Raw genomic sequence first — 842334 nt, 5'->3', positions numbered from 1 at the left:
GGTGCGACGGACGCGTCTCCGCGAGCATCCGCAACGCCCGCTCACGCATCTCCGGCGAATACTTCCTGTTCATCGTGTTCCATCCTTACTTGAAGAACGGAACGAAAGTCAGGCCGATTCAGGTCGCCGATGGTGGACTCGCCGCTTCCAAAGCAGGCGACCGCATCCGAGCAATCGAACGCGAGCGAGCCGAGATCACAACTCGCCTCTCACAAGTCACGGACGACCTCAGCGTGGGCGCGGAGTACATCCGCGGATGGCTCAAGCTCCTGAACGATCCCTACGAGATGTACCGAACCGCAAACGATGAAATGCGCAGGCGTCTGAACCAGGCGATTTTCACTCATATCTGGGTAGTCGATGCCGACCGGGCCGAGTCGGAACTCACCGAGCCCGCACGCCTCTTGATCGACGCTCAGCGCCAGTGGGCAGCGCTCGCCTCGGACAGAAAAAAGCGCCCGTCGCTCGAAGGCGCGGACGCAGATAGCAGTGAAACCGTAGAAGACTTACTAGGGCCGATGGACTTGGCCTTTGGTTCTAGTAAGCGTTCTATGGTGCCCCTGGAGGGACTCGAACCCCCAACCGTTTGCTTAGGACGCAACTGCTCTTCCATTGAGCTACAGAGGCTGGCCCGGCCAGTTTAGCCGAGCGTTCCGGGGCGGGATCGCGGTCGCGGCGACCCGAGACACCTGCGGGCGCGTGGGAGGGTGGAGGCCCTGCGCACTCCCCCGGCATCCGTCATCGAGTGGTCCGCGTGAGCGAGGATGCGGCGAGCGACGCCTCCGAGACCGAGGTCGTGAGCCGGAGCCCGTTCCTCCACGCGCTGCTGAACACGGGCATTCTGGTCGCCGGCGCCGCGGTGGCGTGGGCCGTGTTCCTCCGCGACGACGACGCGCTCCTGTTCGCGTGGATTCCGCTCATCTTCGCGGCCATCGGCTGGTACGTGCACGGGCTGCTGTTGCGGGTCTTCCCTCCGCGATCGCGCTGGGCCGCCGCGTGGCGCGCGATCGCCGCGGCATACGTCGGGCTCGGAGTCGGGCTCTTCCTCCTCTCCCCCGGAGCACCTCAGCTCCTGTTCGGTGGACTGCTGACGTTCACGGTGTTCGGCGGCTTCATCGTGGTCGGCGCGGTGGCGATGCTGACGTGGCCGCTGCTCGGCATCCGCTCTCCGCACCGGGTCGATCCGCTCGCGGAGGACGAACCTCCGTATCCGGTGTGAGTCGACACCCATACGGCGGTATGGGTTGCGGGCGGCGCAGATTCTCGGAATCGTGGCCGACTCGATGACCGCAGGAACGGAAGGAGCCACCATGCTCACCATGACCGACACCGCGGCAGAGGCCGTCAAGACGATCGTCTCGCGCGTCCCCGAGGCCGGCGACGGAGGAGTCCGCATCCGCGACACCGGCGCCCAGAACGGCTTCGAGCTGAGCGTTGCTCCCGCACCGGAGCCGCAGGACACCGTCGTCGTCACCGACGGCGCACGTGTCTTCCTCGACGAGGCCGCCAACACGGCACTCGACGACCGGGTGCTGGATGCCGAGCTCGGGCAGGACGGATCCGTCCGCTTCGCCCTCGGCTCCCAGGCGTGATCTGACGTCTTCCGGCCGAGCCGGATGTGCGGGCCCTCGCGTTTCGACGCGGGGGCCCGCCGTCGCGTGTATGGGGGTGGGTTGCGGGGGGTGGATAGGGTCGAACGATGAACACCGCACGCCGTCGCGGCGAGATCGTCGGGTGGGTCGTCTCCGCCGTCGCGCTGATCGCCGGGTTCGTGCTCATCCTCATCGGGATCGCGACTCCCCCGAGCGCGTCGTTCGGGTGGTTCGCGTACGCGCCGCTGTCGAACTACGCCTACGTGGCCGGCGCTCCCGGTCTGGCCATCCCTCCGGTCACCGCGGTCGGATTCACCCTCTTCGTCATCGGACTCGTCGGGGTGGCGTTCCTCGTCGGCATCCGTGTCGGAGCGCGCCGCCGCGTGTGACCTCGTGACGCGCGTGGCCGCGTTAACACGCTGATTTCGGTGTCTTCTCGGGGTGTTCACACGCGGCACACAGGTTCACCCCTAGGCTCACGCGCATGCATATCGCTCTCGAGCTTCTTCCCCTGATGACTTCCGACAACCTCGGCAACTCCGGTGCCGGTGCGGGCGGACTCATCGGTGGCTTCATCGGCTACGTCCTGTTCGTCGCCGCCGTGTGGCCTTTCCTCAACAAGGCCGGTCAGCCCGGCTGGACCGCGCTCATCCCGATCGTCGCCGCCTTCTTCATCGTCCGCGCCGCCGGCCTCTCGGCCTGGTGGACCCTGCTCTACTTCGTCCCGATCGTGAACATCGTCTTCGCGATCATCGTCGCCCTGCGCCTCGGCAAGGGCTTCGGTCACGGAGCCGTCTTCTCGGTCTTCCTGCTGTGGCTGTTCGCCCTCATCGGCTACTTCATCCTCAGCTACTCCAGCAACACGTACGACCGTTCGCGCATCGTCTGACGCACCCCTCGACGCGACCCTGTTCTCCAGCAAGGATGAGCGGGGTCGCGTTGCGTGTGGAGGAGGCATCCGATGACGACGTATCTGATCTCGTTTCCGAGCTCGACCATGGGCTGGCGTGACACCGGGAGGCGCTGATGGAGACCCTCGACGCGTGGCGCGACTTCAACGTCGCGATGGTCGGGGCGACCTCGGCCCTGGCCGGGCTCGTCATCGTCGCCGCGAGCGTCAACATCACCGCGATCATCAAAGCCGCGACGCTGACCGCTCGCCTCGCTGCTGGAATCGCCAGCTTGCTGATGGGCCTGACCGCGTCCGCTATCGCACTCTGGCCTGACCTCTCTCTTCCCGGATTCGGCATCGGGGTGATCGTCATCGCGGCCATCTCGGCGATCTTCCCCGTCGCCGCGACGGCCCGCCTCGCCACGAACCCCGCCGCTCAGGGCAGCGCGCGACGCGCCGTCAACATCGTGCTCGCGTGGCTCCCGACCGTCGCGTACCTCGTCGGCGGATCCGTGCTCCTCGCGGGCCTCGCGGTCGGTGCGGGTATTGTCGCGGCCGGCACGCTGCTCGCGATCGTGAGCGCGGTGATCGTGTCGTGGGTCGCGCTGGTGGAAGTGCTGCGCTGAGGGCGTCATTCGCGGAGGCGCCAGCAGGAAGCGCAGCTGGGCACCCGCCGGGGGCGGTGTCGGTGGTGACCGGAAGGATGATCCAGTGACGACATCCGCCCCCAGCTTCTTTCCCGTCCCCGCGCCCGAACTGGATGATCTGCGCCGGAGGCTGGTGGCCGCGCGGCTGCCCGCGCAGACACCGGGCGACGACTGGTCGCGCGGGGTCCCGCTGCGCGTGCTCGAGCGGCTGCGCGATCGCTGGCTCAACGGCTACGACTGGCGCGCATACGAGCGTCGACTCATGAGCGAACGGCATGACGTCTTCGCGAGCGACATCTGCCCGCTTCACTACCTGCGCCGCGTCGGCGATGACGCTGCGCTTCCGGTGATCGTGATCCACGGATGGCCGTACTCCTACGCGCAGTTCCTCCCCCTCGCGGATGCCGTGGGACAGGCACGCACGATCGTCGCGCCGTCACTCCCGGGGTTCGGTCACTCCCCCGCGGCGTCGGTGCCGTTCAGCGCGGAACGCATCGCCCGCGCGTTCCATCTCCTCATGACGGAGCATCTCGGCTACGAGCGCTACCTGGTGTACGGAGAAGACATGGGCGGGCCGGTCGCGGACTGGATGGCCGGACTTTACCCCGATGCCGTCGCGGGTATCATCGCCACTCATCCGTCCTTCTCCGCGCAGAGGCGCGACGGTGTGGTCCTGACGGATGCCGAGGGCGACTTCCTCGTCTCGACGCGCGACCCGGCCGAGAGCGGATATGCCCACCAGCAGGGCACGCGACCGGACACCCTTGCCGTAGCGCTGCAGGACTCACCCGTGGGCCTGCTCGCCTGGATCGCCGAGAAGATCGCGGCGTGGAGCGACGGCGGCGTCACCACGGAGTTCGCGAATCTCGACGACGACGATGTGCTCGATCTCGTCTCGCTGTACTGGCACACGAGATCGGTCGGAACGAGCTTCCGCAGCTACGCCGAACCCGACGACCTCGACGATCATCCGCTCATCACGGTTCCGGCATCCATCCTGATCAACACCCACGAGTGCGGTTATCCCCGGTCGCTCGCCGACAAGAGCTACACCGACATCCGTTCCTTCGAGCGGCTGGAATCGGGTGGGCACTTCACCGCGTGGGAGAACCCGGTAGCGGTCGCCGCCTCAATTGAGGAGCACGCTCGGCACGTCACCGGCGCGTGACCGCTGCTGGCGCCACGAACGTGTCGGAGCCCCCTGGGAGCATCGCGGATCATGACGGCATCCGATCGCCTTCCCGACCCGACGCGGGCACCCGACGTCGTCGACGACTTCCGTGACGGCCTCGACCCCGAACTGTGGGTCGCCGAGTACCTGCCGCAGTGGACCACGCCTGAGCGCGCACGGGCGCGATACGCCCTCGTCGACGTGGGCCTGGAGCTGCGGATCGACGCCGACCAGCCCGACTGGCGGCCCGAGGACGCGCCGCTGCGCGTCTCGAACATCCAGACCGGCACCTTCTCGGGGCCCGTCGGCTCGGACCGCGGAACCCACCGCCACCGCGACGGCCTGCGAGTGCGTACCGAGACCCCCGAGCGACTGCTGTTCGCACCGTCTCACGGCCGCATCGAGGTGACACTCTCGGCGGGAACGGATGCCGGCACCATGGTCGCCGCGTGGCTGGTGGGTACCGAGCACCGTCGCCCCGAGGAGTCGGGCGAGATCTGTCTGTTCGAGATCGACGCCCACGCGGTCGGTGCGACGACCGGGGCACGGACGGGCATCAAGGCCCATCACGATCCGTCGCTCGTGACCGACATGGCGGAGGTGACGGTGCCGCTCGACGCCTCGCAGCCGCACACGTGGACCGTGATCTGGGGCGACGGCGAGACCGTCATCGGCTGCGAGGGCGTCGTGGTGCGGCGGATCGCGCAGGCGCCGGAGTATCCGATGTTCCTGCTCATTGACCTGTTCGAAATCGGCGGGCCCGGCGGGACGTACCCGAAGTCGGCGACGATCCATCGCGTCCGCGCGTGGGACGACACCGACCCGGTCGGACGGGCCGTGTCAGTCGCTCACGAGGTCGTCGATGGTGAAGGCGTTCAGCCCCTCGGCGACGGCGCCCACGCCGGTCAGCACGAAGGCGATCACGAGACCGAGGATCACCATCCACCAGCCCTTGCGCACGCACCGCAGGAGAACGGGCACGCCCACCAGCGTTGAGATGAAAAACTGCGCGAGGTAGAACATCCGCAGTTCCGCATCGACCCCGTTCGAGCCGAGGTTCCACGCGATGGCGAAGTTCAGCGCAGCCCAGCCGAGGAACGCCAGGCCGGTGATGAGCGCGCCGCGGCCGGCACGCTTCGCGGGTGCTGACGTTGTCTCCTGCGGGACGGGTGCCGGAGCGGCATCCTGCGGCGCCAGTGCAGGAGCGGCATCCTGCGGGGCTGGCGCCTGCGAAGCCCCCGCTTGCGGAACGGGTGCTTGCGGAACGGGTGCCTGCGGAACGGGTGCTTGCGGAATGGGCGGCGGGGTCACCGGTGTCCCACGCAGGAACCTCCCGCGACGTGCCTCGTGCTGAGCGACATCCGCGAAGCCCGCCTTCACCTGATCGAGCGAGAAATCGTCGAGCGTGCGACCGCTGTCCAGAAACCGTCGGCGTAGGCGATACCGCGAGACGGCCAGGGCCGCGCTCCCCCAGGTGAGCGCGACCCCGAGCACCAACGCGACGATGACGACGGGAAGCATGCCGACCTGCCCGCTCCGCGGAGTGAACACCCCCGAGTCGGAGGAAATCACCGAGCTCCACTGCTCAGGGAACGCGATGATCCGGATCGACACCGCCACGTAGACGGCGACGGAGTACACCCCCGCGACGACGGCGACGATGGCGGGGGTCCTCCCGCCGGCCATCACACCGCGACCGGTGCGACGCACCATCCGCTCGAGCGAGTCGAGCTTGTCGTTCTTCTCACGCCGCGACAGGACGACGCCCAGCGCGATGGCGACGATCGGAATGATGGCGGCGCCGACGATCGCCGCCTGCGTGAGGGACCGGAAGCTGATCGCCAGCGTGAGGAACGGCACGACCGCGGCGAAGACCACGAGCGTCCACAGCTGCGAGGTCTTCGTGATGCCCTTGTCGCGGATGACCCACACCAGGGTCGCAGCGAGAAGCAGCGCCGTCCCCCAAAGGCCGATGGCGAGGGTCCACCCGCCGATGCCGGTGACATCGATCCCGAACGGCCACACGAGGATCGGCAGCACGAACCCGAGCAGGTACGCCATGAGCGGGATCACGGTCGAGAACGCCATGATCCGGAAGACCCGCTCGGACGGGGAGACGGCGAACGTGTCGACGGTGGTCTGCATCGGGCACCTTGTCGGGGGTGTCGGGGAGCGAAGTCGGATCGTGGGCGTCACGAGCGACACGAGTGTCCATGATCACCTCGACACCCTTCGAGGTCAAAGCGGATGCCGGATGCCGACGCCCCGGCTCAGCGCCCGAGCACCGCGCGCGTGCTCGCCTCGGGCGTGAGGTCGATGCGGCGGAGCAGCTGCGCGTTCAGGGCGACCACGACGGTCGACAGCGACATCAGGATCGCGCCGACCGACATCGGCAGCACGAACCCGATCGGCGCCAGCACACCCGCCGCCAGCGGGACCGACAGCAGGTTGTAACCCGCGGCCCACCACAGGTTCTGCTTCATCTTCCGGTACGTCGCACGCGAGAGCTCGATCACCGACAACACCGACCGCGGGTCGGAACTCGCGAGGATGACGCCGGCCGACGCGATCGCGACATCGGTTCCCGCACCGATCGCGATACCGACGTCGGCTTGCGCGAGCGCGGGCGCATCGTTCACGCCGTCGCCGACCATCGCGACCTTCCGGCCCTCCCTCTGCAGCTCCGCGACCTTGTCGGCCTTGTCCTCCGGACGCACGTGCGCGAACACCCGGTCGATACCGAGCTCGGAGCCGACGGCGTCGGCTACGGCATCCGCGTCTCCCGTGATCATGACCACCTGGACGCCGAGAGCGTGCAGCGCGTCGACTGCGTCGCGCGACTCGGGGCGGATCTCGTCGGCGAGCTTCAGCCCGCCGATCACGGCCCCGTCGCGGACGACGTGGAGGATGATCGCGCCGTCCTGCCGCCACGCGTCGGCCTGGGGGACCTCGTCGGCGTCGACCTCGTCGAGCAGGCGCGGGCCTCCGACGCGGATCTCGGCCCCGTCGACGGTGGCGGTGACGCCGACCGCGGGCGACGAGGTGAACCCGGTCGCCTGCGCCAGGCGGAGGTCCTTCTCCTTCGCCGCGCGGACGATCGCCTTCGCCAGCGGGTGTTCGCTGTCGGACTCGGCGGCTGCAGCGAGCGCGAGCACGGCATCCGCATCCAGATCCCCGACCGGGTCAACGGCGGAGACGACGGGCTCGCCCTTGGTGAGGGTGCCGGTCTTGTCGAACAGGACGGTGTCGACGGTGCGCATGCTCTCGAGCGCGAGACGGTCCTTCACGAGAACCCCGCCGCGGGCGGCACGCTCGGTGGCGATGGAGACGACCAGCGGGATCGCGAGGCCCAGGGCGTGCGGGCAGGCGATGACCAGGACGGTGATCGTACGAATGACGGCGTCATCGGGAGAGCCGACGAGCGTCCAGACGAGGGCGGTGAGGACGGCGGCGCCGAGGGCGAACCAGAACAGCAGCGCCGCCGCGCGATCGGCGATCCGCTGCGCGCGGGAGGACGAGTTCTGCGCCTCGGTGACCAGCCTCTGGATGCCGGCGAGGGTGGTCTCATCGCCCGTTGCGGTCACTTCGACGCGCAGACCCGAGTCGGTGGCGACGGTGCCGGCCGTGACGAGGTCGCCGACCGTGCGGGCGACGGGGCGGGACTCGCCGGTGACCATGGATTCGTCCATGTCGGCGGATCCGTCGACGATCTTCCCGTCGGCGGGGACGCTGCCGCCCGGGCGGACCACGACGACATCCCCCACCCGCAGGTCGGCGGGAGCGACGGTGACGACCTGGTCTCCCTCGACGCGCTCCGCCTCATCGGGGATCAGCGCGGCGAGGGAGTCGAGCGCGGAACTGGTCTGCGCGAGCGAGCGCATCTCGATCCAGTGACCGAGCAGCATGATGACGATGAGGAGCGCGAGTTCCCACCAGAACTCCAGCTCGTGATCAAGGATGCCGAGGGTCGCGCCCCAGGAGGCGAAGAACGCGACGCTGATCGCCAGGCCGATCAGCAGCATCATCCCGGGCGTGCGCGAGCGCAGTTCACTGATCGCGCCGGTGAGGAACGGCCACCCGCCCCAGAGGTACATCACGGTGCCGAGCGCGGGCGCGACCCACATCGCCCATCCGGGGACGTCGTAGCCGAGGAGCATCCCGAACATCGGCGAGAACGCCACGACGGGGACGCCGATGATCAGGTTGATCCAGAACAGGCGCCGGAACTGGCCGACGTGGTCGCCGTGACCGGCGTGGCCGCCATGGCCGCTGTGGCCTGCGTGCTCGCTGTGGCCTGCGTGGTCGCCATGGCCTGCGTGGTCGCCCTGCGCGGACGGCGAGCCGTGGGCCGAGTGGTCAACGTGGGCCGAATGACCCTCGTGCTTCCCGGGATCGCCGAGGGCGGCATCCGACGGCGACGAGCTCCGGTGGTGTGCGTGCGGATCGGACATCGATTCACTCCCCGTGGGTGCGGTCTCTCAGCGATGGGCGTATGCTCGAACATGGATACCCCCCAAGGGTATTCCCGAAGGCCACGAATCGGAAGACCTCGTCCGAACGGAGACTCCCATGATGAAGACGATGCGCCCTGCGACGATCGCCGGGGTCACCCTCGCCGCAGCCCTTGCACTGACGGGCTGCGCGAGCGATGCCCCGACCATGCCCGGCATGGATCACGGCGACCACGCGTCCTCGTCGGCGGAGGCGGTGGATGCCAACAGTGCGGACGTCATGTTCGCGCAGATGATGATCCCCCACCACGAGCAGGCCATCGAGATGTCGGACACGCTTCTCGCGAAGAGCGACATCGACCCGGAGGTCACCGCGCTCGCCGAGCAGATCAAGGCCGCCCAGCAGCCCGAGATCGAGCAGATGGAAGAGTGGCTCGACGCGTGGGGTGCGGACATGCCGGGCATGGACGGCATGCACCACGGCGACGGGATGATGAGCGAAGACGACATGGAGGCGCTCGAGGCCGCGACCGGCACAGAGGCCGCGCGGCTGTTCCTCGAGCAGATGATCGAGCACCACGAGGGCGCCATCGACATGGCGCAGGACGAGGTCGACGGCGGCCAGAACGCGGATGCCGTCGCCCTCGCGAACGACATCATCGCCTCGCAGACCGAGGAGATCGCGACGATGCGGGAGCTTCTGTCTCAGCTGTGACCCGCGCCCGGCGGGCGGTGGGCCGGCGGTTCGTAGGATCGAGGGCGTGTTGGCGTTCGACAATCCCCTGCCGTTCCGGCCGCGCCGGGTGCTGGTCGCGGGGGTGTCCGGGGCGGGCAAGACGACCCTCGCCCGACAGATCGCCGAGGTCATCGACGCGCCGCACACCGAGATCGATGGTCTCTATCACGGGTCGGACTGGGTACCACGGGCGGCGTTCCTCGACGACGTCCGGGCGCTGGTTGAGACCCCGGCGTGGGTGACCGAGTGGCAGTACCGGTCGGCACGCCCCACCCTCACCGCGCACGCCGACCTGCTCGTCTGGCTAGATCTGCCGTTCTTCACGGTGACACTCCCCCGCGTCACCGGCCGGACGATCAGACGACGGATGCGGCGCGAGGAGCTGTGGAACGGCAACGTCGAACCCCCGCTGCGCTCGATCTTCACCGAACGCGACCACATCGTGCGGTGGGCGGTGCGGACGCGGAAGAAGTATGACGCACTGCCGCTGCGGCTCGCCGAAGAGCGGCCCGACCTCGCGATCGTGCGGCTGCGGAGTCCCCGCGAGGTGCGGGCGTGGGTGGCGGGGCCGCTCGCGCGGGTGTGAGCGGCCCCGCCCGCCAGCAGGTCATGTCACGTCGCCCAGCTGCAGCGCCGGCCAGTCGGCGACGTCGCGGAGAAGCTGCCGATCGTGGCTCGAGACGATGACCGCGGCATCCGTCGCCTGAAGGGCATCCGTCAGCTCATCGACGAGCGCGATCGACAGATGGTTCGTCGGCTCGTCGAGAAGAAGCACGTGCGGCCGGCCGGCGAGGACAAGCGCCAGCTCGAGACGGCGCTGCTGCCCCATCGACAGCTCGCCGACACGTTTGCCCGTCTCGCGGGCGTGCAGGAGCCCGAGCTGTGAGAGCCCGAGCGCGGCGTTCGCCGGAATGACCCCGCTCGCGACGAGCGCATCGACATGGTCGGTGAAGAGGTCGCTGACGCGGGCGTCGGGTGCGAGCGCGGTCTCCTGCCGGAGGAACCCGAGGCGTACGTCGGCGGGACGACGGACGGTCCCGGCATCCGCCGCGAGATCGCCGGCCACCACGGCGAGCAGGGTGGACTTTCCCGCGCCGTTGGGTCCGGTGACCACGAGGCGTCCGCGGTGCGACAGGGCGAAGCTCACCGGATGCGGCAGACGGTGGGCGACGGACACGGCTTCGACCGTCAGAAGCGCGGCACCCGTGCGCGTGGCGAGGTGAGGGAACCGCAGCTGCAACGGCGGTTCGGGAACCGTGATGCGGTGCGCATCCACCTGTTCCTGCCGCCGCCGGACGCTCTGCACCAGCCCGCCCGCACGCGTAGCGCGACCGTGCTTGTTCGTGCCCTTATCCGGACGCCAGCCGGAGACGAGCCGGTTCTGCGCGGCAGTGAGGTCGTCCTGCAGCCGCGCAATCTCGGCTTGCTGCCGCTCGTAATCCTGCTCCCAGCGCTCGCGCTCGGCCCGTCGACCCGCGCGGTAGCCGACGTAGCCGTCGCCGTAGACCCGCGCCCGACCGTCGGGGGTCGGGTCGAGGTCGACGATGGTGTCGGCGACATCGGACAGGAGGGCGCGGTCGTGCGTGACGACGACCACACCTCCGGTCCGTGAGCGCAGCTTCGCCGTCAGGAACTCCAGCCCGCTCCGGTCGAGATGGTTCGTCGGCTCATCGAGCAGCAGGAAGTCGTCGTCCGCGCCGAGCAGGCACGCCAGGCGCACCCGATAGCGCTGGCCGACGGAGAGATCGTCGAGGCGCACCGTCGCGTCAGTTTCGGCGTCCAGTGCTTCGAGCGCGATCTGGACGCGGCGCTCCGCGTCCCACGCGTCGAGGGCCTCAGCGTGCTCGAGAGCTGCGGCGTAACGGTCGTCGGCGTCGGCGTTTTCCGCCGCGAGAGCGGTCGCCGCGTCATCGAGGGCGTCGAGTGCCGCGAGCGCCGCGGCGATCGCCTCGGCGACGGCGTCACCGACCGTGCGGTCGTCTCCCGCCGGCATCTCCTGCTCGGCGACACCGAGCGTGCCGAGCTGCTGGACCGATCCCCCGTCGGGCGTGAGCGCACCCGCGAGGACGTGCAGGAGCGTGGACTTGCCGCGCCCGTTCTCCCCCACGATCGCGACACGCGACGTAGGCGTGACCGTGAGGTCGAGGTGGGCGAGGACGGGTGTGGCTCCGCGGATGACGGAGATGTCGGAGGCGATGAGCTGCGCGCGATGGCGCGCAGGGAGAGGGGTGGTCAGGGTGGGCATTCGTATTCCTCGGCGATGATGTGCGCCGCTTCGCGGGTCGCGCGAGCGCGCGCAGAATGACGGCGACCCGTACGGGGTCGATGACGAGCGGCCGCCGCGAGCTCGGATAACTCAACGAGCGCAGTGGGCCTCAGTCAGCCGTCACAGGAAGTACAAATGCACGCGTCGAGCCTACGAGGCCGGCGCGAGGGTGTGCAAGATCAGGGTCGCCGGGCCGCCGAGGAGAGGGCGGGCTCAGCCGACCGGGGCCACGTCGATCAGGACCTCGTTGCGGCGGAGGAACCACGGGATGAACGGAGCGTTGAAGCGGGCGAACTGCGGCTCGCCGACCGGTTCGAAGCCCGCCTCGCGGACGTGGGCGAAGAGGTCGTCGCGGTGGTTCGCGTACGCCTCCTCGGTCCAGCGGCCCGAGAACGTGGTGGCGGCGACGAGTCGCTCGGGAACGGTCCGGATCGTCACGCGCGCATCGGTCGGGACCGCGGCATCCGCTTCCTTGATCTCGGCGGGAAGCACGAACGCGACGACGAAACCCTCGTCGTCGTCTCCGGTCTGGACCACCGGCGCCGTCATCGCAATCTTCTCGGACGTCTGCGGCGAGCGCCCCTGCACGACCGGCGCGGTCATCGCGATCGACTGCCGCGAGACGTTGTCGCCCTTGATGTAGCCGACGAGTCGGCCGAATGCGCGGTTGCCGGCGTCCTCGAACGACACCCCGGTCACCGTGGTCTCGGCGACGACGTGCGGCGGGTAGCTGCGCAGCTCCCACTCCTGCTCCTCGCGGACGACGGTGTACGGCTGCTGCTCGGTCATGCTGCGACGCTACGCCCGCGGGATGCCGCGAGGAGGGGTCTTGACGGGCGACCTCGAGCGGGCTCCGGGTGTCGCCGCCTCGCGCTACTGTGCCGCATGCGCATCGTGGTTTCGGGAACGCACGCCAGCGGCAAGAGCACACTCATCGCCGACGTGGCTGCGGCTCTTCCCGACTACGCGGTGCTGCCGGACCCGTTCGAGCTGCTCGACGAGCGGTTCGACCAGCCGGGCCCGGCGATGTTCCTGCAGCAGCTGCGCGTCGCCGCCGATCGGCTCGAGGACGATCCGTCCGCCGACCTCATCGCCGAACGCGGCCCGCTCGACTTCCTCGCGTATCTCGCCGCCGTCGACAAGCTCGGTCGGGGCATAGCATCCGACGAGGCGATCGAGCGTGCGCTGCAGATGACGGCGAGCGCTCTGCGCGCCGTCGACCTGCTGGTGATCCTTCCCCTCGCCGAGGGCGACGGCATCCGTCCGGGAGAGGACGAAGACCTCGAACTGCGTGAGGCGACGGATGCCGCTCTGCTCGATCTGGTCGACGAAGCGGAGCTGGTCCCCCGCACCACACGGGTCGTCGAGATCACTGGCGATCGGGCCGCACGGGCGGCCGCGCTGCTCGCGGCGATGGCGGACTGACCTGCGGGGATAATGGCCCGATGGAATCGTGGGAGCTGCGCGAGTGGTACGCCGACTTCCTCGACACCTGCAACCGGCACGATCTGGACGAGGTTCGGGGGTTCGTCGATGCCGGCGTGCGGCGGGCGCATCTTCCGGGCGGCGCCGATGCGTTCATCGACGACCTCGCTGACCTGTTCCATGGGTTTCCGGACTGGCAGTGGCGCCGCATACAGGTCGTCATCGAAGACGACCGGATCGCCGTGCACCTGCGCGGAACGGGCACGCACACGGGGATCTTTCGCGGCATCGCCGCCACCCGACGTCATGTGAACGTCGCGGAATACGTCTTCTTGCGCGTGCAGAGCGGGCGCATCACCGAGGTGGCCGGGACGACCGACCGCGCCGAGATCGTCGCCCAGCTCACGGGGTGATTCGAGAGCGCTCGCCGGTCACCCCGCGTGGGCGGTGATGAACGCCGTGGTGCGGTCGTGGAGCTCGTCGCGCTGCGGCAGCTGCTCCCAGCCGTGGTCGGCGCCCTCGACGACGACGACCTCGGCACGGTCGCCGAACACCGCGGGATCGGCGTAGCGCTCGGCGTACGCGTGCGGCACGAAATCCTCGGTGCCGTGGAGGAGGAGCACCGGGCCGTCGTAGGACGCGGCCCGGCCGTACGGGTCGAACGCGACCGCGTCGGCGCGCATCGCGGGTCCCAGCCGCATGCCGTGGAAGTCGAACCAGCCGACCGTGTCGAGGGTGTCGAGCGGCATTCCCTGGAGGTGGCCGGAGCGGATCTCGTCCACGAACACCGCCGCCGTCGACCACATCGTCAGCGACCGGACGGGGCGGATCGACTGCTGCTCGGCCGCGACGACCGACGCGATGACGGCGCCGAGACTCATGCCGAGGAGGTGCAGGTCATTGCCGTCGACGCCGGGGAGGGCGCGGACGACCTCGAGCACCCGATGGGCGGTGCGGATGTCGCCCGAGGCGGTGGTGTCGAAGAACTCCCCGTCGCTCTCCCCGTGCCCCGCGCGGTCGTAGGTGACGACGGTGATGCCCGCGGCGGTGAGCCGCCGCGCCTGCGTGACGAACATGCGAGAGGCCTCGACGCGGGTTCCGCCGAACCCGTGGAAGAAGACGGCGACGGGGCGGGGGCCCGCGTGTGCGGCATCCGCCCGGAAGACGCTGCCGCGCAGAGTCGTGCCATCGATGTCGACGGAGAGCGGGGCGATGCGAGGGTCGGTCGGTGACGCGCTCACGAGGTCGCACCCCCGGCAAGAATTCGGATGAGGACGATGACCGCGGGCACGAGCACGGCGACCCCGACAATGAGGTCGGTCCATGTCGCCACCTGCTCCTGAGGGTTCTTCCCCGTCTTCGTCACGTGCATGAGACCGGCGAAGAGGAGGAAGAGCGCGCCCGCGATGCCGACGGGCAGCGCCCACCCGGGCACGAGCGCGAGGAGCCCGGCCGTCCCCATCGCGATGTTGGCGACCCCGAGTTCGCGGGTGAGCTGCGTCTCCTGGACCGACGGGGTGGTCCCGCCGAGGATTCGGGTCGTCGCCCCCTTGCCCGAGACCTGGGTGAGTCCCGCGAGCAGCAGTCGGGTGCCGACACCCCAGAACACCCACCATTTCGCGAACACCAGCAGGGGGTCGCCGCCGGCGACGGCCAGCTCCACCGCACCCGACACGATCGGCAGAACGATGGTCTGCGCGATCACCACCACGGCGTATCCGATCATGATGTGCCTCCCGCGTCTCTCGACACCATTGTGGCCGAGACCGCGCGAAGCCTCACCGGAAGTCGCGCGAGGCGTGCACCACCCCCACCCGCAGGTCTTCGAACCGGTCGGCGAGGAGGTTCGTCACGCCCTCCGGCGAGCGCTCGAGTATCCCCCGGACGATCAGCGCGGGTGCATCGCGGGCGACGCGGCGGTGCCGGTTCCAGACCCCGACCGAGCAGATGACGTTGACCACGCCGTGCTCGTCCTCGAGATTCAGGAAGGTGACACCGGATGCCGTCGCCGGACGCTGCCGGTGCGTGACGAGCCCCGCGACCTCGACCCGGCGCCCGGTCTCGTGGGTGCGCATCTCGCGGGAGGTGAGCACCCCGCGGGCATCCAGCGCCGACCGGTAGTGCGCGAGCGGATGGTCGTCGGTGGAGATGCCGGTCGCCCACAGGTCGGCGGCGAGGATGTCGTAGCTCGACTGGTCGGCGAACAGCGGCGGCTGCACCGACACCATCGAATCGGGGAGGTATTCGGCGCGGTCCTGCGCGGCCGAGCCCGCCATCCAGATCGCCTCGCGCCGGGTGACGCCGAGGCACTCGAACGCGCCCGCGGTGGCGAGCGCCTCGACCTGGGCGGCGGTGATCCCGGTGCGGCGGACGACGTCGCGGAGATCGCGGAACGGACCCTCCGCGTCACGCGCGGCGACGATCCGCTCGGCGACGGCGGCACCGATGCCCTTCACTCCTGCCAGGCCCAGGCGCACGGCGAGGTTGCCGTCGCGCCGGTGCGCCTCGTCCTCGACCGGCGCGGTCGGATCGAACATCTCCACCGGCGGCTGCAGGCGGTGGGTGCAGGAGTCTCGGCCGGTCGGGGCGACGGGCGGGGCGGGCGCCGAGGGCGCCATCGCGACCGCGACGGCCGGCGGGTCGACGACGGGCTCGAGCACCGCGGTCACCCGGGACGCGTGGAGGTCGGGGCGGCGCACCTCCACCCCGTGGCGGCGGGCATCGGCGACGAGGGACGCCGGCGAGTAGAACCCCATCGGCTGGGCGCGCAGGAGCCCGGCGAGGAACGCCGCCGGGTAGTGCAGCTTGATCCACGACGACGCGTACACCAGCAGCCCGAACGACAGCGAGTGCGATTCGGCGAACCCGAAGTTCGCGAACGCCTGGATCTTCGTGTAGATCTCATCCGCCGCATCACCCACGAGGTTGTGCGCCGCCATCCCCTCGTACAGCTTCGTCTTGAGCGACTCGATGCGCTCCACCCCGCGCTTGGACCCCATCGCGCGGCGGAGCAGATCGGCATCCTCTCCGCTGAGCCCGCCGACGGCCATGCCCATCTGCATCAGCTGCTCCTGGAACACCGGGATGCCGAGGGTGCGCTCGAGCACCGGCTTCAGCTTCTCGTGCGGATAGGTCACCTCTTCCATCCCGAGCTTCCGCCGCACGAACGGGTGCACCGCGCCACCCTGGATGGGCCCCGGGCGGATCAGCGCGATCTCGATGACGAGGTCGTAGAACTGCCGCGGCTGCAGGCGCGGCAGCAGTCCCATCTGCGCGCGCGACTCGACCTGGAACACCCCGATGGAATCGGCACGGCACAGCATGTCGTACACCGCCGCCTCCTCCTTCGGCAGCGTCGACAGCTCCCACACCTCCCCCGTCGACTCGCGGATCATGTCGAAGCAGTACTGCAGCGCCGCGAGCATCCCGAGCCCGAGAAGATCGAACTTCACCAGTCCCATCCACGCGGCGTCGTCCTTGTCCCACTGGATCACCGTGCGGTTCTCCATGCGGGCGTGCTCGATCGGCACGACCTCCCCGACGGGCCGATCGGTGAGCACCATGCCGCCGGAGTGGATCCCCATGTGCCGCGGCGCCTTCAGCAGCTCACCGGCGAACTCGATGACCTGATCCGGGATGTCGTGCCCCTGCGTCGACTCAAGCGACGCGCCCCACCGCTCGACCTGCTTCGACCAGGCATCCTGCTGCCCCGGCGAGTGCCCGAGCGCCTTCGCCATGTCGCGCACGGCGTTCTTCGGCCGGTACTGGATGACGTTCGCCACCTGCGCCGCGCGGTCGCGCCCGTAGGTGGCATAGACCCACTGGATGATCTCCTCGCGCCGGTCCGAGTCGAAGTCGACGTCGATGTCGGGCTCCTCGTCGCGGAGGCTCGAGAGGAACCGCTCAAACGGCAGTCGGTAGGCGATCGCGTCGACAGCGGTGATGTCGAGCAGGTAGCAGACGGCACTGTTGGCCGCCGATCCCCTCCCCTGGCACAGGATGCCGCGGCGCCGGGCCTCCTGCACGATGCCGTAGACGATCAGGAAGTAGCCGGGGAAGTCCTTCGTCTCGATCACGGCGAGCTCGCGGTCGATGCGGGCGGCATCCTCGGCGGGAAGGTCGGGGTACTTCCGCGGCACCGCCTCCCAGACGAGGTGCCGGAGCCACGACATCGGCGTGTGCCCCTCGGGGACGGGGAGCTTCGGCAGCGCGGGCTTCGCGCGACGGAGCGGGAACGCCAGCTCGTCGGCGAGGGTGACCGTGCGGGCGACGGCGTCGGGGTACCGGACGAAGCGCTCGCTCATCTCCAGCCCCGACCGCAGGTGCGCGCCGGCGTGGGCGGGGAGCCACCCGTCGATCTCGTCGAGCCCCCGGTTGGCGCGGACCGCGGCGACGGCGGCGGCGAGGAGCTGACGCTGCGGCACCGCGTAGTGGACGTTGTTGGTCGCCAGCAGCGGCAGCCCGCGCTCGCGCGCGAGTCCGGCGAGCACGTCGTTGTCGCGGGAGTCGCGGGGGTTCCCGTGATCGATGAGTTCGACGTGGACGCTGTCGGCCCCGAACAGGGCGACGAGGTCGTCGAGGGCGCGGGCGGCGCCGGCCGGGCCCTCCTCGGCGAGCGCGTGGCGGACGGTGCCCTTCCGGCATCCGGTGAGGACGGCGAAGTGCGCCCCGTCGCCCTCCCGGCAGAGCGCGGACAGCTCGTCGAGGTCGTACTGCGGGCGCCCCTTCTCGCCGCCGCGCAGCTGCGCATGGGTGATCGCCGACGCCAGCCGGTGGTAACCCTCCTCCCCGCGGGCGAGGACGAGGAGGTGCTGCCCGGTCGGGTCGGGCTGCCCGTTCTGAGGGCCGGGGAAGCCGAGCGACAGCTCGGATCCGAACACCGTCTTCAGCTGCAGGGTCTCGGCGGCCTCGGCGAAGCGGACGATGCCGTAGAAGCCGTCGTGGTCGGTGACGGCGAGCGCGTGGAGCCCCAGGCGCTCGGCCTCCTCGGCGAGCTCCTCGGGCGAGGAGGCGCCGTCGAGGAACGAGAACGACGAGTGCGCGTGCAACTCGGCGTACGGGATGGTCTCGGCCGGTCGCTCGATGCCCTGCGCGACGTACGAATCGCGCTTGTGCGACCACGCGGGGCTGTCGCCCCCGTCGGCGCCGGGCGGCCGCGTGCCGGGACGTCGCCGACCGCTCAGCACCCGCTCCATCTCGGACCACGGGACGCCGGGGTTGTTGAAGCCCATCAGTCGTACGCCCCCTCGACCCACCAGCTCTCGCCCTCGCACACCAGCAGCCACGCCGCCCCCTCGGCGTCGACGACCTGGAAGCGGTGCGCGCGGCGCGCGCGGGCGGCATCCCACCCGCGTTCGACGACGGGCCACGGCCCCGCCCACGCGGTGATCTCGCGGCTCCGCCCGCTCTCGGCGAGGAAGGCCGGCACCGCCGAGACGCTCCCCCGCTCGTCGACGTCGATCACCTCGCCGCCGAGTGCGCGCACGTCGGCGGGCACCGGCTCGAGGAACACCGTCGCCGGATGCGGTTCGGGAAGACTCCCCGGCCACGGGCGCGCGCGCACGGCCGCCTGCGCCCCGACCCGGTCGCCCCACGGCACGAGCACCTGCCGCTCGGCGAGCCAGCGCCCGCCGCCGATCTCGGGGGTGAGCACGCCGCGATGCCCGAGCATCGCCTGCACGCGCGAGAGCGCGTGGTGCACCCGCTCCTCCGGCCCGCCGCCGAAGAGGGCCGGGGCGTGGTGGGATGCCGCATCCACCGCCGCCGGTTCGATCCGCACGCGCGTCACCCCGCTGCGGAGCCCCTCCTGATCTTCGGCGAGCTGCCAGCGCACCCGGTCGACGATCGCGGCGGCGTCGAAGGAGCGCGGATGCAGCCACACGCGATGACTGTGCTCGCCGCGGTCGCCGAAGAGCTCGACCCGCAGCTCGGTGCACACCAGGTCGATCGCCCCGAGGCGCGTGGTGAACTCCTCCGCCGCCACGCGCATGCCGAACGCGACCTGGTCGGCGATCTCGAGCGGCGGCTCGAACGCGACCTCGCGGTGCAGCTCCGGCGGCGGCGTACGGGGCTCGACCGGCCGCGAATCCCACCCCGCCGACAGGGCGTGGAGGCGGATGCCGCGCTCGCCGAACCGCTCGCGCACCCGGTCGGGGGTCATCGCCGCGAACCCGCCCAGGGTCTGCACCCCGAGCCGCGCGAGGAGTCCGGGCAGGTCGTCGGCGGCGCGGGCGGGTTCGCCCGGCGTCGCGTCGGCGAGCACCGACACCGACAGCGGCGCGAGGAAGCCCGCCGCGCCGCCTGCGGGGACCGAGAAGACCGGCTCGGCGCGGGTGGTCGCCGCGCGCGCGGCCTGCTCGGCGGTGAAGGGCCCGTCGGCGATCCCCGCGCGCACGTCGGTGAGGCCGAGCTCGGCGAGGGCGGCGAGCAGCACGCGCGCCGCCTCCCCCTCGCCGCCGTAGTACCGCGCCGGTCCTTTCGCCCGCAGCGCGCACAGCCCCGCCCGGAGCACCTGCACGCCGGGCGCGTGCTCCTCGACGGCCGCGACGACCGGCGAGAACGCGCGGTGGTCGCGGATCGCGTCGGCGGGGACGATCACGAGCCCCGGACACCGCGACTGCGCGTCGCGTCGGCGCTGTCCCCGCCGCACACCGTCGGCGCGGGCGTCGGCCGAGCAGGCCACGACGGCGTTGTGTTCGACGACGGCGATCGGCCGTCCCTCCGCTCCCGGCGGCATCCCCTCGCCGTCGCGGAGGAGCGCGGTGACCGGCCAGTCCGGAAACCACAGCACCATGCTGCGCTCGGGCGCCCGCGCGGTCATCAGCCGACCGCCCGCATCGGGGGCGCAGCGGTGCTTCCCCTGTCACCACCGCGAACGGATGCCGCGCCCTCGCGCTGCGGTTCGAGCGCCGCCAGCGGCTCGGGCGCCGACGAGATCCCGCCCTGCGGGTTGGGCAGGAGCACCCGCGCGCGGCGCTGATTCGGCCACCGCCTGCTCGATGAGCGCAGCGTCACCTCGCGGCGGGAGAGGTAGCCGTGACCGCGGCCGAGTCCCTCCCAGTCGGGCTGGTCGATCTCGATCGACGCCTCCGCCTGCGGCCAGGGCCCCTGGACCAGCAACACCGCGCCGCGCTCGCGCAGCCGCCCGGCCAGGCGCGAAATCTCGCCGTCGGGCACGCGTCCCGCCGGCCGCACCGCCACCACGGGAAGCACATCGGCGATCGTCGCGGTGACCGCGAGCCACCGCGGACCGGGCTCGGGAATCAGCACGAGTTTCGACAGATCGACCCCGAGAGCCTCGGCGGCCTCGGCGCCGAAGCGCGGCATCCCGACCGCCGCGCACCACGATCCCGAACTCGACAGAGTGGCCAGCAGCGCCATCAGCAGCGACATCGATCGCGGGAGCGAATACGCCGCGCCCGGGCGGAGCCCACCCCCGGGAAGGAGCGAGGCGAGCGCGGGATGCACCGGCAGCACGGGAACGTCGAGGCGGCGCCCCTGCATCCGCTCCATCTGCGCGCGCAGCGCCGCCACGTCCGCCCGCGCACCGGCGCCGGCGTCGCGGGACGACATCGCGGTAGCCTGCACGATCGCCCTCATTCCTCCAGTGTAGAACGCATGTTCTACCTATCTCTACGTCGATCTCGAACGTATCTCTGCCCTCCGACATCGCCGCCCCGCGCGCTCGTCGGCACCCTTCAGGTGGCAGAAGTGGCCGCCTCCACGCGCGCGAGGCGACCGCGATCGACACCCGAACGCGCACAGCATCGCCGCCGCGGACGCCGCATCCGTCACGGACTTCTTCAGGTGGCGTTCGTGGCCGCCTCCGCGCGCGCGAGGGGGCCACAAGCGCCACACGAACGCGCACCCCGCGACGCCACCCCCGCGGCATCCGCCACCGCCGACCCTCAGGTGGCAGAAGTGGCCGCCTCCCTGCGTGCGATGCGGCCACGAGCGCCACACGAGCGCCGCGTCAGCACACGGATCGCGGCCGGACGCGGCCGCCCCCGACGCGCGCCCCAAGCTCAGGCGGCGAGGGCCAGGTACGGCTCCCAGCGCGGGTCCGAGCGGTCGGTGCCGCGCACCATCCACTGGGGTCCGCGCGGCGGGCGCGGCACGACCCGCAGTTCCCACCCCATCTCCTGCGGCGTCCGGTCGCCCTTGACGTTGTTGCAGCGCAGGCAGCAGGCGACGAGGTTCTCCCACGAGTCCGCTCCCCCGCGTGAGCGCGGCAGGATGTGGTCGATCGTCGTGGCGCTCTTCTCGCAGTACCCGCAGCGCTGGGCGTCACGGCGCAGCACGCCGCGGCGCGTGACGGGCACGTGGGTGCTGCCCGGAACGCGCACGTACCGGGTCAGGATGATCACCGCCGGGCGTTCCCACGAGCCGGATGCGGCCCACACCGGTTCACCCTCCAGGCGTTCGACCACGGTGGCCTTGTCGTTCATCACGAGCACGAGGGCTCTCTTGAACGACACCACGGCGAGCGGCTCGTATCCGGCGTTCAGCACCAGTGTGCGCATTCGTCATCCTCTCGAACGTCCGGGACGGCTTCCCGGTGATTCGACCTGTCGACGTTTCCCGATGCGCACGGGCATGAAAAAAGGCGCTGTCTCAGAGACAGCGCCTTGGCGCCACGGCAGTGCCGCGGAATCCGTTCATGCAATGCCGGAGGACGTGGCGTCCGAGCGCATCCATGGTGCGGATGCGTGGTGTGCGGTCCATCGGCTTTTCCCTCCGCTTCGTGGAGCGTCGGGTTTCAGGGTAACCCACGCCACGACGCGCCGGCGCGGAGGCCGGTGAACGCGTCGTGGCGTGTCGACGAACGTCGGACGATGACGGATGCCGTCAGCCGGCGTTGACCTGCAGCCACGCCCACGGGTCGACGACCGACCCGTTGATGTGCACCTCGAAGTGGAGGTGGTTGGCGGTGGAGCGTCCGGTGCTGCCGACGAGCCCGATCAGCTGACCGGCCTCGACGTACTGGCCGGCCTGGACCTGACGGCTGCCGTAGGTCATGTGGCCGTAGACGGTGTTGACCTGCTGTCCGCCCACGACGTGGTCGATGGTGACGGCGACGCCGTAGCCGTAGTGGCTCTCGCTCGAGACGCGGACGACGCCCGCGGCGGCCGCGTAGATGGGGGTCCCGCCGTCAGCGAGGAGGTCGACGCCCTGGTGGTAGCCGGAGTCGCCGAGTCCGCGGCCCTTGGTGAAGGTCAGGAGCGGCCAGCGGACCTCGCCGGTGCCGGGCGAGGTGAGGCTGATGTTCATCGGCACGGAGGACGACGACGAGGATGCCGCGGCGGCGGCCGCAGCGGCGGCGGCTTCGGCGCGGGCGACGGCGGCGGCTTCAGCCGCTTCCTTCGCCTTCTTCTCGTCGATCTCCTCCTGCGTGGTGGCGGAATAGCTCTCGCGCTGGATCTGCGATGCGCTGGCGTCGGAGGCGACGAGCAGCGACTGGGCGTTGTCGGCGGCGATCTGGTGCTGCGTGATCGCCTCCTCGCTCTGCGGCATGGCGGCGAAGGCGGGGATCGCGGCGGTGGCGACGAGGCCGCCCACCATGCTGAGGATCACCATCGAGCGCAGCGGCTTGGTCACGCGGCTCGGGGCCTTGGGGGTCGTACGGACGGGCGCGGTGGCGGCGGCCTTGCGGGCGGCGACAGCGGCCTTGCGCTCGGCGACGGCGGACTTCCGCTGTGCGACGGCGGCGGTGCGACGGGCGGCAGGAGTCTCGCTCCTGCGGGAACGACGGGTGGGAGGCGTCGCCTCGGTCGGGTTCTCGCCCTCGGGCGAGGAATTCTCTTCAGCCAATAGTTCCTCCGGCGCCTCTGCGCCGGGGGCGCTGGCTCGTCGGCACTCGGTGTTCGGGGCACAGTGTGCGGGTCGGGGGCCTCGGAAACGACGAGCCAGGGAGGCAATTTCCGAGGAGTCCTACGGCGGGCTAGTCGCCTGGGGACGGTCCGAGGCTACCCGAAGGTAACGAATAAGTCACGCTCAGACGGTGGACCGAGACGATTCCCAGGGACGGGACACCGCGCCGTCTCGGTCGTAGATCAGGCGGGCTCGGCGACGAGGAAGATGTGCGAAGCGACCTCGACGGGCAGCTCCAAGCCCTCGTCGACCCCGTCCATCTCGACCAGCACATACCCCTCGTTGAAGCGGAAGGACCCGTGCGCGCCGGGCATGACGCCGGCGCCCTTCAACTGCTGGAGGAGCTCCGGATCGACCTGCGCGGGCTCGGCGAGACGGCGGACGGTGCCGGTGATCGGCGCCCCCGCCTCGTTCATGCGCTTGACGAGGCCGACGACACCCTGCTCGAAGGTCTTGGCCGGAAGGTCGCCCAGCTGGTCGAGGCCCGGGATGGGGTTTCCGTAGGGCGACTCGGTCGGGTGCCCGAGGAGCTCCACGAGCCGACGCTCGACCTGCTCGCTCATGACGTGCTCCCAGCGGCAGGCCTCTTCGTGCACGAACGCCCAGTCCAGCCCGATCACGTCCGAGAGGAGGCGCTCGGCGAGACGGTGCTTGCGCATCACGTCGACGGCCTTCTGACGGCCGGCGTCGGTGAGCTCGAGACTCCGGGTGTCGGTGACGACCACCAGGCCGTCGCGCTCCATGCGTCCGATGGTCTGCGACACCGTGGGACCGGAGTGCCCGAGGCGCTCGGAGATCCGCGCCCGCAGCGGCACGATGTTCTCCTCTTCGAGTTCGAGGATGGTGCGCAGGTACATCTCGGTGGTGTCGATGAGATCGGTCATATGTGGGGCATCCTCCGCCGTCCGAGCCGGTGAGGACAGCCTATCCACCCTAGAATCGACCCATGCCCCACGTCGTGCTCCCCCGTGAGATCCTGCCCACCGACGGCCGCTTCGGATGCGGTCCGGCCAAGGTGCGCGGCGCGCAGCTGGAGGCCCTCGTCGGTCCCGGCGCCGCTCTGCTCGGAACCTCGCACCGTCAGGCCCCCGTGAAGGACCTCGTCGGGCGCGTGCGCTCGGGGCTCCGCGAACTCTTCCGCGCCCCAGAGGGGTACGAGGTCATCCTCGGCAACGGCGGGTCCACCGCGTTCTGGGATGCTGCCGCCTTCGGCCTGATCGAGAAGCGCAGCCAGAACCTCGTCTTCGGCGAGTTCGGCGGCAAGTTCGCCGCCGCGGCGAAGACCCCGTGGCTCGAGGCGCCCGACGTCCGCAAGGCCGACGCGGGCACCCGCATCCTCCCCGAGGCCGTCGAGGGCGTCGACGTCTACGCGTGGCCGCACAACGAGACCTCCACCGGCGTCAGCGCCCCGGTGCAGCGCGTGCACGGCGACACCGGAGCGCTCACCGTGATCGACGCGACGAGCGCCGCGGGCGGCATCGACCTATCGATGCACGAGGCGGACGTCTACTACTTCGCCCCCCAGAAGAACCTCGGCTCCGACGGCGGCCTGTGGATGGCGGTGGTCTCGCCCGCCGCCATCGAGCGGATCGAGCGGATCGCGGCATCCGGCCGTTACATCCCCGAGTTCCTGAGCCTGAAGAACGCCCTGGACAACTCGCGTCTGAACCAGACGCTGAACACCCCGGCGCTGACCACGCTGTTCCTCCTGGAGCAGCAGGTCTCGTGGATCCTCGACAACGGGGGCCTGCAATGGGCCGACGCGCGCACCCGCGAGTCGTCGTCGGCTCTCTACGAGTGGGCCGAGGCCTCGTCGGTTGCGACCCCCTTCGTGACGGATGCCGCGGACCGTTCGCCCGTGGTCGTCACCATCGACTTCGACCCGACCGTGGACGCCGCGGCGATCGCCTCGAGCCTCCGCCAGAACGGCATCGTCGACACCGAGCCCTACCGGAAGCTCGGTCGCAACCAGCTGCGCGTGGCGACGTTCGTCTCGATCGAGCCCGAGGACGTCCGTCAGCTCATCCGCTGCATCGACTACACCATCGAGCGCCTCTGACCGGGCGGGGCTGAGCCCCGACCCGGCGGACGGGCGGGGTCAGTCCTCGTCGTCGTCCGAGTCGTCGTCGTCCGAGTCGTCGTCGTCGTCCGAGTCGCCTTCGTCGTCCGAGTCGTCGTCCGAGTCGTCTTCGTCGTCCTCGTCGTCGTCATCAGAATCGTCATCGGCGAGTTCGTCGATGTCGACGCCGTCGACGTCCCCCGCATGGAGGATCCGCGAGCCGTCTTCGTCGAAATCGGCCGCATCGAGATCGTCGACGTCGTCGAGATCGTCGTCGTCGTCCGACTCGTCGTCGTCCGAACCATCATCACCGGCCTCGGCCGCGGCCTGCGCCGCCGCTTCCTGCGCGGCCTGGTACTCCGCCAGACGCTCGGCCCACGGCACCCACTCCGGCGCGAGGAGCGCGCCGTCGCCGGGGAGGAGCTCCACCTCGAGCACGGTGGGCTCGGCATCCTCGACCCGGGCGATGGTGACCGTCCAGAACCAACCGGGGTACCCGGCGAGGCGGTTCTCGAAGCGGAGCGAGACGACACCGTCGCCCTCGGCGCGGTACCCTGCGGCTTCGCCGATCGTCGACTCCGGCGTGATCTCGGCCAGCGCCGACAGCGCCAGCTCCCGGGCGTCCAGGAGCGACGGGTCGAACGGGATCTCAGGCGTCGAAGTCATCGGCGACCTTACGCAGCACCGCGGCGATCTTCTTGGCGTGGGCACCACTGGGGTAGCGGCCGCGACGGAGGTCACCGCCGATGCCGTCGAGCAGCTTCACGAGGTCTTCGACGATGACCGCCATGTCGTCCGCGGGCTTGCGCGATCGCTTCGACAGGCTGACCGGCGCCTCGAGCACGCGCACCGACAGTGCCTGCAGTCCGCGCTTGCCGTCGGCGACGCCGAACTCCAGGCGGGTGCCCTGCTTCGGTGACGGGGAACCGGCGGGAAGGGCCGAGGCGTGCAGGAAGACGTCCTGGCCGTCATCGGTGGTGATGAAGCCGAACCCCTTCTCGTCGTCGTAGAACCTGACCTTGCCGGTGGGCATCGAGACCTCGCTGGATCGGTGTGCCCGATCGACGGGCACGAAGAGAACACGGTGAAAGCGGGGTCGGCAGACCCCACCCTTCAGCCTACGGCACCACCCGCCGCGCGACAGGACCGCGCGTCCACAGGAGTAGGGTGAAACCGATGAGCACGCGCGCACCCGGGAACGATGTCCCGATCCGTCCGATCGACCGACTCCTGTCGTTCATGTCGCTGGGACTCCTGATCCTGTCGGTCGTGTGCTTCTTCGCGATCATGATCGGCTCGTCCTCCGGCGCCGACATGCAGTCCGGCGTCTGGCCGGCCGTCGCCTTCGTTCCGCTGTTCGGCTTGCCGATCGCCTTCCTCCTCCTTCTCGCCGTGCTCATCATGAGTTTCGTGCGGAGAGCCCGGGCCAACAAGGGCGACTGAGTGGCCTCCGACGAACGGGCCCTGGCAACGTGGCTGGCCGCCCGCAGTGACGACGATCTCGCCGTCATCTTCGCCGCACGCGGCGTCTCCCCCGCCGCCGGCTGGCGCGACTTCTTCGACGCCGCCGACGGGCTGCTCGATCCGATCTCGATCGATCGTGCGCTGACGAAGCTGCCGCGCGCCGCCCTCCAGGCCCTCGCCGATCCCGCAGGCGCCCCCGAGGCACCCGCCGTGTCCGACACGCTCGCCCTCCGCAGCGACACCGGCACCGTGTTCCCGACCGTCGCCGCCCGCGTGTCCGTCCTGGCAGAGGCGACGCCGGAGGCCTTCACCCCGCTTCCGGATGCCGCCCCCGTCGCCGGCGTCGGCGAGGCCGAGGCCGCCGAACGCGCCTTCACCGCCGCCGGCGCCCTCGCCGAGATCCTCGTCACCGCGCGCCGCGCCCCGATCTCGCGCACGGGCGCAGGTCCCGTCAGCGCGCTGGATCGACGGAGACTGCTCGAGGCCGACATCGTCGATTCCGCCGAGGAGCTCGACGATCTGCTCGCCGCCGCCGAGCACGCCGATCTCGTCGCCACCGACGGGCGTGAGTTCACCATCACCGGCGCGGGCGAGCGCTGGCTCGAAGTCCCGACCCTCGCCCGCTGGACGACGGTCGTCGAGGGCTGGCGCGACCGGCTGCCCGCCGGGCTCGCCTCCGCGGGCGGCGACATCCTCCCTCCCGCGCACTGGGCGGGGGCCTACCCGCTCGATCGGGACTGGCCGGCGCGCGCCGAGCAGAGCCGCCGGATCGCCATCCGCTGGGGGCTCCTCTCCCTCGACGGCGGCATGCCGGAGTGGACCCCGACGATCCTCGCCGGCGGCGACATCCCCACCGACACGATCGCGCCGCACCTGCCGGCCGAGATCGACCGCCTCTATCTCCAGGCCGACCTCACCGCGATCGCCCCCGGTCCGCTGGCCCCCGCGCTCGACATGCGCCTGCGCCGGATCGCCATCCGCGAATCGCGCGCTCAGGCCTCGACCTACCGCTTCACCCCCGAGAGCATCGCCGCCGGTCTCACCGAGGGCGAGACCGCGGAGTCGATCCACGCCTTCCTCGCCGAGGTGTCGCTCACCGGCATCCCGCAGCCGCTGGACTACCTGGTGCAGTCCACCGCCGATCGGCACGGACTCGTGCGCGTGTCGACGGATGCCGCCGGCCTCACCCGGGTCGAGAGCGTCGACCCGGCGCTCGTCGACGCGATCGCGATCGATCAGGCCCTGCGCCCCCTCGGGCTCGTGGCCGACGGCGGCGCCCTGCGCTCCCGCGCCGAGCGGAGCGTGGTGTTCTGGGCTCTGGCGGACGCACGGTACCCGGTCGTCGCGATCGACGCGCAGGGTTCCCCCGAGTCGCTCCACCGCCGCACCGCTCCCGTCCGCTCGGCGGTGACCGTCGCACCGCACACCGCCTATGCGCCGCTCATCGCGACCCTGCGCGCCCGCCATTCCGACACGGGCGAAGGGGCGTGGCTCGAGCGCGAACTCGACCAGGCGGTGCGTGCCAAGGCGACGCTGCTGGTCACCGTCCGCCTCCCCGACGCCAGCGAACGCACCTTCACGCTCGAAGCCTCCGGTCTCGGCGGGGGGCGCCTCCGCGGCCTCGACCGCGCCGCCGACATCGAGCGGACACTCCCGATCTCCAGCATCGTCGCCGCCGTCCCCACCGACGCCGTGCCCTCCGGCCGCCGCTGACCGGCATCCACCCGTCCCACCGCCGGTAGACTGGCACGTTATGGCTGACGGACCCCTCATCGTGCAGAGCGATCGCACCGTGCTGCTGGAAGTGGCGCACCCCGACGCCGAGACGGCACGGCACGAACTGGCGATCTTCGCCGAGCTCGAGCGCGCCCCCGAGCACATCCACACCTACCGCATCACGCGCCTGGGCCTGTGGAACGCCCGCGCGGCCGGCCACGAGGCCGACGACATGCTCGCCACCCTCGACCGGTTCTCGCGCTTCCCCGTTCCGCCGTCGGTGTCGATCGACATCCGCGAGACCGTCGGCCGCTACGGCCGACTCGTCATCGAGCGCACCCCCGTGGAAGACGACGGCTCGGGCGGCGACCTCGTCCTCCGCTCGACGGATGCCGCGGTGCTCGCCGAAGTGTCGAAGAACAAGCGCATCCAGCCGCTGCTGATCGGCCACCCGACCCCGGACTCGTTCCTCGTGGACGCGTGGGCGCGCGGGCAGATCAAGCAGGAGCTGCTGAAGATCGGCTGGCCCGCCGAAGACCTCGCCGGCTACACCCCGGGCACCCCGCACCCCATCGACCTCGCCGAGACCGGATGGGAGCTGCGGCCGTACCAGCGGCACGCCGTCGACACCTTCCGCGAGGGCGGGTCGGGCGTCGTGGTCCTCCCCTGCGGCGCCGGGAAGACCCTCGTGGGCGCGGGAGCCATGGCCGAGACGAAGACGACGACCCTCATCCTCGTCACCAACACCGTCAGCGCCCGGCAGTGGCGCGACGAGCTCCTCAAGCGCACGAGCCTCACCCCCGAGGAGATCGGCGAGTACTCCGGGGCGTCGAAGGAGATCAAGCCGGTCACCATCGCGACCTACCAGATCCTCACGGCGAAGCGGAAGGGCGAGTACGCCCACCTCGCGCTCCTCGACGCGCTGGACTGGGGGCTCATCGTCTACGACGAGGTCCACCTCCTCCCCGCGCCGGTGTTCAAGCTCACCGCCGACCTCCAGGCGCGTCGGCGCCTCGGCCTCACCGCGACGCTCGTGCGCGAGGACGGCCGCGAGGGCGACGTGTTCAGCCTCATCGGCCCCAAGCGCTTCGACGCCCCGTGGAAGGAGATCGAGGCGCAGGGCTTCATCTCCCCCGCCGTCTGTTACGAGGTGCGCGTGGACCTCCCCGTCGATGACCGGCTCGAGTACGCCGCATCCGCCGACGAGGAGCGCTACCGTCTCGCCGCGACCGCTCCCGCGAAGATCGACGTGGTGCGCAGCCTCGTCGACCGTCACGCCGGCGAGCGCATCCTCATCATCGGCCAGTACCTCGATCAGATCGACGTCCTCGCCGAGGCGCTGAACGCACCGAAGATCACCGGACAGACCCCCGTCGACGAACGCTCCGAGCTGTACCAGGCGTTCCGCGAGGGCGAGATCACGGTGCTCGTGGTGAGCAAGGTCGCCAACTTCTCGATCGACCTCCCCGAGGCATCCGTCGCCATCCAGGTGTCGGGGTCGTTCGGGTCGCGCCAGGAGGAGGCCCAGCGGCTAGGGCGGCTCCTTCGCCCCAAGCAGTCCGGTCACACGGCGAGCTTCTACACGCTGATCGCCCGCGACACGGTCGATCAGGACTACGCGCAGAACCGCCAGCGCTTCCTCGCCGAGCAGGGCTACGCCTACACGATCATCGACGCCGAGACCCTCAGCGCGGCCTGACTCCGGCCTCCCCTCTCACGCCACGGATGCCGCGGCGGACCTGAACGGATCGTCGGTGTTCGCTATGCGCGAGGCGCCGTACCGGCCGATATCCAGGCGCCGCGGCGAAAGCCTGACAATAATGGGCCGTATGACCGCACCGCGCATCCTCGTTGTGGACGACGAGCCGAACATCCGCGACCTGCTCATCCAGAGCCTCCGCTTCGCGGGGTACCAGGTCAGGGCCGTCAGCAACGGCGCCCAGACGATCTCGGCCGTCCTCGAGGAGGAACCCGACCTCATCGTGCTGGACGTCATGCTCCCCGACATGAACGGGTTCAGTGTGACCAAGCGCCTCCGCGGCGCCGGATACACCGCTCCGATCCTGTTCCTCACCGCCAAGGACGAAACCGAGGACAAGATCACCGGGCTCAACGCCGGCGGCGACGACTACGTCACCAAGCCCTTCAGCCTCGACGAGATCGTCGCGCGCATCCAGGCGATCCTCCGCCGCACGATGCAGGCCGACGAGGAGTCGGTCATCCGCGCGGGCGAGCTCACGATGGATCAGGACACCCACGACGTGCAGGTGGGCGAGGTGAGCATCGACCTCAGCCCCACCGAGTTCAAGCTGCTGCGCTACCTCATGCTCAACCCCAACCGCGTGCTGAGCAAGGCGCAGATCCTCGACCACGTGTGGGAGTACGACTTCAACGGCGACGCCGGCATCGTGGAGAGCTACATCTCCTACCTGCGTCGCAAGATCGATCCGCACTCCTCAGAGCCGCTCATCCAGACCAAGCGCGGCTTCGGCTACATGCTGAAGGCCGGCAAGACGGCCTGATCCGCCGTCGCGCCCGCCGCCCGCACCACCTCGAAGGAACCTCCTGTCCAGCCACCCGGATGCCGTCACCCGCTGGTGGCGCGGCACGAGCCTGCGCGCGAAGGTCACCGGCGTCACGGTCGCCCTGCTCGTGGTCGGCCTCTTCGCCGCCGGGATCGGCACGATGGCCTTCCTCCGGGAGAGCCTCGTCACGAGCGTGAAGACCCAGCTGACACAGCTGGCGGCCACCGACGTCACCAGCCCGCTGTTCCAGATCACGGTGGAGGACGGCGTCCCGACGTTCACGCGACGCGCCGCGACCCCGGCGGCGACGACCTACTTCGTGGCGATCTACGACGCCGACGGCGTGCTGCAGTCCACCGCCGGCGGCGGCGGACTCGTCGAGCCGGACTTCCCGAGCGAGTTCACCCTCGACGACACCTACCGGAACCTCTCCGAGCCGTTCACGCTGAAGAACACCGACGGCGGTCCTTCCTACCTCGCCGGAGTCGGCTTCATCGAGATCAGCGGTGTGCGCGACAGCTACACGCAGATGGTCGTGCAGCCCCTCGCGCCGACCAACGCGGTCGTTGCCAACTACCTGGCCATCTACAGCATCCTCGCCTTCCTCATCATCATCGGCGGGGCGGTCCTCACCCGGGCCCTCGTGACGCTCACGTTCCGCAGCCTCGGGCAGGTCGAGGCGACCGCCGACGCGATCGCGGCGGGCGACCTCAGCCTCCGCATGACCGACGTCGAACCGCGCACGACCGAGGTCGGACGCCTGAAGGCGGCTCTGAACGCGATGCTCAGCCGCGTGGACGGCGCTCTGGCCCAACGCGACTCGACGGTGCAGCAGATGCGCCGGTTCATCGGCGACGCCAGCCACGAACTGCGCACGCCGCTCGTGACCGTCCGCGGGTACGCCGAGCTCTACCGCATGGGCGCCATCCGCGGCGACGAGGAGATCGCCCAGTCGATGGAGCGGATCGAGAAGGAGGCGATCCGCATGGGACTCCTCGTCGAAGATCTCCTCGCCCTCGCGCGCCTGGACGAACGCCGCGACGTCGTCATCGCCGACGTGGACCTCCGCCCCATCGCCCGGGACGCCGCGCTCGACGTCCGTGCCGCCGCCCCTTCGCGACCGATCGCGGTGCTGGACACCACGGTGGAGGCGCCGCCGACCGCGCCCATCACCCGTCCCGTGCTGGACGCCGACACCGGGAAGCGCGGCGCCGAGACCCCGGCCCGCACGGGCGCCCTGGCGCGTCTGCGCCGCCGGCCGAAGCCCTCGGCCGCAGCATCCGTCTCCCCCGCGGAAGAGCTCACCCAGGCCCCGCCGGCCGGGATCGCCCCGGTCGTCCGGGGCGACGAGAACAAGATCCGTCAGGTCGTGACGAACCTCCTCGGAAACGCCCGCCGCTTCACCCCCGAGACCTCCCCGATCGAGCTCCGCCTCGGCGTGGATGCGGAGCGGGATCTCGGCTGGATCGAGATCATCGACCACGGCGAGGGCGTCCCGGATCAGATCAAGGACAAGATCTTCCAGCGCTTCTGGCGCGCCGACACCTCCCGCACCCGCGAGACCGGTGGGAGCGGCCTGGGTCTGTCGATCGTCGCCTCGATCGTGGAGGCGTTCCACGGTTCCGTCGACGTCCGCGACACGCCCGGGGGCGGAGCGACGTTCCGCGTCGGGTTCCCGCTCTCGCAGACGCGGGATGCCGCCGAACAGCTCGACCGCGACACCCAGCCGATCGACCCGCTGCCGGAAACGACTCCTCCCCGGGCCGCAGGCGTCTGACTAAGCTGATCCCCACACACCAGCGTCGGTGTGTGGTCGACGAAGGTCGACCGTCGTCCTCCGCCCGAAGGATCAGAGATGACCTCACGACCCTGGCTCGAGCACTATCCGGAGGGCGTCGCGGCCGATCTCGGCGCCCTCGGGTTCGACAACATCCCGGCGATGATCCGACACGCCGCCTCCGAATACGCCACGACCACCGCGTTCACCCAGTGCATGCCCAACGGCATGAACGGCTCCCTCAGCTACGCCCAGGTCGACACCCTCTCCGACGACTTCGCCGCGTACCTCCGCGAGGTGGTCGGCCTCGCCCAGGGCGACCGGGTCGCCGTCCAGATGCCGAACTGCCTCAGCTATCCGGTCGTGGCGTTCGGGGTGTTCAAGGCCGGGTGCGTCCTGGTGAACACCAACCCGCTCTACACGGCATCCGAGATGTCGAAGCAGTTCGCCGACTCGGGCGCGAAGGCCCTCGTCGTGATCGACATGTTCGCCGATCGCCTCCCCGAGGTCCTCCCGGCCACCGACATCACGACGGTCGTGACCGTGAAGATCGCGGAGTTCTTCCCCCCGATCATCGCGGGGGTCATCCGCATGGTGCAGAAGGTCTGGAACCGCTCGCTCCCACCGATCACCGTCCCGCACACGGGGCTCCAGGCCGCCCTCGCCGAAGGCCGGAAGCGCAAGAGCGACACCGCAGCCGGGGACTACCTCACCGGCGTCGGCCCAGACTCCCTCGCGGCGCTCCAGTACACCGGCGGGACGACGGGGGTCGCCAAGGGAGCGATGCTCTCGCACGGCAACCTCGTCGCCAACACGCGGCAGATGGTGACGATGTGCGGCACGCACATGCGCGCCGGCGTCGAGGTGGTCCTCACCGCCCTTCCGCTCTACCACGTGTTCGCCTTCACGGTGAACCTCCTCGGCTTCTACCACCTCGGCGCACGGAACATCCTCGTCCCCTCGCCGCGACCGCCCAGCAACCTCAAACGGGCGTTCGAGAACTACAAGATCACGTGGCTGACCGGCGTGAACACGCTCTTCAACGCCCTGCTCAACGAGCGCTGGTTCGTCGACAGCCCGCCCCGTCACCTGCGCGCCTCGGCCGCCGGAGGGATGGCCCTGCACGAATCGGTGGCCGTCCGCTGGCGGGAGGCGACGGGCACCCCGATCGTCGAGGGCTACGGCCTCACCGAGTCCTCGCCCGTCCTGACGTTCAACCCGCTGGGCGGGCAGGGCAAAGACGGCTCGATCGGCATCCCGGTCCCCTCCACGGACGTCCGCTGCGTCGACGAGAACGGCGTCGAGACGGCCGTCGGCACACCCGGCGAGCTGCTCGCGCGAGGCCCGCAGATCATGCTCGGCTACTGGCGGAAACCCGACGAGACGGCCGCGACCCTCACCGACGGATGGCTCCGCACGGGCGACATCGCCCAGATGGACGACGAGGGCTACTTCACCATCGTCGACCGCAAGAAGGACATGATCCTCGTCAGCGGCTTCAACGTCTACCCGAACGAGATCGAGGAGTGCATCGCCGCGATGCCGGGTGTCACCGAGGTCGGTGTCGTCGGCATCCTCGACGACACCACCGGCGAAGCGGTCCGCGCTTACATCGTCGCCGAGAATCCCCCGCCGACGGATGCCGAGGTCATCGCGCACTGTCGGCAGACGCTCGCGGGCTACAAGGTGCCGAAGTCGGTGCGTTTCGTCGACGAGCTCCCCAAGAGCCCCATCGGGAAGATCCTCCGCCGAGAGCTCCGCGACTCCGTCACCGCCACCATCCGCTCCCAGCCGGAGGACCGGTCGTGAACGCGCTGCTGATCCTGGCCTCCACGACGCCCCCCGCCGTGAACGAACAGGACGTCGTCACCCCGTTCGAGCAGGTGCTGCTGGTCGGCCTCGTCTTCGTGATCATGTTCGGTCTGGGCGCCGGCCTCACTCCGCGCGACTTCAAGCTCGCCCTCCGTCGCCCGTACGGACTGATCATCGGCCTCGTGACGCAGTTCGGCATCATGCCGCTGCTGTCGTACATCCTCGTGATCACGGTGCTCTTCCAGCTCCCCCGCGAGTACGCCGTGCCGGTGGCGATCGGCGCCCTCCTCATGGGGTGCGTGCCGGCGGGGACGACGTCGAACATCTTCACCTACTTCTCCAAGGGCAACCTCGCCCTGAGCGTGATCATGACGACGAACTCGACGCTGTGGGCACTGATCCTCACCCCGCTGATGCTCGCCCTCTACGGCTCGTTCATCTTCACCGAGAGCGCCGACCTCCAGATCCCGATCACGAACATCGTCGTGACACTCGCGACGCTTCTGATCCCGGTCGTGGCGGGCATGCTCGTGCGCCGGTTCAGCGCGAACATCGGCGCGGTGCTCGAACTCCTCGGCGGCTTCTTCGGGCTGTTCTTCATCGTGTTCCTCATGGCCACGTGGGTGCCGCGCAACTGGTCGCTCCTCACCGCCACGCCCTGGCAGACCTACGTCGTGGCGATCGGCCTGGGGCTCTTCGGCATCGCGATCGCCTACGGCCTCGCGCGCGCGATCCGCCTGCACCCCAGCAACGCCCGCACGATCGGCCTGGAGACCGGCATCCAGAACGGGCCGCTGGCCATCGCGATCGTGCTGCTGACGTTCGCGAACAGCCCCGACATCGGCTTGATCCTCATCGTGCCGGCGCTGTACTCGCTGTTCATCGTGATCGTGTCGACGTTCGTCACCCTGTGGTTCCGTCGGGCGAACCTCGCCGAGGAGCAGAAGATCCCGAACCTCCTCTGATGGCCGGCGCGGTCGTGCTGCTGCGGGGCATCAACGTCGGCGGCAGGAACCTGATCCGGATGCCGGAACTGCAGTCCGCGTTCCGCGACGCGGGCTACGCGGACGTGCGCACGTACATCCAGAGCGGGAACGTGCTCTTCACCACGGATGCCGTCGCCGGCCCCGCGCTCGAAGCGGATGTCGAGCGGGTTCTGGAGGAGCGTTTCGGCACCGCGATCATGACCGTCGTCCGCTCCCGCGACGACCTCGCCGCCGTCATCGATGCCGCCCCGCCCGGGCACGGCGACCCGGACCTGCGGAGCGACGTGCTGTTCCTGAAGGAACCCGCAGCGACACCGGACCTCCTCGCGGCGCTCCCGGAGCTGGATCCGGACGTCGATCGCGTGGCGAGCGGACCCGGGGTGCTCTACTTCAGCCGCGTGGCAGCCCGCGCGGGGTCCTCGCGGCTGACGCGGATCATCGGGATGCCGATCTACAAGCGCCTCACGATCCGGAACTGGAACACCACGACGCGGCTCCTGGCCCTCCTCGACGGCGACTGATCGTCAGCGCTGACCGGGGCGCTCGCGATCGGGACGGATCAGAAGGTCCCCGAGGTTCTCGGCGAGCCAGCCGTTCCACATCCCCACCCCTCGCCACGCGTCGCTGACGATGTCGAACACCTCCGGGGCCCACATCCAGTCCGCGAGCGGCTCGGTGCGGCCGACGGCGAGGTGCTTCAGCCGCAGCAGACCGATCCGGGGATGATCGATCGGATATCCCCGAGGAGCGGTGCGGACGGCGTCCTCGCTCATCGGCACGAGGTCGTCCTCGGCGAGCGCCGAGAGGAGGCCCTCCACCTCCGGTCCGCGCCGGTCGTCGTCGACGAGCTCGCGGAACCGCGCGAGCGCCGCGGGCGGGACGTCGTACGCGCCGCCGCCCACGAGCATCCCCGTCGCCGAGAGCTGCAGGTAGAACGCGACCGGCGCGAGCGAGACCATGCCGATGTGGAGCTTGTACGGCGATTTGTCGGCGCTGAAGCGGACGTCGCGGTTCGGCCGGAAGATCTTCAGCTGCCCGAACTCCGGCTCGAGCTCGGCGGCGAGGGCTTCGAACGGACCGCGGACGACGGCGTCGTAGCGCGCTTTGTTCGCGATCCACCATTCGCGGGTGTTGTCTGCGGCGAGCTCCTCATAGAAGCGCGGGGCGTCGGGGTCCAGTCCGTCGAAGGCCATGCCGCCGATCGTATCCGCCGGCGCCGGGAGCGGACCCGCGCCCCTTCTCCCCAGATGACGGATGCCGCGGCCCTCTGCACAGACGCCGGGATGCGCCACCGGGGGCCGGGGCGTCGGACCTAGCCTGAGGGCTCTTCCCACGACAGAAGGAGAATTCCATGGCCGTCTTCGCCGTTGACAGCGACGCCGTCATCGCCCAGTCCGCCGCCGTGCGCGGAACGATCGAACGCCTCCAGGCGGAGTCGACCGCGATGATGGCGCAGCTCACGAACCTGCAGTCCACGTGGACCGGCTCCGCCGCCGTCGCCTTCCACGGCGCCGCCGAGCAGTGGCGGGTCACCCAGCGCCACGTCGAGGAGGCCCTCGCGGGCATCAGCGCGGCCCTCGGCGCCGCCGGTCGCCAGTACGCCGAGACCGAGATGGCGACGGCGGGACTCTTCCGCTGACACGCAGAAGCGCCCCTCCCGAAGGAGGGGCGCTTCTGTCTTACAGGAACTGCTATCCGATCCTCGGGATCAGAAATCCATCCCACCGGTCGGGTCGCCCGCGGGAGCGGCGACCTTCTCCGGCTTGTCGGCGACGACGGCCTCGGTGGTGAGGAACAGGCCGGCGATCGACGCGGCGTTCTGCAGCGCCGAGCGGGTGACCTTGGCCGGGTCGATGATGCCCTGTGCGAACAGGTCACCGTACTCGCCCGAGGCGGCGTTCAGGCCGTGGCCGGCGGGAAGGTCGGCGACCTTGTTGGCGACGACACCGGGCTCGAGACCGGCGTTCAGCGCGATCTGCTTGAGCGGGGCCTCGATGGCCACGCGGACGATGTTCGCACCGGTCGCCTCATCACCGGTCAGCTCGAGGCTGTCCAGCGCCTTCTTGCCCGACTGGATGAGCGCGACGCCACCACCGGGGACGATGCCCTCCTCGACGGCCGCCTTCGCGTTGCGGACGGCGTCCTCGATGCGGTGCTTGCGCTCCTTGAGCTCGACCTCGGTCGCCGCACCCGCCTTGATGACGGCAACGCCACCGGCGAGCTTCGCGAGACGCTCCTGGAGCTTCTCGCGGTCGTAGTCGCTGTCGGTGTTGTCGATCTCACGACGGATCTGGGTGACACGTCCCTCGATCTGGCCGGCGTCGCCGGAGCCCTCGATGATGGTCGTCTCGTCCTTGGTGATGATGACCTTGCGGGCACGACCGAGGAGGTCCAGCGTCGCGTTCTCGAGCTTGAGGCCCACCTCTTCGGTGATGACCTGGCCGCCGGTGAGGATCGCGATGTCCTGCAGCTGCGCCTTGCGACGGTCGCCGAAGCCGGGGGCCTTGACGGCGGCCGACTTGAAGATGCCGCGGATCTTGTTGAGCACCAGGGTCGCCAGCGCCTCGCCCTCGACGTCCTCGGCGATGATCAGGAGCTCCTTGCCGTCCTGGATCACCTTGTCGACGATGGGCAGAAGGTCCTTGATGTTCGAGATCTTCTGGTTCGCGATCAGGATGTAGGGGTCCTCGAAGACCGCTTCCTGACGCTCGGGATCGGTGACGAAGTAGGGGTTCAGGTAGCCCTTGTCGAAGCGCATGCCCTCGGTGAGCTCGAGCTCGGTGCCGAAGGTGTTGGACTCCTCGACGGTGACCACACCCTCCTTGCCGACCTTGTCGATCGCCTCGGCGATGAGCTGGCCGATCTCGGGGTCAGCGGCGGAGATCGACGCGGTCGCGGCGATCTGCTCCTTCGACTCGACCTCCTTGGCGCCGTTGAGCAGCTCGGCGGTGATGGCCTGGACGGCCTTCTCGATGCCGCGCTTGAGGCTGATGGGGTCGGCGCCGGCCGCGACGTTGCGCAGACCCTCGCGCACGAGCGCCTGAGCGAGGACGGTCGCGGTGGTGGTTCCGTCACCGGCGACGTCGTCGGTCTTCTTGGCGACCTCCTTGACGAGCTCCGCGCCGATCTTCTCGAACGGGTCGTCCAGCTCGATCTCCTTGGCGATCGAGACGCCGTCGTTCGTGATCGTGGGGGCGCCCCACTTCTTCTCGAGAACGACGTTGCGGCCGCGGGGGCCCAGGGTGACCTTGACCGCGTCGGCCAGGATGTTCAGGCCGCGCTCGAGGCCACGACGGGCCTCCTCATCGAAAGCGATGATCTTTGCCATGTGGGTTTCGTCCTCCCAGGACGGTGGCTTACGGATTTAGCACTCAACGAAGCGGAGTGCTAAATCATTCTGGCACTCGACCCCCACGAGTGCAAGCCACCGGCCCGAGCAGCGGGCGCGGTCAGGCGACGACGCGTACCGACTCCGCCTGCGGGCCCTTCTGGCCGGAACCGACCGTGAACTCGACGGTCTGCCCCTCCTCCAAGACCCGGAAGCCGGTCATGTCGATGTTGGAGTAGTGGACGAAGACGTCCTGTCCGTCCGTGACCGTGATGAAGCCGAAGCCCTTCTCGGCGTTGAACCATTTGACGGTGCCCTGGGTCATGCTGATCTCTCCTGCTGCTGGTGGGACAGCGTCATCGTATGCATGCCGAGGGGCGCGAAACGGGGCCGGAGGGCACTTGTTGACACGGCGGAACCGAAGTGTTTACCGGGCTGAAACACCGGGCGCGCTCAGGGGGCGTCGGGAGCCGGTTCCCCGCCACCGGTGCGATCCACGCCCAGGACGATCGTGAGCTGCGAACGCTCCGGATCCGCCGACGGATACGCGTCGCTCTGCTCGGTGCGCGCGCCGCCGATGACGTCCGCGAGACCCGCCGCCGCGGCCTCGTCCTCCGGCGCCACGTAGTAGACGGTGGTCTCGGGGAAGTCGGTCGACCCGGCCTCGCTCGCGAGCACGTCGTCCGCCGCCCATCCGGCCGCGACGACGGCATCCTTCGTCTGCGTCGCCAGGCCCGCGGCATCCGTCGCGTTGAGGATCAGCACCTGGTAGGCCGTGTCGACGACGGGCTCCACCGCGGGGGTGGTCGCCGTCGGCACCGGTTCCGCCTCGGCGGGGAACAGCTCGATGCGACCGGAGAGCAGGAGGCTTCCGAAGATGCCGAGGACGATCAGGATGATCGTCGCGACCGCCGACCAGAGCAGAACGGCGCCGGCGCGCATGCGCGGGTTCTCAGCGCGGTGCGCGCCGACGCGCCCAGCGGAGGGGACGTCGTCGAAGCGATCCTTCGGGTATCGGTTCTTCGGCACCAGACGATGCTACCGGCCCGGGTCCGTGAGGCCCGAAGCGCCGGTTCAGCCGAGGCGGACCCGCGCCGCGCGATCGCGCAGCCGCTCCTCGCGGAGGCGACGCAAGCGCTTGACGAGCATCGGGTCGTAGGCCTGCGCCTCCGCCGTGTCGATGAGGCGACCGAGGAGCTGGTAGTACCGCGCCGGCGTCAGGGCGAGCTCCGCGCGGATCGCCTCCTCCTTGGCGCCGCCGTGCCGCTGCCACTGCGACTCGAAATCGAGCAGGGCGCGGTCGGTGTCGGTGAGGGGCACCCCCTCACGCTAACCCCGGGGCGCTCCGGAACCGCGGTGCCACACCACGCGTGCGCCGAGCGGATCGACCGTCGCGAGCGGTTCCGCGTCGAGGGCGAGGACGAATCCATCCGCCTCGGCCGACACCGGCCCTCGCCACGCGCCGTGGAGCTCGCGCGGATCGATCGTGATCCAGCGCAGCGGCCGCCCGGCGATCTCGCCGCGCGAGAGGGTCTCGACGATGCGCTCCCGTCCGGCGCGCGGCACGTGCGGGAGGACGCCCGGAGTGGTCACCACGAGCGTCAGCTCCTCGGGCACCAGGGATACCGCGCGGGCGAGGACCGCCGGATCCGACGCGTCGCCGCGCAGCAGGGTCGGAGGGTCGTCGCGGGCGATGTCCAGCGCCGCACGGATGCGGGCGGCCCGGCCCTCCTCCCCCGGCCACACGAGCGTCTCGAGGAAGCGGCGATCCTCCGGGTCGGCCGCATCGCGCGGGGCGAGGTCGATGCCTCCGCGCCAGCCGACGCGCGGCATCCGGAGCCTGGGGTCTCCTGCCAGCTCCGAGCGCAGGACGACGCGCGAGGCACCCCCGGCGGGGTCGAGGGCGATCGTCTCACCGTCCCGGTCGTACCGGTAGGAGTAGCGGTCGGGATACAGGCAGAGACCCGCACTCGCGCCGAGCTCGAGAAGCGCCACGGGACCCCCGATGAGCGCCAGGGCGGGGAGGAGCGCCGCGCACCGGAGGGGCTCGTTGGTCTGCAGGGTCCTCCGGCCGGTCTCCTCGACGAGGGCGTCCGTGTGGGCTCGGACCCACCCCGCCCACGCGGCGAAGCCCGCGAGCGGAGCACCGAGAAGCCGGGAGACCGCGAACACGAGGGGCGGCTGCCGACGGACGGCGGGGATGCGGGCGAGGATGCCGGCGATGCCCTGGTCTTCGGCCACTCCCGACGCCCACGCGGCGTACAGCGCCGACCGCGCGGGCGCCTCGTCGCGGGCGAACCGCCCGTATCGCTCCTGCACGGCCGCGATCTCCGCGGGCGCAGCGTCGACGGGCTCGGCATCCATGCGCCCATTCTCCCGGCGGACGTCCAGTCACACGGGAACACGCGCCCCCGGGGCACGGTTGAATAGGAACGATCGCGGCCGCGCCCTGCGCCGCGAAGGAGGCACGGAGGATCCATGAGCTACGCCGTAGACAAGAACGACGACCAGTGGCGCGCCGAACTGACCCCCGAGCAGTACGCCGTGCTGCGCGAAGCGGGCACCGAGCGCCCGTGGACCGGAGAGCTCCTCGATGAGAGCCGCGCCGGGCTCTACACCTGTGCGGCGTGCAACGCCGAACTGTTCAAGAGCGGCACCAAGTTCGACTCCCACTGCGGATGGCCGAGCTTCTACGAGTCGATCCGCCCCGAGGCGGTCGAGCTGATCGAGGACAACAGCCACGGGATGGTGCGCACCGAGGTCCGCTGCGCCGCGTGCGGATCGCACCTCGGCCACGTCTTCCCCGACGGATTCGGGACGCCGACCGGTGACCGCTACTGCATGAACTCGATCTCGCTGAACTTCACGCCCGAACCCTCCGCATGACCGGAGTCCGCGAGGCGGCGCTCGCGCGGCGCTCCTGCTCCAAGGTCACCGACGCCGCTCCCGACCCCGCGGAGCTGCTCGACCTCGTCACCGCCGCGGGACGGGTCGCCGATCACTCGTCCCTCCGCCCGTGGCGGCTCGTCGAGATGCGCGGCGAGGATCGGGCGATCCTGGGGCGCGCGCTGAACAAGGCCGACGGGAAGAAGGGCGTCTCGTCCAAGGCGATGCGCGCCCCGCTCGTGATCGCCGTCGTCGCCGCCTACCGCAAGAGCAAGGTGCCGCGGTGGGAGCAGGAGGCCGTCGCGTCCGGCGTCGCCCACCTGCTGAGCCTGCTGCTGGACGACGCCGGGTGGGGCGTCTTCTGGCGCACCGGCGAGCACACCCGGTCGAAGAAGGTGGCCAAGGCCCATGGGCTGCGCAAGAACGAGGTGCTCCTCGGTTGGCTGTACGTGGGCGGGAAGCCCGAGAAGGCACGGTCGTCCCACCGGAAGACCATCGACCCCACGGCCTTCGTCGGTCGGATGCCGGGCGCCCGCTGATCGTCAGCGCCGACGTCGACGCCGCGGTCGCGCCGTCGCCACCGCCACCGAGGCGAGCGCGAGCGCGATCATGACGGCCCCTTCGGCTGTTCCCGGGGTTCCCGGCGCCGGCCACACCAGGTCGATCAGCAGCGACGACACGAGCTGGCCGACCACGACGCCGAGGCCCAGCAGCAGGACCCCCGTCCTCTGGACGATCGCCGCCGACAGGAAGATGTAGGCGACCCCGAGCGCGCCACCGACGTAGACCCACACCTCCGTCGGCGCCGGTGCGGGCGGGCCGCTGAGGGCGACGTGGACGCCGGCGACGACGAGGAGCAGCAGGGTGCCCCCGGCGAAGTTCACCAGCGTCGCCACCAGCGCCGAGTCGATCCGCTGGCGCAGCCGGCCGTTCGTCGCCTGTTGCCACGCGATCCCCGCGCCGACGAAGAACGGCAGCACCGGCATCCACCAGGGGATGCCGCGCAGCGCCGGCCCGGTCAGCGCCAGCGCCACCGCGCCCACCGCGAGCGCGCCGCCGATCAGGCGCGGCACCGTCACGGCCATCACCCCGCCCGGCGCGTAGCCGACGCGGTCGAGGACGAGACCGGCGACCGTCCCTCCGGCCACCGAACCGACCGTGTACAGGGCCACCCCGATGATGCCGACGGTGAGCCCCTGGGTCGCGACCGAGAAGGCGCCGGCCGCACCGCCGGCGAACATCCACCACGGGACCGCGTGCGCCCGCACCGCGGCGCCGAGGCGGCGGAGTCCCGCACGGCCGGCGGGAAGCAGCAGGCACACCGCGACGACGAGGACGAGTCCGGAGGAGAACGACACTGCGGCGGCGACGAATCCGTCCTCGAACCGGACGCCGAGCTGTCCGTTGACCCGCGCCTGGAGGGCGGTGAGAACGCCCACGAGCACGGCGCCGCCGAGGGCGAGGGTGCCGGCGAACCGTGACACAGCCGGGTCCGGCATCCGTGCGGTCATCGAGCCGACGACGGGACTTGAACCCGTAACCGCCCGATTACAAGTCGGGTGCGCTACCAATTGCGCCACGTCGGCAGAACGCCCAGTGTACCGGCGCCCGCGGAGCGGTCCGCGTCAGGGCGTCGGCGTGCTCGTCGGCGTCGGGGTGGGGCTCGGCGTCGCCGCCTCGCGGTAGTAGGTGTCGCTCGCGACCGTGAGAACGAACTGCGAGAACTCCTTCGGGTCGGTGAGGGCGCCGACGTAGGGCGTGCCGTTGACGAGGATCGTGGGGGTTCCGGTCAGCGCGACGCCGTCGGTGTCGGGCAGGCCCTTCAGCGCGCGCTCGGTGGCGGAGTTCGCCCACGAGACGAACGCCTGCTCCTCGATGCACTCGCGGACCACCGCGGGGCTCTCGACCCCGGATGCCTGGGCGATGTCGGCGATCTCGGTGTCGGTGTAGCCGTCCTCGTCGACGTTCGGCTGATCGCTCAGCAACGCGTGGTTGAAGGCGAAGAGGGCGTCGGGCGAGTGGGTCGCGACGCACGCGGCCGCACCGGCCGCGCGCAGGGAGTACTTGGTGCCGTTGGACTTCGCCGTGAGCATGGCGACCGGGTAGTAGGTGAGCTCGGCCGCACCCTCGTCCACCCACTGCGACAGCTGCTGGACGTTGGCGAGCTGGAACTCGCGCGATCCGGTGGAGAGGTAGTCGACGTACACGCGGATGTCGACGGCCGGACGCGCCGTGGGCTCCGGCGTCGGCTCGGCGGTCTCCTCCGCCTCCGGGGTCGGAGATGCGGTCGCCTCACCGGCGAGGGCGTCGGCGACTCCGGCATCCTCGGCCACCATGCTCACTCCGGCGACGGCCGAGACCGTGAAGCCGTCTCCGGAGACGTTCTCCGGGCTGAGGAGCGGCTTGGATGCCGACGAGGACACCGCGTACGTCACACCGACCGCGCCGGCGGCCACGACCGCGACGACCACCGACGCCAGAGCCACCGAGCGCGCGATGCGCGCACGGGATTGGCGGACCCGCACCTGCTGGGCCTTCTCGCGCACCGCATCTCGGCGGTCGCGGGGCGCAGGAGCGTTCGGGGTTTCGTCGCTCGACATGGAACCTCTCGCAAGACGTGTGGCCGGGCATCCGGCAGGCGGCGAACGGGGGCGTTTCGCGGCCGAGGAAGATGCTAACGATCCAGTCTGGGAAATGACCAGACACCCCATCCATGTCCGCCGTACCGCCCCTCGAGCGGTCCGTGGCATACTGAGCGAAGCGTCCGACGAAGGGCGCGCGGGTCACACCCGCTCATTCCATCACTACGGATCGTCCGGCACGTACCTGCCGGTGAAGGAGAAGAGAACAATGGCGTCCGTCACATTCGACAACGCAACCCGTCTGTACCCCGGAGGCACCCGCGCCGCCGTCGACAAGCTCAACCTCGAGGTGGGCGACGGCGAGTTCCTCGTCCTGGTCGGCCCCTCCGGCTGCGGAAAGTCGACGTCGCTGCGCATGCTCGCCGGCCTCGAAGAGGTCAACTCGGGCCGCATCCTCATCGGTGACCGCGACGTCACCGACGTGCCCCCGAAGGACCGCGACATCGCGATGGTCTTCCAGAACTACGCGCTGTACCCGCACATGACCGTGGCCGAGAACATGGGCTTCGCCCTGAAGATCGCCGGTGTCAACAAGGAGGAGCGCGCGACCCGCGTCCTCGAGGCCGCCAAGCTCCTCGACCTCGAGCAGTACCTCACCCGCAAGCCGAAGGCCCTCTCGGGTGGTCAGCGTCAGCGCGTGGCAATGGGTCGCGCGATCGTGCGTCAGCCCCAGGTCTTCCTCATGGACGAGCCGCTGTCGAACCTCGACGCCAAGCTCCGTGTCCAGACGCGTACGCAGATCGCCTCCCTCCAGCGCCGCCTGGGCGTCACCACCGTCTACGTCACCCACGACCAGACCGAGGCCCTCACCATGGGCGACCGCATCGCGGTGCTCAAGGACGGCATCCTGCAGCAGGTCGGCAGCCCGCGCGACCTGTACGAGCGCCCGAACAACGTCTTCGTCGCCGGCTTCATCGGCTCGCCCGCGATGAACCTGTTCCCGTCGAGCCTCGCCGATGGTGGCGTCATGTTCGGCTCGGAGGTCGTGCCGCTCGACCGCGACACCGTGGGCCGTGCCCACGGCAGCGAGGTCACCGTCGGTGTCCGCCCCGAGGACATCGTCGTCGGCCCCGCCGACGGCAAGGGCCTCTCGGTCACCGTCGACCTCGTCGAGGAACTCGGCGCGGACGGCTACCTCTACGGCCACACCGACATCAACGGCAAGCGCACCGACATCGTCGCGCGCGTCGACGGCCGTCGCCACCCGAACGCCGGCGACACGGTCACCCTCGCGGCGACCGCCGGTCACGTCCACGCGTTCGACATGGAGACCGGCGAGCGCCTCAACGACGCTCCGGTGATCTCGGGCAACTAACATCGTCACTGCGGCGCGGAGGGTCTCACCGGCCCTCCGCGCCGCAGCCGTTTCCGCCCGCCTCGCCACCCGGGAGTCCGATGTCCGACGCACTGCGCATCACCGCGAGCTCCGTGGATCCGGGTCTGCTCGCCCTCCCCTGGTCGACGCCGCTCGCGGACTGGCCCTCGCACCACATCGTCTTCCTCCCCAAGGGCCTCTCGCGTCACCTCGTGCGCTTCGCCAATCTCTCCGGTCGCGTCGTGGCGATCAAGGAGACGACCGAGGAGATGGCCCGCCGCGAGTACGACATGCTCGGCAATCTCTCCCGACTCGACGCTCCGTGCGTGGAGCGCGTCGCCGTGATCGCCGGGCGAACGGATGCCGACGGCACTCCGCTCCCGGCGGCGCTGGTGACGGCGCACCTGAAGTTCTCGCTCCCCTATCGCGCCCTGTTCACCCAGATTCTGCGCCCCGACACCGCGACGCGCCTCGTCGACGCCCTCGCCGTCCTCCTCGTCCGCCTGCACAACGTCGGGTTCTTCTGGGGTGACGTGTCCCTGTCGAACACCCTCTTCCGCCGCGACGCGGGCGCCTTCGCGGCCTACCTCGTCGACGCCGAGACCGGCGAACTCCACGAAACGGGTCTGACCGACGGCCAGCGTGCGCACGACCTCGACGTCGCGCGCACGAACATCGCCGGCGAGATCATGGACCTCGAGGCGGGTGGGCGGCTCGAGGGCGGCGTCGACGCCGTGGCGATCGCCGACGGCATCATGTCGTCGTACCACTCGCTGTGGGCCGCCCTCACCGACACCGAGACCTTCGGCTCGGACGAGGCGTGGCGCCTCACCGAGCGCGTCCAGAAGCTCAACTCCATCGGCTTCGACATCGGCGAGATGTCGATCACCACCACGCCGGACGGCACGCGGGTGTCGATCCAGCCCAAGGTCGTCGACGCCGGACACCACCAACGGCGCCTGCTGCGCCTGACGGGCCTCGACGTCGAGGAGAACCAGGCACGGCGCCTGCTGAACGACCTGGACGAATTCCGAGCCCGCATCTCGCGCCTCGGCGCCGACGAGGAGATGGCCGCGCACGAGTGGCTGACCCGCGTGTTCGAGCCGGTGGTGCTGGCGATCCCATTCGATCTGCGCGCCAAGCTCGAGCCCGCCGAGGTCTTCCACCAGGTGCTCGAGCATCGCTGGTACATGTCCCAGACCCGCGGGCGCTCCGTCCCGCTGGCCGAGGTGCTGACGAGCTACATCGACGACGTGCTGCGCCACCGGCGCGACGAGGCGACCCTCATGGGCCCCTCGACAGAGACGATGTCCCTCCCCGTCGTCACCTCCGCCGTCCCGGTGGTCGACGAGGACGACGACATCGACTGGCGCGACCTCGTCTGACCTCCGGGCCTGGGCTGAGGCGCGTCAGTACCCGACCGTGAACCGTTCCCGGGAGTGGCGCGGGTTCTCGATCTCGTCGACGACGGCCACGGCGAGGTCGGCGCCGGAGATGAAGGACTCACCGTCGGCATCCGTCACCAGGACGTCACCGCCGTCGCGGTAGCTCCCGGTGCGCTCGCCAGGATTCCAGGCGCCGAATCCGCCCGCGGGGTGGACGTAGAACCAGTCGTGGCCGCGGTCGTCCGCCTGCAGGTCCTCGAGGATGCCGATGGCCTCGAGCGCCTCGGGCTTGTACTCCTCGGTGAAGGACGGCTGATCGATGAGCCGCTCGCCGCCGGGGGCGATGAGGCTGCCGCCCGCCCCACCGATCACGCCGATCCGGACGGTGCCGGGGAGGCGGTCGACCAGGGCGGCGATGTTCTGCCGGACGTTGCCCAGCATGTCACCGCGCGCGGCGACGGTCGACACCACGACGTCGACACCCTCCAGCTCCGTCACGAGACCCGGCACGTCGAGGATGGTGCCCTCGACGTACGTGGCCCCCTCGATGCGCTCGGCGGGGACGGAGCGCGCCACGGAGACGACGGTGTGTCCGCGCGAGACGGCTTCGGCCACGATGTGGCTCCCGGCGTATCCGGTGCCACCGATGACGGCGATGCGTGCCATGGGAGAGGTCCTTTCCTGAAGGATCTTCAGAGGGATCGCGTCGTGAAACCGCCGCGCTCGGGTCGGCATTCCCTCACACGAGCAGACCGAGCGGGTTCTCCACGTGCGCGACGAACGCCGCGAGCCACTGCGCGGCGAGGGCGCCGTCCATCGCCCGGTGGTCGGCCGACAGGGTGACCGTCATCACGGTGGCGACCTCAAGGTTCCCCTCCGCCGACACGACCGGACGCGCGGATGCCGCCCCGACGGCCAGGATCCCGGCGTGCGGGGGGTTGATGATCGCCGAGAACTCCTTCGTGCCGTACATGCCGAGGTTCGACACCGCGAACGACCCGCCCTCGAGCTCCTGCTGCTTCAGGCGCCCCGCGCGGGCGCGCTCCGCGAGGTCTCGGACCTCGGCGGCGATCGCACCGAGCGGTTTGGACTGCACGTCGCGGAGGACGGGGGTGACGAGTCCGCCCGGAATCGAGACGGCCACGCCGATGTCGACGGCGTCGAAGCGCCGGATCGCGTCCGTGGTCCAGATCGCGTTGGCCTCGACGACATCCGTCATCGCCGCCGCCACCGCCTTCAGCACGATGTCGTTGACCGACACCTTCACCGCGGTGCGGGTGTTGATGCGTCGACGGAGATCGATCAGCTCGTCGACGCGGCAGTCCGCGGTGAGGAAGAAGTGGGGCACGGTGGTGACGCTCTCCGTCAGCCGCCGCGCGATCGCCCGGCGCATCGGCGTGTGCGCCTCGTCCCGGAAGCCCGCCCCCGGCAGGGGCGCCGCATCCGGCGCGGGTGCCACCTCCGGCGTCGACGGCGCGGACTCCGGGGTGTCCTGCGAGGACGGCACCCGCTCCGTCGACGGTGCCGCTGCGCCGAGGGCGTCGAGGTCGCGCCGCACTATCCGTCCGTGCGGACCCGATCCGCGGACCGCGCCGAGATCGACGCCGCGTTCCCGCGCGAGACGCCGCACCAGCGGGCTCGCGAACAGACGCGCCGGGGCCGGCGTCGCGGAATCGACCGACGTGGTCTGGGCGGAGGGCGGAGCCGCCGCCTCGGGCGATTCCCCCCTGCCTGCGAGCACGGCGATCGGATCGCCGACGGCGACGGATGCCCCGGGTTCGACCAGGAGCGCGGCGACGGTCCCCGCCTCCTCGGCTTCGTACTCGACGATCGCCTTCTCCGTCTCGATCTCGACGATCGGCTGCCCGGCGTCGACGGTGTCCCCCACGGCGACGAGCCAGGTCTGCACGGCGGCCTCCGTGGCCCCCGCGGCGAGCGCCGGCATCCGCACGGTGATGCTCACGGTCGTCCTCCCCAGCCCTCGCGCACCCGTTCGAGCCCGGCCACGACCTCCTCGGTCCGCGCGATCGCGGCGCGTTCGAGGACTTTCGAGATGCTCGGGCTCGCCTCACCGCCGGTGACCCGCTCGATCGGCTGGTCGAGCCAGTCGAAGAAGCGTCGCTGGAGCTCGTCCGCGAGCCACGCGCCGTACGAGGTGCCCCTGGCCCCCTGCTCGACGATGAGGACGTTGTTGGTCTTGCGGATGCTCTCCCCGACGGTGTCCCAGTCGAGCGATGCACGGTCGAGCCAGCGCAGGTCGATCACCTCGGCATCGACGCCGGTCTGCTCGACCGCCTCCAGGGCGTGCCCGACCATCGACAGGTACGTCAGCACTGTGACGTCGGCCCCGGATCGTCGGACGGCGGCGGAGCCGGGCGGAATCACGTAGTCGAGGTCGCCGACGGGGACACGGTCGGTCGTGCCGTACAGATCGACGTGCTCGATGACCAGGACCGGGTCCTCGAGAGCGAGCGCGGCATTCATCAGGCCGACGTAGTCCGCGGCGGAGGAGGCCGCGACGATCCGCCATCCGGGGCTGGTGGCGAAGATCCCCGCCGGGTCCATCAGATGCTGCGATCCGTACCCCGATCCCATCGCGACCTTCGTCCGCAGGACCAGCGGCAGGGTGTTGTTGTCGCCGAACATGTGACGGGCCTTCCCCACCTGGTTGAACACCTGGTCGGCGGCGACCCAGAGGAAGTCGGGGTACATGAACTCGACAACAGGACGGAACCGACCGTCCAGGGCGATGCCGCCGGCGAGTCCGAAGAACGCGTTCTCGCTGATCGGCGTGCCGATCACCCGGTCGGGTCCGTAGGCCTTCGCGAGACCCTTGGTCGCTCCGTTCGTGCCGCCGTTGAGTCGGTGGACGTCCTCCCCCAGCACGATGATGCGCGGGTCCTCGGACATCCGCCGGTCCATGACCGCCGCGACCGCGTCGACGAATCTCGTCTCGCGCCACTCGCCCTCGCTCGGGTCGGGCTCGCGGAGGTCGCGGTCGTCGAGCTCCGCGCCGTCTCCGCGGATCCCCCGATCCACGTGACCGGGGTCGGGCCAGAGGGCGGGACGGATGCGGTTCCGTCCGGCGTTGTCGGGGTCCTCCTCCACGAGTGCTGCCACGGCATCGGCCATCGCCGCCAGGGCCTGCTCCCGCACCGCCCGCGCGGAGTCCTCGGTGAGGAGCCCGCGCCGGATCATCTCGGATGCGACGCGCTCGATCGGGTCGCGCGCCCGCCAGGACGCCTCCTCCTGCTTGGAGCGGTAGCCGAACGCGCTCCCCGGGTAGGGGCCGTTCTGGTGGAAGTACCGGTAGACCTCGGCTTCGACGATCGCCGGGCCCTCCCCGGCCCGCATGCGGACGAAGGCCTCCTCGCAGGCGAGGTGGACCGCGAGGGGATCCATCCCGTCCACGCGCCACGACGGGATCGCGAAGCCCTGGCCGCGGACGGAGAAGCGCGGATCGGCGCTCGCCTCGTCGGCGTGGGTGGACACCGCGTACAGATTGTTCTCGATGAAGTACATCACCGGCAGCTTCCACACTGCGGCGAGGTTCATCGATTCCAGGATCGACCCGATCTGCGCGGCGCCGTCGCCGAGGTAGTTGATCGACACGTCGGTGGTGCCCGCGTGTTTCTGCGCCCAGGCGTTCCCCGTGGCGATCGGGGCTCCGCCGCCGACGATTGCGTTGGTGCCGAGAGCCCCCGCCTCGAGCCACTGCAGGTGCATCGACCCGCCGCGTCCGCCGGAGAAGCCCTGCGCGAGCCCGAGGATCTCGGCGAGCGTGCGCTGCAGGAGCGCCTGCAGCGTCGGTGACACCAGGGCATCGAGGTCCAGCGCGCCACCGGAGACATGGACGATCGCCTTTGCGAGGAACTGGTGGTGCCCGCGATGCGAGCCGTTCACGGCATCGGTCGACCGGAGCCCCACGATCGAGCCGACCGCGCCGCCCTCCTGCCCGATGCTCGAGTGCGCCGGTCCGTGGACGAGTCCCTGCGCCGCGAGGTCGAGGACGGACTCCTCGAAGGCCCGGATGAGATGCAGCTGACCGAGCATGGTCGCAAGCAGCGCCGGATCGGCGGCCGCCCAGTCCTCGGGCGTGGTGCGGAGCTCTGTCCACGGGACGCCGGTGTGCAGGGGGTGGTGCTCGGGCATGTCGTCTCCATCGATGCGCATGCGGGTGGTGTGATCGAACGGTACGCCTGATTGCATCCAATCGCAACCATCGGCCGCGATATCACCGGAGCACCTGGCGACGGCGCGGTTCTCCTGGATACAATTCAGCCATCGAGCACACGGAGGTCGCGATGGGCATTCCCGGGATGCGAGGTGCGGACCACATCGGATTCACGGTCCCCGACCTCGACGAGGCCGAGGCGTTCTTCGTGGACGTCCTCGGCGCCGAGCGCATCTACACCCTCGGCCCCAAGCGCGCCGAGGACGAGTGGATGCGCGTACAGCTCGGCGTCCATCCGCGCACGGAGATCCGGGAGATCCGCTTCTTCCGCCTCGGTCACGGCACGAACGTCGAGCTGTTCGCCTACGACAGTGCCGACGGTCAGGCACCGCCGCCCCGCAACAGCGACATCGGTGGACATCACCTCGCCCTCTACGTCGACGACATGGATGCCGCCGTGGCGCACCTGCGCGCGCACGACGTCGAGATCATGGGCACGCCGGTCACCAGCACGGGCGCGTCCGCCGGGCAGCGCTGGATCTACTTCCGCAGCCCCTGGGGCATGCAGTTCGAGCTCGTCAGCTTCCCCGACGGCAAGGCGTACGAACGCGACGGCGGTCCGCTGCTCTGGCACCCGGCCCGGCCCGCCGAATGAGCGACGCGGCGACGCGCACACGCGACGGTGACGCCGGCATCCGGATCGCCGACGGCGTGCGCGCCGGCATCATCTCCGGCATCCACCCTCCCGGCGCCCGCATCCGCCAGGAGGACCTCGCCGCGCAGTACGGAGCGAGCCGGGTGCCCGTGCGGGAGGCGATCCGGCAGCTGGAGTACGAGGGTCTCGTCACCGTGGTCCCCAACGCCGGGGCCTGGGTCGTGCGCCTCACCCTGGCCGAGTGCGAGGAGATCTACCGCATGCGCGAGCGGCTCGAGCCCCTGCTCCTCCGGTACTCGGCGCCGCATCTCGCCCCGGGCGACATCGACGAGCTGCACGCCCTCGCCGAGCAGATCACGGCGACGGGCGAGGACACCGACGCCTTCCTCACCCTGGACACCGCGTTCCACCTCGCGAGCTACGCCGGCGCGCGCACCGCGCAGCTGGGGGACCTCGTCGGGCGCCTGTGGAACTCCACCGCCCCCTACCGGCGGGCGTACGTGTCATCCTGGTCGGCCGATGCGCGCCGCATCGCCCACGAGGAGCACCACCTCATGATCGCCTCACTGCGCGACGGCGACACCGCCGAGGCGGAGCGGATCCTCGCCGGCCACATCCGCCGGACACGGCGCCATCTCGCGCGGACCCCGGAGATCTTCGACGCCGCGGTCGATCAGCGCGCGCCCTGATCGACGGCGGCGAGCATCTCGTCGACGAGGTCCGGCGCCGGCATCCGCCGCCCCTGCTCGACGTCCAGGGCGAGGCGCACGACGGCGGCATTGACCGGAGTCGGGATGCCGCACAGCACGCCGTGGGTAACCACCTCGCCGTTGAGGTCGTCGACCTCGCTGCGCCGGCCCTTCGTCCAGTCCTGCAGCACGGTCGTCGTCGCCCCCGGAACGACGAAGCCCGAGAACAGGCGATCCGTCATGACCTCCACGACACCGCGCGGGTCGCGCAGGTCGTCCTCGTCGAGACCGAAGATCGGCAGCGTCTCGTGTCCGAGTGCTTCTCCGACGGCGAGCGCCTCCTCCCCCGCCGCCACCATCACGCGCCGGAAGCCGGGGACGTGGAGGGCATCGAGCATCGGGAGCCCGAGGAGCGCCGACGGCACGAGAAGGGTGCAGTTGCTCACCAGCTTCATCCACTTCGCCGCGGCGATCTTCGTCGTGACCGCCACGGTGCCGGCGTGCGCGAGGATCCGCCGCACCTCCTCCACCCGGTCGGTGGGGCCGCCGCGAAGGGCCCCGAGCGCGAACCAGGATCGGCTCACCCCGGTGTGCCGATGGATGACGCCGGGCTCGGTCATCGTCGCCGAGCATTCGATGACGCACCCCAGGGTGCGCTCGGCGCCCACGACGTCGGCGATCTCAGGCGCGGTCATCCCGTTCTGGACGCCGACGAGGATGCCGGTGCCGGCGAGGTACGGCTCGATCAGGCGCGCCGCCCAGGGCGTGTCGTACGCCTTCATCAGCATCAGGACCACGTCGAACGGCCGGCGGAGCTCGGCGACCTCGCACAGGTGGAGGACGTGAGGGCGGACGTGCAGGTCGCCGTCGGGCGAGACCACGCGCAGGCCGTCCGCGCGCATGGCCTCCACGTGCGCCGGCCACTGCTCGATGAGAGTGACGTCGAGTCCTGCGGCGATGAGGTCCGCGCCGAGGGACGCGCCGTTCGCTCCGGCGCCGAGGATCGCGATGCGGGGGGACATGAGCTCCCTCTTCCTCGAGGTGAACGTGTGCGACTCCCTGCACGATACAGCAAGGATGTACACGCGTCGCTTGATTCCGTCACAATACGCGAGCTACGCTGACGCATGTAAACCGTGACTGGACACTTTCGTCGATGGCGACGAAGAGAGCAGGCCCGCCATGATCCTCCATCTCGTCTCATTCCGGTTCCGCGAAGGCGTGACCGACGCGGACGTGGAACGCCTCACCGCGGCACTCCACGACATGGCCGCCGGCATCCCCGCGCTGCTGTCCTATGTCGCCGGTCCGAATCTGCACCTGCGCCCCGGCGGCATGGACTACGCGGTCGCCGCGATCGTCGCCCGCCCCGAGGATCTCGACACGTACCTCGACCACCCCGCCCACCTCGCGGTGTACTCCGCGCACCTCTCGGACATGATCACCGAGCGCGCCGCCGCGCAGCTTCCGCTCACCGACGGCACGCTGCGGTGAGCACCATGAGGGCCGCGGTCCTCCACGATGTCGGGGACCTCCGCGTCGAGGAGGTCCCCCGGCCGACGCCGTCCACGGGCGAGGTGCTCATCCGGGTCGGCGTCTGCGGGGTCTGCGGTTCGGATGCGACCGAGTTCGGACGCGGACGGGTTCTCGCGCGCCCGCCGGTGATCCTCGGACACGAGTTCTCCGGCACCGTCGAAGAGGTCGGGCCCGGCGTCTCCGGGCTGACTCCCGGGACGCCGGTCGTCTGTGGCGCCGGGGTGTCGTGCGGAACGTGCCGCCCCTGCCGGACCGGACGGACGAACCTCTGCCGGTCATACCTCACCCTCGGCTTCGGCCTCGACGGCGGTCTCGCCGAGTTCGTCGTCGCGCCCACGTCCGTCGTCTTCGACGTCGGCTCGACTGCGCTCTCCGCCGACACCCTCGGCCTCGCGCAGCCCATGGCGATCGCGGTGCACGCCGTGCGCCGCAGCGGGCTGCGTGCGGGACAGGATGCCGTGGTGGTGGGCATCGGCGGCATCGGCGCGTTCATCGCGCACGCCGCGGCGGCGACCGGCGCACGGGTGCTGGTCGTGGACACCACCCCCGCCCGGCTCGAGCTCGCCCTCGCGCTCGGCGCGGCCGAAGCGATGGTGGCGGGATCCGCTCGCCTTGCGGACGTCCTCGCCGAGCGGGGATTCGACCCGGAGGTGTTCTTCGAGGTCTCCGGCTCAGCCACCGGCCTCGCGTCGATCCTCGATGCCGCCACCCCCGGATCGACGATCGTCCCGGTCGGCATCCAACGCGGAGAGCCGGCTCTCCCCCTCGGCTCCTGGACGCTGCGCGAATACACGATCGTCGGCACGGTCGCCCACGTCTACGGCACCGATATCCCCGAGGCGGTGCGACTGCTCGCCGCACGCGAGGACTGGTCGGACGTCGCCGCGACCGTCCTGCCGCTCGACGACCTCGTCGACGGCGCGCTCCGGCCGCTGCTCGAGGGCGGCCGCACGCAGATCAAGACCCTCATCGACCCGTGGTCGTCCGTCCGTCGTCCCGCGGAGCACGGCCCCGCGACGGATGCCGCTGCGCGCTCCGCGATGGACTGACGCGGCGGCGGCGCCCGGGCGTCAGTCCATCCGCTCCATCGCCCGGAGGACGTCGACGGCCGACGCGGGGACCGCGGGCTCCACGAGGATCCCGGGCGCCGTCGGCGCGGCGAGGTTGTGCGCGCGCCGCCCGAAGACGAACCACACGCCCTTCGCCGGGCGGTCGGAGACGTTGGAGAACATGTGCGGGCGCATCGAGTCGAAGCTGAGCGAGTCGCCGGCGCCGAGGGTGAACGTGTCGAACTCCAGCTGCAGGGTCAGCTCGCCCTCGAGAAGGTAGGCGTACTCCACGCCGGCGTGGCGCATGAGCTTGCCCTCGATCGAACTGCTCGCGCCGGGCTGATACGTCACCAGGAGCGCGTCCGCCGGTCCGTCGGCCGTCGCGGCGAGCTTCTCCCACCGGACGCCGTTCTCCATCTCGATGACGGGGTAGTCGTGCGAGCGCTGCACGGTGGTCGCGGCGGGGCGGGGGGACGCGGGCGGCGGGGACGCGGCATCCGATGCGTCGACGGCCGCTCCCCCCTGGCCGACGAGGTCGTCGAGGGAGACGCCGAGGTGCGCCGCGAGGGCGAACAGCGTGGAGACAGAAGGCTGCGTGCGCCCGATCTCGACCTGGGACAGGAGCGATGCGGACACCCCGAGAGCCTGCGCCACCGAACGCAGGCTCAGCCCGCGCGCCGTCCGCACCTCGCGCAGGCGCGCTCCGAGACTGTCGCTCACGATGCCTCGCCTTCTCGCCGCGGCCGGTCGGCGCGGATCCCGTCATTGTAGAGCAGCACTTCACGCTCCCCCGGGAGGCACGGCGCCTACAGCAGCACGGTCCCGCGGTCGACGGGGAGGTTCACCGCCGAGACGCCGCGGTTGCGCAGGAGGAACTGCGTCGCGCCGACGACATCCGCCATCGTCGCCAGTTCACCGCCGGGGGTGTGCCGCTCATACTGCTCGAGCACCCCCGCGGGCTTGGTCGCCCAGAACGGACTGTCGCCGATGATGCCCGGATGCACGGCGTTCACGCGGATGGGAGCCAGCTCCAGCGCGAGCGTGTTCACCAATCCGGTCACGCCGCCGTTGATCGTCGACACCGTCGTCGATCCGGGGTACGGCAGATCCTTCGCGCGCCCCCCGAAGAGCACGATGCCGGTGTCGACGGAGTCCTCCATCCGGTCGAGGAGGGCGCGGATGACGGCGGTGTACCCGACGAGCTTCAAGGTCACGAGCCGCACCGCGCGATCGATGTCGTAGTCGCGCACCGTGTTCGCGTCCCTCTCGATGGCCGCGAGGACCAGCCCGTGCACGGGTCCGACCTCCGCGAGGCTCGCGGCCACGCCGTGCGGTTCGGAGATGTCCAGCGCGATACCGGTCGCGGCTTCTCCCAGTTCCGCCGCGATCGCGCGGGCGCGCTCGGCATCCCGACCGGTGAGCACGACCCGCTCCCCACGGGCGATGCAGTCCCGCGCGAGCTCCAGGCCGATGCCCGAGGTCCCGCCGACGATGACGATGGTGCGTGCGCTCACTTCTCCTCCTCGAGAAACAAGTAGGGCTGGACAGAAGTGTCCAGTACAGCTTTACTGGAGTCAACCCGACGGGCGCTGACACGTCAAGCCCCCGGAGCGTGAGGAGGATTCGATGAAGAACACCGGAACCACGGGGACCACCGCGGTCGATTGGGAAGCGCGCGTTGATTTCGAGCGCCTCCGCGACGAGCGCTTGGCGCGGTTGCACGCGGAGCTCGACCGGTCCCACCTGGGTGCCGTGCTCGCCTTCGACTTCTCCAACATCCGCTACATGAGCGGCACGCACATCGGCACGTGGGCGATGGACAAGCTGATCCGCTTCGCCCTCCTCACGCGCAAGACCGACCCGATCGTCTGGGACTTCGGGTCGGCCGCCAAGCACCACGCTCTCTACAACCCCTGGCTCGACGTCACCACCGCCGAAGCCGACGCCGACCCGCACTCCCCCCACGAGGGCGCCAAGCGTCCGCGTCTGGAGAGCGGGGCGCGCGCGGGGATCTCCACGCTGCGAGGCGCCTTCCCGCCCGACGCCGACCTCGCCGGCGACGTCGCCCGGAAGATCAAACGCGAACTCGAGAAGTTCGGACTCGCCGGCGAGCCCCTCGGGGTGGACGTCGTGGAGATGCCCGTGCTCATCGCCCTGCAGCGGGAGGGCATCGAGGTCGTCGACGGCCAGCAGGTGTTCATGGAGGCGCGCCGGATCAAGACCGGCGACGAGATCCGGCTGCTCACCCAGGCGGCGAGCATGGTCGACGCCGCCTACGAGGAGCTCCACCGGTTCCTGCGCCCCGGCGTCCGCGAGAACGAGGCGGTCGGGGTCGTCGCCAAGACCCTCTACGACCTCGGATCCGAATACGTCGAGGGGGTCAACGCGATCTCCGGTGAACGCTGCTCGCCGCACCCCCACGTCTTCAGCGACCGCCTCATCCGCCCCGGAGACCCGGCGTTCTTCGACATCCTGCACAGCTTCAACGGCTACCGCACGTGCTACTACCGGACCTTCGCGGTCGGATCGGCGAGCACCGCGCAGCGGGACGCGTACACCCGCGCCCGCGAGTACATGGACCGGGCGATCGCCCTCGTCCGTCCCGGAGCGACGACGGCCGACATCGCCGCAGTGTGGCCGCGCGCCGAGGAGTTCGGCTTCCCGGACGAGATGGCCGCGTTCGCCCTGCAGTACGGCCACGGCGTGGGCCTGTCCATCTGGGAGAAGCCCATCTTCTCCCGCCTGACCTCCTTCGATCACCCCGAGGTCCTCGAAGAGGGGATGGTGTTCGCCCTCGAGACCTACTGGCCCTCCTCCGACGGCTGGGGCGCGGCGCGCATCGAGGAGGAGGTCGTCGTGACTGCCGACGGATGCGAGGTCATCACCAAGTTCCCGGCGGAGGAGCTCATCGTCGCCGGGCGCCGCTACTACACCGTGGACGGCCCCCTCAACGTCAACCGGGACGCGCAGTCGCACCGCAACACCACGTGGGGGCGGGGCGAAGAGTGAGCACGGTCGGCTTCCTGGGGCTCGGCGCGATGGGCTCGGCGATGGCCGGGCGCCTCATCGATGCCGGTCGCGACGTCATCCTGTGGAACCGATCCGCGTCCGCTGTCGAGCCGCTCCTCGCCCGCGGCGGTAGCGCGGCCGGCAGCGCCGCCGAGGCGCTGTCCGCGGATGTCGCGATCTGCATGCTCGCCGACGACCGAGCGGTGGATGCCGTCATCGACGACGCGAACCTCGCGGCGACGCGCGGCCGGACGCTCGTCATGACCGCGTCCATCTCCCCCGACCTGAGCGCCGCCCTCGCCCAGCGCGTCGCCGATGCCGGGGGGACCTACGTCGCCGCACCCGTACTCGGGCGTCCCGCCGCCGCCGCCGCCGGGAAGCTGAACATCATGACGGCGGGACCGGCCGCCGCCGTCGACGCGGTCGTCCCGCTCCTCGACATCCTGGGGGTGCGGGTCTGGCGTCTCTCGGAGCGGGCCGCCGTCGCGCACGCGGTCAAGGCCGCGGTGAATTACAACATCATCCATGCGATGCAGGCCATCGGCGAGTCCGTCGCCATGACCGAGCGCTGGGGGGTGGATCCGGAGCTGTTCACCACCCTGCTGTCGCAGACCCTCTTCGGCGGCGTGGTCTACACCGGGTACGGGTCCATCATCGCCACCGGCGCCTACGACCCGCCCGGATTTCACATCGCGCTCGGGCGGAAGGACCTCGAGCTCGCCGCGGCCGTCGCGGCCGCAGTGGACGTGCACCCGCCGACCCTTGCCGTCCTGGTGCGCGTCTTCGACACCGCGCTGGCCGACCCGGAGCTGGCCGACCTCGACTGGTCGGCCATCGCGGAGGTCACGCGCCGCGACCTGCCCCTCGCCCCGGAGCATTCCTGACCCCCACACCCCACCCATCGCGAATCAAGGAGGATGAGCGTTCATGTCCGAAACCCCGCTGCCTGCCCGAGGTCAGCCCGTCGTCCTGCGCGGCGGCATCGTCCTGACGATGGACGATGCGCACACCGTCCTGCCGCGCGGTGACGTCCTGGTCGTCGACGGCACCATCGCCGACGTCGGGGTCGACCTCTCCGTGCCCGACGGCACGTTCGAGATCGACGCCACCGGCGGCATCATCATGCCCGGCATGGTCGACACGCACCGGCACATGTGGCAGACCGCCATGCGCGCCTACGGTGCCGACTGGACCCTCACCCAGTACTTCGTCTGGTACTACCTGCAGCACGGAGCGAAGTTCCGCCCCGAGGACGTCGCCGCCGGCAACCTCATCTCCGCGCTCGATGCGGTCGAGTCCGGCGTGACCACGAGCGTCGACTGGTCGCACGGGCTGCGGACCCTCGACCACGGCGAAGCCGCGTACGAGGCCCTCGCCACCTCCCCGGGACGCTTCGTCCTCGCCTACGGGAACCTCGCGCAGAGCCCATGGGAGTGGACCGCCGACCCGGCGATCCAGGATCTCCTCGTCCGCTCCCGCGACGACTCGCGCATGTTCGGCACGCAGATCGCCTTCGACGTGCCGAATCAGGACGAGCAGTTCCCCGAACTCGCCGCCTACCGCGTCGCCGAGGAACTGGGCCTTCCGGTCACCACCCATGCCGGGGTCTGGGGCGCCACGAACGACTGGGGGATCAAGAACGCTTACGCCGCGGGGGTGATGAAAGAGGGGTACACCTACGTCCACGCGGCATCCCTCTCCGCCGAGTCGTACCAGAAGATCGCCGCGACCGGCGGGAACGTCTCGCTCGCGACCGAGTCGGAGGACACGTGCGGGCAGGGCTACCCTCCCGTCCACCAACTGCGTCGGTACGGCATCCCCGCCTCCCTGTCGGTCGACACGAGCGTCTGGTTCAGCGCCGACCTGTTCTCGGCGATGCGGGCGACCGTCAACGCCGATCGGGCGCTCGAGCACTACCTCGCCCACCTCAAGGAGCCCGCGGAGACCGTCACCCACGTGAAGCTCCGCGCCGAGGAGGTGGTGGAGATGGCCACCCGCGGAGGCGCAAAGGCGATCGGCAAGGACCACCTGATCGGGTCGCTCGAGAAGGGCAAGCTCGGCGACGTGGTGCTCCTGAAGAACGAGCACTCGGCCACCTGGGCACCGCTGATCAACCCGTGGGGGCAGATCGTCTACCAGGCCCAGCGCGGAGACGTCCACACGGTCCTCGTGGGAGGCGAGATCGTCAAGAGCGAGGCACGCCTCGTCGCGGGTGACCTCGCCGGCGTCAAGACGAAGCTCGAAGACACGGTGTCCTACCTCGAGCGCGAAGTGGGCGACGACTGGATCGCAGGTCAGCACCCCGAGATCCCCGAGTTCGAGGTGCTCTACAACCCCTACCAGTACAAGAAGGGCGAGTGACGCGGCGCGGGCGGCGTCAGCTCTCCCGCGGCGCCGCCCGCAGCGTCGACACCTGATACAGCGCGACGGATGCCGCGATGCCGGCGTTGAGCGACTCGGTGGCCGCGTCGATCGGGATCGACACGATCTGATCGCACGTCTCGGCGACGAGTCGTGACAGCCCCTTGCCCTCGGAGCCGACGACGATGACCACCGGGCGGTCGGCGAGCTCCAGGGCCGGCAGCGAGACGTCCCCGTCGCCGGCGAGACCGAGGACGAAGACGCCCTGCTTCTTGAAGTCCTTCAGCGTCGCGGTGAGGTTGGCCGCCAGCGCGACGGGGATGCGGGCGGCGGCACCGGCGCTGGTCTTCCACGCGGCGCTGTTCACGCTCGCCGAGCGGCGCTGCGGCAGGATGATGCCGTGTCCGCCGAACGCACCGGTCGAGCGGATGATCGCACCGAGGTTGCGCGGATCGGTGACGCCGTCGAGGGCGACGAACAGCGGCGTGCGGTTCGAGTGGATGACCTTCTCGAGAAGATCCTGCGGGTGGGCGTACTCGTAGGGCGGCACCTTGAGGGCGACGCCCTGGTGCACGCCGTCGAAGCCCGCCATCCGATCGAGCTCGGGGCGGGTGACCTCGAGCACCGGGATGCCGCGATGGGTGGCGATCGAGAGCATCTCCTTGACGCGGTCGTCCATCTCCACGCGCTGGGCGATGTAGAACGCGGTCGCCGGGATCTTGGCGCGGAGCGCCTCGAGCACCGAGTTGCGGCCGGTGACCGTTTCGGTGTCGTCGGCGCTCTTGGCCTTCTGCCCGCGCGCACCCTGCCCGCTCGGCTTGCCGCCGGGCTTGCCCTTTCCTCCGGCCGCGGCGTAGCGCTCGGCGGCGGCCTTCCGCTTGCCGGCGACGTGCCAGGCACGGTCTTCGGCCTTCGGCGTCGGCCCCTTGCCCTCGAGGGACTTCCGACCGAGTCCTCCCGTGCCCTTCGTGGGGCCCTTCTTGTTGCCCTTGCTCGCGCCGGGGCGCCCTGGCTTAGCCATGTCCTACACTCCAATGGGTCCCGGCGGGACCGTCTTCGAGGGTGATGCCGGCGGCCGCGATGGCATCGCGGATCCGATCGGCACTCGCCCAGTCCTTGTCTGCGCGCGCACGGGCGCGCTGGTCGATCATCGTCTGCACGAGCGCGTCGAGCGCCTCCTGCTCGACGGAGGTGACGGCGGTCCGCCACTGCGGGTCGCGGGGATCGAGCCCGAGGATCGCCGTCATCGCGCTCACCTGCCCGAGCGCCGCGACTGCGGCATCCGTCTCGTCCGCATCGACGGCCGCGTTTCCGGCGCGGACGGTGTCGTGGACGACGGCGAGCGCCTGCGGAACACCGAGGTCGTCATCCAGCGCGGCGATGAAGGCCTCCGGCAGCGGGTGTGCGGCATCCGCATCCCGTCCGGCGGCGAGCCGGGATGCGCGCTCGACGAACCCGCGGATGCGCCCGAGGGCGGCCTCCGCCTCGTCGAGCCCCTTCGCGGAGACGTCGAGGTTCGACCGGTAGTGCGCGGCCGCGAGGGCGTAGCGCACGACCAGCGGGTCGCGCTCGGCGAGGAGGTCCGCGGCGAGGATGACGTTGCCGATCGACTTCGACATCTTCTGCCCCTCGACGGTCACCAGACCGTTGTGCACCCAGTATCGGGCGAAGCCGTCGCCGGCAGCCGTCGACTGCGCGCGCTCGTTCTCGTGGTGCGGGAAGCGCAGGTCCAGCCCGCCGCCGTGGAGGTCGAACTCGGGCCCGAGGTAGCGCCGCGACATGGCGGAGCACTCGATGTGCCAGCCCGGTCGGCCCGCTCCCCACGGCGAGTCCCAGCGGGCGTCGCCAGGCTCGCCGGGCTTCGCAGCCTTCCACAGCGCGAAGTCGAGCGGGTCGCGTTTGCCCGCGTCGGTGTCGGGTGAGGAGTCCATCGCGTCGGGACGCTGATTGGTGAGCATGCCGTACTCGGACCACGAGCGCACGTCGAAGTACACGCTACCCTCGGCGGGGTAGGCGTGGCCTCGCGCGATGAGTCGCTCGATGAGCTCGATCATCTGCGGGATCGACGCGGTGGCGCGCGGTTCGTACGTCGGTGGAAGGATGCCGATGGCCTCGTACGCGGCGGTGAACTCCCGCTCGACTCGGTAGGCCAGCGCCCACCAGGGCTCGTCGGCGGTGGCGTTCTGGAGGACCTTGTCGTCGATGTCGGTGACGTTGCGGACATACGTCACCCGACCGAAACGGTGGGTGAGCCAGCGGCGCAGGAGGTCGAAGGCGAGCGCTCCGCGGAGGTGTCCGATGTGGGGTCCGGACTGCACGGTCGGCCCGCACACGTACATCGTCACGTGTCGCGGATCGGCCGGAACGAAGGCGCGCACGCTCTGCGTGCTGCTGTCGTGGAGTCGGACGTTCACCGAACCACTCTACCGGCGACGGTGCCGATGCCGTGGGGGCAGTAGAAAGGAGCGGTGCATGTCATCGCCATCCTCGCCGCCGCGATGCTCTTCGGAACCACCGGAACATCCCAGGCGCTCGGTCCGTCTGGGACCACTCCGCTGTCGATCGGCGTCATGCGGATGGTGATCGGCGGCACGGGGCTGGCGCTCCTGGCCTTCCTCCTCGCCGCCCGGCACGCGCGGCGCTCCCCCGCCCCGCGCCCGCCGCTCGGCATCCGTCCGCTTTCGCTCATGGTCCTCACCGGCCTCTGCCTGGCCCTGTACCAGCCGCTGTTCTTCCTCGGCACCGAGCGCAACGGCGTCGCCGTCGGCACCGTCGTGGCCCTCGGGTCGGCGCCGATCCTCGCGGGGCTCCTCGAATGGGCGCTGACCCGACGGATGCCGACCACGACGTGGATGGCCGCGACCGCGCTCGCCACCGCCGGCGTCGTCCTCCTCGGCTTCGGCGGATCGGCGGGAGGGGCGGGCGGCACCGACGGGCTCGGCCTCCTCGGCTCGATCGGGGCGGGGGCGTCCTTCGCCGTCATCGCGAACGCCCAGCGTCGACTGCTGGACGCCGGGTGGGACCCCTTCACCGTCGTCGGCGCGATGGGGGCGAGCTCGGCGGCGGTGAGCGTCCTCGCCGTGCCGTTCGTCGATCTGGCATGGATGCAGACGCCCGCCGGATTCGTGATGGCGCTGTGGCTCGGCCTTGCGACGATCTCGGTCGCGTACGTGCTGTTCACGTGGGGCCTCAGCGGGCTCACGGCTGCGACGGCGGCGACCCTCACCCTGGGGGAACCGCTGACCGCTGCGGTCCTCGGCATCGTCGTCCTCGACGAGCGGCTGTCGGTCCTGGCGATCGTCGGTCTCACCGTACTCGGCGCCGGGCTCGCGCTCCTCGCGTGGGGATCCCGCGCACCGAGGGATCCCGCACCCTTCGCCGTCGAGGGCTGACGCATCCGCCCGTCAGGGCCGCCCGCACGTCATGCGGGCGAAACAGTGCTGTGGGACGCTGAACGGATGCCGACACCGACGATCGTCGTCGACGACCTCAGCTCGTCCGCGACGCGGGACCTCCTCGCCCGCCACCAGGCGGAGATGCGCGCGCAGACTCCGGGGGACAGCTGCCACGTGCTGGACGTCGAGGCTCTGCGGGCCCCCTCCATCACGGTCTGGGCCGCGTACGTCGACGGGGAGCTCGCCGGCGTCGGCGCGCTGAAGACACTCGACGCCGCACGCGGGGAGGTGAAGTCGATGCGCGTGGAGGCGCGGTTCCTCGGTCGGGGCGTCGGACGCGCGCTCGTCCGGCACATCCTCGCGGAGGCGCGAGCCCGTGGACTGCAGAGCCTGTGGCTCGAGACGGGGTCGGGCGCGGACTTCACCGCCGCTCGGGCGCTCTACGCCAGCGAGGGTTTCACCGCGTGCGCGCCCTTCGACGACTACGTCGCCGACCCGCTCTCGGCCTACTTCACCCGCCGCCTGGCAGAGGGGACAGCCACGGTCTGAGGCGGTTCAGGCCGGCAGCACCAGGGCCACGGCGAAGGCCGAGACCCCGTCGCCACGGCCGGCGAACCCGAGGCCGTCCGTCGTGGTGGCCGACACCGACACGGGGGCCCCACCGAGGGCGGTCGACAGAACCCGCTCGGCTTCCTCGCGTCGTCCGGCGAAGCGCGGGCGACGCGCCTGCACCTGGACCGAGACGTTCCCGATACGCCATCCCGCCTCCGCCAGAAGCGCGCGGGCGCGACCGAGGAAGGCGTCGGCGTGGGCTCCGGCATACTCGGGCTTGTCGGTCCCGAAGTGCGTCCCGATGTCACCGAGGCCCGCCGCGGAGAGCAGCGCATCGACGATCGCGTGCGCGATGGCGTCGCCGTCGGAGTGTCCCGACAACGCGCCCTCCCCCGGCCAGTGCAGGCCGGCGAGCCAGAGGTCGCCCTCGCCCCCGAACGCGTGCACGTCGCTGCCGAATCCGACCCGCGGGGTGTCGGCCGACGCCGGCGGGGTCGGCGCGGTGACCCGCGGAAGCGGGGCGCCCTCGAGGAGCGCACGAGCACGCAGGAGATCGGCGGGGGTGGTGATCTTGAAGGCGCGGTCGTCACCGGCGACGACGACGACCGTCTCTCCGCGGTCGGCGACGAGCGCCGCGTCGTCGGTGAAGTCCGCCTGAGCGGCGGCGTAGGCGGATGCGAGGATGTCGCGCCGGAAGCCCTGGGGCGTCTGGGCGGCGACGAGATGAGAGCGATCGACCGAGGCGACGACGCGTCCGTCGGCGACGCGCTTGACGGTGTCGACGACGGGCAGGGCGGGGACGGCGGCGGCGGCCCCCGCGTCGATGGCCGCGACGACCCGCGAGAAGACCTCGGGCGGGGTCAGCGCGCGCGCCGCGTCGTGGACCAGCACGACCTCGACATCGGCCCAGAGCGCATCGAGGCCCGCGGCGACGGACGCCTGGCGCGTGTCCCCGCCGACGACCACCGTGACGCGGTCCAGACGGTCGCCCGCGGTCGCGGCGACTTCGGTGAGCGCGTCCCCTTCGCGGCCCGCCGGCGCGACGACCACCACTTGCGCCTCCGGAGCGTCGAATACTCCGCGCAGGGCGTGGTGGAGGATCGAGCGGTCGTCGATGCCGACGAAGGCCTTCGGTCCGCCCGCGGCGAGGCGGGTGCCGGAGCCGGCGGCGACGACGATGACGGCCAGACGCGGAACGGGTGCGATGCTCACACCCGTCACGCTACCGGGGCGCGACGACTGCGACGGTCAGGACGCGAGGACCTCGTCGAGGATCACGCTCGCGCGCTCCTCGTCGGTCTTCTCGGCCAGGGCGAGTTCCGAGATCAGGATCTGCTTCGCCTTGGCGAGCATCCGCTTCTCCCCCGCCGACAGACCGCGGTCCTGATCGCGACGCCAGAGGTCGCGCACGACCTCGCTGACCTTGATGACGTCGCCGGAGGCGAGCTTCTCGAGGTTCGCCTTGTACCGACGCGACCAGTTGGTCGGCTCTTCGGTGAAGGGGGCGCGCAGGACCTCGAAGACGCGGTCCAGACCCTCCTTGCCGATGACGTCGCGGACGCCGACCAGATCGACGTTCTCGGCAGGGACCTCGATGACGAGGTCTCCCTGGGTGACGTTGAGCTTCAGGTACTTCTTGGTCTCGCCCCGGATGATCCGGTCTTTGACCTCGATGATCGTCGCCGCCCCGTGGTGCGGGTAGACAACGGTCTCGCCAACCTCAAAAAGCATGGAGTTATGTCCTTTCGGCAAACTCCAGACTACCACAGCGTTTATACGCTAAGGTTCTCCGCCCCCGCCCGGGCGCGCCACGCGACGCCGCGGATCCAGCCCCTAGAATGCATGGGGAAGCCGTCACCCCCACATCAGGAGGATCCGTGATCTCGACACGCCGCCGCATCGGCGAAGGACGCCCCGCCAGGAGCCCGCGCCTGATCGCGTCGGCGGCGCTCGGCGCCGCCGTGGTCCTCGGCGCCACGGGGTGCACCTTCCTCACCCCGCAGTCCACGACCATTCAGTATTCGGCTGCCGAGGGCGTGAACGTCTTCGACTCCGGGCCGCTCGAGGTGCGCAACGCCTTCATCGTCGCCGATGAGACCGGCGCGGTCGGCAACTTCGTCGCCGCCGTCGTGAACCCCACCGACACCGCGCACACCCTCGTGGTCGAGCTGGGCGAGGGGTCGACCATCGACCTCGAGCTGCGCGTACCGGCGCGCACGACCGTCAGCCTCGGCGCCGACGGCGAAGAGCCGCTCCTGGTCGAAGGGCTCGACACTCCTCCGGGTGCGAACATCCCGGGATACTTCCAGTCCGGCGATGCCGAGGGAATGCTGTTGGCCGTCCCGGTCCTCGACGGCGAACTCGAATACCTCGCGCCCCTCGTCCCCCGCGACTGACGCGCACACGAAGGGGCCGGCATCCACGCGGATGCCGGCCCCTTCGTCGTCGTAGCGGTCCGGGTCAGCCCTCGAAGCGGTAGCCGAGCCCGCGCACGGTGACCAGCATCGTGGGCGAGCCGGGATTCTCCTCGATCCGCGAGCGGATGCGCTTGATGTGGACGTCCAGCGTCTTGGTGTCGCCGAAGTAGTCGCTGCCCCACACGCGGTCGATCAGCTGACCGCGGGTGAGGACCCGGCCGGCGTTGCGCATCAGGACCTCGAGGAGCTCGAACTCCTTGAGCGGCATGTTGATCTCGCGTCCGTCGACGGCCACCGTGTGCCGGTCGATGTCGAGGACGACGCGTCCGCCCTCCAGGACCCGTTCGTCGAGCTCGGCTTCCCGCTGGGAGAAGCGCCGCAGGACGGCACGCATCCGCGCGAGGAGCTCGCGCGACGAGTACGGCTTGGTGACGTAATCGTCGGCACCGAGCTCCAGACCCACCACGATGTCCACCTCGGAGTCCTTGGCGGTGAGCATCACGATCGGGACGGTCGCGCTGGAGCGGATCTGGCGGCAGACCTCCGTCCCCGGCATCCCGGGCAGCATGAGGTCCAGCAGCACGATGTCGGCCCCGCGCTCGCGGAAGGCGGCGAGCGCGGCGGGTCCGTCCTCGGCGATCTCCACGTCGTAGCCCTCGCGCCGCAGGAGATAGGCCAACGGGTCGGCGAGGTCGGGCTCGTCCTCCACGATCAGGACGGCGGTCATGCGGTGTCTCCGTTCTCGATGCGCGACGGCGAAGCCGCCGGCACGGTCGTGGCGACCTTGCGCGCGCGCTTGGGGCGGCGGTCCGGTCGCTCGGGGCGGTCGTCGACGGGGGCGTCGACGGCCGGCAGTCGGATGGTGAAGGTCGAGCCGCGTCCCGGGCGCGACCACAGCCGGACCTCGCCGCCGTGGCGCTGGACCGCGTGCTTGACGATGGCGAGGCCGAGCCCCGTCCCCCCGGTGCGCCGGGCACGAGCCGGATCGGCACGGTAGAACCGTTCGAAGACGCGTTCCTGATCGCCCTCGGCGATGCCGATGCCGCGGTCGGTGACCGCGATCTCCACGACGGCGTCGGTCAGGGTGATCCCGACGCCGACCTTGGATCCGCGCGGCGAATAGGCGATGGCGTTGGCGATGAGGTTCCCGACCGCTTCACCGAGCACCTGGGCGTCGCCGCGCACGTACAGACCGCGCTCGCCTCCGCGCACGACACTGACCCCCGCGGAATCCGCGAGGATCGCGTTGGCGTCGACAGCGGAGGCGACGACCTCGTCGATGGCGACGTCACGCTCGTCCGTGAGCTCATCGGAGGCCTGCAGGCGCGACAGGTTCAGGATGCGCGAGGTCAGCTGCGCCAGGCGCGACGCCTCCGCGGAGAGCCGCGTGGCGAAGATCCGCACCTGGGGCGGATCGTCCGCGGCGGACTCGATCGCCTCGGCGAGGAGGCTCACCGCTCCCACGGGCGTCTTCAGCTCGTGGCTGGTGTTGGCCACGAAGTCCCGGCGCATCTGCTCGACGCGCTCCCGCTCGGTGATGTCGTGCAGCACGAGCAGGGTGAGCCGCGGGGAGATGCGGGTCGCCCGCGCGGCGACGAGCCGAGGCTCGGCCGGCGGCGCGCCGCGCTGAAGGCGGAGCGACCCGGACCAGGAGGACTGGCCGCCGCGGATCACCCGGATCGCGTCCCGGAGCTCTTCGCTGGCGAGAGACCCGCCGCGCACGAAGTGGAACGAGGCGGCCGACGGCGACAGGGCGAGCACCGTGAAGGAGGCGTCCACGACGAGAGCGGCGTCATCCATCCCCTGGAGGACCTCTCGAACCCCCTCGGGGATCTCGCGGGACGTCTCAGCCCGAGCCCGATCCCGCACCCGGAGCGAGGTCACCACGAGTGCGGCGAGAGAGCCCCCGATGACGATGCCGGCGAGGAGGGCGAGCAGCGCGAGCTGCAGCGAATCCATGGTCACAGCGTAAGGGTGCCGGCGCGCTCCGCGCGGACGGCCTCCCGAGCACCGTCCGGGGGTGCGGGTACTATTCACCGGGCAGGCACCGCCCGTTAACCTTCGCCGGTGATGATCGCCAGCGCCGCCAGGCGCACGCCTGCCCGGAATCCAGAAAGGTCCCACGGATGCGCGAAGTCTTCCACCAGTCCCTCGAGGACGTGCAGAACCGCCTCGTCGAGATCTCCGAGCTCGTCACCATCGCCATCGACAAAGCCACCCGCGCCTTCGGCACGAGCGACGTCGCCCTGGCCGAAGAGGTCATCGACGCCGACGCGGTCATCGACGAGAAGGCCCTCGCCCTCGACGAGATGGCCATCGAGATCCTCGCCCGCCAGCAGCCGGTCGCGCGCGACCTGCGCATCGTGGTCAGCGCGCTGCGGATGTCGGCGTCGCTCGAGCGGATGGGCGACATCGCAGAGCACATCGCACAGCTCACCCGCATGCGCTTCCCGGAGCGGGCCATCCCCAAGGGACTGAAGTCGACGTTCCTGAAGATGGGCGAGCTCGACGTCGAGGTCGCCCGCCGCCTCACCGAGCTGCTGCGCACGCAGGAGCTCGCCCTCGTCGAAGAGATCCGCAACGCCGACGACGACCTCGACGACCTGCACGTCGCGGTCTTCGAGAAGGTCCTCAGCGACAGCTGGCAGGGGGAGGCGGCCGCGACCGTGGATGCCACCCTCGCGAGCCGGTACCACGAGCGCTTCGCCGACCACGCGGTGTCGGTGGCCAAGAAGGTCGCCTACCTCTCCACCGGTGACTGGACCGCCCCCACCGGCGCGCTGGACGTCGCGACGGAGACCGTGACCGGTCTCGCCTGACCGCCCGCACGAACGACGGAGCCGGATGCCTCGGGAAGAGGCATCCGGCTCCGTCGTTCGTCAGGTCAGTTCTTGCCCTGGTTGGCGACGGCCGCAGCTCCCGCCGCCGCGGCCTCGGGGTCGAGGTACTCGCCCGGACCGAGGGGGACGAGGTTCTCGTCGAGGCGGTAGACCAGCGGGATGCCGGTGGGGATGTTGAGCTCGGCGATGTCGGCGTCGCTGATGCCCTCGAGGTGCTTCACGAGCCCGCGGAGCGAATTGCCGTGGGCGGTGACGAGCACGGTCTTCCCGGAGCGCAGGTCGGGCGCGATCGCCTCGTCCCAGTACGGGAGCAGACGGTCGATCACGAGCTTGAGCGACTCGGTGCGGGGGACGTCCCCGTCGATGCCCGCATAACGGGGGTCGCCCACCTGGCTCCACTCGCTGTCATCGGCGAGCTCGGGCGGCGGCACGTCGAACGAACGGCGCCAGAGCATGAACTGCTCCTGACCGAACTCCTCGAGCGTCTGGGCCTTGTCCTTGCCCTGCAGGGCGCCGTAGTGACGCTCGTTCAGACGCCACGAGCGGGTCACCGGGATCCAGAGGCGGTCGGCGGCGTCCAGGGCGATGTTCGCGGTCTGGATCGCGCGGCTCAGGAGGGAGGTGTGGAGGATATCGGGGAGGAGACCCGCCTCGGCGAGCAGCGAGCCGCCGCGAGCGGCCTCGGCCTTGCCCTGCTCGGTCAGGCGGACGTCGACCCAGCCGGTGAAGAGGTTGAGCTCGTTCCACTCGCTCTGGCCGTGGCGGAGGAGGATCAGCGTGTGAGGCGCAGTCATGGGCCCCATGATATCGGGCGCATCCATCGCCTCCCGGCCGGAGACGGTCTCACCGACACCCCGCTGTCATGATGGACGGATGGCTCCCGCTCGCGGTCCCGTGGGCCGCATCACGCGCGGGACCACCCACACCAATCGACTCCGCCGCGTCGACCGCTGGATCGCCACGCGCACGGAGCTGCGCCGTCTTGCCGATCCGCTCGTGGTCGACCTCGGCTACGGGGCCAGCGGCGTGACCGCGCTCGAGCTGCACGCGCGTCTGGCCCGCACCCGGCCTGACGTCGAGGTCCTCGGGCTGGAGATCGATCCGGAGCGCGTGGAGCGCGCCCGGGGCCAGCTCGCCGAGGTACAGGCGGGCGGGACGGCGTTCGCCCCGGACGCACGCGTGGACTTCGCGCGCGGCGGCTTCGAGGTGCCGCTTCCCCACGGCCGGGCGGCCGGGATCATCCGCGCGATGAACGTGCTGCGCCAGTACGACGAGACGGATGTCGCGGCGGCGTGGTCGCAGATGGCCGGACGACTCGCACCGGACGGGCTGCTCGTCGAAGGCACGTGCGACGAGCGCGGGCGCGTGTGCGCGTGGATCGCAGCGGGCCCCGATGCCCTCCCCCGGACCCTCACGCTCTCCCTCCGCCTGGAGGAGCTGCGTTCGCCCCTCGTGGCGGCGGAGCGGCTGCCGAAGGCGCTCATCCACCGCAACGTGCCGGGCGAAGGCGTGCACCGCTTCCTCGCCGCGCTCGACGCCGAATGGGAGCGAGCCGCGGGCCTCGGCGCCTTCGGACCGAGACAGCGCTGGGTCGCGGCCGTGGACGCCGTCGCGGCACAGGACTGGCCGGTGCTCGAGCGCCGCCGCGCTCGACTCGGTGAGATCACCGTCGCGTGGGACGCCGTCGCGCCCGGCTGACGGTCGACCGCTGCGGATCAGATGCGCGGGACCGCCGCGCGGGCGTCCTCCGGCGGCATCCCGGTGGCGACCAGCAGGTCGACCACGAAGGGCCGGATCGCGGCGATGAGGTTCTGATCCCCGAGGGACGCGCCGGGTGTCACCTCGGCGGGGTCGAGGTGGGCGGCGACGGCGGCGAGCTGCGACCGCGCGACCGGCTCGAGCGAGATGTCGTCAAGGGCGTCGGTCAGCACCCGGACGGCGCGGAGCGTCTCGGCGAGGATGTCGGCGGCCACGGGGCGCGGAGTGCCGTCGTCGCAGAGATAGACCACGCGCCGGGCGATGACGCGCAGGTTCCTTCCGGCCAGCTCCACCGACTCCCGCACGCGTTCGTGGCGCGCGAGCTCCGATCGCTGGCGGCGCAGGAACGGGGAGATCCGCGCGATCGCGAGGCCCGACTCGACCGACGCCCGCCACCCGTCCGCGATCGGCTGGATCGCCCGGGCCTTCTCGAGACCGCGTTCGGCGCGGCGCCGGTCGCCGCGGCGCAGGGCCTGGACGAGCGCGGTCCCGGCCCCCTCGATCGCCCCCAGCACGGCCCGCGCATCGCGCACCTCGATGCGCACCGTGTCGCGCGGGATGAGCGCGGTCGCGAGCAGCGCCGCCACACCGCCGATGAGACCGTCCACGAGCCGCAGGAAAGGCGCGTTGGCGGGGACGATCATCACGATCAGCGACTGGATGGCGGCCGCGATCGCGAACGAGGCCTGCGCAGAGAGGAAGCGGGCGACGACGAGGGTCACGCCGAGGGCGAGAGCGAGCTGCCACCACCCCGATCCCGCCACCAGAAGGAGGAGCTCGGCGACGATGATGCCCACGAGCATTCCGATCACGGTCTCGAGGACGCGGCGCGGGCGCGCGTCGCGCACGAGCCCGAGGCTCGACACGGTCACGGTCGCGGCCAGGAGCGGCGCGGGATGACCGAAGACGTAGGCGGCGACCGCGTACGCGGCCGTGGCGGCCACCACGATCTGCACGATCGGGATTGCGGAGTCCCGCACGCGCCGGAGCGCCGGCGTCGGATCCAGGCGCGCCTGCCAGCCCGTGCGGATCGGCAGCGTCACCGGGGCGGGGCCCTGCGGATCGGCATCGGCAGCGCCGGGGCCTCGCCCGGAACCGCGCCGCGGGCTCACGTCGCCCGTGCGCGACGCGACAGCCGGGTGATCCGCGGCACGTTCGCCGTGGCTCCGGCATCCGGCGGGACGATGACCTCCTGCGCGGCCGCGATCTGCGCGCCCTCGACGTCGACGGTCAGCGCCGCATCCACCGGCACCCCGCGTCGGAGCACCGCAAGGGCGATGGGGCCCTCTTCGAAATGACGCGCCGCCGATGTGACGACTCCGACCTCGTCCCCGTCGCGACGGACGACTGCACCACGCTCGGGAAGGGCGGCATCGCTGCCGTCGAGCTGCAGGGCGACCATCCGGCGGGGCGGGTGCCCGAGGTTGTGCACCTTGGCCACCGTCTCCTGCCCCCGGTAGCAGCCTTTCGACAGGTGCACCGCGGTGCGCATCCAGTCGGATTCGTGCGGGATGGCGCGCTCGTCGACCTCGCCGGACCAGCGCGGACGCCACGCGGCGACCCGCAGGGCGTCCGCGGCGACGACGCCGGCGAGATCGACGACACCGGATGCCGCGTCCGCGGCGATCCGATCAAGCTCCTCGATCGCGACCAGGGCCTCGGCCCAGCGCCGCTCGGAGCCCGGATGCGGATCGACGGGGGCGTATCCGTGTCCTCCCGGGGTGATCGCCGGCCACGGGTCATGCCAGACCAAAGGCGTGCCGGCGGGCGCGGCGGGGGCCACCCGGGAGATCGCGTCGGGGGAACCGCCGATGACGGCGACCTCGGCATCCGCTGATCTCGGCTGGACGCGCAGACGGAACCGCATCCGGGTGAGCCAGGCGAGGAGACCCTCGGCGTCGGCGCGATCGACGATGAGCCACGCGGTCGCTCCGTCGTCCACCACGGCGGCGACGTGCTCGATGCGCCCCTGCGGATCGAGCACGAGGAGTTCGGTGGACTCCCCCGGCGCGAGCCGAGCGAGTGCCTGCGAGGTCAGGGAGTCGAGCCAGGTGAGCCGGTCCTCGCCGTCCACGGCGATCACCGCGCGATCACCCAGCGGCGCCAGCGCGGTGCCGCGGGCGAGGGCGCGCTGCTCGGCCATCGGATTCCCGACGTGCTGGAGGACGTCGTCGACGATCACGGCGCCGGGAACGGCGGAGAAGGGGGCGGCGTGGGCCATCAGGCGACCTTCGCCAGGCGCGCGGAGGCGTGGGAGGCGAGTTCGTGGCCCAGGGCGGCGATGTCCCACGCCCACAGCAGATGGCCGTCGACCAGCCCGTACATGCGCGTCGCGGCCGCGTAGGCCTTGGCCGTCGCGGGACGGACGACGGCGTCGGTGGCCAAGTCGATCCGCGGGCCGCGGATCTGGCCGAGGTAGAGCTCGCTGATCCCATCGGAGTACACGATCGCCGCCTCGATGTCGAACCCGTCCGCGTCGTTGCGCAGCCGCTCCACGTCTTCGACGGTCCGGGGCTCCGCGGATGCCGTCGGAGGAAGGAGGGCGGGACCCGGGTCCGCGTCACCGGCGTTCCGCGACAGCCGCCAGTATCCGACCTCGGACACGAGCGCCGTCCGGCCGCCGTCCTCGCGGTCGATCCATGCGGAGGCCGAGTAGTTCAGGTAGTCGCCGCCGTCGTGGCTGAAGCTCACGCGGTGCGTGAACTCGCCCGACAGACCGCCTCCCGCGTAGTCGATGACGCCGCTCCCCTCCCACACTCCGATGAGCCAGGAGAGGGGGACGAGGTCGGCGGGCAGGTCGGTCGGGAGCTCGATCACGACGCCCTGCTCAGCGCTGGCCGCGGTAGAGGTTCTTCACCACCACGCCGGAGACGAACACGATCCCCACCGATGCCAGGCCCAGAAGCCCCAGGAAGAAGATTTCGAGCGCGAGAAGGTCCATGACGCTACTTTAGCCCGGCACGACCGCCGCCAGCCCGAATCCGAGGCTGACGATCCCGAGCACGGCGAGGGCGCCGACGACGCTCGCCGCGACCCGCACCGTGAATCCGTGCGAGCGACCGCCGGCGAGCTGGACCGCGAAGGCGAGCAGGAGGCACGCGCCGAGGGCGACAGCCATCCACGCCGCACGCAGGTCCGACGGGACGAAGAGGCCGATCGCGAGTCCCGCCACGGCGGCGGCGATCCACACGGAGAGGATGCCGGCGCGCGAACGACGCGGAAGGGTGTCGGTCACGGTCATCCCGCTATTGTCTCCCACGACGCTCCGCGTGTGCACCCCCGGTGGGCGCCCGCGCAGGACCGTTCGCGCGAACGTCCTAGACTGATCGCACACGACGCATTCCCCGAAGAGCCCGGAAGGCGACTTTTGGCCCAGCTGCTCGTCCTCAGCTCCGCACACGGCGGCGGCCCCGCCCTGCCCGCGCTCGAGCTGCTCAGTCATCGGGTGCGCCAGATCCCCGCTGAGCCGGCGCAGCTGGTGAACGCACCCAGCGCCGACATCATCTTCGTCGACGCGCGCGTGGACCTCGTCGGCGCGAAGTCGCTGTGCAAGATCCTCAACACCACCGGTCTCGACGCACCGCTCATCCTCATCGTCACCGAGGGCGGTCTCACGGCCGTCTCCCCCGACTGGGGCGTGGACGACGTCATCCTCGTCACCGCCGGCCCCGCGGAGGTGGATGCCCGCGTCCGACTGGCCGTGGGACGTCAGAACTCCGAGCAGGTGTCGACCCGCATCCAGACCTCGGGCATCACCATCGACGAGTCCTCATACTCCGCCAAGGTGCACGGCAAGCCGCTGGACCTGACGTACAAAGAGTTCCAGCTCCTCCACTTCTTCGCCACGCACCCGTCGCGGGTCTTCACGCGCGAGCAGCTGCTGAGCGAGGTGTGGGGCTACGACTACTTCGGGGGGACGCGCACCGTCGACGTCCACGTCCGACGCCTGCGGGCCAAGCTCGGCGACCTGGAGCAGCTGATCGGCACCGTCCGCAACGTCGGCTACCGCTTCAACGTGTACGAAGAGGATCAGCTCCCGGCGGCCCGCGAGACCACCGGCGCCTGAGGCGGCATCCGTTCACACATTCGTCACCCGACCCTGACATGATGTGGGGGTGATCGAACAAGAGGTTCTCGACCCCGGAATCGACGCGGATGACGACGATTTCGACGTCTCCGAAGAGGCCGACGCCCTCCTCCCCGAGCATCGCTACCTCGACCGCGAGGTGAGTTGGCTCTCGTTCAATCAGCGCGTGCTCGAGCTGGCCGAGGATCCGAACCTCCCCGTGCTCGAGCGGGCGAATTTCCTGGCCATCTTCGCCAGCAACCTCGACGAGTTCTTCATGGTCCGCGTCGCCGGGCTCAAGCGCCGCATCGTCACCGGGCTCGCCCTCCCCACGAACGTCGGACGCTCCGCCGCCGACGTCCTCTCCGATATCTCCGCCGAAGCGCACCGCCTCCAGCTCCGCCACGCCGAGGCGTGGACCTCGGCGGTCAAGCCCGCCCTCGCGGACGCCGGCATCCAGGTGGTCGCGTGGGACACGCTCGGCGAGGACGACCGGGAGCGGATGCACGACTACTTCCACTCGCGGGTCTTCCCCGTGCTCATGCCGCTCGCGGTCGACCCGGCGCACCCCTTCCCCTACATCTCCGGGCTCTCGCTGAACCTCGCCATCCGCATCCGCAACGCGCGGACGGGACGCCAGGAGTTCGCGCGTCTGAAGGTTCCGCCGATGCTCCCCCGGTTCGTGGAGCTCGAGCCGCAGGACGGCGTCGTGCGCTACCTCCCGCTGGAAGACCTCATCTCCAACCACCTCGACGATCTGTTCCCGGGGATGGAGGTGCTCGACCACCACGCGTTCCGCCTCACCCGCAACGAAGACGTCGTGATCGAGGAGGACGAGACCGAGAACCTCATCCAGGCTCTCGAGGCCGAGCTCCTCCGCCGCCGCTTCGGTCCGCCGATCCGCCTCGAGATCACCGATGACATGGACGAGCTCACCCTCGACCTGCTGCTGAAGGAGCTCGACATCACCGCGCAGGAGGTCTACCGCCTCCCCGGGCCGCTCGACCTCCGCGGGCTGTTCGATCTCGCGCGCATCGATCGGCCGGACCTGCACTACAAGCCGCATCTGCCGACGACCCCGGTGGCCTTCCAGCCGGGTGACAACAACGAGCGCGCCGACATCTTCGCCTCCATCCGCAAGGGCGACGTCCTGGTCCACCACCCGTACGAGTCGTTCGCGACGAGCGTGCAGGCCTTCCTCGAGCAGGCCGCGAAGGATCCCCACGTCCTCGCGATCAAGCAGACGCTCTACCGCACCTCCGGCGACAGCCCGATCGTGCAGGCCCTCATCGACGCCGCCGAGGCCGGCAAGCAGGTCCTGGCGCTGGTGGAGATCAAGGCGCGTTTCGACGAGGCGAACAACATCCTGTGGGCCCGCAAGCTCGAGAAGGCCGGCGTCCACGTCGTGTACGGCCTCGTCGGCCTGAAGACCCACTGCAAGCTGGCCCTGGTCATCCGCGAGGAGAACGGCGTGCTGCGCAGCTACAGTCACGTGGGCACGGGCAACTACAACCCGAAGACGAGCCGCATCTACGAAGACTTCGGCCTGTTCACCGTCGACGACCAGGTCGGGCGGGATCTCACGCGCCTGTTCAACGAGCTGTCCGGGTACGCCATCGAGAAGAAGTTCAAGCGGCTGCTGGTCGCCCCCCTCCACCTGCGGAAGGGTCTCCTGCGGCTCATCGACAAGGAACGACACAACGCCCAGGAGGGCAAGCCCGCGCGCGTGCGCATCAAGGTCAACTCCATGGTCGATGAGCAGATCATCGATGCGCTGTACCGCGCGAGCCAGGCCGGCGTCACCGTCGAGGTATGGGTGCGGGGCATCTGCTCGCTCAAGCCCGGCGTCCCGGGGATGAGCGAGAACATCACCGTCCGCAGCATCCTCGGACGGTATCTCGAGCACTCCCGCATCTTCGCCTTCGACAACGACGGCGACCCGCACGTCTACATCGGCAGCGCCGACATGATGCACCGCAACCTCGACCGTCGCGTGGAGGCCCTCGTGCGCGTGGTCGATCCGGGACACGTGAAGGAGCTCTCCTCCCTGTTCGACCTGGCGATGAGCGACAAGACCAGCTCCTGGCACCTCGGTGCCGACGGAGAGTGGGTCCGCCACAGCACGGATGCCGAGGGCAAGCTCCTCGTCGACATGCAGGACCGCTCCATGTCGGCGGTGCAGCGCCGTCGCCGGGCCCGGGCGGTGCGATGACGGAGACCGCGATCTACGCGGCCGGCGGCGTGGTGTGGCGGATGGTGGACGGCAAGCTCCGCGTGCTGCTGATCCATCGCACGAAATACCGCGATGTGACCCTCCCCAAGGGGAAGGTCGACCCCGGCGAGATGCTCGCCGAGACCGCGGCGCGCGAGATCCACGAGGAGACCGGCATCCGCGTCCATCTCGGCGTGCCGATCGGCGTCTCGCGCTACCGGCTCCCCAGCAAGCGGACGAAGATCGTGCACTACTGGTCCGCGGAGGCCACCGAGCCCGCCATCCGCACGTCGTCTTTCGTTCCGAACAAGGAGATCGCGGCGCTCGAGTGGGTGAGCCTGAAGAAGGCGCGCACCCGCCTGAGCTATCCGGTCGACGTGGAGATCCTGGAGAACTTCGCGCGCCTCATCGACGAGGGCATCCTCCAGACCTTCCCCATCATCGCCCTCCGCCATGCCAAAGCGCTCCCCCGGGAGGAATGGGAGGGCGACGACGCGCAGCGCCCGCTCGCCCCGCGCGGCAGGAAGCAGTCGCGGTCGATCGTCGGACCGCTCCTGGCCTTCGGCGCACGAAAGATCATCTCCTCCCCCGCCGTGCGCTGTCACAAGACCGTCGTCCCCCTGGCGGCGGCGACGGGCAAGAAGATCGAGACCACCCCGCTCATCAGCCAGGATGCGTGGGAGGAGGGGCACTCCGACGCACGCTCGGTCATCGGCGCGCGCGTGCGGGCCCGCAAGCCAGCGATCCTGTGCTCGCACGGTCCGGTGCTCCCCGACATCCTCGCCGAGCTGGCGCTGGCGACCGGCACCCTCCGCGGCTCGTACCTCGGCAGCGCGTCCGCTCTGGAGCCCGGCGCCTTCTCCGTCGTGCACCTATCGGTCCAGAACCCCGGATCGGGCATCGTCGCTATCGAGACGCACGCGCCGAAGGTGTGACACCGCCTGCGCCGCGGCCGGCCGGTGCGGTTCGCGGCCGGTCGTTCACCTTCCGTTCACCGACACAGCGCACGCTCTTAAGAGTCCGTGCTTACCGTCAGGTCGTGCCCTGCACCGGGCCTCAACCCGAAACCCGATCGGGTTTCGTTTCTCTGACATGTGAAGGATTCACACAGTGAAGATCTCCCGCTTCGCCCAGGTCGGCGCCCTCGCCGCCGTCGCCGCTCTCACCCTCGCCGGCTGCGCCGCGAACGAGGGTGGCACGTCGACCGACGCCGGCACCGACACCGGCTCGAGCCTCTCCGGCACGCTCTCGGGCGGTGGTGCCTCCTCGCAGGAGGTCGCCGTCCAGACCTGGACCGCCGGCTTCCAGACCGCCAACCCCGACGCCACCGTCAACTACGACCCCGCCGGCTCCGGCGCGGGCCGCGAGTCGTTCCAGGCGGGCGCCTTCCAGTTCGCCGGTTCGGACCGCGCGTTCACCATGGACGAGATCGCCGAGGGCCCCTTCGACGGCTGCGTCGAGGGCGCCGGGATCATCGAGCTGCCGACGTACATCTCCCCGATCGCGGTCATCTTCAACCTCGACGGCGTCGACTCGCTGAACCTCTCGGCCGACGTGATCGCGGGCCTCTTCGCCGGCACGATCACCAACTGGAACGACCCGGCCATCGCCGAGCTGAACGAGGGCGTCGAGCTCCCCGACCTCGCCGTGACCCCGGTTCACCGCGCCGACGACTCGGGCACCACCGAGAACTTCACCGCCTACCTGTTCGAGGCTGCGCCCTCGGTCTGGACCGAAGAGCCCGACGGCGTCTGGCCCTTCACCAGCGGCGAGGCCGCGCAGGGCACCTCGGGTGTCGTCTCGGCCGTCGCCGGCGGCAACGGCACCATCGGCTACGCCGACGCCTCGCGCGCCGCGGAGGAGGGTCTGTCCACCGCCGCCGTCCAGGTCGGCGACGCCTTCGTGGAGTACTCGCCCGAGGCTGCCGCCGCCATCGTCGACGCTTCGCCGTTCGAAGAGGGTCGCGGCGAGGGCGACCTCGCGATCGCTCTCGACCGCACCTCGACCGCGGAGGGCGTCTACCCGATCGTCCTGATCAGCTACATGATCGCGTGCCAGGAGTACTCCGACACCGCCGCAGCCCCGCTGGTGAAGGGCTACCTGCAGTACGTCGCCAGCCCCGAGGGTCAGGACGAGGCCGCGGCCTCCGCCGGCAGCGCCCCGATCTCGGACACCCTGCGCGAACAGGTCAACGCCGCGATCGACCTGATCGTCGTCGACTGATACCGTGTGGCCGGCCCGTCGCACCGCGACGGGCCGGCCATTCCCACGAACACCCACCCGAGAACAGGACGCCATGACCACGACAGCCCCGGCCATCAAGGCCAAACAGCGGCCCGGTGACCGCTGGTTCTCGGGCACCGCGCTGGCCGCGGGATCAATGATCCTCGTCACCCTCGCCGCCGTCGCGATCTTCCTCATCATCCAGTCGATTCCGGGCCTCACGGCCACACCGGAGTCGGCGTCGCTCCTCCGCACCGACTTCTGGGGCTACGTCTGGCCGCTCGTCTTCGGCACGGTGTGGGCGTCCTTCCTCGCCCTCCTCATGGCCGTCCCGCTGTCGGTGGGCATCGCACTGTTCATCTCGCACTACGCGCCCCGCCGGCTCGCGCAGACGCTCGGCTACATCATCGACCTCCTCGCGGCCGTCCCGTCGGTCGTCTTCGGCCTGTGGGGCATCCTCGTCCTCGCGCCCGCCGTACAGCCCCTCTACGTCTGGCTGACCACCAACATGGGCTGGTTCCCGCTCTTCAGCGGCACCGCCTCGGCCACGGGCCGAACGATCTTCACCGCGGCGATCGTGCTCGCGGTCATGGTGGTCCCGATCATCACCGCCATCTGCCGTGAAGTCTTCCTGCAGACCCCGGTTCTGCACGAGGAAGCCGCGCTCGCCCTCGGGGCCACCCGCTGGGAGATGATCACGATGGCCGTCTTCCCGTTCGGCCGCAGCGGCATCATCTCCGCCTCGATGCTCGGCCTCGGGCGCGCGCTCGGTGAGACGATGGCCGTGGCCCTCGTGCTCTCGGCGACGGGTGTCGTGACCTTCCAGCTCTTCACGTCCGAGAATCCCTCCACCATCCCGGCGAACATCGCCCTCACGTTCCCCGAGGCCTACGGCACGAACATCAACGTGCTGATCGCGACCGGCCTGATCCTGTTCATCGTCACCTTCGCCGTCAACGCCGTCGCCCGCTGGGTGATCAGCCGGCGCAAAGAGTTCTCGGGAGCCAACTGACATGAGCGCCACCACCATCGCGCCGCCGAACCCCGCGAGCTCCACCCCGGTCGAGGACAGCCGTCGGATCACGAGCGGCAAGCTGCCCACCTGGACGCCGTGGGCGCTCCTGGGTCTCGCCGCCGGCGCCGCCGCCCTCATCTTCTTCGTCGTCTCGCTGGCCTCGGGGGACTTCAACGTCCCGGGATGGCTCGTCGTGAGCGCCCTGCTGTACCTCGCGACCATCTTCACGGTGTCCGCCGTCGTGGAGGGTCGCCGCAAGGGCATCGACCGGCTCGTGACGGGCGTCGTGACGATCGCGTTCCTCATCGCCATGCTGCCGCTGGTCTCGGTCGCGACGACCGTCATCGTCAACGGCGTCGCGGCACTGTCTGCGGAGTTCTTCACCAACTCGATGCGCAACGTCGTCGGCGAGGGCGGCGGCATCCTGCACGCCATCGTCGGCACGTTGCTGATCACCCTCGCCGCGGCCGTCATCTCGATTCCGATCGGCCTGTTCACCGCGATCTACCTCGTCGAGTACGGAGCCGGGAAGCGCCTCGCGCGCGGCATCACGTTCCTCGTCGACGTCATGACCGGCATCCCCTCGATCGTCGCGGGCCTGTTCGCCTACGCGTTGTTCGCCCTCTTCCTCGGACCCGGCATCCGTATGGGAATCATGGGCTCGGTGGCCCTCGCGGTGCTGATGATCCCCGTCGTCGTCCGCGCCACGGAGGAGATGCTGCGTCTCGTCCCCAACGAGCTGCGCGAGGCCGCCTACGCCCTCGGCGTCCCCAAGTGGCTCACGATCGTCAAGGTGGTCATCCCCACCTCGATCGCCGGTATCACCACGGGCGTCATGCTCTCGGTCGCACGCGTCATCGGCGAGACCGCGCCCCTGCTGCTGACGGCGGGCATCACCGCGTCCATGAACTACAACCTCTTCGACGGACGCATGGCGACGCTCCCCGTCTTCGCCTACTCGCAGTACATGAACCAGGGCATCCCCGCCTCGGCCTTCATCGACCGGGCGTGGGGCGCCGCCCTCGTCCTCATCGTCATCGTCATGGCGCTGAACCTCATCGCGCGGCTCGTCGCGCGCATCTTCGCCCCCAAGCTCGGCCGCTGAGTCCGCGCGGCCCGAATACCCGAACCCAGAGGAACAACGTGTCCAAGAGCATCGAAGTCAACGACCTGAACGTCTACTACGGCGACTTCCTGGCCGTCGAGGGCGTCACGCTCGACATCGAACCCCGCAGCGTCACCGCTTTCATCGGCCCGTCCGGCTGCGGCAAGTCCACCTTCCTGCGGACCCTGAACCGCATGCACGAGGTGATCCCCGGTGCCCGTGTGGAGGGCGAGGTGATGCTGGACGGCATGAACCTCTACGGCCCGTCGGTCGACCCTGTGCTCGTGCGCCGCCAGGTGGGCATGGTCTTCCAGCGCCCGAACCCGTTCCCCACGATGTCGATCAAGGAGAACGTGCTGGCGGGCGTGAAGCTCAACAACAAGAAGCTCTCCAAGTCCGATGCGGATGCGCTCGTGGAGAACTCCCTGCGCGGCGCGAACCTCTGGAACGAGGTCAAGGACCGCCTGGACAAGCCGGGGTCGGGACTGTCCGGCGGCCAGCAGCAGCGCCTGTGCATCGCACGGGCGATCGCCGTCTCGCCCGAGGTCATTCTCATGGACGAGCCCTGCTCGGCGCTCGACCCGATCTCGACCTACGCGATCGAAGAACTCATCGGCGAGCTGAAGAACGACTACACCGTCGTGATCGTCACGCACAACATGCAGCAGGCCTCCCGTGTGAGCGACAAGACGGCGTTCTTCAACATCGCCGGCACCGGCAAGCCGGGCAAGCTCATCGAGTACGACGACACCACGACGATCTTCACGACGCCGTCGGTGCAGGCCACCGAGGACTACGTCTCGGGCCGCTTCGGGTGAGCTCCGGCCTCAGTCCCGCGGGCTGAGCAGATAGTTGTTGAGGGATGCCGTCACCGCGGCATCCCTCTCCTTCTCTTCGCCGTCGATCGCGACGATCGGCGCCGCGAGACGGATGCTCGAGACGACCCATGCGGCCTCGGCCGCGAGCAGCTCGTCCCGCGTGATCGACGCGTACGCGACTTCGGCCCCCGTTGAGCGCAGGTGGTGGAAGATGCTCCGCTGGGTGGTGCCGTGGAGGATCCCCGCCGCGGGCTCGGGCGTGAGGTAGCGCCCACCCTGACGCAGGATGACCGACGCGGTGGGCCCCTCCAGGACGTACCCGTCGGCGGAGACGAACACCGCGTCGTCGGCACCACGGCGCCGGGCCTCGCGGATCGCCGCCATGTTGACGGCGTAGGACAGCGTCTTGGCGCCGAGGAGGAGCCAGGGTGCGCGGCTCGGCACGTCCGACGCGAACCCGCGGTCGAGCGTCACCACCCGAATGCCGTCGCGGCGGGCGGCGGTGCTGTCCGGCGCATCGGCGAGTGTGAGCCAGGCGGTCGGGGTCTCCTCCCCGTCGATCCCACGGCTGAGGATGAGCTTGAGTACGCTCTCCCCCGCTGCCGGCGCGTGGACGACGATGCGCGCGATGGCCTCGCGCCACTGCGCCAGGTTCGGTTCCGGAAGGTCGCACAGCGCCGCCGAGCGCGTCAAGCGCTCAAGATGGGCCGACACCTCCTGGGCGTGCCGCCCGACGATTCCCAGGGACTCGAAGACACCGTCTCCCCGTTGCGCGCTCAGATCGCCGATCCGCACGATCGGATCCGCCGGGTCGAACGACCGGATGGTGCCGGCGAAGTCCGACCGTGGATCGTCGACGAGGATCGGGTCGAGTGCGAGGGCGTGACGCAGGGCCATCCCTCGAGCGTACGACGCCGATCCCGGCGGCGGGGAATGCCGGGCGGTGGCCCTGGCGTTACACTGGAACAGCCGGGCCGCAGTAACCCCGGGCTCCATCTTCTGCCGCTGCGAGCGGCCTCGCGCCGAGAGGCGTTCTGCGGCCCGGCACTTCTGTGTCCGGACACCCTCAGACGAGCGCGTCGCGACGCCAGAGCGCGGCGGCCGCCGCGAGATCGCCGGCGTAGTCCGACAGTCGCAGGGCGCGCGTCGTGAACGCCGAGGCGCGGTCGGACTCGGTGCCCTCGTAGTCATCGGCGACATGACTAGCGCCGGAGGCCTGCACGCGGCAGAATGCCGCGGCGCGCTCGAGGGCGACCGCGAAGTCGCCGACGAACACTCCCCGGAGGATCATGTCGACCAATCCGACCAGCTCATCGGGGCCCGCCGGCGTCGGCGCCCCCGCGACGACCGGGTCCGCCGAGCGAAGCTCGATCCGGCCGCGCTCGTAGGTCATCGCCGCCGTCTGCGGGTCGTCGTGCACCATGAGCTGCAGGAGATAGAGCCGCCACAGCGTTCCGGGGAGGGACTTCGCCGGCGACCGGGACCACAGCTCGGCGATGTCGTCGATGCCGTTGCGGTCGGTGAAGGCGACGAGCCGCTCCACGACGGCCGCGTCGGGCTCCTCGCGGACGCGGGCCACGAGCGCCCGCGCCGTCGAGTGCGCGACGCGGGAGACCTCGGCCGGGTCGTCCGCCGCGAAAAGGCGGTCGAAGAGCTCAGCGGGTCGCCGGACGGGCTTGTGGAACCCTCGCGCGTCGTCAGTCATCCGGTCAAGGGTACTCCCGGACCACCGCGGCGGCCCGGCCCACGAGGATTCCTCAGGCGGTCGGGATGGCCACGATCGGGTCGGACGTCGGCTGACCCGTCGGCGACCCGCCCGCCGTCTCCACCGTAAGCGCGATGACATCACCCTCGGCGACCGCCGCATCCAGAAGCACGGTGCTCTGCTCGTCCCCCGCGGCGAAGGTGCCCGCCGACACCGCACCGTCGGCGTCCACGACCCACATCTCGAACTCTTCGTCGGCGGAGATGCCCGGGAGGTTGCTCGAGACCAGGACGGCCTTGCCGAGCGACTCCGACCAGTGCGCGGTCGCGATGCCGCCGCCCGTCACCTCCGCGGTGATGGACTGCGCATCCGGAGCCGACTCGATCTCGGCGAGAGCCGCCACCGCCGGCGGACGGTTCACGAACTCGTTGATCGATGCCGCGCCCCATCCCAGGGTCACCAGCAGCACCAACGACGCCGCGAGCGCGAAGAGTCCCCGGGTCCAGTTGCGCCGCGACACCGCCTGCACGACCGAGGTCGAAGGGGTCGGGTCCACGCGGGGTGGCACGGCATCCGTGTCGGGCAGGGGCGGACGCGGCGGGACGGCCGCGGCGAAGGCGTGATGCCCGAAGACGTCGGCGTCGGGCGCCGGGTCCACGCCGGTCTGCGGCGTGGCTGCGATGCGCGCGAGCAATGTCGATCGCGCCGTCAGGGGCGGCAGTTCCTCGCGCACGGCCTCGGCGAGGGATGCCGCCGCCGCGATGTCGGCGTCGACGCGCTCCGCCCATTCCGGATGCTGCCGCAGCGCGTGCTCGAACGCCGCGCGGTCGTCGGGTTCCAGCGCATTCAGCGCATAGCCCGCCGCGAGCTCGAAGAACTCCTGCTCGTTCACACCGTCACCCCCATCTCTGCCCTTAGGCGCGTCAATCCGTCGCGCATCCTGGTCTTGATCGTCCCCAGCGGCGCTCCCACCAGTGCCGCGATCTCGCTTTGGCTGTATCCCCCGTAGTACGCGAGGGTGAGGGCTTCGCGCTGCGGGTCGGGGAGGGTTTTCAACGCCGTGGCGACCTGGCGGCCTTCGATGCGCAGTTGCGCCTGTTCGGCCACGCCGTCGTACGCGACGTCGAGATCACGGAACCCCACCCGCACATCGCGATCGGTGCTCGCTTGCGACGCTCGCACGCGATCCACCGCCCGGCGATGGGCGATCGTGAGAACCCACGTTCTCCCTTGGCCTTTGTTCGGAGCGAACCGCGCGGCGGATTGCCACACTTCCAGGAAGACCTCCTGCAGCACTTCCTCGCTCTGCGACCGATCGACGAGGACACGGAGGATGAGGCCGAACACGCGCGGGGAGAGCATGTCGTACACGCGCGCGAACGCCCCCTGATCCCCCGCTGCGACGCGGACGAGCATCTCGCCGACGTGATCGACGGGTGCGCCGTCTTCGGGGACTTCCACACCGTCGATGACCATGGGGCCAAGCATGCCTCATTCCGCGGTTTCACCCGGTATCGGCGGGGTTTCGCACGGCATCCGTGAAGCAATCGTGAAAAAACTTCCCATCCGATTCCCCCGAGGTGCCGAAGACACCGTGTACGCCAACCGGCGGAGCCCCTCCCCAGGGGTTTGAGCAATCACCACACACAGCGGTCCACACACGGATCACATACAGGAGGAAGTCATGTCCAGCATCACCACGAAGCGTGTCTCGTCGGGCTTCGCCCTCGCGGTCGCGGCGACGTTCGCACTGACGGCCTGCTCGGGAGCCGGCACCACTGCCGACACCACCGAGGAGCCGATGGAGACCACCGCCCCCATGGAGACCGAAGAGCCCATGGAGATGGACCCGGCCGCGATGCTCGTCGGCCCCGGCTGCGCCGACTACGCCGAGGCCGTGCCGGACGGCGCCGGTTCCGTCGAGGGCATGGCGCTCGACCCGGTCGCCACCGCCGCGTCCAACAACCCGCTTCTCACGACCCTCACCGCCGCGGTCTCGGGTCAGCTGAACCCCGAGGTCGACCTCGTCGACACGCTCAACGGCGGCGATTTCACCGTCTTCGCTCCCGTGGACGACGCGTTCGCCGCGATCGACCCGGCCGTCATCGAGTCGCTCCAGACGGACACCGAGACCCTGACCAGCATCCTGACGTACCACGTCGTCCCCGGCCAGATCTCGCCCGACGAGATCGCCGGCACCCACGCCACCGTGCAGGGCGCCGAGGTCGAGGTGACCGGCTCCGGTGACTCGTTCATGGTCAACGACGCCAACGTCATCTGTGGTGGCGTGCAGACCGCCAACGCCACGGTGTACCTCATCGACTCGGTCCTGATGCCCCCGGCTGAGTGATCGTGATCTCACCGGTGCCTGGCCGGTGAATGGGGCGGCGCGGCCGCCGGGATCGTGCGAGACGGTCCCGGCGGCCGCGTCGCTTCTCGTGGCCGTGTCGCTCGCCGGACACAGCACACGTGCGCCGTGTTCGTCAAGCCTTCGGCGGACATCTTCTCCGAGTCCTAGATTTCTATTACCACCGGGGCCCTCGCTCCCCCTCCCCCGCGAGGGTCCCGGCTCGGGGAGGGATGGCATGACCGATCTGCGCGGGTCGACGACACCGGTGACCGGCGATATCGTCGCGCGCCGGTACCGTCTCCTCGAACGCATCGGCGAGGGCGGGATGGCACGTGTGTTCCGAGCGCACGACACGTACCTCGATCGGCCGGTGGCGATCAAGATCATGCGGGGCCCGGTCCACGACGCCGTGACCGCGGATCGCGTCCGTGCGGAGACGACCTCTCTCGCCTCCCTCAATCACCACAGCCTCGTCACGCTGTTCGACGCGCACATCGACGATGAGGGCATCAGCTATCTCGTCATGGAGTACGTCTCCGGGATCACTCTCCGCGACCTCATCGCCGACGGGCCGGTCGCCCCGATCGTCCTGGCCGGGATCGCGACCGATCTCGCCGAAGCCCTCTACGTGGCACACGAGGCCGGGATCGTCCACCGGGATCTCAAACCCTCGAACGTCCTGCTCTGGCGCTCACCCGTGCCGAGCCGCGACTGGCGCGCGAAGCTCGCGGACTTCGGCATCGCCCATCTCCTCGACGCCGGCGAGACGGCCGCGGGTCCGATCATGGGGACCGCCGCCTACATCGCGCCCGAGCAGGCGCGCGGGGCTCCGCCCGCCCCACCCGCCGACATCTACGCCTTCGGGCTGCTCCTCATCGAAGCCCTCACCGGGGTGCGTCCCTACGGCGACGTCGAGGGTGTCGGTGCGGTCGTGGCCCGCATGACCGCGGCTCCCGACATCCCCCGCGCCCTGGATGCCGGGTGGCGCCGCCTGCTCCGCCGGATGACGTCGTTGCGCCCGGAGGAGCGTCCGAGCGCGCTGGAGGTCGCCGTCATCGCGTCCGGCTACGCCCAGGCGGCCCAGCCCGCGCCCCTTCTCGACGAAACCACCGCACCCGTCGATGTGGCCGAGCTCGACGCCGCCCCCGTCCCCGCACGTCCGATCACCGATCAGATGCCGGTGTCGCTCGTGGGCGCCGCTGCGGCGGCCGCGGCGGGCACCGCACCGGCGTCTCCCGACACCGGAAACACCCCGACGGACGGACCGCGCCGCGGGCGACATCTGGGTCGGCTGGTGTCGCTCCTGATCGCCGGCCTCGCCGCGCTCCTGATCGCGATCGTGACGGTGGTGTGGGCGGCGTCCCTCCCCGAACCCGGATCGTGGGGTCTCGAGGACAGCCGCATCTCCATGACCGGAGGGGTCTCCGTCCCGGTGGACGCGCCCGTCGTCGACGGTCCGTAGACGCGCATCGCACCCCGTCACGCGAAGTAGGCTGGAAGCCACGGGCCTCTAGCTCAGTCGGTAGAGCATCGGACTTTTAATCCGCGGGTCGTGGGTTCGAGCCCCACGGGGCCCACCAGAAGCGAAGGGCGTCGCTCCGGCGGCGCCCTTCGGCGTGTCCCGCTCCGGGCCGCACGACAGGTCAGGGGCTGTCGGGGCGGAGGACGTACTGGACGAAGCCGCTGTCCTCGGCGACCTGGTCGTAGAGGCCGCGCGCGGCCGCGTTGCCGGCCTGCGTCAGCCAGTACACGTGTGCGCACCCGGCTTCCCTCGCCCAGTCCTCGACATGCGTGATGAGCGCACGCCCGGTGCCGTGCCCGCGCGCCGCGGGGTGGACGAAGAGGTCCTCGAGGTAGCAGACGTCCTCGCGGCTCCACGTGCTCCCGTGCGAGAGCCAGTGGACGAATCCGATCGCCTGACCCTCGGCATCCTGTGCGAGTGCGCCGTGGAAGCCCGAGCCGACGTCGACGAGTCGATCGAAGGTGAGTGCCGTCTGCTCCGGGGCCAGCGTCTCGCGGTAGAACTCGAGGTAGTCGTCCCAGAGCGGCAGCCACACGTCCCGGTCTTCGCGGCGGAGACGACGGATGCCGCTCACAGCGTGGACTCCGCCACCTCGGCGCCGGCGCGCTGCAGCTCTGCGAGCGCCGCGGAACTCGACGCCGCGGCGACGCCCGCGACGAGGTCGGTGAGGATCCGCACCCGCCGCCCGTGCGCGAGGGCGTCCAGCGCCGAAGCGCGCACGCAGTGGTCGGTGGCGAGACCGACGACATCGATGTCGAGGATGCCGTGCCGATCGAGCAGCTCCGGCACACGCTCGCCGTCGTCGGTGGTCCCCTCGAAGAGCGAGTAGGCGGGGATCCCCTGCCCCTTCTTGACGTGGTGCGTCACCGCGGCGGTGTCGAGCTCGGGATCGTACTCGGCTCCGGCGGTGCCGCTGACGCAGTGCACCGGCCAGGAGTCGACGAAATCGGGTTCGGGGTGGAAATGCCCGCCGTTGTCGTGGTCCGCGTCGTGCCAGTCGCGCGACGCCACGATGACGCCGTAATCGCCCGCGCGGGCGCGCAGATACGCCGTGATCCTGCGGGCGACCTCGTCACCGCCCGAGACGGCGAGGGCCCCGCCCTCGGTGAAGTCGTTCTGGACATCCACGATGAACAGCGCCTTGGTCATGGTCCGAGGGTACGCCGAAGCGCCCCGGCCCTCAGCCGCGCGTGAAGAGCAGGACGAGCGAGGCGACCATCGCGACGACGCCGAGGGCGAGCAGCCCCGCACCCAAGCGGACGACACCGCGGACAGCGGGCGAGCCCTGCGTCATACGGATCCGACCTCGCACACCGCGCCGGTAGAACACGTCCGCCATGTCAGCATCACCGATCTCGGCATCCTGATCGGGGGTGAGGACGGCTTCGTTGACGCCGTCGACCTCGTCGTGCCAGCGCGCCACCCGCCCGGTGTCGGTGTCGTCGATCACGGCGCGCACCGGAAGCCATGTCCCGTCGGCGACGTAGACGATCAGGGCGACACCGAGCAGAAGCGCGCCGAGCCCGATGCCCACCCACGAGAAGATCTCGAAGATCGCCTCGACCGTCTGATCCATATGGAGCCACCTAAGGGAATCGAACCCTTGACCTATTCATTACGAGTGAATCGCTCTGCCGTCTGAGCTAAGGTGGCGCACGTCGCTCGCGCGATGCACGATCACCGATCTTACAGGGTCTGCGATGCGTCCGCGAACGCGCCGCAGGCCCGTGCCGTCCTCACTCGCAGCGGAGGCCGTTCTCGGGCACGACGCCGTCAAGGAGGAACCCCTCCACAGCGGCGTCCACGCACGCGTTGCCCTTGTTGTACCCCGTGTGACCCTCGCCCACGCGGGTCACGAGAACCCCCGACGCCAGCTGAGCGGCCAGGGCTTCGGACCACTCGTAGGGCGTCGCCGGATCGTTGGTGGTGCCGACCACGACGATCGGGGGCGCCCCCTCGGCGGCGATGGCCGCGCGCGTCCCCGTGGGCGGGTAGGGCCAATCGGCGCACGAATCGGGACCGGACCAGTACGGGGCGACCGTCGGCGCGCGCTCCGCAAGCTCGTCCGCCGCGGCCTCCTCCTCCGCCGCCGTCACACCCGCGGGGTAGTCCATACAGTTGTAGGCGCGGAAGGCCTCGGTCGAGTTGTCGAGATACTCCCCGCCCACGCGGTTGTAGTAGAAGTCCGCCAGGATGAACGCGACCTCGGGATCGCCGGCGAGGACCCCGGTCAGAGCCTGCGTGAGGAAGCCCCAGCTGTCCTGCGAGTAGAGCGCGGCCACGATCCCGGTCATGAGCGAATCGGCACCGAGGACGCGACCGTCGACGTTCTCGAGCGGCGCGGCGTCCACCGTCGCCAGGAGTGTCGCGAGGTCGGCCATCGCGTCGTCGACCGAGCCGCGGAAAGGGCACGCATCCTGCGTGAGGCAGTCGGCCATGTAGGCCCGGAGAGCGGACTCGAACCCGACGCCCTGAGTCGTGGAGACCTCCGTCACCGGGACGGACGGGTCGATGGCGCCGTCCAGGACGAGCCGACCGGCGCGCTCCGGGAACAGCTCCGCGTAGGTGGCCCCGAGGAAGGTGCCGTAGGAGAAGCCGATGTAGTTCAGCTCGGCGTCGCCGAGCACCCCGCGGAGAAGGTCCATGTCGCGCGCGGAGTTCTCGGTGGTGATATACGGGAGGATGCCGTCGCTGCCCGCCTCGCACGCCTGCGCGAACGCGGCGTTGCGCTCGGTCAGCTCCGCCTCCCATTCGGCGGAGCCGCGGGGGTTCCGGGGCACATCGAAGAGGTAGGCGTCCATGTCGGCGGCGTCGAAGCAGCGGACGGCGGTGGATTCGCCGACGCCGCGGGGGTCGAAGCCGATCACGTCGTAGCTGTCGCGCAGCGCCTGCCCGACCGCGAGCCCGAGGGAATCGCGGATGAAACCGACCCCGCTCGCACCGGGGCCGCCCGGATTGGTGAGGAGCGACCCGATGGCCGTGCCGCTCTCGGCGCGGTTGCGGATGACGGAGAGGTCGATCTCGCCCGCGCCGGGGTCGGCGTAGTCGAGCGGGGCGCGCACCGTGGTGCACTCCATCGCGTCGCCGCAGGACGTCCACTCCAGGGTCTGCTCGTAGAAGGGGCGCAGCTCCTCGGGGACGCCGGTGCTGTCGGGCGTCGCGCTGGAGGTCGCGACGGGCCGTTCCTCCGGGATCATCGCGTACAGGCAACCGCTCAAGGCGAGCGTCGTCGCGGCGAGACCCGCCACGACGGCGAGGAGGCGGCCCGTTCGACGACGGGGTGACGTGGTGTTCACGGGGTCCTTCCGCTGGCGACGGTGATCAGCATGCTCTCGAGGGCGAGCGCAGGGGCGGCGTTCATCTCCAGGTTCTCACGCGTGCGACCGATCGCGTCCAGGACGACCAGGGTGCGCTCGGGCGACCACGTGCCGGCGAGATGGCGGAGATCGGCATCCATCTCGCGGTTGATGAGGTCGTCGCGACCGAACTGGAGCATGACGACGTCGCGGAACATCGATTCGAGATCGGTGAGCACCCGATCGATGCCGTCACGGAGGCTGCGCGTGGCGCGTCGCTTCTGCTCGTCCTGCAACGCCGTCACCTGCGAGCGCACCGCCGGCGGCACCGGGCCCCCTTCCGGCACGCCGAGCGTGCGCAGCAGGGACGCCCGCTCGGCCTCGTCGCGTTCGGCGGTGAGGGAGGTGGCATCCTCGGTCGCCGCTTGCACGATCCGTCCCGCCACCTCCACGGCGTCGCCGACCCCGCGGACGGCGAGCACCGCTCGGAGCGTGCGGTCGCGGCGGTCGCGTGCGGCCTCGTCGGTCGCGAGCCGCTGGGCCATGCCGATGTGGCGCTGGGCGTGACGCGCCGATCGTTCGGCGATCTCGGGATCGGCTCCGGTGCGCGCGGAGATGAGGCGCGCGACGTCGGCGACATCCGGTTCGCGCAGGCGCAGAGTGCGCACGCGCGAGCGGATCGTGGGAAGGAGGTCGGCGTCGCTCGGTGCGCACAGGATCCACACGGTGCGCTCCGGAGGCTCTTCGAGCGCCTTCAGCAGCACGTTCGAGGTGCGCTCGGCCATGCGGTCCGCGTCTTCCATGATGATCACGCGGAAGCGGCCGAGCGACGGGGAGAAGTACGAGCGCTCCACGAGCGCGCGCGCGTCCTTGATCGAGATGATCACGCCCTCGGTGCGCAGCGCCGTGAGGTCGGGGTGCGTTCCGGCCAGGACCTGTCGCTGCGCGTGCGCGTCGCCGGGCTCGGCGATCAGCGCCGCCGCGAAGGCGTGGGCGAGCGTCGAGCGCCCCGATCCCGGCGGACCGGTGATGAGCCACGCGTGCGTCATCGCCGACGGGTCGTCGACGGCCTCGCGGAGGGTGGCCACCGCGTCGGGCTGGCCCCACACTTCGCTCCACGGCGCGGGGGCCGTGTCGAGGCTCGGGGATTCCATGGGCATCAGCCTAACCGCGGTCCCCGACGCGTCAGGGGGCGTCGGGGAGCATGCCGGCGACGCGGGCGCGGACCGCGTCGGCGAGGTCCGCCGCGGGGCGCGTCGCGTCGAGGACGAGGAAGCGGTCGGGCTCGGCCTCGGCCAGCGCGAGGAACTCCGTCCGCACGCGGACATGGAAGCCCTCACGCTCGGCTTCGAGGCGGTCGAAGGGCTTGTCGTCGGCATCCAGCCGGCCGCGGGCGACCCGCGGGTCGAGGTCCAGCAGGACAGTGAGGTCCGGGAGGAGCCCCTCGGTGGCCCAGAGGGAAAGATCGCGCACCTCGTCGCGCCCGAGGACGCGCCCGGCACCCTGGTAGGCCACGGAGGAATCGAGGTACCGGTCCTGGATCACGGTGTCGCCGCGGTCGAGTGCGGGCCGCACGACGGTGGCGATGTGGTGCGCACGGTCGGCCGCGTACAGGAGGGCCTCCGCGCGTGGCGCGATGTCGCCGCGGTGGTGCAGGACGATGTCGCGCACCAGGACGCCGACCTCCGTCCCGCCGGGCTCACGGGTGCGGACGACCGTGCGGCCGGACCGTTCCAGCCACTCCTGCAGGAGGGTGGACTGCGTGGTCTTACCCGCCCCGTCGCCGCCCTCGAAGGTGACGAACAGTCCCGCGTGCGGACGATCCGCAGCGTGCGCGGGAACGCTCACTTCTTCGCCGGGGCCTTCTTCGTCGTCGTCCGCCGCGTCGTGCGCTTGGTGGCGGGGCCCTTGGCGCGCTTGTCCGCGAGCAGCTGCACGGCGCGCTCGAAGGTGATCTCCATCGCGTCCTCGCCCCGCGGAACGGTCGCATTGACCTCACCGTCGGTCACATAGGGACCGAAGCGGCCGTCCTTCAGCTTGATGGGCTTGCCGCTGGTGGGGTCGGCGTCGAACTCCTTCAGCGCGCTGGATGCCGCACGGGCGCCGTACTTCGGCTGGGCGTACACCGCGAGCGCCTCCTCGAGCGTGATGTCGAAGATCTGCTGCTCGTTGGAGAGGGTCCGCGAGTCGGTCCCCTTCTTCAGGTACGGACCGTACCGGCCGTTCTGGGCGGTGATCATCTGCTCGGACTCGGGGTCGATGCCGACCTCGCGGGGCAGCTCCAGCAGGCGGAGCGCGGTGTCGAGGTCGATCTCGTCCACCGACATGGACTTGAACAGCGACGCCGTGCGCGGTTTGGGCGCGGCGACCTTCTTGGTCCCGCGCTTCTTCGGTGCGGGCGTCTCGACGACGGCGTCCCGGACCTCGCCGGTCTCGGGGTCGACCTCCTCTTCGGCGGGCGGATCGATCTCCTGCACGTACGGTCCGAAGCGGCCGTCCTTGACGATGATCAGCTTGCCGTTGGCGGGGTTCTCGCCGAGGACACGGTCACCCGCGACCGGCGCATCGATGAGCTCCTGGGCCTTGGCCGGGGTGAGCTCGTCGGGGGCCAGGTCCTCGGGGATGTTGACGCGCCGGGGTTCGCCCTCCGGGTTCTCCGGATCGGCGACCTCGAGGTACGGGCCGTACTTTCCGAAGCGGAGGACGGCGACATCCCCGATGGGCGTGGAGTTCAGGGCACGGGCATCGATCTCGCCGAGGTTGTCGACGATGTTGCGCAGCCCCACGTGAGCGTCGGAGCCGAAGTAGAACTCCTTCAGCCACGCGACCCGGCTCTGTTCACCGCGCGCGATGGCGTCGAGGTCGTCCTCGAGCGCCGCGGTGAAGTCGTAGTCGACCAGGTCGGGGAAGTGCTGTTCGAGCAGCCGCACCACGCTGAACGCCAGCCAGCTGGGGATCAGCGCCTGTCCGCGCTTGACGACGTATCCGCGGTTGATGATCACGTCGATGATGCTGGCGAACGTCGAGGGCCGGCCGATGCCCTTCTCTTCGAGCGCCTTGACCAGACTCGCCTCGGTGTAGCGCGGCTTCGGGCTGGTGGCGTGGCCCTTCGGCTCGACGTCGGAGAGCGTGAGGACGTCGCCGACCGACAGCGCCGGGAGCGACTGATCGTCCTGCGCGTCGGATTCGTTGCGCTTCTCGTCGCGGCCCTCCTCATAGGCCTCGAGGAAGCCCTTGAACGTGTAGACGGTGCCGGAGGCGGTGAACTCCGCCCGTCGACCACCGGCATCCACGGCGAGGGTGACGGTCGTCGTCTCGTACTTGGCGTCCGACATCTGGCTGGCCATCGTCCGCTTCCAGATCAGGTCGTACAGACGCTGCTCGTCACGGTCGAGCTCGCCGCCGACCTCCGCGGGCGTGCGGAACGTCTCGCCGGACGGGCGGATCGCCTCGTGGGCCTCCTGGGCGTTCTTGGCATTGTTCCGGTAGGTCCGGGGGTTGGCCGGCACGGCGGCGTCGCCGTACATCTGCACCGCCTGGGCGCGCGCGGCCTGCACGGCCTGGGTGCCCAGCGCCGTGGAGTCGGTGCGCATGTAGGTGATGAAGCCCTTCTCGTAGAGACGCTGGGCGACGCTCATGGCGTGCTTGGCGCTCATCGAGAGCTTGCGTCCCGCCTCCTGCTGCAACGTGGAGGTGGTGAAGGGGGGCTTGGGGCTCCGGGTGCCGGGCTTGGCCTCGACCGAGGCGACGGATGCCGTCCCGGCGGCCTCGATGGCCGCAGCGAGCTCACGGGCGGCCTGCTCGTCGAGGACGACGACGGCCTTCCGGAGCGAGCCGGTGTCGTCGAAGTCGGTGCCACGGGCGAGGGCCGCACCGTCGACGCGGGCGAGCCGTGCCGAGAAGGAGCCGCCGGCGTCGGCGGCGGCGAGGGTCGCGATGTCCCAGTAGGACGCCGAGACGAACGCCATGCGCTCGCGCTCGCGATCGACGACCAGGCGCGTGGCTGCGGACTGCACACGGCCGGCCGACGTGCCCTGCTGCACCTTGAACCACAGCACGGGGCTGACATCCCAGCCGTACAGGCGGTCGAGGATACGACGGGTCTCCTGGGCGTCGACGAGCGCGAGGTCGAGCTCACGGGTGTTCTCGACGGCCGCGCGGATGGCGTCCTTGGTGATCTCGTGGAAGACCATCCGCTTCACGGGGACCTTCGGCTTCAGGGTCTCCAGCAGGTGCCACGCGATGGCTTCGCCTTCACGGTCTTCATCGGTGGCGAGCAGGAGCTCGTCCGCACCCTTCAGCGCGCGCTTGAGCTCGGTGACGGTCTTCTTCCCGCGATCGCTCTCGACGTAATAGGGGTCGAAGTCGTTGTCGATGTCGATCGAGTACTTGCCGTACGCCTGCTTCTTGTCCGCGGGGATGCTCTTCTTGTCCGCGAGATCGCGGATGTGTCCGACGGAGCTGAGTACCTCGTAATCGTCACCGAGATACCCCTGGATCGACCTCATCTTCGTCGGAGACTCGACGATGACGAGCTTCTTGCCTTGTGCCAAGGGGGGCGTCCTTTCTTCGTCGCACACCATACACGGGGTGGGGTGGGGCGGATGCTGTGAGTCGGCGCCCCGGCCCCCACGGCGCTCACCCGGGAGGCGGACCCGCGCGGGCGGTCGCGGAGGTCGGGAAGACGCCGAAGCGGGCGGTGACGGTCACGGTGACGACGAAGCCGTCGATGTCGCACACGGCGACCGCCGCCCCCGCGGTGGCGGCGAGATCCGCGGCGCGGTCGCACGGTTCCCCGGCCGCGAGTCCGGTGACGGTGTCGGCGGCGGCGAGGGCGGCGGAGTCCGCCGCGCCGGCGAGGCGCTGGGAGTGGATCGCGGCCGCGCCGACCGCGGAGAGCCCCGCGACGAGGGTCGCGGAGGCGGCGAGGATGCCGACGACGGCGACGGTCGACGCCATCAGCCGCCTCCCGCCAGCGCGCAGCCGGTCGCGGTGAGGGTGAGGACCGCGACCGGCGCGCGCGCGGTGATGCACACGATGTCATCGCGATGCTCGATCGTCGCGGTCGCGTCGTCCACGGCCGCGGCGACGACGGCGTGGACACGGTCCGCGCTCTCGCCTCGCGCGGCCAGGCGCGCCGCGTCGCTGACGGCATCCTGGAGCCGCACGCCACGAGCCGTCGCGCCGAGCGCCCCGATGCCGAGCGCCAGCACGATGACGATCGCCGGCAGGGCGACGGCGAACTCGGCCACGACCGATCCACCGTCACCCCGCCACGGCCGCCCGGAGGTCGCGTGCGACCGGCGGGCGCGCGGCATCCGCCGCTCGAGGGGCATCACGCCACGGTCAACGCGCGGCGGATGAGGTCGGTGAGGATCCCGCGGACCTCATCGCTGCGCATGATGACCACGAGGAGCCCCGCGAAGGCGACCGCCGCCATCGTGGCGATGGCGTACTCCGCCGTGGCGGCGCCGTCGTCGTCGGCGAGCAAGCGCGCCGCGGGACGGTAGAGGCGCTCTGCACGGCGGCGCGTGAGGGGCGGGAGGGTCGGACGGGACGACGGGAACATGGATTCTCCTTTATTCGGGTGAGGGACGAGCGAGGTCACAGGGTGAAGGGCATCGTGCTGACGACGCTGAGGAGCATCGGGCCGACGCCGAGGAGGAGGAACGCGGGGAGCGTGCACACCCCCAGCGGCAGGAGCAGACGGGTGGAGAGTCGCGCCGCGCGTAGCCGACCGTCGACGCGCGCGCGATGCCGGGCGAGCACGGCCCATGCCCGCAGCAGATCGACCGCGGGCACTCCGGCTGTGCGCGAGAGCGCGAGCACCGCATCGGTGTCGTCGCGCGGCGGCGGGTTCGCGGAGCGTCCGGAATCGGCCGGCGGGGTGGGACGCGCCCGCGCGACGAGCTCGACCGCGCGGTCGATGGAGACGCCACCGCTCAGCGCGATGGCGAGGAGCTCCGCGCGGTGCCCCGGGATGGCCTCGCCTCCGCTGGCCGCGCGGACGAGCCGCAGGCTCCAGCGATGCGCGAGCAGGATGAGGACTCCCCCGAGGACGAGGCACACGATCCCCAGCGGATGGGAGAACAGGATGCCGAGGGTGTCGAAGCCGAGGGCGGCTCCGAGGGCGACGGCGGCGATCGGCAGCCAGGCGAGGAGCCGGGCGGTCCCCGCCGGTTCCGCCAGCGCGATCCGGACGTCGTCGGCCGCGGCACGCGCATCGCGGAGCGCATCGGCGAGACCTCGGAGACTCTCCGCGAGCGGCGCTCCGACGACGGTCGCCACCTGCCAGGCGGCGCCCACCTCGCGCCACTCCCCCGTGTCTGTGTCGCGACGATCGCGCCGACGGTTCCGGCGTCCGTCCGCGGCACCGGCGGGGATGCCGGCGTCGCCGATCGCGTCCGCCAGTGGGCGTCCCTCCGATACCGCCGCCACGACGCGGACGGCGCCGGCATCCCCGGTTTCCGCGAGGTACTCCCACGCGCGGTGCGGTGAGATGCCCGCCTGCAGCAGGACGGCGAGCTGCAGGACGCTCTCCGCCGCCGAGGTCGTCTCGGCCGCGGCGGTCGCCCGGACCGTCACCGCGGCGGCCACGGCTCCTCCTCGATCTCCAGTCGCCCGTCGGAGCCGATGCGCGGACGCCCGACACTCCGCAGGCGACGGATCCCGGCGGCATCCCTCTCCACGTGGAGGATCCAGTGCAGGGCGCTGGACACCTGCCGCGCGAGGGCCTGGTCGCTGAGCCCGGCGAGTGCTCCGAGCGCCTCCAGACGCGCGGCGACGTCCGACAGTCCGTTCGCGTGCACGGTGCCGGCGCCACCGTCGTGCCCGGTGTTCAGCGCGGACAGCAGCTCGCGCACCTCCTCGCCCCGGCACTCGCCGACCACCAGCCGATCGGGCCGCATCCGCAGCGCCTCCCGCACGAGGCGTGCCAGACCGATGCCGCCCGCCCCCTCGAGATTCGGCTGGCGCGCCTCGAGGCGCACGTGATGCGGGTGGACGAAGGAGAGCTCTGCGACATCCTCGATCGTGACGATCCGCTCGCGCTCGGACGCCGCGCTCAGCATCGCCGCGAGAAGGGTGGTCTTCCCCGCCCCCGCCGCGCCGGAGACCAGGACGTTCTCACGGCGACGCACGATCTCCTCGAGTCGCTCGCGCCCCGCCGCGTCGAACATCCCGCCCGCCTGCAGCGCGCCGAGGTCTGCGCGCGTGCGTCGGCCGACGCGGATGGACAGCGCGGTCCCACCGCCGGACACCGGAGGGAGCACGGCATGCACACGGAGCCGCCCGCCGACGCGGACGTCCACGCACGGCGAGGCGTCGTCGATGTGCCGTCCGCCCGCCCCGATCAGAGCGACGGCCAGGTCGCGCACATCGTCCTCGTCCCAGGACCACCCCGGAACCGGCTCGGCACCGCGCCCCCGGTCGACGAACAGCCCCTGCGCGCCGTTGACGAACAGATCGGTGACCTCGGCGTCGCCCAGATGGCGCGACAGGTCTTCCCAGGCGGCGTGACGCACGACGGGGAGCGGGGTGTCGTCCTCGCTCGGGGCAGGCACCTCCCCGATCGGTCGGGAGAAGTCCGGCATCCGCGGGATCACCTCCGGCCACGCCCCATCCGGCTCCGGCGCAGGCCCGGTTCCGTCGCCCTCCTCCGGGAGGGCGTGGTCGATCGGCGTCGGCGCGGGCACCTGCCACCACGTCGCCGGCGGCGCCGACGCGTCCAGCCAGGCCACAGGGTCGCGGACGGGATCCTGCCTGCGTGGCACGAAGCGCTCGGTCATGACGACGACGCTAGGAACGCGGGCGGGCGGAGCGGGAGGCGCGCGCCCCTTCGGTGGAGAACCGGCCCGGTCGCACCGCTGGGGAGGAGGGGCACCCGCGGGAGAAAAAAGGGGCGGCATCCCATGGGGGGAATGGGATGCCGCCTCGGGCGACACCACATTTCGGGGGGTGTGTCGGGTGTCGCCAATGCCAGAATCGATGTTCGGCCGTATGACAGCTTATGCGACGCATCGGAGGCGACCAAACGCCGCTCCGATGATTCTCACCGGCCTCTCACCGATACCCCGCCGGTATCCGGCTCCCCACTATCGGAGGTAGTGCGCGCACCGGCGCCCTCGCTAGCCTTCGAGACAGACTCGCCGGATGCCGGCATCCGACCTCAGGCCGCAAAGGAGCGCGCGATGAGCACGCAGATCGACCACCTTCTGAACGAGACCCGCCGCTTCAGCCCGCCGGACGGATTCGCCGCGCAGGCCGTCGGATCCGCCGACCTCTATGCGCGCGCCGCCGAGGACCGCGAGGGGTTCTGGGCCGATCAGGCCCGTGAACTCCACTGGCACACGCCCTTCACCGAGGTGCTCGACTGGTCGACCCCTCCCTTCGCGCGATGGTTCGGCGACGGCGAGCTCAACGTCGCCTACAACTGCCTGGACCGTCACGTCGAGGCAGGACACGGCGACCGTGTCGCGCTCCTGTGGGAGGGAGAGCCCGGCGACGAGCGCGCCATCACCTACTCCGAGCTGACCGCGGAGGTCTCCCGGCTCGCCAACGTGCTGGAGGGCCTCGGCGTCGGGGAGGGCGACCGTGTCGCGATCTACCTGCCGATGATCCCGGAGGCGGTCGCCGCGATGCTCGCGGTCGCGCGCATCGGCGCCATCCACTCCGTCGTCTTCGGCGGGTTCTCGGCCGACAGCCTGCGCTCGCGCATCGACGACGCCGGCGCGAAGGTGGTCATCACCGCCGACGGCGGCTACCGCAAGGGCAAGGTCTCGGCCCTCAAGCCGGCCGTGGACCTGGCCCTCGCCGACCGCAACGGCTCGGGCGTACAGGAGAGCGTGGAGCACGTGATCGTCGTCCGCCGCGGCGGGAACGACGTCGACTGGGTCGAGGGTCGTGACCTGTGGTGGCACGACGTCGTCCCGGCGGCCTCGCCGGCGCACACCGCCCGCGCGTTCCCCGCGGAGACGCCCCTGTTCATCCTGTACACCTCGGGGACGACGGGGAAGCCCAAAGGCATCCTGCACACCTCCGGCGGCTACCTCACCCAGGCCGCCTTCACGAACCGCGTGGTCCACGACATCCACCCTGAGACGGACGTGTACTGGTGCACCGCGGATGTCGGCTGGATCACCGGCCACACCTACGTCACCTACGGCCCCCTCGCCAACGGCGCCACCCAGGTGCTCTACGAGGGGACGCCGGATGCCCCCCACCCCGGACGCTGGTGGGAGATCATCCAGAAGTACGGCGTGACGGTGTTCTACACCGCCCCCACGGCGATCCGGTCGTTCATGAAGATCGGCCGACAGGTGCCTCAGGGTTTCGATCTGTCATCACTGCGGGTGCTGGGCTCGGTCGGTGAACCGATCAACCCCGAGGCGTGGGTCTGGTACCGCGACATCATCGGGGCCGAGCGCACACCCATCGTCGACACGTGGTGGCAGACCGAGACCGGGGCGATGATGATCTCCGCCCTTCCCGGCGTCACCGAGACCAAGCCCGGCGCGGCGCAGGTCGCCCTCCCCGGAATCGCGATCGACGTCGTCGACGACGCCGGCGAGCACGTGGGCACCGGCAACGGCGGTCTCCTGGTGGTCACGGAACCCTGGCCGAGCATGCTCCGCGGCATCTGGGGTGACCCGGAGCGGTTCGTGGAGACCTACTGGGAGAAGTTCGCCGATCGCGGGTTCTACTTCGCCGGCGACGGAGCGCGTCTGGACGAGGACGGCGACATCTGGCTCCTCGGCCGCGTCGACGACGTCATGAACGTCTCCGGCCACCGCCTGTCGACGGCGGAGATCGAATCGGCGCTCGTCGCCCACGAGGCCACCGCCGAGGCCGCGGTCGTCGGCGCCTCCGACGAGACCACCGGCCAGGCGGTCGTGGCCTTCGTCATCCTCAAGCAGAGCTACCTCGACCGGCACTCCGCCGAGGGGCTGGCCACCACGCTCCGCGCCTGGGTCGGCGAGCAGATCGGTCCGATCGCCCGGCCGCGCGACATCTACATCGTCGGGGAACTGCCCAAGACCCGATCCGGGAAGATCATGCGGCGGCTGCTGCGCGACGTCGCCGAGGGCCGGGAGGTCGGCGACACCACGACGCTCGCCGACACCATGGTCATGAGCACGATCCAGGCGAAGATCACCACGAAGTGACGCATGCGTGGGGGCCGGCATCCGTCACACGGATCGGATGCCGGCCCTCACGTGCAGCAGATCAGACGAGCGCGAAGACGACCTCGACCTCGACGGGCGAGTCGAGCGGCAGGACGGGGACTCCGACGGCGGATCGGGCATGCCGCCCCGCCTCGCCGAAGATCTCGCCGAGCACCTCGCTCGCGCCGTTGATGACGCCGGGCTGACCGGTGAACTCCGGAACGGACGAGACGAATCCGACCACCTTCACCACGCGGGCGAGGCGGTCCACTCCCCCGGCGACGTCCGCGGCGGCGGCGATCGCGTTCAGAGCGCAGGTCCGGGCGTAGTCCTTCGCCGCGGCGGGATCGACGAGGCCCTCGCCCTCGCCGACCTTGCCGGTCGCGGGCAGCGCGCCCTCGCGCATCGGCAGCTGGCCGGAGGTGTAGACGAGGTCGCCGTGCACGGTCGCCGGGATGTACGCGGCGACGGGGGGCACGACATCGGGGAGACGGATGCCGAGCTCGGCGAGCCGCGCGGAGACGCTCACCGGCTCAGCCTTCGAACTGCCGCGCGGCCTGCGCCGCGGCATCCAGTCCGGCGTTGGCGTCTCCGCCGCCGACCGGGCGCTTGAAGTAGGCGACGAGGCCGCCCTCGGGACCGGGGATCACCTGCACGAGCTCCCAGCCCTGTTTGCCCCAGTTGTTGAGGATGGCGGCGGTGTTGTGGATCAGCAGGGGCGTGGTGAGGTACTCCCACGTCGTCATCGCGACTCCTGGCGTGTTCGGCGGAAAGAAGCGGAAGAACGGGGATCACGCGCAGGGCATGCCTGTCAAGGGATCGCCCAGGTATCTCCCTTACGATCAAGCCTATGCCTGATACCAAACGCACGGCCACCGGTGTGCTCGGGGGCCTCGCAGGACTGGTCGGCCTCAGCGCCGTCGCCGGCGTTCTCATCACCGCCACGGTGACCCCCGCGATCGCGGTGTCGGGTTACGCGGCCTCCAGCGCCATCACGATGTTCGACAACCTCCCCAGCGTCCTCGAGATCGACAAGCTCATGCTGCCGACGACGCTGTATACCAAGAACCAGGACTCCGGCGAGTGGGAGGAGTGGACGCAGTTCTACGACCAGAACCGCTCCCCCGTCGAGTTCGACGAGATCGCGCCGGTCATGTACGACGCGATGCTCTCCAGTGAGGACCCGCGGTACTACCAGCACGGCGGCGTCGACCTCATCGGAACGACGCGTGCGGTGCTCTCGAACGTCCAGGGTGGCGGCGAGACGCAGGGCGGATCGACGATCAGCCAGCAGTACGTCAAGAACATCCTCGTCCAGCGGTGCGAAGCCACGGCGGAGACCGAGGAGGAGAAGCAGGCCTGCTGGTTCGAGGCGACCACTGCCGCGGGCACCGAGGGCATCCAGCGCAAGCTCCAGGAGATGCGCTACGCCATCGCCCTCGAGCAGCGGTACTCGAAGAACGAGATCATGCTCGGGTACCTCAACATCGCCAACTTCGGCGGCACGACCTACGGCATCGACGCCGCGGCCAAGCGCTACTTCGGGGTGTCGGCGGGCGAGCTGAATCTCGCGCAGGCCGCGACCCTCGCCGGCATCGTGCAGAACCCGAACACCTACCGGATCGATCAGCCCGGGAACGAGCGCAACGGAGCCGACAACGGCTACGCGCTGACCAAGCAGCGTCAGCAGTACGTGCTCAGCCGGCTCCTCGACGACGGAAAGATCACCCAGGAGCAGTACGACGAGCTCTTCGACGCTCCCATCGAACCGAACATCACCACCCCGCGCACCGGCTGCACGGCGGCGGCGGGCGGCGAGTACTTCTGCCAGTACGTCCGCAGCGTCATCGAGAACGATCCCGCCTTCGGCGAGACGCCCGATGAGCGCCGTGAGGCCCTCCGTCGCGGCGGCCTGAACGTCTACACGACGATCGACTGGCGCCTGCAGAACGCCGCGAACGCCTCGATGTCGACCTACGCCCCGACGTCGGTCGAGGGGATGAAGTTCGGCTCCACGGCGGTGAGCATCGACAACACGACGGGGAAGATCCTCGCGATGTCGCAGAACACGCGCTTCGACGAGACGATCACCGGCGACAACAACTTCAGCTCCATCGTGTTCGCCGGCGACCGCACCTACGGCGGCTCACGCGGATTCGCGGCGGGATCGACGTTCAAGCTCTTCACCCTCGTCGACTGGCTGGAGCAGGGGAAGTCCGTCCGCGAGGTGCTGAACGGGGTCAACCGCCCGTTCCCGCGCATGACGAACTCGTGCTCGGGCGACTGGGTCAACACCGAAAACACCACGATCGGCAACTTCGGCCGCGTGCCCGGGTACGTCGGCACCCCGATGCAGTTCACCGCGGCGTCGCTCAACTCCGGCTACCTCGCGATGGCCGCCGAGCTCGACCTGTGCGACATCGCCAACGTCGCGACCAAGATGGGCGTCACCACCGGCGACAACACTCCGATCGAAATGAAGGTCGCCAATAACGTCATCGGCGACTCCAACATCTCCCCGATCGCGATGGCCGGTGCCTACGGCACCGTCGCCAACAACGGTGTGTACTGCCAGCCGCGCGTCATCGAGAGCGTCACCGACTCCGACGGCAACGACGTCCCGCTCCCCGAGCGCACGTGCGAGCAGGTGCTCGAGCCGGGCGTTGCGGCGACCGCCGCGTTCGCCCTCGCGGGCGTCATGAACGGCGGCGGAACAGGCGCGCAGGGGAACCCCTTCGACGGCACGCCGCTCATCGGCAAGACCGGTACGCACGAGGAGCTGCAGACGTGGCTCGTGGAGTCCTCGACCAACGTCTCGACCGCCGTGTGGGCGGGCAACATCGAGGGCGGCGGAGACATGTTCCGCAACTGGCACAACGGCATCCAGCTCTCCAACCTCCGCTACTTCATCGCGCGGGATGTCCAGGGAGCGGCGAACTCGCTCTTCGGTGGAAACCCGTTCCCGGCGCCCGACAACAACCTCACCCGCCAGGTGCTCCGCGACCTCCCGAACGTCGTCGGTCAGTCCATCGACCAGGCAACGGCGACGCTCCGGAGCGCCGGGTTCAGCGTGACCGTGGGCGGAGCGGTCGACTCGTCCGAGCCCGAGGGCATCGTCGCGGCCCAGAGCCCCGGCGCCGGTCGCGTCGCCGGCGGCACGTCGGTGACGATCAACCCGTCCAACGGTCAGGGCATCTCGGTTCCTGCCGTGTCGGGATCGCTGAGCGCCGCCATCTCGGCGCTGCGGAACGCCGGGTTCGGCAACGTCAGCCCCGGATCCTGTCAGCAGGACGAGAGCGCCGGCGGCGGCGAGCAGGCCACCGGTACGAACCCGGCCGCGGGCACCCTCGTCAACAGGAACACCGCGATCAGCGTCGACTACGTCAGCCGCAACTGCGGCGGTGGCGGCGGCGAGAGCCCCGCGCCCGACTCCGACAGCGACGGATAAGTGACGCACACCGTCACGCGGACGGCCCTCACCGCCTTGGGGGCGGTGGGGGCCGTCGGCGTCGCCACCGCCGTCTGGGGCGTCGCCGTCGAGCGCTACCTCTTCACCGTCCGCGAGCACACCCTGCCCCTCCTTCCCGCGGGCTCCCCCGACCTGCGGATCCTGCACGTGTCGGACGCCCACATGGCGCCGTGGCAGCACCGGAAGCAGCAGTGGATGGCCGCGCTGGTCGACCTGCACCCGGACCTGGTGATCAACACCGGCGACAACCTCGGTCACGCCGAGGGCCTCGTCGGCATCCGTCGGGCGTTCGCACCGCTCCGCGGGATCCCCGGCTTCTTCGTCCACGGGTCGAACGACCACGTCGCGCCGTCACCCCGCAATCCGCTGAAGTACTTCACCGGTCCGTCGCGGCACCAGCCTAAGGCGGAGGCCATCGACGCCGACGCGCTCGACTCCTTCCTCGTCGACGACCTGGGCTGGACCGACCTGAACAACGCCGCGGGCGTCGTGGAGGCCGCCGGCATCCGGGTCGCGGGCTTCGGCGTCAGCGACGCGCACCGGCAGTGGGACCGACTGGACTCCCTCCCCGCGGCCATCACCGCGACGGACAGCACGGATGCCGCGCTGCACGTCGGCGTGACGCACGCGCCGTACCGGCGCGTGCTGGACCGCTTCATCGACCTCGGAGCGGACGCGATCTTCGCCGGTCACACGCACGGCGGCCAGGTGCGCCTTCCGGGGTACGGGGCCCTCGTGGCGAACTGCGACATTCCGCTACGCCAGGCGCGCGGTCTCAGCGCCTGGGAGCACGGCGGGCGGGCCGCGCCGCTGAACGTGAGTGCCGGACTCGGACACTCGATCTACGCCCCCGTGCGGTTCGCATGCCGGCCGGAGGCGAGTCTCCTCGCCCTCACCGCGCGCGGCTGAGCGCCCCTCCTCCCCACCTGCAGCGACCGGCGCCGCAGCGCCCGGTTATCCCCCGCCGCACCCTCGGAGCGATCGGCGCACGTCGGCGGAGCCCACGATCGGAGCACGAACCGATCGAAAGGCCCCGCCCATGTCCGCCTCTCCGCTCCGCCGTGCGCGCCGTGTGCTCGCCCTGAGCATCGCCGCCGCCCTCGCTGCGGCCGCCCTCGTCTTCGCCGTCGCCCCGGCGGCCACCGCCGCGACCCAGGGTGCCGGGTTCGGCGCCTGGCAGCCGACCTCGACCCACGGATGGCACGGGTCGATGCGCGTCGGCGACGTGCACACCTACTGCATCCTGCCCGGCATCCCGCTCCCCACCGGCACGACGAGCGACCACGGCGTGCGCACCGAGGCCGCCGGCCTCAGTCCGCAGCAGCTCACCGGCATCAATCTGCTCGTCACCCGCTACGGCCAGACCGAAGACCCGGTGCAGGCGGCGGCGGTCGGCTGGGCGGTCAAGGCGATCGCCGACTGGGAGACGACCCTGCGCACGTTCGGCTACCGCGGAGACTCGCTCGCCGGGGCGATCGACTGGACCTTCTCGCGCCTCGCACCGGCCCACAACGCCCGCGTGCAGGAGCTCGCGCTCGCCTACTACGCGGAAGGCAGCTCGGTCGCCGTCGGCGTGACGGATGCCTCGGGATCGGTGATGTTCCTCCGTGACGACGCCGACCCCCTCGGCGGCGCCGTCCGCGTCGACGCCTCGACCCCGGACGCCCGCGGCACCCTGACCCTCACCGGCGCCGTCTTCGCCGACGACGGCACCACCGAACGCCACGACGTCGTTCCTGGCGAAGAGTACGCGATCACCGTCGCCCCGGCCGCCGAGACCACGCCCGGCCGTCCTCTCGACGTGTCGGCGCACGGGCGGTTCCGCGTCGACACCGTCGCCGCGGTCCGCCACTTCACCACGCCGGGCGGTCAGGACACCGCGGGTCCCGCGGGGCCGGTCGAGTTCGAGGTGTCCGGACACGACACGACGCGGCATCCGCTGTTCTTCCCGACGATCTCCACCGTCGCCGCCGCCGCCGCGGTCCCCGGGGAGAGCTTCGTCGACGATGTGACCGTCGGGGGCGACCTCACCCACTGGCCGCGCACCGCGGAGGGCGATCGACTGCCCGTCCGGGCGCACGCGTCGGTCTACCGCCTGGACGAGGAACCGGGCGAGCCGTCACCCGATGTCCCGGAGGGCGCGGTCCTCGCGGGAGAGCTGAGCCTGGAGACCCTCGGGGAGGGACCGGCGCGCGTGGTCTCGAGCTGGACGATGGACACGCCCGGGTGGTACGTCGCGGTGTGGAGCATCACCCGGCAGGCGCAGTCGGCGGAGGTCGCGGCGCACCTCGCCACCGACGCCGTCTACACGGAGGCATTCGCCTCGCCGACGCAGATCACCCGAGTGGAGAGTCCCCCGCCGCCGATCGAGACGGAGGAACCCGCCGCCCCCGACACGCCCGTCGAACCGATCGTGCCGCCGTCGACCGCACAGCTCGCAGAAACCGGGAGCGACCCCGGCGGCCTCCGCGGAATCGCGGGGATCTCGGTGATCCTCCTGACCGCGGGCCTCACCGCAGCAGCCCTGGTGCGCCGTCGCCGGTTCGGAGATGCCGTTTCGATCAGGTAGGCTAGGGGGGTTGCCACGGGGTGTGGCGCAGCTTGGTAGCGCGCGTCGTTCGGGACGACGAGGCCGCAGGTTCAAATCCTGTCACCCCGACATACACTGTCTCCGACAGCAGTGAGGCTCCGATCCCTTCTCCACACGGAGGGGGTCGGAGCCTCACTGCGTATCACGTACCGGACGGAAGCCTCATGACCCTCGCGCCCCGCCTCGTCGCGTTCGACCTCGACGACACCCTCGCCCCCAGCAAGAGCGCCATCGACGCTCGGATCGGCGACCTTCTGGTCGCCCTCGCCGAGCGGGTGGAGGTCGCGATCATCTCCGGCGGGCAGCTCGCCCAGTTCACCGCGCAGGTCGTGGACCGTCTCCCCGCCGCCGCGGACGACGTCCTGACCCGCCTCCACCTCCTCCCCACCTGCGGCACGCAGTACTACCGCCTCCTGAACGGTGACGTGACGACCGTGTACGCGCGCACACTCACCGACGACCAGAAGGAGCGCGCGCTCCGCGCCGTCGAGGAGCAGGCACGCCGGCTCGGGCTGTGGGAGTCCGACACGTGGGGCGACATCCTCGAGGATCGCGGATCGCAGATCACGTTCTCGGCGCTCGGCCAGAAGGCCCCGGTCGACGCGAAGGCCGCCTGGGACCCGACGGGTGAGAAGAAGAACGCGCTGCGCGCCGCCGTCGCCGAGCTCCTCCCCGACCTGGAAGTCCGTTCCGGCGGCTCGACCTCCGTCGACATCACCGAGCGGGGCATCGACAAGTCGTACGGCATGACGCGCCTGTCCGAGCAGACCGGCATCCCGCTCGACGACATGCTCTTCATCGGCGATCGCCTCGATCCGGCCGGCAACGACTATCCGGTCCTCGCGATGGGTGTGTCCTGCCACGCCGTCGACGGGTGGCAGGACACCGCGGCCTATCTCGAGCAGCTCATCCCGACGCTGCCCCTCCGCTGAGCCGAGGCCTCAGGCCTCCACCGCCGCCGTCGTCCCGCGCGGCACGAGACGGGTGAGCTGCGTCACGTGGCGCGGCTCCAGCTCTTCCAGCGAAGACACCCCGAGAAGCGTCATCGTCCGCTCGATCTCGGTGCGCAGGATCTCGATCGTGCGGTCCACGCCCGCGCGCCCGCCGGCCATGAGGCCGTAGAGGTATGCGCGCCCGATCAGGGTGAACTTCGCCCCGAGGGCGATCGAGGCGACGATGTCGGCGCCGTTCATGATCCCGGTGTCGACCATGACCGTCGCATCCCGCCCGACCTCGCGGACGACCTCCGGGAGCAGATGGAACGGGATCGGCGCACGATCGAGCTGGCGCCCACCGTGGTTGGACAGGACGATGCCGTCCACGCCCCGATCGATGAGCCGCCGGGAATCCTCGACGTTCTGCACGCCCTTGACGACGATCTTCCCCGGCCACATCTCGCGGATCACGTCGAGGTCGTCGTAGCTGATCGTCGGGTCCATCGCCGCATTGAGGAGTTCGCCGACGGTGCCGCCCGTGGTCGACAGCGATGCGAACTCGAGCTTCGGGGTGGTGAGGAAGTCGATCCACCACCAGGGGCGCGGGAGGGCGTTGAGGATCGTTCCGACCGTCAGCTGCGGCGGAATCGAGAATCCGTTGCGCTTGTCGCGCAGGCGCGCTCCCGCGATGGGGGTGTCCACGGTGAACTGCAGCGTGTCGAATCCCGCCTCCGCGGCGCGGCGGACGAGGCCGTAGGAGACGTCGCGGTCGCGCATGACGTAGAGCTGGAACCAGTTGCGCCCGTGGGGATTGGCACGTTTCACGTCTTCGATCGACGTCGTCCCGAGCGTCGACAACGTGAAGGGAATGCCGGCGGCACCCGCGGCCCCCGCACCGGCGGACTCGCCCTCCGTCTGCATCAGACGGGTGAATCCGGTCGGGGCGATGCCGAACGGCAGGGCGCTGCGCCCCCCGAGGATCTCGGTGGAGGTGTCCACCACGGCGGCGGGGCGCAGGATGTCGGGGTGGAACTCCACGTCCTGGAACGCCTGCCGGGCCCGGGCGAGCGAGAGCTCCCCCTCGGCCGCACCGTCGGTGTAGTCGAACGCGGCCTTGGGGGTGCGTCGCTGCGCGATGCGGCGCAGGTCGGCGATGGTGAGCGCCGAATCCAATCGACGCTTGGTGGCGTTCAGCTCGGGCTTCTTGAACTGCATGAGCTCGAGCAGCTCAGCGGGCTGGGGCAGTTGGCGGCGAACCATGGTCGTTCCTTCGATCGTCGGGGTGGGGCGGGGTCACGCGGACGGCCGCGACAGGGCAGCCTGGGCGTAATACCCGGAGATGTGGTCGTGGATGAGGGTGCGGGCGGCGTCGGCGTCTCCGGCGTCGACCGCGGTGAGGATGGCGCGGTGCTCGGCGCGCAGCCGCCGCGCAGCGGCGTCCCAGTCGTCGATGCGCGTCGCGCCCGCCTGCACGTAGGACTCGATCGCCGTGCGCAGGCCCGCCATCATCGCGGTGATGACGACATTGCCGGACGCTTCGGCCATCGCGAGATGGAGCTGGGCATCCAGCGCCAGGAACTCCTCGACGCTCAACGCGGGATCCTCCATCGCGGCGGCGACGGCGTGGGCAGCCGAGGTGTCGGACGAGGGAGCCGCGGCGAGCGCGGTGACGACCGCGGTCTCGAGCACCAGACGGGTGGTCACGACGTCATCGAGAGGGAACCCCTGCGCCGCCACCTGCAGGCGGAGAAGTGCCGACATCCCCCCGCGGGGGGTGGCGATGATGATCGCGCCCGAACTTGGTCCGGATCCCGTCCCGGTCCGGATGAGCCCCATGACTTCGAGCACCCGGAGCGCTTCGCGCACGCTCGAGCGACCGACGCCGAGGGTCGAGGCGAGCTCGCGCTCGGGCGGGAGATGGTCTCCGGGCTTCAGGCGCTGCTCCAGCAGGTCGGCCTCGATCGACTCGAGAACGACCTGCCACGCGCGTGCGGGTGACGCAGGCGGCATCCTTGCTCCTCCGTATTGTGGTCGGACCACAGTACCGGGTGGTCAGACCACAGAGCAACCCCGTGAAGCGATGATGTGTCGCCGTGCGATGCCGGTCAGGCCGAGGCGAATCCGCGGGGATTCTGAGACTGCCACCGCCAGGCATCCCTCGCGGCGTCATCGATGCCGTACTGCGCCTTCCACCCCAGCACCGTCCGCGCCTTGGCGGGATCGCAGTACGTTGCGGCGACATCTCCCGCGCGACGCGGGAGCACCGCCTTGGGAAGCTCGCGACCGGCGGCCTTCTCGAACGCCGCGATCAGCTGGTAGACGCTGACCGGCGTGCCGGTGCCGAGATTGAACACCTCGTAGCCCGGCTGCGCCTGCTCGAGGGCCGCGACGTGGCCGGCGGCGAGGTCGACGATGTGGATGTAATCGCGCAGGCCCGTGCCGTCCGGGGTGTCGTAGTCGTCGCCGAAGATCCCGACGCGATCGAGATCACCGATCGCCACCCGCTGGACGTAGGGCATGAGGTTGTTGGGGATGCCCGCGGGATCCTCGCCGATGAGCCCGCTCGGGTGGGCGCCGACCGGGTTGAAGTAGCGCAGCACCGTCACCGCGAGGTCCGGCTGCACGCGGGCGAGGTCTTCGAGGACGACCTCGTTCATGCGCTTGGACTTGCTGTACGGGTTGGAGAGATCGACGCTCGTGGTCGACTCCTCGGTGAACGGCAGGTCGGCGGGGTCGGAGTACACCGTGCCGGTGCTGGAGAAGAGGAACGAGCGGATGCCGCGCTCGAGGCCGACGCGCAGGAGCGCGAAGGTCGTGTCGAGGTTGTTGGCGTAGTAGTCCAGCGGCTTCTGCATGGACTCCCCCACCGCCTTGTAGGCGGCCAGGTGCACGATCGCGTCGAAGGGGCCGTGGGCGTCGAACACGCCCGCCACGACCGCGTCATCGGACGCGTCGCCGACGACGAGCGGAGCCGCCTTGCCGGTGATCTGCGCGATCCTGTCCGCGGCGAGCGCGGAGGTGTTGGAGAGATCGTCCAGGAGGACCGCGTCGTGACCGGCGTCGAGAAGGGCGACCGCGGTGTGGGCGCCGACATAGCCGGCTCCGCCGGCGAGGAGAACACGCATACCTCCAGCCTAGCGATCACGCGCGCTCAGCCCAGGTGCCCTCCGGACTCCCGCAGATAGCAGTCGGCGCACATCGACTCGTAGGTGACGCGGTCGGCGGAGAGCTCGTCGATCGCGACCTGGTCGCCGTCGAACACGAAACGCCCGCCCACGAGGCGGGCATTGAAGAGCGCCTTGCTGCCGCACCGGCAGATGGTCTTCAGCTCCTCCAGCGTGTGCGCGAGCTCGAGCAGTCGCCGCGAACCCGGGAACGCCTGCGTCTGGAAGTCGGTGCGGATGCCGTAGGCCAGCGCCGGCACTCCGTCCTCCACGACGATGCGGAGGAGGTCGTCCACCTGCTCGCGCGTGAGGAACTGCGCCTCGTCGATGAGCAGGCACGCAACGTCCGGCGTGGCGCCGGTGGCGGCGGACTCGGGGATGAGGGCATCCTCGAGTCGCGCGCGCACCCGCGCCCGATGCTCGCGGAAGAGGGCACGGAGGTCGTCCTCAGGGCGGATGAGGAAATCCACCGTGCGACTCACCCCGAGACGGCTGGCGATCTGATCGGCCGCCTTGGTGTCGATCTCCGGCTTCGCGAGGAGCACGTGCTGACCGCGTTCCTCGTAGTTGTAGGCGGCCTGGAGGAGCGAGGTCGACTTGCCGGAGTTCATCGCTCCGTAGCGGAAGTAGAGCTTGGCCACCGGAGAAGTCTATGGTCCGCACGCCGCAGGCCCCCGCCCCGCCGAAGCGGAGTCGGGGGCCTGCGGCCGGGTGGGTCTATCAGCGCGGTGTCGTGCAGGAGAACGCGGCATACGACGTCGCGGTCGTCTTCCCCTCGACCGTGACGAGGACCTCGCCTGCGGGGATCGCGGCCTGACGCGCGGTGAAGGCGTACGACGCCGCCTTGCCGGGAGCGACCGTCACCGTCCGCGACCCGAAGGCCGTGGACACCTGGGCGGTCGCGGCGGCGTCGGAGACGTTGCGCAGCGTCGCGCTGACCAGCACCTTGCCGGCGAGGCAGCGCGTCGCGACGGTGACCTCGATCGGAGCGGACGCGGTGACGGTGACCGTCGCCTCGATCGGCATCCGCGAGGCGTCCTGCGCCACGCCGCGCACGGTGAACGTGCCCGCCTCGGCGTAGTCGGCCGCGTCGATGCCGTCCCACTCGACGGCGACCGTCTCGGTCGAGCCGTCCGCCTTGTTCAGCGTCGCCTGGGGCAGGACCGGAGCGGTTCCCGCCTCCGTCTCCACCGCGATGGCGTCGACCGACGCCACGGCGATGTCGGGTGCGTACTCCTCGAGGACCTTCTGGTACTCGGCGCGGGTGACCGGGATGATCGTGCCGTGCCGGGGCTTGCCGCCGTCGCTGTTCTGCGGCAGGTTCGCCCGCAGCTTCGCACCCAGCGGCTGCCAGGAGTCACCGTCGGCGAGGTCGTCGGACCCGAACGGGATGTAGTAGTTCGGACCCCCGTGGTACGACGGCTGGTCGATGAAGAGGAACCAGTCGAAGCCGTTGACGTCTCCCGGGTTGGACGGGAAGATGCTCGGTCCCTCGCCCTGGTTGTAGGTTCCGCCGGGCTCGCCGTTCGGCAGGCCCGAGGCCACCCGCTCCTTGATGAGCGTCCACTGGTCCGCCGCTCCGGTGGTGCCGGGGAGGCTGCCGGAGACGGATGCCGTGAGGTTCGTCGACTTCTCCAGGCGGATCGTCATGGACGCCTCGTCCTTGGTGAAGCGGTAGTACGTGTCACCGATCTGCGCGACCGTGGAGTCGATCATGCCGAGGCCGTTGCCGCGGCGGACATTGATCCAGGGCTTGGCCTCCGAGAACGTCACGAAGTCATCGGTCGTGGCGTACATCATCTGGTTGTAGGTGACGTCGGAACGGTCGGCGGGGTTCGCGGTCGGGTACATGTTCGAGGCCCAGAACACCACGTAGGTGTCCAGATCCTCGTCCCAATACGCCTCGGGCGCCCAGGTGTTGCCGGCGAAGTCGGACGACACCTTCACGTGACGCTGCTCGGACCAGTTCACCAGGTCGTTGGACTCCCACACCTCGATGTGGGTGGACCCGGAGATCTGCGCGGTGCGGAACCCGCCGGGCAGCCCGTCGATCTTCAGATCGGTGGCGAGCATGTAGAAGCGGTCGCCCTCAGGCGAGCGGATGATGAACGGGTCGCGCAGGCCCTGTGTTCCCAGCGTCGAGGAGAACAGGGGCTCGCCGTCGTTGAGGGTGTTCCAGGCCAGGGCGTCGTTGCCGCGCGAGGCCGCGAGGCTGATCTGCTCGGCTCCGGCGCCCTCGCCGGTGAAGAAGGCCCACACGTACGCCTCGTTCGCGCCGCCGGCGGCCGGCATCGGCTGCACGCGGACGCGGAACTCGCGCGTCGAGGAGGCGGATCCCGACGTGGCGGTCGCCACGAGGACGACCTCGGCGGCGTCCGAGCCGGCTGCGGGACGTGAGACCTCGACGGTGGTCGCGGTGTCGCGCACCCCGGTCCGGAGCGCGGCGTACGCGTCGCCCTCCGCGACGTTCCAGGAGATCGTCGAGCCGAGCGCACCCCGCGTGGACACCGAGAAGTTGGTGCGGATGTCGTCAGGCTGGGCGATGGACAGCTCAGCGAGATCGGCGTCGACCTTCTCCTGATCCGACAGCTCCGCGGGGACCGTCACCGTGTAGGTGCGGGTCGGCGCATCCGGTCCGGATCCGAAGGTCGCGGTCAGGGTGACCTGGGCGTCCGATGCCCCGGCGACGGGACGGGTCACCGTCGCCGTTCCGCCGGAGATCGCCACTGCGGCGTCGTCCGACGCCCACGCCACGGCGATGCCGTAGGAGGTGGTCGGGACGGTGAAGTCCGCCTCGGCACGCTCCGGAACCGACACCGCCGCGACGGCGCGGTCCACGGCCTCGGACTGGTACATCGCGGCGACGTCGGTCGCGCTCATGGCGCTGCCGTACACGGCGAAGTCGTCGACGTCGCCGGCCCAGTGCGGGTCGTTGTAGGTCGAGCGGGCGAGGTAGGCCACGACCTGGCTGCCGAAGGAGGACACGTCGCGGGCGATCGTGCTCGTGACGACGGGCTGACCGTTGAGGTAGCTGCGCAGCTGGCCGGAGGTGCTGTCGATGACGGTGGTGTACAGGTTCATGCCCTGCGGGGTCCGCACCCCGGAGCTGGGAGCGGCGGTCGAACCCGCACCGATCTCCGTCGACCACGGCGCCCCGGCGTTGACCGCGTTGGTGATGACCGACTTGACATAGCCGTTGGGGTTGCTGGGGTTCAGCAGCCAGTAGCCGCTGGAGAACGACGCCCCCTGGGCGACCGGGGCCCCGATGAAGGCGGCGGCGACGTTTCCGGGACCGGAACGGGGCGAGAGCCAGGTCGAGATGGTGAGGTCCTTCTGGCCGACGAGGTCGGTGGTCGGGATCTCGAGATACGCGGACGTCGAGCGCGATCCTCCGGGGAGGCTGAGGATGCCGTCACGTACCTCGCCGCCGCTCTGGCGGAGCGTCGCGTCGTTGCCGTTGCCGGAGACGTCGGAGACGACCCCTCCGCTCGCGGCATCGAAGGTGTAGTGGATGATCGGGTCTGATCCGACATCGGCGTGGGCACCGGAGACCGGCACCACGAGGGCGGCGAGGAGCGTGCCGGCGGCCGCCAGCATCGATGTCCTCTTCAACCGACGCGTGCGCGTCATCGCGACTTCCTTCCTCACGTCGGCAGCGACGTGGGCGTCTGGGCTTCCACTGCTGTTAGCGGAAACAATCGGGCGATGAAACTCTGCCAGAGAGGTCACCGCGCCGTCAAGACGTCGGGGCCGAGACGCGCGTCAGGCCCGGAGCGCGAGGGTCTGCGCGGTCTCCTCGAGGACGTCGGCCGCGGCATCCGGGCGCGAGTTGAGCGTGGACCCGTAGCTCGGAATCAGGTTCCGCAGCTCCGGCTCCCACTCGGCGATCCGGTCCGGGAAGCAGGTCTTGAGCAGGCCGAGCATGATCGAGACGGCGGTCGAGGCGCCCGGGGAGGCACCCAGAAGTCCCGCGATCGATCCGTCGGCACCCGTGACGACCTCGGTGCCGAACTGGAGGACACCGATCTTCTTCGGGTCCTTCTTCATCACCTGCGCGCGCTGCCCGGCATCCAGCAGCTCCCAGTCCTCGTCCTTCGCCGAGGGCATGAAGTCGCGGAGGCTGTCGACCTTCTTGCCGTGATCCTTCAGCAGCTCGCTGACGAGGTACTTGATGAGACCGGGGTTGTCCACGGCCACCTTCAGCATCGGGAGGATGTTCCCCGGGCGCACCTGCGTGACGATGTCGAGCATCGAGCCGTTCTTCAGGAACTTCGGGCTGAACGTCGCGAACGGGCCGAAGAGCAGGGAGGCCTGACCATCGACCACGCGGGTGTCCAGGTGGGGCACCGACATCGGCGGCGCACCGACGGATGCCTGCGAGTAGACCTTCGCCTTGTGCTTCGCGACGAGGTCGGGGTTGTCGGTCTTGAGCCACTGACCGCCGATGGGGAAGACGCCGTAGCCGGAGATCTCGGGGATGCCCGACCGCTGGAGGAGCTTGAGCGCCCATCCACCGGCACCGACGAAGACGAAGCGCGCGCGGATCTCGCCCGGGGTGCGCCCGACCGCGCGGCGGTACCCGACACGCCAGGTCCCGTCCTTGAGGCGCTTGAGCTTGCGGACCTCGGTGTTGGTGCGCACGTCGGCGCCGTTCTCGGCGAGCGCCGCGAACAGCTGGCGCGTCAGCGCACCGAAGTCGACATCCGTCCCCGCGGGGACACGGGTCGCGGCGAACGGCTCGCCGACGCGGCGCTGGTGCATCAGCAGCGGCGCCCACTGGTTGATGACGCGGGAATCCTCCGAGTACTCGATCCCGGCGAACAGCGGCTCCTTCTTCAGCACCTCGTAGCGCTTGCGGAGGAAGGCGACGTCCTTCTCCCCGCGGACGAAGGTCATGTGGGGAGTGGCGTTGATGAAGGTGGACGGGGCGTCGAGCACGCCGTCGTCGACGAGCGACGACCAGAACTGACGGCTCTGCTGGAACTGCTCGTTGATCGAGATCGCCTTGGCCGGGTCCATGGATCCGTCGGCGCCCTCGGGCATGTAGTTCAGCTCGCAGAGCGCCGCGTGGCCGGTGCCGGCGTTGTTCCACGCGTTGGAGCTCTCCAGAGCGACGTCGTGCAGACGCTCGAACACCGCGATCTTCCACGTGGGCTGAAGACGCGCCAGCATCGTGCCGAGCGTCGCGCTCATGATCCCGCCGCCGATCAGCAGGACATCGACCGTCCCCGCGGGCAGGGAGCTGTCGTCGGGGTGGGGCAGAGCGTCGGAGGGCGTTTCGGTCACCGTTCGATTCTAGGCGCGCGCGCCGAGCCGCGCCGCGACGACCTCGGCGATCTGCACGGCGTTGAGGGCCGCGCCCTTGCGGAGGTTGTCGTTGGAGATGAACAGCGCCAGGCCCCGCCCCTCGGGAGCAGCCTGGTCGGCCCGGATGCGGCCCACGAAGCTCGGGTCCTTGCCCGCGGCGTGCAGCGGCGTGGGGACGTCGGCCAGGGAGACCCCCGGGGCGTCGGCGAGGATCTCGCGCGCACGCTCGGGGGTGATCTCGCGGGCGAACTCCGCGTTGATCGACAGCGAGTGGCCGGTGAAGACCGGAACGCGCACGCAGGTGCCCGACACGCGCAGCTCGGGACGCTCGAGGATCTTGCGGCTCTCGTTGCGGAGCTTCTTCTCCTCGTCGGTCTCCTCCCACCCGTCGTCGACGATCGACCCGGCGAGCGGGATGACGTCGAACGCGATCGGGGCGACGTACTTCTCCGGCTGGGGGAAATCGACCGCGGAGCCGTCGTGGACCAGGCGCAGCGTGTCACCCTGGGCCAGCACGCCCTCGACCTGGCCGAGGAGCTCCTGCGCCCCGGCGAGACCCGAGCCCGACACCGCCTGGTAGGTGGAGACGACGAGGCGCTCGAGGCCCGCCTCCGCGTCGAGGACCTTCAGCACCGGCATCGCGGCCATGGTGGTGCAGTTCGGGTTGGCGATGATGCCCTTGCGCGCCTCGTCGATCGCGTGGGGGTTGACCTCGCTGACCACCAGGGGGACGTCCGGGTCCATGCGCCAGGCGCTGGAGTTGTCGATGACGACCGCGCCCGCCTCCGCGAACCGCGGCGCGTGCGCCCGGCTGCCGGTGGCCCCGGCGGAGAAGAGGGCGATGTCGATGCCCGCGGGATCCGCGGTGGCGACGTCCTCGATCACGATGGCGTGACCGCGGAAGTCCACGGACGTGCCGGCGGAGCGTGCCGTGGCGAACAGACGCAGCTCACCCAGAGGGAAGTCGCGCTCGACGAGGATCTCGCGCATGACGGTGCCGACCTGGCCGGTGGCGCCGACGACGGCGACGGAGAGTCCTGAGTCTGCGATGCGGGTCATGACGGATACCTCGGGTGTTCTCGGAGCGGAGCCCACAGCCTATCGGCGGCTGCGGGTGGGTGAAGGAGGGAGGGTCAGCGGCCGGAGCCGGCGTACACGGTGGCGTCGACGTCGCCGTCCAGACCGTAGGCGGTGTGCACGACGCGCGCCGCCTCGGCGAGGTCGTCGCCGCGCACGACGACGGAGATGCGGATCTCGGACGTCGAGATCATCTCGATGTTGACGCCCGAGACACTGAGCGCCTCGAAGAGCGTCGCCGACACACCGGAGTGGGTGCGCATGCCGGCGCCGACGACGGAGAGCTTGCCGATCTGGTCGTCGTGCACGAGGCTGTCGAACCCGATCTCGGATCGGACCGCGTCGAGCGCCTTCAGCGCCGCCGCCGAATCCGACTTCGGGAGGGTGAAGGAGATGTCGGTGCGTCCGGTCGCCGCGGCGGAGACGTTCTGGACGATCATGTCGACGTTCGCGCCCGAGCGCGCGACGACCTTGAAGATCTCCGCGGCCTTTCCGGGGACGTCGGGGACCCCGATGACGGTGATCTTGGCCTGACTCAGGTCGGTGGCGACCCCGGCGACGATCGGCTCTTCCATCTTCTCTCCCTCTTCCCCGTCGGGGATGCTCATCCCCGCGCCCAGCACATAGGTTCCGGTGCTGGAGCTGAACGTCGATCGCGCGTGGATGAGCACGCCGTGACGGCGCGCGTACTCCACGGCGCGGATGTAGAGCACCTTCGCGCCGTTCGCGGCGAGCTCCAGCATCTCCTCCGCCGAGACGATCGGCAGCTTCCGTGCCTTCGGCACGACGCGCGGATCCGCGGTGAAGATGCCGTCGACGTCGCTGTAGATCTCGCACACGTCCGCGTCGAGCGCGGCGGCGAGTGCCACCGCGGTGGTGTCCGAGCCGCCACGACCGAGCGTGGTGATGTCGCGGGTGTCGCGGTTGAATCCCTGGAAGCCGGCGACGATGACGACGGCGCCCTCGTCGAGCGCCTCGCGCAGGCGGATCGGTGTGACGTCGACGATCCGTGCGGACCCGTGGTCGGCGGTCGTGATCATGCCGGCCTGCGAGCCGGTGAAGGACCGCGCCTCGAAGCCCATCGAGTGGATCGCCATCGCCAGGAGCGCCATCGAGATGCGCTCGCCACTGGAGAGCAGCATGTCGAGCTCCCGCGGCGCGGGGATCGGCGCGACCTCCGCGGCCAGTTCGAGCAGCTCGTCGGTGGTGTCGCCCATCGCGCTGACCGCCACGACGACGTCGTGACCGGCGCGGCGGGCGTCGACGATGCGCTTGGCGACCCGCTTGATGCTCTCCGCGTCGGCGACGGAGGAACCGCCGTACTTCTGCACGATCAAGGCCACGGTGTAACTCCTGGGAACGCCGCGAAGCGGCACGGGTGCGGGGCGGGCGCAGACGGATGCCGCGCCCGACGGTCCATCTTACGGACCCCGCGGATGCGCGACCCGGCATGTGACGGCGGCCCGCCGGTTCCCGTCCGCGTCCATGACTACGATCGAGGAGGCCCGCCGGGCGTGGTCGGCCTCAGGAAGTGTGGAGGCGATGGAACGACGTCGGCGGAGGGTGCTGCCCTCACTCGGAAACCTCGTGCGGTCGACGGGATCGGCCTCCGATCTCACCGAGACCATCCCGGTCATCGACGACGCGCTCGCAGTGCGGATCCTCGACCTCGCGGTGCGCATCGGCGAGACGATGCTGGTCACCGGGGCCACGGCCAGCGACGTCACCCTCACGATCGTGCGCGTCGGGAGGACGTACGGACTCGATCCGGTGCACGTGGACGTCACCTACAACTCGATCACGGCGGCGTACCACCGCAGCGGCGCCCCCCGCCCCATCACGATCCTGCGGGTCGTGCGCGGCGCCGTCCCTGACCACGAGAAGCTGCAGCGCCTCCAGGCGCTGGTCACCGAGGTGCGGTCGGGGCTCGACCTCGATACCGCCGTCGCGCGGTTCCGAGACATCCGCCGCGCACCGTTCGCCTACCGCCCTCTCATCGTCATCGGCGCCCAGGCACTGCTGGCGGTCGGGGTGGCGGTGATGTTCGGCGTCTCATGGCTCGCCATCGCCCTGGCGTTCTTCGCAGCGGCGCTCGCGGCTCTCACGCAGCACCTCCTCACCAAGGCCAGCGTGCCCTTCTTCTTCAGTCAGATCGCGGGGGCGTTCGTGCTCACCCTCGTGGCAGCGCTGTCCCCGCTGCTCGAGATGACCGGGTGGGATGCGGCCCAGGGCGTGCGTCCGTCGGTGATCGTCGCCTCGGGCGTGGTGCTCATGCTCGCCGGCCTCACCGTGGTGGGCGCGGCTCAGGACGCGATCGACGGCTTCGCACTCACCGCCACCGGTCGGATCCTGGAGCTCACGATCCAGACCCTCGGCGTCGTGGTCGGCATCCTCGCGGGCCTCGAGACCGCCCGCGTACTCGGACTCGGGGTCGACCCGCCCGATGACGTGCTGCCGTTCGGCCCGATCCCCCTGCAGTTCTTCGGGGCGGCACTGATCGCCGTGGCCGTGGCGGTCTACAACGGCGCCGGGGCCCGCATCATCGTCGTCAGCGCCCTCCTGAGCCTCGTGGCCTGGCTCGGCTATCTGGTCGCCTCGTCGACGGGCCTCGACGTCGCCGCGGCGAGCGGGATCGGCGCGTTCGTGGGGAGCTTCGTCGGCATCGTGCTCGCGTACCGCCTCCACGTTCCGTCGGTCGCCATCACCACGGCCGCCATCCTCCCCATGGTCCCGGGAGCGGCGGTCTTCCGGGGCCTGCTCAGCATCGTCGAGTCGGGCGGCTCCGCCGAGCTGCTGCTCCAGGGGTTCAGCACCCTCGCTGTCGCCGCGACCGTCGGCATCAGCCTGGCCGTGGGCGCGTCGCTCGGCATCTACATCGGCCAGCCCGTCCGGGAATCGCTGTCGAGCGTCGCCCGGGCGCGCGCGCACGTGCGTCGGTGGCGGAAGCCGGACTAGACCGAGCGGCGGCCCTCGAAGGCCCGCCCGAGCGTGACCTCGTCGGCGTACTCGAGGTCGCCGCCGACGGGGAGACCGGAGGCCAGCCGGGTCACCCGGATCTCCAGCGTGTGCAGCAGCCGCGACAGATAGGTCGCCGTCGCCTCCCCCTCCAGGTTGGGGTTGGTCGCGAGGATCACTTCCTGCACGGTCCCGTCGGCGAGGCGCTGCATCAGGGGGGCGATGCGCAGATCGTCGGGGCCGATGCCCGCGATCGGGCTGATCGCTCCGCCGAGGACGTGGTACAGCCCGCGGAACTCGCGCGTGCGCTCGATCGCCGCGACGTCCTTGGCGTCCTCGACCACGCAGATGAGGGTCTGATTGCGCCGCGGATCGCGGCAGATCGCGCAGCGCGGCTGCTCCGAGACGTTGCCGCAGATGTCGCAGAAGCGCACGCGTTCGCGTACGTCCACGAGGAGCTGCGCGAGATGGGAGACGTCGAACTGCGGCGTCTGGAGGATGTGGAAGGCAATGCGCTGCGCCGACTTCGGCCCGATCCCGGGAAGCCGGCCGAATTCGTCGATGAGGTCCTGGACGATGCCCTCGTACATGATCAGCTGAACCTCGTCGGCGGCTCGTAGGGCTCTTCGCGCACGAACGTCGCGCCGAGCACCTGGCGGACCACGGCTTCTCCGTACCGCTCTACACCGTCGGAGCGCGGCGCGGCCCGGTGGGTCACGGTCGGGGCGGGCGGAACGACCACCGGGGGCACGTCGACGTCGGCGGGCGCGTCGAGGTCGTCCTCTTCCTCGCGGGCGGTCTCGGCGACCACCGGGTCGGTGTCCGCGGGCACCTCCCCCGCGGGGGCGAGGGTGGCCACGCGGGCCGGAGCGCGGGTCGCAGCGATGTCTTCGGGCTCCTCGTCGACGGGGAACTGCGCCGGCGGGATCGAGGCGCTCGGCCCCGGGTCGGGCGGCGGAGCGTCGTCGTCGGAGGGGATCGGCGCCACCGCCCAATCGGTCACCGGCGCGGCGGATGCCGGTGCGGGCGTCGTGTTCGCCCGGGCCCCTCCCCCGCGCGCCGGGCGGTCCGCATCGCGTCGGGCGTCCGGGCCGCCGGTGGGCGCGGTCGTTCCGTCCGGTCCGTGCTGCGGCGCGTCGGAGACCGCGGCGTCGTGGCGGGCGAGGTACTTCACCCGGACACCGAGGACGGCGAGGATGGCCTGGCGGAGGTCTTCGCTCGGGCCCTTGCCCGCCTGCAGCTGTTTGAACTTCGCCACATCGCCCGCGCTGGTGAACGACAGGCTGAGCACCTCATCCGCGTACGCCAGCACGGTCGCACCCGCGGCGAGCAGCCAGGACGAACGGCTGATCTTCTCGAGACGACCGAGGATGTCGGGCCACGCCGCACGGACGCGCTCCACGGTCACGGGCCCTGCGGGCGGAGCCGGCTCCGGCTCGGGCGCAGGGCCCGTGACCGCGGCGGACGGCGCGACCGCCGGTGCCGACGCGGGCGATGCCGACGGCGACGCGGAGACCGCCTCGACCGCCGGGGGAACGGGGGCGGAGGCGCCCGGCGGGCGCGGGGCCTCGGCCCGCGGTGCGGCGGGCGCGGATGCCGGCACCGCGGCCGCGGTCCCCGCGGGTGCGACGGCCCCGCCGCCGCGGGCGAGGACGCGGGCGACCATGAGCTCGAGCTGCAGGCGCGGCGAGGTGGCACCGGTCATGTCGTCGAGCGTCGCGATCACGAGGTCGGCGACCGCCGAGAGGCGGGCCGTCCCGAAGGACCCCGCCTGCTTCGTCATGCGGGCCAGGTCGTCTTCGGACACTCCGCGCAGCACCGCCGCGGCGCCGTCGCCTGTGGCGGAGACCACGATGAGGTCGCGCAGTCGCTCGAGGAGGTCGTCGACGAAGCGCCGCGGGTCCTGGCCGGTCTGGACGACGCGGTCGATCGCGGCGAACGCCGCGGCGGCGTCCTGCACCGCGAACGCGTCGACCACCTCGTCGAGGAGTTCCGCGTGGGTGTAGCCGAGGAGGGCCACCGCCCGCGCGTAGGCGACATGCTCGGCATCGGACCCCGCGATCAGCTGGTCCAGAAGCGAGAGGGTGTCGCGCGGCGACCCGCCGCCGGCGCGAACGACCAGCGGGAGCACTCCCGGGTCGACCCGCACACCCTCTTGGGTGCAGAGCTCTTCGACGTAGGCGAGCATCGCCGCCGGCGGGACGAGCCGGAACGGGTAATGGTGCGTCCGGGAGCGGATCGTGCCGATGACCTTCTCGGGCTCGGTCGTGGCGAAGATGAACTTCACGTGATCGGGCGGCTCTTCGACCAGCTTCAGCAGCGCGTTGAACCCCTGCGGGGTCACCATGTGCGCCTCGTCGAGGATGAAGATCTTGAACCGGTCGCGGGCGGGTGCGAACACCGCGCGCTCGCGCAGGTCGCGCGCGTCGTCGACACCGTTGTGGGAGGCCGCGTCGATCTCGACGACGTCGAGGGACCCGCCGCCGCCGCGACCGAGCTCCACACAGCTGTCGCATCGGCCGCACGGGGTGTCGGTCGGTCCTTCGGCGCAGTTCAGGCAGCGTGCGAGGATCCGCGCCGACGTGGTCTTGCCGCACCCGCGCGGACCCGAGAAGAGATACGCGTGCCCGACGCGATCGCCGCGCAGCGCGGTCATGAGCGGATCGGTCACCTGGGACTGCCCGATCATCTCGCCGAACGCTTCGGGGCGGTAGCGACGGTAGAGGGCGGTGGTCACCCCCACAGCCTACGGCGTGCCTGCGACATCGCCACCGGGGTCACGTGTCCAGCCCGACGGCGACCTCACCCGCCGCATCGACGACCGGGATGGTGGTGGTCACCGTGGGAACGGACGCCGAGAGGATGCTGCCGTCCTCGCGCCGCGCGTCGGCCAGCTCCTTCAACGACGGCCGCCCCGGGATGACCGGCCCCTGGTCCGCCAGCGGCACCACGACCTCGTCGTTCGGGCCGATGACGTAGCCGACGCCGCGCACGGTGAACCCGAGCGGGTCGCCGTCGCCGGCGCGCAGGCGCAGCGCGTCGCGCGTGACGGTGACCTCCAGCCGCGTCCCGTGCCAGTGCAGGGTGAAGGCGAGTTCAGGCCAATCGGCGGGCAGACGCGGATCGAAGGACAGCTCGCCGAAGTGATCGCGCATGCCGCCGAACCCGGACACGAGAGCCGTCCACACGCCGCCCGCCGAGGCGACGTGCACCCCGTCCGCGGCGTTGTGGTGGAGGTCGGCGAGGTCGACGAAGATCGACTGACGGAAGTACTCCAGCGCGAGGTCCTGATAGCCGACCTCGGCGGCGAGGATCGACTGCACCACCGCCGACAGCGTCGAGTCGCCCGTGGTCAGCGGATCGTAGTACTCGAAGTCGGCGAGCTTGTCCTCGGGCGAGAAGTGGTTGCCCTGGAGGAACAGCGCGAGCACCACGTCGGCCTGCTTGAGGACCTGGTAGCGGTAGATCACGAGCGGGTGGAAGTGCAGCAGGAGCGGTCGCTTCTCGGGTGGGGTGTTCTCCAGATCCCAGATCTCGCGCTCGAGGAACACATGGTCCTGCGGATGGATGCCGAGGGCCGGGCTGAAGGGGATGTGCATGGCCTCGGCCGCGCGTTCCCAGTCGTCCTCCTCCCCCGGTTCGAGCCCGAGACGCTCGACCATCACGCGGTAGACCTCCCCGTCGCGCTCGGCCATCTCGCGCACCGTGCGCGCGGCGAAACGGAGGTTGAAGCGCGCCATGACGTTCGTGAACAGGTTGTCGTTGACGACCGTCGTGTACTCGTCGGGACCGGTGACGCCGTGGATGTGGAAGCTCTCCTCGCCCGTGTCGTCGCGGCGCCAGAAGCCGAGCGTCGTCCACAGCCGCGCGGTCTCCACCGCGATGTCCACGCCCTCGCGGTGCAGGAACTCCTCATCGCCGGTCGCGCGCACGTACTTCGCCAGGGCGAAGCTGACGTCGGCGTTGATGTGGTACTGCGCGGTGCCGGCGGCGTAGTAGGCGGAGGCCTCCTCGCCGTTGATGGTCCGCCACGGGAAGAGGGCTCCCGCCTCGTTCAGCTGGTACGCGCGCTTGCGTGCCGCCGGGAGCATCAGGTAACGCATCCGGAGCGCGTTCCGCGCCCACTGCGGCGTCGTGTACGCCAGGAACGGGAGGACGTAGATCTCGGTGTCCCAGAAGTAGTGCCCCGAGTACCCGGACCCGGTCATCCCCTTGGCGGGCACGCCCTGTCCGTCCGCCCGTGCGGAGGCCTGCGCGAGCTGGAACAGGCACCAGCGCGTGGCCTGCTGCAGGTCGTCGTGACCGCCGATGCGCACGTCGGATCGCTCCCAGAACGCCGCCATCCAGGCGCGCTGCTCGGCGACGATGACGTCGATCCCGACCCGCAGCGCCCGGTCGATGGTGCGGCGCCCCCGGTCGACGAGCTCGCGCGCCGGCACGCCGCGGGAGGTGTGGTACGCCACGAGTTTGGTGACCCGCGTGGGGACTCCGGCCTTCGCGTCGACCCGGAAGACGTTCTTGGCGATGTCCGGTTCGATGAGCCGGCGCGCCTCGACCTCGTTCTCGGTCTCCACGACGTGATCGGCGACGACGGAGATCGACATGCCCGACTCGGTCGCCTCGTACGCCAGCGCGGAGCGGTCGCCGTCCTGCCAGTACTCCTGCGGCTGCAGGACGCGTTCGCTGATGCGCTCAGCCTTCCGCGGATCGAACCCGGCCTTCTTCGGCGCCGACGGAGTGCCTCCGTACACGTCCTCGCCGTCCTGACGGTTGATGAGCTGGCTGCTGACGGTCACCGGCGCATCGGCGTTGAGGACGGTGACCTCCACGCTCATGAGGGCGAGGTGCTTCTCGTCGAACGAGATGAGACGTTCGAAATCGATCAGGACGTCCTTGCCGGAGGGCGTCATCCACCGGATGCGACGCGTCAGGATGCCGGTGCGCATGTCGAGGACGCGCTCGTACTCACGCACGTCGGCCACATCCAGCGAGAGCGGCTCGTCGTCGACGTACACCCGCAGCACCTTGGCGTCGGGGGCGTTGATGATCGTCTGGCCGACCTCGGCGAAGCCGTACGCCTGCTCGGCGTGACGGATGGGGAAGGTCTCGTGAAACCCGTTGATGAACGTCCCGTGCTCCTGCGCGAAGCGTCCCTCGGGGTGGTTGCCCCGCATGCCGAGGTAGCCGTTGCCGAGAGCGAAGAGGGTCTCGGTGACTCCGACGTCATCGAGGCGGAAGGAGGTCTCGACCAGCCGCCACGGGTCGACGGGGAAACGATCGCGGTCGATCATGCGACGAACTCCTCGAGGTCGGTCACCACGACGTGCGCACCGGTCGCGCGCAGGTCGTCCGCGCCCACCCCGCGGTCCACACCCACCACGAGCGCGAACCCGCCGGCGGCGGCCGAGCGGACGCCGCTGATGGCATCCTCCACGGCGACGCTCCGCGCGGGATCGACGCCCAGCATCCGGGCGGCCACGACGAAGACGTCCGGTGCGGGCTTGGACGCCAGGTGGTCGCGCTCGGCGATGACGCCGTCCATCACCACCTCGAACCGATCGCGGATGCCGGCCGCAGCCAGCACCTCCTCGGCATTCTTCGAGCTGGAGACCACGGCCACCGGCATCCGCTTCTCGACGAGTCGATCCAGAAGACGGAGGGACCCGGGGTAGGGCGCGATGCCGTCGGCGCGCAACACGCGCTCGAACACGGCGTTCTTGCGGTTGCCGATGCCGCAGACGGTGTCGCTGCTCGGCGGGTCTGACGGGTCACCCCACGGCACTTCGATGTCGCGCGAGCGGAGGAGCGCGGCGACGCCGTCGTAGCGCTTCTTGCCGTCGAGGTGGTCGAAGTAGTCCCGCTCGGTGTAGGCGGGGGTGATGTCCCACGCCGCGAAGAGCTCTTCGAACATCGTCTGCCAGGCGTGCATGTGCACCTCGGCGGTGGGGGTCAGCACGCCGTCCAGGTCGAACAGGACGGCATCGTAGGAGAACAGATCGGGCAGGTCGTGGGGGGGCACGGCGACACCTTCGGGCGAGGGGACGGGACAACAGCGAGCGGCGCCTCATCAGGCCGACGATTCAGCGTAATGCCCACGCTGTCGGGGCGACAGCGGGAGTTCTCAGGCGCGCGCGACCGACAGGGTCTGGCGGGCGATCTCGAGCTCCTCGTCGGTGGGGACGACGAGGACGGCAACCCGTGAGGCATCCGTGGAGATACGACGGATGCCGCGCGCGGGTGCGGTGTTGCGCTCCGGGTCGATCTCGACGCCCGCGAAGCCGAGCGTCTCGAGTGCCCGCGCCCGCACGAGCGGCGCGTTCTCGCCGACGCCGGCGGTGAAGGAGATCACGTCGGCGCCGCCCAGCTGGGCGAGGTACGCCCCGGCGTAGGCGCGGAGGCGGTGGACGTACACCTCGAAGGCGAGGATCGCCGCCTCGTCACCCCGCTCCATGGCGTCCTTGATGTCGCGCTGGTCGGATGCGCCGGCGAGGCCCAGCATGCCGCTGCGCTTGTTCAGGAGGTCGTCCAGGTCGTCCACCGACATCCCCTCGCGCCGGGCGAGCTGGAACAGCACCGCCGGGTCGAGATCGCCCGAGCGCGTGCCCATCACGAGACCCTCGAGGGGGGTGAAGCCCATCGAGGTCTCCACGGAGCGTCCCCCGTCGATCGCGGTCACCGAAGCGCCGTTGCCGAGGTGGAAGACGATCTGGCGGAGGTCTGCGAGGGGCCGACCGAGGTAGCGCGCGGCCTCCTCCGAGACGAACTTGTGCGAGGTCCCGTGGAATCCGTACCGACGGATGCGGTGCTTCGCGGCGAGGTCCCGGTCGATGGCGTAGGTGTAGGCCGCCGGGGACAGCGTCTGGTGGAACGCGGTGTCGAACACGGCCACGTGCGGAACGTCGACGAAGGCGCTCTGAGCGGCGACGATGCCCGCGAGGTTGGCCGGGTTGTGCAACGGCGCGAGCACCGCGAGATCCTCGATGTCGGCGCGGACCTGCGCGGTGACGAGGGTGGGCGCGAAGAAGCGCGCGCCGCCGTGGACGACGCGGTGGCCCACCGCGACCGGCGGGTTCTCGGCCAGTGACGGGCCGTCCGCGGCGAACGCGTCGAGCATCACCTGGAAGCCCGCGGTGTGATCGGGGATCGGCAGCTCACGGGTGGAGGTGGCGCTCCGCATCGTCGTGGCGGGGCCGTCGGTGCGCGCGGCGTAGACGGTGTGCCGCGCCTGGCCGACGTCGGCGCCGATGCGTTCGACCAGTCCCGCGGCGAGCACGCGCTCGGCATCCGCATCCAGGAGCTGGTACTTGAACGACGACGAACCGCTGTTGACGACGAGGACCACGCTCATCGTGCTTCTCCCTGTTCGGTGTCGGCGTCCTGGGCCTGGGCCTGGATCGCGGTGATGGCGATGGTGTTGACGATGTCCTCGACCAGCGCTCCCCGCGAGAGGTCGTTGATCGGCTTGTTGAGCCCCTGCAGGACCGGGCCGATCGCCACCGCCCCCGCCGAGCGCTGCACCGCCTTGTAGGTGTTGTTGCCGGTGTTGAGGTCGGGGAAGACGAACACCGTCGCCCGTCCCGCGACCTGCGAGCCGGGCATCTTCGCCGCGGCGACGGCCGCATCGGCCGCCGCGTCGTATTGGATCGGACCTTCGACCAGGAGCTCGGGCGCACGCTCGCGCACCAGCGCGGTCGCCTCGCGGACCTTCTCCACGTCGGCTCCGGACCCGGACTCCCCCGTCGAGTAGGAGAGCATCGCCACCCGCGGCTCGATGCCGAACTGCGCCGCGGTCGCGGCGGAGGACACCGCGATGTCGGCGAGCTGCGGGGCCGTCGGGTCGGGGATGACCGCGCAGTCGCCGTAGACGAGGACGCGGTCGGCGAGCGCCATGAGGAAGACGCTGGAGACCACCGAGACCCCCGGCTTGGTCTTGATGATCTCGAAGGCCGGCCGGATCGTGTGTGCGGTCGTGTGGGCGGCCCCCGACACCATGCCGTCCGCGAGCCCGGTGTGCACCATCATCGTGCCGAAGTAGGACACGTCCGTGACCGTGTCGGCGGCCTGTGCGGCGGTGACGCCCTTGTGGGCGCGCAGGCGCGCGTACTCCTCGGCGAAGCGGCTGACGTGTACCGCGTCGAACGGCGAGAGCACCTCGGCGTCCTGGATGTCGATGCCGAGCTCGATGGCCCGCGCGCGCACCTCGAAGGGCTCGCCGAGGATCACCAGGTCGGCGATGCCGCGCTTGAGCACCGTCGCGGCGGCGCGCAGCACCCGGTCGTCGTCTCCCTCGGGGAGGACGATGCGCTTGCGCGACGCGCGGGCGCGGTCGATCAGCTGGAACTCGAACATGAGGGGCGTCACGACGGTCGCCCGCGCCATGCCGAAGGCGCGCAGCAGCTCCTCCGTGTCCACGCTCGTCTCGAACAGCGACAGCGCCGTGTCGTAGCGCCGCTGGGAGTCGGCGGCGAGGCGCCCGCGCGTGTTCATGACGCGCACGGCCGTGTCGTAGGTGCCGAGCTCGGTCGAGATGATCGGGACGTTCGAGCCGAGGCCGTCGATGAGACGGCGGACGGGCTCGGGCAGATCGAACCCGCCGTTGAGGACGATGCCCGAGATCGACGGGAAGGTGCCGGAGGCGTTCGCCAGGAGCGCGGCCAACAGCACCTCCGACCGGTCGGCGGGGATCACCACCACCGCACCCTCGAGGAGGCGCGGCAGCACGTTGACCATCGACATCGCCGCCACGACGACTCCGAGGGCCTCGCGGGTGAGCAGCTCCGGATCCCCCGCGATCAGCTCGCCGTCGACGGCGCGCAGGATGCCGCGCATCGACGGCGCGACGAGGAAGCGGTCCTCGGGGATCGCCCAGACCGGCACGTTCGCGGCATCCAGGCTCCGTTCGGACGTGAGCGAGCGGCGGACGGCGGCGATGACCTCGTCCCGTTCGTCCTCCTCGACGCGGTTGGCGATCACCGCGAACAGCTGCGCGCGGCCGTGGACGAGCTCGGCGAGGGCGAGATCGGCGATCTGCCCCATCTCCGCCGGCGTGCGCGGGAGCGTCGCGCCGAGCTGCTCGGCCTGCCCCTGCGCCGCCCGTCCGCCGAGGACGAGGAGGACGGGAGCGCCGAGGTTCGCGGCGATCCGGGCGTTGTACGCCAGCTCCGCGGGGCTGCCGACGTCGGTGTAGTCGCTGCCGACGATGACGACGGCGTCGCACTGGGCCTCCACGGCCTTGTACCGCTCCACTATCGTCGAGAGCGCGGCATCCGGGTCCTCGCGCACGTCGTCGTAGGTCACCCCGACGCACTCCTCGTACGGGAGGTCGACCCCGTCGTGATCGAGCAGCATCTCCAGCACGTAGTCGCGCTCGCGAGTCGATCGCGCGATCGCGCGGAAGACCCCGACACGGGAGGTCGCGCGGCTCAGGGCGTCGAGGACGCCGAGGGCGACCGTGGACTTGCCGGAATGACCTTCTGCGGACGTGATGTAGATGCTCTGCGCCACGTCCTCCAGCCTATGCGGCGGACGGGGAGCGGTTCCTGAGAAGGCCGGGAAAAGTAAGACTCTCCGCGAACCCGGCAGAGCCTGGTTACCCTTGCTACGTTTCCGTCCTGGGGGAGTTGGCCTGGATGCCGCCTCGCGGAGAGCTTCGGACAGTCTACCCCGCTCACGCCGTCGCGCCGAACGCGCGTCGAAGCCCGGCAGTCGATGCAGGCATCTCCCAGGCCCCGCACCGTGATCCGGTTGTTACCATCGAGGAGTGGGTGAGGACGCCCGCGTCCGCCCGATCCGCCGCCCGAACGGCGCGCTAGGAGGCCCTCCGTGACCGACATCGCCCCCGCTCCCACGCGGCGCCGCGGAGAGGGTCCCACCGACTTCGCCGCCCTCACCTCCGCCGTCCTGGCCTCCATCGGCTCGGTCATCGACGGCAAGCCCGAAGCGATCCGCAGCGCCCTGGTGTGCCTCCTCGCCGAGGGGCACCTCCTGATCGAAGACGTCCCCGGCGTCGGCAAGACGATGCTCGCCCGGGCGCTCGGCGCCTCCGTGGACGCGAGCGTCCGACGCATCCAGTTCACCCCCGATCTCCTCCCCGGCGACGTCACCGGTGTGAGCGTGTTCAATCCGGTCGAGCGGGAGTTCGAGTTCAAGTCGGGCGCGATCTTCGCCAACATCGTCATCGCCGACGAGATCAACCGCTCCTCGCCCAAGACGCAGTCGGCTCTCCTCGAGGCCATGGAGGAGCAGCAGGTGACCGTCGACGGACGCACCCACCGCCTCCCCTCCCCCTTCCTCGTCGTCGCGACGCAGAACCCCCTCGAGATGGAAGGCACCTACGCCCTTCCCGAGGCCCAGCGCGACCGGTTCATGATGCGCATCTCGATGGGATATCCGGATGCCCGAGCGGAGGCGCTCATGCTCCGCCAGCGCGAGACGACCAATCCGCTCGATGCCCTGAGTCCGGTGGTGACCTCCCGACAGGTGGAGGACCTCATCGCCGCGGCCCGCGCCGTGCACGTCGCCCCGGCGCTCGAGGACTACGCCGTCGCCCTGGCGCAGGCCACGCGCACCCACGGCGATCTGCGCCTGGGCGCGAGCCCGCGGGCGACCCTCCAGCTCGTCCGCGCCGCGAAGGTGTGGGCGGCCCTCGACGGGCGCGACTTCGTGATCCCGGACGACATCACCGCGCTCCTCGGTCCCGTCTTCGCCCACCGGCTCCTCCCCACCCGAGCGGCGGGAGGGGCACGCGGCACGGGCGCCGCCGATGCGGTGGCGGCCATCCTCGACCGGATCGCGGCGAGCGTGCGCGTGCCGATCGCCGCCCGCGTCTGATGACGCTTCCCGCGGCATCCGTCCCGGCCCGCGCACGCGGCGCGTGGCCGTTGACCGTCCGCGGAACCGGCGCGGTCGTCCTCGCCGGCGTCTCCGTCGTGCTCGCGCACGAGTCGGGCATCGTCGAACTGCTCTACTTCGGAATCCTCCTCGCCGCGATGCCGGCGCTGGGCTTCTTCTCCCTCCTCCTCGTGCGACGCACCGAGCCCGCGCGGCGGGTCATCGACCCCGAGACCGTCACCGTCGGGCGTCCGAGCCGCGTGCGCGTGCGCGTGGGGCTGCGGAGCGTCCTGCCCGTCCCGCCCGGAACGTGGCGAGACGACCTCGGCGACGGGCTCGACGGGACGGCGGCCGGCATCCTCCCCGCGTTCGCGTCGGGCCTGCGGGGCGGCACACCGGACGAGCGGGCGATCGACTTCGTCTACACCGTCACGGGGAGCCGGCGTGGCGTCCACGAGCTCGGACCGCTCGCGGTGACCCTGACCGATCCGTTCGGACTCGTCCGGCGACGGGTGCGCTTCCCCTCACGCACCGCCGTCACCGTCGCGCCCGCGATCGTGGACCTCACCGGCCTCACCGACGCCCCGGGCGAGTCCGGCGGCACCCTGCACGCCACCACCGATCGTCTCGGCCAGGGGGCGGACAACCTCGTCGCGCGGCCCTACGCGCCGGGCGACTCGATGCGGCGCATCCACTGGCGCGCGACCGCCCACCGCGATCAGCTCATGGTGCGTCAGGAGGAGAGCGAGTCGACGCCGGAAGCCTCGGTGGTCCTCGACCGCGGTGCGCTGCGGTGGAGCGTCGAGGCGCAGGACCTCTCCGGAGAGGATGCCGCGTTCGACGCCGCGGTGTCGGCCTGCATCTCGGCCACCGCGCGCCTGGTGCGCGACGGGTACGCCGTCGAGGTCGTCGACGAGGAGGGCGGCATCCTCGCCGAGCGGATCGAGAGCGGCGACACCGCCGAGGTGGAGGAGCTGCGCACGCGCCTCGCCCTGATCACCGCGCACCGCGACACCGGGCTCGCCGCACTGACCCGGCAGTTCGCGAACGCCTCGACGGGGCCGGTGGTGGTCGTCACGGGGCGCTTCGACACCGGCGACGCCGCCGCGCTCGCGCCGCTCGCCCCGCACAGCGCTCTGCCCCTGTTGCTGTGCACCGATCCCCTGGGCGACGCGGTCGAGCACGCGGCATTCGCCGGCTGGCGTGTCGGTGTCCTCGGGCGGGACGGCGACGTCGCCGCGGCCTGGGCGGACGCCGCGCGGAGAGGGGCGCGGCATGTCGCGCGCTGAGACGGCGTCGGAGGCGCGGAGCGAACGGGTCGCGGAGAGACGGGGGCGACGCCCGGGCCTGATCACGCTGGGCCTCGCCGCGCTCGGCACGCTCATCGCGGCGCTCATCCCCGTTCTCCGCGTCGTGGAGATGGGGGCGTGGTTCCTCGGCGCCGCGACGCTCGCCACCGGCATCCTCGGCGCGGGTGTCCTCGTGCGTCGCACCGGGATCGCCCCCGCGTGGGCCAGCCTCGTCGGGGCGGTGGTGTGGGTGCTGTTCCTGACGGGTGTCTTCCTCGGCGACACCGCACTGCTGTGGGTGATCCCGACGCCCGCGACCGTCGATGCGGCCGCGCTCGTCATCCCCGCGGCGATGGACGAGATCGTCCGCGGCTCCGCGCCGCTGAACGCCACATTCGCCCTCTCGTTCGTGATCGTCGGCGCGATGGGGCTGCTCGCCCTCATCACCGATCACGTCGTGCTGACCGCACGGATGCCGCTCCTCGCCTCGATCGGGATCGTCGCGGTCTCGCTCATCCCGGCCATCGCCGTCCCGGGCCGCATCGACGTCACGGCGTTCGTCGTGCTCGCCGCGATGATCCTGTTCCTCCTCCGGGCCGAGACCCGCGCCCGCGAGCTGCCCCTCGTCCGCGCCTCCGAGCGGCGTGCGGGGGTCCCCGCCACCGCGCTCGGCATCGCCGCGATCGGGCTCGTCGTCGCCGTGGCGGTGACCCCGCTCCTCCCCCAGCCGAGGGCGGCCGTCGCCACCGGGAGCGGGTTCGGGCCCGGCATCGACGCGACCCTCGCCCTGGGGGACGACCTCCGCCGACCTGCCGACGTCGAGGTCCTGCAGGTGCGCAGCGACGCCTCGATCCCGCCCTACCTCCGCGCCACGACGCTCTCCACCTTCGAAGGCGACGAATGGGAGCCGGACCGTGTGCGGACCGTTCCGCTGGAGGAGGAGGGGGCGCTCGGCGCGGTGTCCGTGGCCGAGGACATCACGCTCGCCTCCACGGCGACCACCGTGGACGTCGTGAACCTGAACTCGATCTGGCTGCCGGTGCCCTGGCCCGCGGTCGGCGTCGACGGCCTCGACGGCGACTGGGGTGCCGCGCCCGCGAACCGCACCGTCATCGCGCAGTCCGGAGGGTCGCAGGGGCAGGAGTACACGGTGCGCGCCGACGTGCCGCGCCCCACCCTCGAGCAGGTGCGGGCACTCCCCTCGGCCGGCACGGAGGACGACGACCTCCGCGCCCTGCCCGCCGACATCCCGGAGATCATCACGACGCTCGCGCAGGAGGTCACCGCCGAGGCCGCCACCGACTACGACCGCCTCATCGCTTTGCAGCGCTGGTTCCGCAGCGGCGACTTCGCGTACTCCCTCGATGCGCCCGTGGAGGAGGGATTCGACGGCAGCGGGGCCGAGGCGGTCGCGGAGTTCCTCGAGCAGCGCGAGGGCTACTGCGTGCACTTCGCCTCGGCATTCGCCCTCATGGCGCGGACGATGGACATGCCGAGCCGCATCGTCATCGGCTACCTCCCGGGCACGGCGAACGGCGACGTCATCGACGCGCAGACGGTGTACTCCGTCACGAGCAACCAGCTGCACGCATGGCCCGAGGTCCACTTCGAGGGGATCGGCTGGATCCCCTTCGAGCCGACCGCGAGCCTCGGCGTCCCCACGGGCTTCTCCTCGGGTACCGGCATCCCCGGATCCGTCACGGAGAACCAGGCCGAGACCGACCCGCAGGCCCCCGAGGCGACGCCGGGCGCCCCGGTCGACGTCGACGACCCGGCCGAGTCCGACGCGCTCTCTCCCGGCACCGTCGGCGGAGCGGACGGGCAGAATCCGCTTCCCACGATCGGCGCCGTCCTGCTGGTGCTCGGCATCCTCGTCCTTCCGGCGCTCGTGCACCGCATGCGGCTCGACCGTCAGCGCGCCCGCGCCGAGGGCGGAGACGTGTCGGCCGCCTGGGCGATGGTGCAGGATGCCGCGATCGACGTCGGCATCGGCATCCCGCCGAGTGAGAGTCCGCGGGCGTTCGCCACGCGTCTGAGCGATCGGCACGGCGCACCGGGGGGAGCCGCGGCGACGCTCGCCACCGAGATGGAGGGGGCCAGCTACGCACCGCCCGGGTCGCTCGATCCCGGATCGGGAGAGGTGGCCCTGGCGGCGGCGGAGGACGTCCGGCGTGCGGTGCGGGCGGCGGCCTCACCGGCGCGGCGGGTGCTCGCCGCGCTCGTGCCGCGCTCGCTCGTGGTGCGCCCGGGAAGCGCCTACGCCACCGCGCGGTCGAAGGACCCCCTCGCGGCACGGTAGGATGGACGACGGCCCTCCGGGGCCCTGGAGGATTCGCCTAGTGGCCTATGGCGCACGCTTGGAAAGCGTGTTGGGTGCAAGCCCTCAGGGGTTCGAATCCCCTATCCTCCGCCATTTTCCTCGCATCGCCCGCGCCCGCTCGCACCACTCAGTGCGCGCTGCGCGGGCCGAACTCCTCAGAAACGCCGTGCGGGAGCGGTCCCGGGGCCCCCGGGGCGCCGCCGACGCCCGAATCTGAGGAGTTCGGCACGGCCCGGCACCCGCACCTCGGACGCCGGGACACCGGGCCGGGCCCCCGGGCGCGCGGGCCGAACTCCTCAGAAACGCCGTGCGGGAGCGGTCCCGGGGCCCCCGGGGCGCCGCCGACGCCCAAATCTGAGGAGTTAGGCACGGCCCGGGGCGCGGGGTCGAAGCGCGGCGGAGTCAGGCGTACTCGGCGGCCCAGCGGGCGGCGAACTGACGTGGTGAGATCGCGCCGATGTCGAGCCGCTCCTCCCCCTCGCGCAGGCGCACCCAGCACTCCAGGGTGGCGGTGTATCGCGGATCGGGGTCGACGTCGCGCGGCCGACGCGTGCCCGACAGCGTCTTGGTCCGCGCCCGCACGTCGGCGGTGATCGCCTGCAGCGTCACGGCGGCCACCACGACGGCGACCAGCTTGATCGCGAACACCTCGGGCCAGGACATCGGCACCACGGATGCCGTGACGAGGCCCGTCAGTGCCGCCGCCACCAGCCCGAACGGAATCCAATGCCGGGCCACGTGCAGGAACCCTCGCACGAGCGGCGGGGTCTCCGGCGGGTAGATGTGCACCGCCACCGTGTGCGTGCCGTAGCGGGAAAAGCGCGAGGTGGCGTAGCCCCAGCGGTGTCGTCCCACCAGAAGTGCACGGGCTTGTCGCGCGGCCTCCCGCACCGCGATCATGTCCGCTCGCCGCTCCCGTCGGTCGCGTCCTCGTCCGGCGTGAGCTCGTCGTAGCCGAGCCGCCTGCGAGGCGAACGCGAGAGGTACGCCGCCCGCGCGATGGCGATGCTCCCCACCGCGGACGTGGTGAGCTGCATGGCGATCGCGAGGACGACCTTCACGAGGTCGGGCACCGTCGGCTGCACGAGGAAGGCCCCGCCCAGCACCAGGGCGATGCCGAGTCCTCCGGCGGTGCCCACTGCGGAGACGCGCGTGAACGCGTCCGGGAAGCGGATCACCCCGAGCGCGGCCGTGGCGAACACGAGCGCACCGAGGACCACGAAGACGTTTCCGAGAATGGCGAAGATGTCACTCATCGCTTCCCCCTCGTCAGCGCCCGGGCAAGCGACAGGGCGGCGAGGAAGCTGACCACCGTCGCCACGAGCACAATGTCGAACGCGAAGGTCGCGGCGACCCGCACCCCGATGACCGCGATGAGCCCGACCGCGCCGAACAGGAGCAGGTCGGCGGCGACGACGCGGTCGGCGTCGTCGGGTCCGGTCAGCATGCGGTAGGTCGTCACGAGCATGGACAGGGCCAGGATGCCGATGGCGATGTCGAGGCCGATCATCGGGCGTCCCCCTTTCGGCGCAGGGCGGGGAGCAGACGGTCCTCGATCCGAGCGACCTCCGCGCGGAGCGCATCCGGCCCGTCGGAGTACATCCCGTGCACGAAGAGCACCCGCGCGTGCGTGCGGGACTCGATCGTCGTGCCGAGGGTGAGGGTGCCCGGGGTGAGGGTCACCAGCGCCGCCAGCGCGGTGATCTCCGCATCCGTCTCGCATCGCGTGGGAACCCGCGCGATCCCGGGCGTCGAGTTCTGCCCGGGGGTGAGGTTGTCGCGGAGGACGGAGAAGTTCGCGACGATCACCTCCGTCGCGAACCATGCCACGAATCCGATCAGACGGAAGGGCCACGTGAGCCAACCGGTGAGCTGCGTCATGATCCGAGCACCGCCTCGACGTATGCGGAGGTGTCGAGCAAGCCGTCCGCGGCGATCTGCGCGAGTCCGAGGAGCAGTTCCGCCCCGAGGCCGAGACCGAGCGTGATCACCGCGAGCACGATCGCCGGAGCGGCGAGCGATGCGCCGATGCGGGGGCGGGTGCGCGTGAGCGTGTCGGTCGCCCCGGCGGTCCCCGTTCCGGAGCCGGCGACGGATGCCGCATCCGCCGACTCCTCATCCGCCGACTCCGCATCGAGCGACGACGCGGCCTCCGAGGACCGCGATCCCCAGAACATCCCCGACCAGATCCGGAGCATCGCCAGCAGGGTCACCAGGCTCACGAGGATCATGACGACGACCGCCACGATCTCACCGGCGTCCTGCGCCGCGAGGATCAGCGAGAGCTTCGCGACGAAGCCCGAGAAGGGGGGAAGCCCGGCGAGCGACAGTGCCGCGACGAAGAAGGCCGCGGCGATGAGCGGTTCGGTCTTGGCCACCCCGCGGAAGGCACCGAGCTTGTCGGTGCCGTACCGGACCTCCACGGCGCCGGTCGAGAGGAACAGCGACGCCTTCACGATCATGTGGTGGATGAGGTAGAAGATGCCCGCGACGAGTCCGAGCGGGGTGAACAGCGCGACGCCGAGGAGGATGTAGCCGATCCCGCTGACCATGTTGAACGCCAGCATCGACCGGCTGCTGTTCTCCCCCGCCGCTCCGAGCGCGCCGACGATCATGGTCACGGTGAACACGGCGATCCCGATCCAGAGGAAGCGCGGGTCTCCGTCGAAGACGACGGCGTAGATCCGGTAGATCGCGAAGATCGCGATCTTGGTGTGGAGCCCGGAGAAGAGGGCCGTGATCGCGGGCGAGGTCGTCGGGTAGGCCCGGGCGAGCCAGCCGTGCACCGGCACCACGGCGGCCTTGATCCCGAGCGCGAACAGACACACGGCCGTGGCGATCGCGACGGTCTCATCGGATGCGGCCAGCCCCGACAGCTCGGCGATGTTCACCGTTCCGGCGGTGCCGTAGAGGAACCCGACGCCGACGAGGAACACCGTGGAGGTGAGCAGGTTGAGCGTCACGTACAGGCGCACGCCCGCGATCCGACGGATCGGCGCACGGTCGGGGGCGGCGAGGAGGAACAGTCCGTACGAGGGCAGGAGCATGACCTCGATGAAGACGAAGAGGTTGAACAGGTCCGCCGTCAGCAGCGCGCCGTTGACGCCGGCGAGCAGCACCAGCAGCATCGGCGCGAAGAAGCGCGACTGCGCCCGGCCGGAGGCCACGGCGAACCATGCGCACGTCAGCGTGAGGATGCCGGTGACGGCGAGCATCAGGGCGGTGAACATGTCCGCGGCGAAGGGGATCGCGATTCCCGCGACCCATCCCCCGACGCCGTGGGCGATCGCGCCGCCGTCGAGGAAGTCGAGGATCAGCAGGATGCCGCCCGCCGTCGATGCGGCGATGACGGCCATCATCACGATGACGTGGATGTGGCGGCGGGTCGGGGTGACCGCGAGGATGCCGGCGAAGATCATCGGCAGGCCCACGAAGAGGGGAAGGAGGGCGGCGCTCACGAGGTGATCCCCCTCTCGGCCGCGAGGACCTCGTCCGGGTGCACGCCGACGTCCTCCACCGTCTCGTCGTCGTCCTCCGGCTCGGTGCCGTCGGAGGTGTCGTCATCGTTGTCGCCGGTCACGGCGAGGACGAGCATGAAGATCGTCAGCGAGAACGCGATGACGATCGCCGTCAGCACGAACGCCTGCGGCAGCGGATCGGCGATCGTGCTCGGGTCCGCCGGGGTGCCGAACGGCTCGCCGCGACGCGCGGTGCCGCCCGCGGCGAGCAGAACGAGATTCGCGGCGTTGCCGAGCAGGATGAAACCGAGGATCACGCGCAGCATCTCGCGCTGCAGGAAGAGGTAGACGGCGCCGGCGACGAGGATGCCGGCGGTGAGGGCGACGGTCATCGCGAGGCCACCTTTCTCGAGGCACGGGTGGGGGTCGGAGTCCGGTCGGGTTTCGGATCAGGGTCGGGCCCGCCCTCCTCCCGTTCGGTGTGGTGCTGCCGCCCGAGGAGGTTGAGGGCGGTCAGCACGACGCCGACGACGGCGAGGTAGACGCCCACGTCGAACACGAGCGCCGTGGTGAGCTTGGTGCCGAGGATCTCGATGCTGAGCGGCCGGAGGAACGATCCACCGAAGTACCCCAGGAGGCCCGTCCCCGCGCCGACGACGATGCCCGAGCCGATGAGAGCGAGGAACGGCCAGCGGATGCGCGCCGCCGACTCGCTGGGAGCGGCGAGGTAGAGCAGCGCGAAGCCGGCGCCGCCGATCAGCGCGGCGATGAAGCCGCCACCCGGCTCCTGGTGGCCCCGCAGCAGGAGGATCGCGGACAGGAGGACGATGACGGGCACGAGCACCCGCGCGACGGTGCGGACGAAGACGCTGTTGGCCGCGGCATCCGACAGGGGTGTGCCGCGGAGGAGCCGGGCCGAGCGCACCGGCGACGGCCGCCGCGAGTACAGGAGGGCGGCGATGGCGATCCCCGCGACCCCGAGAACGGTGAGCTCGCCGAGCGTGTCGAAGGCGCGGAAGTCCACGAGGATCGTGTTGACGATGTTCGCCCCGCCGGTGAGGGTCTCACCCTCGCTGAGGTAGAACTCCGCCGCCGGCGACATCTCGCGGCGTCCGGTGAGCGCCCAGACGCCGAGGGTCGTGGCTGCTCCCGCGCCGAGAGCGAGGACAGCGGGCAGGATGCGGCGGCGCTTCGCCCGCGGGGGCGAGAACTCTCGCGGCAGGCGGCGCAGCAACAGCACCATGACGCACACGGTGAGGATCTCGACGAGGAGCTGCGTCATCGCGACGTCGGCGGCCCCGAGGACGAAGAACCACACCGTCATGCTCGCGCCGACCACACCGGTCACGACGATCGCGGCGATGCGCGTCCGGGCACGGACCGCGGCGATCGTCCCCGCCGCGACGAGGGCGAGGAGCAGCCAGTCGATCGGTTGGGTCGGGTCACCGACCACCTCGGGCAGCCGCGGGACGGTGAAGACGCCGACGGCTGCGATGACGATCAGGACGGCGACGGGGATGGCGAGGTGCCGCGCGGGCTTCGTCGTGCCGGCTGCGCGTCCGACCAGCCCGCCGAGGCGGACGATGCCCGCCCGCGTGGCGTCCACGACCGCCAGTCCCGAGACGGGCGAGCGCAGCAGATCGGTCACGCGCCCCACGCGCGCGCGGCCGACGACCATCGCCGTTCCGAGCGCGATCACGGTCGCCGACACGGCGAGCGGAAGGTTGAACCCGTGCCAGAGCTCGAGATACGCGTCGACGGGAGCGCCGACAGACGAGGTCGCGGCTCCGGCGACGAGGCCGTCGAGCAGGAAGGGCAGGACTCCCAGGACGAGCCCCGCCGCAGCAAGGAGCCCGGGCGCTCCCCAGAAGAGGACCGGCGCCTCCGTCACGGTCCGGGACGCGGTCCGCCCGCCGAGGGCGCCGAGGACGATGCGTCCCGAGTACGCGAACGTGAACACCGCGGTGAGGGCTCCGACGACCGTGAGCACCACCGGGAACCACACGGGCCCGGGCGCCTCGACGAAGGCCGCGAACATCGATTCCTTGCTGACGAATCCGAGAAGCGGCGGGATGCCGGCCATGGACGCCGCGGCGAGGGCGAGTGCGCCGATGGTGATCGGCATCCGGATCCGGAGCTTCGCGAGCTCGCGGATGTCGCGGGTGCCGGCTTCGTGATCGATGACGCCGATGAGCATGAACAGAGCCGCCTTGAACAGGGCATGGGCGACGGTGTGGACGACGGCGGCGGTGAGGGCCTCGGGGGTGCCGACGCCGATCATGGCGACGAGGAGCCCGAGCTGGCTGATCGTGGAGTAGGCCAGGAGCGCCTTCAGGTCGGTCTGGCGGAGGGCGGTGACGGCGCCGAAGACGGCCGTGATGAGACCGGAGGTGATGAGCAGGCTCGACCAGACGAGCTCACCGGCGAGGGCCGGGGAGAACAACAGGGCCAGGTAGATGCCGGCCTTGACCATCGCGGCGGCGTGCAGGTACGCCGAGACCGGGGTGATGGCGACCATCGAGTCGGGGAGCCACGCCTGGAACGGGAACTGGGCCGACTTGGTGAACACCGCTCCGGCGAGGAGCAGCGCCACCGGGATCGCGAATCCGGGCTGGGCCCAGGCGTCGGACATGAGGACGTCGGTGATGCGGGTCGTCCCGGTTCCCACCCACATGACCACGACCGCGGCGAGGAGGCTCAGGCCGCCCGCGGCGGTGACGAGGAGGGTGCGGATCGCCGGCTCACGCGCATCCTTGCCGGACCGCGCGATGAGGAAGAACGAGCAGAGGGTCGTCGCCTCCCAGGCCACGAACATCAGCACGAGGTCGTCGGCGAGGACGAGGAGCAGCATCGCCGCGGCGAAGCCGGTCATCAACACGAAGAAGGACGCGTTCGGGCCCCTCGGCAGGTACCGCGCCGAGTAGATCAGCACCAGCGCACCGATCACCAGGACGATCAGCGAGAACAGCAGCGAGAGCCCGTCGAGGCGGAGGCCGAAGCCCACCCCGAGGGTCGGCATCCACGGCACCCACACCGATCCGGACCCGAGTGCCGCCAGCATTCCGGCGGCCACGACCAGGGGAAGCGCGAGCCACCATCCGGCGGCCCGGCCCGCGGCGCGCGCGACCGGTGCGGCGACGGCGCACGTGGCGCCGACAAGAATCAGAGATGCCCACAGCATCCGCGTACCTCATCCGTCACAGCTTCACCGGTCGGGACGCGGTCACCTCGCCACGCGTGCGATGACCCCGATTCGGCGCTTACCGAAGAGCGGATGCCGGCGCACTGCCGGACAGGTTCGCACCCCAGCGGGAGATGTAGCCGTTGGTGCCGGTGTGCAGCGGGACGGAGAACGCCGGCGCGGGGGCCGGGGTCATCGTCTCACGCAGGAATCGCACCGCGCCATCCTACCGGAGCCGGTCGGAGATCGGCTCCGCTCAGACGCCCGCCGCGAGCCCCTCGGTCGCGCCCAGCTCGTCGAGGAGGTCCGCGATCCGCGCGCGGATGTCGTCGCGGATCACCCGCACGTCGGCGAGCGACAGGTCGGCGGGATCGGTCAGCTCCCAGTCGAGGTAGCGCTTGCCCGGATAGATCGGGCAGGCGTCTCCGCAGCCCATCGTGATGACCGCGTCCGCGGCGCGGACCACGTCGTCGGTGAGGGGCTTCGGGAACTCCTCCGACACGTCGATTCCGATCTCGGCGAGCGCCTCGACGACGGTCGGGAGGATCCCCTCACCGGGCTGCGAACCTGCGGAGCGGACGTGGACCCGGTCGCCCGCGAGGTGGCGCGTGAGGGCTGCGGCCATCTGCGAGCGGCCCGAGTTCTGCACGCAGACGTACAGCACCTCGGGAACCGTCTTGACGATCAACCCGCGGGACTGGGCGAGAGCGGTGAGCCGGTCCCTTGCGAACTTCTCCGCGAGGGAGGCGAGGTGGGTCGAGACCCGCGCCGTGCGCCCGAGCGCGGTGTAGGACTCGTAGACCACGCGCTCGACGGTCTCCTCGCTCACCATGCCGGTGAACTGGAGGGCCAGGCGCTCGGCCGCGCGGTGGAGGACGGCATCCGGCGACAGGAGAGGCGCCTGTCCGCGCCCCGCGCCCATCAGGCGGTCCGGGCGGGGAGGAGGTCGGCGACGAGGGTCTCGACGCGGCGACGGATGTCGTCACGGATCGGGCGGACGGCCTCGATGCCCTGACCGGCCGGATCGTCGAGCTCCCAGTCCTCGTAGCGCTTACCGGGGAAGATCGGGCACGCGTCGCCGCATCCCATCGTGATCACGACGTCGGACTCCTTGACGGCTTCCACCGTCAGCACCTTGGGCGTGTTCGCCGCGATGTCGATGCCCTCTTCGGCCATCGCCTCGACGGCGACGGGGTTGATCGAATCCTTGGGCGCGGAGCCCGCGGACAGGACCTCGATCTCACCCCGCCCGAGTTCGCGCAGGTAGCCGGCGGCCATCTGGGAGCGTCCGGCGTTGTGGACGCAGACGAAGAGGACGGTGGGGGTGGCGGTCATGGGGTCTCGCTTTCTCTCACGGGAAAGCATAGACCTTCATCTATCGATTGGGTGAACGGCGAGCGAACGATCCGAGAGGAGTTCACCCAAGAGCGCGCGCACCCGTCGTTCGATGTCATCGCGGATCGCGCGGATCCGCTCGGGCGACGCTCCGACGGGATCTTCGAGATCCCAATCCAGGTACCGGCGACCCGGGTAGACGGGGCATGCGTCGCCGCAGCCCATCGTGACCACAACGTCCGCGGCGCGCACCGCGTCGTCGGTGAGGGGCTTGGGGAACTCGCCGTCGAGAGCCGCCCCGATCTCGTCCAACGACGCCGCGATCGCCGAACGGACCTCGGCGGCGGGACGAGAGCCGGCGGTCCGGACGCGAACGGCATCCCCCGCGAGACGCCGGAGAATCGCCCCGGCCATCTGCGAGCGTCCGGCGTTCTGGACGCAGACGAACAGCACGGTGGGGACGGCATCCGACACTCGCGCCTCCGCGTCACCGGCGCGCGCGAGCGCTTCCAGTCGGGATGCCGCGAAGGAGGCCGATCTGCTCGTGAGCAGGGGGCGCGGCCCCGCGGCTGCGAGGAGGTCGTAGCTCTCACCGACGACGGCGCGGACCGTCTCGCGGGCGAACACCCCGCGGAACCGGATGTCGAGGTCGGACGCGATGCGATCGAGGTCCGGCGCGGGGCCGTCGACCGCATCGCCGGCACCCAGGACCGCTTCCACGCGCTCGGCGACGTCGGGGGCGATGGAGTACCAGACGCGGCGGCCATCGGGGTCGCGATGGACGATGCCGGCGTGGGCGAGCGCCTTCATGTGGTGACTCACGGTCGGCTGCCGGAGGTCGAGCGCGCGGGCGAGATCGCCGACGAGCGCACGCCCGTCGGGCGCGGTTCGGATCAGGGCGAGGATGCGCACGCGCGTCGGGTCGCCGAGAACGCGCATCTGCTCGACGGAATCCATAGACGGCAGTCTATCCGCGCCGGAAACATCGACTATGGTCTATGCGTGCCCGAACGGTCCCCTCGCATGAACCCCTCCACGCGCGCCCTGGCCGGCGAGTTCCTCGGCAGCGCCGGACTCGCCGTCGTCGTCATCGGCTCCGGAATCGCCGCGCAGAGCCTCTCGCCCGGCGACACCGGCCTGCAACTGCTGGAGAACGCCCTTGCGACGGCCTTCGGCCTGACAGTCCTCATCCTCGTCTTCGCGCCCGTCTCGGGGGCGCACTTCAACCCGGTCGTCACCGTCGTCGACATCCTCCTCCATCGCCGCTCGTGGGCGACGGCGGCGAGCTATCTTCCCGCCCAGATCGCCGGCTGCATCACCGGCGCGGTGCTCGCGAACCTCATGTTCGACGCTCCGGCGATCGCCTGGAGCATGACCGACCGGTCAGCGGTCAACCTCCTGCTCTCGGAGGTCGTCGCCACCGCCGGGCTCATCACCGTCATCTTCGCGCTCGTCCGCACCGGGCGCTCCGCGTGGGCGGCACCGGCGGTCGGCGCCTACATCGGCGGTGCGTACTTCTTCACGTCGTCGACGAGCTTCGCCAACCCCGCCATCACGATCGGTCGCATGTTCAGCGACACGTTCGCAGGGATCGCCCCGGCATCCGCCCCGGCGTTCGTCGGCGCGCAGCTGGTCGGCGCCGCGATCGGACTGCTGGTGGTCCGCCTGCTCTTCCCGGTCGCCGCGCCGGATCCCGCGACTATATCCTCCGCCGACACGAGAGCCACCCGGTCATGACGCCCACGCCCGTCGTCCTGTTCATCTGCCAGCACAACGCCGGCCGCTCTCAGCTCGGCGCCGCGCTGCTCGAGCTCGACGGCGGCAAGCGCTTCACCGCCGCCTCCGCAGGGCTCTCCCCCGCGGACGAGGTGAATCCCGCCGTGGCCGCCAGCCTCCGCGAGCTGGATGTCGACATCACCGCTCGGACGCCGCGCGCGGTCACCGCGGCGGACCTGGACGATGCCGACCTGGTGGTTCTCATGAAGCCGGGACTCCGGCTACCCGCCCCCGTGCGCGGAGAACTGCTCGAATGGAGCTTCCCGAACCCCGAGTCCTGGGATGCCGAGGCGGTGCGGCCGCTCCGGGACGCCGTTCGGGCCCGGATCGCCGGCGAGCTCCTCGGCTGATCGCACCGCCCGTCAGACTCCCGCGGGGGCGCGACCGATCTGCAACACTCCGGATGCCGGCACAGACGGCACCGCGCAGCATCCGCCACCCCCGTCGGACGTCGCGGCCGGGGCGTCGAAGAGTCCCGCACCGCCGCACACCCCGGTGTCGGGGAGAACAAGCTCCACGCGCCGCGCCGCCTCCCGGTCGCCGGCGAGTTCGGCCACGACACTGCGGACCTGCTCGTAGCCGGTGAGGGCCAAGAACGTCGGTGCGCGACCGTACGACTTCGCCCCGACGAGGTAGAACCCCGGCTCCGGCTGAGCGAGGTCGACCGCACCGGTGGCCGCCACCGATCCGCAGGAGTGGACGTTCGGATCGATCTCCGCCGCGATGCGGCGGGGCGCCTGCAGCGTCGGATCGAGGTCCAGGCGCACCTCACTGAGGAACGACAGGTCGGGGCGGAATCCGGTGAGGACGACGGCGCGATCGGCCATCAGCCTGCGACCGTCTTCGGCGACCAGCGAGACCCGGGCCTCGTCGCGTTCGACGCGTTCGACGCGGAACGCGATGACGAGCTCGACCAGGCCCGCGTCGACGGCCTCGCGCGCACGCCGACCGAGCGCGCCGCGGGCGGGGAGCTCGTCGCCCGCACCGCCACCGTAAGCGCCGCCGGCGTCAGCGCGCCGCAGCGCCCACGTCACACGCGTCTCCGGGTCCCGTCGGGCCATCCGGGCCAGGGCGAGGACGGCGGTGATCGCGGAGTGGCCGGACCCGATGACGACGGTGTGCCGGCCCTCGAAACCCGCGCGGTCCCGGAAGTCGGGGATCCGATAGGACAGCAGGTCGGTCGCCGCCCGTTCGCCGATCGCCGGCAGCCCGTCGGCCCCGGCGGGGTTCGGCGATCCCCACGTGCCCGATGCGTCCACGACAGCCCGGCCGAGGAGGCGCTCCTCCGCGCCGTCCGCGGACTGCACGTGGACGACGAAGGGCTGGTCCCCGCGCCCCGCGTCGACGAGGCGGTCGCGGCCGACACGGGACACCCCGGTGACGCGCGCGTCGTAGCGGACACGGTCGCCCACCGCATCCGCGAGCGGGACGAGGTACCCCGAGATCCACTGCGCACCCGTGGGGTAGCCGGACGTCGGGGCAGTCCAGCCCCGGGACCTCAGCAACCGCGCCGCAGCGGCGTCGATGACCTCCGGCCATTCGGAGAAGAGTCGCACGTGATCCCACTCGGCGACGGCGGATGCCGGGCCCGCACCGGCTTCGAGCACGAGGAACGGCAGGCCTCTCTCGGCGAGATGGGCGGCGGCGGCGAGCCCCTGAGGGCCGGCGCCGATCACGATGACCGGGAGGTCGGGAGACGGAGGTGCGGCGGTCTGAGCGGCGTCCATGCATCGAGGATCATCGATGCATCGACAATTGTCAATGGATGTGTCACCATCGGGTATGGCCGCCGCTCTCCCCCTCGTCCGCGTGGACGGTGCAGCGTGCGCGACACCGGCGGACGCAATCGCCCTGTCGCCCGCCGACGCGGAGCCGATCGCCCGGATCTTCAAGGCGCTCGGCGACCCCACCCGCGTCCGATTGATGTCGCTGATCGCTTCCTCCGAGGGAGGCGAGGCGTGCATCTGCGACCTCACCGCCCCCGTGGGGCTCGCGCAGCCGACCGTGTCGCACCACATGCGTCTCCTCGTCGAAGCCGGGCTCGCCTCTCGCGAACAGCGCGGCCGCTGGGCCTACTACCGCGTGGAGCCGGCCGCCCTCGCCCGCGCCGCCGGCTTCCTCCGCGCGTGAGCGGGGTGCGGATCCGCCCCCTCGTCGAGGCCGACTGGCCGGCGGTCGAGGAGATCTACCGTGAGGGGATCCGGGCGGGGAACGCGACTTTCGATCCGGATCCCCCGACATGGGAGGCCTTCGACGCGACCCGGGCGTCGATCGCACGGCTCGTCGCCGTCCGAGAGGACGTCGTCCTCGGATGGGTGGCCGCCTCCCCGGTCTCGTCCCGCGACGTGTACCGCGGCGTCCTGGAGCACTCCGTGTACGTGGCGACGTCGGCCCGGGGACGAGGGGTCGGGTCCGATCTCCTCGCCGCGTTCCTCGATGCGGCCGACCGCGCCGGGATCTGGACGGTCCAGGCGAGTGTCTTCCCGGAGAACCCCGCCAGCCTCTCGCCTCACCGCCGTGCGGGCTTCCGCGAGGTCGGCAGGCGTGAACGCATCGCCCTGATGACCTTCGGCCCGTGGGCCGGGCAGTGGCGCGACACGATCCTCATCGAGCGCCGCCGCCGCGACTGATCTCTGCGCTCAGCCGCGGAAGTCGTCGGGATCGACATCCTCCAGGAAGCGCTTGAACTCGTCCACGCTCTCCTCCGCATCCACCGGGACGCCGTCCTCGTCCTCCCCGGTGACGGTGTCGATCACGCCCGCCTCGGCCAGCACCTCGTCGGCGACGAAGATCGACGCTCCGGTCCGCGAAGCCAGCGCCACGGCATCCGACGGCCGGGCATCGACCACGCGAGAACCGACGGGGGTGTCCAGCACGACGTCGGCGTAGTACGTGCCCTCGTCGATACGCGTCACCTCGACGCGGTCGACGGTCGCGCCGAGGGTGTCGAGGATCTCGCGCATGAGGTCGTGTGCGAGGGGACGCGGCACGGGAGCACCCTCGACGGCGACGAGAATCGACGTCGCCTCCTGTGCGCCGATCCAGATGGGCAGGAGGCGCCCCTCCCCAGGGAGGTCCTCGAGGGGCTTCAAAAGGATGACGTGCTGCTGGGCGGCGTCGAGGGCCACCCCCGCCACGCGGACCTGCACCATGCGATCGCTTCCTCTCAGTCTCGGGGTCCGTTCAGCGCCGCGAGGGCGGCGAGCCGGTCCCCCGTCATCCGCTGCGTCGTCCACTCGCTCATCGGTTCGGCGCCGATCGCGCGATAGAACTCCACGGCCGGAGTATTCCAGTCCAGCACCGTCCATTCCAGTCGCGGATAACCGCGCTCGGCGCAGATGCCCGCGAGGGCCGACAGGAGGCTCTTCCCGTATCCGCGACCGCGCTCCGACTCGTGGACGAAGAGGTCCTCGAGCCAGATGCCGTGACGGCCCGTCCAGGTCGAGTAGGTGAGGAACCACACGGCGATGGCCTTCACCTCCCCGTCGCGCTCCACCACGTGCGCGAACGCGCGCGGCTCGGCGCCGAAGAGCGTCTCGGTGAGCGCCTCGACGGTGTTCTCGACGGCATCCGGCTCGCGTTCGTAGACGGCGAGCGCCTGGATGCACGACAGGATGCCGGGCGCGTCATCGGACGCGGCGGCACGGAGGATCGCGCCGTCCGCGAGGATCCGCCCGGTCACGACGCGGCGTCGGCGACCGCGTCCGCAATCGGCTGGCCGCCCGTGTTGAACGAGATGGTGCGGCCGATCGTCCGGTCGTCCGCGAGGACGGCGGCGATCACCGCGGCGACGTCGGCACGTGCGACGGAACCGGACTCCTCCGCGCGGACGTCGATGCGCCCGGTCGGCTCCTCGAGCGTGAGGGAGCTCGGCGCGACGATCGTGTAGTCCAGCCCGCTCTCGCGCAGGTGGGTGTCGGCGGCGGCCTTGGCCTCGGCGTAGGCATAGAAGTCGTTGTCCTCGGGGACGCCGTGGTCGGGGCCCGCACCGAAGTACGACACCATCACGTAGCGGCGGACCCCGGCGGCGACCGCCGCGTCGATCGAGCGGATCGCGGCATCGCGGTCCACCGCGCGGGTGCGCTCGGGGTCACCGCCACCGGCGCCGGCGGCCCACACGACCGCGTCGTTGCCGCTCACCAGGTTGGTCAGCTGGTCGACGTCGAACGACTGCACGTCGGCGACGAGCGGAGCGGCACCGGTCGCGGCGACTTCCGCGTCGTGATCGGGATTGCGGATGACGGCGGTGACGGTGTCGCCGCGGTCGACGAGGAGAGGTTCGAGCAGCAGGGCGATCTTTCCGTGGCCGCCGATGAGCAGGACGCGAGACATGAGGGCTCCTTCCGAGGGTGCTCCGAGCCTAGCCGCGGCGTATCCGCGCGAATCGGGCCTGGCGTATGACGCCGTGTTGTGTCAAGAGGGGCGGGGTGTCGGTGCAGTGTGGTTTGCTTTCTCCACGCTCCGGAAAGGGCCCGTATGTCGATCGAGTTCCGCTCCGTCACGAAGAGATTCCCCGATGGCACCGTCGCGGTCGACGCTTTCGACCTCGTGATCCCCGCCCACAAAACCACGGTCTTCGTCGGATCGTCGGGGTGCGGCAAGACCACACTTCTGCGCATGATCAACCGCATGGTCGACCCCTCCCACGGGGATATCGCCATCGACGGAGAGAGTGTGCTCGACAAGGATGCCGTGCGGCTTCGTCGCAGCATCGGGTACGTGATGCAGAACTCCGGACTCATGCCGCACTTCACCGTCGTGGAGAACATCTCCACCGTCCCGGTGCTCGAGGGGACGCCGCGGAAGAAGGCGCGCGAGCGCGCCCTCGACCTCATGGACACCGTGGGCCTCGACCGAGCGCTCGCCGACCGATACCCGAGCCAGCTCTCCGGCGGGCAGCAGCAGCGTGTCGGTGTGGCGCGCGGGCTCGCCGCCGACCCGAACATCCTCCTGATGGACGAGCCGTTCGGCGCGGTCGACCCGATCGTGCGGACCGACCTGCAGCAGGAGCTCATCCGCCTGCAGAGCGAACTGGGAAAGACCGTGGTGTTCGTCACGCACGACATCGACGAGGCGTTCCTCCTCGGTGACCAGGTCGTGATCCTCGAGAAGGGCGCGAAGATCGCCCAGGTCGGCTCCCCGAGCGAGATCATCGAGAACCCGGCCACCGACTTCGTCGCGAGCTTCATCGGCGTCGACCGCGGATCGCGCGCCCTGACCCTGAAGAAGACCGATCGCGGAACGGTGGTGGTCGACAGCGCCGGACGCACGCAGGGGGCGATCGTGGGAGACGCTCCGTGACCTGGGTCCTGAACAACCTCGACCTCATCTGGGAGCTGACGGTGGTGCACCTCCGTCAGTCGGTGATCGCGATCATCCTCGGGTTCCTCGTGGCGGTGCCGATCGGCTGGGTCGCGTGGCGCTTCACCCGGCTGCGCGGGAGCATCCTGACCGTCACCGGCCTGCTCTACACGATCCCCTCCCTCGCACTGTTGCCGATCCTGCCGGTGGTTCTGGGGACGCTCTACCGCTCGGAGCTGAACCTGATCTTCGCGCTGACCATCTACGCCGTCGCCCTCATGGTGCGCTCCGTCGCCGACGGACTCGACGCCGTGGATCCGGCCGTGCGCCTCTCAGCCACGGCGATGGGCTACGGCACGGTGCGACGGTTCTTCGCGGTCGACTTCCCGCTCGCCGGGCCGGTCATCCTCGCGGGCCTGCGCGTCACGGCGGTCAGCACGATCGCCGTCGCGACCGTCGGTGCGCTCGTGGGCATCACCAACCTCGGGTACCTCTTCACCAACGGCCTGCAGCGCCGGATCATCGCGGAAGTCGTCGCCGGGATCATCGCCGTCGTCCTCATCGCGGTGATCATCGACCTCGTGCTCGTCGCGGCCGGACGCATCGCGATGCCGTGGACGCGCGCGCAGCGCCGTCGGGCCCGACGCGGCGCCGTGCCGCTGGAGGTGAGCGTCGCGTGAACCTCATCCTCGACGCCTTCGCCTGGATCTTCTCCGGCGACCCCGGCCGCGGGCTCGCCCCGATTCCCATCGCCCTCGGCGAGCACGTGTGGTTCACCGTGATCTCGGTGCTCATCGCCGCGTTGATCGCCGTTCCGGCGGGGTGGGCGATCGGCCACACCGGCAAGGGGCGCGACATCGCCGTGGCGATCTCGGGCGCCGCTCGCGCAGTCCCGTCCTTCGGCCTGCTGATCCTCCTCGTGCTCCTCCTCGGCGTGCTGCGGAGCGCGGAGGCGGCGATCATCACGTTCGTCCTGCTCGCGATCCCCTCGATCCTCGCCGGCGCCTACGCCGGGTTCGAGGCGATCGACCGCAAGGTCATCGACGCCGCTCGGGCGATGGGGATGACCCCGTGGCAGGTGCTGTGGCGGGTGGAAGTGCCGCTCGGCCTCCCCCTCCTCGTCGCGGGCCTCCGGGCGGCGACCCTGCAGGTCGTGGCGACCGTCACCATCGCCGCGTACGTCAACCTCGGCGGGCTCGGGCAGTACATCATCGCCGGCATCCCACTCCGCCGCTTCGACATCGTGCTCGGCGGCGCCATCCTCGTCGCCGCTCTCGCGCTCGTGCTCGACGGGCTCTTCGCCCTGTGGCAGCGCGGGGCGACACCCGCCGGCATCCGTGCCGCCACCCGCCACCATTCCGGTCCCGCGCGCTCGGCCCGTCGCGCCGCGACCGCCTGATCGTCCCTTCCCCGCACCATCACACAACAGAGGAAAATCACATGTTCACAGCAAAGAAGTCCCGCCTGGCCCTCGCGGCGGCGCTCCTGACCGGTGTGTCGCTCGTGGCCGCCGGGTGCGCCTCGAGCGACCCGCTGGCCCCCGAGACCGAGGCGCCCGCCGCGGGCGGCGAGACCAGCGAGACGATCGTCATCGGATCGCAGGCCTACTATTCCAACGAGATCATCGCCGAGATCTACGCCCAGGCGCTCGAGGCCGGCGGATTCGACGTGTCGCGCGACGCCTTCAACTCCGGTCAGCGCGACGCGTACATCCCGGCCCTCGAATCGGGTGAGATCACCCTGTTCCCGGAGTACTCGGGCAATCTCCTGCAGTACTTCGACCCCGAGACCGAGGCGCGCACCGCGGACGAGGTCTACGCCGCGCTCCCCGACGCGCTGCCCGAGGGCCTGAGCGTCCTGGATCAGTCGACCGCGACGGACCAGGACTCCTACACCGTGACCGCCGCATTCGCGGAGGAGAACGGTCTCGTCGAGATCGGCGACCTCGCCGACGCCGCGGGCCCGATCACCCTGGGCGGCCCGCCCGAGCTCGCCGAGCGTCCGTACGGCCCCACGGGCCTGGAGGAGGTCTACGGAGTGACGGTGGAGTTCTCCCCCACCGCCGACACCACCTTCGAGGCGCTCGAGGCGAACACGATCCAGGTCGCCAACATCTTCACCGCCGACCCGCGCATCCAGACCGGCGACCTCGTCGTGCTGGAAGACCCCGAAGGCCTGTTCCTGGCCTCGAACGTCGTCCCGGTCGTGAGCGGTGAGCTGCCCGAGGGCGCCGCCGAGATCCTCAACGAGGTCAGCGCCGCGCTGACCCCCGAGGGTCTCGTCGCCCTGAACGTCCAGAGCACCGAGGACCAGGAGTCCACGCCCGACATCGCCGCGGCGTGGCTGTCGGAGAACGGTCTCGTCTGACGATCGGTCTCGTCCGAACGAACCGAACGCCCCCGGCCCGCCCACGGCGCACCGGGGGCGTTCGGCATCCTCCCCTTGCCCGGGCGCGTCGACCTCAGAAGGCGCGGAGGTTCGCGTGCAGCCCGCCCGGGACGAAGTCACGCCGCAGGATGCCGCGACGCCGGAGGATCGGCACGAGCTCGTCCAGCATCCGATGCACGGTGACCGGGTGCAGATCCCCCCACAGGAGGACCCCGTCGTTGCCCCACTCACCGAGCTCCTCGATGAGGTCGGCGAACTCGTCGGCGGTGCCGACGAACCCGGACCGGTCGGAGATGCGCCCCAGGGTCGACAGCGCGGTCAGGTGCGCGCGCAGCGGTGCGGTGGCGACGTCGCGATCGCCGACGAGACGACGGATGCTGCCCTGCGACACGTTCTCACCGAAGACCTCGGCGGGCAGGGGAGCCTCCAGGTCGAGGGCCGTCAGGTCGGTCTCGAGATCGCTGGACTGGCGCCGGGCGATCTCGCGGAGCGCGGCGTCGTCGGGGTGCCCGGAGGCCGCGACGATCCGGTCCGCCTCCTCCGCGCTCGCCACCAGCACCGGCTGGATCGCGAAGAGGATGCGGATGTCGGATGCCGCCCGACCGCGCTCGGCCGCGGCGGCGTGGATGCGCGCACGGTAATCCCTGATGCTCGCCTCCGTGAGCGGGGCGAGGGCGAGCTGGATGTCGGAGTTCGCGCCCGCGAACGCCAGGCCGCGCCCGGATCCGCCGGGTGAGGCGATGACCGGCTCGCCCCGCTCGAAGGGCAGCGCGTTGAGGGGTCCGTCGAAGGCGTAGTACTCCCCGCGATGGCGGACGGCGTCGAGCCTGCGGCCGTCGGCGTAGACGCCCGATCCCGGGTCGGCGACGAGCGCACCGTCCTGCCAGCTGCGCCACAGCGCGCGCAGCGCCCCGAGCCACTCCTCGGCGCGGTCGTAGGCGGCGTCGTGCCCGAGCGGCGGCGCGTCACCGAAGTGCCGGGCGCTGCCGGTGTCGGTGACGACGTTGAGACCCAGGCGGTGATCGCTGAGGTGCTGGAGCGTCGCGAACTGCCGCGCCGCGGTATACGGGAGCGTCCCGGCGGGGTTCACCGTCGGGATCACTCCGAGATGCTGCGTCGCCTGGAAGAGGTAGGGGGCGAGGAGCAGCGGATCGTGCTTGGGCCCGCCGAAGGCGTGTCGGACGCGCAGGTCGATCGTGTCGGCCGACCCCAGGGACGGGGCATCCTCGATCAGGAGGAAGTCGAACCCCGCCCGTTCGAGTTCGCGCGCGGACTGCCGGTAGAGCTCGGGAGCGGTCCAGCGCCAGTCCCAGTCCAGGTACGGGTGGCCCCAGCCGTGCGGACCGAACCCGCGCGCGAGGAACCACCCGAAGTGCTGGAGGCGACTCACGCCGGCACCGGTTCCGCCGCCGCCCGCCCCGCGGCCACCTGCCCGGCATCCACCCGTCCGGTCTCCTCGGCCGACAGCGCACCCGCGAGATCGGCGATCAGATCGTCGACGTCCTCGATCCCGATCGACAGGCGCACGGTGCCGGGATGCACCCCGACGGCGGCACGCTCGGCGTCGGTCAGGTGGGCGTGGCTGGTGGAGGCGGGATGCAGGGCGAGCGAGCGCACGTCGCCGAGGTGGGTCATGTGGGTGATGAGCGCGAGGCCCTCGATGAACCGTCGCGCCGCCACGAGGCCGTTCTCCGCGTCGCCCGCGAGGGTCACCGTAAAGACGGATCCCGTCCCGTCCGGCAGGTATCGGCGGGCGAGGTGATGCGAGGGGTGCTCCGGCAGCCCCGGGTGATCCACGCGCTCCACCCCCGGCTGCGCGGCGAGCCAGCGTGCGACGCGGAGGGCGGTGGCGCTCTGTCGCTCGACGCGCAGGCTGAGCGTCTCGAGCCCTTGGCCGATGAGGAACGCGTTCAGCGGCGATGGGGTGGGGCCGAAGCGGGGCGCGAGGTCGTCGCGGGCGTAGGCGATCCGCGCGTCGCCTCCGGCACGTTCGACCGCGCTCGGTCGCCCGTCCCTGCCGCGGGTGACCAGGTGCGGGTAGCGTCCAGCCGCCGACACGGGGTCGAACCGACCGCTGTCGACGATCACGCCGCCGAGCACGCTGCCGTGGCCGGCGAGGAACTTGCTCGCCGAGTGCACGACGACATCCGCACCGTGCTCGATCGGGCGGAGCAGATAGGGCGTGGCGAAGGTGCTGTCCACGACGAGCGCGATGCCGTGGCGGCGCCCGACAGCGGCGACCGCGGCGATGTCGAGGACGCGGCCGGCGGCGTTGGAGATCGACTCGGCGAAAAGCGCACGGGTGTGGGGACGGATGCCCGCCTCCCACGCGCGGGGGTCGTCGATGTCGTCGACGAAGTCGACCTCGATGCCGAACCGCTCGAGGTTGTCGCGCAGGAGTCCCCGCGTTCCCTCGTAGATGTGGGTCGAGGCGAGGATGTGGCCACCCGCCGAGACGAGGCTGAGAAGGGCGATCGTCGTCGCCGCCTGCCCGGAGGCGACGAGCAGCGCGCGCGTTCCGCCCTCGAGATCGGCGAGCGTGCGTTCGACCTGGTCGACGGTGGGGTTCCCGACCCGGGTGTATGCGAAGCCGTCGGCGCCGCCGAAGAGCGCGGCGGCGTCGTCGAAGCTCTCGAAGCGGAACCCCGCCGTGAGGTAGATGGGTGTGGCGCGGGGCTCGGCCGCGCGCGCCCGCGCACCGTGCACCTGTCGCGTCGTGAATCCCGCGTGCGCCATCGTTCCGTCCCTCCCCGGCGGCGCGTTTCCGCTCGCGCGCTCCGTCAGAGCATCTTGGGGCCGCCCGCGGGCACACCCCAACTTCCCGCGTCGCCGTGTTACGACGGCCGTTCCCCGGGACGTTCCGCGAGCGACCCCGGGCGCGCGGCGCGCGAGGCCGGGGTTCCTCCCCCTGCCCCCGGGGGTCGGCGCTCGCTATCGTCGGGCCATGTCCCCCGACACCGCGCACTCCCCCGGCACGTTGCGCGAACCAGGCGCGTCCGCGATGGCGCAGTGCCTCGCGGTGCAGGAGCGCGCCCGCCCCCGGTCGGCGTGGGCACGCCTCGTCGGGCGCAGCCCCGTGTGCGAGGACGCCCTGCCGTGGTACGTCGGCGCGGTCGCCGAGCGCGAGGTCGCCGCGCGCCTGCACCGACTCGGGCCGGACTGGGTCTCCGCCGCGGGCGTCCGCCTCGACGCGCACGCTCCGCCCGTCGAGCTCGTCCTCGTCGGCCCGGGCGGGGTCTATACGGTGACCACGAAGTTCTTGCAGGATGCCCGTGTGCGGGTCGGAAGCCTCCGTCTCCTCGTCGACGGGACGCGGATGCCGTACGTGCGGGCCGCGCGGGAGGAAGCTGCCCGCGTCCGCTCGGTGCTGTCGGCACCACCACCGCTGCCGCGATCCGGACACCCCGCCCCGCCGGCTCCGGCGGTGGCCGTCACGCCGCTCATCGTGGTCGTCGGGGCGCGTCGCGTGGAGCTGGTCGATCCCCCGCGCGACGTCGTCGTCCTGCGCGACCGGGCGCTCACCCGGTGGCTCCGCCGCCGCCCCCGGATCTTGGAGGGAGTCGCGCGCGCCATCGTCGTCGATCGCCTCGCCGCCGCGGCGTCCGCTCCGCTTGTGCTGAGCGGCCGAGGCGCCGCGAAGACCGAGACCGACCTCACCCGCCCGCCGGACGTCGTCGCCTTCGCCGCCCTCCGCCGGCAGGTGCGCAGCGCCGCCGCCGTCCGCGGGCTGTGGCTGGCGCTGTTCATCCTCGTCGCCGCCGCCGTGCTCGGCCTCGGAGCCCTTCACATCGAAGGGCTCCTCGGCTTCACCGGCTGACCGGGACCCGCTCCGTTTTCGCCGTCGCCCGCGCCCGTGCGGCGTGGCGGGAGTGCTGGATGACGCTGAGCGCCACCGTCACCGCGAGGAGGGCGTACAGCACGATCGTGATCGGCGAGGAGACCAGGACGGTCGGGTCGCCTTCGGACACCGCCAGCGCCCGACGCAGCTGCGTCTCGGCGAGGGGTCCGAGGATCGCGGCGATCAGCACCGGGGCCAGCGGGATCGAGAAGTGCCGCATGGCGAATCCGACGACGCCGATGCCGAGCGCCATCCACAGGTCGACCGGCCGCGAGGCGATGGCGTAGATGCCGAGCATCGCCACCACCGTGATCCCGGCGTAGAGGTAGTGACGGGGGATGAGGAGGAGCTTGGCCCACACCGCCGCGAACGGCAGGTTGATGATCAGCAGGATGATGAGCCCGAGGAAGAGGCTCGCCAGGAGCGGCCACACGAGGTCGCCGCTCCGCTCGAACAGGAGGGGTCCGGGCTGCATGCCGTACTGCTGGAAGGCCGCGATCATCATCGCCGCGGTGGCGGAGGTCGGAAGCCCCAGTCCGAGGAGCGCGCCCATGGCCGAGCCGGCGGTGGCGTTGCCGGCGGCCTCCGGGGCGGCGACGCCCTGGATCGCGCCGCGCGTGCCGAAGTCGGTGTCGCCGCGGCGACGGGCGAGCCGCTTCTCCGTGCCGTAGGCGAGGAAGGTGGGAACCTCGGAGCCGCCCACGGGGATCGCGCCGAACGGGACGCCGTACGCGGTGCCGCGGAGGAATGCCGGCAGCACCATCTTCCACTCGCGCCACGACAGCAGCGGGGAGCCGGTCGGCTTCACCAGGCGCGCCGGGCCGTCGCCGCGACGGATGTGGGAGGCGACGTGGATCACCTCGCCGAGGGCGAGGAGTCCGACGGTGACCACGATGATCGAGATGCCGTCGAAGAGGACGGGGCTTCCGAGGGTGAAGCGCTCGGTGCCGCTCATGCCGTCGATGCCGACCAGCGCGAGGGCGAAGCCGAGCCCCAGGGCGACGAGGCCGCGGACGATCGAGTCGGCGACCACGGCCGAGATCGCCACGAAGGCGAACACCGCGAGGGCGAAGTACTCGGCGGGGCCGAAGACGGTGGCGAGCTGCACGATGTACGGGGAGAAGAAGACGACCAGGACGCACGCGATCGTGCCGCCGATGAAGGCGCCGATCGCCGAGGTCCCGAGCGCCTTCGCGGCCCGGCCGTCCTTCGCCATGCGATGGCCCTCGAAGGTTGTGGCGATCGCGGAGGAATTGCCGGGTGTGTTCAGCAGGATGCCGGACGTGGAATCGCCGAAGAGCCCGCCGAAGTAGATGCTGGCGAACATGATGAACGCGCCGGTCGGATCGAGGCTGAACGTGACCGGCAACAGGAGCGCGACGGCCATCGCCGAGCCGAGGCCGGGGAGCACACCGACGGCGGTGCCGAGGATCGCGCCGATGACGAGGAAGAGGAGGTTCTGCGGGGTGAAGGCGACCGCGAACCCCTCCATGAGGTTTCCGAGCTGATCCATCAGAGGATTCCTTCCAGGAAGCCGGCGGGCAGGGAGAGCCCGAGTCCGGCGCCGAACGCCAACTGCACGGATGCCGACATGATCACGCCGATGGCGATGTCCATGAGCGGGCGGCGACTGCCGAACGCCCAGGCGATCACCCAGAAGAGCGCCGCCGCCGACAGCAGCCAGCCGGCGAACGGCAGGACGAGGATGAAGCCGGCGAGCGCGCCGATCGTGATCACGACGGTCTTGACGTCGATGGAGCCGCGGCCGGAGCCGCCGACGCCTGCAGCGGCGCCGGAGTCTTCGGGAGAGACCACGCGGATCTCGCTCGTGGCGTCGATCCCGCCCAGGTCGCGCAGCATCTCGTCCGAGATCTCCACGGGGTCGTCCGCGACGTGCGGACGCTGCGGTGCGCGGAAGACGTCGATCGCGAGGGCGACCCCCACGACGTAGAGGAACACCGCGACGATGATCGGGAAGAAGGTGGGACCGGGGAACGCGGTGCCCTCCGGGATCTCCATCGTGACGATGCCGGCGGTGAGGGCCACCGCCAAAGCGATCACGCCGGCGACGATGATCAGCTCGCTCCGGCCGGTGTACCAGCGCGGCATCCGCTGCACCCGAAGGGTTCCCGTGGTGGGCGGGGCCGGGTCGTTCCCCGGCCCGAGGTCGATTCCTGCGCTCACAGTCCGAGCTCCTCGATGATCTGCGCCGTGCGGCGGCTTTCCTCCGAGATGAAGGCGGCGAACTCCTCGCCCACCATGAAGCTGTCCACCCAGCCGTTGCGCTCGAGCACCTCGGCCCACGCTTCGGTCTCGCGGAGCTCGGTGAGCATCGCCACCAGCTCGTCGCGGACCTCGTCGGAGACCCCCGGCGGGGCGACGTAGCCGCGCCAGTTCGACATGGCCACATCGATCCCCTCCTCGCGGAAGGTGGGGACGTCGATGCCGGGCACCGGCTCCTCCGCCGACATCCCGAGTGCGCGGAGGTTGCCGGAGGCGATCTGGTCGCGGAATTCGTTGTAGCCCGAGAGGCCCGCCTTGGCGGTCTTGGACAGGAGCGAGGTCACGACCTCACCGCCGCCCGGGTAGGCGAGGTAGTTGACCGCGGCGGGATCCGCCCCGGCCTCCTTCGCCAGGAGTCCGGCGAGGAGGTGGTCGATGCCGCCGAGGGAGCCGCCTGCGATCGCCGTGCCGCCGGGGTTCGCGGCGAGGTCCGCGGCGAAGTCGGCGAGCGTCTCGTAGGGCGAGTCGGCGGGGACGACGAGGACGTTGAAGTCGTCCGCGAGGCGCGCCACCGGGACGACGTCCTCGAGGGTCACCTGCGAATCGTTGATGAGGATGCCGCCGACCATGACACCGCCGGTGACCATCATCAGATCGTGCCGGTCGCCCATCTCTGCGACCTGCGCGAGTCCGATCGTGCCGGAGGCCCCCGGGACGTTCACGACCTGCACGCCCTGGGCGATGTTGTCGGCGCGCATGACCTGCTGCGCCTCGCGGGCGAACGCATCCCATCCGCCGCCCGGGGCCGCGGGGGCCACGAGGGTCACCTTCGTGCGGGGACTGGCCGCACCCCCGGTTCCGGCGGCGTGGACCGCCGCGGTGAGGAAGAGCGCTCCCGCGAGCACTCCCACGATCGTTCCGGTGATTCTCCGACGCATCTTCGCCTCCCTCGCGGACGCCGTCGTGGCCGCGAATGTGGGAGGTAGACTCGCACCGCGCGCCCCCCGGCGGGGAGACGAGACGACTTTCGCTCATTGATGCTCACGGTGACGACGTCCGGGACGGCGCGAGCAGCACGCGACGGAGGAGCCGATGACGACCTCGACCGGCATCCGTCGCCTGCGTCTGCTGCCGATGCTCGTGGTGCAGTGCCTGGTGGTCCTCGCGTGCGTGGCGATCACGACCCTCGTCGCGACCTCTGTGCAAGAGCGGACGCTGCGTCAGGTCACGACCGAACGGGTGCTCGACGTCTCCCGGAGCCTCGCCGCGCTCGACCAGGTGCGGACTGCGGTGACCGACGACCGCGCCGCTGCGATGGCGGAGCTGCAGCCCCTCGCCGACCTCATCGAACAGGCCGCCGGCGTCGACTACGTCGTCATCACGGATGCCGACGGCATCCGTCTCACGCACCCCACCGCGTCTCAGCGCGGGCTCGAGGTCTCCACCGACCCTGCCGACGTCCTCGCGGGCGAGACCTTCGTCGGCACCGAGACGGGGACGCTCGGACCGACGCTCCGCGCGAAGGTTCCCGTGACCGCGGACGGCGTGGTCGTCGGGACGGCGTCGGTCGGCATCCTGGAGAGCGAGATCGCGGCCGATTTCGATCAGGCGACCGCCGCCCTGCTGCCGTGGGTTCTCGGATCGGTCGTGGCCGGCTGCGCGATCAGCGCGGCGCTCGTGGTCGCGCTGCGCGGACGGGTCCGGCGGCTCGAGGACCGCGCGCGGGAGGCCGAGACGCAGCGACGCATCGCGGGCGCCCTCCGGGACGCCACACACGAATTCCCTACGCGCCTGCATGTCATCCGCGGCCTCGTCGCCGAGGGGGACGCCGACGCGGCGCTCCAGTACGTCGACGGCATCGCCCCGGTCTCGACCCCCGGCCGGGACGCGCCGGACGTCGCCGAACCCGCCCTCCGTGCGCTCGTCACCGGCCTCGCCGACGACGCCGCCGGCGCCGGCGTGGCGCTCGAGCTCGATCCGCTCACGACCGTCACGCCCGCGGTGATGACGGATGCCGATCGCGTCGTCATCGCGAACCTCTGCCGCAACGCGATCGAGGCGGCGAGCGCGCACCCCGCCGCCGCGGGACGCGTGCGGCTGCTGGTGGTCGCGGACGCGCACGCCGTGCACATCGTCGTCGACGACGACGGCCCCGGCATCCCTGATGCCGCGCGCCTGCGCATCTTCGAGCGCGGCATGACGACGAAGACGCCCGAGGGCACGACGGCCGCGCCGGACCGCGGTGTGGGGCTCGACATCGTCCGCCGCGAGATCGCGGCCCGCGCCGGGACGATCGAGGTCGGACGGTCCGCGTGGAGCGGCGCACGCTTCACCGTCGACATGCCCGCCGCCCCGGCGGGGGTCCGGCGATGACCGGAGGACGAGCGGCGAGCGGGGATCAGGCGACCGCTCCGCCGCCGATCCGCACCCTCATCGTCGACGACGACCCCGCCGTGGTGCGTCTGCACACCGCATACCTCGCCGAGCTGCCGCGCTTCCGCCTCATCGGCACCGCGCGGACGGGCGCCGCCGCCGCTCGGCTCGCCGCCGACCGCGCCGTCGACCTCGTGCTGCTGGACATGAACCTTCCCGATTTCAGCGGCATCGAGGTGCTGCACCGGCTCCGCCTCGTCCGGGAGTGGGATGTCGACGTGATCGTCATCAGCTCCGCGCGCGACACCTTCACCGTCCGCCAGGCACTCGCCGCGCACGTGGCGGGGTACCTCGTGAAGCCCTTCACGAAGGAAGCGTTCGCGGCGCGGCTGAGCGAGTATGCCGATCGACGGCCCGCCCGCCCGAGCGAGACGGCCGTGGGCCTCGGACAGGGGCAGATCGACGGGCTCGTGACGCCGCCGGGCGCGGTACCCGCCGCCGCGGCATCCGATCCCCTGTCGCTTCCCCTCCCGAAAGGACTGTCGGCGTCGACGCTCGCCCGCGTCGTCGCGGCGCTCGACACCACCGTGCCGGTGAGCGCGCGGAGCCTCGCCGACGAGCTCGGCGCCTCCCGCGCGACCGTCCGCCGGTATCTCGATCACCTCGCCTCGACCGGTGGTGCCACCGTGTCGCACCGCTTCGGCGCGCGCGGGCGGCCCGAGGTGCTCTACCGCCTCACCCCGTGAATCGGCGCCGGACGACCGACGGCTAGCACGTCACCGGAGCTCTCACAATCCCCGGCACGACCGCCGGGTTCGGGTCTACCGTCGACCTCGTGACCACGAACACGACGAAGACCAACAAGCGCCGCCCCGCGCGCCGGGGCGCCGAACTGACCGCCGAGCAGAACGCCGAGCAGGGGTTCCAGGCCTCCGAGCAGCTGAGCGAGAGCATGCAGAAGGTCCTCGTGGACCTCATCGAGCTGTCGCTGCAGGGCAAGCAGGCCCACTGGAACGTCGTCGGCCGCAACTTCCGCGACACGCACCTTCAGCTCGATGAGATCATCGACGCCGCGCGCGAGTTCGCCGACACCATCGCCGAGCGCATGCGCTCGCTGCACGCCCTTCCGGACGGCCGCAGCGACGTCGTCGCCGAGACCACCACGCTCCCGGAGTTCCCGCAGGGCGAGATCGACACGACCGAGGTCGTGGACCTCATCACCGAGCGCCTGGATGCCGTCTGCACGACGTGCCGCGAGGTGCACGACGGCATCGACGAGGAAGACCCCACGAGCGCCGATCTCCTGCACGAGATCCTCGGCCGCCTCGAGCAGCTGTCCTGGATGGTCAGCGCGGAGAACCGCACGCCGAAGCGCTGAGACCTCCCGGCCTCACTCCCCGTGCCGCTTGCGCATCTGCGCGAGCGGCACGGCCATGCGGTGGTTCTCCCGCAGACGCTCCTCGTGCGCTTCGAGGAAGTCCCAGTACGCGGTGGTGAAGGTCGACTCGCGCGCCGCCTTCTGGGTGGGCCACCACGAGCCCATCCGCTGCAGGTAGGCCCCACCGGAGATGTACGGCTTCGTGGCCACTCCCCCGCCATCGGCGTACTGGCTCATCCCCTGGACATTGGGGACCATGACCCACTCGTAGGCGTCGACGAAGAGGGCGCTGAACCACTCGAACACCGCGCGCGGGGCGTACCCCTGCAGCAGGAACCAGTTGCCGAGCACCATGAGGCGCTCGATGTGGTGGGCGTAGCCGGTGGCCAGCACGCGTTCCAAGACGGTGCGCACCGGCACCGGCAGGTCGTCCGGAATACCCACCCCGTCGTACCACCAGGGCTCCAGCTCCCGGCGGAGCGCGAAGTGGTTGACATCCCGCAGGTGGGGCCACGCGCGGTAGGCGCCGCGCATGTACTCGCGCCAGCCGATCACCTGCCGCACGAAACCCTCGAGGGAGTTCAGCGGCACGCCCTCGGCATCCGTCGCCGCCTCGATCACCTCGTCGACCGTCAGCAGCCCGATGTTCAGGGCGGGGCTGAGGATCGAGTGGAAGAGGAACGGCTCGTCCGCCGCCATCGCGTCCTCGTACGGACCGAACTGCGCGAGGCGGCGCGCAACGAAGTCGGCGAGCCAGCCGCGCGCTTCGTCTGGCGTCACGGGAAGCCAGAACCGCGCGGGGTCCCCCGGGTGGTCGGGAAACCGCTCGGCGATCTCGGAGATCACCCCCCGGGTGATGTCGTCGTGCTCCAGCGGCGGCAGCGGCGGGATGTCGATTCCGCCCTTCGGGAGCGGCTCGCGATTGTCGGCGTCGAAGTTCCAGCGCCCGGCGGCGGGCTTCGCTCCGTCCATGAGGACGCCGGTGCGGCGGCGCTGCCAGCGGTAGAAGTCCTCCATGCGCGCGCTCGGATGCCCGGCGAACCAGTCGTCGAGTTCGGCGACGGGGGTGAGGAACAGCGCGTCGGGGTACACCCGCGAACGGAGGCTCTCCTCCTCGCACAGGCGCCGCAGCCGCGCGTCGACCCCGCGATCGGTCGCGCTCATCCAGGCGAGACCGTCGATGCCGTGGGTGCGGACAAGCTGCCGCACACCGTCGGCGAACCCCCGGCCCTCCGCCAGCGGCATCCGCTCGACCCGATGTCCCGCCGCCTCGAGGGCCGCGGCGGTGTGGCGCATCGCCGAGAGGATCAGCACCATCTTGTGCGCGTGATGCGGACGCCGCTCGAACACCGCCGGCGACTCCACGAAGAAGAAGACGTCGATGTCGTCGTCATCGAAGGCGGGATGGGCGGCGAACTGCTGCGTTCCGAGGATCAGTGCCGCCTTCACCAGGCCATCCTGACACCCGCGGCGAGCACGGGGACGCATTGTTGTCAAGCGACCCTCACCCCCTCCGGCAGTGGATACGCTCGCGCCATGGGAACCCAGATGGCGATCGATCGCATCGCCCAGGCGCCGACCATCGTCTCGGCTCTGCGCGCCGCGGAAGAGCTCGCCGTGGAAGCCGGCCGCGACCCCGGCGTCCGGACGCTCCGTCTCCTCACGGCAGCCCTCGCCGGCGACGACGACATCATCGTGCTCGCGGCGGTCCACGCCCTCGCCGAGATGCAGGACGCGGATGCCGGGGCACTCCTCTGCGAGCTGCTGCGCGATCCACGCCCCTGGGTGCGCGAGCACGCCGCGTGGGCTCTCGGCCAGTCGATGCCGCAGACGCACGCGATCGCCTCCCTCATCCGACTCGTCTCCGACGGCGGATTCACCGGGATGCTCGCCCAGCAGACGCTGGAGAAGTGGTCGTCGCCGGCCGGGGAGACCCTCGTCGTCGCGCTCGAAGCCGCGCTCCTCGGCGGGTGGGATGTCGCCGCGCGCACCCGACTCGTGGAGACGCTGGGCCTGGTGCGGCATCCGTCCGCCGACGCGCCGCTGCGGCGGTTCGCCTTCGACACCGCCGAGAGCGACGGGGTCCGCGAAGCCGCGATAGCCGCCCTCGGCCAGCGCGCCGACGCTCACGGGCAGAGCGAGCTCGAACGACAGCTCGACGCCCTCGTCGACGCCGGCGGGCGGCTCGGCGACGTGGCGCGACTCGCCCTGATCGACCTCGATCCGCCACCGGCCGCCGCCCCGCGCGAGGGCCTCACCGTGGCGCAGCTGTTCCTCCACGCCGACATCGACCCCAGCCTCTCGTCCGCCGGCGCGGGCGACAACGGCGGGATCGCGACCCTCCTCGTGCGGCTGGGCGATGCCCTGCTGTCGGCCGACGACGCCCCCGCCGGCCTCGATGACCTCTACGGGGCCGGGGTCACCCGGGTCCTCACCCTCTCCCGCGGGTCCGTGCAGGCGGCCGGCGGCGACCTCCTCACCGTCGCCGGGACGGCCTCCGGCCACGTGTACGGCCGCGTGCCGCTCGGCACCGCCTCGACCGGATCGGCTGCGGCATGGCCGTTGCGCGTGGCCGCGCGTCGCGGCATCCGTCGTCTCCTGCGTGCGGCGGGGCGCGTCGACGTCCTGCACCTGCGCATGGCCGACGTCGGGTCGCTCGCCGCCGCCGACGTCGCGCGCGAACTCGGCATCCCCACCGTCTTCACCGTCGCTCCAGACCCGCACAGCGTCATCGCCTCGATGGACCGCTCGGGCGCACTGACCCGCTCCGGATTCGGCGCGGTGGACCAGCGCGAGCACTTCTGGTTCCGCACGCGGCTGGTGCAGGGACTCGCCGCATCGGCATCCCACACCGTGTTCTTCCCCCGTCCCGAGCTCGCCCGTGACATGCGCGAGCTCGTCGGCATCGAGCTCGACGAGCACCCGGATCGGCGCACCGTCGTCGCCGAGGGCGTCGACCTCGAGGTGATCGACCGGGCCGTCGCCGCGGCGGCGTACCCGGGAGCGAGCCCGGATCTGGCCGAGATGCTGGACGCCCTTCCGGCCGAGCGCCGGCGCCTGCCGCTGCTTCTGTCCGTCGGGCGCCTCCACAAGGTCAAGGGAATGGCGACGCTGGTTGCCACGTGGGCGGGTTCCGCCCTCTCGGAGCGGGCCAATCTGCTCATCGTCGGCGGTGATCTCGACAGCCCCTCCCCCGATGAGCGCGAGCAGCTGGACCTCATCGCGCAGGCCGTGCCCGAGGACGCGTGGTCCGCGCGGGGCCTGCTCATCGCCGGGCACCGCCCGAATGACGTCACCGCGCGCTGGCTCGCCGCCGCACGCCTGGGAATGCCGGGACGCGCCGCGCCGGGTGGTGCATACGTCTGCGCGAGCATGAAGGAGGAGTTCGGTCTCGCGCTGCTCGAGGCGATGGCAGCGGGACTCGTCGTGGTCGCCCCCGACGGCGGCGGGCCCGCCACCTACGTGCTCGACGGCGACACCGGCTTCCTCACCGCGACGTGGGATTCCGCGCGCCTGGAGGAGGCCGTGGATGCAGCGCTCGATCGGGCCGCCGAAGCCGCCGCGGACTCCGACGGAGACCTCGCCCGCCGTGCTCGCCGCATCGTCGCCGACCGCTTCACCATCCAGGCCATGGCGCGAGCCCTCGCCCCCGTCTACCGCGGCGTCGCGGCGGCGGAAGAGGAGATCGTGCGCGCAGCGACCGGAATCCCCGCATGACCCTGCTGGTCATCAGCCCGGACTACGCCTCCCACCTCCTGCCCCTGGCGACGCTCGCCACGGCGTGGACGGATGCCGCGGAGAATGTCGTGGTCGCCACCGGACCCGCCACAGAACCGCTGGTCCATCGCTTCGGCTTCCGGCGGGTCGACCTGCCGCTCGGACGCGGGGCGAACGCGGGGGTGATCCGCGCCGAGGATCAGGTCGCCGAAGAGGCCGATTCCCTCGCCGGGTTCTTCGCCGCCACGAGGCGCGGAATGGTCGAGACCCTGACCTATCAGGCGCGCGAGCGTCTCACCGACCTCATGTGGGACCCGGTGGGCCGTGCGCAGGCGACCCTGCGAGTGGTGGAGCAGGTGGCGCCGAGCGCGATCCTCGTCGACCACCTCGCCTTCGGTGCGCGCCTCGCGCTGCACACGGCCGGCATTCCCTACGCCGATGTGGTGCTCGGTCACCCCACCGCCCTGCCCGTGGGTGACGAGGTCTACGGATACCCGCCGTCGTGGCCCTCCACCCTCTCCGCCGACGCCGGAAGCCTCGAGGCGCTCCGCGCGATCTGCGACGAGGTGTCCTCGCGCTTCACCGCGCAGTGGAACACGGCGGCCGCCGAGCTCGATCCCGACGCGACGCCCGTGGCGGACGCGTTCCGCCTGCACGGCGAGACCGTCCTCTACAACTATCCGGCCGAGCTCGCGAAGGGTGACGGCCGGGTCCTGCCGCCGCACGTCTTCCTCGGGTCGGCGCAGCGCGTCGAGCCCCGTGACGGCGAGGTGGAGTCGTGGCTGGCCGTGGACGAGCCGTTCGTCTACGTCAGTCTCGGCAGCTTCCTCTCCGTGCGCGACGATGTGCTCGCCCGTCTGGCCGAGGCGTTGCGGGCCCTGCATTCCGCGACCGGCATACGCGCCGCCATCGCGTCGGGGAGCACGCCGATGGAGCGGCTCGGACCGATCCCGGAGAGCTGGCTCGTCCGCGAGTACCTCCCGCAGGTGCGTCTGCTCTCGCGGGCCCGGGCGGCCGTGACGCACGGCGGGAACAATTCGGTGACCGAGGCCGTGGGACAGGGGGTGCCGCTCCTGGTGCTTCCGATGTCGACGGATCAGTTCGCCGGGGCGGCCGCTCTCGAACGGACCGGCCTGGGTGTCGCCGCCGACCCGAACGCGGCGGGTCCCGATGAGCTCCGCGCGGCCCTCGAGACGCTGTGTGCGGATGACTTCGCCGGGCGAGCGCCTCTCGCTGCGATCGCGGAGGGTCAGCGCCGCGCGCCCGGCGCACACCGCGCCTTCGAGGCCGTCACCGGCACCACCCTCTGACCCCGCCCCCCGGGGCCCCGCCCGCCCCGGCCGCGTACCGAACTCCTCCGATCCGCGGCACTTGGGCCCGAAACCGGCCCCGCACCCACCCCCGGGCCCCGTCTTTGAGGAGTTCGGCCCGCCCCGGCCCCGCACCCACCCGCCCCATCCCGTGGCACACCGCCCACGGGCCTACGGCCCCGCCCGCGTACCGAACTCCTCCGATCCGTGGCACACCGCCCACGGGCCTACGGCCCCGGCCCCGTACCGAACTCCTCCGATCCGCGGCTCAAAGGCCCCAAACCAGCCTCGAACACGACCTCCGCCCCCGTTCTGGAGGAGTTCGGCCTGCCCCGGCCCCGCACCCGCCCGCCCCATCCCGTGGCACACCGCCCACGGGCCTACGGCCCCGGCCGCGTACCGAACTCCTCCGATCCGCGGCCTACGGGACCGAAACCGGCCCCGCGCGGGCCTCCCGCCGACGTTTCTGAGGAAATCGGTACGGCCCGGGGCGGGTCAGGTCACGCGGGCGGATGCGGCGTCGACGGCGGCGTCCGTCGTGCCGCCCGAGCGCGCGAGAAGCCAGACCCCAGCCAGTGCCCCGGCGCCCGCGAGGACGAACACCGCGAAGCTCCACGCGGGCGCACCGGCGGCCTCGCCGAGGACGGTGATGCCCATGACCACCGCGACGAACGGGTCGACCACCGTCAAACCGGCCACCACAAGCTGCGGCGAGGCGACCGTGTGCGCGACCTGCACGAAGGTGATCGAGAGGGCGCCGGCGACCACGATGGCCAGGAGGCATGCGAGGGTCAGGAGGTTGTTCTCGTCCAGGCGGTAATCCGCACCGGCGACGGCCGTCTGCACGCGGAGGATCACCGTCTTCCCGAGCGTGGCGACGAATCCGGAGAACAGCCCTCCGAGGATCACGTACCCGCCCGCCCGCAGCCCCCGTCCGCGGCGCACGGCGAACGCCGCGCCGGTCGCGGCGAGCACGACGCCGAGCACCGCGAGCACGGCGATCAGCTGCGCGTCGGTGATCGTCGCCTGCGTGCTCACCGCCGCCGCGACCGACACGAACACGCCGAGGCTCACGACGCTGAGCGCGATCGCGCCGATCTCGCCGAGGCGCGGCGGCGTACGGGTGATCACGGCCGTCAAGAGGGAGGAGAACACCAGAGCCGCGACACCCACCGGCTGCACGACCATCAGCGGCGCGAAGGCGAGCGCGGCGAGCTGCGCGAGGATGGCGAGTCCGAACAGCACCGAGCCGACCAGCCACGACGGCTGGCGGGCGAGAGTCCACAGCGCCGCCGCACCCGCACCAGGATTCGCGCGCACCCGCGCCGCCACCCCGAGGGACTGCAGGTGATTGCCGACGGTGAGCAGCGCCGCGGACAGCAGCGCGAACCCGATGCCGAGGTAGGGGAACGACGCGATCGTGGTCACCGGCGCAGCACCTTCTCCAGGGCCTTGCCGCGCGCGAGCTCGTCGACGAGCTTGTCGAGATAGCGGATCTGCTGCATGAGGGGGTCGTCGATGTCCTCCACACGGATGCCGCACACCACCCCGGTGATCAGCGAGACGTTCGGGTTGATCCGGGCGTCGGCGAAGAAGTCCCGGAAGGTCACGCCCTCGTCGAGGATGCGCGCGAGATCGTCGGAGTCGTACCCGGTGAGCCACGTGATGACGGCGTCGAGCTCGGCCTGCGTCCGCCCCTTGCGCGCGAGTTTGGCGACGTAGAGGGGATACACGGAGGCGACGCTGTCGCTGAAGATCCGGTGCACGAGCGCCATCCTAGGGGCCCCCTTTCTGAGTGTCGCGTCCAGCAAACACACGGGAAGCGCCCAGACGGGGTGGGCAGACTCGGGGACTTGTGCCCGCCCGAGGGCACCGTGCGCCGGATTTCGCGGCGCGGACATTCCCACGGATTCGGTTGTTTTCTATGCGCTCCACGTCTGCAGATGCCCTCACTCGCCGCTCCCGCCGGGCCCACCGCCGCGCTCAGCGCCGCGTCGGAATCGTCGCCGCCGCCGCGGCGTTCAGCCTCATCGCCGTCGCCGGCGTGACGGCGCTCCCGACCTCCGAGGCCGAGGCCTCGACCTCGTCCTTCGGCGACATCACCCTCGCTTCCTTCTCCACCACCGTCGAGCCGACCCCCGTGGTGAGCCTCTCCGGCACCGACGAGATCTCCACGGCGGTGCGGACGGCCCTCGCCGACGCGGATGCCGCGCTCGAAGCATCCGTCGAGGTGTCCTCGCAGGTGGAGGCGTCGGGTCTCGACCTCGGCGACGCCGAGACCGACATCGACACCGATGCGCTGGAGGATGCCGCCGAGCGCCTCACCGCGTCGCTCGACCTCCCCGCCCCGCTCCTCCCCGGCATCGCCGAGCAGGTCTCTGACGCCGTCTCGGCGGTCAAGAAGCGCGTGGATGCGGTGCGGACCGACCTCGAAGCGGCGCAGAAGGCCGAGGCCGAGCGCCTCGCCGCCGAGGCGGAGGCCCAGCGCATCGCCGAGGAGGAGGCCGCTGCTGCCGCCGCCGCCGAGGCAGAGGCCGCTGAGGCTGCGACGTCGACCGGTTCGTCCTCGGCATCCGCTGCCCCCTCCCGCCCCGCGGGCGTCTACACGCCGGCCGGCGACGCACAGTCGATCGCCTACGGCATGCTCGGCGGCTACGGCTGGGGCGATGACCAGTTCGGCTGCCTCGTGGAGCTGTGGAACAAGGAGTCCGGCTGGAACTCGCAGGCCTACAACGCCTCCAGCGGCGCGTACGGCATCCCGCAGGCCCTCCCGGGCAGCAAGATGGCTTCGGCCGGCGCCGACTGGGAGACCAACGCCGCCACCCAGATCTCGTGGGGCCTCGGCTACATCGCCGGTCGCTACGGCTCGCCGTGCGGCGCGTGGCAGCACTCTCAGTCGGTCGGCTGGTACTGATCCCACGCACTCTCCGCGCACCGTGAACGGCGCCGGGGGACGCCGCGAGTCGGCGTTTCCCGGCGCCGTTTTCGTTTCCGGGCGGCAGCCGGGCGTAGCGTGGGACGCATGGCCGCCCCCGGATCCCGTCGCGCGCGAGCGGCGCGTCGACGCACTCGCCGGGTCGCGGCATCCGGGAGCGATCTGACGGATGCCGAGTGGCAGAGGATCCTCGACGCGTGGCGTCGCTGCGCCTACTGCGGCGTCGACGGCGTCGCCCTGCAGCGGGACTGCGTGCTGCCCATCTCGCGCGGGGGCCGCTACACGCTCGAGAACGTCGTCCCGGCGTGCCGCTCGTGCAACGCGTCGAAGTGCAACGCGGAGGTGACCGGGTGGATGCGGCGCCGACGCCTCAACGAGCCGGCGTTCCTGCGCGCGTGGGTCGAGATCGGCCGCGAGCTCCGCGCCCCGATCGCCTGAACGCCCGCGCGCGCCCCGCGTCAGCCGTCCGACGTCCGGGTGTGCAGCCGCTCTCCCTCGGCGTTGAAGATGCTCAGCACCTCGGCGCGACGCGGCCCGGGCGCCCACATCGCGTGCGGCTCGCGGGTGTCGAACTGCGCCGCCTCCCCGCGTCCGAGATCGAGCTCCTCGTCGCCGAGACGCAGCCGCAGACGCCCCGAGAGGACGTAGAGCCACTCCCAGCCGTCGTGCACGCGCGGCTCGGGCGCCTCGCTCCGCGGCTCGTAGACGATCTTGAAGGCCTGCACGGGCGATTGCTCGACGGTGAGCGGCGCGATCGTCATCCCCTCCGCGCGGCGTGCGGGGCGGCGCACCCGCGGATCCCGCGCGGGTTCGACGAGGAGATCGTCGATGCGGATGCCGAGTGCCCGCGTCACCGGGAGCAGGAGCTCGAGGCTCGCCTGGCGCTTCCCGGACTCCAGCCGCGACAGGGTGCTGGGCGAGATCCCGGCTGCGCGCGACAGGTCGTCGAGCGTCCACTCGCGGGCGCGCCGGGCTTCGCGCAGGCGCGGTCCGAGTCGGTCGAGTTCGCTCACGACATCCCCCTCTTGCTGATTTCGCATACTGGCTTGCCATCATTGCACTCCTGCTCGCACGATGGGCACATGCACACCTGGGATGCCCTCATCGTCGGTTCCGGACCCGCGGGCCTTGCCGCGGCTCTCATGCTCGGCCGCGCGCGCCGCCGCGTGCTGGTCGTGGACGACGACCTGCCGCGCAACCGCTTCGCCGCCCATATGCACGGCGTCGTCGGGTTCGACGGTGTGCCGCCGGAAGACCTCGCCGCCCGCGGTCGCGCGGAGGCCGAGGGCTACGGGGTCGTCTTCCGGAGCGCCCGCGTCACGGGCGTCGCGGACACGACGCCGGGGCAGGATGCAGGGCTCCGTGTGACGGTCACCGGCGGCGACACCCTGACGGCGCGCGTCGTGATCGCCGCGAGCGGCGTCGTCGACGAGCTCCCGGCGATCCCTGGCCTCGCGGAGCACTGGGGGACGCACGTGCTGCACTGCCCGTACTGCCACGGCTGGGAGGTGCGGGACCGCAGGCTCGGCGTGCTGCTGATGTCGCTCTTCGGTCTCCATCAGGCCGACCTCGTCCGGCAGTGGAGCGCCGATCTCACCGTGTTCACGCAGGGCCTCGCGCTCGACGACGACGCGCGACGCCGCATCGAAGCGCGCGGCACCCGCATCGTCGCCGCGCCCGTGACGGCCCTCACGAGCGCGGACGGAGCCCTCACCGGCGCCACCCTCGCGGACGGCACGACCGTCCCGCTCGACGCGCTCTTCGTCGCGGCCGTCCCGCGCCCGCGCGACGCGTACCTCGATGCCCTCGACCTTCCCCGCGACGAGAACGTACCGGGTCGCCCGATCGCGACCGACCCGCAGGGCCGCACCGCGCACCCGCGGGTGTGGATCGCGGGCAACATCGCCCAGCCGTACGCCAACGTTCCGCTGTCGCTCGGGCAGGGATCGATGGCGGGCGCCGGGGTGAACATGGTCCTCGTCGAGGACGACATCCGGACGGCGCTCGCCACGGATGCCGCGCCTCCGGCCGATCCGGCGGCCCACTGGGAGGCACGCTACGCCGAGCGGCCCACCATCTGGTCGGGCCGGGTCAACGCCGCCCTCGCCGACGTGGTGGCCTCCCTTCCCCCGGGTCGCGCGCTCGACCTCGGGTGCGGGGAGGGCGGAGACGCGGTGTGGCTGGCCCGCGCGGGCTGGCAGGTCACGGGTCTCGACATCTCTCCGACGGCGGTCGAGCGTGCCCGCCGCGCCGCGGATGACGCCGGAGTGGGCGAGCCGACACGGTTCGTCGCGACCGACCTCGCCGAGGTTTCCGCGTTCGAGCCCGCCGACCTGGTGATGGCGAGCTTCCTGCACTCCACGGTCGACCTCCCGCGCACGGCTATCCTCCGTCGCGCCGCGGCCGCCGTCGTCACCGGGGGCCGTCTTCTCGTGATCGGTCACGCCGAGCCGCCGCCGTGGGCGGGCCACCACGGCCGGCACGCGCCGATGTCCACGCCCAGCGAGGATCGCGCGGCGCTCGCCCTCGACCCGGCGGAGTGGGAGGTCGAGATCGAGGACCTCCGCGCGCGCCCCGCGACCTCACCCGACGGCGAGGCGGTGATCCTCCGCGACGGCGTCCTGCTTCTCCGCCGGCGCTGAGCCGGCATCCGCGCCGCGCGAAAGACGACGCGATACCGAGGGAAGGGTTCGCCCGTCAACCCCCTCCGGCCGGCGCTCGAATTTGGTGGACTACCGCCATGACCGATGCTTCGATCCCGCCTCGCACCCCCGGTCCCGAACCGGACACCTCCACCGCCGCCCAGTCGGTGCACGTCGACGACGACCTCGACCCCGAAGACGCTCCCGCCATGGTCGACGAGGGCGACGACGTCGAAGAGGTCGAGCCGTGAGCGCCCCGAAGCCCCTCCAGAAGGGCGACCGCGTCAGCTGGAACACGCCGCAGGGGCGGACTCAGGGCCGCATCGTCGAGCGCCGCACGTCGGACTTCACGTTCGCCGATCAGGACTTCATCGCCACCGAGAAGGAACCGGCGTACATCGTGGAGTCGGAGAAGTCCGGCAAGAAGGCCGCCCATCAACGCGCGGGCCTGCGGAAGATTGCCGCGAGGGACTGACCCGCCGCGCCGCCTGACCCGCCGCGAGGGCCTAGCCCGCCGCGAGGGCCTAGCCCGCCGCGAGGGCCTAGCCCGCCGCGCCCCCGTCAGCGAGGAGCGCCGCGGCATCCTGCGCGAAACCGAACACCGTCGCGAGCGCCGGCATGTCCACGGGATCCTCCGCGGCGGCCGTCACGACCACGACCGTCGCCGGCCGCCCGGGGGCTTCCAGCACCCACGACCCCGCGAGCACGCCGACCGAGCTCCCGCCCTTGTAGGCGGCGACGTCCCAGGCCTCGTCGAACGCGACGCCGGGATTCGCCGACAGGATGCCGCGCACGGGAGCACCCGCCTCGGTCTCGGCCGCGGCCTCCAGCGCCGTGTGGACCGCGACGACATCGGCGTGCGTCGCGAACCAGTCGGCACCGCCGGTCCAGACCGCCTGCGCCGGGTCGATGGCCGACACCGGCGGCACCCCGGCGGGAAGGTCCGCCAGCACAACCTCCCGCGCGGCGGGATCGGATGCCGCACTCCAGCGCTCGGCGAGGGCGTCGTCTCCCCATCCGAGCCAGAAGAGCGCGCGCGTGGACGGGAAGGGCACGTCGGTGTCGAGCCGCGAATACCCGGTCTCGGCGAGGGCGGCGGTGACGGCATCCGTGCCGACCGCGCGCATGAGGGCATCCGTGGCGGTGTTGTCGCTGATCGAGATCATCTTCTCCGCCGCCTCCTGCACGGTGACCTCGGCGCCGTCCGGGAGGTTCTGCAGCTCCCCGCTCGGGAGGCTCCGCACCTCGGGGTCGATCGTCACGGTGTCGTCCCACGCGAGCGTGCCGGCCTCGACGGCGTCGACCACCGCCAGGAGCACCCACAGCTTGAACACCGATCCGATCGGATGCGCACCTCCCGGTCCGATCTCGAGCACGGGTTCGTCGGCGCCGAGCTCGGTCACCGTGAGCGAGACGACGCCTGTCTCCTCGACCTCAGCACGCAGCGCGTCGAGGTCCGCCGCGGGGGTCCGGTCGGGGGCGGGCTCGGCGAAGAGGAGTCCGGTCATCCGCCCGGCGGCGCTGACCGCGACCGACATGTCGAACGCCGTCGATTCGGCCGCGATGCCCGCTACGGCCTGCGCGTCATCGCCCTCGTAGGAGCTCACCGTCCACGGCCCGAGCGTCCGGAGCTCGGCGAACACCGCCAGCAGGTCGTCGGCCGACAGCTCCGCGAGCGCCGTCTCGTCGAAGCGGGCTTCGATCTCGCCGGCGCTGCTCGGCTCGCCCGCGTTGATCTCGTCGAGCACCCACTGCGCCTGGGTGCCGACCGGGGTGTCGGGAATCGTCACCGCGGTCGGGGTCGGGTCGCCGCCCCCTCCCGCCGGTGAACAGGCTCCGAGCGCGAGGGCGGCCGCGGCGAGCGCGGCCCCGATGACGAAGCGGACAGGACGACGAGACGGATGCCGGGGAGTGGACATACCTCCAGCCTGTCGCGCCGCCGGTGCCCGCACCTCCCCCGCACGTCGGAGATCGCTCCCCCGGGCGAGGGGGCATCCGCGCCCGGACTGCGCCCGCGCCCGGACCCGCTCAGGCGGCGGGCAGCTCCGCCCCGGCGACGACGTCGGAGCCGGCATCCCGGATCTCCACGCGCACCGCGTCTTCACGGAGGAGCGCGGCATTCAGCCGGCAGACGATCGGCACCTCCGACCCGAGCATCTCCCCCGCCGAGTATTCAGCACCGTCGGCGCCCACGAAGACCACGGCGTAGGTCTCGCCCACCGCGAGACCCTCGATCTCGAGCAGCGCCTCCGTGCCCCACGTGTGGGCGATCACGTCGGCGTCGACGTCGATGCCCGGGTCGGCGCGCATGGTGACGGGCTCGATCGCTCCGAGAGTCCCCACCGGACCGGTCGGCGCAGGCTCGGCGACCGACGGACCAGGATCGGATGCCGCGAGCGAGGCGATCCCCGCCCCGGTGACGACGCCGATCACGAGGCAGGCGGCGGCGAGGAGCGGCGCGAACCCGCGGCGCGGGGCGGAGGGAGCAGCGGAAGCGGCGGAGGACGCGACGCCGGACGCCCCGAGGACACGCTCGCGCAGGGCGGCGCTCACCGGCAGCTCCCGCCAGCCGTCTCCCTCGATCGACACGCGCTCGGCGACGCTCCGCAGCGACGCGATCTCGTCGTCGATCCACGGATGCACCGCACGCAGCTCGTCGAGCTCTACCCGTTCGAGCGGGGTGAGCTCGTCCGCCACCGCGGCGATGATGAGTTCTTCGATCCGTTCGTCACGCGCGCGCATCGTGTTCCTCCGTCTGCTCCAGGTGTCCTCTGAGCGCTCGCAGCGCATGGTACGCGCGGGTCCGCCACGTCGCGATCGGGACGCCGGTCGCCTCGGCCAGCTCGCGGTAGGTGCGTCCGTGGAGGTGAACGGCGACGACCGCTTCCCGGTGCGCATCCGACAGCCGCGCGAGCGCCTCGACGAGCGCCAGCCGCTCCAGCGGGTCGGCCTCGTTCCCGGCGATCTCCTCGAGCTCGGCATCCGAGCCGATCCGCGGCATGCGAGCGCGCTGACGCAGGGCGTCGGCGATGACGTTCCGCGCGATGGCGAAGAGCCAGGTGCGCTCGGTGGCCCGGTCGGCGTCGAACCGCTCGCGCGCCCGCCACGCCCGCAGGAACACCTCCTGCACGCAGTCCTCCGCGACGCTGCGGTCGCGGACGGCGTTCACCGCGAACCCGAGGAGCGCGCCGGCGTGCGCGTCGAACGCGGCGGCGGTATCGAACGAGGCGTCGGCGCGCGTGCGCCCGGAACCGCCGTCGACCGCGCCGTCGACCGCGCGGGTCGACGGCGTCCGTCGTCGCGCAGCGTGCATGCGGTGCTCCTCTCGATCCGCTCCCCGGGGGATACGTCCGTTCCCGGCGAAGCGTTCATCGAGAAATTCGTAGGCACACGGTGAACGGATGCCGCATCCCCGGCGTATGTCCTCGCAACGGATGCATCCGGCATCCCGTCGAAAGGTTCAGGACATGCTGAAGAAGACATCGCCGCTGGCCGTCACGATCGGAGTCGCCGCTGCTGCGGGTCTGCTCCTCACCGGTCCCGCCGCCCACGCCGACACCGAGGTCGACGAGCCCTCGTCGTTCACGAGCGCCTTCACCGTGATGGCCACCCCCGGCAACGTCGTCAACAACGACGGTGTCGCCGCTCCCGGCGAGGAGGGCGCGACGGGCACGTTCACCTTCCGCATCAACTCCGACGAGGAGATCATCTGCTACGACATCCGGCTCGAGGGTGTCTCGGGTGACTACGAGAGCCCGGCGCGCACCGCGACCCACATCCACCAGGCCGACGCCGGCCAGCCCGGACCCCCGCGCATCGCTTTCCCGAACCCCGAGCCCGTCGGTGACGGACCCCGCACCGCGTCCGGCTGCCTGCAGGGACCCTTCACCACCGGCATCGAGAACGACGGGGTCGACACCGGCGAGGGCTTCTCGCTCGCCGAGATCGAGGCCAACCCCGCCGGCTTCTCCGCCGACTCGCACACGGCCGACTTCGCCGCGGGTGTCGTCCGCGGCCAGCTGACGGCGATCCCCGTCGGCGGCGTCGACACCGGCGCGGGCGGCACCGCTGCGGCCTCGTCGTCGACGGGCCTCGTCACCGGCGTCGCCGTGGGCGGACTCGTCTTCGCCGCCGCCGCGGGTGTCGTCGTGTGGCGTCGCCGCACCACCACCTCGTGACCGCATCCCCCGTATCGCCGGGGCGCTCCGCGCACACGCGCGGGGCGTCCCGGCGCGGTCGTGCCCACGGCGCCGCTCTCGCGGCGGCGGTGCTTCTGCCGATCATCCTGACCTCGTGCACGACCGGGGACACGACGGATGCCGCGCCCGCCCCGCCCGCGACGGCGTCCGCCTCCCCCGCCCCGGCGCAGCCCACCGGCCCGGCGCCCGCGCCGTCCCCGAGCGTCGAGCAGGCTCCGCCGACGCAGGTGACGATACCCGCGATCGATCTCGACGAGCCGCTCATCGACCTGGGGCTCCAGGCGGACGGGTCGATGGAGGTGCCCGTCGACTTCGACGACGTCGGCTGGTACACCCCCGGCGGCCGTCCGGGCGGACGCGGACCCGTCGTCATCGCCGGACACGTGGATTCGCCGACCGGCCCCGCGGTCTTCCTCCGCCTGCACGAGCTCGTCCCGGGTGACGCGGTGACCGTGACCGCGGCCGACGGCACGACCCACGCGTACGTCGTGACCGAGGTCCTCGACGTCGCGAAGAACGCGTTTCCCACGGCCGAGGTCTTCGGCGCCACCGCGACCGACACCCTGCGACTCATCACGTGCGGCGGGATCTTCGACTCCGCCGCGGCGTCCTACACCGACAACCGCGTCGTCTTCGCCGAGCGCGTGTGAGTCATTCCCACAAGACCACGCGCCGCCCCTCGACCTCGACGACCCGCGCGGGCGTCTCGTAGAGCGCCGAGAGCTTCTCCGCCGTCACCACCTCGGTGACGGGCCCGTGGTGGACGACCCGGCCGTCGCGCATGGCGATGACGTCGTCGGCGAACTGCGCCGCGACGTTGATGTCGTGGAGCACGACCACGACGGTGAGTCCCCGCTCCGCGGCGAGCTCCCGAACGAGGCGGAGGAGGCCGACAGCGTGCCGGGGGTCGAGGTTGTTCAGCGGCTCATCGAGCAGCAGATGCGCAGTGTCCTGCGCGATGGCCATCGCCACGAACGCCCGCTGCCGCTGTCCGCCGGACAGCTCGTCGAGGAATCTCGTGCGCACCGCCTCGAGGTCGAGGAGGGCGATCGCGCGCTCGACGTGCGCGCGGTCCTCCGGGGTCCGACCCGACCCGCCGTGGGGGAACCGGCCGTAGGCGACGAGGTCCTCGACGCTCAGCCGGATCGCCAGGTGGTTGTCCTGCCGGAGGATCGCCAGGAGCCGGGCGATCTCGCGCGTGCGGGTGCGCGCGACGTCCCGCCCGTCGACGGCGATCGCCCCGGCATCCGTTCCCACCAGGCGCCCGACCGCGGCGAGCAGGGTGGACTTGCCCGCGCCGTTCGGGCCGATGATGGCCGTCACCCCCGGACGGATGTCGAGGGTGACGTCGTCGACGGCGACGAGCGCGCCGTGGGTCTTGGTGACGGCATCGATCGTGATCATGTCAGCGGGCCCTTCCGGTGAGGACGAGGAGGAGGAAGAACAGCCCGCCGGCGAATTCGATCACCACGGGGAGCTCGGTGGCGAAGCCGAGGACGTGCTGGAGCAGCAGCTGCCCTCCGACGAGGGTGAGCACTCCGATCAGGACGGCGGCGGGGATGCTGAGGACGTGTCGGTGCCCGACGAGGCTGTACGCGAGGTTCGCCACGAGGAGTCCGAGGAAGGCGACGGGACCGACGAGCGCCGTGGAGGCGGCGACCAGCGCGGAGACGACGAGGATCACGTGCACCGAGGTCGCCCGGTGATCGACGCCGAGGGAGATCGCCCGCGTCTCGCCGAGGCTCATCACGTCGAGCGCGCGGCGGATCGGCCAGAGCGACGCGATCGCCACGGCGATGACGATGCCGGCGGGGAGGAGGAGCTCGCGGTCGATCGAGGTGAAGCTCGCGAAGAGCAGGTTCTGCACGATCGCGAAAGTGTCGGGGTCGAGCAGTCGCTGGAGGAACGCCGTCACCGATCGGAAGAGGACGCCGAGGACGAGCCCCGCGAGGACGATCACGTGCAGGTCGAGCCGCAGGCGGACGAACAGCCACAGATACAGCGCGGTCACCGCCCCCGCCATGAGCACGAGCTGGACGCTCCAGGACGCCAGCGGCGGGGCCGCGACGAGCAGCGCCGGCCCGATCGCGAACGCCGTCACGACCTGGATGGCCATGTAGACCGCGTCGAAGCCCATGATGCCCGGGGTGAGGATGCGGTTGGCGGTGATCGTCTGGAACAGCACGGTCGAGACCCCGACCGCCGCCGCGGCGAGGATCATGCCGATCACGGTGCGGGAGCGGAGACCCACGACGTACTCCCACGCCGCGGGCAGATCGACGAGGAGGTACAGGGCCACCGCGGTCAGCGTGAGGAGCGCGAGGAGGGTCAGACGGAGCCGCGGCGAGCGCAGCGTCGCACGGACGGGAGCCCGCGAGAGGAGGGCGCTCATGCGTCCACCCGCGCTCTGCGCTGCCGCGCGGTCGGCCGACGGACGGCGTCGGTGGGACGCGAGGTGCGCAGGAGGATCCAGAGGAAGACCACCCCGCCGATCACCCCCATCACGACCGAGATCGGCAGCTCGAACGGGAAGCGCACGACGCGGCCGATGATGTCGCTGAGGAGCACCAGCGCGGCGCCGAGGAGAGCGACGAGCGGCACCGCCCGGCGCATGTTGTCGCCGATGAGGCGGCTGACGACGTTCGGGGCGATGAGGCCGAGGAAGGGGATCGCGCCGGTGACCACCATCATCACGCCCGTGACGACCGCGATGATGCCCACCCCGAGCGTCCGGACGCCCCGGGTGTCGAGACCGAGTCCGCGCGCGGCGTCGTCGCCGAGGCCAGCGACGGTGAACCGGTCGGCGGCGATCCAGGCCACCAGCGCCGCCGCCGCGGCGAGGTAGAGCATCTCGTAGCGCCCGCGGAGAATGCCGGAGAAGTCGCCGATCCCCCAGCCCAGCAGCTCCTGGAGCGCGTCGGCACGATAGGCGAAGAAGGTCGTCACCGCGCCGATCACCCCGCCGTAGAGGATGCCGACGATCGGCACGAGCACGCTCGAGCGCGACGGGATGCGGCGGACGAGCGCGAGGAAGCCGAAGACACCCGCGAGGGCTCCGAGGGTCGCTGCGACCGCCTTCAGCCACAGTGGCAGGCCGGGGGTCATCAGGAGGACGATCAGGAGGGCGAGGCTCGCGGCATCCGTAGCTCCCGTCGTTCCCGGCTCGACGAAGCGGTTGCGCGTGAGCAGCTGCATGATCAGCCCGGTGATCGCGAACGCGGCACCGGCGAGGACCAGCGCGACGGTGCGCGGGAGGCGACTGGCGAAGAGGACGAAGCCGTCGAGACGGGCGACCCCGATGAACAGCGACACCGTCGCGAGGGCGGTGACGATCACCACCCCCGCGACGATGAGCGCGGTGGGAGAGAGGCGTTTCAGGACTCGGCGCTCCCGCGGATCACGCGGCGAGCGCGGTGTCGATCGTGGTCAGGACGTTCTCGATGGCGGTGAGGCCGTTGATGACGATGTAGAGCTCGCTCGCCGGCAGGAGGATGACGTGGTCCTCGGCTCCGGCGGTGGTGCGCTGGACGAGCTCGTTGTCGAGCGTCTCGGCTGCGCTGGAGCCCTCGCCGGTGGCCGCGCCGCGATCGAACGCGATGATCCAGTCGGGGTTCGCCTCGAGGAGGAACTCGTTCGTGACGGTGTCGCCATGCGGCGAGGCCTCCGCGCCCGGAAGCTCGAGGGCGGGGACGGCGGGCGTGAAGCCGAGGGTGTCGAAGAAGTACCCGAAGCGAGAGCCCTCGCCGAAGGCGCCGTACTCGCCACCCGAGACCGACAGGACGAGCGCGGTCGCATCGACCCGGTCCTCGATGGCCGACTCGAGCTCCTCGATGCGCGCGGTAGCCGCCTCGACCGTCTCCTCGGCGCCGAAGATCTCGCCGAGCTGCGCGGCACGGCGCAGGCCAGCGGCGGGGTCGAAGGTGCCCCCGTAGGTTCCGGTGAGGTCGATCGTCGTGGCGATCTCGGCGAGCGCGTCATACTGGCCCGTGCTGCGCGCCGCCGTGACGATGAGGTCGGGCTCCAGCCCCGCGACGGCTTCGAAGTCCGGCTCGAAGAGCGTCCCCACCTTCGGCAGATCGGCGTACTCCGAGAGGTAGTCCGGCAGGGCGATGTCGGGGATGCCGACGACGGCGTCCCCGGCGCCGATGGCGTCGAGGGTGTCCAGCGTCGCGATGTCGAAGGTCACGACCGCGTCGGGGGCCGCGGCGACCTCCACCGCCTCGCGGGGGATCTCGGTGTCCTCTTCGAAGTACGTCTCGCCGCCTTCCTCGAGCTGCATGAGCGTGGGTCGGGCGTCCTCCACGACGATCGTGGCGGCGTCGGCGGATGCCTCGGGGGCGGCGTCAGCGGATGGCGAGGCGCATCCGGTGACGACCAGCGCGAGGGCGGCGAGCGACGCGGCGGGGAGGAGCAGACGAGGGCGGGGAGAAAGGCGGACGTTCATGAAGGTAAGGCTAACCTAACCGTTCTTGCGGTAGGCAAACCGGTGACGCATCCCGGGCGCGTCGCGCGGGTGTCGCGGGGCTCAGGCGCCGGGTCAGGCGCCGGGGAACATCCCGTGCACCGACCAGCCCGCGCCGTCGCGGAGCAGGGCGATGACGGCTCGCGCCTGCGCGCGGGCGACGGACTCATTGGCGGCGTGGACGTCGATCGCAAGCGGCGGGGCCTCGCCGAACTTGGGGATCTCGATCTCGGCCCACGCACCGTCGGCCAGCGGCACGCGGGGAGAAGCGGTCCGCTCCCCCACGATCCGGGCGCCGGTGAGCACCGACAGGATCTGGAGGGCGTCCACCTTGGTAACGGCATCCGACACGACGACGGTCGCGACCGCGGTGACGGGGGCGTCGGGCTCCGGTGCGGGTGAGGGCGAGGCGGGTGCGGTCGTGTCCACGGCGTTCTCCGCTCGATCGGGTTCGGTGGGGTCGGGGCGACCCGTGCCGGTAGCGTACCGACGCTGCGCGCGGCGAGGGCCGAGTTCGGCAACTCGGCGACATCCCCCGCCGAGTTCGAGCCGGGGTTCTACGATGTCCAAGCCGATTGCACTCAGCTGGTGCCCAAAGAGCGCGAGCGCCCCTCATGCCACGGGCGCTTCATCAAAGAGTGTGCCGAGTTTCCTTGGCTTCTGGCTGATTGGTCTTGGCGGCGTCCCGCTTCGGGACGAGCAACCAGACCGCGATGGCAGGGAGGAGCGGTGCGATTGCCGCATAGGCGATGTCAGGACTGCCGAGAACGATCACCTGGTAGGTCAGGATTGCTGCCGTGCTGAGAACGTACGACCCCAACCCGACCAGAATTCGTCTGGTGAGCGTGAGCCCGCCGGCCGCGAGGAACGCGAGCACGAAGTTGATGAGGAACGGTCCAACGAACAATCCCTGGACCTGCACGCTCAGTGACTGTTCGGCGTCGATAGAGGCGCCGGCCAAGAGGGCGAATGCGACCGATATCACGGCGTAGCCGACGAAAGCGAGCGACGCGGAGACCAGCGCGCGCACAAGGCGTTCGAAGACGGGCGGAAGAACCGCGAGCAGGCCCTCCGGGTGACGCTCGTAAAGGGCGACAAGCACGCTGAACGCGAGTGTCTGTACGAGCATCTCCGGCAGACCGATGGCGTGATACCAGAGGGGCAGCTGCGTGTAGACGATCCCTTCGAGGGAGGACGGCGCCGCTGCCGAGGTGGACAGTATCCCGATGCCGACGAGCAGCAGCCACAGCCAGAGCCAGCCGCGTCGCTGTGCGAAGACACCTCGAAACGGCAGCAACACGGCCGCGATGATGAGGCCACGCAGCACCTGGATGAGGGGGCCGACGAACAGAGACACCGACCCGAACTCGACCATGTAATCGCTGATGACGGGCCGGGAGAACAGTGACGCGTAGTCGAGCACGATCGATGCGACGACCCCGACAACCAGATACGTGACGACATGCACCATCGTCGTTCGCACGAGAAAACGCCGGGTCCTACCCCCCATTTTCCCTGTCCACACGAGGATTGAACCCCGCGGACCGTCGGGACCACGAGAGGCAAAGGTCCCGACGACCCCGCGCTCATAACGCGCAGCTTTCGATCGACGAATGAGCCAGGGCTCCTATGCTCGCATCATGCGCGCACACGACGTGGTGGTCATCGGGGCGGGGCTCGCCGGACTGCGCTGCGCGCTCGAGCTCGCTCGCGCCGGGCGCGAGGTGGTCGTCCTCGAGGCGGCCGACCGGGTCGGCGGGCGACAGCGTACCGACGTGGTCGACGGATTCCTCCTCGACCGCGGATTCCAGGTGCTCAATCCCGCGTACCCGGCCCTCCGCGGCGTGGTCGAGCTCGACGACCTCGAGATGCGTTCGTTCCCGGTGGGCGCACGCGTGCGCCGCGCGGACGGCGTCGCGACCCTCGCGCACCCGCTGCGGCATCCGCAGCATCTCGCGGCGACCCTCTCCAGCGGACTGCTCTCGGTGTCGGAGATCACCGCGCTGGTGCGCTGGCTCGCCCCGGCGCGGACGGCGCGCGCCTTCGCGGACGCCGCCGACGACGAGCTCTTCGCGGGATGGGATGCCGCGGGGGTGCGCGGCCCGCTCCGCCGGGAGGTGCTCGAGCCGTTCCTCGCCGGGGTCATCGCCGACGACGACGGACGCACGAGCCAGAACTACGTCCGGCTTCTCCTCCGCCTCTTCGCGCTCGGGCGACCGGGGCTCCCCGCGGGCGGCATCGCGGCCCTTCCCGCGCAGATCGCCGACACCGCCCGGCGCGCCGGCGCCGACATCCGGCTCTCGCACGCGGTGCGGCGACTCCGTCACCGCCGCGGCGTATGGGAGCTGAAGGTCGCCGGCGCCGACGTCGTCCGCGCGCAGGAGGTCGTCGTCGCGGTCGATCCCGGAGCCGTCGAGGCGTTCACGGGACTCCCCGCGCCCGCGGTGCGGGGACTGCAGACGTGGTGGTTCGCCGGCACCGAGGCCCCGGCATCCGCTCTCCTGTCGGTCGACGGCACCCGGTCGGGCCCCCTCGTGAACACCGTCGTGATGTCGCGGACCGCCCCCTCGTACGCTCCCCCGGGCCGGCACCTGATCGCCGCGACGAATCTGTACGGCGCGCGTCCCGCGGCTTCCGAGGGCGAGGTGCGCGCGCAGCTGCGGCACATCTGGGGACCGGTGGCCGAGGGGTGGGACCTCCTCCGCCGCGACGACATCGCCACCGCGTTGCCGGCCCTGCATCCGCCGATGCGACGCGCGGCCCCCTCGCGCATCGGCACCGGACTGCATGTCGCCGGCGACCACCGCGACACCCCCTCGATCCAGGGGGCGCTGACGTCCGGCGTCCGGGCCGCGCGCGGCATCCTCGGCTAAGGACGCGCGGCACGTCGTTCGGGCCTCGCGTCAGACGACCGCACCCTCCAGCGGGGCGACGTCGACGGCGACGCGGAGGGTCGAGCGCTTCGCCTCGGTGAAGATGACGCCCTTCACCGGCGCGACGTCGCCGTAGTCCCGACCCCACGCGGTCGTGACGTGGCGGTCGCCGACCACCTGGTCGTTCGTGGGGTCGACCGCGAGCCACTCCCCGGACAGCGGCAGCCAGACCGCGAGCCATGCGTGCGAGGCGTCCGCGCCGAAGACGCGTTCCTTACCGGGCGGGGGCTGGGTGGCGAGGTAGCCGCTGACGTAGCGGGCCGCCAGGCCGTGGCTGCGCAGGCACGCCAAGGCGAGATGCGCGAAGTCCTGGCACACGCCCGCGCGGGCGGCGAGCACGTCACCGACCGTGCTCGTGACGGTCGTGGCCTTCCCGTCGTAGCGGAAGTCGCGGAAGATCCGGTGGGTGAGGTCGACCACGGCGTCGCCGATCGCGCGCCCGGGGAGGAAGGATGCCGCGGCGTACTCCCGCGCCGCCGCCGCGTGCTGCGCCTTCGGCGACTCGACGACGAACTCCGCCGCCGCCCACGCATCGGGGAGGTCGCGGTGCACCAGCGGGCGCGCCGCCTCCCAGGGCTGCGCGAGGGCGGCGGGATCGTAGGCCGGCGCGAGGACCGTGACCTCGCTCTCGGCGTTCACGCGTAGCCGACGGTGCGCCTCGGTCACGTGATAGTAGGTCGAGAGATTGCCGTAGCCGTCGACGTCGTCGGTGGTGTCGGCGGGCACGGGCTCGATCTCCACCCCGCGCGAGTGGACCTGCTGCCAGGGCAGCTCGCGGGGGACGACGTGGGCGATGCCGAAACTGTCGCTGACGTCGGCGTCGTACTCGTAGGACGTCCGGTGGATCACGCGGTATCTCACGGCCCCACCCCCACGAGCTCGGTCGTCGACAGGGCCGACAGGGCCTGCGGCTGCGGGCCTGCGGAGAAGTGCAGCAACGCGATCGCCTCGCTGATCTGGTGCAGCTGCGCGCGGGTGTCGGAGAGGAAGCGGTCCAGCTCCTCGCGGCGGTCGCCTTCCGCGCGGGCGAGCGCGACGACGTCGGTGGTGGCCAGGGTCTGCTCCAGCTCCTCGATCATCCGCTCTGGACGCGTCGAGCCGGTCGAGGCCGAGAGGCTGCCGATGTGCTCGCGCACCCGCGCGAAGGCGAAGGCGAGCGAGCGCGGGTTCTCCCCATCCGCGATGAGGAGCTCGAGCACACCCGCCTCGGCGAGGTCGCCGCGGTAGCGACGCCGGTGGGTCACCGCGCTCTCTGCGGCGAGGAGGACCCCGCCCATGACGGCGCGGTCCACACCCCGGCGTGCCGCGGTCGTGGTCACCGTGGCATCCAGCAGCACGCACAGCTGCACCGCGCGCTCGAGGTAGCGGCCGGCCTCGATCGCGTGCCAGCCATCGTCGCGGATCATGCTCGCCGTCACTCCCTGGAGCGACAGGATGCCGGTGAGCATGCGCCCCGCCGACTCCGCGATCTGCCGTGCCCGCGGCGTGGCGCGCAGGCTCGCCGCGGCGCGGTCGGTCACGGCGAACGCGCGCCACGTGTCACCGGAGAGCTGGTCGCGGACGCCCTCGAGGGCCTCGCGGAGATGACCGAGCGAGTGGGCGGCACTCCCCGGGCGATCGGCATCCGTCAGCAGCGAGCGAAGCTCGGCGGTCGGGTCGTCGTGGCGGTGTCCGCACAGACGCTGGAGCGCCGCGATGAGGGCGGAGAGCGTCGCCGCCCCGTCCCGCGACGACCCGAAGTCGAGCTGCTCGGCGTAGCTCCGGGCGGTGAGGACCAGACGCACCAGATCCTCGGCGCGCTCGGAGTAGCGACCGGCCCAGTACATGTCCTCGACCGCGCGGGGCGAGAGCATCGGCGCAGCCCGCCCGACGGGGAGGAACGAGGGGGCGGCCACACCCTGGTCGGGATCGTCCTCGGCGGCCTTCAGCACCCAGACGTCCTTCGTCACCGGCGCCTGGGTCGGGTCGCCGCCGACGTGGGTGGCGAGCCCGCCGACGAGCGCGCGGTAGGCGCCGCCGTCGCGCACGGTGAACGCGCGGAGGGTCACCGGGAGCGCCCCGATCGCGGTCTCGATGGCACCGCTCTCGTCCGGTGCCCAGCCTGGCGCGTGTGAGAGGGGCAGACGCTGCTGGCCGACGTAGCGGTACGGGGTCTCGAGGATGCGGCGGCGGAGGTCGGCGGGATCGGCGCCGTCGAACTCGCTCGCGCGCCCATCGATGGTGCGGACGATGACGGAGTCGGGATCCTCGTCGAGGGCGGTGAGGACGGCGTCCCGGCCCTCCGGATCGCCGCACCACCACGTCGGCACCGACGGCAGGCGCAGCTGCTCACCGAGGAGCCGTTCGCACAGGGCGGGGAGGAAGGGCATGAGGCCCGGGTTCTCGAGCACCCCGGCACCGAGGCCGTTGACCAGGCGCACGGTGCCGCGGCGGACCGCCTCGGTGAGGCCGGCGATCCCGAGGCGGCTGCCGGCGCGCAGCTCCAGCGGATCGCACCAGTCGGCGTCGACGCGGCGGAGGATCACGTCCACTCGCTCGTGCGGGGCGTTGGTCGGGAACCCCGCGGGCTTCATCCACACCGCGCCGCCGCGCACGACGAGGTCCTCCCCCTGCACGAGCGGGAAACCGAGGAGGTTGGCGAGGAAGGCCTGGTCGAAGGCGGTTTCGGAATAGGTTCCAGGGGTCAGGACCACGATGCGGGGGTCGGTGACGCCGGCGGGGGCCGCCTGGAGGAGGGCCGCGCGGACGCTGCCGAAGTAGGGCTCGAGCCGGTGCAGCCCCGCGCCCTGGTAGAGCTCGGGGAGGACGCTGGAGAGGACGCGCCGGTTCTCCAGCGCGTAGCCGAGACCCGCGGGGGCCTGGACGCGGTCGGCGAGGACGTGCCACTCGCCCGTCGCGTCGCGTCCGAGATCGGTGCCGGTGAGGATCAGGGGGTGGGCCTCGGCCGCGGAGGTGCGCGCGAGGGGGCGGGTGAACCCCGCGTGCGCGAAGACCGTCTCGGCCGGGATGAGCCCCTCGGCGAGGGTCCGCTGCGCGCCGTACAGATCGCCGAGGAGAGCGCCCAGGAGCTCGGCGCGCTGCGCGAGGCCGACGTCGAGCCGGGCCCAGGTGGCGGCATCCATCACCAGGGGCAGGGGATCCAGTCGCCACGGGACCGAGCCGCGGACGGAGTGCTCGTACCCGACGCCGTCGTCGGCGAGGAGGGTGGCGATCTCGGCGTCGACGCGTGCGAGGTCGAGGGCGGTGAGGTCGGCGGCGGCGGCCATGCCTTTCCACGCCGCGCGGAGGGTGCCGTCGGGCGCGACGACCTCGTCGAACCGGACGCTCGGGCCGGTGTCGGCGCCGAAGGCGAGGGTCGGCTGCGCCTGCGCCGCGGCGTACTCGCGCAGGAGGCTCATGCGCGACATCCGTTCGAGAGGGCGCGCCGTGCAGTCGCGCGACGCTCGGCGGCGAGGCGCGCGGCGGTGCGCCGGCCGGTCGGGAACTGCGGCATGGGACCACTTTGACACGCCCCGGGGGTGTCCTCCGACCGACGAACCCGGTTCACTTGTCTCGTGATGCGGGTGAGCGGATGCCGCACCCGCAAGAGAAGACAGGTGAACCGGGGCGCGCGGCGGCGCGGCCGGGACGATCACGACGAGGAGGACGGCGATGGGCGAGAACGCGGACGAGAAGAACGCGGACGGGACGTGGAGCGACGCCGAGCGCGCCGCGATGGCCCAGCGCGCGGCGGAGCTGCGCGAGGCGCGGGCGGGCGGCACCGGGTCGGCGAAGAAGAAGCGCGAAGCGCAGGCGTGCGTCGACGCCATCGCGGAACTCCCCGACCGCGACCGCGGCATCGCCGAGCGGCTGCACGAGATCGTGCGCGAGGAGGCCCCGCACCTCGACCCGAAGACCTGGTACGGCTTCCCGTCGTATGCCCGCGACGGCAAGGTCGTGGTGTTCTACCAGCCGGCGTCGAAGTTCGACACGCGGTACGGGTCGATCGGGTTCAACGAGGATGCGCTGCTCGATGACGGCGTCTTCTGGCCGACGTCCTTCGCCGTCCTGGAGGTCACCGACGAGGTCGCGCAGACCCTCCGCGACCTCGTCCGCCGCGCCGCCGGCTGACTCTCGCCCTCGCCGGCGGCCCGGTCTGCCATGATGTGTGACATCCCGCTTCGCCTGCCCGAAAGGCGCCGATGGGTTCACTCTCGCGACGTCAGTTCCTCACCCGTGCCGCCGTCCTCGCCGCCGCCCTCGGCGTCGACGTCGACGACCTCTCCCGGGTGCTCGCGTCCGCCCCGACGGGCATCGCCGACATCCCCTCGACGCTCCAGCAGACGATCCTGTACGGCGGCGTGCAGAAGGGCAGCTACCGGCTACACCGGGAACGACGTGCTGCTCGAGGAGGGCATCGAGATCCTCACGGCGCCGGTCTGCACGAGTCCGGACGAGATCGCAGTGACCTGCGAGGGTGAGACGATGGACGGCGAGCCCATCCGCGTGGAGTCCACCGCCGACGCCCAGGACGACGTCCTCGTCACGGTCGGCGACCGCACTCTCTACGACGGGTCGCTTCTCGCGGTGCTCGATCGGGGGTCGAGCGGATGAGCGCGCGGTCCCTCGGCGGGGTGGTCTTCGGTGCCGCCGTCGTTCTCGGAGCGATCGCGCAGGGCCTCAGCGCAGCACCCGGCCTCGGGCGGATGCCGTTGCCGGCCTTTCTGGCCGTCGCCGCGGTATCCGCTCTGGCGCTCGCGCTGCAGCTCGCGGCGACCGCGTGGGCGGCGCGGCGGATCGTCGCCCCGGACGCCCCCGCGCACGCCGGACTCGCCCTCGCATGGGCCGCGGTGCTCGTCCTCATCGGCGCGGTGCTCTCGGCGCTGTTCGCTCCGGCGGGGCTGCTCGCCGGGATCGCCGCGACCTTCGTCCTGCCTGCGGCTGCGGCCGGGCGTGCGGGGGCGCTCACGGGCTTCGGCGTCGTGCGACGGCATCCGTGGCGTGCGCTGCTGCTCGTGCTCGGCGTCGTCGTGCTCGGCGGGGTGAGCCTCGTCGTCTCGATCGCGACCGGGCTGTTCCTCACGGGGATGATCGGCGGCATCGTCGCCTGGCTGTGGTTCGGTGTCGTCATCGCCTGGCTGCTCCTCTGGGGCACGCGCCTGGCTGTGCGCGCGTCCGCGGCCCGGCCTACGCTGGCCGGATGAGCGAGCCCCGAGTCCTCCGCTACGCCGCGTTCGCGTCGTCCCCCGACGGCGGGAACCCCGCCGGGGTCGTCCTCGACGCACGAGGGCTCTCCGCCGAGACGATGCAGCGCATCGCCGCCGAGGTCGACTATGCCGAGACCGCGTTCCTCACCGGGACGACGGATGCCGGGGCCCGCACCATCCGCTACTTCTCGCCGATCGCGGAGGTGCCCTTCTGCGGCCACGCGACGATCGCCACGGCCATCGCGCTCGCCGAAGATGGCGACGCGCTCGGCCCTCTGCCGACGACGATCCGGTTCGCGACCCCGGTCGGGGATATCCCGATCACGGTGACGCGCGAGCCCGACGGCGTGCGGGCGGCGTTCACGAGCAGGCCGCCGGTGATCACGCCCCTTCCGGGCGAAGATCTCGACGCGATCCTGGGCCTCGTCGGCCTCGCCGCCGATGACCTGGATCCCGCACTCCCGCCCCGCATCGCCGACGCCGGGAACCCGCATCCGCTTCTCGTGATCGCCGATCTGGAGGTCTTCGACCGGTTCACGTTCGACCCGATCGCAGCGCGCACCCTGATGGACGCCCGCGGGTGGCCGGCGACGATCACCGTCGTGCACCGCCTCGGCGACAGCGCGTTCGCCGCGCGGAACATCTTCCCGGTCGGCCGCATCACCGAGGACCCCGCCACGGGCTCTGCCGCCGCGGCGCTGGGCGGCTACCTGCGCGAGCTCGACGCGGTGCCCGTTCCCTGCCAGGTCGAGGTGCACCAGGGCGCACACGTCGGCCGCCCCGGCCTCCTGACCGTCGACATCCCCGCATCCGGGGGGATCGTCGTCTCCGGCACCGCCATCCCGATCCCCTGATGGCCGAGCCAGCCGAGCTTTTCCCCGGCACGGTACGGTCATTGCCCGACGCCGTCTCCGCCGCGTCGTTCAGCTGGCCGGGCTCAGCTCCTGTTCCTGTCCGTTTCGTGGAGGGGTTCGAAGAGTTCGTGGCCTACGCACGACGCGAGGGAGAGGACCCCGCGGGTCTGTCGGCAGACATCGCGCGGCTCTGGGAGTTCCTGACCGGTCGCACGGAGGTGGTCGAGACGCCCGCGTTGTGGGCATCGGCCGCGCGCTTCGCGGGCAACGTCCTCGCCGTGGCGCATCCGGCGGCAACGTGGCGCGTGACACCCGAACTCGAGGTCGGGACCTCCACACGGTCCGTTCCGGTGGCAGGGCTGGTGCGGATCATGGTGGAGCATCCCGAACATCGGCAACCGTTCCTGGAGATGATGGCGTCCTGGCCACAGGCTGACGAAGACGATCGGGAGATGGCCGCTCTCAGCCGCGACACACACGCACCGACTCTTCGCTTCCCGCTCGTTGCGTTCGAGCGTCCGGCGTTCCCCGACCAGGAGTACCGCGATTCCGGTGGGCGCATCATCGACTACGGGAATCGGTGGGAGGGCGGCCAACCACCTGAGGAGACGTACTCGCGCCTCTCCCACCCGGAGCGGTTCGCCCCTTTGATGATGGATGCCGAGTCTCTGGTCGCGTACCTGCAGGCGTCGTACGTCGTGGAGGTCGATCGACAGTCCGCCGACGGCGAGGTGCGGTTCACGTTGCGGCCGTCCTCCGGCGCGACGATGACGATCACGGCGACGAAGGAGAGCGTGCAGGTCCGAGCTGGTGCACTTTTCCGGGCGAGTGCCCCGGAATGCGCCTGCGACGCGTGTGATGAATCCGCAGACACGGCCGCCGACCATCTCGAAGAGGTCGTTCTGGCGATCCCGGCCGGCGGGCTCAGAGAGGTGTTCCCGGTCGGGCGGCGACGCTGGCAGCACGTCCAATTGCTGAGGCGCGAAGGGGCCGGCTCGAGCGGCGGCCCACCCGATCCTCACCTCAGCGCGAGCGAGCTCGAACACGCCGTCGACACACTCCGCGGACTCGATCGCGGGTGGTGGCCCGCGTGGACGTTGCGCGAGAACTGATCTCGTCGCACGTCAACCGCCTCTTGGCGACCGCGTTCAGTCGGACGCGTCGGGCGGCAGCACCAGCGGCAGCTCGCGCTCGTGATCCCACGGCTCGGTCCACCCCAGCCGGTCGAAGAGGGCGTCGAGCAGCATCCCGGTGAATCCCCACACCAAACGCTCGCGTTCCGCGCCGGGCAGCAGGAACGCGGGCCCGCGCCATTCCTGGCCGTCGCGTCGGATCACGGTCACCCCGCGGTGCGCCGGGTCGAGCAGGTCGGCCACGGGCGCACGGAAGACCTCCGCCGACTCCGCCTCGTCCATCACCCGCACGGGCGACGGATGCCGCCACCACGCCAGCACCGGCGTCACGACGTGCCGCGAATAGGCGAGCGGCACCGCGGGCAGAGCCCCCAGCACCTCGACGCCGGAGACGTCGAGACCGGTCTCCTCGCGCGCCTCGCGAAGGGCCGCGGCGACCGGGCCGTCGTCCCCGGCATCCTGTCGTCCGCCGGGGAAGGCGATCTGCCCCGGGTGCGAGCGCAGCGTCTCGGCGCGCGACAGCAGCAGCACATCGAGGTCGCGCGAGACCGCACCATCGGCCGCCGCATGGTCGCTCAGCACGGCGTCGAGCACACCGAAGAGCATGAGCACGGATGCCGGTCGCGGATTCGGCACCGAAGGAAGGTCGATCAGCGCCGCGTCGAGCGACCCGTCGCGGGCACCGGCGGCCAGCGCCGCCAGCTCGGCCCGCGCGGGCGACGGCGACACGAACGGCATCCGCTCAGCGTACGCCGCGACACTCATGCCGGCCGCCGCGCCCCGCTCAGTCGAGCCCGCGGCTGCGCGCCGCGAGCCCCGCGAACGTCGCGTGCAGGAGCGGCGGCACCGAGGCGAGCACGATGATCGTTCCCCACACCACGTCGTCGGCGCGGAGGACGAGGCCCCCGATGAACAGCCCCACGAAGACGACGGCCGACACCACCCGGCGGACGGCCCGCTCGACGGCGCCGACGCGGCGGTCCAGCCTCGGTGTCTCGAAGGACAGCCGCCCCTCCTGCGCACGGTCCACGAGGTCGTCGATGCGCCGCGGCAGTCGCGCGGCGATCCGCACCGAGGTCACCGCATCCTGCGCGAAGCCCTGCACGACGTTGCCGCGCTCTTCGCGCAGTAACTGCGCCGCGTACGGCTCGACGGAGTCCCAGATGTTGAAGTCGGGGTCCAGCGCACTGCACATCCCCGATACGAGCGAGAGTGCCCGAATGATGAGGAGGAAGTTCTCCGGGAGCTGGAACGGCAGCGACCGCACGACCTCGCCGAACTCGATCGCGAAGCGACGGAGCTCCCGCTCGTCGACCTCGGCGAGCTCGGAGACGCCCATTCCGCCGAAGCGCGCGAACAGGGCACTCATGGCCCGCTCGAGCTCGGCGGTCTCGGCCGACGGCAGCAGCACACCCACATCGCGGATGCTGTCGACCAGACCGCGCCCGTCGCGCGAGGCCACCGCGATCAGGAGGCGTCGGAGCCCGCGCCGCAGCGTCGGGGGCACCTGGCCCATCATCCCGAAGTCGATGAAGGTGAGTTCCCATTCGCCGTCGGGGAGCGGGGTGACGAAGATGTTGCCGGGGTGCGGGTCGGCATGGAAGAACCCGTTGCCGAAGAGCTGGTCGAACATCACCGCGGCGAAGCGCTCCGCGACCTCGGTCGGGTCGATGCCGGCGGCGCGGAGCCCGTCGAGGTCGTTGATCTTGATCGCCGTGACGTCCTGGAGCGTCAGGACCCGCCGCGTCGAGCGCTCCCACGCGACCTCGGGAAGGCCCACGCGGGGGTCGTCGGCGAAGATCTCGGCGAAACGCTCCCCGTTCTGCGCCTCGTGGAGGTAGTCGATCTCCTCCTCGCTCGTGACGGCGAACTCCTCGACGATCGTGGGCAGGTCGACGTGGTCGGACACGAACCGGACGCGGTCGAGCCAGCCGGCGACCTTCCGGAGCGCCGCGAGATCGACCGCGACGATCTGCTCGATCCCGGGACGCTGGACCTTCACCACGACGGCGTCGAGTCCGGTCTGGGCCGTATCCTCCGGCGCGAGCCGCGCCCGATACGCCTGACCGAGGGATGCCGCGGCCACGGGGTTCGGGTCGAACGCGGCGTAGGCGCGCTCGAGGCTGACTCCGAGCTCAGCTTCGGCGAGCGCGCGGATCTGCGCGAACGGCACCGGGGGCACCTCGTCCTGCAGCCCCTCGAGCTCTTTGGTGATCTCCGGCGGGAGCACGTCCAGTCGCGAGGACATGAACTGCCCGACCTTGATCATGAGCCCGCCGAGGTCGACGGCGAGGCCGTGGAAACGGCGCGCGATCCGCTGCATGCGCCGCGCGCGGGTGCGCGTGGCGATCGCGGAAAGACCGAAGCGCGGCAGGAACAGCTCGTACCACCACGACTGCACCATGTAGCGCAGCGCGAACCGCAGGATACGGCGGTAGCGGGCGCGCATGTCGGCGGCGTCGGGCATCAGGCCTCCCTGATCCCGACGCGGGCGCCCGGGCGCCGGCGGCACCCGGCTCAGTCCTGAGCGAGGATCGAGTAGAGCTTACGGCGCGCGTCCTCGAGGACGGCGACGGCTTCCGCCTGCTGGGCGGCGGTGCCCGATCGGCCCACCTGGGCGGCCGCCTGGGCGAGCTCGAGCCCGGCCTTGGGGAGGGCGGTGAGGTCCTTGCGCTCACGCGAACCCGACTCCCACGGCGCGGAGCGGTCGGCCGATTCGGCCTCGAGGCGCCCGGCATCCGTCAGCGCGTAGGTCTTGCGCCCGCCGGACTCCTCGGCGACGACGAGTCCTTCGTCGGTAAGGAGCTGCAGGGTCGGGTAGACCGACCCGGCGCTCGGCTTCCACGACCCGTGGCTGCGCTCCTCGATCTCGCGGATGATCTGGTAACCGTGCATCGGGGCCTCGGCGAGCAAGGCGAGCACCGCCGCGCGGACATCGCCGCGACCCATGCGCGACGAACCGCCGCCGACACGCTGCTCGAACGCCGAGCGGAGCTGGTCCATCGCCTCCCAGAGCTGACCTCCGGGCTGCATCGGACCGAATCCGCGCGAACCGCCGAATCCTGCACCCATGAACGAATCACTCATGACGACCTCCTGGCGTGAGACGGATGCCGAACGACACCCCGACGACATATAACGATATATCGCTGAGATGCCGCGAGGGCGGTTCCGCGCGACTCGGAGGGAACGCTCAGCCGGCGTTCTGGGCGACGAGGTCTCTCAGCTGCGCCGCGTCCACACGGCCGACGTCTTCGCCGTTGATCCGCACCGTCGGTGTGGACGTGATGCCGGCGTCGCGGGCCGCGCCGGCGTTCTGCGCGACCCAATCGCCGTAGCGGGCCTGCCCGATGCACTCGAGGGCCCCCTCGTCGGTGACCCCCGCGGTCTCGAGGTACGACTCCAGCTGCTCGGCCGAGTACTCGTCCTCGGCGTTCTCGCGGATGGCGAAGAGGGTCGCGTGGACGGTGAAGAACACGTCAGGCTGCTCGGTCGCGACGCACGCCGCGGCGCTTCCGGCGACCGCGCTGTAATCCGAGATGAAGTCCAGCAGGTGATACTCCACCGCGAGCGAGCCTCCGGCCACGAGCTCCTGCACCGTGGGTCCGATCTGGGTCTCGTACTCGCGGCAGTGTCCGCACGCGAAGTCCTCCCAGATGGCCATGGTGGTGGCGGCCTCGGGAGCGCCGACGCGGATGCGGTCGCCGCTGACCTCCACGACCACCGACGCATCGCCGATCTCGGCGGATGCCGTGGCCTCGGGGGTCGCGGCGATGACGTCGCCGGCCTCGCCGAAGGCGAAGAAGACGCCGACGAGGAAGCCCGCGACGAGCACCGTCGACCCCGTCGCGACGGCGACGTTCCGCAGCGCCTGCCGCCTCCTGCGTTTCGCCGCCGCGGCCGGATCTGCCGCGGTGCGGGTGTTCTGCGCCGTCATCCTCGAAGTGCCCCCAGATCTCGCTCCGCACGTGCTCCCCCAGCCCGTGTCCTCGCACGCTACCCGACCGGCGCGCGAGTCTCCAGCATCCGAACTCACACCGCACGTCCAGCTTCGCGGGACCAAATGGCCGGCATCCGTCGTTGACCCTGACAGCGCCCACCGACCGTGGCACGCGAGAGAATCGACCGAGAGACAAGAAGGAGAATCCGATGACCAGCGGACCCACCGACACCGGAGAGATCACCCGCACCCCCGGCACCGAGACGGCAGTCCTCGCCGGAGGCTGCTTCTGGGGCATGGAAGACCTCATCCGCCGCCAGCCCGGCGTCCTCGACACCCGCGTCGGCTACACGGGTGGCGAGAACGACCACGCCACCTACCGACGCCACCCCGGTCACGCCGAGGCCGTGGAGATCGTGTTCGACCCCACGAAGACGACGTATCGCGACATCCTCGCGTTCTTCTTCCAGATCCACGACCCGTCGACCCTGAACCGTCAGGGCAACGACATCGGATCGAGCTACCGCTCCGCGATCTTCCCGCTGGACGCCGAGCAGGAGCGCGTCGCGCGCGAGACGATCGCCGACGTCGACGCGTCGGGCCTGTGGCCCGGGAAGGCCGTCACCACGATCGAGCAGGCGGGCCCGTTCTGGGAGGCCGAGCCCGAGCACCAGGACTACCTGATCACCTACTCGAACGGGTACACGTGCCACTTCCCGCGCGCCGGATGGGTCCTTCCGAAGCGCTCGGAGGCCACGGCCTGACTTCCACCGCCTGACGCTCGCGCGTCAGCAGCAGAACCGCCGACCCGGCATCCTCACCATCCGAGGCTGCCGGGTCCCCCTTTGAACGGACCGCGGATGCCGGGGGTGACCCACCCGCCGTAGAAGCCGCCGGGCTGCGGCTCGACCTCGACGCCGTTCAGGGTGCACCGGTCCATCGGGCCGGCGTAGACCGCGACGCGGCCGAGGAGCTCGCGGAATCCGGGGGTCGGGTCGGGATAGCACCACGCGACGCGCTCGCGCGTGACACCCCCGCCGCCGTGCACGTCGAAGTAGCGGGCCGCACCCTTGAACTCGCAGAAGGACGATCCCGCGGCGGCCGTCAGCGCTCCCGGCACGAAGTCGGCCTCGGGCACGTAGTAGGTCGGCGGGTGGCTCGTCTCCAGCACGCGCACCACGTCGTCGGTCGCGAGGATCACCTCGCCGCCGAGCTCGATGGTGATGCGCCCGTCGACCCGCTCGAGGCGGGGAGGACGGGGGTAGTCCCAGACGGACTCCTCGCCGGGGCCGACGGGATCGGGAACCGGATGCCTGCTCATGTATCGAGGCTAGAACGCCTCGACCGGGTCAGGCCCCGGGGCGACCGAATTGCTCGAGGAGGCGCAGCCAGACCTCGCTGACGGTCGGGTACGCCGGCACCGCGTGCCAGAGGCGGTCGATCGGCACCTCGCCGACCACCGCGATGGTCGCGGCCTGAAGAAGCTCGGCGACATCGGGACCCACGAACGTCGCCCCCACGAGCACCCCGCGCGCAGTGTCGACGATCGCGCGCGCCGCGCCCGAGTAGGCGTCCGAGTGCGCCGAGGCCCCGGCGACCCACGAGAGGTCGTAATCGAGGACGCGGATGTCGAGACCGGCGTCGCGGGCGGCCTCCTCGGTGAGGCCGACGGAGGCGACCTCGGGTTCGGTGAAGGTCACCTGCGGGACCGCGGCATGGTCGGCGGTGGCGACGTGCGCGCCCCACGACGCGTCGTCGACCGGGGTGCCGTTCGCGCGCGCGGCGATGACGTCGCCCGCGGCTCGCGCCTGGTACTTCCCCTGGTGGGTGAGGAGCGCGCGGTGGTTGACGTCGCCGACGGCGTAGAGCCACTCGGATCCGGGGACGCGGAGGGTGTCGTCGACCTCGATCCATTCGCCCGGGGCAAGGCCGACGGACTCGAGCCCGAGGTCTCGGGTGTTCGGCGTGCGGCCGGTCGCCACGAGGACTTCCGCCGCCCGCACGTCGTCGCCGCCCTCGAGGGTCACGGTGACGTCTCCGCCGTCCGCGCGTGAGACGCGCACGGGGGTCGCGCCCAGGCGGACGTCGACGCCGGCGTCGCGCAGGCCCTCCGCGACGGCATCCGAGGCGAAGGGTTCGACCTTTCCGAGCAACCGCGAGCGCGAGAGCACCGTCACCGTGCTGCCGAGCGCGGCGAAGACCGTCGCCATCTCGCACGCCACCACCCCTCCGCCGATGACGACGAGGGAGTCGGGGACCTCCTGCGCGGCGGTGGCCTCGCGCGACGTCCACGGGGCGGCCTCCGCGAGACCCGGGATATCGGGGATCGCCGCCGAGGTGCCGGTGCAGACGGCGACGGCATGCCGGGCGTGGAGGGTCGCGACGACCTCGCCCGCGGCATCCGTCACCTCGACCTGCTTGTCGCCGGTGAGACGACCGTGTCCGCGCACGAGATCGATGCCGGCGCCCTGCAGCCACTCGACCTGCCCGCTGTCGTCGAAGTCGTGGACCGCGTGGTCGCGGCGACGGAGCACGGCCGCAACGTCGAGCCCGCCGGTGACCGCCTGCTTCGCACCGTCGACGTCGCGCGCCCCGCGGAGGGCGGCGATCGGACGCAGCAGCGCCTTCGATGGCGTGCAGGCCCAGTACGAGCACTCGCCGCCGACGAGTTCGGACTCGACGATGACGGCAGTGAGGCCCCCGGCGACGGCGCGGTCGGCGACGTTCTCCCCGACGGGTCCGGCGCCGATGACGATCAGGTCGTACGAGGAGGTGTCCATGCGCACACGCTAGACCCGTGCGCGCACCGGGGCGACCTCTTGCGCACGCTTCGCGGCGAGGGTACCGAGACCCCGGTCGATGGCCACCAGGAGGAACCCGAAGGCCTCGAGCACGACCACGAGGGCGAGGATCCACAGGGCGACGCCCCCGACGCCGAGCGCGCCGACGTCCATGAACGGATAGGGATGGTTCACCCCGGGCTCGAACTCGCCGCCGAGAGCGCCGTAGATGAAGGCGAACGCGAGGTAGGCCAGGGGAAACAGCGCCCACGCCAGCGGATCGAGCCACCGCATCCGTCCCTTGGTGCGCAGCAGCAGCCACTCGCCGACGATGAGCAGCGGCGAGATGACGTGCACGAGCGAGTCGGTGAGCGTGTAGGCCTCGTAGGCGGGGTCCTGGGTGAGGCTCGGCACGAGCACGACCGTGTAGACGAGCATCGTCACCACGAGCGCCATCATCACCGCGCCCTGGATCCGCGGGAGCGGCTCGGTCGTGCCGCGCGCCCCGTGGCGGGTCAGGTCGCGGACGGTCGCGACGACGAGGAACAGCATCCAGACCGTCGCGGCGACGTTGCTCAGCGCCGTGAAGTACAGCAGGGTCTTCCAGCTCGGGTCGGCGGTGAACAGATCGAGCAGGCGGATGACGCCGGTTGCGATGAGGCCGAGTGCGACCAGCCGGTACGCCAGGGCCACGGGGCGGAGCGTGATCGCGGTGGGGCGGGGGTGCGTTCGGTGAGCCACCCGCCGATGGTACGCAGTCCCGTGTGATGTGCGGACACTTCCCATTCACGGGAATGGATGCCGCGACTGTGACGTTCGGACGAGCATGCAGCGATTCGGCACCCTCTCGTTCGGCCACTACGGCCCGCTCGGCGGCGGACGCATCCTCACCGCCGGGGACTCCATGCTCCAGGCCATCGACCTCGCCCAGGGGATGGATGACCTCGGGGTCGACGGCGCGTACTTCCGCGTCCACCACTTCGCCCGGCAGCAGGCCGCACCCATGCCGCTCCTCTCGGCGATCGCCGCTCGCACCGAGCGCATCGAGGTCGGCACCGGCGTCATCGACATGCGGTACGAGAACCCCCTCTACCTCGCGGAAGAGGCGGCAGCCGTCGACCTGATCTCCGGCGGGCGCCTCGCCCTCGGCGTGAGCCGCGGGTCACCCGAGACGGTCGTCCGCGGGTACGAGACCTTCGGCTACACCGGATCGGCCGACCCCCGCGGCGCCGACCTCGCCCGCGAGCACATGGACCTCTTCCTCCGCGCGATCGACGGCGAGGGTCTCGCCGAGCGCGACCCCGCGAGCCCGTTCAGCCGCGGTGCGACCGGGATGCAGCGCATCGAGCCGCACTCCCCCGGTCTCCGCTCCCGCGTGTGGTGGGGTGCCGGCAACCGCGACTCCGCCGAATGGGCGGGCCGCACCGGCGTGAACCTCATGTCGTCGACGCTGCTGACTTCTGCCGACGGCCGACCGTTCGACATCCTGCAGGCCGAGCAGATCGACGCGTTCCGCGCCGCGTGGCGCGAGGCCGGCCACGCGGGCGAGCCGCGCGTGTCTGTGAGCCGCTCGATCATCCCGATCACGACCGCCGAGGAGCACATGTACTTCGGCGGCCGCCAGGACGGCGACCAGATCGGCATGATCGACGGGATGACCTCGACGTTCGGGAAGTCCTACGCTGCCGAGCCCGACGTGCTCGTCGAGCAGCTGCTGCAGGATGCCGCGATCGCTGCTGCCGACACGCTGATGATCACCATCCCCAGCCAGCTGGGCGTGGAGTTCAACCTGCGGATCGTCGAGTCGTTCGCGAAGTACGTCGCGCCGGCGCTCGGCTGGGTCGGCACGCGGGCGGGAGCGCAGGCCTAAGCGCCTCGCGCGTGGACCAGTCGAAGGTCCTCGCACACGATCGGCATCCGTCGGTCGAACCCGCGCGTGCTGGTGGAGTATCGGCGCCAGTACTTCTCGTGTTCGTCGCGCCATGAAGCGAGCGAGCGGTCGTCCTCTCCTTCGGCGTATGCGTGGGCGGCGGTGACCTCGTCGAACGGCACGATCGTGATGCCGACGGTCTGCACGAGGGCCGTCGGCCGCCCGCTTCCGTCGAGGATGATGTTCCAGCTCCCGACCTCCGGGACCTCTTCCCCGTCCGCTTCGAAATCCCAGAGCGCCGACGAGGTCGCCGTCTTGGTTCCCGAGAGGACGAGCGCGAGGAGCTGATCCGCATGCTCGGGCGTCGCACCGAACGCCCACACCTCCGGTGCGGCATCCGGCAGCCCGTCGACGACCGCGCGGCACTCGCCCCAGAAGTCGGCGATCGTGTCATCGTCGGCGGTGATCATCCGTCGAGCCTACGTGGGCCCTGACGGTCGGCTGCAGAGTCGCGTCGGTAGGCTCGCTCGATGGCTCTTTCCCTTACCCGCATCGATCCGACGGGCGCCGATCGCGACGCGCTCGTCGACTTCTTCATCTCGAACCGGTTCCCGTTCCACGTCGATCCGCGACCGACGCCCGAGCGGGTGGACGAGGCGATCGCGGCGGGGCGGTTCCGCGACGACGACAACGACTCCTACTGGATCGACCACGCCGAGCAGGGTCGGATCGGATTCCTGCGCTTCGAAGATCTGACCGACCAGGCGCCTCTGTTCGACCTCCGGCTGGCCGATGGAGCGCGCGGGAAGGGGCTCGCCGCGGCGATCCTGGCGCTGGGCGCGGAGCACGTGTTCTCCACCATGCCGGAGGTCCGCCGGTTCGAAGGCCAGACCCGGGAGGACAACGTCGCGATGCGGCGGGCGTTCCGCCGCGCGGGATGGGTGCAGGAGGCCTACTACCGCGAGGGATGGCCGGTCGAGGGCGGAGCCCCGGTCGCCTCCGTGGCCTGCAGCGTGCTGCGCCGCGACTGGGAGTCGGGCGAGACGACCCCGGTTCGCTGGGACCCGGCGGGCACCGTTGGTGACCGGCGCGAGCGCGCAACGATGGACCGTCCCGAGGTCGTCTGCGTATGCGGGTCAGCTCGGTTCGCCGACGAGATACGCGCGGCGAACCGCGATCTGACTTTTGCCGGCGTCATCGTGCTCGCACCGGGCGAGGCCACGGGAGCGGTGCCGGACGAGCAGAAGGCTGCCCTCGACTCACTCCACAAGCACAAGATCGACCTCGCCGATCGGGTTCTCGTCGTCAATCCCGGCGGATACGTCGGCGCCTCCACTCGCGACGAAATCGCGTACGCTCACGCCACCGGCACGCCGGTCTCATTCACGCACCCAACCTGACCAGCTGTGTGGAGAATGCAGTCTCATGGGGAGATGTAGCCTCGATGAAGAGTTCTACGTGAGTGCTGTAGGTCACCGCTGATCTCCGAAAAGAACACGAGTCGGCCGATCGAGTTCAGTGAGGAAGAACTCGCGGAACTCGATGAGGTCGCGTGCACCGTCGAGCGGACCACCCCCGCGCTCGGGGGTCTCTTGCTTTCAGGCTTCCGCCTCGGCGGCGACGATCTGGCGGCGGACATCATCCATGTCCAGCTCGCGCGCCTTGGTGATCAACAGTTCGAGCTGCGGGGCGGGCAGAGCGCCGGGCTGCTTGTAGACCAGAACGCCATCGCGGATCACCATCAGCGTCGGGATCGAGGCGATGCGGTGAGCCGAGGACAGCTCGGCTTCGGCTTCGGTGTCCACCTTCGCGAACACGATGTCGGAATGCGTGTCCGACGCAGCCTCGAAAACCGGGGCGAACGATCGACACGGACCGCACCAGGCCGCCCAGAAGTCCACGAGGACGATCCCGTCTCCCTGGACTGTCGCGCCGAAGGTCTCGCGCGAGAGATCAATGGTCGTCATCGTCGATCACCGCCCGAACAGACGCGAGAAGAACCCGCTCTGCGTCGTCTGCGCCGCCTGAATTTCACCGCGTGTGTGGTTGCCGTTGCACCACTGTGACGCGGGCACGGACGCGCGTACGGAGGACACGTGCTGGCCGCAGCCCGCCCAGGTCGTCTTCCCGCAGGTTCGGCACTTCGTGGCTCGACACATCTTCTCTCCCTTTCCATCGATACCCAAGGGGGTATTCTGAAACCTGGGCACCAACTATACCCCCAGGGGTATTCTGATCGTCAACTCGACGGAGAATTCATTCATGAGCAGTGACGATCAACGCGCCGACCGGCTGTCGAGTACGCAGTCTTGACGGGAGGATGCAGTCTCGATGAAAACTACTAGGTGAATGTCGGAGGCTGTCGCTAGTCTTCGAATATGAATACGAGCCGGTTGATCGAGTTCAGCGAAGAAGACCTCGCCGAACTCGACGAGGTCGCGCAGTATGCGGAGACCATGACACCGGCGCTGGGTGCCATGGAGGTCGGCAACGTCCGCAATCAGGCCCGGGCGGGGGCGATTGCGGAGCGGGTGTCGCGGCGCCAGGCGGCGTCAGTGCGGTCGCAGGAGATGGTCTACCGCTCCGTCGCGGCGGAACTTGCCGGGGTGACGTTCACGACCGACCGGTCGATGCAGGCGCAGATCACCCAGGCGGTGGAGTGGGTGGAATGCTACCCCGCGACTCTCGCGGCGTGGGAAGCGGGGCGGATCACCCGTGGTCATGCCACCGCCGTGCTCCGGTGCGGGACGGCGCTGCCCCGCGATGGGCGGGCGGAGTTCGACGCGGCCGCCGCGGAGCTTTGCGTGGGTCAATCGGTCGGGCGGGTGAAGGACCGCCTCGAACATCTCGCGCAGGAGCTGCACCCCCGCACTTTGGCGGAGCGGCACGCGAAAGCCCGCGAGGAACGGCGGGTGAGTGTCACGCCGTTGCGGGATGGGATGTCCGAACTCGTCGCGACCCTCCCGACCCTGTTGGCGGAAGGGATCAGCGACCGCCTCAACGAACAGGCCGCCTCGATCATCGACGCCCGCAACACACCCGCTCCTGGCGAGACGGATCCCGACGCGGATGACACCGACGCAGAGCCGGACTGCCGCACACGGGACCAGATTCGTGCGGACATCCTCTGCGACATGCTCCTCACCGGATCCCCCCTCGCCGACCCCACCATCGACGGAGACGGCAACGGGACGCTGGGGATGATCCGCGCGAAAGTGCAGGTCGTCGTCCCCGCGTTGGCACTGCTGGGTCGAGATGACGATCCGGCGAACGACACCACCACCGCCGACCTCGTCGGATCCGCACCGATCGACCCCGCGACCGCCCGGGCTTTGGCCGGCGCCGTCGCCACGTGGGAACGCCTCGTCGTCCACCCCGTGTCGGGACAGGTGCTGTGCACCGACTCCTACCGGCGCACCGCCTCCATGGCCAGACTGCTGCGGGCACGGGACCGGCATTGCCGATTCCCCGGATGCCGACGGCCCGCGATCCGCTGCGAACTCGACCACACCCTCGACTACGCCCTCGGCGGCCCCACCGACATCCGGAACCTCTGCCACCTATGTCAACGACACCACTCGATGAAGCAATTCACCTCCTGGGGCGTCCGACAACTCGGCGACGGAGTCCTCGAATGGACCTCACCGACCGGGCGGATCTACATCGACCATCCACCGGCACCCTTGGTGAGATTCATGCCGTCCGGAGGTGGGGCACCACCGCCGGATGCGAGGGGCGGCGCACCGCCGCCCGAACCCGCACCCTTCTGACACTCCCCGGCGACCTACTCGCCGCCGGCCTCCTCGCCGTCGATGAGCACGACGAGCACACCACCGCCGCCGGCGGTCCGCTGGCCGGTCACACTCACGGCATCCACACCCTCGGACGGCGTCGCCGGTGCCACGCGCGTCTCCTCGCCGTCGCAGTTCACCTCCGCCGCCTCGCCGCCCACCCACGACGACCCCTGGCGCACGGTGTACCCGAAGAACACGACCGACGCCGGATCCCCGAAACAGGCGACCGTGAATCCGTCGACGCGGCTCGGCTCGGCGAACTCCAACCGCACGACCGACTCGTCCTCCGGACCGGACTCCGCCGATCCGATATTCACGGTCGCCACGCCGAGCGGCGCATCCGCGGCACGCTCCTCCTGAAACGACGCCGCCCGCGCCTCGGCGTCCACCCAGTCGACCTCGGGAGGCGCGCACGCGGCCAGAACACCCGCGCAGAGGGCAGCCAGGACCACAGGACCGATCACACGACGCATGGTCCGAAGCCTACGGGCCGTGAATCCGCCGCAGGCCCTCCACAGATCCGCCGCATCCACCGCCGACCGGCACATCTGCCGCCTACGCTGGGCGAGGCATCGACGCACAGGAGAGGAGGACGACACCATGGGCCGCACCCCGACGAGCCGCTCGACGAGCGGGGCGAAGAGCCGTTCGTCGAAACGGCGCCGACGCGGCCGTCACCGCGGCCGCCGGATCGCCGGCATCCTCGCCCTCGTCCTCGTCCCGGTGGCCCTCCTCAGCGGATGCCTTTTCCTCGCCGCCGCGGCGATCGACGCTTTCGCCCCGCGCGACGACGACCGCCGCGTCGCCGGCTACGGCGCCGAACAGCTCACGAACGCGTGCACCATCATCGGCGCGGGACGCGACCTCGGCTTCGGCGAGCGCGACCAGACCATCGCCGTCATGACCGCGATGGGTGAATCGTCCCTGCGGAACCTGCCCTACGGCGATTGGGAAACGAACGGCGTCCGCAATCCCGACGGCACACCCACGACCTCCATCGGCCTCTTCCAGCAGCAGGACGGCTGGGGCACCCGCGACCAGCGCCTCGACCCGTACACGGCCGCCACCCTCTTCTACGCGGCCCTCTCCGAGCACGCACCCGACCGCGAAGAGCTCACCCCCACCGCTGTCGCCCATCGCGTCCAGGTCAACGACGACCCGAATCATTACGCGCGCTACTGGGACCGCGCCGTCCAGGTCGTCGCCGCCGTCACCGCGCCCGTACCCAAGGGCGAGGACCCCGGCATCCCGACCTGCCCCGCCTGAACCGCACGCGCTAGCGACGGACCTTGTCGCCCGCCGATCGCGGGGGCGCCGCACCGACCTCGAGGCGCTCCAGGCCCCGGAGCGATGTCCAGATGAGCTCTTCGCCCTTCGCCGCGTGCATCGACGCGCGGACCGCGCGCTCATCCGCCCATGAGTTGAGCACGTGCCCGCTGTGACCGCGCACGTGCTCGAGGATCACGTCGGGAAGCCCGGCAGCCCGCCGCGCGTCCCGCGCCTCGATGAGACGCTCGAGGATGTCGCGATTGGCGACCGGCTTCTTCGCGCTCGTCACCCACCCGCGTCGGCGATGCCCGTCCATCCACGACGCGTACGTGTCGATGGCGTACTTCGAGTCGGCCTGCACCACGAGTTCCCGCACATCCGCGTGATCGGTGATCGCGTACAGGAGCCCGAGCAGCTCGCCGATGTTGTTCGTCCCCTGGGGAATCGAACCCGCCGCCCAATGCCCGTCCTCCCCGACCCATGCCCAACCCGCCGGCCCCGGGTTGCCCTTGCAGGCACCGTCCGTGGCGACGACGTAGCGATCGGAGGAAGCGGACGACGAAGAGGGGGAAGAACTGCTCACCCGACCATTCTCCCCGGCGCGGCCGGCATCGCCGTCCCTGCGAGAATGCCACGGTGCCTCCTCGCGTGAACCCCCGCACCATCGCCGTCGCCGCGCTCGTCGACGGCGTCGCCGTCATCGCCTTCGCCGCCACCGGCCGCGCCAGCCACGGCGAAGCGGTCCTCGCGGGCCTCGCGATCACCGCGTGGCCGTTCCTCGTGGCTCTCGCCGTCGGCTGGCTGGCCGCCCTCGCGTGGCGTCGCCCTCTCGCGCCGATCCGCACCGGCATCCCGATCTGGGTCATCACCGTCGCGCTCGGGATGCTGCTCCGCGCCGCCTCAGGGCAGGGGACGGCCCTTGCGTTCGTCATCGTGGCCACCCTCACCCTCGGCCTGCTGCTCATCGGCTGGCGCGCCCTCGCCACCCTCGTCACCCTTGTCACCCGCCGAGCGCGGACGCGGCACCCGGAATAGACATCACCCACCGGGGCTTGGACCGAGGCATGACCACACTCGGTACCAGCGATCTGTCCGTGTTCCCCCTCGCCCTCGGCGGCAACGTCTTCGGCTGGACGGCCGACCGCGACGCCTCGTTCGCGATCCTCGACGCCTTCGTCGACGGCGGCGGAGACTTCATCGACACCGCCGACTCCTACAGCGCATGGGTTCCCGGTCACACCGGCGGCGAGAGCGAGCGCCTCATCGGCGAGTGGCTCGCGGCGCGCGGACACCGGAACATCGTCGTGGCCACCAAGGTGAGTCAGCACCCCGACTTCCGCGGCCTCTCGGCGACCACCGTGCGCGGGGCGGCCGAGGCCTCCCTCCAGCGCCTGGGCGCGGACACCATCGACCTCTACTACGCACACTTCGACGACGCCGACACCCCGCTCGAAGAGACCGTCCAGGCCTTCGGCGCGCTCGTCACCGACGGCCTCGTCCGCCACGTGGCGGTGTCGAACTACACCCCCGCCCGCGTCGCGGAGTGGCTCCGGATCGCCGACGACCTGGGCGTCGCGCGTCCCGTCGCGATCCAGCCGCACTACAACCTGATGCACCGGAGCGAGATCGAGGCCGACCTCGTCCCCCTCGCCGAGCGTGAGAACCTCAGCCTCGTGCCGTACTTCGCCCTCGCCAAGGGTTTCCTCACCGGCAAGTACCGGTCGATGGACGCCGCCGCCCACGACACCCCGCGTGCCGCTGCCGCGGCGGAGTACGCCACCGACGCCGGCCTCGCCGTCATCGACACCCTCGCGCGCATCGGCGACGCCCACGGTGCCTCCATCGCCTCGACGGCACTCGCCTGGCTGCGGATGCAGCCGACCGTCGCCGCCCCGATCGCCAGCGCATCGCGCCTCGACCAGGTCGCGTCGCTCCTCGAAGGCGGACGCCTCGAGCTCTCCGCGGAGGAGCTCACCGAGCTGGATCGCGTCTCCGCCACCGCGGGCGCCTGACCCGCGCAGGGATTCGCGAGCACCGACCCCGCGACCGGCGAACGCTGGTTGACTGAGGAACATGGCCGACGTGGCGATGTTCCCTCTGGGGTCGGTGCTCTTCCCGCACACGCCCCTCGTGCTGCGCGTCTTCGAGCCGCGCTACCTGACGATGGTCGGACGACTCCTCGACGAGGAGGACCCCCAGTTCGGGGTCGTCCTCATCGAGCGCGGACACGAAGCCGGAGGCGGCGACCAGCGCAGCGGTGTCGGCACGATGGCGCGCCTGATGCAGGTGCAGGCGGGCGCCGAGGACATCCAGATCGTCGCCGTCGGCGGCGATCGCGTCGTGGTCGAGGAGTGGCTCGAGGACGACCCGCACCCGGCCGCACGGATCAGCGTCCTCCCCCGCCTCACCTGGGACGACGCCCTGACGCCCCTCCTGACCGAAGCCGACCGGATCGTGCGCCGTGTCCTCGGTCGGGCCGCGCAGGTCGGTCCGACGGCGTGGGATGCCGACACCGAGATCTCCGACGATCCGGTCGAGGCGGCGTGGCAGCTCGCCGCCATCGCACCACTCGGCGAGTTCGACCGCTTCACCCTCCTCCAGTCGACCTCGATGGGCGCTCTCCTGCGCGAGCTCATCGATCTGTCGCTCGACATGGAGCCGCTGCTTCAGCCGTTCGCCGACTGATCCCCCGCAGGCACCGCTGTCGCATCCCACGGTCGCGCCGCCGTCACAGGAACATCCACTCGTCGCCGGATGACCCTCGGGGCGGCTCGGCGAGGATCGGGGCGGGGTTCCAGCGGGCGCGGAGGCGCCGGACCGGCCACGCCGTCACCGCCGCGAGCGCGCCCCGGCGCCCCGCGCGCAGGCGGACGAGGCTCGCCACCGACGGCCCGGTCGGGACGACCTTGGGGAGGTGCGCCGCCCCCACCACCCACTCCGGCAGTCCGAGCACCCGGAGCACGTCCCGCAGGCGCTCGGATTCGAAGGTGCTGTCCGGGTCGAGCTCGTCGTCGAGGATCTCCTCGAGGCGGTCCGCAGCCTCCTCACGACCGAACAGCTCCGCGATCGCGGGCGCCTGCTCGGCACCCACCGGCTCGGGGATCACCTCGCGGTCGGCATCCGGTTCGCGGGAGGGGTCGCTGTCGTAGCGGGCGACTTCGTCGGCGCCGGAGAAGGCGACGAGTCCGAGCTGACGGTCGCGCCGCACCCGCGCGGCCAGCGCCCGCGCTCCGGTCGCAGCGGCGAGCTCGCGGCCCACCTCGACGATCCCGCGGTGCCCCGCCGCGACGACGCCGTCGCCAGGGTCCCCCACGATGACGGTCACGCCGTCCTCCGCCGGAGCGATCCAGCCGCTGAACCGCATCGCCGCGAGCGCCTCCTCGACCTGCGCCGAGGGCGCGGCATCCGTCAGCAGCAGGACGGCGCCGTACGAGAAGCCGTCGGGGCCGCCGATCTCGGACTCGGCGCCGGCGGGAGGGGGCATGTACATGCGTCGATCCTCCCGCACGGGCGCCCGCGTAGACACCCCCGGCGCGACTGTCAAGCCCCGGCGCCGTGGACACCCAATCCGTAGCGTGGGACCCATCACCACCGGCGAACGACGGAAGGAAACCCTCATGGGACTCGGAGACGACATCAAGCACAACGCTGAGAGCGCCAAGGGTTCGGCCAAGGAAGGCCTCGGCAAGGCCACCGGCAACGACGAGATGGTTGCCGAAGGCAAGGCCGACAAGACCAAGGCTGACGCCAAAAAGGTCGGTCAGGACGTCAAGGACGCCGTGACCGGCGAGTAATTCTTCATCGAAAGGCCCGGGACGCGCATCGCGTCCCGGGCCTTTCGCATGTTCGGAGGCGATGGGACCTTCGACCTCCGCCCGCGCACTCCCCCTCGCGTTCACTGGGAGCATGACGTTCGTCCCCGGCGCCCTCTCCACGTTCTCCGCGGTCTCCAGCGACAGCCGGGTGGAGATCCTCCGGCTTCTGCAGGACCATCCCGATCGGCCGATCTCGGATCTCGTCGCCGCCACGCGGAAGCACCCCAACACCGTACGGGAGCACCTGCAGCGGTTGGTCGCCGCCGGCTACGTCGTCGAGCGCACCGAGCACCGGACCCGGCGAGGCCGTCCGCGCGTGCTCTACTCCGCCGCCGCGGATGTCCCCGCGGTGCACCCCGTCACCCGGCGCCGTGCCGACGAGGCCGCTCGGCGCGGTGATCTCCTCCGCCGGCTGTACGCCGTGCCCGCGCCGTCCGGTCTCGGCACCGACGCGGTCCATCAGCTCGACGCGATCGTCGAGGATCTCGCGGATGCCGGCTTCGACCCCGTCGTCGACGAGCGCGACCTCACGCTCGACCTCGGCCCCTGCCCGCGACGGCTTCCGATCGGCACCGCGGAGGATCGCGCCGAGAACGCCGCCGTCTGCCGCGTGCATCTGGGACTCCTGCGGAACCTCCTCGCCCAGGCGGGCGGCCCCCTCACCGTCGCCGATGACGGGATCACCCAGGAGCACGGATGCGGCGACCGGTGCGTCATCCGGCTCCGCACCGACGACGCGGCATCCGCGGTGTCGGCGTTTCAGTCCTCGCCGGGAACCCGCACCCTCTGCGCACCGGTGTAGACGTTCAACGAGGATCCGCGGACGAAGCCCGCGAGCGTGAGTCCGCGCGCCTCGGCGAGCTCGACGGCGAGCGAGGAGGGAGCCGACACCGCCGAGAGGACGGGGATCCCCGCCATCGCCGCCTTCTGGACGAGTTCGAAGCTCGCGCGACCCGAGACCTGCAGCACCGTTCCGGACAGCGGCAGGCGATCGGCCAGCACCGCCCAGCCGACGACCTTGTCGACGGCGTTGTGGCGACCGACATCCTCCCGCGCGACGAGCAGCTCACCGCTCGCGCCGTCGAAGAGGGCTGCGGCGTGGAGCCCCCCGGTCTTGGTGAAGACCGCCTGCTCATCGCGCAGCCGATCGGGGAGGGAGAAGAGGAAGGCAGCGTCGACCTCGAGCGGATCGCCCGCGACGTCGTGGGCCGACACCGTCTCGACCGCGTCGATGGAGGCCTTGCCGCACACGCCGCACGAGCTCGTCGTGTAGAACCGGCGCGCGGCGTCGGCGGCGGGCAGCGCCACGCCCGCCGCGAGTGCCACGTCGAGCACGTTGTAGGTGTTCTCGGTCGTACCGGCCGCGCCCGCGCCCGTGCCCGGGCCGCCGCAGTGGATCGCCGAGCGGAACTGCCCGCCGTGGGCGATGATCGCCTCGGAGACGAGGAATCCCGCCGCCAGCTCCACGTCGTGTCCGGGCGTGCGCATCGTCACCGCGAGCGGCTCGCCGCCCACGCGGATCTCCAGCGGCTCCTCCACCGCGAGGGTGTCGGGGCGGCGCCGCGTCCGGGCGGCATCCGACTCCAAGGTCACCGTCAGCACGGGTCGCCGCGCCGTGAGCCGTCCCATGTCCGTCGTCCCCCTCAGCCGCCGATGGCGTTCATGCCGCGCACCGGTTGCAGGAACGACGGGTCGTCGATGGCGTGGCCGGGGAGCTTCCCTGTGACGCAGGCGCGGAGCACGCCGCCGATCGTGGCGGCGTCGTCCTCGCCCCCGGCGCGCAGCACGGGGAGGAGGTCGTACTCGGACGTGGAGAACAGGCAGTTGCGCAGCTGTCCGTCCGCGGTCAGGCGGAGGCGGTCGCAGTCGCCGCAGAAGGGTGCGGTCACCGACGCGATGATCCCCACGGTGTCGGCGGTGCCGTCGATCGACCACCGTTCGGCGGGCGCCCCGCCGCGCCCGGGGATCGGGTCGAGCGTCCACCGCGCCGACAGCGCGGCGAGGATCTCCTCGCGCGTCACCATCTGCGCGCGATCCCACGTGTGACCGGCATCCAGCGGCATCTGTTCGATGAAGCGCATCTGCGCGCCCTGCTCGCGGGCGAAGGCGACCAACTCGACCAGCTCGTCGTCGTTGACGCCGCGCATCGCGACGGCGTTGAGCTTGAGAGGACGGAGGGGGGATGCCGCGGCGGCGGCGATGCCGCGGAGGACGTCGGGCAGCCGGTCGCGGCGCGTCAGGGCGTGGAAGCGATCGCGACGGATCGTGTCGATGGAGATGTTCAGGCGCGACAGACCCGCGGCGATGAGATCCGGAAGGACCTCGTCGAGGCGGATGCCGTTCGTCGTCATCGCGAGCTCCACGCCGCTCCCGTCCGGGCGGCGGATCGCGGCCAGGCGCCGCACGACCTCGACGATGTCGGGACGGAGGAGCGGCTCGCCGCCGGTGAGACGGAAGGTGGACACCCCCGCGTCAGCGGCCACGCGGGCGACCCGCTCGATCTCGTCGAGGGTGAGGATGCTCGTCTTGGCCAGCCACTCGTTGCCCTGCTCGGGCATGCAGTACGTGCAGCGGAGCGAGCAGCGATCGGTGAGGGAGATCCGGAGGTCGCGGTGCACGCGCCCGAACCGGTCCACGAGCGGCGCGCGCGGATCGCTTTCGTGATCCGCTGCGCCGGATGCCGCGAGCCGCGGCATCCCGATCATCACCGGCGTGGCCATTGTCCGAGCCTAGACGCCGCGTGCGCGAGAGGGCGGGCGGCGACGGATATTCACGGCTCGCGCACCGACGGCGGGCACCCGATCGGGAGCATCCTGATCTCGACGGAGGGGGGAGATCTCCCTCCCCGTATGGTCAGACCACATGCTACTCTGTGGTCAGACCACTCAAGCCGACCCAGACGATCGGAGAGCGCATCGTGGAATTCCTGGACCCCCTGCTGCTGGCACGCTGGCAGTTCGGTCTCACGACGCTGTACCACTACCTCTTCGTCCCCTTGACGCTCGGCATGGCCCTCGTCGTGGCGATCTTCCAGACCGTCTGGCACCGCACCGGCCAGGTGAAGTACCTGCACCTGACGCGCCTGTTCGGGAAGATCTTCCTCATCAACTTCGCCATGGGCGTCGTCACCGGCATCGTCCAGGAGTTCCAGTTCGGGATGAACTGGTCGGCGTACTCGCGGTTCGTCGGCGACGTGTTCGGCGCCCCGCTCGCCTTCGAGGGCCTCATGGCCTTCTTCTTCGAGGCCACCTTCATCGGGCTGTGGATCTTCGGCTGGAACCGGCTCCCCCGCGCCCTCCACCTCTTCTCCGCGTGGATGGTCGTGTTCGGCTCGACCCTGTCGGCGTACTTCATCCTCGCCGCCAACGCGTTCATGCAGAACCCGGTCGGCTACCAGATGGCCGCCGACGGCAGCCGCGCCGAGCTGATCGACTTCTTCGCCGTCCTCACCAACCCCGTCGTCCTCGCGGCGTTCCCGCACACGATCTTCGCCGCGTGGATGTTCGCCGCGACGGTCGTCGTCGCCGTCTCGGCGTGGCACCTCTCGCGCAACCAGCACATCGACACGATGCGCACCTCGCTCCGCTTCGGGCTCTGGGCCGTCGTCATCTCCTTCGTCGGCGTCGCGATCTCCGGCGATCAGCTCAGCCTGGTCATGGTGGCGACCCAGCCGATGAAGATGGCGGCCGCGGAAGCCATGTGGGACACCGCGTGCGGAGCGGATGCCTCGTTCTCGCTGTTCTCGCTCGGCACGCCCGACGGCTCCGAGGAGATCTGGTCGCTGCGCGTGCCGTACCTGCTGTCACTGCTGTCCACGCACAGCCTCGACGGCTGCGTCGAAGGCCTCAACGACCTCCAGGCCCAGTACACCGAGCAGTTCGGCGCCGGCGTGGACTACATGCCCATCGTCTGGGTCACCTACTGGTCGTTCCGCTGGATGATCGCCCTCGGCGGCGCCGCGGCGCTCATCGCGATCGCGGGTCTGTGGGTCACGCGCAAGAAGGCCACGCGCCCGGTCGCCGGCTGGATGTGGAAGATCGCGATCTGGTCGGCTCCGCTCCCGCTCCTCGGCAGCCTCGTCGGCTGGGTCTTCACCGAGATGGGCCGGCAGCCGTGGATCGTCTTCGGCCTCATGCTGACCGAGGACGGCGTTTCGCCCAGCGTCCCCGGATGGACGGTACTGATCTCGCTCCTGTCGTTCACCGCGATCTACGCGATCCTCGCGGTGGTGGAGTTCGGCCTCATCGTCAAGGCCGCCCAGAAGGGTCCGGATCCGCTGCCGGGCCCCGACGACCCCGACCCGCGCGACCGCGCGGTCGAAGACACCCCGACCACGGTCTACTGAGCACCCGGAGCACATCATGGATCTCGCTTACCTCTGGTTCTGGATCGTCGGCATCTTCTTCATCGGCTACTTCGTCCTGGACGGCTTCGACTTCGGCGTCGGGATGTCGCTCCCCTTCCTCGGGAAGAACGACGTCTCCCGCCGCCAGATCATCAACACCATCGGCCCGGTGTGGGACCTCAACGAGACGTGGGTCATCGTCGCGGGCGCCGTCCTGTTCGCGGCCTTCCCGAACTGGTACGCCACCCTGTTCAGCGGCTTCTATCTGCCGCTTCTGCTGATCCTCCTGGCACTCATCGTCCGCGGCGTCTCGTTCGAGTACCGCCACCAGCGCGACTCGCTGCAGTGGAAGCGCCGCTTCGACACGATGATCGTGGTCGGTTCCGCGGTGCCGTCGCTGCTGTGGGGTGTGGCCTTCGCGAACATCGTCCAGGGCGTGCCGATCGACGCCGACATGGAGTTCACGGGAACCCTCCTCACCCTCCTGAACCCCTACGGACTGCTCGGGGGACTCACCACCCTCCTGCTCTTCTTCACGCACGGGCTGTACTTCATCGCGCTCAAGACCGACGATCCGGTCCGCGGCGACGCGCGCCGCCTCGCCGGCCGCGCCGGGATGCTGACGATCGTCGTCGCCGCCGCGTTCCTCGTCTGGACGATCTTCATCGCCGCCGGACGCGAGGCGCCGCTGATGGTCTTCGTCATCGCCGCCGCCGCGACCGCCGCGGTGTGCCTGATCATGTCGGTGTTCTTCAACGCCCGCGATCGCGAGGGCTGGGCGTTCGGCTTCGGCGCCGCGACGATCGTCACCGCGGTGCTGACCCTCTTCTTCGCCCTGTTCCCCTACGTCATGCCCTCGTCGACCGACCCGGCGTACAGCCTGACCATCGACAACGCATCCAGCACCGACTACACGCTGACGATCATGTCGTGGGCGGCGCTGATCTTCCTGCCGATGATCGTGCTCTACCAGGGCTGGACATACTGGGTGTTCCGCAAGCGGGTCACGCGCGCGACGATCGAGCGCGCCGCCGCGGAGGTGCACTGAGCGCGCAGCGGACGCGGCGCGGGCGGCTAGTGTCGACAGCGGTATGAACGAATCGGATGCCGAGGGCCCCACCCGCGCGGGAGGGCCACCCGTGGATCCGCGGCTCCTGCGTTACGCGACCGCCTCGCGGGGCTTCTTCGTCGCCCTCGGCCTCCTCTCCCTCGCCCAGACCTCGGTCATCGTGGCGTTCGCGTGGCTCCTCTCGCGCGCGGTCGTCGGCGTCATCGACGGCGTACCCGTCGCGGACCTCACGCAGACCCTGGTGCTCCTCGCCGCGGTGATCGCCGTGCGCGCGACGCTTCTCGCCGTCCGCGAGCGGGTCGCGGCCCACGCCGCCGCACGCGTGCAGTCGCAGCTGCGCGAGGGCCTCCTCGCCGCGGTCGGCCGCCTCGGACCGGGGTGGCTCGCGAGCCGCAACTCGGCGGCGCTCGCGGTGACCGCAGGGCGCGGCCTCGACGCCCTCGAGGCGTACTTCGGGCGCTACCTGCCCCAGCTCGTGCAGACCGTCGTCGCGACGCCGCTCATCATCGCGGTGATGTGGTGGCAGGACTGGATCTCGGGTCTCACCGTCATCCTCACCCTGCCCCTGATCCCGCTCTTCATGGTGCTGATCGGTCTCGCGACGCGCAGCGTCCAGCGGAAGCAGTGGGCGACCCTCGGCCGTCTCGCCGCCCGCTTCTCCGACACCGTGCAGGGGTTGTCGACACTGAAGGTGTTCGGACGTCAGCACCGCGCGGCATCCTCCATCGAGCGGGTCACCGAGGACTACCGGCGCGAGACGATGCGGGTGCTGCGCGTGTCTTTCCTCTCGGGCTTCGCCCTCGAGTTCCTCGCCTCCCTCTCGGTCGCCGTCATCGCCGTCACGATCGGCTTCCGCCTCATCGACGGCTCACTCCTGTTGTCGGTCGGACTCTTCGTGCTCCTGCTCGCCCCCGAGGCCTACCTCCCCGTGCGCCAGGTCGGCGTGCAGTTCCACGCCGCCGCCGAGGGCGTCGCCGCGACCGACGACGTCTTCGCCGTGCTCGACGCCGCCCGCGCGCTTCCCGCCGACCTGACGGAGGGCGCCGCGACGGGCGGCCCGACGGAGACCGCATCCGTGGGCGACCTGGTGCTCGACGACGTCGCCGTCCACTACGGCGAGCGCGTGCTGCCCCCGGTGAGCCTGCGCGCCACCCCCCGCACCGTGACGGTGCTGGCGGGGCCCAGCGGCGTCGGCAAGTCCAGCGTTTTCGCGGCCCTGCGCGGAGCGGTCGTCTTCGACGGGTCCGCGCGCCTCGGTGACACCGACCTCCGCGCCCTCGCCCCCGCCCGGTGGCTCGCGTGGGCCGGTCAGCAGCCCGGACTCATCGGCGGCACCGTCGCCGAGAACGTCGCGCTCGGCGACGACGATCCCGACATCGCCGCCGTCGCACGGGCCCTCGCGCTCGCGTGCGCCGAGGACATCTCCCCCGAGCGGATGCTGGGGGTGCAGGGGGCGGGACTCTCCGGCGGCCAAGCGCAGCGCGTCGCCGTCGCCCGGGCCGTGTACCGGCTCCTCCGCGGGCGCGCACGCGTGCTGGCACTGGATGAACCGAGCGCGGCGCTGGATGCCGAGACGGAGGCGCGCCTCTGGTCCGCCGTCCGCGCGCTCGCCGATGACGGCGCGTGCGTTCTGCTCATCTCCCACCGCACCAGCGCCCACGCGATCGCCGATCAGGTCGTCCGCCTGCACGCCGACGACGACGCCACCGCCGCCGCCGCGCGAGAGGTGACCGCATGACCGCGCGCTCCCGCATCGCCGCGCCGACGAACACCCCCGCCGGTGTCCTCCGCGGCGCCGTCCCGCCCGCCCCGCGCCTGGTGCCCGCCCTCGCCTCCGGGTTCGCCTCCGAGGCTTCGGCGGTGGCGCTCCTCGCCGTGAGCGCCTGGCTGATCGTCCGGGCCAGCGAGCAGCCCCCGGTGCTCTTCCTCACCGCCGCCGTCGTGGGCGTCCGCCTCTTCGCGATCTCGCGCGCGGTCTTCCGCTACCTCGAGCGCCTCACCGGCCACGACGCCGCGCTCCGGCAGCTCGCAGCGACCCGCTCCGCGCTCGTCCGACGCCTCGTGCCGCTCGCCCCCGACGGGCTCACCCGCTCGCGTCGCGGGTCGATGCTCGGGGCGCTCGTCGACGACGTCGACGAGCTCCAGAACCTCCCCTTGCGCGTCATCCAGCCGCTCGCCGCCTCCGCCACCGTCGCCCTCGGCGCGGTGATCCTCGTGAGCATCGTGTGGTGGCCCGCGGGCCTCACGCTGCTGGCCTGCCTCCTCGCCGCCGGGTTCGCCGCCACCGCCTGGGGATGGGCCTCCGGCGCGCGGGCAGAGCGCGCGATCGCGCCGTTGCGCGCAGAGCTGTCGGATGCCGTCCTCGACCAGCTCGGAAGCCTCGACGTCCTCTCGGCCTACGGTGCGGAAGCGGCCGGGCGCGACCGTATCGCCCGCGCGGATCGGGCGCTCCGTCGCGCGATCCTCCGCCGCGCGAGCGCGCAGGCCGGGACCGCCGCGGTCGTGTCCCTCCTCGCCGGCGCGGCGAGTCTCGCCGCGGTGCTCGTGACGGCGGGCCCCGTCGCCGCCGGCACCGTCTCGGCGCCCGCCCTGGCCGTGGTGATCCTCGTCCCGATGGCCGTCTTCGAGGTGTTCACCGCCGTCCCGCTCGCCGCGGCCGCGTGGCGTCAGGTGCGCGCGAGCGCCGAGCGTGTGGCCGAAGCGGTCCCCGCCGACGTGCCCGACGGTCTCGTCACCGACGACCCCGAGCCCACCGGCCTCGGCCCCGCGCTCGGCGACGGCATCCGCCTTCGCGGAGTCTCAGCCCGCTGGCCCGAAGCCGCCGCTCCCGCGCTGCACGACGTCGACCTCGACATCGCGCCGGGCGAGCGGCTGCTCGTCGTCGGCTCCAGCGGCGCGGGCAAATCGACGCTCGCCCACGTGCTCGTGCGCTTCCTCGACGTCACCGGCGACTACACGATCGGGGGCGTGCCGGTCGCGGGACTCTCCACCGACGACGTCCGTCGCACCGTCGGGCTGTGCGAACAGAACCCGATGCTGTTCGACGAGAACATTCGGCAGAATCTCCTGTTCGCGCGCGACACCGCCACGGATGCCGATCTCGAGGCCGCCCTCGAACGCGTCGGTCTCGGACCCTGGCTCCGCGAGCGCGGCGGCCTGGATGCGCGTGTCGGCGAGCGCGGTGCCCTCGTCTCGGGCGGACAGGCGCAGCGGCTCGCCCTTGCGCGGGCGCTGCTCCGCGGGTTCCCCGTCCTGGTCCTCGACGAACCGACCGCGGGAGTGGATCCCGCGGCCTCCGACGCGCTGCTCCGCGATCTACTGGAGGCGGTCGGCGATGATCAGGCGGTGGTGCTCATCTCTCACGTGACCGTACCGGAGGGCCTCATCGACCGCACCGTGCACGTGCGTGCGGGCACGCTCGTCAGCGCGTGACGGTCACCGGCTGCGCCGACGCCTCGACATCCATCTCGGCGGTGGCGGCGATGCGACTCGCCATCCCCGAGAAGATGAAGCCGTGGAAAGGCAGCACCGCCAGCCAGTAGAGGCGGCCGGCAAGCCCCAGCGGGAAGAACACCGCGCGCTGCTCGTAGCGGGAGCCGTTCTCCTCCGCCACGGCGCGGAGCTCGAGCCACGCGAGCCCCGGCACTTTCATCTCGGCCCGGAGCCGCAGGAATGAACCCGGCTCAAGGGCCTCCACGCGCCAGAAGTCCAGCGCGTCGCCGACCTGGAGACGCTCGCGGCTTCGGCGACCGCGCGCCAGACCGATGCCGCCGACGAGACGGTCCATCCAGCCGCGGATCGCCCACAGGATGGGTGAGGAGTACCACCCGTTGGCGCCGCCGATCCCCTCGATGACGCGCCAGAGGGCCTCCTGCGGCGCCGAGGTGTGCGCCGATCGGGCGTCGACGAACACGGTGCGCCCGGCCCAGTCGGGGTCGCTCGGCAGCGGATCGCTCGGGACGCCGAGCACTTCGGCATCCAACCAGCTCGTCTCCACGCGGTCCTCCTGCTCGCGGCCGAGCGCGAGGCGGACGGCGTGCCGATAGCTGGTGAGACCGTCCTCGGGCGGCGGGATCAGGTCGTCGATGTCGTGGTCCTTCATCACGCATTCGTTCTGCAGCGACTCCACGAGCGGCCGCGCGATCGAGCGGGGAATGGGCGTGACGAGGTTCACCCAGTGCGAGGCGAGCCGCGGCGTGAGGACGGGAAGCGCCGCGATCGCGCGCTGCGGCAGACCCGCCACGACGGCGTAGCCGTTCATCATCTGGCCGTAGCGGAGGACGTCGGGCCCGCCGATGTCGACGGCGCGGTTCACGTCGGGGGCGATCTTCGCCGCTCCGAGCAAGTAGTGCAGGACGTCGCGGACCGCGATCGGCTGAATGTGGTTGCGGACCCAGCGCGGGGCCGGCATGTAGGGCAGCACCTCGGTGAGATGGCGGACCATCTCGAAGGATGCCGAGCCCGACCCGATGACGACGCCCGCCTGCAGGACGAGGGTCGGCACGCCCGAGGCGAGGAAGACCTCCCCGACCTCCACGCGCGAGCGCAGGTGCGCCGACAGGGGCGCGTCCTCGGGGTGGAGACCGCCGAGATAGACGATGCGCGACACTCCGGCGCCCGCCGCCGCGTCGGCGACGGTGCGCGCGGCACGGCGGTCGGCGTCCTCGAACGCCGCGCCCGCGGACATCGAGTGCACGAGGTAGTAGAGGACGTCGACGTCCGCGGTCGCCTCCGCCATCGCCTCGGCATCGGTGGCGTCGCCCTGCACGGACTCGACGTCGGCTCCCCACGTGAACGCGCCGAGCCGCGATGTGTCGCGCGCGAGGACCCGCACGCGGTAGCCCGCGGCGAGGAGGCGGGGGACGAGGCGACCGCCGATGTAGCCGGTGGCGCCGAGCACGAGGACACGCGGGGGCGTGCCGTCCTCGGCGGGGACGGCCACCAGGGCCGCTTCTCGTCCGGTCGGTGTGGAGAGATCGTCCATGACGGAAGGCTACGCGCGCGGTCGGTCCTGCGGACCCGTTTGACCCGAATCCGCCTCGCCGTCGAACCGGTGAGCGGCGGCGACCGCGGCGGCGAAGCGGGAGCGCGGGGCGGCGAGCACCTCGGCGACGGCGCCCTCCTGCACGAGGGCACCGTCCTCGACGATCACGAGGCGCTCGGCGATCCCGACCGCGTCCGCCGCATCGTGCGAGACGACGACCGAGGTCACCCCGGTCGTGGCGAGCTGTGCCCGCAGGAGCACGCGGATCTCGGCGGCGGTCGCGACGTCCAGAGAGGTGAGCGGCTCGTCGAGGAGCAGCAGCCGCGGTTCGACGGCGAGCGCCCGCGCGAGCGCGACCCGCTGCTGCTGTCCGCCCGACAGGGCGTCGGGGGCGAGCTCGCCGGTGCCCGCAAGCCCCACGCGCTCGAGCCAGACCTCGGCGTCCGCGCGGGCCGCGCGCGCGGCCACCCCGCGGGCCCGCGGACCGAAGGCGATGTTCTCCCGCACGCTCAGGTGCGGGAAGAGGCGGGGATCCTGCCCGAGAAGGGAGATCCCGCGCGCGGCGGGATCGAGGTGCACCCCCGACGGCCCGCCGGCGAGGAGGTCGCCGCCGAGCCGGATCGCTCCGGCATCGAGTCGGACGAGTCCGGCGAGGGCCTGGAGGAGCGTGGACTTGCCGGCCCCGCTCGGCCCCATGACGGCCAGGGTGCCGCCCGCGGGCACCTCGAGTTCCACGTCCACGGTGAATCGACTCCGCGCGACGACGACGTGCGCGTCCAGCGCCGCCGCCGTCATGACGGCACCCCCTGTCCGGTCGGACGCCAGGCCCGCACGAGGAGGAGCACCCCGACCGCGGTGAACAGCAGCAGCAGCGACAGGGCGATCGCCGTCCCCTGTGTGACGCCCGCCCCGTTGAAAGCGGTGTAGATCGCCAGCGGCATGGTCTGGGTGACGCCCGGTGCGTTTCCGGCGAACAGGGCGGTGGCCCCGAACTCGCCGATGGCCCGTGCGAAGCAGAGGACGACACCTGCCACGATCCCGGGAGCGGCGAGGGGAAGGGTGATGCGCCGGAGGATGGTCCAGCGGCCGGCGCCGAGTCCGGCGGCAGCCTGCTCGTAGCCGACCCCGGTCGCGCGGAGGGATCCCTCGACGGCGAGGACGAGGAAGGGCAGCGCGACGAAGGTCTGCGCGATCACGACCGCGGGCGTGGAGAACGGCAGGCGGATGCCGAGGTCGGCGAGAACGCCGCCGAGCCACCCCGTTCTGCCGAACAGGTACAGGAGCGCAACGCCGCCCACCATCGGGGGCAGGACGAGCGGCACCGTGACGAGCGCGCGGAGGAGTCCCGCGGTGCGTGCGGAGCTCCGCGCGATCACGATCGCGAGCGGGATGCCGAGGATCGTGCACACCCCGGTGGCGACGATCCCGGTCGAGAGCGACAGCCCCAGTGCGGACAGCGCCTGCGGGGAGGTGACGTCGGCGACGAGCGACGACCACTGCACCCGGGCGACGAGCGCGACGAGCGGGACGAGGAGGAGCGCGAGCGCCACGACAGCCGGGAGGACGAGGATGCGCGGGACGAAGCCTGCAGCCTGTCGGGATCCGGGCCGACGTAGGCTCACGGCGATCCGAACCCGTCCTCGGCGAGGACCGACCGGCCGCCCTCGCCGAGGACGAAGGCCACGAACGCCGCGGCGACCTCGGGATCGGCGGCGTCCTCGAGCGCGACGATCGGGTAGCGGTTGACGACATCCGCGGCACCCTCCGGGACGATCACCTCGACATCGTCGCGCCCGGCGACGTCGGTGGCGTAGACGAGTCCGGCGTCGGCCTCGCCCGCCGCGACCTTCGTCAGCACCGCGGTGACGTTCTGCTCGGAGCTGGCCGGGATGACGCGGAGGCCCCGATCGGCGAGCAGGACCTGCGACGCCGCACCGCACGGCACCTCGGGCGCGCACAGCACGACGCGCGCCGCGGGATCGGAGAGATCGGCGAGACCCTCGATCTCTGCGGGGTTCCCCGTCGGCACCGCGATGACGAGGGTGTTGGTGGCGAACAGCGCCGGTTCCGCGGCGAGGCCCGCCTCGACGACGCTCGCCATGGTCTCCTCGTCGGCCGAGGCGAAGACGTCGGCGGGTGCGCCCTCGACGATCTGGGTGGCGAGCGTGCTCGATCCGTCGTAGGAGATCGGGCGGACGTCCACGCCCGGGTAGGCCTGCTCGAACTGTGCGGCGATCTCATCGAAGGCGACGGCGAGGGACGCCGCGGCGAAGATCGTGACCTCTCCGGTCAGCGCGTCGGCACCGCCGCCGGGCGTCTCCCCCGCCTGCGGATCCTCCGTCGGAGACGAGGCGCACCCGCCGAGCAGAAGCACGCACGCGGCAAGCGCGGAAAGGAGAGGAAGCGAGCGGGAGCGCGGCACGTCAGTCCTTCGGGGTCTCGACGATGACGGTGGTGGCCTTGACGACGGCGACGGCGAGCGACCCGACTTCGAGGCCGAGCGCATCCACCGCCTCGGTGGACATCAGCGACACCACGCGGTGCGGGCCGGACTGGATGTCGACCTGCGCCATCACCGTGTCCCGCACGATGCGGGTCACGAGCCCCGTGAAGCGGTTGCGCGCGCTGGAGAGGACGTCGGTCGGGTCGTCCGGCCGCGCCGCGAGGGCGACTGCGCGCTCGGCGAGGGCCGCCCCGGGAATCTCCGCGGGGCTCGCGCCGGTCGTCGGGAGGGTTCCGGCATCCACCCACCGCCGCACGGTGTCGTCGCTCACGCCTAGGAGACGCGCAGCGTCCGCGATCTTGTAGGCGGTCATCGCGTCACGATATCACCGTGAATGCGGTGGAAAGGCGGTGAATTCTCCGCACCTGCGGATCCCGGCATCCGACCGGTGCTCGCGTCGTAGCCTGAGGGGGTGCCCCTTCCCCCGCTGGTCGCGCCCGTGGACGCCCTCGATCCCGCCGAGGCCTCCCGCACCGCCCGCCACGCGGTCCTTGCGGGATTCGGCGAGATCGGTCAGCGCCGCCTCGCCGCCGCCCACGTCGCGGTGATCGGAGCGGGCGGTCTGGGGTCGCCCGTGATCCTCGCCCTCGCCGCAGCCGGTGTCGGCCGCCTCACCGTCATCGACGACGACGTCGTGGAGGTCTCCAACCTGCAGCGCCAGGTGCTGCACCGCCACCGCGACGCCGGCCGCCCGAAAACGGCGTCGGCGATCCGGGCGGCGGCCGATCTCTCCCCCGGCACCCGCGTCGACGCCGTGACCGAGCGGATCGCACCCGGCAACGCCGCCGCGCTCCTCGCGGACGCCGACGTCGTGATCGACGGCAGCGACACCTTCGCAACGCGTCGCGCGGTCGCGGACGCCTGCGAGAGCCTCGGCATCCCCCTCGTCTGGGGCGTGGTGCAGGAGTTTCACGCCCAGGTGACGATCTTCTGGACGCCGACGGATGCCGCGCTCCCGGCCGTCCGCCTCGCCGACCTCTACCCGGAGGGCAGCGAGGGCGATGTCCCCACGTGCGCCGCGGTGGGAGTGCTCGGATCGCTCTGCATCCAGGTCGGCGGCATCCTCGCCACCGAGACCGTCAAGCTGCTCACGGGGATCGGGGAGCCCCTCCTCGGCCGCGTCCTGGTGGTGGACGCGCTCCGCGGGCGCACGTCCGAGGTGCCGCTGCGGCCGAGCCGGATGCCTGTTCCGGCCGTCTCGCCGGCGAACGCACCCGCACCCGCCCCGACCCCGGTGCCCGACGTCGACCTGCAGGCGGCGCTGTCGGCATCCCGCGCGGGCGCGTTGCTCCTCGACGTCCGCGAGCCGGCCGAAACCGCCACCGGGACGATCCCGGGGTCCGTGACCATCCCGCTCGCCGAGCTGCTCGCCGAACCGGACCGAGTGACGGCATCATCCGTCGTGGTGATCTGTCACGCCGGCGGTCGCGCCCGCCGCGCCGCCGAGGTGCTCCGCTCCCGCGGCGTCGATGCCGCGGTGCTCACGGGCGGGCTCTCGGCGTGGCCGCACGCGACAGACCTTTCGCCAGCGCCGAGCACGATCGCCGAGGAGTCTTCCGCGTGACCGATGACCTGATCGACCTCGACGCCCACCGCGCGACCGTGCTCGCCGCCGCGCCCCTCCTCGCCTCCGAGGTCCTGCCGCTCGCGGCCACCCTCGGACGCACCCTCCGGGAGCCGGTGCACGCGGCCGTCGACCTCCCCGTCTTCGACAACTCCGCGATGGACGGCTTCGCCGTCCGCGGCGAGGACGTCACCGGGGTGAACGAAGACCGCCCCGCCCGGCTGCGCGTCGTCGCCGACATCCCCGCCGGGTCGGGCGAGGACCCGCCGCTCGGCCCGGGCGAGGCGGCCCGCATCATGACCGGGGCGCCGATGCCGAGCGGGGCCGACACGATCGTCCCGTTCGAGAGCACCGCCGGCGGGCTCGCCGATTCGCTCGGTGAGGTGCTGGTGGTCGCCGCGCCCGCACCGGGAGTCCACGTGCGTCGCCGGGGCGAGGACTGCGTCGCCGGAGCCGAGATCCTCGCCGCGGGAACCGCGCTCGGTCCGCTCCAGCTGGCCTCCGCCGCGGCGGCCGGGGTGCCCGCGGTGACGGTCGCCCGCCGTCCGCGGGTCGCGGTGGTCTCCACCGGCACCGAGCTGGTCGCGCCGGGGGCACCGCTCCGCCGCGGCGAGATCCCCGAGTCCAACGGCATCCTGCTGGAGATGCTCGCGCGCGAGGCCGGCGCCGAGATCGTCGCCCGCGAGGTCGTCGACGACACCGTCGGCGGCCCCCTCGGGGCGATCGCGCGCGCCGAGGAGTCGGACGCGGACCTCGTAATCTTCTCAGGCGGCGTCAGCGCGGGCGCCTACGAAGTGGTCAAGTCGACCCTCGGCGCGTGGATGACCTTCTCGAAGGTGCGGATGCAGCCCGGCAAGCCGCAGGGGTTCGGGGTCTCCCCCGCCGGGACGCTGCTGTTCGGTCTTCCGGGGAATCCCGTCAGCGCCGCGGTGTCGTTCGAGGTGTTCGTGCGCCCGGCGCTCCTCGCGATGCAGGGGCGGAGCGACCTCGCCCGTCCGGTCGTCGCCCTCCCCGCCGCGCGCGGGTGGCGGACGCCGCCGAAACGCGCGCAGTTCCTCCCCGTGCGGATCGACCGTGCCGATCCGGCGCAGTGGCGGGCCGTCCCGGCCACGAGCGGCGGGTCGCACCTGGCGGGCGGGCTCGCCCGCGCGGAGGCGTACGCGATGGTGCCCGCCGAGGTGGCCGCGGTCGAGGAGGGCGATCTCGTCGATGTCATGCTGATCCCATGAGTTTCACCCACCTGGATGCCGCCGGCCACGCGCGCATGGTCGATGTCACCGAGAAGGTCCCCACCGCCCGCTCCGCCACCGCACGGGGTCTCGTGCGGTGCGCCCCCGAGGTCGTCGCCGCGCTCCGGGACGGCACCGTCCCCAAGGGCGACGTCCTCGCCGTCGCCCGCATCTCGGGCATCCAGGCCGCCAAGCGCACGCCGGAGCTGCTCCCGCTCGCGCACGTCATCGGCGTCCACGGCGCGACGGTGGACCTGGTGATCACGGACGCCGGTGTCGAGATCGAGGCCACGGTCCGCACCGCCGATCGGACGGGCGTCGAGATGGAGGCCCTCACCGCGGTGACCGTCGCCGGGCTCGCCGTGATCGACATGGTGAAGGCGCTCGACAAGGGCACGTCCCTCGAATCGGTGCGCATCACCCGCAAGACGGGCGGGAAGAGCGGCGACTGGGTCCGATCCGAGGGATCGTGAGCGGCAGGCCGCGTCTCGGCGCCATCGTGCTCGCCGGCGGCCGGGCCACGCGCCTGGACGGAGCCGACAAACCGCTGCTGGACGTCGGCGGTCGCTCGCTCCTCGATCGGGCGGCGGATGCCGCGGCCACCGTCGGCGCCGTCGCGCTCACGATCGTCGGTCCCGAGTCGGCTCTCTCGGGTGTGGAGATCCCGACCCGCTGGGTGCGCGAGGAACCGCCCTTCGGCGGACCCGCCGCCGCGATCGTCGCCGCCCTCGCCGCGACGTCCGCGGCGGGTGCGCCCGAGTGGACGCTCGTCCTCGCCGGCGACCTCCCGCACGCGGAGGAGGCTGCGCGCCTGCTCGTGGCCGACCTGGACCTCTTCCCCGCCGACACCGACGGCGTGTGCCTCGCCGACGCGTCGGGACGGCCGCAGTGGCTCACCGGGGTGTACCGCACCCGGGCGCTGCGGGAGGCGGCATCCGCTCTCCCCGAGCGAGGTCGCGACGCCGCCGTCCGCGCCCTCCTGGACGATCTCGCCGTCGCCGTCCTCCGCGCCCCGGCGCACGTGACCGACGACGTGGACACGTGGGAGGATCTTCAGCGGGCGCGGCGCCGTTTCGCCTCCGCCCCGTCCACCGCCGAGGAGGCCCCGCGATGACCGAACGCACCCTTCCCCCCGAGGCGCTGGACGCGTGGGCGACGATCCTCCGCGATCACTTCGGACTCGTGCCCGACGACATCCCGATCGCGCTGGTGCTCGACCTCGCGCGCGACGTCGCTCACGACGTGGCCCGCCCCGCGGCCCCCCTCAGCGCCTTCGTGGCCGGCCTCGTCGCCGGGCGCGCCGGCGGATCCGCCGACGACATCGCCGCCGCCGTCGCGGCGATCACCGGGCTCGCCCGCGCGCACGCCCAGGACACCGCGGGAGGGACGCCGTGACCCGCGTCCGGTTCTTCGCCGCAGCGCAGGAGGCGGCCGGCACCGACGCCGCGGACTACGACGTCGCGACCCTCGGCGCTCTGCGCGCCGAGCTCACCGCCGCGTACCCCGCCCTCGCCGGCATCCTGCCGCGCTGCGCGGTGCTCGTCGACGGCGCGCGCGTGGGCGATGACACCCCGCTCACCGATGCGCAGACCGTCGACGTGCTGCCGCCCTTCGCGGGCGGGTGACGCGGGCGGGAGGCGGTCAGCCGCCGAGCCCGAGCCAGGTGGCGGTGCCGTCGACCTCGACCTGCTTCTTCCACACCGGGAGGTCGGTCTTGATCGCCTCGATGAGCGTGCGGCAGACCTCGAACGCCGTCGCGCGGTGCGGGCTCGCCACGGCGATGACGACCGCGATGTCCCCGACCCCGAGCGTCCCCACCCGGTGACTCACGGCAACGCGCGCCTCGGTCTCCCCCGCGGCCGCGGCCGCGATGCGTCCGAGCGCGGCGGCGGCGTCCGGATGCGCGGAGTACTCGAGCGCGGCGACCTCCCGCGCGGCATCCGGGTCGTGATCGCGCACCCGCCCGACGAAGGTCGTCTCGGCGCCCATCGCCGGGTCGGCCACGGCGTCCAGGTGTGCGGAGAGATCGAGCGGCGCGTCGCTGATGTCGGCGCGGACGACGACGGCCATCAGTGGTCGCCGCCGGCGACCTGCTCGATGACGTGGGCGGCGATCGAGACGATGACCGGCATGCCGTCCCGGACACCGCCGGGCGACCCCGGGAGGTTGACGACGAGGGCCCCGTGCGGGTCGACGACACCCGCCACGGCGCGCGAGATCATGCCGGTGGGCATCTGCGCGGTGCCGATGCGCCGGAGCTCCTCAGCGATCCCGGGGATCGGGCGCGTGAGGACGCGCGAGGTCCCCTCGGGGGTCTCATCCCGCGGGCCGAGACCGGTGCCCCCCGTCGTGACGATCAGGCGCACGCCCGCGAGGACCTGCGCGGTGATCGCCCGCTCGACGCTGTCGGCGCCGTCCGGGATGATCAGCGCCTCGTCGCAGGAGAAGCCCGCGTCACGGAGCGCCGCGACGGCGACGGGTCCGCTGCGGTCCTCGCGCGTTCCGGCGGCGGATCGGTCGGACACCGTCAGGACGGCTGCGCGGATCATCCCCTCAGCCTAGGCCTGCGCCGTCCCCACCGGTCGGAGCGGGGCGATCACGACCACGAATCGATCGTCCCGGCATCCGCGGATCCGGCCGACGCGCGGCGGGCACGCGCGGCGAGGGCGAGAGCCTCCGGGCGATCGAGGGCGTGCAGCGCCGACGGCCCGATCCGCCGGTCCCACAGGGCTGCGAAGGCCTCGGCATCCGCGCGGCGCCGACCGATGAGCGCCGGCACCGGCAGATAGCGGGCGTCCTCCTCCGCGCCGGCACCCCCGAGCAGGCGTCGGACGATCCATGCCCGCCCGCCGCGACCCACCTCCATCACGTACCGGGGCGTGCGGACCGCGCCGAAGAGCTCCGCGAGCGCCTCGGCGAGGAGCCGCTGGTCCGCGAGGGCCGCGTGGGGGAAGCCGATCCACACGTCGATGTGGTCCGGGGATCCGCGGTCCTCGGTCACCGACGGTGCGCCGACGGCACCCCGGGTGCGGCCCGCGGACTCCAGGCTCGCGCCGACGACCGCGGCGATCCGCGCGTACAGCTCGACACCGTCGCCTCGACTCGCCCGCCAGGCCGACACGAGGGGCGGCAGCGCCCACAGGCCCGCGCCGCCGAGGACGACCGCGCCCACGATCGCCGCGAGCGGTCCGGCCGTCGCCGCCGCCGCGATCCCTGCCGCGACCAGCGTCGCGATGCCGCCGATCGCCCCACCGAGCACGCGCGATGTCCGTCGCCGGGCGCGGAACACGGGCGTGCCCGGACGACGGGCGACGAGAGCGCCGGCCGCCTCGCGATCGACGTACGGCTCGCCGACGCGCCATTCCGCCCGCGTGGCGGCACGTCCGCCCAGGTCGGACGCGGCGTTGAGCGCGGCCACCGGAACGTCCCGCCGGTGCTCCACGAGGTCGGTGAGCAGGGTGCGCTGCCGCGCCGACGCCGCGGCGGCGAGCCCTCGCACCACGCGGGACCGGTCGTCGCGGTCGAGCCCCCACAGCCGAGCGTGCTTGCGCCGCAGCCGATCCACATCCGGCGCCGCGCGCAGGGGCACGCCCGCGGGGAGGACCGCGGTGACCGACCAGTTGTGCGCGACCTTCCCGGGCCACGCCGGATCGCACCGCAGGGTCCGGCCGCGCAACTGCTGCACCGCGGATGCCGTGGCCACCGCGGTCAGATCGATGAGCGTGTTCACCGCTGGGCAGTCCCACCCCTCGCCGAACAGCCCCCGCGTGCCGACGACGACCCCGACGGGGCCGTCGGAGAGCAGGGCGGAGACCGCGCGCACCATCCCCGCCGCGCCGACACCCGGCGCGTGCACCCGCGACACGACGCCGCCCTCGAGCGGGGCCGCCGCCACCGGCACCCCGAGCTCCCGCTCGAGGGCGGGGAGGAGCACGTCCTCGTCGCGCGTGGCGATGTGGGTGCGGGACCCGGTGACGAGCACCGGATACAGGCCGCGGGCGGCGACGTCGGCGGCCACGACGTCGAAGGTCCGCAGCGCGCCCGCCGCCGAGACGAGCCCGCCGAGACGGTTGCCGTGGCGTTCGAAATCGGCGACCACCAGCGCCCGGAGCCGATCGTCGCCGATCTCCCGACGTTCGATCCGCAGGATGTCGCACACCGCGTGGTCCTTCGCGAGCGACGACGCCAGCAGCGTGTCGACCGGATCGCGCGAGCGTCGCACGCCGCGATCGGTGAGGCTGTAGCCGAAGTCCGCGAGCGCCCGACGGATCCGCTCCCACTGCTCGGAGCGGGCGGGGTCGGGGAGGATACGCTCCACCGCGTAGCGGCCGAGCAGCCGCAGCGCCTCCTCCGAGGTGGGCGGCCGCCGTGCGGCGTGCGGCAGCAGATCCACCAGAGGATGGTGCGGCGCGACGGTGTAGAGCATCGCGGCGGCGGCCTCCGCGCCGCCGAAGTCCGCCCCGAAGGCGGCCGCCAGACGGGCATCCGCATCACCGTCGACATCCGCGGGCTGCAGAGCCTCCACGAGGTGCGCGAGGCCTGCATCCCGCGAGAACGTCGACCGCAGGAGCACGTCGAGTCCCTCGGCGTGGGCACCCAGGAACGCCATCTCCTGTGCCGTCGGCTCGACGAACCGGACGAGGTCGCGGAACGGGGCGAGATTGCCCTCGCGGACGACAGCGGGCACGGGCACCTCGTAGTCGACGTCGCCGAGGAGCGAGGTGTAGTTGTCGTACTCGTCGGCGTCATCGGGCGAGGGCAGGGTCGCCGTCAGCCCGATGACCAGCGGCCGCCGACCGGCGTCGCGCAAGCGGGCGACGAGGGCCGCGACCACCAGCGCCCAGTGATCGAGCAGGTGATGGCATTCGTCGAGGACGATCGTGTCGATCCCGTGGGCGACCAGGCGGTCCAGCAGATCGCGCGCACGCGGGTGGAGGGCGGCGACGAGGAAATCGGCGTCCTCGCGGGCGAGTCGTCGGCGCAGCCGCCGGGAACGCCGCGCGATGCCCGAGCGGTAGGCATCCGGATTGGTCCGGGCGAGGTCGGCCACCCCCGCCGCGGCCGACTCCGCCGACCGACCGTCGGCCTCGAGCTCCTCGCACCAGCGGGTGTGGGCGAGCCCGGCCAGCGGGTTCACCGCGTCGAGGACGCTCAGGACCTGGTAAGTGAGGGCCGTCAGGGCCCGGGGATCGTCGGGGTCCTCGGAGACCTGCGCGGGATCAGGGCTGAGCGCGATCGCCGCCTCGGCCCACTGCCGGCGCACGGTGAGCGTCGGGGCGAGGACGAGGGTGCGCGCGCCGCGCTCGACGGCGAGCAGGAGCCCCAGCAGCGTCTTGCCCGACCCCGGCGGCGCGACGATGTGGAGCGGATCCTCCGTCTGCACCGACACCCGATCCAGGACGTCCGCCTGATAGTGGCGGAGGTCTCCGGAGAACGTCCACCCCGCGAGCGCCGCCCGTGCTGCCGGCATCCGCTCAGCGGGCGCCGGTCGCGGCCGGGCTGCGCGCCGGTTCGAGCCGGATCACGACCGACTTCGATGTCGGGGTGCCCGAGACGTCGGCGACCGAGTCCAGCGGCACCAGCACGTTCGTCTCCGGATAGTAGGCCGCGGCGTTCCGGCGCGGGGTGTCGTACGCGACGAGGCGGAACGACGGAGCACGCCGCTCTTGGAGCCCGGCGGGCCCCTGCCACTCCGACACGAGATCGACCAGGTCGCCGTCTGCGAAGCCCTGCTCGCGGATGTCGTCGATGTGGGCGAGGACGACGCGACGGCCCCCGTGGATACCCCGGTAACGATCGTCCTTGCCGTAGATCGTGGTGTTGTACTGATCGTGCGACCGGAGGGTCTGCAGCAGCAGACGCCCCTCCGGGATCCTCGGGTACTCCAGCGGATTGACGGTGAACCGCGCCCGCCCGTCGACGGTGTCGAAGCGGCGCTCGTCGCGCGGTGGATTGGGCAGGAAGAACGTGCGCCCCTTCGCGATGCGCTGCTCGTAGTCTTCGAACCCCGGCACCACCCGGGAGATGTGCGCGCGGATGCCGGCATAGTCGCCCTCGAGCGAGGTCCAGTCCGCGCGCGGGCCGGTCTCGCCGTCGAACAGCAGCGCGCACAGCCGCGCGACGATCGCCACCTCGCTGAGGAGTCCATCCTCCGGCGGCGCCAGGCGCCCCCGCGAGGCGTGGACGGCCCCCATCGAATCCTCGACCGTCACGCGCTGCTCGGCTCCGCCCCGCCGATCGCGGTCGGTCCGTCCGAGGGTCGGGAGGATGATCGCCCGCTGACCGGTGACGACGTGCGAGCGATTGAGCTTGGTCGACACCTGCACGCTCAGGTCGACCCGCGCCATGGCCGCTTCCACGACCGCGGTGTCGGGGGTCGCCGACACGAAGTTGCCACCCATCCCGAAGAACACCCGCACCGCTCCGTCGCGCATGGCGCGGATCGCCTGCACGGTGTCGAACCCGTGCTCCCGCGGTGGCTCGAAGGAGAACTCCGCCGCCAAAGCATCGAGGAACGCCGTCGACGGCTTCTCGTAGATCCCCACGGTGCGGTCGCCCTGGACGTTCGAGTGACCGCGCACGGGGCAGACGCCCGCCCCCGGACGGCCGATGTCGCCGCGGAGCAGCAGCACGTTCACGACCTCGCGGAGGGTGGGCACGGAGTGCTTGTGCTGGGTCAGTCCCATCGCCCAGCAGACGATCGTGGCCGACGATTCGGCCACGACGTCGCCGAGCGCGCGGATGCGGTCCACGCTGAGCCCGGTCGCGGTGACGAGGTCGTCCCAGGCGAGCGCCAAGAGCGCGTCGCGGTAGGCGGCGAACCCACTGGTGAAGGTCTCGATGAACGCGGTGTCGAGGATCGCGGCATCCGTCTCGGCCCGTTCGAGGAGGTGCTTGCCGATGCCCTGGAAGAGCGCCTGGTCGCCGCCGAGACGGATCTGGACGAAGTCGTCGGCGAGCGCGGTGCCGCCGAGGGCGATGCCGCGGGGCGTCTGCGGGTTCTCGAAGCGGAGGAGCCCGGCCTCCGGCAGCGGGTTGACCGCGATGATCCGCGCCCCGCGCTGCTTCGCCTTCTCGAGCGCCGAGAGCATGCGGGGGTGGTTCGTCCCGGGGTTCTGCCCGGCGACGATGAGCAGATCCGCGGCGTGGATGTCCTCGATCGACACCGTGCCCTTGCCGATCCCGATCGTCTCTGACAGGGCCGCGCCGCTGGATTCGTGGCACATGTTGGAGCAGTCGGGGAGGTTGTTGGTCCCGAGCCCCCGCACCAGCAGCTGATAGAGGAACGCCGCCTCGTTGGAGGTGCGCCCCGAGGTGTAGAACACCGCCTCGTCCGGATCGTCGAGGGCGGACAGCGCTCCGGCGATCTCCCGGAGCGCGTCGTCCCAGGTGATCGGACGATAGTGCGAGGCGCCCTCGTCGAGGATCACCGGGTGGGTGAGGCGCCCCTGCTGCCCGAGCCACCAGTCGTCGTGCGCGGCGAGGTCGGCGATGCTGTGCCGGGCGAAGAAGTCCGGACCCACGCGGCGCAGCGTCGCCTCCTCGGCGACGGCCTTGGCGCCGTTCTCGCAGAACTCGGCGACGTGCCGCTTGTCCTCCTCCGGCCAGGCGCACCCGGGGCAGTCGAAGCCGTCCTTCTGGTTGACACGCAGCAGCGTCCGGGCGGTGCGTGCCACGCCCATCTGCTCCTGCGCGATCTGCAGCGCGTGAACGACGGCGGGCACCCCGACGGCCACGGTCTTCGGAGCGCCGACGGTGAGCTCGGACTCGTCGATGTTCTCCCGCGGTGCCTTCGTCGCCATCGCCCCAGGCTAGCCGCCCGGGTCGCGCCGTCGCGTGCGGTGCGTCTCACGCGTCGTCACAGATTCGAAACACAGGAGAAGGCCCGGGGCAATCCGGTACCGGTAACGTCACGCGTGTTCGCGCCGGCCCCCGACGGCGCGCAATTGGAGGACGCGATGAGCGCAGCAGCCGTCGAACGTCTCCCCGAGCGAGGACTCGGGTTGGCGCTGGACATCCTCGAGCAGGTCGCCCGCAGCGACGGCGGTCTCAGCGCGGCGGAGATCGCCCGGCACGTGCGAGCCGCCCGCGCCACGGTGTACCGCGTGGTCAACGCCCTCGCCCGCGACGGCTACCTGATGCGTCCCGACGACGTGTCGGGGTTCGTCCTCGGCCCCCGCGCCCTCGATCTCGCCGATGCGATGGACGAGAGTCGCCTCCGCGCGCTCCCCCGCCCCCTGGCGGAGAACGCCTGACCAGAGCGGCGAGGGCTCAGCGGCGACCGATGCCGAAGACCCCGCGGATGACGCCGTCGAGGATCTTCCCCGTCGCGGGCGACCCGAGGATCTCCTCGAGCGGTGAGGACGACCGGGTCGTGCGGCGTGTCCGCGAGGTCCCGGCGGTCTTCTTCAGCAGACGCTCGTACTCGCGCTGCGCCTTCTTCTCGGCATCCTCGGCCTTCTTCCGCTCGGCCGCCTCCGCCTTCTCCATCGCGGCGCGCTGGCGGGCGAGCTCCGCATCCGTCTTCGCCTGCTCGCGCGCCGCCTCGTCCGCCGCGGCGCGGGCGTCGGCGGCCTGCATCTTCGCCGCCAGGATCTCCCGCGCCGACTCGCGGTCCACCGCCGTTCCGTAGGCGGGCAGGAGCGGGGATGCGGCGACGGCGGCGACGATCTGCGCCTCCGGCGTCGGTGACATCAGACCCCGCGGGGCCTGCAGCCTCGTCCAGGCGACCGGCGACGGCGCACCCTTCTCGTTCATGACGGTGACGATCGCCTCGCCGGTGCCGAGCTCCTGCAGCACCCGCTCGAGGTCGTAGCCCGACGTGGGGTAGGTGCCGACGGTCGCGCGCAGCGCCTTGGCGTCGTCCGGGGTGAACGCGCGCAGCGCGTGCTGCACGCGCGAACCGAGCTGCGCCAGGACGTCGGCGGGGACGTCCTTCGGCGTCTGCGTGACGAAGAACACCCCGACGCCCTTCGAGCGGATCAGGCGCACGGTCTGGACGATGGCGGCGAGGAAGTCCTTCGACGCGTCGCGGAAGAGCAGGTGCGCCTCGTCGAAGAAGAACACCAGCTTCGGCTTGTCGATGTCGCCGACCTCGGGCAGCACCTCGAACAGCTCGGCGAGCAGGTACATCAGGAACGTCGAGAACAGCGCCGGCTTGTCGATGACGCCGGGCACCTCGAGCAGGCTGATGATGCCGCGGCCGTCCGGGGCGGTGCGCAGGAACTCGCGCACGTCCAGCTCGGGTTCGCCGAAGAAGACGTCCGCCCCCTGGTCGGCGAAGGTGATCAGCTGGCGAAGGATGACCCCCGCCGTCGCGGCCGAGAGCCCGCCGAGGGCCTTCAGCTCGCCCTTGCCCTCGTCGCCGGTGAGGAAGGTGAGCACCGCCCGGAGGTCGGAGAGGTCGACGAGCGCGAGCCCTTCGCGGTCGGCGTAGTGGAAGACGAGCCCGAGGCTGGATTCCTGCGTGGCGTTGAGCCCCAGGACCTTGCTCAGAAGGAGCGGCCCGAACCCTGACACGGTCGCGCGGACCGGGATTCCGTGCCCGATGCCGCCGAGGGCGAAGTACTCCGTGGCGGATGCCGCCGGCTGCCAGTCCTGGCCGATGCCCCGCGTGCGGGCGAGCAGCTTCTCGCTCGCCTCTCCCGGGGTCGCGACCCCGGAGAGGTCGCCCTTGATGTCGGCGGCGAAGACCGGGACCCCGTGGGCGGCGAGCTGCTCGGCCAGGCCCTGCAGCGTCCGGGTCTTGCCGGTGCCGGTCGCCCCCGCGACCAGGCCGTGCCGGTTCATCATGGCCAGCGGGATGCGCACCTGCGCCTCGGGCACGGGATCGCCGTTCACGAGGGCGCCGACGGCGATCGTCGGTCCCTCGAAGGCGTATCCGCGGACGATCGCGGCGACCTCGTCGCCCGTGAGGGGGCCCGCCTCGTCGGTGGTGACGGGACCGGCCACATCGGGCGCGGCAGCTGCATCGGGCGCATCGGGCGCGGCAGGCGCATCGGGCGTCGCCACCGCCGTCGGGGCGACCTGTTCCGCCGACGCCACGCCCGCTCGCGCCCGTGCGGCCTCGACCTCGGCGGCCGCCAGGGCGGCCTTCGCCGCAGCCGCCTTCGCCGCCGCCTCCGCGGCCTCCGCCTCGGCCCGGAGCCGCGCGAGTTCGGCCTCGGCGAGGGCGGCGTCGGACGGGTCGGGCGCGGTCATGGCGCTCAGCCTAGCGAGCGCGCTCCGTCGCACCACCCGATCCGGCGCCCGCATCGGCATCCGGCTCATCCTCCGGGATCTCCCGGGCCAGCGGTCGGGCCATCGCACCCGCGAGGACCAGCACGACACCGACACCGACGAGGATTCCCGCGAGGGTGTCCGACAGCCAGTGGGCGTGGACGGCCGTACGGCTGAACGCCATGAGCAGCACCCACGCGGCGCCCACGAGGATGACCCACAGGCGGGGGAAGAGCACGAGCGCGACGGCGGCGATCGTCGCGGCGTTGGCGACGTGCCCGGAGGGGAACGATCCGAAGTCGGCCACGACGAGGATCTGCTCGGGACGCTCGCGTCCGAAGCTCTGCTTGAGCAGCTGCACGGCGCCGGCGGAGAGGATCGAGGCCGCGAGGAAGAACACCGCGCCCCACCGCCGCCCGAAGAACCACAGGGCCACCGTGCCGCCGATGGGGACGACGAAGACGCCGAACCAGCCGCCGCCGAGGAAGTCCATCGCCTGGGACACCGCGACGAAGACCGGAGAGGCGAGGGCGACGAGGAGGTCGTTCCACCACAGGTCGATGGCGAAGGGCGTGTTCCCGCGCGCGAAGGTCCACGCACCGAGCCCGACCGCCGCCGCGATCATCACCACCCCGAGGATGATCCAGCTCACACGCGCCCGCGCTGCGACGCGTTCCGCTTCGACGTTGACGTCGCTGTCCTCCGGGCTGTTGCTCATCGGCCCATTCTGCCTTCCATCAGGGAGTGAGCTGTTCGACACGGCGGGGCTGGACGATCGCCCAGAGCGCGATGACCCCGATGACCGCGCACCCGACCATGACCGTGGCCATCGTCGTGGCGGTGATCCCGGTGCCGACGGCGAGCGCACCCACGAGTGGGGAGACCACACCGGCGACGCCGAAGTTCGCCGCGCCGATGATCGACTGCGCGGTGCCCGCGGCCTTGCCGTGCCGGTCGAGGGCGAGCACCTGCGCGCACGGGAACGTGAACCCGCACGAGGTCATGAAGAGGAACAGCGGGATGATCGTGCCCCACATGCCGAGCCCGAGCTGGTCGCCGACGATGATGAGGACCGCCGAGACCGCGAGGGCCCCGGTCGACCAGGCCAGGACCCACTGCGGTCCGTACCGGGCGGCCAGGCGCGATGCGATCTGGACGCCGACGACGAGGCCGACCGAGTTGACGGCGAACAGGATGCCGTACTGCTGCGGGGTGAAGGCGTACTCGCCCTGGAAGAGGAACGGCGAGGCGGAGAGGTAGGAGAACAGGCCGCTGAACGCCATCGCCCCGATGATGAGGACGCCGATGAAGACGCGGTCGCTGAAGACGGAACGGTACCGCTGCCAGATGGTCGTGGTGCCCTGCGCGTGGCGGCGGGCCGGCGGCAGCGTCTCGGGGATGAAGAAGAACGCGGAGAGGAGCATGACCGCGCCGTAGATCGCCAGGACGAGGAAGATGCCGCGCCACGGCATGACCAGGAGCAGGACCGAGCCGATCAGCGGCGCGACGACCGGCGCGGCTCCCGAGACGAGCGCCAGGCGCGACAGCATCACCACGAGGCGACGTCCACCGAACAGGTCGCGCACGATCGCCGCGGCGACGACGCCGCCGGCCGCCGCGCCGGCGCCCTGGAAGACGCGGGTGATCGACAGCAGCTCGAGCGTCGGTGCGATCGCCGCCGCGACGCTCGCGACGACGTGCAGAGCCGTCACCGCGAGGAGCGGGACGCGTCGCCCGACCTTGTCGCTCAACGGGCCGACGATGAGCTGACCGAGGGCGAAGCCGAGCATCGTGCCCGTGAGCGTCAGCTGGATCGCTGCCGCCGTGGTCTGGAAGTCGGCCTCCAGCACGGGGAACGCGGGGAGGTACAGGTCGATCGTGAACGGGCCGAGCGCCGTCAGCGCACCGAGCAGGATGATGTACAGCACTCGGCGGCGCGGGGGGATGGAGTCCCCCGGGTGCAGCATGATCGGCGCCGTGGCGGGGTTCGACCCGAGCGTGCGGATGGCGCCGGTGGAGCGGTCCTCCCCGGTCCGGTGGGCGGCGGTGGGGTGCGAGCCGGTCTGCGGCGCGGTGGGAACGGAAGGGGTGTGGGGCACGGCAATCGTTTCGGCGACGAGGCGGAGGCGTCGACGCCGGCGTACCGGCTCAGGCGCTCAGGGGGAAGGAATCGGATGCGGAGCTGCACGTGACGCATCGAGCGGCGCATCGAATCGATTCGAGAACCAACGATACCGGAAACGCGATTCCTCCCGAAACAGGGCATCAGCCCACTGTCGGGCCCCTCCCAGGCCCGCGGCCCATGCGCTCGAATAGGATGTGCGGAGCGTTTCCTGTCCGCCAGCCCGCCCGGGCGCCGAGCCGAGATCAGCACATGACCCCGACATCCCCGTCCGAGCCGCGCAAGAGCGGCAACCCCGCCAAGCAGGCCGAGATCAACCTCACCGTCAAGCAGCAGCGCGAGCAGAAGCGCCAGGAGAAGCTCGCGCAGTACCAGAAGGACCTCGCCAAGCGTCGCCGCGGCAAGGTCGTCTGGTGGACCGTCGGCTCGGTGGCCGCCGTCGCGGTCATCGCCGGCATCGTGGCCTCGATCGTCTTCTCCCCCGCGCCCGCTCCCACCCTCGCCCGCGGCGACGGCGACGGCAGCGCCATCTCGGGCGTCGAGACGTTCTCCAACACCGCCAACCATGTCGAGGGCACCGTCGAGTACCCGCAGAGCCCGCCCGCGGGTGGCGACCACAACGCGGTGTGGCTGAACTGCGGCGTGTACTCCGAGCCGGTGCCGAACGAGAACGCGGTGCACTCCCTCGAGCACGGCGCGGTGTGGGTCACCTACGACCCCGCGGCCCTGTCGTCCGAGGACGTCGACGCCCTCCGCGCGCAGCTCCCCTCGACGTACACGATCCTCTCCCCCTACGAGGGCCTGGACTCCCCCGTCGTCCTGAGCGCATGGGATGCCCAGCTCGCGGTGGACGGCGTCGACGACGAGCGCATCGGCGAGTTCCTCGCCTCGTACTGGCGCAGCACGACCGCCCCCGAGCCGAACGCCCTGTGCTCGGGCGCGCTGGACGCCCCGGGAAAGCAGTCCTGATCCGCCTGTGACCTCCGACATCTCGACCGCCGACACCCCCGCCGACACCGCGACACGACGACCCTGGTGGGTCATAGCCCTCGCGCTCCTCGGCGTGGCGGGACTCGCCTTCGCGATCGGCCGCTTCTCGATGTTCGGGAACAGCGGCCCTCTCCCTCCGGGGGAGACCTCCGCGGAAGTCGGCTTCTCGCGCGACATGCAGGTTCATCACGCCCAGGCCGTCGAGATGGCGATGGAGATCTACCGCAAGACGGAGGACCCCGAAGTCCGCGTCCTCTCCTACGACATCGCCACCGGCCAATCCGCGCAGCGCGGCGAGATGTTCGACTGGCTGGTCCAGTGGGGCGTACCGCAGGGCGGGGGCGACATGATGGCGTGGATGTCGGCGTCGGATGCCGGACACGACCACGGCGTCCCCGCAGGGTCGGCGCCGCTCGGACAGAACGAGGCGATGGAGCTCATGGGGATGGCGTCGGGCGCCCAGTTGGAGCAGCTCCGCGCCGCAGAAGGGCAGGAGGCTGACTGCCTCTTCCTCGACCTCATGATCCGCCACCACGAGGGCGCGCTCCCGATGGCCGACGCGCTCCTCGAGCTCGGCTCCGACCCGCGTGCCCTCCAGCTGGCCGCCACGATCCGCAGCGGGCAGAGCGCGGAGCTCGACGCCATGGCCTCGATCCAGCAGCGCCTCGGCTGCGGCTGACCCGACGCCCGCCCTCGCCCCGCGACCTCTCCGCCGCTACTGTGGGGGCGTGACGACCCAGGCCCCCGTGCGAAAGCGCCCCGCGACCGTGACGGCCGCGGTCGTGATCGTCTACGTCGCCGCGTTCCTGGGCGTCGGGCTCGGCATCCTGGTCATGCTCAGCCGCTACCAGGTCGAGAGCGCCGAGGTGCTGTGGGTGTCGCTCCTCGGGGCGGCGATCATCCTCCTCGGCCTGCTCACACTGGGTCTCGCATCGGGCCTCGCCCGCGGAAGCCGACTGGCCCGGATCGGGATCACCCTCTCCTTCGGAGCGCTCATCGTCCTGCACGTGCTGAGCATCATCACGACCGACGGGTGGGACTGGTCCTCGATGATCCAGCTCGCCCTTCAGGTCGCGGCGCTTCTTCTCGTCTGGACGCCGCCGGGCTCACGCCACTTCGCGCGGATCGACGCCGCCTGACGCCGCGCGGATCACCCGCTCCACGTACCGGCGGTGGAAGAAGCGGACCACTTCGATCCCCCCGATCGCCGCGATCGTCACGGCGACCAGGAGCCACGCCGCCTCCTCGCCCGGATCCACGAGCTGGAAGAACGCGGTCAGCAGCGGCACGGTGAAGATGATCAGCAGTGCGACGAACATCGCGCCGATCACGAGCGCCTTGAACCGCGTGACGGGGCGGGAGAGCACGGTGAGCACCCAGATTCCGACGACGGCGAGGATGATCGTCGTCCCCGTGCGCAGCTCGGGTTCGGGGACGCCGAGGGCCATGGCGCCGAGGGTGTAGCCCACGAGGGCGGCGGCGATGATCAGTCCCGAGGGGATGGCGAAACTCAGCGAGCGTTTGAGGAAGCCGGGAACGTAGCGCTGCGTGTTCGGCAGGAGCGCGAGGAAAAACGCCGGGATGCCGATCGTCAGGCCGTCCGTGATGGAAAGCTGCCGTGGCAGGAACGGGAACTCCAGCATCATGATCCCGAACGCCAGAGCGAGGGCCGTGGCGTAGGCGGTCTTGGTGAGGAACAGCATCGACACCCGCTCGATGTTGGCGATCACCTGGCGCCCCTCGGCGACGACATCGGGGAGGTGGGAGAACCGCCCGTCGAGCAGCACGAGTCGCGCCACCGCCTTCGTCGCCGCCGACCCCGAGTTCATCGCGATGCCGATGTCGGCGGTCTTGATCGCCAGCGCGTCGTTCACGCCGTCGCCGGTCATCGCGACCACGTGTCCGCGGCCCTGGAGGGCCACGACCATCCGCTTCTTCTGCTCGGGCGTCACCCGTCCGAAGACCTGGTGCGTCTCGAGGACGCCCGACAGCGCCGCATCGTCTTCGGGGAGATGACGCGCATCGAACCCCTCCGTGACCTCCAGCCCCACCTCGCGCGCGATCGCGGCCACGGTCCGCGGGTTGTCCCCCGAGATCACCCGGATGCCGACCCCCTGGGCGGCGAAGTAGGACAGCGTCTGCGCGGCATCCGGTCGCACCTGCTCGCGGAAAGTGAGCACCGCCACCGCGGTCAGTTCGCCGACGAGACGCTCGGCCTCGACATCGGCGTCGTCGAGGAGGAGCGCGGAGTGGGCGAGCACGAGCGTCCGCCGGCCGGTCGAGGCGAGCGAGACGACGCTCTGCCCGAGCGCGGTCCCGGGATCGCTGGCCTCGTCACCGAACACCATCTCGGGGGCTCCGAGCACCCACGTCCCCACGGGGCCATCCGCGACGGACGCCGCGCTCCACTTCCGCGCGGAAGAGAACGGGATGACCGCGTCCGGGGCGACTCCACGCCGGACCGGGTAGGCGTCGGCGAGGCACCGCGCGGTGGCGTTGGCGTCGGGCGCGGCGCCGTACCAGGCCAGGGCGTCCTCGTACCCGTCGACGGCGGAGAGGACGTGCCCATCGTCGAAGGCGATGTCGCCCGCGGTGATGGTGCCGGTCTTGTCCAGGCAGATCATGTCGACGCGTGCGAGACCCTCGACCGCCGGGAGCTCGTTGACGAGGACCTGTCGGTTGGCGAGCTTCGCCGCACCGACGGCGAACGTGATCGAGGAGATGAGCACGAGTCCGAGCGGGATCATCGCGGTGATCGCGGCGATCGCGTTGACCACGGCCTGCACCCACTCGCCGGATTCCCACGCCGATGCCCAACCGCCGAGGGCGACCATCTGCGCGTTGACGACGAGCAGACCCACCGGGCCGATGATCCAGCTCATCCACTTCAGAACCCGGTTGATCGACGAGCGGACCTCGGAGGCGACGAGCGAGAAGCGCTTGGCCTCCGAGGCGAAGGTGTTGGCGTAGGAATCCGCGCCGACGCGCGTCGCCTGGGCAAGGCCCTCACCCGACACGACGATCGACCCGGACAGCGCGTCATCGCCCGGGCGCTTGTCCACGGCATCCGACTCCCCCGTCAGCATCGACTCGTCGACCTGGAGGGCGCGCGCGTGGACGATCACCGCGTCCGCCGGGATCTGGTCGCCGGCGCGCAGGATCAGGATGTCGTCCTGCACGACCTCCGCGGGCACGATCTCGACGTCCTGCCCGTCGCGACGGACGCGGGCGCGCGGGGCGTTCAGCAGCGCCAGCCGGTCCAGCGCCGCCTTCGCGCGGAACTCCTGCCAGCAGCCGATGATCGAGTTCGCGAACGCGGCGAGGCCGAACAGCGCGTCCTGCCAGCGTCCGAGCACGAACAGCACGAAGAAGCACGCGAAGATGATGCCGTTGAACAGCGTGAACACGTTCGCGCGGACGATGTTCGCCACGCTCCTGCTGGTGTCGGCGGCGAAGGCGTTCGTCCGTCCGTCCGCGATCCGCTCCGCGACGTCCGCGGCCACGAGCCCCACGGCGGGATCGACCTCCGCCCGTTCGCGGGCGGGGACCACGGCATCGGGGGGAGCGGCATCCATGCATCACAGTATGGCGATGCGCTCGCATCCGAATCGAGGATGCCGGAGAATTGATCGTCGTGACCTCTTCGCCGCACACCCCCCACGCCCTGCTCCACCTCCGCACCGCCGGCGTCTCGCTCGTGCTGGACGCCCGCCACGGCGCGCTCCCCTCGGTGATCCACTGGGGGCCGGCGCTCGTCGACCTGGACGGCGACGACCTCGCCGTCCTCGCCGACGCCGTGGAGCCCGTCATCGGGTCGAACACGCCGGAGACGCCGCTGCGGCTGGCGGTTCTCCCCGAACACCACGCGGGCTGGTCGGGTCGCCCGGGGGTCTCCGGCTCCTTCGACGGACCGGGCTGGTCTCCCCGCTTCGCCACGACCGCGCTCACTCTCGACGGCGCACCGGTCGGCGGCGACCGGACGGCGGACGCGGGCACCGTCGTGGTGGATGCCGTCGACGACAGCGGACGCCTCGCCCTCCGTCTGGAGATCGAACTGACCCCGCAGGGCCTCGTCCGCACCCGCGCGGAGATCGCGAATCGCCACGACGCCCCGTACCGCCTCGACGACCTCTCCGTGGCCCTCCCGATCCCCGCGGAGGCGAGCGAGATCCTCGACTTCACGGGTCAGCACAACGGCGAGCGGATGCCGCAGCGCTCCGCCTTCGTCGACGGGGTCCACCTGCGCGAGAACCGTCGCGGCCGGACCGCCGCCGACAGCGCCTTCCTCCTCCACGCCGGCACCCCCGGCTTCGATTTCGCCACCGGCTCCGTCTGGGCCGTTCACACCGCGTGGAGCGGCAACCACCGCCACTACGCCGAGCGGGTCTTCTCCGGCGAGAAGGTCCTCGGCGGCGGCGAGGTACTGCTCCCCGGGGAGGTCACCCTGGCCGCGGAGGAGTCCTACCGCTCCCCCTGGGTGTACTTCGCCTTCGGCGCCGGCCTCGATGCCGTCGCGCGCCGCTTCCACGCGCACCTGCGGGCGCGCGAGGACGCCCCGGACAGCCGCCGACCGGTCACGCTGAACGTGTGGGAGGCGGTGTACTTCCGGCACGACGCCGACGAGCTCATCGCCCTCGCCGAGCGGGCCGCCGACCTCGGCGTCGAGCGCTTCGTCCTCGACGACGGCTGGTTCGGCGACCGGCGGCACGACCGGGCGGGGCTCGGCGACTGGACCGTCTCCGCCGACGTCTGGCCCGACGGTCTCCACCCGCTCATCGACCGGGTGCACGCGCTCGGGATGCAGTTCGGCCTGTGGTTCGAGCCCGAGATGGTCAACCTCGACAGCGACCTCGCCCGCCGGCATCCGGAGTGGATCATGGCCGCCCGGGACGACCTGCCGGTCGAGTCCCGATTCCAGCACGTGCTGAACCTCGGGATCCCCGGCGCGTACGCGCACGTGCGCGACCAGATGCTCGCGATCCTCGACGAGTACCGGATCGATTACATCAAGTGGGATCACAACCGCGATCTGATCGAGGCGGGCGACCGGACGCGCGGCGGACACGCGGCAGTGCACGCACAGACCCAAGCGTTCTACCGGCTGCTCGGCGACCTCCGTCGGGCCCATCCGTCGCTCGAGATCGAGACGTGCTCGTCCGGCGGCGGCCGCGTCGACCTCGGCGTCCTCGAGCACACCGATCGGATCTGGGTGTCCGACAACAGCGACCCCCACGACCGCCAGGGCATGCTGCAGTGGACGCTGCAGCTGGCCCCGCCGGAGTTCCTCGGCGCACACATCGCCTCGCCCCGCTCTCACACCACCGGTCGCGACATGGACCTCGCCTTCCGCGGCGGGACCGCCGTCTTCGGGCACTTCGGCATCGAGTGGAACCTCGCCGAGGCGACGGATGCCGATCTCGCCGCCGTCCGCGGGTGGATCGACTTCTACACCGCGCACCGAGGACTGCTCCTCGCCGGCGACGTCGTGCGGGTGGATACCCCCGACCCGCGGATCGTCGTCCGGGGAGTCGTGGCGCCCGATCGCTCGCGCGCGATCTTCTCCGCAGCGGTGCTCGACACCGTCCACCCCGACCCGCCGGCGCGCCTGCGGCTGCGCGGCCTCGACCCGAAGCGTCGGTACCGGGTCACCCCGGTCCTGCTCGGGACGCTCCCCTCGGGACTCATCGCCCCGGCGTGGTGGGGCGAGGCGAGCGACGCCGCGGCCCACGCGGCCCAGGAGTACTGGGACCACTCGCCGCGCGTGGACGTCACCTTCCCGGGGGCCGTCTTCCGCGGCCAGGTCCTGCACACCGTCGGCGTCGCCTCGCCACGCGTGCACCCCGACCAGGTCGTCCTCTACCGCGTGGACGCGGTCGACTGACGCAGACGCGAAGAGGAGGGGCCCGGCATCCACATGGATGCCGGGCCCCTCCTCTTCTGTGCAGGCCGGTTACTTCACCGAGCCCGCGGTGAGGCCCCGGACGAAGTAGCGCTGCAGGGCGAAGAAGATCACCAGCGGGACGATGAGCGTGATGAACGAACCCGCCGCCACGCGCTGCCAGCCCTGGCCGTACTGACCGAGGAGCGTGTACAGCCCCTGGGTCAGGACCTGGTTGGGCCCGGACTGGATGAAGATGTACGCCACGAGGAAGTCGTTCCACACCCACAGGAACTGGAAGATCGCGAACGACGCGAGCGCCGGCACCGACATCGGCACGATCAGCCGCCAGAAGATCTGGAAGTGCGTCGCCCCGTCCACGCGCGCCGCCTCGATCAGCGAGACCGGGAGGGTCTGCATGTAGTTGCGCAGGATGTAGATCGCCAACGGCAGCGCGAAGGTCGAGTGCACGATCCACGCCGCCGGATACTGCCCGATGATCTGGATGCCGGTGGTGTTCCCGAACCACACGAACAGCTGCAGGATCGGGATGATCGCCAGCTGGATCGGCACGACCATGAGGCCGAGCACGATGGCGAAGTACACCTCCTTGAACTTGAACTGGAAGAAGGTGAAGCCGTACGCCGCCATCGCCGCGACCATGATCGGCAGAACGGTGGCGGGGATGGTGACGGCGACGGAGTTCCAGAACGTCTGGCTGACGTTCAGCGACTCCCACGCCTGGGCGAACGGCTCGAACGTCCACTGCGTCTGGAACGGGTTCAGCAGCGCCGTCCACCAGCCCGTCGCCTCGACCTCCGCCCGCGGGCGGAGGCTCGTGACGGCCAGGCCCACCAGCGGGAACAGCCAGGCGAGGGCGATGACGCCCATGATGATCGTGATCAGGACGTGCGGCTTCTTCTTGTCGCCCGTGCGCTCGCGCTTGCGCGACGCCTTCTCGACGTTGACGACCTCGCGACGGCCGTCGTCGTCGACGACCGGGGTCGGGATGGCGGCGCTCATCGGAGTTCCTCCTGCGACTTGTAGCTGCGGACTTGGTAGACGATCAGGGGCACGACCGCAATCATCAGGACCACGACGACAGCCGCGGCCTTACCCGGGTTCTGGAAGCTGAACAGCTGGTTGTAGAAGTCCACCGCCAGGACGCTGGTGTTGTACTGGCCGCCCGTCATCGCGTAGATGATGTCGAAGATCTTCATCACGAAGATCGTGATCGTGACGAACACCGCCAGGATCGTGCCGCGGATCTGCGGGACGATGACGCTGAAGAAGAGCTTCCGCTCCCCCGCACCGTCCAGGCGACCCGCTTCGATCGTCTCCTCCGGCACGCCCTTGATCGCCGCCGAGAGCAGGACCATCGCGAAGCCGACCTGCAACCAGATCGCGATGAACATGATGAGGAAGCTGTTCAGCCGCCCCGCGTCGAGGGTGAGCCACGGCACCGGGTCCTGACCGGTCACCGAGGTCCAGATCGCGTTCAGAAGGTAGATCTGCGGGTTGCCGGGAGGGGCGTAGAAGTAGATGAACCGCCATGTGACCGCGGCGGCGACACCCGAGATCGCCATCGGCAGGAAGATCATCGCCTTGAAGGTGGTCTCGCGCTTCTTGCCGAGCTTGTCGGTGAGCACCGCCACCAGCAGACCGATGAGCACGGCCCCTGCCGGCACCACGAGCACCCACAGCAGGTTGTTCAGCAGGATGCCGATGAAGCTGGAGCTCGTGAACAGGTCGATGTAGTTGTCGAGTCCGACGAACGTGGCACCTTCGCCGCGTCGCTGGCTCTGCTCCATGAAGCTCTCCACGAAGGTGCGGATCGCCGGGTAGAGCAGGAACACCGAGACGAGGATGATCACGGGGAACAGGAAGACGTACGGCAGGAGCCGCGCCTTCCATTTGTCATTCGTGCGTTCGACGAGCCAGTTGAGGCTGAAGAAGATCAGGAACGACACCGCCAGTCCGAGGACGACGGAGAGTAGAGCACTGAGAATGGCCATCGATACCGCCTGACGTCATTGTGAGGGTGAGGGAGATGCTAGCGGGGAGCGGTGCCGGTTGACGAGAGCCGGCACCGCTCCCCGCTGAATCACTCGGTGAGGTGGTGCGACGGATTACCGGGGCCAGGAGGCGTCGATGTTCTGGAACGCCTGCTCCATGGACTGCTGACCGGCGAACCAGCTGGTGAGCTCGGTCCACTCGGTACCCGCGCCGACTTCACCGGGCATCTGGTCCGACGCGTCGAAGCCGAACAGCTCCGATGCGGCGAGCAGCTCCTGGGCCTTGACCTGGAACTCCGTGGTGTAGAACGACGTGTCGAAGTCGTTGTGGGGCGAGAGGAAGATCGCCTGGCTGGCGTATCCGTTCGTCCCGAACTCGGCACTGGTGATGTACTCGACCACCGCGGCGGTGGCCTCGTTGTTGGTGAAGGCGCCGACCAGGTCGCCACCGCCGAGCATCGCCGTCGGGGTGCCGTCGGGCGACGGCAGCTGGAAGAAGTCGATGTTCGACAGGTCGCCGTCGGCGATCTGCGCCTTGATGTCCTCGGGGAAGAAGTCCGCGATGAACGAGCCCTGACGCATCATGAAGCACTGACCGTTGTCGACGCCCTCGACGAACAGCTGGTTGCCGGCGGTCTGGAAGGACGTCGTCGCCGCGGCGGGTCCGCCGCCGTTGATCTTGCCGGGCTCGAGCAGCTCGGTCGCGACCTTGTCTCCGGCTTCGTTGACCAGCGGGCTGTCGAAGAGCACGTCGCCGGCGATCCAGGCGTTGTACTCGTCGAGGCCGCCGTAGCGGAGGACGTACTCCTCGAGCCAGTCCGTGGCGGGCCACCCGGTCCCCGCGCCCGATTCGAGGCCCACGCACCACGGGTAGCCGAGGCCCTCGTCGATGATCTGCTGCTGCAGCGCGGTCAGCTCTTCATCGGTGGTCGGGACTTCCAGTCCCGCCGCCTCGAAGGCCGCCGGGTTGTACCAGACGAGCGACTTGACGTTGATCGAGTAAGGCAGACCGTAGGTCTGGCCGTCGACCTGGGCGATCTGACCGAGGCCGTTGGCCTGGTCGGCGGTGATCGCCTCCACGTCGAGCCCCAGCTCCTCCAGCGGGTAGAGGGTGTTGGTCTGGCTCTTCAGCACGCCCGGCTGCGGGTAGATGGCGATGTCCGGCGGGTTGCCGGCGGTCGCACGGGCGACCACCGCGGTCTGGAAGTCGGTGTTTCCGTCGTAGGTGACGGTGATGCCGCTGGTCTCCGACCATGCGTCCAGGTCGGCCTGGAAAGCGGCGGCCTGGGCATCGGTGAAGGCGCCCATGATGGACACGGTCTGGCTGTCGCCGCCGCCCCCGTTGTCGCCTCCGCCGCCACCCGAACAGGCGGCCAGAGCCATGCCGACGACCCCCAAGCCGACGACCGGCACCAGGATCCGCCGGTGCTGTGACATTCCCATGTGATGCTCCTCCTCGAGTCACGTTCTGCGCAACGGCCCCGTGTCGGGAACCGTTCCCACACACGGTAGACGAAACAAGGATGCCCGCACAACCATGAAGGATCACGAAACGGTAAAGGCCCGGAATTCCGCGGCTGTACAGACGGAGATCGGTCGGGAACCGCTCCCACTTTGCGCCCGCCTTCGCTATGCTGTCCCGGAACGGACGCACAGTGGCGTCGGAAAGGACGGACTCGACGGTGAGCGGTATCTCGGAAGTCGCACGGCGCGCGGGTGTGTCGAAATCGACCGCCAGCCGCGCGCTCGGCAGCACCGGTTACGTCTCCGACGACACCCGGGAGCGCGTCGCGCGCGCCGCCGCCGAGCTCGGCTACGTTCCGTCCACCAGCGCCGTCAGTCTCGCCACCGGGCGCACCAAGAACATCGGCGTGGTGATGCCGTACCTGAACCGCTGGTTCTTCGCCGAGGTCCTGGAGGGCATCCAGGAGGCCCTGCTCGAGCACGGGCTCGACCTCACGCTGTACGACGCCAGTCCGGGCAGCGAGGGCCGGGCGCGGATCTTCGACGACTACCTCGCCCGGAAGCGGTTCGACGGACTCATCGCCGTCGGACTCGAGCCCGACCACCGCGAACTGGAGCGGCTCGTCGCCATCGGGCGCCCCATCGTCAGCGTCGTCGGCTCCGGTGAGACCACGACCCTCGTCGCCATCGACGAGGAGGATGCCGCGCGTCGGGCCACCGAGCACCTGCTCGCTCTCGGACACGAGCGGATCGCCTTCCTCGGCGGGCGCCCCGATCAGCACTGGGCCCAGGTGGACCGTCGCCGACTCGGCGGGTACACCTCGGCCATGGAGGACGCGGGCCTCGGTGCCGGCATCCGCCACATCCACTCCGACGTGACGCTCCCCGGCGGGTACGCCGCAGCCGTGAACGTCCTGGGCGATCTCCGCGAGCGCCCGACGGCCATCGTGGCCACGTGCGACGAGGTCGCCATCGGCGCCATCATCGCCGCACGACGCCTGGGCGTGCAGGTCCCCAGCGCCCTCTCTGTCATCGGCATCGACGACCACGAGTACGCCGAGATGTTCTCCCTCACCACCCTGAAGCAGGATCCGCGCGCGCAGGGACGCGCCGCCGTCGATCTGGTCCTCGCCCACCTGCAGGACCCCCACCGGCCGCACTCGATCCTGCGGCAGCGGGCGACGATGGTCGTGCGCAGCTCGACGGCGCCCCTCGCCCCCGACCGTTCCGCGGCCGTCACCGACGCCCGGGCATGACAGAAGCCCCGGATGCCTGAGCATCCGGGGCTTCCGTCAGTGAATGTTCGGCGCATCAACGCTGCTGCGCAGCATTGATCCGCCTCGGCTCACTTGAGGGTGACGGTCGCGCCGGCCTCTTCGAGGGAAGCCTTGGCCTTCTCGGCGGCCTCCTTGGTGGCGCCTTCGAGGACAGCCTTGGGGGCGCCGTCGACGACGGCCTTGGCCTCGCCGAGGCCGAGCGAGGTGAGCTCGCGGACGACCTTGATGACCTGGATCTTCTTGTCTCCGGCGGCCTCGAGGACGACGTCGAAGGAATCCTTCTCCTCGACCTCTTCGACGGGCGCGCCCGCGCCGGCGCCGGCGGCGGCAACCGCGACGGGGGCGGCGGCGGTGACGTCGAAGGTCTCCTCGAACGCCTTGACGAACTCGCTGAGCTCGATGAGCGTGAGCTCCTTGAACGCGTCGAGCAGCTCCTCAGTGCTGAGCTTTGCCATGATGATTCTCCTTGTTGGGTGGGTTTGTCAGCCGGGCCTGTCTCAGGCCGCGGACTCCTGCTTCTCGCGCAGTGCGTCGACCGTGCGAACGGCCTTCGACGGCAGTGCGTTGAAGACGTAGGCCGCCTTGGTCAGCGAGGCCTTCATCGCACCGGCGAGCTTCGCCAGCAGGACGTCACGGGTCTCGAGATCGGCGAGCTTGTTGACCTCTTCAGCGGTCAGGGGGTTTCCGTCGAAGAAGCCGCCCTTGATGACCAGAAGAGGGTGTGCCTTGGCGAAGGCGCGCAGACCCTTCGCGACGGCGACCGGGTCACCGTGCACGAACGCGACGGCCGACGGACCCTTGAGGTCGTCGTCCAGCGACGTGATCCCCGCGTTGTTCGCGGCGATCTTGGTCAGCGTGTTCTTCACCACGGCGTATTCCGCGTCCTGACGAATGCTGTTGCGGAGCTCTTTGAGCTCGGCAACCGTCAAGCCGCGGTACTCGGTCAGCAGAACAGCAGTCGAGCCCTCGAAGTTCTTCGTGAGCTCGGCGACCGATGCTTCCTTCTGCGCCATGGCCACTCCTTGTGTATGCGAGACACTTCGCGATGGCGAAGCGCCGGCCGACGGCATCCGGTGTTTCCCAGCAAGGAAAACGAAAAAGCTCCGGCGCAAGCGCACGGAGCTGAAGGACGGAAGTCCGGTTCGTGACACCTGCGCGGGCCCCTGTTTCCAGAGCTTCGATCGCCTCACGCTTTCACGCACGACGATGACCGGCGGTCTTCGGTTGGACACAGCCTACGACAGCGCGGGAAGTCCGCCAAATCGTGCGTGACCGGCACATGGTTAGGCTAACCTAACAAGGACGCCCGCGCGTCGCGCCCCCTCCCCTGACGAAGGACGATCCGCCATGCCCTCTCGCCGCTCCCGCCTGCTGCCCCTCGCCCTGCTCGGCGTCGCCGCACTGACCCTCACCGCCTGCGCCGGCGCGGACGCCCCGGCCGAGACGGCGGACGAGACCGCCGAGGGTCCGCGCACCCTGACGGTCTACTCGGGCCGCGATGCCGAACTCGTCGACCCCCTCATCGAGATGTTCGAGGAGCAGTCCGGCATCACCGTCGAGGTCCGCTACGCCGGGACCACCGAGCTCGCCGCACAGCTGCTCGAAGAGGGCGAGCGCACGCCCGCACAGGTCTTCCTCTCCCAGGATGCCGGAGCCCTCGGCGCCGTCGCGGAGGCCGGGATGTTCACGACCCTGCCGGACGAGATCACCGAGCTCGTGCCCGCCGAGTACACCTCCACCGACGACTCCTGGGTGGGCCTGACCGGCCGGGCCCGCGTCATCGCCTACGACAGCGAGAAGTACACCGCCGACGAGGTCCCCGGCGACGTCCTCGAGCTGACAGAGCCGGAATGGGCGGGGAAAGTCGGGATCGTTCCGAGCAACGCCTCCTTCCAGGCGTTCGTGACGGCCCTCCGCGTCAGCGAGGGCGACGAGGTCGCCGAGGCGTGGCTGGAGGGTCTCGTGGCGAACGACTCCCCGGTCTACGCGCGCAACGGCGAGCTGCTCGAAGCGGTCAACGCCGGCGCCGTCGACCTCGGCCTCATCAACCACTACTACTGGGCCCGCTCCGAGCAGGACCCCACGACGCTGCGCGCGCAGCTGAAGTTCGGCGACCCCGACTCGATCTCCGCCCTCGTCAACGTCACGGGAGCCGGGATCCTCACCGGCGCCGCCGACTCCCCCGAAGCGGCCGAGTTCGTCGAGTTCCTCGTCTCCGAGGACGCCCAGACCTACTTCCTCGAGGAGACGTTCGAGTACCCGCTCGTGGGCGACCTCCCCGGCCCCGAGGGCGTGCCGGCCCGCGACGAGCTGGGCGGCCCCGACATCGACCTCTCCGACCTGTCCTCGCTGGAGGAGACCGTGGCGATGATCACCGCGGCGGGACTGCTCTGACCACCGCCCTCTCGTCCCCGCGACGCTCCGTCGAGCGCGGGAGCGCGCCCTCTCGGCGCGCTCCCGCGCTGCTGGTGCTCGCGGCGGCCCTGGTCGCCGCAGCCGCGGCCGCGCCGCTGGTCCAGCTGCTGACACGGGTGGCCGGCGGCGGCACCGAGGCCGCGGCATCCGCGCTGCTGCGTCCGCGGACCGCGGGCCTCCTCGTCGACACGCTCGCCTTGACGGCGACGGTCAGCGCCCTCGCGCTGGCGCTCGGCATCGCCCTCGCGACCGCTGCCGTCCGGGTGCGCCTTCCCGGCCGCCGGCTGTGGTGGATCGCCCTGTGCCTTCCGCTCGCGGTGCCGAGCTACGTCGGCGCCTTCGCGTGGACGGCGACCTGGCCGACGGTCGACGGTTTCTGGCCGCTGGTGATCGTGCTGACCCTGTGCACCGTGCCGTACGTGACGCTGCCGGCGATGGCGGCCCTGTCCACCCTCGACGACGGGCTGGTCGACGTCGCCCGCACCCTCGGCCGCGGGCGGGTGCGGGTCTACGTCACAGTGGTGCTCCCCCACGTCCTCCCGGCCGCGGCCGCCGGCGCCCTCCTGGTGGCGCTGTACGCACTGTCGGATTTCGGCGCACCCGCGATCCTCCGCGTCGAGACGCTCACGACGGGCGTCTACGCGCAGTTCAGCAGTGGATTCGACCGGACGCTGGCCGCCACCACGGCCCTGCTGCTCGCCGCCGTGGCCGTCGTGTGCGTCGCCGGCGAACGGCTCATCCGCCCGCGGACCGTGCGCACCCGGACCACCGCATCCGCCCGCCCCGCGGTGGAACTCGGCCGCGCGGGCACCGCCGCGACCATGACGGCCCTCGCCGTCGTCACCGCGGCGAGCGTGCTCTTCCCGGTCGTCGCGCTCGGCATCCGGATGCTCCGCAGCGACCGCTACGCCTCCACGCCGGTCGACCTCGCGGGGGCCCTGGGGACGACCGTCGGCATCTCGGCGCTCGCAGCGACCGTGGCGGTCGCCGTCGCCCTGCCGGTCAGCATCCTCGCCGCGCGCTACCGTGGCCCGCTCGTGACGGGCCTGGAGTCGGTGTCCTACCTCGGCCACGCCCTCCCCGGCGTGGTGGTCGCCCTGGCGCTGGTGACGCTCTCCCTGCAGTTCTTCCCCGGCGCCTACCAGAGCGCCCTCGTACTCCTCGCCGCCTACGGCATCCTGTTCCTGCCGAAGTCGATCGGCGCCTCCCGCGCAGCGATCGCGCAGGTCCCGGAAGAGCTCGAGGAGACCTCACGCACCCTCGGCCGCGGTCCGGTGCGCACGTGGCTGCGCGTCACGCTCCCCGGCGCGCTGCCCGGCATCCTCGCGGGATGGGTGCTCGTGGCCACCGCCGTCGCCAAGGAGCTGCCCGCCACTCTCATGCTCCGCCCCATCGGGTTCGACACGCTCGCCACCGAGCTGTGGAGCAAGACCTCGCTCGGCGCGTACGGCGCGGCAGCCCCCATCGGGGTGCTCCTGATCCTCGCCGGCATCGCACCCGCCCTCCTCCTCGCGCGCGGACTGGAGCGGCGCCGGACGACGTCCGGGAGAATGGCACCGTGACCACCCGAGTCGAGAAGGCCCGCGCCGCGTACGCGGATCACGACGTCCTGCACGACGTCGACCTCGAGATCGGCGCCGGTGAGCGCGTCAGCGTCCTCGGCCCGTCCGGGAGCGGGAAGTCCACGCTCCTGCGTGTGATCGCCGGCCTCCACCCCCTCCGCTCGGGACGCGTCGTGATCGACGGCGAGGACGTCACACGCCGCGCCCCCGAGTCGCGCGGCATCGGCCTCGTCCCGCAGGAGGGGGCGCTGTTCCCGCACCTCGACGTCGCCGCGAACATCGGCTACGGCATCCGTGGGCTCCGCCTGCACAGCGCGCACCGCGACGCCCGCGTCCGGGACCTCGCGGACGTCGTCGGCCTCGGCGACCTCGTCCGGCGTCGACCGCACGAGCTCTCCGGGGGACAGCGCCAGCGCGTGGCCGTCGCCCGCGCCCTCGCACACGAACCGCGCCTGGTGCTCATGGACGAGCCCTTCAGCGCCCTCGACGCCGGTCTTCGGCAGCAGGTCCGCGACGACGTGGCCCAGATCCTGCGCGACCGCGGGGTGGGGGTGGCACTGATCACCCACGACCAGGAGGAGGCCCTCTCCCTCGGCGACCGGGTCGCCGTGCTCCGGGCGGGCCGGATCGTGCAGGTGGGCACGCCGCGGGACGTCTACACGGCACCGGCGGATGCCTGGACCGCCCGCTTCCTCGGCGAAGCCCTCATCCTCCCAGCCCACGCCCACGGCGACCGCGCGACGTGCGGACTCGGGGACATCGCCCTGTCGGCACCCGCCCGGGGCGCCGTGTCCATCGTCCTACGCCCCGAGCAGATCCGACTGCACGCCGCCGACGGCCACGCCGGCTCGGGCGAGGTGACCCGCATCCGCTACTTCGGCCACGACGCACTGGTCGACCTGCGACTGGATGCCGGCACGGATCTCACCGTCCGCGTGGGTCCCGACATCGATGTCGCGCCGGGCGAGCGGGCCGCCGTCTCGGTGCGGGGAGCTGCGGCCCCCCTCCCACCCGAGTGAGCAGCACAGCCGGTCGGATCGGGTGTCGCGTGCGGTCCGTGCGCGGGGTCCGGGTTAGCCTCGAACGGTGACTCCGGAACTCGCCGCCCGTATCGTCGCGGACTCCCGCGATCGGGTCGCGTGGGTGCGCGCGCGCTCGCGCGGGATCACCGCGACGGATGTCGCCGCCCTCACCTCCGAGCGGTCGATCGCGCGCGCCGCCGACGCCAAGCTCCTCGGCTCCGGCTTCTCGGGCAACGCCTATACCGCGCACGGCCGGGCGCGCGAGCCCGAGATCGCCGCGTGGGTGGCGGCGACGCACGGCATCCAGCCCTCCTCGGCGCTGTTCCACGCCGTCGTCGAGAAGCGTCACCTCGCCACGCCGGACGGCGTCGGGCTCGACGCCCGCGGACGCGTGGTCCTCGCCGAGATCAAGACGACCAACAAGTCCTGGCGGTCCATCCCCCGGACGTACCTCCGCCAGGTGTGGTGGCAGCAGCACGTGCTCGGCGCCGAGCGGACGCTCGTCGCGTGGGAGCAGCACGACGGGTTCGTCCCCATCGACGACGAACCCCGATGCGCATGGGTCGACCGCGACGACGCGGAGATCGCCGGGCTCGTGCGCCTGGCCACCGCCCTCATCGACGAGCTCTACCACCGGACGACGCACGGCCGGAGCGCCGTCGCGGCGAACGCCGCCGTCGCGGAGCGCCGACGCGTCGCGCGCGAGCCGTACCGCGCCCTCGCCCTCGCCGACTGACCCACCCGGGAATAGTTGACGTGCATCAAGCATTTCCTTATTGTTGACTCAGATCAACAGTTGACCCAGATCAACGAAGGATGCCGTGACCACCTCTCCCGCCCCCACCACCTCGTCCGTCCTCCGGCCGCTGTCCGGCCTTCTGCTGGGCATGTTCGTGTCGATGCTCGCCTCGACGGTGGTCTCCACCTCGCTCCCGGTGATCCTCCACGATCTGGACGGCGATCAGTCGGCCTTCACCTGGGTGGTCACCGCGACGCTCCTGACCACGGCGATCTCGACGCCGATCTGGGGAAAGCTCGCCGACCTGTTCCCTCGGAAGCTCCTCATCCAGATCGCCATCGTGATCTTCGTCCTCGCCACGGCCGCGGCGGGCTTCTCGCAGACCCCGGAGATGCTCATCGCGTTCCGCGCCGTGCAGGGGATCGGCGCGGGCGGCCTCGCCGCCCTCAGCCAGGTGATCATGGCCGACATCATCAGCCCGCGCGAGCGCGGGCGCTACATGGGGCTCTTCGGCGCCGTGATGGCCGTCGCCACCGTCGGCGGCCCCCTCCTCGGCGGCGTCATCACGGACACGCTCGGGTGGCGGTGGAACTTCTTCGTGGCCCTCCCCTTCGCCCTGGCGGCCCTCGTCATCCAGCAGCGCACCCTCCACCTTCCGAGTCAGCCCGCCCGGCGCGTCCGCATCGACTACCTCGGCATCGTCCTGCTCTCCACGGCCGTCTCCCTCCTTCTCGTGTGGATCACCGGCGCCGGCTCCACGTTCGACTGGTGGAGCATCGAGACGCTGCTGATGGCGGGAGGCGCCGTCGTGGCCGGCATCCTCTTCGTCCTGGTCGAACTGCGGGCCCGCGAGCCGCTCGTCCCGCTGGACCTCTTCCGCGACCGCACCTTCACCCTCGCGACCGTCGCCTCGATCTCGACCGGCATCGCGATGTTCGGCACCTCGGTGTTCCTCAGCCAGTACATGCAGATGGCGCGCGGGGCCACCCCCACGGAGGCGGGACTCATGACCATCCCCATGATCGCCGGACTCCTGGTCGCCTCGGTCGTCGTCGGCGCGCTCATCAGCCGGTTCGGGCAGTGGAAGCCGTACCTGGTCGCCGGCTCGCTCCTCCTCACGGTCGGGAGCTTCGCCCTGTCGACCATCGAGTACGACACGAACTTCGCCCTCGTGTCGCTGTACATGGTGCTGCTCGGCGCCGGCGTCGGCATGACGATGCAGAACCTCGTCCTCATCGTCCAGAACACCGCCGACCCGCGGCGCATGGGGGTCGCCAGCTCCGGCGTCACCTTCTTCCGGAGCCTCGGCGGGACCGTCGGGGTCTCCGTGATGGGCGCCGCGCTCGCGAGCTCGGCGACGGGCCTGCTCGCCGACCGCCGGTCGGACCTCGCGAGCGCGATCGAAGGGCTCGGCGCGCGCGGCGCGGAGGTGGCGGCGCAGCTGCATTCCGGCACCATCCCCCAGGTCTCCGCGCTCCCCGAGAGCGTCCGCGTGATCATCGAAGACGTCTACGCCCAGGCGATCTCGCACTCGTTCCTGCTGGCCGTCCCGGTCGCGGTCCTAGCCGTCTTCGCGATCGCGTTCCTGCCGAACGTGCCGCTGAACCGCATGACCACCCGTGAGCGGGCGCACGCGCTCGAAGCGGACCTGGCCACGGTCAGCGTCGACACGGGCGTCGTCCCCGCGGCACCGCGCGCGGGCGGACGGACCGCCGAGTAGGGTCGAACGCGATGAGCGACCACGACACCGCCGCCGACCGGGCCGACGCCGTCCGGGCGCTCGAGGCGGAGTTCGGCGAGCTGATCGGGCGCTTCCGTCGGATCATCGCGGAGAACGCCGACCGGGTCTCGCCGGGACTTCTCCCGGGACCGTACAAGGTCTTCACCACGATCGTGCGTCGAGGCCCGCTGACGCTCTCCGCGCTGGCGGAGATCCTTCTGGCGGACAAGGGGCAGATCAGTCGCACCGTGCGGGAGCTCGAATCCCTCGCGCTGATCCAGCGGACGCCCGATCCGAACGACGGCCGGTCGCACCTCCTCTCCCCGACCCCTGAAGGACTCGAACGCCTCGCCGCCGCGCGGGCGCCGCAGGAAGGTCTCCTGGTCGACGCGCTGGCGGAATGGTCGGTCGACGACATCCGTTCGCTCGCCCGCTTGCTGCACGCCCTGACCACCGGCAACACGCCGGGCGCAGACCCTTCTCCACGCGGTAGCACCGACGTAACACGGGCGAGACAATCGGACGGTTGACTGGGTCCTCCACACACCCCTCGACACGCGTGCTGCCGACGACGACAGACACCGGAAGGAGCGACCGATGAGATTCCGGCCGCTGCGCTCAGGCTCCACCCCGATCGCACACCCCGCCCCTTCGTCCGAGCCGTCGGCCGAGGTCCCCTCGAGCATGCGCGCGACGGCCATGACGGCCGCGGGAGAACCGTCCACCCTCCGCACCGTCGACATGCCCACACCGAGCCCGGTCCTCAGCGAGGTGCTCGTCCGCGTGGTCGCGGCCGGCGTGAACCCCATCGACGCGAAGACCCGGCGCGGCGCGGGGGTGTCGGGGGCGATCGACGAGTTCCCGAGCGTCCTCGGCTTCGACTTCAGCGGCATCGTCGTCCGCGCCCCATATGAGGCCCACCCCTTTCCTCCGGGGACGCCCGTCTACGGAATGGCGTCCTTCCCCCGCACGGGCGGCTCCTACGCCGAGTACGTCGTCGCCCCCACCCTCTCGGTCGCGCGCAAGCCCGCATCACTGTCGCACGTCGAGGCGGCGGGCGTGCCGCTGGCGGCCCTCACGGCGTGGGGGCTGGTCGTGGAGACCGCGCATGCGCACGAAGGCCAGCGGATCCTCGTCCACGCGGGGAGCGGCGGGGTGGGTCACTTCGCCGTCCAGCTGGCGGCGTACTTCGGCGCCCACGTGACGGCGACCAGCTCGGGACGCAACGCCGCGTGGCTGCGCGAACTCGGCGCGGCCACGGTCGTGGACTACACCACGACGCGCTTCGAAGAGGTCGTCGCCGAGGTGGATGTCGTCATCGACCTCATCGGGAACGTGCACGACGACACGGGCACGCGTTCGCTCTCGGTCCTGCGACCCGGCGGTCTCTACGTCCTCGTGCCGACGGGGTCCTGGCCCGGATTCGCGGAGGCCGCGGCATCCGCGGGCGTGCGCTCGACGTCCTACAAGGTCATCCCCGACGGCGGCGCACTCGCGACGATCGGACGCCTGCTCGACTCCGGCTCGATCCAGGTCTACATCGACCAGGTCATCGAACTCGACGACGCCGCCCGCGCGCACGCCCTGATCGAGGAGGGCCACACCCGCGGCAAAGTGGTGCTGCGCGTCAGCGACGACTGACCACATCCGGTGACGGTCGATCCAGCGCCCGACGCGCCTCGCCGATGATCTCCTCCGCCACCGCGTCGAGCAGCGGCGAACGAAGGTTCCACTGCTGCCAGTACAGCGGCACCTCGACATCCTCGCCGCCGAGCGCGACCAGGTCGCCCCGAGCGAGGGCGTCGTCGGCCTGGAAGGTCGGGAGGAGAGCCCACCCGAGCCCGAGCAGGACCGCGGTGGCGAAGTCGTGCGACGCGGGCACGAGGTGGCGCGGTGGCACCGTGACCACGCCGCGGGAGCGCAGCCACGTCCGCTGCAGTTCATCGCGCCGATCGAAGTCCACGGCCGGTGCGCTCTCGAGGGCCCCGGCATCCGCTCCGTCCGGCATCCATCGCGCCGCGTAGGACGGTGCCGCGACGGCCCGGTAGCGCATGGAACCGAGCGCGGTGACCCGGCACCCGGCGACCGGGCGCCGCTGAGAGGTCACCGCGCCCAGGACCGCACCGGTCTCCAGCAGACCCGCCGTGAAGTCCTGGTCGTCCCGATGGACCTCGAACACCACGCCGTGTCGTTCGGTCAGCCGTGCGAGGGGCGGCAGGAACCACGTCGCCAGCGAGTCGGCATTGACGGCGAGGGCCACGGATGCCGTCTCGCCGGCGCCGATGCCGAGCGCCGCACGCGCGTCGGTCTCGAGCTGTACGGCCTGTCGCGCCAGGCGCACGATCGCCTCGCCTGCCGCGGTCGCCCGCACGGGCTTGGACCGGACGAGGAGGACCTGCCCCACGAGGTCTTCGAGCGTGCGCACGCGCTGGCTGACGGCGGACGGGGTGATGTGCAGTCGCGCGGCGGCGGCGTCGAAGGTCCCCTCCGCAACCACGAGCGCCACGGTCTCGGCGAGATCGAAGGGGATTCGCATAAGCAGAGCTTACGCAGATGCAGTTTCCTGAACTGGGCTTATCTCGACGCCATGTCTAACGTGAGAGGGTGCTTCCCGTCCTCCTCGCCGGTTTCGGCCTCGGCCTCTCCCTCATCATCGCCATCGGCGCGCAGAACCTCTTCGTGCTGCGGCAGGGGCTCCGTCGCGAACACGTGCTCGCGGTGGCGACCGTGTGCGCCGTGTCGGATGCGACGCTCATCGCCCTCGGCGTGTCCGGCGCGGGCCTCGCGCTGACCGCTCTCCCGGGGTTGATCGACGTGGTCCGGTGGGCGGGGGCGGCATTCCTCACCGTCTACGGCATCCTCGCGCTCCGACGGGCGTGGCGCCCGGCCGCGGTGCTGCGCGTCGAGGAAGACGCTCCGCACGACCGCGGAGGGACGGCATCCGTCGCCGTCGGGGTCTCCGCGCGGGCGCGCCTCGCGCCTGTGCTCGGCACCTGCCTCGCCCTGACGTGGCTGAATCCCCACGTGTACCTCGACACCGTCTTCCTGCTGGGCTCGGTCGCCGCCACCCACGGCGAGTCTCGGTGGACGTTCGCCGCCGGCGCGATGGCGGCGAGCGTGGTGTGGTTCTTCGCCCTGGGCTTCGGCGCACGCTACCTCGGGCGGTGGCTCGCGACGCCGCGGGCCTGGCGGATCCTCGATCTCGCCATCGGTGTGGTCATGATCGCCCTCGCGGTCAGCCTGGTGCTGCCGCTCGCGTGAGCGTCGGCCCCCAGGACGGACGACGAGGGCCCCACCCTTTCGGATGAGGCCCTCGTGACGCGTACGCGAGATCAGATGGCGTTGACGTCCAGCGGGATGCCGGGGCCGAACGTGGTCGACACCGCACCCTTCTGGATGTAGCGGCCCTTCGAGCTCGACGGCTTCAGACGCACGATCTCCTCGAGCGCGGCCGAGAGGTTCTCGTCCAGCTGCTCGGCGGAGAAGGACGCCTTGCCCACGACGAAGTGGACGTTGGCGTGCTTGTCGACGCGGAACTCGATCTTTCCGCCCTTGATCTCCTCGACGGCCTTGGCCGGGTTCGGAGTCACGGTGCCGGTCTTGGGGTTGGGCATGAGGCCACGGGGACCCAGCACCTTGCCCAGGCGACCGACCTGGCCCATGAGCTCCGGGGTGGAGACGGCGGCGTCGAACGAGGTGTACCCGCCGGCGACCTTCTCGATGAGCTCGGCGCCGCCGACCTCGTCCGCTCCGGCCGCGATGGCGGCCTCGGCCGCGGGGCCGGTGGCGAAGACGATGACGCGAGCGGTCTTACCGGTGCCGTGGGGCAGGATGACGGTGCCGCGCACCATCTGGTCCGCCTTGCGGGGGTCGACCGAGAGCTTGAGGGCGACCTCGACGGTGGAGTCGAACTTCGCCGAACCGGTCTCCTTCGCGAGGGCGACGGCCTCGGTCGGGGTGTAGAACTTGTCCGCCTCGATCTTGGCGGCAGCGGCCTGGAAGGCCTTGGACTTGGTAGCCATGTTTCCTATCCCCCTCAGTCCTCGACCGTGATGCCCATGGAGCGGGCGGTTCCGGCGATGATCTTCGAGGCAGCGTCGATGTCGTTCGCGTTCAGGTCGGGCTGCTTGGCCTCGGCGATCTCGCGGACCTGGTCCTTGGTGAGCTTGCCGACCTTGACGGTGTGCGGCGTGGAGGAGCCCTTCTGGAGGCCGGCGGCCTTCTTGATGAGCTCGGCGGCCGGGGGCGTCTTCAGGATGAACGTGAAGCTGCGGTCCTCGTAGACGGTGATCTCCACGGGGATGACGTTGCCGCGCTGCGACTCGGTCGCGGCGTTGTACGCCTTGCAGAACTCCATGATGTTCACGCCGTGCTGACCGAGCGCGGGGCCGATCGGCGGCGCCGGGTTGGCAGCGCCGGCCTTGATCTGGAGCTTGATCAGGCCGGTCACCTTCTTCTTGGGTGCCATATCCTTTTCCTTTCCTCGAACCGGGTGCCGCGGCATCCGGTTCTCCCGCCTCTCGGGCCGTTCCCGAGCGCGGTGCGTTGCGCGCAGGGCGCAAACCACCCAAGAATACCGCATCCGTCGCCCTCACCCGAACCCGCCCTCCCCGGGCACGATGACGGACATGCGCATGATGACGGATGCCGCGGCCCCGAGTGGTCCGTGATCGTGCGCATGTCCGTCATCGTGCGCGGTGGAGTCCCTGCGCGACGGCGCGGACGATCACGTCGTGCACCTCACTCCAGCGGGTCATGATCTGCACGAAGTCGATGCGGATGACGTGGTACCCCAGGAGCTTCAGCCGCGCGTCGTGCGCGATGTCGCTCCGCCGCTGCGCACCGACGTGGTGGCCGCCGTCGACCTGGAGGACGAGGCGATCGCCGATGACGAAGTCGACCGCGTGCCCCGCGAGCCACACCTGCTGGCGGATGGGCAGGCGGAGGAACCGCAGGCGCACGGGGATGACGGTCTCCAGGCCCGAGTCGGAGTGCAGCGAGCATTCCTCGAGCAGGACGCGGGCGAGCGGCGCCAACGGCAGAAGCCGAAGCGACTCCCGCACGACGAGCCCCTGCCGGAGCGCCGACTCCCAGACGGCGAGGGCCTGCTCGTGCGGTCGACAGCGCGCGATGACCGCGAGGACGTTCTCGACGGGGTCGACGAGGACGTCCGGATGCCGCGGCACGAGGGGGCGCGCCCAGTGCACCCGGGTCGCGTCGCTCACCTCCCCGATGTGCCGCTTCGGCGGCGCCGCCACGTGAACGCAACCGTCGCCCTGCACCCAGAGCCCGAGACGCTCGGCCTGCGTGAGGCAGGAGAGCACGACGCCCGCCCGCGCCGCGGCGACGAGCAGCGGGTCGGCACCCGGCAGCGCGACCCACCCGTCGCGCGGACGCGTCAGCATGTGCGTGGCGAGCCGTCGCTCGATCGCGCGACGCGACCACCCGCGGGACCGGAGCGCGGACACGCGCACGACACCACCGGCCTGGGATACGGCATCCGTCAGCTCATCCATCCCCGCGAGCCTCCCCGACGAGGGCGCCCCGCAACCGCGTCGCCCCCGTTCTGGGGACAGCACCCGGCGCATCCGCCCCTGGGGAGGAGGCGCGGATGCGCGCAAGAGTGCGGAACGGATGCCGCGGCACAGCGAAAGCGCCCCGTCGGGAGACGAGGCGCTTTCGCGAGAGGGGTGCTCTTACAGCTTCGTGACCTGGTCGAACGACAGCTCGACGGGGGTCTCGCGCTCGAACAGGGAGACGAGGACCGTGAGCTTGCCGCTCTCGGGCTTGATCTCGCTGATCGTGCCGGGAAGACCCGCGAACGAGCCCTCCTTGATGGTGATCGTCTCGCCGACCTCGAAGTCGACCTCGGCGGGAAGGACGCGGGACGCGGCCTGCTGACCCGGCTTGGTCGCGGCGCCCTTGGCGGGAGCGACATCCTTGACCTCGACGAGGGACTTCAGCATCGTGAAGGCCTCCTCGAAGCGGAGGGGGGTCGGGTTGTGGGCGTTGCCGACGAAGCCGGTCACGCCGGGCGTGTGACGCACGACCGACCAGGTGTCCTCGTTCAGCTCCATGCGCACGAGCACGTAGCCGGGGATCCGGACGCGCGTGACCATCTTGCGCTGTCCGTTCTTGATCTCGACGACGTCCTCCATGGGGACCTCGATCTGGTAGATGTCTTCCTCGACCTCGAGCGTGGACTTGCGCTGCTCGATGTTGGCCTTCACCTTGCGCTCGAAGCCGGCGTAGGAGTGGATGACGTACCACTTGCCCGGGAGGCTGCGCAGCTCGGTGCGGAACGCCTCGTAGGGGTCCTCGTCCTCGTCGGATGCCTCGTCCTCGTCGTCGCCGTTCACGTCGGGCCCGTCGTACGGGGTGACGTCGTCGGCGTGCTCGGCGGCGTACTCCTCCGCCTCTTCGGCGATCGAGTCGTTGAGGACCTCGGCCGCGGCCTCGGCCTCGGCGGCCTCGTCGATGTGCAGGGCGTCGTTCACGATGGCGTCGGCCTCCGGGTCGGCGATCTCGATGTCGTCGAGGTCGGTCGTGTCCTCTTCGGGCTGGTCCTCGACGATGTGGATGGCGACGTGCTCGGCGGGGGTCACCGCGAGCTCCTCGGCGGCCAGCTGGTTGCCCTCCTGCGCCTCGTCGTCCTCGGAGGACTGCTCGGCCGCGGTCGCCCAGTCGGCGTCGTCGACATATCGTTCCGTCACGTGCGTTCCATCTCCATCCGTCCGCGCGGGCGTCGCCGCCCCTCGCGTCGAGGCCCGCGAGATCGCGGGCGTGTGCGTGGGCTCAGGCGCCGCCGGGGATCCCGAACACGTACTGCGTGATCATCACGAACAGCACGTCGAGGCCGTAGACGATGGCCATCATCACCACGACGAAGCCGAGGACGACTCCGGTGTACTTCACCAGCTCCTTGCGGGTGGGCGTGACCACCTTGCGGAGCTCGGCGAAGACCTGACGGATGAACAGCGCGATCCGCGCGAACACGTTCAGCTTCTTCCCCTGGGAAGTGCTGCCGCCCGCGGGGACGAGCTCGCCGTTCGGGTCGTCCTGAACCATCGATGCCACCTGATTACCTTCCGTGTGTCAGCTTCCGCTGACGCGCAGGGCGGACAGGAATCGAACCTGCAACCTGCGGTTTTGGAGACCGCTGCTCTGCCAATTGAGCTACCGCCCTAGAGACCCACGGGCCTCGGACGAAGTCTTCATCCCCTCCGAAACCGCGGCGGGCACGGCGAAGATTGCAGACTTCTACTGCACGCACCAGTGTACGGCATGCCTCCGCGCCCGACGAACCGGCGGTCGACGCCCGTTCCGTCCGGCGCCGTTCAGTACTGCTGGATGCCGTAGCGGTCGGGTTCGGGTCCACGGTCGAACGCGCGCCCGGTCACCACCGTCGGCTCGACGCGGACGTAGGTGTACTTCAGCGTCGGGATCCAGGGCTTCAGCCCCATCCCGTCCGCGCGCTCGACGGACGCACTGTCATCGAGGGCCCGCGCGTGTCCGCGCACCACGACGCTCCACGCGTGCTCGTCCGTGTGATGGTCCACCTCGAACAGGACCTCGTCGTTGACGGTGAGCTCGAACAGCTTCGAGCCCTGCGCGGTGCGGAAGAGGATGCTTTCGCCGTCGACGACGTAGTTGACGGGGAAGATGTCCAGCACCTCCCCCACGCGCGTGACGAGCCGCCCGAGCTCCTCCGTGCGCAGCCGCTGCCAGCAGGCCTCGTCGTCGAGGACGGTCACGGGGCTGTATACGCCTTCCATGACCCCATCCTCCCGGCTCGCCGAACAAACCACCAGGGACCTAGGGCCCGACTCGGACGGATGTCGCGAGCCGGGCCGATCCGTCAGCTCGCCGCGCGGATGAGCTTCTTGTTGACGAACTCGTCGGCGGCGAGGAGTCCCATCTCCCGCGAGGTGCCGGAGCGCTTGACGCCGCCGAAGGGCAGCGCCGGCTCGTCGGCGAGGACGAGGTTGATGTAGACCATGCCCGCGTCGATCCGGTCGGCGATGCGCGAGGCCTGGTCGGCATCAGTCGTGAACACATAGGAGCCGAGACCGTAGCTGGTGTCGTTGGCGATCTGCACCGCCTCCTCCTCCGAGGACACACGGTAGACGACGCCCACGGGGCCGAAGAGCTCCTCGCGGTACACGTCCATGTCGGGGGTGACGTCGGTGAGGACGGTCCCCGGGTAGTACGCCTGGTCGCGGGTGCCGCCGGTCACGAGCCGCGCACCCTGCGCCACGGCGCGGTCGACCTGCTCGGCGAGGCGCTCGGCGGCGGCGAGCGAGGAGAGCGGCCCGAGCACCGTGTCTTCGGCGAACGGGTCGCCCACCTGCGCGCCGGACATCGCCGCGGTGAACTTCTCGAGGAACGCCTCGTACAGCTCGTCGATGACGATGAAGCGCTTGGCGGCGTTGCAGGACTGACCGTTGTTGTCCAGGCGCGCGTCCACGGCCGCCTGCACCGTGGCGTCGAGGTCGTCGGTGGACAGGAGGATGAAGGGGTCGGATCCGCCGAGCTCCAGCGCCACCTTCTTCAGGTTCCGCCCGGCGATCTCGGCGACCGCCGACCCCGCCCGCTCGGAGCCGGTCACGGAGACGCCCTGGACGCGACGGTCGGCGATGACGGACGCGGCCTGCTCGTTGGTGGCGTAGAGGTTGATGTAGACGCCCTCGAGACCGGCATCCTCGTAGATCTTCTGGATCGCGGCGGAGGACTCCGGGCACTGCGGCGCGTGCTTGAGCAGGATCGTGTTGCCGATCATGATGTTCGGCGCGGCGAAGCGGGCGACCTGGTAGTACGGGAAGTTCCACGGCATGATGCCGAGCAGCACCCCGAGCGGCGACCGCCGGATGAACGCCGGGCCCTCGCCCTCGATCTCGAGCGGCTGGTCGCCGGTGATCTTCTCCGCCTGGTCGGCGTAGTACTCGGTGATGTCGGCGGCGAAGTCGACCTCGCCCTCCGCGGCGGCCAGCGGCTTGCCCATCTCGCGCACGATGATGGCGGAGAGCTCGTCGCGGCGCTCGCGGTGGAGCTCGGCGACGCGGCGGAGGCGCTCGGCGCGCTCGGCGACGGGGACGTCGCGCCACTGCCGGTACGCGCTGTCGGCGGTCGCGATCGCCGTCTCCAGCTCGGCGTCGCCGATGGTCGGATAGGTGGCCAGGGTCTCGCCCGTGGCGGGGTTGACGACGGCGTAGTCACTCATGTTGTTCTCTCCGATCGTTTGGGTACAGTCTGCCGTCACCGGCGCAGGCTCGCGGGGGCGTCCATCGACAGGGTCTCGCCGCGGAAGAACGCCGGGCGCTTGATCGACTGCCAGATCATGATGACCACGCCGAGCAGGATCACGGTGACGCCGAGGATGAACACCAGGCCGACACCGGCGATGTTCGATCCGCTGCCGTAGTCGGGGTCCATCGAGTCGACGAGGGTCTGCACGAACAGCACCAGCAGGATGACGCCGCCCACGAGCGGCAGAAGCATCGTGAAGAAGAACCCGCGCACCGAGTCGAACCACTGCTTGCGGAAATACCAGACGCACGCGAACGCGGTGATGCCGTAGTAGAAGCAGATCATCATGCCGAGCGCGGTGATGGTGTCCCACAGCACGTTCTCGCTGATGAAGCGCATCACGGCGTAGAACCCGGAGGCGACGATCGCCGAGACGATGGTCGCGTAGCCGGGCGTGAAGAAGCGGGGGCTGACCCGGGCGAAGGATGCCGGGAGGGCGCCGTAGTGCCCCATCGACAGGAGGGTCCGCGCGGGCGAGACGAAGGTGGACTGCAGCGACGACGCCGAGGACGTCAGCACCGCGAGCGACACCAGGAACGCCAGCGGCCCGAGCACCTGTCCGGAGAGCGCGAAGAAGACGTTGCTCTGGATGTCTTCGTTCCCGAGCCCGTACTCGCCCGTCCCGACGCCGGCGAACATGATGAGCGAGACGGCGAGCAGCAGGTAGAGCGAGACGATGATGAGGACGGTGAGGGTCGCCGCGCGCCCCGGGGTCTTCTCCGGGTCCTTCGTCTCCTCGTTCATCGTGAGGGTGACGTCCCAGCCCCAGAAGATGAAGATCGACAGCGAGAGCCCCGCCACGATCGCCGAGAAGTCGCCGACGGCGAAGGGGTTGAACCACGAGAAGTCGAAGGGCGTGGCGTCGAAGGCGTTGCCGGTGAGCATCTCCACGATCGCGGCGATCGCGAAGACGAGGAGCACCAGCACCTGGAAGCCGACCAGGAAGTACTGCAGCTTCTGCGTGGTCTGCATGTCGCGGTACGACACCAGCGTCGCACCGAGGACGAAGAGGAGGCAGACGGCGACGTTGATGAACGGGTTGAAGGCCAGCTCGGCGATCCCCGGTTGCCCCGTGATCTGGGCGATGAGGAGGAAGAGGAACTCCACCGCGATGCCGGCGAGGTTCGACAGCACGAGGATCGTCGCGGCGATGAGGCCCCAGCCGGCCATCCAGCCGACCCACGGACCGAAGGCGCGTGCGCCCCAGGTGAACGACGTGCCGGCATCCGGCATGGCGCGGTTGAGCTCTCGGTAGCCGAAGGCGACCAGGAGCATCGGGATGAACCCGAGCAGGATGATGCCGGGGACCTGCACGCCGACGGCCGAGACCGTGGGGCCGAGCGCCGCGGTGAGGGTGTAGGCCGGGGCGATGCAGGAGATGCCGATGACGACGGCGCCGATGAGGCCGACGGTGCCGGCGCCGAGGCCCTTGCTCGACAGTCCGCCGGCCGGGGCGGCCTCGCCCGCCAGCGGCTTTTCGGGTGCGCTCACTTCTGGCCCTCTTCCTTGCGCGTGCGGGGCACGACCATCATGGGGACGGGGAGTTCATGGAGCATCTTCGCCGCGGTCGACCCGAGGAACAGGCGCTTGGGCTGTGCGAGCCGGCTCGAGCCGACCAGGACGATCTCGCCCGGCTCCCACTCGAGGTGGGAGACGGCGTCCTCGATGCTCTCCCCGCGCGCGACGACGACCTCGCTCGCGCTGTCGGCGCTGAGGGCCGCCTGCGCGGTCTGGAGGACCTGATCGGCATGGGCGGCGCCGGCGATGCGGATGACGCCCGTGTCGACGGATGCCGGAAGGTCGACGGTCACGAGCGAGAGGAGTCGCACCGATGCGCCGGTGGCGGCGGCGAGGGTCGCCGCTTCGTCGATGAGCGCATCGGCCCCCGGACGGGTGCCGATCGCGACCGTCAGACGCGGGAGCCCGGCATCCGCCGGGGCCTTGCGCGCGCCCTTCGGCACGAGGATGACGGGGATGTCGGAGACGTGCAGCAACTCGTTCGTCGTCGTGCCGAGGCGGTGCCGTCCGCGGCGTCCGCCGTCGGCGGCGCCGACGACGATGTGCGTGGCCGACAGCTCCTCCGCGGTCTCCAGGAGCCCTTCGCCGAAGGACTCGGCGTAGCGGACGTGCTCGGCGTGCTCCACTGTGTCCGGGACCGCGGATGCCGCCTCGGCCAGCCACTCCCGCGCCTGGCCCTCGAGGTACCGGTCGTACGCGGCGTTCGGCGGGGTGATGACGCTCCGCCCCTCCGCCGGCAGGATCTGCACGAGGTGGAGGTCGGCGCCGGATGCCGCGGCGAACCGCGACGCGAAGGCGACGGCATCCTTCCCGGCCTTGGTCGCGGTGTAGCCGACGACCAGGCGCAGCCGCCCGGTCACCGGCGGGCCTCGTCGAGGATGTTCTGCGCGACCAGGCGTCCCATGCGGATCGCCCCGTCGACGTGCTGATACCCGGCGCCTGCCATGTCGCTGCAGGCGAAGTGGATCGGGCCCACGGGGGTGCGCAGGTCCGCGCCGTACCGGGTGAGACCGCCGAGGTCGAAGCTGGCCGCGTACGCGCCGCGGGTCCACTCCTCCGCACCCCAGTCGCTCTCGTAGTAGACGAGCGGGTCCTTCGCCTCGGGGCCGAAGTAGTTCGCCAACGACGCGAGGATGCGCTCCTTGCGCTCTTCGGCGGACACGCGGAAGAGGTCGTCGGCGTTGCGGTCGGAGACGAATCCCACGAGGGTGCCGCGCTCGTCGCCGTGGTTGGTGTTGTCGTACGCCTCGTGCGACAGCTCGTACGGGCTGAACGCGGTGCCCGACAGGCCCTTGTCGCGCCAGAACGGACGGTCGTAGACGGCGTGGACCTTGATGACGAAGCCCATCGAGATGTGCTGGTGCAGCTGCTGCTTGAGGCGCGGCAGAGGCGGATCGAACTCGATCCACGGGTACAGGATCGGCGCGTGGGCGAGGATGACGTACCGCGCGCGGACGACCATGCCGTTGTCGGTCACGATCGTGACGCCGTCGCCGGCGGTCTTGACCTCGGTGACCGGCTGCTCGAGGAAGACGTCATCGCCGAGGCGCTCGGCGAGGAGGAGCGGCACCTGCTGGAGTCCGCCCACCACGCGCTCGTCGAGGATGTAGTCGGCGTCGACGAGGTGCGAGAAGCTCCCCGCGCTCGCGGCCATCAGCAGGGCCTGCAGGGCCGAGAAGGCGTAGGCGGGCTTGGTGAGCATGGCCCCCGCGATGAAGAGGGCGATGTTGTCGCGCGCCTCCTGGTCGTCGGTCTCCTGCTCCAGCCACGCCTCGAACGAGATGCGGTCGAGCTCCTCGGCATCCGGGCGGTCCCACGGACGGTCCGGATCGGTCTCGGCGACCATCGCGTCGAGCTTGTCGATCAGGCGGACGAGCTCCTTCTCGGTCTCGGGCTTGACCGGGAAGATCTCCCCGGTGAACAGCGTCCGCTCCCCGGCGGCGTTGATGTAGACCGACTCGCCCTCGCGGTAGCGGGAGTAGGTCTCGAGTCCGAGCTCCGCGATCGTCTCCTTCAGCACCTCCTGGTCGGGCGAGACCCATTGGCCGCCGATCTCGAGCATGGCGCCGTCGATGACGTCGGTCCACAGCCGCCCGCCGACCCGCTCGCGGGCCTCCAGCACCGCCACCGACAGCCCTGCTTTGCGCAGTTCGTGGGCGGCGGTGAGGCCGGCGGCTCCGGCGCCGACGATCACGACGTCGCGCGTCACCTCGTTCATGTGCGTCTCCTCAGCTCTCCCGCGGGTGCGGGGGTCGATCGTGCGGAGACGGATGCTCTCGCCACGATGCGGGGGCAGTGGGTGGTGAAGGGAAGGCGCCGCTCAGTGGGCGGCGAGGGCGGCGGCGATGACGTCCAGGCCCTCGTGGAGCAGGTCGTCGGAGATGCTCAGCGGCGGGAGGAAACGGATCACGTTGCCGTAGGTGCCGCAGGTGAGCACGATCACGCCCTGCGCGATGCAGGCCTTCGCGATCGCGGAGGTGAGGGTGCCGTCGGGATCTCCAGTCGAGGGCACGACGAACTCGACCGCGATCATGGCACCGCGTCCGCGGATGTCGCCGATGCGCGGGTCCGAGGCCTGCAGGTCGCGCAGGCGTCCGGTCAGGAGGGTCTCGATCTCCCGCGCGCGGGAGGGCAGGTCCTCGCTCTCGAACACCTCGATGGCGGCGAGCGCCGCGGCGCAGGCGATGGGGTTCCCGCCGTAGGTGCCGCCGAGGCCGCCGGCGTGCGCGGCATCCATGATGTCCGCGCGACCGGTGACGGCCGCGAGCGGGAGGCCCGCGGCGATGCCCTTCGCGGTCGTGATCAGGTCGGGGACGATGCCGAACAACTCGGAGGCGAACATCGCGCCGGTGCGACCGAAGCCGGTCTGGATCTCGTCGGCGATGAAGACGACGTCGTTGCTGCGGCACCAGCGCAGGAGGTGCTCCAGGAATCCGTCGGCGGGGACGATGAACCCGCCCTCGCCCTGGATGGGCTCGATGATGACGGCGGCGAGGTTCTCGGCGCCGACCTGCTTCTCGATGACCGAGATGGCCTTGCGCGCGGCATCCGCGCCGCTGAGTCCGCCGTCGCGGAACGGGTACGACATCGGCGCGCGGTAGACCTCGGAGGCGAACGGGCCGAAGCCGCTCTTGTAGGGCATCGACTTCGCCGTCAGGGCCATCGTGAGGTTCGTGCGCCCGTGGTAGCCGTGGTCGAACGCGACGACGGCCTGCTTCTTGGTGAATTTGCGCGCGATTTTGATCGCGTTCTCGACCGCTTCGGCGCCGGAGTTGAACAGCGCCGACTTCTTGTCGTGGTCGCCCGGGGTGACGCGGTTGAGGGCCTCGGCGACGGAGACGTACGACTCGTACGGCGAGACCATGAAGCACGTGTGCGTGAACTGCGCCACCTGCGCGGTGACGGCCTCGACGACGCGGGGGTGCGCGTTGCCGACGGTGGTGACGGCGATGCCCGAGCCGAGGTCGATGAGGGAGTTGCCGTCGGCATCGACGACGACTCCGCCGCCGGCGGCGACGGCCTCGATCGGCGCGGTGTGGCCGACGCCGGCCGCGACGGCGGCCGCCTTCCGCGCGAGGAGTTCCTGCGAGCGGGGGCCGGGGATCTCAGTGACGAGGCGGCGTTCCTGGGGCAGAGTGGGCCCGCCCACCGGGGCGGCAACGGTGTCGATCGCGGTCATGTCGGCGAGCGTACGGGGGCGGGCGCACGGCGCACACCTGACCGGCTGTACATTTTTCCCAACCCGATGTACAACCCGTACACCCCAACGTGACTCGCGGAGGATCATGACCACGGATGCCGACGTCCCGACCCTCCGCGCCCTGCTGAGTCGACCCGACCTCCAGCTGCGTCTCGCCGGCGATGCCCGCGACGACGCCCTGGACCGGCCTGTCCGGTGGGTCCACAGCTCCGACCTTGCGGATCCGACCCCCTTCCTCTCCGAGGGCCTCGTGCTGCTGACCACCGGCACCCAGTTCGACGGTGCGGGCGAGGAGCGCGGACCGTACCGCGACTACGTCCAGCGGCTGTCGGCGCGCGGCGTGGTGGGCCTCGGCTTCGGCACGGAGGTCGTCCGGCACGGCATCCCTCCCGCGCTCGAGGAGGCGTGCGCGGCCGCGGGGATGCCGCTGTTCGAGGTGCCGTACCGCACCCCGTTCATCGCCGTGGCCCGCGCCAACGCCGAGGCCATCGCGGCGCAGGCCTACGCCCGCCGCAGCTGGGCCCTCGCCGCGCAACGCGCGATCGCCCTCGCGGCCCTCCGCCCCGACGGCCTGGGGGCGACCGTCGCCGAGCTCGCCCGGCAGCTGGACACGTGGGTGGGCATGTTCGACGCCGCCGGCGAGCTCGTCCGCGAGCATCCGGCCGGAGGGCTGGATGCCGCGACCGCCGCCGCCCTGCACGACGAGGTCGGCGGGGTGCTCCGCCGCGGGGCGCGCGCGGGCTCCGCCCTCCGGATCGGCGACGGGCCGTTCTCACTGCAGACCCTCGGCCGCGGCGGACACCTCCGCGGCGTCATCGCGATCGCCGCGGGCGACCTCGACCAGGAGGGGCGGGGCGTCGTGACCGCCGTCATCGCAATGGCCGGCCTCGCCCTGGAACAGCAGCAGGGCCTCAGTCGCGCGCGGAACGCCCTGCGTGCGGGCCTCATCCAGTCCCTCCTCTCCGGCGACCCCTCTCTTGCCCGGAGGATCGCGCGCGAGATGTGGGGGGCGCTCCCCGCGGCGCCCGTCGACGTCGCCGTCACCGAGGCCCTGGCGGGCGAGGGTACGCGGACGACGGCGAGCGCCCGCGCCCGCCTGGACGCGATCACCGAGCTCCTCGAGCTGCGCGGCGACGAACGACGCGGCACGCTGTTCTTCGGCCGCGTCGAGGGCGCGCTCGTCCTGATCGTCCGCACCGGTGAACGCGCGGTGATCGACGAGATCGCCGAGCGGTTCGAGATCCGGGTGGGCGTCTCCGAACCGGCCGGCTACGACGGCATCCGCGCGGCCCTCGACCAGGCGCGGGCCGCGCGGGACCGGGGCACGGCATCCGTCACCGCGTTCGCCGACATCGGCCGGGCGGGCGTGCTCTCCGCGCTCTCCGCGGATGCGCGGGCCCTCGCCGACGCTCAGCTGCGGCCCCTCGTCGACAACGACCGGACGCAGGGCACGGCTCTGCTGGCGACCCTCCGCGCCTGGCTCGATGCGGACTGCTCGCACGAGGCGTGCGCCCGGGCCCTCGGCGTGCACCGCCACACGGTGCGGACTCGTCTCGCGCACATCGAGCGCGTGCTCGGACTCGATCTCGGATCGTTCCCCGTGCGGGCGGAGCTCTACGCAGCGTTGCGCGCGGCGGAGGGCTGAGGACATGATGACCGCATGAGCAGCGCGACGGAGATCGGCGACGTTCCGAACGGCGACGTGTCGTGGTGGTGGCGCTCGGTCGGCGGAGTCCCCGCGCCGAGACCCGCCCTGCCGGGGGACATCGACGTGGATGTCGCCGTGGTCGGCGCCGGGTACACCGGTCTCTGGGCGGCGTACTACCTGAAGACCCTTCAGCCGGGCCTCCGGGTCGCGGTCCTGGAGCAGCGCTTCGCCGGCTTCGGCGCGTCGGGCCGCAACGGCGGATGGCTCACCAACAGCGTCACCGGCGGACGCGCGCGGTACGGACGAGGACCCGGCACCGCGCAGCAGCGTGCATTGAACGCCGCGGTGGACGAGGTGATCACCGTCGCCGAGCGGGAGGGGATCGACGCCGACATCGTGCGCGGGGGCGAGTTCGAGGTCGCGCGCACCCCCGCGCAGCTCGCCCGTCTCCGCGCCGCCGCGCGTGCCGAGCAGGACTGGCCCGACACCGATGTGGAGGAGCTGGATGCCGCGTCCGCCGCCGCCCGGATCGGTGTGGCCGGGACGCTCGGGGCGATCCGGCACCCGCACTGCGCGCGCGTGCATCCGGTCAAGCTCGTCCGCGGACTCGCGGCGACCGTCGAGCGCCTCGGCGTGCCGATCTACGAGGACACGCGCGTCCGCGAGATCTCCCGCGGTCGTGCGGTCACCGACCGCGGGACGGTGCGCGCCGCGCACGTCTTACGTGCCACGGAGGGGTTCACGGCGGACCTCCGCGGCGAGCACCGGACCTGGCTGCCGATGAACTCCTCGATGATCGTCACCGATCCCCTGCCCGCCTCGGCCTGGGCGGAGATCGGCTGGGAGGGGCGGGAGACGCTCGGCGACTTCGCACACGTCTACATGTACGCCCAGCGCACCGCCGACGATCGCATCGCCTTCGGCGGCCGAGGGGTCCCGTACCGGTTCGGATCGCGCGTGGACACCGACGGGTCGACGCAGGCGCGCACGATCGCCTCGCTCGCCGCCCTGCTGCACGACTTCTTCCCCGTCGCGGCGGACGTGCCCGTCGCGCACGCATGGTCGGGCGTGCTGGGCGTCCCCCGCGACTGGGCGGCGACCGTCGGCCACGACGCGCGCACCGGCCTCGGCTGGGCGGGCGGCTACGTCGGCACCGGCGTCACCGCCACGAACCTCGCCGGTCGCACGCTCGCCGACCTCGTCCTGGGCCGCGACACCGATCTCACGCACCTGCCCTGGGTCGGGCATCGCGCGCGCCGCTGGGAGCTCGAGCCGCTGCGGTTCCTCGCCGTCCACGCGATCTACGCCGCCTACCGGAGCGCGGATCGGATGGAGGCCGGAGGCTCCTCCCGCACGGCGTGGCCGGCGCGCGTCGCCGACCTCATCGCCGGGCGCTGACCTCCGACATCCGGAAACAAGGCGCTCACCCGCGCGGGGCGTGGGCTTCGAGGAACTCGTAGACGTCGGTGGTGTCCACCCCGGGGAAGGCGCCGGTGGGGAGGGTGGCCAGCAGCGTCCGCGGGGTGCGGACGTTCGGCCACGCATACTCGCGCCACGACGCCTCGAGATCCGCCGGCGCCCGGCGGCAGCACACCTCCACCGAGTGCTTGGACACCCCGCGGTGCGGAGTGTCGCGGCCGAGGAACCATTTGGTGTCGTCGAAGCGCACCCCCACCGAGACCGAATGCGCGCCCTCGCTGGAGAGCTCGACACGGGCGGTGCACCAGTACGTCCCGTTGCCGGTGTCGGTGTACTGGTAGTACGGGTTGAAGTGGTCGTCCTCGTCGAAGACGACGCGTGAAGTCCACTTCCGGCAGCACATCTGCCCCTCGATCGATCCCAGCCGATCGGTCGGAAAGTTCACGTCGTCGTTCTCGTACGCCTTCGTGATCGTCCCCGACTCGTGCACCTTCAAGAAGTGCACGGGGATGCCGAGGTGGACGGTCGCGAGGTTCGTGAACCGATGCGCGGCGGTCTCGTACGACACCGAGTACGCGTCGCGGAGATCCTCGATCGACACCGCCCGACGCCCCTTCGCCTCGAGGAGGAACGGCACGGCGTGGTCCTCGGGGATCAGCAGGGCGCCGGTGAGGTAGTTCGTCTCGACCCGCTGACGGAGGAACTCCGCGTAGCTCGTGGGTTCGGTGTGGCCGAGGATCCGGCTGGAGAGGGCCTGCAGCACCGCCGTCCGCGGGTCCCCCTTCGACGCCAGCCTGCTCGAGAGGTAGAGCCGGCCGTTCTTGATGTCGGCGACGCTGCGGGTGGTCTGCGGCAGATCCGGCACGTAGTGCAGCGTGAACCCGAGGTGCGCGGCGATGTCGGATGCCGTCCGCTGGGTGAGCGGACCCCCGGGGTGCCCGACGGCGGCGAGGATCGCCAGCGCCTGCTTCTCCAGATCCGGGAAGTGGTTGTTCTGCGTGCGCATGAGACGGCGGAGCGCGACGTTCGCGCGTCGGGCCTCCTCGGGGGTGGCGGCCCTCTCATCGCGCAGCCTCTCGATCTCGCCCTGCAACGCGAGCATCGCGCGGAGGGCGTCGTCGGGGACGGTCTTGCCGATGCGGAACGGCTCGATGCCCAGCGCCTGGAACGTCTGCCCCTTCATCGCGCGTTCGAGGGCGATCTCCATCGTCGCGCGCTCGTCGAGGGGCTCGGACTCGAGGAGCGCGTCCAGGCTCGTCCCGAGGGCGCGGGCGATCTGGCGCAGCAGCGTCAGCTTCGGCTCGCGCCGGCCGTTCTCGATCATCGAGAGCTGGCTGGGCACGCGCTCGACCGCGGCGGCGAGGTCGTCCAGCGTCATACCGCGTGCAGACCGCAGCTGACGGATGCGGCGGCCGATGGTGAGGGAGTCCACCTCTTCATCGTCGGGGGCCCCCGCCCCGGCATCCCGGCTCTGTGCGATCGACATGTCGGGATTCTGTCACGAATGACGAATATTCGGGAAAGTTCACACCTGGATTCGTCGGTTTCGGGCTGGATATTCACCCCACAGTGGAACCACCCCGCGGAATCACCACCGCGGATCCGCTCACAGGAGGACACGGACATGACACCTGCAACCGCCACACTGACCGCCCCCACCACGGCGCCGGCGCCGGCCGTCCAGGTCCTCGGCCGGATGGGCCCTCGCTACGACGAGATCCTCACGCCCGAGGCGCTGGCCTTCGTCGCCGAGCTCCACCAGCGCTTCGGCGGACGCCGGCACGATCGCCTCGCCGATCGGATGCGGCGCCGCTTCGAGATCGGCAACGGCCACGACCCCCGGTTCCGCGACGACACCGCGCACATTCGCGAGGACGCCGAGTGGCGGGTCGCCGGCGCGGGCCCGGGCCTGGAGGACCGCCGGGTGGAGATCACCGGCCCCACCGATCCGAAGATGACGATCAACGCGCTGAACTCCGGCGCGCGGGTGTGGCTGGCCGACCAGGAGGACGCCACCAGCCCCACCTGGAAGAACGTCATCGAGGGCCAGCTGTCGCTGCGCGACGCCATCCGCGGCGAGCTGACCTTCACGAACGACGCCGGCAAGACCTACGAGGTCACCGCCGAGCGCACGCCCACGATCGTGATGCGGCCGCGGGGCTGGCACCTGAGCGAGGCCCACCTGCGGTTCACCGACCGCGCGGGGCGCGAGATGGCCGCCTCCGGTTCGCTGGTGGACTTCGGGCTGTACTTCTTCCACAACGCCCAGCGCCTCATCGACAGCGGCCGCGGCCCGTACTTCTACATCGCCAAGCTGGAGTCGAGCGAGGAGGCGAAGCTCTGGGACGACGTCTTCACCTTCAGCGAGCAGTACATCGGAATCCCGCACGGCACGATCCGGGCGACGGTGCTGATCGAGACGCTGCCGGCGGCGTTCGAGATGGAGGAGATCCTCTTCGAGCTGCGCGACCACTGCGCGGGCCTGAACGCGGGGCGCTGGGACTACATCTTCTCGATCATCAAGAACTACCGCGGGCGCGGGGCCCGCTTCGTGCTCCCCGACCGCAGCGAGGTCACGATGACCGTGCCGTTCATGCGGGCTTACACCGAGCTGCTGGTGAAGACGTGCCACAAGCGCGGCGCCTTCGCGATCGGCGGCATGAGCGCCTTCATCCCGAACCGCCGCGACCGCGAGGTGACCGCTCGTGCGTTCGAGAAGGTGGCCGCCGACAAGAAGCGCGAGGCCGGCGACGGCTTCGACGGGACGTGGGTCGCCCACCCCGACCTGATCCCGACCGCGATGGCCGAGTTCGACGCGGTGCTCGGCGACCGGCCGAACCAGGTCGACCGTCAGCGCGAGGACGTGGAGGTGACGGCATCCGACCTCCTCGACGTGCATATCGGTCGGCCGGTGACCGCCGAGGGCGTGCACGCGAACGTCTCGGTCGCGATCCGCTACATCGAGGCATGGCTCCGGGGCCTGGGCGCGGTGGCGATCGACAACCTGATGGAGGATGCCGCGACCGCGGAGATCTCGCGGTCTCAGGTGTGGCAGTGGATCCACCAGGACCGGGCGACCGCCGAGGGCGACCTCATCACGCGCGACTACGTCGAGGGCCTCATCACGCGGGTGCTCGACGAGACCCCGCGCCGCGACGACGACCGCTTCGACGACGCCGCCACGATCTTCCGCGACGTCGCCCTGGGCCGCGAGTTCCCGGCCTTCCTCACCCTGCCCGCCTACGCGAAGTTCCTCGTCGACATCGACGAGACCGCGTGATCCACCCCTCTCCCGCGAAGGACACGACATGACCCTCTACCAGGACGACATCGCCGCCATCCGCACCCTGAAGGAGCGCCACGGCTCCGCCTGGGACGCCATCGACCCCGAGTCGGTCGCCCGGATGCGCGCGCAGAACCGCTTCCGCACGGGCTTGGACATCGCCCGCTACACCGCCGGCATCATGCGCCGCGACATGGCCGAGTACGACGCCGACTCGTCGGTGTTCACGCAGTCGCTCGGGGTGTGGCACGGCTTCATCGGACAGCAGAAGCTCATCTCGATCAAGAAGCACCTGAAGACCACGAACAAGCGCTACCTCTACCTGTCCGGATGGATGATCGCCGCGCTCCGCTCGGAGTTCGGGCCGCTCCCCGACCAGTCGATGCACGAGAAGACCGCGGTCCCGGCGCTCATCGAGGAGCTCTACACCTTCCTCCGTCAGGCCGACGCACGCGAGCTCGACCTCCTGTTCACCCGGCTGGATGCCGCCCGCGCGGCCGGGGACGACACGGCGGCGGAATTCCTCCAGTCGCAGATCGACGCGTACGAGACCCACGTGGTGCCGATCATCGCCGACATCGACGCCGGCTTCGGCAATCCCGAAGCGACGTACCTGCTGGCCAAGAAGATGATCGAGGCGGGAGCCTGCGCGATCCAGATCGAGAACCAGGTCTCGGACGAGAAGCAGTGCGGCCACCAGGACGGCAAGGTCACCGTCCCGCACGAGGACTTCATCGCCAAGCTCAACGCCGTGCGGTACGCGTTCCTCGAGCTCGGCGTCGACGACGGCGTGATCGTCGCCCGCACCGACTCGCTCGGCGCAGGGCTCACGCAGAAGCTCGCGGTGTCGCATCGGCCGGGAGACCTCGGGGATCAGTACAACGCGTTCCTCGACGTCGAGGAGATCTCCGAAGCGGGCCTCGGCAGCGGTGACGTCGTGCTCTCCCGCGACGGCCGGCTCGTCCGCCCGAAGCGACTGGCGAGCAACCTGTACCAGTTCCGCCCCGGAACCGGTGAGGAACGCTGCGTGCTCGATTGCATCACGTCGCTCCGAAACGGCGCCGACCTGCTCTGGATCGAGACCGAGAAGCCGCACGTCGAGCAGATCGCGGGGATGATGGACCGGATTCGCGCCGCGATCCCGAACGCGAAGCTCGTCTACAACAACAGCCCCTCGTTCAACTGGACGCTGAACTTCCGCCAGCAGGCCTACGACCTGCTCGCGGAGCAGGGTGCCGATGTCTCCGCGTACGACCGGGCCGAGCTGATGAGCCCCGACTACGACGACACCGAGCTCGGTCGCCTCGCAGACGAGAAGATCCGCTCGTTCCAGAAGGACGGCTCGGCTCGCGCCGGGATCTTCCACCACCTGATCACCCTTCCGACCTACCACACGGCGGCCCTGTCGACCGATGACCTCGCCAAGGGCTACTTCGGCGACGAGGGCATGCTCGCCTACGTCCGAGGGGTGCAGCGCCGCGAGATCCGCGAGGGGATCGCGACGGTGAAGCATCAGAACATGGCCGGCAGCGACATCGGCGACAACCACAAGGAGTACTTCGCCGGGGATGCCGCCCTGAAGGCCGGAGGCGCGCACAATACGATGAACCAATTCGGCTGACGCGGACGCGGTGCGGGCCGCCAGGAGCGATCCTCGGCCCGCACCGCTCTCGCCGGCCCGGCGAAAGGAAGACCGATGAAGTTCTTGATGCTCGTCTTCTCCGACCCCGCGCGTTCGTCCGACGAGGAGCCGCCGGTGCCGATCGAGCAGTGGGTCGAGGAGGCCTACGGTTCGGGCAAGGCCACAGACGGCGATCGGCTCCGACCCTCCGCTGAGGCCAGGACGATCCGTCGCCGCGACGGAGAGGTCCGCGTCACCGACGGACCGGCCACCCCGGCGCACGTCGAGATCGCCGGGTTCGACATCCTCGAGTGCGCTGACATGGAGGAGGCGATCGCGCTGGCAGGGCGGCATCCGATGGCGACGGCGGGCATCATCGAGCTCCGTCCGGCGTGGCCGCTGGACCTCTGATCCGCACGGGGCCGCACGCGGCTCCCGACGGACACGCCCGGGCGACTACGCTGGCCCCGTGACACATCGCGCCCCGCTCTCCCGCAAGCTCTCCGCCATCGCCGAGTCGGCCACGCTCAAGGTCGACGCCAAGGCCAAGGCCCTGCAGGCCGCCGGCCGGCCCGTGATCAGCTACGCCGCCGGCGAGCCCGACTTCGCCACGCCGGCGTTCATCGTCGAGGCCGCCGCCGAGGCCCTGCGCGACCCCGCGAACTTCCGATACACCCCCGCCGCGGGCTTGCCGGTGCTCCGCGAGGCGATCGCCGCGAAGACCGCGCGCGACTCCGGTCTGGATGTCGCCCCCTCCCAGGTGATCGTCACCAACGGCGGCAAGCAGGCGGTCTACCAGGCCTTCCAGGCCGTGGTGAACCCCGGCGACGAGGTGCTCCTCCCCGCGCCCTACTGGACGACCTACCCGGAGGCGATCGCCCTCGCCGACGGCGTGCCGGTCGAGGTCTTCGCCGGCGCCGACCAGGAGTACAAGGTCACCGTCGACCAGCTCGAGGCCGCCCGCACCGAGCGCACGACCGTGCTCGTGTTCGTCTCGCCGTCGAATCCGACCGGCGCCGTCTACACCGCCGAGGAGACCCGAGCGATCGGCGAGTGGGCGCTCGAGCACGGGATCTGGATCATCTCCGACGAGATCTACCAGAACCTCGTCTACGAGGGCACGCGCGCGGTGTCGATCGTCGAAGCCGTGCCGGAGGTCGCCGGACAGACGATCCTCGTCAACGGGGTCGCCAAGACCTACGCGATGACCGGCTGGCGCGTGGGCTGGATGGTCGGCCCCGCCGACGCGATCAAGGTCGCCGGCAATCTGCAGTCGCACCTCAGCTCGAACGTCAACAACATCGCCCAGCGCGCGGCGCTCTCCGCACTCTCGGGTCCGCAGGACGAGGCGGAGTCCTTCCGCGTCGCGTTCGACCGCCGCCGGCGTCTCATCGTCGAAGAGCTGTCGAAGATCGACGGTGTCGTCGTCCCCAACCCGCTCGGCGCGTTCTACGTCTACCCCGATGTGCGCGGCCTGCTCGGTCGCACGTGGGGTGGCGTCACCCCGCAGACCTCGCTCGAACTGGCCGATCTGATCCTCGAGCGGGCCGAGGTCGCCGTCGTCCCCGGTGAGGCGTTCGGACCCTCCGGCTACCTCCGCCTTTCCTACGCCCTCGGCGACGATGCGCTCCTCGAGGGCGTCACCCGTCTGCAGGAGCTCTTCGCCGCCGCGGACTGAGGCCGGATGGCGGACCCGTCCTACAGCTCGACGCCGACGAGGACCGGCTCGGGCTGCAGGACGAGTCCGAACTCCGCTGCCACTCGGCTCTGGATGTAGCGGGCGAGCTCGGCGATCTCGGCCGCTGTGGCGTTGCCGCGGTTGGTCAGGGCGAGGGCGTGTTTGGTCGAGAGCCCCGCCCGCGAACGCGGGAAGCGGAAGCCCTTCCGGAGCCCCGCGTTCTCGATCAGCCATCCGGCGCTGATCTTCACGTCGGATTCCCGACTCGTGGGCGCCGGAACCAGACCGTCGTACGCGGAGAGCGGGATCACCACGACCGGATCGAGGTCCGGTGCGACGGGCCACCGCGGGCACGCGTCGGGAAGTGTCCGGGCGAAAGAGGCCGACACCACGGCGTTCTGGAAGAACGAGCCGGCGCTGTGGGTGTCGGGGTCGGCGTCATCGAGCACCATCCCCTTCCGCGCCCGCGTGGCGAGAACGTGCTCGCGCACCCACGCCAGACTCACGGTGTCGTCCTCGGTGAGCCCGAGGGCTCCGCGAAGCTGCGCGCCGGCGATCCGGCGCTCACCGTGCCCGACATCCGCGAGTTCGAACGTCGCCGAGAGGATGACCGCCCGGCGCGCGGGGACGGAACCGTAGTGGCGCTTGAGCACCGAGGTGCGGAATCCGAGTCCGAGGTCGGCGGCGGGGACGGTTTCGACCTCGCCGGTGGCCTCGTCGATCAGCTCCACCTCGACGAGGGTCTGGACGGTCTCCTGCCCGTACGCGCCGATGTTCTGCACGGGCGCGGCCCCGACGGTTCCGGGGATGCCGGACATCGCCTCGAGACCCGCGAGCCCCTCGGAGACCGAGACCGCGACGAGGTCGTCCCAGTCGTGGCCCGCGGCCACGCGCAGGCGCACGAAACCGGGCCGGGGCGACGGAAGGCGTTCGATCCCGCGCGTGAGGATGCGCACGACGGTGCCCTCGAAGGGGTCGTCTCCGACGAACAGGTTCGATCCGCCGCCCAGGACGAACCACTCGTCGCCCGTCGCCCACACGTCGCGAAGCGCCTCGACGAGCTCGACCGTCGTGGGTGCGTCGATCATCCGCTCCGGGACGCCGCCGGTGCGCAGCGTCGTCAGCTGCGCGAGGGGAATCGGGGTGATCTCCGGCATCCGATCAGACGATCCGGACCCGGACCTGGGCTTTGCCGAGGACGGTCGCGCCGTCGAAGGTGACGGTGAGGTCGACCCGCGCGACGTCGTCGGCGATCTGCCCGATCACCGCGCGCACCGTGACGTCGGCGCCGGTGTCGGGGTCGACCACGACCGGGCGGGTGAAGCGCACGCCGTACTCGAGGATGCGGCCGGGGTCTCCGACCCACTCCTCGATCGTCTGCACGGCCAGGCCCATCGTGAGCATGCCGTGCGCGAGGACGCCGGGGAGTCCCACGGCGGCAGCCACGTCGTCGCGGTAGTGGATGGGGTTGAAGTCGCCCGAGGCGCCGGCGTAGCGCACGAGCGCCGCGCGGTCGAGGTGGACGGTCCGCTCGGCCACGACGGCGCCCACGTTCACGGCCTCGCTCATGACTGCCCCTCCCCCACGACCAGCACGGAAGTCGCCGTGACGACGTGCGCGCCCTCGAGCTCGGTGATCTCGGCCTCGCTGGTCACCATCGTCGCCGGCCCCATCGCCCGGAGGCCGGTCACCGACAGCCGCGCGACGAGCTCGTCGCCCGCCACGATCGGACGGGTGTAGCGGAAACGCTGCTCGGCGTGCAGGACGCGCGAGAGCTCGATCCCCGAGTCGGGCTCGGCGAGAAGCTGCTGCAGCGTCAGGTCCTGGAGGACCATCGCGAACGTCGGGGGCGCGACGACGTCGGCGTAGCCGAGGGCGCGCGCGGCGTCGGGGTCGTGGTGCGGTGCGGCGTCGGAGAACACCGCGCGGGCGAACTCGCGCACCTTCTCTCGACCGACCAGGTAGGGAGCGGTCGCGGGGAAGTCGCGACCGACGAGCTCGGGGTTCACTGGCACCCGTTCATCCTATCGACGGGGTCAGCGGGCGCTCTTCCGACCCCGGATCGCCTTGATCGCCATCTGCACGGCGATGAAGACCAGGAAGGCGGCGAAGAGGATGTTGCCGATCTGAGGGTCGACCCGGACAGCGATCCACGCACCGAGGGCGGTCGTGGTGATCGCGGCGAGACCGACGATCCCGGCGGCGACGAGATCGATGTTGTGTCGGCGGATGTTGCCGATCGTGCCGGAGAGGGCGGTCGGGATCATCATGAGCAGGGACGTCCCCTTGGCGACGAGGTCGCTCGTGCCGAAGAGGAAGATCAGCGCCGGCACGACGATGATGCCGCCACCCACACCGAGGAGTCCCGCGAGCACTCCGGTCACGAGCCCGAGGGCGATGAGCCCGAGGCCCGTCCACCAGGTGAGCTCGAGAACGGCATCCCGCGAGGGGATGACGATGAACAGCATCACGATGACGACGCCCAGGAAGCCCACGAAGCCCCAGCGCAGGACGGTCTGCGAAAGACGGGCGAGGAGGGCGGTTCCGATCTGCGCGCCGATCACCGCGCCGCCGGCGAGGATCAGCGCGGGGATCCATGCGACCGAGTCGTTGAGCGCGTAGGAGATCACCCCCACCGATGCCGTGGGCACGATCGCACCGAGGGACGTGCCCGCAGCCAGTCGCTGATCGAATCCGAGGACGAGGACCAGCAGCGGCACGATGACCGTGCCCCCGCCGACGCCGAACAGGCCGGACATGAGACCGGCGAGGAGCCCGACCCCGATGCACGTGATCACGTAGCGCGCCCCGCGGGCGCGCGTCACCTCTTCCGCCACCGGTTACTCGAGGAAGTCGATCGCCCAGCCGCCGTCGGCGGGGACGAGCGTGTAAAGGAAGACGTTGTCGTAGGTGACCGCCTCGTCGAGGGGATTACCTTCTTCATCGAAGAAGCTCTCGAAGGTCTCGGTGGTGGTGACCAGGATCTGCTCCGCGTCGCCCTCGATGGAGGTGACCTCGATGCGGTAGTCCTCGACGGATGCCGAGAACTCGCTCGCGGTCGCCTCGAAGGTCTCGCAGTCGACCAGACCGCCGGCGGTGCGGAACGACTCGGTGGTGCTCGCGAGGAACAGATCGCAGTCCGCGTTCTGCCATGCGTCGTCGTAGTCCATGACGACCTCGACGGCGGCCTGCTCGTCATCGCCGGCCGGCGCCCCGCCTCCGCCGGAGCCTCCGGAACCGCTCGACGTCGCAGCGTTGACGAGCAGCAGCGGGATGAGGACGGCTGCGGCGATGACCACGCCGAGCATCACCACGCCGAGAACGAGCCACAGGATCCAGAGCTTCGACTTCGGCTGCGTGGCCGCGGAGAACCCGCCACCCTCGCCGTTATAGCCCTCCGGGGGCGCGGCCCCGTCGACGGGCTGCGGGTCGAAGCCCACCGTCTGCAGCGACGCGTCGGTCGCATCGGCCGCGGCGGGCGTGGCGTCATCGGGCGCGGGCGGCGTGGCGCCGTCGGGCGCCCCCTCGGCGTCGGGTGCCGCGACGTGGGTGGTCCACTGCGTGCCGTCCCACCAGCGCAGCGCGCCGTGTCCGTCGTCATACCAGCCGGGAGGGGTCGCAGTCATGCTGGCAACCCTATCCCTCAGCCGCCCTCGCCCCCACCCGGTCCCGCCCCGGAGAATCCGTGATGAACTGGGGCGATGTCAGACAAGACCCGCCCCGTCGTCCTCATCACCGGCGCGTCCTCCGGAATCGGCTACGCAACCGCCCTCGCGCTGATCGCGCGCGGCTGGGTGGTCTACGCCGCTGCGCGTCGGGTGGACCGGATGGCGCACCTCGCGGCGTCCGGGTGCGAGGTGCTCGAGATGGACGTCACCGACGACGCCTCGATGCAGGCGGGCGTCGATCGGATCGTGCACCAGCAGGGACGCATCGACGTGCTCGTCAACAACGCCGGATACGGCTCCTACGGTGCCCTCGAGGACGTCCCGATCGAGGAGGCGCGTCGCCAGTTCGAGGTGAACGTGTTCGGCCTGGCGCGTCTGACGCAGCTGGTGCTCCCGACGATGCGCGCGCTCGGTCGCGGACGCATCGTGAACATCTCCTCCGTCGGCGGCCGCATCTACGAGCCGATCGGCAGCTGGTACCACGCGACCAAGTTCGCCGTGGAAGGGCTGTCCGACTCGCTGCGCCTCGAGCTCGCACCGCACGGCATCGATGTCGTCATCATCCAACCCGGGCCCATCCGCACCGAGTGGAACGCGATCTCGCGCGAGAGTGCGCTCGAGCGCTCCGGCGACGGCCCCTACGCCGCGCAGGCCGCGGCCCTCGTGTCGAACTACGAGAACGTCGATTCGTCCCCGCTGGCCGGCACCGCCGAGGGCGTCGCCCGCACGATCGTGAAGGCCGTCACCGTGCGCTATCCGCGCTCGCGCTACGCCACCCCCGCCTCGGCGAAGGTCATCGTCGGGCTGCGGCGCCTGCTCCCCGACGTCCTCATGGACGGGATGCTGTCGCGTCTGGCGACGTAGCCGCCGCAGCCGCGCGGGCGCGTCGAGACCGCACCGCGCCGATCGCCACGTCGATCACGACGAACGCCGCCAGGGTGACCCCGATCAGGGGGCGTCGGGGCGACGGGCACGAAGACCAGGGCGACGAGGACGAGGCGACGCGCCCACCGGGCGACATCCGTCGCGGTCTGGCGGAGGATCGCGCACGCGCGCTCGCCGCGGTGGAGTGCGGCGATGGTGACGACGGCCGCCAGCGCGTGCAGCGCCCACATGATCGCGTCGCCGTGCAGCATCGCCCCGGTGACGGCGGGCTCGGCGGCCGACAGCGTCGCGGTCATGCCGCCGTGATCGTGCCCGCTCGCGTGGAGCGCCGCATCCGCACCGGCACCGGCGACCGGGGCCGCACCGAGCACGAAGAGCACGTGGAACAGGGCCTGGCTCAGCATTACGGCGAGGCTCAGACGCCAGACCGACAGACGGCGGCCGACGAGGAGCGTGCTGGCGGCGGCCGCGAGGACCAGCGGGAGGATGATGCCGAGCCACCCGGGCATCGCACCGCCCGCGGCGACGTGCGAGAGGAGGGCGACGAAGGTCGCGACTCCGGCGGCGAGCAGCCCGCGAGAGACGCGGGACGCTCGGGACGGACGCATCCCCCAGTCTGCCACTCGCGGCGAGCGCGCGCGGTCAGCTGCCGGGGTGCTCCTCCGGTCGCGCCGAGGCGATCAGCATCCGGAGCCCCATCTCGAACGCGCGCGTGGCGATCGGGTCGGTGGGATCTTCGTCGGCGAGCGTCGCGAAGGCGGCGGAGAAGGCGGGGAGGTCGGCTTCCTGTCCGCGCGGATCGAACACGATCGCGGGGCCGGACATGTCCAGCACGCTCCCGAGGATGAACGACTCGAACGCCGTGAGGAGCGGGAGGATGTCGCGATCGGACCACCCGACGGTACGCGCCGCGACGGCGAAGTCCTCGTACTCCGCCAACAGCACGGGCGCCTTCACCGCGTTGGTCATCAGGAGCGGCACCACGCGCGGATGCCCCGCGAACGCGCGTCGGTAGGAACGCGCCCACTCCCGGAGTCCGTCCTCCCACGCCATCTCGCGCAGCGGTCGCGAGTCGATGCGCGCCGACACCAGGGAGCGGACGTCCTCGATCATGGCGGCGAGGTTCGGAACGTGGTTGTAGAGAGAGGTGGGATTCACGCCGAGCTTCGTCGCCACGCGGCGGATGCTCGCTCCCTCGACGCCGTGACGGTCCACGAGGGCGAGCGCCGTCTGCGCGATCAGCTCGCGGCTGAGCAGCGGGCGGGGCGGTCTGGCGATGACGGACTCCTCGAGGTCGCGGCCGAGCTTACGCGGCGTCCCGAAATGGTGTGGCGGCGCGGAAAACATACGGTGTATGTTTACCCCCATGATCGCACCTCTGCCGACGGTCGTCGAGGCGTCCCTCGCCGAGCTGAGCGCCGCCCTCCGGGGCGGCGCGGTCACGAGCGTCGAACTCGTCGCCCGCTACCTCAACCGGATCGCGTTCTACGACCGATCAGGGATCGCGCTGACCTCCGTCATCGTGCTGAACCCCGGGGCCTTCGCCGAGGCGCGGGCAGCCGACGAGCGCCGCGCGCACGGCGAATCCCGCGGCATCCTGGACGGCATCCCCTTCACCGCGAAAGACAGCTACTGCGTGGCGGGCCTCCCGGTCGCCTCCGGCTCCCCCGCCTTCGCCGACCTCATCGCCCAGGACGACGCGTTCGCGGTCGCGCGCCTCCGCGAGGCCGGCGCCGTGTTCCTGGGCCTGACGAACATGCCTCCGATGGCCGCGGGCGGGATGCAGCGGGGACTCTACGGTCGCGCGGAATCGCCGTACAACGCCGCGTACCTCACCTCCGCCTTCGGCTCGGGGTCGTCGAACGGGTCGGGTACGGCGACCGCCGCGAGCTTCGCGGCCTTCGGGCTCGGAGAGGAGACCTGGTCGTCCGGCCGCGCCCCCGCCTCGCACAACGCGCTGACGGCATACACGCCGTCCCGCGGCATGATCTCGGTGCGCGGCAACTGGCCGCTCGTGCCCACGATGGACGTGGTCGTCCCCCACGCCCGCACGATCGAGGACCTCGCGCACATCCTCGACGCCGTGGTCGTGGACGACCCGATCACCGACGGCGACCTGTGGCGGTCGCAGCCGTGGATCCCGCTGCCGGCGCCGTCGGAGGTCCGTCCGCCTTCCTTCGCCGACCTCCCCGCCACCGACCTCACCGGCATCCGTCTCGCCGTCCCCCGCATCTATGTGAACGCCGACCCCGACACCGCGCTCCCGATCGACACCCGCCCCTCGGTGATGGCCCTCTGGGAGCGCCTGCGCGCCGAACTCGAGGACGCCGGCGCGGAGGTGGTCGAGATCGATCTCCCCGCGGTGGACAACTACGAGAAGCTCCGCGCCGACAGCCGCGACATGGTCGACCGGGGCTTCGTGCCGCGGGAATTCCTCGCCGACGAGGTCGGTGACCTCTCCGTATGGGCGTTCGACGCCTTCCTCCGACTGAACGGGGACCCGCGCCTGCACCGGCTCGCCGACGTCGACGCGGCGAAGATCTTCCCCCACCCCACCGGCGCCCTCCCGGATCGCTACGGGATCTTCCCCTTCGACATCGCCTACGACCTGGCCGAATACGTCGACGCCGCGCGGTCCGGGGTGCGCACCCCCACCGAGATCCCGAGCGTCGAGCAGGGGCTCCGCGGCCTGGAGCACACGCGCGCGGTCGACCTCGAGGAGTGGATGGCCGCGGAGGGGTTCGACGCGGTGATCTTCCCGACCCAGTCCGACGTCGGTCCCGCCGACGCCGACGTGGAGGAGACCTCCGCCGACATCGCGTGGCGGAACGGCGTCTGGGTCTCCAACGGCAACCTCGTCCCGCGCCACCTGGGCATCCCGACGGTCACCGTGCCGATGGGGACGATGACGGACACCGGGATGCCGGTCGGTGTCACCCTCGCCGGCCCCGCCTACGCCGACGCGCGCCTGATGCAGCTCGCCGCGGCCGTCGCGGCGCTCGGGGCACGTCGCACCTCACCGCCGCGCACTCCGGCGCTCCCGGACGAAGCGGTGTTCCCCTCCGCGATTCCCGTCGCCACGGGCGGACTCGACATCCGTCTCGATTCGGTCCGGCTCGAGGGCGACGCCGATCACACGGTGGTGTCCTTCTCGGGCACCCTGAGCGGCGGTGCCGCCGCGGACGTGGTCGCGTACGTCGACGGCGTCCGGGCGGCGGTGTCCGTGGACGGCAAGCGCGTCACGGGTTCGCATCCCCTCGACTCCGACGCGCATACCGTCACGTTCAGCGAATGGCTGCCTCCCTTCGGACCGCTCGTCGTCCTCGTCGCCCGCGACACCGACGGTGCCGTTGCGGGGGCGTTCGGATCGACGGAAGGCGCACCGCTGTGACCGACACCACCCCGACATCCGCCGCGCCGTTCGACTACTTCGCCCACGTCGAGCTGCCGACACCCTCGCTCGGCGACGACGAGGTGCGACGCCTGTTCGCCCAGACCTTCGGCGTCGAGATCGACCTGCGTTCCCTCGGAAGCCAGCAGGACCAGAACTTCCGGGTCTTCGCACGCGGGTCCGACGAGCCGCTCGGCGTGCTCAAGATCAGCAACCCCGCCTTCAGCGAGGCCGAGATCGACCTGCAGGATCGTGCCGCGGCGCGCGTCGCCGACCACGACCCGACGCTCCGCGTGCCCCGGCTCGTCGCCGGACCCCGCGGACCGATGAGCGCGTGGTGGGACTCCTCGAGCGGCCGCGTCCACGCGCGGGTGCTCGAGAACATCTCCGGCTCGACCCTGATGGGCTCGGGCTACCTCTCCCCGGCCGTCGTCGCCCGCCTGGGCGACCTGGCCGCGCGGGTGAGCGTCGCCCTCGACGGGTTCACCCACCCCGCCACGGCCCGGGTGCTGCAGTGGGACGCGCGGCACGCACTCCGCGTCATCGACGCGCTCCTCCCCGGCGAGACCGATGAGGCGGTGCGGGACGCCCTGTGGACGGCGACGGCGGATGCCGCGGCGGCGCTGACCCCCCTCGCCGAACGTCTCCCGGTGCAGGCTGGACACTTCGACATCACGGACGACAACGTCCTGCGCGCCGCGCCGGGGTCGCTTCCGGATGCCGTCATCGACTTCGGCGACGTCACCGCATCGTGGCGGGTCGGCGAGATCGCCACCACCGTCTCGTCGGTCCTCCACCACGACGGCGCCGATGCGCTGTCGACCCTCCCGGCCCTCCGGGCCTTCCACGCGCGTCGGCCGCTCACCTCTGACGAGATCGCCGCGGTGTGGCCGCTCGCCGTGCTCCGCGGTGTCGTCCTCGTGCTGAGCGGACGGGCGCAGGTGCGCATCGACGAGGCCAACGACTATGCGGCGAGCGCCCTCGACCGCGAGTACCGGATCTTCGAGACCGCGACGGCGGTGCCGATCCCCGTCATGACCGCGGCGATCCGGACCGCCCTCGAGGATGTGCCCGATGAGGGCGACGCTGATCGCGGCTGGCACGGTGCGCCGCTGGTGGCCCTCACCGGGGAGATCGCGGTCCTTGACGCGGGGACCGTGTCGGAGCTGAACGACGAGGGCGCGTGGCTCGACGACGGTGCGCTCGACCGCGCCGCGGCGGCGGCACTCGACCGGGGGGCCGCATGCAGTGTGATCCCGGCGTGGGAGCCCGTGCTGACCGGCGTACCCCGGCGGACCCCCGCAGCCCCCGCCACCGTGCCGACCGGGGCGACGATCTGGCTGGCCGAGCCGACGCCGCTCGCCTCCGCGGCTGCGGCCGGCGCGACCGTCGCCGACGGCGCGCTCACCTGGACCGACGGGCGGGAGACGGTGACGATCACCGGCCTCCCCGCCGACGCGACGGCGGCGGAACTCCCCGCGCGGACGCGCCTGTTCGCCCGGCGATTCCCTTCCGACGGCCCGCAGCCGCCGGCGCGGGTCGTCCCGGCCCTCGCGCTCGCCTGGCGGACGGTCGTCGGCGAGGTCGGGCCCGCGCTGGGGCTTCCCGCGAGCCCCGGGCCGCGGCATCCGTCCGACGATCTGCTCGAGCGCCGGTACCGCGTCGTCGCCGATGTGCAGGAGCACTACTACACCGCGCCCCCGCAGATCGAACGAGGCTGGCGCGAGTACCTCATGGACGTCGACGGCCGGGTCTACCTCGACATGGTGAACAACGTCGCCTCTGTGGGGCACGCCCACCCCCGGGTGGTCGAGGCGGCGACGCGGCAGATGCACCTGCTGAACACCAACTCGCGGTTCCACTACGGCGGCATCACCGAGTACGGCGAGAAGATCGCCGCGACTCTGCCCGATGAGCTCGACACCGTCTTCTTCGTCAACTCGGGCTCCGAGGCGGTGGACCTCGCGCTGCGCCTCGCGATGGCCGCGACCGGCCGCCGCGACATCGTCGCCATGCGCGAGGCGTACCACGGCTGGACGTTCGCGAGCGATGCCGTCTCGACCTCGATCGCCGACAACCCGTTCGCGCTCGAGACGCGGCCCGACTGGGTGCACACGGTGGCTGCCGCCAACTCCTACCGCGGCGCGCACCGGGATGCGGATGCCGCGCGGTACGCGCCGGAGGCCGTCGCCGACATCGATCGGATCGTGGCGGGCGGCGCCCTCCCCGCCGGGTTCGTCTGCGAGACGTACTTCGGCAACGCCGGCGGCGTCGCCCTGCCCGCCGGTTACCTGCAGGAGGTGTACGCCGCGGTGCGTCGGCACGGCGGCCTCGCGATCGCCGACGAGGTCCAGGTCGGCTTCGGGCGGCTGGGACGCTGGTTCTGGGGCTTCCAGGAGCAGGGGGTGGTCCCCGACATCGTCGCCGTGGCGAAGTCGATCGGTGCCGGGCATCCGCTCGGGGCGGTGATCACCCGCCGTGAGATCGCCGACCGCTATCGCACGCAGGGCTATTTCTTCTCCTCCACGGGGGGCTCTCCGGTCTCCGCCGCGATCGGCAGTGCCGTGCTCGACGTCATCCAGCAGGAGGGACTGCAGGACAACGCCCGCGACGTGGGCGCGCACCTCGCCGCACGCCTGGAAGACCTGGGGACACGGCATCCGATCATCGGTCGCGTCCACGGATCCGGCCTGTATCTCGGCGTCGAGTTCGTGCGGGACCGCGAGACGCGGGAACCCGCCACAGCCGAGACCGCCGCCATCTGCGACCGGCTGCTCGAGCTGGGCGTGATCATGCAGCCCACCGGCGACCACCAGAACGTCCTGAAGATCAAACCCCCGCTGTGCGTGACGAAGGAATCCGTCGACTACTTCGCCGACGCGCTGGCCCGAACATTGGAGACCGGATGGTGAGCTCGCGCTCTCTCGACACCCCCCGCTGGCGGATGCCGGCCGAGACCGATCGGCACGAGCGGACGTGGATGGCCTTCCCCCGAGAAGGGTTCACGCTCGGCGAGGGCGGGCAGGAGCGCGAGGAGGGCTACGCCGCGTGGACGGCCGTCGCGCACGCGATCGTCGAGTTCGAACCGGTGACGATGGTGGTCGACCCGACCGAGATGAACCGTGCCCGACGGATGCTGAGCAGCGACGTCGAGATCGTCGAAGCGCCGATCGACGAGTTCTGGATGCGCGACATGGGCCCGACGTTCGTCGTCGACGATGCGCGCCCCGGAACCCTCGCCGCCGTCGACTGGGTCTTCAACGGCTGGGGGGCACCGGATTGGGCCGAGTGGCGGAAGTCAGCCCTCATCGGCCGATTCGTCGGCGAGCACCTCGGCATCGAGGTCATCGACTCACTCCTGGTGAACGAGGGGGGCGGCCTGCACGTCGATGGGACCGGCACCGTGCTCCTGACCGACACGGTGCAGCTCGACCCGCGCCGGAACCCCTTCGCCGACAAGGCACGAGTCGAGTCCGAGATGGCCCGGACGATCGGGGCGACCGACGCGATCTGGCTGTCGCGGGGACTCACCCGGGACTACGACGACATGGGCACGAACGGCCACGTCGACATCGTCGCCACCTTCACCTCGCCGGAGCACGTGCTGCTCCACGACCAGCAGAACCCCGACCACCCCGACTTCGCGGTGTCGCAGCAGATCCGCGGCGAGCTGGAGGCGGCGTTCGCCGCCCGGGGTCGGGACGTCACCATCACCGGGCTCCCCGCCCCGGACACCCTGCGGGACGACACGGGATGGGTGGATTGGAGCTACGTGAACCACCTCGCCGTCAACGGCGGCGTGATCGCGTGCGGATTCGGGGAGGACGCCGCCGACGCCCGTGCGCGCGACATCCTCGCCGCCGCCTACCCCGGTCGCCGCGTCGTGACCGTCGACGCGCGTCCGCTTTTCGACCGCGGCGGCGGCATCCACTGCATCACCCAGCAGCAGCCGGCCGTCGGCTGATCAGCCCTCGCGGGAAAACGGCATCCGTGGGAGGCTCGGTCCGATGAACCGGGCGCAGAAGATCACGATCGCCGTCTCGACGATGGTGGTCGCAGGCCTCGTGGTGCTCGCCGCTCCGCCCGTGCTCGACGCCGCAGGGTGGGCCGCAGCGCGACTCGCGCCGGCCGCTGCCGAGCCGACAGCGTCTCCTTCTGCCGCGACCGAATCGCCCGGTGAGGACGACGCGGCGCTCACGGGCCTGCCGGAGGGGTACGTGAACGTGGGAAACGGCACCGCGATCCCTTCGGGCGGCCCGGGCGACTGCGAGGAAGCCGCCTGGATCCACATGGGCGAGATGAACGCCTGGCTCCACGGCGACATCCCCGACCAGGGCGTCCGGGAGTTCGCCGCTGGTGAAGCAGGGCTGGACGAGGAGGGGCGCGTCGTGACGTACACCGTCGCGCCCGGCGACGCGCTCTACGCCATCAGCGACCGATTCTGCATCGCGAACCCGCACAGCATCGACACGCTGAACCATACGAGGATGATCCAGCCGGGTGACGTCCTCCTCCTGCGTCCGAACAAGTCACTGCCGTGGATTCCGTATTTCAGCCCGCCCGACGCCCCCGCGGGATATCAGCAGATCCCTTATCAGAATGCGGTGGAAGCGATGAGCGCGGCCGCGCAGGCCGGCGACCTCGACGCGATGCGGACCATCTTCGAGAACGACCTCGCGGACCTGTTCCCGAACCCGGACCACGCGAACGTCATCGCCCGCGCGCTGGAGCTCGAGAGACTCGACGTCCTCCGTCACATGTTCGCGTAGCCGGGCTCGCACGCCTCGCACCCGCCCACTCGAGACCCGTCGTCCCGCGCCGGCCGCGACCCTGAGCCGAACTCCTCAAAACCGGTCCCGGACCCGCCCTGGGCACCGAAACCCGGCCGACTGCGCGCGAATCGGAGGAGTTCGGTACGCGACCGACCGCCCAGGGTCCGGCCCATGGGTTCGACGGCAGGAGGCCCGACCCGACCCCGAGCTCACCGGAACCGCGGGCCGAACTCCTCAGAAACCCTGCCCGACGCCTCCCCGGGCCCCGGAACCCGCCTCCGGCGCGCGAATCGGAGGAGTTCGGTACGCGCAGGCGCCGACCACCGGCCCGGAAACGAAAGAAGCGCCCCCACGAGGGGGCGCTTTTCCTGTAGCGGGAGCGGGGCTTGAACCCGCGACCTCACGATTATGAGTCGTGCGCTCTCACCAACTGAGCTACCCCGCCGCGACGCATTCCGTCGGTCGGACGAGATGCTGCGAGCCCCGAGTCAGGATTGAACTGACGACCCCTTCCTTACCATGGAAGTGCTCTGCCACTGAGCTATCGGGGCGTGCCACCTGCGTGCAGGCAACTCAACGAGGATACCAGAATCACGGCATCCTGCTGAATCGGCTCAGCCTCCCGCGTGCTCGCGCAACCAGGGAAGCGGATCGATCGCGGTCGTGCCGTTCATGAGGATCTCGAAGTGCAGGTGCGCACCGAACGAACGTCCGGTGTTGCCCGTCAGCCCGATGATCGTTCCGGCCGTGACGGTGTCGCCGACCTCGACCTGGAGCGAGTCGTACTGCATGTGCGCGTAGTGGCTCGAGACGAGCTGACCGTCGATCTCGTGGTCGATGATGACGTGCACGCCGTAGGCGCCGCCCGCACTGGTGGCGACCCGCACCACGCCATCGGTGATCGCCTGGATCGGCGCACCGTCACCGGGGACGAAGTCGAGCCCTTCGTGCAGGTTCCCCGAGCGCATCCCGTAGCCATAGCTGATGGGCACACCCACCGGGAACGGCCACTGGATCTCGCCGTTGGGGTCATTGTAGAAGAAGTTGGAGAAGTTCTGGATGCCGGACTCGGACGCGAGCTCCGCGATCGTCTGCGTCGAGTAGCTCTCCGTGCGCTGCAGCGTGTCGTTCTGCGCATCCGACGGGGCCACGTACGCCTGGATCTCGTCGCGGTCGATCGCGCTCGAGGCCACGGTCATGTTCGCGGGAGCCACCGCGGACGTGGGCACCGATGCTGCGGCGACGGCCTCGGCGGGAGTGGTCATGCCGACGGCCATGAGTCCGACGATGCCGAACACGCCGACGGAGAAGGATGCCGTCGCCACACGCGTGACGGCGGAGCGTCCGGAACGTCGACCGCGCGGGGGGACGACGTGGGCCCCCGTGATCGTGAGCGGCGCGGAGGAAGCCGGCTCCGACGGGGCGGCGGCGACCGGGGTCTCGCCGGTGAAGCAGAAGAGACGTGCGGCGCGTTCGAACTCGTCCTCGTCGGCGTCGGCCGGGGCGTCGTCGGCATCCGCATCGACGAGGGACTCCGCCGCGGGGGAATCCACGACGCTCTCGAGAAGCTCGGGGTCGACGGCGGCAGGGTCGTGCGCGGTGGCCTCGGCGGCGGGGGCGGGGATCTCGTCGACGACGAGGTGCTCCACCGCCGGCACGGATGCCCGGCGGGCGCGGCGCGCGCGGCGGGTCAGGGCGGGCTCGTCCTCGGCCGCGACGGGCTCCGGGGTCACGGTATCGACGGGGTCCGCAGAGTCGCGGGTCTCCTCACCGGGCGCGGCGAGGTCGAGCTCGATGAGCACGGCGTCGCCCGGGAGGGTGACGGAGGCCGTCGACTCGACGGCGACGGCACGGCGTCGCTCCGCACGAGAGGGGGCCGGAGCCGGGACGTCGACGGATGCCGGGGCCGCGGGGAGTCGGCGGGAGCGCCGCGTGGGCGCGGGCTCAGCCTGGGATGAATCGAGGGGCAAACGAAAGGGCTCTCAGTCGTGTCGCACGCGCGACGGAGGTCATCTCAGATGGGGGGATGTCGCTTCGTTCCGCACGGGCACGGAAGATAACGAACGGGTAAACACTACCCCCGGCGACCTGAGAATGCGATGTACACACGCCCGATCGCCCGGCAGCTCACGGCTGCAGCGCGGCGGCGAACAGGCGGTCGTAGAGCTCCGGTGCCGCCGCGACGTTCAGGACACGCCCCGCCGCGTCCGCGTCACCGCGGCCGAAGCGGCCCCCGGCCTCCCGGACGATCAGGGCGCCCGCCGCGTGGTCCCACGGCTGGAGCCCGCGTTCGAAGTAGCCGTCGAGGCGCCCGGCGGCGACGTACGACAGATCGAGGGATGCCGCGCCCGCACGCCGGAGGTCCCGCGCGAGGGGCAGCACACGTCCCACCGCGGCGAGGTCGCCGGCGTGGGTGGACGGGTCGTAGCCGAAGCCGGTGGCGATGAGGCCGCCGGCATCCGTCAGCTCGGCCACCCGCAGGCGCGCACCGTCGAGATACGCACCTTCCTGCCGGACGGCGTGGAACATCTCATCGACCGCGGGTGCGTACACCGCGGCGGCCACGGCCTCCCATCGGTCGGGGTCGGGGTCTCCCGCGACGACGGCGATGCTCACCGCGTACTGCGGCATGCCGTACGCGTAATTGACGGTGCCGTCGATGGGATCGACGACCCAGGTCAGACCGCTCTCGCCGACCTCTGCACCGGTCTCCTCCCCCAGGAAGCCGTCCCGGGATGCCTCGGCGGCCAGCCGGGCGCGGACGAGCGCCTCGACCTCGCGGTCGGCCTCGGTGACGATGTCGGCGAGCGCGGACTTGGTCGCGGCGATCGCCACACCCTCGGTGCGGCGTCGGAGCGCAAGCGCGCCCGCCTCCCGCGCGATGTCGAGGGCGAGGTCGTGCAGGTCGCGATCGGATGCCATGCCTCCACGCTACTGCGGGCGCGCGGGGGACCCCGGCGCTAGCGTGGATCCATGACAGGCGGATTCGGCCGCACCCACGACGTCGTCATCATCGGCGGCGGACACAACGCACTGACCGCCGCGGCCTACCTCGCCCGCGCGGGGCACAGCGTGGTGGTCCTCGAACGGCTCGCGCACGCCGGCGGCGCCGCGGTCTCCGAGCAGCCCTGGGCGGGGGTGGACGCGCGACTGTCGCGCTACTCCTACCTCGTGAGCCTCCTCCCCCGGCGGATCATCGACGACCTGGACCTCGCCCTGACACTGAAGCGACGGCGCTACTCGTCCTACACCCCGGACCCGGGCGATCCCGCACGCGGAATCCTCATCGACACGCAGGATGCCGCTGCCACCGCGTCCTCGTTCGCGCGCGTCACGGGGTCCGCCGCGGAGGCCGACCGGCACGCACGGTTCGGGGCGCGGCTCGGCCCGCTCGCGGCATCCGTCTTCCCGACGATGACCGAGCCGCTCCGGCGACGTTCCGAGATCGCGGCCCGCGTGACGGATGCCGCGCTGTGGGAGGGGATCGTGGAGCGACCGCTCGGCGAGCTCCTGCGGGCGTCCTACGACAGCGACATCGCGCGCGGGATCGCCCTGACGGACGGGCTGATCGGCACGTTCGCGGCATCCGATGATCCCGGCCTCCGGCAGAACCGGTGCTTCCTCTACCACGTGATCGGCGGCGGCACCGGGGATTGGGACGTCCCCGTCGGCGGCATGGGGCAGGTCACCGATGCGCTGGAGCGGGCGGCCCGGGCGGTCGGCGCGGAGATCCGCACGCGCGCCGAGGTGGTCTCCGTCACCCCCGAGGGCGAGGTCGAGGTCGCCGGGGAGCACCCGGGAACCCTCCGCGGGCGGCTCGTGCTCAGCGGGGTCGGCCCGAGCGTCCTCGCGGCGCTCCTCCGCGCGGGCGGGGCGCCGACGACGGATGCCGCCTCGGCGCCGTCCCCGGAGGGCGCACAGGTCAAGGTCAACATGCTGTTGCGGCGCCTCCCGCGTCTGCGGGACGCCACGGTCGCCCCCGAGGCCGCGTTCGCGGGGACGTTCCACATCAATGAGACGCTGAGCCAGCTCGACGCCGCGCACGCGCGGGCGTCCGGCGGAGAGATCCCCGATCCGCTGCCGGCGGAGATCTACTGCCATTCGCTCACCGATCCGTCGATCCTCGGACCGGAGCTGCGCGCATCGGGGGCGCAGACGCTGACCCTGTTCGGCCTGCACGTGCCGCATCGGCTCGTGGCCGGACGCGATCGCGACACCGTGCGACGCGAACTGCTGGCCGCGGCGGAGCGTTCGCTGGACGCAGTGCTGGCGGAGCCCATCTCGGACTGTGTCCACGAGGCTCCGGACGGGACGCCGTGCGTCGAGGCGAAGACCACCGCCGACCTGGAGGCGGGCCTCGGGATGACCGGCGGCGACATCTTCCACGGCGACCTCTCGTGGCCGTGGGCCGAAGACGACGAGGCGCTCGACACCCCGGCGGAACGGTGGGGGGTCGCCACCGCGCACGAGCGGATCCTCGTCTGCGGCTCGGCGTCGCGCCGCGGCGGCGCCGTCAGCGGCCTCGGCGGCCACAGTGCGGCGCACGCGGCCCTCGAGATCCTCGCGGGCCGCTGACCCGGGGGCTCGTCCCCGGGGCGCGTCAGCCGCGCGGCGGTAGCGGAGGCGGCGGCGGGAAGCCGTCGTATCCGGGTGCCGGCGGCGCGGGCTGTTCGGGGGCCTCCTGTGCGGGCGGAGGTGACACGGGCGCGAACACGTGCGCGCCCGGGCTCGGGAAGCCGGTCTGGTAGGCCGCGAAATCGGGCGAGCCGTCGGGCATCATCGGCAGCGGCGTGACCCCGTCGGCGAACATCGGCCACGGCAGCAGTTCCGGCTCAGCGGATGCCGCGGGAGCCGCGGCCGGGGCCGGCTCGGGCGAGGGTCCCGCGTCGGGTGCGGGCTGCTCCCCCGCCGCCTGCGCGGCCTCGGCCTGCGCCTGCTGGACCGCGGCGTGGGTCACGACGGAGCGGGCCGGATGCGGCTGCTCTCCCTGGGGCGCCGGCGCCGCGGCATCCGTTCCCGCGGCCGGATCGATCGGGGTGGCACCCGCCGGTCCACGGTAGGGCTCCGGGGCCGCCGGAAGCTGCGCCGAGAACGGCGGAGCGGCGGGTGCGGACTGCGCACCGGGGTAGGCCGCGGGAGTCGCGGGCGCACCGTACCCACCGGCGGGACCGTAGCCGCCCGACGCTCCGTACCCGGCGGAGGCTGCGTACCCGGCCGACGCCCCGAACCCGGCGCCGTACGCCGGACCGCCGGGGTAGCCGGGCGCCGGCGCGGCGGCGACGGTCCTCGCCTTGCGCGGCGCGAACAGGGCGTTCACGAGCGGGAGAAGAGCGGTGCCCACGGCGGCGAGGATTGCGGTGGCCACCACGATGCGCCAGTAGATGTCGGCGAAGTCGACCCACTCCGAGAGCATGAGCGGGATGATCAGCAGGACCGCCAGGAGCGTGACGAGACCGATGGTCGTGAACGCCACGATCTGCGTGAACCGCGTCACGTACCGCTCGAGCGCCTTCATGTACAGGCGCACGTGGAGGAGGGCGAGCTGCAGGATCAGCACGATGAAGAGGAACTGCAGGAAGCGGCCGAAGCCGCTCCACGAGTAGCGCTCCGGCATCCAGATCATCACCGCACCGATGAGGAGGGTGACGATCCAGGTGGCCATGCTCGCCAGCGCGAACCATGCGGGACGGCGGGGGGCGAGGTGCGCGTCGAGGATCGCGACGCCCGCGAAGCCCGCCAGCAGCAGGATCGTCAGGAACGCGCGACCGACGATGCCGTTCTGCTCGCCGATGAGGACCCACACGACGCAGACGAGCGCCGCGGCGATGAGAGCGCCGATGGCGACCCAGATCGCCGCACGCAGCAGCGGGGAGGTCTGGGCGTCGGCGCGCGAGGGCTCGAGCGCCTGCTGATCGGGCTGCGACATGGTCCGTCCTCTCGTCCGCGGGATGGACCCGCCGTCCCATCCTGACATGCGCGGTTCTCGGCGGCGACCCGGTTCTCGCGCCCCTAGAATCGCGACGTGGAGCTCCTCGACATCGGCCGCGTCCTGCTCGGATTGGTCCTGCTCATCGGCGGCGGCGAGGTGCTCGTGCGCGGCGCGTCGGCGCTCGCGACCAAGCTCGGCATCCCCCCTCTCGTGGTGGGGCTCGTGATCGTCTCGGCCGCCACGAGCGCGCCCGAGCTGGCGGTGACGATCGGCGCCGTCATCGACGAGGAACCGAGCCTCGCCGTCGGCAACGTCGTCGGCAGCAACATCGTCAACGTCCTGCTGATCCTCGGCCTCTCGGCCTTGTTCCTGCCACTGGCGGTCAAGCGCCGCCTCGTGAAGTTCGACCTCCCGGTGATGGTCGGCATCAGCATCCTGTTGCTCGTGCTCGCCCTGGACGGCGAGATCACGCAGATCGACGGGGTGATCCTCTTCGCGGCGGCCGTCGCCCACGTCGTCCTGAGCTTCACGCTGAGCAGGAAGGATCCGGATGCCGTGCCCGACGATGCCGCGGCAGCCACCGATCCCTCGCAGACCGGTCCGGTGCGGACACGGCGGGCCCCGGCATCCGGAGTCCTGTCGTACCTGATCCCGGTCGTCCTCATCCTCGCCGGCATCGGTCTGCTCGTGTTCGGCGCCGACCTGCTCGTCACCGGAGCCGTGGCGATCGCGACCGGTTTCGGCGTCTCGAGCCTGGTGATCGGCCTCACCGTCGTCGCGATCGGCACCTCCCTCCCGGAGCTCGCGACCTCGATCGCGGCCGTCCGACGCGGCGAGCGCGACCTTGCCGTCGGCAACATCGTCGGCAGCAACATCTTCAACATCGGGGTCGTGCTGGGCCTCCCCGCGATCTTCTTCCCGGCGGGGATCCCGGTGCCGGATGCCGCGATCTCGCTCGACATCCCGCTGATGATCGCCGCCGCGGTCGCGCTCGTGCCGATCGCGTTCACGGGGTTCACCATCGCGCGGTGGGAGGGCGCGGTGTTCGTCGGCCTCTACGTCGCGTACACGGTGTACCTGATCCTCGCCGCGGTGGCGCACGATGCCCTGCGCGGCTTCTCGATCGTGATGCTCTTCTTCGTGCTCCCGCTCCTCGCGGTCACCCTCATCGCCGTGACGGCCTACGAGGTGGGCCTCCGCCGCGGCCGCCGCGAGACCCCCACCCCCTGATCCGGATTCGGTGGCGCCTTCACGCGGGTCGTCGGCCCGCACCCCCGCGTCACGGCGCCACTGAAGCCCGTTCACGAGGGTGGAACGACGAAGGGCCCCGCGGTGCGGAGCCCTTCGTGATGGTGGCGAGTGAGGGATTCGAACCCCCGAATGCTGAGCAGTCTGATTTACAGTCAGATCCCTTTGGCCGCTTGGGTAACTCGCCGGGTGCGCACCCGCCCGGCTTGTACAGTCGACCGGAGGCGCGATCACCGATCCTACTCTCCCGAGGCCGCTCTCGGGAAATCGGATGCGGTGCGAGGATCAGGTGCCGATGGCGTCGAGGTCGGTGTCCTCCAGCGCGGACGGCAGACGCAGGAGAGCCCCCTCGAATCGGCAGGTCGCCGCGGCGGCATCCATCGCCTTCTCGAGCACGTCGCCCCATTCCTCCTCGGCCTGCGGCTGCCCCTGCGCGAGCGACGCGAGGGTCGACGCGAACGCGGCGTCACCCGCGCCCATCGTGTCGACGATCGGACCCGGGAGGCTCGAGATCGGTCGCGTCGCGGTGACACCCGCCGCCTCGACCGACGCTCCGGCGGCGCCCTGGGTCGCCAGCACCGCGTGCGTCCCGAGCTCCAGGAGTCGGGCCCGCAGGGCGTCCAGCGGCTCTCCGTACAGCAGCGTCGCGTCGTCCTCGCCGACCTTCACGAGCGCGGCGTCGGCGGCGAGCGCCTCGAAGCCGCGTACGAACTCGGCGCGGTCGTGCATCATGCCCTCGCGCGGATTCGGATCGATCGCCAGCGGAGTGCCGGATGCCGCGACCGCCTCCGCGAACTCCCGGGTCTGCTCCGTGTCGTCGAACGCGAAGCAACTGACGGCCACGAGGGCGGCATCCGCCATCGCGGCGCGTTCCGCATCACCGAATCGGATGCGGCGCTTCCGGGACGCCTCGTTGAAGACGTAGGTCGGCTCGCCGCCGCCGGAGCGGGTGCTCACCGCGCGGGCGGTGCCGAGCGGCGAGGGCGTCGCGAGGAGGTCGACGCCGTGGTCGGCGAGGTACGCGCGCACCCGCGAACCGGGTTCGTCGTCTCCGACCATCGCGACGAGGGTGGTGGGCACGCCGAGTCGCGCGAGTCCGACGGCGACGTTCAGCGCGGCGCCTCCCACGAACTCGCGCACACCCGTGTCGTCGCGCAGCTCATCGATCAGCGCGTCTCCGACGACGACGATCCGTTCCGTCATGCCCTGCTCCCCACACTCTCCAGCACTCGTCCGACGAAGGTCTCGGTGCGCCGACGCGTTCCGTCGATGCGCATGTCCACGCTCGCCCGCATCTCGCTCGGCGCGAGCGGCGCGGCCAGCCGCACGTTCTCGTGACACGACAGATCGGCGCACATGTACGTTCCCACACTGTCGCCGCGTTCGCCGGCAGCGCCGGCGCGCCGCGCGGAGAACATCACCACCTGATCGGCCGGCTGCATCGTGTGGCAGAGGTTGCACATCGCCGAGCGCGCGTGCGAACTCCCCTCGGCAGCCCGGAGGACGATTCCGCGCGGCTCGTCGTCGATCTCGACGAAGAGGTATCCGCGGCCGCGCGTGCGCGGATCACGCCACGCCAAGAAGTCCAGGTGGAACCAGTCCAGCAGCACGAAATCGGTCGGCAGGGCGACGATCCGCAACTCGTCGGGGGTGGCGTTGACGAAATGGGAACGCACATCGTCTTCGGTCAGTGGGCGCATGGCACCTCCTCGCCCGACCCAGTCTACGAACCTCCCCGCGCCGCGGCGTCCGCACCCCACCCGAGGCGCGCGGCGACAGCGTCCGCGGCGGGCGTCGGAAACTCCCCCCAGCCCGGTTCGAGCACGTCGCGGGCCAGGTCGAACAGCCCTCGCGCGCACTCCTCCACAGGGCGGTCGAGGATCTCCGCGATGCGCGCGCCCTCCGCCGGGAAGTCCTCCTCGAATCGCCGCACCGGGTCGATGATGTCGCGCCGGGAGGTCGATACTGTCGCGAAGCGTCCCCGCACGGCTCGGATCAGGTGCTGCACCGCCCACTGACGGATGAACTGCCCGCCGTTCAGACGCTCACCGCGCCGGACACGTCCGACGCCGACCATCAGCTTCACCAGGAAGAGGGCGGTGTCGTTCGCCGGGTCGAAGCGGTCGGATGCCTCCGCCCGGCGCCGCGCGTCCTCGATGAGTGCAGCCACCGAACCGGCCTCGTCGTCGACGACGACGGAGGCGTCTCCGGCGAGAGCGCCGGACAGCTCGTCGACCTCGGCCAGGGCGAACTCGAGCAGATGACCGTCCGCGTAGAGCACCGTGAAGCCGATCTCGCCCTCCCGCGCGACCAGGACGCGGGAGGCGGGATCCGGAAGCCACTCCAGGCTCTGCCGGGCCTCGGCCCCGCGTCCGCGGTGAGCGAGCGCGAAGAAGTCGTGATCCGACCACTCATCGCGACGCGCCCGTCCTGACTCGGAGGCCGACCCGAGCAGCGCGAGCCCGAGCAGGCGGTCGTCCGCTCGCACCCCCGCGGTCAGGGCGGCGCTGAGCGCGTCGAAGGCATCCGTGCTCACGGCGTGCGCACCCCGGGCAGAGCCCACGCGGCGAAGACCGGGCCGCGGGCCGAGATCGTCACGACGTCGGATGCCGCGTCCACCGCGACCGTCCCGTACAGCGCCTGGGCGCCCTCGGCCCCGGGGACCGCGTCCGCCGGCACGGTCATCTCCACGTCGCCGCGGGCGGCGAGGACGAGAATGCTCTCCTCGGCGGCCTCCCGGACGAAGAGCACCGCATCCTCGTCCACGTGCACCCACCGCAGCCCGCCGCCGGCAAGCGCGGGATGCGCGCGGCGGAGGTGCACGAGGTCGCGGTACAGCGCGATGCGCACGGCGACCTCGGGCTCTTCCTCGGTGCCCCACGGCATCGGCGTCCGGCTGGCCTCGCCGTCGACCCCGACGGCGCCGAACTCGTCGCCCGCGTAGACGACCGGGAGACCCGGGAGCGTCATCGACAGCCCGACCGCGACCGGGATCGTCCCCTCCCCCGCGTGCGTGGCGAAGCGGGCGGTGTCATGGGTGTCGAGGGGCTGCATGGTGCCGAGCCGCACCCGCCAGGGGACGCCGGCCGCGAACCGCGTGACGGACTCGACGAACTGGGTCGCCGTGTAGCGCGGGATCCCGTCGATCGGCTGCCCGAAGAACCACGGCTCGGTGACCTCATCGCCCTCGGCGTTCCGGTACACCGTCGACTGCGGATCGCTCAGCCACGCCCACAGCGGTCGAGTGAACGAGGGATAGGTCATCGCGCCGTGCCACCCGTCCCCCTGCAGGTCGCTCACGGCGTCGTTCGTCGACTCCCCCAGGAGGAGGGTGTCGGGGTTGATGGCGATCATCGTCTCGCGCAGGAGCTGCCGCACCTCGGCGTTGAGATCGATGTCGCCGAGCCGCCCGGTCATGTTCGCGACGTCGATCCGCCATCCGTCGGCGTTGTAGGGCGGCTTCAACCACATCGCCACGACCGAGTCGGGACCCGAGATGAACCGCTCGCGGAGCTTCTCCGAGGCCCAGTTGAACTTCGGCAGCGTCGGATACCCGAGCCAGGAGACGTACTCGGTGTTGCCCTCGTCGGTGAAGTAGTAGAACTCCTCGGCGGGCGCTGCCGGCGTGCCGTAGGCCGAGAGGAACCACTCGTGCCGGTCTCCGGAATGGTTGCTGGTCAGATCTCCGATGACCCGGATGCCGCGGGCGTGGGCCTCCTCGATGAGACGGACGTACGCGTCGTCCCCGCCGAGGAGGGGGTCGACGGTCAGGAAGCTCGACGCGTCGTAGCGGTGGTTCGAGGCGGCGGGGAAGACGGGGGTCAGGTACAGCAGGTTCACGCCCAGGCCGACGAGGTGGTCGAGCTTCTCGATGACGCCGGGAAGATCGCCGCCGTAAAGCTGCTGCGACCGCCCGGGCGCGAGGACGTCCACCGGGTCGTCCCAGGATGCCGGGGTCGCCCACTCCGGGGTCGGGTGGGTATCGGCCTCGGACGACCGGGCGAAGCGGTCGGGGAAGACCTGGTACATCACCGCGTCGTACATCCACTCCGGAGGCGCGGGATACGCTACGAGGGCGAAGTCCTCGGCATCGAGCGTCTCGATCTCGTGGAGACCGGCCTGGTTCAACCAGAACACGCGACCGTCGTCCCGACGGATCATGAAGCGGTAGCCGTGGCGCGGGTTGGCCACGACGACCTCCGCCTCCCACCAGTCCCATCCGCCGTCGGCGCCGAGGAGGACGGCATCCGTCCACGCCGGCTCGTGGTCCGGGTTCGACCGGGCCCGTACGATCGCGGCCTGTCCCCACGCGTGCGGGATCCGCACCCGTACCCGCACGGTCTCGCCGAGCGCGGGCGCGAGGGTCGACACGTGTAGCGGCGACCCGTCGTGGTGCGGGATCAGCCGCGATGCGGCATCCGTCACTTGACGCTGCCGGAGACGAGCCCGCCCGCGATGTAGCGCTGCGACAGCAGGAAGAGCACCATCACGGGGAGGGCCGCGAGGATCGCGCCCGCCGAGAACACACCCCAGTTCTGCGACTGGAAGCCCGACACGAGCTGGAACAGCCCGATCGCGACGGTCTGCGTGGCCGGATCGGTGAGGATGACGCTCGCGATGGCGAACTCGCCGATGATGCCGATGAAGGTCAGCAGCCCCACGACGATGAGGATCGGCGTGACCAGCGGCAGCATGATCGTGAAGAACACCCGCGCGTGGCCGGCACCGTCGATCTTCGCCGCCTCGTCGATCGCCGACGGGACGGTGTTGAAGAACCCGTACATGAGGAACGTGTTCACACCCAGCGCGCCGCCGAGGTACACCATGATGAGGCCTGCGTGGGTGCCGAGACCGATCGCCGGGAAGACGTCGCTGATCTGGATCATCAGGAGGAAGATCGCGGTGATCGCCAGGAGCTGCGGGAACATCTGCAGCACAAGCAGCGTCATCAGTCCGAACCGCCGCCCGCGGAAGCGCATGCGCGAGAACGCGTATGCACCGAGCGCGCACAGGAGCACCGTGACGACGCTCGTGACGATCGCGATGATCAGCGAGTTGACGTACCAGGTGCCGTACGGGATCGCCGGATCGGTGAAGAGGCGCTCGTAGTTGCGCGGCGAGATGGCCGAGAACAGCTGATTCGAGCCGGTCAGGGTCCCGATCGGGTTGAGGGATGCCGAGATGATGTACAGCAGCGGGAAGAGCGCGAAGGCGATCGCGATCCACGCCACGACGTGACGCCACCCCTTGTCGGCGAACCAACGGCGGAACGACTGGCGCCGGTGCGTCGGGATCGGCGGCTGGTCGTCGGCGGGGAGGCCCGCGACGCCGCCGATGCGGCTGACGACCCCGACGCGGGCGGCGTCGGGAACGGACTGGTCGATGCGCTCGCTCATCAGTTCAGGTCCTCCAGTGCCTTGGTCTGCCGGAAGCTGATCACGGCGACGACGGTGACGATGACGAAGATCAGGATCGACAGCGCCGACGCGAGACCGAGGTCGCGGCCTCCGCCGCCGCCGAAGGCGACCTTGTAGACCATCGTGATCATGATGTCCGTCGCACCGATGTCCAGCGTGGTGTCGGTGAAGCGGGGGTTTCCTCGCGTGAGCATGTAGATCACGCCGAAGTTGTTGAAGTTGTACGCGAAGGTGGCGATCAGCAACGGCGCGACGGCGACGAACAGGAGCGGAAGCTTCACAGAGCGGAAGATCCGCCACGCGCCGGCGCCGTCCATCTTCCCGGCCTCGACGATGTCTTCCGGCAGCGACTGCAGGGCGCCCGTGCTCACGAGGAACATGTACCCGTAGCCGAGCCACATGTTCACCACGAGCACGCTGAGTCTCGCGAGCCACGGATCGGCCAGCCAGGGTATCGAGGCGCCGCCGAGGAGGATCTGGTTGATGAACCCGAACTCCTGGTTGAGCATGCCCGCCCAGACGAGACCCGTCAGGTACGCGGGGAAGGCGTACGGCAGGATCACGAGGATGCGGTAGTACTTCTTGCCCTTGAGGGTCGGGTGGTTCAGCGCGACGGCGAGGAAGAGGCCGAGCGCGAAGCAGAGGAACGTCGAGCCCGCGGCGAAGACGAACGTCCAGATCGTCACGCGCAGCAGCGGATCGCGGATCTGATCGTTGGTGAAGGCGTAGGCGAAGTTGTCCCAGCCGATGACGACCCGCCAGCCGGGGGTGAGGATCGAACCGTCTTCGGCGCGGAAGTTGCCCTCGCCGTCGTCGACGTAGACGAGCCCCGAGTCGGTGTTCGTGAACGTGTCGGCGACCTCGTCGTACTCGAGGTTCGAGGTGAAGATGAACGCGCGCTGACCGTCGGAGGTGCGCAGCGTCCCGTCGTTGATGTCGTCCGAGACCGGGACGTTCAGGGCGAGAACCTCGTCCTGGAAGCGGATCACCTGGTTGAGGTTCAGCTCGTCCCAGCCGGAGGGGGCGGCGGTGACGTCTTCCAGCGGCTGCTCGTTCGTGCCGAAGGCGAGCGTCCCGCCGGGCTCGGCCACGAGGAGACCGAACTGGTCGGCCTGGCGGAGCACCTGGACGGTGTACTCAGGCGAGTCGGGCACACGCGCCTGCGAGGTGCTGATGATCTGGGCGACCGCATCGTCTTTGGTGCTGTTGTGCTGGTCACCGGCGTTGGTGAAGGCGATGTAGCCGGTGTAGAAGATCACGAAGACCTGGAAGATCGCGAGGAACGCGAGGCCCGGCGTGAGGTACTTGCCGGGAAGGAGCCCAGGACGCAGGTAGATGACGTTCACCGCGATGACGACGAGCGTCAGGATGCCCGCGGCCACCCAGTCGCCCGTGGCGATGAGGACCCACACGGCGAAGACGGTGAGGGCGTCGATGACGCCGAGGAGGACGACCTTCACCACGAGGGCGAGGATGCCGCCGGAGGTGAGTCGTCGCGACGGGGTGTGGAACGGATTGTCACCCCACAGTCCGGAGGACGGGGTGCCGGACCGGCCGGCGGTCGTGGCGGGCTTGGCGTCGACCATCGATGGACGCTCCTTCATCGCAGTGTCGGGCTACAGAGTAGGGGCGGGTGGGGTTCGAGCAGAACCCCACCCGCCCTGTGACGGCAGGACTCAGCCGTCGATCTTGGTCTGGATGTTCGTCGCAGCGGTCTCCCAGACCTCCTGCGGGTCACCCTCGCCCTTGATGAGCTGGAGCTCGGCGTTGCCCCAGTCCGACCACACGGCACCCATCTCGGGGATCGCGGGCATCGGAGCACCGGTCTGGCCGATGGCGCCGAAGGCGGCGACGTCGGGGTCGGATGCCGCGGCACTCTCGTACGCGGCGGTCAGTGCCGGCGGACGGCCGCCGACCTCGAACAGTGCGAGCTGCGCCTCTTCGGTGCTGAGGTAGTTGACGATGAAGTTCGTCGCGGCCAGCGCGTTGGCGGACTTGCTCGAGAGGAAGAAGCCGTTGACGCCGATGAACGGACGGGCCTCTTCGCCACCGGCGCTGGGCAGCGGGTCGATGACGTAGTTGATGCCGGCCTCGGCGATCGCGGGGGTGTTCCACGGCCCGGTCAGGTAGTAGGGCGATTCGCCGGCGAGGAAGAACTCGCGGGCGCGGTCTCCGTCGATGTTGGCGTTGAGGATGCCCTCGGCACCCCACTGCTTCAGCGCGGTGGCGAACTCGACACCGGCCTCGTCACCGAGGACGAGGTTGGAGGAGTCGTAGCTGCCGTCGGCGTTCTGGGCGAACACCTGCGAACCGAACGAGGTCTGCAGCGGGTACAGGTGGTACGGGTCACCCTGCTCGGGCGACAGGCCCACGAGGAACGGGTAGGTGGTGCCGGCCTCGCGACCCTTCGCGATGACCTCGTCGAAGGTCGTGCTCGGCTCGGCGACGAGGTCCGCGTTGCGGACGAGCGCGACGTTCTCGATCGAGTACGGGACGCCGTAGACGTTGCCGTCGTAGGTCATGGCCTGAATGGCGGACTCCGCGAAGCCCGAGGCGACGTCGCCGAGCTCGAGCGGGGCCACGACACCGGCGGCCACGTAGGCGCCCAGCTTGTCGTGGGGGCTGACGATGACGTCGGGGCCCTTGCCGGTGGGAACCTGCGAGATGAAGTCCTGGTCGACGGTGGCGAAGTCCTTGGTCACCAGCTCGACCTCGATGCCGGTGTCCTCGGTGAAGGATGCCGCGACGCCCTCCAGTGCGGGCTTGCGCTCGATGTCGACCCAGACGGTGATGGCGTTCGCGTCGCCGCTGCCTTCACCGGTGTCGCCGCCGTCGGCCGTGTCGCCGCCGCCGCTCGCGCAGCCGCTGAGCACGAGCGCGCTGCTCGCCACCAGCGCGCCGAGTGCGAGCACGCTCTTCCTGTTCACCTTCATCGGTGTGCCTCTCTTGAAGTGCTGATTCGTGGAGAACCGGCTTCTGCCGGCGCTGAGCACCGAGAAGACCGTTCTTCTGCTCGCCGTGATGCAAGCGCTTACATTCTTACCCGCCACCCTCGATCCCGCAACCGCGGATTTCGGATCGATATCTCGCCGTGATCTGCGGGGTGGACTGGAACCGCTTACAGATGACACGCGGTGTCAGTTGTGCGCGCTCACTTCCGCACGATGCCGCGTCTCCGGCGTTGGCGTGGCCTCCCCCGGTAGACTCCCCGGCATGGCTGATTCCTCGTTCGACATCGTCTCCAAAGTGGACCGGCAGGAGGCGGACAACGCCCTGAACCAGGCGCGCAAGGAGGTCGAGCAGCGCTACGACTTCAAGGGCACGGACGCCTCGATCGCGTGGAGCGGCGAGTCGATCCTCATCAAGGCCAACAGCGAAGAGCGGGCGCAGGCGGTTCTCGACGTCTTCCAGACCAAGCTCATCAAGCGCGGCATCTCCTTGAAGAGCCTCGAGTCGGGTGAGCCCGTCGCGAGCGGCCGCGAGTACCGCATCGTGTCGACCCTGAAGGAAGGCATCTCGCAGGAGAACGCCAAGAAGATCGGCAAGATCATCCGCGACGAGGGACCCAAGTCGGTCAAGTCCCAGATCCAGGGCGACGAGCTCCGCGTGCAGTCCAAGAGCCGCGACGACCTGCAGGAGGTCATCCGCCTCCTCAAGGCCGCGGACCTCGACGTCGACCTGCAGTTCCTCAACTACCGCTGAGCCGCACTCCCGCTGTGCAAGGCCCTTCGCGCGTCGAGGTAGCGCTCGGCCACGAGCTGCGCCATGCGCGGATCGAGCGCGAGCGGGTCGGTCGTCGCGTCCGCGCCCGCACGCGCGACGACATCCGCGAAGAATCCCGGGGCGAGGACGTAGCTCGCCGCCACGACGCGACCCGAGCGTTGCAGACGGATGCCGGAGACCACCGCGCTGATCCGTTCCCCGGTCCCCGCCGCCACGCCGACGCGGACGGGCCGTCCCAAGACGGCGGAGAGGTCGCGCGCGGTCGCGGCGACGTCCACTGCCGCGGCTGGGTCGGTCGATCCGGCCGCGGCGAGGACGACCGCGTCATCGGCGCCGAGCCCCGTCGCCGCTACGCGATCGGCGAGGACCGCGGTCACCAGCGGATGTGGACCGAGCGCGGGTGCGGCGACCGCGGCGCCCGGGTGCCGTGCGACCGCGCGAGCGATGTCCACGCGGGTGTGGAACCCGGCCGAAAGAAGCAGCGGCACGACGATGACGGGGCCTCGATCGACCGCACGATCGACGACCTCGCCGACCTCCGGCTGCTGCACGTCGACGAACGCCTCTTCCACGGGGACGTCGGGCAAGAGGACGCGCACGCGGGTCACGAGCCGGGAGATGGCGGCGCGACCGGCCTCCGACGAGGTGCCGTGCGAACAGGCGATGAGCGTCGGTGTCATGATCCCTCTTCCTCCCCGTCTGGAACATCGAGGCGATAGCCCCGCTTGACGACGGTGCGGACCGGGCACGAACCCCCGAATGCCTCCCGCAGCCGAGCGATCGCCACATCGACGGCGTGAGCTCCGGCACCGGAGTGCGCGAGCGCTCCCTGCAACGCGGTCCGGGACACGACATCGCCCCCGGCGGCGAAAAGCACCCGCAGCACGCTGATGCCGGTGGGCGACAGCGGGACCAGCCGCCCGTCGAGCACCGCGCCGCCGCTGCGCAGCTCGAGCCGCCCCGCGGTCGTCTGAACCGCGGGCGCGTGCCCACCCCCGAAGTGCGTCACGACCGCCCGGACCAACGAGCCGAGCCGCCCGCGCTCGGCGATCAGAACCTCCGCCTCTGCCTCTGCGAGAGGCTTGGCGGTGATCGGTCCGACCGCCGCGAGGAGGATTCGACCCGAGCGCGACAGCGCGACGACGTCGGCCAGCGCCCCTTCGCGCTCGGCGGAGGCCAACCACTCGGCGGCACCGGGCGCCGAGGTGAACAGGACGGCGTCCACGTCCCCCCGCGCGGCCGCCGCGACCGACCTCGCCACCACGGCTGCGTCGGGGGGTGGCCCCCAGCGGTACACGGTGAGACTCACCACGTCCGCACCGACATCGGCGAAGAGCTCATCGAGTCCGTCTGCTCCGGAGCCGTGATGCTGGACGGCGATCCGGCGGCCCGCGAGACCCTCGGCGAGGAGGAACTCTCCCAGCTCCTCGGAGGTCTCCGACTCGGCGACCCAGTCGGCGGTGAGGCCGGCCTGCTGGATCGCCCCGCGCGCCTTCGGCCCTCGGGCGACGATCTGCGCCCGCTCGAGCGCGGGGTGGAGCTCATCGAGCATGCCCGTTTCTTCGGCGGTCTCCATCCATCCACGAAATCCCACGCCGGTCGTGACCACCACAATGTCGGGGGGCTCGTCGATCAGTGCACGGGTGGCCTCGATGAGGGCGGCATCATCGATGTGCGGCACAATCGTCAGCGCCGGGGCCCGCCGCACCTGCGCGCCGTGTCGCTCGAGCGCGGCCGTCAGCTCCGAAGCACGCCGGTCGACCGCGATCACGATGGTCGTGCCGGCGAGCGCAGCGGAGAGGGCGGGGCGGGGCGGGGCGATCACCGGCGCGCATCACCCACCAGGGCGGGGTCGGCGAGGAGGAGGTCGGCACGGGCCACATCGCCGACCACGATCACCGCCGGATTGGCGACACCGGCAGCCGCGGCATCCGTCACGACATCCGCGAGCGTGGAACGTGTCGTCCGCTGGGCCGGCGTGTGACCGCACTCGACGATCGCCACGGGCCGGTCACCGGGTGCCCCGTGGCGTCGCGCGGCGTCGACCAGCCGGGGAAGGCCGGCGACGCCCATGAGCACGACGGTGGTGATGTGCTCGTCGGCGAGCGCGGCGAGGGTCGAGGACGAGGGCTCCGCCTGACCATTGACCACGTGGATCCCCGCGGACACCCCGCGATGCGTCACGGGGATACCCGCCGCCTGCGGCACAGAGACGACACTCGTCAGCCCGGGGACGACGTCCACCGGAACCCCGGCGGCCAGACACGCCGCGACCTCTTCGCCGCCACGTCCGTACACGAACGGGTCGCCGCCCTTGAGTCGCACGACGCGCTTGCCCGCGCGGGCGAGCGAGACCAGGAGCTCGTTGATCTGCACCTGCGGAACGGGGTGAGCACCGGGGCTCTTCCCGACGTCGATGACCTCGACATCCGCCTCCAACTCGAGCAGGACACCGGTGGGCCCGAGCCGGTCCGCCACGACGACGTCGGCTTCGGCCAGGAGCCGACGTCCCCGGACGGTCATGAGGTCGACCGGGCCCGGGCCGCCGCCGACGAGGTCGACGCGCCCGATCCCCCGACGCCGCTGCTGCCGGAGCGGAAGCGACCCCTCCCGCAGCAGCGCGCCCACGGCGTCGCGGAGGCGTCCCGCGCGCCGAGGGTCGACCCCGGCGTCGGACACCACGCCCACGATCACATCGCCCGACCGTGTCTCGGCGGCGAGGCGCGCGGACCCGTGAGACCCGTCGGAGGCGTTGATGCACAGCACCCGGCTCTCCTCGCACCACGCGGCGACATCGGCGTCGACGCGCCGGTCGCCGGTCGCGGTGTGCACGAGCCATGCCCCGATGACGTCGCCTTCGCGGATGGGACGCGCGATCCATTCGAGGTCGTGCTCGGCGATGGTCGACTTCATCGCCGAGGACACCGCCGGCGCGACGACGACGACCCGGGCGCCGTCCTCGAGGAACCGGCCGACACGCCGTGCGGCGACCGCCCCACCCCCGACGAGGACCACGCGTCGCCCCGTGAGCGATACCCCCAGCATCGTGGTCATCGCGATCCTCCTGGCCGTACGAATACGGCATCGCCGTCCACGGCGACCGCCCACACCGCAAGAGTGGCCGGTGCCCGCCCCTGCGGGTCGAGACACACCCCGGTGCGGAGGTCGAACACGTGCTTGTACATTGGAGAGGCCACCGTCGGCGCATCGCCGCGGGTCCCCACGATCCCGCGGGAGATGACGTGCGCGCCGCAGTAGGGATCCCGGTTCGACACCGCGTACACACGGCCGGTGTGCACGAGGAACAGGGCGATCTGCACATCGCCGAGCAACGCAGCCCGGCCCCGCTCGATTTCCAGATCGGCGAGTCGACAGACATAGATCCACTCGTCCGCCCGCGCCGGGGCGGCGTACTCGACCGTCAGGCTCACCGTCGTACCTCCAGAACCGTACCCGCGATGAAGACCGCAGGGTCGGCGCGCTCCGCGTCCGTGGCGGGACGCCCCTGCCCACGCTCGGCGGTGTACGCCAGTCCCGGGTCGGGGGTCGTCGGCGCATTCACGAACGACGCGAAACGTCGTAGCTTCTCGGGGTCGTCGAGCGTCGCCCTCCACTCGTCCTCGTACCCGTCCACGTGCCGGGCCATCGCGGCATCCAGGTCGCCGCAGATGCCGAGGGAATCCTCGAAGATCACGTCCCGCAACCCCTCGATCCCCCCGTCGAGGTCGGCAAACCACGGCGCGGTGCGCTGCAGACGGTCGGCGGTGAAGACGTAGTACATCAGGAACCGGTCGATGGCCGTGAGCAGGTCATCGTCGCTGAGCCCTTCGGCGAGCAGCTCGGCGTGGCGGGGCGTGAAGCCGCCGTTGCCTCCCACGTACATGTTCCAGCCCGCTTCGGTCGCGATGACGCCGACGTCCTTCCCCCGCGCCTCGGCGCACTCGCGCGCACAGCCGGAGACGCCGAGCTTGATCTTGTGCGGCGAGCGCAGCCCGCGATAGCGCAGCTCGAGACGGACGGCCATGCCCACAGCATCCTGGACTCCATAGCGGCACCACGTCGACCCGACGCACGATTTCACCGTGCGAAGCGACTTCCCGTATGCGTGACCGGACTCGAATCCGGCATCGACCAGACGGCGCCAGATGTCCGGGAGCTGCTCGAGCCGGGCACCGAACATGTCGATGCGCTGGCCGCCGGTGATCTTCGTGTAGAGACCGAAGTCCCGCGCGACCTCGCCGATGACGACCAGACCCTCGGGCGTGATCTCTCCCCCGGGGATGCGCGGGACCACTGAGTAGCTGCCGTCCTTCTGGAGGTTCGCCATCACATGATCGTTCGTGTCCTGGAGCGTGGCGTTCTCGCCGTCCAGGACGTGCGTTCCGGTGAGCGTCGACAGGATGCTGGCCAGCACGGGCTTGCAGATGTCGCAGCCGCGCCCCGAACCGAACCGGTCCACCACCGAGCTGAAGGTGGTGAGGCCGGAGACCCGTACGGCATCGAAGAGTTGCCGCCGGGACATCGGGAAGTGCTCGCACAGCGCCGTGCTGAGAGTCTTCCCGGAAGCGGCCAGCTCGGTGCCGACGATCTTCTTGATCATCATCACGCACGAGCCGCACGCCGCCCCGGCCTTCGTGCACGCCTTCACGCCCGCGACGTCCGCGCACCCCTGGTCGTGCACGGCCGCGCGGATGGCACCGGCGGTGACGCTGTTGCACGAGCACAGCAGCGCCGTGTCCGGCAGGTCTCCGGTCGGGGCCGCCGCGGCACCCTCGGGCATGAGATACGCGGCCGGATCGCCGCCGAGCGCGCCACCCAGCAGGGGGCGCAGGGCGCCGTACGCCGACGCGTCTCCGACGAGGATGCCACCGAGGAGGGTCTTCGCGTCGTCCGAGAGGACGAGCTTCTTGTACACCCCGGCTACCGGGTCTGCGTAAACGACATCGAGCGCCCCGGGCGTCTGCGCGAACGCGTCGCCGAAGCTTGCGACATCCACTCCCGAGAGCTTTAGCTTCGTCGAGACATCGAAACCCGCGAAGACGCCGTCGCCGCCACTGAGCCGTGTCGCGGCCACTTCCGCCATGGCGTAGCCGGGCGCGACGAGTCCGACGCATTGCCCGTCGTAGTTGGCCACCTCCCCGATGGCGAGGATGCGCGGGTCCGACGTCGCGCACGCGGCGTCGATGACGACCCCTCCCCGGGGATGCACCCGCAGTCCCGCACTGCGGGCGAGTTCGTCCCGGGGCCGGACCCCGACGGTGAACACGACAACGTCCGCGTGCGCCCACTCCCCCTGGCGGAACTCCAGCCCCCGCACCCGCCCGCAGTGGTCGGCGTCGATCCGCGTCGTGATGGTGTCCGTCCGCACCGCGATGCCGCGGGCCTCGATCAGGCGACGGAGCGCATCACCGGCGGGCAGGTCGAGCTGCGCCGACATCAGACGATCGGAGGACTGGACGACGGTCGGGGCGACGCCCAATCCCTGGAGCGCCCCCGCGGCCTCGAGGCCCAGGAGGCCCCCGCCGATGACGGCCCCCACGAGCGGACGTCCCAGCTCGGCGGCCCGGCGCTGCACGAACTGCTCGAGGCCGACGACATCGTCGAGGGTCCGATAGACGAAGCAGCCTTCGTGGTCGTAACCCTCGACGGCGAGGCGCGCGGCGTAGGACCCGGTGGCCAGAACGAGTCGGTCGTATCCGACGCGCTCACCGTCCGCCGTGACGACCTGGGAGGAGTCGCGGTCGACCCGGCGCACCGCGCGACCACGGATGAAGCGCACGCGACTGTCGCGCATCGGCTCGGGATCCAGTTCGAGATCCGTCGTCGACGCGCCGGCGAAATACGATGTCAGCCCCACCCGGTCATAGGGGTGTTGCTCCTCCTCGCCGATGACGGTGACGGCCCAGTCGCCTCCGTCACTGAGCAGACTCTCGACGAAGCGGTGGGCGACCATCCCCGCTCCGACCACCACGACGCGCGAGGTGGACCGGGTGCAGCTCATCCCCGCACCGTACGCCGACGAGGTTTCCCCGCCGTCAGGGGTGTGTTTCATCTTCTTTTCCGCGGCGGTCATCTCAACCAACCGGGGAGTGGGCGGTCGCGCGGTCCGCCTGCGCCACGGCGACCTGTGCCGCGGAATCAGATGCCGGGTGCTGCGCTGCGTTACGCGCACGCCGCGAGGAGACCCGGCGGCGCGGCGACGACGGGCGCCCGTAGGTGACGTACAGCGGGATGCCGACGAACACCAGTCCACCGACGAGGTTGCCGAGTACCGTGGGGATCTCGTTCCAGATCAGGTAGTCCATGACGGTGAAGTCACCTCCGAGGAGCAGGCCCGACGGAAAGAGGAACATGTTCACGATCGAGTGCTCGAAGCCCATGAAGAAGAAGAGCATGATCGGCATCCACATCGCCATGATCTTGCCCGGCACGCTCGTGGAGATCATGGCGAGGACGACGCCGGTGGCGACCATCCAGTTGCAGAGGACGCCGCGGATGAAGAGGGTCAGCATCCCGGCCGCGCCGTGTTCGGCGTACCCGAGCGTGCGCCCCTCACCGATGTGTCCGATGGCCTCACCGACCGCGTTCGGCGGCGTCGAGAAGCCGTACGTCACCACGATCGCCATCAGCAGCGCCACCGCGAAGGCACCGATGAAGTTCCCGAGGAACACCAGACCCCAGTTGCGCAGGATGCCCCCGAGCGTCACTCCGGGACGCTTGTCCAGCCAGGCCAGAGGGGTGAGGACGAACACCCCGGTGAGCAGATCGAACCCGAGGAGGTACAGCATGATGAAGCCGACGGGGAAGAGCACCGCACCCAACAGCGGGATCCCGGTGGTCGTGGCGACCGTCACCGCGAAGGCTGCGGCGAGCGACAGCAACGCGCCACCCATGATCGACCGCACCATCGTGTCTTGCGTGGAGTACATCACTTTCGAGGCGCCGGCGTCGATGACCGTGCCGATCAGGTCTGCGGGTTTGACGTAGGACATCGGTTCTCCTTCGGGGACGAATGCGCGGGGAAGGTTCTCGTGCTACGAAGGTAGAAGCGCGGTGTTTCCCGACAACGACCGAGAACGACGACTTCGATTACGGCTTTCTCTCTTCGGCGCGGCGGCCACTGTGAGAAAGATCCGGACGACATCGAGCGCGACCCGCCCGCTCGACGTCGCCGGCACGAGGGCGGAGGGCCCATGACCGCAGTGGATGACGCGATCCGGCGCGAGGCGATCGCGGACTACGGCGTGATCGGCGAGGCCCCGGCGTCGAGCCTCGAAGGCCTGCTGCGTATCGCCGCCAGTGTCTGCCGGGTCGAGAAGGCGGTCGTCAACATCATCGACGATCGCTTCCAGCACCAGATAGCCGCCTTAGGCTTCGACGCCGCGGTGTGCGCCCGCGAGGACTCGATGTGCGCGGCGGTCTACCTCTCCGGCCAGCAGGTGGTCCTTCCGGACGCACGAGACGATGAACGCTTCACCGACAACCCCTTCGTCACCGGCGAACTCGGTCGGGTGCGCTTCTACGCGTCGAGCCCGTTGCGCACCCCCGACGGCGTCATCATCGGCACCCTCTGCGTCTTCGACGACGACGTAGCCGAACTGGATGCCGCTCAGCGGTCGACGATGGACATCCTCGCCGGGCAGGTCGTCGACGTCCTCGAACTGCGTCGCGCGGGCCGCGAGCTGCGCTCCTCGAACGATCGGCTGAGCACGTTCGCCGGCCAGGTCAGCCACGACCTGCGCAATCCGCTCACGGCACTCGTGGGCTATCTCGAGCTCGCCAGCGACAGCCTCGAAGTCGATGAGGCGCAGCAGGCGACGGTCTCGCTGGCCCGCGCCGAGGCGGCGGCGAACCGCATGACCGACCTCGTCGGGGACCTGCTCTCGTACGCCCGCATCGGCGGCGCCGCGCGCCACTTCGGCCCGGTGTCCGTCCGCGAGGCCGCCGTGGCCGCGGTGGACGACCTGGATGCCGCGCTGCGCGAGCGCGGAGCCCGGGTGAGCCTCGACGTGGACGGCATCGTGTTCGGCGACGCGACCCTCATCCGGCTCGTCCTGCAGAACCTCATCGCCAACTCGGTGAAGTTCACCGCCGCCGCCGGAATCCCGCCCATGATCGAGGTGAGCACGACCCGCACCGATGGGGCCCTGGTGATCCGGGTGGAAGACAACGGGCCGGGCATCCCCGAAGCCGATCGCGGGCGGGTCGTCGGGCTCATGGAACGCGGCGCCGACGCCCACGGGATAGAAGGCCTCGGGCTCGGTCTCTCGGTGTGCCGCCGCATCGCCCAGGAGCACGGCGGGCGTCTCGGGATCGATGCCTCCCCCACGGGCGGCGCCGCCGTGTGGGTGACGTTCCCGCTCCTCGGGGGTCAGTGACCGGCGCCGAGCCCTCCGGACAGCCGCGTGTGCAGCTGGGTCGTGGCGTCGTTCATCCCCTCGAGGACGACCTCCTTGCCGCGCTGGCGGTACTTCGTCACCACGGCGTCGAGCGCCGCGACCGTGGAGGCGTCCCACACGTGCGAGCGTGACATGTCGATGACGATCTTGTCGGGGTCTCCCGCGTAGTCGAACAGCGTCGTCAGGTCGTTGCTGGAGGCGAAGAAGAGCTCGCCCTCGACCTCGTACCGCACGATCGTCTCACCCGCGGAATCGTTCACCGTCCGCTGCACGCGGACGAAGTGGGCCACGCGACGGGCGAAGAGGACCATCGCCGCGAGGACGCCGACGCCCACGCCGATGGCGAGGTTGTGCGTCCACACCGTGAACACGACGGTGATGACCATCACCGCGGTCTCGCTCTTCGGCATCCGTCGCAGCGTCGACAGGCGGACGCTGTGCCAGTCGAACGTCGCGACCGAGACGACGATCATGACGGCCACGAGGGCGGCCATCGGGATGACCGCCACGATGTCACCGAGGACGAGCACGAGGATCAGCAGGAAGACGCCGGCGAGGAACGTCGAGATGCGCGTGCGTGCGCCGGATGCCTTCACGTTGATCATCGTCTGGCCGATCATCGCGCACCCTCCCATACCGCCGAAGAGGCCGGAGAGGATGTTCGCACCGCCCTGACCGAAGGCCTCCCGGGTCTTCCGCGAGTGGGTGTCGGTGATGTCGTCGACGAGCTTGGCGGTCATGAGCGACTCGAGGAGCCCGACGACGGCCACGGCGAGCGCGTACGGAGCGATGATCTGCAGCGTCTCCAACGTCAGCGGGACGTTCGGGATGAAGAGGAACGGCAGGCTCTCGGGCAGGTCCCCCTGGTCGCCGACCGTCGGGATGTTCATCGTGAAGACCACAGCAGCAGCGGTGAGCAGCACGATCGCCACGAGCGGTGCGGGGACGACCTTCGTCCAGCGCGGCATCAGATACATGATGAGCAGGCCCGCCACGACCATCGGGTACACCAGCCACGGGACGCCGATGAGCTGCGGGAACTGCGAGGTGAAGATGAGGATCGCGAGCGCGTTGACGAAGCCGACCATGACGCTGCGCGGAATGAAGCGCATGAGCTTCGCGATGCCGAGCGCGGCCATCACGACCTGGATGAGCCCGCCGAGGATCACGGTGGCGATGAGGTAGTCCACCCCGTACTCGCGCGCGACCGGGGCGATCACGAGCGCGATGGCGCCGGTGGCGGCGGTGATCATGGCGGGGCGTCCGCCGAGGAACGAGATGGCGACGGCCATCACGAACGACGAGAACAGGCCGAGACGCGGGTCGACGCCGGCGATGATCGAGAACGCGATCGCCTCGGGGATGAGGGCGATCGCCACGACGAGACCGGCGAGTGCCTCGCGGGTGAGCAGGCGCGGGCTCCGCAGCGCCTGCATCACCGTGGGTTCGATGCGATAGCGGCTCGGCGGGTCGGGGACGGGGACGACACGGGTCATGGGCGCTCCAGCGTGAGTGGCGGGATCGCGACGGCGATCGGGGAAGGACGCGACGATGCGTCGGGACCGCGAGCGCGGTCGGAGATGAAGGGGAAGGACGCCGCAGAGCGCGGCATCCGAAGACTCTACCGCCGTCGGCATGCGCGGCGAGCGATGACTCCCGTGGTCAGCGTGCGGTGGTGTCCCAGTCGACCTCGATCGCGTCCTCGTGGGAGGGCGAAATGCGCGCGGCGTGCACGTCGCCCGGCTTCGGCCACCGGCTCTTCGGGAACACCGCCTCCGTGGAGACCGTGCGCGGCGCGACGCCGGCCGCTTCGGCGCGGAGCTCGACGCGGCATTCCTGGTAGCGCGCCCGCCCCTCGGGCTCGGATACCGAGACGACGGTCACGCGGCCGCGCACGGCATCGGCCATCGGATCCTTCGTGGCCTTCTCCAGCCACTGCGCCATCTCGTCCCACTCATCCACGCGGCCAGCCTAGTGCGGCGGGGCGAGCGTCCCCCGCGGAGCCCGGCGGCGCACGGCGCCGTCGACGAGCCACTCCCGTAGACCCCGGTAGGCATCGGCGCGGGCGGGTTCCGCCGAGAGGAAGACGTCATGGAGGGCGCCGTCCACGCGTCGCAGCGTGACGTCGCTGCCCACACGGGTCGCGGCGCGGGCGATCTCGTCGACCACGAGCACCGAGTCGGATGTCAACGCCTGCTCGGACCACGACAGGGGCGAACTCGAGCGCGCCGAGAGGAGGACGAGGGTGGGGCAGCCCGTCTCGATCCCCGCGGCGACGGTGGCGTGCCCGCGCACGACCGCCCGGAGCCACCCGGGGTGCGTCGGGAAGCCGCGCTCGGGCCGCCACGCGGCGGGGATCGCCTCCCCGGGGAGCGCGCCGGTTTCCCGTTGCGCGCGCGTGTAGAAGCCGAGGTCGACCTCCGGGTGCGCGCCCAACGGATCCCACCGCGCACGCGCTTCGATGAGCGGCAGCAGAGCCTGGCGCGCGAACGGTCCCGTCTGCAGCTCCAGCCACGGACTGTTCAGCACGAGGGCGTCGGCGAATCCCGGATGCCGGGCGGCCCAGAGGGTGAGGGTCAGACCTCCGGTGGAATGACCGAGGAGGACCAGCCGACGCCGGCGCGGGGCATCCGACGCCGGGTCGTGTCCGATCGCCGTCAACGCCGCCGTGATGTCCTCGTCGTAGACGGTGAGGTCGGTGACATACCCGGGGATCTGCCCCTCGCGGAGGCTCCGCCCGTACGCGCGGAGGTCCAGGGCATGGAAACGGGCGCCGAGGTCGCACCAGAAGCGTGCGAGCTCGACCTGGAAGAAGCAGTCCGACCACCCGTGGACGTACAGGACGTCGACATCGCGGAGCGCCCCGACCAGCGAGTCCCACGCCGAGGGCTCCCGACGCACCAGCGTCGCAACGACCTCACCGTCGGAATCCGTCCCGAGGGGAAGCGTCCGCTGCGCGAACGGAGGCCCGAGGACGTCGGGCTTCCATTCAGCGGTCATCGCCGAAGGCTACTCGCCGCGCGAGACGGTCACCATCTCGTCGCGCGGGACCACCTTGATGCGAGCGCGCCCGTGCGGTGCGCCCAGGGCGATCTCGTGCTGGTCGAGACGGTGCCAGCCGTCGAGGTCGGTCCAGGCCACACCCCGCTCGGCGAGGAGGGCGGGGATCGCCTCATCCGACGGGTCGACGGGCTGCCACCACGACGCCTGGTCGTTGATGATGTGGCGGACGGTCTCCATCGCGTCGGACTTCGTATGCCCGATGAGACCCACCGGCCCGCGCTTGATCCATCCGGTCGCGTAGACACCGGGCACACGCTCGTTGGAGTCCTTGTGCAGGACCTGGCCCTCGTGGTTCGGGATCACGCCGTGGCGCTTGTCGAAGGGCACGCCCGGCAGGGGCGACCCGAAGTAGCCCACCGCGCGGTAGATCGCCTGGATCGGGACCTCGCGCAGCTCCCCCGTGCCGACCACGCCGCCCTCGCCGTCGGGGCGCGTGCGCTCATACACGAAGGCGGTCGCACGGCCCTCGGCATCCGTCTTCACTTCAACGGGCTTGGCCCAGAAGTGCAGGTGCAGGCGACGGGACGCCGTGCCTCCGGCGTTGTTGGCCGAGTCGCGCTGCCGCCACTGCTGCAGCACCCGGTCGATCACCATGACCTGCTTGTTGCTGGCGATGGCGACCTTGGACGCGTCGTCGTAGTCGAAGTCCTCGTCGTAGACGACCATGTCGACGTCGCGGAGCTCACCGAGCTCGCGCAGCTCCAGCGGCGTGAACTTCACCTGGGCGGGTCCGCGCCGGCCGAACACGTGCACGTCCGTCACGGGGCTGGCCTTCAGACCCTCGTAGACGTTCTCGGGGATCTCGGTGGGCAGGAGGTCGTCGGCGTGCTTGGCGAGCATGCGCGAGACGTCGAGCGCGACGTTGCCGTTGCCGATGACGGCGACGGACTGCGCGTCCAGCGGCCATTCGCGTGGGACGTCTGGGTGACCGTCGAACCAGCTGACGAAGTCGGCGGCGCCGTAGGAGCCCTTCGCGTCGATGCCGGGGATGTCGAGATCGGCGTCTCGGATCGCGCCGGTGGCGAAGATCACGGCGTTGTAGTGCTTCTTCAGGTCGTCGAGGGTCAGGTCCTCACCGAAGCGCACGTTGCCGAAGATGCGGATGTCGCCGCGGTCGAGCACTTCCCGCAGGGCTGTGATGATGCCCTTGATGCGCGGGTGGTCGGGGGCGACCCCGTACCGGACCAGTCCATACGGCGCGGGGAGCTGGTCGAACAGGTCGATCGACACGTCGAACGTGCGCTCGGCCTTCAGGATGATGTCGGCGGCGTAGATGCCTGCGGGGCCCGCCCCGACGATGGCCAGCCTGAGCTTGGTCAAGAATGTCCTCCTGGAATCAGCGGGAGCGGTCGGCGACGGCGCGCGCGAACCGGGTGAGAGCCTCGCGGACCGCGCCGTCCGGCAGCGGTTCGAGGGCGTCGATGGCCTCCTGCGAGTACGAGCCCGCGAGGTCGCGGGTGGCCTGGGTGGCTTCGTGATCGCGGAGACGGGCGAGGGCGTGATCGAGGATCGCGGGATCGGCGCCGGCGGCGATCCGGGCGACGCCGTCGTCGATCTCTTCGCGCAACCCGACCGAGTCCGCGTCGGTGCGGCGGGTGAGCACGAGGTACGGCATCGTGGGGACCCCCGCGCGCAGGTCGGTGCCGGGGACCTTGCCGGTCTCGGCGGGGTCGGCGGCGAGGTCGATCACGTCGTCGAGCAGCTGGAAGGCGACCCCCGCCTTCTCGCCGAAGACCGCCAGCGGCTGCTCGAACTCCTCCGGGCCGTTGGCGAAGATGTTTCCCACCTGAGCGGATGCCGCGATGAGCGATCCCGTCTTGTCGGCCAGGACGTCGAGCGAGAACTGCACCGGATCGTCGCCCTCGGCGGGCCCGACGGTCTCGCGCATCTGACCGAGGACGAGACGCTCGAACGTGTCGGCCTGGATCCGGATCGCGCGCTCGCCGTACCGGGCCATGATCTGGCTCGCCCGGGCGAAGAGCAGATCGCCGGCGAGGATCGCGACGCTGTTGCCCCACACCTCGTGCGCGGCCGGGATGCCGCGGCGCTTGTCCGCGTCGTCCATGACGTCGTCGTGGTAGAGCGAGCCGAGGTGGGTGAGCTCGAGCGCGGCCGCGCCTTCGACGACGGCATCCGTCGTTCCGTCACCGAGCTGGGCGGTGAGAAGCGCCAGCATCGGCCGCACGCGTTTACCGCCGGCCTCGTAGAGGTAGCGGCTGACGGCGTCGACGACCGGCTGCGCCATGCGCAGCTCGTCGCCGAGGGCGGCGTCGACGCGGAGCATGCCCTCATCGACCGTGGCGAGGAGCCGACGCGAACGGGCGCCGGCGAAGATGCGGTCGGTGAGGCCCAGCTTGCCGAGACGCGAATCGGACGCGGAGGGGGTCACCTGATCAGCCTACCGGGGTGCGGGGGTGCCCTCGGCGGCGGGGCCGGAGGCGCGCGGGCGGACGGGCTTGCCGCCGCGGTGGAGCGCGACGATCCCGAAGGACAGGTTGCGGTAGGCGACGTCCACCCATCCCGCGGCACGCATCCACGCCGCGAGCGTCGGCTGGTCGGGCCAGTCGCGGATCGACTCGTTGAGATAGTCGTACGCGTCGGCGTTCGAACTCACCGTCTTCGCCACGACCGGCAGGATGCGGTCGTTGTAGAACCGGTAGAGACCGGCGAACGCCCGCGACGGCGGGTGCGAGAACTCGCACACCACGATCCGCCCGCCGGGCTTGGTGACCCGCAGGAGTTCGGCGAGCGCCTTCTTCGGGTCGTTGACGTTGCGCAGACCGAACGACATCGTGACCGCGTCGAACTCCTCGTCGGCGAACGGCAGGTCGGTGGCGTCGGCGTGGACGAAGGACAGATTCCGGATGCCGCCCCCCGGCGCGTCCGGTCCGTGCCGGCGTCGCCCCTCGGCGATCATCCCGGGCGAGAAGTCCGCCGCGACGACCTCCGCACCGCTCCGGGCGATGGAGACCGAGGAGGCTCCGGTGCCGGCGGCGAGGTCGAGGATCCGCTCCCCCGGGCGCGGCGACACCGCGCGGGTGGTGGCGACACGCCACAGCCGGTCGTTGCCCATGCTGAGCACCGTGTTGGTGCGGTCGTAGCCGCGCGCGACGCCGTCGAACATGCCGCTGACGCTCGCCGGATCCTTGCCCAGATCGGCGCGGCGGGGCTGGTTCGCGGGGGTGTCGGTCACCCGTCGAGTCTAGGCGGCGCCCAGCGCGGCGAGGCGCTCGAGCCAGGCGTCCGCCGTGGCCTCGTCGAAGGGGGCTTCGGCCGCGCGCACCTTCCGCTCGAGGTCGACCGCCAGCGCCTCGAGGTGCGCGACGATGTCGGCGGGGTATCCGTAGTGGACGCGGTGCTCGTCCCACTCGTCGCGGTCGTCGATGTAGATCCCGCCCACGGCGCGGTCGACGACGTCGAGGTCCATGTCGATGCCGGTCGGCTCGCCGCCGCGGAACGTCACATCCCACCCGAGGTCGATGTAGGTGTGGGTGCGGTCCGGTCGGGCGTTGCGGGTGAAGGCGTAGTCCCCGGTCGGGGGCAGCAGCGTCACGTTGTCGAACTCGGTGCGGTTGTCGCGCCCCGGACGGAAGCTGCGCCAGCCGGCGCGCTGCCCGACCCAGTCACCCCAGCGGTCGCTGCCCAGATACACGCAGTCGTGCACCCAGTGCTCGCTGCCGTCCCACTTGCGCCAGCGGAAGAGGATGCGCGACCCCACGGGGGGCCGGTCCGGCAGGGTGTTCTCGGTCACCCGCAGAGTTTAAGCCGCGGGCTCCCGACGCGGATCCGCGGGGCGCGGCGGGCCATAGGCTGGATGGGTGATCGAAACCTCCGGTGCGCCGTGGTTCGTGGCGCAGACGCAGGAGATCGACCCGATCGACGATCCCCTCCTCTTCGCCGATCCGGCGTCCCCTCTCGCGTGGCTCCGCCGCGGTGACGGCATCGTCGGCGTCGGCGGGATGGTCGCCGGATACGAGACCGGCGCCGGCGCGGGCACTCCCTTCGGCAGGCCCGAACCGACCGATCGTCCCGCACCCGCCGAGGCCTGGCGCGACATCGTCGCCCGCAGCGAGATCGACGATCCGCTCGGCATCCCCGGCACCGGACTCGTGGCCTTCGGAGCGCTGGCGTTCGACCCGCGGTCGACCTCGACAAGCCGCCTCATCGTGCCGCGGGCGGTCGTGGGACGCCGGGACGGTCGCGCCTGGATCACCCGCATCCGGAACGCCCGGACCGATCCCGTCGACGACACCCCCTTCCCCGTGTCCCGCCCCTACGGCCCGTACTGGTCGGCGACGCTCGGCCCGGGCGCGATGAACCCGGTCGCCTATCAGGAGGCGGTGCGCGCAGCCCTCGCCGCGATCGACGCGGGCACCGTCGAGAAGGTCGTCCTCGCGCGCGACCTCGTCGGCACCGTCCCCGCCGGCGCCGACCTCCGCCGGCTCGTCCGGGCCCTGGCCGGCAGCTATCCCGACACGTGGGCCTTCGCCGTCGACGGGCTCGTCGGCGCCAGCCCCGAGACCCTCGTCACCGTCTCCCGCGGCCGCATGACGGCGCGCGTGCTGGCCGGCACCGCCGCGCGTGGAGCGGATGCCGCCGCCGACGCGCGGGCGGTGGCCGCCCTCGCGGCGAGCACGAAGGACCTCGAGGAGCACCGGTTCGCGGTGCAGAGCGTGCTGACCGCCGTCGATCCCTTCACGCAGGAGGTCGACGCGGGCGCCGGGCCCTTCACCCTGGAGCTGCCGAACGTGTGGCACCTCGCCACCGACATCTCCGGCGCGGTCCGCGGGTCGGCATCCGCCCTCGATCTCGTCGCGGCGCTGCACCCGACCGCCGCCGTCGCCGGGACCCCGACGGATGCCGCGGTCGACCTGATCCGACGCCTGGAGCCCTCCGACCGCGGTCGCTACGCCGGTCCTGTCGGGTGGGTCGACGGCAACGGCGACGGTGAGTGGGCGATCGCCCTCCGCTGCGCGCAGATCGGATCCGAGCCCGCGCGCCGGTTCGCGGAGTACAGCGACACGATGCCGGTGACCGCCCACGCCGGCGCGGGGATCGTGGCGGGCAGCGACCCCGAGACCGAAATGCTCGAGACGCGCGTGAAGTTCCGCCCCATCGTGGACGCCCTGGCATGAGCGGGCCGGTCCCCTCCCTCGCCACCCGCGGCGACGCGGTGCTGACGAACCTGCGAGTGGTCGACGGCATCCGCCCGACACCGCAGGACGGGCTCGCAATCGTGATCGAGGCGGGTCGCATCGCGCGCATCGAGCCCGACACGCTGTCGATGATGGATGCCGGAACCGCGGTGTACGACCTCGGCGGCGCGGTGGTGATGCCGGGTCTGATCAACATGCACACCCACTTCTCGCTGTCGCTTCCCGGGCCGGGCGGGGACGCGGTGAGCGCGCTCGACCCGCACGAACTGGCGCTGTACATGGCCGACGGTGCGCGGCGCACCCTCCTCTCGGGCGTCACGACCGTCCGGTGCGTGTCCGAGAAGGGCGGGGCCGACTTCGCCCTTCGCCGCGCGATCGAGGCCGGCCACGTCGCGGGCCCGCGCATCTTCACCGCCGGGCGGGGTCTGTGCTGCACCGGAGGACACGGGCACGACACCGACGACACCCTCGAGTGCGACGGAGCGGATGCCGTCACCCGCGGCGTCCGGAGCCAGATCGCCGCCGGCGCCGACCTCGTCAAGCTGATGATCTCGGGCGGCATCGCCGGGGAGAACGAGCAGATCACGACGCCGCAGCTCACGCGGGACGAGATGTCGGCGGCGATCTCGACGGCCCACGCGTGGGGACGCAAGGTCACCGCGCACGCCGGTCCCGCGGCGATCATCGCCGAGGCGGTGGAGCTGGGGCTCGATTGCGTGGAGCACGGCTACGAGCTGACCCCGGAGGTCGCCGCCCTCATGGCCGCGCACGGCACGGCGCTCGTGCCGACGCTCGTTGTCACGCGGGCGAAGGCGTTCTTCGACGACCTCGGTGTGCCGGAGTGGATGCAGCAGCGCTCGCTCGAGGCTGGCCCCCGCCATCTGGACTCGTACCGGTACGCCCTCGACGCCGGCGTCGACGTGCTCCTCGGCAGCGACATGCCGCCGTTCTGGGACTTCGAGGGCACGAGCGCCGTCGTCCGCGAACTCGAGCACATGCAGGCCGGCGGCCTTCCCGCCCCGGACGTCGTCCGCGCCGCCACCTCCGCTCCCGCGCGCTGGCTCGGCGCCGACGACCTCGGCATCCTCGCTCCCGGCGCGTGGGCCGACCTCGTGGCCATGCCCGACGACCCGACGGCCGACATCTCGGCGCTCCGCGGGATCGACCTGGTGATGCGCGGCGGCGTGATCGTCCGCGACGACGCGGGGCGCACCCGATGAGCGCGGAAGACGACGACCGGACTCCCGCAGCCGGCAGCTCCGACGGCACCGCCGCACGCACGGAGCTGTACGATCTGCGCGTCGTCGTGGACCGCATCGAGGGCCGTTCGGTGTGCGGCATGAAGGTCGGCGATCACATCGACCTGGTCGAGAGCAGCCGCCTGTGCCTCCCGGACGGCGGCCACTTCTGCCTCTACGCCCTGCAGGCCGTCCTCCCTCTGCTCCCGGCCAAGCAGCGGCGCCTCCCGCCGGGCGATTGGCTGGAGCGCGACGACCTCGTCGCGTGCCCAGACCCGGAGGAACGCCTCATCATGCGGATCGAGCGCACCGGCATCCGGTCGATCCCCACCGAGGACCTCACGTGAGCGCCGACGACCGGCGCGAGCCCGTCCGGTTCTCCCTCGGGCTGCAGACCGACAAGGCGCCCGGCGACTACGCCGCGCTCGCCCGCCTCGCCGAGGACCTCGGGTTCGACGGCGTGAGCGTCTTCTCCGACCTCCTCTATCAGCCGCCGATCGCGGCCCTCCTCGAGATGGCGCACGCGACCACGCGCATCCGGCTCGGGTGCGCGTGTTGGAACCCGTTCACCCTGCACCCCTACGAGATCGCCGGTCAGTTCGCCGCGGTGGATGCCGCGTCCGCAGGCCGGGCCTACCTCGGACTCGCACGTGGGTCGTGGCTGGAGGCGATCGGGGTGGAGGCCGGGCGTCCGATCGCGGCGCTGCGCGACGCAACCGGCATGATCCAGGCGCTGCTGTCGGGTTCGGGCGAAGGATACGCCGGCGACGTCTTCCGGCTGGAGCCCGGCGTGCGGCTGCGCTACCCCATCGTCCGCGAGCGCGCACCGATACTGATCGGATCGTGGGGACCGCAGGGCATGGCGCTCGCGGGAGAGATCGCCGACGAGATCAAGATCGGCGGCACCGCGAACCCCGCGATGGTCGGCATCGTCCGCGGGCGCCTGGGTCGCGGCCTGAAGCGGGCCGGTCGCCCGGACGGGGCCGTCGGAGTCGTCGTGGGCGCGGTGACCGTCATCGATCGCGACGGGGATGCCGCGCGCGCCCTCGCCCGGCGCGAAGTGGCGATGTACCTCGACGTGATCGCCGCGCTCGATCCGACGGTCGACCTTCCCGACGACCTGCTGCCCGGCATCCGTTCCCGGCTCGCGGACGGCGACGAGGAGGGGGCGGGGCGGCTCATCCCCCGCGACGTGCTCGATCTCTTCGCGTTCTCGGGGACGCCCGATGACATCGCGGCTCAGGCGCGGCTCCTCGTGGATGCCGGGGTCGACCGGATCGAGTTCGGAACGCCGCACGCGCGCGTCCCCGCCGAGGGCATCGTCCTCCTCGGGCGCGAGGTGCTCCCGCGCCTCCGCGACTGAGGGCGCCGGCCCCTCCGGTCGACGGCGGCGTCAGCCCAGGAGACGCTCGCGGAGCGGCTCGAGTCCCATGGGACCGAGGCCGAGCGCATCGCGATGGAAGGCGCGGAGCGAGAAGCCCGCACCGTCCGCCGCCTCGCGCGCGGCGCGGGCCTGCACCCACAGCCGCGCGCCGACCTTGAACGCCAGGGCCTGTCCCGGCCAGCCGAGGTAGCGGTCCACTTCGAACCCGGCCAGGTGCGGTTCGACCAGAGCGAGGTCGACCAGCATCCGTCGGGCGAGGTCCGGGGTCCACGACTGCGGCGGGACGACCGCCCCGTCCGGGACCGCCCAACCGGTGTGCAGGCCGATGTCGGCGACGATCCGCACCGACCGCCAGATCTGCCCGAGCACGAGCCCGAGGCGTTCCGCCGGGTCGCGGACGAGGCCGAGCTCGTCGGAGAGCTGCTCGGCGTAGTGCGCCCATCCCTCGGCGTATCCGTGGATGTGGCAGAGGTGCCGCTGCCACGGGTGCAGGTCGGGGTCGGAGGCGGTGACGACGAACTGGAGGTGGTGCCCCGGCAGCCCCTCGTGGTGGACGCTCGTGACCTCCTGCCACGACGCGGCCACCGGCACCCCGCTCGGGATCGTCCAGACGATGCGGCTCGGCGCCGAACCGTCCGGCGGCGCGGGCGTGTAGTAGACCACGCCGTCCGTCGCCTCGGCGACGACGCACTCCACGCGACGGATGCCGGCGGGCAGGGCGAAGGCGTCCGCCAGCGCCGCCGTCGTCTCATCGACCCGACGGGTGAGCCAGTCGCGGATGGCGTCCACCCCCTCGAGCCGGTAGCGCGGGTCGGCGTCGAGCAGCGCGGCGGCCGCGCGCACCGGATCGTCGCCGTCGCCGCCGAGGGCGCGGGCGAGCGTGCGGGCCTCGTCCGTCAGACGCGCGAGCTCGGCCCAGCCGTACGCGTACGTGTCGGCGAGGTCGATCCGGGCGCCGAGCATCGCGGCAGCGAGATCGGGGTAGACCTCCTCCCCCACCCCGTCCTGCTCCGGCGCGGCGGCGCGGAGGTCGCCGCGGAGGGCGGACACGAGATCGGCGAGCGCGCCGTTCGTGTCGTCGGCGGCGGCGCGGACGCGCGCCCGGGTGGCGTCGTCGACGCCCGGCGCGATCGGCACGCCGCCGAACCAGTCCGCGTCGATCCAGCGGTCGAGCTGGCCGGCGAGGGTGTCCAGCTGGCGGATCGGCGCGACGCCGCTGCCGGTGAAGCGGTCGGCCTCGTCGCGTGCCCAGCGGAGGGCGGCGAGGTACTGCCGGACGGCGACGGCCGCGGCCTCCAGGCGCGCGAGCAGGGCCTGACCCGCGGCATCCGGTGTCAGCGTGAGCCCCTCGACGGCGTAGCGGACGAGGTGCACCGGCGTCGCGAGCCCGGCCACGAGGCGCGGGGTGAAGCCGGTGTCGAAGAGGAGGCGCTCGCGTTCGAGACGCTCGCGCAACGCGGCGCGGAGCGCCGGGTCTCCGGCATCCGTCGGGAGGGCGTCGAGTCGCCGCACGGTCTCGCCCTGCAGGGCGTAGCGGCGCTGCAGCCATTCGGGTGAGAGGTCGGGAAGCGCGGGGCCGTCCTCCCGGCCGAGCGCCTGCGCGGCATCCGGTTCGTGGCGGGCGAGCTCGGCGACGTAGTCGTCGGCGATCCGATGGACCGGATCCGCGGGATGGGGCTGGTGGGGCTGGGGCACCGCCTCAGCCTACGAGCCGTCTGCCGTGAGGCCGGGTGCGGGTCAGCTCGCCGCGAGCCGCTCCTTCTCGGCCTCGACGTCGAAGGACGCCACCGGCCACTGCGGATCGATGCGCTCGAGCACGTCGAGGAGGAGTGCCTGCACGGCCAACCGGGCGTACCACTTCCGATCCGCGGGCACGACGTGCCAGGGCGCGTGCGGGGTGGAGGTGCGGTCGAGGACGACCTGGTACGCGCCCATGTAGTCGTCCCACAGCTGCCGCTCGTCGATGTCGCCCGGGTTGAACTTCCAGTGCTTGTCCGGCCGCTCGAGGCGTTCGGCGAGACGCTCGCGCTGCTCGTCCTTCGAGATGTGGAGCATCACCTTCACGAGGTGGACGCCGGCGTCGGTGATGCGCCGCTCGAAATCGTTGATCGCGTCGTAGCGCCGCTCGATCTCGTCGGGCGTCGCGAGGCTCCGGACCCGGCCGATGAGGACGTCCTCGTAGTGCGAGCGGTCGAAGACCCCGATGTAGCCGGCGCGAGGCACTTCGCGCTCGATCCGCCACAGGAAATCGTGCTCGAGCTCCTCGGGGGTGGGCTTCTTGAACGCCTTCAGGTGGATGCCCTGGGGGTCGGTCGCGCCGATGACGTGGCGGACGATCCCGCCCTTGCCCGCCGTGTCCATCGCCTGCAGGACCAGCAGCACCGCGGGCGAATCCGGGTTCTCTCGGCTCTGGGCGTACAGCCGCTCCTGCAGCTCGTCGAACTCCTCCGCGCCGGCGGCGAGGTCGTTTTGGGCGTCGGATTTCGTCTGGCCGTAACCGGGGGTCGAGCGGGTGTCGACGCCCGCGAGGACGAACCCGTCCCGCACCCGGAGGAGATCGCCGAGGTCGCCGTCGCTGTGTGTCTGACTCTTCGCCGTCATCGCCCCATCCTGTCCGGTTCAGCGCTCGAGCGGAACCTCGATGATCTGCCGACCGCCCACCGGCGAGGTGAGCACCTGGTCGAGCTCGGCGCGCGTCGTCACCCGCCGGTACTCCCACCCGTACGCGAGGGCGAGCTGCTCGAAGCGGACCGTGTGCGGGGTGTACAGCACGCGGTCCATCGCATCGGCGTCGGCGAGGGCGGCCACCTCGAGCGAGTCGAAGATCGTCCCCCCGGCGTCGTTCCCGACGATCACCTGCAGGCGCGGCTCGTCCTCCGCGGGCGGGAGGAGGAGGGCGCCGACGTCGTGGAGGGCGGCGAGGTCCCCGAGCAGAAGCCGGGTGACGCCGGGCGCACCGCCACGTTGGCTGGCGGCGGCCACGCCGAAGGCCGTGGCGATCGTGCCGTCGATCCCGGCGAGGCCGCGGTTGGCGTGGACGACGACCTTCTTGCCCCCGAGGACGGCGTCGGCCACGCGCACGAGGCGCGACGAGCCGAACACGAGGCGATCGTGCGGCCACGACGCGCGCCAGACGGCGTCGACGAGGATCTCGCGGTCCACGCGGTGGCGGGCGACGGCGAGCTCGGCCGACAGCGCGCCGAGGCGCTCGGACGGGACGGCCGAGGCGAGCGCATCCGCGTCCGGGGCTGGGGGCGCGAGATCGACGGCGGCGTCGCGGGAGGCGCGGATCCACGCCCCGAGCCACTCGCGGTCGATCTCTCCGGCGGCCACGGCGACGGCATCCGCCGCGACCGTCGCACCGTTGAGGTTCAGCGGCTCCCCCGGACCGCGGAGGGCGACGACCTCGATGTCGGGATCGGCGAGGAGCCGGGCGACCTCGCGGCTGAGGGTCGGGTGCCCGAGGACGACCGCGCGCTCGACGCGACCGCCGAGTTCGGGATCCGACAGCAGCGCGCGATACCCGTGCGCGAGATTGCGTCCGAACCGCGCGCCGCTGACGATCTCCGCGACCAGCGGCCACCCGCCGAGGTGCGCGAGGTGCTCGGCATCCGCTCCGGCGTCGGCGCCGGCGATCACGACGGTCCGCGGGCCGCGCTCGAGCACGCAGGGCGCGTCGTCCGGGTCGCCGGGGAGGTCGGACACGCCGATGCCCCCGCCCCCCTGGTACAGCGCACCCGAGCCGTCGGGGCCGTCGGGGTCGTCCTCGTCGGGCGCGGTCGATTCGCCGGTGTCGGTACCGGCCGGCGGCACATCGGAAGGCCCGATCCAGGCGGGAAGGGTCCCGGCGAGGGGCTCGCGGTACGGCAGGTTCAGGTGGACGGGTCCGGCGGACCGGAGCCCCACGCCGAGGGCGGCGTCCATCGCTTCGTCGGCGAGCCTGCGGAGCATGAGCGTCTGCGGGCCGTCGCCGGTCGGATCCGTCTCGTCCGGCGTCGGGACGTCGGTCTCGAGGCGCACGCTCGGGGCGAACATCCCCGGCTGCCGGGTGGTCTGGTTCGCGCCGACCCCCCGCAGCTCCGGAGGGCGATCGGCCGTGAGCAGCAGCATCGGGATGCCGGCATGGTGCGCCTCGAGGGCGGCCGGGAGGAGGTTCGCGACGGCGGTGCCGGAGGTGCAGATGACGGCGGCGGGGATCCCGGTCTCGCGTCCGATACCGAGCGCGGTGAACCCGGCGACCCGCTCGTCGATCCGGACATGGAGCGCAATCCGTCCGGCCCGTTCGAGGTCGGCCGCCACGAGGGCGAGAGCCTGCGAGCGCGACCCGGGGCTCAGTACGACGTGGGTTACACCCCGCTCGACGGCGCGCAGAAGGAGCGCGGCGGCCGCGTCGGTGGCCGGGGAGGCGGACTCCCGGGAATCGCCGCTCACGTCAGCCGCGGGCGCCGCGCTGGCCGCGCGCGTCGTCGTCGCCGTCCGCGGCGGGCGGCACATCGGGGGTTCCCGCACCGGTGGTGCCCGTGGTCCCCGTGGCGCCGGTCGTGCCGGCATCCGTTCCCGGGCGCTGCCAGCGAGGATCGTCGTCCTCCGCGTCGAGCTGCGCGAGCTCTTCCTCGAGTCGGCGGATGCGCTCGTCCTGATCGCTGACGGTGCCGATCTTGCCGAGGAAGTCGGGGTCGTCGTCCGGGGCGCGAGAGGGCCGCACGGCCGACGGCCGTGTACGGCCGACGACGAACCACAGGATACCGCCGAGGACGGGGATGATCACGACGATCAGGATCCACATCGGCTTGCTCACCCCGCGATGGCGGGTGGGCGGCTGGAGGGCGCAATCGACGATGCTGTACACCCAGAACAGCGTGGCCACCAGCGCTCCGATGAGGAGTACCCTCGTCATCCCTCCATCCTAGGCGTCTCGCCGGACACGGGGGCGGCGTCGTGACCGAACCGTAGGATGGCAGGGTGAAAGCGCGCTCTGTGATCCTCTACACGGTGCTGCGGCTGGCGGCGTTCCTGGTGCCGTTCGGCATCCTCATGCTCCTCCCGATCATGCGGGAGTACTACCTGCTCGCTGCGATCTTCGCCGCCCTCATCGGCCTCAGCCTCTCGATGCTGTTCCTGCGTCGTCCGCTCGAGGAGGTCACCGCCGGCCTCGCCGAGCGGCGATCCCGCGCGCGCGACCGCGTCAGCGACGAGGAGGCGGAGGATGCCGCGGCCTCGGCCTCGGCATCCGCTCCGGCGTCAGCCGACGAAGGCCCAGAAGAGGAACCCGGCGTACGCGATCGAGGTCAGTGAGCACAGGCCCAGCGCGACGATGAGCTCGCGCGGGTTGCGGTACGTCCAGACGATGAGGATCGCCGGGAGCGCAGCCAGCAGCACCAGCAGCGTCAGCCACGCGATCGGGTAGAACAGCGCGAGGAAGACCGCGATCACGAACGGGATCAGCACGAAGATCGTGAAGAGCCAGCGCGTGGCGGTACGGCCGATGCGGACCGACAGGGTGCGCTTGCCCGCGGCGCGGTCCTGGTCGAGATCGCGCAGGTTGTTCGCCAGCAGCACCGCGCAGGCGAGGAAGCCGGCCGCGATCGCTCCGAACCAGGCCTCCTGAGGCAGGGCGAGGGCCTGCACCCAGGTCGTGCCGAGGGTCGCGACGAGTCCGAAGAAGACGAAGACGAACAGCTCGCCGAGCCCGGCGTATCCGTAGGGGCGCTTCCCGCCGGTGTAGAACCATGCGGCGGCGATCGCCGCGGCACCGACCGCGAGCAGCCACCACTGCTCGGTGCGGATGGTGATCGCGAGCCCCGCCACGGCGGCGATGCCGAAGAAGACGAGGGCGACGGTGAGGACGGTGCGCGGCTTCGCCTTCCCGGCGCCGGTGAGGCGGGCAGGACCCACGCGGACGTCGTCGGTTCCGCGGATGCCGTCGCTGTAGTCGTTGGCGTAGTTCACGCCGATCTGCAGCGCGACGGCCACGACGAGGCACAGGAGTGCGATGACCCAGCGGAGCGAGTCGAGGACGAGCATCGCCGCGCCTGTGCCGATGAGGACGGGGGCGACAGCCAGGGGCAGGGTGCGCAGGCGCGCCGCGCCGATCCAGTCGCGGGGACCTGCCGGAGTCACCGGTTCGCGGACGACCGGCGCGACCTTCTGCGGGTTGCCGCGGGATCCCCGCCGGTTCTTGGACGGGTGCGAGCGCTTCTTGCCGGAGGTGCGTGCCACGAGGGGACATCTTACGAGGAGCGGGGCGCGGGTGGGGCGCGGGTGGGGCGCTGTGGCTCCGACGCGGGCTCAGCGGAGGGCGAGCACGGCGCGGCGGATCGCCTCGCGGTCGGGCTTCCCCGACGGGAGCTCGGCGATCTCGTCCACCAGCACCAGGCGCGCCGGACGCGCGTGGCGCCCGACCTCCGCGGCCACGACCTCGCGAGCGCGACGGAGCTGATCCGCTTCGCTCCGCCGCAGCGCCTCGCCACGCGGCACCACGATGACCGACGCTTCGCCCCAGCGGTCATCCGGGACACCCACCACGACGGCATCCTGCAGCCCTGCCACGGACCGCACGGCGTGCTCGACGCGGTCGAGCGAGATGTTGACCCCGCCCGAGACGATGACGTTGTCGATCCGGCCCTGTACGCGCAGGGCGCCGTCCTCGATGATGCCGGCGTCCCCCGTGCGGTACCACCGGGTGCCGTCCGGATCGGTGGCGAAGACCGCGCGCGTGCGATCGGGCTCGCCGAGATAGCCGGACGCGAGCACCGGCCCGCTGAGCTGGACCTCGCCGTCCTCGATGCGCATCGCGACCCCGCGAAGGGGACGGCCGTCGTACACGCAGCCACCGCTGGTCTCGGTCGAGCCGTACGTGCGGACGATGCGGACCCCGGCGTCCTCGGCGCGTTCGCGGAGGGCGGCGGGGAGCGCCTGGCCGCCGATGAGGATGCGCTCGAAGGACCCGAGGGCCGCCGCGACCGCGTGATCGTCGACCGCGGCGTCGAGGAGGCGCTGCAGCTGGGCCGGGACCAGCGAGGTGAAGGTCGGGGTGCGGACGCCGTTCTCGGACGACGCCATCATCAGCGCTGCCGCGGCGAACGCCTGCGGCGAGAAGGAACCCGAGATCACGGCGGGTTCGCGCCCGGCGACGATCGAACGCACGAGCACCTGGATGCCGGCGACGTAGGTTGCCGGAAGCGCGAGCAGCCACGCCCCCTCGCCGATACGGTCGGCGGTCGCAAGGGCCGAGGAGATGAGGGCGTCCCGTCCGAGGACGACGCTCTTCGGAACCCCCGTCGACCCGGAGGTGGTGACGACCACCGCCGTCCCCGCCGGAACGTCATCGGGCGACTCGCCGACGAGACCCACCCCGAGGGCCGGCCCCGGGCCGTGGATCGCGGCCTTCAGCGCCCGGAGGATGTCGCGCGGGTCGTCCCCCACCGCCGCCTCGAGCCTCACGGCCGGCCCGCCCCGCGGTTCGTCGGCCCCGCGGGCGAGGGCGTCGTCACCCCGCCCGCCTGTACCGAACTCCTCAACCCCGCCCCGAAACCGGCCGACACGCCGCGCGCGCCGCCCTCACGCCCCCGGATCGGAGGAGTTCGGCCCGCCGCGCCCGGCCGGCATCCGGCGTGCATCAGTAGTGCCAGGGGTACGGCGACCAGTCCGGGTCGCGCTTTTCGAGGAAGGAGTCGCGCCCCTCGACGGCCTCGTCTGTGCCGTAGGCCAGGCGCGTCGCCTCTCCGGCGAACACCTGCTGCCCGACCATCCCGTCGTCGACGGCGTTGAAGGCGAACTTCAGCATCCGGATCGCGGTCGGCGACTTCGTCAGGATCGTCCGCGCCATCGCGATCGCCTCCCGCTCGAGCTCGGCGTGCGGCACCACCCGGTTGACGGCGCCCATCTCGTACGCGCGCTCGGCGGAGTACTCCTCGGCGAGGAAGAAGACCTCGCGGGCGAACTTCTGCCCGATCTGGCGGGCGAAGTACGCGGACCCGTATCCGGCGTCGAACGAGCCGACATCGGCATCCGTCTGCTTGAAGCGCCCGTGCTCGGCGCTCGCGATCGACATGTCGCACACGACATGCAGCGAGTGCCCTCCCCCGGCGGCCCAGCCCGGGATGACGGCGATGACGACCTTCGGCATGAACCGGATGAGCCGCTGCACCTCGAGGATGTGGAGGCGGCCCGCGCGCGCGGCATCCGGCGCCACCGCGTCATCGGCGGCGTAGGTGTAGCCGTCGCGGCCGCGGATGCGCTGATCGCCGCCCGAGCAGAACGCCCAGCCGCCGTCCTTCGGGCTCGGACCGTTGCCGGTGAGGAGGACCACCCCGATCCTCGGATCCTGACGTGCGATGTCGAGGGCCCGGAACAGCTCGTCGACCGTGTGCGGGCGGAAGGCGTTCCGCACCTCAGGACGGTCGAACGCGATGCGCGCGATGCGGCCGTCGAGCGACACGTGCGACGTGATGTCGGTGTATCCGCCGTCGGGGGCGCCGGGGGCCGGCATCCAGGAACTCTCGTCGAACAGGTCCGATACGCTCACCCGCCCAGACTACGCGCGCGCCGATGCGCGCGGTCGGGCGATCACTCCAGCGCACGGTCGCGGTCTTCTCGGGCCGACCAGCCTTGCGCCGCGTCGACCGCGTCGAACCCGCCCCGGGCTACGCGGAAGCCGACGTCGGGGTACCCCTCGCGCGGGGCGTCGCCCCGTCGGGTCGCCGCACGCGCGCTGCCAGCGTCGTCGGCGAACGAGCCGCCGCGGAGCACCCGCACCGCCCGATGCTGCGCCGGGTCGAAGAGATCCCAGCACCACTCCCAGACGTTCCCGAGCGTGTCGAAGAGACCGAACAGATTCGGATGCCGCGCCCCGACCTCTTGCGGTGCGCTGACCCCGTCGGCCGCCGTCCACGCGATCTCGCGGAGCGGTCCGTAGTGGGCACCGGTGGATCCGGCGCGGCAGGCGTACTCCCACTCGGCCTCGGTGGGGAGCCGGTAGCCGTCGGAATCGACGTGCCACGTGACGTCTTCGCCGTCGAACGTGTAGGCCGCGTCGAGCCCTTCCCACTCGGACAGGGCGTTGCAGAAGCGGATCGCACGCAGCCAGCTCACCCCCACGGCGGGACGACGCGGGTGCACCGCGGACTCGCCGATGACCTCCGCGAGCTGCTCCTCGGTGACGGGATACACCCCCAGCTCGAAGGCGTCGAGGGCGACGCGACGCCGGGGTCGGCCGCGCGCGGCGGCGAGGTCGATCACTCCGGCGGGGATGCGGGCGAGCTCGACGTCGCTCACGCGGTCAGCCTCGCGTCAGGGTGCGCCGGCGTCGGCTCACGCCGCCGACCAGCCGCACATGCCGCACTCGCCGGCCGCAGAGACCTCCACGAAGCAGTTCGGGCACATCGCGCGCACGCGGTCGAAGTCCTGCGTGCGGCGCGGGGCGACGGTGCGCTCCGCGCGCGGCGCGGCCGGAGCGCGGCGCGCACGGGCAGGTGCCGGAGCCGGGGCCGCGGGGGCGACCGGCAACGGCGGGACGTGCCGGATGCAGTAGAACCGCACGAACCCGTCGTGATTCTTCGGATGCCGGTGCTTGACCGCCCACAGCTCATCCCGCTCGCGCAGCGGCGATTCGGTGCCGCACGCGAAGCATTTGGTCGGCTCGCCGGGGATGACGTCGGAGACGAGGACCGGGATGTCGTACTCGAGTCCGTCCCGCCAATCGGCCGATGCGACGATCTTCATGAGTGCCTTCCGCTCTGCGCTCCCGGGGGCGAGCGCACCTTCCACGGTAAGCGACGATCCGCCCGCGCGGGTACCCGGGCATCGTCCCGGACTCGCTACGGTCGACGGGTGGGTGCGCGGCAGATCTATGTGGAGACGGTCATCTCCGCGGACATGAATGCCGTCTGGACGGCGACGCAGAATCCGGTCGCCCACGCGCGCTGGGACCTGCGGTTCTCGCGGATCGTCCCGACCGGGACGACGACGGACGGCGCGACGACGTTCGACTACGAGCGGGCGACGCCGGTCCGGGTCATCCGCGGCACCGGGGTGAGCCTCGGCGAGCGCGACCGACCGGATGGCACGCGCACGTCGGCACTGCGGTTCGACACCGCCGATCGACTGTCGCCGCTGCAGTCCGGACGCGGGTACTGGCGCTACGTGCCCGCGGGATGCGGCATCCGTTTCCTCACGGGCTACGACTACGCGCCGGGCTGGGGCGTGCTCGACCTCGTCGTGCGGCCGGTGATCGGGTGGGCGACGGCATGGAGTTTCGACCGGCTGCGCATCTGGCTCGAGCGCGGCGAGGAGCCCGAGCGATGGCCGCTGCGGAGTGTCCTGTGGTTCTGGCGACCGGAACGCCCGCGCGCCGCGCGGTGCCGTCGCGCGCCCGAGGGCGGGAGGCACAGCCGGTGACTTCGGTGTTCCGCGCGGCGCTCGGCGAGGACGCGTTCAGCCGACTGCATCCCATGCTGCAACGGCGTTTCGACGTGCGGCTCGGCGGTGAGGCCTGCGTCGGCACCGGGGTGATGACGCAGATCCGGCGCGGCCCGTCGTGGACCGTGCCGTTCCTGCAGATCGGACGGATGCGGAACATCCTCATTCCGGATGTCGGTGAGAACGTGCCGTTCCGGATCGACAACCGCCCCTACCTTGACCCGTTCGGGCGGGAGACGGTGACCTTCGTCCGCGAGTACGTGATCGGCGGGAAGCGCCGCCGGTTCGACGCGACCATGATCCTCAGCGACGGGCGGGTCGTCGACTACCTCGGGACGCACCAGCACCTGGCCGTCGATCTGGACCTGAGCGTGCAGGACGACGGTTCGCTGCTCCTCCGGTCGGGGGCGCAGCGGTTCCACGAGGGGCCGGTGTCGTTCCGGTTTCCGATGTCGCTCAGCGGGCGCGCGACGTTGCGCGAGCGGTTCGACGACGCCGACGGCCGGTTCCACATCGACCTCGAGGTGCACAACGACCGATTCGGCTCCCTGTTCGGCTATCGCGGCAGCTTCACGAGCGAGTGGATGCCGGCCGGCCCTGTGCCGCCGCATCTCCTGCCCCTCCGGCACGAGCCCCGCGTCTGAGTTCGCCGGGTCGCCGCGCGCGACCTCGTGAAACCCTGGGGAGATCTGCGGCGTGTCGGCCCTCTCGGGGCCCCTTCGGGCCGATTTCTCCCGCGTCTTTCACCGGGAGCCCGCGCAACTGCGCCGCTACAGTCGGCTCCATGAGCTCCCCGACCTTGCGGGTCGCGCCCGAGACAGACCGCCGGCTGCATGCGGTGGTCGCCGCGGTCATCGTGACCGCCGCGGTCGGGCTCGGCATCCTGTGGCTGGTGGTGGTGCCGACCGGCCCCGAGGCCTGCGCACTGAGCATGCCCGGCCCGAGGAACTGCTTCCCGAGCGACCGTGTCTCCGCCGCGCAGGTCGGCACGGCCCTGGTCGCAATCGGCGCGATCGTCCCGGTCGCGCTGGCGCTGGTCGTGGCGCGTGCGCGCCCGCGTGCGGCCCGCACCATCGCCCGCATCGGCCTCGTGCTCACCTCGGTGACCGCGGGCTACGCCCTCTTCACCTCCGCCTGGATCCCCGCCCTGGCCTTCGCCCGCCTCGTCTGACCGTTCACTCGACGAGTGTTGCGGATGCGGCGCCGTCCGACCCGCAAGAGGCGACAAGCGAACCGGGGGGATGCCGGACACCTCGTCAAACCCCGGGGAGATATCCGGCGTGTCGGGGCTCGCGGGGCCCGTTCTGGACGATATCTCCCGCGTTTTTCACGCGGCGCGCAGCGCGGCGCGCCCGGGTCAGGCGTTCTTCGCGTCGCGCCAGCGGAGCCACGAGCGCACGACATCGTAGTCCCACTCCGGACCCGAGAAGCCGAGCGTGAACAACCGGGTCCCCGCGGCGTACAGAGCGTCGGCGTCCGCCTCGCTCCGGTCGCGCAGCTCGTTCGAGACGATGAGGCCGGAGGTGTCGCGCTCCTCCTTCTCGGACCACCGGGCGATCACGTCGAGCTTGTGCGCGACCTCGTCGGGTGCGACGAAGCTGTGCCAGATGTCGGCGTGGCGGGCGACGAGCCGGAGCGTCTTCTGCTCGCCCTTCCCGCCGATCATCACCGGAATCTCCCGCGTCGGAGCGGGGTTGAGCGCAGCCCACCGCCTCTCGATCCGTGCGAGTCCGTCGGCGAGGTCGTCGAGTCTCGAGCCGGCGGTGCCGAACTCGTACCCGTACTCCTCGTAGTCGCGCGCGAACCAGCCCGACCCCGTACCGAAGATGAACCGTCCCGTGCCGGTCCCGCGCGCGGAAATGTGATCGATCGTGCGGGCCATGTCGGCTTGCAGGTCGGGGTTGCGGTACGAGTTGCAGTTCACGAGCGCCCCGAACTCGACCCGCTCGGTCTGCTCGGCCCACGCGGCGAGCATCGTCCACGACTCGAAGTGCGCACCGTCGGGTTCGCCGAACAGCGGGAAGAAGTGGTCCCAGTTGAACAGGATGTCGACGCCCATCTCCTCCAGCCGCGCCACGGCGTCGCGCAGCTGCGAGTAGGTGACGTGCTGGGGCTGGAGCTGCACGCCGAGGCGCACGGGAGTGTCGAGCTGAGGCATGTCGCAAGCCTAGAGCGCGGGCCGAAGGGCCGGACCCGGTGTTCGGAATCCCGGTCGGATCAGCGCGCAAGCAGCGCCCCGCCCCGTCCACGGCGGGCCTTGAGGAAGGTGTCGACGGTGTCCCACGCCGCGACGGCGACGATCCCGAATCCGAAGATCACCGAAAGGATGCCGGCGACATCACCCCCGCCGTCCCCGATGACCTCGGGGAAGAACGCGGCGTTCAGCAGCCTCCCCTCGGAGAGGAGCCACACCGTCGAGGCGACGAACACCGCGTTGAGGACCAGGTTCGCCACGGCGAGGGCGGCGGTCCAGCGTCCGACCAGGTAGACGACCATCGTGAGCGCAGCCTCGGCGAGGGCGAGGACCACGAGCCCGATGAACCACGCGGGCCAGAGACCGGGGTCGAAGAACGAGAGCCCCCGCTCGGAAGGCACGAATCCGATCGTGAGGTCCCACAGCACCAACCCGACCCCCAGCACGAGGAAGATCAGCTGTCCCACCATGTCGCCGAAGCCCGTTCCGCGCTGGTGGGGTTCGGGCAGGCGGTCGAGGGTCCATTCGCCGAACCCGGCATCGGAGGGTCGGGGAACGGTGCGCTCGAAGAGTGCGAAGACCAGCACCGTCCAGAATCCGAGGTTGACCGCAACCTGGAGGAGGGTCGCCACGACAGAACCCACGAGCTCGCCGAAGCTCGCCCCACTCAGGGTCTGCGCGACGGCGACACCGAGGGCGGTGCACGGCAGCACGATCGCGAGCAGGAGCTTCAGCAGCCGCCACCACGAGAAGAAGTACCGCGGCCCGATGAGGAATGCGGGGCGGTCGGCGTACTCCGCCGCGAGGCGGTCGGGGTCGCCGAGGGCGGTGAGGACGGCGCGCTCCGCCTCGGCCGGATCGGCCCCGCCCTCGACGCGCGCCTCGATCTGGTCGGCGATCGAGCTCCGCAGCTCTGCGGCGAGGTCCGCCCGCTGCCGCTCGGGCACGCTCCGGACGGTGGCGCCGATGTACCTGTCGGTGAGAGTGACCTCGGTCATCTCAGTCCTCCTCGGGTAGGGCGGCGATCGACGATGCGATCGCCGCGAAATCTCTCGTGAGTGCGGCGGCCAGCCACTCACCACTCGCGGTGGTGCGGTAGAACTTCCGCGGTCGCGCCTCGTCGGTGTTCCAGACGCTCGTCAGGTGCCCCTGCTTCTCGAGTCGGCGAAGGAGCGGGTAGAGGGTGTTCGCATCGGTGTCGAATCCCCGGGTCTGCAGGTCTTCGAGCAGGCCGTACCCGTACCCGTCGGTGCGCAGGAGGCGGAGGCATGCGAGGACGATGGTGCCGCGCCGCAGCTCCTGCACGTGGGTCTCGAGGGCCGCTGTCTCTTCCACGTCATGCACGATACCGTGTGACACACAATATTGTCGAGGGTCCATGGATGTCCGGCCACCCTGTGTCAGGATGACGACGTGACGGCCCTCCCTCCCCTCGCCGACCTCCTCGCCTCCGCCCACGTCGTGGCGCTGCCGCTCGCGACGCGCTTCCGCGGCATCGAGGTGCGCGAGGCGATGCTCCTCGAAGGCCCCGAGGGCTGGACGGAGTTCTCCCCGTTCGTCGAGTACGACGACGCCGAGTCGGCGCACTGGCTCGCCGGCGCGATCGATTTCGGGTGGATGCCGGCGCCCCGTGCCCTCCGCGCCGACATCCCCGTGAACGCCACGGTCCCCGCCGTCCCCGCTGAGCGGGTCGCCGAGGTCCTCTCCCGCTTCGACGGATGCCGCACCGCCAAGGTCAAGGTCGCCGAGGCCGGTCAGCGCCTGGGCGACGACGTCGCGCGGGTGCGGGCCGTCCGCGAAGCCGTCGGACCGGAGGGCCGGATCCGCGTGGACGCGAACGCCGGCTGGAACGTCGACGAGGCCGAGCACGCCGTGCATGCGCTCGCCGAGTTCGACCTGGAGTACGTCGAGCAGCCGTGCGCGAGCGTCGACGAGCTCGCGGAGCTGCGGCGCCGCATCCGCTACATGGGCATCCCGATCGCCGCCGACGAGAGCGTCCGCAAGGCCCAGGATCCGATCGCGGTCGCGCGGGCGGGCGCCGCCGACATCCTCGTGGTGAAGGCCCAGCCCCTCGGCGGCATCCGACGCGCGCTCGCGGTGATCGAGCAGGCGGGCCTTCCCGCCGTCGTCTCGAGCGCGCTCGACACCTCCGTCGGGCTGTCGATGGGCGCGGCGCTGGCCGCCGCCCTGCCGGCGCTCGACTTCGACTGCGGACTCGGCACCGCCTCACTCCTCACCGCCGATGTCGCGGCCGTGCCCCTGCGCCCCCGCGGCGGCGTGATCCCCGCGGCGCGGGTGGCCGCGGATCCCGCACTGCTCGTGCGTCACGCCGCCTCCCCCGAGCGCGCCGCGTGGTGGCGTGCGCGCCTCAGCCGCTGCCACGCCGTCCTCGCGCAGACGTCCCAGCCTCACGAGGCCTGAGCCGCCTCAGACCGTCGGCCCCGCCTCGAGGAGCAGCTGCGCCACGCGTGCGACCTCTTCGTTGGAGCGGCGGCAGAGCTCGTCCTGGTCGGCTCCGGCCATCACCGCGCGCACGGACGCGCTCTCCCACGTGGTGATCAGCATCCGTGCGGCGTGCTCCGGTTCCAGACGGAAGCGGAGCGCATCGCCGTCGGCGATCTCGGCGATGATCTGCGCGACGCCGGCGACCATCTCGTCCTCCTGCGCGAGGTAGGCCGCGGCGAGTTCCGGCGAGCGCAGCGCGTGGATGCGGATCTCGCTCATGAGCAGCACCCCGGCGCGATCCTCGTTGGACGTGTCGACGATCTGCCCGACCACCTCGAGCGCGCGTCCGGCGACCTCCGCGAGCGCCCCCTCGCGCTGCAGCTCGGCGACGCGCTCGCGCACCATGCCGACGCGTTCGCGTGCCACTTCTCCGGCGAGGTCGAGGAAGAGGCCCTCCTTCGTCTCGTAGTTGGAGTAGAACGCGCCGCGCGTGAAGCCGGCGCGTTCGCAGATCGCCTCGACGGATGCCGCGTCCAGGCCCACCTCGGCGAACGTCTGCGCGGCGGCATCGCGGAGCTTCTGCCTGGTCGCCTCACGGCGGGGCGACGTGGTGGCGACATCCGTCATGGTTCCTCCGGTCTCGATCCTCACACGACGCACTCAGGTTGACCTCGGGTGCAGCGCCCTACGATACACTCATGTATCCGATACAGCGCTGTATCGACATCCTGCTTTCTCATCCCGACCCGAACACCGATCCCTGAGCCGGAGGCGCTGTGTCCACCGTTCTGTATGCCCTCGGGCGCTGGTCCTATCGTCACCCCTGGCGCGTCCTGGCGAGCTGGCTGCTGATCCTGGTCCTGAGCGGTGGGGGTGCGGTGCTGTTCAACCAGGGCACCGACAACTCCTTCTCGATTCCGGGCACCGAGGCCGAGGCCGGTCTCGAGCAGCTGAACCGCACCTTCCCGGAGGTGAGCGGCACGAGCGCGCAGATCGTGGTGGTGTCCGCCGACGGAGAGACCGTGACCGAGGAGCCCTACCGCGGGGCGATCGAGGATGCCGTGGCCGACCTCGGCGACCTCGACGGCGTCCTCGGCGTCACCGACCCGTTCGACGAGCTCGTCACCGGGCTCGTGAACGAGGACGAGACCGCCGCGATCATCCGCCTCCAGTTCGAGGGCCAGGCCACCGAGGTCTCGGCGGAATCGACCGAGGCCCTCGAGCAGATCTCCGACGACCTCGCCGCAGCGCTTCCGGACGGCTCGCAGGTCGCCCTCGGCGGCGACCTCTTCGCCACCTCCGTCCCCGGACTCACCATCACCGAGGTCGTCGGCGTCATCATCGCCCTCCTCGTGCTGATGGTGACCTTCCGCTCGTTCCTCGTCGCGGGCCTCCCCCTTGCGACCGCGATCATCGGCGTCGGCATCTCGATGGCCCTGATCCTCCTCGCGACCCTCGTCGCGACCGTGTCGTCGACCACCCCGCTCCTCGCCCTCATGCTGGGTCTCGCGGTGGGCATCGACTACGCCCTGTTCATCGTCGCCCGGCACCAGGACCAAGTCCGCTCCGGCATGGACCCGGAGGAGTCCGTCGCCCGCGCCACGGGGACCGCGGGGTCGGCGGTCGTCTTCGCCGGCGTCACGGTGCTCATCGCCCTCATCGGCCTGTCGTTCGCCAACATCCCGTTCCTGACGACGATGGGCATCGCGGCATCCGTCGCCGTCGCCATCGCCGTCGCGGTCGCCATCACCCTCACCCCCGCCCTCCTCGGCTTCGTCCGCGGGCGGGTCGTCGGCTGGAAGCGACGGACGCCGCGCCGCACGCGTCGCGTGCACAAGACCAACCGGTGGGTGATGACCGTCACCCGCCACCCGCTCATCACGACGATCGCGGTGGTCCTGGGTCTCGGGATCCTCGCCATCCCGTCGACGAGCCTCGCGCTCGCGCTCCCGAACGGTGGCGTGCAGCCGGAGGGCACCGCCGTCCGCGAGAGCTACGACCTCGCGGCGGAGGAGTTCGGTCCCGGCTTCAATGGCCCGCTCATCATGACGGGCACGATCGTCACCTCCACCGACCCGCTCGGGCTGATGGAGGATCTCGCCGCCGAAGTCGAGAAGGTGCCCGGCGTGAAGGAGGTCGCCCTCGCCACCCCGAACGCGACCGCCGACACGGGCATCATCCAGATCGTCCCCACCACCGCCCCCGACGACCCCGAGACCGCCGAACTTGTGCGCGCTCTCCGCGACCTCGCGCCGGAACTCGCCGACGAATACGGCGTCGACCTCGTCGTCACCGGCTTCACCGCGGTCGCGATCGACATCTCCGACCGCCTCGGGGCTGCACTCCTCCCCTTCGGGATCTTCGTGGTCGGGCTGTCGTTCATCCTGCTGATGATCGTGTTCCGCTCCATCGCGGTGCCGCTGACGGCCGCCCTCGGCTACCTGCTGTCGGTCGTCGCGGCGTTCGGCATCGTCGCCGCGGTCTTCGAGTGGGGCTGGTTCGCCGACCTCCTCCACGTCGGACGGGTGGGTCCGGTCATCAGCTTCATGCCGATCATCCTCATGGGCGTGCTCTTCGGGCTCGCCATGGACTACCAGGTCTTCCTCGTCTCCCGGATGCGGGAGGACTACGTCCACGCCCTCCGCGCCCGCCGCGGCCGCGCTCCCCGCGAGACCGCGATCGGCGCGGTGCGCTCCGGCTTCACCGCCTCCGCGCGCGTGGTGACCGCCGCAGCGCTCATCATGTTCGCCGTCTTCGCCGCGTTCGTGCCCGAGGGCGACTCGTCGATCAAGCCGATCGCGCTGGGGCTGGCCGCCGGCATCGCCCTCGATGCGTTCGTGGTGCGCATGACGCTGATCCCGGCGCTCATGACCCTGCTCGGCGACAAGGCGTGGTGGATGCCGCGCTGGCTCGACAGGATCCTCCCGCACTTCGACATCGAGGGCGAGGCCGTCGAGCGCGAGCTCTCGCTCACCGACTGGCCGGAGCGCGACACGACGGCTACGGTGGTCGCCGACGACCTCGGCGTCGCGGACGACGGGCGCCCCGTGTACGCCGGCGCGAGCTTCCGCCTCGAGCCCGGCGAGGACCTCGTCGTGACCGCGGAGGCTCCGATCACCGCGCGGGCACTGCTCTTGACCGTCGCCGGACGCCTCGCCCCCACCGACGGGCGCCTCCGGGTCGCCGGCCACCTGCTCCCCGAGCGGGCGGCATGGGTCCGCGCCCACGTCGGCGTCGCCCTGCTCCGCGACGCCGACGATCCGGTGGGCGAGATCGCCCGAGCCCTGCGGGGACGCACCTCCGTGGTCGTCATCGACGGTCTCGATTCCCTGCCCCCGGGCCCGCACCTCGACCGGGTCGCCGCGCTGCTGCGCGACGCCGCCGGCACCTCCTTCGTGATCTCCGCGCGCGACACCCGCTTCGCCACGGCGCTCCTCGACGACGCCGGTCGCCGCGGAGCCACGATCCTCGACCTCTCGTCCGCCGGCTCCGCCGCCCGCACGGCGCCGCGTGACCTGAACGGAGTCCTCGCATGACCCTGCCCCTCGAACGCTCCCGCTCCCGCAGGCCCGTCACCTGGCTGACCGTCATCGGCGTCATGCTGCTGCCGGTCGTGATCGGCGGCATCCTCGTCGCCGCGCTCTACAACCCCACCGAACGGCTCGACGCCATCACCGCCGCCGTCGTCAACGACGACGAGCCGGTGACCATCGACGACCAGCTCGTCCCGCTCGGTCGCCAGCTCACGTCGGGGCTCGTCGAGGGCTCCGATGAGCTCGGCAGCAACCTCACCTGGGTCATCACCAACGACGAGGATGCCGTGACCGGCCTCGCCGACGGCGCATACGCCGCGGTCATCACGATCCCGGAGAACTTCTCCGCCGCCGCCACCTCCACCCAGCCGGGCGAGACGCCGGAGCGCGCGGTGATCGAGGTGCAGACGCCGCCGGACAGCCGTCTCGTCGACGACGCGATCACCGCGCAGGTCGCCCAGGCTGCCGCCGCGGCGACCGGCCAGCAGCTGTCGGAGATCTACCTCGAGAACGTCTTCCTCGGCTTCACCACACTCGGCGACCAGCTGGGCGACGCCGCTGACGGCGCCGGTGAACTCGCCGACGGTGCGGGCGAGGCCGCCGACGGCGCGATCTCCCTCGCCGACGGCATCGCCGAGCTCGCGAGCGGCGCCGGCCAGCTGGCCGGGGCGGCGAACCAGATCGGTGGCGGGGCCTCCGAGATCGCGACCGGCGCGGGCGGCCTCGCCGACGGCGCCGGACAGCTCGCGGACGGTGCCGCGCTCTCGGCATCCGGTCTGCAGGAGCTCTCGACCGGCGCGAGCGATCTCGCCGCCGGGATGGTCCCGCTCAACAACGGTCTGACGCAGATCGCCGACGGGATCGCCGCGTCTCCGCAGCTGCCGTCGGAGGTCGTCGACGCCGCCAACGCGCTCGCCGCGAACAGCGCCGCCATCCAGCAGACACTCGAAGCGAGCGTCGCGGAGCTGGAGCAGGCCGCAGCCGACTGCGCGGCATCCGGAACCGCACCGGAGATCTGCGCGGCACTGGACCAGGCGTCCCTCCGCGCGCAGGAAGCCCTCCCCGAAGCGATCGCGATCCTCGGACAGTCCGATCAGATCGCCGCCGGCGTCGAAGGGATCGCCGCCCTCCCCCAGGTCGGGGCGAGCCTGCAGCAGATCGCCGGCGGATACGGGGCGATCACCGGCGGCATCAACGACCTCGCCGCCGGCGCGAACGACGCCGCGGGCGGACTCCGACAGCTCTCCGGCGGCGCGAACGAGCTGTCGTCCGGCGCCGGCGCGCTCGCCTCGGGGGCGAACACCTTCGCCTCCGGCGCGAACGAGTGGGCCGCGGGCACGCAGACGTGGGCCGCGGGCGCGGGAACCGCCGCGACAGGTGCTCGAGACCTCGGCGACGGCATCGGTCAGCTCGCCGACGGTACCGACACGCTCGCGTCGGGCCTCGCCGAGGCCGCGGACGCCCTGCCGAGCTACACCGACAGCGAGGCGACCGACCTGGCCTCCGTGGTCGCGGATCCGGTCAGCGCCGAGGGGACGGGCACGTCGCTCTTCGGCGCCGCCGCGGTGCCGCTCCTGGCGACCCTCGCCCTGTGGTTCGGCGGCGTCGGCACGTTCATCGCCCTGCAGGCGGTGTCGCGCCGCGCGCTGACCTCCCGCGCACCGTCGGCGGTCCTCGCCGGACGCCAGTTCCTCCCCGCCGCGGGGATCGGTGCGGTGCAGGGCTTCCTGGTCGCCGCCGTCGTGCAGACCGCCGCATCGTACACGTGGGGCGAGTGGGCGGTGTTCGCGGGCGTCTGCGTGGTCGCCGGCATCGCCTTCGCCGCCGTGAATCAGGCCCTCGTCGCCGTCTTCGGGGGCGCCGGCCGCTGGGTCGCCGCGCTCGTCGGCGTGCTGGCGGTCGCCACCGGAATCGTCTCGACGATCCCCGGCGTGCTGGCGGATGTCGCGAGCCTCCTCCCGACGGCTCCCGCCTATGCGGCGATGCTGTCGGCCCTCACCCCCGCCGAGGGCCTCGGTGCCGGGATCGCGGGTCTGGTGATCTGGGCGATCCTCGCCTTCATCGCCAGCACCCTCGCGGTGGTCCGAAAGCGCACCACCTCCGCCCGCGCGGTCCTCGCGGAGGCCTGACCCGCGCGCAGGCGAAGAGGGGCCCCGGGCGCGATGCCCGGGGCCCCTCTTGGTTTCGCCCGTAGGCTCCGATGATGGACGAACGCCGCGAGGCCACCCGCATCGCCTACGACACCGTCGCGGCGGCGTACGCAGCGGCTCTGCCCGATCTGGCCTACGAGGCGCCGCTCGATCGCGCCATGATCGCCGAGGTCGTCCGGGAGCTCCCGGAGGGGGCGTCGGTGCTCGACGCCGGCTGCGGCACGGGCCGACTTCTGGCCCACCTCCGCGCCGAGCGCCCGTCGCTCCACCTCGTCGGCGTCGATCTCTCGGAGGGGATGCTCGAGCAGGCCTCCCGGGTCGCCTCGGATGTCGAGCTCGTGGGCGCAGATCTTGCGGCCCTGCCGTTCGCGGATGCCCGCTTCGATGCGGTGATGGCCTGGTACTCGGTGATCCACACCCCCGCGGAGGATCTCAGCGAGGTCTTCCGCGAGATCGCACGGGTGTCGACGTCGGGCGCGCCCGTCCTCGTCGCGTTCCAGGTGGGGTCAGGCGAACGGACCGTGCGACGGGCCTACGGTCGCGACGTGAACCTGACCGCCTACCTCCACACGCCGTCGGATGTCGCATCGGCCCTGGAGGCTGCCGACCTCGTCATACAGGCGAGCCTCGTCCGCTCCCCACGGGCGACCGAGGCGCACAGTCAGGCGGTTGTGCTGGCGCGGAAGCGGGTCAGCTGAGGCCGGAGTACGCGTGCAGGCCCTTGAAGAACATGTTCACGATCGTGAAGTTGAACAGCACCGCGGTGAAGCCGATGATCGACAGCCACGCCGACCGCGAGCCGCGCCAGCCGCGGGTCGCACGAGCGTGGATGTAGCCGGCGTAGAGGACCCAGATGACGAAGGTCCAGACTTCCTTCGTGTCGAAGCCCCAGTAGCGGCCCCACGCGTCGTTCGCCCAGATGGACCCGGCGATGAGCGTAAAGGTCCAGAAGATGAACCCGACGATCGCGAACCGGTAGGCGAGGGACTCCAGCGCGTCCGCGCTCGGGAGCGTCCGGAGGAAGCGGGGCCCGGTCGACACGGCTCCGTCCGAGCCCACGGCACCCACGGCTGCGATCGCGCGACGCTCGCGCCGACCCTGCATGAGCTGCAGCACCGACAGCCCGAAGGCGAGCGCGAACAGGGCGGTTGCGAGGGTGGCGACGAAGACGTGGATGACGAGCCACACGCTCTTCAGCGGATCGGCGAGAGGCACGACCTCGACGTAGAACGACAGCGTCGCGCCGCCGAGGAGCAGCACCGTCATCCCGGTGATGAGGGAACCGAGGAAGCGCAAGTCGAAACGGAAGAGCACCGTGAGGTACACCGCAACGATGAGGAGGGTACCGGTGAGGGCGAACTCGTACATGTTCGACCACGGCACGCGCTCCGCCGCCACCCCGCGCCCGATCGTGGCGGCGAGGTGGAAGAGGAAGCCGATGACGGTGAGCACGGTCCCGAGACGCGCCCAGAGCTGCTTGGTCCGCGCGGAGACGGGAGCGTTCAGCGCCTTCTCGGCCGCCTGCTGGCTCTCCCGCACCTGCGCGAGGGTCTCGCCACCGGATGCCGCACCCGCCGAAGCAGAGGCCACACCGGCGCCGACGAGCTCACGCTCGCGTTCGCTCTCGCGGACGCGAGCGTCCTGCATCTCGATCGCGACGGCCGAGCGGCGCGCGAGGTCGATCGCGTACGCGATGAAGGCCAGGGCGTAGACGGCGATCGCCGTCCACACGAGGAGCACCGAGATCGAGTCGAGAGCGAGGGCGTCGGGCATGGTTCCCAGTCTACGTGCGGGGCGGAGCACCCTCTCCGGCGGAGAGGGACTGCCCGTGGGATTCGGCGAACTGGTCCACGGCCTGGTTCAGACCGGGGTCCTCACCGCGGGCGAGACCGGCGTACTGCACGATGACGCGGTCGCCCTCGGCGGTCGCCTTCACCCACATGCGCCGGCGCGGGACGAAGAGGGCGGCGAGGAGCCCACCGGTGGCGAGCATCGCGAAGATCAGCACCCACGTCGCCGCAGCATCCCGGTGGATCGAGAGCGACACGTACCGCTTGACGGACTCCTCGTACCCCACCGCGTCCTCGGGCGCCTCGGACTCGAACGTGACCGATCCCCGACCGCCCGGGAGCTCAGCGGTCTGCCCCGGCGCGAGCTCGAGGGTCGGCGCCTCCGCCTCGGCGTCGCGGCCCGCGATGGGGGTCATGTCGGATGGGTCGAGGGTGTAGACCGAGCGAGGGGTCCCGTCATCGATGCCGAGGTCGCCCTCGTACACCTCGAGCGTCACGACCGGATTGATCAGCGCCGGGTAGATCGAGGTGAAGGCCCCCGAGGCCAGCTGACCCTGGGTGGGATAGAAGAAGCCGACCATGCCGAGCTGCTCCGGCATCCCGTCGGGCACCTTGATGACCCCGAGCGAGGTCATGAAGCTGTCCTGCGGCAGGAACGGCACCGGCTCGGAGAAGACGACATCGCCCTCGCCGTCGCGGATCGTGATGGTCGGCGCATAGCCGTTGCCCATGAGGTAGATCCGATCGCCGTCGATGTCGAGTGGCTCGTTGACGCGCACCTCCGCGGGCTGCGCGGCCTCGCCCTGACGCTCCGTGGTGAGGTTCGCGACGAAGTCGCCGGCCTGGCCGGCCCCCGGCTCGCCGACCGGCTGGTAGGTGACGTCGAAGCGGTCGAGCGTCAGCGCGTAGGGGGCGAGCGCCTCCTCATCGACGAAGCGCCCCGGGTTGAACGAGGTGTAGTCGAGGAGGGTGTTGACGAACGAACGCCCCTCGATGATCACCGTCTGCCCGGTGTAGGTGAAGCCCCCGCCGAGGCCGACCGCGATCAGCACACACACGAGCGCGCCGTGGAACACGAGGTTCCCGGTCTCGCGCAGGTAGCCGCGCTCGGCCGAGACCGACACACTCCCCCGCGCGTCGTACCGCTCGACGCGGTAGCCCGCGCGCCGCAGCTGGCGCGTGGCGCTGTCGACGGCCGCCTCGGCGCGGGCGGCGGCATCCGTTCCCTCGGGCACCTCGATGGTCTCGGACCGGAACGCCGCCAGACGCTCCAGGCGCGCGGGCGTGCGCGGTGGGCGAGAGCGGAGGGCCTTCCAGTGGTGCTTCGTCCGCGGGATGACGCAGCCGATGAGCGAGATGAACAGCAGGATGTAGATCGCCGAGAACCACGGCGACGTGTAGACGTCGAACAGGCTCAGGTCGTCGAGGATCGGCGCGAGGTCCGGGTTGTCGGCGAAGTACTGCGTGACGCCGTTCGGGTCGGCCCCGCGCTGCGGGACGAGCGAACCCGGGACCGCGGCGATGGCGAGGAGGAGGAGGAGCAGCAGGGCCGTCCGCATCGACGTGAGCTGACGCCAGCCCCAGCGGAGCCACCCGATGACGCCGAGGCGCGGCTGGGTGATGTCGTCGCCGTCGGATGCCGCGCTGTCGGCGTGGTCGGACGGGCGACCCTCGAGCGTCTCGCGACGACCATCGGCGTCGGCGTCGGCGCGGACCCCGTCGAGGTCAGATCGGGAGCGGGACACTGAGGAACACCCCCTGTAGCTGCGCCATGAGCGCGGTCCAGACCCCGGTCACCATGAGCAGGCCGAGGACGATGAGCAGGCCGCCCCCGAGGAGGTTCACGGTGCGGATGTGGCGGCGGAGGAACGACACCGAGCGCGTCGCCCATCCGAAGCCGAGCGCGAGGAGCACGAACGGGATACCGAGGCCGAGCGAGTAGGCGAGGCCGAGCACCGCGCCGCGCGCGACCGAGCCGGAGTCGAATGACATCCCGAGGATCACCGCGAGGGTCGGCCCGATGCAGGGCGTCCACCCGATGCCGAGCGCGATCCCGAGGAGCGGCGCGCCCGCGAGTCCGACGCCCCCGCGCACCTGCGGACGCAGTGTGCGCTGCGCCATCCCGAAGACGCCGATGAAGACGAGGCCGAGACCGATGATGACGACGCCGAGGATGCGGGTGGTGACGTCCTGGTACTCGATGAGGAAGCGTCCGAGCGTGCCGCCGAGCATCGCGATGCTGACGAAGACCAGCGTGAATCCGGCGATGAAGAGCACCACGCCCCACAGGAGCCGCCCGCGTGAGCCGTCGGGCTCGGGGGTGACCGTGCCGGGCGATCCCGCCGCTTCGGCATCGGGCGCGGCATCCGTCGCTCCGGGGCCCGCACCGACGGCGACCCGGGCCGGCGGGCGCGGAGCGACGGCTCCCCCCAGGAAGCCGAGGTATCCGGGCACGAGCGGGAGGACGCAGGGCGACAGGAAGGAGACGAGCCCGGCGAGGACGGCGATCGGGATCGCGAGCAGCAGCGTGCCGTCGGCGACGATTGCGGCGATGTTCACGCTTCGTCCCGGGTGTCGCGGACGAGGGTCTCGAGGATCGACGCGTCGCTGATCTGTCCGATGAGGCGCGCAGCGACCCGACCGTCGCGATCGAGGACGAGCGTGACCGGAACCGCGTTCAACGGCGTCTCGCCCGCAAATGCGAGCTTGATCGAGCCGTCGACGGTGGTGAGCGCGCTCGGGTACTCGATGCCGTAGGTCTCGGCGAAAGCCTGGGACGCCTCGGCGCCGTCGTAGAGGTTCACGCCGAGGAAGTCGACGCCGTCGTCGCGGAAGCTCTCGTGCACCTCGGCGAGCTCGGGGGCCTCGACCCGGCACGGCGCGCAGGCGGCGTACCAGAAGTTCACGACCAGCACGTCGCCCGCGTAGTCGGCACTCGTCGCGGTCTCGCCGTTGTCGAGCACCGCCTCGAACTCGATCGGGTTGGTCCGTTCGGCCTCGGGGATCTCGACGACGCGGAAGCCGTCGGCGGCGATGAAGCCCTTGTTGTCACCCTCGCGGTACTGCTCGGCCAGGGGATCGCTCGTGCACGCGGCGAGTCCCGCCGCAAGCGTCAGGGCGAGGACGGATGCCGCCGCCCGCCGCCACCGGTTCGTCGTCATCACACCGCTCCCACATCGACCGCGCCCGCGGTGGACGCGGGCTCGGCGTACGACACCTCGGCCCACTGCCCGGGGCCGCCTTCCAAACTCGTCACGCTCGACAGCGCGCAGCGACGCCGCCGCGGATCGTGCCGGAGCGGCTCGCCCTCGACCCACAGGTGGGTGATCCAGATCGGCAGCTGGTGGGAGACGATCACCACGTCGCCGCCGTCGGCGTCGTTCCAGGCATCCGTCATCGCCGCGTCCATGCGGGAGATGACCTGCGCGTACGGCTCGCCCCACGACGGCAGGGCGGGACGGCTGAGGTGCCGCCAGTTCAGCGGGTTCATCATCGCCCGCTTCATACGGCGGCCCTCGAAGACGTTGGTCGGCTCGATCACGCGCTCGTCGATGCGCGGGTCGATTCCGAAGGTCGCGGTGAACGGCTCCGCCGACTCGCGGGTGCGCTGGAGCGGCGAGCACACCAGCGTCGTCACGGGGCGATCGAGTTCCTTCACCCAGGCCGCGGCATCCGCCGCCATGCGGCGTCCGTCCTCGCTCAGGCCGAATCCGGGAAGGCGGCCGTAGAGCACTCGCCCGGGATTGAAGACCTCCCCGTGGCGTACGAGATGGAGGCGTTCGGCGGGCACGGGTCCAGTCTACGTCGGCGTGTTCTGGGGGTCGCCTGAGCGGACGGCATCCGTGCGCTTCTGGAGGCCCCGCTCGACGAAGAGGAGTGCGACGACCGCCGCCGCACCGACCAGCGCGAGGAGGATGGGACCGGCGACCGGATCGTAGGGGGCGACCAGCTCGCCGACGCCGTGGTCCTCGCCCGGCGGGAGCGCCTGCCAGGGCCAGAGGGCGCGGAGCGAGCCGAGCATGAGGCCGGCCATCGCGAGCAGCGTGAAGCGGCGGTAGTTCTCCAGCATCCACTTCATGACGCGGACGATCGTGACGAGGCCCACGATCGCGCCGAGCGCGAAGACGGCGAGATATCCCCAGTCACGGTCGGCGACAGCGCGGAGCGTCGGCGAGTACAGCCCGATCGCGAGGAGGAAGAAGGATCCCGAGACACCGGGCACGACGAGCGCGCACACGGCGATCGCGGCGGCGATGAACACCAGCCAGACCGGGGGGTCGACCATGAGCGAACCGCCGGCGAAGTCGATCGAGGCGTAGGCGAGAAACGCGGCGCCGACGAACACGATGACGCCGCGTGCGTGCGAAGCGAGCGTGCGCCGGACGCGCGGGATCAGCTGCAGCGGCACGACGATACTTGCCGCGACGAGGCCGAAGAAGAGGCCGCGCGAGAGCTCGGCGTTGCCGGAGACGAAGGCTTCGACGAATCCGGCGAGGGTGAGCACCATCGCCGCCATGCCGCCCACGACAGGGATGATGAGCCACAGGTCGACCGCGCGGATCCCGGCGAGGAATCCCGCGCGCCGGTCGGGTCCGAAGATCAGGCGCTTCACCGCCGACACGACGTGCGCGGCGGCGTCGATGAGGCGCTCGTAGACGCCGGTGATGAGGGCGACGGTTCCGCCGGAGATCCCCGGGATCAGCTCCGCCATCCCGATGAGCGCACCACGGAGGGCGTTCAGCAGAACAGTGGGGAGGGCGACCAGGAAGGAAGGGGAGGTCCGAGGCGGCGTCGCGGCAGGCGTCGTCATGCGTCCAGAGTACGGCCTGGATCCGCACGGACCCGGCGCGCGGCATCCCCCGCGTAGACTGTGGCCTCGTGAGTGAACGCGTTCTGGTCAAGCAGCTGCAGTCGCGGGCCGACGGCCCGGTGTCCGTGTCGGGATGGGTCGAGACCGTCCGCGACCAGAAGAAGGTGCAGTTCGTCATCCTGCGCGATGAGACGGGCGCCGTGCAGCTGGTCAATCCGGCGACGCGTCCGGCCGAGGACGGCACGGAGCAGGATGCCGCGGCTTTGGCCCTCACCGACACCATCTCGAACCTCGCCACGGGCACCTTCCTCACGGTGCAGGGCGAACTCAAGCACGACGAGCGCGTGAAGCTCGGCGGCGTCGAGATCAAGATCGGCGGGCTCGACATCGCCGCGGCAGCGCTCCCCGAGACCCCGATCGCCGCGGACTCGGGCCTCGACAAGCGCATGGACTGGCGCTTCCTCGACCTGCGCCAGCGCCGCAACAACCTCATCTTCCGCGTGCAGACGACGCTCGAGCACGCCATGCGCACCTACTGGATCGAGCGCGACTACATCGAGGTGCACTCCCCCAAGCTCATGGCGAGCCCGTCGGAGTCCAACGCCGAGCTGTTCGAGGTGCCCTACTTCGAGGAGAAGACGGCCTACCTCGCGCAGAGCCCGCAGTTCTTCAAGCAGATGGCGCAGGTCGCCGGCTTCGGGAAGATCTTCGAGATCGCCCCCGCCTTCCGCGCCGATCCCTCGTTCACCTCGCGTCACGCGACGGAGTTCACCTCCATCGACGCCGAGATCAGCTGGGTCGAGTCCCACGAGGACGTCGCGCGCATGCAGGAGGAGCTCCTGCAGACCGCCATCCGCGCGGTGAAGGACAAGCACGGCGACGAGATCCAGGAGCTCTTCGGGCTCGAGATCGTCGTCCCCGAGGTCCCCTTCCCCCGCATCCCCCTCGCCGAGGCGCGCGAGATCGTCGCGGCTCGCGGATACGACATCCCGCGTACCGACGGCGACCTCGACCCCGAAGGCGAGCGTCAGATCGCCGCCCACGTCCAGGAAACCTTCGGTCACCAGTTCGTCTTCATCACCGACTACCACCCCGAGATCCGCGCGTTCTATCACATGCGCGACGAGGAGACCGGGCTGACGAAGTCGTACGACCTGCTGTTCAACGGCGTCGAGATCACCACCGGTGCGCAGCGCGAGCACCGCGTGGACGTCCTCATCGAGCAGGCCAAGGAAAAGGGACTCGACCCCGAGCACCTGGACTTCTACCTCGACTTCTTCCGCTACGGCGCCCCGCCGCACGGTGGATTCGGCATGGGCCTCGCCCGCGTGCTGATGCTGCTGCTCGGCCAGGACTCGATCCGCGAGGTCACCTACCTCTTCCGCGGGCCGACGCGCCTCGCTCCCTGACACGCGCTGCTGAACGAGAACAGGCGATCCCCCCGGAACAGGACGTTCCGACGGGGATCGTCCTGTTTTCGGCGGATCGCCTGCGTCCGCGAGGAGACCGATGCCGCGCCGGGCGGATGCCGGTCAGTCGGCGACGTCGAGGGCGGCGCGCAGCCGGTCCGGTGAGACGCGCCAGTGCGCGTGGAGGCGGTCGTCGATGAGCACGACGGGGATCTTCTCCCACCACTGCGCGTAGAGCGCGGGATCGTCGTGGATCGAGAGCTCGACGATCTCGATGTCGTTCTCGTCGAGGTCGGACACGACGGTCTCGACGACCTCCCGCGCCACGTCGCAGAGGTGGCAGTCGGGCTTGCCGATGAGGGTGAGCGTGGTCACGGGCGGTCGAGGGGGTAGCCCTCCGCGGCCCACCCGTTGGTGCCGCCGTCGACATTGGTCACATCGTGCCCCCGCGCTTCGAGCGCCTCGACGACGCGTGCAGAGCGTCCTCCCATCGCGCAGATGACGTCGAAGGGCCCCTCGGGCAGTTCGTCGAGGTGCTCTCCGATCGTCGACATCGGCAGGTTGACCGCGCCGGGGACATGACCTGCGGCGTACTCGTCGGTCTCGCGGACGTCGATGAGCGGGGTGTCGACCCGCTCACGAAGCTGCTGGACGGTGATGGACTTCATCGTGTGCTCCCGGAGAGACAGAGGACGTGGGCGACAGGAACAGGCTGAGGCGACAGACACGAAGCGCCCCACTGATGGCGGATGCCGATCGGGGGCGCTTGGTGCGATGCCGCTTACTTCTTGTTGCGACGCTGGTGGCGAGTCTTCCGAAGCAGCTTGCGGTGCTTCTTCTTCGCCATGCGCTTACGGCGCTTCTTGATGACTGAACCCACGGGAAACCTCACTAAGTCAGGGGTCTGGACGTGTGTCGATCACGTCCGGGAACGGGCAGATGGAAAAATGCCTCGGATCAGTCTAGCCGACGTCGGCGATCGGCCGCTGCAAGGCCTCTGTGACCGCAGCCTCGGGCACGCGGTACGAGCGTCCGAAGCGCACGGCGGGCAACTCGCCCGAGTGGACGAGTCGATACACCGTCATCTTCGATACGCGCATGATGTCCGCGACTTCGGCGACGGTGAGGAAGCGCACGTCGGGCATGTCCGCCATCACCGATTCCCTTTCCCCAGGATTGTTCACCACACTCTAGGGGCTGGGTGGGACACGTGTAAACACGCGTGACCCGTGTGACGCGAGAGCGAGCGTCGCTCAGCGACCGTTCCGCTTCCACCACGCGTTCTCCCACGCGTGCTTGGCGGATGCCGCTGCCCGACCGACCACGTCGGCGGCGTGCGCGGCCGAGTCCGGGAGTCCGGCGACGGTCTCTTCGTCGGCGGCGGCGACGTCGTCCAGGAACGGCACGAGCCACTCGTCGACCTCGTCCAGCGGACCGGCGGACAGGCTGTAGAAGCGGTGCTGCCCCTCTTCGCGAACCGAGACGAGGTGCGCCTCGCGCAGGACCTTGAGGTGCTTGGAGACGGTCGGCTGGCTCGCGCCGAGCTCGTGCACGATCTGCGACACACTCGTCCCGCGCTCACCCGCGGTCGAGCGATCGAGCAGAATCTGCAGGATGTCGCGACGCGTGCCGTCCGCGATCACGTCGAAGATGTCCGCCATGAGACCAGCGTAGTCGCGCCCCGGGGCGGAGTACCATGACGCACGGCCGAACGTCGGAAGGGGCGGTGGATGGCGAAGGATCCCTCGGGCTTCGGCAGCACCCGGAGTCCGCGGACCCTCCGGGGCCTGTGGGACGACTTTCGCCATCTCACGACCTCGTCGCCCTCGCGCTTCGCCGTCCTCGTCTTCGCCTCGCTGGTCCTCCTCTTCACGGGCCTGCTGTCGCTTCCGGCCGCGACGACCTCCGGTCAGTCCGCTCCGCTCGTCGACGCCGTCTTCATGGCCGTCTCCACGATCTGCGTCACCGGCCTCACCACCGTCGACGTCGCGACCTTCTTCTCCCCCCTGGGGAAGGTGTTCATCTTCATCGGCGTGAACATCGGCGGCATGGGCGTGCTGACCCTCGCCTCGATCCTCGGCCTCGTGATCTCGAAGCGTCTCGGACTCCGCGCGAAGCTCATCGCCGCGAGCGACAGCAACCCGCTGCGCACCCACGGCGGACCTGTCAACGAGGGGCAGACGGTGCGCCTGGGCGAGGTGGGTCAGCTCCTGCGCACCGTCGCGCTGTCGACGCTCCTCATCGAGCTGATCCTCGCGATCCTCCTCTACCCGTCACTGATCTTCGCCGGAATCGCCCCCTTGGACGCGCTGTGGGAGGCGCCGTTCTACGCGGCGATGGCGTTCACCAACACCGGCTTCACCCCCAACCCCGGCGGCCTCGTCCCCTTCGCCGACGACTACTTCCTCCTCACGGTGCTCATGGCCGGGGTCTTCCTCGGCAGCATCGGCTTCCCGGTCATCTACGCCCTGTGGAAGAACGTCTGGCACATCCGTCTGTGGCCGCTGCACACGAAGCTCACCCTCATCACGACCGTCGCGCTGTTCTTCGCCGGCGCGGCAGCCTTCCTCGTCCTCGAGTACAACAACCCCGCCACCTTCGGCTCGATGAACGCCGGGGACACCACGTTCCAGGCATTCTTCCTCTCCGCCATGACACGTTCCGGCGGATTCTCCGTCGTCGAGATCGGCGATCTCTACGGGTCGTCGTTGATCGTCGGCAGCATGCTGATGTTCGTCGGCGGCGGATCGGCCTCCACCGCCGGCGGCATCAAGGTGACGACCCTCGCCGTCCTCGCCCTCGCGGTGCTGTCGGAGGCGAAGGGCCGCCCCTCGGTGCAGGCCTTCGGCCGCCGCATCCCGAGCGACGTCCAGCGCGTCGCCCTCTCCGTCGTCGCATGGGGCGCCACGATCGTGGCGCTGTCGACGATCACCGTGGCGCAGATCAGTCAGGAGCCGGTCTCGGATGTGCTGTTCGACGTCATCTCCGCCTTCGGCACCGTGGGCCTGTCGACGGGTCTGACCGCGTCGGCGCCCGAGGCCGCGCAATACGTCCTGGCAGCGACCATCTTCATGGGTCGCATTGGTACAGTGACACTCGCCGCGGCGGTGGCCGCGACCAGCCGTTCGCAGCTGTATTCGCTGCCCGTGGAGAGGCCCATCGTTGGTTGAGCGGATCAGAAGCGACGCCCCCGTCCTCGTGATCGGACTGGGGCGCTTCGGCGCCGCGTGCGCCGGCGAGCTCGATCGACTCGAGCGCGAGGTCCTCGCGATCGACGAGAGCCTCGAACTCGTGCAGAAGTGGTCGGACCGGGTCACCCACACCGTCCAGGCCGACGCACGCAACATCGACGCGCTGAAGCAGATCGGCGCGCAGGACTTCCAGGTCGCGGTGGTCGCCGTCGGATCCCTCATCGAGGCGTCCGTCCTCATCACCGCCAACCTCGTCGACCTCAAGGTCCCGCAGATCTGGGCGAAGGCGGTCTCGCAGTCGCACGGCAAGATCCTCGCCCGCGTCGGCGCGAACCACGTCATCTATCCCGAGCGCGAGGCGGGCGAGCGCGTCGCGCACCTCGTGAGCGGACGGATGCTGGACTTCATCCGCTTCGACGACGACTTCGTGCTGGCCAAGATGTATCCGCCGAAGTTCATCCGGGGCGTGGGGCTGAACGAGTCCGGCGTCCGCACGAAGTACCACGTCACCGTCGTCGGGGTGAAGAGCCCGGGGCGGCCGTTCCGCTACGCCGAGGCGAACACGGTGGTCACCAACCACGACCTCATCATCGTGTCGGGCACGAACTCCGACATCGAGCGGTTCGCCGCCCTCGACCGCTGACCCGGACGCCGCGCCGCGCGCTCAGCGCAGCTGCGCGAACGCCTCCACCTGCGCGGTGGGGCCGACGATGAGAATCGTGTCTCCCTCGTTCACGACGGTCTGGTTGTCGGCGTTTCGCCACTGCTCCGCAAGGGTCTTGTACGCCGTGACGGTGATGCCGTGGGACTTCCGGATGCCGGTCTGTCCGAGCGGGATGCCGCGGATGACCTGCGGGGGCGAGATCTTCGCCATCGCGTAGCCGCGCTCGACCTCCAGGTAATCCATCGCGGCGCCGCGGACGAGATGCGCCACGCGGCGCCCCATGTCCTTCTCCGGGAAGATCACGTGGTGCACACCCAGCTGCTCGAGGATGCGCCCGTGCTGCTCGCCGATGGCCTTCGCCCAGATGACCGGGACGTTCAGGTGCAGCAGGACCGACGCGGTGAGGGTCGACGCCTGGACATCGTCGCCGATCGCCACGACGACGCGGTCGAACTGATCGACGGCGAGCTGGCGCAGCACCTCCTCCTTCGTCGAGTCTGCACGGACGACCTGGGTCAGGACACCGTTGAAGGATTGGACGATCTCTTCGCTCACGTCGATGCCGAGGACCTCCGTGCCGGAGGCCATGAGCTCCTCGGCCAGTGCGCTGCCGAACCGGCCGAGGCCGATCACGGCGACCGAGTCGGCCTCGGCGATGCGCCGGGACTTCTCGGAGAACAGCGGGCCGATCCGACCGAGGAACATGAGCGCGGCGAGGATGACCTCGGCGGCCGGCGGCAACTCGTAGGTGATGCCGGTCGAAAGTCCCACGGTGCCGAACGCCGACACCGCTTCGAAGAGCACCCGGTCGAAGGGGTAGCCGGTGACGAGCATGAGCGCGATCGTGGCGACGATGACGGCTCCCATCGCCATGAGCACGACGGCGATCGCCTGGCGGTGCACGGCGCGCGACAGGCGCTTGCCGAAGATGTTCACGGCACCCTCGCCGCGGAGCTCGGTGATGAGGATGAAGGGTCGGGGATTTGGAGTTGCGGATCCCGAAGCTGCGGCAGGGGTCGTTCTTCCCGTCGCTGTTGGAACGCCGCCGTCGGGTCGATCAGGCACTGTTCGCGGTCGTGATGGAGGCCTACGTACACGGTGTTTCCACCCGGAAAGTCGACGACCTCGTGAAGGCGCTTGGCGCAGACACCGGGATCTCCAAGTCCGAAGTGTCACGGATCTGCGCGGGTCTGGACGAGGACGTCGCGGCGTTCCGGGACCGCCCGCTCGCGGACACCACCTACCCGTATGTGTTCCTCGACGCGACCTACTGCAAAGCCCGCGTCGGCCGGCGGGTGGTGTCCCAAGCGGTGGTCGTCGCGGTCGGCGTCGCCGCCGACGGGCGGCGAGAAGTCTTGGGATTCGAGGTCGGAGACACCGAATCGCAACCGTTTTGGACCGCGTTCCTGCGCTCGTTGAAAGCACGCGGTCTGGGCGGGGTGAAGCTGGTGATCTCCGACGCTCACACAGGCCTGATCGCCGCGATCGAGACGGTCTTCCACGGCTCGTCCTGGCAGCGCTGTCGGGTTCACTTCATGCGCAACGTCCTCGCGAACGTCCCGAAAACCGCCGGGCCGATGGTCGCGTCGATCATCCGCACGATCTTCGCCCAACCCGACACCGAGCACGTGTTCGCCCAGTTCCACGAGGTCTCTCGCATGCTCGGCAGGTCACACCCGAAGGTCGCGGACATGCTCAACGACGCCCAGGACGACCTGCTGGCGTTCTGCCAATTCCCGTTCCAGCACTGGCGTCAGATCTGGTCCACGAACCCGCTGGAACGAGTGAACAAGGAGATCAAGCGCCGCACCGACGTCGTCGGGACCTTCCCGAACCCGGCCGCACTGCTGCGCCTGGCCGGACACGTCCTCATCGAGCAACACGACGAATGGGACGGCGCCGACCGCCGATACTTCAGCGAGCACTCCATGAAACTCCTCGACACCACCGAGGAGGAGGTGGCGATCCCAGAACTGACCGCGGCATAATCACAACAGCTGACCCGCACGGTGTTGAGAAAATCCACCACACAGCGGGACGTCACCCTTCCCTGGGCGACCAGATCCAGGGCTCGACGTCGGAACTCCGGCGGGTGGGCAGCAGGCATCTCACGGACTCCTTCCGAGACGATCATCGCCTCAACTCAGGTGTCCGGAAAAGCGGGTCAGGCTCCGCAGCGGTCGCGACGCTCCTCGCAATTGGCGTGTTGGTGCTTGCGCTCCTCTTCAAAGAGCGCTCGGCCGTCCGGTGAGCCGTCCCCTACCGGGCGCCCCGGGGCGAGTCGGTAACCTCGACTTCATGGAAGCTGACTGGATCGAGCATCGACGCTCTGACGACGGCGAGCGACTGGGATGGATGAAGCCCGCGGAAGACGGATTCATCGCGATCGACCTTCTTGGGCGGCGACGGACTCATGTCGTCGACTGGCTGATCGCCGAAGAAACACTCGACGGGATCGGTCTCAGCTATCTGGCCGACCCGCATGAACTGCGATTGCACGACGGATCGTGGCTTCGAGTCCGAATAGCTGAGGTCTCTCCTGACGCGATTCGTGTGAAGAAGGACGACTGGGGTGACATGAGAGACACTCAGTTGCAGTACTCGATTTCGTTTCCGATCACCGATGAACAGCTGCGTCCTCTTCACCGCTGAAGGATTTCACTGCCAGACGCCTGGAACGGTCGGCGACGTTGGTCAGGCGGATGCATATTGCAAGTTCCATGCCGAGCGCACGGCACTGATCGCCTGCTCGAGATCGGTGCCCGCCACGGCTTTGACGTATTGGTTCGCAGCAGTCTGCACATTTTCAGGGTGTCGCCGCCCTGAGGCGACATGCGTGCCACCAGATTTGCTGGCGGTGATGTGGCCCTCGGATTCGAGAAGCGAGTAGGCCTTCGCCACTGTTCCCGGCGCCACGCCGAGATCGGCGGCTAGCTGCCGGACCGGAGGCAGTCGCTGGTCGGCGGCGAGCTGTCCGGACCCGATGAGATCTGCGATCTGCGATCTGATCTGCTCGTAGGACGGGACGGCGCCGCCCGGGTTGACGGTAATCACGAGTGGGTCCCTGCAACCTCAGGGGCGATCGCCTGCATCCCGGCCGCCAAAATGCTTGATCGAGGCAGAACGAACGCACGGCGTGTGGCCAGGCTGATACTCAGGGCGGCCAGTACCAGGCAAGTGGCGCCGCCTATCAGCAGGCCGATCCCAAGCACCGTCCAGGTGCTGTCAACACCGGGGAACACGGCATTCAGCATCGCTCGCCCGGAAATGGCGGCTGCTCCGCCGAGAGGCAGGGTGACGGCAAACACGGTGATCGCCGAGACGATGCGCATCGACTCACGTCGCCAGATCCCATCGAGATTGTGAAGTGCGGGACCGGGTAGCGCAGGCGCGGCGCTGATCCGGCGCAGCGTCAGGATCGCCACCGCAACTAGGGCCGCGCACGCGCCAAGAAGAGGAGTGCCGTAGAACCACCCTGCGTATGGACTCGAGGACGAAGCACGATCCTCCGCCGAGAAGGCGATCGACCGAGAAAACCCGAGGTCATCGGTGCTCGCCGTGACACCGGCGAAGATCACGAAAACCACGAGCACAGCCAGTGCTACAAGGGGTGGGAGCGTCAGCCGCGGCGACAGGTACGCTCCGGGCTCACGTGGAGTCAACGAAGCGCTACGAACCTCGCTGGGCTGGAAGCGGTGGGCCGTCGGTGGCGTCGACACGTACAGCAATAGCCCAGCGACAGCGGCGAGCGGTGCGGCCAGCAAAACCGGCAGTCCCAAAAAGCGCCGGCAGAACTAGGCCTGCCATCCCCAACGAGCACAGGACACCCTCGGCGGCTTGACGCCCATCGAGTTCGAAGCGAAGCTAGCCGAGCCGCTCACACTCGCGGCCTAAACCGAAACTGTCACCAGTTCGTTCCTCACGCCCCCACGGTGTAGCGCAGGGGCGATACACGAGATTGAGCTTCATTCGTTGCGGACACTGTGGCCCTCTCCGCGGCTAGCGGTACAACACCGGTCGTGCCGGTCTCCCCTGATGCGGCAACGCTGCACCTTCACCTGCACCGATCTGAGGATCGGCTTACGCGCGGCGAACCGCCGCTAAGCGATCACAGAATGCCGCCATCCAGCGATCGACTCCACAGCTCAGGATGCCGCGCACGACGCGGCGGACATCGGCCGAGCCGACGGCATCCGTCTCCGCCGCCGCGTTCAGTCGGGATCGGACACTGAGCCTCCGCACGAGCACGAGACCGATGAGGGTGGCGAACACCATGATCCCGAGGCCGCCGAGCTGGATGAGGACGAGGATGACGGCGAGGCCGAAGCCGCTCCAGTGCGTGGCGGTGTCGAGGGTGACCAGGCCGGTGACGCAGACGGCCGAGACGGCGGTGAACAGCGCGTCGACGAGATCGGTCGGGCGGCGGTCGGCGGCGGAGATCGGGAGGGCGAGGAGCGCGGTCCCGACGAGGACGGCGGAGGCGAAGCCGAGGACGACGGCCTGAGCGGGATGCAGTCGGAGAACGCGCCGCCGGCGCGTGCCGGCGACGACGCGAGGAAGCACGATCGAGAAGACTACGCCTGTTTGCGCCGCGCGCAAGAGGCAATGTCCGCGCCGGTCGCGTGCGCGGTAACAACCCTTGCGATGACCAAACTGTGAGCGATAACATCACACCGGACCGGCCAACGACGGCCGCTGACGCCCGCCCGGGGGTCGGATGCGGAAGGACATGCGATGACGCAACCACGCTGGAGAAGAACGTTCGCGGGGATCACCGCGATCGCACTCAGCCTGACCGGAGCGGTGGTGGCGGCGCAGCCCGCCGCGGCTGCCCCCGACGACGGACTGGTGCTGCACTACGCCTTGAACGACGCCGCGGGGACGACCGCGGTGGACGCCTCGGGGAACGGCAACGACGGCACGTACGTCGGCGGCCCCACTCTCACCGGCGCCGAGGGCGTCCGGCTCGACGGCAGCGACGACCACGTGAAGCTGCCCGACAACATCCTCGCGGGCCTGAACTCCATCACGGTCAGCGCCGAGGTCCTGATCCGTCAGGACCAGGCGACGCCGTACTTCATCTGGGGCCTCGGCACGCCGGCCACCTCGAACTCCGGCAACGGCTACCTGTTCACCACGGGCAACGCCTACCGCGGCACCATCTCCCCGAACAACTGGCAGGGCGAGCAGAACACCACGAGCGGTCAGAACCTGCAGCGCGGCGTCTGGAAGACCCTCACCTACACCCTTGACGACGCCAGCAACACCGCACGCCTGTATCTCGACGGCGTCCAGGTGGCCCAGAACACCAACGTCACGATCACTCCCGGCTCCCTCGGCGGCGGTGTGACGACCGCCAACTACATCGGCCGCTCGAACTACGACGCCGACCGGCGCCTCGCCGGCAGCGTCCGCGACTTCCGCATCTACGACAGCGCGTTCAGCGCCACGGATGTCGCCGCCCTCCATCCCGACGACGCCACCAAGCTGGCGCGGGATGCCGCGGCGATCTCCCTCGGCGACGTCTCCGGCCTCACCGCGAACCTCACACTGCCCACCACGGGCGTGAACGGCGCGAGTATCGCGTGGGCCACGAGCGACGCCGCCGTGATCAGCGCCACCGGCGTGGTCACCCGACCCGCGAGCGGTCAGCCGAACGCCACGGCGACCCTCACCGCCACGCTCACCCGCGGCGGCGCCACCGAGACGCGCACCTTCGAGGTGACCGTCCGCGCCATGCCGGGTGACGACGTGCTCGCGCAGGAGGACCTCGATGCGATCGAGATCCCGAACGCCGACGACATCCGCGGGAACATCACGCTCCCCGCGGCCGGTTCGGTCAACGGCACGTCGATCACGTGGTCGGCCTCCCCGTCGGGCGTGGTGACCACCGCCGCCCAGGACGGCAAGGCCGCCGGTGTCGTGACGCGCCGGGCCGAGGACACCACGGTGACCCTCACCGCGACCGTGGCGAACACCAACGCCACGCGCCAGATCCCGATCACCGTCGTCGCCGCCCCCGAGGGTCTCGACACCGACTACACGGCCGGATACCTGTGGACGCACTTCGCGGCCGAAGGCGGCTACGAGAAGATCTTCTTCGGTCACAGCGAAGACGGCCTGCAGTGGTCGAAGCTCAACGACAACGAGCCGATCCTGGCGAACCTCGGCGGTGACCTCGGCGTGCGCGACCCGCACCTCATCCGCTCCCCCGAGGGTGACAAGTACTGGATCATCGGCACCGACCTCCACGCCGAGGGCGGTGGCCCCGGCGGCTCCGGATGGGACCAGCTGAACGCCAGCAAGAACCTCGTCGTGTGGGAGTCCACGGACCTGGTGAACTGGAGCGACCAGCGCATCGTCTTCGCGGGCTTCGAGCACGCCGGAAACGTGTGGGCGCCCGAGGCGATCTACAACGAGGAGACCGGCGAGTACTACGTGTACTGGTCGGCCCGCGACCGTCGCGAGAACAACACTCCGGACTGGGCCCTGCGGGTCTACCTGACCAAGACGCGCGACTTCGTCACCTTCACCGAGCCCGAGGTCTGGGCATCCCTCAACGCGCAGGGCGACGGACAGACCGGCCCGAACATCATCGACTCGTCCATCGCGAAGGAAGGCGACACCTACTACCGCTTCTCCACATCCGACTGGTGGACGGTCATCGACACCGCTCCGAGCCTCGACGGCCCGTGGACCACGGTGGTCGCCCGCGATGAGGCCGGAGACTTCGGCCTTCGCACCCGCATGGAGGGCCACACGGTCTACCAGCTGCCCGACGGGCGCTGGGCGATCATGGGCGACGACGGCGGCTACTACGGTCACATCGCCGACACGCTGGAGAGCCTGGATTTCCGCCAGCTGAGCGTGGGCACCGGCCCCGACCAGTACTCGTTCGATCAGCGCTTCCGCCACGGCTCGGTGCTGCGCCTCTCGGCAGCGGAGGAGGAGCGCCTCCTCGAGGCCTACGGTGACGCCCCGGTCGACCCGGAAGAGCCCGAAGAACCGCAGCAGGCCCCGATCGCGGAGTGGAACTTCGACGACGGCACGCTGGCGGACTCCGTCGGGGATGCCGACCTGACGGCGTTCGGCACGGCGGCAGTGGGCACCGAGGCCACGAAGGGCAGCGCGCTGCGTCTGACCGGCGCAGCCAACGGCTACGCCGCGTTCCCGACCGGGTTCTTCGACGGTCGGAGCACCATGACGGTGTCGATGGACATCCGTTCCGAGCGGACGAGCGGGAACTTCTTCACGTTCGCCTTCGGTAAGGACAACATCGACTACTACTTCCTCCGCGTCCGCGGAGGTGACGTGCGAAGCGCCATCACCGGCAACTCGTGGCAGAACGAATCCGCCGTCACCGGCTCCACGGCATCCGGCCAGTGGCACCGCTACGACGTCGTGTTCGAGGGCAACAAGATGACCCTCTACATCGACGGCGTGAAGGTCGGCGAGAACGCCTCGCTGAGCACGACGGTGGATGGACTCGGCGACGACCTGCTCGGATACCTCGGCCGGTCCTTCTACGAGGGCGATGCGTTCTTCCAGGGCTGGTACGACAACATCCGGGTGTACAACCGAGCACTGTCGGCAACCGAGATCCTCGGCAACGCCGGGGTCGACGACCAGCTCATCGACGTGTCGCTGAGTGACCCGTCCGCGCTGAAGATCGCCCCGATCGCCAACAGCACGACGCGCTCGGTCGTCCTCCCCGTGAACCGGGGTACGGACCTCACCGCGCTCGCGCCGACCTTCACCACGGTGGAGGGTGTGACGGTCTCGCCCGCCAGCGGAACGACGGTGGACCTCTCCTCGCCCGTCACGTACACCCTCACCACCGGAGACGGCGAGACGGTGACGTGGACGATCGAGGCCCGCGAGATGAAGAGCCCGATCCTTCCGGGCCTCTACGCCGACCCGAACATCGCGGTGTTCGGAGACACGTACTACATCTACGCGACCTCCGACGGCTTCCCCGGCTGGGGCGGCAAGGAGTTCTACGTCTGGAAGTCGAAGAACCTCGTGGACTGGGAGCGCTCGGAAGAGCCGTTCCTCACCCTCGACGGGGAGAACGGCAACGTGCCGTGGGCAACCGGCAACGCATGGGCGCCGACGATCATCGAGCGGGACGGGAAGTACTACTTCTACTTCTCCGGTCACAACCCGACCTACAACCGCAAGACGCTCGGTGTCGCCGTCGCTGACAGCCCGGAGGGTCCGTTCGTCGCCCAGCCGCTGCCGATGATCGTCAACAACGAGGCCGTCACCTCGGGTCAGGCCATCGACCCGGCGGCATTCCACGACCCGGTGACGGGAAAGTGGTACCTCGGCTGGGGCAACGGCAGCCCGGTTCTCGCCGAGCTGAACGACGACATGGTGTCGATCAAGCCCGGCACATATCAGCGGATCAACGGTCTGACCGACTTCCGCGAAGGGGTGTTCTTCAACTACCGCAACGGTCTTTACCACCTGACCTACGCGATCGATGACACCGGGTCTGAGAACTACCGCGTCGGCTACGCCACCGCCACGAGCATGAACGGCCCGTGGACCTACCGCGGCGTGATCCTCGAGAAGGACCTGTCCCTCGGCATCAAGGGACCGGGCCACAGCTCGATCATCAATGTCCCGGGCACGGACGACTGGTACATCGCCTACCACCGGTTCGCGATGCCCGGCGGCAACGGCAACAACCGCGAGACGACGATCGACAAGCTCGAGTTCGGCGAGGACGGGCTGATGAAGAAGGTCATCCCGACCCTCGAGAGCGTCGACCCGCAGACGGTGCCGCCGGTCGCCCCGGCCGGCCCCGAGGTGGACACCGAGGTGACCACCCGGTGCCTGGCCGGCAAGGTCGTCGTGTCCGTCAAGGTGACGAGTGCCGAGACCGAGCCCGTCGCGGTGCGGATCCAGACCGCGTTCGGTTCGAAGACACTGACCCTCGCGGCAGGGAAGGCGTCGGCGCACGCATTCACCACCCGCATGGCGAACGTCGAGCCGACCACGGTGACGGTGACCGCGACCGACGGTGACGATGTCAGCGCGACCGAGGAGGTGAGCGTCGGAGCGCGCTCCTGCCGCTGATCGCGGGCTGACACCCGACTGATCCCCCCACACAGCGGAACGGCCGTCGACGCACTCGCGTCGGCGGCCGTTCCGCTGTTCGCGGTGTCGACGGGACTTCAGGCGCCGGCGGCGAGCTCTTTCGCGCGGACGAGAGCGGCGTCCGTCGCCCGTCCGAAGACGCCGGCGAGGTCGGCATCCTGCAACACCGCCACGGCGCGCTCGGTCGTGCCCTTCGGACTCGTCACGCGGCGACGGAGTTCGGCGGGGTCCTCCCCCGTGGCGTCGAGGAGAGCGGCGGCACCGATGAAGGTCTGCTCGGCCATGAGCCGCGCGTCGGCCTCGCCGAAGCCCTTCGCCACCGCGGCCTTCGTCAGCTCCTCGACGAGCAGGAAGACGTAGGCGGGACCCGAACCCGAGATGGTCGACAGCGCGTCGATCTGCTCTTCGCCGACCTCGATGACCGCGCCGCACGTCTCGAACACCGCCCGCACGGTCGCGACGTCATCCGGGGCCGCCGCGGATCCGGGCGCGAGTCCGGTCACGGCCTTGCCGACGACGGCAGGGGTGTTCGGCATCGACCGCAGCACGATCGCACCGGCCGGAAGATGCGCCTCGAACGTCGCGATCGTGACGCCGGCGGCGAGGCTCACGACGCGTGCGCCAGGGCGGAGGTGCGGGGCGATCTCATCCAGGAGGTCGGGCACCATCCCCGGCTTCACTCCGATGAGGACGATGCCGGCGGATGCCGCGGCGCGGGCGTTGCCCTCGGGCTCGACCTCGAGCGCGATGCTCTCCAGCTCCGCGGATGCGGAGGCTGCGGCATCCGTCAGCGCCTCGGCTTTCGCGCGGGTGCGGTTGGTGACGGTCACACGGGACGCCCGCCCCGAGGCGAGCAGGCCCTGGAGGATCGCACCCCCCATCGAGCCGGCACCGAGGATCGCGATCGAGGGAAGGGAATGAGCCATCCCCTCATCGTAGGAGGGCCGGTACGCCGCAGCACGGTCGCACCGCGGGGCGCGCACTGCGGGCACAGGCACCGAGGGTTATAGTCGAAAACGCCGCGGCGTCGACGCCCGGCGCGGCAGACCGGAGGTTCGCATGACCCTGTTCGACGGCATCACGTCTCGCATCGTCGACACCGACCGCCTGACCGTGAACATCCTGGAGCGCGCGGGCGACGACCCGCAGACCCCGCCCGACCGCACGGTCGTGTTCGTCCACGGGAATGTGTCCTCCGCGCTGTTCTGGCAGGAGATCATGCAGGACCTGCCGAGCGACCTGCGCGCCATCGCGGTCGACCTGCGCGGCTTCGGCGGCTCGGAGCACGCGCCGGTCGACGCCACCGGCGGCGTCCGCGACTTCAGCGACGATCTGCACGCGACCCTCGAGGCGCTCGACATCCCGGTCGCGCATCTGGTCGGCTGGTCGATGGGCGGCGGCGTCGTCATGCAGTATGCCCTCGACCACCCGGTGCTGAGCCTGACCCTGCAGTCGCCGGTGTCGCCCTACGGTTTCGGCGGCACCCGCCGTGACGGCTCACGCCTCACCGACGACGATGCCGGCTGCGGTGGCGGCGGTGCGAACCCCGACTTCATCCAGCGCCTCATCGACCACGACACCTCCGACGATGCGCAGACCTCGCCCCGGAGCGTCTTCCGCGCCGGCTACGTCGCCTCGGACTACACCACCGACCACGAGGACGTGTGGGTCGAATCGATGCTCACCACGTCCACCGCCGACGGAAACTACCCCGGCGATGCGGTGCCGAGCGACAACTGGCCGGGCTTCGCCGCCGGCCGCCACGGCGTGCTGAACACCATGGCCCCGCAGTACTTCGATGTGTCGGGGATCGTCGACCTGGCCGAGAAGCCTCCGATCCTGTGGATCCACGGCACCGCGGACGCGATCGTCTCCGACGCGTCGTTCTACGACCTCAACTACCTCGGCCAGCTGGGCATCGTCCCCGGCTGGCCCGGCGAAGACGTCGCGCCCGCACAGGAGATGGTGTCGCAGACCCGCGATGTCCTCGGCCGCTACGCCGCGGGCGGCGGAACGGTCACCGAGGTCGCCGTCGAGGGCGCGGGCCACTCCGCGCACCTGGAGCGTCCCGCGGTGTTCCGCCACGCGCTGCTCGAGATCATCGGCTACGTCGGCGCGGCGGCCGACCCCGCCCCGCCGACCGAGGCGATCATCATCCGCTCCGCCGACTGAGGCGTCCGGGCCGGTCGCCGCGAGCGGGCAGAGTAGACGCATGGACTACTGCGTCTTCACCGAGCCCCACCTCGGCGCCACCTACGACGACCAGCTCGCGTACGCGCGTGCCGCGGAGGAGCACGGGTTCACCGGGTACTTCCGATCGGACCACTACCTCACGGGCGGCGGCCGCGACGGGATGCCGGGGCCGACGGACGCGTGGATCACGCTCGCCGGGCTCGCGCGCGAAACGTCGACGATCCGGCTGGGCACGCTGGTGTCGCCGGTGACCTTCCGACTCCCGGGACCGCTCGCGATCCAGGTCGCGCAGGTGGACCGGATGTCGGGCGGCCGCGTCGAGCTCGGGCTGGGTGCCGGCTGGTTCGCCCGCGAGCACGAGGCCTACGGCATCCCGTTCCCGTCCCGCCGGTTCGACCTGCTCGAGGAGCAGCTGGAGATCGTGACCGGTCTGTGGCGCACCCCCGTGGGCGAGTCGTACGGTTTCGAGGGCGAGGAGTACCGGTTGGTCGATGCCCCGGCATTGCCGAAGCCGGTGCAGGATGCCGTGCCGATCATCGTCGGCGGCGGCGGGCCCCGCCGCACGCCCGACCTCGTCGCGCGCTACGCCTCGGAATACAATCTCGGCTTCCCGGAGGACCACGAGATCGCCCCACGCATCGCGAATCTGCACGCGGCGTGCGAGCGGGCCGGGCGCGATCCCGGAACCGTGACGCTGTCCATCGCGATGTCGACGATCGCGGGTCCCGACGACGCGACCGTCACCCGGCGCGCGGCGCGAATCGACCGAACGCTGGAGCAGGTGCGCGACGGCGTGAACATCGTCGGCGGACCCGACGAGATCGCCGAGCGGATCGAGGTGTACCGGTCGTTCGGGATCGAGCGGGTGTACTTCCAGCTGCTGGATCTCCAGGACGTCGATCACGTCCACTACCTCGGCGGTGAGGTGCTCCCCCACCTGCCGCGTTGAGGCTGCGGGCAGGCCGGCGATGCGGACCTCGCTCAGCGCTGGGCGTCGAAGAAGGCGCGGAGCTGCGCGGCGGCCTCGTCGGCCTCGACGCCGGCGACGACCTCGACCCGGTGCGGGAGGCGGCGGTCGCGGAGCACGTCGTAGACCGAGCCGGCGGCTCCCGCCTTGTCATCCCACGCACCGTAGACGACCCGAGAGACGCGGGCCTGAAGGATCGCCCCCGCGCACATGAGGCACGGCTCGAGGGTCACGACCAGCGTGCACCCATTGAGGTTCCATGATCCGATCGCCTGGGCCGCAGCGCGAAGCGCGACGACCTCGGCGTGGGCGGTCGGATCGGCCGTCGCCTCGCGAAGGTTGCGCCCCTCGCCGATCACCGTGCCTGCGGCATCCGTCACCACCGCCCCGACGGGCACGTCGTCGTGTCCGGCGGCCTCGGCGGCGAGCTCTCGCGCCCGGCGCATGGCTGCGCGGTCGGTCTCGGCGACGATCATGCCCCGAGGATACGCGGCGGCGGGCACCGCGACGGATCGAGCCTCGGCGGGAGCGCATGACGCATTACCCTGGGGACTATGCGCCTGCACGTCGCGGACCACCCGCTCATCACCCACAAGCTCACGGTCCTGCGGGATGCCGCGACCCCGTCGCCGGTCTTCCGCCAGCTGACCGAGGAGCTCGTGACGCTCCTCGCCTACGAGGCGACCCGCAACGTCCGCGTCGCGCCGCTCGAGATCCAGACCCCGGTGACCACAACGGTCGGCGTCAAGATCGACGACCCGCGTCCGCTCGTCGTGCCGATCCTGCGTGCCGGTCTCGGCATGCTCGAGGGCATGGTGAAGCTCATCCCGACCGCCGAGGTCGGCTTCCTCGGGATGGTGCGCAACGAAGAGACCCTCGAGCCCTCGACCTACGCCGAGCGTCTTCCGGACGACCTCAGCGACCGCCAGTGCTTCGTGCTCGACCCGATGCTCGCCACCGGCGGCTCGCTCGGCGCGGCGATCGACTTCCTCTTCCAGCGCGGCGCGAAGGACATCACCGCGATCTGCCTTCTCGGCGCGCCCGAGGGCGTCGCCGCGATCGAGAAGCAGGTCGACGGACGCGACGTGACCCTCGTGCTCGGCGCGATGGATGAGCGTCTGGACGAGAACGGCTACATCGTCCCCGGTCTCGGCGACGCCGGCGACCGCCTCTACGGCACCGTCTGAGGCGGGCTGCGCTGTCGGCGCCTGCCTTCAGGTGTCACTCGCGGCCCCCTCACGCGCGCCGAGGCGGCGACAACCGCCACCCGAACGCGCGCACCCGCCGGATACACGACGTGCGGCATCCGCCCCTCGCCGAACGGATGCCGCACTTGCGCCGTGAAGACGCTTCGTCAGCGTACGCAGGGCCCCCGACGCGCAGAACGGGGTTGACACGGAGTCGGTCGGAGAGCTAGCCGATACCGTTCACGCGGTGGGGAGATCGCCGGACGGCGGCATCCGTCGTCCGGTTTCGCGTTCCCAGAACTCCAGCTGCTGGGTGAGGGCTTTCGCGAGTTCGAACACCTGCTCCGGAGGGATGCGGATACGGCTGACCACCCGCGCCGGAACGACCGTCATCGCCTCGCCCGTATCGGGATGAATCTCGTCGCGCGGGGGCTGCGCGAGGGTGAGGAAGTCCATCACGAAGACGTTGGGGGTGTGCCAGACGTTGGCGAAGTCAGCGAAGGCTCCGCCGATCAGGTCCTGCGGCAGATCGATCTCGAACTGCTTCGGTGCGTCGTCCGCCATGCCGCCCCCTCGGTGTCGTTGGCGCGAGTCTACGCGGGGGTCATGCGCGCCCGACCAGTCGCGCGAATCCGCTGAGACGGGCGACACCCTCGGGGGTGCGCGGGAGGTCGTCGAGCAGTCCCGGCGAGTACACGAGGTAGGCGGTGTGCATCGCGCGCGAGATGGCGACGTTGAGACGGTTGCGGAGAAGGAGGAACTCCAGTCCACGCGGCGCGTCTCTCCCGGAGGATGCCGCGAGCGACACGATCGCGACCGCCGCCTCCTGCCCCTGGAACTTGTCGACGGTGCCGACGGGGATGTCGCCGAATCCGGCGGCGGTGAGCGCCTCTTCGACGAGCACCTGCTGGGCGTTGTAGGGGGTGACGACGATGATGTCCTCGGCCGCGAGGGCGCGCGGCGCTGTGGGGGTCGCCCCGCCGAACTCGTCGATGTCGATCCCGGTCCATGCGCGGCCGATGAGGTCGCGGACGATCTCGACAACCCGCGCGGCCTCTTCGGGCGACCGGGTCGCGTTTCCGGTGTGACGGAGAGCCACCGGATGGAGCCCGGGTGCGACGCCGTCGAGTGCCCGCATCGCCGTGGCGGGCTGCGCGGCGAGCTCACCCCGATACGACAGCTCCGACACCGATCGGGCGACGGCGGGGTGCATGCGCCACGACCGGGCGAGGAAGAAGCCGAAGGCGGGCGGGATGACGTCGGCGCCGTCCATGACCCAGCCGAGAGCGGAGGTGTCGACGGGTTCGGGATGGGTGCCCTGGCTCACCTGCGGCAGCTGCTGCGGGTCGCCGAGAAGCAGCAGGCGCGACGACGCGAGCGAGACGGCGATGGTGGAGGCCAGCGAGAACTGTCCGGCCTCGTCGATGACGAGCAGGTCGAGGCTCCCCCGCGGGATGCGGCCTTCGTGGGCGAAGTCCCACGCGGTGCCGCCGACGACGAATCCGGATGCCGCGTGCTCGCCCGCGAATGCGGCGACGCCGTTCTTCGGGATGGGCGTGAAGCGCACACGGTCGGCATCCTCCGGCTTCTTGAGCGCTTTGCCGACCTGCTGCGGCGGAACTCCCGCCGCGACGATGCGGTCGAGCATGTGCTCGACGACGGCGTGCGACTGGGCGACGACGCCGACCTTGTAGCCGTGGTCGGCGACGAGGCGGGCGACGACGTGCGAGCCGACGAAGGTCTTACCCGTCCCCGGGGGGCCCTGCACGGCGAGATAGCTGCGGTCTAGGTCGAGGAGCGCGGCGGCGATGTCGGCGACGTCGTCTCCGGTCTGCGGCGGGAGCCCGCCCGACCGGGTGCGCGGCGGGCGACGGAGCAGGATGTCGGTCGCCGGGTCGTACGGCAGCTTCGGCGAGGCGGCGACGAGGCCGTCTGCCCACGCATCGATCGCGGTCTGCTGGTTCATCGCCCGCGGTGGAGCGGCCGGAGTCAGGGCGATCGGGAGCTCCGCCCAGGTCTCGCCGTCGATGGCGGCCTCTTCGACGATCGCGCCGTCGTCGAGGGTTTCGATCACGGTGACGCGGTGGTCGGCGTGGATCCAGCGGGGCTTGTCGGCGAACCGGAACGACACGGGCAGCTCGTAGAGCGCGAAAGGCTCGTTGCCTTCGCTGATGCGGGTGCCGGGGGCGAGTTCACCGCGCAGCTCGAGGCGGCGACGGAGGGTGCGCTTGCCCTCCTCCTGATGCCAGTCGGCGACGACGCGGCAGCGGGAGGAATCGAGCGTGACGACGTCGCGCGTCTCCTCCCACAGCGACGCGGGTTCGCGCAGGCGCAGGAAGTGGGTGGCCCAGAACGACTTCGCTTCGCGCGGGTAGTAGTCGATCGCGGCGGCGCCGAGGCGGAGCGCCCTCGCCTCAGCGGAGTCGGGGTCGCGCCGGGCGGCGAGGGCGCCCAGTCGGTCAGCCCGCTCCGAGGGCGTGTACCCGTTCTCGTCAGGATCGGGATTAGGGGTGGGGCGGAGCTGTGCGTCGCGGGCGCGATCAACGAGCCAGTCGCGCAGGCGCAGTGTCGAGACGCAGTCGTATCGGTTGTAGTCGGCGAGGTCGTCGAGGATGCGAGCGGCCTCGGCGGCGGCATCCGGTCCGTCTTGTTGAAGGGCGCGCGCCTGGACGTACCTGACGATCGAGTCGTCGCCCTTCTGGACGTCGCTGGTGCGCACGTCGTCGCCCATGTAAAGGGGCTCGAGCTTCTTGATCGAGTAGGAGCGGGAGCCCACGCGCAGGGCACGCCGGACGATCGGGTAGAGGTCGACGAAGACGCCGTCGCGCAGAAGCTGGTCGACGTCGGCTTCGCGCACGCCGTAGCGGGCGGCCATGGCGAGCAGGTGCGTGGGCTCGTAGGGGGCGTAGTGGTAGATGTGCAGATCGGGGTGGGTCTGACGGCGCAGGGCGACCATGTCGAGGAAGCGTTCGAGCGCCTCCTTCTCTTCGGCGAAGGAGTGCGCCCACAGCGCCGAGTACTGCTCGTTCAGGTCGATCCAGCCGAAGAGGTAGTCGATGCCCCAGATGGTGCCTTCGCCTTCGGTGTAGAGCGGGTCGCCTTCGAAGTCGAAGAAGATGTCGCCCTGGCTCGGACGCGGGAGGGCTCCGAGCGCCTGCGGCTGGACGACTTCGTACTTCGGGATGTCGGGCGGCGAGCTCAGCTGCAGCGTCGCCTGGGTGCGCAGCAGCGCGACGGTGTCGGGGTTCATCCCCGCGGGCGCCGTGTCGAGTCGGGCGAGGTCGTCGATGGTCTCGACGCCGGCGGCACGGAGGCGCTCGCGCTGGACAGGCCGCATCCCGGCGACGAGGAGGAGGTCGCCGGCGGCGACGACCTCGAGGTCGCAGGTGGCGCAACGTCCGCAGGCGACGACGCCGAGGTCGCCGCGCGGGTCGCCCCACGCGAGGGGGGCGCCGGTGGCACCGAGATCGAGTCGGCGGTCGGCGATGAGGGCCTGCAGGCGGTCGCGGCGCAGCTGGAAGACCGGCAGGAGGTCGTCGACCTCATGGGTGCTGGTGGTGCCGTCGCCGAGGAGCAGCTCGACGCGGTCGGAGCGCGGGATGCCGAGCCGGTCGAGCTGGACGACGTATGCCGCGAGCTGCATCAAGGCGGTGACGCGCGCGTGGCGGGCGAGCTTCGTGTCTTGCACGACCCATGCGCCGGCGTCGTCGCGGACGAGGAAGTCGGCGAACCCGACGAAGTCGTGCGTCGCGAAGCTCGCCTGGTAGATGACGTCCGCGTCGGAGGTCAGCGCCGCGTCGGTCAACCGCACCGCCTCGGCGAGCGCCACGGCGTCGGAGGAGCGCGTTTCGGGGATCTCGACGACCCCAGCGCCGAACTGCTCGCGGTAGCGGGCGAGCACGCGGAGCTCGTGCTCACCGCCGAGCTCCCCCGCACGGCGCAGCGTCGGGTCGTCGGGCTCGTCGACGGGGGCGACGCGACCGAGCTTGGCGTCGATCGCCCGCAGCCACGCGAACTCGCATTCGGCAGCTGCCTTCAGGTCGCTCGCGCTCCAGACGATCCGCCCCTCGTCCTCGATGTACCGCAACGCACCCTTCCCGACCGCCCGCCGCTCGGACCGTCCCCACGACCCTAACCGGGGGCGCCGACGTCGCCCGGCCGGGGCCGCACAGATGCGACGATGAGACCATGCACCCGACCTCGGCCCCGCCGCGATCGCGGGGTGACTGGGGCATGCGCGTCCTCCAGCCGCTGATCCTCCTTGCGGCGATGTGGGTCGTCAGAGTTCTGGACGCGGTGCTTCCGGGCAGCTGGGTCACTGCCTTCGGTATCCAGTCGTGGGTCGTCGAGGGGCTCGACGGCATCCTGCTCTCGCACGGCCTGCACACCGGATGGCCGCACCTGCTCGCCAACACGATCCCTTCCTCGTGCTCGGGGTGATCGTCGCTCTCGACGGCATCGGCCGGTTCTGGGCGGTGACCGGTATCGCCGGGGTGATCGCGGGTATCGGCACCTGGGTCTTCAACACGCCCGGCACCGTCACGGTGGGGGCTTCGGGTCTGGTCTTCGGCTACTTCGGCTACATCTTCGCCCGCGCGTTCGTCGCCCGGTCCCTCGGCCACGGCATCCTTTACGCGCTGATCGCCGTTGCGGTGGTCGCCGTGTACGGCGGCAGCATGCTGGCCGGGATCTTCCGCGCCGCGGATGGCATCTCGTGGCAGGCGCACCTCTTCGGCGCGATCGGAGGCGCGGTCGCGGCGCTCATCCTCCGCCGCGCGCGCCCCGCGGTAAAACCCTGACCGGCCCGGCGGCGGTCATACGAAGGGTCGCGACGCGTCGATGATGCGCCGGAGACACAGATCTATCGCGGCTGCCGCGGCCGTCTCGCGACGCAGGCCCGAGTCGGGCGAGACGATGCCGGCCTCGTAGGCGTCGAGGGCCCGCGTGGCCGCCCCGAGGCGGGACGGCGCGTCCGGGTCCCCCACCGGCGCCGCCACGAGGTCGGACACCTCGGCGATCGCCCGCGCGAGGGCCTGCCTGCCGTCGGGACCGAGTGCCGGATCGGGATCCTGCACGTCCACGAGGAGGTCGACCAGCTCGTGCGCGAGGTACCCCAGCCGCTCCATCGCCTCCATCCGCCTCGTGTTCTCGTCGCGCTCGTCGATGTGGCGCCGCCGGCGCGGATTGGCGCGGGCGCTCTCCTCCGCTTCCCTGACCTCCTCCCTGACGGTGGTGCTGACCTCGTCGACCCGGGCCAATGCCGGGGCGAGCCCGTCACGGTCCACGTCGCCGCGCGCCAGCGCGTCGGCGGCCTCATCGAGAAGTGTCGTCAACTCATCCCGCAGGAGTGACAGCTTCTCGCCGGCGCGCCGGATGTACAGCGGCGGGACCACGAGCAGATTCACCGCGATCCCAATGACGATGCCGAACGCGACGGTTCCGAGATACGAGACGGAGAAGCCTTCGGGATCACCGCCCGCCGCGAGCAGCACGAACAGCCCGGCGAGGGCGACCCAGTCGCCACCCACCCCCAGGAAACGCCAACCGCCGAGGAGCACCGCGACGCCGATCACCACGCCGAGCACGAGCCCTCCGGGAACGCCCGCACGGAGCGCTGCCACGCCGCACAGGCTGAGCGCGATGCCGAGCGCGAGTCCCATGAGCACCTCGCCGCCGACGCGCGCCGACCGCGCCACAGTCGGGTGCATCGTCACGAGGGCGCCGAGGGCCCCGTAGTAGGAGTACTGGTCTTCGGCGAACGGGATCATCGGCGCCAGGTACCAGGCGAGCACCGCCGCGACAGCAGTCTTCACGGCGAGCAGCAGCCGTGGTTGCGCAGCGAGGCGCGCGGCGTAGGTCACGGCGCCTCGCACGCGGGGGGCGCGGGTTTCAGGCACGACGTGATCATGACACGAGCCGTTCTGTGCGGCCATCCTCTTGCGCGTCCGGCGGATGCCGCCATATGGCGGTGACACATCCCCGATCCGCGCCCCGATGGCGGTTCATCCCGACCCGGCACTCCTCGATCATGGGATCGGGTCACAGTGCCGTGCCCGAACCCGAGACCAATGGAGGTCGCCGTGACGAACACCCACCCCGCACCCCCGTTCGACGTCGAGCTCGCCGCGGTCCTGGCCGCGGTCGGCGAGATGCTCCCGCCGACGCTCACGCCCGAGATGATCGGCCCCATGCGCCAGGGCACCCTGCTTGCGACACCGATCGACGAGCTCATCAGCGATCGCCCGATCCGCCACGAGGAGCGCAGCATCCCCGGGCCGGAGGGCGCGCCCGACATGACGGTGTCGATCTTCTCGCGCACCGACCACTCCCCCGGCGGCCCGGGCATCTTCCACACCCACGGCGGCGGGATGATCATCGGCGACCGCTTCACCGGGGCCGAGGAGTACCTGAACTGGGTCATGGATCTGGATGCCGTCGTCGTGTCGCTCGATTACCGGCTCGCGCCGGAGAACCCCGACCCCGCCCCGGTCGACGACTGCTACGCGGGTCTCGTGTGGACGGCCGCGCACGCCGAGGAGCTCGGCATCGACCCGGCCCGACTCGTCATCGGTGGAGCCAGCGCCGGTGGCGGGCTCGCGGCGGGCGTCACCCTCAAGGCCCGCGATCTCGGCGGTCCGGCGCTCGCCGGACAGCTGCTCATCTACCCGATGCTGGACGACCGCAACCAGACGGTGTCGAGCCACCAGGTCGACGGGTTCGGGGTGTGGGACCGCGGCAGCAACGACACGGGCTGGGACGCCCTGCTCGGCGACCGTCGGAAGACCGATGCCGTGTCGATCTACGCCGCCCCCGCCCGCGCGACCGACCTCACGAATCTGCCGCCCGCGTTCATCGACGTCGCGAGCGCCGAGGTGTTCCGCGACGAGGACGTCGCGTACGCCACGAGGATCTGGGAGCAGGGCGGCGTCGCTGAGCTGCATGTCTGGCCGGGCGGCTTCCACGGGTTCGACGCGATGGCACCCCAGGCGGCACTGTCGCTCCGGGCGCGCGCCGCACGGCTCGACTGGCTGCGACGCCTGCTCGGCGCGTAAGCACCCCGGCTGCCCCACCCTGCCCGGCCGGCGCGGGCTAGGGTGGGGCAGAAGTCCACTCGAGGCGGCGGCGAAGATGCAGGAACTCGTAGGGCGCCTCACGGCGGTTGACGCCGAGGCCACCGAAACACTCAAGGTCATCGCGTACTTCGACGCGCTCATCCACGGTCACGCCACCACCGAGGTACTGCTGCGCGGCGCGGGGATCCTGAGCGGGTGCGCGGCGGGGCAGACGGTCGGCGGCAAGACGATGCGTGTCGACGCGTCGGGCGTCCGTGCGGCCGCTCCCCCGGGCGTGTGGCCGTCGCGATCGTTCGAGGACGGCGGCGTCGTCTGGATCGAACGGTCCGGACCCGCGCACGCGAACGACGAGATGATCCTCGAACGTCTCGCGATCGCCGCCGGCATCGCGCACGAACGCACCTCCCCCGCCGCCGCATCGCGTCGCGCCCTCGAGACCCTCATCGACGACCAGGCATCCGCCGAGGCCCGATCGGATGCCGCAAAGCGCCTCCACCTCGATCCGCATACCCGCTACCGCATCATCGCGACGACGGATGCCGCTCCGACGACGTCCGCGGGACGGATGCCCAGCGTCGTGGTCGGGACGGCGCACGGCCCGGTCCGCGCGGTGCTGGCGGACGAGACGTCGACGTGGCGACACGCGGGGATCGGCATCCGATGCACTCCGCCGTCGATGCCGGAGTCGTGGGCGTCCGCGGTCATCGCGTTGCGACTGGCCTCCGCGCGGGAGCCGGTCGTCGACGCCGCCGACCTCGGCGCCCTGCTGCCGCTCGCGATCGCGGCCGACGCGTCGACGCTCGGAATGCCGGACGTCGCGGCGCTGTCCGACCTCGTCGCGACTCACCCGGGCGGCGAGGCGCTGCTGGATGCGATCACCGCGACCGACAGTCTGCGCGCCGCGGGCGTGGAGGCGGGGCTGCACCATTCCACCGTGCAGGCGCGCGCGGAGCAGTACTCCGACGCCCTCGGATTCGACATCCGTTCTCCGCGGGGGCGGGTGCGCCTCTCGCTCGCGCTCGCGATGCACCGCCTGGCCACGTCGCGCTTCGACTGACGCGCGACGTCGCCAGGCCGCGAGCGGGTTCAGGTACCGGCGCGCTCTTTTGAATCGGCCCTCGCCTCAGCGCAGGGCGTCGTACCTGATGAGAGGCGTCCCCGCGGGCGACGAGAACGACGCGTCGATGTCGGCGAGGGAGGCGCGAACGAACGGCAGGAACCGCTCGCGATCTCCGCGCCGCAGGAAAACCGCATCGCGACCGTCCCAGCGGAGGGCGGGATGACCATCGAACTCGCACGACTCCACGTCGCTCAGCGGATCCCGCGGCTCGTACGCGCCGAGGTACGGGCGCCGCACGAGCTGAATGAGGAGCATCTTCCGCGCGTCATCCTCGTGACTGAAGAGCGCCTCGTCGCGAAAGGTTCCGCGATTCCACCACCGAAACACCCATTCCTCGCCGCGCGGCTCGACGAGATAGCCGACCTCCATGTCCGACCAACCGATGGCGCCCTCCTGGGTGAACGGAAGCAGCAACCCCTGCGACCGCGCGTGACGCTGCAGAAGCCGGCCGCCGGCGCCGGTGGGGTCGACCACGTCGAATACGTTGGCCTCACCGGCGCTTCGGTGTGTCCGCCAACGCTCGAACGTCTCGACGTCGTCGAGCACACTCCACCCAGGGGCCTCGTCGGTGCCGTAGTAGGCGACCGGCGACGAACTCGTCGCCCAGACTTCTCCCGATTGGCCATCGACGATGTACGGACCGCCTCCCACCAGCATGGTCAGCTCATCGCCGGTATCGAGGAACGCGCGCGACTGCGTGGAGACCGTGAACCCCCACGGCTGCTTCTCCACTCGCTCGTCGGCTTCCTCGCCCTCGTTGAATCGGTCGCGCGTCCACTGGATGACAACGTCGCGGGGAACCGTGAAGTCGAAGCCTGCCACCCGGAAAGGGTACCCACCCCGAGCCTTCCGCCGTGGGCCGTCCGGTGATTAGACCGGCACATCCACGTGCGGCTCCTCCGCGACCTCACTCGTCGGAGTCGAAACCAGCCTCTGGCTGTGGGCCGCCGTCATCGTGGCGATCATCATCACCACGGTTGTGCGTGCGCGTCCACGGCGAGCCCCGAAGTAAGTACGGGATCGTCGAACTCCCGCGAGGCTTGACCGAGGACGATGTGGCGCCCCTCATCGCCGAGGCACTCCGGGGTCGATCCTCGGCTGCCGGGAAGTGCGAGACTGTCGCGGTGACCCACTTCACGGCATCCGATCGAGAACTCCTCTCGCGACCCCTGCAGGCGATGATCACCGTCGCACCGAAGGGTGATCGGTGGCCTGCACCGCGGCCGGTGTGGTTCGAACTGACGGATGCCGACGAGATCCAGCTCTTCTCGTTCGCCGCGACGCCGCGGGTGGCGCGGGTGCGCGAAACTCCGCGGGCCTCGATCGTCGTGACGGCGCCTGTGGGCGAGCCCGAGCAGTGGGTCTCGATCGAGGGCTCCGTCACGGTGCATGACGACGGCGCCTTCGAGCTGGCCGACCGGCTGGCGCGGCTCTACTACGCGGGCGAGCCGGAGAAGCTCGCTGTGCTGGACGAGTGGCGCGACGCCGATCTGGTCCGCCTCGTGATCACCCCCGAACGCGTGCAGCGGTACTCGATCTGACCGCGTCCATGCACGGCAGGCTGGAGGGGGTTCACACATGAACGCGGATGCCGAGTGGAACTCCCGGATCGAGGCATTCTGGAAGTCGTTCGACGACGCCAGGCCGCAGGAGATGCTGGCTGCGATGAGGGCGCTCGTCGACGAGCGACCCGAGGGGGACGCACGAGCGCTGGCCGAGTGGGGCGGCGTCCACGACGCGCTCGATCTCGGTGCCGACGCGGTGGGTCCGTATCGCCGTGCTCTGGCCGCCGGCCTCGACACGGAGGAGCAGCATCGGGTCACGCTCCAGCTCGCGAGCACGCTGCGGAATCTCGGCCACATCGATGAGGCGATCGCGTTGCTCGAGCACCTTGATGCACCCGAGCTCGGGGATGCGCCCGCGGCGTTCCTCGCTCTCGCGCTGCACAGCGCGGGTCGCCCGAATGAGGCGCTGCGAGTGGCCCTGACGGCGCTCGCTCCGCACCTGCCGGCGTACGGCCGCGCCGCGACCGCGTACGCCGCGGAGCTCCCGACCGACGTCTGACCCTCATCCAGCCACCGGTCCCAGCGGGAACCGACGCCGCAGTACGACCCGTTGCACGAGCGTCCACGTCACCGTGACCACCAGGTAGAGCGCCGCGGCGAGGGGCACGAAGATCGCGACGACGGCTGTTCCGAACTGGAGGAACCCCGCCATCCGCGCCACGGCCTCGACACCCGGCGCCGCGTCGGATGCACCGACGACGGGTCGGAACACGCGACGCGTCACCTCGGCGACGACGACGATCACCAGCAGCAGGATGCCGAACACGAGCGCCGTCGCACCAGTCGCCGTTCCGCCCGCCATGGTGCCGACGAGACTCGCGCCGAGCGGCACCCTTAGCAGCTGATCGGTGAGCAGCGCGTTCGGGTGCCCCGCGATCACGGGATACAGGAACAGCGCGTAGACGACGCCGACGATCGGCGCCTGGATCAGCACCGGTGCGCAGCCCGCCAGCGGCGAGGTCTTCTCGTCGGCGTAGAGCTTCATCGTCTCGCGCGACATCCGTTCGCGGTCGTTCTTGTAGCGGCGCTGCAACGCCTGCAGCTTCGGGGCGAGCCGGGCGCGCGTCTGCTCGGCCTTGGCCTGGGCGATACCGGCGGGGATGAGGATCGTGCGCACCAGCAGCGTCAGCACGATGACGGCGAGTGCGGCGGATGCCGAGCCGGCGAGCGGGTGGAGAAGGTCGGCGAGGCCCATGAGCAGCGCGTACGCCGCGTCGAGGATGGCCGCGAGGGGAGGGAAGGAGAGGAGGTCCACAGTGATGTCCGTTCGTCGATGAGGAGGGGTCGCGAAACGGCCACGACAGACATCGACGACGACAGAGATCACCCGCAGACGGGTGGAGGGCGTCGAGTGCTAGGCGGCCGAAGCCGCGACACCCGGAGCACGCGAACGGGGGTGCCCCGCGGCATCCGGATCGCTCTGCGCCACCACGACGGAGACGTCGATGGCGCGCTCGGCCCCCTGCCGCGAGGCACCGCGCGGCGGGAGCGACGCGGTCGTCAGCAGCAGGGCGACGAGGAGGACGGATGCCGCCACCAGCGCCCAGACCGCCGCGGAGTCGGACGGACTCAGCGCGATCGCCCCCGACAGGGACAGGAGCACGGAGAAGAAGGACATCACGGCATCGACCATGGCGCGGCTCCTTCCTCCGGTTGCGCCCACGCTAGCACCGGCGGTCGGGTCGTGCCCGAGGCCGCGCATTACGCTCGAGCGATGGAGCCGAACGTGCGTGGATGGATGGTTACGGTGAGCGCGCTCGTCGCACCGAGCGGTCTGCGTGCCACGACACTGGCCGCGCGAGACGACCCGATCGCGAACAGCAGGACCGCGGCCGCGAAGACCAGATCGACGAGGATTCCGACGACCGGGCCAAGGCCGGGTGCGGCGTATTGCAGCATGCCGAGCACGCCGCACAGGACGAGCCCCCTGCCGCCGATCATGTAGGTCCGGCGCCGCTGTCGCATCGTTCGACCCTATCGATGACCTGCGAGGCGCCCGGCGCCGAAAGGGCATCGGAATCTCCACGTCGCTTTGTTGTAACGCCAGAGGAATACCATCCGTTCAGGCGGCTCTATTCTGAGCTTCCCGAACCGATTCCTGTCCACCGAGAGGAGGTGACTGCGCCGTGACCACACCGCAGTTCGAGGCCGGCGTCTGGGAGCGCTACGCGACCGAGTTCGCCCTCGCCCTCGGAGACACCCCGACCCGCATCCGCGCGATACGCGAGGCGTACTTCGTGCACGGATTCGACGTCGACCTCATCGAAGAACTCAGCGGCTTCCCGATCTGGCGAATCCGCCAGGCGATCCAAGCCGGCCTCACCCGCAGCGACTGAGCTGCGCATCGCCGCGACAGACGCGCGCCCGGCGGACCCTCCCTGACAGACTGGGACCCATGAGCCTGCCGTTCGAGAGCGCCTACCGGCACGGGTTCGCCCGCATCGCCGCCTGCACGCTGCCCGTGGCGATCGCCGACCCTGCGACCAACGCCGACGCCGTCCTCGACGCCGCCCGCCGCTGCCACGACGCGTCCGTCGCGGTCGCCGTGTTCCCGGAGCTCTGCCTCACGGGGTACGCGATCGAAGACCTCGTGATGCAGGACGCCCTCCTCGACGCCGTGGTCGCCGCGGTCGAACGTCTCGTTGCGGCATCCGCGGACCTCCTGCCGATACTCGTCGTCGGAGCGCCGCTCCGCCACCGCAACCGCCTCTACAACTGTGCGGTGGTCATTCACCGCGGACGCCTCCTCGGGGTCGCCCCGAAGTCGTACCTGCCGACCTACCGCGAGTTCTACGAGCGTCGCTGGTACGCGCCCGGCGACGACCAGCGAGGCCAGCAGATCCGCGTCGGCGGGCTCGAGGCACCCTTCGGCCCCGACCTCCTCTTCGAGGCATCCGACGTGCCGGGTCTCGTCGTGCACGCCGAGGTGTGCGAGGACGTCTGGGTCCCGGTTCCGCCGTCCTCGCTCGCCGCTCTCGCCGGGGCGAGCGTGCTGGTGAATCTCTCCGGCAGCCCCATCACCATCGCCCGCGCGGACGACCGGAAAGACCTCTGTCAGTCGCAGTCACTGCGATGCCTCGCCGCCTACGCGTACGCCGCAGCGGGCCAGGGAGAGTCCACGAACGACGTGTCGTGGGACGGCCAGACGATGATCTACGAGGCGGGAACGCTCCTCGCCGAAACCGAGCGCTTCCCCGACGGACCGCGGATCTCGATCGCCGACGTCGACCTCGACCGACTCCGCCAGGACCGCCTGCGGCAGGGCACGTTCGACGACAACCGGCGGACGATAACGGATGCCGCACCCCACCGCTCGATCCCCTTCACCCTCGACCCGCCCGCGGCCGACATCGGCCTCCGGCGTCCGCTCGACCGCTTCCCGTTCGTCCCCGACGACCCCGCGCGTCTCGCACAGGACTGCTACGAGGCCTTCAACATCCAGGTTTCGGGGCTCGTCCAGCGCCTGCAGGCGATCGGCAACCCGCGCCCGGTGATCGGCGTCAGCGGCGGGCTCGACTCCACGCACGCCCTCCTCGTCGTCGCGCGCGCGATGGACCGCCTCGGGCGGCCGCGCCACGACATCCTCGCGTACACGATGCCGGGCTTCGCCACGAGCGACCACACGAAGTCCAACGCCATCGCCCTCGCCGAGGCAATCGGCGCCTCGATCGAGACGATCGACATCCGTCCGGCTGCGACCGAGATCCTCCGCGGCATCGACCACCCGTTCGCGGGCGGCGAGCCGGTGTACGACGTGACGTTCGAGAACGTGCAGGCCGGCATCCGCACCGATTTCCTGTTCCGGCTGGCGAACCAGAAGAACGGCATCGTGATCGGCACGTCCGACCTCTCCGAGCTCGCCCTCGGCTGGGCGACGTACGGCGTCGGCGACCAGATGAGCCACTACGCGGTGAACCCCGGTGTGCCGAAGACCCTGATCCAGCACCTCATCCGCTGGGTGATCGCGCATCGGGGCGGCAGCGACGGAGCCGCCGAGCTCAGCGACCGCGCCCGCGAGGTGCTGCAGTCCGTCCTCGACACCGAGATCTCGCCCGAGCTCGTGCCGGCGGGCCAGGACGGCAAGATCCAGTCCACCGAGGACCGCATCGGACCCTACGCGCTGCACGATCTGACGCTCTTCCACGTGCTGCGCTTCGGGTTCCGCCCCTCGAAGATCGCATTCGTCGCGTGGCACGCCTGGCGTGATGCGGATGCCGGAGCCTGGCCCCCCGGCTTCCCCGACGCCGACCGCTACGCGTACGACCTGCCCGAGATCGTCCGCTGGCTGCAGGTGTTCCTGCGTCGCTACTTCGCGTTCGCGCAGTTCAAGCGCTCGGCGATCCCGAACGGTCCCAAGGTCTCCCCCGCCGGGTCGCTCTCCCCGCGCGGAGACTGGCGCGCACCGTCGGACGGCAACGCGCGCGCGTGGCTCGAGGAGCTCCGCTCGGCGCTCCCCGACCTCGTCGACGACTGAGCAGCGACCGGAGCGGAGCCTGAGCCGCGCCGCGGGACTCAGTCCTCGTCGGATGACGGACGAGCGACGGCGAGGGTGATGACCCACCCGTCCCGCGACAGGTCGACCACGTCATAGCGCGCACGACGGTCGGGGATCCACCCGCGCCGGCCCCCGGCATCCAGCCGGACGTGCTCGGCGGCGACCCGCGTGCCGCGCCCATCGGCGTCGCGCACGGCCTGCACCCGCGTCCAGTGGTGCACGAGCGCCGCAGTGTCGTCCTCGTTGAAGATGTGCGAGTGCCGACGCATGTCCGCCAACGTGTCGGGGTCGGGTTGGGCGTCGCGAAGGTCGAGCCCGAACGCGAGCCCCGGCTCACCGATCGCCACCACCGTCGCCGCGCGGAAGCTGATGTTGCGGATGGTGAGGGGCACGACGTCGCCGTCGATCTCGGCGACGAGCTGGGTGTGGAAACCGAACGATCCCGGCGCCTCGCGGACGATGAGAACGTCCTTCTCGCTCACCCCCAGGCGCTCAGCGACCAGCTCACGCGCGAGCGCACGCTTGCGATCGTGGGCGGTGACCTTCGGGTCCCACCCGAGGCGGGCATCGATCCCCGCGGGGGCATCGAGGGCGATTGATGACATGGGCGTTCCTCCTCGCGAACCCATCCTGCCCCAGAACCCCGGACCCGCAGAGGACAATGGGAGGGTGAAGTTACTCGTTGCCGCCCTTGATGCCGAACTGTCCGCCTTCCCCGACGAGATCCCCGGCTTCGACCGGCTCGTGACCGGCCCCGGCAAGCTGCAGGCCACGTACGCGCTCACCCGCGCGCTGGATGCCGGCGACTACGACGAGGTCGTCGTCGTAGGAACGGCCGGCGCGATCGATCCGCGCATCGACTACGGCGTGTACGAGATCTCCGCCGCCGTCCAGCACGATGTCACCGACATCGACGGGATCGTTGGCCAGCATGTCTCGCTCCCCACACGCCTGGAGACCGCGGGCGGCGATGCGGTGATCGCGACCGGTGACCACTTTGTCGACGATGTCGAGGCGGTCCGGGTGATCCGGCCACTCGGCGCGGGTCTGGTCGACATGGAGACCTACGCCTACATCTGGGTCGCGAGCCACTTCGACGTGCCGATTCGCGTCTTCAAGGCCGTCTCGGACCGCGCGCAGGACGACGCGATCACCGACTGGCGCACCGCCGTGACCGCGTGCAGCGCCCAGCTGTATTCGCACCTCAGCGAGACGCACCCGCACTGACCCGCGCCTCCCGGACAACGGCCTCCCCGGACAACCGAGAACCCCGGAGCCTTCGGGGGCTCCGGGGTTGCCGGTGGGGGTCAGGGGTGCGTCAGTTCGACGCAGCCGACGGCGCGGATGCCGGCGACGGCACGGATGCCGGCGACGGGGGCGTCACGGGCGAGGGCGGGGTCACCGGCGACGGAGGCGTCACGGGCGACGGAACGCTCGGCGGGGTCACCGGCGACGGCGAGCTCTGCACCGACGGCGCGCTCATGGTCGGCGACGGGGTCGGCGAGGGCGACGACTGGATGGAGGCCGACGTGAGGGTCGCCCGGATCTGCACGGTGTCTCCGAGCTGACCGGAGTCGCCCTGGATCGAGCCGCCCGGAACCACGGTTCCGTCGGTGGTGCGCATGGTCATGTTGGCGGCGGTGGCGGCGGCCGCACCGCCGGCGATCGTGAGTCCCAGGGCGCCGGCGACGCCGTAGGCGATCCACTTCTTCTTGGTGTTCATGATGCTGTCCTCTCTCTGCCGCAGTCCGGGGGGAACCGGCGGTGATACCACTCTGAGGGTCTTCGCTAAGGCGTACCGAAGCCGTCCATGAGACCGTCCTTAGGTACGTCCTCATCCGCGAGCAGGGCATCCGCGGTCGCCAGCAGCACATCGCGTCGCGCGGCGTCGCCGAGGTCATCCGCCCCCAGGGCGTGACCCCACAGGTGCACCGCGACGCGCTCGCGCACGTGCGCGGCGGGGTCGTCCCAGCGCTCGAGCGCCGCCACGCCGATCTCCCGCGCCCACCCTCCACGGGCTCCCGGCGCGAGAGCGGCGCTGGCCAGGGCGTGCGAGATGAACGCGGCGCTGTCGTCAGCGGCGGTTCCGAGGCCGGCGGTGTCGACGTCGATGACGCCCGACATCCGCCCCGCGTCGTCGAGGAAGAGCTGACCGAAATGCAGGTCACCGTGGATGACGGTGAGCACTCCGTCGTCGCCGACGACCGCCGCCACCCGTGCCGCGTGCGCCCGCAGTCGCTCCGCCGCTTCCGGGGCGAGGCGCGGCACGAGGCGCGCGGTGTACCACTCGGCGCGTTCGGGCAACCCCGACCGGGCACGGTTCTCCAGCGGTGCGTCCGCCATCGCCGCCCGCCACCGGTCGACGTCGTCGAGGAACACGGATGCCGGTGGGGCCACGTCGACGGCCGGGCGTCCCGACGCCTGCGGGAGCACCAAGAGCCCGGCGTCGGCCCACGCCTCGATCTGCGGGACGTGCAGCGCGGCATCCGCGAGGAGGGCGTGCAGCCCCACGATCCGTTCCACGCGCTCGGGCCGGATCACCTTGACCCACCGGATGCCGTCACGGCAGACGACCCGGAACACCGCGCGGCGACCGGCGCGATACGCGACGAGCTCGGGAGCCTCGACGACCTCGCGCCCGATGCGGTGCAGCAGTGTGCGCGCCGCATCGCCGAACGCGACCGGGGCGAGTGCCGGCAGGTGCGGATCCTGTGGGTGCAACCAGATCCGCTCCCCCGGGGCATCCGGTGTTCCGGTGGCGAGTCCCGTCTCCTGGGCCACGCGGCGCCCCGAGGTGTCGACGAAGTAGGTCGCGGTGTGCCCGTCGGCGCCGATCACCTCGAAACCGGTCACGGTGCCCGCACCCAGCGGCTCACGGGTGCGGAGGACCACGGGCGCGGCATCCGGAATCTCGAGGGCCTCGCGCAGGAGCACCTCGTCGGGAAGAAGAGCGGGCACCCCTCGATTCCAGCACGCGCGGCGGCGCGATGGGATGAGACCTCTCTTAGGCTTGCGCGGCGGGCGGGCGGGCGGCTTCATACTGAAACGCGTGACGCGCACCAAGACCGCACGCCGCCGGGGCCTACCGGCGTTCTCCGTACGCACGCGCCTCATCGCCGTCATCACGATCGTCGCCGCCCTCGGGATGATCGCCGTCGGGTTCGCGGTGTTCCTGCAGGAGCGCTCGCGCACCCTGCAGCAAGTCGACGCCCTCCTTCAGGGCGGCCTCGACACGGCGCGGTTCCTCGTCGAGCAGGGCGACCCCCGCGCGGGTACCTGGACGTCGACGTCCGAGGCGCTCGCCGCCGTCGTGCAGCGGACCGCGCCTGATGACAACACCGGCACCGTCGGACTGCTCAACGGCGCGCCGCGGCTCGTTCCGGGGGTGGCACTCGACGTCGATCTGCTCACGCAGCCGGGGTTCATCCTGCACGTGGAGGATGCGACGGCGGGCGGAGACCCCGTCATCGGCACCTACGCCGAGAACGGCGTCGTGTGGCGGTACCTCGCGACGCCGATCTCCGTCGGCGACGGAGACGACGGAACATTCGTCCTCGCCTATGACCTGAACGCCGAGCTCGCCGAGCTCGACCAGTCGGCACAGGTCTGGGTGATCGCGTCGGCCATCACCATCGCCGTCATCGCCGGGGCCGCCGCGCTCGTGACCACGCGCCTCCTCCGCCCCATCCGCCAGATGCGCGACACCGCCGAGCGGGTGTCGGGGCAGTCGGTGACCGAACGCATCCCGATCCAGGGCCGCGACGATGTCTCCGGCCTCGCCGCAACGATGAACGACATGCTCGACCGCATCGACGACGCCCTCGAGTCGCAGCGACGTCTCCTCAGCGACGTCGGCCACGAATTGAAGACCCCGCTGACGATCGTCCGCGGCAACCTCGAGGTGCTCGACCCCGACGACCCGCGCGACGTGCGCGAGACCCGGGCGCTGGTCGTCGACGAGGTCGAGCGCATGGAGCGGCTCGTGCAGGATCTCGCGGCCTCCGCCGCACTTCACGGCCCCGCCCCCGTGAAGCCCGAGGAGGTGGACGCCGCCGATCTCGTGCGCCAGATCATCCGCAAGAGCGAGGGGATCACCGGCGCCGACGTCGAGACCGGGCCGATCGCCGAGGTCGTCACCGCGCTCGATCCCGCCCGCGTCACCCAGGCGGCGCTGCAGCTCGCACAGAACGCCGTCACCCACGGCGGGGGTCGCCTGGTCATCTCCAGCGCGGTCGTCGACGACCGCTGGGAGCTGTCGGTGCGCGATTTCGGACCGGGTGTCCCCGATCCGGCGAAGGAGCGCGTGTTCGACCGCTTCCACCGCGGGTCCGACACGGATGCCGCGGGCAGCGGTCTCGGACTGAACATCGTCCAGGTCATCGCGCGCGCCCACGGCGGCGCGGCACGGGTGACGGATGCGCTCGGGGGCGGTGCGGTGTTCACCCTCTCACTCCCGCTGACGACGAGCCGCCTGCGCGTGCCCGAAGGGCTCGTCATCCCGCCGCGACCGGACCTCCCCTCGCCGCCGTCCTCGACCCCGTCCGCCCCCGCCCCCGCGGCGCCCTGAAAGAGCACCCATGGCATCGATCCTCATCGCCGAAGACGAGGCCCGGATCTCGGGCTTCATCGACAAGGGCCTGCGCTCCGCTGGCTTCGCCACCCGCGTCGCAGCGACCGGGACGGACGCGCTCGACCTGGCCCTGACGGGAGAGTTCGACCTCCTCGTCCTCGACGTGAATCTCCCCGGCATGGACGGCTTCGCCGTACTGGAGCACCTCCGCGGGTCGGGATCACGGATGCCGGTGATCATGCTGACCGCCCGCGTCGAGCTCGAGGACACCGTTGCGGGCCTCGAGGGCGGCGCGGACGACTACCTCGGCAAGCCCTTCCGTTTCGACGAGCTGGTCGCTCGGATCCGCCTGCGAATGCGGCGCGATGACGCTGCGCCGAAGGACGAGCTCGTTCACGGCGACATCGCTCTCGACATCCGCACCCGCCGCGCACATGTGGCGGGGCAGTCGGTGGAGTTGTCGGCGCGCGAGTTCGCCCTCGCGGAGGAGTTCGTACGGCATGCCGGTCAGGTGCTCAGCCGCGAGCAGCTGCTCAGTCGCGTGTGGGGCTACGACTTCGACCCGGGCTCGAACGTCGCCGACGTGTACGTCGGATATCTCCGCCAGAAGCTCGGCAGCGACGCCATCGAGACGGTGCGCGGCGTCGGCTACCGCATGACCTGAAGGTCACTCGCGACGGGAGAAGACCCCGCGGATGACGAAAAAGACGATCGCCGCGACGATGGCGACGATCACGAGCTTGCCGATGAACCACAGCACCGAGAAGAGCACGTCCACGAGCACCCAGGCGATGATGACGGCCACGATGACCCCGAGGATCGTCCACAGCGTGCTCTTGTTCATGCGTTCGAGCTTAGCCGGGGGCGGGAATCGCGACATCCTGGCGGATGACGCTGGGGCCCTGCGCCGAGGCTTCGACCATCAGCTGCGCGGGGATCTGCTCCTTCATCGCGGCGACGTGGCTGATGAGCCCGACGGTGCGGCCGCCCTGACGCAGCTCGTCGAGGGTGCGCATCGCGAGGTCGAGGGTCTCGTCGTCGAGTGATCCGAAGCCTTCGTCGATGAAGAGGGTGTCGAGCCGGACACCGCCGGCGCGGGCGGTGACGACCTCGGCGAGCCCGAGGGCGAGCGCGAGGGACGCGAGGAACGTCTCGCCGCCCGACAGCGAGGATGCCGGTCGCGGTCGCCCCGTGTGCGCGTCGAGGATCTGGAGCCCGAGACCGGATGCCGCGCCGCGCGCCGCGAGGGCGTCGCTGTGCTGGAGGCGATACCGGCCTGCGGACATCTCGTCGAGGCGGAGGTTGGCTGCGGCGACGATCTCTTCGAGCTCGGCGGCGAGGACGAAGGACTCCAGCGTCATCCGGTGCGTGTTCGGCGCGCGCCCCGCGACGGTGTGGGCGAGGCGCGTGACGGCGGCGGCTTCGGCCGCGAGGTCGCCGATCTTCCGCTGCGCATCCTCAGCGCGTTCAGCGAGTTCGCGAAGATGCGCGGCGCGCTGCGCGGCTCGGGCGGCGGCATCCAGCGCCGCGCTCCACGCGTCTCGCGCGGCGGCGGCCGTGGCCGCGGCTGCGTCGACGTCGACCGGCTCGTCGGCGACGCCGGCGAGCTTCAGTTCCCACTCGCGGACGCGGTCGCGCTCGGCCCGGAGAGCCACCTCGTGGTCGGTGATTCGGGACTCGAGGTGCGCACGCGCTGCACGGTCGCGAAGAGCGGCAGCCGCGTCGATCGCGTCGACGAAACGTGTCGGTTCCAGGGCTGCGGCCGTGAGCGCCGCCGCTTGGTCCCGCGCCGTGCGCGCACGGGCGCTCTCATCGCGCGCACGCCGGAGCGCCTCAGCCGCCGCACGCCGCGTCTCGGCGGCCTCCTGGCAGGCGGCGACGGTTGCGTAGTCGCCGCGGGCACGGTCGACGGTCTGCTCGGCCGCACCGATCTCCGCGCGGAGGGATGCCGCCCGCTCTCGTTCCGCCGACAGCCGCAGTCGCACCTGGTCGCGCTCCGCGGCGACCTCGGTCGCGGTCTCGGCCAACCGGGAGCGTCGGAAGACGAGTTCGTCGCGACGGGCGGCGGCGGCGTCCGCGTCCGCTGCGGTGGCGCGAGCCTCGGTGAGTGCCGCCGTCAGGGCCGCCTCGGACTCGCCGCCGGAACGCTCGCGCACTGCGGCCACGCGGTCTCGAGCCTCGGTCGCGCGTCGCGCCGCCTCCTGTTCGGCGGTCGCCGCGGCATCCCGCACGCGCTCGGCCGCGTTCATCTCGTCGTCGGTGACCGGCTCGCCGTCGTGACGCGCGGGCGCGGGGTGTTCGGTCGAGCCGCACACGTCGCAGGGCTCCCCGGGGGCGAGCGCGGCGGCGAGCTCCCCCGCGTAGCCGGCAAGTCGACGGCGCAGCAGGTCGGTGACCTCGGTGCGCGCGCGGTCGTGCTCCGCCGTGCGCGCGAGGTACAGCGCTTCGGCCTCACGGAGCACCGCCTCCTCGCGGATGACCTCCTGCGCGGCGGTACGGCGCGACTCGAGGTCGGTCACCCGCCGGTGGACGGCGTCTCGTCCTCCGGCGGCGTCGCGAGCGACCGCCAGGTCGTGATCGAGGGCGGCGAGTTCGAGCGGCAGGGCCGCAGCCTGCGCCTCGAGGTCGGCCTGCGCGGCCTCGGACGCCGCGATGCGCGCCAGGGTGCCCTCGAGTTCGCCCCGCCACCGCTCGAGGTCGCGCTCGGCATCGCGGGCGGCTTCGGCGACAGCGGCCGTCGCTGCGGCGGCGTCGATGATCGCGGTGAGGTCGTCGGCGTCCGGCTCGTGCGGGTGGTCGGCCTCGATCGCGACGACGACGGTCTGCCACTGCGCGAGGGCGTGCTCTTCCGTCGCCAGCGCGCTCGACAGCGCGATCTCCGCGGCCGCCTCCGCCTCGAGCGCCGGTCGGAGTTCTTCCGCTTCGCGCGCGGCGTCGAGGATGCTGCGGTCGGCGTCGATGGCGGGCTGCTCCGCTTCGCGCGCGGCGAGCGCGTCACGCGCGCGGGCGCGTTCGGTCTGCGCGTCGCGCAGGGCGACGAGGTCGGTGTGGGCGCGGTCGGCGGCCCGATGGGTCGCCTCGGCCTCGTCGCTCTCGCGCCGGAGGCTGTCGGCCCGGTAGGCGGCGCGCTGGACTCCGCGGGCGACCGCGGCGATGCGATCCTCGAGCGACGTTCCCGCTTCCGCGTCGACGGCTGCCGCCCCGGGGTCGGTCGCCTCCGCATCGATTCCTTCGAGTCCGTCGGCCGCGAGCATGGCCTCGGCTTCGGCGAGGAGCATCTGCACACCCTCGCCGGCGGTCGTGACGTGCGCCTCGGCGGCACGACGCCGTTCGTCGAGCGCGGTCTGGTAGCCCTCGTAGGTGCGCGTGCCGAACAGGCGACGCAGGAGGCGCTGGCGGTCGTCGTTCTTGGCGAGGAGGAACTCCGCGAAGCGGTTCTGCGCGAGGAGGATGACCTGGAGGAACTGCTGCTGGTTGAGGCCGAGGATCTCGTCGAGATCGCGCGCGACGTCGACCGGACGTGCGGCGCGACCGACCCACTCGCCGTCGATCCACTCGTCGAGCTGGGCGCGGTGGGGTTCCGTGGTCATCCCGGTGCCGCGCTGCTTGGGCCGGTCGTACTCCGGAGAGCGGGTCACGCGCCAGCGGGTGTCACCGGCGGTGAACTCCACGACCACCCGAGTGGGGTCGGCGGGGTCGCAGTGGTCGCTCCGCAACCGCCGCTCGGAACCCTCGTACCGCGGGACACCGCCGTAGAGCCCGAAACACACACCGTCGAGCACGCTCGACTTGCCCGCGCCGGTGCGACCGGCGATGAGGAAGATCCCGTCGGTCTCGAAGGCGTCGAAGTCGACGATCTGGGTGTTGCGGAACGGACCGAAGCCGGTCAGCTCGAGCCGATGCAGCTTCACGAGCGAGCCTCGGTCAGGGCGTGGTTGTCGAGGACGTCGCGGATGAGCTCCCGCTCGCGCTCGTCGGCCCCCTCGCCCTCGCGGACGTGAACCAGGAAAGCGTCGATGAGCTCGGCATCCGACCGGGCATGACGGACGCGCTGGGCGTAGGAGCGCTCGTCACTGACCCGCGGGGCGTCGGGGGTGTGCATGACCGTCGCGCAGTGGGGGAAGCGCTGCTGCAGACGCCGCATCGGGTCGATCTGAGGAGTGGTGTCGGTGTACTGCGCGCAGACCCACGCGTCTTCGGCATCCGCGAACCGCTCATCGGTGAGGAGGTCGTCAAGGGCCCCGCGCACCGTCACGAGGCGGCGAGGGACCGGCAGCTCGAGCCACTCCGCCTTCTCGAACCCGTTCTCGTCGAGGTCGACGAGCCAGGAGCCGCGCGGCTTGTCCTGCTCGCCGAAGCTGTAGTGGAGCGGCGCACCCGCGTACCGCACGCGCTCGGCAAGCGTCTGGCGGCCGTGGATGTGGCCGAGGGCGACGTAGTCGAGGTCGTCGAAGACCGACACCGGCACCACGTCGAGGCTGCCCTGGCGGATCTCGCGCTCGACTCCGGGGGTCGCCTCGACGCCGGCGGCGAAGCAGTGCGACATCACGACCGCGCGGCCGCCGCGCGCGGTGTGGTCGGCGCGGATCAGTGACATCGCGTGGGTAAGCGCGTCGTGCTGGGAGCGCATCGGCACCCCGGGCCACACGTGACGCACCAGCGCCGGCTCGAGGTACGGGATGCCGTAAACATGCACGGGTCCGGCCGCGTCGTCGATCGTGACCGGGGTGCCGACCGCGGCCGGGTCGGTGAGGACGAGGATGCCGTCGCGCAACAGTGCCGACTGGAAGCCGAGCCGCGCCGCGGAGTCGTGATTGCCGCTCGTGACGACGACCGTCGCGCCCGTCTCGCGGAGGGCGAGGAGGGTGTCGCTCAGGACCGGGTAGCAGGCCGCGGACGGCGCGGCGGAGTCGAAGACGTCACCGGCGACCAGCACGAGGTCGACGTCGTTCTCGCGCACCTGCGCGACGAGACGCTCGAGCACCCCGCGCAGCGCCTCCAGCGTCGAGTGCCCGTGGAACGAGCGCCCGATGTGCCAGTCGGAGGTGTGCAGGATGCGCATGCTTCCACGGTAGACGCGCCCTCCGACATCATCCGTCCGGCAGGCCGCAGCCGACCCGTGAAGGTGATCAGGAGGCGGCGGGCTCGGCATCCGTTTCGCGGCGGCGGGAGAAGATGTCGAGGATGCCGAGCACGAGGGCGATGAGCAGGAACAGCACGACCGCCCCCATGCCGAACGCGTACGCGTCGTGATAGGTCGACAGCGTCGGGGTGCCGTCGCCGACTTCGCGGTAGATCGTCGAATAGAACAGCGACAGCCCGACGGCGGTGCCGATCGCGGATCCGATCCGCTGGCCGAGCTGGCCGACGGATCCGGCGAGACCGCCGTCGCGGACGGGGATGTCGGCGAGGGCGAGTGTCTGATTCGGGGCGATGACGAGGCCGCCGCCGAGACCGCCGACGGCCATGACCCCCGCCATCGCGTACGGCGCGATCTCGGGAGGCAGGAAGAACGCCACCGCGGAGAGCGCGATCACCGCCACGAGGATGATCGCCAGACCGATGACGACGAGCGGGCGCCCGAATCGGTTCACGAGATTGCCGCCGACCCAGGATCCGACCGCGCTGATGACGGCGAATCCGATGCCGACCATGCCGGCGAAGACGGGTTCGAGGCCGAGGCCGAGCTGGAGGAACAGAGTGGTGAGGAGGAACAGCGCCGGCGCGGCGGTGAAGTACGACGCGGCAATGAGGGTGCCGTTGCGATAGGACGCGATGCGGAAGAGCCCGAAGGGCACGAGCGGCGCGCGACCGCTTGCGGCGTACCGGCGCTCCCACAGGAAGAAGAGCACCCCGAAGACGGCGAAGAGCGCGAGTGCCCACCATCGCGCCGGGTTGTCGTCGGGCGAGCCGGTCGTGAAGAGGAACGGCCACATCAGCGCGATCACGACGATGGCGAAGAGGAAGACGCCCATCGGGTCGAGTTCGATGCGGGTGCCGTCACGTTTGCGGACGCTGGGGAGCACCCAGATCGCCAGTCCGACCGCGGCGAGGCACAGCGGCACGTTCATCCAGAAGATCCAGCGCCAGCCGTCTTCGGGGCCGCCGAGGGCGATCAGGAGCCCACCGAGCGTCGGGCCGAACGCCGTGGAGATGCCGATCGTCGCGCCGAAGAGGCCGAATGCCCGCCCGCGCTCTTTGCCCTGGAACAGCTGCTGGATCGTGCCGATGACCTGCGGCATCTGGATGCCCGCGGCGATGCCCTGCACCAGTCGCCCGATCATGAGCGTCGTCGGATCGGGCGCGAGGGCGCACATCGCGCTTGCGAGCGTGAAGAGGGCCAGGCCGATGATGAACAGGCCGCGACGCGACCACTGGTCGCCCATGCGGCCGAACGGCACGAGCGCCAGACCGAAGGTCAGCACGTAGCCCGAGACCACCAGTTGCAGAGCCGTCGGAGATGCGCCGAGGGAGGCCTCGATCGAGGGGACGGCGACGTTGACCTTCGTCAGGTCGAGGATCGTGATGGCAGCGACGGAGACGCACACCCAGAATGCCCGCCATCGCTGGGGGTTCGTCAGCGGAATCGACAGGGTCGAGGGGGCGGTGGAAGCGGACGTGGACATCGGGTCCAACCTAGACCCGATCGCCGGGGAGGGGATCGGATGCCGCCCTCATCGACGAGCATGCCCGACGGTCGCCGCCGGCGCAGCGCCCGTCCTTATCGGGATTCGGATCGCTGGCACTCGCCGTTGATCTCGATGTCTCCGATCGGCGGCGCGACCGACGTCCGTGATCGGCTCTGGTCGTCGGGTCGTCGGCGCGAGGCCTTGAGAGATTGAAGCTTTGCGTCATAAGGGTGCAGGGTCGGGCGGCGGTGCGCCGCCGCTCCCCTCCGGGGGTGGTGCCCCACCTCCCGACGGCATGAATCTCACCAGCGGTGCCGGTGGGTGGTCGATGTAGACCCTCCCCGTCGGTGAGGTCCATTCGAGGACTCCGTCGCCGAGTTGCCGGACGCCCCAGGAGGTGAATTGCTTCATCGAGTGGTGTCGTTGACATAAGTGGCAGAGGTTTCGGATGTCGGTGGGGCCGCCGAGGGCGAAATCGAGGGTGTGGTCCAGCTCGCAGCGGATCGCGGGGCGTCGGCATCCGGGGAACCGGCAGTGTCTGTCGCGGGCCTTCAAAAATCGCGCCATCGAGGCGGTGCGCCGGTACGAGTCGGTGAACAGCACCTGCCCCGACACGGGGTGCACGACCATCCGCTCCCACGAGGCAACAGCCCCGGCGAGAGCGCGCGCGGTGGCGGGGTCGATCGGGGACGAGCCGACGAGGTCGACGGTGGTGGTGTCGTTCGCGGGGTCATCGTCTTTCCCCAGAAGAGCGAGGGCGGGGACGACGACCTGGACTTTCGCGCGGATCATCCCGAGGGTGCCGTTTCCGTCGCCGTCGATGGTGGGGTCTGCCAGGGGTGAGCCTGTGAGGAGCATGTCGCAGAAGATGTCCGCACGGATCTGGTCCCGCGTCCGACAGTCCGGCGTCGCGTCGGTGTCCGCGTCGGCGTCCGCCCCGCCGTCGCCGGGTGTGTTGCGGGCGTCGATGATCGAGGAGGCCTGCTCGTTGAGGCGGTCGCTGATTCCTTCCGCAAGCAGGGTCGGGAGGGTCGCGACGAGTTCCGACATCCCATCCGGCAACGGCGTGACACTCACCCGACGTTCCTCGCGAGCCTTCGCGTGCCGCTCCGCGAGCGTCCGCGGGTGCAACTCCTGCGCGAGGTGGTCGAGGCGGTCCTTCACACGCCCGACGGCTTGACCCACACACAGCTCCGCGGCCCGAGCGTCGAACTCCGCCCGCGCATCGCGGGGCAGCACCGTCCCGCACCGCAACACCGCGGTCGCGTGCGCCCGGGTGATGCGCCCTGCTTCCCACGCGGTCAAGGTGGCGGGGTAGCACTCGACCCATTCCATCGCCTGGTTGATCTGCGCTTGCATCGACCGGTCGGTGGTGAACGTCACCCCGGCAAGTTCCGCGGCGACGGAGCGGTAGACCATCTCCTGCGACCGTACTGACGCCGGCTGACGACGCGCCACCCGCTCCGCGACCGCCCCCGCACGGGCCTGGTTGCGAACGTTGCCGACTTCCATCGCCCCCAACGCCGGCGTCATCGCCTCGGCGTAGCGCGCGACCTCGTCCAGCTCGGCGAGGTCTTCCTCGCGGAACTCGATCAGGCAGCTCGTATTCATGTTCGAATACTAGCGATAGCCTCCGACATTCAAAGCGGATATCTCAACGACGTGGAAAGAGGTTCTGAAGCGATCGTTTACGGCAGGGGGCAGTCAGCCTGTTTGACGTTGTTGCGCCGGTCTCAGAGCCCGAATGCTCCTCCGCTGATCAGGATGAATACACCGAGCCCGATGAGGACGAGGGGGAACAGGACGTGTTCCCAACGTTCCAAGATCTCGGCGATCGGACGTCGCGTGGCGATGAACTTGGCCACGATGACGAGCACAGCAACGAGCGCGAGGAACACGACGCAGTATGCGACCACCGCCGCGGGTCCGACGTTGAGGAAAACGGGGACGTAGACGCCGATGTTGTCACCGCCGTTAGCGAAGGTGACCCCAGCTACGGCCCAGACAGCAACCTTCTTGCCTTCGATCTTCGCCTCATCGTCGTCATCGTCGTGCCGGCGGCGCCATGCTTGCCAAGCTGCCCATAGTCCTAACGCCAGCGGGATGAGGCCGAAGTATGGAATGACCTCGGGCGGAAGGAAGGCTCCGGCGCCGAGGGAAACGAGTACGGCAGCGCCGAGAATGCCGACGAATCCCAGGTACTGACCCGCCAGGATTCGAGTTGTCGTGCCGCGTTGCCCCGCGCCGCGGGCGAAGAATAGGGACAACACGATGATGTCGTCGATGTTCGTGGCTAGGAACAGACCGATCGCTTGGAGGACAGAGAGAATCATGTGTTCGCTTTCCGGAGATAGAGCAACAAGCCAAGTCCCACGCCGACGCCGAGGATGACGTCGGCAAGGTTGCCGATGAAGAGGTTGCCGTAGGCCAGGAAGTCGGTGACGTGACCGCGACCGAATCCGGGCGGAGCGAGCAAGCGGTCCAGCAGGTTGCCAACCGCGCCTCCCCACAGGAGTCCGATCGCGATCGCCCACCCAGCCGTTCGGGCGCGCGTCGCGGCGATGAGCAGCGCGATGGATGCGGCAGCGGCCAAGACGGTCAGGAGCCAGGTCGCGTCGGCGCCGAGAGACATCACGGTGCCAGGGTTGAACGCGAGCTGCAGCCCGAGCCAGTCTCCGAGGATGGGGACTCGGTCGGCCTCGCTGAGCCGTGCAAGGGCGAGTGCCTTCATGCCTTGGTCGACCCAGACGGCGACCGCTGCGACACCTACTGCGAGTAGGAACCGCAGCAATCGGCTTCGCGCGGACGCTCGGTCGGGCGAACTCGTCGCGTCCCCACGAGTGGCTCTGCCGAGAGTGATTCCGTCATCGGGCCGGGTCATGCCTTTCTCCGTCGCGCCGCTCGGAGCCCGTTGAGGATAACGACAACCTCTGCGACCTCGTGAACAAGGACGACGGCTGCCAGACCTAGGTATCCGGTAATCGCCAAGGGCAACAGCACCGCGATGATCGCGATGGACAGCACAACGTTCTGATTGATGATGTTGCGGCCACGGCGTGCGTGTTCCAGTGCCTGCGGGATAAGGCGCAGGTCATGTCCAGTGAACGCAACATCGGCCGACTCGATCGCGGCATCCGCGCCCTTCGCTCCCATCGCGATTCCCAAGTCCGCGGAAGCCAGCGCGGGGGCGTCGTTGATGCCGTCCCCGATCATGGCCGTGGGTTGCGACTTCGACAGTGCTGCGACAGCGGCAGCTTTATCCTCGGGGCGTAGCTCGGCGCGCACATCGCTGATCCCGGCCTGTGCGGCCAGAGCTGCGGCGGTGCGAGCGTTGTCGCCGGTGAGCATTGTCACCGCGATTCCACGTCGGGTGAGGGTTGCGATGACATCGGGAACTTCAGGGCGCAGCTCATCACGCACTCCTACCGCGCCAACAGGCTGGTCGTTGCGGTGCACGATAACCACAGTCATCCCCTCGGATTCCATTGCCTGCACCTCGCCGTCCAGCGAACCGGCGTCCAGCCAGCGCGGGCTACCAACCGCGATACGGGCACCGTCGAGCGTGCCAGAGATGCCGTGTCCGGCAGTCTCACTGACGGCCTCCGCGGTTCGGGCCTCGGAAACGGCGGTGGTGATCGCAGCAGCCAGGGGGTGCGTACTGTGACCCTCCAAGCTCGCCGCCCACGCGAGCACATCGTCCTCGGTCGTCCCCGCGACGGTGACGACGCGGGCCACGGTGGGCTCATTGCGGGTCAGGGTGCCGGTCTTGTCGACAGCGAGATGGCGGATCCCACCAAACCTCTCGAACGCGGCCCCGGACTTCACCACCACACCAAACTTCGATGCTGCACCGATCGCGGCTACGACGGTGAGCGGAACAGCGATCGCCAGGGCGCACGGGGACGCGGCGACCAGCACGACCAAGGCGCGGGTGATCCACAGCTCAGGATCGCCAGTCAGGAGCGAACCGAGCACACCGACCAGAACCGCGAGGATCATCACTCCGGGAACGAGAGGACGGGCGATCCGGTCAGCCAGTCGCGCCCGGTCGCCCTTCTCAGCTTGCGCCTGCTCGACCAGCTCGACGATCGTCGTCAGCGAGTTGTCGGTGCCAGCAGCGGTCGCCTCGATTTCGAGAACGCCTGTGGTGTTGATCGACCCGGCAGGGACTTCGTTGCCGGGATCGACGTCGACCGGGATCGACTCGCCCGTGATCGCTGAGGTATCCAGGCTGCTCCGCCCAGTCCGCACAATGCCGTCTGTGGCTACCCGTTCACCCGGGCGCACCACGAGCACGTCTCCCACGCGCAGATCCTTCGCCTCCACTTCGGACGTCGCGTCGCCTCTCTTGACGAGTGCGGTTTCGGGTACGAGCTTCAACAACGCCCGCAAGCCCGCGCGTGCACGGTCCATGGCCCTGTCCTCCAGCGCTTCCGCGATGGAGTACAGGAACGCCAACGCCGCGGCTTCCTCGACGTAGCCGAGGATGACTGCACCGGTAGCGCTGATCGTCATCAACAGTCCGATCCCGAGCTTTCGCTTCGCGAACAGCTTGCGCAGCGCACCCGGAACGAAAGTCGACGCACCCAACAACAGAGCCACCCAGAACAGCACCAGGCCCGCGGCCTCTGCGCCGGTCCACTCGCACACCAGGCCGGCGGCGAACACCACGCCGGAGAAAATCGGGATCAGAACGCCCGGGCTCCGGTACCACGGCCGGTCATCGTCATCATCGTCGTCGAGGTCGACATGCTCGACGTGCGAACCCGTGACCGAGCTCACGCCCGCAACTCCCCCGCCACGCATCCTTCGACCCCACAGTCCGGGTCCATGCACGGCACACTCTCATCGACCGCGAGCGTCACGTCAACCAGCGCCGTCAAGGCGCGGGCAAGGTGTGGGTCTGCGACCTCGTAGCGAGTCTGCCGCCCCTCGGGCTCAGCCACCACGATCCCGCACCCGCGCAAACACGTCAGGTGATTCGAGACGTTGGAACGAGACAGCCCCAGCTCCCGAGACAACACCGCCGGGTAGCTCGGTCCGTCAAGAAGGGTCAGCAGGATGCGCGAACGAGTAGGGTCAGCCATCGCCCGCCCGAGCCGGTTCATCACGTCAAGTCGATCTGAAATAGTCAGCATACGATGACTATACATTGTGCGATGTATAGTTTACCGCCGTCTTCATGCATCCTCAAACGGCTTCCACCGGTTCGAGACGCTCGCCTGGGCGGGCATCACTTCCGGCATCGTCGACGCCTGGCCGGCGGCGCCAAAGACGACCCGGGTATCAAGGCTGCCTTTCGGGAATAGACCGGCACCCGTTGAGTTGGATACCCCTAGGGGGTATCTTGTGAGCATGAACGGTTACACCGACAACAAGGCGGATCTGCGTAAGCGATTGAGTCGGGTTGAGGGTCAGGTGCGGGGTATCTCTCGGATGGTCGATGAGGACAAGTACTGCATCGACATCCTGACGCAGGTCGCTGCGGCCACGAAGGCGCTTGAAACTGTGGCGTTGTCGCTTCTCAGCGACCATCTGAGTCATTGCGTCGCCCAGGCAAGCGCTGAGGGTGGCGAGGTTGCCGCGGAGAAGGTTCGCGAAGCAAACGATGCCATCGCTCGCCTGGTCCGTTCATAACCACTCGTCAAACTACTTGGGAGGAACTCACCATGACTGACCGCATCGAACTTGGACTGAAGGACGCGAACGCTGGTTGCGCGTGCTGCGCCGCTCCATCGAACACCGAAGCATCCACTCCTGTCACGACCCCGGTCTCGGAGGATGTCCTGGTCACCGGGATGACGTGCTCACACTGTGTGTCGAGCGTCAGTGAGGAACTGAGCGCCCTGGACGGTGTCGCGTCCGTCACCGTCGACCTGAACACTGGCGGCCCGTCCCGAGTGACGATCCACAGCGCATCCCCTGTCGATCCCGCTGCCGTGAGGGCTGCGGTCGAAGAGGCCGGCTACAGCCTCGCGACCGGTCACGCCTGACCCACTATCCGTCCGCGCCCGGGTCATCCCCGGGCGCATCCGAGCAAGGGTTTCCGATGAGCCAGCACGACGAACACACCCATCACACTGGACACGAGAATCACGGCGGTGCGCCGACAGCGCAGCATGACCACGCGGCGATGAGCCACGATCACGGCGCTCCTCAAGAACACGCCGGTCACAGCGGTCACGAGGGCCACGCCCGCCACGCCGGCCACGGCGATCACGTGGGCCAGTTCCGGCGATTGTTCTGGATCATGCTGATCCTCGCGGTCCCTGTTGTCGGGTTCTCGATGATGTTCTCGATGCTGCTCGGGTACCCGCTGCCGGAGGCCGCGTGGATCGGGTGGGTATCCCCGGTTCTCGGGACGGTCATGTACGTGTGGGGTGGTGCCCCGTTCCTCACCGGCGCGGTGAGTGAGCTGCGTGCCCGTAAGCCCGGCATGATGCTGCTGATCGCCCTGGCGATCACTGTGGCGTTCCTCGCATCCTGGGGTGCGAGCCTCGGGCTGCTGCATCACGAGCTGGACTTCTGGTGGGAGCTGGCGCTGCTAATCGTGATCATGCTGCTCGGTCACTGGATAGAAATGCGTTCGCTCGCACAGACGACCTCAGCGTTGGATTCCCTGGCTGCGTTGCTGCCCGACGAGGCGGAGAAGATCGAGGGAGATACGACCGTGACGGTCGCCCCGTCTGATCTGCAGGTGGGTGACATCGTGGTGGTGCGCCCGGGTGGGCGGGTGCCCGCGGACGGGAGGATCGTGCAGGGCTCGGCCAGCATGGACGAGTCGATGATCACCGGCGAATCGCGCCCGGTACGTCGCAGCGACGGCGACCAAGTCATCGCCGGCACCGTCGCCACCGATTCCGGGGTCCGGGTCGAGATCACCGCAATCGGTGAAGACACTGCTCTCGCCGGGATCCAGAAACTGGTGACCGAGGCGCAGAACTCATCCTCACGAGCGCAGCGACTCGCAGACAAGGCGGCAGGGTGGCTGTTCTGGTTCGCACTCGGCGCTGCCGCCATCACCGCGATCGTCTGGACGGTCGTCGGCCTGCCCGACGCCGCAGTGATCCGCACGATCACCGTGCTGGTAATCGCCTGCCCGCACGCTCTGGGCCTGGCGATTCCGCTCGTCGTGTCGATCGCGACCGAGAGGGCCGCGCGTGGAGGCGTTCTGATCAAGGATCGTCTCGCGCTGGAGAGCATGCGCACCGTCGATACCGTCCTGTTCGACAAGACCGGCACGCTCACCAAGGGCACTCCCGCTGTGACCGCGATCGACCCCGTCTCCGGAACCGACCCTGATCAGTTGCTGGCGTGGGCGGCGGCCGCGGAAGCAGACTCCGAGCACCCGCTCGCTCGCGCGATCGTGAACGCGGCGAAGGAGAAGACTCTCACGGTCTATTCCTCCTCCGACTTCGAATCTTCCCCGGCGGTTGGGGTGCGTGCACGTGTCGATCGACGCATCGTGCAGGTCGGTGGCCCGTACATGCTCGAGCAGGAGCACGCCTCCGAGCTGCCGGTCGCCGACGAATGGCGCGATGAGGGGGCGATCATCCTCCACGTGCTCGTCGACGGCCAGGTCGCCGGAGCGCTGCGTTTGGCGGATGAGATCCGCTCGGAGTCGCGTCACGCCGTCGACGCCCTCCATGAGCGCGGCGTGCAGGTGGTCATGATCACCGGTGACGCCGACGCGGTTGCCGCCTCGGTCGCGAGCGAACTCAGCATCGACCGCTACTTCGCCGGGGTCCGACCGGAGGACAAGGCCTCGAAGGTGAAAGAGCTTCAGGGCGAAGGCCGCAAGGTCGCGATGGTTGGAGACGGTGTCAACGATGCCCCCGCGCTCGCGCAGGCCGACGTCGGTATCGCCATCGGCGCGGGAACGGATGTCGCGATCGCGTCCGCGGGCGTCATCCTCGCCAGCGACGACCCCCGTTCGGTGCTGTCGGTGATCGAGCTGTCGCGGGCCAGCTACCGGAAGATGAAACAGAACCTCTGGTGGGCCGCCGGCTACAACCTGCTCTCCGTCCCCCTCGCGGCCGGCGTGCTCGCCCCGATCGGGTTCGTGTTGCCCATGTCAGTGGGTGCGCTGCTGATGTCTCTGTCGACCATCGTGGTCGCCCTCAATGCACAGCTGCTGCGCCGACTGGATCTGCGCCCGGACGCGGTGACGGGCACGTAGCCGGGAATCAGAGGCGCATAGTCTGCGGTGTTAGCATCCTGAGCAGAGTGGAGGGTCCCCGCATGCATGTCGCGTTTCGCAGCGCACGCCCGCAGCTGTCGCTGCGCGCGCTGTTGATGCTCGGCGCGGCCACGCTCATGGTCATCGTCGGGCTGTTGGCCATGCACACCTTCACCGCCGAACCAGCCGGGCACGGATCGCCCGGGCTCACCCACTCAACATCCGCAGCCGGCGATGAGCACGCCCCTGACGTGATGGGCACCGCCTGCGATGGGCCCTGTCACGTAAGCACCGGGCCCGACCAGGGCCACAACGACATGCTGACGGCCTGCGTGCTCGCGCTACTCGCCGGCCTCCTGCTGCTGCTTCCTCCGACGCTGATCCACGGTCGCGGCCTGCCCCTTCACCGAGCGATGAGCCTGGTGAGATGGGGTGCGACCGGTGTTTTTCCGCGGGCTCCCTCGCTCACGTTCCTTTCGATAAGTCGCACCTGAGTAGTCGCCGCCGACCCGAGCGGTCGGTTTCGTGGCGCCGCCTGGCGCCGCTATTTGCGAACCCTCATACGACTTATCGAAGGAACAATCATGAACAAGAAGATCGCCCTCGCTGTCAGCACCGGCATTCTGACACTCGCGCTGGCGCTCAGCGGCTGCGCGGACAGCGGCACCGCGCCGTCCAGCGAGACCACCTCCCCGTCGCAGTCGTCGTCGACCTCACAGGCGACTGAGGCGGATGAGATGTTCGTCACGATGATGATCCCGCATCACCAGCAAGCCATCGAGATGGCCGACATCCTGCTCGCCAAGGACGGGGCAGACCCACGCGTGGTCGAGCTCGCCGAACAGATCAAAGCAGCGCAGGGTCCCGAAATCGACAAGATGCTCGGATGGCTCGAAGACTGGGGCGTGGACTACGACCCTGACTCCATGGGCGGCATGGACCATGGGTCAATGGGCGGTGACGACAGCATGATGTCCGAAGAAGACATGACCCTGCTGGAGAACGCAGACGCCGCCGAGGCCAGCCGTCTGTTCCTCGAACAGATGATCGTGCACCACGAAGGTGCCGTCGACATGGCGCAAACTGCCCTTGACGACGCGCAGAGCCCGGACGTCCTCGACCTCGCCCAGCAAGTGATCGACGATCAGACCGCAGAGATCGCCACAATGCAGGAACTCCTGGAACAGCTCTAGGACCCGACTCGGGCGGGCCCAGAAACGTTCGGCCCGCCCTCACCGGCCACCTCTTTGCCACGCCCTCGACATCCATTACATGTCGGTGCGCTCCTGCCGCGCGCCGCGAAGCCAGGCCGTCCCGCGGCCGCCACCGGAAGCCATCATGAAACGCTCACTCCTTCTCGCCACTGCCACGGTGACCGCCCTCGCCGTCATCGCCACCGGCTGCACCGCAACACCGCTCGGAAACCCCGACTCGGCACCCCGCATCGACCACATCCACGGCATCGCCGAAGACCCACGTGGCGATGACCTGCTCATCGCCACGCACAACGGCATCTTCACCCTCGACCCCGGCGGGAAGATCTCCGGCCCGATCGGCGGACACGATTTCGACGCCATGGGATTCACCGCCTGGAAAGACACGCTGTTCGCGTCCGGACACCCCGGGGAAGACACCCCGCCTGAACTGGGAGCCCCGAACCTCGGCATCATCCGCAGCGACGACTACGGGAACTCCTGGTCCCCGATCGCCCTCAACGGGACCACCGACTTCCACGTCCTGACCGCAGGACCCGACGGCGTCCTGTACGGCATCCCTTCCAGTCAGGTGAACCTACTCACCAGCACCGACGAGGGAAGCACCTGGACAGAGCGTGCACCCCTCGGCGCCGCTGATCTCGCCGCCACCGAATCCGGCGTGTACGCCGCCGCCGAAGAAGGCCTCCTCCTCAGCACCGACGGCGGCAACACCTTCACGCCCGTCGATGCGGCCCCTGTCCTGTACGCCCTGGAGGCGCGCACGGACGGCACCCTTCTTGGTGCTGGTACGGACGGCGTCCTGTGGTCACAGGACGAAAGCGGTGCCTGGCAGCAGCTGGAATCGCTGCGCGGCGCCGTGCAAGCCCTCTCCGTCATCGACGAGCGCATCATCCTCGTTGACGACCGTGGCATCGTCGAGATCTCCACAAACGGCACGACCGTCCTCAGCCCCGCCCAATAGGGGGGCGGATACCGACAAAGCCCCGCGCTCCAAGACTTCTCATGAACAAGCCCAAGAACCCACTGCGGAATCTCACGTTCTTCATCACAGCCGCGACGATCGCCGTCGCCCTCCTCGCCATCGCCAGTTTCCTCACGATCGGAGCGATCTTCCAATGACCCGCGCCGGAACCCACCCGCTCGATCCTGTGCGAACGCATCGACGCCTCGTTCGCCTCGGGTACGTGCTCCTGGCCACGGGCCCGGTCCTCGCACTCGCGCACTTGCTGAGCGACACGCAATCGACCGATGCCGCCTGGTGGACCTACACAGTCGCCAGCTACGACATCGCGCTGATCATCGTCATGGCTGCCGTGGCATTGATCCTGCGGGATCCCCCGCCTGGGGGAACGGATCAGCGAGACACTGCGCCCTGAGCGTTGAGGCCGCATCACGGCTGGGGTTACCATGCCCTCCCGGGGTATTCAACGGGGTGCCGCAGGCGACACCGTGATCGTAGTTTGAGAGTTCCAGGACGACGAGAGGATTCGATCATGACTGTCGTGGCAGAAATGCTCCGCTCCTATCCGAAGGACCTCGGACAGGTCGACCAGAAGGCGCTCGTGGACTGTATCGAGGCCTGCATGGACTGCGCCCAATCGTGCACCGCATGCGCGGATGCGTGCCTGAGCGAGGAGATGGTCTCAGAGCTCACGAAGTGCATCCGCACGAACCTGGACTGCGCCGACCTCTGCGACACCACCGCGCGCATCCTGTCCCGACACACCGGCTACGACACCAACCTCACCCGGGCAGCCCTGGAAGCGTGCCGCACCGCGTGCGCGAGCTGCGCCGACGAGTGCGAGAAGCACACCATGCACGAACACTGCACCGTGTGTGCCGCGGCCTGCCGGCGATGCGAAGACGCGTGCGCCACGCTCCTCGCAACCCTCTGAACCGGACGCTCGTCAACCGCGCGACGCGCAACCAATCCAGACGAACAGGTGAATCACATGTCACAGGATGCCCATGAAGGAAGCGAACGACAAGCAAAGGACAAGAAGCACGGCTCGCTGAAGATGTACCTGCGTTTCGCGGCGATGATCCTCACCGGCATGGTCGTGATGTACTGGACGATGTTCGCCGGAGTGTGGGAATGGGGACACATCCGCTTCAGCGAGAGCCGCATATTCATGGCTCTCACCATGGGCGGCGCCATGGGCCTCGTTATGCTCGCCTGGATGCTGAACATGTACAAGAACACCGAAGCGAACATCGCCGTCGTCATCGTCAGCGTCCTCCTGCTCGGAGGCGGCGTCGCGCTCGACCGTAGCCAGATCACCGTCGACGACACCGCATACATGCGGGCCATGATTCCCCACCACTCCCTTGCGATCACCAGATCTGAACGAGCGCAGATTCAGGACATCCGGGTCTGCGAGCTCGCCGTCGGGATCAGCGAAGCTCAGCGGCGAGAGATCCTAGAAATGGACTGGCTGATCGACGATATTGAACGCAACGGACTCGCCACGACACCCGAGGACGCGCAGAACCGGCCCGTTCCCGACTTCGACCGGGCTGCCGACCGTGAATGCACCGACGACGAGTAGCGACGCCCGGGCGTGGCCCAGATGTCTGCGACGAGATAGTCACCGAGGTCCGCTGAAAGTCCCCACCACCGAATGAGTTTCGGAGAGCCACTGCGGCAACTCGCCGTGAGACTCTAACCGAATCAGTCAGAAACGATGAAATTCGAGGCCCTCCGCAACGCCCCAAAAGCCCGCCCGGGGCAGCTCGCGAATCGTCGCCGAGTCGATACCCGGGCGTAACACCCGGCGTCCTATCGTGGACCATGGCGCCTTCTTCCGATTCCGCAGCCCGGTCCACCGTCGTCGCCCTCGTCGGATGCGACAGCGACGAGCTCCTCGAGGGGATCTCCGACCTCCCCGCCGTCGCCGCCCTGTCTCTGCGCGGCCAGGATCCGACCGACGCGGCGCTCGCGATCGCGACGCGTCCGCAGCCCTACGTCGTGCATGACGCCGACCCGCTCGAACACGTCGCCGCCGCGTGGGTGGAGCTCTTCCAAGAGCGCGCCACCCTCGGCACGCTCGAGGTCGAGGTGGAGGCGCTTCTGGCGCTGTTCGCGTCCGGCGCGGCGTTCATGCCCGACTACTACGTCGTCGCCTCCCCCGGCGCGGTCGAGGGCGAGTGGCGGCACTGGTGGTTCGGAGCCCTCGCCCATCACGCCCCGGCGCGCGTGCTCCCGATCGAGGGGTCGGCCACCGCCCTCCGCCAGCGACTCCGGAGCCTCCCGGCGTCTCGCCCGTGGCCGGACCCGGCGTCGTGGCTTCCGGCGGTGCACTTCGACATCCCGGACCGCGTAGGGCTCTACGGCGCACGCGGTGCCGCCTGAGTCCGCGGTACCCTCGCCCGTGGCCTCGATCCTGTCCTACACGCACGCCGGCGCGACGCTCGTCGCCGAACTGCGCAACGAAGGAACCGGCATCGGCCCCGGTCCGTTCCTCCTCATCCATGGGATCGGCATGGGCCGGAGCGTGTTCACGGACCTCATCTCGCACCTCGACGATGCGGCCCCCGTCGTCGCCGTCGACCTGCCGGGATACGGCGAAGCGCCACCGCCCGTCCGGGTCCTGACGATGGAGCGCACCGCCGACCTGCTCGCGGCGTTCCTCGAGCATCACATCCGGGTCCCCGTCGTGGCGATCGGCCACTCGATGGGGTCTCAGATCGTCGTGGAGCTCGCGGCCCGGCATCCGTCACTGGTGTCGCACGTCGTCCTCGTCGGTCCGACGATCGATCCCGAGGCACGATCGGCGCTGCGGCAGATCTGGCGGCTCGCACGCGACCTCATCGACGAGAGCCCCCGCGTCATCACCATCGGCGCCCGCGAGTACATGCGGGCGGGGCCCCGCCTGCTGACGAAGTTCCGCGCGATGATGGCGCACCGCCCGGAGCGGGCGATGCCGCGCGTGACCGCACCCACCCTCGTCGTCCGTGGCGAGCACGACCTCGTCGCCCCGCGCCGCTGGTGCACCCGCATCACCGAGCTCATCCCCGCCGCGAAGCTGACCGAGATCCCGCATCACGGTCACGAGACGATGATCCGGGATGCCGCACCCGCCGTCGCCCGCATCCTCCCGTTCGTGGCGAGATGAGCGGGCGCGGCGGAAGGCGTCAGGGGCGATCGGGAGCTGCGGCGTCGCCCGTAGAGATCTGACGCACGAGTTCATCGATCTCGTCGTCGGGGAGCGCGATGCCGGTCTGCTCGAGACGCTGCGCGAGCACGTGGCGAATCTCGTCGAACGTTCGGGTGCCGACATCCGATCGGGTCTGCGCGACGATGCCGGCGACCTTCGCGACGTCATCGGCGTTGTTCTGCGACATCGCGGGAAGTCGCTGCTCGGCGGCATCCCCGAGGCCGTTCTTCCGCTGCGCCTCACCGACGGTGAGGGTGTCGCGATCGGCGTCCTGACCGTGGTGGTCGGCGCTGCCGACCACACCGGTGCCGACTGCCTCGTGGCTCACGCCGTTGTCGCCGGTGTTCTCGCCTGTCGTGCTCATGGCGCACTCCTCTCGTCCGTGCACCAGCCTCACACCGCGACGCCGCCGATCCACGGCCTTGACAACACCCCTCAGGTGCGCTTCGGCTCCGTACGCGCGGCCGCGGCCTGGTCGCGGTCGCGCGCGATCTCGCGGCCGACGACCGCCGCCCCCGAGGTCAGCAGCGCCCGCCGCCAGGGCAGGGTGCCTTCGATCTCGATCTGAATCGACATCGACAGCACCGTCCGGATGAGGACGATGATGCCGAGGATCAGGGCGTCTTCCATCGACGGCTTTGACGTGATCGTGCGGATGAGGTCGGCGGCGACGAGCACCTCGAGGCCCAGGAGGATCGCTCCTCCGAGCGTCGTGCGGAGCGTCGTGAACGCGGCCTGCCCTCCGTCGCCGCGGGCGAGAGAACGGATGCCGAGCACCACGGCGACGACGAATCCGATCACCATGGCCGTCGCGCCGATCAGTTCGAACGCGATCGCGACGGCGACGAAGACCTCTTCCAGGTTCACGCCGCCAGCATAGGGTGCGGGAGGCGTCAGACCGAACGCCGATCGGCGAGGATCGCGGCACGCTCGGGGTGGTCGGCGAACCAGTCGGCGACGTACCAGCACACCGGGGAGACCCGTCGGTCGCCCAGCCCCTCGATGTCGGCGACGGCACGCTCGACGACCTCGGCGGCGTATCCGTGGCCGCGGAAGGTCGGAACGGTGTACGCGCGCGTCAGGGCGACGGTACGGCCATCGTCGCGGTAGTCCAGGACACTGACGAGGTCGCCACCGTCGTGGAGGGTGTAGCGCGACGCGTCGGGTTCATGGGAGAAACGCAGATCGGTCACAACGACAGGCTACGCCTGCGGCGCCCGGCCAGCCGCCGCTCGCACCCCGGTCGCGGCGACTTCACGGGCGTCAGGGCGTGACGCCGGTGCGCGCGAGCTCCCCGTACCAGCGTCCGGAGTCCTTCACCGTGCGCTCGAGGGTGTCGAAGTCGACGCGGACGATCCCGAAGCGCTTGGCGTAGCCGTAGCCCCACTCGAAGTTGTCGAGCAGCGACCAGACGAAGTAGCCGCGCAGGTCGACCCCGCGCTCCATCGCGCGGTGCGCGGCGGTGAAGTGACGGCGCAGGTAGTCCAGACGCTCCGGATCGGGGACCGAGCCGTCATCGGCGACGACGTCGTCGAAGGCGACACCGTTCTCGGTGACCATCAGCGGCTGGTCGGGGAACTCCTCCCCCAGCGCCACGAGGAGCTCCTCGAGGCCTTCGGGGGCGATGTTCCACCCCATCGCCGTGTACGGTCCGGGCTGTTCGAGGAACTCCACGACCGTGTCGCTGCCAGGCCACGCCGTCGCCCCGGGGACGCCCTTGTGCCCGTCGTTCGTCTGCTTCGGCGAAACGCCGTCCCACATCCGCACGGTGGCCGTGGAGTAGTAGTTGACGCCCAGCACGTCGATCGGCTGACGGATGTCGGCGAGGTCGCCGTCACGGACGAACGACCAGTCGGAGACCTCACGGGTGTCGGCGAGGAGATCGTCCGGATACGCGCCGTGCAGCATCGGACCCGTGAACGCCCGGTTCGCCAGGGCGTCGATGCGACGCATCGCCTCCGCCGCACCGTCTCCCTCGCCCCGCAGCACGTGGAAGTTGAGGGTCACCGAGTACTCGGGGTCTCCGGTCGAGGTCGCCCGGAGCGTCTGGACGGCCCGCCCATGGGCGAGGTTCAGGTGGTGGACGGCGGCGAGCGCGGCATCCGGCTCGTGCCGTCCCGGCGCGTGCCCGCCCTGTCCGTAGCCGAGGTAGGCCGAGCACCACGGCTCGTTGAGCGTGGTCCAGGTGTGCACGCGGTCGCCGAGCGCCGCGCCCATGACCTCCGCGTAGCGCTCGAACGCGTCGGCGGTCGCGCGGACGGGCCAGCCGCCGGCATCCTCCAACGCCTGCGGGAGATCCCAGTGGTACAGCGTCGCCACGGGACGGATGCCGCGCTCGAGCAGCCCGTCGACCAGCCGCGAGTAGAAGTCGATGCCCGCCTGGTTGACCTCGCCGGTCCCGGTGGGCATGATGCGGGGCCACGCGATCGAGAAGCGATACGCCCCGAGGCCGAGGTCGGCCATGAGGTCGAGGTCGGCCTCCACCCGGTGGTAGTGATCGCAGGCGACGTCGCCCGTGTCGCCGTTCCACACCTTCCCGGGGGTCTTCGAGAACGTGTCCCAGATCGACGGCCCGCGGCCGCCTTCGTCGAACGCGCCCTCCACCTGATAGGCGGCGGTCGCCGACCCGAAGGTGAAGCCCGCGGGGAAGACGAGTCCGCTGTCGCGGTAGTCGGCGCGGCCGGTCGTCGTGGTCGTGGTCGTGGTCGTGGTCATTCGGTCACTCCCGTGCGATCGATGGTGAAGGAGGCGGTGCGACCGTCGGGCGTCGCGATCCGACGCTCGATGGTACCGCTCCCACCCGGGGTGCTGCCACCAGGTCGGGCCTCCCGACGAAGTGCTACACAAAGGTCGCGCGCCTCTCCGATTGCGAACCCCACCGGCGTCGGCATGGGCGATCTGTCACATTTCGTCACACGTCGCGGGGCACCTTTTCCGCAATTTGACCGTCACGGAAACACTCGGTCATAATCAGCCGCATGACTGACAACGCACGCTCTCTGTCCGCCTGGGAGGCGAACGGGACTGCCGGCATGATGATGGCCGGCCGCGTGGCGCTGTGTTGTCGAATGTGCCACTAGCACGGTGATCCCCGCCGGATCCGCCCGTTGGAGCGAGCCTTCGACGCGCATCGGATCCCCCGAGGCGCCGCGCGGACGCGTCGATCACGCGCCGTCGGAGTCCTCGCACACCGCCCCGTCCGGGCATCCGTCGCCTCAGAGCGATCGAAACGCAGAACCCTCTCCCGGCCACCCACGCCGACGACCTCCCGGGGTTCACCTCCTTCAAGGACCATCATCATGTCGAACACCGCACTCCTCGAGCGTCCCGCCGCCCCCATCCGTCGCCTCCGCCCCGTGAACCGCCCGACCGTGCCCGCAGAGGCGTCCGCCGAGACCGCGTCGGCCCCGACTCCCGCCGCGTCCGGCGACACCGGCGCATCCGGCAGCGCCGGCAGCGCCGCCGCGCGCAGCCTCCCGCCCGGCACCGCACCGCGCGGCTTCGCGCTGTACGTCGGCATCGACGAGGCCAAGGCCTCCGCAGCCGGGGTGAACCTCGGCGTCCTCGTCGACGCGCTGCGCCGCACGCTCGCCGACCTCGCCCCCTCGGCCGAGACCTACGCCACCGTCGCCCTCGCGCCCGTCGGCGCCGGCGGACGTGACGTCGACGTCGTGCGGCTCGCGCTCCACGAGCCGTCCGCGGTCGCCCGCACGAAGCAGGATGAGCCGCTCGAGGAGGACGCCGTCGCCGGCGGCGTCGTGGTCGACATCTCCCGCAAGCGCGTGCTGATCGACGGCGAATCGGCAGCCTTCACGTTCAAGGAGTTCGAGCTCCTGCAGTACCTGGTGCTGCGCGAGGGCCGCACGATCGAGCGCACCGAGCTGGTCACGTCGCTCTGGCAGGCCGCCAGCGACGAAGAGGCGCCCGGCGAGCGGACGATCGACGTGCACGTGCGGCGTCTGCGCGCCAAGCTCGGCCGGTACGAAGACATCGTGCGCACCGTCCGGGGCGTCGGATACCGCTTCGATCGGCACGCCGACGTCGTGATCCACTACGGCCACGGCACGCCGTCGCCCGACCGCTTCTGACCGCCGCGCCCGTCTCGCACGGCATCCGTCGTCGGTTCGTGTGGCGCATGTGGCCCCCTCGGGCTCTGTGAGGCGGCCACGACCGCCACACGAACGCGCTCGCGGCGGGCGACGTCGGCGGTGCGACGTAGGGTCGAGGGCATGACGATCGTCGAGCGCACGCGCGAGCAGGTCCGCGCGCGTCCGGCGAGCCCGCCGCACACCCAGGCGCCACCTCACCCCCAGGCGCCGGCACGACCCGAAGCGCCGCTGCAGACCGAGTACCGACCGCGGCATCCGCTCGACCTCCGCCGCACGGTGATGTTCCAGCGCCGCGGCGCGAACGACCCCACGATGACGATGGCGGGCGCGGTCATCTGGCGTGCCAGCCGCACTCCCGAGGGCGTCGCGACGCTCGCTCTGACGGATGCCGGATCAGGCGTCGTCCGCGCGGCGGCCTGGGGGCAGGGGCGCGAGTGGGCGATCGCCCACGTCCCCGACCTCTGCGGCGCGCGCGACGATGCCACCGGATTCGCCGCCGAGCGACATCCGCTGGTCGCGGAGCTCTTCCGCCGGATGCCGGGGCTCCGCCTCGGGCGCACCGACGGGGTGTTCGACGCCCTCGCCTGCGCGATCTTCGAGCAGAAGGTCACGGGGATGCAGGCCTTCGCCGCGTGGCGGCGGATCGTCTCCGCGTTCGGCGAGACGGCGCCGGGCCCGACGCCGCGCCCGATGGCGGCGCCCCCTGACATCGACGGCTGGCGGGACATCCCCTCGTGGGCGTGGCACCGTGCAGGTCTCGAACCCCCGCAGTCCAAGACCGTCGTGCGCGCCGCACGGAGGGGCCGCTCGATCGTCCGCGCCGTCGAGGCCGCGGGCGACGGCGAAGCGGTCGACCGGGTCCTCGTCTCGCAACCCGGGATCGGCCCGTGGACGTCGGCCGAGACGCGCATCCGCGCCCTCGGCGACCCCGACGCCGTGAGCGTGGGCGACTTCCACCTCGCCCACGAGGTCGGCTACGCCCTCGCCGGAGCGCGCACTGACGACGACGGGATGCTGGCGCTCCTCGAACCGTGGAGCGGGCAACGGCAGCGCGTCATCCGACTCCTCGCGGCCGGTGGCGTGCGCGAGCCGCGCAAGGCGCCACGCCTCCACCCCGAGGACCACCGCGACCGCTGACCACGACCACTGAAGCGACCAGGAGCACCGATGCCGTTCGACCCCGTCCCCCTCGACCACACCTTCACTGCCCCGATCGGCGTCGACGTCAAAGGGGAGGTCTGGGCCTGTGTTGAGATGCCCGGTTCCGCCGAGTTCTTCGGCACCGGCCGCTCGGTGCGCGTCGACCTCACGGTCGATGAGGTGCCGCTGACGGATGTCGGCATGATGGTCACCGGCACGGGCGGTCACATGGTCTCGCTGAACGCCGCCGTCCGCCGGAAGCTCGGCAAAGACATCGGCGACACCGTCACCGTTCACCTCACGCGACGCGTGAAGTAGGTCACCGCGAAACCCTGCCGTCCGGGGCGGGGGCGCGATATCCTGGGCGCGCAATGGACCGCGGAGTCGCGATCCCCGGAGGAGTACCCGAATGCTCGCCACGTTGCCCGATGCGCCCGCGAACGTGCTCGCGTTCCGCGCCGTGGGTTCCGTCCACGCCGACGACTACCGCACGGTGCTCGATCCGGCGATCGACCGCGTGATCGCCGACGGCGGCACCGTCAATCTCGCCCTCGTCTTCGGCGACGACTTCGACGGCTATTCCTTCGGCGCGCTGTGGCAGGACGCGCGTCTGGAGAGCAAGCCGGCGAGCTCGTGGGGCCGCATCGCCCTGATCACCGACCACACCGCCGTGGCCGAGATCATCCACGCGATCGCCTTCCTGTTCCCCTGCGAGCTGCAGATCTTCCGGACCTCCGCGAAGGACAAGGCGATGACCTGGGCCTCGCGCGCACCGGAACGCCCGACGAGAACGGATGCCGCCCCCTAGGCTGAGCGCATGACTACCCCCCGCTCGCGCTGGACGCGCGGCCGCTCCGGCTGGGCGCTCGGCACCGCCCTGATGTTCGCGCTCGGCATCATGTTCGGACTCATCTGGGAGAACCTGCTGCTGGGCATCGTGATCGCCGCGGCGGTCTCGATCGGCTGGCTGATCGCGTACGAATCCTGGCGCGGACGCAACGTGGGGCTGGAGAACCGCGACGACGACGGCGCGCAGCTCTAGCGGCAGCGGCGAGCACCGGAGGCCTGGACGATGCGGATCGCGATCGCGGGTGCCACGGGACGCGTCGGCGTCCCGGCCGTCGAGATCGCCCGCGCCCGTGGACACGACGTCGTCGCCCTGACCCGCTCCGACGGCGTCGACCTCGTCACCGGCGCCGGAGCGGATGCCGCCCTCGGGGGCGTCGACGTCGTCATCGACGTGACCCATCACGAGACCCGGAGCACTCGCCGGTCGGTGGACTTCTTCACCGCGGTCACGACCACTCTGTTCGATGCGGAGGTCCGGGCGGGCGTCCGACACCATATCGCCCTGTCGATCGTCGGCATCGACGGCCAGAGCTCCGGGTACTACGCCGGCAAGCTCGCTCAGGAGGCGGCGGTGCAGGCGGGACCGGTCCCGTGGACGCTGCTCCGCGCCACGCAGTTCCACGAGTTCGCGGGGCAGATCTGGGAGGTCGCTTCCGTCGGCCCCGTCCACCTGGCGCCCCGGATGCGGACGCAGCCGATCGCGGCGCGCGAGGTCGCGTCGCACCTCGTCGACCTCGCCGAGGGCCGCCCGCGCGGACGCGCCCGCGACCTCGCGGGTCCGCACGAAGAGAGCCTCGTGGCCATGGTCCGCGCCTACGGCCGGGCGATCGGGCGTCCGGCGACGCGCTGGCGTGTGCCCGCCGTCTCGCTCCCGGGCGCGTTCGGCCGATGGCAACGCGACGGTTCCGCCCTCCCGGGTCCGGATGCGACCCTCGGCGAGCAGACCTTCGCCGAATGGGTCGAGGAGACCCGCGCGGCGCGGTGACCCCGCACGCAGTGAACGCCGGCTGAACAACCCCTGAGTCGCCTTGCCGCGGATCGATGCGGCCGACTACGGTAACCGGGGGCGCTCTGCGCCCGCCCCCGAACCGCGAGAGCGAGGTGATCCTGATGCCCAGTGACAGTTGCAGTCCTCGGCCGGACGCCGCGCACCCTCGCGATCTCGTTTCCTGAGCGCGACACCCGCGCGTCCGGCGATCATCCGGATGCCGCTCCCGTCGGCATCCGGCATCCGTTCGCCCTCGTGCGAGCCGTTCGTGCGCGACAGGAGTGAGATCCGTCATGACCCCCGAGCAGACCCGTGCCCTCGATGACCGTGTGCTGGCGATCGAACAGGCCCTCAGCGCCGACGATCTGCCCGCGACGTCGTCGCTGATCGCCGACGCCCCCACCCACGAGGTGGTGGCCGTGATCGAACGGCTGGACGCCCGCCGGCGGGCGGTGGTCTACCGCCTGCTGCCGAAGCAGCGCGCCCTCGAGGTCTTCGAGGACCTCCCCGCGTCGCTCCAGGGCGATCTCGTCGACGCGCTGCAGGACTCCGAGGTCGCCGCCGTGTTCGCCGACCTCGACCCGGACGACCGGGTGCGCCTCCTCGACGAGCTCCCGGCATCCGTCGCCCCGCGGCTCCTCCGCGGCCTCCCCGTCGACGAGCGCACGCTCACCGCGGCGGTGCTGGGCTACCCGCAGGATTCGATCGGGCGCCGCATGAGTCCCGAATACGTCACGCTCCGCCCGTCGGTCCGGGTCTCCGACGCGCTCGCCCGGGTGCGTTCCCGCGTCCGCGACGCCGAGACGGTGTACACGATCCCGGTCATCGACGACGCGCGCACGGTCGTCGGAGTCATCAGCCTGCGCGACCTGCTCGGCGGCGCCGACGACGACACCGTGGGCGCGCTCATGAGCGAGCCCCACACCGCGACCGCCACCGACGACGCCGAGGACGCCGCGCGCCTGTGCGCCGACCTCGGCGTGCTCGCGCTTCCCGTCGTCGACAGCGAGGGACGCCTCGTCGGCATCCTCACCATCGACGACGCCGTCCGCATCCTCGAGCAGGAGGAGAGCGAGGATGCCGCACGCCAGGGTGGTGCCGAGCCGCTCCGTCGCCCGTACCTGTCGACGCCGATCCTCCGTATCGTCCGCTCGCGCGTGGTGTGGCTGTTCGTGCTGGCGGTCGGTGCGACCCTCACGGTGCAGGTGCTGTCGGTGTTCGAAGACACCCTGGCGCAGCTCACCGTGCTGGCGCTGTTCGTGCCGCTGCTCATCGGAACGGGCGGGAACACCGGCAATCAGGCAGCGACCACCGTGACCCGTGCCCTGGCGCTGAGCGAGGTCCGCACGCGGGACGTGTGGCGGGTGCTGTCGCGCGAGGTCCGCGTCGGCGCGCTCCTCGGGCTGCTGCTCGGCGTCCTCGGGTTCGCGATCACCAGCGTCGTGTTCGACTTGCAGGTGGGACTGGTGATCGGACTCACCCTGCTGTCGATCTGCACGGTCGCGGCATCCGTCGGCGGTGTCATGCCGCTCCTCGCCCGCGCGATCCGGGTCGACCCCGCGGTCTTCTCGAACCCGTTCATCACGACGTTCGTCGACGCGACAGGGCTCGTCATCTACTTCTTGATCGCCCGCGCGGTCCTGCAGATCTGACCGCTCACATCTCTTCGTGCGTCTCGGGGTCGCCGTCCCACAGCCGACCACGCTCGAGTCCGGAGATCGCCGCGACCTGGTCGTCGGTGAGGGTGAAACCGAACACGTCGGCGTTCTCGCGCTGCCGGTCGGCGTCGGCGGACTTCGGAATGGGGGTGCTCTGCAGCTGGGTGTGCCAGCGCAGCACGACCTGTGTCGGGGTCGCGTCGTGGACCGCGGCGAGGTCGGTGATGAGCTGCTCGGCGAGCAGATCGCTGCGGCGGGCGAGCGGGCTCCAGCTTTCGGTGCGGATGCCGTGCTCCGCGTGGAAGGCACGGAGCGCGCCCTGGGGGAAGTAGGGGTGCAGCTCGACCTGGTTCACCGCCGGGACGACACCGGTCTCCTCGATCAGCTCGGTGAGCATCGCCTCGGTGAAGTTCGAGACGCCGATCGAGCGGACGAGCCCCTCCTCGCGCGCATCGATCATGCCGCGCCACGTGTCGAGGTACTTCCCGACGCTCGGGTTCGGCCAGTGGATCAGCTGGAGATCGAGGCGCTCGAGACCCAGCCGGTCGAGCGATCCGCGGATGCTGTCGACGGCCTCGGTGCGGCCGTGCTGGCGACCGGGGATCTTGGAGGTGACGATGAGCGCGTCGCGGTCGACGTCCGCCCGGCGGATCGCCTCGCCCACCTCGCGCTCGTTCTCGTAGTTCACGGCGGTGTCGAGCAGTCGGTAGCCGGAGGCGATCGCGGACACGATCGCCTCGATCCCCTCCTCGCCCCTCAGGTTGTAGGTCCCGAGCCCGAGTTCGGCGAAGGAGTGACCGTCGTTGAGGGTGACCGCAGGAATCGTCAGCATCCCCCCATGATGCCCGAAAGCCGCGGCGCGGGTGCGGTCGGCCGCCACCTCGACGGCCCCGACGAAGTACGCTCGGCGGATGCGCGTGATCGATTCCGTGGCGCAGCTGCGGGCCGCCCTCGACCCCGTCCGTCGCCGCGGGGGTCGGATCGGCCTCGTCCCCACGATGGGCGCCCTCCACGAGGGGCACCTGACGCTCATCCGCGAGGCCGCACGGGTCTCGGACGAGGTCGTCGTGTCGGTCTTCGTCAACCCGACCCAGTTCACCGATGCCGCAGACCTCGCCGCCTACCCGCGCGATCCCGAGACGGATGCCGCGATGGCCGCCGCCGCCGGCGCGACGGTGGTCTTCACCCCGAGCCCCGACGAGGTGTACCCCGCGGGCTTCTCCACCGGCATCCGCGTCGGAGGGGTGAGCGAGCCGTGGGAGGGCGCGGCGCGCGGCGCGGCCCACTTCGACGGGGTGGCGCTGGTGGTCACCAAGCTCTTCCTGATGGTCGGTGCCGACGCCGCATGGTTCGGGCGGAAGGACGCGCAGCAGGTCGCCGTGGTCCGTCGGCTCGTGCGCGATCTGAACATCCCGATCGAGATCCACGCCGTCCCGACCGTCCGCGACGCCGACGGGCTCGCGCTGTCGAGCCGCAACGTCCGGCTGACCGACGAGGCACGGGCGCAGGCCCTCGCGATCCCCCGCTCGCTCTCCGCGGCCGGCGCCGCCGTCGCGGACGGCGAGACGGACGCCGCTCTCCTCACGGCCCGGGCGCACGAGGCGCTCCGCGCGGCGGGGATAGAGCCCGAGTACTGGGCGATCGTCGACCCGGACTCGTTCGCCCCGCTCACCCGGATCGAGACAGAGTCGCTCGCGATCGTCGCCGCCCCGGTCGGCGGCGTGCGGCTCATCGACAATGAGCTGCTGAGCCCCTGACGCCCGTCGCGGATCAGAAGAGCGTGGAGAGCCCGCCGTCGACCACCACCGTCTGACCGGTGAGGTAGGACGCCTCGTCCGACGCGAGAAACGCCACCAGCGCCCCGACCTCGGCGGGGGTCCCCCACCGGCCGAGAGCGGTGCGGGTCGCGACGACGTCGGCGATCCGCGCGTCGACGAGCAGGTCGGCGTTGGAGTCGGTGACGATCGTCCCGGGTGCGACGGAGTTGACGCGGCATCCGAGCGGTCCCAGTTCGGACGCGAGGGACCGTGTGAGCCCGTCGAGGCCCGCCTTCGCCGCGGCATACCCGGGGTCGCCCGCGCGCCCGCGAAGGGCTGCCACCGACGACACCGTGACGATCGAGCGGAGCACGCCGCCGGCGGCCTCGGCCCCGGCCAGGCACCGACGGATCACGTCGTAGACCGCGACGAGGTCCGCTCCCATGAGCGCCGAGAAGGCCGCCGTGTCGAGGTCGCGCACCCCGCGACGGTCACGCAGGCCGACGTTGTTCACCAGGATGTCGGGCACGAGGCCCACCTGCGCCGCCGCGGCGAACGCGGCGTCCAGCTCACCGGGATCGGTGACGTCCGCGGCGAACCCGTGCGCGTCGACTCCTTCGGCCCGCAACTCCGCGATCCGCGGGGCGAGGGTCACGGAGTCCCGCCCGCCGACGAGGACCCGGGCCCCACGGTCGGCGAGCGCATCCACGATGGCACGGCCGATCCCCACGCGGCCGCCGGTGACCAGCGCCGTGCGACCGGCGAGGCTCCGCGGGCGGACCGCGCCGTCGTCGACGGGGATGCTCACCCGAGACCCTCGGAGCCGTCGACCCCGCCGAGGTCGTCGACGCCCTCGAGCGCTGCAGCGACCTCCGCCGCGTCCCACGACGACGCATTCGACGCGGCCGGGAACGAGCCGTCACGGACGGCCGCGGCGTACTCGTCGAGGGCCGCGACCGTCTCGCCGCCGAGCGAGCGGAACCGGCGCGCGTGGCGCGGAACGAAGTCCTCGTAGAGGCCGAGGAGGTCGTGCCACACCTGGACCTGTCCGTCGCAGCCGGCGCCCGCGCCGATGCCGACGGTGGGGATGTCGAGCCGCGCCGTGATCGCCGCGGCGAGCTGGGCTGGCACGAGCTCGAGCACGACGCCCCACGCTCCGGCGGCCTGCACCGCGAGCGCGTCGCGCAGCACGCGCCGCGCCTGATCGCGCCCGCGCCCCTGGACGCGCACGCCGAGGGCGTGGACCGACTGCGGTGTGAAGCCGATGTGGGCGAGGACGGGGATGCCGATCTCGACGAGGCGACGGATCGTCGACGCCTGCGCGACACCGCCCTCGAGTTTGACCGACTGGCATCCGCCCTCCGCCATGAGGCGGGTGGCGGCGCGGACGGCGTCGTCCTCGATCGCGTAGGTGCCGAAGGGAAGGTCGGCGACGATAAGGGGGCGCGAGGCCCCGCGGGCGACCATCCGCGTGTGGTAGATCATGTCGTCGAGGGTCACCGGCAGGGTGCTGTCGTGCCCCTGCACGACCATTCCGACCGAGTCGCCGACGAGGATCGTTTCGACGGCGCTGCGTTCGACCAGGCGCGCGGAGGTGTAGTCGTACGCGGTCACCATGGCGAACCGCTCCCCCGCGTCGCGCATCGCACGGATCCGCTCGATGGTGGTGCGCATGTCGCGCCTCCTCTCCGAGCCGCTCGACGCCGGGCTCACGCGAGTCCGCGGGCCGGCGGGCATCCTCCAGCCTGTCAGACTCGCGCGCGACGCGGGTACCGGCCGCTCACACGAAGGATGCCGGATCCTTCGCCTCCAGCAATCCGCGGATGATCGTGATGACCCCCTCCTCGGTGTGCGACGGCGCGCGGAAGCGGGCGCGGTCGACCACGTCGGGGTGCGCGCCGGCCATCGCGAACGACAGGTGCGCGGCATCCAGCATCTCGAGGTCGTTGAGGTAGTCCCCGAACGCGGCGGTGTTCTCCGGCCCCACCCCGAGGGCGCGCTGCAGCGCGGTGAGAGCGACACCCTTGTTCACGCCGGGATTCATCACGTCGACCCAGTGGGCACCCGAGACCACGACCTGATGGGTCTCGCGCACGTCGGCGAGCGCGCCCGCGACCCGTTCGCCGTCCGAGAATGCGTAGACGGCGACCTTGAGGATCTGGTCGTCCACCTCGGCGAGCGCGGAGACGTGGGACAGCCGCGCGTAGTATTTCGCGGCTTCGTCGGCGAAGGCGGCATCCGTCCGCTCGATGTAGGCGGAGGCCTTGCCGCACAGCACCACGCCGAGATCCTCGCTGGCGGCGAGGTCGGCCAGGCTCGCGAGCACGGCGTCGACGACGTCCCGGTCCATCGCCACGGAGCTGACCTCCTCGCCCGCCCGCACGACGTAGCCGCCGTTCTCGGCGATGAAGACGAGCTCGTCGCGGTGATCGGGGAACGCCTCCTGCAGGGTGGCGAGCTGGCGACCGCTGGCGGGGGCGAAGTGGATGTCGCGCTCCCGCAGCTCCTCCAGGAGCGGCCACAGCGCATCCGGCACCCGGCCCTCGGCATCCAGCAGCGTGCCGTCCATGTCGACGGCGATCAGGCGCAGGTCCTCGGCAGAAGTCACGCCTTCCAGCGTCGCACACCGCACGGATGCCGCCCGCGGGCGGTGCCGCTACGGTAGCGGTGTGACTGCACCCATCGACCCCACCGGCACGTCCGCCTGGGCGGAGCTCGCGCGGCTCCGCGACGGCTTCACCCCCGATCTGCGCGCCTGGTTCGCGGCTGATCCCGACCGCGTGAGCGCACTGACGTTCGACCTGGACGACCTCCGCGTCGATCTGTCGAAGAACCTCGTCGACGCCGAGATCGTCGCCGCCCTCGTGCGCCTGGCCGAACAGACCGGCGTCGCCGAGCGCTACGCCGCCATGCGCGCGGGCGCGCACATCAACACCACGGAAGACCGTGCCGTTCTGCACACCGCCCTCCGCCGCCCCGCGGGGGCGGAGCCGGCGCTCGTCGTGGACGGGCAGGACGTCGACGCCGACGTGCAGTCGGTGCTCGAGGCGATGTCGGCGTTCGCCGAGCGCGTGCGCTCGGGCGAGTGGCAGGGTGTGACCGGCAAGAAGGTCACGCACGTCGTCAACATCGGCATCGGCGGTTCCGACCTCGGTCCGGTGATGATCTCCACCGCCCTCCAGCCCTACGCGGATGCCGGCATCCAGGCCCGGTTCGTGTCGAACATCGACCCGACCGACCTCGCGCAGAAGACCGCCGACCTCGACCCCGAGACGACGCTGTTCATCGTCGCGTCGAAGACCTTCACGACGCTGGAGACGCTCACCAACGCCCGCCTCGCCCGCGACTGGCTGTGGGCGGGACTCGCCGCCGCCGGAGCGATCGACGACACGGAGGATGCCCGGACGGATGCCGTGGCCCACCACTTCGTCGCCGTCTCGACGGCGCTGGAGAAGGTCGCCGAGTTCGGCATCGATCCGGTGAACGCCTTCGGCTTCTGGGATTGGGTCGGCGGGCGCTACTCAGTGGACTCGGCGATCGGCCTGTCGCTCGTGATCGAGTTCGGACCGAAGGTCTTCCGCGATCTCCTCGCCGGCTTCCACGCCGTCGACGAGCACGTCGGCTCCACGCCGCTCGCCGAGAACGTCCCGGTCCTCATGGGTCTGCTGAACGTCTGGTACGTGAACTTCCTCGGCGCGCAGTCGCACGCCGTCCTCCCCTACGCCCAGCAGCTGAGCCGCTTCCCCGCCTACCTCCAGCAGCTGACGATGGAGTCCAACGGCAAGTCGGTGCGCTGGGACGGCTCCCCCGTCACCACCGACACCGGTGAGGTCTTCTGGGGCGAGCCGGGGACGAACGGGCAGCACGCGTTCTATCAGCTCATCCACCAGGGCACCCGCCTGATCCCGGCCGACTTCATCGCGTTCGTGAACCCCGCCTACCCCCTCAAGGACGACGGCCGCGACGTGCACGGACTGTTCCTTTCGAACTTCCTCGCCCAGACCAAGGCGCTGGCGTTCGGCAAGACCGCCCAGGAGGTCGAGGCCGAGGGCACCACCGGGGCACTCGTCGCCGCGCGCACGTTCGCCGGCAACCGTCCGACGACGTCGATCTTCGCTCCGGCGCTGACCCCCCGCGTGCTCGGCGAGCTCATCGCCCTGTACGAGCACATCACCTTCACGCAGGGCACGGTGTGGGGCATCAACTCGTTCGACCAGTGGGGCGTGGAGCTCGGCAAGCAGCTCGCGCTGCAGATCGCGCCGGCCATCGAGGGCGACGAGGACGCGATCGCCGCACAGGATGCCTCGACGCAGGCGCTGCTGGAGTACTACCGCACGCACCGGGACTGAGCCCCGACACCTCAGCGCGGCCGGATGGGAATTCCCACCCGGCCGCGCTGCGTTGGGCCCCACATGACCACGGTAGGAATCATCGGAGCAGGACACATCGGCAGCACCCTCGCGGAGGCGCTCTCCACCCACGGCTACGACGTGGTGATCAGCAACTCGCGCGGCCCGGAGACGCTCGCCCCGCTCGTGGAGCGCCTCGGCGACCGCGTGCGCGCCGCCACGGTGGACGGGGCGGCGGAGGCCGGCGAGTGGGTCGTCGTCACGGTGCCGCTGAAGAACGTCACCGACATCCCCACGACACCGCTCGCGGGGAAGATCGTCGTGGACACGAACAACTACTACTGGGAGCGCGACGGCCGCATCGACGCCCTCGAGCAGAAGCAGACGACCACGACGCGGATGGTGCAGGATCACTTCGCCGAGGCCAAGGTCGTCAAGGGCTTCAACCACATCCCGTCCGCAGAGATCCTCACGGATGCCGCGGAACCCGGCGACCCGGACCGCCGCGCCCTCGTCGCCGCGGGCGATCACCCCGAGGCCGTCGCATTCCTCACGGCGCTGTACGACGAGCTCGGCTTCGACACCGTCGCGCTGGAGGTCTCCGAGAGCTGGCGGATCGAGCGCGACCAGCCGGGATACGGCATCCGTCTGACGGCCGACCAGCTGCGCGAAAAGCTCGCCGCCGCCGAGCGCTGAGCACCCGCGCGAGAACGCGGCGTTCTTGATCTTGTCGTCGAGGCCCATGAGGCGTCCCTTCTCTCGGTGGTCGGCGGGGGCTGACAGACTCGGGCGATGACGCAGCGCGCGCATTTCCTCACCCTCGCCACGCCCGATCTCGGCGCCGCCGGGCGGTTCTACCGCGACGGACTCGGCTGGACGCCCCTCTACGACGACCCCAACGAAATCCTGTTCTTCCAGATCGCACCGGGCCTCGTGCTGGGCCTGTTCGACGCCGAGAAGTTCGACCAGGATCTGCGTCGTGACCGCGCGACGACCGGCGCCCAGGGGCTCACCCTGTCGTACAACGTGGAGACACGGGAGGACGTCGCGGCCACCCTCACGCAATGGGAGGCCGCCGGCGGGCGCATCGTGAAGCCCGCGCAGGAAGGCGCGTTCGGCGGCATCTTCCACGGACACGTCGCCGATCCCAACGGCGTGGTGTGGGAGATCGCGCACAACCCCGGCTGGAGCGTCTCCGACGACGGCACGGTACATCTCGGCTGACAGGTCCTTCAGCCGGCGAGCGCCTCCGCCACCCAGCGCGCGTAGGCCTGCCACGGCGGAACGCCACCGGTGACGGCGTCGATGTGCGCCCGCAGCTCCGGGGTGTCGCGAAACCACTCCCCACCCTCGCGCAGGGTCGCGAACTCCCGGTGGCGTCGCTGCTCGAGCGCGCGTCCGCCCCGCTCGAACCCGAGCAGTTCGTCGTGCCAGATCGCCGACACCCTCCGGCGCGGATGCCGCGAGGTGCCGATCTTGATGCGCTCGGCGAATCGCAGGTAGTAGACGACCTCGACGGTGGGCATCGGCAGGTCGTGATCGGGAGCGTCACCGACGCGCCACCCGCAGTCGGCGCACCGCCACCCGTCCGCCGCACGGAGGCCGGCGTCACTACCGCACAGGGCGCACGGCCCCGGTATCCCTCCGACGATCGCCACGAGGGGACGATAGCGGCGGGTTCCGACGTCGACTCAGCCGAGCCGGGCGAGCGGATTCTCGGCGAGATTCCGGGCGATTCCGGCCTCGTGCAGGCGCCGCGCCGCGGTGTCGGGCTTTCGGGCGGCCTGATCGGCGATGCAGGCGCTGAACTCGGCCGCGAGCGCTCCTCGCGGATGGGCGGCGAGAACCTCGCGACGGTAGGACTCGGGAAGATCCTCCGGCCGTGCGCCGGAGATGTCGAGGCCGGTGGCGATCTCGAGCAGGTAGCCCTCCGCATCCATCGCCCGATCCACGGACGGCCAGTTGTGCCGCACGATGACCTCGAGCACGCGCGCACGCCGGGGTGCCGGCCAGCCCACGCCCGCGGTGAGTGCGACGGCGACGTGGCCGCCGGCGTGCTCGTACGAGAGCGTGTGGTTGTCGTACTCGGCCACCGTCCCGATGTCGTGCAGAACGGCGGCGACGTACAGCAGTTCGTGGTCGACGTCGTCGATGCCGTCGACGCGCGCGAAGGCTTCCGCCCAGAGCCAGGATCGCAACGCGTGCGCGGTGATGGCGGCGGACTGATAGGTCTGGGCCATCTCGAGGGCACCCCGCGCCGCGGGGGTCTCGGGAACGGGGAAGTCGGAGATCTGCACACTTCACTATCGCCGTGCGACGCCCCCTGCGCCGTCGTTCATCGGGCACGACGCGACAATTTCCTGCCAGGATGTCCAATGACAGAGATTCTGTAGTTTTCGCCAGTGATGTTGTGGTGAGCGTTGGTGCGAATTCGCTGCTCCGGAAACCGCACGCCGCGAGACTGGCGATGCCCGATGACATAGATCATGTAGTCCGCCGGAGCGCCCTCTGAAACGCTGGCCCCAGGCATGCGGCGTCCGGATACGCAAGCTTCGAGTGTGAAGTCCTTTGCCGGCTCTTCCCAGATGAGGGTGTAGGTCGGCCGGGAGCGTCGGTCCGCAGATAGACGTCGAGGTCTCCCGACGACGGAGGTTCCTACGCCATCCATCCGAAAGACCTCGACGTGACCGACGCTACCCCGCCGGCCGGCTTCGGCCGTCCGGGAAGCCGGGACACGTCACATGACCTGTGCTGCGGGCGTGTCGAGTGGGTCGTCCAGGGGCGACGCAGGAGCGTCGACGCGACGTGCTGAGAGGTGGTTCCAGTCGAGCGCTAGGACACCGGCTACAGGCATGGCGATAGGTCAGGAACGGCGTCGCTCCCTGCGCAGGAGGGAGCGCAGAGTCTCGGCGTTCGCGTAGCCGACCCGTAGCGCGATCTCGGCGGAGGTGAAGTCCGTGGTTGCTGAGAGGTGCCGAGCTCGTTCGATGCGAAGCCGTTGGACGAAGCCGAGCGGAGTGAGGTTGAGCGCCGCACGGACTCGTCGTTCGAGGGTGCGCCGGCTGGTGCCGAGCGACTGCGCGACGAAGGCGACGTTGAACGGTTCGTCCAGGCGGGCGCGCACGAAGCGTTCGAACTCGACGACGATCGGGTCCTCGTGCCGGAGATGTTCGTAGGCGACGAAGGCCGCCTGCGACGGACGCTCGTCGATGATGAGGAGCTTGGCGACATGTTGGGCCAGGTCGGGGCTGATCGATCGCACGAGTGAGAGCGCGAGGTCGATGTGGGCGAACGCGGCGCCGGCGGTGACGAGGTTCCCGTCGACCACGACCATGGTGTCGAGATCGAGGGCGACGGTCGGATAGCGCTTCAGGAACTCCGGCCCCAGGAACCAGCTGGTCGTCGCCCTCCGATGATGCATCCGTCCGGTCTCGGCGACAGCGAACACGCCGGTGCACGCCGCGGCGATCCGGGTGGTCGCCTCGTCGAGGCGCCCGAGCGAGGCGATGACCGAACGAGCATCTCGGCTCTGGAGGACGTCGTTGGTAGCGGCGGCCGTAAGGGTTCCAAGCGCAGGGACGACGACCACGTCGAACTCTCCGGACTCCGACAGCGGGTGGTCCACCGACAGGGTCATCGATGCTGTCGTGGTCACTCGCCGTTTCGGTCCGAGGATGGCGAGTTCGATCGGGTCGATCAGCGGGTCGACATCGCCGCGGGCTCCGTCGGCCACCCGCACGATGTCGATGATCGACGCGATAGCCGAACCGAAGCAGCCGTCGATCGCGATCAGTCCGATACGCATGACGTAAACAATAGCAATACTGCCGTATACGCCACTCCCCACCGGCCCTCGCTCGTCATACGCTGAACTCGTCCCACGAAGAACCCCGACGTCAAGGAGAGTCCCTCATGTCCACACCCGCATCACTTCCGTATGCCTTCGTCGCCAAGATCGTCGCGGCCGATGGACAGCACGACGCGGTCGCCGATCTGCTCGCCGGCGCTGTCGCACTCGCCAACGAAGAAGTAGGAACGATTGTCTGGTTCGCGGTCAGGACCCACGCCGACACCTTCTGGATCTTCGATGCATTCCCCGACGAAGCCGCTCGCGACGCCCACGCCAACGGCGCCATCGTCGCAGCCCTGATGGCCAACCAGCACCTCCTCGGCGCAGCACCCGAGATCCTGGCGGCCGACGTCCTCGCGTCCAAGCTCCCGTAGTCCGCCAACGCACGAGACGATCGCGCCCCGCCGAGCCGTCGCCAGGTCGCGACGCAACGCCACGCTGCGTTGCCGAGCGGTGCGAGGCCTATCGGCACACGGACAGGATGCCGGCCGCGAGCGCTCAGCCGGCGAGGGGTCCGTCGCAGAGGAGAGCGACGTCGGTGTCGGGCAGAGCCGTGAGGCCAGCGCATCGCGCGACCACCAGAACGGTTCGCCGGAGCCGCCTGTCGGAATCGAACGGACGACCTAATCACGTCGGCTTTGCGTCTATCGCTTGATGCGCCCACTGGGCGAACGAGCCGCTGACCTGCGCAAACGCCGAGCGTGGAGGACGCCGCCATCCGGTGGTGACCGACGACGACCGACCGTTTCACCGGAGCTTGCGGCGGCGTCGAAGCCGAGCAAGCTCCATTCTTTTTGCTCACCGCGCCCTCCTCCTCGCCGGCCCCGTCGTCGGCGAAGACGTTTCAGGGGTCTTCTCAGATGACGGTGTAGGTCGGCCGGGCGCGTCGGTCCGCAGATAGACGTCGAGGTCTCCCGACGACGGAGGTTCCTACGCCATCCATCCGAAAGACCTCGACGTGTCCGACGCTACCCCGCCGGCCGGCTTCGGCCGCCCTGACCTGACCGCCTTCGCTCGACTCGACGGCCTCGGTCTGAGCGTGACCGGACAACGACTTGAACCGGATCGTGCGGTCCTCGCGTGCCGCGTGGTGGAACCAGATCAGTGGTGCCGACGGTGCGGCAGCGAAGGCGCTGCTCGTGACACCGTGATCCGGCGGTTGGCCCACAAGCCGCTGGGCTGGCGACCGACCGTGCTGGAAGTTGTAGTGCGCCGCTACCGCTGTGCCGACTGCGGACACGTGTGGCGCCAAGACACCAGCGCCGCGGCGGAGCCACGCGCGAAGCTCTCGCGCACCGGGCTGCGGTGGGCGCTGGAAGGGATCGTGGTCGCACACCTCACCGTCGCACGTGTCGCCGAGGGACTCGGGGTCGCGTGGGACACCGCCAACAACGCGGTCCTGGCTGAAGGCAAGCGGCTGCTGATCAACGACCCCACGCGGTTCGAGGGCGTGAAGGTCATTGGCGTCGATGAGCACGTCTGGCGCCACACCAGGCGTGGCGACAAGTACGTCACCGTGATCATCGACCTCACCCCGGTCCGCGATGGCGCCGGCCCAGCAAGGCTGCTGGACATGGTCGAGGGCCGGTCGAAGGCGGCGTTCAAGACCTGGCTCGCCGACCGCGACGACGCCTTCCGTGACGCGGTCGAGGTGGTCGCGATGGACGGCTTCACCGGGTTCAAGATCGCCGCTGCAGAGGAGATCCCGGACGCGGTCACGGTGATGGATCCCTTCCACGTCGTGCGCCTGGCCGGTGACGCCCTCGACAGGTGCCGGCGCCGGGTCCAACTCGCGATCCACGGGCACCGTGGGTTCAGGGACGACCCGCTCTACAAGTCGCGGCGCACGCTGCACACCGGCGCGGACCTGCTCACCGACAAGCAGAGCGACAGGCTACGCGCGCTGTTCGTTGATGACGCTCACGTCGAGGTCGAGGCGACCTGGGGTGTCTACCAGCGCATGATCGCCGCCTATCGCCACGAGGACCGGCAACGTGGCCGCGAGCTCATGGAGAAGCTGATCACCGACCTCAGCGAGCCGCTGACGTGCTCGCCTACTTCGAACGACCCGGCACCAGCAACGGGCCGACCGAGGCGCTCAACGGACGGCTCGAACACCTGCGCGGCTCCGCACTCGGGTTCCGCAACCTGACCAACTACATCGCCCGAAGCCTGCTCGAGACCGACGGCTTCAGACCCCAACTCCTACACCCCCGATTGGGATGAGCCCCTTTGCCACGCGTGCAATGGACTCCGCACTCGGTTGAGTGCAAGGTGGCGTCAACCCGTTTCAGCCCAGCGCCCGATCGCCCAGCTTCTCGCGAGCTAGGCGATCGGGTGAAGCGCTGGCGTGCCTACGGTCGCTGAAGGAGGCTACACAAGCGACGCCGCAGACGATGGAGAGACCGGCCAGTATCCACGCGGGGATATCCATTGCCGCCAAGCATGTGTTGAGGGCGTCCACCGACTCGAACGGAACATCCTCCGCGTCCAGCACGTCGCGGCGGTCATGCTTCCCTCCGATGGCCCACTCGACCTCCGCACGGATCGACTCCGGCCACGCCATCTGCTGAGATCCGCCCACGTCCGCTCCCGTCACCACACAGACACAAGATCAATGGCGCGGACGACAGAATCACTGTCATCGGACACCAGAAGCGCGCGGGTCTGCGGACTGACCGGAAGTCCGCGCCGAAAGGGTCTTCCCTTTCGTTATCCCACCGTTATAGAGTGCTCGCACGGTAACCGTTTGCTGTGGCGGGAACCGGACATGTGATTACTCTCGGTGCAAGGGTTGCGGGCCGGTCGGATGCCTCTCCGACCGGCCTTCACCGTGTCGCGGAGGCCGCGATGCCGGCGGAGAAGGTGCGCACCACGTCGGGGAGCCGGTCATCGTCGCGCGTCGCGAGCCACCAGGCGGCGATGCCCTCGGCCGCGGCATGGATGCCGGTGACCGCCTGATCGACGTCGATCCCTGCGTCGGGGTGAGCCGCCGCCCAGCCCGTCACGAGAGCGCCGATACGGTCACGCGCGAGCTCTGCCTCGCTTCGGACCGCCCCACTCAGATCCGGCGACATCCGCGCGGAGGCCGTGAGCGCGGCGAGGCTCTCGGTCAGGCGCGGATCCTCGCGGATCACCGCCGCGTAAGCCGTCAGCGCCACCTCGACCGAGGCCCCGAACCCCGGGTCCGCCAGTGGGGCACGCCACGAGGCATCCACCGCGGAGGACGTCTCTCGCACGAGCAGGGCCTTGACGAGCTCGGCTTTGGAGCCGAAGGCGTACGACACGACACGGTGGGCGACGCCGGCACGTTCGCCGACCGTGCGGAGAGACAGGGCTTCCACCCCGCTGTTACGCAGCACCGCGACAGCAGCATCCAGAAGAACCTCGCGGCGCTCCGCCACCGACAGATAGGGCCGGGCGCTTCGGTCACTCACAGGCATCTCCAAGTCATGTTCGTCATCCTACTTTTATCCATGTGGACCAAAAGGAGATTCGGCGATGACCACCCTCACCATCACCCCCGCCCGCGCAGAGGACCTCGACGCCGCCGCCGCCGTCCTCGCCGACGCCTTCGCGGAGGATCCCGCTCTCCGCGCCGTCGTCGCCGACGGACCCGGTCGGTCGACCCGCCTCACCCGCCTCTTCCGTGCGACCCTCGCCGCGGGCCCGTTCCCCACCGGCACGGTCGACCTCGCGCGCGACGAGTCCGGGCGCATCCTCGGTGTCGCCGCGTGGGAAGGACCGACCGCGCGGCGCGGCGGCATCCGTCGCTACCTCGGCCAGCTCCCCGCCCTCCTTCGCGCGCTGGGGCCCGCCGGCCTCGTGCGGGCCGCTCGGGTCTCGTCGATCTTCGACGCCCGCCGCCCGCTCGAACCGCACTGGTACCTCGCCGAGATCGGCGTCGCCCCCGAGGCGCGCGGTCTCGGCGTCGGCGGCCGACTTCTGGCGACCCACCTCGCGGCGCTCGATCGGATGCGGCAGGCGGCCTACTTGGAGTCCTCGACCCCGATCAACCGTCGCCTCTACGCGCGGCTCGGCTTCGTCGAACTCGATGCGATCGACGGCCTCGACGGCGCACGCCCCATGGCGATGCTCCGCCCTCCTCAGGTCGTCTGATCCGCTTCCCGCCCGACGCGGCTCTCCGCCCGGCGCGCGTCGGGCGCGGCGACGATGTCGTCCGCGTGCGCGGCGACCCACTCCATGAGCGGGCCGAGCTTCTCCATCAGCTCGCCCCCGAGATCCGTCAGGGCATACTCCACACGGGGCGGAACCTCGGGGTACGACCTCCGAGAGACGAGACCGTCGGCCTCGAGCGTGCGAAGGGTGCTCGAGAGCATCTTCTCGCTGATGCCGTCGATCCTGCGGCGCAGGTCACCCCAGCGGATCGTGCCGTCGGTGAGGGCGAACAGGACGAGGACTCCCCACTTCGACATGACGTGGTCGAGCACCGTCCGGGTGGGGCAGTTCTCACGGAAGACGCCGTCGTGCTGCTCCCGCAGATCTGAGAAACTCACCTTCACGTGGGTAACTTACCAAAAGGTGGGTACCCACGAATCGGAATGCGATTCGGATGCGACCCGTTGGCGAGAGGGCGCGCACACGCCCGCACACGCGAAAGGACCCTCCATGAGCATTCTCGTCACCGGCGCATCCGGTCACCTCGGTCGCCACGTCGTCGACTCCCTCCTCGCCCGCGGCGTTGCTCCCGCCGACATCGTCGCGGGCGTCTTCACTGCCGAGAAGGGCGCCCCGCTCCGCGAGCTCGGCGTCACGGTCGTGCCGCTGGACGTCAACGACCCCGCGACCGTGACCGCCGCTCTCGCGGGAGTCAGCCGCGTGCTCCTCATCTCCGGCCCGGACGTCGCGAACCGCGTCGACGGCCACCGCACGGTCATCGAGGCGGCAGCCGCGGCCGGCGTCGAGCTCCTGGTGTACACGAGCGTCGCACGCGCCACCTCGTTCGCATGGCCGCTGGGAGAGAGCCACCGCATCACCGAGGAGATCATCGCCGCCTCCGGGGTTCCGGCGGTCGTGCTCCGCAACAACTGGTACCACGAGAACCAGACCCAGGACGTCCTGGGTGCGGCCGAGTCCGGCGTCATCGCGGCGGCGACGGGCGACGCCCGCGTGGCGAGCGCGAGCCGGAGGGACTACGCGGAGGCCGCCGCCGCCGTACTGACCGAGGAGGGGCACACCGGTCGGATCTACGAGCTCGGCGGCGACGCCGCCTGGACCTACGACGAGCTCGCCGCCACCGCGGGCGAGATCCTCGGCCGGGAGGTGCGCTTCGCCGCCCAGACCCCCGCCGAGCGGACCGCGACCCTGGAGGGCTTCGGCCTGCCCGCGGAGGTCGCGGCCTTCGTCGCGAGCATCGACGAGGGAATCGCCGGCGGCGTACTGGCTGAGTCCGACGGCACGCTCTCACGCCTCATCGGCCGCCCGACGACGCCTCTCGTCGACGCGCTGCGCGCCGAGGTCGCCGCCGCCCGGGCGTGAGAGCGCAGGTCCTGCGCGGCTCAGTCGGCGAGAAGCTCCTCGCGGACGCGGCGGCGCAGGACCTTGCCGATCTGTGAGCGCGGCAGGTCGTCCACCTGCACCACTCGGCGGGGCACCTTGTACGCGGTGAGATGCGACCGGCAGAAATCGCGCAGCGCATTCGCGTCGAACGCCGCACCGGCGGCCACCACCACCGCGGCGACGACGTCCTCCCCACCGGAAGGACGCGGAAGCCCGACGACCGCGGCATCCGCGACATCCGGATGCTGGATGAGCACCTGCTCGACCTCGCTGGGGCTGACGTTGAAGCCGCCCGTGATGATGAGCTCCTTGACCCGGTCGATGACGGTGACGAAGCCGTCCTCGGAGACGGCGACGATGTCGCCGGTGCGCAGCCACCCGCCCTCGAGCATGACCGCGGCCGTCTCATCGGGGCGCCGCCAGTATCCGCCGAAGACCTGAGGCCCGCGGATGAGCAGCTCGCCGGCCTCGCCGATCGCCCGATCGCTTGCGGGATCCTCGGGGTCGACGACGCGGATCTCGGTGCTGGGGAACGGCACGCCGACGGTGCCGGGCCGCCGGGTGTGACCGATCGGGTTGCCGAGCGCGACAGGGGAGGTCTCGGTCATGCCGTAGCCCTCGACGAGCAGCCCGCCGGTCGCCTCCTCCCAGCGGGCGACGGTCGCCACGGGGAGGCTCATCGCCCCCGAGATGGCGAAGCGGATCGTCGACAGGTCGACGCCCTTCCGCGACGTCGCACGGGCGAGGGCGTCGTAGATCGGGGGGACGCCGGGGAGAAACGTCGGGGGCGAAGACTTCGCCGCGGCGACGACCATGTCGACGTCGAACTTCGGGAAGAGCACCACCCGGGCGCCGATCGAGATCGCGAACGTCAGACAGAGGGTCAGTCCGTACGCGTGGAACATCGGGAGCACCGCGTAGAAGGTCTCCTCCCCCTCCTTCAGGCCCGGCACCCACGCCCGCCCCTGCGCGGCGTTCGAGCGGAGGTTCCGGTGTGACAGGATCGCCGCTTTGGGGGTTCCGGTCGTGCCGCTGGTCAGCTGGAGAAGCGCCGTGTCGTCGAGCCCGGGGGCCGGCCACTTCTTCGGCAGCCTCCGCTCCTTCACCCAGGTCTTCCACGAACGGATGCCGCGCGCCGACGGCTTCGCGGTCATGGCCTCGCGCGACGCCCGCGCCGCCGGCACCGGCAGACGCAGTGCCACCCGCTTGAGCAGCGGCAGGGCATCCGGAAGCCGGACGGCGACGATCGCGCGCGGCGCGATATCGCTCGGGAAGTCGGCGACGATGTCGGCGACCTTGTCCCAGACGATCGCGACCACGGCCTCGTGCACCTCGAACTGGTGGCGGAGCTCGCGCGCCGTATACAGCGGGTTGTGCTCGACGACGATGGCTCCGATGCGGAGGGCGGCGTAGAACGCCACGACGTGCTGGGGGCAGTTCGGCAGGATGAGCGCGACCCGGTCCCCCGCCTTCACGCCGAGCTTGCGCAGCGCCATCGCCGCACGGAGCACCTCGTCCTCGAGCTCGGCGTAGGTGGTCTCTGCGCCGAAGAACTCCAGCGCGACGTGATCACCGAAGCGCGCGACCGCGCCCTCCAGCATCTCCACGAGGGTGTCGCGCACGGGTTCGATCTCGTGCGGCACGCCCTCGGCGTAGGCCGAGAGCCACGGGCGGTCGCTGAGGGGGGATTCGGATGCCGGAGCGTCGCTGTTCGTCACCCGTTCAGCGTAGGACGCCCCGACCGTGCACGTCCTGACAGCGGCGCCAACACGCGCGCGAACGCCCGCCGGCGGAAACCTTTCGAAATTTGTTGTTAGCGGCATCATTCTGTGGAAGCGTGGCCGTCGCCGCGCCTGCATCCGTCATCGCATGGAGATCCCCCGGGCGCGCGCGCCCCCGTCGTCGGGTGGCGCGTCAGTGAAGTGCAAAGGAGCATTATGCGAACGTCCGGCCTGCGCCCGAGAGGCGGGAAGCGCCTCGGCGCCGTCCTCGCCACGGTCGCCCTCCTCGTCGGCGCCGCGGCCCCCTCCGCCGCATCCGCCGCGGAGGAAGACCTGAGTCCGTACACCATCTGGTTCAACAACTTCGAGTCCGGGCGCCTGGCGCCGTGGGCACCGAGCGGCGGCTCCGTCACGATGGAACGCCAGACCATTCCCGAAAGTATCGGCCTCAGCCACGCAACCTCGATGCGGGTCGCCGGGCGCTCCGCCACCGGCGAGGGCGCCGCCCTCCCCCTGGCCGATTACCTCACCGCCGGTGAGCGGTCCACGATCTCGGTGTGGACGCGCCTGCACCCGGGGACCCCCGCCACAACCGTCCGGGTCGGGGTCGAGCAGGGCGGCACCGTCGTCCCGGTGGCCTCGGGCGCTGCGACCGCCGACGGCTGGATCGAGATCGTCGGCGACTACACGCCCGCCGCCGGCGCCGAGCTCGGCCGCCTCCTCATCACCGCCGACGCTGCGGATGCCGGGTTCTGGGTCGACGACACCCTGCTCACGGGATACGCCCCGCGCACGGTCGTCATCGACGACTCGACTCCGTTGAAGTCGACGCTGCCCTTCCCGATCGGCGCGGCGGGCGACTCCCGCATCGCCGCGGGCTCCGGCGAGCCGACGCTCTCCACCCATTTCAACTCCGTCTCGGCGGAGAACCACATGAAGCCCGAGGCCTGGTACAACGCCGACGGGTCGTTCGTCTCCACCAACCCTCAAGCGGACTCGCTCGCCGATTGGGCCGTCGAGAACGACGGCCGGGTGTTCGGTCACGTCCTGCTCTGGCACAGCCAGATCCCCGCGTGGTTCTTCCGCGAGACCGCGGGCGACAACACCTCGCGCGAGCTGACGAACTCGGACGCCGACAAGGCGATCCTCACCGAGCGCATCCGCACGCACATCGACAACGTCGCGGAGTATTTCGCCGACCGTTACGGCCCCTACGGAAGCGCCGGCAACCCGATGAAGGCCTGGGAAGTCGTCAACGAGGTCATCAACGACGGACAGAACCCGCAGCTGCGCAACTCGCGCTTCTTCCAGATCCTCGGCGAGGAGTTCATCGACATCGCGTTCCACGCGGCCGACGAGAGCTTCAACGAGACCTACGCCGCGGAGGGTGTGGATCACCCCGTCGAGCTCTTCATCAACGAGTACGGCACCGAGGGCGGCGCGAGCGCGACGTCGAAGCTGCAGCGCTACTACGACCTCGTGGTGCGCCTGCTCGAGCGCGACGTGCCGATCACCGGCGTCGGCCACCAGTTCCACACCACCATGGCGTCGCTGAACCTGGCGAACATGGAAGCGGCGCTGGAGAAGTTCGCGGGCCTCGGCCTCGTGCACGCCGTCACCGAGTTCGACATCGCGATCGGCACGGTCACCGAGCGGAACCTCATCCGCCAGGGCCACATCACCGCTCAGGCGTTCGACATCTTCAAGGAGTTCCACGCCGGCCCCGAGACCATGTACTCGGTCACCGTGTGGGGCCTCCGCGACATGGGCTCGTGGCGGTACTACGACGGCGCCCCGCTGCTGTTCGACGACTACTTCAACGGCAAGTGGGCCTACCGCGGTGCCGCAGGGCTCTCGATCCCGGCCGAACCTCGTGCGATGAACGCCTTCGGCGGTACCGTCGAACTCACCGAGGACGCCGTCACCGACGTCGCATGGGATCAGCTCGCCCCCACCCCGATCGCCGATCGGCACGCCTTCGGTCTGCGCTGGTCGCCGGAGCACGTCACCGCGCTCGTCGAGATCGCCGACACCGACGCCGACGCGACGGATGCCGTCACCTTCACCCTCGGCGGCGACACCTACACCGTCGGACGCGACGGCGGCGGTGACATCGACGCCGTCGTCGGCGAGACGACGGACGGCTGGCGTCTCGTCGCCCACGTGCCTGCCGCGGGCCTCGTCGAGGGCGACATCGTGCGCTTCGACGTCGCGGTCGATGACGGCGACGCCGTGCTCGGGTGGAACGACGCCGGAGTGCTCGGCGAGGTCACCCTCCGCGAGCCCCTGTCGTTCGCCGCGATCACTGAGATCGCGAACGCTCCGACGATCGACGGCGACATCGATGCGGCGTGGGCCGACGCGGTCGGAATCGCCACCGGCAAGCAGATCGACGGCACGGACTCGGCATCCGCCGATGTCCGCCTCGCCTGGAACGGCGACGGTGACACACTGTTCCTCCTTGCCGAGGTGCAGGACGACGTCATCGACACCTCCGCCGGCGCCGCGCACGAGCGGGACTCGATCGAGGTCTTCCTCGACCTCGGCAACCGCAAGAACGGCACCTACCTGGCAACCGACATGCAGCTGCGCATCAACGCCGCAGGCGAGCTGAGCTTCGGCTCGGGTGACGCCGCGGCTCAGCAGGCGCGCGTGACGTCTGCGGTCCAGGTCGTGGACGGCGGATACGTGGTCGAGGCCGCGATCAGCCTGTTGGATGCCGGCGGAGCGGAGTCCCTGCACGGCTTCGACGTGCAGGTCAACGACGCTCGCGACGGCGCCCGCGTGGGCGTGCGCAACTGGGCCGACCCGACGGGATCGAGCTGGAACAACACCTCCCGGTGGGGTGTCATCCAGCTCGCGGTCGACGAGGGAGACGTGGCGCCGACCCCCGAGCCGACGCCCGACCCGGAGCCGACGCCCGACCCCGAGCCGACGACCCCGGCACCGGTCCCCGGTGACGGCGGATCCGACGACGATGACGCGGCATCCGGTGGAACGGGCGGGAACGACGGAGACGGCGCACTCGCGGTCACCGGTCTCGCCGGGTCGTTCCTCCTGCCGCTCCTCGCGGGCGGAGCCCTTCTGGCTGCGGGTGGCGCGTTCGTCGTCCGCGGCATCCGACGCTCGCGGGCCGGTCTGAGCTAGCGAGCAGCTCTCGCGGCGGCTCCGGGCCTCCGCCACGAGGGCGAACCCACCACCCCCGCGCCGCGGACGTCACTCCGTCGGCGCGGGGGTGCTCTGGTCTCCGGGGCCGCGGACATCGCCGCGGGCGCCCTCAGGTGGCAGGTGTCGCCGCCTCCGCGCGCTCGACGCGGCCACACCTGCCACCTGAAACCGTCCCGCACATCGACCCGCCCTGGCGGCGTTCCTCCGGCATCGCCGCGAAGCGCTCCAACCCGAGGACGTGGGCCTCCCGCGCGGACCGCGACGGCGCACCGGCAGGCTCCGCCGCGAGGAAGTCGCGGAGTCGCATCGTCTGCTGGTGTACACCGCGGTCCCCGGCAGCGAGAGCGACGAGAAGCTTCGCCTCCTCGCCGTCGTCGGGGCGGATCTGCAGCGCTGAGGATGCCGCAGCCGCGCGCAACGCGGACTGCGCAGCCGTGGATCGACAGGCCCTGGATGGGCCTCGGCCCCGCACGGAGCATGGACACACGCGGACCGAACGACGGCCCGCGACCGAGGAGGATCCCATGACTCGCGCTCTCGACATCCCCGACCAGACCGGAACCCTCGCTGTCGTCACCGGCGCGACCGACGGTATCGGGCTCATCATCGCCACCCGCCTCGCCGCCGCCGGCGCCGACCTGATTCTGCCCGCGCGGTCAGCCGAGAAGGGCGAGCGCGCCGTCGCCCGGATCCGCGAGGCCGCGCCGGATGCGCGCGTGAGCGTCCCGACGCTGGACCTGTCGTCCCTGGCCTCGGTCCGCGGGATCGTTGCGCACCTGTCGTCCGACGGGCGCCCGATCGGCATCCTGATGAACAACGCCGGCGTCATGCGCCCGCCGCAGCGGACGGAGACCACCGACGGATTCGAGCTGCAGTGGGGCACCAATCATCTGGGCCACGTCGCCCTGACCCTCGGCCTGTTGCCGCTGCTGCGCGCCGGACGCGCCCGCGTCACGCATCAGACGAGTATCGCCGCCCGGTCGGGATCGATCCCCTGGGACGACATCGATGGCGAGCGGGAGTACGACGCGATGCGGGCGTACTCGGCGTCGAAGATCGCGGTCGGGCTGTTCGCGCGTGAGCTCGACGCTCGCAGCCGCGCGGGCAACTGGGGTATTTCGAGCAACCTGTCGCACCCGGGCGTCTCGCCGACGAACCTTCTCGCCGCTCAGCCCGGAATGGGCCGCGCCCGCGTGACCCCCGAGCGCCGGATCATCGGGGCGCTCTCCCGCATCGGTGTGACCGGCACGCCGCAGTCGGCGGCGCTCCCGGCGTTGCGGGCGGCGACGGCGACGGATGCCGCGGGCGACGAGTTCTACGGACCCAAGCGCGTCGTCGCCGGTCCGCCGACGCGGGTGGACCTGTGGGAGCCGTTGCGCTCGATGGACGACGCTCGGCGCGTGTGGGAGATCTCGGAGGCGCAGATCTCCGTCGGCGCGCGCGAGTAGCGGTGGTTCAAGTGGCGCTCGGCGCCGCCTCCGCGCGCGGGAGGCGGCGACACCTGCCACGCGAACGCACCCCAACGCGCGCGGGCTACGCCTCGAGCTGCGCCTTCGCGCGGGCGAGCCCCTGCGCGAGGGTCGAGCGGACCGTGTCGGCGACGACCGGTTCGACGAAGCGCAGCATCCCGCCGGGGCTCGCCTCGATCTCGGCGCGGACGTGGCAGGCCTCTCCGCGCTCGGAGAAGTCGAACCGCAGGGTCGTCGGCATGATCCCTGCGCTGCTGCGCGCCGCCATCACGACCGGCGGCTCGAAGTGCGTCACGCGCCAGTCGTACTCGACCTCACGGCCGATGACCCGCATGCGCGTGCGGAGGGTCGTTCCGGGGCGCACCGGCGGGGCCGAGGTGATCTCCTCAGAGATCACCGACGTGTCCCAGCGCGAGCGGTTCGCCGGGTCGGTCAGGTACGCGAACACCGCGGCGGGGTCGCGCTCGATCAGGATCGTCTCGGCCACGGTGAACATGCCCTCATCCTCCCCCACGCCCGCGTTCCCCGGGCCGGCCGCCCCGAATGAGCAGCCTGGGCCGGGTGCGCGACGACGCGAAAGACCCCGAGGGCGAGCGGGTGCCGCCGCCCCCGCCGCGGGAGATCCTCCGTCTTACCGCCTTCGCGTTCTTCTGGAGCGCGACGACCCTGCGCGCGTTCGGCGGCGCGATCGCGGGAGTCGCCTTCCAGATCCTGATCGTGACGGTGTTGAACGCCACCCCGGTGCAGATCAGCGTGCTCAGCGCGCTGAGCGTCGCCCCCTACCTCGTGCTCGGATTCCTCGTCGGCGCGCTGATGGACCGGTGGCGTCGCCAGCGCACCCTCGTGATCACCAGCGTCGGACGCGCCCTCGTGCTCGCCGCGGTCCCGGTGCTGATCCTCACCGACACGCTGACCTTCGGCACTCTCGCGGCCGTCATCCTGACGCTCGGTGTGCTGACGCTCTTCGCCGACTCCGCCGCCCAGCCCCTCCTCCCCCAAATCGTCCCGCGTCGTCGAGCCGCCGGCTCCCCGGCGCGCCGCCGGTCGGCACGTCGGTCACGACATCGTCGACGGCATGCGTTTCACCTACCGGCATCCGACTCTCCGCCCTCTCGCACTGTCTGTGCACGTCTGGTTCCTCGGCAACAGCATCGTGATGACGGTGTTCGCGGTGTACGTGTTGCGCGAACTCGCGCTGCCGGCGTGGGCCTTCGGCGTCGCCCTGACGGCCGCCGGGATCGGCGGTTTCGCCGGGGCCCTCATCGCACCGTCGCTCGGTGCCCGCTGGGGAGCCGGGCGTGCAATCCTGTGCGGCCGCACCCTGGTCGTCGTCCCGTGGCTGGTGCTGGGGTTCGCGCCACTGACCGCGGAGACGGATGTCGTGCCCTCGCCGCCGGGCTGCTGATGACGGCGTTCGGCTTCGCGTCGACGCTCGTGGTCGGCGCGGTCGTGTTCGCCGTCGCCGCGGTCATCATCGTCGTCTCGCCGCTGCGCGATGCGCGACACGACGACGAGGTCGGCAGCGGATGAGCCGCTGACCCGACGGCCGCCCGCCAACCCGATTGCGCATCGGCGAGGTTTCCGCAACCCCGAGGCCGAATGCGGCGGCCGACCTATCGTGACGGCATGAGCACATCGGACCAGTACACGTTCGACGACCCGGTACGTCGCTACGCGCGGGTCGAGCCGCCGCTTCAGCACCAGCCCGAACCGGGCGTGCAGGCGCGGATGCAGCCGGTCCCCGATCTCGGCGAGAAAACCTACCGCGGCACGGGTCGGCTGGCGGGCCGCAAGGCGCTCATCACCGGCGGCGACTCGGGAATCGGCGGCGCCACCGCGATCGCGTTCGCGCGCGAGGGCGCCGATGTGGTGATCGTGCACCTGCCCGACGAGACCGAGGACGCCGCGCACATCCTCGAACTCATCGCGGATGCCGGAGCCCAGGGTCACGCGATCATCGCCGACATCGCCGATGCGGCCCGGTGCCGCGAGATCATCGAAGAGGCCGTGGCACTGCTCGGCGGCCTCGACATCCTCGTCAACAATGCCGGCCGCCAGATCGCGGTGGACCGCGTGGAGGACCTCAGCGACGAGCAGTTCGAACTCACCTTCCGCACGAACCTCTTCGCGCCGTTCTGGCTCACCAAGGCCGCCCTCGCCCACCTTCCCGCCGGTTCCAGCATCATCAACACCGCATCCCTCGAGGCGTACAAGCCCGCTCCGGACCGTCTCGACTACGCCGCGACGAAGGCGGCGATCAACAACCTCTCCAAGGGTCTCGCCGTGCAGCTCGCCGATCGCGGCATCCGTGTGAACGTGGTCGCCCCCGGCCCGGTGTGGACGGCCCTGCAGGTTTCGGACGGCGTCTCGGACGAGCAGATGCAGGCCTTCGACGACGAGAACACCTACCAGCGCTCCGGCCAGCCGGCCGAGCTGGCGCCGGCGTACGTCTTCCTCGCCTCGTCGGAGTCGAGTTACGTCTCGGGCGCGACGCTCAACGTCAACGGCGGGATGATCACCCCGTGACACCCGTCTGCACGGTCTACGTGCTCCCGGGCCTCGGCTTCGCGGGCGAGGCGGCCGCACCGATCGCCGCGCACCTGCCCGAGCGCTTCGCCGTCGTCGGCATCGACCTTCCCGGACACGGCGACGCACCGGATGCCGCCGACGCCGGTGTCGCCGCCGTCGCCGACGCCGTCGTCGCCGCGATCGCCGCGCGCGCGACGGGCGGACCGTGGATCCTCTGCGGCCACAGCATGGGTGGCAAGATCGCCGCCGTCGTCGCCGATCGCGTTCTCCGCGGGGACGCCCCGCTGTTCGGGCTCGCCGGACTCGTCCTCCTCGCCCCGTCACCGACCACGCGCGAACCGATGGACGAGGAACGTCGCGAGCGCATGCTCGCGTGGGTGGCGGACGGGCCGATCTCGGCACAGCACGCCCACGACTTCGTCTCGGAGAACGTCGCCGCGCCACTCGACCCCGACACCGAGACGACCGCGATCGCCCAGGTGCAGCGGATGTCGCCCCTCGCCTGGCGCCGATGGCTCGAGACCGGAAGCCGCCAGGATGTCCGGGACGGTCTCGACATCGCCGATCTTCCGGCCGTGGTCCTCGCCGGCGACGCGGACGACGACCTCGGGGCCGACGCCCAGCCGGGTCTGATCACGGACCTCCTCCCCCGCGCCGAGGTGATCGCACTCTCCGACACCGGGCATCTGCTCCCCTACGAGCGACCGCGCGAGGTCGCCGCCGCGATCGCGCGACTGTGGGAGCGCATCCTCGCGGCGTCCGCGCCTGTTCCCTCGGACTGGGGTCGGATCATCGCGTCGGAGCGGACCGATCCCGAGACCCGCGGCATCCTCTCCCGCCGGGCTCTCGCCGACGACGTCGACGCGGGCCCGCAGGCTCTCACGCCGCTCCAGCTGACCATGCTGCGCGCGCTGGCCGCGCGGCTCGTCCCGCGCGCCGCCGATGACCGCTTCGATCTCGCGCTCCGCCTCGACCGCGACCTCGCCGAGGGCCGCGGAGACGGCTGGCGCCCTCCGGGGCTGCCGACGGATGCCGACGCCGCCCGCGCCGGACTCGACGCCCTGGCCGCGGTGTGGCCGGACGGCACCGCCGCACAGGACGCCCTCATCGCGCAGATCATCGCTGGCGACGGGTTCGACGGATCCCCGTGGGATGCCGACACCACGCGCCGCTGGTTCGAGGACGTCCGCGTCGACCTCGCACAGGCGTGGGTCTCGCACCCCGCGTCCTCGGCGCGGATCGCCTTCGACGGATTCGTCACGGGTGTCGGCACGTCGGATCCCGGATTCTCGGAGCTGCGCGCCGATCGCCGCGACGCGTGGGAACCCCCCTCCCTCGGCATCCTCTCGTCCACGGAAGACCCCTCATGAACCTCTCCGGCATGCGCACCTACCCGACCGACGAGGTCGTCGACGTCGTGGTGGTCGGCACGGGCGCCGGCGGCGGCCCCCTGCTCGCGCGGCTCGCCGAGGCGGGCCTGCGGGTCGTCGCGCTCGAGGCGGGGCCGAACTTCGACGCCACCGACTTCGTCCCCGACGAGGTCGCGGGCACGCGTGTCAACTGGATGTCGGAGCGGATCAGCGGTGGCGAAGCCCCGACCGCCTTCGGCCCGAACAACAGCGGGCGCGGGGTCGGCGGCGGCACCCTGCATTGGGGGGCGTTCGCGCCGCGGCCCGACGCGCGCGACCTGCGACTGCGGTCGGAGTTCGGCGTCGGCGCCGACTGGCCCGTCGATCCCGAGGAGCTCACCCGTTACATCGAAAAGGTGGAACGCACCGTGGGCGTATCCGGCCCGACGCCCTATCCCTGGGACGACACCCGGGAGTATCACTGGCCGGCGGTCGCGCGGAACGCCCCCGCGGACGTCGTCGCGGACGGATGCGCGCGCGAGGGCATCCGCACGGCGACGGCTCCCGCCGCGATCCTCACCCGCGACCACGACCAGCCGCACTACGGGCACCGATCGAGGAACCTGAACTTCGGCAGCATCCACCAGGGGGATCGGAGCGACGCAAAAGCCACCACGGCGAACACCTATCTGCCTGCCGCGGTCGCCGCCGGCGCCGAGATCCGCCCCGACAGCACCGTGCACGGGATCGAGCTCGATGCCCGCGGACGCGTGTCGGCCGTCGTCTACACGCGCGACGGTCAGGAGGTGCGGCAGCGCTGCGCGAGTCTCGTCCTCGCGGCAGGGGGTGTGGAGACTCCGCGCCTGCTTCTGCACACCGGGCTTGCGAACTCCAGCGGCGCGGTGGGGCGGAACTTCCTCGCACACGGCGCGCTGCAGGTGTGGGGACGCTTCGACGCGCATATCCGCGGCTACCGCGGCTACCCGTCGTCGCTCATCAGCGAGGACTTCGTCCGTCCCGCAGGCGTCGATTTCGCCGGCGGCTACCTGATCCAAAGTCTCGGCGTCATGCCCGTGACCTACGCCACCACCCTCGTCCGCGGAGGCGGCCTGTGGGGACAGGAGTTCATGGACGCCCTCGACGCGTGGCAGTACTCCGTCGGCGTCGGGATCAACGGCGAGTGCCTGCCGTCCGACCGGAACCGCCTCGTTCTGACCGACGAAGTCGACGAATACGGCGTCCCCCGCGCGGAGATCACCTTCACTCCGGGTGCGAATGAGGAGGCGCTGGACCGCCACGCGGCACGGACCCTCACCGGCATCCTCGAAGCAGCCGGGGCGAAAGAGACGCACGTACTCGCCCGCACCGCCCACACTCTCGGGACGTGTCGCATGAGCGACGACCCCGCGGACGGCGTCGTCGACGCGGAAGGCCGGAGCCACGACATCCCGAACCTGTGGGTGTGCGACAACTCCACCTTCCCGAGCGCCCTGTCGGCGAACCCGTGCCTCGCACAGATGGCGCTGTCACTGCGGACGGCGGACCGGATGCTGGCCTCTCGGGCGGCCTGAGCGGTCAGCGGGTGCCGAGGGTCTTCTCGGGGACCAGCTCACGGATCGTCAGGGCCGCGCTCACCAGAGCGAGATGGCTGAGCGCCTGCGGGGTGTTGCCCCAGAACGCGCCGTCGTCGGCGGAGATCATCTCGGCGTAGATGCCGACGTCGTTCGCCGTGGCCACCAGCGCGTCCATCGCGGCGATCGCCTCGTCGTGCCGGCCGACGCACGCGAGCGCTCCCGCGCACCAGAAGGCGGACGCCACGAACGTGTGCTCCTCGGCATCCATTCCGGTGTAGCGGTAGAGAAGCCCGTCGCCGGCGCCGAGCTCGCGCGTGAGGGCGTCGATGGTGGCCGACATCCGTTCTCCGCGGTCGAAACCGCTCTCGGCGTGGAGGAGCACCGAGGTGTCGAGATCGGACGAGCCGGGATACATCACGTAGCTGCCGGCATCCTCCGACCAGCCGAACTCGTGCACCCACTGGGCGATGCGCTCGCGCTCGGCGCGCCACCGGTCGGCGTTGCCGGGGATCGCGCCCTCATCGGCGAGCCACGCGGCGTCGTTGAGCGCCTGCCAGCACCCCATCTTCGACGAGGTGTAATGGCGGATCTCGGGGAGCTCCCACATCCCGGAATCGGGGTTGCGCCACAGATCGCACGTGCGGTCGGCCATGTCGGCGAGCATGCGGCCGGTGGCGACGTCGAGGATGTTGCCCGCGTCGACATAGGTGCGGCAGATGGCGAAGAGGTCGCCGTACACGCCGAGCTGCAGCTGGTCGCGCGCGGGATTTCCGGACACGACCGGGCCGATGCCCTTCCATCCGTCGACGTCGAACTTCTCGACGCCGACGGTGACCTCACCGCGCAGCGAATAGAGGACGTGCAGCTCGGGCCCGTTCTCGCGGATCGTCCGCAGCAGCCACGAGATCGCGGCGTGGGTCTCTTCCCGGAGCCCGAAGCGGACCAGCGCGTGGGCGGTGTAGGCGAGATCCCGCACCCACGCGAAGCGGTAGTCCCAATTCTTCCCCCCGCGCGGATTCTCGGGGAGGGACGTCGTCGCCGCGGCGGCGATCGCCCCGGTGGGCGAGTAGACGAGAAGCTTCAGTGCCAGAGCGCTGCGCTGCACGGCATCCGCCCAGGGGCCTTCGTAGGAGAACTCCCTCGACCACGCGCGCCAGCCGTCGATCGTCCGGTCCACGCTCCGATCGACGTTCGCCGGGTCGGGGAGGTGGAGGGGCTCCCCGTCGGTGGCGACGACGACGAGCAGATGACGGGAGTCGGCGGATGTCGTGAAGCGGCCGCGCAGGAGCGGGCCGCGGGGGCCGTCCGGGTCGGGCGCATCGGGTCCGTGGTCGCTGCCGACGACGGCGAGGGAGACCCCGCCGACGCGGAGGATGGCGGCCCCGGCGTGCTGCTCGATCCACGGAGCGGCGGTCTGGAGGCGAGACCCGGGCTGCACCACCCACTGGAATTCGACCGTGCCCTCGATGCCCTCGATCCGGCGCGCCAGCTCCGCCCAGGGGAGGCGCCCGGCGACGCCGGTCACCATCGCGTCGACCACGCGCGCCCGCCCGGTCGGCGTCGTGAACGTCGTCTGGAGCACGTTCGTGCGCGAGATGTAGCGGCGGCGGACGGTGTACTCACCGACGGGTTCGAGCTCGATACAGCCCCCGGTGGCCTCGTCGAGGATGCGCGCGAACACGGGCGCCGAATCCAGGTTGGGCAGCGGAAGCCAGTCGATCTGGCCACGGCGACCGATCAACGCGATCGTCCGGCCGTCGCCGATCGGTGCGTAGTCGCGGAGGTCGTCGTGGGAAGGGGATACAGGAGCCACGTGCTCAGGCTAGGCATCCCGAGGAGGGCGAGGGGTGGCTTGCGCAGGGCGACGGGGAGGGGTACGAGCGCCTGGGGGATCCGTTCGGGTATCACACATCGGTTCAATCTTCGTCTTAAATGTCGGACGCTGTCGCTAGTCTTCGAATATGAATACGAGCCGGTTGATCGAGTTCAGCGACGAAGACCTCGCCGAACTCGACGAGGTCGCGCACGCCGCCGAGCGAATCACCCCCGCGCTCGGCGCGATGGAGGTCGAGAACGTCCGCAATCAGGCCCGGGCGGGGGCGATTGCGGAGCGGGTGTCGCGGCGCCAGGCGGCGTCAGTGCGGTCGCAGGAGATGGTGTACCGCTCCGTCGCGGCGGAACTTGCCGGGGTGACGTTCACGACCGACCGGTCGATGCAGGCTCAGATCACCCAGGCGGTGGAGTGGGTCGAGTGCTACCCCGACACCTTGGCGGCGTGGGAAGCGGGGCGCATTACGCGTGGACACGCGACCGCGGTGCTGCGGTGCGGGACGGTGCTTCCGCGGGATGCGCGGGCGGAGTTCGATGCCCAGGCCGCCGAGGGGAACGGCGGGTCGGTCGACAGTCCGTCGGGGACGGGATGTCGGATCTCATCGCCCGCGTCCCCGAGGTCCTCGCCGCAGCGATCGATGACCGGCTGAACGAACAAGCCTCGACGATCATCGACGCCGACCCCGACGGTCGCACCCGCGATCAGATTCTGCTCGGCCGGGATGACGATCCGGCGAACGACACCACCACCGCCGACCTCGTCGGATCCGCACCGATCGACCCCGCGACCGCCCGGGCTTTGGCCGGCGCCGTCGCCACGTGGGAACGCCTCGTCGTCCACCCCGTGTCGGGACAGGTGCTGTGCACCGACTCCTACCGGCGCACCGCCTCCATGGCCAGACTGCTGCGGGCACGGGACCGGCATTGCCGATTCCCCGGATGCCGACGGCCCGCGATCCGCTGCGAACTCGACCACACCCTCGACTACGCCCTCGGCGGCCCCACCGACATCCGGAACCTCTGCCACCTATGTCAACGACACCACTCGATGAAGCAATTCACGTCCTGGGGCGTCCGACAACTCGGCGGCGGAGTCCTGGAATGGACCTCACCGACCGGGCGGATCTACATCGACCATCCACCGGCACCCTTGGTGAGATTCATGCCGTCCGGAGGTGGGGCACCACCGCCGGATGCGAGGGGCGGCGCGTCGCCGCCCGACCCCGCACCCTTCTGACATCGAGCTTCGAACTCCCGAAGCTTCGCACCGACGCCCAGAAGTCTGGACACCCGATCACGCGTGTAGCGCGCGCCGGCGCTCCGCGCAACCCGGGGTGGCGGCATCCGCTCCCGGGCTTAGCGTGGCCGGCATGCCGAACATGTACACGCCCCAGGACCCCACGACCCAGTTCCCGCGTCCGCCCTTCCCGCCGCAGCAGCAGAAGGGCCCGGGCGACATCCACAAGATGGATCCGGCCCCCGACCACGGCGAGACCTCCTACGTCGGCTTCGGCCGCCTCCCGGGTCGCAAGGCGCTCGTCACCGGCGCCGACTCCGGCATCGGCCGCGCCGTGGCGATCGCGTACGCGCGCGAAGGCGCCGACGTCGCCCTCAGCTACCTCCCCGAAGAGCAGGGACAGGCCGAAGAGGTCGCCGCCCTCATCGAGAAGGAAGGCCGCGTCGCCGTCCTGCTCCCCGGCGACCTCCAGAAAGAGTCGACCAACAGCGAGGTCGTCGCCAAGGCCGTCGAAGGTCTCGGAGGCCTCGACATCCTCGTCATCAATGCCGGCACCATGCCGACCGTCGACAGCATCGACGACTTCGAGACGAAGACGCTGGACCACGTCGTCCAGGCCAACATCTACCCGCTGTTCTGGCTCACCAAGGCGGCCTCGCCCCACCTGAAGCCGGGCGCGTCCATCATCACGACCTCGAGCATCCAGGGCTTCGTCCCCTCCCCCTCGCTCGCCGAGTACGCGGTGTCGAAAGCCGGCATCGCCAACTGGACCCGCGCCATGGCGCAGCAGCTCATCGAGCGCGGCATCCGGGTGAACGGCGTCGCCCCCGGCCCCATCTGGACGCCGCTGCAGCCCGCGTTCGTGCCGAACGAGAAGATCGAGGAATTCGGCTCTCAGACCCCGATCGGTCGCGCCGGACAGCCGGTGGAACTCGCCCCGGCGTTCGTCTTCCTCGCCTCGCAGGAATCCAGCTACGTCATCGGCGAGACCATCGCCGTCACGGGCGGCATGCCGACCCACTGATGCGCCACGACGAGGGTGGGCCCAACGACCGGTCCGCCCTCGTCCGGCGTCAGGCGCTGTCGCGCACGACCAGTGTCGTCGGCAGAACGATCGCCCGCGGCGGTGCGCCGGCGATCACCTCCAGGAGAAGCGCCACCATCTCCTCGCTGATGCGATCCCACGGCTGGCGCATCGTGGTCAGCGGCGGTTCGTGGCTCTCCGCCAGACCCGAGTCGTCGAAGCCGGCCACCGCGACATCCTGCGGCACCCTCCTGCGGGCCCGGCGCAGAGCCTGCACCGCACCGGCGGCCATCAGGTCGGAGGCGGCGAACACCGCATCGATGTCCGGATGCCGCGCGAGCAGCTTCGACATCGCCGCGGCTCCGGATTCCATGCCGTAATCTCCGACCTCGACCATCGAGTCGTCGTAGTCGGAACCCATCTCCTCGCGGAACCCGACGAGGCGGAAGCGACCGCCCGGGGTGTCCGAGGGACCCGCGATCATCGCGATCCTGCGATACCCACGATCGCGGAGGTGCCTCGTCATCTGCTTCGCGGATGCGGTCTCATCGACCGACACGGACGACAGCTCCCCCTGGTGGCCGAGCGGGGCTCCACACGAGACCGTCGGGATGCCGGCAGCCAGCAGGCGATCGAGGAGCGGGTCGGACTCATGCGAAGAGATGAGCATCACCCCGTCGACGTGACCCGCCGAGACGTAGTGCTCCACGCTCTCGCGCTCCCGGGGGGTGCCGGCCACGAGGAGGACCAGGGTCATCGCCCGCTGCGACAGGGCCTCGGCCGCGCCGCGCAGCAGGAGGGCGAACGTCGGGTCGGCGAACAGCAAGTGCTGCTCCTCTGTGAGCAGGAACGCGAGCGAGTTCGCACGACCGGTCGCGAGGCTCCGCGCGGCGTGATTGGTCCGATACCCCGTAGCCACGATCGCCGACTCGACGGCCTCGCGGGCCTGCGGAGACACCCAGCGTCCGCCGTTGAGCACGCGCGACACCGTGCCGTACGACACACCGGCCGCTTCCGCGACGTCGCGGATGGTCGGCTTGCGCCTGCTCGTCGTGCGTTCCACGCCGCGACTCTACTCGCCTGACGCCGACACCGACGCTCCGACCTGTAACCGGTCACAGTTCGGTAACGGAAACGGGACGCGGGATGACACTTCGTTGACCGTCTGCCTACTCTGTGACCGGTTACAGGATCACACCGGCATCGCAGCCGGAGCAGAACACGATGGAGCGTCATGTCCCCCGAGAACGTCTGGCCGCACGTGCGCGGAATCGCCTACGGTGGCGACTACACGCCGGAACAGTGGCCTCGCGAGGTCTGGCACGAGGACGTCGAGCTCATGAAGCGCGCCGGGGTCAACCTGGTGAGCGTCGGCATCTTCGCCTGGGCGCTCCTCGAGACCGCCGAGGGGGTCTTCGACTTCGACTGGCTCGACGAGCTGCTCGACCTCATGCACGAGAACGGCATCGCGGTCGATCTCGGCACCCCGACCGCCTCGCCGCCCGCGTGGTTCTTCGCCGCCCACCCGGACGCGCGGGTCACCGACCGGAACGGCACCGTCATGGGATTCGGTGCACGCGGCATGGCCTCGCACTCCTCCCCCGCGTATCGCGAGGCGATCGTGCGCATCGCCTCCGCCCTGGCGGAGCGGTACGCCCGGCACCCCGCGGTCGTCCTCTGGCACGTCCACAATGAGTACGGCGTGCCGGTCGGCGAGGACTACTCCGAGCAGTCCGTCCGCGCGTTCCGCGATTGGCTCCGCGAGAAGTACGGAACCCTCGATGCACTGAACGCCGCGTGGGGGACCGCCTTCTGGGGGCAGAGCTACGGCGACTGGGAGCACATCGGCGCCCCCGCGGCCGCGCCCTCCGTCGTGAATCAGACGCAGCGCCTGGACTTCGCGCGTTTCACAGACCACCAGCTGCGCGCATGCTTCATCGCCGAGCGCGACGCGATCCGGGCGCACGCCACGCAGCCGATCACCACCAACTTCATGGCCAACCAGAGCTGGACCACCGACCTGTGGGCCTGGGCGCGCGAAGTCGACATCGTCTCGGATGACCACTACCTCTGGGCCGCCGACCCCGAAGGCGAGATCGGCCTGGCGATCGCGGCAGACCTCACACGGTCGGTCGGGGGCGGAGCGCCCTGGATCCTCATGGAGCACTCGACCTCGGCGGTCAACTGGCAACCGCGGAACGTCGCCAAGCGCGCGGGCGAGATGGCGCGCAACTCGCTGACGCACCTCGCGCGCGGCGCCGACGCGATCCTCTTCTTCCAATGGCGCGCATCGCGCTTCGGCGCCGAGAAGTTCCACTCGGCCATGGTTCCCCACGCCGGCACGGACTCCCGCGTCTTCCGGGAGGTCGAGCAGCTCGGCGCCACGCTCGGCGCGCTCGAAGAGGTGCGCGGATCGCGCGTCGTCGCCGATGTCGCCATCCTGTGGGACTTCGAGTCCTTCTGGGCGGAGGATCTGGAGTGGCGTCCGTCCGTGGACGTGACCCACCCCGACCGGATCCGGGCCTTCTACGAGCGCCTGTGGCGGGACAACATCACCGTCGACTTCGCCCTGCCCGGCCAAGACCTGTCGCGGTACCGCCTCGTGATCGCGCCCGCCCAGTACATGCTGAGCACGTCGGATGCCGCGAACCTGACCCGCTACGTCGCGGACGGCGGCACGCTCCTGGTCTCCTTCTTCTCGGCGATCGTCGACGAGAACGACGCGGTGCACGCCGGCGGCTACGGCGCACCCCTCGCGGAGGCCCTCGGGATCGTCGTGGACGAGTTCCTCCCCCTCCGGGAGTCGGCGGCGCACGACCTCTCCTGGCGGGGACGCACGCAGACCCTCCGCTCGAGCCTGTGGCAGGAGGACCTCGCGGTCCGCGGCGCCGAGGTCGTCGCAACGTACACCGACGGTCCCGGCGCGGGTGGCGCCGCCATCACGCGCAACACCCTCGGCGACGGCGTCGGCTGGTACATCAGCACGCGCCTGGATGCCGAGGGGATGCAGACGGTGATGCGCGAGGTGTACGCGGACGCCGGCCTCGAGCCGTCCGCCGCCGCCGACGGGCTCGAGGTGGTCACGCGACGCGGTGACACCGCCGACTACGTCATCGCCGTCAACCACCGCGACGAACCCGCCCATCTCGCGGTGCAGGGCACGGACCTGCTCACGGGAGACGACCTCGACGCGGGTCTGACCGTCGTCGGGGGCGGCGTCGCCATCATCCGCACCTCACCGCTCCGAGGAGGCGATCTCTGACGCGGCCCGTCCCCTTCCTTCCCTGACCCGACCCGACACACCGCCGGACAGACCCGGCACACCCCCTGTCGCAGCGGCGCGACCTCAGCAGAGACGCACCGTCGCGACACATCTGAAAGGAAAGTCATGCGCAAGCAGATTGGATTCGGCGCTCTCGCCGCGGCATCCGTTCTCGTGCTCGCCGGCTGCACCGGCGGCACCACCGACACCGCGGGCGACGACGCCGCCGAGGGCGGTGCGGAGCTCGTCGTCTGGACCGACGCCGAGCGCGAGGAGGCCCTCGCGGTCGCCGCGGAAGCCTTCGAGGCCGAGACGGGCGCGACTGTCACGCTCGTGCAGAAGAACTTCGAAGACCTCCGCAACGACTTCATCGCGCAGGTCCCCACCGGCGAAGGCCCCGACATCACCGTCGGTGCCCACGACTGGCTGGGCGCCCTCGTCGCGGCGGGCGTCGTGGACACCATCGACCTCGGCGAGAAGGCGCAGGAGTTCGAGCAGGTCGCGCTCGACGCGATGACCTACGACGGTCAGCTCTACGCCCTCCCCTACTCGCTCGAGACGATCGCACTCATCCAGAACGTCGAGCTCGTCGGCGAGGAAGCCCCGGCGACCTGGGACGAGATGATCGCGAACGGCCTGGCCGCGGGCACCGAGCGCCCCTTCGTCATCAACACCGCGGGCGAGACCGGCGACGGCTACACGATGTACGGGTTCCAGACCTCCTTCGGGGCTCCGGTGTTCGTGCAGGATGCGTCCGGCTCGTACACGAACGAGGTGGGCATGGGCGGCGCCGCCGGCGAGGCGTTCGCCGGCTGGCTCGGCGCCAACGGCGCGAACGGCACAGGTTACATCGCCACCACGGTGGACTACGACATCAACAACGAGCTGTTCAACTCCGGCGCCGCGCCCTACACGATCCAGGGCCCCTGGGCGATCCCCAGCTTCACCGATGTGGAGGTCGCGGTGAACCCGATCCCGTCCGCCGGCGGCGAGACTGCGGCGCCCTTCGTGGGCGTTCAGGGCTTCTACCTGAGCTCGCAGAGCGAGAATGCGCTGCTCGCCCAGGACTTCCTGGTCAACTACCTCGGCACCGAGGACGCCCAGCGCACCCTCTACGAGGCCGACCCCCGCATCCCCGCCTGGTCGACGCTGGCCGAAGAGGTCTCCTCCGACCCGATCGTCGCCGGCTTCGTCGCCTCGGCGCAGGGCGGCGTGCCGATGCCCAGCATCCCCGAGATGGGTTCCGTGTGGGACCTCTGGAACGCCGCACAGGTGCAGATCATCAACGGCGCCGACCCCGCCGGCACCTGGAACACGATGATCGCCGACCTCGAGGCCGCCCTCGCCGGTTGATCCGCCCCGTGGGGCGGGTGACCACCGCGCACCCGCCCCACCCCTCGAGCGCCGCACGCCGGACAGGAGCACATGTCATGACCACCGAAGAACGCACGGCCGAGCGCACACCCGTGCGCCGCGCCCCCGGCGCAGCCGGCGCCGCGTTCCCCGCACGCCGCCGCATCCCTTGGGGCTTCTTCGTCAAGATCGCCCTGCTCGCGCTCGTCAACGCCCTCGGCTTGTCGATCGCGCTGGCCGCATTCGCGGCCGAGTCCTGGCTGATCCTCGGCGGCTCGGTCGCCCTCGTCGTGATCGCCGACGTGGTCTACCTCACCAAGCGCGCCCTGCCGATGAAGTACCTGCTGCCGGGCCTGGTGTTCCTGTTCGTCTTCCAGATCTTCATCTTCGGCTACACCGCCTACATCGCCTTCACGAACTACGGCACCGGTCACGCCGGCTCGCAGGAGCAGGCGGTGCAGGCCGCCCTCATCCAGGGTGAGCGTCGCGTGGACGGCGCACCCACCTATCCCCTCGCGGTGGTCGAACGCCTGGGCGAGTACGGCTTCGCCCTCACCGACGACGGCGAGGTGCTGGTCGGCACCGAGACGGAGCCCCTCGCCGAAGTCCCCGGCGCCACGGCCGGCGCCGCGGGCGCGCCGACCGACGTCCCCGGCTGGACGGTCGTCCCGCGCGCCGACGTCCTGACCGATGCGGAGCTCCAGCAGGTCATCGCCGCCCTCCGCGTCCCGGTCAGCGACGACCCCAACGACGGCTCGATCCGCACCCGGGACGGCACGAGCGGCTCCGTCTACACCTCCACCCTCGTGTGGGATGCCGACGCCCAGACGATCACCGACACCTCCACCGGCACCATCTACGAGGCGACCGACCGCGGATCCTTCGTCGCCGCCGACGGAACGGCCCTCCCCGCCGGCTGGTACGTCAACGTCGGGTTCGAGAACTTCGTCCGCGGTTTCACCGACCCGTCGCTGGGCACCCCGCTCATCCAGGTCATGGCGTGGACCTTCGCGTTCGCGATCCTCACCGTCGTGTCCAGCTTCGGGCTCGGCCTGCTGTTCGCGCTGATCTTCAACGATCCGCGCGTGCGCGCGCGCAAATTCCTGCGGATGCTGATCATCCTCCCGTACGCCTTCCCCGCGTTCATGACGGCGCTCCTGTGGCGGGGGATGCTGAACTCGGAGTTCGGCGTCATCAACGACCTGTTCTTCTTCGGTGCCGACATCAACTGGCTCGGCGACCCGTGGCTCGCCCGGTTCGCCGTGCTCTGGGTCAACCTGTGGCTCAGCTACCCGTACTGGTTCCTCGTGTGCACCGGTGCGCTCCAGTCGCTGTCCGGCGACACGATGGAGGCGGCCACGATCGACGGCGCCGGCGCTTGGCGCCGCTTCCGCTCGATCATCCTCCCGCTGCTGCTGGTGTCCACGGCTCCCCTGGCGATCGCGTCGTTCGCCTTCAACTTCAACAACTTCACGATCATCTACATGCTCACCGAGGGCGGGCCGGCCATCCCCGGCGCGGCATCCCGACTCGGTGCGACGGACCTGCTGATCACCGCGATCTACAAGATCTCGGGGGTCTCCGGAGGCGCCGCCGACTACGGGCTGGCCAGCGCCCTGTCGATCATCGTGTTCATCGTCATCGGCGTCGTCTCCGCCGTGGCCTTCCGCCAGACGCGCAAGCTCGAGGAGATCCAGTGATGTCCGCATCCGCCGCCCCCACGGGCACCGTTCGCCGCACCCCCACCAAGCGCAGCCGGTGGTGGGTCGAGGTCGGGTGGAAGTATCCCGTCGCCGTGGTCATCGTGTTCTACGCCGCGTTCCCCCTCATCTACGTCCTCTCGGCGGCGTTCAATCCCCGCGGCAGCCTCGCCGGCAGCAGCGCCCTGTTCACCGCCTTCAGCCTCGACAACTTCGCCGCGCTGGGCGAGACGAGCTACTGGACGTGGGTGGGCAACACGCTGCTCATCGGGAGCGCGGCATCCGTCGGCGCCGTGGTGATGGGAGCCGCCGCCGCCTACGCGTTCTCGCGCTTCCGGTTCCGCGGACGCCGGGCGAGCCTGACCGGGCTCCTCATCATCCAGATGTTCCCGCAGACGGTCGCCTTCATCGCCATCTTCCTTCTGCTCCTCGCTCTCGGAGAGGTCGTCCCCGCCCTCGGGATCAACTCCAAGCTGGCCCTCATCTGCGTGTACCTGGGCGGAGCGCTGGGCGCGAACACCTTCCTCATGTACGGGTTCTTCAACTCCATCCCGCTCGAGATCGACGAATCCGCCAAGATCGACGGCGCGACCCACGCGCAGATCTTCTGGCGCCTCATCATGCCGCTGGTGACCCCCGTCCTGGCGGTCGTGGGCCTCCTCGCCTTCATCGCCGCGTTCGGCGACTTCATCCTCGCCCGCATCGTCCTGACGTCCGAGGACAACTGGACGCTCGCGGTCGGCATGTACCAGTGGGTGTCGAATCAGCTGACGTCGCGATGGGGACTGTTCGCCGCGGGAACGGTGATCGCGGCCCTTCCCGTCCTCGCCCTGTTCCTGTCCCTGCAGCGATTCATCGTCGGCGGCCTCACCCAGGGTGCCGTCAAGGGCTGATCCCACCGAGCCGCCGCGCTCACCCCTCTCGCATCGAAGAAGATCGGAGACAACGCATGTTCCACGCACGCACCCGCGGGGTGATCGCCGTCCTCGCGGCACTCACCCTGGTCGGGAGCCTCGCCGCTCCCGCATCCGCCGCCGAACCGACCGACGGCCCGCCCGTCCCGGCGGGCATCACCGTCGAGAAGGTCGAGAGGATGCCCGACGACTTCATCACCGGCATGGACGTCTCCTCCGTCCTGTCGCTCGAGGCCTCCGGCGTGGTGTTCCGGCGCGCCGATGGAACCCCGGGCGATCTGTTCGAGATCCTCGCGGAGAACGGGGTCAGCGACATCCGCGTCCGGGTGTGGAACGACCCCTTCGACGCGGAAGGACGCGGATACGGCGGCGGGAACGTCGATGTCGCGCGCGCCGTCGAGATCGGCGAGCGCGCGACGGCGGCGGGTCTCCGCCTGCTGGTCGACTTCCACTACTCGGACTTCTGGGCGGACCCGGCCAAGCAGCAGTCGCCGAAGGCGTGGGCGGGACTCGGAGTGTCCGAGAAGGCCGCCGCTGTCGGTACGTTCACCACGGAGGCCCTCCAGCGGTTCGTCGCGGCGGGCGTCGACGTCCGAATGGTGCAGATCGGCAACGAGACCAACGGCATGGTCGCCGGCGTCAGCGGCTGGGCGGGCATGGTCGAGATCTTCTCCGCCGGCTCGGCCGCGGTGCGCAGCGTCCTCCCCGACGCCCTCATCGCCGTCCACTTCACCGATCCGCAGACGCCGGGTCGGTACGCGGGCTACGCGCGCGAGCTGGCGACGCGCGGCGTCGACTACGACGTGTTCGCGTCGTCCTACTACCCGTTCTGGCACGGGTCTCTCACCGACCTCACCGCGGCGCTGCGGGACGTCGCCGACACCCACGGCAAGAAGGTCATGGTCGCCGAAACCTCCTGGGCGCACACGCTCGAGGACGGTGACGGGCACGGCAACGTCATCGATCTTCCCGAGGAGGCCGCGGCCTACCCCGTCAGCGTGCAAGGACAGGCGACGGCGGTGCGCGACGTGATCGACGCCGTCGTCGACGTCGGCGACGCGGGGATCGGCGTCTACTACTGGGAGCCCGCGTGGCTACCGGTGGGCCCTTCCACCGAACTCGAGCAGAACAAGATCCTGTGGGAACGCGACGGATCCGGCTGGGCGACGAGCTTCGCGGGCTCGTATGAACCTCGCGATGCAGGAGAGTACTTCGGCGGGTCCGCCTGGGACAACCAGGCACTGTTCGCCGTCGACGGCACGGCACTCGAGTCGCTGCGCATCTTCGACTACGCCCGGACCGGCGCCGTCGCGCCCCGCGCGGTCTCGGACGTGGAGACGGTGCGCGTCGAGATCGTCGCGGGGGACGAGGCGGTGCTTCCCGGCACCGTGTCCGTGTCGTACAACGACGGGTCCGTCGAAGATCTCCCGGCGACCTGGACCGATCCCCGCGAGTGGGCCGCCGGTCCTGGTGAGTACTCCGTACCAGGCGTGGTCGAGGGTGTCGGCGAGGTGATCGCGACGATCGTGGTGCACGCGCCGAACCTGCTGCAGAACCCGGGGTTCGAGTCGGCGGACACCGGCATGTGGCGCCTGGAGGGAACAGGTGCGACGCTCCGTGCCTGGGACGATCCCCGATCGGGTGAGCGCTCCGTGCACTTCTGGTCGGCGACCGGATCGTCCTTCACGCTCTCGCAGCGGGTGGACGGGCTTCCCGCGGGCACGTACCGGGCCTCGGCCTCGCTCCAGGGCGACGGCGAAGACGCCGAGAGCGTCATGGCGCTCGCGGTCATGTCGCACCCCGACGAGCGGGAGGTGACGGCGGCGTTCACGATGGACGGATGGCGGAACTGGTCGACACCGACCACCGAAGCGGTCACCGTCTACGACGGCGAGGCGGCGACCGTCACCGTCCGCATCGACGTCCCCGCGGGCGCGTGGGGAACCATCGATGACGTCGAGCTTGTGCGTGTCGGCGACGCGGATGCCGCGGCATCCGTCCCTGCGCGCGGAACACTCTCGCACGACAACGGCTGGGACACGGGTCTGCTGGATGGCGACTACACCGTGCGGATGAACCTGTGGTGGGGCGAGAACGGCTCGACCTTCCGGCTCTACGAGAACGGCGTGCTGCTGGAATCGGTGCCCCTCACCTACGCCGGCTCCGCCGCGCAGAGCGCGCGTGTCCCCGTCGAGGGGCGGAAGAACGGCACGTACCGGTACACCGGCGAGATCGTGAACTCCCGCGGCGCCACCGCCGTCGGCGGGACCACCGTCACGGTGAAGGATGCCGCGCCCGGCGTCCCCGCCCTCAGTCACGACAACCACGACCGGGACGGCGGGTACACGGTGTCCGCGAACCTCTGGTGGGGGACGAATGCCACCTCCTACCGGTTCTTCGAGGACGACGTCCTCGTCGCCGAGGGCTTGCTCGAGGCACGGACGCCCGCGGCACAGGTCGCCCGGCTAGACGTCGTCGACGCCCCGCGCGGGCGGCACACGTACCGCGTGGAGTTCGTCAACGCGGCCGGCACGACGGCGAGCAGGTCCGTGACCGTCGTGGTGCGATGAAAGTCACAGAAAGATAACGAGACCCCTTGCCACCGTTACCTCACCGTTATAGAGTGCTTGCACGGTAGTTGTTTTGCTGTGGCAGCTACCGACATGTGATTGCAGGACACTCTTGGTGCAGGGACAAGGGCCGGTCGGACGCCTCTCCGACCGGCCCTTACTCTTGCCCTCACCGACCGGGCGCGATTTCGGCGTCAGACGCCGCCGCCACCTCCACCGCCGCCACCCCCACCTGCTGAGCCACCGCCACTGGATCCACCGGACGTCGACGCGCTCGCGGTCGTCGACAGACTCGAGATCCCTGACGAGAACGCGGCCGCGTTGAAGCCGGTGGTCCCGACATACCACCCGGGCGTACCGGTGCGGTCATAGAGGACAGCAAGACGGTCCGCCCATTCCTTCTCCTGACCGAACACCACCGCGTAGGGAAGAAGCTTCTCGTACAGCACGAGCATCTGACCGGGGTTGTCGGGATCGATCTGGCGCCCCTTGGCATCCACCGCGCGACGCTCCGCCCCCCGGGGCGACTGCAGCATGCGGATCCGATCCGCCTCGGCCCACTCGATGAAGGTCTTGAGTCCCGCCAGGTGATCCCTCGTCTCGGCGCCGACGGATGTCAGAGGTCGACGCGAGACGAGCCCCGCGACGATGAAGACCAGAATGAACGACCCGATGAGGATGGGCACCGTCACGGCCGGCGAGAGGAACGCCTCCAGGGCCAGCACCCCGAAGAGGGTCGCGCCGATCGCCGCGATGATCGACAGGACCATCGGCCACGCCCGCTTCCCGGCGGGGACCGGTCGGCGAAGACCCCGCGTCGTGAGCTCTTTGTCGGCGAGGCTGAGGATCTTCCGCGCCGCCGTGGAGAACCGCGTGTCCGACGAGCCGAACTCGTACTCCGCGCCGGGCACCAGCTGCGGGAAGAGGCCGTCGAGCAGCATCCGCCCGTCGCCGTCCGCGCGAGACGGATCGATCAGCACCGCCTTCAGCTTCACCCCGCTGAACATCTTCTTACCGGCTTCCTCGATGCGGATGCTGCCGACGACCGCCTGCTCGAGCACCTCCGCCGGGATCGCCTTGGCGGTCTTGCCGAGCAGCACCGCACTCTCGAGCGCGTCGATATTGGCGGGCGGGGCGTACTCGGCGATGATCGTCGGACGCCCCGGCGCATCCCGGAGATGGCGACGGCGCACGGCGATCGCCCATCCCAGCGCACCGAGGCCCAGCGCGCCGAACATCGCCTGCAGCCATCCGAGCGGCGAGGCGGCGTAGTTGCCGTCGAACGGCGTGAAGGTGTCGGGTGCGAAGCCGACGGCGATGGTCATCGTCTCGTACGGCGCGAGATCGCTCGCGGAGGCTTCGATGAGCACCGCGCCCAGTTGCCCCGGCTGCACCGAGATGTCGCACGTCTGCGTCGATCCCTGCGTTCCGACGTAGCAGGCCTGATCGCCGGTGAGGGCGTCGGCGAGCTCCGCGGGCACCCGGAGAGTCGCGTTGACCTCGCCGAAGGGCTGCGGCCAGTCGACACCGTTGACGTCCCAGTAGAACTCCTGGACTCCGGTGTCGTCGAAGAAGCGCACCACGTTGTCGAGCGTGTAGGTGAACACGTAGGACTGCTCGCCGCGCACGTAGTCGTCGGCGCGAGAGGTCATCGCGTAGGCGCCGTCGTCGCTGTCGGTCTCGCTCGCGCGGGGGTTCCCCTCTGCATCCGTGATCGAGATCAGCCGAGGATTCAGCGGGGCGCCGAGATAGGAGTCCGGAACGATCCGCCGCATGCCGCGATTCTGGTCGTACTCGGGGAAGCGGGCCACGAAGGTCTCCGCCACGGTCAGGGCGCTCGCGCCGTCCTCACCGCGGCCGATGGAGTAGTCGACATCCATGCTGTCGAACGTGAAGTCGTCGACATCCGTCGACACCGTGCTCACCGGTTCGGCGGATGCCGCACCCGCACCGATCATCCCCGTCGTCGCGGTGAGGGCCGCGGCGATCGCGACCACCCCCGCCGCTCGAGCACCGAAAAGTGACCGAAGTCTGCGCGTCGCCATGCGGCCAGCCTACGGCGAGGCCCTCTCGGCCGTACCCTGGTCTGCATGACTGATCGCCGCCTCGCCATCGACGCCTGGGAAAGCCTCTTCCGGGCGCAGCACGAGGTGTTCCACGAGATCAGCAGCGACTTCGACGACGAGCTCGGCCAGGCCGAGTACGACGTGCTCCTCACCGTCACCCGTGGGCCGGAGATGACCGCGCGCCTCCGCGACGTGACAGCCAACATGCTCATCAGCCAGCCGAGCGTCTCGCGACTCGTCGACCGCATGGTCTCGCGCGGACTGCTGACGAAATGCGCCGATCCCGATGACCGACGCGGCTCGCTCGTCACCGCGACGGATGCCGGAGCCGCCGTCTTCCGACGCGTCGCCTCCGCGCACGGCAAGGCGATCGCGGAACGGATGTCCCCTCTCGACGACGCCGAGCTCGCCCAGCTGCGCGACCTCACGGCGAAGCTCCGTCGCCGGCCCGCGTCGGCCTGACGCCCCCGAACACCGAAGGAGCCCGCCCGCAGGGTGCGGACGGGCTCCTCTCACGGAGTCGGCGAAGCGATCACTGCTCGACGGGCTGCGGACCGTCAGCGCTCTCGTGCGCCTGGATGACGGGGCTCGTGCCGTCGGCCATCACCTCGATCTTCCGGGGCTTGGCCTTCTCGCTCACGGGGATCGTGACGCTCAGGACGCCGTTGCTGTAGTTCGCCGAGATGCGCTCGGTGTCGATGCCCTGGCCGAGGTTGAGCTGGCGCAGGAAGCTCGCCGCCTCGCGCTCGCGCGTGATCCACTTCACGCCGTCGCCGGAGGGCAGCGTGCGCTCGGCACGGATCGTGAGCAGCTGGCCGTCGACGTCGACGTCGACCGAACCGGGGTCGATGCCGGGGAGGTCGGCGGTCAGGACGTAGTGGTCGCCGTCGCGGTAGAGGTCCATCGGCATGCGGCGCGGGCCGCGGCGCGTGTCGAAGAGGCTCGTGGCGAGGCGGTCGAGGTCACGGAAGGGGTCGTACGTGGCCATGGTGTTCTCCTCTCGAATGGTCCAGAGTTGAGTCCACTCGACTCAACTACGATGAGATTAGCACTCTCGGGTGTCGAGTGCCAGATTTTCGCCCTCTCGCTCGCGTTCGCCCTCGGCGAACAGGGCTCCGCGCCGGCGCCCGTTCGAGTGGCAGTTCTCGCCGCCTCATACGCGCCGAGGCGACCATGGCTGCCACTCGAGGCGAGCGAAGGGACAACGGCGCCCCTCCTCCCCAGCGAGCGGCATCGATGCGGTGGGGGCGCACCGCACACAGACACGGGCGCACGGACCCGCGAGACCGGGGTACACGCGGAAGGGTGGGCCGATGCCCGTCGCACCACGCCCCCTGCCCGACGGCCTCGGTCCCGCCTTCTCGTGCGCCGAGGCGCAGGCCGCCGGTGTCACACCTCGGCGCCTTCGCGCGCGGGATCTCTCCGCACCCTTCCGCGGAGTACGAGCCGTGACGGATGCCGAGCCGCCGGCATCCGTCATCGATCCCCTCTGGCGGCAGCGCACGATCCGCGAGCGCACCCGCCGCCTCGCGGTTGCTTACGCCCAGATCATGCCCGCGCACGCGGTGTTCGCCGGGCGGACCGCAGCCGTCCTCCTCGGCGGACCCGTCGATCCGGGCGCCGACCTCGTGGTCGCGGTCCCCGACCCGGTGCGCGCGCCGCGTCGGCGCGGCATCCGCGGTGTGAAGGTCTCTCGCGACCTCGCTCGCATCGCGACGGTCGATGACCTGCCCGTGACAGACCCGCCCTCGACGTGGTCGATGCTCGGCGCCGAACTCGACGTCCGGGAGCTCGTCATCCTCGGCGATGCCTTCGTGCGCGTCCCACGCGACTCAGTCGGATCACAAATGCCGCACGCGCGCCTCGCGACGATCGACGACCTCCGCGCCTCCCTCACTGCCGGCCGCCGCATCGGCGCGCGAAAGCTCCGCACGGCGCTCGAACTCATCCGCGAGGGCAGCGCCTCACCGCTCGAGACCGACTACCGCCTCGATGCTGCTGCGGCGGGCCTTCCTGATGCCGATCTCGACGTCGAGGTTTGCGATCGTCAGGGACGCCTCGTCGGAATCAGCGAGTTCGTCTACCCCACCTACCGCACGATCGTCGAGATCGAGGGAGACCATCACCGCGTGGACCGCGCGCAGTGGGACCGCGACATCGAGAAGTACGCCGCATACTCGGCGCTCGGATGGGAGGTGGTCCGCCTCACCGCGCGGCACGTCCGCCACCGGCGCACCGCGGTTGCGATCGTCGACGATGTGCTCCGACGCCGAGGGTGGGATGGCACGCGCCCGCGATGACGTACGTTCAAGTGGCAGTTCTCGCCGCCTCGCGAACGGGGAGGGGGCGACGACTGCCACATGAACGCGCACGCCGAACTCCGGCGCCCGCGCGTCAGCACTCGATGACGTTGACGGCGAGACCGCCCTCGCTCGTCTCCTTGTACTTCGTCGACATGTCGATACCGGTCTGACGCATGGTCTCCACGACCGCGTCCAGCGAGACGTAGTGACTCCCGTCGCCGCGGAGCGCCAGCCGCGCGGCGGTCACCGCCGTCGAGGCCGCGATGGCGTTCCGCTCGATGCACGGGATCTGCACCAGCCCGCCGACCGGATCGCACGTGAGCCCGAGGTGGTGCTCCATGGCGATCTCGGCCGCATTCTCGATCTGGCGGTTCGTCCCGCCCATGACCGCCGTCAGCCCGCCTGCCGCCATCGCGCACGCCGACCCGACCTCGGCCTGGCACCCGCCCTCGGCGCCCGAGATGGACGCGTTCGCCTTGAAGAGCGATCCGAGCGCCGTCGCGGTCAGCAGGAACCGACGGATGCCGCGCCGCCGGTTCGCGTCGGCCACGGCGTCCTCGTCCGCGAGCTCTCCCTCCCCCGACCGGCCACCGTCGTGCGCACCGAACCCGAGGAGCGCGCTGCCGACGAGCTCGCCGTAGGGCGTCACCGCGTTCCCCGCCCCGAGCCCCGAGTCGGCGAGGAAGCGCCACCAGTACATCGCCACCGCGGGAAGGATCCCGGCGGCCCCGTTGGTCGGCGCCGTCACGACCCGCCCACCGGCCGCGTTCTCCTCGTTCACGGCGAGCGCGAACGCACCGAGCCACTCCCCCGGCAGCTCCCGGTGTCCGCCGGCTTCGGCATCCTCCAGCTGCGCGCGGATCGCCGCCGCCCGCCGGCGGACCCGGAGCATCCCCGGGAGCACCCCGTCGGCGCGGAGCCCCGCCTCGACGCACGACGACATCGCGGCCCAGATCGCGTCGAGGCCTTCAGCGAGCTCCTCCTCGCCGCGCAGTGCCTGCTCGTTGAGCCGTGCCGCCTCCGCGATGCTGATCCCGCGCTCGTCGCACACCGCCAGCAGCTCCTCGGCGCTGGCGAAGTCGAGGGGGAACTCCGCCGCGCGCACCGCGGGCGGCTCCCCGTCGCGGCGGATGAACCCGCCCCCGACGGAGTAGTACGTCTCGTCGCCGACGACCGCGCCGCCGGCATCCGTCGCCCGCAACGTCATGGCGTTGGGGTGCCCCGGCAGGCGGGTGCGCGGAGAGAGGACGACGTCGTCCTTGGAGAAGCGGATGCCGCGCCGCCCGCCGAGCGACAGCTCCGCGTCGTCCGGCCACGTGGTCCACGCTCCGCGCACGAGCGCGGGATCGACGGTCTCGGGCACGTGCCCCTGCAAGCCCGCCACGACCGCGTCGGGGGTGCCGTGGCCGATGCCGGTCGCCCCGAGGGAGCCGTAGAGCTCGCACGTGACGTGGTCGACGCGGTCGAGCACCCCGGCGTCGTCGAGCCGGGAGACGAAGTCGCCGGCCGCCCGCAACGGACCGACCGTATGGGAGCTCGAGGGTCCTACACCGATGGAGAACAGCTCGAACGCCGAGATGTAGGCGCTCATCGCTCCAGGCTATGCGGGGTCCCGCGAATCCGCGCCCCCCAGCGGGCGGGACCCCGCACAGCCGTCCTCAGTCGGCGACGAGCCAGACGGTGCTCTCCCCCGCGGCGCGGCGTCCCTCGGGCGCGACGCTTGCGAGCACGATGCGTCCGGCGTCGCCGAGGTCGTACGGCTCCAAGCCGAAGACCGTGACGATCTCCCATCCGCCCGGGCGCGCGACGCGCAGCACGTCGTCGCGACCGGTGTCAATCCAGGTCAGGTCCTCGGCATCCTGGAGCTCACGCCGCAGGCGCAGCGCCCGGCGGTAGAGGGCGAGGGTGGAGCCCTCGTCCTCTACCTGGCGATCCGCCGCCACCTCGGCGAACCACGCCGGCTGCGGCAGGTGCGCTTGCCCGTCGCCGAATCCGTAGGACGACCCCTCGGCCGACCACGGCAGGGGGACGCGGCATCCGTCGCGACCGATCTCCTCACCCTGGGTCCGGAAGAACGTGGGGTCCTGGCGGTCGGCTGCCGGGATGTCGCCGACCTCGTGGAGACCCAGCTCCTCGCCCTGGTACAGGTAGGCCGAACCGGGCAGCCCCAGCATGAACAGCGTCGCCGCCGTCGCACGCCGGAGGCCGCCGATCCGGTCGAGCTCGGCCTCATCGGCACCGCGCCGCAGCCACGCCGACCCGTGCTTCTCGGCGCCGCGCCCGCGGTGCTCCTCGCCGAGCGGCGGGAGCCCGTAGCGCGTGGCGTGGCGGACCACGTCGTGGTTCGACAGCACCCACGTGCTGGACGATCCGGAGGCCGCGGCGAGCTCGAGGTTGTGCGTGACGACGCGGCGGAACTCGCCCGCGTCGAAGTCGGCCTGCAGCAGCTGGAAGTTGAACGCCTGGCCGAGGCTCTGCGGGTTGGCGTAGCGCGGCACGCGCGCGGCATCCACCCACGCCTCGGCGACGGCGGTGCGCGGCGGGTCGTACTCGTTGAAGACCGCGCGCCACTCGGCGTAGATCTCCTGCACGTCGTCGCGGTCGATGAGGGGGTGGTGCCCGTCGAAGGGCAGCACCTCCAGCTCGGCGCGCGTGGGGAGCGGCTCGCTGAGGTCCTTCGTCAGCATGTGCGCGACATCCACGCGGAAGCCGTCGACACCCCGATCCGACCAGAACCGCAGGGTGCGCAGGAAGTCCTCGCGCACCTCGGGGTGGTCCCAGTTGAAGTCGGGCTGCTCGGGCGCGAAGTTGTGGAAGTACCACTGGCCGTCGGCGACGCGGTGCCACGCCGGCCCGCCGAACACCGATTCCCAGTCGGTCGGGGGCTCCGCGCCGTCCGGCCCCGTCCCTTCGCGGAAGATGTAGCGCTCACGGGCGGCCGACCCGCGCCCGGCGGCGAGCGCCTCCTGGAACCACACGTGCTGGTCAGAGCTGTGGTTCGGCACGATGTCGACGATGACCCGGATGCCGCGGGCGTGGAGCGCGTCGACCAGGGCATCGAAGTCCTCGAGGGTGCCCAGGCGCGGGTCCACGTCGCGGTAGTCGGCGACGTCGTACCCGCCGTCGGCGAGTGCTGAGGGGTAGAACGGGCTCAGCCACACCGCATCGATGCCGAGCTCGGCCAGGTGGTCGGCGCGGGAGATCAGTCCCGGCAGGTCGCCGATGCCGTCGCCGTCCGCGTCGGCGAAGCTGCGCGGGTAGACCTGGTAGACCACGGCCTGGCGCCACCAGGTCTCGGTCTCGTCGGCGGCGATGCGGGGGTGCGCGGGGGCGAGCGTGTTCACGAGGGGAGAATGCCTTTCTTTCGAGCGAGGGGTGTGGACGGTTCGGACGGAGAGTGCGGGGCGGGCCGGTCAGCCCTTGACCGCCCCCTGGGTGACGCCCTCCATCACCCAGCGCTGGGTGAAGAGGTAGACGATGATCGCGGGCGCCATCGCCATCAGGTACGAGGCGAACGAGACGTTGTAGTTGTTGCTGAACTGGGTCTGGAAGATGCTCTGGACCACCGGCAGCGTCTGGATCGCCGGGTCCGAGATGATCAGCGACGGCATCATGAAGTCGTTCCAGGAGGCGAGGAAGGCGAAGATGCCGACCGTCGCGCTCATCGGCGCGAGCAGCGGGAAGGTCAGGCGCCAGAACGTCTGCCACGTCGAGGCGCCGTCGATGCGGGCGGCCTCCTCGAGCTCGGCCGGGATCGACCGCAGGAACGCCGTGAACAGCAGGATGCTGAAGCTCAGCTGGAACATGATGTGGAGGATCGTGACCCCCACCGGGTTGTCGAGCCCCGCGAGCCCCGTCAGCTGGATCTGCGGGAGCGCCAGCACCGGGAACGGGATGAACATCGCCGCGAGCAGGTAGAAGAACGACCACCGGAACAGGCGCTTGTCCCAGTTGCGCGAGATGGCGAAGGAGGCCCACGCGGCGAGGATGATCGTTCCGGCCACGGTGAAGGCGGTGATGAGCACCGAGACGGTGAAGGCCGCGGGAAAGTTCGTCAGCGTCCAGGCGGTGACGAACCCGTCCAGGCTGAACGGTGCGGGCAGCGCGAAGGCGTTGCCGTCCACGGCCTGCCCCTGCGTCTTGAACGCCATCGAGACGGTGACGTAGAGCGGGATGATGACGGTGATGGCGCAGAGGATCAGGACGATCGTGAGCGGCCAGCTGCCGCGGTCGCGACCTCCGCTCCGGCGGGGCCGGCGGGGGCTGCCGCCCTCGAGGACCCGGGTGGCGTCGACGTCTTCGACGACGAGGGCGGGTTGCATGACGGACATCAGAGGGCGTTCCTTCCACGGGCGATGCGCAGCTGCACCAGGGAGATGACGATGATGATGACGAAGAAGAAGGCCGCGTTGGCCATCTGGTAGGCATAGTCGCCGCCGGTGAATCCGGTGACGATCGTCATGGCGATCGAACGGGTCGCCGTGCCCGGTCCGCCGTTGGTGAGGCCCACGATGATGTCGTAGGCGTTGAGGAAGTTCTTGAAGCCGAGGATGACGTTGATGACGACGTACCCGGCCACGAGCGGCAGCGTGATCCGCAGGAGCTGCTGACGCTTGGAGGCTCCGTCGATGTCGGCGGCTTCGTAGACGTCGCCGGGGATGGAGAGGAGCCCGGCGATGTAGATCAGCAGCGTTCCGGGGATCGCCTGCCACGCGGTGACGAGCACGATCGCCAGCCAGGCCAGGTCGGCGTTGGCGAGGATGCTCTCGCTCAGCCACGGGATGCCGAGCGCCTGGCCGGCGGAGGGCACGGAGGTCGAGAAGAGGAAGTTGAAGACGTAGGCGATGATGATGCCCGAGACCACCATCGGAATGACGAATACCGTACGGAGCCCGGTCTTCAGGCGGATCTTCGAGGTGAGCCCCACCGCGAGGAGGAAAGCGACGACGTTGACCACGAGCACGGTCACCGCGGCGAACCCGAACGTGAACAGGTAGCTCTGCAGCACAGCGGGGTCGGAGAAGAGGGCGATGTAGTTGATCAGGCCGATGAACTCCCACTCCCCGAACCCGATGGAGTTGGTGAAGCTGAAGAAGATCCCGATGATCGCCGGCAGGGTGATGGCAAGCGTGAAGATGATCAGGCTCGGCAGCAGGAACAGGTAGTAGATCGGCTCGACCCGGCGCCGGGATCGGCGGGGGACGGCCGCGGCGCGGCCCGCGGGTGGCGCCGTGACGGTGGCGGTGGTGGTGGCCATGAGGTGTCGACTCCTTCGTCTGGTGAGGCCGTCTATTGCCGGAGGGCCAGGCGCGCCCAGTCGGCGTCCATGGTCGCGAGCGTGGATTCGGGATTCGCGCCGAGGACGATGCCCTGGAGGTAGTTCTCGGCGGGGATCGTGAGCGGGATCGCCTTCGAGGCGCCCTGGTAGAACCGCGCCTCGTCGAAGTACTCCTTCATGCCGAGGATGCGGGGATCGGTCACGGGCGCGGCGTCCACGGTCGTGCCGTACCCGAGTTGCGCGGCGTTGTAGGCGTCCATCACCTCGGGCCGGAAGAGGTAGGCGAGGAACTCCCGTGCTCCCTCCTGGTTGCGCGAGGCTTCCGGGATCCACGCCGCGAGGTCGATGTTGACGCGCACCTCGAGGTCGTCGGGGTCGTCGGTCATCGGGAGCGGGAAGGTCCCGAGCTCCAGGTCCGGCGAGGTCTTGGCGATCTCGCCGAAGGCCCACGGGCCCTGGAAGTACATCGCCGCCTGGCCCTGCGCGAATGCGAGGTTCCCGTCGCCGTAGCCCCGGCTGGCGGCATCCGCATTGGTGTACTCGTCCGCGAGGAGGGTCATCCGCTCGACGGGATCGAGGAGGGTCTTCTGGAACGACACCTCCGAGTCGGGACCGACGTCCGTACCCTCGGCGTTCAGCGCGTCGTAGAACTCCGCGACGTCGACGGCACCGCCGACGGTGTAGTCGAAGGATCCCTGCGCGACCGTCCACGGGTCTTTGAAGGTGCCGTATATCGGGGTGATCCCGGCCTCGGTGAGGGCGTCGCACACGGCGATGAACTCGTCCCACGTCTGCGGGACCTCCAGGCCCTGCTCGGCGAAGATCTCCTTGTTGTAGATGACGGATGCCGCCATCACCGAGTACGGCAGGACGCTGGTGCGCCCGGGATAGGTCGCGTACTGGTCGACGAGGTCCTGCACCTCGGGCCGGATGCGCTCGGCCTCCGGCATGTCGGAGAGGTCGCTGAGCGCACCGCGCTCCATGAAGCGCGCCATCTCCATGTTGTAGTTCAGCAGCCCGAGGTCCGGCGGGTTGCCGCGGAGGAAGCCGGCCTGCAGGTTACTGGAGCTGTCGAGGATCACCTCGACGTCGTCCTGGGAGGCGTTGTACTCGCGGATGAGGTCGCGGAAGTACGGAATCGCCTCGGGCTTGCTGAGGTGGAACCGCACAACCTCGGGGCCGGAGGCTCCGGCGCAGCCGGCGAGCAGCGCACCGGCGATCGCGGTCGCGAGCACGGATGCCGCGGTGCGCCGCATCCGGGTGCGCTGGGGTGGGTGGGATCGGTCGAGCACGTCGTTGTCCTTCCGAGGGCCGTTTTGATGCGGGTATTATATTTTTTCTCCGAATCAATGTGACGTGGACAATAATGCAGGAGAAGGACGGGGAGGTCAAGGGCATGTCCGACATCGATGCGACAGGGGTCCCTCGCGCGGCTCGCGCCTCCGTCGAGACCGTCCTCACCGCCGTGTGGGACGACGAGACCTTCACCAGCAACGACGTGATGCCCCGCGTCGGGCTCACCCGATCGACGACGATCGAGGCCATCGACGAACTCATCCGCTACGGCGTGGTCGAAGAGCTCCCCAACGCCCGCGTCGGCGGCGACTACCGCAAGGGACGCCCGGCGCGTCGGTTCGCGTTCCGACCGGACGCGGCATCCGTCGTCGGCGTGGATGCCGGCAGGACGCACGTCATCGCCACCGTGGCCGACCTGCGCGGGCGCCCACTCACCCGCGTGTCGCGGGAGCTCACCACCGACCTCGACGATCCCGTCCGGCGCCAGGACGTCGTGGCCGCCGTCATCGACGAGGCTCTGGCCGACGCCGGGATCGCCCGCGAGCACGTCGTGGCGGTGTGCGTGGGCGTGCCCGCACCCGTCGACGCCGACGGACGTTCGCCCGCGCGGCACAACGACTTCTGGTACCGGATGAATCCCGATCTCGCCGACACCGCGGCGCCGTGGGCACCGCTCGTACGCGTGGAGAACGACGCCTCCCTCGCCGCCGTCGCCGAGAGTGTCCACGGCGCGGCGGTCGGATGCCGGAACTTCGTGGCGATCCTCGCCGGCGACCGCCTCGGATCCGGCGTCGTGATCGACGGCCACCTCCTCCGCGGCGCCCACGGCGGTGCGGGCGAGCTCATCCCCTTCGATCACGTCACGGGCGTCGGCAGCGTCGACGGGATCGGCGTCCACGTGGCTACGTGGGCCCGCCAGGCCGCGGAGCAGGGGCGCATCGGTTCGCGCAGCCGCCTCGCCGGGCTGCCGCCCTCGGAGCTCACCGCACCCGCCGTGTTCGCCGCGGCGCGGGAGGGCGACCCGGACGCCCTCGACATCATCGCCCGCTCGGCGCGGGTCATCACGCGGATCGCGTCCGTGTTCGGCGGCTTCTTCGATCCCGAGCGCATCATCTTCTGCGGCGCCGTCGCCGAGAGCATCGAGTCCGCACTCGTGCCCGCGCGGACGATGATCCAGAGCGAGATGCACCTCCCCGCACCGGACCTCGTCGCCTCCCCGCTCGGCGCGGACGTGGTGGCCGCCGGCGCGGTCGCCGCGGCCACGGAGTCCGCCCGCACCCACCTGCTCGCCTTCGCCTCCACCCCCCTGACCGCACCGTCGCGCTAGCATCGCGGCGACAGGAGAACCATGACCCACCTCGCCACCGACGTCGACGTCGACCGCACCGCCGCCCTCGCCGCGGCGGAAGACCTCGCCGGCACTCTGGATCCCGCGTTCCGTCGACGCTTCGACGCGCACTTCCCGACCCTGCACGGACTCTTCCGCCGCCTGTACGGCGAGCGCCCCGACGCGCAGGAGCAGCTGAGCGCCGTGGTCGCGGAGGCGGCCGCGTCCTGGGGCGCGCGCCCGCTCGAGCTGAAGGCGCTGGATGAGCGACGCGAAGAGGATCCGGAGTGGTTCCAGTCCGAACGCATGCTCGGCGGCGTCTGCTACGTCGACCGGTACGCGGGGTCGCTCGCCGGCATCCGCGAGAAGATCCCCTACTTCCAGGAGCTGGGGCTGACCTACTTGCACCTGATGCCGCTCTTCGACAGCCCCGAGGGCAACAGCGACGGCGGCTACGCGGTGTCGAGCTACCGGCGCGTGAACCCGGCCCTCGGCACGATGGAGGAGCTCACCGAGCTCGCCGCCGAACTGCGGCTCGCCGGAATCTCCCTCGTGGTGGATTTCATCTTCAACCACACCTCGAACGAGCACGAGTGGGCACGGAAGGCGATCGCCGGCGAACCCGGGTACGAAGACTTCTACCTGATCTTCCCCGACCGCGAGATGCCGGACGCGTACGAGCAGACCGTCCGCGAGATCTTCCCCGACGACCACCCCGGCGCTTTCGTGCAGCTGGAGGACGGCCGGTGGATCTGGGCGACGTTCTACCACTTCCAGTGGGATCTGAACTACGCCAATCCCGCCGTCTTCCGTGCGATGGCGGGCGAGATGCTCTTCCTCGCCAACCGCGGCGTCGAGATCCTGCGGATGGACGCCGTCGCCTTCATCTGGAAGCAGCTCGGCACCACGTGCGAGTCGCTCCCCGAGGCGCACTTGCTCCTCCAGGCGTTCAACGAGGTGCTCCGGATGGCGGCTCCGAGCCTGCTGTTCAAGTCCGAGGCGATCGTCCACCCGGACGAGGTGATCCAGTACATCTCCCCCGGCGAATGCCAGATCTCGTACAACCCGCTGCAGATGGCGCTCACGTGGGAGGCCCTGGCGACCCGGGACGCCCGCCTCCTGCAGCAGGCGCTGGAGCGGCGTCATGCCCTGCCCGACGGCACCGCGTGGGTCAACTACGTCCGCAATCACGACGACATCGGCTGGACCTTCGCCGACGAGGATGCCGCCGAGCTCGGCATCGACGGGTTCGGCCACCGCCGGTTCCTCAACGACTTCTACGTCGGCCGCTTCCCGGGCACGTTCGCGCGGGGCGTGCCGTTCCAGGAGAACCCCAAGACCGGTGACGCGCGCGTGACCGGCACCACCGCTTCCCTCGCCGGGATCGAGGCCGGGGACGCCGGCGGGATCGACCGCGTCATCCTCGCGCACGCGATCGCGATGTCGACGGGTGGGATCCCGCTGCTGTACCTCGGCGACGAGGTCGCCCAGCTCAACGACTACGGGTTCCGCGACGACCCCGCGACCGCCGACGACAGCCGGTGGGTGAACCGTCCGGCCTACCCGGCCGACCGCTACGCCGAGAGCGCGGACCCGACCACGACCGCGGGCAAGGTGTTCGCGCGGATGGCCGAGCTGGTGCGGGTGCGCGCGGCCACGCCGGAACTGGCCGGCAACGCCCTGGTGGGCTTCGACGCGCATCTTCCCTCGGTGCTGGGATTCCAGCGCCGCGGCGAGGAGGAGGGTGCGTCGGTCGTCCTGGTGCTCGCCAATGTCGGCGACGACCTCGTCCTCGTCGACCCGCTGACGTTGAGCGGGTTCCTGCCGGAGGCGTGGGACCTGATCGGTCTGGAGATGCGCGACCTCACGCAGGGTCTCGCCCTCCCGCCGCACGGCTTCGTGTGGCTGCGGGTGATCCCCGCCCACGCCTGAGCGGGACGGGGATCACCGGCCGCGAGCAGCCGTGAGGGTCAGACCGCGACGGTCTTCTTCCGGCGTGACGTGCGGGTCTCCTCCTCCTCCACCTCCAGGGCGGTGAAGGCGTCGATACCGGCCTCGGCGGCGGCGGCATCCGTCACCTCCGGACGACGCGGCCACCAGAACTTGTCGCCCGTCCGGAACGCCAGCGCCGGCACGATCACCGTCCGCACGAGGAGGGTGTCGATGAGCACGCCGATGCAGACGATGATGCCGATCTGGGTGAGGGTGATCAGCGGCAGCACGCCGAGCACGGCGAAGACCGCCGCGAGCAGGATGCCGGCGCTCGTGATCACCGCACCGGTGGCGGCGAGCGCGCGGATCATGCCCTGGGTCGTCCCCCGCGTGCGCGCCTCCTCCTGAGCGCGCGTGACGAGGAAGATGCTGTAGTCCACCCCGAGCGCCACGAGGAACAGGAAGCTGAACAGCAGCACGTTGGTGTCGATCGCGGGGAAGCCGAACAGCGGCGTCTGGAACAGCCACCAGCTGGCACCGACGGCCGAGAAGAAGCTCGCCACCACGGCCAGCAGCAGGAGGATCGGCGCGACGAACCCGCGGAGCAGGATCACCAGCACGATGAACACCAGCACCAGGATCAGCGGAATCACCAGCGCCTGGTCGCGGGCCTGGGCGTCGGCGACGTCGAGGGCGCGGGCGTCGAGACCGCCGACGAGCCCCTCGCCGGAGCCGACGTCGTCCAGCGCCGCCCGCATCCGCTCCACGGTCGCCAGCGCCTCCTCGGTCTCCGCCGAAGACGACAGGGTCACGTCGATGCGCGCGATGTCGTCGTTCTGCTCGCCGACCGTGGCACTGTCGACTCCGTCGATGTCGGCGAGCGCCGCGGCGGCCTCGTCGGCCTCGTCGACGGGCACCACCACCACCGAGGGCGACGTGGACCCGGCCGAGAACGCCTCGGCGAGCACCTCCTGACCGACGACGGCCTCGGGCTTCTGGAGGAACCGGTCGTTCTGCGACAAGCCGGTCTGCACGAAGAAGACACCGCTGGCGAGGATGCCGAGCAGGACGAACCCGCTCGTTGCCACGACGACGGGGCGACGGGCGACCGCGCGGCCGAGCTTGCCCCACGGGCTGCGTGACAGCGCGTCGGCCGAACCGAAGCGCGGGATGTAGGGCCAGAAGATCCAGCGCCCGAAGAGGACGAGCGCGGCCGGCAGAACGAAGAGCGCGAAGATCATCGCGACCACGATCCCGACGGCGCACGCGAGACCCAGCGCCCGGTTGCCCGACAGCTCACCGAACAGGAGGGTCGCAAGGGCCAGTGCCACCGTCGAGCCGCTCGCGATGATCGCGGGACCGGCACCGCGGAGCGCCCTGCGCATCGCGGCGCGCCGGTCGGCGTAGCTGCGCAGCTCGTCGCGGTATCGGGCGATGAGCAGCAGGGCGTAGTTCGTGCCCGCACCGAAGACGAGCACCGACAGGATCCCGGTGGTGGAGGCATCCAGCTGGATTCCGACCGCGGACGCCACCCGGGCGGCGACGATGCCCGCCAGGACGTCCGAGACACCCACGACGATCAGCGGGACGATCCACAGCGTGGGGCTCCGGTAGGTCACGAGCAGGAGGATCGCCACGACGATGACGGTCGTGAGGATCAGGGTGAAGTCGGCGCCTTCGAAGACCGCGGCGATGTCGACCTCGAAGCCCTCGGCGCCGGTGAAGTACACCGTGACCCCGTCGAGGTCCGTCGCGGCCGCGGCCCGGATCTCGGCGGCCCGCTCGGACTGCTCGCCGACGGTCGGGAGGGGCTCCAGCGGCACCACGACGAGGGCGACCGTGCCGTCATCGGACACCTGCGCCGGCGGGACGAACCCCTCCGGGGTGAACTCCGCCAGCTCTCCCATCGCGTTCTGGGTGATCTGGCCGAGCTGCTCCTCCGTCAGCTCCTCCCCGCCGCCGGAGAAGACCAGGAGCGCCGAGGTGGTGTCGGCGCTCGGCAGCTCCTCCAGGAGCGCGTCGACCTGACGGGACTCGGCTGTGTCGGGCAGACCGACCGGCGGCGCGGTGTCGCCGTCCGAGCCGGAGCCCAGGGCGAAGATCCCCCCGGCCGCGGCGACGGCGAGGATCAGGACGATCCAAGATGTTCGGGCGGAGGTGATGAAGCGGAGCAGAGCGGCCATGACGACTCCTCGGGAGGGAATGAAGGGGGGTGCGGGTGCGGGCGTCGAGCTGATCAGATCACAAAGTAGTTAGATTGCCTAGATACTAGCCGAGCGATCATACATGCGGGTACGATTTCCGCATGGATGCCCCCCTTCCCCCCGCGGGCGCAGCCGCGGGCATGATGCCGCGGCGTCCGACCGTCCTTCTGCGCGAACTGATCCAGACCTCGGCCGACTTCGAGGCCGCCTTCGGCGAAGAGCTCTCCGTCAACGCCACCGACCTCGACGCGATGGAGCACCTCCTGCAGGAGGGACCGCTCGGCCCGAGCGAGCTCGCCCGCCGGCTCGGGATCACCACCGCGGCGATGACCACCGCGGTCGATCGCCTGGTCGACCTCGGACACGTCACCCGGGAGCCTCACCCGTCGGATCGCCGCGCCGTGCGCGTGGTCCCGACGGACTCGTCCCGAGCCAAGGCGATGTCGATCCTCATGCCGATGGTGCGCGGGCTGGATGCCGAGCTCGACCACTTCGACGAGGACGAGCAGCGGATCATCACCGAGTACCTCGAGCGGATCCTCACCGCGTATCGGGCGCACACCCCTGAGCCTTCGCGGGCACGCCGCGTCCGCTGACCGGAAGAGCCGGGCGGGAAAGAAAGAAGCCCCACCGGCGAACCGGCGGGGCTTTCTCACTGTCTCAACACAGTGTGCGCCCGAAGGGACTCGAACCCCTAACCTTCTGATCCGTAGTCAGATGCTCTATCCATTGAGCTACGGGCGCCCGGCCCTCGATCTCCCGCGGGCCAGCGACCAGAATACATGACCCCCGCCGCCCTCGCGAATCGACGCCGTTCAGTCGGGCGCGTCGCCGGCGGCCTCCGCCGCGGCTGCCGTGACGTGTCGGCGATGAGCGGCGAGTCGCGGCAGATCCACGAGGCGGAGGGACTGCATCCGCGCCGCGCGCATGCGCTCGTAGTCGGGGTCGAGGTCCGGTCGCATGCCCTCGACGGTGAGCCGTCGCTGCAGGTTCGCTTCGACGTCTCCCCAGGCCGCATCCCGCGCATGCTCGACGAGCTCGCGGACGGCCTCCGGGTCCTCAGCGCGGCGCCGGAGCTCCTTGGCGACGCCGACGTACTGCCGTCGGCGCTTCCGCAGATTGCGGGTGTCGCGGTCGCGGTAGTCGTGCGTGCCGTCCGGATCGCTGAACCGACCCCACGCCTTCTTCGCCTGACGCCGCGCGAGGTCACCCGCCTGTTGCTGCTCGTCGGCGAGGGCGATCAGCGTGTCGTGGGCGAACGGCGCGAAGGCGGCCGGATCGAACGGCGCACCGTGCGCGATCGTCTCGACGAGGATGTGGTTGCGCACCGTCAGCCGGGCGGCGGCCGTCGCGATGGCGACGCCTTCCGCGATCGCGTCCGCTGTCTTGCCCATGCGACCTCGCGCCTCCTCCGTCTAGAGAAGGCTATCCGAGAGCCGGGCTCGACGGCCGCCCGCTCAGACTGTGCGTATCAAGCCGCCGACATCCGTGCAACCCCCCGGAATCGACCACCTCCGCGGTTAGCGTCGAAGACACAATCCTTCGAGAGGAGCGGTTCATGGGATTCATGGAAGACGCCAAGAAGACGGCCGAGGCCGTCGGTGAGAAGATCTCGGACGACTGGGACAAGACCACGGACCGACTCAGCGACAAGGCCGACGAGATGAAGGCCGACGCCGAAGTGAGGAAGGCTGAAGCGGAGGTCGACAAGGCTGAAGCAGAACGGGACTCGGTGCACACGCGCAACGAGATCCGGGAAGAACTCCGCGACTGACACGCGGACCTGTCGCGGCGACCCCGCGACGACTCAATCGGGGGGCCTCGGAGAATACTCCGGGGCCTTCTATGTTCCTCCCATCCGATCCCCCGACGGCTCCGAACAGAGAAGGAGCGCGCCCTCTCCCTCCCCGCCTGGGGCGAGGTGGACGGACGGTGCTCAGCCGCCTGGGGTGCGGCAACGCTCGGGCTCGCCCATCAGCGGAGGAGGCGGGGACGGCGGGACATCGTCTGGGGAGGATGTCCGCCGACCCTCCTCCGCGGGGCGGGCCCGAGTCGTCTTCGGACCGCGGCCGGGGCCTCAGGCGATGGCGGCGATGGTCCAGGATGCCGAGACCTCGGCACCGGGCTCGATGACGATGAGGCCGGCGTCGAAGTCGTAGCGATCGGCGTTGAAGGCGTCGGGTGCACACGTCATCGGTTCGACCGCGAGACCGAGCCGCGAGTCCTCCGGACGCGGCTTGTCGGCCGTGTGGATCTGCACCCATGGGCACGCGGCGTCCCAGCTCATCTGCACACCGTGTCCGGCGGCATCCGTGAGCCGCACGGCGGCGATCCCGTCGTCGTCACGCGTCAGAGCGGTGTAGGCGTGGTCGATCTCGACCGTGCCGATCGTGCGCTTCCGGCGGAAGTCGAACCGGTCGGCATCGACGTCGACGCTCTCGAGCGATGTCGGGATGAGACGGTCCTCGGTCACGGCGAGCACCTGAGCGGCCGGGAGCTCGAGGGTCCAGTCATCGACCGTCCCCGCGCCCGCCACCAGGTACGGGTGAGGTCCGGTCCCCCACGGGGCGGCCTCGTCGCCGTCGTTGCGCGCCGTGACCGTCTGGGTGAGCCCGTCGGGCCCGAGCACGAACGTCGTCGTGACGACGATCCGCCACGGGTAGCCCGTCTGGGCCGGGATCACCTGGGCCAGAGTGACGTGGTCGGATCCCTTGTCGATGGCTTCGTAGTCCAGCCACGCGGCGAGGCCGTGCAGGGCGTGTCCGCGAGCCGGCTCGGTGAGGGCGAGACGACGCTCCTCCCCGCCGAAGGTGTACGTTCCGTCGACGACGCGGTTGGGCCAGGGTGCCAGCGTCGCACCCCGGTAGGACGGGCGCACCTCGTCCGCGTCGAAGGGCACGACCAGGTCGCGCCCGGCGAGGGTCAGCGAGCGCAGGGTCGCCCCGACGCTGGAGATGATCGCCTCGTAGTCGCCGGAGCGGAGGGAGTGCTGGATGCCGGACAGGGGCGTACGGGCCATGAGTGGGTGATCCTCGGGTCGGGTGAAGGGGGATGTATCTGACGTTTCAGTATCGCGGCAGACGGTGGGGGCCGACGGATGCACCGCCGACCCCCACCGTGTCCGTGTTCAGTTGCAGCTGCGCGCTGCCAGCGACACCTCCGTCTGGACGGAGCGTCCGTCGGCGGTCGAGGCGGAGACCTCGATCACGCCGGCGGTGTAGGCCGCCGTGCGGGTGGTGAAGGTGTGCGTCGCCTTCTTACCGGGGGCCAACACGAAGGTCTTCGACCCGTAGCGGCTCTGGATGACCACCGTCGCCGCGGCATCCGCGTCGTTGGCGATCGTCACCGACTCCAGCACCTTGCCCGCGAGGCAGCGCGTGATCGCCGTCGCGGTGACGGCGAGACCGGCGATCTCGACCTCATCCGAGACCGAGGTCGCGACCAGACCGTCGCGGTAGCCGTCGTAGGTCGCCGTGACGGTGGTCACGCCGGCCGGCGCGGTCGCCGTCGCGGTTCCGTCGACGAGCGCGACGGTCTCCGACCACTCGCCGCCGGCGAAGGTGACGGTGCCGACGACATCGCCCTCGTCCTCCGCGGTGACGGATGCCGTGAGCTCACGGCCGTCGGCGTCGAGCGCCGTGGTCGAGGCGACCGCCTCGATGTCGCTCCAGCTGTTGACCGCATCGAGGACCTGACCCGAGACGTTCACGAACGAGCCGTGACGCGGGCTGGCGGGGAGCCCGCCGCGCTGACGCACGACCCACGAGCTCCGCTGCGAGAGACGATCGGCCTGCGAGCTCGAGGCGATCTCGTCGCCCGTCGTCACGAACGCCCGGTAGCCGCCGTCGCCGTAGTTGTCCACGAGGAAGACGTAGCCGTCGCCGGTGTTGTTCGGGTCGCCTTCGTTGAGCTTGATCACCTGCGGACCCTCGCCCGCCTGGTTCGTCTCCAGCGTGGTCATCCGCGTGTCGGTGAGCTGCCACGTCTGCGAGGGATCGGCCGACCAGTTCGACCGGGTGGTCGGAGCGGTGAGGACCTGCGACTTCTCCAGGAAGATGTCCTTGCCCGCCTCGAGACCGTCGGCTGCGCCACCCTCTTCGTTCTTGGTGAAGCGGTAGTAGAAGTCGTCGATCTTGATGACGGTCGAGTCGATGCGCGCGTATCCGGTGTCCTGCCAGCTCTGCGGCGGGTAGGTGAAGGTGCGGAAGTCGCGCGTCAGCACGTAGAACATCCGGGCGTACAGGTTGTCGCTGTTGCTCTTGCTGGCGTCGGAGTACAGACGCGACGCGAAGAACAGCACGTACGACTGCAGCTCGTCATCCCAGTAGGCTTCCGGCGCCCACGTCATGCCCGCGGCGGGCTGGTTGACGGTGATGCCGGAGTTCTCGTCGTTGGTGCGCTCCCAGTTGACCAGGTCGGTCGATTCCCAGATGTGCACCTTCAGGCTGCCGTCGGACTGCGCGGGACCCCAACCGGTGCCGCATCCGATGCAGAGGTCGGTCGCGATCATGTAGTACTTGTCGCCCTCGGCCGAGCGGAGGATATACGGGTCGCGGAGGCCCGTGGTGTCAGCGGTGTTCTCGACCGTGGGCTGCCCGCCGTTGACCGGCGCGAAGCTGAAGAAGTCGTTGCCGGAGGTGGCCGCCTGGTAGATCCGCTCGTCGGAGTCGGACTTGAAGTACGCCGCGACGTAGCCCTCGTCCGGAGCCGTGCGGGCCTTCTCAGCGACGTCCAGCGTGAACGTGCGCGTCGCCGTCTGACCGTTGAGGGTCGCCGTCGCGGTGAGCGTGACCTCGCGGTCGCCCTCACCGTACGCGGGACGCGTGACCAGACCGCCGCCCTCGAACGGGTCGGCCGCACCCACGGAGGGCGCGACGTAGTCCGGGTCGGTGGCGGAGACGAGCGCCGGGTCGGAGGACTCCCACGTGATCTCGGCGCCGTTGACGGAGCCCTTCACCGCGAGGGGCAGGTTCTCCGTGGTCCGCTCCTCCAGCACGATGGCGTCGAGGTCGGCGCCGACGGTCGGGGCGATGACGGTCGCGTCGAAGGTCAGGGTCGACCCGAGCGAGGTCGTCGCGGTGAGCGTGACCGGGGTGTTCTCGGTGATCGCCCGCGACACGACACCGGTGGTCGAGATCACGGCGGGGTTCGACGACGCCCAGGTGAGGTTCACCCCGTTCACGCTCGCTCCGAGCGTGAGGTTCGAGGTGACGCTGTCGAGCGACGGGTTGGCACCCAGCATGTTCGCGAGCACCTCGCCGCGGAGGAGCGCCGCGGTCGCCGCGGTCTTCTCCTCGGCGTCGGGCATGCTCGCCGTCACCTCGTCGGCGGTGAGGGCGACGTCCCAGAACTTCATGTCGGAGACGTCCGCGCGCAGCAGCGCGTCGCCCTGGTAGAGCGAGCGACCGATGTAGCCGAGGGTGTTTCCGGCCGGGATGATCGAGCTCATCGAGCGGTTGTGCGTGAGCGTCGAGATCACCGCGCCGTCGCGGTAGAGGGTGAGGGTGTTGCCCGAACCGACCATCGTGAGGGTCGTGAAGCCCGGGTTGAGGCCTCCGCCCGCAGGCATCCGGGTTTCGCCGTTGTTTCCGTCGGTCTTGACGCGGATCGCGGCCAGCACCTGGTTCGTGTAGCCGCCCTGGGCGGATCGAGGGCTCAGGAAGATGTGGTTTCCGAGCTGCGTGGTGTTCCAGGGGCCGACACCGTCGCCGATGACCCAGCCGAAGTTGTTCCCGGCGGTCTGGGTCGCCACGGTGAACTCCACCGTGAAGTTGTTGTCGGTCCCCGTCACGAGACCCTTGGGTAGCGAAGCGTATCCGTCCGCACGGAAGCGCAGGACGTCGTCGCCTCCGGCATCCGCGAAGGATGCCGAGGTGAGTCCCGTCAGTGTCGCGTGACGGGCGTTGCCCGACACGTCGAGCAGCTGCGAACCGCTGTGCGACATGTCGTAGTGCGCCGTGGGCGCCGGCAACTCGGCGGCCGTCGCGACCGCCGGGGCCAGGCCCACGCCGGTCAGCGCCATAACGCCGGCCACGGTGCCGGCGAGTCCGCGCCGGAACGCGGAACGCCGACGCTGCGGCTGGATGGTGGATCGTCTCATCAGTGAGACCTTCCTCTCTTGTTCGGGTGGGGGGCCACGCTCGCAGGGCGAGCGCTCAGGGAGAGTTGCGGGTTCAGAGGCCCTGGGCGAGGCGGTAGTAGGCCTGGTTCCAGCGCACTTCGTGCTGGAACCGACGCAGGGTGGTGTCCTCGTCGATGACGAGGAGTTCGGTGCCGGCCATGTCGGCGAAGTCGCGGAAAACGTCGATCCCCACGGCGGTGGTCATCACCGTGTGGTGGGCGGCGCCGGCGGTCAGCCAGCACGCCGCGGAGGTGGCGAAGTCCGGCGCGGGACGCCAGACCGCACGACCGACGGGAAGGTTCGGAAGGTCGGGGGCGGTGATGTTCTCCACCACGTTCGCGACCAGGCGGAATCGGTCGCGCATGTCGCTCATCGCCACCACGAGCGCGGGCCCGGGGTCGGCGGTGAAGACCAGACGCACCGGGTCGTCCTTGCCGCCGATGCCCAGGGGATGGATCTCCAGCCGCGCCTTCTGCGACGACAGCGACGGAGACACCTCGAGCATGTGCGCGCCGAGGATCTTCTCATCCCCGGGAACCAGGTCGTACGTGTAGTCCTCCATGAGGCTCGCCCCTCCGGGGAGCCCGGCGCCCATGACGTTGGCGACCCGCACGAGGATCGCGGTCTTCCAGTCGCCCTCCGCACCGAAGCCGTATCCGTCTGCCATCAGACGCTGGACCGCAAGGCCCGGCAGCTGCGTCAACGCACCGAGGTCTTCGAACGACGTGGTGAACGCCCCGAACCCGCCCTCTTCGAGGAACGACCGCAGACCGATCTCGATCGCCGCGCCGTCGCGGAGGGACTGGTGGCGCTCTCCGCCCACGCGCAGTTCGTCCGCGACGTCGTAGAGCTCTTCGTACTCCACGACGAGCGCGTCGATCTCGGACGCGGATGCCGCGGCCACCGCGTCGGCCAGCTCGTTCACACCCCACGTGTTGACCTGCACGCCCAAGCGCAGCTCGGCCTCGGTCTTGTCGCCCTCCGTGACAGCGACGTAGCGCATGTTGTCACCGAAACGGGCGAGCTTCAGCGTCCGCGCCGCGGTCCACCCCGCTGCCGCCCGCTGCCAGTCCTCGACCTGCTGACGAACCGCCGGGTTCGACACATGCCCCACGACGGTCTTCCGCGTGATCCCCAGACGCGTCTGGATGTACCCGAACTCGCGGTCACCGTGGGCGGCCTGGTTCAGGTTCATGAAGTCGAAGTCGATCTCACCCCACGGCAGCTCCACGTTCGCCTGCGTGTGCAGGTGCAGCAGAGGCTTTCGGAGGGCGTCCAGACCCGCGATCCACATCTTCGCCGGGCTGAAGGTGTGCATCCACGCGATCACACCGATCACGTCATCCCGCCCGTTCACCTCCAGAGCGAGGCGACGGATGCTGTCGGCATCCTTCAGCACCGGCTTCCACACCACGCGCACCGGCAACCCGGCGAGGCCGTCGGCCACGGCCTGGGACTGCTCCGCCACCTGCCGCAGCGTCTCCTCGCCGTAGAGGTTCTGGCTACCGGTGACGAACCACACCTCGTAGCCGTCGAGGGAAGTGGAAAGCGGAGTACGGGTCATGCGAGGAATCCTTCGAGGTAGAGAGGGAGAGAGGTCAGAGAGCCGCGACGGCTGCCGCTTCGACGGCCAGCCCCGCACGGTACCGGGTCAGGTACGCGGCGAAGCCGGGGACGTCCTCGGGATCAGGCTCGAGCGTGCGGAAGCTGGCGTCGGCGAACACGCGCTCGCGCAGGTAGGTGTCCAGGCTCATGTCCGCGGGGGCCGAGAGGTACGCGGCGAGGACCGCGATCCCCCATGCCCCGCCTTCGGAGGCGGTCTCGGCGACCACGACCGGCGCGTCGAGCGCCCCGGCCAGGAAGCGCTGTGCGACCCCGGCGGTGCGGAAGATGCCCCCGTGCGCGAACATGCGGTCCAGGGCCACGCCCTCGTTCTCGAGCACGCGCATCCCGAGCGCGAGGGTGCCGAAGGCACCGTAGAGCTGGGCGCGCATGAAGTTCGCGAGCGTGAAGCGGCTGTCGGGCGTGCGGACCACGAGCGGGCGCCCCTCGGAGAGCCCGGCGATCGGCTCGCCGGCGAGGTGGTTGTACGCCAGGATGCCTCCGGCATCCGGATCGCCGTCGAGGGCCTCGCGGAAGAGCACCTCGAACACCTCATCGGGGTCGAGGTCTCCCCCACCCACGGTCGCGAACCGGCCGAACAGGCCGACCCACGCGGCGAGCTCGCTCGCGCCGTTGTTGCAGTGCACCATCGCCACGGGGTCTCCGACGGGCGTGGTGACGACGTCGAGCTCGGCGTGCGCGGTCGCGAGCGGCTTCTCCAGGACGACCATCGCGAAGATACTCGTGCCGGCGGAGACGTTCCCCGTGCGCGGCGCGACGGAGCACGTCGCGACCATTCCGGTGCCGGCATCGCCTTCCGGCGGGCAGAGCGGAATGCCCGGGCGGAGCGCTCCCGAGACATCGAGCAGGGCCGCCCCCTCGGGGGTGAGGGCACCGGCATCCTGCCCGGCGACGAGCACCTCGGGCAGCACATCGGCGATGCGGAGCCCGAAGGCGCGCTCCGAGACGAGCCGGTCGAACTTCTTCATCAGCCCGCGGTCGTAGTCCCGACGCGCCGGATCGATCGGGAACATGCCGGAGGCGTCGCCGATGCCGAGCGCCGAGCGCCCCGTGAGCTTCCAGTGGACGTACCCGGCGAGCGTCGTGATGAGGCGGACGTCCGGGACGTGGGGCTCCTCGTCGAGAACCGCCTGGTAGAGGTGGGCGATCGACCACCGCAGCGGGATGTTCACTCCGAACAGCTCCGTCAGCACGGATGCCGCACGGTCGGTGTTGGTGTTGCGCCACGTACGGAACTCGGCCAGCAGATCTCCGCGCTCGTCGAGGGCGAGGTAACCGTGCATCATGGCCGAGACGCCGATGGCGGCGAGGTTCTCCAGCGGGACGCCGTACCGTCGAGCGACGTCGGCGGCGAGGTCGGCGTAGGCGCCCTGGACGCCCGCCCAGACGTCGGCCAGGGTGTACGTCCACACCCGATCGACGAAGCGGTTCTCCCAGGCGTGGGATCCGACGGCGAGGACCGTGGACGGATCGTCCGCGAGGACGAGGCAGGCCTTGATGCGCGTCGAACCGAGCTCGATGCCGAGCACCGCCCGGCCCTCGCGGATCGCCGCCGCGGCGTCGTGATCACTCATCGGCGCTCGTCCCCCGCCTGCCCGTAGACGTTCTGGTAGCGGTTGTAGAGGCTGTCGATCGCCTCCTGCGGAATCGGGATGAGAGGTCCCGCCTCCCGCGCGTAATGCACCGTGCGCGCGACGTCCTCGACCATGACCGCCGCCTTCACGGCATCCTTCGCCGACACCCCGATCGTGAACGGACCGTGGTTCTGCATCAGCACCGCCCGCGAACGGTGCCCCGACAGCGTCTCCACGATCCCGCGACCGATCGAGTCATCACCGATGATCGCGAACGGACCGATCGGGATCGGACCACCGAACTCATCCGCCATCGCCGTGATCACACACGGGATCTCCTCACCCCGCGCCGCCCACGCCACCGCGAACGTGGAATGCGTGTGCACCACACCCCCGACATCCGGCATGTTCCGATACACGTACGCGTGCGCCGCGGTGTCGCTCGACGGGCTCCGCTCGCTCCCCGGCGTCCCCGGAACGACGTTGCCGTCCAGATCGCACAGGATCATGTTCTCCGGCGCGAGGTCATCGTACGAGACCCCGGACGGCTTGATCACGAACAGGTCCGCGCCCGGCACCCGACCGGAGACGTTCCCGCCGGTCCACACGATCAGGTTGTAGCGGACGAGCTCACCGTGCAACGCCGCGACGTCGGCGCGGACCGCCTCGATGGACGCCTGCACCTCGGGGGCGAATCGGGGGGCTTCCACAGCCATGGACGTCTCCTTCGGGGCCTCGGGGGTGGGGGCGGCGCTCATCGTCGACGACGAGCGGTGAGGACGCGCTGCAGGAGCACGAACACGAGCAGGATGCCGCCGGTGATGATCGTCAGGTACTCGGGCCGGATCGTGCCGTCCTTGGTGATGATCATCCAGAGCGACGCCAGCACGAGCGAACCCACCACCGAGCCGAGGACGTATCCGGCACCACCGGTGAGGAGCGTGCCGCCGATGACGACCGCGGCGATCGCGTCCAGCTCCCAGCCGATGCCGGTCACGTTCTGCGCCTTGCCGCCGACCTCGGCGGTGTACACGACGGCAGCGAGCCCCGCGAGCGCGCCGCTGACCACGTAGATCCAGACGCGCGTACGCGCAACGGGCAGACCCATGAGCTGCGCCGAGGACTCCGCGCCGCCGATGCCGTAGACCGTGCGCCCCATCCGCGTGCGGTGGAGGAAGACGTAGGCGCCGATGATCACCAGGATCGCGATGAAGAATCCGGGGGTGAGCACGAGGTCGTTGACCTTCGGACCGTCGATGATCTTGAAGTCGGTCCCGATCAGCAGGATCGGGGCGTTCTCGGGGGCCTGGACCGGAACCGTGGACAGGATGGAGGCGAGACCGCGGGCGAGGAACATCATCGCCAGGGTGGCGATGAAGGGCTGCACGTTGAAGTACTGGATCAGGACGCCCGAGACCAGGCCGAAGAGCGCACCGAACCCGATCATGAGGAGGATCGACAGCCAGCCGTTGATCCCGATGTTCATGAGCATGACACCGGCGACCGAGGTGAAGGCCACCACCGCCCCGACCGAGAGGTCGATCCCCCCGGAGAGGATGACGATCGTCATCCCGACGGCGAGGATGATCGTCGGCGCGAAACTGACCAGGAGGCTCGACATCGTTCCGGCGTGGAAGACGCGCCCGTAGGCGATCTCGGCGTACACCAGCATGGCGATCAGCAGGACGACGGCCGCGAGGGTCGGGATGATCGACTGGCTTCGACCCCAGACGCGCTGGAGGGCGGTCTGGGCGGCGCTCTCGGCACCGAGGGCGGGGGACGTGACGGGCGCGCTCACGCGACGACCTCCTTACGGGAGCGACGGCGTCCGAGTCGGAGGACGTAGTTCCGCACGCGTTCGGATTGCAGCAGGACGAGGAGGACGATGACGATCGCCTTGAAGGCGGGCGTCGCCGCCGCCGAGACGCCCAGGAACAGGACGGTCTTGTTCAGCGTCGCGATGAGGAGTGCACCGATCGTGGAGCCGAGGATCGAGAACTTGCCGCCCGCGAGGGAGGTGCCGCCGATCACGACCGCGAGAATCGCGTCGAGCTCCATCTGGTACCCGGTTCCCGACACGTCGACCGTCATCACCTCCGACACCGTGAACAGACCACCGGTGGCCGCGAGGACGGCGGAGAGGACGTAGACGGTGATGAGGATCGGGCGGGGTCGGATGCCGGCGAGGCGGCTGGCCGCGGGGTTCACCCCGATCGACTCGATCATGAGGCCGAGAGCCGTCCGGCGCATGATGAGCGACACCACCACGACGATCGCGATCGCGAGGACGAAGCTCGTCGGGAGTCCCAGGATCTGGCCGTTCGAGATCTCGCGGAAAGGAGCGTTCGTGGCGTTGGTGTTCTGACCGCCGGTGATCACTCGGGCGATGCCTCGCGCGGCGAGCATCATCACCAGGGTGCTGATGAAGGGCTGGAGACCCACGACTGCGACGAGCAGTCCGTTGATCACACCGAGGAGTGCACCGATAAGGAGCGCCACGGCGATCGCGATGAACATCGCTCCGAACGGGCTCTGGCCGTCCACGGCGCGGAGCGTCTCCATCGCCGCCGCTCCACCGACCGCCATGATCGAGCCGACCGAGAGGTCGATGCCCTTCGTGGCGATGACGAACGTCATGCCGAGGGCGATCATGATGATCGGCGCCGACACACGGAGGATGTCCAGGACGTTTCCGGCGAGGAGGCCGGTCGTGGAGTTGATGCCGATCGCGAGGTAGGTCGGATCCTTGAGCGTGTTCACGGTCAGGAGGAGCGCGATGCCCACCAGGCCCCAGAACCACGGGGTGCGGATGAGCGTCTTGACGATCGCCATGTCAGATCTCTCCTTCGGCGATCTTCTCGCCCTGCTCTTCTGATCGGTCCGCGCTGCCGTCGGCGGCGATGATCGACACGATGCTCTCCGCAGTCACGTCGGGGCCGTTGACGACCTCGCCGACCTTCTGGTGGTCCTTCAGGATCACGATCCGCTCGGACAGCCGCACGACCTCCTCCAGCTCGGACGAGATGAAGACGACGCTCATGCCGCCTTCGGCGAGCTCCGCGACCGCTTCCTGGATGTCGGCCTTGGCGCCGACGTCGATGCCGCGGGTCGGCTCGTCGAGGAGGAGCAGGTCGGGCTCGGTGGCCAGCCAGCGGCCGAGGAGGACCTTCTGCTGGTTGCCGCCGGAGAGGAGCCGGATCGGACGGTCCGGGTCGTTGGGGCGCACGCTGAAGCGCTCCATGTAGGTCTTCACGAGCTGGTCGACCTCGCGCGCGGGGACGCGGCGCAGCCATCCGCGCTTCGCCTGGACGGCAAGCATGATGTTCTCGCGGACGCTGAGGTCGCCGATGATGCCGTCGTCGCGGCGGTTCTCGGTCGAATACGCGATGTGCTGGGCGAGACCGTTGACCGGCGACGTGATGGACGCCTTCTTGCCCTTGACGCGGACGGCGCCGGAGTCGGCACGGTCGGCGCCGAAGATGAGGCGGGCGAGCTCGGTCCGGCCGGCGCCGAGGAGACCGGCGAACCCGACGACCTCGCCGCGGTGGATCTCGATGTCGGTCGGGGCCAGTGCGCCCTTGCGGCCGAGGTCCTCAGCGGCGTAAACCGGCGTCTCGGTGCGGTCGCGCACGTCGACCTGGCGGTTCGAGCCGAGCGCACGGAGCGTCTCGAAGTCCTTGCCGATCATCTTGGAGATGAGTGCGCTGCGATCGAGGTCCCGCTTGAGGTACTCCCCGACGAATTGACCGTTGCGCAGGACCGTGATGCGGTCGCTGATGGCGTAGACCTGGTCGAGGAAGTGCGAGACGAAGAGGATGGCGACACCCTGGTCGCGAAGACGTCGCATCACGGTGAAGAGGACCTCGACCTCGGCGGCGTCCAGGCTCGAGGTCGGCTCGTCGAGGATGAGGACCTTGGAGTCGGTGACCATCGCGCGGCTGATCGCGACGAGCTGCTGGAGCGCGATCGAGATGGACGAGAGGGGTGCGCGGGTGTCGAGGTGGCCGAGCCCCATGCGAGAGAGGGCGTCCTCGGCCTGCGCGTGGGTCTTCCGCCAGTTGATGCCGAGGGGGCCGCGGACCTCGTGCCCGAGCATCACGTTCTCACCGATGGTGAGGTTCGTGCAGAGGTTGACCTCCTGGTACACCGTGGAGATGCCGGCGGCCTGCGCGGACGCCGTTCCCGTGAGGTGGCGCTTCTCGCCGAAGACGAGGATGTCGCCCGAGTCGATCTGATAGACGCCGGTCAGCGCCTTGATCAGGGTCGACTTCCCCGCGCCGTTCTCACCCATGAGGGTGTGGACCTCGCCGGGGAGGAGCCGGAAGTCGACCTCGTCGAGTGCCTTGACGCCGGGGAACGTGATCGATGCGCCGCGGACTTCGACGATCGGGGGGGATTCGGTCATCTCTGACGAACTTCCTCGTGTAGTGCTGGTTTCGGGTGTGAGCCGACAGGAACGGGGATCGCCTTGTGCGGCGATCCCCGCTCCGTCAGGTGGTGGTGCTGGTCAGACGATCCGAGCTCAGAAGCCCTGGCCGTCGGCGAGCGCCGTCTCGCCGGCCTCCGGCGAGTCGAACGTCGCGCTGTCGACGATGATGGTCGACTCGACGGTCTCACCGGCGAGCGCCTTCTCGACGACGTCGACGGCGATGTCGCCGAAGAACGGGTTGTACTGAGCGACGAAGCTCAGCTGGCCCGCGGCGAGCGCCTCGAGGGCACCGGTGGTGCCGTCGATCGTGGCGATCTTGACGTCCTCACCGGGGACGAGACCGGCAGCCTCGACGGCCTGCGCGGCGCCGATACCCATCTCGTCGTTCTGGGCGAAGATGAACTGGATGTCGTTGTTGTTGGCGCGGAGCACCGTCTCGGTGACGGACTTGCCCTCGTCGGTCTTCCAGTTGGCGGTCTGCGCGCCGACCTTGGTGAAGCCCTCGGTACCCTCGACCTCGGAGTCGAAGCCCTCGTTGCGCTCGTTGACGACCGAGAGACCCGGGACGCCCTCGAGCACGTAGTAGTTCGCACCCTCCGGGAAGGTCTCCACGGCCCATGCGCCGACGGAGGCCGCGACCTGGAAGTTGTCGGGGGCGATACGGGTGACGTAGAGGTCCTCGCTGGCGTCGACACCGCGGTCGAGCAGGATGACGGGGATCTCGGCCTCCTGAGCGAGCTCGAGCGAGTCCTCCCAGCCGGACGCCTCGGTCGCGGTGAGGAGGATGACGTCGACCTCGTCGTTGACGAAGGTCGAGAACGCGTCGAGCTGCGACTTCTGGTCGCTCGGGCTGGCGGCCGGAGCGTACTTGAGCTCGTAGCCGGCCTCCTCCGTGAAGGCGTCCTTGACAGCCTGCTCGTTCGCGTTGCGCCAGCCGCCCTCGGGGCCGACCGCGACGAAGCCGACAGTGATGAGCTCGCCGTCGCCACCGGTGTCGCCACCGGCGCTGCCGCCGTTGTCGCCGCCCGATGCACAGCCGGCGAGGCCCAGTGCCAGCGCCCCAGCGCCGACGAAACCGATGACGCCGAGCAGGCGCTTCTTCTGTGACATGTGTCTCCTCCTTGAGATCGACGCTCCATCGTGGAGTCGGGTCGGATCACTCTGGTGCAGCTGCCTGTCGCAGCCGCGTGCATCAGTATTGTGCGCGCTAACAAGAATTGCAAGCAAGAGTTGCAAGTTTCCGTTACGGAGTCGTTACGCCCGCCCGGGGACGGCGATCAGGCGCGCGGCGGCGCCGTGGATTCGCGCACGATGAGCTCGGGCAGGATCATCGCGCTGTCCGCCGGCTCCTCGCCCGCGATGCGGCTGACGAGCAGCTCCAGGCCCAGGCGTCCGAGCTCGGCGAAGTCCTGTCGCACCGTCGTGAGCGGAGGCAGGAAGTGACGCGCGTCGGGCAGATCGTCGAAGCCGACGACGCTGATGTCCTCGGGAACGCGCAACCCGCGCTTCGTGAGTCCGTGGATGAGACCGAGGGCCATCTGGTCGTTCGATGCGAACACCGCGGTGACGTCGTCGATGGCGGGCGCGTCGCGGCCGATCGCGAAGCCGGCATCCGAGGTCCAGTCGCCGACCAGCGCGTCGCGGATCGTGAGCCCCCGATCGGCGAGATCCTCCTCCCACGCCGTGTGACGGGCGCGGGCGTCGAGCCAGTCGAGCGGGCCCGAGATGTGCAGGATCTCGCGGTGTCCGAGATCGACGAGGTGCGCCACGGCCGCGTGCGCACCCGCGCGCTGGTCGACCGCGACGGTCATCATCTCCGGGTCGGGGTCTGCTTTGACCACGAGCACCGGCACACGGGTGGGCTGCTCGCGCAGCGTGTCGAGCGACGAGGAGCGGGGGGCGATGACGCACAGGGCGTCGACGCCCTGCGACATCAGGTCGGCCACGCCGACATCCACCCCCAGATCGGGGTCGTCCGAGATCGAGAAGGCGCTCACCGAGTAGCCGCTGTCGCGCGCGGCGCGCTCGAGGGCGCGCAGCGTACTGTTCGGGCCGTACTCGACCGGTCCGTCGACCATCACCCCGATCCGCATGGCCTTACGCGTCGCGAGTGCCCGGGCGATCGAGCTCCGCGTGTAGTTCATCTCGTCGATCGCCTGCATCACCCGCTCGCGGGTCGAGTCCCGGATGTTGGGATGCCCGTTGAGCACCCGGGATACGGTCATGTGCGAGACTCCGGCGTGGGCGGCCACGTCGTAGATGCTCGGACGCTGCCACGCGCGATTCTGATCGCTCATCGGCGTCCCCCCTTTGTTCATTTCCAGCATGGGGTGCCGAGCGCTCAGTCGCTACCGGCGCGTGCCCCCCTGCGACGCAGAGCGTACGCGATGACCCCGGCCCCGACCAATGCGACCGCGCCGATGATGAGCCAGGTGGGGTCGATGCCGGTGCCCGCGAGCCAGTCCGGCACCGAGGGAACGCCGGTGGGGCTCGGGGACGGGAGGGGGGTGTCGGTGGGGACCGGCGTCGGCGAGGGGATCACCGTCTCGGTCGGCGTCGGGGTGGGGGTCGGGGTGGGCAGAGGTGTGATTTCGACGTCGACGCTGACGCCGTCGCTCTGGTCCGTCTCGGTGGAGAAGATGTTCAAGGCAGGCCTCACTGGAGTGGGGACGAGCCGCCGCTGGGGAGTAGGACGTCGTCGGATGGGTGGTTCTGGGCGGCCGCGGCGCGGCCTTCCTCTCGGGCCGCGGCGAGAGCCGCCGCCATGCGGTTCCGCGAGCGTCGGCGCCCCCAGAAGAGCGCGCCGATGACGAGCACGAGACCGAAGAGGATGAGGAGTTGGGGAACGGGGATGGCCCACGCCGTCGCCGACGCGGTGATGGGCTCGACGGGGACGGCATCCCCGCCGAGGTCGAAGCCTTCGGGGACGAGGGTGATCTCCACCGGCACGTAGAACGTCGGCCACACCCCCGGCACGACGACCTCGACACGGCGCGTCTCGCCGGGAAGCAGCGTCTGCCGCGCGCCGTCGTCCTCGCCGATGGCGACGACTCCGGTGCCCGCGCCGACCTGACCGGCGACGGTCACGTTGGCGTTGCCGGTGTTGGTGACGTCGAAGGATGCCGTCATGGCACCCGGCCGGATCGGGTTCCACGCGAGCGTGTACTCGGTGACCACTCCCCCGATCTCCGCCGAGGCGACGATGTCGCCGGTGACGCGGGTGAGGATACGGAAGCCGACGCGGCTCTCCACCCCCACCTGCGATCCGGTGTCGTCGGTGCCGGTGGACAGCACCGAAGCGGCGATGCCCGCCACGTGGTCGCCCGGGACGGCGTCCTCGGGCACGGTCGTCGTGAACGGCACCACGACCGTGGCGTTCGGCTCGACGGTCACCGACTCCGGAAGGTCGATCCAGGTCCCCGCATCGACGGACTCCCGATCGGAGGGGAGCATGTTGAACCGGCCGTTCTCGTTGTAGTAGCCGTCCGCCGCGTTGAGCTGGAACGTGACGGCGACCCGACTGGAGTTGCGGACCGCGAAGAAGTCCTCTGCCGTCTGGCCGGGATCGAGTTCCTGCTCGATCACGCCGCGCTGATCCGGACCGGACGCATCGGCGGGAGTGACGGACCATGTGATCCGGTCGTCGTCATCCTGCGCGTGCGCCGGCACGGCTCCGACGACGGACGTGCCGAGGGCGAGGGCCAGAGCCGTCGCCCAGGCCGCCGCGATCGAGACGCGGGTGGGGATTGTTCGCATGGATATCCATCCTGACGCACGCTGACGGGTGAGAACCGGGGCCGAACACCGACCCCGGTCCTCACGCACGCCGTCACGACTGCGGAGCGCTACCGCGCGGGGACGCTCACTCCTCGAAGAGTGAGAGCGTCAGAGTGGAGCTGTATGAACCGGGGGCGACGTCGAGCGGGGTCTTGAGCGTCAGACCAGCGGTCGCGGACCAGGAGCTGGTCCCGCCGTCCCGTGCCGGAGCCGTGTCGGCGAGGTACAGGATCTCGCCCTCGACGAGGCCGACCGCCGGGTTGGCCACGCCCTCGTCGAGGATCGTCTCGATCTCCTGGCCCGCCTGGACGATGCCGTCGCCGTCGTCGCCGACGAGCTCGGGCACCCAGCCGAGATGACCGGGAGCGAGGGGGTCCTGTCCGGCGTCTCCGACGAACTCGGACGCCTGCCCGAGCACGTACCAGAACGCCCCCTCGGGGACCTCCTCAGGCGTGCGCGTGTCGGTGACCGTGACTACGGGGAGAGTGCCGTCGAACTGACGGATCTCCGCGTCGCCCGAAGCGACCTCGGACAGCGGCGACGAGGTTCCGTCGACGCTGAGGCTCAGCGTGCCCGGCTCTTCGAGCGGCGCGATCTCGACGTTGACGTCGACATCCTCGTTGCCGAACTCCTCGGCGAAGGCGGTGCCGGCCGCACCGGCGAGCACGAGGCTGCCGGCGGCGGCCACGGCGATACGGGCCGAAAGCCCACGAGAAAACTTCATTGCTTACTCCGTTTCTTCGACCGACGACCACGTCGATCGAGCGTGCAAAGACCACCGGACTTTCCGGTCGTCGCTCGTCAGGCCCGGGGTATCCCTGTCTCGCGACTCGTTCATGTTACCGAGAACAAATCGAGGGGACAAGTCTTTCCGGAGGGGATTTCCCGGGGGCGGACACGCGGTCCGCCCCCGGGGTTTCTCGGGTCAGCCGCAGCTGCGCGCGCCGTACGACGCGTCGAGCTCGACCTCGACGGTCTCGCCGTCGACGACGGCCGTGGCCGTCACGGTGGCGGAGCCGGCGACGACGCTCGTCGAGCGCGTGTTGAACGCCGTCGAGGCGGTCTTCCCGGGCTCGATGGAGGCGTACGTCTTCGTGCCGAAGTCCGTCACGATCGTGGCGCGGACCGGAACCTCATCCTGGTTCGCGACCGACACCGAGGTCACGACCTTGCCGGCGAGGCACCGGGTCGTCACCGCAGCCGTCACGTCGAGGGACGGGGCGGCGTCCGCAGCCGTGAACGACCACGTGTCGAGCTCGAACAGGTCGCCGGTCGGTCCCGCGAAGGTGAAGAACACGTCCTGCGTGCCCGTCGCCCCCGTGAGCTCGGCCGAGAGCTCGGTCCACTGGCCGACCTCGCCCGCCACCGGGATGGTGCCGAGGACGGTGCCGGTGGCGCTGCCCTGACGGACCTGGATCTCGCCACCCTCCTGGAGCGGCTTGACCTTCACCGAGACGGACGCCGCGCCGTCGTCACCGAAGGCGACGGAGGACAGGGCGGTGTAGTCGCCGTTGTCGATGTCGGTCACGGCCAGGTTCGGCGACGTGCCGCCGAACTCCGCCGAGCCGCCGTCGATCTTCGCCGTGGCGATGCCCTTGCTCCAGCCCAGGGTCTCGGCTTCGAACGTCCGGAACGGATCGAAGTCGCGCACCTGCTCGACCCCGGCGTAGTCGCCGACGACCTGGTTGACGGTGCCGTCCTCCTTGAAGGTCAGCTCCTGGATGTGGGGGCTCCGGTAGCCCTGCGTGGTGTCGCCGTTGATGCGCTTGTTGAGGGTGGGGGCGTGGTAGGTGAAGTAGTACTTGCCCTCGTACTCGAACACCGACTGGTGGTTGTTGCCACCGGTCCCCGCACCGAAGAACTGCGACTGGTTCGGGAACATGACGCCCGCGTAGGCCTCCTTGGGGAACGACATCGGGTCGTCGGAGATCATGTAGCCGATCTCACCGCCGCCCGGGTAGCCGGGAACGCGGGTCTGGTTGCCGCCGAAGTCGTTGCCGCCGAAGTGCGACGAGTAGGACAGGTAGTACTTCTCGCCGCGCTTGAACACCTGCGCCGCTTCGAAGGCGACGGGCGCGTCGACGACGGCCGCGGTGCCCTGCGTGGAGACCATGTCGTCACCGAGCTCGATCACGCGCAGGTTCTTCGGGTTGTTGAAGCGCTCCGCCGCGGGGAAGCTCGTCGAGGCGGGACCGCCACCGAAGTACAGGTAGGCCTGACCGTCGTCGTCGACGAACGGCGCCGGGTCGAACAGCCACGACACGCCCTGGGAACCCGGGGTGCTGCTGTTGATCAGCGTCGAGGTGCGCTGGCTCGACCAGGGGCCGAGAGGCGAGTCGCCGGTGATGACGTTGCTGGATCCGCCGCCGTTGGCGTAGTAGAGGAAGAACTTCTCCTCGCCGTTGACGACCTTCTTCTCGATGCCGGGAGCCCACGAGTTGTTCGTGAACGGGGCGATGCCGTTCTGGCCGGCGACCTGGATCTCACCGTGGTCGACCCAGTTGACCATGTCGGTGGTCGAGATGAGCGTCAGCTGGTTGATGTTGCCGTAGTTGATCTGCGGCGAGACACCGGTCGACGGGTTCGGGGCGTAGCCCTGGGTGTCGTTGGTCATGTACATGTACACGCGACCCTCGTGCACGAACCCGTAGCCGTCGGCGCCGAACTTGTGGCCGATCAGGGGGTTGTGCTCGCCCGGAAGCTTCCCGGCGACCTCGATGGTCTTCGACGGCGCAGCCGGCGGCGGGGGCGGCGGGGCGCCCACGAGCGAGATGTCGTCCACGACGAAGTCCATCAGGTGCGTGTCCGGCGCCGTCGAGGGGTTGGCGTTGAACGGCGTCTCGATGAACAGGCGCGTCGTGGTGACGTTCTGCCCCTCGGGGATCGTGAAGGTGGAGTTGATGTACCCCCACTCACCCCGTGCGGGGGTCACGCTTCCGAGGTTGGTGTACGTGAACCCGCCGTAGTGCATCGTCGCGAAGAACTGCTTCGTGGCAGGGCTGTTGGGGTTGTCGTACTTCACCCGCGCCTTCACCGTGTAGGTCTGGCCCGCCTGCAGCTTGCCGGACAGATCCTGCATCGGACCGGAGCCGGTCGTCTGCCGGGCACTCACGCGCAGAGCGCTCGTGCCGCTGAAGGCGTCGTCGGTCAGGGTCAGGGTGGCGCCGTCGGTGGAGTTGCCGTTGTTCGCGAACCACCCCTGTGTGCCGCTTTCGAACCCACCGTTGACGATGAGTTCCTCCTCGGCCGCGTAGACGGGTGCGGTGACAGCGAGGCTCGCTGCCAACAGCACACCGGCCGCGGCCATCGCTGCGATCCGGAATCGGGATCGCGTGAGGCCATGCTCGTGCAAGAGATTTCTCCTCTGTGTGTACAAGGTGTCCCTATTCAGTTGTGGTGTCTCACGACGTGCAGCTGCGCGCCGTGAAGCTCTCGGTGAGGTCGGTCGAGATCTCGCCGGAGGTGGCTGTCACCCGCACCTCCCCCGCGGGGATCACGGCCTGACGCGACGTGAAGGCGTACGAACTGGCCTTCCCGGGCGCAAGGGACGCGATTTTCTTCGTGCCGTACGGGGTCACGATCTCCACCGACACGGGGGCGTCCTCGTCGTTGCGCACGGTCGCGGAGACGAGCACCGAGCCGGCGAGGCAGCGCGTCGACGCGACCAGGGTGACGTCGAGCTTCGGCGCCTCGTCGACCAGGACTCCCAAGCGGGCGAGCTCCAGGCTCAGGGCGCGCTCGGGAGCGTCGATCTGGTTCTGGGTCCCGAGCGTCCCCGCGCGTGCGGCGACCGCCTTGTCGAGCGTCCGCTCCATCGCCGACCACGCATCTGCCGGGTAGTCCGCGGCGTCCAGTTCATCGGCATGCGCGATCGCGGCATCCAACGCGGTGGTGTCGAGCGGGAGGTTCTGCGCCGAACGGACGTCGCTCAGCAGGAAGTGGTCGACGTCGACCCATCCGCCCGCTTCCTCGGTCGCGTAGGCGAAGAGACCGACACGGTGCCCCATGAAGTGGGTCAGGGCTCCGTCGAGGTTCTGCGGCCCCACCCGGTTGCCCAGCTGCGTCCACGTGACCCCGTCGAGGCTGTAGAGGAACGTCGTCCACAGCTGCCCGGTCGGGTTGGCGAAGTCGAGGTCGGCCTTCAGGTGCACCTCGGTGGCGTCACCGAGCGCGGCGGTGGTGCCGGGCACGAAGCTCTCGATGGCGGCGTGGTCGATCGTCGCAGTGAAGGGGGTCGTTCGATTGACGACACCGATCGTGTTGACTCCGTCGACCCGTTTGACGGCGACGTAGGAGAAGTTCCGCGCGTAGGCGGCGAGCCCCGCGACGTCACCGTCCTTCATCGCGGAGATGTCGAACTTCGTCTCCACCGACTGGCTCGGCGCGAACGTACGCTGCGACAGGGTGTTTCGCGTCTCCTCCAGCCACGTGACCTGATCGTCGTTCGCGAGCTTGACGTGGCGGAAGTCGCCGGTGACCGTCTTGCCGTTGGTCAGGCGCAGCCAGCCGTCGCGGTCGGTGAGCGACCAGTAGCGGTTGTCGGGCGCGTGATTCCACTGCCACTGGATGTCCAGTCGCGAATCCGTCGGCGCGATCTCATCCGGATGCGGGGTCTCCCGCGTGATCGGCCGTCCGGTGAGCGTGACGTCGTCCACCTGGAAGTCCATGAGGTGTGTGGCCGGCGCGGACTGCGGGTTCTGCGTCCACGGCGTCTCGACGAACAGCCTCACGGCGTCGACGTTCTGCGACGCCGGAACGGTGAACGATCCGGTGATCGTCGCCCACTGCCCGCGCTGCGCGGTGACGGTGGCGAGGTTCGTGAACGTGCCGGCGCCGTACCGCGCCGTCACGAAGAACTGCTTCGTCGCCGGGCTCGCGGTGTCGGTGTACTTGACCTTCGCCGTGACGTCGTAGGTGATGCCCGCCTGGATCTTGCCGGACAGGTCCTGCGCGGGGCCGGAGCCCGTCGTCTGGCGACCGGTCACCGCGATCGATCCGGCGCCGGTGGCGGCATCCGTCGACGCCGAGAGGGTCGCGGTGTCGTTGGCGAACCAGCCCGTCGTGCCGTTCTCGAAGCCGCCGTTCTGGATGAGATCGACGCCGAGGAGCGTGTCGTCGTATTCCGGCGAGGACGGGATGTCCCACATCTCGTCCATGTAGGCGCGGTGCGGTGCGTCGTTGTCGAAGTCGTCGGAGGTGACGATGCTCTTCTGGCGTTCGAGCGTCTCCTCCGCCGGGCTCAACTCGATGGGCTTGGCGAACGAGCCGTTCACCGGGACGCTGCCGTTGTTCCCGAAGACCGGCCAGCCGTCCTCGCCCCACGTCGCCGGGATGAGGGCGGGGATGCGACCGGTGGGGAAGGTGTCGCGGAAGAACATGCCCCAGTAGTTCAGGGCGCCGCTCTCGTCCTCGATCGGCACGAGGCTCCCCTGCGCGAAGCCGTTGGAGTTGAGGACCCCCTTCGCCTCGTACGGGTTCGAACCGTCCTCGGTGGCATAGCGGCCGAGGAGGTGATCGGAGCGGAACAGCACCACCTGGCGCCCCTGGCCGGAAGGCCAGGTGATGATGACGATGTAGTACTTGCCGTCGATGTAGGTGACCTGCGCGCCCTCGAAGAGGCCGCCCACCGGCGCCCCCGGATAGTCGGCGGGGCGGATGATCTGGTTGTAGGTCTGCAGCACCTGCGTGAAGTCCGCGCTCAGACGCACCGCGCTCGTGGAGCCCGAGCCGTAGAAGATGTACGGCGTTCCGTCGACATCGAAGAACAGGGACGGGTCGTGGTAGGACCCGGGCAGTTTCGTGCGCTCCCAGACCCCGTCGTCGATGTCATCGGTCGTGTAGAGGTACGACCCCCCGAGGTTGTTGGTGTTGAAGGCCACGTACCAGGTGCCGTCGTGGTACCGGATCGACGAGGCCCACTGGCCCTGACCGTAGGAGGTCTGGCCGTTGCGGAGCGAGAAGTCGTCGCCGATGTCGGCGCGGTTGAAGACGTAGTTGACAATCTCCCAATTGACGAGGTCGTACGACTTCATCACCGGCGCCCCCGGGCTCAGGTGCATGGTCGTGCTGATCATGTAGTAGATGTCGCGTCCCTCGTCGTTCTCCGACGCCGGGATCCGCTCCACCGACACGTCCGGCACATCGGCGTTCATCAACGGCACGCGGTAGGTGCCGTCGCCGTTGTCGGTCGAGGTGTAGGCGGAGTCGGGGTTCCACGGCTCCGCCGCCGCGGCGGCGGGGACCGGCATCAGCAGCGCTCCGAACAGCGCGCCCGCCGTGAGCGCGGAGACCGCTCCGCGAGACAGTGTGGACAGGGATGGGGACATCGGTGGCTCCTTCGCCGGGCGCAGTCGGAACCGACTGCGGGGTTCTTGCGGGGAATGCGGGGGTACAGGGGCAAGGTGGGGGTCCCGCGGGGGCGGAGAGACGACTCCGCCCCCGCAGCACTCACCGGGCGCAGGACAACGCGGCGTGGTCGTACGTCGCCGACGACTCCTCGGTGACGGGCGAGAAGGGCGTCGATGCCGTCACGGTGACCTCTCCGGCGGGGAGTTCGGCCTGACGCGTCGAGCGCCGGAGCCGATGGGGGGAAGCGGGGACCATTCGGATACTCCTTCGTATCTGTCGTCACGCGGATGGCGGGCTGCGCGATGTGGGACCGCAGCTCGAGTCTGTGAACGCCCTTAAGTGTTACCGTTAACAGTGCGAAAGGCACAACCCCCTACGCGAAACTTTCCCCCGTCCATTCCCCTCGCGAAACGCGTACGCCGCCCGCGTCCGGGCATGCCGATGAGGGAGCGCAGCCACCTCCTCCTCGGCTGCGTCCCCTCGACGGGCGCACGCCCGCCTCTAGCGCGGAACGAGTGGACGGAAAGTGCTTTCCGTCTGGGATTCCTTCACGGTGTTCAGCGCGCGCCGCAGAGGGTCGCCGGGTGTGCGAGATCGAAGCCCACCGTCGTCGGAACGCCCTCGACGGTCGCCGAGGCGGTCACAGTCACCACCGCCGCGGGGACGGCGCTCTGGCGCGTCGTGAAGCTGTACGACGCCTTCTTCCCCGGCGCCAGAGCCGCGATTGTTTTCGAACCATACGGCCCCCGGATGGTGACGGCGGCGGGCACGTCGTCATCGTTCGCGACGGTCACTCCCTGTAGCACCGTGCCGGCCAGGCAGCGTGTCGACAACGCGGCGGTGACCTCCAGTTCCGGCTCCGCGGCGGGACGCACGACGATCTCGATCTGCACCTCGCGATTGGCCGGTGCGACCTCCTCGTCGGCCTCCATGTCGAAGATCGGCAGCCCGTCGGCGGCGAAGTGCACGCGCCGCACGAACGTGTCGCGGCCGCTCAGACCGTTGTTGTCGGTCCGGGCGTGGAAGACGTAGAGCAGATTGTCGTTCTCATCCCGCGACCACATCCCGTGCCCCGTCCCCAGCTGCCATTCCCCGTTGAAGAGGCCGGATTTCTGAACGGGATGGCCGAGCTTCGTCCACAGAGAGGGGTCGGTGAGGTCGGCTCCCGCTCCGGCCGGCGCGGTCAGCAGACCGGTGGTGTAGGAGTCCCCCACGAGGGACCCCGAATAGATCATGAAGAGCGTGCCGTCCTGCGCGTGGACGTTCGGTCCCTCCGCGATGAGGTTGTCCCACGCGTACTCCGGCGGCGTCAGCCGCACGGCAGGCGAGGTCAGCCGGGTGGGATCCGTCGGATCCATCTCGGCGATGAAGAGCGACCCGAGCATCTGCCACGCGTAGTACGACGTCCCCGAATCCTCGAAGAAGGTCATGTCGAGCGAGATGCCCTGGATGGGGTTGAGAATCGTGCCTTCGGCGGTCCGCACCTCGCGGGGCTTGCTCCAGTTGCCGGGAACGGCCGGATCGAGGTCGTTCCCCTGGGCGTCCTGCTGCAGCTGCATGATGCTCGCGCGGCCGGTGAACATGTCCGGTCGACCGTTCGAGCCGTCGTAGCAGGGCATGAACAGGATCGACAGGCGTCCGCCGATCACGTGGTACTCGGGGGCCCAGAAGCACCCCGTCATCACCCGCCCCTCCGCGTCGGTGTCGCCGCGACGGAGAAGGTCGACCTCGACGTTGCGGCCGGCGCGCAACGCCTCGTCCGAGAGGTCCTCGATGCGGTCGGCGATCCGGATGGGCATGTGCGCCCCACCCTGCGGGTCGATGTTCGCGCCGTACAGGTCCTCGGTGGCGATCATCAGGAACTTCTGCTCGCCGTTGAGGTCGTACCGGAAGATCGACGGATCGGCGCGTTCATCGGCGAACGGGGTCGCGTATTGCGGCACCTCCAGCTCGCCGCTGACCGTGTAGGTCCCGGGGACGTCGGTGTCGACCGCGGCGAGGGACGCCGCATCCCAGGCGATGCTGCGCGAGGCGGTCGAGCCGTCGGTGTAGGCGAGTTCGGCGCGTGCCGGGAGCGCGGCCGCCTCGAGCGCGTCGCCGGCGACGAGTTCGACGGGGTCGAACGCCTGAACGGTGGTGTTGGACACGCGCCCGAATCGCACCTCCAGGGCGCGGGCGAGCGCGCGATCGACGACGACGGCGTTGCCGACCGCGTAGTCCTCGACATCCGCGTCGTCCTCGACGGTGATCGCGGACACGGCACCGCGACGCACCTCGCCTTGCGACTGCGGATCGGTGAGATCCGCGAAAGACGTGTACACCGACACCCCGGCGTCGCTCGTCCAGGTCAGGAGGTAGCGGTCCGACGCGCTGTCGAAGACGGCGGCCGGCCGGTTGACCCCGCCCGTGACCCCGAGGTCGATCATGCCGACCTCGTCGTAGGTGCGCAGGTCGTCGCTCCGCGCGAAGAGCACGCTCGATGCGCGCGTTCCGTCGTCCGCGCCCCCGCGGGCCGTCCGCGTGGCGACGACACCGAAGCCGCCGTCGGCGAGATGGAACACGTGCGGGTCGCGAAGGCTCCGGATGAGGGCGTCGCGCGGACCCGCCGCGGGGATCTCGGCCGAGGTCCTCGGGAAGAAGATGCCGTAGTTCTCGTTCAGCGGCGTCCACCCGTCGCCGTCGGCGAGCGCGAGGTGCATGCTGAGCGCGACATCGGCGTTGTTGGCGACCGCGGCGCTCGTGGGAGTGCGGTGATAGGCGAGGACGCGGGTGGCCTCGCTCGCGGCCAGGACGCGGACGGCGAAGCGGCGCTCGCTGATCGCACCGGTCGCGGAATCGGTGACGCGCACCTCGACGGCCGCGTCGGTGGTCTCGTCCGCCGCGAAGACATCCCCCTCCAGCACCGCGTCCGGGTCGTCGACGACGTCGACGGTCATGCCGGGCGGAGCGGCGGGAAGGGTGTCGCCCGCGGCCACCTGGGCCGGGATGACGAACAGCCCTGCGAGGCGGTCCACGCGCTCCTGGGCCGTCTCGGTCGAAGGCTCCACGGTCACCGTGATCGACGTCGTCGCCTCCTGGCCGCGGACGGTCGCCGTCGCCGTCAGGATGACCTCCACGGGTTCCGCGCCGATCAGCGGGGCGGTGACCGCGCCGTCGGGCGCGACCACCTCCGGGGCGCTCGAGACCCACGTGACGCGTCCGCTCGCCGTGGGCAGGTCGATGTCGGTGCTCGTCGTGAGGTCCGACACCGGGAGTCCGTCGAGCAGCTGCTGCGCGCGGGCACGGAGATGGTCGACGTGGGGTCCGGCATCCGCGAGGGAGAGCTCGGCGATCTCGGACGCCTCCAGTGCACGCTCGTAGACGTGGAACGACGAGATCGCCCCCTGGAACAGGGGGTCCGGCCACGGCGCACGCCCGATGGTGTTGAGCGACTGATCCGCCACGTCCGCGGGGGTGCCGGCCATCGCACCCTCGGCGACACGGATGCCGTCGAGGTACAGCGCCGCGCGGCCGGCGTCGCCGTCGATCACCGAAGCGACGTTCACCCACTCGTCCGCGGCGACGCCGCAGGATCCGCTCGAGACGAGTCGCTCCACGCCCGCCGTCTTCAGCCCGACGAGAGGGGATCGGCCCGAGCCGCAGTTGAGGGAGGCGAAGAAGTACTCGGTCGCGGCGGATTCGTTGCCGATGTTCCACAGGAAGTGGAAGCCGCCGAGCATCGCCTGTGACGCCCGCACCTCCGCGACCACCGTCGCCGAGGTCGCGTCGGCCAGCAGATCGTCCGGCAGCTCCACCCAGTTGCCGGACGACGTCTTCGCCCCGCCGCGGAGCGTGAGCGATGAGCCGGTCCAGTCGGAGGGCTGCAGGTTGCGGACGGTCGCGGCGCCCACGCCCACTCCCGCGTCGACGACGGCGTTGGGGACGCTCGCGCCGGTGCTCTGCCCGAAGTCGTATGAGGCGACGAGCCCGTCGGACGGGATGTCGGCGGCCGCCGGGGCGGTCACTCCGAGGCCGGCGATCAGGGCGGCGACCGCCGCCGCCACGACGACGGAACGCGCACGCGGAGGTGTGGGCATCGGACTCTCCATCGAGTTCTCTGCGGCCGGGATGAACCGACCGGCGGTCCGCGTCAGCGCGGCTGTTATCGCTCACGTTAGCGGTAACCAAGCGGGGACACCACCCTTTTCCGGACCCCGGGTCCGATGTGCGTGGCACGCTGGGAGGGTGCCTTCCGCCCCTCGAACCACCCCTCGCGAGCCCCTCCGCGCGCGCCTGCTGACGACGCTGTCGGGCGACCCCGCCGGCCAGCCGCCGTGGGTGCGAGCCCTCGCCGAGGGCGACGACGCGGGCTACTTCCGCGACGGCGGCGCGGTGTGGACGGTGCACGCGGGGCTCGGAACCCTCGTCGCCGGTATCCGTGCCCTGCTCCTCCAAGCCCTCCATCCCGGGGCGCTCGCGGGCGTCCACGAGTTCTCGCGCTACCGCGAGGACCCGGCGGGCCGCCTGGTCGGAACGGTGCGCTGGATCCTCTGCGTGACCTACGGCTCGACGGCGCAGGCCGACCGCGAGACCGGACGCGTCGCGCGATTGCACGAGCGGGTGCGCGGCACCTACGACGCCGCCGACGGGCCGCGGGAGTACTCCGCCGGCGACGCCGACCTCGTCGAGTGGGTCCACATCGCCTTCACGGACGCCTTCCTCGGCAGCCACCAGCGCTGGGGCGGACCGATTCCCGGCGGTGCCGATGCGTACGTGGCCGAGTGGAGCCGAGCCGGCGAGCTCATGGGACTCACCGATCCGCCCCGGACCGAGGCGGAGCTGCGTACACGGCTGCGGGGGTTCCTGGACCGCGGCGAGCTCCGTCGCGACGAGCGGGTCGACGACGTGGTGCGCTTCCTCCGCGGCATCCGCTTCCCCGGCGCGATGCGTGTGGCGTATCGCATCCTCTTCGCCGCCGCCGTCGCGAGCCTCCCCCGCGAGTACCGAAGGATCCTGGGCCTCCGGCGCGTGTGGTGGCCCGCGATCACGCTCACCCGCGTCGTCCTGGCGGTGTCGGCGCGCGCCCTCGGGGAGGGGCCGCGCGCCCAGGACTTCGCGCGGCGGCGCCTGCGGCGCCTCGGGGTCGAACCGGCATCCTGACCCGCGGATGCCGGGGGCGGGCCCCCGCCCAGCACTCTCCCATGTGCACCCTCTAGCATCGAAGGTTGATCCGGGGTGCATCTACCTGGCCCGACGCGGGACGAAGGCGGCACGACAAGCCGCGGCGACCCGCGGCGCGAGACACAGGAAGCAGATGTACAAGACGATCGCCGCACCACCACGCACGTCCCTCCTCCGCGAAGCGGGGGTCGCCTACTTCCCCATCGCCCTCATCGCGCGCCTGCCGTTCGCGATGCTGGTCGTCGGGATCCTGACGCTCATCGTCGCCGCGCGCGGGTCGCTGGCCCTCGGCGGGCTCACCTCCGCCGCCACCGGCCTCGGCACCGCCCTCATCGGCCCGCTCCTCGGGGCCGCCGCCGACCGGTTCGGCCAGCGCCCGGTGCTCCTCGTCGCGGGGACCGCCAACGCCCTCCTCCTGCTCGCCCTGTCGTGGCTGGCCTTCTCGCCCGCTCCGGATGCCGTGCTCCTGGCCGTCGCGTTCGCGATCGGCGCGTCGATGCCGCAGGTCGCGCCCCTCTCCCGCAGCCGCCTGGTCGGCATCATCGGACGCGCCTTCGCCCGCGATCGCCGCGAGAAGGTGCTGAACGGCACGATGGCATACGAGTCCGCGGCCGACGAGATCGTCTTCGTCTTCGGTCCCGTCATCGTCGGACTCCTCGCCACGACCCTGAACCCGGTGGCTCCCGTCGTCGGTGCCGCGGTGCTCGCCCTCGTCTTCGTCACGGCCTTCGCCCTGCACCCCACCGGACGCACCGCGACGGCGCACCCGGCATCCGCCGGTCCCGCGCCCGTCCGCACGGACGGCGGTCAGGCCATCACCGCGGTCACCGACATCGTCCAGGCGCCCGCGCGCGAGCTCGCCGCACCGGCCCTCGTGACCACCGTCCTCGGAGCGCTCGGCATGGGCCTGTTCTTCGGGACGATGCTCACCTCCCTCACGGCGTTCATGGACGAGCGCGGCGTTCCCGAGCAGGCGGGCCTCGTCTACGGCGCGATGGGAATCGGCTCCGCCGCCCTCGCGCTCGGCGTCGCCCTGTTCCCGGCGCGCTTCACCCTCACCGCGCGGTGGCTCGTGTTCGGGTCGATCCTGTTCGCCGGCACCCTCACGCTGCCCCTCGCCCAGGACGTCGTCGGCATGGCCCTGTGCCTGCTGCTCATCGGCATCGGCATCGGCCCGACCCTCGTGACGCAGTACAGCCTCGCCGCCCGGCACAGCCCGCGCGGCCGGTCCTCGACGGTGATGACGATGCTCGGTTCGGGTGTCGTCGTCGGCCAGTCCGCGGGTGCGGCGGTGACGGGGCTGGTCGCCGAAGCGGGCGGGGCCTCCTTCGCCCTGATCGCGCCGATCGTCGCGGCCGCGGTCGTCCTCGGCGCCGGGATCGCCTCAGCCCTCGTCCGTCGCTGACCCCGCGCTGACCCCGCAGCCGCAGACGCTCAAGTGGCGTGTGCGGCCCCCTCGCGCGCGTCGAAGGGGCCACGAGCGCCACACGAAAGGCGTGGCGGATGCCGCGGGCCCCGGCATCCGCGCGAGAATGCGCCCATGACCCGCCACCTCACGCCGCTCGCGATCGCCTATCTCGTCATCGCCGTCGTCGGCCTCGTGGGGACGTGGTGGTTCAACGCGCTCGCGATCGTGCAGATGAACGACTTCGTCACGGACCTCGTCACGAGCGGCCCCGCGGTGTCGTCGATCACCGTCGACCTCCTCGTCGTCGCGGTCGCCGGGAGCGTCTTCATCCTCGTGGAAGCACGCAGGTTGCGGATGCGCTTCGGCTGGCTCTACGTCGTGGGCTCCGCGCTCACGGCGTTCGCCTTCACCTTCCCGCTCTTCCTGGCGATGCGTCAGCGGCGGATCACCGAGCTCGCCCGCGCGCAGTCCTAGCGCGCGGCGCGAGGATCACCCCGGGTGCTGGAGCCGGAGGTCCTCGTCGATGCGGCGAGCCGTCTCCACGAGCGCGGGGAGGATGTCGCTCCGCGCCCGGTCGGCGCCGATCCGCGCCGAGGGGAGGGCGACATTGACCGCGGCGATGACCCGCCCGCGGGCATCGTGGACGGGAGCGGCGACGGAGAGGAGGCCGGTCTCGAGCTCACCGTCCACGAGCGCCCACCCCTGCGCCCGCACGAGCGCCACCGCGCGGAGGAGGTCGTCGGGATCCGTCAGCGTGGCGGCGGTGTGCGCCTCGAGCGTCGAGCGCTCCAGGATCGCGCGCACCGCGTCGTCGTCGAGCGCCGCGAGCAGCACGCGCCCCATGCTCGTCGAGGCGGCGGGGAAGCGTGTGCCGACGGTGATGCCGACGCTCATAATGCGGCGCGGGGCGACACGACCGACGTAGACGATGTCGGTGTCGTCGCGCACCGCCGCCGACGCGCTCTCGTCGATCCGCTCGGCGAGGTCGACCAGGTGAGGTTGCACGAGGGCGGGGAGCCGGGCGGCGGAGAGGTAGCTGAATCCGAGCTCGAGCACCCGCGGCGTCAGCGAGAACACCCCGTCGTCGGAGCGGACGTAGCCGAGCTCCTCCAGCGTGAGCAGGAACCGCCGGGCCGCAGCCCGGGTGAGGTCCGCGCGACGCGCGACGTCACTGAGGCGCAGGGAGGGATGGTCGCGGTCGAACGCGCGGATGACGCCGAGGCCCCGCGCGAGGGACTGCACGAAGTCCGCTGATTCCCGCACGCCCCCCACGGTACCGGGGAGCGGACCCGCCGCCGCACTCACCGCTCGAGGACGACCGCGAGCCCCTGGCCGACGCCGATGCACAGGGCCGCGACCGCGACACCCCCGCCGCGACGGGCGAGCTCGTGGGCGGCGTGCCCGATGATGCGCCCGCCCGAGGCGCCGAGCGGGTGCCCGATGGCGATCGCGCCACCGTGGATGTTGACGATCTCGGGATCGAGCTCGTCCCACAGCTGCAGACACGCCAGGCTCTGCGACGCGAAGGCCTCGTTGAGCTCGACGAGGTCCACGTCGGCCCACGTCTTGCCCGCGCGGGCGAGGGCCCGGTTGGCGGCTTCCACCGGCGCGACGCCGAACACGTCCGGGTCGTTCCCGAAGGCCGCGCGACCGGCGATGCGGGCGAGCGGCTCGCCGTCGAGCTCTCCCTCGCCCGCGAGGAGCAGCGCCGAGGCCCCGTCGTTGATCGAGGAGGAGTTCCCGGCGGTCACGCTGCCGTCCGCGGCGAAGAGGGCCTTCAGTCCCGCGAGGCGCTCGAGCGTCGTGTCGGAGCGGATGCCCTCGTCCCGGGCGAGCTCGTGTCCGGGAACCTGGACGATCTCGGCGTCGTACGCGCCGGACTCCCATGCGGCCGCGGCCAGGCGGTGACTGCGGAGGGCGAAGGCGTCCTGGGCCTCGCGGGAGATGCCGTGGATTCGCGCGAGCTTCTCCGCCGACTCCCCGTTGGAGATCGTCCACTCCGTCCCGAGGGCCCGGTTGGTCATGCGCCAGCCGATCGCGGTGTTCCACAGGGTCTGGTTCCCCACCGCCGGCCACGGGCGGGGGGACTTCTCGACCACGAACGGGGCGCGGCTCATCGACTCGACGCCGCCGGCGACGATCACACGGGCGTCGCCGGCCTCGATGGCGCGCGAGCCCTGGATGACGCTCTCGACGCTCGAGCCGCACAGGCGGTTGACCGTCACACCCGGGACCGAGGTGGGATACCCGGCGAGGAGCGCGCTCATGCGGGCGACGTTGCGGTTGTCCTCCCCCGCCTGGTTCGCATCCCCGAGGATCACGTCGTCGATGCGGGCGGGGTCGAGACCGGAGCGCTCGACGATCGCCTTCAGCGCCACCGCGGCCAGGTCGTCGGGCCGCACGCCCGAGAGGGCGCCGGCGGCGCGACCGAACGGGGTCCGGACGGCGTCGTGGATGTAGGTGCTCATGCGGGAACGTCCTCTTCCTTCTCGATCGGATGCTGCAGCCGCAGTCCCGTCAGCTCCTCCAGGAGCTCGACCGTGTTCTCGCCGAACAGCTGTCGCACCCGGAACCCGTCGGGGGTGACGTCGAAGACGGCGTGGTCGGTGTAGACGCGGCTGACGCAGCCCACGCCCGTGAGCGGGTAGGTGCACGCCGCGACGAGCTTCGCGCCGCCTTGCTTCGTCAGCAGGTCGGTCATCACGAAGACGTCCCTCGCACCGATGGCGAGGTCCATCGCGCCTCCGACGGCGGGGATCGCCCCCGGGGCGCCCGTCGACCAGTTGGCGAGGTCGCCGTTCTCGGAGACCTGGAACGCACCGAGTACGCACACGTCGAGGTGCCCGCCGCGCATCATCGCGAACGAGTCGGCGTGGTGGAAGTAGGCGGTGCCGGGGCGCTCGGTCACGGGCTGCTTCCCCGCGTTGATGAGGTCCGGGTCGATCGCATCCGGAGCGGGCGCCGGACCCATGCCCAGCATCCCGTTCTCGGTGTGCAGGATGATCTCGCGCCCCTCGGGGAGGTAGTCGGCGACGAGCGTCGGTGCACCGATGCCGAGGTTGACCACGGCCCCCTCCGGGATGTCGGCGGCGATCAGGCGCGCGAGGTCGTCACGGGAGATCCGGCTCGCGGTCATCGTGCTTCTCCTTCGGTCGGGCGGCCTTCGATGTCGACGCCGCCTCGGAACTGTCCGCCCTCCAGCCACCGGCGCTCGCCGACGGCGACCAGCCGGTCGACGAAGATGCCGGGGGTCACGATCGCCTCCGGGTCGAGGGCGCCGAGGTCGACGATCCGGTCGACCTGGGCGACTGTGGTGGTCGCGGCCGTGGCCATGACGGGACCGAAGTTACGTGCGGTCTTGCGGTAGACGAGGTTGCCCCAGCGGTCGCCGGCGAGCGCGGAGATCAGGGCGTAGTCTGCGCGGATCGGGTACTCGAGGACGTAGTCCCGGCCGTCGATGGAGCGCACCTCCTTGCCCTCGGCGAGCTGCGTGCCGACACCGGTCGGTGAGAAGAAGGCCCCGATCCCGGCGCCCGCGGCCCGCATGCGCTCGGCGAGGTTGCCCTGCGGAACGAGCTCGAGCTCGATGCGACCCGCCCGGTAGAGGTCGTCGAAGACCCATGAATCGTGCTGGCGCGGGAAGGAGCAGATGATCTTGCGGACCCGACCGGTGGCGAGGAGCGCGGCGAGGCCGGTGTCGCCGTTGCCCGCGTTGTTGTTGACGATCGTGAGGTCGTCGGCCCCCTGGGCGATGAGCGCATCGATGAGCTCGACGGGCTGCCCTGCCCGGCCGAACCCGCCGATCATGACGGTCGCGCCGTCGGGGATGCCGGCCACTGCGGCCGCGGCATCCGTCACGGTCTTGTCGATCACGTCGCCTCCTCGAGAAGTGTTCGCATTGCGCACATGTGTGCGCATGACGATCAGTGTACGCCGCACAGCACCTCCGCGCCAGAGCGGAGGAGACGGGGAGCGGGTCACTCGCCGGCGGCGAAGACCTCCGAGGCGATGCGGAAGGCGGTGTTCGCCGCCGGGACGCCGCAGTAGATCGCGGACTGGAGGATGACCTCCTGGATCTCCTCCATGCTCAGCCCGTTCCGCCGCGCTGCGCGCAGGTGCATCGCGAGCTCTTCATGGTGCCCGAGGGCGATGAGCGCGGTGAGCACCGCGACCGACCGCGCGCGGCGGTCCAGTCCCGGGCGCGACCAGATGTCACCCCAGGCGTACCGGGTGATGAGGTCCTGGAAGTCGGCGGTGAGGGGCGTGGTGGCCGCGATCGCGCGGTCGACGTGGGCGTCGGAGAGCACCTCGCGACGCACCCCCATGCCCTGCGCGTGGCGCTGTGCGTCGGTGAGGCCGTCGCCGCCCGGTCGCGTCGTCCCGGTCATCGCTGCTCCTCGTCTCGCCCGTGGTCGTCGCGGCCGCGGTCACGACCGCCGGAAGCGGAGGTCGGCCCGAAGAACTCCGCCAACGCCGCCGCCGTCGCACCGGGATCCTCCGCGGGCGGGAGGTGCGCGACCCCCGCGAGGCGCGAGATGCGTCCGTGGGCGACCCCGTCGCCGATCTCGCGCGCCTTCGCCTCGGGGGCGACGGCGTCGTGCTCGCCCCACAGCGCCAGGACCGGCATCCGGAGATCCGACAGGCGCGCGCGCACATCGAAGTCGGCGAGCGCCTCGCAGCACCGCGCGTAACTCTCGGCGTCGGCGTCGCGGAGCGCATGCAGGAGGCGCCCGGAGAGCTCGGGGCGGCGCTCGATCGATCCCGGCGCGAACCAGCGCTGCGCCGACGGGACGATGAGGACCGACGTCGACTGCGCGCGGACGGTCGCTGCGCGCTCGTGCCAGGCCTCGGGATCGCCGAGCTGTGCGCCCGAGGCGACGATCGCGAGCCGGTCGACGAGCTCCGGATGCCGGAGGCCGAGCTCGAGGCCCACCGCACCCCCGAGCGACACTCCGGCGTAGGAGACGGGGCCGTCGGCGAGCGCCCGCACTCCCTCGGCGACGGCGTCGGCGAGGTCGGCGACGGAGAAGGGCGCGTCGGCCGGCGCGGAGGCGCCGTGTCCGGGAAGGTCCCACGCCACGACGCGGTTCCGCGCGGCGAGCGCGGGGACGACGTCCTCCCAGAGGATCGTGGAGGTGCCGAGCGAGGGTCCGAGAACGACCAGCGGCGCCCCGGCGGGGCCCACGGGGGCGGTCAACGACAGGGTCGGGACGGTCATGCGTCCTCCTCGCGGGGAGCGGCGATGCGGCGGTCGGCGTGCAGGGCGCGGTCCACCAGGGCATCGGCGAGTCCGGTGTAGCCCGCCGGGTCGAGCAGGGTGCCGGCGTCGAGGTCGAGATCGTGCCGGACGATGAGCCCTCGGACCAGATCGGCGAGGTCCTCCCCCGCGCCTGCGCGGGCGACCAGCTCGGCGACTTCCTCGCGTCCGACGCGCGGGCCGAGGACCAGGGAGAGACGTTCGGCGAGCACGAGCCCCCCGGTGTCGTCCAGGTGCGCCGCCGCGGCCACCGCGTCGACCCGGAGATGGGCGGTGAGGGAGGCGGCGTGCCATGCGGCACCGAGCGCGAGTCGCAGGAGCTCCCGGAGCGTCGGCCACTCGGCGTGCCACGCACCGTCGGGCCGCTCGTCCACCGCGAGCGCGGAGGCGAGGTGGAGCGTCGCGCCGAGCTGCGGCGCGCGCAGGGCGGCGGAGCGGATGAGCACGGCCTCGGCGGGATTCTGCTTCTGCGGCATCGCGGAGGACCCGCCGGCGATGCCCTCGGCGACCTCGCCGATCTCGGTGCGGCTGAGGGTCGCGACATCCGCGGCGAGCTTGCCGAGCGCATCGACGGCCTGGACGAGCACGTCGCCGATCTCGGTCACGGGATGACGCAGCACGTGCCAGGGCCCGTCGGGGGCATCCAGCCCGGCATGCTCCGCGAACGATGCGACGAGTTGCTCCGCCTGTGCCGGCGAACCGGCGACCTCCACGAAGGAGGCGAGGGTCCCGCCGGCGCCGGAGAGCTGCGCGGGGAACTCCAGGGCGTCCAGCCGAGCGGCCGCGCGGCGCAGACCCCGCTGCCAGTTCACCGCCCGCAGGGCGAAGGTCGTGGGGACGGCGTGCTGCGTGAGCGTGCGCGCGACGACGACGTCATCGCGGTGTCGCTCGGCGAGCTGCAGCAGCCACTCCTGCGCGTTGCGGACGGAACGCGACACCTGCTCGACGGCGCGCTTGGCGACGATCATGATCGCCGAGTCCCAGATGTCCTGACTCGTCGCGCCCCGGTGGACCCACTCCCGCGCGTCCGCGGGCACACGCGCCTTCATCACCCCGACCAGCGGAATGACCGGATTGCCTCCGGCCACGGCATCCGTGGCGAGTGCCGCCGCGTCGATGCCCGAGGACGGACGGATGCCGCGATCCGCGCGGAACTCCTCCCGGATCGCAGCGACGGCCTCGGCGGGCGCGAGACCGATCGTGCCGTACGCCTCGACGAGCGCCACCTCGGCGGAGACGAGTGCATCGAGGAAGAGCCGGTCGGAGACGAGGTCGTCGTGGCCGGCGGTGACCGGCGAGAGCAGTCCCAGATCGAATCCGGGGACGTCAGAAGGCAAGGAAGACGGTCTCCTTCTCGCCCTGCAGCCGGATGTCGAAGTGGAGTCCGCCGTCGGGCGTGCGCGTTGCGATGAGACTATCGCGCTCCTCTGGGGTCAACGAGGACAGGAACGGGTCGGCGGCGAGGAGCTCGGGCGAGTCCGGGAGGTAGATGCGCGTGTGCAGCTTGTTCGGCAGGCCCCGCGCGTAGACGATCGCGGCGATGAAGGGGGCCTTGCCCTCCTGGGCGCCGGGGTTCCGCGTCCAGAACTCCCAGTGCCCGTCGTCGGTGGTGAAGGTGCGCCCGAAGCCGGTGAAGGTGTGGTCGTCGCGCCGGAACGCCCCCCGCGCCCGCGGCACGGAGCCGTCGGTGTCGGCGGAGAAGATCTCGATGAACGCGTCGGGGATCGCCTGGCCGTTCCCGTCGGTGACGGTGCCGCGCAGCACGATCGACCCCGGGGAGTGCGGGAAGACGACCTGGTTCATCTTCGGGTACTCCACGCCGTAGGCGAAGAAGGGCCCGACGGTCTGCCCGGGGGTCGGGGCGAGGCGTTCGCGGGTCTCGGGCTGCTCGCTCATCAGTGGTCTCCCTCGTTCTCGAACCACGTCGCGTCGGGACCGTCCACGACGATGTCGAACCGGAACCCCATGGAGAACTCCGGGACGGTGAGGTCGTGGTCGTAGACGCCCACCAGGCGATCGCGGTCCTTCTGGGTGCGGATGGTGTTGTAGATCGGGTCGAGCGCGAACAGGGGGTCGCCGGGGAAGTACATCTGGGTGACGATCCGCTGCGTGAACGCCGATCCGAACACCGAGAAGTGGATGTGGGCGGGCCGCCACGCGTTGACGTGGTTCTTCCACGGGTAGGCGCCGGGCTTGATCGTGGTGAAGTGGTACGCGCCGGCGTCGTCGGTGACGATGCGTCCGGCACCGGTGAAGTTCGGGTCCAGCGGCGCGGGGTGCTGGTCGCGCTGGTGGATGTAGCGTCCGGCGGCGTTGGCCTGCCAGATCTCCACGAGCTGGTTGCGCACCGGGCGTCCCCACGAGTCGCGCACCGTGCCGCTGACGGTGATGCGCTCTCCCTGCGGCTCGCCGGTGTGCTGCAGGGTGAGGTCGGACTCGATCGCGGCGACGTCGCGCTGCCCGAACGCCGGCGAGAACAGCTCGATCGTCTCGGGGTCGACCAGCTTCGGGTTCTTCGTCGGATGCCGCAGGATGCTGGACCGGTACGGCGGGAAGTCGTAGAGGGTGGCGGGGACGTCCTCCCCCGCCGCCACCCGGCGCTCCGCCGCGGCGTGCGCGTCGATGATCTCCTGCGTGATGGCAGCCTGGCTCACCTGGTCCGGCGACGCCAGCAGCGTCTCCGGCGCGGCCGCGGACGGGGTCTCGGTCATGGATGTCTCCCTCGACATGACGATCGGGCACTCCATCGTGCGGCGGGACCGCGCGCACGATGGAGGCATTCCCATCTAATGGGAATGAAGATCGCCCTCAGCCGCGGAAGGCCGGGATTCCCGTGATCCGCTCCCCCAGGATCAGCGTGTGGACCTCGTCGGTGCCCTCGTACGTGCGGACGGACTCGAGGTTGTTCGCGTGGCGCAGCGGCGAATACTCCAGGGTGACGCCGTTCCCGCCGAGGACCGTGCGCGCGTCGCGGGCGATCTCGATCGCCGCGCGGGTGTTGTTGAGCTTCGCCACCGAGATCATGTGGTGCTCCAGCCGCCCGGCATCCTTCAGTCGTCCGAGCCGGAGGGCGAGGAGCTGCGCCTTCTGGATCTCCAGAGCCCACTCGACGATCTTCCGCTGCGTGAGCTGGAACGACGCGATCGGGCGATCGAACTGGCGGCGCGCGAGGGCGTAGGCGAGCGCCTGCTCGGCGGAATCCCGCGCCGCACCGACCGCCCCCCACGCGATGCCGTACCGTGCCTCGTTGAGGCACGAGAAAGGGCCGCGGAGCCCGCGTACCTCGAGCATCGCATCGGCGGGGACCCGCACCCCCTCGAGCGTGACGTCGCACTGGATGGACGCGCGCATCGACAGCTTCGCCGGAATGGGGACGGCCGTGAAGCCGGGGGTGTCCGTCGGGACGAGGAATCCGCGCACGCCGTCCTCCGCCCGCGCCCAGACGACGGCGACGTCGGCGATGGACGCGAGCCCGATCCAGCGCTTGGAGCCGTCGATGACCCAGCCGTCGCCGTCGCGACGCGCGGTCGTGGCCATCCCGCCCGGGTCGGACCCGGCGTCCGGTTCGGTGAGACCGAAGCATCCGATGATCTCCCCCGCCGCCATGCCGGGAAGCCACCGCTGCTTCTGCGCCTCGGTGCCGTGCTTCGCGATGGCCGACATCGCCAGCGACCCCTGGACCGACACGAAGGTGCGGATGCCGGAGTCCCCGGCCTCGAGCTCGGCCATCGCCAGGCCGTACTCCACCGCCGAGCGCCCCGCGCAGCCGTAGCCGTGCAGGTGCATCCCGAGGAGCCCGAGCTCGGCCATCTCGGGGATCAGCTCGCGGGGGAAGTGCGCCCGGTCGTACCAGTCCGCGATATGCGGGCGGATGCGGCGGTCGACGAAGTCCCGCACGCGGTCCCTGCCCGCCCGCTCCTCGTCGGTGAACTCCGACTCGATGTCCATGAGGTCCAGGGCACGGCGGAGGTCCGCCGCGGATGTGTCGGTCATGTCGCGCCTCCGCTTCGAGTGTGCACCACCACGCCCGCAGACGGGCGAGCAAGATGGATCCCATGATCGATCCCGCCGAGCTCGCCCGCGCGTTCGACCGACCGACGCACGGTCCGCTCGCGGGCGTCGTCGTGGCGGACTTCAGCCGCGTCCTCGCGGGCCCCTACGCGACCATGCTGCTGGCCGACATGGGGGCGCTGGTGGTGAAGGTCGAGTCGCCCGGCGGCGACGACACCCGCCGGTGGCGACCTCCGGTCCGGGGCGACGAGAGCACGTACTTCCTCTCGGTCAACCGCAACAAGTTCGCCCTCAGCCTGGACTTCGCGGATGCCGGCGACCTCGCGATCGCCCATCGGATCGTCGCGCGCGCCGATGTGATGGTCGAGAACTTCCGTCCTGGCGCGCTCGCACGGTTCGGCCTGGACGCCGCGAGCGTGCGGGCGCGGCATCCGTCGCTGATCGTCGCCTCGCTCACCGGGTTCGGCTCCGGCGCCGGTGCCGCCCTCCCCGGCTACGACCTCCTCGCCCAGGCGGCGTCGGGTCTCATGAGCGTCACCGGAGATCCGGACGGACCGCCGACGAAGGTCGGTGTCGCCGTCGTCGACGTGCTCGCCGGCCTCCATGCCGCTGTCGGCATACTCGGCGCCCTGCACGCACGGGAGCGCGAGGGAGAAGGCCAGCGCGTCGAGGTGGACCTGCTGACCTCCGCGTTGTCGGGCCTGGTGAACCAGGCGTCGGCGGTGCTCGCCGCGGGCGCGAGCCCCGGCCCGCTCGGCAACGCGCACCCGAGCCTTGCACCCTACGAGCCCTTCGCCACGGCGGACGGCACCCTCGTCATCGCGGTGGGCAACGATCGGCAGTTCGCGCAGCTGTGCGAGGCGCTGGAGACCCCCGATCTCGTCGAGGATGCCCGGTTCGCGACGATGCCCGCGCGCAACGCGCACCGCGAGATCCTGCACACCCTCCTCACCGAGGCGCTGCGGGCGCGACCCGCGGCGGAGTGGTCGGCCCGACTGCGGGATGCAGGCGTGCCCTGCGGACCGCTCAACGACATCGCCGGAGGCATCCGGATGGCCGATGAGCTCGGGCTCGACCCGGTGGTCACCGCGGGCCCGGCGGAGAGCGGCGTCCCCACCGTCCGGCATCCGATCCGCTGGTCGAGCGGCGACCTCGACTACTCGAAAGCTCCCCCGGAGCGCGACGCCGACCGCGACCGGATCCTGCGCTGGCTGGCGGCGGACCCCGGCTGACTCCTCCCGGGGGCGCGGGTCAGGAGGCGTCGAACAGCCCCGACGACCCCATCACACGCTCGGGGTCGATGCGGATCACGACCCGCTTCGGATTCACCCGCGGCGGCCGGTAGCGCTCGGTGTAGAGCTCCTCGGCGCGCCGCACGGCAGCGGGATCGCGCTCGATCACCGCGCGTCCGGCGATGCTCAGCCACTGCGGCCCCGACACCTGCGCGACCGTCGCCCGGCCGTCGCGCTCGACGTTGCGGACCTTCTGCGTCCCGTCGCCGGTGATGATCCGCACGACCCCGTCGGCCACCGTGAACCCGACGGCGACCGCGTGGATGAGTGCGGTCGGGCCGATGGTCGACAGGGTGGCCAGGTGGCGGTCGGAGACGAAACGTCGCCCGTCCTCGGTCAGATCCGCAAGCGTGGACACCCGTTCATTCGATCACACCGCGGAGCCCCCGGGGCGCGGCGGCAGGTGCGGGATCGGCTTGGGTTTGCCGTCGTGGCCGGCGTGGCCTGCGAGCGCGGCGGACGCGGGTGCGGACACCCCCACCCCCGCCGACCCGGACGCCGCGCTCCGGGACGCACGGAGGAAGCGGCGCCCGCTCACGCGGTCAGGATCGACCCGGACCACCTCGTTCTTCACCCACGACCCCGCCGAGCGCAGACCCCGGACTCCGGATGCCTCGACCTCGGCATCCGTGTCGAGGATGCGCGCGCGACCCCGGACGACCACGCTCCACACGTCTCCGTGATTCTCCCGATCGATCTCGAAGGCGACCGGCCGCCCCGCGGCGAACGCATCGAGCTTCGCGCCCGGCGCGGTGCGGAGGAACAGCGCGTCGGCGCCGGCGACGTAGTTGACCGGGAAGAGGTCGGGCGAGCCGTCGGGCTCGACGACGGCGATCCGGCCCAGATGGCCGATGCGCAACAGACGCCAGCACTCGGCGACCTCGAGCACTTCCATTTCGGGTGATGGCGCGTGCATACCGACCTCCTATGAACGTCCGGAGATCCAGTCAACGCCGGTGGGGCCGTCCGTTCAAGGCCCTTCGTCCCACGCCCACCGGACGAGGAACGGATCAGACGAGGATCTCCTCCCCCGGCCGATGCACGCGGAACCAGTGCCAGCCGAACGGGGCCACATCGATCTCGACCACGGCGTCGTCCGCGCGATGCACGCCCGCGCCGAAGAGGTCGCTGAGGACCGTGCCCTCCGGCTCGTCGCCGACGTCGATGCGCGCCACGCACGGCACGTCGTCGAAGTTGTGGACCGCGATGAGGTGGCCGAGGTCGCTGCGCACCCCGTGGACGAGGAGGGCGTCGTTCTCCTGCGCGAGGATGCGCAGCTCGCCCCACCCGATCTCGGGGCTCGTGCGGTAGCGCGAGGTGAGGTGACGCACGAACTGCAGCAGCGAGTCGGGGTCGTTCCGCTGGGCGGCGGCGTTGACGAAACGCGGCGCGTAGCCGTCCTCGGGGAACTGGCCCGGCCACTTCGAGGGCGCCGCGGTGGAGAAGCCGCCCTTCGTCTCCGCGGTCCACTGCATGGGGGTGCGGACGGCGAGGCGATCCGTGACGCGCGCGTCTTCGGCCATCCCGATCTCCTCGCCGTAGAAGAGCACGGGGGCTCCGGGCAAGGAGAACATGAGGCTGTAGACCATCCGGATGCGACGCGGGTCGCCGTCGAGCATCGTCGGCAGACGCTTGACGATCCCGCGGTCGTAGATGCGCTGGCTCTCGTCGGGCGCGAACGCGGCGAAGACCTCCTCCCGCTCCTCGTCGCTGAGCTTGTCGAGGGTGAGCTCGTCGTGGTTGCGGACGAAGTTCGCCCAGCCCGCCTCGATCGGCAGATCCGGCCGCGCCTCGAGCGCCGTGCGGAGCGGCGTCGTGTCGCGCCGGGCGAGCGAGAGGTAGAGGGCCTGCATCCCCACGAAGTCGAACTGCAGGTCGAGCTCGCCACCCTCAGGACCGCCGAAGTACTCCAGCTGCTCGTCGTAGGGCAGGTTGACCTCGCCCAGCAGCATCGACTCGCTGCTGCGCCGCCGGAGGAAGCGCTTCAGGTCGCGGAGGAACGCGTGCGGGTCGCCCATGTCCTCACCCTCGGGCGGTTCGATGAGGAAGGGCACGGCATCCACGCGGAAACCCGAGATGCCCAGCTTCACCCAGAAGCCGATGACCTTCGCGATCTCGTCGCGGACCTTCGGGTTGGCGATGTTCAAATCGGGCTGGTGCCGGTAGAACGTGTGCAGGAAGTACTGCTCGGTCTTCTCGTCGTACTCCCAGATCGAATCTTCCTCGCCCGGGAAGATCATGTTCGGTGCATCGGCGGGAGCCTCATCGGTCCAGACGTAGAAGTCGCGGTAGGGCGAGGTGCGGCTGCGCCGGGCCGAGACGAACCACGGATGTCGGTCGGACGTGTGGTTGACCACGAGGTCGACGATCACTCGGATGCCGCGATCCCGCGCCATCCGGATGACCTCCACGAGGTCGCCGTGGGTGCCCAGCCGAGGGTCGATGCCGTAGAAGTCGCTGACGTCGTACCCGTCGTCGCGGTCGGGTGTCGGGTAGATCGGCATCAGCCACAGGCACGAGATGCCGAGGTCGGCGAGGTAGTCGATGCGTTCCGCGAGGCCCTCGAGGTCGCCGATGCCGTCGCCGTTGGCGTCGAGGTAGGTCTCGACGTCGAGGCAGTAGTAGATCGCCGACTTCCACCAGAGGTCGGCGGTGTCCGCGGGCTTCATGCGATCGCTCGCAGGGCCGGGAGGAGCTCGCGGCCGGCGCGCTCGATGAACGAGCGCTGGTCCGGGCCGACCTCGTGGAGGTAGACGCGGTCGAAGCCGACCGAGACGAGATCGGCGATCCGGGCGGCGAGCTCGTCGGCGTCGTCAGAGATCAGGACGCTCTCGCGGAGTTCCTCGTCGGTGACGTCCGAGGCCGCGGCATCGAACTCCTCCGGAGTGGAGATGTCCCACAGCCGCGTCGGCGGAAGGGCGCCGTGACGCCACTGATCGCGCACGGTACGCATGCCAGCGTCGAGATCATCGGTCAGGCAGACGTGCACCTGGAGGGCGGCGGGACCGCGGCCCCCGGCATCCCGGTAGCCGGTAAGCACCCGCTCGAGCGTCTCCCGCGGCTGGGCGACGGTGGCGAGGCCGTCCGCCCAGGGGGCCACGCGGACGGCGGTTTCGACGCTGACCGCGGCGGCGAACAGCGGCGGGGGTGTCTCCGGGAGCGTCCACAGGCGCGCTTCGTGCACGCGCACACGGCCGTCGTGCGTCACCTTCTCGCCGGCGAGGAGTCGGGCGATGACGGACTGCGCTTCGTCCAGGCGCCGGTCGCGTTCGGGCTTCTCCGGCCATCCGTCGCCGGTCACGTGCTCGTTGAGCGCCTCACCGCTGCCGAGCGCCGTCCAGAACCGCCCCGGGAACATCTCCTCCAGCGTCGCGATCGCCTGCGCCGAGACGACCGGGTGCATGCGCTGCACGGGCGACGAGACCGACCCGATCGAGAACGAGGTGCGCGCGAGTGCCGCCCCCAGCCAGCTCCACGAGAACCCGGACTCACCCTGGCGCACGCCCCACGGGGCGAGGTGGTCCGAGCACATCGCGGCGTCGAAACCGGCCTGCTCCGCGAGGGCGACCCACTCGAGGAGGGCGCTCGGCGGGAACTGCTCGTGCGAGGCGTGATAGCCGATGACATCCATTCCCCCACCCTCGCGCCCGAACGCCCGAGCGGCGGAGGCTTGCGGCCGGTCTGCGCTTCGGCTAGGCAGACGGCGACGGATGCCGCACCAGGCGCGGGACGACGGCGACGAGGACGACCATCGCGACGAGCTCGACGAGCGTCTGGGTGACCACCACGAGCGGCGTCAGCGCGAAGCCGGCCGGGAGCGCGAGCGCGAGCGGCAGGACGACGAGGGAGTTCCGCGTCACCCCGCTGAAGACCACCGCCCGCCGCTCGGGGACGGCGAGGCCCGCGACGCGGGCGGCGACGATGCCGAGCGGAACCATCACCGCCGTGAACGCGAGGTACACCGGGACGACGGCGAGGAGCGCACCGGCCCGACCGGCCACATCGGCGATCTGCGAGGCCACCACCACCGCGAGGGTCAGCATCATCAGCGGGACCATCGCGGTGATTGCGGCATCCTGGATCCTCGCGATGACGCGGACGCGACGGGCACCCAGCTGCACGAGGACCGCCGCCCCCAGGGGCAGGGCGATGAGCAGGAGGAAGGCCTCGACGAACGGTCGGAGATCGAACGCGCCGACGATCGTGGGGCCCGCCATGAGGAGCAGATACAGCGGCAGGAGGAGGATCTGCACCACCATCAGCAGCGGCGTCGCCGCGAGGAGCTTGTCGCGCGCACCGCCGGCGAGACCGGCGAAGACGATGACGTAGTCGACGCACGGCGTCAGCAGCACCAGCAGGACCCCGACGAGCACCGCCTCCTCGGCGGCGACCACGCGGCTGAGGGCGAAGACGACCAGCGGCACCACGAGGAAGTTGACGGCGAGCACCGTGGCGGCGAAGCGCGTGTCGCGCAGCGCCGTCCCGAGCGTCCGGAACGGCACGCCGAGGAACGTGGCGAAGAGGAGGAGGGCGATGACCGGGGTGATCGCCGGTGCGACGACGGGAGCGGTCGCCGGGGCGAGGATGCCGACGGCGGCTCCCCCGGCGATCGCCGCGAGGCACAGCGCCACCTGGTGGCGTTCGAGCGTCGCGGCGACGGGGGTCACCGCTCCATCATGGCCCGGGTGGAGCGTCCTTCACGCCGCGGGGAGCTCCAGCAGGTGCCCGGTCCGGTCGCGCTTGGCCTCCAGGTACCGGGCGTTGGACGCGGTGACGTGGACGCCGGTGCGGACGACATCGACCACGTCGATCCCGAGCGCCGAGAGCTGCGCGGCCTTGTCGGGGTTGTTCGTCAGGAGACGGATGCCGTCGACCCCGACCGCGCGCAGCATCTGGGCGGCGGCGGTGTAGTCGCGTTCGTCTTCGCCGTGGCCGAGCGCGGTGTTCGCGTCGTAGGTGTCGAGGCCGGCATCCTGCAGCGCGTAGGCGTCGAGCTTCGCGTACAGGCCGATCCCGCGGCCCTCCTGGCGGAGGTAGAGGAGCAGGCCGCCCGCGTCGTTCAGGCGCTCGGCGGCCTCGCGCAGCTGAGGTCCGCAGTCGCACCGCTCCGAGCCGAAGACGTCTCCGGTGAGGCACTCGCTGTGCATGCGGATGAGGACGTCCGCGCCGGGGGTCACCTCGCCGTCGTCATTCACCGCGTCGCCGAAGGCGAGGAGGAGGTGCTCGGCGCCGTCGACCAAGCCGGTGAAGGTGAGCACCCGCGCGGGAGCGGTGTACCCGTCGGAGAACCGCAGCGGGATGGTCACCGCAGTGCGCACCTGCGCCTCGGTCAGCGGGGTGATCTCGGCCGGGTGGACATCGGCGGGGCGGGCCTGTGACATGGGGGCTCCCTCGTTCGGTGACCGCGATGCGGCGTTCGTGCGACCGCGATGCGGGAGTGCAAGCCGGTCGTCTCGCTGATTATTCCGGCGCGCGCAGGGGGTCGGATGCAGTTCCGCCGGATTTCGCCGCGGGCCGAACTCCTCTGATGCGGCCCCGGTTGGCCCCTGCGGGCCCGGATTCGGCCGTTTCCGGCCGGGATCGAGGAGTTCGGTACGCAGCGCCAGCGGCGCGGGAGGCGGGTCAGCCGGCGGGGAAGAGCTCGGCCTCGGTCTTGGCGTACTGCCGCTGCAGCCACACACCGAACTTCGGCTTGGCCAGGCACGCCTGCGCCGACGCGCACGAGACGACCGAATCCTGCGCCGCGTACACCCGGAACGCGTCCACCTTGCGCGCCAGCAGGTCGCCGGAGAGGTTCGCCGGCAGGTCCTGGGTGCGGTAGCCGACCGCGTAGCTGACACGGTCGGCGGGGAAGCCGATCGCCTGCCACGCGGCGCGGGTGACCGTGCCGGTCGCCGAGTGGTCGGGGTGGTCGCCGCCGGCCCACTCGGTGCCCTGCGGCACATGGGTGTACAGCTGATCGACGCGGTAGGCGACGATCAGCTCCGACAGCGACGAGGTCAGCGCGTCGAGGGTCAGCGGGGTCCCGCCGTCGATGGGCGCGAGCGACGCGAGCGCCCCCGAGACCAGGGCCGGCAGCGTGACGAACCCGGTCGCGCGGAATCCGCCGCCGTTCAGCGCTCCGTCGGGGAGGCGCAGGAACACCACGGTGATGTCCGGATCATCCTCCGGCGACCACTGACTGATCTCGACGCCCGAGTTCAGCGTCACGCGGTGCTCGGCCCAGAACCCCTGCGCGCCCCGCATGGTGTTGTACGCGCGCAGGATGCCGAGCTCACGGCCCTTGGCGTAGTGCTCGCCGCGCCCGGCATCCGACCCGGTGAGGAACACGGTCCGCACGCACCGCCCGGCGTCGAACGCCTCGAGGAGACGCGGATTCATGAACAGCAGATCGTCGTCGTAGTGCGCCCACACCGACATCGTCACGCCCGTGTCGCACGGGGTGTCGGCGGGCGAGACGGGCGGCGGGGCCGGCTCCGGCTCGGGTGCGACGGGCTCGGCGACGGGGGTCTCAGTGGTGTCGGGAACGGGGAGCGTGGCCGCCGGCGACGGCGTCTCCGGCGGCGACGAGGCCGTCGGGGTACCGGACACGCCGGACGCCCCGGCGGAGGTGCTCACACCGAGACGGTCGGTCGAGGTCACCAGGAACCCGGCGAGTGCCGCGCCGCCCGCACTGCTGAGCCCGACCACCGCGGCGATCGTCAGAACCGCCACCACGGCATTCCGTGCCCGTCCACGCGCCCTCGGGCGCGCACGACGCCCTTGTTCGCGCGCGTCCATCGCGCGCCGATCCCCCACGTGACCGTCCCCCAGTCCTGTCTGCGCCGGATCACCCCCGTGCCCGCGCGCGCCTGATTATGACACGAACGACGCGCAGGGGCTCACATCGACGCGGTGGATCCCCCCGGGCGGCGGACATGCGAGGCTGATCCCATGCGTATCGCCCTCACCGGATCCAGCGGAAAACTCGGCACCGTCGTCGCTCGCGAGCTGCGCGCCGCGGGCCACGATGTCATCGGGATGGATGTCGCGGGGACCCGCGCCCCCGGCTTCCTCCAGGTCGACCTCACCGACTACGGCCAGGTCGTCGACGCGTTCGCCGGGCTCGGCGATCGTGGGGACGGCGTGGACGCGGTCGTCCACCTCGGGGCGATCCCCGCGCCGGGCCTGCGGAGCGAGGTCGCGACGTTCCACAACAACATGACCGCCACGTTCAACGTGTTCTGGGCTGCGGTGCGGCTCGGCATCCGTCGCATCGTGTACGCGTCGAGCGAGACGGTCCTCGGCCTGCCCTTCGACGTCCCCCCGCCCTACGTCCCAGTGGACGAGGAGTACGCGCCGCGGCCGGAGAGCGTCTACTCGCTCGTGAAGACGCTCGAGGAGCGGATGGCCGACGAGCTCGTCCGCTGGCACCCCGACCTGTCCATCACGGCCCTGCGCTTCTCGAACGTCATGGTCCCCGAGGACTACGCCGCCTTCCCGTCCTTCGACGCGGATGCCGGCATCCGGAAGTGGAACCTCTGGGGCTACATCGACGCGCGCGACGGCGCACAGGCGGTCGAGCGGGCGCTCACGTCGGCGCCGGTGGGCTTCGACACGTTCATCATCGCGGCGGCGGACACCGTCATGACCCGCCCGAACGGCGAGCTGCTGGACGAGGTCTTCCCCGGCGTCCCGCGCCGGGGCGAGGTGGGGACGAACGAGACCCTGCTCTCGATCGACAAGGCGCGTCGCCTGCTGGGCTACGCTCCGCAGCACTCATGGCGCGACGAGGTCTAGGACTCCCAGCGCACCGCCGAGCCACGTGAGGGCTTCGCGACGGAACGCGACGGATGCCGGGGCCTCGGGGAAGAGCGTGTCGAACCCGTGCGGAGCCCCGGGCACGACGCGGAGCTGAGCATCCACCCCTGCGGCGCGCAGGCGCCGGGCGTAGGCGGCGTCCTCGTCGTGGAAGAGGTCGATGTCGCCGACGCCGATCCACGCCGGAGGGAGTTCCGCGAGGTCTCCGCGCTGGGCGGGGACGGCGTACGGCGGGGGGCACGCGAGGGCCTCGCCGAGGTAGGACCCCCAGCCGAACCGGTTGGAGGTGTTGTTCCAGACGGGGTGGGCGACGGCGTCGAGGGTGCGGTCTGCGGCCGTCCGCGCGTCCAGCATGGGTGCGATCAGCAGCTGTGCGGCCGGCGCGATCCCGCCTTCGTCGCGGAGTCGCTGCGTGAGGGCCGCGGCGAGCCCGCCGCCCGCGCTCACGCCACCGAGGGCGATGCGCGACGGGTCGAGGTCGCGGGCCCGTGCCGTGGCGACGGTGCGCATCCAGACCGCGTGCACGTCATCGAGCGCGGCGGGGAACGGATGCCGGGGGGCGAGCCGGTAGCCGGCCGAGACGACGGTGATCCGCAGGGTCGCCGCGACGAGCGCGCAGAACCGGTCGTCCTGGCGGGGCGACCCGGTGACGAGCCCGCCCCCGTGGATCCACACGAGGGCCGCGGACGACCGCCGCGTGTGCGGACGGTAGAGCCGGTACTGCACGCCGGCCTCGCGCACCGCACGGACCGACACCGTCCGCGCGAGAGCCGGCGGCACCCGGCTGGGCACATGGCCGAGGAGCCAGCGGACCGGCCGCTTGCGCACATCGAGTGCGCGCGCCGTGGCGACGCCGTGGAAGGAGGGGTCTATCCGCGCGTCGTCCACGGTCCGGGCGAGCCCGGGCCGCCTAGGCGCGACGGTGGACGGCGACCACCGGGCAGTCGAAGGGGTCGCGGGCGGCGAGGCCGACGCGGTTGAGGTAGTCGATCACGATCGCGTACGAGCGCAGCAGCGTCGTCTCGGTGTACGGCACGTCGAGGGTGCGGCACTGCTCGATGACGATCTCGCGGGCCTTGGAGAGGTGCGGGCGCGGCATGTTCGGGAACAGGTGGTGCTCGATCTGGTAGTTGAGTCCGCCCATGAGCCATGTGGCCCACCAGCCGCCGGCGATGTTCCGGGAGGTGCGCACCTGCTTGGAGAAGAAGTCGAGCTTCGCGTCGGGGGCGATCACGGCCATGCCCTTGTGGTTCGGAGCGAAGGAGGCTCCCATGTACACGCCGAAGACCGCGAGCTGCACGCCCAGGAAGGCGAAGGCCATGCCGAGCGGGAGGAGGAAGAAGATCGGCACCACGAAGACGGCGAAGCGCAGGAGGAGGAGGCTGATCTCGGCCGCGCGGTTCTTGACCGGTCCGCGCCCGAAGACGTGGCCGAACGCGATGGCGTGGAGGTTCAGGCCCTCGAGCGTCAGGAGGGGGAAGAACAGCCATCCCTGGCGGCGGGTGATCGCCCGGCGGAGACCCCGCGCGGACGCGGCATCCTCGTCGAGGAAGGAGATCGTGTCGATCTCGATGTCGGGGTCTTTGCCGACGCGGTTCGGGTTGGCGTGGTGGCGCGTGTGCTTCGTGGTCCACCACGAGTAGCTCATGCCGACGATGCCGTTGCCGAGGAGACGGGCGAGTCGGTCGTTCGCGGGCCCGGAAGAGAGGATCTGCTTGTGCGCGGCTTCGTGCGAGAGGAACGCCACCTGCGTGTACAGGATGCCGAGCGCGGCGGCGATGAGCAGCGTGAACCAGCTGTCCCCGAGGAGGAGGAGACCGGCGACGCAGGCGGCGAAGCCGAGGGCGACGAGGCTGCCGGTGAGGGCGTAGAACCAGGGGGTGCGGCGCAGGAGGCCGCTTTCGCGCACGACCTGCGACACGTCGGTGAACGCGCGGGTCAGCTGCGGGAAGTCTTCGGTGCGGGAGTACGTCTGACGAACAGGTCCGAGCTTGGGCTCGAGGACGGTGGCGACGATGAGAGCACCTGCTCTTTCGATCGGGACCCGGGGGCCGGAAGCCAAAGGCGGGTGCCGATCGCTGTGTGGCCCACTGTATGCCGGGTGCTATACGCGACCCGGCATACAGTGGACCGCCGACCGGAGGTCATCCGGTCGGCGGGGAGGATCAGAGAGGCCGGATGTTCGCGGCCTGCATGCCCTTGGGCCCGCGCTCCGCGTCGAACTCGACCTTCTGGTCTTCGCGCAGCTCCTTGAAGCCGGACGTGGTGATCGCGCTGTAGTGCGCGAACAGGTCGGCGGAGCCGTCATCGGGAGCGATGAAGCCGTAGCCCTTTTCGGAGTTGAACCATTTCACGGTGCCAGTGGCCATCGTGTCTTTCCTTTTTCTTTTTGTGCAAGCCGCGTATGCGACCATGGACGCCGTTCCGACGGATCGGGACGGACGAGGTGGGATCCGAGACCGTCGAGCGAGCGACGTGATCCGGATGAGGACGGCGGTGATGCCGCGTGATGCGGCCCAGACTCCGCAGCTCCGCCGTGAGCGCAGAGGGTTCGGCGACGATGGAACCCCGAGAGCCGGGGTCGGCCCAGGCTAGCACGCCCGAGCCGTCCCGGCCGCATCCGGTTCCCATGCTCCCGCCGCGACGGGTTCCCGTCAGACGGCGCGGGCGTGAAGGATGACGGCGTTGCCCGGGGCGAGCAGCGGCATCGGCAGGACGCCGTCCGCGAGCATCGCGCCGCGGAGGACGACGCCGTCGGCGAGCCAGGGCGGCGGAGCGTCCTGCAGCACGCGGGGAGCCGCGCCGAGATCGAGCACCTCGACGCGGTACCTCGTCTCCGGCTCGAGCCCCGGCATCCGGGCGGGCGGCGGCAGCGCGGCATCCGTCGATCCGAGCAGCGCGTAGGAGAACAGCGCCTCCCGAGCGTCCGGGGCGATGACGCCGTGCTGGAGGACAGCGTCATCGACGTCGTCGACGCGGATGACGCGCCCCCCGTGCAGCAGCGCGCGGTGGCGGCGGTACACCTCGGTCCATGCCGTCAGCGCATCGAGATCAGCATCCGCGAGCCGGGAGATGTCCGACTCGATCCCGGCGTGCAGGAACAGCGCGGTCGCCAGGCGGAACGCCATCGTCGCGGTCCGCCCGGTCGTGTGCGCGCGTTCGTCGCCGACGTGCGAGCCGAGGAGCTCCGGCGGGATCAGGATGCCGGTCCAGCGCTGTATCCGCTGCCGCTCCAGCGGGTCGTTGGTGTCGCTCGTCCAGAAGCGGTCGGTGCGGCGCAGGATGCCGAGGTCGATGCGGGCGCCTCCCGATGCGCACGACTCGATCTCGACGCCGGGGTGTCATGGAGACCACCACGGAGCGGCGCCGTCGAGCCACCGTCAAAGACGTCGCCCTCGAGGCGGGGGTCTCGCGCGGCACCGTGAGCCGGGTGCTCAACGGCCAGCCGTACGTGTCCGACGAGGCCCGCGAGGCGATCGAGGCGGCGCTGTCGGAGGAGGACTACCAGCTGTCGTTCCTCATCGCCGACACGCCCCGCGACGTCGAGCGCCTCGCCCGCTACCTCAGCGGCGGCCTCATCGACGGGGTCATCATCGTCTCGGCGCGTGTCGGCGGCCCGATCACCCGCGCCGTGCGCGATCTGGGCCTGCCCGCCGCATTCGTCGGCCACCCCCGCGACATCGGGGACGCGCCCTACGTCGCGATCGACAACCGGGGTGCCGCCCGCGAGATCACCCGCCGGCTCGCCGACACCGGGCGCACGAAGATCGGGATGATCGCCGCCGCGCTCGACCGCGATTCGGGGGCCGACCGCCTCGCGGGATTCGTCGACGCCCTGGGCGCGGACTTCGACCCTCAGCGCGTGGAGAGCGTGCCGTTCTACTCCGTCGCCGACGGGCGGGAGGGCATGCGTCGACTCCTCGAGCGGATGCCGGACATCGACGGGGTCTTCGCCTCGAGCGACGCGGTCGCCGCGGGTGCCCTCGAGGCGCTCCGGGAGGCCGGGCGCCGCGTGCCGGAGGACGTCGGGATCGTCGGATTCGACGACAGCTCGTGGGCTCTGCGGTGCGATCCGCCGCTGTCGACGATCCACCAGCCCGCCGGGGAGCTGGGGCGCGCCGCGGCGAAGGCCGTGCTGGCCCAGCTGCGCGGCGAGCGCATCGAGACCCCGATCATGCTCGACTGCCCCGTCGTCTGGCGCGAATCCGCCTGAGGACCGCGCTCACTCCTGGTGGATCAGTGCAGGGACGCGTCGGCGTCCGTCACCCGCCAGGCGTGGAACGGCACGCGCAGGCCCGCGCGCGTCGGACCGCACACCATCGGCCCCGCTCCCACCGCGCCGGGGTCGGCGGGAAGAAAGGGCAGCACCCGCACGAGGCGCAACGGCTCGCCCGTCGGTGCCGCGCGGACGGTGAGGGCGTCGCCCGTCCAGCTCACCCGCACGGTGATCCGCCGGTCCGTCCAGTCCGGAACGGGTGCGATCGACCAGTCCGAGCGGATGTCGGTGACCACGGCGCCGACGCCGGGCACACCGTCGGCGAACTCCACGCCCGCCTTGATCCAGTGCTCGTCCCCGGCGCGGACGAAGATCCCCGCCTGGTCGAACTCCCCGGAGAACGCCGCGGTGAACTCGACCTCGACCGCCGTGTCGATCGCGAACGGGGCGAGGAGCGCGTGCTCGGTGTCGTGCACGAACCCGTAGGAGGTGTGCCGCCAGGCGTCGCTCCCCTCCACCGCGGTGACGACGAGGTCTCCCCCGACCTCCTCCACCGCCGCCGGCTCGTGCGTCCACGTCCCGTCGGACCAGGAGCGGCTCATCGCGCGCCCTCGCCCGCCGCCCGCACGATGGTCGCCGAGACGGCCGGGAGGCGGAGCCCCGCCGGAATCACCGCGGTCGCGGGGTCGGTGGCGAGGAGGACCTCGGACGCGGCATCCGTCTCCACCGTCACGTCGGCCTCCGACACGTTGACCCACACTGTGACGGCGCCGCGGTCGAGGCGGTACACGCGGCCGCCCGCGACCTCGCGCTGCCCGGCGTCCGGCCACGCCGGGTCGGTCAGCTCGGGCACCTCGCGGCGGAGGCGTGCGAGCTCGCGGTAGAGCGACAGCAGGCGCACGTGCCGTCCGGTGGTCACCTCGTCCCAGTTCAGCTTCGATCGTGTGAACGTCTCGGGATCCTGCGGATCCGGAACGACGGATTCGTCCCAGCCCATCTCGGCGAACTCGGCGATCCGGCCCTTCGCGGTGGCCTCCCCGAGCTCGGGCTCGGGGTGGGAGGTGAAGAACTGCCACGGCGTGGATGCCGCCCACTCCTCGCCCTGGAACAGCATCGGCGTCCCCGGCGCGGTGAGCGTCAGCACCGCGGCGATCGCCAGGCGGTCGTCGTCGAGGTTCTGCGACAGACGGTCGCCCGTCGCGCGGTTGCCGATCTGGTCGTGATCCTGCGCGAAGGTCACCAGACGCCACGCCGGCACCTCGGCGGGGATCGGCTTGCCGTGATCGCGCCCTCGGAAGGACGAGTACGTGCCGTCGTGGTAGAAGCCGCGACTCCAGACCTTCGGCAGCGCCTCGGGGTCGGCGAAGTCCTCGTAGTAGCCCACGGTCTCACCGCTGACGGCGACGTGGACGGCGTGGTGCCAATCGTCGCTCCACTGCGCGGTGAGGCCGTACCCGCCGGCCTCCCGCGGGAGGATCAGCGTGGGGTCGTTCATGTCGGACTCGGCGATGAGCGTCAGCGGTCGCCCCAGGTGCGCCGACAGGGCGTCGGTGCGGCGCGCCAGTTCGGCGAGGATGTGCTCGTCGCGCTCGTCGAGGAGGGCGTGGACGGCATCCAGCCGCAGCCCGTCGACGTGCATGTCGCGCATCCACATCAGCGCGTTCTCGACGATGTACGCCCGCACGGCGTCCTCGTCGAGGTTGACCGAGTCCCCCCACGTGTTGCGGCTGCCCTCGCGGAGGTAGGGACCGAACTCGGGCAGGTAGTTCCCGCTCGGGCCGAGGTGGTTGTAGACGACGTCCTGGATCACCGCGAATCCTGCCGCGTGCGCCGCGTCGACGAATCGCTGATACGCGGCGGGTCCGCCGTACGGCTCGTGGACGGCGTACCAGAGCACCCCGTCGTACCCCCAGTTGTGCACGCCGTTGACGGCGTTGACGGGCAGGAGCTCGATGTGGGTGACGCCGATGTCGCGCAGGTGCGGGAACTTCGCGATCGCCGCGTCCAGGGTCCCCTCGGGCGTGAAGGTGCCGATGTGCAGCTCGTAGATGAGTCCGCCCGCGAGCTGGCGCCCGGTCCAGGCGGCATCCGTCCAGGTGTGCTGCGCGAGATCCACATGAGCGGATGCCGCGCGCACGCCGTCGGGCTGACGACGCGAGCGGGGGTCGGGGCGGAGGTCGTCGCCGTCGCCGAGCACGAAGCCGTAGCGTTCCCCGTCGGCGAGCTCGACGTCCGCCCGCCACCATCCGTCGGTGGCGGCGTCCAGCTCGAGGTCGACGCCGGGGGCGCCGTCCGTTCCGATCCGGCGCAGGCGCACCCGGGAGGCACGCGGAGCCCACAGGTCAACGGTCATCGGTCATCGTCCTCTCGGATGAGCAGAGCCACGGGGTAGTGCGCGAAGAGGTCCGCCACGGCGATCTCGCCCGCGGTGAACCGGCGGCCGGTGAACGCGTCGACGGCCGGAACCGGGCGGCGGAGCAGCACGGTGTCGCCCCACCCGCCGCGCGCGGCCAGACCCACGGGCAGGCGGGTCGCGGCGACGACGGCCCCGCCGCGGTCTGCCGCGACGAGGTGATCGGCCGCGGCCCCGACCGCGGTCATCGGCGTGTAGTGGTCGAACAGCTCCGGGCGGTCGCGACGCAGTCGCAGCGTCCGGGACGTGACGAGGAGCTTGGCAGCTCCCGTCTCGTCGATCGGCGGCACCTGCTCCGCGGGCGCGGCGTCGAGGTCGGCGAGCATCCGTGCGCGCAGATCGAAGTCGACCGGGCGACGGTTGTCGGGGTCGACGAGAGAGGTCTCCCACAGCTCCGACCCCTGGTACACGTCCGGGACGCCGGGACCGGCGAGCTGCAGCACCTTCTGCGAGAGGCTGTTCACCCAGCCGGGGGCGGCGATCTCGTCGACGAATGCCTGCACCTCGGAGGCACCCGGCCCCGTCGCGGCGTCGATGACGGCGTGCATCCGCTTCTCGAAGTCGGCATCCGGATCCCACCACCCGGTGGCTTCGGCGGCCTCGCGCGCCGCCTTCTCGGCGTAGGCGTGGAGGCGCTCGGCGGAGGCCGGCCACGCGCCGATGATCGCCTGCCAGAGCAGGGCGTCGAAGGGCCCGTGCCCCGTCGAACCGATGCGCTGGAATGCGGCGAGCTGATCCGCCCAGCGGTCGGGCATCTCGGCGAGGACGCTCAGACGCGCGCGCACGTCCTCGCCCCGTTTGGTGTCGTGGGTCGACAGCGTCGTCATCGCGTGCGGCCACGCGGCGAGCCGCGCCGCCTGGGCGGTGTGGAACTCCGCGACCGACAGCGAGAACTGCGACGGGTCGCCGCCCACCTCGGTGAGCGGGCCGAGCCGGGTGTGCCGGTAGAACGCGGTGTCTTCGACGCCCTTGGCCATGACGGGGCCCGTGGTCTGCTGGAAGCGCCGCGCGACCTCGTTCGCCGGATCGGACAAGAGGGGTACGAGGGCGTCGACGGCGGCCGCGAGGTCGGGGCGGCGTGCGCGGCTCTCCGCGGCGGCCGCGTCGAGGTGCTCGCGGCCGGCGGGGAGGTAGGAGCGGTACACCGGGAAGCAGGCCAGGAGCTCGGCGAGCGCGTCCTGCACCGGCTCCTCCGCCCCCGCACGCACGTCGTCGGGGAGGAGCCGGATGAGGCGGCGGATCTCGGCGACCTGGATCGTGTCCGCGATCATCCGCTTGGTGTCGTGGATGAGGTCGTGCCAGGCGAGCGGGGCGGGGAGGCCGCTGTCGGCGCGCAGGCGCGCATCGAGCGCGTCCAGGCCCGCTTCCCCCGCCGGGTCGATCAGGACCCGTCCGATCTCGGCGAGCGCGTCGTATCCGGTCGTCCCGTCAGTGGCCCACCATGCGGGCAGGGTCTCGCCGTGCTCGAGGATCTTCTCCACGAGCACGTACGCGTCCCCGGTCGCGCCGGCGAGGCGATCGAGGTAGGCGCCCGGGTCGGCGAGGCCGTCCGGGTGGTCCACCCGCAGACCGTCCGCGAGCCCCTCGCGCGTCCAGCGCAGGATCTCGGTGTGGGTCGCGTCGAACACCGCAGGGTCTTCGATCCGGACGCCGGCGAGCGAGGTCACCGCGAAGAAGCGCCGGTAGTTGAGCTCTGCCGCCTCCCGACGCCAGAACATCAGCTCGTAGTGCTGCCGGGCGAGCACCGCGCGGATGGTGTCGGCATCCGTCAGATCGGAGTCCTCCACCGCGTCCAGCGAACCGGGCGCGAGCGGGAAGACGTTCTCGAAGTAGCGCAGGAGTCCGTCGGGCGCGTCCTCCGCGGGGGTCCGATCGAGCGTGAGCTCCCCTGCGGCGAGGACCTCGTCGAGGGGGCCGCCGAGGGCGGGCAGGCGCACGCGCCCGCCGCTCAGGCGCGGGTCCACGTCGAAGGCGGCCGCGTGCGGCGACTCCGCGCCGCGGCGGAGCACATCCCACCACCACGCGTTCTCGCGCGGGGCGGAGACCCCCATGTGGTTCGGGACGATGTCGATCAGGATGCCGAGCCCGGCCTCCCGCGCCGCGGCGGCGAACCGGTCCAGACCCGCCGCTCCACCGCGGGCCGGGTCGATCGCCGTGGTGTCGACGACGTCGTAGCCGTGGTCGGATCCGTCCGTCGCCGCCAGCAGCGGGGACAGATACGCCCACGACGCACCGAGGTCGCTGAGGTACCGCGCACGGCGCGCCGCGGCATCCAGGTCGAAAGAGGCGCGGATCTGCAGTCGGTACGTGGAGACAGGCTCGCGCCTCATGTCACAGCTCCGGTTTCGGTGCGGGTGCGGGCGTCGGCACGATCTGGATCGCCGAGGTGGCCGTCTCCGCGCTCAACGCGGACGAGAGGGCGTGGTCGACGGTGGTGTCGGAGTCCGCGTGTTCGCGGAGGACGACCATCGACCGTTCGGCGACCTCGATCTCGCCCTCCGGCTTCACCGGTCCGCCGTCGGCCAGACGCGCCGCGGTGTCGACCAGGATGTCCCAGCTCGCGCCGTAGTCCGCGTTCGGCAGCCGGACGGAGACGGGCTCGTCACCGGCGTTGAAGAAGAGGATGAAGTGATCGTCCGTGATGGGCTCGCCACGACGGTCGCGCTCGCGGATGCCGTGGCCGTTGAGGTACACACCGACCGCGCGGCCGAACCCGGAGTCCCAGTCCTCCGGCTGCATGACGGTCCCGTCGGGACGGAGCCACACCACGTCGGGGACGGGGGCGCCCTCTTCCGAGCGGACCGGGCCGCCGTTGAAGAAGCGACTGCGGCGGAACGTCGGATGCTGGCGGCGGAGGCGCGAGAGGGCCGCGGTGAAATCGATCAGCGAGGTGTCGGCGGACTCCCAATCCACCCAGGTGATCTCGTTGTCCTGCGCATACCCGTTGTTGTTGCCGCCCTGCGTGCGGCCGAGCTCGTCTCCGTGCAACAGCATCGGCACCCCCTGGCTGAGGAGCAGCGTGCTGAGGAAGTTCCGCTGCTGCCGGGAGCGCAGCGCCAGGATGTCGGGGTCGTCCGTGGGGCCCTCGACGCCGAAGTTGTACGAACGGTTGTGCGACTCGCCGTCGCGTCCGTCCTCGCCGTTGGCGTCGTTGTGCTTCTCGTTGTACGACACCAGGTCGCGCAGCGTGAAGCCGTCGTGCGCGGTGACGAAGTTGATCGAGGCGACCGGCCAGCGTCCGGAGTGGGCGTACAGGTCGCTGGACCCGGTCAGGCGCGAGGCGAACTCACCGAGGGTCGAGGGCTCGCCTCGCCAGAAGTCGCGGACGGTGTCGCGGTACTTTCCGTTCCACTCCGTCCACTGCGGCGGGAAGTTGCCCACCTGGTAGCCGCCGGGACCGACGTCCCACGGCTCCGCGATGAGCTTGACCTGGGAGACCACCGGATCCTGCTGCACGAGCTCGAAGAAGGTCGCGAGGCGGTCCACGTCGTAGAACTCGCGGGCCAGAACCGAGGCGAGGTCGAACCGGAAGCCGTCGACGTGCATCTCCAGCACCCAGTACCGCAGCGAGTCCATGATCAGCTGCAGGGCGTGCGGGTTGCCTGCGTTGAGGCTGTTGCCGGTGCCCGTGTAGTCGGTGTAGTACCGCTTGTCGTCGTCCTCGAGCTTGTAATAGGCGACGTTGTCGATGCCGCGCATCGACAGGGTGGGACCGAGGTGGTTGCCCTCCGCGGTGTGGTTGTAGACGACGTCGAGGATGACCTCGATGCCCGCGGCGTGGAGCGCGCGCACCATCGCCTTGAACTCCTGCACCTGCTCGCCGCGCTGACCGCTGGAGGCGTAGGTGTTCTGCGGGGCGAAGAACGCGATCGTGTTGTAGCCCCAGTAGTTGGACAGCCCCTTCTCCTGAAGGGTGGAGTCGTCGACGAACTGGTGCACGGGCATCAGCTCGATGGCGGTGACGCCGAGCTTCTGGAGGTGCTCGATCACGGCAGGGTGGGCGATGCCGCTGTAGGAGCCGCGGAGCTCTTCCGGCACGAGGGGGTGGAGCTCGGTGAGGCCCTTGACGTGCGCCTCGTAGATGAAGGACTCGGCGTACGGGGTCTTCGGCAGGCGGTCGCCGCTCCAGTCGAAGAACGGGTTCACGACCACGCCCTTCATCGCGGCGGCGGCCGAGTCCTCGTCGTTGCGCGAGTCCGGCTCGCCGAAGTTGTAGCCGAAGACAGACTGCCCCCACGCCACCTGACCGTTCACGGCCTTCGCGTACGGGTCGAGCAGCACCTTGTTCGGGTTGAACCGCATCCCGTTCTCCGGGTCGTACGGACCGTGCACGCGATATCCGTACACCTGACCCGGCCGCACCTCGGGGAGGTAGGCGTGCCAGACGTATGCGTCGACGTCGATCAGCTCGATGCGCGTCTCCGTCCCGTCATCGTCGAAGAGGCACAATTCCACTTTGTCGGCGCCCTCACTGAACAGGGCGAAGTTCGTCCCGTTCCCGTCGAAGGTCGCTCCCAGGGGGTAGCTCGATCCAGGCCATGTCTGCACGTCGCTCAGATTAGGCCAGGTAGCCTCCCTCGCGCCGCCCTTGACCGCGGGGGCGGCACCGAGTAGGCGGTCGCTCACATGCGCGCGTAGCGGGCGCGGGCGATCGAGAACAGGCCGTAGAGGATCAGTCCCACTCCCACGACCCACAGCACCGCGGGGCCGAACGGCAGCTCGACCAGCGCCTTGAGCGCGGCGTCCAGGCCGCCGGCGGCTTCCGGGTCGTGGGTGACCGCCGCGGCGAGGAACAGGATGCCGGCGACGCCGATCGCGATGCCCTTGGCCACATACCCGGCGACGCCGAAGGCGACGATGCCCTTTCGCGCGGCTCCCCCGGGGAGGGAGAGGTTCTCCTCGAACTTCCGCGTCACGCCGCGGAAGACGAACGCGACGCCGATACCGAGGATCACGAGACCCACGAGTCCCACGAGGAACACCCCCGCCGGCGCCGCCATGAGCGTCTGGCTGAACGAGGATGCCGAGTCCTCCGAGTCGGAGCTGCCGCCGGCGGCGAAGACGGCCGCGGTGAAGCCGATCGCGAGGTAGGTCACCGCGGTGCCGAGGTACTTCACCCGGTGCGCCCAGGCCTTCTTCGTGTCGGGGTCGCGCTCCAGCAGCGCCTCGGCGATCTGCCAGGCAGCGAGCGCCGCGAGCCCCACGACCACCGCCCACAGGGCGAAGACCCCGGCGGGGGCCTCCCGGATCTGCTGCATCGCGCCGCTCTGATCGGCCTCGCCGCCACCGGCTCCCGTGGCGATCGAGATGGCGATCGCCCCGATGACGAGGTGGAGGAGTCCGAGGACCACGTAGCCGACCCGGGCGGCGACGCGGAACGCGGTGGAGTCCTGGGCCTTGCGCGCGGCATCCTTCGAAGCACTCATGTTCGGGACGATAGCGATCCGGGCCGACGCGGATCGGGGGTTGACGCGGGACGCCGACGGTGTCGAGGCGTAACGTGAGCGCGTGACAGACTCCGCCGCCCGCATGACCGGAACGCAGCGGACGGTGCTCGCCGTGGCGGTGCTCGGCTCGTTCGTGGCGTTCCTGGACTCCACCGTCGCCACCGTCGCGCTCCCCGCCATCAGCGACGAGCTCGGCGGCGGGCTCACCACCCAGCAGTGGGTGGTCGACGCGTATCTCATCACCCTCGGCGCGCTCATCCTCGTCGCCGGATCGGTCAGCGACGCGTTCGGACGCACGCTCGTGCTCCGCATCGGCCTGTGGGGCTTCGGCATCGCGTCGATCGCGATCGCCGCGGCCCCGACCTCGGAGGTGCTGATCATCGCGCGGGCCGTGCAGGGCGCGGCCGGCGCGTTCCTCGTCCCGAGCTCGCTCGCCCTGATCACCGCACACTTCCGCGGGCCCGCGCAGGCCCGCGCGATCGGCCTGTGGACGGCCATGACGACCACGGCGATGATCGCCGGCCCCGTCATCGGGGGCGTCTTCGTCGACACCGCGTCGTGGCGGTGGGCGTTCCTCATCAACGTCGTCCCGATCGCGGTCACCCTGGTCCTCCTCGCGCGCGGCGATTTCCGCGACACCCGGGCACCGGATGCCGCGATCGACGTCCTCGGGGCGGTGCTGTGCACGCTCGGCCTCGCCGGGATCGTCTTCGCGCTCATCGAGCAGCCGAACCTCGGCGCCGCCTCACCCGCGATCTGGATCCCCGGCGGGCTCGGAGTGGTGCTGTTCACCGCCTTCGTGCTGCGTCAGCGGCGCGTGCGCGCGCCGATCCTTCCACTGGACCTTTTCCGCGCGCGCATCTTCACCGCGGGGAACGTCGCGACCTTCTTCGTCTACGCGGCACTGTCGCTCAACGGGTTCGTCGTGGTGGTCTACCTGCAGCAGGAGGTGGGTTTCCCGGCCACGCTCGCAGGGCTGGCGAGCCTCCCGGTGACGGTGCTGATGATCCTGCTGAGCTCCCGCTTCGGTGCGTGGAGCGGTCGGGTCGGACCGCGGTGGTTCATGACGCTCGGCCCCGCCGTCATGGGGATCGGGGCGCTGCTGCTGCTGACCGTCGGCGAGCCGTTCTCGTACCCGTGGCAGATGCTGCCGAGCATGCTGCTCATGGGGCTCGGGTTGTCGGCGACCGTCGCGCCGCTGACCGCGGCCGTCCTCGGCGCCGTGTCGACCGAGCGCTCCGGGATCGCCTCCGCCGTCAACAACGCCGTCGCGCGGATCGCGGGACTGATGGCGGTCGCGGTGCTGGCGGCGATCGTCGGCGGCGCACTGGATGCGACCGGGTTCCACCGGGCGGCGATCGCCACCGCGGCCCTGTTCTTCGCGGGAGCGATCACGTCGCTCCTCGGCATCCGGAACCCTCAGCCGGTCGAGCGCGCCTGACGTGCGGCGCGGCGCGCCCGCCACCACGTCCAGAAGCGCTCGAGCATGCGCTTGCCCCAGAGCGAGATGCGGCGGGCCCAGTGGAACTCGGTGCCGAGGATCGCGAGCCCGAGGAAGACGACCAGCCAGCCGGGCCCGGGAAGAGGCACGAGGATGAGCCCGAGGACGGCGACGGCGGTGCCGACGACGCCGATCGCGATGCGGTACGCGACCTGGAGGAGCGGATGCCGGGCGATGAACGCGCGGCTCCGGCGCATGGAGCGGCTCCAGACGTTGCCGCTGCGTTCCGCATGGGCGATGTCGTCGCGGATCTCCCTCTCGAAAGGGCCGTCGAAGGACGCCGAGGACGCAGACATGGACAGAGGTTAGCGAGCGCAGTCGAGCACCGTCTGCGTGTTGACTGACGATCCCGTGTGTGCGGGCCGGAGACGTCGCCCGTGGGTACGTCGTAGGGTGAGCGGGTGATCTGCGTGGGTGTCGACCTCGCGGCCGAGCCCGCCGCGACGGCCGTCGCCCGGCTCGAGGTCGGCCCGAGCACCCTGCGACTCGTCGACCTGCGGGTCGGCGCGGACGACGACGCGATCGTCGCCGCCGCGGACGGTGCCGACGGGGTCGGGATCGACTGCGCCTTCGGCTGGCCGGTGGCCTTCGTGGAGTTCGTCAGCGCCCACGCGGACGGGCGGATGCCGGCGGTGGCGCCGGTCGGGAAGGACGGGCGTCGCGCCCTCGCCTACCGCCGGACCGATGCGGAGGTGCACCGGAGGACCGGGCGGTGGCCGCTCAGCGTCGCGACCGACCGCCTGGGCCTGACGGCGATGCGGTGCGCGGTGCTGCTGGACCGGTTCGCGCGCGCCGGGGAGGACGTCGACCGCGCCGGATCGGGACGCTTCGTCGAGGTGTACCCGGCGGCGTCGCTCCGGGTGTGGGGCCTGCTCGAGCCGCGGTACAAGGTCGACACGGGCGTGCGGGCCGTGGCCCTGGAACGCGTCCTCGCGGCGGCGGCGCCGATCGTGACGACCGCTCCCCAGCGGGAGCTGATGACGCGGTCCGCGGACGCGTTCGACGCGTTCATCGCCGCGCTCGCCACGGTCGCGCACCGTCGTGGACGGACGCATCCCGTGCCGGAACACCTCGGCGAGGTCGCCGCGGTGGAGGGATGGATCGCCCTCCCCGCCGGAGACCTCGCCGAGGTGCTGCGCGGGTGACCCGAGCTCAGTGCTCGTCGTAGTGGTCGCCGTGCGGCGCGTGCTTGTGGCCGTCGTGCACGTAGTCGACGTGATCGTCGTGGGCGACGGTCTCGTGCCCGCAGGCCGCACCGTGGGCGTGCTCGGCGACGGTGTGCTCGGCGTGGGTCTCTGTCGTGCTCATGGTGTGCTCCTCGTGGGCTGATCGGTGGGATGGGGTTCTTGGACGTGCGCGAGCGCGTCCTCGATCACGTGGGCGACGTGACGGTCGGCCAGGGCGTAGGTGACCTCTCTGCCGGTGCGGCTGGTGGTCACCAGTCCGACCTGACGGAGCGTCCGCAGATGCTGGGACACCAGCGGCTGCGACATTCCCGTCGCCTCCACCAGCACCCCGACCGTCCGCGGCTCCGCGCCGATCAGGCGCAGAAGACCGAGCCGTGACTCGCTGCCCAGAACCTTGAACAGCTGGGCGGCCTCGGCGAGCCCCGGTTCTGTGATCACTCGTCGATCATGCCCGACGCATAAACAAATCGCTATATATTCATGCAATTGAGAACGATGGTCGATGTCATCGGGCGCGGCCCGCGGGTTCCGATGTCGCCGGCACGTGGGACGATCCGGGCACGGAGAGGGAGAGCGGATGCAGGGCGAGGCGACGGTGCTGCACGCTGATCTCGACGCGTTCTACGCCTCGGTCGAGCAGCGCGACGCACCTGCGCTCCGCGGAAGGCCGGTCATCGTGGGCGGCGGCGTGGTGCTGGCCGCGAGCTACGAAGCGAAGGCGCGCGGGGTGCGGACGGCGATGGGCGGGAGGCAGGCGCGGGAGCTCTGTCCCGATGCCGTGGTCGTGCCGCCCCGGATGGAGGCGTACTCGGCGGCGAGCCGAGCGGTGTTCGCGATCTTCCACGACACGACCCCGCTCGTGGAGGGACTGTCGATCGACGAAGCGTTCCTCGAGGTCGGCGGGCTCCGTCGCATCGCCGGCACGCCCGCGCAGATCGCCGCGCGGCTGCGCGAGCGGGTGCGATCGGAGGCGGGACTTCCCATCTCGGTGGGCGTAGCCCGCACGAAGTTCCTCGCGAAGGTCGCCAGCGCCGTCAGCAAGCCCGACGGTCTCCTCGTGGTCGAGCCGGATCGCGAGGAGGAGTTCCTTCTGCCCCTGCCGGTCGAGCGGCTGTGGGGCGTCGGGAAGGCGACGGCTGCGAAACTTCACGGTCTCGGCATCCACACCGTCGGCGAACTGGCCGATCTGGAAGCCGCGACCGCGGAACGGCTCCTCGGCAGGGCGGCGGGCGCACACCTGCATGCGCTGGCGCGGCTGCGCGATCCGCGTCCGGTCGACGCGACGAAGCGTCGCGGGTCGATCGGTTCGCAGCGGGCCCTCGGCGCGCGCCCGCGCACGCCCGAGGAGCTCGACCTCATCCTCACCCAGATCATCGACCGGCTCGGCCGCAGGCTGCGCGAGCACAACCGCGCCAGCCGCACCGTCGTGCTGCGGCTGCGATTCGGCGACTTCGCGAAGGCGACCCGTTCGCGCAGCCTCCGCTCACCGACCGACCGCACGTGGGTCCTGCTCGACGTCGCGCGCGGGCTGATGGAGTCGGCGCTGCCCGAGATCGCGGACCGGGGCATCACCCTGATCGGCGTGTCATTCTCGCAGTTGGAGCGCGCCGACGCCGTTCCCCCCGAGCTCCCCCTCGACTGGGAGGACGGCGCGCGGCTCGACACGCTCCTCGATGCGGTGCGCGATCGCTTCGGCGCGTCCTCCGTCGCGCGGGCGAACCAGCTCGGACGCGACCCCGGGTGGTCGACGCCGGTGCTTCCCGAGCACGAGTGATGTCGGATGCCGGTCCTACTCTTCCTCCATGGCGGAGCGGGTCGAGCTGTGGTGGGCGCGCCGGCAGTTCTCCAAGGGTGCCGAGGTGCCGTATCCGGTGGGCACCTATCGCGAGGCCTGGGCCGCTTTCCCTGCGCTGATCCGCCAGTACCACCCCGAGCTCAACGCGGGCATCGTCCTGAGTCAGGTGCCGCCGGCGGCGGACGTGCTCCTGCTGTGGCAGTGCGAGGCGGGCCACGCGTTCGCCGCGACGCCCGATGAGCAGCGCCACCGTCCGGGCCGCGAGCGGCGGCGGTCGGCGTGGTGCCCGGAGTGCACGCGGGGTGCACGGCCCGCGCCGGCGCTGCCGATGCGGGCGACGGTGACGGTGCCGAGTTCGGGTTCGCCCGGCGTTGCGGGGGTCCGCGGCGCGCCGGATGCCACAGCACAGCGCGCCGTGCTCCGAGCACGGAAGCCGAAGGCGCCGCAGCGAATCTGCGCGAAAACCCCGACGCTGCCCGTGGGCACACCCTTCGTGTCCGCGTGCGCACCCCGTCCGGCGTCCGCGATCGAAGCGCAGCTGCGAGCCGATCTCTTCGGCGCGCTGGCCCTGACTCCCGGACTGAACGCGGTGCGGGTTGCCCGGCCGTTCTTCGACCACGTCGAGGTGTGGCCCGACATCGTGCTCACCGAGCTGCGGGTCGCGATCGAGTACGACAGCACCGGTCGGCATGGACTCGAGCACGTCGGCAGGCGCGCCGATGCCGACCGCCGGAAGGACCGGGCGCTCCGCGCGGCGAAGTGGGAGGTCGTGCGCATCCGCACCGGGAAGCTCGACCTCCTCGGGCCCCACGACCTGCAGGTCTCGTCGTGGAACCGGGTGACGCTGACGCGGCTGATCGACACACTCCGCGGCATCCGTGGACCGTTGCTGGTCGACGCGTACCTGGCCTGACGTCCGAGGCGCGCTCAGCCGCCCCTGCCGCGCGTCAGGCGGTGAGGGTGTATCTGCGGGTGCCGGTGGGGCGTGGGGTGCGGTGGGGGTCGATCCAGGGTGGCGGGATCAGCCACACGCTGGCGTGGATGCCGGTTCCGTCGATGTGGATGTCCCATCCGTCGGCGTGGAGGCGGTGATGGCAGCCGGTGCACAGCAGCACCCCGTTGCCCAGGTCGGTGGTGCCGGTGTCGCGTTTCCACCAGTTGACGTGGTGGACGTGGCACCACGCCGGGGGTGCCCCGCAGGACACGCATCCCCCGTCCCGTTCGACCAGCGCAAGCTTCTGCGCATTCGTGAACAGGCGTTTCGTTCGTCCCCAGTCCAGGATCTCGCTGTCACCGCCGAGGACACAGGGGATCACCTGCGCGTCGGCGGCGAGACGCCGGGCGGCCCCGGCGGGGATCGGGGCGGTGAGCCCGTCGATGGTGGCCATCCCGGTGCCGGCTTCGAGGTCGGCGAGATCGACCCTGACCACGATGGTGGCCTGCGGACCGGTGGGGACCTCGGTGCATCCGATCGCGTGACGACACAGGTCCGCCAGGGCGTCCGCTTGGATCTGTTTCACGGACCGGGGGTCTCGTTCTCCGCCGTCCGTGTCGGCGTGTTCGTTGCGGCGCAGCACCCCACCCACGATCGCTTCGATCGCCGCTTTCACCGGTGCCCCGGTTTCGGCATCCAGCTTCCCCGTGAGGTGCAGCATCCCGTCGCGTTCCTGGAGGGTGAACGACCGGTGGGCGACACAGTCCTCGTGGCGGGGGGCGACACCGTCGGGGTCCAGGTGCGCTTCCGCACGCGCGAGGAGCTTCGCGACCTGATCCGGGCGAAGACCCGGCACCAACCCCACCAGCTCCTCCTCCGCCCGCACCAACCGTTCCGGATCCACCCGGACGGCGACACGATCCAACAGGGCGGTGATCGCCGCCGCCCCCGTCATCCCGAGGACACCGTCCGCAACCGCGCGGGCCACATGCGGATGCGACGCGGGAAGCTCCTCCCCGGTCAGGGCGATGCGGGGTGCGGTCGCTTCCCCGACCTGGATCCACCGCACCGCCTCCCCCACCGTGGTTCCGACCGTGGTAGCCACCAGCGCCGGGGCGGAGGAGAACCCCGCCTTCCGCGCCAGGGAATCCGACCCCAGCTCCCGACGGGACTGCCGGGCGACCTCCGCGGCCACCGGCGCGAGCCCCGCATCCACATGACGCTTCAACGCCCCGAGCGCCTCCACCAGGCCCAGCAACTCCCCCGGCGACAACGCACCCACCGGCCGGCCCCCACCCGCCGCGACCACCGCCCCCATCGCTTCCGCGATGCCCTCGAGGCCTGAACCATCCATACCCGAACACTAGAACACACCTACGACATTCGAGCGATACATCTAGCCATCCGCTCGTCGATAGATATGTCAACACAGGATGTGGTCGCATCCGCGGCGCGAGTAGGGTCGGATATCTCCCTGCCGACGGGCCTGGCATCATGCGCCCTCCCGCGCGCGGACGCAAGCCCCCGCTCCCCTCAGGTGCGCCGCCCTAGCGTGTGCCCATGGACATCTCAGACGTCACCTGGAACGAGCCCGCTCGCAAGAAGATCCTCGACGACGCCGATCGCGTCCTGCAGGAGGCCGTTCAGGCCGTCGCCGAGAAGCCCGGGCTGTCGTCGGACGATGCTTTCGCCGAGCTGAACGGCCTGCTGAAGGATCGCTTCATCGATTACGAGCCCGGCCCGGACATCCGCAAATACGCCGACGCGATCGCCGACGGCGAGTTCTCCGACTCGGAACCCACGTCGTGAGCGACGCGGTCGCCCCCGTCACGCCGATCCGCCATCGCGTGGTGGTGATCGGCGGCGGCAACGGCGGCGTGTCCGTCGCCGCGCGTCTGCGACGACGCGGGGTGACCGACATCGCGATCGTCGAGCCGCGCGGGGCCCACCACTACAAGCCCCTGTTCTCCCATGTCGCCGGCGGCACCGCGCGCGCCAGCGAGACGGTGCGGTCGCAGCGCTCCGTCATTCCTCCGGGCGTCCGCTGGATCCGGGATGCCGTCGCCGAGGTCCACCCCGAGGACCACGCCGTGAGCCTCAGCGACGGCACGCGCGTGGAGTACGACCAGCTCATCGTCTCCCCCGGCATCCAGCTGGACTGGGATCGCATCCCCGGTCTCACCGCCGCCCTCGACACCCCCGCGGTGTCGTCGCACTACCGCTTCGACCTCGCGAAGAAGACCTCCCGTCTCCTGCGCGACGTCACCTCCGGCACGGTGGTCTTCGTCCAGCCCGATGGACCCGCGTCGTGCGCCGGCGCCGGCCAGAAGCCGATGTACCAGGCCTGCGATTACTGGCGCGCCCGCGGTGTGCTCGACGCCATCCGCGTGGTCCTCGTCGTGCCGACGCGCTCGGTCTTCCTCGCCCCCTTCGACGCCGAGCTCGAGCGCAAGATCGCCGAGTACGGCATCGAGCTGCGCACCTCGACCACGCTCGCCGCGGTCGACGGCGAAACGCAGACGGTGACCCTCGAGGGCCCCGGTGGTCGCGAGGAGCTCGCCTTCGACGTCCTCAACGTCGAGCCTCCGCAGTCCGCTCCCGACTGGCTGAAAGCCTCCGCGCTGCCGGCGGAGGGCGACGACGGCGGCTTCGTCGAGGTCGACCCCGAGACGCTCCGGCATCCGCGCTTCCCCGACATCTGGGCGATCGGCGACGCAGCGGCGAGCTCGAACTCCAAGTGCGGCGGCGCCCTGCGCAAGCAGACCTGGGCGGTCGCGGAGAACGTCGCCGCCGTCCTCGCGGGCCGTCAGGCATCCGCTCGCTACGACGGCTACGGCGTGTGCCCGTTCACGGTGTCGCGATCGAGTGTCGTGTGGGCGGAGTTCGACGACCACGGTGCGCAGAAGCCCACGATCCCGTTCTTCCGCGGGATGTACCGCGAGAGCCGGCTGTCATGGATCGCCGACCGGCACATCCTCCCCTGGGTCTACTGGAACCTGATCCTCACGGGCCGCGTCTGATCGCGCGAGCGCGCGCGCCGTCCTCCGCGAACCGCGGTCAGCCCGCGAACGCGTGCACGGGAGCGCCCCGCACGCCCGCGCGAATCGTGAGGACGCGACCGGCGAACGGTTCCTCGCCGTCGTCAATCCCCTGGCGGGAGGTCGTGACGAACAGCGTGTCACCGCCGTCGCCGCCGAAGGCACAGGAAGTCGGGTTCGTCACGGGCACCGGCACGACCCGATCGAGGCGCCCGCGCACGTCGTAACGGTGAACGGCGCCTCCGCCCCACAGAGCCACCCACAACCCACCCTCGGCATCCAGCGCCATACCGTCCGGCGCGCCGGACTCCTCGTCGATGCGGACGAAGACGCGGGACGCCCCGAACCTGCCGTTACTGGGGTCGTAGTCGTAGGCGCGGACCTCGCCGGCGAGCGTGTCGGCGTGCAGCGCGGTGCGACCGGCATCCGTCCACACCAGACCGTTCGGAATCGAGACGCCCTCGAGCGCGACGTGGACGCTGAGGTCGGGGTCGAGCCGGTACAGCCGCCCGCCGCCCTCCCGCGCGTCGTAGGCCATGGATCCGCAGAACAGGCGCCCCGTAGCGTCGCACGCGCCCTCGTTCATCCGCACCCCGGGGTCATCGAACACGGGAATCTCATGTTCAACACGGAGGTGGTCGTCGATCAGGGCGAATCCGCGCTCCACCGCGACGATGAAACCGCCCTGCCGACGGCGCCGGATGAGGGCGAGGACGTCGGAGACAGGCGTCCGGACCACGGATGCCGCGCGCTCCGCGTCCGCGATCGTGATGAGGTCGCCGGCGAGCATGTCGACGTGTCGGAGCGTCTCGGTCGCCCCATCCCAGAACGCCCCCTCGCCGTGGAAGACGGCGTCGTCGCCGATCCACCGCCCGTCCTGCTGTTCGGACTCAGAGCCACCCAACGTCGACCACCCCGGAGCGTTCGTTCGGAGCCGAGGTCGTTCCCGGCCGGGCTCCACACCCTACGCGAGCGGCCGACGCCGACGGTGCACCGACTGCGGAGTCAGGTAGGCCGAGAGTCCCTCGATGCCGTACTCGAGCCCGAGCCCGGAGTCGTGTCGGCCGCCGAACGGCGCGTGATGGTTCGAGGCGAAGAAGTTGATGCCGATCGACCCGGTGTCCACGCGCCGCGCGACCCGCAGCGCGGCCTCCTCGTCGGCGCCGAACACGATGCCGCCGAGCCCGAACCGCGTGCTGTTGGCGACCGCGACCGCGTCGTCGACGTCGCCGGCGCGCAGGATCGTCACGACCGGTCCGAAGATCTCCTCCTGCGCGATGCGCATGTCGGGTCGCACGTCCGCGAACACCGTCGGCGCGACGAACGAGCCGCCCGGCAACGGCGGCGCAACGTCGCCGCCGACCGTGACGCGCGCACCCTCGGCGACGCCCGCGCGGATGAGCGACCGCACGCCGTCGCGCTGCGCGGCGGTCGCGACCGGGCCGAACACCGTCGCGGGGTCGAGCGGATCGCCGAGCACCGCCCCGCCCACGACCCCGGTCACCATCTCGACGAGGTCGTCGTAGCGCTCGGGCGTCGCGATGAGGCGCGTCGAGATGTAACAGGTCTGGCCCGTGTTGCGGATGCAGCTGCGCAGCAGCACCGCCGACATCGCGTCGAGGTCGGCATCCGGCAGCACGATCGCCGCCGACTTGCCGCCGAGCTCGAGCGTGACCGGGCGCAGCAGCTCGCCGCACGCGGCGGCGATCTTCCGGCCCACGGGCGTCGACCCGGTGAAGGCCACCTTGTCGACGTCGGGATGCCGCACGAGCGCGTCGCCGGTCGCGGCACCCCCGGTCACGAGATTGATCACGCCGGGCGGGATGCCGGCCTCGTCGGCGGCTTCCAGCAGGAAGCGCACCGACAGCGGCGTGGGCGACGCGGGCTTGATCACCACAGCGCACCCGGCGAGAAGCGCGGGCGCGAGCTTGATCACGACGAGGTTGATCGGAAAGTTCCATGGTGCGATGAGCGCGCACACTCCGATCGGGTCACGCGCCACGAGGGTCTCGTTGGCCCCGCCGGGGAAGGGTCGGATGTCGGGTTCTTCGAGGAACCCGGCCATCCCCGCGAACACCCGCAAAATGGATGCCGCATTCCCGGCCGCACCGGAGGTCTCGGCGATCGGCGAGCCGTTCTCGAGCGTGTTGGTGAGCGCGAGGGGCTCGGCCCGGCGCTCGATCGCGTCCGCCATGCGCCGAAGCGCGTCGGCGCGGGCGGTCGGCGCGAGCGCCGCCCACGCAGGAAAGGCCGCGCGTGCGGCGCGGACGGCGGAATCCACTTCGTCGGCGGTCGCCTCGGGCACCGACCCCCACTGCTCCCCTGTCGCCGGATCGATCACGGGTGAAGCGGGGCCGGTCGACGTGACCTCGTCTCTGCCGATCCGAAGGGTGCGGACGTCGGTGTACGGGACGTCGGCCGCCGCGGCGCGGTGCCGTTCCCGCATCGCGCCGACGGCGCCTTCGACATCCACCACCGTGCTCACGACAGCTGCTCCGTCTTGAGCAGCACCTCGGAGCGCGCGAGCTCGGCCTCGGCCATCTGCACGGCGGCCTCGGTGAGGAGCTCCGGCACGATCTCCGAGCGGAGGCGCCGGCAGTACTCCGCCGGGGTCAGGCCGAACCAGCCCGACGCGAGCGCGATGCCCGCGGGGGTGAACCGCCACAGGCGATCCGCATCGCGGACGAGGCTGTCTTCGAGCGAATGCGACTCGGGTCGGGTGTCGTGCCCGTCGATGATGTCGGTCACGCGCGTCACGAACCCCTCGTCGTAGCCGAGGGGAGGAAGCACCTCGCGCGCGATGTCGCACCCGTGTCGCTCGTGCTCGTACCGCACGTCGGCCTTCCGCCAGTCGCCGGTGAATCCCTCGCTCAGGATGCGCGACTCGTCGACCCGGGCCCACCCGGTGTCGTGCAGGAGGATCGCGACGCGGACGACGAGGGCGTCGGCATCCGGGTACGCGTCGCACAGCCGCTCGGCGAACGCGAACGAGATCGGCAGATGGATGTCGTTCGCGCGCGTGCGGGACTCCGCGACGATCGCGCGCCAGATGGGATCGAGGTCGCGGTCCCGCTCGTCGGCGTGGATCGGCGAGATGTCGACGGGATGCGTGGTCTGGACGGTCATGGTCTCACCTCAGGATGCGAGCGCCACGGGGGCGTCGACGACGGATTGCTTGAGCGGCACGCCGGTGTCGACGGCGGCGAGCGGGGGGATGGTCTTGCCCTTGGCGAGCGCCTGTTTGATCGCGAGGAACTCGGCGGGCTGGTTGACGCAGTCGGCGGCGATCAGACGCCCGTCGCGGTAGTACAGGACGGCGAACTTCTCGGCATCCGGATCCCCACGGACCACGACGTCGTCGTAGCCCGTGGAGAGGCCGGCGATCTGCAGCTTGAGGTCGGCCTGATCGGACCAGAACCACGGCACGCTCACATACGCGGCATCGCGTCCGAGCAGGGTGGCCGCGGCGACCTTCGCCTGCTCGAGCGCGTTGTTGACACTTTCGATGCGGACCATGCCGCCGACCCCGGCGGGGTACGGGTTCGGCATGATCGCGCAGTCGCCGGCCGCGACGGTGCGCCCGTCCGAGGTGCGGCACGCCTCGTCGACGACGACGCCGCCGGCGACCTCGAGTCCGAGCTGCACCGCGAGCTCGACGCGCGGAAGCACCCCGATCCCGATCACGACGAGGTCGGCGGGGATCACACGTCCGTCCTCGAGTTCGACCCCGGTGACCGAACCACGGCGACCTGCGGCGGAGGCGTCCTCCCCGAGGATGCGCGCGAGTCGCGCGCCGAGGAGCACCTCGGTCCCGCGGCGGCGGTGGGCGGCGAGGTAGAAGTCGCTCGTCGGCTCGGCGACGGCACGACCGATTAGTCGACCGGTCCCCTCGACGATCGTCACGTGCTTGCCGAGCTGACGGGCGGCCGATGCCGCCTCGAGCCCGATGAAGCCCCCGCCGATCACGACGACGCGCTCGGCACCGGGCTCGGCGAGCGCCGGGCCGAGCGCGATCGCGTCATCCGCGTCCCGCAGGTAGTGCACGCCCCGGTAATCGGTGCCCGGAAGGGCGAGGCGCCGCACGGCGGCACCGGTCGTGAGGGCCAGGCGGGTGAACGCGATCTGCCGGCCGCCGAGCGTCTGGGCGATCCCGGTGCCGTTCGACTCCCGATGGATCGTGACGACCCGGTCCCCCGCGATCAGCGCGATCTCGCGGTCGGCGAACCACTGCCGGGTGCGCAGGACGACGTCGTCAGGCTCGAGCTCGCCCTTGAGCCAGCCCTTCGACAGCGGCGGGCGCTGGTACGGGCGGTGAGCCTCCTCACCGATCATGATGATCGGGTCGGTGTCGCCGAGATCGCGCAGCGTGGCGGCGAGCTGCACGCCCGCCTGGCACGCGCCGACGATGAGCGTGGTCTCCATCAGAGCTGCCCGCTCGGAGTCGTGACGTGGTACTCGCACCCGTCGGCGAGCGTGACCTGGCACGACAGCCGCGAGTTGTCGCGGCGATCCACCGCGGTGCCGTCGAGCATCTCGTCCTCCAGATCGCCGGGGCCTCCGACGAGGTCCAGGGTCTCGGGCGCGACGAAGACGTGGCACGTGGCGCACGACAGGCTCCCGCCGCATTCGCCGACGATGCCGGGGACGCCGTTGCGCACCGCCGTCTCCATGACGGAGTCACCGGGGCGCCCCTCGATCGTCGTGACGCTGCCGTCGTCGGCGGTGTAGACGACTGTGCTCATTGCTGCTCCTTGGAAGGTCTAGATGAACTGCCGGCCGCCGTCGACGACGAGCGTCTGTCCCGTGACGAACGCGGCGTCGGGGCCGGCGAGGAAGAGGACCGCGCCGACGATGTCGTCGGGCTGGATCGGCCGCTTGATCGCCCCACGCTCGATGCCGTAGGAGCCGGCATCCTCGATGAGCGCGTGGCTCGCCTCGGTGAGCGTGAAGCCCGGGGCCACCGCGTTGACGGTGATCCCCCGCGCGCCCAGCTCTTTCGCGAGCACGCGGGTGAGGCCGATGACGCCGGCCTTCGAGGCGACGTAGTGGGCCCACTGGGCGGACCCGCTCATGACCGTGGCGGAGGACACGTTCACGATGCGGCCGTCCTCGTTGAGGTGCGGCGAGCACGCCCGCGCGACCTGCCACGGACCCTTGAGGTTCACGGCCATCACCCGGTCCCACTCGCCCTCGTCGATGTCTTCGAAAGCCGACCGGGTGAGGGTCGCATAGATCGCCGCGTTGTTGACGACGACGTCGATCCCTCCGGGACCGGATGCCGCGGCCAGGGCCGCGAGCGAGGCCGACGAGTCGGCATCCGTCACGTCCACGCGCGTCCCGACGACCGCGAGTCCGTCGGCGGAGAGCTCGGCGGCCGCGCGCTCCGCGCCGGCTCCGTCGATGTCGGCGATCACCACGACATCGCCTCGGCGCGCGAAGGCCTCGGCGAACGCGCGGCCAAGCCCTCCCGCCGCGCCCGTGACGATCACGGTGCGCGGCGCCGTGCGCGCAGGCGCGCCGCCCGGCGATGTCGTGGTATCGGTCATCGTCGCGCCTCAGTCCAGGACGGTGACGGTGCCGGAATTGCCGTCGACGCGCAGCATCTGCCCGGTGCGGATCTCGGTCGACGCGGTTCCGGTGCCCGTGACCGCCGGCATCCCGTATTCGCGACAGACGATCGCGGCGTGGCTCATCATGCCGCCGATATCGGTGACGGTCGCCCGGATCTTGCCGAAGATCGGTCCCCAGCTGGGCGCCGTCACGGGAGCGACGAGGATCTCGCCGTCCTGCACGTCGGAGAGCTGATCGGCGCTGGAGATCACGCGGGCGAGGCCCTCGGCGATGCCGGGAGATGCCGCCATGCCCTTGAGGGTCCCCTCGGGCACGTCGCCCTTGCCGAGCCAGTTCTGGATCTGGTCGTCGGTGATGCCCCAGAGCATGAGGGTGAAGGGCTCGGTGATCACGGCGGGCGGGGTGTTCAGTGCCGGCTGCGGACGGGCGGTCGACAGCGCGTCCACGATCCCGCGGCGGCGCTCGACCTCGTCGGGCCAGTAGTCCGGTCCGATCGCAGGTGCGCCGACCATCCACGCGTTCACGTAGTCGAACAGCGCCTCGCGCACCTCGTCGCGACGGAGGTAGAACATGTCGTTCGCCCGCGGCCAGAAGCCCTGCGCGTGCAGCACGGCCGACAGCTGCCGGGCCTTCCGCCAGAACACGCCCATCGTCCAATGCTCGATGTGGAAGTTGTGGTTCTCGACGTACGGGTAGACCGTGCGGGCCAAGCCCAGCTTGCCGCGGAACGTGTCGAGCGCGTCGCCGTCCAGCAGCTCGGCGTACTCGCCTGTGATGCGGTCGCGCTCGGCGACGAGCTCGTCGACGTGCCGGTCGATGTCGGCGCCGTTCTGCAGTCGCTCGATGTAGCCCTTGATGAACGCGAGCGGGGTCTCGGGAACATCGCGCCAGTACTCGTCGTGCGCGTAGAAGCCGTTGCCGGTCGTGAAGTTGAACCACGGATCCTGCGCGCCCTGCCACGCTTGCGTCCAGGCGCCGCCGGCGGGGTCGGCGGCGATCGCGGCGAGCAGGACGGCCGCATCCGATGTGTCTGCGAAGTGGGACACGAGTCCGTCGCGCACCGCGATCTTCGCGAGGTTCTTCAGCTCGTCGTCGGGGCGGAACAGCTCCATGTCGACGCCCTGCACCATCGTCGCGATCGCCTGGTCGGGGATGCGCGGGAAGACCTGCTTGCAGAACATGAACAGGTCGAGGTAGGCCACGTACCCGAGGTTCAGGAACTCGAAGTGGTACTGCCACGCGCGGTAGGCCAGCGCGATGAGGCGGTCATAGTCGGCGAGGAGCTCGGTCGCGGGGCCGGTGCCCTTCCCCGCGAGCACGTCCTCGAGGGCGATCGCGTCGGGGAGCGCCGTGAACTCGATCGACTCGAGCTCGTCGATCGTGGCCTTGAGCTTGGTGTGCCAGTTCGCCAGCAGGCTCTCCCAGTTCTGGAAGTAGTGGCCGGCGCGCTCCATGAACTGCGGCACACGGGCCTCGATGTCCGCGGGGTCGACCGCGACCGGGGACATGAAGACGTAGCCGTTGTGGATGCGGTACTCGATGCCGTTCGCCGTCGGGATGAGGAGCTGACGCGAGTTGTACTGACCGAGACATCCGACGGCGAACTCGAAGCCGATCGTCTCGAAGGGCTTGGTCACGGTGGGCCAGTGCTGGCTGTCGCAGAACCAGAACTTCGCCTCCTCGGCCTCGCGCCGGTTCTCCTGGAAGACGAGGTTGTAGGCGTAGAGATCCCTCCATCCCTCGGCGCCGGCCGGGGCCGGCTGCTCATACGGGCTCGGGAAGGCGTTCTTCGCGGGGGCGATGACAGCGGTCGCCTGTGACATGTCGGGTCCTTTCAGCGTGCGTTCGGGTGTGTGCTCGGGGAGGTTTCGGGTGGGAAGAGGAGGGCGTCGAAACGGACGACGCGACGTCAGCGGCCGATCTGGGCCATGAGCGACTGGGTGATGCTGGCGATACCGAACCCGGAGGTCGTCGGTGCCGTCTCGCTCGTCTTCGACGCCCAGACCGTTTCGGGCCGCGACTGCAGGAGGAGCAGGTTCTCGCCCTCGGGGAGGCCCCGGTCGATCGCCCATTCGATGTCCTGCGGCGAGCCGAAGTGCTTCTCCGCACGCTTGGCCATCGCCGCGACCGCCGTCACCTCGGCGTCGGTCAGGCATCGCATCGTGCGACGCTCGGGCTCGACCTCACGCTCGCGGATGCCGCGGGCATCGGCATCCGGAACCAGCTCGACGTGCTTGTCGCCGATGTGCTCGGCCGACACCGTCAGCATGACCTTGTCGACGTGCAGGTTGTCGGGGGTCACCAGCCCCGACACGACGAGCTCTCCCAAGCCCCAGGCCGCATCGATCACGATCGTGGAGCGATCGCCGTTCGAGGGGTCCACGGTCATCGCGACACCGGCGGCCTTGGCGTCGACCATCTTCTGCACGGCGACGGCCATCGACAGTCCCTCGTTCGGGATGCCGGCGCGCAGCCGGTAGACGATGGCGCGGGAGGTGTACAGCGATGCCCAGCAGCGGCGGACGTGCTCGGCGACGTCGTCGCGGCCGGTGAGCCAGAGGTAGGTGTCCTGCTGCCCGGCGAAACTCGCATCGGGCAGATCCTCGGCGGTCGCTGACGAACGCACGGCGACCGGCGTCTCGCTCGCGAAGCGCGACTGCAGCGCGGCGTACGCCTCGGAGAACTCGTCGTGGATCTCCTGCGGGACGGGTCGCTTCAGGATCTCTTCTCGGATCTGCGCCGACACCCGGTCGATGGACGCGACGTCATCGGGGTCGATCGACCCGAGGAGGGCGTGGATGTCATCGGCGATCCCGGAGTGCTCGATGAAGGCGGTGTAGGCGTCGGTCGTGATCGCGAAACCGGGAGGGACCGGCATCCCCGCAGTGGTGAGCGCGACGAGCGAGGCGCACTTGCCGCCGAGGAGCTCGATCGGCGCGGGACCGGTCTCCTCGAAGAATCGGATGAACAGGCGGGCAGAGGGCGTGGCGTCGGACATCTCAGGCCTCCCAGGTGACGGGGACGGAAGTGGGTGCGCGGAAGGAGAGGTTTTCGCCGAAGGCGATCGGCTCGCCGGTCAGGCGCAGGCTCGGCACGGCCGCCGCGGTCTCCTCCAGGACGATGCGGTCTTGGAGCTTGGCAAGCATGTTGCCGAGGCAGTAGTGGATGCCGTAGCCGAACGACATGTGGTTGCGCGCGTCGGTGCGGGCGATGTCGAACACCTCGGGGTGCGCGAACACCTCCTCGTCGCGGTTGGCCGACCCCATCACGAGCAGGATGCCGGCGCCCTCGGGGATCTTCACTCCCCCGATCTCGGCATCGCGGAGGGCCTTGCGGCGCCACGCCACGATCGAGCCGCTGTAGCGGAGCACCTCGTCGATCGCCGACGGGATGCGGGACGGATCGGCGACGATCGCCTCCCACGCCTCGCGATGCGACAGGAGGACGCGGATCGAGTTCGCGATCAGTGTCGTCGTGGTCTCGTGGCCCGCGAACAGAAGGCTGTAGCAGAGCGAGGCGATCTCGTGATCGGTGATCTCTGCGCCCGCGCCCTGCGCTTCGACGAGATCGGCGATGAGGCTGTCGCCGCCGCGCTGGTGGGCCTCGACGACGAGGCGCTGGCACTCCTGCCAGTACTCGACGAGGTTGTGCGCGTGCGGAACCTGCTGCTCGTCGCTGAGGTCGCCCCACGTCATCGCTCCGCGCGAGTCCGACCACCGCTTGTAGGTCGGCACCATCGCCGGGTCGACACCGAGCAGCGTGAGGATCGTGATCGTGGGGATGTCGAAGGCGATGTCATGAAGGACGTCACCCTGCCGATCCGGGCTCTCGAGCATGCGCTGCAGCGCGGCGCGCGTGTTCTCGCGGATCGTCGGCTCGAGAGCCTTGAAGCGCCGCGGCGTGAAGGCGCGCTGGGCGATCGCGCGGATGCGGGTGTGGTCCGGGGGGATGCGTGCCGAGAGACCGGAGTACGCCGTGAACCCGCCCTCCTTCATGATGCGGGTCGCCTCGGCGCCGCGTTCGCGGACGGGCGCCTGCGCGTTCTCACTCGAGAACGTCTCCCAGTCGTCGAAGACCGCGCGGACATCGGCCCAGCGCGTCACGACCCAGTAGCCGATGCGCTCGTCGTACATCACGGGCTCCTCGCTGCGGAGGCGCTCGTAGGCGGGGAACGGATCGGTCATGTCGAACGGCTCGTACCCGTGGTGCGCGGAGTCGCCGGTGCCGGCACCCGTGAAGGCGGTGTGGTCCACCGGGCAGGCAGCTGCGGCGGCGGCATCCTGAGTGTCTGCATCATGCAGATCGGTGGGTTGGGCCACCATGACGACTCCTTCGTTGTCCGGGCTGGGGCGCCACGTCGGACGCGGCAGTGACATTCAACGTCCGCGGGTGTCGGGCGCGATAGCGTCCTTCCGCTGAGCGGAAGCGACTTCCGCGGAGCGCGACGAGCGGGACGGCACGAGAGTCCGGAGCGGGAACGGCCCGACACTGTTCTGGATGCGATGGGCGATACCCCGGAGCGCCGGGAGATGCCGCTCGAGACCGGCGGCGGTCTCAGCGGAGGTCACGAGCCCGAGCGCGGCCCCGATGCTGCCGTCGTACTGGAAGACGGGCACCGCGATCGATGCGGACCCGAGCCGCACCTCATCGACGGTCAGCGCGTAGCCGCGCGCTCGGATGACATCCAGCTCGATCCGGAGCGCATCCGGGTCGACGTGGGTCTTCGGCGTCCGGCTCTCCAGCGGCTGCGCGAGGACGGCCTCGCGCACCCATGATTCCTCGTGCGCGAGGAGCACCTTCCCGACCGCCGTCGCGTGCAACGGCAGACGCCCACCCACCCGCGAGGCCTGCGGCACACGCCGAGTGCCGTAGACCCGGTCGATGTAGAGCGCATCGGTGTGCTCGCGCACGGCGATGTGCACGGTCTCCTGCGTCAGGCTGTACAGGTCCTGCAGGAGAGGTCGGGCGATGTCGCGGACCTGCCGGCCCGCGTGCTGGCCCAGCTCCCACAGGCGCAGGCCGATCTGGTAGCGCCCGTTGTCATCGCGCTGCAGCGCGCCCCACGCCTCGAGTTCGGCGAGGAGGCGATGGGTCGTGCTCAGCGGAATCCCGGTCTCCTCGCTGATCTCCGTCAGGCTTCGGGGCGCGAGGCTCTTCTCGAACACCGCCAGGATCGCCAGAGTCCTGCCTGCCACCGTTTCTCCCGGAGTGCTCACTCCGCCGGCCATGACGCCTCCTCCGCCGGAAGCCGCGTCGCTTCCGATGAGTGGAAGCGTAGTTGTCTTACGCGGCGAGCGCCTGCGAGGGTGTCGCCATGAGCTCGCCGACCTCGACACGCCTGGGCCGCGACATCCGCGCGCACATCCCTCCGGCATCCGACGTACCCGGCGTCGTCGCACTGCGCGACGCGGACGCCGAGGTCTGGGCGCTCGCAGCGCCGCACCTCGCTGTCCGCAACAACGACAGCCACACCCTTTACGCGTACGGGATCGCACGGGCGCTGCTTCCGCTCGTCCCGGATGCCGAACCCGAGGTGGTGCTGCCGGCGATCCTCCTGCACGACACCGGGTGGTCGACGGTGCCGGACGCGCTGATTCTCGAAGCGATCGCCCCCGGCGGCGGCCGGCCGGACCTCGTACGTCAGCACGAGGTCGAGGGAGCGCGGATCGCGACGGAGGTCCTGACCGCGCTCGGGCGAGACTCCGACATCATCGGGAGCGTGGTCGCGATCATCGACGGGCACGATTCCCGACTCACTGCGGAGAGCGCGTCGGACGCCGTGGTGAAAGACGCCGACAAACTGTGGCGGGTCACTCCGCACGGGAACCGGATCGTCAGCGACTGGTTCGGGCTCACCCCCGACGAAGCGATGCGGCTGACGACCGCCCGCGTCCACGACGCGCTCTTCACCGAGCCTGCGCGCGCGATGGCCCGCGTCCTCTCCGCGATCGCCTCGATCGACCTGATCCCCGAACGTCGAGGGCTGGACTGACGCGGACTCGATGACCGGTCAGGCGCGCCGCCGGTCTACAGTTCCGCGTATGCGAGAGACGTCGCTCGAGACCGGGGAGGTGGACCTCGGGCTCGTGCTCGCCCCGCTCGCGATGCTCCCGGGCGATCCCACGGCCCGTCTCGCCTCGGGCCGCTTCGTGCGGTCGACCCTCACCCCGGAGGGTCCGGGAACGATCGCCGTGGCATGACCTCGCCTTCTTCATCGTCCAGCAGCGCGTGACCCGCGAGAGCGCGGCGCAGTCGTGGCGGCAGCTCGTGTCTTCGCTCGGGACGCCCGTTCCGGGGAGCGCCCTGCCCGCACCACCGGAACCCGACGCCCTCGCCCGCCTCCCCTACGACGCGCTCCACCGGTTCGGTCTCGAGCGGCGTCGCGCCGAGGTGCTCATCGCGACGGCGCGGACGATGTCCCGGCTGTCCGCGGAGGCCCTCGCGGATCGTGCGCGGGTCGAGGGGGCGCTCGGGGCGGTGCGCGGGATCGGCCCGTGGACCCTCAGCTGCCTCGCCACCGCCACGTGGGGCGACGCCGACACCGTCATCACGGCGGACTCCGGCATCCCCTCGATGGTCTCGTGGATGCTGGCACGCGAATCGCGCGGCGACGACGCCCGCATGCTCGCGCTCCTGGAGCCGTACCGGCCGCACCGCTACCGCGTGATCCGCCTGGCTTTCGCGAGCGGATCCCGCCCGCCGCGGCAGGCACCCCGCGCCCCCGATCAGCCCATCCGCGACCGCTGAGCGCCGGCACGCGAGACGAAGGGGTGGACTCGGCATCCCGGCAGGAGGATGCTGATCTCCGACACTCGCCCGCTCGAAGGAGGAGTCATGTTCACCACCGACCGCGCGTTCGCGGGGTTCTCCGTCGATGACATCGAGGCGGCGCGTCACTTCTACGGCGACGTGCTCGGCCTCGACGTCTCGGACAACGTCATGGGCTTTCTCGAGCTCCATCTGGACTCGGGTGCCGACATGCTCGTGTACGCCAAGCCGAACCACACACCCGCGAGCTACACGATCCTGAACTTTCCGGTCCGCGACATCGACGCCGCCGTCGACGACCTCAACGCGCGAGGAGTCGTCACGAAGATCTACGGCGACGACGAGTTCCCCTCGGACAGCCGCGGGATCGTCCGGGCCACGGACCGCGGACCCGACATCGCGTGGTTCCGCGACCCGGCCGGCAACGTCCTCGCCGTCTACGAGGACGACGAGCTCGAGGACGACGACCGGGAGGACTGAGCGCGGTTCCGGCTCAGATCGCGGGCGTGCGGACTGCCGAGAACGTGGTGTGGCGACGCAGAACGAAGCCGAGCCGCTCGTAGACGGCGATCGCGCCCGTATTCGACGCGGCCGCGTGGAGGAGCGCGCGGTCGCCGCGCTGACGGATGTGGAACGCCACGTCGAGCACGAGACGGGACGCGAGCCCCTGCCCGCGGTACTCGGGATCCGTCGCGACGGCGCTGATCTCGGTCCACCCCTCGGGGTGCAGGCGCTCGCCGGCCATCGCGATCAGCGTCCCCTCCCGACGGATGCCGATGTAGCGGCCGAGCTCGTGCGTGCGCGGGCGGAAGGGTCCGGGCTGGTTGCGCTCGACGAGGGCGAGCATCTCGGGGACATCATCCGCTCCGAGCTCGATCGCCTCCTCGAAGGGCCGCGTCGCCAGAACGTCCGTCTCCACCATCTGCACGCCCGCGCCGTGACCGAGGATCTCCCACCCCGGGGGCGGCGGGTCGTCGGTGCCGGACAGGCCGACCTCGGCATCCGGTCCGACGAGTTCTGCCAGCGCGTCCCACACGCGTGGGTCGTCCCAGCTCCGCACCGCGACGAAGGGTGCCACCTCAGGCGGATAGCGGCGGACGAGATCGTCGCCGATCGCGAACGGGGCGTGCGGGCCGGTCAACGCGTGCCAGCTCGGGTTGTCGAGGAGGTCGACATCCCGGTGCGTCAGGGAGATGGTGCTCATGCGTGGTCCTTCGCGGGTCGTGGTCCCGCGAGCACAACCCGGCGGTGACGCACGATGTTCCCGCCGCCACGACGGTGAAGGCGGGAACGTGCACCGGGTCGACGTGACCCCTCAGGCGCAGACGCGGACGCGGCGAGCCTCGAACTCCACGACGTCGCCGAGCTGCAACTGCCGGCCCCGGCGACGATCGATCTCACCGTTGACGGTGACGTAACCGTCGATGATCGCCTCTTTCACGTCGCCGCCCGAGTCGAGCAGGCCCGCGAACTTGAGGAACTGACCGAGGCGGATGCCGTCTCCGCCGATCGAGACGTCGGTGATCGGTGTCGGGGTCGTCATGCGGGAATGCTAACCGGTCACGCGCCGCGGATGAGGTCGGCGCACTTCTCGCCGATCATCATCACGGTGATGTTGGGGTTCACCGTCGTGATCTCCGGCATCACCGAGGCGTCGGCGACCCGGAGGCCGGTCACGCCCTTCACCCGCAGCTGCGGATCGACCGGCGACATCGCGTCGTCGATCGCGCCCATTCGCGCCGTCCCCACCGGGTGGTAGACGGTGTTGTGCGTGCGTCGGATATAGTCGGCGAGCTGCTCGTCGGTGACGGCATCCGCTCCCGGAGCGAGCTCGCGCTCGACCCACTCCGCCATCGCCGGCTGGGCGACGATCTCGCGCGCCTTTCGGATACCGGCGATCATGACGCGCATATCGTGTCCGTCGGGGTCGGTGAAGTACCGCGGGTCGACCACCGGCTTGTCGCGGTAGTCGCGCGAACGCAGCCGCACCGTCCCGCGCGACCGGGCGTGGGTGACGTTCGGCGTGAGGCAGAACACCTCCTCCGCGGTCGGGTATCCCGCACGGTAGGTGTGCATGTCGAACGGGACCGAGCCGTAGTGCATCATCAGGTCGGGGCGATCGAGGCCCTCCTCGGTCGGGGTGAAGACACCGATCTCCCACCACTGCACCGACTCGCGCGGCATCGGCTTCTTCGCCTCCCACTGCACGACCCCCTCGGGGTGGTCCTGCAGGTTCGCGCCGACGCCGGGCGCGTCCACCCGCACCTCGATGCCGTGCTCTTCGAGATGCTCGCGCGGGCCGATGCCCGAGAGCATCAGGAGCTGCGGGGTGTTGATCGCCCCGGCCGAGACGATAACCTCACGCGTGGCGGCGATACGGTTCGGGCGGCCGAAGGCGTTGTCGACGTATTGCACGCCGACGCAGCGGTCGCCGTCGAATTCCAGCTCCCGCACGTGCGCATCAGTGAGGATCGTGAGGTTCTCCCGATCGAGGATCGGGTGCAGGTACGACACCGACGACGACGCGCGCGTGCCGTCGGGCTGACGGTTCACCTGGAAGACCCCGGCCCCGTTGACCACTGTCTCCCCGGTGTTGAACCGGACGTTCGGGATGCCCGCCTGCTCGCACGCGGCGAGGAGGGCCGCACCCGACGGGTCGGTCGAGGGGGCGGTCATCAGGTGCACCGGTCCGTCGTGGCCGTGGTGGTCGCCGTCGTCCTCGTTGGTCTCGAGGCGCTGGAAGAGGGGGAAGGTGCTGTCGGCGTCCCAGCCCTCGGCGCCGTGCTTCTGCGCCCACTCGTCGAGGTCCTCGCGCGGCGCCCAGAACGCGATGCACGAGTTGTGCGACGAGCATCCGCCCAGCACCTTGGCGCGGGCGTGACGCATGAAGGAGTTGCCGTTCTCCTGCGGCTCGACGGGGTAGTCCCAGTCGTAGCCGGACTCGAGCAGCTCCATCCACCGCGAGAGCGTGAGGACGACATCCGTGTCGACATCCGTCGGACCGGCCTCGAGCAGTCCGACCGTCACGGTCGGGTCTTCGCTCAGGCGGGCCGCGACGGCGGCGCCGGCAGAGCCGCCGCCGACGACGACGTAATCGAAGGTGTGCGTGGTCTCCATGACGGGATCCTTTCGTCAGCGGTTCGCGAACCAGCCGGTGACGGCCGGACGGAGGTTCTGGTAGATGTGCTTGGCTTCCTGGTACTCGGCGAGGCCCGTGGGGCCGAGCTCGCGTCCGAAGCCGGACTGCTTGAATCCGCCCCACTCCGCCTGCGGCAGGTAGGGGTGGTAGTCGTTGATCCAGATCGTGCCGTGGCGGAGGCGCCCGGCGATGCGCTGCACCCGGCCGGCATCCTGCGACCAGACAGCACCGGCGAGACCGTAGACGGTGTCGTTCGCCGTCGCGACGGCCTCGTCCTCGGTCTCGAAGGTCTCCACCGTCACGACCGGGCCGAAGGCCTCGTCGCGGACGACCGACATCCCCCGCGTGACCCGGTCGAGGACCGTGGGGAGGTAGTAGAAGCCGTCGGCGAGGTCGCCGTCGCCCCAGCGACCACCGCACCGCACGCGCGCGCCCTCCTCGACGCCCTTCTCGACGTAGGCGGTCACCTTGTCGCGGTGCGCAGCCGAGATGAGCGGACCGGTCTCCGCCGCGTCGTCGAACGGTCCGCCGAGACGGATGCCCTCGGCGCGCCGGACGAGTTCGTCGACGAAGCGCTCGGCGATGGATGCCTCGACGATGAGTCGCGCTCCCGCCGAGCACACCTGCCCCGAATGCACGAACGCGGCATTCAGCGCGTTGTCGACGGCTGCGTCGAAGTCGGCATCCGCGAAGATGACGTTCGGATTCTTGCCGCCGAGCTCCAGAGCGACCTTCTTCACGGTGGCCGCGGCGTTCGCGGCGATGATCCGGCCCGTCACGAGCCCTCCGGTGAAGGAGACCATGTCGACGTCGTCGTGGGTGGAGAGCGGTCCGCCCGCCGACGCGCCGGAGCCGAGGATGAGGTTCGCGACGCCGCGCGGCAGGCCGGCGTCCTCCAGCACCCGCATCATGAGGATGGCGGTGTGCGGGGTCAACTCCGCGGGCTTGAGCACGATGGAGTTTCCGGCGGCGAGCGACGGCGCGATCTTCCATGCCGCCTGCAGGAGCGGGTAGTTCCACGGCGTGATGAGGGCGCAGACACCGACCGGTTCGTAGACGACGCGGCTCAGCACGTCGGCGGAGCCGGCGTCGACGACACGGCCCGCCTCGTTCCCCGCCAGGCGCCCGTAGTACTCGAAGCACGCGGCGATGTCGTCCATGTCGATGCGCGACTCGACGATGCGCTTGCCGGTGTCACGCGACTCGGCCTCGGCGAACTCCTCTTTGCGCTCGCGAAGCGTTTCAGCCACGCGGAGCAGGAACGCACCGCGCTCGGGCATGGGCGTGTCCGCCCACTCCCCGCGGTCGAAGGCGGCGCGGGCCGCGGCGATCGCGCGAACGGTGTCCGTCTCGTCCGCCTCGTCGACCACCGCGACGAGGGTCCCGTCGGCCGGGCAATGGATCTCGCGGGTTCCGCCGGCTGCGGCGGACACCCAGCGTCCGTCGATGAACAGTGTTTCGGGCATGGGGGGCTCCTTCTGCTCGGGCTTGCTCTGACTGCTGTGTGGGGCGTTGAACAGGCGGGTCAGCTCTGGTGGGTGGGGAAGTCGGACTGCCAGTCCGGGACGGGGGCGTCCTCGACGATGGAGGCGTCCTGGCCGTCGGGGGCGACGCGCAGGAATTCCATGTGGGATTCGTAGTGCGCGACGGCGTCGGCGATCAGCTGCTCGGTGGTGTAGCCGTAGACGTCGTAGCCGCGGGAACCGGTCGCGGTGAACACCTCGAGCCGGTAGTAGAGATCGCTCCGACGGGGCGCGCGGCGCGCGTAGGTCGGCAGCTCTTCGACGACCGGGTAGACCTGGTAGACGAAGTCGGCGTGGTCAGGGAAACGGGCGGACAGCACGACCGTCGGCAGGTCGGCATCGGGGACATCGGAGCGCACGCACGACACGTCCACACCGACCGCGGCGAGTTCGGTCTCGACGTCCCGGAGCGCCGGTTCCACCGTCTTCTCGAGGTACTGCAGGGCCTTGTCACGATCGGGGAACTCTGCCACACGACGCAGGCGTCGCCGCCACGGCGTCTCGACCGTCGCGATCCGCGCGGTCACCGTCGCCCGGAACCCCTCCGCCTGATGCTGCTCGGTCCGCAGCGCCCGGAAGAGCGAGATCATCACGAGGTACAGCACGATCGAGAACGGCACACCGACGATGAGCGTCGCGTTCTGCAGGGTCGGGATGCCGCCGATGAGCAGCATCGACATCGTCAGCACGCCCGTGACGACCGCCCAGTAGACCCGCATCCGGCTGCCGCCGTCTTCGCGCGGATCCTCGATGATCGAGGTGAAGTTCGCCAGCACGAGCGCGCCGGAGTCTGCGGAGGTGACGTAGAACAGCAGGCCCGTCAGCGTGGCCAGCGCGATCACCAGCGGAGCCGCCGGGTAGGCCGCGAGCAGGTCGTAGAAGCCCTGCTCGGGCGAGGCGAGCGCCGTCTGTCCGAAGGCATCGTCGCCGCCGACGATCAGCTCGAGCGCGGAGTTTCCGAGCACGGAGATGAACACCGCGATGAAGACGAACGGGACGACGAGGACGCCGGTGATGAATTGACGGAGCGTGCGCCCTCGCGAGATCCGCGCCAGGAACAGGCCGACGAACGGCGCCCACGCGATCCACCACGCCCAGAAGAACAGGGTCCACGCGCTCATCCAGCTGTCCGGCTGCACCCACGCGAAGGTGTTCATCACCATGCTCGGGAACGTGGAGACGAAGTCGCCGACGTTCATCACGATGCCGTCGAGGAGCCGCCGGGTGTTCCCGGTGATCGCGAGGAAGAACAGCAGGAGGATCGCCAGGATCACGTTCAGCTCCGACAGCCGTCGGATGCCCTTCTCGACACCGGAGACAGTGGAGATCGTCGCCATGACGACGGCAAGGACGATGAGTCCGACCTGCGCCGCCACCCCCTGCGGGATGCCGAAGAGGAGGTAGAGGCCGTAGTTGAGCTGCACCACGCCGATACCGAGCGAGGTCGCGATGCCGAACACCGTGCCGAGGACGGCGGCGATGTCGACCGTGTGACCCGCCCACCCGCGCAGACGGTTGCCGAGGATCGGCGTCAACAGCGAACGGATGCTGAGCGGCAGGTTGCGGCGGTAGGCGAAGTACGCGAAGGCGCCGCCCATGAGGGCGTACATCGCCCAGCCGACGGGCCCGTAGTGGAACAGCGTCCAGACGACCGCCTGCCGCGCGGCCTCGATGTTCTCAGAGGCGCCGGTGGGCGGTTCGTAGTACTGCGCGACCGGCTCGGCGACGGAGAAGAAGAGGAGGTCGATGCCGATGCCCGCGGCGAAGAGCATCGACATCCAGGTGAACAGCCGGAACTGCGGCTTCGAGTGGTCCGGTCCGAGCTTCGTCTTCCCCATGGGGGACAGCGCGAGATAGATCACGAAACCGAGGACGAGCGTGGCCGTGAGGATGTAGTACCAGCCGAGGTTGGTGGCCACCCACCCGACGGCCGAGCCGATGACGCCCCCGGCCTGATCCGGAAGGATGATCGCCCACACCGCGATGCCGACGATGAGCACGGAGGACCCGATCAGGACGGGCCAGTTCGGTCTGACGGTCGATGCGCTGCGCGCGGTCATCTGCTCGGTCATGGTTCCTCCCCGGGCGAGGTCGTTGAGGCCGTGTTCGACAGCTCACTATGGCGCGCTGCGGTCGAAAGCGGAGGGTGTTGACGGATCGCACGCGTCTGTGAAAAGGGGCAGCCACACCGTCGGAAACTCCCCTCAGCCGTCTCCCCCGGGAGGGGCCCCATCGATCGAGACGCGCGCCAGTGGATCGCCGAGACGGAAGTCCGCGCCGGCGCTGAGCCACAGGACGGGGAACGAATCAGCGTTTGTCACAATGACGATCGTCACCGGATCGAGCTCTGCAGCGACGACCGCCGCGCGGTCGACCGTCCCCAGCGTGTCGCCGGCCGAGACGGTATCGCCCTGCCGGATCATCGGGGAGAAGTGCAGACCGCCCAGTGTGACGGTGTCGATTCCAATGTGGACAAGGACCTCGACGCCTTCGGGTGAGGTCACCCCAAAGGCGTGCCCCGTGCTCGCCACCGCCGTTACCGTCCCGTCGAGCGGCGACCGGATGAGATCCTTCCCGGGGGAGATGGCCACGCTCGGCCCGAGACCTGACGACGCGAAGACCGGGTCGGAGAGAGACGACAGCGGGACGGTGGCACCCTCGACGGGGGCCACGACCTCGACGATCCGCGGCGCCGACGACGCAGCCGCAGGGCCCGTCCCCTCGAGTGGCTTCTCGAGAGGTCGACCGCGCGCGATCCTCCATCGTGCCCACGCGAATGTGCCCGCGAAGGAGAGGACCGCGGCGATCAGCACGCAGATCAGGAAGGAGGTGATCGAGCGCGGCGAGATGGAGAGGAAACCGAGGATGCCCGCCGCACCGAGGGTGACCGCGGTCACGTCCAACAGGGCAACGAATCCCCCGGCGATCGCCGTTGCCGCCGCGGCGACGACGAAGGGGAACCGGAGTCGCAGATTCACGCCGAAGATCGCCGGCTCTGCGATCCCGAGCGCGGCGGGTGCGCTGGACCCCACGGCCAGAGCGCGCAGGCGCGAGCCCCGGCTCGCGGCCACGGCCACGGCCAGACACGCCCCGGCCTGGGCGACGTTCGCCGCCGCGGCGATGGGGAAGATGAACGAGCCGCCGTCCGCCATCAGCCCGAGCTCGACGGGGACCAATCCCTGATGAAGACCCGAGGCGACCAGCGGTGAGTACACGCCACCGAAGAGCATCCCCCCGACCGCCCCGGTGCTCTCGTAGAGCCATTGGACCCCGTGGGCGAGCGCGTCTCCCACGAAGCGCATCAGGGGACCGACGACGAGGAAGGCGAGCATGCCGGAGAGGAGGAGGACGAGCATCGGGGTGAAGAGGAAGGCTGCCGCACCCCGGATCTTCCGGCGGAGAAGGCGTTCGATGATCGCCAGCAACGAGGCGATCGCGATGATGGGGACGACGGTGCCGAGGTAGTCGATGCCGAGGACATCCATGCCCCAGATCTGCCAGCTCCCCGCATCGTCGACGCGCACGCCGGAGGAGGCGTCGGCTCGCTCGATGAGGGGTGCCGCGACGAGCGCCGCCCCGATCGCCGCCCCGAGATATGGGCTCCCACCGAAGCGCCCCGCGGCCGAGAAGCCGAGGAGGACGGGAAGGAGAGCGAAGACGGCCGCCCCCAGGAGCCCGGCGAGCGCCGCGAATCCGGTGAGCCAAGGCGCCATCTGAACGAGGGAGTTCTCGGAGAACACGCCAGGGCTGGCGAGGAGGTTGTTCAGCGCGGTGAGGAGGCCACCGGCCACGAAGACAGGCAGGAGCGGCGTGAAGATGTCGACCAGGATGCGGATGCCGCGCACCAGTGGGTTGCCTCGGCGTCGGGAGACCTGGGAGCGGGAGACCTGTGATCGTGCGGAGGCGACCTGCTCCACGAGCTCGTCATATACGCGCTGTGCACGGCCCGGCCCGAGCACGATCTGCAACTGGTCACCGGCGGCAGCGACCGCGACGACGTGCGGGACGCTCTCAAGGGCCCGACGATCGACCTCAGCCTCGTCGACGGTGACGACGCGGACACGTGTCGCGCAGACGCTCAGGTGCTCGACGTTGCGCGCGCCCCCGAGTGCTGACAGCAGATCGTACGATGTCTCGGATATGGCGGCGCTCTCGTGTCCGGATCGGTGGCGACCAGCATACCCACGGGCAAGAGAATGGGGTCCTCCCGGCGAACCGGGAAGACCCCACCCTCATCTCGCTCCGGTTACGGGAGCGGTCGCGGATCCGCACCCGCGGGAATCGAGTGTGCGTAGTTCGTGGGGATGTCCGCCCATTCCCCGAGCCCGTTCACTCCGTAATTCCGGTCGACGGTGACGCTGTCTCCGTCGATGTCGACGCGCACCGTGGGGGCGAGCGTTCCGCCCCGGACGAAGTCGTCGCTCGTACCGATCGTGTCGATGAACGACTGCACCAGGCCGTCGGGCATCACGTAGTGCGAGTACGCCTGGAACTGACCGGGGTGCTGATCGACGTTCGGCGCGAACGGCGTGCCCGCCGGGTAGTTCAGGTTGGAGGGGCTCGCCAGCGCGAGACCCGAACCGCGGTTGACCGGCTGGAAGTCGCTGCGGATACCGTCGCCGACGAACCCGTACACACCTTCCGGACCGTCGATTCCTGCCGCGTAGGTGCCGCGGTGCGTGATCGTGAAGAGGTAGTACTTCCCGTCCTTAATGAAGATCTGCGGACGCTCGGTCTGATCGTTGACGCAGTTCGCCGACAGGATGGGCGGAAGGAACGTCCATTCGGTGAGGGCGGCGTTGTCGGCGACGGCGAGGCCGACGTTGGCGATCTGGAAGTGCGCTCCGGCATCCATCACCTCGTCGGGCGTCTCCGCGTGCGGGTCACCTTCGGCGTAGCCCAGGTCCTCCTCCGTGCAGATGCGCTCGCCCCGGACGGCGGCCGTGTTGCCCTCGAACACCATGTAGGTCTTGCCCGGGTGAGCGGGATCCTCGAACGTGAACGGGTCGCGGAAGTTGAAGAACGGGTTCTGCGCGCCGTCCTGGTAGTAGGTGCCGTCTGCCTGGAGCATGTCGTGCTGATCACGGAATCCTGTCATCCAGACACCGTTCTCGTCGGCGAAGATCCGTCCCTCGCTCTGGACGATGCGCGGGTCGTACGGCTTCCGATCCGTGCCGTCGGCGTTGCGGTAGAAGGCCACGCCCGTGTAGAAGATGCGCAGCTTGTTGCCGTCGAAGATGCGCGTCGAGCCCGACCATTCCGTCTGGTGGCTGAACGACTGGTCCTCGAAGATGGCACCCGACGCACCGTCCGGGAAGACGAGCCCGCCGTAGGTCCATCCTCCGTCCGCGGGGCGATCGGCGACATCGCTCTTGCGGAAGAAGTAACCGAGTCGCGCAGAGGTGTGACGGTCATCGAAGCCGAGGCTGCGGTCGGCCACGAGGGAGAACACGACGTCCCAGCCCTTGAAACTCGGCTGGTCGGCGTTCTCGTCCGTCAGCGTCCAGCTATCCCAAACCCAGACTTCCTCATTGCTCATGTCGGGGAAGTCCTGGGGAACAGTCGGCATCGTGAACTCCTCCGGAAGGGAGTTCGCGCGTGGAGCCGCATCCTTGTCGGACATGGCGGCGATCTGACGGGCGTCGGCCCGCGTCCACTTCGCGGTGAAGTCGGCGGCCGGGTCGTAGGCCTCCTGTGTGTGGACGGTCGGCGCGGGGAAGCCGGGGACGGCATCCTCGGTGTCGACGGCGTGAGCAGGCACGCTCGTGAGGAGCGCGGCGGCCGTCCCGAGCGCGGCCAGGACGGCGAGCGCCCGCGTGTGACGGCGGGGTGGGGTTGTGGTGGTCACGTCTGTCTGCTTTCGATACGAGGCGAAGACGTGGCCCGATTCTCTCGGGGTCAGGCTACGTCGACGCACGCCATGTGTCAACCGATTGGCATAATTTGCGTTTGCTGAGAGTTCTGTGCAACGCTGACCCCCGAGCGGGTCGTCATCGTCCGCTCCGTGGTCCTCCTCTCTCACTGGGCAGCTTCGCCCGCATCTCACCTCCGTCGCGGCGGGAGATCGGCGGCATGCCCGCGGGTCTCCACCTGTGCCGCGACCCCTCATCAAGGAGTCCCCATGCACCCCTCCCGTTCGGCGCGTCCACGCGCGCGCCACATCGTCGGCTACGGTGTCGCCGGCGCCGCGACCCTGGCACTCTTCGCCGCCGCTCCCGCGGCCCACGCGGCGACGACCATCGACACATTCGAGGGACAGGCTGTGGCCGCTGCCGCAGAATCACTGGTCGGAAGCAACATCACACTCGTCTCCGCGGAGCTCTCCGTCGGTCGCGACGTGCAGGCCGGAACCTTTTCCGGCCTGGCTCTCGACCCAGCCGTACCGAGCGGCGTCGCCCTGTCGACCGGCTCGCTCCGTGCGGCAGATCCCGCGGCGACGTCCGACGTCGACTTCACCGCATCGGCGCTCGCGGGACCGAACACCAAACTCACCACGACGGGCGACCTCGGCGGCGCGGGCTCCACAACGCTCACCGACGCATTCGGCGTCACCACGTACGATGCAGCCGAGCTCGCACTGACTGTCGTCCCGGAGGGCGATACTCTGACTATCGTTTATCAGTTTGGCAGCGAAGAGTATGCCGATTGGTCGGCCCAGGGGTATGCGGATGCGCTCGGGATCTTCGTCGACGGTGAGCTGTGCTCCCTTGTCGGGGAAGCCCCGGCGAGCACGTCGACGGTCAACGCCGAGGCGACGCCCGACCTGTTCGTCGCCAACCACGACGCCGACGGCCCCCTCACAACCCATGACACCGAGATGAACGGGTTCTCCACGGCGCTCGAGTGCACCTCGACCGTGACACCGGGAGCGGAGACGGTCATCACCGCGGCCGTCGCCGACACGGAGGACGGGCACCTCGACACGACGCTGCTTCTCGGCGCGGGTGGCATCACCTCGACGCCGGCGCCGACCACGCCCGGCGGCGGCACGGACGGCGGCACCGGTGGAGGCACCGACACGGACGGTGGCGCCGGAGTCGGCACCGGCGGGGGCGCCGGCGCCGACTCCGGCGCTGATGTCGGGGCCGGCACCGGCGCGGGGGCGCCTGCATCCTCGAACGCCTCGGGGAGCGGCCCCGACGATCTGGCCGTCACCGGGTCCGACACCGATCCCATCGGCTTCCTGCTCGCGGCGGGGGCTGCCGTGGCCATCGGTGCCGGGGCGGTCGTCGCAGGCCTGCGACGCCGCGCGGCCCGCACGGACGGCGATCGATGACTCGTCCTCGCCTTCTGTCTCCCGTCTGCATCGGCATCACGCTGATGCTGGGCGGTCTGCTCGCCGGCGCCTCCGTGGCGCCGGCGAGCGCGGCCGAGGAGCTCGCCCTCGAGTCGACCGTCGCAACCACGCAGGAGGGGGCGAGCGTCGTCAGCGACATCGCGTGGACGCTTCCCGCAGACGCCGCATCCGGTGACGTCGTCGTGCTGGCGCTGCGCGCGCACGCCGGTGGCACCCTGACCGACGGCGTCTGGATCGCGGAGACCGGCGCCGTGATCGGCACCGCCTCGGTCGACGCGGACGGTGTCATCCGGATCTCGCTGACCGAGGCCGCGGATCAGCCGGAGAACCGCGCAGGTCGCTCCCTCGTCACCACCACCACGACCACCGAGACCACCACGCCGCGGACCACGACGTCGGCGACCGCGACGCTCGAACCGGGCCACCTGCCCGGCGAGTTCTTCGGGATCGCCGACCGCGACGGAACCGTGAAGTACGGCCAGTGGGTCGATGTCGACGAGACCGCGGTCCGCTGGACGATCGAGGCGCCGCGGGGCCCGTGGGAGACACTGACGGTCGTCGACACTCTCGAGCCGGGCCAACGGCTGATGTGCGACGCCCGCGCTGCGGACGTCGTCCGGGTGCGCTCCACCACGGAGACCGATCCGGAGACGGGGTACCTCGTGAACCTCGCCCCGGTCGAGCCGTCCCGGATCGTCGTCGAGTGCACGGAGAATGCCCTGACGGTGACAGTCTCAGCCGTGACGACGGGTGAGATCGTCGAGGTCTCCTTCATCGCCGTGCCGGACGCCCCGGCATCCGTCCTATCGAACTCGGTGTCCGTCACTGGGTCGCTCGCGCCCGAGACCCTTACCGGGGGCGTCACGACGCTGGAGCACCTGTTGCGCCAGATACCGCCCACGCCTGAACCACCGGCACCTGAGCCGCCCGTGGAGGCGACGCCTCCCCCGACCCCGCCGGAGCCGGACGAGCCGCAGGGGTCCCACCCGCCCCTGCCGCCCGAGCTGGCGGTCACCGGTGTGCCGGGAGACCCCTCGACGTTCGGGCTCCTCGCCACGATGGCGGTCGTCCTGGGCATCGCGTGCATCTCGGCCGGCCGAGGAGTGCGTGCACGGGGCCGCGCCTGATGGGCACCGTATCGACGTCGGCCGGTCGCCGCACACGATGGATCATCGTGGCGGCGGCCGGCGCGGCCGCCCTCGCCCTCATCGTGGCGGCGGTCATGATCGCGACCCGCCCCAACACGACGGAGCCGCAGCCCACCCCCTCTGCCTCGTCGAGCGCGGAAGCATTGTCATTCGAGCGCCCGGAGGACTGGTCGCCCTATCGGCCGAGCTTCCATCTGACCCCGGGCGAGCATTGGATCAACGACCCCCAGCGCCCGTTCTTCGCCGGCGGGGAGTGGCACCTGTACTACCTCTACAATGCCGACTATCCCGACGGGAACGGCACGGAGTGGTACCACGCGACCTCGGACGACCTCGTGTCGTGGCAGAACGAGGGCGTGGCCATCGAGAAGTACCGCAACGGTCTCGGCGACATCCTCACGGGGAGCGCCGTCGTCGACACGGAAGGAACCGCCGGCTTCGGTCGCGGGGCCGTGATCGCTCTCGTCACGCAGCAGGACGACGGCGTCCAGCGCCAGTCGCTGTTCTACTCCACCGACAACGGCTACAGCTTCCAGGGCTACGACGGCAATCCGGTGATGGACAATCCCGGCGTCGTCGACTGGCGGGACCCGAAGGTCGTGTGGGACGAGGCGAACGCGCAGTGGGTGATGGTCCTCGCCGAAGGCGAGCGTCTGGGCTTCTACGTCTCGCCCGATCTGCGTTCATGGCGTTACGTCTCGGACTTCGCCCGCAACGATCTGGGCCTCTTGGAGTGCGCTGACCTGTTCGAGATGACGGATGCCTCGGGCCGTCGCACCTGGATCCTCGCGGCGAGCGCCGACGGGGCGAAGTCCGACCGCACGACGGGGTTGGCCTACTGGACCGGCTCGTGGGACGGATCGACGTTCACCGCTGATGTCGACGACCCGCTGTGGCTCGACGACGGTGCGGACTTCTACGCCGCCGTGACGTGGGACGACCCTCGGCATTCTGAGGCGGAGCGCCTGCAGAGTCGCTTCGCACTCGGCTGGATCAACAACTGGGCCTACGCGCGGGACCTGCCGCCGGAGGACTGGCAGGGCGGGGCGCTGTCGGTGACGCGTCAACTCACCCTGGTCGAGGAGGCCGGCCGACTCGTTCTGCGGTCGCAGCCCGTTGACGCGTTCGTCGACTACATGGGTGAGGCGCGCACGGCGGAGACGATCACCGTCGAGCCGGGGACCGTCTCCGACCTCGCGCTGCAGCCGGACGACGCCGCCTACCGCCTGCAGACGACCCTCGAGGTCCCCGACAGCGGGGAGGTGCGCCTCCGCCTGTTCGACACGGGTGCGACCGCGGTGACGGTGGGGTACGACGCCGACCGGGATGTGGTGTTCGTCAACCGCGAACGGGACGCGGCCGCCGCCGAGATGCCCGAGGCCTATCGCGAGATCCGCACGACCGCGCCGCTCGACTCGGGTGACACCCTCGCTCTGGACATCCTCGTCGACCACTCGTCCGTCGAAGTCTTCGTCGGCGACGGGCGCGCGTCGCTGACTACCGCGGTCTACCCCGCGGAATCCGCGCGGATCAGTGTCGAGGCGGTGGGAGACGCGCCGGTGACGCTGCGCGACATCCGGCTGGCGCCGATCGCCGTCGCTCAGAAGGACGGGCTCTTCTAGCTCGTCCAGCCCTGGTGCAGTTCGACCGGGAGAGGCGCCTCCGCCGAGAACCGACGCTCCCGGTCGGCATCGTCGGGCGCCTCGATGCGCCGGATCAGCGCCTGCACCGCACGCGCACCGAGACCGTCGATCGGCTGGCGCACCGTCGTCAGTCCGGGCATAGCCAGGAGCGCGGCCCGGGATCCGTCGTAGCCGACGATGCGCAGGGCGTCCGGCACGGGCCGCCCTGTCTTGCGGGCCCATTCGAGCACCATGAGCGCGGTCAGATCGTCGCTGGCGAAGACCCCGTCCGCGTCGTTGTCCATCAGCCACGTCTCGATGAGGGCGCGACGCTCCCGCATAGGGGTCGCGTAGCCGTAGGCGAGCACGCGGGGCTCGAGCCCGTGCTCGCGCATCGTCTCGCGATACGCCGAGGCACGGTCGTTGCCGGGATGGTCCGTGGCCGTGATGAACACAGCGGACCGACTCCCCCGCGCGATGAGGTGTCCGGTCGCGAGGCGCCCGCCCGTGCGGTTGTCGCTGCGGATCATGGGGATGTCGGGACCCAGACGACGGTCGACCGCGACGATGGGCGCGTCTGCACGGTCGTAGCCCTCGACATCCCGGTTGTGGGTCGAGGTGATGATGCCGTCCACGCGGTTCGCCTGGAGCATCTCGAGATACTCCGCCTCGCGCTCGGCGTTCTCAAGGCAGTCGCAGAGGAGCATCTTGTACCCCTGCGCGGCGAGCTCCCCTTCGATGCGCGAGGCGAGCTCGCCGAAGAACGGATCCGCCACCGTCGGCACGATGAGCCCGACGAGGCGCGATTTCTGCCCGATGAGCGAGCGCGCGATCTCGTTCGGGCGATAGCCGAGCTCGGCGACGGCCTCCGCGACACGTCGACGGATGTCGGCACTGAGGTAGCCGCGATCATTGAGCACGCGCGACACGGTCGTGACGGACACACCCGCGCGGGCGGCGACATCCTGCAGCTTGGGTCGTGACATCGGGCTTCCGGGATCGGGCGGGACAGCGCGGACGGGCCGAGGCCCGGCATCCGTCTTCGAGGCTATCCCACCCGCCCGTCGGACCTCAGTCGGCCAGCGTCACCTGATCGACCATGAGATGGCCCCACGCGCCCGTCGCATCATCGAGGATCTGGAAGTGGGCGACGCGCCCTGCCCACTCGCGCACGTCCCACTCGACGCGACGCAGCTCGGCGGAATCCTCCCCAGTCGCCGTGAGCACCGGCTCGCCGTCGATGAGCAGCTGCACCGACGTCGCGGGGCGCACCCCGAGCGGATGGTTCCCGCCCCCGAGAGCGAAACGCACGAAGTTGCGGTCCAGCACGAAGGGGGGCGAGGTGATGGTGCCGATCGCCGCGTCGCCGCCGCCCGCGTATGTGTCGGCGACCCGCGCACCCACCTGACCGCGCAGAGATGACGTCGTGGGCCCCGCCGTGGCGAAGTCGCCTGTGGCGGTCCAGCCCGGGCCCCAGTCCGCGCCCTCGAAATCTCCGATGAGACGCATCGGACGCTGCACGACACTGCCGAACTCGGTGATCGTGAGGTCGCCGAACACGGCCGGGCCGTCGGATGCGTACAGCGCGATGCCCTCGTCACCGGGAGGAGCGAACACCTGGCTCGACTGCACGAAGCGTCCGTCGTCCACGAACAGCTCGATCGTCGTCCGGTCGACGAGGATGCGGAGGCGGACGGTCTCTGCGGCAGCCTCGACCGGGGTGCGACTCTCGGTCTTCCACGTCCCCGCGGGGTATCCCGTCTGGCCGCGGTTGAGGTAGGCGTAAGTGGACGTGACTCCGACGTCGGCGTGCCGCGTGCCGTCGTCCGAGCGGCGTAACTGCAGCCCGATGTTCGTCGCCTCCTGCCGGGTGATGACCGTCTCGATCTGGTACGCGTCACCGCGGTAGTCCAGGGGGAGGAAGCCGTCGACGACGACGTCACCGAGGCGGGTGTGGTTCGTCGCGATCGACTGCAGGGCCGCGACGGGCTGCGAGACGAGCCGATAGTGCGCTCCGTCGCGGCGTAGGGCGATCTCGCGGGTGATCGAGTCGGTGCCGTTGAAGCCCTCCTCGGTCCACGTCGGCGTGGAGTGGGCGTAGTCCCAATTGTTCATCCAGGCGATCGCATACCGACGATCCAGCGGCGCAGCCGGGTCCTCCCACGTCACCGCGCCGTACCAGTCGAAGCCGTGATCGAGCCACTGCGGTGCCTGCTCGTCGAACGTGAAGGCCGTCCCGTCGTACGAGCCCGTCCAATAGGCGAAGGTGGCGGGCTCGTTGGTCGCGAACCCATTGGCGCTGACCCCGAACACCCACTTGATCGTGCCGTCGTCCGCCCGGAGGGGGAAGAGATCGGGACATTCGATCGTCCCGATCCCCGGATTGACGTACTCCCACGTCCGCGTCCACGTGCGCAGATCATCCGAGGTGTAGAAGCTCACCCGGTCGCGCTCGGCGATGAGGGCGACCCATCGACCGCGTTCAGGATCCCAGACCACCTTCGGGTCGCGGAAGTCCCGGCGTCCCTCGCCAGGGATCACCGGCTGATCGCCGGCGGGCTGGAAGTTGCGCCCGCCGTCTGTGGAGTACCAGAGGAACTGCGCCTGCTGCCCGGAGGCGTTCCGCTTCTGAGCGGGGGTGGGGTGGTCCATCTGCGTGACGAGCATGACGACGGCCCCCTCCCCGAAGCCCGCCGTGTCGTCATGATCGACCACGGCCGATCCCGACCAGAGGTCGTAGTTCGCGTTCGTGCCTTTAGGTGCTGCGACACCCTGGTCGGCGAAGACGACGCCGTCATAGGTGGTCGCCAGCCGCCACGCCGTTCCGAAGTTCGCCGACGGGTCGGCGTCGTAGTCGGCGTTGTAGAGGTAGTAGTAGTGGAACTTTCCGTCGATGAAGACCGGTCGCTGCGGATCGTTCTTCCAGCGGTCAGGCACCGTGAAGTGGTACTGAGCCCGGTACTCGTCGCGCTCCGGCTGCGCGGCGGCCGCGGCGGATGCCGGGGGGCCGGCATCCGCGACGGCCGGTGCGGCGGTCAGGCCGAGCACGGCGAACGCGCCGATGAGTGCTCGGACCGTGCGTGTGTGGGTGTGTGACATCGTCGTCATCCTCGTTTCCCGCCGGCTCGTCGTCGGGCCGGCTCCGTCACCGTTCCTGTCTGCTCCTATGCGTCGGCCGTGGCGACCTCCTGCCGCACAAGGCGCCCTTCGCGCCAGGCGACCGGCATCGGATCGCTGACTCCGCCCACGAAGCGGCCGTCGTCTCCGGTGTTGCGGAACGCGAACAGCAGCCACTGCCCGTCGCTGCGGCGCCGGAGCAGGCGGCCGACGTACAGGCCTTCGTCTGTCACGGGGTACGCGTCGTCGATGCCGAAGGGGCCGAGGATGCTCGGAGCCGGTACGACCCACGTCCCGCCGCGCGACCCTGCGCGCGTCGGCATCGCGTGCTCTTCGAGACAGGAGAACAGCAGGACGGGGCGCCCGTCCACCATTTCGACCTGCAGCACCTCGAGCTGCCCGAAGCCGTCGGCGCTCGGCACCGACAGCGGTGGCCGAAGCTCCCAGTTCCGCAGGTCGGCCGACCACGCGTGCCCGACGACGCCGCGCCCGCGGATCGGACCCTGCGGAGCACGCGCGGTCACGAGCATGTGCCATCCGTCACCGCCCGGGTCTGCGAAGACCCATGGGTCGCGGAAGGCCTCGTCCTGCCACTCATCGCTGTCGAGCGTCTCGTACCAGGGTCCGCGGGCCTCGAGGACTGGCCCGGAGGCCTTGGTCCAGGTGAGAAGATCCGCCGACGTCGCATAGCCCACGCGCTGGACGTTCTTTCCGTTCGCGGCCAGCGAGGCGCCCGTATAGAAGAGGTACCAGGTGCCGTCGGGGTGGCGAACGACCGACCCCGTCCAGGTGGCCAGGTCATCGAAGGCGGGAGCGTCGCTGCGCACGAGGGCGTCGGCGACCTGCGTCCATTCGACGAGGTCGTCCGAGACGGCATGGCCGATCGATGCGCGGTAATGACGGGCGTCGGGGTCCTTCAGGGCCCGCGAGGCGTAGAGGAAGAAGAGGTGGTACTTCTCGCCGTCGTCGGCGAACCAGTAGTCCCACACCCAGGAGCCGGGGAGATCGAACACTGGGGAATCCTTCTGTCGTCGGCACAGACGCGCCGGGGTCGGTGGTGAAGCGAGGAGCGTGCGCGGCAGACCGCGGCCGCGCACGGGGGCGCGCCTAGCCCTTCACGCCGCTCGCGGCGATGCTGCTCACGAACGCGCGCTGGAAGATGAGGAACACGATCAGCACGGGGAGCGTGATGAGTGAGGTGTAAGCCATCACCTCACCCCACGCGGTGTTGAGCTGGAAGAAGTACTGCATGCCGACCATGACCGGGCGCAGTTCCTCCCTCTGCACGACCATGAGGGGCCAGAGGTACTGGTTCCACGCCGGGAGGAACGTCAGGATCGCCACGGTTGCGAAAGCGGGGCCGGACAGCGGCACGATGATGCGCCGGTAGATCGTGAACCAGCTCGCACCGTCGATGCGGGCCGCCTCATCGAGCGACTTCGGGATCGTGGAGAAGTACTGCGTGAACAGGAAGATCGAGAACGCGTTCGCGATGAACGGCACGATCTGCACCTCGTAGGTGTTCAGCCAGCCGAAATCGTACTTCAGCACGCCGCCCTCGAAGACAAGCGTGGGCAGCTGCGCGACCCAGTAGACCATCGGCACGGCGATCGTCTCGAACGGCACGATGAGCGTGGCGATGATGACGGCCAGCACCACAAGCCGTCCCTTCCACGCCAGGCGCGAGAGCGCGAAACCGGCCATCGAATTCACGATGAGTCCGAGTCCGACGGTCAGGACCGTGACGAGGATCGAGTTGAACATGAACTGCGCGACCGGGACGCGGTCGAACACCCCGAAGTAGTTGTCGAGGCTGATGTCGCCGACGGGCAGGAAGGCCATCGGCGAGTCGATGTCCTGCAGGATCTGCGCGTCCGGCTTGAGGCTCGAGACGAACATGAACACGAGCGGGAACAGGAACAGGATGCCGAACAAGGACATCGTGACGTAGAGCAGGACCTTGCCGCGGACGCGGTGCGTCTTCTCGCTCTTGTCCGTGCGCATCGAGGCACGCCCCGTGTCGTGGGTGGTGCGGGTCTGGGTGGCCGACATGGCTCAGTCCTTCTCTCGCGTCAGGCGACGCTGGATGAGCGCGATGATGAGCACGGCGACGAAGAAGATCAGCGAGATCGCGGCGGCGTAGCCGATCTCCTGCTGCTCGTAGCCCTTGCGCACCGCGTGGAAGACGATGGTGGAGGTGGAGTTCACCGGGCCGCCCTGAGTCATGACATCGATCTGCACGAACAGTCCGAGAGCTGCGATCGTGATCGTTACGAGGACGAACACCATGGTGGGGCGCAGGCCCGGCCACGTGACGTTGGTGAACTGACGCCATGGGCTCGCGCCGTCCATCTTGGCGGCTTCGTAAAGCTCCTCGGGGATGGTCTGCAGCCCCGAGAGCCAGATGATCATGTGGAAGCCGACGGCCTGCCAGATGGACAGCACGATGATCGCGCCGAGGGCGGTGTCGGGGTTGTTGAGCCAGTCGGTGCCCGACCACAGCCCGAAGGTGACCGCGTCGATCAACGAGTTGATCAGGCCGTCCCTCTGATACATGAACTTCCACAGGATCGACACCACGACGATCGAGGTGACCACCGGGATGAAGAAGATCACGCGGAAGGCGGTGACGCCGCGCATCCGGCGGTTCACCAGGACGGCGAGGAGCAGTCCGAGTCCCGCTTGGACGGGGACGACGACGAGGGCGAACAGAGCCGTGTTGCCGATCGACTGCACGAACACCGGGTCGGCGGCGAAGGCGCGGATGAAGTTGTCGAATCCCACGAAGCGCGGCGGATTCGGCGAGATCAGGCGCGCGTTGGTGAAGGAGAGCGTGAACGCGAGGACGACGGGAACGACGAGGAACAGCAGGAGGAGCAGCCCCGCGGGGGCCACCATCCCGAGCCCTGCCCAGGTCTCGCGGTTCTTGATGGAGCGGATGCGACGGGTGGCGCGCCGAGGGTGTTCGGCGGCGACCGTCGGTGGAGTGACAGTCATGTGCAGATCTCTCTGAGAAGGCGCCGGCGAGGCTCGCGGAACCTCGCCGGCCCCGTGGATCTCTAGAAGCCGTAGCCGTCGTTCGACGCGATGTTGGCGTCGATCTCGGTCACGGCGCGATTGAGCGTCTCGGTGACATCGGCGCCGTTCATGATGTCTTTCGCGGCCGTCTCGAACGTCGTCGAGATGACGGCGTACGCGGGCGTCTCGGGGCGCAGCACCGCGTACTGCTGCGAGAACTCCACGAAGGGACGCAGGGCGCCGTCCTCGGAGAAGTACTCCGAGGCTGCGGCAGCGCCCTCCGTGGCGGGGATGACGATCTGCTTGTCGGCGAACTCGGTCAGGTACTTGTCCTGGAAGCTGAACTCGAGGTACTCGCGCGCCCCGTCGGCGTCGTTGCACGCGGACGAGATCGCCCACTGCCACGAACCGCCACCGATCTTGGGGCCCTGGCCGAGGTCCGGCGGAGGCAGGATGAGGAGGTCGTCGCCCACGGCGTCGAGCGCCGCCACAGCGTTCCAGACGCCCGTGTAGCTGAGCGCCACCTCGTCGTCCACGAACTCCTGGTTGCCGATCGTGCCGCCGGCGTCGGCATAGCCATCGGCGAAGAGGCTCGCGAACCACTCACCCCAGGCGACGGCATCCGTTCCGTTGAGCGCGCCGTCGGCGGTGAGCATGGTGGAGCGGTCGATGAGGTCGCCGCCGAAGCTCTGCAGGAACGGCGAGTAGGCGTAGGGCCACCACTCCCCCGTGTCCTCGGCGCCGATGTCGATGGGCGTCTCGTAGCCCGCCGCCTTGAGGGCCGCCAGTGCCTCGCCGAACTCGTCCTGAGTCCAAGGCTCGTCAACGGTGGGGATGCGGATGCCGTTCTCGGTGAGCACCGACTCCCGCGCGAAGATCGCGAGGGCGGCGTCCCAGTAGCCGGCGGAGTAGATCTCGTCGTCCCAGACGCCCACGGCTGTGGGAAGGAGCGAGTCGGTGATCTCCGTCGGGAGGCCGAGCGGCTGCAGATAGCCCGCCCACGCCCAGTTCGGCATGATCGGACCGTCGAGGTCGAGGAGGCAGGGGAGATCGCCGGAGGCGGCGGCCGCCACGATCGCGTCGTTGTACGCGCCCTGCGGGAACGACTCGTGCACGACCTCATACTGCTCCTGCGAGTCGTTGAAGTCGGAGATGATCTGCTCGTAGACGGCGAGCTCCGCTTCATTGCCCGCGGAGTGCGTCCACATGGTGAGCTGCGTGCGACCGTCTGCGGTGGTCGACCCGCCCTGTCCCGCCTGGCCGCAGCCGGTCAGCGCGAGCGCGCCGACCAGTCCGGCCGACACGAAGATCGGCGTCCTTCTACGCATAATTGTGGTTTCCTTCTCTTGGTGACCCGCGCCCGCGTGGGTCATCGATCGATGGCTGCTTCCGGCAGCCGGTCGGTGTGCGAAGCCCGTCGCCGGTTCGGTTTGGCGACTTGCGCCGGCGGCGGGCCCACGGAGTCTCGTCGGATGACGGGACACTCCATCTGGTGTGCGGCGTCCTGGTCCCCTTCCGCGCGGACGCCGAGCGCGACCTCCATCGCCCAGCGCCCCATTTCGTAGTGGGGCAGGGCGACAGTGGTGAGTGGAGGATCTTGCTCCGCCGCGATCAGCTGCTGGTCGTCGTAGCCGACGATCGACAGGTCGCGCGGAATCTCGAGCCCGCGATGGTGAGCGGCGGTGTAGACGCCACCCGCCATGCGGTCGTTGAAGCAGAAGATCGCGGTCGGCCGTTGCTCTTCCGGAAGGTCGAGGAGATGCTCGGCGGCACCGCGCCCTCCGTGAGCGGAGGTCTCACCGCTGACGTGCAGCGCGGGATCGACGCGGATGCCGGCTTCGGCGAGCACGGAGAGATACCCCTCGTGGCGAAGCCCCGAGGCGATGGGGGTGTCGCTGGTGTCGAGGTAGGCGATGCGACGGTGTCCGGCGCGCACGAGCTCGCGCACCGCGGCCGCGCCTCCCGCGCGATCATCGGGGACGACGCTGCGGAACCCCCCGCCGGCGGGGCGGCAGTCCAGGAACACCGTGCCGGCCGGGAGACCGGCAGGTGCCTCGAGGATCTGATGCCACATGCTCGCGTAGATCATCGCGTCGACCCGCTGCGCGGAGAGCGCGGCGATGGCCTCGTGCTCGATCTGCGCATCCCCGCCCGTGTCGATGAGGAAGACCAGGTGTCCGACGGCGCGCGCGGCATCCTGCGCCCCCGCCAGCATCCTTCCCGCGAAGGGCGTCGTCGCGATGTGATCCGAGATGAGTCCGACCGTCCGTGTCTGCTGCGTGCGCAGGCCCCGTGCGACCGAGCTCGGCGTGTAGCCGACGGCCCGCGCAGCCTCCCGCACCCGAAGGCGGGTGTCGGCGGAGATCCGGGATTCGACGTCGTTCAAGACGAGGGAGACCGTAGTGACGGACACCCCCGCAGCTGCGGCGACATCGGAGATCCTGGGTCGCGTCATCGTTCTCACCTCCTCGTGATAAATCGATTTATCCTGCGTGCGACGAGTATGCGTCACGCCAGGGATCGACGTCAAGACCTTCTTCGATTCGCCGACGGGTCCGGGGGCGGGCGGACGGCGGCTCGGGCCGGAAGCATCTGGGCGTCGAGGAGGGATTCCTCCCCCGGAAGAAGCGGGGATCGGCTGGAGTTCCTCGCGCCGAAGTGAGCCTTCGGGACGATCGGGTCACTCCCGCGCGGATGTCGCACCGCGTGGCCCTCGCCTCCTCGCCGGACCCACGGCGCGCAACCAGCTCATCCGAATCGACGACGGAGGCGCCGGCGCCTCCGGCCACCCCCGCGAGCTCGCACGGATGACCGACGAAGCCGACGGAATGTCCACGATGAGGGGAGCGGTCGGAGGCGACAGCGGCGCCGCATTGCTGCACGCCCTCGGGCGCATCAGAGCCCGGTTGGCCGCTGAGGACATGCGCAGTTTCCTCCCCGGGAGGGCACCCCACAGGCGCACGGAGGATCAGCGGGGCGCGGACGCCTTCATCCTCGTCGCCGATCGAGTGACCGACGCTCTGAGCGCGTGGCGCGACCGACCATAGGTCGACGGCAGCGTGGGCTTGGGCTGAGGGGCAGCTGTCCAGGAATTTCCGGCGGAGACGGAGGGATTTGAACCCTCGGTCCCCGTGAGGGGACTCCACCTTAGCAGGGTGAAGATGCGATGGTCGCCGGTGGTGGCGTGAACGCTGCGCAGTTCCTGTTCATGTGTTGGTTCAGGCGCTCAGCCTGGACTTTTCTCCCCGGAACGACGTCGCTCGCCACACTCAATCGCCGTGGTAGGACACTCCTCACACAACATCCGCGAGACGCTCGGGGACCCGTGGGGGACCCTCAGTTCGCCGTCCCGCGACCGCCGTACTCCGACCGTCTGCGGTGGGATGAGATTTCCCGGAACCACTGGCTTGTCTAGAACAAGACGAGGTTGATGCCTCACATCAGCGACCGTGAATTGTTCGCGACGGAGGACTACCAGCGGTAAAGGACGCCAGGGCCTTCCTCGCGGTCTCCACTCGGCGCCTCGACCGTCCATCCATGCCCCCGCAGCACCTCTGCTGCCTCGTCTTGGAGGTCGCGGACGGTCGAGCGAAACTGCATACGCCGCCACTTCGCTCGGCCGGCACGCACGGCCGTCTCCCATCCTGAGTTGTGGTCGATGCCGAATTCACGCACCAAGAACTCGAGAACATCCTCCATACATGGGCGAAACCGTTCACCGCCGACCGGGAAATGCAGTGATGACATGTCGTGCGGCTTGCGCACCACGTCGGCCCTGACGGCGTGTGCGCGCCCCAATAGATGAGACAGCGAGCCCCGGTCTGCGTGTACGTGCCAGTGCGACAGCGGAGCGGATTCAGACACCGCTGCGTCAAACTCTTGGCGCACAAGCGGGGTGCGATCAAGCGTGGAGTGCACGGCGATCTTCGATCGCCAAGCTTTCAGGTACTTTCCGGAGCTGTCGAGTCCCAGATATACCTGCACGCCGAGTGTGGCCAGTTGTTCTCCGTCGACAAAGAGGGGGACGCGCTGATGGGCCGGTTCGTCGCCCGCAGGTCTCACGACGTAACGCCCGCCGTGCGCGACGGAGACGATCTGAAACTCTCCGGGCAACACTCCCGCAATCGTGTCCTGCATCTCCTGGGCAAATGTGGCCGCGCGGGAATGCAGATCGATCATGTGGCGGTCAGTCGTCCGCACCGAGGAGGAACTCGATCTCGTCGAGCTCTTCCTTCGCTTCCCATTCTTCGGTCGAGAGACTACGCGTAGTGTGAGCCAACTCGAACCCGCTCTCATCCAAGTCAATACGTCGCAGGATCTCGACGCGGCGAGCGAGCAACTCATCACGAGAGACGTCGATTACGGGTGCCATGGCATCCTCCTGTGCTCGATGAGTTTCACAGTAGACCACCAACCTCGGACATCGCTTTACGTAACGTCGCGCGGTGCGCGCCGAAGCGACCGTAGAGATGGTGGACTTCCCCATCCAATTACGACGTCGTCGCGACGGTCTCGAATTCGGCTGCGGCAGCGTCGCTTGTGGGGTCGACGAGCATCGCCTCGAGAACCGAGGGGTGCGCTGTGATGTGCCGCACGCCCGCGAGCGCGAGATCGGACGCGACCTCCGGTGTGCGCACACTCGCGACGAGCGCATGGGTGTCCGACCCCTCGAGGGCACGGTGCATGCGCGCGATGAGGTCGAGAGCGTCCACGCCGGAATCGCCCAACCGTCCGAAGTATGGAGCGATGTAGCGCGCACCGATCGCCGCTGACGCAACGGCCTGCGCGACGCTGTAGACCGCCGTCATCAGCACCGGGATGCCGTCCCTCGCGCACTCCGCGGCGACGCGGAATCCGATCGCGGTCGCCGGGATCTTCACGACGACCTCGGAGCCGAGGTTGCGGATCGCGGCCGCCGCGGCTCGCATCTCTTCACGCGTCGCGCCGGTTGCCTGGAAGAAGATCTCCTCGGCACCGGCAGCGAGGAACCTGCGATGCAATTCGGGGATGTCGCGCGTGCCGTACCCGCTCTTGTGCAGGATCGTCGGGTTGGTCGTGACCCCGGAGATGAGCCCGTCTTCGAGGATGCGGGTGACCGAATCGACGTCGGCGCTATCGGCGTACAGCTTCACGAGGCTCCTTCTGCTCGGTGAGGGACGTCTCGGCCGACGGGCGCGGCACACCCGGCCCGTCGACGAGGCTGCGGTATCGCTCGCGTGCGACGCCGTAAGCGTCGCCTCGTGGAGACGTCGAGGTCGCTGTGGCGGGCGCCCAGGCGTCGCGCACCTCGGTTACGACGCCGCCAGCGAGCACGGCGGCCGCCTGGATGCACGCACCCCGGGCGGTTGCCTCGGCGAGGTCTTTTGTCAGCACCGGGGTCTGCAGGATGTCGGCGAGGAACTGCCGATACGCGGGCGACTTCGCGCCGCCGCCGACGACCGTCACGGAGCCGTCGGCGCGAGCGCCCGCGGCGCGGATCGCGTCGTGCCCCGCGACGAGACCGAACAGCACGCCCTCGAACGCCGCGCGGGCGATGTCGCCGCGCGTTGTCGCGGTCGTGAGCCCGCCCAGGACGCCGGTCGCTGAGGGCCGGTTCGGGGTGCGTTCCCCGTCGAGGTAGGCGAGCATGATCGGGCGGTCGTAGCGATCGGGGGCGGCGAGCGCGAGGGCTGCGAGTTCGTCGAGCGACACCCCGAGCCAACCGGCGGCGGCATCTGTGACCTTCGTGGAGTTCAGCGTGCACGCCAGCGGCAGGTATCCGCCGGCCGCATCGGCGACGCCGTCGACGTCGCCGCGCGGGTCGAAGACCGGCAGGGCCGATTCGGTGAGCACGACGCCTGAGGTGCCGAGGCTGTAGACCACGTCGCCCTCGCGCATGCCGACGCCGAGTGCGCCGGCATGCTGGTCGCCGGCGCCGGGTCCGACGACGACGTCCGGTCGCAGCCCCAGAGCGGCGGCGACGGAGGCGCGGATGCGGCCCGCAGACTCGTCAGGGCCGAGCACCTCTGGGAGGAGAGCAGACCAGTCGGGCCCGCGCGCGACGAAATCGTCGAGGAGATCGGTGCGCCATCGACCCTCGTGCGCGGCGAAGTAGCCGGTGCCCGAGGCATCCGATCGGTCGGTGACGGCGCGACCGGTCAGCCGGTACGTGAGATAGTCGTGCGGCACCAGGATGCGGCGCATGCGTTCGAGCAGGTGCGGCTCGTGGTCAGCGACCCACGCGAGCTTGCTGATCGTGAACGCCGCCGTCGGGACCGAGCCAACCGCACTCGCCCACTCCCCCATGCCCAGGGCGCCCACCATGTGCGCGGCCTGCGGCGCGGAGTCGGTGTCGTTCCAGAGCTTCGCCGCGCGGAGGGGACGGTCGTCGTCGCCGAGCATCACGAGGCCGTGGCATTGTGCGGCGACGCTGATCGCGGCGATGTCGGCGGCCCCGATCTGCGCGTCGGCGATGGCACGACCGAGGGCGATCTCGAACGCGTCCCACCAGGCTTCCGGGTGCTGTTCGCTCAGCGGCGGGAAGGTGGCGGGGTGCGGCGACCGCCCCGTTCCGCGAAGTGCGCCAGTGTCGGCATCGCGGAGCTCCACAGTGCAGGACTGCGTGGAACTGTCCACGCCCGCGACGATGCTCATCTTCTTATCCTGCGTGGTGTCAGGCGGAGGCGGGCGATTCGATGCCGTCCAGCGGTGCGGGCAGATCGGTGATGAGTCCGACGGCGCCCGCAGGGTGGGTCTCGAGGACCTGGTCCCAGCCGTAGCCGCGGCGGCGCATGAGGATGTTCGCGAGAGCGTCGCCCCACACGGCGGTGACGAGCGTGCTACCCATCGCGATCACGCCGCCCGGGTCGCCCTCGCCGGCGGTGGTGAGCACGACGGTGATGTCGGCGAGGCGTCCGAGAGCGGAATCCGGCTCGGCGGTGAGTGCGACGACCTTGACCGAGCGGCGCTGCGCTCGGGTGGAGAAGTCGTTGATCTCGGCCGACTCGCCACCGCGCGAGATCGAGATGAGCACGTCGCCGGGGGCGAGCGCGCCCATCGTGCCGTGCAATGCGTCCATGGGGTGGATGAAGGTGGACGGCGTTCCGCAGACGGCGAGCAAATGCGCCATGCGGCGGGCGACGGCGCCGGAGGTGCCTGACCCGGTGACGAACACCTTGCCCTGGCAGTTCTCGAGCAGTTCGACGACCTCGGTGAACGTGTCGTCGATCTGATCGGCGACGGCGAGGACGGCGGCGCCTTCGTTGGTGACGACGAGGCGGGCGGCGTCGAGGAGGGAGGAGTCAGTGGTCATGAGGGGTTCTTTCGCTCAGGCGAGGTCCCACGCGGCGTGGCGCAGGGACGCGGGGGTCAGGGAGTCGGGGTCGAGTACGGTGCCGTCGGCGGTGCCGTTGCTCATCACGATGACGTCGTCGGAGACCTCGCAGATCTCTTCCTCCTCGCTGGAGACGACGATGACGGTGAGGCCTTCTTCATGGGCGAGGCGTCGCACCATCTGGTGGATGTCGGCCTTGACGCCGAGGTCGACGCCCTTGGTGGGCTCATCCAGCAGGAGCACCTTCGGGTTCTGAGCGAGGGCGCGGGCGAGCAGCACTTTCTGCTGGTTGCCGCCGGAGAGTCGCTCGATCGGGCCGGTGCGGTCGCCCTTCACCTTGAGCTGATCCATGTACTCGGTCGCGATGCCTTTGAGCCGGGCACGGTCGAGCCGACCCCACCGGTACGCGCGGCGCAGCACCGGCAGCATGGCGTTGAGCGAAGAGTCGAGCTGCGGCACGATGCCGTCGGTCTTGCGCTCCTCGGTGACGTAGACGACGCCGGCCTTCATGGCGTCGTGCGGTCCGCGTGGGGTGAACGGCTTGTCGAACAGGGTGATCTTGCCGCCCTTGACGGGGTCGAGGCCGACGAGGGTGCGCAAGAGCTCGGTGCGGCCCGATCCGACGAGGCCGTAGATCCCGAGCACACGTCCGGAATGGGCGCGCAGTGTCACGTCGGTGAGCGCGCCGGTGCGGAGCCCGTCGACGGCCACGGTGACGGGGCGCGTGGATTCGGTCGCTTCGCGGGGAGGACGCGCGTGGCGGTCGACGAGCTCGGCGGCCTCCTCGCCTGCGATCGCGGTGATGACCTCTTGGCGCGAGACCTCGCTCACCTTCGCGTCGATGCGCACGTGTCCATCGACGAGGGCGACGACACGGGAGGCGACGGCGTACAGCTCTTCGAGTTTGTGGTCGACGAGGATGATGCCGATGCCGCGGTTCGACAGCGATTTCACGATGTCGAGGAAGCGGTCGACCTGGGCTCCTTCGAGGCTCGTCGTCGGCTCGTCGAGCAGGAGGAACCGGGCGTTGCGGTGCGTGGCGATCGCGATTTCCAGGAGTTGGCGGGTCGCGACGGGGTAGCTGCCGACCTTCGCGTCGGGGTCGACGTCGAGACCGAACTCGGTGGTGAGCGCACGGGTGCGCTCACGCATCTCGTCCTTGCTGAGCAGTCCCGCCTTGGTGCGTTCGTGCCCGAGGAACGCGTTCTGCGCGACGGTAAGGTTCGGCAGGAGCGAGAGCTCCTGGTAGACCGTCGCGATCCCGGCGTGCAGCGCGTCGACGGGCGAGCCGAGGGTCTTCGGCTCACCGTCGAGGAGCACGGCACCCGAGACGGGCTTGATTGCTCCCGAGATGACCCGCATGAGGGTGGACTTGCCGGCACCGTTGTGGCCGACCAGTCCGATCACCTCGCCGGGGCGGACGGCGATGGACACGCCTTTCAGCACCGTCACGCCCGAGTAGCTCATGACGACATCGCGGACTTCGAGGCCTGATCCGGCCGCTCCGTCCATCGCGGCGCCGGTCGCCGCATCCATCGCCGCCATGTCAGCCGACCTCGCCCGGTGCGGGGGTCTCGCCGGTGACGAACAGCTTCAGCGGGAGGAGGATCTCCGCTTCAGGAGTGTCGCCGTCGACGAAGCCACGGATCTGGTCGATGACCTGCTGACCGTACGACTCGGGCTCCTGGGCGACGCAGCCCTTGTACTGTCCTTCGAGCGGCTCCTCCGAGGCGCAGAAGCCGTAGAGCTGCACGTCGGGGTGTCCTTCGAGACCCTGCAGGGCGCCGTAGGTACCGGGGCCGGTGCTGGCGAAGATGACGTTGATGTCGGGGTTGCCGCTGAGCATTTCGGTGGTCGCGGCGAGGCTGTCATCCGGCTTCACGTTGCCGTCGACCTTGGCGACGACCGTGGCGTTGGCATCGGAGGAGATGCCCTCCTCGAAGCCCTCGTCGCGCTGGACGGTAGGCACTTCGTCGGGCTCGGTGACGAAGCCGATGTTCAGTTCGGCGTCGGCGCCCAGGTCGGCGAGCACCTGCTCGGCCATCTGCTGACCGCCCGCGGCGTTGTCGGCGCCGAGGTACTGCACGATCGATGCGCCCTGCGCTTCGAGGGCATCGGGCGAGACCGTGACGTTGACGGTGAACACCGGCACGCCGGCGTCGTTGGCCGCCTTTACGATCGCCGCCGCCGGTTCGGACTTCACAGCGTTGAGCGCCAGCGCGCACGGCTGCTTCTGCAGCATCGACTGCACCTGCGACAGCTGCGCGGCGTCGTCATCGTTGGCGACCTGCACCTCGACCTCGAAGCCCTGTTCCTCGCCCTGCTGCTCGAAGCCCTGCTTCATGGCGACGTAGTAGGGGTTGGTGAGGTTGGGCAGGGCGACCGCGATGTAGGGGGTCTCCTCGTCGCACGCGGCGGGGCGGGGGATCGAACCGTCGTCGGCGGTGGGCGCGGTGCCCGTACCGGTGTCAATGGCACCGGCACATCCGGTGAGCAGCAGCAGGATGCCGGCTGCCGCGGCGGTCAGTGTGATGCGTCGTCGCATGATTGCTCCTTGGTGGGTGATGACGAATGAGCCTCTGATGGATGCGGCGGGTCGGCCCTGCCCCGCCGCAGACGGTCAGTGAGTTGAACGCGTGGGCTGCGCGGCTGCACTCGGCGCGGTACCGGATGGCGTCGCGAGAGCCGGAGCACCGCCGGCCGGACCCGAGTCCTGTCCCGGCGAGCGCCGCAGCCGGCCGAGGAGAGCGGCGAACGAGAGCTGGCGGCGGTGGGTGTCGATGATGACGCCGCCGAGGATGATCAGGCCGATAACGAGGGGCTGCCAGTAACTCTGCACGCCGACCACGTTCATGCCGTTCGACACGGTCGCGATGAGCACCGCACCCAGCAGAGCTCCGCCGATCGAGCCGATGCCGCCGAAGAGGCTGACACCGCCGACGACGGCGGCCGCGATCGAGTAGAACAGTTCGTTGCCCGAGCCCGCGCTGGGGTATCCGACCATGAGGCGGCTGGTCACGATGAGTCCACCCATCGCCGCGCACAGACCACTCAGCGCATAGGCGAGCAGGATGACCCGGCCGCTGTTCACACCGGCGAGACGGCTGGTCTCGGCGTTTCCGCCGACGGCGTAGATGTGCACGCCGGTCGCGGTGAAGCGCAGTACGAAGCCGAAGATGATCGCGGCGACGGCCACGAGGATGACCGGCATCGGAATGCCGAAGATCGAGCCGCGGCCGATGATCGCGAAGAAGGGGTCGGCCACGTTGACCGAGCTTGCGCCGGTGAGAATGAGCGGGATGCTGGCGGCGACGCCGAACGTCGCGAACGTGACGATGAACGGCGGCAGCTTCAGGTAGTAGATGAACGCACCGTTGAGTGCGCCGACGATCAGTCCGATCGCGATGGCGATCAGCACGGCCGACCACCAGGGAAGGCCCGCCTGCATCGACAGAGCGGCGACCATCCCGGTGAGGGCGACGTTCGATCCCGTCGACAGGTCGATGCCACCGGTCAGCAGCACAAAGGTCTGGCCGAGGGCGAGGAACGCGATCACTGCGCCGTTGAGCAGCAGCACCTGCGCATTCTCGATCGTGCGGAAGTTCGGCGAGAGGAGGCTGAACGCGAGCACGACCAGCACCAGCACGGCAGCGATTCCCACCTCATTAGGTACTCGACGTCGCATCGTTCTCTGCCTCCTTGCAGCCGCTCACCGGCATTGGCTTCTTGTGCTCATATGAGCACGTATGGCGCCCATATGTGCAATACTAGGTTGGCATTGCGAAATCCGCAACCGAGTGAAGAAGGGTGCCGCCGTTGGCACGCGCACGATCGAACCCGTCCGACGATCTGACCGTCGAGGAACGCAGTCGCCTCCTCGCGGTCGCCCGCCGCTTCTACCTCGAAGACCGCAGCAAGATCGAGATCGCCGCAGAACTCGACATTTCGCGGTTCAAGGTCGCCCGCATGATCGAGCTCGCACGCGCTCAAGGGCTGGTCACCATCACCCTCAACGACGACGGCGCTCTGGATTGGGACCTCTCCCAGCAGCTCGCCGAGCACCTGGGGCTCTCCGAGGTGGTCGTCGTGCACGCGAACGGCGACGACGCGCAGGTGCGCCACCGCGTCGCGACAGCCGGCGCCGAATTCCTCAGCTCGACACTGCGCGACGGCGAAGTGCTCGGCATGGCGTGGGGCCGCACACTCAGCGCGCTGACGACGGCGCTCCCCCGCCTCCCCCGCATGTCGATCGTGCAGCTCACCGGCGCGGCCGGATCCGACCTCGGGCAGTCTCCGGTCGAGCTCGTGCGCCTGATCGCGCAGAACTCGGGCGGTTCGGCGCATCCGATCTTCGCGCCTCTCGTGGTCGAGACCGCCGAGACCGCCCGTTCACTGCGCCAGCAACCCGACATCGCCCGCGCGATCGCGATGTTCACCGACGTGACGACCGCGCTGGTCTCGGTCGGGTCATGGAACCCGCCCGACTCGCAGCTCTACGAGTTCCTCCCTTCTGCCGAGCGCGATGATCTGGTGCAACGCGGTGTGGCCGCGGAGGTGTCGGCGACGCTGCTATCGGCCGACGGCACCGCGGTCGCCGACGATTTCGCCGACCGGACGATCGCCGTCACCTCCGCACAGTTGCGCGCGATTCCGCGCGTTCTCGCCGTCGCGGCCGGAGCCCGCAAGGCGGGAGCCGTCGCGGCCGTCGCCCGGGCCGGGCTCATCACGGGCCTCGTGACCGATCATTCCCTCGCCGAGGCCGCCCTTGCCGGCCCGCCGGCGCGGCGGAGGGCCGGCGCATGACGTTGCGCCTCGCGGGCTCGCTCTGGTCTGTTCCGACCGAGACCGTGCGCAGCGAGGCCGCCCGCCTCGCCGAAGCCGGTCTCACCGTCTGGCATTGGGACCGTGCCGACGGAACTCTGGGCCCCGCGGGCGGTTTCTCCGCCGAGACCGCGCGCGAGATCGCGGAGGCCACCGGCATCCGTTCGGAAGCGCACCTCATGCTCATCGATCCCCGCGACGAGCTCGACGCTTGGACGGCCTTCGCCGAACTCGTGGTCGTTCATGTCGAGAGCCCGCACTGGCGCGAGGCCGTCGACCGTATCCGCGCGTCCGGTGCGCGCGCCGGGGTGGCCGTCTCGCCAGGTAGCGCCGTGCCGGACGAACTCGCAGGTGACCTCGCCGTGCTGGTCATGACGGTCGCACCCGGAAACGCGGGAACGGGCTTCCTCGAAGACCGTCTTCCGCTCCTCGAGGAAGTCGCGCGACACCCGCTTCGCGGGATCGACGGGAGCGCCGACCTCGCGCGCGGCCGGACCGCTCAGTCGCACGGCGCGAACTGGATCGTCAGCGGGACAGCGCTGACGAGTGCGACCGACCCTCACGCCTGGCTCGAGGCTTTGACCGCCGTCGACGCATAGTCAGCGGTCATCGATCTCGGCGAGGGTGGGAGGATTCGCGCCGTGGCGCGAGACGGTGATCGCGGCGGCGGCGGCGCACCGCGATCCGAGCGCTTGGAGCGCGCGCGAAGATCGCAGGTGCGCGCGGGCGGCCGCCGGTCCGGCGAGCCGCGCGAGCTCGTGCACGAGCATCGCCATGTATGAATCGCCGGCGCCGATCGTGTCGGCCACGTCGGCAGCGGCCGCCGGCACCGCGATCCGCTCCTCGGCGATCGCGAGCGTCGAACCCCGCGAACCGGCGGTGACCACGACGAGCCACGGCCCTGCGGCGAGCAGCCGCTCGATGGCGTCGCCACCGGGGAAGAGCCATTGCGCGTCCTCGTCCGACAGCTTGAGCACATCGCACTGGGCAGCGACGGCCAGAATGCGGGCGCGCGCCGCGTCGGCATCGTCGATGAGTCCCGGCCGGACGTTCGGGTCGAATGTCACGAGCGCGCCGCGTCGACGGGCCGCTCGTATCAACGCGAGCGAGGTTTCGCAGCCGGGCTCGAGATACGTGGCGATCGATCCGGTGTGCACCAGCGAGGGCGAGCCGAGTGCGGCATCCGGCGGCAGCACCCACCGGATGTCGAAGTCGTAGTCGGCGCTCCCGTCGGCGTTCAGGCGGGCCCGCGCCGTCGCCGTCGCGTCGAGGGCCCACGATTCGGGTCGGACGATGACGCCCGCCGATGCGAGGTGCGCGGCGATGCGCCGGCCTCCGTCATCCTCGGCCAGCGCCGTGAGCAGTTCAACCGCGTCGCCGAGGCGTCCGAGTCCCAGCGCGACGTTCGCGGGAGACCCTCCGACATGGCTGTCGCGCCGGGGAGGCGCCGAGCGCTCGTCGATGGTGAGATCGATCAGCGCCTCCCCTATGACGAGGATGCTCACTCGGACGTGGACTCCGCCGTCGCGGGAGCAACGTGGCGGCTCACGTCGCCGTACACCTCGCGCGCCGGAGCGATGGGCCCGCCGTTGCCGATCTCGTACACGAGGCCGAGCGCGTCTTTCGTGTCGAAGTAGTAGTGCACGTCCTGATCGATCCAACCCGTCTGTACGACGGGGTACCCGGCGTCTTCGAAGTGCTTGACCACGGCCGGAATGTCTTCGTCGGGCATCACGTCCTTGATGTGGTGCAGTCCCTCGCCGTATTCCTCGAGGTGTTTCCAGTAGATGTTCGGTCCGGCGATGGGCTGGATGAGCTCGAACTCCATCGGCCCGCTCCAGCACACGGCGCAGATGAAGTCGAACGGCTCGGTGACCGGCTCGCCCATGTAGCGGAAGTCGCGGACGGTCTCCTGCGTGAAGTGACGCACGTCCCAGGGGCCGATGCCGAGCAGCGCCGACCATTCGTCCATCGCCTTGTAGACGTCTTTGACGACGAGCGCGATCTGCTTGTAGTTCCTCATGATGTGCCTCTCTGCAAGATGGGTTTTGTCGGTCAGTCGAGTTCGACGGGGGCGCCGGTCTCGATGGAGGCGAGCCACGCCTCCACGACGCGCGTGGTGGCGTGCGAGTCGCTCAGGCTGCGCCTGAGCGGGACGCCCGTGCGAATCGCTTCGCTGAGGTTCTGGATCTCCCCGGCGTACGTGTCCGCGTATTCGAAGGTCTCGACCTGCGGCTCGACGTCGTCGAGGAAGATCTCGTCGCCGAAGCGGTGCGACAGCAGGCGCGTGTACGGCTCACCGCGCATCCCGGTGCCCGGCAGAGAGATCCAGCCGTCGGTGCCGACGAGCTCGACCTGGCTCATGGGGTTCACATAGTCGAACGACACGTGCAGCGCCGCGGTGCGTCCGCCGGAGAAAGAGAGCAGCGCCTCCGCCGAGGTCTCGACATGCTCACCGGGCCGCTTCCATCCCGTACCGACGATGCGCACCGGCTCCTCGCCGAACAACTCGCGACTCATGTCAATGGCGTAGCAGCCCATGTCCCAGACGACGCCGCCGCCGACCTTCGGGTCGAAGCGGATGTTGTACCCGTCGTAGAACTGCTTGAAGCCGAGTCCGACGCGTGCCACGCGAGGTTCGCCCACGGCACCCTCGCGCACGAGATCGATCGCACGGTTCCAGCGCGGCGCGAAACGGTACATGAAGGCCTCCATGACCAGGCGGCCCGCGTCATCCGCCGCCTTCTGGATCTCGGCCACATCGGACGAACTCAGCGCGATCGGTTTCTCGCACAGCACGTGCTTGCCCGCCCGCAGCGCCTTGATCGTCCACTCCGCGTGCGCCGAGTTGGGAAGCGGGATGTAGACGGCCTCGATGTCGGGGTCGGCAAGGATGGCGTCGTACGAGGCGTACGAGCGGGGTGCACCCCAGCGCGCCGCGTCCTGCTCGGCCACGCCGGCGCGACGGCTCGCGATGCCGAGCAGCTCCGCCCCGGGGGCACGCAGGATGCCGGGGAGCGTGGCCTCGTTGATGCCGGCGACGCCGAGCACGCCCCATCGGACAGGTTGGTCAACCATGGGTGGTCTCCTTCTGAGAGGTGGTCGAGGACTGCGCGGAGGCGCGCCTCGGACGATCGAGCAGGCGGCGCAGATCCCATCCGCGAAGGAAGAAGCCGAGGCCCATGACCGCGATGAGGATCACGCCCTGCACGATCTGGTAGGTGAACTGGCTAAGGCCGAGCAGGTTGAAACCGCTCGACACCATCTGGAGGGTGATCGCCGCGACGACGACACCGACGATCGTGCCGTGTCCGCCGTTCGGGTTGGTGCCGCCGAGCACCGCGATCACGATCGCGAGCAGCAGGTACGACGATCCGTAGTCGGGACTCGCGCTCGCCGACCGCGCGGCGATCACGAGACCGGCGATCGCGGAGATCACGCCGCACAGGGTGTAGGTGGCCAGCAGCACGCGATCTGTGGGTACCCCCGCGAACCGTGCGGCCTCGGCGTTGGATCCCAGCACGTAGATGCGGAATCCGAGCGGGCGCAGCGCCATGACCACCGCGATCACCACGGCGACCACGACGAAGACGACGAACGGCAGCGGGATGCCGAGGAGATACTGGGTGCCCAGCGCGAGGAACGACGCCGGCATCCCGTAGACCGATTCGCCGCTCGTCCACCCGACGGCCAGGCCGTTGAACAAGGTCATCGTGCCGAGCGTGGCGAGGATCGGACTGACCCGGAGCTTCGTGATGATGAGGCCGTTGATCGCACCGCAGACCGCTCCCGTGAGCAGCCCCGCCGCGGCGCACACGACCGTGAGCCCCGCCGCCGAGGCCGCATCGGCGTTCGCGGCACCGGTCGCCACGAACAGCTGGGCGGTCACGAGCGCCGAGAGGTTGCCCACCGACACGATCGACAGGTCGATGCCCGCGGTGTACATCGAGATCGCGATGACGAGGCTGAAGAGCCCGATCTCGGCGACTTGGAAGGCCATCGACTGCACGTTCACGATGCCCGCGAACCGCGGTGTGAGCATCGAGAAGAGCAGCGCGACCGCCACGGCGAAGGCGATGAGCCCGATGAGCCCCCGGTCTCCGAAGCGCCGGCGCACGGGGCGTGCGTTCGCCTGGGCGAGAGTGGTCGTCGTCATGCGGCACCTCCGGCCGTCGCGGGTTCGGGTGCGTCGAGCGGGCGCCTGGCGCGGCGGCCCCGCCAGGCCTGAGCCGTGACGCCGATGAGGAGCATCGCGCCGACGGCGGCACGCTGCCAGAAGCTCGGCACTCCCAGCAGTACGAGCGAGTTGTTGATGAGCGACACCAGCACAACGCCGAGCACGGTGCCCAGCACCGACCCGCGTCCGCCGAAGATCGAGGCGCCGCCGAGGACGACGGCGGCGATGACGTCGAGTTCGCCGCCGACGAGGGCGTAGGGGTCGGCCTCGCGCACCAGGATGATGTGCACCAGACCGCCGACGCCCGCGAGCACTCCGGCGAGCGCGTAGACGCCGACCTGGATGCGAGCGACGGGGTAGCCGGCCCGCCGGGCGAACTCCGCGTGCCCGCCGATCGCGTAGATCCCGCGACCGAAGGTCGTGTACCGCAGCACCACGGCGATGAGCGCGGCGATGACGACGACGGGCACGAACAGCGCACTGAGCGGGGTGTTGCTCGAGCCGCCCACGACGAGGAGGTAGCTCGTCGACAGATCGCCGGTGGTCGCGGGGAGCTCGCTCAGGACGCGCGATCCGACGTAGGTGATGAGCACGCCGCGGATGATGCCTTGGGTGCCGAGCGTGGCGATGAGCGTCGGGATGCGCAGCCCCACCACGGCGAGCGCGTTGAGCAGGCCGAGTCCGAGGCCGATCGCGCCGGCGACGACGAACGGCACGATAACGGGGGCGGAGCCGAGGCCGGTCGCCGTCACCGCCTGCATCGTGGAGTAGGCCGCGAAGATGCCGATCGCCAAGAACGAGACGTCGATCCCGCCCGAGATCAGGACGAGAAGCACCCCCAGGGCGAACAGCAAGGTGCCCATTGTCGTGCCGGCGAGGTTGACGAACGTCGTCGCCGACCAGAACGAGGGGGCGATGAAGCCCACGACGAGGGCGAGCACGACGATGACGATGCCCAGTACCCCCTCGTTGTTCGCCCCGCGCAGGCGGCGCAGGCGATCGAGCGGTCCGGTGGAGCGCCGGGGAGGCGCCAGGGTCGCGTGCGTCATGCCGCCAGCTCCTTCGTGATGTCGTCGACGGTGATGGCCGACCCGGTGAGGGATCTGCCGACACGGCCGCGCTTGATGAACACGACCCGATGGCACACCGACACGAGCTCCGATACGTCGTCGGAGATGATGACGATCGCCATGCCCTCGGCCGCTCGCGCCTGCAACGCCTCGAGGATGCCCTCCTTCGATCCCACGTCGACCCCGACAGTCGGGCTGTTCAGCAGCAGCACGACGGGACGGCGGGCGAGCTCGCGGGCGAGCACGACGCGCTGCTGGTTACCGCCCGACAGGCTGGAGACGGGAGCCTGGGCGGATGCGGCTTTGATGGTGAGTCCGGCGATGCCCTCGGAGACCTCGCGGTCTACCTTCTGGCGGCTGATGAAGCCCGCCTTGGTCTGCTCGGCGATCGTGCCGACGATCATGTTGTCGCTGATCGAGCGCTCGATGAACAGGCCCTGCGACAGCCGGTCGCCCGGCACATAGCCGAGGCCGAGATCGAGGGCGTCGCGGATGCTGCGCACCGCCTGGGTCCGCGCACCGACGGTGACGGTCCCCGAGTCGGCGGGGGCGAGGCCCATGATCGCTTCCGCGATCTCGGTGCGCCCCGAGCCGAGCAGACCGGTGAGGCCGAGGATCTCACCCGGGTGCACGTCCAGGTCGATTGCCTCGAATGCGCCGCCGAGGGTGAGCGCCTGCACGCTCAGCGCCGGACGACCCTCGCTGCGCACCGTGTCGGTGGGGGTCAGCTCGGCGAGGTCGCGCCCGGTCATCGCCCGCGAGATGGATTCCGGGGTGAAATCCGCCGCGTCTCCCTCGGCGACGAGCGATCCGTTGCGCAGCACAGTGACGCGCTGCGACACTGCGAGCACCTCGTCGAGCTTGTGGCTGACGAAGACGATCGCGGCGCCGCCGGCGCGCAGGCGCTCGACGACGACGAGCAGGTTGTCGACCTCGCGCCGGGTGAGCGCGGTCGTCGGCTCGTCCATGAAGATCACGCGTGCGCGCTTGGCGAGCGACCGGCAGATCGCGGTGAGCTGGCGGTCGGCGATCGTGAGGTCTTCGACATACGCGTCGATGTCGAGATCGATCCCGAGTTCCGACACGATCGCCGCGGCCCGTGTGCGCATGGCCGACAACGACACGGTGCGCTTGCGTCGCGCGAGCACGCTCGTGATCGCGATGTTCTCGGCGACCGTGAGGTTAGGGAAGAGGGCGAGATCCTGGAAGATGACGTCGATTCCCTCCTGCATCGCGTCGCGGGGGTTCTGCGCCGCGCGGGGTCGGCCGTCGACCGTGATGGTGCCGGCCGACTGCACCTCGACGCCGCTCATGATCTTGATGAGCGTGCTCTTGCCAGAGCCGTTCTCTCCCGCGAGGCAGTGCACCTCGCCGGCGTGCAGGGTCAGGCTGACGCCGTCGAGGGCGATCACGCCGCCGTACTGCTTGCGGATGTCGCGGGCGACCAGGAGCGGTTCGGTGCCCGCCGTGCTGGAACCGCTCATCAGAAGTCGTAGTCCGCGACGTTCGTCGAGTCGACGTCGATCCACGCGTTGCCGTGGAACGAGTTCTCGGCGCCTTCCACGGCCTGCAGGTCTTCGTAGCCCTCGATGCCGAGATCGGTTCCGACCGTGATCTCCTCGCCGTTCACCAGCATCTCCGAGACTGTGAGCAGCACGCGTCCGGTGATAGCGGGGTCCCAGAAGAAGAACTTGTCGACGGCGCCCGACTCGAGGTACTTGCCCGCGGTGGAGGGGATGCTCGTTCCCATGACGCACACGTCGTCTTCCAGGCCCGCTTCTTCGATCGCGCGACCGATGCCGGCGACGTCGGATGCGGCGGAGCCGAGGAATCCCTTGATGTCGGGGTACTTGGCGAGGATCTCCTTCGCGCGGTCGTAGGTGGTCGTGAGATCTTCTGTGGTCTCGATCGGATCGGCCACGCGTGTGATGCCCGGGTAGTTCTCGGCGGCATAGTCGAGCTCGGCCTGCGCCCACTCCATGTGGCTGGCCGCGGTCAGCGAACCGACGAACGTGACGTACTGCCCCTCGCCGCCCATGCAGTCGGCCAGGTTCTGCATCATGTGCTCGCCGTACGCGGCGTTGTCGAACGCCTCGATGTCGACATCCGCGTTCGCCTGCCCCGGCGCCTCGTGCGTGACGACCTTGATGCCGGCGGCCTTGGCCTGACCGAGCACTCCCTCGATCGACTGCGGCGAAAGCGGCACGACGGCGATCGCGGCGGGCTGTCGCGCGATGAGGTCCTGAATGATCTTGACCTGCTTCTCGGGGCTCGCGTCGTCGGGGCCGACCATCGAGGACTGCAGCCCGAGATCGTCAGCCGCTTCGTCGAGTCCCTGGCCCATGCGGTCGAACCAGCTGATGCCCTGCAGTTTCACGACGGTCACGTACTCCCCGTCCGATCCGGCCGAGCCACCGGCGCCCTGCGAGCTGCAGGCGGTGAGGGCGGCGAGGGCCGTGACGGCGACGGCGGCTGTGGCGATGCGTGCGCGCTTCATGATGTTCCTTTCGAACGTCGTTGTTCCGAGTTGCATTGTTCAGTATTTCGAACTAGTATCCGAGGTGCTGAACATGAACTTAGAGGCGAGTTGTGTTCGTGTCAAGCGACCGCAACGGGCCGCGCCCCGAGGATTGGTCGATACGGTGAATCGCGAGGAAGGGAGGCGCAGTGGCTGACGATCGCTCCCGCGTTCCTGCCCTCGAGCGCGCCGCGCGGCTGCTTGAGGCCGTCGCGGCGACTCGCCCCGCACCAGGCGTGTCCGAGCTCGCAAGGCAACTGGGCATGCCGAAGAGCAGTGTCCACAACCTGTGCGCTTCGCTCGTCGACGAACGGATGCTGCTACGCGGAGTCGACGGGACGTTCCGGCTCGGCCCACGGGTGTACGAACTCGGCTCCCTTGCGGCGCATGGCGAGCAATCGGGGCCACTGATCGGCATCAGCGTGCAGAACGACGACAACCCCTTCTTCGCGGCGGAGATCGCCGCCGCGGCGGAGGAGGCGCAACGCGCGGGTGCGCGCCTGGTCTCCGCGCAGGCCGCAAGAGACAGCCGGGTGCAAGCACATCAGATCCGCGAGTTCGTCGACGCCGGCGCGCGCCTCGTCCTCGCCGACCCCGTCGACTCGCAGGCGCTCGTCGACGCGGCGGACTACGCGCGCTCGCAGGGAACGACCATCGTGGCCATCAACGGCGCCGCGACGAACTTTGATGGGGCGGTCACCACAGACAACACCCGCGCAGGCATTCTCGCGGGCGAGTACCTCGCGCGGAGATTTCCGGCGGGCGCGAGGATCGCCGTGATCGACGGCACACCGGTCACAGCCATCGCCGACCGGATCGACGGGCTCCGCCGGGCCCTGAGCGAGAGAGGCGGATTCGAGATCGTTGCCCACGCCGTCGGCGACAACTCGTCGACCCAGGGCTACCGCCTGGCGACCGACATCCTGACTCGACATCCCGACATCGATGCGTTCTTCACGATCAACGACCCGACCGCTTCCGGAGTATCGCGCGCCTGCCGCGAGGCTGGCGCGTCCGCGCCGATCATCGGCGTGGACGGGTCCTCGGCCGCTGTCGGCGAGATCCTCGATGGCGGGCCGATCGTCGCCACCGCGACGCAAGACCCTGCCGCACTCGGACGCACCGGCGTGAGCTTCGGGCTGCAACTGCTCGGCGGCGCCCGTCCCCGCCACCGCACGGTGCTACTTCCGACTCGCCTGATCACGGCTTCCGACGCGACGGATTATGCGCCGTGGTGAGCGAAGCCGGCGCCGCGCTCTCACCTGCAGTGACGCGCGCGGGTGACCTCCTCGACGTCCTCGCTCTCGGTGAGAGGAGGACCCTCGCCGAGCTCGTGGACCACACGGGCCTGGCGAAGAGTTCCGTGTCGGATCTCTGCCGTGCACTGGTCGAAGTCGGGTTCGCCGAGCGCGCTTCCGACGGCTCGTTCGCCCTGGGGCCCCGCATGGGTGCCCTGATCCGACGCTCGGTCTCCTCACCGCGGCTCGTCGACGCCTTCGCCGCTCTCACCATCGGCGATTCCGGTATCGACGACCACACGCTGTCACTGGGCGCGCTCGAAGGCGGCGAGGTCGTCACGATCGACGTACGACTCGGCCAGCAGCCGTTGACGGTCACCCCGAGGCCCGGCCACCGCGACCGCGTCACCGAGTGCGCCGCGGGGATCGCGATCGTTTCGGCGCTCGACCGCGACACCCTGGACGCGCAACTCGCACTGCACGGCCCGACGCTCGGACTCTCGGCCGACGAAGGCGACGCGGTCCGCTCGCTCGAGTCATCCGATCACGTCGCGTGGTGGCGCTCGCGTACAGGCTTGCAGCAGCTCGCCTGCCCGATTCCCGGGGGCGACGGACTCGCAGCGATTACTTTGCACGTTCCGCAGGACCCGCATTCTCGGCTCGATCTCACCGCGCTCGGCCGCGAACTTGATCGCATCGCGCGCGCACTGGGCAGCGTCGCGACCGCTTGAGCATGCGGTGGCGGCCAGCCGGTCACCTACCGCCGATCTCGCCGAGCCCCGGCATATATCAGCGAACTGCGCCGAAATTGCTCTTCAAGAGCCCTGAGGACTCCACCCGCGAGGGGTGGTGTCCCCCGGAGGGCGCCGGTGGGCCGCGGCGCGGAATCACGCGCCAATCGTGCATGAGGAGCAGGAGCATGCCCTCAATATGGGTCCCCGACGGGTCCCCCGCGGGGACCCTTGAACGCGAAAAACGCCTCACGCCAGGGGCATAAGACGAAGAGTGCGAGTCGCGGAAATCAACGACTGATCAGGCATTCTTTTGCGGAGACGGAGGGATTTGAACCCTCGGTCCCCGTGAGGGGACTCCACCTTAGCAGGGTGGTGCACTAGGCCTGACTATGCGACGTCTCCAGGCGCCCGGCGGAAAACCAACGAGCGCGCCTGGCAATCATAGCCGCACAAGGCGCATCCGCCGAACCGCGCGGATCAGGACTCCGGGCGCGTGCAGGTGACCTCGGCGGCGGTGGTGCCGGCGATCTGAGACGGGAGCTCGACGCGTTCGGTCGGCGCCGCCGCCTCCACCTCCCCCTCCCCCGCCGTCTCCGGTGCGGCATCCGTCTCGCCGGTTCCGGTATCGCCCTCACCCTCGGGCGCAGGCTCCGCGGCCTCACCTCCCTCGGCCTCGCCGCGCACCTCGACGCCGTACCCCTGGCTCGCCTCACCGGTCAGCGTGACGGCCTGGTTATCGCGCAGCGCGGCGAACAGCACGTCCGCCGCGTCGCGTACCGGCAGCACGTGGACGAAGTCGGCGTCGTACTCGGTGGGATACTGCACGAAGACGATGTCTTCGAACGGCACGTCTTTGGCCGCCATCGCGATCTGCACCATGCGCATGGGGTTCGCGAGGTCCGAGCTCAGCACCAGCTGCGGCGGGTCCTGCCGCGTCAGGCCGACGGCGGTGGTGGCGAAGCGGAGCAGCGTCTGCGGGTCGCCGAGGACGGCATCCGACTTGAGCTTGCGCACCATCGACGACATGAACTGCTGCTGGTTCGAGATGCGGCCGAGATCGGACCCGTCACCGATGCCATGACGGATGCGAAGGAACTGCAGCGCCTCCACGCCCTGCAGTGTGTGCTCACCCTCGGTGAGCGACAGGCCGGTGTGGACGTCGGAGATGTCGCCGGCCACGCACACGTCGACGCCGCCGATCGCGTCGGACATGTCGATGACGCCCGTCCAGCGGATCGCGGCGGCGAAGTGGATCTCCTCGCCGGTGAGCTCCTCGATCATCAGCGCCGTGCACGGAAGACCGCCGTACATGTACGAGGCGTTCAGCGGCTGCGCCGACATCGCCGAGTACTGCCCACCCTCGCCGTTCGGGCAGGAGGGGATCGGCACGATCATGTCGCGCGGGAACGACACGACGGTCACCCGCCGCGGCTCGTCGGAGATGTGCACCAGCATCGTGACGTCGTTGCGCTCACCCTCGGCGTCGTTGTTCGCGCAGCGCGGGAAGAGCGAGATGTCCTGCCCCTCGCACGAATCCGATCCGACCAGGAGGACGTTGACCCCACCCTCGATCTCGCCGATCGACGGCGGGAGCACCTCGTTCCCGACGAGCTCGACGGACGAGTCCTCGAGGGCGGAGACGGTGTCCCACACGGTGTACGCGGCGACGCCGGCGATGCTCGTGGCGAGCACGGCGACCACGACGCCCACCACCGACAGGGCACGGATGAGCGGATGCCGCGTCTCACGGGCATGCCGTGCGACGGTCTCGCGCCCCGCGCGGGGCGCCGGCTGATGCGCGCCGGTCACCCGAACCCGCGCAGGTTGCCGTTGGAGCAGGTCTCCTGCGCCGCCGTGGAACCGGGGATGGTCGACGGGAGTGCGACGGTGGTCTCCGTCGGCGCCGGAGTCGGCTCCACGGCCTCGCCGCCCTCTTCGGGGGCCACCTCGCCACCGTCCTCCGGTGCGGGCTCACCCCCGTCCTCCGGTGCGGGCTCACCGTCCTCGACGACGACGACGCCCTCGTTCGCGCCGGCCTCGCCGGTGAGGGTCAGCGGCTGGTTGGCGGCGATCGCGTCCCACAGGACCGATGCGGACGCCTCATCGGGCACGACCTTGTTCTCGTCGTACGGGTCGGTGAGGACGGGGTACTGCACGAAGACGATCTCGTCGAAGGGCACGTCGCGGACGGCGAGCGCGATCTGCACGAGCGTCAGCGGGTTCGTGAGGCTCTGGCTGGGAGTGACGTTGTCGACGGTGGTCGTCGCGAGACGGTAGAGCGTCGCGGGATCGGAGAGGACCTCGCCGCTGATGAGCTTCCGCGCGAGCCGCGACATGTACTGCTGCTGGTTCGAGATGCGCCCGAGGTCGGAGCCGTCACCGACACCGTAGCGGGTGCGGAGGAACTGCAGAGCTTCCAGGCCCTGGATCGTGCGGTTGCCGGCCGGCCAGTCGATGCCCGTGTTGAAGTCGCGGATACCGGAGGCCAGGCACACCTCGACGCCGCCGACGGCGTCGGTGATCTCGATCACGCCGCCCCAGGTGACCTTCGCCGCGAACGGGATGTTCTGTCCGCTCAGCTGCGAGACCGTCTTCACGACGCACGAGAGTCCCCCGACCGAGAACGCGGAGTTGATCGGCGCGTAACTCTGGGGCGAGGACTCGCTCCCGTCCTCGCGGGTGCACGACGGGATCTCGACCATGAGGTCGCGCGGGAACGAGACGACGGTGACCCGACGCGGCTCATCGGAGATGTGGACGAGCATGTTGACGTCGTTGAGCTCGCCCTCGGAATCCGCCCCGGAGCAGCGATCGCCGAAGAACTGCGCGTACTCGGGTTCGCAGGCATCGGTTCCGGCGAGGAACATGTTCACGCCGCCCTCGATCGCGCCGATGTCGGGCGGCACGGTGTCCTGACCCTCGAGTTCGACGGCCTCATCGGCGAAGCCGGTGGCGATGTCGGTGACGGCGTACGCGGCGATGCCCGCACCCGAGACGAGGACGACGGCCAGCATGATGCCGACGATCTTCATGAGCGAGGCGAACGGATGCGGCGAGCGCAGCTCTCCGTGCCGGGCGACGGTGCGACGCCCCGACGCCGGACGCCGAGACGAGGGCTGGGACTTCTCGCTCACTCGGGTCCTCTCGGGTGGATCTCGTCGTACTCCGCCCCGGGATCAACCGGCACCTTCTGCGGAGGGTGTGGGATTCGAACCCACGGGACATTGCTGCCCACTGGTTTTCAAGACCAGGTCCATCGGCCGCTCGGACAACCCTCCCGACCGGATGCCGGGTCTCGGCGTCCTGTCGAACGGCGTCGAGTCTAGCCGACCGCTCGGTCGCCTCATTGTTCCAGTGCGCGCCTGAGGACGGGCTGAGACACCCCGCGGCACCAGGGCCGCGCGCTCGTGCTCAGAGCCGGTGCAGGACGGCGGCGACACCGCCCTCGTGGACGGAGAGGGTGATCTCCCCCGCCGCCTCGTGCACCTCGGGCGGCCCCTGCTTCATCGCGACGGCGCGGCCCCCGTTCTCGACGGCCCAGCGCATCATCCCGACGTCGTTGCGCCCGTCGCCGATGACGAGCACGTGCGGCGGATCGATGCCGAGCTCGGTGCGGACGAGCTCGAGCGCGGTGCTCTTGTCGACGCCCTGGGGGGCGATGTCGAGCCACGCCGTCCAGCCGACCGAGTACGACACCTGGCTCAGGCCGATGCGCGAGACGAGGTCGACGAAGTCCTCTTCCTGCTGTTCCGGTGAGACGACCACGACGCGGCACACCGGCTGTTCGCCGAGCTCCTCGAACGCGACGCGGCGCGCCTCGATGAGGTTCCAGTCGTCGAGGTACTCGGTGTACAGACGGTCGCCGTTGGGCAGCTCGACGAGGTACCGCGCGTCCGGCAGGTGGACACGGAGATCGGCGAGCACCTCGCGGGGGTCGAATGTCTCGACGTGCCAGCGCTCGTAGAGGAGATCGTCGGCATCCTCTCGACGGAGCACCACGGCGCCGTTCGAGCAGACGACGTATTCGGGGGCGAGTCCGAGGACACGCAGGATGCCGCGCGTGGCCTCCCAGCTCCGTCCCGTCGCGATCATGACCTCGTGGCCGGCGCGGTCGGCGTGGGCCACCGCATCCACGACGCCCGGGCTCAGCGACTCGTCCTCGAGGATCAGCGTGCCATCGATGTCGAGGGCGATGAGCAGCCGCTCGGTGGGCACCGCGGGGTCCTCGGTCTCGCGGGCGACCCGCTCGACGAGCTTCGCGGCCTTCTTGGGCTTGACGACCTTCACCTCGCCCGTGGGCGGCAGGTGCGCCTCGCTCATGCGATCGGCTCCAGCACCTCGAGGCCGCCGAGGTACGGGCGGAGCACCTCCGGCACGACGACCGACCCGTCCTCGCGCTGATGGGTCTCGAGGATCGCCACGATCCAGCGGGTGGTCGCGAGGGTGCCGTTGAGGGTCGCGACGTGCTGGGTGCGCCCGGTGCCGCCGTCCTCCGCGGCGGGGCGGTGACGGATGTCGAGCCGACGCGCCTGGTAGGTGGTGCAGTTGGAGGTCGAGGTGAGCTCGCGATACGCGCCCTGAGTGGGCACCCACGCCTCGATGTCGTACTTTCGCGCGGCGCTGGAGCCGAGGTCGCCGGCGGCGACGTCGATGACGCGGTAGCCGAGCCCGAGGTCCTGCAGCATCTGCTCTTGGAGGGCCACGAGCCGGAGGTGCTCGGCTTCGGCATCCTCCGGGGTCGTGTAGACGAACATCTCGAGCTTGTTGAACTGGTGCACGCGGATGATGCCGCGGGTGTCCTTGCCGTACGAACCCGCCTCACGGCGGTAACAGGTCGACCAGCCGGCGTAGCGCTTGGCGCCGGCGGCGAGGTCGAGGATCTCGCCCATGTGGTACCCGGCGAGGGGCACCTCGCTGGTCCCGACGAGGTAGAGGTCGTCTTCGGGGAGGTGGTAGATCTCCGCGGCGTGCTGTCCGAGGAACCCGGTGCCCCGCATCACCTCGGGACGCACGAGGGTCGGCGGGATCATCGGGATGAACCCGGCATCCAGCGCCCGCTGCATCGCCAGCGACATCAGGGCGTACTCGAGGCGCGCGCCGACCCCGGTGAGGAAGTAGAAGCGGCTGCCCGAGACCTTGGTGCCGCGCTCCATGTCGATGGCGCCGAGCATCTCGCCGAGGGCGAGGTGGTCGCGCGGCTCGAAGTCGAAGGATGCCGGCTCTCCGTGCGTGCGGAGGGTGACGAAGTCGGCTTCACCGCCGGCGGGCACGTCGTCGATGACGAGGTTCTCGATCGCGGCGAGCGCCGCTTCCGCGGCCTGTTCGGCCTCGCCCACGGCGTGCTGCGCGGCCTTCACGCGGTCGCTCAGCTCCTTGGCCTGGGCCACGAGCGCCGCCTTCTCGTCCTTAGGGGCCCGCGCCACGAGCTTGCCGTGCGCGTTCTGCTCGGCGCGGAGCTCTTCGAACGTGGTGATCGCGCGGCGACGGTCATGGTCGGCGGCGAGCGCGGCATCCACGGTGTCCGGAGAGAGTCCGCGCTTCTCCTGCGAACGCTTGACCTGGTCGGGGTTGTCGCGGAGGAGGGTGAGATCGATCACCCCTCCGAGCTTAGTCACCGCCCGCGTCGGGGCAGCCCTGAGGGCGGGCCTATTGTGTACGCATGACCCCCGATCGCCCGGGTGCGCCGGACCCGGAGGACGCCGCGGCTCCCGACGACGTCATCCGCGAACCCGAGGATGTCGCCCCCGACACGACGGGCGATGCCGACGGCGAAGCGCGCCGGGTGGATGCCGAGGGGCGCACCGCGGAGATGTCCGGCGGCGACCGGGCCGGCAAGGTCGCGGCGCTCGTCTACAACCCGACGAAGGTCGAGGCGGACGGCCTCCGCCGCGCCGTCGAGACGGCCGCGCGAGACGCCGGGTGGGCCGAACCGCTCTTCTACGAGACGACGGTCGACGATCTCGGCGACGACGTCACCCGCCAGGCCCTCCAGAAGGGGGCGGATGCCGTCCTCGTGGCCGGGGGCGACGGCACGGTCCGCGCCGTCGCGGAGGCCATGGGCGGGACCGGGGTCCCCCTCACGATCGTCCCGAGCGGGACGGGCAACCTCCTCGCCCGGAATCTCCGCCTGCCCCTGGACGATCGCGATCGCATGATCCGCGCGACCTTCGAGGGTGACCGCCTGGCGATGGACATCGGCTGGGCGACGCTCACGCGCCCCGACGGCACGCGCGCCGACCACGCCTTCGTGGTGATGGGCGGGGTGGGACTCGACGCCGCGATGATCGCCAACACCAATCCCGCGCTGAAGAAGAGCGTCGGATGGGTCGCCTACGTCGACGGCGCGGCCCGGTCGCTCGCGAACGCCAAGCCGTTCCGCGTCATGTACGAGATCACCGGCCACCGCCTGCACTCGGCGCGCGTGCACAGCGTGCTCTTCGCCAACTGCGGGTCGCTGCCGGCGGGTCTCGAGCTCATCCCGGAGGCCTCCCTCACCGACGGGCAGCTCGACGTCGTGATGTTCCAGCCGAAGGGAGCGCTCGGCTGGATCTTCGTATGGCGACGCGTCGCGTGGGACAACAGCTTCCTCCGCCGCTTCCGCGCCGGCCGCCGGGTCCTGGCCCTCCGCACGAAGGACAACGCCGTCCGCTACGCCCGTGGCACCGGCGCCGAGGTCGGGATGGCCGAGCCGCACCCCGTGCAGCTCGACGGCGACGAGTTCGGCGAGGTCATCGACATCGCCACGCGCGTGGACGCCGGCGGACTCCTCGTCGCCGTCCCCCGCGGGCACGACACGCGCACCCTCTGAGTCCGCTCGCCGGCGGAGGCGCGCCAAGCGGCGGGAAGTATACGCATCGCGGCGCGGTTCGCCGAGACCGCCCCGAGGCGTCCCTGCCGCGCCAGGATGGTCGCATGAGCAGCCCCAGCATCGTGTGGTTCCGCGACGACCTGCGCCTCGCCGACAACCCGGCCCTGCGTGCGGCGATCGATCGGGACGAGCCGATCATCGCTCTGTACCTCCTCGACGAGGAGAGCCCGGACATGCGCCCGCTCGGCGGTGCCGCACGCTGGTGGCTGCATCACTCCCTCGTCTCGCTCGGCGAGCGCATCGCGGAGCGCGGCGGCCAGCTCATCCTCCGCCGAGGCGCGGCCGCCGACGTCGTGCCGCAGCTCGTGACCGACACCGGTGCCGGTGCGGTGTTCTGGAACCGTCGGTATGGAGGGCCCGGACGCACGGTGGACGCCGACCTCAAGGCCTCGCTCCGCGACGACGGTGTCGAGGTCGCGTCGTTCGCGGCATCCGTCCTCTTCGAGCCGTGGACCGTGACGACCGGGTCGGGAACCCATTTCTCGGTCTTCACCCCGTTCTGGAAGGCCTGCCAGGCCCTGCCGTCGCCGCGCGCGCCCCTTCCCGAGCCGCGCGAGCTCGCCGGTCCCGGCCGGCGCGTCGCGTCGGACGATCTGGACGACTGGGCACTGCTCCCGACGCGCCCCGACTGGGCGGGAGGCCTGCGCGAGACATGGGAGCCGGGAGAGCCGGCGGCTCGGGCACGCCTACGGGAGTTCCTCCGCAGCGACCTGGACGACTACGCCCGGGGCCGCGACGAACCCGCCCGCGACGTCACCTCGCGTCTGTCCCCGCGCCTGCGCTGGGGCGAGATCAGCCCCTACACGGTGTGGCACGAGACCGTCGAGACCGGCGGCGGGGCGAAGTTCCTCTCCGAGGTGGGCTGGCGCGAGTTCGCGTGGCACACGCTGTACCACTTCCCGGATCTCGCGACGAAGAACCTCCGCCCCGAGTTCGACGCCTTCCCCTGGCCGCGGCTGGAGCCGACCCACCTCGAAGCGTGGCAGCGCGGGGAGACCGGCGTCGCGCTCGTGGATGCCGGTATGAAGGAGCTCTGGCACTCCGGCATCATGCACAACCGCGTGCGGATGGTCACGGCTTCCCTCCTCATCAAGAACCTCATGATCGACTGGCGCCGCGGCGAGCAGTGGTTCTGGGACTGCCTCGTCGACGCCGACGAGGCCTCCAACCCGTTCAGCTGGCAGTGGGTCGCCGGATCAGGCGCAGATGCCGCCCCGTACTTCCGGGTGTTCAATCCCGAGCTGCAGCGCGAGAAGTTCGACAAGCACGACGAGTACGTCCGCCGGTGGGCCCCCGAGCACCTCGACGGCGGCGCTCCCGAGCCGATCGTCGACCTCAAGGCCTCGCGGAACGCCGCGCTCGACGCGTACGAGAAGGTCAAGCGCACGCCGCGCTGAGCCGACACGACGTCGCGACGGGGAATGCGGCGCCGGGACGACCGGTTGGCATCGGGGTGAGCGAGTCGAACACACAGCAGCGGATGCCGGCCCTGTCGATCCTGGACCTCGTGCCGGTGCGCACGGGACAGACGAGTGCGGAGGCGGTGGCGTCCTCCCTGACGCTCGCCGCCCGCGCGGACGAGCTCGGGATGCGGCGCTACTGGTTCGCCGAGCACCACAACATGCCGGCCGTCGCCTCGACGACGCCGCCCGTGCTGATCGCCGCCGCGGCGGCCCGAACGAGCCGCATCCGCGTCGGCTCGGGCGGCGTGATGCTGCCCAACCATGCGCCGCTGGTCGTCGCCGAGCAGTTCGCCGCCCTCGAGGCGCTCGCGCCCGGCCGGGTCGACCTCGGCCTCGGCCGCGCCCCCGGCAGCGACCCGGTGATCACCCAGCTGCTCCGCCAGTCGGGCACCACGAGCGACGTCGACCGGTTCCCCGACCACGTGCGCGATATCCGCTCGCTCGTCTCCCGGGACGGCGCGAGCCTCCGCTTCACCAGTGGCGGCACGTACGAGGTCACCGCGACGCCGGCGGCATCCTCGGTCCCCGAGGTCTGGCTCCTCGGCTCGAGCGACTACTCGGCGCAGCTGGCCGCGGCGCTCGGCCTCCCCTATGTCTTCGCCAACCACTTCTCCGGCGAGGGGCTCGAGCGCGCTCTCGACCTCTACCGCACCGGTTTCGTCCCGAACGAGGAGAACCCCGCCCCGCGGACCTTCCTCACCGCCAACGCCGTGGTGGCCGACACCGTGGAGGAGGCGGACGCTCGCGCCCTCCCGCAGGCCCGCATGATGGCACGCCTCCGCACCGGCCGCCCCCTCACGGCCCTCGAAAGCGTCGAAGAGGCCGCCGAGGCGGAGAAGACCGACCGCCTCGCCGCGCCGATCTGGGACGCGCTCCGCGCGAAGTGGTTCGTCGGCACCGCCGCGGAGGTCACGGCCGACCTCGCCGCCTTCGCCGAGCGCTGGGGCGTGGACGAGGTCATGATCTCGCCGGTGGCGGGTTCCGACCGCGATGAGCCGATGGACCGCCCCGACGCGCGTCTGCGGACCCTGGAGCTGCTCGCGCAGCCCGAACCCGTCGCCGCCTGACCCACCACGCAACGGTCTCCGCACGGGCCCCGCGGGTCAGCGGACGCCGGGCTCGCCCGTGATGAGGCCGCGGAGCCAGTCGCGCGCCTCGACGAAGATGTCGTCCGAGTAGCGCTCCGGATAGCGGACCACCGCACGATCGGCGCGGGGATACGACCCGAGGAAGATCACCCGCGGGCTGAAGCGGCGGAGCCCGAGGAGGGCATCCGCCATCCGCTCGTCCTGGATGTGTCCGTCGGCATCGATGACGAAGCGGTAGCGGCCGAGGGCGTCGCCGATCGGGCGCGACGCGAGGAGGGAGAGGTTGATCCCCCGGGTGGCGAACTGCTCGAGCATCTCCAGCAGCGCCCCGGGGTGGTCGTCGGGCAGTTCGACGATGAGCGAGGTCTTGTCGGCACCGGTCGGCGGCTGCGGAGCGATCGTCCGGGCCACGAGGACGAACCGCGTCACGGCGTTCGGGTTGTCGCCGATGTCCTCGGCGAGGAGCTCGAGATCGTGATGCTCCAGGATGCCGGGAGGCGAGATGGCGGCATCCGCTCCGCTCGTGCCGTCGAGGAGCTCGAGGGCACTGGCGACGTTGCTCGCCGCCGGGAGGTGCGCGTGGGCGGGCAGGGCGCGCCCGAGCCAGCGCAGGCACTGGGCGTACGCGACCGGGTGCGCGGCGACGAGCGAGACGTCGTCGAGCGTTGCGCCGGGGCGACCGACCAGGACGAACCGCACGGGGACGAGGTACTCCCCCACGATCCGCACGCCCGGCATGGTCGCCAGCGCGTCCTGCGCGGTCGAGACCCCGCCGTCGACGGAGTTCTCGATCGCGATCATCGCGGCATCCGACCGGCCCTCGACGACGTCCTCCAGAGCCTCGGCGACGTTGCGGACCGACTTCCACACACCGCCGCGGGCTTCGGGGACCTGCGCCAGCGCCGCCTCAGTGAACGTGCCCGCGGGTCCGAGGTAGCTGTACGCACGGCGGGCCGGCGGTGCCGGCGGCTGTGGGGGCGCGGAAGTCACGCGTGTCAGCCTAGATGCGTGCGGCGACCCCGCGCAGCAGGCAGACTGGGGAGTATGAGTCGCGCAGGACAGCCCGCCGAACCGTCCGACCTCATCGACATCGATGAGCTGATCAACGCCTACTACGACATCGCCCCCGATCCCGCCGTGCCCTCCCAGCGCGTGGCGTTCGGCACCAGCGGACACCGCGGCTCGTCGCTCTCGGCGAGCTTCAACGAGGCGCACATCCTCGCCACGACGCAGGCGATCGCCGACTACCGCCAGCGCCAGGGCATCGCCGGCCCACTCTTCCTCGGACGCGACACGCACGGACTGTCGCTGCCTGCCGAGCGCAGCGCCATCGAGGTGCTCGTCGCGAACGGCGTCGACGTGCGTGTCGACTCCCGCGACGCGTGGGTGCCCACCCCGGCGCTCAGCCACGCGATCCTGACGTGGAACAAGGGTCGGGATGCCGACGATCCCGACCGCGCGGACGGCATCGTCGTGACCCCGAGCCACAACCCGCCCCGCGACGGCGGCTTCAAGTACAACCCGCCGCACGGCGGTCCCGCCGACACGGACGCGACCGGGTGGATCGCCGACCGCGCGAACGCGATCATCGAGGGCGGCCTCGAGGAGGTCCGGCGCACCCCGTTCGCCGACATCGACGCCGACGCGCTCGGCTCCTACGACTTCCGCGACGTGTACGTGCGCGATCTCGCCGACATCATCGACCTCGACGCCATCCGCCGCGCGGGCGTCCGCATCGGCGCCGACCCGCTGGGCGGGGCATCCGTGGACTACTGGGCGCTCATCGCCGAGGTGCACGACCTCGACCTCACCGTCGTGAACCCCGACGTCGACCCGACGTGGCGCTTCATGACGCTCGACTGGGACGAGAAGATCCGCATGGATCCCTCCTCCCCCTCTGCGATGGCGTCGCTCGTCGCCAAGCGCCACGACTACGACATCCTCACCGGGAACGACGCCGACGCCGACCGCCACGGCATCGTCACCCCCGACGCGGGGCTGATGAACCCGAACCACTACCTCGCCGTCGCCATCGACTACCTGTACGGGCACCGCCCGGACTGGCCGAAGGATGCCGCGATCGGGAAGACGCTGGTCTCGTCGATGATCATCGACCGCGTCGCCGCCTCGCTCGGGCGGGACCTGCTGGAGGTTCCGGTCGGGTTCAAGTGGTTCGTGCCGGGCCTCCTCGACGGATCCGTCGCCTTCGGCGGGGAGGAGTCGGCGGGCGCGTCGTTCCTGCGCTTCGACGGCACCGTGTGGACGACCGACAAGGACGGCATCCTGCTGTGCCTGCTGGCCGCCGAGATCCTCGCCGTGACCGGCAAGACCCCCTCCCAGCGCTACGCGGAGCTCGAGGCCGAGTTCGGCGCGTCGGCCTACCAGCGCGTGGACGCCCCGGCGACCCCGGAGCAGAAGGCGACGCTGTCGAAACTGTCGGGCGACGCGGTGTCGGCGACGACGCTCGCCGGCGAGCCGATCACGGCGAAGCTCTCGCACGCCCCCGGCAACGGCGCGGCGATCGGGGGCCTCAAGGTGCAGACGGAGTCGGCGTGGTTCGCTGCGCGCCCCTCGGGCACCGAAGACGTCTACAAGCTCTACGCCGAGAGCCTGCGCGGACCCGAGCACCTCGCTGAGGTGCAGGCCGAGGCCCGCGCGGTCGTCTCCGCCGCCCTCGGCGGCTGACCTCGACGGTTTCCGCTCGTTCGAGTGTCGGTTGTGGCCCCCTCACGCGCGGTGAGGGGGCCACACCTGTCACATGAGCGCGCGAGAAAGTCGCAAGCGGAGTGCATCCGATTCGGGCATCGGCGCCGAATACCTCTGTGACGGCGACGATGCCGCCCCGTTCGAGCCGAGGAGGCCTTCGATGAAGAGGATGCCGGCGGAAGCCACGCGCTATCGGTACGAGGAGCACGGCGGTGCGGACGTGCTGAAGGAGGACCGGCATCCGCTCGACGGACCGGGCTCGGGAGAGGTCGTCGTCGAGGTCGTCTCGGCGGGGATCAGCCACATCGACAGCTTCATCCGCGAGGGACACGAGCACGTCTTCCACGACGACCCGTGGCCGCGCTTCTCGGGGAGCGACTTCGCCGGGATCGCGCGCGCCGTCGGCAGCCATGTGAGCGGGTTCCGGCCCGGCGACGAGGTCATCGGCCACGTCCGCTCCGGGGCGCACGCGACGTTCGTCACGGTGTCGGCGGGCGCGATTGTGGCCAAGCCCCGCACGATGTCGTGGGAGATCGCCGGGGGCCTGTACCTCGCCGGCGCGACGGCGCTGGAGATGCTCGACGACCTGAGGATCGGGGCATCCGACGTCGTCGTGGTCTCGGCTGCCGCGGGAGGGGTGGGGAGCCTCGAGGTGCAGCTCGCCAAGCGCCGCGGCGCGCGTGTGATCGGCACCTGCGGCGAGCGCAACTTCGACTACCTGCGCCAGCTCGGGATCATCCCGGTGCGGTACGGCGACGGCCTCGCCGACCGGATCCGGCACGTTTCCCGCGGACAGGTCACCGCCTACATCGACAACTTCGGCAAGGACGGCCGCGACGTCGCCGCCGACCTCGGCGTGCCTGCCGAGCGGTACCGCTCGAGCGCCGATCGCCGCGACGTCGAGCTGCGCCTGCTGCAGGATGACCCGGTATCGGTCGCGCACGGCACCGACCTGCTGCGTCGCGTGGCGACCCTGTACGCCGAGGGCGCCTTCCGCCTGCTCGTGTCGGGACTGTACCCGCTGAGCGACATCGCCGAGGCGTACCGAGACCTGTCGCAGCTGCACGCGCGGGGCAAGATCGTGCTCGCGACGAACCCGGTCTCACCCTATCGCGTGACGAAGGCGCGCGACCTGCACGAGTCGATGGCCTGACGCGGATTCGGCGGCGCCGGGCAAAGGCAAGCGCTTTCCGTCGATCTGGGCGAGAATGGGCCCATGGCCGACTTCACCCTGGAGCTCACGGATGCCGCCGCCTCGGTCGCGGCATCCGCAATCGAGATCGCCCACTACGTCTTCGACCCCGTGCCCGAGGCCGAGGGCGGCGAAAAGCCGTATCTCCACCCCGTGCGGGCGCTCGACGGCGCCGTCGTCTCGGCCTACCGCCCGTGGGATCACCGGTGGCACAAGGGCCTGCAGGTGACCTGGACTCATGTGTCCGGCGAGAACTTCTGGGGCGGACCGACCTACGTCGACGGGCTCGGCTACGTCGCCCGGGACAATGTCGGGACCATCCGCCACGATGCCTTCACGGCGACCGAGGATGCCGGGGAGGAGGTGTCGTTCACCGAGAGTCTGACCTGGATCACGCGCGCGGGCGACGCGTGGATCGCGGAGGAGCGGCGGCACCGCTTCCACGGCCTCGATCGCGCCCGAGGACTGTGGTCACTGGACGTCACCACGACGCTGCGCAACATCAGTAGCCGCCCGCTCGAACTCGGCAGCCCCACGACGCAGGGGCGCCCGAACGCCGGCTACACCGGGGTCGCGCTGCGGCTCGCGCGCGCGTGGACCGGGGGACGCGTCCTCAGCTCGGCCGCGCCCGAGGCGGATGCGGCCGACCCCGCCGCGGTGATGGGATCGACGGCGGAGTGGATCGCGCTCTCCGGCGAACACGACGAGGTCGACGGGGGCGGCACCGTGCTCGCGTTCGCGGGGAGCTCGACCGCCGATCCCGCGATCCGGTGGTTCGTGCGGAGCGAGCCCTTCCCGATCCTCGCGCCCTCCCCCGCGTTCGCGGAGGCGATCACTCTCGACCCGGATGCCGAGCTCGCGCTCGCGCACCGCTGGGTGATCGGCGACCGCGTCTGGACGCCGGACGAGACCCGCGTCATCGCGGCGGAGTTCGCCCTGTGACCACCCCGCTCTTCCCGGGCGGCGTGGCCGCGAGCCGGCTCCGCGTCTATGACTGGCCGGATGCGGACGGAGTGCCGGGCGGCTCGCCGCACCTGCACACCGCGTCGAGCGAGGGGTACATCGTCCTCAGCGGTTCCGGCGAGGTGCACACGCTCACCCCCGACGGCCTCGCCGTGACCCCGCTCGCGGACGGGGTGACGGTGTGGTTCTCCCCGGGCACCGTGCACCGCCTCGTGAACCACGATCGACTCGAACTCCTCGTGGTCATGCAGAACGCGGGCCTCCCCGAGGCGGGCGACGCCGTGCTCACCTTCCCCTCCGACATCCTGGACGACGCCGCCGCCTATCGCGCCGCGGCGGCCCTGCCGGACACCGGCGACGAGAAGACCCTCGCCACCGCCGCCCGCGCCCGCCGCGACCTCGCCCTCGCCGGCTACGCGGAGCTCCTCGCCGCCGTCGAGAGCGACGGCCCGGCCATGGCGCTCGCGGCGCTCCACGCGCGCGCCGCGCGGCTCGTCCACCCGAGGGTCGCGGAGTGGTCCGCCCTGTGGGAGGCCACGGCCGCCCGCGAGACGGAGCGCACGCGCGCACAGCTCGACGCGCTCGCGACGGCGGATGCCGGCATCCTGGGCGATGCGCGTGTCGCCCGCGCCGACGCGGAACCGGGCGAGCGCTTCGGGATGTGCGGACGCCTGCGCGTCTGGCCCCGCGCGGAGGCTCTTTCGGCGCGTTGAGGTGGCAGTCGTCGCCGCCTCGGCGGGCGCGAGGGGGCGACGAGCGCCACACGAACGCGTCCGCGCGGCGGTTTGGCCGCGGCGCACGGCTGGGCTAGCCTCGGCCCCGAAACGTTTTTCCTCCCGCGGCGATGCGCGAGGGACCGAGATCGAGGCGGCCGTGATGAAGCGCGTGGGCATCCGTGACGTCGCCGCCCGCGCCGGCGTGTCGATCAGCACGGTCAGCAACGCGCTGAACCGCCCCGAGCAGGTGAGCGCCGCCCTCGGCGCCCGCATCCGCACCATCGCCGACGACCTCGGCTACGTTCCGCTGCACGCCGCACGCCAGCTCCGCGCCGGTCGCAGCGGCCTGCTCGGCATGACGGTGATCAACATCGCCAACCCTTTCTTCGCCGAGCTTGTCGCCGGAGCGGAGGACGCCGCGGCGGCGGCCGGGCTGAGCATCCTCGTCGGCAACGCCAGCGACGACGCCGCCCGCGAGAGCCACCACCTCGAGCTCTTCGACCGGGTGCAGGTCGAGGGCGCCCTGGTGAGTCCGTTCGGCGACCCGTCACCAGGGATCGCGCGCCTGCGCGCCCGCGGCGTCCCGGTCGTGATGGTCGACGCCGTCGACGATGCCGGCATCCTCCCGTCCGTCTCGTTCGACGACGTCGCCGGAGGACGCCTCGCCGCTGAGCATCTCCTCGCGTGCGGCCGCCGCCGCCTCGCCTTCGTCGGGGCCCGCGAGGAGGTGCGGCAGGTGCGCGAGCGCCTCGCGGGCACCCGCGCCGCCGTGGCGCAGGTGGCCGGCGCCACCGTGGAACCGATCTGGACCCGCCGCACCACCTCCGAGACCGGGATCGCGTTCGGCGCCGAGATCGCCGCGCGGGATGCCGCATCCCGGCCCGACGGCATCGTCACCTCGAACGATCACCTCGCCATCGGACTCGTCCACGGCCTCCTGTCGCACGGCGTCCGCGTCCCCGAGGACATCGCCGTCGTCGGCTACGACGACATCGAGTTCGCCGCCATCGCGACCGTCCCCCTCACCAGCATCCGTCAGCCGGCGCGGGAGATGGGTCGGCGTGCGGCCGAGCTCCTCCTCGCCGCGATCGCGGGCGAGGCGCCGCCCTCCGACCCCGCGGTCGTCTACGCGCCGGAGCTCATCGCACGCGCCTCCACCGGGTCGGGGTGACACCGGACCCGCCTCTCGGCGTAGCATGGCCGCATGAGCCAGAAAGCGCTTACCGACGCCGTTCGCGTCGTCGACGGCCAGCGGCCGGCGCGGTCGGTGCTGCGTCTGCTCGCGCGTCGACCCGCGCGCATGACGGGCGCGATCCTGGCGTTCACGATGAAGGAGATCCCGCTGTGGTTCCTCCCGGTGGTCACCGCCGAGATCATCGACATCGTCGCCACCGGGGGCGATGTGCGGACCGTGCTCGGCTGGTTCGCGATCGCCGGCGTCCTGCTCCTGCAGAACTATCCGATGCACATCGTCTACACACGGAACTTCATGACCGTCGTCCGCGACACCGGCGCCGACCTCCGCAACTCCCTTGCGGCGCGCCTGCAGAGCCTGTCGATCGGGTACCACACGCGCGTCAGCTCGTCGATCGTGCAGACCAAGGTCGTGCGCGACGTGGAGAACGTCGAGCTCATGCTGCAGCAGGTGACGCACCCCCTGCTGTCGTCGATCATGGTGCTCTGCGGAGCTCTGGCGATGACCGCGATCGCGGTGCCGGAGTTCCTCCCCGTCTACGCCCTCGCTGTTCCGATCGCCCTCGGCCTGCGGTGGGTGCTGGGGCGGCGGTCTCGCGTGCGCAACGAGGTCTTCCGGCGCGAGGTCGAGGGCTTCGCCGCGCGCGTCGGCGAGATGGCCTCGCTCATCCCGGTCACCCGCGCCCACGGCCTCGAGCGCACCGCGGTCTCGCGCGTGGCGACGGGAGCGGACGGGGTCCGTCGGGCGGGCCTGCACCTCGACATGCTCAACGGGCACGTCGCGTCGCTGTCGTGGGTGAGCATGCAGCTGCTCGGACTCGGATGCCTCGTCCTCGCCGCCGTCTTCTCGCTCTCCGGCATTCTTCCGATCACCCCCGGCGAAGTCGTCCTGCTCTCGACCTACTTCACGCTGCTGACACAGGGGCTGACGGCGCTGCTCATGCTCATCCCGGTCGGCGCCCGGGGCCTGGAGTCCATGCGCTCCATCGCCGAGGTGCTGCAGGAGCCGGACCTCGAGCAGAACGAGGGCAAGCGCGCCGTCCCCGAGGTCTCGGGCCGCCTCGACCTCGAGCGGGTGAGTCACCGCTACCCCGACGCGGATCGGGATGCCGTCCACGACGTGTCGCTGTCGATCGCCGCGGGCGAGACCGTCGCCTTCGTCGGGTCGTCCGGGTCGGGCAAGTCCACGATGCTCAACCTCGTGCTCGGCTTCGTCCGCCCCACATCCGGGCGCATCCTCCTCGACGGCGCGGACATGCAGGAGCTGGATCTGCGCACCGCCCGGCGTCACGTCTCGGTCGTCCCGCAGGAGTCGGTTCTCTTCGAGGGCACGATCCGCGAGAACATCGCGTACGGCCGCGACGACGTCGAAGACCGCATCCGCGCCGCGCTCGTCGACGCGAACGCCGCGGAGTTCGTCGACCGGCTTCCGGACGGCTGGAACACCGTCGTCGGCGAGCGCGGCGCGCGCCTGTCCGGAGGTCAGCGCCAGCGCCTCGCGATCGCTCGCGCCCTCGTCCGCGACCCCCGGATCCTCCTGCTCGACGAAGCCACCAGCGCCCTCGATCCCGAATCGGAGGAGTTGGTCAAGAGCGCTCTGACAAGACTCATGCGCGGTCGAACGACCCTCGTGGTCGCCCACCGGCTCTCCACGATCCGCCAAGCCGACCGCATCATCGTGCTGGAGCACGGCGAGATCGTCGAGGAGGGCGCCCACGACGACCTCCTCGCGCGCGCCGGACGATACGCGCACCTGCACGCGACCCAGGCGGGGATCACCCCGTGATCCACCCCGACACCTCTCCCGAAAGGACCGCCGCATGACCGAACCGCTGCGCTGCGCCATCGTCGGCACGGGCGCGATCGCCCACGCCCACCGCCACGCCATCGACGTCGACCCCGGTGCGACCCTCGTCGCCGTGACCGACCTCTCGCGGCCCTCCGCGGAGGCCTTCGCGGCCGGTCGCGAGGGCGTCGTCGTGTACGACGACCTCGACACGCTGCTGCAGGATGCCGCGCCCGACGTCGTCCACGTGTGCACGCCGCCCGGAGCCCACCCCGCGCAGGCGATCGCCGCCCTCGAATCGGGCGCCCACGTCGTCGTGGAAAAGCCCCCGGCACCGAGTCTCGACGAGCTGGATGCGATGCGCGCCGCCGCGACCGCCGCAGACCGGCAGCTGGCGGTCGTCTTCCAGCAGCGCACCGGCTCCGCCGCCGCGCACGTGAAGCACCTCCTCGATTCCGGCGCGCTGGGGCGGCCCCTCGTCGCCCTGTGCCAGACCCTCTGGTTCCGAGACGCGGAGTACTTCGCGGTGCCGTGGCGCGGGAAGTGGGAGACCGAGGGCGGCGGCACGACCCTCGGCCACGGCATCCATCAGCTGGATCTCCTCGCGTTCCTCCTCGGCGACTGGGCGGAGGTGGAGGCGCGCCTGTGGCGCCTGGACCGCGAGACCGCGACGGAGGACGTGTCGACCGCCACGATCCGCTTCGCGCAGGGGACCGTGGCGCAGATGATCACGAGCGCGGTGTCGCCGCGCGAGATCAGCACGATCCGCATCGACACCCAGCGCGCCACGATCACGGTGGACCATCTCTACGGCCACGGGCACGACAACTGGAGGATCACCGCGGCACCCGGCTTCGAGGACGAGGCCGCCGCATGGGCGCTTCCCGCCGTCGAGGAACCCAGTGGGCACGATCCCCTGATGCGCGATGTGTTCGCGGCCCTCCGGACCGGCGCCCCACTGCCGCCGACCGCCGACGCACCCGCGCGCTCGTTCGAGCTCGTCGCCGCGGTCTACGCCTCCGCCGCCGCCGACGGACGCCCGGTCACCCCGGACGATCTCGCCACCCATCCCACGCACCGCCGCGGCTTCGCGAGCCCCGTGCGCGACCTGCGTGGCTGAGGCGGCGCCGGCGCCGGACGCCGATGCCCCCGCGCCGGGCGAGATCTACCGCGATCCGGTCTACGACGGGGCGACCGACCCGACGGTGGTGCGCGCGGACGACGGCACGTGGTGGATGTTCTACACCCAGCGCCGGGCGAGCCATCCCGCCCCCGGGCCCGGCGTCGCGTGGGTGCATGGGAGCCGTATCGGCGTCGCGCACTCCGACGACGGCCTCCGCTGGGACTACGCCGGCACGCTGGAGCCGACGCCCACCGGGCTCGCCCTCGACCCCGACGGTCCGCCGGTCACGGTCGCCGAGACCCACTGGGCGCCGGAGGTGATCCACGACGACCGGCGCTGGTGGATGTTCCTCACCGAGATCGACGGCATCCCGGACGCATGGCCGGGCCATGCGCGGCACATCGTCGCGTACGTCTCCGACGATCTTGCGACGTGGGAGCGTCGGGGCCCGCTCGCCCTCGACAGCGATCGGGTCATCGACGCCGCCGTCGCCCGCTGCCCGGACGGGCTGTGGCGGCTCTGGTACAAGGACGAGGCCGCGGACTCGATGACGAAGGTCGCCGCATCCGCCGATCTGGAATCGTGGCGGAGCGAGGGGACCGCGATCGCCGGTCGACCCCACGAGGGCCCCTACGTCTTCGCGCTCGCCGGCCGATGGTTCCTCCTCACCGACGAGTGGCGCGGTATGGCGGTGTACAGCTCCGACGACGCGATCACCTGGACGCGACAGGGCGGGGCGGATGCCGTGATCCTCGGCGAGCACGGCCCTGCGGACCTCGGCGTGCAGGTGGGGCGCCACGGGATGGTGGTCGTCGATACCGAGACCGACACCGCCCGGCTCTACTACTTCACGCACCCCTGGTGGGACGGCGCCGAGATCGCGGATGCCGCGCCGGACGCGGCACGACGGAGCGCCGTCCACACGGCGACGCTGAGCGTGGGCACGGACGGCGTTCTCACCTGCCGGCGTTCGTGAATCGTTACAAGATTTGTGAGAAGACTCTTGCGAAACGTTTTTGCGCGGGGTAGCGTAACGGGCAAGCGCTTTCCAGCACCCTGAAGCACCGGAGACGCTCACACCGCACCATCGGACACGGACGTCGCGAGCGCGAGAATCGGACGCAGACGTCAAGAGAGGACAAGGATGTTCAGCAAGAAGCGGGCCATCACCGGGATCGCCGTCGCGACCGGTGCCGCCCTGGCCCTGGCCGGCTGCGCCGGCGGCAGCGAGCCGGCGGGAACCCTCGACCCCGACGAGGAGGTGACGCTGACGCTCGCCTTCTGGGGCAACGACGTGCGTGCCGAGATGTACAACGAGGCGATCGCCGCGTTCGAGGAGGAGTACCCGAACATCACGGTGAACTCCACCTTCCTCGACTTCCCCTCCTTCTGGGAGCGTCGTCAGACCGAGGCCGCCGGCGGGAACCTCCCCGACGTCATGCAATTCGACTACTCGTACCTGCGGCAGTACTCCGAGAACGGACTGCTGCTCGACCTCGACCCCTACCTCGGCAACGTCATCGAGACCGATCCGCTCCCGCAGAACATCCTCGACATCGGGGTCGTCGGCGGCACGACCTACGGCATCGCCACCTCGACGAACGCCTGGGGCATGTACACCAACCCGACCCTTCTCGCCGAGGTCGGCGTCGAGGAGTTCGCCGGTGGCACGTGGGACGACTACGCGGCTTGGATGGGCGAGGTCACCGAAGCCAGCGGTGGCGAGGTCTGGGGCGGCTCGGACTACGCCGGCCGCATTCAGAACTTCGAGATCCAGCTGCGCGCCGAAGGCAGCGCGCTCTTCACCGAAGACGGCGAGCCCGGCTTCGACGAGGCGCGCCTGGCCGAATTCTGGGAAGACGGCCAGGAGGTCATCGCCTCGGGCGCCGTGATTCCGGCTCAGCGCCTGGAAGAGCTGTTCCCGACGTCGGGCTTCGGCGCGGCCCTGACCGCCAGCGAGCTCACGTGGGACAACTTCGGTGCCGGATACCTCGGCGAACTGGGTGAGGGCTACCCCGAGCTCGGTCTGGTGGCTCCGCCCATCACCGTCGAGGGGGCCCAGGACCTGTACCTGAAGCCCTCGATGCTGCACTCGATCTCGGCCAACACCGACCACCCGGAGGCAGCCGCGACGCTGGTGAACTTCCTGGTGAACTCGCCGCAGTCGGGCGAGATCTTCGGCACCAACCGCGGACTGCCTGCGTCGGAGACGGCACTGGCAGCAGCCGAGCTCGACCCGCTCAGCCAGCAGATCGCGGACTACGAGGCATCTATCCAGGACCGCCTGGGCGACGCCCCGCCGGTGCCGATCGTCGGCTACGGCACGCTCGAGGAGGAGTTCCGCCTTCTCGGACAGGAGCTCGGCTTCGGCACCATCTCCGTCGAGGACGCGGTCGACCGCTTCTTCACCGAGATGAACGTCACCCTCAGCGACAACTCGTGAGCAGGGCGGGGGCCCGGGCACACCGTCCGGGCCCCCGCACGCTTCCGCCCCCTTCAGACCAGGAGCATCCGTGAGTACGACAACGACGAGGGTCATCGTCACCGGGAAGACCTCGCGACGGTCGCTGAGCCCCCGACAGCGACCGGAGGGCCCCGCCGTGCGGCCGGGCCAACGCAGCCGCCAGCGCAAGGAGACGCTCGCCGGGTACGGCTTCCTCGTGCCATGGCTCTTGGGTTTCTTCGGGCTGACGATCGTCCCGATGATCTACTCGCTGTACCTGTCGTTCACGCGGTACACGATCTTCCAGCCGCCGAGCTGGATCGGGCTGGACAACTACGTCCGCCTCTTCACCAACGACCCACAGTTCATCCAGTCCGCATGGATCACCCTGGTCTACGTGCTTGTCGGCACCCCGATCATGCTCGTCGCGGCCCTCGCGGTCGCCATGCTCCTGAACTATCGCGACCGGGGAGCGGCGTTCTTCCGCTCGGCGTTCTACGCCCCGTCGCTCATCGGCGCTTCTGTCTCGGTCGCGATCGTGTGGCGGGCGATGTTCTCGGGAGACGGCCCGGTCGACGGCTTCCTGAGCTTCTTCGGCATCAATCTCGGGTCGTGGATCGGCAACCCCTCCCTCGTCCTCCCCGCCATGATCATCCTGGCGGTCTGGCAGTTCGGCGCCACGATGGTCATCTTCCTCGCCGGCCTCAAGCAGGTGCCGAAGGAGCTCTACGAAGCCGCTGAGATGGATGGCGCCGGCCCCTGGCACCGCTTCCGCGCAGTGACCCTGCCGATGCTCTCGCCCGTCATCTTCTTCAACCTGCTGCTCGGCCTCATCGGTGCCTTCCAGGTCTTCGCGTCGGCGTACATCATCTCCAACGGCACCGGCGGCCCCGCCGGCATGACGAACTTCATCACCCTCTACCTGTACAAGCGCGGATTCTCGGACGGCCAGTACGGCTACGCCGCCGCCATCGCGTGGGCATTGCTGGTGGTCGTCGCGATCATCGCCTTCATCCTGTTCCGCACCCAGAAGAATTGGGTCCACTACTCGGGAGACAACCGATGAGCTCCGCATCCTTCGGCGAACCCGCCGTCCAGGTCCTCGAGCAGCAGGACCTCGAGAACACCTCCGTCACGCCGCCCCCCGCCCGTCGCCGCGTGAAGCGCAAGACGTGGCAGACGGTGGTGTGGTTCATCGTCCTCGGTGTGATCACCGCGGTCGTGCTCTATCCGCTCGTCTGGCTGCTCTTCGCGACGTTCAAGCCGAACGCCGAGTTCGGGCAGAACCCGGGGCTCCTGCCCGATAACCCGACGGTGCAGAACTACCTCACGGTGATGCAGGGCATCGCCGGCATCCCGATGTCGCGGTTCTTCCTGAACTCCCTGATCCTCGCCGTCCTCGCGGTCATCGGGACGGTCCTGTCCTCTGCGCTCGCCGCGTACGCGTTCGCCCGTATCCAGTTCAAGGGTCTCGGCATCCTCTTCGCCGCGATGATCGGCACGCTGCTCCTGCCGTTCCACGTCGTGATCATCCCGCAGTACCTGCTGTTCAATTCGCTCGGGATGATCGACACCTTCTGGCCGCTCGTCTTGCCGAAGTTCCTCGCGACGGAGGCGTTCTTCGTCTTCCTCCTGGTGCAGTTCATGCGCCAGATGCCGCGCGACATGGACGAGGCGGCCCGCATCGACGGGGCCGGGCACATCCGGATCTTCTGGGCCATCATCGTGCCGCTCATCCGCCCCGCCCTCATCACGTGCGCGATCTTCGCGTTCATCTGGAGCTGGAACGACTTCCTCGGCCCGCTCATCTACCTGACGAGCCCCGACAACTACCCGCTGCCGATCGCGCTGCGCCTGTGGAACGACCAGACGTCGACGAGCGATTACGGCGCGACCGTGACCGCGAGCTTCATCGCCCTCGTCCCGGTGCTGCTGTTCTTCATCGTCTTCCAGCGCTTCCTCGTCGACGGCGTCGCGACCCAGGGCCTGAAGGGCTGATCGTGGCCCGCCCCCGGATGTCGGTCCGCGCCGAGGAGCGCGCGGCGAAGCGCGAGGCGCTCTCCGGCGCCGGCCCCACGCCCGAAGGGCACGAGATCGCACGGAACCCCGGCGCCGGGGCGCGGTTCGCCCTCTTCGGCGAGGTGCTGATCGTCGGGCTCCTCATCACCGTGGTCTCGCTGCCGCTCGTGACGCTGCCCGCGGCGCTGGCGGCAGGCATCCGTCATCTCCGGCGGTTCGCCGCCGCGGAGGAGTCGCACGTGCGGACGTTCTTCCGCGACCTCCGCCGTGCCCTCCCCGGCGGGCTCGTCGTCGGGCTGATCGCGGTGGTGGCGACCCTCGTGCTGCTGCTCGACATCGACCTCGCCCGGAGCGGCTTCCTTCCCGGCGGCCCCGTCATCGAGGCCGTCGGCTGGGCGGGTCTGGCCGCAACGGCCCTCGTCGTCCTGACGTCGGCGATGCTGTGGACGCCGGAGACCGGCTGGCGCGCGGCGATCCGCGCGACCCCCCGCGCCCTGGCCGCCGACCCCGCGGGCACCGCTTACCTGCTCGCGACCGTCGTCTTCGCGGTCGTCGTCACGTGGGTGCTTCTCCCGCTGCTCATCGCCGCCCTCGGGTGCACCGCACTGGCGGCGATGGCCGTCCCCGTGCGCCCGCGCCGACGCGGCTGACGCGTCGCGCGCCCGCTCCACCCCTCCGCTTCCTTCTTCCCACGACAGGAGTCCCCGACGTGTTCTACGGCGCCGACTACAACCCGGATCAGTGGCCCGAGGAGGTGTGGGCCGAAGACGTCCGTCTCATGCAGGAGGCGGGGGTCAACATCGTCAGCCTCGGCATCTTCGCGTGGTCGCGCATCCAACCCGCCGAGGACGTGTGGGACTTCGGTTGGCTCGACACCGTCATCGACACCCTGCACGCCGGCGGCATCCGGGTGAACCTCGCCACTGCCACCGCCTCGCCGCCGCCGTGGGTGAGTGCGACCTACCCCGAGACCCTTCCCGCCGATCAGAGCGGCGCGTCTTACTGGCCCGGGAGCCGTCAGCACTTCGCCCCGTCCTCCCCCGTCTACCGCCGTCTGGCGGGGGAGCTCGTTCGCCGCCTCGCGGAGCGCTACGTCCACCACCCCGCGGTGGTGATGTGGCACGTCGGCAACGAGTTCGGATGCCACCTGCCGATGGACTTCTCGGATGCCGCCCGCGACGCCTACCGCGTCTGGCTGCGCGAGAAGTACACGAGCATCGCCGCGCTCAACGAGGCGTGGGGCACGAGCTTCTGGTCGCAGCGCTACGGATCGTTCGACGAGATCTTCCCGCCGCGCCTCGCGCCCTACAGCCATAACCCGTCGTCGACGCTCGACTGGCGACGGTTCACCAGCGACATGCTGCTGGAGTGCTACCTCGCCGAGCGCCGCATCCTGCAGGAGGCCGGGGCCACGCAGCCGATCACGACGAACTTCATGGGCCCGTTCAAGCCCGCGGACTACCGCCGGTGGGCACCGCACATGGACGTCATCGCCGACGACTGCTACCCGGACCCGGCGAACCCTCACCGTGTGCGCGACGCCGCGTTCCAACGCGACCTGGTCCGCTCCCTCAAGCCCGACGTGCCGTGGCTGCTGTGGGAGCAGGCGACGGATGCCGTCAACTGGCGCCCCGCCAACCCCGGGAAGTCACCCGGCATGCTCATGGCCGAGACCGCGCAGTCGGTCGGGCGCGGAGCCGACGGGATCATGTTCTTCCAGTGGCGCCAGTCCCGCGCGGGGAGCGAGAAGTTCCACTCCGCGATGCTGCCCCATGCCGGGACCGAGACCCGCACGTGGGACGCCGTCACGGAGCTCGGCGCGCGCCTCGCCGCCCTCCCGATCCTCCCCGCGCCTGCACCCGGTACCGATGCGCGCGTCGGTCTCGTTTTCGACTGGGAGAACTGGTGGGCGGTCGAAGAACGCGACCACCCGGTGCTGCTGGACTACCTCGCGATGTGCCTCGACTGGTACGGCGCGCTCCACGCGCGCGGTATCCAGGTCGACATCATCGCGCCCGAGGAGGCGGCCGGCGAGCGCGTCGACCTCGTCCTCGCCCCGGCGCTCTACCTCCTCCGCGACGAGGGCGCCGCGGCTCTGGTGCGCTTCGTCGAGACCGGCGGAACGCTCCTCGGCGGTCCCTTCACCGACATCGTCGACGCCCACGACCAATTCCTCCCCGGCGGGTTCCTCACCCGGCTCGGCGACGTGTTCGGCATCCGCTTCGAGGACTTCGGCGCCCTCCCCGCTCGCGGCGTCGGCGGCATGGGCGTCGGTGCCCTCACGACGATCGCGCCGGATACGGCGACGGATGCCGCCCGCGTCGGCGTCCGCTACGGCGACGTCGTCTTCGACGGGGGTCTCGTCGCCGAGCACATCCACGCGCGCGGCGCCGACGTGCTCGCGCGCTTCGCCGACGGGCTCGCCGAGGGTGGCCCCGCCCTCACCCGGCACCGGCACGGCGCGGGTGAGGCCTGGTACGTCGCGACCCACCCGGACGCTGCGGGCATCGACGCGATCGTCGCCGCGGTCGTGGCGGGAGCCGGTATCCGTCCGGTCGTGGAGAATCTCCCCGCCGGGGTGGAGGCCGCCCGCCGCGGCGACCTCGTGACCGTCATCAACCACACCGACGCCCCCGTGTCGGTCGACATCGAAGGCACCGACGCCGAAACCGGCGCGGCCGTCGATCACCTGGAGCTGGACCCGCAGCAGGTGGCCTTCATTCGTGTCGCGGTCACCCGCCCTGAGACGGAGCAGGCGATCGCACCTGCGGAAGGGCTCGCGGTACCCGTAGCCTGAGGGTGGCGGATAACGCGATTTCCGCAACATAATCCCCCCGCACACCGCAGAGAGGCAGTGACATGTCTGACACCACCGCGCGCCTGGACCCCTACCTGGAGATCGCCCCGATCGATCGCCGCATCTTCGGCGGGTTCGTCGAGCATCTCGGACGCCACATCTACGACGGCATCTTCGAGCCCGGCCACCCCACCGCCGACGAGAACGGGTTCCGCCAGGACGTCATCGACCTCGTCCGCGAGCTCGGCGTCAGCACCATCCGCTACCCCGGCGGGAACTTCGTCTCGGGGTACCGCTGGGAAGACGGCATCGGTCCGGTCGACGAACGGCCGCGGCGCCTGGACCTCGCCTGGCACGCCACCGAGACCAACCGGATCGGACTGCACGAGTTCCAGCAGTGGCTCGACGCGGTCGGCAGCGACCTGATGCTCGCGGTGAACCTCGGCACGCGCGGCACCGCCGAGGCCCTCGACCTCCTCGAGTACGCCAACACCATCGTCCCGACCGCGTGGACCGAGCGTCGCGCGGCCAACGGCCACCCCGAGCCCTTCGCGGTGAAGATGTGGTGCCTCGGCAACGAGATGGACGGACCCTGGCAGCTCGGGCACCGGAACGCAGAGGATTACGGCAAGCTCGCCTCGCGGACCGCCAAGGCGATGCGCCAGCTCGATCCGTCGATCGAACTCGTCGCGTGCGGGTCGTCCGGGCGGACGATGCCGACCTTCGGCTCGTGGGAGCGCGAGGTGCTGCAGCACACCTTCGACGACGTCGACTTCATCTCGTGCCACGCCTACTACCAGGAGCGCGACGGCGACGCGCAGGAGTTCCTGACCTCCGGCGAGGACATGGCCCGCTTCATCGCCTCGGTCGTCGCGACCGCCGACCACGTCGCCGCCGAGCGCGGCAGCGACAAGCGGATCATGATCTCGTTCGACGAGTGGAACGTCTGGTATCTCGATCGCTGGGAGGCTCAGCAGAAGCAGTACGGTGCCGACGAATGGCCGATCGCGCCGCGCCAGCTCGAGGACTCCTACAGCGCTCTGGATGCCGTCGTGTTCGGCGACCTCATGATCACCCTCCTCCAGCACGCCGACCGCGTGCGCTCGGCATCCCTCGCGCAGCTGGTCAACGTGATCGCGCCGATCATGACCGAGCCGGGCGGCCCGACTTGGCGGCAGACGACCTTCTTCCCGTTCTCGCTCACGTCGCGCCTGGCGCAGGGACGCGCGGTGCGCGTGCCGGTCACCGCCGGTACCGTGCCGAGCGCCCGATTCGGCGACGTCGCGGCGGTCAACGCCGTCGCGACGATCGACAACGACGGCGCGACGCTGTTCCTCGTGAACCGCTCCGTGAGCGACGCCGCGACTGTGCGGGTGGATCTGTCCCCGCTCGGCGCCGCCGGTCTCGCCGTCGTCGAGGCGCACCTCCTCCACGAGGACGACCTGGCCGCGGCCAACACGCTCGAGGACACCGATCGCGTCGGCATCCGGCGGGCGGACGCCCGGGTGACGGATGCCGAACTCACCGTCGCGCTGCCGCCGGTGTCGTGGGCGGCGATCCGGCTGGGCTCGGCGTGAACGCCGCCGCACGGGCGCGGGTGCGCCGCGACACCGCGCCCGTGCGGCGCCCCGCGATGGGGAACGACATCGACATCCGGCCGGGACTCGAGGTCACGAGTGCCGCCCTCCTCCGCGACGGTCGGCCGTGGCTCCCCGTGTCGGGCGAGCTGCACTACACACGGGTGCCCCGGGCACGCTGGACCGAACGGATCCGCCTCATGCGGGCGGGCGGCATCGACGTCGTGTCGACCTACGTCCCGTGGATCCACCATCAGCCCGAGCCGGGACCGGCCGACTTCCATGGCGAGCTCGACATCGCGGCGTTCGTCGACACCGTCCGCGCCGAGGGCCTCGAGCTCGTCCTGCGGATCGGCCCCTGGGCGCACGGCGAGCTCCGCAACGGCGGGTTCCCCGACTGGGTCCAGGCCCTCCCCGTCCGGCACCGCACCGACGACCCCGCCTATCTCGCGGTGGTGCGGGAGTGGTTCGGCGCGCTGGGGGCGGCGCTCGACGGACGCGCGCACCCCGAGAACGTCCTCGGCATCCAGCTCGACAACGAGCTCTACGATCAACCCGACCATCTCGTCACGCTCAAGCGCCTGGCCCGGGATGCCGGGCTCTCGGCGCCCCTGTGGACGGCGACCGCATGGGGGTCGGCGCAGCTACCGGAGGGTGAGGTCGTGCCGCTGTGGGGCGGGTACGGAGACGGCTTCTGGGTGGACCCCGACCAGCCGTGGGACGACACCTTCCGCGCGCATTTCTTCTTCTCCGACCGCTGGGACGATCCCGGGATCGGCGCGGACCTGCGCGCCGCCGAGGTCGCCGCCGCCTCCTCGGCATCCGAGCTCTTCCCCCGTGCCACGTGCGAGGTCGGCGGCGGCATGGCGACCGCCTACCACCGCCGCCCGCGCCCGGCGGCGCCCGACATCGCCGCCGTCGCGCACGCGAAGCTCGGCAGCGGATCGGCCTGGCAGGGGCTGTACATGTACGCCGGCGGCGCCAATCCGGTCCTCGGGACGGCAGAGAGCCAGGCGACCGGGTACCCCAACGACCTGCCGGATCTGAGCTACGACTTCCACGCCCCGATCGGCGAGGCCGGCCGCGTCGCGCCGTCGCACGCGGCGCTGCGCCTCCAGCACGCCGTGATCGAGGCGTTCGGCTCCGACCTCGCGACGATGCCGACGACGTTCCCGGACGTCGCACCCGCGGGCGTGCGCGACCGCACGACGCCTCGATGGGCGATCCGCAGCGACGGGACCCGCGGGTTCCTCTTCGTCGGGTGGCAGCAGCCGTACGAGCCCCTCGACGACCTCCCCGGCATCCGTTTCCGCGTCGAGACCGACGAGCGGACGTGGGAGGTACCCGACCGTGCGGTGACCATTCCGGCCGGCACCCTCGCGTGCTGGCCGCTCGGGCTGGCGCTCGGCGGGGTGGAGGTCGCGTGGGCGTCCGCGTCGCTCGTCACCGTCCTCGACGGCGTGGCCGAAGAAGACGCGGGTATGCGCGCCGTGCCCACGCTCGTGCTCCGCGAGGACGCGGGGATCGAGGTTCGGGCCGAGATCGACGGCACCGTCCGGACCCTGCGTCCGGGCCTCGACCCGGTGCGCGTGGCCGGCACCGAGGGGGCGCTCGACATCCTGGTCGTGCCCGCGCGCCTCGCCGCCGATCTGTGGGTGGTCGACGCCGCGACGGGACGACGACGCCTTCTCCTCTCGCGCGACGAACTGACCTGGGATCCTGCCGGCACCGTGTCGGTGCGGACCGAGGCGCCGACGCCTGACGTCCTCGAGTACCTGCCCGAGGGCCGCCGCTGGCGTCGCCGGACGTGGGAGACCCCGGTGAGCGGATGCACGGCGACGGTGATCTCGGAGCAGATCCGCGCGGGGATGACGCCGGATGCCGGGGGCTACGGCGCCCGCGACGGGCGGCACACCGCCCCCGACCGCACGGTCATCAATGCCCACGCCGCGGTGCATCGCCTGCACCTCCCCGCCACCGTCGGACGAGACGCGACCCTGCGGATCGACTGGGCGGGAGACGTCGCCCAGCTCCGCGCCGACGGGCGCATCGTCGCGGACCGGTTCTGGGACGCCTCGCCGTTCGTCGTCGACCTCGACGACCTCCGCATCAGTCCCGACATCGACCTGCAGCTGTGGATCCTGCCGCTGCGGACGGATGCCGGCATCCACCTCCCCGCCGCGGCGGCGCAGCGACTCGCGAGCGCGGCGGATGACGGAGGGTCCGCGCTGTGCGCGCTGGACGGAGCCCGCGTCGCCACTCCCGGGCGCGGGGTCGAAAAGGACGCCGCCGGAGGGCGCTGACACTCCCGCCCACCGGGAAAGCGCTTGCGGATCGAGGATCCGCCGTGGCACACTGGAATAAGTTGGAAAGCGTTTACCGCTCCTCTCGGATCGGTTCCCCGCCTCGGCGGGTCACACCCGCAGAAAGAAGGCCACCGTGAGCGACACCGCCCTCGCCCCCGCCGTCACCCCGGCATCCGTCGACCGCCCCGCCGTCCGCGAGGTCGGCATCATCATGAACGGCGTCTCGGGCCGAATGGGGTACCGCCAGCACCTGGTCCGCTCGATCCTCGCGATCCGCGACGCCGGCGGCATCCTGCTGCCCGACGGCACGCGTCTGACCGTGAAGCCGCTCCTGGTGGGACGCAGCGAGGCCAAGCTCGCCGAGCTCGCCGCCCGGCACGGCATCGAGGACTACACCACCGACCTCGACGCCGCCCTCGCCGACCCGCGCTGGGAGATCTACGCCGACTTCCTCGTGACGAAGGCCCGCTCGTCGGCCCTCCGCAAGGCAATCGCCGCGGGCAAGACGATCTACACCGAGAAGCCGACCGCCGAGACCGCCGACGAGGCGCTGGAGCTCGCGAAGCTCGCCGCCGCCGCCGGCGTGAAGACCGGCGTCGTCCACGACAAGCTCTACCTCCCCGGCCTGCAGAAGCTGAAGCGGCTCATCGATTCCGGATTCTTCGGCCGCATCCTGTCGGTCCGCGGCGAGTTCGGATACTGGGTGTTCGAGGGCGACTGGCAGCCCGCGCAGCGCCCGAGCTGGAACTACCGCGCCGAAGACGGCGGCGGGATCATCGTCGACATGTTCCCGCACTGGAACTACGTGCTGGAGAACCTCTTCGGTGAGGTCAAGAGCGTCTATGCCCAGGCATCCGTGCACATCGCCGACCGCTGGGACGAGAACGGCGAGCACTACACCGCCACCGCAGAGGATGCCGCCTACGGGATCTTCGAGATCGACGGCAACGCGGCGGGCGAGCCCATCGTCGCGCAGATCAACTCCTCCTGGACGGTGCGCGTCAACCGCGACGAGCTCGTGGAGTTCCACGTCGACGGCACGCACGGCTCGGCCGTGGTCGGACTCTTCGGCGCGAAGATCCAGCACCGGAACGCCACCCCGAAGCCGGTGTGGAACCCCGACCTCGCCGACGACCACGACTACGACGCCGATTGGGCCGAGGTGCCCACCAACGACGTCTTCCAGAACGGGTTCAAGCAGCAGTGGGAGGAGTTCCTCCTCTCGTACGCCCTCGGCACCGAGTACGAGTTCGATCTCCTCTCCGGCGCGCGCGGCGTGCTGCTGGCCGAGGCGGGACTCCGCTCGAGCCGCGAGGGCCGCAAGGTCGAGCTGACCGCACTGAGCCTGGACTGACCCGTGGGCGGCCTCACCCTCCTCGCCCCCGACGGCGCGCTCTCGCGCGTCGCCCTGCCCGACGCGCCGGCCTACACCCGGCCGACGGCGCCGCTCCGCTCGCGCGTGGCCTACGCCGCCGCGCACGTGGTGCCGCGGGTCGCGGGCGACAACACCCCGGGCCAGCCCGCCGACATCGACTGGGACGCCACGCTCGACTTCCGCCGTGCGGTGTACGGGTGGGGTCTCGGCGTCGCGGACGCGATGGACACCGCCCAGCGGAACATGGGTCTCGACGCCGCCGCGACGCGCGAGCTCATCGCCCGGTCGGCCGAGGTCGCCCGCGAGAGCGGCGGCCGGGTCGTCGTCGGGGTCAACACCGACCACGTCGAGGAGGAGCGCATCTCGCTCCGCGCCGTGACCGACGCCTTCCTCTCCCAGCTGGCCTTCACCGAGGAGCAGGGGGCGGGGCCGGTCCTCATGGCATCGCGCCACCTCGCGCGTGCGGCGGAGTCCGCCGAGGACTACCGTCGCGTCTACCGCGAGGTACTGCAGGCGGCATCCGGTCCGGTCGTGCTGCACTGGCTCGGCACCGCCTTCGACCCGACCCTCGAGGGGTACTTCGGCTCCAGCGACTGGCGTGCGGCATCCGCTGTCCTGCTCGAGATCATCGAGGAGAATGTCGACAAGGTCGCCGGGGTGAAGATGAGCCTCCTCGATGCCGCGTCCGAGGTGTCGGTGCGCGAGCGCCTGCCCGAGGGTGTGCGCATGTTCACCGGTGACGACTTCAACTACGTCGGCCTCATCGGCGGAGCCTCGGTGCCGGACGCGGCACAACCGCCCCGCGACGCGGGGGCGCGGCACCAGCACTCCGACGCGCTGCTCGGCGCGTTCGCGGCGCTCGCTCCCTCCGCCTCCGCCGCGATCCAGGCGCTCGACGCCGACGACCCCGACCGCTACCTCGCAATCCTCGGGCCAACGGAGGAGCTCAGCCGGCAGATCTTCGCCGCGCCGACCTTCTACTACAAGACCGGGGTCGCGTTCCTGTCGTGGCTGAACGGACATCAGGTCGCGTTCCAGATGGTCGGGGGCCTGCACTCCGCGCGGAGCCTTCCGCACCTCTCCCGCATCGTGGAGCTCGCCGCCGGCTGCGGCGCCCTGGAGGACCCCGAGCTCGCGGCGGACCGCTGGCACGGGATGCTGCGCGTGAACGGGGTCGACGCGTGAGCGCGGCATCCGTCGCCGGAGTTTCGGGGACTTCGCGCCTGTCGATCAATCAGGGGACGATCAAGCACGCCTCCCTCGCCGAAGCGCTGCGGGCGACGACGGATGCCGGGGTGCCGGCGATCGGGCTGTGGCGCGAGCCGGTGCAGGAGGTCGGGCTCGACGTCGCCGCGTCGATGGTCGCCGACTCGGGGCTGCGGGTGTCGACCCACTGCCGCTCGGGCTTCTTCACGATGCCCGAGGGTCCCGCGCGCCGCGCCGCCATTGACGACAACCGCCGCGCGATCGAGGAGGCCGCGACCCTCGCCGCCGCGGGGGCCGACGGCTCCGTCGCGGTGCTCGTGCTCGTCGCCGGGGCGCTGCCGGACGGGTCGCGCGACCTCATCGGAGCGCGCGCCCGGGTGCGCGACGCGATCGGCGAGCTCGCCCCGTACGCCGCCGAGGCCGGGGTGCAGCTCGCGATCGAGCCGCTGCACCCGATGTATGCGTCCGACCGGTGCGTCGTCTCGACGCTCGGCCAGGCGCTCGACATCGCCGCGGACTTCGAACCGTCGGTCGTCGGCGTGACGGTCGACACGTTCCACATCTGGTGGGATCCGGACGTCCTCCCGCAGATCGCGCGCGCGGGCCGCGAGGGCCGGATCGCCACGTACCAGGTGTGCGACTGGAAGACGCCGCTGCCCGCGGACGTGCTCCTCAGCCGCCACTACCCGGGCGACGGAGTGATCGACTTCGCGTCCCTCACCAGCGCGGTCGAGGACACCGGGTACGACCGCGACGTCGAGGTCGAGATCTTCAACGCCGACATCTGGTCGCGTCCCGCCGCGACCATCGCGCGCGAGACCGCGGCATCCTTCGGCTCCGCCGTCGCCCCGCACCTCCGGACCCCCTGACCCCTTCCCGTTCACTCGGGTCGCGCGTTCGGTGGCGCCGTCGCGCGGGTTCGCGCGGGCGGCACCCGCGCAAAGGCGCCACTGAATCGCGCGCCACCCTCTCTGACTTGTCGCCTCTCGCGGGTGTCGCGCCCTGCGACCCGCAACACGCGACAAGCGAACGGCGGTCTTGCTCGGTGGCGCCTGGTGGGCGGGCGGGCGGGGGCTCAGCCCTTGCGGTGGGCGCGGTAGGCGGTCGGGCTCGTCCCGTGGATCTTGCGGAACTGGCGGGAGAAGTAGAACGGGTCGTCCATGCCCACCTGCCGCGCGACCTCGGCGACGGTCAGATCCGTCGTGTCGAGCAGTCGCCGGGCGCGCGCCATCTTCAGCGACAGGTGGTGAGCGACGACGCCCCCACCCGTCGCCTGCCGGAACAGCGCCGCGAGGTGCGACGGCGACACGCCCACGAGCGCGGCGAGTTCGCCGACCTGCACGTGCCCGTCGACGCGCTCCTCGAGATACCGCATCGCGCGCTCGACCGGCGTGCCGTCCTCGGGCAGCAGCCGGTCGACGGCGAGCTGGGTCATCAGGCGCCACGCCATTCCGCTCGTCGCGACGAGCCGCGCGGGGGTCATGTCGCGCTCGAACGACGTGACGATCTCATCGAGGAGAGCCGTGACGCGGTCGAGCGACCGCAGCGACAACAGGGGCGCATCGGGACGGATGCCGCAGGTCTCCACCAGCTCGTCGACATCGCGTCCTCGCACATGCGCCCACCAGATCGTCCAGGGATCGTCCGCGCTCGCTCCATACGCATGAGGAGTTCCGGCGGGGAGGACGATCGCGCCGCCCGGCCCGACCCGCACGCGGGATCCCCCGATCTCCAGCCACCCCGCGCCGCCGACGCACACGATGATGATGGTCTCGGCCGCGCCTGTTTCACGACGCCGCCCGTGCTGATCCGCCTGGGGGAAGTACCCGGCGTCGGTGACGAGGATCCGCCGCGTCACCCCGCGCGCGAGCGCCGCATCGACGAGCGGCCGCGGCACGACGACGAGCCGTTGATGGTCGAAGCCGTCGGCGCGTTCCATGGCGGCATCCTCCCACGCGGCGACAGCGCGTCCACACCCTCCGGAGCCCTCTCACGATCAGCGGATCGTCCAGGCCTGGGGCACGATCACCCATGGTCCCGCGCGCGACGTCTCCGTACAGTCGACCCGTGACTCCCGACGACGACGCCCCGAGCCGCATCGAGCTCCCCGCCGCCCCCGCCGATCAGCGGGCGATCCTCGACGCCGGCGGCGTCGCCTGCTGGAGCGAGCCGCTGACGATCGACACGTACGAGGCCGGCGCCCCCGATCCGTACCCGCTGTTCCTCGACCGCCGCGTGTACCAGGGGTCGAGCGGGCGGGTGTATCCGATGCCGATGATCGACGAGGTGTCGCACGACAAACACCCGCGGTCGTGGCAGGCCATCCACCTCGAGAACGCCTATGTCCGCCTTGTGCTTCTTCCCGAGCTCGGCGGCCGCATCCACATCGGCTACGACAAGGTCGCCGGATACGACTTCTTCTACCGCAACAACGTCATCAAGCCCGCGCTCGTGGGGCTCGGGGGCCCGTGGATCTCGGGCGGCGTGGAGTTCAACTGGCCCCAGCACCACCGGCCCGCGACCTTCCTCCCCGTCGACACCCGGATCGAGCGCGAGTCCGACGGGGCCGTCGTGGTCTGGCACAGCGACCTCGACCCGCTTCAGCGGATGCGCGGTACGCACGGCATCCGTCTCCGCCCCGGATCCTCGCTCATCGAGGCGGAGGTCGCGCTCCACAACCGCACCGACACCACCCAGACCTTCCTGTGGTGGGCGAACGTCGCCGCACGCGCCCACGAGCGATACCAGTCGTTCTTCCCCGACGACGTGGCCTTCGTCGCCGACCACGCCCGACGCGCGGTCACGGCCTTCCCGCGCGCCGATCGGCCCTACTACGGCGTCGACTATCCCGCGCTCGCCGCCGCCACCCCCGACGCCGACCGCATCGACGTCTACAGCAACATCCCCGTCCCGACGTCGTACATGATCACCGACACCGACGATGCGTTCTTCGGAGGCTACGACCACGCGGCGGACGCGGGCTTCGTGCACTGGGCCGATCCCGCTCTCTCGCCCGGCAAGAAGATGTGGACCTGGGGCACGGGTGAGATCGGACGGGCGTGGGACGCGCAGCTGACCGACGACGACGGTTCCTACGTCGAACTCATGGCGGGTGTCTACACCGACAATCAGCCCGACTTCGCGTGGCTGTTGCCGGGCGAGACCAAGCGTTTCAGCCAGTTCTGGTACCCGATCCACGCCATCGGCGCGGCCCGCCAGGCGACGACGGATGCCGCGATCTCCGTCGACGGCGAAGGACGCGTCGGCGTCATGACCACCCGCACCCGGTCCGTCGTGGTGTCGATCCACGACCGCGAAGGGAACGCGCGCACGCACACCGCGACCGTCGGCCCGGACACGCCGCTCCGGCACATGCGCGAACGCGGCGGCGACGCCGGGGCGCTCTCGCGCGTGACCGTGGAGGATGCCGACACCGGCGCGCAGCTGGTCGCGTGGCGGGAGCGGCCCGCGCCCACGCGCGAACCCTGGGTGGCGACCGCTCCCCCACAGCCGGAGGAAATCGCCTCGACCGATGAGCTGCTCGTCACCGCGACGCACCTCGAGCAGTACCGACATCCGACACGCGATGCCGTTCCGTACCTGCGGGAGGCGCTCGCGCGCGACGCGGGAGACGTCCGTGCCGCGACCGCACTGGCCGCCTGGTACCTCCGTCGCGGCGAGTACGACGCGGCCTCGACGCACGGGGAGAGCGCGCTGGCGCACCAGACCCGCCGGAACCTCAACCCCCGCGACGGCGAGACGCTGTACCTGGCGGGTCTCGTTGCGGAGCGGCGGGGCGACCTGGACATCGCGGACCGGCGCTTCGCGCGCGCGTCCTGGAACGCGGCGTGGACGGCACCCGCAGCGCTCGCGCGCGCCCGGCTCGCGTTGCGCGCCGGGCGGCAGGTCGAGGCGCTGCGGCTCGCAACCGAGGCCGGGGACATCCCCGAGGCGCGTCGGCTCGCCGTGCTCGCGCTCGTCCGTCTCGACAGGCGCGCCGATGCCGAAGCGCGCGCGCGCCAACTCGTGGCGGACGATCCCCTGGACGTGGGCAATGCGCTCCTCGCTCGCGCGCTGCAGCTCACGTCATCCGTCACCGTTCCGCAGGCTCCCGCCGATCCCCGCGCGGTGCTCGACATCGCGGGCGAGTTCGCGCGAGCCGGCGCGTACGCCGAGGCCCTCGCGGCGACGGCGTCGCCGATGATCGCCGGCTTCGGGGCATCCGACACGCCGTCCGCTCTGGGGAACGTCGAACCCCTCCGACACGTGCTCCGGGCCGCGTGGGCGGATGCCGCGGGCGACGCCGCGCTCGCCGACGCGGAGCGCACGGCACTCGCCGATACGCCGCTCGCGCTGGCCTTCCCCGCCGGCCTCGACGTCTACGACGCCCTGACCCGGCTCGCGGCATCCGATTCCGCCCCTTCCGCAACGCGGACCGTCGCCCGCGCCCTCCGCGGCATGTGGCTGCTCGACGCCGGACGCGATGCGGACGCGCTCTCCGACCTCACCGCAGCGACGGATGACGGACTCGACGACCCCGTCGCGTGGCGCAACCGAGCGCTCGCGATCGTGCGCACGGGCGGTTCGCTCGACGACGCCGACCGGGCTTTCGCCGCGGCGATTGCGCTTCGCCCCGACGGGCGCCTGCTGTTCGAGCGCGACCTCCTGGCGGCGATCGCGGGCCGCACGGCCGCCGAACGCCTCGCACGGCTGGAGACCCACCCCGATGCCCTGGCGACCCGCGACGATCTCGCCCTCGCGCACGTGAGTCTGCTGCTCGACACGGACCGCATCGACGAGGCCTGGCGCATCCTCACGACGCGCATATTCCGCCCCTTCGAGGGTGGCGAGGGTCGGGTCATCGCCGCGTACGACCGCGCCGCGTGTCTCCTCGCGCGGCGCCTCCTCGACGGCGGCGAGACGGATGCCGCGATCGCGCTGCTGGAGGAGGGCATCGTCGTTCCTCCCCACCTCGGCGAGGGGCGGCATCCGGCCGAGCGTCCGACCGAGCGCCTCGTGCTTCTGGGGGACGCCCACGCCGCGGCCGGCGATGGCTGCGCGGCGCAGCGGGCGTGGGAGGCGACGTGCGCCGACAGCCCGTACGCCGTCGGCGAGCACCCCCCGGGTGAGGCGGACGTGTGGGTCGGCATCGCCCACACCCGCCTCGGGGATCGCGACCGCGCGCGCGCCGTCTGGGACGCCCTCGACGCGCGCGCCGACGAGCTCGACCGCGCGCGCGACACCGTCGACTACTTCGCCACATCCCTCCCCGAGCTCGTGGTCTTCGACGTCGACACGGCCGCCGCTCGTGCGGCGACGGCCGCCCGCCTGCGCGCGGGAGCCGCCGCGGGGCGCGCCCTCTCGGATGCCGCCACCGCCGAGAGGACCCCCGCATGAGCGACCGCTACCTGGGCTCCGGCACCGTCCCCGAGACCCGCGAGGGCCTCACCGGCACCATGCCCGCGCACCTCCCCGAGCGTCTGACGATCAGCCTGTGGGACTTCTCCTGGTACACCCGCGCCGGGAGAGGCGACCCCTACGCCGACCTCGACGCGGCGGTCGCCGACGCCGCTGCGCTCGGTTACAACGCGCTGCGGATCTGCGCGGCGCCGCTGCTCCTCTTCGGGGACCTCGGACTGGACACGCACGCGCGGGCGCTCGAGATCGAAGGACTCGGCGCGGCGCCCGGAGGCGGGTTCTACGGCCAACGCACCCGCTGGTACGACGCCCCGGGCGGGTACACGCTCGACCTCCGCTCCCACCTGCTCGCCCTGTTCGCCGCGTGCGAGCGCCACGGTCTGGTCGTCATCCTCGCGAGCTGGGAGTATCAGCAGTCCCCCGCGTTCGCCGCGTCACCGGCGTGGTTCGACGCGATCGACGCCGTCCCCCTCGCCGAGCGCTACCGGGTGCTGGCCGCCGCGTGGGACCGCATGATCGCTTTCCTGACCACGAACGGGCACCGCGAGCGCATCGCCCTCGTCGAGCTCCACAACGAGATCGACTTCTCGATCCTGCCCGCCCTCGCGGACGGCGGCATCGAGCAGGTGTCGTGGCTGCTGTCGCGGCATCCGGATCTCCTGGTCACCGCGAGCTACGGCAAGCCGCCCCACCTCGCGATGCACCGCGTGCCCGAGGGCATCGGCGCCGCGCAGTTCCACGTCTACAGCTACGGCGTGCTGGACGCGCTGCAGAAGCGGATCGACATCCGCTCCGAGGGGAGCGCGGGCTTCCCCAACGCCGAGCTCCGCGCCCTGCTGCGCCCCGACGCACCCACGGTCGCCGACTACGGCCGGGCGGCGGAGTGGAAGTACCGGGCGACCGTCGTGACGGATCAGATGATCTACGGCTACGACTGGATCGATCCGGATGCCTGGGACGCGTGGCTGCGCGCGCATGAGGGGCCGTACCTCGAGGTCATGCGGCGCGAGATCGAGTCGCGGGTGATCGCGATCGCGGAGTGGGCGCGCGCGCAGCGGATCCCGGCGCTCGTCGGCGAGGGATGGGTGGGGTACACCCCGCTCCACGGCACGTTCGAAGAGGGCCCCACAGGCCGCGCGCTCGCTGAGCACGGCATCGACACGGCGCTCGAGCACGGTGTGTGGGGCGTGGTGCTGTGCTCGAACGCGGCCCCACACCACCCGATGTGGGAGCAGCGCGCCTGGCAGCGCGCGCAGAACGCCCGCATCCTCGCCCACCCCGTCTGACGCACCCGGTTCACTTGTCGCCTCCCGCGGGTGCCGAGCCCCGCGACCCGCAAGAGGCGACAAGTGAACGGGGAGAGCCGGGCGACACGCGGGAGGTAAGCGTTTCCTGACGCCGGGCATCCGCACCCGCGGCGCTCTAGACTCGGGCCCGTGAGCGAGATCATCGCGCCTTCCCGAAGCGCTGCCACCCTGCACGATGTGGCGCGCGAGGCCGGCGTGTCCCTGGCGACCGCGTCCCGCGTGCTCAACGGCTCGACCCGCAAGGTCGCCGAGAGCTACCGCGAGCGCGTCGAAGCCGCCGCCGAGAAGCTCGGCTACACCGCGAACCTCTCCGCGCAGGCGACGGCCCGCGGCACCTCCGCGATCGTCGCGCTGCTCGTCGCCGACATCGCCGACCCCTACTTCGGCCAGCTCGCCTCCGGCGTCGCCCGCGGCGCCGACGAAGCGGGCCTCGTCGTCACGATCGCCATCACCGAGCGCGACGCCCAGCGCGAGACGCGTCTGGTGCGGGCCCTCCGCGGCCAGCGCCCGCGCGGCCTCATCCTCGCGGCATCCCGCACCGACGGCCCGGACTCCGTCGGACTGGATGCCGAGCTCTCCGCCTTCGCGGCCGGCGGGGGGCAGATCGTCTCCCTCGGCCCCGACGGTCCGGGCCGGGCCGTGTCGGTCGACAACGTCGGCGGTGCGACGGCGCTCGGCGCGCAGCTCGCCGCTCTCGGCTACACCCGCGCGGTCATCATCGCCGCGGGGGTCGGCATCCGCACGTCCGACGATCGCGTCGCCGGCTTCACCGCCGGCTTCACCGGGGCCGGCGGTGTGGTGCAGGAGGTCGTCCGCGGCGGGTTCACGCGCGACGCCGGTTACGACACCGCGCGCGCCCTCCTCGAGCGCGGGCTCGAACCCGGCACCCTCGTCTTCGGCATCAGCGATGTCGTGGCGATCGGCATCATGTCGGCGGTGCGGGATGCCGGACTCCGCGTGGGCGCCGATATCGCCGTGGCGGGTTTCGACGACATCTCCACGGGCCGCGACATCCGTCCGGGTCTGACGACGGTGCGCGTGCCGCTGGAGGACCTCGGCTACCGCGCCCTGCACGCCGCCGTCGACGCGGAGTGGGCGCCCGACCCGCAGCCGCTCCCCCTCGAGGTCATCGTGCGCGGGAGCACACCGCCGCGCCGCTGATGGCCCGCCGTCCCGCCGTCGTCACGATCGCGGACGTCGCCGCGCGCGCCGGCGTCTCGCTGTCGACGGTCTCTCGCGCGCTGAACGGCAACCCCACGGTCGATCCGACTCTCGCCGAGCGCGTGCGCGCCGCCGCCACCGAGCTCAACTACACCGCCAACCCTTGGGCGCGGAGTCTCGTCTCGGGGCGCACGCAGACGATCGCCGTCGTCGTTCCCGATCTCGCGAACCCGACCTTCCAGACGATCCTGCGGGGCCTCGGCCGCGCGGCCGCCGCCGACGACTTCCACGTGCTCGTCTCCGATTCGGCCGAGTCCGTCGACGCCGAACGCACCCTCGCCACGACGACACGGCGGCGCACCGACGGAGTCATCCTCTGCGCCCCGCGGATGCCGCAGCCCGACCTCGACGCCCTCTCGGCGACGCTCACCCCGCTCGTGCTCGTGAATCGCACCTCCCCCGACGTCGCGAGCGTCCGCGCGGACTACGGCGCCGCCCTCCGCGCGCAGCTCGACGACCTTCACCGGCTCGGACATCGCCGGATCCTCCATCTCTCCGGCGCACCGGGCAGCGCCTCGGGCGCGCAGCGCGCGGAGGCCCTCGACGCGTTCGCCGCGGCGCACCCCGAGGTCGATCTGCGTCGCCTTCCCTGCGGAGTGGACGCGGATGCCGGGGCCGCCGCCGCCGACGCCGTGCTCGACTCCGGCGCCACGGCGGCGCTCGCCTTCAACGACCTCGTCGCCGTCGGCCTCCTCGACGCGGTCCGTCGCCGCGGATGCCGCGTGCCGGACGACCTGTCGATCGTGGGATTCGACGACATCCCCTTCGCCCGCTTCACCACGCCGGCCCTCACGACGGCGGCCGTCCCCGCCGAGGAGCTCGGTCGCGCGGCATGGGTGCGGATGCGGGCCCTCCTCTCGGGCGAGGCTCCTCCACCGTCGCTCACGCTCGTCCCGGAGACGGTGGTGCGCGCCACGACCGGCCCGCCACCTTCCTGAGCGGCATCCGTCGCAGCACGGGCGAGCGCTTTCCCGCACCCTCTGCTACCCTGAGAAAAGGTTTTCTGAAGGAGAGAGATGTCTCGTCGTCGCTACGCCCTCATCGGTGCGGGCCACCGCGCCCACATGTACGTCGACGCCCTGACAGGCCCATACGCCGAGACCGCCGAGCTCGTCGCGATCTGCGAGCCGAACCCCGTGCGCGCCGCGTACCACGCGGACCGCGTCCGGGCGGCGACGGGGGTCTCCCCCGCGGTGTACGGCCCCGACGACGTCGAGACGATGATCCGCACCGAGCGGGTCGATCGCGTGATCATCTGCGCGCGCGATGATCTGCACGCCTCGCTGATCGTGCGGTCGCTGGATGCCGGTGCCGACGCGGTCGTCGAGAAGCCCCTCACGATCGACGCCCCGAGCGCCGCGGCCATCGAGGACGCGATCGACCGCACCGGCCGCGACGTCGTCATCACCTTCAACTACCGCTACTCGCCGCGGAACTCCGCCCTGCGCGAGCTGATCCAGCGCGGCGACATCGGCCGCGTCACCTCGATCGACTTCTCGTGGATGCTCGACACCAAGCACGGCGCCGACTACTTCCGCCGCTGGCACCGCGAGAAGAAGCACTCCGGCGGACTGCTCGTCCATAAGGCCAGCCACCACTTCGACCTGGTCAACTGGTGGATCCGATCCGAGCCCCGCCGGGTGTTCGCCTCCGGGGGTCTCCGCTTCTACGGCGCCGAGAACGCAGCGTCCCGCGGCGAGGGCGCGGACAGCGATCTGTTCGGTCTCGACATCCGCCAGGACGCGGTACTCGGCGCGCTGTACGGCGACGCCGCGGCGCACGACGGCTACCGCCGCGACCGCGACGTGTTCTCCGAGGGCATCACGATCGAGGACAACCTCGCCCTCGTCGTCGACTACGCCTCCGGCGCGACGCTCAGCTACTCCCTCAACGCCCATGCTCCGTGGGAGGGCTACCGCGTCGCGGTCAACGGCACCGAGGGCCGCGCCGAGCTCGAGGTCGTCGAGCGCGGTGCGGTGCTGCCCGACGAGGGCCTGCACCCCGTGCTCGATCCGAGCGCCACGGATGCCGGATCCTCCGGATCGCTCCGCACGGAGGGCGAGCGCCTCCTCGTGCAGCGGCACTGGGAGGCTGCGCGCGAGGTCGAGATCCCCGACGCCGGCGGCGGCCACGGCGGCGGCGACCGACTGCTCCTCGCCGACGTGTTCGAGGGGCCCGGCGACGATCCGCTCGGGCGTCCGGCGGACTGGCGCGACGGGGTCCGCTCGATCGCCGTCGGGATCGCCGGCAACCGCTCGCTCGAGACGGGCCAGCCGGTGCGGGTCGCCGAGCTCGGCATCCGTCTCCTCGCCGACACTCCCGCAAGCGCGACCGCGACCGCCGGGATCCCGGCGCCGTGAGCCGCATCGTCGTCACGGGCGGATCCGGCCGCCTCGGCCGCACCGTCGTGGCGGGGCTCGCCGCCGCCGGGCACGAAGTCGTGAGCCTCGACCGCGCACGCCCCATCGACACGACGCCTTCCGCGGAGGGCGTCACCCACATCGACGTCGACCTCACCGACGCGGATGCCGCGCGACAGGCCCTCGTCGATGCCCACGCCGATGCGCTCATCCACCTCGCGGCGATCGCGGTGCCGTTCAGCGCACCCGAGGACGTGATCCTCCGCACCAACACCGCCCTCGCCCTCAACGTCCTCGGCGGAGCGGCGGGGGTCGGCATCCGTCGCATCGTCACGGCGTCGAGCCCGACGGTGCTCGGCTACGGTGCGCCGAACGGCTGGCTGCCCGACCGCTTCCCGCTCGACGAGACGACCCCGGCCCGCCCGTGGAACGCGTACGCGCTGTCGAAGCTCGTCGCCGAGCAGACGATCGCGATGCTCGCCCGCGAGGTGTCTCCCGACATCCGCTTCGCCGCGTTCCGCCCCTGCTACGTGATCGCCCCGGAGGAGTGGCGCGGCGCCCCCACCCAGCAGGGCAACACGGTCGCCGAGCGCCTCGACGACCCCGCCCTCTCGGCGCCCGCGCTGTTCAACTACGTCGACGCGCGCGACGTGACCGGATTCCTCGAGGCCTTGCTCCCTGCGATGGGAGACCTGCCTCCGGCCGAGGTGTTCTTCGTGGGTGCCGCCGACGCCCTCGCCCGTGACCCGCTCGCCGAGCTGCTCCCCCGGTTCCTCCCCGGATCCGACGCGCTCGCCGCCGACCTCACCGGGACGACGCCGGCGTTCTCCTCCGCGAAGGCGGAACGGATGCTCGGCTGGAGCCCGACGCGATCCTGGCGGAGCGAGCTCGCGGCCTCCGCCCCTTCCTCTCCCGCATCCCGAAAGGACGTGCCGGCATGAACCTCGACGGCATCCTCTTCTTCCCCGTCACCCCCTTCGACACCGCCGACCGCGTCGACGAGGACGTCCTCGCCGCGCACATCGCCGGCGGTCTCGCGCACGCGCCGGGTGCGGTGTTCCCCGCGTGCGGGACGGGCGAGCTCCACGCACTGTCCGAGAGCGAGGCGGCGCGCGTGGTGCAGGTGGCGACCGCGACCGTCGCCGGCCGCGTCCCGGTGATCGCGGGCACCGGCGGCCCGCTCGGGCACGCGATCCGCCTCGCGCGTGCGGCGGCGGATGCCGGTGCCGACGCCCTTCTGGTGCTCCCGCCGTACCTCGTCGGGGGCCCGCAGGCGGGACTCGTCGCGTATGTCGAGGCGGTCGCCGGCGCCTCCGACCTCCCCGTTATCGTGTACCACCGCGGGACGGCGCAGTTCTCCGTGGACAGCATCCGCACGCTCGCACGGAACCCGAAGGTCATCGGGCTCAAGGACGGCGTCGGCGACATCGGCCTCGCGCAGCAGATCGTGCGCGCCGTCCGCGCCGAAGGCCGGGAGGACTTCGCCTTCTTCAACGGCCTCCTCACCGCCGAACTGACCCAGGCCGCGTACCGCGGCATCGGCATCCCGCTGTACTCCTCGGCGGCGTTCGCGATGATCCCCGAGGTGGCGAACGCCTACTACCGCGCCTACGTCGCCGGCGTCGAGGAGCGGCGCCTCGCCCTCCTCGACGGCTTCTACACGCCGCTCGTCGCGCTCCGCGACGAGACGCCCGGATTCGGGGTGTCCCTCGTCAAGGCGGGGCTGCGCCTCGGCGGTCTCTCCGTCGGATCCGTCCGGGCACCGCTGGTCGACCCGAGCCCCGCCCAGAAGGCGCGACTCGCCGACATCCTCGCCGCCGGACGGACGCTGGTGTGAGCACCGGAGTGATCACCCTCCGCTCGCTCGATGCGCGACTCGTGCGCGTGCCGCTGACGCGCCCGTGGGGATCGGGGGTGACCTCGGTCGGCGTCGTCGCGACCCACGCCGTGCGCAGTGACGGTGCCGAGGGCTGGGGCTTCTCGTGGACGCCGCAGATCGGCGCGGAAGCCGTGCACGCGCTGCTGGTGAACGACATCGCTCCGGTCGCCGTCGGCGGTCCCGGCGAGCCGGGCGAGGGGTGGAGCCCGATGTGGCAGCACCTCCACGAAGCCGGAGGTGGCGGACTCACCACCATCGCCCTCGCCGGTCTCGACCTCGCCCTGTGGGATGCCGCCGCCCGGGCCGACGACGCCTCCGTCTCGGGATGGCTCGGCGCGCAGCGCGAGGCCGTCCGCGCCTACGGCAGCGGGGTGAACCTCCACTACCCGATCGACGACCTCGTCGCCCAGGCCGAGCGGTGGACGGATGCCGGATTCGACGCGGTGAAGGTGAAGGTCGGCAAGCCCGAGGTCGCCGAAGACCTCGACCGCCTGCGCGCGGTCCGCGCGGTGATCGGCCCCGACCGCGCGCTGATGATCGACGCGAACCAGCGGTGGGAGCTCGACCGTGCCACCGCCGCACTCGAGGTCCTCGCGGAGGTGTCCCCGGCGTGGATCGAAGAACCGCTGCGCGCCGAGGACCTGTGGGGGCACACCGAGCTCGCCCGCCGGCTCGCCGCATCGAGCGGCATCCCGATCGCCGTCGGCGAGAACCTGCACACCGTGCACCGGTTCGACGAGTACCTCCGCGCGGGCGCCGCGCAGATCGTGCAGCCGAACATCGTCCGGGTGGGCGGGATCACCCCGTTCCTCGGGATCGCCGCGATCGCCGCCGAGTACGGCACCGCCGTCCACCCCCACCTCCTGCCGGAACTGTCGACCCAGGTCGCCCGCACGCTCCGGGCGACCCCGGGCGTCGCGGAGCCGATGGTGGAGGACGTCGAGGATGCCGGCTTCGGCGACCTCGGCGCGCTCCGCGACCCGTCCCCGGTCACCGTCCGCGACGGATACGCCGTCGAGAACGCCCACGTCGGGCTCGGCATCCGTTTCCGCTGAGCGCGCCTCCCCCCGCTTCGAAAGGACCCGCCATGAGCACCACGACCGCTGAGCTGGATGAGCGCACCACCGCCGCCGAGGCCGCCGCGCCCGCGTGGCGCGCGGCGGGCGCCGGGACGCGGGCCGCATGGCTCCGCGCCGCCGCCGACGCGCTCGACGCCCACGCCGATGAGCTCGTGCCCCTCGCCGACGCCGAGACCCGCCTCGGCGAGACCCGGCTGCGCGGCGAGGTCGCGCGGACGAGCGGACAGCTGCGCCTGTTCGCCGGCGTGGTCGAGGAGGGCGCGTACCTCGAGGCGATCGTCGACGACGCCGATGCCGCGGCCACCCCGCCGCGTCCGGAGCTTCGCCGCATGCTCACCGGCGTCGGCCCCGTGGCGGTGTTCTCGGCCTCGAACTTCCCCTTCGCCTTCTCCGTCGCCGGCGGCGACACCGCCTCCGCGCTCGCCGCGGGGAACCCCGTGATCGTCAAGGCCCACTCCGGGCACGTGCGCCTGTCGCGGCGGACGGCCGAGATCGTCGCCGCCGCGCTCGTGGACGCCGGTGCGCCGGTCGGATCGCTCGGGCTCGTCGAGGGTCGGGAGGCCGGCGAGGCGCTGGTACGGCATCCGTCGATCCAGGCCGTCGGATTCACCGGGTCGGTCTCGGGCGGCCGGGCGCTGTTCGACCTCGCGGCCGGCCGGCCCGATCCGATCCCGTTCTACGGCGAGCTCGGGAGCGTCAACCCCGTCGTGCTGACCGCGGGCGCCGTCGCGGCGCGGGGTCCTGCCCTCGCGGAGGGACTCGTCGGGTCGTTCACGCTCGGCGTCGGACAGTTCTGCACCAAGCCCGGCGTGGTGTTCGTGCCGCGCGCGACGGGGTTCGCCGAGCTCGTCGCGTCGCGGGTCGCGGGGGCCGCGGGCGGTCGTTTGCTGACCGACCGCATCACCGAGGCCTTTCCCGAGGGCCTCGCGCACCTCGAGGCCGACCCGTCGGTGACGGTGGTCGCTCGGGGAGGGGCCGGGGGTGCCGACGCGGCGACGCCGACCGTGCTCGCCACGGATGCCGCGGCCGTCGCCGCGCGCCCCGACACCCTGCTGGAGGAATGCTTCGGACCGGTCACCCTGCTCGTGCACTACGACGGGCCGGAGGATCTGCTCGCGGCGCTGCGGGCGGTGCCCGGGTCGCTGACCGCGACGCTCCACAGCGAAACGGGCGAGGAGGTGACCGAGGTCGTCGCCGTGCTCGAGCGCCGGGCCGGTCGCGTTCTGTTCGCGGGGTGGCCGACCGGTGTCGCGGTGACGTGGTCGCAGCACCACGGCGGCCCCTGGCCCGCGACGACGTCGCTGCACACGTCCGTGGGGGCCACGGCGATCCGCCGGTTCCTCCGCCCGGTCGTGTTCCAGGACGCCCCCGCACACCTCCTCCCGGAGGTGCTGCGCGACGAGGCGCTCGCCACCATCCCGCACCGGCGGAACGGCATCCTCCGGGTTCCGGCTCTCCGGCGCTGAGCTACGCCTTGCGGTGCGCGGTCCGGCGGCGTTCACGGCGGCGTTCAGGCGTCGGTGGCACCGCGGGCGAGGGACGCACCGGCCTCCGCGAGCCACCGCGCGGGGTCGGCCATCGCCTCGGCGGCGGATCCCGCGAGCACCGTCAACGACACGGATGCCGCGAACCCCGCGAGGTCGGCGACGGCGACGTCATCGGCGATGCGACCCGCGACGAGCGCGACCGGGGTGGCGGCATCCGTCGCCAGTCGCGCCACGTGCGTCGGGACCTTTCCGGCCGCCGACTGCCCGTCGAACGAACCCTCGCCGGTGAGCACGAGGTCTGCGGCGTCGAGGGCCGCGGACAAGCCGATGAGCTCGGCCACGGCACCGGCCCCCGGGACGAGATCCGCACCCCAGACCCGCAGCGCGTAGCCGGTGCCGCCCGCGGCGCCCGCTCCGGGGGCGTCGGGGTCGCCGCCGAGCAGCGTCGACAGACGCGTGAGCCCGGCATCCATCCGGGGGAGGTCGTCGGGCGCGGCGCCCTTCTGCGGAGCGAAGACGTGCGCGGCACCCGCCGGGCCGAGGAGGCCGTGGGTGACGTCGGAGAGCACCGTCGCGCCGCCGGGCGGGAGCGGGCGGAGCCCGGTGAGGTCAGCGCGCGCGATGTCAGCGAGCCCCCGGGCACCGGGCGCGACGGGGCGACCGCGGTCGTCGAGGAACCGCGCGCCCAGTGCGGTGAGCATCCCCGTGCCGCCGTCGGTCGAGGCGCTCGAGCCGATGCCGAGGACGAGGCGGGCGACGCCGTGGTCCAGGGCCGCGGCGATCATCTCGCCGAAGCCGCGGGTGTGCGCGTCCCACGGGCGGAGGGCGTCGGGGCCGAGGAGTTCGATTCCGCTGGTGCTTGCGAGCTCGACGACGCCGGTGGGGCCCGAGCCGTCGCCGGCGGGGAGGAGCACCCAGGAGGCGTCGACCGGGTGGTCGTCCGGGCCGGTCACGGTCACCGGCATCCGGCGCGCTCCGGGCACCGCGGCGGCGAACGCGTCGAGCGTCCCCTCGCCCCCGTCGGCCATGGGGAGGAGGCGGATCTCATCTCCCGGTCGCGCCGCGGCCCACCCGCGCGCGAGGGCGCCGGCGGCGGCGGCCGCGCCGATCGTCCCCTTGAAGGAATCGACGGCGATCACGATGTTCCGCGCTGTCATCCCCCCAGTATGCCGCCCCGCACCCCGCGTCGGAAAGCGCTTCCCGTTGTGTGAGAGGCCACCGTTCGCCCCGTCCCCACCCTCGCCCGTACCGAACTCCTCAAAATCCTCCGCCCCCGCCCCGACACTCCGCCTCCCGGCGCCGGATTCCCCCGAATCCGAGGAGTTCGGTCCCTCGGCCGCCGCGGCCCGCCCCCAGACCACCGCGCACCCCGCCGGCACCCGACCCCCGGCCCCGACCCCCGGCAGCCCTCCGCGCGCCCCGACCAGCCCACCCCGGCCACGTACCCAACTCCTCCAAACCCCGCGCCCCAGGCCCGGAACCCGCCGCCACCGGCCTCCCCGCCCCGAAACTGAGGAGTTCGGCACGCCGACCGCCGCGACCAGACCGCCTCACGGCGCCGACCGGCTCGCCCCAAAGCCCGTACCGAACTCCTCCTAACCACGCGGCTCGGGCCCGGACGAGGCCGAATCCGCCCCTCCCGGCCCCGAAACTGAGGAGTTCGGCACGCCCGTGCCCACCCCCGGACGCAGTGATGCCGGCGGCTCCGCGCTACACGGAACCGCCGGCATCGTCAGGTCAGCTGCAGGTGCGGGCCGGGACGACGAGTGTGGCCGAGAAGGGAGCCACCCCGTCCTGCGTTCCCGTCACCGTCAGCTCACCCTCCGGGATCGACGAGGCCCGCGTCGTGAACGCGTGGCTGCTCGCCTTGCCCGGAGCCAGGGCGATGCCCGACTTCGAGCCCCACGGGGTCCGGATCGCCGCGACCGCCGCCGCGTCCGAGGGGTTTCGCACCGTGACCGACACGACCACCTTGCCGGCGAGGCACCGCGTCGTGACCGTCGTCTCGAGATCGAGCACGGCTTCCTCGCGGACGACGACGCGGTACGTCCGCTCGGTTCCGTCCGGCGCGGTCACCCGCACGGTGCCCGTCCCCTCGGCGTCGGCGGGCTGGGTGATCGACACCCGTGCGTCACGGTCCACCGGGACAGCCGTCAGCTCGGTCGCCGAGCCCGGGTCGACGACGACCTCGTACTCCTCGCGGTCATCGAGCCCCGTGACCGTCGTCCCGCCCACGGCGAGGCGGGCGAGGTCGGCCACCGACGAGGCCGACGGACGGGCCGCGGAGATCTCGACCTCCGAGACGATCATGTGCGTCGCGGGCCGCGCGGTGAGCACCACGCGCACCTCGTCGGCGACCACGCCGCCCATCGGCACCTCGATCACGGGAGCGCCGGATGCCTGCTCCGGCACCGTCACGGTCTGACCTGACGTCCACGCACCGCCGGTGAGACGGTGATCGACCCGCAGCGACTGCGCCCACGTGGCTCCGCCGTCACGGTAGAAGCGGATGGTGAAGCGCTCGAGCCGCTCGCGCTCGGCGAGGTCGTAGGTCAGGGTGTCCTGGGCGTTCTTGGTGCCCGAGCGCCAGTTCGACCAGCCCTTGTCATCGGCGATGCGGTTGATCGTGCGCGACACGGCGTACGACGCGCTCTCGGTGAACGTCGCCGACGGCGACGAGTCCGGCGCGACGTTCGCGTCGGTGGCCGCGGTCACGATGATCGACAGCACCGCCGGCAGGCGCGGAGCCCCGGCGACGTTCGAGGCCGCGGTTCCCGGCACCGTGACGACGCCGGGCTCGGCGAGGTCGGCGTCGTCGACACCGCTGAAGTCCCATTCCACCGCCGTCGCGTATCCGGGCCCCCCGAGGGCGATCTCCGCCGGAGCGGTCGTCGGCGCGGCATCCTGCACCGCATCGACGGTCGCGCCCGCGAAGGTCGTCACCGACACCGGCTGCACCGAGGCGAAGGCTCCGAGCTCGACCTCGGCGGTCGCCTCGAACGCGGCGCCGAAGACGTCGGTTCCCGTTCCGGCCACCGTCACGACGCCGCTTGCGGGCCAGGATGCCGGGAGGTCCCACGTCACCGCGGCGGTCCGGCTCGCGCCGTCGGCGTAGCGGACGGTCACCGTCTCGGGCAGGCTCGGCGCGGTCTCGGCGGGCGCGGAGGCGAACACCGTGTCGACGCCGGTCGCCGCGGTGGAGGCGATCCGCCACCGCTGGTTCTCACCGTTGTTGGAGGTCCAGACGCCGACGGATGCCCCGTCCGCGCTGCTGCCTCCGCCGACGTCGAGCACCCGCTCGGCCGAGGCGCTCAGCACGGAGAAGGTCGTTCCGTCGGCGGTGGAGCCGAGGAAGTGGAACCGGCCGTCGCCGCGGGCGGTCTCGAGGTCGGCCGTCACGAGCGTGGGGGTGGTGCCGTCCATCCGGAGGAAGCGCCCGTCGCCGTTCTGCAGCGCGAAGCGGTGGCGGTTCGTGCCCTCGTCGGCGAGCGAGCGGACGGTCCAGGCCTGGGCGATCCCCTGCGCGGAGGTCTGCGCCGACGTGCGGATCGCGAGCCCCGTCCCCTCGGCCGCGAGCGCGCGCCCGCTCTGAACGCCGAGCAGCTGCACCGTCTCACCGTCGCGGAAGGCGACGGTGTCATCGCTGACCCCGCTGACTCCGTCGATCACGAAGGTCGTGACGGACTTCGCCGGCACGGTCAGGCGCGCGGTCTGCGTCGCGGCGTCCACCGCGACCGGCTCGCCCTCGACGAGGGCGCCTGCGGTGACGTCGTCGGCGGGCGACTCGGTCGTGACGATCGGGGTCACCGTCGCACCCTCGGCGATCTCGCCGAAGCCGGACAGGTCGAGCGCGACGGTCCGCGCCTCGGCACCGCTGTTGACGTGCACGACGGTCGCGCCGGTGCCGTCCTGGCGGATGGCCGCGGTGCTGCGCGGATCGTTCGTCGGGATCAGCCGGTCGCCCGGGAGGATGTGGTGGGTGAAGTTCCGCACCGTGTTGAACTTCGCGTTCGTGAGCACGCGGCAGGACGGGTCGGCGTCGCCGTCCGCGAGGCGACGCTCCGAGTTCCCCTCGGCGTTGCAGTCGAAGTCGATGAAGACGCTGCCCCAGTTGAGCTTCTCGACCTTCTCCATGTTGTAGAGGTCCTCGACCGGCTGCCAGAAGACCCAGGCCTCGGGCTCGAGCTCGCGGAGGTCGTCGACGATGCGCGTGGCCATGCCGAGCCCGTTGTCGATGTTGGTCTGGTTGAACCCGCCCTGGGTGTCCCAGTTGCCCTCGACCTCGCTCATCCACAGCGGCTTGTCGTTGGCCTTGGCGATGTCGCGCACGATCATGCGGTCCGAGGTGCCGTAGGTGTGGACGTTCAGCTGGTCGACGGCGGCGCGGGATGCCGGGCCGTAGGCGTTCCAGTTCTGCACGAAGATCGACGGGTTGGTCTCGTCCATCGCCGAGATCTGCACGTCGGTCTCGGCGCGCTGGAGACGCTCGTCCAGCACCTGGACCATCTGGTCCTGACGCTGCGGACCGATGTGCGCGCCTTCCTGGCGGCTGGCGGATGTCGGCCACGTCTCACCCGCGGGGATCCGGGTCGACCAGTAGTTGGTGTTCGGCTCGTTGAACGGCGTCAGCGTCTCGAACTGGATGTCGTGCTCGGCCTCGAGGTGCTCGACGACGGTGACGAGGTAGTCAGCGAACGCCGACATGTCCTCGGTCGCGAGCTGCTCCGAGGTGGCGTTGTTGATGCCGCCGGAAACGAATCCGCTCTCGGTGAGGAAGTAGGGCGGAGAGTTGCTGAACGCCTCCCACTTCGTCACCGTGTCCTTCAGAGCATCGAGCCACCAGCGCTGAGTGGAGTCGGCGTCGAAGTCGTAGTGGTCGGGGTTCGAGCCGTCCCAGGCGGCGGCGTAGCGCTCGCGGTCGGCGTAGGTCGAGGTGATCTCCCCGTCCGCGTCGGTGGCCGGCAGCTCGGGGTTCCACCAGCCGTCGACCGCACCGCCGGGGCGCAGGTAGCCGGGGACGTCGGTGGCATTGCCGCCGCCGATGTTGTACCGCGCGATGTTGAGGTTCAGGCCCTCGTCGCCGAAGACGGCGTCGAAGAGCGCCTGGCGGACGTCCGCGGGGTAGTCGCCCGTGGCGTTGGCGAACCAGACCAGGCTCGTGCCCCAGCCTTCGAAGGGTTCGGCGGCGTAGGCGGGATTGGGGGCGATGCGCACGGCATCGTCCGCGACCGCGGCGGTCACGGGGGCGGCGGTCGCGGGGGCGACGGCACCGACGGCCAGGAATCCGGAGAGCGCGACTGCGCCCGCCGAGACCATGGCCACCATCCGAGTGGGGGTCATCATCGATCCTTCCGGCCGCTTCCCTGCGGCCTCGCGTGGTTGTCCGGCCGCCCTCTCCGGGAGAGCGGATGTTGACGTCATCATGTTCACGTCAACATGTTGCCGGTAACAAGCAGGATAGCGACACCGTCGATCCGCATCAAGGGCGAAGCGGTCGGCGGGGTGGTCAGCGACGCGGTCCGGAGCTCTCCCGGACGATCAGCTCGGTGGGGACGACGACCCGCTCGGCGCTGACCTCCCCCTCGATCTCGGCCAGGAGCGAGCGGATGGCGCTGGCCCCGACCCGCTCGAAGTCCTGCCGGACCGTGGTCAACGGCGGCCAGAAGTTCGCCGCCTCCGGCGTGTCATCGAACCCGACCACGCTGATCTCGCCGGGGACCGCCCGGCCCGCCTCGTGGAGGGCGCGCAGCACGCCGAGGGCCATCTGGTCGTTGGCGGCGAAGATCGCCGTCACCACGGGATCCGTGGCCAGACGCGCGCCCAGGCGGTGCCCGGCATCCGCCGTCCAGTCCCCCACGAGCACCTCCGGTGTCGGCGCTCCGCGGCCGCGCAGGGTCTCCCACCACGCCACGCGCCGACGCTCGGCGGCATACGACTCCAAGGGGCCGGAGATGTGCCACACGGTCTCGTGGCCGAGGTCCAGCAGATGCTCGGTCGCGAGTCGCGCACCGAGGGCCTGATCGTTGTCCACGACCGGGTAGACGTACTCCGCACGGGAGTCGACCACGACGACCGGAAGCCCCGTGGGCAGCTCGATCTCCGCCTCCCCGAGACGGTGCTTCTCGATGAGGATGACGACCCCGTCGACCGCATGCTCGCTGAGCCGCACGAACGCGCCGGCGACATCGGACTGGGTGGCGGATGCCACGGTGATGAGGGTGAGGGAGTACCCGGCCTCATCCGCGACCCGGGCGACGGCATCCAGCGTCCGGGTGTTTCCGTACGAGGACAGCGAGAACATGATGACGCCGATATTGCGGAACCGGCCCGAGCGCAGCGCCCGCGCCGCACTGTTCGGCCGGTAGCCGAGCTTCTGCATCGCCGCGACCACCCGCTCCCGGGTGGCGGGATCGACGTTGGCGCGACCGTTGGCAACGCGGGAGACGGTCTGGCCGGAGACCCCCGCCGCAGCGGCGACATCGGCCATGGACACCTCCCGGCGACGCGTGCGCGCCTCTCCGGTGGCGATCGACAGCTCTGTCATGTCATCTCCTTGGTGTTGACGTTGACATCGTAGCGAACAGGGGGTTATGTTGACGTCAACATTCTCGACCCGATGAGAATGCACCCCCGCACCGAAGAAGAGGCACCGGACGATGACGACCACCGTGACACCGCCCCCGGCGTTGCGCACACCGCGCAGGCGACGCCTGCGCGTCGATGAGCGCGGCTGGCTGTTCGTCGCCCCGTTCGCGATCGTGTTCGCGCTGGTGTTCCTGACGCCGCTGCTGTACTCGCTATACCTCAGCTTCTTCCGCGAGCAGCTGGTCGGCGGCAACACCTTCGTCGGGCTCGACAACTACATCCGCGCCCTGAGCGACCCGAACTTCTGGGACGGCTTCACGCGCGTCCTGCTGTTCCTGCTCATCCAGGTGCCGATCATGCTGCTGCTGGCCCTCGCGGCGGCCCTCGCGATCGACAGCGCGCGGCTGCACGCGGCCGGCTTCTACCGCATCGTGATCTTCCTCCCCTACGCCGTCCCCGCCGTGGTCGCGGTGCTCATGTGGGGCTACATCTACGGCGACCGGTTCGGACTGACCTCGAACCTCAACGACCTCCTCGGCTCGAACGTCGTCCAGCCGTTCCTCCCGCAGTGGATGATGCTCTCGATCGGCAACATCGTCACGTGGCAGTTCGTCGGCTACAACATGCTGATCTTCTACTCGGCGCTGAAGACGATCCCGAACGAGCTCTACGAGGCGGCGTCGATCGACGGCGCCGGCGCGTGGCGGACGATCTTCGCCATCAAGATCCCCTCGGTGCGCGGCGCGCTCGTGATCGCCACGATCTTCTCGATCATCGGCAGCTTCCAGCTCTTCAACGAACCGAACATCCTCAAGCCGCTGGCGCCGAACGTCATCACGACGTACTACACGCCCAACATGTACGCCTACAACCTGTCCTTCGCCGGACAGCAGTACAACTACGCCGCGACCGTCGCGATCATCATGGGCCTCATCACGGCGATCATCGCCTACGTCGTCCAGCTGCGCGGATCCCGGCAGGAGACCCGATGAGCGCCCCCGCCCAGACCCGCCCCGCCCGGTCCCGCACGGCGGGCGCCCCCACCCTCGCCCGGCGGAGTCCGACGAACCGGCGGCGTTCCCTCGTCCTCACCCTGGTCATGGGCGTGTACCTGCTCTACACGCTGGTGCCGCTGTTCTGGCTGATCATCAACGCCACCAAGACCCAGGCCGATCTCTTCACGACGTTCGGCCTGTGGTTCGGTCCGGAGTTCGCCCTCGGCGACAACATCGTCCAGACCCTCACCTACCGCGACGGCATCTTCCTCCGCTGGCTCGGCAACACCCTGCTCTATGTCGTCGTCGGCGCCGGCGGTGCCACGATCCTCGCGACGATGGCCGGCTACGGCATGGCCAAGTACAACTTCCGCGGGCGCAAGGCTGTCTTCGCCGTCGTCCTCGGCGCCATCGCGGTGCCCGGCACCGCGCTGGCGGTGCCCACGTTCCTGCTCTTCAGCGAGCTGGGGCTGACGAACACCCCGTGGTCGATCATCATCCCGTCGCTCATCAGCCCCTTCGGGCTGTACCTCATCTGGGTCTTCGCGAGCGACGCGATCCCCACCGAGCTTCTGGAAGCCGCCCGCATGGACGGTGCCGGCGAGTTCCGCACGTTCTTCACGATCTCGCTGCGCCTGCTCGCTCCCGGCATCGTCACGGTGCTGCTGTTCGCGGTGGTCGCCACCTGGAACAACTACTTCCTGCCCCTGATCATGCTGAGCGACCCCGCGTGGTACCCGCTCACGGTCGGCCTCAACCAGTGGAACGCGCAGGCCACCGGCGTCGGGGCCCAGCCCATCTACAACCTCGTGATCACCGGCTCCCTCCTGTCGATCATCCCCATCGTCTTGGCGTTCCTCGTGCTGCAGCGGTTCTGGCAGTCCGGGCTCAGCGCCGGAAGCGTCAAGCAGTGATGAGGGGAACTGCCTGACATCTGCACCTCCCTCTCCCCGGAGCCACGAGCACCGGATCCATCAACAACGAAGTGAAGGAAAGTCACATGACACACGGAGGCAAGCGCGCGCTGCGGCGCGGCACCCTTCTGACCGCGACGGCGATCTTCGCCGTGGCATCCCTGGCCGCGTGCTCCGGCGGCGGCACCGGGGGCAACGGCGACAGCGGCGGAGGCAGCGCCGACGACCTCGAGGCGGCTCTGGAAGCCGGCGGCGAGATCACCTACTGGAGCTGGACCCCCTCCGCCGAGGCCCAGGTCGCCGCGTTCGAGGAGGCGTACCCGAACGTCACCGTCAACTACGTCAACGCCGGCACCAACACCGAGGAGTACACCCGTCTGCAGAACGCTCTGCTCGCGGGCGACGGCGCCCCCGACGTCGTGCAGATCGAGTACTACGCGTTCCCGCAGTTCGCGCTGTCGGAGTCTCTCGTCGACCTCAGCCAGTACGGCTTCGCCGACCTCGAGGACGACTACAGCCCCGGCACGTGGGGTGCGGTCGACTTCGACGGCGCCATCTACGGTCTCCCGCAGGACTCCGGTCCCATGGCCCTGTTCTACAACCAGACCGTCTTCGACGAGTACGGCATCGAGGTGCCGGCCACGTGGGACGAGTACATCGAGGCGGCCCGCACCCTCAACGAGGCCGACCCGTCGAAGTTCATGACGGCCGACACCGGCGACGCCGGCTTCACCACCAGCATGATCTGGCAGGCCGGCGGACAGCCGTTCCAGACCACCGACGGCACGAACGTCACCATCGACCTCCAGGACGAGGGCTCGCAGCTCTTCGCCGACACGTGGGGCACGATGCTCGACGAGGGCCTCCTCGCCGACATCCCCTCGTGGACCGACGAGTGGTTCGCGGGCCTCGGCGACGGCACGATCGCCTCGCTCGTCATCGGCGCCTGGATGCCGGGTGTCCTCGAGTCCTCCGTCCCCGACGCCGCCGGCGACTGGCGCGTCGCGCCGATCCCGACCTACGACGGCACCCCGGTGACCGCCGAGAACGGCGGCGGCGGCCAGGCCGTGACCACCCAGAGCGAGAACCCGGCCCTGGCGGCGGCGTTCCTGAAGTGGCTCAACAACGACCCGGAGAGCCTGCAGATCTTCGCGGAGAGCGGCGGATTCCCGTCGACCACCGCGCAGCTGAGCGACCCCGCGTTCGTCGACCAGGAGTCGGAGTACTTCGGCGGCCAGGCGATCAACCAGGTCCTCACCGAGGCGTCGTCGACCGTCCGCGAGGGCTGGCAGTACCTGCCCTTCCAGGTGTACGCCAACAGCGTCTTCGGTGACACCGTGGGCCAGTCCTACCAGTCGCAGAGCGACCTGAACGGTGGCCTCCAGGCCTGGCAGGACCAGCTGGTCTCCTACGGGAACGACCAGGGCTTCACGGTCAACCAGTAATCCCCCCACCGAGACGGGCCGGCGTCCGCGCTGGCCCGTCTCACCCTTCTCCCCTCTCCTTCCTCCCGCCCTGATACCCCGGAAAGCAGCAGATGTCCGCCACCGCCCACGTGCAGATCGCCCTCGACGCCCCGGGGGCCGTCGTCCCGGCCCGCCTGTTCGGCACGTTCGTGGAGCACATGGGCCGCTGCGTGTACGAGGGCATCTACGAGCCCGGGCACCCCACGGCCGACGCCGACGGATTCCGCGACGACGTCCGCGCCCTCGTCCGCGAGCTCGGCGCCACCGTCGTCCGCTACCCCGGCGGCAACTTCGTCTCGGGGTACGCGTGGGAGGACGGCGTCGGTCCGCAGGGCGACCGTCCCGTGCGTCTGGATGCCGCGTGGCACAGCACCGAGACCAACCAGGTGGGCCTCCACGAATTCGCCCGATGGGCCGAGAGCGTCGACCTCGAGATCATGGAGGCCGTCAACCTCGGCACCCGGGGTCCCGCCGAGGCCGCGCAGCTGCTGGAGTACGCCAACCACCCCGGCGGCACCGCGCTCAGCGACCGCCGAGCCGCGAACGGGCGCACCGAGCCGTTCGGCATCCGTCTGTGGTGCCTCGGCAACGAGATGGACGGCCCCTGGCAGATCGGCCACAAGACCGCCGACGAATACGGGCGGATCGCGGCCGAGACCGCGCGCCTCATGCGCTTCTACGACCCGGGCGTCGAGCTCGTCGCCGCCGGCAGCTCCAACCGCGAGATGCCGACCTTCGGCGCGTGGGAGCGCACCGTGCTCGCCCACACCGCCGACCTCGTCGACCACATCTCCATCCACGCCTACTACGAGGAGCTCGACGGCGACACCGCGAGCTTCCTCGCCTCCGCCGTCCACCTCGACGGCTACATCGCCGACGTCGCCGCGATCATCGACGACGTGCGCGCCGAGCGCGGCATCACGCGCGAGATCGGCATCAGCGTCGACGAGTGGAACGTGTGGAACCAGACCCGCTGGAACACCCAGGACAAGGACGCCGTCTTCGCGGGCGACTGGCCGATCGCACCCCGCCTCATCGAAGACGAGTACACCGTGACGGATGCCGTCGTGGTGGGTTCCCTCCTCATCTCCCTCATCCGCAACTCCGCGCGGGTGAGCATGGCCAACCTCGCCCAGCTCGTGAACGTCATCGCCCCGATCCGGTGCGAGCCCGGCGGTGCCGCGTGGCGTCAGACCACGTTCTTCCCCTTCCGGGACGCCGCCCGCCACGCCCGTGGGCGCGTGCTGCCCCTCGACGTTGCGGCCCCCACGACGGAGACGGCCCGGTTCGGCCCCGTGTCCGATCTCGACGCCGTCGCGACCGTCGGCGACGACGGGGAGGTCACCGTCCTGCTCGCCCACCGCGGGCTCGACACCGCGCTCGAGGTGCAGCTCCCCCTGCCCGGATTCGAGGTGCGGGAGGCGACCGTCCTCGCCGCGCCGGCCGACGGCGACCGGCACGCGGTGAACACCGCCGGCGCCGAGCACGTCGCGCCGCGTCCCCTCGAGGTGCGGCCCACGGCATCCGACGCGCTCGAGGTCACCCTGCCGCCGGTCTCCTGGGCCGTGATCCGCCTCGCCCCCGCTTCCCCGACCACCACCACCACGACGGACTGACTGTGACGACCTTCACCATCGGCGAATCCGACTTCCTGCTCGACGGATCCCCCCACCGGATCATCGCCGGGGCGCTGCACTACTTCCGCGTCCACCCCGACCACTGGGCCGACCGCATCCGCAAGGCGCGACTGCTGGGCCTGAACACCATCGAGACGTACGTCGCGTGGAACGCACACGAACCCGTCCGCGGCGCCTGGGACACCTCCGGCCCGAACGACCTCGGCCGCTTCCTCGATCTCGTCGCGGCCGAGGGGATGCACGCGATCGTCCGCCCCGGCCCCTACATCTGCGCCGAGTGGCACAACGGGGGCCTCCCGGTGTGGCTGACGGCGATGCCCGGCATCCGTCTGCGCAGCTCCGAACCCGGGTACCTCGCCGAGGTGTCGCGGTACCTCGAGCGCGTGTATGAGATCGTCGTCCCGCGGCAGATCGACCGGGGCGGGAACGTGGTCCTCGTCCAGATCGAGAACGAGTACGGGGCCTACGGCGCCGACAAGGACTACCTGCGGGCGCTCACGGAGCTGACCCGCGACGCCGGCATCACGGTGCCACTGACGACGGTCGATCAGCCGATGCCCGACATGCTCCGCGACGGGAGCCTCCCGGGTCTGCACCTCACCGGGTCGTTCGGCTCGCGCGCCGCCGAGCGTCTGGCGACCCTGCGCGAGCACCAGCCGACCGGGCCGCTCATGTGCTCGGAGTTCTGGGACGGCTGGTTCGACTGGTGGGGCGGTATCCATCACACGACGGATGCCGCGGCCTCCGCCGCCGAGCTCGACACCCTGCTGGCGGCGGGCGCATCGGTGAACCTGTACATGTTCCACGGCGGCACGAACTTCGGCACCACCAACGGCGCGAACGACAAGGGCCGCTACGCCCCGATCGTGACCTCCTACGACTACGACGCCCCCCTCGACGAAGCCGGGAACCCGACGGCGAAGTACGCCGCCTTCCGGGAGGTCATCGCCAAGTACGCCCCCGTGCCGGATGAGTACCCGGCCGTCGCGGGCCGCGCGCCCGAGCTGCGGGTCGAGTTCGAGGGCACCGGCGACTGGCTGCCGGAGCGCCACGCGGACGGCGACGTTCACGCCGAGCCGCCGACCTTCGATGATCTGGAGCACATCGGGGCGCTCGTCCGCTACGACTGCCCGCTGCCGGATGCCGCCTTCGACGACGGCGACCGAGCCGCACTCATCGTGGGCGAGGTGCGCGATCTGGCGTGGATCGCCGTGGACGGCGTGCCGGTCGCGCGCCTGTCGCGCACCGACCACGACCGTGCCGCCGTGATCCCGCGGGGCGAGGTGCTCACCGTCCTCGTCGAGGATCAGGGCCGGGTGAACTACGCCGAGCGGATCGGCGAGCCGAAAGGCCTCGTGGGCGGCATCCGTCTTGCGGGAGAGCCGCTGACGGGGTGGAAGGCGCGCCCGGTCGATCTCTCCGCGGTCGCGGCGGGAATCGCCCACGCTCCGGCGGGATCCACGGTCGGGCGGACGGGCCTCCGCGGCTCGTTCACCCTGAACGCCCCGGCCGACCTGTACCTCGACACCGCCACGCTCGGAAAGGGCTTCGCGGTGCTGAACGGCTTCGTCCTCGGTCGCTACTGGCGGCACAGCCCGCAGCGGACCCTGTTCGTGCCCGCACCGGTCACCCGGGCGGGCACGAACGAGCTCATCATCATCGAACTCGACCAGGTCGCCGAGGCCGCGGTCTCGTTCGTCGCCGCGCCCGAGCTCGGCCAGCTCGAGGAGTAGCGGGGTCGGGCCGACGCGCGGTCAGGCGCCGCCGGCGTCGAAAACGCGGGACGGATCGACCCACGGGCCCGGTGGAGGCCCCGAACACGCCCGGATCCACCGCGTTTCCGACGGCTGACGGCTCGGACCGCGGGCGACGGGTCAGTGCCAGAGGGAGGGGCCCCGCCCGCCGGTCAGGCGCCGCCGGCGTCGAAAACGCGGGACGGATCGACCCACGGGCCCGGCGGAGCCCCCGAAACGTCCCTGATCCACCGCGTTTCCGACGGCGGACGGTCAGGCGCCGCGGGCGACGGGTCAGGCCCCGGGCGCGGGGCGGCTGCTGTCGCGCACGATGAGCTCGGCCCCGACGACCTCCGCGAGGCTGTCGGATGCCGCGTCCCGCGGGCCCGCTCCTTCGGCGAGGTCGATGAGCCGGCTCACGGCGCGCTCTGCCAGAGCGTCGAAGTCCTGACGCACGGTGGTGAGCGGCGGGAGGTAGTCCACGGCCTCCGGCACATCGTCGAACCCCACGACGGCGACGTCGTTCGGAACGCGTCGGCCGAGGTGTGCGAACCCGTGGAGGAGGCCGAGCGCCATCTGGTCGTTGGCGGCGAAGACCGCCGTCGCGTCGCCGAGCAGCACCGCCGCCGCCGCGCCCGACCTCGATCCCCAGTCCCCGCGCACGGGCTCGGGCACCACGGCGCCGGCCTCCGCGAGCGCCGCCCGCCAACCGCGCTCGCGCTCGGCGGCGGCGAATGAATCGGCAGGGCCGGCGAGGTGATGGACCGTCGCGGCGCCGCCGGCGAGGAGGTGCGCCGTCGCCGTCCGCGCGCCGTCCGCGTGATCGGTCTGCACGGTGACGAGGTGCGCGGCGGGCTCGGCGTCGACGACGACGAGCGGCATGTCTCCGGTGGTCCCGGCGAGCTGCACGAGCCGCGTGGCCTCGTTCAGCACGATCGCACCGTCGACCGCGCGGTCGTGCAGACGCGAGAACGCCGGACGGATGCCGGAGTCCGCCGTCGCGGTCACCACGACGATCGCGTAGTCCCGGGCTTCCGCCGCCGCGCACACCGCCTGCAGCATGCGGCTGTTGCCGACGGTGGCGAGGGTGGAGACGACGAGCCCGATGGTGCGGGTGCGTCCCGTGCGGAGCGCCTGCGCCGCGCGATGGATGCGGTAGCCGAGCGCGGCCATCGCCTCCTCGACGCGGGCGCGGGTCTGCGGGTCGACCCGGGGCGATCCGTTGACGACGCGCGACACGGTCTGCGCGGACACGCCGGCGTGCGCGGCGACGTCGGCCATCGACACGCGGGGCATCGCACCTCCTGGACACTCGGTGTGTTGACGATAACACCCACGGTCTCGCCGCGTTCGTCTCTGACGTTCGCGACGCCTGTGCGAGGGTGGGCCGATGTTCCACGATCTCTCCCCGCGGTTCCGCGACGTGTCCCTGCGCATGCTCGACGCCGACGGCGCCCCGGCGGATCCGGCATCCGTGGTCGTGGAGCAGACCCGCCACGCGTTCGGCTTCGGCAACATCGGGTTCGATTTCCTCGGCCTCCTCGGCGGCGCAACCTCCGGCCCCGACGGCGACCGCGAGGCCCTCGCCGCCGCCGACGTCGCGCTCGCCGAGCACCTCCTCGAGGCGTGGCTGGCGGTGTTCGACACGGTGACGCTGCCGTTCTACTGGCGGTTCTTCGAGCCGGCGCCCGGCCACCCCGACACCGCGCGGCTGCAGGCGACGGCGCGGTGGTTCGCCGACCGGGGAGTGCGCGTGAAGGGCCACCCCCTCGTCTGGCACACGCTCGCGCCCGCGTGGCTGCTCGACCGAACGGATGCCGAGGTCGAGGCCGCGATCCGCGCGCGCATCCGCCGCGAGGCGACCGATTTCGCCGGCCTCGTCGACCAGTGGGACGCGATCAACGAGGTCGTGATCCTCCCGGACTTCACCGCCGAGGACAACGCGGTCACCCGCCTGGCACGGTCCCGCGGACGGGTGGAGATGGTGCGGATGGCGTTCGAGACCGCCCGCGAGGCAGACCCGAGCGCACGGCTCGTGCTCAACGACTTCGACCTCTCGCCGCGCTATGAGCGCCTCATCGAGGAGTGCCTGGCCGCCGGCATCCGCATCGACGCGATCGGACTGCAGACGCACATGCACCAGGGGTTCCGCGGAGAGGATCAGCTCGCGTCGATCCTCGAGCGCTTCGCCCGGTTCGGCCTGCCGCTGCAGCTGACCGAGACGACGCTGGTCTCGGGCAATCTGATGCCGCCCGAGATCGTCGATCTCAACGACTACGTCGTATCCGAATGGCCCTCTACTCCCGAGGGCGAGGCCCGTCAGGCCGACGAGCTCGAGCGCCACTACCGGACGGCTCTCGCCCATCCCGCCGTCGAATCGCTCACGATGTGGGGTATCACGGATGCCGGGGCCTGGCTCGGCGCCCCGGTCGGCCTCCTGCGCGCCGACGGCAGCGAGAAGCCCTCGTATGCGATGCTGCGGAATCTGATCCGCGGCGAGTGGTGGCATGCGCCGCGGGCGATCGCACCGGATGCCGACGGCCTGATCCGGATGCGCGGGTTCGCGGGCGACTACCGGGCGACCGCGGCTGCGGGGTCGGCGACCTTCTCGATCGCGCCGGATGCGGATGCCGCGGCGGCGGCGCTCGAGGTGCGCCTGACGCGCTGAGCCCCTCTGACCCGGCACGTCCCCGCGCTTCTCACCCACGTCCCCGACGGGACAGCGTGTTGACGATAACACGCTGTCCCGCTACCGTGTTATCGTGGCCATCACCGAAGAGACCCCCCAGATCCTGGACGCCGGCGTCGTCAAACGCCCCACCCTCCTCGCCGACGGACGCGAGCTGATCTACTACGACGATCCCGACACGACGCTCGGTCCCGACCGGGCGGTCGACGCCCGCACCCTCGACGCGCGTCCCGCGACGGCGACCATGCGCCGCGACGTCCTCACCGGCGACTGGGTCTCGATCGCCGCTGCCCGGCAGAACCGTGCATTCCTCCCGCCCGCTGAGCTTGACCCGCTCGCGCCGCAGACCCCCACGAACCCGTCCGAGATCCCCTCGCGGTACGACGTCGCGGTGTTCGAGAACAAGAGCCCGTCCTTCGGCCCGGCCCTCGCGACCGCCCACGGCTCGGCCCCCGCCGCTGTCGACCCGCCGCGCGACCTCGACGACCTCGACGCGCCCGGCCTCGGTCGCACCCGCACGAGTGTCGGCCGCTGCGAGGTCGTCTGCTTCAGCCCCGAGCACGCGGGCTCGTTCGGCACCCTCTCGCGCACCCGCGCCCGCACCGTCATCGAGGCGTGGGCGGACCGGACCGCGGCATTGTCGGCCCTCCCCGGCATCCAGCAGGTGTTCCCGTTCGAGAACCGCGGCGAGGCGATCGGCGTGACCCTCCCCCACCCGCACGGGCAGATCTACGCCTACCCGTACATCACGCCGCGGACCGCCGGCCTCCTCCGCTCGATCGAGCGCGAGGGCGACGACCTGTTCGCCCGCATCCTCGAGCACGAGCGGGGCGGCGAGCGCATGATCCTCGAGGGCGAGCACTGGAGCGCGTTCGTCCCGTTCGCCGCGCGCTGGCCGCTCGAGGTGCATCTTCTGCCCCACCGCCACGTCGCCGATTTCGCCGGAACGACGGATGCCGAGCGCGACGAGCTCGCCGGACTCTACCTGCGGCTCCTGCGCGGCGTCGACGCCGTCTACGACACCCCGACGCCGTACATCGCCGCGTGGCACCAGGCGCCGGTGCACGCCGGCCGCGACAGCGCGCGCCTGCACCTGCAGCTGACGAGCCCGCGTCGCGCCGCCGACAAGTTGAAGTTCCTCGCCGGTTCCGAGGCCGCCATGGGCGCCTGGATCGGCGACATCCCCCCCGAGGCCTCCGCCGCACGCCTGCGCGAGGCCGTCTCGACGATCCCCGAGGTGACCGCATGACCGACGCCCCCGCCACCGACGCCCCCGGAGCCCGCCCCGAGGCCGCCCAGAGCGCCCGCGCGCTCTTCACCGAGCGGTTCGACGCCGTTCCCCTCGGCACGTGGTCCGCGCCCGGACGCGTGAACCTCATCGGCGAGCACACCGACTACAACGACGGGTTCGTGCTCCCCTTCGCGATTCAGCACCGCACCCATGTCGCGCTCGGCACCCGCGCGGACGGGGTCATCCGCGTCGCGTCCACCTTCGCCGACGATGCCGTCGAGGTGCCGCTCGCCGAGCTCAACGCCCTGTTTCCCGACGGACGCGAGACCGTGGCAGAGTGGGCGCGCTACCCGCTCGGGGTCGCGTGGGCGCTGCAGCGCGCGGCCGGGCGCGACCCGGTGACGCTCGTCGGCGTGGACCTCGCCTTCGCCTCCGACGTCCCCGTCGGTGCGGGGCTGTCCTCCTCCGCCGCGATCGAGGGCGCCACCGCGAGCGCCCTCGCCGCGATCTGGGGCATCGACCTCGACCGCACCGCGCTCGCGCGGGTCGGGCGCACCGCCGAAAACGAGGCCGTGGGCGCCCCCACCGGAATCATGGACCAGATGGCGTCGATGCTCGGCCGCGCCGATGCGGCGATCTTCCTCGACTGCCGGTCGCTGGAGGCGGAGGTCGTCGACCTCGGATTCGCGGATGCCGGCCTCGAGCTCGTCGTCATCGACACCGGCGTGAGCCACTCCCACGCCACGGGCGGCTACGGCGAGCGCCGCGCGGCCTGCGAGCGCGGCGCCGAGGCGATGGGGGCATCCGCCCTCCGCGATGTCTCGGTCGCCGATCTCGAGCGCGCTCAGGAGCTCCTCGACGATGTGACCTTCCGGCGCGTGCGTCACGTCGTGACCGAGAATCAGCGCGTGATCGACACGGTCGCAGCCCTCGCCGCCGAGGGTCCGGCATCCGTCGGACCACTGCTGGTGGCCTCGCACGCCTCGATGCGCGACGACTTCGAGATCTCCGTCCCCGAGCTCGACACCGCCGTGGAGGCCGCTCTCGCCGCCGGCGCGATCGGCGCCCGCATGACCGGGGGCGGCTTCGGCGGCGCCGCGATCGCCCTCGTCGCGCGCGACGAGGTCGGAGCCGTGACGGATGCCGTCACCGCCGCGTTCGCCGACGCCGGGTTCGCCGCGCCGACGATCTTCACCGTCGCCCCGTCGGCCGGCGCCGCCCGCGACTGACGTCGCACCACAGACGTCCTCGGATCGCAAGACCTTCCGGGTCCGGACGCGGCGCTCTAGCGTCGTATCCGGACCCGGCAGAGCGCCGGTCCGGAAAGGATCCGACGTGGCCTACATCACCGTAGGGACCGAGAACTCCGCCGACATCGAGCTGTACTACACCGACCAGGGGTCGGGGCAGCCCGTCGTCCTGATCCACGGCTTCCCGCTGAACGGCGAGTCCTGGGGCAAGCAGCAGGCGGCGCTGCTGGATGCCGGATACCGCGTGATCGCGTACGACCGCCGCGGGTTCGGCGCGTCGACCAAGGTAGCCTCCGGCCTCGACTACGACACGTTCGCTGCCGACCTGCACGCGCTCCTCGAAGACCTCGACCTGAGCGACGTCGTCCTCGTCGGCTTCTCGATGGGAACCGGCGAGATCGCCCGGTACCTCTCCCGCTACGGCAGCGAGCGCGTCGCGAAGGCCGCCTTCCTCGGCTCCCTCGAGCCCTACCTTCTCATCACCGACGACAACCCCGACGGTGCCGGCCCCCAGGACTTCTTCGACGGCGTCGCCGCCGCCGTCCGGGAGGACCGCTACGGCTTCGTCACCGGGTTCCTGAAGGACTTCTACAACCTCGACGACACCCTGGGCTCGCGCATCTCGCAGGAGGCCGTCGACGCGAGTGCCCGCGTGGCCGCACAGGCCGGCAACGCCGCGATCGCGGCGGCGCCGCTGACGTGGCCGACCGACTTCCGCGGCGACATCCCGGCGATCGGCGTCCCCGCGCTCATCCTGCACGGCACCGCCGACAACATCCTGCCGATCGACGCCACGGCACGCCGCTTCCGGGAACTCCTCCCCGACGCGACCTACGTCGAGATCGAGGGCGCCCCGCACGGGCTCCTCTGGACGCACGGCGACGAGGTCAACGAGGCACTGCTGGCCTTCCTCCGCTCCTGACGACCGCCCGGTCCCAGGTCACCCGGCCGGCTGCTCGGACGCGTTCGCCGTCTCGAGCAGCCGGTCGACCTCGTCCGGGCCGAACCCCAGTCCCGCCATCATGCCGAGACGCCCGAGCGGGAACGACCCGAGCATGGCCATCATGTCCACACCCTCCGGCATGATGGCCGACGCCCCGGAGGCCTCGGTCATCGGCGCGAACGCCCGAGCGAGGACGGGGCCGGCGACGGGGTGGGCGAGCGCCTCCGCCAACGACGACTCGCGCGAGAGCGGCCGTGACACGGCATCCCCGGCGATCTCCAGTGAGAGCTCGGACCGGATGTCGCGACTCGACGCGGCCACCGCGAAGACGTGGTCCCCGCCCGCGACGAGCCACCGGCCGGCTCGCACGTCGTAGGTCGCGAGGTCGTCTCGGCGGACGGTCACCTCGACGTCGCGGGTCTCCCCTGCCTCGAGAGCGACGCTCGCGAACCCCGCGAGCTCCCGCACGGGACGCGCGGGGAGCCCCGGGCGCGAGACGTAGACCTGGACGACCTCGCGACCGGCGCGCGTCCCCGTGTTCGTCACCGCGACGCGGAGGGTGATGTCTCCGTCCTCGCGAACGGATGCCGACGGCGCGCTGTAGGCGAAGGTCGTGTACGACAGGCCGTGCCCGAACGGGTAGGCGACCTCCATCGCCCGCGCGTCGTACCAGCGGTAGCCGACGAAGAGACCTTCGCTGTAGTGGACGGTTCCCTCTGTGCCGTAGTGCAAGAAGGCGGGGGTGTCTTCGAGACGGAGCGGGATCGTTTCGGTCAGCCTCCCCGAGGGGGCGACCGCGCCGAAGAGGACGTCCGCGGTGGCCCCGCCGCCACCCTGGCCGAGGAGCCACGCCTCCAGGATCGCGGGCACCTCATCGGCGAAGGGCAGGGCGACGACACTGCCGTTGGAGAGGACGACGACCACGTTCGGGTTCGCCTCCCGCACCACCGCGAGAAGGGCGAGCTGATCGGCGGGCAGGTCGATGTGGGTCCGGTCATAGCCCTCCGACTCCGCCGCAGCGGGGAGCCCGAGGAAGACCACGGCAACGTCCGCGGCCGCGGCGGCGCGGACGGCCTCGGCGCGGAGGGCGTCGGCATCCGCGGTGTCGTTCGGGCTGAGCGCAAACCCGGGAGCGAAGGCCACCGTACCGCCCTCGACGCCGACGGCGGCGGTGATCTCGTCGAGCGCGGTGTCGAGCCGGGTCGGGTTGATCATCGAGGACCCCGCCCCCTGGTAGCGGGGCTTCGCGGCGAAGGCGCCGATGACCGCGACACGGGCCGAGGGGGCGAGCGGGAGGAGCCCGCCCTCGTTCTTCAGCAGCACGATCGAGCGCGTGGCGGCCTCCCGGGCGAGGGCGTGGTGGGCGTCGACGTCGAGGGGGCCGGCGACCCGCCCCGCGCCCGCGCGTGCCTTCCGGACGAGGTCGATCGCCCGCCCGGCGGCCGTGTCGAGGACGCTCTCGTCGAGGCGCCCGTCGCGGACAGCTGCGACGATCTGCGCATCGGTGGTTCCGCCGGAGGAGGGCATCTCGAGGTCCATGCCGGCGGCAAGGCCCGCGACACGGTCGTTGACCGCTCCCCAGTCCGACACGACCAGCCCTTCGAAGCCCCATTCGTCGCGGAGCACCGTCGTCAGCAGCCACGGATCCTCGGATGCGTAGACGCCGTTGATCCGGTTGTACGCGCACATCACCGTCCACGGCTGGGCGTCCTGCACGACCCGTTGGAATCCGCGGAGGTAGATCTCCCGGAGCGTCTGCTCGTCCACGTCGCTGGAGGCCCGCATCCGATCGGTCTCCTGGTTGTTCGCCGCGAAGTGCTTCAGCGACGCCCCCACTCCCTGCGACTGGATGCCGCGCACCAGCGCCGCGCCGAGCACGCCCGAGACGAGCGGATCCTCGGAGAGGTACTCGAAGTTGCGCCCGCACAGCGGTGACCGCTTGATGTTGATGCCGGGGCCGAGGAGGATCGCGACGTCCTGGATCGAGGCCTCCGCGCCGAGGGCGACGCCCACACGTTCGGCGAGCTCGACGTCCCACGACGACCCGAGTCCGACCGCGGGCGGGAAGCAGGTGGCGGGGAGGCTTCCGCCCATGCCGAGGTGGTCGGCGCTCTCCACCTGCTTGCGGAGGCCGTGCGGTCCGTCGTTCATCGCGATCGAGGGCACGGCGGCACCCGGTCGGTCGATCGCCTTCGTCGTCCAGAAGGTCGCGCCGCTGGTCAGCGACGCCTTCTCCTCGATCGTGAGGTCGGCGGGCTCGGGGAGCGGGGCGTGGGACGTCATCGGTCCTCCTCGTGTGCGGCATTCGTCGCGATCATCGTCGACGCGCGAGAAACCTAACAGTACTCGGTTTTTGTCTTTTCGGGAAGGTGCGATGTACTGCTGTCATGCCGGATCCGCACCGCACGCGTGGCTCCTACGCCAAGGGCATCGCCAAACGCGAGGAGATCCTCGAGCGGGCCCTCGAGGTGGTCGCACGCGAAGGGATGCGCGGCGCGTCCGTGCGGGAACTCGCCGATGCGGTCGGGCTCAGCCAGGCGGGGCTCCTGCACTATTTCGACAGCAAGGAAGAGCTGTTCACCGAGATCCTGCGCAAGCGCGACGAGATCGACGCCACCGAGCGTCTCGGCGGGGGCGAGGGCGACGTCCGCGAGGGGCTGCGTCGCGTCGTGCGGCACAACAGCGAGGTGCCGGGCGTGGTCGCGCTCTTCTCCCGACTCTCGGTCGACGCCGCCGACCCCCAGCATCCGGCGCACGCCTTCTTCCTCGAGCGCGGAGAGGGCCTCCGGGGCTCGTTCGCCGCATCCTTCCGCCGCCGGCAGGAGGCTGGCGAGATCAGCGACGCCGTGGATGCGGAGACGCTCGCCCGGCTCCTCCAGGCCGCCGCCGACGGACTGCAGCTGCAGTGGATGCTCGCACCCACGTTCGACATGGCCGACACCCTCGACGCGCTCTTCATCGCGCTCGCGGGCCCGCTCACCCGACCCGCGGAGGACACCCGTGAACCCTGACCCCATCGTCCGCATCACCGCGGGGCAGGTCCGCGGGTTCTGGCGGGGTCCCGCGGAGGCGCCCGGCAGCTCCGCCGCCTTCCTCGGCATCCCGTTCGCCGAGGCCCCGGTGGGCGCGTTGCGGTTCGCCGCGCCCGTCCCGGTGGCGCCGTGGGACGGCATCCGTGACGCCCGGGAGTACGGTGCGACGGCGAAGCGCGCCAAACCGGGCGAGAAGACCCTCATCCCCGAGCCCGCGGTGCCCGGAGAGGCGACGCTGAACGTGAACGTCTTCACCCCAACGCCGGGCGGGGACGCGGCGCTGCCGGTGCTGGTCTACATCCACGGCGGCGGCTTCACCGAGGGGTCGCCCGCGAGCCCCTGGTACGACGGGTCGGCCTTCACGCGCGACGGCGTCGTGACGGTGACGATCTCGTACCGTCTCGGCTTCGACGGGTTCGGCCACATCCCGGGAGCACCGAGCAACCGGGGCGTCCGCGACTGGCTCGCCGCCCTCGCCTGGGTGCAGGAGAACATCGCGGCATTCGGGGGCGACCCGGGGCACGTGACGATCGCGGGCCAGTCCGCGGGCGGCGGTGCGGTGCTGACGCTCCTCGGGATGCCGGCGGCGCAGGGACTCTTCCACGCGGCCTGGGCGCTCTCCCCCGCCCTCGGCGACGTGTCGGGCGAACGCGCGCGGACGCTGACGGCGAAGCTCGCGGGCCTCCTCGGCGTCGATCCCTCGCGGGACGGATTCGCGGGCGTGACGGAAGCCGACATCCTCGCGCAGCAGGAGTCGGTCGGGCGCACCGGGCAGTCGCCGCTGGACGTCGCCCGCGGAATGCTGCAGGACGGTCTGAGCTTCGGCCCGATGATCGACGGCGACCTCCTCGCCCGACCCACGATCGAGGCGCTGCGCTCAGGCCTCGGCGGCGATGTGCCGCTCGTGCTCGGGGCGACCGACGACGAGTTCACGATGATCACCGACGGGGCCGCACGGGTGCTGGGGCTGGTGCCGCCCGGGGTCGCGCTGCAGCAGCTCGACGTGCCGAGGGAGAGGCGGCACGCCTGGCTCGCCGCGAACGCCCCACAGCGACGCAAGGGGACCGCCGCGGTCGTCGGGCGCTACGTCGGCGACGTCATCTTCCGCTCGACGGTGCTGCGCGCCGCCGACGCGCGGGCCGCGGCCGGCGGCGCGGCGAAAACCTGGGCGTACCGGTTCACGTGGCCGTCACCGACGATCGGGTGGGCGTGCCACTGCCTCGACGTGCCGTTCTGGTTCGACGCGCTGGGCGCCGAGGCCGTGGGCGCGATCGCCGGCGACGCACCGTCTCAGGCTCTGGCCGACGCGGTGCACGGGGCCGCCGTCGCCCTGATCCGCGACGGGGACCCGGGGTGGCCCGCATGGGATCCGGCGACCCAGCCGACCCGGGTCTTCGACCTGCCGGCCGACGGTCGCGCCCCGGTCGTCTACGACGGCTACGCCTCGGTCCGGGCCCTGGCCTGACAGCCGACCGCCGCCGGACGGCCTGGCTCGACCGTCGAAAACGCGTGGGATACGGCATTCGGAGGTGTCATGCCACCGTCGACACGCCGTGAACCCCCGCGTTTCCGACGGCGTCGGCTCGGCGCCGCGACGTGGCTTCATCTCCGCTCCCGGCTCGACCATGTCAAGAGCGCGTGAGATCCGGGCTACCGAGCCACCGCGGGAATCTCGACACGCCGCGCGACCCCGCGTCCTCGACGGCCCGGGCCTGTCCCCTGACGGCTACCGCTTGGCGGGACGGGACGCGAGGATGCCGACGAGAGCCTCCCGGACCTCGTCGGGGTGCCACATGATGTCCTCGGCGATGAGCCGGAGAGTGGCGTACCCGAGAGCCGCTGCGGCACGGTCACGACGGCGATCTCGACGCTGGGCGTCCCACGAGGCGTGATGCTCGGCACTGTCGCACTCGACGATGAGCCAGCCGTTGACCACGAAATCCACGCGTCCGACGGTGGCAATCGACACCTGCAGCTCGACGGATGCGCCCAGAGTGCGCAGCATCACGCGCACGAGCGACTCGGGGCCGGATTCAGCACGCGCGTCGAGCAGTCGGCGCAGTACACGGTAGCGACGGGGAAGCATGCCGAACAGCTCGTCGAGGTCTCCGGGATCGATCACACGGTTGCGGAGGGCGGAATCGATCGTGGCGACCGCGGCTCGCGGTGACTGGCACCGCACCGCGCATGCAACGGCATCGAGCGGCGACACCGCCACAGCGGACGGATGCGGCTGCCGCCGCAGCTGAGCCCAGTGCCGCCGCGTCGGGCGCCCGAGGGCGGTGCGCTTCAGGCGCGGAGCATGCAGATGTACGTGCAGAACGGAGGAGTCCATCACGAAGACCCCTCGTCGCGCGAGCTCGGACACGCACGCGAGCCGACCTCCCAGCGCGCAGGCGTCCACGACGTCTGCGGATACGTCAGCATTCAGATACACACCGGCACGGGGTCGGAGAAGCGCGCCGGTCTCGACAGCGAAGCGCAGTGCGCGGTCGCTCCAGCCCGCGGCGATGAGATCGCGGCGACGGAGGAAGATCGGGGACTCGTCGCGCAGGGCCGTTGCCATGCATCCCAGCATCCGGCGCACGCATCTCCCGAGCCGCCGATCAGCCGCGAAGCGTGGACAACACGCGCGCGCCCGTCCCTGGGGAGGAGGCTCCTCGTGGCGCGAGGCATTCGCTTCACGGAGAGAAAACGCGGGGGATCCCGGCGTCCCACCGGCTCCAGGGCCCTGAAGACCGTTGTCTGCCACGCGATTTCGACGCCGAACGATCCATCGGACGCGGCGCGGGTGTCGCCGACCATCCGAGGACGGGGTAGCCACCGACCGTCGAGAACGCGGGAGATCCGGGCACCTGAGACCCCGCACGACCCCGAAATCTGCCGTTCGCCACGCGTTCTTGACGCGAATCGGTGAACCCCGCGCTTTCACACGCGCCGGCAGTCGGGTCAGGTCAGCGCGGGGAGGACCTCGCGCTCGAACAGCGAGATGCCGGACCGGTCGTACGCGGCCTCAGGGAAGTAGTGGATGGCGTAGCCGAGGCCGTGCGCCGCGCGCTCGGCGAGACGCTCGGCGACCTGCTCGGGGGTGCCGAACCCGGGCGACGAGCGGTAGTCCTCCTCGATGGCGGCGGCCCGTTCGTCCCCGACGTGCGGACGCAGCCGCTCGACGACGACGCGCAGCCGCTCGGCGGCTTCGGCCTCGGTCGCCCCGACGATCGTGTTGAAGTTCGACGAGCGGGTGATCTCGCCCAAGTCGCGTCCGATCGCGTCGCAGTGCCCCTGCAGCACGGAGCTCTTGTGGTCGAACTCCTCGAGCGACCCGGCGAAGTTCGTGTACGACGCGTAGCGCGCAGCGATCTTCAGGGTCACCTTCTCGCCGCCTCCGGCGATCCACAGCGGGATGCCGCCCTCCTGCAGCGGGGTCGGCCGGACGATCGCGCCGTCGACCTGGTAGTGCTTCCCGTCGAGGGTCGCCGTGCCGGTCGTCCAGGCCTGGTGCATGATGTCGACACCTTCGCGCAGGCGCGCGAGCCGGTCGCCGATCCCCGGGAATCCGTATCCGTACGCGCGCCACTCGTGCTCGTACCACCCGCCGCCGATCCCCATCTCGGCGCGCCCGCCGGAGATCAGATCGACCGTGGCGGCGACCTTGGCGAGGTAGGCCGGGTTCCGGTACCCCATCGAGGTGCACATCTGTCCGAGACGGATGCGGTCGGTCGACGCCGCGAAGGCGGCCATGAGCGTCCACGCCTCGTGGGTGGCCTCCTCGGTCGGCACCGGCACGGTGTGGAAGTGGTCGTAGACCCACAGCGATTCCCACGCCGCGGCATCCGCGCGCTGCGCGATCTCGTTCATCGTCGACCACTGGTCGGCGGGATCGATGCCGACGAGGTCGAGACGCCAGCCCTGGGGGATGAAGATTCCGAAACGCATGAGGTCAGCCTAGGGTCGGAGCGACCTCGGCGTCCGGGATCCGCTCGCGCATCACGGCCACCGCCTCGGGGTTCGCGTCGACGAGGACGGCGTCGCGCCCGAGGGCCGCGGCCACCGCGCCGGTGGTCCCGCTGCCGGCGAAGAGGTCGAGCACCCGGTCGCCCGGACGAGAGGATGCCTGGACGATGCGCCGCAGGATCCCCTCCGGCTTCTGCGTCGGGTACCCGGTCTTCTCGCGTCCGGTGGTCGGGACGATGGTGTGCCACCACACGTCGGTGGGGAGCTTCCCGCGGGCGGCCTTCTCGGCCGTGACAAGGCCCGGGGCCATGTACGGCTCGCGGTCGACGGCGCCGGAGTCGAACCAGTAGCGCGCCGGGTCCTTGACGTAGACGAGGATCGTGTCGTGCTTGGTGGGCCAGCGGCGGCGGGTCTTCGCACCGTAGTCGTAGGCCCAGATGATCTCGTTGAGGAAGCAAGAGCGACCGAAGAGGGCGTCCATGAGCACCTTCGCGTAGTGCGCCTCGCGGTAGTCCAGGTGCAGGTACAGCGTGCCGTCGTCGGCGAGGAGCCGCCACGCCTCGACCAGGCGCGGTTCGAGGAAGCCCCAGTAGTCGTCGAACCGGTCGTCGTAGGTGAGGAGGTCTCCGCGCAGCCGCTCGTACTCCCGCCCGTGGAACCCGCGGCGGACGACGCCCGGAACGGTGCGCGCGGCAGCCCCCGCTCCGGCATCCGTCGCAGCATCCGTCGCTCCGTCCACGGATGCCGGTCGATGCAGCGCCGTTTCGACGGTCTTGGTCTGCGGGCGTCCGGTGTTGAACGGCGGGTCCAGGTACACCACGGTGAAGGCGGCGTCCGGGAGAAACGCCGCGACGGCGAGGTTGTCGCCGTGGTGGATCGTCACGCGCCCGCGCGGTCGGTCCTCGACGATCGGCGATGCCGACACGGAGGTCACGGCACGCGACGCAACCACGCGTCGGTGGCGAACTTGGAGGCGACGAGCGCCTCCGCCTCGGCGTATTCCTCGTCGGTGATACGACCCGCCTCGGCGTTGTAGAGGGATGTGAAGGTCGCCTTCAGCTGCTCGATGATCGCGTCGCGAGGGAGCCCGGTCTGCCGCTTCAGCGGGTCGACGCGTTTGGCGGCGGAGGTCGTGCCCTTGTCGCTGAGCTTCTCCCGCCCGATCCGCAGCACCTCGGTCATCACCTGACCGTCCATGTCGTAGCTGAGGGTCGCGTGGTGGAGCACGCCGCCGTTGGCGAGGCGCTTCTGTGCGGCGCCGCCGATCTTCCCCTGCGGGGAGGCGATGTCGTTGAGCGGCTGGTAGGTCGCCTCGACGCCCAGGGCGCGGAGGGCCTGCAACGCCCAATCGTCGAGGAAGGCGTAGGAGTCGGCGAAGGTCAGCCCCTGGACGAGGGATGCCGGCACCGAGAGCGAATAGGTGACGATCGAGTTCGCGCCCATCATCATCGCGCCGCCGCCGGAGATCCGGCGCACGACGTCGTATCCGTGGCGCGCCGCACCTTCGGGGTCGACCTCGTTGCGCAACGACTGGAACGACCCGATCACCACGGCCGACTCGTTCCACTCCCACAGGCGCAGCGTCGGGCGTCGGCGCCCCTCGCCGACGCGCGCGGTCAGCACCTCGTCGAGGGCGAGGTTCATGCGCGGCGAGAGGGGCCGGTCATGCACGATCTCCCAGTCGAAGTCGCCCCAACCGGGTGCCGTGACGAGCGCGCGGCGCACCGCTGTGCCGACCGCCTCCGGGGTGAAGCCCAGCAGCTGCGCACCCTCGGGGAGAGCGGCGCGGACGGCGGCGGCGATGGTGGCGACATCCGCCTCCACCGGGAGGCCGGTGACCGCGCGGTCGATGTCGTCGAGGGCGGAGTCGGGTTCGAGGAAGAAGTCGCCCGCGAGGTGGAACGCGTCGATGCGCCCGTCACGCTCCTCGAGGTCGACGACCACGAGCTTTCCACCGGGGACCTTGTATTCGCCGTGCACGACAGCCAGCCTAGGACCCCGCGTCAGTCACGGGCGGGGAAGCGGGGGTCGAGCCAGGCGACGAGGTCGGCGCGGACCTCGTCCTGCATGACCTCGTTGAAGATCTCGTGCCGCGCTCCGGGGTAGACGAGGGTGGTCACATCGGTGAACCCCGAGCGGGTGCGGTAGGCCTCGGCGAGCCGGTGGACGCTCCGCGGCCCTCCCACCGTGTCGTCGCGCCCGACCATGAGCAGGGTCGGAAGGTCGCGCGGGAGGTTCCGCGCCGGACGTCCGAACAGCCGCGCGGCCTCCAGCGGACCGAAGAGCTTCAGCAGGGGCTCGGAGGTCGTCAGCGGGTCGTCGAGGAAGGCGCGTCCGACCGCGTGGTCCGACGACAGCCACTCCGTCCCCATCGCGTCGTCCCCCTTCCACGGCGCGTTGAGGTCGCCGGCGTTGAGGCTCCCCGGCGTGCGCAGCGCCGAGCCCGACAGGACGAGGGCGTCGAAGGATGCCGCGTGCCGGTCGACGAGCATCTGCGCGAGGAACGACCCCCACGAGTGCCCGAGGAGGATGAGCGGCAGGTCGGGATGCTCGCGACGGATGCGTTCGGTCAGCGCGTAGACCGCGTCGCGCGCCGCGCGCATGCCTCCAGGCCCCAGCCGACCGAGCTTGCCGGGGTGCCCGTGCTGCACGATGCCCGTGCGACCATGCCCGAGGTGGTCGTCGGCGTAGACGGTGTAGCCGTGCGCGGCGAGCGTCTCGGCGAGCGCCCGGTAGCGACCGGCGTGCTCGCCGACGCCGTGCAGGATCTGCACCACGGCGCGGGCGGTGCCGTCGGCGGGATAGACGTCGTAGAAGATCCGGGTCCCGCGGGCGTCGGTGAAGGAGGACGCGGCGTCGCTGTCGGGCATGGCTCGAGTCTAGGTGCGCGGTTTCTTTAGCAGGGCTAATGAGCTATGCTAAAGAATCGCATGAGCTCCACAGACATCTCCTCCCCCCGCACGACGACCTCCGCCGACGATCCGACGACCCCGCTGTCGTCACCGGCGTCCGATCTCCGCATCGCGACGTTCCGCCTCGCCCGCCGCATGCGCACGCAGCGCGCGGACGACTCGATGAGCGACGGCCAGTTCGGCGTCCTCGCGGCCCTCTGGGTCCACGGCGACCACACCCTCGGTGAGCTGGCAGACCGTGAGCGCGTGTCGGCACCGTCGATGAACCGCACCGTGAACTGCCTGCAGGATGCCGGCTACATCGGCCGGTCCGCCGACGAGAACGACGGCCGGAAGGTCGTGATCTCGCTGACGGATGCCGGGCGCGCGGTCGTCGATGAGACCGCCCGACGCCGCGACGCGTGGGTTGAATCCGCCCTCGAGGACCTCACCGCCGAGGAGCGCGACACGCTTGCCCGGGCCGCCGAGATCATGGGACGGATGGCCGCACGATGAGCGCGATGTTCCGGTCCTTCTCCGTCTTCAACTACCGCGTCTGGTTCATCGGCGCGCTCGTGTCGAACATCGGCGCGTGGATGCAGGCCACAGCGATCAGCTGGGTGGTCCTGACGGAGCTCACGAACAACGACGCCGCCGCCATGGGCGTGACGATGGGCCTGCAATTCGCCCCGCAGCTGCTTCTCGTCAGCGTCACCGGGTGGGTCGCCGATCGTTTCGACCGGCGGCGCCTCCTCATGCTCACCCAGGCCCTGCTGCTCCTCCTCGGCCTCGCGATCGGTGCGCTCCTCCTCGCCGGGGTGATGACGCTTCCACTGATGTACGGCTTCGCCCTCACGCTCGGCGTCATCGCCGCGTTCGACAATCCGGCGCGGCAGGCGTTCGTCTCCGACCTCGTCGCCCGCGAGAACGCCTCGAACGCGGTCGCCCTCAACGCGGCATCCTTCAACAGCGCGCGCATGATCGGACCGGCCGTCGCGGGCCTCATGATCGTCGCCGTCGGCAGCGGCTGGGTGTTCGTCGTCAACGCGGTCACGTTCGTGGGGATGATCGTCGCCCTCATGCTGATCCGGGTCGACCTTCTCGTGCCGCGCGTGAAGGCCCCGTCGGGGGCGCGGCTGGCCGACGGCTTCCGGTACGTCGCGAAGCGTCCCGACCTGGTCGTCGCCTTCAGCATGGTGTTCCTCATCGGCGCGTTCGGAATGAACTTCCCGATCTTCGCCTCGACGATGGCGCTGGAATTCGGCCAGGAGGCCGACGGCTACGGCCTCCTCAGCTCGATCCTCGCCGTCGGGTCCCTCGCGGGCGCCCTGCTCGCCGCGCGCCGCGATCGCGCCCGCATCCGTGTGGTCATCGCGGGCGTCCTCCTCTTCGCGATCGCCGCCACCGTGTCGGCGTTCATGCCGAACTACTGGCTGTATGCCGCAACGCTCATGTTCACCGGCTTCGCCGTCGTCACGATGCTCACCACCGCGAACGGATACGTCCAGACGACGACGGATCCGGCGCTCCGCGGCCGCGTCCTCGCCCTCTACGTGGCGATCCTCATGGGCGGAACCCCGATCGGCGCCCCGATCGTCGGCTGGGTCGCGTCGGAGTTCGGTCCCCGCACCGCGATCCTGCTCGGTGCCGGTGCAGGCTTCGCCGCCTTCGCCGTCGGCGCGATCTGGCTGCTCGCCTCGGGACGTCTGCACAGGCACGAACAGCGCCGGTTCCGCCTCACGATCGACGAGACGCGTCCGCTGTCGGTGGTACGCCCGCAGCCGGAGGACTTCTCCGAAGAGGTCGCCGCCACGAGCCCGATCGCCACTCCTCGCCGCTGACGCCGCGTCAGCCGCGCGGCTCGCGCACCCCGACGCGCTCGAGGTGCGCGTTGGAGAACCGGCCGTCGGGGTCGAGCCGCTCGAACACGGCACGCGCCTCGGCGAGCCGCGGGTGCGCGCGGGCGATCGCGTCGCGCTCCATGAGGTGCAGCTTGCCCCAGTGCGGACGCGCGGCGAAGGGCTCGAGCGCCGCTTCGATGTCGACCAGCAGCGAGCGCACCGCGCGTGGGTGGTTGCCCCAGGTGAAGTGGATCGCCATCACATCCTGACCGGATGCCGGGCTCAGCCACAGGTCGTCGGCAGCGATCGTCCGCAGCTCCGTGATGAACAGCAGCGGCTGGATGCGGGGCGCGAGCGGGCGGAGCGCCTGCAGCGCCGCGGCGGCATGGGGGCGCGCGACGAAATACTCCGACTGGATCTCGTCCCCGAAGGACGGCGTCCCGTCGAGGCGAAAGTGCGGCAGCCGCAGCATCCACGGCCCCGGCACACCGCCGAGCTCGGTGACGTCGGCGAGCCCTCCGAGGGGCTCGGCGGCGGCATCCTGGCGTCCGTCGAGAAGGGCGTCGGGCACCGGATCGTCGTCGCGGTCGAGCCGCGTCTTGACCCAGACGTCGCCGATCGTCTCGTCCTCCCAGCGTGAGAAGACCGAGACGCTGTACCCCGCGCCGGTCACGGCGGACAGGTCGGCGAGCGCGGCATCCCACGTCACCCCCGTATAGACGTCCTGCCGCATCCGGAAGGACGGGACGATGTCGAGGGTCAGCGCGACGACGATGCCGTAGGCGCCGAGTCCGACGACCAGCGCGTCGAAGTCGGCGTCGCCGCGGTGGACCTCGTGCATCTCGGCGTCCGCGCCGACGTACCGCAGCATCCGCACGTTCGCGGCGAGGTTCCGTTGCGCGTCCCCCGAGCCGTGCGTCCCGGTCGCGGTGGCGCCGCCGACGTTGATGTGCGGGAGCGAGCCCATGTTCGACAGCGCCCAGCCGCGCTCGTCGAGCCACGCGGCGAGCACGCCGTAACGGATGCCGGCACCCACGGTGACGGTCCGCTGCGCCTCGTCGAGCGCGAACTCGGCGGGAAGGGCCGTGACGTCGACCAGGGTGCCGGCGGTGTCCGGGAGGTCGGTGAAGGAGTGCCGGGTCCCGAGCGCCCGCACCCGCCCCGGGGCAGCGACGAGCGCCCGGAGCGCGTCGACGGTCTCCGGCGTCTCGATCCGCGGCGCGGTGTACGAATACGTCCCGGCCCAGTTGCGCGTCATGCTGCCCAGCTTCCGTGGAGCGCGTCGAGCTCCGGCCAGATCTCGCCGGGAACCTCCACGGCAGCCAGCTGGTCGAGGGCCGCAAGGCGCGCCCGGGTCTTGACTCCGACCACGGTCGAATCGACGAGGGGCGAACGGAGGGAGAAGTGCAGCGCCACGGCGGGAAGCTCCACCCCGTGGGCTCGGCACAGCTTCTCGAGCTGCGCGAGCCGCGCGATGATCTCCGGCGACGGCTCACGGTAGGTGTAGGTCGACGTCGCCCCCTTGACCAGGATGCCGCTGGCGAACGGGGCCGCGTTGAACACCGTCATCCCCCGCTCCTGCGCCGCGCGGAACAGCGGGGTCGCGCTCTGGTCGAGCAGGGTGAAGCAGTTGTGGCTGAGCACCGCGTCGAAGACGCCGGTGGCGACGTACTCGCGCATCTCGTCCACCGGGTAGGTGGCGATGCCGATCGCGTCGACGACGCCCGCGTCGCGGAGTTCGCGCAGGCCCTCGACCGCGCCGTTCGGAGCCATCGTCTCCGAGACGCTCACTGCATACGGGTCGTGCAGGTGCAGGAGCGGCAGTCGATCGACGCCGAGCCGTGCGGTGCTCTCCTCGAACGAACGCAGGACGCGGTCGCGGTCGAAGGCGCCGGTGACAGGGTCGACGTCGACCTTCGTGATGACACGGGTGGCGGCATCCGCATCCGCATCTGTATCCGCTTCGCGGAGCGCGAGCCCGATGACGGCCTCCGAACGGCCGTCGGAGTAGTTGTTCGACGTGTCGACATACGCGTGTCCCGAGCGGAGCAGGGCGACGGCGTCGGCCACCACCTCGGCCTCTTCCGGGCTGCCGGGCACCGTTCCCCGCCCGAGCCCCGAGGTGCCGAGGGTGAGCGGGCTGACGGTCGTGGCGATGCGGGTCATCGTCTCTCTTCTCTCTCGGGTGCTTCGCCCGTCGGTCGCAGGCGTCCCCGGCCGAACGGCAGCGCCGGCGCGCGGTACTCCCACGTCCGGCGGTCCCCCGCGGGGATCGCGGCCTCGGCGTCGCCGAAGCGCCACCCCCGCGAGAAGAGGAACACCCCGAGTGCGGCATCCTCGTCGTCGGGGAGCTGCCACGTGCCCACGCCCCACTGCGTCGGCTGACCGCGGCCGGCGATGACGAGGGTCGGACGGATGCCGGCGTACAGCGCGAACCAGGGGCGGCGGAGCGTCAGCTCCACCCGCCGGGTCGGACGCGCGGTCGCGCCGGTGTCGGTCATGCCGTCCACGAGGAGCGGCCGAAGCGCTCCCACCGCTCGACGATGCGCGGAAGCCCCTGGTCGTCCGCGGGCTCGACCATGGGACGCCCGCCTATGAAGACCTGCTCGACGCGGGAGTCCAGGGCCAGTGGGTCACCCGACCACAGCACGACATCGCCGTCGCGTCCGGTCTCGAGCGCGCCGACGCGGCCCTCGAGCCCGAGGATGGCGGCGGGGTTCACCGTCAGCGCGCGGAGCGCCGTCTCGGGCGGCAGTCCCTCGCGGACGGCGAGGATCGCCTGCAGGCGCAGCTGGTCGATCGGGACGACCGGGTGGTCCGTGGTGATCGCCACGGTGACGCCGGCCTCGGCGATGAGGGCGAGGTTGCCGATGGCGCGGTCGCGCAACTCGACCTTCGAGCGCGAGGTGAGCATCGGACCGAAGATCACCGGGATCTGCTTCTCGGCGAGCACGTCGGCGATCTTGTGCCCCTCGGTGCCGTGGTTCACGACGAGGCGATAGCCGAACTCCTCCGCGAGGCGGATGGCGGTGGCGATGTCGTCGTGGCGGTGGCAGTGCTGGTCCCAGACCAGATCGCCGTCGAGCACGGCGGCGAGCGTCTCGTTGGTGAGGTCGCGCTCGAACGGTTCACCGGCGGAGGCCGCGGCGGCGCGCTTCTCGGCGTAGGTGCGTGCCTTCACGAAGGCCTCGCGGAGCACCGCGGCGACGCCGAGCCGCGTCGAGGGCGTCTGCTTCTTGTCGCCGTAGACGCGCTTGGGGTTCTCGCCGAGCGCGGACTTCACCGACACGTCGTATGCGAGGAGCTGCTCGTCGACCGTGCGCCCGCCCCACGTCTTGATCGCGACCGTGCGCCCGCCGATCGGGTTTCCGGAACCGGGCTTGATGACCGCGGTCGTCACGCCGCCGCGAAGGGCGTCGCGGAAGCCGACCTCCTCGATGTCGATGCCGTCCAACGCCCGGAACCGCGCGCCGTTCGGATCGGTCATCTCGTTCGTGTCGTCGCCGGACCAGCCCTCGCCGTCCTCGTGGACGCCGAGGTGGCCGTGCGCCTCGACGAAGCCGGGGAGCACCCACCGCCCGGAGGCGTCGACGACCCGCGCCCCGTCCGGAACGACGGTGTCGGCGCCGCCGACCGCCGTGATGACGCCGTCGACGATGACGACGGTGCCGCCGGGGATCGGGTCTGCGCTTGTGGGAACGACGTGGCCACCGGTGATCGCGAGGTACTCAGTCATCCCTCCACCCTAGGTCGGCGGAGCCGTCCGCGGCCGGTGCGGCCACTCAGCCGCCCGTGGAGGCGCGGACGATCAGCTCGGGACGGAAGCGGATGCGGCGCTCGCCGGCATCCGGACCCGGGCCACCGCCCGGCCCGTGCTCGCCGCCCGCACCCGCGCGCGCGATCTCGGCGAGGAGCAGGTCGACGGCGGTCGCCCCGATCTCGCGGGCGGGCTGGCGGATGGAGCTGAGCGGCACGACGGTGGCCGCGGCGAAGTCGATGTCGTCGTAGCCGATGAGGGCGATGTCCTCGGGTACGCGGATCTCGCCGAGCAGCGCGAAGGACTGCAGCACCCCGACGGCCAGGAGGTCGTTCGCGGCGAACACCCCGTCGGGCCGGGATGCGGCATCCCGTGCGCGGAGCAGATTCCCCGCCTCACGTCCCTGCAGGACCGTGAGCGCGGGCATCTCCATCACGTCGAGGGCGACGTCCGGATGTTCTGCGACCGCCCGACGCGCCCCCTCGAGCCGATCGTGCACCTGGCGGGTCGAGAGCGGTCCCCCGACGAAGGTGATGCGGCGGCGTCCGGCGTCGATCAGGTGCCGCGTGGCGAGGTACCCGCCCTCGACGTCGTCGACGGCGACCGAGGCGAGCGCGTCGTCATCGGCCTCCCGGTCGACGAGCACCACCGGGATGCCGGCATCCTGCAGCCGCACGAGCGAACTCAGGTCCGCGGTGGCGGGGGTCACGAGCACGCCGTTGACCCGCTGCTCGCGGAAGAGATCGACGTAGGCTCCCTCGCGGTCGGCTCGCTCGTCGCTGCTGCCGAAGAGGACGGCGAGGCCCGCCTCGGCCGCCCGCGCCTCTGCACCGCGCGCGACGTCGGCGAAGAAGGGGTTGCCGACGTCCAGGACCACGAGGCCGATGCTGCGACTGCGCCCGGCGCGCAGCTGCCGGGCCGCGTCGTTGCGCACGAAGCCGAGCTCGGCGATCGCCTTCTGCACGCGCTCGACGGTGGCGGGCGCGACCTTCTCGGGATTGTTGAGCACGTTGGAGACCGTGCCCACCGACACGGATGCCGCGGCTGCGACGTCCTTCACTCCGACGGCCACGTGGGTCCCTCTCCGTTGGTGACGTTGTCAGAAGTGTAGGGCGCTTGCGTTCGTCGGCCGCGGGCCTTATCTTTGAAACGATTCACGACGCCGCGCCGAATGTCGGACCGCGTCGCCCCGACAAGGAGCGCCTTCGATGACGAACACGCCGACCCGCACCCCCGCGCGCGTCTGCTTCGAGCTGCGGATCGATCCCGCGCGGATCGACGAATACATCGCTCGGCACACACCGGTGCGCGCCGAGATGCTCGCCGAGATCGCGGCCGCCGGCCGACGCAACTACTCGCTCTTCCTCGCACCGGGCGGGCGTCTCATCGGCTACTACGAGACCGACGACGACGACGCGGCGCAGGCCTACCTCGCCGCCTCCCCCATCGCCGCCGCGTGGGAGGCCGAGATGGCCCCCTTCTTCGTGGGCCTCGACGGCCGCCCCGATCAGGCGGCCACCCCGCTGACGGAGATCTTCCACCTCGCAGACCAACTCGCCGCCTCGACCGGGGGATCGGCATCCGACGACGAAAGAGACGCATCGTGAGCATCCTGTCCGCCGACATCCAGTCCCAGCTCGCCGGGCAGGGCATCGAGCTGCCCTCCTGGGCCTTCGGGAATTCCGGCACCCGCTTCCGCGTGTGGACCACCGAGGGGACGCCCCGCGACCCGTTCGAGAAGATCGCCGATGCGGCCGAGGTGAACCGGGTGACCGGCCTCGCGCCGAGCGTCGCCCTGCACATCCCGTGGGACAAGGTCGACGACTTCGGCGCCCTCCGCCGTCACGCGGAAGACCTCGGAGTCGCACTCGGGACGATCAACTCCAACACGTTCCAGGACGAGGACTACAAGTTCGGCGCACTCACCCACGAGGACGACCGCATCCGCCGGAAGGCCGTCGACCACCACCTCGAGTGCATCGACGTGATGGACGCGACCGGATCGCGCGACCTCAAGATCTGGCTCGCCGAGGGGTCGAACTACCCCGGCCAGACCGACATGCGCGCCCGCCAGGACCGTTTGAACGATTCGCTCCGCACCATCTACGAGCGCCTCACGGGCGACCAGCGTCTGGTGCTGGAGTACAAGTTCTTCGAGCCGTCGTTCTACCACACCGACGTTCCCGACTGGGGGACCTCCTACGCGCAGGTGGCCACCCTCGGCGACCGCGCCATGGTGTGCCTGGACACCGGACACCACGCCCCCGGCACGAACATCGAGTTCATCGTGATGCAGCTGCTCCGCCTCGGGAAGCTCGGCTCGTTCGACTTCAACTCGCGCTTCTACGCAGACGACGACCTCATCGTGGGCGCCGCCGACCCCTTCCAGCTCTTCCGGATCCTCGTCGAGGTCATCCGCGGCGGGGGCCTCAACAACCCCGATGTCGCGTTCATGCTCGACCAGTGCCACAACATCGAGGCGAAGATCCCCGGCCAGATCCGCTCGGTGCTGAACGTGCAGGAGATGACCGCGCGTGCCCTGCTGATCGATCAGCCCGCACTGCAGGCCGCGCAGTCGGCGAACGACGTGCTCGGCGCGCAGGCGGTGTTCATGGATGCGTTCTACACCGACGTCCGGCCGGCCCTCGCGGAATGGCGCGCGTCGCGCGGCCTCCCCGCCGACCCGATGGCCGCCTATGCGGCATCCGGCTATCAGCAGAAGATCGAGGCCGAGCGCGTCGGCGGCACGCAGGCCGGCTGGGGAGCCTGACCCCGTGACCTCCTCGACCGAACCGCGCACCGCAGCCGGGGGCCTCGTCCGGGTGTACCCCGCGACGGCGCCGAACGGCACGGGGCTCGTCTGGGCGCACGGCGGTGGCTTCGCCGCGGGCGACCTCGACATGCCCGAGGCGGATGCCGTGTCCCGCGCCCTCGCGGCGGCGGGTACGACGGTGGTCTCGGTCGATTACCGGCTCGCGCCGCCCCCCGCGGAATGGGCGGCGGGGATGGGCGTCGCGCCTCGCGGCGGTGACGTCTTCCCCGCGGCATCCGACGATGTCCTCGCCGCGTGGACCTGGACGCTCGCGCACGCAGCGACCCTCGGGATCGACCCCGCGCGGCTCGCGCTCGGCGGCGCGAGCGCCGGCGCGAACCTCGTCACCGGCGCCGTGCTGCGGATGCCGGGGGCGGGCGTGGCGGCGCCCGCGCTCCTCGTGCTGGCGTATCCGACGCTCCTCGCCGTACAGCCGGAGCCGGATGCCGCTCTCCGCCGCGCGCTCGACGCCGACCCCGACGCCGACCGTTTCGGACCCGACGTGGTCCGGGGGATGTACGAGAACTACCTCGGCGGCCCGGTCGACGACGCGCCGCTCGCCGCCGTGCCGGGGCTCGCCACCGCCGCCGACCTCGCGGGATTCCCCTCCATCCTCATGATCAACGGCGACGTCGACGAGCTGCGGGTCTCGGGCGAGGTCTTCGCCGCCTCGCTCGCCGCGGCCGGACGCCCCGTGGAGGTCGTCGTCGAACCCGGCACGACCCACGGGCACCTGAACCGCCCCGACGAACCGGCCTTCGCCCGTTCCCTCTCCCGCATCACCCACGCCCTGACCTCCCTCCAGACCCGAAGGACACCATGACGAATCCCGCAGTCGCCGACCTGATCGCCCGGTCCAACCGGCTCGGCTCCGACCCGAAGAACACCAACTACGCCGGCGGGAACACGTCCGCCAAGGGCACCGAGATCGACCCCGTCACGGGCGAACCGGTGGAGCTGCTGTGGGTGAAGGGCTCCGGGGGCGACCTCGGCACCCTCACCGAGCAGGGCCTCGCGGTGCTGCGCCTGGACCGTATGCGCGCCCTGGTGGATGTGTACCCGGGCGTGGAGCGCGAGGACGAGATGGTCGCCGCGTTCGATTACTGCCTGCACGGCAAAGGCGGTGCGGCTCCCTCCATCGACACCGCGATGCACGGCCTGGTGGATGCCGCGCACGTGGACCACCTGCATCCGGACTCGGGTATCGCGATCGCGACCGCCGCGGACGGGGAGGCGTTGACGGCGCAGATCTTCGGGGAGAAGGTCGTGTGGGTGCCGTGGCGGCGTCCCGGGTTCCAGCTGGGCCTGGACATCGCGGCGATCAAGGCCGCGAACCCGCAGGCGATCGGGTGCATCCTCGGCGGGCACGGGATCACCGCGTGGGGTGAGTCGTCCGAGGAGGCCGAGCGCAACTCCTCCTGGATCATCGCCACCGCCGCCGAATACCTCGACACCCACGGCAAGGCCGACCCGTTCGGAGGAGTTCGGCCCGGCTTCGCCGCGCTCCCCGAGGCCGAGCGCCGCGCGAAGGCCGCCGCCCTCGCCCCCACGATCCGGGGGCTTGCGTCGACGGACAAGCCGATGGTCGGGCACTTCACCGACGCCGAGGTGGTGCTGGACTTCCTCGCGTCGGAGAAGGCACCTGCCCTGGCGGCGCTCGGGACGAGCTGCCCCGACCACTTCCTCCGCACCAAGGTCAAGCCGCTGATCCTCGACCTCCCCGCCGACGCGTCGGTCGACGACGCCATCGCGCGCCTGGTCGAGCTGCACGAGGCCTACCGTGCCGACTACCAGGCCTACTACGACGCCCACGCGACCGCGGAGTCCCCCGCCATCCGCGGCGCGGATCCGCTCATCGTGCTCATCCCGGGCGTCGGGATGTTCTCCTACGGGGCGAACAAGCAGACCGCGCGCGTGGCCGGGGAGTTCTACGTCAACGCGATCAACGTCATGCGCGGCGCCGAGTCGGTGTCCACCTACTCCCCGATCTCGGATGCCGAGAAGTTCCGAATCGAGTATTGGGCACTGGAAGAGGCGAAGCTCCAGCGGATGCCGAAGCCGAAGACCCACCAGGGCCGCATCGCGTTCGTCACGGGTGCGGCATCCGGAATCGGCAAGGCGATCGCCGTGCGCCTCGCCGCGGAGGGCGCGTGCGTCGTCATCGCCGATCTCGATCTCGCCAAGGCCCAGGCCGCCGCGGCGGAACTCGGCGGAACGGATGTCGCGATCGGCGTCGCGGCGAACGTCGCCGACCCCGAGGCCGTCCAGGCCGCGATCGACGCCACCGTCCTCGCCTTCGGCGGCATCGACCTCGTCGTCAACAACGCCGGACTGTCGCTGTCGAAGCCGCTGCTGGAGACCACCGAGAAGGACTGGGACCTGCAGCACGACGTCATGGCCAAGGGATCGTTCCTCGTCGCCAGGGCCGCAGCGAAAGCCCTCATCGCGCAGAAGATGGGCGGCGACGTCATCTACATCTCGTCGAAGAACTCCGTCTTCGCCGGCCCCAACAACATCGCGTACTCGGCGACGAAGGCCGATCAGGCCCACCAGGTGCGTCTCCTCGCCGTCGAGCTCGGCGAGCACGGCGTCCGGGTGAACGGCATCAACCCCGACGGCGTCGTCCGCGGATCGGGCATCTTCGCCGCCGGCTGGGGCGCGAACCGCGCCGCGACCTACGGCGTCGACGAGAAGGACCTCGGCCAGTTCTACGCCAACCGCACGATCCTCAAACGCGAGGTCGTCCCCGAGAACGTCGCCGACGCGGTGTACGTCCTCACCGGCCCCGAGCTCAGCCGCACGACCGGCCTCCACATCCCCGTGGACTCCGGCGTCGCCGCGGCGTTCCTCCGATGACGGAAGCCGCGACGGACGCGACAGCGGCGACGGGCGCGACCGCGGCGGCCGGCGCCACCCGCGCGGTCGCCGCGGTCGACCTCGGGGCGACGAGTGGGCGCGTCATGATCGGGCGCGTGGGCGACGGCATCCTGGAGCTGGAGAGCGTCGCGCGGTTCCCCAACGGCCCGGTCGCCGGGCCCGACGGTCTGCACTGGGACTTCTCCGCGCTGTACGGGCACATCGTCGAGGGCCTTCGCGAAGCGTTCCGGCGGGAGCCGGGCATCGCGAGCATCGGCATCGACTCGTGGGCCGTCGACTACGGGCTCGTCTCCGGCGGCCGCCTCGTCGCCGAGCCGTTCCACTACCGCGACGAGCGGACGGCGGACGGCGTCGAGCGGGTGCACGCCCGCGTGCCGTTCGCGGAGCTTTATCGCCGGAACGGCCTGCAGTTCCTGCCCTTCAACACCGTCTACCAGTTCGCGGTGGAGGAGGGAGTCGACGATGCCGATGCGGCCCTCCTCATCCCCGATCTGGTCGCCTTCCTCCTCACGGGCCGCCGGGTCGCCGAGCGCACCAACGCCTCGACGACCGGGCTCGTCCGGGTCGACACCGGGGAGTGGGACCTCGACCTGCTCGAGCTGCTCGGGCTGCCGGCATCCGTCCTTCCCGCGCTGATCGATCCCGGCGCGGTCATCGGCACGGTTCAGGGCGACCTCGCCGACGCTCTGGGCGCGACGACACCCGTGATCGCGGTCGGCTCGCACGACACCGCGTCGGCCGTCGTCGCCGTTCCGATGACGGATGCCGCGACCGCCGCCTACATCTCGTGCGGGACGTGGGGGCTCGTCGGCGTCGAGCTCGACGCGCCGCTCGTGACGGACGCCGCGCGCGAGGCGGGCTTCACGAACGAGGGCGGCGTGGACGGACGCATCCGCTTCCTCCAGAACGTCGCCGGGCTGTGGCTGCTGAGCGAGAGCATCCGCGCGTGGGAGGCGGACGACGGCGCCGCCATCGACCTGCCGTCGCTGCTGGATGCCGCCGCCGCCGTCACCGGAGAGGTCGCCCTGTTCGACGCGAACGACCCGCGCCTGAGCGCCCCCGGCGACATGCCGGACCGCATCGCGGCGGTGCTCGCCGAGACCGGCGCCGTCGTTCCCCGCGACCGCGCCGCGCTCACGCGGTCGATCGTGGAGAGCATCGCCGCAGCCTTCGCCGACGCCGTCCGCACCGGGGGCGAGCTCACCGGGCGGGCCCTCGAGGTCGTGCACATCGTCGGCGGCGGGTCGCTCAACCGTCTCCTCTGCCAGGCCACGGCCGACCGGACCGGACTCCCCGTGCTCGCGGGTCCCGTCGAGGCGACCGCGCTCGGCAACGTGCTCGTCCAGGCGCGCGCCCACGGGTGGTGCGGGCCCGACGCGACGCTGGAAGACCTGCGTGCCCGGGTGGCGGAGTCCGTTCCCCTCGAGCGCTACGCACCCCGCGGAGACGCCCGATGACCACGACCTACGGCGCCGCATTCGACTGGGCGCGACGGCACGTGGACGCCGGGCGGCTCCCGACCGCGGTGGTCGGGATCGCGACGTCGGCCGGGACCGTCGCCCTCGAGGCGTTCGGTGCGACGGACGGCCGGCCCGCGCGCATCGACGACCACTACCGCCTCTTCTCGATCACCAAGCCGCTGGTGGGGCTGACGGCGGCCCGCGGCATCGAACGGGGCTCGTTCACGCCCGAGACCCCGGTGCGCGAAGCGGTGCCGGACTTCGGCGCCGACCGCGACGACGTCGTGCGGCTCCGCCACCTCGCCTCGCACACCGCCGGCATTCCGGAGCCGCCACTGGACGCCCCGCGGGGCCTCGCGGCGGGACTGCGCGCACCCGGCCGCGACTTCGCCGCGGGCACCGTCTCGCGCTACTCCTCGATCGCGTTCGAGGGCATCGCCGAGATGATCCGGCACGCGAGCGGGGAGTCCTGGGATGCGCAGCTCACCCGGTGGGCGACGGCGATCGGTGCCGATGGGCTCACGCTCGAGGAGGCGTCCGATCCGCACGCGGTTCCGGATGCCGCGGCCGAGGGCGTCGACATGGCGCGCCTGGCCGCCCTCCGGCATCCGGGAGCCGGGTTGATGGGCCGGGCGGAGGACCTCCTGGCGGTCGCCTCGGCGCTCCTGCGCGACCGCGGCGAGATCGTCGCGCCCGCGACGGCGGCGATGATGCGCCGACCGCTGACCGCCGGCATCCCTCGGCTCGAGCCGTACCCGGCCGAGCGCGGGCAGGACTGGGGCTTCACCTGGAACCTGCGCTCACGGGCTCCGGGTCTCATCGACACCGACGTCTACGGGCACGGCGGCTGGTCGGGCACGGAGCTGTGGATCCATCCCGGCGCGGACGTCGCCTGGGTGCTGCTGACGAACCGCGTCCGGCGCCCCGGGGTCGACCCCGACGCCCTCGACAACGCCGTCGTCACCGCCTCCCCCTGACCCTTCCCTTGACCGCGAGACTGCATCCTCCCGTCGAGACAGCACGCGGCGCGCGCAGTCTCGACGGGGAGATGCAGTCTCGCGGCCAGGAGAGGGGCTCAGCGAACCCATAAGAAGGCGCGGCACGGAGACGGTGACAGCGGAGAGATTGCTAGATAATCTAGCGAAGTGCAGAGCTCGGGTAGCCGCCGCTGGGCGGGTCTGGTCTTCATCAGCATCGCGGTGTCGCTCATCATCGTCGACTCCACGATCGTCAACGTTGCGATCCCCGCGATCGTCGACGACCTCGGCATCACCTCCACCCAGGTCCAGTGGGTGCAGGAGGCGTACACCCTCGTCTTCGCGTCGCTGCTGCTGATCTTCGGCTCGCTCGCCGACCGCTTCGGCAGGCGCCGCATCATGCTCATCGGCGTCGTGCTGTTCGTCCTGTCCTCCGTCGCCGCCGCCCTCGCGCCGACCGGCGACCTCCTGATCGCTGCGCGCCTCGTCCAGGGCGTGGGCGGCGCGATGATCCTGCCGACCACACTGTCGCTCATCAACGCGACCTTCCGCGGCCGCGAGCGCGGCATCGCCTTCGCCGTCTGGGGGTCGACCATCGGCGGCATGGCGGCGGTCGGCCCGCTCCTCGGAGGGTGGTTGACGACCGCGTTCTCGTGGCGGTGGGCGTTCGGCATCAACATCCCGCTCGGCATCCTGATCATCATCGGAGTCCTGCTGACGGTGAGCGAGTCGCGGGACGCGCACGCGAAGTCCATCGACATCGTCGGGGGCCTTCTGTCGTTCGTCACGTTCGGGGCACTGGTGTTCGGCCTGATCGAGGGGCGGACGCTCGGCTGGTGGGAGTCCACGGGCGACTTCACCCTGGGCGAATGGACCTGGCCGTTCGCGCTCTCCCCCGTGCCGATCGCCCTCACGGTCGCCGTCCTCGCCGCCGTCGCGTTCGTGGCGTGGGGGCTACGGCGTGAACGTGCCGGGCGGTCGAGCCTGCTGTCGTTCGGACTGTTCCGCATCGGCACGTTCCGCAACGGCAACATCGCCGCCCTCGTCGTCTCGCTCGGCGAGTTCGGCATCATCCTCTCGCTGCCGCTGTGGCTGCAGTTCGTCCTCGGATTCGATGCCCTCCAGACCGGGTTGATCCTGCTGGCACTCGCCGTCGGATCGTTCTTCGCCAGCGGCGCCGCGGGGGCGGCGAGCGGCCGGATTCCGGCGGTGTGGGTCGTGCGTGCGGGGCTGATCGCCGAGATCATCGGCGTCCTGTGGGTGGCGTTCGTGATCGCTCCGGATGCCGCGTGGGGCTGGCTCGTGCCCGCCCTGTTCATCTACGGATTCGGTGTGGGCCTCGCGACCGCCCAGCTGACGGGTGTCATCCTCGTCGACGTGCCGGTCGAACAGAGCGGACAGGGCTCGGGGACGCAGTCCACCGCGCGCCAGGTCGGCTCGGCGCTCGGCATCGCGATCCTCGGCACGGTGCTCTTCACGAGCACGGCCGGCGTGCTGACGTCGTCCCTGAACGACCAGGGCGTTCCCGCGGCGCAGGTCGACCAGGTCGTCTCGCAGGTCGTGGACAGCGCCGGGGGTGCGATCGCCGGCCTCGAGGAGTCTCCCGGCACCGCGCCCCTCGCGGATGCCGCGAAGACGGCGTTCTCGGACGGCACACGCTGGGCCGCCTTCACCGCCGCGGGCTTCCTCGCCGTCGGCCTCGTCGCGACTCTGGCACTCCCCGCCCGCCGCCCCGACGACGACTCGGCGCCCGCGGACGCCCCCGCCGCCGACGCTCCCGCGCCCTCTCCCTGACGCCGAGACTGCATCCTCCGGTCGAGACTGCACGCCGCGCACGCAGTCTCGTCGGGAAGATGCAGTCTCGCGGTCAGGAGAGGGCGGGGACGACCAGGTCCGACTCCAGCACGCGGGAGACGAGGACGTCGGGAGGATCGGCGACATCAAGACGGATGCCGATCTCCGCGGGGCCGAGGGGCTCCAGCGTCGCGCGCTGCGACGCGAGGAGGCCCGGCGGCATGAAGTGGCCCGGACGCTGCTCGAGCCGCTCGCGGAGGAGGTCGACGTCGCCGTCCAGGTGGACGAAGACGACGTCGCCCGCTCGCGCACGCAGCCGATCGCGATAGATCGCCTTCAGCGCGGAGCACGCGACGATCGGCACCTGCCCGGTGTCGAGGATGCCGCGCATGCGGTCGCCGACCCGGTCGAGCCACGGCGCGCGATCCTCGTCGGTGAGCGGGGTCCCGCCCGCCATCTTCTGCCGCGCCTCGTCGGAGTGCAGATCGTCCGCGTCGAGGAACACGCCCCCGATCCGATCGGCCAACGCCGCGCCGAGTGTCGACTTCCCGCATCCCGACACGCCCATGACCACGATCGCCCGCGGCTCGACCCCGCCGCTCACCAGTCGTGGACCGTGCCGTCGAGCAGGCGGTTGTACGGCAGGTAGGCCTGCTCGTAGGGGTACTTCCCCGCCTCGTCGACGTCGAGCTCCACGCCGAGGCCGGGGTTGTCACCGGGGTGCAGGTAGCCGTCGGTCCAGGTGAAGGACTGCTGGAAGACCTGATCGGTCTTCGCGCCGTGGCGCATGTACTCCTGGATGCCGAAGTTGTGGATCGCCAGCCCGAGGTGCATCGCGGCGGCCATCCCGACCGGCGAGATGTCGGTCGGACCGTGCATGCCGGACTTGATCTGGTACATCGCCGCGTAGTCGAGGGTCTTCTTCAGCGGCGAGATGCCACCCATGTGAGTGACCGCGCCGCGGACGTAGTCGATGAGCTGATCGCGGATGATGTCCTTGAAATCCCAGATGGTGTTGAAGATCTCGCCGATCGCCAATGGAGTCGTCGTGTGCTGACGCACGAGACGCAGCGCCTCCTGGTTCTCCGCGGGGGTGCAGTCCTCCAGCCAGAACAGGTCGTACGGCTCGAGGTCCTTCCCCAGGCGCGCGGCCTGGATCGGCGTCATCCGGTGGTGTCCGTCGTGGAGCAGCGGGATGTCGGGACCGAACTCGTTGCGCACCGCCTCGAAGACGCCGGGCAGGTGGTTCAGGTACGCGCGGGTGTCCCAGTCCTCCTCGATCGGTTTGGCACCACGGCGTGCGGGCTCGTGGTCGTAGCGCACCGATGCGTCGCCGACGTCCGCTCCCTGCGCGGCGATGCCGTAGATCGCCTTCAGCGTCGGGACGCCCGTCTGCACGCGGATCGCCTTGTAGCCCTGCTCCTGGTGCGCGCGGATCGAGTCGAACAGCTCCGGAAGCTCTTTGCCGGATGCGTGGCCGTAGGCCATCAGTCCGGTGCGCGACGCACCGCCGAGCAGCTGGTAGACCGGCATCCCGGCGGCCTTGCCCTTGATGTCCCACAGAGCCATGTCGACCGCCGCGATCGCGGCCATCGTCACGGGCCCGCGCCGCCAGTACGCCCCGCGGTAGAGGAACTGCCACGTGTCCTCGATGCGCGACGCGTCCGACCCGATGAGGAGGGGCACCACGTGCTCCTGCAGATACGCGACGACCGCGAGCTCGCGTCCGTTCAGGGTCGCGTCGCCGAGACCGGAGACACCGTCCGCGGTGGTGAGCTTGAGCGTGACGAAGTTCCGATCGGGGCTCGTGACGATCACTTCTGCTTTGTCGATGATCACCGGAATGATCCTTTCTGTCGTGAGGAGGCCCGGATCACGCCGGGGTGGGGAGGGCGACGTACGCGTCGACCTCGGCGATGAGCGCGGCATCCGTGCGGAATGCGGGATCGAGGATGCCGAGGAGCGACGCGGTCACGTCCGAGGGAGGTGCGGCCAGAGCCGCATCGATGTGCGGCGCGAGAGTGTCGCTGTCGCGCCGCCCGGCGCGCAACGACCAGACCCACGCCGCGATCGGCCGCACGCATCCGGTTGGCAGTCGGCCGTCGGAGCGCGCGCGCACCAGCAGCGGCACGATGCGGTAGCGGAGCTTCGTCGTCGTCTCCGCCGCGATCTGGTCCAGGTGGTGGGCGATGCGGGCGTTCGAGAACCGCTCGACCAGCGCGTCTCGATAGGGCCCGATGGCGAGTTCGGGCGCGGCCAGTCGTTCTGCAGCGACATCCCAGTACTCCTCCACCCACGCCCGCACGCTCGGGTCGGCGATGGCGTCCGACACCGTGGTGTGACCGAGTCCGCGCGCGGTGATGGCGAGGACCGTGTGCGCGCCGTTGAGCATCCACAGCTTCCGCCGCTCGTAGGGCTCCACGTCCGCCACGATGCGCGCACCGGAGCGCTCCCACTCCGGACGGCCCGCGGGGAACTCGCCCGCGATGATCCATTCGGAGAACGGCTCGGTGACCACGAGCCCGCGATCGGTCACCCCGATCCGCTCTGAGAGGGAACGGATGTCGTCCTCCGTGGTGGCGGGTGTGATGCGGTCGACGACCGAGGACGCGAACGCGACATTCTCACGCACCCACCGGGCGAGCCCCGGCGAGACCGCCTCCGCGAGCACACCGACGGCACGGGCGACGACCGCGCCGTTCTGCGGCATGTTGTCGCACGGGAGGATCGTGACAGGTCCCGCCTCGGCGTCCCGCCGCGCCGCCAGTGCGAAGACCAGCCGCCCGAGGGCGGTCCGGAGCTGCGGCGCAGCATCGCCCGCGACGAATCCGGTCTGTGCGAGCGCGTCGAGATCTGCCGCGGTGTCGGGATCTTCCGGATCGAGATCGCCGCCCGCGCCGAGTCGATAGCCCGCTTCGGTGATGGTGAGGGTCACCACCGCCACCGCGGGCGAGCGCAGGAGCTCCGCGAGGCGGTGCACGTCGGCGCCGTCGTGCACCTCGGCGAGCGAGGAGACGAGATCGAGGCGATCGCCCTCGGGTCCGCGGGTCGCGATCGTGTAAAGACCGTCCTGCGCATCCAGCGTGCGCGCGGCAGACGGGCTCCGACCGGTGAAGGACGCGTAGCCCCACTCGCCGGCCTCGTCCGCGACAGCGGTGTGCCACAGCTGGTGGGATCGATGGAATGCCCCGAGCCCGAGATGAACGAGCCTCACCGGCGGGCGCGCCACCTGTTCACCCAGCACGTCCGCCGCGGTCTCGACGGACAGCAGGGGGCGATCCGTGCCGACGAGCAGCGGCGCCTCGGTGACCCTGATCGCGCTCACAGTTTGAACGCCCGCCGGGGGATGGCGTCCTGCAGGTCGACGATGATGCGTTCGGCCTCGGCCGACGAGACCCGCTCGTCCGCAATGAGACGCGCGAGGTACGCGGCATCCGTTCGGCGAGCCATGTCGTGTCGTGCGGGGATCGACAGGAATGCGCGCGTGTCGTCGATGAACCCCGAGCCGCGGTAGAACCCCGCGGTCTCGACCGTCGCCGCGCGGAACCGCGTCGCACTGTCGGGCGCGTCGAGGAACCACCAGGGTGCGCCGATGAACACCGACGGGTAGAAGCCGGCGAGCGGCGCGAGCTCCCGCGAGAAGGTGGTCTCGTCGACGGTGAAGAGGATGAGCTGGAACCCGGGCTCGGTACCGAAACGCTCGAGGAGCGGCCGCATCGGATCCACGAACGTGGTCGGCACCGGGATGTCGTGGCCGCGGTCGGCCCCGAAGGACGCCAATGTCGCGCTGTGATGGTTGCGACGCACGCCCGCGTGGACGGTCATGACGAGCCCGTCTTCCACCGACATCCGCGCGGACTCCGTCAGCATATGCGCGAGGAACAGCTCCGCCTCGCCCGCCTCGAGTGCCTGCGCCCGCGCACGATCGAACAGGCGCGACGCCTCGGCGTCGGAGAGGTCCGCCGTCTGCGCCGAGAGGACGCCGAAGTCGGCGGATGTCGCCCCGTGGGCGACGAAACGGTGCCGGTGGTGCTCCAGCGCACGGAGGTAGCCCGTGTACCCGTGATCACCCGTCGACGCCAGGAGGCGGTCGACACGTTCACCCCACCCCCGTGACGCGGGGTCGAGGTAGGCGTCGGGCCGGAACGTCGGTCGCACCTGCGTAGAGACCTGGTCGTCCTCCGCCAGCGCGACATGCGCGTCGAGGGGATCGAGGGGCGCGTCGGTCGTGGCGAGGACCGCGATACCGAACGCGTCGAGGAGCGCCTTCGGCCGCATCCGCTCCTGCTGCAACTCACCGCTGATGCGATCGAAGAGCTCGTCGGCGTCCGACTCGGCGGGGGTCTCGGCGATGGCGAACACATCGGCGAGCGTCGAACGCAACCAGTATCCGGATGCCGTTCCCGCGAAGAGATGCCACCGTTCGCAGAACACCCGCCACACGCGTCGAGCGTCCGCCTCGGAGAAGTCCGAAGCACCGATGCCGAGATCGTCGAGTGCGACGCCGTCGGCGTGGAGCAGGCGCGTCACGTAGTGGTCGTCGCGGACGAGCAGTGTCGCCGGGTCACGGAACGCGTCGTTGCTGGCGATCATCGCCGGGTCGACGTGGCCGTGCGGCGAGATGATCGGCGCAGACGCGACGAGTCCATAGAGCCGGTCGGCGGCGTCCCGCTCGGTCGCGTCGCGAGGGAGGAGTCGGCGCGAGAGCGCAGCGGTGGTGGTCACAGCTCGGTTCCTTCTGCTGGGGAGTCGTTCAGGACGTCGACGCGGTTTCGGAGCCCGCCTCGGCCGCCGCGGCGGCGGTCCATCGGGCACGCAGCTCGTGCGCGGCCGCCTTCGGACGGCGGTCGCGGGTGAAGACGCCCTTCTTGTTCCCGTCGACGCGGATGACGCCCTGCGATGTCTGGAAGTCGGCGAAATTCCACACCTGCTCGCCGATGACCGCGTCGATCCGGTCGAAGACCCGGTGGTAGGTCTGCAGCAGGGAGGTCTGGAACTCCTCGCTCCAGGCCTGCGTCGTCACCGCGTGGAGGCCCGCGAGCGTGTCTGCGCCGTACTCGGTGATGATGATCGGCTTGCCGAAGGTCGTCTGCCATCCGCGCAGCTCGGTCTCGAGGCGATGCTCGGCCATCACGAGGTCACCCGTCTCCATGTACCAGCCGTAGTAGCGGTTGAGGCAGATGACGTCGAAGAGGTCGGCCAGGCGGTCGTTGTGGAACTGACCGCGGTATTCGTTGGCGTAGGTGAGCGGACGGGTCGGGTCGAGCTCGCGGGCGAGTGCGACGAGCGGCTCGAAGTACTCGCGCGCACCGTCCTCCACCGACTCGGGTTCGTTGGTGATCGACCACATGACCACGGACGGATGGTTCTTGTCGCGCGCGATGAGTTCGCGGATCCCCTGCGCGTGCGCGGCCTGGGTGTTGTCGTTGAACATCGTCGGCGAGAACGACTTCTCGGTCACGCGGCCGTGGAAGCCGCCGCCGAGCCCGAGGTTGAGGCCCACCGCCGCCGTCTCGTCGATGACGACGATGCCGTGGCGATCGGCGTATTCGAGGAACTCCTCGGCGTAGGGGTAGTGCGACGTGCGGAACGAATTCGCCCCCATCCACTCCATGAGCGCGAAGTCGTGGACCATGATCGCGTTGTCGAAGCCGCGTCCGCGGATCGCGCTGTCTTCGTGCTTGCCGAAGCCCCGGAAGAAGAACGGCTCGCCGTTGATGAGGAACCTCGCACCCTCGACGCGCACCGAGCGGATGCCGACCGGCACCTCGTAGCGGTCCTGCAGCGCACCTCCGGCGACGAGGTCGACCTCCAGCGTGTAGAGGTAGCCGCGACCGGGCCGCCAGAGCTCGGCATCCGTCACCTCGATCCGACCCGCGTCGCCCTCGGCACGCGCGACCTCGACCCCGGCGGCGTCGCGCAGGCGCACGACGACCTGCGCAGCAGCGGATGCCTCGACCCGGTAATCGACGACGCCGGTCGCGCCCTCGACGTCGGTGGCGACCGTGACGTCGGTGACGTGCACCGTCGGCACGCTGTACAGACGCACCGAGCGCGCGAGGCCGGCGTAGTTGTAGAAGTCGTGGCGATAGGTCTGCTTGCGCCGGCCGAACTCGTCCGTGGTGATCGTCCCGGGCGGGATCGTCTCGTTGGTCAGCTCGTTGTTGACGCCGATCGTGATGCGGATCTCCGCACCCGCCTCCGCGAGATCGGTGATGTCGGCCTCGAACGGCGTGTAGCCGCCGATGTGGTGGGCGACGCGCCGGTCGCCCACGTAGACGACACCCTCGTGGGTCGCCGCGTCGACGCGGAGGATGACCCGCTCCCCGGACCAGCCGCGTGGCACCCGAACAGTCCGCTGGTACCAGACCCAGCCCACGTGATCGTGGATCTCCTGGTCGGCGAAGACGTCGTTGTAGCTCGCGGGAACCGGCGCCTCGCGGCGCGTGTCCAGGACGCTCCCCCACGGCTCGGGGCGGTCGGGGGTGTCCAGCGCGAACAGCCACAGGCCGTCGAGCAGGATCTGCTCGCGGGTGGAAGTCGAGATGGGCTTGAGCATGGGGTTCTCCTTCGGAGGGGACGTGCGAAAACGGATGACGATCAGGCGGCAGAGGTCTCGGCCGCGGCGAGCGCGTGGCGCTGTGCGCGCCGCTCGCGCTGTTGTTGCGGATCGGGGACCGGCGATGCCAAGAGGAGCCGCTGTGTGTACGGATGCCGAGGCTCACGCGTCACCTGCGCGGCCGAGCCGTGTTCGACGATGTCGCCGCGATACAGCACCGCGACCTCGTGGCTGACGTGATGGACGACGTCGAGATCGTGCGAGATGAACAGGTATGCCACACCGGTGTCGCGCTGGATCTCCAGCAGCAGGTCCAGAACCCTCGCCTGCGTCGTCAGATCGAGCGCGCTCACCGGCTCGTCGCAGACGATCAGACGCGGGTCGAGCGCGAGCGCGCGAGCGATGGCGACACGCTGCCGCTGTCCCCCCGAGAACTCGCTCGGCATCCGGTTGACGGAATCGGCGGGAAGTCCGACACGGTCCAGCAGGCCGGTGATTCGCCGCTGCGCGTCACCGCGAGAGACTCCGCGCGCACCGAGCGGCTCCGCGAGGATCGCGCCGATTTCCATGGCCGGGTTGAGGGAGGTGTACGGGTCCTGGAAGATCACCTGCAGGTCGCCGCTCATCCCTTGCCGAGCCCGTCGCCCGAGCTTCGAGATCTCGCGTTCGTCGAAGCGGATCGACCCCGAGGTGACGGGTGCGAGCCCGAGGATAGCTCGGCCGATGGTGGTCTTTCCCGACCCCGACTCTCCGACGAGACCGAGGGTCTTGCCCACCGGGACGCCGAGCGAGACCCCGTGGAGGACGCGATTGGGTTTCGCGCGGAACTTCTTCGGCTTGTACTCCACGACCAGATCGGTCACGTCGAGCAGGTTCTCCGACATCAGATGTCCTCTCGCAACATGGTCTGCGCAGCCGAGGACAGCGGGGCCTGCTCGTCCGCCTCCTCGAGCGCGATGTCCGCGGCATCCTCTCCGTGGGGGAGGTCGATCGCGGCGGTGTCGCCGCCGATGCCGAGCGGCATCAGGGGCTCCTTGCCGACGAGCATGCTGCCGAGGAGGGTCTGGGTGTACGGGTGCTGCGGGGAGCGGAGGATGGTGTCGACGTCGCCGGTCTCGACGATCTCTCCGCGCCGCATGACGGCCACCCGATCGGCGATGTCCGCGATCACGCCGATGTTGTGGGTCACCAGCAGCACTGCCACGCCGAGTTCACGCTGCATCGAGCGCAGCACATCCAGCACCTCGGCCTGGACGGTGACGTCGAGCGCCGTCGTCGGCTCGTCGGCGATGACGAGGTCCGGGTCGCAGCTCAGGGCGCCCGCGATGAGCACGCGCTGCGCCATTCCCCCCGAGATCTCGTGCGGGTAGGAGTCCATCACGCGTTCAGGGTCGACGATGCCGACGCGGCGCAGCAGATCGCGGGCGCGCTCACCGGCATCCGCCTTCGAGATCTTCAGCAGCTTCACCATCGGGCGCACCAGCTGGTGACCGATCGTGAAGGCCGGGTCGAGGTTCGACATCGGTTCCTGGGGGATGTAGGCGATCCGCTTCCCCCGGATCTGGCGATACCGCTCCGTGGCCACGACGCCGTCGCGGACGAGGTGGATGTCGTCGAAGCGGACGGACCCGCCGAGGATCTTGGCGGTTCGCGGCAGGAGACCGAGGATCGAGAACGCGGTCTGCGACTTCCCCGACCCCGACTCGCCCACGAGCCCGAGCACTTCCCCGGAGCGGATCGAGAGGGACACATCGCGCACCACCGGGGTGTACCCGCCGTCCTCGCCGGGGTAGCCGACGCTCAGCGAGGCGACCTCGAGCAGTCCGTCGGTGGTGTCGGCGGGCGTCGGGGGCGCCGCGGCGATGCGCGCCGCTTCCTCCCGCTTCGCCTCGCGGCTCGGGCGGGCTTCCCGTCGGTCCTCGAGCGCGTCACGGATCGCGTTGCCGAGGAGCACGAGGGTCCCGATCGTGATGCCGATCGCGAGCGCCGGCCACAGCAGGAGGAGCGGCTGGATGTAGATGTTGAGGAAACCGTCGCTGAGCATCTCACCCCACGACGCCTCCGCCGGGTCGCCGAGCCCGAGGAATTGCAGACCGCTCTGCACCGCGATGGCCACACCGCAGATGAGGGCGGTCTGGATGATGAGGGGCGCGCGGACGACAGAGAGGACGTGGCGCGAAATGATCCGGGCGTCGCTGAGTCCGACCACGCGCGCCGCATCGACGTAGAGCTCGTTGCGGACGGCCTGCACAGCGGTCCGGGTGAGGCGGAAGTAGCTCGGGCTCAGCAGGATGCCGAAGGCGATCATCGAGATCCACACGGATGGCCCCAGGGCCGCCCGTACTGAGAGCAGCACGATGATGCCGGGCAGGCTGATGAGCATGTTCGCGATCCAGCTGGAGACGCTGTCGAACGTCCCGCCGTAGTAGCCGGCGAGGAGCCCCGCAGGCAGCCCCAAGGCGATCGCGACGACGGCGCAGAGGAGCGCGGAGAGCAGCGTCAGCTGGGCGCCGTAGAGGAGCCGGCTCAGCACGTCCCGTCCGGCGCTGTCGGTGCCGAGAGGCGTGGTGCCGCCCGGGTCGGCGAGGGTGTTGCCGATGTCGGCGAATCCCGGGTCGAAAGGCGCGATCAGGGGTGCGGCCGCGGCGGCGAGGCAGATCAGGACGAGCGCGGAGAGCGAGATGATGCCGAGCGGGTTGCGGAAGAACCGTCGCACCTGACCGCGGGAGGCCCGCTTGGTGACCTGGGGGGTACGGATGACGCTGGTCATGACAGACGCACCTTCGGGTTCAGGGCCCCGTTAGCGAGGTCGACGAGCAGGTTGACGATGATGACGATGATCACCGTGAGGAGGACGACCCCCATGACGATGGGGATGTCGCCGACGATGGTGGCGTTCACCGCCATCGCGCCGAGACCGGGAATGGCGAAGACGCGCTCCAGGATCACGATGCCGCCCAGAAGACCGATGAACTGCAGGCTCAACACCGTGAGACCCGCGGGGGCGGCGCTGCGGAGAACGTGCTTGAAGACGATCTCCTTCTCCGCCAGGCCCCGGCTGCGTAGGGTGCGCACGTAGTCGCGCTCGAGCTCCTTGATGACGGCGCTTCGGAACTGCTGCGCGCTGGAGGTGACGTAGTTGAGGATGATCGCGATCGCGGGCAGAAGGAGAGAGGCGATCCAGACCTCCGGGCCCGCGCCGGGGCGGATCGTCGACACGGCCGGGAACCATCCGAGGTTCACCGCGAAGATGCTGACGAGGAAGATGGCGAGGACGAAGCCGGGGATCGCGTCGCCGATGACGGCGCCGACCTGCACGACCTGGTCGACCCACCCGCGTCGCACAGCCGCCAGGACGCCGAGAGCTGCGGCGATGATCGCGACGCAGATGATCGAGAAGATCATCAGGGTGAGTGTCACCGGCGCCCGGTTGAGCACGGCCTGGGTGACCGGCTCGGAGTTGAACCAGGAGGTTCCGAGGTCTCCGCGGACGGCGGCTCCCGCCCACGTGAGGAAGCGCACCGGCAGCGGCTGATCGAGTCCGAGCTCGGCTTCCTTTAGGGCGATCTGTTCGGCCGTGGCCTGCTCGCCCAGGATGTTGCGGGCGATGCTCTCGCTCGAGAAGAACAGGAGCGTGTAGGTGAGCATCGTGATCACCACGAGCAGGACGGCCCCCGACAGCAGTCGTCGGAGGGTGAAGGTGAGCATCAGCTGATCTTTCGGGGTCGGGATGCGGTGCGGCAGCACGGGGCTGCCGCACCGCATCGTCCGGAGGAGGGATCCCTCAGGAGGCGGGGGCGAAGTTGTAGATCGACGGGATCGCCTGCTGCACCTGCGCCTCGACGCTCAGCACCTCCGGGTCGTACACCGCGATCTGATCGATGCGGTACAGCGGCACGAACCAGGCGTTCTCGGTGACGTACTCGTTCACCGCCTGCGCGGCGGCCTCGCTGTCCTCACCACCGGCCTGGACCACGTCGAGGAGCTCCTGGGGCTCCGGCGACGTGGTGCCGAACGGGTTGAACGTCGCGGTCGGAGCGATGATCTGGTTGATCGCGACCCACGCCTCACCCTGGAAGAGGTTGAAGTTGAACGCCTGGAACTTCGACTGCACGGCGTCGGCGACGTAGTTCGGTGCCGCGACAGACTCCTGCACGACCGTGATCCCCACGTCGGCGAGCTGCTGCGACATGGCCGTGACCTGCGTGGCGAACCCGGAGATCACGGGAAGCGTGAGCTCGAAGCCGTCGGCGTAGCCGGCTTCGGCGAGCAGCTCGCGGGCGCGATCCGGGTCATAGGGGTAGTAGTCCTCGAGGTCCTCGAGGTAGGCGCCGCTCTCGGGGCCGAAGACCTGGCTGGTCGCGGTTCCGTATCCGAGCTGCAGCTCCTCGAGGAGCGTCTCCCGATCGATGGCGTAGTTCATCGCCTGGCGGACGCGCGGGTCGGCCAGCGCGGGGTTCAGTGCGCCTTCCCGATCGAAGATGGTCAGACCCGTCCAGTCGACCTGGTAATCGGGGATGATCTCGAGTCCGGTGTCGAGCGCCTGCTGTGCGGAGCGGGCATCCAGGGTGGTGTAATCCACCTGCCCGGAGACCGCTGCGTTCACGCGCGCCGACAGCTCGTCGAGGATGCGGAGCTCCACGCTGTCGAACTTCTGCAGCTCGGGGTTCCAGTAGTCCTCACGCGCCGTGAAGGTCGCCTGCGAGTCACGGGTCGAGTTGCCCGCGTCGAACTCGTAGGGACCGGTGCCGACCGGCGAGGTCTCCAGGGTGCCCGCCTCGATCGCCGCCGGGCTGGCCATGAGGCCCGCCGCCTGGCTGAGGTAGTACTCCATGGCGGGGTCGGGCTCGGCGAGGGTGATCTCCACGGTGTCCTCGTCGACGACGGTGGCGGACTCGAACTGCGTGAGCTGAACCGCCTGTCGACCGTTTCCGGCCTTGAAGCTCTCGAGGTTCGTCTTCACGGCGTCGGCGTCGAACGGCTCCCCGTCGGAGAACGTCACGTCGGTGCGGAGATCGAGGGTCAGCACGGTGCGGGTGTCGTCGTACTCCCACGCGGTGGCGAGCATCGGCGCGAGAGTGCCGTCCGGCTCGCGGAGGAGCAGGGTGTCGTAGACGATCTGGTACGGAAGGAGCTGGTGACCGACGTGCGCCTGAGCGGGGTCCCAGGATGTGACGTCACCGATCTGACCGATGCGCAGGGTGCCGCCGGACGCGGCTTCCCCATCGGAGGGTGCGGGGGTGGATCCGGCGCTGCAGCCGGAGAGGAGCAAGGCTCCGACAGCCAGCAGGCCGACAGCGGTCTTCATCGACTTCATCGTTCTTACCTTCGTTGCGTCATTGGATGGCGAAGGTGCAATCGCCACTCATCATGGAAACGGCGCCGGAACGAAGCGTCAACTGATTGCCAAATCTTGCCATTGCTCCGACGGATGCCGCTCATCAGCGGACAGGGCGAATTCGCCTCACCGCTATCACCGGGCGTCTATCGCCGCCATGATCGTGTATGTTCTTGCCACATCTTGCCATCGACGAAGGACTTCATGGACCGCGTGACCGCCCAGGACGTCGCCCGCCGCGCGGGCGTCGCGGCGTCGACGGTGTCGCGCGCCCTGAACCAGCCCGGGCGCATCAACGAACAGACTCGAGAACGGATCCTCGCCGCCGCCCGCGAGCTCGGGTACGGCGCGCCCGCTCGCCGATCAGAGCGACGCGGCCTCGTCGCTCTCCTCGTGCCGGATGTGACCAACCCGTTCTACTTCGACATCATCCGGTCGACCCAGGAGCAGCTGCGTACCGCCGGTTACATGCAGCTCCTGATCGATACCGGCGAATCCGGGCGCACCGAGGCCGAGGTGCTCGCTCAGCTCGAGGGCGTCGTTGACGGCGCGATCCTCTCCGCCACGCGGCTCGACTCCGACGCGCTGCGGGACGCCGCGACGCGCCTTCCCTTGGCGGTCATCAACCGCCGCCACGAGCACATCCCGAGCGTGCTGATCGACATCCGTGTCGGACTGATTCAGGCCATCGAACACTTGCGCGCGCTGGGGCACCGTCGGATCGCGTTCGTCTCCGGGCCCCCGGAATCCTGGCAGAACCGGTGGCGGTGGAAGGAGTTCGAGGAGCAGGTGACCGGGCAGGGTCTCGAACCCGTCCTGGTCGGTCCCTACCCGCCCAACCTGACCGGCGGGGCGGCCGCCGCGGATGCCCTGCTCGTGACCGGCGCCACGGCGTGCCTGACGTTCAACGACCTCCTCGCGATCGGCATCCTGCAGCGCCTTCGACGGAAGGGCGTGTCCGTCCCGGACGACCTCAGCGTCGTCGGCTGCGACGACATCTTCGGTTCCGCCTTCTGCGACCCGCCGCTCACGACGATCGCGGGCGACGTCCAACAGGCGGGGCGCATCGCCGCCACTCGCCTGCTCGGGGTTCTGAACCACACGGTGACCGAGGGCCTCGCGACCTCGCTCGTCCCCACCCACCTCCTGGTCCGCGAGTCCACCGGCCCCGCCGCCCGCTGACCCCGGGCGGGGGCTACGGTCAGGGGATGGAGACCGCGCGGCACACCTTCCACCAGACGAGCGTCATCGCCGCGCTGCTCGACGGCGTCCTCGACGGCGACACGACGGTCGGCACCCTTCGCGAGCGCGGCGACTTCGGGCTCGGCACCTTCGACGCGCTCGACGGTGAGATGGTGCTGCTCGACGGCACGTGCTTCCGCCTCCGCGAGGACGGCTCCGCGGAAGAGGCGACGGATGCCGCACGCACGCCGTTCGCGGTCGTGACCCGTTTCGTCGCCCATCGTGAACTCGAGGTCACCGCGCCGACGACGCGGGCGGAGCTCACCGCGAGGATCGACGCGACGCTCGGCTCGACGAACTACCTCTACGCGGTGCGCGTGGACGGCGTCTTCTCCCGCGTGCGCGTCCGGGCGGTCGCGGCGCAGGAGCACCCCTATCCGCGCCTGGACGAGGTCACCGAGCACGAGAGCATCGCGGAGTTCGCCGATGTCGAGGGCACGGTGGTGGGGTTCCGCACTCCCGCATTCGAGCGCGGCGTCTCGGTCCCCGGGTACCACGCGCACTTCCTGGGCGCCGATCGCACCGGCGGCGGGCACATCCAGGACTACGTCCTCGACCGCGGGCGCGTCGCGGTCTGCATCGGAACCGACCTGCACCTCGAGCTCCCCCGCACCGCCGCGTTCGCCGGCGCCGACCTCGACCCCGACGACCTCGACTCCCGCGTCACCGCCGCCGAGTCCTGACCCCCACCTCTCACTGACGCCGAGACTGCATCCTCCGGTCGAGACTGCACGCGCCGCACGCAGTTTCGACCGGAGGATGCAGTCTCGCGGCCACGGAGGGGGGCGGGGCTCAGGCCTCGCGGGTGATCGTGACCTTCACGTGCAGCTGGCTCTTGAACGGGCCGGCGTAGACGCCGCGGAGCGGCGGGACGTCGTTGTAGTCGCGACCGCGACCGACGAGCACGTGGCGGTCGCCGATCTCGATGTTGTTCGTGGGATCGAACCCCTGCCACTCCCCCGCGAACCACTCGACCCAGGCGTGGGACTCGCCTGTGACCGCGACGCCGACCTCGGCATCCGGTCGGGGGTGGAGGTAGCCCGAGACGTACCGCGCCGGGATGCCGACCTCGCGGAGCGCGCCGAGGGTGATGTGCGCGATGTCCTGACAGACGCCCTTGCGCGCGGTCCAGGCCTCACCCGCCGTGGAGTGGACCTCGGTCACGCCGTGGACGTACTCCACCGCGTCGCCGATCGCGACGGCGATCGCGTGCGCCGCCTCGCTCGGACGCGAATGCTGCGCGGCGATGCCGCGGGCGAGCTCGGCCACCTCGGGGTGCGGAAGGGTACGCGCGGTCTGGCTCATCTGCTCGACGGTCTCGATCGAGCGCGACGCCTCCTGTGCCAGGTCGTGCCACGTCAGATCGGCGTGCTCGAGGGGCCGCGGGCGCACCTCGACCAACGAGCGTGCCGTGATCGACAGGGACGAGTGCGGCGAGAGCACGTCGAAAGACGCCACGCGTGTGCCGAAGTAGTCGACGTACTGGTTGACCGAGGCCTGCGGCTCGATGTCGAGCGAGGAGTTCAGCACGAACTGGCTGTCGGTCGAGTTCGGCAGCATCCGCGCCTCGTTGTACGACGCCGAGACGTCGCCGGGGTAGGAGAACCCGGTCTGGTGCTCGATGCGCAGTCTCTTCATGAGATCTCTCCGATCCAGCTGGGCTCGGCTTGCGTGGGGAAGAACCGCGACCGGATCGCTTCGGATGCCTCGCGCGTGACCTTCTGGACCCGACGCATGTGCTGCGGGAGCTCGCCCAGGATCTCGGAGATCGGGCGGTACTCGAGATCGTTGCGGATCTGCCCCAGAGCCCGCAGGACGGTGTTGGAATGGCCGACACGATCGGCGCGGGGGTCGATGGCGCTCATGCACTGCTCCGCGTGCTGGATGGAGAAGATGATCGAGCGCGGGAACAGGCGGTCCAACAGCAGGAACTCCGCGGCGTTGCGTGCGCTCGGCACGCCCCGGTACGTGCGGAGGTACGCCTCGTACGCCCCGCAGGAGCGCAGGATCGTCGTCCACGAGGGACCGGACACCTGCGTGAGGGACCGCGTGGCGAGCAGACGCGCGGTCATGTCGGCGCGCTCGATGCTCCGGCCCAGGGTGAAGAACTGCCACGCCTCGTCGCGGCTCGTGGAGGAGTCCACGACGCCGACGGCCAGCGCCGTCCGCTCGCGCACCCACTGGAAGAAGTCGTGCACCTTGTCGGGGTGCAGCCGCCGCGGCATCCGGGCACTGGTGGTGTTGAGCGTCTCCCAGAGTTCCGTCGACACGATCTCGCGAGCACGACGCGCGTTCTCGCGGGCGGCGGAGAGGGCGTAGGCGATGCTCGCGGGGTTGGAGCGATCCACGGCGAGGTGCTGAAGGACGTCTTCGCGACGGACGGGGACGGACGCGTCGGGGGCGAGTGCGGAGGACCCCATGACGCTCAGGAGCGAGCGGCAGGCGGTGTCCTCGTCCATCCACGGGTCCTCGAGCAGCAGCTGCAGGTGGACGTCGAGGATGCGCGCGGTGCCGTCGGCGCGCTCGATGTACCGCCCGATCCAGAACAACGACTCGGCGATGCGACTCAGCATGCGTCGTCACCCCCCGTCGCATCCTGCGTCGACTGCTGTTGCTGCTGCTCCTGCTGCTCGGTGCGCGATCGAGGTCGATCCTGCGGTGAATGGGTGGGGGCGGGTTGGCCGTCGTAGATGATCGGGATGGCCGCGGTCACCGCCGCCTGGTCGGCGACGAGTCCCGAGACCCCGTTCCCCTGCCCGTACTCGACGTGCGAGGGAGCCGAACCGCCGACGATCCACGTGTCCTTCGAGCCGCCGCCCTGGCTGGAGTTGACCACCAGCTGGTTCTCGGGGAGGGCAACGCGGGTGAGGCCGCCGGGGAGCACCCAGATGTCGTCGCCGTCGTTGACCGCGAAGGGGCGGAGGTCGGCGTGCCGGGGGCGCATGCCGTCCTCGACCAGGGTCGGGATCGTCGACAGCATCACGACGGGCTGCGCGATCCATCCGCGGGGGTCGGCGAGGAGACGCTTGCGGAGGCTCTCGAGTTCCGCGGGCGACGCGTCGGGTCCGACCACGAGCCCCTTGCCGCCCGAGCCGTCGACGGGCTTCACGACGAGTTCGTCCAGCCGGTCGAGGACCTCCTCGAGCGCGTTCGGATCTTCCAGGCGCCATGTGTCGACGTTCTTCAGGATCGGCTCCTCGGCGAGGTAGTACCGGATCAGGTCGGGCACATAGGTGTAGAGGAGCTTGTCGTCGGCGACGCCGTTGCCGACCGCGTTGGCGATCGTGACGTTGCCCAGGCGCGCGGCGAGGAGGAGCCCCGGTGCCCCGAGCATCGAGTCCGCGCGGAACTGCAGCGGATCGAGGAAGTCGTCGTCGACCCGGCGGTAGATCACGTCCACCCGCTTCGGTCCGCGCGTCGTGCGCATGAAGACCTTGCCGCCGACGCACAGCAGGTCGCGTCCCTCGACCAGTTCCACGCCCATGAGGCGGGCGAGGAGGGTGTGCTCGAAGTACGCCGAGTTGTAGACGCCAGGGGTGAGCACGACGACGTTGGGGTCCTCGATGCCTCCGGGAGCCGAGGCCCGGAGCGCCGCCAGGAGCTTGTTCGGGTAGTCGCCGACGGGACGCACCCGCATCGACACGAACAGCTCCGGGAGGGTCTGGGCCATGACCCGCCGGTTCGAGATGACATAGGAGACACCCGACGGCACCCGCACGTTGTCTTCGAGGACGCGCATCTCGCCGTGCTCGTCGCGGATCAGATCGATCCCGGAAACCTGGATGCGCACTCCGTTGGCCGAGTGGATGCCGGCGGCCTGCCGGTAGAAGTACTGCGATGAGGCGATGAGGCCTGCGGGCAGGATGCCGTCGCGGACGCAGTGCTGGTGACCGTAGGCGTCGTCGAGGAACGCCTCGAGCGCCTTGACGCGCTGCTTGACGCCGGCTTCGACGCGCGACCACTCCTCGTAGGCGATGATCCGCGGAACCGCGTCGAGGGGGAACGGACGCTCCTCGCCTGCGAAGTCGAACGTCACGCCCTGCGCGAGGTAGGAGCTCGCGAGCGAGTCGGTGCGGCCGCGCAGCTCTTCCTGCGTCATCTGCGCGAGCGCCTGGTAGAGCTCGCGATACGCCTCTCGCGAGGGGGCGGGAGCGCCGGGATGATCGGGGCTGCCGAACATCTCATCGAACGCGGGGACCCCCGAGGGGGTCTTGCGGGGCGCCACCGTGGAGCCGTAGCCGTCGAACAGATCACCCATGCGAAGACTCTAGTCCGGGGGGTGTTACCGGAGTGTGTCGACCTGCCGGTCGGGGCACCGGTGCGCGGGATGTGCGTACCGGTGCCCCGACGGGTCAGGCGCGTCCGACCTTCCGGCGGACCAGGACCGCTCCGAGGAGGAGGAGCAGTGCCGCGATCATCGCACCGACCAGGCCGTTCCCGCCGCCGGTGACCGCGAGGTCACCGGAGCCCGTGCCGGAACCGGTGCCCGTGCCCGTGCCCGTGCCCGTGCCCGGAGTCGAGCCGGAGCCGGTTCCGGGGGTGGACCCGTCACCGTCACCGTCGCCCGGACCACCGTCACCGTCACCGTCGCCGGGTCCGGGGGTCGGGTCCGAGATCTCGGCGAGCGTCTGCACGCGGTCCACGCTCACCGCACCGTCCGCGGCGGCGAACGGAGCGGCGTCGGCCGCGGCATCCGTTCCCTCGACGAGGATCTCGTAGCCGGTCACGGCCGTGCGGCCGAACCCGTCGTCCGCCGCACCGTCGGGCTGCTCGGCCGCGCGGTCGAACGCCTCGAACGGCAGCTCCACGAAGCGCCATCCGGCCTCGTCGTCGACGAAGGTCGTCTCGAAGCGCTCGGCGGTGTCGGGTCCCTGGAACACCCGGATGTAGTCGACCTTCAGCTCCTGCGGGAAGGTCAGCGTGTCGGCGAGCGGGCCGCCGAAGTTGCCGCCCACGGCCATGTTCATGATCAGGAAGAACGGGTGCTCGTACACCCAGTCGCTCGGGGCGACGTCCTCGGGCGTGGCGGTGTGGAAGAGGATCTCCTCGCCGCCGTCCCGCTGGACGTACCAGCGGATCTCGCCCTCTTCCCACTCCACCGAGAACGTCAGCCACTGGCCGCCGAGGTTCTCACCGAAGTCGTACGTGTTGCCGTACGCCTGACCGCCGGAGTAGCCCGGCCCGTGGATGGTGCCGAAGATCTCCTCGGGCAGCTTCCCGACGAACTCCATGATGTCGATCTCGCCGGTGCGCGGCCAGCCGACCTCGCGGAAGTCGTTGCCGAGCGACCAGATCGCCGGCCAGATCCCCGCTTCGCCGTCGGGCATCTGCGCCCGCGCCTCGATACGCCCGTGCTTGACCTCGAGCTTGTCCTCGGTGACCAGACGCGCGGAGGTGTATTCGCAGTCGCCGTACCAGCACTCAAGGCCCGCCGCGGCCGGATCCTCGACCGCGCGGGTCGTGATCACCATGTTGCCCTCGCCGTCGTGCGCGGCGTTGTCGGTCGAGTCGGTGTAGTACTGCAACTCGTCGTTGCCCCAGCCCCAGCCCCCGGTCTCGTAGGTCCAGTAGCGCGGATCCGCGGGAGTGCCCGCTGCGGCGTCGAACTCGTCCGACCAGCGCAGCTCCCAGTCCTCGGAGGCCGCCGCCACGGGCTCGCCATCCTGCACGCGCACCGTCACCTCGCCGCCGTCGCCCTGGCCCTGGAACCAGAAGCCCAGACCCGCCTGGTCGCTCATGTCGCGCGGTTCGGGGAACGTCCGGCCGAAGCCGCCCGTGCCGTCGCCGCCGACCGTGACGTCGAGGACGTTGTCCCATCGGTCCTGGTCCGCGTAGGCGTCGGCATCCGTCTCGGCGATCTCCCGCGTCGACAGGGTGGCGGCGCCGACGGGGTCGAGCCCCGCGGTGCCCTTCTCGAAGTCGTCGATGATGCCCGGGATCGCCGGGTCGGCGTCGACGATGCTGACGCGCGCGAGGGCGAGGGGGTTGAGCTCCGCACCGACCGGGTTCGACAGGCGCACGAGGAAGGTCTCGTCGACCTCCGCCTTGCCGTCGGCGATCGTCGGCACCGTGATGGTGGCGTCGCGCTCGCCGGCGGGGATCGTGACGGTTCCCGAGGTGGTGACGTAGTCGCGGTCGGCGGTGGCCGACGGGTCCTCGGTCGAGGTCCGGTCGGTCGCCTCCTCCGTGGTGAAGTCGACCGTGACGTCGGCGTCCGCTGCCCGCGTCAGGCGCACGGTGACCTCGGCGTCCTCGCCCTCCGCGACGGTGAAGATCGCCCGCGCGGTGTTGATGACGACCGGACGGTTCGCGTCCGAAGCCCCCACGAGGGTGATGTCGTCGATGGCGATGTCGGCGGTGACGGCCGGGGAGGTCTGCTCCACGCCGATGCCGAACCCGTGCATCTCCGTCAGGGTCAGGCCGTCATCCGGTGCACCGTTGCCGATGTTCTTCCGCGTGAAGTCCGCGAACGGCAGCTCCACGAACCGCCACCCCGACCAGTCGTCGACGAAGCGCACCGAGAACCGCTCGGCGTCATCGACCGTCGAGTCCGGGTTCCGGTTGTCCAGCAGGTCCACGAACATCGGCGCACCCGAGTTGCTGCCCCGCATCCAGAAGCCCACCCCGCGGGCATCGCTCCAGTCCTGCGTCTGCCACGACGAGCCGTCCTCGGTGAACGTGTCGATCACCACAGCCCACGACGCCGTGTTCATGCTCAGCGCCAGCACATCGTTATCGGATCCAGCACCCGGACGACCGGCATCCACCGACCGCTCGAACGTCGGAACGTTCCCCGCACCCTGCGCCGAGAACCACCCCAACGGCGGCACCGCCGCAGGATCCCCCAACACCAACTCCGCCTCGAAATCCTCCACGACGTCGGTCAGGAGGGACAGCTCACCCGCGGCGACCTCGTCGTCGTCGCGGATGAGGATCTCGGCGCGTGAGGCTCCGAGCGTGGCGCCGGAGGCGTCACTGAGCACGACCGCGAACGAGCGGTTGCCCTCGGCGACGTCGTCGCCGGTCGTCGGAATGGTGATCTGCGCGTCCTGCTCGCCGGCGGCGAGCGTGAGCGTCTCGGTGACGGCGGTGTAGTCCGTCCCGGCGACGGCCGAGCCGTCCTCGGTGGACACCGACACGGTCACCTCCGACGCGGATGCCGCGGACAGGCGCACCGGGATGACGGCGTCCTCGCCCTCGGTGACGCTGAGGGAGGTGGTCGTCACGCCGATGCTCGGGGCGACGTCGGCCCCGGCGTAGAGGGAGACCTCGTCGAGCTTGATCGTCGCCTTGCCGCTGACGGCGGGGAAGAGGAGGCCGCGGACGAAGTCGAGGTCGAGCGTCCCGTCGGCGGGGGCGCCGGAGTCCTGGTAGTCGGTGCCGTACGAGAACGCCGAGAAGGGCAGCTGCACGAGGCGCCACCCGGCCGCACCGAGCGGAACGTCGACGTCCCAGCGGTCGTGGACGGCGGAGGAGCCGCTGACGGCGTCGAGGATCTCGACCTGGATGGTCGCGTCCGCGCCGTCGCTGTGCATCCAGAACTGCACGCCGTCGTAGGCGCTCCAGTCCTGTGCCGGAGCCCCGCCGGTGAACTCGTACCCGACGCCGCCGAAGAACGGGTCGGCCGTCAGATCGAAGCCGTAGGAGAGCACGCGCTCATTGGGCTCGGTGTCCGACCACGATCCGGTCCCGGCCTCCGCCACGGGCTGGATGCCGGCGCCGGCAGCGCCCCATTGGATGTGGGTCGAGTCGCCCGTCTCGTAGTCGTACAGGGTCGTGACGGTCCCCTCGGCCGCCGTCGCGGCAGTCGGCACGAGGCCGGCTCCCAAGAGTGAGGCGAGTGCAGCTGCGGCGACCGCGCGCAGCCCGATGATCCTTCGCATCGATTCAGACATCCTCGTCGTGTTCGGTGGCCCCGTGCGGCATCGCAGCGTGGGAGCGTTCTCAGAGAGCGCTCCCACGCACCCTAGGCGGGCGTCATCCGACGTGTCAATGTGTCCGCTCACACTGCCGTGCGCGTTCCCCGAGGTGTCAGGGATGTCGCGCAGACCTTATGGATCTGTGACGTCCGCCCCGCGCCCGCGGGCTCGGACGTACGCTGAATCCGTGCCCGAATCCGCCCCGTCGCGCCGAGTCCCGCGCCCCCTCGCCGCCCTCGCCGGCGTGGCGTCCGTGGTGCTCGGCGCGGGCATCGGGGAGGCCGTGGCGGCGCTCGTGGCCCCGGCATCCAGCCCCTTCGCCGCGATCGGCGGCGGGCTCATCGACGCCGCACCGGCATGGGCGAAGGATGCCGCGATCGCCCTGTTCGGCACCGGCGACAAGGTGGCCCTCCTCGTCGGCATCGCCGTCGTGCTCCTCGCCGTCGCCGCCGTCGCCGGTCTGCTCGAGGTGGCACGCCCGCCGTGGGGCCGCGTGATCTTCGCAGCGGTCGGGGTCGCGGGCGCGATCGTGGCTGCCACGCGGCCGGATGCGGGGCTCCTGGCCTGGATACCGTCGGTGATCGCCGCCGCGGTGTCGGCGGGCGCGCTGTGGTTCCTCACAGGGCGCCTCCGGCCCGCGGAGACCCCGGGCGCTTCCGACGAGGACACCTCCCCCGGTCCGTCGCCCGCGCCGGACCGCCGCACGTTCCTCGCGTACAGCGGTGGGGCGGTGACCATCGGCATCCTGGCGGCCTTCGTGGGCGCCATCCGCACCTCCGGCACGGTCGCCGTGGACGCGATCCGCTCGGCGCTGCGCCTTCCCACCCCCGCCGTGACGGCGCCCCCGATCCCCGCGGGAGCCGAGCTCGACCTCCCTGGCCTCGCTCGCGTCATCACCCCGAATGACGCGTTCTACCGGATCGACACCGCCCTCGTCGTCCCCGAGATCGATCCGGCCGACTGGAGTCTCCGCATCCACGGCATGGTCGCGCGCGAGATCACGCTGACCTGGGACGAGCTGCTCGCCCTCCCCCTCCGCGAGAGCGTCACGACCCTCGCCTGCGTGTCGAACCCGGTCGGCGGCGACCTCATCGGAAACGCCCGATGGCTCGGCTACCCGATCCGCGAGCTGCTCGCCCGCGCGGAACCGTCGGCGGATGCCGACATGGTGCTCTCGTGGTCGATCGACGGTTTCAGCGCGTCGACCCCGATCGAAGCTCTCACCGACGAGCGCGAGTCGATCCTCGCGGTGGGGATGAACGGCGAGCCGCTCCCCGTCGAGCACGGCTTCCCGGTGCGGATGGTCGTGCCCGGCCTCTACGGCTACGTGTCGGCGACGAAGTGGGTCACCGAACTCGAGGTGACGCGATTCGACCGGAAGCAGGCCTACTGGTCGACCCGCGGGTGGTCGGAGCGCGGGCCGATCAAGCTGCAGTCGCGCATCGACGTGCCGCGCCGCGAGCAGGGCCTCCGCGCGGGCGACACGGTCATCGCCGGGATGGCGTGGCAGCAGCACGTCGGCATCGCAGGCGTCCAGGTGCAGATCGACGACGGCCCCTGGCAGGACGCGGCCCTCGCGGCCGCGATCTCCGACGACACCTGGGTGCAGTGGAGCTTCCCGTGGACCGCCGATCCCGGCGACCACCTCATCCGCTGCCGCGCCGTGAGCGTCACGGGCGATGTGCAGACCGCCGACCGCGCCGCCGTCGCCCCCGACGGCGCGACCGGGTACCACGAGCGTTTCGTCCAGGTCTTCACCTGACCCGCCGGCGCCGTCATCCGCCGCGCGGTGTCGGGGTGATCAGCGCGCGAGCTCGACGCGCAGGCGCTCGGCCATCCGCCGGCCGCCGGCATCCGACATCACGACGGTGTAGTGGTTGAACCCGTCCCAGCGCTCGTGGACGATCTGCGGGTGCGCGGCCAGCAGCGCCTCCAGGTGCGTCGGCGGGTACAGCCCCGGCACCTGGTCCTGCAGGCCGCGCGGCACCGTCACGAACGAGGTCGGATGCCGCAGCGCCGCGAGCGCGTCCGGAACGGTCGTGGATCCGCCGTTGAGGTCGACGGTGTCCTCCACTGTGGTGGCGTAGCTCGTCGCCGGCCGGAACGCGTCGCCGTCGGGGGTGAGGTCGTACGCGAAGTACGCCTCGAGCGTCTCATCCCAGACCTCTCGGAAGGCCGGATGCGGCCGCCAGAAGTCGAGATACTCCTCGGGCCCCGCGAAGCGCATGCGCAACCGCTCGGCCGTAGGCCCGAGGATCGCGGCGACGAGCTCCTCGGCCGACAGTCCGGCGGGGGTCGCCAAGGGGAGCCCCCCGTCGACGAGCACGAGGCGGGTGACGAGATCGGGGTGCCGGTGTGCGAGGGCGACGGCGACGAACGCCCCCATCGAGTGCCCCACCACGATGCCGGGACGCACGCCGAGGTGCGCGACGACGGCCGCGAGATCGTCGGCGTGCGCCGCCATGCCGGCGGGCCCGTCGACGCCGTTGCTCCGCCCGCGTCCGCGGAGGTCGGGGGCGACGAGACGGACGCCCGCGAGGTGCGCGGCGGTGTGGGTCCACGCGAGGTGCGACGCCGTGACCCCGTGGATGAGGACGACCGTGGGGGCGTCGGGATCGTCGGATCCCCAGATCCCGACGGTGAGCGCGCCGCCGCGGACGGGGACCTCGACGGTCCTGTGGGCGATGCTGTTGGCGTCGCTGTCGGAGCGGATCATCGCGCGGTCCATCCGCCGTCCATGGCGAGGCTCGCGCCGGTCATCATGCCCGCGGCATCCGTCGCCAGCCAGCCGGCGAGCGAGGCGACCTCCTCCGGGGCGACGAGGCGCTTGACGGCCGACTCGGTGAGCATGATCTTCTCGACCACCTCACCCTCGGGGATGCCGTGGATCCGCGCCTGATCGGCGATCTGCTGTTCGACGAGGGGCGTGCGCACGTAGCCGGGATTGATGCAGTTGCTCGTCACGCCGTGGGGGCCGCCCTCGAGCGCGACCACCTTCGAGAGCCCCTCCAACGCGTGTTTGGCGGAGACGTAGGCGACCTTGAAGGGACTTGCCCGCAGACCGTGCGCGCTGGAGATGTTGATCACGCGTCCCCAGCCGCGCGCGTACATGTGCGGAAGGGCGGCGCGCACGAGCAGGAACGGCGACTCGACCATGAGCCGATGGATGAGGCGGAAGGTCTCGGGATCGTACTCCTGGATCGGCGCGACCTTCTGGATGCCCGCATTGTTCACCAGGATGTCGACCTCGAGCGACAGGCCCTCCTGCGCGGCCGTGTCGGAGAGGTCCACGACCCAGGCCGACCCGCCGACCCGCTCGGCCGCGGCGTGCGCGGCATCCGCGTTCCGGTCGGCGATCGTGACGTGCGCGCCGCGACGCGCGAACTCCTCGGCGCAGGCGAGGCCGATGCCGCTCGCGCCGCCGGTGACGAGGGCGCGGCGGCCCTCCAGGTCCTGGGTCATGCGGGTCCTTCCGTGCGTGCGCGGGGAGAGAGGGCGTTGCGGATGAACCGGGCCATGTCGTCGACGACGGATGCCGGCATCTCGGCGGGCGGGGCGCCGTCGGCGTCCCGCTCCCACAGCAGGTAGCGCATGCCGATGAGCTCGCCCGCGCCCATGAGCGCCCACGCCGTCACCTCGGGATCGAGCGCCTCGTCGACGTCGCCATCGGCCTGTGCTGCGCGCAGGCCCGACTCGTAGCCCTCGACGATGCGCGTGTAGTGCAGGCGAAGCGTCTCCGGGGAGACGAACTCGGCCTCGCGGACGACGCGGTACAGCGCGGGGTGGGCCGCGGTAAAGCGGAAGAACCCCTCGAAGCCGGCGCGCTCGGCGCTGATGCGATCGGTCGCCCCGGCCATCGCCTCCGCCATCGACCGGCGCACGCGACGGTTGAGGTCGATGACGAGCTCTTCGAACACCTGCTGCTTGCCGTCGAAGTACAGGTAGAACGTGCCGAGTCCGATCCCGGCGTGCTCGGTGATCTTCACGATCGACGCCTCGTGATAGCCGAGGTCGGCGAACACGTGCTCGGCGGCCTCCAGGATCCGGCCGCGCGTCGCCTCGCCGCGCGAGGTCAGCGGTTTCCCGGCCGCGGAGAGCGGGCGCGGGTCGGTGTGCGGGTCAGCGACGCTCATGGGCGTCCTCCTCGACGAGGGTCCGGGCGCGGGCGCGCAGGACGGAGCGGGCGGGCTTGTCGAGCGCGGTGCGCGGCAGGTCGTCGACGAAGACGTACCGGACCGGCACCTTGTACGCGGCGAGGACGCCGCGGGCGTGGGCGTCGAGCTCGTCGGCGCCGAGCGGCGCGCCGGGGGCGCGCGCGACGAAGGCGACGCCGCGCTCGCCCCACACGGGGTCGGGGGCGCCGACGACGGCGACGGCCGCCACCGCGGGATGCGCGGCGAGCACCTGCTCGACCTCCGCCGGAGCGACGTTCTCGCCGCCGGTGATGAAGATCTCCTTGATGCGGTCGACGACGCGGAACACCCCGGCGTGATCGCGGTGCACGAGATCGCCGGTGCGCAGCCACCCGTCCTCGAGCGCTCGCGCGGTCGCCTCGGGGTCGTCGAGGTAGCCGGAGAACATGCCGGGGCCGCGGACCCACAGCTCGCCCGTCACCGCCCCCTCCAGGGTGAGGCCGGTGGCGTGGTCCACCACACGGGTCTCGACGTGTCGGTACGGTCGGCCCACCGCGCCGGGATGCGCGGCGGCCTCCGCCGCCGGCAGGTGCAGCACGTTCGGGCCGGCCTCGGTGAGCCCGTAGCCCTGCACGAGCGGGACCCCGCGCGCGGCCCAGGCGTCGGCGAGCGCCGGATCGATCGTCGCGCCACCCACGAACGCGTGCCGGAGGGAGGACAGATCGGACGCCGCGAACCCGACGTCGTCGGCGAGCATGCGGTACTGCGTGGGGACGCCCATCACGGCGGTCACGCCGCGGTCGGCGATGAGCTGAAGGGCGCGCGCCGGCTGGAAGGTGCGCTCGAGCACGACGGTCGCTCCGCTCCACCAGGCCAGGAGCGGCTGGACGTTCCAGCTCGCGACGTGGAACTGGGGCAGCATCGACAGGACGACGTCGGCCTCGGTGAGCTGCAGCGCTCCGGCGAGCGAGTGGTTCGTCCAGAAGCACGAGGCGTGGCTGAGCACGACCCCCTTCGGCGCCGCCTCGCTGCCGGAGGTGAAGATGACCAGCAGCGCATCGTCGTCGCGGACCGGCCGAGGCGGCACGGGGGCGCCGCGGCGGGCGGGGACCTCGCGCTCGATGCCGGTCGTCCCGAGGATCGCGGTCGGGACGGCGTGCGGCATCCGTTCGCGCGTCTCCCGGGCGAGGGCGATGTGCTCCTCGTCGACGAGGAGCAGCGCCGGGTCGGTGCGGACGGCGAGCGCGGCGAGTTCGGCGGGGGTGAGCCGCCACGACAGCGGCACGAGCGCGAGACCGAGCCGGGCGCAGGCGAAGAACGCGACGATGTGGTCGATGGAGTTGCCCGACAGAGTCGCAACGCGGTCGCCGGGTCCGTATCCCGCGCCCCGCAGCGCGTCGGCGAGGGAGGCGGCGCGGGCATCGAGCGCGGCGTAGGTGATGGTCACCCCGCGGTCGTCGACCGCGATCCGCGAGCCCGACACGGCGGCCCGTTCGGGCAGCCACCGCCCGAGGGTGTGGGCCCCGTCGCCGGTGGTCACGCCGTCACCTCCGAGCGCGGCTCCGCGGAGTCGTCCATGCGGGCCAGCTCCGACCGGGTCCGCTCGCCGCGCCGGCGGCGCACGGCCGCGTCGACGGTGCCGGCGATGCCGCCGGGGAGGAACAGGACGACGAGGATGAACAGCACGCCGAGCAGGAACAGCGGCTCGGACAGGGGCACCCGCAGGATGCCGGGGAGGTCCTGGATCCACTCGGCCCGCGCGAGCACCGTCAGGCGCTGGTCGAGGATCGTGTAGAGCACACCGCCTACGATGGCACCCCAACGGAAGCCGACGCCACCGAGGACCACCATGACGAGGACGGTGATGGTGAGGTCGGCACCGACGGCGCTCGGCTGCGTGCCCGACTGCAGGAGCATGTAGGCGATGCCGGACAGCGACGCGCAGCCGGCGGCGACGACGAACACGGCGAGCTTGGCGCGGTAGGGGTGGAGTCCCAGAACCTGTACGCGCAGCTCGTTCTCGCGCGTCGCCTGGGCCAGGTGGCCGAGACGGGAGCGATCCACCCACAGCACGACCAGGTAGACGACGACGAGCACGACGAGCGTGAACCAGTAGAGGTTGCGGGTGTTCGCGACCCCGACGAGCCAGTCGGGCACGTGCTCCACAGGCAGACGGAGGCCCTCCTCGCCGCCGGTGATCTGCTGGTTGCGGCGGACGAGCACCGATCCCGCTTGCGCGAAGGCGAGGGTGACCATCGCGAACGGAATGCCGTTCACCCGCATCGCGACGCTGCCGGTGACGAGGGCGATCACGAGCCCGCCGAGGAGCGCGATGAGGATGCCGGGCCACAGGGGGACCTCGAGGAAGCGCAGCACCACGCCGAGGCCGTAGGCGCCGGCGCCGAAGTACAGGGCGTGGCCGAACGACAGCATCCCGGACGTGCCGAGCAGCAGGTTGTACGAGAGGGCGAGCGCGGCGAACACGAGGCACAGCGACAGGAGCGCGAGCGTGCCCGGCGTGTAGGTCGGGCCGGGCAGGATGCCGGGGATCGAGATGTTCAGGAGCGGCAGCACCGCCATGACGACGACGAGCACGCCGCCGACGAGGAAGGGCAGGGCCGGGCCGAGGCGGCCGCGGACGAGGGTGGGGACACCGGTCGTGGTGGTCATGCTTTCCTCCCGAGGATGCCCCGCGGGCGGACCAGCAGGACGACGGCGAGGAGCGCGACGACGATGAAGTCGCCCGTGCCGTCGAGGTAGAAGTTGGCGAACTGCTGGAGCACCGCCACGACGACGGAGGCGATCGCGGCGCCGGTGAGCGAGCCGAGCCCGCCGATGACGGTCACGATGAACGCGAAGATGAGCAGCGTCGAGCCCAGGTGCGCCGAGACGAAGGTGAAGTAGTGCATCGCGAGCACGCCGCCGATGCCGGCTGCCGCCCCGCCGATCGCGAACACGAGCGTGAACGAGCGGCGGACGTCGATCCCGAGCGCGGTCACCATCGAGCGGTTCTCGACTCCGGCGCGGATGATCATGCCGTACCGCGTCTTCTGCAGGAACAGCACGAGGGCGGCGAGCACGAGGACCGCGGCGATCATGAGCACCCAGTAGGTGTTCGGGATGCGGGCACCGAGCACCTCGGTGGTCTCGCGCAGCCAGCCCGGGCCGTTGATGTTGATCGGGTCGGTGCCCCAGATGCCTTCGAACAGCGCGACGGCGGCGAAGGAGAGGCCGACGGTGATGAGCACCTGCTCGATGTGGCGCTCGTACAGCGGCCGGATGAGCACGAGCTCGGTCAGCGTCGCGAAGACCGCTCCGACGACGGCGCCGACAGCGACCGAGGCGAGGAACGATCCCCACGAGTCGGTGCCGAGGGTCTGCGCGACCTGCCAGCCGATGAACGCGCTCAGGGTGAGGAACGCGCCGTGCGCGAAGTTCAGCACGTGCATGAGGCCGTAGATGAGGCTGAGCCCCGAGGCGACGAGGAAGTACAGGGCGCCGAGGCCCACGCCGGTGATGAGGATGAGGACGAGGCCGCTCATGCGGGCACCTCCCCGCTGACGCCCAGGAGACGCATCGTGAGCGCCCGGTCGTCGAGGATCGACGCCGCGGTTCCGGTGTGCACGACCTGGCCGCCGGCGATCACGACGGCGTCGTCGGCGAGCCGGCGGACCACCTCGAGGTTCTGCTCCACGAGGAGGATCGGCACGGTCTTCGCCGCCTCGCGGAGGGCGTCGGCGACCTGCGCGACGATCTTCGGTGCGAGACCCTTCGTGGGTTCGTCGACGAGGAGGATGCGGTTGTCGTTGAGCAGTGCGCGGGCCACCGACACCATCTGTTGCTGGCCCCCGGAGAGGGTCCCGGCCATCTGGCCGCGGCGCGCGACGAGGTCGGGGAACAGCTCGGCGACGAACTCGCGCCGCGGGTTCTTGGTGCGCTCGGCGAGGGCGAGGTTCTCGGCGACGGTGAGCTTCGCGAAGACCTCGCGGTCCTCGGGGACGTAGCCGACGCCGCGCTGGACGATGCGGTGCGTGGGGAGGGTCTCGATGCGCTCACCGGCGAGGGTGACGGCTCCACGGCGGGAGATGAGACCCAGGATGCCGCGCAGTGTGGAGGTCTTGCCCACGCCGTTCCGACCGAGGACGGCGGTGATGCCGACGGAGGGGACAGAGAAGGAGACGTCCTGGACGACCTGCTGCCCGGCGATCATTCCGGAGAGATGCTCGACGGTGAGGATGGGCTCGGCGACGGCGCTCACGCGGCGGTCCCGAGGTAGGCGCTCTGCACGGTCGGGTTCTCCATGATCCGCTGCGGGGTGTCGTAGGCGATGATCGAGCCGGAGTACATCACCGCGACCCGGTCGACGAGGCCCATGAGGACGTCGATGTGGTGCTCGACCATGAGCACGGTCGCCCCGGTCTCGCTCTGCATCCGTCGGATGGTGTCGACGAGGCCGGGCACATCGCCCGATCCGACACCGGCCATCGGCTCGTCCAGCAGCACGATGGAGGCGTCGGTGGCCAGCAGCACCGCGATCTCGAGCTTGCGCTTGTCGCCGTGCGAGATGTCTCCGGCGGCGGTGTCGAGCTTGTGCTCGAGGCCGACGAGCGCGAGCTTCTCGCGGGCCGTGGCGGTGGCGGCATCCGAGCGCCGGGGGAAGCGCAGCAGCGAGTAGCTGCCGCCGCGCGTGACCTGCGCGGCGAGCCGGACGTTCTCGAGCACGCTCAGCCGCGGGAACAGGCTCGAGGTCTGGAAGGTGCGCCCCAGCCCCGCCCGCGCCCGCTGGGGCACGGACAGGCGGGTGATGTCCTCACCGTCCATGAGGACGCGGCCCGCGGTGGGGCGCGCGATCCCGGAGAGGACGTTGAACAGTGTCGTCTTCCCGGCACCGTTGGGGCCGATGACCCCGACGAGGCTGCCGGCGGGGACGTCGAGGTCGACGTCCTCCAGGATGGTCGCGCCGCCGATCTGCAGGCCGAGGCCTTCGACACGGAGCGCGGACGGGACAGGGGCGTTCATGATGCTCCTCGGAGGGCTTCAGGTCACGGGGCTTCGGCGGGCGCGACCGACTCCGCGTCGACCGTGCCCACGAGCTCGGGGACGAGTTCGCCGTCCTTCGTGACGAGCTTCACCTGGTACATCTCCTGGATGAGCGCGTGGTCGCTCGCCCGGACCGTGGTCTCGCCCTTCGGGCCGTCGAAGGTCCAGCCTTCGAGCGCCGCGATCATCGCGTCGACGTCGCCCTGTCCCTCGGCCACGGCCTGCACGAGCATGAGCGCGGCGACGAAGCCGTCCGGGGTGAAGAGGTCGGGCGTGCCGCCCTCGGCCTCGACCGCCTCGATCATCGCGTCGTTGACCGCGTTGTCGGGGCCGCCGGCGAAGTAGTGGTTCAGGAAGCTGATCTGCTCGGATGCCGCGCCGTAGGCGCCGAACGTCGCCGCGTCGCCGAGACCGGTGACGACGGGGATGTCGTCGAGCACGCCCTGCTGGCTCATCGCCTGCCACATGGCGCCGGAGGTCGCACCCGCCCAGGCCACGAACACGAGGTCGGGGGCACCCGAGAGCACCTGCTGCGCGAACGGGGTGAACTCGGTGACGTCCTCGGCCACGAGCACGCTGTCCACCTCGGCACCCATGCCGCCGAGGATCGCGGTGACCGCGGCCTCGTTGCCCTGACCGAAGGCATTGTTCTGCGCGAAGACGGTGACCTTCTTGCCCTCGATGTCGTCGAGGAAGCCGCCGGCGGTCGCGACGTCCTGCGCCGACTGACGACCGGTGCGGAACGTGTACTCGTTGATGCCGGTGACGGCGTCGGCCGCGGCAGGTCCCGAGAGGAAGAGCACCTGGTTCTGCGCGGCCTGCTCGGCGAGCGCCAGGGCGACGCCCGACGACGCGCTCCCGGCGAGGATGTTGACGCCCTCGCCGATGAGCTCCTTGGCGATCGTGACCGCAGTGTCGGGGTCACCGGCGTCGTCGCGGTAGACGACGTCGAGCGCGATGCCGTCGACCTCGTTCGTGCCGTCCGTGGCGTAGTCGAGGCCCGCGCGGAAGCCTTCGAGGTACTGCTCGCCGTAGCCGGCCAGCGGGCCGGTCTCGCTCGTGATCACGCCGACGGAGATCGACGCGGGCCCCTCTTCGCCGGCCTCGCCGCCGGGCGCGGCCGTGGTCGGCGCGCACGCGGCCAGTGCGAGGGCGGCCGTGGCGACCAACGACCCCAGGAACAGCTTCTTCGGAACGCGCATGGCACTTCCCTTTCACCTTTGAAAGCAAGACATGAGACCCGATTCAGGTCTCCTCAATCATGGGGTGTCCGAGTCGACGTGTCAATGCGCCCGCCCTTCGCGGGCACGACGAAGGCCGGTTTGCGCGCAGATGCGCGCATCGAGGAAAGGGCCGGCTCAGCCGGCGAGGACGTGCCGGAGCTGCTCGACGGCCCAGTCGAGCTCGGTGGCGCGAATGACCAGCGGCGGGGCGATGCGGATCGTCTGCCCGTGCGTGTCCTTGACGAGCACTCCGCGACCGAGGAGCCTCTCGGCGACCTCGCGACCGGTGCCCCGCACCGGGTCGATGTCGACGCCGGCCCAGAGTCCTGCCACACGGATGCCGGTGACACCGGACCCGACGAGCTCGCCGAGCTTCGCCTCGAGGTGTTCGCCGAGCGCGGCCGCGCGGGTCTGGAACTCGCCCGTGGCGAGCATCTCGACGACGCGCGTGCCGACCGCAGCGGCGAGGGGGTTTCCCCCGAAGGTCGAGCCGTGCTCGCCGGGGCGGATGACCCCGAGCACGTCACGGTCGGCGACCACCGCGGAGACGGGGAGGATGCCGCCGCCGAGCGCCTTGCCGAGCAGATACACGTCGGGCACGACGTCCTCGCGCTGGCACGCGAAGGTCGTGCCGACCCGTCCGAGCCCGGACTGGATCTCGTCGGCGATCATCAGCACACCGCGGCGCGCGGTGATCTCGCGGACCGCGCGGAGGTAGCCCTCGGGCGGGATGATGACCCCGGCCTCGCCCTGGATGGGCTCGAGCAGGACCGCGGCGGTGGTCTCGTCGATCGCGGCCTCGAGGGCGGCGTCGTCGCCGAACGGCACGGTGACGAAGCCGGGCGCGTAGGGCCCGAAGTCGTCGCGAGCCTGCGGGTCGTCGCTGAAGCCGACGATGGTGGTCGTGCGTCCGTGGAAGTTGTCGCTCGCCACGATGACGGTCGCCCGGTCCGCGGGGATGCCCTTCACGCGGTAGCCCCACGCGCGCGCGACCTTGATCCCGGTCTCCACGGCTTCGGCGCCGGTGTTCATCGGCAGCACCATGTCCTTGCCGCAGAGGTCGGCGAGCGCGGTGGCGAAGGTGCCGAGCCGGTCGTTGTGGAACGCGCGACTGGTGAGGGTCACGCGGGCGAGCTGCTCCTGGGCGGCGGCGACGATCGCCGGGTGGCAGTGCCCGAAGTTGACCGCGGAGTACGCGGCGAGGAGGTCCAGGTAGCGCTTGCCCTCGATGTCGGTGACCCATGCCCCCTCACCGCGGGCCACCACGACGGGGAGCGGGTGGTAGTTATGGGCGACGTGCGCATCCTCGGCCGCGATGAGGGCGGCGGACGACGCCTCGCCGGCGGAGGGGAGGCTCACGATCCCGCTCCGCGGAGCTCGAGCGTGCAGCACTTGATGCCGCCGCCGCCGAGGAGCAACTCGGAGAGGTCGATCATGATCGGGGTGTACCCGCGCTCGCGCAGCTGCGCCTCGAAGCCGGTCGCCCGCGGCGAGATGATGACGTTCCGCCCGTCGCTGGCCGAGTTCAACCCGAACACCGCGCCGTCGGCATCCGCCACCTGGATCGCGTCGGGGTAGCGCTCGGCGAGCACGCGACGGCTCTCGGCGTCGAACGCGCCGGGGAGGTAGGCGATGTTCGCCCGCTCCACCCCGCCCGGTCCCTCCACCGGGTCGAGCACCGAGATGGCGGTGTCGAGGTGGTAGAACCGCGGATCGGTGAGGGTGAGGCTCACGACGTCCTTGCCGAACACGTCGCGGAGCTCGCGGTGGCTGTCGCCGGTGGAGCGGAAGCCGGTGCCGGCGAGGATCGTGTCGCCGACGAGGAGGAAGTCGCCCTCGCCCTCGTTCACCTCGACGGGGTCGACCACGTCGAAGCCCTGGGCGCCGAACCACTCCATGAACGCCGGCCCCTCGGGCGCGCGCTCGGGGAAGCGGAAGCGGGCTCCGTACGCGACGCCGTCGATCACGAAGCCGCCGTTGGCGGTGTAGACCATGTCGGGAAGCCCCGGGATCGGATCGATCAGCTCGACCTCGTGGCCGAGCGCGAGGTAGGTGTCGTAGAGCGTCTGCCACTGGGCGACGGCCTTGGCGGTGTCGGTGGGCTTCGCCGGCTCCATCCAGGGGTTGATCGAGTAGGTGACGGTGAAGTGCTCGGGGCGGCACATGAGGTACCGGCGGTGCTGCCGCACGCGCTCCGTGCTTCCGGATGCCGCGGCGGTGGCGGCGGGGATGGTCGGCGTCTGGTGTCCAGTGGTCATTTCGCTCCTCGGCGGAGGGGATGGCGGACGCTGTCCTCGAGGCCCGGCGGGGTCGAAGAGACCGGCGACCCGGGCACGCCGGGGATCATTCTCGCACGCGCGCCCGCGCGGACCCTGACGGCACCGCCGGGCGTATCCGCGTCTCAGGCGACGACGACGACCTTCCCGACCGTGTGCCCCTCCTCGACGTGGGCGAGGGCGGCGGCGGCATCCGTCAGCGGCACGCGACGCTCGATGACGGGGGTGAGGATGCCGCGGGCGAGGAGGTCGACGAGCTCGGCGGTGACGGCGCTCTTCGTCGTGGCGGTGACCGGGCGGAAGCGGCGTCCGCGACGGCGCGCGAACACCGAGCGCACGAGGCGCGGGATCGGGCCGAGGATCGCGCCGCCCTCGCCGCCGACGAGCGCGACGACGCCGCCCGCGCGCAGACGCTCGCGCAGCATCGGGAGCGGCGTGAGACCGGCGATGTCAACCACGAGGTCGAAGTGGTCGCGCGGGAGGTCGCTCACAGGCACCGTGCGGTAGTCGACCGTGTGCGCCGCACCGAGCCCGGCGAGGGTGGCTTCCGCGCGCGCCCCGCAGGTCGCCCAGACCTTCGCGCCTCGGGCGGCCGCCAGCTGCACCGTGAGGGTCCCGACTCCGCCGCCCGCTCCGACGACGAGGACCCGGCTCCCCGCGAGGTCTCGGCCGGCGAGCGCGACGACGGCGGTGTTGCCGGCGACCGGCAGGCACGCGGCATCCGCGGGATCCACGCCGTCCGGCAGGACGGTGAGCGCGGATGCCGCGACCACGACGTGCTCGGCGAGCGTCTCGGTGCCCGCTCCGACGACGCGGTCGCCCACGGCGAGCGCGCCGACCCCCGTGCCGACGGCCACGACGACGCCGGCGAGATCCATCCCCCGCCCGCGGATGCGGGGCCGGCGGATACCGAAGAAGAGTCGCACCATCCGGGGCGAGCCCTGCATGAGGTGGATGTCGCCGGAATTGATCGACACGGCCTCGGTCCGCACGAGCACCTCCCCCGGGCCGGGGGCGGGCGTCGGGACGGCGCGGGAGGTCACGGTGGCGGCGGTGCCGTAGCGGTCCTGCCGCCAGACGGTCATCGTCGCGGGCAGAGTGGGTGCGGTCATGCGTCAGTCCTCCGGGTAGTGGAAGAGCTCGTCGAGCGTCGCCCCGAAGACCCGGGCGAGCTGGAAGGCGAGTTCGAGGGTGGGTGAGTACTTGCCCTGCTCGATCGCGATCAGGGTCTGGCGGGTCACACCGACGCGTCGGGCGACGTCGGCCTGGGTGAGCTGCTGCGCCTCGCGGACGGCGCGCAACGAGTTGGTCACGCGAGTGGGCTTGACCATCAGACGAGTCCGCGGCGGTAAAGGACGACGCTCGCGACGCCACCGACGATGGACGACAGCGCGAAGCCGTAGAACATCGTCTGGGCGATCCAGAACCAGTCGACCCGGAACGCGCACAGAACGATCACGACGAGCCCGGCGAGGACGAGGAAGGCCTGGCCGACGCGGGAGCCCAGGTGCGCGATGTCGCGGTCGCGCTGATCGCTGACCACGGCGCCGTCGCGTCGCCGGATGAGGAGACCCCAGGCGGTGCTCACGACGATGGCGGCGACGATGCCGAGGCCGATCGTCCAGAGCATCAGCGGCACCCAGTCGACCTGCGACACGGGTCCGCCGGCGGCGGCCGCGAACAGCAGCGCCGTGTAGATCCCCACCGCGATGATCGACAGCACCAGGCCCGACCACGCGTTGCGTTCTTCGTACCCCACGACGACCTCCGATGTAAAGAAAACCTGACACCGTCACGGTAGACCCGCCACCGTTCCCACGTCAAGAATTTTTTACATGCGGATGTCGCGCCACGGCGCTCAGATCACGTCGGCACTCCAGGGGTCGGGCGTGCCGAAGCGATGCGCGGTGATCGTGACCGACTGCTCGCGGAGGAACGGCAGGAGCTCGAGCCGCCCCGCCGTGGTGACCTCGTCGGCGTAGACGGCGATGTCGGGATCCCCACCGGTCGCCGCCGCGAGCGCGCGACGCGCCGCGTCCACCGCGTCGGCCGAGCCGATCAGCCGCACGCGCTCGGGACGCGGTCCGGCGAGCGCGTCCGCGACGGCGGCCTCGGCATCCGTCGCCTCCCCCTCGCCGTGCGCGACCTGCTCCGTGGCGCGACCAGCGGTGCGCTGGACCCACTCGTCCTCGGTCTCGACGAAGACGGTGATGCCGAGGTCGCCGAGCGCCCGGCGGACCGCGGCGGGGAGCCCGACCGGGGCGCTGACCGTGAACGCGGAGCCGCAGCGGATGCCGGCCACCACCACCCGCAGCAGGGCGTGCCACGAGGCATCACCGGCGGCACGGATGCCGATGCGGGCGACCGGTCGGTAGCGGAAGAGGTTCCGCTCGACACCGAGTCCCGAGACGTCCTTGACCCGACCGAACTCGCGATCCCACCAGATCGCGTCCGAGAGGGCCGCGCGACGCAGCCACTCGAACGAGGGGTAGTCCAGCGACGGCTGGGCCGCCTCGATGAGCGTCGTGATGCGCGAGTCGAGCCCGCGCAGGTGCAGGGTCGTCGACGCCGGCCCGCCGGACGTCGCGCGCCACGACCCGAGCCCCACGAGGTAGTTCGGGCCGCCGGCCTTCGCTCCCGCGCCGACGGACGAGCGCTTCCACCCGCCGAACGGCTGGCGCTGGACGATCGCACCGGTGATCCCGCGGTTGACGTACAGGTTTCCGGCCTCGACGCTCTCGAGCCAGCGGCGGAGGTCGCGGGCATCCTGTGTGTACAGACCCGCGGTGAGCCCGTACTCCACCGCGTTCTGCAGCTCGATCGCCTTGTCCAGGTTCGAGGCGTGCATGAGCCCGAGGACCGGGCCGAAGAACTCCTCGAGGTGGAAGCGCGATCCCGGGCGGACGTTCGTGCGGATGCCGGGCGTCCACAGTCGCCCCGCATAGCCCCCATCGAGATCGACGGGCGGGCGGAGGGACGGTCGGACGAGCCACTTCTCGCCCTCGTCGAGGGTCCGCAGGGCCCAATCGAGCTTGCCGTGCGGGGGCTCGATGACGGGACCCATCTCGCTCCGGGGATCGGTCGGCGGCCCGACGCGGAGGGAGCGCGTGGCGTCCTCGAGCTGCCGGAGGAAGCGCCGCGAGCGCGCGACGGGACCGACGAGGATCGCCAGCGACGCCGCGGAGCACTTCTGCCCCGCGTGCCCGAACGCGCTCTTGACCAGGTCGCCGACGGCGAGGTCGAGGTCGGCGGAGGGCATGACGATCATCGCGTTCTTGCCGCTCGTCTCGGCCAGGAGCGGGAGGTCCTCGCGCCACGAGCGGAAGAGCGCCGCGGTCTCGAACGATCCGGTCAGGATCACCCGGTCGACGTCGGGATGCGCGATGAGGGTCTGCCCGAGTTCCTGCTCATCCAGGTCCACCAGGGCGAGCACGGCCCGCGGGATGCCGGCCGCCCAGAGCGCCTCGGCGATCACCGCGGCGCAGCGCCGCGCCTGGGGTGCGGGCTTGAAGACGACCCCCGACCCGGCCGCGAGCGCGGCGAGCACGCCGCCGGCCGGGATGGCGAGGGGGAAGTTCCACGGCGGCGCGACGACAGTGAGCCGGGACGGGACGAACACCGCTCCGCTCACCCGGTCGAGCTCGCGCGCGGTCGAGGCGTAATACGCGGCGAAGTCGACCGCTTCGCTGACCTCGACATCCGCTTCGGCGAACACCTTCCCCGTCTCGCTCGCGGCGACCTCGATCAACAGGCCCCGGCGCGCCTCGAGCTCGCGCGCCGCGCGGGCGAGGACCTCCGCTCGCTCGGTCGCGGGGAGCGCACCCCACGACGCGCCGGCCTCGCGCACGCGCGCGATCGTCGCCTCGAGATCGGCCGGATCGTCGACGCGGGCGGCGGCGACGGCGTCATCCCCCGCCCGGGAGGTCGAGACGCGGGCGAGGACCGCCTCGGCCCACTCGCGGTTCGCCGGGAGCGCCGGGTCGGTGTCGGGGGTGTTGCGGAAGCCCGGGGCGCCGGCGGTCGACCTGTCGGACTCGCGCTCGGAGAACACCGCGGTCTCCACGAACGCCTCGCCGCCGAACATCAGCTCGGCGCCGACCGGCACCACCGGCGCCGTCTCCCCGGGGTCCGCCGCAGCGCCGCGCGAGATCCCGAGCACGACCTGCGTCAAACCCGCGGGATCCAGCGGCGTGTCGATGTCGGAAGAGGCCGGGAACACGGCATCCGTCCCGCGTTCTTCACCGGCCTCGGCCCCGCGGTCCTGCCGGCGGGCGGGACCGACCGGGAGCGTCTCGTCGTCGGCCCGCACCAGGGAGGCCTCGAACCGCTCGCGCTCGCGCGTGAAGAGGGCGGGGTCGTCGGCGAGGTCGAAGGCGACGGAGAGGAAGTTTTCGCTCGAGGCGTTCTCCTCCAGGCGCCGCACGAGGTAGCTGATGGCGACGTCGAACTCGTCGGGGCGGACGACGGGGACGTACAGCAGCACCGGACCGACCTCGCGGCGCACGGCCTCGACCTGCCCCTGCGCCATCCCCAGGAGCATCTCGAACTCGATGTCGTCACGCACTCCGCGCTCGCCCGCGAGAAGCCAGGCGTAGGCGATGTCGAAGAGGTTGTGTCCGGCGACGCCGACCCGCACCGCCGCCGTCCGCGCCGGGTCGAGGAGGTGGCGCAGGCACCGGAGGTAGTTCGCGTCGGTGTCGAGCTTGGACGCGTGAGGTGCGGGTATCCACCCGTGGAGGACGGCATCCACCCGCTCCATGGCGAGGTTCGCACCCTTTACCAGCCGCACCTTGATGCGGGCCCCGCCCGCCGCAACGCGCGTCTTCGCCCACGCCGACAGCTCCGCCAGCGCGCCGAGCGCGTCCGGCAGATACGCCTGCAGCACGATCCCGGCCTCGAGGTCGACCAGCCGCGGATCCTCGAGCAACCGGGTGAACACCGCGATGGTGAGGTCGAGGTCGCGGTACTCCTCCATATCGAGGTTGATGAAGGTGCCGTCCTCCGCCGCGCTCAGATAGAGGGGAAGGAGGCGCTCGACGACCGTGTCGACCGTCTCGGCGAACGCCCACATCGAGATGTGGCTGACGATGGCCGACACCTTCACCGAGACGTAGTCGACGTCGTCGCGTCGGATCAGGTCGTGGATCCCGTCGAGCCGGCGTCGCGCCTCGGCTTCACCGAGCACCGCCTCCCCGAGGAGGTTCAGGTTCAGGCGTGCGCCGGAGGCGCGCAGCTCCGCGATCGCGGGCCCGAGCTTCTCGGGACGTGCGTCGATGACGAGGTGGCCGACCATCTCGCGCAGCACGCGCCGCGCGATCGGCACCACCGGCGCCGGCAGCACGGGCGCGACCAGTCCCCCGGCGCGCACCGCCTGGCGGAGGTACCACGGCAGGAAGTCCGGCACGAGCGGAGCCACCTGATGGAGGCGCGATGCCGCGGCCCCGAGGCTCTCGGGGCGCATCACACCGTCGACGAAGCCCATCGTGAAGGGCAGACCTCGCGGGTCCTTCAGCACGCCGGCGAGCCGTGCGGCAGCGGGGTCCACGACCGCCTCCGCGGCCTCGCGCACCCATCTCTCCGCCAGAGCGACGACCTCGTTCGTGGACACGGCGTCGGACGACACAGGCGCTCTCCTTCCGCGGAGGGTTCGGGGACAGACCCCACCTCATCACACCTCCCGGCCGATTCGCGGGAAACGCGCTTACCATGGAAGAGCCTTACGGGTGACGCCGTTGAGCTCGACCCCCTTAAGGAGGTGCGGTGACGGATTCGCCCGCCCTGTCATTTCCCGACCTGCCCGCGTTCGACGAGGCGGAAGCCCGTCGCCTGCGCGAATGCAGCACCGAGGAGCTTCGCGAGATCGGACGCATCCAGTCGTTCGGCTCGCTGATCGGCATCGACGAGCAGACCGGGACGATCGTCGTCGCAAGCGATGACCGCGCCCACTGGCTCGGCCGGCACATCCAGGACGCCGACGACGATCGGCTGGCGTGGGCGGTCACCAACGGCGCCGCCATCGATCCCGTCCGCGTCTCCGTCGATGGGCGGGCGTACGACGCCATCGTCCACCGCGGGAGCACACCTCTCCTGGTCGAGCTCGAGGCCGTCCCCGACTTCGAGTACGCCCGACTCCCCGTCGTCAGCGCCATCCAGCGCTTGGCCACGATCAAGGACGCCGATGAGCTCCGTCAGCGCGCGGTCGAGGAGCTCAAGACCATCACCGGCTTCGACCGGGTCATGTGCTACCAGTTCCACGCGGACGGGCACGGTCAGGTCGCCGCGGAGGCGCGCGAGCCCGACATGGAACCGTACTTCGGGCTCCACTTCCCCTCCTCCGACATCCCGCCGCAGGCGCGCGCCCTGTACTTCGAGAAGCGCTCGCGGGTCATCGCCGACACGCTCGATCCGGGCCAGGGGCTGCAGAGCCTTCCCGGCGTCACCGAAGAGCTGAACCTCGGCCCGGCGGAGCTGCGCGCGGTGTCGCCCCACCACCTGCAGTTCATGAGGAACATGGGTCAGGCCGCGACGGTGTCGTTCGCCCTCATCGCCGACGACACGCTGGTCGGACTCATCACCTGCGCGCACCGCACCCCGCGCCGCCTCCCGGTGCTGCTGCGCCGGTCGATCGAGGTGCTCGCCAGCCAGGTCGCCCTGCAGCTGAGCGCGGCCGAGCAGATGACGGACCTGCGCAGGCAGCTCGCGGTACGCGAGCAGCGCGCCGCCCTGACCGCTCCGCTCTACGGCGCGTTCGAGATCCCCGAAGTGCTCTTCGAGCGCTCCCGCACCGTCCTCGACCTCATTCCCGCCGACGGGGTCGTGCTCATGCTCAACGACCGGGTGCACACCCTCGGCATGGTGCCGCCGCCCGAACGCCTGCTGCCGGTGATCGAGGGGGTCGGCGACGGCTTCGTCACCGAGGCGCTCTCTCTCACCCACCCCAATCTCGCGCGACAGGTCCCCGAAGTGGCCGGGCTCATCGTCGTGGCGATCGGCGACGCCGGCCACCTGGCGTTCGTGCGCGGCGAGGTGTCGCGCACCGTCGACTGGCTGGGTGACCAGTCGGCATCGAACCGCGACACCCCCCTGTCGCCGCGACGGTCCTTCTCCTCCTGGCGGGAGAGCGTCACCGGTCGCTGCGCCCCGTGGGGCCCGCACGTCTCGGACGCCTTCGCCCTCGCCGCCGACATCCACACCGCCATCGGCACGCGCAGTCAGGCCGAGCTGGCTGAGCTCGCGCTCCGCGACTCGCTGACCGGGCTCCACAACCGCCGGTTCCTCAAATCGCGCCTCGACGATCTCCTCCAGTCCGCGAGCGAGCCGGTGTCCGTGATCTTCCTCGATCTCGACAACTTCAAGCAGATCAACGACACCCACGGGCACGAGGTCGGCGACGTCGTGCTCGCCACGGTCGGCAAGCGGCTCGCGGGACTCGCCCGTTCCAGCGACATCATCGCGCGACTCGGCGGCGACGAGTTCGTCATGGTGTGCGTCGACGTGGAGGAGGCCACGCCCATCGCGTCGCGCCTCATCCGCGCGATCTCGCGCCCGATCTCCGTCGGCGATCTGCGCGTGACGGTGTCGGCGTCCGCGGGGACCGCGCCGGCGGAGTCCGGCGTCACCGCGGCCGACGTGCTGTCGTCGGCGGATGCCGCGATGTACCGCGCGAAGCGGGACGGACGCGGCCGCACCTCGCGCTGAGAGTCGGGCCCGCGGGCGTCGGGCTGTCAGGCGGTGGGGAGCGACGGCTCGGGGACGATCTTCAGCCCACCCGGGGAGTTCGCCGTCTCGACGAGCTCCTGCAGCCACAGGCGGTTGATCTCGGGCATCGGGCCCTCGTACTCGAAGCGCACGTCCGCGGCCGGCGAGATCCACATCGCTTGGCGGCGCCCGGTGACGTCGTCGACGACGGCGAAGGCCACGCTCTCCTGTCGGCGGAGCTTCGCGAGGATCACCAGTTCCAGGTGTGCCAGCGCGCGGTCGTCGATCGGGAACTCCGTCGAGGGAGAACCGTAGTGCAGAATACCCATCGCGTCGATACTACGGCGATACCGGGACGGCACGCACGACGCTGGGTAGGCTGGAACGATGGCGATTGTGAACCGACTGACCGTCGACGGCCGCGACTACTTCCTCCCCGAGCCGGTGACCCGGCTGAAGGAGGAGATCCTCAAGGCGATCCAGGCCGGCGGCGGATACGTCAACATCCCGCCGCTGCGCGGAGGCCCCGGCATCGACATCCTGTTCTCCCCGGGCATGCCCGTCACGTGGAGCCAGATCGACGTCGGCGACAGCGTCGGTGGCGACGAGGACGACCTCGAGCCCTATCCCGCGCTGTAGTCGCGGAGCGGGAGGCCCGCGAGCAGCCGGTCGACGCCCGCGGCCGGCATGGGCCGGGCGAGCAGGAATCCCTGGCCGCGGTCGCAGCCGCAGCGCCGGGCCTTGTCGAGGTGAGCGGGCGTCTCGATGCCTTCGGCGACCACGCGCATGCCGCGCCGGTGGGCCACCTCTACGACGGCGGAGATGATCTCGTCGGACTCGGCGTCCTCACGGATGATCAGAGACCGATCGATCTTGACCTCATCGACGTCGAGTCGCTCCAGCATCTCCAGCGTGGTGTCTCCGGCGCCGAAGTCGTCGACGGAGATCGCGATCCCCGCTTCCCTCAGCCGCGCAAGCCCATCGGCCATCTCGGTGATGAACTGCGGCGCGGGTGACTCGATGATCTCCACCGTCAGCAGGTGCGGGGGGATCCGCAGCGCGCGCAGGTGTGCGAGGACGATCTCGACGTAGTCGGGGGAGTCCGCACGCTCGAGGAAATGGATCGCCGCCGCGTTGATGGACAGACCCACCTCGTGTCCGGCGGTCCGCCACGCGCCGACCTGCCACCCCGCAGTGGTCACCACGTGCGTATCGACCTCATCCAGGAAGCCGCGATCGTGGGCGATCTGGATGAACCGCGAGGGCGGGACGTCGCCCACGGCCCGATGCCGCCAGCGCGAAAGGGCCTCGACCCCGACGGGAAGCGCGATCGGCGACCACGTCGCCAGGTCGAAGATCGGCTGGTAGAACACCTCCACCCGCTTCTCCGCGAGCGCCGAGCGCAGATCGCGGGCGAGCAGAGGCGTATTCGGCATGGGTCCAGAGTGGCAAGGGGCCAGGATCCGAGCAACACCAGACAAACGCGACTCGAGCGAGTATCATGCTCGCTCGCGTCGCGTCCTGACGCGCATCGGCAGGATAATCTGGGTGGATGGGCACGTTCACGTATGACTCGAAAGTCACTGTCTCCTTCGACGATCGAGTCCTCGCCCATCTGCAGGCTGTGATCTGGAGCAAGCTCCGGCGCAGCGAGACCTTTTCCTTCACCTGGACCGACCCCATGCGCAGTGGCATGGGTCGCACGTCCGTCTGGCTGAGCCCGCACGTGTCGATCGTCTTCGAGTACTTCGGCAGCCGGTCCCCGAAGCTGAACCCCGCATGGCTGGACGCCCTGTCGAAGGCCGCCAACTCCCCCGCGGGACTCACGGTCGTTCCGGAACCGGACGAAGCCGCGATGGCCGCTGCCGCGGCCGCGGCGGCACGCGCCGGATAGCCGCACGCCTCCATCGGATCGATCTTCGTCTCGAATGTCGGAGACTGTCACTAGTCTTCGAACATGAATACGAGCCGGAAGACACCGACGGATGCGTCCGCGTGACGTCGCGTCAGGACCAGACGCTCGGCGCCTCCGCACGAGTGGAGGGCAGCGCGGACGCGCGCGCCCACTCGTGCACCCACGGCTCCACCTCACCGAGATCATCCGGTCGGCCGGTCGCCGCGAAGAGCTCGTCGTGCGACAGCGTGCCGCCCGAGCGCTTCAGCATGCGTGCCCGCACCACCGCCCGGGCGTAGACCTCGCCCTCCACGACCGCACGATGCTCGACGTACAGCGCCCGATCATCGTGCCCGACCAGCCGCGTCTCGACGTCGAAGCGCTGCCCGAGGTCCAACGACTTCCGGAACGTGATCGTCTCGCTCGACACCACCGCGTACCAGCCGTTCCGACGCATCGTCTCGAGCAGCCCGGTGCGCGTCAGCAGATCCCAGCGCCCGAGGTCGAACAGCGACAGATACCGCCCGTTGTTCATGTGCCGCAGAACATCGACATCGGTGGGGAGCGTCCGCAGCCGGATGCGTCCGATCGCGCCGGTCGGCGCAGCGCCGTCGCGACGCAACGCGCGTCGCGCACGCCAAATGACCAGAAGAGTCCGCCAGATCACATTCACGAGCAGTGATCGTAGTGATCGACGAGAGGATGCCGGATTCGTTTGTCGATCGACGACAACCGCCCCGATGCCTCGCGCGACGGCATCCGGTCGATTTCTCCCGCCGTCGCGGCGAGCGTAGAGTCGCCGCATGGAAGCAGAAACCCAGACCGACATCGTCGTCCGTCCGGTGCGCGACGTCGACGCCGAAGCTCTCGGTCGCGTCCACGCCACCTGCTGGCACGAAACCTACGACCACCTCATCAGCAAGGCCGCGCTGGAGAAGATCTCCCCGCGACGCATGGCTGAACTCTGGACCCACTGGGCCGTGCAGGGACCCGACTTCCGGATGTTCGCCGCCCTCGTCGACGGCGAGATCGTCGGCTTCGCCGGATCCGGACCCGCGCGCGACAAGGACGCCCCGCGCAACCGCGAGCTGTACTTCATCTACCTCCTCGACGCGCACCACGGCACCGGCATCGGCCAGAAGCTGTTCGACGCGGTCATCGGCGCCGACGAAGAGGTCTACCTCTGGGTCGCCGATGACAACCCGCGCGCGCACCGCTTCTATACGCGCAACGGCTTCAGCCTCGACGGCGCCAGCCACACGGAGCCCTTCCTCGGTGAGACGCTCACCGAGGTCCGCTTCGTCCGCTGAGCCGCGCACCGACAACTGTGCTGCAGGTCTGGGCCCTCGACGGCATCCCTGAGATCGCCGCGGGCACCGACCTCGTTGACACGATCGCCGCGCGCGTCGGCGACACCCTCGCCGACGGTGACATCCTCGTCGTCACGTCGAAGATCGTCTCCAAAGCCGAAGGACGCTTCCTCACCGCCGCCGATCGCGAAGAGGCCATCACCGCCGAGACGGTCCGCCTCGTCGCGCGTCGCACCGCGCCCGGTGGGCACGTCACCCGCATCGTCGAGAACCGCCTGGGGATCGTCTCGGCGGCCGCGGGCGTCGACGCGTCGAACACCCCCGAGGGCACCGTGCTCCTCCTTCCCGTAGATCCGGATGCCTCGGCCCGCGCCCTCGCCCGGGGGCTGCGCGACCGGCTCGGGGTCGAGGTGGGCGTGGTGATCTCCGACACTCTGGGCCGCGCGTGGCGCGAGGGCCAGACCGATCACGCCATCGGCGCCGCCGGCATCCACGTCTTCGAGGACCTGCGCGGACAGACGGATGCCGAGGGCCGGCCTCTCGTGGTGACCATGCCCGCGGTGGCCGACGAGATCGCCGGCGCCGCCGACCTCGTCAAGGGCAAAGCGACCCGACGTCCCGTCGCGATCGTCCGCGGACGCGGCGACCTCGTCGGCTCCCTCGACCTCCCCGGCGCCCGCTCCATCGTGCGCCCCGCCGAGCGCGACCTGTTCCGCCAGGGCGCGGATGAGGCCTACGCCGACGGGTTCGCCGCCGGCGTCGCCTCCGCCCAGACGTGACCGGCGCAATGTCACCCGCCGCGGTTCCGCAGCACGGGGCGAAGCCGCGACGCACACAGATCGTGCCGACCCCGCAAGCGCGCCGCGGCCCGGCGATAGCCCGCTGATGCTGCGGGTCCTGCGCAACGGCACGTACGCGAAACTCTTCGCGGCGCAGGTGATCGCGCTGCTCGGCACGGGCCTGCTCACCGTCGCACTGGGATTGCTCGCCTTCGACATCGCCGGCGACGCCGCCGGATCAGTGCTCGGCACGGCACTGACGATCAAGATGATCGCCTATGTCGGGGTCGCCCCGCTGATCGCCGCGGTCGTGGATCGACTGCCGAAGAAGGCCGTGCTGATCGGCGCGGACCTGGTGCGTCTCGCGATCGCGTTGCTGTTGCCGTTCGTGACCGAGGCCTGGCAGATCTACGCACTGGTCTTCGTCCTGCAGTCCGCCTCCGCGACCTTCACCCCCGCCTTCCAGTCCCTCATCCCCGCGATCCTTCCGGATCCGGACGAATACACACGGGCACTGTCGCTGTCGCGGCTCGCATACGATCTCGAAGCGTTGCTGAGCCCGGCAATCGCCGCGGTGCTCCTGACTCTGATCAGCTACCACAACCTGTTCGTCGGCACAGCGATCGGCTTCACCGGCTCCGCGCTCCTTGTGCTGGTCTCCCGCCTCCCCGCTCGCCCCGACGACGGACCGGCGATGAGTTTCTGGCAGCGTTTGCCCGCGGGCGCGAAGGTGTTCGTCCGCACTCCGACGCTCCGCTTCCTGATGCTCACCAACATCGTCGTCGCGGCCGGCACCGCGATCGTCCTGGTGAACTCGGTCGTCTACGCCCGCGGCGTGTTCCAGCGGGGAGACGCCGCCCTCGCGCTCGCGCTCGCCTGCTTCGGGATCGGCTCGCTCGTTGTCGCACTCGCCATCCCGTGGCTCGTCGGCCGGCTCGGTGTGATCCGCACGATGGTCACGGGCACAAGCGTGATCGTCGCCGGTCTCGTCGCCGCCGTCGTGGTCACCGTGACAGCGGCGTTCACGGGCGCCGGCTGGATTCCCCTGTTGGTCACCTGGAGCGTTCTCGGGATGGGGACGTCGCTGGTGAACACGCCCTCGTCCCGGCTGCTCGCCGATGCCTCCACGCCGGCCGACCGGAACCTGGTGTACACCGCCCAGTTCGCCCTCTCACACGCCTGTTTCCTCATCACCTATCCGATCGCCGGATGGGTAGGGGCCCTGAACCTGACCGCCGCCGCAGTCGCGCTTGCCATCCTCGCGATCTGCGGTGGTGTCGGGGCGGTGATCTACGCGAGGGTTCGCCTCCGCGGGTCCATCGCGGAGGCTCCCTCGCGCAGACCGGTACGCCGGCATCCGCGCACGGACGCCGCCGACACCTGAGGCGCGACGGAGGTGTCACTCCGCTCGGAGCACGACCTGACCCGCGGTCAGCTGGACCGAGACCGTGCGCGCGGCATCCGTCGCCGTCGACAGGCGGTTGTCCACCGTCCCGGCCGACACGTCGGACGTCACGCGGTACGCCTCATCGGGCAGCGTGAGCTCGAGCGAACCGGCGCTGACGTCGATGTCGACCGCGCGCGGCGCAGTTCCGGTGAAGGTGCCCTCGAGAGCGCCCGCCGAGACGCTCAGGTCGGCATCGTCGACGTCGGCGAGGGTCAGCGTCGCGCGGCCGGCCGAGATGTCGGCCTCGACCTCGCGAGCGGACCCGTCAACACGCGCGTCCCCGGCCCCGAGGGAGATCTCCAGAGCGCCGAAATCGCCCTCGACATCCAGGTCGCCCGCCGCGAGGTCGAAGGCTCCGTCGACGCCGGCGAGCTCGCGGGGCAGGGTGAGCACCGCCGAGCTTTCCTCGAGGTTCCAGCCCCAGCCCCAGTTCCACGGGCCGCCGCGAGACGGAGAGGCGACCCGGAGCACGTCGCCGTCGCGTTCGAAGGTCCAGCGATCGGCATCCCGTCCGCCGTCCACGCGGAGCTCCGCTCGGGCGACATCGGTGAACTCGACGCGCATGTCGCCGGCGGCGAGGTCGAGATCGATCTGATCCACCCCCGCGACGGTCACGTCCTGCGTGGACGACGAGGTCGATGCCGACGCGACGGTCGACATCGCGGTGGTGGCGACGGCGCCGATGACGACGGCACCGCCCAGGGCGGCGGTGAGGATCGCGATCACACGCGAGGTCGAGGTGGTCATGAGGGGTCTCCTGTCTGAGTGGGCGCCCCGTGGGCGATATGGGCGAGCGCGGCGAGGACCCGGCGGTTGCCCGCCTCGTCCTGCTCGAGATCGAGCTTCTGGAACACCGCGGTGATGTGCTTCTCGACGCTGCCCTCGCTGACGTGCAGTGTCCGGGCGATCGCCTGGTTGGACCGCCCCTCGGCGATGAGGGCGAGCACCGTGGATTCGCGATCGGTGAGGCGCTGCATCCGCTCGTCGCGGGTGCGGCGGCCGAGGAGCTGGGCGACGACTTCGGGGTCGAAGATCGTCGCACCCGAACCGATCGCCTCGACGGTCTCGAGGAACTCCGCCACGTCGGCGACGCGGTCCTTCAGGAGGTAGCCGAGGGCACCGCCGCGGCCCGCGATGAGCTCGCTGGCGTAGCGCTCCTCGACGTACTGCGAGAGGACGAGCACCGGGAGTTCGGGCCGATCGCGACGGAGCGCCAGCGCTGCGCGGATCCCCTCGTCGGTCCCCGTCGGCGGGAGCCGCACGTCGAGGATGCACAGGTCGGGCTCCGATGCGGCGACCGTCACCTCCAGATCGGTGGCGTCGGGGAGCGCGGCGACGATGTCGTGTCCGGCATCCGCGAGCAGGCGCGAGAGTCCCTCGCGGAGGAGGACGGAGTCCTCGCAGATCAGGATGCGCACGGGATGCTCACCTCCAGGGCGGTCGGACCGCCGACGGGACTGTCGAGGCGGAACTCTCCGCCGGCGCCGAGAACGCGGTTGGCGATGCCGTCGAGGCCCCCACCGGGGACGATGCGGGCGCCGCCGATGCCGTTGTCCTCGACGCGGGCCCACAGGATGCCGCCCTCGCGCTGGCGCACCACCACGCGACACTCGGACGCCCGCGAGTGCTTCGCGGCATTGGTCAGTGCCTCCGCGATCACGAAGTAGGCCGCGGTCTCCGCCGTCTTGCTGCACCGCTCATCGATGCGCACGTCGAGCGCGACGGGCACGTGCGAACGGGCGGCGAGCGCCGAGAGGGCGGCATCCAGCCCGCGATCGTCCAGCACGGAGGTGTGGATGCCGCGGGCGAGCTGACGGAGCTCGGTGATGGCCGCCTTCGTCGAGGTGTGCGCCTCGGCGAGGAGGGTCTTGGCGGCATCCGGATCGGAGTCGATCTTCTGCTGCGCGAGCCCGAGCGTCATCCCCACCGACACCAGGCGCGGCTGCACCCCGTCGTGGAGGTCGCGCTCGATGCGGGTGCGCTCGAGGTCGGCGGCACGCACCGCGCCGGCGCGTTGGGCGGAGGAGGTGCGCGCCTGCTCGGCGAGCGCTCCTTCGCGGGAGGGGACGAGGATCGCCCGGGCGATGACGCCGTGGAGGAGGGCGACCCCCACGATCGCGGCGGCGGAGAGCAGGACGGCGAGGAGGCCCAGCGGGACGCCCAGCGAGACGGGGATGTCGAAGGGGGTGCGCTCCAGACGGACCGCGTCGGCACCGTCGGCGTAGAGCGGGGAGAAGGCGACGGCGATGCCGGAGACGAGGATGGAGGCGGCGGCGAGGACGATGAACCCGAGGACGGTCGCCACCGCGGCGCTGGCGACCCCGCGCCACATGAGGGGGTCGGTGAACTGCGCCCAGATCGTCCGCAGGAATCCGCCGAACCCGGGGCGTCCGCTCGTGCGCGGTCGGACGGCGGGGAGCGACAGGTCGTACAGCCCGTCGACGCGCGCGTACTCGAGGAACGCCAGCGCGAAGAGTCCGTAGACGAAGCCGAGGAGGAGGAGCAGGCCGATCCCGATCACGGGGACGAGCCCGATCCCGACGCCCAGGAGCACGCCGAGGATCGTGAAGACCACCGGTCCCACGACGCCGAGGGCGGCCAGCTGGAGGGCCGCGCCGGCCACGCTCAGCGGACGCACGGCGCGTGGGGGTCGAGCGGGCGGGGAAGCGGCGATGTCGGTCATACCCTCACGGTAGAGCGGCGCGCGCCGACGCGCCCCCGAGGCATCCGGAGACTCCGATTCGGGTTATCCCCCGCACCGGACCGCGACGAGCCCGGTCAGCGCGACGAGACCGTGCCGAACAGTCGGGCGATCGGGGCGAGCACCATCGGGCGGGCGGCGACCCAGGCGGCGGCGATCACCGCCATCGAGAGCGTGAACAGCCAGAACCCGGTCCAGTTCGTCGCGTACGCATCGGGATCGACCGACCCCTGCGCGGCGTACATGTGATTCAGATTCCGCAGCGCCCCCGTGGCGAAGACGAGCGCGACGTGGATGATGATGAACACCACGAAGTACAGCATCACCGGGAAGTGGAGCTTCCGCGCCCACTCGACCGGGTACGCCTTGTTCAGACGCGGGGCGTTCTTCGGCCACCACATGCTCATCCGGATGCCGGTGATGATCGCGAGCGGCGCGGCGATGAACACCGTCGAGAAGTAGGCGAGCTGCTGGAGGCTGTTGTAGTTCACCCATCCGTTCTCGGTCGGCCAGTCGAGCGAGACGTACTGGAGCCCGGCCGAGAGGAGGTTGGGGAACACCTCCCAGCTCGTCGGCACGATCCGCATCCATTGGCCGGTCGCGAACAGCAGCACCACGAAGACGATCCCGTTGACCACCCACAGCACGTCGAGGCTCTGGTGGAACCAGATGTTCAGGCTCGTCTTGCGCTTCTTCGCGCCACGCGGCGACCAGAAGGCGTCGGGCCGCTTCTCGGTGCGCACGCGAAGGCCGGTGCGGATGATGAGCACCATCAGGAAGACATTGAAGAAGTGCTGCCATGCGAGCCACGCGGGGATGCCGACCGGAGCGCCCTCGGGGAGGTGGTACTCGCCGGGATAGCGGACGAGGAACTCCTGCACCGGCGCCGTGCTCACCAGCCACCGCACGGCGACGACGAGCATGCCCGCGGCGTAGATCAGGCCCGCGCCGCCGATGACAACCGCGGCGAGCCACTGCAGAGCGGTGAACGGGCCGAAGCGGCGGGGTACGGGGCGAGGGGTGGGGCGCGCGGTGGCCGATGCTCCCGCCCAGACCGTCGGGGTGAAGGGCAGCGGAACCGACAGGTCGCGCGCCGGGGCGGCGCCGTCGAGTGGCGGGTGTGACCGCGTCGCGGCATCCGATGCGGCCTCACCCGCCACCTCGAGCGCGGCGGCCGTGGGCTCGGCGGTCTCAGGCCCGGCGGGTGCGGGCGCGGGGGTCTCGGGTGCGGCGGCGCGGGACGCGGACGCCGGGGGCCACGGCTCGCCACCCGGAACGCGCGGGAGCCCACGGCGGAGCCCGGCATCCGTCATCGGGGCGATGGACTCCGCGTCGGGTGTCGCTTGTGGCCCCGTCACGGGCTCCGAGGGGGCAGCAACTGCCACCTGAGACGCAATAGCGGGCGCGGGCGCCTTCGCAGGCGTCGGAGCAGCGGATGCAGGGGGCCACGGCTCCCCATCCGGAACTCGTGGCAGACCCCGTCGCAGCGGGCGTTCGGGTGTCGCTCGTGGCCCTGTCACGGGCGCCGAGGGGGCCGTAACCGCCACCTCAGCGAGCACGGGTGCGACGTCGACGTCGGCGTCGGCGTCGGCGGGCGGCGCGGGCGCTCCGTCCGGCGCCGGCGCAGGCGGCGCGGCGGATGCCGGGGGCCACGGATCCCCGCCGACCACGCGCGGCAGTCCCCGCCGCAGGCGTCGGGTCGTCGTCATCCTCAGCCCTTCTTCGCCTGCAGCGCCGTGATCAGCCGCGGCACGACCTCGAAGAGGTCTCCGACGACGCCGAAGTCCGCGATCTCGAAGATCGGCGCATCCGCGTCCTTGTTGATCGCCACGATGGTCTTCGCCGTCTGCATGCCCGCCTTGTGCTGGATCGCTCCCGATATGCCGAGAGCGACATAGAGCTGCGGTGAGACCGAGACGCCCGTCTGCCCGACCTGGTAGGTGGCAGGCACGTACCCGGCGTCGACCGCGGCGCGCGACGCACCGACCGCCGCGCCGAGGCTATCGGCGAGCTCTTCGACGAGCGCGAACTTCTCGGCCGATCCGAGGCCGCGCCCACCCGAGACCACGCGCGGCGCGCCGCGCAGCTCCGGGCGCGCGGACGTCGCGACGGCGGCGTCGACGGACTCCACGACCGCGGCCCGGCGACCCGAGGCGCGGACCTCCAGCGCGTGCACGGCCGGCGCCGCGACCGCTTCCGCCCGCGCATCGACGGCGCCGATCCGCACGGTGATGACGGGCGCACCCCACGTCACCGTGGCGTCGACGAGGTACTCGCCGCCGTACACCGAGTGGTGGGCGAGGATGCCCTCCTCGTCACGCGACACACCGACCGCGTCCACGCACAGGCCCGAGCCGGTCCGGGCGGCGAACCGCGCCGCGGCCTCCCGCCCTTCGACCGAATGCGCCGCGAGGACCGCAGCGGGCCGCACGAGGTCGGATGCGGCGGCGAGCGCATCGGTCGCCGCCACCCCGAGCCCGTCGCGCGGGGCGGCGACGAGCACGATCCCGGCACCGAGGGCCGCGGCATCCGTCGCTCGCGCGGCGTCACCGATGACGAGCGCGACGGGGGTCCCGATCGACGCCGCCGCGCCGATCAGCCCCGCGCCGGAGGATGCCGGCGCGCCGTCGGGCGCGGTGTCGAGGAGGACGAGGATCGCGTCGTCCGGGAAGGTCGTGTCCGCCATGTCACACCAGCCGATTCTGTGCGAGGAAGTCTGCGAGCTGTTCGGCCGCCGTGCCGTCGTCGACGACCTTCACGCCGGCCTCGCGCGGAGGCTTTTCGGCGAGTCCGATGACGATGGACCGCGCATGCTCGTGCGAGTGCGGGTCGACGCCGAGGTCGGCGCACGACAGGGTCTCGAACGGCTTCTTCTTCGCCGCCATGATCCCCTTGAAGTTCGGGAAGCGGGCGTCCGGCAGCGCCTCGGTGATCGAGATGACCGCCGGCAGCGGCGCCGTGACGCGCATCGTCGCGCCGTCGGACGAACGGATGCCGCGCACCGCGCCGCCTTCCCCGCTCTCCGTGATCTCGACCTCGGTCAGCGACGTCGCCGCGGGCACGTCCAGGAGCTCGGCGATCATCGCGGGGAGCACACCGCCGGCGCCGTCGGTGGAGAGGTTGCCGGCCACGACGAGGTCGAAACCCGTGCGCCGAAGGGCGGCGGCGAGGACCTCGGCGGTGAGGCCCAGATCGGCCCCGAGGAGGCCCTCGTCGACGATCTGCACCGCGGAGGCGGCGCCCATCGCGAGGCCCTTCCGCACGGTCGTCGTCGCGGAGTCCGGGGCCATCGACATCACGACGACCTCGGTGCCCTCGTGGGCGTCGGCGTATGACAGCGCGACCTCGAGGGCCCGCTCGCCGATCTCGTCGAGCACGGCGTCGCTCGATGCGCGGTCGGCGAGCCCCGTCCGGAGATCGAGGCGGCGCTGCCCCCAGGTATCCGGAACCTCTTTGACCAGGACGACGATCTTCATGATGCTCCGCTCCTTCGTGCCCTCGAGTCTAGGACGCCCCGGGGGCTAGCGTGGTGGGTGAGACGGGAGGTGCGCATGCCCAGGAACGGACCGCTTCCGGTCGATCCGATCGCGGAGGCCAAGCGGCAGTGGGTGGACCACGGCTGGACGGATGCCGCTGCCGGCATGTCCGCGGTGACCTCCGTCATCCGTGCGCAGCAGCTGATGTTCGCGCGCATCGACCAGACACTGAAGCCCTTCGGCCTCTCCTTCGCGCGGTACGAGATGCTGCGGCTGCTCGGCTTCACCCGCGAGGGTCGGATGCCGATGTCGAGCGCCATCGCGCGCCTGCAGGTGCATCCGACGAGCGTCAGCAGCACGGTGGACCGGCTGGTGCGCGACGGCCTGCTGGTGCGGGAGCAGCACCCGACCGATCGCCGGGCCGCGATGCTCGTGCTCACCGTATCCGGACGGACGGTCGTCGAGGACGCGACCGCGGCGCTGAACGCGGAGGTCTTCTCGCAGCCGGGGCTGGACGAGCAGGACGTGACCGACCTCGTCCGCATCATCGCGCGGTTGCGGCGTTCCGCGGGGGACTTCACCGATCCGCGCCCGCTGCCGGACCCCCTCTGACCCGTCTCGACCCCGACGCCCCTCACCGGTGCCGGAACTCCGCGGCGCGCTTCTCCCGGAAGGCGGCCATGCCCTCCTTCTGGTCCTCCGTGTCGAAGAGGCTCGCGAAGACGTGGCGCTCGAGGCGCAGTCCTTCGGCGAGGGTCGTCTCCTGCGCGGCATCCAGCACCGCGGTGGCGGCGTAGAGCGACGGCAGGGACTTCGCGGCGATCTGCTCCGCGACCGCACCGGCCTCGGTCAGCAGGTCGCCGGCGGGGACGACCCGCGAGACGAGACCCGAGCGCTCGGCCTCCGCGGCATCCATCATCCGACCGGTGAGGACGAGGTCGGCGGCCTTGTAGGGTCCGACCGCGCGGACGAGTCGCTGGGACCCACCCATCCCCGGGATGACGCCGAGGTTCACCTCCGGCTGCCCGAACCGCGCGGTGTCGGCGGCGAGGATGATGTCGCACATCATCGCCAGCTCGCACCCGCCTCCGAGGGCGTACCCGGCGACGGCGGCGATGACGGGGGTCCGCAGCGCCGCGAACCGCGCCCAGCCGCCGAAGTGGTCCTCCATGACCATGTCGAGGCCGGTCTTGTCCTCCATCTCCTTGATGTCGGCACCGGCGGCGAAGGCCCGATCCGATCCGGTCACGACGATCGCCCCGATCCCGGGATCGGCGTCGAACCGCATCGCGACGTCGACGACTTCATGCATGAGGCGGCCGTTCAGGGCGTTCAGCGCCTCGGGACGGTTCAGCGTGATCCACCCCACGCGTCCGCGCGTGTCGACCAGGATCGTGTCGTACTCGGTCATCGGGGTGCTCCTCGTGCGTCGTCGGGCGATTCGGTTCCGCGGCTGTGCGCGCGGATGGTCTCGATGATGCCCGAGAAGTCCCGTCCGGCACCCTCCCCCTCCGCGAAGCGGCGGTACATCTCGTGGGCGGCGGATCCGAGGCGCGCCGAGACACCGGCGTCGGCGATCGCCCGGGCTGCGAGCGTGAGGTCCTTGTCCATGAGGGCGCCCGCGAACCCGGGGGCGAAGTCGCGGTTCGCGGGGCTCGACGGCACCGGGCCGGGCACCGGACAGTTCACCGTCAGGGCCCAGCACTGCCCGCTCGCGTGCGCGGCGACGTCGTACAGTTCCGCGTGGCCGAGCCCGAGGCTCTCGCCGAGGACGAACGCCTCCGCGACGGCGATCTGCGACACCGCCAGGATCATGTTGTTGCAGATCTTCGCCGCCTGTCCGAGGCCGGGTCCGCCGCAGTGGACGACACGTCGCCCCATGGTTTCCAGGAGCGCGCGGACCTCGTCGAGATCGGATGCCGCACCCCCGACCATGAAGGTCAGGGTGCCCGCCTCGGCCCCCACCACTCCGCCGGACACCGGGGCGTCCAGCGCGCGGTGACCGGCGGATTCGGCGACGGTGTGCGCGCTCCGGGCGTCGTCGACGGCGATGGTGGAGCAGTCCACGAACAGCGTCCCCGGCGCCGCGACGCCGCAGATCCCGGGTTCACCGCCCACACCCGCGTAGGCCGCGAGCACCTGCGCGCCGTTCTGGAACATCGTCACAACGACCTCCGCCCCCGCCTCGCGAACGGCGGCGAGGGCGGAGTCGGCGACCTCCAGTCCCGCGTCCCGCGCGGCGTCCCGAGCCCGATCCGCCACGTCGAAGCCGACCACCCGGTGTCCGGCGCGATGGAGGTTCACCGCCATCGGGAGTCCCATGTGGCCGAGGCCGAGGAAGGCGACGCGCATGTCAGGCCCCGAGGAGGTGTCGGCCGATGACGACGCGCATGATCTCATTCGTGCCCTCGAGGATCTGGTGGACCCGGAGGTCGCGCACCACCTTCTCGATGCCGTACTCGTGCAGGTAGCCGTACCCGCCGTGGAGCTGGAGGGCGTCGTTGGCGACGCGGAACCCGACGTCGGTGGCGAAGCGTTTGGCCATGGCGCACTGCATCCCGGCATCCGGTTCGCGGGCATCCAGCGCCGCCGCCGCATCCCGGACGAGAGCACGGGCGGCGCGGAGCTCGGTGGCCAGGTCGGCGAGGGTGAAGACGACCGACTGCTTCTCGGCGAGGGGCTCGCCGAACGTGAACCTCTCGTGGACGTACCGCGTCGCGCGATCCAGCGCCCACTGCGCCCCGCCGAGCGAGCACGCCGCGATGTTCAGCCGCCCGCCGTCGAGCGCCGACATCGCCATCGCGAACCCGCGCCCCTCGGTGCCGAGCACCGCGTCGGCGTCCACGCGCACCTCGTCGAGGATGACCTGCCGGGTGGGCTGCGCCTTCCACCCCATCTTCTTCTCGTTCGGCCCGAACGACAGTCCCTCGGCGTCCCCCGGGACGAGGAATGCGGAGATGCCGCGGGCACCCGGTTCGCCGGTGCGGGCCATCACCACGTAGACGGACGCCTCCCCCGCGCCGGAGATGAACTGCTTGACGCCCGTGAGCACGTAGTGCGCGCCGTCGCGGATCGCGGTGGTGGTGATGGCGGCGGCATCCGATCCCGCACCGGGCTCGGTGAGGCAGTAGCTGCCGAAGCCGCGCATGGCGGTGAGCTCGGGCAGGAACCGGCGACGCTGCACCTCGCTGCCGTACGTGTCGATCATCCAGGCGACCATGTTGTGGATCGTCACGAAAGCGGCGACCGAGGGATCGCCCTGGGCGAGCTCCTCGAAGATCGCGACCGCATCGCGGCGGCCGAGGCCGGTGCCGCCGACGTCCTCACGGACGTAGATCCCACCGAGTCCCAGCTCGCCGGCCCGCTCGAGTGTCTCGCGCGGGAAGTGCCCGGCGAGATCCCACTCCAGCGCGTGCGGGGCGAGCTCGGCGGCGGCGAAGTCCCGCACCGCTTCCAGAATCGCAGCGCGGTCTTCGGCGGACAGCGCGGGGGCGGATTCGGTCGCGCCGGATGTGGCCGCGATGGACATTTCCATGGTCATGATGCTGCTTCCTCGTGGGACGACATTGTCACTGTGGAGATTTTACATGGATGCCCTAGCAACCGCTATGGGATCCATCTGTTGCGAATTCGAGCCCGTCGGTTGACGCGGGAGCGCTCCCATGCGAGGGTTGCGGGAGCGCTCCCAAAGACGTCGGGCAAAGAGGACCGACGCGACGGACGCGAGTCTGTCGTGCCTCTCGGGGCGCGGTCAGGCGTGTTCGGGCGCCGTCGTCGGCGTGCGCCCGCGAGAGGATGCGATGTCCCTTCCGCACACGCGCGGATCGCGACCGCGATCGAACGACTCCCCCGTCCGCACGTCCCCGCGGTGGCTCCTGGCCGCCGTCACCAGCACCGTCCTGGCGCTCTCCTCCGTCGGAGTGACCGCCGCGCACGCCGCGCCCGTCCCCACCGGCTCGGGCAGCTTCACCACCGATCAGGTCGGCCCGGCTCCGGAAGGCTGCGGCGCGCTCGCCACCGACGCCCGCGCGTTCATCACCGATGACGCACCGGGCGGCGCCGTGCCGACGAACGACTGGTGGTCCTCGCTGTCGTTCAAGAAGTTCAACTGCTCGATGAGCGAGCCGCTGCACGCGCACCCGCTCTCGTACAAGCCGTCCCCCGGTGGCATGGGCTTCTCATACACCCAGACCCCGACGCTCTACGGCACGCCCGGCGGCATCGGAGAGTTCCACTTTCCGTACCAGCAGGACCTCATCATCGGGGTCGAGGGCATGAACGCCCCCGTCGTCGAGGTCGCCGACTGGTCCGACTGGACGGTCACCCCGTCGTGGACGGACGGCACGCGCTCGATGACCGCCACGATCGGGCACGGCATGCCGTTCACCTGGTTCGAGATGGAGGGCGGCGACGCCCTCATCAGCGGCGCCGCGGATCTGCGCGTCTGGCTCACCGACGGCGAGCGCGTCGGATTCTCGGCCGGCGGCGCTGACTACGTCGCCTTCGCCCCCTCGGGATCGACCTGGACCACCGGTGGCGGGACGCTGAAGAGCTCCCTCGCCGGCGCGGGCTACCTGTCGGTCGCCGTCCTGCCCACCGCTCCCGGCGACACCGACGACACCCGCACCGCGTACGCGGACGACTACGCACCGTACGCCTACGCCCAGGTCGTCGGCACCCGCGCGGACTACGCGTACGACGAGGCCACGCGGAACGTCCGCACGGTCTACTCGTTCGAGACGGTCGCCCGCGAGGGCACCGACCGCGGCACCGTGGTCGCCCTCTACCCGCACCAGAGCGCCTACCTCGCCGGAGCCACCGGCGACGGGCCCTCCGCGGGTGCGGCATCCGACCGTGACTTCGTCTCCGCGCGCGGCGCGATGACGACGCTGGTCGGAGCGACCTCCTTCACCACCGACACGCCGTTCACGGGCGTGCTCCCCGAACTCCCGGCGATCGCGACCGCGGAGGGCGACGCCAACGCACGCCTGGACGCGCTGCTGGATGCCGAGGCCGCCGACCCGATGAGCATCGACGCCGACGACACCTACTGGACGGGCAAGGCCCTCGGCCGCGCGGTGCGCATCGTCGAGATCGCCGATCAGCTCGACCGGACCGCCGTCCGCGACACCGCGCTCGCCCAGATCGAGGAGACGCTCACCGACTGGTTCACCGCCGATCCCGGCGAGACCGAGCAGGTGTTCGCCTACAACGAGAACTGGGGCACTCTGGTCGGGTTCCCCGCGTCGTACGGTTCGGACAAGGAACTCAACGATCACCACTTCCACTACGGCTACTACATCCTCGCGGCCGCGACCCTCGCGCGCTTCGACCCGCAGTGGGCCGAGGACGAGGCGTACGGCGCCATGGTGGACGAGCTCATCGCCGACGCCAACGGCTTCGACCGGGACGACACCCGCTACCCGTACATGCGCGACTTCGACATCTACGCCGGTCACGACTGGGCGTCGGGTCACGGGTCGTTCGTGAACGGCAACAACCAGGAGTCCAGCTCCGAGGGTCAGAACTTCGCGAACGGGCTGATCCAGTGGGGTCTGGCCACCGGCGACACCGAGACGAGGGATGCCGGCATCTACCTCTATGCGACGCAGTCCGCGGCGATCCAGCAGTACTGGTTCGACGAGGCCGGCGCGATGCCGGACGGATTCGGGCACTCCACGGTCGGCATGATCTGGGGCAGCGGCGGCGCGTACGCCACCTGGTTCAGCGCCGAGGCGGAGATGATCCAGGGCATCAACACCCTGCCGATCACGGGCGGACACCTCTACCTCGGACTCCGTCCGGACGACGTGGTGGAGAACTTCGACGAGATGGTCACCGTGAACCGCGGCAACCCGACGGTCTGGCAAGACATCCTGTGGTCCTACCTCGCCCTCGGCGACGGCGACCGCGCCCTGGCGGAGCTCGACGGCGACCGCGAGTACCCCGCGGAAGAGGGCGAAAGCCGCGCCCACACCTACCACTGGATCGCGAACCTCGCCACGCTCGGAACGCTGGACACCACCGTCACCGCCGACCACCCGAACGCCGCGGTGTTCGTCAAGGACGGCGCGCGGACCTACACCGCCGCCAACGTCACCGGCGAGGCGCTGCGGGTGACCTTCTCGGACGGCACCGTGCTCGACGTCGCCGCGGGTCAGACCGCCGCGACGGGTGCGCACACCTTCACCGGCGGCGGCGCCCCGTCGGGCACCGAGGATCCGGGAACCCCCACCGAGCCCCCGGCTCCGGCGGCGACCGTGCTCCACCTCGGCGCAGACGGATTCACCACCACCCCCGGAACCGGTGTCGGTGAGATCGGCGCACGCGTCGGTGCCGACGCGGTGGGCGACGCCTCCACGGGGTACGTCGTGACCGCGGAGAACCTTACGGGTCGCTTCGGCGGACTCCGCACGAGCTTCGATCTGGGCATCGATGCCGGCGAAGGCGTCGGCAACGGCACCCGCGCGCGGGTCTCGTACGACCTCGAGGGCGACGGCGAGTGGGATCGCGTGGAGACCTACGGATACTTCGCGACCGACCCGCTGGTCGGCTTCGAGAGGTACACCTCGACGAACCGACCGATCGAGACCGCAGACGGCACCCTCGGGAACATGGACGGCGGATCGATCAAGCTCGAGATCTGGAACGTGCTCGGGATGTCGCCCTCGACCGTGGACTTCGCCACCTCGACGCTCCGCGTGCCGTTCGGCGAGCTGCGCGTGGACGACGGAACGGACCCGGGAGATGGAACCGACCCCGGTGATGGGACGGACCCGGGCGACGGGACGGACCCGGGCGACGGGACCGACCCGGGCGATGGGACGGACCCGGGCGACGGCACCGACCCCGGCGACGGCACCGACCCGGGCGACGGCACGGACCCGGGCACCGATCCGGGTGACGGGACCGACCCCGGCGACGGCACCGAACCCGGCGACGGAACCGACCCCGGCACCACGCCCGGTGACGGGACCGACCCGGGAACCGGAACGGGCACCACTCCGGGTGCCGGTTCCGGAACGGGCACCGGCACCACGCCCGTGTCGACCACACCGGGAGGCTCCCTCGCGGTGACCGGCGTGACCGCGCCGTGGGGCGTCGCCCTCGGCGCAGCCCTGGCGGCCGCACTCGGCGGTCTCCTCCTCGTCACCCGCCGGAGCACTCTGCGCCCCGGTCGCTGACGCGAGAAACACCTCGGCCCCCTCACCGCGATGGTGAGGGGGCCGAGGTGTTTCCGGCAGAGCGCGTCAGCGCGCGATGACCGGCAGCGGAACCACCATGCGCGAGTCCTCGTAGCCCGACGCGCCGGTGAACGACACCCGCAGCAGGTGCAGTCCGCGCGACAGCGGCGGCAGGGTCACGCGGAAGCGGCCGTTGGTGTCGGCCGTCACTGCGACGGTCGCCACGGTCTTCCCCGCGTCGGTGATCGTCACCGTACCGACGGGCGCGGTCCGGTCGCGCGCGAAGACCGCGCCGCTGACCGAGACGGCCTTGCCGACGGGGACGACGAACCGATCCGGCACCGCCACGACGGTCGTGGCGACCGGCACGATCTCCGCCTCGGTGAGCACCGCGACCGAGCGCGCGGGCACCGTCACCGTTCCCGAGGCGGCATCCCACGTCGTGGTCTTCACCACCGGGTCGGCGCCGTTCGCGAGCGCCGGAGTCAGGGCGAAGTCCCGACCGGCGAGCGCGTCGACGGTCTGGGTGACCGGCTCCGGCGAGGCGTTGAAGACCACCAGCGCCCCGGCGAGCTCGTCATCGACTCCGGCGCCGATCCGGTCGTCGATCACCATCGTGATGACGCCGGGTGCGGCATCCGCTCCCCCACCGGGGAACGAGACCTTCTCGGTGATGAGATCCGCCGACCCGAGACGCAGGAGTCCGACCTCCGACCGCACCCGCAGGAGGTCCAGCGCCGCCGACTCCGCCGCGGCGATGTCGGATGCCGCGGGCTTCAGTGCCGGGTTCGCCAGGAGCGGCGCCATCAGCGGCCACTTCTCCTCGTTGTCGGTGCGAGGGGGCAGACCCGACCCGAAGGTCGACTCGGTCCCGGTCCAGTCGATCCGGTTGAACCAGTCGCCGGAGTTGTAGCTGTTGCGATCGAGCGACTTCGAGCGCAGCAGCTCCGTGCCGGCGTGCCAGAACGCGGGCGTCTGCGCCAGAGCGACGGTCGCGAGCGAGACGGTGTTCATCCGCACCCGGTCGGCCATCGAGGTCTCCACCGGCAGCTTCAGCACCGACAGGTCGTAGAGCGTCTCGTTGTCGTGCGCGTCGACGTAGGTGATCACTTCGTCCGGCTGGTCGGCGTAGCCGGCGGCCGAGCCGTTGTAGTCGACGTCGTCGCCCCGCTTCACGGACCCGTCGGATGCCGTGAACGTGAAGTCGCGGAGGTTCCCGGCGAGCCCGAGCTTGACGAGGTCGGTCTGCTGACCGAGCGTGCGGTCGGCCGGGTCGACGGGCGACCCGTTGGGATCCGTACCGAGGCCGGTGCCGAAGCCCTGGTCGAGCGTCGACGAGCCGTCGACCGGGCTGCCGCCGTGCACACCGTCGCGGAGACGGTCGTTGAACGTGCCGATGCCGGTGCCGCCGAGCTGCCCTTGCGTGGCCTGCTCGAACAGGGCGTTGTCGGCCACCTCGCCGAAGTTCCAGCCCTCGCCGTAGAGGTAGACGCTCTTCCCGTCGACGCCGTCCTTCTTCAGCGTCAACTCGTCCAGCGCAGCGCGCACGGCGAGCATGTTGTCGCGCGAGTGGTGCCCCATGAGGTCGAAGCGGAATCCGTCGACCTTGTAGTCGCGCGCCCACATGACGACCGCGTCCACCATGAGCTTCTCAGCGACCTCGTGCTCGGTGGCGACGTTCTCGCAGCAGGTCGAGGTCTCCACGCCGCCCGCCGCGTTCAGGCGGTGGTAGTAGCCGGGGACGACGCGGTCGAGGACCGAGCGCTCGCCCTGACCCGACTGGGCGGTGTGGTTGTAGACCTGGTCGAGCACGACCTGCAGACCCGTGGCGTGCAGGGCCCCGACCATGTCGCGGAACTCCGCCACGCGCGCCCCTCCCTCGGGATCGGTCGCGTACGACCCCTCCGGTGCGAAGAAGTGGAACGGGTCGTAGCCCCAGTTGAAGCCGTCGGCGTCGCGGACGGCGTCGATGCAGGCCTGCTGCCGGTCGGAGTCCGGCGCGAACGACGCGAGGTCGCAGTCGGGCACGGCCTGCGCGGCACGGTCCTCCTCGATCGTGGCGATGTCGAACGAGGGCAGGAGGTGCACGGTGTTGATCCCGGCATCCGCCAGCTCGGCGAGCTGGGTCATTCCGGCACTCCCGGCCCGCGTGAACGCCCGGTACGTGCCGCGCTCGTCCTCGGGGACGGTGGTGTCGGTGATCGAGAAGTCGCGGATGTGCAGCTCGTAGATCGCGCGGTCCACGGGGCGGTCGATCTTCGGCGCCGCCGTCTTCTCCCACGCCTTCGGCCGGAAGGCCTTGTCGGCCAGGTCGATCGCGACCGAGCGCTCGGAGTTCGTCGTGAGGGCCACCGAGGAGGGGTCGGTGACGAGGTTCGTCTCGATCGCCCCGGTCGTCGGGGCGTAGACCACGACCTCCCACAGGTACTCGTCGCCGCGGAGCTTCGCTCCACCCTCGACAGTCCAGGATCCGGATGCCGCGTCCCGCCGCGCCTCGTGCCGCACGGGGTCGCCGGTGGACCCGGCATCCCATGTCAGGAGGGTCGCGGACTGCGCCGTGGGGGCCCAGAGGCGGAACGTGGGCTTCTTCCCGGAGAACGTCACCCCGAGCGGCAGGTCGCGCACCGCATCCGCATAGAGGTCGTCGAGGACGCCCGGGATCTGGATGCCGGTGAACGCCGACACCGCGCCGTTCGCGGTCCGCTGGGCGAGGGCGAGCTGCCCCGTCAGGAGGTCGGCGACGGTCTCGCGATCGACGTCGTCCAGCCGCAGCGCGGTGTACGCGGCGAGCGCCGGGAACCGGGAGCGCTGCTCTTCGGTGAGGCCGCCGTCGATCACCGAGAGCGCGAGGGGGTCGCCCCCGCGGATCTCGGCGCCTTCGAGCGAGAGACCGGCATCCGCCGATCCGTACAGCTCCCACACGGCACCCGCCGCCGCGGACCCGAGGTCGCTCGGCACGGCGATCGTGGCCTGGTCGATCCAGTGGGCGCGGAGCTCGCCGAGTCCGTCGACCGCGCTGTCGGTGGAGCGGACAGTGAGGCGATGCGAGGCGATGTCGTAGCGGAACGTGGTGACCTTCCCTTCGGTGGCGCGGAAGGTGATGTTCGAGCCGCCGGGGGCGCCGTCCGCGCCGTAATTCTCGTCCCAGCCGCGGTCGTGTGCGACCTTGACCTCGTACGAGCCGGTCGGCAGGTCGTCGGTGGTGAACTGGAAGACGCCGTCGCCGTCGCGGTCGAACATCATGCTCGCCAGGCACGCCGGCGACCAGTCGGCCGGGCAGCCGAGCTCGCTCTGGAACGAGCCGGGGAGGGTGATGACGGGGCCGTCCGCGGTGGAGGTGACGTTCTTGGTGCGCGGGTCGAAGAAGAACTCGATCGGTCCGCCCGCGTGGGCGAGGGTGATGTTCGGGCCGTTGAGGACGCCACCGGCGCCGTAGTTCTCGTCCCAGCTCTTCTCGGTGGCGATCTTGTACTCGTAGTCGCCGGCCGCCAGGTCGTCGAGGCGCAACGTCCAGATGCCGTCGACCTGGATCATCTGCACCGCGTCGCACCCCGGCTGCCAGTCGTCCGGGCATCCGGCCTCGCTGTTGAGGCTTCCGGGAACACTGACCGCGCCGTAGACGGTCGGCTCCTGCGGCTCGATCTCCCCGGGGCCCTCGGGCTCCTCCTCGACGACGCCGAGGTCGACGCGGTTGCCGACCGAGGCGTAGGTCGATGCGGCCGACCGCGCACCCGCGGCATCCGTCGACACCGCGCGGTACTCGATGAGCGTTCCGGGAGCGAGGTCGTCGACGTCGTGGAACACGCGCGGGTCGACGTCCTCGGCCACGCCGAGCGGCTGCCAGTCGTCGCCGCCGACGACGCGCCACGCGAACGCGGTCTGACGCCACGCGTCATCCGCGGAGGCGGCGATCGGGGCGCTTCCGGAGAGACCGGCCCCCGCGGTGGGGACCGACACCGTCAGCGGCGCGGCCTCGGCCGGTGCCGACACGGTGCGATCGGCCTGCCAGACCACGGCGGACAGCGGCGGCACGGTCACCGACACCCCGGCGGCGGCATCCGTCGCGAGAGCCTCGGCGTCGCCGTAGACCGGGGCGTAGGAGGCGTCCGCGGTCAGGGTCGACAGGGCGACGGATACCTCGGTCGTGGCGTTGTTGATCGCGACGAGGTACTCGACGCGCTCGGTCGGGTCGACGCGGGAGAACGCGTAGATCCCCGCGGCGTCGTCGGCGTGACGCTCGACCTGCGCACCGGTGGTGAGGGTCGGATGCTCGGCCCGCAGCTGCGAGAGCGCCGCGATGTCGGTGTAGAGCGGAGCCTCCGTGTCGTAGCGGTCCTGCGCGCCGACGGTCTCGCCCGTCACGAGTGACTGCTCGGTGTACTCGGCGACCTGGCTGGCGAAGAGCGACTGGCGCGCGGCTCGGTCGCCGCCGTTGCCGGCGAAGCCCTGCTCGTCGCCGTAGTAGATCACCGGCTGGCCGCGGGTGAGGAACATCAGCTCGTGCGCGAGACGGTCGCGCTGGAGCACGTCGCCCTTGCCGCTGAGGAAGTGTCCGATGCGGCCCATGTCGTGATTGCCGAGGAAGGTCGGCAGGGCCGTCGCGGAGGAATCCGGGGTCGTGTAGCGGTCATCGCCCGCGAAGAGCGTCGACAGGCCCGTGGGCTTGCCGCCGCCGGCGAAGGAGGAGGCCGCGCCCTGGAAGGCGAAGTCGAGGACGGAGTTCATGTCGGTGCCGCGGACGTAGGGCGCGAGCTTGGCGGGGTCTCCGTCGTACACCTCGCCGAACATGAAGAAGTCGGGCTTGCCCTGCGCACGGGCGTAGTCCAGGACCTCGGTGGTCCAGGTCTCCCAGAACTCGGTGTTGACGTGCTTGACGGTGTCGATGCGGAACCCGTCGATGCCGAGGTCGACCCAGTCCTGATACACCTCCACGAAGCCGTTCACCACGGTGGGGTGCTCGGTCATGAGGTCGTCGAGACCGACGAAGTCGCCGTAGGTGACCGACTCCCCCGCCCAGGTCGAGTCGCCGCGGTTGTGGTACAGCGTCGGGTCGTTGAGCCACGCCGGGACCTTGACCTCCGCCTCCTCCGGCGCGATGACGGGGGTGTACGGGAACGAGGTCGCGGGGTCGAGCGCGGGGAAGGAGTCGGTGCCCGCGTACGTCGCCGGGTCGAAGTCGTTGCCCTCGGCATCCCGGTACGGACGCGTCGCCTGATCGACGTACGAGTAGCGGCCCTCGGCGTAGGTGATGACGTCGGCGGTGTGGTTGGTGATGATGTCGAAGTAGACCTTGATGTCGCGCGCGTGGGCGTCCTCGATGAAGGCCGCGAGCTCCTCGTTGGTGCCGAGGTGCGGGTCGATGCGCGTGAAGTCCGTGATCCAGTAGCCGTGGTAGCCGGCCGAGGCGTCGGCCCCGACGCCCTGGACGGGCTTGTTCATGAAGCTGGGGGTCAGCCAGATCGCGCTCGTGCCGAGCCCCTCGATGTAGTCGAGGTTCTGGCGGAGACCGGCGATGTCACCGCCGTGGTAGAAGCCGGAATCCGACGGATCGAGGCCGGTGGCGAGGCGGTCGCCCTCGAAACCGCCGGTGTCGTTGGACGGGTCACCGTTGGCGAACCGGTCGGTCATGACGAAGTAGAACTGCTCCTCCGAGCCCGGCTGGCGGACCGGCTCGGCCACCAGCGCGTCGTCGGCGTCGGTGTAGTCGCCGTCCAGGGCGAGCGCCTCGACGCCGACCCGCTGAAGGTTCGCGTCGAAGACGAACCGGAGCTGGGCGGGGCCCGCGATCGTCAAGGGGATGTTCGCGTCGGTGCCGTCGAGCCCGTACGCCTCGTCCCAGGCGTCGTCGAACGCGACCTTGTACTCCCACGTACCGGCCGGGACCTCGAACTCTGCGGCGTACCGGCCGTCGTCGCCGGTCGGGGCGAGCTCGGTGGCGTCGCACTCGGGCTGCCAGTCGGCGCTGCAGCCGAGCTCGCTCTGCAGCGACCCGACGAGGGCGACGGTGCGGTCCGCGGCGGCGGCCGCGGGCGCGGCGATCGCGGGGACGGCGAGGGACGAAACCCCCGCGGTCAGGACGAGCGCGGCGGTCGCGAGGGAGGCGAGTGCGCGGCGCGCGCGCGAGGGGGTCGTCATCGACACAAAGACTCCTGGGGAGTGGTGGGAGCGGAACCGGCGGCACAGCCTCGTGCCTCCGGCTGGGAGTGACCGTATCCCGGCCTCGCACGCGAATGCAAGCGCTTACATCATGAGAAGCCTCTCATCCTGCGGTGTTCTCGCTCACATGCTCGTTCCCGTCCGCCACCCCGCAAACGCTTGCACTCCGGACTCGCTGCGCGGCGCCGCGGGCCGAACTCCTCTGATCCGGCGCCGTCCGGCCGGATTCGGCCTCCCTCCCGCCGCAACCCGGCGTTTCCGAGGAGTTCGGCACGGGCACCGGCGAACCCCCGGCCGCGGCGACGCGGGGGAGGATGGGGGGATGAGCGAGACCGACCGACCCCGCGCCGTCGTCGCCGGAGCGAGCGGCTTCATCGGCCGGGCCCTCGTGGCACACCTGCAGGGCGCCGGCTACGCCGTGCAGACGATCGGCCGCTCCGGACCCGTGACGTGGGCGGATCCGGCGGCGGTCGCCCGCGCCGTCGACGGCGCCGAGATCCTCGTCAACCTCGCCGGGAAGTCGGTGAACTGCCGGTACACCGACGCGAACCGGGACGAGATCCTCCGCTCGAGGGTCGAGACGACCAGCGCGCTCCACGACGCGGTGGTCGCGGCATCCGATCCTCCGCGTGTGTGGTTGAACGCCTCCACCGGCACGATCTACCGGCACGCGATGGACCGCCCGCAGACCGAGGAGGACGGAGAGCTCGGCACCGGATTCTCGGTGGATGTCGGTCGGGAATGGGAGCGGGCGTTCTTCGCCGACGACCTGCCGGCGACCCGGCGGGTCGCCCTTCGGATGGCGATCGTCCTCGGCGACGGCCCGGCGACCGCGCTGCTCCTGCGCCTCGCGCGCCTCGGTGTCGGCGGTCCGCAGATCGACGGCTGGTGGTTCCCGCACCGACGCTACCGCGGCATCGGCGAATCCCCCTCCGGCGGCTCCGGATTCACGTGGCGCCGCACCCGCGGGCGCCAGCGGTTCAGCTGGATCCATCTCGACGACGTCCTCGGCGCGATCGACCTCCTCATCGACCGCGACGACATCGCCGGGCCCGTGAACCTCACGAGCCCCCGCCCGAGCGACAACCGCACCCTCATGCGCGAGCTCCGCCGGGCCGTCGGGATGCCGATCGGGATCCCCGCCTGCCGGTTCATGCTCGAACCGGCGATGTGGGTGCTGCGCACAGAGCCCGAGCTCGTCCTCAAGAGCCGCTGGACGCTCCCGGGGGTACTCGAGCGCGCGGGCTACCGGTTCCGGCATCCACATCTCCGCGCGGCGATCGCCGACGTCGCGCGGACCGGCAGCACCACCCGGGGCGACGTCGTCACCTGACGGCCCCCGCTCGTTCACCCGCTCGACACCCCTGCCCCGTAGGACGGGACGGCGCCTCATCGCGCCCTTCCCGACGCACGAACGAGCAGAGGATCTTTCCCGAGATGAAGACACCGAGACGGGCCGGAGCGCTCGCCGCGGCCACCGCCGTCACCGCCACACTGGCCCTCGCCCCCGCGGGGGTCGCCACCGCCGGGATCGTCGCCGATCCCATCACGTACAGCGCAGACGACGCCGCGCTGACCCTCACCCCCGTCGGCTCGTACGAGAGCGGCGTGTTCGACGCCTCGGCCGCCGAGATCGTCAAGGCCTACGGCGATCGCCTGTTCGTCGTCAACGCCCAGGCCGGCGCGGTCGACGTGCTCGACTACGCCGACCCGACCGCACCCGCCAAGGTGCACACCCTGACCTCCGCCGGCGTCGCCAACTCGATCGCCATCCGCGAGGACGGCCTCGGCGTCGTCGCGTTCGAGGCGCCCACGAAGACGGATGCCGGAACCCTGGTGTTCTTCGACGCGAACGCCGCCACCCCGAGCGTCCTCGGAACGGTCACGGTCGGGGCGCTCCCCGACATGGTCGCGATCTCGGCCGACGGCGCGTACGCCGTCGTCGCGAACGAGGGCGAGCCGGCCGACGACTTCTCCGCCGACCCCGAGGGCTCGGTCGGCATCGTCGCCCTGCCCGGCACCGTGGCCGCTCCCGCGCAGGAGGCTGTCCGCACCGCCACCTTCCACGCATTCGAGGAGGGTGGGTCCAAGCCCCTCCCCGAGGACGTCCGCGTGTTCGGTCCCGCCCCCGAGGCGGACTTCCCGGTCTCGCGCAACCTCGAGCCGGAGTACGTCACCATCTCCGGCACGACCGCGTACGTCGCCCTGCAGGAGGCCAATGCCGTCGCGGTGGTCGACATCGCCGCCGCCGAGGTCACCGACATCCTGCCCCTCGGGTTCCAGGACCACGGTGTCGTCCCGCTCGACCCGAGCGACCGCGACCCCCGCGATGCGCCGACCTACAACCCGCGTACCTTCGCGGGCCTGAAGGGCATCTACATGCCCGACGGCATGGAGTCTTACCAGGCCGGCGGTCAGACCTACCTCGTCACCGCGAACGAAGGCGACGCCCGCGAGTGGGGAGACTACGTCGAGCCGGTCCGCGCGAAGGACCTCGCCGCCGACGGCCTGGGCCCGGTCTGCGCCGACAGCCCCCTCGCCGGCCTTCTCGGCGACGCCGATCTCGGACGCCTCAATGTCACCCGGGAGAACGGCTTCGACGAGGCCGCGGGCTGCTACGACGAGCTGTACGCGTTCGGGTCACGCTCGTTCTCGATCTGGTCGACCGACGGCACGCAGGTGTTCGACTCGGGTAACGACTTCGAGGAGATCACCCACGCCGCCGCGCCCGACTTCTTCAACTCCAACCACTCGGAGTCGAACCTCGAGGGCCGCAGCGACGACAAGGGTCCCGAGCCGGAGAACCTCGCCATCGGCGAGGTCGACGGGCGCACCTACGCCTTCATCGGCTTCGAGCGCGTGGGCGGTATCGCCGTGTACGACATCACCGACCCCGCGGCATCCGTCTTCGTCACCTACCTCAACAATCGCGACTTCTCGGTCTCGGTCGAGGACGGCGGAGCCCTGGCGGATGCCGGTGACCTCGGCGCCGAGGGCGTGGAGTTCATCCCGGCCGACGCATCGCCGACGGGCGAGCCGATGATCGCCGTCGCCAACGAGGTCTCGGGGACCGTCACCCTCTTCGCGATCGGCGCGGGGTCGTCGACCACCGACATCCAGGTGCTGACGATCAACGATTTCCACGGCCGCATCGAGCAGAACCTCGGCAACGGCGAGGCGGGCGCGGCGGTCATCGCCGGCGCGATCGACGCGTTCGAGGCGGAGAACCCGAACACGCTGTTCGTCTCCTCCGGCGACAACATCGGCGCCTCGACCTTCACGTCGTTCATCCAGCAGGACGACCCGACGATCGACGCGCTCGTTGCGGCAGGGCTCGACCTCGGCGCCGTGGGCAACCACGAGTTCGACCGCGGTTTCGCCGACCTCACCGACCGCGTCCTGCCGCGCTACGGCGACGACGTCTTCGGTCTGGGTGCGAACGTGTACGAGGCCGGCACCACCACCCCGGCGCTGCCGGAGTACACGGTGCGTGAGGTCGACGGCGTGCGCGTGGCCTTCATCGGCACCGTCACCCCCGACACCGCGACGATGGTGAGCCCCACCGGGGTCGCCGACATCTAGTTCGGCGACCAGCTCGAGGCCGCGAACCGTGTGGCGGCGGAGCTCACCTCCGCCGATGCGGCCGATGTCATCATCCTGCTCACCCACGACGGCGCCCCGACCTCGGACTGCGCGACGCTGGCGCAGGGCGACTCGGACTACGCCGCGCTCGTGAACGGCGCATCGGCGGAGATCGACGCCATCGTCTCGGGCCACACGCACCAGACGTACGCGTGCGAGGTGCCCGTGAACGGCGTCGCCGGCACGGAGCGCGCGGTCCTTCAGGCGAACCAGTACGGCACGACCCTCGGCAAGCTCGACATCTCGGTGGATGCCGAGACGAAGGAGCTGGTCTCGGTGTCGGGTGCGACCGTTCCGCTCGTCGTCGACGGGGTCGCGGCATTCCCCGCCGACCCGGCGGTGGGCGCGATCGTCGCCGCGGCGGTCGAGGTCGCCGAGGTCGAGGGCTCGGTCGAGGTCGGGGCGGTCAGCGCCGACATCCTCCGCGGTGGCACTCCTCCGGGAGATGACCGCGGCGTGGAGTCGACGCTCGGCAACCTGGTGGCCGACATGTACCTGTGGGCGACATCCAACGACGCGTACGCGGGGACGCCGGCCCAGATCGGCCTGATGAACCCGGGCGGACTCCGCGCCGACCTGCTCTTCGGGACCGACGGCACCCAGACCTACCGTGACGTGGCGAACGTGCAGCCCTTCGCCAACACGCTGGTCACCGTCACCCTCACCGGAGCACAGCTGAAGGCCGTGCTCGAGGAGCAGTGGCAGCCCGCGGGCTCGTCGCGTCCGAAGCTCCACCTCGGCGTCTCGGAGGGCTTCTCGTACGCGTACGACCCCGAGGCGGCATCCGGCGAGCGCGTCCTGTCGATGACGCTCGACGGGGCGGAGATCGCCGCGGCCGACGAGGTCACCGTCGTCACCAACTCGTTCATCGCGGCCGGCGGCGACAACTTCTTCACCTTCGCCGAGGGCATCGACCGCACCGACACGGGGCAGGTCGACCTGGTCGCGACCGTGGAGTACTTCGAGGCCTTCGACGTCGTCGACCCGGCACCGCTCGGCCGTGCGGTCGTCGCGGATGCCGTCACTCCGACGCCGACCCCGACGCCGACCGATCCGGGCACGACCCCGGGCGCCGGCACGGGCGGCACCGGCTCCGGCTCCGGCTCGGGCTCGGGCGGCGACCTCGCCGTCACCGGTGTGGAGCTGCCGTGGGGCATCGCCCTCGCCGCCGCCGTCATGGCGACCCTCGGTGGCCTGCTCGTCGTGACGCGCCGGAGCGTGCGTCCGGGAGCCTGACCCGCCTCCGACGTCGACGCCCCGGGATCGCTTGCGCGGTCTCGGGGCGTCGCGTTCGTCAGAGCCGTTCGATGATCGTGGCGTTCGCGAGCCCGCCACCCTCGCACATCGTCTGCAGACCGTAGCGTCCGCCGGTGGCCTCGAGGTGGGCCAGCATCGTGCCGAGGAGCCGGGTGCCGGAGGCCCCGACGGCGTGACCGAGGGCGATCGCGCCGCCCCACGGGTTCAGGCGCGCGGGATCGGCGTCGAGCTCGCGCTGCCACGCGAGCGGCACGGAGGCGAAGGCCTCGTTCACCTCGTACACGTCGATGTCCGACAGCGTCAGGCCGGAGCGCTCCAGGATGCGGCGGGTCGCCGGGATCGGCCCGGTGAGCATCATCAGCGGATCGTCTCCGACGACGGCGAAGGAGTGGAAGCGGGCCCGCGGGGTCAGGCCGAGGGCGAGCGCGCGCTGCTCGGACATCAGCAGGACCGCGGATGCGGCATCCGTCAGCGGCGAGGAGTTCCCCGCCGTGACGTGCCAGCCGATCTCGGGGAAGCGCGCGGCCATCTCGTCCGTGCGGAATGCCGCGGGGAGGCCGGCGAGGGTGGCGGCGGTCGTCCCGGGCCGCACCGTCTCGTCACCGTCGATGACGCCGCGGTCCGTGGCGACGGGGAGCACCTCGCCGTCGAAGCGCCAGGCCGCCCACGCGCGCGCGGCCCGTGCATGCGACTGCGCGGCATAGCCGTCGAGCTCGTCGCGGCCCAACCCCCAGCGCGCCGCGATGAGCTCGGCGGCGACGCCCTGATTCACCAGACCCTCCGGATAGCGGCGTCGGATCCCCTCCGGCGGCGTCGCCCCCGCGGTCGACGACCCGAGCGGCACGCGGCTCATCGACTCGACCCCGCCGGCGATGACGACGTCGTAGGCGCCCGCGATGATGCCCTGCGCGGCGAAGTGCACCGCCTGCTGACTCGATCCGCACTGCCGGTCGATCGTCGCCGCGGGCACGCGCTCATCGAACCCCGCGGCGAGCACGGCCTGCCGCGCGACGTTCATCGACTGGTCGCCGACCTGGCTGACGCATCCGAGAAGCACGTCCTCGACCTGGGCGGAGGCGATGCCGTTCCGCTCGAGCAGCCCCGACAGGACCCCCGCGGCGAGATCGACGGGGTGCACCCCGTGGAGCGCCCCGGAGGGCTTGCCCCGGCCGGCGGGGGTGCGGACGGCGTCGACGAGGACAGCGGTGCGGAGCATGCCCCCATCGTCGCTGAGCGGCGCGCGGACGTCCAGGCGCTCGGACAGACGGACCGAGCTCGGCCAGGATGGACCGCATGAACGCACGCGACCTGGTCCTCGCCGTCGATGTCGGGGGAACGAAGCTCGAGACGGCGATGGTGGATGCCGAGGGCGGCGTCATCGCCGGCACCCGCCATCGCGCCCCGACGGGCCCGGCGACGGATGCCGCCTCCCTCGACGCCGCCCTCCGGGACGCGATCGCGCGGACCCTGGCGTCCTCGCCCACCGCGCCGGTGGCCGCCGGGATCGGCACCGCCGGGCCGGTGGACCTCCCCGCCGGCACGACGAGCCCGCTGAACCTGCCCCGAGCCGCGGAGTTCCCGATCGTGCGGACCGTCGCCGCGGCATCCGGCGTCTCCGACCTCACCCTGCGGCTCGACGGCGCGTGCATCGCGCTCGCCGAGACGTGGGTGGGCGCCGCCCGGGGCGCCTCGGACGCGCTCGTGTTCGTCGTCTCCACCGGGATCGGCGGAGGCATCCTCAGCGGCGGCCGGCTGCTCGCGGGCGGTACGGGCAACGCCGGCCACCTCGGCCAGCTCGTGGTCGCGGCATCCGTCGACGACGCGGCGGGCCTCGACACCGCCGGCGGCGGCGCGGGATGGACCGCCGAGGGGCTCGGCTCGGGGCCGCACACCGTCGCGTGGGCGCGCCGGCAGGGCTGGACCGGAGACACCGGCGAAGACCTCGCCGCGGATGCCGCCGCCGGCGACGCGATCGCCCGCCGCGCCGTCGAACGGTCGGCGCGGGTCGTCGGCATCGCGGTGACGAACGTCGCGATGCTCCTCGACATCGACCTCGCGGTCGTCGGCGGCGGGTTCGCGCGCGTCAGCGCCGACTACACCGAACTCGTCGAGCGCTCCGCCCACGCGCACGCCGTGAACGCGTACGGCCGACGCGTGCGCGTCGTCCCCGCCGCCGCCGGAGCGGATGCCCCGCTCATCGGTGCCGCAGCCCTGCACTGGCGCGCCGACCTCCTCCGCTGAGCCCCCGCGCGGGCACCGCCACGCGCCGCCTCAGACGCGCGCGGCCCGGGTGACGGCGACATGCGCGTCGCACATCATCGCCAGGACGACGCACACCTCTTCGTTCATCGCACGCGCCAAACGACGGGCCATCGCATGGAACGGTCGATCCCGCGTCATCGGAGCGACCGGCCCCAGCATGATCGACTGCTGCTGCGCTGCGGCATAGGCCTCGGCGAGGGCTCTTGTGAGCTTCTCGCGAGCCCTCCTCAATTGCGCGTCGATGCGCGCGAATTCCCTTCGAACCGCGACCCGCTCTTCGAACCAGTCCTCGATCTCCTCCCGCAGGTCGTCATCCAGGTCGAGCTGATCGACGTCGTCCTCGTTTTCGTACACGAGCCCTTCTCCTCTCATCGGCATGAGGGGAAGATAGAACAAAGCTACGATATCGGTGTGGCTGAGTGAACCTCTTATGCGGTCAAAGAGTCGATCCGTATGCGCTCGACGCTGCGGCGCCCGGGAGCACCGCGCGGGCACCGCTCAGCCGGCGGCTTCCTCGGGGCGCTCGGCGACCTCGACGTCCGCGGCATCCGGGACGTAGCCCTCGACGTGCCGCTCGGCGGGACCGACGTACTCCGACAGCGGGCGGATGAGGGCATTCGCCCCGAACTGCTCCATGACGTGAGCGGTCCACCCGGTCACGCGCGCGGCGACGAACAGCGGCGTGAAGGTGAGGGTGTCGAAGCCCATCAGCGCGTATGCCGGGCCCGAGGGGTAGTCGAGGTTGGGGTAGATCCCCTTCCGCGCGACGAACTCGGACTCGAGGGCGTCGTAGAGCTCGGCCACGTCGGGCCGCTCGTAGTGCTCGACGAGGGTGTCCAGCGCCGCCTTCATCGTCGGCACGCGCGAGTCGCCCCGCTTGTAGACGCGGTGCCCGAAGCCCATGATCTTGCGCTTGTTCTCGAGGGCGTCATCGAGCCAGGGCGAGACGTTCGCGGCCTCTCCGATCTCGTCGAAGACGTGCAGCACGGCCTCGTTGGCCCCACCGTGGAGCGGTCCCTTCAGAGCGCCGACGGCACCGACGACCGCGGAGTAGAGGTCGCTGAGAGTGGAGGCGATGACCCGCGCGGTGAAGGTCGAGGCGTTGAAGGAGTGCTCGGCGTAGAGGATCATCGACCGGTTGAACGCGTCGACGAGGACGTCGTCCGCCTCTTCACCGAACGTCATCCAGAGGAAGTTCGCCGCGTAGTCGAGGTCGTCGCGCGGAGCGATGATCTCCTGCCCGCGACGACGGCGCTGCCCGTACGCCACGACCGCCGGGAGGGCGGCGAACAGGCGGATGCTCCGCCGGAGGTTGTCCTCCGCGCTGCCGCTCGCCGCCAGCACCGACCCCGAGCCGGCGAGGTCCTGCGCACCCAGAAGGCTCACCGCGGTGCGCACCTCATCCATGGGGTGCGCGTCGACCGGCACCAGGTCGATCACGGCACGCACCTCGTCGGCGAGCGCCCGGTGCTCCCGCTCGGTCGCACGCAGGTCGGCCAGGGCCACGGCATCCGGGAGCTCCCCCGTCCACAGCAGGTGCGCGACCGCCTCGAACGGCTGCGTGGCCGCGAGCTCCTGCACGGGATACCCGCGGTACAGCAGCGAATTGGTCTCGGGGTTGACCTTCGAGATCGCGGTGACGTCGGCGACGACGCCCGCGAGCCCCTTCTTGATGTCGGTGGTGTCGGTCATCGTCTCTCCTCGCGGGTGCGGGTCTGTCGGGGTCAGCGCTCGACCTGGAACGTGAAGACGTCCTGGTCGAACCGGGTGTACTGCTCGTAGTCGACCAGGTCGTACAGGTCGGCGCGGTGCTGCATCTCGCCGAGGCGGGACGTGAGGTGCCCCTCGTCGGTCAGGGTCTCGAGGGCGCGGGATGCAGCCCCCATCGCCATCCGCAGGAGCGACACCGGCCAGATGACGATGTTCACTCCGACATCGCGCAGCTGGTCGACGGTGAAGAGTTCGCTCTTGCCGAACTCCGTCATGTTCGCCAGGATCGGCACGTCCACGGCGGCGCGGACGGCGGCGAACTCCTCGAGGGTGCGCATGGCCTCGGGGAAGATCGCGTCGGCTCCGGCATCCACCAGCGCCTTGGCCCGGTCGATGGCGGCATCCACCCCGTCGATCGCGCGCACGTCGGTGCGCGCCATGACGAGGAAGTTCTCATCGCGGCGGGCGTCGGCGGCGGCGCGGATGCGGCGGACCGCGGTGTCGAGATCGACGACGGACTTGCCGTCGAGGTGACCGCAGCGCTTGGGGTTCACCTGGTCTTCGATGTGCATGCCGGCGAGCCCGGCATCCTCCAGGGTCTGGATGGTGCGCGCCACGTTCATCGGCTCGCCGAAGCCGGTGTCGGCGTCGATGAGGGCCGGAAGGTCGGTCATCCGTGCGATCTGCTGCCCGCGCCCGGCGACTTCGGTGAGGGTCGTGAGCCCGATGTCGGGAAGCCCCAGGTCGGCGGACAGCACGGCGCCGGAGATATACACGCCCTCGAAGCCGTGGCGCTGGATGAGCTTCGCGCTCAGCGGGTTGAACGCGCCGGGGAAGCGGAGCAGCTCGCCCGAGGCGAGCCGCTCCCGCAGCACGCGGCGCTTCTCGGCCGCACTCGTCGCCGCGTACAGCATCAGCGGCCGCCCTCGAGTGAAGAACGCGTGCGCAACCGCAGGTCCGGGCCCCGCACCACACCGAAACACCCCGGATGTCCCGCGTTTCCGACGCCCGCGCCGCCGACCACCACCGCCCCGCCCATCAGAAGAGCCCCTTCGGTGCCGGAGCGGTGGCGAGGACCCCGGGGAGCGCGACGATCGACAGCTGCCGGACCTCGTCGACGCTCAGTTCCGGCAGCCGTTCGGCGAGGGCGAGGAACCGGTCGATCTCCTCCGGCGACAGGACGGGCTCGGCCAGCAGCCGGAACTTCGCGACGTAGTCGGCCCGCGCGAACGGGCGGGCGCCGAGCGGGTGGGCGTCGGCGACGGCGATCTCGTCCTCGATCACGGTGCCGTCGTTCAGCGTCACGACCACGCGACCGCCGAAGGCCTTCTCGTTCGGGTCTTCCGAGTGATACCGGCGCGTCCACTCCGCATCCTCGGCCGTGGTGATCTTGTGCCACAGCGCGACGGTGTCCTCACGGCCCGCGCGCTCCGGGGTGTACGAGTCGACGTGGTGCCAGCCGCCGTCCTGCAGGGCGACCGCGAAGATGTACGGGATCGAGTGGTCGAGGGTCTCGCGCGAGGCGGTCGGGTCGTACTTCTGCGGGTCGTTCGCGCCGGATCCGATGACATAGTGCGTGTGGTGCGAGGTGTGCAGCACGATCGAGGCGACGTCGGCGGGGTCGAAGGCGGCCTCCCCGTGCAGCTTCCGCGCCAGGTCGATCCACGCCTGCGCCTGGTACTCCGCCGAGTGCTCCTTCGTGTAAGAGTCCAGGATGCCGCGCTTGGACTCACCCTCAGCGGGCAGCGGCACCTCGTACGAGGCGTCGGGACCGTCGAGCATCCAGGCGATGACCCCGTCCTCGCCTTCGTAGATCGGCGACGGGCTGGTCTCGCCGCGCATCGCGCGGTCGACGGCTTCGATCGCCATCTTCCCGGCGAAGGCGGGGGCGTGCGCCTTCCAGGTCGAGATCTCGCCCTTACGCGACTGGCGCGTTGCGGTGGTGGTGTGCAGCGCCTGCCCGACGGCCTGGTAGATCGTCTCGACGGGAAGACCGAGGAGCGTGCCGATCCCGGCCGCGGCCGAGGGCCCGAGGTGCGCGACGTGGTCGATCTTGTGCTTGTGCAGGCAGATCGCCCGAACGAGGTCGATCTGGATCTCGTATCCGGTGGCGAGTCCGCGCACGAGCGCGGCACCGTCGACACCGACATGCTGGGCGACCGCGAGGATCGGAGGGATGTTGTCGCCGGGGTGCGAGTAATCCGCCGCGAGGAAGGTGTCGTGGTAGTCGAGCTCGCGCACCGCCACGCCGTTGGCCCATGCCGCCCACTCGGGCGACGTGCGGCGCTCGAGCGCGCAGCCGAAGACGGTGGCGCCGGATCCGCCGACCGACACGGCGTGGTCGAGGGCCTGCTGTCGGGCGGCGCTCACCGGCGCGCGTCGCAGCGATGCCGCGGCGACGGCGGCGTTGTCGATGACGCGGTTGATGATCATCTCGGTCACGTCGTCGTCGACGCCGACGGGGTCGGCGGCGATCTCGGCGATGCGCCACGCGAGCTGCCCCTCGCGGGGGAGGTGCTCGTCGCTGCGGTGGACGCGGAGGTGGTGCGTGACGGTCATGGCGTGCCTTTCACGGGGGCGGGGTCGGCGGAGAGCGCGGTCAGCACGCTCGTCAGGGCGTGGTGGAGGTGCAGGTGGGTGGCATGGGCGGCGAGTTCGGGGTCGCCGGCCGCGATGGCGTCGGCGATGACCCGATGTTCGGCGACGGATGCCGCGAGACGCTCGGGGTTGTCGCGGGCGAGGCGGCGCACGCGTCCGAGGTGCGTGCGGACGGTCCGGAGGGCCGCGGTCAGGTAGTCGTTGGCGGCGGCGGCATCCACCGCCGCGTCGAACCGGGCGATGAGGGCGTAGTAGTCCTCGAGGCGATCGAGGTCGACGCGGGCGAAGGCGTCCGCGAGGCCGGCGAACGTCCCGTCGTCGGGACGGGAGGCGGCCAGGCGTGCGGCGGTCTCCTCGAGCGCACGCCGGACGGTGAATAGGTGACGGATGTCGTCCGCGTCGATCGGTGCGACCACCGTGACTCGCGGGGACTGCTGGACGAGCAGACCGTCGGCGGCGAGCCGGCCGAGGGCCTCCCTCAGCGGCGTCCGGCTGACACCGAGACGGGCGGCTTGGTCCGTTTCGGAGAGGACGGCGCCGGGCGCGAGCGAACCGGCCTGGATCTCCTCCAGGAGCTCGCGGTACGCGCGATCGCTCGCTCTCATGCCGCTTCCCACCCCACGTCGCCAGTGTATACACACGGCGCGATAGCGCGCGACGCTGCGTGCCAGATTTCCGACAGCGTATACATCGCGTCACCCGTCTTCGCCGAGCGTGTGCAGCAGCGCGTCGAGCGCCGGCCGCTGACCCGCAGACAGCAGATCTCGCGCCTCAGCGACCGGAGCCCAGGCGACGCGGTCCACCTCGGGGAACGAGCGCCGCTCCCCCGATCTCGGCGGCCACTCCATCTCGAACTCGCCGAAGACCGGGTTCGTCACGTCGAGATCCGCCTCCACCGCGAAGAAACGGAGCACCTTCCGGGATGCCGTGATCGGGGGGAGGGCGACCATCGGCCCCGCCGGCGGTGCGAGCCCCAGCTCCTCGCGGAACTCCCGTCGGGCGGCATCCGCCGCCTCCTCCTCGGCGGGGTTGAACTCGCCCTTGGGGAACGTCCACGATCCGGCATCCTTCCGGGCCCAGAACGGTCCGCCCATGTGCGCGACCAGCACCTCGCGCCCGTCCGCGCCGCGACGGTGGACGATGAGCCCCGCACTGGTGACCGGCATCCCTCGATGATGGCACCAGCCCCTACGCTGGGGGCGTGCCCGACGACATCGCGAACGCACCGGCCGGCCGCTTCCGCGGCGAAACCCTCCCGAGCGGAGCACGCGTCTGGCGCGGCATCCGCTACGCCGAGCCCCCGACCGGCGACGCCCGGTGGCGGGACCCGCGCCCGGCCGCCCCCGCGGACGATGTCATCGACGCGGTCCGCTTCGGCGCCGCCGCACCGCAGAACACCAACCCGGCCATCGACCTCGGCCCCGACGCGGTGTTCGCGGAGGACTGCCTGTTCCTGAACGTCTGGTCGCCGGCGGATGCCGACCCCGCGGGCCTCCCGGTGATGGTGTGGGTGCACGGCGGCGCCTACACGTTCGGCTCCGGCTCGCAGCCGCTCTACGACGGCGAGGCCCTCGCCGCACGCGGCACCGTGGTCGTCACGATCAACTACCGCATCGGCGCGCTCGGTTTCCTCGACCTCTCGGCGAAGAGCACCGACGCGCACCCGTTCGACGGCAACCTCGCACTGAAGGACGTGCTGTGCGCGCTGGAGTGGGTACGCGAGAACATCGCCTCGTTCGGCGGCGATCCGGAGCGGGTGACCGTCTTCGGCGAGTCCGCCGGCGCGGGGCTGGTGACCACGCTCCTCGCCGTCCCGCGCGCGGAGGGTCTGTTCTCGCGCGCGATCGCCGAGTCGTCACCGGTCTCCAGCGTCTATGACGCCGCCCGCGCGGCATCCGTCACCGACCTCTTCCTCGAGCTCGTCGGCGAGTCCGACCCGGCCGCCCTCCGCGACGTCGCGGTCGATCGGATCGTGCAGGCCGGGACGCGGGTGTTCGCCGAGATCCCGGCGCGTCACCCCGGCACGATCGCGTTCGGTCCGGTCATCGACGGCGACCTCCTCCCTGAGGCGCCGGATGCCGTCCTCGCCGCCGGACGCGGACTCCCGGTGCCGCTGCTCATCGGCACGAACCACGATGAATCGTCCCTGTTCCGCATGATGAAGTCGCCGCTGCTGCCGATCCACGAGGACGACATCGATCGCATGATGGCCGACCTCGCCGCCGAACGACCCGACGTGCCGATCCCGCCGAAGCAGCAGATCCTGGAGGCGTACGAGGGCGTCCGCCACCGCGAGATCGGGCTCGGCATCGCGCGCGACATCGGATTCCGGATGCCGACCCTCTGGGCGGTCGAGGGTCACGCGCGTCGCGCCCCGGTGTGGCTGTACCGCTTCGACCACGCCACCCCGATGCTCCACGCGCTGCGGATCGGGGCGACCCACGCGACCGAGCTCCCCTACGTGTGGGGCACCTTCGGACGTCGCGCCCACGACCTCACCTTCCGGCTCGGCGGTCGCCGCGCGGCCGAGGCGATCTCGGATCGGTTGCAGCAGCGCTGGGTCTCCTTCGCCGCGGGCGAGGAGCCGAACGCCGACGACGCTCCGGCATGGCCGGCCTTCGACGCCGAGGAGCGCGCCACCCTGGTCATCGACACCCACGATCGTGTGGTGCCGGACCTGGATGGCGCGCTCCGTGCGGGATGGGGCAAGACGCCGCTCGCCTTCCCCTGAAGCCCCTCGGCGGGACTCAGACCAGGCGGGTCTTGGGCGAGACGCCGTCGGTGTGCGACGGGTCGTCGAAGACGACGCCCGACAGCGCCTGGTCGATCGCGGCCAGCGTGTCGGCGTCGAGGGTGACCCCCGAGGCCTTCACGGTGTCGGCGAGCTGCTCGGGACGCGAGGCGCCGACGAGCGCCGCGGCGACGTTCGGGTTCTGCAGCACCCACGCGATCGCGAGCTGCGGCATGGTCAGGCCCGCGGCATCCGCCACCGGCTTCAGGCGCTGGACGGCCTCGAGAACCTCGTCGCGCAGGAAGCCCTTGATGAATTTCGCACCGCTCTTCTCATCCGTCGCGCGGGAGCCCTCGGGCACGGGCTGACCGGGGAGGTACTTGCCGGACAGCACGCCCTGCGCCATGGGCGACCAGACGATCTGCGAGATGCCGAGCTCTTCGGAGGTCGGCACGACCTTGCCCTCGATGACGCGCCACAGCATCGAGTACTGGGGCTGGTTCGAGATCAGCTGGAAACCGAGATCGGTCGCGAGGGCGTGGCCGGCGCGCAGCTGCTCCGCCGTCCACTCGGAGACGCCGATGTAGAGCGCCTTGCCTGCGCGGACGACGTCCGCGAAGGCCTGCATCGTCTCTTCGAGCGGGGTCTCGTAGTCGAAACGGTGCGCCTGGTAGAGGTCGACGTAGTCGGTGCCGAGGCGGCTGAGCGAGCCGTCGATCGACTCGAAGATGTGCTTGCGGCTGAGTCCGGTGTCGTTGGGGCCGCCCGGGCCGGTCGGGAAGTACACCTTCGTGAAGATCTCCAGCGACGCGCGGCGCTGGCCGGCGATGGCCTTGCCGAGCACCGCCTCGGCGGCGGTGTTGGCGTAGGTGTCGGCGGTGTCGAAGGTCGTGATGCCGGCATCCTGTGCGGCGTGGACCGTGGCGATGGCGGCCGAGTCGTCGACCTGCGAACCGTGGGTGACCCAGTTGCCGTAGGTGATCTCGGAGACCTTCAGGCCGGAGTTGCCGAGGTAGCGGTAGTTGACCATGCGTGTTCTCTCTTTCGGGAGGTCGGGGGTCTGCGGGTGGGAGTCGGCGGGATCAGGGCACGCGGTGTCCCGCGGCGCGGAACAGCTCATACCACTGGGCCCGGGTGAGGGGGATGTCGGACCCGGCGGCGGCACCGGCGACCCGCTCGGGGGTGGTCGTCCCGAGGACGACCTGCATGTTCGCGGGATGCCGGGTGATCCACGCCGTCGCGATGGCGATCGCGGGGACGTCGTACTCGGCCGCGAGCCGGTCGATCACCTCGTTGAGCTCCGGGTGATCGGACGAGCCGAGGAAGGTCCCGGTGAAGAAGCCCGACTGGAACGGCGACCAGGCCTGCAGCGTGATCCCGTGGATGCGGGAGTACTCGACGATCCCGCCGCCGTCGAGCGTGATCGACTGCTCGAGCCCGGCCATGTTCGCCGCCACGCCCTGCGCCACGATCGGCGCGTGGGTGATCGACAGCTGCACCTGGTTGGCGACGATCGGCTGCCGCACCGCGGTGCGGAGCAGGTCGATCTGCCGCGGGGTGTGGTTGGAGACGCCGAACGCGCGCACCTTCCCCGCGGCTTCGAGCTCGTCGAACGCGCGCGCGACCTCCTCCGGCTCGACGAGGGCGTCGGGCCGGTGGAGCAGGAGGATGTCGATGTAGTCGGTCTTCAGGGCGCGGAGGGAGCCCTCGACCGATCGGACGATGTGCTCGTACGAGAAGTCGAAGTACGGCCCTTCGCGGACGATGCCGGCCTTCGTCTGGATCGTGATCTCGGCACGCTCGGACGGCGTGAGCGCCATCGCCTCGGCGAACCGCGCCTCACAGCCGTGCAGATCGGCGCCGTAGACGTCGGCGTGATCGAAGAAGTCGATGCCGGCGTCGCGGGCCGTGCGGACCAGCTCGCGCACCTCGTCGTCGGTCTTCTCCTGGATCCGCATGAGACCGAGCGTGACGTTGGGGGCATCGAGCCCCGACGGTCCGAGCGGGACGCGGCGCATGGTCACTGTGCCGCCTCGCCCACCGGGGCGGCCTCGTCCGAGAGCGCGTCGATCTCGTCCGCGGTGAGCTCGAGGTCGGCCGCGCGGACGGAGTCCTGGATGCTGGCCGGACGCGAGGCACCGGGGATCGGGATGACCACCGGGGCGAGCGCGAGCTCCCACGCGAGGGCGACCTGCTGAGGGCTGACGCCGCGGGCGTCCGCGACGCGCTGGAACGCGCCGTGGTTCTCCCCGACCGCGCCGGCCCGCGAGATGCCGCCGAGCGGCGACCACGGGAGGAAGGCGATGCCGAGGTCGGCGCAGTGCTGCAGCTCGCCGAGGCTCGAGCGGAACGCGGGCGAGAACTGGTTCTGCACCGAGACGAGACGGCCGCCGAGGATGTCGTTCGCCTCGTCGATCTGCGCGACGTCGGCATTGGAGATCCCGGCCATGCGGATGACACCCTCGTCGAGAAGGTCGCGGATCGCGCCGATCGACTCGGCGTAGGGCACCTCGGGGTCGGGGCGGTGGAACTGGTAGAGGCCGATCGCCTCGACGCCGAGGCGCGCCGCGGAGGCCTTGGCCGCTTCGCGGAGGTACTCGGGCCGGCCGTTCTTCGTCCAGGACCCGTCGCCGGGGCGCAGGTGGCCGCCCTTGGTGGCGACGAGGACGCCCGAGGTGTCGCCCCCGTAGCTGCGAAGGGCGCGGGCGATGAGCTCTTCGTTGTGTCCGACCTCGTTCGCGTCCCGGTGATAGGCGTCCGCGGTGTCGATCAGCGTGACGCCCGCGTCGAGGGCGGCGTGGATGGTCGCGATCGAGCGGTCCTCGTCGGGACGGCCTTCGATCGACATGGGCATGCCGCCGAGGCCGAGGGCACTGACGGTGACGTCGCCGATTGTTCTCTGCTGCACAGCACTTCCTTACGTCGTCGGATGTTGCGTGTCCACGCTAGGAGGCCTCATCCTAGAAGTCCAACAACTATGTTTTCTGTGATTCAGAAGAGAAGGCGATAAATGGATCTGCGGCAGATGGAGTACCTCGTCACGCTCGCCGAAGAGCAGCAGTTCACGCGCGCCGCCGCGGTGTGCGGGGTCTCGCAGTCGGGCCTGTCGGCCGCGATCCGCAGCCTCGAGGAGGAGTTCGGCACCAGCCTCTTCACGCGCACGACACGTCGCGTGGTCGCCACCGACGCCGGCCGCGCGCTCCTCCCCTTCGCCCGCGAGATGCTGACGCAGGCCGCCGCCGGCCGCGACGCGGTCGTCCGCGCGACACGGCAGCTGTCCGGTCGCCTGCGCGTGGGCGCGGAGCAGTGCCTCGGCGTCGTGGACGTCCCACCGCTGCTCGAGCGGTTCCACCGCCGTTATCCCCTGGTCGACATCCACTTCGTCCAGGCCGGATCGCACGAGCTCGCCGCACAGGTCCGCGCCGGAGACCTCGACGTCGCGTTCGTCGCGACCACCGACCACCTGGCGTCGATGAGCCCGGCCGAGCTCGGACAGCGTCCGCTCGTCCTGCTCGTGCCGCCGACGGATCCCCTGGCGACGTCCTCCCGGGTGGAATGGGAGCAGCTGCGCGAGCGCGACTTCATCGACTTCCGCGAGTCGTGGGGCGTGCGAACCCTCACCGACGCCGCCTTCGCCGCACACGGCATCACCCGCCGCGTCCCCTGTACGGTCGACGACATCCATACGCTGCTGGACCTCATCCACCGCGGCCTCGGAATCGCCCTGGTCCCCCAGCACGTCGCCGCGAAGCCGCAGGCGGCGGGACTCGTCACCGTCGCGCTCCCGCCGGAGGAGACCCCGGTCTGGGTCGTGTCGGCCATCGCGTCGGGTACCGCCGAGCCCGCGGCACTGCGCCTCCTGGAGATCCTGGACGTCGACGCGCAGGCGTGCGGCGTCGACGGCGCCGCGTGCGTGGATGCCGCGACTGAGGAGCCGGAGACCTCGGCGGCCGTCGTGCCCACCGTTTCGGTGACGACGGCCTGACACGGAACCCGCGCTCGTCCCGCTCAACGACGCCGGAAGGCGCTCCGCAGCGACCGCAGGAGGAGCAGGAGCCCCCCGAGACCGGCCACGCTGCCGAGGAACGCGAAGGCCGGGACATCACCGGTGAGCATGGGACCGCCGTCGTCGACCGCGAGCAGGATGCCCGCGAACAGGAGGGTCGAACCGACGACGGTCGTGGTGAGGCGGCCGGCGAGCCCGTCCACCCAGCCGCGCTCGTCCGGCGACTCGAACGAGCGCAGGCGGACCGAGAGGGTCCCCTCGTCCAGGGCTCGCGAGATCCTCTCCACCCGCCGCGGCATCCGCAGGAGCTGCTCGCCGAGGAGCGCCGACCACGTCTGCATCGACAGCACGGCGCTCTCCGGCGACGCCAGGCGCAGCGCCATCCGCGGCGCGATCGAGAGCGCGTGGTCCACCATGTCGTAGTCGGGGCAGATACGCCGGAGCGTGCCCTCCAGCGACGCGAGGGTGCGGAAGACCAGCAGCAGCGACGGCGGCAGCGCCATCCGGTTGCGGCGGAGGACATCGAGGAGGAGCCGGAAGACGTTCTCGTCCATTCCCGGCCCGTCCGGGCCGCGGGTACCGCGCGTCCGGGTGAGGATCACTCCGATGTCGCGCTGGAGCGCCACGACGTCAGCCCCCTCGGTCCCGCACATGAGCAGGACGACATCCGTCACGGCGACGTCGTCCTCGTTCGCCATGGCGACGAGCATCGGCACCAGCAGACGCCGCATGCTCCGCTCGAGGATGCCGACGGCGCCGAAGTCGATGAGGGCCACACCGCCGTCGCGGGCGAGGATGACGTTGCCGGCGTGGAGGTCGGCGTGGAAGACCCCGCGAACGGCGATCTGGTCGAACACCGCCTCCAGCAGACGATCGGCGATCGCGCGCGCCTCCTCCGGGTCGACGGCGTCCGGCGCGAGCCGCGCGAACGGGGTGCCGTCGACCCGTTCCTGGACGATCATCTGCGCGGTGGAGAACTCCGCGTAGGCGCGTGGGACGCGCAGGCCCGCGCCGCCGGACGCCTCGACGGCACCGCGCAGCATGCTGCTGTTGGCCACCTCGACGCGATAGTCCAGCTCCTCCCGCAGGGCACGGGCGAACTCGTCGACGAGAGCGGCCGCGCCGTACGCGCGCGCCCAGTCCGTGCGGCGCTCCGCTTCGGCGGCGAGACGGACGAGGATGTCGAGGTCGGTCGTCACCTGCGCGCGCGCCCGGGGACGCTGGATCTTCACGACGACCTCGTCCCCACCGTGGAGCCGGGCCGCGTGGACCTGGGCGACCGATGCCGCGGCGAGGGGCGTCGGATCGATCTCGGCGAACACCTCCTCCAGCGGTCGCCCGAGCTGGGTGCGGATCGCATCCCGCGCCTCCTCCCACGGGATGGCGGTCGAATCCATCTGCAGGGTGGAGAAGGCTTCGATCAGGGCGGGGGGCAGGACGTCCTCGCGCGAGGACAGTACCTGCCCCAGCTTCACGAACGTCACGCCCGCGTCGTTCATCGCGGCCACCAGCGCGGCGGGGAGGTCGTCCTCGTCACCGCGGCGCCGCCCCTCGTAGAAGGTGAGCCCGTGCCGCGACCCGATCGCGAGGATCTGCGCGTACCGCTTCGCACGCGCGCGGCGCCGGATGGCGTTCCTGATCACGGTGACGGGATTGCGCCACCCGCGCGAGGGCCAGAGGAACTCGACCGTCAGCACGGCGATCACCACCGCGGCGAACATCCACCCGATCGTCAGAGCGAGGAACGCCACGGCGATCGGACCGCTGACGGTGAAGACGCCGCCGGCGTAGACCTCTGCCTGTTCGAGCGTCCAGATCGCCACGGGAGCGGCGAGGAGGAAGACCACCGCCGCGACGACGACCGCGCGAAGCCAGCCGACGCGCACGTCGAGGAGGCGGCGAACCACCCACGCCGTCGTGACCGCGAAGACGACGGCGATGAGTGTGAGGACGAGCCAATCCGGCATGGCCCGATTCTGTCAGCGGTCACGCACGGCGGGAAGCGAATGCCGGTCCTCCGCGATCAGCCGCTTCCGCTCGAGCTCGCGGCATCCGGACCCTGATCGTCCCTGCCGCTGCGCACACGCGGCGCCGGGGCGGGCGGCACCTCTTTCGCGGCGATGATGGCAGCCACGGCGATGCGCTCGATCCCGCGCTTACCGTCGACCACCACTGTCTCGGCGTCGGCGCCGAGCAGTTCGCCGAGGGCGTCGGTCGCCTGTCCGGACGGGAGCAGGTAGCGCACGACGACGCGACGGCCGGGCTCGGGGAGCGTCACCACGAGCCTCGCGCGTAATCCTTGAGGAAGACGCCGAACAGGTCTTCGCCCGCCTCGCCGCGGACGATCGGGTCGTAGACGCGGGCGGCGCCGTCGACGAGGTCGAGAGGGGCGTGGAATCCTTCTTCGGCGAGCCGCACCTTCGTCGGGTGCGGACGTTCGTCGGTGATCCAGCCGGTGTCGACGCTCGTCATCAGGATGCCGTCGGACTCGAACATCTCGCGCGCGCTGGTGCGGGTGAGCATGTTGACCGCGGCCTTGGCCATGTTCGTGTGCGGATGCCCGGGGCCCTTGTATCCGCGGCCGAAGACGCCTTCCATCGCACTGACGTTCACGATGTAGGTGCGGCGCGCCGGGCTGGCCGCCAGCGACGGCCGGAGCTTCGACACGAGCAGGAACGGCGCCGTCGTGTTGGCGAGTTGCACCTCGAGCATCTCGAGCGGATCGACCTCTTCGACGCGCTGGGTCCACGAGTTCACGTCGTGGAGATCGGGGATGAGCCCGCCCGCGTCGATCGCGGTGCCCGCGGCGAGTCGTTCGAGCGAGCTCGACCCGGCCGCCATCGCCTGTTCGGTGAGCTCGTCGGCGCGCTCGGCTGCCGCAGCGAGGATCGGATGCGCGGTCACGGACCGCTCGAGCGCCTGCGGGTGCTGGTCGTTCGTGTGGCCGAACGTCACGAGCGCGGGGAGCGGTCCGTCCGGGAGCGGCGCGAGTTCGGCGTCGACGAGCGGCTGGTACGCGCCCGGCGAGCGACGGACGGTCTGCGTGGCGTTGTTGATGAGGATGTCGAGGGTGCCGGATGCCGCGACATCGTCGGCGAGCCCGAGCACCTGGGCGGGGTCGCGCAGGTCGATGCCGACGATCTTCAGGCGGTCGATCCACTCGGGGGCGTCGGGGAGACTGCTGAACCGGCGCACGGCATCCCGCGGGAATCGCGTCGTGATCGTCGTGTGCGCACCATCGCGCAGGAGACGCAAGGCGATGTACATGCCGATCTTCGCGCGGCCACCGGTGAGCAGCGCCCGCTTGCCGGTGAGGTCGGTGCGCGCGTCGCGCTTGGCGTGACTCATCGCCGCACATGACGGACAGAGCTGGTGGTAGAACGCGTCGACGAGCGTGTACGGCTGCTTGCAGATGTAGCAGGGGCGCGCCTTGAGCAGGGTTCCCGCCGTCGGCGCGGTCGTCGCCGTCGAGATCGGGATGCCGCGGGTCTCGTCGTCGATGCGGTCGGGCGCTCCCGTGGCCGTCGCCGCGACGACGGCGCGGTCGGCCCGGGCGATGGCGTCCCGGATCTCACGGCGCCGCACGCGCTTGACGGCCTTGAACATCTTGGCCGTGGCCTGACGCACGGCGACGAAGTCGGGATGCGTCTCGTCGAGTCCGGCCATGCCCTCGAGCACCCGCAGGGTGGCCGCGAGGTCGTCGGGATCGATGCCGGACGGCTCCAGCGCGGTGGGGGCGGGGGTCTCGTCGGGCACATGTGATTCTACGTCGCCTGTTAGCGTGCGACGATGACCTCTCCGCGCCGCATCCATGTCTCCGCGGCCGTGATCGTCGACGCGGAGTCCCGCCTGCTGCTCGTCCGCAAGGCCGGCACGACGGCGTTCATGCAACCGGGTGGCAAGCCCGAGCCCGGCGAGACGCCGGCCGAGACCCTCTCGCGCGAGCTGGCTGAGGAGCTCGGGCTGCACCTCGACCCCTCTGCGCTGCGGGCGCTCGGTCGATACGAGGCGGCCGCCGCCAACGAGCCGGGCTTCGTCGTGGTGGCCGACGTGTTCGCGGCCGACATCGGCGCACAGCATCCGATGATCGGTGCCGAGATCGAAGAGCTCCGCTGGGTGTCGCGCGCCGACGCCGAAGGTCTCGAGGTCGCTCCGCTCGCGCGAGATCACTTCCTGCCGTAGACGCCCCCTCGACCGCCTGCGGAGCGGCGTCAGGCCTCGGTGGGCGTCGCCTCGGCCGCAGCCTCGTCCTCGGTGGTGGCCACGAGCTGACCGCACGCTCCGTCGATCTCCTTGCCGCGGGTGTCGCGGAGGGTCGTCGGGATGCCGGCGTCGTTGAGGCGACGGACGAACTCGTTCTGCACGTCGCGCTCCGACGCCGTCCACACCGACCCGGGCGTCGGGTTCAGCGGGATCGGGTTCACGTGCACCCAGCCGCGCCCGCGGGCGTTGAGCTTCTCGGCGAGGAGGTCGGCGCGCCAGCCGTGATCGTTCATGTCCTTGATCAGCGCGTACTCGATCGACACGCGTCGCCCGGTCTTGTCGAAGTACTCGCGTGCGGCATCCAGCGCCTCGTCGACCTTCCAGCGCGAGTTGACCGGGATGAGCTCGTCGCGCAGCTGGTCGTCGGGAGCGTGGAGTGACAGCGCGAACGTGACGGGGATATCTTCGGCGGAGAGCTTGCGGATCGCGGGGACGAGACCCACCGTAGACACGGTGATCCCGCGCGCGCTCATACCGAGGCCGTGCTTCTTGTCCACCATGACCCGCACCGCCTGCATCACGCGCGCGTAGTTCGCCAGCGGCTCCCCCATGCCCATGAAGACGATGTTGCTCACACGCTCGGCGCTGTGGTCGGAGCTCTTCTTGCCGCCGAGGCCGCCGGCGGCGATGAGGGCGTTGGCCCGCACGATCTGCTCGACGATCTCCGCCGCCGACATGTTGCGCGTCAGCCCCGCCTGCCCGGTCGCGCAGAACGGGCAGTTCATGCCGCACCCGGCCTGACTCGACACGCACAGCGTGATGCGGCCCGGGTAGCGCATGAGCACCGACTCCACGAGGGCGCCGTCGTGCAGCTTCCAGAGGAACTTGATCGTGTCGCCCCGGTCGGTCTCGAGCCGCCGCACCTCGGTCAGCAGCGGCGGCAGCATCCCGTGGACGAACTCTTCGCGTCCGTCGGCCGGGAGATCGGTCATCGCCGCCGGGTCGTGCGTGTAGTGGGTGAAGTAGTGCTTCTCGAGCTGCCCCGCCCGGAAGCCCGGAAGACCGAGCTCCTTCACCTTCGCCACGCGCTCCTCGGGGGTGAGGTCGGCGAGGTGGACGGGCGGCTTGCCGCGCTTGGGGCTGGCGAACTGCAGCAGCGGCCGGCCCTCTTCGTCCTTCTTCTGGGCCCAGCCCTCGGTGCGCGGGCGGACCTGTCGCGGCTCGGTGCGGCGCACGGGGGGCGGAGTGCTCATCCTCCGAGGGTACGGGAACGGCCTGGCCGCCGCCCGTGTGCGCGGCACTAGCGTGGACCCATGGGCCAGATCACCGTGCGCGACATCACCCCCGACGACGCCGGCGAGGTCCTCACCCTCCAGCGCGCCGCGTTCGTGCAGGAGGCGCTCATCTATCGGTCGGTCGACATGCCGCCGCTCACGCAGACCCTCGACGAGGTGCGCGCGGAGCTTGAGGAGAACCTCGGATGCGTCGCCCTCGACGGCCCGCGCATGGTCGGCGCCGTCCGCGCCCGCCGCGACGGCGACCTCCTCCTCATCGGTCGGATCGCCATCGCCCCCGATCAGCAGGGCCGCGGAATCGGCACGACCCTGCTCGACGCCGTCGAGAGCCGCGGCCGCGATGCCGGTGCGACGGAGGCCGAGCTCTTCACCGGCTCGCTCAGCGAGGCGAACCTGCGCCTGTACGAGCGCGAGGGGTACCGCGAGACGCAGCGCGTCCCCGGAGACGACGGCATCGAGCAGGTGTTCCTCCGGAAGCCCCTGACCGAAGACTGACATGGATGCCGCCTCCCGCCGCGAACTGGACGCCCTGCGTCGTCGCGCGTGGGGCGCGGGCGGCGGACTCGACGACGATCCCGCGGCGCAGGCCCGGCTGGCCGAGCTCGAAGCGGAGAGTCGCGCCGAAAGTCCGGGCGGGCCCCCGACCCCAGATGTCACCGCCGTCACCGCCGCGCCGGGCATGCCCGACCCTCCGACGGTCGACGCCGAAGACCCTCACCCGCAGCGACCCGCGCCGCCCGCACCCCCGCGACGGACCGGACACCGCGCCCGGCTCGCTGCGGCACTCGTCGGCGGGGCCGCCGCCGTGACGCTCGCGGGGGTGCTCCTCGCCCCTCTCCTCGGAGACACGCTTCCCGGCGCCGACCACACCGAGCTGCGCACGATCGAGGACGCCGTCCGCGACGCGACGATGTTCCTCGACGCCCCCGAGGCCGTGACCCTGTTCACCGTCCCGCTCGACGGCAGGCTGAGCGACATCACCGGCAACACGGCGACGCTGATCCCGCCCGCGCTGCCCGACGACCGCGACAGCGAATGGATCACCCCGGCCGGGCGCTACTACTCCGGTCAGCTCTGGCGGGCGCGCGCGGACACGGACGAGCTCTGCCTCGTGGTCGAGCTCGCCGCCGGCACCCGCGGCACCTGCCTCCCCGAGGAGGCGCACCGCCGGAACGCCCTGCTCGTGGTCATCCCGGCATCCGACATCCCGGTCGATGCCCGCCCCGAGGGGATGACCGAGACGGATGCCGTCGGCTTCTGGTGGCGGGCGGACGACAACGTCGAGGTTGTGCTCGCGCCGCTCCCCGCGGCCGCACCGTGATCGCCGCCGCGCCGTGACCGCCAGGCAGTAGCCTGCTCCCGTGGTGCCCCTGGAGAACCTCCTCGCCTTCACGCTCGCCGCCCTGGTGCTCATCGTCATCCCGGGGCCCAGCGTGCTCTTCACGATCGGTCGCGCGCTCGCGCTCGGGCGCATCGGCGGCCTGCTCAGCGTGCTCGGAAACGCCCTCGGGCTCCTCCCGATCATCGGCCTCGTGGCCCTCGGCGTCGGCGGGATCGTCGCGCGGTCGGCGGTCCTGTTCACCGCGGTCAAGATCGTCGGGGCGCTCTACCTCGCCTACCTCGGCATCCAGGCGATCCGCCACCGGAACCGCGCGGCCGGCGGCGCGGACTCCGCCCCGGTCGCGGGATCGGCGTGGCGACAGCTCGGCGCCGGTTTCGTCGTGGGGGTGACGAATCCGAAGAGCATCGCGTTCTTCGTCGCCGTCCTCCCCCAGTTCGTCGACCTGGATGCCGGAGCGGTGCCCCTGCAGATGGTCGAGCTCGGCCTGGTGTTCTTCGCGCTCGCCCTCATCTCCGACGGCGCGTGGGCGCTCGCCGCCGCGGCGGCGCGAACCTGGTTCGGACGGTCGCCGAAGCGCCTCGCGACGTTGTCGGCCACCGGCGGCGGCATGATGATCGGCCTCGGCGGCGTCCTGCTCTTCAGCGGGTCGACCCCCTGACCCGCCCGGAGGCCGGCCCGTCCTCAGAGGAAGATGTCGGGGAAGAGCGCGTCGTCCGGGGTGCCGGGCACCGCGGCGTACCGCGAGAAGTCGGTGACGCCCGCGTCCTCCAGCACGTCTTCGACGATGAGCGTCTGACCGGTGTACGACGACGCCGGCCGCGTGACGACCTCGTAGGCGGCGTCGGCGTAGATCTCCGGTGTGCGGCTGGCCTTCATCATGCGGTCGCCGCCCAGGGAGAACTGCACCGCGGCGGTCGCGATCGTGGTCCGCGGCCACAGGGTGTTCGCGGCGATGCCGGCGGAGGCGAACTCCGCCCCGATCCCGAGCGTCGCCATGGTCATCCCGTACTTCGCCAGCGTGTACCCGGTGTGGGCGCCGAGCCACTTGGGCGACAGGTTCAACGGCGGCGAGAGCGACAGGATGTGCGGGTTCTCGGCATCCTTCAGCATCGGCAGCGCCGCGCGCGAGAGCAGGAACGTCCCGCGGACGTTGACGTCCTGCATCAGGTCGTACTTCTTCATCGACAGGGCTTCGGTGCCCGACAGGTCGATGACGGAGGCGTTGTTGACGACGACGTCGATGCCGCCGAACTCGCCCTGGGTCATCAGGACCGCCTCGGTCACGTCGTCGTCGTTGCGGACGTCGCCGACGATCGGGAGGGCGTTGCCGCCGGCCGCGCGGATCTGCTCGGCTGCGGTGTGCACGGTGCCCTCGAGCTTCGGATGCGGGGTGTCGGTCTTGGCGAGGATGGCGACGTTCGCCCCGTCGCGGGCGGCGCGCAGCGCGATCGCGAGGCCGATGCCGCGGCTGCCCCCGGACAGGAGCATCGTCTTCCCGGCAAGGGTCCTCTGCGGGCTGTCGTCGGTCATCGGGCGTCCTTTCCGGAGGCGAAGGCCCGGATGCGGGCGGCCGCTTCCGGGGTGTCGAATCGTGCGCCGATCGTGGCGGCTTCGTCGGCGAGGTTGGCGGCGAAGTCGCGCTCCGCACCGGCGCGGATGAGCCGCTTCGCCTGACCGTACGCCCCCGTCGCCCCCGTCAGCCAGCTGCGGCCGATCGCGAGCGCGCGCTCGGCGACCTCGGCGGCGGGGACGACCTCGGTCACCAGTCCCCAGTCGAGGGCGGTGGCCGCATCGATCGTGACATCCTGCAGCAGCATCCGGAGCGCTCGACGCTGACCGATGGCAGCCGGGAGGAGCGTGGAGACACCGAGGTCGGGGGTGAGGCCGATCTCGGCGTACTTGCTCACGAAGCGCGCGCTCTCGGACGCCACGATGTAGTCCGCCGCGAGCATGAGGCCGAGGCCCCCGCCGGCGACCGCGCCCTGGACGGCGGCGACGACGGGGGTCGAGGATTCCACGAACGCACGGATGCCGTCGTGGATGACGTGCGCGGTCTCGGTGACCGCCCCGCCGTCGGCGCCGGACGTGGCCATCTCGCGCACGTCGCCCCCGGCGCAGAACGCCGGCCCCGCCGCCTCGATGAGGACGGCCCCGACCGTGTCGTCGCTGGTGATCTCGCGCGCGATGTCACGCCACAGGCGACCCATCGCGAAGCCCATGGCGTTCAGGGACGCCGGGCGGTTGAAGCGCACGCGCGCGAGGGCCCCCTCACGGGCGAGGAGGATCGACGAGTCGTCTGAGTGCATGTCGGTACCTTCCCCGCTCATTTCGGTGCCATCCGGATCGCGCCGTCGAGGCGGATCGTCTCGCCGTTCAGGTAGCCGTTGTCGACGATCGCCATCACCAGGCGCGCGTACTCGTCGGGTTTCCCGAGCCGGGCGGGATAGGGCACCTGCCGGCCGGCTCGGTCCTGCGCGGGCTGCGGGAGCCCGGCGAGCATCGGCGTCTCCATGATCCCGGGGGCGATGGTGACGACACGGATCGCGTGGCGCGCGAGCTCGCGGGCGATCGGGAGGGTCATGGCGTGCACGCCGCCCTTGCTGGCGGCATAGGCGGGCTGCCCGATCTGTCCGTCGAAGGCGGCGACGCTGGCGGTGCTGACGATCACGCCGCGGTCTCCCGACGCGTCGGGCTCGGTGCGGGCCATCGCGGCGGCGCCGTGGGCGATGACGGTGTAGGTGCCGAGGAGGTTCACTCGCACGATGCGCTCGAAGTCGGCGATCGGGGTGGGGACGCCGTCCCGATCGAGGACCTTCGCGGGCGGGGCGATCCCCGCGCAGTTGACGACGACGCGCAGCGGGCCGGCTTCGCCCGCCTGCGCCACGGCGGCCGCGACCTGCTCCGGGTCGGTGACGTCGGCCGCGGCGAAGGACGCCCCGATCTCGGCCGCCACGTCCGAGCCCCGCGACCCCGGGAGGTCGACGAGGGTGACGGCGGCGCCCGCGGCGATGAGGCGTCGGGCCGTCGCAAGGCCCAGGCCGCTGGCACCGCCGGTGACCAGGGCGGCGGCGGAGGTGAGGTCCATCCGTTCTCCTTCGAACTGCGCCCGGGGGCGTCGACATCACATGTCAGCTTAGGCGGGACTGCGTCTCACGAGGAATCGGGGTCGCCCGCGGCGCCGTCCGGTGCCAGGATGGCGGCATGGCCGAGCCCCATCCGCTCATGTTCGACCCGGATGACCCTTCCCTCGCGCGGGTGCGCGAGATCGCGCTCGCCCTCCCCGGCGCCGCCGAGAAGGTGAGCCACGGCCGGCCCGCCTTCTTCACCGTGAAGGTCTTCTGCTACTACGGGGGTGCGGCGAAGGCAGACATGGCCCGGCGCCATGACGAGGCGGTCCTGTTCCTCCCCGACCCGGAGGACGCGGCGGCGCTCGCTCAGGATCCCCGCTTCTGGGTCCCCGCCTACCTCGGCCCGAGCGGCTGGCTCGCGATCGACCTCGCGGATGCCGAGCCCGGCGAGATCGCCGAACTCCTCGACGCGTCCTTCCGCCGCACGGCACCGGCGCGGCTCGTGCGCGAACTCGACGCGAGGACCGCCTGACGACGCCGGATCAGCCGGGGCCGAGGATGAAGTTCCACGTGCCGGCGGCGAGCGCGGCGGCCACGGCGACGGCGGCGATCGCCGCTCCCACGGCGATGAGCGCCCACTCGCGCCCGCCGAACGTCGAGATGCGCGCCCACGTCCGCGGTCCCGGAGCCCCGAACCCGCGCGCCTCCATCGCGGTGGCGAGCTTCGCACCGCGGCGGATGGACAGCACGAGCAGCGCGAACGCCATCCCGAGGAAGCGGCGGAGCCTCCCGCGGTCGGCCACACCGCGCGCACGGCGGGCCAGCTCGAGGGCGCGCCAGTCGTCGAGGAAGAGACCCACCATCCGCAGGCCCGCGAGCGCGCCGAGCACGAACCGCGCCGGAAGCCGCCAGATCTGCGACAGCCCGTCGGCGAGGTCCGTGGGATCGACGCTCGCGAAGAGCACGACAGACGGCAGGGCGATGGCGAGCACGCGCAGCGTCGTCGCCAGGGCCAGCTCGAGGGAGCCGTCGCTGACGCGGACGGCGAGCCATTCGACGTAGACCTGCCCGCTCGTCCGCCCGTAGAGCGCGATCGTCACTCCCGTGAGCGGAGCGAGGGCCCACACGAGCCACGTCCGCCGCCAGAACTCGCCCCATCGGAGCCCCGCCCACGGCATCAGGAGCAGCTCGACGAGGAGCGCCGCCCCCGCCGAGACGACATCGAGGGTCAGGACGAGCGGCACGGTGAGCACCATCGTCGCGGCAAGCTTCGCCACCGGGTTCACCCGCGCCATCGTGCTCGTGCGCGCCCGGTCCGGTGCCAGCGTCATCGCGTCGCCCCGCGGATCTCGACCCGCGTGGCGCGGAGGGCGCGCACGACGTCGGCGTCGTGCGTGATCGTCACGATCGCCGACCCCTCGTTCCGCAGGCGCGCGAGGAGGGCGACCATCTCCGCCCACGTCCGCGCGTCCTGCCCGAACGTCGGCTCGTCGAGGACCAGCACCCGCGGCGCGGTCGCGAGCGCCGCGGCCACCGTCAGACGGCGCTTCTCCCCACCGGAGAGCGTGTACGGGTTGGCGGCGGCCAGATGATCCAGCCGGAGGCGCGCGAGGAGCTCATCGACCACGGCGTCCCGCGCCGCGGCATCCTGCCCGAGAGCGCGCGGCCCGACCTCGAGCTCGGCCCGCACCGTGCGCTCGAGCAGCTGATGCTCGGGGTCCTGGAAGACCGTGCCGATGCGCGTGAGCAGCTGCCTCGATCGCCAGCGGATCGGCGTGGGGCCCGCCCCGGCGGCGAGCGCGTCCGAGGCTTCGAGGAGACCGGATGCCGGGGCGATGAGCCCCGCGAGCGTGAGACCGAGGGTCGACTTCCCCGCGCCGTTCGGCCCGGTGATCGCCAGCGCCGCGCCGGCACGCACGTCCGCATCGATACCGGAGGCCACCGGAGTGCCCGCCACGCGCTGCACCGCCAGGTCGCGGGCGCGCAGGAGCACGTCACCGGGCGCCGAGGCGGGCGGGGCGGGATGCGGCGGGGGCGAGGCGGGGACCCAGACCCCGGCATCCGTCAACCGTGCGCGCTGCGCGCCCAGCACCTCATCCGGCGTCCCGTCGGCGATCACGCCCTCACCACCCGCGCCCAGGACGATCACCCGCGTGACCAGCGGAAGCCACACCTCCACGCGATGCTCGACGACCACGAGGGTCGCCGGATGGGCGTCGAGAAGGCCGCCGACGGCGGCGCGCACCTCGGCGACACCGTGCGGGTCGAGGTTGGCGGTGGGCTCGTCGAGCAGGATCAGCCCCGGCCGCATCGCGAGGACGCCGGCGAGCGCCATCCGCTGCTTCTGCCCGCCGGAGAGCTCCTTCGTCGGGCGGTCCAGCGGCACGTCGAGCCCGACCGCCTCGCGGGCGGCGTGCACGCGCGGCCAGATCTCGTCGTGCGGGATGCCGAGGTTCTCGCAGCCGAACGCGATGTCGTCGCCGACCCGGGCGAGGATCACCTGCGCATCGGGATCCTGCAGGAGGAGGCCCGCGCGCCCGCGCGCGGCTTCCGCGGGAACGTCGTCGAGGAGCAGCTCCCCCTCGGACTCGCCCTCCTCCGCGCCGCCGAGCACGCCCGCAAGCCCCTGGAGGAGCGTGGACTTCCCGGCCCCGGATGCGCCGAGGAGGAGGACCCGCTCCCCCGGCTCGATCCGCAGGTCGAGGCCACGCACCGCCCAGGCGCGTCGCGACGCGTGCCGCCAGCCCCATCCGCGCACCCGCACCGCGGCCGCGGTGCCCGGCATCCGCGACACGCTCAGACGCGGGTGCGGTGCGCGCGACCCGACGCGAACCGGTCGAGGGCGCCGGTGGCCGCGAGGCCGCGCGCGATCGCCCACGACAGCGCACCGGCGATCACCGCGCCCGAGGTCATCGTGCTGATGAGGTAGACGACGACGAAGGTGATGTCGGCGCCGGCGTACCAGAGCAGAAGGTTGTTCACCCCGCCGAGGAGCGCCGCACCGATGCCCGCGAGCACGGCGACGGGCAGCGACCAGCGACGGTAGAAGAAGGCGAGGAAGACGAGCTCGGCACCGAGACCCTGGATGAGTCCCGCCTCGAGGGTGAGGAACGCCCCCCACGTGTTGCCGACCAGCGTGAGCGCCGACACGGCCGCCGCGACGAGTTCGGTGTACACGGCGGCGCCGGGCTTGCGGATGATGAGGGCGCCGAGGACGCCCGCGAAGAGCCACGGACCGTCGAGGAGCCCCTGCAGGCCCGGCAGGAGCGGCTCGAGGAACGCGCTCGGGCCCCGGTAGGCGACGTTCCACAGCAGGAAGACGAGTCCGCACGCGACGCCGAGGACGCTGGCGACGACGATGTCGACGACGCGCCAGCGGTGCGTCCGCGGCGGCGTCGAGGTGGGGACGGACGTGGACGTGGATGCAGACATCGATGCTCCTCCCTGCGCCGGCATGATCCGGATCAGGTTCGACGGTCGAAGCGTGGATCGCTTCCTCTCAGCCCGGCTCACCGGACTCCCGTGGTTGTGAGCTCGAGTATAGCGGCGCCCGGGCGCGGTATCTTGGCCGGGTGAGCGTGGACGAAGCCCCGGCGACGACGCGTCGCGCGCGTCGCGAGACCGTCGCGTCGACGACGGGTCCGACCCCGACGGGGGCGCTGGCGTGGGTCGACCCGGAGCGGGTCACGGGCGCGTCGACCCGGACCGACTTCGCCACGGCATCCGCTCCCTTCGTCCCGGTCGAACCCGACCTGCTCGCCGACGCCCCGCGCCGCTCGATCCTGCGACCGGGGGTGCTCATACCGGTCGGGGTGTTCGCCGCGCTCGCCGGCGCGTATGCGGCCACCACCCTCCTCTGGCCGCTGCACGCCGTGGCACCGGAGGTGGCCCCCGTGCAGGTCGAGCCGATCGCCTCGGTCGCTGCGGCTCCGGCGTGGCCCGGCGCGGGATCGGCGGCGATCGCGGTCGAGGGCATCGACGGGACGCTCGCGTCGTCGCTGGATCCGGCATCCATCGCCAGCATCACCAAGGTCGTCACGGCGCTGATGATCCTCGACGAGCTGCCCCTCGCCCCGGGCGAGCAGGGCCCGGAGTACCGGTTCCGTTACGCGGACATGCTCGAGTACTGGGACTACCGCGCTCGCGGGGAGTCCGCCCTGGACGTGCCGATCGACGGCGCACTCACGCAGTACCAGATGCTCGAGGGGATCCTCGTGGGGTCGGCGAACAATTACGCCGAGCGCCTCGCATCCACGATCTGGCCCTCGGACCAGGTGTTCGCCTCGGCGGCACGGTCGTGGCTGGCCACCCACGGCATCCCCGGCGTCACCGTCGTCGAGCCGACGGGCATGGACCTGGGGAACACCGCCACCGCCGAGGCGCTCATCCCGCTGGCGAAAAAGGCGATGGAGAACCCGGTGGTCGCCGAGATCGTCGCGAAGCAGGCCATCGAGCTCCCGGGCGCCGGCCGGGTGGAGAACACCAACGGACTCCTCGCCGACCCCGGTGTGGTCGGCATCAAGACCGGCACCCTCGACGCGTGGAACGTCCTCTCGGCGAAGGACGTCGCCGCCGGCGAGACCACCGTCCGGCTGTACGCCGCGGTCCTCGGTCAGCCCGACGACGCCGCACGGGTCGACGCGTCGCGCGCGCTCTACGCGCAGCTGGAGCAGGAGCTGCAGCCTCGGCCGTCCGTCACCGCCGACACCGTCGCGGGGCTCGTCCGCACGGAGTGGGGAGAGGAGGTCTCGATCGTCACGGCGAGCGACGCGGCCGTCGTCCTCTGGAACGGCGGGGCCGGAACGGTGTCGATCAGGTACGACCTCGGCGATGCCCGCACGGCCGGCGACGTCGTCGGAGCACTCTCGGTCGACGGTCCGCTCGACGACGACCTCGTCGACCTGCGGCTGGCCGAAGACATCGAGCCCCCGAGCGTCTGGTGGCGACTCACCCACCCACTCGAGCTCTTCGGCCTCGACGACTGATCCTCACGCGGCTCAGGCGGGCGGCCGAGTCGGCGCGGACCTCAGGCGAAGCGGACGCGCTGCTGCAGTCGCGTGCGGGCGTCGAAGACCTCGTTGCCGCCCATGGCGCGCGCGCCCGTGAGCCCGCGGCGGAGGATCGTCGACAGGGCGCTGCGTGCGACGACCGCGACGGGCACGCCGCGCACCTTCCCGAGCTCGGTGATCGCCTGGTCGAGGTCGTCGTCGGGAAGCACCACGATCGCGCCGCGGAAGCGCACCCCCGCCGCACGGCCCATGCCGCGCACGCGCGCGACGAGGTCCGCGATCGGCGTGCCCACCACGCCGTCGCCCACGATCTCGCCGCGACGGACACCGACCGGTCCGCCGAAGTCCTCCGACAGCACCCCGTAGAGGCCGCTCGGGCCCAGCACGATGTGGTCGATCTTGTCGTCGGATCCGGCGTCGCGCCCCTCGGCCATCACGTCGTGCCACACCGTGTACCCCATGCCGAGATCGGCGACGATGCGGGCGGTCGCCTCCTCGGCGAGCGCGTCGGCGAGCAGTCGCCGCAGGTGGTGCGGCGCTGTGCGCACGAGCGCGGGGTCGTACGGGTCCTCCAGGGGAACGCCGCGGCCGACCCACTCGCGCATGAGGTCGAGGTAGCGCTCGCGCCGCCAGCCGCCCGGATGCCCGTGCGAACGGGCCCGCGGACGGGTGTCGCGGGAGGCCGCCCGCGGGGCGCGCCACGAGGTGGCATCGGATGCCGACCCCGCGGCATCCGACCACTCCGGCGCCGCGCTCGAGCCGAAGCCGTGCCCGCGGTCGTAGGCCGCGCGGGCGTCGGCGGTACCGACGAGCTCCCACGCGCGCTGGACCTGCACGAAGGTCGCGGCGTCGCCGCCGGTGTCGGGGTGGGTCTGTCGCAGTCGCAGGCGGTAGGCCTTGCGGAGGGCGTCGTCGTCGACGTCGGGGGCGACCCCCAGCACGTCGTACGCGGAGGCCGACAGCGGGCTGTCGAACATCCCGCTCCTTCCTCAGTCGTTCTCGGGTCGTCTCTCGTTCCGGCGGGCGTAGGCCGCCGCGCTGCGGCTCGACAGCGCGAGCAGCAGCAGGATGTCCAGGCTCAGCGACAGGAACGTCCCGTCCAGGGTGATCTCCTCGCCCCGCACCCACCACGCGGTGAACACGGTGCTGATGGAGATGACCGAGAACAGCATGACGAGCACGCGCGGCCAGTTATGGCCACGATAGATCAGGATTCCGAGCACGGCGTCGATGAGGAGCAGGATGCCGCCGATCCCCAGGACGGCCGCGAGCAGGATGCCGCGGACCCCCGGATCGTTCAGCGCGGCGTCGGCCGTCGTGTCGGCCCGCACAAGGTCGCCGAACAGGGAGTCCCATTCCCGCGCGAGCTCGAGCAGGACGAAGATCCCGGCGAGGACGCGCAGGAAGACCAGCAGCACGCCGGCGACCGTGGTGCTCGGGCGCGGCATGTCCGGGTCGTACCGGACGGGCGACAGCAGCAGCGCGCCCGGTTCGTAGGCCGGCCGCTTGCCGGGCGCGTGCGGATGGGGTGCGGAGCTCACGACGTCGCCTCCTCTTCGCGCGCCGGCGCGTCGACGGCGTCCCCCGCGTCGGCGGCGACCGCGCGGACGTCGATGATCGGCAGATCCCCGTCGGTGCGGATGCTGTCTCCCCCGCCGTTCCGGGCGTGGTAGCCGGTGGCGAAGTCGGCGATGACGTCCACCCGCACGCGCGGGTCGGCCTCCGACACGGTGCGGACGATGTGGTCACGCTCGACATCCGTGTCGGCGTCGATCTTGTGGGTGACCTGGAGGGTGAACAGCGACAGCCCGACACGGGTGTCGAAGGTGCCCGCCGCGAGCCAGTCCACGCGCGTGCCGCCGGGGAGGAGCCAGCCGTCGGGGCACCGCCAGAACCGCACGTGGTGGCGCTGGGCGGGATTGCCGTCGACCTCCTGCTGGTAGGCGAAGTCCTGCTGGCGCCCGAACAGGAAAAGGGGGCTGACCGGGGCTTCGTGGTAGCTCCGCCGACGGAGCGTCGAGGTGATGATGCGCCACGACGACGCGAGGGTCACCGGGTCGGCCTTCGTCCACCCGGCGCGGCGCATCGCCTGCTCGATCTGCGCCCCCTCGCCGAGGAGGGCGAGGTTCACCGGATCGCCGAGGAGGCCGTCGCTCGTGCGCGTGCGACCGATGAAGTAGTCCGGCACGTACACGGTCGTGAGGATCCGGTGCAGGCGCGGGAGCACCAGGTAGGCCAGGAGCACCCAGAAGCCGATGAAGAAGGGGAGCCCCCACCAACCCACGCGGAACGATTCGGTGAAGCTGAGGTAGGCCAGCCAGACCGCCGCGAGGCCCGCGAAGACGAAGAAGAACCAGTCGACGGCGATGCCGAGCGAGTACGTCCGGCGGCGAGTCCCGGTCATCGTCCCCTCACCTCCGGAGCGGCTCGTCGGGGACGAAGGCGAGAGCGGATGCCGCGAGCCCGGGGTCGATCTCCGCAAGCGTCGCGGGCTGCCACCGGGGCGAACGGTCCTTGTCGATGAGCTGCGCGCGCACGCCCTCGGGGAGGTCGGGCTGGGTGTGGGCGAACCACATCACCAGCCCGTACTCCTGACCGAGCGCCGCACGGAGGTCCGGAAGCTCGCGCGCGCGGCGGACGGCGGCCAGGGTCACCGTCAACGCCGTCGGCGAGAGCTCCTCGAGGGTGTCGGCGGCGGCGTGCGCGGCATCCTCGTCGCGCGCCCGGAGCCGCTCGATGATCTCGGGGACCGTATCGGCCGCGAACGCGTCGTCGATCCAGACGCGCGCGGCGGCGAGGCGGGACGGTTTCGGCGTCTCGTCGAAGAGGAGCACGAGCTCGGTCGGGGTCTCCGGATCCGCACGCCGCTCGAACGCCTCACGGAGGGCGTCGAGGTGGGCGCGGGGCACGCAGTGGTCGGCGAATCCGGCGTAGACCGCGTCGGCGGCATCCATCGTCCCGCCGGTCAGCGCGAGGAACTCCCCCAGCCGGCCCGGCGCGCGGGCGAGCAGCCACGAACCGCCGACGTCCGGGGTGAACCCGATCCGGGTCTCGGGCATCGCCAACCGCGAGGTCTCGGTGACGATGCGGATCGCCGCGTGGCCGGCGACGCCGATGCCGCCCCCCATCGTGATGCCGTCGGCGAGCGCGATGACCGGCTTCGGATACTCGGCGATGCGGGCGTTGAGCGCGTACTCCTCCTGGAAGAAGAGCGCCACCTCCGCGGGGTGTCCCGCAGTGATGCGGGAGGCGAGGTCGCGCACGTCGCCGCCCGCGCAGAGCCCCCGATCGCCCGCTCCGTCGATGAGGACGACGTCGATGTCGGTGTCGTCCTCCCACGCGTCGAGCGCGGCGTGCAGGGCGCGGATCATCTCGAGGTCGAGGGCGTTGATCGCGCGGGGCCGATTGAGCGTCAGCCACCCGAGTCTGCCCGTGGGACGGGCGAGGACGGTGGGTGCGGCGTCGTCGGTCACGGCACACACGTTACCGGGGCGGCACCCCCGCCGCCGGGGCGCCGCCGCGGAACGTTTCTGCATCGCCGCGCCCGATCCGACAGGATGGGGGGACCTGACCTCAGAACGACGACACCGACGAGAGGCGCGGCATGCCCGACGCATTGGCGCTCGAGTTCACCGGACTCACGAAAGACTTCGGCCGCATCCGGGCCGTCTCCGACTTCACCGCCCGCGTGGAACCGGGGCTGGTCACCGGCTTCCTGGGGCCCAACGGCGCGGGGAAGACCACCACCCTCCGCATGCTGCTGGGGCTCGTCCGCGCCACCCACGGGTCGGCGACGGTGGGCGGGCGCCCGTACGCGGAGCTGCGGCATCCGCTGCGCTCGGTGGGCGCGGCCCTCGAGGCCTCCAGCTTCCACCCGGGCCGCACCGGCGCGGGACACCTCCGGGTCCTCGCCGCGGCGGCGGGTCTTCCCCGCACCCGCGTGGACGAGACCCTCGCCCTCGTCGGACTCTCGGATGCCGCCGGCCGGAAGGTCGGGGGCTATTCGCTCGGCATGCGTCAGCGGCTGGGACTCGCCTCGGCGCTCCTCGGCGACCCCGGCGTGCTCGTCCTCGACGAGCCGTCCAACGGCCTCGACCCGGAGGGCATCCGCTGGATGCGCCGGCTCCTGCAGGAGCTCGCCCGCGAGGGTCGCACGGTGCTCGTCTCCTCGCACCTCCTCGCCGAAGTGCAGCAGACCGCCGATGCGGTGCTGATCATCTCCCGCGGGCAGCGCGTCTTCCAGGGCGGCCTCGACGACCTCGCCGATCCCAACGAGTACGCCACCGTCGTCGACGCCCCCGATCGACAGAGCCTTCTCGATGCCCTCGGCGCGGCCGGTGCGACCGTGGAGATCATCCGTGGCGGCATCCGCGTGACCGACCGCGATCCGGCCGAGGTCGGCACGATCGCCGCCGCGGCGGGCGTGGCCCTCTCGGGCCTTCAGCGCCGCGGCCCCGCGCTGGAGGAGGTGTTCCTCGACCTCGTCAACGGCACGCGCGTGCACGCGCCGACGGTGACGGAGGCCCCGGCGGAGGGCGAGCCCGCCGACGAAGAAGTCACCACCGAGGAAAGAGGTGACGTGCGATGAGCCTCGCCGCAGCGGTCCGCTCCGAGTCCGTCAAGCAGATCACCACGTCGATGTGGTGGCTGCTCGCGATCATCCTCGTCGCCTACGTCGCCTTCACCGCGGCGGCGCTCGGGTTCGTCTTCGCCGCCTCGGCGAGCGGCGCACTCCCCGGGCAGCAGATGACGATCGACCCGTCGATCCTCCCGCCCACGATCTACAGCTCCGCCACCTCCGTCGGCTACGTCTTCCCGCTCCTCATCGGCACCCTGATGGTCACGAGCGAGTTCCGCCACCAGACGCTCACCCCCACCTTCCTCGCCTTCCCCCGGCGCGGCACGGCACTCGCGGGCAAGGTCGTGGTCGGCATCCTGCTCGGCCTCCTCTACGGCGTGCTCGGAACGCTCGCCGCCGTCGGCGCCGGCGCGGGGTTCCTCGCCGGTTTCGGCATCGACACGGGCCTCGGCGAGGCCGACACGTGGGCGCTCATCGGGCGGATGCTGATCGCCTTCGTGCTGTGGGTCCTCATCGGCATCGGCGTCGGCGCGCTCGTCCGCAACCAGGTGGGCGCCGTCGTCGGCGTCCTGGTGTTCACCCAGTTCCTCGAGCCGATCGGCCGTGTCGCCGGCTCGTTCGTCGACGGCCTCTCCGAGGTCGTCCGGTTCCTCCCGGGAGCCGCGGGCGACGCCCTCGTCGGCGCGAGCGTCTTCACCGGCATCGGCCCGACCGGTGGCGACGGCGGGACACTCGAGTGGTGGGCCGGCGGCATCGTGCTTCTCGCCTATGCCGCGGTGTTCCTCGTGGTCGGGTGGGCGACCACCTGGCGACGCGACGTCAGCTGACGCCGGGAACGATCACCGGAACCGCCGCGGTCTCGACGATCTCGACGACATCCGTCGCCGCGTCATCGGCGTCCACGTCGATGCGGAGCGCCTGGACGAGCGCGAGCCCGTGGCGGGTCGTGAGGAGGATGCGTTCGAACTCCTCGTGCCCCTCGAGGTCGATGACGACCCCTTCGCGGCGTCGGCGGATCATCGCGAAGTCGTCGCCGCCCGCCGAGCGCCAGCGACCCGCCGCGACGATCCCGCGCACGTGCGTACCGGGGCTCGGTACGCCGCGGAGCCAGGTCCAGACGTCCTCGGTGAGCTGGACCTTCGCGATCTGGGACCGCTCGACCAGCACATTCTCCTTGCGGAATGCGAGGAGGCGCTCCGACCCCGACAGCGCGATTTCGAGCCGGGTGGAATCGAGCAGGAGCGTGACCATGCCCCTAGTCTGCCAGCGTCGCGGCGCACGTTCCGAGGCGTTTGCTCACAGGAGCGCAACGATCCGCGACGCGACGGTTGCCGCGCGGTGGGAGACTTGAGCGATGACCCTGCTCGGCTCCGCGGTGCACCGCGCGCTCGACCGCGTCCGCTCCGGCGCCGCGCTCGACGCCGACGACGCCGAAGCGCTGCTCGCGGCATCCGGTCCCGACGAGGAGACGCTCGCCGCTCTCGCCGGTCGCCTCCGCGACGAGGGGCTCGCCGCGGCCGGACGCGCCGGGGTCATCACGTACTCGCGCAAGGTGTTCGTGCCGCTGACCACCCTCTGCCGCGACCGCTGCCACTACTGCGTGTTCGTCGACACCCCCGGGCAGCTCGCGCTGCTGCGGAAGCCCGCGTACATGTCGCCTGAGCAGGTGCTCCAGGTGGTGCGACAGGGTCAGGCGCTCGGGTGCAAGGAGGCCCTGCTCACCCTCGGCGACCGCCCGGAGGAGCGCTGGCCCGAGGCTCGCGCATGGCTGGACGACCACGGCTTCGCCTCCACGATCGACTACGTCGCCCACATCGCCGCGCTCATCACGGCCGAGACCGGCATGCTCGTGCACGCCAACCCCGGCGTGATGACGGAAGACGAGCTCCGAAGCCTGCGCACCGTGTCGCCGTCGATGGGCGTGATGCTCGAAACGACCTCACGGCGGCTGTTCGAGGAGCGCGGTCAGGTCCACTACGGCTCGCCCGACAAGGACCCCGATCTCCGCCTCGCCGTCATCGAAGACGCCGGGCGCCTGCGCGTGCCGTTCACCACCGGCATCCTCGTCGGCATCGGCGAGACGATCCGCGATCGGGCCGAGTCGCTGGTGGCGATCCGCGACGCACACCTCCGTCATGCGGCGTCCGGACGCGGGCACGTGCAGGAGGTGATCGTGCAGAACTTCCGCGCGAAGGCGCAGACGGCGATGCGCGACGCCCCCGACGCCGATCTCGACGAATACGTCCGCACCGTCGCGGTCGCGCGTCTGGTGATGGGCCCGCACATGCGGATCCAGGTGCCGCCGAACCTGTCCGACCCGCGCGAGTTCGCCCGGCTCGTCGCGGCCGGGATCGACGACTGGGGCGGGGTCTCGCCGCTCACCGCGGATCATGTCAACCCAGAGCGCCCGTGGCCGCACGTCGACGACCTCGCCTCGGCCACCGCCGACCTCGGCTACACCCTCCGCGAGCGCCTGACGGCGCACCCGGAGTACGTCCGGGACGCCGAGACCTGGCTCGATCCCGGCCTCGCCCCCGCCGTCGCCGCCCTTGCCGATCCGGACACGGGCCTCGCCGCGGCCGGTTCCCGCGTCTCCACTGTCGAAAACGCGGGACGGATCGGCCCCGGAGCCCCCGCCGCACCCACCGAGGCGACATACGGCCCGCGTTCTTCACCGCGACCGGTCGCCACCCGCTTGGCCGAACGCGCCGCCGACGACCCGGCGAGCCTCGACGACGCCGAATGGGTCGACCTCCTCGAGTCCACCGGCGAGGCGCTCGACGTCCTCGCCCGCACCGCGGACGACGTCCGCCGCTACACCGTCGGCGAGGCGGTGAGCATGGTCGTCAACCGCAACCTCACCTCCACCGGGTTCCGCGCGACGCCGACCGGTGAGCCCGGGACGTTCTCGCTCGACGAGGTCGCCGAGATCGCCGCGGATGCCGCCGCCCTCGGCGCGACGGAGATCTGCGTGCAGGGGCGTCTCCCCGACGCGGAAGACCCCGCCGCGTACCTCGCGATCGCCCGCGCGATCACCGCGGCCGCTCCCGCCCTCCACCTCCACGCGTACCGCCCGCAGGACGTCCGCGACCTCGCCGACCGCGGCGGGCTCGGCCTCTCCGGCGCCCTCGCGGCTCTGCGGGACGCCGGGGTGGACACGGTCCCCGGCACCGGCGTGAAGGTCCTCAGCGAACGCGTCCGCGCCCTCGTGGCCCCCGACGACCTCGACATCGCCCGGTGGGAGGAGGGGATCATCACCGCCCACGAGGCCGGGTTCCGCTCGACCTCGGTGCTCTTCTACGGTCACGTCGAGACCGCCGCCGAGCGCATCGCCCACCTCCGCCGCCTCCGGGGAATCCAGGAGCGCACGCGCGGGTTCACCGAGTTCGTGCCGATCCCCCTCCCCGGTCCCGCCGGCGGCGTCCCCCTCGTGCCCGGGCGCGCCGCGATCGACGAGCACCGGGCGATGGTCGCGGTGTCGCGTCTGCTCCTCAGCGGCAGCATCGCTCACGTGCAGATCCCGTGGACCCGCGTCGGCCGCGATACCGCCGCCACTCTCCTCCGCTCGGGCGGAGACGACCTCGGCGGCACGCTGCTCGACGGGCGCGTCCGCCCCGACACCGGCATCGAGCAGGGACTGGAGTTCCCCCGAGCGGATGCCGAGCGCCTCGTCGCGCGCCTCCTCCGGCCGTTCCGCCAGCGCACCACCGACTACCGCGAGGTGAGCCGGTGACCGCGCGCCGCGTGGAGGTGGCGATCGTCGGCGCCGGGTTCGCCGGGCTCGGGATGGCGATCGCGCTCCAGCGGGCGGGCCGCGACGATTTCATGCTGCTCGAGCGTGCGGCATCCGTCGGCGGGACCTGGCGCGAGAACACCTACCCCGGCGTCGCGTGCGACGTGCCGGCGCACCTGTACGGCTTCGCCGAGTATCCGCGTCCGGATGCCCCGGGGGTCTACGCGCGGGGCGCCGAGATCCGCGCCTACCTCGAGGACGTCGCCGCTCGCGAGCGCCTCGGCGAGCGCCTGCGCCTTCGCACCGCCGTGACCGCGGCGAGATGGGATGTCGCCGCGGCCGTCTGGCGGATCGAGACCGCGGGCCCCACTGCGGAGACGTTCGAGGCCGAGGTGCTGGTGCTCGCGTGCGGGCGGCTCACCGAGCCCTCGATCCCCGACATCGCCGGACTCGAGACCTTCCCCGGGCCGATGTTCCACTCCGCGCGCTGGGATCACGACGTGCTGCTCGCCGACGCCCGGGTCGCCCTCGTCGGAACGGGGGCGAGCGCGGTGCAGATCCTCCCGGAGCTCGCGCGCACCGCCGCGCACGTGACGCTCTTCCAGCGGACGCCGGCGTGGATCGTGCCGCGCGGCGACGCGCCCTACACGGATGCCGAGCGCCGACGCCTGAGGGACGACCCCGACGCCCTCGCACGCCTGCGCCGGACGCTGTACCTCCAGGGCGAGGATCGCTTCGCGTCGCGCTCGGGGGACGCCGCGGCCTCGGAGGCTGCCCGCGCGGAAGCTCTGGCGCACCTGCACGCCCAGGTGGCCGACCCCGCCCTCCGCGCCGCACTCACCCCCGATTACGCCTTCGGCTGCACGCGCGTGCTCCTCTCCGACGACTTCTACCCCGCCGTCGCGGGCGACCGGGTGACGCTCGAGCCGACCGCCCTCGCGCGGGTCGACGGCGCCTGTCTGATGTCCGCGGCGGGCCGTGCGCATGACGCCGACGTCGTGATCCTCGCCACCGGCTTCGCCTCCGCGCAGCAGCCCTACGCCGCCCTCGTGCGGGGTGAGGACGACGTCACCCTCGCCGAGCATTGGGCCGCGGGCATGACCTCGTTCGCCTCCACCGTGGTCTCCGGCTTCCCGAACCTCTTCGTCCTCAACGGCCCGAATGCGTCGCTCGGTCACAACTCCGCCGTCCTGATGATCCAGGAGCAGGCCGCGTACGCTGTGAACGCCCTCGCGCACCGCGACACGATGCCCGACGGCGTCCTGCGGGTGCGCCCCGATGCCGAGGTCGCCTACACCGCGGAGATCGACGCGGCGGCGGCATCCACGCCGTGGATCACCGGCGGATGCCGCAGCTGGTACGTCGATCCTCGCTCCGGCCGCCTCACGCTGCTGTGGCCGGGCACGGTCGACGCCTTCCGCGCGCGGCTCGCCCGCACCGACGGATCCGAATTCGCCCCCGCACCGGCGCGGGCGGGAAAGGGAGCACCATGACCATCCCCCTCCGTTTGGGATACAAGGCCTCCGCCGAGCAGTTCGGCCCGGGCGAGCTGCTCGATTTCGCCGTGCTCGCCGAGGAGGTCGGGTTCGACTCGGTGTTCGTGTCGGACCATCTCCAGCCGTGGCTGCACGACGGCGGTCATGCCCCGGCATCCGTCCCGCTCCTCGGCGCGCTCGGCGCGCGCACCTCGCGGGTGCTCATCGGCACCTCCGTGCTCACCCCGACCTTCCGCTACAACCCGACCGTCATCGCGCAGGAGTTCGCCACCCTCGGCGCGCTCTACCCCGGACGCGTGATCCTCGGCGTCGGAACGGGCGAGGCGCTCAATGAGGCGAACCTCGGCTTCGCGTGGCCGGATCCGCCCGAGCGCTTCCAGCGGCTGAAGGAGGCCCTCGGCCTCATCGACCGCCTGTGGAGCGAGGAGCGCGTCAGCTTCGACGGCACGTTCTACACGACCCGGAACGTGACGATCTACGACCGCCCCGACGAGCGCGTGCCGGTCTACATCGGCGCGGCAGGGCCGGCCGCGACCCGCCTCGCGGGCCGGATCGCCGACGGCTTCATCACCACCAGCGGGAAGAAGCGCGAGCTGTACACCGACACCCTCCTCCCCGCCCTCGACGAGGGCCTCCGCAAGGAGGGGCGCACGAGGGACGACATCGACACCCTCATGGAAGTCAAGGTCTCGCTCGCCGACACTCTCGAGGAGGGTCGCGAGAAGACCCGCTTCTGGGCCCCGCTCGCCCTCAGCCCCGACGAGAAGATGGGCACCGACGACCCGATCGAGATGCAGCGCCTCGGCGATGCGCTCCCGATCGAGCGCGCCGCCTCGCGGTTCATCGTCTCGGACGATCCCGACGAGCACGTCGAGCGGATCGCCTGGTACGTCGAGCAGGGCTTCCGCCACCTCGTCTTCCACGACCCGGGGCACGACCAGGAGGCCTTCCTCCGCCGCTACGGCGCGGAGATCCTCCCGCGTCTGCGCGAGCGTTTCGGCGCGTGACCGACACCGCCCGACCCGCCCGCTGGGTCGTCGTCGTCCCGGTCAAGCCCGCCGGCGAGGGGAAGTCGCGCCTGCAGGTCGACGGTGCGCGCCGCACCGACCTCGCCCGTGCGATCGCCCTGGACACCCTCACCGCCGTCGCCGCGTCCCCCCGGGTGCTTCAGCTCGTCGTCGTCGGCGATGACCCGCAGCTCGCCCGGGAGGCGGCGATGCTCCCCGCGGTCCGCTTCGTCCCCGACCCGCGACCCGGCGGCCTCGACCGCGCCGTCGCCGCCGGCGTCGAGGCGGTCGATCCACGTGCCGCGCTCCCCCGCGCCGCCCTCCTCGGCGACCTCCCCGCCCTGCGCGCGGACGACCTGACTGCGGCGCTCGATCTCGCCGCGGACGTCGATCGCGCCGTCGTGGCCGATGCCGAGGGCTCGGGGTCGACCCTCGTCACCGCCGCCGCGGGGGTGACGTGGGCGTCGTCCTTCGGCGACGGCTCGCTCGCCCGGCACGTGGAGAGCGGATGCCGCCTCCTCGACCTTCCGTCGTCGTCGCCGCTCCGGCGCGACGTCGACACGCTGGGGCAGCTCCGCGCGGCCCTTTCTCTCGGGGTGGGTCCGCGGACCGCGGCCGCAAGCGCGGGGCTTTCTGCCTGAGCCTCAGGCGAAGAGCAGGTACAGGGCGCCGAAGAGCGTCGCCGCCACGACGAGCCGTTCGAACAGCCGCTGCGACAGACGCGGCGCGAGCCACCGCCCGAAGATCGCCGCGGCCACGACGATCGGGGCGAGCACGAGGTCGAGCAGCAGTCCCTCCGGGGTGATCAGACCGAGGCCGACGGAGAACGGCACCTTCGAGATGTTCACGATCGCGAAGAACCACGCCGCCGTGCCGAGGAACTCCTTCACCGGCATCCGCGCCGCGAGGAAGTACATCGACATCACCGGGCCCGCGGCGTTGGCGACCATCGTGGCGAAGCCGCCGAGCGTGCCGTAGGCGGCCGCGGCCACCCTCGGGGCACGACCACTCGCTGCTGCGCTGCCGAATCGGCGTCGCAGCAGCGTGAACGCGACCACGACGAGCAGGATGACGCCGATCACGCGCGTGACCGCGGTGTCGTCCGCGACAGCGAGGAACGCCACGCCGAGAAGGATGCCGACCCCCACCGCGGGCGCGAGCCGCACGAGCGCCCGCCAGTTCACGTCGCGGCGGTACGCGATGAGCGCGATCATGTCGGCGAGGATCAGCAGCAACAGGATGGTTCCGGTCGACTGCCGCGCCGGCAGCACCGCGGCGAAGATCGCCACGGCGATGGTCCCGGATGCCGGGACGGCGGTCTTCGACAGCCCGATCACGACTGCGGCGACGCCGAGGAGCACCCATGCTCCCGCGCCCAGGTCGATCACGTCAGGCCCGCCGCCCGGAGGGCGTCCTCGGCGAGACGAGCCGAGCGCGCGGCATCCGTCATCCACAGCGGCGCGACGACGGGACGGATGCCGGCATCGGCCACGCGGGCGGCCCCGCCGGCGTCCTCCTCGGCGAGGAGCCACGCGTCGAGGAGACCGGAGGGATCGCGGCGGGCACCGTAGTGTGCGGCGACGGCCGCCGCGTCGGTGTCGACCCCGATCGCGGCGAGGCAGACATCCGCCATCCCGCGCACGACCCGGCCGCCGATGATCGGCGAGACCCCGACGACGGGCGCCGCGCTCGCGCGCACCGCGTCGCGGATGCCGGGGACGGCGAGGATCGGCCCGATCGAGACGACCGGGTTAGAGGGGGCGAGCAGGACGACGTCGGCGTCGGCGATCGCGTCGATGACGCCCGGCGCGGGGACGGCCTCGGCGATGCCGGGGTTGTCGAAGCGCAGCGGGCGGAGGGCGGCGCGGTGCCGCGTCCACCACTCCTGGAAGTGCAGGACCCGTTCGGATCCGGGTTCTCCGTCCGGAGCGTCGGCGGCGACGGTCACGCGGGTGTCGACCTCGGCATCCGTCATCGGGATCAGGCGCGCTCCGAGGCTCCATCGGCCCCCGAGCCGCGCGGCGACCTCGGTCGGCGTGGCGCCCTCGCGCAGCCAGCCGGTCCGGGCGAGGTGGGTGCCGAGGTCGAGGTCGCCGAGGGTGAACCACGGCCAGCCGGACCCCCAGGCCTGCAGCTCGGCGCTCACCCGCTCGCTCTCGCCCGCGCGCCCCCAGCCCCGCTCGGTGTCGCCGACGCCGGCGAGGGCGTACAGGAGCGAATCGTGGTCGGGCTGCAGGCGGACGCCCGAGAGCCACAGGTCGTCGCCGGTGTTGACGACGACGGTGAGGCGGGCCGCTGTGTCGTCGATCCCGCGCGCCCGGAGGGCGGCACGGACGCCCAGGACGAAGCGCGATCCGCCGACACCGCCGGCGAGGACCACGATGCGGGGGCCGCCCGCGCGGGTCATCCGCGGTCGTACGGCGGCAGGGGGACCGCGCCGGTGCGCGGGGCGAACTCGTCTTCGGCGTGCGGGAGCGTGAAGCGCGCGACGGCGTCGATGAGCGCGTCGACCGTCTGCTGGTCGGCGATCACGTCGACCTCGAGGCCGGCCTTCAGGGCATCGCTCGCGGTGCGCGGGCCGATCGCGGCGATGATCGTGCTCTCGGGGACCTCGGGGAACTGCTCGTGCACCTGCTCGGCGACCGAGCCGCTCGTCACGAGGATCGCGTTGATGCGTCCCGACCGGACGTCCTCGGCGATCCGCTCGGTGACCGGCACACCGACGGTGCGGTACGCCACGACGCTGCGGACCCGATGACCCGCCTCGGAGAGCATGTTGGTCAGCACGGGTTTGGCGATCTCGCTCCGGAGGGTCAGGATGTCGCGCGCCTGCGGCTCGAGCCCGATGAGCTGCTCGGCCATGCCGGCGGCGGAGTTGTCCTGCTCGGGGACGAGGTCGACGCGGTACCCGACCGCGAGGAGCGCGGCGGCGGTGGTCTCGCCGACCGCGGCGACCTTGGTCGACGCCGGGATGGCGGCGCGATAGGCGTAGAGCACGTCCACGGTGGTCGCACTCGTGACGGTCAGCCAGTCGAAGCGACCGGCGGCGAGGTCCGCGAGCGCGTTGTCGAGGCTCGCCTGGTCATTCGTCGGCGCGAAGTTGATGAGCGGGGCGATGACGGGCGTCGCACCCTGACGGCGAAGGGTGGCGGCCACGCCGTCTCCCCACGGGCCGCCGCGGGGCACGAGCACGCGCCAGCCCGCCAGGGGCTTGGGCGGACGGTGTGCTGCGGCAGAATTCATGACATCGACTCTCGAGGTGCTCGGTCGGCCGCCCTCACCTCGAGCAGCCGCCACGCGGGACGAATCGGGTTCGCGCGGTCGGCAGCATCGCACCATTGCACTGCCTTGCATGCGAGCATACCCCCGGCCGCGTGGCTCGCGGACGATCCGCCGCCGGGGTCAGGGTCGCGTCAGCGTGCGTAGCCGCGGACGAGCGCCCACACCGCGGTGCCGATCAGCGCGGCCGCACCGACGACGGCGGCCGCGGCGAGGCCCGGTTCGCGGCGGCGGAACTCGCGCGCCTGGGCGACCTTCTCGTCGACGACGTGGCTCACGCGGCGCGGCACGTTGGCTTTCACCTCGATCGCGGCGAGGGCCGCCTTCAGCTCGGCGCGCGCCTTCTCGACGGGATCGGTGATCCCGAGCGGGACCCCCGTGCGCGGCACCGGGATCGGGGTCCGGGAGTTCCTCAGGTCAGAGTCCATCACGGATCGCCTCCACATCTTTCGCGAGCGCCTCAGCGGGGTTCTCCGCCTTCGCCATACGGCGGAAGCGGAGGATGCCGAAGAGCGCGAGCACACCGGTCAACAGGAGCATCGCCAGGAAGAGCACCAGCGCCGACAGCCACACGGGCCACCACGACGACAGGCCGGCGACGATGAACGCGCCGAGGGCCGGGATCGACCAGAAGAGCACGACGAGAGCGGCGACGAGCCACCCTGCGCCGATGCCGGCATCCTTCGCCGTGCGCTTGACCCAGCCCTTGGCCGCGTCGATCTCGGCGACGACGAGGTTGCGGACGAGTTCGGGGATCTCGCCGACGAGAGTGAAGATCGAGTCGTCGGCGCGATCACGGAAACCGCGCGGGGTCGTCATGTCAGGAACCACTGCCTTCGGTCGAGAGGTCGTCGGCGGCCTGCTTCGCGGCGCGAGCCGACACCTTCGCGGTCTTCTGGATCTCGTCGGCCGATTCCGCACCCGCAGCTTTGACGCGTTCGACGCGCTCTTCTGCCGTACCCTTCGACGCTGCGGCCTTGGTGACCTTCACTGCGGAGTTCCACAGGGTGCTGGGGAGAGCCATCGCCGCGGACGCGGCGAACTCCTTGACCTTCACGACCTGGCGCTGCACCGGTTCGGCGCTCCACACCTTGTCGGCCTGGGTCTTGATCTGCTCGTAACGCTCGCGACCGGCGCGCGTGCCGAGGACGTACCCGACGGCCAGTCCGAGGACCACTCCTGCTTTGCCCCTCATGGGGTCTCCTCACGATCGGTTCTGCGCTGGAAAGTGAGTCCCAGAGTAGCGGCGTATGCCGATTCCGGCATCCGCCCTTGACATTGCCGTCGATACGGGGTTCACTGCCCGCGCTCGGCCGCGAACAGGCGCGCGCGGCGGACCCGTTCGGTCTCGTCCGCGGCGTCGGCGACCACGCGCGCGAGCCCGCTTCCGGACACCCACGCGCCGACCACTCCGAGCCCGTCGACCCCAGCGGCACGGGCGCGGATCTCCTCCGCCTCCTCGGGCTGTCCGAGGGCGGATGCGGGCCGCGCGAGCTCGAAGCGGGCGCGGTGGGCGTCCGCGACGGTCGGGAGGTCGACGCCCAGGAACGCCTCCGCCTCGGTGCGCGCGAGTTCGATCGCCTCGGCGTCGCCGAGCGCCGCCGTCGCGGGGGCCTGAAGAGAGGAGCCGAAGGCGACGGTGACGAGGTGACGCCCGGCGCCGAGCTCTCCGGTGAGCCACGGCCAGCGTGCCGACTCGACGACCACACTGTCGGCCGCGCCCGTCCCCGGCACGGCGTGCACGGTGGCGGCCCGCGGCGCGGCATCCGTGTCCGGTGTATCGACGACGAGGGTGACCACCTCGCGCGTGACCGATCGCGACGTCCCGAGGTCGCGGCCGAGAAGTCCGCCGAGCAGGCGCCGCGCATCGGTCTCGCCGGTGGCGACGATCACGAGGTCGGCGACGCGGGTGGGGGACGACTCCCCCTCGTCACCCTCGTCGTCCACGAGCACATGGTCCTCGTCCACGGCGACCTCGTACACGTCGCCGACACGGACGATGCGCTCCACGCGCGTGCCGGTCTCGATCTGCACGTCGCGCTCGACCAGGCGCGCGACGAGCGCGTCGACGAGTTGCGGCATCCCGCCGTCGAGGCTCTTCAGCGGGGCGCTCCCGCCCCGCTCGGCGCGTTCGGCGCGCAGCTCCGCGACGGCGGCCTGCAGCGATCCGGTGCGCGTGAGCGCGGCGTTGAGCTTCGGCACGGCGTGCCCCACGTCGATCTCGTCGGGTGCCAGCCCGAACCCGCCGACGCTGAGAGGGGCGACCAGGCGGTCCACGACGTCCTGTCCCATCCGGGCACGCACGAGCGTGCCGAGGTTGCGCTCGCTGCCGATCGTGAGCGGGGGGCGCACGCGGTCGAGATAGGCGCGCCACGTGCCGCTCCACCCGATCACCGCGCGCACGGACTCGTCCCACGCGTTCTCGGGGATGCCGAGGATCGTCGCCTCCGGTGCGGGCACCGACCCGACCTTCGGCACGCGCGCGATCCAGGTCGCAGTTTCCGCAGCCTCGACGACCCGGTCGGTCAGGCCCGCATCGTCGACGAGCTCGTCCACGGCGCCACCGCGGGACGACCAGCCCCAGGGACCCGTGCCCACCGTCGCCCCGGCCAGCTCGACGCGTCGGAGCGTTCCGCCGAGCTCGGGCGCGGCCTCGAGCACCGTGACGGCCATGCCGACCTTCGCGCACTGCCACGCCGCGGCGAGGCCCGCCAGGCCCCCACCCACCACGACCACGCGGGTTTCGCGGGCGCGGGCGGCCAGATCGTCGACGGTCATTCCGGCTGCACTCACGGCATCCATCCTCCCATTCGGACCTCCCCGCCACCTGGACGGCCGGGCGGGGCATGATGGAGCGCATGACGCTGCACATCACCGGGGACGCCGCGGCCGACGAGCTGCTCACCGACGATCCGCTCGCGCTCCTCATCGGCATGCTGCTGGACCAGCAGGTCGCGATGGAGGTCGCCTTCGCGGGTCCGCTGAAGATCCGCGAGCGCACGGGGGCGATGGATGCCGCAGCCCTCGCCGGCTACGACCCGGACGCGCTCGTCGAGGCCTTCCGCGAGAGCCCCGCGGTGCACCGCTATCCGGGGTCGATGGCGGGGCGCGTGCAGTCGCTCTGCCAGGCGGTCGCCGAGGACTGGGACGGGGACGCCGCGCAGATCTGGACGCGAGACGATCCCGACGGCGCCACGGTGCTCAAACGCCTGAAGGCCCTCCCCGGCTTCGGCGAGCAGAAGGCGAAGATCTTCCTCGCTCTCCTCGGCAAGCAGTACGGCTTCACGGGCGACGGATGGCGCGAGGCCGCAGGCGCGTACGGAGACGAGGGATCCTTCCGATCGGTCGCCGACATCGTGTCGCCGGAATCGCTCGCGAAGGTCCGCGAATACAAGCGGGAGATGAAGGCCCGTAAGGGCTGACGGCGCTTACCACAGACGATCTGTCCGCCGAAAGGGGGACAGACGTCTCTTGCGGGCCTGGGTTAGCCTGTCGGAGTTCTTCATCGAGGACCTGATCGGTGCGCGTGCGCGCGGCCGAACGACGAGAGGAAGTGGACGCATGAAGTTCGCCATGGGTGCTGACACGCTGAGCGTGCTGACCAAGACCACCTCGGGCTCCAGCGACGAGCTCGCCGCGCTGGTGCGCCAGCTGCTCGAGGCGGCCGAGCCGCTCGAGGGCCGCTTCCAGGGTGCCGGCCGCTCCGCCTTCGACCGTTTCAAGGCGCGCACCGACGCGATCTCCGGTGAGCTCAAGGCATCGCTGGACGCCGTCCTCATCGGTATCGGCGGGATGAACCGCTCCTTCCTCGAGGGCGAGTCCGCCATGGTCGACTCCACCCAGTCGCTCGAGTCGGGGTCGCAGTTCGACGCCGCCCGTTTCGGATCGCGCTGAGCGCAGAGAGGACGATCACCATGGTCAATCAGGGCGACCGTCGCGACTACGACATCGCGGCATCCCAGAACGCACAGGACAACTTCAACCGCGTCGCATCGCAGCTCGAAGCCGTCATCGACCAGCACGACCGCGATGTGCAGGCGGCGATGGCCGACTACACCGCGGAAGGCGTGTCGGAGGATTACCGCGCCAAGGAGCTGCGGTGGAAGAACGCCGCGGCCGAGGTCCGCGGCATCATCCAGACCCTGCGCTCGTCGCTCGAGCGCAATGACGAGTCGGCGCAGGATGCCCTCCGCAAGGCGCGCGCCGCTGTGGAGTCGATCGGCTGAGCCGGTCTGAACCGAGCCCATGACGAACTGGAGCATCCAGCCGTCGGGGGTCGCCGAAGTTCTCCAGTCCGTCAACCCGCACGCCGAGGCGCTCGGGACGGCGCTGGCTGAGCTCGCGCCGGCCCTCGAGCTCGCCGTGACGGCGACGCAGTCCCCGGCCATCTCCGAGGCGGTGCAGTCCTACTTCCAGCAGGAGGAGGCGCCCCGGATCCAGGCGATGAACGCGCGCATCGGTGCGGCCGCGAACGGCGTCGTCACCGCGACACAGGCGTACGTGACCGGAGACCTGGAGATGGCCGCGAACGCGCAGTCGGCCAGTGTCGCCGCGATCTTCCCGCCCTCGCTCCCGCGGGGGGTGATGTGATGGCGACCGCGATCAATCCCGAAGCCATCCCCGGCGCCGACCTCGACCCCGACACGATCGAGGCGCAGGCCGGCGTTGTCACCTCCGTCGCATCCCGCGTGCGCGAGAACGGCTCGGATGTCCACCTCAAGTGGCAGGGTATGGCGGGCGTCTACTCCGCTCCCGAGTCGGGGCGGCTCCTCGGCCTCATGCAGCCGGTCTCGTCCCAGGCGACAGCCGTCGGCGACAACCTCGACGTCGTCGCCGGAGCGTTGAAGCGCTTCGCGGCCGACATCCGTCCGATCAAGGCGGAGCTGGATTCCCTGCGTGCCCAGGCGGTCGCGTTCAACGCGGAGATCGCCGGCGGCGTGAGCGTGCGGGAGGTGAACCCCGCGTGGATCAACTCCCAGTCGAGCTACGGGGGCGCGGCCTCCTACTCGTACTCGTCGTCGTCGCTCGGCGGGGGTTCGACGTCGACCGCCGACATCCCGCAGTACCGCACGGTCAGCAAGGAATGGCACGAGGTCCAGTCCTACGTCGACCGCAACAACGACCTGATCGGCCAGGTCAACGCGCAGCAGACGGCTCTCTGGGAGGCCGAGCGGGCGTGCGCGAACACGATCCGCGCGCTCTACGGCGCCGCGGGCCTGCGCGCCTACCAATCCGAGGACGACGCGCTCGGCTACGGACTGTCGGAGATCCCCGAGGGCACCGAGATGCCGTGGGGCGCCGAAGTGGAGCGCACCGAAGGCTGCGGCGAGGCCACCGCGAAGTTCGTCTTCAAGGACTTCCTGTGGGAGGGCATCGCCGTCGGCGGTGTGTGGGGGACGATCGAGGGCCTCGGCACTCTCGTCCTCGGCTACAACCCCGAGACGGGCGACTGGTTCTCCGGCGACGCCTACGGGGCCGCGTGGGGCAACCTCGGCATGCTCGGAGCCGCCGGGCTCATGAACAGCGGGCTGCTCGCCCCGATCTTCCAGGCCGACTCGCTCGCCCAGTCGATGGGCGGGGACGGATTCCTGCCGCAGGAGGTGCGCGACTTCAAGGCGGATGCCGACGAGGTCGCCGTCAACACCGGCAAGGCGCTCATCGCGTGGGACAAGTGGGCCGATGACCCCGGCACCGCGCTCGGCGAGAGCGTCTTCAACGTCGGCACGATCCTGATCCCCGGCGGCGCCGCCGTCGCCGGCGTCAAGACGGCCGGGACGGCGGCATCCGTGCTGTCGAAGATGTCGCGCGCGGTCGATGTCATCGACCCCGGTGCGTGGGCCGTGAACGGCGCGACGCGCCTCGGCTCGCTCGGACTCGGCAGCCTCGACAACCTCATCGGCAAGGTCGACGGCTTCGAATCGCCGAACATCGAGGTCTACACCGCCACGGACGCCGCCTCCGGCATGCAGCTGCTCGACGACTTCGGGGTCGACCCGAACACCGTCACCGCGCGCGTGGACGGTGCCGGCAACAACGTCCTTGAATTCCCCGGCGGGAAGATCGAGATGCCCGCGGGCACCTTCGACAACGCTGCGGGCGGCGCAGTGCGCGCCGGCGACGGCGGGGCGGAGACCTCGGTCGCAGCTCCCGTCCGCGAACCCGAGCTCGTCACCTCAGGCGGCGTTCGTGGCGAGACGACTCCCGGAGCGATGAACTCCATCGTCGACGACGCCCCCGTCCGCACCGAGACGGGCGGCACCGGTGGCGAGTCCACGGTCGTCCGCGAGCCCGACACCGCCACGGGCGGCGACGCGTCCGGAGGCGAGGGTCCGGGCGGATCCGGCGGTTCCGGTGTGGAGGGCTCCGACCTCTCCAGCGGAGGACCGGACGATGTTCCTCCCCCGGGTGGGAACGGTGGCGACCCCGCTCCCGCCGCGGCGGGAGACGAGGGCGGATGGCGAAGCTCCGAGGGGGCGGACCTCAGCCTCGACCCGGCGCAGCGCGCCGCCGTCGATGAGTACCTCGCCGGATCCCGCGCCGCCGAGCCGCGCATCACGGCCGACATGCAAGCCGTTCAGGATCTGCACCCCGAAGCGCGGATGGAAGGCCTCGAGTACCGCCTCAAGGGCGACGAGTCGATGTACCGGAAGGTGGCCACCGAACTCGACCAGATGGCACCAGGTGCGCCGGCCGGTCCGGTCGTCGGCGGGATGAAGGACAGCATCCGCTACACCTTCGTCGTCGCCGAGGAGTCTTACACCGCCGGCGTGAACGGCATCATCGGCGACCTCTCCGCGCGCGGCTACGAGCCCGTCGGGGCGCTGAAGAACACCTGGGGCTCCGACGGATACCAGGGCATCAACAGCAACTGGGTGGACCCGCAGAGCGGCCGCATCATCGAGGTGCAGTTCCACACGGACGCGAGCCTCGCCGCGAAGATGGATGCGCACGGGCTGTACGAGCAGTCCCGACTCCCGGGGGTCGACAGCGAGACCCTTGCGCAGCTCAACGCGGAGCAGGCGGACATCTTCGGACGCGTGGATCGCCCCGACGGGGCCACCGACATCGACTGGCCGGCGCCGAGCCGCGGGGTCGGCATCGACGACCACGCGTTCTTCACCGGAGCCCTCGACGACCAGGGCTGGTCGACGGCCGAGGCGAACACGATTCGACGGACCCCCCTCAGCGATCTGACCGACGCGCAGGCGGAGGGTATCCACCAGTTGCGTGAGTCCGTCCCTCCCGTCACACCGGGAACTCCGATGTCGAAGGTGATCCCCATCGACGACATCGACAAGTACATCGGCGGGGAGTACTCGCAGCTGGGCGGGTTCATGACGCGCGCCGGCGACTACGACGGAGGGAGTCGCTCCCTCGCCGAGGTCGTCGACGAGCTTCGCCTCGACTACACCGACAGTCCGTTCACGCGCCCGGACGCGGACCGGTTCGCGGTCATCGACTTCGAGGCGGGGGCCGGGGTGTCCTTCGATGTCCCGTACGGACCGCGCCTCGGTGGTGACCACGATTGGCCCGCTCCCTTCACGGGCAACGGGTTCACGGCTGCCGGGAGCGATGTGATGGTTCCTGAGTTCGTTTCCTCCGGACGCTTCACTCCGCCCGAAGGCGCGGTGATCTCTGTCGTGGAGAATGGCTCCAAGACCCCGGTCGCGGTCTACACGAACGGTGAGTTCCGGCGAATCGGAGGGGCGCAGTGACGAGCGGATTGCGGCGTGGCGGCCTGTACGGGCGTCTGAATGGCGTCCTGTACGCCGCCAATCGCGACACCCGGGGCGATCTCGTGGTGACGTCCGACGATCCGGCGACCCTCGAGCACGGGTTCGAGGACCGCTACGGCGTCGGCACGTACACCCGCGCGGTCTCTCCGGGCGAACTCGACGAGCTGTTCTCGGTCTCCCACGAGGGGACTTATCGCGGGTCCGAGGTCTCGGTGGCCGTCAACGCGCGGGGGCGGGTGCTGGTCGGGACTTCCCGCGCCGATCTCGCCGACACGCTCGATCTCCCGCGGGTCGATAAGGGCTGGTGGGAGCGCGAGATCGATCCCGACGACCCGGATCTGGTCATCCGCGAGGTTCTCGAGCAGCATCCGGTCGGCGGGACGGAGAACAGCGCACACGCGGATGCCGGCATCGACCCCGATCGCTATTTCGCACAGTTCGGCCCCGACCGTACGCCGAACGGGATGCTGCGCCGCCACTTCACGCCGACCGGTTTCGAAGACCAGGTCCTCCGGGATGTCGACACGTGGGCTCCCGATCGCCACGCCAGCGTGCAGGCCGCGATCGTCAACGCCCTCGAATCACCGTTGGAAGAGATCACCGCCGACCAAGCCCGCGAATTCGAGCAGATGGTGGCGCAGCGGAGCTACCGGCCGTTCTCGTCCTGATCCACAGCCCCGTCTCGAGCGGACCACGCTTTCCGAGAGATTTGGACACTTTGTCCACATATCGGGATGCCGCGCCCAACCCGAGTTGCCCCGCCCCCTAGGCTGAGGGCACACTGCCGAAGGGGGACTCGTGCTGCTGCCGTTCCTGATCGTGGGCGGGGTCGGTCTGGCCGTCCTGCTCATCTCGCTGATCGTCGGCGACATCTTCGACCACTTCGAGATCGGCGAGGGGGCGATCTCGGGCACCGCCCTCGGCATCGCCGCCGTCGTCTTCGGCGCCGCGGGGGTCTTCACCTCGCAGTCCGGTCTCGACACCATCTGGGCCTACGTGCTCGCCGCCGTCTTCGCGATCGCCGCCTACGTGCTCGCCCTCGTCGTCGTCAAGCGTCTCACCAAGACCTCCGACGGCGCGCCGCTCAGCGCGATCGGCCTCACCGGCGTCTCGACGTCGCCGATCTCCGCGTCCGGCGGCGAGGTCAGCCTCGACGGTCCCGGCGAGATCGAGCGGCGCCTCGCGTACTCCGACGAGCCGATCGCCGAAGGCATGCGCATCCGCGTCATCGCGCACAGCGGCACCCGCGTCAAAGTCATCCCCGAGTAAGTCCCCTCGGGTACCACCCTGTCGTCCCCACTCCCCACCTCCGAGAGGACCCCATGTTGGACCCGCTCCTGATCCAGGTCATCGCGATCATCGCCCTCGTCATCGCGGCGGTGGCGCTGCTGATCTTCATCGCCCGCCGCATCCGTCGCGTACCCCCGAACGAAGCCCTTGTCATTGTGGGCCGCGGCGCCGGCCGCGCCGCGCCCGGCGAGAGCGTCGGCCAGCGGGTCGTGATCGGCGGCCGCACCTTCGTCTGGCCGATCCTCCAGCAGGGCTTCTCGATCTCGCTCGAGCAGCGCCAGATCGGCATCACGGTCGAAGGTGTGGACAAGAACCGCATCAAGATCGCCATCAAGGCGTCCATCAACTTCAAGGTCTCGGGAACCGAGGAGGGCGTGCGCCGCGCCGCGCAGCGCTTCCTCTCGCAGCAGGGGACGCTGACCGACATCATCCGTGAATCCCTCGAGGGGTCGCTCCGCTCCATCGTCGGCGACATGACGATCGAGCAGATCATCTCCGACCGCAAGAGCCTGTCGGACCGCGTCGTCGCCGAGACGAAGGCCGACCTCGTCGAGCAGGGCCTCCAGGTCGACCTCCTCAACATCAGCGACATCTCCACGCCCGGCAGCGACTACCTCGCCAACCTCGGTCGCGCCGAGGCCGCGCGGGCCCGCCAGGTCGCCGAGGTCAGCGAGGCCGAGGCGTCGCGCGCGTCCGAGTTCGCCCGCATCGAGGCGCAGGAGCAGATCGCCGAGCGCCAGAAGGCCCTCTCGCTCCGCCAGGCCTCGATCAAGGCCGAGACCGACCGCGCGAACGCCGAAGCCGACGCCGCGGGTCTGTTCACCAAGGCCGAGCAGGATCGCCTGGTCGCCCAGCAGGAGCGCGAAGCGCTCGTCGAGCAGGCCCTCGTCACGCAGGAGCGCCTCGACATCGAGATCCGCAAGCCCGCCGAGGCCGAGGCGTACGCCGAGGTGCAGCGCGCGACCGCGCAGCGTGACGCGGCCAACGCCGCCACCGAGGCCGACGCGTTCAAGCGCACCAAGATCGCCGAGGCCAACAAGGTCGCCGCCGTTCAGGATGCCGAGGCCGCGGCCACGGCCGTGCGCCTGTCGGGTGAAGCCGACCGCGACCGCCAGGTGGCCCTCGCCGCCGGTATCGCCGCCGAGGGTGAAGCGCGCGCCGCCGCGACCCGCGCGGAGGGTGTCGCCGAGGCCGACGCGACCGACGCCAAGGCCGAAGCGCTCAAGAAGTACGGCGAAGCCGCCCTCGCCCAGGAGATCATCTCGCGCCTGCCGGAGATCGTCCGCGCCGCCGCCGAGCCGATCGCCTCGATCGACACCCTCACCGTCGTCTCGACCGACGGTGCGTCCGAGATGACGAAGACCGTGGGCAAGGTCCTCGGTGAAGGCACCGAAGTCGTCAAGGGCCTCACCGGGCTCGACCTCTCCGCCCTCCTCCAGGGGATCGCCGCGCGCTCCACGGCGGGCGCCGGAGCGGGATCCGCCCCGAGCGGAGGTTCGGCCTCGGCATCCTGAGCCGATCCGCGCGGGCGGCGTCCACGTCCCCCATATGGGGGACAGGGCGCCGCCCGCGGTCTGGGTTAGCCTGGATCGGCCGTGAAAACCTGCCCCCGACCGGCGATTTCCCCCTGATATGACGACACTTCCGAACGCTCCGATCCCCGAGGTCGATCCGCTCGTCGGCACCGCCCCTGCGCGGCCGCTGTCACGGGTCGCCGCGGCGACCATCGATCTCGCCGTGGTGCTCGTCCTCGCGGCCCTCGCGGTGATCGCCCTCGCCGCGGGGCTCGCCCCTCTCGGCGGGGTGCTGATCGTGGCGACCGTGCTCGCCGCCGGTGCGATCGTGCGCGGCCTCGCCCGCTCCGGCCGCACTCCCGGGCACGCGGCGATGGGGACGCGCACCGTCCGCCGCTCGACCGGCGCCTCCACCGGGCGGGCGCTCCTCCCCGCGCTCGCGCGACGCGATCTCGGCACGGTCGACCTCCGCCGCGGGCGCGATCCGTTCGCCCCGGCGCTGGCTCCCTTCGCGTTCCCCGACCGCGCTGCCCTCCCGCCGGCACGTCCGGTGCGCGGCCGGGTTCCGGTCATCGAACTCGATTCGGGACAGCGGGTCTCCCTCGCCTCGGCGCTCGTTCTCGGCCGCAACCCCTCGGCACCCGTCGACGCGCCCGCAGAGGTCTACCAGTGGCCCGACCTGTCGCGGAGCCTGTCGAAGTCGCACGCGCGCCTGGAATGGGACGGCCGCCGCGTGTGGGTCACCGACCTCGGCTCGACCAACGGCACGTTCCTGCGCACCGACGCCGGTTCCCAGCCCTTCCTCGCCTTCCAGCGCACCCCGGTCCCGGCCGACGCGACCCTCGAACTCGGAGACCGCGAGCTCTCCGTCCGGACGGAAGGCTGACGTGGGCCCCTCCTTCGCACCCCACCCTCTCGAGGACGGCGCCGGCCCCGGCTGGTCGGCGACCGAGACCCGTGCGCCGGTGATCGCGCTGACCGCGGGGATGAGCGACTACCTGCACCGCGTCACCGGCGACGGCGCGCGCGCGATCGTCATCTCGGGTCCGCACAGCCGGATGACCCCCGTCCTCGCGGACGCCCTCGCGGCGGTCCGCGGGCACTGGGTGATCCGCACCCCGGAGGATCCCGCCGCGGTCGGCTACGACGCGCGCACCGGCCGCCGCCTCGCGCAGATCACCGACGTCCTGTCGACGACGGCGCAGCTCGCGGCATCCGATCTCCACCCCGTATTCCTGCGCGCACCGATCTCGAGCCGACTGCAGCTGGTGGCGACGATCTCCACGCGCCACCGGGTCTCGCGACCGGTGCGGCTCGGCGGCGTCATCGAGGCGGCCACGGAGACACTCGTCGACAGCGCGCCCTCGGCATGGGGTCCGACCGAGCCCCTCGTGGCCGCGTGGGACCGCGACGACCTCACCGAGCGCACGCGTCGACGGATGCCGACCGAGAGCCGCTGGGCGGCGAGGGCGTCGGCCGACCACGCGCTGCTGTCGACCCTGCAGGTCGCCCGCACCTCCGAGGGCCTGGAGGAGACCACCCGCGTCTGGGCGGAGCTCGGCGGCCCGGGCGACGCGAGGACCGCGGATGCCGCGCTCTTCGCCCGGCGCCTCCTCGCGCGCGCCGCCGACATCGGGATGCCGCTCCTCGGCATCGCCTTCGCCACGATCGGCGCCCCCGACCTGGCCGTGCGACCGCTGACACCCGCCACCCCCGAACCGCTCGCGCTCCTCGTCGGCCCGCCCGGCATCCGCGCGCTCGGTGTGGACGCGGCGTCCTGGGTCGCTCAGCACGGCGGCACGGTCGTCGGCAGCCCCCGCATCCCGGGCGCCCTCGTCCCCCTCGGCTCGGTCGACGGCGGCGGCTGGACGCGTCTGACGGAGATGCTCGGCACTCTCGACGGAACGCGCCTGTCCGCCCTCCTCGGCGTGGCACCGGAGGTCGCCGCGGCGCTGCGGACCGCCGACGCGGACGCCGCCGCCTCCTCGGCGGCTCCGGCCGCGCCTTCCTCACCTCGGCCCGGAAGCGAGGCCTGATGCCCGACCAACGCGACACGGTCCTCATCGAGCAGGCCAAGATCGAGCGGATGCGGCTCGGCGCCGCCCTGCTCTACGGCCACATCGGCGAGCGCCGCACCGTCAACGACCACCTGAAGCGCCTGATCGGGTCGCTCATCGTCGCGGCCGTCGCCTGCGCGGTCTGCGTCGGGGTGTCCTTCGTCGTGCAGCTCCTCGCCGACCGCGCCGAGGCGAGCACCGCCCCGGCCGCGGCATCCGTCATCGTCGTCCTCGCGGAAGAGTCCTCATGAGCATCTACACCCGCCTCACCGTCGCCGGCGCCACCCGTCGCAGCGAGGTCGTCGTCGCCAGCCGCGAGCCCCTCGGGGCGGCCGTGCCGCGTTTGCTCGACCTGCTCGGCGAGACCTCCGGCACCGTGTCGCGCCCGCTCACGCTCGTCACCCCCGACGGTGAGCAGCTCGACATCGGTCTCTCGCCCGAGCAGCTCGACCTCGTCGACGGCACCCTGGTGCGCCTCGTGCGGCTGGATGCCGCACCGCCGCCCCCGGTCGTCATCGACGTGACCGACGCCGCCGCCGACGCCCACGACGCCCGCCCCGACCGATGGGACGATCGCGCCCGGATGATCGCCGGCGGCACCGGGATCGCGCTCGCGTTCGCCGCGGCGGGCCTGCTCGCGCCGTTCGCCGAATCGGGGGTCGCTGTGGCCACCCTGCTCGCGGCGGTCGTCGTGCTGCTCGGCACCGCGGTCGGCCTCGGGCTCCTCGGCCTCCGCCGCGTGTCCGCGTGCGTCGGCGCCGCCGCGGCCGGTCTCGTCCTGCCCCTCGCCATCGCCTCGTCGAGCGCCGCGCTGGCCGCCGGTGCTGATCCGGGCGCGGCGCTGCTGCTCGCGGCATCCGTCGCCGTCGCCGCCGGCGGCACCGCGGTGCTGCTCGGACGCGGCGTGGCCCTGCGTGCGCCCGGTGCCGCCGCGGGCGGGGCGTGGGGCGCGGTGCTTGCGAGCATCCTCCTCGTGATGCTGATGGCCGGGGTCGCTCCGGCACCCGCCGCGGCGATCGCCGGGACGCTCGCCGCCTTCGCCACCGGGCCGCTCCCCTGGATCGCACTGTCGGCCGCGGGCCTCACCGACCTCGACCGCCGCGTCGCGCGCGGCGAGCGCCTGGACCGCCCGCGCGCCTTCGCCTCGATCGACGACGCCTACGCCGCCCTCACCTGGAGCGTCGTCGGCGTCGCCGCGCTCCTCGCGATCACGGGCACAGCCCTCGTGCTCGCCGACGAGCTGTGGAGCGGCCTGCTCGCGCTCGCCTTCGCGCTGATCGCGGCGCTCCGCTCGCGCGCCTTCCCGCTGCGGATGCAGGGCTGGGCCCTCTGGGCCGCCGTCGCGGCGATCGCGCTCACGGCTCTCCTCACACAGCTGGCGGGCGAGCGGTCGTGGCTCGGCGTCGCCGCCGCCGCGACCACCGCGACCCTCGTGGCCGTCGCGACCCTCGTCGCCCCGCGCGAGCACACTCGCGCGCGCCTCCGCGGCTTCGGCAACGCCCTCGAGACCCTCGCGGTCGTCTCGCTTCTCCCCCTCCTCGTCGGCGCGCTCGGGATCTACCCCGAACTCCTCGGCATGTTCGGCGGCGGATCGTGAGCCTCGACGTCCGCGCCCTCCCCGCCGCCCTGTTCGGCAGCGCCGCCGCCGAACGCGCGCGCGTGACCGGCTGGCACCGCGCAATCGCCACCGAGCTTCCCACCACCCGGCGGATCGGCTTCATCTCACTCGCCCCCGGAACGGGCACGAGCACCCTCGCCCACCGCGTGACCGGCATCCTGGCCTCCCGTCGCAGCGAACCCGTCCTCGCCGTCGACCTCTCGTCCGGCGCGCGTTCGCTCGGCGCGCGCCTCGGGGCAGACCCCACGTCGCCCGACGACACCCGCGCGGGGGCGCGCACGAGCGACGACGCCCGGACAGGCCTCCCCTCCGGCGACGGCTGGTTCGCCGTCCGTCCGGCTCCGCACGACGCGACGGATGCCGAAGAACCCGCCGCCGCCGAGAGCTGGCTGTCCGAAGTCGCGCCCATCGCCCGCTTCTTCGAGGTCACCGTCACCGACTTCGGGGTACGGCATCCGCTCGTCGACCTCGCCACGTGCGCGGCGCTCTGCGACGTGGTCTGCCTCGTCGCGGACGCCGGTCGGACGGCCACCGAGCTCGCCCGCGCCGTGGCGCCCGCCATCGTGTCGCTCCCCGAGCGACCGGGCGTCGTCCTCGCCCTCGTCGACCACGCGCGAGCGGGAGACGCCGTGGCCCGCGCGGTGGACGGCGACCCCGCCCCGGCCGTCGCGATCCCGTTCGACGGCGGACTCCAGGCGGATGCCGCACCCCGCACGCGACCGGCTGAACGGGCGCTGCTGCGCCTGACCGCCGCCCTCATGGCGGCATCCGCATCGGAGGTCGCCGCATGAGCGTCCACGTCGTCCACCGCCCCGCGCGCATCACCGAGCCCGTCGAGGCTCCCGCCGACATCACGCTCGCGCCGCCGCCGCCGATCGGCGAGGGGTCCACGGGATTCCCGATCCAGTCCCTGCTGCCGGTCGTGGGCAGCCTGTCGTCGATCACGATGATCGTGCTGCTGCGCAACAACCCGATCATGGTCGTCGTCGGCGCGGTCATCCTCGTCGTCGCCCTGGTCGGCGGTGTCGGTATGGCCTTCAGCGCGCGCGGGAACGCCGCCCGCCAGCGCCGGGTCCAGCGCGAGCGCTACCTCGACTACCTCGAAGAGCTGCGCGCCGACGTCCGCGAGACCGCCGACGCCCACCGGGAAGCCACGCGGCGCCTGCACCCCGACCCGGCGACGCTGGTGGAGATCGCCGCGAATCCCGCCCGGCGATGGGAGCGGCGACCGAGCGACACGGACTTCCTCCACGTGCGCCTCGGCACCGGCGACCTCCGCGCGGTGGACGTGCTCCTCCCGCCGGAGCAGAACCCGGTGCAGCCGTTCGATCCGGTCATGAAGAGTGCCGCCGAGCGGGTCGTCCGCCTCGCCGGTATCGCCCAGGGCACCCCCGCGGTGCTCGACCTCGAGCGCGGCGGACACGTCTCGCTCATCGGCGAGCGCGCGCAGACCCTGCCGGTGTGCCGCGCCCTCGCCGCGCAGATCGCGGCCCTGCATTCCCCCGACGACGTCCACCTCGCCCTCGTCGTCCCCGAGGAGCGCCTCGGGGACTGGCGCGGCTTCGACCTCCTCCCGCACCTCGCCGGCGCCGAGCCCGCCCCGGGCGCCGTCGCCGCGCGCCGGGTCGCCCCGACCGTCGACGACCTCCTCGCCCTCATCGGCGGGGAGCTCCGCGACCGCAGCGCGACGGCCGCCGCGGCCCGCCGCGCGGGGCGACGCACCAAGCCCGGCCGCCTCATCGTCTTTATCGACGAGGGCACCGAGGCCGCCCGCGCACTCCCGCCGCTGGACGCCGTCCTCGACCTCTCCGCCCTCGGCATCACGGTCATCCACGTCGTCGATGACCGTCTCAAGGAGCCCTCCACCGTCACCGCGCGCGTCACCGTCACCGGCGGTGGGGGCGTGGCCGGGGCGGGCGCCGACAGTGACGGTGAGGACGCGCCCGTCGAGGCCGTGATCGAGACACCGGGGAGCGGCGAGCCGGCGGTCACCGGCATCCGTCCCGATCCGGTGGATGCCGCGCTGCTCGAGGTGATCGCCCGCCCCCTCGCGGGTCTCCGCCTCACGCGAACGAGCGCCGTCGACGCGCAGGGCGCCCTCGCGCCGGATGTCACCGAGCTCCTCGGCATGGACGACGTCGAGAACATCGACCTCCGCGAGGCGTGGCGCCCGCGCTCGGCTGCGGACTTCCTCCGCGTCCCGATCGGGGTCGACGACCGTGGCGGCCCCGTGCTGCTCGACCTCAAGGAGTCCGCGCAGCTCGGCATGGGCCCGCACGGCATCTGCATCGGCGCGACCGGGTCGGGCAAGAGCGAGCTGCTGCGGACGCTCGTGCTGGGCCTCGCCCTCACGCACTCCCCCGACGACCTCGCGATGATCCTCGTCGACTACAAGGGCGGTGCGGCCTTCGCGCCGTTCGCGCACCTCCCGCACGTCGCCGGCCTCATCGACAACCTCGCCGACGACCCGCAGCTGACCGAGCGGGCGCGCGAGAGCATCCAGGGCGAAGTCGTACGACGCCAGCGCCTGCTGAAGGAGGCCGGGAACGCGGCATCCATCGGCCACTATCGCGAGCTGCGCCGTGAGAGGCAGGACCTGCCCGCCCTTCCGCACCTCTTCCTCGTCATCGACGAGTTCGGCGAGCTGTTGACGGCCGAACCCGACTTCGTCGAGCTGCTGCTCACCATCGGCCGCATCGGCCGCTCGATCGGCGTGCACCTGCTGCTGTCGAGCCAGCGGATCGAAGGCGGACGCCTGCGGGGCCTCGACACCTACCTGTCGTACCGCATCGGACTCCGCACCTTCTCGGAGGCCGAGTCGGCGGTCGTCCTCGACACCCCGGACGCCTTCCACCTGCCGGCGATCCCCGGCTTCGGCTACCTCAAGGTCGACACATCGGTCTACACCCGCTTCCGCGCCGGGTACGTGTCGGGGCCCGTCCCCGAGCGGCGCGAGGACGTCCGACCCGACGACGCGCCCCCGCCCGTGCGCGAACTCCCCGCCTACGACCTCGTCGCCGACGAGACCGAGGACGACACGGATGCCGCGCCCGGCCCGGCCGCGCCGACCACCGGCCGCACCCTCGTCCAGGCTGCGACCTCGCGTCTCTCGCGCGGTGTCGCCCGCACCATGCCGGTCTGGTTGCCGCCGCTTCCGCCGGTGCTCACCCTCGGCGGCGTCCTGCCGAGCGCCGAGCAGCGCGCGGTGGGCGACCTGCGCGCCCCGATGGGACTCCTCGACGACCCGACGCGCCAGCGGCAGGCACCGTGGATGCTCGACCTCACCCGCTCGGGCGGCCACGTGTCGATCACCGGCGCCCCCCAGTCGGGGCGATCGACGTTCCTGCGCACGCTCGCGGCATCCCTCGCCTTCTCCCACTCGCCGCGCGAGGTCAGCATCTACGGCATGGACCTCACCGGCGGTGGCCTCAGCCGGATCGAGCCGTTCCCGCACGTCGGCGGCGTCGCCACGCGCGGGCACCGTGAGCGGCTCACCCGTCTGCTCGAGGAGCTCACCGCGATGCTCGCCACGCGCGAGCAGGTGTTCCGCGACCAGGGCCTCGATTCCCTCGCCGACCTCCGCCGACAGCACGCCGCGGGGCGGATCCCGCAGCTGCCGAGCGCCGACGTGGTCCTCCTCGTCGACGGACTCGGGGCGATGCGCACCGACTTCGAAGACCTCGAGCCGGCGCTGTCGGAGCTCCTCGAGCGCGGCGGCAGCTTCGGCATCCATGTCGTGGTCACCCTCTCGCGGTGGAACGAGCTGCGGATGAACCTGCAGAGCCTCATCGGCACCCGGCTGGAGCTGAAGCTCAACGACCCCGCCGACTCGCAGATCGCGCGGAAGCTCTCGGCGACGCTGCGCGCCGACGAGCCGGGCCGCGTGCTCACCGACGACAAGCTGTTCGCGCAGATCGCGCTGCCGCTGCTCGAAGAGGTCGACGACGCCGACGTGGGCGAGGCGCTCGAGGCGATCGCGCGCGATGCCGCCGCGCGCTGGGGCGGCCCGGGCGCAGCGCCCATCCGGCTGCTCCCGGACGACCTCGCCCCCGAGGAGCTGCCGGACCCGCTCGACGAGCCGGACGAGATCCCCCTCGGCCTCCGTCAGGACACGATGCAGCCGGTGACACTCGACCTCGCCACGCGCGATCCGCACCTGCTCGTCCTCGGCGACAGCCGCTGCGGGAAGACGACCGTGCTGCGCGGCATCATCCAGGGAGCCATCGACCGGCACTCCCCGGAGGAGCTCGTCATCGCGCTCATGGACGCCCGCGGCGACCTCGTCGGCGACATCCCCGACGCCTACCTCGGCGGACACGCGACCAGCGGGCGCCAGGCGCGGCAGCTTGCCGAGTCGATCGCGGTCGAGCTCGACAAGCGCGCCGGGAACCGCGATGCCGCGGGCCCGCGCATCCTCGTCGTCGCCGACGACTTCGACATCCTCGCCGCCGGCGGGGCCGAACCGCTGCGGCCGCTGCTCGCCTCGCTCGCGTCGGCGCGCGATCTGCGCCTGAACGTCGTCGTGGCGCGGCCCGTCGCCGGGGCATCCCGCGCGATGTTCGATCTCGCCCTGCAGTCGGTGCGCGACACCGGCGGCACCGCGCTGGTGATGTCGGGCGACCGTTCGGAGGGGCAGCTGCTGCCCAAGCTCTACGCCGAACCGATGATCGCCGGACGCGGACGCCTCGCCCGCCGTGGCGAGCGCCCCGCCCTCGTGCAGATCGCCCACTTCGCGCCCGTGGGGACCGACGGCGCGGGCGCCGGGGTGGGAGTTGCGGCGGAGCCCGTCGCGCCGGGTGCGGTTCTGGCTGAGTCCGCAGCGCCGGGTCCCATTTCGACTGAGCCGGCGGCACCGGTTGCGACAGGGCCCGACGCGTCGGCGCCGGTGATCACCGACGTACCGGATTCCGCGCCGGACGACGACGACCCGCCGACGCGGCGCCGAAGGAGACGCGATGCCCCGTAGCAGCGTGGTGCTGAGCCCGAGCGCGCTCGGCGCCGACGAGATCGACGCCGCCGCACGGCGGGTGTGGGAACTGGCGGGTGCGACCGCGCCGCTGAACCTGCGCGAGGTCGACGACGGTGCGGCGCTGCAGGTGCGCGGCGGCGAGACGGTCGTGCTCACCGTGCTGCGCCCGCGGCTCCTGCCGACGCTCGACGAGGTCGCGCGGCTCCTCCCCGGGGTGGCCGACCTGCCGTCCGGCACCCGGTTCTGGTCGGATGCCTACACGCCGTGGGAACCCGAGGGCGCGATCGGCGTCGCGATCCTCGACGCCGTGGTATCGGCATCCGGTGCCCGCGTGGTGCACCACGGCCTCCGCTGACCCGCCGCCGCCGCCCGCCTCCCGTACCGAACTCCTCAGATTCGCGCCCCAATCCGCCCGTTCCGCCCGTTCCGGCGCGAATCAGCCCGGATCAGAGGAGTTAGGCACACCCCGGCGCCACCCCCGCGGTCGCCCGTGGGCGCGTGCGTCTACCCGCGCTCCCGTACCGAACTCCTCCGATCCGCGCCCGCACCGGCCCAAACACCCCGATCCGGGCCTCACCCGCACGGATCAGAGGAGTTAGGCACACCCCGGTGCTATCACCCGGGCCCGCGGCTGTCACCACGGCACGCGACACCCGCCGGAGGAAGGCCCTCAGGTCGGGTCGGAATCGCGGCCTTCAGCCGCCGCGCGCGCCTCGGCCTCGCGTAGCTCGCGGAGCTTCGTCCACGGGACGAAGCAGATCCACGCGATCGAGGCGATGGACATTCCCATGATGATCGACGCGACATCCATACTCCGACGGTAGGTCGACGTCGGCGCCGACGCCTCCCCCCGAAGGCGGAGATCCGGCATCCGCTCCCCCTGCCCCTGGCCGAACTCCTCCGATCCGGCACCGCAAACGCCGAAACTCCCCCGGATCCGCCGCGGCGGGCAGGATCGGAGGAGTTCGGTACGGGACGGCGTGTACGCCGCCGGCCGATCAGGCGCCGCGCAGGCGCTCCGAGAGGTAGCCGATGAGCCCCTCGAGCGGCACGCGCTCCTGGGCCATGGTGTCGCGGTCGCGCACGGTCACCGCGTCGTCGTCGAGCGAATCGAAGTCGACCGTGACGCACAGCGGCGTGCCGATCTCGTCCTGCCGGCGGTAGCGGCGGCCGATCGCGCCGGCGTCGTCGAAGTCGGTCGCCCAGCCCTGCGCGCGAAGGCGGTCCGAGACCTCCCGCGCCAGCGGCGAGAGCTTCTCGTTGCGCGACAGCGGCAGCACCGCGACCTTCACCGGAGCCAGACGCGGATCGAGGCCGAGGACCGTACGGGTGTCGGTGCCGCCCTTGGCGTTCGGCGCCTCTTCTTCGCGGTACGCGTCGACGAGGAACGCCATCATCGCGCGCGTCAGACCGAACGACGGCTCGATCACGTAGGGCGTGTACTTCTCGCCCGACGCCTGGTCGAAGTAGGTCAGGGACTGTCCGGATGCCTCGGTGTGGCTCTTCAGGTCGTAGTCGGTGCGGTTGGCGACGCCCATGAGCTCGCCCCACTCCTTGCCCGGGAAGCCGAAGCGGTATTCGACGTCGATGGTGCCGGCGGAGTAGTGTGCACGGTCTTCCTCGGGCACGTCGAAGCGACGCATGTTCGCCGCGTCGATGCCGAGGTCGATGAACCAGTTCCAGCACTCTTCCACCCAGTGCTCGAACCACTCGCCGGCGTCGGCGGGCGGGGTGAAGAACTCGATCTCCATCTGCTCGAACTCGCGCGTGCGGAAGATGAAGTTGCCGGGGGTGATCTCGTTCCGGAACGCCTTGCCGACCTGGCCGATGCCGAACGGCGGCTTCTTCCGCGACGCGGTGAGCACGTTGGAGAAGTTCACGAAGATGCCCTGCGCGGTCTCGGGGCGCAGGTAGTGCAGGCCGGACTCGTCGTCGACGACACCGAGGTAGGTCTTGACCAGACCCGAGAACGCCTTGGGCTCGGTGTACTGCCCCTTCGTCCCGCAGTTGGGGCACGGGATGTCGGCCAGGCCGTTCTCGGCCTTCCGCCCCTTGCGCGCCTCGAAGTCCTCGATGAGGTTGTCGGCGCGGAAGCGCTTGTGGCACTGGAGGCACTCGACCAGCGGGTCGGTGAAGGTCGCGACGTGGCCGGAGGCCTCCCACACGCGCTTGGGCAGGATGATCGACGAGTCGAGGCCGACCATGTCGCCGCGGCCGCGCACGAAGGTCTGCCACCACTGGCGGCGGATGTTCTCCTTCAGCTCCGTCCCGAGGGGGCCGTAGTCCCACGCCGAGCGGGATCCGCCGTAGATCTCGCCCGCCTGGAAGACGAACCCGCGGTGACGGGCGAGGGCGATGACTTTGTCGAGGCGGGACTGCTCGGCCACGGTGGCTCCAATGGTCGGGTGGGGGCGCGGGATTCCGCAGGACGCCGCGATGCGCGACATCCCCGATTCTAGGTCAGCGGATGCCGCGCCCACACGCTGCCGCGACCGCCACCGCCGGCCGACGGGGGGGTCAGCTGACGAAGCGGATCGTGAGCGGGTACGTGTACCAGTCGCCCTGGTTGGCCCTGACGGCCGCGACGATGCAGAACACGATGTTCAGCACGTAGGCCGCGAGGATGACGAAGAGCCCGATGACGACGATCGACAGGATGCCGCCCACGACGTAGGCGATGAGGAGCGTCAGCTGAAAATTGAGTGCCGTGGCGGTGTGCGCGCGGACGAAGGGGCCTCGGTCCTTGAGGATCAGGTACCCGATCAGCGGGGCGAGGAAGCCGAAGAAGAGCCCGCCCAGGTGAACCAGGGTGGACCAGAGCTTCTCGTCGGCGGGCGACATCGCGGCCGCGGAGGGCGCACCGGCGGGCGGCGGACCGTAGGGAGGGGTGGTCATGCGGTCAGCCTAGGACGCACGACCGACTCGGCACACGGGGGCTGTCCCCCAGTTCTGCGGGGGATCCGGGGCGTGGGCCGGGTCGGGCGCGTACCGAACTCCTCAAGAACGTCTGGTGGGACCGGTTCCGGTAGGCGGAGACGGCGTCCAGCACGCGGATCGGAGGAGTTCGGCGCGGCCTGCGCCCCTGTACCCCGCGCGCGCACCGGTCGGGCCGGACGCACGGGTCATCCCCGATCCTCTGTACCGAACTCCTCAGCAACGGTGGGTGAGACCGGTTCCGGGGGGCGAAAATGGCCCGGGACACGCGGATCGGAGGAGTTGCGTACACGCCGCACCCGGGCCGCGCGTACGCAACTCCTCCGATCCGCGTCGCCTCGTCCGGCGCGCCCCCGCCCGCGCCTGCACCGTCCCGCCCGGATCAGCGGCGCAGGGTCTCGCGGGCCACGGTGACGTCGTCGAGGGCGACGGGGTCGATGTCGATCCCGAGGCCGGGGCCGGTGGGCACACGGACGTGGCCGTCCTCGAGCACGATCGGGTCGCAGACGATGTCGCGGGCGTAGAACCGGTTCGACGCCGACACGTCGCCCGGCAGGGTGAAGCCGGGCAGGGCGGCGAGCGCGGCGTTCGCCGCCCGCCCGATGCCCGTCTCCAGCATCCCGCCGCACCAGACCGGGATACCGGCCGCACGACAGAGGTCGTGGATCGCGACCGCCTCGAGGTATCCCCCGACACGGCCGGCCTTGATGTTGATGACGGATGCCGACCCCAGGGCGAGCGCATCGACGGCGGCCTTGCGCGACACGATCGATTCGTCGAGGCACACCGGGGTCTGCAGGCGCGCAGCGAGCGTGGCGTGGTCGACGAGGTCGTCCTCCTGCAGCGGCTGCTCGATGAGCAGCAGATCGAACCGGTCGAGTTCGGCCAGGACGTCCGCGTCGGCGAGCGTGTAGGCCGAGTTGGCGTCGACCTGCAGGGCGATCGCCCCGAACGCCTCGCGCACCGCAGCGGTGTCGTCGACGTCGCGCCCGGGTTTGATCTTGATCTTGATCCGCGCGTATCCCTCGTCGAGGTAGCCGCCGACGACGTCGACGAGGGCCGTCGGATCGCGCTGGATTCCGACGCTCACCCCGCTCGGCACGCGGTCGCGCGTGATTCCGAGGTGCGCCCCGAGGGAGATGCCGTCCAGGCGCAGCGACGCGTCGAGCACCGCCAGCTCCAGCCCCGCCTTCACCATCCGGTGACCGACGAAGGGCTCCAGGATGCCGGACACCTCGGCCGGCGACATCCGGCGCGCATCGAGGAGCGCGGGGATCATCCACCGGAGCGCCACGTCCCACGCACCCTGCGTGTACTCGCTGGAGTACAGGGGAGCCGCGGAGGTGACGATCTCGCCCCATCCGTCACCGTCCGGGGTGAGTGCCCGCGCGACGATCACCTCGCGGACGGTCTCGGTTCCGAACGACGTGGTGAAGGGGGCGACGAGCGGCAGGTGGAGCACACGCAGCTCGACGCCGTCCAGGGTGATCGGTGCGCTGTCCATGCGCCCAGGCTAGCGACCCGGGTCAGCGCCCGAAGATGTCACCGAGACCGGGGAGCTCGAACCCGCCGAACTGCTCGCCGAATCCCGAGATCTGCTCGCCGAGCCCCGACACCTGCTCGCCGAGCCCTGAGACCTGATCTTCGGCGAAGCCGCCCATGCTGCCGGCGATGCCCTCGACGTCGACCCCGCCCGCGAGGGCGTCGAGGTCGATCCCGAGGCCGGCCGCCTCGGCGAGCAGGGGTCCCGCGACCGTGCTGACCACCGCACCGCCGGCGACGAGTCCGAGCAGGCCCACTCCGGCCGCGGCCCCGGCCCCGACGGCTGCCCCGGTGCCGACGCGGGCGAGGAGGCCGCGCATCCGTCCGGGCTGGGAGGCCTCGGCACGGCCGGCCGCGCGCGCGAGGTCGGGAGCGCTGGCGGATGCCGGCCGCAGCGCCGGCGGGAGCTCGGACCGCATGCGCGCCTCGACCTGCTCCCGCTGGCCCGGGGTGAGCCGGGCGAACGCGTCGCGGTGGATCTGCTCGACCTGGTGCGGGTCGGCCGTCTGCAGCAGGTAGTCGTAGCGGGCGATGGCGCGGCGATCGGCCTCCGACCCGGCGACGGGACGCGCGGCGGTCGCGCCGGCCGGCGGCGGTGCGAGCGTCGGCCGACCCGCGGATGCCGGGGCCGTCGGCGGCGTGTACGCCGGCGACGGAGCCGGATGACCGCTGGGCGCTGAGGTGCCCGACTGCCCTGCGCGGCCGTCGCCGGTCACCGCCTCGGCGACCTTGCCCACGAGGCCGCGCCAATCGGTGGCGCCGGCCGCACCCGGCCGGGTCGCGCCCGCACCGGACGGGGTCGAACCCTGCGCGCTCGATCCGGAGGCGGATCCGAGCGCCTTGGAGGCGATGTCGAACAAACGGGAGAACGTGCTCATGACGAACCTTTCGAAAAGCCCATCAAGGTCTCCTCCACCCGGATGCCGGGCCGGCGGACCGGGACACGATCGCGTGTCCGTACTGACGGTTCCGCCGCATCGGGAGTACTCCCCTTGCGTCGGGAAGAACGTAGCTCTCCGTGCCTATGAATTCGCTCGACGCCGGCCCCGCGCGACCGGCCCCCGGTCAGTGGACCGTCGCGTGCGCCGGACCCCGCGCCCCGCCCCGCCGCGCCGCGACGGCGCGCGCGTGACGGGCGGTGCGGGTCTCGCGCCGCACCCGGCGCCGTTCGGCGCGCACCGCGGCGGGGTCGACGGCGACGAACGTCTCGCGGGTGACGCGAGGACGACGTCGGGCGTGGCGGCGCTCGGCGGAGAAGAACGTCCTGATCGCCTCGAACAGCGACTCCGTGTGCTCGTGCATGATCTGCTCCTTCGGATGATCGCGGCGAGGGCGATCGTGAAGAAGGAGGCGCGCACCCCCGCGGTGATACGACACGCGCACGATCCGCTGCGGCGGCAGACCCTCAGGAACGGACCCCCAGGGACGGACCCCCAGGGACGGAACGTCAGGGCCGGACGAGCAGATACCCGCGGCGATCGAACCCGCCGATCGCGAGACCGTCGGCGAGTCCCGCCAGCAGCTCGTCGCGGACGCGGCGGCGCCAGGCCGCGGCATCCGTCACCGATCTCGCACGGATCGCGGCGATGTCGTCCGGCACCGCGACGGTCGCCACGATCCGTTCCTCGGCAGGAGCGCCGATGCCGGGGGCGGCGAGCGCCCACGACACCATGATGCGGTCGGACTCGTCGCCGCGGTTCACTCCATCGTCCATAGGCCCGTAATGGTCGACGAGGAAGTCGGTGACCCGCGCCCCGAGGACGGCGAGGTTGAAGTGGGCGTTCCGGGCGACGAGCGGGTCGAAGGTCCACGTGATGTGACCGACGTCTCGCGCCAATGCCCAGGCGCGTTGGTGCTCCTTGAGCGCACGGCCGAGCCCGCGCCCCTGATGGTCGGGAAGGATGCCGGTGATGTGGCTGTGCATCGACCGCGCGGCGGGCGCGGCGAAGAAGGCCACGGAGGCTCCGACCATGCGGTCGCCGTCCCAGAGACCCACCGCGTAGTTCCCGGAGTGCGCGAGCGCGCGGAGGAGGTTCGGCGGCATGCCGGAGCGGTCGCCGCCCCAGACGTCCGCGAGCACCGCGGAGGCGGTGAAGACGTCGGCGACCGTGTCGAGGTCGCGGATCCGGATGCCGGTCACCGCCGCACCTCTAGGCCGATCGCCGATCGGGCCGGTTCGGGCGTCCCGTGGGCAGCGTGATCGCACCGGTGGCGGGGGTTTCGACGCCCGCGGTGATGACGTGTTCGGCGAAGAGCCCCGGCCACGCCATCACGCCGTACGGGGTGCGCGCGACGACGAGGCGACTGTGCGGGAGCGTCTCGTCGAGCTTCGTGGCGGTGCGGAGCGGATGCGTGTGGTCACCGGTCCAGGCGAGGATGAGCGTCGGCGTCGTGACGTCGACGAGGCGCTTGCGGGGTGGCAGGTCGGCGAGGGCGGCACCGCGGAGCACGGTGGGGAGGAGCGCCTCGTCGACCGCCGGCCCCGTCTGCGGCGCCTCGGCGAGGGCGGGCGGTACGGGGGTCGTGCTCCCGAGCTCCACGAATGCCGCGATCCCCTCGCGCTCGATGAGGTCGGCGCCGACGAGGTAGGACTGCGCCTGCGCAGGCCGGGTCCCCCATGCCGTCGGGGGCAGCATCAGCGTGAGGCTGTCGAAGCGGGCCGGCTCGCGCAGCACCGCGTGCAGCAGGGTCCCGGTGCCCATGGAAGGCCCGAGCCCGTGCACGCTCTCGCCCGGGACGATGGCGTCGAGCGCGGCCAGCAGGTCGTCGGCGAGCCGATCCCACGCGTAGTCGCCCGGATCCCGCGTGCCGGACGAGCCGCCGTGACCGCGCGCGTCGAGGCGGATGACGCGGTGTCCGCGCAGGGCGCGCCCGAGGTCGAGGCCGAGCTGCGCGTCGCGCGTGCGGCTGGACATGAGCCCGTGCAGCTGGACCACGACCGGACCGTCGGCTCCGGTGATGTCGTATTCCAGGCGGGCGCCGTTCACGAGGACGGTGGGCACGGCACCTCCGAGGGAGGGAGAACGGACGTGGAAGCGAGAACGAAACGTCGAACCCCTACACTACGGCGAATGCGCCTGACCAACGTCACCCGAGTGGTCCTGCCCCGCGGCCGCGTGGGCAGCTACGCCGTGCGCATCGTGCCCGATGAGACCCGCCCCCTCCCGGTCTCGTTCGACCAGGGGCGTCACGTCGGCGCGGGCGATCGCCCGGGGTCGTGGATGTCGATCGCCCTGCGCCTCCCGGACGGGACGACGCGGGATGCCGTGGCCCGCGCGTGGGACGACGTCGTCGCCGCGCACGGGACCCTCCGGACCGTCTTCTCGCGCGACGACGACGCCGGCGCCGTCCGGCTGCACGAGGGCACGGCATCCGCCGGAGAGTGGAGCGAGCACCCCCTCGAGGGCACGGGCGACGGTGCGGGCGAGGGCACGGGCGACGGTGCGGGCGAGGGCACCGTCCGCGACACGATCCGGCAGGTCTTCGATGCCCGGTGCCGCCCGTTCGCGGCACCGTCGCACCGGGTCGCCCTCATCGAACCGGGCGCGGGCTCCGCTTCCGACGGCGGAACGGATGCCGCACCCGGGGGCGATCCGCGCCCGATCGCCGTGATCGCGGCTGACCACGCGCACGTCGACATGTGGTCGCTGCTGGTGCTCGCGCGGGACCTCCTCGCGCTCCTCGGCGAGGACCCGGCATCCGTCGTCGGCGAGCGGGAGTCGTTCGCCGCGCACACCCGCGCCCTGGCGGAACGCGACCCCGCCCCGGCGGAGATCCACGCCGCGTGGCGGGAGATCCTCGACGCCGAGGGCGGGGTGATGCCCCGCTTCCCCCTGCCGCTCGGCGACATCTCATCGCCCCGACCCGAGGTGGTCGAGGTGCGCGACGTGCTCGATGCGACAGAGCTCGCCGCGTTCACCGCGCGCGCAGAGGCGGCGGGGGTGCGCGCGACGGCTCTCGCACTGTCGGCGCTCGCGCGGGCCTGCGCGGAGGTCGCGGGGGCACCGCTGCGCGCGGTCTTCCCCGTCCACAGCCGCTACGAGGAGCGCTGGCACGACGCCGTCGGGTGGTTCATCACGAACTCGGTGATCGCGTGCGCCGATCCCGATCCGCGCGCGTGCGCGGCATCCCTCCGCCTCTCCCTCGCCCTCGGGTCGCACCCGCTCGCACCGATCCTCGCGCCGTGGGGCGGGATGCCGCAGTCGCCCGGGATGTTCGCGCTGTCGTGGCTGGACGTGCGGCGCCTGCCCGTGCGCCTGGCCCGCGACACCGAGGCGCAGTGGGTGTCGGCGTCCATCGAGACCGACGGGGTGATGATCTGGTTCGTCGTCGGCGACGACGGCCTGCATCTGCGCTGCCGCTACCCGGACACCCCGGAGGCGCTGCAGAACGTCGGCCGCTGGCTCGACGCGGTCGAGCGTGCCGTCCGGCACGACGCCGGGGCCGTCACCGCGGGAGAAAGCCCCGCCCCGGGCGAGAGGGTCGCCGCGCGGGGTTAGCCTGATCCGATGGGCGCGCGCGGACATGACGGCAGATCGCGCCTGACCCGGATGCCGCCGCAGGCCGCGATCGTGGCGGTCCTGGCCCTCGCGGGCCTGGCGTCGTCGTTCATGTTCACGCTGGTGGTGCCGATCCAGTCGCAGCTTCCCGAGCTGCTGAACGCCTCGCGAGACGACACCGCGTGGGTCGTCACCTCCACCCTCCTCGCCGCGGCGGTGACCACCCCGATCGCCGGGCGCCTCGGCGACATGTACGGCAAGCGCCGCATCGTCCTGGTGCTCCTCGCCCTCCTCGTCGTCGGCTCGGTGATCGCCGCCCTCTCCCCCGGCATCCTGGGGGTGATCGTCGGGCGCACCCTCCAGGGGGCGGTGACCGGTGTCGTGCCGCTCGGCATCTCGATCCTCCGCGACGTGCTGCACCACAGGCGCGTCGACACCGCCATCGCGCTCATCAGCGCGACCCTCGGCGTCGGCGGAGCGCTGGGCCTGCCGGTGTCGGCGCTCATCACCGAGTACGCCGACTGGCACCTGCTGTTCTGGGTGTCGGCCGCGCTCGGTGCGGTGGTGTTCGCCCTGGTGCTGTGGATCGTGCCGGTGAGCGTCCTGCGCACCGCCGGCCGCTTCGACCTCGTCGGCGCCGCGGGGCTCGCCGTCGGCCTCATCGGCATCCTGCTTGCGATCTCGCGCGGCAACGAGTGGGGATGGACGTCGCCGATCATCCTCGCCCTCGGCCTCGGCGGTGTCGCGGTGCTGCTGGTGTGGGGCTGGTACGAGCTCCGCATCCCCGAGCCGCTGCTGGACCTCCGGGTCGCCGCACGCCCCGCCGTGTTGCTGACGAACATCGCGTCGGTCGCGATGGGGTTCTCGCTCTTCGCCTCGAACGTCATCTATCCGCAGATCCTCGAGCTCCCCGAGGGCGCCGGCGGCTTCGGGCTCTCGCTCATCGCCGCGAGCCTCGTGGTGATGCCCGCCGGCATCATGATGATGATGCTCTCCCCCTTCTCGGGACGCCTCGCGCGCACCGTGGGCCCGCGGCTGCTGCTGATCCTCGGCGCGGTGTCGCTCATCGTCGCGTACGGCTACACCCTGCTGTTCTCCGCGGAGGTGTGGCAGCTCGTTGTGGCGAACATCCTCATCGGCGTGGGCATCGGGTTCGGCTACGCGGCGATGCCGATGCTCATCATGCGCGCCGTTCCGGCGACCGAGACCGGAGCGTCGAACGGCCTGAACGCGCTGTTCCGCTCCCTCGGCACGTCCACGGCCGCCGCGGTGGTCGCCGCCGTCCTCGCCGCGAACACCGTGGACGTCGGCGGGATGCCGACACCGACGCCCGCGGCGTTCACCACCTCGTTCGTCCTCGGCGGCCTCGCCGCGGTCGTCGCGCTCGTGGTGGCGGCGTTCATCCCGCGCCGGCAGAACCCCCTCGAGCGGCATCCGTCACTCCGGGATTCGTAGACCGGATGCCGTGCGGCCACCGCGGGTCTTATGCGGACCTTAGATCCTCGGGGTAGCGTGGCGCGCCGGTGAACATGTGATGAATTCCTTCTCGCGCGTGCTCGACGCGCCGCCCGCTGTCCGACCCGAGGCACCGCTGCCGACCCGCCGCATCCGGTGGACCGGCGAGATACGGGCGATCCTCGCGACGCTGCGGCTCCCGCCGGCGCTCGGTCTCGCGGCGATGCTGCTGCTCGTCGATATCGCGCTGATCGTCGCCCACCTCGTGCGGGCGTACACGGGGAACCCCGAGGCGCCGGCGTTCGACCTCGGTCTCGATCGCGGGTACGCCGAATTCCTGCAGTACGCGAAGTGCGTGTGGGCGATCCTGCTGCTCGGCGTGCTGTTCGCCCGAACCCGTGCCGCGGTGCTCGTCGTGTGGGCGACGGTGTTCGCGTACCTCGCCGTCGACGACGCGTTCCAGGTGCACGAGCGCGTCGGCGGCGCGGTCCGCAGCCGGGTCGCGGGCGAGCCGGAGTCGGCGCAGCACCTGGGCGAGCTGGGGTTCTTCCTGTTTGTCGGAATGCTCGTGGTGGGGGTCGTCCTGACCCTTCACCGTCGCACGCCGCAGTACGCCCGGTCGGTCTCGACGATCCTTCTCGGGCTGTTGGCGGCTCTGGCCTTCTGCGGCGTCGTCTTCGACGCGCTCGGCGCGCTCTTCCTTCAGGGGACGGCGTGGTCGACACCGCTGACGGTGCTCGAGGACGGCGGCGAGACCCTCGTCATGACGGCCGTCATCGTCCTCCTCTTCGCCGTCGCGCTCTGCGAACGACCGACGACACAGGCAGACGCGGAGCGCATCGTCGCCGGACCGTCGGCCTAGGCGGAGGACGACTCCGACGACGGGCGCGACACTCCTCACGGAGTCGATAGCGGACGGAGGCCGGGGCGTCAGTCCTCGCGGCGGACGGCGATCTGCTCGGGCTCGAGCTGCACGGCCCAGCCCTCGATCGTCCCGGCGTTCTCGTACTCCTCGATCTGCAGGATCTGCCGGCCCCGCGCGACGTCGTGCGGCAGCGCCGTGGTGACGAAGGCACTCACGGTGAGCCAGGCGTTCTCCTCGTACGCGATGCCCTCGAGGACGAGAACATTGGCGTCGACGACCTCTCGGGTCGTGGCCGCCGCGCGAGGTGAGCCCGCCGTCACCGCGCGCGCGCCGTTGACCTTGTTCGCCGCGACGACACCGGCGGATGCCTCGTCGAAGACGAGGAGGCCGAACGCGTCGACGCCGGCATCCTGGTCCGTCACGACGGCCGCGCCGACGCGGATCGCGAACAGCGGGTAGTCGTCACCGGGGTCGAGGGTCTCGGCACCGTGCCAGACGACCTCGTGCCCGGCGGCCTCGGCGCGGGTCTGCAGGGCGCGGCCGAGCTCGTAGCCGCCGTGGTCGACTCCGACGTGGATGCGTGCCATGTCGATCTCCTTCCGTGTCCGCTCACACCG

At 70.9% G+C, this 842334-nt stretch carries 775 protein-coding genes, 14 tRNA genes, 1 other RNA gene, 6 pseudogenes and 1 riboswitch (1 of these 797 running past the window's edge); of the genes and pseudogenes, 336 read left to right on the top strand and 460 right to left on the bottom strand.

From position 1 onward, the window contains the following. Positions 1-552 precede the first annotated feature (552 nt). A tRNA-Arg gene (locus tag KZC50_RS09595) sits at positions 553-627 on the bottom strand. A gap of 127 nt (positions 628-754) precedes the next feature. Between KZC50_RS09595 and KZC50_RS09590 the strand changes: the two genes are divergently transcribed. The 6 genes from KZC50_RS09590 to KZC50_RS09565 all read left to right on the top strand — a co-directional run bounded on the left by KZC50_RS09590 (position 755) and on the right by KZC50_RS09565 (position 4299). Next, positions 755-1219, top strand: coding sequence for a hypothetical protein (locus tag KZC50_RS09590; protein ID WP_310891500.1), 465 nt, complete (start codon positions 755-757; stop codon positions 1217-1219). Between the two features lie 91 nt (positions 1220-1310). Further along, positions 1311-1592 (top strand): Fe-S cluster assembly protein HesB, encoded by a 282-nt coding sequence (locus tag KZC50_RS09585; protein ID WP_310891499.1) that lies wholly within the window; start codon positions 1311-1313, stop codon positions 1590-1592. A 107-nt stretch (positions 1593-1699) separates the two neighbouring features. Then, positions 1700-1981 (top strand): hypothetical protein, encoded by a 282-nt coding sequence (locus tag KZC50_RS09580; protein WP_310891498.1) that lies wholly within the window; start codon positions 1700-1702, stop codon positions 1979-1981. Between the two features lie 95 nt (positions 1982-2076). Further along, complete coding sequence (locus KZC50_RS09575; protein ID WP_310891497.1) at positions 2077-2481, top strand: DUF5684 domain-containing protein; 405 nt, start codon at positions 2077-2079, stop codon at positions 2479-2481. A gap of 137 nt (positions 2482-2618) precedes the next feature. Next, positions 2619-3110, top strand: coding sequence for a hypothetical protein (locus tag KZC50_RS09570; RefSeq protein ID WP_310891496.1), 492 nt, complete (start codon positions 2619-2621; stop codon positions 3108-3110). Positions 3111-3195: 85 nt separating this feature from the next. Further along, positions 3196-4299 (top strand): epoxide hydrolase family protein, encoded by a 1104-nt coding sequence (locus KZC50_RS09565; protein ID WP_310891495.1) that lies wholly within the window; start codon positions 3196-3198, stop codon positions 4297-4299. Between the two features lie 843 nt (positions 4300-5142). Here KZC50_RS09565 and KZC50_RS15685 read toward each other — a convergent pair. Next, on the bottom strand, positions 5143-6447 hold the full coding sequence (locus KZC50_RS15685; protein WP_375294578.1) for a hypothetical protein: 1305 nt from the start codon (positions 6445-6447) through the stop codon (positions 5143-5145). 125 nt (positions 6448-6572) lie between these two features. Beyond that, entirely contained in the window at positions 6573-8753 is a 2181-nt protein-coding gene (locus KZC50_RS09555) for a heavy metal translocating P-type ATPase (RefSeq protein ID WP_310891493.1), read from the bottom strand. 121 nt (positions 8754-8874) lie between these two features. On the opposite strand from KZC50_RS09555, the gene KZC50_RS09550 reads away from it, so the two are divergent. Together KZC50_RS09550 and KZC50_RS09545 are read left to right on the top strand one after the other, a co-directional pair. Continuing rightward, positions 8875-9468, top strand: a complete 594-nt coding sequence (locus tag KZC50_RS09550) for a DUF305 domain-containing protein (RefSeq protein ID WP_310891492.1) — start codon at positions 8875-8877, stop codon at positions 9466-9468. A gap of 46 nt (positions 9469-9514) precedes the next feature. Further along, the gene (locus KZC50_RS09545; protein WP_310891491.1) at positions 9515-10075 is read left to right on the top strand and encodes a P-loop NTPase family protein; all 561 of its coding nucleotides are present in this window, start codon (positions 9515-9517) and stop codon (positions 10073-10075) included. A 21-nt stretch (positions 10076-10096) separates the two neighbouring features. Here the strand turns inward: KZC50_RS09545 and KZC50_RS09540 are convergent, their stop codons facing one another. Together KZC50_RS09540 and KZC50_RS09535 are read right to left on the bottom strand one after the other, a co-directional pair. Continuing rightward, the gene (locus KZC50_RS09540; protein ID WP_310891490.1) at positions 10097-11734 is read right to left on the bottom strand and encodes an ABC-F family ATP-binding cassette domain-containing protein; all 1638 of its coding nucleotides are present in this window, start codon (positions 11732-11734) and stop codon (positions 10097-10099) included. 234 nt (positions 11735-11968) lie between these two features. Beyond that, positions 11969-12544: an SOUL family heme-binding protein gene (locus tag KZC50_RS09535; RefSeq protein WP_310891489.1), complete on the bottom strand. Its 576-nt coding sequence runs from the start codon at positions 12542-12544 to the stop codon at positions 11969-11971. 96 nt (positions 12545-12640) lie between these two features. Between KZC50_RS09535 and KZC50_RS09530 the strand changes: the two genes are divergently transcribed. Both KZC50_RS09530 and KZC50_RS09525 read left to right on the top strand, forming a co-directional pair. After that, positions 12641-13180, top strand: a complete 540-nt coding sequence (locus tag KZC50_RS09530) for a DEAD/DEAH box helicase family protein (RefSeq protein WP_310891488.1) — start codon at positions 12641-12643, stop codon at positions 13178-13180. Between the two features lie 20 nt (positions 13181-13200). Beyond that, complete coding sequence (locus KZC50_RS09525; protein WP_053547937.1) at positions 13201-13593, top strand: ester cyclase; 393 nt, start codon at positions 13201-13203, stop codon at positions 13591-13593. Between the two features lie 18 nt (positions 13594-13611). Here the strand turns inward: KZC50_RS09525 and KZC50_RS09520 are convergent, their stop codons facing one another. The 8 genes from KZC50_RS09520 to KZC50_RS09485 all read right to left on the bottom strand — a co-directional run bounded on the left by KZC50_RS09520 (position 13612) and on the right by KZC50_RS09485 (position 23934). Then, positions 13612-14421: an alpha/beta hydrolase gene (locus KZC50_RS09520; protein ID WP_310891487.1), complete on the bottom strand. Its 810-nt coding sequence runs from the start codon at positions 14419-14421 to the stop codon at positions 13612-13614. After that, positions 14418-14906: a hypothetical protein gene (locus KZC50_RS09515; RefSeq protein WP_053547936.1), complete on the bottom strand. Its 489-nt coding sequence runs from the start codon at positions 14904-14906 to the stop codon at positions 14418-14420. The genes KZC50_RS09520 and KZC50_RS09515 overlap by 4 nt, the downstream gene beginning before the upstream one ends. Before the next feature lie 52 nt (positions 14907-14958). Then, a complete protein-coding gene (locus KZC50_RS09510; protein ID WP_310891486.1) occupies positions 14959-18411 on the bottom strand; it encodes an error-prone DNA polymerase in 3453 nt (1150 codons plus the stop codon). Continuing rightward, positions 18411-20000, bottom strand: coding sequence for a DNA polymerase Y family protein (locus KZC50_RS09505; protein WP_310891485.1), 1590 nt, complete (start codon positions 19998-20000; stop codon positions 18411-18413). Before KZC50_RS09505 ends, KZC50_RS09510 begins: the two co-directional genes overlap by 1 nt. After that, positions 20000-20779: a DnaE2-dependent mutagenesis accessory factor ImuA' gene (gene imuA' / locus KZC50_RS09500; protein WP_310891484.1), complete on the bottom strand. Its 780-nt coding sequence runs from the start codon at positions 20777-20779 to the stop codon at positions 20000-20002. The genes KZC50_RS09505 and imuA' overlap by 1 nt, the downstream gene beginning before the upstream one ends. 425 nt (positions 20780-21204) lie before the next feature. Further along, positions 21205-21702 carry an HNH endonuclease gene (locus KZC50_RS09495; RefSeq protein ID WP_310891483.1) on the bottom strand — a complete coding sequence of 166 codons (498 nt, stop codon included), beginning with the start codon at positions 21700-21702 and terminating at the stop codon, positions 21205-21207. A gap of 325 nt (positions 21703-22027) precedes the next feature. Beyond that, a complete protein-coding gene (locus KZC50_RS09490) occupies positions 22028-22990 on the bottom strand; it encodes a M23 family metallopeptidase (protein ID WP_236967630.1) in 963 nt (320 codons plus the stop codon). 242 nt (positions 22991-23232) lie between these two features. Next, complete coding sequence (locus KZC50_RS09485) at positions 23233-23934, bottom strand: iron-dependent transcriptional repressor DtxR (RefSeq protein ID WP_310891482.1); 702 nt, start codon at positions 23932-23934, stop codon at positions 23233-23235. 62 nt (positions 23935-23996) lie between these two features. Here KZC50_RS09485 and serC point away from each other — a divergent pair, with 62 nt between their 5' ends. After that, complete coding sequence (gene serC / locus KZC50_RS09480) at positions 23997-25109, top strand: phosphoserine transaminase (RefSeq protein WP_301134995.1); 1113 nt, start codon at positions 23997-23999, stop codon at positions 25107-25109. A 39-nt stretch (positions 25110-25148) separates the two neighbouring features. Here the strand turns inward: serC and KZC50_RS09475 are convergent, their stop codons facing one another. Next, positions 25149-25775 (bottom strand): DUF3027 domain-containing protein, encoded by a 627-nt coding sequence (locus tag KZC50_RS09475; protein ID WP_310891481.1) that lies wholly within the window; start codon positions 25773-25775, stop codon positions 25149-25151. After that, positions 25759-26142 (bottom strand): cold-shock protein, encoded by a 384-nt coding sequence (locus KZC50_RS09470; RefSeq protein ID WP_301134998.1) that lies wholly within the window; start codon positions 26140-26142, stop codon positions 25759-25761. The genes KZC50_RS09475 and KZC50_RS09470 overlap by 17 nt, the downstream gene beginning before the upstream one ends. Before the next feature lie 143 nt (positions 26143-26285). On the opposite strand from KZC50_RS09470, the gene KZC50_RS09465 reads away from it, so the two are divergent. The 8 genes from KZC50_RS09465 (at position 26286) to KZC50_RS09430 (ending at position 35910) form a co-directional block, all read left to right on the top strand. Then, positions 26286-26552, top strand: coding sequence for a hypothetical protein (locus KZC50_RS09465; protein ID WP_053547926.1), 267 nt, complete (start codon positions 26286-26288; stop codon positions 26550-26552). After that, the gene (locus KZC50_RS09460; protein WP_310891480.1) at positions 26553-28286 is read left to right on the top strand and encodes a helicase-associated domain-containing protein; all 1734 of its coding nucleotides are present in this window, start codon (positions 26553-26555) and stop codon (positions 28284-28286) included. A gap of 40 nt (positions 28287-28326) precedes the next feature. Continuing rightward, positions 28327-29988 (top strand): DNA repair helicase XPB, encoded by a 1662-nt coding sequence (locus tag KZC50_RS09455; RefSeq protein ID WP_053547924.1) that lies wholly within the window; start codon positions 28327-28329, stop codon positions 29986-29988. A gap of 130 nt (positions 29989-30118) precedes the next feature. Next, on the top strand, positions 30119-30811 hold the full coding sequence (locus tag KZC50_RS09450) for a response regulator transcription factor (protein ID WP_053547923.1): 693 nt from the start codon (positions 30119-30121) through the stop codon (positions 30809-30811). A 163-nt stretch (positions 30812-30974) separates the two neighbouring features. Further along, positions 30975-32591: a sensor histidine kinase gene (locus KZC50_RS09445; protein ID WP_375294593.1), complete on the top strand. Its 1617-nt coding sequence runs from the start codon at positions 30975-30977 to the stop codon at positions 32589-32591. Positions 32592-32669: 78 nt separating this feature from the next. Next, complete coding sequence (locus KZC50_RS09440; RefSeq protein WP_310891478.1) at positions 32670-34400, top strand: AMP-binding protein; 1731 nt, start codon at positions 32670-32672, stop codon at positions 34398-34400. Then, entirely contained in the window at positions 34397-35368 is a 972-nt protein-coding gene (locus KZC50_RS09435; protein ID WP_310891477.1) for a bile acid:sodium symporter family protein, read from the top strand. Before KZC50_RS09440 ends, KZC50_RS09435 begins: the two co-directional genes overlap by 4 nt. Beyond that, positions 35368-35910 carry a DUF1697 domain-containing protein gene (locus KZC50_RS09430; protein WP_310891476.1) on the top strand — a complete coding sequence of 181 codons (543 nt, stop codon included), beginning with the start codon at positions 35368-35370 and terminating at the stop codon, positions 35908-35910. Before KZC50_RS09435 ends, KZC50_RS09430 begins: the two co-directional genes overlap by 1 nt. A 3-nt stretch (positions 35911-35913) precedes the next feature. On the opposite strand, the gene KZC50_RS09425 is transcribed toward KZC50_RS09430, so the two are convergent. Beyond that, positions 35914-36582, bottom strand: coding sequence for a DUF2461 domain-containing protein (locus KZC50_RS09425; RefSeq protein ID WP_310891475.1), 669 nt, complete (start codon positions 36580-36582; stop codon positions 35914-35916). 158 nt (positions 36583-36740) lie between these two features. On the opposite strand from KZC50_RS09425, the gene KZC50_RS09420 reads away from it, so the two are divergent. Next, positions 36741-37028, top strand: coding sequence for a WXG100 family type VII secretion target (locus KZC50_RS09420; RefSeq protein ID WP_053547920.1), 288 nt, complete (start codon positions 36741-36743; stop codon positions 37026-37028). Positions 37029-37097: 69 nt separating this feature from the next. On the opposite strand, the gene groL is transcribed toward KZC50_RS09420, so the two are convergent. The 5 genes from groL to KZC50_RS09395 form a co-directional block, all read right to left on the bottom strand. Next, positions 37098-38717 carry a chaperonin GroEL gene (gene groL, locus KZC50_RS09415; protein WP_301135010.1) on the bottom strand — a complete coding sequence of 540 codons (1620 nt, stop codon included), beginning with the start codon at positions 38715-38717 and terminating at the stop codon, positions 37098-37100. A gap of 121 nt (positions 38718-38838) precedes the next feature. Then, positions 38839-39042 carry a cold-shock protein gene (locus tag KZC50_RS09410; protein ID WP_053547918.1) on the bottom strand — a complete coding sequence of 68 codons (204 nt, stop codon included), beginning with the start codon at positions 39040-39042 and terminating at the stop codon, positions 38839-38841. A 128-nt stretch (positions 39043-39170) separates the two neighbouring features. Further along, positions 39171-39746: a LytR C-terminal domain-containing protein gene (locus KZC50_RS09405; protein ID WP_310891474.1), complete on the bottom strand. Its 576-nt coding sequence runs from the start codon at positions 39744-39746 to the stop codon at positions 39171-39173. 45 nt (positions 39747-39791) lie between these two features. Next, positions 39792-40037, bottom strand: a complete 246-nt coding sequence (locus KZC50_RS09400; protein ID WP_053547916.1) for a DUF3263 domain-containing protein — start codon at positions 40035-40037, stop codon at positions 39792-39794. 9 nt (positions 40038-40046) lie between these two features. Beyond that, positions 40047-41081 (bottom strand): DUF2332 domain-containing protein, encoded by a 1035-nt coding sequence (locus KZC50_RS09395; RefSeq protein WP_310891473.1) that lies wholly within the window; start codon positions 41079-41081, stop codon positions 40047-40049. 114 nt (positions 41082-41195) lie between these two features. On the opposite strand from KZC50_RS09395, the gene msrB reads away from it, so the two are divergent. Together msrB and KZC50_RS09385 are read left to right on the top strand one after the other, a co-directional pair. Next, positions 41196-41603, top strand: coding sequence for a peptide-methionine (R)-S-oxide reductase MsrB (gene msrB, locus KZC50_RS09390; RefSeq protein ID WP_053547914.1), 408 nt, complete (start codon positions 41196-41198; stop codon positions 41601-41603). Further along, a complete protein-coding gene (locus tag KZC50_RS09385) occupies positions 41600-42142 on the top strand; it encodes a nitroreductase family protein (RefSeq protein ID WP_310891472.1) in 543 nt (180 codons plus the stop codon). Before msrB ends, KZC50_RS09385 begins: the two co-directional genes overlap by 4 nt. A gap of 3 nt (positions 42143-42145) precedes the next feature. On the opposite strand, the gene KZC50_RS09380 is transcribed toward KZC50_RS09385, so the two are convergent. The 3 genes from KZC50_RS09380 to KZC50_RS09370 all read right to left on the bottom strand — a co-directional run bounded on the left by KZC50_RS09380 (position 42146) and on the right by KZC50_RS09370 (position 44203). Further along, the gene (locus KZC50_RS09380; protein ID WP_310891471.1) at positions 42146-43102 is read right to left on the bottom strand and encodes a DMT family transporter; all 957 of its coding nucleotides are present in this window, start codon (positions 43100-43102) and stop codon (positions 42146-42148) included. A 14-nt stretch (positions 43103-43116) separates the two neighbouring features. Continuing rightward, a tRNA-Thr gene (locus tag KZC50_RS09375) sits at positions 43117-43189 on the bottom strand. Positions 43190-43228: 39 nt separating this feature from the next. After that, positions 43229-44203, bottom strand: a complete 975-nt coding sequence (locus KZC50_RS09370; RefSeq protein ID WP_301135017.1) for a DsbA family protein — start codon at positions 44201-44203, stop codon at positions 43229-43231. A gap of 250 nt (positions 44204-44453) precedes the next feature. Between KZC50_RS09370 and KZC50_RS09365 the strand changes: the two genes are divergently transcribed. Together KZC50_RS09365 and KZC50_RS09360 are read left to right on the top strand one after the other, a co-directional pair. Further along, entirely contained in the window at positions 44454-45560 is a 1107-nt protein-coding gene (locus KZC50_RS09365) for an ABC transporter ATP-binding protein (protein WP_301135018.1), read from the top strand. Between the two features lie 80 nt (positions 45561-45640). Then, positions 45641-46945 (top strand): DUF4032 domain-containing protein, encoded by a 1305-nt coding sequence (locus tag KZC50_RS09360; protein WP_053547910.1) that lies wholly within the window; start codon positions 45641-45643, stop codon positions 46943-46945. Between the two features lie 24 nt (positions 46946-46969). Here the strand turns inward: KZC50_RS09360 and KZC50_RS09355 are convergent, their stop codons facing one another. From KZC50_RS09355 to KZC50_RS09345, 3 genes are all read right to left on the bottom strand, one after another. Next, positions 46970-47611: an NAD(P)-dependent oxidoreductase gene (locus tag KZC50_RS09355; protein ID WP_301135019.1), complete on the bottom strand. Its 642-nt coding sequence runs from the start codon at positions 47609-47611 to the stop codon at positions 46970-46972. 73 nt (positions 47612-47684) lie between these two features. Continuing rightward, entirely contained in the window at positions 47685-48908 is a 1224-nt protein-coding gene (locus KZC50_RS09350) for a dihydrolipoamide acetyltransferase family protein (RefSeq protein ID WP_310891470.1), read from the bottom strand. Continuing rightward, entirely contained in the window at positions 48905-51118 is a 2214-nt protein-coding gene (locus KZC50_RS09345) for an alpha-ketoacid dehydrogenase subunit alpha/beta (RefSeq protein ID WP_375294577.1), read from the bottom strand. Before KZC50_RS09345 ends, KZC50_RS09350 begins: the two co-directional genes overlap by 4 nt. 131 nt (positions 51119-51249) lie before the next feature. On the opposite strand from KZC50_RS09345, the gene KZC50_RS09340 reads away from it, so the two are divergent. Together KZC50_RS09340 and KZC50_RS09335 are read left to right on the top strand one after the other, a co-directional pair. Further along, positions 51250-51774 (top strand): VOC family protein, encoded by a 525-nt coding sequence (locus tag KZC50_RS09340; RefSeq protein ID WP_310891469.1) that lies wholly within the window; start codon positions 51250-51252, stop codon positions 51772-51774. Next, on the top strand, positions 51771-52463 hold the full coding sequence (locus KZC50_RS09335; protein ID WP_310891468.1) for a GntR family transcriptional regulator: 693 nt from the start codon (positions 51771-51773) through the stop codon (positions 52461-52463). Before KZC50_RS09340 ends, KZC50_RS09335 begins: the two co-directional genes overlap by 4 nt. Here KZC50_RS09335 and KZC50_RS09330 read toward each other — a convergent pair. Continuing rightward, positions 52448-53485, bottom strand: coding sequence for a ketopantoate reductase family protein (locus KZC50_RS09330; protein WP_310891467.1), 1038 nt, complete (start codon positions 53483-53485; stop codon positions 52448-52450). The genes KZC50_RS09335 and KZC50_RS09330 overlap by 16 nt on opposite strands. A 160-nt stretch (positions 53486-53645) precedes the next feature. On the opposite strand from KZC50_RS09330, the gene KZC50_RS09325 reads away from it, so the two are divergent. Next, positions 53646-53957, top strand: coding sequence for a Dabb family protein (locus tag KZC50_RS09325; RefSeq protein ID WP_310891466.1), 312 nt, complete (start codon positions 53646-53648; stop codon positions 53955-53957). A gap of 5 nt (positions 53958-53962) precedes the next feature. After that, positions 53963-55048, top strand: coding sequence for a zinc-dependent alcohol dehydrogenase (locus KZC50_RS09320; RefSeq protein WP_310891556.1), 1086 nt, complete (start codon positions 53963-53965; stop codon positions 55046-55048). 21 nt (positions 55049-55069) lie between these two features. Here the strand turns inward: KZC50_RS09320 and KZC50_RS09315 are convergent, their stop codons facing one another. Together KZC50_RS09315 and KZC50_RS09310 are read right to left on the bottom strand one after the other, a co-directional pair. Beyond that, positions 55070-55768, bottom strand: coding sequence for a helix-turn-helix domain-containing protein (locus KZC50_RS09315; protein WP_310891465.1), 699 nt, complete (start codon positions 55766-55768; stop codon positions 55070-55072). An 86-nt stretch (positions 55769-55854) separates the two neighbouring features. Next, positions 55855-56562, bottom strand: a complete 708-nt coding sequence (locus KZC50_RS09310; RefSeq protein ID WP_310891464.1) for an SDR family NAD(P)-dependent oxidoreductase — start codon at positions 56560-56562, stop codon at positions 55855-55857. Positions 56563-56674: 112 nt separating this feature from the next. Between KZC50_RS09310 and KZC50_RS09305 the strand changes: the two genes are divergently transcribed. Genes KZC50_RS09305 through KZC50_RS09295 form a run of 3 tightly spaced genes read left to right on the top strand, consistent with a single transcriptional unit; the run spans position 56675 to position 60418 of the window. Further along, positions 56675-58057, top strand: coding sequence for a M24 family metallopeptidase (locus KZC50_RS09305; protein WP_310891463.1), 1383 nt, complete (start codon positions 56675-56677; stop codon positions 58055-58057). After that, positions 58054-58941 carry an NAD(P)-dependent oxidoreductase gene (locus tag KZC50_RS09300; protein WP_310891462.1) on the top strand — a complete coding sequence of 296 codons (888 nt, stop codon included), beginning with the start codon at positions 58054-58056 and terminating at the stop codon, positions 58939-58941. Before KZC50_RS09305 ends, KZC50_RS09300 begins: the two co-directional genes overlap by 4 nt. A 43-nt stretch (positions 58942-58984) precedes the next feature. After that, positions 58985-60418 carry an amidohydrolase family protein gene (locus KZC50_RS09295; protein ID WP_310891461.1) on the top strand — a complete coding sequence of 478 codons (1434 nt, stop codon included), beginning with the start codon at positions 58985-58987 and terminating at the stop codon, positions 60416-60418. A 16-nt stretch (positions 60419-60434) separates the two neighbouring features. Here the strand turns inward: KZC50_RS09295 and rlmB are convergent, their stop codons facing one another. Beyond that, on the bottom strand, positions 60435-61439 hold the full coding sequence (gene rlmB / locus KZC50_RS09290) for a 23S rRNA (guanosine(2251)-2'-O)-methyltransferase RlmB (protein ID WP_310891460.1): 1005 nt from the start codon (positions 61437-61439) through the stop codon (positions 60435-60437). Beyond that, positions 61432-62832 (bottom strand): cysteine--tRNA ligase, encoded by a 1401-nt coding sequence (cysS, locus tag KZC50_RS09285; protein WP_310891459.1) that lies wholly within the window; start codon positions 62830-62832, stop codon positions 61432-61434. The genes rlmB and cysS overlap by 8 nt, the downstream gene beginning before the upstream one ends. 54 nt (positions 62833-62886) lie before the next feature. Between cysS and KZC50_RS09280 the strand changes: the two genes are divergently transcribed. After that, complete coding sequence (locus KZC50_RS09280) at positions 62887-63810, top strand: DMT family transporter (protein ID WP_310891458.1); 924 nt, start codon at positions 62887-62889, stop codon at positions 63808-63810. Positions 63811-63876: 66 nt separating this feature from the next. Then, positions 63877-64362 (top strand): GNAT family N-acetyltransferase, encoded by a 486-nt coding sequence (locus tag KZC50_RS09275; RefSeq protein WP_053548008.1) that lies wholly within the window; start codon positions 63877-63879, stop codon positions 64360-64362. A 6-nt stretch (positions 64363-64368) separates the two neighbouring features. Here KZC50_RS09275 and ispD read toward each other — a convergent pair whose 3' ends face one another. Both ispD and KZC50_RS09265 read right to left on the bottom strand, forming a co-directional pair. Beyond that, the gene (gene ispD, locus KZC50_RS09270; RefSeq protein ID WP_310891457.1) at positions 64369-65577 is read right to left on the bottom strand and encodes a 2-C-methyl-D-erythritol 4-phosphate cytidylyltransferase; all 1209 of its coding nucleotides are present in this window, start codon (positions 65575-65577) and stop codon (positions 64369-64371) included. 36 nt (positions 65578-65613) lie between these two features. Further along, positions 65614-66096: a CarD family transcriptional regulator gene (locus KZC50_RS09265; protein WP_053547905.1), complete on the bottom strand. Its 483-nt coding sequence runs from the start codon at positions 66094-66096 to the stop codon at positions 65614-65616. A 146-nt stretch (positions 66097-66242) separates the two neighbouring features. On the opposite strand from KZC50_RS09265, the gene KZC50_RS09260 reads away from it, so the two are divergent. Beyond that, entirely contained in the window at positions 66243-66761 is a 519-nt protein-coding gene (locus KZC50_RS09260) for a DNA modification methylase (RefSeq protein WP_310891456.1), read from the top strand. 64 nt (positions 66762-66825) lie between these two features. On the opposite strand, the gene KZC50_RS09255 is transcribed toward KZC50_RS09260, so the two are convergent. Then, positions 66826-67509: a response regulator transcription factor gene (locus KZC50_RS09255; protein WP_301135031.1), complete on the bottom strand. Its 684-nt coding sequence runs from the start codon at positions 67507-67509 to the stop codon at positions 66826-66828. Then, the gene (locus KZC50_RS09250) at positions 67506-68741 is read right to left on the bottom strand and encodes a sensor histidine kinase (RefSeq protein ID WP_310891455.1); all 1236 of its coding nucleotides are present in this window, start codon (positions 68739-68741) and stop codon (positions 67506-67508) included. The genes KZC50_RS09255 and KZC50_RS09250 overlap by 4 nt, the downstream gene beginning before the upstream one ends. Before the next feature lie 167 nt (positions 68742-68908). Between KZC50_RS09250 and phoU the strand changes: the two genes are divergently transcribed. Then, positions 68909-69601: a phosphate signaling complex protein PhoU gene (gene phoU / locus KZC50_RS09245; RefSeq protein ID WP_053547902.1), complete on the top strand. Its 693-nt coding sequence runs from the start codon at positions 68909-68911 to the stop codon at positions 69599-69601. A gap of 65 nt (positions 69602-69666) precedes the next feature. Here phoU and KZC50_RS09240 read toward each other — a convergent pair whose 3' ends face one another. Beyond that, the gene (locus tag KZC50_RS09240; protein ID WP_301135037.1) at positions 69667-70416 is read right to left on the bottom strand and encodes a phosphoglyceromutase; all 750 of its coding nucleotides are present in this window, start codon (positions 70414-70416) and stop codon (positions 69667-69669) included. Between the two features lie 79 nt (positions 70417-70495). On the opposite strand from KZC50_RS09240, the gene KZC50_RS09235 reads away from it, so the two are divergent. After that, positions 70496-71320, top strand: coding sequence for a class I SAM-dependent methyltransferase (locus tag KZC50_RS09235; protein ID WP_310891454.1), 825 nt, complete (start codon positions 70496-70498; stop codon positions 71318-71320). A 17-nt stretch (positions 71321-71337) separates the two neighbouring features. On the opposite strand, the gene KZC50_RS09230 is transcribed toward KZC50_RS09235, so the two are convergent. The 4 genes from KZC50_RS09230 to KZC50_RS09215 all read right to left on the bottom strand — a co-directional run bounded on the left by KZC50_RS09230 (position 71338) and on the right by KZC50_RS09215 (position 74621). Beyond that, the gene (locus tag KZC50_RS09230; RefSeq protein WP_310891453.1) at positions 71338-72492 is read right to left on the bottom strand and encodes an FUSC family protein; all 1155 of its coding nucleotides are present in this window, start codon (positions 72490-72492) and stop codon (positions 71338-71340) included. Continuing rightward, complete coding sequence (gene ygfZ, locus KZC50_RS09225; protein ID WP_310891452.1) at positions 72489-73601, bottom strand: CAF17-like 4Fe-4S cluster assembly/insertion protein YgfZ; 1113 nt, start codon at positions 73599-73601, stop codon at positions 72489-72491. Before ygfZ ends, KZC50_RS09230 begins: the two co-directional genes overlap by 4 nt. Continuing rightward, on the bottom strand, positions 73601-74197 hold the full coding sequence (locus tag KZC50_RS09220; RefSeq protein WP_310891451.1) for a nitrobindin family protein: 597 nt from the start codon (positions 74195-74197) through the stop codon (positions 73601-73603). Before KZC50_RS09220 ends, ygfZ begins: the two co-directional genes overlap by 1 nt. 133 nt (positions 74198-74330) lie before the next feature. Then, a complete protein-coding gene (locus KZC50_RS09215; protein WP_053547898.1) occupies positions 74331-74621 on the bottom strand; it encodes a hypothetical protein in 291 nt (96 codons plus the stop codon). Between the two features lie 126 nt (positions 74622-74747). On the opposite strand from KZC50_RS09215, the gene KZC50_RS09210 reads away from it, so the two are divergent. From KZC50_RS09210 to pstB, 7 genes are all read left to right on the top strand, one after another. Continuing rightward, positions 74748-75446 carry a response regulator transcription factor gene (locus tag KZC50_RS09210; protein WP_236967614.1) on the top strand — a complete coding sequence of 233 codons (699 nt, stop codon included), beginning with the start codon at positions 74748-74750 and terminating at the stop codon, positions 75444-75446. 49 nt (positions 75447-75495) lie between these two features. After that, the gene (locus KZC50_RS09205) at positions 75496-77658 is read left to right on the top strand and encodes an RNA degradosome polyphosphate kinase (protein WP_310891450.1); all 2163 of its coding nucleotides are present in this window, start codon (positions 75496-75498) and stop codon (positions 77656-77658) included. Continuing rightward, positions 77655-78593 carry an NUDIX hydrolase gene (locus tag KZC50_RS09200; protein ID WP_310891449.1) on the top strand — a complete coding sequence of 313 codons (939 nt, stop codon included), beginning with the start codon at positions 77655-77657 and terminating at the stop codon, positions 78591-78593. Before KZC50_RS09205 ends, KZC50_RS09200 begins: the two co-directional genes overlap by 4 nt. Positions 78594-78768: 175 nt before the next feature. Further along, positions 78769-79881: a phosphate ABC transporter substrate-binding protein PstS gene (locus KZC50_RS09195; RefSeq protein ID WP_310891448.1), complete on the top strand. Its 1113-nt coding sequence runs from the start codon at positions 78769-78771 to the stop codon at positions 79879-79881. A gap of 73 nt (positions 79882-79954) precedes the next feature. After that, the gene (gene pstC, locus KZC50_RS09190) at positions 79955-80893 is read left to right on the top strand and encodes a phosphate ABC transporter permease subunit PstC (protein ID WP_310891447.1); all 939 of its coding nucleotides are present in this window, start codon (positions 79955-79957) and stop codon (positions 80891-80893) included. A 1-nt stretch (position 80894) separates the two neighbouring features. Further along, positions 80895-82001 carry a phosphate ABC transporter permease PstA gene (pstA, locus tag KZC50_RS09185; protein WP_310891446.1) on the top strand — a complete coding sequence of 369 codons (1107 nt, stop codon included), beginning with the start codon at positions 80895-80897 and terminating at the stop codon, positions 81999-82001. A 38-nt stretch (positions 82002-82039) separates the two neighbouring features. Then, positions 82040-82819, top strand: a complete 780-nt coding sequence (gene pstB, locus KZC50_RS09180) for a phosphate ABC transporter ATP-binding protein PstB (RefSeq protein WP_053547891.1) — start codon at positions 82040-82042, stop codon at positions 82817-82819. A 9-nt stretch (positions 82820-82828) separates the two neighbouring features. On the opposite strand, the gene KZC50_RS09175 is transcribed toward pstB, so the two are convergent. The 4 genes from KZC50_RS09175 to sigK all read right to left on the bottom strand — a co-directional run bounded on the left by KZC50_RS09175 (position 82829) and on the right by sigK (position 86012). Further along, positions 82829-83716, bottom strand: coding sequence for an aminodeoxychorismate lyase (locus tag KZC50_RS09175; RefSeq protein ID WP_310891445.1), 888 nt, complete (start codon positions 83714-83716; stop codon positions 82829-82831). Positions 83717-83885: 169 nt separating this feature from the next. Continuing rightward, on the bottom strand, positions 83886-84524 hold the full coding sequence (locus KZC50_RS09170) for a DNA-directed RNA polymerase subunit beta (protein ID WP_310891444.1): 639 nt from the start codon (positions 84522-84524) through the stop codon (positions 83886-83888). 52 nt (positions 84525-84576) lie between these two features. Then, positions 84577-85416 carry an anti-sigma factor gene (locus KZC50_RS09165; RefSeq protein WP_310891443.1) on the bottom strand — a complete coding sequence of 280 codons (840 nt, stop codon included), beginning with the start codon at positions 85414-85416 and terminating at the stop codon, positions 84577-84579. Next, positions 85413-86012 carry an ECF RNA polymerase sigma factor SigK gene (sigK, locus tag KZC50_RS09160; protein ID WP_310891442.1) on the bottom strand — a complete coding sequence of 200 codons (600 nt, stop codon included), beginning with the start codon at positions 86010-86012 and terminating at the stop codon, positions 85413-85415. Before sigK ends, KZC50_RS09165 begins: the two co-directional genes overlap by 4 nt. Positions 86013-86208: 196 nt before the next feature. Here sigK and KZC50_RS09155 point away from each other — a divergent pair, with 196 nt between their 5' ends. From KZC50_RS09155 to KZC50_RS09145, 3 genes are all read left to right on the top strand, one after another. Next, positions 86209-86874 (top strand): fasciclin domain-containing protein, encoded by a 666-nt coding sequence (locus KZC50_RS09155; RefSeq protein ID WP_310891441.1) that lies wholly within the window; start codon positions 86209-86211, stop codon positions 86872-86874. Positions 86875-87109: 235 nt separating this feature from the next. Further along, positions 87110-88336 carry a serine/threonine-protein kinase gene (locus KZC50_RS09150; protein WP_310891440.1) on the top strand — a complete coding sequence of 409 codons (1227 nt, stop codon included), beginning with the start codon at positions 87110-87112 and terminating at the stop codon, positions 88334-88336. A gap of 42 nt (positions 88337-88378) precedes the next feature. After that, a tRNA-Lys gene (locus KZC50_RS09145) sits at positions 88379-88454 on the top strand. A gap of 63 nt (positions 88455-88517) precedes the next feature. Here the strand turns inward: KZC50_RS09145 and KZC50_RS09140 are convergent. The 13 genes from KZC50_RS09140 to KZC50_RS09080 form a co-directional block, all read right to left on the bottom strand. Beyond that, on the bottom strand, positions 88518-88970 hold the full coding sequence (locus tag KZC50_RS09140) for a GNAT family N-acetyltransferase (protein WP_310891439.1): 453 nt from the start codon (positions 88968-88970) through the stop codon (positions 88518-88520). Continuing rightward, a complete protein-coding gene (locus tag KZC50_RS09135) occupies positions 88967-89545 on the bottom strand; it encodes an isochorismatase family protein (RefSeq protein WP_310891438.1) in 579 nt (192 codons plus the stop codon). The genes KZC50_RS09140 and KZC50_RS09135 overlap by 4 nt, the downstream gene beginning before the upstream one ends. A gap of 31 nt (positions 89546-89576) precedes the next feature. Continuing rightward, positions 89577-89972 (bottom strand): hypothetical protein, encoded by a 396-nt coding sequence (locus KZC50_RS09130; RefSeq protein ID WP_310891437.1) that lies wholly within the window; start codon positions 89970-89972, stop codon positions 89577-89579. Between the two features lies 1 nt (position 89973). After that, positions 89974-90049 (bottom strand) — tRNA-Thr (locus KZC50_RS09125). An 83-nt stretch (positions 90050-90132) separates the two neighbouring features. Then, on the bottom strand, positions 90133-91692 hold the full coding sequence (locus KZC50_RS09120; protein WP_310891436.1) for an alpha/beta hydrolase: 1560 nt from the start codon (positions 91690-91692) through the stop codon (positions 90133-90135). Beyond that, the gene (locus KZC50_RS09115) at positions 91689-92846 is read right to left on the bottom strand and encodes a DNA polymerase III subunit delta' (RefSeq protein ID WP_310891435.1); all 1158 of its coding nucleotides are present in this window, start codon (positions 92844-92846) and stop codon (positions 91689-91691) included. The genes KZC50_RS09120 and KZC50_RS09115 overlap by 4 nt, the downstream gene beginning before the upstream one ends. Positions 92847-92877: 31 nt before the next feature. Then, on the bottom strand, positions 92878-93540 hold the full coding sequence (gene tmk / locus KZC50_RS09110) for a dTMP kinase (RefSeq protein WP_310891434.1): 663 nt from the start codon (positions 93538-93540) through the stop codon (positions 92878-92880). Continuing rightward, entirely contained in the window at positions 93537-96245 is a 2709-nt protein-coding gene (gene topA, locus KZC50_RS09105; RefSeq protein WP_310891433.1) for a type I DNA topoisomerase, read from the bottom strand. The genes tmk and topA overlap by 4 nt, the downstream gene beginning before the upstream one ends. An 85-nt stretch (positions 96246-96330) precedes the next feature. Continuing rightward, positions 96331-96651 (bottom strand): Rv3654c family TadE-like protein, encoded by a 321-nt coding sequence (locus KZC50_RS09100; RefSeq protein ID WP_053547877.1) that lies wholly within the window; start codon positions 96649-96651, stop codon positions 96331-96333. Beyond that, positions 96651-97028 carry a TadE family type IV pilus minor pilin gene (locus KZC50_RS09095; protein ID WP_236967599.1) on the bottom strand — a complete coding sequence of 126 codons (378 nt, stop codon included), beginning with the start codon at positions 97026-97028 and terminating at the stop codon, positions 96651-96653. Before KZC50_RS09095 ends, KZC50_RS09100 begins: the two co-directional genes overlap by 1 nt. Further along, entirely contained in the window at positions 97028-97261 is a 234-nt protein-coding gene (locus tag KZC50_RS09090) for a DUF4244 domain-containing protein (RefSeq protein ID WP_310891432.1), read from the bottom strand. Before KZC50_RS09090 ends, KZC50_RS09095 begins: the two co-directional genes overlap by 1 nt. 35 nt (positions 97262-97296) lie before the next feature. Further along, entirely contained in the window at positions 97297-98289 is a 993-nt protein-coding gene (locus KZC50_RS09085) for a type II secretion system F family protein (RefSeq protein ID WP_310891431.1), read from the bottom strand. Next, complete coding sequence (locus KZC50_RS09080) at positions 98274-99479, bottom strand: TadA family conjugal transfer-associated ATPase (protein ID WP_375294576.1); 1206 nt, start codon at positions 99477-99479, stop codon at positions 98274-98276. The genes KZC50_RS09085 and KZC50_RS09080 overlap by 16 nt, the downstream gene beginning before the upstream one ends. Positions 99480-99881: 402 nt before the next feature. On the opposite strand from KZC50_RS09080, the gene acs reads away from it, so the two are divergent. After that, positions 99882-101855, top strand: a complete 1974-nt coding sequence (acs, locus tag KZC50_RS09075; protein ID WP_310891430.1) for an acetate--CoA ligase — start codon at positions 99882-99884, stop codon at positions 101853-101855. A 61-nt stretch (positions 101856-101916) separates the two neighbouring features. Here the strand turns inward: acs and KZC50_RS09070 are convergent, their stop codons facing one another. Both KZC50_RS09070 and sp36 read right to left on the bottom strand, forming a co-directional pair. Beyond that, the gene (locus KZC50_RS09070; RefSeq protein WP_236967595.1) at positions 101917-102384 is read right to left on the bottom strand and encodes a RidA family protein; all 468 of its coding nucleotides are present in this window, start codon (positions 102382-102384) and stop codon (positions 101917-101919) included. A 4-nt stretch (positions 102385-102388) separates the two neighbouring features. Continuing rightward, entirely contained in the window at positions 102389-102601 is a 213-nt protein-coding gene (sp36, locus tag KZC50_RS09065; RefSeq protein WP_053547872.1) for a Sp36 family protein, read from the bottom strand. A 104-nt stretch (positions 102602-102705) separates the two neighbouring features. Between sp36 and KZC50_RS09060 the strand changes: the two genes are divergently transcribed. The 5 genes from KZC50_RS09060 to KZC50_RS09040 all read left to right on the top strand — a co-directional run bounded on the left by KZC50_RS09060 (position 102706) and on the right by KZC50_RS09040 (position 108846). After that, the gene (locus KZC50_RS09060; RefSeq protein WP_310891429.1) at positions 102706-105303 is read left to right on the top strand and encodes a transglycosylase domain-containing protein; all 2598 of its coding nucleotides are present in this window, start codon (positions 102706-102708) and stop codon (positions 105301-105303) included. Further along, positions 105304-106233 carry a metallophosphoesterase gene (locus KZC50_RS09055; protein WP_310891428.1) on the top strand — a complete coding sequence of 310 codons (930 nt, stop codon included), beginning with the start codon at positions 105304-105306 and terminating at the stop codon, positions 106231-106233. Positions 106234-106363: 130 nt separating this feature from the next. After that, positions 106364-107893: a hypothetical protein gene (locus tag KZC50_RS09050; RefSeq protein WP_310891427.1), complete on the top strand. Its 1530-nt coding sequence runs from the start codon at positions 106364-106366 to the stop codon at positions 107891-107893. Positions 107894-107909: 16 nt separating this feature from the next. Beyond that, positions 107910-107983 (top strand) — tRNA-Pro (locus KZC50_RS09045). Between the two features lie 95 nt (positions 107984-108078). After that, positions 108079-108846: an HAD-IIB family hydrolase gene (locus KZC50_RS09040; RefSeq protein ID WP_310891426.1), complete on the top strand. Its 768-nt coding sequence runs from the start codon at positions 108079-108081 to the stop codon at positions 108844-108846. 9 nt (positions 108847-108855) lie between these two features. Here the strand turns inward: KZC50_RS09040 and KZC50_RS09035 are convergent, their stop codons facing one another. From KZC50_RS09035 to KZC50_RS09000, 8 genes are all read right to left on the bottom strand, one after another. Beyond that, the gene (locus tag KZC50_RS09035) at positions 108856-110109 is read right to left on the bottom strand and encodes an alpha-hydroxy acid oxidase (RefSeq protein ID WP_301134421.1); all 1254 of its coding nucleotides are present in this window, start codon (positions 110107-110109) and stop codon (positions 108856-108858) included. A 33-nt stretch (positions 110110-110142) separates the two neighbouring features. Then, positions 110143-110859, bottom strand: a complete 717-nt coding sequence (locus tag KZC50_RS09030; RefSeq protein ID WP_310891425.1) for a FadR/GntR family transcriptional regulator — start codon at positions 110857-110859, stop codon at positions 110143-110145. A gap of 95 nt (positions 110860-110954) precedes the next feature. Then, positions 110955-111974 carry a UDP-glucose 4-epimerase GalE gene (gene galE, locus KZC50_RS09025; protein WP_053547866.1) on the bottom strand — a complete coding sequence of 340 codons (1020 nt, stop codon included), beginning with the start codon at positions 111972-111974 and terminating at the stop codon, positions 110955-110957. Positions 111975-112000: 26 nt separating this feature from the next. Then, positions 112001-112654, bottom strand: coding sequence for a thymidine kinase (locus KZC50_RS09020; protein ID WP_053547865.1), 654 nt, complete (start codon positions 112652-112654; stop codon positions 112001-112003). A gap of 79 nt (positions 112655-112733) precedes the next feature. Further along, entirely contained in the window at positions 112734-115643 is a 2910-nt protein-coding gene (locus KZC50_RS09015) for an immunoglobulin-like domain-containing protein (RefSeq protein WP_310891424.1), read from the bottom strand. Between the two features lie 132 nt (positions 115644-115775). Then, positions 115776-117251, bottom strand: coding sequence for a malate:quinone oxidoreductase (locus KZC50_RS09010; protein WP_301134573.1), 1476 nt, complete (start codon positions 117249-117251; stop codon positions 115776-115778). Between the two features lie 57 nt (positions 117252-117308). Next, on the bottom strand, positions 117309-118379 hold the full coding sequence (locus KZC50_RS09005) for an aspartate-semialdehyde dehydrogenase (protein WP_053547863.1): 1071 nt from the start codon (positions 118377-118379) through the stop codon (positions 117309-117311). Between the two features lie 74 nt (positions 118380-118453). Next, positions 118454-119740, bottom strand: a complete 1287-nt coding sequence (locus tag KZC50_RS09000; protein ID WP_236967588.1) for an aspartate kinase — start codon at positions 119738-119740, stop codon at positions 118454-118456. A 199-nt stretch (positions 119741-119939) separates the two neighbouring features. On the opposite strand from KZC50_RS09000, the gene KZC50_RS08995 reads away from it, so the two are divergent. Further along, positions 119940-121352, top strand: a complete 1413-nt coding sequence (locus KZC50_RS08995; protein ID WP_310891423.1) for a threonine/serine exporter family protein — start codon at positions 119940-119942, stop codon at positions 121350-121352. On the opposite strand, the gene recR is transcribed toward KZC50_RS08995, so the two are convergent. The 7 genes from recR to ffs form a co-directional block, all read right to left on the bottom strand. Next, positions 121349-121942: a recombination mediator RecR gene (recR, locus tag KZC50_RS08990; protein WP_053547861.1), complete on the bottom strand. Its 594-nt coding sequence runs from the start codon at positions 121940-121942 to the stop codon at positions 121349-121351. The two genes, KZC50_RS08995 and recR, sit on opposite strands and share 4 nt — an antisense overlap. A 2-nt stretch (positions 121943-121944) precedes the next feature. Next, positions 121945-124089: a DNA polymerase III subunit gamma and tau gene (locus KZC50_RS08985; protein WP_310891422.1), complete on the bottom strand. Its 2145-nt coding sequence runs from the start codon at positions 124087-124089 to the stop codon at positions 121945-121947. A 40-nt stretch (positions 124090-124129) separates the two neighbouring features. Continuing rightward, on the bottom strand, positions 124130-126643 hold the full coding sequence (locus tag KZC50_RS08980) for a glycoside hydrolase family 65 protein (RefSeq protein WP_310891421.1): 2514 nt from the start codon (positions 126641-126643) through the stop codon (positions 124130-124132). Next, entirely contained in the window at positions 126640-127371 is a 732-nt protein-coding gene (locus tag KZC50_RS08975) for an HAD family hydrolase (protein ID WP_310891420.1), read from the bottom strand. The genes KZC50_RS08980 and KZC50_RS08975 overlap by 4 nt, the downstream gene beginning before the upstream one ends. A 102-nt stretch (positions 127372-127473) precedes the next feature. Beyond that, positions 127474-128700, bottom strand: a complete 1227-nt coding sequence (locus KZC50_RS08970) for an acetate/propionate family kinase (RefSeq protein ID WP_310891419.1) — start codon at positions 128698-128700, stop codon at positions 127474-127476. After that, positions 128697-130856: a phosphate acetyltransferase gene (gene pta / locus KZC50_RS08965; RefSeq protein ID WP_236967584.1), complete on the bottom strand. Its 2160-nt coding sequence runs from the start codon at positions 130854-130856 to the stop codon at positions 128697-128699. Before pta ends, KZC50_RS08970 begins: the two co-directional genes overlap by 4 nt. 51 nt (positions 130857-130907) lie before the next feature. Continuing rightward, positions 130908-131004: signal recognition particle sRNA small type (ffs, locus tag KZC50_RS08960), an RNA gene on the bottom strand. Positions 131005-131183: 179 nt separating this feature from the next. On the opposite strand from ffs, the gene KZC50_RS08955 reads away from it, so the two are divergent. From KZC50_RS08955 to KZC50_RS08940, 4 genes are all read left to right on the top strand, one after another. Further along, on the top strand, positions 131184-132182 hold the full coding sequence (locus KZC50_RS08955; protein ID WP_375294592.1) for an AAA family ATPase: 999 nt from the start codon (positions 131184-131186) through the stop codon (positions 132180-132182). Further along, positions 132182-133471, top strand: a complete 1290-nt coding sequence (locus KZC50_RS08950) for a DUF58 domain-containing protein (protein ID WP_310891418.1) — start codon at positions 132182-132184, stop codon at positions 133469-133471. Before KZC50_RS08955 ends, KZC50_RS08950 begins: the two co-directional genes overlap by 1 nt. Then, positions 133458-135770, top strand: a complete 2313-nt coding sequence (locus KZC50_RS08945) for a transglutaminase TgpA family protein (RefSeq protein WP_310891417.1) — start codon at positions 133458-133460, stop codon at positions 135768-135770. The genes KZC50_RS08950 and KZC50_RS08945 overlap by 14 nt, the downstream gene beginning before the upstream one ends. Before the next feature lie 26 nt (positions 135771-135796). Next, positions 135797-135884 (top strand) — tRNA-Ser (locus KZC50_RS08940). 309 nt (positions 135885-136193) lie between these two features. Here KZC50_RS08940 and KZC50_RS08935 read toward each other — a convergent pair. From KZC50_RS08935 to KZC50_RS08885, 11 genes are all read right to left on the bottom strand, one after another. Further along, entirely contained in the window at positions 136194-136691 is a 498-nt protein-coding gene (locus tag KZC50_RS08935) for a DUF6611 family protein (RefSeq protein ID WP_310891416.1), read from the bottom strand. Further along, entirely contained in the window at positions 136688-137047 is a 360-nt protein-coding gene (locus KZC50_RS08930) for a cation:proton antiporter (RefSeq protein ID WP_310891415.1), read from the bottom strand. Before KZC50_RS08930 ends, KZC50_RS08935 begins: the two co-directional genes overlap by 4 nt. Continuing rightward, a complete protein-coding gene (locus KZC50_RS08925) occupies positions 137044-137301 on the bottom strand; it encodes an MrpF/PhaF family protein (protein ID WP_310891414.1) in 258 nt (85 codons plus the stop codon). The genes KZC50_RS08930 and KZC50_RS08925 overlap by 4 nt, the downstream gene beginning before the upstream one ends. Then, positions 137298-137672 (bottom strand): Na+/H+ antiporter subunit E, encoded by a 375-nt coding sequence (locus KZC50_RS08920; protein ID WP_310891413.1) that lies wholly within the window; start codon positions 137670-137672, stop codon positions 137298-137300. Before KZC50_RS08920 ends, KZC50_RS08925 begins: the two co-directional genes overlap by 4 nt. Next, positions 137669-139210 (bottom strand): monovalent cation/H+ antiporter subunit D family protein, encoded by a 1542-nt coding sequence (locus KZC50_RS08915; RefSeq protein WP_375294591.1) that lies wholly within the window; start codon positions 139208-139210, stop codon positions 137669-137671. Before KZC50_RS08915 ends, KZC50_RS08920 begins: the two co-directional genes overlap by 4 nt. 35 nt (positions 139211-139245) lie before the next feature. Further along, entirely contained in the window at positions 139246-139641 is a 396-nt protein-coding gene (locus KZC50_RS08910) for a cation:proton antiporter subunit C (RefSeq protein WP_310891411.1), read from the bottom strand. Beyond that, positions 139638-142430, bottom strand: coding sequence for a DUF4040 family protein (locus tag KZC50_RS08905; protein ID WP_310891410.1), 2793 nt, complete (start codon positions 142428-142430; stop codon positions 139638-139640). The genes KZC50_RS08910 and KZC50_RS08905 overlap by 4 nt, the downstream gene beginning before the upstream one ends. 79 nt (positions 142431-142509) lie before the next feature. Further along, on the bottom strand, positions 142510-142647 hold the full coding sequence (locus KZC50_RS08900; protein ID WP_310891409.1) for a hypothetical protein: 138 nt from the start codon (positions 142645-142647) through the stop codon (positions 142510-142512). Positions 142648-142686: 39 nt separating this feature from the next. Continuing rightward, the gene (locus KZC50_RS08895) at positions 142687-143352 is read right to left on the bottom strand and encodes an arsenate reductase ArsC (protein WP_310891408.1); all 666 of its coding nucleotides are present in this window, start codon (positions 143350-143352) and stop codon (positions 142687-142689) included. Continuing rightward, on the bottom strand, positions 143352-143765 hold the full coding sequence (locus KZC50_RS08890) for an arsenate reductase ArsC (RefSeq protein ID WP_310891407.1): 414 nt from the start codon (positions 143763-143765) through the stop codon (positions 143352-143354). Before KZC50_RS08890 ends, KZC50_RS08895 begins: the two co-directional genes overlap by 1 nt. 36 nt (positions 143766-143801) lie before the next feature. Then, positions 143802-144722, bottom strand: a complete 921-nt coding sequence (locus KZC50_RS08885; RefSeq protein WP_236967575.1) for a metalloregulator ArsR/SmtB family transcription factor — start codon at positions 144720-144722, stop codon at positions 143802-143804. 66 nt (positions 144723-144788) lie between these two features. Between KZC50_RS08885 and KZC50_RS08880 the strand changes: the two genes are divergently transcribed. Continuing rightward, complete coding sequence (locus tag KZC50_RS08880) at positions 144789-145502, top strand: aquaporin (RefSeq protein ID WP_310891554.1); 714 nt, start codon at positions 144789-144791, stop codon at positions 145500-145502. Further along, positions 145499-145891: an arsenate-mycothiol transferase ArsC gene (locus KZC50_RS08875; RefSeq protein WP_310891406.1), complete on the top strand. Its 393-nt coding sequence runs from the start codon at positions 145499-145501 to the stop codon at positions 145889-145891. Before KZC50_RS08880 ends, KZC50_RS08875 begins: the two co-directional genes overlap by 4 nt. A gap of 12 nt (positions 145892-145903) precedes the next feature. On the opposite strand, the gene KZC50_RS08870 is transcribed toward KZC50_RS08875, so the two are convergent. Then, positions 145904-147268, bottom strand: coding sequence for an NAD(P)-binding domain-containing protein (locus KZC50_RS08870; RefSeq protein ID WP_310891405.1), 1365 nt, complete (start codon positions 147266-147268; stop codon positions 145904-145906). A gap of 55 nt (positions 147269-147323) precedes the next feature. Here KZC50_RS08870 and KZC50_RS08865 point away from each other — a divergent pair, with 55 nt between their 5' ends. Both KZC50_RS08865 and KZC50_RS08860 read left to right on the top strand, forming a co-directional pair. Further along, positions 147324-147671, top strand: coding sequence for an ArsR/SmtB family transcription factor (locus KZC50_RS08865; protein ID WP_310891404.1), 348 nt, complete (start codon positions 147324-147326; stop codon positions 147669-147671). Beyond that, on the top strand, positions 147668-148171 hold the full coding sequence (locus KZC50_RS08860) for a GNAT family N-acetyltransferase (protein ID WP_310891403.1): 504 nt from the start codon (positions 147668-147670) through the stop codon (positions 148169-148171). The genes KZC50_RS08865 and KZC50_RS08860 overlap by 4 nt, the downstream gene beginning before the upstream one ends. Before the next feature lie 9 nt (positions 148172-148180). On the opposite strand, the gene KZC50_RS08855 is transcribed toward KZC50_RS08860, so the two are convergent. Genes KZC50_RS08855 through KZC50_RS08845 form a run of 3 tightly spaced genes read right to left on the bottom strand, consistent with a single transcriptional unit; the run spans position 148181 to position 149873 of the window. Beyond that, on the bottom strand, positions 148181-148693 hold the full coding sequence (locus KZC50_RS08855) for a bifunctional nuclease family protein (RefSeq protein WP_310891402.1): 513 nt from the start codon (positions 148691-148693) through the stop codon (positions 148181-148183). Between the two features lie 14 nt (positions 148694-148707). Beyond that, positions 148708-149223 carry a GNAT family N-acetyltransferase gene (locus tag KZC50_RS08850; RefSeq protein WP_372461289.1) on the bottom strand — a complete coding sequence of 172 codons (516 nt, stop codon included), beginning with the start codon at positions 149221-149223 and terminating at the stop codon, positions 148708-148710. Next, entirely contained in the window at positions 149220-149873 is a 654-nt protein-coding gene (locus KZC50_RS08845; protein WP_310891401.1) for an NAD(P)H-binding protein, read from the bottom strand. Before KZC50_RS08845 ends, KZC50_RS08850 begins: the two co-directional genes overlap by 4 nt. Positions 149874-150017: 144 nt before the next feature. Here KZC50_RS08845 and KZC50_RS08840 point away from each other — a divergent pair, with 144 nt between their 5' ends. From KZC50_RS08840 to KZC50_RS08825, 4 genes are read left to right on the top strand one after another with little or no spacing between them, the layout of a single operon-like run. Then, positions 150018-150842, top strand: a complete 825-nt coding sequence (locus KZC50_RS08840) for an ABC transporter ATP-binding protein (protein ID WP_310891400.1) — start codon at positions 150018-150020, stop codon at positions 150840-150842. Then, positions 150839-151522 (top strand): ABC transporter permease, encoded by a 684-nt coding sequence (locus tag KZC50_RS08835; protein WP_301134472.1) that lies wholly within the window; start codon positions 150839-150841, stop codon positions 151520-151522. The genes KZC50_RS08840 and KZC50_RS08835 overlap by 4 nt, the downstream gene beginning before the upstream one ends. Continuing rightward, positions 151519-152241 (top strand): ABC transporter permease, encoded by a 723-nt coding sequence (locus tag KZC50_RS08830; RefSeq protein ID WP_310891399.1) that lies wholly within the window; start codon positions 151519-151521, stop codon positions 152239-152241. The genes KZC50_RS08835 and KZC50_RS08830 overlap by 4 nt, the downstream gene beginning before the upstream one ends. Before the next feature lie 41 nt (positions 152242-152282). Beyond that, on the top strand, positions 152283-153209 hold the full coding sequence (locus KZC50_RS08825; RefSeq protein ID WP_301134477.1) for an ABC transporter substrate-binding protein: 927 nt from the start codon (positions 152283-152285) through the stop codon (positions 153207-153209). Between the two features lie 94 nt (positions 153210-153303). Here the strand turns inward: KZC50_RS08825 and KZC50_RS08820 are convergent, their stop codons facing one another. Then, positions 153304-154620, bottom strand: coding sequence for an LLM class flavin-dependent oxidoreductase (locus KZC50_RS08820; RefSeq protein ID WP_310891398.1), 1317 nt, complete (start codon positions 154618-154620; stop codon positions 153304-153306). Beyond that, entirely contained in the window at positions 154617-155966 is a 1350-nt protein-coding gene (locus KZC50_RS08815; protein ID WP_310891397.1) for an O-acetylhomoserine aminocarboxypropyltransferase/cysteine synthase family protein, read from the bottom strand. Before KZC50_RS08815 ends, KZC50_RS08820 begins: the two co-directional genes overlap by 4 nt. Positions 155967-156174: 208 nt before the next feature. Here KZC50_RS08815 and KZC50_RS08810 point away from each other — a divergent pair, with 208 nt between their 5' ends. After that, positions 156175-157047 (top strand): hypothetical protein, encoded by an 873-nt coding sequence (locus KZC50_RS08810; protein WP_156305188.1) that lies wholly within the window; start codon positions 156175-156177, stop codon positions 157045-157047. Here the strand turns inward: KZC50_RS08810 and KZC50_RS08805 are convergent. From KZC50_RS08805 to KZC50_RS08795, 3 genes are read right to left on the bottom strand one after another with little or no spacing between them, the layout of a single operon-like run. After that, positions 157037-158581: a tripartite tricarboxylate transporter permease gene (locus KZC50_RS08805; RefSeq protein ID WP_310891396.1), complete on the bottom strand. Its 1545-nt coding sequence runs from the start codon at positions 158579-158581 to the stop codon at positions 157037-157039. The genes KZC50_RS08810 and KZC50_RS08805 overlap by 11 nt on opposite strands. Continuing rightward, entirely contained in the window at positions 158581-159252 is a 672-nt protein-coding gene (locus tag KZC50_RS08800) for a tripartite tricarboxylate transporter TctB family protein (protein WP_310891395.1), read from the bottom strand. Before KZC50_RS08800 ends, KZC50_RS08805 begins: the two co-directional genes overlap by 1 nt. Continuing rightward, entirely contained in the window at positions 159249-160229 is a 981-nt protein-coding gene (locus tag KZC50_RS08795; protein WP_053547831.1) for a Bug family tripartite tricarboxylate transporter substrate binding protein, read from the bottom strand. Before KZC50_RS08795 ends, KZC50_RS08800 begins: the two co-directional genes overlap by 4 nt. A 154-nt stretch (positions 160230-160383) precedes the next feature. Between KZC50_RS08795 and KZC50_RS08790 the strand changes: the two genes are divergently transcribed. The 3 genes from KZC50_RS08790 to KZC50_RS08780 all read left to right on the top strand — a co-directional run bounded on the left by KZC50_RS08790 (position 160384) and on the right by KZC50_RS08780 (position 163042). Next, a complete protein-coding gene (locus tag KZC50_RS08790; protein WP_310891394.1) occupies positions 160384-161664 on the top strand; it encodes a sensor histidine kinase in 1281 nt (426 codons plus the stop codon). Beyond that, positions 161661-162410: a response regulator gene (locus KZC50_RS08785; RefSeq protein ID WP_053547829.1), complete on the top strand. Its 750-nt coding sequence runs from the start codon at positions 161661-161663 to the stop codon at positions 162408-162410. The genes KZC50_RS08790 and KZC50_RS08785 overlap by 4 nt, the downstream gene beginning before the upstream one ends. An 89-nt stretch (positions 162411-162499) precedes the next feature. Next, positions 162500-163042, top strand: a complete 543-nt coding sequence (locus tag KZC50_RS08780) for a Dps family protein (RefSeq protein WP_053547828.1) — start codon at positions 162500-162502, stop codon at positions 163040-163042. Between the two features lie 12 nt (positions 163043-163054). On the opposite strand, the gene KZC50_RS08775 is transcribed toward KZC50_RS08780, so the two are convergent. After that, entirely contained in the window at positions 163055-164491 is a 1437-nt protein-coding gene (locus KZC50_RS08775; RefSeq protein ID WP_310891393.1) for a cryptochrome/photolyase family protein, read from the bottom strand. 87 nt (positions 164492-164578) lie between these two features. Here KZC50_RS08775 and KZC50_RS08770 point away from each other — a divergent pair, with 87 nt between their 5' ends. Next, positions 164579-166759, top strand: coding sequence for a glycosyltransferase (locus KZC50_RS08770; protein WP_310891392.1), 2181 nt, complete (start codon positions 164579-164581; stop codon positions 166757-166759). Continuing rightward, the gene (locus KZC50_RS08765; protein ID WP_310891391.1) at positions 166756-168069 is read left to right on the top strand and encodes a nucleotide disphospho-sugar-binding domain-containing protein; all 1314 of its coding nucleotides are present in this window, start codon (positions 166756-166758) and stop codon (positions 168067-168069) included. Before KZC50_RS08770 ends, KZC50_RS08765 begins: the two co-directional genes overlap by 4 nt. A 495-nt stretch (positions 168070-168564) precedes the next feature. Here the strand turns inward: KZC50_RS08765 and KZC50_RS08760 are convergent, their stop codons facing one another. Together KZC50_RS08760 and KZC50_RS08755 are read right to left on the bottom strand one after the other, a co-directional pair. Beyond that, complete coding sequence (locus KZC50_RS08760) at positions 168565-169497, bottom strand: multidrug DMT transporter permease (RefSeq protein WP_310891390.1); 933 nt, start codon at positions 169495-169497, stop codon at positions 168565-168567. Then, entirely contained in the window at positions 169494-169835 is a 342-nt protein-coding gene (locus KZC50_RS08755; protein ID WP_236967556.1) for a DUF2200 domain-containing protein, read from the bottom strand. The genes KZC50_RS08760 and KZC50_RS08755 overlap by 4 nt, the downstream gene beginning before the upstream one ends. Before the next feature lie 158 nt (positions 169836-169993). Between KZC50_RS08755 and KZC50_RS08750 the strand changes: the two genes are divergently transcribed. Together KZC50_RS08750 and KZC50_RS08745 are read left to right on the top strand one after the other, a co-directional pair. Continuing rightward, complete coding sequence (locus tag KZC50_RS08750; RefSeq protein ID WP_310891389.1) at positions 169994-170983, top strand: aggregation-promoting factor C-terminal-like domain-containing protein; 990 nt, start codon at positions 169994-169996, stop codon at positions 170981-170983. Between the two features lie 108 nt (positions 170984-171091). Further along, positions 171092-171442, top strand: a complete 351-nt coding sequence (locus KZC50_RS08745; RefSeq protein ID WP_310891388.1) for an HNH endonuclease — start codon at positions 171092-171094, stop codon at positions 171440-171442. 20 nt (positions 171443-171462) lie between these two features. Here the strand turns inward: KZC50_RS08745 and KZC50_RS08740 are convergent, their stop codons facing one another. Beyond that, a complete protein-coding gene (locus KZC50_RS08740) occupies positions 171463-172017 on the bottom strand; it encodes a helix-turn-helix domain-containing protein (RefSeq protein WP_310891387.1) in 555 nt (184 codons plus the stop codon). A 69-nt stretch (positions 172018-172086) separates the two neighbouring features. Here KZC50_RS08740 and KZC50_RS08735 point away from each other — a divergent pair, with 69 nt between their 5' ends. From KZC50_RS08735 to KZC50_RS08725, 3 genes are all read left to right on the top strand, one after another. Then, positions 172087-173646 (top strand): bifunctional NAD(P)/FAD-dependent oxidoreductase/class I SAM-dependent methyltransferase, encoded by a 1560-nt coding sequence (locus tag KZC50_RS08735; protein WP_310891386.1) that lies wholly within the window; start codon positions 172087-172089, stop codon positions 173644-173646. Between the two features lie 98 nt (positions 173647-173744). Continuing rightward, on the top strand, positions 173745-173897 hold the full coding sequence (locus tag KZC50_RS08730; RefSeq protein WP_310891385.1) for a hypothetical protein: 153 nt from the start codon (positions 173745-173747) through the stop codon (positions 173895-173897). Beyond that, complete coding sequence (locus KZC50_RS08725; protein WP_310891384.1) at positions 173894-174121, top strand: hypervirulence associated TUDOR domain-containing protein; 228 nt, start codon at positions 173894-173896, stop codon at positions 174119-174121. Before KZC50_RS08730 ends, KZC50_RS08725 begins: the two co-directional genes overlap by 4 nt. 67 nt (positions 174122-174188) lie before the next feature. On the opposite strand, the gene KZC50_RS08720 is transcribed toward KZC50_RS08725, so the two are convergent. The 3 genes from KZC50_RS08720 to KZC50_RS08710 all read right to left on the bottom strand — a co-directional run bounded on the left by KZC50_RS08720 (position 174189) and on the right by KZC50_RS08710 (position 176959). Beyond that, on the bottom strand, positions 174189-175565 hold the full coding sequence (locus tag KZC50_RS08720) for a serine hydrolase (protein ID WP_310891383.1): 1377 nt from the start codon (positions 175563-175565) through the stop codon (positions 174189-174191). A 109-nt stretch (positions 175566-175674) separates the two neighbouring features. Continuing rightward, the gene (locus KZC50_RS08715) at positions 175675-176388 is read right to left on the bottom strand and encodes a hypothetical protein (protein WP_301134516.1); all 714 of its coding nucleotides are present in this window, start codon (positions 176386-176388) and stop codon (positions 175675-175677) included. After that, complete coding sequence (locus KZC50_RS08710) at positions 176375-176959, bottom strand: RNA polymerase sigma factor (protein WP_310891382.1); 585 nt, start codon at positions 176957-176959, stop codon at positions 176375-176377. The genes KZC50_RS08715 and KZC50_RS08710 overlap by 14 nt, the downstream gene beginning before the upstream one ends. Before the next feature lie 154 nt (positions 176960-177113). On the opposite strand from KZC50_RS08710, the gene KZC50_RS08705 reads away from it, so the two are divergent. Continuing rightward, entirely contained in the window at positions 177114-177824 is a 711-nt protein-coding gene (locus KZC50_RS08705; RefSeq protein WP_301134520.1) for a CHRD domain-containing protein, read from the top strand. After that, complete coding sequence (locus KZC50_RS08700) at positions 177821-178495, top strand: class F sortase (protein WP_310891381.1); 675 nt, start codon at positions 177821-177823, stop codon at positions 178493-178495. The genes KZC50_RS08705 and KZC50_RS08700 overlap by 4 nt, the downstream gene beginning before the upstream one ends. Position 178496: 1 nt before the next feature. On the opposite strand, the gene KZC50_RS08695 is transcribed toward KZC50_RS08700, so the two are convergent. From KZC50_RS08695 to KZC50_RS08670, 6 genes are all read right to left on the bottom strand, one after another. Beyond that, positions 178497-179249 carry an iron ABC transporter ATP-binding protein gene (locus tag KZC50_RS08695; protein WP_310891380.1) on the bottom strand — a complete coding sequence of 251 codons (753 nt, stop codon included), beginning with the start codon at positions 179247-179249 and terminating at the stop codon, positions 178497-178499. A 1-nt stretch (position 179250) separates the two neighbouring features. After that, positions 179251-180237, bottom strand: a complete 987-nt coding sequence (locus tag KZC50_RS08690; protein WP_310891379.1) for an iron chelate uptake ABC transporter family permease subunit — start codon at positions 180235-180237, stop codon at positions 179251-179253. Continuing rightward, complete coding sequence (locus KZC50_RS08685) at positions 180234-181184, bottom strand: iron chelate uptake ABC transporter family permease subunit (protein WP_310891378.1); 951 nt, start codon at positions 181182-181184, stop codon at positions 180234-180236. Before KZC50_RS08685 ends, KZC50_RS08690 begins: the two co-directional genes overlap by 4 nt. A gap of 58 nt (positions 181185-181242) precedes the next feature. Continuing rightward, positions 181243-182289, bottom strand: a complete 1047-nt coding sequence (locus KZC50_RS08680; protein ID WP_310891377.1) for a siderophore ABC transporter substrate-binding protein — start codon at positions 182287-182289, stop codon at positions 181243-181245. Between the two features lie 93 nt (positions 182290-182382). Further along, positions 182383-182736, bottom strand: a complete 354-nt coding sequence (locus tag KZC50_RS08675; protein WP_310891376.1) for a hypothetical protein — start codon at positions 182734-182736, stop codon at positions 182383-182385. A 202-nt stretch (positions 182737-182938) separates the two neighbouring features. Beyond that, positions 182939-183778 carry a hypothetical protein gene (locus KZC50_RS08670; RefSeq protein WP_310891375.1) on the bottom strand — a complete coding sequence of 280 codons (840 nt, stop codon included), beginning with the start codon at positions 183776-183778 and terminating at the stop codon, positions 182939-182941. A 169-nt stretch (positions 183779-183947) separates the two neighbouring features. Between KZC50_RS08670 and KZC50_RS08665 the strand changes: the two genes are divergently transcribed. Beyond that, positions 183948-185180 carry an NAD(P)/FAD-dependent oxidoreductase gene (locus KZC50_RS08665; protein WP_310891374.1) on the top strand — a complete coding sequence of 411 codons (1233 nt, stop codon included), beginning with the start codon at positions 183948-183950 and terminating at the stop codon, positions 185178-185180. Positions 185181-185210: 30 nt separating this feature from the next. Here KZC50_RS08665 and KZC50_RS08660 read toward each other — a convergent pair whose 3' ends face one another. Together KZC50_RS08660 and KZC50_RS08655 are read right to left on the bottom strand one after the other, a co-directional pair. Next, positions 185211-186101 carry a transglutaminase family protein gene (locus KZC50_RS08660; protein ID WP_310891373.1) on the bottom strand — a complete coding sequence of 297 codons (891 nt, stop codon included), beginning with the start codon at positions 186099-186101 and terminating at the stop codon, positions 185211-185213. Next, on the bottom strand, positions 186098-188638 hold the full coding sequence (locus KZC50_RS08655; protein ID WP_310891372.1) for a circularly permuted type 2 ATP-grasp protein: 2541 nt from the start codon (positions 188636-188638) through the stop codon (positions 186098-186100). Before KZC50_RS08655 ends, KZC50_RS08660 begins: the two co-directional genes overlap by 4 nt. A 253-nt stretch (positions 188639-188891) precedes the next feature. Between KZC50_RS08655 and KZC50_RS08650 the strand changes: the two genes are divergently transcribed. The 6 genes from KZC50_RS08650 (at position 188892) to KZC50_RS08625 (ending at position 192392) form a co-directional block, all read left to right on the top strand. Beyond that, positions 188892-189350 carry an iron chaperone gene (locus tag KZC50_RS08650; protein WP_301134539.1) on the top strand — a complete coding sequence of 153 codons (459 nt, stop codon included), beginning with the start codon at positions 188892-188894 and terminating at the stop codon, positions 189348-189350. A 71-nt stretch (positions 189351-189421) separates the two neighbouring features. Continuing rightward, the gene (locus KZC50_RS08645) at positions 189422-189700 is read left to right on the top strand and encodes a twin-arginine translocation signal domain-containing protein (protein WP_301134541.1); all 279 of its coding nucleotides are present in this window, start codon (positions 189422-189424) and stop codon (positions 189698-189700) included. 4 nt (positions 189701-189704) lie between these two features. Next, positions 189705-189833, top strand: a complete 129-nt coding sequence (locus KZC50_RS08640; protein WP_301134542.1) for a hypothetical protein — start codon at positions 189705-189707, stop codon at positions 189831-189833. Beyond that, positions 189830-190423 (top strand): hypothetical protein, encoded by a 594-nt coding sequence (locus tag KZC50_RS08635; protein ID WP_310891371.1) that lies wholly within the window; start codon positions 189830-189832, stop codon positions 190421-190423. The genes KZC50_RS08640 and KZC50_RS08635 overlap by 4 nt, the downstream gene beginning before the upstream one ends. Next, the gene (locus KZC50_RS08630) at positions 190420-191280 is read left to right on the top strand and encodes a PhzF family phenazine biosynthesis protein (RefSeq protein WP_310891370.1); all 861 of its coding nucleotides are present in this window, start codon (positions 190420-190422) and stop codon (positions 191278-191280) included. Before KZC50_RS08635 ends, KZC50_RS08630 begins: the two co-directional genes overlap by 4 nt. After that, the gene (locus tag KZC50_RS08625; RefSeq protein ID WP_310891369.1) at positions 191280-192392 is read left to right on the top strand and encodes a DUF6226 family protein; all 1113 of its coding nucleotides are present in this window, start codon (positions 191280-191282) and stop codon (positions 192390-192392) included. The genes KZC50_RS08630 and KZC50_RS08625 overlap by 1 nt, the downstream gene beginning before the upstream one ends. Positions 192393-192428: 36 nt before the next feature. On the opposite strand, the gene KZC50_RS08620 is transcribed toward KZC50_RS08625, so the two are convergent. The 4 genes from KZC50_RS08620 to KZC50_RS08605 all read right to left on the bottom strand — a co-directional run bounded on the left by KZC50_RS08620 (position 192429) and on the right by KZC50_RS08605 (position 196350). Next, positions 192429-193151, bottom strand: coding sequence for an NUDIX hydrolase (locus KZC50_RS08620; protein WP_310891368.1), 723 nt, complete (start codon positions 193149-193151; stop codon positions 192429-192431). Positions 193152-193197: 46 nt separating this feature from the next. Next, entirely contained in the window at positions 193198-194880 is a 1683-nt protein-coding gene (locus tag KZC50_RS08615) for an ABC1 kinase family protein (protein ID WP_310891367.1), read from the bottom strand. Between the two features lie 50 nt (positions 194881-194930). Beyond that, the gene (locus KZC50_RS08610; RefSeq protein WP_053548050.1) at positions 194931-195500 is read right to left on the bottom strand and encodes a PadR family transcriptional regulator; all 570 of its coding nucleotides are present in this window, start codon (positions 195498-195500) and stop codon (positions 194931-194933) included. 106 nt (positions 195501-195606) lie between these two features. Continuing rightward, positions 195607-196350 carry a DsbA family protein gene (locus KZC50_RS08605; protein ID WP_053548051.1) on the bottom strand — a complete coding sequence of 248 codons (744 nt, stop codon included), beginning with the start codon at positions 196348-196350 and terminating at the stop codon, positions 195607-195609. Between the two features lie 212 nt (positions 196351-196562). Here KZC50_RS08605 and msrA point away from each other — a divergent pair, with 212 nt between their 5' ends. After that, positions 196563-197117, top strand: a complete 555-nt coding sequence (gene msrA / locus KZC50_RS08600; RefSeq protein ID WP_310891366.1) for a peptide-methionine (S)-S-oxide reductase MsrA — start codon at positions 196563-196565, stop codon at positions 197115-197117. 53 nt (positions 197118-197170) lie between these two features. On the opposite strand, the gene KZC50_RS08595 is transcribed toward msrA, so the two are convergent. The 3 genes from KZC50_RS08595 to KZC50_RS08585 are packed head-to-tail and all read right to left on the bottom strand — an operon-like array spanning position 197171 to position 199874. Beyond that, complete coding sequence (locus KZC50_RS08595; RefSeq protein WP_053548053.1) at positions 197171-197674, bottom strand: DUF427 domain-containing protein; 504 nt, start codon at positions 197672-197674, stop codon at positions 197171-197173. Between the two features lie 28 nt (positions 197675-197702). After that, positions 197703-199133 (bottom strand): dihydrolipoyl dehydrogenase family protein, encoded by a 1431-nt coding sequence (locus tag KZC50_RS08590; protein ID WP_310891365.1) that lies wholly within the window; start codon positions 199131-199133, stop codon positions 197703-197705. A 9-nt stretch (positions 199134-199142) separates the two neighbouring features. Next, entirely contained in the window at positions 199143-199874 is a 732-nt protein-coding gene (locus KZC50_RS08585; RefSeq protein ID WP_156305206.1) for a Pr6Pr family membrane protein, read from the bottom strand. A gap of 85 nt (positions 199875-199959) precedes the next feature. Between KZC50_RS08585 and KZC50_RS08580 the strand changes: the two genes are divergently transcribed. Then, entirely contained in the window at positions 199960-201003 is a 1044-nt protein-coding gene (locus tag KZC50_RS08580) for an LLM class flavin-dependent oxidoreductase (protein ID WP_053548056.1), read from the top strand. On the opposite strand, the gene KZC50_RS08575 is transcribed toward KZC50_RS08580, so the two are convergent. Further along, the gene (locus KZC50_RS08575) at positions 201000-201473 is read right to left on the bottom strand and encodes an ASCH domain-containing protein (RefSeq protein ID WP_310891364.1); all 474 of its coding nucleotides are present in this window, start codon (positions 201471-201473) and stop codon (positions 201000-201002) included. The genes KZC50_RS08580 and KZC50_RS08575 overlap by 4 nt on opposite strands. Before the next feature lie 60 nt (positions 201474-201533). Between KZC50_RS08575 and KZC50_RS15715 the strand changes: the two genes are divergently transcribed. Further along, entirely contained in the window at positions 201534-202403 is an 870-nt protein-coding gene (locus KZC50_RS15715; protein ID WP_064319454.1) for a GNAT family N-acetyltransferase, read from the top strand. 198 nt (positions 202404-202601) lie between these two features. On the opposite strand, the gene KZC50_RS08560 is transcribed toward KZC50_RS15715, so the two are convergent. Both KZC50_RS08560 and KZC50_RS15730 read right to left on the bottom strand, forming a co-directional pair. Further along, a complete protein-coding gene (locus KZC50_RS08560; RefSeq protein WP_053548058.1) occupies positions 202602-202970 on the bottom strand; it encodes a thioredoxin family protein in 369 nt (122 codons plus the stop codon). A 6-nt stretch (positions 202971-202976) separates the two neighbouring features. Further along, positions 202977-203162, bottom strand: a complete 186-nt coding sequence (locus tag KZC50_RS15730) for a DUF8730 family Cys-rich protein (RefSeq protein WP_301134567.1) — start codon at positions 203160-203162, stop codon at positions 202977-202979. Between the two features lie 219 nt (positions 203163-203381). Here KZC50_RS15730 and KZC50_RS08550 point away from each other — a divergent pair, with 219 nt between their 5' ends. After that, entirely contained in the window at positions 203382-204773 is a 1392-nt protein-coding gene (locus KZC50_RS08550) for an HNH endonuclease signature motif containing protein (protein WP_310891363.1), read from the top strand. 14 nt (positions 204774-204787) lie between these two features. Here the strand turns inward: KZC50_RS08550 and KZC50_RS08545 are convergent, their stop codons facing one another. Further along, positions 204788-205270, bottom strand: coding sequence for a hypothetical protein (locus tag KZC50_RS08545; RefSeq protein WP_310891362.1), 483 nt, complete (start codon positions 205268-205270; stop codon positions 204788-204790). Between the two features lie 127 nt (positions 205271-205397). Between KZC50_RS08545 and KZC50_RS08540 the strand changes: the two genes are divergently transcribed. Then, positions 205398-206063, top strand: a complete 666-nt coding sequence (locus tag KZC50_RS08540) for a peptidase M23 (protein WP_310891361.1) — start codon at positions 205398-205400, stop codon at positions 206061-206063. A gap of 10 nt (positions 206064-206073) precedes the next feature. On the opposite strand, the gene KZC50_RS08535 is transcribed toward KZC50_RS08540, so the two are convergent. Then, the gene (locus tag KZC50_RS08535; protein ID WP_301133390.1) at positions 206074-206649 is read right to left on the bottom strand and encodes a ribonuclease H family protein; all 576 of its coding nucleotides are present in this window, start codon (positions 206647-206649) and stop codon (positions 206074-206076) included. Between the two features lie 53 nt (positions 206650-206702). Here KZC50_RS08535 and KZC50_RS08530 point away from each other — a divergent pair, with 53 nt between their 5' ends. The 3 genes from KZC50_RS08530 (at position 206703) to KZC50_RS08520 (ending at position 208751) form a co-directional block, all read left to right on the top strand. Next, positions 206703-207101, top strand: a complete 399-nt coding sequence (locus tag KZC50_RS08530; protein WP_301133388.1) for a DUF3054 domain-containing protein — start codon at positions 206703-206705, stop codon at positions 207099-207101. A gap of 29 nt (positions 207102-207130) precedes the next feature. After that, positions 207131-208078, top strand: coding sequence for an aldo/keto reductase (locus tag KZC50_RS08525; protein ID WP_301133386.1), 948 nt, complete (start codon positions 207131-207133; stop codon positions 208076-208078). A 61-nt stretch (positions 208079-208139) separates the two neighbouring features. Further along, positions 208140-208751, top strand: a complete 612-nt coding sequence (locus KZC50_RS08520) for an LON peptidase substrate-binding domain-containing protein (RefSeq protein ID WP_053548063.1) — start codon at positions 208140-208142, stop codon at positions 208749-208751. A gap of 43 nt (positions 208752-208794) precedes the next feature. On the opposite strand, the gene KZC50_RS08515 is transcribed toward KZC50_RS08520, so the two are convergent. Continuing rightward, entirely contained in the window at positions 208795-209556 is a 762-nt protein-coding gene (locus tag KZC50_RS08515) for a hypothetical protein (RefSeq protein ID WP_310891360.1), read from the bottom strand. A gap of 85 nt (positions 209557-209641) precedes the next feature. Here KZC50_RS08515 and KZC50_RS08510 point away from each other — a divergent pair, with 85 nt between their 5' ends. Together KZC50_RS08510 and KZC50_RS08505 are read left to right on the top strand one after the other, a co-directional pair. Further along, positions 209642-209860 carry a CsbD family protein gene (locus KZC50_RS08510; protein ID WP_310891359.1) on the top strand — a complete coding sequence of 73 codons (219 nt, stop codon included), beginning with the start codon at positions 209642-209644 and terminating at the stop codon, positions 209858-209860. Positions 209861-209972: 112 nt separating this feature from the next. Further along, positions 209973-210683: an ArsR family transcriptional regulator gene (locus KZC50_RS08505; RefSeq protein ID WP_310891358.1), complete on the top strand. Its 711-nt coding sequence runs from the start codon at positions 209973-209975 to the stop codon at positions 210681-210683. Here the strand turns inward: KZC50_RS08505 and fdhD are convergent. Together fdhD and moaA are read right to left on the bottom strand one after the other, a co-directional pair. Then, positions 210641-211510 carry a formate dehydrogenase accessory sulfurtransferase FdhD gene (gene fdhD, locus KZC50_RS08500; RefSeq protein WP_310891357.1) on the bottom strand — a complete coding sequence of 290 codons (870 nt, stop codon included), beginning with the start codon at positions 211508-211510 and terminating at the stop codon, positions 210641-210643. The two genes, KZC50_RS08505 and fdhD, sit on opposite strands and share 43 nt — an antisense overlap. A gap of 14 nt (positions 211511-211524) precedes the next feature. Then, positions 211525-212577 (bottom strand): GTP 3',8-cyclase MoaA, encoded by a 1053-nt coding sequence (moaA, locus tag KZC50_RS08495; protein WP_310891553.1) that lies wholly within the window; start codon positions 212575-212577, stop codon positions 211525-211527. A 221-nt stretch (positions 212578-212798) separates the two neighbouring features. On the opposite strand from moaA, the gene KZC50_RS08490 reads away from it, so the two are divergent. From KZC50_RS08490 to cydC, 4 genes are read left to right on the top strand one after another with little or no spacing between them, the layout of a single operon-like run. Further along, positions 212799-214226 carry a cytochrome ubiquinol oxidase subunit I gene (locus tag KZC50_RS08490; protein WP_310891552.1) on the top strand — a complete coding sequence of 476 codons (1428 nt, stop codon included), beginning with the start codon at positions 212799-212801 and terminating at the stop codon, positions 214224-214226. Between the two features lie 16 nt (positions 214227-214242). Next, entirely contained in the window at positions 214243-215274 is a 1032-nt protein-coding gene (cydB, locus tag KZC50_RS08485; protein WP_310891356.1) for a cytochrome d ubiquinol oxidase subunit II, read from the top strand. Positions 215275-215317: 43 nt separating this feature from the next. Then, positions 215318-217033 carry a thiol reductant ABC exporter subunit CydD gene (gene cydD, locus KZC50_RS08480; protein ID WP_310891355.1) on the top strand — a complete coding sequence of 572 codons (1716 nt, stop codon included), beginning with the start codon at positions 215318-215320 and terminating at the stop codon, positions 217031-217033. Further along, positions 217030-218727, top strand: coding sequence for a thiol reductant ABC exporter subunit CydC (cydC, locus tag KZC50_RS08475; RefSeq protein ID WP_310891354.1), 1698 nt, complete (start codon positions 217030-217032; stop codon positions 218725-218727). The genes cydD and cydC overlap by 4 nt, the downstream gene beginning before the upstream one ends. On the opposite strand, the gene KZC50_RS08470 is transcribed toward cydC, so the two are convergent. The 5 genes from KZC50_RS08470 to KZC50_RS08450 are packed head-to-tail and all read right to left on the bottom strand — an operon-like array spanning position 218717 to position 223095. Then, positions 218717-220279 (bottom strand): SDR family oxidoreductase, encoded by a 1563-nt coding sequence (locus KZC50_RS08470; RefSeq protein WP_310891353.1) that lies wholly within the window; start codon positions 220277-220279, stop codon positions 218717-218719. The genes cydC and KZC50_RS08470 overlap by 11 nt on opposite strands. Positions 220280-220288: 9 nt before the next feature. Then, the gene (locus KZC50_RS08465; protein WP_310891352.1) at positions 220289-221074 is read right to left on the bottom strand and encodes a sulfate/molybdate ABC transporter ATP-binding protein; all 786 of its coding nucleotides are present in this window, start codon (positions 221072-221074) and stop codon (positions 220289-220291) included. Beyond that, positions 221071-221901 carry an ABC transporter permease gene (locus KZC50_RS08460; protein ID WP_310891351.1) on the bottom strand — a complete coding sequence of 277 codons (831 nt, stop codon included), beginning with the start codon at positions 221899-221901 and terminating at the stop codon, positions 221071-221073. The genes KZC50_RS08465 and KZC50_RS08460 overlap by 4 nt, the downstream gene beginning before the upstream one ends. Next, on the bottom strand, positions 221898-222701 hold the full coding sequence (gene modA, locus KZC50_RS08455; RefSeq protein WP_310891350.1) for a molybdate ABC transporter substrate-binding protein: 804 nt from the start codon (positions 222699-222701) through the stop codon (positions 221898-221900). The genes KZC50_RS08460 and modA overlap by 4 nt, the downstream gene beginning before the upstream one ends. Position 222702: 1 nt before the next feature. After that, positions 222703-223095, bottom strand: a complete 393-nt coding sequence (locus KZC50_RS08450) for a TOBE domain-containing protein (RefSeq protein WP_301133369.1) — start codon at positions 223093-223095, stop codon at positions 222703-222705. 99 nt (positions 223096-223194) lie between these two features. Here KZC50_RS08450 and KZC50_RS08445 point away from each other — a divergent pair, with 99 nt between their 5' ends. Genes KZC50_RS08445 through KZC50_RS08420 form a run of 6 tightly spaced genes read left to right on the top strand, consistent with a single transcriptional unit; the run spans position 223195 to position 227200 of the window. Next, entirely contained in the window at positions 223195-224346 is a 1152-nt protein-coding gene (locus tag KZC50_RS08445) for a ThiF family adenylyltransferase (protein ID WP_310891349.1), read from the top strand. After that, entirely contained in the window at positions 224343-225575 is a 1233-nt protein-coding gene (locus KZC50_RS08440) for a molybdopterin molybdotransferase MoeA (protein WP_310891348.1), read from the top strand. The genes KZC50_RS08445 and KZC50_RS08440 overlap by 4 nt, the downstream gene beginning before the upstream one ends. Next, positions 225572-226048: a cyclic pyranopterin monophosphate synthase MoaC gene (gene moaC, locus KZC50_RS08435; RefSeq protein WP_310891347.1), complete on the top strand. Its 477-nt coding sequence runs from the start codon at positions 225572-225574 to the stop codon at positions 226046-226048. The genes KZC50_RS08440 and moaC overlap by 4 nt, the downstream gene beginning before the upstream one ends. Then, entirely contained in the window at positions 226045-226689 is a 645-nt protein-coding gene (gene mobA, locus KZC50_RS08430) for a molybdenum cofactor guanylyltransferase (protein ID WP_310891346.1), read from the top strand. Before moaC ends, mobA begins: the two co-directional genes overlap by 4 nt. Continuing rightward, the gene (locus tag KZC50_RS08425) at positions 226686-226970 is read left to right on the top strand and encodes a DUF6457 domain-containing protein (RefSeq protein WP_301133360.1); all 285 of its coding nucleotides are present in this window, start codon (positions 226686-226688) and stop codon (positions 226968-226970) included. The genes mobA and KZC50_RS08425 overlap by 4 nt, the downstream gene beginning before the upstream one ends. Beyond that, positions 226967-227200 carry a MoaD/ThiS family protein gene (locus KZC50_RS08420; protein WP_310891345.1) on the top strand — a complete coding sequence of 78 codons (234 nt, stop codon included), beginning with the start codon at positions 226967-226969 and terminating at the stop codon, positions 227198-227200. The genes KZC50_RS08425 and KZC50_RS08420 overlap by 4 nt, the downstream gene beginning before the upstream one ends. A gap of 16 nt (positions 227201-227216) precedes the next feature. Here the strand turns inward: KZC50_RS08420 and KZC50_RS08415 are convergent, their stop codons facing one another. From KZC50_RS08415 to KZC50_RS08400, 4 genes are read right to left on the bottom strand one after another with little or no spacing between them, the layout of a single operon-like run. Beyond that, complete coding sequence (locus tag KZC50_RS08415; protein ID WP_301133358.1) at positions 227217-227645, bottom strand: molybdenum cofactor biosynthesis protein MoaE; 429 nt, start codon at positions 227643-227645, stop codon at positions 227217-227219. Further along, positions 227645-228124, bottom strand: a complete 480-nt coding sequence (locus tag KZC50_RS08410) for a MogA/MoaB family molybdenum cofactor biosynthesis protein (RefSeq protein ID WP_236967495.1) — start codon at positions 228122-228124, stop codon at positions 227645-227647. Before KZC50_RS08410 ends, KZC50_RS08415 begins: the two co-directional genes overlap by 1 nt. 47 nt (positions 228125-228171) lie before the next feature. Then, positions 228172-231045, bottom strand: coding sequence for a DEAD/DEAH box helicase family protein (locus KZC50_RS08405; RefSeq protein ID WP_310891344.1), 2874 nt, complete (start codon positions 231043-231045; stop codon positions 228172-228174). 4 nt (positions 231046-231049) lie between these two features. Next, entirely contained in the window at positions 231050-233377 is a 2328-nt protein-coding gene (locus KZC50_RS08400) for an FdhF/YdeP family oxidoreductase (RefSeq protein WP_310891343.1), read from the bottom strand. Between the two features lie 156 nt (positions 233378-233533). Here KZC50_RS08400 and KZC50_RS08395 point away from each other — a divergent pair, with 156 nt between their 5' ends. Next, complete coding sequence (locus tag KZC50_RS08395; RefSeq protein ID WP_310891342.1) at positions 233534-233830, top strand: helix-turn-helix domain-containing protein; 297 nt, start codon at positions 233534-233536, stop codon at positions 233828-233830. A gap of 16 nt (positions 233831-233846) precedes the next feature. Here the strand turns inward: KZC50_RS08395 and KZC50_RS08390 are convergent, their stop codons facing one another. Genes KZC50_RS08390 through KZC50_RS08380 form a run of 3 tightly spaced genes read right to left on the bottom strand, consistent with a single transcriptional unit; the run spans position 233847 to position 237892 of the window. Beyond that, a complete protein-coding gene (locus tag KZC50_RS08390; protein WP_310891341.1) occupies positions 233847-235775 on the bottom strand; it encodes a helicase HerA-like domain-containing protein in 1929 nt (642 codons plus the stop codon). A 10-nt stretch (positions 235776-235785) separates the two neighbouring features. After that, positions 235786-236511, bottom strand: a complete 726-nt coding sequence (locus KZC50_RS08385; protein WP_310891340.1) for a phosphatase PAP2 family protein — start codon at positions 236509-236511, stop codon at positions 235786-235788. Positions 236512-236530: 19 nt separating this feature from the next. Beyond that, positions 236531-237892 carry a multidrug effflux MFS transporter gene (locus KZC50_RS08380; protein ID WP_375294575.1) on the bottom strand — a complete coding sequence of 454 codons (1362 nt, stop codon included), beginning with the start codon at positions 237890-237892 and terminating at the stop codon, positions 236531-236533. A 275-nt stretch (positions 237893-238167) separates the two neighbouring features. On the opposite strand from KZC50_RS08380, the gene KZC50_RS08375 reads away from it, so the two are divergent. From KZC50_RS08375 to KZC50_RS08365, 3 genes are read left to right on the top strand one after another with little or no spacing between them, the layout of a single operon-like run. Then, positions 238168-238884 carry a thioredoxin-like domain-containing protein gene (locus tag KZC50_RS08375; protein ID WP_301133348.1) on the top strand — a complete coding sequence of 239 codons (717 nt, stop codon included), beginning with the start codon at positions 238168-238170 and terminating at the stop codon, positions 238882-238884. A gap of 7 nt (positions 238885-238891) precedes the next feature. Then, positions 238892-239584 (top strand): DUF305 domain-containing protein, encoded by a 693-nt coding sequence (locus tag KZC50_RS08370; RefSeq protein WP_310891339.1) that lies wholly within the window; start codon positions 238892-238894, stop codon positions 239582-239584. Between the two features lie 49 nt (positions 239585-239633). Continuing rightward, positions 239634-240044, top strand: coding sequence for a hypothetical protein (locus KZC50_RS08365; protein WP_310891338.1), 411 nt, complete (start codon positions 239634-239636; stop codon positions 240042-240044). Here KZC50_RS08365 and KZC50_RS08360 read toward each other — a convergent pair. Next, on the bottom strand, positions 240012-242480 hold the full coding sequence (locus KZC50_RS08360; RefSeq protein WP_310891337.1) for an HAD-IC family P-type ATPase: 2469 nt from the start codon (positions 242478-242480) through the stop codon (positions 240012-240014). The two genes, KZC50_RS08365 and KZC50_RS08360, sit on opposite strands and share 33 nt — an antisense overlap. Before the next feature lie 59 nt (positions 242481-242539). On the opposite strand from KZC50_RS08360, the gene KZC50_RS08355 reads away from it, so the two are divergent. Beyond that, positions 242540-244786 (top strand): alpha-galactosidase, encoded by a 2247-nt coding sequence (locus KZC50_RS08355; protein WP_310891336.1) that lies wholly within the window; start codon positions 242540-242542, stop codon positions 244784-244786. 69 nt (positions 244787-244855) lie between these two features. Here the strand turns inward: KZC50_RS08355 and KZC50_RS08350 are convergent, their stop codons facing one another. The 3 genes from KZC50_RS08350 to KZC50_RS08340 form a co-directional block, all read right to left on the bottom strand. After that, positions 244856-245806: a carbohydrate ABC transporter permease gene (locus tag KZC50_RS08350; protein WP_310891335.1), complete on the bottom strand. Its 951-nt coding sequence runs from the start codon at positions 245804-245806 to the stop codon at positions 244856-244858. Then, complete coding sequence (locus KZC50_RS08345) at positions 245803-246798, bottom strand: carbohydrate ABC transporter permease (protein ID WP_310891334.1); 996 nt, start codon at positions 246796-246798, stop codon at positions 245803-245805. The genes KZC50_RS08350 and KZC50_RS08345 overlap by 4 nt, the downstream gene beginning before the upstream one ends. A 114-nt stretch (positions 246799-246912) precedes the next feature. Continuing rightward, positions 246913-248241, bottom strand: a complete 1329-nt coding sequence (locus KZC50_RS08340; RefSeq protein WP_310891333.1) for an ABC transporter substrate-binding protein — start codon at positions 248239-248241, stop codon at positions 246913-246915. Positions 248242-248480: 239 nt separating this feature from the next. On the opposite strand from KZC50_RS08340, the gene KZC50_RS08335 reads away from it, so the two are divergent. Then, entirely contained in the window at positions 248481-249518 is a 1038-nt protein-coding gene (locus tag KZC50_RS08335) for a LacI family DNA-binding transcriptional regulator (RefSeq protein WP_310891332.1), read from the top strand. Between the two features lie 89 nt (positions 249519-249607). Here KZC50_RS08335 and rplL read toward each other — a convergent pair whose 3' ends face one another. Together rplL and rplJ are read right to left on the bottom strand one after the other, a co-directional pair. Next, on the bottom strand, positions 249608-249994 hold the full coding sequence (rplL, locus tag KZC50_RS08330) for a 50S ribosomal protein L7/L12 (RefSeq protein WP_301133330.1): 387 nt from the start codon (positions 249992-249994) through the stop codon (positions 249608-249610). A gap of 42 nt (positions 249995-250036) precedes the next feature. Next, positions 250037-250552 carry a 50S ribosomal protein L10 gene (gene rplJ / locus KZC50_RS08325; RefSeq protein ID WP_301133329.1) on the bottom strand — a complete coding sequence of 172 codons (516 nt, stop codon included), beginning with the start codon at positions 250550-250552 and terminating at the stop codon, positions 250037-250039. A 334-nt stretch (positions 250553-250886) separates the two neighbouring features. On the opposite strand from rplJ, the gene KZC50_RS08320 reads away from it, so the two are divergent. The 7 genes from KZC50_RS08320 (at position 250887) to KZC50_RS08290 (ending at position 258638) form a co-directional block, all read left to right on the top strand. Continuing rightward, complete coding sequence (locus KZC50_RS08320) at positions 250887-251933, top strand: iron ABC transporter substrate-binding protein (protein ID WP_310891331.1); 1047 nt, start codon at positions 250887-250889, stop codon at positions 251931-251933. Between the two features lie 74 nt (positions 251934-252007). Next, complete coding sequence (locus KZC50_RS08315; RefSeq protein ID WP_310891330.1) at positions 252008-253516, top strand: ABC transporter permease; 1509 nt, start codon at positions 252008-252010, stop codon at positions 253514-253516. Next, positions 253513-254535 carry an ABC transporter ATP-binding protein gene (locus KZC50_RS08310; RefSeq protein ID WP_310891329.1) on the top strand — a complete coding sequence of 341 codons (1023 nt, stop codon included), beginning with the start codon at positions 253513-253515 and terminating at the stop codon, positions 254533-254535. Before KZC50_RS08315 ends, KZC50_RS08310 begins: the two co-directional genes overlap by 4 nt. Before the next feature lie 67 nt (positions 254536-254602). After that, entirely contained in the window at positions 254603-255274 is a 672-nt protein-coding gene (locus KZC50_RS08305; RefSeq protein WP_310891328.1) for a YqaJ viral recombinase family protein, read from the top strand. Positions 255275-255425: 151 nt separating this feature from the next. Further along, positions 255426-256997: an MDR family MFS transporter gene (locus KZC50_RS08300; RefSeq protein WP_310891551.1), complete on the top strand. Its 1572-nt coding sequence runs from the start codon at positions 255426-255428 to the stop codon at positions 256995-256997. 11 nt (positions 256998-257008) lie between these two features. Next, positions 257009-257527 (top strand): MarR family winged helix-turn-helix transcriptional regulator, encoded by a 519-nt coding sequence (locus tag KZC50_RS08295; RefSeq protein WP_310891327.1) that lies wholly within the window; start codon positions 257009-257011, stop codon positions 257525-257527. A gap of 67 nt (positions 257528-257594) precedes the next feature. Beyond that, positions 257595-258638 carry an NADP-dependent oxidoreductase gene (locus tag KZC50_RS08290; RefSeq protein WP_375294574.1) on the top strand — a complete coding sequence of 348 codons (1044 nt, stop codon included), beginning with the start codon at positions 257595-257597 and terminating at the stop codon, positions 258636-258638. Here KZC50_RS08290 and KZC50_RS08285 read toward each other — a convergent pair. Beyond that, a complete protein-coding gene (locus KZC50_RS08285; protein WP_310891326.1) occupies positions 258625-259533 on the bottom strand; it encodes a LysR family transcriptional regulator ArgP in 909 nt (302 codons plus the stop codon). The two genes, KZC50_RS08290 and KZC50_RS08285, sit on opposite strands and share 14 nt — an antisense overlap. A gap of 68 nt (positions 259534-259601) precedes the next feature. Here KZC50_RS08285 and KZC50_RS08280 point away from each other — a divergent pair, with 68 nt between their 5' ends. After that, positions 259602-260258, top strand: a complete 657-nt coding sequence (locus KZC50_RS08280) for a LysE/ArgO family amino acid transporter (RefSeq protein ID WP_310891325.1) — start codon at positions 259602-259604, stop codon at positions 260256-260258. A 71-nt stretch (positions 260259-260329) separates the two neighbouring features. Here the strand turns inward: KZC50_RS08280 and rplA are convergent, their stop codons facing one another. From rplA to gabT, 12 genes are all read right to left on the bottom strand, one after another. Further along, on the bottom strand, positions 260330-261019 hold the full coding sequence (gene rplA / locus KZC50_RS08275) for a 50S ribosomal protein L1 (protein WP_310891324.1): 690 nt from the start codon (positions 261017-261019) through the stop codon (positions 260330-260332). A gap of 14 nt (positions 261020-261033) precedes the next feature. Continuing rightward, positions 261034-261465 (bottom strand): 50S ribosomal protein L11, encoded by a 432-nt coding sequence (gene rplK, locus KZC50_RS08270; RefSeq protein ID WP_053548103.1) that lies wholly within the window; start codon positions 261463-261465, stop codon positions 261034-261036. Between the two features lie 217 nt (positions 261466-261682). Next, positions 261683-262513 carry an endonuclease domain-containing protein gene (locus KZC50_RS08265; protein ID WP_310891323.1) on the bottom strand — a complete coding sequence of 277 codons (831 nt, stop codon included), beginning with the start codon at positions 262511-262513 and terminating at the stop codon, positions 261683-261685. Positions 262514-262693: 180 nt separating this feature from the next. Beyond that, positions 262694-263710 (bottom strand): transcription termination/antitermination protein NusG, encoded by a 1017-nt coding sequence (gene nusG / locus KZC50_RS08260; protein ID WP_310891322.1) that lies wholly within the window; start codon positions 263708-263710, stop codon positions 262694-262696. Positions 263711-263792: 82 nt separating this feature from the next. Next, a complete protein-coding gene (secE, locus tag KZC50_RS08255; protein WP_053548234.1) occupies positions 263793-264065 on the bottom strand; it encodes a preprotein translocase subunit SecE in 273 nt (90 codons plus the stop codon). A 45-nt stretch (positions 264066-264110) separates the two neighbouring features. Beyond that, a tRNA-Trp gene (locus KZC50_RS08250) sits at positions 264111-264183 on the bottom strand. A gap of 151 nt (positions 264184-264334) precedes the next feature. Beyond that, the gene (locus tag KZC50_RS08245) at positions 264335-264772 is read right to left on the bottom strand and encodes a pyridoxamine 5'-phosphate oxidase family protein (RefSeq protein ID WP_053548106.1); all 438 of its coding nucleotides are present in this window, start codon (positions 264770-264772) and stop codon (positions 264335-264337) included. Positions 264773-264855: 83 nt separating this feature from the next. Next, the gene (locus KZC50_RS08240) at positions 264856-266217 is read right to left on the bottom strand and encodes an NAD-dependent succinate-semialdehyde dehydrogenase (RefSeq protein ID WP_310891321.1); all 1362 of its coding nucleotides are present in this window, start codon (positions 266215-266217) and stop codon (positions 264856-264858) included. 35 nt (positions 266218-266252) lie between these two features. After that, positions 266253-267794 carry an APC family permease gene (locus tag KZC50_RS08235; RefSeq protein WP_310891320.1) on the bottom strand — a complete coding sequence of 514 codons (1542 nt, stop codon included), beginning with the start codon at positions 267792-267794 and terminating at the stop codon, positions 266253-266255. Next, a complete protein-coding gene (locus KZC50_RS08230) occupies positions 267791-268681 on the bottom strand; it encodes a universal stress protein (RefSeq protein WP_310891319.1) in 891 nt (296 codons plus the stop codon). Before KZC50_RS08230 ends, KZC50_RS08235 begins: the two co-directional genes overlap by 4 nt. Beyond that, positions 268678-270039, bottom strand: coding sequence for a flavin monoamine oxidase family protein (locus KZC50_RS08225; protein ID WP_310891318.1), 1362 nt, complete (start codon positions 270037-270039; stop codon positions 268678-268680). The genes KZC50_RS08230 and KZC50_RS08225 overlap by 4 nt, the downstream gene beginning before the upstream one ends. Before the next feature lie 102 nt (positions 270040-270141). After that, a complete protein-coding gene (gene gabT / locus KZC50_RS08220) occupies positions 270142-271500 on the bottom strand; it encodes a 4-aminobutyrate--2-oxoglutarate transaminase (RefSeq protein WP_310891317.1) in 1359 nt (452 codons plus the stop codon). 106 nt (positions 271501-271606) lie between these two features. Here gabT and KZC50_RS08215 point away from each other — a divergent pair, with 106 nt between their 5' ends. Next, entirely contained in the window at positions 271607-273166 is a 1560-nt protein-coding gene (locus KZC50_RS08215; protein ID WP_310891316.1) for a PucR family transcriptional regulator, read from the top strand. A 15-nt stretch (positions 273167-273181) separates the two neighbouring features. Then, complete coding sequence (locus KZC50_RS08210) at positions 273182-274567, top strand: NAD(P)/FAD-dependent oxidoreductase (RefSeq protein WP_310891315.1); 1386 nt, start codon at positions 273182-273184, stop codon at positions 274565-274567. Positions 274568-274592: 25 nt separating this feature from the next. On the opposite strand, the gene KZC50_RS08205 is transcribed toward KZC50_RS08210, so the two are convergent. Continuing rightward, entirely contained in the window at positions 274593-276074 is a 1482-nt protein-coding gene (locus tag KZC50_RS08205; protein WP_301133305.1) for an XRE family transcriptional regulator, read from the bottom strand. Positions 276075-276212: 138 nt separating this feature from the next. On the opposite strand from KZC50_RS08205, the gene aceB reads away from it, so the two are divergent. The 4 genes from aceB (at position 276213) to KZC50_RS08185 (ending at position 281170) form a co-directional block, all read left to right on the top strand. Next, the gene (aceB, locus tag KZC50_RS08200; RefSeq protein ID WP_310891314.1) at positions 276213-277868 is read left to right on the top strand and encodes a malate synthase A; all 1656 of its coding nucleotides are present in this window, start codon (positions 276213-276215) and stop codon (positions 277866-277868) included. Between the two features lie 28 nt (positions 277869-277896). Further along, complete coding sequence (locus tag KZC50_RS08195; protein WP_310891313.1) at positions 277897-279492, top strand: isocitrate lyase; 1596 nt, start codon at positions 277897-277899, stop codon at positions 279490-279492. 75 nt (positions 279493-279567) lie between these two features. Beyond that, on the top strand, positions 279568-279903 hold the full coding sequence (locus tag KZC50_RS08190; RefSeq protein ID WP_310891312.1) for a YciI family protein: 336 nt from the start codon (positions 279568-279570) through the stop codon (positions 279901-279903). Between the two features lie 58 nt (positions 279904-279961). Then, positions 279962-281170 (top strand): pyridoxal phosphate-dependent aminotransferase, encoded by a 1209-nt coding sequence (locus KZC50_RS08185; protein ID WP_310891311.1) that lies wholly within the window; start codon positions 279962-279964, stop codon positions 281168-281170. 20 nt (positions 281171-281190) lie between these two features. On the opposite strand, the gene KZC50_RS08180 is transcribed toward KZC50_RS08185, so the two are convergent. The 5 genes from KZC50_RS08180 to KZC50_RS08160 are packed head-to-tail and all read right to left on the bottom strand — an operon-like array spanning position 281191 to position 284796. Further along, a complete protein-coding gene (locus tag KZC50_RS08180) occupies positions 281191-282327 on the bottom strand; it encodes a UDP-N-acetylmuramate dehydrogenase (protein ID WP_310891310.1) in 1137 nt (378 codons plus the stop codon). A gap of 4 nt (positions 282328-282331) precedes the next feature. Further along, positions 282332-282739, bottom strand: coding sequence for a MaoC/PaaZ C-terminal domain-containing protein (locus KZC50_RS08175; protein ID WP_310891309.1), 408 nt, complete (start codon positions 282737-282739; stop codon positions 282332-282334). Next, complete coding sequence (locus KZC50_RS08170; RefSeq protein WP_310891308.1) at positions 282736-283185, bottom strand: FAS1-like dehydratase domain-containing protein; 450 nt, start codon at positions 283183-283185, stop codon at positions 282736-282738. Before KZC50_RS08170 ends, KZC50_RS08175 begins: the two co-directional genes overlap by 4 nt. Before the next feature lie 21 nt (positions 283186-283206). Further along, on the bottom strand, positions 283207-283968 hold the full coding sequence (locus tag KZC50_RS08165) for a sulfite exporter TauE/SafE family protein (protein ID WP_310891307.1): 762 nt from the start codon (positions 283966-283968) through the stop codon (positions 283207-283209). A gap of 42 nt (positions 283969-284010) precedes the next feature. Next, a complete protein-coding gene (locus tag KZC50_RS08160) occupies positions 284011-284796 on the bottom strand; it encodes a DUF2510 domain-containing protein (protein WP_053548120.1) in 786 nt (261 codons plus the stop codon). Positions 284797-284871: 75 nt separating this feature from the next. Here KZC50_RS08160 and KZC50_RS08155 point away from each other — a divergent pair, with 75 nt between their 5' ends. After that, positions 284872-285702 carry an oxidoreductase gene (locus KZC50_RS08155; RefSeq protein ID WP_053548121.1) on the top strand — a complete coding sequence of 277 codons (831 nt, stop codon included), beginning with the start codon at positions 284872-284874 and terminating at the stop codon, positions 285700-285702. On the opposite strand, the gene KZC50_RS08150 is transcribed toward KZC50_RS08155, so the two are convergent. Beyond that, positions 285606-286331 (bottom strand): hypothetical protein, encoded by a 726-nt coding sequence (locus tag KZC50_RS08150; RefSeq protein WP_310891306.1) that lies wholly within the window; start codon positions 286329-286331, stop codon positions 285606-285608. The two genes, KZC50_RS08155 and KZC50_RS08150, sit on opposite strands and share 97 nt — an antisense overlap. A gap of 34 nt (positions 286332-286365) precedes the next feature. Continuing rightward, entirely contained in the window at positions 286366-287070 is a 705-nt protein-coding gene (locus tag KZC50_RS08145; RefSeq protein ID WP_310891305.1) for a TetR/AcrR family transcriptional regulator, read from the bottom strand. 19 nt (positions 287071-287089) lie between these two features. Here KZC50_RS08145 and KZC50_RS08140 point away from each other — a divergent pair. The 4 genes and pseudogenes from KZC50_RS08140 to KZC50_RS08125 all read left to right on the top strand — a co-directional run. After that, positions 287090-288763: pseudogene (locus tag KZC50_RS08140) on the top strand (amidase); the annotation flags it as partial. Positions 288764-289110: 347 nt separating this feature from the next. Continuing rightward, on the top strand, positions 289111-292026 hold the full coding sequence (locus KZC50_RS08135; RefSeq protein WP_310891304.1) for an aminotransferase: 2916 nt from the start codon (positions 289111-289113) through the stop codon (positions 292024-292026). Then, positions 292020-293078 carry an agmatine deiminase family protein gene (locus KZC50_RS08130; protein WP_310891303.1) on the top strand — a complete coding sequence of 353 codons (1059 nt, stop codon included), beginning with the start codon at positions 292020-292022 and terminating at the stop codon, positions 293076-293078. The genes KZC50_RS08135 and KZC50_RS08130 overlap by 7 nt, the downstream gene beginning before the upstream one ends. Positions 293079-293121: 43 nt before the next feature. Beyond that, a complete protein-coding gene (locus tag KZC50_RS08125) occupies positions 293122-293883 on the top strand; it encodes a LysM peptidoglycan-binding domain-containing protein (RefSeq protein WP_310891302.1) in 762 nt (253 codons plus the stop codon). A gap of 374 nt (positions 293884-294257) precedes the next feature. Here KZC50_RS08125 and KZC50_RS08120 read toward each other — a convergent pair. From KZC50_RS08120 to KZC50_RS08105, 4 genes are all read right to left on the bottom strand, one after another. Then, positions 294258-294331, bottom strand: a tRNA-Met gene (locus KZC50_RS08120). 34 nt (positions 294332-294365) lie between these two features. Beyond that, positions 294366-294437, bottom strand: a tRNA-Thr gene (locus KZC50_RS08115). A gap of 63 nt (positions 294438-294500) precedes the next feature. After that, the gene (locus tag KZC50_RS08110; RefSeq protein WP_310891301.1) at positions 294501-295856 is read right to left on the bottom strand and encodes a peptidoglycan DD-metalloendopeptidase family protein; all 1356 of its coding nucleotides are present in this window, start codon (positions 295854-295856) and stop codon (positions 294501-294503) included. Positions 295857-296013: 157 nt separating this feature from the next. After that, complete coding sequence (locus KZC50_RS08105; RefSeq protein WP_310891300.1) at positions 296014-296808, bottom strand: inositol monophosphatase family protein; 795 nt, start codon at positions 296806-296808, stop codon at positions 296014-296016. A 51-nt stretch (positions 296809-296859) separates the two neighbouring features. Between KZC50_RS08105 and KZC50_RS08100 the strand changes: the two genes are divergently transcribed. Next, on the top strand, positions 296860-298461 hold the full coding sequence (locus tag KZC50_RS08100) for a phytoene desaturase family protein (protein ID WP_310891299.1): 1602 nt from the start codon (positions 296860-296862) through the stop codon (positions 298459-298461). Positions 298462-298486: 25 nt separating this feature from the next. Here KZC50_RS08100 and KZC50_RS08095 read toward each other — a convergent pair whose 3' ends face one another. Then, the gene (locus tag KZC50_RS08095; RefSeq protein ID WP_310891298.1) at positions 298487-299812 is read right to left on the bottom strand and encodes a hypothetical protein; all 1326 of its coding nucleotides are present in this window, start codon (positions 299810-299812) and stop codon (positions 298487-298489) included. A 96-nt stretch (positions 299813-299908) separates the two neighbouring features. Between KZC50_RS08095 and KZC50_RS08090 the strand changes: the two genes are divergently transcribed. After that, a complete protein-coding gene (locus tag KZC50_RS08090) occupies positions 299909-301045 on the top strand; it encodes a calcium/sodium antiporter (protein ID WP_310891297.1) in 1137 nt (378 codons plus the stop codon). A 120-nt stretch (positions 301046-301165) separates the two neighbouring features. Here the strand turns inward: KZC50_RS08090 and KZC50_RS08085 are convergent. The 8 genes from KZC50_RS08085 to KZC50_RS08050 form a co-directional block, all read right to left on the bottom strand. After that, positions 301166-301250: transfer RNA gene (locus tag KZC50_RS08085), tRNA-Tyr, on the bottom strand. Positions 301251-301348: 98 nt separating this feature from the next. Beyond that, positions 301349-302266 carry a PfkB family carbohydrate kinase gene (locus KZC50_RS08080; RefSeq protein WP_310891296.1) on the bottom strand — a complete coding sequence of 306 codons (918 nt, stop codon included), beginning with the start codon at positions 302264-302266 and terminating at the stop codon, positions 301349-301351. Continuing rightward, on the bottom strand, positions 302263-302763 hold the full coding sequence (locus tag KZC50_RS08075) for an FBP domain-containing protein (protein WP_053548131.1): 501 nt from the start codon (positions 302761-302763) through the stop codon (positions 302263-302265). Before KZC50_RS08075 ends, KZC50_RS08080 begins: the two co-directional genes overlap by 4 nt. A gap of 23 nt (positions 302764-302786) precedes the next feature. Continuing rightward, the gene (locus tag KZC50_RS08070; protein WP_310891295.1) at positions 302787-303599 is read right to left on the bottom strand and encodes a hypothetical protein; all 813 of its coding nucleotides are present in this window, start codon (positions 303597-303599) and stop codon (positions 302787-302789) included. Further along, a complete protein-coding gene (locus KZC50_RS08065; protein WP_310891294.1) occupies positions 303596-305488 on the bottom strand; it encodes an alpha-amylase family glycosyl hydrolase in 1893 nt (630 codons plus the stop codon). The genes KZC50_RS08070 and KZC50_RS08065 overlap by 4 nt, the downstream gene beginning before the upstream one ends. Then, complete coding sequence (locus KZC50_RS08060; protein ID WP_310891293.1) at positions 305485-306459, bottom strand: sugar ABC transporter permease; 975 nt, start codon at positions 306457-306459, stop codon at positions 305485-305487. Before KZC50_RS08060 ends, KZC50_RS08065 begins: the two co-directional genes overlap by 4 nt. Next, on the bottom strand, positions 306459-308084 hold the full coding sequence (locus KZC50_RS08055) for an ABC transporter permease subunit (RefSeq protein ID WP_310891292.1): 1626 nt from the start codon (positions 308082-308084) through the stop codon (positions 306459-306461). The genes KZC50_RS08060 and KZC50_RS08055 overlap by 1 nt, the downstream gene beginning before the upstream one ends. Before the next feature lie 72 nt (positions 308085-308156). After that, positions 308157-309413 (bottom strand): sugar ABC transporter substrate-binding protein, encoded by a 1257-nt coding sequence (locus KZC50_RS08050; protein ID WP_310891291.1) that lies wholly within the window; start codon positions 309411-309413, stop codon positions 308157-308159. 280 nt (positions 309414-309693) lie between these two features. On the opposite strand from KZC50_RS08050, the gene KZC50_RS08045 reads away from it, so the two are divergent. Beyond that, entirely contained in the window at positions 309694-310182 is a 489-nt protein-coding gene (locus tag KZC50_RS08045) for a YajQ family cyclic di-GMP-binding protein (RefSeq protein ID WP_053548136.1), read from the top strand. On the opposite strand, the gene KZC50_RS08040 is transcribed toward KZC50_RS08045, so the two are convergent. From KZC50_RS08040 to KZC50_RS08015, 6 genes are all read right to left on the bottom strand, one after another. After that, complete coding sequence (locus KZC50_RS08040; RefSeq protein ID WP_301133259.1) at positions 310173-310883, bottom strand: sirohydrochlorin chelatase; 711 nt, start codon at positions 310881-310883, stop codon at positions 310173-310175. The two genes, KZC50_RS08045 and KZC50_RS08040, sit on opposite strands and share 10 nt — an antisense overlap. After that, positions 310880-312025 (bottom strand): uroporphyrinogen-III synthase, encoded by a 1146-nt coding sequence (locus KZC50_RS08035; protein ID WP_301133402.1) that lies wholly within the window; start codon positions 312023-312025, stop codon positions 310880-310882. The genes KZC50_RS08040 and KZC50_RS08035 overlap by 4 nt, the downstream gene beginning before the upstream one ends. Continuing rightward, a complete protein-coding gene (gene cobA / locus KZC50_RS08030) occupies positions 312025-313257 on the bottom strand; it encodes a uroporphyrinogen-III C-methyltransferase (protein WP_310891290.1) in 1233 nt (410 codons plus the stop codon). The genes KZC50_RS08035 and cobA overlap by 1 nt, the downstream gene beginning before the upstream one ends. Next, positions 313254-313628, bottom strand: a complete 375-nt coding sequence (nirD, locus tag KZC50_RS08025) for a nitrite reductase small subunit NirD (RefSeq protein WP_375294590.1) — start codon at positions 313626-313628, stop codon at positions 313254-313256. The genes cobA and nirD overlap by 4 nt, the downstream gene beginning before the upstream one ends. A gap of 2 nt (positions 313629-313630) precedes the next feature. Next, the gene (nirB, locus tag KZC50_RS08020; protein ID WP_310891289.1) at positions 313631-316204 is read right to left on the bottom strand and encodes a nitrite reductase large subunit NirB; all 2574 of its coding nucleotides are present in this window, start codon (positions 316202-316204) and stop codon (positions 313631-313633) included. A 73-nt stretch (positions 316205-316277) separates the two neighbouring features. After that, a complete protein-coding gene (locus KZC50_RS08015) occupies positions 316278-317195 on the bottom strand; it encodes a formate/nitrite transporter family protein (protein WP_310891288.1) in 918 nt (305 codons plus the stop codon). 201 nt (positions 317196-317396) lie between these two features. Here KZC50_RS08015 and KZC50_RS08010 point away from each other — a divergent pair, with 201 nt between their 5' ends. Further along, positions 317397-318581 (top strand): GAF domain-containing sensor histidine kinase, encoded by a 1185-nt coding sequence (locus KZC50_RS08010; protein WP_310891287.1) that lies wholly within the window; start codon positions 317397-317399, stop codon positions 318579-318581. Here KZC50_RS08010 and KZC50_RS08005 read toward each other — a convergent pair. The 7 genes from KZC50_RS08005 to KZC50_RS07975 form a co-directional block, all read right to left on the bottom strand. Then, positions 318575-320098: a SulP family inorganic anion transporter gene (locus KZC50_RS08005; RefSeq protein WP_310891286.1), complete on the bottom strand. Its 1524-nt coding sequence runs from the start codon at positions 320096-320098 to the stop codon at positions 318575-318577. The two genes, KZC50_RS08010 and KZC50_RS08005, sit on opposite strands and share 7 nt — an antisense overlap. A gap of 166 nt (positions 320099-320264) precedes the next feature. After that, positions 320265-320564: a hypothetical protein gene (locus KZC50_RS08000; protein WP_301133247.1), complete on the bottom strand. Its 300-nt coding sequence runs from the start codon at positions 320562-320564 to the stop codon at positions 320265-320267. A gap of 9 nt (positions 320565-320573) precedes the next feature. Next, positions 320574-321602: an alpha/beta hydrolase gene (locus tag KZC50_RS07995; RefSeq protein WP_310891285.1), complete on the bottom strand. Its 1029-nt coding sequence runs from the start codon at positions 321600-321602 to the stop codon at positions 320574-320576. Between the two features lie 9 nt (positions 321603-321611). Then, positions 321612-322985, bottom strand: coding sequence for an FAD-dependent oxidoreductase (locus tag KZC50_RS07990; RefSeq protein ID WP_301133243.1), 1374 nt, complete (start codon positions 322983-322985; stop codon positions 321612-321614). Between the two features lie 16 nt (positions 322986-323001). Further along, a complete protein-coding gene (locus tag KZC50_RS07985; protein ID WP_310891284.1) occupies positions 323002-324054 on the bottom strand; it encodes a polyprenyl synthetase family protein in 1053 nt (350 codons plus the stop codon). 9 nt (positions 324055-324063) lie between these two features. After that, on the bottom strand, positions 324064-324858 hold the full coding sequence (locus KZC50_RS07980; RefSeq protein WP_310891283.1) for a demethylmenaquinone methyltransferase: 795 nt from the start codon (positions 324856-324858) through the stop codon (positions 324064-324066). Between the two features lie 9 nt (positions 324859-324867). Next, a complete protein-coding gene (locus tag KZC50_RS07975) occupies positions 324868-325416 on the bottom strand; it encodes a DUF402 domain-containing protein (protein WP_310891282.1) in 549 nt (182 codons plus the stop codon). A gap of 67 nt (positions 325417-325483) precedes the next feature. On the opposite strand from KZC50_RS07975, the gene KZC50_RS07970 reads away from it, so the two are divergent. The 4 genes from KZC50_RS07970 to KZC50_RS07955 are packed head-to-tail and all read left to right on the top strand — an operon-like array spanning position 325484 to position 329422. Further along, positions 325484-326800 (top strand): isochorismate synthase, encoded by a 1317-nt coding sequence (locus KZC50_RS07970; RefSeq protein WP_310891281.1) that lies wholly within the window; start codon positions 325484-325486, stop codon positions 326798-326800. Next, entirely contained in the window at positions 326797-328041 is a 1245-nt protein-coding gene (locus KZC50_RS07965; RefSeq protein WP_310891280.1) for an amidohydrolase family protein, read from the top strand. Before KZC50_RS07970 ends, KZC50_RS07965 begins: the two co-directional genes overlap by 4 nt. Continuing rightward, on the top strand, positions 328038-328406 hold the full coding sequence (locus KZC50_RS07960; RefSeq protein WP_301133231.1) for a TIGR04076 family protein: 369 nt from the start codon (positions 328038-328040) through the stop codon (positions 328404-328406). The genes KZC50_RS07965 and KZC50_RS07960 overlap by 4 nt, the downstream gene beginning before the upstream one ends. Further along, positions 328403-329422, top strand: a complete 1020-nt coding sequence (locus KZC50_RS07955) for an LLM class flavin-dependent oxidoreductase (protein ID WP_053548146.1) — start codon at positions 328403-328405, stop codon at positions 329420-329422. The genes KZC50_RS07960 and KZC50_RS07955 overlap by 4 nt, the downstream gene beginning before the upstream one ends. A 30-nt stretch (positions 329423-329452) precedes the next feature. Here KZC50_RS07955 and KZC50_RS07950 read toward each other — a convergent pair whose 3' ends face one another. From KZC50_RS07950 to KZC50_RS07935, 4 genes are read right to left on the bottom strand one after another with little or no spacing between them, the layout of a single operon-like run. Further along, entirely contained in the window at positions 329453-331138 is a 1686-nt protein-coding gene (locus KZC50_RS07950; RefSeq protein ID WP_310891279.1) for a DUF885 domain-containing protein, read from the bottom strand. Positions 331139-331180: 42 nt separating this feature from the next. After that, complete coding sequence (locus KZC50_RS07945) at positions 331181-332044, bottom strand: polyphosphate kinase 2 family protein (RefSeq protein WP_310891278.1); 864 nt, start codon at positions 332042-332044, stop codon at positions 331181-331183. Between the two features lie 18 nt (positions 332045-332062). Further along, on the bottom strand, positions 332063-333937 hold the full coding sequence (gene menD / locus KZC50_RS07940; protein WP_375294573.1) for a 2-succinyl-5-enolpyruvyl-6-hydroxy-3-cyclohexene-1-carboxylic-acid synthase: 1875 nt from the start codon (positions 333935-333937) through the stop codon (positions 332063-332065). Further along, complete coding sequence (locus KZC50_RS07935; RefSeq protein ID WP_310891276.1) at positions 333876-334340, bottom strand: PLD nuclease N-terminal domain-containing protein; 465 nt, start codon at positions 334338-334340, stop codon at positions 333876-333878. Before KZC50_RS07935 ends, menD begins: the two co-directional genes overlap by 62 nt. A 65-nt stretch (positions 334341-334405) precedes the next feature. Between KZC50_RS07935 and KZC50_RS07930 the strand changes: the two genes are divergently transcribed. Next, positions 334406-334738 carry a DUF4229 domain-containing protein gene (locus tag KZC50_RS07930; protein ID WP_053548150.1) on the top strand — a complete coding sequence of 111 codons (333 nt, stop codon included), beginning with the start codon at positions 334406-334408 and terminating at the stop codon, positions 334736-334738. On the opposite strand, the gene KZC50_RS07925 is transcribed toward KZC50_RS07930, so the two are convergent. From KZC50_RS07925 to KZC50_RS07905, 5 genes are all read right to left on the bottom strand, one after another. After that, complete coding sequence (locus KZC50_RS07925) at positions 334685-335662, bottom strand: 1,4-dihydroxy-2-naphthoate polyprenyltransferase (RefSeq protein WP_310891275.1); 978 nt, start codon at positions 335660-335662, stop codon at positions 334685-334687. The two genes, KZC50_RS07930 and KZC50_RS07925, sit on opposite strands and share 54 nt — an antisense overlap. A gap of 69 nt (positions 335663-335731) precedes the next feature. Then, a complete protein-coding gene (locus tag KZC50_RS07920; protein ID WP_375294572.1) occupies positions 335732-336886 on the bottom strand; it encodes an AMP-binding protein in 1155 nt (384 codons plus the stop codon). Positions 336887-337061: 175 nt separating this feature from the next. Beyond that, a complete protein-coding gene (locus KZC50_RS07915; protein ID WP_082334714.1) occupies positions 337062-337970 on the bottom strand; it encodes a 1,4-dihydroxy-2-naphthoyl-CoA synthase in 909 nt (302 codons plus the stop codon). 41 nt (positions 337971-338011) lie between these two features. After that, positions 338012-338719, bottom strand: coding sequence for a formylglycine-generating enzyme family protein (locus KZC50_RS07910; protein ID WP_310891273.1), 708 nt, complete (start codon positions 338717-338719; stop codon positions 338012-338014). A 36-nt stretch (positions 338720-338755) separates the two neighbouring features. Continuing rightward, entirely contained in the window at positions 338756-339166 is a 411-nt protein-coding gene (locus KZC50_RS07905; RefSeq protein ID WP_053548155.1) for a hypothetical protein, read from the bottom strand. Between the two features lie 108 nt (positions 339167-339274). Between KZC50_RS07905 and KZC50_RS07900 the strand changes: the two genes are divergently transcribed. The 3 genes from KZC50_RS07900 to KZC50_RS07890 all read left to right on the top strand — a co-directional run bounded on the left by KZC50_RS07900 (position 339275) and on the right by KZC50_RS07890 (position 341033). After that, positions 339275-339841, top strand: coding sequence for an SRPBCC family protein (locus KZC50_RS07900; RefSeq protein WP_310891272.1), 567 nt, complete (start codon positions 339275-339277; stop codon positions 339839-339841). Further along, complete coding sequence (locus tag KZC50_RS07895) at positions 339838-340506, top strand: DUF4166 domain-containing protein (protein ID WP_310891271.1); 669 nt, start codon at positions 339838-339840, stop codon at positions 340504-340506. Before KZC50_RS07900 ends, KZC50_RS07895 begins: the two co-directional genes overlap by 4 nt. A gap of 140 nt (positions 340507-340646) precedes the next feature. Beyond that, on the top strand, positions 340647-341033 hold the full coding sequence (locus KZC50_RS07890) for a hypothetical protein (RefSeq protein WP_310891270.1): 387 nt from the start codon (positions 340647-340649) through the stop codon (positions 341031-341033). Positions 341034-341219: 186 nt separating this feature from the next. Here the strand turns inward: KZC50_RS07890 and KZC50_RS07885 are convergent, their stop codons facing one another. The 3 genes from KZC50_RS07885 to KZC50_RS07875 are packed head-to-tail and all read right to left on the bottom strand — an operon-like array spanning position 341220 to position 343391. Then, complete coding sequence (locus KZC50_RS07885; protein WP_310891269.1) at positions 341220-342020, bottom strand: LLM class F420-dependent oxidoreductase; 801 nt, start codon at positions 342018-342020, stop codon at positions 341220-341222. A 59-nt stretch (positions 342021-342079) separates the two neighbouring features. After that, the gene (locus tag KZC50_RS07880; RefSeq protein ID WP_310891268.1) at positions 342080-343054 is read right to left on the bottom strand and encodes a permease prefix domain 1-containing protein; all 975 of its coding nucleotides are present in this window, start codon (positions 343052-343054) and stop codon (positions 342080-342082) included. Between the two features lies 1 nt (position 343055). Beyond that, entirely contained in the window at positions 343056-343391 is a 336-nt protein-coding gene (locus KZC50_RS07875; protein WP_301133199.1) for a PadR family transcriptional regulator, read from the bottom strand. 78 nt (positions 343392-343469) lie between these two features. Here KZC50_RS07875 and KZC50_RS07870 point away from each other — a divergent pair, with 78 nt between their 5' ends. Further along, entirely contained in the window at positions 343470-344477 is a 1008-nt protein-coding gene (locus KZC50_RS07870; RefSeq protein WP_310891267.1) for an o-succinylbenzoate synthase, read from the top strand. A gap of 6 nt (positions 344478-344483) precedes the next feature. On the opposite strand, the gene KZC50_RS07865 is transcribed toward KZC50_RS07870, so the two are convergent. After that, positions 344484-345128 carry a TetR/AcrR family transcriptional regulator gene (locus KZC50_RS07865; protein ID WP_310891266.1) on the bottom strand — a complete coding sequence of 215 codons (645 nt, stop codon included), beginning with the start codon at positions 345126-345128 and terminating at the stop codon, positions 344484-344486. Positions 345129-345277: 149 nt separating this feature from the next. On the opposite strand from KZC50_RS07865, the gene KZC50_RS07860 reads away from it, so the two are divergent. From KZC50_RS07860 to KZC50_RS07850, 3 genes are all read left to right on the top strand, one after another. After that, positions 345278-348037, top strand: coding sequence for an efflux RND transporter permease subunit (locus KZC50_RS07860; RefSeq protein ID WP_310891265.1), 2760 nt, complete (start codon positions 345278-345280; stop codon positions 348035-348037). Next, positions 348034-350163, top strand: a complete 2130-nt coding sequence (locus tag KZC50_RS07855; protein WP_310891264.1) for a YhgE/Pip domain-containing protein — start codon at positions 348034-348036, stop codon at positions 350161-350163. The genes KZC50_RS07860 and KZC50_RS07855 overlap by 4 nt, the downstream gene beginning before the upstream one ends. Positions 350164-350237: 74 nt before the next feature. Further along, on the top strand, positions 350238-350882 hold the full coding sequence (locus KZC50_RS07850; RefSeq protein ID WP_310891263.1) for a class I SAM-dependent methyltransferase: 645 nt from the start codon (positions 350238-350240) through the stop codon (positions 350880-350882). Here the strand turns inward: KZC50_RS07850 and ccsB are convergent. From ccsB to KZC50_RS07820, 6 genes are read right to left on the bottom strand one after another with little or no spacing between them, the layout of a single operon-like run. Continuing rightward, positions 350875-351957: a c-type cytochrome biogenesis protein CcsB gene (gene ccsB / locus KZC50_RS07845; RefSeq protein WP_310891262.1), complete on the bottom strand. Its 1083-nt coding sequence runs from the start codon at positions 351955-351957 to the stop codon at positions 350875-350877. The two genes, KZC50_RS07850 and ccsB, sit on opposite strands and share 8 nt — an antisense overlap. Before the next feature lie 10 nt (positions 351958-351967). Further along, positions 351968-353719, bottom strand: a complete 1752-nt coding sequence (resB, locus tag KZC50_RS07840) for a cytochrome c biogenesis protein ResB (RefSeq protein WP_375294571.1) — start codon at positions 353717-353719, stop codon at positions 351968-351970. Beyond that, the gene (locus KZC50_RS07835) at positions 353700-354533 is read right to left on the bottom strand and encodes a cytochrome c biogenesis CcdA family protein (RefSeq protein WP_310891261.1); all 834 of its coding nucleotides are present in this window, start codon (positions 354531-354533) and stop codon (positions 353700-353702) included. Before KZC50_RS07835 ends, resB begins: the two co-directional genes overlap by 20 nt. Beyond that, positions 354530-355135: a TlpA family protein disulfide reductase gene (locus KZC50_RS07830; RefSeq protein ID WP_053548166.1), complete on the bottom strand. Its 606-nt coding sequence runs from the start codon at positions 355133-355135 to the stop codon at positions 354530-354532. Before KZC50_RS07830 ends, KZC50_RS07835 begins: the two co-directional genes overlap by 4 nt. Then, positions 355135-355764 (bottom strand): histidine phosphatase family protein, encoded by a 630-nt coding sequence (locus KZC50_RS07825; protein ID WP_310891260.1) that lies wholly within the window; start codon positions 355762-355764, stop codon positions 355135-355137. The genes KZC50_RS07830 and KZC50_RS07825 overlap by 1 nt, the downstream gene beginning before the upstream one ends. 9 nt (positions 355765-355773) lie before the next feature. Continuing rightward, positions 355774-356784, bottom strand: a complete 1011-nt coding sequence (locus KZC50_RS07820) for a DUF368 domain-containing protein (protein ID WP_310891259.1) — start codon at positions 356782-356784, stop codon at positions 355774-355776. Between the two features lie 68 nt (positions 356785-356852). Here KZC50_RS07820 and aspS point away from each other — a divergent pair, with 68 nt between their 5' ends. Beyond that, a complete protein-coding gene (gene aspS / locus KZC50_RS07815) occupies positions 356853-358193 on the top strand; it encodes an aspartate--tRNA(Asn) ligase (RefSeq protein WP_053548168.1) in 1341 nt (446 codons plus the stop codon). 123 nt (positions 358194-358316) lie between these two features. Here aspS and KZC50_RS07810 read toward each other — a convergent pair whose 3' ends face one another. The 5 genes from KZC50_RS07810 to KZC50_RS07790 form a co-directional block, all read right to left on the bottom strand. Then, on the bottom strand, positions 358317-358568 hold the full coding sequence (locus KZC50_RS07810) for a glutaredoxin family protein (RefSeq protein ID WP_236967409.1): 252 nt from the start codon (positions 358566-358568) through the stop codon (positions 358317-358319). Continuing rightward, entirely contained in the window at positions 358565-358861 is a 297-nt protein-coding gene (locus KZC50_RS07805) for a rhodanese-like domain-containing protein (RefSeq protein ID WP_310891258.1), read from the bottom strand. The genes KZC50_RS07810 and KZC50_RS07805 overlap by 4 nt, the downstream gene beginning before the upstream one ends. Before the next feature lie 113 nt (positions 358862-358974). Next, a complete protein-coding gene (locus tag KZC50_RS07800; RefSeq protein ID WP_003792170.1) occupies positions 358975-359073 on the bottom strand; it encodes a 30S ribosomal protein bS22 in 99 nt (32 codons plus the stop codon). An 82-nt stretch (positions 359074-359155) separates the two neighbouring features. Continuing rightward, positions 359156-359347, bottom strand: a complete 192-nt coding sequence (locus KZC50_RS07795) for a helix-turn-helix domain-containing protein (protein WP_053548174.1) — start codon at positions 359345-359347, stop codon at positions 359156-359158. A 99-nt stretch (positions 359348-359446) separates the two neighbouring features. Next, on the bottom strand, positions 359447-359854 hold the full coding sequence (locus KZC50_RS07790) for an ArsR/SmtB family transcription factor (RefSeq protein WP_053548175.1): 408 nt from the start codon (positions 359852-359854) through the stop codon (positions 359447-359449). A 69-nt stretch (positions 359855-359923) separates the two neighbouring features. On the opposite strand from KZC50_RS07790, the gene KZC50_RS07785 reads away from it, so the two are divergent. Both KZC50_RS07785 and KZC50_RS07780 read left to right on the top strand, forming a co-directional pair. Next, on the top strand, positions 359924-361363 hold the full coding sequence (locus KZC50_RS07785; protein WP_053548176.1) for a TrkH family potassium uptake protein: 1440 nt from the start codon (positions 359924-359926) through the stop codon (positions 361361-361363). Beyond that, the gene (locus tag KZC50_RS07780; protein WP_053548177.1) at positions 361356-362027 is read left to right on the top strand and encodes a potassium channel family protein; all 672 of its coding nucleotides are present in this window, start codon (positions 361356-361358) and stop codon (positions 362025-362027) included. The genes KZC50_RS07785 and KZC50_RS07780 overlap by 8 nt, the downstream gene beginning before the upstream one ends. Before the next feature lie 21 nt (positions 362028-362048). Here KZC50_RS07780 and KZC50_RS07775 read toward each other — a convergent pair whose 3' ends face one another. Beyond that, on the bottom strand, positions 362049-362984 hold the full coding sequence (locus tag KZC50_RS07775) for a potassium channel family protein (protein WP_310891257.1): 936 nt from the start codon (positions 362982-362984) through the stop codon (positions 362049-362051). Between the two features lie 41 nt (positions 362985-363025). Here KZC50_RS07775 and KZC50_RS07770 point away from each other — a divergent pair. Both KZC50_RS07770 and KZC50_RS07765 read left to right on the top strand, forming a co-directional pair. After that, positions 363026-364036 (top strand): annotated as a pseudogene (locus tag KZC50_RS07770) (IS256 family transposase); the annotation flags it as partial. Between the two features lie 310 nt (positions 364037-364346). Continuing rightward, positions 364347-364700 (top strand): hypothetical protein, encoded by a 354-nt coding sequence (locus KZC50_RS07765; protein WP_310891256.1) that lies wholly within the window; start codon positions 364347-364349, stop codon positions 364698-364700. A 42-nt stretch (positions 364701-364742) separates the two neighbouring features. Here KZC50_RS07765 and KZC50_RS07760 read toward each other — a convergent pair whose 3' ends face one another. From KZC50_RS07760 to KZC50_RS07750, 3 genes are all read right to left on the bottom strand, one after another. Then, positions 364743-365102: a GntR family transcriptional regulator gene (locus tag KZC50_RS07760; protein WP_310891255.1), complete on the bottom strand. Its 360-nt coding sequence runs from the start codon at positions 365100-365102 to the stop codon at positions 364743-364745. Beyond that, positions 365099-365635: a hypothetical protein gene (locus KZC50_RS07755; RefSeq protein WP_310891254.1), complete on the bottom strand. Its 537-nt coding sequence runs from the start codon at positions 365633-365635 to the stop codon at positions 365099-365101. Before KZC50_RS07755 ends, KZC50_RS07760 begins: the two co-directional genes overlap by 4 nt. A gap of 493 nt (positions 365636-366128) precedes the next feature. Next, on the bottom strand, positions 366129-366611 hold the full coding sequence (locus KZC50_RS07750) for a potassium transporter TrkG (RefSeq protein ID WP_310891253.1): 483 nt from the start codon (positions 366609-366611) through the stop codon (positions 366129-366131). A 171-nt stretch (positions 366612-366782) separates the two neighbouring features. Between KZC50_RS07750 and KZC50_RS07745 the strand changes: the two genes are divergently transcribed. Further along, a complete protein-coding gene (locus KZC50_RS07745; protein WP_310891252.1) occupies positions 366783-371132 on the top strand; it encodes a family 43 glycosylhydrolase in 4350 nt (1449 codons plus the stop codon). Positions 371133-371230: 98 nt separating this feature from the next. On the opposite strand, the gene proC is transcribed toward KZC50_RS07745, so the two are convergent. Continuing rightward, positions 371231-372079: a pyrroline-5-carboxylate reductase gene (gene proC, locus KZC50_RS07740; protein ID WP_310891251.1), complete on the bottom strand. Its 849-nt coding sequence runs from the start codon at positions 372077-372079 to the stop codon at positions 371231-371233. A 133-nt stretch (positions 372080-372212) separates the two neighbouring features. On the opposite strand from proC, the gene KZC50_RS07735 reads away from it, so the two are divergent. Further along, positions 372213-373325: an alpha/beta fold hydrolase gene (locus tag KZC50_RS07735; protein WP_310891250.1), complete on the top strand. Its 1113-nt coding sequence runs from the start codon at positions 372213-372215 to the stop codon at positions 373323-373325. Between the two features lie 40 nt (positions 373326-373365). After that, a complete protein-coding gene (locus KZC50_RS07730; protein WP_310891249.1) occupies positions 373366-374295 on the top strand; it encodes an LLM class F420-dependent oxidoreductase in 930 nt (309 codons plus the stop codon). A gap of 32 nt (positions 374296-374327) precedes the next feature. Here KZC50_RS07730 and tadA read toward each other — a convergent pair whose 3' ends face one another. Further along, a complete protein-coding gene (tadA, locus tag KZC50_RS07725) occupies positions 374328-374789 on the bottom strand; it encodes a tRNA adenosine(34) deaminase TadA (RefSeq protein ID WP_236967404.1) in 462 nt (153 codons plus the stop codon). A 78-nt stretch (positions 374790-374867) separates the two neighbouring features. Between tadA and upp the strand changes: the two genes are divergently transcribed. Continuing rightward, the gene (upp, locus tag KZC50_RS07720) at positions 374868-375500 is read left to right on the top strand and encodes a uracil phosphoribosyltransferase (RefSeq protein ID WP_053548181.1); all 633 of its coding nucleotides are present in this window, start codon (positions 374868-374870) and stop codon (positions 375498-375500) included. Positions 375501-375740: 240 nt separating this feature from the next. Here the strand turns inward: upp and KZC50_RS07715 are convergent, their stop codons facing one another. Together KZC50_RS07715 and KZC50_RS07710 are read right to left on the bottom strand one after the other, a co-directional pair. Further along, positions 375741-376064, bottom strand: coding sequence for a DUF3467 domain-containing protein (locus tag KZC50_RS07715; RefSeq protein ID WP_053548182.1), 324 nt, complete (start codon positions 376062-376064; stop codon positions 375741-375743). A gap of 40 nt (positions 376065-376104) precedes the next feature. After that, a complete protein-coding gene (locus KZC50_RS07710; RefSeq protein ID WP_310891248.1) occupies positions 376105-379587 on the bottom strand; it encodes a TM0106 family RecB-like putative nuclease in 3483 nt (1160 codons plus the stop codon). Positions 379588-379688: 101 nt separating this feature from the next. Between KZC50_RS07710 and KZC50_RS07705 the strand changes: the two genes are divergently transcribed. Further along, positions 379689-379940, top strand: a complete 252-nt coding sequence (locus KZC50_RS07705; RefSeq protein ID WP_310891247.1) for a hypothetical protein — start codon at positions 379689-379691, stop codon at positions 379938-379940. Further along, positions 379892-380299, top strand: a complete 408-nt coding sequence (locus tag KZC50_RS07700; protein WP_310891246.1) for a rhomboid family intramembrane serine protease — start codon at positions 379892-379894, stop codon at positions 380297-380299. Before KZC50_RS07705 ends, KZC50_RS07700 begins: the two co-directional genes overlap by 49 nt. A 15-nt stretch (positions 380300-380314) precedes the next feature. Here KZC50_RS07700 and KZC50_RS07695 read toward each other — a convergent pair whose 3' ends face one another. After that, positions 380315-381397, bottom strand: a complete 1083-nt coding sequence (locus KZC50_RS07695) for an FUSC family protein (RefSeq protein WP_310891245.1) — start codon at positions 381395-381397, stop codon at positions 380315-380317. Between the two features lie 171 nt (positions 381398-381568). Between KZC50_RS07695 and KZC50_RS07690 the strand changes: the two genes are divergently transcribed. Together KZC50_RS07690 and KZC50_RS07685 are read left to right on the top strand one after the other, a co-directional pair. After that, entirely contained in the window at positions 381569-382552 is a 984-nt protein-coding gene (locus KZC50_RS07690; protein ID WP_301133160.1) for an alpha/beta hydrolase, read from the top strand. Positions 382553-382628: 76 nt separating this feature from the next. Next, positions 382629-383630 (top strand): helix-turn-helix domain-containing protein, encoded by a 1002-nt coding sequence (locus tag KZC50_RS07685; protein WP_310891244.1) that lies wholly within the window; start codon positions 382629-382631, stop codon positions 383628-383630. 66 nt (positions 383631-383696) lie between these two features. On the opposite strand, the gene KZC50_RS07680 is transcribed toward KZC50_RS07685, so the two are convergent. Further along, positions 383697-384515, bottom strand: coding sequence for a YrhB domain-containing protein (locus KZC50_RS07680; RefSeq protein ID WP_310891243.1), 819 nt, complete (start codon positions 384513-384515; stop codon positions 383697-383699). Positions 384516-384817: 302 nt separating this feature from the next. Here KZC50_RS07680 and KZC50_RS07675 point away from each other — a divergent pair, with 302 nt between their 5' ends. Further along, complete coding sequence (locus tag KZC50_RS07675) at positions 384818-385234, top strand: pyridoxamine 5'-phosphate oxidase family protein (protein ID WP_064319473.1); 417 nt, start codon at positions 384818-384820, stop codon at positions 385232-385234. Positions 385235-385271: 37 nt separating this feature from the next. Further along, complete coding sequence (locus KZC50_RS07670) at positions 385272-385757, top strand: tetratricopeptide repeat protein (protein WP_310891242.1); 486 nt, start codon at positions 385272-385274, stop codon at positions 385755-385757. A gap of 3 nt (positions 385758-385760) precedes the next feature. On the opposite strand, the gene KZC50_RS07665 is transcribed toward KZC50_RS07670, so the two are convergent. From KZC50_RS07665 to KZC50_RS07655, 3 genes are all read right to left on the bottom strand, one after another. After that, positions 385761-386513 carry a YidC/Oxa1 family membrane protein insertase gene (locus tag KZC50_RS07665; RefSeq protein ID WP_310891241.1) on the bottom strand — a complete coding sequence of 251 codons (753 nt, stop codon included), beginning with the start codon at positions 386511-386513 and terminating at the stop codon, positions 385761-385763. Between the two features lie 99 nt (positions 386514-386612). After that, positions 386613-386891, bottom strand: coding sequence for a DUF6412 domain-containing protein (locus KZC50_RS07660; RefSeq protein WP_310891240.1), 279 nt, complete (start codon positions 386889-386891; stop codon positions 386613-386615). Between the two features lie 68 nt (positions 386892-386959). After that, entirely contained in the window at positions 386960-387223 is a 264-nt protein-coding gene (locus tag KZC50_RS07655; protein WP_310891239.1) for a hypothetical protein, read from the bottom strand. A gap of 161 nt (positions 387224-387384) precedes the next feature. Here KZC50_RS07655 and KZC50_RS07650 point away from each other — a divergent pair, with 161 nt between their 5' ends. Both KZC50_RS07650 and KZC50_RS07645 read left to right on the top strand, forming a co-directional pair. Then, on the top strand, positions 387385-387594 hold the full coding sequence (locus tag KZC50_RS07650) for an HAD family hydrolase (protein WP_053548193.1): 210 nt from the start codon (positions 387385-387387) through the stop codon (positions 387592-387594). Positions 387595-387653: 59 nt separating this feature from the next. Further along, a complete protein-coding gene (locus KZC50_RS07645) occupies positions 387654-389732 on the top strand; it encodes an NAD(+) synthase (RefSeq protein ID WP_310891238.1) in 2079 nt (692 codons plus the stop codon). A gap of 38 nt (positions 389733-389770) precedes the next feature. On the opposite strand, the gene KZC50_RS07640 is transcribed toward KZC50_RS07645, so the two are convergent. Continuing rightward, positions 389771-390358 (bottom strand): hypothetical protein, encoded by a 588-nt coding sequence (locus KZC50_RS07640; protein WP_236967390.1) that lies wholly within the window; start codon positions 390356-390358, stop codon positions 389771-389773. Positions 390359-390422: 64 nt separating this feature from the next. On the opposite strand from KZC50_RS07640, the gene KZC50_RS07635 reads away from it, so the two are divergent. Beyond that, entirely contained in the window at positions 390423-390980 is a 558-nt protein-coding gene (locus KZC50_RS07635; RefSeq protein ID WP_310891237.1) for a nucleosidase, read from the top strand. A gap of 91 nt (positions 390981-391071) precedes the next feature. Here the strand turns inward: KZC50_RS07635 and KZC50_RS07630 are convergent, their stop codons facing one another. Both KZC50_RS07630 and KZC50_RS07625 read right to left on the bottom strand, forming a co-directional pair. After that, the gene (locus tag KZC50_RS07630; RefSeq protein ID WP_310891236.1) at positions 391072-391476 is read right to left on the bottom strand and encodes a hypothetical protein; all 405 of its coding nucleotides are present in this window, start codon (positions 391474-391476) and stop codon (positions 391072-391074) included. Between the two features lie 65 nt (positions 391477-391541). Continuing rightward, the gene (locus KZC50_RS07625) at positions 391542-392711 is read right to left on the bottom strand and encodes a phosphotransferase (RefSeq protein WP_310891235.1); all 1170 of its coding nucleotides are present in this window, start codon (positions 392709-392711) and stop codon (positions 391542-391544) included. A 91-nt stretch (positions 392712-392802) separates the two neighbouring features. Here KZC50_RS07625 and KZC50_RS07620 point away from each other — a divergent pair, with 91 nt between their 5' ends. Continuing rightward, positions 392803-394320 carry a sensor histidine kinase gene (locus KZC50_RS07620; protein WP_310891234.1) on the top strand — a complete coding sequence of 506 codons (1518 nt, stop codon included), beginning with the start codon at positions 392803-392805 and terminating at the stop codon, positions 394318-394320. Between the two features lie 10 nt (positions 394321-394330). Continuing rightward, complete coding sequence (locus KZC50_RS07615; RefSeq protein ID WP_053548199.1) at positions 394331-394987, top strand: response regulator transcription factor; 657 nt, start codon at positions 394331-394333, stop codon at positions 394985-394987. Between the two features lie 3 nt (positions 394988-394990). Here KZC50_RS07615 and KZC50_RS07610 read toward each other — a convergent pair whose 3' ends face one another. The 9 genes from KZC50_RS07610 to cmtR all read right to left on the bottom strand — a co-directional run bounded on the left by KZC50_RS07610 (position 394991) and on the right by cmtR (position 406090). Further along, positions 394991-395167, bottom strand: a complete 177-nt coding sequence (locus tag KZC50_RS07610; protein ID WP_053548200.1) for a hypothetical protein — start codon at positions 395165-395167, stop codon at positions 394991-394993. 10 nt (positions 395168-395177) lie between these two features. Then, the gene (locus tag KZC50_RS07605) at positions 395178-398234 is read right to left on the bottom strand and encodes an SMC family ATPase (RefSeq protein WP_310891233.1); all 3057 of its coding nucleotides are present in this window, start codon (positions 398232-398234) and stop codon (positions 395178-395180) included. Then, positions 398231-399385 carry an exonuclease SbcCD subunit D gene (locus KZC50_RS07600; protein ID WP_310891232.1) on the bottom strand — a complete coding sequence of 385 codons (1155 nt, stop codon included), beginning with the start codon at positions 399383-399385 and terminating at the stop codon, positions 398231-398233. The genes KZC50_RS07605 and KZC50_RS07600 overlap by 4 nt, the downstream gene beginning before the upstream one ends. Positions 399386-399452: 67 nt before the next feature. Continuing rightward, a complete protein-coding gene (locus tag KZC50_RS07595; RefSeq protein WP_310891231.1) occupies positions 399453-400949 on the bottom strand; it encodes an MFS transporter in 1497 nt (498 codons plus the stop codon). A 225-nt stretch (positions 400950-401174) separates the two neighbouring features. Continuing rightward, positions 401175-402563, bottom strand: a complete 1389-nt coding sequence (locus KZC50_RS07590) for an HNH endonuclease signature motif containing protein (RefSeq protein ID WP_310891229.1) — start codon at positions 402561-402563, stop codon at positions 401175-401177. Between the two features lie 122 nt (positions 402564-402685). Next, positions 402686-403285 (bottom strand): cadmium resistance transporter, encoded by a 600-nt coding sequence (locus KZC50_RS07585; RefSeq protein WP_053548203.1) that lies wholly within the window; start codon positions 403283-403285, stop codon positions 402686-402688. Beyond that, positions 403282-403743, bottom strand: a complete 462-nt coding sequence (locus tag KZC50_RS07580; RefSeq protein WP_310891549.1) for a signal peptidase II — start codon at positions 403741-403743, stop codon at positions 403282-403284. The genes KZC50_RS07585 and KZC50_RS07580 overlap by 4 nt, the downstream gene beginning before the upstream one ends. 86 nt (positions 403744-403829) lie before the next feature. Then, the gene (locus KZC50_RS07575; RefSeq protein WP_310891228.1) at positions 403830-405734 is read right to left on the bottom strand and encodes a heavy metal translocating P-type ATPase; all 1905 of its coding nucleotides are present in this window, start codon (positions 405732-405734) and stop codon (positions 403830-403832) included. Then, positions 405731-406090 carry a Cd(II)/Pb(II)-sensing metalloregulatory transcriptional regulator CmtR gene (gene cmtR, locus KZC50_RS07570; protein WP_053548253.1) on the bottom strand — a complete coding sequence of 120 codons (360 nt, stop codon included), beginning with the start codon at positions 406088-406090 and terminating at the stop codon, positions 405731-405733. The genes KZC50_RS07575 and cmtR overlap by 4 nt, the downstream gene beginning before the upstream one ends. Before the next feature lie 217 nt (positions 406091-406307). Here cmtR and KZC50_RS07565 point away from each other — a divergent pair, with 217 nt between their 5' ends. From KZC50_RS07565 to KZC50_RS07515, 11 genes are all read left to right on the top strand, one after another. Then, on the top strand, positions 406308-406589 hold the full coding sequence (locus KZC50_RS07565; protein ID WP_053548254.1) for a metal-sensitive transcriptional regulator: 282 nt from the start codon (positions 406308-406310) through the stop codon (positions 406587-406589). A 32-nt stretch (positions 406590-406621) separates the two neighbouring features. After that, complete coding sequence (locus KZC50_RS07560) at positions 406622-406945, top strand: heavy-metal-associated domain-containing protein (RefSeq protein WP_155048972.1); 324 nt, start codon at positions 406622-406624, stop codon at positions 406943-406945. Between the two features lie 56 nt (positions 406946-407001). Further along, on the top strand, positions 407002-409131 hold the full coding sequence (locus tag KZC50_RS07555; RefSeq protein WP_053548205.1) for a heavy metal translocating P-type ATPase: 2130 nt from the start codon (positions 407002-407004) through the stop codon (positions 409129-409131). Between the two features lie 62 nt (positions 409132-409193). Further along, positions 409194-409625, top strand: coding sequence for a DUF6153 family protein (locus KZC50_RS07550; protein ID WP_053548206.1), 432 nt, complete (start codon positions 409194-409196; stop codon positions 409623-409625). A 90-nt stretch (positions 409626-409715) separates the two neighbouring features. After that, positions 409716-410324, top strand: coding sequence for a DUF305 domain-containing protein (locus KZC50_RS07545; RefSeq protein WP_053548207.1), 609 nt, complete (start codon positions 409716-409718; stop codon positions 410322-410324). Positions 410325-410469: 145 nt separating this feature from the next. Then, positions 410470-411309, top strand: coding sequence for a F510_1955 family glycosylhydrolase (locus KZC50_RS07540; RefSeq protein WP_053548208.1), 840 nt, complete (start codon positions 410470-410472; stop codon positions 411307-411309). 154 nt (positions 411310-411463) lie between these two features. Then, complete coding sequence (locus KZC50_RS07535) at positions 411464-411724, top strand: hypothetical protein (RefSeq protein ID WP_053548209.1); 261 nt, start codon at positions 411464-411466, stop codon at positions 411722-411724. Between the two features lie 117 nt (positions 411725-411841). Next, positions 411842-412243, top strand: coding sequence for a four-helix bundle copper-binding protein (locus KZC50_RS07530; protein ID WP_053548210.1), 402 nt, complete (start codon positions 411842-411844; stop codon positions 412241-412243). A gap of 57 nt (positions 412244-412300) precedes the next feature. After that, on the top strand, positions 412301-412897 hold the full coding sequence (locus KZC50_RS07525; protein ID WP_301135584.1) for a DUF305 domain-containing protein: 597 nt from the start codon (positions 412301-412303) through the stop codon (positions 412895-412897). Between the two features lie 242 nt (positions 412898-413139). Next, entirely contained in the window at positions 413140-413700 is a 561-nt protein-coding gene (locus tag KZC50_RS07520) for a hypothetical protein (RefSeq protein ID WP_053548211.1), read from the top strand. 19 nt (positions 413701-413719) lie between these two features. Further along, positions 413720-414463, top strand: a complete 744-nt coding sequence (locus KZC50_RS07515) for an alpha/beta fold hydrolase (RefSeq protein WP_310891226.1) — start codon at positions 413720-413722, stop codon at positions 414461-414463. A gap of 19 nt (positions 414464-414482) precedes the next feature. Here KZC50_RS07515 and KZC50_RS07510 read toward each other — a convergent pair whose 3' ends face one another. From KZC50_RS07510 to KZC50_RS07495, 4 genes are all read right to left on the bottom strand, one after another. Then, positions 414483-414869, bottom strand: coding sequence for a hypothetical protein (locus KZC50_RS07510; protein ID WP_310891225.1), 387 nt, complete (start codon positions 414867-414869; stop codon positions 414483-414485). A 71-nt stretch (positions 414870-414940) separates the two neighbouring features. After that, entirely contained in the window at positions 414941-415372 is a 432-nt protein-coding gene (locus tag KZC50_RS07505; RefSeq protein ID WP_310891224.1) for a DUF1622 domain-containing protein, read from the bottom strand. 26 nt (positions 415373-415398) lie between these two features. Then, the gene (locus KZC50_RS07500) at positions 415399-415698 is read right to left on the bottom strand and encodes a GNAT family N-acetyltransferase (RefSeq protein ID WP_310891223.1); all 300 of its coding nucleotides are present in this window, start codon (positions 415696-415698) and stop codon (positions 415399-415401) included. Positions 415699-415768: 70 nt separating this feature from the next. Next, positions 415769-417220: a GH1 family beta-glucosidase gene (locus KZC50_RS07495; RefSeq protein ID WP_310891222.1), complete on the bottom strand. Its 1452-nt coding sequence runs from the start codon at positions 417218-417220 to the stop codon at positions 415769-415771. 584 nt (positions 417221-417804) lie between these two features. Here KZC50_RS07495 and KZC50_RS07490 point away from each other — a divergent pair. The 8 genes from KZC50_RS07490 (at position 417805) to mgtE (ending at position 423243) form a co-directional block, all read left to right on the top strand. Then, the gene (locus KZC50_RS07490) at positions 417805-418593 is read left to right on the top strand and encodes a winged helix-turn-helix domain-containing protein (protein WP_310891221.1); all 789 of its coding nucleotides are present in this window, start codon (positions 417805-417807) and stop codon (positions 418591-418593) included. Positions 418594-418734: 141 nt separating this feature from the next. Then, positions 418735-419751 (top strand): DNA-3-methyladenine glycosylase family protein, encoded by a 1017-nt coding sequence (locus KZC50_RS07485; RefSeq protein ID WP_310891220.1) that lies wholly within the window; start codon positions 418735-418737, stop codon positions 419749-419751. Between the two features lie 30 nt (positions 419752-419781). Beyond that, a complete protein-coding gene (locus KZC50_RS07480) occupies positions 419782-420072 on the top strand; it encodes a DUF1905 domain-containing protein (protein ID WP_053548217.1) in 291 nt (96 codons plus the stop codon). Positions 420073-420163: 91 nt separating this feature from the next. Then, on the top strand, positions 420164-420562 hold the full coding sequence (locus KZC50_RS07475; protein WP_301134756.1) for a SpoIIAA family protein: 399 nt from the start codon (positions 420164-420166) through the stop codon (positions 420560-420562). Between the two features lie 9 nt (positions 420563-420571). Beyond that, the gene (locus KZC50_RS07470; protein WP_053548219.1) at positions 420572-420796 is read left to right on the top strand and encodes a hypothetical protein; all 225 of its coding nucleotides are present in this window, start codon (positions 420572-420574) and stop codon (positions 420794-420796) included. 30 nt (positions 420797-420826) lie between these two features. Then, positions 420827-421588: an SDR family oxidoreductase gene (locus tag KZC50_RS07465; RefSeq protein WP_310891219.1), complete on the top strand. Its 762-nt coding sequence runs from the start codon at positions 420827-420829 to the stop codon at positions 421586-421588. Between the two features lie 132 nt (positions 421589-421720). Beyond that, a complete protein-coding gene (locus tag KZC50_RS07460; protein WP_301134759.1) occupies positions 421721-421876 on the top strand; it encodes a hypothetical protein in 156 nt (51 codons plus the stop codon). A gap of 8 nt (positions 421877-421884) precedes the next feature. After that, entirely contained in the window at positions 421885-423243 is a 1359-nt protein-coding gene (gene mgtE, locus KZC50_RS07455) for a magnesium transporter (RefSeq protein ID WP_310891218.1), read from the top strand. 4 nt (positions 423244-423247) lie between these two features. Here mgtE and KZC50_RS07450 read toward each other — a convergent pair whose 3' ends face one another. After that, entirely contained in the window at positions 423248-424081 is an 834-nt protein-coding gene (locus KZC50_RS07450; RefSeq protein WP_310891217.1) for an aldo/keto reductase, read from the bottom strand. Positions 424082-424160: 79 nt separating this feature from the next. On the opposite strand from KZC50_RS07450, the gene panC reads away from it, so the two are divergent. Beyond that, positions 424161-425006, top strand: coding sequence for a pantoate--beta-alanine ligase (panC, locus tag KZC50_RS07445; protein WP_310891216.1), 846 nt, complete (start codon positions 424161-424163; stop codon positions 425004-425006). Between the two features lie 13 nt (positions 425007-425019). Here the strand turns inward: panC and KZC50_RS07440 are convergent, their stop codons facing one another. The 3 genes from KZC50_RS07440 to KZC50_RS07430 all read right to left on the bottom strand — a co-directional run bounded on the left by KZC50_RS07440 (position 425020) and on the right by KZC50_RS07430 (position 427614). Beyond that, positions 425020-425814 (bottom strand): SDR family NAD(P)-dependent oxidoreductase, encoded by a 795-nt coding sequence (locus tag KZC50_RS07440; protein WP_301134764.1) that lies wholly within the window; start codon positions 425812-425814, stop codon positions 425020-425022. Next, on the bottom strand, positions 425811-426680 hold the full coding sequence (gene panB / locus KZC50_RS07435) for a 3-methyl-2-oxobutanoate hydroxymethyltransferase (protein ID WP_301134765.1): 870 nt from the start codon (positions 426678-426680) through the stop codon (positions 425811-425813). Before panB ends, KZC50_RS07440 begins: the two co-directional genes overlap by 4 nt. 106 nt (positions 426681-426786) lie before the next feature. Next, positions 426787-427614: a Cof-type HAD-IIB family hydrolase gene (locus tag KZC50_RS07430; RefSeq protein WP_310891215.1), complete on the bottom strand. Its 828-nt coding sequence runs from the start codon at positions 427612-427614 to the stop codon at positions 426787-426789. A 61-nt stretch (positions 427615-427675) separates the two neighbouring features. Between KZC50_RS07430 and pgi the strand changes: the two genes are divergently transcribed. From pgi to KZC50_RS07415, 3 genes are all read left to right on the top strand, one after another. Next, positions 427676-429355 carry a glucose-6-phosphate isomerase gene (gene pgi, locus KZC50_RS07425; protein WP_310891214.1) on the top strand — a complete coding sequence of 560 codons (1680 nt, stop codon included), beginning with the start codon at positions 427676-427678 and terminating at the stop codon, positions 429353-429355. Positions 429356-429418: 63 nt separating this feature from the next. Continuing rightward, entirely contained in the window at positions 429419-430051 is a 633-nt protein-coding gene (locus KZC50_RS07420; protein ID WP_310891213.1) for an NADPH-dependent F420 reductase, read from the top strand. A 96-nt stretch (positions 430052-430147) separates the two neighbouring features. Then, positions 430148-430579 (top strand): VOC family protein, encoded by a 432-nt coding sequence (locus tag KZC50_RS07415; protein WP_310891212.1) that lies wholly within the window; start codon positions 430148-430150, stop codon positions 430577-430579. A gap of 8 nt (positions 430580-430587) precedes the next feature. Here the strand turns inward: KZC50_RS07415 and KZC50_RS07410 are convergent, their stop codons facing one another. From KZC50_RS07410 to KZC50_RS07400, 3 genes are all read right to left on the bottom strand, one after another. Next, positions 430588-430881 carry a GIY-YIG nuclease family protein gene (locus KZC50_RS07410; protein ID WP_310891211.1) on the bottom strand — a complete coding sequence of 98 codons (294 nt, stop codon included), beginning with the start codon at positions 430879-430881 and terminating at the stop codon, positions 430588-430590. Positions 430882-431046: 165 nt separating this feature from the next. Then, entirely contained in the window at positions 431047-431595 is a 549-nt protein-coding gene (locus KZC50_RS07405; protein WP_375294589.1) for an HD domain-containing protein, read from the bottom strand. A gap of 623 nt (positions 431596-432218) precedes the next feature. Then, positions 432219-433160: a GlxA family transcriptional regulator gene (locus KZC50_RS07400; RefSeq protein ID WP_310891209.1), complete on the bottom strand. Its 942-nt coding sequence runs from the start codon at positions 433158-433160 to the stop codon at positions 432219-432221. 107 nt (positions 433161-433267) lie between these two features. Between KZC50_RS07400 and KZC50_RS07395 the strand changes: the two genes are divergently transcribed. Both KZC50_RS07395 and KZC50_RS07390 read left to right on the top strand, forming a co-directional pair. Then, positions 433268-433579: a putative quinol monooxygenase gene (locus KZC50_RS07395; protein ID WP_033107114.1), complete on the top strand. Its 312-nt coding sequence runs from the start codon at positions 433268-433270 to the stop codon at positions 433577-433579. A gap of 584 nt (positions 433580-434163) precedes the next feature. Further along, positions 434164-435431, top strand: a pseudogene (locus tag KZC50_RS07390) (ISL3 family transposase). Between the two features lie 602 nt (positions 435432-436033). Here KZC50_RS07390 and KZC50_RS07385 read toward each other — a convergent pair. Beyond that, on the bottom strand, positions 436034-436642 hold the full coding sequence (locus KZC50_RS07385) for a TetR/AcrR family transcriptional regulator (protein ID WP_310891208.1): 609 nt from the start codon (positions 436640-436642) through the stop codon (positions 436034-436036). 64 nt (positions 436643-436706) lie between these two features. Between KZC50_RS07385 and KZC50_RS07380 the strand changes: the two genes are divergently transcribed. Next, on the top strand, positions 436707-437324 hold the full coding sequence (locus tag KZC50_RS07380; RefSeq protein WP_310891207.1) for a GNAT family N-acetyltransferase: 618 nt from the start codon (positions 436707-436709) through the stop codon (positions 437322-437324). On the opposite strand, the gene KZC50_RS07375 is transcribed toward KZC50_RS07380, so the two are convergent. Continuing rightward, on the bottom strand, positions 437312-437728 hold the full coding sequence (locus KZC50_RS07375; RefSeq protein ID WP_310891206.1) for a winged helix-turn-helix transcriptional regulator: 417 nt from the start codon (positions 437726-437728) through the stop codon (positions 437312-437314). The two genes, KZC50_RS07380 and KZC50_RS07375, sit on opposite strands and share 13 nt — an antisense overlap. A 106-nt stretch (positions 437729-437834) precedes the next feature. Here KZC50_RS07375 and KZC50_RS07370 point away from each other — a divergent pair, with 106 nt between their 5' ends. Continuing rightward, the gene (locus KZC50_RS07370) at positions 437835-438704 is read left to right on the top strand and encodes an SDR family oxidoreductase (RefSeq protein WP_310891205.1); all 870 of its coding nucleotides are present in this window, start codon (positions 437835-437837) and stop codon (positions 438702-438704) included. Positions 438705-438724: 20 nt separating this feature from the next. Here the strand turns inward: KZC50_RS07370 and KZC50_RS07365 are convergent, their stop codons facing one another. Beyond that, a complete protein-coding gene (locus tag KZC50_RS07365; RefSeq protein WP_310891204.1) occupies positions 438725-440443 on the bottom strand; it encodes a long-chain-fatty-acid--CoA ligase in 1719 nt (572 codons plus the stop codon). Positions 440444-440662: 219 nt separating this feature from the next. Here KZC50_RS07365 and KZC50_RS07360 point away from each other — a divergent pair, with 219 nt between their 5' ends. From KZC50_RS07360 to KZC50_RS07350, 3 genes and pseudogenes are all read left to right on the top strand, one after another. Beyond that, entirely contained in the window at positions 440663-443593 is a 2931-nt protein-coding gene (locus KZC50_RS07360) for an endo-1,4-beta-xylanase (protein ID WP_310891203.1), read from the top strand. Between the two features lie 211 nt (positions 443594-443804). Beyond that, positions 443805-443912 (top strand): annotated as a pseudogene (locus KZC50_RS07355) (transcriptional regulator); the annotation flags it as partial. A gap of 226 nt (positions 443913-444138) precedes the next feature. Continuing rightward, positions 444139-445062, top strand: a complete 924-nt coding sequence (locus KZC50_RS07350) for an SDR family oxidoreductase (RefSeq protein WP_310891202.1) — start codon at positions 444139-444141, stop codon at positions 445060-445062. A gap of 85 nt (positions 445063-445147) precedes the next feature. On the opposite strand, the gene KZC50_RS07345 is transcribed toward KZC50_RS07350, so the two are convergent. Then, on the bottom strand, positions 445148-445579 hold the full coding sequence (locus KZC50_RS07345) for an SRPBCC family protein (protein WP_310891201.1): 432 nt from the start codon (positions 445577-445579) through the stop codon (positions 445148-445150). 47 nt (positions 445580-445626) lie between these two features. Here KZC50_RS07345 and KZC50_RS07340 point away from each other — a divergent pair. From KZC50_RS07340 to KZC50_RS07315, 6 genes and pseudogenes are all read left to right on the top strand, one after another. Then, positions 445627-446091 (top strand): annotated as a pseudogene (locus KZC50_RS07340) (hypothetical protein); the annotation flags it as partial. Positions 446092-446158: 67 nt separating this feature from the next. Next, positions 446159-446488: an MFS transporter gene (locus KZC50_RS07335; protein WP_310891200.1), complete on the top strand. Its 330-nt coding sequence runs from the start codon at positions 446159-446161 to the stop codon at positions 446486-446488. Continuing rightward, positions 446488-446613 (top strand): hypothetical protein, encoded by a 126-nt coding sequence (locus KZC50_RS07330; protein ID WP_310891558.1) that lies wholly within the window; start codon positions 446488-446490, stop codon positions 446611-446613. Before KZC50_RS07335 ends, KZC50_RS07330 begins: the two co-directional genes overlap by 1 nt. 96 nt (positions 446614-446709) lie before the next feature. Further along, positions 446710-447609, top strand: coding sequence for an SDR family oxidoreductase (locus KZC50_RS07325; RefSeq protein ID WP_053548869.1), 900 nt, complete (start codon positions 446710-446712; stop codon positions 447607-447609). Continuing rightward, positions 447606-448982 carry an alpha/beta fold hydrolase gene (locus KZC50_RS07320; protein WP_310891199.1) on the top strand — a complete coding sequence of 459 codons (1377 nt, stop codon included), beginning with the start codon at positions 447606-447608 and terminating at the stop codon, positions 448980-448982. Before KZC50_RS07325 ends, KZC50_RS07320 begins: the two co-directional genes overlap by 4 nt. Further along, positions 448979-450532 carry a GMC oxidoreductase gene (locus tag KZC50_RS07315; protein WP_310891198.1) on the top strand — a complete coding sequence of 518 codons (1554 nt, stop codon included), beginning with the start codon at positions 448979-448981 and terminating at the stop codon, positions 450530-450532. The genes KZC50_RS07320 and KZC50_RS07315 overlap by 4 nt, the downstream gene beginning before the upstream one ends. Before the next feature lie 4 nt (positions 450533-450536). On the opposite strand, the gene KZC50_RS07310 is transcribed toward KZC50_RS07315, so the two are convergent. Further along, positions 450537-452348, bottom strand: a complete 1812-nt coding sequence (locus KZC50_RS07310; protein ID WP_310891197.1) for a glycoside hydrolase family 15 protein — start codon at positions 452346-452348, stop codon at positions 450537-450539. A 148-nt stretch (positions 452349-452496) separates the two neighbouring features. Between KZC50_RS07310 and KZC50_RS07305 the strand changes: the two genes are divergently transcribed. The 3 genes from KZC50_RS07305 to KZC50_RS07295 all read left to right on the top strand — a co-directional run bounded on the left by KZC50_RS07305 (position 452497) and on the right by KZC50_RS07295 (position 454626). Then, positions 452497-453015: a hypothetical protein gene (locus KZC50_RS07305; protein ID WP_310891196.1), complete on the top strand. Its 519-nt coding sequence runs from the start codon at positions 452497-452499 to the stop codon at positions 453013-453015. After that, entirely contained in the window at positions 452955-453602 is a 648-nt protein-coding gene (locus KZC50_RS07300; protein WP_310891195.1) for an HNH endonuclease signature motif containing protein, read from the top strand. The genes KZC50_RS07305 and KZC50_RS07300 overlap by 61 nt, the downstream gene beginning before the upstream one ends. A gap of 133 nt (positions 453603-453735) precedes the next feature. Further along, positions 453736-454626: an SDR family oxidoreductase gene (locus KZC50_RS07295; protein ID WP_375294569.1), complete on the top strand. Its 891-nt coding sequence runs from the start codon at positions 453736-453738 to the stop codon at positions 454624-454626. A gap of 49 nt (positions 454627-454675) precedes the next feature. Here the strand turns inward: KZC50_RS07295 and KZC50_RS07290 are convergent, their stop codons facing one another. After that, entirely contained in the window at positions 454676-455689 is a 1014-nt protein-coding gene (locus KZC50_RS07290) for a LacI family DNA-binding transcriptional regulator (protein ID WP_310891194.1), read from the bottom strand. Positions 455690-455860: 171 nt separating this feature from the next. Here KZC50_RS07290 and KZC50_RS07285 point away from each other — a divergent pair, with 171 nt between their 5' ends. The 5 genes from KZC50_RS07285 to KZC50_RS07265 all read left to right on the top strand — a co-directional run bounded on the left by KZC50_RS07285 (position 455861) and on the right by KZC50_RS07265 (position 464425). Further along, positions 455861-457888, top strand: a complete 2028-nt coding sequence (locus KZC50_RS07285) for a beta-galactosidase (RefSeq protein ID WP_310891193.1) — start codon at positions 455861-455863, stop codon at positions 457886-457888. 126 nt (positions 457889-458014) lie between these two features. Beyond that, positions 458015-459241: a sugar ABC transporter substrate-binding protein gene (locus KZC50_RS07280; RefSeq protein ID WP_236967353.1), complete on the top strand. Its 1227-nt coding sequence runs from the start codon at positions 458015-458017 to the stop codon at positions 459239-459241. A 77-nt stretch (positions 459242-459318) separates the two neighbouring features. Continuing rightward, positions 459319-460941: an ABC transporter permease subunit gene (locus tag KZC50_RS07275; RefSeq protein ID WP_310891192.1), complete on the top strand. Its 1623-nt coding sequence runs from the start codon at positions 459319-459321 to the stop codon at positions 460939-460941. Next, positions 460941-461834, top strand: a complete 894-nt coding sequence (locus KZC50_RS07270) for a sugar ABC transporter permease (protein ID WP_236967351.1) — start codon at positions 460941-460943, stop codon at positions 461832-461834. Before KZC50_RS07275 ends, KZC50_RS07270 begins: the two co-directional genes overlap by 1 nt. A gap of 56 nt (positions 461835-461890) precedes the next feature. Next, positions 461891-464425 carry a glycosyl hydrolase 53 family protein gene (locus KZC50_RS07265; RefSeq protein ID WP_310891191.1) on the top strand — a complete coding sequence of 845 codons (2535 nt, stop codon included), beginning with the start codon at positions 461891-461893 and terminating at the stop codon, positions 464423-464425. Between the two features lie 194 nt (positions 464426-464619). Here KZC50_RS07265 and KZC50_RS07260 read toward each other — a convergent pair whose 3' ends face one another. After that, positions 464620-466470, bottom strand: a complete 1851-nt coding sequence (locus KZC50_RS07260; protein WP_310891190.1) for a DUF2207 domain-containing protein — start codon at positions 466468-466470, stop codon at positions 464620-464622. A 45-nt stretch (positions 466471-466515) separates the two neighbouring features. Here KZC50_RS07260 and KZC50_RS07255 point away from each other — a divergent pair, with 45 nt between their 5' ends. Next, a complete protein-coding gene (locus tag KZC50_RS07255) occupies positions 466516-466953 on the top strand; it encodes a MarR family winged helix-turn-helix transcriptional regulator (RefSeq protein WP_310891189.1) in 438 nt (145 codons plus the stop codon). 70 nt (positions 466954-467023) lie between these two features. Here KZC50_RS07255 and KZC50_RS07250 read toward each other — a convergent pair whose 3' ends face one another. Next, the gene (locus KZC50_RS07250; protein WP_053548833.1) at positions 467024-467479 is read right to left on the bottom strand and encodes an Hsp20/alpha crystallin family protein; all 456 of its coding nucleotides are present in this window, start codon (positions 467477-467479) and stop codon (positions 467024-467026) included. A gap of 325 nt (positions 467480-467804) precedes the next feature. Between KZC50_RS07250 and KZC50_RS07245 the strand changes: the two genes are divergently transcribed. Continuing rightward, positions 467805-468791 (top strand): hypothetical protein, encoded by a 987-nt coding sequence (locus KZC50_RS07245; RefSeq protein WP_310891188.1) that lies wholly within the window; start codon positions 467805-467807, stop codon positions 468789-468791. Between the two features lie 94 nt (positions 468792-468885). Here the strand turns inward: KZC50_RS07245 and KZC50_RS07240 are convergent, their stop codons facing one another. From KZC50_RS07240 to KZC50_RS07220, 5 genes are all read right to left on the bottom strand, one after another. Beyond that, positions 468886-470385, bottom strand: a complete 1500-nt coding sequence (locus KZC50_RS07240; protein WP_310891187.1) for an L-serine ammonia-lyase, iron-sulfur-dependent, subunit alpha — start codon at positions 470383-470385, stop codon at positions 468886-468888. A 67-nt stretch (positions 470386-470452) separates the two neighbouring features. Next, positions 470453-472138, bottom strand: coding sequence for a glycoside hydrolase family 13 protein (locus KZC50_RS07235; RefSeq protein ID WP_310891186.1), 1686 nt, complete (start codon positions 472136-472138; stop codon positions 470453-470455). A 69-nt stretch (positions 472139-472207) separates the two neighbouring features. Then, on the bottom strand, positions 472208-473116 hold the full coding sequence (locus tag KZC50_RS07230) for a carbohydrate ABC transporter permease (RefSeq protein WP_375294588.1): 909 nt from the start codon (positions 473114-473116) through the stop codon (positions 472208-472210). An 8-nt stretch (positions 473117-473124) separates the two neighbouring features. Next, on the bottom strand, positions 473125-474051 hold the full coding sequence (locus KZC50_RS07225; RefSeq protein ID WP_310891184.1) for a carbohydrate ABC transporter permease: 927 nt from the start codon (positions 474049-474051) through the stop codon (positions 473125-473127). Between the two features lie 32 nt (positions 474052-474083). Further along, positions 474084-475328, bottom strand: coding sequence for an ABC transporter substrate-binding protein (locus KZC50_RS07220; protein ID WP_310891547.1), 1245 nt, complete (start codon positions 475326-475328; stop codon positions 474084-474086). A 140-nt stretch (positions 475329-475468) separates the two neighbouring features. Between KZC50_RS07220 and KZC50_RS07215 the strand changes: the two genes are divergently transcribed. Then, the gene (locus tag KZC50_RS07215; protein ID WP_310891183.1) at positions 475469-476695 is read left to right on the top strand and encodes an ROK family protein; all 1227 of its coding nucleotides are present in this window, start codon (positions 475469-475471) and stop codon (positions 476693-476695) included. A gap of 21 nt (positions 476696-476716) precedes the next feature. Beyond that, on the top strand, positions 476717-478627 hold the full coding sequence (locus tag KZC50_RS07210) for an amylosucrase (RefSeq protein ID WP_310891182.1): 1911 nt from the start codon (positions 476717-476719) through the stop codon (positions 478625-478627). A 38-nt stretch (positions 478628-478665) separates the two neighbouring features. Here KZC50_RS07210 and KZC50_RS07205 read toward each other — a convergent pair whose 3' ends face one another. Further along, positions 478666-480810, bottom strand: a complete 2145-nt coding sequence (locus KZC50_RS07205) for an MMPL family transporter (protein WP_310891181.1) — start codon at positions 480808-480810, stop codon at positions 478666-478668. 122 nt (positions 480811-480932) lie between these two features. Here KZC50_RS07205 and KZC50_RS07200 point away from each other — a divergent pair, with 122 nt between their 5' ends. Continuing rightward, positions 480933-481427: a MarR family winged helix-turn-helix transcriptional regulator gene (locus KZC50_RS07200; RefSeq protein ID WP_236967342.1), complete on the top strand. Its 495-nt coding sequence runs from the start codon at positions 480933-480935 to the stop codon at positions 481425-481427. 75 nt (positions 481428-481502) lie between these two features. Here the strand turns inward: KZC50_RS07200 and KZC50_RS07195 are convergent. Together KZC50_RS07195 and KZC50_RS07190 are read right to left on the bottom strand one after the other, a co-directional pair. After that, a tRNA-Arg gene (locus tag KZC50_RS07195) sits at positions 481503-481575 on the bottom strand. 71 nt (positions 481576-481646) lie between these two features. Further along, positions 481647-482225, bottom strand: coding sequence for an asparagine synthase (locus KZC50_RS07190; RefSeq protein WP_236967341.1), 579 nt, complete (start codon positions 482223-482225; stop codon positions 481647-481649). Positions 482226-482398: 173 nt separating this feature from the next. On the opposite strand from KZC50_RS07190, the gene KZC50_RS07185 reads away from it, so the two are divergent. Beyond that, the gene (locus KZC50_RS07185) at positions 482399-482605 is read left to right on the top strand and encodes a hypothetical protein (protein WP_231718052.1); all 207 of its coding nucleotides are present in this window, start codon (positions 482399-482401) and stop codon (positions 482603-482605) included. A 303-nt stretch (positions 482606-482908) separates the two neighbouring features. Here KZC50_RS07185 and KZC50_RS07180 read toward each other — a convergent pair whose 3' ends face one another. From KZC50_RS07180 to KZC50_RS07100, 17 genes are all read right to left on the bottom strand, one after another. Next, positions 482909-483850: an aldose 1-epimerase family protein gene (locus KZC50_RS07180; protein WP_236967340.1), complete on the bottom strand. Its 942-nt coding sequence runs from the start codon at positions 483848-483850 to the stop codon at positions 482909-482911. A 108-nt stretch (positions 483851-483958) separates the two neighbouring features. After that, on the bottom strand, positions 483959-486931 hold the full coding sequence (locus KZC50_RS07175; protein WP_310891180.1) for an immunoglobulin-like domain-containing protein: 2973 nt from the start codon (positions 486929-486931) through the stop codon (positions 483959-483961). Between the two features lie 73 nt (positions 486932-487004). Then, positions 487005-488516 carry an L-arabinose isomerase gene (gene araA / locus KZC50_RS07170; RefSeq protein WP_310891179.1) on the bottom strand — a complete coding sequence of 504 codons (1512 nt, stop codon included), beginning with the start codon at positions 488514-488516 and terminating at the stop codon, positions 487005-487007. Positions 488517-488550: 34 nt separating this feature from the next. Then, positions 488551-490149 (bottom strand): xylulokinase, encoded by a 1599-nt coding sequence (locus tag KZC50_RS07165; RefSeq protein WP_310891178.1) that lies wholly within the window; start codon positions 490147-490149, stop codon positions 488551-488553. Beyond that, positions 490146-490865: an L-ribulose-5-phosphate 4-epimerase gene (locus KZC50_RS07160; protein ID WP_310891177.1), complete on the bottom strand. Its 720-nt coding sequence runs from the start codon at positions 490863-490865 to the stop codon at positions 490146-490148. The genes KZC50_RS07165 and KZC50_RS07160 overlap by 4 nt, the downstream gene beginning before the upstream one ends. Before the next feature lie 38 nt (positions 490866-490903). Continuing rightward, positions 490904-491947, bottom strand: a complete 1044-nt coding sequence (locus KZC50_RS07155; protein ID WP_310891176.1) for an ABC transporter permease — start codon at positions 491945-491947, stop codon at positions 490904-490906. Next, positions 491944-492981 carry an ABC transporter permease gene (locus KZC50_RS07150; protein WP_310891175.1) on the bottom strand — a complete coding sequence of 346 codons (1038 nt, stop codon included), beginning with the start codon at positions 492979-492981 and terminating at the stop codon, positions 491944-491946. Before KZC50_RS07150 ends, KZC50_RS07155 begins: the two co-directional genes overlap by 4 nt. A gap of 1 nt (position 492982) precedes the next feature. Further along, entirely contained in the window at positions 492983-494554 is a 1572-nt protein-coding gene (locus KZC50_RS07145) for a sugar ABC transporter ATP-binding protein (protein ID WP_236967333.1), read from the bottom strand. A 117-nt stretch (positions 494555-494671) separates the two neighbouring features. Next, positions 494672-495688 carry an ABC transporter substrate-binding protein gene (locus KZC50_RS07140; RefSeq protein WP_310891174.1) on the bottom strand — a complete coding sequence of 339 codons (1017 nt, stop codon included), beginning with the start codon at positions 495686-495688 and terminating at the stop codon, positions 494672-494674. A 167-nt stretch (positions 495689-495855) separates the two neighbouring features. Further along, on the bottom strand, positions 495856-496875 hold the full coding sequence (locus tag KZC50_RS07135; protein ID WP_310891173.1) for a LacI family DNA-binding transcriptional regulator: 1020 nt from the start codon (positions 496873-496875) through the stop codon (positions 495856-495858). Positions 496876-496919: 44 nt separating this feature from the next. Further along, positions 496920-497225, bottom strand: coding sequence for a hypothetical protein (locus tag KZC50_RS07130; RefSeq protein WP_272877634.1), 306 nt, complete (start codon positions 497223-497225; stop codon positions 496920-496922). An 8-nt stretch (positions 497226-497233) separates the two neighbouring features. Next, on the bottom strand, positions 497234-498334 hold the full coding sequence (locus KZC50_RS07125; RefSeq protein WP_310891172.1) for a WxL protein peptidoglycan domain-containing protein: 1101 nt from the start codon (positions 498332-498334) through the stop codon (positions 497234-497236). 106 nt (positions 498335-498440) lie between these two features. Next, the gene (locus tag KZC50_RS07120; RefSeq protein WP_310891171.1) at positions 498441-499079 is read right to left on the bottom strand and encodes a hypothetical protein; all 639 of its coding nucleotides are present in this window, start codon (positions 499077-499079) and stop codon (positions 498441-498443) included. A 201-nt stretch (positions 499080-499280) separates the two neighbouring features. Continuing rightward, on the bottom strand, positions 499281-501707 hold the full coding sequence (locus KZC50_RS07115) for a family 43 glycosylhydrolase (RefSeq protein ID WP_310891170.1): 2427 nt from the start codon (positions 501705-501707) through the stop codon (positions 499281-499283). A 49-nt stretch (positions 501708-501756) separates the two neighbouring features. Further along, entirely contained in the window at positions 501757-504681 is a 2925-nt protein-coding gene (locus tag KZC50_RS07110; protein WP_310891169.1) for a family 43 glycosylhydrolase, read from the bottom strand. 121 nt (positions 504682-504802) lie between these two features. Continuing rightward, positions 504803-504958, bottom strand: a complete 156-nt coding sequence (locus tag KZC50_RS07105) for a hypothetical protein (protein WP_236967326.1) — start codon at positions 504956-504958, stop codon at positions 504803-504805. Between the two features lie 302 nt (positions 504959-505260). Next, positions 505261-508779 (bottom strand): family 43 glycosylhydrolase, encoded by a 3519-nt coding sequence (locus tag KZC50_RS07100; protein WP_310891168.1) that lies wholly within the window; start codon positions 508777-508779, stop codon positions 505261-505263. Between the two features lie 148 nt (positions 508780-508927). Between KZC50_RS07100 and KZC50_RS07095 the strand changes: the two genes are divergently transcribed. The 3 genes from KZC50_RS07095 (at position 508928) to KZC50_RS07085 (ending at position 511745) form a co-directional block, all read left to right on the top strand. Continuing rightward, positions 508928-509842 (top strand): oxygenase MpaB family protein, encoded by a 915-nt coding sequence (locus KZC50_RS07095; protein ID WP_053548846.1) that lies wholly within the window; start codon positions 508928-508930, stop codon positions 509840-509842. 154 nt (positions 509843-509996) lie between these two features. Beyond that, the gene (locus KZC50_RS07090) at positions 509997-511268 is read left to right on the top strand and encodes an MFS transporter (RefSeq protein WP_310891167.1); all 1272 of its coding nucleotides are present in this window, start codon (positions 509997-509999) and stop codon (positions 511266-511268) included. Positions 511269-511403: 135 nt separating this feature from the next. Further along, positions 511404-511745: a DUF2834 domain-containing protein gene (locus KZC50_RS07085; RefSeq protein WP_301135530.1), complete on the top strand. Its 342-nt coding sequence runs from the start codon at positions 511404-511406 to the stop codon at positions 511743-511745. A 15-nt stretch (positions 511746-511760) separates the two neighbouring features. On the opposite strand, the gene KZC50_RS07080 is transcribed toward KZC50_RS07085, so the two are convergent. The 10 genes from KZC50_RS07080 to KZC50_RS07035 all read right to left on the bottom strand — a co-directional run bounded on the left by KZC50_RS07080 (position 511761) and on the right by KZC50_RS07035 (position 520521). After that, a complete protein-coding gene (locus KZC50_RS07080; RefSeq protein WP_231718053.1) occupies positions 511761-512534 on the bottom strand; it encodes an IclR family transcriptional regulator domain-containing protein in 774 nt (257 codons plus the stop codon). Between the two features lie 38 nt (positions 512535-512572). Further along, complete coding sequence (locus KZC50_RS07075) at positions 512573-513739, bottom strand: thiolase family protein (protein ID WP_236967320.1); 1167 nt, start codon at positions 513737-513739, stop codon at positions 512573-512575. Next, positions 513736-514407 (bottom strand): 3-oxoacid CoA-transferase subunit B, encoded by a 672-nt coding sequence (locus KZC50_RS07070; RefSeq protein WP_236967319.1) that lies wholly within the window; start codon positions 514405-514407, stop codon positions 513736-513738. The genes KZC50_RS07075 and KZC50_RS07070 overlap by 4 nt, the downstream gene beginning before the upstream one ends. After that, a complete protein-coding gene (locus KZC50_RS07065) occupies positions 514404-515144 on the bottom strand; it encodes a 3-oxoacid CoA-transferase subunit A (RefSeq protein ID WP_301135534.1) in 741 nt (246 codons plus the stop codon). Before KZC50_RS07065 ends, KZC50_RS07070 begins: the two co-directional genes overlap by 4 nt. 104 nt (positions 515145-515248) lie before the next feature. Further along, on the bottom strand, positions 515249-515659 hold the full coding sequence (pcaC, locus tag KZC50_RS07060; RefSeq protein WP_301135536.1) for a 4-carboxymuconolactone decarboxylase: 411 nt from the start codon (positions 515657-515659) through the stop codon (positions 515249-515251). Beyond that, complete coding sequence (locus KZC50_RS07055; protein ID WP_310891166.1) at positions 515656-516489, bottom strand: alpha/beta fold hydrolase; 834 nt, start codon at positions 516487-516489, stop codon at positions 515656-515658. The genes pcaC and KZC50_RS07055 overlap by 4 nt, the downstream gene beginning before the upstream one ends. Further along, positions 516486-517865, bottom strand: a complete 1380-nt coding sequence (locus tag KZC50_RS07050) for a lyase family protein (RefSeq protein WP_310891165.1) — start codon at positions 517863-517865, stop codon at positions 516486-516488. Before KZC50_RS07050 ends, KZC50_RS07055 begins: the two co-directional genes overlap by 4 nt. Beyond that, complete coding sequence (gene pcaG / locus KZC50_RS07045) at positions 517855-518424, bottom strand: protocatechuate 3,4-dioxygenase subunit alpha (RefSeq protein ID WP_310891164.1); 570 nt, start codon at positions 518422-518424, stop codon at positions 517855-517857. The genes KZC50_RS07050 and pcaG overlap by 11 nt, the downstream gene beginning before the upstream one ends. Next, positions 518424-519239 carry a protocatechuate 3,4-dioxygenase subunit beta gene (gene pcaH, locus KZC50_RS07040; RefSeq protein ID WP_053548857.1) on the bottom strand — a complete coding sequence of 272 codons (816 nt, stop codon included), beginning with the start codon at positions 519237-519239 and terminating at the stop codon, positions 518424-518426. Before pcaH ends, pcaG begins: the two co-directional genes overlap by 1 nt. Before the next feature lie 97 nt (positions 519240-519336). After that, entirely contained in the window at positions 519337-520521 is a 1185-nt protein-coding gene (locus KZC50_RS07035) for an acyl-CoA dehydrogenase family protein (protein WP_310891163.1), read from the bottom strand. A 62-nt stretch (positions 520522-520583) separates the two neighbouring features. Here KZC50_RS07035 and KZC50_RS07030 point away from each other — a divergent pair, with 62 nt between their 5' ends. After that, complete coding sequence (locus tag KZC50_RS07030) at positions 520584-521771, top strand: CaiB/BaiF CoA transferase family protein (protein ID WP_310891162.1); 1188 nt, start codon at positions 520584-520586, stop codon at positions 521769-521771. Between the two features lie 19 nt (positions 521772-521790). Here the strand turns inward: KZC50_RS07030 and KZC50_RS07025 are convergent, their stop codons facing one another. The 7 genes from KZC50_RS07025 to KZC50_RS06995 all read right to left on the bottom strand — a co-directional run bounded on the left by KZC50_RS07025 (position 521791) and on the right by KZC50_RS06995 (position 528545). Then, the gene (locus tag KZC50_RS07025; RefSeq protein WP_310891161.1) at positions 521791-522189 is read right to left on the bottom strand and encodes a PPOX class F420-dependent oxidoreductase; all 399 of its coding nucleotides are present in this window, start codon (positions 522187-522189) and stop codon (positions 521791-521793) included. A gap of 12 nt (positions 522190-522201) precedes the next feature. Further along, positions 522202-522747 carry a pyridoxamine 5'-phosphate oxidase family protein gene (locus KZC50_RS07020; protein ID WP_310891160.1) on the bottom strand — a complete coding sequence of 182 codons (546 nt, stop codon included), beginning with the start codon at positions 522745-522747 and terminating at the stop codon, positions 522202-522204. 94 nt (positions 522748-522841) lie between these two features. Further along, positions 522842-524500 carry an alpha-amylase family protein gene (locus tag KZC50_RS07015; protein ID WP_310891159.1) on the bottom strand — a complete coding sequence of 553 codons (1659 nt, stop codon included), beginning with the start codon at positions 524498-524500 and terminating at the stop codon, positions 522842-522844. Further along, the gene (locus tag KZC50_RS07010) at positions 524497-525462 is read right to left on the bottom strand and encodes a TIGR03885 family FMN-dependent LLM class oxidoreductase (RefSeq protein WP_310891158.1); all 966 of its coding nucleotides are present in this window, start codon (positions 525460-525462) and stop codon (positions 524497-524499) included. Before KZC50_RS07010 ends, KZC50_RS07015 begins: the two co-directional genes overlap by 4 nt. Positions 525463-525523: 61 nt before the next feature. Then, positions 525524-526498, bottom strand: coding sequence for an arsenic resistance protein (locus KZC50_RS07005; RefSeq protein ID WP_310891157.1), 975 nt, complete (start codon positions 526496-526498; stop codon positions 525524-525526). 30 nt (positions 526499-526528) lie between these two features. Beyond that, the gene (locus tag KZC50_RS07000) at positions 526529-527212 is read right to left on the bottom strand and encodes a GTP cyclohydrolase II (protein ID WP_310891156.1); all 684 of its coding nucleotides are present in this window, start codon (positions 527210-527212) and stop codon (positions 526529-526531) included. A 241-nt stretch (positions 527213-527453) separates the two neighbouring features. Further along, positions 527454-528545 carry a PIG-L deacetylase family protein gene (locus tag KZC50_RS06995; RefSeq protein ID WP_310891155.1) on the bottom strand — a complete coding sequence of 364 codons (1092 nt, stop codon included), beginning with the start codon at positions 528543-528545 and terminating at the stop codon, positions 527454-527456. A gap of 219 nt (positions 528546-528764) precedes the next feature. Here KZC50_RS06995 and KZC50_RS06990 point away from each other — a divergent pair, with 219 nt between their 5' ends. Continuing rightward, positions 528765-529610 (top strand): NAD-dependent epimerase/dehydratase family protein, encoded by an 846-nt coding sequence (locus KZC50_RS06990; RefSeq protein WP_310891154.1) that lies wholly within the window; start codon positions 528765-528767, stop codon positions 529608-529610. On the opposite strand, the gene KZC50_RS06985 is transcribed toward KZC50_RS06990, so the two are convergent. From KZC50_RS06985 to KZC50_RS06970, 4 genes are all read right to left on the bottom strand, one after another. Beyond that, on the bottom strand, positions 529590-530519 hold the full coding sequence (locus KZC50_RS06985) for an alpha/beta hydrolase (protein WP_236967306.1): 930 nt from the start codon (positions 530517-530519) through the stop codon (positions 529590-529592). The genes KZC50_RS06990 and KZC50_RS06985 overlap by 21 nt on opposite strands. Before the next feature lie 22 nt (positions 530520-530541). After that, on the bottom strand, positions 530542-531669 hold the full coding sequence (locus KZC50_RS06980; protein WP_301135513.1) for a fatty acid desaturase family protein: 1128 nt from the start codon (positions 531667-531669) through the stop codon (positions 530542-530544). 127 nt (positions 531670-531796) lie between these two features. Next, positions 531797-532000 carry a cold-shock protein gene (locus tag KZC50_RS06975; RefSeq protein WP_053548991.1) on the bottom strand — a complete coding sequence of 68 codons (204 nt, stop codon included), beginning with the start codon at positions 531998-532000 and terminating at the stop codon, positions 531797-531799. 285 nt (positions 532001-532285) lie between these two features. Further along, a complete protein-coding gene (locus KZC50_RS06970; RefSeq protein ID WP_375294587.1) occupies positions 532286-532912 on the bottom strand; it encodes an alpha-galactosidase in 627 nt (208 codons plus the stop codon). Positions 532913-532974: 62 nt separating this feature from the next. Here KZC50_RS06970 and KZC50_RS06965 point away from each other — a divergent pair, with 62 nt between their 5' ends. Continuing rightward, positions 532975-533844, top strand: coding sequence for a LacI family DNA-binding transcriptional regulator (locus KZC50_RS06965; protein WP_310891153.1), 870 nt, complete (start codon positions 532975-532977; stop codon positions 533842-533844). Between the two features lie 23 nt (positions 533845-533867). Here the strand turns inward: KZC50_RS06965 and KZC50_RS06960 are convergent, their stop codons facing one another. The 5 genes from KZC50_RS06960 to KZC50_RS06940 form a co-directional block, all read right to left on the bottom strand. Beyond that, positions 533868-534449 carry a DUF1349 domain-containing protein gene (locus KZC50_RS06960; protein ID WP_301135476.1) on the bottom strand — a complete coding sequence of 194 codons (582 nt, stop codon included), beginning with the start codon at positions 534447-534449 and terminating at the stop codon, positions 533868-533870. Then, positions 534446-536200 carry a malto-oligosyltrehalose trehalohydrolase gene (gene treZ, locus KZC50_RS06955; protein WP_310891152.1) on the bottom strand — a complete coding sequence of 585 codons (1755 nt, stop codon included), beginning with the start codon at positions 536198-536200 and terminating at the stop codon, positions 534446-534448. Before treZ ends, KZC50_RS06960 begins: the two co-directional genes overlap by 4 nt. Next, complete coding sequence (gene treY, locus KZC50_RS06950; protein ID WP_310891151.1) at positions 536197-538590, bottom strand: malto-oligosyltrehalose synthase; 2394 nt, start codon at positions 538588-538590, stop codon at positions 536197-536199. The genes treZ and treY overlap by 4 nt, the downstream gene beginning before the upstream one ends. Before the next feature lies 1 nt (position 538591). Next, positions 538592-540808, bottom strand: a complete 2217-nt coding sequence (glgX, locus tag KZC50_RS06945; RefSeq protein WP_310891150.1) for a glycogen debranching protein GlgX — start codon at positions 540806-540808, stop codon at positions 538592-538594. Between the two features lie 74 nt (positions 540809-540882). Beyond that, positions 540883-541686, bottom strand: coding sequence for a DUF1206 domain-containing protein (locus KZC50_RS06940; protein WP_236967300.1), 804 nt, complete (start codon positions 541684-541686; stop codon positions 540883-540885). 103 nt (positions 541687-541789) lie between these two features. On the opposite strand from KZC50_RS06940, the gene KZC50_RS06935 reads away from it, so the two are divergent. Further along, the gene (locus KZC50_RS06935) at positions 541790-543148 is read left to right on the top strand and encodes an MFS transporter (protein WP_310891546.1); all 1359 of its coding nucleotides are present in this window, start codon (positions 541790-541792) and stop codon (positions 543146-543148) included. On the opposite strand, the gene KZC50_RS06930 is transcribed toward KZC50_RS06935, so the two are convergent. Continuing rightward, positions 543127-543504 (bottom strand): TIGR02611 family protein, encoded by a 378-nt coding sequence (locus KZC50_RS06930; RefSeq protein ID WP_301135485.1) that lies wholly within the window; start codon positions 543502-543504, stop codon positions 543127-543129. The two genes, KZC50_RS06935 and KZC50_RS06930, sit on opposite strands and share 22 nt — an antisense overlap. A gap of 105 nt (positions 543505-543609) precedes the next feature. On the opposite strand from KZC50_RS06930, the gene KZC50_RS06925 reads away from it, so the two are divergent. After that, the gene (locus KZC50_RS06925; RefSeq protein ID WP_310891149.1) at positions 543610-544353 is read left to right on the top strand and encodes a DUF429 domain-containing protein; all 744 of its coding nucleotides are present in this window, start codon (positions 543610-543612) and stop codon (positions 544351-544353) included. Positions 544354-544360: 7 nt separating this feature from the next. Here the strand turns inward: KZC50_RS06925 and KZC50_RS06920 are convergent, their stop codons facing one another. After that, positions 544361-544516: a zinc transporter permease gene (locus tag KZC50_RS06920; RefSeq protein ID WP_310891148.1), complete on the bottom strand. Its 156-nt coding sequence runs from the start codon at positions 544514-544516 to the stop codon at positions 544361-544363. Continuing rightward, positions 544513-544833: an ArsR/SmtB family transcription factor gene (locus KZC50_RS06915; RefSeq protein ID WP_310891147.1), complete on the bottom strand. Its 321-nt coding sequence runs from the start codon at positions 544831-544833 to the stop codon at positions 544513-544515. Before KZC50_RS06915 ends, KZC50_RS06920 begins: the two co-directional genes overlap by 4 nt. 139 nt (positions 544834-544972) lie before the next feature. Between KZC50_RS06915 and dinB the strand changes: the two genes are divergently transcribed. Then, the gene (dinB, locus tag KZC50_RS06910) at positions 544973-546169 is read left to right on the top strand and encodes a DNA polymerase IV (RefSeq protein WP_310891146.1); all 1197 of its coding nucleotides are present in this window, start codon (positions 544973-544975) and stop codon (positions 546167-546169) included. A 28-nt stretch (positions 546170-546197) separates the two neighbouring features. After that, positions 546198-547103, top strand: a complete 906-nt coding sequence (locus KZC50_RS06905) for a zinc-ribbon domain-containing protein (protein ID WP_310891145.1) — start codon at positions 546198-546200, stop codon at positions 547101-547103. Between the two features lie 34 nt (positions 547104-547137). Here the strand turns inward: KZC50_RS06905 and KZC50_RS06900 are convergent, their stop codons facing one another. Continuing rightward, positions 547138-548478, bottom strand: coding sequence for an HNH endonuclease (locus KZC50_RS06900; protein WP_310891144.1), 1341 nt, complete (start codon positions 548476-548478; stop codon positions 547138-547140). 206 nt (positions 548479-548684) lie between these two features. Between KZC50_RS06900 and KZC50_RS06895 the strand changes: the two genes are divergently transcribed. Continuing rightward, on the top strand, positions 548685-548933 hold the full coding sequence (locus tag KZC50_RS06895; RefSeq protein WP_053548979.1) for a hypothetical protein: 249 nt from the start codon (positions 548685-548687) through the stop codon (positions 548931-548933). Beyond that, positions 548930-550144, top strand: coding sequence for an NAD(P)/FAD-dependent oxidoreductase (locus KZC50_RS06890; protein ID WP_310891143.1), 1215 nt, complete (start codon positions 548930-548932; stop codon positions 550142-550144). Before KZC50_RS06895 ends, KZC50_RS06890 begins: the two co-directional genes overlap by 4 nt. 37 nt (positions 550145-550181) lie before the next feature. Here KZC50_RS06890 and KZC50_RS06885 read toward each other — a convergent pair whose 3' ends face one another. The 10 genes from KZC50_RS06885 to KZC50_RS06840 all read right to left on the bottom strand — a co-directional run bounded on the left by KZC50_RS06885 (position 550182) and on the right by KZC50_RS06840 (position 560961). Beyond that, a complete protein-coding gene (locus KZC50_RS06885) occupies positions 550182-551066 on the bottom strand; it encodes an SMP-30/gluconolactonase/LRE family protein (RefSeq protein WP_310891142.1) in 885 nt (294 codons plus the stop codon). A gap of 60 nt (positions 551067-551126) precedes the next feature. After that, a complete protein-coding gene (locus tag KZC50_RS06880) occupies positions 551127-552647 on the bottom strand; it encodes an aldehyde dehydrogenase family protein (protein WP_310891141.1) in 1521 nt (506 codons plus the stop codon). Next, on the bottom strand, positions 552644-553288 hold the full coding sequence (locus tag KZC50_RS06875) for an HD domain-containing protein (RefSeq protein WP_310891140.1): 645 nt from the start codon (positions 553286-553288) through the stop codon (positions 552644-552646). The genes KZC50_RS06880 and KZC50_RS06875 overlap by 4 nt, the downstream gene beginning before the upstream one ends. 9 nt (positions 553289-553297) lie before the next feature. Beyond that, entirely contained in the window at positions 553298-554584 is a 1287-nt protein-coding gene (locus tag KZC50_RS06870; protein ID WP_310891139.1) for an NAD(P)/FAD-dependent oxidoreductase, read from the bottom strand. After that, the gene (locus KZC50_RS06865) at positions 554584-554904 is read right to left on the bottom strand and encodes a 2Fe-2S iron-sulfur cluster-binding protein (RefSeq protein ID WP_310891138.1); all 321 of its coding nucleotides are present in this window, start codon (positions 554902-554904) and stop codon (positions 554584-554586) included. Before KZC50_RS06865 ends, KZC50_RS06870 begins: the two co-directional genes overlap by 1 nt. A gap of 18 nt (positions 554905-554922) precedes the next feature. Then, positions 554923-555708 (bottom strand): SDR family NAD(P)-dependent oxidoreductase, encoded by a 786-nt coding sequence (locus KZC50_RS06860; RefSeq protein ID WP_310891137.1) that lies wholly within the window; start codon positions 555706-555708, stop codon positions 554923-554925. Between the two features lie 9 nt (positions 555709-555717). Then, positions 555718-557556 carry a PEP-utilizing enzyme gene (locus KZC50_RS06855; protein WP_310891136.1) on the bottom strand — a complete coding sequence of 613 codons (1839 nt, stop codon included), beginning with the start codon at positions 557554-557556 and terminating at the stop codon, positions 555718-555720. An 86-nt stretch (positions 557557-557642) separates the two neighbouring features. Next, positions 557643-558731 (bottom strand): PEP/pyruvate-binding domain-containing protein, encoded by a 1089-nt coding sequence (locus KZC50_RS06850; RefSeq protein WP_310891135.1) that lies wholly within the window; start codon positions 558729-558731, stop codon positions 557643-557645. Between the two features lies 1 nt (position 558732). Next, positions 558733-560055, bottom strand: a complete 1323-nt coding sequence (locus tag KZC50_RS06845; protein ID WP_310891134.1) for a cytochrome P450 — start codon at positions 560053-560055, stop codon at positions 558733-558735. 54 nt (positions 560056-560109) lie between these two features. Then, positions 560110-560961 (bottom strand): IclR family transcriptional regulator, encoded by an 852-nt coding sequence (locus KZC50_RS06840; protein ID WP_236967285.1) that lies wholly within the window; start codon positions 560959-560961, stop codon positions 560110-560112. Between the two features lie 86 nt (positions 560962-561047). Between KZC50_RS06840 and KZC50_RS06835 the strand changes: the two genes are divergently transcribed. The 4 genes from KZC50_RS06835 (at position 561048) to KZC50_RS06820 (ending at position 562981) form a co-directional block, all read left to right on the top strand. Beyond that, positions 561048-561725: an HD domain-containing protein gene (locus KZC50_RS06835; RefSeq protein ID WP_310891133.1), complete on the top strand. Its 678-nt coding sequence runs from the start codon at positions 561048-561050 to the stop codon at positions 561723-561725. A gap of 49 nt (positions 561726-561774) precedes the next feature. Then, positions 561775-561933 carry a hypothetical protein gene (locus KZC50_RS06830; protein WP_310891132.1) on the top strand — a complete coding sequence of 53 codons (159 nt, stop codon included), beginning with the start codon at positions 561775-561777 and terminating at the stop codon, positions 561931-561933. Positions 561934-561946: 13 nt separating this feature from the next. Further along, positions 561947-562480, top strand: coding sequence for a DNA-3-methyladenine glycosylase family protein (locus KZC50_RS06825; protein ID WP_310891545.1), 534 nt, complete (start codon positions 561947-561949; stop codon positions 562478-562480). Between the two features lie 87 nt (positions 562481-562567). Next, positions 562568-562981, top strand: coding sequence for a VOC family protein (locus KZC50_RS06820; RefSeq protein ID WP_310891131.1), 414 nt, complete (start codon positions 562568-562570; stop codon positions 562979-562981). Between the two features lie 13 nt (positions 562982-562994). Here the strand turns inward: KZC50_RS06820 and KZC50_RS06815 are convergent, their stop codons facing one another. From KZC50_RS06815 to KZC50_RS06785, 8 genes and pseudogenes are all read right to left on the bottom strand, one after another. Next, positions 562995-563705 (bottom strand): GNAT family N-acetyltransferase, encoded by a 711-nt coding sequence (locus tag KZC50_RS06815; protein ID WP_310891130.1) that lies wholly within the window; start codon positions 563703-563705, stop codon positions 562995-562997. A 111-nt stretch (positions 563706-563816) separates the two neighbouring features. Beyond that, positions 563817-564044: an RNA-binding S4 domain-containing protein gene (locus tag KZC50_RS06810; protein ID WP_236967280.1), complete on the bottom strand. Its 228-nt coding sequence runs from the start codon at positions 564042-564044 to the stop codon at positions 563817-563819. 17 nt (positions 564045-564061) lie between these two features. Beyond that, complete coding sequence (locus KZC50_RS06805; RefSeq protein WP_310891129.1) at positions 564062-565618, bottom strand: GMC family oxidoreductase; 1557 nt, start codon at positions 565616-565618, stop codon at positions 564062-564064. Between the two features lie 15 nt (positions 565619-565633). Continuing rightward, positions 565634-567106 (bottom strand): aldehyde dehydrogenase family protein, encoded by a 1473-nt coding sequence (locus KZC50_RS06800; protein WP_310891128.1) that lies wholly within the window; start codon positions 567104-567106, stop codon positions 565634-565636. A gap of 59 nt (positions 567107-567165) precedes the next feature. After that, positions 567166-569235: a choline BCCT transporter BetT gene (betT, locus tag KZC50_RS06795; RefSeq protein ID WP_310891126.1), complete on the bottom strand. Its 2070-nt coding sequence runs from the start codon at positions 569233-569235 to the stop codon at positions 567166-567168. Between the two features lie 132 nt (positions 569236-569367). Further along, on the bottom strand, positions 569368-571080 hold the full coding sequence (locus KZC50_RS06790; RefSeq protein ID WP_310891125.1) for a glucose PTS transporter subunit IIA: 1713 nt from the start codon (positions 571078-571080) through the stop codon (positions 569368-569370). A gap of 120 nt (positions 571081-571200) precedes the next feature. Continuing rightward, positions 571201-571281 (bottom strand): annotated as a pseudogene (locus KZC50_RS15675) (PTS transporter subunit EIIB); the annotation flags it as partial. A 128-nt stretch (positions 571282-571409) separates the two neighbouring features. Continuing rightward, positions 571410-573011 (bottom strand): glycoside hydrolase family 68 protein, encoded by a 1602-nt coding sequence (locus KZC50_RS06785; protein WP_310891124.1) that lies wholly within the window; start codon positions 573009-573011, stop codon positions 571410-571412. 273 nt (positions 573012-573284) lie between these two features. Between KZC50_RS06785 and KZC50_RS06780 the strand changes: the two genes are divergently transcribed. Genes KZC50_RS06780 through KZC50_RS06770 form a run of 3 tightly spaced genes read left to right on the top strand, consistent with a single transcriptional unit; the run spans position 573285 to position 577230 of the window. After that, a complete protein-coding gene (locus KZC50_RS06780; protein ID WP_310891123.1) occupies positions 573285-574439 on the top strand; it encodes a choice-of-anchor L domain-containing protein in 1155 nt (384 codons plus the stop codon). Next, positions 574436-575587 (top strand): hypothetical protein, encoded by a 1152-nt coding sequence (locus KZC50_RS06775; protein ID WP_310891122.1) that lies wholly within the window; start codon positions 574436-574438, stop codon positions 575585-575587. The genes KZC50_RS06780 and KZC50_RS06775 overlap by 4 nt, the downstream gene beginning before the upstream one ends. Next, positions 575587-577230 (top strand): glycoside hydrolase family 32 protein, encoded by a 1644-nt coding sequence (locus KZC50_RS06770; RefSeq protein ID WP_310891121.1) that lies wholly within the window; start codon positions 575587-575589, stop codon positions 577228-577230. Before KZC50_RS06775 ends, KZC50_RS06770 begins: the two co-directional genes overlap by 1 nt. On the opposite strand, the gene KZC50_RS06765 is transcribed toward KZC50_RS06770, so the two are convergent. The 16 genes from KZC50_RS06765 to KZC50_RS06690 form a co-directional block, all read right to left on the bottom strand. Then, positions 577227-578216 (bottom strand): LacI family DNA-binding transcriptional regulator, encoded by a 990-nt coding sequence (locus KZC50_RS06765; RefSeq protein WP_310891120.1) that lies wholly within the window; start codon positions 578214-578216, stop codon positions 577227-577229. The genes KZC50_RS06770 and KZC50_RS06765 overlap by 4 nt on opposite strands. An 85-nt stretch (positions 578217-578301) precedes the next feature. Further along, on the bottom strand, positions 578302-580329 hold the full coding sequence (locus KZC50_RS06760; RefSeq protein ID WP_310891119.1) for a glycoside hydrolase family 32 protein: 2028 nt from the start codon (positions 580327-580329) through the stop codon (positions 578302-578304). Positions 580330-580394: 65 nt separating this feature from the next. After that, positions 580395-581360, bottom strand: coding sequence for a glycoside hydrolase family protein (locus KZC50_RS06755; RefSeq protein ID WP_310891118.1), 966 nt, complete (start codon positions 581358-581360; stop codon positions 580395-580397). Positions 581361-581454: 94 nt separating this feature from the next. Continuing rightward, positions 581455-582399: a carbohydrate ABC transporter permease gene (locus KZC50_RS06750; protein WP_310891117.1), complete on the bottom strand. Its 945-nt coding sequence runs from the start codon at positions 582397-582399 to the stop codon at positions 581455-581457. 3 nt (positions 582400-582402) lie between these two features. After that, positions 582403-583344, bottom strand: a complete 942-nt coding sequence (locus KZC50_RS06745) for a carbohydrate ABC transporter permease (RefSeq protein ID WP_310891116.1) — start codon at positions 583342-583344, stop codon at positions 582403-582405. Between the two features lie 62 nt (positions 583345-583406). After that, on the bottom strand, positions 583407-584693 hold the full coding sequence (locus KZC50_RS06740) for a sugar ABC transporter substrate-binding protein (RefSeq protein ID WP_310891115.1): 1287 nt from the start codon (positions 584691-584693) through the stop codon (positions 583407-583409). 41 nt (positions 584694-584734) lie between these two features. Continuing rightward, on the bottom strand, positions 584735-585820 hold the full coding sequence (locus KZC50_RS06735; protein WP_310891114.1) for a LacI family DNA-binding transcriptional regulator: 1086 nt from the start codon (positions 585818-585820) through the stop codon (positions 584735-584737). 644 nt (positions 585821-586464) lie between these two features. Further along, positions 586465-586568 (bottom strand) — tRNA-Ser (locus tag KZC50_RS06730). A gap of 268 nt (positions 586569-586836) precedes the next feature. After that, complete coding sequence (locus KZC50_RS06725; protein ID WP_310891113.1) at positions 586837-587544, bottom strand: hypothetical protein; 708 nt, start codon at positions 587542-587544, stop codon at positions 586837-586839. 7 nt (positions 587545-587551) lie between these two features. Beyond that, the gene (locus KZC50_RS06720) at positions 587552-587737 is read right to left on the bottom strand and encodes a hypothetical protein (RefSeq protein ID WP_310891112.1); all 186 of its coding nucleotides are present in this window, start codon (positions 587735-587737) and stop codon (positions 587552-587554) included. 118 nt (positions 587738-587855) lie between these two features. Further along, entirely contained in the window at positions 587856-588497 is a 642-nt protein-coding gene (locus tag KZC50_RS06715) for a transaldolase family protein (protein ID WP_310891110.1), read from the bottom strand. Further along, positions 588478-589998: a xylulokinase gene (gene xylB / locus KZC50_RS06710; RefSeq protein ID WP_310891109.1), complete on the bottom strand. Its 1521-nt coding sequence runs from the start codon at positions 589996-589998 to the stop codon at positions 588478-588480. Before xylB ends, KZC50_RS06715 begins: the two co-directional genes overlap by 20 nt. Before the next feature lie 19 nt (positions 589999-590017). Next, a complete protein-coding gene (locus tag KZC50_RS06705; protein ID WP_310891108.1) occupies positions 590018-590656 on the bottom strand; it encodes a KpsF/GutQ family sugar-phosphate isomerase in 639 nt (212 codons plus the stop codon). 15 nt (positions 590657-590671) lie between these two features. Further along, positions 590672-592222: a sugar ABC transporter ATP-binding protein gene (locus tag KZC50_RS06700; RefSeq protein ID WP_310891107.1), complete on the bottom strand. Its 1551-nt coding sequence runs from the start codon at positions 592220-592222 to the stop codon at positions 590672-590674. Position 592223: 1 nt separating this feature from the next. After that, positions 592224-593222 (bottom strand): substrate-binding domain-containing protein, encoded by a 999-nt coding sequence (locus KZC50_RS06695; protein ID WP_310891106.1) that lies wholly within the window; start codon positions 593220-593222, stop codon positions 592224-592226. A gap of 75 nt (positions 593223-593297) precedes the next feature. Next, positions 593298-594338, bottom strand: coding sequence for an ABC transporter permease (locus tag KZC50_RS06690; protein WP_310891105.1), 1041 nt, complete (start codon positions 594336-594338; stop codon positions 593298-593300). Positions 594339-594493: 155 nt separating this feature from the next. Here KZC50_RS06690 and KZC50_RS06685 point away from each other — a divergent pair, with 155 nt between their 5' ends. Further along, on the top strand, positions 594494-595480 hold the full coding sequence (locus tag KZC50_RS06685) for a sugar-binding transcriptional regulator (RefSeq protein ID WP_310891104.1): 987 nt from the start codon (positions 594494-594496) through the stop codon (positions 595478-595480). After that, positions 595477-596097, top strand: a complete 621-nt coding sequence (locus KZC50_RS06680) for a beta/alpha barrel domain-containing protein (RefSeq protein ID WP_310891103.1) — start codon at positions 595477-595479, stop codon at positions 596095-596097. The genes KZC50_RS06685 and KZC50_RS06680 overlap by 4 nt, the downstream gene beginning before the upstream one ends. Here the strand turns inward: KZC50_RS06680 and KZC50_RS06675 are convergent, their stop codons facing one another. Genes KZC50_RS06675 through KZC50_RS06645 form a run of 7 tightly spaced genes read right to left on the bottom strand, consistent with a single transcriptional unit; the run spans position 596098 to position 603242 of the window. Continuing rightward, positions 596098-597003: a PfkB family carbohydrate kinase gene (locus KZC50_RS06675; RefSeq protein WP_310891102.1), complete on the bottom strand. Its 906-nt coding sequence runs from the start codon at positions 597001-597003 to the stop codon at positions 596098-596100. It abuts the gene before it with no gap. Then, positions 597000-597521, bottom strand: coding sequence for a VOC family protein (locus tag KZC50_RS06670; protein ID WP_310891101.1), 522 nt, complete (start codon positions 597519-597521; stop codon positions 597000-597002). Before KZC50_RS06670 ends, KZC50_RS06675 begins: the two co-directional genes overlap by 4 nt. Before the next feature lie 32 nt (positions 597522-597553). Continuing rightward, on the bottom strand, positions 597554-598576 hold the full coding sequence (locus tag KZC50_RS06665; protein ID WP_310891100.1) for a Gfo/Idh/MocA family protein: 1023 nt from the start codon (positions 598574-598576) through the stop codon (positions 597554-597556). Further along, positions 598569-599654 (bottom strand): ABC transporter permease, encoded by a 1086-nt coding sequence (locus tag KZC50_RS06660; RefSeq protein WP_310891099.1) that lies wholly within the window; start codon positions 599652-599654, stop codon positions 598569-598571. Before KZC50_RS06660 ends, KZC50_RS06665 begins: the two co-directional genes overlap by 8 nt. Further along, positions 599651-600724 carry an ABC transporter permease gene (locus KZC50_RS06655; protein ID WP_310891098.1) on the bottom strand — a complete coding sequence of 358 codons (1074 nt, stop codon included), beginning with the start codon at positions 600722-600724 and terminating at the stop codon, positions 599651-599653. Before KZC50_RS06655 ends, KZC50_RS06660 begins: the two co-directional genes overlap by 4 nt. Beyond that, complete coding sequence (locus KZC50_RS06650; protein WP_310891097.1) at positions 600721-602229, bottom strand: sugar ABC transporter ATP-binding protein; 1509 nt, start codon at positions 602227-602229, stop codon at positions 600721-600723. Before KZC50_RS06650 ends, KZC50_RS06655 begins: the two co-directional genes overlap by 4 nt. Next, on the bottom strand, positions 602229-603242 hold the full coding sequence (locus tag KZC50_RS06645; protein WP_310891096.1) for an autoinducer 2 ABC transporter substrate-binding protein: 1014 nt from the start codon (positions 603240-603242) through the stop codon (positions 602229-602231). Before KZC50_RS06645 ends, KZC50_RS06650 begins: the two co-directional genes overlap by 1 nt. Before the next feature lie 170 nt (positions 603243-603412). On the opposite strand from KZC50_RS06645, the gene KZC50_RS06640 reads away from it, so the two are divergent. Then, positions 603413-604501: a substrate-binding domain-containing protein gene (locus KZC50_RS06640; RefSeq protein ID WP_310891095.1), complete on the top strand. Its 1089-nt coding sequence runs from the start codon at positions 603413-603415 to the stop codon at positions 604499-604501. After that, on the top strand, positions 604498-605232 hold the full coding sequence (locus tag KZC50_RS06635; protein ID WP_310891093.1) for a helix-turn-helix domain-containing protein: 735 nt from the start codon (positions 604498-604500) through the stop codon (positions 605230-605232). Before KZC50_RS06640 ends, KZC50_RS06635 begins: the two co-directional genes overlap by 4 nt. A 316-nt stretch (positions 605233-605548) precedes the next feature. Here the strand turns inward: KZC50_RS06635 and KZC50_RS06630 are convergent. The 6 genes from KZC50_RS06630 to serS form a co-directional block, all read right to left on the bottom strand. After that, positions 605549-605637 (bottom strand) — tRNA-Ser (locus KZC50_RS06630). Between the two features lie 75 nt (positions 605638-605712). Further along, positions 605713-607044 (bottom strand): LCP family protein, encoded by a 1332-nt coding sequence (locus KZC50_RS06625; protein WP_310891092.1) that lies wholly within the window; start codon positions 607042-607044, stop codon positions 605713-605715. Next, positions 607041-608369 carry an LCP family protein gene (locus tag KZC50_RS06620; protein ID WP_310891091.1) on the bottom strand — a complete coding sequence of 443 codons (1329 nt, stop codon included), beginning with the start codon at positions 608367-608369 and terminating at the stop codon, positions 607041-607043. The genes KZC50_RS06625 and KZC50_RS06620 overlap by 4 nt, the downstream gene beginning before the upstream one ends. Before the next feature lie 59 nt (positions 608370-608428). After that, positions 608429-608513, bottom strand: a tRNA-Ser gene (locus tag KZC50_RS06615). Positions 608514-608646: 133 nt separating this feature from the next. Beyond that, on the bottom strand, positions 608647-609555 hold the full coding sequence (locus tag KZC50_RS06610) for an HAD family hydrolase (protein WP_310891090.1): 909 nt from the start codon (positions 609553-609555) through the stop codon (positions 608647-608649). Further along, positions 609552-610832, bottom strand: a complete 1281-nt coding sequence (gene serS, locus KZC50_RS06605; RefSeq protein WP_310891089.1) for a serine--tRNA ligase — start codon at positions 610830-610832, stop codon at positions 609552-609554. Before serS ends, KZC50_RS06610 begins: the two co-directional genes overlap by 4 nt. 62 nt (positions 610833-610894) lie before the next feature. Between serS and KZC50_RS06600 the strand changes: the two genes are divergently transcribed. The 3 genes from KZC50_RS06600 (at position 610895) to KZC50_RS06590 (ending at position 614633) form a co-directional block, all read left to right on the top strand. Continuing rightward, positions 610895-612043: a diacylglycerol/lipid kinase family protein gene (locus tag KZC50_RS06600; RefSeq protein WP_310891088.1), complete on the top strand. Its 1149-nt coding sequence runs from the start codon at positions 610895-610897 to the stop codon at positions 612041-612043. A gap of 104 nt (positions 612044-612147) precedes the next feature. Next, entirely contained in the window at positions 612148-613500 is a 1353-nt protein-coding gene (locus KZC50_RS06595) for a cryptochrome/photolyase family protein (RefSeq protein ID WP_310891087.1), read from the top strand. A gap of 83 nt (positions 613501-613583) precedes the next feature. Then, the gene (locus KZC50_RS06590; protein WP_310891544.1) at positions 613584-614633 is read left to right on the top strand and encodes an LLM class flavin-dependent oxidoreductase; all 1050 of its coding nucleotides are present in this window, start codon (positions 613584-613586) and stop codon (positions 614631-614633) included. A gap of 36 nt (positions 614634-614669) precedes the next feature. On the opposite strand, the gene pheA is transcribed toward KZC50_RS06590, so the two are convergent. Continuing rightward, positions 614670-615644 carry a prephenate dehydratase gene (gene pheA, locus KZC50_RS06585; protein WP_310891086.1) on the bottom strand — a complete coding sequence of 325 codons (975 nt, stop codon included), beginning with the start codon at positions 615642-615644 and terminating at the stop codon, positions 614670-614672. 54 nt (positions 615645-615698) lie between these two features. Here pheA and pgm point away from each other — a divergent pair, with 54 nt between their 5' ends. From pgm to KZC50_RS06495, 18 genes are all read left to right on the top strand, one after another. Further along, complete coding sequence (pgm, locus tag KZC50_RS06580) at positions 615699-617339, top strand: phosphoglucomutase (alpha-D-glucose-1,6-bisphosphate-dependent) (RefSeq protein ID WP_236967267.1); 1641 nt, start codon at positions 615699-615701, stop codon at positions 617337-617339. 181 nt (positions 617340-617520) lie between these two features. Continuing rightward, positions 617521-618513 carry an NADP-dependent oxidoreductase gene (locus KZC50_RS06575; protein WP_310891085.1) on the top strand — a complete coding sequence of 331 codons (993 nt, stop codon included), beginning with the start codon at positions 617521-617523 and terminating at the stop codon, positions 618511-618513. A 63-nt stretch (positions 618514-618576) separates the two neighbouring features. Continuing rightward, on the top strand, positions 618577-619494 hold the full coding sequence (locus KZC50_RS06570; RefSeq protein ID WP_310891084.1) for a DUF6807 domain-containing protein: 918 nt from the start codon (positions 618577-618579) through the stop codon (positions 619492-619494). Beyond that, positions 619491-620228 (top strand): cupin domain-containing protein, encoded by a 738-nt coding sequence (locus KZC50_RS06565; protein ID WP_310891083.1) that lies wholly within the window; start codon positions 619491-619493, stop codon positions 620226-620228. Before KZC50_RS06570 ends, KZC50_RS06565 begins: the two co-directional genes overlap by 4 nt. Positions 620229-620391: 163 nt before the next feature. Beyond that, the gene (locus tag KZC50_RS06560; RefSeq protein WP_310891082.1) at positions 620392-621402 is read left to right on the top strand and encodes a LacI family DNA-binding transcriptional regulator; all 1011 of its coding nucleotides are present in this window, start codon (positions 620392-620394) and stop codon (positions 621400-621402) included. A 33-nt stretch (positions 621403-621435) separates the two neighbouring features. Further along, positions 621436-623211, top strand: coding sequence for an ABC transporter ATP-binding protein (locus KZC50_RS06555; protein WP_310891081.1), 1776 nt, complete (start codon positions 621436-621438; stop codon positions 623209-623211). A 34-nt stretch (positions 623212-623245) separates the two neighbouring features. Then, on the top strand, positions 623246-624331 hold the full coding sequence (locus KZC50_RS06550) for a Gfo/Idh/MocA family protein (RefSeq protein ID WP_310891080.1): 1086 nt from the start codon (positions 623246-623248) through the stop codon (positions 624329-624331). Then, complete coding sequence (locus KZC50_RS06545; RefSeq protein ID WP_310891079.1) at positions 624324-625310, top strand: family 43 glycosylhydrolase; 987 nt, start codon at positions 624324-624326, stop codon at positions 625308-625310. Before KZC50_RS06550 ends, KZC50_RS06545 begins: the two co-directional genes overlap by 8 nt. Before the next feature lie 168 nt (positions 625311-625478). Further along, complete coding sequence (locus tag KZC50_RS06540) at positions 625479-626777, top strand: ABC transporter substrate-binding protein (protein ID WP_310891078.1); 1299 nt, start codon at positions 625479-625481, stop codon at positions 626775-626777. 70 nt (positions 626778-626847) lie between these two features. After that, positions 626848-627843, top strand: coding sequence for a carbohydrate ABC transporter permease (locus KZC50_RS06535; RefSeq protein ID WP_310891077.1), 996 nt, complete (start codon positions 626848-626850; stop codon positions 627841-627843). Continuing rightward, positions 627840-628775 (top strand): carbohydrate ABC transporter permease, encoded by a 936-nt coding sequence (locus tag KZC50_RS06530; RefSeq protein WP_301135447.1) that lies wholly within the window; start codon positions 627840-627842, stop codon positions 628773-628775. The genes KZC50_RS06535 and KZC50_RS06530 overlap by 4 nt, the downstream gene beginning before the upstream one ends. Positions 628776-628777: 2 nt before the next feature. Then, a complete protein-coding gene (locus KZC50_RS06525) occupies positions 628778-629446 on the top strand; it encodes a hypothetical protein (protein WP_310891076.1) in 669 nt (222 codons plus the stop codon). 59 nt (positions 629447-629505) lie between these two features. Next, a complete protein-coding gene (locus KZC50_RS06520; RefSeq protein WP_310891075.1) occupies positions 629506-631593 on the top strand; it encodes a beta-galactosidase in 2088 nt (695 codons plus the stop codon). 62 nt (positions 631594-631655) lie between these two features. Continuing rightward, the gene (gene arfA / locus KZC50_RS06515; protein WP_310891074.1) at positions 631656-633170 is read left to right on the top strand and encodes an arabinosylfuranosidase ArfA; all 1515 of its coding nucleotides are present in this window, start codon (positions 631656-631658) and stop codon (positions 633168-633170) included. Next, positions 633167-635473, top strand: coding sequence for a beta-galactosidase (locus KZC50_RS06510; RefSeq protein WP_310891073.1), 2307 nt, complete (start codon positions 633167-633169; stop codon positions 635471-635473). Before arfA (KZC50_RS06515) ends, KZC50_RS06510 begins: the two co-directional genes overlap by 4 nt. 136 nt (positions 635474-635609) lie before the next feature. Then, positions 635610-636830 carry a Gfo/Idh/MocA family protein gene (locus KZC50_RS06505; protein ID WP_197272944.1) on the top strand — a complete coding sequence of 407 codons (1221 nt, stop codon included), beginning with the start codon at positions 635610-635612 and terminating at the stop codon, positions 636828-636830. Between the two features lie 3 nt (positions 636831-636833). Continuing rightward, a complete protein-coding gene (locus KZC50_RS06500) occupies positions 636834-638036 on the top strand; it encodes a DUF993 family protein (protein ID WP_310891072.1) in 1203 nt (400 codons plus the stop codon). Further along, a complete protein-coding gene (locus KZC50_RS06495) occupies positions 638033-638926 on the top strand; it encodes a sugar phosphate isomerase/epimerase family protein (protein ID WP_310891071.1) in 894 nt (297 codons plus the stop codon). Before KZC50_RS06500 ends, KZC50_RS06495 begins: the two co-directional genes overlap by 4 nt. 206 nt (positions 638927-639132) lie before the next feature. Here the strand turns inward: KZC50_RS06495 and KZC50_RS06490 are convergent, their stop codons facing one another. After that, positions 639133-639996 (bottom strand): AraC family transcriptional regulator, encoded by an 864-nt coding sequence (locus tag KZC50_RS06490; protein WP_310891070.1) that lies wholly within the window; start codon positions 639994-639996, stop codon positions 639133-639135. Between the two features lie 128 nt (positions 639997-640124). On the opposite strand from KZC50_RS06490, the gene KZC50_RS06485 reads away from it, so the two are divergent. From KZC50_RS06485 to KZC50_RS06445, 9 genes are all read left to right on the top strand, one after another. Next, positions 640125-643454 carry a DUF5107 domain-containing protein gene (locus KZC50_RS06485; protein WP_310891069.1) on the top strand — a complete coding sequence of 1110 codons (3330 nt, stop codon included), beginning with the start codon at positions 640125-640127 and terminating at the stop codon, positions 643452-643454. Then, positions 643451-644761 (top strand): cellulase-like family protein, encoded by a 1311-nt coding sequence (locus KZC50_RS06480; RefSeq protein ID WP_310891068.1) that lies wholly within the window; start codon positions 643451-643453, stop codon positions 644759-644761. Before KZC50_RS06485 ends, KZC50_RS06480 begins: the two co-directional genes overlap by 4 nt. A gap of 150 nt (positions 644762-644911) precedes the next feature. Beyond that, positions 644912-645943, top strand: coding sequence for a LacI family DNA-binding transcriptional regulator (locus KZC50_RS06475; protein WP_310891067.1), 1032 nt, complete (start codon positions 644912-644914; stop codon positions 645941-645943). Continuing rightward, a complete protein-coding gene (locus tag KZC50_RS06470) occupies positions 645943-646941 on the top strand; it encodes a LacI family DNA-binding transcriptional regulator (RefSeq protein ID WP_310891066.1) in 999 nt (332 codons plus the stop codon). The genes KZC50_RS06475 and KZC50_RS06470 overlap by 1 nt, the downstream gene beginning before the upstream one ends. A 78-nt stretch (positions 646942-647019) precedes the next feature. After that, positions 647020-648363 carry a Gfo/Idh/MocA family oxidoreductase gene (locus KZC50_RS06465; protein ID WP_310891065.1) on the top strand — a complete coding sequence of 448 codons (1344 nt, stop codon included), beginning with the start codon at positions 647020-647022 and terminating at the stop codon, positions 648361-648363. Then, positions 648360-649304 carry an NAD-dependent epimerase/dehydratase family protein gene (locus KZC50_RS06460; protein ID WP_310891063.1) on the top strand — a complete coding sequence of 315 codons (945 nt, stop codon included), beginning with the start codon at positions 648360-648362 and terminating at the stop codon, positions 649302-649304. Before KZC50_RS06465 ends, KZC50_RS06460 begins: the two co-directional genes overlap by 4 nt. Beyond that, positions 649301-650200, top strand: a complete 900-nt coding sequence (locus tag KZC50_RS06455; protein ID WP_310891062.1) for a 5-dehydro-4-deoxyglucarate dehydratase — start codon at positions 649301-649303, stop codon at positions 650198-650200. Before KZC50_RS06460 ends, KZC50_RS06455 begins: the two co-directional genes overlap by 4 nt. Further along, entirely contained in the window at positions 650197-651297 is a 1101-nt protein-coding gene (locus KZC50_RS06450; RefSeq protein WP_310891061.1) for a mandelate racemase/muconate lactonizing enzyme family protein, read from the top strand. Before KZC50_RS06455 ends, KZC50_RS06450 begins: the two co-directional genes overlap by 4 nt. Before the next feature lie 32 nt (positions 651298-651329). After that, positions 651330-652787, top strand: coding sequence for an aldehyde dehydrogenase (NADP(+)) (locus KZC50_RS06445; RefSeq protein WP_310891060.1), 1458 nt, complete (start codon positions 651330-651332; stop codon positions 652785-652787). 44 nt (positions 652788-652831) lie between these two features. Here the strand turns inward: KZC50_RS06445 and KZC50_RS06440 are convergent, their stop codons facing one another. The 3 genes from KZC50_RS06440 to KZC50_RS06430 all read right to left on the bottom strand — a co-directional run bounded on the left by KZC50_RS06440 (position 652832) and on the right by KZC50_RS06430 (position 659352). Then, positions 652832-653965, bottom strand: a complete 1134-nt coding sequence (locus KZC50_RS06440) for a glycerate kinase (RefSeq protein WP_310891059.1) — start codon at positions 653963-653965, stop codon at positions 652832-652834. A gap of 580 nt (positions 653966-654545) precedes the next feature. Next, entirely contained in the window at positions 654546-658148 is a 3603-nt protein-coding gene (locus KZC50_RS06435; RefSeq protein ID WP_310891058.1) for a glycoside hydrolase, read from the bottom strand. Between the two features lie 166 nt (positions 658149-658314). Next, positions 658315-659352, bottom strand: coding sequence for a LacI family DNA-binding transcriptional regulator (locus KZC50_RS06430; protein WP_310891057.1), 1038 nt, complete (start codon positions 659350-659352; stop codon positions 658315-658317). A gap of 112 nt (positions 659353-659464) precedes the next feature. Here KZC50_RS06430 and KZC50_RS06425 point away from each other — a divergent pair, with 112 nt between their 5' ends. The 5 genes from KZC50_RS06425 (at position 659465) to KZC50_RS06405 (ending at position 666138) form a co-directional block, all read left to right on the top strand. Further along, on the top strand, positions 659465-660385 hold the full coding sequence (locus tag KZC50_RS06425; protein ID WP_292705427.1) for a carbohydrate ABC transporter permease: 921 nt from the start codon (positions 659465-659467) through the stop codon (positions 660383-660385). Further along, entirely contained in the window at positions 660382-661302 is a 921-nt protein-coding gene (locus KZC50_RS06420) for a carbohydrate ABC transporter permease (protein ID WP_375294568.1), read from the top strand. Before KZC50_RS06425 ends, KZC50_RS06420 begins: the two co-directional genes overlap by 4 nt. Before the next feature lie 86 nt (positions 661303-661388). After that, positions 661389-662747 (top strand): ABC transporter substrate-binding protein, encoded by a 1359-nt coding sequence (locus KZC50_RS06415; protein WP_310891056.1) that lies wholly within the window; start codon positions 661389-661391, stop codon positions 662745-662747. 92 nt (positions 662748-662839) lie between these two features. Continuing rightward, on the top strand, positions 662840-664384 hold the full coding sequence (gene arfA / locus KZC50_RS06410; RefSeq protein WP_310891055.1) for an arabinosylfuranosidase ArfA: 1545 nt from the start codon (positions 662840-662842) through the stop codon (positions 664382-664384). Positions 664385-664386: 2 nt separating this feature from the next. Further along, the gene (locus KZC50_RS06405; protein ID WP_310891054.1) at positions 664387-666138 is read left to right on the top strand and encodes a glycoside hydrolase family 35 protein; all 1752 of its coding nucleotides are present in this window, start codon (positions 664387-664389) and stop codon (positions 666136-666138) included. A 294-nt stretch (positions 666139-666432) separates the two neighbouring features. Here the strand turns inward: KZC50_RS06405 and KZC50_RS06400 are convergent, their stop codons facing one another. Next, on the bottom strand, positions 666433-667434 hold the full coding sequence (locus KZC50_RS06400; RefSeq protein ID WP_310891053.1) for a LacI family DNA-binding transcriptional regulator: 1002 nt from the start codon (positions 667432-667434) through the stop codon (positions 666433-666435). 94 nt (positions 667435-667528) lie between these two features. On the opposite strand from KZC50_RS06400, the gene KZC50_RS06395 reads away from it, so the two are divergent. The 4 genes from KZC50_RS06395 (at position 667529) to KZC50_RS06380 (ending at position 672230) form a co-directional block, all read left to right on the top strand. Next, positions 667529-668806 (top strand): endo-1,4-beta-xylanase, encoded by a 1278-nt coding sequence (locus KZC50_RS06395; protein ID WP_310891052.1) that lies wholly within the window; start codon positions 667529-667531, stop codon positions 668804-668806. A 94-nt stretch (positions 668807-668900) separates the two neighbouring features. Next, complete coding sequence (gene galT / locus KZC50_RS06390) at positions 668901-670076, top strand: galactose-1-phosphate uridylyltransferase (protein ID WP_310891051.1); 1176 nt, start codon at positions 668901-668903, stop codon at positions 670074-670076. After that, positions 670073-671287 (top strand): galactokinase, encoded by a 1215-nt coding sequence (gene galK, locus KZC50_RS06385; protein WP_310891050.1) that lies wholly within the window; start codon positions 670073-670075, stop codon positions 671285-671287. Before galT ends, galK begins: the two co-directional genes overlap by 4 nt. A 106-nt stretch (positions 671288-671393) precedes the next feature. Beyond that, positions 671394-672230: an alpha/beta fold hydrolase gene (locus KZC50_RS06380; RefSeq protein ID WP_310891049.1), complete on the top strand. Its 837-nt coding sequence runs from the start codon at positions 671394-671396 to the stop codon at positions 672228-672230. An 18-nt stretch (positions 672231-672248) separates the two neighbouring features. Here KZC50_RS06380 and KZC50_RS06375 read toward each other — a convergent pair whose 3' ends face one another. Further along, the gene (locus KZC50_RS06375) at positions 672249-674534 is read right to left on the bottom strand and encodes a glycoside hydrolase family 3 C-terminal domain-containing protein (protein WP_310891048.1); all 2286 of its coding nucleotides are present in this window, start codon (positions 674532-674534) and stop codon (positions 672249-672251) included. 104 nt (positions 674535-674638) lie between these two features. Here KZC50_RS06375 and KZC50_RS06370 point away from each other — a divergent pair, with 104 nt between their 5' ends. Both KZC50_RS06370 and KZC50_RS06365 read left to right on the top strand, forming a co-directional pair. Next, positions 674639-675262 carry a TetR/AcrR family transcriptional regulator gene (locus KZC50_RS06370; protein ID WP_053547091.1) on the top strand — a complete coding sequence of 208 codons (624 nt, stop codon included), beginning with the start codon at positions 674639-674641 and terminating at the stop codon, positions 675260-675262. Beyond that, positions 675252-676748 carry a carboxylesterase/lipase family protein gene (locus KZC50_RS06365; RefSeq protein ID WP_310891047.1) on the top strand — a complete coding sequence of 499 codons (1497 nt, stop codon included), beginning with the start codon at positions 675252-675254 and terminating at the stop codon, positions 676746-676748. Before KZC50_RS06370 ends, KZC50_RS06365 begins: the two co-directional genes overlap by 11 nt. Positions 676749-677009: 261 nt before the next feature. Here KZC50_RS06365 and KZC50_RS06360 read toward each other — a convergent pair whose 3' ends face one another. The 5 genes from KZC50_RS06360 to KZC50_RS06340 all read right to left on the bottom strand — a co-directional run bounded on the left by KZC50_RS06360 (position 677010) and on the right by KZC50_RS06340 (position 682107). Further along, positions 677010-677849, bottom strand: a complete 840-nt coding sequence (locus KZC50_RS06360; RefSeq protein ID WP_236967231.1) for a type IV toxin-antitoxin system AbiEi family antitoxin domain-containing protein — start codon at positions 677847-677849, stop codon at positions 677010-677012. 383 nt (positions 677850-678232) lie between these two features. Further along, entirely contained in the window at positions 678233-679219 is a 987-nt protein-coding gene (locus KZC50_RS06355; RefSeq protein ID WP_310891046.1) for an LLM class F420-dependent oxidoreductase, read from the bottom strand. A gap of 4 nt (positions 679220-679223) precedes the next feature. After that, positions 679224-680171, bottom strand: a complete 948-nt coding sequence (locus KZC50_RS06350) for a DNA-methyltransferase (protein ID WP_310891045.1) — start codon at positions 680169-680171, stop codon at positions 679224-679226. Beyond that, complete coding sequence (gene lplAB / locus KZC50_RS06345) at positions 680168-681217, bottom strand: lipoate-protein ligase LplAB (protein ID WP_236967228.1); 1050 nt, start codon at positions 681215-681217, stop codon at positions 680168-680170. The genes KZC50_RS06350 and lplAB overlap by 4 nt, the downstream gene beginning before the upstream one ends. A gap of 23 nt (positions 681218-681240) precedes the next feature. Beyond that, entirely contained in the window at positions 681241-682107 is an 867-nt protein-coding gene (locus KZC50_RS06340) for an alpha/beta hydrolase (protein WP_310891044.1), read from the bottom strand. Between the two features lie 60 nt (positions 682108-682167). On the opposite strand from KZC50_RS06340, the gene KZC50_RS06335 reads away from it, so the two are divergent. Then, entirely contained in the window at positions 682168-682644 is a 477-nt protein-coding gene (locus KZC50_RS06335) for a MarR family winged helix-turn-helix transcriptional regulator (RefSeq protein WP_197272942.1), read from the top strand. 5 nt (positions 682645-682649) lie between these two features. Further along, positions 682650-683969 (top strand): MFS transporter, encoded by a 1320-nt coding sequence (locus KZC50_RS06330; protein WP_375294586.1) that lies wholly within the window; start codon positions 682650-682652, stop codon positions 683967-683969. Positions 683970-683976: 7 nt separating this feature from the next. On the opposite strand, the gene KZC50_RS06325 is transcribed toward KZC50_RS06330, so the two are convergent. Genes KZC50_RS06325 through KZC50_RS06305 form a run of 5 tightly spaced genes read right to left on the bottom strand, consistent with a single transcriptional unit; the run spans position 683977 to position 688798 of the window. Then, a complete protein-coding gene (locus KZC50_RS06325; RefSeq protein WP_310891043.1) occupies positions 683977-685227 on the bottom strand; it encodes an FAD-binding protein in 1251 nt (416 codons plus the stop codon). Beyond that, positions 685224-686135 (bottom strand): aldo/keto reductase, encoded by a 912-nt coding sequence (locus KZC50_RS06320; protein ID WP_310891042.1) that lies wholly within the window; start codon positions 686133-686135, stop codon positions 685224-685226. Before KZC50_RS06320 ends, KZC50_RS06325 begins: the two co-directional genes overlap by 4 nt. After that, positions 686132-686470, bottom strand: a complete 339-nt coding sequence (locus KZC50_RS06315; RefSeq protein WP_310891041.1) for a hypothetical protein — start codon at positions 686468-686470, stop codon at positions 686132-686134. Before KZC50_RS06315 ends, KZC50_RS06320 begins: the two co-directional genes overlap by 4 nt. Beyond that, the gene (locus tag KZC50_RS06310; RefSeq protein ID WP_310891040.1) at positions 686467-687705 is read right to left on the bottom strand and encodes an amidohydrolase; all 1239 of its coding nucleotides are present in this window, start codon (positions 687703-687705) and stop codon (positions 686467-686469) included. Before KZC50_RS06310 ends, KZC50_RS06315 begins: the two co-directional genes overlap by 4 nt. Before the next feature lie 46 nt (positions 687706-687751). Beyond that, entirely contained in the window at positions 687752-688798 is a 1047-nt protein-coding gene (locus KZC50_RS06305; RefSeq protein WP_310891039.1) for a LacI family DNA-binding transcriptional regulator, read from the bottom strand. Between the two features lie 136 nt (positions 688799-688934). Between KZC50_RS06305 and KZC50_RS06300 the strand changes: the two genes are divergently transcribed. The 7 genes from KZC50_RS06300 (at position 688935) to KZC50_RS06270 (ending at position 697646) form a co-directional block, all read left to right on the top strand. Further along, a complete protein-coding gene (locus tag KZC50_RS06300; RefSeq protein ID WP_310891038.1) occupies positions 688935-689333 on the top strand; it encodes an L-rhamnose mutarotase in 399 nt (132 codons plus the stop codon). After that, a complete protein-coding gene (gene rhaI / locus KZC50_RS06295) occupies positions 689330-690496 on the top strand; it encodes an L-rhamnose isomerase (RefSeq protein ID WP_301133919.1) in 1167 nt (388 codons plus the stop codon). Before KZC50_RS06300 ends, rhaI begins: the two co-directional genes overlap by 4 nt. Before the next feature lie 4 nt (positions 690497-690500). Beyond that, the gene (locus tag KZC50_RS06290) at positions 690501-691361 is read left to right on the top strand and encodes an alpha/beta hydrolase fold domain-containing protein (protein WP_310891037.1); all 861 of its coding nucleotides are present in this window, start codon (positions 690501-690503) and stop codon (positions 691359-691361) included. After that, a complete protein-coding gene (locus tag KZC50_RS06285) occupies positions 691358-693394 on the top strand; it encodes a bifunctional aldolase/short-chain dehydrogenase (RefSeq protein ID WP_310891036.1) in 2037 nt (678 codons plus the stop codon). The genes KZC50_RS06290 and KZC50_RS06285 overlap by 4 nt, the downstream gene beginning before the upstream one ends. Next, the gene (locus KZC50_RS06280) at positions 693391-694872 is read left to right on the top strand and encodes a rhamnulokinase (RefSeq protein ID WP_310891035.1); all 1482 of its coding nucleotides are present in this window, start codon (positions 693391-693393) and stop codon (positions 694870-694872) included. The genes KZC50_RS06285 and KZC50_RS06280 overlap by 4 nt, the downstream gene beginning before the upstream one ends. After that, positions 694869-695852, top strand: coding sequence for a serine hydrolase domain-containing protein (locus tag KZC50_RS06275; protein WP_310891034.1), 984 nt, complete (start codon positions 694869-694871; stop codon positions 695850-695852). Before KZC50_RS06280 ends, KZC50_RS06275 begins: the two co-directional genes overlap by 4 nt. 168 nt (positions 695853-696020) lie before the next feature. Continuing rightward, positions 696021-697646 carry an MFS transporter gene (locus KZC50_RS06270; protein ID WP_310891033.1) on the top strand — a complete coding sequence of 542 codons (1626 nt, stop codon included), beginning with the start codon at positions 696021-696023 and terminating at the stop codon, positions 697644-697646. A gap of 73 nt (positions 697647-697719) precedes the next feature. Here the strand turns inward: KZC50_RS06270 and KZC50_RS06265 are convergent, their stop codons facing one another. The 9 genes from KZC50_RS06265 to KZC50_RS06225 all read right to left on the bottom strand — a co-directional run bounded on the left by KZC50_RS06265 (position 697720) and on the right by KZC50_RS06225 (position 709513). Further along, positions 697720-698250 carry a gluconokinase gene (locus KZC50_RS06265; protein ID WP_310891032.1) on the bottom strand — a complete coding sequence of 177 codons (531 nt, stop codon included), beginning with the start codon at positions 698248-698250 and terminating at the stop codon, positions 697720-697722. Further along, the gene (gene manD, locus KZC50_RS06260) at positions 698247-699485 is read right to left on the bottom strand and encodes a D-mannonate dehydratase ManD (RefSeq protein ID WP_310891031.1); all 1239 of its coding nucleotides are present in this window, start codon (positions 699483-699485) and stop codon (positions 698247-698249) included. The genes KZC50_RS06265 and manD overlap by 4 nt, the downstream gene beginning before the upstream one ends. 34 nt (positions 699486-699519) lie before the next feature. Further along, positions 699520-700971 (bottom strand): mannitol dehydrogenase family protein, encoded by a 1452-nt coding sequence (locus KZC50_RS06255; RefSeq protein WP_310891030.1) that lies wholly within the window; start codon positions 700969-700971, stop codon positions 699520-699522. Then, the gene (gene uxaC / locus KZC50_RS06250; protein ID WP_310891029.1) at positions 700968-702371 is read right to left on the bottom strand and encodes a glucuronate isomerase; all 1404 of its coding nucleotides are present in this window, start codon (positions 702369-702371) and stop codon (positions 700968-700970) included. Before uxaC ends, KZC50_RS06255 begins: the two co-directional genes overlap by 4 nt. A gap of 28 nt (positions 702372-702399) precedes the next feature. Then, positions 702400-704205, bottom strand: coding sequence for a beta-glucuronidase (gene uidA, locus KZC50_RS06245; protein WP_310891028.1), 1806 nt, complete (start codon positions 704203-704205; stop codon positions 702400-702402). A 41-nt stretch (positions 704206-704246) separates the two neighbouring features. Further along, on the bottom strand, positions 704247-705089 hold the full coding sequence (locus KZC50_RS06240; protein WP_310891027.1) for an ATP-binding cassette domain-containing protein: 843 nt from the start codon (positions 705087-705089) through the stop codon (positions 704247-704249). Beyond that, positions 705089-706975 (bottom strand): dipeptide/oligopeptide/nickel ABC transporter permease/ATP-binding protein, encoded by a 1887-nt coding sequence (locus KZC50_RS06235; protein WP_310891026.1) that lies wholly within the window; start codon positions 706973-706975, stop codon positions 705089-705091. The genes KZC50_RS06240 and KZC50_RS06235 overlap by 1 nt, the downstream gene beginning before the upstream one ends. Beyond that, positions 706972-707913: an ABC transporter permease gene (locus KZC50_RS06230; RefSeq protein WP_310891025.1), complete on the bottom strand. Its 942-nt coding sequence runs from the start codon at positions 707911-707913 to the stop codon at positions 706972-706974. Before KZC50_RS06230 ends, KZC50_RS06235 begins: the two co-directional genes overlap by 4 nt. Positions 707914-707989: 76 nt before the next feature. After that, positions 707990-709513: an ABC transporter substrate-binding protein gene (locus KZC50_RS06225; RefSeq protein ID WP_310891024.1), complete on the bottom strand. Its 1524-nt coding sequence runs from the start codon at positions 709511-709513 to the stop codon at positions 707990-707992. 234 nt (positions 709514-709747) lie between these two features. Between KZC50_RS06225 and KZC50_RS06220 the strand changes: the two genes are divergently transcribed. After that, the gene (locus KZC50_RS06220) at positions 709748-710725 is read left to right on the top strand and encodes a LacI family DNA-binding transcriptional regulator (protein WP_310891023.1); all 978 of its coding nucleotides are present in this window, start codon (positions 709748-709750) and stop codon (positions 710723-710725) included. A 26-nt stretch (positions 710726-710751) separates the two neighbouring features. Beyond that, positions 710752-711468, top strand: a complete 717-nt coding sequence (gene budA, locus KZC50_RS06215; protein ID WP_310891022.1) for an acetolactate decarboxylase — start codon at positions 710752-710754, stop codon at positions 711466-711468. A gap of 109 nt (positions 711469-711577) precedes the next feature. Here budA and KZC50_RS06210 read toward each other — a convergent pair whose 3' ends face one another. From KZC50_RS06210 to KZC50_RS06195, 4 genes are all read right to left on the bottom strand, one after another. Further along, positions 711578-712423: a transglutaminase family protein gene (locus KZC50_RS06210; RefSeq protein ID WP_301133937.1), complete on the bottom strand. Its 846-nt coding sequence runs from the start codon at positions 712421-712423 to the stop codon at positions 711578-711580. Then, on the bottom strand, positions 712420-713358 hold the full coding sequence (locus KZC50_RS06205; protein WP_310891021.1) for an alpha-E domain-containing protein: 939 nt from the start codon (positions 713356-713358) through the stop codon (positions 712420-712422). Before KZC50_RS06205 ends, KZC50_RS06210 begins: the two co-directional genes overlap by 4 nt. Beyond that, positions 713352-715043 (bottom strand): circularly permuted type 2 ATP-grasp protein, encoded by a 1692-nt coding sequence (locus KZC50_RS06200; protein ID WP_053547060.1) that lies wholly within the window; start codon positions 715041-715043, stop codon positions 713352-713354. Before KZC50_RS06200 ends, KZC50_RS06205 begins: the two co-directional genes overlap by 7 nt. Positions 715044-715137: 94 nt before the next feature. After that, complete coding sequence (locus KZC50_RS06195; protein WP_310891020.1) at positions 715138-718668, bottom strand: carbohydrate binding domain-containing protein; 3531 nt, start codon at positions 718666-718668, stop codon at positions 715138-715140. A gap of 223 nt (positions 718669-718891) precedes the next feature. On the opposite strand from KZC50_RS06195, the gene KZC50_RS06190 reads away from it, so the two are divergent. Next, positions 718892-720466 (top strand): molybdopterin-dependent oxidoreductase, encoded by a 1575-nt coding sequence (locus KZC50_RS06190; RefSeq protein ID WP_310891019.1) that lies wholly within the window; start codon positions 718892-718894, stop codon positions 720464-720466. 39 nt (positions 720467-720505) lie between these two features. Here the strand turns inward: KZC50_RS06190 and KZC50_RS06185 are convergent, their stop codons facing one another. The 15 genes from KZC50_RS06185 to KZC50_RS06115 form a co-directional block, all read right to left on the bottom strand. Further along, the gene (locus tag KZC50_RS06185; protein ID WP_310891018.1) at positions 720506-721420 is read right to left on the bottom strand and encodes an alpha/beta fold hydrolase; all 915 of its coding nucleotides are present in this window, start codon (positions 721418-721420) and stop codon (positions 720506-720508) included. After that, on the bottom strand, positions 721417-722166 hold the full coding sequence (locus tag KZC50_RS06180) for a 3-hydroxybutyrate dehydrogenase (protein WP_310891017.1): 750 nt from the start codon (positions 722164-722166) through the stop codon (positions 721417-721419). The genes KZC50_RS06185 and KZC50_RS06180 overlap by 4 nt, the downstream gene beginning before the upstream one ends. After that, a complete protein-coding gene (locus tag KZC50_RS06175) occupies positions 722163-722837 on the bottom strand; it encodes a TetR/AcrR family transcriptional regulator (RefSeq protein ID WP_236967200.1) in 675 nt (224 codons plus the stop codon). The genes KZC50_RS06180 and KZC50_RS06175 overlap by 4 nt, the downstream gene beginning before the upstream one ends. Next, on the bottom strand, positions 722824-724377 hold the full coding sequence (locus KZC50_RS06170) for a class I adenylate-forming enzyme family protein (protein WP_310891016.1): 1554 nt from the start codon (positions 724375-724377) through the stop codon (positions 722824-722826). Before KZC50_RS06170 ends, KZC50_RS06175 begins: the two co-directional genes overlap by 14 nt. Further along, positions 724374-725507: a branched-chain amino acid ABC transporter permease gene (locus KZC50_RS06165; RefSeq protein ID WP_053547055.1), complete on the bottom strand. Its 1134-nt coding sequence runs from the start codon at positions 725505-725507 to the stop codon at positions 724374-724376. The genes KZC50_RS06170 and KZC50_RS06165 overlap by 4 nt, the downstream gene beginning before the upstream one ends. After that, on the bottom strand, positions 725504-726379 hold the full coding sequence (locus tag KZC50_RS06160) for a branched-chain amino acid ABC transporter permease (protein WP_310891015.1): 876 nt from the start codon (positions 726377-726379) through the stop codon (positions 725504-725506). Before KZC50_RS06160 ends, KZC50_RS06165 begins: the two co-directional genes overlap by 4 nt. Further along, positions 726376-727047 carry an ABC transporter ATP-binding protein gene (locus KZC50_RS06155; RefSeq protein ID WP_310891542.1) on the bottom strand — a complete coding sequence of 224 codons (672 nt, stop codon included), beginning with the start codon at positions 727045-727047 and terminating at the stop codon, positions 726376-726378. The genes KZC50_RS06160 and KZC50_RS06155 overlap by 4 nt, the downstream gene beginning before the upstream one ends. A gap of 44 nt (positions 727048-727091) precedes the next feature. Continuing rightward, positions 727092-727856, bottom strand: a complete 765-nt coding sequence (locus tag KZC50_RS06150) for an ABC transporter ATP-binding protein (protein WP_236967196.1) — start codon at positions 727854-727856, stop codon at positions 727092-727094. A 23-nt stretch (positions 727857-727879) separates the two neighbouring features. Next, positions 727880-729079, bottom strand: coding sequence for a substrate-binding domain-containing protein (locus tag KZC50_RS06145; protein WP_053547052.1), 1200 nt, complete (start codon positions 729077-729079; stop codon positions 727880-727882). 156 nt (positions 729080-729235) lie between these two features. Beyond that, positions 729236-730459 carry an ornithine--oxo-acid transaminase gene (rocD, locus tag KZC50_RS06140; RefSeq protein ID WP_310891014.1) on the bottom strand — a complete coding sequence of 408 codons (1224 nt, stop codon included), beginning with the start codon at positions 730457-730459 and terminating at the stop codon, positions 729236-729238. After that, a complete protein-coding gene (gene ddaH, locus KZC50_RS06135) occupies positions 730456-731265 on the bottom strand; it encodes a dimethylargininase (RefSeq protein ID WP_310891541.1) in 810 nt (269 codons plus the stop codon). Before ddaH ends, rocD begins: the two co-directional genes overlap by 4 nt. Positions 731266-731501: 236 nt before the next feature. After that, complete coding sequence (locus KZC50_RS06130) at positions 731502-732488, bottom strand: NAD(P)-dependent alcohol dehydrogenase (RefSeq protein WP_310891012.1); 987 nt, start codon at positions 732486-732488, stop codon at positions 731502-731504. Between the two features lie 3 nt (positions 732489-732491). After that, complete coding sequence (locus KZC50_RS06125; RefSeq protein ID WP_053547049.1) at positions 732492-732707, bottom strand: helix-turn-helix transcriptional regulator; 216 nt, start codon at positions 732705-732707, stop codon at positions 732492-732494. Then, on the bottom strand, positions 732707-733135 hold the full coding sequence (locus tag KZC50_RS06120; RefSeq protein WP_310891009.1) for a hypothetical protein: 429 nt from the start codon (positions 733133-733135) through the stop codon (positions 732707-732709). Before KZC50_RS06120 ends, KZC50_RS06125 begins: the two co-directional genes overlap by 1 nt. Before the next feature lie 99 nt (positions 733136-733234). After that, on the bottom strand, positions 733235-736999 hold the full coding sequence (locus KZC50_RS06115) for a proline dehydrogenase family protein (protein WP_310891008.1): 3765 nt from the start codon (positions 736997-736999) through the stop codon (positions 733235-733237). Between the two features lie 137 nt (positions 737000-737136). Here KZC50_RS06115 and KZC50_RS06110 point away from each other — a divergent pair, with 137 nt between their 5' ends. Then, positions 737137-739074 carry a bifunctional diguanylate cyclase/phosphodiesterase gene (locus KZC50_RS06110; RefSeq protein ID WP_310891007.1) on the top strand — a complete coding sequence of 646 codons (1938 nt, stop codon included), beginning with the start codon at positions 737137-737139 and terminating at the stop codon, positions 739072-739074. Positions 739075-739100: 26 nt separating this feature from the next. On the opposite strand, the gene KZC50_RS06105 is transcribed toward KZC50_RS06110, so the two are convergent. After that, positions 739101-739403, bottom strand: coding sequence for a DUF7882 family protein (locus tag KZC50_RS06105; protein ID WP_053547046.1), 303 nt, complete (start codon positions 739401-739403; stop codon positions 739101-739103). A 58-nt stretch (positions 739404-739461) separates the two neighbouring features. Between KZC50_RS06105 and KZC50_RS06100 the strand changes: the two genes are divergently transcribed. Continuing rightward, on the top strand, positions 739462-739713 hold the full coding sequence (locus KZC50_RS06100; RefSeq protein ID WP_053547045.1) for a hypothetical protein: 252 nt from the start codon (positions 739462-739464) through the stop codon (positions 739711-739713). On the opposite strand, the gene KZC50_RS06095 is transcribed toward KZC50_RS06100, so the two are convergent. Next, complete coding sequence (locus tag KZC50_RS06095; RefSeq protein WP_310891005.1) at positions 739698-740510, bottom strand: EAL domain-containing protein; 813 nt, start codon at positions 740508-740510, stop codon at positions 739698-739700. The genes KZC50_RS06100 and KZC50_RS06095 overlap by 16 nt on opposite strands. A 116-nt stretch (positions 740511-740626) precedes the next feature. Between KZC50_RS06095 and KZC50_RS06090 the strand changes: the two genes are divergently transcribed. Continuing rightward, positions 740627-740968 (top strand): DUF7882 family protein, encoded by a 342-nt coding sequence (locus tag KZC50_RS06090; RefSeq protein ID WP_301133965.1) that lies wholly within the window; start codon positions 740627-740629, stop codon positions 740966-740968. 112 nt (positions 740969-741080) lie between these two features. On the opposite strand, the gene KZC50_RS06085 is transcribed toward KZC50_RS06090, so the two are convergent. Continuing rightward, positions 741081-741641 (bottom strand): acyl-CoA thioesterase, encoded by a 561-nt coding sequence (locus KZC50_RS06085; RefSeq protein ID WP_236967187.1) that lies wholly within the window; start codon positions 741639-741641, stop codon positions 741081-741083. A 130-nt stretch (positions 741642-741771) separates the two neighbouring features. Between KZC50_RS06085 and KZC50_RS06080 the strand changes: the two genes are divergently transcribed. From KZC50_RS06080 to KZC50_RS06070, 3 genes are all read left to right on the top strand, one after another. Further along, positions 741772-742278: a GNAT family N-acetyltransferase gene (locus KZC50_RS06080; RefSeq protein ID WP_301133969.1), complete on the top strand. Its 507-nt coding sequence runs from the start codon at positions 741772-741774 to the stop codon at positions 742276-742278. Between the two features lie 17 nt (positions 742279-742295). Beyond that, the gene (cofE, locus tag KZC50_RS06075; RefSeq protein WP_310891003.1) at positions 742296-743057 is read left to right on the top strand and encodes a coenzyme F420-0:L-glutamate ligase; all 762 of its coding nucleotides are present in this window, start codon (positions 742296-742298) and stop codon (positions 743055-743057) included. Between the two features lie 106 nt (positions 743058-743163). Beyond that, complete coding sequence (locus KZC50_RS06070) at positions 743164-744441, top strand: MFS transporter (protein WP_310891001.1); 1278 nt, start codon at positions 743164-743166, stop codon at positions 744439-744441. Between the two features lie 15 nt (positions 744442-744456). Here the strand turns inward: KZC50_RS06070 and KZC50_RS06065 are convergent, their stop codons facing one another. From KZC50_RS06065 to KZC50_RS06040, 6 genes are all read right to left on the bottom strand, one after another. After that, the gene (locus tag KZC50_RS06065; RefSeq protein WP_310890999.1) at positions 744457-745251 is read right to left on the bottom strand and encodes a DUF4097 family beta strand repeat-containing protein; all 795 of its coding nucleotides are present in this window, start codon (positions 745249-745251) and stop codon (positions 744457-744459) included. Then, positions 745248-745922: a response regulator gene (locus KZC50_RS06060; protein ID WP_053547038.1), complete on the bottom strand. Its 675-nt coding sequence runs from the start codon at positions 745920-745922 to the stop codon at positions 745248-745250. Before KZC50_RS06060 ends, KZC50_RS06065 begins: the two co-directional genes overlap by 4 nt. Further along, positions 745910-747187, bottom strand: a complete 1278-nt coding sequence (locus KZC50_RS06055) for a sensor histidine kinase (protein ID WP_310890997.1) — start codon at positions 747185-747187, stop codon at positions 745910-745912. Before KZC50_RS06055 ends, KZC50_RS06060 begins: the two co-directional genes overlap by 13 nt. Positions 747188-747282: 95 nt before the next feature. Then, a complete protein-coding gene (locus tag KZC50_RS06050) occupies positions 747283-748563 on the bottom strand; it encodes a cytochrome b/b6 domain-containing protein (RefSeq protein ID WP_310890996.1) in 1281 nt (426 codons plus the stop codon). 353 nt (positions 748564-748916) lie between these two features. Beyond that, complete coding sequence (locus KZC50_RS06045) at positions 748917-749891, bottom strand: electron transfer flavoprotein subunit alpha/FixB family protein (protein ID WP_310890995.1); 975 nt, start codon at positions 749889-749891, stop codon at positions 748917-748919. 1 nt (position 749892) lies between these two features. Beyond that, positions 749893-750681 carry an electron transfer flavoprotein subunit beta/FixA family protein gene (locus KZC50_RS06040; protein ID WP_310890994.1) on the bottom strand — a complete coding sequence of 263 codons (789 nt, stop codon included), beginning with the start codon at positions 750679-750681 and terminating at the stop codon, positions 749893-749895. Between the two features lie 75 nt (positions 750682-750756). Between KZC50_RS06040 and KZC50_RS06035 the strand changes: the two genes are divergently transcribed. Next, positions 750757-751293 (top strand): MarR family winged helix-turn-helix transcriptional regulator, encoded by a 537-nt coding sequence (locus KZC50_RS06035; protein WP_310890992.1) that lies wholly within the window; start codon positions 750757-750759, stop codon positions 751291-751293. 22 nt (positions 751294-751315) lie between these two features. Here KZC50_RS06035 and KZC50_RS06030 read toward each other — a convergent pair whose 3' ends face one another. From KZC50_RS06030 to KZC50_RS06020, 3 genes are read right to left on the bottom strand one after another with little or no spacing between them, the layout of a single operon-like run. Then, entirely contained in the window at positions 751316-752092 is a 777-nt protein-coding gene (locus KZC50_RS06030) for an enoyl-CoA hydratase (RefSeq protein ID WP_310890991.1), read from the bottom strand. Then, entirely contained in the window at positions 752089-753033 is a 945-nt protein-coding gene (gene mmsB, locus KZC50_RS06025) for a 3-hydroxyisobutyrate dehydrogenase (protein WP_310890990.1), read from the bottom strand. The genes KZC50_RS06030 and mmsB overlap by 4 nt, the downstream gene beginning before the upstream one ends. Before the next feature lies 1 nt (position 753034). Next, entirely contained in the window at positions 753035-754216 is a 1182-nt protein-coding gene (locus tag KZC50_RS06020) for an acyl-CoA dehydrogenase family protein (protein ID WP_310891540.1), read from the bottom strand. A gap of 265 nt (positions 754217-754481) precedes the next feature. Here KZC50_RS06020 and KZC50_RS06015 point away from each other — a divergent pair, with 265 nt between their 5' ends. Beyond that, positions 754482-757865, top strand: a complete 3384-nt coding sequence (locus KZC50_RS06015) for a glycosyl hydrolase (RefSeq protein WP_310890989.1) — start codon at positions 754482-754484, stop codon at positions 757863-757865. A gap of 66 nt (positions 757866-757931) precedes the next feature. Here KZC50_RS06015 and pulA read toward each other — a convergent pair whose 3' ends face one another. Next, on the bottom strand, positions 757932-764000 hold the full coding sequence (gene pulA, locus KZC50_RS06010) for a pullulanase-type alpha-1,6-glucosidase (RefSeq protein WP_310890988.1): 6069 nt from the start codon (positions 763998-764000) through the stop codon (positions 757932-757934). Positions 764001-764343: 343 nt separating this feature from the next. Here pulA and KZC50_RS06005 point away from each other — a divergent pair, with 343 nt between their 5' ends. From KZC50_RS06005 to KZC50_RS05995, 3 genes are all read left to right on the top strand, one after another. Beyond that, positions 764344-765354 carry an epimerase gene (locus KZC50_RS06005; RefSeq protein ID WP_310890987.1) on the top strand — a complete coding sequence of 337 codons (1011 nt, stop codon included), beginning with the start codon at positions 764344-764346 and terminating at the stop codon, positions 765352-765354. A 104-nt stretch (positions 765355-765458) separates the two neighbouring features. After that, positions 765459-767603: a choice-of-anchor I family protein gene (locus KZC50_RS06000; RefSeq protein WP_310890986.1), complete on the top strand. Its 2145-nt coding sequence runs from the start codon at positions 765459-765461 to the stop codon at positions 767601-767603. 30 nt (positions 767604-767633) lie between these two features. Next, the gene (locus KZC50_RS05995; protein WP_310890984.1) at positions 767634-768899 is read left to right on the top strand and encodes a bifunctional metallophosphatase/5'-nucleotidase; all 1266 of its coding nucleotides are present in this window, start codon (positions 767634-767636) and stop codon (positions 768897-768899) included. 58 nt (positions 768900-768957) lie between these two features. Here KZC50_RS05995 and KZC50_RS05990 read toward each other — a convergent pair whose 3' ends face one another. Then, positions 768958-770136: a thiolase family protein gene (locus KZC50_RS05990; protein WP_301133985.1), complete on the bottom strand. Its 1179-nt coding sequence runs from the start codon at positions 770134-770136 to the stop codon at positions 768958-768960. 77 nt (positions 770137-770213) lie between these two features. Here KZC50_RS05990 and KZC50_RS05985 point away from each other — a divergent pair, with 77 nt between their 5' ends. Next, positions 770214-771161, top strand: a complete 948-nt coding sequence (locus tag KZC50_RS05985; RefSeq protein WP_301133986.1) for an ROK family protein — start codon at positions 770214-770216, stop codon at positions 771159-771161. Positions 771162-771191: 30 nt separating this feature from the next. On the opposite strand, the gene KZC50_RS05980 is transcribed toward KZC50_RS05985, so the two are convergent. The 6 genes from KZC50_RS05980 to KZC50_RS05955 all read right to left on the bottom strand — a co-directional run bounded on the left by KZC50_RS05980 (position 771192) and on the right by KZC50_RS05955 (position 776656). Next, positions 771192-771536: a hypothetical protein gene (locus KZC50_RS05980; protein ID WP_310890983.1), complete on the bottom strand. Its 345-nt coding sequence runs from the start codon at positions 771534-771536 to the stop codon at positions 771192-771194. 144 nt (positions 771537-771680) lie between these two features. Next, positions 771681-772874, bottom strand: a complete 1194-nt coding sequence (locus KZC50_RS05975; RefSeq protein WP_301133988.1) for a bifunctional 2-methylcitrate synthase/citrate synthase — start codon at positions 772872-772874, stop codon at positions 771681-771683. Positions 772875-772906: 32 nt separating this feature from the next. Further along, entirely contained in the window at positions 772907-773806 is a 900-nt protein-coding gene (prpB, locus tag KZC50_RS05970; RefSeq protein WP_053547024.1) for a methylisocitrate lyase, read from the bottom strand. Positions 773807-773930: 124 nt separating this feature from the next. Continuing rightward, complete coding sequence (locus tag KZC50_RS05965) at positions 773931-775451, bottom strand: MmgE/PrpD family protein (protein ID WP_310890982.1); 1521 nt, start codon at positions 775449-775451, stop codon at positions 773931-773933. After that, the gene (locus KZC50_RS05960) at positions 775448-776095 is read right to left on the bottom strand and encodes a GntR family transcriptional regulator (RefSeq protein ID WP_053547022.1); all 648 of its coding nucleotides are present in this window, start codon (positions 776093-776095) and stop codon (positions 775448-775450) included. Before KZC50_RS05960 ends, KZC50_RS05965 begins: the two co-directional genes overlap by 4 nt. Positions 776096-776185: 90 nt before the next feature. Continuing rightward, the gene (locus KZC50_RS05955) at positions 776186-776656 is read right to left on the bottom strand and encodes an NUDIX domain-containing protein (RefSeq protein ID WP_310890981.1); all 471 of its coding nucleotides are present in this window, start codon (positions 776654-776656) and stop codon (positions 776186-776188) included. A gap of 35 nt (positions 776657-776691) precedes the next feature. On the opposite strand from KZC50_RS05955, the gene KZC50_RS05950 reads away from it, so the two are divergent. Continuing rightward, positions 776692-778221: a carboxylesterase/lipase family protein gene (locus KZC50_RS05950; RefSeq protein WP_310890980.1), complete on the top strand. Its 1530-nt coding sequence runs from the start codon at positions 776692-776694 to the stop codon at positions 778219-778221. Between the two features lie 16 nt (positions 778222-778237). On the opposite strand, the gene KZC50_RS05945 is transcribed toward KZC50_RS05950, so the two are convergent. The 3 genes from KZC50_RS05945 to KZC50_RS05935 are packed head-to-tail and all read right to left on the bottom strand — an operon-like array spanning position 778238 to position 781129. After that, the gene (locus tag KZC50_RS05945; RefSeq protein ID WP_310890978.1) at positions 778238-779251 is read right to left on the bottom strand and encodes an aldo/keto reductase family protein; all 1014 of its coding nucleotides are present in this window, start codon (positions 779249-779251) and stop codon (positions 778238-778240) included. Between the two features lie 52 nt (positions 779252-779303). Next, the gene (locus KZC50_RS05940; protein WP_310891539.1) at positions 779304-780239 is read right to left on the bottom strand and encodes an aldo/keto reductase; all 936 of its coding nucleotides are present in this window, start codon (positions 780237-780239) and stop codon (positions 779304-779306) included. Positions 780240-780241: 2 nt separating this feature from the next. Then, positions 780242-781129, bottom strand: a complete 888-nt coding sequence (locus KZC50_RS05935; RefSeq protein WP_310890977.1) for an aldo/keto reductase — start codon at positions 781127-781129, stop codon at positions 780242-780244. Positions 781130-781231: 102 nt separating this feature from the next. Between KZC50_RS05935 and KZC50_RS05930 the strand changes: the two genes are divergently transcribed. Then, the gene (locus KZC50_RS05930) at positions 781232-782206 is read left to right on the top strand and encodes a LysR family transcriptional regulator (RefSeq protein ID WP_310890976.1); all 975 of its coding nucleotides are present in this window, start codon (positions 781232-781234) and stop codon (positions 782204-782206) included. Between the two features lie 23 nt (positions 782207-782229). On the opposite strand, the gene KZC50_RS05925 is transcribed toward KZC50_RS05930, so the two are convergent. From KZC50_RS05925 to KZC50_RS05915, 3 genes are read right to left on the bottom strand one after another with little or no spacing between them, the layout of a single operon-like run. Further along, a complete protein-coding gene (locus KZC50_RS05925) occupies positions 782230-784194 on the bottom strand; it encodes an ABC1 kinase family protein (protein WP_310890975.1) in 1965 nt (654 codons plus the stop codon). A 56-nt stretch (positions 784195-784250) separates the two neighbouring features. Further along, positions 784251-784505, bottom strand: coding sequence for a putative acetyltransferase (locus KZC50_RS05920; protein ID WP_310890973.1), 255 nt, complete (start codon positions 784503-784505; stop codon positions 784251-784253). Further along, positions 784502-786040: an SDR family NAD(P)-dependent oxidoreductase gene (locus tag KZC50_RS05915; RefSeq protein WP_375294567.1), complete on the bottom strand. Its 1539-nt coding sequence runs from the start codon at positions 786038-786040 to the stop codon at positions 784502-784504. Before KZC50_RS05915 ends, KZC50_RS05920 begins: the two co-directional genes overlap by 4 nt. Between KZC50_RS05915 and KZC50_RS05910 the strand changes: the two genes are divergently transcribed. Beyond that, positions 786017-786409: an NUDIX hydrolase gene (locus KZC50_RS05910; protein WP_053547014.1), complete on the top strand. Its 393-nt coding sequence runs from the start codon at positions 786017-786019 to the stop codon at positions 786407-786409. The two genes, KZC50_RS05915 and KZC50_RS05910, sit on opposite strands and share 24 nt — an antisense overlap. 29 nt (positions 786410-786438) lie before the next feature. Here KZC50_RS05910 and rlmN read toward each other — a convergent pair whose 3' ends face one another. Further along, positions 786439-787683 carry a dual-specificity RNA methyltransferase RlmN gene (rlmN, locus tag KZC50_RS05905; protein ID WP_053547013.1) on the bottom strand — a complete coding sequence of 415 codons (1245 nt, stop codon included), beginning with the start codon at positions 787681-787683 and terminating at the stop codon, positions 786439-786441. Between the two features lie 60 nt (positions 787684-787743). On the opposite strand from rlmN, the gene KZC50_RS05900 reads away from it, so the two are divergent. The 3 genes from KZC50_RS05900 to KZC50_RS05890 are packed head-to-tail and all read left to right on the top strand — an operon-like array spanning position 787744 to position 789725. Then, complete coding sequence (locus KZC50_RS05900; RefSeq protein WP_310890972.1) at positions 787744-788220, top strand: GNAT family N-acetyltransferase; 477 nt, start codon at positions 787744-787746, stop codon at positions 788218-788220. A 1-nt stretch (position 788221) separates the two neighbouring features. Beyond that, complete coding sequence (locus KZC50_RS05895; RefSeq protein WP_310890971.1) at positions 788222-789046, top strand: hypothetical protein; 825 nt, start codon at positions 788222-788224, stop codon at positions 789044-789046. A 40-nt stretch (positions 789047-789086) separates the two neighbouring features. After that, on the top strand, positions 789087-789725 hold the full coding sequence (locus KZC50_RS05890) for a LysE family translocator (protein WP_310890970.1): 639 nt from the start codon (positions 789087-789089) through the stop codon (positions 789723-789725). 23 nt (positions 789726-789748) lie between these two features. Here KZC50_RS05890 and KZC50_RS05885 read toward each other — a convergent pair whose 3' ends face one another. From KZC50_RS05885 to KZC50_RS05875, 3 genes are read right to left on the bottom strand one after another with little or no spacing between them, the layout of a single operon-like run. Continuing rightward, positions 789749-790597 carry an SDR family oxidoreductase gene (locus KZC50_RS05885; protein ID WP_310890969.1) on the bottom strand — a complete coding sequence of 283 codons (849 nt, stop codon included), beginning with the start codon at positions 790595-790597 and terminating at the stop codon, positions 789749-789751. Next, positions 790594-791373 (bottom strand): enoyl-CoA hydratase/isomerase family protein, encoded by a 780-nt coding sequence (locus tag KZC50_RS05880; protein WP_310890968.1) that lies wholly within the window; start codon positions 791371-791373, stop codon positions 790594-790596. The genes KZC50_RS05885 and KZC50_RS05880 overlap by 4 nt, the downstream gene beginning before the upstream one ends. Before the next feature lie 17 nt (positions 791374-791390). Then, positions 791391-792152, bottom strand: coding sequence for an SDR family NAD(P)-dependent oxidoreductase (locus tag KZC50_RS05875; protein ID WP_310890967.1), 762 nt, complete (start codon positions 792150-792152; stop codon positions 791391-791393). Positions 792153-792268: 116 nt separating this feature from the next. On the opposite strand from KZC50_RS05875, the gene KZC50_RS05870 reads away from it, so the two are divergent. Continuing rightward, the gene (locus KZC50_RS05870) at positions 792269-792667 is read left to right on the top strand and encodes an MmcQ/YjbR family DNA-binding protein (protein WP_310890966.1); all 399 of its coding nucleotides are present in this window, start codon (positions 792269-792271) and stop codon (positions 792665-792667) included. A 10-nt stretch (positions 792668-792677) separates the two neighbouring features. Here the strand turns inward: KZC50_RS05870 and KZC50_RS05865 are convergent, their stop codons facing one another. From KZC50_RS05865 to KZC50_RS05855, 3 genes are all read right to left on the bottom strand, one after another. Then, on the bottom strand, positions 792678-793466 hold the full coding sequence (locus tag KZC50_RS05865) for an energy-coupling factor transporter transmembrane component T family protein (protein WP_310890965.1): 789 nt from the start codon (positions 793464-793466) through the stop codon (positions 792678-792680). Continuing rightward, positions 793463-794920 (bottom strand): ABC transporter ATP-binding protein, encoded by a 1458-nt coding sequence (locus KZC50_RS05860; RefSeq protein ID WP_310890964.1) that lies wholly within the window; start codon positions 794918-794920, stop codon positions 793463-793465. Before KZC50_RS05860 ends, KZC50_RS05865 begins: the two co-directional genes overlap by 4 nt. A gap of 11 nt (positions 794921-794931) precedes the next feature. Then, on the bottom strand, positions 794932-795567 hold the full coding sequence (locus KZC50_RS05855; RefSeq protein WP_310890963.1) for an ECF transporter S component: 636 nt from the start codon (positions 795565-795567) through the stop codon (positions 794932-794934). Further along, positions 795560-795669, bottom strand: a riboswitch (TPP riboswitch). Its footprint overlaps the gene before it by 8 nt. 38 nt (positions 795670-795707) lie before the next feature. Between KZC50_RS05855 and KZC50_RS05850 the strand changes: the two genes are divergently transcribed. Next, positions 795708-797120, top strand: a complete 1413-nt coding sequence (locus tag KZC50_RS05850) for a D-alanyl-D-alanine carboxypeptidase family protein (RefSeq protein ID WP_310890961.1) — start codon at positions 795708-795710, stop codon at positions 797118-797120. Positions 797121-797161: 41 nt separating this feature from the next. Here the strand turns inward: KZC50_RS05850 and KZC50_RS05845 are convergent, their stop codons facing one another. Genes KZC50_RS05845 through KZC50_RS05830 form a run of 4 tightly spaced genes read right to left on the bottom strand, consistent with a single transcriptional unit; the run spans position 797162 to position 800617 of the window. Further along, positions 797162-798121 carry a J domain-containing protein gene (locus KZC50_RS05845; RefSeq protein WP_053547004.1) on the bottom strand — a complete coding sequence of 320 codons (960 nt, stop codon included), beginning with the start codon at positions 798119-798121 and terminating at the stop codon, positions 797162-797164. 12 nt (positions 798122-798133) lie between these two features. Then, a complete protein-coding gene (locus KZC50_RS05840) occupies positions 798134-798685 on the bottom strand; it encodes a hypothetical protein (protein WP_310890960.1) in 552 nt (183 codons plus the stop codon). After that, on the bottom strand, positions 798682-799548 hold the full coding sequence (locus KZC50_RS05835) for an LssY C-terminal domain-containing protein (RefSeq protein ID WP_310890959.1): 867 nt from the start codon (positions 799546-799548) through the stop codon (positions 798682-798684). The genes KZC50_RS05840 and KZC50_RS05835 overlap by 4 nt, the downstream gene beginning before the upstream one ends. 7 nt (positions 799549-799555) lie before the next feature. Continuing rightward, positions 799556-800617: an enoyl-CoA hydratase/isomerase family protein gene (locus KZC50_RS05830; protein ID WP_310890958.1), complete on the bottom strand. Its 1062-nt coding sequence runs from the start codon at positions 800615-800617 to the stop codon at positions 799556-799558. 131 nt (positions 800618-800748) lie between these two features. Here KZC50_RS05830 and KZC50_RS05825 point away from each other — a divergent pair, with 131 nt between their 5' ends. Beyond that, positions 800749-801732, top strand: a complete 984-nt coding sequence (locus KZC50_RS05825; protein WP_310890957.1) for an ABC transporter ATP-binding protein — start codon at positions 800749-800751, stop codon at positions 801730-801732. Then, entirely contained in the window at positions 801729-802550 is an 822-nt protein-coding gene (locus KZC50_RS05820) for an ABC transporter permease (RefSeq protein ID WP_310890956.1), read from the top strand. The genes KZC50_RS05825 and KZC50_RS05820 overlap by 4 nt, the downstream gene beginning before the upstream one ends. Here KZC50_RS05820 and KZC50_RS05815 read toward each other — a convergent pair. Further along, the gene (locus KZC50_RS05815) at positions 802543-802974 is read right to left on the bottom strand and encodes a hypothetical protein (protein ID WP_053547000.1); all 432 of its coding nucleotides are present in this window, start codon (positions 802972-802974) and stop codon (positions 802543-802545) included. The genes KZC50_RS05820 and KZC50_RS05815 overlap by 8 nt on opposite strands. 103 nt (positions 802975-803077) lie before the next feature. On the opposite strand from KZC50_RS05815, the gene cofG reads away from it, so the two are divergent. From cofG to cofC, 4 genes are read left to right on the top strand one after another with little or no spacing between them, the layout of a single operon-like run. Then, the gene (gene cofG, locus KZC50_RS05810) at positions 803078-805456 is read left to right on the top strand and encodes a 7,8-didemethyl-8-hydroxy-5-deazariboflavin synthase CofG (RefSeq protein ID WP_310890955.1); all 2379 of its coding nucleotides are present in this window, start codon (positions 803078-803080) and stop codon (positions 805454-805456) included. After that, a complete protein-coding gene (locus KZC50_RS05805; RefSeq protein WP_310890954.1) occupies positions 805453-806949 on the top strand; it encodes a flavin-containing monooxygenase in 1497 nt (498 codons plus the stop codon). Before cofG ends, KZC50_RS05805 begins: the two co-directional genes overlap by 4 nt. Beyond that, positions 806946-807959, top strand: a complete 1014-nt coding sequence (gene fgd, locus KZC50_RS05800) for a glucose-6-phosphate dehydrogenase (coenzyme-F420) (protein WP_310890953.1) — start codon at positions 806946-806948, stop codon at positions 807957-807959. The genes KZC50_RS05805 and fgd overlap by 4 nt, the downstream gene beginning before the upstream one ends. Continuing rightward, on the top strand, positions 807956-808600 hold the full coding sequence (gene cofC, locus KZC50_RS05795) for a 2-phospho-L-lactate guanylyltransferase (protein ID WP_310890952.1): 645 nt from the start codon (positions 807956-807958) through the stop codon (positions 808598-808600). The genes fgd and cofC overlap by 4 nt, the downstream gene beginning before the upstream one ends. Positions 808601-808603: 3 nt before the next feature. On the opposite strand, the gene KZC50_RS05790 is transcribed toward cofC, so the two are convergent. The 7 genes from KZC50_RS05790 to KZC50_RS05760 form a co-directional block, all read right to left on the bottom strand. Beyond that, positions 808604-809347 (bottom strand): sulfite exporter TauE/SafE family protein, encoded by a 744-nt coding sequence (locus tag KZC50_RS05790; RefSeq protein ID WP_301134597.1) that lies wholly within the window; start codon positions 809345-809347, stop codon positions 808604-808606. Next, positions 809344-810366 carry a 2-phospho-L-lactate transferase gene (cofD, locus tag KZC50_RS05785; protein WP_310890951.1) on the bottom strand — a complete coding sequence of 341 codons (1023 nt, stop codon included), beginning with the start codon at positions 810364-810366 and terminating at the stop codon, positions 809344-809346. Before cofD ends, KZC50_RS05790 begins: the two co-directional genes overlap by 4 nt. Beyond that, on the bottom strand, positions 810363-811202 hold the full coding sequence (locus KZC50_RS05780; RefSeq protein ID WP_053546994.1) for a uroporphyrinogen-III synthase: 840 nt from the start codon (positions 811200-811202) through the stop codon (positions 810363-810365). Before KZC50_RS05780 ends, cofD begins: the two co-directional genes overlap by 4 nt. 170 nt (positions 811203-811372) lie before the next feature. Then, positions 811373-811666, bottom strand: coding sequence for a hypothetical protein (locus KZC50_RS05775; protein ID WP_053546993.1), 294 nt, complete (start codon positions 811664-811666; stop codon positions 811373-811375). After that, the gene (locus KZC50_RS05770) at positions 811656-812057 is read right to left on the bottom strand and encodes a phage holin family protein (protein WP_310890950.1); all 402 of its coding nucleotides are present in this window, start codon (positions 812055-812057) and stop codon (positions 811656-811658) included. The genes KZC50_RS05775 and KZC50_RS05770 overlap by 11 nt, the downstream gene beginning before the upstream one ends. A 1-nt stretch (position 812058) precedes the next feature. Beyond that, positions 812059-812433: a hypothetical protein gene (locus KZC50_RS05765; protein WP_236967144.1), complete on the bottom strand. Its 375-nt coding sequence runs from the start codon at positions 812431-812433 to the stop codon at positions 812059-812061. Between the two features lie 101 nt (positions 812434-812534). Beyond that, positions 812535-814040 carry a protoporphyrinogen/coproporphyrinogen oxidase gene (locus KZC50_RS05760; protein WP_310890949.1) on the bottom strand — a complete coding sequence of 502 codons (1506 nt, stop codon included), beginning with the start codon at positions 814038-814040 and terminating at the stop codon, positions 812535-812537. A 56-nt stretch (positions 814041-814096) separates the two neighbouring features. On the opposite strand from KZC50_RS05760, the gene KZC50_RS05755 reads away from it, so the two are divergent. From KZC50_RS05755 to KZC50_RS05685, 15 genes are all read left to right on the top strand, one after another. Next, complete coding sequence (locus KZC50_RS05755; RefSeq protein ID WP_053547159.1) at positions 814097-814660, top strand: HhH-GPD-type base excision DNA repair protein; 564 nt, start codon at positions 814097-814099, stop codon at positions 814658-814660. Positions 814661-814799: 139 nt separating this feature from the next. Further along, positions 814800-815132, top strand: a complete 333-nt coding sequence (locus KZC50_RS05750; RefSeq protein WP_310890948.1) for a hypothetical protein — start codon at positions 814800-814802, stop codon at positions 815130-815132. Between the two features lie 20 nt (positions 815133-815152). Beyond that, positions 815153-815464 carry a pore-forming ESAT-6 family protein gene (locus tag KZC50_RS05745; protein ID WP_236967140.1) on the top strand — a complete coding sequence of 104 codons (312 nt, stop codon included), beginning with the start codon at positions 815153-815155 and terminating at the stop codon, positions 815462-815464. 19 nt (positions 815465-815483) lie between these two features. Further along, entirely contained in the window at positions 815484-815828 is a 345-nt protein-coding gene (locus KZC50_RS05740) for a DUF6507 family protein (protein WP_053546987.1), read from the top strand. Next, complete coding sequence (locus tag KZC50_RS05735) at positions 815828-818953, top strand: hypothetical protein (protein ID WP_310890947.1); 3126 nt, start codon at positions 815828-815830, stop codon at positions 818951-818953. The genes KZC50_RS05740 and KZC50_RS05735 overlap by 1 nt, the downstream gene beginning before the upstream one ends. Then, on the top strand, positions 818950-819642 hold the full coding sequence (locus KZC50_RS05730) for a UCP033725 family protein (protein ID WP_301134611.1): 693 nt from the start codon (positions 818950-818952) through the stop codon (positions 819640-819642). The genes KZC50_RS05735 and KZC50_RS05730 overlap by 4 nt, the downstream gene beginning before the upstream one ends. A 130-nt stretch (positions 819643-819772) precedes the next feature. Beyond that, positions 819773-820243: an NfeD family protein gene (locus KZC50_RS05725; protein ID WP_310890946.1), complete on the top strand. Its 471-nt coding sequence runs from the start codon at positions 819773-819775 to the stop codon at positions 820241-820243. Positions 820244-820296: 53 nt separating this feature from the next. Then, positions 820297-821778, top strand: coding sequence for a flotillin family protein (locus KZC50_RS05720; RefSeq protein ID WP_310890945.1), 1482 nt, complete (start codon positions 820297-820299; stop codon positions 821776-821778). A gap of 118 nt (positions 821779-821896) precedes the next feature. Next, positions 821897-822664 (top strand): FHA domain-containing protein, encoded by a 768-nt coding sequence (locus KZC50_RS05715; protein WP_310890944.1) that lies wholly within the window; start codon positions 821897-821899, stop codon positions 822662-822664. Between the two features lies 1 nt (position 822665). Next, positions 822666-823814, top strand: coding sequence for a DUF6177 family protein (locus KZC50_RS05710; RefSeq protein WP_310890943.1), 1149 nt, complete (start codon positions 822666-822668; stop codon positions 823812-823814). Further along, the gene (locus KZC50_RS05705; protein ID WP_053546971.1) at positions 823814-824086 is read left to right on the top strand and encodes a hypothetical protein; all 273 of its coding nucleotides are present in this window, start codon (positions 823814-823816) and stop codon (positions 824084-824086) included. The genes KZC50_RS05710 and KZC50_RS05705 overlap by 1 nt, the downstream gene beginning before the upstream one ends. Then, positions 824083-825432 carry a ubiquitin family protein gene (locus tag KZC50_RS05700; protein WP_310890942.1) on the top strand — a complete coding sequence of 450 codons (1350 nt, stop codon included), beginning with the start codon at positions 824083-824085 and terminating at the stop codon, positions 825430-825432. The genes KZC50_RS05705 and KZC50_RS05700 overlap by 4 nt, the downstream gene beginning before the upstream one ends. Next, positions 825429-826244, top strand: a complete 816-nt coding sequence (locus KZC50_RS05695) for a P-loop NTPase family protein (protein ID WP_310890941.1) — start codon at positions 825429-825431, stop codon at positions 826242-826244. Before KZC50_RS05700 ends, KZC50_RS05695 begins: the two co-directional genes overlap by 4 nt. After that, positions 826241-830419, top strand: coding sequence for a type VII secretion protein EccCa (eccCa, locus tag KZC50_RS05690; protein ID WP_310890940.1), 4179 nt, complete (start codon positions 826241-826243; stop codon positions 830417-830419). Before KZC50_RS05695 ends, eccCa begins: the two co-directional genes overlap by 4 nt. Further along, positions 830409-830777, top strand: a complete 369-nt coding sequence (locus tag KZC50_RS05685) for a hypothetical protein (protein WP_301134623.1) — start codon at positions 830409-830411, stop codon at positions 830775-830777. Before eccCa ends, KZC50_RS05685 begins: the two co-directional genes overlap by 11 nt. Before the next feature lie 315 nt (positions 830778-831092). On the opposite strand, the gene KZC50_RS05680 is transcribed toward KZC50_RS05685, so the two are convergent. The 8 genes from KZC50_RS05680 to KZC50_RS05645 all read right to left on the bottom strand — a co-directional run bounded on the left by KZC50_RS05680 (position 831093) and on the right by KZC50_RS05645 (position 837900). After that, positions 831093-831233 (bottom strand): hypothetical protein, encoded by a 141-nt coding sequence (locus tag KZC50_RS05680; RefSeq protein WP_301134625.1) that lies wholly within the window; start codon positions 831231-831233, stop codon positions 831093-831095. A 187-nt stretch (positions 831234-831420) separates the two neighbouring features. After that, complete coding sequence (locus KZC50_RS05675; protein ID WP_236967712.1) at positions 831421-832809, bottom strand: glycine--tRNA ligase; 1389 nt, start codon at positions 832807-832809, stop codon at positions 831421-831423. Positions 832810-832939: 130 nt separating this feature from the next. Next, the gene (locus tag KZC50_RS05670) at positions 832940-833317 is read right to left on the bottom strand and encodes a DUF4870 domain-containing protein (protein ID WP_310890939.1); all 378 of its coding nucleotides are present in this window, start codon (positions 833315-833317) and stop codon (positions 832940-832942) included. 421 nt (positions 833318-833738) lie between these two features. Then, complete coding sequence (menC, locus tag KZC50_RS05665; protein ID WP_310890938.1) at positions 833739-834860, bottom strand: o-succinylbenzoate synthase; 1122 nt, start codon at positions 834858-834860, stop codon at positions 833739-833741. A gap of 22 nt (positions 834861-834882) precedes the next feature. Further along, positions 834883-835776 carry a cation-transporting ATPase gene (locus tag KZC50_RS05660; protein WP_310890937.1) on the bottom strand — a complete coding sequence of 298 codons (894 nt, stop codon included), beginning with the start codon at positions 835774-835776 and terminating at the stop codon, positions 834883-834885. 187 nt (positions 835777-835963) lie between these two features. Then, positions 835964-836200 (bottom strand): hypothetical protein, encoded by a 237-nt coding sequence (locus KZC50_RS05655; protein WP_156305127.1) that lies wholly within the window; start codon positions 836198-836200, stop codon positions 835964-835966. 145 nt (positions 836201-836345) lie between these two features. Then, a complete protein-coding gene (locus KZC50_RS05650; protein WP_310890936.1) occupies positions 836346-837038 on the bottom strand; it encodes a GNAT family N-acetyltransferase in 693 nt (230 codons plus the stop codon). A gap of 10 nt (positions 837039-837048) precedes the next feature. Then, positions 837049-837900 (bottom strand): alpha/beta fold hydrolase, encoded by an 852-nt coding sequence (locus KZC50_RS05645; RefSeq protein WP_064319180.1) that lies wholly within the window; start codon positions 837898-837900, stop codon positions 837049-837051. Between the two features lie 69 nt (positions 837901-837969). Here KZC50_RS05645 and KZC50_RS05640 point away from each other — a divergent pair, with 69 nt between their 5' ends. The 3 genes from KZC50_RS05640 to KZC50_RS05630 all read left to right on the top strand — a co-directional run bounded on the left by KZC50_RS05640 (position 837970) and on the right by KZC50_RS05630 (position 841714). Then, complete coding sequence (locus KZC50_RS05640) at positions 837970-839397, top strand: condensation domain-containing protein (protein ID WP_310890935.1); 1428 nt, start codon at positions 837970-837972, stop codon at positions 839395-839397. 51 nt (positions 839398-839448) lie between these two features. Then, positions 839449-840852, top strand: a complete 1404-nt coding sequence (locus KZC50_RS05635; protein ID WP_310891538.1) for an MFS transporter — start codon at positions 839449-839451, stop codon at positions 840850-840852. A gap of 79 nt (positions 840853-840931) precedes the next feature. Further along, positions 840932-841714 carry a DUF8692 domain-containing protein gene (locus KZC50_RS05630; protein ID WP_310890934.1) on the top strand — a complete coding sequence of 261 codons (783 nt, stop codon included), beginning with the start codon at positions 840932-840934 and terminating at the stop codon, positions 841712-841714. A gap of 68 nt (positions 841715-841782) precedes the next feature. Here KZC50_RS05630 and KZC50_RS05625 read toward each other — a convergent pair whose 3' ends face one another. Then, positions 841783-842304, bottom strand: coding sequence for an RpiB/LacA/LacB family sugar-phosphate isomerase (locus tag KZC50_RS05625; RefSeq protein WP_310890933.1), 522 nt, complete (start codon positions 842302-842304; stop codon positions 841783-841785). 22 nt (positions 842305-842326) lie between these two features. Beyond that, positions 842327-842334, bottom strand: partial view of a VOC family protein gene (locus KZC50_RS05620; RefSeq protein ID WP_310890932.1) — the final stretch only. Its footprint extends 931 nt past the window's final position; only the last 8 of its 939 coding nucleotides appear in the window; its start codon lies off the right edge, out of view; its stop codon occupies positions 842327-842329.

This window comes from Microbacterium aurantiacum (genome assembly GCF_031625015.1).
In the GTDB taxonomy this organism is placed as follows: domain Bacteria; phylum Actinomycetota; class Actinomycetes; order Actinomycetales; family Microbacteriaceae; genus Microbacterium; species Microbacterium aurantiacum.
The sequence above is the reverse complement of the archived record's forward strand: the minus strand, read 5'-3'. Positions and strand labels throughout refer to the sequence as shown.

Bases quoted from the DNA above. Each gene is read 5' to 3' on its own strand.
- KZC50_RS09585 (WP_310891499.1), top strand. From the start codon at position 1,311: ATGCTCACCATGACCGACACCGCGGCAGAGGCCGTCAAGACGATCGTC.
- KZC50_RS09580 (WP_310891498.1), top strand. From the start codon at position 1,700: ATGAACACCGCACGCCGTCGCGGCGAGATCGTCGGGTGGGTCGTCTCC.
- KZC50_RS09575 (WP_310891497.1), top strand. From the start codon at position 2,077: ATGCATATCGCTCTCGAGCTTCTTCCCCTGATGACTTCCGACAACCTC.
- KZC50_RS09570 (WP_310891496.1), top strand. From the start codon at position 2,619: ATGGAGACCCTCGACGCGTGGCGCGACTTCAACGTCGCGATGGTCGGG.
- KZC50_RS15685 (WP_375294578.1), bottom strand. From the start codon at position 6,447: ATGCAGACCACCGTCGACACGTTCGCCGTCTCCCCGTCCGAGCGGGTC.
- KZC50_RS09555 (WP_310891493.1), bottom strand. From the start codon at position 8,753: ATGTCCGATCCGCACGCACACCACCGGAGCTCGTCGCCGTCGGATGCC.
- KZC50_RS09550 (WP_310891492.1), top strand. From the start codon at position 8,875: ATGAAGACGATGCGCCCTGCGACGATCGCCGGGGTCACCCTCGCCGCA.
- KZC50_RS09540 (WP_310891490.1), bottom strand. From the start codon at position 11,734: ATGCCCACCCTGACCACCCCTCTCCCTGCGCGCCATCGCGCGCAGCTC.
- KZC50_RS09535 (WP_310891489.1), bottom strand. From the start codon at position 12,544: ATGACCGAGCAGCAGCCGTACACCGTCGTCCGCGAGGAGCAGGAGTGG.
- KZC50_RS09530 (WP_310891488.1), top strand. From the start codon at position 12,641: ATGCGCATCGTGGTTTCGGGAACGCACGCCAGCGGCAAGAGCACACTC.
- KZC50_RS09525 (WP_053547937.1), top strand. From the start codon at position 13,201: ATGGAATCGTGGGAGCTGCGCGAGTGGTACGCCGACTTCCTCGACACC.
- KZC50_RS09515 (WP_053547936.1), bottom strand. From the start codon at position 14,906: ATGATCGGATACGCCGTGGTGGTGATCGCGCAGACCATCGTTCTGCCG.
- KZC50_RS09510 (WP_310891486.1), bottom strand. From the start codon at position 18,411: ATGGGCTTCAACAACCCCGGCGTCCCGTGGTCCGAGATGGAGCGGGTG.
- KZC50_RS09505 (WP_310891485.1), bottom strand. From the start codon at position 20,000: ATGACCGCGCGGGCGCCCGAGCGCAGCATGGTGCTGTGGTTTCCGGAC.
- imuA' (WP_310891484.1), bottom strand. From the start codon at position 20,779: ATGAGGGCGATCGTGCAGGCTACCGCGATGTCGTCCCGCGACGCCGGC.
- KZC50_RS09495 (WP_310891483.1), bottom strand. From the start codon at position 21,702: ATGCGCACACTGGTGCTGAACGCCGGATACGAGCCGCTCGCCGTGGTG.
- KZC50_RS09485 (WP_310891482.1), bottom strand. From the start codon at position 23,934: ATGACCGATCTCATCGACACCACCGAGATGTACCTGCGCACCATCCTC.
- serC (WP_301134995.1), top strand. From the start codon at position 23,997: ATGCCCCACGTCGTGCTCCCCCGTGAGATCCTGCCCACCGACGGCCGC.
- KZC50_RS09475 (WP_310891481.1), bottom strand. From the start codon at position 25,775: ATGACTTCGACGCCTGAGATCCCGTTCGACCCGTCGCTCCTGGACGCC.
- KZC50_RS09470 (WP_301134998.1), bottom strand. From the start codon at position 26,142: ATGCCCACCGGCAAGGTCAGGTTCTACGACGACGAGAAGGGGTTCGGC.
- KZC50_RS09465 (WP_053547926.1), top strand. From the start codon at position 26,286: ATGAGCACGCGCGCACCCGGGAACGATGTCCCGATCCGTCCGATCGAC.
- KZC50_RS09455 (WP_053547924.1), top strand. From the start codon at position 28,327: ATGGCTGACGGACCCCTCATCGTGCAGAGCGATCGCACCGTGCTGCTG.
- KZC50_RS09450 (WP_053547923.1), top strand. From the start codon at position 30,119: ATGACCGCACCGCGCATCCTCGTTGTGGACGACGAGCCGAACATCCGC.
- KZC50_RS09445 (WP_375294593.1), top strand. From the start codon at position 30,975: ATGGCCTTCCTCCGGGAGAGCCTCGTCACGAGCGTGAAGACCCAGCTG.
- KZC50_RS09440 (WP_310891478.1), top strand. From the start codon at position 32,670: ATGACCTCACGACCCTGGCTCGAGCACTATCCGGAGGGCGTCGCGGCC.
- KZC50_RS09430 (WP_310891476.1), top strand. From the start codon at position 35,368: ATGGCCGGCGCGGTCGTGCTGCTGCGGGGCATCAACGTCGGCGGCAGG.
- KZC50_RS09425 (WP_310891475.1), bottom strand. From the start codon at position 36,582: ATGGCCTTCGACGGACTGGACCCCGACGCCCCGCGCTTCTATGAGGAG.
- KZC50_RS09420 (WP_053547920.1), top strand. From the start codon at position 36,741: ATGGCCGTCTTCGCCGTTGACAGCGACGCCGTCATCGCCCAGTCCGCC.
- groL (WP_301135010.1), bottom strand. From the start codon at position 38,717: ATGGCAAAGATCATCGCTTTCGATGAGGAGGCCCGTCGTGGCCTCGAG.
- KZC50_RS09410 (WP_053547918.1), bottom strand. From the start codon at position 39,042: ATGACCCAGGGCACCGTCAAATGGTTCAACGCCGAGAAGGGCTTCGGC.
- KZC50_RS09395 (WP_310891473.1), bottom strand. From the start codon at position 41,081: ATGGATGCCGAGCCCGTCGACGCTGCGCCCGCGGAGATCGCGGCCGTG.
- msrB (WP_053547914.1), top strand. From the start codon at position 41,196: ATGAGCTACGCCGTAGACAAGAACGACGACCAGTGGCGCGCCGAACTG.
- KZC50_RS09385 (WP_310891472.1), top strand. From the start codon at position 41,600: ATGACCGGAGTCCGCGAGGCGGCGCTCGCGCGGCGCTCCTGCTCCAAG.
- KZC50_RS09380 (WP_310891471.1), bottom strand. From the start codon at position 43,102: ATGCCGGACCCGGCTGTGTCACGGTTCGCCGGCACCCTCGCCCTCGGC.
- KZC50_RS09370 (WP_301135017.1), bottom strand. From the start codon at position 44,203: ATGTCGAGCGACGAAACCCCGAACGCTCCTGCGCCCCGCGACCGCCGA.
- KZC50_RS09365 (WP_301135018.1), top strand. From the start codon at position 44,454: ATGGCGTCCGTCACATTCGACAACGCAACCCGTCTGTACCCCGGAGGC.
- KZC50_RS09360 (WP_053547910.1), top strand. From the start codon at position 45,641: ATGTCCGACGCACTGCGCATCACCGCGAGCTCCGTGGATCCGGGTCTG.
- KZC50_RS09355 (WP_301135019.1), bottom strand. From the start codon at position 47,611: ATGGCACGCATCGCCGTCATCGGTGGCACCGGATACGCCGGGAGCCAC.
- KZC50_RS09345 (WP_375294577.1), bottom strand. From the start codon at position 51,118: ATGCGCATCGATGGAGACGACATGCCCGAGCACCACCCCCTGCACACC.
- KZC50_RS09340 (WP_310891469.1), top strand. From the start codon at position 51,250: ATGGGCATTCCCGGGATGCGAGGTGCGGACCACATCGGATTCACGGTC.
- KZC50_RS09335 (WP_310891468.1), top strand. From the start codon at position 51,771: ATGAGCGACGCGGCGACGCGCACACGCGACGGTGACGCCGGCATCCGG.
- KZC50_RS09330 (WP_310891467.1), bottom strand. From the start codon at position 53,485: ATGTCCCCCCGCATCGCGATCCTCGGCGCCGGAGCGAACGGCGCGTCC.
- KZC50_RS09325 (WP_310891466.1), top strand. From the start codon at position 53,646: ATGATCCTCCATCTCGTCTCATTCCGGTTCCGCGAAGGCGTGACCGAC.
- KZC50_RS09320 (WP_310891556.1), top strand. From the start codon at position 53,963: ATGAGGGCCGCGGTCCTCCACGATGTCGGGGACCTCCGCGTCGAGGAG.
- KZC50_RS09305 (WP_310891463.1), top strand. From the start codon at position 56,675: ATGAAGAACACCGGAACCACGGGGACCACCGCGGTCGATTGGGAAGCG.
- KZC50_RS09295 (WP_310891461.1), top strand. From the start codon at position 58,985: ATGTCCGAAACCCCGCTGCCTGCCCGAGGTCAGCCCGTCGTCCTGCGC.
- rlmB (WP_310891460.1), bottom strand. From the start codon at position 61,439: ATGGCTAAGCCAGGGCGCCCCGGCGCGAGCAAGGGCAACAAGAAGGGC.
- KZC50_RS09275 (WP_053548008.1), top strand. From the start codon at position 63,877: ATGCCGACACCGACGATCGTCGTCGACGACCTCAGCTCGTCCGCGACG.
- KZC50_RS09265 (WP_053547905.1), bottom strand. From the start codon at position 66,096: ATGCTTTTTGAGGTTGGCGAGACCGTTGTCTACCCGCACCACGGGGCG.
- KZC50_RS09255 (WP_301135031.1), bottom strand. From the start codon at position 67,509: ATGACCGCCGTCCTGATCGTGGAGGACGAGCCCGACCTCGCCGACCCG.
- KZC50_RS09250 (WP_310891455.1), bottom strand. From the start codon at position 68,741: ATGGATTCGCTGCAGCTCGCGCTGCTCGCCCTCCTCGCCGGCATCGTC.
- phoU (WP_053547902.1), top strand. From the start codon at position 68,909: ATGCGCGAAGTCTTCCACCAGTCCCTCGAGGACGTGCAGAACCGCCTC.
- KZC50_RS09240 (WP_301135037.1), bottom strand. From the start codon at position 70,416: ATGACTGCGCCTCACACGCTGATCCTCCTCCGCCACGGCCAGAGCGAG.
- KZC50_RS09235 (WP_310891454.1), top strand. From the start codon at position 70,496: ATGGCTCCCGCTCGCGGTCCCGTGGGCCGCATCACGCGCGGGACCACC.
- ygfZ (WP_310891452.1), bottom strand. From the start codon at position 73,601: ATGGCCCACGCCGCCCCCTTCTCCGCCGTTCCCGGCGCCGTGATCGTC.
- KZC50_RS09215 (WP_053547898.1), bottom strand. From the start codon at position 74,621: ATGACCGTGACCGACACCCTTCCGCGTCGTTCGCGCGCCGGCATCCTC.
- KZC50_RS09200 (WP_310891449.1), top strand. From the start codon at position 77,655: ATGACGGAGACCGCGATCTACGCGGCCGGCGGCGTGGTGTGGCGGATG.
- pstC (WP_310891447.1), top strand. From the start codon at position 79,955: ATGACCACGACAGCCCCGGCCATCAAGGCCAAACAGCGGCCCGGTGAC.
- pstA (WP_310891446.1), top strand. From the start codon at position 80,895: ATGAGCGCCACCACCATCGCGCCGCCGAACCCCGCGAGCTCCACCCCG.
- KZC50_RS09175 (WP_310891445.1), bottom strand. From the start codon at position 83,716: ATGGCCCTGCGTCACGCCCTCGCACTCGACCCGATCCTCGTCGACGAT.
- KZC50_RS09170 (WP_310891444.1), bottom strand. From the start codon at position 84,524: ATGACTGACGACGCGCGAGGGTTCCACAAGCCCGTCCGGCGACCCGCT.
- sigK (WP_310891442.1), bottom strand. From the start codon at position 86,012: ATGCTTGGCCCCATGGTCATCGACGGTGTGGAAGTCCCCGAAGACGGC.
- KZC50_RS09155 (WP_310891441.1), top strand. From the start codon at position 86,209: ATGTCCAGCATCACCACGAAGCGTGTCTCGTCGGGCTTCGCCCTCGCG.
- KZC50_RS09150 (WP_310891440.1), top strand. From the start codon at position 87,110: ATGACCGATCTGCGCGGGTCGACGACACCGGTGACCGGCGATATCGTC.
- KZC50_RS09135 (WP_310891438.1), bottom strand. From the start codon at position 89,545: ATGACCAAGGCGCTGTTCATCGTGGATGTCCAGAACGACTTCACCGAG.
- KZC50_RS09130 (WP_310891437.1), bottom strand. From the start codon at position 89,972: ATGGATCAGACGGTCGAGGCGATCTTCGAGATCTTCTCGTGGGTGGGC.
- KZC50_RS09115 (WP_310891435.1), bottom strand. From the start codon at position 92,846: ATGGAATCCCCGAGCCTCGACACGGCCCCCGCGCCGTGGAGCGAAGTG.
- KZC50_RS09100 (WP_053547877.1), bottom strand. From the start codon at position 96,651: ATGGCGTCGACCGTCGCCGTCGTCGGCATCCTCGCCGCCTCCGCGACC.
- KZC50_RS09095 (WP_236967599.1), bottom strand. From the start codon at position 97,028: ATGCCCCTCGAGCGGCGGATGCCGCGCGCCCGCCGGTCGCACGCGACC.
- KZC50_RS09090 (WP_310891432.1), bottom strand. From the start codon at position 97,261: ATGTTCCCGTCGTCCCGTCCGACCCTCCCGCCCCTCACGCGCCGCCGT.
- KZC50_RS09080 (WP_375294576.1), bottom strand. From the start codon at position 99,479: ATGACCGAGCGCTTCGTGCCACGCAGGCAGGATCCCGTCCGCGACCCT.
- acs (WP_310891430.1), top strand. From the start codon at position 99,882: ATGAGCACGCAGATCGACCACCTTCTGAACGAGACCCGCCGCTTCAGC.
- sp36 (WP_053547872.1), bottom strand. From the start codon at position 102,601: ATGACGACGTGGGAGTACCTCACCACGCCCCTGCTGATCCACAACACC.
- KZC50_RS09060 (WP_310891429.1), top strand. From the start codon at position 102,706: ATGCCTGATACCAAACGCACGGCCACCGGTGTGCTCGGGGGCCTCGCA.
- KZC50_RS09050 (WP_310891427.1), top strand. From the start codon at position 106,364: ATGTCCGCCTCTCCGCTCCGCCGTGCGCGCCGTGTGCTCGCCCTGAGC.
- KZC50_RS09040 (WP_310891426.1), top strand. From the start codon at position 108,079: ATGACCCTCGCGCCCCGCCTCGTCGCGTTCGACCTCGACGACACCCTC.
- KZC50_RS09035 (WP_301134421.1), bottom strand. From the start codon at position 110,109: ATGGTTCGCCGCCAACTGCCCCAGCCCGCTGAGCTGCTCGAGCTCATG.
- KZC50_RS09030 (WP_310891425.1), bottom strand. From the start codon at position 110,859: ATGCCGCCTGCGTCACCCGCACGCGCGTGGCAGGTCGTTCTCGAGTCG.
- galE (WP_053547866.1), bottom strand. From the start codon at position 111,974: ATGCGTGTTCTCCTCGCCGGCGGAGCCGGCTATGTCGGCGCCCACACC.
- KZC50_RS09015 (WP_310891424.1), bottom strand. From the start codon at position 115,643: ATGACGCGCACGCGTCGGTTGAAGAGGACATCGATGCTGGCGGCCGCC.
- KZC50_RS09005 (WP_053547863.1), bottom strand. From the start codon at position 118,379: ATGACCCGCATCGCAGACTCAGGACTCTCCGTCGCCGTCGTCGGCGCC.
- KZC50_RS08995 (WP_310891423.1), top strand. From the start codon at position 119,940: ATGGAACGACGTCGGCGGAGGGTGCTGCCCTCACTCGGAAACCTCGTG.
- recR (WP_053547861.1), bottom strand. From the start codon at position 121,942: ATGTACGAGGGCATCGTCCAGGACCTCATCGACGAATTCGGCCGGCTT.
- KZC50_RS08980 (WP_310891421.1), bottom strand. From the start codon at position 126,643: ATGATCGACCGCGATCGTTTCCCCGTCGACCCGTGGCGGCTGGTCGAG.
- KZC50_RS08970 (WP_310891419.1), bottom strand. From the start codon at position 128,700: ATGAGCGTGGTCCTCGTCGTCAACAGCGGTTCGTCGTCGTTCAAGTAC.
- KZC50_RS08950 (WP_310891418.1), top strand. From the start codon at position 132,182: ATGACGCTTCCCGCGGCATCCGTCCCGGCCCGCGCACGCGGCGCGTGG.
- KZC50_RS08945 (WP_310891417.1), top strand. From the start codon at position 133,458: ATGTCGCGCGCTGAGACGGCGTCGGAGGCGCGGAGCGAACGGGTCGCG.
- KZC50_RS08935 (WP_310891416.1), bottom strand. From the start codon at position 136,691: ATGATCGCGGTGCGGGAGGCCGCGCGACAAGCCCGTGCACTTCTGGTG.
- KZC50_RS08930 (WP_310891415.1), bottom strand. From the start codon at position 137,047: ATGAGTGACATCTTCGCCATTCTCGGAAACGTCTTCGTGGTCCTCGGT.
- KZC50_RS08925 (WP_310891414.1), bottom strand. From the start codon at position 137,301: ATGATCGGCCTCGACATCGCCATCGGCATCCTGGCCCTGTCCATGCTC.
- KZC50_RS08920 (WP_310891413.1), bottom strand. From the start codon at position 137,672: ATGACGCAGCTCACCGGTTGGCTCACGTGGCCCTTCCGTCTGATCGGA.
- KZC50_RS08915 (WP_375294591.1), bottom strand. From the start codon at position 139,210: ATGATCTTCGCCGGCATCCTCGCGGTCACCCCGACCCGCCGCCACATC.
- KZC50_RS08910 (WP_310891411.1), bottom strand. From the start codon at position 139,641: ATGACCGTCGCCCTCACCGCCGGCATCCTCGTCGCCGGCGCCGTCTAC.
- KZC50_RS08905 (WP_310891410.1), bottom strand. From the start codon at position 142,430: ATGCTGTGGGCATCTCTGATTCTTGTCGGCGCCACGTGCGCCGTCGCC.
- KZC50_RS08895 (WP_310891408.1), bottom strand. From the start codon at position 143,352: ATGGGCGCGGGGCGCGGACAGGCGCCTCTCCTGTCGCCGGATGCCGTC.
- KZC50_RS08890 (WP_310891407.1), bottom strand. From the start codon at position 143,765: ATGACCGCCACCCCCACCGTCCTCTTCGTCTGCGTCCACAACGCCGGA.
- KZC50_RS08885 (WP_236967575.1), bottom strand. From the start codon at position 144,722: ATGGATTCCGTCGAGCAGATGCGCGTTCTCGGCGACCCGACGCGCGTG.
- KZC50_RS08880 (WP_310891554.1), top strand. From the start codon at position 144,789: ATGAACCCCTCCACGCGCGCCCTGGCCGGCGAGTTCCTCGGCAGCGCC.
- KZC50_RS08875 (WP_310891406.1), top strand. From the start codon at position 145,499: ATGACGCCCACGCCCGTCGTCCTGTTCATCTGCCAGCACAACGCCGGC.
- KZC50_RS08870 (WP_310891405.1), bottom strand. From the start codon at position 147,268: ATGGACGCCGCTCAGACCGCCGCACCTCCGTCTCCCGACCTCCCGGTC.
- KZC50_RS08865 (WP_310891404.1), top strand. From the start codon at position 147,324: ATGGCCGCCGCTCTCCCCCTCGTCCGCGTGGACGGTGCAGCGTGCGCG.
- KZC50_RS08855 (WP_310891402.1), bottom strand. From the start codon at position 148,693: ATGGTGCAGGTCCGCGTGGCGGGGGTGGCCCTCGACGCCGCCCAGCAG.
- KZC50_RS08845 (WP_310891401.1), bottom strand. From the start codon at position 149,873: ATGTCTCGCGTCCTGCTCATCGGCGGCCACGGAAAGATCGCCCTGCTG.
- KZC50_RS08840 (WP_310891400.1), top strand. From the start codon at position 150,018: ATGTCGATCGAGTTCCGCTCCGTCACGAAGAGATTCCCCGATGGCACC.
- KZC50_RS08825 (WP_301134477.1), top strand. From the start codon at position 152,283: ATGTTCACAGCAAAGAAGTCCCGCCTGGCCCTCGCGGCGGCGCTCCTG.
- KZC50_RS08815 (WP_310891397.1), bottom strand. From the start codon at position 155,966: ATGGCGCACGCGGGATTCACGACGCGACAGGTGCACGGTGCGCGGGCG.
- KZC50_RS08810 (WP_156305188.1), top strand. From the start codon at position 156,175: ATGTCCCCCGACACCGCGCACTCCCCCGGCACGTTGCGCGAACCAGGC.
- KZC50_RS08805 (WP_310891396.1), bottom strand. From the start codon at position 158,581: ATGGATCAGCTCGGAAACCTCATGGAGGGGTTCGCGGTCGCCTTCACC.
- KZC50_RS08795 (WP_053547831.1), bottom strand. From the start codon at position 160,229: ATGCGTCGGAGAATCACCGGAACGATCGTGGGAGTGCTCGCGGGAGCG.
- KZC50_RS08790 (WP_310891394.1), top strand. From the start codon at position 160,384: ATGACGACCTCGACCGGCATCCGTCGCCTGCGTCTGCTGCCGATGCTC.
- KZC50_RS08785 (WP_053547829.1), top strand. From the start codon at position 161,661: ATGACCGGAGGACGAGCGGCGAGCGGGGATCAGGCGACCGCTCCGCCG.
- KZC50_RS08770 (WP_310891392.1), top strand. From the start codon at position 164,579: ATGGGAACCCAGATGGCGATCGATCGCATCGCCCAGGCGCCGACCATC.
- KZC50_RS08765 (WP_310891391.1), top strand. From the start codon at position 166,756: ATGACCCTGCTGGTCATCAGCCCGGACTACGCCTCCCACCTCCTGCCC.
- KZC50_RS08750 (WP_310891389.1), top strand. From the start codon at position 169,994: ATGCGCTCCACGTCTGCAGATGCCCTCACTCGCCGCTCCCGCCGGGCC.
- KZC50_RS08745 (WP_310891388.1), top strand. From the start codon at position 171,092: ATGGCCGCCCCCGGATCCCGTCGCGCGCGAGCGGCGCGTCGACGCACT.
- KZC50_RS08735 (WP_310891386.1), top strand. From the start codon at position 172,087: ATGCACACCTGGGATGCCCTCATCGTCGGTTCCGGACCCGCGGGCCTT.
- KZC50_RS08730 (WP_310891385.1), top strand. From the start codon at position 173,745: ATGACCGATGCTTCGATCCCGCCTCGCACCCCCGGTCCCGAACCGGAC.
- KZC50_RS08720 (WP_310891383.1), bottom strand. From the start codon at position 175,565: ATGTCCACTCCCCGGCATCCGTCTCGTCGTCCTGTCCGCTTCGTCATC.
- KZC50_RS08715 (WP_301134516.1), bottom strand. From the start codon at position 176,388: ATGCGCGCGCGTGACGAACGGATCGAAGAACTCATCATCGCCGCGGTG.
- KZC50_RS08710 (WP_310891382.1), bottom strand. From the start codon at position 176,959: ATGCACGCTGCGCGACGACGGACGCCGTCGACCCGCGCGGTCGACGGC.
- KZC50_RS08705 (WP_301134520.1), top strand. From the start codon at position 177,114: ATGCTGAAGAAGACATCGCCGCTGGCCGTCACGATCGGAGTCGCCGCT.
- KZC50_RS08695 (WP_310891380.1), bottom strand. From the start codon at position 179,249: ATGATCACGATCGATGCCGTCACCAAGACCCACGGCGCGCTCGTCGCC.
- KZC50_RS08690 (WP_310891379.1), bottom strand. From the start codon at position 180,237: ATGAGCGCCCTCCTCTCGCGGGCTCCCGTCCGTGCGACGCTGCGCTCG.
- KZC50_RS08680 (WP_310891377.1), bottom strand. From the start codon at position 182,289: ATGAACGTCCGCCTTTCTCCCCGCCCTCGTCTGCTCCTCCCCGCCGCG.
- KZC50_RS08670 (WP_310891375.1), bottom strand. From the start codon at position 183,778: ATGGTGCATGTCGTCACGTATCTGGTTGTCGGGGTCGTCGCATCGATC.
- KZC50_RS08665 (WP_310891374.1), top strand. From the start codon at position 183,948: ATGCGCGCACACGACGTGGTGGTCATCGGGGCGGGGCTCGCCGGACTG.
- KZC50_RS08655 (WP_310891372.1), bottom strand. From the start codon at position 188,638: ATGAGCCTCCTGCGCGAGTACGCCGCGGCGCAGGCGCAGCCGACCCTC.
- KZC50_RS08650 (WP_301134539.1), top strand. From the start codon at position 188,892: ATGGGCGAGAACGCGGACGAGAAGAACGCGGACGGGACGTGGAGCGAC.
- KZC50_RS08645 (WP_301134541.1), top strand. From the start codon at position 189,422: ATGGGTTCACTCTCGCGACGTCAGTTCCTCACCCGTGCCGCCGTCCTC.
- KZC50_RS08640 (WP_301134542.1), top strand. From the start codon at position 189,705: ATGGACGGCGAGCCCATCCGCGTGGAGTCCACCGCCGACGCCCAGGAC.
- KZC50_RS08635 (WP_310891371.1), top strand. From the start codon at position 189,830: ATGAGCGCGCGGTCCCTCGGCGGGGTGGTCTTCGGTGCCGCCGTCGTT.
- KZC50_RS08630 (WP_310891370.1), top strand. From the start codon at position 190,420: ATGAGCGAGCCCCGAGTCCTCCGCTACGCCGCGTTCGCGTCGTCCCCC.
- KZC50_RS08625 (WP_310891369.1), top strand. From the start codon at position 191,280: ATGGCCGAGCCAGCCGAGCTTTTCCCCGGCACGGTACGGTCATTGCCC.
- KZC50_RS08620 (WP_310891368.1), bottom strand. From the start codon at position 193,151: ATGCCGTTCGTGTCGCCGTCGCCCGCGCGGGCCGAGCTGGCGGCGCTG.
- KZC50_RS08615 (WP_310891367.1), bottom strand. From the start codon at position 194,880: ATGCCCGACGCCGCCGACATGCGCGCCCGCTACCGCCGTATCCTGCGG.
- KZC50_RS08610 (WP_053548050.1), bottom strand. From the start codon at position 195,500: ATGAGTGATTCGTTCATGGGTGCAGGATTCGGCGGTTCGCGCGGATTC.
- KZC50_RS08605 (WP_053548051.1), bottom strand. From the start codon at position 196,350: ATGACGGCGCAGAACACCCGCACCGCGGCAGATCCGGCCGCGGCGGCG.
- msrA (WP_310891366.1), top strand. From the start codon at position 196,563: ATGACCAGCGGACCCACCGACACCGGAGAGATCACCCGCACCCCCGGC.
- KZC50_RS08595 (WP_053548053.1), bottom strand. From the start codon at position 197,674: ATGAGCAGGCATCCGGTTCCCGATCCCGTCGGCCCCGGCGAGGAGTCC.
- KZC50_RS08590 (WP_310891365.1), bottom strand. From the start codon at position 199,133: ATGGACACCTCCTCGTACGACCTGATCGTCATCGGCGCCGGACCCGTC.
- KZC50_RS08580 (WP_053548056.1), top strand. From the start codon at position 199,960: ATGCAGCGATTCGGCACCCTCTCGTTCGGCCACTACGGCCCGCTCGGC.
- KZC50_RS08575 (WP_310891364.1), bottom strand. From the start codon at position 201,473: ATGATCACCGCCGACGATGACACGATCGCCGACTTCTGGGGCGAGTGC.
- KZC50_RS15715 (WP_064319454.1), top strand. From the start codon at position 201,534: ATGGCTCTTTCCCTTACCCGCATCGATCCGACGGGCGCCGATCGCGAC.
- KZC50_RS08560 (WP_053548058.1), bottom strand. From the start codon at position 202,970: ATGACGACCATTGATCTCTCGCGCGAGACCTTCGGCGCGACAGTCCAG.
- KZC50_RS15730 (WP_301134567.1), bottom strand. From the start codon at position 203,162: ATGTGTCGAGCCACGAAGTGCCGAACCTGCGGGAAGACGACCTGGGCG.
- KZC50_RS08550 (WP_310891363.1), top strand. From the start codon at position 203,382: ATGAATACGAGCCGGTTGATCGAGTTCAGCGAAGAAGACCTCGCCGAA.
- KZC50_RS08545 (WP_310891362.1), bottom strand. From the start codon at position 205,270: ATGCGTCGTGTGATCGGTCCTGTGGTCCTGGCTGCCCTCTGCGCGGGT.
- KZC50_RS08540 (WP_310891361.1), top strand. From the start codon at position 205,398: ATGGGCCGCACCCCGACGAGCCGCTCGACGAGCGGGGCGAAGAGCCGT.
- KZC50_RS08525 (WP_301133386.1), top strand. From the start codon at position 207,131: ATGACCACACTCGGTACCAGCGATCTGTCCGTGTTCCCCCTCGCCCTC.
- KZC50_RS08520 (WP_053548063.1), top strand. From the start codon at position 208,140: ATGGCCGACGTGGCGATGTTCCCTCTGGGGTCGGTGCTCTTCCCGCAC.
- KZC50_RS08515 (WP_310891360.1), bottom strand. From the start codon at position 209,556: ATGTACATGCCCCCTCCCGCCGGCGCCGAGTCCGAGATCGGCGGCCCC.
- KZC50_RS08505 (WP_310891358.1), top strand. From the start codon at position 209,973: ATGACGTTCGTCCCCGGCGCCCTCTCCACGTTCTCCGCGGTCTCCAGC.
- fdhD (WP_310891357.1), bottom strand. From the start codon at position 211,510: ATGGGACGGCTCACGGCGCGGCGACCCGTGCTGACGGTGACCTTGGAG.
- moaA (WP_310891553.1), bottom strand. From the start codon at position 212,577: ATGCCGCGGCTCGCGGCATCCGGCGCAGCGGATCACGAAAGCGATCCG.
- cydB (WP_310891356.1), top strand. From the start codon at position 214,243: ATGGATCTCGCTTACCTCTGGTTCTGGATCGTCGGCATCTTCTTCATC.
- cydD (WP_310891355.1), top strand. From the start codon at position 215,318: ATGAACGAATCGGATGCCGAGGGCCCCACCCGCGCGGGAGGGCCACCC.
- cydC (WP_310891354.1), top strand. From the start codon at position 217,030: ATGACCGCGCGCTCCCGCATCGCCGCGCCGACGAACACCCCCGCCGGT.
- KZC50_RS08470 (WP_310891353.1), bottom strand. From the start codon at position 220,279: ATGGACGATCTCTCCACACCGACCGGACGAGAAGCGGCCCTGGTGGCC.
- KZC50_RS08465 (WP_310891352.1), bottom strand. From the start codon at position 221,074: ATGACGGCGGCGGCGCTGGACGCGCACGTCGTCGTCGCGCGGAGTCGA.
- KZC50_RS08450 (WP_301133369.1), bottom strand. From the start codon at position 223,095: ATGACCGCCTACAAGATCGCGGACGCTGCGCGTCTCCTAGGCGTGAGC.
- moaC (WP_310891347.1), top strand. From the start codon at position 225,572: ATGAGTTTCACCCACCTGGATGCCGCCGGCCACGCGCGCATGGTCGAT.
- KZC50_RS08425 (WP_301133360.1), top strand. From the start codon at position 226,686: ATGACCGAACGCACCCTTCCCCCCGAGGCGCTGGACGCGTGGGCGACG.
- KZC50_RS08415 (WP_301133358.1), bottom strand. From the start codon at position 227,645: ATGGCCGTCGTCGTCCGCGCCGACATCAGCGACGCGCCGCTCGATCTC.
- KZC50_RS08410 (WP_236967495.1), bottom strand. From the start codon at position 228,124: ATGATCCGCGCAGCCGTCCTGACGGTGTCCGACCGATCCGCCGCCGGA.
- KZC50_RS08405 (WP_310891344.1), bottom strand. From the start codon at position 231,045: ATGCCGGCAGCACGGGCGGCGCTCGCGGGGTGGACGTTCTCCGGAGAC.
- KZC50_RS08400 (WP_310891343.1), bottom strand. From the start codon at position 233,377: ATGGCGACGAAGGCACCGCGGGAGAACATCGACGAGTCCGAGCTCACC.
- KZC50_RS08395 (WP_310891342.1), top strand. From the start codon at position 233,534: ATGAGCGCAGCAGCCGTCGAACGTCTCCCCGAGCGAGGACTCGGGTTG.
- KZC50_RS08390 (WP_310891341.1), bottom strand. From the start codon at position 235,775: ATGACCGCGCCCGACCCGTCCGACGCCGCCCTCGCCGAGGCCGAACTC.
- KZC50_RS08385 (WP_310891340.1), bottom strand. From the start codon at position 236,511: ATGAGCAACAGCCCGGAGGACAGCGACGTCAACGTCGAAGCGGAACGC.
- KZC50_RS08375 (WP_301133348.1), top strand. From the start codon at position 238,168: ATGACCCCGACATCCCCGTCCGAGCCGCGCAAGAGCGGCAACCCCGCC.
- KZC50_RS08360 (WP_310891337.1), bottom strand. From the start codon at position 242,480: ATGGATGCCGCTCCCCCCGATGCCGTGGTCCCCGCCCGCGAACGGGCG.
- KZC50_RS08350 (WP_310891335.1), bottom strand. From the start codon at position 245,806: ATGAGCGCCGCCATCCCGACCCCGGTCGTCGACGACGACGGCCGTCGC.
- KZC50_RS08345 (WP_310891334.1), bottom strand. From the start codon at position 246,798: ATGGCCATTCTCAGTGCTCTACTCTCCGTCGTCCTCGGACTGGCGGTG.
- KZC50_RS08340 (WP_310891333.1), bottom strand. From the start codon at position 248,241: ATGGGAATGTCACAGCACCGGCGGATCCTGGTGCCGGTCGTCGGCTTG.
- rplL (WP_301133330.1), bottom strand. From the start codon at position 249,994: ATGGCAAAGCTCAGCACTGAGGAGCTGCTCGACGCGTTCAAGGAGCTC.
- rplJ (WP_301133329.1), bottom strand. From the start codon at position 250,552: ATGGCGCAGAAGGAAGCATCGGTCGCCGAGCTCACGAAGAACTTCGAG.
- KZC50_RS08320 (WP_310891331.1), top strand. From the start codon at position 250,887: ATGCCCTCTCGCCGCTCCCGCCTGCTGCCCCTCGCCCTGCTCGGCGTC.
- KZC50_RS08300 (WP_310891551.1), top strand. From the start codon at position 255,426: ATGTTCGTGTCGATGCTCGCCTCGACGGTGGTCTCCACCTCGCTCCCG.
- KZC50_RS08295 (WP_310891327.1), top strand. From the start codon at position 257,009: ATGAGCGACCACGACACCGCCGCCGACCGGGCCGACGCCGTCCGGGCG.
- KZC50_RS08290 (WP_375294574.1), top strand. From the start codon at position 257,595: ATGAGATTCCGGCCGCTGCGCTCAGGCTCCACCCCGATCGCACACCCC.
- KZC50_RS08285 (WP_310891326.1), bottom strand. From the start codon at position 259,533: ATGCGAATCCCCTTCGATCTCGCCGAGACCGTGGCGCTCGTGGTTGCG.
- rplA (WP_310891324.1), bottom strand. From the start codon at position 261,019: ATGGCTACCAAGTCCAAGGCCTTCCAGGCCGCTGCCGCCAAGATCGAG.
- rplK (WP_053548103.1), bottom strand. From the start codon at position 261,465: ATGGCACCCAAGAAGAAGGTGACCGGCCTGATCAAGCTCCAGATCAAG.
- KZC50_RS08265 (WP_310891323.1), bottom strand. From the start codon at position 262,513: ATGGATGAGCTGACGGATGCCGTATCCCAGGCCGGTGGTGTCGTGCGC.
- secE (WP_053548234.1), bottom strand. From the start codon at position 264,065: ATGGTTCAGGACGACCCGAACGGCGAGCTCGTCCCCGCGGGCGGCAGC.
- KZC50_RS08245 (WP_053548106.1), bottom strand. From the start codon at position 264,772: ATGGAAGGCGTATACAGCCCCGTGACCGTCCTCGACGACGAGGCCTGC.
- KZC50_RS08240 (WP_310891321.1), bottom strand. From the start codon at position 266,217: ATGAGTGACTACGCCGTCGTCAACCCCGCCACGGGCGAGACCCTGGCC.
- KZC50_RS08225 (WP_310891318.1), bottom strand. From the start codon at position 270,039: ATGAACGAGGTGACGCGCGACGTCGTGATCGTCGGCGCCGGAGCCGCC.
- gabT (WP_310891317.1), bottom strand. From the start codon at position 271,500: ATGACCGCGATCGACACCGTTGCCGCCCCGGTGGGCGGGCCCACTCTG.
- KZC50_RS08215 (WP_310891316.1), top strand. From the start codon at position 271,607: ATGACCACGGATGCCGACGTCCCGACCCTCCGCGCCCTGCTGAGTCGA.
- KZC50_RS08210 (WP_310891315.1), top strand. From the start codon at position 273,182: ATGAGCAGCGCGACGGAGATCGGCGACGTTCCGAACGGCGACGTGTCG.
- KZC50_RS08205 (WP_301133305.1), bottom strand. From the start codon at position 276,074: ATGTCGATCGCACAGAGCCGGGATGCCGGGGCGGGGGCCCCCGACGAT.
- aceB (WP_310891314.1), top strand. From the start codon at position 276,213: ATGACACCTGCAACCGCCACACTGACCGCCCCCACCACGGCGCCGGCG.
- KZC50_RS08195 (WP_310891313.1), top strand. From the start codon at position 277,897: ATGACCCTCTACCAGGACGACATCGCCGCCATCCGCACCCTGAAGGAG.
- KZC50_RS08190 (WP_310891312.1), top strand. From the start codon at position 279,568: ATGAAGTTCTTGATGCTCGTCTTCTCCGACCCCGCGCGTTCGTCCGAC.
- KZC50_RS08180 (WP_310891310.1), bottom strand. From the start codon at position 282,327: ATGCCGGAGATCACCCCGATTCCCCTCGCGCAGCTGACGACGCTGCGC.
- KZC50_RS08175 (WP_310891309.1), bottom strand. From the start codon at position 282,739: ATGAGCGAGGCCGTGAACGTGGGCGCCGTCGTGGCCGAGCGGACCGTC.
- KZC50_RS08160 (WP_053548120.1), bottom strand. From the start codon at position 284,796: ATGACTGCGACCCCTCCCGGCTGGTATGACGACGGACACGGCGCGCTG.
- KZC50_RS08155 (WP_053548121.1), top strand. From the start codon at position 284,872: ATGTCAGACAAGACCCGCCCCGTCGTCCTCATCACCGGCGCGTCCTCC.
- KZC50_RS08150 (WP_310891306.1), bottom strand. From the start codon at position 286,331: ATGCGTCCGTCCCGAGCGTCCCGCGTCTCTCGCGGGCTGCTCGCCGCC.
- KZC50_RS08145 (WP_310891305.1), bottom strand. From the start codon at position 287,070: ATGTTTTCCGCGCCGCCACACCATTTCGGGACGCCGCGTAAGCTCGGC.
- KZC50_RS08130 (WP_310891303.1), top strand. From the start codon at position 292,020: ATGGTGAGCTCGCGCTCTCTCGACACCCCCCGCTGGCGGATGCCGGCC.
- KZC50_RS08125 (WP_310891302.1), top strand. From the start codon at position 293,122: ATGAACCGGGCGCAGAAGATCACGATCGCCGTCTCGACGATGGTGGTC.
- KZC50_RS08105 (WP_310891300.1), bottom strand. From the start codon at position 296,808: ATGGCATCCGATCGCGACCTGCACGACCTCGCCCTCGACATCGCGCGG.
- KZC50_RS08100 (WP_310891299.1), top strand. From the start codon at position 296,860: ATGACAGGCGGATTCGGCCGCACCCACGACGTCGTCATCATCGGCGGC.
- KZC50_RS08095 (WP_310891298.1), bottom strand. From the start codon at position 299,812: ATGTCGCAGCCCGATCAGCAGGCGCTCGAGCCCTCGCGCGCCGACGCC.
- KZC50_RS08080 (WP_310891296.1), bottom strand. From the start codon at position 302,266: ATGACGGAACGGATCGTCGTCGTCGGAGACGCGCTGATCGATGAGCTG.
- KZC50_RS08075 (WP_053548131.1), bottom strand. From the start codon at position 302,763: ATGCGCCCACTGACCGAAGACGATGTGCGTTCCCATTTCGTCAACGCC.
- KZC50_RS08060 (WP_310891293.1), bottom strand. From the start codon at position 306,459: ATGAGCGAGCGCATCGACCAGTCCGTTCCCGACGCCGCCCGCGTCGGG.
- KZC50_RS08055 (WP_310891292.1), bottom strand. From the start codon at position 308,084: ATGAAGGAGCGTCCATCGATGGTCGACGCCAAGCCCGCCACGACCGCC.
- KZC50_RS08050 (WP_310891291.1), bottom strand. From the start codon at position 309,413: ATGAAGGTGAACAGGAAGAGCGTGCTCGCACTCGGCGCGCTGGTGGCG.
- KZC50_RS08045 (WP_053548136.1), top strand. From the start codon at position 309,694: ATGGCTGATTCCTCGTTCGACATCGTCTCCAAAGTGGACCGGCAGGAG.
- KZC50_RS08040 (WP_301133259.1), bottom strand. From the start codon at position 310,883: ATGACACCGACGCTCATCGCCTGTTCGCACGGCACCTCGTCGGAGGCC.
- cobA (WP_310891290.1), bottom strand. From the start codon at position 313,257: ATGACCACGATGCTGGGGGTATCGCTCACGGGGCGACGCGTGGTCCTC.
- nirB (WP_310891289.1), bottom strand. From the start codon at position 316,204: ATGAGCTGCACCCGGTCCACCTCGCGCGTCGTGGTGGTCGGAGCGGGG.
- KZC50_RS08015 (WP_310891288.1), bottom strand. From the start codon at position 317,195: ATGTCCTACGTCAAACCCGCAGACCTGATCGGCACGGTCATCGACGCC.
- KZC50_RS08010 (WP_310891287.1), top strand. From the start codon at position 317,397: ATGACCGCAGTGGATGACGCGATCCGGCGCGAGGCGATCGCGGACTAC.
- KZC50_RS08005 (WP_310891286.1), bottom strand. From the start codon at position 320,098: ATGACCCGTGTCGTCCCCGTCCCCGACCCGCCGAGCCGCTATCGCATC.
- KZC50_RS07995 (WP_310891285.1), bottom strand. From the start codon at position 321,602: ATGACCGCTGAATGGAAGCCCGACGTCCTCGGGCCTCCGTTCGCGCAG.
- KZC50_RS07965 (WP_310891280.1), top strand. From the start codon at position 326,797: ATGAGCGGGCCGGTCCCCTCCCTCGCCACCCGCGGCGACGCGGTGCTG.
- KZC50_RS07960 (WP_301133231.1), top strand. From the start codon at position 328,038: ATGAGCGCGGAAGACGACGACCGGACTCCCGCAGCCGGCAGCTCCGAC.
- KZC50_RS07945 (WP_310891278.1), bottom strand. From the start codon at position 332,044: ATGACGGCGAAGAGTCAGACACACAGCGACGGCGACCTCGGCGATCTC.
- menD (WP_375294573.1), bottom strand. From the start codon at position 333,937: ATGTGCCGCCCGCCGCGGACGGCGACGACGACGCGCGCGGCCAGCGCG.
- KZC50_RS07935 (WP_310891276.1), bottom strand. From the start codon at position 334,340: ATGACGAGGGTACTCCTCATCGGAGCGCTGGTGGCCACGCTGTTCTGG.
- KZC50_RS07905 (WP_053548155.1), bottom strand. From the start codon at position 339,166: ATGAAGATCGTCGCATCGGCCGATTGGCGGGACGGACTCGAGTACGAC.
- KZC50_RS07890 (WP_310891270.1), top strand. From the start codon at position 340,647: ATGAGCTCCCCGACCTTGCGGGTCGCGCCCGAGACAGACCGCCGGCTG.
- KZC50_RS07885 (WP_310891269.1), bottom strand. From the start codon at position 342,020: ATGCCTCAGCTCGACACTCCCGTGCGCCTCGGCGTGCAGCTCCAGCCC.
- KZC50_RS07880 (WP_310891268.1), bottom strand. From the start codon at position 343,054: ATGACCGAGGTCACTCTCACCGACAGGTACATCGGCGCCACCGTCCGG.
- KZC50_RS07865 (WP_310891266.1), bottom strand. From the start codon at position 345,128: ATGACGGATGTCGCCACCACGTCGCCCCGCCGTGAGGCGACCAGGCAG.
- KZC50_RS07855 (WP_310891264.1), top strand. From the start codon at position 348,034: ATGACCCTGCCCCTCGAACGCTCCCGCTCCCGCAGGCCCGTCACCTGG.
- KZC50_RS07850 (WP_310891263.1), top strand. From the start codon at position 350,238: ATGGACGAACGCCGCGAGGCCACCCGCATCGCCTACGACACCGTCGCG.
- ccsB (WP_310891262.1), bottom strand. From the start codon at position 351,957: ATGCCCGACGCCCTCGCTCTCGACTCGATCTCGGTGCTCCTCGTGTGG.
- KZC50_RS07830 (WP_053548166.1), bottom strand. From the start codon at position 355,135: ATGACGACGAACCGGTGGCGGCGGGCGGCGGCATCCGTCCTCGCCCTG.
- KZC50_RS07820 (WP_310891259.1), bottom strand. From the start codon at position 356,784: ATGACGACGCCTGCCGCGACGCCGCCTCGGACCTCCCCTTCCTTCCTG.
- KZC50_RS07805 (WP_310891258.1), bottom strand. From the start codon at position 358,861: ATGAAGTCCATCACCGTCCAGCAGCTTCGTGAGCGGGTCGACACCCCG.
- KZC50_RS07795 (WP_053548174.1), bottom strand. From the start codon at position 359,347: ATGGCGGACATGCCCGACGTGCGCTTCCTCACCGTCGCCGAAGTCGCG.
- KZC50_RS07790 (WP_053548175.1), bottom strand. From the start codon at position 359,854: ATGGCGGACATCTTCGACGTGATCGCGGACGGCACGCGTCGCGACATC.
- KZC50_RS07785 (WP_053548176.1), top strand. From the start codon at position 359,924: ATGGCGAAGGATCCCTCGGGCTTCGGCAGCACCCGGAGTCCGCGGACC.
- KZC50_RS07765 (WP_310891256.1), top strand. From the start codon at position 364,347: ATGGAAGCTGACTGGATCGAGCATCGACGCTCTGACGACGGCGAGCGA.
- KZC50_RS07745 (WP_310891252.1), top strand. From the start codon at position 366,783: ATGACGCAACCACGCTGGAGAAGAACGTTCGCGGGGATCACCGCGATC.
- proC (WP_310891251.1), bottom strand. From the start codon at position 372,079: ATGGCTCATTCCCTTCCCTCGATCGCGATCCTCGGTGCCGGCTCGATG.
- KZC50_RS07735 (WP_310891250.1), top strand. From the start codon at position 372,213: ATGACCCTGTTCGACGGCATCACGTCTCGCATCGTCGACACCGACCGC.
- KZC50_RS07730 (WP_310891249.1), top strand. From the start codon at position 373,366: ATGGACTACTGCGTCTTCACCGAGCCCCACCTCGGCGCCACCTACGAC.
- tadA (WP_236967404.1), bottom strand. From the start codon at position 374,789: ATGATCGTCGCCGAGACCGACCGCGCAGCCATGCGCCGGGCGCGAGAG.
- upp (WP_053548181.1), top strand. From the start codon at position 374,868: ATGCGCCTGCACGTCGCGGACCACCCGCTCATCACCCACAAGCTCACG.
- KZC50_RS07715 (WP_053548182.1), bottom strand. From the start codon at position 376,064: ATGGCGGACGACGCACCGAAGCAGTTCGAGATCGATCTGCCGCAGGAC.
- KZC50_RS07705 (WP_310891247.1), top strand. From the start codon at position 379,689: ATGCACCCGACCTCGGCCCCGCCGCGATCGCGGGGTGACTGGGGCATG.
- KZC50_RS07700 (WP_310891246.1), top strand. From the start codon at position 379,892: ATGGCCGCACCTGCTCGCCAACACGATCCCTTCCTCGTGCTCGGGGTG.
- KZC50_RS07690 (WP_301133160.1), top strand. From the start codon at position 381,569: ATGGAGGTCGCCGTGACGAACACCCACCCCGCACCCCCGTTCGACGTC.
- KZC50_RS07685 (WP_310891244.1), top strand. From the start codon at position 382,629: ATGCAGGAACTCGTAGGGCGCCTCACGGCGGTTGACGCCGAGGCCACC.
- KZC50_RS07670 (WP_310891242.1), top strand. From the start codon at position 385,272: ATGAACGCGGATGCCGAGTGGAACTCCCGGATCGAGGCATTCTGGAAG.
- KZC50_RS07660 (WP_310891240.1), bottom strand. From the start codon at position 386,891: ATGGTCGATGCCGTGATGTCCTTCTTCTCCGTGCTCCTGTCCCTGTCG.
- KZC50_RS07655 (WP_310891239.1), bottom strand. From the start codon at position 387,223: ATGCGACAGCGGCGCCGGACCTACATGATCGGCGGCAGGGGGCTCGTC.
- KZC50_RS07645 (WP_310891238.1), top strand. From the start codon at position 387,654: ATGAGCCTGCCGTTCGAGAGCGCCTACCGGCACGGGTTCGCCCGCATC.
- KZC50_RS07640 (WP_236967390.1), bottom strand. From the start codon at position 390,358: ATGTCATCAATCGCCCTCGATGCCCCCGCGGGGATCGATGCCCGCCTC.
- KZC50_RS07630 (WP_310891236.1), bottom strand. From the start codon at position 391,476: ATGAACACCAAGAAGAAGTGGATCGCCTACGGCGTCGCCGGCGCCCTG.
- KZC50_RS07615 (WP_053548199.1), top strand. From the start codon at position 394,331: ATGGCATCGATCCTCATCGCCGAAGACGAGGCCCGGATCTCGGGCTTC.
- KZC50_RS07610 (WP_053548200.1), bottom strand. From the start codon at position 395,167: ATGAACAAGAGCACGCTGTGGACGATCCTCGGGGTCATCGTGGCCGTC.
- KZC50_RS07600 (WP_310891232.1), bottom strand. From the start codon at position 399,385: ATGCGCATCCTGCACACCTCCGACTGGCACATCGGGCGCTCGTTCCAC.
- KZC50_RS07595 (WP_310891231.1), bottom strand. From the start codon at position 400,949: ATGTCCACGTCCGCTTCCACCGCCCCCTCGACCCTGTCGATTCCGCTG.
- KZC50_RS07590 (WP_310891229.1), bottom strand. From the start codon at position 402,563: ATGAATACGAGCTGCCTGATCGAGTTCCGCGAGGAAGACCTCGCCGAG.
- KZC50_RS07585 (WP_053548203.1), bottom strand. From the start codon at position 403,285: ATGATTCTCTCTGTCCTCCAAGCGATCGGTCTGTTCCTAGCCACGAAC.
- cmtR (WP_053548253.1), bottom strand. From the start codon at position 406,090: ATGCTGACTATTTCAGATCGACTTGACGTGATGAACCGGCTCGGGCGG.
- KZC50_RS07565 (WP_053548254.1), top strand. From the start codon at position 406,308: ATGAACGGTTACACCGACAACAAGGCGGATCTGCGTAAGCGATTGAGT.
- KZC50_RS07560 (WP_155048972.1), top strand. From the start codon at position 406,622: ATGACTGACCGCATCGAACTTGGACTGAAGGACGCGAACGCTGGTTGC.
- KZC50_RS07555 (WP_053548205.1), top strand. From the start codon at position 407,002: ATGAGCCAGCACGACGAACACACCCATCACACTGGACACGAGAATCAC.
- KZC50_RS07550 (WP_053548206.1), top strand. From the start codon at position 409,194: ATGCATGTCGCGTTTCGCAGCGCACGCCCGCAGCTGTCGCTGCGCGCG.
- KZC50_RS07545 (WP_053548207.1), top strand. From the start codon at position 409,716: ATGAACAAGAAGATCGCCCTCGCTGTCAGCACCGGCATTCTGACACTC.
- KZC50_RS07540 (WP_053548208.1), top strand. From the start codon at position 410,470: ATGAAACGCTCACTCCTTCTCGCCACTGCCACGGTGACCGCCCTCGCC.
- KZC50_RS07535 (WP_053548209.1), top strand. From the start codon at position 411,464: ATGACCCGCGCCGGAACCCACCCGCTCGATCCTGTGCGAACGCATCGA.
- KZC50_RS07530 (WP_053548210.1), top strand. From the start codon at position 411,842: ATGACTGTCGTGGCAGAAATGCTCCGCTCCTATCCGAAGGACCTCGGA.
- KZC50_RS07525 (WP_301135584.1), top strand. From the start codon at position 412,301: ATGTCACAGGATGCCCATGAAGGAAGCGAACGACAAGCAAAGGACAAG.
- KZC50_RS07520 (WP_053548211.1), top strand. From the start codon at position 413,140: ATGGCGCCTTCTTCCGATTCCGCAGCCCGGTCCACCGTCGTCGCCCTC.
- KZC50_RS07510 (WP_310891225.1), bottom strand. From the start codon at position 414,869: ATGAGCACGACAGGCGAGAACACCGGCGACAACGGCGTGAGCCACGAG.
- KZC50_RS07495 (WP_310891222.1), bottom strand. From the start codon at position 417,220: ATGACCACGACCACGACCACGACCACGACGACCGGCCGCGCCGACTAC.
- KZC50_RS07490 (WP_310891221.1), top strand. From the start codon at position 417,805: ATGTCGAACACCGCACTCCTCGAGCGTCCCGCCGCCCCCATCCGTCGC.
- KZC50_RS07485 (WP_310891220.1), top strand. From the start codon at position 418,735: ATGACGATCGTCGAGCGCACGCGCGAGCAGGTCCGCGCGCGTCCGGCG.
- KZC50_RS07480 (WP_053548217.1), top strand. From the start codon at position 419,782: ATGCCGTTCGACCCCGTCCCCCTCGACCACACCTTCACTGCCCCGATC.
- KZC50_RS07475 (WP_301134756.1), top strand. From the start codon at position 420,164: ATGCTCGCCACGTTGCCCGATGCGCCCGCGAACGTGCTCGCGTTCCGC.
- KZC50_RS07470 (WP_053548219.1), top strand. From the start codon at position 420,572: ATGACTACCCCCCGCTCGCGCTGGACGCGCGGCCGCTCCGGCTGGGCG.
- KZC50_RS07465 (WP_310891219.1), top strand. From the start codon at position 420,827: ATGCGGATCGCGATCGCGGGTGCCACGGGACGCGTCGGCGTCCCGGCC.
- mgtE (WP_310891218.1), top strand. From the start codon at position 421,885: ATGACCCCCGAGCAGACCCGTGCCCTCGATGACCGTGTGCTGGCGATC.
- KZC50_RS07450 (WP_310891217.1), bottom strand. From the start codon at position 424,081: ATGCTGACGATTCCTGCGGTCACCCTCAACGACGGTCACTCCTTCGCC.
- panC (WP_310891216.1), top strand. From the start codon at position 424,161: ATGCGCGTGATCGATTCCGTGGCGCAGCTGCGGGCCGCCCTCGACCCC.
- panB (WP_301134765.1), bottom strand. From the start codon at position 426,680: ATGCGCACCACCATCGAGCGGATCCGTGCGATGCGCGACGCGGGGGAG.
- KZC50_RS07420 (WP_310891213.1), top strand. From the start codon at position 429,419: ATGACCACGGTAGGAATCATCGGAGCAGGACACATCGGCAGCACCCTC.
- KZC50_RS07415 (WP_310891212.1), top strand. From the start codon at position 430,148: ATGACGCAGCGCGCGCATTTCCTCACCCTCGCCACGCCCGATCTCGGC.
- KZC50_RS07410 (WP_310891211.1), bottom strand. From the start codon at position 430,881: ATGCCCACCGTCGAGGTCGTCTACTACCTGCGATTCGCCGAGCGCATC.
- KZC50_RS07405 (WP_375294589.1), bottom strand. From the start codon at position 431,595: ATGGCCCAGACCTATCAGTCCGCCGCCATCACCGCGCACGCGTTGCGA.
- KZC50_RS07400 (WP_310891209.1), bottom strand. From the start codon at position 433,160: ATGCGTATCGGACTGATCGCGATCGACGGCTGCTTCGGTTCGGCTATC.
- KZC50_RS07395 (WP_033107114.1), top strand. From the start codon at position 433,268: ATGTCCACACCCGCATCACTTCCGTATGCCTTCGTCGCCAAGATCGTC.
- KZC50_RS07380 (WP_310891207.1), top strand. From the start codon at position 436,707: ATGACCACCCTCACCATCACCCCCGCCCGCGCAGAGGACCTCGACGCC.
- KZC50_RS07370 (WP_310891205.1), top strand. From the start codon at position 437,835: ATGAGCATTCTCGTCACCGGCGCATCCGGTCACCTCGGTCGCCACGTC.
- KZC50_RS07360 (WP_310891203.1), top strand. From the start codon at position 440,663: ATGCGAACGTCCGGCCTGCGCCCGAGAGGCGGGAAGCGCCTCGGCGCC.
- KZC50_RS07350 (WP_310891202.1), top strand. From the start codon at position 444,139: ATGACTCGCGCTCTCGACATCCCCGACCAGACCGGAACCCTCGCTGTC.
- KZC50_RS07345 (WP_310891201.1), bottom strand. From the start codon at position 445,579: ATGTTCACCGTGGCCGAGACGATCCTGATCGAGCGCGACCCCGCCGCG.
- KZC50_RS07335 (WP_310891200.1), top strand. From the start codon at position 446,159: ATGCGTTTCACCTACCGGCATCCGACTCTCCGCCCTCTCGCACTGTCT.
- KZC50_RS07330 (WP_310891558.1), top strand. From the start codon at position 446,488: ATGACGGCGTTCGGCTTCGCGTCGACGCTCGTGGTCGGCGCGGTCGTG.
- KZC50_RS07325 (WP_053548869.1), top strand. From the start codon at position 446,710: ATGAGCACATCGGACCAGTACACGTTCGACGACCCGGTACGTCGCTAC.
- KZC50_RS07315 (WP_310891198.1), top strand. From the start codon at position 448,979: ATGAACCTCTCCGGCATGCGCACCTACCCGACCGACGAGGTCGTCGAC.
- KZC50_RS07305 (WP_310891196.1), top strand. From the start codon at position 452,497: ATGAATACGAGCCGGTTGATCGAGTTCAGCGACGAAGACCTCGCCGAA.
- KZC50_RS07300 (WP_310891195.1), top strand. From the start codon at position 452,955: ATGTCGGATCTCATCGCCCGCGTCCCCGAGGTCCTCGCCGCAGCGATC.
- KZC50_RS07295 (WP_375294569.1), top strand. From the start codon at position 453,736: ATGCCGAACATGTACACGCCCCAGGACCCCACGACCCAGTTCCCGCGT.
- KZC50_RS07285 (WP_310891193.1), top strand. From the start codon at position 455,861: ATGTCCCCCGAGAACGTCTGGCCGCACGTGCGCGGAATCGCCTACGGT.
- KZC50_RS07280 (WP_236967353.1), top strand. From the start codon at position 458,015: ATGCGCAAGCAGATTGGATTCGGCGCTCTCGCCGCGGCATCCGTTCTC.
- KZC50_RS07275 (WP_310891192.1), top strand. From the start codon at position 459,319: ATGACCACCGAAGAACGCACGGCCGAGCGCACACCCGTGCGCCGCGCC.
- KZC50_RS07270 (WP_236967351.1), top strand. From the start codon at position 460,941: ATGTCCGCATCCGCCGCCCCCACGGGCACCGTTCGCCGCACCCCCACC.
- KZC50_RS07265 (WP_310891191.1), top strand. From the start codon at position 461,891: ATGTTCCACGCACGCACCCGCGGGGTGATCGCCGTCCTCGCGGCACTC.
- KZC50_RS07260 (WP_310891190.1), bottom strand. From the start codon at position 466,470: ATGGCGACGCGCAGACTTCGGTCACTTTTCGGTGCTCGAGCGGCGGGG.
- KZC50_RS07255 (WP_310891189.1), top strand. From the start codon at position 466,516: ATGACTGATCGCCGCCTCGCCATCGACGCCTGGGAAAGCCTCTTCCGG.
- KZC50_RS07250 (WP_053548833.1), bottom strand. From the start codon at position 467,479: ATGGCCACGTACGACCCCTTCCGTGACCTCGACCGCCTCGCCACGAGC.
- KZC50_RS07245 (WP_310891188.1), top strand. From the start codon at position 467,805: ATGCCCGTCGCACCACGCCCCCTGCCCGACGGCCTCGGTCCCGCCTTC.
- KZC50_RS07240 (WP_310891187.1), bottom strand. From the start codon at position 470,385: ATGAGCGCCTACATCTCGGCGTTCGAGCTGTTCTCCATCGGTGTAGGA.
- KZC50_RS07230 (WP_375294588.1), bottom strand. From the start codon at position 473,116: ATGCAACCCGCCCTCGTCGTCGAAGACGTCGACGCCACCCGGGTCCTC.
- KZC50_RS07225 (WP_310891184.1), bottom strand. From the start codon at position 474,051: ATGGCCACCACCACCGCCACCGTCACGGCGCCACCCGCGGGCCGCGCC.
- KZC50_RS07220 (WP_310891547.1), bottom strand. From the start codon at position 475,328: ATGCGGCGCACCGCGGCATCCGTGCTCGCGACCGCGATCGCCGGTGCG.
- KZC50_RS07215 (WP_310891183.1), top strand. From the start codon at position 475,469: ATGTCCGACATCGATGCGACAGGGGTCCCTCGCGCGGCTCGCGCCTCC.
- KZC50_RS07210 (WP_310891182.1), top strand. From the start codon at position 476,717: ATGACCCACCTCGCCACCGACGTCGACGTCGACCGCACCGCCGCCCTC.
- KZC50_RS07205 (WP_310891181.1), bottom strand. From the start codon at position 480,810: ATGGCCGCTCTGCTCCGCTTCATCACCTCCGCCCGAACATCTTGGATC.
- KZC50_RS07200 (WP_236967342.1), top strand. From the start codon at position 480,933: ATGGATGCCCCCCTTCCCCCCGCGGGCGCAGCCGCGGGCATGATGCCG.
- KZC50_RS07190 (WP_236967341.1), bottom strand. From the start codon at position 482,225: ATGGGCAAGACAGCGGACGCGATCGCGGAAGGCGTCGCCATCGCGACG.
- KZC50_RS07185 (WP_231718052.1), top strand. From the start codon at position 482,399: ATGGAAGACGCCAAGAAGACGGCCGAGGCCGTCGGTGAGAAGATCTCG.
- KZC50_RS07180 (WP_236967340.1), bottom strand. From the start codon at position 483,850: ATGGCCCGTACGCCCCTGTCCGGCATCCAGCACTCCCTCCGCTCCGGC.
- KZC50_RS07175 (WP_310891180.1), bottom strand. From the start codon at position 486,931: ATGAGACGATCCACCATCCAGCCGCAGCGTCGGCGTTCCGCGTTCCGG.
- araA (WP_310891179.1), bottom strand. From the start codon at position 488,516: ATGACCCGTACTCCGCTTTCCACTTCCCTCGACGGCTACGAGGTGTGG.
- KZC50_RS07165 (WP_310891178.1), bottom strand. From the start codon at position 490,149: ATGAGTGATCACGACGCCGCGGCGGCGATCCGCGAGGGCCGGGCGGTG.
- KZC50_RS07160 (WP_310891177.1), bottom strand. From the start codon at position 490,865: ATGGCTGTGGAAGCCCCCCGATTCGCCCCCGAGGTGCAGGCGTCCATC.
- KZC50_RS07150 (WP_310891175.1), bottom strand. From the start codon at position 492,981: ATGGCGATCGTCAAGACGCTCATCCGCACCCCGTGGTTCTGGGGCCTG.
- KZC50_RS07145 (WP_236967333.1), bottom strand. From the start codon at position 494,554: ATGACCGAATCCCCCCCGATCGTCGAAGTCCGCGGCGCATCGATCACG.
- KZC50_RS07140 (WP_310891174.1), bottom strand. From the start codon at position 495,688: ATGTCACAGAAGAAGCGCCTGCTCGGCGTCATCGGTTTCGTCGGCGCT.
- KZC50_RS07135 (WP_310891173.1), bottom strand. From the start codon at position 496,875: ATGAGCGATCAGAATCGCGCGTGGCAGCGTCCGAGCATCTACGACGTG.
- KZC50_RS07125 (WP_310891172.1), bottom strand. From the start codon at position 498,334: ATGCGAACAATCCCCACCCGCGTCTCGATCGCGGCGGCCTGGGCGACG.
- KZC50_RS07120 (WP_310891171.1), bottom strand. From the start codon at position 499,079: ATGAAGTTTTCTCGTGGGCTTTCGGCCCGTATCGCCGTGGCCGCCGCC.
- KZC50_RS07110 (WP_310891169.1), bottom strand. From the start codon at position 504,681: ATGTCCCCATCCCTGTCCACACTGTCTCGCGGAGCGGTCTCCGCGCTC.
- KZC50_RS07105 (WP_236967326.1), bottom strand. From the start codon at position 504,958: ATGGTCCCCGCTTCCCCCCATCGGCTCCGGCGCTCGACGCGTCAGGCC.
- KZC50_RS07100 (WP_310891168.1), bottom strand. From the start codon at position 508,779: ATGCCCACACCTCCGCGTGCGCGTTCCGTCGTCGTGGCGGCGGCGGTC.
- KZC50_RS07090 (WP_310891167.1), top strand. From the start codon at position 509,997: ATGTACAAGACGATCGCCGCACCACCACGCACGTCCCTCCTCCGCGAA.
- KZC50_RS07085 (WP_301135530.1), top strand. From the start codon at position 511,404: ATGACCCGCCACCTCACGCCGCTCGCGATCGCCTATCTCGTCATCGCC.
- KZC50_RS07075 (WP_236967320.1), bottom strand. From the start codon at position 513,739: ATGAGCACCTACATCCACGACGCCGTCCGGACCCCGTTCGGTCGCGCC.
- KZC50_RS07070 (WP_236967319.1), bottom strand. From the start codon at position 514,407: ATGACCGCGAGCCGGATCTCCCGTGACGACCTCGCGCGCCTGATCGCC.
- pcaC (WP_301135536.1), bottom strand. From the start codon at position 515,659: ATGACCGGGACGACGCGACCGGGCGGCGACGGCCTCACCGACGCACAG.
- KZC50_RS07055 (WP_310891166.1), bottom strand. From the start codon at position 516,489: ATGACCGTCCCGACCCTGTCGTTGACCGCCCCCGTGGGCCCCGCCGGG.
- pcaG (WP_310891164.1), bottom strand. From the start codon at position 518,424: ATGAGCGAGCAGCCCGAGACCCGCGAACGCCTCGCCCCGACCCCCGGG.
- pcaH (WP_053548857.1), bottom strand. From the start codon at position 519,239: ATGACCGAGACCCCGTCCGCGGCCGCGCCGGAGACGCTGCTGGCGTCG.
- KZC50_RS07035 (WP_310891163.1), bottom strand. From the start codon at position 520,521: ATGACCGACACATCCGCGGCGGACCTCCGCCGTGCCCTGGACCTCATG.
- KZC50_RS07030 (WP_310891162.1), top strand. From the start codon at position 520,584: ATGATCGATCCCGCCGAGCTCGCCCGCGCGTTCGACCGACCGACGCAC.
- KZC50_RS07020 (WP_310891160.1), bottom strand. From the start codon at position 522,747: ATGCACGCGCCATCACCCGAAATGGAAGTGCTCGAGGTCGCCGAGTGC.
- KZC50_RS07015 (WP_310891159.1), bottom strand. From the start codon at position 524,500: ATGAAGCCCGCGGACACCGCCGACCTCTGGTGGAAGTCGGCGATCTAC.
- KZC50_RS07010 (WP_310891158.1), bottom strand. From the start codon at position 525,462: ATGGATGTCATCGGCTATCACGCCTCGCACGAGCAGTTCCCGCCGAGC.
- KZC50_RS07000 (WP_310891156.1), bottom strand. From the start codon at position 527,212: ATGTCACAGGCCCGCCCCGCCGATGTCCACCCGGCCGAGATCACCCCG.
- KZC50_RS06990 (WP_310891154.1), top strand. From the start codon at position 528,765: ATGCGTATCGCCCTCACCGGATCCAGCGGAAAACTCGGCACCGTCGTC.
- KZC50_RS06975 (WP_053548991.1), bottom strand. From the start codon at position 532,000: ATGGCCACTGGCACCGTGAAATGGTTCAACTCCGAAAAGGGCTACGGC.
- KZC50_RS06965 (WP_310891153.1), top strand. From the start codon at position 532,975: ATGGAGACCACCACGGAGCGGCGCCGTCGAGCCACCGTCAAAGACGTC.
- KZC50_RS06960 (WP_301135476.1), bottom strand. From the start codon at position 534,449: ATGAGCCGCTCCTGGTCCGACGGGACGTGGACGCACGAGCCGGCGGCG.
- treZ (WP_310891152.1), bottom strand. From the start codon at position 536,200: ATGACCGTTGACCTGTGGGCTCCGCGTGCCTCCCGGGTGCGCCTGCGC.
- treY (WP_310891151.1), bottom strand. From the start codon at position 538,590: ATGAGGCGCGAGCCTGTCTCCACGTACCGACTGCAGATCCGCGCCTCT.
- KZC50_RS06940 (WP_236967300.1), bottom strand. From the start codon at position 541,686: ATGAGTGCTTCGAAGGATGCCGCGCGCAAGGCCCAGGACTCCACCGCG.
- KZC50_RS06935 (WP_310891546.1), top strand. From the start codon at position 541,790: ATGACCGGAACGCAGCGGACGGTGCTCGCCGTGGCGGTGCTCGGCTCG.
- KZC50_RS06930 (WP_301135485.1), bottom strand. From the start codon at position 543,504: ATGTCTGCGTCCTCGGCGTCCTTCGACGGCCCTTTCGAGAGGGAGATC.
- KZC50_RS06920 (WP_310891148.1), bottom strand. From the start codon at position 544,516: ATGAGCACGACAGAGACCCACGCCGAGCACACCGTCGCCGAGCACGCC.
- dinB (WP_310891146.1), top strand. From the start codon at position 544,973: ATGCAGGGCGAGGCGACGGTGCTGCACGCTGATCTCGACGCGTTCTAC.
- KZC50_RS06905 (WP_310891145.1), top strand. From the start codon at position 546,198: ATGGCGGAGCGGGTCGAGCTGTGGTGGGCGCGCCGGCAGTTCTCCAAG.
- KZC50_RS06900 (WP_310891144.1), bottom strand. From the start codon at position 548,478: ATGGATGGTTCAGGCCTCGAGGGCATCGCGGAAGCGATGGGGGCGGTG.
- KZC50_RS06895 (WP_053548979.1), top strand. From the start codon at position 548,685: ATGGACATCTCAGACGTCACCTGGAACGAGCCCGCTCGCAAGAAGATC.
- KZC50_RS06875 (WP_310891140.1), bottom strand. From the start codon at position 553,288: ATGACCGTCCAGACCACGCATCCCGTCGACATCTCGCCGATCCACGCC.
- KZC50_RS06870 (WP_310891139.1), bottom strand. From the start codon at position 554,584: ATGGAGACCACGCTCATCGTCGGCGCGTGCCAGGCGGGCGTGCAGCTC.
- KZC50_RS06865 (WP_310891138.1), bottom strand. From the start codon at position 554,904: ATGAGCACAGTCGTCTACACCGCCGACGACGGCAGCGTCACGACGATC.
- KZC50_RS06860 (WP_310891137.1), bottom strand. From the start codon at position 555,708: ATGACCGATACCACGACATCGCCGGGCGGCGCGCCTGCGCGCACGGCG.
- KZC50_RS06855 (WP_310891136.1), bottom strand. From the start codon at position 557,556: ATGTCACAGGCGACCGCTGTCATCGCCCCCGCGAAGAACGCCTTCCCG.
- KZC50_RS06850 (WP_310891135.1), bottom strand. From the start codon at position 558,731: ATGTCCGACGCCACGCCCTCTGCCCGCCTGTTCATCCGATTCTTCGAG.
- KZC50_RS06845 (WP_310891134.1), bottom strand. From the start codon at position 560,055: ATGGTGGCCCAACCCACCGATCTGCATGATGCAGACACTCAGGATGCC.
- KZC50_RS06840 (WP_236967285.1), bottom strand. From the start codon at position 560,961: ATGGCCGGCGGAGTGAGCACTCCGGGAGAAACGGTGGCAGGCAGGACT.
- KZC50_RS06835 (WP_310891133.1), top strand. From the start codon at position 561,048: ATGAGCTCGCCGACCTCGACACGCCTGGGCCGCGACATCCGCGCGCAC.
- KZC50_RS06830 (WP_310891132.1), top strand. From the start codon at position 561,775: ATGCGAGAGACGTCGCTCGAGACCGGGGAGGTGGACCTCGGGCTCGTG.
- KZC50_RS06820 (WP_310891131.1), top strand. From the start codon at position 562,568: ATGTTCACCACCGACCGCGCGTTCGCGGGGTTCTCCGTCGATGACATC.
- KZC50_RS06815 (WP_310891130.1), bottom strand. From the start codon at position 563,705: ATGAGCACCATCTCCCTGACGCACCGGGATGTCGACCTCCTCGACAAC.
- KZC50_RS06810 (WP_236967280.1), bottom strand. From the start codon at position 564,044: ATGACGACCCCGACACCGATCACCGACGTCTCGATCGGCGGAGACGGC.
- KZC50_RS06805 (WP_310891129.1), bottom strand. From the start codon at position 565,618: ATGGAGACCACGCACACCTTCGATTACGTCGTCGTCGGCGGCGGCTCT.
- KZC50_RS06800 (WP_310891128.1), bottom strand. From the start codon at position 567,106: ATGCCCGAAACACTGTTCATCGACGGACGCTGGGTGTCCGCCGCAGCC.
- betT (WP_310891126.1), bottom strand. From the start codon at position 569,235: ATGACCGAGCAGATGACCGCGCGCAGCGCATCGACCGTCAGACCGAAC.
- KZC50_RS06780 (WP_310891123.1), top strand. From the start codon at position 573,285: ATGCACCCCTCCCGTTCGGCGCGTCCACGCGCGCGCCACATCGTCGGC.
- KZC50_RS06775 (WP_310891122.1), top strand. From the start codon at position 574,436: ATGACTCGTCCTCGCCTTCTGTCTCCCGTCTGCATCGGCATCACGCTG.
- KZC50_RS06770 (WP_310891121.1), top strand. From the start codon at position 575,587: ATGGGCACCGTATCGACGTCGGCCGGTCGCCGCACACGATGGATCATC.
- KZC50_RS06765 (WP_310891120.1), bottom strand. From the start codon at position 578,216: ATGTCACGACCCAAGCTGCAGGATGTCGCCGCCCGCGCGGGTGTGTCC.
- KZC50_RS06760 (WP_310891119.1), bottom strand. From the start codon at position 580,329: ATGTCACACACCCACACACGCACGGTCCGAGCACTCATCGGCGCGTTC.
- KZC50_RS06750 (WP_310891117.1), bottom strand. From the start codon at position 582,399: ATGTCGGCCACCCAGACCCGCACCACCCACGACACGGGGCGTGCCTCG.
- KZC50_RS06745 (WP_310891116.1), bottom strand. From the start codon at position 583,344: ATGACTGTCACTCCACCGACGGTCGCCGCCGAACACCCTCGGCGCGCC.
- KZC50_RS06740 (WP_310891115.1), bottom strand. From the start codon at position 584,693: ATGCGTAGAAGGACGCCGATCTTCGTGTCGGCCGGACTGGTCGGCGCG.
- KZC50_RS06735 (WP_310891114.1), bottom strand. From the start codon at position 585,820: ATGACGCGACCCAGGATCTCCGATGTCGCCGCAGCTGCGGGGGTGTCC.
- KZC50_RS06725 (WP_310891113.1), bottom strand. From the start codon at position 587,544: ATGATCGATCTGCATTCCCGCGCGGCCACATTTGCCCAGGAGATGCAG.
- KZC50_RS06720 (WP_310891112.1), bottom strand. From the start codon at position 587,737: ATGGCACCCGTAATCGACGTCTCTCGTGATGAGTTGCTCGCTCGCCGC.
- xylB (WP_310891109.1), bottom strand. From the start codon at position 589,998: ATGAGCATCGTCGCGGGCGTGGACAGTTCCACGCAGTCCTGCACTGTG.
- KZC50_RS06705 (WP_310891108.1), bottom strand. From the start codon at position 590,656: ATGACCACTGACTCCTCCCTCCTCGACGCCGCCCGCCTCGTCGTCACC.
- KZC50_RS06700 (WP_310891107.1), bottom strand. From the start codon at position 592,222: ATGGCGGCGATGGATGCGGCGACCGGCGCCGCGATGGACGGAGCGGCC.
- KZC50_RS06695 (WP_310891106.1), bottom strand. From the start codon at position 593,222: ATGCGACGACGCATCACACTGACCGCCGCGGCAGCCGGCATCCTGCTG.
- KZC50_RS06680 (WP_310891103.1), top strand. From the start codon at position 595,477: ATGACGTTGCGCCTCGCGGGCTCGCTCTGGTCTGTTCCGACCGAGACC.
- KZC50_RS06670 (WP_310891101.1), bottom strand. From the start codon at position 597,521: ATGAGGAACTACAAGCAGATCGCGCTCGTCGTCAAAGACGTCTACAAG.
- KZC50_RS06665 (WP_310891100.1), bottom strand. From the start codon at position 598,576: ATGGTTGACCAACCTGTCCGATGGGGCGTGCTCGGCGTCGCCGGCATC.
- KZC50_RS06660 (WP_310891099.1), bottom strand. From the start codon at position 599,654: ATGACGACGACCACTCTCGCCCAGGCGAACGCACGCCCCGTGCGCCGG.
- KZC50_RS06655 (WP_310891098.1), bottom strand. From the start codon at position 600,724: ATGACGCACGCGACCCTGGCGCCTCCCCGGCGCTCCACCGGACCGCTC.
- KZC50_RS06650 (WP_310891097.1), bottom strand. From the start codon at position 602,229: ATGAGCGGTTCCAGCACGGCGGGCACCGAACCGCTCCTGGTCGCCCGC.
- KZC50_RS06645 (WP_310891096.1), bottom strand. From the start codon at position 603,242: ATGAAGCGCGCACGCATCGCCACAGCCGCCGTCGCCGTCACGGCCCTC.
- KZC50_RS06610 (WP_310891090.1), bottom strand. From the start codon at position 609,555: ATGAGCGAGGCGCACCTGCCGCCCACGGGCGAGGTGAAGGTCGTCAAG.
- KZC50_RS06600 (WP_310891088.1), top strand. From the start codon at position 610,895: ATGACCCCCGATCGCCCGGGTGCGCCGGACCCGGAGGACGCCGCGGCT.
- KZC50_RS06595 (WP_310891087.1), top strand. From the start codon at position 612,148: ATGAGCAGCCCCAGCATCGTGTGGTTCCGCGACGACCTGCGCCTCGCC.
- KZC50_RS06590 (WP_310891544.1), top strand. From the start codon at position 613,584: ATGCCGGCCCTGTCGATCCTGGACCTCGTGCCGGTGCGCACGGGACAG.
- pgm (WP_236967267.1), top strand. From the start codon at position 615,699: ATGAGTCGCGCAGGACAGCCCGCCGAACCGTCCGACCTCATCGACATC.
- KZC50_RS06575 (WP_310891085.1), top strand. From the start codon at position 617,521: ATGAAGAGGATGCCGGCGGAAGCCACGCGCTATCGGTACGAGGAGCAC.
- KZC50_RS06570 (WP_310891084.1), top strand. From the start codon at position 618,577: ATGGCCGACTTCACCCTGGAGCTCACGGATGCCGCCGCCTCGGTCGCG.
- KZC50_RS06560 (WP_310891082.1), top strand. From the start codon at position 620,392: ATGAAGCGCGTGGGCATCCGTGACGTCGCCGCCCGCGCCGGCGTGTCG.
- KZC50_RS06555 (WP_310891081.1), top strand. From the start codon at position 621,436: ATGAGCCAGAAAGCGCTTACCGACGCCGTTCGCGTCGTCGACGGCCAG.
- KZC50_RS06550 (WP_310891080.1), top strand. From the start codon at position 623,246: ATGACCGAACCGCTGCGCTGCGCCATCGTCGGCACGGGCGCGATCGCC.
- KZC50_RS06540 (WP_310891078.1), top strand. From the start codon at position 625,479: ATGTTCAGCAAGAAGCGGGCCATCACCGGGATCGCCGTCGCGACCGGT.
- KZC50_RS06530 (WP_301135447.1), top strand. From the start codon at position 627,840: ATGAGCTCCGCATCCTTCGGCGAACCCGCCGTCCAGGTCCTCGAGCAG.
- arfA (WP_310891074.1), top strand. From the start codon at position 631,656: ATGTCTGACACCACCGCGCGCCTGGACCCCTACCTGGAGATCGCCCCG.
- KZC50_RS06490 (WP_310891070.1), bottom strand. From the start codon at position 639,996: ATGGAACGCGCCGACGGCTTCGACCATCAACGGCTCGTCGTCGTGCCG.
- KZC50_RS06480 (WP_310891068.1), top strand. From the start codon at position 643,451: ATGAGCGACCGCTACCTGGGCTCCGGCACCGTCCCCGAGACCCGCGAG.
- KZC50_RS06470 (WP_310891066.1), top strand. From the start codon at position 645,943: ATGGCCCGCCGTCCCGCCGTCGTCACGATCGCGGACGTCGCCGCGCGC.
- KZC50_RS06465 (WP_310891065.1), top strand. From the start codon at position 647,020: ATGTCTCGTCGTCGCTACGCCCTCATCGGTGCGGGCCACCGCGCCCAC.
- KZC50_RS06455 (WP_310891062.1), top strand. From the start codon at position 649,301: ATGAACCTCGACGGCATCCTCTTCTTCCCCGTCACCCCCTTCGACACC.
- KZC50_RS06445 (WP_310891060.1), top strand. From the start codon at position 651,330: ATGAGCACCACGACCGCTGAGCTGGATGAGCGCACCACCGCCGCCGAG.
- KZC50_RS06440 (WP_310891059.1), bottom strand. From the start codon at position 653,965: ATGACAGCGCGGAACATCGTGATCGCCGTCGATTCCTTCAAGGGGACG.
- KZC50_RS06435 (WP_310891058.1), bottom strand. From the start codon at position 658,148: ATGACCCCCACTCGGATGGTGGCCATGGTCTCGGCGGGCGCAGTCGCG.
- KZC50_RS06430 (WP_310891057.1), bottom strand. From the start codon at position 659,352: ATGACAGAGCTGTCGATCGCCACCGGAGAGGCGCGCACGCGTCGCCGG.
- KZC50_RS06425 (WP_292705427.1), top strand. From the start codon at position 659,465: ATGACGACCACCGTGACACCGCCCCCGGCGTTGCGCACACCGCGCAGG.
- KZC50_RS06420 (WP_375294568.1), top strand. From the start codon at position 660,382: ATGAGCGCCCCCGCCCAGACCCGCCCCGCCCGGTCCCGCACGGCGGGC.
- KZC50_RS06415 (WP_310891056.1), top strand. From the start codon at position 661,389: ATGACACACGGAGGCAAGCGCGCGCTGCGGCGCGGCACCCTTCTGACC.
- arfA (WP_310891055.1), top strand. From the start codon at position 662,840: ATGTCCGCCACCGCCCACGTGCAGATCGCCCTCGACGCCCCGGGGGCC.
- KZC50_RS06400 (WP_310891053.1), bottom strand. From the start codon at position 667,434: ATGCCCCGCGTGTCGATGGCCGACGTCGCCGCGCACGCCGGCGTGTCC.
- KZC50_RS06395 (WP_310891052.1), top strand. From the start codon at position 667,529: ATGTTCCACGATCTCTCCCCGCGGTTCCGCGACGTGTCCCTGCGCATG.
- galK (WP_310891050.1), top strand. From the start codon at position 670,073: ATGACCGACGCCCCCGCCACCGACGCCCCCGGAGCCCGCCCCGAGGCC.
- KZC50_RS06375 (WP_310891048.1), bottom strand. From the start codon at position 674,534: ATGACGTCCCACGCCCCGCTCCCCGAGCCCGCCGACCTCACGATCGAG.
- KZC50_RS06370 (WP_053547091.1), top strand. From the start codon at position 674,639: ATGCCGGATCCGCACCGCACGCGTGGCTCCTACGCCAAGGGCATCGCC.
- KZC50_RS06360 (WP_236967231.1), bottom strand. From the start codon at position 677,849: ATGGCAACGGCCCTGCGCGACGAGTCCCCGATCTTCCTCCGTCGCCGC.
- KZC50_RS06355 (WP_310891046.1), bottom strand. From the start codon at position 679,219: ATGCGTTTCGGAATCTTCATCCCCCAGGGCTGGCGTCTCGACCTCGTC.
- KZC50_RS06340 (WP_310891044.1), bottom strand. From the start codon at position 682,107: ATGCCCGACAGCGACGCCGCGTCCTCCTTCACCGACGCCCGCGGGACC.
- KZC50_RS06335 (WP_197272942.1), top strand. From the start codon at position 682,168: ATGAGCTCCACAGACATCTCCTCCCCCCGCACGACGACCTCCGCCGAC.
- KZC50_RS06330 (WP_375294586.1), top strand. From the start codon at position 682,650: ATGTTCCGGTCCTTCTCCGTCTTCAACTACCGCGTCTGGTTCATCGGC.
- KZC50_RS06325 (WP_310891043.1), bottom strand. From the start codon at position 685,227: ATGACGCGCAACTGGGCCGGGACGTATTCGTACACCGCGCCGCGGATC.
- KZC50_RS06320 (WP_310891042.1), bottom strand. From the start codon at position 686,135: ATGACCCGCATCGCCACGACCGTCAGCCCGCTCACCCTCGGCACCTCG.
- KZC50_RS06315 (WP_310891041.1), bottom strand. From the start codon at position 686,470: ATGACCGACACCGGCGCGACCGCGCGTCCGACCCGGCGGGTGGAGCTG.
- KZC50_RS06310 (WP_310891040.1), bottom strand. From the start codon at position 687,705: ATGACTGAGTACCTCGCGATCACCGGTGGCCACGTCGTTCCCACAAGC.
- KZC50_RS06300 (WP_310891038.1), top strand. From the start codon at position 688,935: ATGACGAACACGCCGACCCGCACCCCCGCGCGCGTCTGCTTCGAGCTG.
- KZC50_RS06285 (WP_310891036.1), top strand. From the start codon at position 691,358: ATGACGAATCCCGCAGTCGCCGACCTGATCGCCCGGTCCAACCGGCTC.
- KZC50_RS06280 (WP_310891035.1), top strand. From the start codon at position 693,391: ATGACGGAAGCCGCGACGGACGCGACAGCGGCGACGGGCGCGACCGCG.
- KZC50_RS06275 (WP_310891034.1), top strand. From the start codon at position 694,869: ATGACCACGACCTACGGCGCCGCATTCGACTGGGCGCGACGGCACGTG.
- uidA (WP_310891028.1), bottom strand. From the start codon at position 704,205: ATGCTCAAGCCCATCTCGACTTCCACCCGCGAGCAGATCCTGCTCGAC.
- KZC50_RS06240 (WP_310891027.1), bottom strand. From the start codon at position 705,089: ATGTCGGAGAACCTGCTCGACGTGACCGATCTGGTCGTGGAGTACAAG.
- KZC50_RS06235 (WP_310891026.1), bottom strand. From the start codon at position 706,975: ATGACCAGCGTCATCCGTACCCCCCAGGTCACCAAGCGGGCCTCCCGC.
- KZC50_RS06230 (WP_310891025.1), bottom strand. From the start codon at position 707,913: ATGCTCACCTTCACCCTCCGACGACTGCTGTCGGGGGCCGTCCTGCTC.
- KZC50_RS06225 (WP_310891024.1), bottom strand. From the start codon at position 709,513: ATGAAGACCGCTGTCGGCCTGCTGGCTGTCGGAGCCTTGCTCCTCTCC.
- KZC50_RS06220 (WP_310891023.1), top strand. From the start codon at position 709,748: ATGGACCGCGTGACCGCCCAGGACGTCGCCCGCCGCGCGGGCGTCGCG.
- budA (WP_310891022.1), top strand. From the start codon at position 710,752: ATGGAGACCGCGCGGCACACCTTCCACCAGACGAGCGTCATCGCCGCG.
- KZC50_RS06210 (WP_301133937.1), bottom strand. From the start codon at position 712,423: ATGAAGAGACTGCGCATCGAGCACCAGACCGGGTTCTCCTACCCCGGC.
- KZC50_RS06205 (WP_310891021.1), bottom strand. From the start codon at position 713,358: ATGCTGAGTCGCATCGCCGAGTCGTTGTTCTGGATCGGGCGGTACATC.
- KZC50_RS06200 (WP_053547060.1), bottom strand. From the start codon at position 715,043: ATGGGTGATCTGTTCGACGGCTACGGCTCCACGGTGGCGCCCCGCAAG.
- KZC50_RS06195 (WP_310891020.1), bottom strand. From the start codon at position 718,668: ATGCGAAGGATCATCGGGCTGCGCGCGGTCGCCGCAGCTGCACTCGCC.
- KZC50_RS06185 (WP_310891018.1), bottom strand. From the start codon at position 721,420: ATGATCCGCTCCGACAGCGACGCCAACAGCATCGCCCACAGGACCGTC.
- KZC50_RS06180 (WP_310891017.1), bottom strand. From the start codon at position 722,166: ATGACCCAGGACCTGGAGGGCCGCCGCGCCCTCGTCACCGGCGGCGCG.
- KZC50_RS06175 (WP_236967200.1), bottom strand. From the start codon at position 722,837: ATGAGCGTCGCTGACCCGCACACCGACCCGCGCCCGCTCTCCGCGGCC.
- KZC50_RS06165 (WP_053547055.1), bottom strand. From the start codon at position 725,507: ATGACCACCACGACCGGTGTCCCCACCCTCGTCCGCGGCCGCCTCGGC.
- KZC50_RS06160 (WP_310891015.1), bottom strand. From the start codon at position 726,379: ATGAGCGGCCTCGTCCTCATCCTCATCACCGGCGTGGGCCTCGGCGCC.
- KZC50_RS06155 (WP_310891542.1), bottom strand. From the start codon at position 727,047: ATGATCGCCGGGCAGCAGGTCGTCCAGGACGTCTCCTTCTCTGTCCCC.
- KZC50_RS06150 (WP_236967196.1), bottom strand. From the start codon at position 727,856: ATGAACGCCCCTGTCCCGTCCGCGCTCCGTGTCGAAGGCCTCGGCCTG.
- KZC50_RS06145 (WP_053547052.1), bottom strand. From the start codon at position 729,079: ATGCGCGTTCCGAAGAAGCTGTTCCTGGGGTCGTTGGTCGCCACGGCC.
- ddaH (WP_310891541.1), bottom strand. From the start codon at position 731,265: ATGTGCCGCCCCGAGCACTTCACCGTCACCTACTCGATCAACCCCTGG.
- KZC50_RS06130 (WP_310891012.1), bottom strand. From the start codon at position 732,488: ATGACCGCACCCACTCTGCCCGCGACGATGACCGTCTGGCGGCAGGAC.
- KZC50_RS06125 (WP_053547049.1), bottom strand. From the start codon at position 732,707: ATGGTCAAGCCCACTCGCGTGACCAACTCGTTGCGCGCCGTCCGCGAG.
- KZC50_RS06105 (WP_053547046.1), bottom strand. From the start codon at position 739,403: ATGGGTATTCTGCACTACGGTTCTCCCTCGACGGAGTTCCCGATCGAC.
- KZC50_RS06100 (WP_053547045.1), top strand. From the start codon at position 739,462: ATGGCGATTGTGAACCGACTGACCGTCGACGGCCGCGACTACTTCCTC.
- KZC50_RS06095 (WP_310891005.1), bottom strand. From the start codon at position 740,510: ATGCCGAATACGCCTCTGCTCGCCCGCGATCTGCGCTCGGCGCTCGCG.
- KZC50_RS06090 (WP_301133965.1), top strand. From the start codon at position 740,627: ATGGGCACGTTCACGTATGACTCGAAAGTCACTGTCTCCTTCGACGAT.
- KZC50_RS06080 (WP_301133969.1), top strand. From the start codon at position 741,772: ATGGAAGCAGAAACCCAGACCGACATCGTCGTCCGTCCGGTGCGCGAC.
- KZC50_RS06070 (WP_310891001.1), top strand. From the start codon at position 743,164: ATGCTGCGGGTCCTGCGCAACGGCACGTACGCGAAACTCTTCGCGGCG.
- KZC50_RS06065 (WP_310890999.1), bottom strand. From the start codon at position 745,251: ATGACCACCTCGACCTCGCGTGTGATCGCGATCCTCACCGCCGCCCTG.
- KZC50_RS06055 (WP_310890997.1), bottom strand. From the start codon at position 747,187: ATGACCGACATCGCCGCTTCCCCGCCCGCTCGACCCCCACGCGCCGTG.
- KZC50_RS06045 (WP_310890995.1), bottom strand. From the start codon at position 749,891: ATGGCGGACACGACCTTCCCGGACGACGCGATCCTCGTCCTCCTCGAC.
- KZC50_RS06040 (WP_310890994.1), bottom strand. From the start codon at position 750,681: ATGAAGATCGTCGTCCTGGTCAAAGAGGTTCCGGATACCTGGGGGCAG.
- KZC50_RS06035 (WP_310890992.1), top strand. From the start codon at position 750,757: ATGCCCAGGAACGGACCGCTTCCGGTCGATCCGATCGCGGAGGCCAAG.
- KZC50_RS06030 (WP_310890991.1), bottom strand. From the start codon at position 752,092: ATGACCGAGTACGACACGATCCTGGTCGACACGCGCGGACGCGTGGGG.
- mmsB (WP_310890990.1), bottom strand. From the start codon at position 753,033: ATGCGCGTCGCCTTCCTCGGCCTCGGCCACATGGGACTCCCGATGGCG.
- KZC50_RS06020 (WP_310891540.1), bottom strand. From the start codon at position 754,216: ATGGAAATGTCCATCGCGGCCACATCCGGCGCGACCGAATCCGCCCCC.
- KZC50_RS06015 (WP_310890989.1), top strand. From the start codon at position 754,482: ATGTCCCTTCCGCACACGCGCGGATCGCGACCGCGATCGAACGACTCC.
- pulA (WP_310890988.1), bottom strand. From the start codon at position 764,000: ATGACGACCCCCTCGCGCGCGCGCCGCGCACTCGCCTCCCTCGCGACC.
- KZC50_RS06005 (WP_310890987.1), top strand. From the start codon at position 764,344: ATGAGCGAGACCGACCGACCCCGCGCCGTCGTCGCCGGAGCGAGCGGC.
- KZC50_RS06000 (WP_310890986.1), top strand. From the start codon at position 765,459: ATGAAGACACCGAGACGGGCCGGAGCGCTCGCCGCGGCCACCGCCGTC.
- KZC50_RS05990 (WP_301133985.1), bottom strand. From the start codon at position 770,136: ATGCTCCGCACCGCTGTCCTCGTCGACGCCGTCCGCACCCCCGCCGGC.
- KZC50_RS05985 (WP_301133986.1), top strand. From the start codon at position 770,214: ATGAACGCACGCGACCTGGTCCTCGCCGTCGATGTCGGGGGAACGAAG.
- KZC50_RS05975 (WP_301133988.1), bottom strand. From the start codon at position 772,874: ATGACCGACACCACCGACATCAAGAAGGGGCTCGCGGGCGTCGTCGCC.
- prpB (WP_053547024.1), bottom strand. From the start codon at position 773,806: ATGCTGTACGCGGCGACGAGTGCGGCCGAGAAGCGCCGCGTGCTGCGG.
- KZC50_RS05965 (WP_310890982.1), bottom strand. From the start codon at position 775,451: ATGACCGTCACGCACCACCTCCGCGTCCACCGCAGCGACGAGCACCTC.
- KZC50_RS05960 (WP_053547022.1), bottom strand. From the start codon at position 776,095: ATGAGAGCGAGCGATCGCGCGTACCGCGAGCTCCTGGAGGAGATCCAG.
- KZC50_RS05955 (WP_310890981.1), bottom strand. From the start codon at position 776,656: ATGCCGGTCACCAGTGCGGGGCTCATCGTCCACCGTCGCGGCGCGGAC.
- KZC50_RS05945 (WP_310890978.1), bottom strand. From the start codon at position 779,251: ATGGTCAACTACCGCTACCTCGGCAACTCCGGCCTGAAGGTCTCCGAG.
- KZC50_RS05940 (WP_310891539.1), bottom strand. From the start codon at position 780,239: ATGCGCCGCGTCCCGCTCGGACCGTCGGGGCTCGATGCCCCCAACGTC.
- KZC50_RS05930 (WP_310890976.1), top strand. From the start codon at position 781,232: ATGGATCTGCGGCAGATGGAGTACCTCGTCACGCTCGCCGAAGAGCAG.
- KZC50_RS05925 (WP_310890975.1), bottom strand. From the start codon at position 784,194: ATGCCGGATTGGCTCGTCCTCACACTCATCGCCGTCGTCTTCGCGGTC.
- KZC50_RS05910 (WP_053547014.1), top strand. From the start codon at position 786,017: ATGACCTCTCCGCGCCGCATCCATGTCTCCGCGGCCGTGATCGTCGAC.
- KZC50_RS05915 (WP_375294567.1), bottom strand. From the start codon at position 786,040: ATGGATGCGGCGCGGAGAGGTCATCGTCGCACGCTAACAGGCGACGTA.
- rlmN (WP_053547013.1), bottom strand. From the start codon at position 787,683: ATGAGCACTCCGCCCCCCGTGCGCCGCACCGAGCCGCGACAGGTCCGC.
- KZC50_RS05900 (WP_310890972.1), top strand. From the start codon at position 787,744: ATGGGCCAGATCACCGTGCGCGACATCACCCCCGACGACGCCGGCGAG.
- KZC50_RS05895 (WP_310890971.1), top strand. From the start codon at position 788,222: ATGGATGCCGCCTCCCGCCGCGAACTGGACGCCCTGCGTCGTCGCGCG.
- KZC50_RS05885 (WP_310890969.1), bottom strand. From the start codon at position 790,597: ATGACCGACGACAGCCCGCAGAGGACCCTTGCCGGGAAGACGATGCTC.
- KZC50_RS05880 (WP_310890968.1), bottom strand. From the start codon at position 791,373: ATGCACTCAGACGACTCGTCGATCCTCCTCGCCCGTGAGGGGGCCCTC.
- KZC50_RS05875 (WP_310890967.1), bottom strand. From the start codon at position 792,152: ATGGACCTCACCTCCGCCGCCGCCCTGGTCACCGGCGGTGCCAGCGGC.
- KZC50_RS05870 (WP_310890966.1), top strand. From the start codon at position 792,269: ATGGCCGAGCCCCATCCGCTCATGTTCGACCCGGATGACCCTTCCCTC.
- KZC50_RS05865 (WP_310890965.1), bottom strand. From the start codon at position 793,466: ATGACGCTGGCACCGGACCGGGCGCGCACGAGCACGATGGCGCGGGTG.
- KZC50_RS05860 (WP_310890964.1), bottom strand. From the start codon at position 794,920: ATGCCGGGCACCGCGGCCGCGGTGCGGGTGCGCGGATGGGGCTGGCGG.
- KZC50_RS05855 (WP_310890963.1), bottom strand. From the start codon at position 795,567: ATGTCTGCATCCACGTCCACGTCCGTCCCCACCTCGACGCCGCCGCGG.
- KZC50_RS05845 (WP_053547004.1), bottom strand. From the start codon at position 798,121: ATGTTCGACAGCCCGCTGTCGGCCTCCGCGTACGACGTGCTGGGGGTC.
- KZC50_RS05835 (WP_310890959.1), bottom strand. From the start codon at position 799,548: ATGACCGGGACTCGCCGCCGGACGTACTCGCTCGGCATCGCCGTCGAC.
- KZC50_RS05825 (WP_310890957.1), top strand. From the start codon at position 800,749: ATGCCCGACGCATTGGCGCTCGAGTTCACCGGACTCACGAAAGACTTC.
- KZC50_RS05820 (WP_310890956.1), top strand. From the start codon at position 801,729: ATGAGCCTCGCCGCAGCGGTCCGCTCCGAGTCCGTCAAGCAGATCACC.
- KZC50_RS05815 (WP_053547000.1), bottom strand. From the start codon at position 802,974: ATGGTCACGCTCCTGCTCGATTCCACCCGGCTCGAAATCGCGCTGTCG.
- cofG (WP_310890955.1), top strand. From the start codon at position 803,078: ATGACCCTGCTCGGCTCCGCGGTGCACCGCGCGCTCGACCGCGTCCGC.
- fgd (WP_310890953.1), top strand. From the start codon at position 806,946: ATGACCATCCCCCTCCGTTTGGGATACAAGGCCTCCGCCGAGCAGTTC.
- cofD (WP_310890951.1), bottom strand. From the start codon at position 810,366: ATGACCCGCGCGGGCGGCCCCCGCATCGTGGTCCTCGCCGGCGGTGTC.
- KZC50_RS05780 (WP_053546994.1), bottom strand. From the start codon at position 811,202: ATGAATTCTGCCGCAGCACACCGTCCGCCCAAGCCCCTGGCGGGCTGG.
- KZC50_RS05775 (WP_053546993.1), bottom strand. From the start codon at position 811,666: ATGGACTCTGACCTGAGGAACTCCCGGACCCCGATCCCGGTGCCGCGC.
- KZC50_RS05770 (WP_310890950.1), bottom strand. From the start codon at position 812,057: ATGACGACCCCGCGCGGTTTCCGTGATCGCGCCGACGACTCGATCTTC.
- KZC50_RS05765 (WP_236967144.1), bottom strand. From the start codon at position 812,433: ATGAGGGGCAAAGCAGGAGTGGTCCTCGGACTGGCCGTCGGGTACGTC.
- KZC50_RS05760 (WP_310890949.1), bottom strand. From the start codon at position 814,040: ATGGATGCCGTGAGTGCAGCCGGAATGACCGTCGACGATCTGGCCGCC.
- KZC50_RS05755 (WP_053547159.1), top strand. From the start codon at position 814,097: ATGACGCTGCACATCACCGGGGACGCCGCGGCCGACGAGCTGCTCACC.
- KZC50_RS05750 (WP_310890948.1), top strand. From the start codon at position 814,800: ATGAAGTTCGCCATGGGTGCTGACACGCTGAGCGTGCTGACCAAGACC.
- KZC50_RS05745 (WP_236967140.1), top strand. From the start codon at position 815,153: ATGGTCAATCAGGGCGACCGTCGCGACTACGACATCGCGGCATCCCAG.
- KZC50_RS05740 (WP_053546987.1), top strand. From the start codon at position 815,484: ATGACGAACTGGAGCATCCAGCCGTCGGGGGTCGCCGAAGTTCTCCAG.
- KZC50_RS05735 (WP_310890947.1), top strand. From the start codon at position 815,828: ATGGCGACCGCGATCAATCCCGAAGCCATCCCCGGCGCCGACCTCGAC.
- KZC50_RS05720 (WP_310890945.1), top strand. From the start codon at position 820,297: ATGTTGGACCCGCTCCTGATCCAGGTCATCGCGATCATCGCCCTCGTC.
- KZC50_RS05715 (WP_310890944.1), top strand. From the start codon at position 821,897: ATGACGACACTTCCGAACGCTCCGATCCCCGAGGTCGATCCGCTCGTC.
- KZC50_RS05705 (WP_053546971.1), top strand. From the start codon at position 823,814: ATGCCCGACCAACGCGACACGGTCCTCATCGAGCAGGCCAAGATCGAG.
- KZC50_RS05700 (WP_310890942.1), top strand. From the start codon at position 824,083: ATGAGCATCTACACCCGCCTCACCGTCGCCGGCGCCACCCGTCGCAGC.
- eccCa (WP_310890940.1), top strand. From the start codon at position 826,241: ATGAGCGTCCACGTCGTCCACCGCCCCGCGCGCATCACCGAGCCCGTC.
- KZC50_RS05685 (WP_301134623.1), top strand. From the start codon at position 830,409: ATGCCCCGTAGCAGCGTGGTGCTGAGCCCGAGCGCGCTCGGCGCCGAC.
- KZC50_RS05680 (WP_301134625.1), bottom strand. From the start codon at position 831,233: ATGGATGTCGCGTCGATCATCATGGGAATGTCCATCGCCTCGATCGCG.
- KZC50_RS05670 (WP_310890939.1), bottom strand. From the start codon at position 833,317: ATGACCACCCCTCCCTACGGTCCGCCGCCCGCCGGTGCGCCCTCCGCG.
- menC (WP_310890938.1), bottom strand. From the start codon at position 834,860: ATGGACAGCGCACCGATCACCCTGGACGGCGTCGAGCTGCGTGTGCTC.
- KZC50_RS05660 (WP_310890937.1), bottom strand. From the start codon at position 835,776: ATGAGCACGTTCTCCCGTTTGTTCGACATCGCCTCCAAGGCGCTCGGA.
- KZC50_RS05655 (WP_156305127.1), bottom strand. From the start codon at position 836,200: ATGCACGAGCACACGGAGTCGCTGTTCGAGGCGATCAGGACGTTCTTC.
- KZC50_RS05640 (WP_310890935.1), top strand. From the start codon at position 837,970: ATGCGCCTGACCAACGTCACCCGAGTGGTCCTGCCCCGCGGCCGCGTG.
- KZC50_RS05635 (WP_310891538.1), top strand. From the start codon at position 839,449: ATGCCGCCGCAGGCCGCGATCGTGGCGGTCCTGGCCCTCGCGGGCCTG.
- KZC50_RS05630 (WP_310890934.1), top strand. From the start codon at position 840,932: ATGAATTCCTTCTCGCGCGTGCTCGACGCGCCGCCCGCTGTCCGACCC.
- KZC50_RS05625 (WP_310890933.1), bottom strand. From the start codon at position 842,304: ATGGCACGCATCCACGTCGGAGTCGACCACGGCGGCTACGAGCTCGGC.